The sequence below is a fragment of the Parapedobacter indicus genome (assembly GCF_900113765.1).
Classification (GTDB): Bacteria; Bacteroidota; Bacteroidia; order Sphingobacteriales; family Sphingobacteriaceae; genus Parapedobacter; species Parapedobacter indicus.
This window is the reverse complement of sequence record NZ_FOQO01000001.1, coordinates 173,015-869,287: the sequence shown is the minus strand read 5'-3', so window position 1 is coordinate 869,287 and position 696,273 is coordinate 173,015. Positions and strand designations below refer to the sequence as shown.

The 696,273-nt window shown below is 47.7% G+C and carries 611 protein-coding genes, 9 tRNA genes, 1 other RNA gene and 3 pseudogenes (1 of these 624 running past the window's edge); 256 read left to right on the top strand and 368 right to left on the bottom strand.

Annotation, left to right across the window (positions count from 1 at the left end; translation table 11 throughout):
• The 10 genes from BMZ56_RS03785 to BMZ56_RS03740 form a co-directional block, all read right to left on the bottom strand.
• Positions 1-4,253: tape measure protein (locus tag BMZ56_RS03785; RefSeq protein WP_090624352.1), on the bottom strand; the 4,253-nt coding region annotated here is incomplete at its 3' end.
• A 230-nt stretch (positions 4,254-4,483) separates the two neighbouring features.
• The gene (locus BMZ56_RS03780) at positions 4,484-5,020 is read right to left on the bottom strand and encodes a hypothetical protein (protein WP_090624350.1); all 537 of its coding nucleotides are present in this window, start codon (positions 5,018-5,020) and stop codon (positions 4,484-4,486) included.
• A 55-nt stretch (positions 5,021-5,075) separates the two neighbouring features.
• The gene (locus tag BMZ56_RS03775) at positions 5,076-5,588 is read right to left on the bottom strand and encodes a hypothetical protein (protein WP_090624348.1); all 513 of its coding nucleotides are present in this window, start codon (positions 5,586-5,588) and stop codon (positions 5,076-5,078) included.
• A gap of 31 nt (positions 5,589-5,619) precedes the next feature.
• A complete protein-coding gene (locus BMZ56_RS03770) occupies positions 5,620-6,009 on the bottom strand; it encodes a hypothetical protein (RefSeq protein ID WP_143072843.1) in 390 nt (129 codons plus the stop codon).
• Positions 6,006-6,455: a hypothetical protein gene (locus tag BMZ56_RS03765; protein ID WP_090624344.1), complete on the bottom strand. Its 450-nt coding sequence runs from the start codon at positions 6,453-6,455 to the stop codon at positions 6,006-6,008. Before BMZ56_RS03765 ends, BMZ56_RS03770 begins: the two co-directional genes overlap by 4 nt.
• A complete protein-coding gene (locus BMZ56_RS03760) occupies positions 6,452-6,787 on the bottom strand; it encodes a hypothetical protein (protein ID WP_090624342.1) in 336 nt (111 codons plus the stop codon). The genes BMZ56_RS03765 and BMZ56_RS03760 overlap by 4 nt, the downstream gene beginning before the upstream one ends.
• Position 6,788: 1 nt before the next feature.
• A complete protein-coding gene (locus BMZ56_RS03755; RefSeq protein ID WP_090624340.1) occupies positions 6,789-7,112 on the bottom strand; it encodes a DUF6706 family protein in 324 nt (107 codons plus the stop codon).
• A 3-nt stretch (positions 7,113-7,115) separates the two neighbouring features.
• Entirely contained in the window at positions 7,116-8,219 is a 1,104-nt protein-coding gene (locus BMZ56_RS03750) for a hypothetical protein (protein WP_090624338.1), read from the bottom strand.
• Positions 8,220-8,231: 12 nt separating this feature from the next.
• Positions 8,232-8,810, bottom strand: a complete 579-nt coding sequence (locus BMZ56_RS03745) for a hypothetical protein (protein ID WP_090624336.1) — start codon at positions 8,808-8,810, stop codon at positions 8,232-8,234.
• 28 nt (positions 8,811-8,838) lie between these two features.
• Positions 8,839-9,513, bottom strand: a complete 675-nt coding sequence (locus BMZ56_RS03740; RefSeq protein ID WP_090624334.1) for a hypothetical protein — start codon at positions 9,511-9,513, stop codon at positions 8,839-8,841.
• A gap of 387 nt (positions 9,514-9,900) precedes the next feature.
• Here BMZ56_RS03740 and BMZ56_RS03735 point away from each other — a divergent pair, with 387 nt between their 5' ends.
• The 18 genes from BMZ56_RS03735 (at position 9,901) to BMZ56_RS03650 (ending at position 16,848) form a co-directional block, all read left to right on the top strand.
• The gene (locus BMZ56_RS03735; RefSeq protein WP_090624332.1) at positions 9,901-10,251 is read left to right on the top strand and encodes a hypothetical protein; all 351 of its coding nucleotides are present in this window, start codon (positions 9,901-9,903) and stop codon (positions 10,249-10,251) included.
• 73 nt (positions 10,252-10,324) lie between these two features.
• A complete protein-coding gene (locus BMZ56_RS03730; RefSeq protein ID WP_143072842.1) occupies positions 10,325-10,729 on the top strand; it encodes a zinc-finger-containing protein in 405 nt (134 codons plus the stop codon).
• A gap of 16 nt (positions 10,730-10,745) precedes the next feature.
• Positions 10,746-10,961, top strand: a complete 216-nt coding sequence (locus BMZ56_RS03725) for a hypothetical protein (RefSeq protein ID WP_090624327.1) — start codon at positions 10,746-10,748, stop codon at positions 10,959-10,961.
• The gene (locus BMZ56_RS03720) at positions 10,958-11,335 is read left to right on the top strand and encodes a YopX family protein (protein ID WP_090624325.1); all 378 of its coding nucleotides are present in this window, start codon (positions 10,958-10,960) and stop codon (positions 11,333-11,335) included. The genes BMZ56_RS03725 and BMZ56_RS03720 overlap by 4 nt, the downstream gene beginning before the upstream one ends.
• Positions 11,332-11,823, top strand: a complete 492-nt coding sequence (locus BMZ56_RS26115; RefSeq protein ID WP_090624323.1) for an NUMOD4 domain-containing protein — start codon at positions 11,332-11,334, stop codon at positions 11,821-11,823. Before BMZ56_RS03720 ends, BMZ56_RS26115 begins: the two co-directional genes overlap by 4 nt.
• A 413-nt stretch (positions 11,824-12,236) precedes the next feature.
• The gene (locus BMZ56_RS03710) at positions 12,237-12,404 is read left to right on the top strand and encodes a putative quorum-sensing-regulated virulence factor (RefSeq protein WP_090624321.1); all 168 of its coding nucleotides are present in this window, start codon (positions 12,237-12,239) and stop codon (positions 12,402-12,404) included.
• Entirely contained in the window at positions 12,401-12,709 is a 309-nt protein-coding gene (locus BMZ56_RS03705) for a DUF7352 domain-containing protein (protein ID WP_090624319.1), read from the top strand. Before BMZ56_RS03710 ends, BMZ56_RS03705 begins: the two co-directional genes overlap by 4 nt.
• The gene (locus BMZ56_RS03700) at positions 12,675-13,307 is read left to right on the top strand and encodes a hypothetical protein (protein WP_090624317.1); all 633 of its coding nucleotides are present in this window, start codon (positions 12,675-12,677) and stop codon (positions 13,305-13,307) included. Before BMZ56_RS03705 ends, BMZ56_RS03700 begins: the two co-directional genes overlap by 35 nt.
• Positions 13,304-13,870, top strand: coding sequence for a hypothetical protein (locus BMZ56_RS03695; RefSeq protein ID WP_090624315.1), 567 nt, complete (start codon positions 13,304-13,306; stop codon positions 13,868-13,870). The genes BMZ56_RS03700 and BMZ56_RS03695 overlap by 4 nt, the downstream gene beginning before the upstream one ends.
• 3 nt (positions 13,871-13,873) lie before the next feature.
• Positions 13,874-14,275, top strand: coding sequence for a hypothetical protein (locus BMZ56_RS03690; protein ID WP_090624314.1), 402 nt, complete (start codon positions 13,874-13,876; stop codon positions 14,273-14,275).
• A 91-nt stretch (positions 14,276-14,366) separates the two neighbouring features.
• On the top strand, positions 14,367-14,792 hold the full coding sequence (locus tag BMZ56_RS03685; RefSeq protein WP_090624312.1) for a hypothetical protein: 426 nt from the start codon (positions 14,367-14,369) through the stop codon (positions 14,790-14,792).
• Positions 14,789-15,013: a hypothetical protein gene (locus BMZ56_RS03680; protein ID WP_090624309.1), complete on the top strand. Its 225-nt coding sequence runs from the start codon at positions 14,789-14,791 to the stop codon at positions 15,011-15,013. The genes BMZ56_RS03685 and BMZ56_RS03680 overlap by 4 nt, the downstream gene beginning before the upstream one ends.
• Positions 15,010-15,255, top strand: a complete 246-nt coding sequence (locus BMZ56_RS03675; protein ID WP_090624308.1) for a hypothetical protein — start codon at positions 15,010-15,012, stop codon at positions 15,253-15,255. Before BMZ56_RS03680 ends, BMZ56_RS03675 begins: the two co-directional genes overlap by 4 nt.
• Before the next feature lie 142 nt (positions 15,256-15,397).
• Positions 15,398-15,913 (top strand): hypothetical protein, encoded by a 516-nt coding sequence (locus tag BMZ56_RS03670; RefSeq protein WP_143072840.1) that lies wholly within the window; start codon positions 15,398-15,400, stop codon positions 15,911-15,913.
• A gap of 59 nt (positions 15,914-15,972) precedes the next feature.
• Positions 15,973-16,161 (top strand): hypothetical protein, encoded by a 189-nt coding sequence (locus BMZ56_RS03665; RefSeq protein WP_143072839.1) that lies wholly within the window; start codon positions 15,973-15,975, stop codon positions 16,159-16,161.
• Entirely contained in the window at positions 16,158-16,373 is a 216-nt protein-coding gene (locus BMZ56_RS03660) for a hypothetical protein (protein WP_143072838.1), read from the top strand. The genes BMZ56_RS03665 and BMZ56_RS03660 overlap by 4 nt, the downstream gene beginning before the upstream one ends.
• Positions 16,370-16,633 carry a hypothetical protein gene (locus tag BMZ56_RS03655; RefSeq protein WP_090624300.1) on the top strand — a complete coding sequence of 88 codons (264 nt, stop codon included), beginning with the start codon at positions 16,370-16,372 and terminating at the stop codon, positions 16,631-16,633. The genes BMZ56_RS03660 and BMZ56_RS03655 overlap by 4 nt, the downstream gene beginning before the upstream one ends.
• Before the next feature lie 2 nt (positions 16,634-16,635).
• On the top strand, positions 16,636-16,848 hold the full coding sequence (locus BMZ56_RS03650) for a hypothetical protein (protein WP_090624298.1): 213 nt from the start codon (positions 16,636-16,638) through the stop codon (positions 16,846-16,848).
• 82 nt (positions 16,849-16,930) lie between these two features.
• Here the strand turns inward: BMZ56_RS03650 and BMZ56_RS03645 are convergent, their stop codons facing one another.
• Complete coding sequence (locus BMZ56_RS03645; RefSeq protein WP_143072837.1) at positions 16,931-17,143, bottom strand: hypothetical protein; 213 nt, start codon at positions 17,141-17,143, stop codon at positions 16,931-16,933.
• 54 nt (positions 17,144-17,197) lie between these two features.
• Between BMZ56_RS03645 and BMZ56_RS03640 the strand changes: the two genes are divergently transcribed.
• From BMZ56_RS03640 to BMZ56_RS03630, 3 genes are all read left to right on the top strand, one after another.
• Positions 17,198-17,635 (top strand): HNH endonuclease, encoded by a 438-nt coding sequence (locus BMZ56_RS03640; RefSeq protein WP_090624294.1) that lies wholly within the window; start codon positions 17,198-17,200, stop codon positions 17,633-17,635.
• Entirely contained in the window at positions 17,610-18,011 is a 402-nt protein-coding gene (locus BMZ56_RS03635; RefSeq protein WP_090624292.1) for a hypothetical protein, read from the top strand. The genes BMZ56_RS03640 and BMZ56_RS03635 overlap by 26 nt, the downstream gene beginning before the upstream one ends.
• Positions 18,012-18,231: 220 nt before the next feature.
• On the top strand, positions 18,232-18,498 hold the full coding sequence (locus BMZ56_RS03630; protein WP_090624290.1) for a type IV toxin-antitoxin system AbiEi family antitoxin domain-containing protein: 267 nt from the start codon (positions 18,232-18,234) through the stop codon (positions 18,496-18,498).
• 536 nt (positions 18,499-19,034) lie between these two features.
• Here BMZ56_RS03630 and BMZ56_RS03620 read toward each other — a convergent pair.
• Positions 19,035-19,119, bottom strand: a tRNA-Phe gene (locus tag BMZ56_RS03620).
• Positions 19,120-19,183: 64 nt separating this feature from the next.
• Here BMZ56_RS03620 and BMZ56_RS03615 point away from each other — a divergent pair.
• The gene (locus BMZ56_RS03615; protein ID WP_090624286.1) at positions 19,184-19,429 is read left to right on the top strand and encodes a hypothetical protein; all 246 of its coding nucleotides are present in this window, start codon (positions 19,184-19,186) and stop codon (positions 19,427-19,429) included.
• A gap of 15 nt (positions 19,430-19,444) precedes the next feature.
• Here BMZ56_RS03615 and BMZ56_RS03610 read toward each other — a convergent pair whose 3' ends face one another.
• Entirely contained in the window at positions 19,445-19,897 is a 453-nt protein-coding gene (locus BMZ56_RS03610) for a hypothetical protein (RefSeq protein WP_090624284.1), read from the bottom strand.
• Positions 19,898-19,972: 75 nt separating this feature from the next.
• On the opposite strand from BMZ56_RS03610, the gene BMZ56_RS03605 reads away from it, so the two are divergent.
• Genes BMZ56_RS03605 through BMZ56_RS03590 form a run of 4 tightly spaced genes read left to right on the top strand, consistent with a single transcriptional unit; the run spans position 19,973 to position 21,273 of the window.
• Positions 19,973-20,500: a hypothetical protein gene (locus tag BMZ56_RS03605; RefSeq protein ID WP_090624282.1), complete on the top strand. Its 528-nt coding sequence runs from the start codon at positions 19,973-19,975 to the stop codon at positions 20,498-20,500.
• Positions 20,497-20,697 carry a hypothetical protein gene (locus tag BMZ56_RS03600; protein WP_090624280.1) on the top strand — a complete coding sequence of 67 codons (201 nt, stop codon included), beginning with the start codon at positions 20,497-20,499 and terminating at the stop codon, positions 20,695-20,697. Before BMZ56_RS03605 ends, BMZ56_RS03600 begins: the two co-directional genes overlap by 4 nt.
• Positions 20,694-20,975 carry a DUF551 domain-containing protein gene (locus tag BMZ56_RS26110; RefSeq protein WP_090624278.1) on the top strand — a complete coding sequence of 94 codons (282 nt, stop codon included), beginning with the start codon at positions 20,694-20,696 and terminating at the stop codon, positions 20,973-20,975. Before BMZ56_RS03600 ends, BMZ56_RS26110 begins: the two co-directional genes overlap by 4 nt.
• A 19-nt stretch (positions 20,976-20,994) precedes the next feature.
• Positions 20,995-21,273: a hypothetical protein gene (locus tag BMZ56_RS03590; protein ID WP_143072836.1), complete on the top strand. Its 279-nt coding sequence runs from the start codon at positions 20,995-20,997 to the stop codon at positions 21,271-21,273.
• Here the strand turns inward: BMZ56_RS03590 and BMZ56_RS03585 are convergent.
• From BMZ56_RS03585 to BMZ56_RS03460, 26 genes are all read right to left on the bottom strand, one after another.
• Positions 21,268-23,067, bottom strand: coding sequence for a putative phage head morphogenesis protein (locus BMZ56_RS03585; protein WP_090624274.1), 1,800 nt, complete (start codon positions 23,065-23,067; stop codon positions 21,268-21,270). The two genes, BMZ56_RS03590 and BMZ56_RS03585, sit on opposite strands and share 6 nt — an antisense overlap.
• A 1-nt stretch (position 23,068) precedes the next feature.
• Positions 23,069-23,269, bottom strand: coding sequence for a hypothetical protein (locus BMZ56_RS03580; protein WP_090624272.1), 201 nt, complete (start codon positions 23,267-23,269; stop codon positions 23,069-23,071).
• A 155-nt stretch (positions 23,270-23,424) separates the two neighbouring features.
• A complete protein-coding gene (locus BMZ56_RS03575; RefSeq protein ID WP_090624270.1) occupies positions 23,425-24,867 on the bottom strand; it encodes a phage portal protein in 1,443 nt (480 codons plus the stop codon).
• 9 nt (positions 24,868-24,876) lie between these two features.
• The gene (locus tag BMZ56_RS03570) at positions 24,877-26,469 is read right to left on the bottom strand and encodes a hypothetical protein (RefSeq protein ID WP_218146450.1); all 1,593 of its coding nucleotides are present in this window, start codon (positions 26,467-26,469) and stop codon (positions 24,877-24,879) included.
• The gene (locus BMZ56_RS03565) at positions 26,426-26,932 is read right to left on the bottom strand and encodes a helix-turn-helix domain-containing protein (protein ID WP_090624266.1); all 507 of its coding nucleotides are present in this window, start codon (positions 26,930-26,932) and stop codon (positions 26,426-26,428) included. The genes BMZ56_RS03570 and BMZ56_RS03565 overlap by 44 nt, the downstream gene beginning before the upstream one ends.
• A 2-nt stretch (positions 26,933-26,934) precedes the next feature.
• The gene (locus tag BMZ56_RS03560) at positions 26,935-27,564 is read right to left on the bottom strand and encodes a ParB/RepB/Spo0J family partition protein (protein WP_090624263.1); all 630 of its coding nucleotides are present in this window, start codon (positions 27,562-27,564) and stop codon (positions 26,935-26,937) included.
• Positions 27,565-27,612: 48 nt separating this feature from the next.
• A complete protein-coding gene (locus tag BMZ56_RS03555; RefSeq protein ID WP_218146449.1) occupies positions 27,613-28,038 on the bottom strand; it encodes a putative endonuclease domain-containing protein in 426 nt (141 codons plus the stop codon).
• 55 nt (positions 28,039-28,093) lie between these two features.
• A complete protein-coding gene (gene dnaB, locus BMZ56_RS03550) occupies positions 28,094-29,560 on the bottom strand; it encodes a replicative DNA helicase (RefSeq protein WP_090624261.1) in 1,467 nt (488 codons plus the stop codon).
• Entirely contained in the window at positions 29,557-30,507 is a 951-nt protein-coding gene (locus BMZ56_RS03545; protein ID WP_090624259.1) for a DUF4373 domain-containing protein, read from the bottom strand. The genes dnaB (BMZ56_RS03550) and BMZ56_RS03545 overlap by 4 nt, the downstream gene beginning before the upstream one ends.
• A 211-nt stretch (positions 30,508-30,718) precedes the next feature.
• Complete coding sequence (locus tag BMZ56_RS03540) at positions 30,719-30,928, bottom strand: hypothetical protein (protein ID WP_090624257.1); 210 nt, start codon at positions 30,926-30,928, stop codon at positions 30,719-30,721.
• Positions 30,921-31,526, bottom strand: a complete 606-nt coding sequence (locus BMZ56_RS03535) for a master DNA invertase Mpi family serine-type recombinase (protein ID WP_090624255.1) — start codon at positions 31,524-31,526, stop codon at positions 30,921-30,923. The genes BMZ56_RS03540 and BMZ56_RS03535 overlap by 8 nt, the downstream gene beginning before the upstream one ends.
• 100 nt (positions 31,527-31,626) lie before the next feature.
• Positions 31,627-32,040, bottom strand: coding sequence for a hypothetical protein (locus tag BMZ56_RS03530; RefSeq protein WP_090624254.1), 414 nt, complete (start codon positions 32,038-32,040; stop codon positions 31,627-31,629).
• A complete protein-coding gene (locus tag BMZ56_RS03525; RefSeq protein WP_090624251.1) occupies positions 32,037-32,987 on the bottom strand; it encodes an HNH endonuclease family protein in 951 nt (316 codons plus the stop codon). Before BMZ56_RS03525 ends, BMZ56_RS03530 begins: the two co-directional genes overlap by 4 nt.
• On the bottom strand, positions 32,984-34,246 hold the full coding sequence (locus BMZ56_RS03520) for a PcfJ domain-containing protein (protein ID WP_177195016.1): 1,263 nt from the start codon (positions 34,244-34,246) through the stop codon (positions 32,984-32,986). Before BMZ56_RS03520 ends, BMZ56_RS03525 begins: the two co-directional genes overlap by 4 nt.
• A gap of 26 nt (positions 34,247-34,272) precedes the next feature.
• Complete coding sequence (locus BMZ56_RS03515; RefSeq protein ID WP_090624247.1) at positions 34,273-34,686, bottom strand: PcfK-like family protein; 414 nt, start codon at positions 34,684-34,686, stop codon at positions 34,273-34,275.
• Positions 34,687-34,734: 48 nt separating this feature from the next.
• Entirely contained in the window at positions 34,735-35,478 is a 744-nt protein-coding gene (locus tag BMZ56_RS03510; RefSeq protein WP_090624244.1) for a hypothetical protein, read from the bottom strand.
• A 31-nt stretch (positions 35,479-35,509) separates the two neighbouring features.
• Complete coding sequence (locus BMZ56_RS03505) at positions 35,510-35,932, bottom strand: hypothetical protein (RefSeq protein WP_090624242.1); 423 nt, start codon at positions 35,930-35,932, stop codon at positions 35,510-35,512.
• A gap of 18 nt (positions 35,933-35,950) precedes the next feature.
• Positions 35,951-36,955, bottom strand: a complete 1,005-nt coding sequence (locus BMZ56_RS03500; protein WP_143072835.1) for a hypothetical protein — start codon at positions 36,953-36,955, stop codon at positions 35,951-35,953.
• 13 nt (positions 36,956-36,968) lie between these two features.
• Positions 36,969-37,703 (bottom strand): MBL fold metallo-hydrolase, encoded by a 735-nt coding sequence (locus tag BMZ56_RS03495; protein ID WP_090624238.1) that lies wholly within the window; start codon positions 37,701-37,703, stop codon positions 36,969-36,971.
• A 2-nt stretch (positions 37,704-37,705) separates the two neighbouring features.
• A complete protein-coding gene (locus BMZ56_RS03490; RefSeq protein ID WP_090624236.1) occupies positions 37,706-38,821 on the bottom strand; it encodes a recombinase RecT in 1,116 nt (371 codons plus the stop codon).
• 171 nt (positions 38,822-38,992) lie between these two features.
• The gene (locus BMZ56_RS03485; RefSeq protein ID WP_090624234.1) at positions 38,993-41,029 is read right to left on the bottom strand and encodes an AAA family ATPase; all 2,037 of its coding nucleotides are present in this window, start codon (positions 41,027-41,029) and stop codon (positions 38,993-38,995) included.
• 2 nt (positions 41,030-41,031) lie between these two features.
• Positions 41,032-41,271, bottom strand: coding sequence for a hypothetical protein (locus BMZ56_RS03480; RefSeq protein ID WP_090624232.1), 240 nt, complete (start codon positions 41,269-41,271; stop codon positions 41,032-41,034).
• Positions 41,268-41,528 carry a hypothetical protein gene (locus BMZ56_RS03475; RefSeq protein WP_143072834.1) on the bottom strand — a complete coding sequence of 87 codons (261 nt, stop codon included), beginning with the start codon at positions 41,526-41,528 and terminating at the stop codon, positions 41,268-41,270. Before BMZ56_RS03475 ends, BMZ56_RS03480 begins: the two co-directional genes overlap by 4 nt.
• A gap of 18 nt (positions 41,529-41,546) precedes the next feature.
• Entirely contained in the window at positions 41,547-41,870 is a 324-nt protein-coding gene (locus tag BMZ56_RS03470) for a hypothetical protein (protein ID WP_143072833.1), read from the bottom strand.
• A 35-nt stretch (positions 41,871-41,905) separates the two neighbouring features.
• Positions 41,906-42,166 carry a hypothetical protein gene (locus BMZ56_RS03465; RefSeq protein ID WP_090624225.1) on the bottom strand — a complete coding sequence of 87 codons (261 nt, stop codon included), beginning with the start codon at positions 42,164-42,166 and terminating at the stop codon, positions 41,906-41,908.
• Positions 42,167-42,176: 10 nt separating this feature from the next.
• Complete coding sequence (locus BMZ56_RS03460; RefSeq protein WP_177195015.1) at positions 42,177-42,602, bottom strand: response regulator transcription factor; 426 nt, start codon at positions 42,600-42,602, stop codon at positions 42,177-42,179.
• A gap of 318 nt (positions 42,603-42,920) precedes the next feature.
• Between BMZ56_RS03460 and BMZ56_RS03455 the strand changes: the two genes are divergently transcribed.
• The 6 genes from BMZ56_RS03455 (at position 42,921) to BMZ56_RS03430 (ending at position 46,368) form a co-directional block, all read left to right on the top strand.
• Complete coding sequence (locus tag BMZ56_RS03455) at positions 42,921-43,568, top strand: XRE family transcriptional regulator (RefSeq protein ID WP_090624221.1); 648 nt, start codon at positions 42,921-42,923, stop codon at positions 43,566-43,568.
• Between the two features lie 14 nt (positions 43,569-43,582).
• On the top strand, positions 43,583-44,023 hold the full coding sequence (locus BMZ56_RS03450) for a hypothetical protein (RefSeq protein WP_090624219.1): 441 nt from the start codon (positions 43,583-43,585) through the stop codon (positions 44,021-44,023).
• 4 nt (positions 44,024-44,027) lie between these two features.
• Positions 44,028-45,089 (top strand): hypothetical protein, encoded by a 1,062-nt coding sequence (locus tag BMZ56_RS03445; RefSeq protein WP_090624217.1) that lies wholly within the window; start codon positions 44,028-44,030, stop codon positions 45,087-45,089.
• 49 nt (positions 45,090-45,138) lie between these two features.
• Positions 45,139-45,495, top strand: coding sequence for a hypothetical protein (locus tag BMZ56_RS03440; protein WP_090624214.1), 357 nt, complete (start codon positions 45,139-45,141; stop codon positions 45,493-45,495).
• A gap of 209 nt (positions 45,496-45,704) precedes the next feature.
• Positions 45,705-46,118, top strand: a complete 414-nt coding sequence (locus tag BMZ56_RS03435) for a hypothetical protein (RefSeq protein ID WP_090624212.1) — start codon at positions 45,705-45,707, stop codon at positions 46,116-46,118.
• On the top strand, positions 46,105-46,368 hold the full coding sequence (locus BMZ56_RS03430; RefSeq protein ID WP_090624210.1) for a hypothetical protein: 264 nt from the start codon (positions 46,105-46,107) through the stop codon (positions 46,366-46,368). Before BMZ56_RS03435 ends, BMZ56_RS03430 begins: the two co-directional genes overlap by 14 nt.
• 78 nt (positions 46,369-46,446) lie before the next feature.
• Here BMZ56_RS03430 and BMZ56_RS03425 read toward each other — a convergent pair whose 3' ends face one another.
• The 3 genes from BMZ56_RS03425 to BMZ56_RS03415 form a co-directional block, all read right to left on the bottom strand.
• On the bottom strand, positions 46,447-47,679 hold the full coding sequence (locus BMZ56_RS03425; protein WP_090624208.1) for a phage integrase SAM-like domain-containing protein: 1,233 nt from the start codon (positions 47,677-47,679) through the stop codon (positions 46,447-46,449).
• A 261-nt stretch (positions 47,680-47,940) separates the two neighbouring features.
• Positions 47,941-48,540, bottom strand: coding sequence for a hypothetical protein (locus tag BMZ56_RS03420; RefSeq protein ID WP_143072832.1), 600 nt, complete (start codon positions 48,538-48,540; stop codon positions 47,941-47,943).
• Between the two features lie 12 nt (positions 48,541-48,552).
• Positions 48,553-49,803: an LVIVD repeat-containing protein gene (locus tag BMZ56_RS03415; RefSeq protein ID WP_090624204.1), complete on the bottom strand. Its 1,251-nt coding sequence runs from the start codon at positions 49,801-49,803 to the stop codon at positions 48,553-48,555.
• Positions 49,804-49,925: 122 nt separating this feature from the next.
• On the opposite strand from BMZ56_RS03415, the gene BMZ56_RS03410 reads away from it, so the two are divergent.
• The 3 genes from BMZ56_RS03410 (at position 49,926) to BMZ56_RS03400 (ending at position 52,412) form a co-directional block, all read left to right on the top strand.
• The gene (locus tag BMZ56_RS03410) at positions 49,926-50,549 is read left to right on the top strand and encodes a 7-carboxy-7-deazaguanine synthase QueE (RefSeq protein ID WP_090624202.1); all 624 of its coding nucleotides are present in this window, start codon (positions 49,926-49,928) and stop codon (positions 50,547-50,549) included.
• Between the two features lie 163 nt (positions 50,550-50,712).
• Positions 50,713-51,096, top strand: a complete 384-nt coding sequence (locus tag BMZ56_RS03405) for a DUF1573 domain-containing protein (RefSeq protein WP_090624470.1) — start codon at positions 50,713-50,715, stop codon at positions 51,094-51,096.
• 119 nt (positions 51,097-51,215) lie between these two features.
• Entirely contained in the window at positions 51,216-52,412 is a 1,197-nt protein-coding gene (locus BMZ56_RS03400) for a pyridoxal phosphate-dependent aminotransferase (protein WP_090624200.1), read from the top strand.
• Here the strand turns inward: BMZ56_RS03400 and cmk are convergent.
• Genes cmk through yihA form a run of 5 tightly spaced genes read right to left on the bottom strand, consistent with a single transcriptional unit; the run spans position 52,407 to position 57,372 of the window.
• On the bottom strand, positions 52,407-53,069 hold the full coding sequence (gene cmk / locus BMZ56_RS03395; RefSeq protein ID WP_090624197.1) for a (d)CMP kinase: 663 nt from the start codon (positions 53,067-53,069) through the stop codon (positions 52,407-52,409). The two genes, BMZ56_RS03400 and cmk, sit on opposite strands and share 6 nt — an antisense overlap.
• 3 nt (positions 53,070-53,072) lie before the next feature.
• Positions 53,073-53,486 (bottom strand): hypothetical protein, encoded by a 414-nt coding sequence (locus tag BMZ56_RS03390; RefSeq protein WP_090624195.1) that lies wholly within the window; start codon positions 53,484-53,486, stop codon positions 53,073-53,075.
• 50 nt (positions 53,487-53,536) lie between these two features.
• Entirely contained in the window at positions 53,537-55,861 is a 2,325-nt protein-coding gene (gene topA / locus BMZ56_RS03385) for a type I DNA topoisomerase (protein ID WP_090624193.1), read from the bottom strand.
• 51 nt (positions 55,862-55,912) lie between these two features.
• The gene (locus BMZ56_RS03380) at positions 55,913-56,761 is read right to left on the bottom strand and encodes a UbiA-like polyprenyltransferase (protein WP_090624191.1); all 849 of its coding nucleotides are present in this window, start codon (positions 56,759-56,761) and stop codon (positions 55,913-55,915) included.
• On the bottom strand, positions 56,758-57,372 hold the full coding sequence (gene yihA, locus BMZ56_RS03375; protein ID WP_090624189.1) for a ribosome biogenesis GTP-binding protein YihA/YsxC: 615 nt from the start codon (positions 57,370-57,372) through the stop codon (positions 56,758-56,760). Before yihA ends, BMZ56_RS03380 begins: the two co-directional genes overlap by 4 nt.
• Positions 57,373-57,448: 76 nt before the next feature.
• Between yihA and BMZ56_RS03370 the strand changes: the two genes are divergently transcribed.
• The gene (locus BMZ56_RS03370) at positions 57,449-58,075 is read left to right on the top strand and encodes a C40 family peptidase (RefSeq protein WP_090624188.1); all 627 of its coding nucleotides are present in this window, start codon (positions 57,449-57,451) and stop codon (positions 58,073-58,075) included.
• A 4-nt stretch (positions 58,076-58,079) separates the two neighbouring features.
• Here the strand turns inward: BMZ56_RS03370 and BMZ56_RS03365 are convergent, their stop codons facing one another.
• On the bottom strand, positions 58,080-59,234 hold the full coding sequence (locus tag BMZ56_RS03365; protein ID WP_177195014.1) for a sensor histidine kinase: 1,155 nt from the start codon (positions 59,232-59,234) through the stop codon (positions 58,080-58,082).
• A gap of 359 nt (positions 59,235-59,593) precedes the next feature.
• Between BMZ56_RS03365 and BMZ56_RS03360 the strand changes: the two genes are divergently transcribed.
• The 3 genes from BMZ56_RS03360 (at position 59,594) to BMZ56_RS03350 (ending at position 62,385) form a co-directional block, all read left to right on the top strand.
• A complete protein-coding gene (locus tag BMZ56_RS03360) occupies positions 59,594-60,928 on the top strand; it encodes a cytochrome ubiquinol oxidase subunit I (RefSeq protein ID WP_090624468.1) in 1,335 nt (444 codons plus the stop codon).
• A 1-nt stretch (position 60,929) separates the two neighbouring features.
• Positions 60,930-61,937 carry a cytochrome d ubiquinol oxidase subunit II gene (locus BMZ56_RS03355; protein ID WP_090624184.1) on the top strand — a complete coding sequence of 336 codons (1,008 nt, stop codon included), beginning with the start codon at positions 60,930-60,932 and terminating at the stop codon, positions 61,935-61,937.
• 121 nt (positions 61,938-62,058) lie between these two features.
• Positions 62,059-62,385, top strand: coding sequence for a HesB/IscA family protein (locus tag BMZ56_RS03350; RefSeq protein ID WP_090624182.1), 327 nt, complete (start codon positions 62,059-62,061; stop codon positions 62,383-62,385).
• 4 nt (positions 62,386-62,389) lie between these two features.
• On the opposite strand, the gene bshB1 is transcribed toward BMZ56_RS03350, so the two are convergent.
• Complete coding sequence (gene bshB1, locus BMZ56_RS03345; protein ID WP_090624180.1) at positions 62,390-63,124, bottom strand: bacillithiol biosynthesis deacetylase BshB1; 735 nt, start codon at positions 63,122-63,124, stop codon at positions 62,390-62,392.
• Between the two features lie 22 nt (positions 63,125-63,146).
• Positions 63,147-63,770, bottom strand: coding sequence for a DUF4294 domain-containing protein (locus tag BMZ56_RS03340; protein ID WP_090624178.1), 624 nt, complete (start codon positions 63,768-63,770; stop codon positions 63,147-63,149).
• Between the two features lie 145 nt (positions 63,771-63,915).
• Here BMZ56_RS03340 and BMZ56_RS03335 point away from each other — a divergent pair, with 145 nt between their 5' ends.
• From BMZ56_RS03335 to BMZ56_RS03320, 4 genes are all read left to right on the top strand, one after another.
• Positions 63,916-66,123 carry a RelA/SpoT family protein gene (locus BMZ56_RS03335; protein WP_090624176.1) on the top strand — a complete coding sequence of 736 codons (2,208 nt, stop codon included), beginning with the start codon at positions 63,916-63,918 and terminating at the stop codon, positions 66,121-66,123.
• A 108-nt stretch (positions 66,124-66,231) separates the two neighbouring features.
• The gene (locus tag BMZ56_RS03330; RefSeq protein WP_090624174.1) at positions 66,232-66,738 is read left to right on the top strand and encodes a Fur family transcriptional regulator; all 507 of its coding nucleotides are present in this window, start codon (positions 66,232-66,234) and stop codon (positions 66,736-66,738) included.
• A 160-nt stretch (positions 66,739-66,898) separates the two neighbouring features.
• A complete protein-coding gene (locus tag BMZ56_RS03325) occupies positions 66,899-68,176 on the top strand; it encodes an adenylosuccinate synthase (RefSeq protein ID WP_090624172.1) in 1,278 nt (425 codons plus the stop codon).
• 13 nt (positions 68,177-68,189) lie between these two features.
• Positions 68,190-69,461, top strand: a complete 1,272-nt coding sequence (locus tag BMZ56_RS03320) for an anthranilate synthase component I family protein (protein WP_090624170.1) — start codon at positions 68,190-68,192, stop codon at positions 69,459-69,461.
• On the opposite strand, the gene BMZ56_RS03315 is transcribed toward BMZ56_RS03320, so the two are convergent.
• Genes BMZ56_RS03315 through BMZ56_RS03295 form a run of 5 tightly spaced genes read right to left on the bottom strand, consistent with a single transcriptional unit; the run spans position 69,454 to position 75,653 of the window.
• On the bottom strand, positions 69,454-70,743 hold the full coding sequence (locus tag BMZ56_RS03315; RefSeq protein ID WP_090624168.1) for a M16 family metallopeptidase: 1,290 nt from the start codon (positions 70,741-70,743) through the stop codon (positions 69,454-69,456). The two genes, BMZ56_RS03320 and BMZ56_RS03315, sit on opposite strands and share 8 nt — an antisense overlap.
• Positions 70,736-71,980, bottom strand: coding sequence for a M16 family metallopeptidase (locus BMZ56_RS03310; RefSeq protein ID WP_090624166.1), 1,245 nt, complete (start codon positions 71,978-71,980; stop codon positions 70,736-70,738). Before BMZ56_RS03310 ends, BMZ56_RS03315 begins: the two co-directional genes overlap by 8 nt.
• 28 nt (positions 71,981-72,008) lie before the next feature.
• Positions 72,009-72,908: an oxygen-dependent coproporphyrinogen oxidase gene (gene hemF, locus BMZ56_RS03305; protein WP_090624164.1), complete on the bottom strand. Its 900-nt coding sequence runs from the start codon at positions 72,906-72,908 to the stop codon at positions 72,009-72,011.
• A 19-nt stretch (positions 72,909-72,927) separates the two neighbouring features.
• Positions 72,928-74,643: a gamma-glutamyltransferase gene (ggt, locus tag BMZ56_RS03300; protein WP_090624162.1), complete on the bottom strand. Its 1,716-nt coding sequence runs from the start codon at positions 74,641-74,643 to the stop codon at positions 72,928-72,930.
• A complete protein-coding gene (locus BMZ56_RS03295; protein WP_090624160.1) occupies positions 74,643-75,653 on the bottom strand; it encodes an NAD(P)H-dependent glycerol-3-phosphate dehydrogenase in 1,011 nt (336 codons plus the stop codon). Before BMZ56_RS03295 ends, ggt begins: the two co-directional genes overlap by 1 nt.
• A 239-nt stretch (positions 75,654-75,892) precedes the next feature.
• Between BMZ56_RS03295 and BMZ56_RS03290 the strand changes: the two genes are divergently transcribed.
• Entirely contained in the window at positions 75,893-76,981 is a 1,089-nt protein-coding gene (locus tag BMZ56_RS03290) for an acyltransferase family protein (protein WP_090624158.1), read from the top strand.
• A 61-nt stretch (positions 76,982-77,042) separates the two neighbouring features.
• Here the strand turns inward: BMZ56_RS03290 and BMZ56_RS03285 are convergent.
• The 4 genes from BMZ56_RS03285 to BMZ56_RS03270 all read right to left on the bottom strand — a co-directional run bounded on the left by BMZ56_RS03285 (position 77,043) and on the right by BMZ56_RS03270 (position 79,085).
• Positions 77,043-77,127: transfer RNA gene (locus BMZ56_RS03285), tRNA-Ser, on the bottom strand.
• Between the two features lie 183 nt (positions 77,128-77,310).
• Positions 77,311-77,384, bottom strand: a tRNA-Arg gene (locus BMZ56_RS03280).
• 244 nt (positions 77,385-77,628) lie between these two features.
• The gene (locus tag BMZ56_RS03275) at positions 77,629-77,937 is read right to left on the bottom strand and encodes a DUF3467 domain-containing protein (RefSeq protein WP_090624156.1); all 309 of its coding nucleotides are present in this window, start codon (positions 77,935-77,937) and stop codon (positions 77,629-77,631) included.
• Between the two features lie 32 nt (positions 77,938-77,969).
• Positions 77,970-79,085, bottom strand: a complete 1,116-nt coding sequence (locus BMZ56_RS03270) for a M42 family metallopeptidase (protein ID WP_090624154.1) — start codon at positions 79,083-79,085, stop codon at positions 77,970-77,972.
• A gap of 57 nt (positions 79,086-79,142) precedes the next feature.
• Here BMZ56_RS03270 and BMZ56_RS25550 point away from each other — a divergent pair, with 57 nt between their 5' ends.
• Positions 79,143-79,286 (top strand): hypothetical protein, encoded by a 144-nt coding sequence (locus BMZ56_RS25550; protein WP_177195013.1) that lies wholly within the window; start codon positions 79,143-79,145, stop codon positions 79,284-79,286.
• On the opposite strand, the gene BMZ56_RS03265 is transcribed toward BMZ56_RS25550, so the two are convergent.
• Both BMZ56_RS03265 and BMZ56_RS03260 read right to left on the bottom strand, forming a co-directional pair.
• Positions 79,270-80,052, bottom strand: a complete 783-nt coding sequence (locus BMZ56_RS03265; protein WP_090624152.1) for a TerC family protein — start codon at positions 80,050-80,052, stop codon at positions 79,270-79,272. The genes BMZ56_RS25550 and BMZ56_RS03265 overlap by 17 nt on opposite strands.
• A 44-nt stretch (positions 80,053-80,096) precedes the next feature.
• Complete coding sequence (locus BMZ56_RS03260) at positions 80,097-81,248, bottom strand: acyl-CoA dehydrogenase family protein (RefSeq protein ID WP_177195012.1); 1,152 nt, start codon at positions 81,246-81,248, stop codon at positions 80,097-80,099.
• Between the two features lie 183 nt (positions 81,249-81,431).
• Between BMZ56_RS03260 and BMZ56_RS03255 the strand changes: the two genes are divergently transcribed.
• Positions 81,432-82,364, top strand: coding sequence for a DUF6263 family protein (locus BMZ56_RS03255; protein ID WP_143072831.1), 933 nt, complete (start codon positions 81,432-81,434; stop codon positions 82,362-82,364).
• A gap of 14 nt (positions 82,365-82,378) precedes the next feature.
• On the opposite strand, the gene BMZ56_RS03250 is transcribed toward BMZ56_RS03255, so the two are convergent.
• From BMZ56_RS03250 to BMZ56_RS03220, 8 genes are all read right to left on the bottom strand, one after another.
• Positions 82,379-82,906 (bottom strand): adenine phosphoribosyltransferase, encoded by a 528-nt coding sequence (locus BMZ56_RS03250; RefSeq protein WP_090624147.1) that lies wholly within the window; start codon positions 82,904-82,906, stop codon positions 82,379-82,381.
• Positions 82,899-83,678 (bottom strand): ComEA family DNA-binding protein, encoded by a 780-nt coding sequence (locus BMZ56_RS03245; RefSeq protein WP_090624145.1) that lies wholly within the window; start codon positions 83,676-83,678, stop codon positions 82,899-82,901. The genes BMZ56_RS03250 and BMZ56_RS03245 overlap by 8 nt, the downstream gene beginning before the upstream one ends.
• A 241-nt stretch (positions 83,679-83,919) precedes the next feature.
• Positions 83,920-84,267: a ribosome hibernation-promoting factor, HPF/YfiA family gene (gene hpf / locus BMZ56_RS03240; protein ID WP_090624142.1), complete on the bottom strand. Its 348-nt coding sequence runs from the start codon at positions 84,265-84,267 to the stop codon at positions 83,920-83,922.
• Between the two features lie 15 nt (positions 84,268-84,282).
• Complete coding sequence (locus tag BMZ56_RS03235) at positions 84,283-85,164, bottom strand: tyrosine-type recombinase/integrase (protein WP_090624139.1); 882 nt, start codon at positions 85,162-85,164, stop codon at positions 84,283-84,285.
• 81 nt (positions 85,165-85,245) lie between these two features.
• A complete protein-coding gene (gene rpsU, locus BMZ56_RS03230; RefSeq protein ID WP_090624137.1) occupies positions 85,246-85,437 on the bottom strand; it encodes a 30S ribosomal protein S21 in 192 nt (63 codons plus the stop codon).
• A 529-nt stretch (positions 85,438-85,966) separates the two neighbouring features.
• Positions 85,967-86,380 carry a VOC family protein gene (locus tag BMZ56_RS03225; RefSeq protein WP_090624134.1) on the bottom strand — a complete coding sequence of 138 codons (414 nt, stop codon included), beginning with the start codon at positions 86,378-86,380 and terminating at the stop codon, positions 85,967-85,969.
• Between the two features lie 101 nt (positions 86,381-86,481).
• A complete protein-coding gene (locus tag BMZ56_RS25930; protein ID WP_256213768.1) occupies positions 86,482-86,613 on the bottom strand; it encodes a hypothetical protein in 132 nt (43 codons plus the stop codon).
• Positions 86,614-86,862: 249 nt separating this feature from the next.
• Positions 86,863-87,270: a VOC family protein gene (locus BMZ56_RS03220; protein ID WP_090624128.1), complete on the bottom strand. Its 408-nt coding sequence runs from the start codon at positions 87,268-87,270 to the stop codon at positions 86,863-86,865.
• 95 nt (positions 87,271-87,365) lie between these two features.
• On the opposite strand from BMZ56_RS03220, the gene BMZ56_RS25390 reads away from it, so the two are divergent.
• Both BMZ56_RS25390 and BMZ56_RS03210 read left to right on the top strand, forming a co-directional pair.
• Entirely contained in the window at positions 87,366-87,665 is a 300-nt protein-coding gene (locus BMZ56_RS25390; protein WP_143072829.1) for a hypothetical protein, read from the top strand.
• A 306-nt stretch (positions 87,666-87,971) separates the two neighbouring features.
• Positions 87,972-88,340: a nuclear transport factor 2 family protein gene (locus BMZ56_RS03210; protein WP_090624122.1), complete on the top strand. Its 369-nt coding sequence runs from the start codon at positions 87,972-87,974 to the stop codon at positions 88,338-88,340.
• Between the two features lie 1,012 nt (positions 88,341-89,352).
• Here BMZ56_RS03210 and BMZ56_RS03205 read toward each other — a convergent pair.
• The gene (locus tag BMZ56_RS03205) at positions 89,353-90,963 is read right to left on the bottom strand and encodes a hypothetical protein (protein ID WP_090624119.1); all 1,611 of its coding nucleotides are present in this window, start codon (positions 90,961-90,963) and stop codon (positions 89,353-89,355) included.
• Between the two features lie 119 nt (positions 90,964-91,082).
• Between BMZ56_RS03205 and BMZ56_RS26225 the strand changes: the two are divergent.
• A pseudogene (locus BMZ56_RS26225) lies at positions 91,083-91,187 on the top strand (IS1595 family transposase); the annotation flags it as partial.
• Positions 91,188-91,236: 49 nt separating this feature from the next.
• On the opposite strand, the gene BMZ56_RS03195 reads toward BMZ56_RS26225, so the two are convergent.
• From BMZ56_RS03195 to BMZ56_RS03175, 5 genes are all read right to left on the bottom strand, one after another.
• Positions 91,237-91,539, bottom strand: coding sequence for a phosphoglucosamine mutase (locus BMZ56_RS03195; RefSeq protein ID WP_000251875.1), 303 nt, complete (start codon positions 91,537-91,539; stop codon positions 91,237-91,239).
• Between the two features lie 86 nt (positions 91,540-91,625).
• A complete protein-coding gene (gene sul2 / locus BMZ56_RS03190; protein WP_001043260.1) occupies positions 91,626-92,441 on the bottom strand; it encodes a sulfonamide-resistant dihydropteroate synthase Sul2 in 816 nt (271 codons plus the stop codon).
• 71 nt (positions 92,442-92,512) lie between these two features.
• On the bottom strand, positions 92,513-93,421 hold the full coding sequence (locus BMZ56_RS03185; protein ID WP_005807145.1) for an IS1595-like element ISBbi1 family transposase: 909 nt from the start codon (positions 93,419-93,421) through the stop codon (positions 92,513-92,515).
• Between the two features lie 36 nt (positions 93,422-93,457).
• The gene (locus BMZ56_RS03180; protein WP_090624113.1) at positions 93,458-94,732 is read right to left on the bottom strand and encodes a DEAD/DEAH box helicase; all 1,275 of its coding nucleotides are present in this window, start codon (positions 94,730-94,732) and stop codon (positions 93,458-93,460) included.
• Between the two features lie 18 nt (positions 94,733-94,750).
• A complete protein-coding gene (locus tag BMZ56_RS03175; protein ID WP_090624110.1) occupies positions 94,751-97,936 on the bottom strand; it encodes an SIR2 family protein in 3,186 nt (1,061 codons plus the stop codon).
• 157 nt (positions 97,937-98,093) lie between these two features.
• On the opposite strand from BMZ56_RS03175, the gene BMZ56_RS03170 reads away from it, so the two are divergent.
• The 4 genes from BMZ56_RS03170 (at position 98,094) to BMZ56_RS03150 (ending at position 102,753) form a co-directional block, all read left to right on the top strand.
• Positions 98,094-99,428: an AAA family ATPase gene (locus tag BMZ56_RS03170; RefSeq protein ID WP_090624107.1), complete on the top strand. Its 1,335-nt coding sequence runs from the start codon at positions 98,094-98,096 to the stop codon at positions 99,426-99,428.
• Entirely contained in the window at positions 99,415-100,029 is a 615-nt protein-coding gene (locus BMZ56_RS03165; protein ID WP_090624104.1) for an RloB family protein, read from the top strand. Before BMZ56_RS03170 ends, BMZ56_RS03165 begins: the two co-directional genes overlap by 14 nt.
• Positions 100,030-100,390: 361 nt before the next feature.
• Positions 100,391-101,674, top strand: a complete 1,284-nt coding sequence (locus tag BMZ56_RS03155) for a hypothetical protein (protein ID WP_090624100.1) — start codon at positions 100,391-100,393, stop codon at positions 101,672-101,674.
• Positions 101,671-102,753 (top strand): hypothetical protein, encoded by a 1,083-nt coding sequence (locus BMZ56_RS03150; protein WP_090624098.1) that lies wholly within the window; start codon positions 101,671-101,673, stop codon positions 102,751-102,753. The genes BMZ56_RS03155 and BMZ56_RS03150 overlap by 4 nt, the downstream gene beginning before the upstream one ends.
• Before the next feature lie 181 nt (positions 102,754-102,934).
• Here BMZ56_RS03150 and BMZ56_RS03145 read toward each other — a convergent pair whose 3' ends face one another.
• The 38 genes from BMZ56_RS03145 to BMZ56_RS25925 all read right to left on the bottom strand — a co-directional run bounded on the left by BMZ56_RS03145 (position 102,935) and on the right by BMZ56_RS25925 (position 137,847).
• Entirely contained in the window at positions 102,935-103,498 is a 564-nt protein-coding gene (locus BMZ56_RS03145; protein ID WP_143072828.1) for a hypothetical protein, read from the bottom strand.
• A gap of 56 nt (positions 103,499-103,554) precedes the next feature.
• Positions 103,555-104,370, bottom strand: coding sequence for a DUF4099 domain-containing protein (locus BMZ56_RS03140; RefSeq protein ID WP_090624091.1), 816 nt, complete (start codon positions 104,368-104,370; stop codon positions 103,555-103,557).
• 28 nt (positions 104,371-104,398) lie between these two features.
• Complete coding sequence (locus BMZ56_RS03135; RefSeq protein ID WP_245893049.1) at positions 104,399-105,625, bottom strand: ArdC family protein; 1,227 nt, start codon at positions 105,623-105,625, stop codon at positions 104,399-104,401.
• Positions 105,615-105,773 (bottom strand): hypothetical protein, encoded by a 159-nt coding sequence (locus BMZ56_RS25545; protein ID WP_177195011.1) that lies wholly within the window; start codon positions 105,771-105,773, stop codon positions 105,615-105,617. The genes BMZ56_RS03135 and BMZ56_RS25545 overlap by 11 nt, the downstream gene beginning before the upstream one ends.
• 1 nt (position 105,774) lies before the next feature.
• Positions 105,775-106,299, bottom strand: coding sequence for a M23 family metallopeptidase (locus BMZ56_RS03130; RefSeq protein ID WP_090624086.1), 525 nt, complete (start codon positions 106,297-106,299; stop codon positions 105,775-105,777).
• Positions 106,296-108,320: a type IV secretory system conjugative DNA transfer family protein gene (locus BMZ56_RS03125; RefSeq protein WP_090624083.1), complete on the bottom strand. Its 2,025-nt coding sequence runs from the start codon at positions 108,318-108,320 to the stop codon at positions 106,296-106,298. Before BMZ56_RS03125 ends, BMZ56_RS03130 begins: the two co-directional genes overlap by 4 nt.
• 89 nt (positions 108,321-108,409) lie before the next feature.
• Entirely contained in the window at positions 108,410-109,258 is an 849-nt protein-coding gene (traN, locus tag BMZ56_RS03120) for a conjugative transposon protein TraN (protein WP_090624080.1), read from the bottom strand.
• A gap of 18 nt (positions 109,259-109,276) precedes the next feature.
• Positions 109,277-110,437: a conjugative transposon protein TraM gene (gene traM, locus BMZ56_RS03115; RefSeq protein WP_090624077.1), complete on the bottom strand. Its 1,161-nt coding sequence runs from the start codon at positions 110,435-110,437 to the stop codon at positions 109,277-109,279.
• Between the two features lie 14 nt (positions 110,438-110,451).
• Positions 110,452-110,892, bottom strand: coding sequence for a hypothetical protein (locus BMZ56_RS03110; protein ID WP_090624075.1), 441 nt, complete (start codon positions 110,890-110,892; stop codon positions 110,452-110,454).
• Positions 110,870-111,490, bottom strand: a complete 621-nt coding sequence (traK, locus tag BMZ56_RS03105) for a conjugative transposon protein TraK (protein ID WP_090624072.1) — start codon at positions 111,488-111,490, stop codon at positions 110,870-110,872. The genes BMZ56_RS03110 and traK overlap by 23 nt, the downstream gene beginning before the upstream one ends.
• Before the next feature lie 22 nt (positions 111,491-111,512).
• Positions 111,513-112,655 (bottom strand): TraJ family protein, encoded by a 1,143-nt coding sequence (locus BMZ56_RS03100; RefSeq protein WP_245893047.1) that lies wholly within the window; start codon positions 112,653-112,655, stop codon positions 111,513-111,515.
• Between the two features lie 18 nt (positions 112,656-112,673).
• Complete coding sequence (locus BMZ56_RS03095) at positions 112,674-113,462, bottom strand: hypothetical protein (protein ID WP_090624069.1); 789 nt, start codon at positions 113,460-113,462, stop codon at positions 112,674-112,676.
• A 2-nt stretch (positions 113,463-113,464) separates the two neighbouring features.
• Complete coding sequence (locus tag BMZ56_RS03090; RefSeq protein WP_090624067.1) at positions 113,465-114,139, bottom strand: hypothetical protein; 675 nt, start codon at positions 114,137-114,139, stop codon at positions 113,465-113,467.
• Complete coding sequence (locus BMZ56_RS03085; protein WP_090624064.1) at positions 114,136-114,795, bottom strand: hypothetical protein; 660 nt, start codon at positions 114,793-114,795, stop codon at positions 114,136-114,138. The genes BMZ56_RS03090 and BMZ56_RS03085 overlap by 4 nt, the downstream gene beginning before the upstream one ends.
• The gene (locus BMZ56_RS03080; RefSeq protein WP_090624062.1) at positions 114,792-115,454 is read right to left on the bottom strand and encodes a hypothetical protein; all 663 of its coding nucleotides are present in this window, start codon (positions 115,452-115,454) and stop codon (positions 114,792-114,794) included. Before BMZ56_RS03080 ends, BMZ56_RS03085 begins: the two co-directional genes overlap by 4 nt.
• Positions 115,451-117,943 carry a TraG family conjugative transposon ATPase gene (locus BMZ56_RS03075; RefSeq protein ID WP_090624059.1) on the bottom strand — a complete coding sequence of 831 codons (2,493 nt, stop codon included), beginning with the start codon at positions 117,941-117,943 and terminating at the stop codon, positions 115,451-115,453. Before BMZ56_RS03075 ends, BMZ56_RS03080 begins: the two co-directional genes overlap by 4 nt.
• Positions 117,915-118,226 (bottom strand): DUF4133 domain-containing protein, encoded by a 312-nt coding sequence (locus tag BMZ56_RS03070; protein WP_090624056.1) that lies wholly within the window; start codon positions 118,224-118,226, stop codon positions 117,915-117,917. Before BMZ56_RS03070 ends, BMZ56_RS03075 begins: the two co-directional genes overlap by 29 nt.
• Positions 118,223-118,531, bottom strand: a complete 309-nt coding sequence (locus BMZ56_RS03065) for a DUF4134 domain-containing protein (protein WP_090624053.1) — start codon at positions 118,529-118,531, stop codon at positions 118,223-118,225. Before BMZ56_RS03065 ends, BMZ56_RS03070 begins: the two co-directional genes overlap by 4 nt.
• 41 nt (positions 118,532-118,572) lie before the next feature.
• Entirely contained in the window at positions 118,573-118,878 is a 306-nt protein-coding gene (locus BMZ56_RS03060; RefSeq protein WP_090624049.1) for a DUF4134 family protein, read from the bottom strand.
• A 7-nt stretch (positions 118,879-118,885) separates the two neighbouring features.
• Positions 118,886-119,206 (bottom strand): hypothetical protein, encoded by a 321-nt coding sequence (locus tag BMZ56_RS03055; protein ID WP_090624047.1) that lies wholly within the window; start codon positions 119,204-119,206, stop codon positions 118,886-118,888.
• Entirely contained in the window at positions 119,203-119,550 is a 348-nt protein-coding gene (locus BMZ56_RS03050) for a hypothetical protein (protein WP_090624044.1), read from the bottom strand. Before BMZ56_RS03050 ends, BMZ56_RS03055 begins: the two co-directional genes overlap by 4 nt.
• Positions 119,547-120,182: a ParA family protein gene (locus BMZ56_RS03045; protein ID WP_090624041.1), complete on the bottom strand. Its 636-nt coding sequence runs from the start codon at positions 120,180-120,182 to the stop codon at positions 119,547-119,549. Before BMZ56_RS03045 ends, BMZ56_RS03050 begins: the two co-directional genes overlap by 4 nt.
• Positions 120,183-120,215: 33 nt before the next feature.
• Positions 120,216-121,370 (bottom strand): relaxase/mobilization nuclease domain-containing protein, encoded by a 1,155-nt coding sequence (locus BMZ56_RS03040; RefSeq protein WP_090624038.1) that lies wholly within the window; start codon positions 121,368-121,370, stop codon positions 120,216-120,218.
• Positions 121,367-121,777: a plasmid mobilization relaxosome protein MobC gene (gene mobC / locus BMZ56_RS03035; RefSeq protein ID WP_090624035.1), complete on the bottom strand. Its 411-nt coding sequence runs from the start codon at positions 121,775-121,777 to the stop codon at positions 121,367-121,369. The genes BMZ56_RS03040 and mobC overlap by 4 nt, the downstream gene beginning before the upstream one ends.
• Positions 121,778-121,782: 5 nt before the next feature.
• Positions 121,783-122,823, bottom strand: coding sequence for a DNA cytosine methyltransferase (locus tag BMZ56_RS03030; protein WP_090624032.1), 1,041 nt, complete (start codon positions 122,821-122,823; stop codon positions 121,783-121,785).
• A gap of 648 nt (positions 122,824-123,471) precedes the next feature.
• On the bottom strand, positions 123,472-124,425 hold the full coding sequence (locus BMZ56_RS03015) for a DUF8464 domain-containing protein (RefSeq protein ID WP_090624025.1): 954 nt from the start codon (positions 124,423-124,425) through the stop codon (positions 123,472-123,474).
• Between the two features lie 18 nt (positions 124,426-124,443).
• Entirely contained in the window at positions 124,444-125,286 is an 843-nt protein-coding gene (locus BMZ56_RS03010) for a DUF8464 domain-containing protein (RefSeq protein WP_090624022.1), read from the bottom strand.
• A 32-nt stretch (positions 125,287-125,318) separates the two neighbouring features.
• Entirely contained in the window at positions 125,319-125,594 is a 276-nt protein-coding gene (locus BMZ56_RS03005) for a hypothetical protein (protein ID WP_090624019.1), read from the bottom strand.
• Between the two features lie 110 nt (positions 125,595-125,704).
• Positions 125,705-125,998 (bottom strand): hypothetical protein, encoded by a 294-nt coding sequence (locus BMZ56_RS03000; protein ID WP_090624015.1) that lies wholly within the window; start codon positions 125,996-125,998, stop codon positions 125,705-125,707.
• A 203-nt stretch (positions 125,999-126,201) separates the two neighbouring features.
• On the bottom strand, positions 126,202-126,381 hold the full coding sequence (locus BMZ56_RS25385; RefSeq protein ID WP_143072827.1) for a hypothetical protein: 180 nt from the start codon (positions 126,379-126,381) through the stop codon (positions 126,202-126,204).
• A 230-nt stretch (positions 126,382-126,611) separates the two neighbouring features.
• A complete protein-coding gene (locus tag BMZ56_RS02995; protein WP_090624012.1) occupies positions 126,612-127,490 on the bottom strand; it encodes an RteC domain-containing protein in 879 nt (292 codons plus the stop codon).
• A 181-nt stretch (positions 127,491-127,671) separates the two neighbouring features.
• Positions 127,672-128,865, bottom strand: a complete 1,194-nt coding sequence (locus tag BMZ56_RS02990; RefSeq protein ID WP_143072826.1) for a hypothetical protein — start codon at positions 128,863-128,865, stop codon at positions 127,672-127,674.
• 336 nt (positions 128,866-129,201) lie between these two features.
• The gene (locus BMZ56_RS02985; RefSeq protein WP_090624007.1) at positions 129,202-131,250 is read right to left on the bottom strand and encodes a heavy metal translocating P-type ATPase; all 2,049 of its coding nucleotides are present in this window, start codon (positions 131,248-131,250) and stop codon (positions 129,202-129,204) included.
• A gap of 176 nt (positions 131,251-131,426) precedes the next feature.
• Positions 131,427-131,849 (bottom strand): Fur family transcriptional regulator, encoded by a 423-nt coding sequence (locus tag BMZ56_RS02980; protein ID WP_090624004.1) that lies wholly within the window; start codon positions 131,847-131,849, stop codon positions 131,427-131,429.
• A gap of 13 nt (positions 131,850-131,862) precedes the next feature.
• Positions 131,863-133,071, bottom strand: a complete 1,209-nt coding sequence (locus BMZ56_RS02975) for a TolC family protein (RefSeq protein ID WP_177195010.1) — start codon at positions 133,069-133,071, stop codon at positions 131,863-131,865.
• Positions 133,055-136,162: an efflux RND transporter permease subunit gene (locus BMZ56_RS02970; protein WP_090623999.1), complete on the bottom strand. Its 3,108-nt coding sequence runs from the start codon at positions 136,160-136,162 to the stop codon at positions 133,055-133,057. The genes BMZ56_RS02975 and BMZ56_RS02970 overlap by 17 nt, the downstream gene beginning before the upstream one ends.
• 13 nt (positions 136,163-136,175) lie before the next feature.
• On the bottom strand, positions 136,176-137,444 hold the full coding sequence (locus tag BMZ56_RS02965) for an efflux RND transporter periplasmic adaptor subunit (RefSeq protein ID WP_090623997.1): 1,269 nt from the start codon (positions 137,442-137,444) through the stop codon (positions 136,176-136,178).
• 268 nt (positions 137,445-137,712) lie between these two features.
• Positions 137,713-137,847: a hypothetical protein gene (locus tag BMZ56_RS25925; protein WP_256213767.1), complete on the bottom strand. Its 135-nt coding sequence runs from the start codon at positions 137,845-137,847 to the stop codon at positions 137,713-137,715.
• A 286-nt stretch (positions 137,848-138,133) separates the two neighbouring features.
• Here BMZ56_RS25925 and BMZ56_RS02955 point away from each other — a divergent pair, with 286 nt between their 5' ends.
• Positions 138,134-138,472, top strand: coding sequence for a hypothetical protein (locus BMZ56_RS02955; RefSeq protein ID WP_143072825.1), 339 nt, complete (start codon positions 138,134-138,136; stop codon positions 138,470-138,472).
• A 268-nt stretch (positions 138,473-138,740) separates the two neighbouring features.
• Here BMZ56_RS02955 and BMZ56_RS02950 read toward each other — a convergent pair whose 3' ends face one another.
• Positions 138,741-140,042: a phage integrase SAM-like domain-containing protein gene (locus BMZ56_RS02950; RefSeq protein ID WP_090623991.1), complete on the bottom strand. Its 1,302-nt coding sequence runs from the start codon at positions 140,040-140,042 to the stop codon at positions 138,741-138,743.
• Between the two features lie 186 nt (positions 140,043-140,228).
• Positions 140,229-140,302 (bottom strand) — tRNA-Ile (locus tag BMZ56_RS02945).
• Positions 140,303-140,367: 65 nt separating this feature from the next.
• On the opposite strand from BMZ56_RS02945, the gene BMZ56_RS02940 reads away from it, so the two are divergent.
• Entirely contained in the window at positions 140,368-141,006 is a 639-nt protein-coding gene (locus tag BMZ56_RS02940) for an HAD family hydrolase (protein ID WP_090623989.1), read from the top strand.
• Here BMZ56_RS02940 and BMZ56_RS02935 read toward each other — a convergent pair.
• On the bottom strand, positions 140,996-141,910 hold the full coding sequence (locus BMZ56_RS02935) for a diacylglycerol/lipid kinase family protein (protein WP_090623987.1): 915 nt from the start codon (positions 141,908-141,910) through the stop codon (positions 140,996-140,998). The two genes, BMZ56_RS02940 and BMZ56_RS02935, sit on opposite strands and share 11 nt — an antisense overlap.
• Before the next feature lie 118 nt (positions 141,911-142,028).
• Here BMZ56_RS02935 and surE point away from each other — a divergent pair, with 118 nt between their 5' ends.
• From surE to BMZ56_RS02910, 5 genes are all read left to right on the top strand, one after another.
• Complete coding sequence (surE, locus tag BMZ56_RS02930; protein WP_090623985.1) at positions 142,029-142,772, top strand: 5'/3'-nucleotidase SurE; 744 nt, start codon at positions 142,029-142,031, stop codon at positions 142,770-142,772.
• 51 nt (positions 142,773-142,823) lie between these two features.
• The gene (locus tag BMZ56_RS02925; RefSeq protein WP_090623983.1) at positions 142,824-143,390 is read left to right on the top strand and encodes a YqgE/AlgH family protein; all 567 of its coding nucleotides are present in this window, start codon (positions 142,824-142,826) and stop codon (positions 143,388-143,390) included.
• A 131-nt stretch (positions 143,391-143,521) separates the two neighbouring features.
• Complete coding sequence (gene nhaA, locus BMZ56_RS02920; protein ID WP_177195009.1) at positions 143,522-144,757, top strand: Na+/H+ antiporter NhaA; 1,236 nt, start codon at positions 143,522-143,524, stop codon at positions 144,755-144,757.
• Positions 144,732-145,562 carry a universal stress protein gene (locus BMZ56_RS02915; RefSeq protein WP_090623981.1) on the top strand — a complete coding sequence of 277 codons (831 nt, stop codon included), beginning with the start codon at positions 144,732-144,734 and terminating at the stop codon, positions 145,560-145,562. Before nhaA (BMZ56_RS02920) ends, BMZ56_RS02915 begins: the two co-directional genes overlap by 26 nt.
• Positions 145,563-145,614: 52 nt before the next feature.
• Positions 145,615-147,069 carry an alanine/glycine:cation symporter family protein gene (locus BMZ56_RS02910; RefSeq protein ID WP_090623978.1) on the top strand — a complete coding sequence of 485 codons (1,455 nt, stop codon included), beginning with the start codon at positions 145,615-145,617 and terminating at the stop codon, positions 147,067-147,069.
• Between the two features lie 43 nt (positions 147,070-147,112).
• Here the strand turns inward: BMZ56_RS02910 and BMZ56_RS02905 are convergent.
• From BMZ56_RS02905 to BMZ56_RS26240, 6 genes and pseudogenes are all read right to left on the bottom strand, one after another.
• Positions 147,113-147,255 (bottom strand): annotated as a pseudogene (locus tag BMZ56_RS02905) (Na+/H+ antiporter NhaA); the annotation flags it as partial.
• A gap of 86 nt (positions 147,256-147,341) precedes the next feature.
• Positions 147,342-148,529, bottom strand: coding sequence for a glutamate-5-semialdehyde dehydrogenase (locus BMZ56_RS02900; protein WP_256213773.1), 1,188 nt, complete (start codon positions 148,527-148,529; stop codon positions 147,342-147,344).
• A 22-nt stretch (positions 148,530-148,551) separates the two neighbouring features.
• Positions 148,552-149,367: a glutamate 5-kinase gene (proB, locus tag BMZ56_RS02895; protein WP_218146448.1), complete on the bottom strand. Its 816-nt coding sequence runs from the start codon at positions 149,365-149,367 to the stop codon at positions 148,552-148,554.
• Positions 149,342-150,172 (bottom strand): pyrroline-5-carboxylate reductase, encoded by an 831-nt coding sequence (proC, locus tag BMZ56_RS02890; protein WP_090624461.1) that lies wholly within the window; start codon positions 150,170-150,172, stop codon positions 149,342-149,344. The genes proB and proC overlap by 26 nt, the downstream gene beginning before the upstream one ends.
• Positions 150,173-150,405: 233 nt before the next feature.
• Complete coding sequence (locus BMZ56_RS26245) at positions 150,406-150,519, bottom strand: hypothetical protein (RefSeq protein WP_245893060.1); 114 nt, start codon at positions 150,517-150,519, stop codon at positions 150,406-150,408.
• 180 nt (positions 150,520-150,699) lie between these two features.
• Positions 150,700-151,444 (bottom strand): annotated as a pseudogene (locus BMZ56_RS26240) (alanine/glycine:cation symporter family protein); the annotation flags it as partial.
• A gap of 2 nt (positions 151,445-151,446) precedes the next feature.
• On the opposite strand from BMZ56_RS26240, the gene BMZ56_RS02880 reads away from it, so the two are divergent.
• Together BMZ56_RS02880 and BMZ56_RS02875 are read left to right on the top strand one after the other, a co-directional pair.
• A complete protein-coding gene (locus BMZ56_RS02880) occupies positions 151,447-152,097 on the top strand; it encodes an IS982 family transposase (protein ID WP_177195008.1) in 651 nt (216 codons plus the stop codon).
• Between the two features lie 173 nt (positions 152,098-152,270).
• Positions 152,271-153,542 (top strand): DUF4932 domain-containing protein, encoded by a 1,272-nt coding sequence (locus BMZ56_RS02875; protein WP_090623972.1) that lies wholly within the window; start codon positions 152,271-152,273, stop codon positions 153,540-153,542.
• A gap of 130 nt (positions 153,543-153,672) precedes the next feature.
• Here the strand turns inward: BMZ56_RS02875 and BMZ56_RS02870 are convergent, their stop codons facing one another.
• Positions 153,673-154,542, bottom strand: a complete 870-nt coding sequence (locus BMZ56_RS02870; RefSeq protein ID WP_090623969.1) for a CPBP family intramembrane glutamic endopeptidase — start codon at positions 154,540-154,542, stop codon at positions 153,673-153,675.
• 91 nt (positions 154,543-154,633) lie between these two features.
• Between BMZ56_RS02870 and BMZ56_RS02865 the strand changes: the two genes are divergently transcribed.
• Entirely contained in the window at positions 154,634-155,038 is a 405-nt protein-coding gene (locus tag BMZ56_RS02865) for a helix-turn-helix domain-containing protein (RefSeq protein WP_090623964.1), read from the top strand.
• Between the two features lie 11 nt (positions 155,039-155,049).
• Here BMZ56_RS02865 and BMZ56_RS02860 read toward each other — a convergent pair whose 3' ends face one another.
• The 3 genes from BMZ56_RS02860 to BMZ56_RS02850 form a co-directional block, all read right to left on the bottom strand.
• Complete coding sequence (locus BMZ56_RS02860; RefSeq protein WP_090623961.1) at positions 155,050-155,283, bottom strand: hypothetical protein; 234 nt, start codon at positions 155,281-155,283, stop codon at positions 155,050-155,052.
• 4 nt (positions 155,284-155,287) lie between these two features.
• Entirely contained in the window at positions 155,288-155,746 is a 459-nt protein-coding gene (locus BMZ56_RS02855) for a DUF305 domain-containing protein (RefSeq protein ID WP_090623958.1), read from the bottom strand.
• Positions 155,747-155,821: 75 nt separating this feature from the next.
• Entirely contained in the window at positions 155,822-156,091 is a 270-nt protein-coding gene (locus BMZ56_RS02850; protein ID WP_090623955.1) for a hypothetical protein, read from the bottom strand.
• On the opposite strand from BMZ56_RS02850, the gene BMZ56_RS02845 reads away from it, so the two are divergent.
• The 4 genes from BMZ56_RS02845 to BMZ56_RS02830 are packed head-to-tail and all read left to right on the top strand — an operon-like array spanning position 156,083 to position 157,704.
• Positions 156,083-156,352, top strand: coding sequence for a hypothetical protein (locus BMZ56_RS02845; RefSeq protein WP_146088617.1), 270 nt, complete (start codon positions 156,083-156,085; stop codon positions 156,350-156,352). The two genes, BMZ56_RS02850 and BMZ56_RS02845, sit on opposite strands and share 9 nt — an antisense overlap.
• On the top strand, positions 156,343-157,086 hold the full coding sequence (locus BMZ56_RS02840) for a recombinase family protein (protein ID WP_090623948.1): 744 nt from the start codon (positions 156,343-156,345) through the stop codon (positions 157,084-157,086). Before BMZ56_RS02845 ends, BMZ56_RS02840 begins: the two co-directional genes overlap by 10 nt.
• Before the next feature lie 35 nt (positions 157,087-157,121).
• The gene (locus BMZ56_RS26090) at positions 157,122-157,427 is read left to right on the top strand and encodes a recombinase zinc ribbon domain-containing protein (protein WP_369678700.1); all 306 of its coding nucleotides are present in this window, start codon (positions 157,122-157,124) and stop codon (positions 157,425-157,427) included.
• A gap of 10 nt (positions 157,428-157,437) precedes the next feature.
• Positions 157,438-157,704, top strand: coding sequence for a hypothetical protein (locus tag BMZ56_RS02830; protein ID WP_090623944.1), 267 nt, complete (start codon positions 157,438-157,440; stop codon positions 157,702-157,704).
• Positions 157,705-157,857: 153 nt separating this feature from the next.
• On the opposite strand, the gene BMZ56_RS02825 is transcribed toward BMZ56_RS02830, so the two are convergent.
• The 3 genes from BMZ56_RS02825 to BMZ56_RS02815 all read right to left on the bottom strand — a co-directional run bounded on the left by BMZ56_RS02825 (position 157,858) and on the right by BMZ56_RS02815 (position 160,626).
• Positions 157,858-157,931, bottom strand: a tRNA-His gene (locus tag BMZ56_RS02825).
• 62 nt (positions 157,932-157,993) lie between these two features.
• The gene (gene htpG / locus BMZ56_RS02820; RefSeq protein WP_090623941.1) at positions 157,994-159,883 is read right to left on the bottom strand and encodes a molecular chaperone HtpG; all 1,890 of its coding nucleotides are present in this window, start codon (positions 159,881-159,883) and stop codon (positions 157,994-157,996) included.
• A gap of 161 nt (positions 159,884-160,044) precedes the next feature.
• Entirely contained in the window at positions 160,045-160,626 is a 582-nt protein-coding gene (locus tag BMZ56_RS02815) for a hypothetical protein (RefSeq protein ID WP_143072823.1), read from the bottom strand.
• Positions 160,627-160,795: 169 nt separating this feature from the next.
• On the opposite strand from BMZ56_RS02815, the gene BMZ56_RS02810 reads away from it, so the two are divergent.
• The 3 genes from BMZ56_RS02810 (at position 160,796) to BMZ56_RS02800 (ending at position 165,744) form a co-directional block, all read left to right on the top strand.
• The gene (locus BMZ56_RS02810; RefSeq protein WP_090623936.1) at positions 160,796-162,733 is read left to right on the top strand and encodes a KUP/HAK/KT family potassium transporter; all 1,938 of its coding nucleotides are present in this window, start codon (positions 160,796-160,798) and stop codon (positions 162,731-162,733) included.
• A gap of 214 nt (positions 162,734-162,947) precedes the next feature.
• Positions 162,948-165,185, top strand: a complete 2,238-nt coding sequence (gene ggpS / locus BMZ56_RS02805; RefSeq protein WP_090623933.1) for a glucosylglycerol-phosphate synthase — start codon at positions 162,948-162,950, stop codon at positions 165,183-165,185.
• Positions 165,186-165,261: 76 nt separating this feature from the next.
• Complete coding sequence (locus BMZ56_RS02800; RefSeq protein WP_090623930.1) at positions 165,262-165,744, top strand: YdeI/OmpD-associated family protein; 483 nt, start codon at positions 165,262-165,264, stop codon at positions 165,742-165,744.
• Positions 165,745-165,844: 100 nt separating this feature from the next.
• Here the strand turns inward: BMZ56_RS02800 and BMZ56_RS02795 are convergent, their stop codons facing one another.
• From BMZ56_RS02795 to purL, 3 genes are all read right to left on the bottom strand, one after another.
• A complete protein-coding gene (locus tag BMZ56_RS02795) occupies positions 165,845-166,870 on the bottom strand; it encodes a porin (protein ID WP_090623927.1) in 1,026 nt (341 codons plus the stop codon).
• Positions 166,871-167,039: 169 nt separating this feature from the next.
• A complete protein-coding gene (locus BMZ56_RS02790; protein WP_218146443.1) occupies positions 167,040-168,377 on the bottom strand; it encodes an ammonium transporter in 1,338 nt (445 codons plus the stop codon).
• Positions 168,378-168,674: 297 nt separating this feature from the next.
• Positions 168,675-170,897, bottom strand: a complete 2,223-nt coding sequence (gene purL / locus BMZ56_RS02785) for a phosphoribosylformylglycinamidine synthase subunit PurL (RefSeq protein ID WP_090623924.1) — start codon at positions 170,895-170,897, stop codon at positions 168,675-168,677.
• Between the two features lie 81 nt (positions 170,898-170,978).
• Between purL and BMZ56_RS02780 the strand changes: the two genes are divergently transcribed.
• From BMZ56_RS02780 to coaA, 3 genes are read left to right on the top strand one after another with little or no spacing between them, the layout of a single operon-like run.
• Positions 170,979-172,034 (top strand): patatin-like phospholipase family protein, encoded by a 1,056-nt coding sequence (locus BMZ56_RS02780; RefSeq protein ID WP_090623921.1) that lies wholly within the window; start codon positions 170,979-170,981, stop codon positions 172,032-172,034.
• Between the two features lie 26 nt (positions 172,035-172,060).
• A complete protein-coding gene (locus BMZ56_RS02775; RefSeq protein WP_090623918.1) occupies positions 172,061-172,447 on the top strand; it encodes a methylglyoxal synthase in 387 nt (128 codons plus the stop codon).
• Positions 172,431-173,387 (top strand): type I pantothenate kinase, encoded by a 957-nt coding sequence (gene coaA / locus BMZ56_RS02770; RefSeq protein ID WP_090623915.1) that lies wholly within the window; start codon positions 172,431-172,433, stop codon positions 173,385-173,387. Before BMZ56_RS02775 ends, coaA begins: the two co-directional genes overlap by 17 nt.
• Here coaA and BMZ56_RS02765 read toward each other — a convergent pair.
• The 8 genes from BMZ56_RS02765 to BMZ56_RS02730 form a co-directional block, all read right to left on the bottom strand.
• Positions 173,384-174,301, bottom strand: a complete 918-nt coding sequence (locus BMZ56_RS02765; RefSeq protein ID WP_177195007.1) for a mechanosensitive ion channel family protein — start codon at positions 174,299-174,301, stop codon at positions 173,384-173,386. The genes coaA and BMZ56_RS02765 overlap by 4 nt on opposite strands.
• On the bottom strand, positions 174,270-174,782 hold the full coding sequence (locus BMZ56_RS02760) for a dihydrofolate reductase (RefSeq protein ID WP_090623909.1): 513 nt from the start codon (positions 174,780-174,782) through the stop codon (positions 174,270-174,272). Before BMZ56_RS02760 ends, BMZ56_RS02765 begins: the two co-directional genes overlap by 32 nt.
• A 10-nt stretch (positions 174,783-174,792) precedes the next feature.
• The gene (locus tag BMZ56_RS02755) at positions 174,793-175,614 is read right to left on the bottom strand and encodes a thymidylate synthase (protein WP_090623906.1); all 822 of its coding nucleotides are present in this window, start codon (positions 175,612-175,614) and stop codon (positions 174,793-174,795) included.
• Positions 175,615-175,702: 88 nt separating this feature from the next.
• On the bottom strand, positions 175,703-178,873 hold the full coding sequence (locus tag BMZ56_RS02750; protein ID WP_090623903.1) for an efflux RND transporter permease subunit: 3,171 nt from the start codon (positions 178,871-178,873) through the stop codon (positions 175,703-175,705).
• A gap of 46 nt (positions 178,874-178,919) precedes the next feature.
• Positions 178,920-179,999, bottom strand: a complete 1,080-nt coding sequence (locus BMZ56_RS02745; protein ID WP_090623900.1) for an efflux RND transporter periplasmic adaptor subunit — start codon at positions 179,997-179,999, stop codon at positions 178,920-178,922.
• 20 nt (positions 180,000-180,019) lie between these two features.
• On the bottom strand, positions 180,020-181,390 hold the full coding sequence (locus BMZ56_RS02740) for a TolC family protein (RefSeq protein WP_090623897.1): 1,371 nt from the start codon (positions 181,388-181,390) through the stop codon (positions 180,020-180,022).
• Between the two features lie 14 nt (positions 181,391-181,404).
• Positions 181,405-181,998 carry a TetR/AcrR family transcriptional regulator gene (locus BMZ56_RS02735; RefSeq protein WP_090623894.1) on the bottom strand — a complete coding sequence of 198 codons (594 nt, stop codon included), beginning with the start codon at positions 181,996-181,998 and terminating at the stop codon, positions 181,405-181,407.
• Between the two features lie 227 nt (positions 181,999-182,225).
• On the bottom strand, positions 182,226-182,924 hold the full coding sequence (locus BMZ56_RS02730; RefSeq protein ID WP_090624455.1) for an NUDIX hydrolase: 699 nt from the start codon (positions 182,922-182,924) through the stop codon (positions 182,226-182,228).
• Between the two features lie 249 nt (positions 182,925-183,173).
• Between BMZ56_RS02730 and pfkA the strand changes: the two genes are divergently transcribed.
• Genes pfkA through gap form a run of 3 tightly spaced genes read left to right on the top strand, consistent with a single transcriptional unit; the run spans position 183,174 to position 186,005 of the window.
• Positions 183,174-184,157, top strand: a complete 984-nt coding sequence (gene pfkA, locus BMZ56_RS02725) for a 6-phosphofructokinase (protein ID WP_090623890.1) — start codon at positions 183,174-183,176, stop codon at positions 184,155-184,157.
• Positions 184,154-185,002, top strand: a complete 849-nt coding sequence (locus tag BMZ56_RS02720) for a hypothetical protein (RefSeq protein ID WP_090623886.1) — start codon at positions 184,154-184,156, stop codon at positions 185,000-185,002. The genes pfkA and BMZ56_RS02720 overlap by 4 nt, the downstream gene beginning before the upstream one ends.
• 7 nt (positions 185,003-185,009) lie before the next feature.
• Positions 185,010-186,005 (top strand): type I glyceraldehyde-3-phosphate dehydrogenase, encoded by a 996-nt coding sequence (gene gap, locus BMZ56_RS02715; protein WP_090623882.1) that lies wholly within the window; start codon positions 185,010-185,012, stop codon positions 186,003-186,005.
• A 90-nt stretch (positions 186,006-186,095) separates the two neighbouring features.
• Here the strand turns inward: gap and mnmA are convergent, their stop codons facing one another.
• The gene (gene mnmA / locus BMZ56_RS02710; protein ID WP_090623880.1) at positions 186,096-187,184 is read right to left on the bottom strand and encodes a tRNA 2-thiouridine(34) synthase MnmA; all 1,089 of its coding nucleotides are present in this window, start codon (positions 187,182-187,184) and stop codon (positions 186,096-186,098) included.
• Between the two features lie 188 nt (positions 187,185-187,372).
• On the opposite strand from mnmA, the gene BMZ56_RS02705 reads away from it, so the two are divergent.
• Positions 187,373-187,445 (top strand) — tRNA-Phe (locus tag BMZ56_RS02705).
• 448 nt (positions 187,446-187,893) lie between these two features.
• Here the strand turns inward: BMZ56_RS02705 and BMZ56_RS02695 are convergent.
• Entirely contained in the window at positions 187,894-190,038 is a 2,145-nt protein-coding gene (locus BMZ56_RS02695) for a S46 family peptidase (RefSeq protein ID WP_090623877.1), read from the bottom strand.
• A gap of 347 nt (positions 190,039-190,385) precedes the next feature.
• On the opposite strand from BMZ56_RS02695, the gene BMZ56_RS02685 reads away from it, so the two are divergent.
• A complete protein-coding gene (locus BMZ56_RS02685) occupies positions 190,386-191,363 on the top strand; it encodes an NAD(P)-dependent alcohol dehydrogenase (RefSeq protein ID WP_090623869.1) in 978 nt (325 codons plus the stop codon).
• Here the strand turns inward: BMZ56_RS02685 and BMZ56_RS02680 are convergent.
• Positions 191,335-191,955 (bottom strand): DinB family protein, encoded by a 621-nt coding sequence (locus tag BMZ56_RS02680; RefSeq protein WP_090623867.1) that lies wholly within the window; start codon positions 191,953-191,955, stop codon positions 191,335-191,337. The two genes, BMZ56_RS02685 and BMZ56_RS02680, sit on opposite strands and share 29 nt — an antisense overlap.
• A gap of 142 nt (positions 191,956-192,097) precedes the next feature.
• Between BMZ56_RS02680 and BMZ56_RS02675 the strand changes: the two genes are divergently transcribed.
• Positions 192,098-193,351 carry a DEAD/DEAH box helicase gene (locus tag BMZ56_RS02675; protein WP_090623864.1) on the top strand — a complete coding sequence of 418 codons (1,254 nt, stop codon included), beginning with the start codon at positions 192,098-192,100 and terminating at the stop codon, positions 193,349-193,351.
• Between the two features lie 175 nt (positions 193,352-193,526).
• Positions 193,527-194,075 carry an RNA polymerase sigma-70 factor gene (locus BMZ56_RS02670; RefSeq protein WP_143072822.1) on the top strand — a complete coding sequence of 183 codons (549 nt, stop codon included), beginning with the start codon at positions 193,527-193,529 and terminating at the stop codon, positions 194,073-194,075.
• Here BMZ56_RS02670 and BMZ56_RS02665 read toward each other — a convergent pair.
• Entirely contained in the window at positions 194,053-194,754 is a 702-nt protein-coding gene (locus tag BMZ56_RS02665; RefSeq protein ID WP_090623858.1) for an SMUG2 DNA glycosylase family protein, read from the bottom strand. The two genes, BMZ56_RS02670 and BMZ56_RS02665, sit on opposite strands and share 23 nt — an antisense overlap.
• 129 nt (positions 194,755-194,883) lie before the next feature.
• Here BMZ56_RS02665 and BMZ56_RS02660 point away from each other — a divergent pair, with 129 nt between their 5' ends.
• The 8 genes from BMZ56_RS02660 (at position 194,884) to BMZ56_RS02625 (ending at position 206,138) form a co-directional block, all read left to right on the top strand.
• Positions 194,884-195,900: a FecR family protein gene (locus tag BMZ56_RS02660; protein WP_090623855.1), complete on the top strand. Its 1,017-nt coding sequence runs from the start codon at positions 194,884-194,886 to the stop codon at positions 195,898-195,900.
• 119 nt (positions 195,901-196,019) lie between these two features.
• Positions 196,020-199,214 carry a SusC/RagA family TonB-linked outer membrane protein gene (locus BMZ56_RS02655; protein WP_218146440.1) on the top strand — a complete coding sequence of 1,065 codons (3,195 nt, stop codon included), beginning with the start codon at positions 196,020-196,022 and terminating at the stop codon, positions 199,212-199,214.
• An 11-nt stretch (positions 199,215-199,225) separates the two neighbouring features.
• On the top strand, positions 199,226-200,785 hold the full coding sequence (locus BMZ56_RS02650; protein ID WP_090623852.1) for a RagB/SusD family nutrient uptake outer membrane protein: 1,560 nt from the start codon (positions 199,226-199,228) through the stop codon (positions 200,783-200,785).
• 21 nt (positions 200,786-200,806) lie between these two features.
• On the top strand, positions 200,807-202,348 hold the full coding sequence (locus BMZ56_RS02645) for a Gfo/Idh/MocA family protein (protein WP_090623849.1): 1,542 nt from the start codon (positions 200,807-200,809) through the stop codon (positions 202,346-202,348).
• A gap of 38 nt (positions 202,349-202,386) precedes the next feature.
• Positions 202,387-203,202 (top strand): 3-keto-disaccharide hydrolase, encoded by an 816-nt coding sequence (locus tag BMZ56_RS02640; protein ID WP_090623846.1) that lies wholly within the window; start codon positions 202,387-202,389, stop codon positions 203,200-203,202.
• Between the two features lie 2 nt (positions 203,203-203,204).
• A complete protein-coding gene (locus BMZ56_RS02635) occupies positions 203,205-203,933 on the top strand; it encodes a galactosamine-6-phosphate isomerase (RefSeq protein ID WP_090623843.1) in 729 nt (242 codons plus the stop codon).
• Positions 203,930-204,853, top strand: coding sequence for an ROK family protein (locus BMZ56_RS02630; RefSeq protein WP_090623841.1), 924 nt, complete (start codon positions 203,930-203,932; stop codon positions 204,851-204,853). Before BMZ56_RS02635 ends, BMZ56_RS02630 begins: the two co-directional genes overlap by 4 nt.
• A gap of 10 nt (positions 204,854-204,863) precedes the next feature.
• On the top strand, positions 204,864-206,138 hold the full coding sequence (locus tag BMZ56_RS02625) for an MFS transporter (RefSeq protein ID WP_090624451.1): 1,275 nt from the start codon (positions 204,864-204,866) through the stop codon (positions 206,136-206,138).
• Between the two features lie 2 nt (positions 206,139-206,140).
• Here the strand turns inward: BMZ56_RS02625 and BMZ56_RS02620 are convergent, their stop codons facing one another.
• On the bottom strand, positions 206,141-207,373 hold the full coding sequence (locus tag BMZ56_RS02620; protein ID WP_090623838.1) for a TCR/Tet family MFS transporter: 1,233 nt from the start codon (positions 207,371-207,373) through the stop codon (positions 206,141-206,143).
• Between the two features lie 170 nt (positions 207,374-207,543).
• Here BMZ56_RS02620 and BMZ56_RS02615 point away from each other — a divergent pair.
• Positions 207,544-207,618: transfer RNA gene (locus BMZ56_RS02615), tRNA-Val, on the top strand.
• A gap of 84 nt (positions 207,619-207,702) precedes the next feature.
• Here BMZ56_RS02615 and BMZ56_RS26085 read toward each other — a convergent pair.
• The 3 genes from BMZ56_RS26085 to BMZ56_RS02605 all read right to left on the bottom strand — a co-directional run bounded on the left by BMZ56_RS26085 (position 207,703) and on the right by BMZ56_RS02605 (position 209,940).
• Positions 207,703-207,927: a type II toxin-antitoxin system RelE family toxin gene (locus tag BMZ56_RS26085; RefSeq protein ID WP_143072844.1), complete on the bottom strand. Its 225-nt coding sequence runs from the start codon at positions 207,925-207,927 to the stop codon at positions 207,703-207,705.
• A gap of 93 nt (positions 207,928-208,020) precedes the next feature.
• Positions 208,021-208,218, bottom strand: coding sequence for a hypothetical protein (locus BMZ56_RS02610; RefSeq protein WP_090623834.1), 198 nt, complete (start codon positions 208,216-208,218; stop codon positions 208,021-208,023).
• Between the two features lie 72 nt (positions 208,219-208,290).
• Positions 208,291-209,940: an FAD-binding dehydrogenase gene (locus BMZ56_RS02605; protein WP_090623831.1), complete on the bottom strand. Its 1,650-nt coding sequence runs from the start codon at positions 209,938-209,940 to the stop codon at positions 208,291-208,293.
• A gap of 226 nt (positions 209,941-210,166) precedes the next feature.
• On the opposite strand from BMZ56_RS02605, the gene mtaB reads away from it, so the two are divergent.
• Positions 210,167-211,486, top strand: coding sequence for a tRNA (N(6)-L-threonylcarbamoyladenosine(37)-C(2))-methylthiotransferase MtaB (mtaB, locus tag BMZ56_RS02600; protein WP_090623828.1), 1,320 nt, complete (start codon positions 210,167-210,169; stop codon positions 211,484-211,486).
• Between the two features lie 50 nt (positions 211,487-211,536).
• Here mtaB and BMZ56_RS02595 read toward each other — a convergent pair whose 3' ends face one another.
• From BMZ56_RS02595 to BMZ56_RS02585, 3 genes are read right to left on the bottom strand one after another with little or no spacing between them, the layout of a single operon-like run.
• On the bottom strand, positions 211,537-212,529 hold the full coding sequence (locus BMZ56_RS02595) for an MlaD family protein (protein ID WP_090623825.1): 993 nt from the start codon (positions 212,527-212,529) through the stop codon (positions 211,537-211,539).
• 3 nt (positions 212,530-212,532) lie between these two features.
• Positions 212,533-213,306, bottom strand: coding sequence for an ABC transporter ATP-binding protein (locus BMZ56_RS02590; protein WP_090623822.1), 774 nt, complete (start codon positions 213,304-213,306; stop codon positions 212,533-212,535).
• A gap of 2 nt (positions 213,307-213,308) precedes the next feature.
• Positions 213,309-214,070 carry an MlaE family ABC transporter permease gene (locus tag BMZ56_RS02585; protein WP_090623819.1) on the bottom strand — a complete coding sequence of 254 codons (762 nt, stop codon included), beginning with the start codon at positions 214,068-214,070 and terminating at the stop codon, positions 213,309-213,311.
• A 287-nt stretch (positions 214,071-214,357) separates the two neighbouring features.
• Between BMZ56_RS02585 and BMZ56_RS02580 the strand changes: the two genes are divergently transcribed.
• Positions 214,358-215,755, top strand: a complete 1,398-nt coding sequence (locus BMZ56_RS02580) for a DUF6600 domain-containing protein (RefSeq protein ID WP_090623816.1) — start codon at positions 214,358-214,360, stop codon at positions 215,753-215,755.
• Between the two features lie 99 nt (positions 215,756-215,854).
• Here BMZ56_RS02580 and BMZ56_RS02575 read toward each other — a convergent pair whose 3' ends face one another.
• From BMZ56_RS02575 to BMZ56_RS02525, 11 genes are all read right to left on the bottom strand, one after another.
• Complete coding sequence (locus BMZ56_RS02575) at positions 215,855-216,895, bottom strand: L-rhamnose/proton symporter RhaT (protein ID WP_090623813.1); 1,041 nt, start codon at positions 216,893-216,895, stop codon at positions 215,855-215,857.
• Positions 216,883-217,860 carry a DUF6786 family protein gene (locus tag BMZ56_RS02570; RefSeq protein ID WP_090623807.1) on the bottom strand — a complete coding sequence of 326 codons (978 nt, stop codon included), beginning with the start codon at positions 217,858-217,860 and terminating at the stop codon, positions 216,883-216,885. The genes BMZ56_RS02575 and BMZ56_RS02570 overlap by 13 nt, the downstream gene beginning before the upstream one ends.
• Positions 217,861-217,865: 5 nt before the next feature.
• Positions 217,866-218,189 (bottom strand): L-rhamnose mutarotase, encoded by a 324-nt coding sequence (locus BMZ56_RS02565; RefSeq protein ID WP_090623804.1) that lies wholly within the window; start codon positions 218,187-218,189, stop codon positions 217,866-217,868.
• A gap of 22 nt (positions 218,190-218,211) precedes the next feature.
• Positions 218,212-219,138, bottom strand: a complete 927-nt coding sequence (locus BMZ56_RS02560; protein ID WP_090623800.1) for a polysaccharide deacetylase family protein — start codon at positions 219,136-219,138, stop codon at positions 218,212-218,214.
• Positions 219,139-219,147: 9 nt separating this feature from the next.
• Positions 219,148-220,317: a M24 family metallopeptidase gene (locus BMZ56_RS02555; RefSeq protein WP_090623797.1), complete on the bottom strand. Its 1,170-nt coding sequence runs from the start codon at positions 220,315-220,317 to the stop codon at positions 219,148-219,150.
• 19 nt (positions 220,318-220,336) lie between these two features.
• Positions 220,337-223,285 carry a CIA30 family protein gene (locus BMZ56_RS02550; RefSeq protein ID WP_090623795.1) on the bottom strand — a complete coding sequence of 983 codons (2,949 nt, stop codon included), beginning with the start codon at positions 223,283-223,285 and terminating at the stop codon, positions 220,337-220,339.
• A gap of 83 nt (positions 223,286-223,368) precedes the next feature.
• Positions 223,369-224,910 (bottom strand): RagB/SusD family nutrient uptake outer membrane protein, encoded by a 1,542-nt coding sequence (locus BMZ56_RS02545; protein ID WP_218146434.1) that lies wholly within the window; start codon positions 224,908-224,910, stop codon positions 223,369-223,371.
• A gap of 9 nt (positions 224,911-224,919) precedes the next feature.
• Positions 224,920-228,279 (bottom strand): SusC/RagA family TonB-linked outer membrane protein, encoded by a 3,360-nt coding sequence (locus BMZ56_RS02540; RefSeq protein ID WP_090623792.1) that lies wholly within the window; start codon positions 228,277-228,279, stop codon positions 224,920-224,922.
• Between the two features lie 239 nt (positions 228,280-228,518).
• Positions 228,519-229,754 (bottom strand): FecR family protein, encoded by a 1,236-nt coding sequence (locus BMZ56_RS02535; RefSeq protein ID WP_090623788.1) that lies wholly within the window; start codon positions 229,752-229,754, stop codon positions 228,519-228,521.
• A 67-nt stretch (positions 229,755-229,821) separates the two neighbouring features.
• The gene (locus BMZ56_RS02530) at positions 229,822-230,385 is read right to left on the bottom strand and encodes an RNA polymerase sigma factor (protein WP_090623785.1); all 564 of its coding nucleotides are present in this window, start codon (positions 230,383-230,385) and stop codon (positions 229,822-229,824) included.
• Positions 230,386-230,520: 135 nt separating this feature from the next.
• Complete coding sequence (locus BMZ56_RS02525) at positions 230,521-231,639, bottom strand: SGNH/GDSL hydrolase family protein (protein ID WP_090623782.1); 1,119 nt, start codon at positions 231,637-231,639, stop codon at positions 230,521-230,523.
• Between the two features lie 324 nt (positions 231,640-231,963).
• Between BMZ56_RS02525 and BMZ56_RS02520 the strand changes: the two genes are divergently transcribed.
• Genes BMZ56_RS02520 through BMZ56_RS02510 form a run of 3 tightly spaced genes read left to right on the top strand, consistent with a single transcriptional unit; the run spans position 231,964 to position 234,626 of the window.
• Positions 231,964-232,719, top strand: coding sequence for an SGNH/GDSL hydrolase family protein (locus BMZ56_RS02520; protein ID WP_090623779.1), 756 nt, complete (start codon positions 231,964-231,966; stop codon positions 232,717-232,719).
• 43 nt (positions 232,720-232,762) lie between these two features.
• Positions 232,763-233,935 carry a nicotinate phosphoribosyltransferase gene (gene pncB / locus BMZ56_RS02515; RefSeq protein WP_090623776.1) on the top strand — a complete coding sequence of 391 codons (1,173 nt, stop codon included), beginning with the start codon at positions 232,763-232,765 and terminating at the stop codon, positions 233,933-233,935.
• Positions 233,925-234,626 carry a class I SAM-dependent methyltransferase gene (locus BMZ56_RS02510; protein WP_090623774.1) on the top strand — a complete coding sequence of 234 codons (702 nt, stop codon included), beginning with the start codon at positions 233,925-233,927 and terminating at the stop codon, positions 234,624-234,626. The genes pncB and BMZ56_RS02510 overlap by 11 nt, the downstream gene beginning before the upstream one ends.
• Here the strand turns inward: BMZ56_RS02510 and BMZ56_RS25375 are convergent.
• Both BMZ56_RS25375 and serS read right to left on the bottom strand, forming a co-directional pair.
• Positions 234,511-235,245: a DUF6266 family protein gene (locus BMZ56_RS25375; RefSeq protein ID WP_143072821.1), complete on the bottom strand. Its 735-nt coding sequence runs from the start codon at positions 235,243-235,245 to the stop codon at positions 234,511-234,513. The genes BMZ56_RS02510 and BMZ56_RS25375 overlap by 116 nt on opposite strands.
• A 409-nt stretch (positions 235,246-235,654) precedes the next feature.
• Positions 235,655-236,926 carry a serine--tRNA ligase gene (gene serS / locus BMZ56_RS02505; RefSeq protein WP_090623771.1) on the bottom strand — a complete coding sequence of 424 codons (1,272 nt, stop codon included), beginning with the start codon at positions 236,924-236,926 and terminating at the stop codon, positions 235,655-235,657.
• Positions 236,927-237,132: 206 nt separating this feature from the next.
• On the opposite strand from serS, the gene rsmI reads away from it, so the two are divergent.
• Positions 237,133-237,795, top strand: a complete 663-nt coding sequence (rsmI, locus tag BMZ56_RS02500) for a 16S rRNA (cytidine(1402)-2'-O)-methyltransferase (protein ID WP_090623768.1) — start codon at positions 237,133-237,135, stop codon at positions 237,793-237,795.
• Here the strand turns inward: rsmI and BMZ56_RS02495 are convergent.
• Together BMZ56_RS02495 and BMZ56_RS02490 are read right to left on the bottom strand one after the other, a co-directional pair.
• Positions 237,792-239,552: an ABC transporter ATP-binding protein gene (locus BMZ56_RS02495; RefSeq protein WP_090623765.1), complete on the bottom strand. Its 1,761-nt coding sequence runs from the start codon at positions 239,550-239,552 to the stop codon at positions 237,792-237,794. The two genes, rsmI and BMZ56_RS02495, sit on opposite strands and share 4 nt — an antisense overlap.
• Positions 239,542-241,278, bottom strand: a complete 1,737-nt coding sequence (locus tag BMZ56_RS02490) for an ABC transporter ATP-binding protein (RefSeq protein WP_090623762.1) — start codon at positions 241,276-241,278, stop codon at positions 239,542-239,544. Before BMZ56_RS02490 ends, BMZ56_RS02495 begins: the two co-directional genes overlap by 11 nt.
• 219 nt (positions 241,279-241,497) lie before the next feature.
• Between BMZ56_RS02490 and BMZ56_RS02485 the strand changes: the two genes are divergently transcribed.
• The 3 genes from BMZ56_RS02485 to BMZ56_RS02475 are packed head-to-tail and all read left to right on the top strand — an operon-like array spanning position 241,498 to position 244,282.
• Entirely contained in the window at positions 241,498-242,058 is a 561-nt protein-coding gene (locus tag BMZ56_RS02485; RefSeq protein ID WP_245893045.1) for a PH domain-containing protein, read from the top strand.
• 2 nt (positions 242,059-242,060) lie between these two features.
• Entirely contained in the window at positions 242,061-243,683 is a 1,623-nt protein-coding gene (lnt, locus tag BMZ56_RS02480) for an apolipoprotein N-acyltransferase (RefSeq protein ID WP_090623758.1), read from the top strand.
• An 8-nt stretch (positions 243,684-243,691) separates the two neighbouring features.
• A complete protein-coding gene (locus BMZ56_RS02475; RefSeq protein ID WP_090623755.1) occupies positions 243,692-244,282 on the top strand; it encodes a riboflavin synthase in 591 nt (196 codons plus the stop codon).
• Here BMZ56_RS02475 and BMZ56_RS02470 read toward each other — a convergent pair.
• The gene (locus tag BMZ56_RS02470; protein ID WP_090623752.1) at positions 244,279-245,151 is read right to left on the bottom strand and encodes a mechanosensitive ion channel family protein; all 873 of its coding nucleotides are present in this window, start codon (positions 245,149-245,151) and stop codon (positions 244,279-244,281) included. The two genes, BMZ56_RS02475 and BMZ56_RS02470, sit on opposite strands and share 4 nt — an antisense overlap.
• A 255-nt stretch (positions 245,152-245,406) precedes the next feature.
• Here BMZ56_RS02470 and xerD point away from each other — a divergent pair, with 255 nt between their 5' ends.
• From xerD to BMZ56_RS02455, 3 genes are all read left to right on the top strand, one after another.
• Entirely contained in the window at positions 245,407-246,300 is an 894-nt protein-coding gene (gene xerD / locus BMZ56_RS02465) for a site-specific tyrosine recombinase XerD (protein ID WP_090623749.1), read from the top strand.
• Positions 246,301-246,443: 143 nt separating this feature from the next.
• Positions 246,444-248,768: a TonB-dependent receptor gene (locus BMZ56_RS02460; protein ID WP_090623746.1), complete on the top strand. Its 2,325-nt coding sequence runs from the start codon at positions 246,444-246,446 to the stop codon at positions 248,766-248,768.
• A gap of 79 nt (positions 248,769-248,847) precedes the next feature.
• Positions 248,848-249,474, top strand: coding sequence for a hypothetical protein (locus BMZ56_RS02455; protein WP_090623743.1), 627 nt, complete (start codon positions 248,848-248,850; stop codon positions 249,472-249,474).
• Between the two features lie 39 nt (positions 249,475-249,513).
• On the opposite strand, the gene BMZ56_RS02450 is transcribed toward BMZ56_RS02455, so the two are convergent.
• The 3 genes from BMZ56_RS02450 to ispE are packed head-to-tail and all read right to left on the bottom strand — an operon-like array spanning position 249,514 to position 251,409.
• Entirely contained in the window at positions 249,514-250,041 is a 528-nt protein-coding gene (locus BMZ56_RS02450; RefSeq protein ID WP_218146433.1) for a peroxiredoxin, read from the bottom strand.
• 19 nt (positions 250,042-250,060) lie between these two features.
• Positions 250,061-250,591, bottom strand: a complete 531-nt coding sequence (locus BMZ56_RS02445; protein WP_090623739.1) for a YdeI/OmpD-associated family protein — start codon at positions 250,589-250,591, stop codon at positions 250,061-250,063.
• Positions 250,592-250,605: 14 nt separating this feature from the next.
• Positions 250,606-251,409, bottom strand: a complete 804-nt coding sequence (gene ispE, locus BMZ56_RS02440; RefSeq protein WP_090623736.1) for a 4-(cytidine 5'-diphospho)-2-C-methyl-D-erythritol kinase — start codon at positions 251,407-251,409, stop codon at positions 250,606-250,608.
• Between the two features lie 144 nt (positions 251,410-251,553).
• On the opposite strand from ispE, the gene BMZ56_RS02435 reads away from it, so the two are divergent.
• Positions 251,554-252,051, top strand: coding sequence for a hypothetical protein (locus tag BMZ56_RS02435; protein WP_090623733.1), 498 nt, complete (start codon positions 251,554-251,556; stop codon positions 252,049-252,051).
• Here BMZ56_RS02435 and BMZ56_RS02430 read toward each other — a convergent pair.
• The 4 genes from BMZ56_RS02430 to BMZ56_RS02415 form a co-directional block, all read right to left on the bottom strand.
• On the bottom strand, positions 252,048-253,079 hold the full coding sequence (locus tag BMZ56_RS02430; RefSeq protein WP_090623730.1) for an acyl-CoA dehydrogenase family protein: 1,032 nt from the start codon (positions 253,077-253,079) through the stop codon (positions 252,048-252,050). The two genes, BMZ56_RS02435 and BMZ56_RS02430, sit on opposite strands and share 4 nt — an antisense overlap.
• Positions 253,076-253,675 carry a nicotinamide riboside transporter PnuC gene (gene pnuC, locus BMZ56_RS02425; protein ID WP_090623727.1) on the bottom strand — a complete coding sequence of 200 codons (600 nt, stop codon included), beginning with the start codon at positions 253,673-253,675 and terminating at the stop codon, positions 253,076-253,078. Before pnuC ends, BMZ56_RS02430 begins: the two co-directional genes overlap by 4 nt.
• On the bottom strand, positions 253,675-255,192 hold the full coding sequence (locus tag BMZ56_RS02420) for a malate:quinone oxidoreductase (RefSeq protein ID WP_090623724.1): 1,518 nt from the start codon (positions 255,190-255,192) through the stop codon (positions 253,675-253,677). The genes pnuC and BMZ56_RS02420 overlap by 1 nt, the downstream gene beginning before the upstream one ends.
• A gap of 192 nt (positions 255,193-255,384) precedes the next feature.
• A complete protein-coding gene (locus tag BMZ56_RS02415) occupies positions 255,385-256,785 on the bottom strand; it encodes a DEAD/DEAH box helicase (RefSeq protein ID WP_177195006.1) in 1,401 nt (466 codons plus the stop codon).
• Positions 256,786-257,052: 267 nt separating this feature from the next.
• Between BMZ56_RS02415 and BMZ56_RS02410 the strand changes: the two genes are divergently transcribed.
• The 6 genes from BMZ56_RS02410 to BMZ56_RS02385 all read left to right on the top strand — a co-directional run bounded on the left by BMZ56_RS02410 (position 257,053) and on the right by BMZ56_RS02385 (position 264,060).
• Positions 257,053-257,664 (top strand): TetR/AcrR family transcriptional regulator, encoded by a 612-nt coding sequence (locus tag BMZ56_RS02410; RefSeq protein WP_177195005.1) that lies wholly within the window; start codon positions 257,053-257,055, stop codon positions 257,662-257,664.
• On the top strand, positions 257,657-258,991 hold the full coding sequence (locus BMZ56_RS02405; RefSeq protein WP_090623718.1) for a TolC family protein: 1,335 nt from the start codon (positions 257,657-257,659) through the stop codon (positions 258,989-258,991). Before BMZ56_RS02410 ends, BMZ56_RS02405 begins: the two co-directional genes overlap by 8 nt.
• 7 nt (positions 258,992-258,998) lie before the next feature.
• Entirely contained in the window at positions 258,999-260,165 is a 1,167-nt protein-coding gene (locus BMZ56_RS02400; protein ID WP_245893044.1) for an efflux RND transporter periplasmic adaptor subunit, read from the top strand.
• A 40-nt stretch (positions 260,166-260,205) separates the two neighbouring features.
• A complete protein-coding gene (locus BMZ56_RS02395) occupies positions 260,206-263,391 on the top strand; it encodes an efflux RND transporter permease subunit (protein WP_090623715.1) in 3,186 nt (1,061 codons plus the stop codon).
• Positions 263,392-263,463: 72 nt separating this feature from the next.
• Positions 263,464-263,829, top strand: a complete 366-nt coding sequence (locus BMZ56_RS02390; RefSeq protein WP_090623712.1) for a four helix bundle protein — start codon at positions 263,464-263,466, stop codon at positions 263,827-263,829.
• A gap of 147 nt (positions 263,830-263,976) precedes the next feature.
• Positions 263,977-264,060: transfer RNA gene (locus BMZ56_RS02385), tRNA-Leu, on the top strand.
• A gap of 55 nt (positions 264,061-264,115) precedes the next feature.
• On the opposite strand, the gene BMZ56_RS25540 is transcribed toward BMZ56_RS02385, so the two are convergent.
• Positions 264,116-264,277, bottom strand: a complete 162-nt coding sequence (locus BMZ56_RS25540; protein ID WP_177195004.1) for a hypothetical protein — start codon at positions 264,275-264,277, stop codon at positions 264,116-264,118.
• 32 nt (positions 264,278-264,309) lie between these two features.
• Entirely contained in the window at positions 264,310-264,615 is a 306-nt protein-coding gene (locus tag BMZ56_RS02380) for a DUF202 domain-containing protein (RefSeq protein ID WP_090623710.1), read from the bottom strand.
• Between the two features lie 159 nt (positions 264,616-264,774).
• On the opposite strand from BMZ56_RS02380, the gene trxA (BMZ56_RS02375) reads away from it, so the two are divergent.
• Complete coding sequence (trxA, locus tag BMZ56_RS02375; RefSeq protein WP_090623708.1) at positions 264,775-265,071, top strand: thioredoxin; 297 nt, start codon at positions 264,775-264,777, stop codon at positions 265,069-265,071.
• 7 nt (positions 265,072-265,078) lie between these two features.
• Here the strand turns inward: trxA (BMZ56_RS02375) and BMZ56_RS02370 are convergent, their stop codons facing one another.
• From BMZ56_RS02370 to BMZ56_RS02335, 8 genes are all read right to left on the bottom strand, one after another.
• The gene (locus BMZ56_RS02370; RefSeq protein ID WP_090623705.1) at positions 265,079-266,254 is read right to left on the bottom strand and encodes an RsmB/NOP family class I SAM-dependent RNA methyltransferase; all 1,176 of its coding nucleotides are present in this window, start codon (positions 266,252-266,254) and stop codon (positions 265,079-265,081) included.
• Between the two features lie 15 nt (positions 266,255-266,269).
• Positions 266,270-267,526 (bottom strand): type 1 periplasmic-binding domain-containing protein, encoded by a 1,257-nt coding sequence (locus tag BMZ56_RS02365; protein WP_143072820.1) that lies wholly within the window; start codon positions 267,524-267,526, stop codon positions 266,270-266,272.
• Positions 267,483-269,033 carry a glutamine-hydrolyzing GMP synthase gene (gene guaA / locus BMZ56_RS02360; RefSeq protein WP_090623700.1) on the bottom strand — a complete coding sequence of 517 codons (1,551 nt, stop codon included), beginning with the start codon at positions 269,031-269,033 and terminating at the stop codon, positions 267,483-267,485. The genes BMZ56_RS02365 and guaA overlap by 44 nt, the downstream gene beginning before the upstream one ends.
• 124 nt (positions 269,034-269,157) lie before the next feature.
• Complete coding sequence (locus BMZ56_RS02355) at positions 269,158-269,940, bottom strand: hypothetical protein (RefSeq protein WP_090623696.1); 783 nt, start codon at positions 269,938-269,940, stop codon at positions 269,158-269,160.
• A gap of 26 nt (positions 269,941-269,966) precedes the next feature.
• Positions 269,967-270,650, bottom strand: a complete 684-nt coding sequence (locus BMZ56_RS02350; RefSeq protein ID WP_090623692.1) for a hypothetical protein — start codon at positions 270,648-270,650, stop codon at positions 269,967-269,969.
• Between the two features lie 128 nt (positions 270,651-270,778).
• Complete coding sequence (locus BMZ56_RS02345) at positions 270,779-271,396, bottom strand: hypothetical protein (protein WP_090623688.1); 618 nt, start codon at positions 271,394-271,396, stop codon at positions 270,779-270,781.
• Between the two features lie 149 nt (positions 271,397-271,545).
• Positions 271,546-272,625 carry a class II fructose-bisphosphate aldolase gene (gene fbaA / locus BMZ56_RS02340; RefSeq protein WP_090623683.1) on the bottom strand — a complete coding sequence of 360 codons (1,080 nt, stop codon included), beginning with the start codon at positions 272,623-272,625 and terminating at the stop codon, positions 271,546-271,548.
• Positions 272,626-272,665: 40 nt separating this feature from the next.
• On the bottom strand, positions 272,666-274,738 hold the full coding sequence (locus BMZ56_RS02335) for a TonB-dependent receptor (protein WP_090623678.1): 2,073 nt from the start codon (positions 274,736-274,738) through the stop codon (positions 272,666-272,668).
• 124 nt (positions 274,739-274,862) lie between these two features.
• Between BMZ56_RS02335 and BMZ56_RS02330 the strand changes: the two genes are divergently transcribed.
• Complete coding sequence (locus BMZ56_RS02330; protein ID WP_090624439.1) at positions 274,863-275,507, top strand: hypothetical protein; 645 nt, start codon at positions 274,863-274,865, stop codon at positions 275,505-275,507.
• Here BMZ56_RS02330 and BMZ56_RS02325 read toward each other — a convergent pair.
• Positions 275,491-276,426 (bottom strand): TIGR01777 family oxidoreductase, encoded by a 936-nt coding sequence (locus tag BMZ56_RS02325; RefSeq protein WP_090623674.1) that lies wholly within the window; start codon positions 276,424-276,426, stop codon positions 275,491-275,493. The two genes, BMZ56_RS02330 and BMZ56_RS02325, sit on opposite strands and share 17 nt — an antisense overlap.
• A 12-nt stretch (positions 276,427-276,438) precedes the next feature.
• The gene (locus BMZ56_RS02320) at positions 276,439-277,314 is read right to left on the bottom strand and encodes a Rossmann-fold NAD(P)-binding domain-containing protein (RefSeq protein WP_090623669.1); all 876 of its coding nucleotides are present in this window, start codon (positions 277,312-277,314) and stop codon (positions 276,439-276,441) included.
• Between the two features lie 246 nt (positions 277,315-277,560).
• Between BMZ56_RS02320 and BMZ56_RS02315 the strand changes: the two genes are divergently transcribed.
• The 6 genes from BMZ56_RS02315 (at position 277,561) to BMZ56_RS02290 (ending at position 286,511) form a co-directional block, all read left to right on the top strand.
• Positions 277,561-278,814, top strand: a complete 1,254-nt coding sequence (locus tag BMZ56_RS02315) for a DASH family cryptochrome (protein ID WP_090623665.1) — start codon at positions 277,561-277,563, stop codon at positions 278,812-278,814.
• A gap of 89 nt (positions 278,815-278,903) precedes the next feature.
• Entirely contained in the window at positions 278,904-281,705 is a 2,802-nt protein-coding gene (locus BMZ56_RS02310) for a 2-oxoglutarate dehydrogenase E1 component (protein ID WP_090623661.1), read from the top strand.
• 24 nt (positions 281,706-281,729) lie between these two features.
• Positions 281,730-282,995: a 2-oxoglutarate dehydrogenase complex dihydrolipoyllysine-residue succinyltransferase gene (odhB, locus tag BMZ56_RS02305; protein WP_090623656.1), complete on the top strand. Its 1,266-nt coding sequence runs from the start codon at positions 281,730-281,732 to the stop codon at positions 282,993-282,995.
• Positions 282,996-283,366: 371 nt separating this feature from the next.
• Entirely contained in the window at positions 283,367-283,759 is a 393-nt protein-coding gene (locus BMZ56_RS02300) for a GtrA family protein (RefSeq protein ID WP_090623652.1), read from the top strand.
• Positions 283,760-283,776: 17 nt separating this feature from the next.
• Entirely contained in the window at positions 283,777-285,483 is a 1,707-nt protein-coding gene (locus BMZ56_RS02295; protein ID WP_090623648.1) for an ArnT family glycosyltransferase, read from the top strand.
• 8 nt (positions 285,484-285,491) lie between these two features.
• The gene (locus BMZ56_RS02290; protein ID WP_090623644.1) at positions 285,492-286,511 is read left to right on the top strand and encodes a lipid A deacylase; all 1,020 of its coding nucleotides are present in this window, start codon (positions 285,492-285,494) and stop codon (positions 286,509-286,511) included.
• Here BMZ56_RS02290 and BMZ56_RS02285 read toward each other — a convergent pair.
• Complete coding sequence (locus BMZ56_RS02285; RefSeq protein WP_090623640.1) at positions 286,498-287,259, bottom strand: DeoR/GlpR family DNA-binding transcription regulator; 762 nt, start codon at positions 287,257-287,259, stop codon at positions 286,498-286,500. The two genes, BMZ56_RS02290 and BMZ56_RS02285, sit on opposite strands and share 14 nt — an antisense overlap.
• A gap of 185 nt (positions 287,260-287,444) precedes the next feature.
• On the opposite strand from BMZ56_RS02285, the gene BMZ56_RS02280 reads away from it, so the two are divergent.
• The 4 genes from BMZ56_RS02280 to BMZ56_RS02265 all read left to right on the top strand — a co-directional run bounded on the left by BMZ56_RS02280 (position 287,445) and on the right by BMZ56_RS02265 (position 294,016).
• On the top strand, positions 287,445-289,052 hold the full coding sequence (locus tag BMZ56_RS02280; RefSeq protein ID WP_090623636.1) for a glycerol-3-phosphate dehydrogenase/oxidase: 1,608 nt from the start codon (positions 287,445-287,447) through the stop codon (positions 289,050-289,052).
• A 30-nt stretch (positions 289,053-289,082) separates the two neighbouring features.
• Positions 289,083-290,567: a glycerol kinase GlpK gene (gene glpK, locus BMZ56_RS02275; RefSeq protein WP_218146455.1), complete on the top strand. Its 1,485-nt coding sequence runs from the start codon at positions 289,083-289,085 to the stop codon at positions 290,565-290,567.
• Between the two features lie 132 nt (positions 290,568-290,699).
• Positions 290,700-291,440, top strand: coding sequence for an MIP/aquaporin family protein (locus BMZ56_RS02270; RefSeq protein WP_090623627.1), 741 nt, complete (start codon positions 290,700-290,702; stop codon positions 291,438-291,440).
• 86 nt (positions 291,441-291,526) lie between these two features.
• A complete protein-coding gene (locus tag BMZ56_RS02265; protein WP_090623623.1) occupies positions 291,527-294,016 on the top strand; it encodes a phosphocholine-specific phospholipase C in 2,490 nt (829 codons plus the stop codon).
• A 5-nt stretch (positions 294,017-294,021) separates the two neighbouring features.
• Here the strand turns inward: BMZ56_RS02265 and BMZ56_RS02260 are convergent, their stop codons facing one another.
• The 7 genes from BMZ56_RS02260 to BMZ56_RS02230 all read right to left on the bottom strand — a co-directional run bounded on the left by BMZ56_RS02260 (position 294,022) and on the right by BMZ56_RS02230 (position 299,556).
• Complete coding sequence (locus tag BMZ56_RS02260) at positions 294,022-294,975, bottom strand: MBL fold metallo-hydrolase (RefSeq protein ID WP_090623620.1); 954 nt, start codon at positions 294,973-294,975, stop codon at positions 294,022-294,024.
• Positions 294,975-295,574, bottom strand: a complete 600-nt coding sequence (gene coaE, locus BMZ56_RS02255; protein WP_090623616.1) for a dephospho-CoA kinase — start codon at positions 295,572-295,574, stop codon at positions 294,975-294,977. Before coaE ends, BMZ56_RS02260 begins: the two co-directional genes overlap by 1 nt.
• Positions 295,571-296,518, bottom strand: a complete 948-nt coding sequence (locus tag BMZ56_RS02250) for a CdaR family protein (RefSeq protein WP_090623611.1) — start codon at positions 296,516-296,518, stop codon at positions 295,571-295,573. The genes coaE and BMZ56_RS02250 overlap by 4 nt, the downstream gene beginning before the upstream one ends.
• Before the next feature lie 63 nt (positions 296,519-296,581).
• Complete coding sequence (gene yajC, locus BMZ56_RS02245; protein WP_090624437.1) at positions 296,582-296,905, bottom strand: preprotein translocase subunit YajC; 324 nt, start codon at positions 296,903-296,905, stop codon at positions 296,582-296,584.
• 77 nt (positions 296,906-296,982) lie between these two features.
• Positions 296,983-297,447: a DUF1573 domain-containing protein gene (locus tag BMZ56_RS02240; protein WP_090623607.1), complete on the bottom strand. Its 465-nt coding sequence runs from the start codon at positions 297,445-297,447 to the stop codon at positions 296,983-296,985.
• Positions 297,448-297,479: 32 nt separating this feature from the next.
• Entirely contained in the window at positions 297,480-298,427 is a 948-nt protein-coding gene (nusB, locus tag BMZ56_RS02235; protein WP_090623604.1) for a transcription antitermination factor NusB, read from the bottom strand.
• Between the two features lie 49 nt (positions 298,428-298,476).
• A complete protein-coding gene (locus BMZ56_RS02230) occupies positions 298,477-299,556 on the bottom strand; it encodes a Glu/Leu/Phe/Val family dehydrogenase (protein ID WP_090623600.1) in 1,080 nt (359 codons plus the stop codon).
• Between the two features lie 84 nt (positions 299,557-299,640).
• Between BMZ56_RS02230 and BMZ56_RS02225 the strand changes: the two genes are divergently transcribed.
• Positions 299,641-301,422, top strand: coding sequence for an ABC transporter ATP-binding protein (locus BMZ56_RS02225; protein WP_090624435.1), 1,782 nt, complete (start codon positions 299,641-299,643; stop codon positions 301,420-301,422).
• A gap of 89 nt (positions 301,423-301,511) precedes the next feature.
• Here the strand turns inward: BMZ56_RS02225 and rpmA are convergent, their stop codons facing one another.
• Both rpmA and rplU read right to left on the bottom strand, forming a co-directional pair.
• Positions 301,512-302,177: a 50S ribosomal protein L27 gene (gene rpmA, locus BMZ56_RS02220; RefSeq protein ID WP_090623596.1), complete on the bottom strand. Its 666-nt coding sequence runs from the start codon at positions 302,175-302,177 to the stop codon at positions 301,512-301,514.
• A 49-nt stretch (positions 302,178-302,226) separates the two neighbouring features.
• On the bottom strand, positions 302,227-302,538 hold the full coding sequence (gene rplU / locus BMZ56_RS02215; RefSeq protein WP_090623593.1) for a 50S ribosomal protein L21: 312 nt from the start codon (positions 302,536-302,538) through the stop codon (positions 302,227-302,229).
• A 143-nt stretch (positions 302,539-302,681) separates the two neighbouring features.
• On the opposite strand from rplU, the gene rpsF reads away from it, so the two are divergent.
• The 4 genes from rpsF to BMZ56_RS02195 all read left to right on the top strand — a co-directional run bounded on the left by rpsF (position 302,682) and on the right by BMZ56_RS02195 (position 304,130).
• On the top strand, positions 302,682-303,053 hold the full coding sequence (rpsF, locus tag BMZ56_RS02210; RefSeq protein ID WP_090624433.1) for a 30S ribosomal protein S6: 372 nt from the start codon (positions 302,682-302,684) through the stop codon (positions 303,051-303,053).
• Positions 303,053-303,316, top strand: coding sequence for a 30S ribosomal protein S18 (gene rpsR, locus BMZ56_RS02205; RefSeq protein WP_090623589.1), 264 nt, complete (start codon positions 303,053-303,055; stop codon positions 303,314-303,316). The genes rpsF and rpsR overlap by 1 nt, the downstream gene beginning before the upstream one ends.
• A 14-nt stretch (positions 303,317-303,330) precedes the next feature.
• A complete protein-coding gene (gene rplI, locus BMZ56_RS02200) occupies positions 303,331-303,774 on the top strand; it encodes a 50S ribosomal protein L9 (protein WP_090623586.1) in 444 nt (147 codons plus the stop codon).
• A gap of 176 nt (positions 303,775-303,950) precedes the next feature.
• Complete coding sequence (locus BMZ56_RS02195; RefSeq protein ID WP_090623583.1) at positions 303,951-304,130, top strand: hypothetical protein; 180 nt, start codon at positions 303,951-303,953, stop codon at positions 304,128-304,130.
• A 410-nt stretch (positions 304,131-304,540) separates the two neighbouring features.
• On the opposite strand, the gene BMZ56_RS02190 is transcribed toward BMZ56_RS02195, so the two are convergent.
• From BMZ56_RS02190 to BMZ56_RS02175, 4 genes are read right to left on the bottom strand one after another with little or no spacing between them, the layout of a single operon-like run.
• Positions 304,541-305,065 (bottom strand): lipid-binding protein, encoded by a 525-nt coding sequence (locus BMZ56_RS02190; protein WP_090623580.1) that lies wholly within the window; start codon positions 305,063-305,065, stop codon positions 304,541-304,543.
• Positions 305,066-305,072: 7 nt separating this feature from the next.
• Complete coding sequence (locus tag BMZ56_RS02185; protein ID WP_090623576.1) at positions 305,073-305,774, bottom strand: BT_2262 family domain-containing protein; 702 nt, start codon at positions 305,772-305,774, stop codon at positions 305,073-305,075.
• Between the two features lie 33 nt (positions 305,775-305,807).
• Positions 305,808-307,292 carry a SusD/RagB family nutrient-binding outer membrane lipoprotein gene (locus BMZ56_RS02180; protein ID WP_090623573.1) on the bottom strand — a complete coding sequence of 495 codons (1,485 nt, stop codon included), beginning with the start codon at positions 307,290-307,292 and terminating at the stop codon, positions 305,808-305,810.
• A 15-nt stretch (positions 307,293-307,307) separates the two neighbouring features.
• A complete protein-coding gene (locus BMZ56_RS02175; protein WP_218146432.1) occupies positions 307,308-310,544 on the bottom strand; it encodes a SusC/RagA family TonB-linked outer membrane protein in 3,237 nt (1,078 codons plus the stop codon).
• A 497-nt stretch (positions 310,545-311,041) separates the two neighbouring features.
• On the opposite strand from BMZ56_RS02175, the gene BMZ56_RS02170 reads away from it, so the two are divergent.
• Positions 311,042-311,314 carry a hypothetical protein gene (locus tag BMZ56_RS02170; protein WP_090623570.1) on the top strand — a complete coding sequence of 91 codons (273 nt, stop codon included), beginning with the start codon at positions 311,042-311,044 and terminating at the stop codon, positions 311,312-311,314.
• Here BMZ56_RS02170 and BMZ56_RS02165 read toward each other — a convergent pair.
• The 5 genes from BMZ56_RS02165 to lepA all read right to left on the bottom strand — a co-directional run bounded on the left by BMZ56_RS02165 (position 311,302) and on the right by lepA (position 316,661).
• Entirely contained in the window at positions 311,302-312,582 is a 1,281-nt protein-coding gene (locus BMZ56_RS02165; protein WP_090623567.1) for a sensor histidine kinase, read from the bottom strand. The two genes, BMZ56_RS02170 and BMZ56_RS02165, sit on opposite strands and share 13 nt — an antisense overlap.
• Positions 312,583-313,257 carry a response regulator transcription factor gene (locus BMZ56_RS02160; protein ID WP_090623561.1) on the bottom strand — a complete coding sequence of 225 codons (675 nt, stop codon included), beginning with the start codon at positions 313,255-313,257 and terminating at the stop codon, positions 312,583-312,585.
• A gap of 259 nt (positions 313,258-313,516) precedes the next feature.
• Positions 313,517-313,921, bottom strand: a complete 405-nt coding sequence (locus tag BMZ56_RS02155) for a hypothetical protein (protein WP_090623557.1) — start codon at positions 313,919-313,921, stop codon at positions 313,517-313,519.
• Between the two features lie 60 nt (positions 313,922-313,981).
• Complete coding sequence (locus tag BMZ56_RS02150) at positions 313,982-314,860, bottom strand: bifunctional 5,10-methylenetetrahydrofolate dehydrogenase/5,10-methenyltetrahydrofolate cyclohydrolase (protein ID WP_090623554.1); 879 nt, start codon at positions 314,858-314,860, stop codon at positions 313,982-313,984.
• A 10-nt stretch (positions 314,861-314,870) separates the two neighbouring features.
• A complete protein-coding gene (gene lepA / locus BMZ56_RS02145) occupies positions 314,871-316,661 on the bottom strand; it encodes a translation elongation factor 4 (RefSeq protein WP_090623551.1) in 1,791 nt (596 codons plus the stop codon).
• A 171-nt stretch (positions 316,662-316,832) separates the two neighbouring features.
• Here lepA and BMZ56_RS02140 point away from each other — a divergent pair, with 171 nt between their 5' ends.
• Both BMZ56_RS02140 and BMZ56_RS02135 read left to right on the top strand, forming a co-directional pair.
• Positions 316,833-317,813 (top strand): GlxA family transcriptional regulator, encoded by a 981-nt coding sequence (locus tag BMZ56_RS02140; RefSeq protein WP_090623548.1) that lies wholly within the window; start codon positions 316,833-316,835, stop codon positions 317,811-317,813.
• Between the two features lie 24 nt (positions 317,814-317,837).
• Complete coding sequence (locus BMZ56_RS02135) at positions 317,838-318,386, top strand: hypothetical protein (protein ID WP_143072819.1); 549 nt, start codon at positions 317,838-317,840, stop codon at positions 318,384-318,386.
• 3 nt (positions 318,387-318,389) lie between these two features.
• On the opposite strand, the gene BMZ56_RS02130 is transcribed toward BMZ56_RS02135, so the two are convergent.
• Positions 318,390-319,499, bottom strand: a complete 1,110-nt coding sequence (locus BMZ56_RS02130) for a Gfo/Idh/MocA family protein (RefSeq protein WP_245893042.1) — start codon at positions 319,497-319,499, stop codon at positions 318,390-318,392.
• 103 nt (positions 319,500-319,602) lie between these two features.
• Here BMZ56_RS02130 and BMZ56_RS02125 point away from each other — a divergent pair, with 103 nt between their 5' ends.
• Genes BMZ56_RS02125 through lgt (BMZ56_RS02105) form a run of 5 tightly spaced genes read left to right on the top strand, consistent with a single transcriptional unit; the run spans position 319,603 to position 323,605 of the window.
• On the top strand, positions 319,603-320,121 hold the full coding sequence (locus tag BMZ56_RS02125; RefSeq protein ID WP_245893041.1) for an OmpA family protein: 519 nt from the start codon (positions 319,603-319,605) through the stop codon (positions 320,119-320,121).
• Between the two features lie 9 nt (positions 320,122-320,130).
• Positions 320,131-321,309: an AIR synthase related protein gene (locus tag BMZ56_RS02120; RefSeq protein ID WP_090623538.1), complete on the top strand. Its 1,179-nt coding sequence runs from the start codon at positions 320,131-320,133 to the stop codon at positions 321,307-321,309.
• Between the two features lie 19 nt (positions 321,310-321,328).
• The gene (locus tag BMZ56_RS02115) at positions 321,329-321,760 is read left to right on the top strand and encodes an ATP-dependent zinc protease family protein (RefSeq protein ID WP_090623534.1); all 432 of its coding nucleotides are present in this window, start codon (positions 321,329-321,331) and stop codon (positions 321,758-321,760) included.
• Positions 321,761-321,795: 35 nt separating this feature from the next.
• The gene (rimK, locus tag BMZ56_RS02110) at positions 321,796-322,722 is read left to right on the top strand and encodes a 30S ribosomal protein S6--L-glutamate ligase (protein WP_090623531.1); all 927 of its coding nucleotides are present in this window, start codon (positions 321,796-321,798) and stop codon (positions 322,720-322,722) included.
• Positions 322,723-322,768: 46 nt separating this feature from the next.
• Positions 322,769-323,605, top strand: coding sequence for a prolipoprotein diacylglyceryl transferase (gene lgt, locus BMZ56_RS02105; protein ID WP_090623527.1), 837 nt, complete (start codon positions 322,769-322,771; stop codon positions 323,603-323,605).
• Here the strand turns inward: lgt (BMZ56_RS02105) and BMZ56_RS02100 are convergent.
• The 4 genes from BMZ56_RS02100 to BMZ56_RS02085 form a co-directional block, all read right to left on the bottom strand.
• Positions 323,600-324,496 (bottom strand): PorP/SprF family type IX secretion system membrane protein, encoded by an 897-nt coding sequence (locus tag BMZ56_RS02100; RefSeq protein WP_090623523.1) that lies wholly within the window; start codon positions 324,494-324,496, stop codon positions 323,600-323,602. The two genes, lgt (BMZ56_RS02105) and BMZ56_RS02100, sit on opposite strands and share 6 nt — an antisense overlap.
• 29 nt (positions 324,497-324,525) lie before the next feature.
• A complete protein-coding gene (locus BMZ56_RS02095) occupies positions 324,526-335,310 on the bottom strand; it encodes a fibronectin type III domain-containing protein (RefSeq protein WP_177195003.1) in 10,785 nt (3,594 codons plus the stop codon).
• 141 nt (positions 335,311-335,451) lie between these two features.
• Positions 335,452-336,177 (bottom strand): LytR/AlgR family response regulator transcription factor, encoded by a 726-nt coding sequence (locus tag BMZ56_RS02090; RefSeq protein ID WP_090623517.1) that lies wholly within the window; start codon positions 336,175-336,177, stop codon positions 335,452-335,454.
• 53 nt (positions 336,178-336,230) lie between these two features.
• Positions 336,231-338,231, bottom strand: coding sequence for an ATP-binding protein (locus BMZ56_RS02085; protein ID WP_090623515.1), 2,001 nt, complete (start codon positions 338,229-338,231; stop codon positions 336,231-336,233).
• 81 nt (positions 338,232-338,312) lie between these two features.
• On the opposite strand from BMZ56_RS02085, the gene BMZ56_RS02080 reads away from it, so the two are divergent.
• On the top strand, positions 338,313-339,530 hold the full coding sequence (locus BMZ56_RS02080) for a multidrug effflux MFS transporter (RefSeq protein WP_090623512.1): 1,218 nt from the start codon (positions 338,313-338,315) through the stop codon (positions 339,528-339,530).
• Here BMZ56_RS02080 and aroQ read toward each other — a convergent pair.
• Positions 339,469-339,891, bottom strand: a complete 423-nt coding sequence (gene aroQ, locus BMZ56_RS02075; protein WP_090623511.1) for a type II 3-dehydroquinate dehydratase — start codon at positions 339,889-339,891, stop codon at positions 339,469-339,471. The genes BMZ56_RS02080 and aroQ overlap by 62 nt on opposite strands.
• Positions 339,892-339,924: 33 nt before the next feature.
• A complete protein-coding gene (locus BMZ56_RS02070; RefSeq protein ID WP_245893040.1) occupies positions 339,925-341,535 on the bottom strand; it encodes a gliding motility protein RemB in 1,611 nt (536 codons plus the stop codon).
• 196 nt (positions 341,536-341,731) lie between these two features.
• Between BMZ56_RS02070 and BMZ56_RS02065 the strand changes: the two genes are divergently transcribed.
• Both BMZ56_RS02065 and murI read left to right on the top strand, forming a co-directional pair.
• On the top strand, positions 341,732-343,150 hold the full coding sequence (locus BMZ56_RS02065) for a glycoside hydrolase family 125 protein (protein ID WP_090623504.1): 1,419 nt from the start codon (positions 341,732-341,734) through the stop codon (positions 343,148-343,150).
• 85 nt (positions 343,151-343,235) lie between these two features.
• Entirely contained in the window at positions 343,236-344,054 is an 819-nt protein-coding gene (gene murI / locus BMZ56_RS02060; RefSeq protein ID WP_090623501.1) for a glutamate racemase, read from the top strand.
• A gap of 6 nt (positions 344,055-344,060) precedes the next feature.
• On the opposite strand, the gene BMZ56_RS02055 is transcribed toward murI, so the two are convergent.
• Positions 344,061-344,585, bottom strand: coding sequence for an OmpA family protein (locus BMZ56_RS02055; protein WP_090623499.1), 525 nt, complete (start codon positions 344,583-344,585; stop codon positions 344,061-344,063).
• Positions 344,586-344,643: 58 nt separating this feature from the next.
• Positions 344,644-346,809 (bottom strand): glucoamylase family protein, encoded by a 2,166-nt coding sequence (locus BMZ56_RS02050; RefSeq protein ID WP_177195002.1) that lies wholly within the window; start codon positions 346,807-346,809, stop codon positions 344,644-344,646.
• Positions 346,810-347,034: 225 nt separating this feature from the next.
• On the opposite strand from BMZ56_RS02050, the gene BMZ56_RS02045 reads away from it, so the two are divergent.
• Positions 347,035-347,988 (top strand): acetyl-CoA carboxylase carboxyltransferase subunit alpha, encoded by a 954-nt coding sequence (locus BMZ56_RS02045; RefSeq protein ID WP_090623494.1) that lies wholly within the window; start codon positions 347,035-347,037, stop codon positions 347,986-347,988.
• A 14-nt stretch (positions 347,989-348,002) separates the two neighbouring features.
• Here the strand turns inward: BMZ56_RS02045 and BMZ56_RS02040 are convergent, their stop codons facing one another.
• From BMZ56_RS02040 to fucP, 7 genes are all read right to left on the bottom strand, one after another.
• On the bottom strand, positions 348,003-348,785 hold the full coding sequence (locus BMZ56_RS02040) for an L-fucose dehydrogenase (RefSeq protein ID WP_090623491.1): 783 nt from the start codon (positions 348,783-348,785) through the stop codon (positions 348,003-348,005).
• A 2-nt stretch (positions 348,786-348,787) separates the two neighbouring features.
• Positions 348,788-349,624 carry an amidohydrolase family protein gene (locus BMZ56_RS02035; RefSeq protein WP_090623489.1) on the bottom strand — a complete coding sequence of 279 codons (837 nt, stop codon included), beginning with the start codon at positions 349,622-349,624 and terminating at the stop codon, positions 348,788-348,790.
• 21 nt (positions 349,625-349,645) lie between these two features.
• A complete protein-coding gene (locus tag BMZ56_RS02030) occupies positions 349,646-350,500 on the bottom strand; it encodes a fumarylacetoacetate hydrolase family protein (RefSeq protein ID WP_090623486.1) in 855 nt (284 codons plus the stop codon).
• 88 nt (positions 350,501-350,588) lie between these two features.
• Positions 350,589-351,359, bottom strand: a complete 771-nt coding sequence (locus BMZ56_RS02025) for an SDR family NAD(P)-dependent oxidoreductase (RefSeq protein ID WP_090623483.1) — start codon at positions 351,357-351,359, stop codon at positions 350,589-350,591.
• Positions 351,360-351,404: 45 nt separating this feature from the next.
• Positions 351,405-353,063 (bottom strand): UxaA family hydrolase, encoded by a 1,659-nt coding sequence (locus BMZ56_RS02020; protein ID WP_090623480.1) that lies wholly within the window; start codon positions 353,061-353,063, stop codon positions 351,405-351,407.
• Entirely contained in the window at positions 353,056-353,409 is a 354-nt protein-coding gene (locus tag BMZ56_RS02015; protein WP_090623477.1) for an L-rhamnose mutarotase, read from the bottom strand. Before BMZ56_RS02015 ends, BMZ56_RS02020 begins: the two co-directional genes overlap by 8 nt.
• A 42-nt stretch (positions 353,410-353,451) precedes the next feature.
• Positions 353,452-354,711 (bottom strand): L-fucose:H+ symporter permease, encoded by a 1,260-nt coding sequence (gene fucP / locus BMZ56_RS02010; protein WP_090623475.1) that lies wholly within the window; start codon positions 354,709-354,711, stop codon positions 353,452-353,454.
• A gap of 170 nt (positions 354,712-354,881) precedes the next feature.
• Between fucP and BMZ56_RS02005 the strand changes: the two genes are divergently transcribed.
• Positions 354,882-355,748 carry an AraC family transcriptional regulator gene (locus BMZ56_RS02005; RefSeq protein ID WP_090623473.1) on the top strand — a complete coding sequence of 289 codons (867 nt, stop codon included), beginning with the start codon at positions 354,882-354,884 and terminating at the stop codon, positions 355,746-355,748.
• A gap of 25 nt (positions 355,749-355,773) precedes the next feature.
• Here BMZ56_RS02005 and BMZ56_RS02000 read toward each other — a convergent pair whose 3' ends face one another.
• The 7 genes from BMZ56_RS02000 to BMZ56_RS01970 all read right to left on the bottom strand — a co-directional run bounded on the left by BMZ56_RS02000 (position 355,774) and on the right by BMZ56_RS01970 (position 365,961).
• Positions 355,774-358,062: a GH92 family glycosyl hydrolase gene (locus BMZ56_RS02000; protein WP_090623470.1), complete on the bottom strand. Its 2,289-nt coding sequence runs from the start codon at positions 358,060-358,062 to the stop codon at positions 355,774-355,776.
• 94 nt (positions 358,063-358,156) lie between these two features.
• Positions 358,157-359,131, bottom strand: coding sequence for an NAD(P)H-quinone oxidoreductase (locus BMZ56_RS01995; protein ID WP_090623467.1), 975 nt, complete (start codon positions 359,129-359,131; stop codon positions 358,157-358,159).
• Positions 359,128-361,869, bottom strand: a complete 2,742-nt coding sequence (locus BMZ56_RS01990) for an outer membrane beta-barrel protein (RefSeq protein ID WP_143072816.1) — start codon at positions 361,867-361,869, stop codon at positions 359,128-359,130. Before BMZ56_RS01990 ends, BMZ56_RS01995 begins: the two co-directional genes overlap by 4 nt.
• Positions 361,870-362,017: 148 nt before the next feature.
• Positions 362,018-362,542, bottom strand: coding sequence for a ferritin (locus BMZ56_RS01985; RefSeq protein ID WP_090624427.1), 525 nt, complete (start codon positions 362,540-362,542; stop codon positions 362,018-362,020).
• Positions 362,543-362,659: 117 nt separating this feature from the next.
• Positions 362,660-363,028 carry a hypothetical protein gene (locus BMZ56_RS01980; protein ID WP_090623459.1) on the bottom strand — a complete coding sequence of 123 codons (369 nt, stop codon included), beginning with the start codon at positions 363,026-363,028 and terminating at the stop codon, positions 362,660-362,662.
• Between the two features lie 162 nt (positions 363,029-363,190).
• Positions 363,191-364,543, bottom strand: coding sequence for an efflux RND transporter periplasmic adaptor subunit (locus BMZ56_RS01975; RefSeq protein ID WP_090623452.1), 1,353 nt, complete (start codon positions 364,541-364,543; stop codon positions 363,191-363,193).
• 29 nt (positions 364,544-364,572) lie between these two features.
• A complete protein-coding gene (locus tag BMZ56_RS01970) occupies positions 364,573-365,961 on the bottom strand; it encodes a TolC family protein (RefSeq protein ID WP_090623449.1) in 1,389 nt (462 codons plus the stop codon).
• A 38-nt stretch (positions 365,962-365,999) separates the two neighbouring features.
• Between BMZ56_RS01970 and BMZ56_RS01965 the strand changes: the two genes are divergently transcribed.
• Positions 366,000-366,608: a polysaccharide deacetylase family protein gene (locus BMZ56_RS01965; protein WP_090623445.1), complete on the top strand. Its 609-nt coding sequence runs from the start codon at positions 366,000-366,002 to the stop codon at positions 366,606-366,608.
• Between the two features lie 14 nt (positions 366,609-366,622).
• Here the strand turns inward: BMZ56_RS01965 and BMZ56_RS01960 are convergent, their stop codons facing one another.
• Both BMZ56_RS01960 and BMZ56_RS01955 read right to left on the bottom strand, forming a co-directional pair.
• On the bottom strand, positions 366,623-367,399 hold the full coding sequence (locus tag BMZ56_RS01960) for a DUF4249 domain-containing protein (protein WP_090623441.1): 777 nt from the start codon (positions 367,397-367,399) through the stop codon (positions 366,623-366,625).
• Between the two features lie 2 nt (positions 367,400-367,401).
• Positions 367,402-369,831 (bottom strand): TonB-dependent receptor, encoded by a 2,430-nt coding sequence (locus BMZ56_RS01955; protein WP_317048174.1) that lies wholly within the window; start codon positions 369,829-369,831, stop codon positions 367,402-367,404.
• A 350-nt stretch (positions 369,832-370,181) separates the two neighbouring features.
• Between BMZ56_RS01955 and BMZ56_RS01950 the strand changes: the two genes are divergently transcribed.
• Positions 370,182-370,922 (top strand): 3-keto-disaccharide hydrolase, encoded by a 741-nt coding sequence (locus tag BMZ56_RS01950; protein ID WP_090623432.1) that lies wholly within the window; start codon positions 370,182-370,184, stop codon positions 370,920-370,922.
• Positions 370,923-371,015: 93 nt separating this feature from the next.
• On the opposite strand, the gene BMZ56_RS01945 is transcribed toward BMZ56_RS01950, so the two are convergent.
• Genes BMZ56_RS01945 through scpC form a run of 3 tightly spaced genes read right to left on the bottom strand, consistent with a single transcriptional unit; the run spans position 371,016 to position 375,323 of the window.
• Positions 371,016-372,815 (bottom strand): chloride channel protein, encoded by a 1,800-nt coding sequence (locus tag BMZ56_RS01945; protein WP_090623428.1) that lies wholly within the window; start codon positions 372,813-372,815, stop codon positions 371,016-371,018.
• Positions 372,816-372,856: 41 nt separating this feature from the next.
• On the bottom strand, positions 372,857-373,795 hold the full coding sequence (locus BMZ56_RS01940) for a hydrogen peroxide-inducible genes activator (protein ID WP_090623425.1): 939 nt from the start codon (positions 373,793-373,795) through the stop codon (positions 372,857-372,859).
• A gap of 37 nt (positions 373,796-373,832) precedes the next feature.
• Entirely contained in the window at positions 373,833-375,323 is a 1,491-nt protein-coding gene (gene scpC, locus BMZ56_RS01935) for a succinyl-CoA:acetate CoA-transferase ScpC (RefSeq protein ID WP_090623422.1), read from the bottom strand.
• Between the two features lie 175 nt (positions 375,324-375,498).
• Between scpC and BMZ56_RS01930 the strand changes: the two genes are divergently transcribed.
• Together BMZ56_RS01930 and BMZ56_RS01925 are read left to right on the top strand one after the other, a co-directional pair.
• Entirely contained in the window at positions 375,499-376,311 is an 813-nt protein-coding gene (locus BMZ56_RS01930; RefSeq protein WP_090623421.1) for a helix-turn-helix transcriptional regulator, read from the top strand.
• Positions 376,312-376,339: 28 nt separating this feature from the next.
• The gene (locus BMZ56_RS01925; RefSeq protein ID WP_090623417.1) at positions 376,340-377,203 is read left to right on the top strand and encodes a 3-keto-disaccharide hydrolase; all 864 of its coding nucleotides are present in this window, start codon (positions 376,340-376,342) and stop codon (positions 377,201-377,203) included.
• 116 nt (positions 377,204-377,319) lie between these two features.
• Here BMZ56_RS01925 and rpsT read toward each other — a convergent pair whose 3' ends face one another.
• Positions 377,320-377,574, bottom strand: coding sequence for a 30S ribosomal protein S20 (rpsT, locus tag BMZ56_RS01920; RefSeq protein WP_090623414.1), 255 nt, complete (start codon positions 377,572-377,574; stop codon positions 377,320-377,322).
• 151 nt (positions 377,575-377,725) lie between these two features.
• On the opposite strand from rpsT, the gene BMZ56_RS01915 reads away from it, so the two are divergent.
• The 4 genes from BMZ56_RS01915 to smpB all read left to right on the top strand — a co-directional run bounded on the left by BMZ56_RS01915 (position 377,726) and on the right by smpB (position 380,584).
• On the top strand, positions 377,726-378,268 hold the full coding sequence (locus BMZ56_RS01915; protein WP_090623410.1) for an RNA methyltransferase: 543 nt from the start codon (positions 377,726-377,728) through the stop codon (positions 378,266-378,268).
• A gap of 81 nt (positions 378,269-378,349) precedes the next feature.
• Positions 378,350-379,228, top strand: coding sequence for a succinate--CoA ligase subunit alpha (gene sucD / locus BMZ56_RS01910; protein WP_090623407.1), 879 nt, complete (start codon positions 378,350-378,352; stop codon positions 379,226-379,228).
• Positions 379,229-379,381: 153 nt separating this feature from the next.
• Entirely contained in the window at positions 379,382-380,044 is a 663-nt protein-coding gene (locus tag BMZ56_RS01905; RefSeq protein WP_090623404.1) for a metal-dependent transcriptional regulator, read from the top strand.
• Positions 380,045-380,128: 84 nt separating this feature from the next.
• Positions 380,129-380,584 carry an SsrA-binding protein SmpB gene (gene smpB / locus BMZ56_RS01900; protein ID WP_090623400.1) on the top strand — a complete coding sequence of 152 codons (456 nt, stop codon included), beginning with the start codon at positions 380,129-380,131 and terminating at the stop codon, positions 380,582-380,584.
• Positions 380,585-380,593: 9 nt separating this feature from the next.
• Here smpB and BMZ56_RS01895 read toward each other — a convergent pair whose 3' ends face one another.
• A complete protein-coding gene (locus BMZ56_RS01895) occupies positions 380,594-382,402 on the bottom strand; it encodes a MutS-related protein (protein ID WP_090623397.1) in 1,809 nt (602 codons plus the stop codon).
• A gap of 56 nt (positions 382,403-382,458) precedes the next feature.
• The gene (locus tag BMZ56_RS01890; RefSeq protein ID WP_090623395.1) at positions 382,459-383,115 is read right to left on the bottom strand and encodes a protein-L-isoaspartate(D-aspartate) O-methyltransferase; all 657 of its coding nucleotides are present in this window, start codon (positions 383,113-383,115) and stop codon (positions 382,459-382,461) included.
• Positions 383,116-383,182: 67 nt separating this feature from the next.
• Between BMZ56_RS01890 and BMZ56_RS01885 the strand changes: the two genes are divergently transcribed.
• A complete protein-coding gene (locus tag BMZ56_RS01885) occupies positions 383,183-383,920 on the top strand; it encodes a hypothetical protein (protein ID WP_090623391.1) in 738 nt (245 codons plus the stop codon).
• On the opposite strand, the gene priA is transcribed toward BMZ56_RS01885, so the two are convergent.
• Both priA and BMZ56_RS01875 read right to left on the bottom strand, forming a co-directional pair.
• On the bottom strand, positions 383,914-386,397 hold the full coding sequence (gene priA, locus BMZ56_RS01880; protein ID WP_090623387.1) for a replication restart helicase PriA: 2,484 nt from the start codon (positions 386,395-386,397) through the stop codon (positions 383,914-383,916). The genes BMZ56_RS01885 and priA overlap by 7 nt on opposite strands.
• A 17-nt stretch (positions 386,398-386,414) precedes the next feature.
• A complete protein-coding gene (locus BMZ56_RS01875) occupies positions 386,415-386,804 on the bottom strand; it encodes a DUF423 domain-containing protein (protein WP_090623384.1) in 390 nt (129 codons plus the stop codon).
• 205 nt (positions 386,805-387,009) lie between these two features.
• Here BMZ56_RS01875 and BMZ56_RS01870 point away from each other — a divergent pair, with 205 nt between their 5' ends.
• The gene (locus BMZ56_RS01870) at positions 387,010-387,759 is read left to right on the top strand and encodes a hypothetical protein (RefSeq protein WP_090623381.1); all 750 of its coding nucleotides are present in this window, start codon (positions 387,010-387,012) and stop codon (positions 387,757-387,759) included.
• On the opposite strand, the gene BMZ56_RS01865 is transcribed toward BMZ56_RS01870, so the two are convergent.
• Both BMZ56_RS01865 and BMZ56_RS01860 read right to left on the bottom strand, forming a co-directional pair.
• Positions 387,750-388,904 (bottom strand): acyltransferase family protein, encoded by a 1,155-nt coding sequence (locus BMZ56_RS01865; RefSeq protein WP_090623377.1) that lies wholly within the window; start codon positions 388,902-388,904, stop codon positions 387,750-387,752. The two genes, BMZ56_RS01870 and BMZ56_RS01865, sit on opposite strands and share 10 nt — an antisense overlap.
• Before the next feature lie 11 nt (positions 388,905-388,915).
• The gene (locus BMZ56_RS01860; protein ID WP_090623374.1) at positions 388,916-391,948 is read right to left on the bottom strand and encodes a ThuA domain-containing protein; all 3,033 of its coding nucleotides are present in this window, start codon (positions 391,946-391,948) and stop codon (positions 388,916-388,918) included.
• A gap of 167 nt (positions 391,949-392,115) precedes the next feature.
• Here BMZ56_RS01860 and BMZ56_RS01855 point away from each other — a divergent pair, with 167 nt between their 5' ends.
• Together BMZ56_RS01855 and panD are read left to right on the top strand one after the other, a co-directional pair.
• Positions 392,116-393,165 (top strand): DUF6695 family protein, encoded by a 1,050-nt coding sequence (locus tag BMZ56_RS01855; RefSeq protein ID WP_143072815.1) that lies wholly within the window; start codon positions 392,116-392,118, stop codon positions 393,163-393,165.
• A 31-nt stretch (positions 393,166-393,196) separates the two neighbouring features.
• The gene (panD, locus tag BMZ56_RS01850; protein WP_090623366.1) at positions 393,197-393,565 is read left to right on the top strand and encodes an aspartate 1-decarboxylase; all 369 of its coding nucleotides are present in this window, start codon (positions 393,197-393,199) and stop codon (positions 393,563-393,565) included.
• Between the two features lie 22 nt (positions 393,566-393,587).
• Here the strand turns inward: panD and BMZ56_RS01845 are convergent, their stop codons facing one another.
• The 13 genes from BMZ56_RS01845 to BMZ56_RS01785 all read right to left on the bottom strand — a co-directional run bounded on the left by BMZ56_RS01845 (position 393,588) and on the right by BMZ56_RS01785 (position 412,109).
• Complete coding sequence (locus BMZ56_RS01845) at positions 393,588-394,538, bottom strand: dihydrodipicolinate synthase family protein (protein ID WP_090623363.1); 951 nt, start codon at positions 394,536-394,538, stop codon at positions 393,588-393,590.
• Positions 394,535-395,770, bottom strand: coding sequence for an MFS transporter (locus BMZ56_RS01840; protein ID WP_090623360.1), 1,236 nt, complete (start codon positions 395,768-395,770; stop codon positions 394,535-394,537). Before BMZ56_RS01840 ends, BMZ56_RS01845 begins: the two co-directional genes overlap by 4 nt.
• Positions 395,771-395,772: 2 nt before the next feature.
• The gene (locus BMZ56_RS01835) at positions 395,773-396,867 is read right to left on the bottom strand and encodes a galactose oxidase (protein ID WP_218146431.1); all 1,095 of its coding nucleotides are present in this window, start codon (positions 396,865-396,867) and stop codon (positions 395,773-395,775) included.
• 35 nt (positions 396,868-396,902) lie between these two features.
• Positions 396,903-397,835 carry a dihydrodipicolinate synthase family protein gene (locus BMZ56_RS01830; RefSeq protein WP_090624423.1) on the bottom strand — a complete coding sequence of 311 codons (933 nt, stop codon included), beginning with the start codon at positions 397,833-397,835 and terminating at the stop codon, positions 396,903-396,905.
• Positions 397,836-397,885: 50 nt separating this feature from the next.
• Positions 397,886-399,292 carry a sialate O-acetylesterase gene (locus BMZ56_RS01825; RefSeq protein ID WP_090623356.1) on the bottom strand — a complete coding sequence of 469 codons (1,407 nt, stop codon included), beginning with the start codon at positions 399,290-399,292 and terminating at the stop codon, positions 397,886-397,888.
• Positions 399,293-399,311: 19 nt separating this feature from the next.
• A complete protein-coding gene (locus BMZ56_RS01820) occupies positions 399,312-400,772 on the bottom strand; it encodes a sulfatase (protein WP_090623352.1) in 1,461 nt (486 codons plus the stop codon).
• Positions 400,769-402,463 carry a sialidase family protein gene (locus BMZ56_RS01815; RefSeq protein ID WP_256213762.1) on the bottom strand — a complete coding sequence of 565 codons (1,695 nt, stop codon included), beginning with the start codon at positions 402,461-402,463 and terminating at the stop codon, positions 400,769-400,771. Before BMZ56_RS01815 ends, BMZ56_RS01820 begins: the two co-directional genes overlap by 4 nt.
• A gap of 11 nt (positions 402,464-402,474) precedes the next feature.
• Positions 402,475-403,869, bottom strand: coding sequence for a sulfatase (locus BMZ56_RS01810; protein WP_090623349.1), 1,395 nt, complete (start codon positions 403,867-403,869; stop codon positions 402,475-402,477).
• A gap of 6 nt (positions 403,870-403,875) precedes the next feature.
• A complete protein-coding gene (locus BMZ56_RS01805) occupies positions 403,876-405,354 on the bottom strand; it encodes a sulfatase (protein ID WP_245893038.1) in 1,479 nt (492 codons plus the stop codon).
• A 47-nt stretch (positions 405,355-405,401) separates the two neighbouring features.
• A complete protein-coding gene (locus tag BMZ56_RS01800; RefSeq protein ID WP_245893037.1) occupies positions 405,402-406,604 on the bottom strand; it encodes a sialidase family protein in 1,203 nt (400 codons plus the stop codon).
• Between the two features lie 31 nt (positions 406,605-406,635).
• Positions 406,636-408,090 carry a RagB/SusD family nutrient uptake outer membrane protein gene (locus BMZ56_RS01795; protein WP_090623338.1) on the bottom strand — a complete coding sequence of 485 codons (1,455 nt, stop codon included), beginning with the start codon at positions 408,088-408,090 and terminating at the stop codon, positions 406,636-406,638.
• A gap of 13 nt (positions 408,091-408,103) precedes the next feature.
• Complete coding sequence (locus BMZ56_RS01790) at positions 408,104-411,274, bottom strand: SusC/RagA family TonB-linked outer membrane protein (RefSeq protein ID WP_090623335.1); 3,171 nt, start codon at positions 411,272-411,274, stop codon at positions 408,104-408,106.
• A gap of 130 nt (positions 411,275-411,404) precedes the next feature.
• Positions 411,405-412,109, bottom strand: coding sequence for a FadR/GntR family transcriptional regulator (locus BMZ56_RS01785; RefSeq protein WP_090623332.1), 705 nt, complete (start codon positions 412,107-412,109; stop codon positions 411,405-411,407).
• Positions 412,110-412,295: 186 nt separating this feature from the next.
• On the opposite strand from BMZ56_RS01785, the gene BMZ56_RS01780 reads away from it, so the two are divergent.
• Complete coding sequence (locus BMZ56_RS01780; protein WP_090623329.1) at positions 412,296-413,501, top strand: DUF763 domain-containing protein; 1,206 nt, start codon at positions 412,296-412,298, stop codon at positions 413,499-413,501.
• A 50-nt stretch (positions 413,502-413,551) separates the two neighbouring features.
• Complete coding sequence (locus BMZ56_RS01775) at positions 413,552-414,451, top strand: AraC family transcriptional regulator (RefSeq protein ID WP_090623325.1); 900 nt, start codon at positions 413,552-413,554, stop codon at positions 414,449-414,451.
• Between the two features lie 4 nt (positions 414,452-414,455).
• Here the strand turns inward: BMZ56_RS01775 and BMZ56_RS01770 are convergent, their stop codons facing one another.
• Positions 414,456-416,159, bottom strand: coding sequence for an IlvD/Edd family dehydratase (locus BMZ56_RS01770; RefSeq protein ID WP_218146430.1), 1,704 nt, complete (start codon positions 416,157-416,159; stop codon positions 414,456-414,458).
• 212 nt (positions 416,160-416,371) lie between these two features.
• On the opposite strand from BMZ56_RS01770, the gene BMZ56_RS01765 reads away from it, so the two are divergent.
• The 4 genes from BMZ56_RS01765 (at position 416,372) to BMZ56_RS01750 (ending at position 420,246) form a co-directional block, all read left to right on the top strand.
• Entirely contained in the window at positions 416,372-417,385 is a 1,014-nt protein-coding gene (locus tag BMZ56_RS01765) for a DHH family phosphoesterase (protein ID WP_090623318.1), read from the top strand.
• Positions 417,386-417,397: 12 nt separating this feature from the next.
• A complete protein-coding gene (locus BMZ56_RS01760) occupies positions 417,398-418,366 on the top strand; it encodes an FKBP-type peptidyl-prolyl cis-trans isomerase (protein ID WP_090623315.1) in 969 nt (322 codons plus the stop codon).
• Positions 418,367-418,462: 96 nt separating this feature from the next.
• Positions 418,463-419,233: a TatD family hydrolase gene (locus BMZ56_RS01755; RefSeq protein ID WP_090623311.1), complete on the top strand. Its 771-nt coding sequence runs from the start codon at positions 418,463-418,465 to the stop codon at positions 419,231-419,233.
• A complete protein-coding gene (locus tag BMZ56_RS01750) occupies positions 419,230-420,246 on the top strand; it encodes an asparaginase (protein ID WP_090623308.1) in 1,017 nt (338 codons plus the stop codon). The genes BMZ56_RS01755 and BMZ56_RS01750 overlap by 4 nt, the downstream gene beginning before the upstream one ends.
• 10 nt (positions 420,247-420,256) lie before the next feature.
• Here the strand turns inward: BMZ56_RS01750 and BMZ56_RS01745 are convergent, their stop codons facing one another.
• The 10 genes from BMZ56_RS01745 to pyrR form a co-directional block, all read right to left on the bottom strand.
• A complete protein-coding gene (locus BMZ56_RS01745; RefSeq protein WP_090623305.1) occupies positions 420,257-421,564 on the bottom strand; it encodes a bifunctional folylpolyglutamate synthase/dihydrofolate synthase in 1,308 nt (435 codons plus the stop codon).
• A 24-nt stretch (positions 421,565-421,588) separates the two neighbouring features.
• A complete protein-coding gene (locus BMZ56_RS01740) occupies positions 421,589-422,410 on the bottom strand; it encodes an energy transducer TonB (protein ID WP_090623302.1) in 822 nt (273 codons plus the stop codon).
• Positions 422,411-422,506: 96 nt separating this feature from the next.
• Positions 422,507-422,914 carry an ExbD/TolR family protein gene (locus BMZ56_RS01735; RefSeq protein ID WP_090623298.1) on the bottom strand — a complete coding sequence of 136 codons (408 nt, stop codon included), beginning with the start codon at positions 422,912-422,914 and terminating at the stop codon, positions 422,507-422,509.
• A 14-nt stretch (positions 422,915-422,928) separates the two neighbouring features.
• Positions 422,929-423,630: a MotA/TolQ/ExbB proton channel family protein gene (locus BMZ56_RS01730; protein WP_090623292.1), complete on the bottom strand. Its 702-nt coding sequence runs from the start codon at positions 423,628-423,630 to the stop codon at positions 422,929-422,931.
• Between the two features lie 63 nt (positions 423,631-423,693).
• Positions 423,694-424,686: an SPOR domain-containing protein gene (locus BMZ56_RS01725; protein ID WP_090623289.1), complete on the bottom strand. Its 993-nt coding sequence runs from the start codon at positions 424,684-424,686 to the stop codon at positions 423,694-423,696.
• A gap of 88 nt (positions 424,687-424,774) precedes the next feature.
• The gene (locus BMZ56_RS01720; RefSeq protein WP_090623286.1) at positions 424,775-426,535 is read right to left on the bottom strand and encodes a TonB-dependent receptor; all 1,761 of its coding nucleotides are present in this window, start codon (positions 426,533-426,535) and stop codon (positions 424,775-424,777) included.
• Between the two features lie 24 nt (positions 426,536-426,559).
• Positions 426,560-429,097 (bottom strand): tetratricopeptide repeat protein, encoded by a 2,538-nt coding sequence (locus BMZ56_RS01715; protein ID WP_090623282.1) that lies wholly within the window; start codon positions 429,095-429,097, stop codon positions 426,560-426,562.
• A 15-nt stretch (positions 429,098-429,112) separates the two neighbouring features.
• Positions 429,113-432,151: a tetratricopeptide repeat protein gene (locus tag BMZ56_RS01710; protein ID WP_090623278.1), complete on the bottom strand. Its 3,039-nt coding sequence runs from the start codon at positions 432,149-432,151 to the stop codon at positions 429,113-429,115.
• A 145-nt stretch (positions 432,152-432,296) separates the two neighbouring features.
• Positions 432,297-433,235, bottom strand: a complete 939-nt coding sequence (locus BMZ56_RS01705; RefSeq protein ID WP_090623274.1) for an aspartate carbamoyltransferase catalytic subunit — start codon at positions 433,233-433,235, stop codon at positions 432,297-432,299.
• The gene (pyrR, locus tag BMZ56_RS01700) at positions 433,232-433,786 is read right to left on the bottom strand and encodes a bifunctional pyr operon transcriptional regulator/uracil phosphoribosyltransferase PyrR (protein ID WP_090623270.1); all 555 of its coding nucleotides are present in this window, start codon (positions 433,784-433,786) and stop codon (positions 433,232-433,234) included. The genes BMZ56_RS01705 and pyrR overlap by 4 nt, the downstream gene beginning before the upstream one ends.
• A 179-nt stretch (positions 433,787-433,965) precedes the next feature.
• Between pyrR and BMZ56_RS25370 the strand changes: the two genes are divergently transcribed.
• A complete protein-coding gene (locus BMZ56_RS25370; RefSeq protein WP_143072814.1) occupies positions 433,966-434,154 on the top strand; it encodes a hypothetical protein in 189 nt (62 codons plus the stop codon).
• A gap of 12 nt (positions 434,155-434,166) precedes the next feature.
• On the opposite strand, the gene BMZ56_RS01695 is transcribed toward BMZ56_RS25370, so the two are convergent.
• From BMZ56_RS01695 to BMZ56_RS01675, 5 genes are all read right to left on the bottom strand, one after another.
• The gene (locus BMZ56_RS01695) at positions 434,167-435,840 is read right to left on the bottom strand and encodes a M56 family metallopeptidase (RefSeq protein ID WP_090623266.1); all 1,674 of its coding nucleotides are present in this window, start codon (positions 435,838-435,840) and stop codon (positions 434,167-434,169) included.
• Between the two features lie 6 nt (positions 435,841-435,846).
• Entirely contained in the window at positions 435,847-436,233 is a 387-nt protein-coding gene (locus BMZ56_RS01690; protein ID WP_090623263.1) for a BlaI/MecI/CopY family transcriptional regulator, read from the bottom strand.
• Positions 436,234-436,344: 111 nt separating this feature from the next.
• Positions 436,345-437,370, bottom strand: coding sequence for a WD40/YVTN/BNR-like repeat-containing protein (locus BMZ56_RS01685; RefSeq protein ID WP_090623260.1), 1,026 nt, complete (start codon positions 437,368-437,370; stop codon positions 436,345-436,347).
• Positions 437,367-440,390 carry a glycosyltransferase family 117 protein gene (locus BMZ56_RS01680; protein ID WP_090623257.1) on the bottom strand — a complete coding sequence of 1,008 codons (3,024 nt, stop codon included), beginning with the start codon at positions 440,388-440,390 and terminating at the stop codon, positions 437,367-437,369. Before BMZ56_RS01680 ends, BMZ56_RS01685 begins: the two co-directional genes overlap by 4 nt.
• Positions 440,391-440,509: 119 nt before the next feature.
• Positions 440,510-443,536, bottom strand: coding sequence for a DUF2723 domain-containing protein (locus BMZ56_RS01675; RefSeq protein ID WP_090623255.1), 3,027 nt, complete (start codon positions 443,534-443,536; stop codon positions 440,510-440,512).
• Positions 443,537-443,701: 165 nt separating this feature from the next.
• Here BMZ56_RS01675 and BMZ56_RS01670 point away from each other — a divergent pair.
• From BMZ56_RS01670 to pth, 4 genes are all read left to right on the top strand, one after another.
• Positions 443,702-443,772, top strand: a tRNA-Gln gene (locus BMZ56_RS01670).
• 110 nt (positions 443,773-443,882) lie between these two features.
• Positions 443,883-444,827 carry a ribose-phosphate pyrophosphokinase gene (locus tag BMZ56_RS01665; RefSeq protein WP_090623252.1) on the top strand — a complete coding sequence of 315 codons (945 nt, stop codon included), beginning with the start codon at positions 443,883-443,885 and terminating at the stop codon, positions 444,825-444,827.
• A gap of 58 nt (positions 444,828-444,885) precedes the next feature.
• On the top strand, positions 444,886-445,476 hold the full coding sequence (locus BMZ56_RS01660; RefSeq protein WP_090623248.1) for a 50S ribosomal protein L25/general stress protein Ctc: 591 nt from the start codon (positions 444,886-444,888) through the stop codon (positions 445,474-445,476).
• Between the two features lie 96 nt (positions 445,477-445,572).
• Positions 445,573-446,139: an aminoacyl-tRNA hydrolase gene (gene pth, locus BMZ56_RS01655; protein ID WP_090623244.1), complete on the top strand. Its 567-nt coding sequence runs from the start codon at positions 445,573-445,575 to the stop codon at positions 446,137-446,139.
• Positions 446,140-446,153: 14 nt separating this feature from the next.
• Here the strand turns inward: pth and BMZ56_RS01650 are convergent, their stop codons facing one another.
• Together BMZ56_RS01650 and BMZ56_RS01645 are read right to left on the bottom strand one after the other, a co-directional pair.
• On the bottom strand, positions 446,154-447,653 hold the full coding sequence (locus BMZ56_RS01650) for a M56 family metallopeptidase (protein ID WP_090623240.1): 1,500 nt from the start codon (positions 447,651-447,653) through the stop codon (positions 446,154-446,156).
• Between the two features lie 2 nt (positions 447,654-447,655).
• Positions 447,656-448,021 carry a BlaI/MecI/CopY family transcriptional regulator gene (locus BMZ56_RS01645; RefSeq protein ID WP_090624418.1) on the bottom strand — a complete coding sequence of 122 codons (366 nt, stop codon included), beginning with the start codon at positions 448,019-448,021 and terminating at the stop codon, positions 447,656-447,658.
• A gap of 349 nt (positions 448,022-448,370) precedes the next feature.
• Here BMZ56_RS01645 and BMZ56_RS01640 point away from each other — a divergent pair, with 349 nt between their 5' ends.
• The 8 genes from BMZ56_RS01640 (at position 448,371) to BMZ56_RS01605 (ending at position 457,426) form a co-directional block, all read left to right on the top strand.
• On the top strand, positions 448,371-449,657 hold the full coding sequence (locus BMZ56_RS01640; RefSeq protein ID WP_090623236.1) for a citrate synthase: 1,287 nt from the start codon (positions 448,371-448,373) through the stop codon (positions 449,655-449,657).
• Between the two features lie 142 nt (positions 449,658-449,799).
• Entirely contained in the window at positions 449,800-450,873 is a 1,074-nt protein-coding gene (nuoH, locus tag BMZ56_RS01635) for an NADH-quinone oxidoreductase subunit NuoH (protein ID WP_090623232.1), read from the top strand.
• Between the two features lie 19 nt (positions 450,874-450,892).
• The gene (locus BMZ56_RS01630) at positions 450,893-451,453 is read left to right on the top strand and encodes a 4Fe-4S binding protein (RefSeq protein ID WP_090623229.1); all 561 of its coding nucleotides are present in this window, start codon (positions 450,893-450,895) and stop codon (positions 451,451-451,453) included.
• On the top strand, positions 451,453-452,001 hold the full coding sequence (locus BMZ56_RS01625; RefSeq protein WP_090623226.1) for an NADH-quinone oxidoreductase subunit J family protein: 549 nt from the start codon (positions 451,453-451,455) through the stop codon (positions 451,999-452,001). Before BMZ56_RS01630 ends, BMZ56_RS01625 begins: the two co-directional genes overlap by 1 nt.
• A complete protein-coding gene (gene nuoK / locus BMZ56_RS01620) occupies positions 451,998-452,303 on the top strand; it encodes an NADH-quinone oxidoreductase subunit NuoK (protein WP_090623222.1) in 306 nt (101 codons plus the stop codon). Before BMZ56_RS01625 ends, nuoK begins: the two co-directional genes overlap by 4 nt.
• Before the next feature lie 11 nt (positions 452,304-452,314).
• Positions 452,315-454,312 (top strand): NADH-quinone oxidoreductase subunit L, encoded by a 1,998-nt coding sequence (gene nuoL, locus BMZ56_RS01615; protein ID WP_090623218.1) that lies wholly within the window; start codon positions 452,315-452,317, stop codon positions 454,310-454,312.
• Entirely contained in the window at positions 454,309-455,913 is a 1,605-nt protein-coding gene (locus BMZ56_RS01610) for a complex I subunit 4 family protein (protein ID WP_090623214.1), read from the top strand. The genes nuoL and BMZ56_RS01610 overlap by 4 nt, the downstream gene beginning before the upstream one ends.
• Before the next feature lie 16 nt (positions 455,914-455,929).
• Complete coding sequence (locus tag BMZ56_RS01605; RefSeq protein ID WP_090623210.1) at positions 455,930-457,426, top strand: NADH-quinone oxidoreductase subunit N; 1,497 nt, start codon at positions 455,930-455,932, stop codon at positions 457,424-457,426.
• Between the two features lie 15 nt (positions 457,427-457,441).
• Here the strand turns inward: BMZ56_RS01605 and BMZ56_RS01600 are convergent, their stop codons facing one another.
• From BMZ56_RS01600 to BMZ56_RS01585, 4 genes are read right to left on the bottom strand one after another with little or no spacing between them, the layout of a single operon-like run.
• On the bottom strand, positions 457,442-458,617 hold the full coding sequence (locus BMZ56_RS01600; protein WP_090623206.1) for an ABC transporter permease: 1,176 nt from the start codon (positions 458,615-458,617) through the stop codon (positions 457,442-457,444).
• Positions 458,618-458,619: 2 nt separating this feature from the next.
• Positions 458,620-459,573, bottom strand: coding sequence for an HlyD family secretion protein (locus tag BMZ56_RS01595; RefSeq protein ID WP_090623202.1), 954 nt, complete (start codon positions 459,571-459,573; stop codon positions 458,620-458,622).
• 23 nt (positions 459,574-459,596) lie between these two features.
• The gene (locus BMZ56_RS01590; RefSeq protein ID WP_177195000.1) at positions 459,597-460,994 is read right to left on the bottom strand and encodes a TolC family protein; all 1,398 of its coding nucleotides are present in this window, start codon (positions 460,992-460,994) and stop codon (positions 459,597-459,599) included.
• Positions 460,995-461,041: 47 nt separating this feature from the next.
• Positions 461,042-461,482: a MarR family winged helix-turn-helix transcriptional regulator gene (locus BMZ56_RS01585; protein WP_090623195.1), complete on the bottom strand. Its 441-nt coding sequence runs from the start codon at positions 461,480-461,482 to the stop codon at positions 461,042-461,044.
• Positions 461,483-461,588: 106 nt separating this feature from the next.
• Between BMZ56_RS01585 and BMZ56_RS01580 the strand changes: the two genes are divergently transcribed.
• The gene (locus BMZ56_RS01580) at positions 461,589-462,761 is read left to right on the top strand and encodes an FAD-dependent monooxygenase (RefSeq protein ID WP_090623191.1); all 1,173 of its coding nucleotides are present in this window, start codon (positions 461,589-461,591) and stop codon (positions 462,759-462,761) included.
• Positions 462,762-463,181: 420 nt separating this feature from the next.
• On the opposite strand, the gene BMZ56_RS01570 is transcribed toward BMZ56_RS01580, so the two are convergent.
• Entirely contained in the window at positions 463,182-463,454 is a 273-nt protein-coding gene (locus BMZ56_RS01570) for a hypothetical protein (protein ID WP_218146429.1), read from the bottom strand.
• A gap of 313 nt (positions 463,455-463,767) precedes the next feature.
• Here BMZ56_RS01570 and BMZ56_RS01565 point away from each other — a divergent pair, with 313 nt between their 5' ends.
• Both BMZ56_RS01565 and BMZ56_RS01560 read left to right on the top strand, forming a co-directional pair.
• Positions 463,768-464,409 (top strand): DUF6266 family protein, encoded by a 642-nt coding sequence (locus BMZ56_RS01565; RefSeq protein WP_090623183.1) that lies wholly within the window; start codon positions 463,768-463,770, stop codon positions 464,407-464,409.
• Between the two features lie 11 nt (positions 464,410-464,420).
• On the top strand, positions 464,421-464,981 hold the full coding sequence (locus BMZ56_RS01560) for a DUF6266 family protein (protein ID WP_090623179.1): 561 nt from the start codon (positions 464,421-464,423) through the stop codon (positions 464,979-464,981).
• Positions 464,982-465,024: 43 nt separating this feature from the next.
• Here the strand turns inward: BMZ56_RS01560 and BMZ56_RS01555 are convergent, their stop codons facing one another.
• The 19 genes from BMZ56_RS01555 to BMZ56_RS01465 all read right to left on the bottom strand — a co-directional run bounded on the left by BMZ56_RS01555 (position 465,025) and on the right by BMZ56_RS01465 (position 500,105).
• On the bottom strand, positions 465,025-466,185 hold the full coding sequence (locus tag BMZ56_RS01555; protein ID WP_090623175.1) for a prolipoprotein diacylglyceryl transferase: 1,161 nt from the start codon (positions 466,183-466,185) through the stop codon (positions 465,025-465,027).
• 7 nt (positions 466,186-466,192) lie between these two features.
• Entirely contained in the window at positions 466,193-468,778 is a 2,586-nt protein-coding gene (locus BMZ56_RS01550) for a glycoside hydrolase family 38 N-terminal domain-containing protein (RefSeq protein WP_218146428.1), read from the bottom strand.
• On the bottom strand, positions 468,779-470,278 hold the full coding sequence (locus BMZ56_RS01545; protein WP_090623170.1) for a RagB/SusD family nutrient uptake outer membrane protein: 1,500 nt from the start codon (positions 470,276-470,278) through the stop codon (positions 468,779-468,781).
• Positions 470,279-470,308: 30 nt separating this feature from the next.
• Complete coding sequence (locus tag BMZ56_RS01540; RefSeq protein ID WP_218146426.1) at positions 470,309-473,602, bottom strand: SusC/RagA family TonB-linked outer membrane protein; 3,294 nt, start codon at positions 473,600-473,602, stop codon at positions 470,309-470,311.
• Between the two features lie 211 nt (positions 473,603-473,813).
• Positions 473,814-474,980: a FecR family protein gene (locus tag BMZ56_RS01535; RefSeq protein WP_090623163.1), complete on the bottom strand. Its 1,167-nt coding sequence runs from the start codon at positions 474,978-474,980 to the stop codon at positions 473,814-473,816.
• 63 nt (positions 474,981-475,043) lie between these two features.
• Positions 475,044-475,622 (bottom strand): RNA polymerase sigma factor, encoded by a 579-nt coding sequence (locus tag BMZ56_RS01530; RefSeq protein ID WP_090623160.1) that lies wholly within the window; start codon positions 475,620-475,622, stop codon positions 475,044-475,046.
• A gap of 3 nt (positions 475,623-475,625) precedes the next feature.
• Positions 475,626-477,104 (bottom strand): sialate O-acetylesterase, encoded by a 1,479-nt coding sequence (locus BMZ56_RS01525; RefSeq protein ID WP_090623156.1) that lies wholly within the window; start codon positions 477,102-477,104, stop codon positions 475,626-475,628.
• 48 nt (positions 477,105-477,152) lie between these two features.
• Positions 477,153-480,212, bottom strand: coding sequence for a SusC/RagA family TonB-linked outer membrane protein (locus BMZ56_RS01520; protein ID WP_090623152.1), 3,060 nt, complete (start codon positions 480,210-480,212; stop codon positions 477,153-477,155).
• Positions 480,213-480,245: 33 nt separating this feature from the next.
• On the bottom strand, positions 480,246-481,928 hold the full coding sequence (locus BMZ56_RS01515) for a RagB/SusD family nutrient uptake outer membrane protein (RefSeq protein ID WP_090623149.1): 1,683 nt from the start codon (positions 481,926-481,928) through the stop codon (positions 480,246-480,248).
• A gap of 20 nt (positions 481,929-481,948) precedes the next feature.
• Positions 481,949-485,056: a SusC/RagA family TonB-linked outer membrane protein gene (locus tag BMZ56_RS01510; RefSeq protein WP_090623145.1), complete on the bottom strand. Its 3,108-nt coding sequence runs from the start codon at positions 485,054-485,056 to the stop codon at positions 481,949-481,951.
• Positions 485,057-485,068: 12 nt separating this feature from the next.
• Positions 485,069-486,058 carry a DUF4961 domain-containing protein gene (locus BMZ56_RS01505; protein ID WP_090623142.1) on the bottom strand — a complete coding sequence of 330 codons (990 nt, stop codon included), beginning with the start codon at positions 486,056-486,058 and terminating at the stop codon, positions 485,069-485,071.
• Positions 486,055-486,510, bottom strand: a complete 456-nt coding sequence (locus BMZ56_RS01500) for a DUF5004 domain-containing protein (protein ID WP_245893035.1) — start codon at positions 486,508-486,510, stop codon at positions 486,055-486,057. The genes BMZ56_RS01505 and BMZ56_RS01500 overlap by 4 nt, the downstream gene beginning before the upstream one ends.
• 9 nt (positions 486,511-486,519) lie before the next feature.
• A complete protein-coding gene (locus tag BMZ56_RS01495; protein ID WP_090623138.1) occupies positions 486,520-488,247 on the bottom strand; it encodes a RagB/SusD family nutrient uptake outer membrane protein in 1,728 nt (575 codons plus the stop codon).
• A gap of 75 nt (positions 488,248-488,322) precedes the next feature.
• Positions 488,323-490,596, bottom strand: a complete 2,274-nt coding sequence (locus BMZ56_RS01490; RefSeq protein WP_090623134.1) for a GH92 family glycosyl hydrolase — start codon at positions 490,594-490,596, stop codon at positions 488,323-488,325.
• A gap of 44 nt (positions 490,597-490,640) precedes the next feature.
• Complete coding sequence (locus BMZ56_RS01485; RefSeq protein WP_245893033.1) at positions 490,641-492,986, bottom strand: GH92 family glycosyl hydrolase; 2,346 nt, start codon at positions 492,984-492,986, stop codon at positions 490,641-490,643.
• 38 nt (positions 492,987-493,024) lie between these two features.
• Positions 493,025-494,431 (bottom strand): SGNH/GDSL hydrolase family protein, encoded by a 1,407-nt coding sequence (locus tag BMZ56_RS01480; protein ID WP_090624412.1) that lies wholly within the window; start codon positions 494,429-494,431, stop codon positions 493,025-493,027.
• Positions 494,432-494,610: 179 nt separating this feature from the next.
• The gene (gene susR, locus BMZ56_RS01475; protein WP_090623127.1) at positions 494,611-496,230 is read right to left on the bottom strand and encodes a SusR family glycan utilization regulator; all 1,620 of its coding nucleotides are present in this window, start codon (positions 496,228-496,230) and stop codon (positions 494,611-494,613) included.
• Between the two features lie 291 nt (positions 496,231-496,521).
• Positions 496,522-497,304 (bottom strand): GLPGLI family protein, encoded by a 783-nt coding sequence (locus BMZ56_RS01470; protein ID WP_090623123.1) that lies wholly within the window; start codon positions 497,302-497,304, stop codon positions 496,522-496,524.
• Between the two features lie 5 nt (positions 497,305-497,309).
• Positions 497,310-500,105 (bottom strand): outer membrane beta-barrel protein, encoded by a 2,796-nt coding sequence (locus BMZ56_RS01465; RefSeq protein WP_090623119.1) that lies wholly within the window; start codon positions 500,103-500,105, stop codon positions 497,310-497,312.
• Positions 500,106-500,555: 450 nt separating this feature from the next.
• Between BMZ56_RS01465 and BMZ56_RS01460 the strand changes: the two genes are divergently transcribed.
• From BMZ56_RS01460 to BMZ56_RS01440, 5 genes are all read left to right on the top strand, one after another.
• Entirely contained in the window at positions 500,556-501,923 is a 1,368-nt protein-coding gene (locus BMZ56_RS01460) for a dipeptidase (RefSeq protein ID WP_090623116.1), read from the top strand.
• Between the two features lie 202 nt (positions 501,924-502,125).
• Positions 502,126-505,239, top strand: coding sequence for a SusC/RagA family TonB-linked outer membrane protein (locus BMZ56_RS01455; RefSeq protein ID WP_090623113.1), 3,114 nt, complete (start codon positions 502,126-502,128; stop codon positions 505,237-505,239).
• Between the two features lie 103 nt (positions 505,240-505,342).
• A complete protein-coding gene (locus BMZ56_RS01450) occupies positions 505,343-506,902 on the top strand; it encodes a RagB/SusD family nutrient uptake outer membrane protein (RefSeq protein ID WP_090623109.1) in 1,560 nt (519 codons plus the stop codon).
• Between the two features lies 1 nt (position 506,903).
• Positions 506,904-508,340, top strand: coding sequence for a sulfatase family protein (locus BMZ56_RS01445; RefSeq protein WP_177194999.1), 1,437 nt, complete (start codon positions 506,904-506,906; stop codon positions 508,338-508,340).
• A 13-nt stretch (positions 508,341-508,353) separates the two neighbouring features.
• Positions 508,354-510,132: a glycoside hydrolase family 2 protein gene (locus tag BMZ56_RS01440; RefSeq protein ID WP_218146424.1), complete on the top strand. Its 1,779-nt coding sequence runs from the start codon at positions 508,354-508,356 to the stop codon at positions 510,130-510,132.
• On the opposite strand, the gene galB is transcribed toward BMZ56_RS01440, so the two are convergent.
• From galB to BMZ56_RS01420, 3 genes are read right to left on the bottom strand one after another with little or no spacing between them, the layout of a single operon-like run.
• A complete protein-coding gene (gene galB, locus BMZ56_RS01435) occupies positions 510,105-512,618 on the bottom strand; it encodes a beta-galactosidase GalB (protein WP_245893030.1) in 2,514 nt (837 codons plus the stop codon). The two genes, BMZ56_RS01440 and galB, sit on opposite strands and share 28 nt — an antisense overlap.
• On the bottom strand, positions 512,615-515,536 hold the full coding sequence (locus tag BMZ56_RS25805; RefSeq protein WP_218146422.1) for a sulfatase-like hydrolase/transferase: 2,922 nt from the start codon (positions 515,534-515,536) through the stop codon (positions 512,615-512,617). Before BMZ56_RS25805 ends, galB begins: the two co-directional genes overlap by 4 nt.
• A 26-nt stretch (positions 515,537-515,562) precedes the next feature.
• Positions 515,563-517,596 (bottom strand): glycosyl hydrolase, encoded by a 2,034-nt coding sequence (locus BMZ56_RS01420; protein WP_090623103.1) that lies wholly within the window; start codon positions 517,594-517,596, stop codon positions 515,563-515,565.
• A gap of 315 nt (positions 517,597-517,911) precedes the next feature.
• On the opposite strand from BMZ56_RS01420, the gene BMZ56_RS01415 reads away from it, so the two are divergent.
• From BMZ56_RS01415 to trpA, 10 genes are all read left to right on the top strand, one after another.
• A complete protein-coding gene (locus BMZ56_RS01415) occupies positions 517,912-522,012 on the top strand; it encodes a hybrid sensor histidine kinase/response regulator transcription factor (RefSeq protein ID WP_090623100.1) in 4,101 nt (1,366 codons plus the stop codon).
• Between the two features lie 114 nt (positions 522,013-522,126).
• Positions 522,127-523,773: a right-handed parallel beta-helix repeat-containing protein gene (locus tag BMZ56_RS01410; RefSeq protein ID WP_090623096.1), complete on the top strand. Its 1,647-nt coding sequence runs from the start codon at positions 522,127-522,129 to the stop codon at positions 523,771-523,773.
• Between the two features lie 43 nt (positions 523,774-523,816).
• Positions 523,817-525,364 (top strand): sulfatase family protein, encoded by a 1,548-nt coding sequence (locus tag BMZ56_RS01405; protein ID WP_090623093.1) that lies wholly within the window; start codon positions 523,817-523,819, stop codon positions 525,362-525,364.
• A gap of 135 nt (positions 525,365-525,499) precedes the next feature.
• Positions 525,500-526,153, top strand: coding sequence for a lysophospholipid acyltransferase family protein (locus BMZ56_RS01400; RefSeq protein WP_245893029.1), 654 nt, complete (start codon positions 525,500-525,502; stop codon positions 526,151-526,153).
• A 39-nt stretch (positions 526,154-526,192) separates the two neighbouring features.
• A complete protein-coding gene (locus BMZ56_RS01395; protein WP_090623090.1) occupies positions 526,193-526,948 on the top strand; it encodes an ABC transporter ATP-binding protein in 756 nt (251 codons plus the stop codon).
• Between the two features lie 221 nt (positions 526,949-527,169).
• Positions 527,170-527,391 (top strand): DUF2795 domain-containing protein, encoded by a 222-nt coding sequence (locus tag BMZ56_RS01390; RefSeq protein ID WP_002996718.1) that lies wholly within the window; start codon positions 527,170-527,172, stop codon positions 527,389-527,391.
• A 217-nt stretch (positions 527,392-527,608) separates the two neighbouring features.
• Entirely contained in the window at positions 527,609-528,598 is a 990-nt protein-coding gene (trpD, locus tag BMZ56_RS01385) for an anthranilate phosphoribosyltransferase (RefSeq protein ID WP_090623086.1), read from the top strand.
• 46 nt (positions 528,599-528,644) lie between these two features.
• Positions 528,645-529,274 (top strand): phosphoribosylanthranilate isomerase, encoded by a 630-nt coding sequence (locus BMZ56_RS01380; RefSeq protein WP_090623082.1) that lies wholly within the window; start codon positions 528,645-528,647, stop codon positions 529,272-529,274.
• Positions 529,267-530,451 carry a tryptophan synthase subunit beta gene (trpB, locus tag BMZ56_RS01375; RefSeq protein WP_090623080.1) on the top strand — a complete coding sequence of 395 codons (1,185 nt, stop codon included), beginning with the start codon at positions 529,267-529,269 and terminating at the stop codon, positions 530,449-530,451. Before BMZ56_RS01380 ends, trpB begins: the two co-directional genes overlap by 8 nt.
• Positions 530,452-530,453: 2 nt before the next feature.
• Positions 530,454-531,242 (top strand): tryptophan synthase subunit alpha, encoded by a 789-nt coding sequence (trpA, locus tag BMZ56_RS01370; RefSeq protein ID WP_090623077.1) that lies wholly within the window; start codon positions 530,454-530,456, stop codon positions 531,240-531,242.
• Here the strand turns inward: trpA and BMZ56_RS01365 are convergent.
• Positions 531,239-531,685 (bottom strand): PepSY-like domain-containing protein, encoded by a 447-nt coding sequence (locus BMZ56_RS01365; protein WP_090623073.1) that lies wholly within the window; start codon positions 531,683-531,685, stop codon positions 531,239-531,241. The two genes, trpA and BMZ56_RS01365, sit on opposite strands and share 4 nt — an antisense overlap.
• A gap of 154 nt (positions 531,686-531,839) precedes the next feature.
• On the opposite strand from BMZ56_RS01365, the gene BMZ56_RS01360 reads away from it, so the two are divergent.
• Both BMZ56_RS01360 and BMZ56_RS01355 read left to right on the top strand, forming a co-directional pair.
• Positions 531,840-532,307 (top strand): HYC_CC_PP family protein, encoded by a 468-nt coding sequence (locus BMZ56_RS01360; protein ID WP_143072813.1) that lies wholly within the window; start codon positions 531,840-531,842, stop codon positions 532,305-532,307.
• Positions 532,308-532,415: 108 nt separating this feature from the next.
• Positions 532,416-534,977, top strand: coding sequence for a TonB-dependent receptor (locus tag BMZ56_RS01355; protein ID WP_090623064.1), 2,562 nt, complete (start codon positions 532,416-532,418; stop codon positions 534,975-534,977).
• A 38-nt stretch (positions 534,978-535,015) separates the two neighbouring features.
• On the opposite strand, the gene BMZ56_RS01350 is transcribed toward BMZ56_RS01355, so the two are convergent.
• From BMZ56_RS01350 to BMZ56_RS01330, 5 genes are all read right to left on the bottom strand, one after another.
• Positions 535,016-535,858 carry a VOC family protein gene (locus BMZ56_RS01350; protein WP_090623060.1) on the bottom strand — a complete coding sequence of 281 codons (843 nt, stop codon included), beginning with the start codon at positions 535,856-535,858 and terminating at the stop codon, positions 535,016-535,018.
• A gap of 65 nt (positions 535,859-535,923) precedes the next feature.
• Complete coding sequence (locus BMZ56_RS01345) at positions 535,924-536,493, bottom strand: Maf family protein (protein ID WP_090623057.1); 570 nt, start codon at positions 536,491-536,493, stop codon at positions 535,924-535,926.
• Positions 536,494-536,522: 29 nt separating this feature from the next.
• On the bottom strand, positions 536,523-537,041 hold the full coding sequence (locus BMZ56_RS01340; RefSeq protein ID WP_090624402.1) for a KdsC family phosphatase: 519 nt from the start codon (positions 537,039-537,041) through the stop codon (positions 536,523-536,525).
• 417 nt (positions 537,042-537,458) lie between these two features.
• Positions 537,459-538,451 carry a flotillin-like protein FloA gene (floA, locus tag BMZ56_RS01335; protein WP_090623053.1) on the bottom strand — a complete coding sequence of 331 codons (993 nt, stop codon included), beginning with the start codon at positions 538,449-538,451 and terminating at the stop codon, positions 537,459-537,461.
• Between the two features lie 97 nt (positions 538,452-538,548).
• Positions 538,549-539,274 (bottom strand): head GIN domain-containing protein, encoded by a 726-nt coding sequence (locus BMZ56_RS01330; RefSeq protein WP_090623047.1) that lies wholly within the window; start codon positions 539,272-539,274, stop codon positions 538,549-538,551.
• A 164-nt stretch (positions 539,275-539,438) separates the two neighbouring features.
• Here BMZ56_RS01330 and BMZ56_RS01325 point away from each other — a divergent pair, with 164 nt between their 5' ends.
• From BMZ56_RS01325 to BMZ56_RS01290, 8 genes are all read left to right on the top strand, one after another.
• Positions 539,439-540,602 (top strand): hypothetical protein, encoded by a 1,164-nt coding sequence (locus BMZ56_RS01325; RefSeq protein WP_090623043.1) that lies wholly within the window; start codon positions 539,439-539,441, stop codon positions 540,600-540,602.
• A 110-nt stretch (positions 540,603-540,712) separates the two neighbouring features.
• A complete protein-coding gene (locus BMZ56_RS01320; RefSeq protein ID WP_090623039.1) occupies positions 540,713-543,754 on the top strand; it encodes a hybrid sensor histidine kinase/response regulator in 3,042 nt (1,013 codons plus the stop codon).
• 13 nt (positions 543,755-543,767) lie between these two features.
• Positions 543,768-544,580 carry a CheR family methyltransferase gene (locus BMZ56_RS01315; protein ID WP_090623035.1) on the top strand — a complete coding sequence of 271 codons (813 nt, stop codon included), beginning with the start codon at positions 543,768-543,770 and terminating at the stop codon, positions 544,578-544,580.
• Positions 544,573-545,202, top strand: a complete 630-nt coding sequence (locus BMZ56_RS01310) for a chemotaxis protein CheB (protein ID WP_090623031.1) — start codon at positions 544,573-544,575, stop codon at positions 545,200-545,202. The genes BMZ56_RS01315 and BMZ56_RS01310 overlap by 8 nt, the downstream gene beginning before the upstream one ends.
• Positions 545,190-546,797, top strand: a complete 1,608-nt coding sequence (locus tag BMZ56_RS01305; RefSeq protein ID WP_090623027.1) for a hybrid sensor histidine kinase/response regulator — start codon at positions 545,190-545,192, stop codon at positions 546,795-546,797. Before BMZ56_RS01310 ends, BMZ56_RS01305 begins: the two co-directional genes overlap by 13 nt.
• Before the next feature lie 91 nt (positions 546,798-546,888).
• Positions 546,889-547,428, top strand: coding sequence for a plastocyanin/azurin family copper-binding protein (locus BMZ56_RS01300; protein WP_090623023.1), 540 nt, complete (start codon positions 546,889-546,891; stop codon positions 547,426-547,428).
• A 91-nt stretch (positions 547,429-547,519) separates the two neighbouring features.
• Complete coding sequence (lpdA, locus tag BMZ56_RS01295; RefSeq protein WP_090623018.1) at positions 547,520-548,926, top strand: dihydrolipoyl dehydrogenase; 1,407 nt, start codon at positions 547,520-547,522, stop codon at positions 548,924-548,926.
• A gap of 10 nt (positions 548,927-548,936) precedes the next feature.
• The gene (locus BMZ56_RS01290; RefSeq protein WP_090624400.1) at positions 548,937-549,326 is read left to right on the top strand and encodes an acyl-CoA thioesterase; all 390 of its coding nucleotides are present in this window, start codon (positions 548,937-548,939) and stop codon (positions 549,324-549,326) included.
• Here the strand turns inward: BMZ56_RS01290 and BMZ56_RS01285 are convergent.
• Complete coding sequence (locus BMZ56_RS01285; protein ID WP_090623014.1) at positions 549,323-549,631, bottom strand: DUF3817 domain-containing protein; 309 nt, start codon at positions 549,629-549,631, stop codon at positions 549,323-549,325. The two genes, BMZ56_RS01290 and BMZ56_RS01285, sit on opposite strands and share 4 nt — an antisense overlap.
• A 201-nt stretch (positions 549,632-549,832) precedes the next feature.
• Between BMZ56_RS01285 and lpdA (BMZ56_RS01280) the strand changes: the two genes are divergently transcribed.
• Together lpdA (BMZ56_RS01280) and BMZ56_RS01275 are read left to right on the top strand one after the other, a co-directional pair.
• Entirely contained in the window at positions 549,833-551,221 is a 1,389-nt protein-coding gene (gene lpdA, locus BMZ56_RS01280; protein ID WP_090623010.1) for a dihydrolipoyl dehydrogenase, read from the top strand.
• A gap of 199 nt (positions 551,222-551,420) precedes the next feature.
• The gene (locus BMZ56_RS01275) at positions 551,421-552,506 is read left to right on the top strand and encodes a ParM/StbA family protein (RefSeq protein ID WP_090623006.1); all 1,086 of its coding nucleotides are present in this window, start codon (positions 551,421-551,423) and stop codon (positions 552,504-552,506) included.
• A gap of 11 nt (positions 552,507-552,517) precedes the next feature.
• Here BMZ56_RS01275 and BMZ56_RS01270 read toward each other — a convergent pair whose 3' ends face one another.
• From BMZ56_RS01270 to BMZ56_RS01250, 5 genes are all read right to left on the bottom strand, one after another.
• Positions 552,518-553,528: a LacI family DNA-binding transcriptional regulator gene (locus tag BMZ56_RS01270; protein ID WP_090623003.1), complete on the bottom strand. Its 1,011-nt coding sequence runs from the start codon at positions 553,526-553,528 to the stop codon at positions 552,518-552,520.
• A 42-nt stretch (positions 553,529-553,570) separates the two neighbouring features.
• Positions 553,571-555,007, bottom strand: coding sequence for a S41 family peptidase (locus tag BMZ56_RS01265; protein WP_090623000.1), 1,437 nt, complete (start codon positions 555,005-555,007; stop codon positions 553,571-553,573).
• Positions 555,008-555,021: 14 nt separating this feature from the next.
• Entirely contained in the window at positions 555,022-555,654 is a 633-nt protein-coding gene (locus BMZ56_RS01260) for a hypothetical protein (protein ID WP_090622997.1), read from the bottom strand.
• 98 nt (positions 555,655-555,752) lie between these two features.
• Positions 555,753-556,241, bottom strand: a complete 489-nt coding sequence (locus tag BMZ56_RS01255) for a hypothetical protein (protein ID WP_104443683.1) — start codon at positions 556,239-556,241, stop codon at positions 555,753-555,755.
• Entirely contained in the window at positions 556,231-556,902 is a 672-nt protein-coding gene (locus BMZ56_RS01250; protein WP_090622989.1) for an ABC transporter ATP-binding protein, read from the bottom strand. The genes BMZ56_RS01255 and BMZ56_RS01250 overlap by 11 nt, the downstream gene beginning before the upstream one ends.
• An 81-nt stretch (positions 556,903-556,983) precedes the next feature.
• On the opposite strand from BMZ56_RS01250, the gene sucC reads away from it, so the two are divergent.
• The 8 genes from sucC to BMZ56_RS01210 all read left to right on the top strand — a co-directional run bounded on the left by sucC (position 556,984) and on the right by BMZ56_RS01210 (position 564,295).
• Positions 556,984-558,174, top strand: a complete 1,191-nt coding sequence (sucC, locus tag BMZ56_RS01245; RefSeq protein ID WP_090622986.1) for an ADP-forming succinate--CoA ligase subunit beta — start codon at positions 556,984-556,986, stop codon at positions 558,172-558,174.
• A gap of 72 nt (positions 558,175-558,246) precedes the next feature.
• Positions 558,247-559,089 carry a prolipoprotein diacylglyceryl transferase gene (gene lgt / locus BMZ56_RS01240; RefSeq protein WP_090622983.1) on the top strand — a complete coding sequence of 281 codons (843 nt, stop codon included), beginning with the start codon at positions 558,247-558,249 and terminating at the stop codon, positions 559,087-559,089.
• A 54-nt stretch (positions 559,090-559,143) separates the two neighbouring features.
• Positions 559,144-560,589: an asparagine--tRNA ligase gene (gene asnS, locus BMZ56_RS01235; RefSeq protein ID WP_090622979.1), complete on the top strand. Its 1,446-nt coding sequence runs from the start codon at positions 559,144-559,146 to the stop codon at positions 560,587-560,589.
• Between the two features lie 15 nt (positions 560,590-560,604).
• Positions 560,605-561,225 (top strand): L-threonylcarbamoyladenylate synthase, encoded by a 621-nt coding sequence (locus BMZ56_RS01230; protein WP_090622975.1) that lies wholly within the window; start codon positions 560,605-560,607, stop codon positions 561,223-561,225.
• 30 nt (positions 561,226-561,255) lie between these two features.
• Complete coding sequence (gene nhaA / locus BMZ56_RS01225) at positions 561,256-562,431, top strand: Na+/H+ antiporter NhaA (protein ID WP_090622972.1); 1,176 nt, start codon at positions 561,256-561,258, stop codon at positions 562,429-562,431.
• Between the two features lie 113 nt (positions 562,432-562,544).
• Entirely contained in the window at positions 562,545-563,177 is a 633-nt protein-coding gene (locus tag BMZ56_RS01220) for a SprT-like domain-containing protein (protein WP_090622968.1), read from the top strand.
• A 78-nt stretch (positions 563,178-563,255) separates the two neighbouring features.
• Positions 563,256-563,690: a hypothetical protein gene (locus BMZ56_RS01215; protein WP_177194997.1), complete on the top strand. Its 435-nt coding sequence runs from the start codon at positions 563,256-563,258 to the stop codon at positions 563,688-563,690.
• A 176-nt stretch (positions 563,691-563,866) separates the two neighbouring features.
• Positions 563,867-564,295, top strand: coding sequence for a CBS domain-containing protein (locus BMZ56_RS01210; protein ID WP_090622965.1), 429 nt, complete (start codon positions 563,867-563,869; stop codon positions 564,293-564,295).
• A 16-nt stretch (positions 564,296-564,311) separates the two neighbouring features.
• Here BMZ56_RS01210 and BMZ56_RS01205 read toward each other — a convergent pair whose 3' ends face one another.
• The gene (locus BMZ56_RS01205) at positions 564,312-564,530 is read right to left on the bottom strand and encodes a hypothetical protein (protein WP_090622961.1); all 219 of its coding nucleotides are present in this window, start codon (positions 564,528-564,530) and stop codon (positions 564,312-564,314) included.
• A gap of 228 nt (positions 564,531-564,758) precedes the next feature.
• On the opposite strand from BMZ56_RS01205, the gene BMZ56_RS01200 reads away from it, so the two are divergent.
• Positions 564,759-565,214 (top strand): GatB/YqeY domain-containing protein, encoded by a 456-nt coding sequence (locus BMZ56_RS01200; protein WP_090622958.1) that lies wholly within the window; start codon positions 564,759-564,761, stop codon positions 565,212-565,214.
• A gap of 54 nt (positions 565,215-565,268) precedes the next feature.
• On the opposite strand, the gene glsB is transcribed toward BMZ56_RS01200, so the two are convergent.
• Both glsB and glsA read right to left on the bottom strand, forming a co-directional pair.
• Positions 565,269-566,225 (bottom strand): glycine N(alpha)-acyltransferase GlsB, encoded by a 957-nt coding sequence (glsB, locus tag BMZ56_RS01195; protein ID WP_090622954.1) that lies wholly within the window; start codon positions 566,223-566,225, stop codon positions 565,269-565,271.
• A gap of 4 nt (positions 566,226-566,229) precedes the next feature.
• Positions 566,230-567,054: a lyso-glycine lipid O-acyltransferase GlsA gene (gene glsA, locus BMZ56_RS01190; protein WP_245893026.1), complete on the bottom strand. Its 825-nt coding sequence runs from the start codon at positions 567,052-567,054 to the stop codon at positions 566,230-566,232.
• A 261-nt stretch (positions 567,055-567,315) separates the two neighbouring features.
• On the opposite strand from glsA, the gene BMZ56_RS01185 reads away from it, so the two are divergent.
• The 7 genes from BMZ56_RS01185 (at position 567,316) to BMZ56_RS01155 (ending at position 574,380) form a co-directional block, all read left to right on the top strand.
• A complete protein-coding gene (locus tag BMZ56_RS01185) occupies positions 567,316-567,978 on the top strand; it encodes a CBS domain-containing protein (protein ID WP_090622946.1) in 663 nt (220 codons plus the stop codon).
• A 4-nt stretch (positions 567,979-567,982) separates the two neighbouring features.
• On the top strand, positions 567,983-568,867 hold the full coding sequence (locus BMZ56_RS01180; protein WP_090622943.1) for an NAD kinase: 885 nt from the start codon (positions 567,983-567,985) through the stop codon (positions 568,865-568,867).
• A 2-nt stretch (positions 568,868-568,869) separates the two neighbouring features.
• Positions 568,870-569,703 (top strand): type IX secretion system protein PorG, encoded by an 834-nt coding sequence (gene porG / locus BMZ56_RS01175; protein WP_090622939.1) that lies wholly within the window; start codon positions 568,870-568,872, stop codon positions 569,701-569,703.
• Between the two features lie 36 nt (positions 569,704-569,739).
• Positions 569,740-570,483 (top strand): undecaprenyl pyrophosphate synthase, encoded by a 744-nt coding sequence (uppS, locus tag BMZ56_RS01170; protein WP_090622935.1) that lies wholly within the window; start codon positions 569,740-569,742, stop codon positions 570,481-570,483.
• Positions 570,484-570,540: 57 nt separating this feature from the next.
• Complete coding sequence (bamA, locus tag BMZ56_RS01165) at positions 570,541-573,096, top strand: outer membrane protein assembly factor BamA (protein ID WP_090622930.1); 2,556 nt, start codon at positions 570,541-570,543, stop codon at positions 573,094-573,096.
• 66 nt (positions 573,097-573,162) lie between these two features.
• Positions 573,163-573,699, top strand: coding sequence for an OmpH/Skp family outer membrane protein (locus BMZ56_RS01160; RefSeq protein WP_090624395.1), 537 nt, complete (start codon positions 573,163-573,165; stop codon positions 573,697-573,699).
• Positions 573,700-573,813: 114 nt separating this feature from the next.
• Positions 573,814-574,380 carry an OmpH/Skp family outer membrane protein gene (locus BMZ56_RS01155; protein WP_090622927.1) on the top strand — a complete coding sequence of 189 codons (567 nt, stop codon included), beginning with the start codon at positions 573,814-573,816 and terminating at the stop codon, positions 574,378-574,380.
• A 238-nt stretch (positions 574,381-574,618) separates the two neighbouring features.
• Here the strand turns inward: BMZ56_RS01155 and BMZ56_RS01150 are convergent, their stop codons facing one another.
• The 5 genes from BMZ56_RS01150 to tilS all read right to left on the bottom strand — a co-directional run bounded on the left by BMZ56_RS01150 (position 574,619) and on the right by tilS (position 578,307).
• Positions 574,619-574,912: a DciA family protein gene (locus tag BMZ56_RS01150; RefSeq protein ID WP_090622924.1), complete on the bottom strand. Its 294-nt coding sequence runs from the start codon at positions 574,910-574,912 to the stop codon at positions 574,619-574,621.
• 11 nt (positions 574,913-574,923) lie between these two features.
• On the bottom strand, positions 574,924-576,024 hold the full coding sequence (recF, locus tag BMZ56_RS01145; protein WP_090622920.1) for a DNA replication/repair protein RecF: 1,101 nt from the start codon (positions 576,022-576,024) through the stop codon (positions 574,924-574,926).
• 26 nt (positions 576,025-576,050) lie between these two features.
• Entirely contained in the window at positions 576,051-576,335 is a 285-nt protein-coding gene (locus BMZ56_RS01140; RefSeq protein ID WP_090622916.1) for a DUF4834 family protein, read from the bottom strand.
• Positions 576,336-576,429: 94 nt separating this feature from the next.
• A complete protein-coding gene (locus tag BMZ56_RS01135) occupies positions 576,430-576,933 on the bottom strand; it encodes a hypothetical protein (RefSeq protein ID WP_090622912.1) in 504 nt (167 codons plus the stop codon).
• Between the two features lie 3 nt (positions 576,934-576,936).
• Entirely contained in the window at positions 576,937-578,307 is a 1,371-nt protein-coding gene (gene tilS / locus BMZ56_RS01130; RefSeq protein ID WP_090622909.1) for a tRNA lysidine(34) synthetase TilS, read from the bottom strand.
• A gap of 30 nt (positions 578,308-578,337) precedes the next feature.
• On the opposite strand from tilS, the gene BMZ56_RS01125 reads away from it, so the two are divergent.
• The gene (locus tag BMZ56_RS01125) at positions 578,338-580,680 is read left to right on the top strand and encodes an OstA-like protein (protein ID WP_177194996.1); all 2,343 of its coding nucleotides are present in this window, start codon (positions 578,338-578,340) and stop codon (positions 580,678-580,680) included.
• Here the strand turns inward: BMZ56_RS01125 and BMZ56_RS01120 are convergent.
• Positions 580,610-581,332, bottom strand: coding sequence for an SDR family NAD(P)-dependent oxidoreductase (locus tag BMZ56_RS01120; RefSeq protein WP_090622901.1), 723 nt, complete (start codon positions 581,330-581,332; stop codon positions 580,610-580,612). The two genes, BMZ56_RS01125 and BMZ56_RS01120, sit on opposite strands and share 71 nt — an antisense overlap.
• Before the next feature lie 197 nt (positions 581,333-581,529).
• Between BMZ56_RS01120 and BMZ56_RS01115 the strand changes: the two genes are divergently transcribed.
• Complete coding sequence (locus BMZ56_RS01115) at positions 581,530-581,991, top strand: cold-shock protein (RefSeq protein ID WP_090622898.1); 462 nt, start codon at positions 581,530-581,532, stop codon at positions 581,989-581,991.
• A gap of 272 nt (positions 581,992-582,263) precedes the next feature.
• Positions 582,264-582,611 (top strand): four-helix bundle copper-binding protein, encoded by a 348-nt coding sequence (locus tag BMZ56_RS26075; RefSeq protein ID WP_090622893.1) that lies wholly within the window; start codon positions 582,264-582,266, stop codon positions 582,609-582,611.
• Here BMZ56_RS26075 and BMZ56_RS01105 read toward each other — a convergent pair whose 3' ends face one another.
• The 7 genes from BMZ56_RS01105 to BMZ56_RS01075 all read right to left on the bottom strand — a co-directional run bounded on the left by BMZ56_RS01105 (position 582,612) and on the right by BMZ56_RS01075 (position 589,798).
• Positions 582,612-583,244: a gluconate 2-dehydrogenase subunit 3 family protein gene (locus tag BMZ56_RS01105; RefSeq protein ID WP_090622891.1), complete on the bottom strand. Its 633-nt coding sequence runs from the start codon at positions 583,242-583,244 to the stop codon at positions 582,612-582,614. It abuts the gene before it with no gap.
• A 29-nt stretch (positions 583,245-583,273) separates the two neighbouring features.
• Positions 583,274-585,010 (bottom strand): GMC family oxidoreductase, encoded by a 1,737-nt coding sequence (locus tag BMZ56_RS01100; RefSeq protein ID WP_090622889.1) that lies wholly within the window; start codon positions 585,008-585,010, stop codon positions 583,274-583,276.
• Positions 585,011-585,191: 181 nt separating this feature from the next.
• The gene (gene rdgB / locus BMZ56_RS01095; RefSeq protein ID WP_090622885.1) at positions 585,192-585,770 is read right to left on the bottom strand and encodes an RdgB/HAM1 family non-canonical purine NTP pyrophosphatase; all 579 of its coding nucleotides are present in this window, start codon (positions 585,768-585,770) and stop codon (positions 585,192-585,194) included.
• Complete coding sequence (locus BMZ56_RS01090) at positions 585,767-586,264, bottom strand: hypothetical protein (protein ID WP_090622882.1); 498 nt, start codon at positions 586,262-586,264, stop codon at positions 585,767-585,769. Before BMZ56_RS01090 ends, rdgB begins: the two co-directional genes overlap by 4 nt.
• Positions 586,265-586,272: 8 nt before the next feature.
• Complete coding sequence (locus BMZ56_RS01085) at positions 586,273-587,253, bottom strand: deoxyhypusine synthase family protein (RefSeq protein ID WP_090622878.1); 981 nt, start codon at positions 587,251-587,253, stop codon at positions 586,273-586,275.
• Between the two features lie 71 nt (positions 587,254-587,324).
• Entirely contained in the window at positions 587,325-588,422 is a 1,098-nt protein-coding gene (locus BMZ56_RS01080; RefSeq protein WP_090622874.1) for a mandelate racemase/muconate lactonizing enzyme family protein, read from the bottom strand.
• 65 nt (positions 588,423-588,487) lie between these two features.
• Positions 588,488-589,798, bottom strand: a complete 1,311-nt coding sequence (locus BMZ56_RS01075) for an ammonium transporter (RefSeq protein WP_090622871.1) — start codon at positions 589,796-589,798, stop codon at positions 588,488-588,490.
• Between the two features lie 395 nt (positions 589,799-590,193).
• Between BMZ56_RS01075 and dnaE the strand changes: the two genes are divergently transcribed.
• The 8 genes from dnaE to lpxB all read left to right on the top strand — a co-directional run bounded on the left by dnaE (position 590,194) and on the right by lpxB (position 602,150).
• Positions 590,194-594,627, top strand: coding sequence for a DNA polymerase III subunit alpha (gene dnaE / locus BMZ56_RS01070; protein ID WP_090622867.1), 4,434 nt, complete (start codon positions 590,194-590,196; stop codon positions 594,625-594,627).
• Between the two features lie 178 nt (positions 594,628-594,805).
• Positions 594,806-595,123, top strand: a complete 318-nt coding sequence (gene trxA / locus BMZ56_RS01065; RefSeq protein WP_090606039.1) for a thioredoxin — start codon at positions 594,806-594,808, stop codon at positions 595,121-595,123.
• A gap of 107 nt (positions 595,124-595,230) precedes the next feature.
• The gene (rpoN, locus tag BMZ56_RS01060) at positions 595,231-596,703 is read left to right on the top strand and encodes an RNA polymerase factor sigma-54 (RefSeq protein WP_090622864.1); all 1,473 of its coding nucleotides are present in this window, start codon (positions 595,231-595,233) and stop codon (positions 596,701-596,703) included.
• A gap of 78 nt (positions 596,704-596,781) precedes the next feature.
• Complete coding sequence (locus BMZ56_RS01055; RefSeq protein WP_218146420.1) at positions 596,782-597,648, top strand: hypothetical protein; 867 nt, start codon at positions 596,782-596,784, stop codon at positions 597,646-597,648.
• A gap of 170 nt (positions 597,649-597,818) precedes the next feature.
• The gene (locus tag BMZ56_RS01050) at positions 597,819-598,688 is read left to right on the top strand and encodes a carbon-nitrogen hydrolase (protein WP_090622861.1); all 870 of its coding nucleotides are present in this window, start codon (positions 597,819-597,821) and stop codon (positions 598,686-598,688) included.
• A gap of 63 nt (positions 598,689-598,751) precedes the next feature.
• Positions 598,752-599,825 (top strand): agmatine deiminase family protein, encoded by a 1,074-nt coding sequence (locus BMZ56_RS01045; RefSeq protein WP_090622859.1) that lies wholly within the window; start codon positions 598,752-598,754, stop codon positions 599,823-599,825.
• A 13-nt stretch (positions 599,826-599,838) separates the two neighbouring features.
• Positions 599,839-601,047 (top strand): porin, encoded by a 1,209-nt coding sequence (locus tag BMZ56_RS01040; RefSeq protein WP_090622856.1) that lies wholly within the window; start codon positions 599,839-599,841, stop codon positions 601,045-601,047.
• Positions 601,047-602,150, top strand: a complete 1,104-nt coding sequence (gene lpxB, locus BMZ56_RS01035) for a lipid-A-disaccharide synthase (protein ID WP_090622854.1) — start codon at positions 601,047-601,049, stop codon at positions 602,148-602,150. Before BMZ56_RS01040 ends, lpxB begins: the two co-directional genes overlap by 1 nt.
• Here lpxB and aroB read toward each other — a convergent pair.
• Genes aroB through BMZ56_RS01020 form a run of 3 tightly spaced genes read right to left on the bottom strand, consistent with a single transcriptional unit; the run spans position 602,147 to position 603,877 of the window.
• Positions 602,147-603,217, bottom strand: coding sequence for a 3-dehydroquinate synthase (gene aroB, locus BMZ56_RS01030; RefSeq protein ID WP_090622851.1), 1,071 nt, complete (start codon positions 603,215-603,217; stop codon positions 602,147-602,149). The two genes, lpxB and aroB, sit on opposite strands and share 4 nt — an antisense overlap.
• A gap of 8 nt (positions 603,218-603,225) precedes the next feature.
• Positions 603,226-603,657, bottom strand: coding sequence for a hypothetical protein (locus BMZ56_RS01025; protein WP_090622849.1), 432 nt, complete (start codon positions 603,655-603,657; stop codon positions 603,226-603,228).
• A gap of 10 nt (positions 603,658-603,667) precedes the next feature.
• Positions 603,668-603,877, bottom strand: a complete 210-nt coding sequence (locus BMZ56_RS01020) for an RNA-binding S4 domain-containing protein (RefSeq protein WP_090622846.1) — start codon at positions 603,875-603,877, stop codon at positions 603,668-603,670.
• Between the two features lie 207 nt (positions 603,878-604,084).
• Between BMZ56_RS01020 and gltB the strand changes: the two genes are divergently transcribed.
• The 5 genes from gltB (at position 604,085) to BMZ56_RS00995 (ending at position 612,658) form a co-directional block, all read left to right on the top strand.
• On the top strand, positions 604,085-608,599 hold the full coding sequence (gene gltB / locus BMZ56_RS01015; protein WP_090622843.1) for a glutamate synthase large subunit: 4,515 nt from the start codon (positions 604,085-604,087) through the stop codon (positions 608,597-608,599).
• A gap of 20 nt (positions 608,600-608,619) precedes the next feature.
• Entirely contained in the window at positions 608,620-610,086 is a 1,467-nt protein-coding gene (locus BMZ56_RS01010) for a glutamate synthase subunit beta (RefSeq protein WP_090622840.1), read from the top strand.
• A gap of 286 nt (positions 610,087-610,372) precedes the next feature.
• Entirely contained in the window at positions 610,373-610,648 is a 276-nt protein-coding gene (locus BMZ56_RS01005) for a DUF2089 family protein (RefSeq protein ID WP_090622834.1), read from the top strand.
• A gap of 22 nt (positions 610,649-610,670) precedes the next feature.
• Positions 610,671-611,249, top strand: a complete 579-nt coding sequence (locus BMZ56_RS01000) for a hypothetical protein (protein WP_090622831.1) — start codon at positions 610,671-610,673, stop codon at positions 611,247-611,249.
• A gap of 20 nt (positions 611,250-611,269) precedes the next feature.
• Positions 611,270-612,658 (top strand): alpha/beta hydrolase family protein, encoded by a 1,389-nt coding sequence (locus tag BMZ56_RS00995; RefSeq protein WP_090622829.1) that lies wholly within the window; start codon positions 611,270-611,272, stop codon positions 612,656-612,658.
• A 67-nt stretch (positions 612,659-612,725) separates the two neighbouring features.
• Here the strand turns inward: BMZ56_RS00995 and BMZ56_RS00990 are convergent, their stop codons facing one another.
• Genes BMZ56_RS00990 through tgt form a run of 3 tightly spaced genes read right to left on the bottom strand, consistent with a single transcriptional unit; the run spans position 612,726 to position 615,888 of the window.
• Positions 612,726-613,637, bottom strand: a complete 912-nt coding sequence (locus tag BMZ56_RS00990) for a DMT family transporter (protein ID WP_090622826.1) — start codon at positions 613,635-613,637, stop codon at positions 612,726-612,728.
• Positions 613,638-613,653: 16 nt separating this feature from the next.
• Positions 613,654-614,754: an LptF/LptG family permease gene (locus BMZ56_RS00985; protein WP_090622824.1), complete on the bottom strand. Its 1,101-nt coding sequence runs from the start codon at positions 614,752-614,754 to the stop codon at positions 613,654-613,656.
• Positions 614,755-614,757: 3 nt separating this feature from the next.
• Positions 614,758-615,888, bottom strand: coding sequence for a tRNA guanosine(34) transglycosylase Tgt (gene tgt / locus BMZ56_RS00980; protein WP_090622821.1), 1,131 nt, complete (start codon positions 615,886-615,888; stop codon positions 614,758-614,760).
• Between tgt and BMZ56_RS00975 the strand changes: the two genes are divergently transcribed.
• Together BMZ56_RS00975 and rsmG are read left to right on the top strand one after the other, a co-directional pair.
• A complete protein-coding gene (locus BMZ56_RS00975; protein ID WP_501037360.1) occupies positions 615,887-617,083 on the top strand; it encodes a glycosyltransferase in 1,197 nt (398 codons plus the stop codon). The two genes, tgt and BMZ56_RS00975, sit on opposite strands and share 2 nt — an antisense overlap.
• Before the next feature lie 38 nt (positions 617,084-617,121).
• On the top strand, positions 617,122-617,757 hold the full coding sequence (gene rsmG / locus BMZ56_RS00970) for a 16S rRNA (guanine(527)-N(7))-methyltransferase RsmG (protein WP_090622818.1): 636 nt from the start codon (positions 617,122-617,124) through the stop codon (positions 617,755-617,757).
• A gap of 26 nt (positions 617,758-617,783) precedes the next feature.
• Here the strand turns inward: rsmG and BMZ56_RS00965 are convergent, their stop codons facing one another.
• Positions 617,784-618,296 (bottom strand): DinB family protein, encoded by a 513-nt coding sequence (locus BMZ56_RS00965; protein WP_090624389.1) that lies wholly within the window; start codon positions 618,294-618,296, stop codon positions 617,784-617,786.
• Positions 618,297-618,371: 75 nt separating this feature from the next.
• On the opposite strand from BMZ56_RS00965, the gene dprA reads away from it, so the two are divergent.
• The 5 genes from dprA to BMZ56_RS00940 all read left to right on the top strand — a co-directional run bounded on the left by dprA (position 618,372) and on the right by BMZ56_RS00940 (position 622,142).
• Positions 618,372-619,469 (top strand): DNA-processing protein DprA, encoded by a 1,098-nt coding sequence (gene dprA / locus BMZ56_RS00960; RefSeq protein WP_090622816.1) that lies wholly within the window; start codon positions 618,372-618,374, stop codon positions 619,467-619,469.
• Between the two features lie 74 nt (positions 619,470-619,543).
• Positions 619,544-619,642, top strand: an RNA gene (ffs, locus tag BMZ56_RS00955) — signal recognition particle sRNA small type.
• A 93-nt stretch (positions 619,643-619,735) separates the two neighbouring features.
• A complete protein-coding gene (accD, locus tag BMZ56_RS00950) occupies positions 619,736-620,578 on the top strand; it encodes an acetyl-CoA carboxylase, carboxyltransferase subunit beta (RefSeq protein ID WP_090622813.1) in 843 nt (280 codons plus the stop codon).
• A 191-nt stretch (positions 620,579-620,769) separates the two neighbouring features.
• Positions 620,770-621,738 (top strand): M23 family metallopeptidase, encoded by a 969-nt coding sequence (locus tag BMZ56_RS00945; protein WP_090622809.1) that lies wholly within the window; start codon positions 620,770-620,772, stop codon positions 621,736-621,738.
• Positions 621,739-621,806: 68 nt separating this feature from the next.
• Positions 621,807-622,142 carry a MerR family transcriptional regulator gene (locus BMZ56_RS00940; protein WP_090622802.1) on the top strand — a complete coding sequence of 112 codons (336 nt, stop codon included), beginning with the start codon at positions 621,807-621,809 and terminating at the stop codon, positions 622,140-622,142.
• Here BMZ56_RS00940 and fbp read toward each other — a convergent pair.
• From fbp to BMZ56_RS00925, 3 genes are all read right to left on the bottom strand, one after another.
• Complete coding sequence (gene fbp / locus BMZ56_RS00935; protein ID WP_090622798.1) at positions 622,116-623,135, bottom strand: class 1 fructose-bisphosphatase; 1,020 nt, start codon at positions 623,133-623,135, stop codon at positions 622,116-622,118. The two genes, BMZ56_RS00940 and fbp, sit on opposite strands and share 27 nt — an antisense overlap.
• A 106-nt stretch (positions 623,136-623,241) precedes the next feature.
• A complete protein-coding gene (locus BMZ56_RS00930) occupies positions 623,242-623,736 on the bottom strand; it encodes a metallophosphoesterase family protein (protein ID WP_090622795.1) in 495 nt (164 codons plus the stop codon).
• 22 nt (positions 623,737-623,758) lie between these two features.
• Positions 623,759-624,469, bottom strand: a complete 711-nt coding sequence (locus BMZ56_RS00925; RefSeq protein ID WP_090622791.1) for a tRNA1(Val) (adenine(37)-N6)-methyltransferase — start codon at positions 624,467-624,469, stop codon at positions 623,759-623,761.
• A gap of 123 nt (positions 624,470-624,592) precedes the next feature.
• Between BMZ56_RS00925 and hutH the strand changes: the two genes are divergently transcribed.
• A complete protein-coding gene (gene hutH, locus BMZ56_RS00920) occupies positions 624,593-626,155 on the top strand; it encodes a histidine ammonia-lyase (RefSeq protein WP_090622788.1) in 1,563 nt (520 codons plus the stop codon).
• Here hutH and BMZ56_RS00915 read toward each other — a convergent pair.
• From BMZ56_RS00915 to alaS, 3 genes are all read right to left on the bottom strand, one after another.
• On the bottom strand, positions 626,152-626,838 hold the full coding sequence (locus BMZ56_RS00915; protein WP_090622785.1) for a response regulator transcription factor: 687 nt from the start codon (positions 626,836-626,838) through the stop codon (positions 626,152-626,154). The two genes, hutH and BMZ56_RS00915, sit on opposite strands and share 4 nt — an antisense overlap.
• A gap of 99 nt (positions 626,839-626,937) precedes the next feature.
• Entirely contained in the window at positions 626,938-628,035 is a 1,098-nt protein-coding gene (locus BMZ56_RS00910) for a TlpA disulfide reductase family protein (protein WP_245893024.1), read from the bottom strand.
• Positions 628,036-630,741: an alanine--tRNA ligase gene (gene alaS / locus BMZ56_RS00905; RefSeq protein WP_090622781.1), complete on the bottom strand. Its 2,706-nt coding sequence runs from the start codon at positions 630,739-630,741 to the stop codon at positions 628,036-628,038.
• 414 nt (positions 630,742-631,155) lie between these two features.
• Between alaS and BMZ56_RS00900 the strand changes: the two genes are divergently transcribed.
• Both BMZ56_RS00900 and BMZ56_RS00895 read left to right on the top strand, forming a co-directional pair.
• Positions 631,156-632,478 (top strand): OmpA family protein, encoded by a 1,323-nt coding sequence (locus BMZ56_RS00900; protein ID WP_090622777.1) that lies wholly within the window; start codon positions 631,156-631,158, stop codon positions 632,476-632,478.
• A 196-nt stretch (positions 632,479-632,674) separates the two neighbouring features.
• Positions 632,675-634,462, top strand: coding sequence for a DEAD/DEAH box helicase (locus tag BMZ56_RS00895; RefSeq protein WP_090622772.1), 1,788 nt, complete (start codon positions 632,675-632,677; stop codon positions 634,460-634,462).
• A gap of 83 nt (positions 634,463-634,545) precedes the next feature.
• Here the strand turns inward: BMZ56_RS00895 and BMZ56_RS00890 are convergent, their stop codons facing one another.
• The 14 genes from BMZ56_RS00890 to BMZ56_RS00825 form a co-directional block, all read right to left on the bottom strand.
• Positions 634,546-635,994 (bottom strand): MFS transporter, encoded by a 1,449-nt coding sequence (locus BMZ56_RS00890; protein ID WP_090624384.1) that lies wholly within the window; start codon positions 635,992-635,994, stop codon positions 634,546-634,548.
• Between the two features lie 119 nt (positions 635,995-636,113).
• On the bottom strand, positions 636,114-637,529 hold the full coding sequence (gene uxaC / locus BMZ56_RS00885; protein ID WP_090622768.1) for a glucuronate isomerase: 1,416 nt from the start codon (positions 637,527-637,529) through the stop codon (positions 636,114-636,116).
• A 16-nt stretch (positions 637,530-637,545) separates the two neighbouring features.
• The gene (locus tag BMZ56_RS00880; RefSeq protein ID WP_090622764.1) at positions 637,546-639,189 is read right to left on the bottom strand and encodes a UxaA family hydrolase; all 1,644 of its coding nucleotides are present in this window, start codon (positions 639,187-639,189) and stop codon (positions 637,546-637,548) included.
• Between the two features lie 3 nt (positions 639,190-639,192).
• Positions 639,193-640,566, bottom strand: coding sequence for a tagaturonate reductase (locus tag BMZ56_RS00875; RefSeq protein WP_090622760.1), 1,374 nt, complete (start codon positions 640,564-640,566; stop codon positions 639,193-639,195).
• 213 nt (positions 640,567-640,779) lie between these two features.
• Positions 640,780-641,868: a DUF6807 domain-containing protein gene (locus BMZ56_RS00870; protein WP_090622756.1), complete on the bottom strand. Its 1,089-nt coding sequence runs from the start codon at positions 641,866-641,868 to the stop codon at positions 640,780-640,782.
• Between the two features lie 14 nt (positions 641,869-641,882).
• A complete protein-coding gene (locus BMZ56_RS00865) occupies positions 641,883-643,226 on the bottom strand; it encodes a Gfo/Idh/MocA family protein (protein WP_090622753.1) in 1,344 nt (447 codons plus the stop codon).
• Between the two features lie 218 nt (positions 643,227-643,444).
• Positions 643,445-645,352: a RagB/SusD family nutrient uptake outer membrane protein gene (locus BMZ56_RS00860; RefSeq protein WP_090622750.1), complete on the bottom strand. Its 1,908-nt coding sequence runs from the start codon at positions 645,350-645,352 to the stop codon at positions 643,445-643,447.
• Between the two features lie 18 nt (positions 645,353-645,370).
• A complete protein-coding gene (locus BMZ56_RS00855) occupies positions 645,371-648,484 on the bottom strand; it encodes a SusC/RagA family TonB-linked outer membrane protein (RefSeq protein ID WP_090622746.1) in 3,114 nt (1,037 codons plus the stop codon).
• Positions 648,485-648,663: 179 nt separating this feature from the next.
• Positions 648,664-649,971 (bottom strand): glucuronyl esterase domain-containing protein, encoded by a 1,308-nt coding sequence (locus BMZ56_RS00850; RefSeq protein ID WP_090622742.1) that lies wholly within the window; start codon positions 649,969-649,971, stop codon positions 648,664-648,666.
• A 35-nt stretch (positions 649,972-650,006) separates the two neighbouring features.
• Positions 650,007-652,742 (bottom strand): glycosyl hydrolase, encoded by a 2,736-nt coding sequence (locus tag BMZ56_RS00845; protein WP_090622738.1) that lies wholly within the window; start codon positions 652,740-652,742, stop codon positions 650,007-650,009.
• Positions 652,743-652,951: 209 nt separating this feature from the next.
• The gene (locus tag BMZ56_RS00840; protein WP_177194995.1) at positions 652,952-654,427 is read right to left on the bottom strand and encodes a RagB/SusD family nutrient uptake outer membrane protein; all 1,476 of its coding nucleotides are present in this window, start codon (positions 654,425-654,427) and stop codon (positions 652,952-652,954) included.
• A 27-nt stretch (positions 654,428-654,454) separates the two neighbouring features.
• The gene (locus BMZ56_RS00835) at positions 654,455-657,796 is read right to left on the bottom strand and encodes a TonB-dependent receptor (protein WP_177194994.1); all 3,342 of its coding nucleotides are present in this window, start codon (positions 657,794-657,796) and stop codon (positions 654,455-654,457) included.
• Positions 657,797-657,995: 199 nt separating this feature from the next.
• Positions 657,996-659,153: a FecR family protein gene (locus BMZ56_RS00830; RefSeq protein ID WP_143072811.1), complete on the bottom strand. Its 1,158-nt coding sequence runs from the start codon at positions 659,151-659,153 to the stop codon at positions 657,996-657,998.
• A gap of 102 nt (positions 659,154-659,255) precedes the next feature.
• A complete protein-coding gene (locus tag BMZ56_RS00825) occupies positions 659,256-659,855 on the bottom strand; it encodes an RNA polymerase sigma factor (RefSeq protein WP_090622723.1) in 600 nt (199 codons plus the stop codon).
• Positions 659,856-660,034: 179 nt separating this feature from the next.
• Here BMZ56_RS00825 and BMZ56_RS00820 point away from each other — a divergent pair, with 179 nt between their 5' ends.
• Positions 660,035-661,042: a LacI family DNA-binding transcriptional regulator gene (locus BMZ56_RS00820; protein WP_090622719.1), complete on the top strand. Its 1,008-nt coding sequence runs from the start codon at positions 660,035-660,037 to the stop codon at positions 661,040-661,042.
• 57 nt (positions 661,043-661,099) lie between these two features.
• Entirely contained in the window at positions 661,100-662,728 is a 1,629-nt protein-coding gene (locus BMZ56_RS00815) for an ABC-F family ATP-binding cassette domain-containing protein (protein ID WP_090622715.1), read from the top strand.
• Between the two features lie 7 nt (positions 662,729-662,735).
• Here BMZ56_RS00815 and BMZ56_RS00810 read toward each other — a convergent pair whose 3' ends face one another.
• Complete coding sequence (locus BMZ56_RS00810; protein ID WP_245893023.1) at positions 662,736-663,128, bottom strand: DUF1801 domain-containing protein; 393 nt, start codon at positions 663,126-663,128, stop codon at positions 662,736-662,738.
• Between the two features lie 269 nt (positions 663,129-663,397).
• Between BMZ56_RS00810 and BMZ56_RS00805 the strand changes: the two genes are divergently transcribed.
• Positions 663,398-664,813 carry a glycoside hydrolase family 28 protein gene (locus BMZ56_RS00805; protein ID WP_090622707.1) on the top strand — a complete coding sequence of 472 codons (1,416 nt, stop codon included), beginning with the start codon at positions 663,398-663,400 and terminating at the stop codon, positions 664,811-664,813.
• 2 nt (positions 664,814-664,815) lie between these two features.
• Here the strand turns inward: BMZ56_RS00805 and BMZ56_RS00800 are convergent, their stop codons facing one another.
• Positions 664,816-665,373, bottom strand: a complete 558-nt coding sequence (locus tag BMZ56_RS00800) for a hypothetical protein (RefSeq protein WP_090622703.1) — start codon at positions 665,371-665,373, stop codon at positions 664,816-664,818.
• Positions 665,374-665,376: 3 nt separating this feature from the next.
• Complete coding sequence (gene holA, locus BMZ56_RS00795) at positions 665,377-666,384, bottom strand: DNA polymerase III subunit delta (protein WP_090622695.1); 1,008 nt, start codon at positions 666,382-666,384, stop codon at positions 665,377-665,379.
• A gap of 123 nt (positions 666,385-666,507) precedes the next feature.
• Here holA and BMZ56_RS00790 point away from each other — a divergent pair, with 123 nt between their 5' ends.
• The 5 genes from BMZ56_RS00790 (at position 666,508) to BMZ56_RS00770 (ending at position 671,291) form a co-directional block, all read left to right on the top strand.
• On the top strand, positions 666,508-666,975 hold the full coding sequence (locus BMZ56_RS00790) for a type I restriction enzyme HsdR N-terminal domain-containing protein (protein ID WP_090622691.1): 468 nt from the start codon (positions 666,508-666,510) through the stop codon (positions 666,973-666,975).
• Between the two features lie 158 nt (positions 666,976-667,133).
• Positions 667,134-667,829, top strand: a complete 696-nt coding sequence (clpP, locus tag BMZ56_RS00785; protein WP_090622687.1) for an ATP-dependent Clp endopeptidase proteolytic subunit ClpP — start codon at positions 667,134-667,136, stop codon at positions 667,827-667,829.
• A 2-nt stretch (positions 667,830-667,831) separates the two neighbouring features.
• Positions 667,832-669,079: an ATP-dependent Clp protease ATP-binding subunit ClpX gene (gene clpX / locus BMZ56_RS00780; protein WP_090622683.1), complete on the top strand. Its 1,248-nt coding sequence runs from the start codon at positions 667,832-667,834 to the stop codon at positions 669,077-669,079.
• Positions 669,080-669,094: 15 nt separating this feature from the next.
• On the top strand, positions 669,095-669,916 hold the full coding sequence (locus tag BMZ56_RS00775; RefSeq protein ID WP_090622679.1) for an AMP nucleosidase: 822 nt from the start codon (positions 669,095-669,097) through the stop codon (positions 669,914-669,916).
• 10 nt (positions 669,917-669,926) lie between these two features.
• Positions 669,927-671,291, top strand: a complete 1,365-nt coding sequence (locus BMZ56_RS00770) for a pyridoxal-phosphate dependent enzyme (protein ID WP_090622675.1) — start codon at positions 669,927-669,929, stop codon at positions 671,289-671,291.
• A 63-nt stretch (positions 671,292-671,354) separates the two neighbouring features.
• Here BMZ56_RS00770 and BMZ56_RS00765 read toward each other — a convergent pair whose 3' ends face one another.
• The 5 genes from BMZ56_RS00765 to dnaB (BMZ56_RS00745) all read right to left on the bottom strand — a co-directional run bounded on the left by BMZ56_RS00765 (position 671,355) and on the right by dnaB (BMZ56_RS00745) (position 678,120).
• Positions 671,355-671,987, bottom strand: a complete 633-nt coding sequence (locus tag BMZ56_RS00765; protein ID WP_090624382.1) for a YceI family protein — start codon at positions 671,985-671,987, stop codon at positions 671,355-671,357.
• 116 nt (positions 671,988-672,103) lie between these two features.
• Positions 672,104-673,429 carry a UDP-N-acetylglucosamine 1-carboxyvinyltransferase gene (gene murA / locus BMZ56_RS00760; protein ID WP_090622671.1) on the bottom strand — a complete coding sequence of 442 codons (1,326 nt, stop codon included), beginning with the start codon at positions 673,427-673,429 and terminating at the stop codon, positions 672,104-672,106.
• Positions 673,426-674,079 carry a DUF4290 domain-containing protein gene (locus BMZ56_RS00755; RefSeq protein WP_090624380.1) on the bottom strand — a complete coding sequence of 218 codons (654 nt, stop codon included), beginning with the start codon at positions 674,077-674,079 and terminating at the stop codon, positions 673,426-673,428. Before BMZ56_RS00755 ends, murA begins: the two co-directional genes overlap by 4 nt.
• Positions 674,080-674,107: 28 nt before the next feature.
• Complete coding sequence (locus tag BMZ56_RS00750; protein WP_090622668.1) at positions 674,108-676,378, bottom strand: ATP-dependent helicase; 2,271 nt, start codon at positions 676,376-676,378, stop codon at positions 674,108-674,110.
• Positions 676,379-676,542: 164 nt separating this feature from the next.
• Positions 676,543-678,120, bottom strand: a complete 1,578-nt coding sequence (gene dnaB / locus BMZ56_RS00745) for a replicative DNA helicase (protein ID WP_090622665.1) — start codon at positions 678,118-678,120, stop codon at positions 676,543-676,545.
• 508 nt (positions 678,121-678,628) lie between these two features.
• On the opposite strand from dnaB (BMZ56_RS00745), the gene ubiE reads away from it, so the two are divergent.
• Genes ubiE through BMZ56_RS00725 form a run of 4 tightly spaced genes read left to right on the top strand, consistent with a single transcriptional unit; the run spans position 678,629 to position 682,770 of the window.
• The gene (ubiE, locus tag BMZ56_RS00740; RefSeq protein ID WP_090622662.1) at positions 678,629-679,366 is read left to right on the top strand and encodes a bifunctional demethylmenaquinone methyltransferase/2-methoxy-6-polyprenyl-1,4-benzoquinol methylase UbiE; all 738 of its coding nucleotides are present in this window, start codon (positions 678,629-678,631) and stop codon (positions 679,364-679,366) included.
• The gene (gene porT / locus BMZ56_RS00735) at positions 679,363-680,133 is read left to right on the top strand and encodes a type IX secretion/gliding motility protein PorT/SprT (RefSeq protein WP_090622660.1); all 771 of its coding nucleotides are present in this window, start codon (positions 679,363-679,365) and stop codon (positions 680,131-680,133) included. The genes ubiE and porT overlap by 4 nt, the downstream gene beginning before the upstream one ends.
• 46 nt (positions 680,134-680,179) lie before the next feature.
• A complete protein-coding gene (locus BMZ56_RS00730) occupies positions 680,180-680,944 on the top strand; it encodes an SDR family oxidoreductase (RefSeq protein ID WP_090622657.1) in 765 nt (254 codons plus the stop codon).
• 17 nt (positions 680,945-680,961) lie between these two features.
• Positions 680,962-682,770 (top strand): M61 family metallopeptidase, encoded by a 1,809-nt coding sequence (locus tag BMZ56_RS00725; protein ID WP_245893022.1) that lies wholly within the window; start codon positions 680,962-680,964, stop codon positions 682,768-682,770.
• A gap of 35 nt (positions 682,771-682,805) precedes the next feature.
• Here BMZ56_RS00725 and BMZ56_RS00720 read toward each other — a convergent pair whose 3' ends face one another.
• Positions 682,806-683,357 carry a hypothetical protein gene (locus BMZ56_RS00720; RefSeq protein ID WP_090622653.1) on the bottom strand — a complete coding sequence of 184 codons (552 nt, stop codon included), beginning with the start codon at positions 683,355-683,357 and terminating at the stop codon, positions 682,806-682,808.
• Between the two features lie 166 nt (positions 683,358-683,523).
• On the opposite strand from BMZ56_RS00720, the gene BMZ56_RS00715 reads away from it, so the two are divergent.
• Positions 683,524-685,284, top strand: a complete 1,761-nt coding sequence (locus tag BMZ56_RS00715) for an AMP-dependent synthetase/ligase (RefSeq protein ID WP_090622651.1) — start codon at positions 683,524-683,526, stop codon at positions 685,282-685,284.
• 47 nt (positions 685,285-685,331) lie between these two features.
• Complete coding sequence (locus tag BMZ56_RS00710) at positions 685,332-686,318, top strand: YihY/virulence factor BrkB family protein (protein WP_090622648.1); 987 nt, start codon at positions 685,332-685,334, stop codon at positions 686,316-686,318.
• On the opposite strand, the gene dinB is transcribed toward BMZ56_RS00710, so the two are convergent.
• From dinB to BMZ56_RS00680, 6 genes are all read right to left on the bottom strand, one after another.
• Positions 686,300-687,364 (bottom strand): DNA polymerase IV, encoded by a 1,065-nt coding sequence (dinB, locus tag BMZ56_RS00705; RefSeq protein WP_090622646.1) that lies wholly within the window; start codon positions 687,362-687,364, stop codon positions 686,300-686,302. The two genes, BMZ56_RS00710 and dinB, sit on opposite strands and share 19 nt — an antisense overlap.
• A gap of 15 nt (positions 687,365-687,379) precedes the next feature.
• Positions 687,380-690,109 (bottom strand): carboxypeptidase-like regulatory domain-containing protein, encoded by a 2,730-nt coding sequence (locus BMZ56_RS00700; RefSeq protein ID WP_090622644.1) that lies wholly within the window; start codon positions 690,107-690,109, stop codon positions 687,380-687,382.
• Between the two features lie 81 nt (positions 690,110-690,190).
• On the bottom strand, positions 690,191-691,687 hold the full coding sequence (cls, locus tag BMZ56_RS00695; RefSeq protein WP_245893021.1) for a cardiolipin synthase: 1,497 nt from the start codon (positions 691,685-691,687) through the stop codon (positions 690,191-690,193).
• Positions 691,688-691,701: 14 nt separating this feature from the next.
• Positions 691,702-692,700, bottom strand: coding sequence for an ATP-grasp domain-containing protein (locus BMZ56_RS00690; protein WP_090622638.1), 999 nt, complete (start codon positions 692,698-692,700; stop codon positions 691,702-691,704).
• A 190-nt stretch (positions 692,701-692,890) separates the two neighbouring features.
• The gene (locus BMZ56_RS00685; protein ID WP_090622635.1) at positions 692,891-694,738 is read right to left on the bottom strand and encodes a flavohemoglobin expression-modulating QEGLA motif protein; all 1,848 of its coding nucleotides are present in this window, start codon (positions 694,736-694,738) and stop codon (positions 692,891-692,893) included.
• The gene (locus BMZ56_RS00680) at positions 694,728-695,528 is read right to left on the bottom strand and encodes an N-formylglutamate amidohydrolase (protein ID WP_090622633.1); all 801 of its coding nucleotides are present in this window, start codon (positions 695,526-695,528) and stop codon (positions 694,728-694,730) included. Before BMZ56_RS00680 ends, BMZ56_RS00685 begins: the two co-directional genes overlap by 11 nt.
• A 141-nt stretch (positions 695,529-695,669) precedes the next feature.
• Here BMZ56_RS00680 and BMZ56_RS00675 point away from each other — a divergent pair, with 141 nt between their 5' ends.
• Positions 695,670-696,273: the 5' portion of an efflux RND transporter periplasmic adaptor subunit gene (locus BMZ56_RS00675; RefSeq protein ID WP_090622630.1), read on the top strand. Its footprint extends 572 nt past the window's final position; the window shows 604 of its 1,176 coding nt (coding positions 1-604); the start codon lies at positions 695,670-695,672; the stop codon falls past the right edge of the window.

Here is a 696,273-nt window from a genome sequence, read left to right as displayed (position 1 = left end):
CCTGCCCCCCTCATCAGGCTGTCAGTGTTTGAAATCTTGCTGTTTAGCTGGACGATGGCCGTCTCTATATTGGCAAGACGGTCGGTATTGTCTGCCGTTCGGCCAGTGTTCGCATTGATGCTGGCCAGTATAGCGAGTTTCCGGTTCATCAGTTGAACTTGTTGGTCCATGAAGTTTGTTTGGATCTTGCTGTTATCAAGAAGTGAAAGCTGCGCTAGCCTCAAGCCGCCGAATTCCGATTCAAGCCTATTGGCCGTGCTTTCGGTGATTCCTGACACAGCTTTGGACAACCCCGATTCCTGCTTGGTCGCGTCGGTACCGAAATCGATTCCGGATATCTGCTTAAGTTGATCGAACTGCTTATGTGCGTTTTCGATGATATCATTGTACGTTGATTCCAGATCCGACACCTCGGTTCGGTCCAATCCATCTTCCGCAGCGGTAGCGAAATCCTCATACCATCCCTGCAGCTGCTTTTCAAGTACATCTCTTTTGAGGGATTGGAGAATGGCACGTTGCATGAGTTTTTCGAAGTTTTCCGCAAAATCCTCGGCCGCAACGGTGCCCCGTTCGAACATGGAAACTATTTCGTCTGTTATACCCCCGAACGTCGTGCCCGTGAGTTCGGCCCGCATCTCGTTAAGCGCGTTTTTCCATAGGTCGTACTGCTCGATGATGTTGCGGATCTTGCTGGCTGTTACTTCGTCGAATTTACCTTCTTCAAGAAGCTGGGTTAACTTCGTGATTTCTTCCTGCGTGATATCTTCGATGGACGTCCACTGCAACCGGTAATCATCAACCGTTCCGTCCATAAATATTTTGCGCGCCGCTTCCAGCATTTGTATTTCAGGCGCGTAGTCTTTTTGGAATGCGGGGAAAAGCCAATTATCTTTCTGCTTATCCTTAATCTCACGAAGTCTTTTGTCAAGTTCCTCTATCGATCCGTATTGATTCAGAATCTGCACCAGCTTGTCATTTTGGGCATCTCCTGTTGATAGGAATTGACTGGTAGGTAAGTCCCTAATGCTGTTGTTTACGGAATCGAACGCCTGCTTAGCCGCATCGGCGTATGCCTTTACACGGTCTGCACCGTATATATCGTTGATGAGCGAAAGTTGATATTCCAGGATCCGTGTTGCTGCGTCCAATTGCTTCAACTGAAACTCCTGAGCATGCTGCCGCTCTTTTTCAGCCTTCTGCCATTTCTTGTTTTGGCTACTCTCAATTGCCGCGACTACGCCACCGATGACGGAAAACACCGCGCCAACTATAGAGGCGATGCCACCACCCTTCGAAAAGCCATCACCTACCTTACCGATGGTTTGCCCGAGTGTTTGAGATAGTTGGCCGACCTGGCTGACCATAGCGCCTACCGTTTTCAGCGCACCGGACATTGTACCGTCAAATTGGGTGGCCATGTCCACAAGCTGCCCGAAGCCCTCCACCAACTGAGTGACATTGGCAAAGTTCTCCTGTTCGGTATTTTCGATTGCTTGTGCAAACCAGTCACCGAATATTTCTTTCAGTTTGTTTTTTAGTGCTTCGTCCTTGATGTCTAGCCCTTCGATCAATGCGTCCACGGTTGCCTTACCGTGCCGTAGTGCAGTTAATGCCATCGACGACCCAGCGGTATTTAAGGCACGATTCATCGACTGGAAAACTTCGTTGGACTCTATTTCGGATTGGTAGAGTTCAAGAAGCGCCTGGTCACGATCCCGCTTTGCTTGCTTCGCCCTGTCCTTTTCTCCTTTCGATTCGAGATCCGCGATGTCCTTATTGGCTTTGGCGATCAGAGCCTCACGTTTTTGCTCATATGTCCGATATGTGGCAAGGAGGTATTTCGTTTGATCATTAGCCTGCTGGCGTTCGTTGTTGTTAAACACAACCAGCATATCCCATAGGCCCTTAAGCCGTTCCTGCTGGGCGCCGGTTAATCCGATTGTCATATCCATGCCCTGCAAGGCACTTATCTCACCTATAAGAAGTGACCGGAAATCCTCAACGAAGTTTTTTTCACCCGAAAACATCTCCTTTGCGGCTTTATCACCGATTTCCTTACGGGCTGCCTGGTATTCACGGTAGAGTTCCAGCTGCCTGCCAAGGCGCTGTTTAAGGTCTTCCGTCTCCTGACGGTATTGGATATCTCCAGTTTCCCTCCGCTCAAGTCGATCGATCATTTCAAGAACTCCGGAAGAAATACGCTGGCTTTCGGGTGCTTTTTTATTGTGTTCTTCGATGATGCGACGTAACTCATCGTAGTGATTGCGCGCCTCCTGCAACTCCCGATTGTTGGCCGCCATGCCTTTCGCCCGGATATCGGCCTCCTTATCAGCAATACGCTGGAGAATGTCGATGCGTTTATCGCCCCAACGTTCAAGGTCCTTATTGGCTTTATCTCCTTCCTTGGTTTTGCCCATCAGGAGATCACGCTCTTCGGTAAGCGATTTCAGCGAATCACGAAGCGAATCGATCTTTTTCTTGTCAAATACCGCGTCAGGGCTCAGTGCGGCTTTAAGGTCAGATTCCGTGGTAGCAATCTCCTTATTCAGTTCCTTCAGGCGCTGCGTAATTGTAACCACGGGCAAAGTCGTATCTTCCTTTTTTACGCCTGTAATGATCTCTTCCCACTTATCGCCATAGGCTTTTTTGAGTTCGTCCATTGATTTTTCAAGGACTTTCTTTTCCTGACCGACAATCAATTCGGACATGGCTCCAGGACTGAACAGGACGTCGACCCATTGACCAAACCCCACTCCCTGAGACGTCGGGGCAAAGGTGTTTTTTATGGAGCGTCCAAGCTTTGTCCACGTACCTACCGCGTCAATCCCACTACGATTGAGATCGTCCATCTGTTCGGCAAGGCTGTTGAACTCGTCGAATGCCTTACGGGCCGCGGCGGCTTCCCTTATCTTTCCGATATATTCGTCGAGGGCACGGGTCGCTTTTCCGGTAGCGATTTCTTCCTGTGAATAAGAAGTAAGGATATCGCCAGTCTGCGCAATAAGCTTCTTGTATGCAGCTTCTTTTTGCTCCGCGGACGCGGTTTGGCTACGCATTACCTCGATCAGCTTTTCAACCGAACGTCGTTCCGTATCGGCGGATTTGCCACCGGCATCGATGGCGTCGTTCAAACGCTCCCTGGCTGCTGCCGTTGCATTGGTGACCTGCGTCAATGAGTATATTACAGCTACCAGCGCCGAAACGGCGGCTGTCATAGCAATCACCGGCGATGCGGCCATCACAGCATTCAGCGTCCGCATTGCGGCGGTCTTAATAACGATGGCGTTATAATGAAGTATCTCGGCCGCGGTCATCCCTACGGTTCTGGCGGCGTCCAATTGCTTCAATGCGGCCGTAGCGATCAATGCCGCCCGGTATGATCCGTATACAACAACGAGACCGGAAATGATCTCAAACAGCTTGTCGTAGTTCTCGACCAATGTGCCGATTCCCTCAATAGCCGCACCGATGACCTCTTCATTCTCCTTGCCGATGGTATTCAGAACTTCATCCCAGGCATCCTTCACGCGCTCGATCTGCCCCTGGAATGTTTTGCTTTGGGCTTCCATCAAGCCGCCGAACATCGATCCGGCGGCGGTCATGTTCCGGAATGCCTGTTGGAGTTCTTCGAAACCTACTTTACCGGAAGAAACAAAGTCATTCACCTGGTCAACGGTGGTACCAAGTACCTTGGCTAGTTCCTCATAGATAGGAATGCCCCGACCGGCAAACTGACGGATGTCCATCAGATACGCCCTGCCCTGGGTGCGGGCGGTACCGTACAGGTAAACAAGTTCCCCGATCGGCTGGGAGGTGCCCGCGGCGACATCACCAAGCATCCTAAGTTCCTGCGTCACGGTCTTAGCAGTGGATCCGTAGGCAAGCAGCTGTTTGGCGGCATTGGCGGTATCCTTCAACCCGAATGGCGTTGTGCCGGCAAATTCCACGAGCTCCTTCATCAGGACTTCCGCATCCATCTTGCTGCGGAGCATAGTGGTGAAGGAAATTTCAAGTTGCTGGAACTCGCTCCGTACACGGATGAGATCGTTTACAAATTGGGCCGCTCCCTGGATAGTGAAGTAACCGGAAAGGGTTGCGGAAAGCTTGGCGAATGCGCGATCCATCCGGCTGGATTCGTTCACTGCGCGGTCTGCCATACCGGTTATCCGGCGCTCCATCGCCGTGATCTGACGTTGGAAATCGGAATCCCGTATCCAAGCATCGAATGAAAGCCTTCCGCCGTTGATATCCATATTCTATCTCAATGAAGCGTTAAACGCCCTAAGCTTATCCAGATCGGTTTTTGGTTTACCGGGTTCGTTACTGCCGGCACCGTTCCCCGTATTATCGTCATCCTCGTAGTGCGGCGCATCGATCATCATCTTGTGCACCTGCATCCAGCTGATTCCCCAAAGCAGGTATTGCAGTGTCCATCCGAAGCGTTCGCATACCTGCGACCTCCACCCCTGGGGACTATTGCCACCTATTGTTTTTCCTCTACCAGGTTTGCTTTGGGTTTTGTTGTCCTTGGAATCGCCCCGGACATCCACCTGATAGAGTTGATAAAATCCCCGGCATTCATTATCTGCCGGATGATAAGCGCCAGTTGTTTGAGCGTGGAAGGCTTCAGTCGGCGCAGGAAATAATTCGTATACCTATTGATAAGGGATCGGTTTACAAATCCCCTGTACGGGGTAAGCTCCACCCAGCACCGGCCATTCAGGACCGCAACCGCTATTACCCGTGCCATTGGTTCGGCCGATCTCTTGATGATTCGATTGCTTTGGCGTATCGGGTTTTCCGTGAGGGCTTCCTCGTCGATCTCCATTTTCAGGAACTCGTCAGCCAATAGATCCAGCGTACCGGTATACGGTTCGTGTATGGTGAACGTCTTCTCCTTCCCGGATCCAAACAAACGCTCAATTGCGCTGGTCCGGACGGTGAAATCCATTCCCTTACCGATCAGCGAGTCGATGTTGGCCTGTTCGGCCGCAAGCGCATCAAAGTCTTTTTCTTCCATGGATTATCGGTCATTTGGAAAAAGGGGCACAACATGCGCCCCTTTAATCCGGTTTTTAGGGTGTCGGGGCTATCTCGACGATTTCCATGATCTTGATGCCTTCTTTGGTAGGCTTCAGGATGTCGACCGCGATCTCCAACAGCAATTCCTGGTCGGCACCAAGCCCACCATTCAGTTTGCCCAACAGGGAAACCTTGTTGTATTGGATTGTCTCGAATCCCTCCTTCGGGGTTACCCGGATGGTGCATTCGTATTCCTTGGCGTCATCTTCCGTATAAACCTTTCCGCCGCCTGCGGTATCGACCGTCCCGCCCCTGGTCAATGCCAGTGCATTCGAATCCGGATCCGCAAGACTGAAAAGCAACCGGCGTGCGCCAGCGGTCTTGAATGCTTTCAAAGGGGTAGAAACCTCCTCTACTTCCACGTTTTTCACCGTGGCGTCATCTTCCTGGAAGGAGAAGGTACCCTTTGAGGTGAAACCGATGGTTTCGAATACGGTACCGGGACCGCCGTCACCTGCCAACGGTGCGACCTCTACTTTATCGAGGCCAATTGTTACTAAACCCATTTCCTTATGATCTTAGTGGTAAATAATTCTGTTAATTGTTGTAATACAGCTTCAGCCGTACGCGGATGCTCATAAAGTATCCTTGCTGCTTTTCCTGCTTGATCGGCCCCGCTGCGTTTGTCACCAGAAGGCTGTAGTCATTGCGGACATAGTGGCTTTTCAGGATCGGTACGATGATGCCTGTAACGGTCTTGAACCATACATGATTTGGCATAGTGCCGGGATCATGGATGTTGACGTAACCGACTCCTTCCTGGAAGGGCTCATTGTCCACGGTGGTCGAAGTGCAGACCACGTCCTGAACGGCTGAATTCTCCGGTCTTTCGTCCCGGTAAGTGGATCCGCTTATTATCGCGGTTACCTCCGGCACGTTTACAAGGCCGTAAAGGATCTCGGTTATGTCAAGCGTCGTTCTCATCATGCAGCCCACCTATTGATCTGATCTGTGATACTTCTCATGTATCTATCCAGTTCCTTCTCGGCCTCCAGCTCTGCCCCGTCCAATACGTCCAGACCACGTGATTGCACTGCCATAGCGTAGTCCATGCCGGCAACCACTACCAATGCGAATCCGCTCCGTGGGACATTACTGGCGGCATGTCGTTCACCTTCAGACACACCCTCAGCGCCGCCGATCACCTGACGGAAATTCCGCTCTACCAAGGTTCCATCATGATAAATGGCATATCCAATCGAGCTGCGTAGGTTTCCGGTTTGATCCATATAGGTGTTTAATCCGCGAGCATGCGCCACTGCTTTCTCTCCCACAAGCCGCAAACCGCGCAGGAAAATCCTGTACAGCTTGTCCCTGAAATTCTGTTTGAGGGCTCTTTGGATATCTTCCCTATTGAATGTTGGCTGTATCATACCCAGATCCTGCAATGGAAATAGTCCCTACTGAACCTTTTTACCGCGCCTACCAGCCTCACAGCTCCATCCATGATAACCCGGATCCTATCCCCTCTTTTCAGATTCGGGATATCGAGCTCGCAGAAGACAATCGACCCAAACTCCAAAACATCGCCATCCACAACAGTGGTTGAAGTGCCTTTGTCGTTGGGCTGATCGCGGCAATCCACCTCCATGTCGGTGGCTGGAAGCCATTCCGTACTTTCGGCGGGATTGACCCAATTACCCTGGCTATCCTTGTAGGGATCGCCTGAAGGGATGAAAAAGAGCTTGTGTGCGTAGTTGTCCATCCTACCAGCGGTTTGAAGCGTCGTAGACTTTCGGTTGCGGCGCAAGTTTGTTCTCTACACCGAGTTCGTCGCAAAGCATGCTGTAATAGGTCCGTATCCCGTCCATATTATATTTCCGGGAGAAATCTCCCTGGGAGATATCCGGTTCAAGCAGCAATTCGGGAATAACGGATACAAAGACTTGCTTAGCGATCAACATGGATGACGGCGTGAGCTCGCCTTCCGGGTTTCCACCCAGTTCGGCGAGCTTAACCGTCAGTTCATCATCCTCAATCTGGAGTTTGAACTTTCGCAGCTTCTTCTTTATGAACTCTGCCAGCGCCATCGTTTACGCGGCTTTCTCGTCAATCCTTAGGATGGCCATGTCGTTCTTGCCGTTGAACACGGGTACCGCGTTCATTTCGTACTCGACAAACCGACCTTCTTCCCGGCGATAGCTGGAGATGAGGTTTTCCTCGTAAACCGTGTAAACCTTATTCGGGTGCGGATCCTTGGATTCGAGTGCATCCTTCAACATCAGTTTTGCAACCGGTGATGAGGTACGGAATACGACCCGATTATCCTTGAAGGCGTTCACTGGCTCCTGGTTGGTACCAGGCAAAGTGACGAACACGTCCACTACCTCGATAGGCGGCAGTCCGACTACTTTCAGGTAGCCGTTCAGCATCTCAAGCGAGATGATTCCCGAAGGTGATACACGGCCTTTGGGTACGTCCACTGAGAATGCAGCCTTGATCTTCGCAGACTCCAATACCAATTGAACGGTATTGAAGTTCATCTGGATTTTCTCCACCAACTTGCCTTTTGCCCTCAAAGCCAGTATCACATATTGGAATACCGCTACTGGATCCGAGTTCGCCTTGTCACTGAACAGCACGTCCGATGCGCGCAATAGATATGTAGGGATCTTGAGATCAAGTTCCCACTGAACACCGTCCGGATTGTTGGCCACCGTTACTTCGTACTTACCATTGGAAAGTCCGTTGTAGAACAACAGATCCAAGCGCTTGTGAGGCGCGATAGCCGCTGGCTCATACATGTTGAAAAGGAATTTCAACACCTTCTGCCATTCGGATGATTTACGCTCACTGGTGAAGTTACCGGCACGTCCACGGTACCGGCCTTCAAGCTGCATGAGCTTGTCAAGGCGGTCGTTGTCCAGTTGCCAGCGATCCCCCAAACGGCCGATGGTACCGGTGATCGACCCGAGGTCAGGCATCTCACGAAGCGGTTTGTCGGCATTCTTTGCGATGATCGAACCGGCTTGGGCAGCGGCGTATTCGCCAACGAACTCGTTGTAGGCCCCCGATACGGAGAAGTCCGTATCCATTTCCTTCTTCCACTCGGGCTTGTAAGTGGAAATCTTCATCTGTTCCTGGATGAAGGCATCGAAGTTTTTTTCCTCCGAAATTTCCTGAAGTATAGTTTTCATTGCTCGAATGGATTAAGGGATGATCAAAAATCGCACGGTCAAGGATGTCTTGATCGCATCGGTTAACGCATACGGCAGCTTGCTTTCGCGCACTTCGTCAGCTGCGTAGATCGCAGAAACCGAGGGTTGCCCCTCCAGCTTCACGTCTGCGTAGTTGAGTTTGGTCGCAACCAGCAGCGCCTTGTTGTCGCCGGCCTCCGTGGATATCGTCAGGACCGTACCTTCAGGTAGTGCACCAAGCGCAGCGCTGATGGTCAATTTATCCGTGGCAGTGTCCACCGAATCAATAGCCGAGATTGTGGCGGCTTTGGTGCCGTTACCAACATGCTCGTTCACTAGGAAAGTGTGATTCTTTTTTACGATCACCTCGGTATCATCTGCTTCGAGGGCAGCCGCGAGCGTCACCGTCTTAACCGGCTTAGCATTCCGTGTGGCCCAATCGATCGCCAGCGGCGTTCCCTTCTTGATGTACTCGACACTTCGCGGGAAGTCGTTGGGATTGATGTTGAAACCACCCGTATGCACTCGGACGGTCTTTTCGTCCCACAATTCTTCGCGGACGGGACCGGCCTCATTCACTTCATATTTCATTTTTTGAAGTTTTTCGTGATTAATGGGGTTAATTCTCCTTTGGTACAGCGGTTGCCGCAGCGGCTTTCAAGTTGGTAATGAAGTCAGATTCGCCGGTCGAGTTGGTGATGAACGGCTTTTCAGCCCCTTCCGCCAATTTTTCGTTAGCAAACTTCTGCTGCAATTTCCCCCATGATTCCGTGGCTTTAGTGATGAAGGCGTCTGCCTCATCCTCGCTGTTGAATGTCCGCCCGTCGAGTTGATCGGTGATGTAGTCGTCGTCCACCTTCGCCTCTTTCAGCTTATCGGTGATGCGCTGATTGAGCGTTTTGGTGGTCTTTTCCTGCTTGATGTTGTTGATCTCTGCCGTCAACGTCTCATTTTGCTTCACAAGCGTTTTAAGCAGCGATTTCACATCATCTTCGTCCCCCTTGTCGTTCGGATCTTCTTTTTTGGGTTTGGTATTATCGCCGTCACCCCCGTCCGGCTTCTTCTCGGTTGCCTTCTTCACAGCTGCGGTGACGCGACCGTCAACTTCGCCCTGCACACCTTTCAATGCTTCTGCGACCCCATCGGAAGAAACGACGGTTTCGATTTGGCTTTCCTCCGTAACGGTTATAGCAAGCATTGCAGCTATCCCCAGGAGTGCCTTTTCGCCCAACCCCAGCGACTTGATCGTGTCGGCATGCTTGGTTTTGAGCGCGGCTAAGATTTTTTCCTTCATAATAAATTTTTGAGTTTAATTCAATCAGACTCAAAGCTCATTATATTATCCATTGGATTCTATTTTAGTTTGAAATACAATATTATTTAATTGATTTTAAGATATTTATGATGATTTAAATTTATAAGTATATTTAATACTTTGATTTTTCAAAACTATTACAGACATTTGCTTTTGTCGTTCGGGTATCGCAGCAACAACCCTTAGCCGGGCGGCAATGAGTAAGGCAACTAAAAGTATTGGAAATGAATATGTTACACGCGGATATTCACCGCAAAGAATCCATAGTTTAGGTTAGTTTATGCAATACGTCCGCAGTGATGCGCGCGCATTGCGCCGGGGGTTTCCCAATACTCCCCCGGTTTTTTGACCGTACAAAACACTTTTATGAATACACAGCAAGACAAATTCGAATTATGGTGCATCGTTGAACTTTTCGGCCATTCCAAAATTGCCGGGCTTTGCACTGAACAAAACATTGCAGGGACCAACATGCTTCGTGTGGACGTGCCGGAAACAGCCAGCAATCCACCGTTCAGTAGGTTCTTCAACCACGCGGCCATATACGCCATCAACCCAGTGACGGAAGAGGTTGCCCGGTTCGTAGCTGAAAAGCTGAACAATAAGCCGATTGACAGCTGGGATATCCGCCAGTTTACCGAAAAGCAGCTGCAGTTGAAGGTTGCGGAACAGCCTACAGAATTAGATTACGAAGATGATGACGATCAACCGTATTGATTAGATTCGGATGTTGTGGTTTGCGTAGGACAACGGGAAAGACTGCAAACGGGTGGAAGGCCCGATTTTAAACATGGAAACTTTAACTATAACGCCTAACATTAAGCTTATCAACAAAGGGTTGATCTGCCCCTATTGCGGAGGCAAAACCAAGCTTACTAACGAACAGCGATATTTTGCAGGAAAATACAGTAGCCCGGTCTGGGCGTGCGAACCCTGTTTCGCATGGGTTGGGGTATTCAAAGGCACAACGGTAGCCTATGGCCGTGTCGCAAACCACGCATTAAGGGAAGCCCGCTGGTATATCACCTACTATTTCGACACGATCTGGAAGAATGGCCATATGCCGAAAGCGCAAGCATACCGATGGATGGCGAAAAAATTAGGGATCACGCAAAAGGATTTTCGTATCGGATGGCTTGACCTGAAGCAATGCCAGAAGGTGATCGAGGTGAGTAAGAAATTTTTGAACATATAAAGAGAGGGCCATTATTATGATAACAGACAACCCGTTCGTGTACCCGATGGTCGATCCTAACGGAAGGATGAGGCCACAGATGGGCATCACGTTACGTGACCACTTCGCTGGTCAAGCCATGCAGGGAATGCTTGCCAACCCAAATAATAAACTCACGGAAGATCGCGCTGCCCAATGGGCGTATGTGGTCGCCGAAGCCATGCTCCGCGAACGGGAAAGGAGGATTCGATGAAGAGGGAGATACTTTTCCGTGGTAAGAGGACTGAAAATGGGGAGTGGGTGGAGGGGTTGCCTCACAAGGGCTACGACGATACTTGGTTTATTAGCAACGGCATAGATACGTGGCGCATTCAAAGAGAAACCCTCGGCCAATTCACCGGGCTAACCGACAAGGATGGGTATAGGATTTTTGAGGGGGACATAGTATTCACCCCAACCGAAAAGCACATGGCAATAAGCTGGTCTGAACGATTCGCATCGTATGTAGTAGACCGGGACGGATGGGCTTTCTCGCATTGGTTCGGAGAATCCATTGAAGCTCATCAAGTGAAAGTAGTTGGTAATGTTTGGGACAATCCCGAGCTTCTGAAAGGAGGTACCCGATGATTCAGACAGAAATTTGGAAGGAGATTAAAGGGTATGAGGGGATGTATTCGATTTCCAACCAGGGACGAGTCAAGAATTTGAACAAATCGAAAATGATGAAACTCACTCGGTCCGTGAATATTCAAGGATGTGTGAGAATGAAGGTCAACTTATCGAAGAGCGGTGTTTTAAAGACCTTTACCATATCAACACTTGTCGCGAACCACTTTCTAGGTAAGCAGCACGGAATGGTGCAATTTAAGGATGGTGACCCGACCAATTGCAGAGCCGATAACATAATGATTGTCCGCGCGACGAACCGATTCAGATCGGCGCATTCCAAGGCCGTAAAAAACAACGAAACTGGCGAGGTTCACGAAAGCATCACATCTCTCTCAAAACGGCTCGGGGTGACCCCCGAAGCTATCACCATGGGACTTCGAGATAGTCTTCCTAAGTATCGAAATTACAGTTACGTATCAAGTGAACAAAGCATATCAAGGGGATGACAAGAGGACGTAAAATATTGCTTTGGTCTGCAGTAGTCGCCTACTACCCTATATTCGTTGTGGGGGCTGTTCTCATAAGCACCAGCATACTAATCCGATGCGTCGGCTTGCTGCTTACCATGGACACCAACCACGCTAAACGCGAATTCCAACCAGTTAAAAGAGCATTCAAAAAACTATTGGGATATGAACACATTCAACGTTGACGAGGCTATTAAAGCTCAGAAAAATTACCAGCAGGAAAACAAGTGTCCTGCCTTCGCCCCTTCTAATGGAATATGCTGGAAATGCAAACAGCAAATCTATTCCGAGAAAGATCACGGTAGATATAAAACGGGTATTTCTGTTGAAAAGGCTTCAACGCAATTAGTCACGGGATGCCCTCACTGTAACAGATCATATTGCGATTAACCATGATGACAGACGCATCACTCATGCCATTCGGCATCCACAAAGGCAAACGGCTTATCGATGTGCCTGCAAAATACCTCATCTGGCTGTACGACGAAAACAAGTGCAGCGGCGCGCTGAAGGATTACATCGAGGATAATATGGACGCTTTGAAAAAGGAGACAAAATGAGAGCTATCTACAAATACATCCTTCCAATGAAGGAAGAATCGACGATTAAAATGCCCTACGCAGCTAAAGTCATTATGGGCGAAAATCAGGACGGTTTCGTAGCTATTTGGGCTATAGTCGATACGGACGCTCCGGAAGTTGATCGGCATTTCAGGCTCTACAAAACAGGTCAGGAAATCAAAGAATCACCCGAGCGGCTCCGCTTTATCGGCCGGGCAGACATCCACGTCGGGATGGATCTAGGCATGCACATTTTTGAATTATTGAAAGATGAAGAAATACAACCAGCCCCCTATACAACTTAAGGGACACTACCCTATCGAGGTTGAGGAGATGATGTACTACCAGTACTTACCGATCAAGATGGCCGGAAGTTTGGAATTCCGCATCCCCGCGAGGTTAGCGATATTCGAACCAATAATAGATGCTGTCAAGCTGGATTTTTACCGGCACAGCGGCAAGCTGTATGGCCTCTGTGAAAATTACATCTACCTGACCGCAAAACACATGTTCGTTGCCCCCGGAACGAACCTGAACCGCCTCGGATGGCATTCAGACGGGTTTGGGTCAGACGACATTAGTTACATATGGTGCAATACGCTGCCAACTGTGTGGACGGATGGCCGACCTGACCCTCCCAACGACGACGCAGAGGCGCTTAAATACTTCAATGCCGCCAATGACCTTTCGGTGTATGAAACTGAACCCTTCAAGATTTACCGGCTGGATCAATACGTTGTACACGCATGCGCTGTTAGCGATAGGCCGGTTTTGAGGTCGTTCGTCAAAGTCAATATCAGCAAGGACCAATACAATCTGGTTGGAAATAGTCACAACTATCTTCTGGACTACGATTGGGAAATGAAAGAACGGAATGTTGAACGTAACCACCCAATGAAATGAACCTTGGATTCATGCAAAAATGGCCTAAGCACATGGGAGAATGGGCTGGCCAGCCGACGTACTTCCCTCACAAGATATGGGAGCATTTGTTTAATGTGGTTGAGTTCAAAGATTATGTTGCTTGTACAACCGATCACCTGCTACGGTTTGGCAACCATTGGGATATGCCTGTAGATTCAGTTGCACCCAAACTCCACACAATGCGAGAGGATCCATTCAACAGATGGCAAGCCGGCAATTTGATCCACTTCGCTATCAACAACCAAACGAAGAATTACTTCCGCTTCGCGCCGGTGATTCTATGCGTGAGTGTTCAGTACGTTCAAATAATCCACGATAGCGATGGCAGGTCTGTTCACATCGGTAATAGGCCTGATTACGAAGATTGCGTTCCATTTTACCTCGACAACGGTTTCAGCGATGACGAAGAGATGTATGGAATGAAAGAAATGGAAGTTTTCGCCCAAAACGACGGCTTTGAATCAATTGAACACTTCTTCACCTGGTTCAATAAGTCGGCAAAGTACAAGCTCATACATTGGACTACCAACTTAAAATACTAAATTATGATACCTACTCAATCTCATCCCCTGCTCGTATTCAACGGATTTGGATACACAGACTTCGACATCTGCCGTGACGGCCTATTGTTCATTAGAGATGTCACCAAAGGCATCAACGTCATCAATCCCCACGGTGAGGATCCATGCGTCTACGCTGCCGGTGACTGGCAGCTAGTTAGCGAGGTATCCAGCCGCGGCAATTGGATACCGTGGGGAACAATAACGCGTGATAAGCATCCACAGGAGCGCACATACATCAAGCTCGCGGATGATCCAGTCGAGACATACATCGACTCCGATGCAAAGGAAGTATTTTCCGCGCCCCGAGGTGCTGATATATACCTATTTCTCGCTGGATCCGTGGCATTTTGGTCCGCAATCATCTTAACCTTCATGCTGACATGAGAGCGATTAGCATTGAAACCGTGCACCTGGTGTTGGGGCTTATTGTCCTAGCAATTTGGGGGATAAAAAATCTATGGAGGAATAAACGATAATGGCAATACTTAACTACACAACAAAAATTGACAGCACCAAAACCATAGGTGAGATAACGAAATGCCTCGTAAGCCACGGGGCAAAAAAGATCGTGTCGGACTATGACGACGATGGAATACCGACGTTAATCACGTTCCTACTCCCCATTAATGATCGAATGGTTGCCTATGCCCTACCGGCCAATTATTCCGGTGTGCTAAAAGCTATGGAAAAGGCCAAGGGGGTGCCCCGACATTTGTGCACGAAAGAGCAAGCCGTGCGAGTATCGTGGCGCATTGTAAAGGACTGGATCGAAGCACAAATGGCAATTGTAGAAGCTAACCTGGCTGATATGGCAGAGGTGTTTCTGCCTTACGCTGTTACACCGAGTGGGAATACGCTTTATCACGAAGTAAGGTCAAACCCTAAATTACTAGGACAATGACTAAGGCACAACTACTCGAATACCTAACCGAAAGAGCTGCATCCTACCGAAAAGGATGCGAGGCGTCTATAAAACCAAATGCCCACATGAATGATGTCGTCCCTGCAGACGCTATCGAGCAACGGGTGATCGATGCAATACTCGTGGACTTCGTTAACCATATCGGTATGCACCAGGGTATCGATTATGCATTGTACACCAAAGATTTTGTAAACACATGACAAAAGAACAACTAATTCACGGCGTTGAGCTGGAAGATCTCATCGTCGATTTGGAAAACCAATTGGCCGTGATCGAAAAAGCCACCGAGTTGAAAGGCGAAATAAAAGTAGCTGTAAACGGCAAAGGTTTGGCTTTTGACCTTGAAAAAGAACACGTCGACTTCGAAGCACTGAAAGCGTCGTCGATCGCAATCATCACCGCAAAGCTGGATGCGGCTAAAAAGGAGTTTGAAGCGCTATGACAACCAACAGAGCATTTAAGTACAAGCCGTCTTCACTCCCTTTTCTCGTTGGTGTTCTTGTCGGTATCGTTGTGTGTCTAGCAATTCATTACGTCCGGGACATGATAATTATGATGATCCTAGCAAGCAACAAATGACGACCATGAAATCAGTCACTATACTACAAGGCCGCGGGCATGTGGTCGAATTGCCGGAGGGGGCAACAGACATCAGGTTGCACGGCCCAGATAACATGGGTGACACTGCGTTGCTATGTAATTTAGGTGCGTACTATTGCCTTCCTAAGGGCAACTGGCAAATAGTAGGGATGATTTGTGAGGTGGGGGAAATCGATGTGTCTGATATAGTTGATTCTGTCTCCGTTACTTGTACTGATGGTGCGGAATATAGAGGGTGGCGTAATTACGTATATAGGGATGACTTTGATGAAACTACATTAGTAAACACCGCCCTCGAATCGTCTATTTTGGCAGAGGGATGGTATTTTGATAATCCTTATCCCGAGCCTAAACCCACCACTTATGAGCGGACGGTTAGCAATTTTGGTAAAAATACCGATTGGAAAGCCTACGATAAGGCTCATGCGGAATGGCGGGACGCCCAATCCCGCGTCCTTGACCGAAGTAGGTGTCTGTTGTTGGGGAGGGTGGACGGATGAAGCTACGCAAGCCAACCCCACGAGATATAACAAAATTTCGGGCCGAATACTGGAAGCTAATGAATGAGTTATGCGACGATATGCTTGAATACCGTGACGGAGTGATTAACACCATGAATGAAACGGGGGTGTCGCAAGATTTTGACTTTCCTGAAATGGCGCGAGCGGCTTTCATTAGGCAGCTCGATACGTGTCACGGCCAATTCGACGCAAAGTTTAAATCCGACAAAATTATTAATGGAGAATGAGAACATTTAAACGAAACCCTTTTGCGATATGGATGCTGCTTTCGGCCATCGGCGTAGCACTGTCTACATATAGTGTCATTAGTAAACGTAAACCTGGCAAGCCACGGGAAAAGCTTTCTTCCTTTGCCCATTTTGATGAGGCATGGGTCGTAGATGACACTGTTTTTTTAATCAATGGAGTTGACACCATTAAACGGACGATAAAGCGATGAATGATACTGTTATCATTGTAGGAAGCGGACACGACCTCGCGCTTATCCAAGCGATTGTCGACAAGTTTAACCGCGTCGCAAAATTGAACATCACAGTTGAAGAGTTTGAGGGCCACTTAGCTAAGCTAACGCAACCTTTTAGCTTGAAAGATATTGAAATCACGGAAATGGACGCCAAAATCATCCGCTCTGAACGACCTTTTCCCAATAAGGAGCACCGGGGTAAGCATCGTACACACCGAAACAAATGGAGACGTTAATAATGAAAACATTCACAACTGAGATACTTGCTTTGGATCCGGCATCCGGAGTTATGAAAAAATGGGCGGGCCCGTATATACAAGCGGAGTCATTCGAAGCCGCCGAACACCACTGTCAGGAAAACGGCATGGGCTATTGTGAAGTCACTGGCCAACTGGTGGCGGAAATCGACGAGGAAACCGGTATCAGGATCGATTTTGATAATCTGAATTAAAGGTATTGAACAACAACCGGTGTCATGTAGCACTATATTAATTCAAGCTAGTGCTAGATGACACCGTTAGACCAACAAATCTCTAATAAATGAAATTATCGAATTGTTCTTGGATAGACTTTGGCACATCGGAACGAGGAGTTACTGACAGGTCCACCTCTCCAATGAACCAAGTTACCCCAGATTTGTCCGGCCCTGACCGATCGATCACATCGCCGTATTGGTGCTGTGAAATTTCCTCTAATTCGATCACATTGCCATTTGAGATAATCGACCTAAAAAGAATGATATTCATGGGTTTATTATTAAGTAAGAGCAACATCGCCCTCCTTATAATATACAAAATTATATGAAACTCACCAAACTCCAACGCGAAGAGATCCGCATGAAGTATGGCGGCCGCTGCGCTTATTGCGGTTGCCAGCTTGGCCAGCGGTGGCATGCGGACCACCTTATCCCTATCCGCCGGTCGGAGCGGTTTGTCCGGGATGAATCGAAAGCGTATGTGCTAGACAAATACACCTACAAGCCATTAAGAGAAAAGTACCTGGTCAATCCGGAAGCGGATTGCTTCGAAAACATGGTGCCAGCGTGTGCATCGTGCAATATACTAAAGAACAGCCTTCCATTGGAATCGTTCCGGGCGACAATTGCCGGCTTCATCACCAGCCTGAACCGTGATAGTACCCAATACAAGATTGCAAAGCGGTACGGCCTGATCCAGGAGACGAAAATTGAGGTTAAATTTTATTACGAGACATATGGAAATAACGGAATTACGGATTAAAAACCTTGTTTACTTTCCGGGATGGAATCGGGACGGTACTGGAAAGATTTGGGGCGTCAGGGATATTTTTTGGGATGACTTTCGAGTCGGTTTGTCAGATGGTTGTATCCAAACAATGACCCGTATCGATCAAGTTAATCCAATCCATTTGACGTCCGAATGGCTATTAAGGCTAGGGTTTCGCATCCCAGCAGAAACCTTGGACAACCCAAAAAAAGACAATATTACGGTTGTCCCACAAGGTAATCATAATTTCGTTTGGCTTCATACCGGCAGACTAGGCCGTGATCTGATCGAAATAGATGTTCAGTACGTACACCAGCTACAGAATCTGTATTTCGCGCTCAGTGGAAAGGAACTGGAGGTAAAGGCATGAAAAAGGTTGGAGGACGTGAGACCTTCTCACGCCCAGCCCTGAAGAGCTGGCCGAAAACCTATAAAAATAGGCCAATCAAATACCAAACGGTTCTTGCGAACATAGTTAAGCTGTTGATTGTTCGGATGATTCGTATAAATCTCTTCATACTCACTCCTTATTAAGTGAAACCATCCTCCAACCGATATAAAGGTAAGAATTATATTAAAAAAGGAAATTCATGAAACTAACCCATAAACAACGTCTGATCGTTGACTACATCCGGAAGAACGGATCCATCACCGTAGAGCAATGCCAATCGGTGCCCGGTGTCAACACATACTATTGCAACGGGGCAAAGCATTGCGGCAACCTGTTGCGGACAATGAACAAATCTGGACTGCTGGAGCGGGTTAAGAAGGGAACGTATCGCATTCCGGAAGTGGGACGGCTGCGTACATCCTCAAAGCCGCAATTGGCTGATGAACGACAACAATCTTTGTTTTGATATGAACTCTAGAAAAAGGACAATCCTCCGCCTAAAAGAGCGGTTCGCGATATCCATCACTCCGATACCCAAAGTGCACATCCGTGTTCAATTCAGATCGGATGGTTCATGGCATTGGAGTTTTGGGTATAGGTCACACGAAGCTCTTGGCTTCGAAAAAATAAAGGAGTCTGGCAAATGGGCCTTCGCAGGTGGTCAAGACTACTGCGTAAATGACTTATGGAGATGGTTGAAGGAATACGCTTACCGAGAAGCTATTCACCCATTGGATATCGTACAATGAGAAAGAAGGAAATAATCCGCTTTAACCGGATCGTCTTCGTGAACCGGTGGAAGATGACAAAGCTGGCAAGGCCGTGCAACTGGACGTTGATCGGGATAGCGGTATGGTGGTCAGGTCCGGAATACTTTTGCTACAAGCTATGTTTTTTCGGACTGGAGGTTAGTGTTTGGTTTAGGAGAGAGTTTCCGTAATCCCCGCCGCACATGCAGGTCTTAATAAGCATGTGCGGCGGGGCCTGGATTTAACCAAAATGCGGAGAGGGTGGGATTCGAACCCACGGTACCGTTTCCAGTACACTAGATTTTCAAACTAGCGCTTTCGGCCGCTCAGCCACCTCCGAAAGTCGTTTTTTTAAGCCTTTCGGAGAAGGGACAACAAATATACAACAAATTAATTATTCATATGAGCACATTCAATTTAGATTACGAGTATGACCTGTACCTTTCCCGTGTGGGACTGGACAAAAAGAAGATGGACAAATCGCACCGGCGCGAGACGAAGCGGGCCTTCATGGCCGGAGCCGGCTCCGTGCTCGCCATGTTGGGCGATATTGCCGACATGAACGAAGCGGACGCGATGGCCGTGCTGTCAAGGGTGAAACATGACGTAGCGGAGTATTGGGTAAGGGAAGCAACGAATAGTAATTAGTTGGCACCACCGTTATCATTCATAGATAATTTGGTTTGCTTGTATAGTCAGTGCCGAACCATTCTGATCAATGATACCTGGCGAGACAGCGATTTTCCCCACATCTATAATGGAATTTGGAGCTATAGTTGCTACGTTTTGATAATTCCATTTGTTAGCACCCATTTGGTAATTAATGCTATAGTCAAATTTAATAGTTTGGGAAGTGACATTTTTTATTTGAAGGAATATTTCTCCCCCAGGTTGATTACCTTGACACGCATTGCCACTATAGGTTTTATAGTCTTGGTTAAACGTAAAAACAGCTACTACTTCGTTGGTTCTAAAGTCGAATCCGTTCACACTTTTTGTTTTTTCTGCAACCGATTCTGTACAGGTGTCGGGCAAATCGTCATCCTCGCATGTCATTGATACTGACAAAAAAGCCAAAATCACAGCTGCATACAGGTTAATTGAAAATCTTTTCATAATACGTTAGTTTGCAACTAAATTAACTATGAGTTTTCAATTTCACAATGTTTTTTATAATTTTTTAACTGAAAAATGAAACAAATAAAAAGCTTTGAAATATCAAAGCTTTTTATTTACTTTTGTACAATGGAGATAGTAGGCACAAAGGAGGCGTTTAAAAAGCTGCTGGAGGTACCGGCGATATACAAATACTTAGGCGTCGATACGTCTACGGTAGCGAACTGGAAGCGTTACATGAGGGAAGGAAAGCTAATTTCCACCGATAAGATGGAGGAGATGCTTATGAAGTTCGGGGCGAAGGTTAAGCAGGAAAAGGTATGGGAGGTCCCTATAAAACAACAAGGTATGATTGATGAAATGGACAACAATCGCGGTGTCATGGTTAGATTAATTGCCAGTGTTGAAGAGCACGGGCAATTCGCAGAGCATCAACTGTCAATATTTAGCAAAATGATATTTCGAGATGGCAAGCTAATGACAGACCACTTAAACGATGTTCTTACCCCGGATTATCACTATTCGACGCTTAAATCAAAGCCACTAACCAAAGAGCAGTTTTACAAGCGTTTTAAGGGTTACATAGACAAATACAGCATATGAACGAAAACGACATCATAGTGTTGATCGATGCATTGAAAGACAAGGTAATTGCAGCGCACAGGCGGGGTGAACACGTATCATTTGAAACGAATGTATTTACCGCACATGAGATGGATATGAATCCACCTACAACCGACGTAATCGGCAAAAGTTATTTATTCAGAATCGGCACAACGCCAAAGAACATAAGCAAATGAATTGGATAAGCGTAAATGATAGGCTTCCTGAAAAAGCTAAAGGTGCTCGGGATTTTGTGGTACTAGTATTTACTATTAGTGGTGATTGGTGCAAAGCATCGTATGATTTCGATAACAATACTTGGTGGCGCTTGGATAGCAAATCTACTGCCTTTCGCCACAACGAAGTCACCCACTGGTGCGAGGTGACGCCTCCGCGAAAAATAACAAGCGACCCGGCGGACATAAAGACGCTTGATTATATAGATACATCTGTCATATCCGTTAAAGACTGTTAGATGATTAAAAATGGAGAAAATGAAAACAATATTTGATTACAACCCTACCAAAAAGGAGCTAGTCGAGCTTTTCGGGCTCGATGAGGCTAGCAATACAGCTGCCTTTGGATTTTCCGTTGTTCGTGCGCCAGTATCCGAGTACCAAAGAACCGTAACCAGCGGAGAGAAGCTGCTGGACTTGGCTCAACTGCTTGAATTGCGCGGGTTGGACGACCAGGCGGCTGAAATATGGAAACAGATACCGGATATTGAGCGGCAATACCGTGGCGGCTTTGATAATAAAAGCATTCCATCATAACTCCGTTTTTCGGTGCCTGCTGAAGAACTTGACGATCTCAAACTCGACCTTCGAATAATTTGACATAAGCACCGGCGACAATTCGTCGATAGCTGTCTTTTCCGCAATTCCTTCTGCCTTTAATCGCTCCCGGAAATTGCTTATCCATGACGTATACCCGTATCCTTTATCAAGTATAGTCTCCTTGTGGATGGCTTTGCCGCCCAGCTTCTCAATGAACCCGTCGTATGTGTGCCTAGCTACGAACTGATTGACGGTCTCCATGGACTTTACCTGGGCGGTTGTCAATCGCTTGGGCGGCGTCTTGGTTTTAGCGTGTAGTATTTCGTGCCACATAGCTTCGATGCTGTATTCCTGGTTGAAGGTAAGCTTCTCGCCTTTTTTGATCGCACCGAGCGCAGACCTGAACTGTTCAGCGGCATTAAACGAGCCACCCTCAAACATAGTTCCGTTAAACGTGTGGGTGCTCATAGTTAATGTAGATTGGCCAACCCATGTGTTGTCGCTTGGTCGATATCTCATACTATGCTGCATCAAATAACTGCGAGATTTCTGGAATGTAACATCACCTAACCCTTGCCTGAAATCATCCGGGCTCAGCTCTGCGTATGCCAGCAGCACGTCTTTTACTTCCCTGTTAGTGGGGATATCGCCTTTTATGAGCTTAGATAAATCCAGTGTAGTAGGTTTTGCGGCCGATTCTTCGACAACAACAAACTTAAGTCCTTTGGATACATCTCCTTTCACGTAATTATCCCGGATGAAATATGGAAGCGATTTGGCACCGGCTATGCGATCTTGGTTGTCGTTCATCCATTTATTATATCCGGCTGGCATGGATGTGATCGCCCGGCTGCTTTCATCAGGCAGCATGAGCGGCTCGTCGTTGAGGATACGCATGATATCGTCATCAAGCTCATTATCGGACTTGAAGATAGGAATAGCGCTGCACCGACATTGCGGGTGCCAGCCGGTGAATTTGAAGTCTTTCGGGTATCTGCCTGCCAGTGCTGCACATACAGGGCAATGGTTCGGGTTGTTGGAAAGCCGAACCTCCATCCCAACGATGAAATCCATCTGTTGCCAGCGCATGTAGTCGGATTCCCGGTAAGCCATGTTGATCTCGGTGCGAGTGAGCCGCATGGCATTCTTATAACTGGACCGGTAAACGCCTTGCCCCGGATGGTAGGCTTTTGCATTCCTGCTGAGGTGCAGCACATCATATTTATCCCGGACGCGCCTGAATAGCTTTTCCGGATCCTGTAGATTTGATCGTAGGTCGCGGCTCAGCGCTGCAGCTGATTTCCCCTGACCGAGACCAAGGTCCAGCCCCATTTCAATTTCAGACTTAAACTGGTCGGTTTGCTTCGACACCCGGTCGGATAGGTTCATGCCATTGGTTTTCCGGCGTTCGAACGAGTCACGCGCGTCGAGGTTGCGATTGAAAAAGCGTGTGAATTTGCCGTCCGAGACACTGGCCGACGGATAGGCAGACTTGACCAGGCTATCATTGTTCTTGTTTGCTTCGCCCCACTCGGCCCTCATCCCGTTTACAACAGACGATTTAACGGATCCGGCCATCTCGGCAAACAGTTTATTGGCTGTTTTAAGCGTTTTCGGATAGGCATCGAATGAGAAAGGCTTATTGGGGTCGAAATTTACCGTTTTGGCGAGCTGTGAGAACTCTTTAACCGCCTCATGGTATATTTGGTCAACGGCGCGGGCATTCTGCTCTATTCGCAGGAAATGCGCCCGTTCGAGCGCGCCGTGATTTATGTTGCGGGATTTGGCCACATTAACTTAGCTTTTCGACCATATCGCGTTCACGTGACAACTCGAATTCGTAGGCCGTGTATGTTTCCTTGCCGCTGGACACGACGTATACAACGCTACCGGGCTTAAACTCGATCTCGCACACGATGTACTTCAGCTGGTCCGGATCCGTAACCAGGTAGACGATATCGCCGAAATCGAATTTACTGATGAAAGTTGCCATTTATCGCAATTTCGGTTTCGCTTCCAAACACTTTTTGCACGTCACATTTTCCCAGTGGTATGTATACGTTGGATTCGCCACCGGCTTGTTGGTTTTATTACACGGGATGCCCGCGTAATGCACCACTTTGCTTTTTGTTGCCATCTTTACTTCAATTAAAAGGTTTCCTCAAATACGTCTACCGTCTGCCGGGCCTTAGTCTCCTCGACGATCTTCTTATAGTCGTCCTCGGGGTTGTCAGAGAATGGCGATAATCGCACTGAAACTTCGTGCGGGATGACCGGCTGGTTACCATTGCCCGCAAGTAACGTTTCGATCATCTCCTTCAAGTCCTCGATCATGTATGGCTCGATATTGTCATCTAGATCCATTTCCTTGGCCGTTGATTGGACCGGCGTATGGAGAAGACCGGTGTATGCTAGAATGATGCTGTTGCGGCGCTGGAGGTACTCGGTGAACGTTTCCTCTTTGTTTTTCACTTTCAGGTGCGCATCCAGGAAGAGCAGCTTCAGGGCTATTCCGGATAACGCGCCCAGTCCTTTCACACTGTCGAAAGAAATGTTCGGCGTCTGCGTAAGAGCAAATATTTGCCCTAGCAACGTATCGATTTCAAGCTTGACCGATTCGGGAGCGTGATCCCATGACAGGTAACTTGCCTTACTGCCTTTTTCGCCTACCAGAATAGCACCCGCATCGCCTTTTTTCGCGAATCCCTTCAATACACCCTCGATGAAGATTTTCGGCGATGCGTGGTAATCGTTGGTATCGGCAAAATTGGAAAGCAGCTTTTCCAGCCGCTCGATGAGAATTTGAACATCCGCCCACTCAACCAGCGGCTGCTCGGCGAAGACGAATGGTATCTTGCCGATCGGTATCGGCCGACGTTCCTTAAACACCCAATCGTTGCCGGCTGTCGAATCACGGGTAAATACCATCTTCTCCTCATCTGTGTAAGCTTCAAAGTAGGTGGTGCTTATCGTTCCATCTACGCGGGTGTACTCCAGACTGAATGCCACCATATCGCCGGTTTCATCCTTACGTGGATAAAGCTTGTAGCCATTTAAGGGGGAATATATCTTGTGTCGAAGCTTGTACGACGTGGTTACGCCGTATTTCGTGTATCGTTCGGAAGGAACAGCAAACCAGTATTCGGCGACCTCGGTAGCACTGAACAACGACCTGGCCACACGGCGATTCGTAGAGTGCGTCTTGTTGGACTTCTTGATCTTTGAAACTATGCTGAAAACAAGCTTTTCGACCTCACTGTTGACATCGCCGGACATCTTGGGATCATTACCGAACAGGAATGCAATAGCGCGCTCTACGACGAGCTTTTGAAGCGCAAGGGCAATGCGATTAACCTTCTCCTTGCCAGGCTCCTCAACGACCTCCATTTTCCCATTCTCGCCTCTCACCTGTTTCTCGACGATGATATCCTTATCTTTTCGGATATACGGGTCCGTAACATCGTGCTTCAATGGATCCAGTTGCTTTTTGAACGTATCAACATCGGGCAAATCCCTTTCCCGCTTCTTCAGGTTTTCGATGAGTGCTTCTATCGTGTTTTCGCCCTTGGGCATGAAATCGGTTACCTTCATGTCGTGTCGTTAAAAATATCCTGCAGGACTCGCCACCGATTCGAGCCTGCTGATTGGATGGAATGTATTGGCTAATGCATCAAAGAGGTCGGTGGACCTCCCCAGGCGTTTCTTAATGTCTTCTTTCGGCTCAATGATTACCGACCCGTTGGACTGGAATTTCCATTTAATCTCGATGGCTTCCTCTTTCAGCCGTTCGTTAGGCGGAAGCATCGCATTTTGGTTATTCTTCGGATTAAGCCAGTCACGGACGGCCCAAAAAAGGTAAGCCCGCATGTTAGCGAACTCGTATTGACCAGTGACATCGGTAAGCGGCTGGTCGAATTCACTCTTTGCGGATTCGGAATATTTGCAGCTGATCACCCGATCTTCATAACCCAGCTCAACCAGACGGGAATATACACCAGCACCTTCACCGATTGTGTCGATGCTGCTGATAGCTTCGTGGTCGTTGGCTAGCACGTTCGCGATACGCCCGGCAGTCTCCATATGATCAGCTACACCGGCGCTGTTGGTTTCATAAAACCGCGCTACGATGTTCGCATAACGATAGCAATCGACGGAGCTGTCTCGGCCCATTCCGGCGACGTCGTTTCCAAGGATGAGTGAATCGGAATAGTACTCGTAGGTTCGGCTTGAATGGTATTCCGTCCAGCGCTGTTCAGCGAGCTCGATCCATTGTTCCGGGATAAGATTATCCTGGCCCACCTTCGGGAACTTGCCCAAAACCTTGATCCGGAAGATATCGGTGGGCCGGTACCACTGGCCCTCGAACTGGAAGTCGTCCTCCTCTTCCTTGACCTCATCCACCCGGATGGGCGAACACCAGTTAGCAATCTTATCGATTACCCATTCATAATCAACCTGGCCCGGGATCATCAGTTTTTTTTCGATGACGTTAGGAGCCGTGAGGCTGTTCAGCCGGAACTTCGACCAACGCTCGCCCTTTTGGCTTTTGGCGGCATATCCTATGGTAGTGTTAGGGTTGAAAACAAGTAGGATGCGGCTATTTCCTTGAAGATTCCCTTCAATAGCGCCGAATGTATCGTCACTGATACCCGAAGCCTCCGTGACCGCAAACATTGTGTTCACGGCATGGAAACCAGACCAGGCCTCATGGTTATGCTCGTCAGCCTTGAATCCGGTTAGAAACCACTCCACATCATCCATCCGGATATCATACGCATTCAACCGGCCCGGCAGGTGGACGCCGCGCCTCTTCGCAGCATTGTAGAGGCGCGCAATCTCGGGCATCATGATGTTTTTTACCTGCCGGTCGGTCGGTGCGGTTAAAGCAACTTTGGTATTAGCAACAAGCTCTTTTTTGGCATTCCATTTAGGCGTGAGGTATAAAAAAGAAATAGCCGCGCAAGCGGTTACGAAGTCTTTCCCCCTGGCAGTACCAGATGCGACGGTTGTGCGCGGATTGTGTTGTACTGATTCAACGATAGCCTGCTGATCACGGTCGAGATTGGCACCAAGGGCTTCCCGTATGAACTTATTCCAATCGTTTATCCATGACTTTACAACTCTCTCTCCCTTAGCGCGATATTCTTCCTCACTCTTGAACTTCATCACCCCCTCCTTCCTGCTCGTCATCATCACCGGCGGTCGCCGCATTCATGAGGAAATCACCGAATCCAATGTTGTGATTGAAGTCGCCCTTGGCGTCGATCGACTGGCGGTTTTTCCAGTCTTTAGGTTCACGGTTTGTCAAAGTGAAAATCACTGCTGTCGGGTTGGGCATGATTTTCTTTTTGACACGCTTCTGGGACTTAATGGTTGGTTTCCCCTTCTTATCGTTCTCGTACTCGGTCGTGACCTCCTCATACTCGTGGATGTCAAGAAGTTTTGCCAATCCAGAACGGGCCATGTTCGCAAAGGCTGCAAGACGTTTAGTTTCGGCCTCTTTTATAGCCTCAGAAAACTCAGGTTTCTTTGCTTTCCAGTCGTAGAACGTAGTCTCGGTAATGCCATTCATCTTGCACACGTCAGCAATGGTATGATTGCCGGTTGCGAGTTCATCGCATATCCTTTTCACCAATCCTTTGCTGTACTTCGCCATCGCTATTCAGTTTCGGTTTGCTGGTCGTTGTCGATACCTAGAACGGTAACAGAAGTTCCCTCGTAAGCACCGGCAACAGTTTCAATCTCCGACTTCAAGCTTTCGACGTGGTCTTTATCTGTCACGGTGACGATAATTTTGATGATGGTTGATTCTCCCTCTCCCATTCCTACGCCTACATCTTCGCTGTCGTCGTCGTCACTTTCATCCTCCATTGAGCTACCTCCGAACGACGGGATATCCATCCCCCAATCGACGAGTTGCTGTTCATCCCACTCGTTTGCCAGCGCATCCCAATCGTTGTCACCGTAACCGATATTATCCTTGATGACAATGGCTTTAAGCTTATCAACTGGAGTATCACTTGGGATTATTTTGCAGGGTACTTCTTTCATTCCGGCTTCGATGCAGGCTCGGAGACGCATGTTGCCGGCAACGGCCACGAATGCTTCGGCGTAGGGATAAACAAGAACTTCCCGCAGATTGAGCATCTCGGGATCTTCCTTGATTGATTGGACCAGCTTTTCGAATTTCTCGTCCCTGATCGTACGCGGGTTTTTCGGCAAGCCGGGAATCTGGCCATCATTCGGCCAGATTTCTACGGTTGGAATCAGTTTCGATGTCGCTTGCATATGGGCATATGTGGTGTTGCCCAAATTTCAGCGATATAATCCATTGGATTACACTTTGTTTGAAAATACAGGGGTTTGTCTCTGTATTTCAACGGTTTGTATAGCTTTACGGATTAGATTGAGCGTCTCGGTTGTGTTGAGATCATCGGGGGTACGACGGATGACTATCCATCCGTCCACGGCAGCAAGTGAATACTTCTCCATGTCGCGTTTGTAACCGGCACCGCGGGTATGGCGGCCGTTCGACCAAATACCTCCCTCCTGTTCGATTGCTATTTTGTATTCCAGGATAGCGTAATCAAACCGGAAGCGTCGCACCGGATGAAAGCGATGTTCCTTGACGATATCGACTTTGATATCGGACCTGACGAGCGCACAAAAGAAGTCGGTCGATATCTGTTTTTTCGGTTTCTTCGATTGATGCGTTTTTAAGCCCCTAGAGCGATTATATTTTTTTGCCTTGTCTCTCATCATCCGGTAGTCTGTTAGTCTTGTGTATCGATTCTTTCGCGTTAAATGCGGTTATTTTTCAGAACGGGCCATCGTCGAATGATCCGTTTGGCGAGATTCCTGTATTCGGGCTGGGCGGCGGCAGGATCCATGTATCCTCGGTTTCCCAATCCGTGAATCCCGTCGTGTACTTGTCAAACCTGAGCTGGATATCCTCACATGCACCGTTCCTGTGTTTGGCGACAATTAGCTCGGCCATTCCCTCGGTGGATGACCCGATCTCGTCCTCGGTGATCCCGTAGTATTCCGGGCGGTAGAGGAACATGACGATGTCGGCGTCCTGCTCGATCGATCCCGATTCCCGGAGGTCGGATAGCATAGGGCGCTTTCCGTTGCCCGGTCTGCTTTCCACGGCCCTGCTGAGTTGGGATAACGCGATAACGGGGATATCAAGCTCCTTGGCCAAGCCTTTGAGCGTCCTGGAGATGAAACCGACCTCCTGTTCACGATTTCCCGATTTCTGCCTGTTTCCGGTGGTGATCAGCTGCAGGTAATCAACGATGATCAGTTCAATTCCGTGCTTTCGTTTCAATCGTTTGGCTTTTGCGCATAGCTCGGTAATGCTTATGCCCGGCGTATCGTCCCAGTGGATGGGAAGGGAAGATATTTCCCCCATTTTCGAGTGGATCACCTGCCAGTCTTCGGGGTTCAGGACTTTCTTCCGGATCCGGCTGAACGGTACCCCCGATACGATCGAAAGCTCTTTGTTCGCCAGCTGCTTACTTGACATTTCAAGCGAGAATACGGCTACTGGTTTCTGCGACCTCGCCGCGTTGATGGCCATGGTGATGGCGTTTGATGTCTTACCCATGGCCGGCCGTGCCGCCAGGATCACTAGGTCGGATTGTTGCCATCCACCGGTCAGATCGTCAAGTTTGGAAAAACCCGATGTGATGCCGGTCAATCCCCGGTGCGGGGAAAGCTGGGCCTCCTCGATATCGCGGAGTGTGTCCGTCACGACCTCGATGTTTGACGATTCTTTCCGGGTGGAAATCTGTGTCAGGAGTTCGTCTCTACCGAAATCGGCAGCTGCCATGGTGTCGAAAATATCCTCGGTATCGGTGTAGCACGCCTCGATGATCCTCGTCGACTGGATGATCATTTCCCGCTGGACGTACTTCTGTGCCACGATGCGGGCATGATACTCGATGTTTGCCGATGACATCACCCGGTCGGAGAGTCCAGTCAGGTAGAACGGTCCTCCGACTTGTTCCAGATTTCCCGACGCCCTGAGTGCCTGGGTAACGGTCAGTATGTCGATGGGCTGGCTGTCGAGCGAAAGCCTGCAGCATTCCTCGAAAATCAGCTGATTGGCCTCGACGTAAAACATTTTCGGGGTGAGGATGTCAGCGATTTCGGTGATCGCATCACGTTCGGAAAGCACCGCACCGAGAACGGCTTCCTCCAGATCGATGGCTTGCGGCGGAAGTTTGCCAAGCCCCTGCTGAAAGCCCGTTTCGCGTCTGTTTTCGGCGATACGGCTCATTGTGACACCTCCGGAATCAATCCAAGTTTCCGCTTCTGGGCGTTGGTGAATGTCGTCGTATCACGCCATTTTCCGTTCAGGAAAAGCCATTTCCCCGAATTGTCGGGCGGTCTGTTAGGGTTTTCGAGGTCGGCCGGTTTTGCGATCGGGCCGGATTCTACGGTTTTCCCAAGCTCCAGCTGCCGGCGGATCCACGACTGGCAATGGGATTTCGCTTCCCGGAGCGATGTGTGGTTTTTTCCCTGCCCCCGGAGGAAAACGAAAAACTTTTCGATCCAGCGGGGCACGTCACCAGGATCAGAGATGCCGACGGATGTCCCGAGGTCACCGTGCCAGATCGTGGCCGACATCAGCTCGGTTTCGAGTTCCTCCATCGACAGCGGTTGCCACGGTTTACGGGTGCTTTCGACCTCGGAATCATCATCCGGGAAATCGTCGTCGACGGCGGTTTCTTTTATCGATTTTCTATTCTCTATTTCTCCTATTCTCCTATTCTCCTCTTTTCGTACCTTTTTGCTGTAGTTAATTGAATTTATGTCAACATTAATTGAATTGTTGTTGACGAGGTGTATACATAAATCCATTTTGTCCAGTGCGACCGACTGTCTCCGTTTGTACGTATCCCGTATACTTTCGATGAAATCCTCGCTCCATAGTATTTTATGCTGCCATAAATCCCTGTCGAACACATTTAATGTCACCAAATCATTAATTATTGCGTACATTAATTCCATTGTTGTACGACATTTACCGCATAAATACATTGCATTGATCTCATCATTGAGATTAAGGTAATGGTCTTCGGTCTTTGCCAATGTCTCCAGAATTTTGTACCAGGTAGCGTATCCGTCGTTGCCGTATTTGGTCTCAATGTACGCCATCTTCTTGCCTTCTCCCATCATGTGAGGGAAGTAATCCACCGTGTTTTTTTTCGGTCTGCCTGCCATCTATTTATCCTTTCAAAAATTTATACTTCAAATATTCCGCCCTTCCTGTCTCGTAGCTGACGAGTAAGCACGTTCCGGGCCCCTTGTAACCCCTAAAGCATTTCTCAGCGTCAGAGATGCTAGAAAACCGCATAACGGGGAAACCCGCGGCCACTACCTTGAATGGCGTGTCACGGTTGACGTTCAATTGGCGTTTGCTTTCCATAAATAGTCAGGTATTGTTATCGATGAGTTGCTTTGCCCCTTCTCCGAATCTGGCTTTAATAAAATCATCCATTGATCCTTCATATCGATAAGTCTCTTCCAATCTGCGGTCGAGTTCGACTATATCTATAACTTTTCGACCGAATAAAGCGGTCAGCAACCCATCGATGGGAACCTTGAAACCAAGGATTTCCGACAATTTTTTGATTTCATTCATTTTTCAGTCGTTTTTCGAGAACAAACTCGCGGACGGTATTGCGGTGAACTTTCAGTAGTCGGCCGATCACTGAGTATGGGACTTTCGCCTTCAGGTACCCTTTGATTTCATCTTCTTTGCCGGACAGCTTGTAGGTGGTATTTTTATTGCCTACGGGACGCCCCAATACCACACCTTCAGCTTTCTTTCTGGCTAACGCCTCCTTGGTTCTTTGCGAGATAAGATTGCGCTCTATCTCGGCTGAAAGACCGAACGCGAACGCAAGAACCTTCGATGATATATCATTGCCCAGCCGATAGTTATCTTTTATAGTCCACACCTTTAAACCCTTCTCCATACAACCATGCAAAATACCCATCACCTGCATCAAATTACGCCCAAGTCTAGAAAGTTCACAGGCGATCATGAGATCGTCAGTTACCATTTTTTCAAGTAGTCCGCTGAGTTGCCGCTTTTCCAATTTTACCGCTGAGCTTATGGTTTCTTCCACCCATTCATCAATGATTAAATTATTTGATTTCGCAAAATGCTCTATTTGAAACCGCTGATTTGCCGTATCCTGCTTGTCTGTACTTACCCTAATATATCCATATGTCATATTTCTTTTCCTCCTATCTTTGATGATGGTCAGCAGACCGTTTAGCTATCTAAATACGCGACAGCTGATTAGCGTCCACAGACCATCACAAGATCGTCAATTATTTACCCCGCATTACTTTAATCATCTCCACTTCCACCTTGGCCAGGTCAATGATCGTTTTCACCGCATCATTTATGGCCGACGCCTGGGGAACGAAATCCTTATCCCGCTTGAGACGGCTGATGGTATCCAATAGGGTGTTCTTTAACTCGAGGCCACTGCTGTTAATCACAGTCTGGTGTTGTAAGCCGGTGGCGTTCGTAACCTGCAAAGCCTCCATTTCTTTCACTTCGTCGAATGTCTGAATTACCTGGTCGAAGTCCTCCATCAAGATGGTTATATCGGCGCGATCCGTTGTTATCTTTACGACGTGCGTAATTGCAAACCGCAAAACATGGTGCCTTTCATTTTTATATCGGTAAATTTTTCCCCTCATGCCAGTCATCACCTTCTCAATTTCAAATTGTGTCATTTTAGTTGCTCTTTAAGTTCTCTTTGAAGTAATAGTTGGTTCCTTTTAAGTTCGATCAGATCAGGCATCTGTTTAACGATTTCCCGCTGATCGGGTCGCCCGGAAGTCAAAATACCGGCGACATAGTTGTCGCTGAGGCCGATGATAGATTTAACGGAATTTCTTTTGGCCAATTCGGCGTTGGAGATCAGCAAAAGGTTGTCGTCAGCGCGGTTATACGGGTTCCTGTCGGCGAATATTACATTCATGCCCTTCTGTACCGGACCTCGCAGCTGCTCCCAACGCCAAGGCGCCCAGTGAAGCCAACGGCCATCCACCTTAATCACCGGAAATACGGAGATCCCTCCCCGTTTCCTCCAATACCTGATTTCGCCTTCTTTCGCCGCGCCCCTGGTTTGCCACATCCTCCTGTTTGCCTCAGCATATACCCCCCGTTGCCTGTGTCCTTCCCGGATCGCGTCGCGTTCGGCAGTTGTTCGCTTGAGCTTCAGGTACCGTCGCTTCTTTTCGATGTGCTTTTTGGTCCAGCGTTTGGCTTTAGGCCACTTGGACTCGAAGATTTCCGCAAGCTCCAGGTCACCGATCTGCCGGTAGTTTTCTACAAGGAATTTTACCTGATCTTCCGTCCAGTATTCCAATTGCATCCGTTTCATGCCAAGTTCATACAGGCGCGTCCGTGTGACGGACAACTTCAAGCCCAGGGCATCGGCAATCTGCCGGTTGTCCAGCCTCTCATAGTTTTGTCTTATGAACATATCCATTTCAGGCGTCCATTGCGTCTTACCACAAGCCCTCGAACGGGCATCGGGCCCTTTATGCAGGTCCAAAACCTTGGCGCGTTCACATATGTAATAATAGCTCCAGCCGGTGATAGCTGTTATCTCGCGATTCGTATTAGCTGGATACAACTCTCGGAGCCTTGCGTCCATATCTGCAGTCCAAATCATGCGGTTTTATCGAGTTTTTGACGACGATCCCGGATTTTATTCATATTCCGATTGACTAGATTAACTATTTTCATGTGATGTTCTGAAGGGTTATTCCTCAAACCTCTCGATTGAATCACCTTCATTTCTGACAACGAGATCTCAATCGTTTCGATGGGGTTTCCTTTGAAAGTAGCTGACATCACGAGTGAATCATGCTTCCTGAAATATTTATTCGCAAATAGGCAATGTTTGTGGATATCGCCTTCCTCCATAAATTCCCTTACATGTTCCAGTACCCGTACAGATATATGTCCCGCTTTAAATTGGATCCCGAAAAAAGCTTGCTTTGCTTTTTCATAGGCAGCCTGCTCTTCCTCCATGTAACGTCTCATTGCTTCTACTTCCCTGCGCCGTTCCTCAACTCTCTTTTTCTTGACCAATCGATCATGTTCTCGTTTTAGGTTTGACGGACAAACGAATTTTGGGTTTCGAAGGTCCTTTCGGAAATACTTCAATAAATCCATGTAGTCCAACCACATCAGAGCATCTTTTACTTTATACTTGTTCCGGATACATATTTTAATGCTGTCCCAATACCGGTCGACCATCGACCTCCTTGTCGACGCCGCCTTTATCAGCAACAATTTGTATTGACGAGCTTTTAGAAGCGTCTCAGCGCGCGGATCATGCGTAATTGCCGTGAATAATTCGAATGCTGTTAAACCATGAAGTTTTCCTTTAAACCCATTTCGCTTGAATATTGGCAAACAGTTGGGTCCCGGAAGGACGTTTATTGGATCGGGATCGTATTTTTGATGAAACTGGTGTTTGTCTCGGATCCCGAATTCGTAACCGAAACTATCAAGATTCCAATGTAGGTGATGTAACTTGGCTACGATCTCAACGATTCCGTCAGGAGTAAAGAATTGATGGATAACTTCACGCACGGATATGTCCGCTTTTTTCCCAGATCGATGGAAACTTTTTAGCTCAAATAACCGCACGAATTGGAATCCCTCGACAACATCTAAGTGAGCAACGAACTCCCTTTGTTCCATTTTCTTCTTACGAGTTACTTCAATTTTTAGTTTCGTGTTGCATTTCGGGCAAACGCAAGTATTTACCGTGCCTATATTCGGCCACTCGTGTCCGCAATCCAGGCATGACGTTCTACTTTTGGTTTGATACGCAATATGCTTAAGGCATTTATCAATTGCCCATGCTTTTTCTTCTTCGCTGAGGCCGGTATTCTCTTGGCTCAATTTGAAAAACCGCATCTGTTGTTTAGTCCTTGGCCTCATGATCAGTCGAATAATGATGGTGATAAAACCTCCGGTCTATTCCCTTTATGTTTTGTCGGCTTTTGCTTTAACCGATCAATTTCTGCCTTCACTACCGAATTATATGCGTCCTTTTTAGCTGCTTCAATCTCTTCCTTTGATAATTTCGGAGCACGATTGGTGACTACACGGTAATTTTTCACTGCTGCACCTGGCTTGATATCGTCTTCATCATAGTAATGGACTGCCATTCCGAAGATCTCCTGATCGGTGAATCCGCTTCGGCCACTCGTCTTAACGGCATTTAAAATGTATGTGACACAATCGTCAATGTTCTTTTTTGGCTTTTTTAGCGTCTCAGCGAAAAGCGGATCTTTCGCCGCCAAACCTTTCAGGTGCTCGCTGATAATTTCTTTAAATGAATCTGTTGCTTTCATCGTTGTTGCTGCGTTAAAAGCGGGCGGGTCATCCCCGCCCGGTGAATGTTACTTTTCGATGATCACGATATCCGGTGCTATTTCCTCGATTTCGTGAAGCACCTCATCGATCGCGCTATCCCTGATCTCTTCCAACGTGTCGTTGGCTTCAGGGGAAACCAGCGTGCAGGTCAGGTCATCCGGATTGAAATAAACCTCCACCTCGAATGTCTCTTTGGGCATACCCTTGAAAATGGGCATAACTACCTTGAATTTTTCGGGCACATTGGATTCGACGGTCTGCTGGAGCAATATCTTGCGGTTGCCACGGTCGTCATTATTTTTCTCCAAGTCCTTTTCGACCTTTGCTTTGAAGTTCTTCAGTTCGTGAACTAGCTTCATGGCGACCTGGATGTTCTCAAATGCGGAACGGTTCATCTTGATCAATTCGGCCATTTCGTAAGTGGTCCGATAGTGGCCACTATTGATGCCGAATTTCTTGAATGTCGGATGTTCCGTAATAACGCCCACAATCTGACCATTGGAGTACGGATCATCTTCATTGAAGTCCAGCGTAATAGTCAATGACTCCCGGTTGACCGTAATGAAGGCTTTTTTCTGGTCGATCTCTCCGACGCGCTTTTGAAGAAAACGGAATGGGCTGTCGAGGATACCGGCGATCTTAACCTTTAGCGGCTCCAGCGCGGGAAGGGCCTTGCCTTCGCGGATGATAAGCTCGCACACCTTTGAATCATGGTCTGTAGCTTCCAGTACCGCCTCTTTGATGATTTCGTTTTGAAGTTCTTTGTTCATTTCAATTGAATTATTGGGTTAAATAATAGAGTTAGTCTTCCGTGCCATTACGAAGTGCGAAAAGTCCGCGTTGGCGTTCTTCCGGCGCTAACGGACGCGATTCGATCAGGTCTCCTATAGCGTTATAATATTCCACTCGGCCGTTTTCATGATCGATGAATTTGTAGCAGTCCTCGGACACCAATTGCGCGCGCTGCTTGATGTTTTTCAGTAGCGACTTCTTTTCCGTTTTCAGTGGGTCGAATTTGGCCTTCAGCTGGACGGCGAGAGCTTTCTTCTCATCCTCGATATCGTCCATCTCGATGGATACCGTTGATAGCCGGTTTTTCATGGCGACAATCTCCTCTTCGGTGAACTTTTTCATGTAGCTCATCCGCTCCGGGGCGTCGCAGTTGTCCCGGAGAAATCCCTCTCTTTCGCGAAGGGGTAAATGCTCGGCAATGTTCTTTTTCATTGTTGCTGTGATTAAAAATTAGATATGACAATCGTAAACAGAGATCAATGTGTCACCCGGAAGCGAATCGAGTAGTTTGTTGAACTCAGTATTCCAATCGGAAGCGTCCATTTCGTTTGAGACGATACCCCACCAGCCCATTTCGCCGCGCTGATGCCAATTTCCGTCCTTGATGATCGCAAATGTTGAGATAGCCTCATTTGCTGCCTTTGAAGCGTATTCTTCACGGGTCAATTGGTAATCCTCAAGCTTCAGGAAAAACAGGAAATCGCGAAGTTCGCGGTCGTCCTTGGATGACTCTCGCAAAACTTTCAGTTGTTGCATCGCGGATTGGTTATGATAGGTATCATGCTTTTGTTCGATGGTCAGGCCCTTGTCGGCCAGCAACGTCTCCCACATAAAATCCATCCTTGGAATTTCGCCGCCGAAAAGCTCAGCCAACCTATCGTAACGACCTATGGCATCAGCACGCGCTTCGTCGCGCATTCCTTTCAGATCTATATCCTCCAATTTTGCTTGATCGGTGTACCCTGGTTTGGCCTGACGCCTGAATAAACCCGGCTCACCGTTAGTTCCTACCGCTCCTTGTTTCAGTTTGAGATGCCCGGTCCAACGGCCACCTAATTGATACCAATCCCATTTTGCGTTCGGATTTTCCCAGTAGCCGAACCTGCCGTCCTCGGATGGTGCGTAGCCGCAATATTCGGACATGTATTGTTCGAACGTAGGGTACAGTTCACTTACCAAGATCTCCTTTTCGGTCCAGCCTTCCGGACATACGTAATTAGATCCATTCAAGAGGCCGTCAGACACCCGAAATCTATCCTGATACTTCGATAGGGTCTCTCCTTCAGGGGAAACGAAAACGGTTGTTTCGTCGGTCGAGTATGTTTCTCGATGCTCGGCCTCGATATCATTAAATTTTAGGTACTCTTTAGGGCAATCGCCCATGTTGTTTTCTTGGTACGGTGCAAGTTGCTTTTCGGGGTCATTGCCGATCACCATAACTGTAAAATGTGACATGCTGTATCTAAGTTTAAAATGGTGTTACATTGAAATTATTAATTGTTAGGCCCGCCGTGGCCACGGTAACCGTCTTGCATGTGGCGCTTTCGATCATCTGCTGGAACTGCTTTGCATCGCTGTTACGGTCCGAAAGGTGTATCAGTACAATGTTATTGACCTTGCGGAGATCGTTCGCCTGAAGGGTGCTGATACACGTCTCTACCGACATATGATCGTTGATTACGCGATCTCTGAGGAACTTCTTATCCGACAACGTTCGATCGATTATATCCTCGCTGTAATTGGCCTCTATGATGATATTCGTAAGGCCGGGGAAACGATAATCACAATAGGTTGTGTCAGTCAGGAAAAGCGTCGTACCCATTTCCGGATGCCGGATAAGGAAACCGCATGGTTCGGTTGTGTTATGATGGGTATCGAATGCTATTACCGCAAACGGGCCAATGTGATAGGCTTGGCCGATCTTCATAGGGTTGAATCTGTAGCTTTTGTACCCAAATGCCCGTAATGTTCCGGCGGTTGCCCATACATCCAGCCCGGCATTTACAGCGCCTGCAACGCCCTTGGAATGGTCCCCATGTTCATGGGTCACACAGACACCCGCCACACGTGACAGATCGAAGTCAAGCGCGCGTTTGATTATCTCGAATCGCACCCCGCACTCGACAATGAGGGTATTGCCCCCATTGTCGGTGAAGAGATAGCAGTTACCCGCGGATGATGAACCTATGACGTGCAGCTTCATGGCTAGTCGTCGAAGCTAAATGAAGGCTGCATTCCGGCGGCCGGGTTCTGTTTGTTTGCTGCAGGTTGCTTTTCCGGCTGTTGTGCCGATGTAGGCATCGTCACCTTTTCGGTGGCAGATGGCAATTCCTGAGCCTTGTCCTCTACAACCTCGGCATCCTCGAACGACATTTCTTTGCGGTTGGCGTTTTGGTTGATGTCTTTGGCCACTTGGCTGGATACAGGATCCGAATCCATTTCCCTTTCCGCTTGAATCGCCTTCAGGTAATGCTCGTCGATCTTCTCGCTGTCGATGGTGATGGCATCGTAGGCAGCACGTTTCAATGTTTTCCATGCCATTTCCTCATACCAGCCTTCCACTTCTTCCTTCCCTACCTTGACGTTCCTGTTTTTGGCTTTATCATACTCCCACTTGTCCTTTTCCCCGCCCCAAAACTCCACGGAAGCATACTTAGGTTTCCGTTTGTCTATCTGGGCTTTAGTATAAACCCGAAGCTTATTCTTTTCGGGATTGCTATGGTACACGTGATAGTAGAAACCACCGACGATGTCGCCACGGTCGAACGCATCGACCACATCGAACTCATACGACTCGACCGGATTGTCCTTGCTTTTCTTGTGTACCTTGAAATGGTCGTTGGAATAGACAAGTTCGATTATGACGTCATCCGGGATATCGTAACCATATTTCCGAGCCTTAAGCTCGATCCCATCGTACCCCATCATGAAGGTGATGTCGTACTTTTCCGTCTTGTTGTTTTTATACGGAATGAGATTGATGTGGTTCTTTTGGAGTGGATCCAGCCCGATGACGGAATACGAGATCACATCAAGTGCAAGCTGCTGCATGTTGATGTTGTTCCAGCTGTATTCAAGGTGGTCCTGATCTTCCGGCGCCTTGGCTTTTGCGTTCTTATCCAGTCGTTTCTGATCGGCTGCTTTGAGGACCATATCCAGTTTGATGAAGTAATTCTGAATTACCTTCTTTTGGAAATTGGTCACTCTCGACACGTCACCGACCACGGCGGCAAATTCCTTCATTACCGCCGCGGTGAAGCGCTCACTTGGTGTTTGTTGCGGGGCTTTCTGTACCCCTGTTTGTTGCTGCTGATTACTCATTTTATTGTTGCTTTTTGTTTTTGTGAATGCATTGTTTGTAAGTCGATGTCGGCATCGGCATCTTGATTTTGTCGCACCACATTATTGCCGGATGGTCACCGATGTCTTGATAGATGCATCCCGTGCAACTGACATTCGGTACCGGCTTATGTGGTGCGACTTTTTTTGCCACTACGCTACCCTCAATTTCTCATCGGCGGGTGAAACAATCAGATTGATTACCTGGGCCGCGGTATCCGGTATGTTTGACACGGACTCGCGGTTATCGAGGAATACCGGCGCGGTGACGCCATGGTGGGCCGACAGCGTATTAATAATGTCGATCCCCACAAGAATTTTTGCAGCATTATTCAGGTCGGGGAACGGCACACCTTGATACGTTGTCACACAGGTCGGTTCCTCTCCCCCATTGATCAGATGGTTGAATAGCTTGAAATTGGCGTACTTAAACATGCCGTTGACACGGCGCTCCAGTTCCTCTGATTTAGCCTTCTCGTAGCTTTCAGCGACGAACTCCTGGCGTTCGATGGCCGCTAGCTCTTGCGCCATAGTTTTCTCCTGTGCCTTCAGTTCGTTGATACGATTGTCGGCCGCGGTGATCCGGTCCTTGATAAGGAGTTTTCGTTTGGCGGCATCAAGGTCGGCATTAATGATTGCCTTTTTCGTACGCAAGTCGCTGAGGTCAATCCCGGGACGGTTTCGAAGTGCTTCGTCGATGCCCTCAATATCCTTGATATTAGCATTGAAATCGGCATGTTCCGCCAGTCTATCGGCTACCGGCGTTACCACCACCTTATTTGATTTAACGGCTTCCAACTGGGCTTGGAGATCATTTAACGCGGCTTGCTCCGTTTCGTGCTGGCTTTGCAGATCTGTGAGGGTTTTATTAATGGCTTCTTTCGTGGTCGACACTTCCGTCTCGGCACGGGTAAGCTCCTCGTTCAGGCGGTTCATATCGGCTTTCAAGGCGTCACCACGCTCTTTGATGGAGCGGAGCTCGTTCATTTTATTCTCGTTGAACTTGGCGATGATATCATTCATATTATGCGCCTCATGCTCGCGGCCGCACTCAGAGCAAACCAAGCTATTCGGGTCGATCTCTTTGGCGTTCACCGTCTCAAACTGCGTCCGTAGGGAAGCAATGCGACCGTTTATCTCTTCACGGTCCCGGGAAATACGACGGATGCGGTCATTATGGGATGAGTCCAAACTGGACAGCTGAGATTTTTGCCGGTTTGCAGTCGATTCGATTTCTGCAAGCGCCGTATATTGACGGCTAATTTTGTCGGAGAGCTCCTTTTCCGCACTGCCAGATTTAATGACATCGGAATTGTATTCCTGCGTTACCTTCGCGCGAATCCCTTGATTAAGGGTTTCCAACGTGTGCTTCCGCTGAGTCAGTTCACGGATCGCCTCGTTTTCTGTCTTTTGGACCTCGTTACGGTCCTCTATCTGCTTTTCGATTGCATCATATTGGGCTTGTAGGGTGTCGATCTCGGCCTGTATCTCCGTTTCATCGACCAACTCCGGTTTAGATCGTTCCAACTCGTCTATACGTGGAGGGATCATAGCTAACTCTTCTTTTAGCCGTTTCTTTTCAACCGCATTCATCGCCCGCAACTCCTTAAGGGTTTTACCCGATAGCGACTCCAGCAGCTTAGCAAAGTCGGGATTGATACCAATCAATTCTTCATCCGTCACTTCCCCTGCTATCTCCTGGAGAATGGCCCGGCGGTCTTGCCATTTGATGGAGTTGAAGTAAAGCGGATTGGTCAGTAGCTTGAATACGTTCTCGGGCAGGATGTCGTTTATCCTTGCAGCGTACTCCCCGGCTTGCATCGGCACGTCATTCCAAAAGTACAGGTGTTCATTGCCGGTGAATTCGGCGGTCTCCTCCCCTCTCTTCTTTACCCACTTTTCCTTCATTAAGTGGCGCAAACTGATTTCCTCTCCATCCACAATAAGGATGGCCGACACCTCGTTTTCGGTTCGTTGCTTAGCATTGCCTTTCCCGTCCAGCGGTTTGATCTCGAAATCTTTCCGGTCTGTTGAATCCTTACCAAAAAGCAGGAACAAAAACGCATCGAAGACGGTCGTCTTCCCTGACGCATTCGCACCTAGGATGGAAGTGACCTGCTGGAAGGGAATGGTTAGTTTTGATATTCCCTTAAAGTTGATGATTGTCAGTGATTTTATAATGATATTCATGGTTATGCTGATTTTACACCGTAATTAAATGAGGTTTCGCCACGGCTTTCCGTGCGGGCACTATTGATTGCAGATTCCAGGAGCAGCAGCGTCGCCATTGAATGGACCGCCATATCCAGTGGATGCTCGTGGCCCAAAAACCAGCCTCGGTGATCTCGGAACACCTGTACCGCCCCCTTGGAATACACGCCTCCAGACCCCTTGAAACCTGCCTTTTTTAAACTTGATTCCGTGATGCTCATGCCCGTGCCCTTTCAAGTTGCGCCTCTGCCTGTAGTCTCATGCTTTCCATCTGTATGAGTGCATCTAGCTGCTCTACAGGCATCACCACGATAGCAATGGGACCGCTCCTGAATGTGCGGCAGTGCGCGGCTTTCAGTGCCTCATCCCGGATGTACTGCCTCCATTCAGGGAAACCCTCCATCGAGGGGTTGTTTTTGTTGAAATCCAAAGGGTATAAGCTTCTTACCCCCCTTGGCTTGATTGTTGACTTTTGCATGTTGCTGCGATTTATTTGTTACTTTAATTCGTCGAGATTAACCTTGACGCCTTTATCCTTGAAAGCCATGGAATTGACGTAAGCCGCGAGTGAGGCTGATGCCGAAATAGCCTCCAGCTCTGAACGTTCCAGCCGCCATTTCTCCCCAAATCCACCGCGGGGCGTCACGAGACGGTTACGGATCCACATGTCAACCTTGGTGCGGCCGTATAGTCTGTAGGCTTCGGCTTTGGTGATGAACGGCTTCAACTGTCCTATCTCGGTTAAAACCTGTACCGCGCCAACTTTCGCGACGTCTTTAAGCACGTCCCTCATTTCCGATAGCTGTTCCCTATTTAGCATTGCTGAGAATGATTTGTCCACACGTGCCGGGCACATTACCCGGCACTCACTGCGGACTGTTGTTGCTGCGTAATTTCTTCCTGAGTGAGGCGGCGCACATGGAACTTGCGATCACCCGTTTTAGCGGTCGACGTCCAAGTTGTAAAGGACAGATCAGGCCGTTCGTACTTCACACGCCTGGATATCGCATGACGGATAGCCACTTCTTTGGAGGTGTCGTATTCACGTTCCTCTCCTTCCTGAAATGTTTGAAATATATCAAACCATGTTACCACTATCGGTTCTTTGAATTCCATTTGATTATTGTTATTGAGTTATCAATGCTTTTTTATATGCGAAAATTGCTACCTCTGTCTTGTCGGGAAGTCCGGTTTTGTCCTTGATACTTTTCAGGTGAGATTTAACGGTCTCCTGCGAGATATTCAGTTCGTCTGCGATGATCTTGATAGGTTTGTTGCTCAGTTTAAGGACTGCCATCTCCGCTCCGGAAATCACCCCGTGTTCAACCTTCAGCGCCCGGCAAAGCTTGCCCTCAAATCGACAGGTGCCCCGCAAACGGCAATCGACGTATTCCGTATAATTAACTACACCGTCGACCGTAATGTCAGGTTTGTCGTCCAATCCCCCCAGGTTACATGCTATGAACCGCGGCACATGATCTTCTGGCAATAGGTTCTCCCATTCCGCCAAAGCCTTCATGGCTTCGGGAAACTTGAAGATCTCCCTCTTCATAATCTTGATTATATGCTTCGGAAAAAACGGCCACGTCCATGTTCTGAAATCGTGTGAGCAGTACAACACGCAGTCGACGACAAAAAAATCTGCCCCCTTATCAATCTGTCCTGCGTATGGCCGCCTAGAATTCCTTATATTGCTAAATCCTACCATTATGGGATTGCCTTATTTCTGATTTTTATCTATGTTTGCGTTTGTGTTGTTGCAAATATATTCTTCATTTTTGAAGAAATCAATACTGTGATATTCGTTTTTGAACAATACGTCGCTAAAATTCTGATTACCAACAATTAAAAATTATTCATTTCTGAATAAATGACAGGAGCTGAACTTAAGAGCCTCAGAATAAAAAAAGGATTAACACAAGAAATGCTTGCACAGCTATCTGGTGTTCCTTTAGGTAGTATAGGTCGAATCGAAGCTGCAAAGAATGACGACATAAAGAAAGAAAAGGTAGTTTCTGCATTGAAATCAGTACTCATGTCTGAGACCTATGCAGGACGGCCTCAAAATGCGTCAAAAGAAATAGAAAGCAACCAAACCAGTATACCAATGTACAATTTTCCAACAGCAGCTTCCGCAATCGAAATATACAACGATCCAAACGACGTAAAAGTAATAGGCCATCTTAACATACCGGGCTCAACTAGAGACAGTTTCGCATTACCGGTTTACGGGCATTCCATGTATCCGACGCTGGAAAACGGATCCTGGTGTGTGTTGCGTCCTATCAACGATGTACAAGATATCCTGTGGGGCGAGATATACTACGTTGAGTGGGGTGATTACCGTATGTTCAAACGAATCTTAGTTTCCGAAAAGGAGGATGAGGTGATCCTGTGGAGTGACAACCAATTGGAAAAAATAAGAGATAAGCCCAAATATGCACCTGTGAATGTAAAGAAGGAACGTATACGAAGATTGTGTCTGCTTACTGACATACTTAAAAAGCCCAATTATTAGCCTATTGAACAAAAATGATAAAAATTGCTTCCCAACTATTTTTACTGGTGCTGGCGTCCGCTACGGTTTGCGTAGCCCAACAAAAAGGAGACCGAAGGATATACCTGTCGACTGATAAGCCAGCCGACTCAAATTACCGTGAATTCGGCAGACTTCTCATTAAAAATGGCTTTGATATACGTGTGAGAGATGACATGTTTTTAAAGTTGGGAACGGAACCCAAAAAATACTATTACACCACCGGCCGAATCGAGTACTACAAATACATTATGGTTGATTTGATTTTCGTCGACAACAACATCATCGCCGAAATGAAATTCAAGCCCAAGGGATCAAGATGGAACCCCGTCATTTATGACAAAAAAAAGCCATGGATGGTTGAGGCATTTAAGGTTGTTACCGTCCTAATGGAGGAATATGGTGGCGAACTTGGATTTTCAAACATGAAAAAATAAAACCATGATCAAAAACCTATTCTTGTTGTCGATTACTGTCGCCTTATTTTCTTGCTCAAACAAAGAGGTGCCGCAGATCACGCCTGAACCCGAAGAGCCAATAAGCCCCGAAATGGCTTTACAAAAAGAGCAAATAAGCAAATACGCCTTGAGTGATGATGCAACCAACATCTTACCGTTTCCCCTTGACAAATTCGACCACGATGTCATCGATCGTTTGGATGAAAATTTAAAAAAATACACGATAGTAACCGCATGGGTAGACAAAGGGCTATATTTAGGATTTTACGACTCGTCGAATAATTCGAAATCCGCAGGATTCACAATAGATGTTGATAAATCCAATATGACAGAAACCGATCTAAAGCCATATCACCTAACCAGTATAAACGATACGATATTTGCGTCGTTTGTTATAGGTGGCGTAAGAGCTGGGTATTCCGATTTCACCACTACTGTTTTGTTTGACACCAAAAACAAGTCTATAATACCTCTAACTAGCGAGGTAAGCAGTTCGGGCTCTGCCATACTATATACTGTGACGCCTTGGTATAATGGAAATTTAGCGATCCTGGCAGATGAATTTTCAGCAAGTAAGCTAACTGTCGAAAAACAAAACAACCGGATATTTGATCAAAATTTCCAAACTATACTGTCTGGGTTTACTCTACCTGACACAAATGTTTTCAATCGGCGAAACTTGATAAGTAATACTGAAACAATAGCATTGAGCAGCATCACTGGAAGCGCTATATATTTTGACCAGTCGTATCTATTCCCTCTTCAGCGTAAGGATGTGCCATGGGGTGAGGAAGTTACCAGTGAATCATGGTATATAAATTACCTAGACCATCCAAAGGAAATATTGTTCGAGAAAATCGAATCAAAAGAACTAAGCTATATATCTGAAGGTTCAAACTTGAAAATTGAAATCCATCTGAAGGGTTGGATTAAACCGGCCTTCGTGAACAACAAACCAAATGAAGAGTATTTCGAGCAGGAAATACACAAAATGATATACGTTGATTTGGACACAAAAAAGATCACCAAAACAACACAACTATGACCCTAAACGCCCGCATCCAACAACTGAAAGATATATTTAAACAGCTATTATGAACATTGAAGAGTTTATATCGGAATCGATAAAAGGCATTGTATCCGGCATAACAACCGCGTCAACCGAAATAAAAAGCAACGGAGCGATTATCAATCCGCTTGTTGACATCAATGGTTTTATGGAGATAACGGAGGGAAGGTCGGTAGCACCCATCGGAAGAAAAGTTCAAGAGGTTGAGATGACCGTCGCGGTCACGGCCTCCGATAACGAAACCAGTGGACAAGGGAAGGTCGGCATAAACGTGGTAGGATTTTCTGCCGGTTTCAGCACAGGCGATTCGGGATCACAAAACAGCACTGTGAGCACCATCCGTTTCAATGTTCCTATCGCTTTTCCGGTAGGCTACCATTAATATATTTAAAAAACCATTCGACCGATTGTTCCAAAGAAGTCCCGGAAACGACTTTCGATTGTGAAACATACCGTAGAATGCGCTCTTTCAACTTTCGGTCCCTTCTCCTTTTAAGGAGCATTTTAAACTTTGATATCATACAAAACCTGAAATTGGCTAATACAAAGTAAGCTGCTTAACGAGCAAAATCGATAAGATAACTTAAAACAATGAGTCTTAACACTAGAATTCAACATCTTATAGACATCAAAGCCGGTGGAAACAAAACCCGCTTTGCTGCGCTGCTTGATTATTCGCCCCAACACCTCAACAATATTCTAAATGGTGTGGTCGGGCTCACTGTTGTAGAGCGGATCCTGCGGGCTTTCCCCGATGTGGATGCACGGTGGCTGATTTTGGGCGAAGGCTCTCCCATCGTCGCCAATCCGGAGGTCCGGAAAGAGCTTTATAGTCGCGTCAGCCAGCTGATCGAGCTTGACGGATACCTACCCTATATGTCATCCCAGGACATTGAACGATATCGCAAGGCGATAGGAAATGGCGCAGAGATAAGCTTCAGCGCCCAACAACTGCACGAGTGGAAGAAGGCAATAGAAAAATCAAAAGTCAATGCAAAACGATAAAGGTGTAGAAATCAACCAGCGATTCTTTTATGCACTCGATAAGTTGGTGAGCGAAGGAAGCCTTAAAAGCGCGAGGGCATTCTGCATGGAAAACGACTACCTGGTGACGAACCTTTCCCGCCTCAGAAAGGAACCTAGTCGCGAGTTCCCACTGCATCTGCTGGAGGCGCTGGTAAAGGACTATGGTGTTTCCGGTGACTGGCTGCTTACCGGCAAAGGCCATATAATAAAAAAGAGCCTTTACATGTAATATAATACTTATATTTGCAGTGTTGCTGCGATTAAAAGTTTACTTTTAGTTGCATGGGCTCGGACCAAAATCCGGGCCTTATTTTTTTAATAGCTCCAGTACACCCGCCTGAACCCTGTCCACAATCGACCAATCCGGAGCAAGGTATATATCGGTTACCCGCCTGGAGCTGTCCACGTGATTCATGGCCACGGCAACATCATCCTTGCTGAAGCCGCATTCGTTCCGTGCCAGTGTCGCGAAGCTATGGCGCGCATGATAAAATGTCAAATCCGGGATACCCACGATCGGACGCATGTTGCGCATGCCTTCAGCGATGGCCGAATTTAGAATGAGGTTGTCGGCGTACCTGGTCTGTATCACACCGGCGTACCGGGCAATGATCGGACGGGCCTCATCCGGAATGAGAAGGCTGATGAATGCATCATCCCTCCTATCTTTCATCGTTTTGCTGCGATTATAGTCTAGCCTCGTCTGATCGGTGTCGGTCAGGTAGACATATAGGTCTTTCGCGTTCATTCCGCAAAGGTAAAGGCTAAGCATGAATAGGTCGCGGCCGAGGTTTGTCCTGTAGCCATTCTGGTCGGGGGTATCCCTGATCGAGATGATTTGATCCACGGATAGGTTCCTCTTCTTGGTGGCCTTCATCACGTTCATCCGGTACTTATTGAACGGGTAGTTCTTGATCCGGATGATACCGACATCCTCGTCGTTGTATTGGAATCTGGCGGCATTGAATATAGCCCTAAGGGTCGACATCCGATTGACGATGGAATTGTGTGACAACGCCGTGACTTTGGATGTATAGGTGCCGCCGTTCCGCTTCCTGCGCACTACGTTACGCTCTTTTCGCAGGAATTCTTCGAAAGAGGTTAGCAGGCGGGCGGTGAACATATCCATTGGCAGGGGCTTTTCGCCCCAATAGTCACGCAGGGACAATACCGCAGATCCTAACGTCATTACCTGCCTACCCTTCTCGGCTTCCCGCTTCATGTATGCGTCCGCAAATCCAAAAAAGTCGGGTAGATCCTCCCGTGTTGTGAGGTGATCACGGATCGACGACGCGGTCATATAATCCAGGCGTTCCTTCAGGTCTCCGATCTTTAACCGGTACTGGTTCAACGTATCTACCAGATGCGCATCAATCCATGTCTTTTTGAGCTGACCTTTGTTGTTCAGCTTCGGCTTGCTGACGAAATGCGGGGTATCTATGTAGACAGAGGATTTCTTGTGGGTGACCCTTATTTTTACGTTCCAGGTGCCGTCCTGCTTCCTGTGATGATTGAGTATTACTGCATTAACCGTCGCCATTCGTTGTAAATCAATTGTAAATATTTATACGTTGGTGACGACAAAAATAGTTGTTTTTGGCAACAATCAAAATTGACGATGGAGCGGCTAAATGGCTGGTTTTATTGCTGGTTGCGCTGTAAATGAGGTTTTGGATAGGCTGATATCAGTAATCATTTACAAGTATGATTTTGTGTTATAAAAAAATTCCGAAATCACGATACAAGCGTGATTTTGTGTTCGGCGCAAAGGTAAAAAAGGAAATCCGAAAATGCTAACTATTTAAAACATCACTCCCACCCGAATCGAAAGCCGTTGAAGGATATAGTCGTCTCTTTGTAGAAATTCAAACCCCGGTGGCAGCGCCGAGCGCTCTGTTTCCGGTACCACCGCAAATCCACCGGACAATAGGCGTCCTTCGTAGTGCGAATATTGCTGCCTTTTATAGCCGACTGCCAGCAAGAAACGGTCGGTCTTTTTGGATCGAATCCTGACCCCAATCGACGGGTTAAACATCAGGCCTCCGCTATACCAGCTGATCTCCGTTTCCTTCTTGAGCCAATCGAATGCATAACCGACGTCCATCGCAAGGAAAGGCGACACGTTACCTGCCGGGATCACGCCGCGCCATCCGAATGCAAGCGGCACCAATGTAATGTCCGGATAGGCATCCAGTCCGACGGTACCGCCGACTTCGGCAAACTCGTTCAGGCGAATGCCATTAAATGTCTGCAATGTGAAGCTACCTCCCTGCTTAAATGCCCCTTTTCCCTGGAGCAATCCAAACTCCGTTTGATTCGTAAAACGAGCCGGCTGGCCGAGAAGCTGCGCACTCCACAACGAGCACCCAAGCACGGCAACCATCAGTTTCACTTTTTTCATGAACTTAAGCATTTAGGGGGCCACACTGATACAACTCAATAACTGTAATGGACCATCGTTCGAATGAGCATACTGACAAACTCCTTCCGGTCCGATCACAATCACCGATTTATCCGTGGGGATGACATCGACTGCCTTTTTATCTGTTATGTGCTCGATCAGGTGAGTATCGATATTCATCACGTCGGCAATCTGAAAGCGTTTTAAACCAAAATTGCCTTCGCAAACATACAGTTGATCGCCGGCAAGCCCAAGACCATGCGGGTTTTCCATATCGTAAGCTTTCAACAACTTTGGGTGATAGGGATCCTGAATATCCAGCACTTCCAACAAATCTTCGCCTTGTTGGCACAAATTACCACTTCGCAAGGTTACGAACGCATATTTTTCGTTCACCACCACAGGGTCACAGGCAGTGATATGACTGTACACAGCCATCTCCTCGGGCTGTGCTGGATTTCCGATGTCATAGATATGCATACCGGTCGTCGAACCGATGAACAACTTATTTTCAAACGGAAAAATCGTTTCAATACCCCAGCCCAACGGGACAGAACGCACAAACTCCGGCTTTTCGGCCTTTCTTACATCGAATAGCCGCAGGCTATTTTCGTCCACCGCATACAGGTGTTCCCGAGCCAGTGTGAACCGGGCTAGGGATCCACCCTGCCCGTAGCTTCCACCTGGACTAATCACAGCACCATTGCTATATGCCATTCCATCATACCAGATCCATTTTTTCCGCTCGGATTCCGAATAGGTAATAACCGTATCCTTGTAGGTAATAAATAGCGTCTGATTCAAATCAGCAAACATATGCGGAAAGACATTTTCAACCCGTTCAACCAACTTGATTTCCTGCATATTGCTAATATCAAACGCCAATAAGTCAATGTAGCTGTCTGCATAGAGAATACCTCCATTGACGGCCAGATCCATGTTGCCGGGAATGTCGATAAAATTCAAGTTCTTCGGACTCGAAGGGTCCTGGTTATCAATCACGTGGATGCCCTTCTGAGGTTCGTTAATAAAGAGATAATCTTCATAAACGTAAATTTTGCCTGTGGCTGACAGCGGTTTGGCAGTAGTGGATCCCACCTCCATGCTACGGAAAACATCTACTTCCATGTAGACCGGCACCTGTGTGCGGTACGTATAAGTGGTTTCCAATTTATCGCTGCAAGCAGCAGATAACATCATCAAGAGAAAAGCGACGGATGCATCCCGCACCAACCGACATTTTTGAGAAAAGGTTACGTTCATGGTGTTTCATAATAAGGTTTTACTTCATCCTGCCTACGATCAGGATTGTTTCTAGTGATCGTAACGATCTAAAATCAAAAAACGCTACAAAAATCCGTATCTTTGCACCCTTGAAATCACAAATGGCACACCAAGTTCCAGAAGACGGCACGCTACTCCCTTTGATGGAAGAATTTTACACCATACAAGGGGAAGGGTATCATACGGGCAAAGCAGCCTACTTTATCCGCTTAGGCGGATGTGATGTTGGATGCCACTGGTGTGACGTAAAGGAAAGCTGGGATGCGGACTTACATCCGCTTACTCCGGCCGATACGATTATCGAGCATGCCAAGCAACATCCGTCAAAAGCAGTGGTTGTAACCGGAGGTGAACCCTTAATTTACAACTTGGACTATCTTACGCAGGGGTTGCATGCCGCAGGCATCAAAACCTTTGTCGAGACATCCGGTGCTTATCCGCTGAGCGGACATTGGGACTGGATTTGCCTTTCCCCCAAGAAATTCAAGGGACCGTTACCCGATGTCATCGCTGCCGCGGGTGAACTGAAAGTGATTGTTTTCAATAAAAGTGATTTTGCATGGGCCGAAAAATATGCAGCACTTGTACCTTCTTCCTGTCGGCTCTACCTTCAACCCGAGTGGTCCAAGGCGCAGGAAATGACCCCTCTTATCGTAGATTACGTGATGCAAAATCCTAAATGGGAAATTTCGTTACAGACACATAAGTACCTCAACATCCCTTAATTAACGAAAAATAAGCCGCACTGAAACCACCTGAGATAACGTCTATTCAGGGTAAAGTGTGCAAATGTTTGTGTTTTTGGAACATTTTTTGACCTTATCAATCCAAAACGATAAATTTGTATTATTGTCACTAAAAGAACATTTACTACAAAAAAAAACTACGATGAAAAAAATTGCTTCTATATGTGTCCTGTTGGTTGCGTTTATGTGCACCACGGCTTTAGCCCAGCAAAACAGCAAAGCAGAGTTTAAGTTTGATAAAGAAACGCATGATTTCGGAAAAATACCTCAGGGAAAGCCCGTTACACACGTGTTTACGTTCACCAATGTAGGTACCGAACCGATCATCATCAATGAAGTGAAACCTTCTTGTGGATGTTCGGTGGCTGAGTTCACGAAAACTCCTGTAAAACCCGGAGAAAAGGGTACCATATCGGTTACGTATAATGCAGCAGCTAAACAGCCGTTCACTAAGAATTTCACGGTACGGTCAAATACCAAGACACCCGTAAAGACACTCTACATCAAGGGAGAGGTGACTAGCTAATTTACAGGCAATTATCAAAATATAAAAAACCGCTATCGATTTAGCGGTTTTTTTTTGCTTTTAAATGAAAAGCTATGCTTAATATTGCGTCGAAATTCATTTAGTAATAACAAAGTGACATGCCCGCGATTAGTATAAAAGGCGATGAAATGCCGGCTTCTCCCATCCGTAAGCTCACCCCGTATGCTGAAAAGGCCAAGCGGGAGGGTAAACATGTATATCACCTCAATATTGGCCAGCCCGATATTGAAACACCCAAGGGTATGCTGGAGGCGATCCGGAACATCGATTTCAAGGTATGGGCATACACCCCATCTGAGGGCATTGAATCGTACCGCAACAAATTAGCGGGCTATTACAACAATCTGGGCTACGCCATTAGCGCCGATGACATTATCGTCACAAACGGAGGCTCCGAGGCACTTTCGTTCGCCATGCAAGCCTGTATCAATCCAGGCGAGGAAGTGATTATCCCCGAACCTTTCTATGCGAATTACAACAGCTTTACCCGTGCTGCGGGTGCCGTTATCGTTCCGATATTGTCTAGCATCGATCACGGGTTTGCACTCCCTCCCATTGCAGACTTTGAGGCCGCCATTACCGCAAAAACAAGGGCCATTGTACTCTGCAATCCGAATAATCCCACGGGGTACCTTTATTCCCGTAAGGAATTGGAAGCACTCAGGGAGCTTTGCCTGAAATATGATTTATTTCTAATTATCGATGAAGCTTATCGCGAATTTTGCTACGATGGCCGTGAGTTCGTATCTCCCATGCAACTTGAAGGGCTGGAACAGCATACCGTCGTGATCGATACAGTTTCCAAACGTTACAGCGCCTGTGGAGCGCGATTGGGTTGCCTGATCACTAAAAACAAAGCACTCTGGAGCACGGTACTCAAATTTGCGCAGGCCCGGCTCAGCGCCCCTGCCGTGGCTCAGATTGCTGCCGAAGCAGCCATAGATACGCCGCAATCCTATTTTGACGCAGTAAAGAATGAATATACTGCCAGAAGGGATGTGCTGGTCGCCGGCCTGAACGCGATCGATGGCGTGTATAGCCCAAACCCGGGAGGTGCATTTTATGTGGTCGCCCGTTTACCTGTGGATGATGCCGACCGGTTCTGCCAATGGATGCTGGAGCATTTCTCATACGAAAACCAAACTGTTATGATGGCTCCTGCAAGCGGCTTTTATAACACGTCCGGATCAGGAAAGAATGAAGTCCGGTTAGCGTACGTATTGAATGTAAATGATCTGAAAAGGGCGTTGATTTGCCTAGAGCGGGGTTTGGCGGAATATCCCGGCCGCCTATAGCCGGTCCAGGACAAACTGTAACTGCTGTGCTTCGTTAAGGTCGCTGTTGTCCAGTACGATGGCATCTTCCGCACGGATCAAAGGGCTTTCTTCACGTGTGGTATCAATATAGTCGCGATGCGCTAAATTTTCAAATACTTCTTCCAGGGTGGTGGTTTCTCCCTTATTCTTCAATTCAAGGTAGCGCCGTTCTGCACGCACTTTCGGATCGGCCGTCATGAAGACCTTTAAGTCGGCGTCTGGAAATACCGTTGTGCCGATATCACGCCCATCCATTACAATATTACGGCACTGTCCTAATTTTTGCTGTTGAGAGACCATTGCGGAACGCACCGCTTTTACCGCACTGACTTCGCTGACATAGTCCGAAACATACATCTGTCTGATCTCCTCCGATACATCTTCACTGTTTAGGAAAATATAGGTCTTTCCAGCGTCGTTATGAAAATCTATATGAATATTCTCCAGTGCACGGTTCACCGCTTCCACATCCATAATTGAAATGTTGTTTCGAAGGAAATAGAGTGTCACGGCGCGATACATCGCTCCGCTATCGATATAAACATAGTGAAGCCTTTCAGCCAATGCCTTAGCCAACGTGCTTTTGCCGCAAGACGAATAGCCATCAATCGCGATGATCTTGTTTTTTCTAATCATTAATCAGTTATTTCCTCCGATCAACACACCGGGTTTATTTAATACCGGTATTTTGATTAGGTTGTCGTCAACGATACTTTCGGGCAAAAAGATGTACTTCTTATCATAGATGGTCCCGTCAATGTAATAACTAAGCCAATACTCGTTGGTCAACCCAAATACCTGTTCGTCGATCGCTTCGATTTTAGCATAATCCTGGGGGTCTATATCGCCGATAAAGTGGCGTAAAATAGAGGTCTTTACTTCCTTTTCGTCTTTAATACCATAGCCCTTCGAGCTAACCATCACATTTTTGATGGGCACATTCTTTTCATTGATTAGGTAAACATTCCACACCTTTCCGGTGGGTGACTCACTTTCCAGGACTACCGCAATTGAAATGTCACTGACTATATTTTCAGGCAGGTCTTTTTTCATCTTATTCTGTTGTCAGCTATCGGCTGATAGATTTTTAGCCCTAGCTTTCGCTATTTTTTCACTTTTCTTTTCGGCTTCTTATCACCGGCTTCCGCCCACTTCAGCACATCGGCATAGGTAATAGAATTCACCTCTGTACCTTTAGGTATTTTAATATTCTGTTTACCAAAGCGGATAAATGGTCCCCAACGGCCATTTTCTATGCGCGCATCTGGATTCTCATCAAACACTTTGACTATTTTCTCTAGATCCCGTTGCCTTTTATCCTGAATAATCTGTATAGCGGCATCGGTCGTCACACCATGCGGGTCGACATCCTTCGGTAGCGAATAAAAGGCATTATTATGCCGAATATACGGGCCGAACCGGCCAATTGCCACGGTCATTTCTTTGCCCTCGAACTCTCCTATTTTCTTGGGCAATTTAAATAAATCAAGTGCCTCTTCAAATGTGATGGTTTCAATCATCTGTCCAGGTCTCAAACTGGCATAACGGGGTTTTTCTTCATCGTCCGTCGATCCGATTTGCACCATGGGTCCAAACCGACCAATGCGTACACTGACCCGCTTGCCCGATTCAGGGTCGACCCCCAATTCACGTTCATTGGTAGCGCGGTCCGCATGTTTGATAGTGATTTCAACTTCGGTGTGAAATGGCCCATAGAACCCACGCAGCATATCCGTCCATTCTTTCATTCCCTGGGCAATCTCATCAAATTCCTTTTCAACCTTTGCCGTAAAATTGAAGTCTACAATTCCTTTGAAGTGTTCAACCAAAAAATCATTGACAACCACGCCGATATCGGTTGGAAATAACTTTGCTTTTTCCGCACCTGTAATTTCCGTCTTGGTTACGGTCGACAACTGCGTACCCTGAAGTTCCAATACCCGATAATCCCTTGGTTTTCCTTCGCGTTCCTCCTTCACCACATATCCCCGATTCTGGATCGTTGAAATGGTTGGCGCATAGGTAGAAGGCCGGCCAATGCCAAGCTCTTCCAATTTTTTAACGAGACTAGCTTCCGTGTAACGAGCGGGCGGACGGGAAAAACGTTCAGTAGCGGTCATTGTCCGCAATTTTACCTGTTGGTTTCGTTGCAACGGCGGGAGTAATGCATTGTTTCCATCGCCATCCAGGTTGACTTCCTGTTCCTCATCTGTTGACTCAAAATATACTTTTAAGAAGCCATCAAATCGCATTACTTCTCCATTGGCTACCAATTCTTCACTTCGCGTGGAGACACCGATTTTTGCCGTCGTCTTTTCAAATTCCGCCTCGCTCATCTGAGAGGCTATGGCACGCTTCCAGATTAATTCATACAATCGCCTATCGGCGTTATCACCATCGATCGTATGCCGATCGAAATAGGTGGGACGAATGGCTTCGTGTGCCTCCTGTGCACCAGCCGATTTCGTCCGGTACTGTCGGCGTTTATGATAATTGGCTCCATAAGCTGCTTTAATCTCTTCTTCGGCCCCCAATAATGCTGTATCACTCAGATTCACCGAGTCGGTACGCATGTAGGTAATTCTGCCTGCTTCGTAAAGCCGTTGTGCAACCGCCATGGTACGAGCCACAGAAAAACCTAATTTACGGCTGGCCTCCTGCTGAAGTGTAGAAGTCGTAAAGGGTGCCGCAGGATTGCGCTTGGACGGCTTAGTTTCCAAACTATTGACAACAAATTCGGCAGTTATGCAATCTTTCAGAAATTGTTCAGCATCCGCCAATACCGGAAACCGCTGTGGTAATTCAGCCTTAAATAATTCTTTTGGGTTATCGGTATGGAAGATAGCCACAATTTTAAACGCGGCTTCTGCCTGAAAACGGTTGATCTCCCGCTCGCGATCCACAATCAACCGAACCGCTACGGATTGTACCCTTCCTGCCGAAAGGGAAGGCTTTACTTTCTTCCACAATACCGGAGACAGTTCAAAGCCAACCAGTCTGTCCAGTACGCGCCGTGCTTGCTGGGCATTCACCAAATTAAAATCGATTCCCCGAGGCGTTTCGATGGCTTTGAGAATGGCTGGTTTGGTGATTTCATGAAAAACGATCCGCTTTGTACGATCGTCCTGAAGGCCGAGGGTCTCGTATAAATGCCATGAGATAGCTTCTCCCTCGCGGTCCTCATCGGAAGCTAACCAAACCGTCTCCGCTTCTTTGGCTAACTTTTTCAACTCACTGACTACAGACTTTTTATCTGCAGGAACTTCATATTTTTGTTTAAAATTGTTTTCGGTATCAATCGCATCATCGGTCTTTACCAAATCACGGATATGCCCGTAACTGGATTTGACCAAAAAGTCTTTACCCAAATATCCTTCTATTGTTTTTGCTTTTGCTGGTGACTCTACAATCAGTAAATTCTTCGCCATTCGTCATTTCAGATTTTTGCAAATAAAGGGATTTATTCAGGGAATGACAAATCAAAAAACCATATCCAACAGGAAGAAACAGGCAAACACGACCGAAGCGATGCCATTCGTGGTCATAAATGCGCGATTCACCTTACTTAAGTCCGAAGGGCTCACAATCCGATGCTGGTAAATAAGGAGTGCACAATAAAAAATCACACCAGACACGTAATACCCGCCCAGCGGAATGAAAAACAGGGGCAGGATGACAAAAATAGCGGACAGCACGTGAAAAACCTCTGAAACACGTAACGCCCCCTGCTTGCCCAGCCATGCCGGAATGGAACTAAGTTGGTGTTCGCGGTCAAACTCCTCATCTTGCAGCGCATAGATAATATCGAATCCACCCACCCAAAACAATACAGCCAATGAATAAAAAATCGGAACGATATGAAACACGCCGGTCACTACCAGATAGGCTCCGATGGGAGCCAAGCCAAGCCCAAGCCCCAAAACGAGGTGGCAAAGAGGTGTTAGTCGCTTCATGTAACTGTAACCCAAAATCACCGCCAGTGCAACCGGCGAAAGAAAAAAGCAGATCAGATTGATAAACCAGGTGGCCCCGACAAACAAAACACAATTAATAATGGTAAATGTGATCGCTTGGGTAGGACTGACCCTTCCCGCAGGGATATCACGCATGGCCGTACGGGGATTGATTGCATCAATACCGCGATCCAGGTAGCGGTTAAATGCCATGGCTGCATTACGTGCAAATACCATGCAGGCCAGCATCAGCGCCAATTTCAACCAATCAAATTCATAAGCCGTCGTATTAACGGCAAGAAAAAAACCGATGATAGCAAAAGGAAGTGCAAAGATGCTATGAGCAAAAAGCACCAGGGAAAAGTATTTCTTCATGATACCTCAGTGGGTTCAAAATTCGTATTAATGTCATCAATGGCGGCTAGTATCCGATCGCACCCCAATCGGGTTTCCGCCGATGTAAGGAAATAGGCTGGCACTTTCTCAAACCATTGCAGCAGTGTTTTTCGGAACTTTTCGATATGAGACTGGGATTTCTGGGCCGACAGCTTATCAGCCTTGGTAAAAACCAACATAAAAGGAAGGCCGTTTTCACCCAACCAATAACAGAAATCCAGGTCGATCCGCTGGGGTTCATGTCGACTGTCGATCAGCACAAACACACACTGTAGGTTTTCCCGCGTTACTAAATAGCGACGGATAAACTTCTCCCAAGCAGCACGACTGGATTTAGAAACCTTTGCAAAGCCATACCCCGGGAGGTCCACCAAATACCAGGCGTCATTGATCAGGAAATGGTTGATCAACTGCGTCTTTCCCGGTGTTTGCGAAGTTTTAGCCAGATGCCGATTTCCTGTAAGAGCGTTGATCAACGAAGATTTACCCACATTGGAACGGCCAATAAATGCGTATTCAGGTAAACGGGCAGCAGGTAATTTATCCACACGGGTATTGCTGCTTATAAATGTTGCCGTTTTAATGACCATTGTGCAAAGGTAAGAGATTAGGAGATTTTTGGGCATAATTACATAAATTAGCTCGCAATTATTAGCGGACGAGACCATGAAATATATTCGCGTGTCCTTATTGGGATGCTTCTCATTATCCATCTTCTTGTTAACCGGCTGCCTCACGCGCAAAAACGCACTTCCACCGGACAGGGCCGTTACGTCGACGGCTTATAAAAAGAAGGCCAAAGACAGAAAGGGTGCAAAAGGCACAATCCTCACCGATGCTAGCACATCACGCAAGGATGTACGGGCAGGAAATCGGTTGCTGGAGGGCTATGCGGAGGTATTGGGGGTAGCCCCCAGCCAATTGGAAACTGCCGCCCTGTATAGTTATATCGACGAATGGATGGGCACGCCTCATCGCTCAGGGGGAACAGGCCGCCAGGGACTGGATTGCTCCGCATTTGTGGGTTTGGTCATGCAGGATGTTTATGGTAAGTCGGTGCCACGTGTATCTAAAGACATGGCCAACCACATCAAACGTAAATATGAACGACAGTTGCAGGAAGGTGACCTGGTGTTTTTCTCTTTCGGGCGCAGGGAAATAGACCATGTAGGTATCTACCTCCATAACAACAAGTTTGTACATGTATCTACCAGCAAAGGGGTCATCATCAGTGACCTGCATGACTCGTGGTACTATAAATATTTTACACGGGCCGGCAGTGTAGTAAAATGATCTGCTATCCGCGTTCTGCCTCCGCTGTTATAAGCGGCAACCGGAGGCAAAACCGGGTGCCCTTGCCTAGCTCACTTTCGAACGATATTGAACCATTCTGTGCCTGCGCATATTCATTGCACAGAAATAATCCCAGTCCAATCCCTCGTTCGTTGTTTGTACCATAAGTGGACCGTGTTTTTAAAGAGAATAATGCTGCTTGTTGTTCAGCTGGTATTCCTGTTCCATTATCTTCCACGGTGATTTCACACAGCATCCCAGACCGCAGCGCAGAGACATGGATACTCCCATTAGGTGGGGTAAATTTGATTGCATTATTTATTAAGTTCCTCACGATAAGTTGCAACATATCCCGGTCGACTAAAGCTTTTAATGATCCATCAATAGTTGTTTCCAATACGATTCCCTTTTGATCGGCGTAGATTCTCTGAATGTCGATAACCGGTACCAGGACATCCTGTATATTATTAGGTGTCAACACTATGCGTGCCCCATCCAGTTGGTTTTGAGACCACACCAACATATTGGAAAGCATCTCTTGCGTACCGTGAAGAGCGTTTGCCAGCCCGCGCTCCACTTGTTTCCGTTCATCCGAGTTAAAGCGGTCATTGGCAACCAATCGTACATAGCTGTGCAGCGAGGACAACGGTGCCTGTAGGTCGTGGGAGATGATGGAAAATAATTTCAGCTTTTCTTCATTTAACTGCGTCAATTCAATAGTCTTCTGATCAGCAGATCTTTTCTCTGCATTATAAGCCTGCTTTAGATAAAATATACTGAAGAAGCTAACTACAATGCCGGTTGCATAAGTAAAAGCGATATCGATGAAAAGCGCCTTTCTATCCGAATAAGAAACCCGGATAATCTCAGGATGATGATATTCTGCCCACAACAGCCCCGCCACCACCAACAAGCTCGATGCGACCCATAACGCATAATATTTCTTCGGAGACACAATGATGATAAGTACAAAAGCAAGCATAAGCGAAAGAAAGGTCGCTCCTTGAATGCCGCCGCTGAAGAAATAATTGACTGCAAACAGCAGCATCACCAAAAAAGAACAGATAGTAATACTGATCGATACTTGCTTCCTGAAGCGGGCCAAGTAATATAAATAGCCGATCATTAATGTGAGGCATGCAAAGATCAGTGCAGTCATCCGTAAACCCGAAAAATAATTAAATGGGATATTGAATACCATTATAAAAAGGGCAATCAATGTCATCGAATTGAAAAGCCTGTTTTCCAAGGTCAAATCAGTTCGGCTTCCGATGAGGAAGCCTAGGGTTTGTTTAGTGTATAATTTGATTCTCCGAATCAGCCCAAAGGTCATAGGGCAAATGTACGCAAAGAAATCCAGTAAAATTTTTAATTACTGAGTTAATTATTTAAAACAACTATACTATTTAGAATTTATATAAATTACTAGATAGATGAAGTTACCACCCAACATTCTACTGGCTGTAGTGAAAAACAGGTAACTTTAAACACATAAAAATAAGTTTATTTTGAAACATGATGGATGATTTTATTGCTGCGCGGTCGCAGATGGCCATGTCACTCGGATTCCATATCATATTTGCTTGTATCGGTATGGTGATGCCTTTTTTCATGGCCATCTCACATTTTATATACCTTCGCACCGATAATAAAGTTTACAGGGGACTGACCAAAGCGTGGAGCAAAGGCGTAGCCATTTTCTTTGCTACAGGTGCTGTATCCGGCACCATGCTTTCGTTTGAACTGGGATTGCTGTGGCCAACATTTATGGAACACGCCGGTCCCATATTCGGTATGCCTTTTTCGCTGGAGGGCACTGCGTTTTTTATCGAGGCCATTGCCCTCGGTTTTTACTTATATGGATGGGATCGCCTGAAACCATGGTTCCATTGGACTACCGGGGTGATCGTTGGACTCAGCGGATTGGCCTCGGGCATATTGGTGGTAGCGGCCAACGCATGGATGAACAGCCCTAGGGGGTTCGATTTCGTCGACGGTCAATATATGAATATCGATCCGATCCAGGCGATGTTTAACGATGCATGGTTTTCCCAAGCGTTGCACATGACGCTGGCTGCCTTCGTAGCCACCGGATTTGCGGTATCCGGCATACATGCGTTAATGATCCTTAAACGTAAAAACGTTGTATTTCATACGGCCGCGTTCCGAATTTCTGCGCTATCTGCCTGTTTGGCGGCAGTCTTGCAACCTATCAGCGGAGATATTTCGGCCCGGGACGTCGCGTCTCGGCAACCGGCAAAACTAGCCGCTATGGAAGCCCATTTTGAAACCCAAGCAAACGCGCCGCTGATCATTGGTGGCATACCCGATGAAACCGGCGAAACGGTCAATTATGCGATCAGACTGCCCGGCATGTTGAGCCTACTTGTTCATGGCGATACCACAACGCCTGTCACCGGATTGAAAGATATTCCCAAAGAAAACTGGCCACCGATAGCCATTACGCATTATGCATTCCAGGTAATGGTTACAATTGGCGTGTCGCTGGTGTTGCTCGCATTGTTATATTTCATTGCACTCGTCAAACGTAAACCCTGGCTGGAAAGCAACTGGCTGTTACGATTATTTATCATTGCCACCCCTTTGGGGTACATTGCTATCGAAGCAGGTTGGGTTGTTACTGAAGTAGGCCGGCAACCTTGGATTATCCACGGCGTTATGCGTACGGCCGATGCCGTAACGCCAATGCCAGGGATTGTATATTCATTTTACTTGTTTACGGCTGTCTTTGTTTCTTTATCGGGTATCGTCGCTTTCTTACTTTATCGACAAATAAAAATGGTTGGTAAACTATACGACGTAACCGATCCCGCTTACCAAAGAGTTGATTGATATGTTATTCGTTGTTATCGTTTTTCTCTGGGCCTCTATTTGCCTGTATCTGCTGCTTGGAGGTGCTGATTTTGGAGCCGGAATCGTCGAACTGGTCGTACCACGTCGCTACAAACCCCAGATACGGATGGTCATGGCCAATGCTATCGGCCCCGTTTGGGAAGCGAATCACATGTGGCTTATCATTGCAATTGTAATTCTCTTTGTTGGCTTTCCTGAAATTTATACGACCATGTCCATATTCATGCACATTCCACTAGTTGCCATGCTGTTGGGCATTATCGCCCGTGGTACGGCATTCGTATTTCGGAATTATGATGCCGTAGATGATCATTGGCAGGTACTATACGCGCGTATTTTTATGTGGTCAAGCATCGTAACGCCATTTTTCCTGGGTGTCATTGCCGCTGCTACGGTATCCCGTACCATCGATCCACAAGCCAGCGATTTTTTTTCAGCCTATATAGGAAGTTGGCTTACCTGGTTCGGCGTTGCAATCGGTTTCTTCACAACTGCCATATGTGGATATTTGGCTGCAACATACGCCATCGGAACCGTAGACCAAGGCGTCGATCAGCTACTAGCCGTTCGCATTGCTAAACGGTTTATCTATCTTGTCGTCGCCGCGGGGGCTTTGGTGTTCCTGGCAGCATTCTATTCCAATATACCATTAATTAAATGGATATTCGGCGGTGTCATTGGCCAATTGGCAATCGGACTAGCTACTCTATCCCTGATTCTCACCTTCGTCGCATTCCGAAGAAGAAAAGCCACTGCATCACGGGTACTGGCAGGCTTTCAGGTGGTCATGATTCTGTTGGCCGCCACCTACCAACATTATCCAGAATTGGTGCTCTTCAAAAACGGCGATGGGTTGTCGCTACTCCATCATATAGGCGACAAAAAGACAATCGTCGCACTTGCTTGGGCGCTGCTTATAGGCAGTATATTTATACTTCCGTTTTTATTTTACCTGATGCGTGTGTTCGGAAACAAGACGGTTAAATAATTGACAATGGTCAATTCTTAATTATGACATGGAACAAACCGTGAGCTCTTTGTAATGTCGGCGGAATTTTCCGATCTTTGTAGCTATTCAGAAGTCGAATAGCTGATAACGAAAATAACAAATGGTAACAATTACGGAGAAAGCCAAACAACGGATCAACGATATCATGCGCAAGGAAGGCTACGATGCTCGCTATTTTGTGCGTGTGGGTGTAGAAAGCGGGGGTTGCTCGGGATTAAGCTATAAACTCAATTTTGACAACGAAGAGAAAAAAGGAGATCAGTTGTTTGAAGATAAGGGAATTAAGATCTGCTTGGATATTAAATCGTACCTTTATCTAGCGGGGACAGAATTGGATTACTCCGATGGTCTCAACGGCAAAGGATTTGAATTTCATAATCCCAATGCATCGCGTACATGTGCTTGCGGAGAAAGCTTTGCGGTTTAGAACGCTATTTTAACACAAACACATCGTCTACTCCAAGTAGTCTCCGGCATGTAAATCCTTCCGCATGCCTTGCGCCGATGTATTTGCCATATTCTCTGGACCTAGCCTCAATGTATTCCAAAAAATCCGGTTTCGAAATATAGGTCTCCGGTTCAGTCGCGTGGTACGAGTCACTGAAAAACTGAGACCGGTAGGCTTTGATAGCCTCGATCTTGCGCTCCCAATGATCACTAACATCGACAACGATATCGGGTTTGATGTATTCATCCTGAATCAGCTGAAGCACAAGCCGCGGGCGATGGGGTGCTTGGTTTATGCCATCTTCCACCGTTTCAATTTTACGCAGCCCCGCCAGAAACACGGCATCGTTCACCAACTCGCCGGCTCTTCCATGATCGGGATGGCGGTCGTGCAGCGCATTGGCGATAACGATTTCCGGCTGATATTTACGCAGGGCATAAATAACTTTTAGCTGATGAGGCTCGTCATTTTGAAAAAAACCATCACGCATTCCTAAGTTCTCCCGTACCGACAAACCCAATATGTCGGCAGCGGCGTCCGCTTCCGTTTTACGTATTTCTGGGGTACCTCGGGTACCCAATTCACCACGCGTAAGGTCTACCAATCCTACTTTACGCCCCATTGCTACCTGTTTGGCAATGGTGCCCCCGCATCCCAACTCGGCATCGTCGGGATGCACTGTAATTACTAAGATGTCCAGCTTCTTGTCTTTGTTCATATTAATGCGGATGGGAATGAGCTTAAAAATAGCGATATGAAGGTCGTTCCAGGCTTCGGATAATATTTTCTATCTCAAAGTCTTCTTCGGCGTTGTACGTGTTCTTCAGGTTGTGACCAAATACCCTGGCTACGGATTGATAGAAAAAGGCCGTAATACCACCTCGTAATTCTTTGACTACTTCATAACTGGAATTCCCAGTTTGGCGGTCGATCAATTTGATGAGTATTTCTCCCTGCGAGATTGTCAGATTTTTGACTTCCTTATTGAACATATCTTTGATCTCCTTTTCACAAGCCTTTACCAGCCGCTTCTGCTCACGTTTATTTCCGGTGAGCGCCAAATCCCGATAAAGTTGTTCGTACCGGCGTTGGGCATATTTTGCATAAGGTAACACCTTAAGCACATTATATCGAAGCCGAAGATAACGGGCCTTGTCTTCAGGGCTTCTAAAAACACGTTTCCGGGTAACTTCCACTTCGGGAATTAGCACCCAAGGAACACGTATCCCGTCCACCAAGGTGGTAGGCACCCGCTGCTGCGACGACTGCGGAGGCATCAGCCCTTGTGATAAAGTATCCTGAGCCGCTGCAGTCCCCGAAAGAAATACCGTTGCAAAAAAAGTCAGCACTGTAACGTAGCTCATCTATACTATTTCAATAATTATCCGTATATTTATATGATTAAACGAACGGACAATTAACGTGTCCAATCATCATAACGGATATACAAACTTAGATAAACTTGGATTGATATGCAAGTTTGTCGTTTTTTAGGGAGAAGAGGTACGAATGAAAGAATTAGTGATTGATTTAGAAGCGGAAAGCAAGGAAATACGTCGGCGATACCGTGCTTTGCTACGTGCTTGTAAACCCACTCTACAACGTGGCGATAAGCAAATGATACGCAAAGCATTCGATCTGGCACTCGATAGCCACAAAGATATGCGTCGTAAATCAGGTGAACCTTACATTTATCATCCGATAGCGGTTGCACAGATTGCGGCGGAGGAAATCGGATTAGGGACTACATCCATCGTGTGTGCATTGCTGCATGATGTCGTGGAGGACACCTCTATCACGTTAGACGATATTGAGCGTGAGTTCGGCAAGAAAGTAACCCGCATCATCGACGGATTGACAAAAATATCCGGCATCTTTGACCCCAACAGTTCGATGCAGGCAGAGAATTTCCGAAAAATGTTGCTCACATTAGCAGACGATGTTCGGGTAATTCTCATCAAGTTGGCCGACCGGCTGCATAACATGCGGACAATGGATTTCATGCCACGCGATAAACAACTTAAAATTGCTTCCGAAACATCGTACCTGTATGCGCCGCTGGCCCATCGCCTCGGTTTGTATGCAATTAAATCCGAACTGGAAGATCTTTCCATGAAATATACGGATCCCGACACGTATAAGTTTATCGCTAAAAAACTAAATGAGAAGAAGGCCGAGCGCGAACGCTTTATTCACAACTTTGTAGAGCCGATTAATGAAATTCTTCATGAACAGGGTATCCATGCGCAGGTCTTCGGCCGCCCGAAATCCATTCATTCCATTTGGACCAAAATGCGTAAGAAGTCCATTCCTTTTGAGGAGGTATATGATCTTTTCGCTATCCGAATCATCATCGATGCCGAGCAGGAAAACGAAAAAGCCGACTGTTGGAAGGCTTACTCAATTGTCACAGATCTTTATCGACCAAATCCCGACCGGTTAAGGGATTGGATTTCTTCTCCGAAAGCCAACGGGTATGAATCTCTTCATACGACCGTAATGGGCCCCAAAGGCCAATGGGTGGAAGTACAGATCCGCACGGTACGAATGAACGAGATTGCCGAAAAAGGGTTTGCCGCCCATTGGAAATACAAAGAATCCAATTCGGATAGCGGATTGGATCAATGGATACAGAAAGTACGTGAAATATTGAGTAATCCCGAGCAGAATGCAATGGACTTTCTGGATGACTTCAAGATGAACCTGTTTTCGGACGAGATCTTTATCTTCACACCCAAGGGTGCGCTCATCCAACTGCCACATAACGCCACTGCATTGGACTTTGCTTTTGAGATACACTCCGATCTTGGTGCAAGCTGTATCGGTGCTAAGGTCAACCATAAACTGGTTCCGCTAAGTCATAAACTGCAAAACGGCGATCAGGTGGAAATCATTACATCGAGCAAACAGACGCCCAAAGAGGACTGGCTCAATTTTGTAGTAACGGCCAAAGCCAAATCCAAAATAAAATCAGCGCTCAAAGAAGAGAAAAGGCGGGTTGCTGAGGATGGAAAGGAAATTCTCGAACGGAAACTCAAATCGCTGAAAATCACATACAACACTGAAAACATCAACAAACTGACGGCATTTTTTAAATTCCCGTCATCGCAGGATCTATTCTACAACGTTGCCAAAGGGGAAATTGACATTAAAAACCTCAAAGAATTTGCGTTGAGCGAGAAAAATATCGATCAACCAAACGGGCAGCAATTCGCGTCGCATATTGGTGGATTGGTAGATAAAATTAATAAAAAAGATTACGAAACTTTGCTGATCGGTGATGATCTGCAAAAAATTGATTACACCCTCTCACCTTGCTGCAATCCGATTCCAGGTGATGACGTTTTTGGATTCATTACAGTGAATGATGGCATTAAAATCCACCGGACGAATTGTCCGAATGCAGCTAAGCTGATGGCAAATTATGGCTATCGCATCGTGAAAGCAAAATGGACTTCACAAAAGGAGTTGGCCTTTTTAACGGGATTACATATTGTCGGTATTGATGATGTTGGATTGGTCAATAAAATTACGAAAGTGATTTCGGATGATTTTAAAGTAAACATCCGTTCTATAACCATATCCAGCAACGACGGTATCTTCGAAGGCTCGATCATGATTTTTGTCAACGATACCGCCCATCTCGAAAACCTGATCCGGCATTTAAAGCAGATAAAGGGTATCACCGGAATTACTCGTTTTGACTCTGTCAAATGATGGACAAGCGGCAGATAAGAACCGAGCCAACGGACTCGCCAAAGGTAAATCGATAAATTTGTATATTAACGCAAATTTACCTAAATTTGTACGTTAAACTTTCGGATGATGACTCAAACGGAAAACTATCAAACAGTAAAGAAAATTTTCGAGGCATACCTGGAAAACAAAAGTCTTCGTAAGACCCCGGAACGCTACGCCATCCTGGAGGAGATTTATTCCCGGAATGACCATTTCGATGTGGAATCCTTGTATATCCACATGAAAAATAAAAAATACCGGGTAAGCCGGGCTACCGTATACAATACATTGGAACTGCTTGTCTCCTGCGACTTGGTAACAAAACACCAATTCGGAAAAAATATGGCGCAGTTCGAAAAATCTTACGGATATAAACAGCATGACCATATTATTTGCATCGAATGCGGCAAAGTTGTTGAATTCTGCGATCCCCGTATTCATCAAATACAAAGCATGATGGCGGAGCTCCTCAAATTTGATATCAAACACCATTCTCTCAATCTTTATGGTGTATGCAGCGATTGCTCGGCAAAAAAGAATAGCTTACAGGAAGCACCAACCAAGCGAAAAGAAGAATTTGCTGAAGCACACTGATGCTTTGCTTAACTTATTACCTATCCATACCCTGCGGCCATTTCGCAGCACGAATGGCCGACTTTTGAATTAGTCCTCGTAGAATATCAAAATAATGTTAGATTTGCGACAAAATTGGTATTCCATTAAATGATCTCTTTTTTTCAATGCTAAAGTAACTATGCAAGTTGATGTGCTTTTGGGCCTGCAATGGGGCGACGAAGGGAAAGGTAAAATTGTAGATGTCCTTTGCCCCAAATATGATTTAATTGCCCGTTTCCAGGGGGGGCCAAACGCAGGACATACGCTGGAATTTGACAGGCAGAAATACGTACTGAACACCATTCCTTCGGGAATATTCAATAAAGGTACGCTTAATCTGATCGGCAATGGTGTGGTCATCGATCCCATCATTTTAAAACGTGAGCTGGATACCCTAAAGAAAAGCGGTTTCGATCCGGTAGCCTCTGGAACGCTTGTTATCGCACGCAAGGCCCACCTTATTCTACCGACCCATCAACTGTTGGATGCAGCTTCTGAAAGCAAAATGGGTGCGGGTAAAATCGGATCCACCCTAAAAGGAATCGGCCCCACATATATGGACAAAACCGGAAGAAACGGGCTCCGTGTAGGCGACACTACGTTACCGGATTTCATAGAACGATATGAACGGTTGGTCGAAAAACACAAATCCATCCTTTCTCATTACGGTGAAATACCCGATTTCAGTGAACGCGAACAGGCCTTCATGGAAGCGGTAGAATTCCTCAAAACCATTCCACACGTCGATAGTGAGCATCTTGTAAACCAGTATCTCCGTGACGGCAAGCGAGTGCTTGCGGAAGGTGCACAGGGGACCTTATTAGACATTGACTTCGGTTCATACCCATTTGTTACCTCATCCAATACCACTACGGCCGGTGCATGCACCGGATTGGGAATCGCCCCTTCCAAGATCGGTCAGGTGATCGGCATTTTCAAGGCATATTGCACGCGCGTCGGCGGTGGCCCCTTCCCTACCGAATTGGAAGATGAAACCGGCGAAAAGCTCCGACAGTTGGGACATGAATTCGGCGCCACAACCGGACGCCCCCGCCGTACCGGTTGGATTGATCTGCCCGCGCTCAAATATGCCATTATGCTCAATGGCGTCACCGAGTTGGTCATGACCAAAGCTGATGTGTTGAGCGGGTTTGATACCATCTACGCCTGTACGCATTACGTTCAAAATGGTGAAAAAATCGATTACATGCCCTACGACATCGTCAGTGTTAGGCCGGAACCTGTATATGAGCAATTGGAGGGCTGGAATGAGGACCTGTGCGGAATTACCGACAAAGGACAGCTCCCCCATTCGCTGACAGCATATATCCATTATCTGGAAACACATCTGGGTGTACCGATTAAATACCTTTCTGTAGGACCCGATCGCACGCAGACTTTGCTATTGAGTGAATAACTAGTACCGTACCATGGTATCACTGGCATGCCATCTGAACGACAGCGAAACTTTTACCCAAAAGGCATTGCAATGGGCGGCGCAGTTTGACAGCGTATGTTACCTGGATTCCAACGGATACCGAGACAATCACGGTAATATCGACGTGTTCATTGCTGTTGGAACCGCTGCATCGTTTACGTCAGATGGTAGTGACACATTTGCCAAGCTGCAGCAGTTCTTAGACAGTCATCCCAACACATGGATTCCTGGATTTTTGGGTTATGATCTGAAGAATGAGCTAGAAGCCCTGCATTCCCAGCATCCCAATCGCACAGAATTTCCCGACGCCTATTTTTTCGTACCCCAGTATACGCTGCTTATCGGCAAGTATAATGCGGAGATTAAGGGGGCCAATCCGAGGGCAATCGTCGAGCAGATCGAGGCCACCGAAATACAGGAAGAATCGCTGGACTTCAAAGGGCAACTGAGAAGCCGAATGAGCAGATCTGCCTATTTTTCGGTATTTGATCAGTTGCAACACCACATCCGGAAGGGAGATATCTATGAAGTCAATCTTTGTCAGGAGTTTTTCGCAGAGCGGGCGTCACTTAATCCACTGGAGGCTTACCGAAGACTCAATGAAGTATCGCCTACTCCATTTTCCTGTTTTTTTAAGTTCGGTCAGAAATACATTCTTTCCGCTTCACCTGAACGCTTTCTTTCCAAAAACGGGCGCATTCTATTGTCACAACCCATAAAAGGTACGGCTCCGCGAGGTAAAACCGCCAGCGAGGATGAACAACTAAAAAGTGCACTTATCTCTAGCCCAAAAGAAATCAGTGAAAACATCATGATCGTTGATCTGGTGCGAAATGATCTAACACGTAGCGCTCAGCCTGGCACGGTGAAGGCCTCGGACCTTTTGCAAATACATAGCTTCAAACAGGTTCACCAATTGATTTCCACCATTACCTGCCAGATCCGTGAGGGAATGAGTTCTACCGATACGATTGCCAATACGTTCCCCCCAGGATCCATGACCGGAGCGCCCAAAATAAGTGCGATGCAACTGATTGATCGGCATGAAAACAGCCGTAGAGGAGTTTATTCAGGTGCGTTGGGGTATTTCAGTCCACAAGGTAACTACGATTTCAGCGTGGTTATCCGCACCATGATTTACAATGGCGAAAACGGCTATCTATCGTTTCATACCGGCGGAGCAATTACCGATGGTGCCGACCCCGAAAAAGAATACAACGAGTGTTTATTGAAGGGAAAGGCACTGTTTGAAGTACTTAAGTAGTCTCCATTTTTCCAACCACCACCTTGATCATCTTATCATAATCCAAGTAGGTATTAGCCATACAGCATATTTCATCTGGCGTAATCGTATTGACCACGGAGGTATAATGATCGTAATAGTCTAGCCCTAATCCAGAAAAATACACATTCTTGAATTTATCCGCGTGTGAGAATATATTTTCCAAGCTACCCAGCAAGCTACCCATCATGTAACTCCTTACCACCGAAAGTTCTTCTTCGCTCATCGGCTCATTCCGGAGTTTGTTAATTTCTTTTTCAATCTCTCTGAGCGTTGCAGCAGTCACATCCACCCCAACTTCGGATGCGATGGTAAAGAACGCGCTGTGCTTTAACGAAACCAAACCTGAGCTAATGTTATATGTGTACCCCTTGTCTTCCCGGATATTAGTCATTAAGCGCGAACCAAAATATCCTCCCAGCACAGTGTTCAACACTTGCAACCCCGGAAAATCGGAATGACACCGCTGAATACTCAAGCAGCCCAACCGGATAGCCGACTGTACTGAATCTTCACGTATATCGACCGTTAACATTTCCTCCGGAGTTGGCACATCGGGCGTCCGCTCAGCACATGCAAAATCGTCTTGATTCACCCAGTTACTTCCAAACAAATGTTCAAGCCGATTTATGACACTTTCTGTAATCTTGCCAGATATAACCAGCGTACAATTTGACGGCCTGTATTGCTGTCTAAACAGGGACAATAAGTTATCTCTTGTCAGTTCATCGTAATCCAACATTTCAGGCACATACCCATAGCGGATGGATCCGAATATCGCTTTGTTAAACAGCCGCCGTGCCACGAAGTTATTTTTCTGAAGCGCTATCTGAAGCTTCTGTTTATTGTTGCGAACGTAAGTTGCCAATTCCTTTTCCGGAAAAATTGCATTCGTAAGCATGTCTTTGATCACCGGCAATAAATCTTCCAAATGCTTATTCAACGAAAACAATGTCAGCGAAGACTGGTCATACCCTAACTCCGGTATAAGAAAAGCCCCATGGAAATCAATCAATTCTGCGATTTGAGCGCTACTCAGCGTATGGGTCCCTTCAGGCAATAATTCGCAGACCCCGGTATTCAGAAGCGCCTGATTCTCCTGGCTAAAAAGATGACCGATGATCCATTCAATACGTACGAGATCCTGTTCGCCGGAGTCGAAGACAAATACCTTCAAGCCATTGGAAAATGTAATTTCCTGCGGTTTGATTAAATCCAATCCGGTTACGGGATGATACGGAGGGTGTTGTACTCTATCAAGCATATTTATCGGTTATATAAATCAAAGTTGACGAATTCTCTTTCCGGAACAACCGTCCGGCTTGCTGCTGAATATCATCAGGAGAAACCACAAAATAGTGATCTATTTCGCGGTTCAGACCGTTTGCATCGCCCAATAGTTCAAAATAGGCCAGGTTCATGGCTTTCTCCAAAATGGCCATTTCTGCGAATACCATGGTAGACTCGATCCGGTTTTTCACCTTATCCAGCTCATAATCCGTAACCGGCTCTGTCTTTAACCGATTCAGTTCATTCCAAATGGCCTCTTCTGCAACTTCTAAGGTTACGTTGGGCAGTGGCTTGCCTTCCACCACAAATAAATTGCCATCTATACTTCCCGTATGATAGGCATTTATTTCACTGAATAATTCTTTCTCCTTGACGAGGATGCGATAGAGCCTGGAAGATGTGCCACGCGACAGCAGGTCTGAAAGTAGGTCCATGGCGTAATACCCGTCTTCCAGACGTGCGGGGCCATGGAAAGCGATGTATAAACTATTTAATGGAACATCGGCATACACCACCTCCCTGCGTGCCTCCTGTTGTTCCGGCTCCGCGGGAAGCTGGCGCAGATACTTGCTGCGCGAAGTGATCGGGCCAAACCATTTTTCCGCAAGTTGTTTTACCCGGTCGGTTTCCACGTTTCCCGCGACAACCAGTATCGCATTCTCGGGCACATAATACCTCGCAAAAAAGGCCTTAACATCATCCATTTGTGCCTGTTCAATATGGGAAAGTTCCTTGCCGATGGTTGCCCAACGGTACGGATGTACTTGATAGGCTAATGGCCTGAGCCGAAGCCACACATCCCCATACGGTTGATTGAGATAACGTTGCTTAAACTCTTCGCAAACAACATTGCGTTGCACATCGAGACTTTTTTCATTGAATGCCAAGCTTAGCATACGGTCACTTTCCAACCAAAATGCTGTTTCGAGATTGGCGGCAGGCAGGGTAATATAATAATTGGTGATATCGTTGCTGGTAAACGCATTGTTTTGCGCACCCACCGCCTGCGAAGGCCCGTCATAACTCGGGATATTGACCGATCCGCCAAACATAAGGTGCTCAAAAAGGTGAGCAAACCCCGTTTGATCCGGATGTTCATCACGCGCTCCTACGTCATACAATATATTGACCACCGCCATCGGAGTTGCAGTGTCCTCGTGTACCAATACCCTTAAGCCATTATCCAGGGTAAACCGATTAAATTTTACCATTCACAGATCTTCTAATAAGTATTGTTGATTATTGGGCTAGCCAATCCACTCCTTGCCTAAGCCACGATACTGTTTCCGCTTCCGCGCTATCCGGTTTAGGTTTGAAATCATAAGTCCACCCCGCATGCGGAGGCAAACTCATTAAAATAGACTCGATACGCCCGTTGGTTTCCAATCCAAATTTGGTTCCGGCATCATACACCAAATTAAATTCCACATATCGTCCCCGCCGGAGATACTGCCACTGCTTGTTAGTCTCAGAAAATTTTCGATGGCGGTTTCTATTGACTAATTCCACATACATGGGGGCAAACCCCTCACCCAACGCGCATGAAAAATCAAAAATACCTTCCCAAGATAAGTTTTTTTTTTCAGGTGTGAGCCGGTCGTAGAAGACGCCGCCTACTCCACGGGTCTCTCCTCGGTGCTTAATGTAAAAATAACGGTCGGCAAACGCTTTAAATTCTGGGTAAAAAGACGGGTCATAGCGGTCGCAGATATCTTTAAGCTGCCGATGAAAATAAGCCGCATCGTCCCGTTGCACATAGTGTGGCGTTAGGTCTATACCTCCACCGAACCACCTAACCTGGTCATTTAACTCAAAGTATCGGATATTCATATGGATGATGGGTATAAACGGATGGTTAGGGTGAAGCACGATCGAGACACCAGTGGCAAAAAAATCTTGCTCGCCAACTTGAAATGCGTGTTTGACCGCTTCCGGTAACACACCGTGCACCGCTGAAAAATTCACTCCGCCTTTTTCAATCACTGCACCGTTTTGGAGAATACGGGTACGGCCCCCACCACCACCTTCACGTGTCCAAAGCTCTTCCACAAAGGACGCTTTTCCGTCTAGACGCTCTAGCGCCTGGCATATTTCGTCTTGTATTTGCTTATAGCGTTCTGCGATATACTCTTTGTCCATTTTTTGTTCATTAACCTAATTAGTAACCCATCGCTTTATCATCTCCGCGAGGATCTGCGCCGCCGCTCAAGCTCCCATCCGGTAAAACCAAAATCGCGTCGACCCTTCCGATACTATTTCGGTCGATCAGTTTATACCCAGTAGTAGACAACGAATACCGGATCGGCTGAGTAACGGCTTCCTTTTCGAGTGCCACTTCATCGGGCAGCCATTGGTGATGAAACCGCGGAGCGGTCACTGCTTCTTGCATTCCCATCTCAAAATCGACGACATTGAGAATAGTTTGGAATACCGATGTTATGATGGTCGAGCCTCCCGGTGTACCCACTACCATGAATAATTTACCATCCTTTTCTACAATGGTGGGGGTCATTGAGCTAAGCATCCGCTTTCCGGGCTCAATGGCATTGGCCGAGCCACCAACCAATCCATACATGTTGGGCGTGCCCGGTTTAACGGAAAAATCATCCATCTCGTTATTTAATAGAAATCCCGCGCCAGAAACTACCACCTGGGATCCGTACGACCCATTGAGCGTAGTGGTAATAGACACCGCATTCCCTTGTTGATCCACGATGGAAAAATGCGTAGTTTCTTCACACTCGTCGTTCGGCAGGCTACCCGCAAAGATATCGCTGCTAAACGACGCATATTTGAAATTAATATTCCGCATACGCTCGGCATTATAAGAAGAATCAATCAGTCTAGACTGTGGAACCTTATAAAAATCGGGATCGCCCAAGTGAGTGGCTCGGTCAGCATAAACGCGACGTTCGGCCTCTATCATGACACGCATCGTTGAATCTTGTTGAAATCCCCATTCGGATAATGGATAGGCCTCCACGGATTTAAGTAAGGAAATCAATGCGATTCCGCCGCTTGATGGGGGGGGCATCGACACAATCCGATAACCCCGATAAGCTGACGACACCGGCTCCCGCCATTTCGCCTCGTAATTTTTCAGATCTTCGTGATCAATGATGCCATTTCCCCGTTCCATTTCCCTGACAATCCGGTCTGCAGTCTCCCCTTCATAGAAACCTGCCCTTCCCTGCTGGCTGATCAACGATAATGTATGTGCCAATTCTAATTGAATCAAGGTATCACCGGCAGCCCACTTTGCATCCCGCAAAAAGGCAGTTCCCTTCGGATTGTATTTTCTGAAACTTTCCTTTCGACCATTTAACTCAGTAGCCTGCATTTCGGTTATCAGAAATCCCCGTTGGGCTAGCTCAATGGCCGGTTGCAATAACATTGGCCATTCCAGTTTGCCATATTTTTCATGTGCCTTTACCATACCGTCAACGGAGCCTGGTACGCCCGAGGCTAGTTGTCCTCTCAAGCTCAGTTCTGTTACGGGATTACCTTCTGCGTCGAGGTACATATCTTTTGTGGCTGCGCCGGGCGCAGCTTCCCGGAAATCCAACGCAGCAAAATCTCCCTCAGCGCTGCGGTAAACCATAAAACCTCCGCCGCCGATATTGCCCGCATTGGGATAGACAACGGCCAACGCAAACTGGACAGCCACAGCCGCATCAATGGCATTGCCCCCTTCTTGCAGTATTTGCAATCCTACCGCCGATGCTTCAGGATGGGCCGACACCACCAATCCATTGCAGTATGACCGGCGACTAGTTTGTTTGATTGAATCGCACGAAATACCGGAAACGACCAGGAATGCCAATAGATAGGAAAACCATCGCCTGTTTATAGCATGTAGACAACTCGTTTCCATCAGGTCAGTTTATCCGCTAATTTTTTCATTTCTGGTACCGGAGACAAATTTCGGTATAATATATCGTATACCGCATTGCATATGGGCAGATCAATACCATATTTAATGCAGATCTGTTGGATGCAATTTGATGCAAAATACCCTTCGGCTACCATATTCATTTCCAACTGTGCCGACCTAACGGAATACCCTTTACCGATCATATTCCCAAAGGTACGATTACGGCTGAACTGAGAATAGACCGTAACCAACAAATCACCCAGATAAGCAGACTCCTTGATATCACGACCGATGGGGTGTACCGCGTTCACAAATTGGGACATTTCCCGGATCGCATTAGACACCAACACCGCCTGAAAATTGTCGCCAAACCCGACACCGTGACAAATACCAGCTGCCACCGCATAGATATTTTTTAGGACTGCGGCGTATTCCGTTCCATAAATATCGTCGGACACATTGGTTTTAATATATCGCGTATTAATCAGAGAAGCTACCACTGCCGCTACCTCTGTGTTTTGAGAGGCCACAGTTAAGTAAGAGAGTTTTTCCAATGACACCTCTTCGGCATGGCAGGGTCCACCGATAACCGCAATCTGGCCGATCGGCACCTGATATTTCTGCTGAAGAAAATCACCGACAATCAGGTTTTCGTCTGGCACAATACCTTTAATGGCCGATACGATGATTTTGCCACGCAGCATATCAGGCGTAATATCCTTCAGTGCATCTTTTAAAAAAGCTGCAGGTGTATTAAGAATGATCAATCCTACCGATCGAATTACCACTCGAACGTCGGTATGAATATGACGTTTCGGTATACCGACCGTAACAGCACTCAGGTAATTAGGATTGTGCCTGAATGTACGGATGTATTCGGCAGTATCTTCATTGCGCACCCACCAATGCACAGACTTATCAGCGTTGTTGTCGCCCAGCATTTTGATCATCGCAGTTGCCCAACTGCCACTTCCGATAACACCCACCGTTGGCTTCGCTAAGTCTGTCATATCCCGCAAAAATACCCTTTTTTGCCGTTTCCGCCACATTGGATCTCGTTTTTTATTCAAGCCGTATACTGGATGTTGTCAATCTTAATTATCTCGATTCAGAAATACGGAATAGTTAGCAAATAGTTGAAGAAGTTTGAATATGCTTAGCCAATGTGAGTTATTTCGATTATGTAGTAAATAACCTACATTAGTTTCACCCCTTGTGTTATAGTTTTGTATCCCACGTAAACTTAAATATGATTATCGAAACGAAAAAACACATAGCACGTATAGACATCTTGCGTGGCATAGCGATTATCTGTGTATTTGTTTACCATTCTCAACTATATCTATTTCCTGGTTTTGAAACTGCTGAGCCCACCAGTGCTAAAATTATCTTGTTGAATTTGGTTCCCATGGCTTCGGGTTGGACTGGCGTACAACTATTTTTGATCATTAGCGGGTTTCTTATCCATTTAGGATTTCTGTCCCGAAAACAACCCCTAAATATCGTCACATTCTATAGTAAAAGATTCTGGAGGATTTATCCGCCTTATCTGTTAGCACTGATTGTTTTCTGTGTCACTGGCGCCGGCATATACTATTACCTGAATGACTATTACGGTATCAGACATTTGCTTACACATCTTTTATTAGTACATAATTTATCCGACACGTATATTTTTTCGATTAACCCGTCTTTTTGGAGCCTTGCACTTGAAATGCAGCTTTATCTGATCTATCCGATGTTTCTATTCATGAGAAAAAAATTAGGCGTGGAAAAGACAGTACTTATTATTTTCTTATTAGTCCCGATAAATTCATTCCTAAGTCGCATTGTCTATCCCGACTTTAAGTATATTGCCTTAATTTCTGTTGTCGGCTATTGGTGGTTTAACTGGTGTGCCGGTGCATTATTGGCGGAATGTTATTTGAATAACAAACGATTGTTTGGACGATACAACCTGCTTATTGCCTTAATGGGCTTCATGGCGATAGGCCTATCACGATATTTTATTTCCGCGGAATTAGCCGGTCAAGTCGCAGTATTTGCCTGGGTGGCATTTTTCGAATGGATGTTATACGCCCGAATTAATATCGACAACCGTCTTTATAAAATAATTGCGATCGTTGGCGTTGTCAGCTACAGTATTTATCTTATACATCAGCCGTTTTTACCGGTGATGTTATCCTGGTTTGATGTACTGGGGCATCATTTCTTTTGGGCACCCCTCAAAACCATTCTTATATTTATCTTTGTGTTTATTGTAGCTTACTTTACCTATAAATATATTGAGCAGCCCTCTATCAAGCTTGGTTACCGTTTGAGAAAGACGAAGCAATAAAGCTTTCAGGTTATATATCTAAACGACGAAAGAGCCGCTTTTGAAGCTGCTCTTTCTTTCGCGGAGAGTGAGGGATTCGAACCCCCGGTCCTGTTACAGACAACGGTTTTCAAGACCGCCGCATTCGACCACTCTGCCAACTCTCCGGCGCAAAAGTACAAACTCTGCGATATATTGCAAATTCAATTATACCTTTTTTTTCATTCCCAGCCGCCAAAATCGCCAACTGCGTGAAGGACACGGTAATAAATTAAAATACCAACACATGGAAAGCAGCTTTTACAATAAAAAAACCTTCCGGTCGCTGATGACCGGAAGGTTTCTCTTTGTACCCCAATCAGGATTCGAACCTGAGACCGACGGTTTAGAAAACCGTTGCTCTATCCAGCTGAGCTATTGGGGCCCCTGCAAAATCGATGCAAAAATAGCTAAACTTGCCTGAATTGCAAAAACAATCCATCCATTTTATGGTTACCTATTGAAAAACATCATGAGAAGTTTTCTATTTATTCTGGCTTTGATCCTGCTTGTAATTTGGGGCATCGGTATCTTTTGGTATGCGCTGAAGGGTCTATTTAATATCCTGATTATCCTAGCCGCTATCGCGTTCATTATGGCAATCTTTAGTAAGCCAAGAAACGCCTAGCTCAAGCCTGTGCCGTAGGCCCCCCGAAATTCATTGGAAACGGTGGATCATCCTGCGCGTTGATGTTACCGTTTGCCGCCTCGAATTTTGCGATATTATCATTCAATGCGCCCAGAAGCCGCTTTGCGTGCTCTGGCGTCAATATGATCCTTGATTTTACTTTAGCCTTCGGGATGCCGGGCATCACACGGATAAAATCGAGCACAAATTCCGTATTGGAATGGGTGATGATCGCCAGATTGGAGTAGACCCCTTCGGCAACATCTTCCGCCAGCTCTATGTTCAGCTGGTTTTCATTTTTTTCTGCCATCGTGTTTCTATATTTAACAAGAGAATATATGATTATTGCGCAAACGTTCTGAAATCCTGTCCTGATTTAATCGCTAACAAAGCCTCATAAATTAAACGGATCACGTTATCTACATCTTCTTTATGAATCATCTCAACAGTGGTATGCATGTAACGCAGCGGCAGCGAGATCAGCACCGACGGAACTCCCTCATTCGAATAGGCAAATGCATCGGTATCTGTGCCGGTCCACCGTGACGAAGCTTGCCGCTGGAAGGGGATTTCTTTTTTTATGGCCGTATCGACCAATAGTTTATTGAAATTGATCTGTACGGACGGAGCATAGGAAACAACAGGACCTTTGCCGCAGGCCAAATCACCTTGCGTGACCTTGTTAATCATTGGTGTCTGTGTATCGTGTGTGACATCCGTGATAATGGCTAGATCGGGTTTTATCCGGTGTGCAATCATCTCTGCGCCCCGCAAACCGATTTCTTCCTGTACAGAATTGACAATGTACAGACCGAAAGGTAACTTCTTTTTGTTCTCTTTAAGCAAACGGGCCACCTCGGCAATCATAAAACCACCTGCGCGGTTATCAAGCGCGCGTCCAACATAATAACGGTCGTTCAGCACCATAAACTGATCCTCATAGGTAACCACACATCCTACATGTATACCCAATGCCTCCACTTCCTCTTTGCTGGTACAGCCGCAATCCAGAAAGATGTTTTTCAACGTTGGGCTCTCTTCCTTTTCTCCCGAACGTGTGTGGATTGCCGGCCATCCGAAAACCGCTTTGACAATTCCTTTTTCCGTGTGAATATCTACCCGCTTGGAAGGTGCGATCTGATGGTCGGATCCCCCGTTTCGGATCACATAGATTAGTCCGTCTTTGGTAACGTAATTCACAAACCACGATATTTCGTCGGCATGTGCCTCGATGACCACTTTGTATTCCGCCTTTGGGTTGATCACTGCTACAGCGGTTCCATAGGCGTCTGTAAACGTTTCGTCCACATAAGACTTCAGATAATCCAACCACATACGTTGGCCCTGCCATTCAAAGCCCGTAGGCGAAGGGTTATTGATGTATTGCTCAAAAAAGCGAAGGGATTTGGAAGTTACTACAGAAATATGTTGCTTTTCTTCTTTTTTTGCTTTAGCCATGTTAAATTTGAATAAAAGGAAATGAACAAATCAGCTGTGGGCAAATTTAGGAAATAAATGAAGAAAGTACTGTTTAAGTTACTTGTCAAACTCAACAACCGGCTGCTGCCCAAATATTCGGGCAAAGACCCCGCCACACTGACCAAAAGCCAACAGGCTATTTTGGGCTTCCGGTATTGGGCACTCATTCATTCGCTGTAGGCGGCCCAAGATCAACCGGATTTGACCGTTTCTTTTTTGCTTTTAAATTCAAAAACTCAACCAAAACCGAAAACGCCATCGCAAAATAGATATATCCTTTAGGAATGTGTTGTTCAAACGCCTCCGCAGTAAGCGATACCCCGATGAGTATCAAGAATGCCAGCGCCAGCATTTTTACAGTAGGGTGCTGATTTACAAAGCGACTGATAGATTCTGCAGATAACATCATGATTGCCACGGCAATAATAACGGCCGCAATCATGACTTCGATGTGATCTACCATACCCACCGCTGTAATAACCGAGTCCAAAGAAAACACGATGTCTAAAATAATAATCTGAAAAATGACATTACCAAAAGTAATGGCCCTGCCCTTCACCTCGTGGCGATGTTCTTCCCCTTCCAGCTTTGTGTGAATTTCGGAAGTTGCTTTATAAATTAAAAATAACCCGCCTAGTAATAGAATCAAATCCCTTCCGGAGAGATTAAGGTAGTGGTTGATAGGTTCATGTTGAATGCCCAGCCACTCGCCTAGCTTTAGAAAGGGTTTCGTCAACGACATAATCCATTTTACGGAAAACAACAATCCGACCCGCATAATCAGGGCAAGGAACAATCCAAGTTGCCTGGCCTTCTTTTGCTGTTCATGTGGAAGTTTGCCACTTAAAATAGAGATAAAAACAATGTTGTCGATTCCCAGTACAATTTCCAGCACCGTCAATGTGAGCAGTGAAATCCAGATTTCAGGATTTAAGAGCCATTCCATAATTTATAAATTCGATCGCCAAAGGTAATGATTAGTCGCTAATTTCACTTCAATACTTCTCTGGCGATGACCAGCTTTTGGATTTCGGAAGTTCCCTCCCCAATGGTGCATAATTTGGCATCGCGGTAGTATTTTTCTACCGGAAAATCCTTGGTATATCCATAGCCCCCGAAAATTTGAACAGCTTCCGTAGCACACCGTACCGCGATTTCCGACGCATAATATTTAGCCATTGCCGAGTTTTTGGTTACCTCTTCTCCCTTGTTTTTTAACGCACAGGCCTGTCTGATCAGCAGTTCCGCCGCCTCAACTTCCGTAGCCATATCTGCCAGCTTAAACGATATTCCTTGGAAATTAGCAATAGGCTGCCCAAATTGATGTCGTTCCTTCGCGTAGTTTACAGCAGCTTCCAGCGCACCTTTCGCGATACCCAATGCCAGCGCCGCGATCGATATCCGGCCACCATCCAGTACCTTCATGGCCTGCTTGAAACCTTCTCCTTCGGCACCGAGTAAATTTTCCCGAGGCACCCGGCAATTGTCGAAAATAAGTTCGGTGGTTTCGGAAGCGCGCATACCTAGTTTGTTTTCCTTTTTCCCATGCGCGAATCCAGGGGTGCCTTTTTCAATGACAAAGGCCGAAACACCGTGAGAGCGACCTTTCTCGCCTGTCCGTGCCATTACTACCGCTACATCGCCGCTCATCCCGTGCGTTATCCAGTTCTTTGTGCCATTCACTACATATGCATCGCCATCCAAGACAGCGGTAGTAGCCATACGCAACGCATCTGAACCCGTGTTCGCCTCAGTAAGCGCCCAGGCGCCGATCCATTCGGCAGCAGCCAGTTTCGGAAGCCATTGCTTTTTTTGCGCTTCGTTGCCGGACGTCAGGATATGCCCCGCGCACAACGAGTTATGCGCCGCCAGCGACAAACCGATGCCGCCACATACTTTGGCTACTTCCACAATAATGTCTACATATTCGTTGTAGCCTAAACCTGCACCACCATATTCCTCTGGCACCAATACGCCCATGATTCCCAGTTGCCCCATAGCTTTAAAGGTATCAAGCGGAAAAATCTGTTTCTCATCCCACTCCATTACATGCGGACGGATATCCCTTTCCGCAAACTCGTGCACCATTTGACGTATCATATCTCGGTTTTCATCCCCTCTCGCTGCTGATTCTGTATGCATAATTTATTGGTATTTATACAATAATAAGGAATGCCTTCAGAAAAGCAAACCAAAGAAAATACCGTATAATATGGAATAAAATGGTTTTTGGTATGATTTCGGATTTTATAAAAAATACATGCGTAAAATCGTCATAAAGTCTACTTTTGAAGACAAATTTGATAATACTTGAAAAAACAAATTATGAGGCATACAAAAGTATTGGGACTATTGTCCATCCTATTTTTAATGTATAATGGCATACGAGCAGATCAACCAATATGGAAAATGACCGCTCCGCATAAAATACAAGAAATAGAGTTAAAGTTCAACCTAAAGCCGGGCGACAAATATCTTTTTTCATCTATTGTCAAACAGGACATCATACAAGAAATGATGGGACAGAAGGTGGTCACGAAACAGGACATGTCTTCAGATTATATTTACGACGTTCAAACCGTAGAAGATGGCATAACCGCCATCAACGTCACACTCAGCGCCATCAAGATGGATACCGATGTAGCGGGCGGAATGCAACAGCTACACTTTGACTCCAACAATCCCGATGCCAGCACAGGTGAATTGAAAGTGCTATCTAATCTGGTTGGTAAATCTTTTCGTATGCACATCAATAAAGAAGGAAAGGTAGAAAGCATCGAAGGGCTAGCGGAAATTATTGGATCGGTTGATGATCAGCATGCTGAAATATTGAAGCAAAGTTTTGGAGATTCGTCCATGATCCAGAGTATGAATCAAATCACTAATATTTACCCAAATAAAACGGTAGGTAAAGGCGATAACTGGACGAAAAGCTCTTCCGGCTCCATCGCCGGCATGTTGCATTCGACTGCAACCTCGGAGTTCTCTCTTTCCGACATAACGGGCAATTCGGCCTTCCTAGCCGTTGATGGACAAATGGTCTTTTCCAAACTAGAAGACGGTAACAACCCGCTACTTCAGGGAGCCGAATTCGATTTAAACGGCACCCAAAAGGGCATGTTAGAAGTGGACGTTAAGTCTGGGCTACCCGTGCGGACCGCTTTGAAGCAAGACATCAGCGGAACCCTCGAAATACAGGGAATGCAAATACCGATGCGCATCACTTCGGACATTACCATCACTGGTAAAAAGTTGTAACAACACTTTTCTCTTTAGTAAGCGATCAAAGAGACAATCTGCTGGCTGTAATCAGCCAGCTTTTTTTTACCTTCAAGGAAATCCAAGCTAACGACAAATGCATATCCAGCAATGCTTCCTCCCAATTTCTGAATCAGTTCACTGGCCGCGATGACCGTACCGCCCGTAGCCAACAAGTCGTCATGTATAAGCACTCGCGCGCCACGCTTGAAAGCGTCTTCATGGATTTCAATGATTGCCTCTCCATACTCCAATGTATACGCTTGAGCCACGGTATGATAAGGCAGCTTCCCTTGCTTACGAATAGGTACAAAAGGCTTTCCAAGCTCCTGTGCTAACCACAATCCGAATAAAAAGCCTCGACTTTCAATTCCAGCCACCACATCGATCGTATCTGGCTGTAGGCGATCCATAAACGCTTCTAAAATGCGTTGGCAAAGGTGGATATTTTTTAAAATGGGCGTAATATCCTTAAACACAATACCCGGTTTCGGAAAATCAGGTACATCTCGTATCACATCCTTAAGCTGCTGGTCAATCATCGGATATCATTAAATAAGGTACAATCTTACGAAAAATCCCTTCATCCATAATCGCAATTTGCAATAAATCGGAGAGCGACTGATAGGGACCGTGTTGTTTGCGATATTGCACCATGGCATTCGCCAATTTAGGACTGATGAACGGATGGTCCCTTAAACGCTCGTAGTCTGCCAAGTTTATTTCGATTTTTTCAACATGGTTACTGTCTATAAAGACGTGCTCCTTCAATCCCTTAAACCGTGTCGTATCCATACCGTAGACGTCCATCAGCTGGGATATATGGTGAAATCCCCCCAAGCGGTCACGGAATCGTATGATACGTGACGCGTACACCGGACCTATACCAGGCAACAGCTGCAATTCGATCGAATCAGTTGCATTGAGTTCAATAGACAATTGCGGCGATAGGCGTAGTTCACTTTCGAACAATGTATCTACGTTTCGTGCCGAATCAGCTGATCGGATACGGATATAAGGTTCCAACCGCATGTAGTCTTTGTCGCTTAAGGAATAGATTTTCTTTAGATCTTCTTTCTTCCGAAACCGCCCGCCTTTAGCCTCGTAATTCTTAATTACCCGTACCTGTCCTTCGGAAAGTCCCAGCCGCTTCCAATCGGCAACGGATAGGCCGTTGGGATCAAACGCAAAATATTCGACATCTATCCTCTGCTTTTTTCGGTGGGTTGACGCCGGATCGGCTTCGGCAACGGATTGCCTCGGTTCGCCTACGGTAGCCACAAAGTGTTCTATTTCTCTGACATGTTTGGCCATCTCAATTGGGTCACCGTCATCAGCAGGTAGCAACTTTAGGGTTAACCAAAAGAAGAATAACAATACACCCAATACACAGATGCCACTTAATTCTCGGCGACTAAATGCGAAGTATCTTTCAAACCATTTAAACACGATTATCTTTGGGTTTTGGTACCCAAAGGTAACAACTATTTTTTAAAAAAAACCGACAGCCGCTGAACGCCTGTCGGTTTGTATACTCCATCAATATAAATAAAGCTTATCCAAGGCGCTCATCTACCATTGAAAGAAGCTCCTTATGATTACTAGCGTTAGTACGTGTTTTCGTTTTGTGTTTGTTAATTTGTCTCCGCAGCGATTCAATCGCAATATCCGTGGCTTCCTCAAAAGATTTCGCCTGTGCCTTGGCAAACAGCTGGCTGCCAGGTATGTTCAGTTTAAATTCTGTAATCTTATTCGCTTCGTCCTCCACATTTTCCAGTTTCAAGTAGCATTCGCCATCGATGATCTGGTCAAAAAACTGGTCAAGTTTGTTCACTTTTTTTTGGATGAATTGGATTAATTTTCTGTCCGCATCAAACCGAATCGATTGCACGATGATATTCATAGATTCCTCCTTTTTTTAAGCCTTTGGATGGGCCTGTTTATAAACCGATTTAAGTCGTTCGACCGAGTTATGTGTATATACCTGCGTCGCCGCAAGCCCCGCATGCCCCAACAGCTCTTTGATCGCGTTCAAATCAGCCCCGTTATCAAGCAGAGCCGTCGCAAACGTGTGCCTCAGTACATGGGGACTTTTCTTTTGCTGCGAGGAAATTGCACCAAGATAATGTTTTACAATGTCATAGATCAATTTGGGATAAGCCTGTTTCCCTTCTTTAGTAACGATTAAACCCGTTGAATTGTTATCAAAATGTTGCGTTTTTTTTTCGTTAATGTAAAGTTGAAGCTGTTTCATCAGTGTTTCGTTCAACGGCACCAATCTTTCTTTGTTCCGTTTACCAAAGATAAGGATATTCCGATTGTAGAAATCGATGTGATTCACATGGATTTGTAATAATTCCGACAATCGGATACCGGTTCCAAACAACAGCTCCATGACTGTCTTATCGCGGATTCCCTCAAACGAATCTGGAAATACACCCTCCATATCCAGCAGCAATGACAACTTGTCTTTATCCACTATCACTGGAAGTTTTTTCGGGGTTTTCAGGGCTTTGATTAAGGCAAAGGGATTCTGCGTCACGCTGCTTTCGCGCATTAAGAATCTGTAGTAGGTACGAAGGGCAGAAAGACTTCGGTTGATGCTTGTCGGACTTTGACCATCTTCGAGCAATGCTGCTAAATACGATCGCGCTTCACGGTGGGTAACCTTATCTACTTCTGAATCATACTCAGCCAGATAGCCAATGAACCGATGGATCTCATGACGGTAAGCCGTGAGCGTATGGCCGGAATAACGCTTTTCATACTGAATAAAATTTATAAAACGCTCTAAAAACATCGAAAACTACCTTTATATTCCAAATGCTGAATATACAGATAGTTTTCAGATGTTGCAAATAAATTGCTATCTCTCGATTCCTTAGATCGTATCCTGATTGAGGCTTTGTTTATAAATCGCCTTCTTGACTTGTATACGACGGGTAACAGATTTCTTCTCATAAGCTTGACGGGCACGCAATTCGCGCAACACACCGGTTTTCTCGAATTTCTTCTTGAAACGTTTCAATGCCCTGTCCAACGATTCGCCTTCTTTTACATTTACGATGATCATATCCTGTTATACCTCCTTTCGCACAAAATTTTGGACTGCAAAGGTAATGATTTTTTTCAGATCTGCAAATTCTACTTTGTCTCCACCACAAGCTATTCTTTGCCGAGGAGGCACAGTGGTCGCATCCTTATGCGGACCTTTAGGGAAGTACCACATAAAAAAGCCAAAAAATTTGGCTTAGCGTAATAAATACACTATCTTTGTAACTTCATAATTTAGGTTTATAATTGGTTAGTAAAGGTTTCCATTCTCCCCGTTTGGAAACCTTTCATTTTTCTGCCCTTCTCACTTGTCCCTTATCCATTCCACGTCCGCTATACCCGCCAACATGTTGTAGGCGACATGGAAAAGATAGTATCTCCTTCTCGACATCATTTCCGCGTTCAAAGACCCGTTGGGTAATCGTGTGCTTATACCGCTGCCAATATCGTGCAGAGACTGATTTGGGCGGTGGACATCGGATTGGGGACGTCCGCCATCCTGGCCGAGTTCGTGCGGAAGAAGTGAGTATTTGACACCTTTGCGAGTGTTAATTCCCCATATTCGACGATGGGTATACCAATTCCCAAAGGTACCCATCGGGATCGGAAAAGTACCCGATGTACCCGCCGGACGTTTCGTCCTTTGACGCGCCACCTGGTACGGCACCGCCATATCCAAGCACCTTTTCCAACGTCGTATCCACCTCTTCTTTCGTTTCCACTGCGCAACTGATTACCACTCCCGCGCCGTCATTGGGGAATTGTGCTACCCGCCTGGCTTTCATGCTGTACGTCTCGAAGGCATTTTTTTCCATGAGGAATAGTGAAAGGTTAGGAAGCTCCAGTACAATCGTCCCTTCGTCATTGGTTGCGTCGGAAAACCCGAGCGCGTTCCGATAAAATGCAAGGGTTCTTTCAAGGTTGCGGACCGGCAGGCAGACCACTGTGGTTCTTATCTTCATTGCTCTTAAATCTTTATTATTATCCAAAAAGGTTCGGGGCCGCTTGACTGCGGATACCACACGTCAACCTGTTGCCGCCCGTTTTCCTGAAACCGAATGAGCTACCGATTTTCCAGTCCGTGTTGTAATATCCGCCCATTTGCCTGGTTACCCCGGAGTCGGTAAAAAACGCGCCAGACCTTGTTTACCGACACGTTTATCTCGATGGCCTTCTCAATGACTCTGTTTTCCATATCAATTATTATCCAACGTTTCTTTGTCCAAAAACTCCGGCAACATCTCCCCATGATTTCGTTCCACCCGCCACTGAAGCTCTTCCAGGCAAAATCGGGGGGAGCAACACCATACCCTACGGACGTTCCTGTCGCTTAGCAGCGTTGCCTTTTTCACCCTTGGCATCCTCAATAAAAGAAACCGTTTAAAACGTACGGACAATTAATGGCAAGCCGTTTTGCAAAATACATCCGGTCGCCCTAAGAATCCTATTGCATGGAATATAATCCGAAGGTGTTGCCTTCAGTATCGAGGCAGATGGCACAGAACCCATATTCACCGATGGAAAATTTGGGTTTATGCACCTTTCCGCCGGCCGCTTCCACCCGGCTTTCCTCTACACTGCAGTCCATGCAGGGAAAATAGACAATGCTACTGGTAGCAGGTGGTCCACCGCTACCCCGTGCTCCCTCCATCTGGACAAGGGCGCCGCCCACCGCCATTTTTTCCGGATCGGGATCGGCCGGAAAGGCGGACATTTTGAAATCGCCAGCCCCACCTGGAACAGCCATATCGTCAAAGGTGATGCCCAATACGGCGCTATAGAACTTTTTGGCCCTTTCCATGTCATCGACATAGATTTCGAACCAGCAGATTGCATTTGGATTTTGATTCATTGTTCGACTATTTTGGTATTAGTGAATAAACTTGTGTGGCATTTGCCACTACCTTAGCAATTATCGGTTTTTGAGACCTATTCAGCGCTGGTGATTTGAGCCATAATAAAGGGGATGCTGAGACAAAAAGAACGTTCTTTATAAGTTGGTCACAGCCGATACCGCAGGGAGACGGCATGCCAGATGGCCTGCGCGAAAGCGGCGTTGCCCGCTCCCGTTTCGAAACGCCAGCCGTCACCCGGATTGACCAGCGTATGCAGCTCGTCGTCGAGCCGGATACGGAGACTATAGGCCCGTCGGTCCACCTCCTTCTGCAACAGCCGCAATTCATGGTCGCTGCCGGCGAAGGTGATCCGCAGCGGCAGACCGACGTATGCGGGTTTCTGTTCAGTTAAAATTGGCTCTTCCATGGGGTATCATCGACCATAAAGATAAGCCGGGGCAACCGATAGTTATCCACAATCTGAAAAATACCTAAAGATAGGTAGCGATCAGGGAAAACCATTCTTCCGCGCAACTGTTAGCTTTGTATGGATATGCATTCAATAACATCCCGGTCTAGATTGACAGGGACGCCCATGCGTTCAATTCCGGTACACCGAAACGGATAACCCAGTTGATCGCCTTACAGGCGGAGTGGAAACATCGTTGAACGTTTTGATTCCGGTGGATGTTAACAAACTATAAAAAACGGAATTGCCATGAAAACGGAAATTAGCAAACTCGAACGGAAATACTGGGATGCGATGAACAAGCAGGACTATGAAACAGTAAAAGACCTGACCAAATTCCCCTGCTTGGTCGCCGGCAAGCGCGGCGTCATGAGCGTGGACGAGCCGGCCTACAAAAAAATGTTTGAGCAGGGCGCCGGGAAGAAAATGCGCATAAAAAACATTGCTGACGAACAAATCGAAACGGCAGAAGACTATGCATTGATTGCATACGTGATCGAGTTGGATTATGACGGCGAAGCCATGAAATGCGCCTGTACGTCGACCTGGGTAAAAGAGGAAGGCAGCTGGCGCTGCGCCATGCACACGGAAACCGATCTGGAAAAGAGAGAATACTAGCAGGTTTAGGTTGAATGAAGAGTCGGTTATCTCAACAAAACACCGGGCTCACAGCTTCCAAAGCAGTTATCGCGTGGAATATCGGTGGATTGGCTTAATCGGAAGGTACGCTCTGAAAAGGATCATAGCACCAGTGACCGAACGCATACTTGTTAAATCAATTATCAATTTCCATGACTAATTTTGAACGTTAAAACTGCAATTCCACACTCATATGGCGTTGCATTGATCAGTGAAAGTTTTTGCCTGTGTTCAAGCAAATCAAAAATCCTCAAACTTCTGATTTCCATGAATACCCAATAATACGATTTCGATTTGGTATCGATTCGATCGTAGCCATTAAAGATACGATTTCCCCATAATTGGGGACTATCGATTGCTACCTCCGTCTAAACCCCATAATAGCGTAAGCCATACTATCGGCTTGTTGATTACTATGACCTACTGGGTTGCAACAAAAAACGAGTAAATCCATTTAATTGCTTCTTGCACATCATGGGCCAATACAACATCTTGAATGATTTGCTTCGTGTTTGAAAGCCATTTATCGGCCGGCCATTTCCGATAGTGCATATGAAACTGCCGAATAGCGGAACCGAAAAAGGTGACGAATATTAAAGATGAAACATTTGATTAAATTAATATTTGTCATGTTGTAGCCATCATTGTCAATGGCATAAATTATTCGACGAAAGGAAGAACGGGACGCGTTAATTGTATATGCGATCCCAGGAATATACGGCTTCCGCTCCATACTGGTACGTCGGCTGCTCCTAAAAAGCCCTAACAAACAAAAAAGCCGTTTTCCCTCACGGAGAAACGACTTTTCGATTGTGCGCCCACCTGGGCTCGAACCAGGGACCAAAAGATTATGAGACTTTCGGTCTGTACCTTTTTACACGGTGCAAAATCGTCGTTTCCGACTTGCAAGAGCAATATATGAAGATTTTTTGAAACCACGAAATTTTACGCCGTAACACATTTGTAACGTTTTTTTGTCATTTTAACCCATCTAGCTTCCCAATGCGATCATTGACTGATAACCATTATTGGTTATGTAATCGTCAGCCGCAGCCAAAATGTAACTTAGCTTTGGAGAAAAGTCAGCTTGCGATATTCCCGGTTGGACTATTGTAAAAAAGAATTCTATTCGTTTACCCGAATCCATCACGGTTTTAAAAAGGTTTGAATCTCCAATTAGAAATTTCTCATCATGATTGCAAACTCGATCTAAAATTTTGCGACGAAATGTTTGTTTATTACAAGTCCATGCCTGTGATTTCACCGCTTGCATACATACTTCGTACACGTCATTTACTCTATCTCCCGGGGCGACACCACCAGAGCCTTTCACATGATATAGATTTATTTCAACTCGATCATCGTATTCATGAAATGCAATAAAATCCGCTACTTCTCCTGTACCATGATCGTAAATCAAAATAGAATGTCCATTCTGCATCAATCTCTCATTCAAAGTTTCATGGATCGAATTTTTATTAGCGTTATCTACTTTGTCTTGTTGGTTTTTATAAAACTCCTTTTTTATATCCGTATTAGAGGTTACCCAATCTATTTGAACGATTCTGCTGCTATCAAATTGAAAATCCTTTTCATCTGGAGGAGCAAAATATTCATGATTGCTCACCGTTGCAAAATTGTCTAAATAAAATTGAAAAGGATTGTCATTAAAATAGTCAATAAGTGGTATTTGATTTCCGTTAACTTCTATAAACAGATCGCATTCCAACGGTTCAATTAATTTAAAATGATCGGTGAAGTTATAGCTAAGCTTATATGACAAATCCTCATGAACCAAAACTATACACAATTCATCTAAACTGCTATTTTCATTATCTATGATGATTTCGAAATCAAGCAATTGATTAGTTTGTACAATCTCATCCTCATTTACTTCGTTGATTAAAGGAAATTCATTAAAAGTCATCCCATTCCACGTGGCGCCATGGACTTGCAATGGAAACTGATCTACTACCACGCCTATAGGTAAGTCGTCAAATGCAGTGTTTGTTTTTACGACCTTGTCGCTAACGATTTTCTTTGCCAACGATTGGCACCACTTTATATAGTCCGGGATTCTTTGGTACGCATTACTCCAAACCTTAGAACCACTACTGTATCCAACTGTCACATTGTCTCCATCAGACAATCCTTTCATGAAAACGTGACCATTTGCATAATTTTTGCCGTGGCTCTTTCTTATTGATGTTTCGGCATTTGGTCCTGCAACTATCCTATAAGATTCCCCGCTGTTAGCGGAACGATTTTGCATTCCAATATTAAAAAATTCGGGATTTTTTATGTCCGCTAACACTTTATTAAGTTGATATTTAGAAATGCGTCCATATTTCCCGATAGCAAAGCGTTCAATTAGCGAGTCATAGAATTGAGGAGTTTTAATTGAAGAATGAATAAACAGCAACTGGCTGTCTTCATCAAAATAAATCAAGAAAAAATAGTGTTTAACATTTATCAAATCATCTGATATAATCCATTTAGGTTTTTCTATCTCTTTCGTAATATATATAGCCGTATTCATCTCTTCGCTGATGGCATGATGGATTGTCTGATGACCTGAAATATCTAAAGTAGAATTAAGCAATACCCCTTCTGCTTTGTAGACCTTAACGTGACAATAAGGATTAAGATTATAAAATGAAACTGATTCTCCGCAAACACACCTAATATTTTTAGTATATTAGCGCTCAAAAAGCAGGGATTATGAACATATTCAGTTTTACGGCTCATTTCGGTTCGGAGGAAGATTGTCGTTTGCATTTCAAGGAGCCGCTAGTGGGAAAGAGGAGGGTAAATTTTCAGCGTTGCTGGCTCCCCGTCAGCCGGATTGGGTTGCATCGCAGGGGTGTCGAAAGAGTCAACTGCGGTCCAAAGCTGTTGGACTTGGGTGAAAAGGGCGTTTATTCTTCCTATACGTTGTCGGCAGCGGGCCAAAAAGGAATACGTCCATGCCCATCGAGGTGAAACCGGCTGTGAGCGCGGGTTCAAGCATATAGCCCGACAGGCGCGTATCCTTGCCGATCACGACACGATGGCGGTGGTCACCGCGACGAAAGACACGGCCAGCCGCCATGCCGACGCGCAAGGCGGTTTCCGCCGTCATCGCGCCTTCGTTGGCTTTGCCACGAATACCGTCTGTGCCGAAATATTTGCGCACCATAAGGTCGATTATCCTGTCGTCGGGTCGCCCTCAAAGGGGACATGCCTGCTGAACCGCGAATATAGAGAAATATCCCGAATGTGCAGTTAACGAATTCTTGCGGTTTCTTTCAGCGCCGCCAATACCGCCAGCCCGTCGCGCAAGGGGCGCGGCTCGTGTGTGCGGATGAAGTCAGCTCCACCTGCGGCGGCGGCAAGCTCTGCAGCGAGTGTCGCGGCCCCGACATCCCCCGGACCACGGCCTGTGAGCGCGCGCAGAAAGGATTTGCGCGAAACAGACAGAAGCACCGGCAAATCGAAGCGCAGCCGCAATTCATCGAACCGCGCCAGCACCGAGAGCGAGGTTTCGGGAGCAGCCCCCAGAAAAAACCCCATGCCGGGATCAAGGACAAGGCGGTTGCGTTTGATACCGGCACCCGTCAGCGCCGCGATGCGCGCGTCAAAGAACGCCGCAATGTGATCCATGATGTCGCCAGCGGGTGCCTCGCGCCGATCTGCCTGCCCGTCTTGCACCGAATGCATAACGACGAGTTTGGCAGATGATTTCGCCAATTGCGGATAGAACGCAGCGTCTGGAAAACCGCGAATATCATTGAGATAGGCCACACCACGCGACAAGGCATAGGCTTGCGTCGCGGGTTGATAACTGTCGAGCGAGACGGGAATGCCATCTGCCTTGAGCGCGTCCAGCACCGGCGCGATACGCGCGATTTCTGTGTCGGACGAAACAGGCGCGGCGTCGGGATTGCTGGATGCCGGACCGAGGTCGATCACATCTGCCCCCTCGGCCATCAGCTTACGCGCCTGCGCAATGGCTGCGTCTGGCGCCAGATACCGGCCTCCATCGGAGAAACTGTCCGAGGTTATGTTGACGATGCCGAAAATGATGAGCGATTTATTCATGGGGGCTTCTATAATAATACCTAAAATCCGCAGGTAGTTAATTAGGATGTTTAAAGATTCTGATTATCCGTTTATGCACCTGTTATATTCGCAATTACTAGTCTGTCAAAGAGTTTGTCTCCAAAATACCGTCTGTTTAATTTGTAAATAAACTCGTTGAGATACAACTGTAAGTATTTCCTTTTGATTTTATGGTAGTTGCCCAGCAATGTCCGTTTTGCATTACTGATTGCGATATGCACCCATTTGAGTGTTTCCTTGGTGGTTTTGGCGTCTGATTTCTCGGTGACGTGCAATTCCACCAGATCGGAGATGTCAACGTAAGAAGTGCTTTTGTCCGAAAATACGATGGCATCATCCTCCATGCAGTCCCTGACCACGCCGTTGATTCCTTCACTTTGATGGCTATCCAGTACCCTGGCCTTGAAATAACGCACATGCTTCTCCTTTTTGCCCGTTTCGATATCTTCCAACGGGGTGCTTTCGGCCATCACCGCAACGTTCTGCTTTCCCTCGGCTCCCCGGCCACGTGTACCCTTGCCTCGCTCGATTTCCTTACTGGCCACCGAAAAGTAACCCTCATCCAGTTCTATCATCCCTTCCAGTGTATACCTTGCATCCCGGTTGCCCATCGCCCTGCGGAGTTTGTGTACCATCGCCCATACCGGTTCGTAACGCTTCAATCCTAATTGCTTCTGGAGTTCGTTGGTGGAGAATCCCTTTTTTGTGCAACTCATCAGGAACATCGTTTTGTACCACACCAGAAACGGCAGCTTGGAGCTCTCCATGATCGTACCGCTGCGCAACGAGGTGCGGAAACGGCAACCTTTGCATTCATAACTCCATTTACCCTGTAACCAATAATGGGAAGTGCCCCCGCATCGCTTGCAGACAACCCCTTCCTTATCACGCTGCTCCTTGAAATGCAAACGACAATCTTCCTCCGAACCGAAATGAGCCGTAAAACTGAATATGTTCATAATCCCTGCTTTTTGAGCGCTAATATACTAAAAATATTAGGTGTGTTTGCGGAGAATCAGAAATGAAATCTGTTTTCCCTGATCCACCTCCTTTTTACGATGAAATGTATCGAGTGTGCGTTTTATTTCGTCTTCCGCATCAACCACTTCTTGACTTAAATTTTTAATGATATCGTTCCAAATCGCGCCCTCCGCATATAATCTTTTTTTACCTATCTCTATATCGCTTGGAATAGCCAAAAATTTTGCTTCACCGATATCAGCAGCATTCGTTCGGGCAAATCTTCCTATAAATTGCATCGTGTTCGCTAAAGACTTTTTGGGGCTGTGTATCGCTGCAATTTTTAAATTTGGAAAATCAAAGCCTTCGCCTAACATATCCACACAGATGATACCGTCGAGTTCTCCCGCTTTTAGTTTTTCGATGGTTTTCTTAATAAAACTATAGGTTTTGGTACTATCAACTTTAATAAGACTTAATGAGGTATTCTCTTTATAAAGTGTATCCAAAGCATCGGCATGTTCCTTTGTTTCTGTTCTAACCATAATGAAATGTCGTAAGCCTGCTTCTTTGTCTTCCTTAAAAACAGCTTCTGTAGCTTTAGCTATCGCTAAATCAGGATGCTCATTATTTGGCAAAACAGGATAATATCCTAAATCTCCGAAAATTTTATCCTCATATGCCTTTGATAGAGGGTAACTGAATACAATCTTTCCCTTGATTTCACGCTTATCACGCCGAAATGGTGTAGCAGTAAAGAATATTTTTTTTGCGTGAGGAAATGCTTCGATGATATTAGTCCAAGTGAAAGCGGGAACGTGATGTGCTTCATCCACCAAGATTAAATCGAATAAATTCTTAGGTGGGCCAAACGCAAGGTTAATGCCCTCGTTTATACTATTAGGTATGCCAATAACCGCATCAAAATCTTTAAGGGCTTCCCACTCTTCCATAGACTTAATCGGGGATCTAATTTCCTTAACAGTCGGTGTCGGAATATCTTTCGCAAAGACAGACGATTCTTTTAAAGTCTTTAAAGTAGAAAATTCATTTTTAATCTGTCCCCTAACCAAAACACTGGAACTAATGACCAAAACTCGATTAGCCCGCAATAAATACGCTGAGAGATTTAGAACAGCAGTCTTTCCTGATCCAGTTGGCATTACAATCAAAGCAGGTTCTTTATCGTGTATAGAAAAATGAGCCCCTATCGCGTGAATCGCTCCAATTTGAGCGTTACGTAATCCGGGAGTAGCACCGTCGCTTATTGGATAATTAATCCGGTTATAGTTTGAGGAGAAATACGCCATAATTTTTATATTGGTTTGTTAAATAAAATATCGGTAGTCATAGGTTATTCCATCACGCTTAGAAAGTAGACGTCCAATTCTTGCAATTTCATTGGAGGAATTCAAAGTAGCTGGTAATTGACTATATAAATCGAATGAATTCCAATTCATTTTTGTCAAACCGAGAATTTCGTTGGCAATGGTTCCAATGTTACTTTCTCCATAATGTTTCGTGATTTTTAGCGGGCCTGGTATATATTTCCCTCCTAAATAGTACCGCCAAGCCTGATTCCTAACGGATGGAACAATACCATGTGTCCATAGAAATGCTGAATACTCGTCGAAAGCAATACAGGTCCCTCTTGGAACGGCATAATCATCCGCTTGCGGCATCCCTACTGCTATTTTAGTAGCCAAAAAACGGATATCATCGGCAAAGTTTACCTCTATTAAATCGATGTTTGTTACACCGTTACTAAGCAAACTGTCCTTTAGCCCATTGATTTCGTCCTGAGTAAAATAGTTCCTCTTGTGAACGACGACCCGTTTAGGGAGTTCATCCATTGCATTAAAGAAAAGTTCCTTTATGGATAAGCCAAATCGAAAAGCGTCATTATAAGACAAATGGGGTCTGTCTTGTTTGTCCCAATACAATTGGTCTTCAACCTTTGAGAGCTTGTATTTTAATCCCTGACCCTCTGAGTTATAGATATGACTGCACCCCAAAACAATACTGCCTCTGGCTGATTTTTTATTTGAAACGCTATACCCTATGCCTGCAAAAGCGGTACTTTTATCCAAGTTTTCTAATACCCAAGGCGTACGTAAAGACTTGACATAGTAGGACAGTGATAGCCACCAATTGATTTGACACTGCAAAACGCTATTAATTGTATCCTGTTGAATGAATTGTGTGGCCACACCCTTTTCCGCACAATAAGCTTTGATATAATCGTGCAGATCGAAATCTTCATTTTCCTCTTGAAACGAAGTATAGGATAGCCATCTATCCGGTATATAAATTACAATAACCTTTTTAACTTCATTCTTAATTTGTTGGTCGATTCTATTGATGATTTTATCCCGAAGGTCAAAAGCAGTTTCTTTCAGAGAAGATTTGATTGTCGGTTCAGGACAAGTTAACCAATTTTCCGAATCAACTAAAGGTATATTCAGACTGACTTTATATACATTAAAAAAACCCGGATAGTCGATAAGATAATCGGCATTTTTATTATTTGAACTGATTATTGTATTGTGTTGATTCAGAAACTTCGAAAATGCTTGGCTGTCTTCACGAGGGCAAATCACACCCAAGTTTATTTTTTCGTCATATAAATGACCTGTTAATCCACTGTCCGATGGAGCATTGTCTTTCAGTCCTCTCATGGGATGAAAATCCTTTGGAACTACACTCATAGCAGCATTTTTAGGAGAAAAAGCTAACTCTGGCTCTTTATATTGAATACCATTAAAATGCAATACGGCTTTAGGGAATTTTTCGCTAAGTTGTATCTCCGGTTTGTTTCCTGACTGAGAAACCTTCGAAAATAAAGGCAATCGGTAGATTTCGAAATTGAATCCAGATGCAGAGGAATGTGGATACTCTACGAGCAATTTATCGTTAGAACCTTTCAACAACAGTTTTCTCCATGAAAATAAATATTCGTCAAAGGCTTTGTTTCTTAACTTATCGAAATAGGTCCTACCTACGTCCTGCCTAACTTCCTTAGAAATTTTCGCATTTGGATCATCGGAATTTATTCTGAAATCGGGTAATAATGATAAATAATAGCGTTTTCCGTCAGTTGTGATTGACAACCTTATGGCTTCATGCGTGGAATACATGATATTTTGGAATATCCTATGAGACGTGGGCTCGGTTTTCCAGATCAAGTTTTTTCCGTTTGAACGCAATCCCTTAGGCGCTGACAATGCTCTCGTTAAGGATGATAACAAAAGATTGTATATTGCTGTGTCTTTCCACAATTCTAAATTATCAATTGGTGCGCGTGTTATCGATCCTTCAATATGTCCTTCAAAACACGTGTTTATATCGGATAATGTTCCCAACGCCCATACGTAACCTCTATGTGGAACGGCAACTATAGAATAGGGCTTAACCAAGTTTTTAATCTCTTTCCATGGCTGTAACCCCGTGGCCAAATCTGACTGGAATTGAAAGGCCTCCTTTGGTAATTTGAGAGGAAAAAGATTTCCTTTAATTATGGCATTCAATTTCCCTGTCTCAATAGAAAACGGAGAACGATTAATTTCTTGCTTTTCAGCCTTTAGGCAATCGCTAAATTTTTCAACTAATTTAGTATGATCTTTACAACATTCCTTTGCCAAACTTATCATCAGCTTGTCAAAGCCATCTGTTGGTATATAAAAAGCAGAACGTCCATGTTGTCTCGCCCAAGTTATCAAATCAAGGACTTCATCCGACGGATTCTGTCCGTACCCGCACCAGTATAATCTTCCTGATCCTTGCTTGGAATAACTTTCTTTTAACGCAGACATGATAGATTTATCTCTGCCACTATAACCTGAAACAATAAGATGCTTATCTTTCAAATAATCTATCAAATGTGATCTGAATGTTTCGTCTTGAGTCTTTAACTCTTCGTCGGTATTTTTCAGCTGTCCATACTTGTAGTCACCATGTAATTTTATCAATAGCAATTCAGATGTATTAATTGGGCGAATAATTCTTTCAACCGAATCCAACGTGACGTCGATAATTGTGTTGCCAGTCTTTATGGCTGCGTCACGACAGAGATCATCGAAGTTTGTAGTCCATATCGATTTGACTGTACCCAATTCACTAAGCAAGCACAATAACTTATAACCAACAGAGGGTTCTTTTCTTTCGCATAAACGTTGGAAATATTTACGGCGATCATCTTCAATTGGAAAGCATTTTTCTATGTAAAAAGAGTACTCTTCTATTGAACCTGCATCGGGATAAATACCTTCATTATCGAGCCATGTCTGTACAGCTTGTCTCACCTGTTCAGACTTATCATCTAATTTACCAAGTTTGTGTGTTGTTGCCTTTGAGGCGTAGATATCTCTTTTCCATTCCCACACACATTCGTCAGCAGACTTTATACCAGAGTTAATAGAGGCACCCGCACCAAGGAGTACAGTAAAAAAATCCGTTTTGCTGATCTCCACCGACCTAATGAACTGATCAAGTTCTAATATGTAATTGTTGCTCATTGAATCCTATTTCTTAAAATTCATACCGTTACAAATGTACAAATTTTTATATTTACAACGATTTTTTCGTTATACTTGCATCAAAATTACAAAAAATAATATTTTTTAAACAACATCATAGCGATATAATCGTTTTTACATACAAACAACGACGAAAATGTTAATTAGATTTGTAGCGGACAATTTCCTGTCTTTCAAGGATGAGACAGAATTTAATATGTTGACAGGGGATGTAAGACGGCATCCAAACCATGTATATTCATTCCCAAAAGTCGACATTTTAAAAAGTGCCGTCATTTATGGTGCTAACGGTGCAGGGAAATCAAATCTGATCTTAGCCATTAATTTTTTATCGGAGCTTGTGACGGCAGGATCTCTCGACAGTTTTAATGATGATGTATCATTTAAATTATCAGAAGATGAAAGACCCTCAACACTTGAAGTAGAATTTCTTATCGAAGAAGTAGGTTACTCTTATGGTATGGTCTTCATAGGTAGTACTATTCAAGAAGAATGGCTATATCTTTTAAATTATGGGAAAAAGGACGATGATCTCATTTTTGAAAGAAAGATTGATAAATCTGGGAATACTAAAATAAATATGGCACCCAAATATCTGAAAAGTCAAAAGGATCGATTGCTCATCCAAGTATATGAGGAAGATCTTCTAGAGCCAAGTGTTCCATTTATTTCGTTGGTTAAGGACAAGAAATTCAAGGAAATCAATCGGGCCTACAAGTGGATCGAGAAAGGCTTGATTGTAATCTTGCCCGGAATGCAATATGCCGGTCTAACATATAGTTTTATCGATGATGAAGATTTCAAGTCTTTCACAAATGGTCTTATAAGCAAATTCGATACTGGAATAAAAGAATTGGATATCCAAACACTTGACTTCGATCAATATTTTGGCGAGGACAACAAGCACGAAAAAGACAGGATTCTAAAATTGATAAAATCTGGGGAAATGGAACGTGTTGGAGATAGCAAAAATGCTGTCGCTATGCTCGAGGACGGGAAGCCAGTAATCAAAAAAGTAGTATCTTATCACATGACCCCATCTGGAAAAAAAGTCAAGTTTGAACTTTTTGATGAGTCTGATGGAACGTTGAGATTGATTGATTTTATTCCAGTTCTGTATATTTTGGAAAAATTTCCAATAACCGTCATGATTGATGAAATCGACCAAAGCATACATCCTACTTTATTAAAAGAATTTGTTGCGCAGATACAAGATAATCCAAATAAAGTTGGCCAATTGATTTTTACCACACATGAGTCGAACCTCTTGGATTTGGATTTATTTAGACAAGATGAAATATGGTTTGCAGAAAAAAATAAAGAGGGAGCTACCCATCTGTATCCATTGAGTGAATATAATGTAAGACCCGATTTGGACATAAGAAAGGGGTATCTTTCTGGCCGATTTGGTGCTATTCCGTTTCTCGGAGATTTAAGGAAATTAAGACTTGAAGAGTATGCCGAGGAGTAAGAATAGAGAATACAAAAAAGGAAAACCTCATAGGGATTTCCGTAAATTTGTCATTGTTGCCGAGGGACAGCGAGAGGATGACTATTTTAGCTTTTTTGGTGCTATAAATCAGCGAGTAGTTGTTGAAATCGTTCCTCGCGAAGAAGGAAAATCAGCTGCGAAGTATTTGACTGAGAGACTGGCCAAATACGACGAGGAATATGGCGTTGAGCCTGAGGACTTTGTTTGGTTTGTTTTAGATGTTGATCGATGGCCTCGTAAGGAGATAGATGATTTGCACAAACATAGCGAACAAGAAGCGAATTGGTCTCTTGCCATAAGTAACCCTTCCTTTGAAGTATGGTTACATTATCACATATTAGATGTGATTCCAGTTGAACTCGATTCTGCTAGGAAGTTGAAGAGGAATCTGGCAAACTTGGTTGTCGGAGGGTACAATAAGGACGATTTCGCAATGCTTATTGGAACTGCTACGATAAACGCTTCCAATGCTGATTTGCATAAAGATCATTACTTTCCAGAGAAATTTGTCAGCAAATTATATCAACTCTCTGAAAAACTGCTAACCTTTTTGGGTAAGCATTGGCAAACCAAGGAGTAACCGTTCTATGTTTTAATAACTTTAAAAAACTTAAGTATGAATAAACCGTATGAATTAGAATTTTATTACAAAGGTGACGTTATTGACCTAAAGTCTTTCGATATACTCCCGAATGTACCGGATATAGGAGAGGAAATATATCTCCAATGCGAAAATGAAAATATGAATGACGATGGGTATTATTTCAAAGTAATTGAAAAAAGAAGTCTTTTCTTCTCGTCACCAAGATTGAGGCAAAAGGTGATGATAAAATTGGACCGTATTGAACCTACTGATTGGTCAAATGTATTATAAATTAGGTAATTTAGTGAGAACTCAGGGCTAAGCAGATACTAATTTTTCAACAACTATTACAAGACTTATGAGTAATCAAAATACCGCAGCTCAATGTTATGATATTACAACTGCATTAGCTGGCAAAAATATCCCAGAATTTGAATTTTTACCACGTATTGGGATGATGGTTAACCTTGCTTTGCATTTACGTGGACTACCTCTTTTGGAATACGAAAAGCTAAAACTTGTTTCGGATTATTATTTCAAAATACCTCCAATTTTATTAAAGGATATTCTAAAAAATCTTGAAGAAATTGAATTCGTTAAACTCTACTCTCAAAAATCGACGATTAAGCAAATTCAACCGCAAATTCCATTTTTCGACGATATCTACTCCACGGTGGGAGAATATGCTGTTACAGAGATGGGATTTAATGAACCTGAACAATTAGCTTTAAGAATACTTTCGGAACTGACTAATTCTCCTACCGAACGCAGTAATATATACTCCCTTGGTGCTGAGAAAAAAATTGTTGATCGAAACTTACAGTTCGGAACAGAAGGCGGATATATAATGTCCAAAAGAGCAAGAGGTCGAGAAATATTGATCAGTCCTTTGTTTTTTTCAGAAAACGTTGATGTTTTTGCTGACTTAACCGCAAAATCCGGAGCCAGTACAATTAAGAGGGTATTAGAATTAGTAAAAAAGGCACAAGGTTGGCCATTAAGTATTATTGAGAAAACTATGAGTATTAACGGTGAATCAATTACCGTTCAAGAGCTCCAGATTCTTAAAAGATTGGCTCAAGATGGTGCGGTGAAACCACCAGCAATTACAACAGGTCATGCAGGACAAAATTTCTTTTTATTTACTCCCGCTCCTGGTTTGTCAAAGTTGAACCCAACTAATAGGGAAATTTATGAGCGAGCTATGGCGCTCCTCGCGTCTGTAAGACAGGGGCAGTTATTAGCTAATAAATATCCAATAAGGTGGCCTAGTGCCTTATTGAATGCATTAAAAAGAGACGGATGGCTAAAGCCAACGTCAGAAACGTATGCTCAGTATTATCAGTTGTCTGTTTTAAAAGTTGGACGTCTTGAAAAAATGCAGGATGATCGATACAGATTTGTTCTCATAAATTCTGAAGAAAATATCAGAGCATTAGATTTAGCAATTAGGTTGCTAAATGAAGGAAGCTTATCTAATATGGAAGTAGACCAAGAAGCAAGAATTGCTTTACAACAGGATCAAACTTATATTGAATCTATCGTATCTTCTGCAAGATTACGACAAACCGAAACAGTAATGTTAGGAGAAGAAGCAAAAGAAGAGTTGGATAATCTCTTACTAAAAAGTATTTCAAGATGATAAAAGATAGAAATTTAAAAATCAGAGTAATTGAGTACTTTGTTCGACGAAATTGGTATCCACATTTAGAAGTGAATGTACTTTCTCAAACTCAAATTTCAGCGGCCCCCAAGTTAGTTACAGATATTGATGCTCTTGCGCTTGCACCAGAAATAACAGGTCGGTTTCAAATTATTTTGGGCGATTGTAAAACATTAAAAGGCCAATCTGGAATTACTAGGGCTTTATGGATGAAAGGATTAATGGAGTACTTCGGAGCTAAGAAAGGGCTTATATTATTAACCAAAGATATTGAGAAGGAACACCAATTAACTGCGAATACTTTCGATGTTCAGTTGTTTTCTGATAACGATTTTAATTTCTATTCTCATGCAACAGCAGACTATTTAGAACCGCTATTTAGTTCATTAATTGATATAGATCATTGGGATCGCTTTATGGAAATCGACAAAAAATTCCCAAGATTAAAGCAGTTGTGCGAATATGCTAGAACTAATTTTTGGAACGATAAAATAAGTAATTTTCAAGTTCGATCAGGATTGTCAATCCTTAGAGTACTAAAAGGAGAATTGGACCCAGCCAATAAACTTCATCTTTCACTCGTAATGCACCATTATTCACTTATGGCAATTAGTCTAAATCAAATTATTACCGAAGTCTTTACCAGATACATTTCATTAAAAACCAAGGATGATTTAAGTAACGATTTGAAAATAATAATTTATGGAGGCATCGCTAACTACGAATACCTCAATGAACTACGCAAAAGATCCAGTGGTAATACAATACCAGATAAAGATTTAGCCTTACCTGAATGGGATACTTTCGTCGAGCTTGTAAGACTGGTGTTTGAGAACCCAATGAATTTTAATATACTTCCATTGTATTTAAAGGAATTGTCATTTTGCTTTTTATCTACTGATCCTACTAAGTATACTTATGCTAAAGGAATCTCTGAAAAAGATAAACATACATCAAATTTTGCACTTCGACTCTCTGAATATTTAAATAAAGCTTGTGGGTTACCACCAGAGTTTCATGAAGTTTATTCAAAAGCAATTGTATTTGGAGAATATTAATATACGCTTAAACCACTATTTGATTAGAGTAATTATTCAATCTACTATTAGCACTTAGAACGTCATTAGTAATCTTTATAAATGACTTTGCTTATAAATCCCCTTCAACAAAATCAAAAAAACCCCTTACTTTTACCCCTGACCCAATAAAGGATCAGGGGTTTGGGTAGGCTGGTTCAGATTAACCCACGTTTGTAAAGGATTGATAGAACGTTTCAAATGGTGCTTTTGGTTTATGGGTCCTGATACCTGCACGGATACCCGATAATTTTTCAAAACGGTTCAATGAAAAAATACTGACCGGGATACGATACTTCTTTTTGTTGCAGTAAAACTCTCCGTGGTCATCAACAATACTAAACCTTGCGTTCTTACCAAGTTGCCAAGTCGCAACTTTACAATCAGCTACACGACCACTTATTCCCCCGTCAAATACCGTATGTATTTTGGCATTGGTGAAAAGGGATTTTAGCCAAGTAAACTGTTCTTTGGTCGGCAACAACCCCAATGAAGCAAACGCACTCGAACGGTGTGGATTAATCCAATTGGGGTAATAATGGCAGAAGCACATTATATCACAAGCAGAATGACCGATAAAAAGGTCGGTGACGGATAAAGGCAAGCTATCCGTCACCAACCATACACCTTTGCTTACCGGAATACGAGCGCCGTTTTCGTTCCAACGTTCATGGTCTATGACCTGATTTCCCAATGTATAAGTAAACAGAATTTTATCTTCGACCATACCCACATAGGGAGCAAAGAAGTTCCGTACTTCGGGTTTTAATTGGAGAAATAACATTACCTCGCAACGGTGCGGGTATAGCCCCTGCTCTCTTGTTTATCATGAAGATGTTGCGCAAGGTCTTGAACGGTTTTCTCGTTCCCTTTTTCCCTTAGCTTTTTGTCGGCCATCATCATATCGGACAAAGCACGGTTATACCCCTCGCTGTACCCCTCACTTTGTGGTTCGAGCCTACCTCTTAGGTTATTGATACCACGGAATACCAAGTATGAGATACCGCCGTCCAATAGCACGGATAGGATAAGCCGTTTACTGTCTGAACGAATCCCCTTATTGTCCGTTGCCGAGTGCTGAATTTTCGTTCCGTCTTTGAGTTCCACGACTTCGCCGTTACGGAAAGCCTCCTGTTGCTTTTCCGAAAGTTCTTCGCCGTTTACTCTGATCGGGGCCTGCACTTCGTCGGGTTCATACGCAACAAATTCCCTTGTCAAGTCGTCATACTCAATGATGACTTTTTTCTTTTTGTTTCCTCCGATCTCCTGTTCCTTGCTCACTACGTTTTTTTCTCCGGCGATCAATGCTTTTTCCTCGTCGTCACTTAATAACGGGTGCCATTGTGGTTCACGATAGATCGGATGTATGTTAAGCTGGACAGTACCGTCCTCACCTCGGCTAAGGGATAACTTCGCATCCAGTTGTCGGATGGCAAACCCGTCGATATTCAGACCTGCCATACTCAACATATCGGTTCTTCTTCCTGCAAGCAGGGCATCGATATTCTCCGGACTGATACTGAACCCTCCGTCTTTGTAAAGCCCCAATTTTTCAAGTTCATTTAGGGGCATTTCATTTTCGTTGATGGGATATTTCATGATGTAATTGTTTGTTAAGTTTTAGATTTTATCTTCTGATACCATAGGCGGCAACAGCCTCCTTTTCGGCATGTACCGGGCGGTGCAGGTCTGCACCTACCTTGACAGCTTCGGGGTGCTGTTTGGCTTGGAGCAGGGAATTATATAGCCGGTCTGTCTTGGACAGGGAAAATACATTTCCAGTCGTTACGTCTTCCACACGCATACGTCCACGTTTCAGATGGCCTTGCACCCTGTACACCGTATTGTTATAGGCGATTTCATCACCCATAGAAAGGGCGGCTTCTTTCGCCTTTTGTGGTTGTGTTACGGTGTGTTCTTCGACCGCCACATCGGCGGCTGCCTTGATTTCCCTTTTTTGCTCAAATGCCAATATGTAATTAAGGATTTTTTCAGCATCGGCAGCGGCGGCGTGTATTTCAAAAGGTGTATCACGCAATATCTGAATCCAACTGTCCACGTAGGCAACGTGTTGGCCGGGATCGTGGCCGATATGGAGCTCCTGACCTATGAGCATGGATGCGATTTCGGCGCGGAGTTCCTCGCGGGCATACCCCTCTGTTCCATATCTGTTTATAAGGCGTCTGTCCAGACGGTTTTCGTGTCCTGTCCAATGGCCGAGTTCATGGAGTACGGTGGCATAGTATTTATCCGGTGCATCGAATTGCTCACGAAAAGGCATGGTAATACTGTCACGGAGTGGGCTATAAAATGCTTTATCGCCCGCTCTGTGGGTTATGGTCGCTCCCGAAGCCTGAATGAGATTTTCTGCCCTTTCGATAGGGCTCCATTGAAATTGTTTTACATCGGGTTTAACCAAAGGTTCGATACCGTTGATCTGCTCCGCATTGAACACCCAAGCGGTTGTAATGATCGGTCTGTCCAACCTTACCTGAACCTTTACGGGTTTTCCTTTTTCGTCCAAAATTGGTTTACCCTGTTCGTCTTTTTTAGGTACCAATTGGTGTAGTTTGACATACTGGATAAGGGAAGCCTTTTCACCTTTCCGTACTTGCCAGCCTTTTTCCGATGCTTGCTTAAAGGTCATCCATCGGGGGTCGTCACGGTCGGCCATCGCAAGGGAGAAAATGTTTATCCCTTTATAGCGTTTTCCTGTTGTGGCGTTGTACGGAAATTCAAAGGCCGGGCCGTTGTCATTCCACGGCTTCTGCCACGGTGCTGTGCCTTGTTCGAGTTTCTTGATGATATTCTCTGCAACTATTTCATGCAGGGATTTTGAATTTTTACTGCTCATATTCATCCACCTCCGGGGATTCGTCTTCCGGCCATTCGTCGGCGTATTCCACGCCATAAATGGCGGCTTCCTGTGGGGTTATACCAATATCCTCGCCACTGGCTAGGATACTTAGTTTTTGTTGTAGTGATCTTAAATGATAGTCCATATTATTCGATGTTTAAAGGTTTATCCGATTGTTCTCTAAGGCTGTCCAGGAATTTCAAAGGGTCAAGGTATCTCCCTTTGAATTTGACCGAGAAATGCAAATGCTCACCCGTAACTCTGCCCGTTGCTCCCGTAATACCGATGGGTTGCCCCACCGTTACCGTATCACCGGGCGAAACGAGTATTCGGGAAAGGTGTCCGTAAATGGTTTCCACGTCTCCGTGAAGTACCCGTACATATTTACCAAGTGCTTTATGCTTTCCGGTTGCTTTGACCCGACCGTCAAGCACATTGAATACAGGGTCGGAACGGGCGGCGAAATCGGCACCGTTATGGTGCGATGCCTTACCATTGATTGGGTGAATACGATACCCGAACGGTGATGTAACCTTTAGCTTGTCCAATGGCGGACTGTAATCGATAACCTGTCCATAAAGCATAAAGGGTACAAGTAGCAACCACCCGAAAACAAGGCTTGGGATAGTTAATATGTTCCGCTGATCGGCAGAACGTTCTGTTTTCTTCATGATATTTTAGTTTCGGTTGGAGTGGGAATCTGGGGTGTGTCCTGTGTCGGCATTAACTGCTCGACCATCTCCTGTACTTCTCTGTTGATACGGAAAAAATTGGACAGTAGGATTTCTTCTTTTCGATCTCCGAAGTCGTAATAGGTCGGCAGTTCGCGATAATTCGCTTCTTCCTTTTTTATGGCTTCCATGTCCAGATTGACACGGCAGTTAACCGCCGTAGTCTCGTATTTTCCCGTATAGGTTTCCATCGTATCACGGGCAACGATACCAACGATTTCACCCGCTTTTAACGATGCTATCTTTCCGGCAGGAATCAACGGTTCGAGCTTTTCGTTCAAGGAAAGCGAGGTTCTTGTACGGTCGATGCTTAGGCTTTCACCCGTTTGCTTCACCTTACCAAAAAGACGTTCCAGCCACTCCAAAGTTTCCTTGCTCCTGACCGCACCGGACAGCACATTACCCATAATGGACGTGATGGTTTCCGCTGTTTCTTTGCCGTACTGTTGGCGTAACATAGGCAACTCTTGAAGCCCCAAAACGACCCCAGATAAATTGGATCGGGCCTGTGCCACCAATATGTCCACTCGGTGAATATATAAGCTGGGGGCCTCATCCACCACTAAACCTATGGGCAGGTTACCCTTTGTATTGATAAGTTTGGTAACCCGATTAAGCACCACTGACAAACAGGTGGAATTAATGCTTTGCGTGCTTGGGTCGTTGGCGAGCACCAAGATACCGGGGTGCTTGGGGTTACTGATCTGGAGCTCGAAATCATCCGCACCGAAAACCCAAAACGTTTCTTTGGTGGCCATTCGGCTAATAAAGATTTTGAGGGTACCCACTTGCCCCTCCAACTGATCGAATGCTTTTGCCTTGTAGGCAGACATGAACGGCGATAAAAGGGAAGCGAGCTCTTGGTTACTGAACAGCGCCGTAAAAATCTGTTCATACGAAAGATTAAGAAAGGCAAGTACATGGGGCAGGCTGGAATAACGCCCATCTTCGTACCTACTGAAAAAGAAGATACAGGCGGCAAGGAAATTGACGGCGGACTGCGTAAAGAATTGGTCACTACCACCGCTTTTGTCTCCCTTTTTCAAGGCCTCAACAAGTGCTTCGGCCGTTTCCGAAGCATCGGCAAGTGTGTTTAGGTAAGCCCGCTTCATCGGGTTTACCCGTCTGCTCTTTGCGGGATCGTTGAGATTGATAACATGGAATTTGTAATCTCTGCAACGACCGCCCTGTTTGGCAAGCAGATAGTGATAATAGGCCACCTTGCCGAGATCGGGGTATTTCAGATCGTATAGGCACATCGTGAACGAATTGGCCAGCATTTGGCGGATGATCGGCATGATGATCCCGAACGACTTCCCACTTCCCGGAACCCCGCAAATGAGACACCCCCTAAATATGTTTTCAAGCGGTATATACCCTTTACGGACTTTCCCTCTGTAATAGAACAAGGTCGGGATGTTGATCGAGTACGGTGTTATAACGGGTTCAGTCGGCTGCATAAAGGATTCTTCCTCAATGTTCCAACGATCCTTTCCCAAATTGGAGCTGATGATCTTGGACACGTTATCCATTGCAACGTGTACCAAAACGGCGCCCGCAAAAGCACTCGTGACATAGGCAAGGTCACACCAATTCACTTGCCCCCATATCGGAGCCGCCCCACGCCCTTGTAACCACAAGCCCGAAAAAAGAATGAGCACCCCCAATACCAAAGGGTAACCGATCTGGCTCTTGGGATTGAGGTCTTTTTTCTTTCGGCTTAACGTTCCGACGGAGACCAAACAGATCAGTACAAGCGTAAAAAGTTTGCTGTTTATCAATTCGGCATAGAACGGCACCCTCGAAAGCCTCTCCGCAAAGAGTAGCAGACTGTTATTTGCTACCCCTGTCAAGAGGAATCTATCTACATAGAAAAACAAAAAGACTTCGAGGACAACGGATAGGTATATGCCAAATTGCAGGGAACGGTAAAGCCCCTGTTGCTCTTTGGTTTCTTCCATAAGTGTTTGTCTTTAAAGGTTGGAAGTCTTCCGCCAATTGGCGGAGGTCTTCCATGATAATTGATTTTCAAAGGTTGGGTAAAGCCGATTTAAAAGGTGTCGGCTTTCAGAATATCTCCGTACTTTATCTTTAGGTTGACCGTCCGGCCTGAAATCTGTTTTTCGGTGAGTGTTACCCGAAGTACCTTACTGCCGGGAAAGGTGGCCTTTTTCAGTACGAATATATTGCGGTGTCTTTTCTTAAACTCCGTCAATGGTTGGTATTGCCACAGGGGTTTGATTTCCACGGTCTGCACGTTCGTTGCTTTGGTGATCTTCTTGTCCTCAATGAAAAACCGGAGTTCATCTACATTGTAAGAAAGGTTCGATGTGTTGGTAAACGACACGTCAAGGAAAATATAATCACCTATCGTACTGATGCCGTTCAATGCGATACCCACACCGTAATCCCTCGTGCTTCGTACTGCACGGTGAACATTTTTTGTAAGCAGACCGAGTGCAAGGTTTTTCATCTGGCTTCGGCTCAATCCGATTTCCGATATTTCCAACGGTCGGGTGTGTTCCGGTCTGATTTCCAACATGGCCGGGATACTCGTGTCACTAATCCACAATGGGACCGTTAGGCGGTATTGCGCCACGAAGTTATCGCCGACAATGGTAATTGTTCCAAGTTCATAGTCAAGGTGTTCTGTCTGCGTGGTATCTTCATTTAATTTGATCCGCAATACATTTTCAAGGGGTAGGTCACCCGATACATGGTGCGAAGCGATGTCAACGTATTGGATGGGTTCGGGTGAAAGGATATGCACCGTATGGCCACGGTGCAGGCTTAATTCGGGAAGTGTTCCCAACCGGGTTTCCGTCGCTTGTTGACTGCGGGCGGAATATCCTACAAAACATAAAAGGAAAAGGATTAGAAAATGATGTCTCTTTTTCATGGTGAAATATTAATGGTTTTACTGTTTGTAATTCTGTTGGCTTTGGCGGAGTGCCTGCGGATCGATAAGGTACACCATCGTATTGTATTTCAGTTTGGCCCTGTTCTTCCGTATATGCTTTGATACGGCGGTCGTTGTGGATTGGAACATCCGCTGAATGGCGCTCATGACCAGTTGGCTATTGTTTTCCGCTTGCTGTTGCAGGGTAATTCCCTGCGTGGTGTTACCGCCGAGCTCTCGGCTAAACTCCCTGAATGCCGAAGCGGGCACGTACAGTCCGGGGGAACCGTCATTGTCGTACACTTCCAGCCGGACGGGCAGTATGTTGTTTCCGTGCATGATGGACGTGATGGTGAGCAGCACACGCTGTCCTGAAAAGCCTGAAATCCTTGCAAAGACGTGGCTGCCTTTCTTGACCACGTGCGGGCCGACCAATAGGTCATCCATGAGTCGGATACGTAAACGTGAATCGGCATATCCTGTCATGTTTTCGTCGATAATGGCCTGTATGAAAGTGTTGTCACTTTCGGCGCGAATGGTGTTGAACGCCCCTTGATTTGTAGCGTATTTGGAGACAGATAAGAGGGGTTGGTTTTCGAGTTCCCGTTTCGCTTCTTCCATGCGTTCACGTTCCCTGCGGGCTGCCTGTTCGTCGGGATCGTTCGCCCTTGCCATACTGTCCGCATAGGCCATCTGCATACGGAAAAGTTCCATTGGGTCGGTTTTCTCCGGTTCTTCCCTTATCGGTTCGGGTCTTCGCTGTAATGAGGAAAGGGCCTGTTGCAAGGCGCTGTCGTCGTCATCCTCCGAATCTCCATTGCCCGAAAATGGTCGTTGGTTTTTGAGTGCCCGCTCGATGGAATCAAGTCTGTGCTTTTCTTCTTCGTTGTACATTTCATCGAAACGGAATTGTTCGGCTCTTTCATCCTGTAACTGGCCTATTGCCGTATAGCCGTCTCCTCGGCGGTACTGTTCACGGTAGGCAGCAAGTTTGTCGGATAGCGCGCGGTTCTTCACGTCCTCCGATACTTCGGCAATCTGTCCCTGTAAGGGATCGCCCTCTTGCCGGGGTGCTTCCTCCTTTGCAAAACCTGTCTGGTAGACATAAAAAAACAGGCATAGAAAGGGCAGCACTATGAGGGGCAGCACATAGCGTGGTTGTCTGAAATTGATTTTCATATTGTTGAATTGTATTAAGGTGAATTGTGGGGTTTGTTGGCTTCGGACAATCGCTTTTCGAGTATCTGCATCCTGTCGATGGCGTTTTCCATCAGCAGGCTATCGGAGCTGTCTAAACTGTCTTTGTCAATCAGTCCATCAAGGACGGTACGGATTTCCAACAACTCCTTTAAGGTCGAAACGGTGGTGACGATACCGCCCATTCCATCCGTTAAGGGTTGTTGTACGAAAAGATTTGTACTGTCTTTCTTGGGTGTTTCCTTTGGGAGAAAAAGAAAACATCCAACGGAAACGAGAATACTTAGGACCATTGCTATAAATACTGTACGCGGCCGGATTTCAAGGAAATGTTTGGCACGGTGTGTACCTCCATCGATGTACTTGCCAAACTCCCTGTAAAAAGCTGTCCATACCGATGTGTCTGGCGGACGGTTAGAAGTTATTTTTTTGAACATAGGATATATCTTTGTTTTCGAGTGTTTTCCATCGGGTTATCAGTACACCGTGACCGTTGTTCTCCGTACGCATTTCGAGGTCCCGTAAATAGCCCTCGGTGACCAGCGAGCGTATTACGGTAGAGCTGCGCCGATCTATGGTCTGTTTGCCATAAAACTTAAAGTATTTCTTTACCGGATCGACGTGGATGGAGTCCGTCTGGATGGTGAGTACGGAGCTGGACGATAGCACGGAGTTAAAAAAGCCTTTTTCCCGCAGGTTGTTGTACTGCAATGCACCGGATTCATCGATCAGGTACATGGCTTTTTTCATTTGGTATTCGATGAATTTATCATCAGGTGCAAGGGTGAAAAACAGCGAATGGAATAGGTTGATATGTGTACGGTACTCGACGGGTCTGTTCACCTCCACGTCTGTCTGCCGTGCGGACATGGGTACATTGTTGGCATCGAGTATATACACCGATTTACGTGCATTGCCGACCTGTTTGTAGGCAAAAAAAGATACCGCCACTACCATGAGCAGGGCGGCGGTCAGACTTGCTCCCGCAATAAAGGTGGCAAGCCTGATCTTGGCTTCGATATTTTTTATTATCATGAAAACAGATGCTTAAAAGGTTCTAAAATTTGGCGATCATCCTCCTTGCCATGCGGGTCGCATTGGTTGCGCCACGCCCCATTGTGCTTGCGGCCGAGGTGATACCGCTTGTCGATACGATCCATGTGCTGATGCTCGGTACCGTGAGCATAGTCAGCCCTCCGATCAGGAACGTCACGATGACGATGCCGAAACTCAAAAGTCCATTACCAGCAAATACAGCCATCTTCTCCATCGTATCGCCTGTGCTGTCAACGAGTTGCTGATACCTTGTGATCTCGGCCTCCATTGCATACTGTTGGAACAGGCTGGCTATGTGCATGACCAGATAGGCAATTCCCGAATACAGGTTTACGCTAATAAACCGGGCGATCCATGTACCAAAGGAATCTCTAAAGGCAGGCAGGATTGATACGGCGACACTAAACGGGCCTAATATGATAAGGATGGTCGAATAGATGATCTGGATAATGAATATGATATAAACGCAGATACGCAATATCCAAACAGCCAACGTTTCTAAGGTATAGGTTGCCAATAGCTGTAATCCGACCTGCATACGGTTTTTAAGTTCGACTATTGGATTCCATACAGAAGCAAAACCCTCTTTTACCGTTGAGGTGACCGCATCCCATGCCTGACCGTACCACGTATCCGCTTCTTTTTCGGCGATCTCGGTTTCGGCCTGTATCGTCGTCAGTTGGTCTGCAACCTCCATCATGAGTTTTGCACGTTGCAGGCGTAAATTGTTCACCTCGATCTGTCCGCTGTCGAAAAGGCTTTCCGTTTTGGCGGCCACGATGTCGGTGGGATATGCAAGTACGCGGGTAAACGTACCCCACCAGATAATGACCATCACGAGCCCAAACGGCCGTAACAAAGGCATGACTTCCATTTTCTTGTCGCCCGCCATCATTTCGTATGATTTAATGGCAAAGAATATGAGCATAAAGATGGCAGCGAGGGCCTGCGCATCGGTTATGAACGTGTCGAAGTGCGTCCATACCGTGTTTTTCATGCCTTTGAGAAAGTACATTACACCCTCTTCGTAGACACCGTTCCCCTGCAAAAAGTTGAACGTTTCCTTAAAGGAATCGGGCACGCTTACAGGGTTTCCTTGCAATAAAAAACGTGGCATTAGCCCCGTCATGTTGATAAAGTCCATAAAGTAATCTGATTTTGGTTATTGGGTTCTTTTTAGGATGTTCTCCGCAATTTGTACGTCGGAGCGATTGCCCGAAAACTCCGGATGGTCGGGATTGTCACTACGTAGGCGGTCACGGTTCTTGGCCAATGAAAGGAATTTGGCGGCATAGTTCTTTTTGGCTTCCCATGCGGACAGTAGTTTCCTGTGTTCTCCAAGCAAACGATGGTAGGCCATTATTCGGCTGCCTCGGTCGAGTGTAGTCGTCCGGGCAGCTTCCAGCCGTTCTTTCAGTTCCGCACGTTCTTCGCTGTACCATTCCAATAGACCTTTGTTCCGCAGATAATCCCTGACATCCGGTGAAAGTCCGGCGAGCGGATCAGTGTCTGTACCGCCCGTCAAGTTTCCAAATTCTTTACGGTAATATAGAAGCCATAAGGGGTCGGCATCTGCTACCAGACCGGAATAATTGAGGGCTTCGGTTACCGCAACTTTTCGGATGGTGTCCGTATGCTTTTTATAGGCTTCGTCCGTTTGTTGCATGGCCAGTACCATACCCATCCTTAGAGTTTGCGGGCCTGTACCGCTCAACGGTCGGCGGTCGGTCTTGGGGTAGTTGGGGTGCCACGCCCAGGTGAGCCAGTAATTGGGGTTTAGACCGAGAAAGCCACTTGTCGGCGTAAACTTCTTGCGATCCCATTGCTTGTGAACCATGCGTTCCTGTTGGTGTACGATATGTTTGTCGGTCTGTCGCTTCACGTTCTGCGCCATTGTTCCCATAATGGAGAACAGGCACAACAGTAGCGTTGTGATATATTTCGTTTTCATATTCAGTCTTTAAGTAGATAATAGTTCCGTATGATCTCGTCCACTTTGCGCTTGTCCATATTGATAAAGTTTCGGTATGGGTTCGCCGTTTTCAGTACGCCGTTGATCTTCGCCCAATACATGGACCTTTCCATGCTGAACACCAACGCCCGAATTACTTTCAGTTCAAGAATGATCTTGCGCATGAGGTGGTCTCTTTTTTCGTAGTCCATCAGTACGTTCTTTCCCTCTTGGAGTACAAACTCGGAGACCTCGGCGGCAAGGTTTATTCCTCTGTCCTTTATCTGACGGGCAACGTCCTCGGCAAAGAGCAGCAGCCACGGTTCGCCTTTGGCGGTTTCCAACATTTTTGTACTGTGGGTGGCGATGTCCTGCACGAGCCTCGAAATATGGAGCGCAGAGCGGCCGGATTTCAGCGCCCGATCCACTTCGGTCAGTGATCGGTGTATCATGTTCTGCACCAGAACCACGGAAGAAAGGTTGACATTAATATCGTCTATACTTCCACGGATGTTACCGAGCATATTGTTATGGGCCTGTTCGGAAACCAACCTGACCGCACCGTTCTCGTTTACGATGGCAAGGTGCTTGGCATCATAGACTATCGTCACATAGCTTTGCCCGAAAACCGACATTGAAAGATAGATAAACAGCAGGGTTATGAGTTGCTTTTTCATGGTTTAAATTCCTCCAATTGCCTTAAAATATTATCGACTATGCGCTTGTCCTCGTTGATATAGGCCGAAAAGGGATTGAGGGAATCGAGCAGTTTTTTTCGTGTCGAATAGTACATGGTAACTGCAAGTCCACGTGATGCTCCGGCTATCTTCCGAAGCTCCTGCAGGACGTGTCCGTAAAGTATTCGCCTGTCGCTTGCTTTCATCTGGTTAAGGTCGCCGATACTGATAAAAAGTCCGGTCAGGTAGCGTGCGAGCTGCACGGCTTTTTCTGCCATATCTTTTTCTGCATCGATGGCAAGCAACATAAATTCGGGGTGTGTGGAAACGATGCCTATAATCCTTTTTTGTTGGTCTATGATCTCGGTTACGATTGGCGCGGATTCAAGCCCCATGCTAAGCCCCTGCAATGCCGTTCCCAAAACATGAAAACGGCTGTGCAGTTCTCGGTAACGGGTTTTGAGCTTTGCCGTTTCCTCACGGTTCACTTCTTCGTTGGCCGTGGTGATCGCCTGTCGGTTTCTTGCGGTGATCTGGCGGTCGTATTCATCCTTGCTGTGTTCGACCAATTGGTGGAGCAGTTCCACATTGAGCTGTGCGTTTGCTCTGGTCAGGGCGATGACCAAAAGAAACAGGGTCAGGATAAAGTATCTCATCGTTTGAGCAATCTTGAATTAAAGATAATGTCATCGGCAATCTGTTTGTCGATATTGATAAAACCAGCGTATGGGTTGAGGGAGTTAAGGATACCGCGCTGTTTCGCCCAGTACATACTCCGGTGCATCCCAAAGGCTACGCCCCGCAAGATGGTCAGTTCCGTACGTATCCGGTTGAGCAGTTTCGCCCGCTCGCCCGAATCCATCAGGTTGTCCTTTCCTCCCTTTAGTATAAAGGCGCTGACCTCGGCAGACAGGTTGGTCGCCCGTGTCTTAAATTCCCGTGCGCCCGCTTCGGCGAACAGCAGGAGTACCGGATTTCCCCTTGCGATGTTCATTGCCTTTTCTACGTCGTTAACGATGTCAAGGGAAATGCTGGCAATGTCCTTTACCGTCAGCAGGGAACGGACAACGCCGGATACCTCGCTCAATCCCTTGTAGATCTTGTCCTGTAGATCGTTCACGATCAGGAGCTGGCCGGTTACGGCGAGCTGTCCACGTTGGATAAGCGTTAGGTTGTTATTCACGCTGTTTAGCTGGCTGTTCATTACTCCGGCATGGACGCCCGTTGCGGCTGCCACAGCAGGGTCGATGTAGATCTGCCCCCTTGCATAGAAAACGGCAAAGGACAGAAGCGTTATTGCAATAAATCGTTTCATGTAAAATCAGGTTTAAAGTATTCTCTTGGTGTTTCAATGGGGGCGTTTGTCTGGTTTACCCGTCGTACAAACGTGTCCAGAGCAAGTCCGCTACTTTGCAGATCGGACACAAATGCTTCCAGTCCCGATTGATAGTTCCCATAGTGGTTTACATAGATTTCCACGGCACTTTTTTCGGGTTTCTCCGTGGTAAATGCGAGGTATTGGTAAATGCTCACTTCTACACCGAATACCTCACCCATTGACCCACGCCGGATGTAGACCTCCTTAAATCGGGAGCGACCAACGGTATTGTCCAGTTTTCCGATCGTGAATATTTTCTTCCGTTCCGTTTCCGTGATGGCAAGGAGCTTGGCAATGTCGCCATAGTTCTCTATAAACTTACTTTGGTCAAGGAGACACACGGTATCGGAATTGTTTAGGATACTGTCCTTTACCACGGCATTGCCGATTATATCCCCCAATTCCTGTGTGACCACGACCGCTTCGCCCCAAAACTTCCGTACCGTCTTGTATAGGTACAGGATATAGGAGCCCATCAATGGCGAAGCTATTGCTTTCCATGCTTCCTCGATAATCAGCGCTTTCCGTTGGTCTTTTCGATGGCGCATCTTTTGGATGAACACGTCCATAATGACCAACGTAACAATGGGGAACAAAATCTTATTTTCCTTGACCGCATCGATTTCAAAGACAATGAATCTTTCCGAAAACAGGGATGAATCGGCGGCCTCGTTCAATATGGCATCAAATTCCCCTCCACGGTAGAATTTTTTCAGCACATAGCGAAACTCGTCGAGGTCGAACGGTATCCTTTCCTCGCTCTTGATCTGGGGTATCTTGTGCAGGGCAAAGTCGTAGAACGAATTAAAGTCGAGCTGGTCGGTACCGTTCTGTTTCTCGCCGAAATAATCAGCGTAATAGGCTGAAATAACATTGGAAATTACATCACGTTCTACGGGTGATATCGTTCCGTCCGCACCTTTCCACAATAGGCAGACCAATGTGGCCAAAAAATCTTTTTTCTCGATATTGTATTCATCCTCGCCGATGGCAAAGGGGTTCATGGTGATCGGCTTGGTATCTGACCAAGTGATGTACCTCCCCCCGAAGTAGGCGCATAGACCGGAATAGGAATGTCCTGTATCAACGATGACCACATCCATATTGTACAGCATATATTGCTGTACGAGGGCATTCATAAAGAAACTTTTGCCCGAACCGGACGGCCCCAATACAAACTTGTTCCGGTTATTGATACGGTTAGTTCGCATCGGCAGGTCGGCCGGATCGATACCGACGGGGATGCCCTGTCTATCCGTGAACCGGATCAGAAAATCCGATTTTTCGTCTCTCGGCAGTGCTTCCCGAAAAAAGAAGCAAAGGGCGGCATCTGCGGTCGTCAGGAACCAGTCGTATTTTTTCAGTTCCACACCATTGCCCGGCAAGGCACAGCGGAACAGTTCCAGCTGGTTGTAGGCATTCCGCGAGGGAATGATCCCTTGCTGGAAAAGGGCGGCTTCGATAAAGTTGACCGTTTTATCGATCCTGTCCGTATCGGCACATACGATCATAGAATAATGGGCGTTCACCAGCAACTGGTTTTCACGGGCTACGTCCACCAATAAAAGGTCGATGTCCTCCACGCACATGATGTTGGCCGGATCGGGTACGCTCGAATGTCTTTTTCGCTTTACTTCAAGTTTGCCCAATGTGACCTGTTGGCCGGGTATCTCCATTAACTGGTTATAGACAATGGTACGATAACCGGGAACATGGTGCATGAAAAACATATTGTCCACCGGGAAACCACGCATACCGCTTGTCTCGGTTCTTGAAGTAAATGCCCCGACCTTTTCGGGCAGGTCTACGGAATCCGTATTGACCAAGCTAATACAGCGAACGGTCTGTTCTCCTATCTGCAACTCGCGGTCTCCGCAACGGAGATTGTTCAATGTGATATGGGGCTGTTCAAACTCCATTCCGAGCACCCTGTTCATAAAGCGGTTTATTTCGGCTTCGGTCAGGTAGGCAGGCGAAAGCCCCGCACCTACGAGCAGGTCGAACACTTTGGCCATGTTCTGTCCAAAGTTTACAAGTACCCGCTTGTCGTATGTATAGAAAGCCCCTCTTTTGATCTGGCGGGTGATGGTCAGGTAGGTTCTGATCTCGGTGTACTCCCGTCCGTCGAAGTGGTCCTGGTATTTCTGTTGCAAAAATTCAGATGCTGGTTCGGCTCTGTATTTTCGCCGGATGAACACATCCTGTTTTTGGATGATATGCCCCTCGCCAAGTATTTTGACGACACCCAACAACACCTGTTGGAATGCGGTATAGGCTTCGGGATCGGCACCATACTGTAGGACGGGATTGGTAAGCCGCATGATGACCGAAAAATCACCGCGGCTACCGTACAGCATGGCCATCCCCTGATAATGGTCGATACCCACATAGGGCATTTCAAAAGTTGACTTTTTCTCTGACTTCATAACGAATTGATAAGTGGATGGGATGTATGAACACTCCGCGATGACGGGTTTTGTCGTGCAGGCCGTTACCCTGTTTCATGAATGTGTAGGCAAGTCCGGCACCCATCAGGGCAAGGGTGGCAAAGCCGCCCAAGAACAGGTTGGTCAGTGCGCCGACAAGTCCACCGAGGGCCAGACCACCGATAAGGGAGCCTATGCCCCAATAGATAAACTTGCCCTTGAAACCGCGGTAAATAAGGGGCTTTTGCAGCCCCTTATAGATCGGATAACGCTCTTGTGTCATACGCCGAAAAACGCTTTGATGACCACCGACACGAGCACCAAGAAAAGGCAGGAACCGCCCCACGACATCAGTTCTTTGTTGATGTCCTGATCTCCGCTGTTCCACTTGATGTAAACCCGTATTCCCCCAATGAGCCCAACGACCGCGCCGATGGCCAGAATGAGTGTCGAAATAGGGTCTACGTAGCTGGTCAGCGATGACGTGGCGGCATCGATACCCACGGTACCACCTTGCGCAAATGTTGATTGAACCGCGGAAAGGCAAAGCGCGGCCATTGCAAACAGTTTTTTGGTTTTTACTGTCATAGAGATAATGGATAAAAAGTGAATAAAAAATGATTGGGCTGTTAGTGTACCCCGAAAAGGGCCTTTAATGCGGCACCGACGAGCGACAGGAACAGGCAGGAAAAGAACCATCCCATGACCTGCGCATCGATGTGGTGCTTGCCGGACTGCCAATTGCTGTACACCCGCAGTCCACCGAGCAGTCCGCATACGGCACCGATGACGAGGGCAAGATCGGAGAAACTGAAATAAAAGCGGTTGACTTCTCCGCTGACCTGATAAAACTCGTCAAGGCCGGGCTGGGCGGTGGCGCAAAGGGCAAAAAAAATGACAGTAAAAGATACTGTCACAAAACGGATTGATCGCATAACGGATTTAATAAGGAATGGCTTTGGTGTACTCGACCACGTCGTTCTGTATGAGCGATACGAGTTGCTTTAGGTTGATGCCTCCCGTGGATTGCAGGGGGCCGGACGAGATAACCGCTTTTCCCTCTTTTGCCGTGGGTTCGTTTTCTCTTTTGGATGGTTCGGGAATAACCCTTTCGGGCGGCGAATCTTCATCAAATGTCAATTCGTTTCCTCCGTCGGCCGCCCGTGGAGCGCGGCGGTGGATAAACAGGTCATACAGTACGTTTAGGGCATAGTAAATGCCATAGATGGCGGTAACGCCGAGCAGGAATTGTGTCCAGTTCATAGATCAAGGGTTTTAATGTGTTCTTTGATGTATCGGGTCAGTTCGGGATGGTTTTTTAGAAATTGGTGCAGGCTGTAAGATATGATCTTGTTCATGTCGATACCTTTGGTAACTTTCAGTTGTTTGAGCAGGAAAAGCGTCTTGTCGTCCAAACGGATTAGTAGCTTTTCCCGCCCGGTCAGTTCATGGCTTAGGATATTTTCAAACAGACGTTCCAAGTTTTCCGTTTTTTTCTTTGGTGTGTCCTTTGGTGGTTCTGCCAAGGGAATTTCTTTTGCCTGTGGCGGTTTCCCTTTCCGCATGGAATCCCGAAGCTCGTCGGCAAGGCTTTTTATTCCGCTCATACTGTTTCCTCCTTAGCAATATATTGTTCATAGATCAGGTCTAAGAGCGGCAGGATAACGGGATATAATATGATCGGTGTCTGGAACGTATTTACCCGCTGGAAGTCGATGCGGTCTGGCAGACCGGGTGCGACCGTACCGAAACCGCGCAGGACATTTTCAACTTCTGTCCGGGTTTCGTACTTGACGGTGTTCTTGATACGGTTGGGTACGAAAATCAGCGGCGCCCGCTTGTTGATCCGGCCGATGACCATTGCAAACAGCAATGTGGAATCGACGGAAAATTCGTCAAAGGCAAACGGACAGATTACCGCATCGGCGGCGGCAAATATGGGGATCAGCCCATCGTCGTCCATCTTGCCGGGCAGGTCGATCAGTACGATCTCGTTCCGTGATTTCCCTAATTTCCGCTGCATTGCCGGAAAATGGCTGAGGTCGGCGGGTACGATTTCGTACAGCGGTTCATTTTCCAGAATCTTTGCTTTCTCGGCTTTGGCGGAAAGTGATTGCTGATAGTCCATATCGAGCACCGTAACCCGCCGTTCTTGTTGTTGGGTCAGGTAGTTGGCGAGCAGTAGGGTGAGAGTACTTTTTCCCGCTCCGCCCTTTTGGTTTCCTATTAATATGAGCATAGTTTATCTGATTTAATGGTCTGTTGATGGGGGTCATCGGGTATTTGTCCGGCTCTTGCGTTTCCGTCTACGTCCGTGGACGGCCTCATCGTCAATGTCGTGGGCAATATCGATCTGGATATTCGGGATCCAATGCTCCGATGTTTCCTGCGCATGATCGGTATAGGCAGCCATTTCTTCGGATACCGATTTCCGTTCTCTTTCTGTTGGTTCCGGTCTGTCTGCTTTGGCCGATATTTCGGGGCTGTCTTCGGATGATCTGATAAATTCTGCCAACGGCATGAGGTCTTTGCCTTTATATACCATTTTCCTCGAATGGTCAATGACGGTATAACCGTATGGCGGCTTTCCGTCCTTGCCGTGGAATATGATCTGCACGCCGAATTTTCCCGATAGCATCTGCGCCATTGCCGACGTATAGCCGGATGGTGCGGACGGCCTGTTACCGGGAAGTGGGGCCGGAACATGGACGATTGCCGGATCGTACTGGCTACGGTACTTGGCAAAGACGGCTCGGAGCTGTGCCAACCGATCGATGTCTTTGTCAAAAGTGCTGATTTTGGCATCCACCTGTTCCAAAGAGACCGTGCCTTGTCTTTTGCCGTAACGGCTGATCTGATATACTCCATCGGACAGTTTAAGCGAATACCCCCGTGCTTCAAGGAGCATCATAAATTGGGCGCGTGTGGAGAAACCATAGCTCAATGCTTTTTCGATATTCTTGTCGATCTCCTGTTTTTCATCCACGCCGACGATACGGTTCAATACCTCGTAGGCACGGATTTTCTCGAAGCTGTCGTTTATTTTCTTGCCGTCTCGGTCTACCCGTGTGGAAACGATATGGATATGGTTGTTTGCGGTATCTTTATGGAATACCAAGAGGTAGGGTTGTTCACCGTAGCCCATTCCTTTCAGCCATTGTTCGGCGATGGCTGTAAGTTCTTGCTTGCTATGGGAACGTCCTTTGCAGGAAATGACGGCGTGGAGCTGTGGGTATTTCGTCCGTTTACTGGCTGCGGATTGGGCTTCCAGATAAATGACATAATCCTTTGGGCGGAGATTTTGCAGGGCCTGCAATGTACCGAAATTTGCTGTTTTCATCAGTTCGCCCTTATCCTTGTCCACTTTGTTCGTGTTATAACGAACGCCTTTGAACGTGGCGGACGGTTTCAATATTTTGACGATCATGTCTGCCCCCTCATAAGTCTGATGAGCCGTCGAACGGACTGTTCCAGCTTCCGTTGCAACCTGATGTATTCGGTCAGCAATGGGGCAAGGTCACGCATAATAGCGGAGTGCAACATTCCCTGTTGTTGCAGGGAATTGGCGTGTTTCGCCAGTTGGTTGATATTGTTGCCGGACCGCCCGATCTGTGTGCCGATACCGTCCAACAGTTTCATGATCTCGGTGGTATTGACCAGCATCTTTTTGGAGTGTTGGAGCACACGGATACGCACGATGTCCGCACGGCTTAGGCCAAGCGCTTTTTCAAGTTCAAGAAACTGCGCCCGTTCCGCTTCGCTCAACCGGAGTTCAAAGCGTCGGGTACGCTGTTCGCTTGGTAGAGGTTTTCTGTTTTGTTTGCTTTTCTTCATGTGGCTTAGGGGTTTGGGGTAACGGCTTGTATTGCCTTGAATATTTCAAGGGCGACCTGCGGAACGATGGCATTGCCGTAGGCTTTTATGCTTTCGGCCCGCCACGTAGGAAAGGTAATTCCGTCCAGTCTTTCGGAAAGCCCATCATCTCGGCCACAAAACGGGGGTTCACTTGGCCATCCCGTCCATAGGGGAATGCCGTTCCATCGATCTGATCCGCTGTCGGCAGCACTTTCAGCAAACGCTTCTGTATTTCGTTGGGCATCATCTCGGCTATTTCCTCGGTCGGTGTCCAAAGGGAGATCAGCGCATGGTACACCAAAAAATCCGTCAAGGACACTTGACCGCCATTGCCCCGTTCGTTCTTCCTGTCCTTTAGCCGTCGCCTGTCCTGTGCCTGTTCCATCGTTGTTTTTATATTGCTTATCTCGGTGGCGGTCGGCGTGGGCAACAAACCAAACCCGATCCCGTTGGTGTGGAGCGCCAACGGCAGCAGCCGGAATACACAGAACGATTGGTGTGCCGTCTTCAAGTGTGGGGAGTACATATCCTGCTGATCCGATTTCTGAAATGATGTTTCCGATAACCCGTCGTTGTAATCGGATGATGGTACTTGTTGCAGGCTGTTTGTCGTCCTCACAAAAAAGCTCAACCGCTTTGGTTTCCATTTCAGAAAGACTATCGGGTTCGAGAATGGTGAACAGTCCAGTAACGTTTTCAAGAACGATCCAATCCGGCCTTGCTTCCTTAATAATTCGGATAGTCTCCGGGAAGAGGTAACGGTCATCTTTCGCCCCCTTTCTCCGTCCGGCCTGACTGAACGGCTGGCAGGGAAACCCTCCGCTGATGATGTCGATATGTCCTCGATAGTGAGTTGCCCGAAAATCGTAGATGTCTTCATAGTGTGTTGTATTGGGCCAATAGTGTTTGAGAATGGTTCGGCAGAACGGGTCTTTCTCGCACGAGAAAACGTTTCGCCAACCCATCCATGAAGCGGCAATGTCAAAACCGCCGATGCCACTGAATAGGCTGCCGTGTCTTAGCATGGTAATGGTTTTAATGGTTTATGGATGTTCGTCGCCCTGCGGCGGTTATGGTTCGCTTTGCAGGAGAAAAAGGGAGTTGCGACCTTTTTCCTACCCTGGTACGGCCATTCCCCAGTGGGGTGTGGCTGTTCCGGGGCAAGTTGGTTTTTGTGGGTACTGCCGAGGTACGAGCGCTGTACGTACAAAAACACAACTTGCACAATACGAAACAAAAAAGTGGGGTTATACCGCAAAGGGCAAAAAAGTGGGTTAGGGGGCGTGTTTTTGGTACATAGGTTCGGGGATGGCCGATTGATAACCCACGTTTCGATCGGTCATATATCCATACATACAGCTATCGGTGTGGATGTCTGTTCGGATAACTGTATATCTGTATGCGTAACAATGTGGATAGCTATATATGTGGATATGTGCCTATATGGATAGACTGATATGTATCTATACATATATCCGTATGGCTATCTATTTGGATGTGTGTATATCGGGATATATGAATATCTGTATGTACTGCTATCTGTATAGCTGTCTATCGAAATATCGGGATATACAAATACCCGTATACGTGTATATATGGTTATCCGATTATCGGTATATACCTATATACAGTTATCTATATATCGGAATAACTGATTTCGTCCCCTCCGAAAGTCAACGTCTGGGGCCTGCCCGTTGGTGCTGTATTTCATGCTCGTTTAGGACTGCCTTTAGCATATCGTTATAATCCTTGTACGCCCCATAAACACCGGAACGGTCTTTGGCTTGTGGTACGGCTTCGATCAGCCTTTGAGTACAGTTGCGGCCGGGATCGTCGTTGTCGAAATAGACGTCCACGGTTGGTATGCCCTTGACCCGCTCGATGGCATTCTTCAATTGGACAATGGAGTTTAGGACAATGGCGGTAGGTGCAGGATCGGGGCGGTTCACTTTGAGCCAACTTAGGTAGTCCATATAGCCCTCGAAGAGAACGGCATGGCTTGGATTGCCGGGTATCACAGATATTCCCTTTTTGCCGATACTGCTCTTGAAACCTTTGGCATTGGTAAACTCCCAATTGCCTTGATCGTTCTGCCAGCCAACGGCATAAAAGGTACTTTTATTTTCGTTGTCAAGACGGTTTCTGTAATAGATTTCTTGCAGGTGTCCGTGTGCAACGTCCAATATCCCACGTTCTTCGAGGTATTTGGTCAGGACAAAGTTTCGGCCGATTGGCTGTGTTCGGACAAGTTCAAAGGTATAGCTTCTATGTTCCTGTTCCGCTGGTAGTTTGACAGGTTTGTAGGCCGGTATCATGGAGACCTGCATATCGCAGATTTCCTTTATCTTGTTTAGCACCTCGATAAAGGAGTGCTGGGGCCAATAGGCAAGGCCGAGCTGGACGATACTACCACCCTGTATGCCCGTCGAGTTCGGGCCACCTCGGTCGACCCATTTTCCACCCTCGTCCCATACCGTCAGGGATGGGGTGTCTTGCTTGGTTTCCCGTAGCATACTGTGGTAAAAAAGTTCCTTACCCGATTTGCGTACCGGATGGTGACCGAGCCGGGCCAGGAAGTCCGAAATTGGGATTTCCCGCAGATCGTCCACGTTTACATATTTTGACATAAGCAGAGATTTGGGTTATCAAAGGGGTATTACTTCTGTGTGCGGCAGTTCGTTCTTGAACATTTCCGCAAGGGATTGGTAATCGCCTCCTGTTTCATCGGTGTACAGCAGCACTCTTTGAAAATGGTGCGCACGTTTCAGCGATGCGGATATGAAATCGGGATGGTTCAATATCAGTACCGATGCGTAATGCAGATATTTGTCGCTCCGCCTTTTCAGATAGTCCACATATTCGGGGAATATGGCAAGCGCGGTTTCACTTGCCGGAATAAAGGTCATTCCTCTTGTGCCGATACAGCCCGTATAATTTTGGGCTCGTACTTCCCAACCTCCGTTTTCGTTCTGCCAACCAGCGGCACAGAAGTCTTTGCGATTGCCCTTTTGGTCGGTAGTATAATAATGGACTTCTTTGATGTTCAGATCGGCGAGTTCCCAAAGGCCGCTTTCCATGAGAAAATCCGTGATCTCTCTATTGTACCCCAATGAGCCGGTACGTTCGATCTGATAATGGGGTATCTTGGTCGCTTTGCGCTTGCGTAGTGGTCTATCTTTTTTAGTTATTTGAATTTGTATGTTACGCAATCTTTCTTCGATCTGGTCGGGCGACAGATCAGGCCAATAGGTACGGGCAAAATCCATGAGGTTGCCACCTTTGCCAAGCAGGCCAAGTGAGCTGTCAAACCAAGTATTCAATCGGTTATTGACCGTTAGGACTATTTTGTTGTTGGTTCGGTTTCTTAATACGCTTGCGTACTGAAATTCATCGCCACCCGTCGATACGGGTTCATGCCCCAATGCTTTGAGCAGGGCGGCGATGGTCAAAGGCTCATCGTGCGGTGTGTTGCTTTTGTAAGATGTCATGAGAAAAATGTTTTTGATGTGGTGGATAGTTTTTACAGATAGCGCATGGCTTCACGGGATTTGCTCACGGCTTCGATCTCCATGCGGTCGATGCGCCAAGCTGCGGAGTGGTTGCCGTCTTTGCGCGGCGTGATCAGACCGAGACCAATCCAATGCTCTACATTTTTTCGTCCATACCGCTTGAACGCTTCTGATTTTTTGAGGTACGGCCTGATGTGTCCGGTCTTGGAAAGGGCAAGTTTTGCTCCCATTTCGGCTGCATAGGAAAGCAGTGTCTGCAATTGCAGCGGTGTCAATAGTATGTGCATAGTTTCTCTGGGGTTTGATGGTTTACGGATAAAGGGAATAGGGTTTTCCCACGATGGAACCGGCAACGGGCAACGAACCCGAAATGATCCGCTCTTGTAGGCCGGTCGGTCTATCTGTCCGTTACGGGCAGATAGGTAATGCGGTTGCTTGAACCCGAAACGGTTTCAAGTTCCGATCTGTCAAGGAAAGTCTTGGAGCTGTCATCTGTATGTGTCGAGATCAGCCCTTCCCGTAACCATCTGTCAATATTGCTTCGGCCGTAAAGGCGGTAAGCCGTGGCTTTGGTCAGTTTTTCGAGAATAGGTTGTTCTTTTTTTATGGCATTACCAGCTCCCTCTTGGACTGCATTTTTTAACAGTGTCGCCAGTTCCTTGCTCGAAAGGTTGTTTGTCCGTGTTGGCATAATTTTATGGTACTGGTTTCTGAATGGCCGTTTGTAAAATAAGAGGGGGCATCATACCCCCTCCGTATATTATATTTCTTGGTCAATGAAGGTCTTTCATTTCGCTGTAAAGTCAATAACGTATCGCTACGGAGCGGACCGCTCTATATATTTCACTCGGGAATACTCACGTGGGTACATACATACCCGCCGAAACCGGCTGCCTATGGTTCATCGGAGCGGTACCCCCTGCATACAAGTATGCGGTGATAATACTGCCCTGACTGCACAATAATTTCCGGTTCTTCACCGGAAATGCTTCTTCCCCCAATGTCAAAGAACGTGTCCTTACTTGGGTCAAAATTGGCAAGCGGGCAGACGGAGCTTTCCCAATATGGGGACATTGGTATCGATTTTTTTGGTGAGGATTTTTTGCGTTTTGTAAGGGATTTTAGGTAGGTTTTGGGGTTGGGATTGGTGGATTGTCTGCGAATTAGGAGATAAATAGCGTATTCTTTCCGCTGTATGGATTTTATGGGGTTTTCGGGAATGGTATGGGTCAAACCCTTTCACAAGATGGGTATATTGGTAAGGTTATTTTTTTTTTGGATATAACGGATATTCGGTTGATCGCTCAATTTTTTGAGCGTCTTTTATGGGGTTTGTATTTCAAGGATTCTTCGATATGTACTTGAATGGCACCGCGCATCTCATCGAGATATTTGGTGTGGCTGATGGTCTTGCGCCGGGTTATATCGACAAACATACGGTAAGCCTGTGCCAAATCTTCGCTAAAACTTTCTTCCAGCCATGCGATTATATCTGAAATATCGGCCTTTCCTCCATTGACACGTCGTGTAAAATAGATACCGTAACCAAATTCCACCAGCTCCATTTTGGTGCCTGACCACCATCGTTTGCGGCCTTGCATCATCTCTTTTAGTAGTACATTATTGGGTTCTTGGTATAACAACCGGATTCGTCCTATCAAAAAGTCTCGGAGCATCTCGTATGCCCGGAACATACCGAAAAGATGATCGAGGTCGGTAGAAAATTCGGGGTCGTCAGGCAGGAGCTCCCGCCCTGGGGGAAATAACGAACTGTTACGGCGAAGAAAAAATTGTTTGTCTTTGCTGTGCTCGTCCGTAACGTAGTATTGGTAATGAAAAGCATGCAAACGAAAGAAACGGTTCACTACGCTTATTTCTTCCATATAATAATCCCTTACCGTTTGGTCGGTACCGACTGGAACCGAGGACAGGATCTTGTGCAATTCCACTACATAGGTTTGCCATGCGCAGAAACGGGGTTTGGTATATTTGAAAAAATTGATTTCGTCCGTTTCCTCCTCGAATGGGTGGCGTCTAATGCGCTCCCTTAATTCGTTGATCGTGTCGGCAATACAGGAAAGTGATTCATTTAGGTTCTGTACGGATTCTCTGATCGATCCATTGATATACCCCAATTGCTCCAACATACCGGAATAAAGATTTTCGATTGACGCCTCTTTCATAACCACGAAGTTTATAATTCCACATAGTGCTATCCATCTAAAAGTTTATATGGTAATACCAAAGTAGGGTGAAACAAAGGCGGTTGCAAGGACGGATTATCCGTTCCTTTTCCGTCCCCGTGGGTGTTTGTTTATTTTTAATCCGAATTAGGAGCAGAGATTAAGGCTTGGGTTGTGTAGGCTAATACTCTCTGATCCTCTGTATGATTCGTTCCAACGTTTCGATGGCGATCTGTCGGTCTCTTTCTTCGGGGTTATACGCTTTGCTTCTCATTGCTTCATGAGAAATATCCTCTTTATAGGGGGTGGATAGATGCGGTGCCATGGTTCTGAAAACCTCGGTAAGTGATTTGGCGTGGATAATCCTTAAGTCATCCGTTGCCCGCAGTATCAAAGCCATTTGATCGGTAGAAAGTACACAGAGGATTTTTTGTATTGTTTTCGTTCCGTTCCTTGATGTTGTTGCTGTACTGCCTTGCAATGGTATCACGGTTAATCTCAACTTCTTTTCCAGATAAACTATCTCCTGCGAAAACCAGTTGTTGATTACCGTGTCTAAATCCCGATATTTGGGATTTAGCTTCGTGTCTGGTTTGCGGTGCAATTGGTTATAAGCCTTATAAAAGTACAATAGCTTATCCATTCTTTCTACGGTGTGTTCATAACAATTGACTTCATTTGCAAGACGGTCGGTAAGTATGTTCATGAATTTTTTGCTGTTGAAATTCATGTATATCAGCAATTGTTCCAATTGGGAAAAATCCTCTCGATTACTGCGTATCCAGTCGATTTCTTCCAATCCGTTTATAAGTTCCCTTAGGTATAATACAACTCTAAACGTTAATTCATAAGGGTACGTGGATGCTGTCACAAAATGCGTTAACTTTTTAATGAGCAGTTTCACAACAGGGTCGTGCGATATACACTTCTGTAATCTATCTGTCTTAACTTTAAATTCATGTTTGGTAACCTCAAGATAGGTGACAGGTACCCTTTCATCAAGACTGATGTATTTTGAAAATCGTGTTTCTAAAAATGAGAGCAGTTCATCAATATTTGTAAGAAGTGATTTATTCAAATCTTGTATTAATTTGATTTCTGATGTTATTTGTTCTTGGTTCCTAATAGTCTGGTCAAGCAAGGCAATTAGAGAAGCATGGTATTGTTTTATGAGCAGGTCTATTTCGTTCTCTTTATTAATTGAAAACACTTGACCTTTTATAAACGACTGCAAACACAAGATTTCTTCCCTCAAACGGCTTTCGATATGGTCTGCCTGTTCTTGGGTTATGACAGAGACATCCGTATTAGAGGGATTGAGCGTAACTGTTATTAATAAATCCAACCATTCTAATGGGTATTTTTTATATTCCATATAGATATTAAATTTGAGGAATATATCATTCCACACTATTCTTTTAATATAAATTTACTTCCTCCATAACTATATCTATTTTCTAACGATGATGATGGTGCCGGTGTTGAGGCTGTATTTTACCTGTAAAGTGAAGATAAATATGTCGGACAGTAACAATAATTACCAATATCAACACCGCAGTCAGGAAAATTGCCATAATCCAATTGAGTATTCGATGATGCAATCTTTGTACTTTTTTAACAGGCTTTTTTGAGCTAAAATTATACCGATTGGGGTCATATTTTTTCTTACGTTTTTTGCGGTTCTTCTTCTAAGCCCATAAATTGAAATCTTTTAAAATTTCATTCGCTGTATTCTTACTGCATTTAATATAGCCAATAACGCTACACCTACATCTGCAAAAACAGCTTCCCACATCGTCGCCAGTCCTCCAGCTCCGAGAACAAGTACAATCGCTTTTACACCGAATGCCAATCCGATATTTTGCCAAACAATCTTTTTGGTCTGCTTACCGATATTTATAGCCATTGGTATTTTGCTGGGCTTATCGTCTTGTATCACCACGTCTGCTGTTTCAATGGTGGCATCGCTTCCCAATCCGCCCATTGCGATACCCACATCGCTCAACGCCACAACAGGGGCATCGTTCACACCGTCGCCCACAAAGGCAACACTTTCGCCTTTGGCTTTGATTTCCTTAACCCGATTTACTTTATCTTCGGGCAATAGGTCGCCAAAGGCGTTGTCTATGCCCAACTGCTCTGCCACATATTTTACAACGGTGCTTTTATCTCCGCTAAGCATAGTTGCTTTAATATTGAGCTTGTGCAATAGGTCAATAGTTTGCTGTGCATCTTCTTTTATGCTGTCTGCAATCGTGATATAACCGACAAATTTGTTATCGTAGGCTACAGCAATAGTCGTATATACAATGCTGTTCGGGTCTAAATCGTACTGTATGCCGAACTTGTTCATCAGTTTGAAATTGCCGACCAATAAATCTTTACCGTTTACGGTTGATTTCAGTCCGTGCCCAGCGATTTCCTCGGTATTTTCCAAACGGATTGTATTATCGGGCTTGCCAACGTATTCGTGAATGGCAGTCGCTACGGGGTGAGTACTGTGGCTTTCCAATATATTGACCATTTGCAACATTTCATCTTTGTTGAATGCCGGGTCAAATACAACCTCCTGTACTTTGAAAACGCCCTCCGTCATCGTTCCCGTCTTGTCCATCACGACGTTTTGGATATTGGAAAGAGCATCTAAGAAGTTACTGCCTTTAAATAAAATACCGTTCCGTGAAGCGGCTCCGATACCCCCGAAATATCCTAAAGGGATGCTTATGACCAATGCACATGGACAGGAAATGACCAAGAATACCAACGCCCTGTACAGCCATTCTTTAAATAGATAGTCAGATACGAAAAAGTATGGCAACAGGCAAATGGCTATCGCTAAAAACACCACAATAGGTGTATAGATTTTGGCAAACTTGCGGATAAAAAGCTCCGTTGGTGCTTTCTGCGAAGTGGCATTCTGTACCAATTCCAAAATCTTGCTCAGCTTACTATCGGTGTATGCTGTGGTAACCTTGACCTGCGATACGGTATTCAAGTTTATCATCCCTGCTAAGACGACCTCACCTTTGTTTTTGGTGTCGGGTTTGCTCTCACCTGTTAAAGCCGAGGTATTGAACGATGATGTTTCGGACAATAGTTCTCCATCCAATCCCAATTTCTCCCCTGGCTTTAGCTGTATGATTTCCCCGATCTCTACGGTCTCTGCCTTTACGGTGTGCGGTTCGTTGTTTCTCAACACCGTTACTTCATCGGGTCTTTGGTCGAGCAATGATTTAATATTTGCTTTGGCTCTTGACACAGCCATTGTCTGGAATACTTCGCCTATCGAATAGAACAGCATAACGGCGACACCCTCGGGATATTCGCCAATGGCAAATGCACCGATAGTGGCAATTCCCATAAGGAAAAACTCGGAGAAAACCTCGCCTTTACCAATGCTTTGTACGGCTTCTCTGATAACAGGAAAACCGACAGGAGCATAAGCCATCACGTACCAAACAATCCTTACCCAATCGGTAAACCACGTTTGCGGAAACCAATTATCCATTGCGATACCTGCAAGCAACAGTACAAGGGAAATTAGGGCAGGCAGAAACATTTTGAAAACGTTGTCCGTACCTCCCGAATGTGAATGGTCGTGTCCGTCATCATCGCTGTGTTCTTCGTGCTTATGCTTTTTGGTACTGCAACATTCATCGTCCTGTATCAAGTGTTTTGCACCTGCTTTGGTGTATATTTTTTCTTCCTGTGTGCAACATAGCTGTTTGCCCTGTGCATCGTATTTGTGTTGATGTTCCATTTCTGTTTTGTTTAAATGTTAGCATCTGTCCGACCACTTCTTATTCTCTCCACATTGTTGTTCATGATATGCCGAACGATGTTCTTGGGAGAAAGTCTGTACCAAGTTCTTTTAGATAGTTTTCCATGATGCTTCTGTCTATGTATTACAAAGTTAAATAAGGAGAGCGTGCAATGCTATTGCAAACCCTCTTTTAAGCAATTCTCGCAAATGCCTTTACCGAACAACTTTATTTCGTCGATTCTGTAATCCCTCGTTTCACTTTGAGGGATTACAAAATCTTCTTTACAGGTCGTGTGCTTGCAAATCTTACAGTAGAAATGCAAGTGCCAATCTTTATGGGTCTTTTCATCACACCCGTCGTCGCATAGGATATACTTTGTCGTTGTATTCTCCTGTATGCTATGCACAATGCCTTTTTCTTCAAAAGTCTTCAAAGTCCGATAAATAGTGACCCTATCGGCTTTGTAAAAATGGCTTTCGATTTCTGACAGGGACATTGCCACTTGCTGTTGCTCCAAGAAGTCGTACACCAATATCCGCATACTTGTCGGATTGGTGTTTTTTTGCAACAATTTTTGTTCAATGTTCTTTTTCATGGCAAATAGATTATCAATACTCCCATCTGTACAGTTCTGCCAATGTGATATGTAAATTCATTTTTGTTTGCAGGTACTTTTGGGTCAGTTCAAAATACATGGACTGCTCTACCAAATATTCAAGGATCGTAATCTCTTTGAGGTCAACAGCCTTTTTCAACAGCTCAAGACCTCTGGTCTGCGAAATGGTGCGTTCCAACTCGTTCATGACCTTATAGAGTTCGCTTGCTCTGCTCTGCAACAGCTTCACTTGTAGGGTGTACTGACTTTGGGCGTTTTCCTGTGTTTCTTTCAATGCTTGGGTGTTCATCCGGGCATACTTCTTGGTGTTTTTTTGTTGCCACAGGGGAATGGTCATCCCAAAGCTCACGCCCCTAAAGTCTGCTTCAAATTCCTGTCCCCAAATATACCCCACATTAAATTCGGGCAGGGTCTGGGCTTTGGCCAATCTCTCCTGTGCTTCGCTCAGTTCTATCTGCTGTGTAACAGATTTGAGCACATCATTACTGGTCACAAAACGACTTTCCTCTGCAAACAGCATAGCCACATCATTGCTGATGTCTGGAAAATCTGTTGGCAGATTGACATAGGGATTCCCTTGGTTGTATCGCATCAGTTCTTGATAGGCCGTGTTCATTTCGATTACATTGAGTTCATGTTCCTTTTGGGCATTTACGGCATTGACCTGCGCCTTGTTGCGGTCAAGTATATTTACCCCTCCTGCATCGAAAGCTTTTTGGTACGATGTGGCTATACTTTCGGCATATTCCTTTTGCTGTTTGAGCACCTCTCCGAGCTGATTGTAATACACCCAATTCAAATAGGTATTGATGGCCTGATTGATAAGGTCGGCTCTATAGATATGGTAATCGGTGTTCACGATTTCGTTCTGTCTGTTCGATACATTCCTCTTATGTCCATAGACGGTCGGGAACTCGATGCTCTGCGATATGTTGTAATCCATCAATCGGCTTCTTGTAAACCGAATCGGTCTTGTATAGTTGACCCCAATCTGAGGATTGCTCGGTGTCAGCCCTGTCCGGTTCAACATTTTCTGCGCTTCGGCACTCTTTTGGTAGGCTATCAACCCTGTATTGTTGCTGTCGATAGCCTGTACGAGTGGTGCATAGTCTCCCTGCGCCTTTGTCTGGCCAATCAAGCCAAACAAAAACAGGAATACAGCTATGCACGTATGCAACGTTTTTTTATGATAGTGTTTCATGTGCTGTATCTTTATCTTTTGCGATCCATCCATATATAATTGGGATGACGACCATGTTCAACAATGTTGAGGTAACCAATCCTCCTAAAATCACCTGTGCCATCGGACTTTGAATCTCATTGCCCGGGGCATCTGCATTCAACGCTAACGGCAACAATGCCAGACCTGTGGAGATGGCCATCATCAATATCGGATTGAGCCTGTCCAAGGAACCTTGTCTAATGGCTTCGTTGACCGTATTGCCTTCGGCGACCAAGACATTGTAACGCTCGACAAGCAACAGTCCGTTTCGGGTGGCAATACCAAACAGTGAAATGAACCCGATAATGGCCGGTATGCTTATCACTCCCGAGGACAGCCATATAATGATAACACCACCGATGAGTGCCATCGGTAGATTGAACATAATCGCTGCGGCTTGCTTGGTGTCCCGGAACTGGTTATAAATAAGCAAGAAAATGATGAGTATAGCAAAGATGGATACGGTCATCAACGTGCGTGATGCTTGTGCTTCGCTTTCAAACTGTCCTCCGTATTGGATATAATAATCCTCGGGCAATTCAATCTGCTGTGCGATTCGCTCCTGTATTTCATTGACCACACTACGTAGGTCTCTTCCTGCGACATTTGCCCCGACGACGATATTCCGCTGTACATTTTCGCGGTTGATGGTATTCGGGCCGACAACAGATTTGATTTCGGCTACCTGTGACAAAGGGATTTTTTTACCGTTAGCGTCAATCATCAGGTTGGATATGTCGTCAATGGATGTCCGTTGGTCATTATTGACTTTGACGGTAAGGTCGAAAGTCCGTCCATCTTCAAAGACTTGGGAAACGACTTGCCCCGCAAGCATTGTCCCTACAAACTCCTTAAATTCGGGAACGGTAATTCCGAATTTTGCCATGATTTCCCTATTGGGGCGTATCATCAGTTGGGGACGTTCCACCTGTTGCTCAACGTTAAGGTCGGCTATTCCCTCTACATCCTGCACGGCAGATTTGATTTGGTTTCCTATGGAAAACAGTTTGTTCAGGTCTGCTCCGAATATCTTGATAGCTACGTTGGCTCTCGACCCCGAGAGCATCGCATCTATCCTATGGGATATGGGCTGTCCGATTTCAAGATTGACTCCTGATAGGTCTTCGAGTTTTTCCCGAAGTTCATTGGCGACCACATCTCTTTTTCTTTCGTCCAATACGAAAGGGGCTTCAATTTCGGAAACATTTACTCCCAAAGCGTGTTCGTCAAGTTCCGCTCGCCCCGTTTTCCTTACCGTAGTCTGTACTTCAGGAACGGTCAAGATAATCTCCTCTGCCATCCGGCCGATCCTATCGGATTCTTCCAATGAAGTCCCCGGTGTGGTCGCTACACTAATGGTAAACGAACCCTCGTTGAATGGTGGTAGGAATGACCGCCCAAATGTGGTAAATAGGGCAATTGATGCCACTAAGACCACTGCACAGGCTATGAGTACCGTTCTTTTGTAGTTCAATATCCATCCGAGCAATCTACTGTATCCAGACTTCAGATGTCTTGCCACAAAAGGCTCTTTATCTTCCTTTTTGTCTTTTTTAGCATCTTTGGCCAATAGGTAACTGCACAACACAGGTGTTAAGGTGAGTGCGATAACCGTTGAAGCAAAGAGGGAGACGATAAATGTCACGCCCAATGGGGTCAGCATTCTGCCCTCCATTCCCGATAGGAAGAAAAGGGGTAGGAACGAAGCTACGATGATAAGCGTGGAGTTCAATATCGGCATCCGTACCTCTTTGGATGCTTCATAGACCACTTTAAGGACGGACAGGCGTTCCGCAGGCGGTTTTAATCGGTTTTCCCGTAGGTGTCTAAAGACATTTTCGACATCTACAATGGCATCATCTACCAACGAACCGATGGCAATCGCCATACCGCCCAGACTCATCGTATTGATGGTCAGTCCCAATGCTTTTAATATCAATATCGAAGATAACAGTGACAAAGGAATGGCCAACAGGGAAATGACCGTCGTCCGAACATTCATCAAAAAGAAGAAAAGTACAATGACCACGAACAAACATCCCTCGTAAAGTGAAGATTGCACGTTGCCTATCGAGCTGTTGATGAAACGGCTCTGTCTGAAGGAGTCTGTCGATACGCCCACATCATTGGGCAGGTTTGCCTTTAGGTTTTCGATTTCTTCATCCAATTTGTCCGTCAGTTCCAAGGTACTGGTCGCAGGCTGTTTGGTCACGGTAAGGAGTACGGCAGGTTTTCCCTTTTCGGAAGCCAATCCCATTTTGGGTGCTTTGATCCCTATCTGTACGTCTGCTATATGTTCCAATAGGATGGGTTCGTCATTAACGGACTTCACAAGGGATTTGCCTAATAGTTCGGTATCATTGGAAGCCACCGCACCATTGATGATGTATTCATTGGCGTATTCATAGATGATACCGCCCGATTCGTTTTGGTTGAAGTTGTCCACAGCGGCAAGTGCTTCATCCAATGTCACTCCGTAGTGTTTCATACGGAATGGGTCGAGAAGTACCTGATACTCTTTGATGTCACCTCCCAATACGGTTACCTGTGCTACACCTCCTGTTGACAGTAATCTTGGCCTTATCGTCCAATCTGCAATCGTCCGTAGATCCATTAGACTTGTCGTATCGGCCGTCAGGCCGATGATGAGCACTTCCCCCAAAATGGAAGATTGTGGCCCTAAAGTTGGTTTTCCTATATTTTCGGGCAATGATTCGGCAACGGTGGCAAGTTTTTCGGACACTACCTGTCTGGCTTGATAGATGTCCATTCCCCAATCAAACTCGACCCAGACGACCGAAAAGCCTGTGGTGGACGAAGACCGAACCCGCCTTACATTGGTCGCACCGTTGACGGCGGTCTCCAAAGGAAAGGTCACCATACGTTCCACTTCCTCGGGAGCCATCCCGCTTGCTTCGGTCATGACGACGACCGTTGGAGCGTTTAGGTCGGGGAAAACATCTACCTCGATGTTGTACGCAACATATACACCTGCAAGTGTCAACAGGAGCGACCCCAAAAGAACTGCTAACCTGTTGTTAAGGGAGAATAAAATAATTTTATTTAGCATAGTTTTATCCTCCTTAATGACTGTGACCGTGTGGAATAGCCGAACTCATACTTGCAAGTTTCAGATGGTAGGCACTCGTCGCTACCAATTCCTCTCCGCTCGCTAATCCCGAAAGTATCAAAGCTCTCTTGCCGTCATCTGCTCCCTTTTTTATCTCTTTCTTCTTATAGATATGCTCCCTGTCCTTAACGTAGACAAAAAACAGCCCCTGTTCTTCTATAATAGCTGTCAAAGGTGCAGTGATAGCCTGTTCTATGGTGCGTGTCTTGAGATAGACCGTAACGAACGCACCTGTTAGGAAATGCCCTGTATTGTTGAACTCGAAAATAACGGGAATGTAAAAGGAAGAACCGTCCAAAAGTTTTCCGTATGAGACCAATTTACCGTTCAGTTCGTCTATGGAATAGCTTTCCCGGCCATTAGCTGTCTTGAAGTTGGCCGAGGTGATTTGCGATATGATACCTGCGTTCTGTTCGGATACATCCGCTTTCAATTGAATCCTTTTGTTCTTGGTTACCGTCAGTATAGGCTGTCCGACGCTGACATATTCACCATCGCTGACCAATAGGTTTTTGATATAACCCTGTGTGTTGCTCGTTATGTTCACACCACTACCTGTTGATTGGTTTGCGAGCGCATTGTATGCGACCTGTGCATTTTCATAATTGAGCTTAGCTTGGTTGTAATCGGCCATAGATATAAGGGTATCTTTCGCCAAAAGTTCGGCTCGCTCAAATTCTTTTTTTGCCGTTTCATACTGTAACCTGCTTTTTGCCACAGGGTCTCCATCCACGATGTTGCGAGCCGAAACGACCGCTATCCTCTGGCCATTGTTGACGGCAGTTCCTGCGTTCAATCCACCACCTGTAAACTTGATAATACCGCTTGTAGATGCTACTATGGTGCTTTCCTCACCAACGGGTGCAATGAGCTGACCGGAGGTTTTGATGATTTGATAGAACGGTTGCGGAGCAACTTTCTCTATGGTAAGATTTACCCGCTTCGCCTGTTCATCGGAAAATGCGACTTCGTTATCCCCAAGTTCTTCTTCGTCATGATCGTGTCCAGAATGGTCATCGTCATCTTGGCTGTGGTCATGCTCCGAATGGTCGTGGTCATCATGGCTGTGGTCGTGTCCCGAATGGTCGTGGTCATCACCGCTATGGTCATGCCCCGAATGGTCACTTTGGGTTGTTTCTTTATTATCTGATTGTTTTGTGGCAGAATTACACGCTGATAGAAGATATAACAGCACGAAGACGCCTAAAAATATTCTTTTCATTCGTTTTTTTGATTAATCATTAATTTAAAATGTAGATTATAAAGGCAATGAATCTGAGCTGTACCAAAGTAGCCCAAAAAGGAATTAGCCCGATACTTTTCCATATCAAGCTGTTATTGCCAAAACATTAAAAATTATGCATTAATCTTAGGCGGTTGCCATATTTCCCCAAAGTATCGGGGGATAAAAACAGGTTTATAATATGTAATAAACGTTGAAAGGTCAAAATCAATCACCTCACCTATGTCTGATAGGCTCTCTTGGAGAACTATTCCCGAAATAGCTCCACAGCAACCACATACGCAAAAGGGGGTACACATATCGGTAGTGTCTGAATGGTCGTGGTCATCATGACTATGGTCATGGTGGTTATGGGATGCTTCGGTCGTGTGTTCGTGACCATGAAATACATCTTCTTCAAAGTTGTCGTCACATGGTGTTACAAACAACACCATCATATACATAGCCAATATGGAAGAAAAGAATTTCATGTTATTGTCCAAAGTTAGTAAAAAACTTTTGCAATGGTATTGCAAAGTTGCATACGCTGAGATAATGTGTATTAAGATGCTTTGTAGTGTCCGCCTTAAGTCAACAATTATTATCTTTGTGTAAAGATATTCTTGAAGCGTTTTAGCTTTGAGTCCTGTACTGAAACTTAGGAACTTTCAATGCAACCGGGGCGACAAGTGGAAAACGCTCATGCTTTGGCGTGGGCGCACTTATTGGTTGCCGGTTTCCTAAGACCTCAGTACGGTAAGTTGTTGCCTACGCTTTTTAAAAGACGGCAACGTGATGGTTTGAAATTAACTTTTTATAATATGGTGGCCGTAACACATTTCCCTAATTTCGAATACCCCGCCTCGGAAGTTTTCAAATACCTACATATCCTTCAAGATTTTACCTTGATGCTGAATGATGGGAATATTGTAAAATTTACTCCTGATGACGAGGATGCTTTTAAAAAATGGCTGGATGATAATGTAGTACAGAATATCAGAGAGGAAAAGGATTGGGTGGTGAAATAGCAATAAACCATATCACCGCCTGATAATATATTAACGTCTCCGTCTTCTTGGCTTTGTGGTTGTCCATATAAAAAACGCCCAGACACCAAAAGCTACGGCGTAACCCGGCCACGGGTTTTGCATACTCAAAGCGGCGAAATATCCAAATGTGGCAATGATACAGGTAATAAAAAATAAAATTACAGTTCTCATAGTATTTCAAATTTACGTTTTTTAATCAAAAAAGAACTACATGGGGGGTGATCCCCATGCAATTCGGTTACACTTATTAGGCAGCGATGTGCTCCGTTTTGTTCTCTTGTTGTTTTTTCTTCATCACCTTGATTTCAACTTTTCTAAGCTGTGCAATAACTTTCCGCTGTACGTCATCCACAATCTTCCAATCTTTGGCAATGTAAATATCTGTTGTGCGGTTACCCTCGTCAACGTGATTTAGTGCAAGAGCCACGTCGTCTTTGCTCATACGACAATCATTCCTTGCTGTGTTTGCAAATGTGTGTCTTGCCCAATACAAAGTAAGTTCGGGTATGCCGGTCAACTTTCGTAATTGCTCCATGCCTTTACATAATGCCCAATTAAGGGCATTGGCACTTGAATAGCGTTCACGTAATTTGCCTAAATATTTTTCCAATAAAAGCTTGGCTTCATCGACAATCTTAATACTGATAAAGGCATTGTCCTTACGCTTGCCCTGTGTCTTGGAACGGTTATAGTCTAAACGTCCGTTTCTAACATCACGTTCTGTTATTTGATACAGGTCTACGGCATTTATGCCACAAAGGTAGAACGAAAGTATATAAAGTTCCTTTGCCAATTCCGCACGGCTTCCGGGGACGGTTACACAATCCCGAATAGTCAAAACTTGTTCAAGTGTATTGTTCCTTTTCTTTGTGAGGGGTGAGGAACCAACCTTGTATTTCTTGAATGGATAATGCTTGATGCGGTATATTCCGAGGTCTTCGTTATTATACATTTCCCGTGCAGCATTGAACAATGTTCTTAAATCCCTCATGTGATTATGCAGTCCACTATCAGACAATCCTTTTTCGGTTGTGACAACTGGCTTGTTGTCTTGGTTGTAACGTGTCATTGTACGCTCTGATCTTAAATAACGCTCATACGTCATCAGCATATTTGAATTGATTTCCTTGATGGAAACTGCTGACCGATTAAAATAATCGACCAAACTGTTGCGGATTTTCCGGTGGTTGTTTGCGGTTCCGGTTCGATTTTCTTTTCTTAGACGTTCGATATGCTGATCGCAAAATTTGATAAAGTCGACATCTTCATCTTTGTCCCGTAGATAATCGCGTAGGGATTCAGCGGTAAAATAATCCAGCCGGTCGTCGAGTTCGCTAATCATCTTCCGATAATCCCGAAGCTGCTTCTCGACCTTGTCTGCGATAAACGGGTCTTTGACTTTAAAGTCTTTGGTTAATTGTTTCCTGACTACGAAATGAGTTGTGTCAAGATACTTTCTTAATCTTTTGTGCTGTACACAAATTTTCACATTGTAGGTGCCATCGTTTTTTTTGTGATGCTCGAACACCTTTGCACTAACGGTTGCCATAGTTCTTTCGAATAGGCACGTAAAAGCTGTAACACATTTGTAACACTTTTACGTGAAGTTCAACAAAAATCTATGCAAGTCTCGCCGTATCGAGGTATCCGAAATGGCGTAGAGCAGATGCTCCTAAAGTGCCCTAAGAAACGAAAAAAGCCGTTTTCCTTACGGGAAAACGACTTTTTCGACTTGTGCGCCCACCTGGGCTCGAACCAGGGACCAAAAGATTATGAGTCTTCTACTCTAACCAACTGAGCTATAGGCGCAGTGCAAATTTATATTGTTTTGCGGGTGCAAATTTACATCTTTGCGCATATATTCTGAAATTTTTATGCAAATTATTGAGAACATCATCCTCGATTATGGCAATGTATTGTTCGATATCGATTTTTCCAGATTACGACAGTCATTCATCGATCTGGGTATTCCTGAAGTCGACACCTTTTATGGACATAGGGCACAACACGCACTGTTTGATGCATTCGACAAAGGACTCATTACTGCAGCTCAATTCCGTGACGAAATCCGTAAAGCTACCGGCAATCCCGTGCTGAACGACGAAGCGATCGACACAGCATGGAATAGCTTACTTATTGGCGTACGGGCCGGCCACCATGAATTATTACACGACCTTAAAAAACGTTATCGTACTTTTTTGCTGAGCAACAACAACGAAATTCATTACGCTTGGATCATGGCTCACCTCAACCGCGAATTTGGCCTGAAGGACAACACTGGGTTCTTCGAAAAAGACTATTATTCTCATTTACTGCGGATGCGAAAACCTGATCGGGAAATTTTCGATTTTATATTGAATAATCATTCGCTCGATCCTGTACGCACCTTGTTTGTAGACGACAGCCCTCAGCATATCGAAACTGCGCAGCGGCTGGGATTGCAGGCACACCTGCTCGAACCGAGCAATTCACTGCCTTCTTTATTGGAAAAATTAGGATTGATCAAACAATAATATCCACGATACCCTGCCGGACTTCTACTTTTACAAGCTGTGATTCTTTTAAGTCGATTAACTCGTCGTCAACATGTAGTAACCGATTCTCGCAGCGTAAGGTTAACGAACAGCTCACTTCAACAAGTTGCCAGGGAACCTTTGGACGTCTTCCCGATTGCGGACGGCGTAACTGCCCAAGATAGGTGATAAACGCTTCCCGATCCGCCTCCTTTAACAATGCTACCTGGAATTTTCCATCGGTAGGGTCTGCTTTGGGAGCAAGCACAACATTGGGTCCCACTGATCGGATGTTCAGCACCTCCACCAAGAGATAACTGTCCTCATACCGGATTCCATCTATGGTCAAGGTGCTCCGCTTTGGCTTGTATAGTTGTGAGATTTCAATCAATTTATCCAGCGCAAGAGTCAATTCTTCGTCTGCTGTTTCTACTCCTGAAAGATCGACCGTTTTCATTTCTTTGATCAATCTTGGCAGCAAGCCACATCCCATACCTTCCAAAAAGAATTTTGCACCGGACAGGTTACCGATGGCCCCGATATCAATTTTCTTGACCTGCCAGCTCATAATTGCACGCTTCAATCCAGAAAGCGACGAGGGAATACCCAAAGTCTTTGCAAAATTATTTGCGGTACCGGCCGGCAATAATGCGACGACCAACCGTTTATCCAATATCCGCCGCCGCAATAGTCGCTTTAATACCTGCCTTACCGTACCGTCGCCTCCGGCAATGACCACCAATAAGGTTTTGTTCTTTAAACGATCCCACCCTTTTGCCTTTGTTGAAACATATCCGCAGGTAAACCCGCAGGACGCAACGGTCTGGATTAGGTCTTCTCTCATGTGGTCGCCATCTCCCGCTTTGGGATTATGCAACAATTGGGCGTGTTTAGCGGCTTGCATGTGTGATATATATTGCTTGATTATGCATACTCATCCAAACAAAAAATCAAGAAGACTTGTTTTAAAACCACAAGGGTTTAGATTGCATCCCTGGAAATGCATCGTTAATACAATTATTATGCGGATTTTAGTTACCAACGACGACGGCATATACAGCCCCGGTATCAGCTCTTTGGCAAGAATCGCCTCCCAGTTTGGAGAGGTTGTCGTAGTCGCACCCGACGTAGAACAGTCGTCAATGGGCCATGCCGTAACTCACTCCCGGCCGCTATCTTATAAAAAGTCTCCTATTGAATTCCCAGGTATCGAGGCATATCGGGTCAACGGCACACCAGCCGATTGCGTAGCACTCGGCACACACCTACGCAACAACATTCAGGTAGTCTTGTCGGGAATTAACATGGGGCCGAATTTAGGAAATTCTATGTGGCATTCTGGGACGTTGGCCGCCGCCAAGCAAGCTGTGTTGTTCGGAAAAAAAGGAATCGCATTGAGTACCCCAGCCGGAAATTCTGAACCGGATTTTGCAGCGCTCGCCCCTTATGTCGAAAAGACGTTAAAATTGCTGTTGGCAGATCCTAACGAAATAGGACTCTACAACGTAAACTACCCTAAGCAACCGTCCGGCATATGCTGGACGAGACAGTCAATGCGGTTTTACGATGGGAAAATCGTGCCTGGAAAAGACCCTATGGATCGAAAACACTACTGGTTTACGGTAATTCCATTGGAACCGGCAGACAAGGGTACTGACCGCTGGGCGGTGGAAAACGGCTATGTCTCCGTTACCCCACTGCGCCTTGACCTAACTGACGAAAAAAAATTGAGTAACCTGATTGAGACCGAGAAATGGGAACAGTGAGCTGGAGGAAAATATTTTTGTTACATTTACAGTACGTTAACGAGAAACATCATGTTCAATAAAAATATTCCCCAAATTGCAAGCCTGCTCATCTCAGAGCCGTTTATGCTGGATCCCAATTTTCAACGAGCCGTTGTGTTGTTGTGTGAACACCACGCGGAAGACGGCACTGTAGGCTATGTGCTCAACCAACCCGCGGTGTTACAACTCAAAGATGTTCTGGACGATGTTCCTGAAGCAGATTTCCCCCTATTTTTCGGCGGTCCCGTTGCACAGGAGAGCATCCATTTTATACACAAATGCTACGACAAATTACATAGCGGTGTGGGCCTTGGCAACGGTATTTATTGGGGAGGGAACTTCGAAAGCCTTAAAATCCTCATACGCAATGGAGATATCGCACCCGATGAAGTTAAATTTTTCATCGGCTACTCGGGATGGAGCCCTGGCCAATTGGAAAATGAACTCAACGAAAATACCTGGGTAATCAGCAACCATTACAATCCGGACATTACGTTCGGCAACGACGGAGAAAACCTTTGGAAGGAAGCGATTGTGTCTTTGGGGCCAAAGTATGCGCATGTTGCCAATTTTCCGCAGAATCCAATGTGGAATTAATCCCTATGGAAGGGAAGTTTTTATAAATTTGATTTAATAACCAGATATTAACTAATTTTATTGTTATAATTTCTAAAAATATATTAAAAACATCATCACATGATCAAATTTAATATTATTTTTGCGTGATCATGCTGAATAATTTAACAAGAATCCTTAAATCATTTGTTGGTTCTAGCACAGGACCCGGAATTATACTAATCGGATGCGTGATTCTTTCATTGATAATTGCAAATTCACCATTAAATACATACTTTGAAGCTTTTTTAAATCAAAAAATAGGATACGAATCTGATCAACTACACCTAAACTATCCCATTTTGCTTTGGATTAACGATGGGCTAATGGTCGTCTTTTTTCTGCTGGTGGGACTGGAGATAAAGCGGGAACTGATCGACGGCGAGTTGGCATCTCCAAAACAAGCGGCGCTACCGATCCTAGGTGCGCTTGGTGGCGTACTTGCTCCCGCATTGATTTTTACACTTTTAAATTTCGGAAAGGAGACGATCGCGGGGTGGGCTACCCCCATGGCTACCGATATCGCTTTTGCACTAGCCATTGTGACATTGCTGGGCGACCGGGTTCCGTTGTCGCTTAAAGTTTTCCTGGCTGCACTGGCCATCGTGGATGACTTAATGGCCATCATCGTCATCGCGCTTTTTTACGCCGCTGAATTACACTACACCTATTTACTTTACGCAGGATTGATATTTTCATTGCTTTTGGTATTTAACCGGATGGGCATAAAAAACCTGGCATTCTATCTGATTCCAGGCATGGTCATGTGGTATTTTATTCATCACTCGGGCATCCATGCCACCATCGCCGGTGTACTCACCGCATTCACCATACCGGTTAAACCTGGGAAAGCGAAGCATCCCCCGTTGGAAACGTTGGCTCACTTCCTTTCCAAACCCGTAAATATCATCATTATGCCCATCTTCGCATTGGCAAATACCAATATCACTTTTGTGGATGGCATGGTAGGCGGTCTTGCCACCCCCTTGGGACTGGGAATTGTTCTGGGACTATTCCTCGGCAAACCCCTGGGTATTTTTTCCATCTCCTGGTTATCCGTCAAACTGGGCATATGCGCCAAACCCCACAAAGCGCAGTGGAAACATTTATGGGGAGTGGGAATGCTTGCAGGCATCGGCTTTACCATGTCCATTTTCATTGCCGTACTTTCCTTTTCTGGTGACCACACCTTATTATCTGAGGCGAAATTCGCCATTCTCTCGGCCTCTTTGCTTTCTGCAGCAGCAGGTGCGCTGGTCCTTCACATTATTGCTAAACGTCAAAAGAACAACAAATATCAAAAAACTGCCAACCTGAAAGCAAATGAACAACATATTGGTGCCCACTGATTTTTCGGACCACGCATTAAAAGCTGCCGAGTGTGCATTATGCCTGGCCCATCAGTCAAATGCAACCGTTTATTTGTTCCATGCCTATTCCGCATTCCAATCGGGTTTCCAGAGCGAGCGCAACAATGCGCGGGATGAGCAGCGGGCATTGGAAGAAGCCGAACAGGGCATGGCCATGTTTGCGGACACCGTCTCTACCTTTTTTTTTAATGGATCGATAAAAACAATTTGTAGGAGAGGAAACATGGTGGCCTTAATCCATGAACTAGCCAAAGAAATTTCCATTGACCTCATCGTGATGGGCACAGGGGGTGCCACCGGCCTGAAATACCAATTCATTGGCACTAATACTTACGAAGTAGCCGAATCCCTGCCTATCCCGCTCCTAGCCGTACCCATTAGTGTCGATCACATTGATTTCAACAACATCGCATTTTTTACCGACTACCGGCCGCAAGACCATCAAACCATCACGTCGCTCTACTCCCTGTTCGGAAGCGAACAGGTCAACTACCTGGTCGTGCATATTCATGAAAAAGAACAATTGCCGCGAGACGCCGATTTCAAAAAACTTGCCGTCTATGCCATGGAATTGCAGGCCAACACTCCGATTGTAAACATGGACTGGGAGCTGGAACACGGTAAGGAAGACATCGCTGTCGTGCACAAAATCGTAAGCGGTTTCAATGTCGACCTCTTGGCAATCACCCTTACCGAACGAAACTTCCTGGATAAGCTGCTCGATAAGAGTTTATCCAAAGAAATTGTCATGCAGGCCAAAACTCCCGTATTCATTGGTCGATAATTCCTATCTTAGCGGCCTGTAAACAATAAACCGAGCGTATCAATAGCTAATTATGGAAGAAACGATCAACGCAATTAACAATATCATTTGGAGCAATGCACTGATTATACTTTGTCTGGCAACGGGCGTATATTTCTCGTTTACCACCGGCTTTCTGCAAATCCGGTACCTGAAAGACATGGTTAAATTGCTTTTCGGAAGCACAGGATCAAAAGCTGGTGTGTCATCGTTCCAGGCCTTCGCGTTGGCACTATCGGGCCGAATAGGTACCGGTAATATCGCAGGGGTAGCCACCGCCATCGCCATGGGCGGCCCGGGAGCGGTTTTCTGGATGTGGCTCATTGCTTTTCTGGGCAGCGCCTCGGCCTATGTGGAAGCCACGCTCGGGCAAATCTACAAGGAGGTAAAAGACGGACAATACCGCGGCGGACCGGCTTTCTACATTGAAAAAGGGCTTGGTATAAAATGGTATGCCATCGTATTTGCCATAGCCACTATATTGAGTACAGCGTTATTTTTGCCGGGTGTTCAAAGCAATAGCATTGCACTAAGCAGCCATAATGCATTTGCGATCCCTGTTGAATATACCGGCATCGGACTGGTCGTTCTGCTGGGGCTCATCATCATCGGAGGGGTTAAGCGTATTGCCAAAGTAGCCGAAGTCGTTGTACCGTTTATGGCCGGTGGATATATTCTATTGGCTCTCGTGATCATTGCGTTTCATTTTACGCAAATTCCGGATGTATTTCTGCTGATCCTTAAGTCAGCGTTCAATTTCGAACCGGCTTTTGCAGGTGTTATCGGCATGGCGATTGCCTGGGGTGTAAAACGCGGCATCTATTCCAATGAAGCCGGACAGGGAACCGCCCCGCATGCTGCGGCGGCGGCCGAAGTAAGCCATCCCGCAAAGCAAGGACTGGTGCAGGCGTTTTCTGTATACGTGGATACGCTGTTTGTATGTACCGCTACGGCATTCATGATCCTGTTTACCGGCCAATATAACGTGCAGAATCCCGACGGCGGTTACTTGGTTGAAAACATTCCTGGCATCGAGATCGGTCCGGCGTATACCCAGCAGGCCATTGCTTCGCATTTCCCGGCATTTGGTGCGCCCGCTGTTGCGATTGCCTTACTGTTCTTCGCGTTTACCACCATTCTCGCGTATTACTATATGGCCGAGACTAATCTGAGTTACCTCGACAAGAATGGACGGCAGAAATGGGCGGTGTGGGGTCTGCGTATCCTGATCATGGCAGCTACGTACTACGGTACAGTGAAGACTGCAGCGGTGGCCTGGACGCTGGGGGATATCGGAGTTGGACTGATGGCTTGGCTAAACCTCATTGCCATCCTGCTGTTGCGCAAACCTGCTCTTCGTGTGTTACGCGATTACCGGAGACAAAAACAAGCAGGAAAAGATCCGGAGTTCCATCCGCAGGAACACGGGATCAAAGGAGCCGCCTATTGGGAGCAGCCTGTCAAAAACGAACCCGATAGCGTCCGTTAACCGCCGGCATTGGAGTTTAGCCTCCCCATTTTCACACCCGATGCACTACTCCACCAAATCCTGCAAGAATGGGCAGGGCTGCCTTTTTGAACGATGAGAGCTCGCCTTCCACAAGCTCGCGCTTGATCTCCAGTTCCTCCATCAGGAAAAAGATGGCCATAGCCCATCATTGATCCGTAAAAGCACGGATTACCTCCGGTGAGCTGTTCAGTGTGTATTCTCCATTCACTAGCCAAAAATCACAAAATTATATATGGGAAGCCGAAACCGGTCTACCGGATATGCCCATTGCCATACACATAGTATTTATTGGTAACCAATTGTTCCAATCCCAGCGGACCGCGGTGGTGCAACTTATCTGTACTGATGGCCAATTCGGCACCCACCCCCATCGCGCCACCGTCCGTAAACCGCGTGGAAGCGTTGTGATACACCGCTGCACTGTCTACCTGTTCCATAAACACGTCTGCTTTCGCTTTATCGACTGTCAGAATCACCGCGGAGTGGCCGCCGCTGTACCGGTTGATTTTCCTTGTGGCTTTTTCTACCCCCGCAACCCAGCCAAAGCAGATTTTGGGCGCTAGAAATTCTTCATACCAAACGGACTCGCCGGCTATTGGCTCCGCCCCTTCCAGTAGCGGTAAGAGCGACTCTTCAGCCACCAATTGCACAGATTTAGCGCGCAGTGCAGCTCCCAGCCTTCGTAGCTTAGCCGCCAATCCGGGCGTTTCTTCATCCACCAATACCTTATCCAGCGCATTGCAGGCACTGATTTTGTCGGTTTTCGCATTGATGATAATTGGTAGGACCTGTTCCCAGTCGGCATCCGCAGCCAGGTAGGCAAAATTATTGCCACGGCCGCTTACCAGCACGGCGCACCGCGCGTGTTCCTTGACGAAATTGATCAGCCGGTCGCCGCCGCGAGGAACAATCAGGTCCACCGGCTGTGACGGGTTTTTCAGAAACTCACGCGTTGCCTGCCTATCCAGTGTAAACAGCTGAATCCAGTCAGCAGTAAGACCGTTTTCGGCAAGTGCCCTGTGCCAGCAATTAACTAGTACCTGGTTGGTATGTACCGCCTCCTTGCCCCCTTTCAGTAGAATCCTGTTGCTGGCCTTAAACGCCAGCATCGCCGCCTCGATGGTCACATCGGGGCGCGATTCGTAAATGATTAATATGGTGCCGAACGGCGCGGTCCGGTTTTCGATGCGCAGGCCATTGCCCAATACACCCGATGATCGCACCTGCCCGATTGGGTCGGGCTGTTCCCTTACGGAGCGGATAGCGGCGATCATTCCGTTCACCTTAGCGCTATCGACCACCAGCCGGTCGAAAAGTGCCCGGTCATCGCGCTGAAACGCATCAAGATCTTGCTGGTTCGCATTCAGTATCTCATTGCGACTTTCATCGACGATGGTAATCATCGATGAAAGAACGTTATTTTTCTGAATTGTTGTCAGGTAATTCCATTGTCCCTGTATTTTAACCGGTTACCTTCGTACCCGCTGGTTTGCCATAGACAATATCGGTAATAATATTGTCTTTCTTGCCGTTTGCGATGAATGTGGGGATATTCAGTCTTGCGGTCCGTTTGGCCACCCGCAGTTTGGATTCCATTCCGCCACGGCCTTCCGCCTCACCCTTCACGTTCTTCTGGATGTATTGCTCAACGGGATCGTCCACATGCAGGTGCGGAATCAACTGGCTGTTGGCATCTTCGGGGTGTCCGTTGTACAAGCCTTCCGTGTCCGTAAGCAAAATTAACATGTCGGCATTGATCAATTCGGCCACCAGACTGGCCAGTTCGTCATTGTCGGTAAATGTCGACATCGACAACGAAACCGCGTCGTCCTCGTTGGCGATGGGAATCACACCTTCGCCCAATAAGCCCTCGTAGCAATTGACCATATTATCCCGATGCCGGCCCAAATCGAAGTCACGCTTCGTTGCCAGCACCTGCGCACAGCGCATGCCGTGGTCCTGGAACAGGTTATAATAGTGTCGCATCATGCGTGGCTGGCCGATGGCCGAGAATACCTGCCGTCGTGTGATTTTGTCCGTCGCTTTCAGGCCCCGGCTCATGACTTCCTTTCCAGCGCTAACGGAGCCGGAGGAAACGAGTACCGAGACAATCCCTTGCTCGTAGAGGTAAGCGATTTGTTCCACCAACTGCGCCAGGACTTTGCTAACGATGCGGTTATCTTTATTGGTGATGACGTGTGTGCCGACTTTAACAACAATGCGTCGTATGGGTTTACCCCCGAGCGCGCGGTCAGGCATGGGCAACCTCCTTCCCATCCGTTTGTTTCCCTAGTTCTTCCGCACGGCGGAAGGCAGCATACGCAGCTTCCTGGATCAGGGAATTGAGGTTGTTTCCATCCATCGAGTCCAACGCCGCACGGGTCGTCCCGCCCTTGGAAGCGACTTTAGCCATCCAATCATCTGGGCTTAGGTCTGACGAGTTGAACAATTCCACCGCTCCGGAAAAGGTTTGCCCAACCAGTAGCCGCGCATCTTCTTTGTTGAAGTCCATTTTCAGTGCCGCATCCAGCAGCGCCTGCATAAAGTAAAAGATATAGGCTGGCCCGCTTCCGGAGATCCCCGTCGACGCATCGATCTCAGACTCGGAAGCCAGATTCAGGGAACGTCCCGTGGTATCCAGCAGTTTTTCGATGGTTGCAAGTTCCAGGCGGGATACCTGCTCGGACGCGGTAAAGGAGGTCATACCCAACCCCACCTGCGCCGGCAGATTGGGCATGGCGCGCACCACCTTATCAATACCCAGCCTCTGCTTGATGGTGTCGATAGTGACGCCGGCCATGATGGATATAAACAGCTGCCCCGCCGAAACCATCGGTCTCATCTCGTCCATCAGCCCCGGTGCATGCACCGGTTTAACGGCGATCAGCACCACATCGGCTTCGGGCAAACAGGTACCCAACCCGCTATGCACACTGAAGAACCCGCCGGCGCGCAGCTCAGCCTGCTTTTCTTCGCTTTTGTCAAAAACCATCAAACTTCCGGAGGATAAAAAATTGGACTTGGCGATTGCCTCCGCATATGTAATCCCCATGTTGCCTCCTCCAATTACTAATACATTCATTTGTTCTTCTTTTTGATTTAAAAAATATGATTCGTTAAAATAAAACAACCTTCGTGCGGGCGTGCCAATTTTTGCCATATTGTTAGTTACCATAAAAAAATGGCAGGAGTCCGATACCGGTTAAACATGGCTATTTCATCTCATTGGCTAATTATCGGCAGGTCTCGCAAATATGTCAGCCACTCAGCAACCGGGGCAAAAATGATGCAAAATTGTCAGACATGATCATTGTGCTATTCCTTCTTACGGAGCCCGATTGCGTCCAAATACCGACCAAGTTCTTTCCTTGCCTTCGGAGCCAGCAGAAACAGGCCGATCATATTGGGAAAGGCCATAGCCAAAATCATAGCATCGGAAAACTTGAATACAGAATCGAGTGTAGAAGCCGTCCCAACTACCTGACCTCCGTCTCCAACCACCACCTTTCCCCATTGATCCTGGATACCGTAGGTAAAGACGCCCTCACTAAAAAAAATGATCGTCAGCGCCGTCAGCGTACAAATAACCACCGTATCCACAAACGGCTCCCACAAGGCAACCAGTCCTTCGCTTGCCGGGTATCTTGTTTTTACGGCCGAATGCGCAATTGCGGCAGAGCCGATACCCGCTTCGTTCGAAAAACAGGCCCGGCGGAAACCTGTAATCAGCACCCCTACCATCCCTCCTAAACCAGCAGCCGGCGAAAATGCCTGACCGACGATCAGCCCGATGGCTTCACCGATGTATTGGTAATGCACAGTTACAACCGCCAGACTACCCAACAGGTAAACGATGCCCATAAAAGGCACCAGCTTTTCCGTGATCTGCCCGATGCGCCTGATGCCGCCGATAATCACCACACCGACCAATAACGCTAAGCCCAGCCCGAAAAGTGTTTTAACGAAACTGCCCTCGATGCCCATTGTCGTCGTCAATTGGGCAACCGCTTGGTTGGATTGAAGGGCATTCCCCCCGCCGAAAGATGCGCCCACACACTCACCGCGAAAACGACTGCCAGGATCTTTCCCAAGCGACCGGCACCGATTTCTTTCAATCCTTTGACGAGATAATACATTGGTCCGCCGTAGGTTTGTCCGTCCTCACCCACGTCGCGATACTTTACCCCAAGCGTGCACTCGACAAATTTGGTGGTCATGCCGACCAAATCATCCAGAACGTAGCTCCGGGACCACCGATGGCTATCGCTACGGACACCCCTGCGATATTCCCCAGCCCGACCGTACCTGAAAGCGCAGCTGTGAGTGCCTGGAAGTGCGTAAGCTCGCCTGCCACCGGTGTTCCATCAGCCAAGGGTCGTTGTTCGATGTAACTTCGCCCGGATCATCGACCCGGAAGCGGACCGGTATATCCTGGATTCCATACCCGTGCCGGTATGCCAGCCGGTAAGAGCAAACCGGACGGCCATCTGCAGGGAAGATCCGACGGTACATCCAAGCCGGGGATACCATGCCTCCCACCGTCTGCATTATTACGGGTTCAAGATGCAGCTGGTCATTTCCCGATCGGGGATCCCTGTCCATTTCGGCATTACGGCGGCTAACGTGCACGATGTCAATTACCTGCAATGGATGAATGAAACGCAGCTTACCGACTGTGAACTCATAGCCGACAAGGGGTATTTATCGCTGGGATACCAGACCTCACTGTTTGAGGAAAGCCGCATACGGCTCGTCACACCGCTGCGGGCCAATATGAAAAACAGGCTGTCGGAATGGAACGCCGGCTACCGTTATGCGCGCAAGCGTATCGAAACCTTGTTCTCCCAGCTCTGTGACCAGCTCATGCTCAAAAGGAACTATGCCAAGACACTCGATGGCCTGTTCACAAGGCTTTGCGCCAAGATCTCCGCAGTGGCCGTATTGCAGTACACGAACTTTTTAAACAACAGAAATATTAACAGGTTGAAACATGCACTCGCTGTTTAAACCGCACAACGGGTTTAGATATGTTATATCCTGTCTGCTGTTAAATCCCTGTTATTGAATACGACAAGACATAGAAATCCTGTTTTTTCCGATTATGCAACACAATAGTCCTTCTGCACGTCTTACTTATAAAGACGCCAAATTATCATACCCCGACATCTAAAAACCGAGATATGGCTATCCACATAAACCGCAGGAGGAACAGACCCGCACACGACAGGCTATTCGCAAACATCAGGATCCGGAACCGGGTCCTCACCAGCATGATCATCCTTTACCTGGTCCTGATTGGCATGACCATCAGGGCGCAGCGTTCGATAACGTTATCCAAAAAAGTAACCGTATCCTGCCATCCCAATATCGAAACCTATTTTATTGCCGAACGGCTTGCGGTACAGCAAATCGGTTTTATGGTTTTTACACGCCAAGACAGTTTATACTGGCACCAGCCCCTGGTTTACGCCGCTTACGAAAAATTCAAACCCTTCCAGCGCAGCCCGTGCGTCCAGCGTATTGCCGCACTGATCACCATCATTCGGGACAACCTGCATGATAATGCACCGGTTCTGCAATACCTCCTGCACTTGGAACGGTTTCCTGAAAAAGGAGAAGCTGTTCCCTTCCGTGACAGTTCGATCTTTGCATCGCCTGAACACAGGGATTTATTAAGGGTAACCAAGGAGCTATCAGATAGTCTCCGGTCTTTCTATCAGATGGCCCGGGTAGGCGATTTCCTGCATAGTCACTGGCAATTCTACCAGGGAGCGCTACGGGAAGTCGTTAAAGACATGAATACAAAAGCTTTCGACGCCATGGAGCGCTATTACGGGGAATCGTTTGCAGACTACCGCATTTACCTCATGCCGACCATGCCGATCCCCTACGGACCTGACAATTACCGGGCATTTGGTCCCACGTTGCACTGGCCGCAAGGCCGGATTTCGGCCATGGTCATGAGCAGCAGCGTTCCCTTAGCACCGGGTAAATCCCCCGACAGTTATACGCATTATGGTTTCGACAATCCCACAGTCACCCGTTTTCTGACCATCCATGAAATCGGGCATTCCTTTGTCAACCCTCATGTCGAAGCATTTCAAACAACCATCAACAAAGACACCGTCCTGTTTACCCCTAAGCTGCGCAAAGTGATGGAAGGTTCTTATGTCGGGTGCTGGTATACCTGTGTCATCGAGCACCTGGTCAGGTTGGGCGAAATACGCACCGCGATGGCGATGGGCAACAGGGCCGAAGCCGATCGTTTACGGAAAATGCATACCGAAGAGTTTCATTTTGTCCTGCTGCCTTTGCTGGAGCAAAAAATAGCCGAATATGAAACCCAACGGGAGCAATATCCAGACTTTAACAATTTCTTACCGCAATTGCTGAAGGTGTTTCATGATTTGACACCTGAACAGGTGGACAGCTTATTGAAAAGTGAAAAATAAATATCTGATCGCAAAACCCTTGATCCGGCTGTAGGGTCTCCCGCCTTTCAGGCTATACTGCGCAGGCTGGCTGGCCGAATGCTTATGTTCCAGCAATCTTTCCTCCTTCGGAAAGGTCTCGTTCAAGTGGTTAAAAACGTCTTTGGATAACTGATTTTTGATCAGCCTGTTCGTGAAGCTCACATGCATTAGTCTTTTTCTGCCGACGATCCCAGTAAAAAGTAAACAGAAGTAACATAATCCAGATCCCGCCGTGTAAGCCCATACTGGTTACCTGGCTCCGCTGCTGAACGGCCTCTGCCGTTCGGGACGGATAGCTGATGATCCATAAAGCTGTCGGCGAAGCGCCGTTTAATCCCGCGATGAGCTGACCGGCATTCACGCTGAAATGAATACCCAGGGGCAGGGCAATCCCCCGGGAAGCTATAGCAGCTAAACCAAAAAGAAAAGCCCACACAAAAGGCCCGGTAAAGGCCGTTACCGGGTCCCAGCCATACAGGATATGGTAAAACCCGAACACCAGCGCCATAACGAATTGGCTTACCCAGACGCCATACCGGTGGTTCAGTTCCTGCTGCGGATAAGACCGGAAGGCCATCTCTTCCATCAGGGCAAGTGGCAGCAACGAAAGGAGTTGCAATCCTGCTTCGAGAGAAAGTCCATTCCCTGAAAAGCGAATGCGAACGGGAGTCAACCAAATAAAAGCCATCAGCAGCGCTAAGAAAAAGACCAGACCAATGACCACGCCCAACAGGAATTTAAGCGGACTGCGTCGGTTCAGCCGAATACCAGCCTTCGCATAGCTGAACGCCCTGAACTTACTAAAAATCCAGACCGTAAACAAGCCCCCTCCACTGCCCAGTATCCCGAATGCCAGTTGACGGAAAGCTGGTGAAAAAAAGAATTGAAGGAAGCCGGCAATCATCAACAGTCCAGTGAAACAGCCGATAAACAGCAGGATTTTGAGCCAGGGCGGCAGCCGTTGCAACGAGGTTTTCATGTAACAAAAGTAGGTGCTCGGGTTCTAATTACTAGCAGCAAACACCATATGTCGTAACAATGTCGTCAATTGGCGTTCAATTTATATAAAGATGACAGATCCTGTTAAACCCATTGGCCAATTGGTAAAAGCCGGCCGTATCGAGAAGAATTATACACAGCAGCAACTGGCGGAACTCAGCGGCATCAGTCTGCGTTCCGTGCAGCGCATTGAAAGCGGACAGGTCAGCCCGCGCCGGTATACGCTTAACCTATTGGCCGATATACTGGAGACCGATTTTTCGGAACGGCAACCTGTCCCTGAAGCGACTTCCAATAATTTCAGCCGGGAGCGGCGCCTGATCCTGTCCATCGGTTTAGGTTTACTCTGGCTGCTGTTGGGACTGGCTTATGTTTTTCAGTCGCCCTTTTTTCCGGAGACCGCGTTTGAGCTGATGCTGTATATCGCCGGTTTTTTAACCACGTATCTGGTGGTACTATGGCGGTTATGGCGTTAAACTTATTTGTGCTATAAAGGTTGCCTGCCGTACCAGGCTTCGATAGCCTGACCGATCGCGTTCACCCGTTCCTGCGCCAGATCGCCGCTGACCAGGCTCCAGGAATTATCGCCGTTATTTAATATCGAAATGTCGGCGCCATTCAAGGTAAACCGAAAGGTTTCGTCCCGATGCTGTACGCTGATCGTTTCCGGTAATGCCGCATCCTCCGGCTTTAGGGTAATCTCAAATTCCTGTTGTTCCATATCCTTAATGCTTTTGCTGTAAACTATCGATCAGGGCCTTCATTTCTTTGATTTCTTTTTCCTGGGTGGCGATAATACCATCAGCCAGCTTGCGTACCCTTGGATCGGTAATGTGCGCGTTCTCGCTGGTCATGATGGCGATAGAGTGGTGCGGGATCATGCCCTTCATATACTGCACATCGCTGATGCCCACCTGCCGGTGCACCCCGGCAAAGGCCAGCCCGAAAACCACGATACCAACAATGATCAATGCCCTGTTCTTCTTTTTATCCGGGTACATCATCGGCATCATGGCCAGCATGAGCACCGCCATGGCCGCGATCATCATCTGGGTCATATAAAAGCGGGTCATATTGATATAGATATGATCCGGCTCGTTCACATTCAAAAACATAATGGCATACATCAGAAGGAAAGAAGCGGTCAGCAGGAGCGCAAACTTTCCGTAGTTTCCGTTTTTCATCAGCGTAGTTTTTTAAAGGGAACAGTTTTAAAGGGGTTTTGTTCCCTAAAATGATCTGACCGTCCACCAGCCACGCTATAGGGATAAGGTTTGCCCGGTAGCGCCGGGTTTCAGGATCGATTTATTTGCCGCCCCCTGCGCTTCGCTTTTATCCTGCGACTGCTGCAATTCTTCAGCCAGCAGGTCCAGTTGTTCGTGCAAGAGTTTGTGGATGTCCGTTTTGATCCTGAGGTAATTCTCCTCGATGAGTTCAGGGCCCACACGTGCAATAACGGGAATGGGCCGGTAATCCCTTTCTTCGGCAGCTATCCGCTTATGATCGTTCTGTATCTCACTGTGAAACATCTTCAGGCTGATCTTCGCTCGGGGTTATCCGCCACCATGCCCACAAACTCGCCTGAAGAAAGGGAAGCGATCTTGCTGGCCGGTATGGTGGCCAAACATGGGATTGAAATCAGCCTGGAAGATGCCGAAATTATGTTGGAACTATTGCGAAAAATCAGTAAATTGTCTGTGAACGAAGCCTTTATGCAGCTTTCGAATAGTCAAAATGAAGCCCCTTCACCAGGGGAAAGTGAAACATTAATTTATGGTCTATGCAAGTAGCAGATTTGTATGTCCGTGTCAGTACGGACGAACAGACGAAGGGCTATTCGCCCCGAAGTCAGGAGGCAGTATTGCGGCAATACTGCCAGTTGAGGAACATTACGGTGCGGCAGTTTTTTTATGAAGACTATACCGCCAAGCATTTCAACCGCCCGGAGTGGCGGAAGTTGATGATTATCCTGCGTAAACAGCGCGGAAAAACGGATTTATTGTTGTTTACCAAGTGGGACCGGTTTAGCCGGAACACGTCCGATGCTTACCAGATGATCACCACGCTGAAACGCCTGGGCGTGGAACCGCAGGCGGTGGAACAACCGCTGGACTTATCGATCCCCGAAAACAAAATGATGCTGGCGATTTACCTTACGGCACCGGAGATTGAAAATGACCGGCGCGGCTTAAATACCAAAGCCGGTATCCGCCAGGCTAAAAAAGAAGGCCGGTATAGGGGTAAAGCGCCAAAAGGTTACATTAACAAAGCTTATGAAAACGGGCGACGTTACATTGACATCAAAGAACCTGAAGCCTCAATCATGCGCTGGGCATTCCAGGAAATGAGTGAAGGGTTGTATTCCGCCGAGGCGATTATGAGAGTTGCCAATGAAAGGGGGCTGGGTATGGATAAGAATACGTTTTTAATCTCGATGTGCAATCCGGTTTACAGCGGAAGATCCGTTTGCCTGCCCATGAGCATGAACCGGCGCAATTGGTTCAGGGCCTGCATACGCCTTTGATTTCGGAAGCGCTGTTTTATAAAGTGCAGGATGTGATGAACAGCCGGGCCAAATATGTCGTAAACATGGCCATCGCCACCCCGGAAGAATTGCCATTGCGCAATTTTATCAAGTGTAATAAATGTACCCGAATGCTGACCGGAAGCGCTTCTAAAGGCCGAAAAAGGTATTCGATCTATTATCATTGCCGGTCATCCTGCGGGGTAAGGCATCGGGCGGAGGATATCAATAACGCTTTTATGGATGAACTGATCAAATTCGTTCCCGTGCCGGGTATGCGCAGCTGTTTGTCGAGAGCATTACCGATGCTTACCGCAACCAGAATGAGGCCATTAAAATGAGCAGAACGAATTGATCAAAGCCATTAGCGATGCGAATAAAAAGATCGATATAGCCAGGGAACTAATGCTGACCAGCGAGCTTGCTCCGGACGAGTACCGGAAGATCAAAGAGCAGGCTGGTTCGACAATTGCACAGCTTGAGGTGCCGCTTTCCGAAACAAACGTACAGAGGTCGAACCATATTAACATCAAAAAAGTGGCTCAAGAGGCTGTAAACACACTTTTGGAGATCGACCGGCTGTATGACAAGGCTTCATACCCGGCAAAAGATATTTAGTAGGGTTATTATTCCCTGAAAAATTCACTTTCGTAGATGGGGTATATCGAACCGGTAAGCTCAACAAGGCGGCTGAGCTAATATATCTGGAAATAAGGCTACGGGCAAAAAAAATGAGGCAAAAACCTTCAAAAAAGCCTTTGCCCCATAAAGGGTAAGTAATCGGGCTCGAACCGACGACCTCCTGAACCACAATCAGGCGCTCTAACCAACTGAGCTATACCTACCGTGTTATTGGACTGCAAAAATAGCAATTAAACAACAATCCAACAACAAAATTAAAAAAAACTCAACCGATTAAATTTACGCTCCGTTTTACAAAATTCGTAAGCTCATTTCCGGTCAACAATCCGCGCGAAAGCAACGCTAAGTCAAATGCTTGTTTGGCTAGCTGTTGCCGCTCTTCGTCATCTTCTCCTGAAAGAATACGTTTTATCAATGGATGGTTGCCGTTCACAGTTACCTTGTAATTATCCGGCATGGAACCGTAAAAGCTCATCCCTCCTCCCGTCTGTGCCATATCTTTCATCCGCCGCATGAACTCGTCGATGGTCACGGTAACGGGCAACTCACTTTCGCTGAGCGCTTCAACATGCACTTTCATGTTGTCGCGACTGATGGCTTTCTCGAAAAGCTCCACAGCATTTTTGCTTTCTTCCTCCGTAAGTTGCAACGTCTTTGCATCTTCTTTTTGGATAAGCTTGTCGATCACGTCGGCGTCTACACGTTTAAGCTGAGTCTTTTCTGCTTTTTGCTCGATGTAGGCTACGAAATGGCTATCTATCGGCGAATCCATCACCAACACGTCGTAACCGCTGTCTTTGGCCGTGGTGATATAACCATCCTGCTGGGCAGCATTGTTTGTATAAAGATATACCACATTGCCATCTTTATCCAGCTGAATGTCTTTTACCTTTTCCGCATATTCTTTCAGGGTATAAATTTCATTATCGGTGTTTTTCACCAAGCAAAATTCGTTTGCTTTATCGGCAAATTTATCGTCGCTGAGCATGCCGTATTTGACAAACAGCGCAATATCGGGCCATTTCTCTTCAAAGCCCTTCCGGTCTGCCTTGAATAACTCCGCCAATTTATCAGCCACTTTTTTTGTAATGTGCGCGTTGATTTTTTTGACATTACTGTCGGCTTGCAAGAAGCTACGCGACACGTTCAGTGGAATGTCGGGCGAATCGATCACACCATGCAGCAGCATTAGGAATTCGGGCACAATGTCTTTTACCTCATCTGTGATAAATACCTGCCGTGAATACAGTTTTATTTTGTTTTTCTGTATTTCGAAGTTTTCTTTGAGTTTCGGGAAATACAGGATACCTGTTAGGTTGAAAGGGTAATCCACATTCAGATGGATCCAAAACAATGGTTCGTCCAATGAATAGGGATACAGTTCGCGATAGAAGGCCAAATAATCTTCATCTTTTAATTCAGAAGGAGCTTTGGTCCAAGCAGGTTGCGTATTGTTGATGATGTTGTCTACTTCTACCGACTTATATTGGGGCTTGCCATCCTTGTCCTCTCCGTCTGGCTCACTGGTTGTGCGCGTACCAAAACGAATGGGCACGGGCAGGAATTTGCCATATTTTTCCAGAATTTCCTGCAACTTGCCCTTGTCTAAAAATTCTTCTGAATCCGCATTAATGTGCAGAATAATATCCGAGCCACGTGTGGTCCGATTGCCTTCGGTAATCTCATAGGACGTGCTGCCATCACATACCCAACGCGTAGGTTCGGCACCCTCTTGGTAAGACAGTGTCTGAATTTCCACTTTATCGGCCACCATAAAAGCGGAATAGAAACCTAAACCGAAGCGACCAATGATTTCGTTGGCATCTTTTGCCTCCTTGAATTTCTCAACAAATTCGGTGGCACCCGAAAATGCGATTTGGTTGATGTATTTCTTTACCTCCTCAGCTGTCATCCCGATACCCTGATCGGATATGGTAATTGTCTTGGCTTTTTCATCGAATGCTACGTCGATAGTTACATCTCCCACTTCTCCCTTATATTGGCCCAACGAAGCTAGCCGCTTCAGTTTCTGCGTTGCATCAACTGCGTTAGATACCAACTCACGCAAGAAGATCTCATTGTCTGAATATAAAAATTTCTTGATTACCGGAAATATATTCTCGGTATGGATGGATATGTTACCCTTTTCGTTCATGGATCAATTATAAAATACGTAAAAACTAATGACGGATTGCCGATCGCCATTATCACAATATGTGTTCCATTTCAGAATTCCGTCAGGATGGCAGGACAATCTGACAAAAAAAGGGTGCATTGTTGAGCACCCTTTTTAATTACGTTTTGGTAATGAATCTGCTATTCTTCCATACGGGTGATGATCACCTTTGGTTTACCGGCAGCTTTCAATTGCGTGAGCACTTGACCAGCCATTTCATCGATAGCTTCGTAAGCGTAAGTCTTTTGTTTCTTCCAGACGTGTTCATTGATTTTGCTCGTCTGCCTTTCAAGTGGAATAGGCGAAGCCGTCGCTTTGACGCGCTTTCCGTAGCGGTCGTTGCGATAAGGTTGGTAAGTCAAGTCGGTAAACCAGTAATTAAGTTCCTCGTCTTTGTCTTCTACAACCAACGTATAATGTATATCTCCTGCTACGTGATTTCCGATACCTGCGTGTTTTTTCATAGAAACCCGTCCTTTACTTTCCAGGCGGGTCGCCCCTTTCAATTCTGTTTCATTGCCCCTCGAAATCAAAAACGCATTTAACTGGACCTGAACGTCGGAAAAGCTAACTTCTGTCGGCAGTATCTCCGAATGGTATACCACAAATTTACCACGCTGGTCTACGGAAAACTGACCGCCATCGTATCCCACGTCATCTTTTAACGGGTTGCCATGACCAATGGCCATCCCCGCAACAAACATTACAACTAAATCAACCATAATTTCTCAATTTAATAAGATTAAACTACTATTTCTTCCAGCTGACGCGTCCTCCCAAGACACCCCAACAGCCATAAAAATAACAAATTCGAGTTAAAAACGGCAATTTTTCCAGCGATTTTTTTTTCAATCAATTAACTCCTAAGTTTGCCTCCGCAATTCATTGCATATGAAGACTCATTCAAAACAGCCACTTACCTTAGCCGGGTTAATGGTGGCATTAGGGATTATCTTTGGAGACATCGGCACGTCGCCCCTATATGTCTTTAAGGCAATCATCGGACAGGACGCTGTAGATCGGGATTTGGTATACGGGGGATTGTCCTGTATCTTTTGGACACTTACGCTGCAAACCACGTTAAAATATGTCATCATCACGCTCCGTGCAGACAATAAGGGCGAAGGAGGGATTCTCTCGCTCTACTCGTTGGTACGCAAGCATGGTAAATGGGTCGTGTTTCCGGCAATGCTGGGCGGGGCATCCTTACTTGCCGATGGAATGATCACACCAGCTATTACGATCTCGTCTGCCATAGAAGGGCTTGATATATTCTATCCGCATTTACAAACCGTGCCGATTGTGCTATTCATTGTAATGGTACTGTTTCTTGTACAGCGTTTTGGTACCGCCGTCGTGGGAAGGCTTTTCGGTCCCATCATGTTTATCTGGTTTTCGATGATGGCGGTTGTCGGTGTGGGGCATATCGTGGACGTTCCGCAGATATTTTGGGCACTTAGTCCGCATTACGCGGTGGTGACGCTCATACAGCATCCGGATGCCCTGCTGATTATCGGTGCGGTTTTTCTCTGCACCACTGGTGCGGAAGCGCTGTATTCGGACTTGGGCCATTGCGGGTTACAGAACATCCGTGTTTCCTGGATATTCGTAAAGACCTGCTTATTGCTCTGCTACTTTGGACAGGGTGCCTGGCTGCTAGCGCATGAGGGTGTCCCACTCAAGGGTGGGAATCCGTTCTTCATGGGTATGCCGGGATGGTTTCTGCCATTTGGCATTTCGATAGCCACGGCAGCGGCAATCATCGCCAGCCAGGCAATGATTTCCGGTGCATTTACACTTGTTTCCGAAGCCGTTCGGCTCAATCTTTGGCCAAAAGTCAAGATCATTCATCCCAACATGCTGAAGGGACAGCTCTATGTGCCCTCTGCCAACTGGATATTGCTGGTGGGTTGCGTGTTCATCATCCTCATTTTTCAGGAATCGGCCCGGATGGAGGCCGCTTATGGACTGGCCATCAACATCAGCTTTTTGGTAACCACGGTATTGATGACGGTCTATTTGCGGAACCGGCACATCCCTTTGTACCTGTGCATCTTATTCCTGCTCTTTTACCTATTCATCGAATCGGTCTTCTTCATCGGAAACGCCACCAAGTTTTCCCATGGCGGGTGGCTTACGCTACTCATCACCGGACTGCTTTTTACTGTCATGCTCTGCTGGTGGTGGGCCAGGAAAATCAAGAATAGGTATACACGCTTCGTCGAGATAACTGATTATTACGAGCTGCTCGCAGAACTGGCAACTGACAAATCCGTACCGTTGTATGCTTCACAACTGGTGTACCTGACCAGCGCTAACTTCGAGTCCGAAATCGAGGAAAAAATTATCTATTCAATCCTGCGTAAGAAACCAAAACGCGCAGACATCTATTGGCTGGTACACGTTGACGTAACCGACCACCCCTATACAGGCGAATACAAAGTAAAACAACTCATCCCAGGCAAGCTGGTGCGCATTGATTTCCGCCTCGGATTCCGCGATGAGCAGCGGATCAGCTTGCTGTTCCGTAAAGTAGTTGAAGACCTCGTTAAAAACGGCGAAGTCAGTATCAAGAGTAATTATGATACGTTGCGAAAGCACGACATCGACGGAGACTTCCGGTTCGTCGTGCTGGAAAAGGTGATTATGAAAACCAACACATTGAAATTCATGGAACGCATTGTACTGGACGTATATCGTTTCCTGCGAAAGTTCAGCTTGTCGGAAGAGCGCGGGTTTGGATTGGATTCCAGCTTCGTCACCGTCGAACGGGTACCGTTGATCCTGGATTCTACGCCGTTGGCGATCAATCTGAAGCGCATTACGTAGGAAATTCGAGAAAAATTCGTATATTTGCCAGCCATTGAAGCTCATACCAAGCTTTCTTTCTGAAAACCCTTTGGCATCAGAATCACTGAACATCGAATAAAGGGGCAGGTATTGGGTCACCTGCAAAAACATTAATCTCCCATTTTTTTGTTTGATAGGCATAGGCTGTGATCAGTGGCATTTGCTATTGTATACCCTCACAAGAAAAATAAGGATGTTATTAGCTACAGATCTCGACGGAACCTTTCTCGGAGGAACCACAGAAAAAAGACAAACTCTTTATCAACTAATTCGGAACCACCCGGATATCGACCTGGTATTCGTGACAGGGCGGGGTATCGAAACCGTACTTCCACTGCTGCACGATCCACTGGTACCCACCCCGGATTACATCATTGCCGATGTGGGAGCAACGGTCGTAGACGGCAGTACGTTAATGCCCGTTGCTTCGATCCAATCCGGAATCGAACGGCAATGGCCCGGTCAATTTGTAATCCGGAAGCAACTAGCTGCGGTACGGGGGCTATCGCTCCAGGAAGTACCCCAGCAACGGCGTTGTTCGTTCTATTACGATGAAAAAACGGACATTGCGGAAGTCGAGCAATTAGCTTCTGCATTGCGCTGCGATGTACTGACCTCCGCCGGCAAATACCTCGATATCCTTCCGAAAGCAGTCAATAAAGGCACAACGCTGAGTAAGCTGATTACACATTTAGGTATCCCGGAAGACGAAGTACTTGTGGCGGGCGACACATACAATGATTACGCACTATTCGAAACCGGATACCGCGGCGTCGCCGTGGGTGACTCGGAGCCGCGATTGCTGGATGCCGTACAGCAATGGCCCCACGTTTATGCTGCAACCGAACCGGGAGCCGGCGGAATCCTGGAAGCGATGGCTCATTTCGAAACCTTCCGGCATTATCACAGCGACCATACAGAACCAACGATTCACTCGGCCGACAGCAAACAACTGCTGATGGTATACCACCGTCTCCCTTTTGATATCGAGATGGAAGACGGTCATCCCAAGCGCATTCCACCCCGTAGCCCGAATGGGATCATCCCTTCGTTGCTCGGTTTCTTTTCCAATGGCAGGCCGGGCATATGGATTGGTGAGGAAGCGTTGGGATTACTGGGGGATCATCCCGTCCTGAATCCGCCCATCGATAGTGAACGATACCCCAATCTCCGGGCGTCCATCATCCCGTTGCCCAAGAAGGATATTGATCTATTCTATCGCGTGTTTTCCAAGGAAGCCTTCTGGCCTACCATTTTCTCTTTTATCAATAAGGCAAAATTTGACCATACACATTGGGCACATTACCTACGCATCAATGAATTGTTTGCCAATCGGGTAGCTGATGAAGCCGAGCCCAATGCGCTGGTCTGGATACATGAATACAACCTTTGGATGGTTCCGGCATTTTTACGGCAGCGCCGCCCCGATCTGAAGATCGGCTTTTTCCATCATACGGCATTCCCTCCGGCTGATATCTTTAATATCATTCCTTGGCGGCGCGACATCATCGGAAGTCTGCTGCAATGCGATTTCATCAGCTTTCATATTCCGCGGTATGTCGAAAACTTTGTCGATGTGGTCAAGAGCCATGCGCCGGTCAATATATTGCGTCGCGTCAACGCCGCCAAGCAATTCCTGACTTACAGTTGCGCATTGGGTATTGATAAGATGACCAAGCTCATCGAGGTGGGCGACCGGACCATCCGGTTGGGGGCGCAACCTGTCGGCGTCAATATGCAGAACATCCAGCGTATCCTCGATCAGTCAGACACGCAGTCGCGTATTGAGCTTTTACGCAAGCGAACCAACGGAAAACACATTATCCTATCGGTTGAACGTCTGGATTACGTCAAGGGCCCGTTGGAAAAAATCGAGGCGTTCGGCGAGTTCCTCGATGAACACCCCGAATACCACGGCCAGATTGAATTGATCAATATCTGCACGCCACCTTCCCAGGGAATGAAGGTGTACGACCGCATCCAGCATGAGCTTGAACAGGCTGTGGGAAGAATTAACGGCCGGTATTCCACACTTGAATGGACTCCGATCCGCTTTTTCTTCCGCTCCGTTCCGTTTGAAGAGGTGGTCTCTTATTATGCGGTTTCGGACGTGGCCTGGATTACCCCGCTTCGCGATGGTCTCAACCTCGTAGCCAAGGAATATATTGCCGTACAGGGATTGCAGGAAAAGCCTTTTGGCGCACTGGTGATCTCCGAATTTGCCGGAGCATCCGTCGAGTTGCCCTACGCCATACGTACCAATCCGTACGACAGCAAGGACCTCAAAGATAGTCTGTTATCGGCGCTAAGCCTCGACGCAACGGAACGATCACTTCGGATTAAACGCATGTTTGAGATTGTCAAACACTACGACGTGCGGCGGTGGGGGCAGGATTTTCTGGAGGGACTCGAAAAGGCGACCCAGAAATAGCGCTTTGTAGGTGCACATACATCACAACAGCACAAAATCTATTTCATATATTCGTCTTTTGTTTTAGGACATCGTTATGTTTAGCTTCACCGCCCAATTGGAAATCATCGGAATCAATCCGTTCGTACCCGTGCCTGAAAATGTACTGGATGCACTTACTTCAGCGGCGGGAAAAACCAAAGGCCCCATTCCCATCAAGGGGAGCATCAATGGCGTGGAGTTTCAACAAACACTCATTAGGTATCAGGGAGCCTGGCGACTGTATGTAAATACCCGCATGCTGAAAAATTCACCAAAACGCATTGGCGAAGTGCTTGAAGTAATGGTCGCTTTCGATTCCAGCGATCGTTCCATATACCTACACCCTAAATTGCTCGCGGCTTTGGAACAAAACAAACAGGCAAAGGACAAATTTGACACATTGACACCCTCGCTGCAGAGAGAGATCATTCGATATATCTCTTTCCTGAAAACCGAAGCCAGCATCGACCGAAATATTGCCAAAGCAATCGATTTCCTGTTGGGCAAAGGTCCATTTGTCGGACGGAAAGCACCTTGAAATCCCCGCCTACAAAATAAAAGAGGCTGCCCCTTATGCGAGACAACCTCTGATTCACGTGTCTGCTGAATCTTCTATCTTCTGCTAGATTTCTAAAAAACTAGAACGCGTATATCAGTGCCAACGAGAATTGTGAAGCACTTTTTGTTGGGTCCATTTCCATGTTCTTGTAGAACATCTCAGTGGAACCATTATCTAACCGGAATTCAGGAATCATTGTCAACGGACCTGCTTTTACATTAGCGGACAAGGTCAAACCTACCACAGACTCACCGTTGGGAACGAACGCCCAGCCGTCTTCTTTCTCTTTGTAATACTCCCCCCTTGCACCCAAAGCAAATGCATCCGAAAATCCGTATTGGACGTAAAGTGCTCCTCCGGAATATCCACCATTGGAATCACCGGAATCGGAAAAGTCGGCAGCATTCAATCCTACGTTAAACGCATCGGTAATCTGATAGGCAGTCGTAAGGTCGATGATGGTACCGGTACTTCCGGTCAGGAAGTTGATATAAGCATTCCAGCCATCCACAGGTGATACGGTCAGCTGGGCACCAAAGTCGGATACACCGTCAAAATCCTGATAGGCGTTCCAATCGTTGAACAATCCCACCATCAATGATACTTTGTCCGAGAATGCGTACTGTGCTTTGATGCCTGCATTTTGGAACGGTCCTGCCGAAAACAGGTAAGAAGTGGAGTAATTAAAATTTGCAGTGGGTGAAATAACCTCGTATCCGACAAACGTACCCATGAAACCCGCGGTCATGGAGAACTGCTCTGTGAAAGCATAACTCATATAGAGGTTCTGGATGTGAAATGAATTACCATCTCCTCCATTAAGTAATGACTGATACTGCCCACGTGGACCGAAAGACACGTCGCCTACGAACGATGCTTTGCCAACCGTCCTTCCCAATATGACATTCACCATACCTAGCGAAACAGAGTTTTGTTCGTTGGCAAACGAGGTGGGGATATTACCCAAGCCATCTTCACTTTTATACCCCGAAAAGTCGTATTTGTAATAAGCATCTACAGACCCCGAGATCGTCAACGATTCGTCCTGTGCTGACACTAGAAATCCAGATAATAAGATAATCCCTGCGATAAAAAATTTTTTCATATTTGTAGTAATTTTTGCTTGCTTCTTATGTATAAGTATCCAACCCATCTTAAGAAGCGGTGAAACCTTTGGATTTTGATGGATAACGTAATCTGGTACAATACGTTATCCTCAAAATCCTTTAATTCAAAGAAATAAAACCAAGAGATGCTACTATAATTATCTTCTGTTAATCTTCAACCAAAATGGTATATCCGCGAATACCGTGTTCATGGCTATCCAAACCGTGTTTCTCTGTTTCGGCACTGACGCGTAGACCAATAGTAACTTTGAGGATTCCGAAAATAACAAAGGCACCGAGGGCAGCAGCAGCCCCGCACGCAAGTACACCGTAAAGCTGTGGCATAAAAGAGGCACCTTCTCCGAAAATCCCTGTCGCCAATGTTCCCCAAATACCACAAACTAAGTGTACCGAAACCGCACCCACGCAGTCATCCAGCTTAAGCTTGTCTAACAGCATTACGGAGAATACGACAAGGATACCTGCAATACCACCAATAATTAAAGCTTCCAATGGTGTGATGATGTCAGCACTGGCAGTAATCCCAACCAAACCGGCCAGCACGCCATTCAATACCATCCCAAAGTCAATCCGCTTCATGGCAAACATACTGGTAAAGTGTCCACCAATAGCACCTCCGCAAGCGCCTAATGTGGTAGTGGTTAACACTAATGAAACCAATCCAGGATTGGCAGAAAGCACAGAGCCTCCATTGAATCCGAACCAGCCCAACCATAGCAGAAATACGCCGATGGTGGCTAATGGAACGGAATGTCCAGCAATTTCACTGGTTGTTCCATTATCATATTTACCAATACGCGGTCCCAATAACCAAATGCCGATCAACGCACCCCAACCGCCTACAGAGTGTACCAGTGTTGACCCTGCAAAATCAACGAAACCCAGTTCATCCAGGAAGCCGCCGCCCCATTTCCAGCTGCCGATGATCGGATATACAATACCCACATAAATCAGTGTAAAGGTTAAATAGGCACTTAACTTGATCCGTTCAGCGACAGCACCTGACACAATGGTGGCAGCTGTAGCGGCAAACATAGCTTGAAACACAAAATCCGTCCAAAACGTGTAACCGCCATCCGCATAACCCGCACTCACATCGGCCGCACCGGGATTTAACCAAATGATATCCCAACTTTCTATTCCAAAACCCAGAAACCCGTTGAAATCGCCGGGGTACATCAGTGAAAAACCGGCCAGCGCATAGGTCACTATACCGAGTACCGGCGTCAATGTATTCTTAAATAAGATATTGACTGTGTTTTTTGACTGTGTAAACCCAGCCTCGACACTGGCAAAGCCCAGATGCATAATAAACACCAGTGCCGCCGCAAGCATCATCCATATGTTGTTTGCGGTCAATAAGACATCCGTAATGGATGTACTTTCCGCAGCCGCCTCCTGTGTCATCACCGACAAGAGCGGAAAAGCCATACCTGTACTGAAAACATCAGCCAAACAGGAAAAATTTACAGTAAATAACTCCATAAGTTCAAAAAATTAGTTATAAATACGGTTAAAAGTTATAATTAACATAAACATAAATGCAAATATGTATAAATATTTCATTAAAACAATTTTTTTGTTGATATATTTTTAAATATAACCAGTTTTTTTGATAAAACTACATTTTTATACATCTATAATAAAATAAAACCGATCCTTTATTAAAAACATATACTTAAAAATAACAATAAACGATTAAAAAAACCAAAAACTCAAAAAATAAGCAACAAAAAAGCCCGATATTTAAAATATCGGGCTCAATAAAATAAATAAGTTCGTTTATTCGCCTAAAATACCATGAAAAACATCATCGTATACCTGTTTAGCATGCCCCACAGTATCATAAAGCTCTTCATCCACCACAAAACCATTTTTGGTAACGGCACCTAGCAATGAAAACTCCGTGCCGCTTGCGGCTAACATTTCTACAAAGGCTTCCTGCGCATCGGGTTTGACAGAAACCACAATTCGCCCTTGGGCTTCACCAAATAGAAACGCGTCTTTCCGTATCTCACTATCGGTATCGATGGCAAACCCTAAATTGCCCGCCATCGCCGATTCGGCTAACGCAACATAAAGTCCGCCATCCGCCACATCATGTGCTGAGGCAATTAGCTTCGCACGTATGAGGTGCTTAATCACCTGATGCGTAGCATACTCCTCATCCAAATCAAAATAAGGCGCCGGAGAGGCTTTCACCTTATGATATGAAGCGAGGTATTGAGAAGAAGCAATATCATCACGGGACTCGCCTATTAGGTAAATATAATCTCCCTCTTCTTTGAAATCAAGCGTCATCAGATCTGACACATCAGACAGCACTCCCAACATACCGATGGTAGGTGTTGGAAACACAGATCCTCCATCGGGCGATTGATTGTAGAAGCTTACGTTACCCCCTGTTACCGGAGTTTGAAATTTAAGGCAAGCCTCTCCCATCCCCTTGATGGCATTCACAAACTGCCAGTAAACTTCGGGGATATAGGGATTACCAAAATTAAGGCAGTTGGTAATCGCCGAAGGCTCGCCACCAGCACAGGTAATGTTACGTGCCGCTTCGGCCACGGCAATGGCACACCCCTTATGCGGATCGGCGTTCACATATCGCGAATTGCAGTCTACCGTCAGCACAATAGCCTTGTTCGTTCCCTTTACAGCTACCACTGCCGCATCCGCAGGCCGGTTGGTTGTCGCGTTAGCCGTACCTACCATTGAATCGTATTGGTTCGTTACCCACCGTTTGGAAGCAATATTTGGATGCGAAAGCAAATGTTGCGCCACCTCCCGCAAATCCTCGGGTTCGGCCACGTCCGCTATTTGGAATTTTTGATATTCAGCAAAATAGGCCGGTTCCTTGTATTCGCGGTGGTACACCGGTGCTCCGCCGCCCAACACCAGATCATCCGCCGGCACATCGGCTACCAGCTCACCATGCATGTAATATTCAAGACGCCGGGTATCCGTCACTTCGCCGATGATCGCACAGTTCAGGTCCCATTTGTCAAATACGGCTTCGACGTCAGCTTCTCTGCCCTTTTGCACGACAATCAGCATACGTTCCTGCGATTCCGACAACAAAATCTCATAAGGTTTCATATTTGCCTGCCGGGTGGGTACCTTATCCAGATCGATGCGCATACCATGTTCCCCTTTAGCAGACATCTCCGAATTGGAGCAGATAATGCCTGCAGCCCCCATATCCTGCATGCCGATGACCGCTCCTGTCTTGATCACCTCCAACGTTGCCTCCAGCAGCAGTTTCTCCTGAAAGGGATCGCCTACCTGCACCGCAGGCAAATCGTTTACCGAATCCTCGGTAATATCTTTCGAGGCAAACGCCGCACCATGTATGCCATCCTTGCCCGTGGCAGATCCCACAATATATACAGGGTTTCCCACACCGTAAGAAGTAGCCGAAACGGTCTCTCCGGCTTTGACAATGCCTGCCGACATAGCGTTTACCAATGGATTCACCTGATAGCATTCGTCAAAAAACACTTCACCACCCACCGTCGGAATACCAAATGCATTGCCATAATCACCGATACCCTTTACCACTCCTTTTATCAGCCATTGCGTGCGGGGATGATTGATATCCCCAAAACGCAGGGAATTGAGCTGGGCAATAGGACGTGCGCCCATGGTAAAAATATCACGATTGATACCGCCAACACCGGTTGCAGCGCCTTGGTACGGCTCCAGTGCCGACGGGTGATTGTGTGACTCAATCTTGAATGCACAGCCCAGGCCGTCGCCAATATCGACCAGTCCTGCATTTTCCTCACCTGCTTTCGCAAGCATATGCGGGCCATCTTTGGGCAAGGTCTTCAGCCAAACGATGGAATTCTTGTATGAGCAGTGCTCACTCCACATCACCGAAAAGATAGACAATTCGGTAAAATTGGGCGTTCTGCCCAATATTTCGGTTATACGTTCAAATTCTTCGGGCAATAAACCCAACTCGGTTGCGGTGTCTACGGTGGTCAATTCCTGTGTCTTCAAAATGCAGTCTTAATTATGAGTGTTGTAAGTCATGCAAAAATAAGTATAAAAAACCTATTTTTACCGCCAAAGCATTAGCTGATGAAGAAAATCCTTTCAATAGACGGCGGCGGCATCCGCGGAATCATCCCCGGTATGCTATTAGCGGCTTTGGAACGGAGACTGAAACGCGTAAGCGGAAACCCCGATGCTGCCATCGTTGACTATTTTGATTTTTTCGCCGGAACTAGTACCGGAGGGATTCTTACGTGTTTGTTGCTTTGCCCGGATGACCAAAACCCACCGCGTCCCCGATTTACAGCGAAAGAAGCGTTAGATATCTACGTTACCCATGGCAGCGACATTTTTAAAGCCGGCTTTTTCAGGCGCTTGATCAGCAAATTCGGTCTACTTAGCGAACGTTATCCCAGCACAACTTTGGAATATGTATTGAAAAGCTATTTCGGGGAAACCAAGTTGAGTCAGTTGCTTAAACCTTGTATCGTTACGGCCTATAACATTGAACTTCGGAAAACGCACTTCTTCCGGCAGCAAGCGGCGATCCTGCGTGGCGATCCGCGTGATTTCTATTTGCGTGATGTTTGCCGGGCTACTTCCGCCGCTCCCACCTATTTCAGTGTGGCCGAGATTTATTCAATGAGCGGCACACGCTACCCCCTTCTCGATGGCGGTGTATTTGCACCTAACCCGTCTATGAGCGCGCTGGTAGAGGTTACAAGAGCATTCAATGAAACTAAAATCAACGACATTTCTATCCTTTCGCTGGGCACCGGGCGATCGCGCAAAGCCTATGACTATGAGCATTTCAAAAAAAGCCGTGCCGTATCCATCGGTCCTGCCTTGATTGACATCATGATGAGCGGTGCTGCCGAAAGCAGTGATTTCTTTTTGCAACAATTATACAAATCCGTCGGAAAGGAGAAACATTATATTCGCATTGAACCCAGCAGCCTCCATAGCATCAATGAAGAGCTAGATGCGGCAAGTCATAGCAATATACAGAAATTGGTCGCGCTGGGCGACCGGATGGTGAGTGAGAATAACGAACTGATTAATCAACTGGTGGAATACTTGGTGAAAGAACAGGAAAATTCGCAATCGAAAGGTCCTTGGCGATTTTTATCGGCTAAAGGATAGCGAAACGATCAATAATCTAAAATCAAATGGTTGAACAAAAAACAATTGCGTTAATCGCCCACGATGGCAAAAAACCCGAAATGGTCGGATTCGTAAAAGATCATATCGAGCGACTGCGCACAGCCAAACTTGTTGCTACCGGCACAACGGGATCATACATCCGTAAAACCGGACTGGAGGTTGAGCTAAAACTCAGCGGTCCCAAAGGTGGTGATGCCCAAATTGCCGCATTGGCAGCAGAAGGACGGGTAGATGCCATTATATTCTTCCGCGATCCGTTGGGAAAGCACGCACATGAACCCGATATTCAAATGCTTATGCGTGTTTGTGATGTTTATAACGTACCGTTGGCGACTAACCCGGCTACTGGAGAACTGATCTTAAAAGGGTTACTGTATGAACAAAACCGATAACGGAACGATGTATTCCCCCTTTCGGCACATTTCACGGAACGAATGGAAAGCGCTTAACGGCCATCCGTCATATGTTATCGCGGATGCGGACATCCAAAAATTGAAAGCACTCAACGAACCGCTGACCATGCAGGAAATCGAGGATGTCTACTTCCCACTGAGTCATCTGTTGCAAATTCACATCGACACGTACAGACAGCTCCATAAAAGCGCCAGCGCTTTTTTTAACAACCATACTAAACGCCTGCCTTTTATCATCGGCATCGCGGGCAGTGTGGCTGCCGGCAAAAGTACCACGGCACGGGTACTCCAGAAGGTACTTTCACTCTCACCCGGTAACCCAAAAGTAGACCTCGTCACGACAGATGGATTCCTTCATCCCAACCGGTACCTGGAGGCAAAGGGAATACTCAACCGCAAAGGGTTTCCAGAAAGTTACGATACCAAGCGCTTGCTGGGATTTCTTTCCGATATCAAATCCGGTAAGGAACACGTGTCCGCTCCGGTGTATTCGCACTTAGTTTATGACGTCGTACCCGACGAGCTGCAGTGGGTGGAACAGCCCGATGTGTTGATCGTGGAAGGGATTAACGTACTTCAGGTGAATGTAAAGGGTAAACACCGCGGCCCACGGGTGTTTGTTTCGGACTTTTTCGACTATTCGATTTACGTGGATGCCGACCCCGAAAACCTGGTAGAATGGTATACCCAGCGGTTTCAATGGTTGCGACAAACCGCTTTCCAAAACACCGCATCATACTTCCATCGCTACGCAGATCTCAGCGAGAAGCAAAGTACCACGGTGGCAACACGTATCTGGAATGAAATCAACAAACCGAATCTGCTAAAGAATATTTTGCCGACACGTTTCCGTGCCGATCTGATTCTTGAAAAAGGCAGCCATCACTTCGTCAAAAGCATAAAAATCAGGAAGGTCTAGTTTTGCTGCTTCGCAGCGGCGGCTTGCGCCGAATCGTAGGCAATCACCTTCAGGTAAAGATCGTTACGGAGCTTCCTTCGCAAACCGGTGTCCTTTTTTGTCGTGGTAAGCTGAAACTTATAATGCACAAAATCTTTGCCCACCCCTACTACCTTAAGCTGAAAACTCCCTTGTACAATATCCGCTGCATATTTCTCCAACACTGAAACCAGATCTCTTTCCAGCACATCCTGATGATATGAATGTGCCAACGGCAACTCAAAATCCACGGTAAGCTTTTTTGAATTCTGCAACGATTGATTGATGATGTTGACGGTAAACGCATTATTATTCGGTATCAGCACGACGTCGTCGTCATCATTTTTCACCATGATATTCGCGAATGTGATATCCATAATCTTACCTTGGTGCTCACCGATCCGTACCGTGTCTCCAATGGTAAATTGATCCGAAAACATAATCAGCAACCCGCTGATCAAATTGGTAATGTATTCTCTGAACAACAGGGCGATGGCCATGGCAACGATGGTAATGCTCGTTAAAAATTCTTTTGGATTGATACCAAAAACCAGCATCAATCCTAATACGAGAAATATCACATTCAGCAGCGTGGCTATTTGAGTAATTCCCAATATGTAGTTTCCACGCACCCGATTGTTCTTTTTATTTTGTCTTCTATACAGGGAAATGAACATGAATTGGCCAATGGAAATGACAACACTTCCCGTCAAAAATGTATTCATACCATAGGCAACCTGCCTTAAACCCGGATAACTTGCATATAAACCTGTATCCGTTGTAAACGAATAGGTAATCAAGACCCAAATTACCACCTTTAAGACAAAAACCAGTCTGCTCCTTAAGGCGTCCCTTCGCATGTTATCAGACACGTGTGTCATAATTTCTTCGTTCATATACCTCGAAGGTATAACCATACGCATGTCGCTCATCCGGATCATGCTTATCCTCCGAAACTAACACCCAGTCGTGTTCGTCCAAATCGGGAAAATAAGTATCTCCAGGAAAGTTTGCGTGTACTCGGGTGAGGTATACACGATCGGTAAGTGGCAAAGCCAGCCGGTAAATCTCGGCTCCCCCCACAATAAACACTTCCTTTTCGTTGGTACAATGTGCCAATGCGGCCTCGAGCGAATGAACTACCTGCGCATCTTCTAACGTATAATCCTCCTGACGGGTGACCACCAGATTTCGCCGGTTAGGTAGTGGCATGCCTACCGATTCGTAGGTCTTACGGCCCATGATAACGGCATGCCCGGAAGTAGTCCGTTTAAAATAGCGAAGATCGTTTGGCAGGTGCCAAAGGAGCTTGTTGTCTTTTCCGATCGCATTGTTTTCGGCAGCCGCTACGATGGCAGATACAAAGGGTTTATCCATACTCGACGATTTAAACAGCTACGGGCGCTTTGATATGTGGATGGAATTCGTAATGGGTCAACTCAAAATCTTCGAATCGGAATGCAAAAATATCGGTGACCGAGGGATTGAGGGTCATCGTGGGCAGCGGCTTGGGCTCGCGACTCAGCTGCAATTCCACCTGATCGAAATGATTACTGTACAGATGGGCATCCCCGAATGTATGAACAAAATCTGCGACCTCCATATCGCACACCTGAGCTACCATCATCGTAAGTAGCGCATAAGACGCGATGTTGAACGGCACGCCCAAGAAAATATCCGCACTGCGCTGATACAGCTGACACGAAAGTTGCGGCTTTAGTAGCCCCCTTGCGGGATCAGCAGGTGCCACGTAAAATTGAAAAAAAGCATGGCAGGGAGGCAATGCCATGTTTTCGATCTCCGCTACATTCCACGCCGAAACAATAATACGGCGCGAATCGGGATTGGTTTTTAATTGCTGAATTACTTTCTGGATCTGATCGATGTGCCCTCCATCGGGTGTAGGCCACGAGCGCCATTGCGAACCATAGACGGGACCAAGATTTCCTGCGTCGTCTGCCCATTCATCCCAGATGCTCACGCCGTTTTCCGTTAGGTACTGGATATTGGTATCGCCCCTGAGAAACCAGATCAACTCGTGGATGATGGATCGCAGATGTACCTTTTTCGTCGTTACCAGCGGAAATCCCGCTTTCAGGTCAAACCGCATTTGGTAGCCGAAAAGACTGCGTGTCCCCGTGCCCGTGCGATCCTGTTTATCTGTTCCGTTTTCGTACACGTGACGCATCAAATCGAGGTATTGCTTCATGGTAACCCTTTTTTGCGGTAAAGATACAGAGATTTACCACAAAGAAAAAGTCCCGGATGAAACACCCGGGACTTTTTTGGCTTGGCCATTAAACGGCCTCCTCTTCGTATTCCTTGACTTCTTTATGCACATAGTCCTCCACCATCAACTCCTCAATGGGTCGGCCTTTTTTATCAAGCCCCAAGCGGTGCAGGATGCTATCCATGATCTGGTAAATCACCGGAACAACGATGAGCGTAAGGAAAAGCGAGCTCAGCAACCCACCGATGATTACCCACGCGAGACCATTTTTCCACTCCGCACTGGGACCGGTTGCGATGGCAATGGGGAACATCCCGAACACCATGGCAATCGTGGTCATGAGGATCGGGCGTAGCCGCGCATGGTTAGCCAGAATCAAGGCCTCCCGGGTAGATTTGCCTTCCGACTTGAGGTGGTTGGTAAAATCAACCAAAATAATGGCGTTTTTCGCTACCAAACCGATCAACATAATCAAACCGAGTATGGTGAATATGTTCAGCGTATTATTGCTCAACGCTAATGCGAGCAACGCTCCGATGATAGACAGTGGAATAGAGAACATCACCACAAAGGGATACACGAAGCTATCGTATAAGGCCACCATGATGAAGTATACCAGCAACACCGATGCCAGCAATGCAATCCCCAAGGTACCAAACCCTTCCGACTGTTGTTCCATATCGCCACTCCAAACGTAGCTTACACCGCTCGGTGTTGGAATCTCGGAAAGCTGGCTCTCCAGATCTGCAGCAATCGCACTCACCGGACGGCCGACAACCTGGGATTGTACTTTCACAGACGTGCTCTTGTCTCTCCGCTCCAGCTGACTCGGACCGGAACCCTCGCGTATGGAAGCAAACTGCGACAACCGGACCAATTGGCCCATGCTATTCGTAAATTGCAGGTTCCGCACGTCGTCCACATTTTTACGGTCGTAATCGTCAAAGCGGATATTAATATCATATTCGTATTCACCCGAACGGAATTTACCGTCGGTATTACCATTAAATGCAGTCTGCATGACACCACCTACCGTTTGTAGGTTCAGGCCCAGCGCAGCCATCTTATCGCGGTCAACCTCTACGGTAATTTCCGGTGTACCACCTTCCACGGAAAGTTTGGCTTCCGAAGTACCCGGAATCTTGCGCACGCGGTCCAATATGGCTTCTGCATAGGTTAATACGCTGTCCAGATCAGAGCCGATGACTACCATTTCCAACGGTGCCTGCTCGGCAAAACCTACGATACTGATCGGCACAGTCTTGACCTTTGCTCCCACTAGTTCCTTTTCCAGTTCCCGTTTCAACTTTGCTGCATAAACGTTGCTCGGATCTTCACGACCTTCCCGTCCAACAAGCTTCACCGTAATCTCCGATTTATAAGCGGTTGCCTGGGTTCCCACGAACCCATCGTTAGATTGCCCCACTGTAGTGATCAGCGATACTACTTCCGGCTTGGAACTGATATACTGTTCTGCCTTCCGAGTCATTTGGTTGGTCTGTTCAATGGAAGCATCTTTGGGCATCTCCACCTGAACCAAGAACTCGCCACGGTCGCCCTGTGCGAAGAATTCCCCTCCGATGTAACCACCGGCAACCAATCCAAACGAAGCAAACAGCAAGACGGTCACGGTTGCCAGTGTGATGAATTTGTGATCAAGCGCCCATTTCAACACCTCGGTAACCCAGCGGGTAAACCGGTGCAGTTGGTTTTCGAACCAAAGAACAAACCGCCCGAAAATATTCTTGTCCGACACACGTTCTAGTTTCCCGAAACGCGAGGTAAGCAATGGTACAATGGTAAATGAAGCCACCAAACTGAGCAACGTGGCAATCACGACCACCACACAGAACTCGCGGAGGATGTCGGAAACCATACCGGTACTGATTGCAATGGGAAGGAACACAACTACGATAACCATCGTTATGGAAATAACCGTAAATCCGATTTCCTTCGCCGCATCGTAAGAAGCCCGCACCTTATTCTTGCCCATCTCCATGTGGCGATAAATATTCTCAATTACCACAATCGCATCGTCCACCAAAATACCTACCACCAGCGACAAACCTAGAAGTGACATCAGGTTCAGTGTGTATCCAAAGAGATTAATTCCAATGAAGGTCGCAATCAGCGATGCAGGGATAGCCACCATAACGATCACCGCATTCCGAAGGCTGTGCAGGAAGAAAAGCATCACCACGGCCACGAGAATTACTGCCAGGAACAAGTCGTGGATGACGGAGTCGGCCGACTCGAGCGTATAGGTGGAACTGTCATTCGCAATCTCGATCTTAAGTCCCTCCTTCTCATAGGTCTTCATCAATTGCGTGATGATTTCCTGCGTACCCCGGCTCACTTCCACGGCGTTGGCATCCGACTGTTTCAATACCTGGAGCAGCAACGCGCTCTGTTGGTTCACCCGTGCAATCTTTTCAACATCTTTTTGGGTGTCCTGCACGTCCGCTACATCGCGTACTCGCACCTGCGCGCCCGTTTCGGTCGTTGCAATGACCAAGTTTCGCAACTCCTCTACCGATTTGTACTTACCCGCCAGGCGAACCAGGATGTCCTGATTTTGGGTCTTTACACTACCTGTGGGGAAGTCGAGGTTAGACGTAAGGACTGCCTGTTGCACCTGCATAATAGACAATCCATACCCTTCCAACTTGGAAGCATCAATACTTACCTGGATTTCACGTTCCTGTCCACCGATTAAATTTACTTGAGCCACACCGGGTACCCGCGAAAGCACCGGCTGGATACGTTTATCGACCAGATCGTAAAATGCGGCGGCATCCATATTGCCCGTGGCAGCAAGCGATACGATGGGCAGGTCGTCCATGGAAAACTTGGCCAAAGAGGGGGCCTCGGCATCATCCGGCAATTCCGACAGGATGGCGTTTACCTTTCGCTGTGCATCGTTGAGCGCATAGTCTACATCCGTGCCGCTATTCAGCTCGATGATAACCAACGATAAACTCTCGAAAGAAGTTGCGTCGAGTTTCTTGATGTTTTCCAGCGAAGCCACCGCGTCTTCTATTTTCTTGGTCACCGTATTTTCCACCTCACTCGGCGACGCCCCCGGATAGATTGTGGTAATGGATACCACACTGGGAGTGAATTTGGGGAGCAACTCGTAATTCAACGAGAAGTAGCTCATAATACCCAGCAAGGTCAGCACGGTAAATACCACGATGACGATGGATGGGCGTTTTATCGATATTTCTGCTATCTTCATGATTTGAGATATGAGATGTTAGACATCAGATTTGAGACATTATCCATTAGCGATTGGCAGCAGAATCGACCTGGGCCTGTACCTTGGCTCCGTCAACCAAGTTGATCTGTCCGCTGGTAATCACCGTTTCACCTTCTTCCAGTCCCTGCAATATTTCCACTTGCTCACCAAAGATTCGTCCGGCCACCACTTTACGGATTGCGGCAATGCTGTCAGCTTCAAGTACATATACTTGATTGCTGTTTACTCCCCCCACAAATGAGCCCCGAGGAATGAGGATTGTCGGATTCTGTTGGGGAAATTTGAAGTGTGCAGTCGCATACATCCCCGCTTTCAGTTCGGAGGAAGCACTGTTATCCACCGTGATTTCTACCGGATAGTTCAGTGTATTATCGGCTTTTGCGGCGATAAAACTGATTGTACCATTAAATTCTTTGTCTGGAAAAACCGTGCTCACGATGGTTACTTTGTCGCCTACCTTCAAGTTGACAACCTGCGTCTCATTGGCAGTTATTTTTAACTTTAACTGCGATAAGTCCACGATTTCGAAAAGCTCGGTCCCCTGCGACAGGTAAGCTCCTACTTCGATGTCACGGCGATTGATGATACCATTAATAGGCGATTTGATGTTGGCATCCTGTACACGGCGGTTGGCCTGTTGTAATCGGATTTCCGCATTCCGGAGTTGCAACTCGATGTCGTCAAGTTGTGCGCGGGTTACGCCGCCTGTTTCAAAGGAACTTTTATAACGTTCGTAATCCGTTTTTAATTTCTGAAGAGCGTCTTCTGCTGCCTGCTTATCAAGGTTAATGATTTCGGGATCAACCAACGCCAATACTTGTCCCTTACCCACGCGGGCCCCTTCTTTCGCCAAAATACGCGTAACGCGACCACTAACCTCCGATTTAAGAAGCAGGTCCTGATTTGCTGCAAAATTGCCGTTGGCTGAAAAATCAAGCACCAGTGGCTGGCGGCTTACCTTGGCGGCATTCACAACGATGGCTCCACCCGTCTGGGCTACGACAGCGGTCTTCGCCTCATTTTCAGCCTTATTTTTACTTAATACCCAGCCGATGAGGGCCAACACCCCGATTACGACAACGATGGTAATGATGATTCGTTTCATTTGTATAAATTGATGATGATTTATTCGTTTACTAATGATTTAATTTGGCCGTTTGATTTCACGAGTTCGATTTGCGCCACTTTGTAATTTAATAACGCCTCGTTATAACTATTTTGAGCAGCTACTAAGTCTGTTTCCGCAGTTAACAAATCGGTGAGACTAGCTAATCCATTTTGATAATTGTTTTGTGTGCTGTTAAATACTTCTTCCGCAAATTCCTTATTCGCACGTTGAGACTCAATGGTATTCAAACTGTTTTTTATCTGAATCCTCGCATTTTCATAAGCCATTGTCAATGCGTTTGATGTACTTCTTAAATCTTCGTGTACCTTTTTCAGCTCCACGTTCGCCTGTCGCACCCTTGACCTGCGAGCGTTACCATCGAATATTGGAATTCTCAGCGTTAACGTTACAGCAGACATATCAAAATTAAGTGCCTTGGAAGAATAAACGTTCAGCTTATCGCTCTGGGTATTATAAACGTAATTACCGCCGATCGATAAGTTGGGATAAAATTCAGCTTGATAGGCTTTCCTTTGCAGTGCTAGTAAATCTTCTTGTTTTTTTAACAGTTGAAAATCTAGCAATTTTTCGACATCAACGGTACCGCCGTCAAATAAGGATATTGCCTCACTTTCCAACTTGTCAACCTCGGTATCGGGGATAACAATTTGTTGGCCGACAGGCATTCCCATGTAATACTTCAATAAATTTTCTTGTTGCACAACGGCATATTCCAATTGCTCACGCTGGGCTGCCAAGTTCGATTTATTAACTTTAACTCGATCGAGATCGATCTTTTTCGCCAATCCCAACTCAAATTGGCTGCCGATCATTTTTTCCAGTTGGGATACCCGTTCGATGTTTGCGTCAATAACACTCATTTGCTGACGCGTAATAATCACCTGATAATAATTGGTGGCAACTTGCTGGATCAGATTTTCTTCGGCTAACTCAGCAGACAACCGATAGAATTCTTCCGAACTCTTTGCTGCCTTCAATCCAGTAAAAACCTGCTGATTGAATATCTGTTGATTTAGCTGTACCTGTGACATTGCATTCCATGTCTGACCGGCTTTTATGGCTATGAACTCACCGGGTGTACCGCCGAAAGCCTCAGCGGGAAGTACAAACTGCTGTACCAAAAGGTTATTCGTCAATGTGCTCGTCGCGTCTATTTGGGGAAGTGCCGACGCACGTACTTCCGCAACCTTATGTCTTCCTCCCTCAATTTCAAGACGCGCCTTACTCAATACTTCACTATTATTCAATGCATACTCGAGCGCCTCCTTAAGCGTCAAGGTTTCCTGGGCTGAAACTGTGCCACTTCCCAATAAACCTATGGATAGTATTGCTATCGCCAGTCGCATATTCATTTTAAATGTACTCATATGTTCGTTGAATGTTATTTTTTGATGCCGTTGATGAAAATAGCAGCGGCCTGTTTTTGCTTTTCCAAAATGCGGTTCACTTCGTCTCTGTCTAACAGTGCGTGTGGTGTCGCACGATCACAGAACATGGCAAGCCCTCGTACCATAGCAACATACAATTCAGACGTAGATGTAACGTCAAATGTTACAAGCTCACCGTTGTCAATTCCTTTTTTGAATATCTTTGAAATCGTCCCCACTTCCCGTTGAAACATCTTTTCTGAAAGCTGTACCCATTTTTCATCGCTTATATTCATCTCCTGTAAATTGAGGATAAGCATGTAATATTTTTCAAAATATTCTTTCTTTATATCTAACATGCGAATCAATAAACCGAGCGTATCGGTGATTGTCTCTAACGCATGATTAATCGTTACATCACTTTCTTCAATGATCTGATAGACAATCGCCTCTATTAACGAAAACTTATCCGGAAAATAGTAATACAAATTTGCCTTCGACAGCTTTAAATCGTCCGCAACCTCACTCATCGTTGTTTTCGCAATGCCGAAGCGTGAAAACCGTTTCAATGCCGCACCGATAATCAAATCTTTTTTATCATCCACCATTCCGATTTTACCTTTTTACCATTTGACTATTTTTAAAAATTGGTCAAAAGTAAAAGTTCAATCGCATTTCACCAAAAAAAATGTGTCGGAGACCAATTATCCGGCCACGTTATGACACAATATTTACAAACCCTAGTAAAAGGCAAAGAAAAATGTTGCCAGTGACAACCCTATGGCAAGGCTTAGATTGAAATTCGAACACGAGATTTGAGCAAGATTATAAATCCTTACCGAGCAAATGTCAGTTCATTCTGGAATACTTTAGCATATTTACGCTTATCTAATTTATATAACCGTGCCGCACGGTAGGAAACGCCCCGTTGGAATTCAGGCAGTTCCTTTAAAATATTATAATTAAGCATTTTCTTACGAAAGTTACGCTTATCCAATTTCCGGCCCCATATCGCTTCATACAGTTGCTGTAATTGGGTAAGCGTAAACTTTTCAGGTAGTAATTCGAAAGCAATCGGACTGTAACTTATTTTACGCCGTACTTTGGAGATACTCTTATCGATAATATGCCGATGGTCAAACGCCAATTCGGGTAGATTGTTTAGGGGGTGCCAAACCGCCTGTCGGGCATAATCTGTTACCGGTTCGGGCTGGCTCTTTAGGTCGTCCAATCGCAATAAGGCGTAATAAGCTACCGTGACAATACGTCCTTGTGGATGTCGCTTCAAATCACCAAACGTATACAGTTGCTCCATGTAGATTCCCCTCAATCCGGTATGTTCATACAAAATGCGCTTTACTGCATCATCAATGGTCTCATTGTGTTCTACAAAAAAACCAGGAAGTGCCCACCATCCCTTGAATGGATATTCGTTTCGCTCAATAAGCAGCAGCTTCAGTTCACCTTCATGAAAACCGAAGATCACGCAGTCGGTGGTAAATGTAGATTGTAAATGTGGTAAATTTGCTTGCAACGTACTGATTATTTGTTTACTAATTGATTTTAATTTGTTAAATTCCCGCTTTAAAAGTTTGTTTATCAACGGCGAACTTAGCGAAGCGATCGCATTGATGCAAAAAAAAGATGATTAAAAAAATCAATAATTTATCTAAGTTTGCTCACTTTAAACCCTTCAAGTTGAAAAATAAATCGTGAAAAATTTAATAGTGTAGCAAATACACACTATATTCGTGCTGCTAATTTACAAAAGATTATTAGAAAAGTGCAAAGCATATCAAAAGTAGGAATATTTACTTCGGGCGGCGACGCACCTGGCATGAATGCCTGTATCCGGGCGGCCGTGCGCACGGCATTACACGCCGGTAAATCAGTAATAGGCATCTACCATGGCTACCAAGGGATGATCGATGCCGATTTTCAGGAAATGAATAGCCGATCGGTGAGCAACATCATCCAATTGGGTGGTACCATTCTCAAAACCGCACGGTGTGACGCATTCCGTACACCTGAGGGTCGAAAGCAAGCCTACGACAACCTAAAGATGGCAGGCATCGACGGGTTGATTGCCATAGGTGGTGACGGAACCTTTACGGGGGCTGAAGTCCTTTCGCGAGAGCATAACATTCCCACCGTCTGCATACCCGGTACGATTGACAATGATTTATACGGTTCGGATTTCACGTTGGGTTATGACACAGCCACAAATACAGTGATTGAAGCCATTGACAAAATACGGGATACTGCAGCATCCCACGACCGGTTGTTTTTTGTTGAAGTAATGGGGCGTGATTCAGGCTGCATCGCCCTGAATGCTGGTATTGCGGGCGGAGCGGAAGCTATCCTGCTGCCCGAAAAGTCAACCGCCATCGCAAACCTCTGTAACCAGCTGGAAAGTGCCGCTAAAAGTAAAAAGTCATCTACAATTGTCATTGTAGCCGAAGGTGAAGAAAACGGGGGCGCTTACAACGTAGCTAAAGAGGTGAAGTCTCGGTTTGACTTTTATGACACAAAGGTAACCATTCTGGGGCATCTGCAGCGAGGTGGATCGCCCAGTAGCTTCGACCGGGTACTGGCCAGCAGGCTTGGCTTCGCTGCCATAAGACATCTCCTTGCAGGAGAAACCCGTGTGATGGTAGGCTTGCGCGGTAATGAAATCAAAACTACTCCGCTTGAGGAAGTGTTAAATAAAAAGGTATTCAAGCTAAGTGAAGACATGCTTGAAATGATGGATGTGTTGTCGATATGATCGCAGTGGTTTTCAGTGGTTCAAGGTTTTCGGATTGGCGACTGGCCGATAAAAGAAAAATCGTCACTGGTTTCCGGATGATGGGGATCAATCCTTATTTGCATGACGAGCGCTTTATCCTCCAACTGCTCAACAAAAGCAACAACTTGATCAATTACGCCGAACAGATCAAACGGATCTATTTTTTCGGTGCAGGATCCTCTTCTCCAGAACGTAAAGACAAGATTGCGACAGTGTTAAAACAATTTTTCATTTATGCTAAGGTTACGGTAGATCACGATGTAAAAGCATCTGCACTTGCTACCTTAGGCGATGAAAAGGGGCTTATTGGCATTTTGGGCAGCGGTTCCAATGTAGCCTATTTCAATGGCAAACGGACGACAGATAACAACTTTGGGCTTGGATACATCCTTTCCGATGAAGGATCTGCTAACTGGATTGGGCGAATGCTGCTGAAAAGCTTCCTGAATGAAACCATGCCCAGCGACCTGCAGGAACGATTTGTCGAGCGCTATCCCCTCGACCGGAAAATCATCTTGGATAAGGTATATAACCAGGCCAACCCGACTCTCTTTCTGACGTCGTTTGCCGACTTTGTCATGGAAAACCATAAACACCGGTTTATCAAAAGAATGATTTATTACGGCTTTAAACTATATATCGAAACATACCTGCTTCCATTAACTAAACAATACCCAAATATGGCCGTTAACTTTACGGGAAGCGTAGCCGCCGGATATGAAGAATGGCTGCGAGATGTAGCCGATGGGTACGGCATTTCAATTGGTTCCGTTATCCGGGAGCCGATACACAATTTACTAAAGTACTATTTAAATAAAAATTAATATAAAAATGAAAATTGGAATCAATGGATTCGGCCGCATAGGCCGTCTGGCATTCCGGGCAGCGGTAAATCGCCCGGGTGTTGAAATTGTTGGAATCAACGACCTAGTAGACCCTGATTACATGGCATACATGCTGAAATACGACTCTACCCACGGACGATTTGACGGCACCGTAGAGGCAAAAGATGGCAACCTCGTCGTGAATGGCAAGACCATCCGTGTAACTGCCGAAAAAGATCCGGCAAACCTCAAATGGGATGAAGTAGGTGCCGATGTAATCATTGAGTCTACCGGCTTATTCCTGACCAAGGAAACTGCACAAAAACACATTGATGCAGGTGCCAAAAAGGTTGTCATGTCTGCACCTGCCAAAGATGACACACCCACGTTTGTGATGGGTGTAAATCACACGCAATTGAAGTCCGAACAGACAATTGTATCCAATGCATCGTGTACGACCAACTGTTTGGCTCCGCTTGCCAAAGTGCTTAACGACAAATTCGGTATCGTTGAAGGATTGATGAGCACCATCCACGCGGTAACAGCTACGCAAAAAACCGTTGACGGCCCGTCGGTAAAAGATTGGCGTGGCGGACGTGGCGCCTACCAGAATATCATTCCTTCCTCCACAGGAGCTGCAAAAGCTGTTGGATTGGTATTGCCCGAATTGAAAGGTAAACTAACCGGCATGTCCTTCCGTGTGCCCGTACCTGACGTATCGGTTGTGGATCTCACTGCCCGCTTGGAAAAACCGGCTACCTATGAAGAAATCAAACAAGCATTCAAAGATGCTTCCGAAGGTGAGTTGAAGGGTATCCTTGGTTACACCGAAGACGATGTCGTGTCGGAAGACTTTCGGGGCGATGCACGTACTTCGATCTTCGACGCGAAGGCAGGAATCTCGCTTAACGACAATTTTGTCAAAGTTGTATCTTGGTACGATAACGAGTGGGGTTACTCCAACAAATTGGTCGACCTCGTTGAATTGGCAGGTAAAATTTAACTGTATCCGCCAAAACAGATTATCAACAAAAAAGGCTCCGGTAATTGTACGGAGCCTTTTTTATGTCTCTGCGTTGCTACCGGTCGGCACTTACATCAAAAAGCCGCCCCCCAGCAAATCGTCTTCCTCGTAGAACACTGCTGACTGTCCCGGCGCAATTCCTTTCACTGCATGGTGGAAGTCCACCTTTACCCGATTGCCTTCCTGCACGATCGTACTGGTCATGCCAGCATCTTTATAGCGGATTTTAGTTACCACTTCCAGGGGCTGAGCAATGGACGCATACTTTATCAAGTTTACATTTTTTACGTAAGCCTCGTGTTGTTGTAGTTCATGTTCGTCACCCAGTACAACCGTATTGCTTTCAGGCAATATTTGCGTGACGAATATAGGGCGTCCCAACGCAATGCCTAGCCCCTTTCGTTGACCCACCGTATAATATGGATATCCCTGATGCTTCCCCACCACGGTGCCGTCGGCCAACACAAAATTACCCGGCCCGATCCGGTCGTCAATGTCTTCTACGCGATGACGGAGAAATGCGCGGTAATCGTTATCGGGAACAAAACAAATCTCATAGCTTTCCGACTTGCTGGCGAGCTCCAGTTGCCCCATCTCCGCAGCCATCTGGCGGATCTCGGTTTTCGTAAAACTGCCCAGCGGAAATTGCGTGCGCGCAAGATTTTCCTGCGATACACCCCAAAGTACATACGATTGATCTTTGTGCGTATCTCTCCCTTTGGAAATGACGTACCGGCCGTTTTCCTGTTGCCGAATATTGGCGTAATGGCCTGTGGCTATAAATTCGCAGTCCAATTTATCCGCGCGCTTGAGAAGCGCCTCCCACTTGATATGGGTATTGCAGAGTACACACGGATTGGGGGTCCGACCCGCTAAATACTCGTCCACAAAATTATCAATGACAAAATCACCGAATTCACCGCGAATATCCAGTATATAGTGCGGAAAACCATACGATACAGCCAGTGCACGTGCATCATTAATGCTGTCCAAGCTGCAACAACCTGTCTCCTTGGAAGAACCTCCCGAGGAAGCATAATCCCAGGTTTTCATGGTTAGCCCAATTACTTCGTACCCCTGTTCGTGGAGCATCACGGCCGCCACCGAACTGTCCACTCCCCCACTCATGGCAACCAATACTCTTCCTCTTTTACTCATCGTTATGTATAAAAACGCAAAGATACACCTATTTTATTTACCACATTGTTTTGAAGTTGTCATTTTATCCCAAACGTAATCAGCAGCTTGGAAAAAATTGGTAAACAATTTTCAAAAAAAGTTTTCTGAAATGAAAAAAGGCGCTACATTTGCAGTCCCAAAACGGTGGTAATCACCCGTAAAAAAAAGGTACCATAGCTCAGTTGGTAGAGCAAAGGACTGAAAATCCTTGTGTCGCTGGTTCGATTCCAGCTGGTACCACAAGAAACCCTTCATACGTAATGTATGAGGGGTTTTTACTTTTTATGTTGTCGGTTTCGTTGTCGGTTTAAACCGCCCCGCCTGTTTCCGGCGATAATTCCGTACCTTTGGATCATAGCCGTGAGGCTGTAAATTTTAACCGAAAAAGAAACCCCGTCCGGCTGGATGAGGTGTTTATCTTCCCTCACCTTCCTAAGCTACAAGCCGACCTTGAAGCCGTTGAAATTTCTTTCCAGTGCATCCCTCCTTTCGGTATTCTTGGTACCGTAAACACTATCCTTGATGTCTTTCCAGCTTTTAGTTTCCATCATTTGCTCCTTTTCTGTTCGTAAGTTATTACTATGCAGATTAAAAACAAAACTTCACCCGTAAGCCTGTTGATCCGGAGCTCATGTCCTGCGCTTGCCCTAGAACAAGGTCCGTTAGATAACGGGTTCCGATCCAAACTTTAATCTGCCAGCGTCAGCTCGTCGACCAGATGGCCCGCATTGGCGAATTTGTCAATAATAAACAACACGTAGCGGATATCGACCGCGATGGTGCGCTGGAGCTCGGTATCGAAGATCACGTCGCCAGCCATTGCCTCGATGTTTCCATCAAACGCAATGCCGATCAACTCGCCTTTGCCGTTAAGTACGGGCGAGCCGGAATTCCCGCCAGTAATGTCATTGTCCGTCAGAAAATTTACAGGCAAGTTGCCTTCGTGATCGGCATAACGACCGTAATCATGGCTTTCGTATAAATTCCGTAAACGTTCCGGAAGGTCAAACTCCGGATCGCCGGGTTGGTACTTAGCGATGGTCCCTTTCAATGTTGTGAAATAGTTAGCACTGGCATCGTTACGGGGATCAGGGGGCAGCGGATTAATTTTGCCGTAGGTGAGCCGCAATGTGCTGTTAGCGTCTGGATAGTACTTCTTTTTCGGACTCCGCTTGCGTGTTCCCTCGACGTACAGGCGGTAGGCCCGCTGAAAGCGTCCCTGAAGCTCTTGCTCTTCGGGCGACGTTTGCCGATAGCGGGTAAGCAGTGCGGTCGAGAGTAGGTACAGCGGATCTTGTTGCAATGCGAGCGTATCGGGTTGAGCGAGGAATGCGTCGACCCGGTCGCGGGAGGCAAACAGACTGGTTTCGAAAGCCACATCAATATAACCGGAAAGATCCCGGTTATGGTGCTGGTACAGGGAATCGATATACGTTGGTATTTCCCCTTCCGTTGCTTTCTCGGCGTACAGGTTCAGCAGGGACGCCAACACATCGCGCTCCAAAGGCAAGTACAGATTGTCATAGGTGTCGTCCAAATTGGTCGTGATCTGCTGGGACACCTCTTTCCGTTTAGCTTCATTCTGGGCCGCGTAATATGCGAGGGCGTTACCCAGTGCATAAGGCAGAGCTGCAAAGGTGCTGGACCGCAGTAATCCCGTCAGGTAATTGTCGTGCCGGGCCTTCAAGTCGGTTTCCTTATAATATTGATTGATGTCGTCCATGACGGATCCATAGCGCGCTCGGTTGCGCCGCTTCTTGGCCCAGGCATCGAACTGTGCTTCCTCAACAGCTTTGATGCTGGCGGTACGGTGTTGGACAAGTGCATCGATCATCCCCTGGCGGTTCTTCCAATAATTCGCAACCTGGGAATATTTGGAGGCGTAGTGGAGTTTGACTTTCGGTTTCGCGTCCATGTATTTCTTCATCTGGTCCATACCAACTTTGGACGCCTCTACCCAAGCCGGATAGGCATACTTCACATTCTGGTCCACGCCGCCCGAAGGCATCCAACGATTGGTCCGGCCGGGATAGCCCAGGATCATCGCAAAGTCGTTTTCAGTGTAGCCGTTCAGGCTCACCTTGAGGTGGTATTTCGGCTTCAGCGGTATATTGTCTTGAGAATATGGCGCCGGATTGCCGTTCCGATCGGCATATACTCGGAACAGGGAAAAGTCACCGGTATGTCGCGGCCACTCCCAATTGTCGGTATCGCCGCCAAATTTGCCGATGCTGCTTGGCGGCGTTCCCACCAAACGCACGTCGGGAAAATCCTGGTAGACGAAATAATAATACTCATTTCCATTATAGAAGGAACGTACGGAAACGGTGTATTTGCCCCCTTCGTTATTCTCCTTTTCAATGTTTGCAATCTCCCGGTTGATGGCGCGTTCGCGATCTGCCTCGCTCATCGTATCATTCACAACGCCGAGTATCCGCTGGCTAACATCGTCCATGCGCACGAAAAATCGTACCGATAACTCCTTCGGTTTCAACTCATCCTCGTGGGTTGTCGCCCAGAATCCGTTGGTCAGGTAATCGCTATCCGGAGTGGAAAGTTCGGCCACCGCGCCGTAGCCGCAATGGTGGTTGGTCAGCACCAGGCCTTGACCAGAGACGATCTCGGCAGTGCATCCGCCGCCAAACTGTACGATGGCATCTTTGATGCTGGAATGGTTGATGCTGTAGATTTCCTCGGCGGTTAGTTGGAGGCCCATCTTTTGCATATCGCGCTCATTGAGCCGCTTCAGATGCATTAAGAACCACATGCCTTCGTCGGCAACGGCACTGAACTTTATCGAGATAACGAGTATTAAAACGATGATTTTCTTCATAACAAACATGCTAAATCTTTGAATCTAATCTTTTTACGCTCCGGTGAGTTCCAGTCTGTCCTATTCAATAAGTAACGGTGAAATGTCCACGTTGCGCGCCGGATCACGACGCAAGTCCAACCCGCGGTGCCCATTGGCCGCAAATCTACGGATACCGGGATAATAACCGAACCAAATTTCGACTGTATGTGCCTTTGGTTTAGAAATGTTACACGCAAATGATCGGATGAATGCCTGTATCGGCAATCCATTTATGATAAGCGCTATAACAATCCGCTTGATTTAATAATAAATTAACCCGCAATGGCGTAACTTTACACAACGTAAAGAGAACATCAAAACAGCGAATGAAAGCGATGGTATATACGCAATACGGTCCTCCTGAAGTGGTCCGGTTACAGGAAATCGACATACCGATGGTGAAGGCGGGTGAAGTATTGATCAAAATACATGCAACCACAGTAAATCGTACGGATTGTGGCTTTCGCAGCGCAAACTATTTCATTGTCCGTTTCTTCAGTGGCCTGTTCAAACCAAGGGCGAAGATACTTGGCTGCGAGTTTGCCGGAGAAATAGAAGCCGTTGGCGGGGATGTCAGTAATTTCAAACCGGGCGATCGTGTCTTTGGATACGACGACACTCATTTCGGTGGGCATGGTGAATATAAGGTAATGGCGGCATCGGGCGCGTTGGCCATGATTCCTGAAGGAATGAACTATATCGAAGCGGCACCGCTTACCGAAGGGAGTCATTATGCCCTTGGCAACATCCGGGCAGCTAAGGTTAAGAAGGGCGACACGGTAATGGTTTACGGCGCAACGGGAGCCATCGGTTCGGCTGCCGTACAATTGTTGAAGCACTTCGGCGCTTATGTAGTGGCCGTTTCCAATACGAAGAACGTCGAATTAGTCACGTCCTTAGGAGCAGATGAAGTGATCGATTACCAAACCCAGCGTTTCGCCGAAACCACGCATCGCTTTGACTTTGTCTTTGACGCCGTCGGCAAGTGCTCTTTCCACCTATGTAAACCCTTACTGAAAAGCAAAGGAATCTATATCTCCACTGAATTGGGCAGAAATTCGGAAAACGTATGGTTGGCACTTTTCACCCCGATGGGTGGCGGCAGGAAAGTTTTGTTTCCCCTGCCCACCATCAACCAGGCGGACGTACTGATGATTCGGAAACTTGCCGGATCCGGCGACTTTAAACCGGTCATCGACAGAACCTATCCGCTTGAACAGTTAGTCGAAGCCTACCAGTACGTGGAAACCGGCCAAAAGACCGGCAATGTGGTCATCACTTTGGAAAATTCGGATCGGCTTTGACCTCTTCAATCTGCAACGTATGCCGTGCGGTATGTGCCGGGATATAGAGAAGTGAGTGATATCCATCAACCGGGCCAAACGGCGAATCGGCAATGTGGTTGCGCATGTCGTCTACCGAAATCCCCTTGATATAGCCCAACAATTCTTTGCGTTGCTTTTTCAGGTCTTTAAGCGCAAACTTGGCGTTTTTATACGTTCCAGCTTCCTTCGGGCTTAATTCTTCCGATGCTTTTGCCTTGAAACTCCGGTCTGTCATTCCCTTAATCACATCGTCGTCACTCATTTTTACGTCACCTTTCCGCTCAGGGTTCGGTTGCTGTTCAAGCGTTTTCTTCGCATACACCAAAAGTGCCGGTTCCGTTTGGATAATGTGTTCCAAACATTGGCTGATGGACCATCGGTCGGGTGCCGATTTAAACGCGAGCTGCGCTTCACTCAGTCCTTCCACCGACTGCTGAAGGGCATCGAATGTTTGCTGATAATAATCAAGCAAAAATGCCTTGTCATGCTGCGTCCTTGGCGCAGCAGATTGCGCCATCACCGTATTTACCAACGTACATACAGTAAATAACAAAAAAAGTAACCGTTTCATAGTCTTTTATTTTACACAAAAATAAAAAGAAACCAGATAACCTACGGGTGTATGATGCGACATATTGAATGGGCATCTAAGACATTCAGAAAATAATCGGATAATTATCAGTACCTTTGCAGCCACTAGTAAACGATATATTTTGCAATTTACATCATTAAATCTTTCCGGTCCCCTTTTAGAGGCACTGGAATCTGCGGGTTACCACACCCCCACCCCCATTCAGCAACAAGCAATTCCGACCATACTCCAACACCACGATGTATTGGCATGCGCACAGACCGGAACCGGTAAGACTGCGGCTTTTTCCCTGCCAATTATTGAGCAGCTGCTAACCTCAAAAACCGATACCGGATTTCAGGGGCCAAAAGCGCTGGTATTGGCCCCTACAAGGGAACTTGCCATTCAAATCGATGAAAACATAGCCGTATACGTAAGCCGCACGCGCATTAAGCATGCCGTTATATTCGGCGGCGTATCGGCGGTTAGCCAAATCGCCATGCTACGCAAACGTCCTGATATACTGGTCGCTACGCCGGGCAGGCTGCTCGACTTGCTCAACCAAAAGGTTTTATCCCTGCAACAGGTACGTTTCCTGGTTTTAGATGAAGCAGACCGCATGCTGGATATGGGATTCATTAAAGACATCCGTACCATAATCGGCAAAATTCCGGAAAAACGTCAAACCATGTTGTTTTCGGCCACCATGCCATCAGAAATAGAAAATCTGGCTAATGCTATTTTGAACAATCCCCAACGGATTGCTGTCGCACCGGTATCTTCCACCGTGGATACGATTCAGCAGGCCATTTACCCGGTGGTAAAAGCAAATAAAGTAGAGCTCCTCTCCCATTTGGTGCACGGCGAAAAAGACGGAAATGTATTGGTCTTCTCACGAACCAAGCATGGAGCCGATAAAATTGTCCGGAAACTGGCCAAAGCAAACATCAGCGCCGCCGCCATCCACGGCAACAAATCACAACAGGCACGGCAAAAGGCATTGAAATCCTTCAAAGACGGTACCATTAAGGTGCTGGTAGCCACTGATATCGCCGCACGCGGAATCGACATTGACCGGCTGCAGCTCGTAATCAACTTCGATCTGCCCAACGAGCCGGAAACCTATGTCCACCGCATCGGACGCACCGGAAGGGCGGGTGAAAGCGGCAGGGCATGGTCTTTTTGTGATCCAGAGGAACTGGAATATCTTTGGCAGATTACCAAGCTGATCAAACAACGTCTGCCGCTGGTCGAAGATCATCCGTTTATTCCGGATAATCTCGTCGACTACCGGCACGAGCCAGCGCGTCCTGTTCCACCGTCTTCAGCTGCGAAATCGAATCGTAACAAGAAGAAACGTCGGCGACCGCACTCCAATCACCGGGCAGCGGTTTAAGCGTACATTAAAATTATTGAGCCCCTTTACGTTTTATTTTCAAAACGCAAAGGGGCTCTTGATATACTCCTTTTATACCCTTACATTTGCCAGCAACATTCACGCTGGAATACGTAATTATAAACCAACAACTTGACTGATTCTTCAAGCGTTCAATGCTGTAGAAATAAAGGGTGTGCCCAGACAAATGCTTATTCAGGATGAAAAACGGCTATTACTTGCGCTTAGCAATGGCAATAGGGAGGCGTTTGAGGAGTTATTCCAGCACTTCTTCCCAAAATTAAGCCGTTTCCTAGGCGGATTGCTGGATGAAGAGGCAGTCGCTGATGACCTTGCACAGGATATCTTCGTCAAACTGTGGCAGCACCGTGACTTGTTTGCACACATCGAAAACCTGGATGCCTACTTATATACGGCTGCTAGAAATGCGTTGTACAATCACATCAAGCGTTCAACAAAACGTCAATACCTGTCGCTGTCAACCGCACTGGAAATTCCGTCGTTCGAAAAGCTTGAGGAAGTGCTAGCCGCTCACGACCTCGAAATACTGATCAATCAGACCATCGACAAAATGCCCCAAAAACGAAAAATCATTTTCAATCTCAGTCGCAAAGAAGGTCTGAGCAATGAGAAAATCGCGCATTACCTTCACATCAGCAAACGCACTGTTGAAACACATATCTCAGCGGCGCTAGCCGACATCAGGAAAGCGATTGCTCGCTGAACGCCAACAGGTATTTATCAATATACAGTTGTTTGTCTTTGGATTTATATTGCTGAATGTAACGCGGATGCTCCAACACGACTGCTTTTTCAAACAGCTTTTCTTCTTTGTTCAGTTTATGGATAAACTCCGCATTTTTTTTCCCAAGGATATACACTTCCGACGTATCCAACCCCAGGCTGATGTGTTTTTTCATGGATGCGACCATAAAGGGTTTTACCATTTCAAAAAGCCTGCGATCGTCATAATAGTTTGCGTTCAGCCAGTCATTTTCTTTAATATGACGGACAATAGCGAGGGGGAAAGGTGAATTGATATAAAACCTTTTGTAGAACTCGTCCGGCCCACCCCACGCGGAGATCATATCGTACACAAATACCGAAGAAACTTCATGCGTGCGGGCAGAAAGCATTTTAATTCCGCAAACACTTTCCAACCGCTTTGTATCGGTGAAAGGCACTCCTGTCACCCCGGCGCCATGGCGGCTGGGGTTGATGCCGATGATAAATTTCCGCTTATTGGAATCGTTGTAATATTTTTGGTAAAAAGCCTGCATAACCGTCATCGTCTCGGGGTTGTCCAGGTACGGATTCATTACCCCAAACCCGTCAGGCAGGGCGCCGGTATACTGCAGTCCCCGGTTAAATGTAATGATTTTATCAGCAAATGTACTGGCCATGATGGTAAAGAGATAGCGAAGGTAAAGAAAATGCAAACGTGCTGCAATAAACTTTTTTTTAAAAAAGACTACGTGTGTTTCTCCTTAGGGTTGTCATATAGACAAACCAATAGGAAGAGAAACTAGGCAATGAAACAAAACCGCATCGATCAGCTACTTCAACGCTTGTTAACGAATAAGTTAACGAGCCACCAGCGTGATGCCGTGCGGTATTGGCTTGCCAACAGCGAAGAAACCGACGAAAAGGACGCCGCCCTGAAGCAAGTATGGGACAACACACCAAGCACCCCTAAAAAATCGGTTGAGCCATCCTTGCTTGACACCTATGCCAAGATTGAGCAAGCGGAAAACAACGTCGTAAAAATAACGCTAGCCAAACGTTTACTGCGTTATGCTGCGATTTTCCTATTACCCCTCGTTTCGGCATTCTCCGTGTGGATGATTATGGACCACCGGCAGAGCAGCACATTGGACATGCTTACCTGTTATGTGCCCAATGGTGAACGCTGGACCATCAACCTGGATGATGGGACCACGGTACAGCTAAATGGGGGCACCTTATTTGTCTATCCGAAAGCATTCGGCAAACAAGAACGGAGCGTTTACCTGGTGGGTGAAGCCAATTTCTCGGTAGCTAACGATGCCCAACGGCCATTCATTGTCCAGGCAAAATCATTGGCGGTGCAGGTTCTGGGAACCAAATTCAATGTAACCTCCTATCCCTCCGACGACCGGATAACGGTTACGCTCGAAACGGGTGCCGTCAAGGTCTATGAAAAGAACAATCCGCACAGCGGGCAATTGATGCGCCCCAACGAACAGGTTAGTTACTCACAAAAGGATAAAAACTTTACCAAAGCCACGGTGGATGCCGCGTCTTTCGCTTCGTGGACAACAGGCGGTCTCTTTTTCGACCACCAGACGTTACACGATATCCTGGCGGCGCTCGAACGTAGCTACGGCATCCACTTCGCCGTAGATCCCACCCTGAAAGACACCGATCAGTATACACTTCGGATCAAACCGAACGAGTCCATAGAAGATGTCCTGCACATATTGGTTCAAATTGCTGGAAACCAGATGAGCTATAAACGTGACGGGCAACTCATCCGTCTCTATCAGAAAGGAAAGGAGGTAAGCCAATAAAAAGAGATACCGGAGAGATCTTCCACAACCCATTCCGGTATCTTAAATTAATCCGTTCGATATTTCTTAATAAGAACCCGAGTGAACTAACCAATTTTAAAAATTGATACGCCAAAATTATGAAAATAAATGGTATCTATACCCACCTCGCATATATAAAAGAATTCATTGCCGTTGGCCTTCTTTGCATTTCCAGTGCGGCAATGGCCCAAAAACAGACCATTCATTTACCCGAAAGTCCATTGACCATAAAAACCGTCATTCAAGCGATCGAACAACAAACCGGCCTTTCCGTCGATTACAACCAGACACGTTTAAATGTGACCCAACAAATCAGCATACCATCCGATCGCACCTCCCTGGACGAGATCTTAAAGACGGTACTTTCGCCCAATGGATTTACCTACCACATCGAGAAAACCCATATCATTATCAGTCAGACAAACGGAAACCAAGCGAGTCAGGTACAGCAAAAAAAAATCGTCAGCGGAATCGTGATCGACGAATCCGATGAGCCGCTCGTAGGTGCCAACATTGTCGAAAAAGGCACGACTAATGGTATACGCACCGATGAGAATGGCCACTTCACCATGGAAGTTGCGGGTACCAACTCCGTATTACAGGTTTCCTATCTCGGCCACCTGCCGCAGGAAATACGGGTAGAAACGAACACTGATCTTCATATCAAACTAGCAAAAGATGTTCAGAACCTCGATGAAGTGGTCATTGTGGGGTACGGAACCCTAAGCAAACGGGAAATTACCGGATCAGTCACTAACATCACCGCGAAGGATTTCAACCAGGGCTTTTCCAACGATGCAGCCCGGCTCCTGCAAGGCAAAGTGGCTGGGTTGGAAATCAATACCGGCACCGGCGATGTGACCGCCAATGCTTCCATACGGCTGCGGGGTATTTCAACCCTACAAAACGATCAGGGGCCTTTTATCGTCATCGACAATGTACCGGGTGCGGATATCACCACGGTTGCACCGCAGGACATTGAGTCCATATCTATATTAAAGGACGCCTCTGCAGCAGCCATTTACGGTTCAAGATCGGCCGGAGGGGTCATCCTGATTACCACGAAAAGGGGAACCGCCAACCAACCGAAGATTAGCTATACCGGTGCAGTTGGCATCTCATCGCTCGCCAACAAACCCCTATTGATGTCAGCTACGAAATGGCGTGAATATACGTCCACCACGCCGGGCAAAGACGGCAGTTCCTTCGACCTCGGCGCCAATACCGACTGGTTCGACGCCATTACCCGTACAGGCACACAGCAGGATCATAACGTGTCGCTATCCGGAGGCGGTACCCGCAATAATTACCGCGGATCGGTATCCATGCTGCAACGAAACGGCATTGCCCGCGATAATTCGATGGAACGGTACAATGCCCGGCTGCAATTTACCCAGTGGTCTGCGGATAATAAATTAAAGATTGACCTGACCGGAGCCGCAACCCTGACCGACAACACCCCTACCAATACCCGCAACTTTGTGCTGGCCTACAACATGATTCCAGTGCGGCCTATTAAGCTGGATGACGGGTCGTGGTACGATAGCCGTGAATACGACCAGGGAAACCCGGTTCGCAACCAAGCGGAAAACACGTATGAGAACAAAATCAACAACTTCTACGGTACCGCCAACATTACCTATACACCAGTGGAAGGGCTCGATCTGAAAGTCCTGTTAACCAAAAGCCGCAACAACGAAGATTACAGCGAATACCGCAGCATCGGGTCGGAAGCTGGCTATAACGACGGCGGGTTTGCGCTGCGTTCCGGAACGATCACGGATCGGAACCTCTCGGAATGGACCGCCAACTATTCCCGGCAATTCGGCAGCCACAAAGTAAACCTGCTGGGTGGCTACTCCTGGGAACAACAGGTATATGCGGCACATGCGGCGCAGACCCGCGGATACATAACCGATCTGCTCGGACCGAACGACCTGGCATCCGGCCGAAACATCCATGTGGGCGATGCGACGTCTGCCCGGAATAAAAGCCGGTTAATATCGTTTTATGGCCGGTTAAATTACAATTACTTGGAACGATACCTGCTTACGGCCACCGTGCGCCGCGATGGTTCCTCAAAATTCGGGAAAAACCATAAATGGGGTACGTTTCCCTCCCTCTCCGTTGGGTGGAATATCTCAGAAGAACCCTTTATGCAAAACACGGCGTGGGTCAACGACCTGAAGCTCCGCATCGGTTATGGGGTCACCGGAAACCAATCCGGGTTGGATCCCTATAAAACATTGGAACTGTTCGGCTCGGATGGCCTCTACTACGATAACGGTGCCTGGCTTCCGGCATACAGCATCAGCCAGAATGCCAATCCCGACCTGAAATGGGAACAAACCGCCATGTTGAATGTTGGACTGGATGTCGCCCTGTTCGCCAATCGCCTCAATGCGAAACTCGAATGGTACGACAAAAAAACATCCGATATGTTGTATACCTATCCGGTGCCTACCCCACCCTATCTGATGGATGAAATCATGGCCAACGTAGGCGATATGGACAACAAGGGAGTGGAACTGACCCTGGGTTATGCCGCCATACAAAACCCCGATTTCAACTGGGACATATCGGTCAACCTTTCACACAACCGAAACCGGATCACCAAATTGTCCAATGCCATCTATACAACCGACCGCATTTTGCTGGGAGGCGTATTCATCCGCGGCGGCAGCTCAACCACCCATGTGCTGGAAGTCGGCCGTCCCATCGGTCAATTCTATGGATTGCGATCCGAAGGGCTCGACGCAGACGGTAAATATATCTTCATCGACCAGAACGACGATGGTGAAATCTCGGATCCGGCCGACCTGGATTATATCGGTGATGCCCAACCGGATCTACTCTATGGAATCAATAACGCGTTCCGTTACAAACAATTTGATCTATCGGTGTTCTTCCGCGGTTCTATAGGCAACGACATTCTGAATGCACCGCGTATGGCCTTCGCGCAGTCGGGATTCCTGCCGGGAACCAATGCATTGGATGACCCGCTTACGTATCAATTGCAGGAAACCACCCCCCGCTATTCTTCGTTTTACATTGAAAACGGCTCGTACCTGCGTTTGGATAATCTTTCGTTGGGCTATCGCTTCAATGACCACATTCTCAACGGCGCCCGTTTATATTTCACGGCCCAGAACGTGTTTGTCATCACCGACTATAAAGGATTGGATCCCGAAGTGCCCATCGACGATAATAGCGGATTGACACCCGGCATTGAACCGCGCGAATTTTATCCGAAAGCCCGGACGTTTGCGCTCGGTGTAAGTGTTAACTTCTAAAACTTCATCTCATGAAACGAACAATAAAACACATAACCTGCCTACTGGGCGTAGCCCTGTTGGCTGCTTGCACCGATCTGGGTGAAGACGTATACGATAAACTGCCTAAAGATACGTTTGGCACCACACCCGAACAGCTCAATGCCATCATCGGTCCAGCCTATAAGTCCCTCAAAAGACTACAACCCTACGACAGTGCCTGGGGCATGTCCGGCATGACGTCCGATGCCATGATTGCGCCCACCCGATTAGGGGGCGACTGGTGGGACGGAGGAATGTACATGGAACAGACCATGCACACCTGGGATGCCCGCTCCTACTCCGTGCAGACACTGTGGGACAATTGTACTGCCGGATTGACGGCCGTCAACGCGGTCTATAGCATTATCGAAACCAACGACCTCCTGACTCCTGAATTGAAGGCCCGTTACTTGGGCGAACTCCGCGGGCTAAGGGCTTTCTGGTATTATCAATTGATCGACTACTTCGGCAATGTGCCGCTGGTCACCGATTTCAAAGACACCTCCCTGCCTGCCATCACCCCACGTGAGCAGGTGTATCAATTCATCGTAGACGAGCTCAATGATATCATTCCCGTACTCCGCGACGATGTCTCCGACGAAAGTTACGGCAAATTTACACAGGGTGCCGCCCGCACCCTTTTGGCCAAAATGTACCTCAATGCCGAAGAGTGGACGGGAACGCCCAACTGGTTAGGTGTCATTGAGCAATGTGACGAAATAAAAAAACTGGGATACAGTTTGACGGCCGACTGGACGGCCAATTTCGCAGTGCATAACGAGTCGTCGCGCGAGATCATCCTGCCAATATGCTTCAGTGCTACCGACGGTGGCAATTCCATCCACCTCTATACCCTCCACTACCTGGATCCCATTGCGTTGGGCTTTAAAGCAGCCACCTGGAACGGCATCTGCGGTGTGCCCGATTTTGTAAAGGCTTTTGACGACGCCGACAGTCGCAAGGAAGCTACCTTTCTCATCGGCCCCATGACCGACCCCGGTACCGGGGAAGTGCTGATGACCACCGCCAACCGTCCATTGATCCATACCGTTGACCTCAACATTGTTCCCGGCACAGAAAAAGAGGATGCGTCGGGCAACCTTACCGGCTGGGGCGAAGTCAACCAGGAAGACGGTGCCCGTATCAAAAAATGGCAATTTGAACGGGGAATGGCCAATACCGATATGGAAAATGATGTGGCTATTTTCCGCTTGGCCGATGTGTACCTCATGGAAGCAGAAGCACTGGTAGGCCTCGGGCGGGCACCCGAAGCACTGCCGCTGGTTAATGAAATACGTCAGCGTGCCTTTGGCAACTCCCAGCACAATTACAGTGCGCTCACCCTGGACAATGTGTATCAGGAACGGCGCTTTGAGCTGGCCTATGAATTTACGGAACGCCAGGACATGATCCGCTTCGGCACCTTCCTGCAACCCAAGTTCATGAAGCCTTATGTAACCGAAAGTTACCGCAAACTGCTGCCCATACCCTTCACGGCATGGCAGAAAAACAATAAGCTTACCCAGAATCCGGGATACCCGGGCTTTTAACAACTTGATAAAACGACACGTATGGAACAGACAACAAAGCAACAGACTCCGCCGACCGGTATCTCGCGTCGGAAATTTCTGGAAACCACCGCGGCAGGCATCGCCGGCTTGACCATTTTGCCCAGCCATACCATCGCCGGCCTCGGCCATGTACCGCCGAGTGATAAACTCTACATCGCCAAGATCGGATGCGGGGGCATGGGGGCGTCCGATCTCGGCAGCCTGATGAATACACCCAAAAAAAATGCTGAAATCGCCTGTCTGTGCGACGTAGATGCCCGCATGGCGGCCGATGCCCGGAAAAAATATCCCAAAGCTACGTTTTTTGAAGATTGGCGTACACTGTATGACGAAGCCAGCGATAAATTTGACGCGGTCTGCATCTCCACGCCCGACCACAATCACGCAGTACAAGCATTCGGCGCCATCCGCGTGGGCAAACATGTGTACCTGCAAAAACCACTCGCACACGACATTTACGAAGCCCGGATCCTTACCCAAGCCGCAAAAAAAAACAAAGTGGTTACCCAAATGGGTGATCAGGGTAATTCCTGCGACGGCATGAAAACCATGCGCGAATGGTTTGACGCCGATCTCATCGGCGATATCGAAAAGGTGTACTGCTGGACCAACCGCCCGGTATGGCCACAGGGCATCCCCTGGCCTGCTGCCAAAGCTCCCGTGCCCAAAGCCCTCAATTGGGACCTTTGGCTGGGTACCGCCGAATATACCGACTACATCGAAAACCTCGTCCCTTTCAACTGGCGCGGCTGGTGGGCTTTTGGTACAGGTGCACTGGGCGACATGGGCTGCCATATCATCGGACCGGCCTTCAAATTACTGGGTCTCAACTATCCCAGCGAAGTGAGTTGCAGCGTAACCAACCAGTTTACCGGCATATTTAAAGAGGCCTATTATCCCGAAAGCGGCCCGGTGGCCAGTTCCATCCGCTTCAAGTTCAAGCAGCAGAATGGGCAGGATCTTTCCCTGTATTGGATGGATGGCGGCATCATGCCCGAACGGCCCGAAGAAGTCGATCCGAATGCCGATCTCACCAATGCCATGGGCGATCTCGATCCGCACGACGTGGAAGGTGCTACCGTGTTTGTCGGCACAAAGGGCAAAATTTCCTGTGGCTGGGGTGGTTCAGACCCCCGGCTATGGCAAAAAAATGGCAGCAAAAAACCCCTGTTTGCCAAAGACGTCGGCATCCCCGAAAAATACCCGCGCGTCCCGGGAGGTACCAACGGACACTATTGGGCTTGGATCGATTCATGCATCGCCGGTTACGATAAAGCGAACGTCGAGTCGCCCTTTGAAGGTTACGCCGGTCCGCTTACCGAAGCGGTTCTCATGGGCAACCTGATTCTGCGTGGCTATAACATCCGCACCAAAACAAGCCGTAACGACGCCGTTTACGGTGAGATGGAAACCTACCGGTATCCCGGCAGGAACATCACCTACCTATGGGACGGCCCCAACATGCAGATCACCAATTTTCCCGAGGCAAACCAATTTGTCAAACGCACCTATCGGAACGGATGGGAAGCCTTAACTTTGTAAAACCGATGGTAAACAATCGTTAATAAATTATTTTCTGAATGAACAAGATAAATTATATCACCGGCATGGCACTGATCGTGCTATCCTTGAGTGCATGCACCCAACAAGCGAATCAAACAGCCGACAATCAAACAGCTGATCAGCCGGAAACTCCCTGTGCGGAAGAAGCGGTACCCGAGGGCGGCGAATGGCTCACCCTGTTTGACGGGCAAACGCTTGCCGGATGGCGAGGGTATTGCATGGACAGCATTCCCGCCGGTTGGGTGGTCGACGATGGAAACATCACGTTCAAAGGCAGCGAAAGCACGGTAAACCCCGAGGGTGGCGACCTCATTTACGATCGGGCATTCAAAAATTTTATACTGGAGATCGACTGGAAAATCGATAAGGCCGGCAATAGCGGCATCTTCTATACCGCCCAAGAAGTCAAGGGAAAGCCTATTTATTATTCCAGCCCGGAATACCAACTTCTTGACAACGAAAACATGCCCGATGCCTGGCAAGGTGTAGGCGGAAACCGGCAGGCCGGCGCCGTGTACGATATGATCCCTCCGGTACCCCAGCCTGTCAAACCCTATGGAAACTGGAACCATACCAAAATCGTGCTTTATAAACAACATGTATACCATTACATGAACGACACACTGGTTCTTGATTTCAAACTTGGCACCCCCGTCTGGAAAGCGCTGGTCGACAAAAGCAAGTTCAGCAAATTCAGCAACGATCCGGAAAAATGTCCCGATGCATACGAACTGATGCTCGATTGCGGCAAAAATCCGGGTTACATCGGTTTGCAGGACCATGGATACGGCGTTCGTTTCCGCAACATCCGCATTAAAGATTTAGACCAATAATCATGTACATCTCCTATTACGATAGTCAGGAAGCCATGAGCCAACGGGCCTGCGACGCTATTACGGCACAGTTGGCGCAGAAACCGGACTCCCTGCTTTGTGCGGCAACCGGAGGGTCGCCAAGCCGGACGTACGCCCTGCTTCATCACGAAGCGGGGCAACGTCCCGGGCTTTTCGCCCAGATGAAGCTCATTAAACTGGACGAATGGGGTGGTCTTCCCCCAAACCATCCGGCAAGCTGTGAAACATATTTACAGACTCAGCTGATAAAACCCTTGGGCATCAGCCGCGATCGTTACCTAGCCTTCCAGAGCGACGCGGCAGATCCGGCCAAAGAATGCACCCGCATCCAGCAGGAACTCTCCCGTTCCGGCCCCATTGATCTGTGCATATTGGGCCTCGGCGTGAACGGCCACATTGCTTTCAACGAGCCGTCAGACGGTCTGCAGGCCACTTGCCACGTGGCCGAACTATCCGGCCAATCCCTACAGCATGCCATGGTGGCCGACATGACAGCGAAACCAGCCTACGGATATACCCTGGGTATGGCCGACATCCTGCAGGCAAAACAGATTATCCTGCTGATCACCGGTAAACACAAGGAGAAAGCAACAAGGGACCTATTTTCCGGAAAAATCACGAGTCACCTTCCGGCCTCTTTTTTATCGTTACATCCCAATGCATTTTGCCTGATCGACCGGCAGGCTGTCTCATTTGAAAAACTTACATGAAATACGCAATCGCCATTGATGTAGGAGGTACCCGAATCAAATATGCACTGGTAAATCGTTCGGGAGCCATTGAATATGAATCGATAAAAGCCGTTAATGCCTCGGGCGAGCATCCGCAAGTCACGGACAGCTTGAAACAAATCGTAGCCGATCTGCAAAACCGTGCCGCCGCGGCAAATGGATCCGTCGTTGGCGTTGGAATTGGTGTACCGTCTATTGTAGACCAGGGGGTTGTCCTTTTTGCCAACAACCTACCGGAACTCAATGACGTCAATTTGGAATCGTTGATAAACAATTTTTCCCAGCTACCCGTATATGTAGCCAATGACGCCGATCTCATGGGCCTGGGCGAAGTACGTTACGGCACCAGCGAGGATATCTCCGATGCCGTTTTCCTAACCGTAGGCACAGGCATAGGCGGGGCGCTTATTCTAAACAAGCAGTTGTACGGAGGCTATAAACACCGGGGTGGCGAGCTCGGGCATATCATTATCGATCACCTCGGGGTACCCTGCTCCTGCGGTGCCCGCGGGTGTCTGGAAGCGTATGCCTCGGTGACCGCCCTCACAAACCAGTACCGGGATTTATTAATAGCAGCCAAAAAGCCACTGCCTGCCGTCGTAGACGGGCAATATGTGTTCAACCGTTACCTGGCATCCGAAAAAGAAGCAGTCGCCGCCCTGCAACAGCATGTGGGTTACCTCGCCGCAGGCATCGTCAGCCTCATCCACGTCTTTGCACCTCAACGAGTCATCATCGGCGGGGGTATCTCTGAAGCAGGGGACGCTTATATCGACCCCATACGCCAGCGTGTATATGCTTCCGCAATGAAAGAAAGTTCCTGCTTTACCCGTATCGTTGCTGCCTCGCGGGGAAACAAAGCCGGCTTTTTAGGGGCAGCTACGCTTGTATTTGGCTAAATACATTATCATGAAGAAAAACAATCTACTCGTTGTCCTTATTCTGTGCATTTGGTTTCTGATATCGTTTGTTACGAATATCTTGGGGCCTATGCTGCCCATTATCATCGGCGACTTCCAGCTCAGCTTAACCCTGGCGGCATTCCTCCCCTTTTCTTTTTTCCTTGCTTATGGTATCACATCCATCCCCGCTGGCATGATGATCGAACGGTTTGGCGCACGGAACGCCCTTTTGCTCGCCTTCGGTCTGGCTTTCGCCGGTTCGTTCCTCTTCGTCTTGTTTCCTACCTATAACATTGTCCTGATTTCCTTGTTTATTATCGGAACGGGCATGGCGATGCTGCAGGTTATTATATTGCCGCTCATGCGCGAAGCGGGAGGAGAACGGAATTATGCCTTCAATTCCGTATTGGCGCAGATCGTCTTCGGACTGGCCTCTTTCCTGAGTCCTTTTGTTTTCAGCGGCATCATGCATACCTTGGCACAACCAAACAACCAACCGGCTTTTATTTCGCTGTTGCGCAACGTTATTCCGCCGACACTGCCATGGAGTTCACTCTATGTATTGTTTACGCTGGTTTTTGCCGCAATGCTGCTGATCATTGCCTGCATAAAATTTCCGGCGGTCGTGCTGAAAAATGAAGAAAAGACCGGTTCCATACAGAACTACAAGGAGCTATTGGGCCAAAAGAAAGTATGGTTCTTCTTTTTCGGAATCGTCGCCTATGTGGGCACGGAACAGGGACTGGCCAATTGGATGAGCCAGTTCCTTGATAACTACCATCAAATAGATCCCTTGACCGGCGGAGCAAAGGCCGTTGCCTGGTTTTGGGGGCTTATGTCCCTTGGCTGCTTGCTGGGGTTGCTGCTGGTAAAGCTGATGGATGCCAAGCGCGTATTGCAGGGCTTTTGTGTATTGGCGTTCATCAACCTGTTTCTGGCGCTGTTCGGAGACCGTGAAATCGCGCTCATTGCTTTTCCTTGCTGCGGCATCTCCATATCCGTGATGTTTTCCATTATCTTTTCGCTGGCACTGAACTCGATGGACAAGCACCACGGTTCCGTTTCGGGTATTTTGTGTACCGGCATTTTTGGAGGTGCGCTTATTCCGTTTATCATCGGGTGGTTGGGCGATCTTGTCGGCCTACGGTATGCCATGTGTTTCTTAAGCATCACCATCGGCTACATGTTTATTGTTGCACGCTTTTCAACCCCCCTGATTCAAAATCAAACCATCCGGCTCAACGAGGTGTCAGCAAAGTTTCTCAAGCGAAGCAACGGTTAAATTCAGGCGGAAGCCATCGCTGCCTTTTCCCGCGTCAATATCCGACGGACGATCCACAGCCCGCCCAGCATACAGATTGCACCGATCAGGAAATGGATTCCCGGAAAGTGAAACGGCGCCTTGGGAGTGGTAAAATACGAAAATGTGCTGTTCATGATGAGCGGTCCTAAGATCGTCGTCAAACTCATCAAACTGGTCAGTGCGCCCTGCAACTCACCCTGTTGGCTACTCTCTACATGGCCGGCGATCAACGATTGCAGTGAAGGGCCGCAGATACCACCCAGGCAATAAGGCACTAAAAAGACAAACATCATCCATCCTTCGGTCGCAAAGGCAAACAAGACAAGCCCCAGCGCGTACAGTGAAAGTCCCAGGTAAATACTTTTTTCGTTCCCGATTTTCGGATTCAGTATCCGCGTCAGGCCACCTTGTACCAGCCCGGTCAGCACACCAACCACCGCCAGGGAAATCCCGATCATGCCCTCGCTCCAGTCAAATTGGTAGATGGTAAAGAAATTCCAGCTACCTTGCACCGCCTGAGCACCCAGATAGATCAGGAAAAAGCTGATCGCCAGTCCACCGATTTCTTTATGTTCCATCAGAAAGCGAAGTGATCCCAGCGGGTTTGCACGTTTCCAGTCAAATGCCCTTCGGCTACTTTTGGGAAGCGACTCGGGCAACAGCAGCAGTCCGAACAAACAATTCAGCAGGCAGAGCACGGCTGCCGCGTAAAAAGGAGCCCGCAGCCCCCACGTGGCCAGTAGCCCGCCCAATGCCGGTCCCAGCACAAACCCCAATCCGAAAGCGGCACCGATCAGTCCGAAATTCTTCGCCCGGGTTGTCTCGTCGGTGCTGATATCGGCAATATATGAGGAGGCTGTTGTAAAGCTGGCCCCGGTGATACCCGCAATGATACGGCCCACAAACAACCATCCGTAAGTAGGGGCCCAGGCCAGAATCAGGTAATCAATCCCAAATCCCAGCAGCGAAATCAATAAAACCGGACGGCGCCCGAACCGGTCACTCAGGTTTCCGACCAGGGGTGAGAATAGAAATTGAGTGATTGCAAACGAGGACAGCAGAAAAGCTCCGTAGGTACTGGCAACATTTACCGGGATGCCCTTGAGCTCCGCGATCAGATCGGCCATAACCGGTATGATCAATCCCCAGCCCATGACATCAATTAACAAGGTGACAAAGATAAAGCCGATCGCTGCCTGTTTAGTGGTACGCATAAATGTAAGGTAAGCGTGAAAATCAGGCCAATATTAGTGATATTTCCGGTGGTTTGCAGCGGCCTTCTGTGACGTTTTTGGGGGCCAAATGCGACAACTGCTTTGCTTGGGTTTGACAAAATCAAAAATCATTTGCAGCTATTTAAAAAAAGCCTATTTTTGCAACACCCGGGAAATTAGCTCAGTTGGTTCAGAGCACTACCTCGACAAGGTAGGGGTCACAGGTTCGAGCCCTGTATTTCCCACTTGTATCCTTCTTCATCCTTGATCCATTCGATCCACTGATCAAAGTTTCAGTAGTAACTGCAGTATTACTCTGCAAATATGGATCAAGGGAAGCGCCGGTAAATTTCTCTTCGGTGGGCCAAGATGATAAAAGTTATCTCATCGGATTGCCCTAGCTCAACACCTATTCGATAATCGCCCAACTTGATTCGATAAAAAGATTTATACCCTTTTAGCTTCTTGAGTTGTTTAACGTCACTCAGATCATTAGCAGCTTCCAAAGCTTCGATAACATCAGCAACCTTCTGTTTTAATGACGCATCTTTAATGACGCATCCTTTACCTTCTCAATAGACTTTAGAAAAGATTTATCAAATTTTAGGTTCATCGAGGGTTCAGGCTAGATCTGGTTTTGGACAAATTCAGGAACGCAGTGCACGCATTACATCGGCCTTGTTTACATATTCTCCAGTCTTTACCGATTCCAACAGATCCCCAAAAAGTAGGTCTTCCATTTCCGTAGCACTGATGGATTTTACCCGATCACCCAATTTCTTAGCCAGCTCCGTAAGCAGCTTCACATTCTTCGGGTCGGAACTCTCAATAATCAATGTTGCCATCTCATCAATTTTTATCACACAAAAATAAGCAAATCGAATATAATTTACAACTGTAAGCCCCTTTCACTTCAATCATAACGCCGTTGCAATCGCCCTCCCACAAACCCGTCCGGAGAAAATACATCCTCCGAGAAACGTGCCTTCCAACGCTCGATAACCGTGCATACCGCCACCGCCGAATCCGGCTACCTCCCCCGCTGCATATAAACCTTGTATCGGTTCTCCCGATGCACCGATCACCTGCCCATCGAGATTGGTTTCCAGCCCGCCCAACGTCTTCCGGGTGAGTATATGAAGCCGTACCGCGATCAGCGGACCATTTTTCGGATCAAGGATTCTATGCGGCTTGGCCGTCCTGATCAATTTATCCCCTAAGTAATTCCGGGCTGAGCGGATCGCATTGACCTGCGAATCTTTCGAAAATCGATTATCAAGCTCCCGATCCCGTGCCCGTATTTCATTATATATTTGACTATAATCCAACAGACTATTACCAACCCGTTCATTCATCGCTACAACCAATTCCCACAGGTTATCCCGCACGAAAAAATCTTCGCCCTGCGTTTTGAAACGCTCCACGGGCGGTGTCCCCAGTTTTCCAAATGCCCGTTTCAGTACCTGCCCCCATTTTTTATCCGTGAGATCGGGATTCTGTTCCGACCCGGATAACGCAAATTCTTTCTTCAGGATCTTTTGCGTCAGGATAAACCAACTGTAATCATATCCGGTATCCATCAAGTACTTGAGCGTACCCAGTGTATCAAATCCCGGATAGAGGGGTACCGGCAGTCGTTTTCCGGTGGCATCCAACCACAACGAAGACGGCCCTGGAAGGATGCGGATACCGTGGTTGGTCCAGATGGGATCCCAGTTTTTCAGTCCTTCGGTATAATGCCACATGCGGTCGGGATGAATGATATTTCCGCCAACTTCCTGTACAACGCCCAGCATGCGGCCATCCACGTGATCAGGCACTCCACAAACTATGTTTTCTGGCGCACTGCCCAAACGTGCCGGCCAATTCCGCCTAACCAGTTCTTCGTTGGCACCAATGCCGCCGGAGGTCACCAACACTACGGGAGCTTTAAGCTCAAATGAAGACGTTACCGTGTCGTTGCTCTTCTTCCCCCGCGCCACGTGGCTATCTTCAAGCAGATCCCCCGCCACGCCAACCACCACGCCGTTGGAGGTCAATATACGGGTCACCCTATGCCGGAATTTCAACACTACCTTACCGTCCCGTTGCGCCTTCCGCACAGCTTCGACAAAGGGCATAACCACACCGGGGCCCGTGCCCCACGTAACGTGAAAGCGCGGCACTGAATTCCCGTGCCCGATGGCGCCATATCCACCCCGTTCCGCCCACCCCACCACGGGGAAAAAGCGGATGCCGTACGACCGTACATAGTCCCGCTTTTCGAACGCGGCAAACCGCACATACGCTTCTGCCCATTTCGTCGGCCAATGGTCTGCAGGACGATCAAAGCCCGCAGTACCCATCCAATCCTGCAAAGCCAGCTCGTAGTTGTCTTTGATACCCATACGCCGTTGCTCCGGCGAATTAACCAGGAACAATCCACCAAACGACCAATAGGCCTGTCCCCCAATGGACTGTTCGGGTTCTTGATCTACGATGACCACCCGCCGGCCCGCTCGCGTTAGTTCGGTGGCTGCTACCAATCCCGCAAGACCTGCGCCGACAATGATTACTTCAGGTTCCATATACCAAAGATAACCCTTACAATCCGTTAAACAAAAGGTTCAGTCGTCGTAAAACACCGGACAACATTCGCACCTAGCGTAACATTGGGTACGCAAAAGCAGCCTAGTGACGCGGACCGCAGGGAGCGTTACAGCTGTGTTGCGTATCCAATGTTACTCCCACTCACGACAATTGAAATGCACCCTTCCGTTATTCCCGGCTTTTGCGTACCTTTGCGCTTTGAAAATGAGCAGGAAAGTCGCTTTTTATACGTTGGGATGTAAGCTGAATTTTTCGGAGACATCTTCTATCGGCCGTATTTTTCAACAAGCCGGATACGAGACCACGTCATTTAATAGTCGGTCGGACGTCTATGTGATCAACACATGCTCCGTTACCGAAAATGCCGACCGAAAATGCCGCAAAGTAGTCAAAGAAGCCCTGAATCATTCGCCCGGTGCGTATATCGTCGTCGTGGGCTGCTATGCACAGCTGAAGCCCAAGGACATTACGGAAATACCGGGCGTGGACATGGTACTGGGTGCTGCTGAAAAATTCAATATCATTGACCATATCAATGATTTAACCAAGCAACCTAAAGCAGTTGTTCATAATGCGCCGATTGCGGAAACCAACCAGTTTGTTCCCGCATTCTCCATTGGCGACCGCACCCGTACGTTTCTCAAAGTGCAAGACGGATGTGACTACTCCTGCACATTCTGCACCATCCCGCTGGCGAGAGGCGCAAGCCGTAGCGGAACCATTACGGACCTCGTGAAACAAGCGGAAGACATTGCTGCATCCGGCGTACGGGAAATTGTGCTGACCGGGGTGAACATCGGCGACTTCGGCATCCGCGATGGCAACCGGGAGGATCGGTTTTTCGACCTGGTGAAAGCGCTGGACCGGGTGGAGGGAATCGACCGTTTCCGTATCTCCTCCATCGAGCCGAATTTACTTAGCGACGAAATCATCGAATTTGTGGCCCAATCCGACCGCTTTGTACCGCATTTCCACATCCCCCTGCAATCCGGGTCCAACAAAGTGCTTGGGATGATGCGCAGGCGCTATAAACGTGAACTGTACGCCAGCCGCGTGGCCAAGATCAAAGAGCTGATGCCCGACTGCTGCATCGGCGTGGACGTGATTGTCGGATTTCCCGGCGAAACGCGGGAGGACTTCCTGGACACCTATCAATTCCTCAACGGCCTCGACATCTCCTACCTGCACGTATTCACCTATTCCGAGCGCGAAAACACCATCGCCGCACAGATGGAAGGTGCCGTACCGGGCGCACAACGCGGCGAGCGTAGCAAAATGCTGCACATCCTTTCGGATAAGAAACGTCGGGCTTTTTACGAATCCCAATTAGGCAACAAAGGAACCGTGTTATTTGAAGGGGATGTCAAAGAGGGGTATATGCATGGTTTCAGCCGCAATTACGTAAAGGTGCGTACCCCTTACGATCCGTTGCTGGTTAATGAAATCGTACCCGTAAAATTTTCAAAAATTGCAGATAGCGGAGACGTAGAAGCTACGGAGATTCCTGAATTATTAGCTCACTAATCTATCTAACCCGTCTCCCGACCACTGATAGCCGACAGCCGATAACACGCTTACTGTCCGCTCTCTTTCGCGGCTTTCTCTGCCTCCTTCCGTTGTTTCCGGAAAAATCCCCTAAACAAGAAATTGTGCTGCAACGCCTCCATATTCTGGTCTAATTTTTCTGTGCTCTGCTCCAAATTGATCAATGTCTGCCGGATCGTCTCCGCGCTCTCCGGATCATTCAGCAACACACCTACGGCGTTATCTTTTTGATCGAGCTTTCCCGCCGTTTGGTTCAGATTGGTCATCAACGCCGAAGCTGTTTGGGTGATACCCTGCAATTCGGCAACGGCCGACTGCAAATTGGCGTAAACCACCGTATCAGTTAGTAAATCATTAATTAATGTACCCTCTTGATTTAATTTAGTAGTCAACAGGTTAAGTGATTGCGATGCTTTTGCTGTATTGGCAGTGGTTTGATTCAGATTAGCGATCATCTGCTTGACATGCAGCGCCAATGTAGAATCGTTCAACAACGTCCCGATGGTACCCTCACCCCGTACGAGGCGTGCACTCAACTCACCGAAATTTTTCGTGATTTCCACCAGGTTCTCGTTGTTCACCTGCAACGTGGCCAGCATAGCATCCATACCACCCGTCGGCGCCGCTTGCAACACATCTCCGTCCTCAATGGCGGGTGCATCGTTGCTACCACCCTTGATGACAATCAGTTTGTTGCCGATAAAGCTTTCCGAACCTATTTCCGCTACGGCATCCTTACGGATGTATTCGCGGGAAGACTCCTCGATGACCATGGCGATTTCCACTTCCTTCAGATTTTTGAAGCGGATGGCTTTGATCGTTCCGATCTTTACCCCAGAAAACCACACGTTATTGCCCGCTTTCAGACCACTTACATCACCAAAAACAGTCGTTACCGTGACGGTCTTTGAAAACTTGTTCTGCTGGCCGCCAAGCACCAAAATACCGGCTACCAGGATAACGATCCCAACCAACACAAACAACCCTACTATGATCGAACGTTTATTGTCTACAGCACTCATAAATTATGTAATGAAATTATAGTCATGGAACGGTTTAACCCGTTCGTCTTCTGTATCAAAAATTTGATCAAAACTTCCCTGACGCTCAAACCTACCCTCCAGCAACATCACAATCCGGTCTCCAACACTTTTGGCACAAGCCAAATCGTGCGTAATGATGATGGAAGATGTCTTGTACTTCTCCTGTACTTCATTGATAAGCCCGTTGATCTCAATGCAGGTGATTGGATCAAGTCCTGCCGTCGGCTCGTCATAGAGCATGATCTCCGGACGGAGTATCAATGTACGTGCAATCCCGATCCGCTTACGTTGTCCACCCGAAAGCTCCGATGGCATCTGATTGATCGTATGCAGCAACCCAACGGCGTCTGCCACATCCTCTACCTCATGATTGATTTCAGCACGCGTAAGGTGCCGCTTATTACGCACTAGGGGAAACTCCAGGTTCTGGCGCACCGTCATACTATCATATAACGCGCTATTCTGAAACGAGAAGCCAATCTTCAGCCGAAGTTGCTGCAATGCCTTTTCGTCCAATTCATCCACGTGCTCGCCAAGCACCTCAATTGTACCTGTATCCGGTTTCAGTAATCCGGATATGAGTTTAATGAGTACAGATTTGCCGGTGCCTGATCTTCCCAATACAACCAAATTCTCGCCTCTGAACAGATGCAGATCCACACCACGCAATACATGCAGTTCGCCGAATGATTTACTCACGCCCTTTACCGTGATCACTTGGGTACTCCGATCGATATGTCCGCCTGATTTCAACATGATTAAGCGCGCATTGCTTGAATAATTTGTACAATCAATATCTCCTCAATAAATATGAGGAACATCGACATAACGACGGCCCAGTTAGCCGCGCGCCCCACTCCTTCTGTCCCTTTTGACGAGTGGTAGCCTTGGTAACACCCCACAATGCCGATGGTAAAACCGAATACAACAGCTTTCAGTACCAATGAAAACACATCCAAAAAGGTGACGGCTTCAAATACTTGATCAAAATACACCCGGAAACTTGTGTTCTCCGCGGCATTTACACTCAAAAATGCGCCCAAGAGGCCTACCGCTGCTGTGTAACAGGAAAGCACAGGAATACTGATGGTAGTGGCTAATACCCGACTCACCACCAGGAACTTGAACGGATTGGTACCCGACACTTCCATGGCATCAATCTGTTCCGTCACTTTCATCGAGCCCAATTCGGCCCCGATCTGTGACCCCACTTTACCGGATGCGATCAGTGCCGTGACAAGCGGTGCCAGCGCACGGATAATGGCAATGGATATCAGGGCAGGCAGCCACGAAGTAGCACCGAATTCAGCAAGCGACGGACGGGATTGATTGGTGAACACAATGCCCGTAATGAAGCCCGTTAACGAAATCAATGGCAGCGATTTCCAGCCCACCTCGTAACATTGCCGGATAATTTCCTTGAATTCATAGGGAGGCATGAATACCTCCCGAAAGAAACGCATAACAAACCGATGGATATTAGCTAATTCGATAAGTATACGCTGTATCTTTTTTATCATCGGGGATTTCAGCAGTTAAGGCTACAAAAATAGAAGTTTAATTTTAATCTGTATCGTTTATTTGCGCATTCGCTGATTATCAGCGACTACACGTGCCCATACGTATGTATCTATCCTGGCAAATCAAAACGCAACCCATGCACAGATAAACACCATTTTCAATAAAATGTTCTCAAAAAACTGAACCTAACAGCTAGCAAGGCGCCGAGCCCCGATTAAACCTTGGCCCCTGCTTTGTAGTCATACCACCAGAAACGAACAAGATTGTTGAATTAAATCAGCTCGTCATGAAAACGTTAAAGAGAACCGGACAATTATTAATCGCTGCATTAACCTTCGTGGTGATGGTAGCAACGGACACCGTGAAGGCTCAGCCCGGTATGAGCGTTTCCTTTCAACTATTCTACGATGAACTTTCTCCTTATGGGGAATGGATAGACGACCCCGAATATGGATATATCTGGCTTCCTGACGTGGATCGGGGCTTCCAGCCCTATGCTTCGAACGGTCATTGGGTAATGACTTCCTATGGCAATACGTGGGTTTCTGATTATGATTGGGGATGGGCACCGTTTCACTACGGGCGATGGAATTACTCCGACTACTATGGTTGGGCATGGGTACCTGGTTATGAATGGGGCCCTGCTTGGGTGAGTTGGCGGAGCGGCGGTGGTTATTACGGTTGGGCTCCGCTTGGCCCACGGATGAGTATTTCCGTTAACGTGGGCATTCCCGCCGCATATTGGGTATTTGTACCGCAACGTTACATCAGCAGCCCGCGGATCTACAGCTATTATACCCCTTACCGGAACCGCGTGAATATTTATAACCGCACGACGATTATCAACAATACCTACGTGTACAATAACCGTACGTATGTAACCGGCCCGCGACACAGCGAGGTCGAGCGGGTAACACGTAGCCGGGTTGCCATTCGGGATATCAATAACGCTTCACGCCCTGGAAGAGCGTCGGTAAATAGCCGCTCGGTAAACTTATACCGCCCGGAAGTTGACCGCAACTCCCGTTCTTCGGCACGGCCTTCGCGGGTAGCCGACGCGGCCACTGTGCGGTCGGCCAATTCACGCAGTGCCAGTTCACGTACCAGCGGTCGTACGGAAGCCACCAATCCGAGGAATTCTTCTTCGACACGCGGTTCAGCTTCCAGAAACAACACGGCTACACGCAGTGCACAGTCAACAACCCGTGAGAATGGCAATACAGCCCGGACATCCCGTACATCGGAAAGTCGCACCAAAGCCACGGCTCCGGCACGGCAATCGGCTCCGTCACGTACAGAATCACGTACGCGCACTGAATCCGGTAATTCACGCGCACCCCGTGCCGAACGGAACAGCGCCAGTCGTCCGCACGTAAAAAGTAGCCGTTCACAATCGAGCAGCCGCGAACGGACGACGGCTCCCCAGTCACGTCAGCGTGTACAGCCGCAAGCCCGGGAGCGTAACCAACCGGCAGCCCGTGTGCATTCCGTATCGTCACGCGAAAACGTTAGGTCTTCTTCGCCGTCCCGCACACAGCGCAGTACATCAAGCCGCAACAGCTCCGTGTCTTCACGTTCGACATCGCGGCCCAGTGTATCAAAAAGCCGTAGCTCCGAAAAAAGCAGCAGTGCGCCACGCGGTCGTTCTGCCGAACGAGGGGGTTCTTCCCGCGGTAGAGGATAAACGCGTATATCAATACAGCAGAAGCCGTCCTGTAAAAATCCAGGGCGGCTTCTTCCGTACACTGCGGATACGTTTTGCATCTGTACGAATATCAGCTCATCAATCGGATACAAAATTCCCCCATCCGATGACAAGCACCGAGGTAATCAGTAACAATATCCCTATCCATAGACATATAAATGTCTTTTTATCAACGAGTTTCCACTCTTTTAGATACAGCCCCCATAGATTACTAAAAATAATGATGGACGACATATGAATACTCCAGCTTGCAAATTCATAGTCACCCATTTTTGTTGCCCCCATACCATAGAAAAAGAACTGGCAGTACCACATGATACCGCTTAATAGGGCGAGAAAATAATTCCTGAACAACGTAGATCTCGGATTCATCACGTAATCGCCGTATGTCCTATTTTTCACGCTGGAAATAACATTGTAGATAAGATTGGAAGAAAAACCACCGGCGAGGGCAAGTATAAAAATAGGTATGTTGACAAACACATTCGCGGTGCCAAAACTTGCTGCGGCTTCCGCAATCGAAGAGCCGGCATGAATTGCCAGCGCCATGCATGCGCTGAATATCCCGCCCGCTATGGCCATTGCAAATCCCTTAAATGCAGAAAATTCCTTGACGGAAGCTTGCTTTTGATCCGTTGTCAGTTTTCGGTCTTTCAAAATTCCAGCGTAGCCGCATAGCGCGATTCCCACAATACAGATGAGGAAGCCAAGTAAGATAATGCTCCCCGAATAGGTGGTGAAAAGCAGATGGAACTTGCCGCCCATTATGGCCGGCACAAGCGTACCTACAATTGCCGAAACACCTAATGATACCGATTGCCCAAGTGAAAGACCTAAATACCGAAGACCCAAACCGGACAATAAGCCACCAAATCCCCAAAGGAAACCATATCCATACGTCCACAGCTTGCTATTCAGGGTTACGGCGCCTAATATAGCAAACGGATCATCGGTAGTAAGCATTCCCCCTATCGTGGGCATAACCATCCACGCGATGAACCCCAATACAATCCAATACGTACCCCACGCCCATTTTTGCACCTTGCTGTAAGGGACATAAAAGCTAGCCGACGAAAATCCCCCGATTGAATGATAAATGATACCGATTAGTTGTTCCATATTTCAGATGATGTGTTATGCTGCTGATACGAATAGCTTGTGGTGACAGACACACTCAGTTCCTGGTTGGGAACCAGTTCTTTCGGACATCCGCCCGCCGCCTCGATTTCCATGAACCCCGATGGGTCACCGTACACGCTGTACCGTACGCCCCTGGGATCGGGCTCGGTCGCCGGATCTGCATCTCGGATATCAATATACGATTGCCCTTTGGGCGGCATGCTCGCCTGACGTCTTACGGTTAGCTTGCGCGCAGGGTCGCAAAATTCAATCCAGGGGATCTCCGGACTCAGTCCAATTTGGAAACGACTGGAGCCGTCCGTAGGCACGATGCAGTTACCGTCGTGCCAACGGCATCTATCCGAAATGGTCTCCTCATAAAGGTCCCACATAGCGGTCTTGTCACTTCCCGGAAATAATACATGACAGCCGGGACCACAGTCGAATTGGCAAAGTGTCCACGGAGCAAGCAGGAATTCAGAAGGTAAGAGAATGCGCGTTCCTAAGTAAGTGATACGTTCAACTACGGTTACGCTCAGCTTACCGGGTTGATCATCCAGCGATATACAGCGCTTGAAAAGTACCGGAATGCCTATGCCTAGGTTATTGATGAGGTTGATTTCTGCGGCAATTGTAGCCGCACACTGGTCTACTTCGATCAGCCGATAGCGCGCAGATTGGATCCCAGGTTGCACACGCCACTCGCCTGAGGCATATTGATATCCGAAGCGTGTACCTTCGGGGGCGGGCCAAAGGCCATCCCCTCCCGGATTGAGATACGGCGTCTCTAGGTTATATTCCGCAATCGCCTCGGAATTCACCCGATTGATTACCTCGCCGTCTAACACCGTATACATCCTTCCTTCTAAATCCAGGGCAACCACGATACCTCGATCCGGGCTGCCTATCAAATGCGTTCGTCTGCCTGCTCGCTGAAATTCCGCAAGCATTTCCGTTATATTCATAGGTATTAATTTAAATGGAAAATTTCCTCCAATAGTTCTTCCTTGCCTTTGATACTATCGGCTTGTTCACATACCAGCACTTCGGTCATATGGAGCCACCAGTCTTTACAGATGGGATGATGTGCGAGCTGCGCAAACAACGACTCGTCACGAATCTCAAAATAGCCAAAGAGCTGATGTGTCCCCGGCCGGTGAAAGATGGAATAGTTTCGCACACCGTGGGCCGTAAGCACGTCCCGAAGTTGCGGCCAGATGGGGTTATGCCGTTGAATATAAATTTCCAGCAGACCTTCACGGGCTTCTATTACAAATGATTTACGAATAACCATGCGCTATTATTTAGGCCTTTAGCTAATATTCGCTGGCGAGATCTTTGGCGGTAATAAACCGCGCTCCCTGCCCCTTCAGAAGCTCACATAACGCATTGAATTGTTCCAGTGCATATTGCCCGCAGTTTTCTACGATAAACGGTTGCGGCGTAACCACACATTCACCAAAGTCAATCCCCCCTTGTGGCATCGGATGAAATTCCCAGGGATGGAAATAGAAACACAATACAGGACGGTGACCCCGGACCGACACATAGTCGATAAAGGCATTTGCCTTTTCCACCAATGCCAGCGCCGATTGGGTCCGGAAAAGTGGCCATTGGTCCCGATCCCGCTGATACGGATCGCTACTCGGTGCACTCAGGTCACAGAAATTGGGGATTTCTACCAGTTTCATATCCCCCTGTTGGGTCCAATCCGTCGACGAAGGGTGATAGGGAACGATCGGTTCGCCGTAGAAATACAACGGAAGAGAAGCGTCTGAGACATAACCTAACGACTCTAACACATTCACCACCTGCGTACTGCCCCAGAGTCGCGGACACCGGAAGCTCACCGGGTATTCACCGCAAATGGAGTGAATAATGCGCGTGGCTTCTTCCAGCCGTCCGGCAACTTCCGAAGGCAACACCGGCCAATTGTTGGGAAGGGGAAAAATTGGATCTCCCAGTGTCTCATGGAGTAATCCATGGCATCCAATTTCATGGCCGGCTTGCTGCACATGCCGTACCATTTCCGGATTGTGTTCGGCGGCATGTCCGGTCCAGTAAAAAGTAGCTGGAATATGGTGCTCAGCCAGGATGTCCAACAAGGGCTGTGTGCCGTGGCGTACGCCTTCGTAAAAGGTAGTATACGATCCGATATCCGTTTCCATATCGAAGCCAAAGACGATATCGAAGGGTGATACGGCTGTCGTAGCAGCCGTATCACCTGGTTTGCTTGTCATCATCTGTTTCACTTAATCCTCCATGAATAAAGCGTCCATCGCGGGGCTGAGCGGCACGGGGCCACCCGTGGTTATTTCATATCCGGTTTCGATACGTACCCCATTGAATTCCGGATGCCCAAAAAAACTCACATCTATACAAACCATCATGTCTTCTCGCAATTCATCGGCACTCTGCGGACCAAAAAAAGGCGACTCGGCTTCGTGCAGACCGATGGTATGCGCAAATGGGCAAACCAGGTATTTTGACAGTCCTTTCTTCTCAAAGTAGGCTCTCGCCGGCGCATCAATTTCGTGACCTTTGGCGCCAATCGCTAGTTGTGCCTTCGTAAGACGAAAGGCTTCTTTCAGGATCTTTACACATTCTTTCTGTGCAGCGCTATAACGGCCGTCGACGGGAATCACATCGCCTACCACCCCGGCATATCCATTCACTTTGGGAGAGATGCCCACCATCACCAATTCGCCTGCCGACAACGGTTTGGAGCTGGCGGTCGGAACAACGGCATTGGAGCGGATGCCACTCCCGACTATTGTCCCGAAACCGAATCCACTTGCTCCCCGACTGCGCACCGCATATTCACCGGCGGCAGCTACGCGAATCTCGCTGACTCCTACGTTGATCTCGCCTTTCATCGCCTGATACGCGTGATCGGCCAATCCAAACGCCTGCCGGATCTGCTCCCGCTCCCATACCGATTTCACAAAGCGCAGCGCCACATAACTGCTCGTGATGTCGACCAACGTCACTCCGGCAAATCCGTCTTCAATCTGTCGGTAACATCCCATGGGCATACGATCGGCTCCGACGAGACCAATACGCCTTACACTGCCCAGTTTTTTGTTTAATTCAGAAAATAATTGTCCAAAATCAATGATTTCAGCATTTGGGTATTCTTCATCCGGCACCATAAACACCGGAAAATTGCGTGTTTCAGTAATCTGACTGTCCAATTTAGCAAAGGGTTCGCTCTCAGGTCCACCAAGAATCAGCGGATCTCCCTGCCGTGGCACCAAGACGGCACCGCTCTCAAATTGCGGGCACCATCCGGTTAAGTACCAGCCATTGCCAATATTGAACTCATCGTAATAAATCAATGCGGCATCCAGGTCCTGCTGCTGCAGCAATGTTTTGACACGATCAATCCGTGTTTTGCTCTCTTCTTTGATCAAATAAGCCATAATTTAATGTGTTTTTTGTTTACTTTATAGTTGAATTGTGGGCATTTTCCAGCGGGGCACCTTCATTGATGACCGTAACTTGAACACGGGGATTAACGTCATGGGGCCCTTCGCATGAAAACTGGACCTCATTGTTTCCTGTCTGCAATTCCGGGATGTCTGCCGTTAGGTGGATTTCTTGAATAAGTTCCCCTTTAGAGCCATATAGTTTACAATCGTCCGCAGACCTGAATTCAAGGTACATTCCCGATTCCATCGTTACGGGAAAGACAATCTTCTTGCCGCCGACAGTTATCGACGGATTTTTAATCGTAGTGGAAACAAGTGGAAGTGCCTTAACAGGACCAATTATCGTTTTAACTTCCTTTCCTTCCGGCAAATTATTATACCATAATTGGAGTGACTCAATGGCGGAGAAATCGACGGTATGCCGATAGGAGTCATATACGTAAAAATGTGAGTCATCCGGCCACATATAGTCGCTGATTGCAGACGATTCGATCTCCACCAGCTCGAAGTATTTCCATCCGGTAAAATCGATTTTTATAAAGTGATCGCCGTGCGCTCCGTGCGAAATATGCAACGGACTTCTGACACTCAGGTTAAGGAGTTGACCTCCACCATCGCCTTTAACCCAGACACCTAGCCCCTGATGCCCGGATAGGTTTACGATTGAATCGTATTTGTTTTCAAAATTAACGTATGCCCCCTCCCTAGGCGACGCACCTTCGTTTTTTCCGATCAAAACTCCTGCAACCTCGCCACTGCCTGTCCGCTCGGTTGCCGTTGCCAGGCTAGCCGAAACTCCTGTTGAACGGATTGCTTTGTCAAATTGCTGCGTATCGGAAAAATCCGTCAGGACGATACCCGATGGATCGTCGTAGGATTTGACGGACATCAAGGGTTCGATCCGAAGCATTAGCGGTTGCTTTTCAAATTCATTAGCTACCACCCAGGAAGCCGTCGGGTGGCCGTTCCCAGCTACTTTGTGCTTGCGATACGTAATGGGCCTAAAATTCCATCCTCCATCCAACTCTTTGAACAAGGTAAATTCCTTGCCGGGCTGGCGAAGCCGACTAAGCACGCTGTCGCTGAAATAATGTTGATGTCGCAATGTCTCATATTGCTTGAGGATATTTGCTGCTTGTTTAAAAAGAGGGTTCTTGGCCAACGTGGCCGAGTCAACACCACCCAATTGAGAGAATCCCGCATTGTTTGCAATCATCTTGGTGGCGAGGTATTCAATATCATCGGGGAAAGTGGGTTCAACCTGCGGGGGATCCCATGTTTGGTTGCCCCACCAGCCTAAATGAAGTGGAAGTTTGGTTTGTCCGTTTTCGACACCGGCATATTTATCAATCAGGGGAGAATGACCACGCCAGATCCCGTGTTCCCATTCATTGGACGCGATTTGATCGGGCAGGAAAAGACTTGGCGCTTTTATGGACGCGAGATGAATATCAACGAAACGTTTATAGCCCCGGACAGGTCGGTCCCACGCTTGCCATCGCGACCGGTAATGCCACCAATGATGAACCATCGAGCTCATTTCCATGCCTACCCGACGCTTCAGGTGTCGCGCCATCTCGAAAATAAACTTTGAACCGTAATACCAAAAATCGTCCTTACCCCCCAGCACCGCACTGCCATCAATCGCGTCCAGGTAAATTCCATCGAAGGCGCATTGATTTACGATATCAGCATGCTTTTTTGCGATTTCATCGAACAGTTTGGTGTTTGGCCCCGGCACAAACCTTCCGAAGCGCTCGCTCAGGTGATAACCGATGCTCCCCACCTGATGTGAAGCGGGCACGGTACCATTTGCCCCACGTTTAAGACCTATGAATTTATAGGGGGCCGTTTTGGTAACACCAGTGAACTCAATCAACTCATCTCCAATGCGTAGTGTAACACTATTTTCGGTATGAAAGCCCGTGACGGTAGAAATATCGGCCGTCGACTCGTTTACCACTACTTCGTCTGCCGCTTTATCTAGCGGCGCCGCGAGGGTGAATGTACCCGCATACCCCAGGTCTTCATGGGGAACCGGAGTAACGTAACGTGATGTCTTATCGATAAAAAATGCATACGTATGAAAAATGTGTGATATTCCATTGGCATGCAGTTTCTCATTGATCCGTTTAAAAGATGCCCATCCATCGGGCCATTTTGTTTGGTTGAGTTCCAGGGTGCCGAATTCAAAAAAGTCTCCGCCTCCATGACTATCTATCTGATTAAACCCCAGTGATTTACACAATTCAATCCATTCATCAACTGTTTCTTCCGTTAGTGTTCCGAAGTTCATCAGGTACGAGCCATACCCCTCCTTGTTAAGTTGGGCCCAAGCGCCACCTTCCCGGGAAAGCGGTATGTCTTTGGCGTTGGCCATTACATCACGGATGACGGGCAGGTTTTTTTCCTGGGGTAGGCCAAGTAGTACAAATTCTGCCCCTTCGAATCCAAACCGCGCATAGCACTGCGCCCACAAATGTGTTTGCAGCGGTGGCAGCTGCCGTACATGCGTAAAGAGATTCATGGAAAGCACACATGCCGAAAATGCTTCGTAGGGTTGTCCATCCAGTGTCAGGGGAATATTGATGATGGTAAAAGATTCGGCACGGTCGGGAACGCTGACGACCCTAAAGACCATTCGATCCGGTTCTCCGCTAATCTTCACACGCGCTTTTCCGACTCCACTCCCAAAACCGATCTCCAATTGGCCGCGTTGATAGGATACCGATTCGGCAACCAATGATTGCCCATCGATAACCAGGGATGCGATTTTGGAAGTGGTTCGGTGGTCAAGAAAGTCCGTTCCGGTAGATTTGTCTACAAAAGAAAGATTCGTGCCATCTGCGCCGACGGAATAACGAAAGTAGTTGTTTTCGATGATAACGTCTTTATGCTCATTTGCGTACGCATGTATCAACGCAAAGACAAAAAGGAATAATAGGGTGAAATTTTTCATTACATCGGAGTTAATTGGGAAATACCATTCCTAGGCCACACCAAAAATTGGTGTGGCCGACTGGGTTACCCATTCCGGAACCGTTAGTAGCCAGAATTTTGAACCAGTTGGGGATTTATCTGAGTTTCTCTGAAGGGAATTGCATATATCAACCGTTCCTCGGTTACGTTGAAGGAAGCTTCGGGAAGAAAATCATACCGCTGCTTCATTTCAGCACCGTAGGCCGACATGACTTCGATCGCTTTACCGTTCCGGATGAGATCGGTCCACCGATGGTTTTCAAATGCCAATTCATGGCGTCGTTCGAGCAAAACGTTGTCTACCGTGGCCACCGACAAATCTGAGAGGCCGGCCCGCTTTCTTACCGCATTTAAAAACGGTAATGCCTCATCACCCTTTCCCTGTGCAACCAAGCATTCGGCCATTAGCAACAATGCGTCTGCATAGCGGAATACCGGCCAGTTTTGACCCGTATTAAAAGGTTTACTATATGGACCATGCAAATATTTCGCAACGAATGGAAAATAGACATTACCAGACTGGGGCGAATAGCCTCCGATATCTTTAATCGCGATATAGGTAACAGGGTCGGTAGATAACGAACCACCATTTAGCGTACCTTCCATAATTTTCACCGAGGCAGGTAATCGTTCGTCGCCCGATTCATACGAATCGATTAATCCCTGATTTGGAACATTCCAACCACCGGCTACCACATTATTAACCGATATGCCGGTGGCAACAGCCGTATTGGCTGTTTTAGGGAGCATTGAATAAATAAAATCACTTTGCTGCCCGTCGTCCCCTTCCATGTACTGTATTTCAAAAATGGATTCCTTGTTGTTCTTCGTTGCCGGGTTGAAATTGTCTAGGTAACGATCAAGCAAACCATAATTCATGTTGGTAACATCTCTCAGCTCAATCTCCGCCTTGGCATAATCCCGGAGTGGCATGGACATAAATGACTTTGCTAATAACATCTTCGCGGCTCCTCTGGTTGCCCTCCCCGATTGCGGGAACGCAGATACTACGGGTAATAGCGGTATAGCCTTCTCTAAATCGGCAACAATTTGCTGGTACACCTCCTCAACCGATGCCCGTGCTTGATACGCGGAGGCTTCATCTACCACCTCGTTGAGGTACAAAGGAACCCCTCCATAATGCGTCACTAAATCAAAGTAATAGAAAGCCCTTAAGAAAAGCGTTTCAGCGGAAATCCGCGTTTTGGCCTCATCTGTCAGCGACGAATTATCCAATCGATTTAAGATGGCATTTGCGCGGGAAATACCCTGATAATCGCTGTAATAACGATTATTTACGACGGTGGTTTGGGATTGGTCTGTCCATTGTATGATGTCTTCTACCCAGTTTGCCGGCCCTCTGTCTGGTGCATAGTAGCGGAAAAAACTATTATCAGATCGCATTTCATCCATGTAATGCCCGGCAGAAACTATTCCACGCAATTGCGTGTATACGCCTACCAACGCAAGATCAAAATGAGATTCGGTTTCAAAAAATGACCCGGAAGTCACGGTGGTTTGGGGAGAAAGCTTCAAAAATTCTTTACCACAAGAGCTCAATAAACAGATCGTGAAGAACGTGTAAAATATTGTCTTTTTCATCATTCGTCGGAATTAAAATTTAAAATCGGCGCCAATTGTAAATACGCGTGGTATGGGATAATGGGCAAAATCCCGCCCTTCGTTCAGGCCATTCAGCCCGCTCTCACTTGCTTCCGGATTCATCCCCGGGTAGTTGGTAATAATAAAGGCATTCTGGGCATTGACGTATAGCCTCGCGCTCTTAATGGTGCCGTTAGGTGGAATTTGGAAGGTATACCCCAATGAAATATTCCGGGCGGCTAAATAAGATCCGTCGTAAATATGATGACTGTTATTGAAGCGGTGCAACGGATTTGAATTCGTCCGGGGAAATACGCCATCTCCTGGATTATCCTCCGATCGCCATCTGTTGGCTACTTCGGGTCTCGCATTAAATACACCATCCAGGTTCTCCGTCCACAATAACTCGCCCATAAACAGGTCACCACCGATCCGACCCACCATATGGATATCCAGATCAAAGTTCCGATAGGATAACCGATTAGTCAGTCCAAAACTGAACGTTGGATTGGGGTTGCCGATATACGTTTTGTCATATGCGGCATCTATGATGCCATCGGGTACTCCGTCAGGTCCGCTTATATCTTTTAGACGGACAGAACCAATCGTGGAACCACCATAGTCCCTGATATGCGGACCTTGATTCAGCTCGTCCTGATTCATAAAGATTCCCTCGTAGACATAGCCGTAGAATTGACCGATTGGATGGCCCACAGCTGTTCGAATGAAATCTACATTTTCCTGATATCCTCCGATCGGCGTATTCTCCGTTCCCAATTGTTTAACCCGATTACGGTCAAGAGAGAAGGTTAGCACCGTGTTCCATTTGAAGTTCTTTATAAAATTCTTGGTTTCTACACTGAATTCATGACCCCAGAATTCGAATTCACCAATGTTAGATTGGATACTGCTGAAACCGGACGCCAACGGGACGTCAACGGCGTATAGTAATCCATTGGTCGTTTTCCAGTAATAGTCATAAGCAAAAAATATGCGATCGTTAAACAACCCGAGGTCAACCCCAACATCACCTTGAACCGTAGTCTCCCAAGTTAACAGTTGATTGCCCAAATTTGACTTGGCTTTACCCGCAACCAATGCGTCATTAAAGGCATAGTTTGAATTTCCTATCGCACTTAAATGGGTATAATTTCCGATGTTATAGTTCCCTACCTCGCCGTAACTTGCCCTGAATTTCAAAAAGCTCAACGTTTCGGAGTATTTTTGAAGAAAACCTTCCTTCGATGCAATCCATCCCAGGGATACGGCGGGAAACGTTCCGAATTTCTTTTCATCCCCGAATCGTGACGATCCATCTCTACGGAGGGATACCGAAGCAAGATATTTATCGTCGTATGCATAATTCAGTCGTCCGAACGTTGACAAAAGCGATAGTTCGGTGATCGATGCATCCCCTCTTCTGACGGGTGCAGCAGTAATCCATGGAATTTCGTCATCGGGAAACTCGGAGCCGACAATGTTACTCGACTCACTTTGAATTTTCTGGGCAGAATATCCCAACAAGGCTTGTACACTGTGTTTTTCATTAAACCGGCGATCATAGTTCAACGTATTTTCTATCTGCCAGTTTGAATAATCAGAAGTACTATAGGATCCTGTGGCCGGTGTTGGTGGCGCCGTAAACATCCCCCCTTGGGCGGTTGACGGGCTCCAATAGCGTCCCTTTGAATCCCCCACATCTACGTCGGCTTTCAGCTTGTAGGTAAGTCCTTCCAGTAGCTGATATTCACCGAACGCATTGACTAATACATTTTTACGAACCAACGGATTCTCGCGCTCAATGAGTACCCGATACCAGTTTGGATTGGGAAACATGCCCGGAGATGAAAAACCGATGGGAAGTGAGCCGTCTGGATTTTTATACTCCAGCGTTGGATCCATAATATAAGCCGCGGAAATAATATTCCACGTTCCATCGGTTGGTAAATTCTGGGAATTACGGTACGTAGAGGCAACGTTCAATCCTAAAGTGAGTTTCGGGGATATGGTAAATACGTTATTAGCCCTCGCAGTAAACCGTTCTGCAAAGGTATTTAACATCACACCGTCTTGTTTATTGTAACCTGCGGTAATCGCCGTTTTCACTTTTTCAGTTCCCGTTGAGACAGAGAGCTGATAGTTCTGTGTTGCAGCGTTCGGGTTTAATAAAACGTCGAACCAGTCTGTGCCATCATTTGGACCATATTGTTCCGGATTCTGATAGCGCTCGGGAACCTCCAAACCCTGATCGCTGTACCATTCGTTTTTGTATTGTGCAAATTGCCGGGCATTCATTACATTCGGTCTCCCCCGCTGCGGAACGCGTTGGAATCCACGCCAAACACTCACGCCGACATCTGTCAAGCCCGCTTTCGCCTGTTTTGTTGTGACCAGTATCACACCGTTGGCGGCACGTGAGCCATACAGAGCGGTAGCAGACGCATCTTTTAATACGGATATGGACTCGATGTCAACGGGACTTAACGCTTCGAGGCCGGTACTGGATGCGAAGCCATCGATAACGACCAACGGCGCATTTCCCGCTGCGATTGACGCTTGTCCGCGGATTCGAAAAGAAATACCTTCTCCGGGTGTACCGCTAGACTGGTTAATGCGAACGCCGGGCAATCGTCCCTGCAACTGCTGCCCGATTTGAGTGGCGGGCGCCTTTTCAAGGTCTTTCGCGCTTACCGAGCTGATTGCTCCAGTTACAAGTTCTCGCTTCTGTGTACCATAACTGATCACGACAACTTCGTCCAGCGTGTTTTCAGCCTGTATCATAACTGCATTTAAAATGCCCGAAGGCGTAACGGCCAACTCTAGTTGCTCAAAACCTACGATTGAAAAAACCAACCTGGCATCGGCTGGAGATACAGTAATCTGGTACGTTCCCGTGGCGTTTGTTGTGGTGGTTGTCTCGGTATTCTTGAGGTGAACCGTAACTCCTTCAAGGGGATTACCCTGTTCATCCGTAACCCTACCTGTGACAACGCGTTGACTAATAAACGAAACGGCCCCCGCCCGGTTCTCAGTTCGCCGTTTCATTGCTTTTTGGCTTTCGGCAACAAATATGGTACGTCCTTCGATTTTGTACGTAAACGGCTGATTGTAAAAAATCAACTGCAAAAAGTCCTTGATAGGCATTTGTTCTGCCGAAACCGTAACCGGTTTTGCCTTGTCCAACGAAATCTCAAAACCCGCTACTTCGTAGCCTGTTTGTTGGCTGATCGATTTAAAAACCGATACTAAGGGTATATTGTTTCCCTTCAGTGTAATTTCCTGTGAATAACTGGCTGCGCTGAGTTGTAAAAACCCACAAAATAAAAGGAGTGCAACTAATCTCATCACTCGGAATACATAAATGATATTCATTAAGGTCTATTGTTTTACGCCGTAAACTAAACGCAATTGAAATGCATTCTTTTGCTATTATGCATAAGATTTGTAAGTTTACAGCGTTTGGATAGTAAACTATGTTAGTTAATCGCAATTGGATATAGCAGATATCCGAACTTCAAGGGGAGTGTACCACCACTCTCCTTTTCAGTTTGTTAGATTTCGTTTAGTGGTCTCTTTTCATAATCATCAAGTTTTTAAAGTTATAAATTGGTTTATTGTTTTGAGATAATTAGTTTTCTTCCTTCCATCCGGTACGAGAGTTGTGCATTCTCAAGGAGCGCCAACACTACCGACAGATTACTGCTTCGGTTAGCCCTGCCAAAGAACTTTCCACTGGGCATGGTACCTTCAAAGGTAATCTCAAGGTCATACCAGCGGGATAACTCATCCATAACTTCTTCGATGGTTTTACCGTTCAGGGAAATCTTTCCTTCTTTCCAAGCAATCGCATCACTGACGTCTACGGTTTGTTTGCCAAGCACATAATTTGCGGATAGCGTTGCCTGTTCATTTGGCGCCAACAGCATGCCCTCACCCCTAACCGGATCGATCCGGACACCCCCCGTTACCAACGTAGTCTTTATAGTATGGGCCTGGGGATAAGCTGAAACGTTGAATTCCGTACCCAGCACCCTAATTTCCTGACCTTTTGTTTTCACCACAAATGGTTTCGGGTTTCCCGCTGAATCCCGGCTCTTTGCAACGGAAAAGTAAGCTTCACCCTCCAATTCCACGGTACGAACGGATGAAGAAAACGAAGGTGTATGTTTCAGGCTGCTCGCGGCATTAAGCCAAACCTGCGTTCCATCTGAAAGTATCACGTGGTATTGTCCCCCTTTCGGTGTACTCAGGGTAACATAGTCGGAGGCCGATAACTTATCTGCCACAGGGTCCGTAGCGTTACCGATAAGTAGTCGGTCGCCATTTGTGTAACTGATCGCCGTTCCGTCAAACACAACACCTGACTGCAATGGACTTAACTCAGCGGTTGTGCCATCCGCAAACCGAAGCACTGCTTTGTTTGATCCGGCTTTTATATCCTGCGCTTCCACAAATTTAGATTCAGAGGGAGGAGTTGTTCGATACTGGTAAAACCAAGTGGCCATAACCATTGCCAGGAGGCAAGCCGCAGCATAAGGTAGCCACCGTTTGAAGGTAAGGAGCCTCCTGCTCTTTCGGAGTTCCTTTGTCAACCTCGCATTCTGCCATACGTCGTTGGCATCCGGAGACAGAAATCGGCCTGCTTCCAGTACGATAAAACGTTCCTCGCTGATCCGACGTACCCAACCCTCGCGATGCGCATCTTGGGCCATCCAATGATTAAGTTCTGCACGCTCTTCGTCGGTTATCGTTTGGGCGATCTGCTTCTCAATTAACTGGGCAATATGTTCGGCCTTATCCATCATTACGACACCATAACACCCTATTCGCCAAAATCTGACTTCCATTTGGCAAAATGGATATATCTAACTGAAAATCAATCAAAAAAAATTACAACTACTGTAATGCCTGGCATTAGTTAATGAGTAACCAGCTTATCAGGAGATAGAGGTAAAGGTCCAGGTGTCTAAAATAATTGCGCAACGATTGCAAAGCACGCTTGCGGTTCGTATAGACAGCTGCGGGATTCATCCCGAGTGAGTCTCGGATCTCTTCCGTACTGAATCCTTCAAAATAACTTAACTTGAATACCTCCCGCTGCGCTTTGGGGAGTTTTTCAACTTCCGCCGCTATTTTTGAGATCAGTTCGGTCAATACCAATTCATCAAAAAAAGTAGTGTTATTCGCAGATTCGGCCTCTTCTGCCACAAATTTTCGTTTATCGCTCTGCAGCCGCCGGTTGCGCAGCACATTCAAAGCAGCATGTTGGGTGATGGTAAAAAGAAATGACTTTATTTGCTGTATGTCTGAAAACCGGGTCCTGCGCTGCCATAGTTTAACCATACTTTCCGTGACGATATCTTCAGCTTCCTGCTCGTCGTCGACTATCTTAAGTGCGAAATAACGTAAAGGGCGATAAAATTCTTTGTATAGTGCATTAAATGAGTCCTCATGACCCTCCCTAAATTCGTTAATCATGCTTAATTTATAATGGCGCTTCGTTTACATTGGCATTTAATCTTTGTTGCACAAGTTTTTGCAAAGTACGTCAAATCTATATAAATACTGAGTTTCCTGCAACGGATGCGATTCAAATTGTTTGCCCATAAATTCCTATTTATTTAGAATTTCCTGGATGAGCTTCGCGTATGCCTGAGCGTACTTCAGCATGCCCCCGTCCGTGGGATGGACACCGTCTACCGAATCATATTGGTTCAAACCGATGTCTTCATACTTCAAATAGTAAAGGTTCTCCACTCCCTCCGACTTTAGCGCTTTATAGGCTTTTAATGACTCGTCATTGACCGATCGAATTCTCTTGGCCACTCCGGTATTCATCCTATTTTCCAGGTAACCTGAGTGTTCGACAAGAATAATTGGCGTTTGTGGATGGCGTGCGCTAATCGTACGCACCGCTTCACGAGTCTTTGAAACAATCGCTTCTATTTCACCGCTAAGATTTGGCAAGCAGTCAAGGACAAAAATGCGGGCATCGTTCGCTGCGATAAGATCTATAACCCCTTTCTCCAGCCGGCCATTGCCCGAAAAACCAAGATTGACCACCGGTATATGAATGGCTCTTTCCAACACATTGGTCCATGCCATGCCAGCCCTTGAAGCGCACCCCCCTTGGGCAATGGATGTTCCGTAAACGATAACCGGTTTCTCATCCGCAACCGGAACGAATGTAAAGGAACTCGCTGAAGGTACGCCTATTTCCAACCACTCTACGGTATTGTATAGTGGCAAATAAAGGTGAAATTCTCTTCTGTTACGATAGCGATCTCTATCCAAATCCAATCCTGAATAAGTATAGGTTATCGTGTCCTTGAAGCTATACGAGCCATTGGCCCATGTCCAGGTCCCATCGTCATTCGTGGCAAAAAGATCAATACCGGAAACTCCTGTAGCAGGAAAGTGATCCATCGCGTAATTCTTCTTTAAAGCAACGTATCTGACCGTAATTTCAGTCGCATTTGTCGTGAACACAAGCTTTAAACCTGCTGCATTTCTGGAAAGATTCCAGACCTCCTTCCTTACCTCATTTTCTGCCTTAGCAGGTAGCCTGTCGTAATAACAAGCGATTTCTGATCCATGCCACAACTGGTTATGTACCGTTCGAAAATCTCCTTTTGACGGATCATGCCATTTCATCTGTCCATTTTCCTGTGCGTTTAAAAAGAGAACGCTAAAAAACGACGCTAAAAAAAAGATGTAGCCTTGTCTATTCATATATGCTTTGTTGTTCGTTTAAAAAAACATGCTTTTAAATAAGCATTGATATTGCTGGAAAAACCATCTCCGCCAATTAACCGCCCCATGTAGGTAGCGTCAATGCCGTACGCTCCTTCAAAAAAACAAATCATTTCTTCAAAAAACAAATTGTCGGCGATAACCACCGGTACCGCAAGCCGGTGATAACTGCAGACAACCTAACGCTACAAACACCTAGATCCTAATTATCCGTTGATCGGAAATGGCTTCAAAAAGGCCGATAATATTGCATATAAAACGAAATATGTCTATGTTTGAAACCATTAAAACCATTTGTTAGCCATGGATAAAAGCAGAAGAACCTTTATAGGAACCTCATTGATGGGAGCCGCGATGGCGGTCAGCCTCCCCGAAATTGTCAAAGCCGCCGTAAAATCATCCCACTTGGCACCGAAAATCCGGATTCAGGAAAACGACATCGTTTTATTTCAGGGAGATTCAATTACGGACGCAGGACGGGATAAAGAAAACAAAGCACCTAATAACAACCGGGCATTGGGAACCGGCTACGCGTTTCTGGCGGCTGCGAATCTATTGAATACATATGCATCCAAGCAGCTGACGGTATACAACCGAGGGATCAGCGGCAACAAAGTATATCAATTGGCCGACCGCTGGGATGCAGACTGCATCGACCTCAAACCGAATGTACTCAGTATCCTCATCGGTGTAAACGACTTTTGGCACAAATTCAACGGAAAGTATGACGGCACCATACAGGTATACCGCGACGATTACCGCAAATTGATTGACCGCACGTTGACCGCGCTTCCCAGCGTCAAACTCGTTATCGGCGAGCCGTTCGCCGTCAACAACGTAAAAGCGGTAACAGATGCCTGGTATCCGGCTTTCGACGAATACCGTAGTGCAGCACGCGAAATCGCCACGGAATATGGTGCTGCGTTTATCCCCTATCAGCGGGTGTTTGATGAAGCAAGAAAAGTGGCGGCTCCCTCCTATTGGACTGGCGACGGTGTACATCCTTCGTTGGCCGGAGCCCAGTTAATGGCTGAAGCCTGGCTGGCAGGAGTGAGGTGATAGCTAATTGCCGATTGCTGATAGCGATCACAAGCAACTCAACATGATCAATTCCCTACTCGATAACGACTTTTACAAATTCACCATGCAAAATGCAGTGGTGAAGCTGTTTCCGAAGGCAAAGGCAAAGTACCGCTTCATCAACCGGGGCGGGCATAAATTTCCTGAGGGGTTTGCTGAAGAGTTACGAGAGGCAATCAATGAATTGGCAAAATTACAACTGACGCGTCCCGAAAAAACTTTCTTTGCGGTTACCTGTCCCTATATGGATCCCACTTATTTTGACTTCCTGCAGGGTTACCGGTATGATCCGGAAGAAGTCCACATCCAGCAGCACGGCGAAGAGCTCTCGGTATCCATTGAAGGATACTGGTACCGCACCATCCTGTGGGAAGTACCGGTCATGTCGCTCATCTGCGAGCTTTATTACCGGATGACGGGCCAACAGCGTCAACCGGATGAACAGGTAATGGAGACCGTGCGCGGAAAAATCAAGCGGTACGGGGAATTGGGCGTTACCATCGCCGAATTTGGCACCCGGAGGCGCCATTCTTATCCCGTACACCGGTTGGTCGTACAAGCCCTCACGCAATATGGCGAAGGCTCATTTATCGGCACCAGCAACGTCCACATGGCCATGTTGTACCAAACGAAACCCATCGGAACCCATGCGCACGAATGGTTTATGTTCCATGCAGCCAAATATGGGTTCAAGATGGCCAATTTGCTGGGACTTGAGCATTGGTCGGATGTGTACCGGGGCGACCTCGGAATAGCGCTTTCAGATACATATACCACGGATGTCTTCTTCACACAATTCGACAAAAAACTCACCAAGCTGTTCGATGGCGTCCGCCACGACAGTGGAGATCCGTTGTTATTCGCCGACAAAACCATCCAACATTATGAAAATAAAGGCATTGATCCACTGTCCAAAACGATCATTTTCTCCGATGGACTGAATTATGATAAGGTTGCTCGCATAGTCGATTATTGCCAGGCTCGCATCGGCATTTCGTTCGGCATCGGCACTAATTTCACCAACGACGTGGGGCTGACACCGATGAACATTGTTCTCAAAATGACGGAAGCGTATCCCGAGGAAGCGGAATGGACACCGGTGATCAAACTTTCGGATGAACCCGGTAAGCATACGGGCGATCCAGAAGCCATTGCACTTGCCCAACAAATCTTGCATATCCCCCATGGCGCCTGATGTTTTGGGCGATGCCCTCCATGCTTATTTCATTGGCAACACCCGCGACAAACTGATGTTGCACACCAGCTATGGCGACTTAGAAGAAATGCCCATCGATGTATTTTTCAGAGAACCCGGAGATTTCCCGGAATTGGAGCATATTGCCCTAGCCCTTTGTGACGGGCGTACATTGGATGTGGGGGCCGGTGCGGGTAGCCATGCGTTGTATTTGCAGGAGCGTGGGTTCGATGTTACTGCACTGGAACTTTCGCCGGGGGCCTGCTCCGTCATGCGCCAGCGGGGTATCCGAAATGTGCTGCTGCACGATTTTTTCGATTATCGCGGAGAACAATATGACACGCTGCTATTCTTAATGAACGGTGTCGGCCTGGCAGGAACCGTCGCGGGTTTGAGCACACTGCTGCAACACTGCCGCGCATTGCTGCGTAAAGGGGGACAGTTGTTATTCGATTCGTCCGACATCAATTACCTCTATGCCGATGGATCGGTTGAAAGGCCACATGCATACCAGGGGGAAATCCGCTACCAATACGAATACAAAGGCGTGACCGGGGAGCCCTTCAACTGGCTGTTTATTGATCAGGAAATGTTAGTGCGTATTGCCCGGACGGAGGGTTGGGTGGTACAGGTGGTGTTTGAGGACGAGAACGACCAGTATCTGGCGCGGATGGAACCGATGGGCCAATAGCCCCACAATATACACTATCCGATATCTCTCCGGTCATCGTATGCCGGAATGCCGCATATACGTGAAGGGGTTGCTCCAGCAAATCAAGCCCACGAAGATCCCAGGTATCCTCGCCGCTACGCCGCTCGGCGCCCAAATCCCGAAAAAAACGGAATGAATCACCATCATATGCCAGTGTGAGAAGCCGATCATACCCGCCACGGTTCAAATAATCCCAACGGAGAAACAATCGGTCGCCTTCTGCCGTTACCGAACAGTTTAAGGGCCGCTCAAGGCTCCCTTTCGAAATCAGTACTTTCGCCGGATTGACAAATGGATTGCCTTCCGGATCGATCTCCAAGGCATGCTTCCTTACCTGAGACTGCGCCAATTGGAACGCTCCTATCCTGCTGCCCTCGGGCGCTTCTGTCCGGAAACCGAATTTTACAAAAGGCTTTATCGGCATTAAAAATTCCGATGTTACTTTCATCTTCGCCTGATTCAACAACTCCAGTTCGGTAAATGGTCTTGTACGCCTCCCAACCGAACGCATTACGTTCTGCCCATTTAGCGTATATCCGACTATCGAACCTACTTTGCCTCGGAACGGGCCGTTAATCCCACGCTCTGCTATCGCCATAATGATCGTATTTACTGTATAACTAATCCAAGAGTAATCCAATACAAATATATAATTAAAAATATAAATATAAAGTTTTTACAGATATTTAATATAGTTGTAACCTATGTTAACCCTCTGTTATAACTTAGTTTAAACTCTATTTATACATTATAAAATATAAATAATGCATGAACATCTCATGGAGATGACGTAAACAACTAAAGAAATACAGTTGGAAATTGATGGAGTGAAAAAGAAAAAAGGGGCAGAAAGCCCCTTTTTAGCGATTGAATTGTTTTAGATCCACAAACACCGGATAGCGGAAACAATTTTGGAAAACCACAGGTGCTGTTGTAAAATTATAAGCATATCGCCTGTTTTTATCCCGGACTCGAAGATTAAAGGGTACAATCCGTAAACCCAAACATTATTCAATCCATTCAAACCCTGTATAAGGTACCAGTACATCAGGTATCCTAATACCTTTTTCTGTCTGATTATCTTCCAACAGAGAAGCTACGATCCGGGGAAGGGCCAGGGCACTGCCATTGAGCGTATGGGCCAGCTGGGTTTTACTGTTTTCACCTTTAAAGCGCACTTTCAGGCGATTGCTTTGATACGTTTCGAAATTGGATACGGACGAGACTTCCAACCAGCGCTTCTGGGCAGCACTCCAAACTTCCATATCATAAGTCAACGCTGACGTAAATCCCATATCACCACCACAAAGTCGCAATACCCGATACGGCAAGTTCAACGCCTGGAGCAACGATTGCACATAGGTGCTCATTTCCTCCAACACCTCATAGGATTTGTCGGGATGCACGATTTGCACCACCTCGACCTTATCAAATTGATGCAGCCGATTCAGTCCACGTACGTGGGCACCGTAGGATCCTGCTTCCCTCCGGAAACAGGGTGTGTAGGCCGTCATTTTAATAGGAAAATCCGACTCTTTGATAATGGTATCGCGGTAGAGGTTGGTTACCGGCACCTCTGCCGTAGGAATCAGGTAAAGATTATCGATTCCAACGTGATACATCTGTCCTTCCTTGTCAGGCAACTGACCCGTACCAAAACCCGATGCTTCATTAATCAAAATAGGTGGCTGTACTTCTTTGTAGCCTGCCTTTGCCGCTTGATCAAGGAAAAAATTAATCATCGCGCGCTGCAAACGCGCTCCTTTACCTTTGTACACCGGGAATCCGGCACCGGTGACCTTGGTACCGAGTTCAAAGTCGATGATGTCGTATTTAGCTGCAAGTTCCCAGTGAGGTAACGCATCTTCCCCAAGTTCGGGGCGATGACCATGCTCCAGCACCACTTCGTTGTCTTCTGCGCCGACACCAGCTGGCACCGATTGATGCGGCAGATTAGGCAGAAGCACCAATTTTTCATACAAATCTGCTTCTACCACCGCCTGCTCATCGGCCAGCTTTTTCTGTTGTTCTTTATATCCGCCGGAACGGGCCTTAATTGCATCCGCTTCGTCGCGCTGACCCCGCCGCATCAGTTCGCCGATCTGCCGTGCCGCCGCATTGGCCTCCGCAGCAATGGAATCCGACTCGGTCTGGAGCTGTCGACGGTGCTCATCAAGCGCAATCACTTCGTCTACCAATTCCAGCGCTTTGAAGTTCCGGATTGCCAATCGTTCGACCACACGGTCACGGTTTTCGCGGATATAATTAACTTGCAACATATTTTCGTCTATTTATTTACTTTTATCGGTGACGAAGCTGTCATGATTTTTTTTGAAAACCATGAGGGTTTCGTTTAATTTGTGTCGGCAAACTTAGATAAACTTACTTTTATATGCAATACAAACACGATTGCCTATAAAAGTAAGTGATCGGTCTCTCCGCTGCCATTGAGAGACCATTTTAACTAGCGGAAAAATAATAAAAAATGCTTTACCTTGTTCCCACTCCGATCGGCAATTTGGAAGACATGACCCTACGGGCCATCCGCATCCTGAAAGAGGCCGATGTCATCCTCGCCGAAGACACCCGTACCAGTGCTCCATTACTCAAGCATTTCGGCATCGAAAAAAAAGCCTATGCCCATCATCAGCACAACGAGCACAAAGCCGTTAATGAGGTGATCCGCTTCCTGAAAGAAGGCCAGACCGTCGCCTTAATTTCTGACGCGGGCACACCGGCGATATCCGATCCGGGGTTTCTTTTGGTGCGTGAAGCTATTAAAAATGGCATTGGGATCCAGTGTCTGCCTGGTGCCACGGCTTTCGTTCCCGCATTGGTAGCTTCGGGCTTTCCGTGCGACCGGTTTTGCTTCGAGGGCTTTCTTCCGGTAAAAAAAGGACGTCAAACGCGATTGAAAGCGTTAGTCGATGAAAACCGAACGATGGTCTTTTATGAGTCGCCACACCGGCTCTTGAAGACACTGCTGGAGTTTGCCGATACCTTCGGCGAAGAACGGTTGGCTTCCGTATCGCGCGAAATCAGTAAGGTGTTTGAAGAGACCGTGCGGGGTACGCTTAGTGAATTGATCGCACATTTTGAGGCAAATCCCATCAAGGGCGAATTCGTGGTTTGTGTACAGGGTTTTTAACTGGCTCTTTTTCCCTGCATTAAGCGGTTAATTGCTTCACGAAAAGAGCCTGCTCTTGTCACTTCTCCGAGGTTGACAAAAAATATCTCATCTGCATTTTCGATGGTATTTAAGCGGTGAGCAATGATCACCAACGTAGTTTCTTCCGGTAACTTCTTCAAGATTTTTTCCAGCAGCTGTTCCGTAACCGTATCAATATTTGCAGTTGCTTCATCGAGAATGAGTAGTTCCGGATCTCTCAATACTGCGCGAATAAATGCGATGACCTGCTTCACCCCGAGACTGAGGTTATCCGCATTGGATGAAACTACCGTGTCAAGACCCCGATCAAAGACAGACAAGAGTTCTTCCAGACCTTTGACGTTGATTAGCTCTTTCAGTTGCTCATCCGTATAGGCGTTATACATACCATTGCCATAAAGAATATTTTCTTTTACTGTTCCGCTGAACAAAAAGGGTTCTTGGAGGATAAAGCCAATTTTCTGTGCAAGTTCCGCCGGTTCATAGGACCGGATATCCCTGCCTTTTAACAGCACAACGCCCTGCGTCGGATCATATAGACGAGCCATCAACGACGCAGTGGTCGTCTTACCACCGCCCGTGGGGCCCACCAACGCGTAAGTCTTTCCTTTTTCCAAGCGGAGATTGATGTCATGAAGGATTTCCTTACCATTCGGATAAGCGAAATGCACCTGTTTAAATTCCAGTAAGGCACTAAAAGTTTCCGCAGCTTCGACGGTAACCCTATTTAAATTGGTTTCTAAGGACAGAATCTGTGAAATCCGATCCCAGCCTGCCATGGCAACTTGAAAGCTCGACCAAAGCGAAGCAAGCTGCCTTAATGGGTGATAGAAATTAACACAATAGGCGAGGTAGCTTACCAATAATCCAACCGTAAACTCGCCAATGGTAATTAAATAAATCCCAAAAGCCAAAACAGTTAATTGCGCTAAACTGGAAAACAGGCTATAAACCGGAAGGAAAATCGTATTGGCCAATCCGGCGCGAATTGCAGTACCATAGTATTCCTTATTAGTTTCGTCGAAGCGCTTTCGAAAATAGTCACGGCGATTAAAGGCAACGATCACTTTAAAATTATCCAGGCTTTCCTGGATTTCTGCACTCATACTGCCGGTACTTTTCAGGTTAAGGGCATTCTTCTTCTTTACCCAGGGAGATACTACTTTTGTAAAAAGCAGAATAAAGATTGCTGGACTCAATGCCGCCAATCCCAGTTTGACATTTATGACCAATAAAAAGATTCCCGCACCGGTCATCGTAGCGATGCTACCGATAAACTGCGTCAATGCCTGAGAAAAAAACTGATTTAGTTTATCGGTGTCATTATTAACGCGCGAGATGAGGTCACCGGCTTTATTCTGATTAAAGAAAGCTACCGGTAGCCGCTGCAGTTTATTAAAGATCGCATTGCGAAGGGTAAATAATAAACGCTGCCCGATACTACCCATCAACTTTGTTTGCAAGTAACTTGTTAAAAGCACCGCTAAATACATGCCTAATAAGATCGCGGAGAACACAAATAGGCCGTGGTACTGTTTCGTTATCACATAGGCATCGATTGTATGTCCTATTATATAAGGCCCCAGCAAATTCAACGTAGCGTTAATCAATATCGTCAATAGCGCTAAGAGCAGGTTTTTTCGTTCATGCGCTATCAACCTCAATAACCGTTTAAGGGAAGAGACCGTAGACGTTTTGTGTTCCTTCGCCGTTAATTGATTTAGGTTATAGTTCATAGTGGCTCGTGCTTTTTTGTGAATTGGAAATCTGTATATATTCCGGGCTTGTCTGCATTAATTCCTGATGTTTCCCTATGGCTAAAATTTCTCCGTCCATTAGTAAAATCAGCTGATCGTAATTTTCCACAGAAGCAATCTTCTGTGTAACCGAAATCAGTGTTAAATCGGGGTAATTATGCTGGATATTTTCCAAAATCCGCTGCTCGGTCTTATGATCTACACGGGCAGTAAAATCATCGAGCAATAAAATTTTCGGATTTAGCGCCAATGCCCGTGCCAGCATAACACGCTGTTTTTGCCCGCCCGAAAGACTGCCCCCCCGTTCGGAAACAACGGTATCTAATTTATCTGGCAATTCGTTGATGAAATTTTCGAGTTCGGCCGTAGCGACGGCTTTTCGCAATGAATCATCTGTCACGCTATCGCTAAATGCTATGTTCTCTCGAATACTCATGTTAAAAATAATACTATCCTGGAAAACAAAACCAAGCTGCTGATGAAAACAGTCGGCATCATAGGCTTGGATAGGACGACCGTCCAATGTGATCACTCCTGTGTCAGGCTGTATCAGTCCGGTAAGCAAGTACAATAATTGGGTTTTACCCGCTGCTGTAGGACCTATAATAGCTGTTTTTGTTCCGGGCTTTACCTCAAATGAAATTGCTTTCAAAACGGGCTGCTGCCCATAATTAACAGACACAGCGGCTAACCGGATTGCCCCTTTTAAATCTGCTGTTATCGTACCCCCTTCTCCTACATCCGGTGCCGTTAGTACGCGATTGATACGTTCGTAGGAAGCTGTAGCCTGTGCAATTACATTGCTCATAAAACCTATGACTAAAATAGGAAAGATCAGCAGTGCCAAATAACTACTAAAGGCTGCGAAATCGCCAAGGCTCATACCGCCCGAAATCACAAAATGGCCACCCAACATTAGTATAGCCAATCCGGCCATGTTAGCGGTAAAAATAATGATGGGAATAAGCGCTGCAAATAAGCGAAGGATGGAAAGCCCAAACTCTTTTGCTTTCGTGTTGGCTTCCAGAAATTTCCCATACTCCAATTGTTGCGAATTGATTACCCGAATGATCGCGGCGCCTAAAATGCTTTCATTAATTATTCTATTGAGCCAATCAATAACGGCCCTGCTTTGAATAAATAGTGCCCGCACTTTACGTAATACCAGAAAAAAAGTAACGCCAATAATTGGAATGATGGCAATTACGGCGAGTGCCAATTTCCAGTTAATGGTTAGCAATAATATGCTCGCACCGATAATAATAAACAACGAGGAAACGATGGAAACAATGGCTTGGGCGACAAACAGCTTAATCGAATCCACATCTGCCGTTAAGTTGGTTAATAATTTGGAGGGGTTGGCTTCTTTAATAAAGGCAAACGACTGTCCGGATATTTTATACGCGAGTTGCGTGCGCAAATCCCGCGCTACTTTTTCGGAAACGTAGGTTTGCAAAATGCTTTGCAAATAGGTGCATACAAAGATGATAAAGACAACGATACAGAACTCTGTAATAAGGGTAGGGTAAGAAAAATGATGGTCGCGATACGCATCTATGCCATTACCGATAAGCTTAGGAATCCATAGGTTTAAACCATTGCTGAAAAAAGCAAATAACAGCAGCAACGTCAATAAGAATGTATAAGGTTTTAATAGACTAAAAATACCTGAATCCTTTTTTCTATTCCTTAAAGGCTTCCTCATTTTCTAAAATTTTATGTTCGATTTCCGTGCTATGGTTTAATTTAAAGACGAGTGAGCGACAAATATATTACAACGGTTATTCCTTTTTAAACAATCCTGCTATTTGTAACATTACTTTTTCTGAAAAAAGGGTTTTAGGGAAGTTTCGCCCGATGAACCGCCTTTCAATAAATCTTTGCTAACTTAGCAAGCAGAAATATCGAATAGACATCGGGCAAGATGATGAACATTGATCGGTACATCAACGACGGACAGGATCCCAAAGTAGTAGAAAAATTGTTGTTGAAGCTGCAGGACATGCTGGCTGAAGAAGAACAGGTACGTTATGTCGCTGTGCAGAAAATGCCTGCGGTGACGTTGTTTCCCGATAGTATCGCCCTGACTGACAAGCATATTTTTTTCTGCCGGTCTACCAAACTCGGACTCGCCACGGATTTTGATATCTTCTCGTTGGATGATGTCATTGACATCACATTTAAAGAAGGCTTACTCAGCTCAAAATTGTCTGTGACACTTTCGGAAGCCGATCCGTTGGAGATGAGCCACATCCCCAAGAGCCAAGCGCGAAAACTCTACCAGCTGGGTCAAGAAGCCCGTGACAGGCAACGGACGGCGGAAGCGCAAAACATCGAAGAACCCCACGTGAAGATCGTAGCACCCGTTGAGACCGATGACGAGCTTACGCTCCGGCTGAAAAAGCTGAAATCATTGTTTGAGCGGCAGCTGATTACGCAGGAGGAATACGAAAACAAGAAAAGCGAACTCTTATCCCAACTTTAACCGTGAAAAAGAATTATTTATTGGCGCTGCTGAGTGCTTTTCTCCTGTGGTTGGCATGGCCCCCCATCCCCTACACCGCCCCCCTCCTATGGGTTGCGTTTATTCCGCTATTATTTGCCCTGGAGAACGTTATGCGGGGCGATTACCGGAAAAAGGGTATGAAAGTGTTTTGGTTGGGCGGACTGACAGGGGTGGTATGGAACACCGCCTCGATCTACTGGGTATTCAATGCGATGAATGCGGTGATGCCCGTGTATGCTGCCGCATTTGTTTCCCTCATTCCGTTCTGCTTGGCCGCATTGTTGATGGCGCTCGCTTTCCGCTTATATTACCAATTGCGCAAGTGCTATCCCATCGGATGGTCACTTACGGGGCTGGTTTGTTTTTGGATTGCCTACGAATATCTGCACCAGACGTGGGACCTTGCGTTCCCGTGGATGACGTTGGGCAACGGCTTTGCCAATACACATCAGCTGATACAATGGTATGAATACACGGGCGTATACGGCGGTACTGTATGGATTTGGGCGCTCAACATCTTGCTATTTCTATCAATCTTATCTGCGCGTGACGGTTTTGCGCGTTCACACCGGCGGAAACTGCTGGTTGCGGTAATTGTGCTGATCGGCGTACCCTCTTTTTGGTCATTGTGGCGGTATACCACCTATGAAGAACGTGAAAACCCCTCTAATGTGGTGGTTGTACAACCAAATATCGATCCCTATGGCAAATTCACCTTTCTGACACCGGAATCGCAGCTAGACAATCTTATCAGGCTATCCGAATCCATTGCCCAGCCAAATACGGAATTCTTTATCTGGCCAGAAACGGCCATTGCCCGGCAGGGTGGTTTTGACGAGGATCGCTTTTACGAACATCCCACCTTTTTGCACATCCAACAATTCTTGGATACTTATAAAAACGGGAACGTGCTTTCGGGCATCGAGGGATACCGGATTTACAACAGTCCGCAAACATCTACGGCACGTGCCTTCGATGGCGTCTATTACGATGCCTTTAATTCGGCTGTGCTCATCGAAAATTCGGCAAAATTACAATACTATCACAAATCGAAACTGGTTGCAGGTGCCGAGCAGTTTCCGTTTGCAGGAGCATTAGCCTTCATGAAACCCCTTTTTAAGGGATTCGGAGGTACCACCGGAAGTTATGGCCGGCAGGACAAGCCATCGGTTTTCTATTCACAGAGCGGTATCGGTGCGGCACCTGTAATTTGTTATGAATCGATTTGGGGCGACTATGTAGCGAAGTACATCGAACAGGGCGCTCAGTTCATTGCCATCGTTACCAACGATGGCTGGTGGGGTGACACGGCGGGCAAGGACCAACACCTCGCCTACGCCAAATTGCGGGCGATTGAGACACGCCGTTGGGTGGCTCGGTCGGCCAATACAGGTATTTCTGCATTCATCAATCAACGCGGTGATGCGGTGCAAAGAACCAAATGGTGGGTATCTACCGCCATCAAACAAGACATCAACCTTAATGAAGAAATCACATTTTATGTCAAAACAGGAGATTATTTTGCCTATGCAGGATGTGGAGGTAGCTTGGCTTTCGGTCTCATGATCCTGTTCGCACTCGCAAAACGTAAAAATAATCGGTAACTTTGTACATGTTCACAGGCATCATTGAAACCATCGGCACCGTATCACACCTCGACCGCGAGGCAGGCAACCTGCACATAACCATTGCATCTTCGTTAGCGGACGAACTGAAGATCGACCAGAGTGTGTCGCACAACGGAGTTTGCCTGACGGTGGTCGGCGTATCACCCGGCGAACATATAGTCACCGCTATTGCGGAGACCCTGCTTAAAAGCAATCTGGACAGCTTGCAGATGGGGAGTGAAGTTAACCTCGAGCGCTGCACCAAAGTAGGCGACCGATTGGACGGTCATATCGTACAGGGACATGTAGACCAGACCGCGCGCTGCTTATCTGTGGAAGATCAACGGGGCAGTTGGTTGTACACCTTCCATTACGACGATGCGCCGGGTAATGTAACGGTAGAGAAAGGATCCATCACGGTCAATGGCATCAGTCTTACGGTGGTGAATTCACAACACAATCAATTTTCCGTCGCGATCATTCCGTATACGTACGAGCATACTAACCTCAAAGAAGTAAAACCGGGCGACGATGTCAACCTCGAATTTGACATTGTCGGGAAATACGTGGCTCGCTTGATGGAAATGCGCCGTTAAGCGCTCCGTTCATCTTTCGGATCGCCACCGTCAAACGGATTCCCCGTTGAGGCAGCATTGACGATACGCATTTCCTGCTGGGGATAGGGAATGGTGATGTTGTTGGAATCAAGCGCCTTCTTTATCTCTTCAAAGTTATCACAATACGCGTTCCAATACGCATCTTTTGGTGCCCACGCCCAGATGATCAGATTGACGGAACTATCGGCCAATTCCCCGACATGGACCTCCGGCTTTGGCGTCCCCATTATCCGACTATCGGCTTTCAGCACCGCTAAAATGACTTCCCGCGCCTCCTTGATGTTGGATTCATAGCTGATACCGATTTTATACTCGATACGCCTTTTGGTGATGCTGGAATAATTGGTGATCACCGAATTGGCCAACGGCCCATTGGGCGCGAATACGGCAATGCCGTCGGCCGTCCGCAACGTCGTGTAAAGAATATCGATCTTTTCCACCGTCCCCGATGCACCGGCAGCACTGCTTACGTAATCCCCCACCCGGAATGGGCGGAAAAGCAAGATCAGTACACCACCCGCAAAATTGGAAAGACTGCCCTGAAGGGCTAGACCGATGGACAAACTAGCTGCACCCAGAACAGCGACGAACGAGGTAGTCTGGATTCCTACCATCGAGGCTACCGAAATGATAAGCATGGTGTACAAGATGAACTTGACGATGCTGGCCACAAAATCGCGGAGCGAAAGATCTACATTCCGCCGCTCAAACCGGTTGCGAAGGATTTTCAGAATGAGCTGGATAAACCAGCCCCCCACGAACAACAGGATGATCGCGAGTATCAGACCTGGTATCCGCGACATTACCGCTTCAATGATCCGGTCCAGTGCAAGTTCCATTTTTTCCATAGACTGTAAAATTAAGAAATCGGAATGAATTAGCGAAGGTGCTGATTTGGTCTTTCAGCCTGCCGCTCGCAAGCTAGGATCCGCTGCGCTTTGCTTGCGTCTCAACAAGGCTTGCGCTGCAGCAGACGTGAAATACAAATACGACCCAGATACAATCCGGATACTTTGGATATCATCGGATTGTTTCTTATTTTTGTATAAATCGATCTAAAAACTGGAAATAAATAAACACTCCCGATTCACTGAACGGTGACCATGGATTGGAAAACCACTATCAACGGCTTCAAACATTACCTCCAATTGGAGCGCGCCATGTCTGCCAACACGGTGGAGGCATACCTAGATGATGTAACCAAACTACAACAGTTTGCAGAGCCACAAGATATACAACCCCCAGCCATTACTCCATCACAACTACAGGATTTCCTTACGTGGATTAACGGATTCGGACTTTCTGCATATAGCCAAGCTCGCATCCTTTCCGGCATCAAGACGTTTTATCTTTTTATGGCGCTGGAGCATGGATTGGTTGAAAATCCCACGGCACTTATCCAAGCACCGCGCTTAGGGCGCAAGATACCCGATATTCTTAATATCACGGAAATCGATAGCCTCATTGGCGCCATAGACCTATCGGCGGCCGAAGGGATGCGTAACAAGGCCATGCTCGAAGTGCTGTATGGCTGCGGCCTCCGGGTGAGCGAATTGGTGGGCCTCAAAATTTCCAACCTGTTTCTTGACGTGGAATTTATCAAAGTCGAAGGCAAAGGAAGCAAAGAACGTCTTGTGCCCATTGGTACACAAGCTGCCAAATACCTTCATATTTACCTGGAAGAAACACGCGTACACCAAAAAATCAAACCGGGTTGCAACGATTTCGTATTCCTGAACCGTCGGGGATCGCCATTGACCCGGGTAATGGTATTCATTATCATCAAAGACCTAGCGGCGAAAATCGGGTTGACAAAAAAAATCAGTCCGCATACCTTCCGCCACTCCTTTGCCAGCCACCTCGTAGAGGGTGGTGCTGACCTTCGCGCGGTACAGGAAATGCTTGGACACGAAAGCATTACAACTACCGAAATCTACACGCATATAGACCGGGATTACCTACGGTCTGTCATTATACAATACCATCCACGCTCTTAATGGTTATGGTTAATGGTTAATGGGACCTGCCAGGAATTAACAATTTACGAGTAACCATTGATCATTAAAATAAACTTTGTTGCATTTAATTTGGATATTAACGCAACTATGTTGAAATTTGTCGCCGTTGATAACGAACGCAGATGCAGCTCAAAACGCTATTTACTTTTATTATAGTTGGCTTATCTCTTACGGCAGGCTATGCTCAAACTTCTACATGTACCTTTACCATCCGAGGCCGGGTGGTGGATAGCGATACGCAACTCCCCCTATCGGGCGTAACCTTGAAAATCAGTCCCGGTACGCAGCAACTACGTTCCGACGGACATGGGTATTTTCGGTTTTCACAGCTTTGCGGAGATGTCTACTACACGATTACGGCGACCAGTGTAGGATTTGACAGCCTCGTTACGGAAGTTCCGGTTGAAAAAGACGAAACACTTACACTCAAGCTCCATCACGGTCATATTCTATTGCACGATGTGAATGTGGTGGGTCATCAGCAAACCGTGTCTACCGCGAATCCCGTACGGACCGTTGCCCGTGAGCAGGTGGCACAGGTGCAAGGCAAAACGCTGGCTGATATTTTCAGCACACTACCGGGAGTGAGTATGCTCCAAACCGGCACAACGATTGCAAAACCGGTGATCAACGGCATGCACAGCAACCGCATCGTCATCCTGAATAACGGTATCCGGCAAGAAGGGCAGCAATGGGGCAGCGAGCATGCTCCAGAAATCGATCCGTTTGTTGCCAAAGATTTCAAACTGGTAAAGGGAGCCGAGGGGGTTCGCTATGGCGCGGATGCGATCGGTGGGGTTATCATCACCGCGCCCGCTCCCCTGCCCATCGATCCCCATTTGTCTGGCGAACTGAACACTATCTATCAGACGAACGGTCGCGGCGGTGTACTATCGGGGATGCTGCAATCGGGCGTTAAAGCTATTCCGGGGTTCGCCTGGCGCGTACAGGGCACTGCCAAACGGAGCGGCAATGTACGCACCGCCGATTATTACGTGGGCAATACCGGGCTGGCTGAATACAACGCTTCCGGCGCGTTACGCTATACTCATACGCAATCTGTCTTCGAGGCATATTACAGTCGTTTCTATACTTCACTCGGTATTTTCACCGGTGCACATGTCGGTACTGTTGACGACATACAGGCGCGTGTCGAAGCGGGCAGACCTTTTGAGACCTACCCGTTCACCTATGACATCGGTGCACCCCGGCAGCGTGTCATACATGACCTCGGTAAGCTTAAATGGCACCGCGATGATGTCCGTGGAGGAAGTTCAGACATTCAATACGGCATTCAGCGCAACCACCGACAAGAATATGACATCCGCCGTGGAGGCAGGGATGCGTTGCCCATGCTGGATATGGTGCTTACCACCCAAACACTCGATGCAAACTACCAAACACCGCTTTATGCCAACTGGCGTACCCAGGTGGGCACGAACCTAACACTGCAGGTCAACAACAATGTACCCGGCACGTTGAACACTCCTCTTATCCCTAACTACGACAGTTTCACGGGCGGACTTTTTGCGATCCAACGGCTCATCAGGGAAAGGCATGAGTGGGAACTGGGTATCCGTTATGATTTTAAAAACTTTGATGCAGCCGGCTTCGACAAGTACCAGCATCTGTACGGTGGCCGACGTGATTTCCACAATGTGAGTGGTTCCTTCGGTGGTGTCTGGCACCCCGCGGCGGAATGGCAATTGCGCAGCAACATCGGCCTCGCCTGGCGTGCACCCAATGCAAATGAGTTGTACAGCAACGGACTGCACCACGGCGCGGCACTTTACGAAATCGGCGACGCGGAACTGAGTAGCGAACACGGATACAAATGGGTGGTTAGTCCATCCTATGCGCGCGGTGCGGTAACCGTCGACTTCGACCTCTACGCACAGTATATCCAGGATTACATTTATGCACAGCCATCGCCCGGCGAATTCTTACAGACGATCCGGGGAACATTTCCGGTATTCCGATATAAACAGACCCATGCTACTTTTTTGGGTGCAGATTTTTCTTTCCAATACACGTTATTAGACCGTGTGAATTATACCCTTAATGCTTCGATTATCCGTGCGCGCGATATAACCAACGATGTATACCTGCCTTACATTCCATCCGACCGGTTTGACCACCGCCTGCGCTGGCAGCTACCGCTGAACAGCAAGGTGACCAGCAACACTTACGTTACGTTTGCACACCAATGGGTGTTAAAGCAAAACCGATACGAGCCGGGTACGGATTATGCGCCACCACCCCCAGCTTATCATATTTTCTCAGCATATGCAGGCAGTCAGCTTGCCCTGGGCAATCACCCCCTGGAAGTGGGTATGTCCATAAACAATTTATTCAATGAACTTTATAAAGAGTACATGAACAGATTCCGCTATTATAGTCATGGACTAGGTCGGGAGATCAGTATCCGGCTGTCTTATTCATTTTAATAATCATATCACCCTATTTTTAAGATAGTTATAAAAATAAATATAAATAAGCTGTTTACAATAATTTAATTGATTAGTTATGAAACACCCTTTTAAATCCCTGTTTGTTCTGCTTTTATCTACAGGATTTCTAGCGTTTACATCCTCATGCAGCAAAGACGATCCAGAACCGGAAGTCCCTCAAGAAGAAATCGGCTCGGCAACGTTGACATTTACGGAAGTTGAATGGCATGACGATCATGCCCACGACCTGGAAGATCCGGAAATTGTGGAAGTAACATTTGACGAAGACGGACTACCTCCGGTGGGTGTCCATCTACACCTGGATGCTGGGAAAACTTACCGCCTTACGCTCAGTGCCACGGATTTCGTAGGCCGAGAAGGTGCTGAACAAGAGTTCTTGGACGATTCCGATATTCACCAGATTTTCTTCCTTGGTGCTCCGGAAGGCGTGCTAGACTACCAATATGCCGATGCTGACAACAAGCAGGTCGGCGTAACGGGTTATCTACATGTGTTGAAACCATCGGACTCGTTTACGTTTAACGTTGTACTGCGTCACTTAAATGAAGGGGTAAAAGCCAATATCACCCCCGACGATTGGAACAATCCTAACTATACGCAATTCAGCGGAGTGAACGACCTTGACCTGAACGTAGAAATCCACGTGGTCGATGGCGATCATGACGACCACGATCACGAATAATCTGATTGAAACAAAGGTGACGTCGGATTAAGACAAAGATTATCTGACGTTACCTTTATTCAAGAAATCCAACACTTTATCATTATGTTCTGCCGCATTCATCAATGCCCGGTAGTTAAAAGCAATTTTTCCGTCAAGTCCCACTACAAACGTTTCACGCCCGGTAAGAAAAAGTACATTCTTCACACCGAACTGCTTCAGCACCCGGTTACCGGGATCACTGAGTAATGTAAAGGGGAGCCGGTGTTTTTCCGCAAATGCCTTGTGGCTTTCGGCACTTCCTGAATTGATACCGATGACCTTGGCGCCGGCATCGGTATAGTCGGCAAAACTATCGCGGAACGCACAAGCTTCTTTGGTACAACCCGGACTTTCATCTTTCGGATAAAAATAGATGACCAGTTTTTCCTTACCGATGTAATCTGCAATAGCTACTTCGTGGCCATTCTGGTCCTTTAGGACAAAATGGGGCACTTGATCCCCGATTTCCAATGTTTCCATACGATTCGATTTTGCATCATGCTCCTGTGCACATGCTACAGCCACACTGGCTGATACCATTGCCATTAAGATGATGTTTCCCAGTTTATTCGCCACGTTGCCTCCTTGCTTTATCGAGCCGGATCATCGCACCAAAATCGAGCCCCATTGCCATGGCTTCCACCGTCATAGCGATGCGCTTGGCGCGGGTAGGTTCTGTTTTAGCGCCATTGATGTGATTAAGGAAATAATTACGATGCGATTTGGGCAATGCCTTAAATCGCTCCATCAAATTCCCTTCATCGTCCGACAAGCATATTTCCAGATCTTCGGGTATCTCGATTACAAATTCCCGGTCTTCCTCCAACCGGAGGGAGAGAAAATCCCCTACGCCCTTTTTCAGCATCTTTCGCATGGTGCCGTTGATGGCCAGGATAAAAACACCTTCCCCTTTGGGCATAAGGGCCAGTCCAGAAAAAGACTGTCCATCAATCTCCCCCCGCACCCGATAGACCTGTCGGCAACCGGGCTTCAATTGCTCGGAAATGGTTTGCGGCACATCGATATAAGCCCACCCCGTCATCGCCGGACCTTGTTGATGTCCAGATCGTTCTATAAGTGCCCGAAATTCCACCATACTAACACCCTTCGTTATTCGATATAAAACACTTTATTATCAACCTCTAATTCAGTCAGTTGAACGGATTTGTTAAACAATCCATACACCGCCGAACCACTGCCACTCATGGAGGCAAACAGTGCCCCGCTTTGGTATAAATTCTCTTTAATGGTTGCAATTACAGGATGTACCGCAAAAATACCTGCTTCGAAATCGTTAACGATCGCATCGCGCCACGTGGCCACGGGATGGCTGATGGCCGATTTCAACTGGCGGCTGGCCGGATCTGGCGTAACCGCCCGATAGGCCTCCGCTGTTGAAACATGCACCGGGGGTTTTACCACTACCACGTGATAGCCCGATAGATCTACCTCGATGTCCTCAAAGACATCTCCGATTCCTGTGGCCAATACCGGCGTGTTACGGATAAAGAAAGCACAGTCAGCTCCCAACCGGCGCGCATAGCCGAGCAACTGGGACTCGGCGAGTCCCAGTTCGAACTTGTCATTCAGCAACGTTAGGAGAAACGCGGCATCTGCCGAGCCTCCTCCCAATCCTGCACCGATGGGGATGGTTTTATGGAGGTAAATGCACACTGGAGGCAAATCGTAGGCTTCTGCAAGCAACCGGTAAGCGCGCAGGCATAGGTTGTCTTTCGCATCCCCGGGAATCGGTATCCCAGAAGGGATAAAGCGTGTATCGGTGGCTTCGACGACCTCTAGCACATCATACATCTTCAGTGGATAAAAGACCGTTTCGAGCTGATGGTATCCATCCTCTCTGCGGCTGAGCACCTGCAAGCCGATATTGATTTTGGCATTAGCAAAAGCGATCATCTAAATTTCAGTTAGCAAAGGGAACCTTATGTACCCTCGATCACAAATATACAGGTTCACCACACAAATCTCGCATCTTTGGATGATTGCCTGCAAACAATGTGCAGCGTCAGTTGTTACTAGACGGAACAGCAACATTGAACAATGAATCTACGCTCCTATTTCGGCCTATTTTGTATAGTCGGTTTCCTTTCCTGCGGTTTCCTTTCCTGTCAAAACAGCGCACAAACCGAACAGCGCACAACGGGTGATACGCTCTCGCGCGCGGAAAAGCCGCTTCCAGCGGATCAGGAGCAGAAATATTGCTTTCTTCGGACAGAGGGGACCCAGCAACAGGATTCGTCCTATATCCAATTGGCGATCCGAAAAGAAACGGTTAGCGGGGTTTACAATATCATTCCGGCCGAAAAGGATGCGCGTCGGGGCACGGTGCTGGGTAAAGCCGAAGACGGCGTACTCGATCTGGTATGGACGTTTATGCAAGAAGGTAGTCAGGACACGATGCGGGTGGTGTTTGCATTACGGGACGGTAAACTCATGCAGAAACCCTTATCGGTAGACGCAGCTAGCGGCCGGCAAGTCACACGCGACACCAGTGATTTTTCGGTGATGTACGAGCCTGTGGACTGTGTGGCAGACTAACGGAGGAGGCTGTGCTGGCTGGCAGTAAACAGATCGCGCCATATGCGGTTTATTTCAGTGGAAGCGTCTGCAGCAGCCAGCCCGGTATACGGATACAGCAACGTCACCAGTTCATGGCAAAGGCGTACCAGCTTCCGACTTTGGTCACTTACCGTATGGAGAACTGCTGAAGACGGTTGTCCTTTCTCCACCAATTCACTCCACGATGTATCAACCGCCTGATAAAATGACGCACTTGTATCGGAGAGTTTTGCCTGCACGTTTTCGGCTAGTTTAACCATCGGGTCTTTGATTAAATCCTCCGCGCAAGAGATAAAATGACGCGCCATACCCAACGTATTGGCCGCGAGTGTCGCTTCCGCGAATTGCAAAAAAGGGTATTGATAGATCAGCTGATCGAGCGTGGCATATTGGGGAGCGATGACGAACGCATGCGTTTCGTCTACCCAAAGGTCAGATACCTCAAAGGAGTGGCTGGCCGTGGCTCTCAATCCGAATGCGGGCCAATCTTCCACAATCCGCACATCATCCTTCGAAAAGAAAAACGACTTAACTACGGGATTTCCCGCTTTATCCAATACAGTTTCGCCATCGTGCTCTACGATACAACTGGCTGTAAAATGGGTTAAATGTGGCGCTCCGGTTGCATAGCGCCACTTTCCGGATACCCGGTAGCCGTTGTCTGCTAACGTAGCCGTTCCCGACGCATGGCCACTTCCCCCGAGACAAACGGTTCGGTCGGCAAACAGCGCTTGTGCAGTGGGCTGTTGCATGTACCCCACAAACAGGTTAGCTCCGGCACAGAGGGTCACCGTCCATCCCAAGCTGCCGTCTATCCACGCCAGTTCCTCTTCCAGCCGTATCCCTTCAGGCGCCGTCAATTCCAGTCCACCATAACACCGCGGTACAAAGAGCTTAAACCAACGCTGGTTGTAAATGATATCCAATTGCTCCGGTATAAGCCGGCCATCGACCTCGGCGCGGTCTGACAGATTACGCAGTTGATGTACAAGTTCTTCAGCGATCATGTAAGTGCCTTTTCTCCACGAATGATACGTTTCCACTCGAAATAACCGAAAATAGCCACGATAAACAAAAACAGGGTCAATAAAGCATACAAATGTAGCCCTTTATAGACGAGTAACGGAATAGCTATTGCATTGCTGATGTTGAGCCATACCCAATTTTCAATTTTGCGTTTGGCCAATAGCCACATGCCAGCCCATGCAGTGGCGCTCACCCAAGCGTCCCATGCTGGTACCGTTGAATCGGTGAAATGAATCAATGTGTAGTACAATAGCGGAAAACCAACGGCAACGATGCCAATTGCAACGATCCATTCCTTCTTACCCGAGTAATCCGCCTTCACCGGTGGCTCGTCTTTGCGTGTTACCCAATAAGCCCATCCGTAGATACTCATCGTCAGGTAATACAGGTTCAATAGAATTTCGGCATACAGCCCCGCCTCGTACAGCACATAAAGCGTAATCAAAATACTGGCAATCCCGAACGGATACAGCATTACTTTGTTGGCTTTCGCTAGCAATACCTGCACAACGCCACAAATGACTCCAATGAGCTGGAGAAGAAAGAACCAGTCGGTCGTAAGCACCGCCCCTACCATTAAACGGATTCGAGGGTGGGTTCGAGTTTCAGGATCGCTGTCGAACGCTCGCGAGTTTCCCGGCACAGCTGTTCGTTATTGGCAATGGATTGACCGAAGGAAGGGATCATTTCCTGTAATTTACTCAGATACTGAGCGGTTTTGGCTCGTTCCGGAAAGCATCGTGCGAGCAGGTCGACCATAATAGAAACAGACGTAGATGCGCCGGGCGAAGCACCCAGCAACGCGGCGATGGAACCATCCGCACTGCTTACGACCTCGGTACCGAATTCCAGGATACCGCCATGTTTCTCATCTTTTTTGATCACCTGTACACGTTGTCCGGCAATTTCGAGTTCCCAATCTTCCATACGTGCGGTGGGCACGTATTCCCTCAATGCTTCCAGCCGGTCCTCTGGGCTTTGACGCACCTGATTAATCAAATATTTAGTCAACGGAATATTATCCATACCGGCTGCCAGCATCGGGCGGATGTTGTTAAGCTTAATGGATGCCGGTAAATCAAGCCACGAGCCATTTTTGAGAAATTTGGTAGAGAAGCCCGCGTAAGGCCCGAATAAAAGGGCCAATTTGCCGTCGATGACACGCGTATCCAAGTGGGGCACCGACATGGGGGGTGACCCTACCGCCGCTTTTCCGTATACCTTTGCATGGTGCTGCGCGATGACACTGGGATTAGTGCACTTCAGCCACTGCCCGCTTACGGGAAACCCACCGAAACCTTTCGCTTCCGGTATACCCGACTTCTCCAGCAGCAGTAGCGACCCACCTCCTGCGCCGATAAACACAAACTTGGCGGTTACCGTACGCTTCCGATCGGTAGTCAGGTTTTTCACCGTTACCTCCCAGCGCCCGTCAGCTGCCCGTTCGATATCACGTACTTCATGTGCCAGCCGGAGTTTCACACCTTCCTTTTCCATCAGGTGACGAAACAGGGCTCGCGTCAATGCGCCGAAATTGACATCGGTACCGATGTCGATCTTCGTCGCTGCCAGCAATTCTTTTTTGGTTCGTCCCTCCATCATCAATGGAATCCATTCCTTTAGCAGCGCATGGTCTTCTGTATAGTCCATTCCCTGAAAGAGATGGTGCTCTTTCATCGTCTCGAACCGTCTTTTAAGAAAGGCGACATTTTCCTTACCAAACACAAAGCTCATATGCGGAATGCTACGGATAAAGCTTTCCGGGCGGTCTACCAAGCCATTGGCAACAAGGTACGACCAAAATTCCTTCGATTGCTCAAATGACTCCGCAATCTTGATGGCCTTGGTGATATCGACGGACCCATCGGGGCGTTGAGGTGTGTAATTGAGTTCGCAAAGGGCCGAATGCCCCGTCCCGGCATTGTTCCACGCATCGGAACTTTCGGCAGCTACCTCATCCAATCGCTCAAAGATTTCAATACTTGCACGGGGGTGCAATTCGTTAATTAAGGTGCCGAGGGTGGCACTCATGATGCCCGCGCCGATAAGAATGACATCCACCTCATCGGCGGTTTTTTTTATTCTTTTACCCATTCTATTAAAATTGCCGCAAAATTAGTGACAGAATTCAGAAAATCGCCAACTTTCTAACATTAATTACAAAATTTTAACAATAAGATTATCAGCGATCGCTTTCAATAACTCCTGCAAGACATTCCCGGGGAAGCGTCTCTTTGAATTTTTCCGGGAGATGAGTACCGAAACTCAGCAATTGCCGGCAATTAATTAAGATGCTTGGCTGGCCGGCCCACCCGTCGTTTCGGGAGTGTTGGGTGCTTGATCTTTATTTTGTTTCTTAAAGCGCCGCTTTTTCTTTTTCTTGGGCGCTCCCTCGGTTGCTGCATCAGCTATTGCAGGCGCATTACCATCGGTGCTTTCCCCTTTCGGCTGATCGGCGTGGGTCGACTTACGACCGGATTTACTGCCGGATTTCCGATTTTTCCTCGGATGACGACTCCCGCGTTTCGGCTGTGCCTGATCCGGAATGCCAGCATCGCTTTCGATCCCTTCCGGTAAGGCTGTCTCTTCTACCTTTCTGTCCATTAACCGTTCTATGGCAAGGAAGCGGCGCTGATCGCGATGGTTAACAAAAGTGATAGCGGTACCCGTCCGTTCCGCACGAGCGGTACGGCCTACACGGTGTATATAATCTTCGGGATCGGGTGGTACATCGTAATTCACCACCAGATCGATGCCTTCCACGTCAATCCCCCGGGACAGCACATCAGTTCCGATCAATATCGGAAGTTGCTTGTTTTTGAACCGGAGAAGTATTTGTTCCCGCTCTTCCTGCGCTAGGTCGGAGTGAAAAGGCTGCACAGTCAGCCCCAGTCGGGTCAGCTCCCTGCCCAAACTTTTCACCTTTTCTTTGGTAGACGAAAACACGATCACGCTCCGGTAATTCCCACTTTGAAGAATTTGTTTCAGCAACGGCGTTTTCTGTCCGTCACCTACCCGATATTGCTGCTGAAGAATACCTTCTGCAGGCTTGGAAATTGCGATGTTTACTTGCTTGGGTTGTTTCAACAGCGTTTTGGCAAATGTCCTGATTTTAGGCGGCATGGTTGCCGAAAAGAGCATGGTCTGCCGCTCGGTGGGCAGCTGACGTACAATCCGGTTGATGTCATCTTTGAATCCCATGTCCAGCATGCGGTCGGCCTCATCAAGCACCAGGAATTTGATCTCATCCAACCGGACGATACCCGAACTGATATGCGCAATGAGCCTTCCGGGTGTAGCGATTACGATATCCACCCCTTCGCGAAGCGCCCTCCGCTGCTGTTCGTAGCCAATCCCGTCGCCCCCGCCATAAATGGCGATAGACGTAATGCCGGTGAAGTACGCGAGGCCTTCGACCTGCTGGTCGATCTGCATCGCCAGCTCACGCGTGGGTGCCAGTATCAACGCGCTGATCGGCGGACGCTGATCGATGCGGCATATCGCATCCATTACCGGAAGCAGATAGGATGCAGTTTTTCCCGTACCTGTCTGTGCGCAGGCGATCAGATCGTGCTGTTCTTGGATAATCGGAATCGTTTCTGCTTGTATGGGGGTGGGCGTTTTGAAACCCATGCTATTCAGACCTTCAAAAAGGTTGCTGTCAAAATTAAAATCGGTAAATATCAACGTATGTAAATTAATTTATTTATACCAATGTTTGTACCAATGATGGTGCAAAAGTACACAATTTTCGAGGATTTTCTTGCAGAGTTGCTGAGTTGCGGAATTGCTAAGGTGCTGAATTGCAAAACTGCGACTTTGCGAAACCGCGACTTTGCGGAATCGTCAGGATGAAACCTTTTAATCCAACAGCCAGACTTCAATGTCAAATTTCCGTTAACAAACCATATCGCCATCGATTTTTCGCGAATAATGCGTTCCTTTGCCGACCGAATGAACGTTCAATTGGAACATACCGCAGAGAAAAAAGGTGCTATTTTCGAAAGCACACTACGACTGGTGATGAAGCAGGGTTTCCATGGAAGCCCGATGAGCCAGATTGCACAGGATGCAGGCGTAGCAACCGGAACCATTTATCACTATTTTTCATCGAAAGATGAGCTGATTATCGAGCTATTCAAGCATTGCAAGCACCGTATCGGGAATGCGATGTTCAAAACGGCGGAACAATCCTTTCCATATCCGGAGCGCTTCGTGGCCATCTGGATTAACCTGGTGAATTTTTACATCGAATATCCCGAAGTACTCAGTTTCATGGAACAGTTTTTCTCGTCGCCGTACGCCGAAGCGGTCCATGAACGGAACTGTGGCGTGCAAATGCAAAATGAAATGTCTAATTTCCTGCAGTTGGGTATCGATGAAGAGCACATCAAGCCCTTGGACATCAACATTCTGAGCGCTGCGTTCATTGGAACGGTAACCGCTACCGCCAAACGGCACACCAACGGTCATTACTCGTTCGATGAATCGTCTATGAACGAAATGGTAACGATCATTTGGGATGGCATAAAAAAAGAATCTTTTCAGACAGAACAACATGTATAGAAAATTGCGAAATAAACTAGCCCTTTCAATTACTTTCTCCCTTGTCCTCTCGTTTGCTTTCGGACAGGAGAACCAACCGTCATTGCCTGCAAAGGCAACCCTGCAAGATGTTATCAGCTATGCCCTGGAAAACCGTCCGTCCGTACACCAAGCCCTGATTGACGAGGAAATCGGTGAAGAAGAAATCGCTTCTGCCCTTTCGGGCTGGTTTCCCCAGATAAATGCTACGGGTACGTACAATTATAATGTAAAGATACCGACAAACGTGATCGGGGGCAATGTTATTCAGCTAGGTCAAAAGCACGTAAGCGCCGCCGTATTCCAGGCAGATCAGCAGCTACTCAATCCGGGGTTGATACAAGCGTCCAAGGCCGCACGTTTTATCCGGCAGCAAAACACACTCAATACAGAAAACAGCCGCATCAACACGGTTGTCGAAGTCAGCAAGGCCTATTACGACATCCTTACCAGTGAAGAGCAGCTCAACATCATCCAAGAAAACATCCAACGTATCCAACGGCAGCTCAACGATGCGAAGGCGCGGTATGAGACCGGTATCGTTGACAAAACAGACTTCAAACGTGCGCAGATTACGCTGAGCAATACCCTCGCCGAGCAAAAGCGCGTTAGCGAATTGCTCACCTATAAATATGCATTCCTGAAAGAGCTGATCGGCCTATCCGCCGACCAGCCGATGGACCTGTCGTTTGACGGTGCAGCCATGGAAAGTGAAATCTTGTTGGACACGACGTTGACCGTCGATTATAACGAGCGGGTTGAATTCAGGCAGTTGCAGACAGTGAAACAACTCCAGCAGCTGAATACGCAATACAATAAATGGACGTTTTTACCCAGCTTATCGGCGTTTTACAATTATGCCTGGGATTTCAGGGGCAATCGGTTTCCGGAAATGTTCGATGGCAACTTTCCCCGCTCCGTGTTCGGTCTTACGTTGAACATACCCATTTTCCAAGGCGGGAAGCGCATCCACGAAATCCGGAGATCCAAGCTTCAGGAAACACGCATCGACTGGGATATGGTGAACCTGAAAAACCAGATCAATACCCAATATGAGATGGCACTTGCCACCTACCAGGCCAACTTAAACGACTGGCGGGTTGCACGTGAAAACGTAGCCCTTTCGGAGGATGTGTATAACACCATCAAACTTCAATACGATGAAGGTATCAAAACATACCTGGATCTGATGACCGCCGAAACCGATCTGCGCACCACACAGATCAGTTACCTCAACGCCCTGTTTGCTGTCTTAGCTGGCAAGCTGGATGTACAGCGCGCATTGGGAACTGTAGACATTGACAATTAACCCACATATGGAAGAACTTAAAACAACTACGAATACCGTAAAAATGACCAGCATGAACAAATATAGTCTCGCAGCAATGCTCTTGGCCGGAGCAGGGTTCGTTGCTGCTTGCAGCAACCAAACGCAGAAACAGGCCCCCGGCCAACAAGCCATTCCCGTGACAACGGCACCGGTTACCGAAGAAGTGGTTGTCGGAATGGACAGCTATCCCGGCAATGTGGTAGCTTTAAATGAAACCGAACTGCGTGCGGAGGTAAGCGGATACATCACAGGTATCTTCGTTGCGGATGGCGCATCGGTATCCAAAGGCCAGAAACTCTACGAGATAGACCGCACCCGTTATGCGGCCGATGTAGAACAAGCAAAATCCAACCTCGCCATTGCCGAAGCCAACCTTGCCCGCCTTCAGCGGGATGTGGAGCGTTATCGGAAACTGGCCGAACAGGATGCCATTGCTAAGCAGACGCTGGATTATGCAGAAACCGATTTCAACAATGCTCAGGCCCAGGTGGCTTCGGCCCGGGCAGCACTAACCACTGCCCAGACCAACCTTAACCGGGCAGTTATCATTGCTCCGTTCAGCGGCACCATCGGCATTTCAGCGGTTCGTATGGGTGCATTGGTATCGGCCGGGTCGACGTTACTTAACCGTATTTCATCCGTAGACCCCATTGCAGTAGATTTTCCGGTGAACGAACGTGAGATCCCACGTTTTAATGCACTGCGCCATTCGGACGCCGTGGTGCGTGATTCCATCATCTCGATCACGTTGCCCGGGGGACAAGCCTATTCCCATCCGGGTAAGCTTATTGCTATCGACCGTGCGGTGGACCGCAACACGGGCACCATTACTGTGCGCGCAAGTTTCGCTAATCCAGATGAACTATTGCGAGCCGGAATGGCCACCACCGTACAGGTGCGCAGGCAATCGGAATCAAAGCAATTGGTCATCCCATACCGCGCCGTTATCGAGCAACTTGGACAGACGTCCGTGTATGTATTGACAGACAGCAGCACCGTCGAGCAACGAGGTGTACGGCTGGGGTTGAAAGTAGCAGATCGCGTTGTGATCAACGAAGGACTATCAGGCGGTGAACAGGTGGTAACCGATGGCACCATCAACCTGCGGCCTGGAGCCAAGGTACAAGTAACCCAATCTGCCGAAAAAAAATAAGGCGGAACGAAGACCATCACGCATTTAGGACAGAAACAACATGATTTCAGAAGTATTCATAAGAAGACCCGTCACCTCCATCGTTATCTCCATCCTGATCACGTTGATAGGTGTCATTTCGATCAGCACCCTCCCTGTCAGTCAGTACCCCAATATCTCCCCCCCCACCGTACAGGTGCAGGCGACGTATACCGGTGCCGATGCACAGACCGTGGAACAGACCGTAACAACGCTTATTGAAAGCCAGATTAACGGTACGCCGGGGATGACGTACATGACCTCCAACAGCACATCCGACGGGCGCGCGTCCATCACGGTGACGTTTGACGTAGGCACAGACATCGATATCGCTACGCTGGACGTACAAAACCGCGTGGGTATTGCCGAACCTGCATTGCCCGAAGCCGTACGCCGTCTGGGGGTGATCACCCGGAAGGCCAATACGGACGTATTGATGATGATTTCGCTGATTTCGCCGAATGGCACACGCGATCAGAAATTTCTGGCCAACTACGCAAACTTGTATGTCAGGGACGCGCTGATGCGCGTAAATGGCGTGGGCGATGTCATGGCCTTCGGCCAGCCGTTTAGTATGCGGGTATGGCTGGATGCGACCAAGCTCTCCAACTTAGGGCTTACGCCGGCAGACGTGAATGTTGCCATTCAGGAGCAAAACATCCGGATACCGGGTGGTAGCGTAGGTGCACGACCTCAAGTAAATACACAGGTATTTGAGTATCCGGTTATCTTAGACGGAGACCTGAACGAAGAGGAGCAATTTGAACAGATCATCGTCAAAACCAACGCCGATGGATCCCTTGTTTACCTCAAAGATGTAGCCCGTGTGGAATTGGGCGAGTTTGCCTACTCCATCTCCACCAAACTCAACGGACTGACCGCCTCGGGTATGATGGTAAACCAGATGCCGGGCGGAAATGCCGTGGCAACCGCAGAGGGTATCTACGCCGCACTGGAGCAACTGAAAGCCAACTTCCCGAGCGACATGGATTACGTCATTAACTATGAAACCGTGTCGGTGATTCAGGAGTCCATCAGCAACGTGCTCCACACATTGGTGGAAGCGCTGATTTTGGTAACCTTGGTGGTATTCATCTTTCTCCAAAGCTGGCGGGCTACATTGATTCCTGTATTAGCAATTCCTGTTTCGATTATCGGTACATTCATTTTCTTCAACCTGTTTGGCTTTTCCATCAACAACCTGACGATGCTGGCATTCGTGCTCGCCATCGGGATTGTGGTGGACGATGCCATCGTGGTGGTGGAGGCGGTGCAGCACTACATAGACCACGATAAGCTGTCGGCACCGGAAGCCACACGGCGAGCGATGAAAGAGATCACGGCGCCGGTAATCGCCATCGCGCTGATTCTGGCCGCTGTGTTTGTGCCCGTAGGCTTTATCCCGGGCATGGTGGGGCAGCTCTACCAACAGTTTGCCATTACGATTGCCGTATCGGTATTGCTTTCCGCATTCATCGCCCTCTCCCTTACGCCTGCTTTGTGCTCATTGTTACTAAGGCCATCGCAATTCAACGAAAAGTCGAGAGGCATCAACCGGCTGTTCTATAAGTTCAACACGTGGTTTGAGCGGGTCACGAAACGTTACTCCAGCGCTGTCCGGGTGACGATCAAGCGTGCGCCCCTGGCCATTATTATATTGATTTGTATCTACGTGGGCACCATCGGATTGTTCAATGCCAAGCCTACGGGATTTATTCCCACGGAAGATGCAGGGGTATTCATGATGGGGGTTACGCTACCCGAAGGTGCATCCTCCGAACGTACGTCCGACTTGCTGAACGCAGTCTCGGATTCACTCCGGAGGGAAAATCCGGAAATCAGAAACATTATGGCCATTTCGGGTATCAACCTGTTGAACAGGTCGTTCAAACCCAACGGGGGAACATTCTTTGTTCAACTTGCTCCCTGGGATGAACGCAGCCGCACGGCTGCCGAGATCGTGGCCAGCCTGCAAGGGAAGTATGCAGGCTTTCAGCAGGCATCCATCATGCCCGTTATGCCACCTGCCATTCCCGGCTTGGGTGTCAGCGGTGGATTCAGCATGCAGCTCATTGACCAGCGCAGCGGCGACATCAAAGATTTCGAAGCTCAGGTGGGTAAATTCCTGATGGCAGTCAACCAACGTCCGGAAATCGGCATGGCCTATACGCTGTTTAATTCACGTACCCCTAACTATTTGGTGAAAGTAGACCGTGAACAGGCGAAGCGCATGGGCGTAACCGTTTCCAACGTTTACAGTACGATCTCTTCGTTCCTTGGCAGCAGCTATGTAAATGATTTCACGCGGTACGGTCGGAATTTCCGGGTGGTTACCCAAGCCGATACCACGTTCCGCATGGATATTTCAGACATCAACAAGCTGTACGTAAAAAACCAGCAGGGGAATCCGGTGCCATTGAGCGCCTTGATATCTCACGAAATTATCGAAAGCCCGTCGATCATTAACCACTTCAACATTTTCAGGTCCATTGACCTGATGGGTGGTGCCGCACCCGGATATAGTAGCGGGGACGCATTACGGGCGCTGGAAGAAACCGCCGCGCAGACACTGGGTGCCGGTTTCACGTACGAGTTTTCGGGGCTTAGCTTACAGGAAAAAGAAGCCGGTAACATGACGATCATGATCTTTGGACTTTGTATCATCTTCGTGTTCCTGCTCTTGGCAGCTTTGTATGAAAGCTGGTCGGTGCCGTTTTCGATCCTGCTGTCGGTACCACTTGGGGTATTCGGGGCCATCCTCGTGCTCATCCTCCTGCCACGCCTTGATAACAACATCTATGCTCAGATCGGTTTGGTGGCGATCATCGGTTTGGCGGCCAAGAATGCGATCCTCATCGTGGAATTTGCCAAGGAACGGGTGGATATCGGCATGGGACTTTTGAAAGCAACCCTAGAAGCGGTGAAACTGCGCCTGCGTCCCATTATTATGACGTCATTCGCCTTTATCCTGGGTATCGTTCCGTTGATGTATTCGACCGGTGCGGGTGCCATTGCGCGGCAAACCATTGGCTGGACAGTTTTTGGAGGTATGCTGATTGCTACGCTATTCGCCATATTTATCGTGCCGGTTTTATTTGTGTTGATTAGCAAAGTGGCCTACGGCAAAAAGAAATTGGCGGAACTCCAAGCTTCTTATAAACCGGAAGAGCATCGGGATATGTTGCATACGGATGATGAGGAAGAGTGATTTTTAATGGTTAATGGTTAATGGTTAATGGTTAATGGTTAATGGTTAATGGTTAATTCCTAGCGGCTTAAAATGGGAAGACCTAATCCACTGAAAGAGAAAAGTTTTGCTTTTGCGATACAGATAGTAAATACCTACAAGCATCTTGTTTCGGAAAAGAAAGAATTTGTGATGAGTAAACAATTGCTTCGGTCTGGAACGGCAATAGGGGCATTATATCGTGAAGCGGAGCAAGCGGAAAGCAAAGCCGACTTTATTCATAAACTAGGAATTGCCCAAAAAGAGTGTAATGAAACCCTGTATTGGTTGGAATTACTTCACGCTTCATCGTTTCTAGCTATACAAGAATTTGAGCGGCTTCACAAAAACGCTACCGAGTTAATTAAATTGATAACCCGAATAATCGTATCTAGCAAAAATAATAAGCCAAACAATTAGCAGACTGCGCCAGGATAATTAACAATTAACCATCGCGAATTGACAATTAATAGACGGATAAAGATAATTAACAATTAACCATTGAGAATTGACAATTAAAAACATATATTTGCACTCCCCGAACCGAATAAGGGTTCGTGGCGTGCCGCCCGGATGGCGAAATTGGTAAACGTTGCGGTCTCAGAAGCCGTTGGGAGCAGTCCCTTGAGAGTTCGAGTCTCTCTCCGGGCACAGAGGAAAAAGCGATTCTAAAACAGAGTCGCTTTTTTTGTTAGCTTGCAACAGGCTAAGCCCGTCGGCCAAAAAGTTTCACGATAAGGTCTCCCAGGGGTTCGGTCGCTCCTGTATAAACAGAGGCTCCGCCGGCGTACCCTAGGTCTTCCATCAGGTGCCGGAAACCCGCCATGATAGCGGGGTGCCGCAGCTGCTGATGTGCTTGTATACCCATAGGTTGGTTGGCGAGTCGGCCGATAAGATCGTTTAGTTTTTGTATGTGCCTCCCTGTTCATACTCAAACTTATAGTCACCGATATGCTTTGTACTTTCCGTAATTCTTCTTTTTTGGATAAAGTAGTTGACGACGCCTACTACCAGCACGGCTGCGGAAATAACAAGAAAAATATATTCAAAGATATGCCCTCCGGGCAGTTTCAGCAATTGATCCAGGGATACACCGGCTACGGCGAAATACATGGATGTCCGCAGGAAGGACAAAAAAGTAGACTGATTAGCCATTATGGTACGTTGAATAGCCAAACGCTCGCGTAAAATCAGATCCTTGTTCATCTATTGAAGCATATTGGTGAAACGAACTTGATATTCCACAAAGATAACCCGTGTTTGTTAAGGATGCGAGAAAATAGCATATTTGTTGATAAACGCGCATCTTTGCCGCGCGCAAAACAATCAACAAAAAAAGGCGTTGATTAAGAAGACAGTAGACAAATGAGTACATTCAATGAACTGATTAATGGCGAAAGACCCGTGTTAGTCGATTTTTTCGCTACCTGGTGCGGTCCGTGCAAGACACAGGCACCTATCTTGGAAGACGTGAAGCAGCGCATCGGCGATGCGGCATCGATCATTAAAATCGACGTAGATAAAAACCCGCAGGTTGCCACCAAGTATCAAATACGGGGCGTACCTACGCTGATTATTTTCAAAAATGGACAAATCAAGTGGCGTCAGTCAGGTGTTTTTCCTGCCAATGAGCTGGAACGATTGCTAAAGGAAAACGTGTAGTTAAAAATCACCGCTTGAATAGCCGTGCGACAAACATGCTATCTGCGCGATGGCGGTAGCCGTGCAAAAGCTCCATCCGCTCCAATTCGACCGAACCGGTATCTTGAAGGTACGCGATTACCTGTTCATTTTCTTCGGAAAAAACCGAACACGTAATGTAAACTAACGGTTTCCCAGGCTTCAAGTGTTTAATCACTTGCTCAGCGATTTGTCGCTGAATGGCTGAATACTGCTGAATGGAATCCGAACGAAAAGAAGTTATCATCTCCGGTGTTCGTCCCCAGGTGCCCGACCCGCTGCAAGGGGCGTCGAGAATGATACCATCGAACTGTTCGCCGCCAAGGATGGTTGCTGTATCTTTGGTTAAATCGATAATTTTCTGCCGGTATTTTTTAAAACCCGCTTCTTCAAAACGTTCGTCCAGGTTGCGCAAGATACTCGGCCGGATATCGGATACCAGTAGGTTTATCCCCGGCTGCTTATCCAGCAACAAAAGCGACTTCCCTCCTGCTCCCGCGGTGGCATCCCACCAGTTTTCCCCGTTCGATGCTTCAAAAAAATCTCCGGTGCGCTGCGACGAATAGTCTTGTACGGTATATTTGCCTGCGATACCCCCAATACGATCCAGCGGCGCACCGTTGGAAAGGCCTAACGTAAACTTGTCTAATACATGATAAGGAATCTCTTCTTCTGTAAGCCGTACCTGTACTTCTCTCGCCCAGGTGGGGCGTAAGCGGATAAAGAGATCAGGTTGAATAAATAAGCTTCTAACGAAATCCAGCCCGTCAATTCCCGCCGACAAGTGGGCTTGAAAGGGAAATACATCTTCCAAGCGGAAATCAGTATGCTTTTCAAGCAAAGCGAGCTTTTCTTCCATTGGCAAGCCGATCGCCGGATACAGCTCAGGAAGCGCTTGCTGAACTACCGCACTGTCTTCGCCACATAGAAACTCAGCGATGGCCAGTCGCACAGATAAATCTGCGTGGGGGGCTGCAGAGCCGATGCGGAAATAATGATAAACAAGACGAGAAACGGTCCGGCGGTCATTCCCTCCCATCTGGCGGTTACGTTTGTAAAACCCTGTGAGGAAACGTGCCAACGGCATATGCCGTTGTTGGTCATATTCCTGTAACAGTCGCCCAACCGTCCGTATCTGGTGGTTTATCCGCCGCTCGGTAGTCATGGCTATCTGGTCCGGTTATAAAGGCATGAAATTGCCATTTCGATATTGCAAGATGGATACGGCGTTGTTTACATACCCCCAATTGGAATTGTACTCGAACTTGAAAACAGTATGCAGCCCTTTGTATTCCGCTTGCGTAATATGTTCCTTATAGTCGGCGCCATATTTAGCCAACAGTCCGCCGAAGTAATAAGCTGCATCGTACCCCTTGTATGCAAATTCTGTAGCAGCTACACCAAATTCGCGGCGATATTGTTCATCAAATTTGCGCACGTCCGTACGCCCCTTATCTACATAATATGAGCTGGTTACACACGTGCGGAATAACGCCAATCCATCCGATTCATCAAAATCCAGTTTCGTCCAGTTGGGGTGGGCAAACAGTTGAATCTGATAGGAAAGCTCACTTTGCAATTTCCGTAAATGGGCCAAAATCGGAGAAATCTGGTACTTATTGGTGGTAGCCAGTACGATAAGGTTTTTCCCCGAAAGATGCACATTGCTTTCCAACGATTGTTCATCCGTCACCTCCATCACCGTAATGTCTTTTTTCAGCCGACTGATCTCGGTCTTCAGCGGGGCTAGGAACTGCTTACTTGCCGCATCCTGGGTCTGATAGAAGATCACTGCATCCCCAGGCTGATACTGCTGGGCGATGCGGGTAGCCAGCGCCCGCACATGTGTCGTAATGGGAGCAGCAACCGTAACCAAATTAGGCAGGTTAAATTCAGAGGGCATACTCGCCGCCAAGGGGGAGATCTGGAGCGCATCTTCCAGCGACGCATTGAATCCAAAAACTTGGATTTCCTTCGGATATACCGGGCCAACCACCAACGCGGCATCCTGCACATCCTCCAGTTTCGCTATGCGTGTATTTTCAGCCGGATCATCGCGTGTATCGAGCACATTCAACTTGAAATTGGTTCCTTTTTCGGCAAGCGCATCCAACCCGAGCTTAAAACCCTGGTAAAAATCCAGCGCCAATGCCGACCGCCTGATATCTTCAGAGCTTGGGGCATGGGGGTTGGCCTTATCTAACTCAAAAGGTAATAACAAGGCAATGTTGTTTACCTCAACTTTTTCGGTTTCAGCAGCCTTTTCTTCTGTTTTACCCTGCTCTGTGGGTTTCTGGGTTTTGGGGGGTGTCTTGGTTCCCGTACCACGTAAGACCCGTACTTTGGGGGTACAGGCGGCAACCAGAAACACAAGTGCAAGCCCAACTAACCAGTTATTCCCATTCAATCGTAGCCGGTGGTTTCGAACTGATATCATATACAACCCTATTTATACCCTTTACGTGATTGATTATTTCGTTTGATATTTTTGCCAGCAACTCATAAGGCAGGTGTGTCCAGTCGGCTGTCATCCCATCGAGCGAGCCGACTGCGCGAAGCGCCACCACATGTTCGTAGGTGCGTTCATCCCCCATTACGCCTACCGATTGTACCGGCAAGAAGATGGTACCTGCCTGCCATACTTTGTCGTACCAACCCGATTCGCGCAGATTGCGGATGTAAATATCATCAGCTTCCTGCAAAATCCGCACCTTTTCTGCGGTAATCTCACCCAATATCCGGATCGCCAGTCCCGGCCCAGGAAACGGATGCCGCCCCAAAATATTGGGTGCTACTCCCAATGCTTTCCCTACCCTGCGTACTTCGTCTTTAAAAAGCGTATTGAGCGGCTCGACGACTTTCAACTTCATAAAATCGGGCAGCCCCCCGACGTTATGGTGGGATTTGATGGTGGCCGAAGGACCCTTTACGGATACGGATTCGATAACATCCGGATAAATGGTTCCCTGACCGAGCCACTTAACCGATGTTCCTTCGGGAAGCTCAGCCTGCACGGCATGTGCCGCTTCGTCAAATTCATCAATAAATGCTGCCCCGATGATTTTTCGCTTCTGCTCGGGCTCGCTTACGCCGCCTAACTTTTGGTAAAACCGGTCTTTCGCATTTACACCCTTAATGTTGAGCCCCATATGCTGGTATGACTCCAGTACCTGTTCGTATTCGTTTTTGCGCAATAAGCCATGATCTACAAAGATGCAATGCAGGTTTTTGCCAATGGCCTGATGGAGTAAAACGGCTGCAACCGTTGAATCGACGCCTCCCGATAGTGCCATGATCACATGATCGTCGCCCAATTTCTCTTTGAGTGAGGCTACCGTCGTTTCCACGAAGGCGTCGGCTGTCCACGAAGGTGTGCAACCACAGATATCGACGACGAAGTTTTTCAGCAAAGTCGTACCGTCTGTGCTATGGGTTACTTCTGGATGAAACTGGATGCCATACGTTTGGGTATCCTTCACCTGATATGCAGCCACTTTCACCTTATCTGTACTTGCAATGATTTCAAAACCAGCCGGAATATCCGAAATGGTATCGCCGTGCGACATCCACACTTGGGAATCTGCGGGAACATCTACCAGAAGCGAGTTGGCATGATCTACGAAATGAAGATTTGCCCGGCCATACTCACGGATTTCCGATGCGACGACCTCCCCACCCGAATGCTGTGCAATGTACTGTGCACCATAGCATACTCCAAGTACGGGAAATTTGGCCTGAAGCGCTTTGAAATCAACCTTGGGCGCATCGGGCTGACGCACGGAATAAGGGCTTCCGGATAAAATGACTCCTTTTACCGTTTCGTCAAATTCCGGAAGGTGATTATAGGGATGAATTTCGCAATAAACGTTCAGTTCCCTCACCCGGCGTGCTATCAATTGGGTATATTGGGAGCCGAAATCAAGGATCATGATTTTTTCTGGCATGGGCCAAAGGTACGGAAAACCATTTAGGATTTTAAGATTTAGCACTTACATTTTCTTCGGATACAGGATGCCGCAATTCTATGCGGCATCCTCCGCCATAAGCGCGGGGGCGGTTGATATATAGTTAAAATGCCTGGATCCCCAACTTCAACTGAAACAGTCCCATCGGCATTTTCCCATCCATCTCCCGGGGTTCCGTGTCGTATACCTCTTCCGCCCCATCATTCTGGTAATAGGTCATCGGCACGTTGAATGTGCCGCTCTCGTAACTGGCCGTAAGCGTCACCCTCCGGTACCGCAGGTTAATACCGAAATCGGTCTTAAATGCAAAATTGACTTTCTCATCCGTGTTGAAATAAAGCACTTCAGCATCCGGTTCGTAAATTCCACCTTTAAAATGGTACGGCGGCTCGAACGACAATAACGCGGTGGGTGCCAACTTAAAGAAAACATCTGCATAAAAGTCGCCCGACACATTGAAAGATACCACGGGCCCCAGCTTCACAGCGCCGGTGACAAAGTCGAACGCCTCGGCTTCTTCATCCGGATGAGGCTTGGACTTGCCCATGTTATACCCGAAGGAAAAGAAGGCGGCGTCTAACCCAACTTTGAACAGATCGTTAATCGGATCTTCGTGGAAAAAGAAATACTTTCCTATTTCCGCATTGACGCCAAGGTCTGCGCCCACACCGCCGTTTTTGGAGATATTTTCATATAAAGGTACGCTCAGATCGAACGCTTTGCCAAAGGCTCCCTGCGGAATACTGACACCCAACCGTACATAGAATTTACCGAAGTCGGATTCTTTGTAACCCTTACCCGCAACCGTTGCCTGCTGTGCAAACGTGTTGACTGCAAACAACATCAAAGCAATTCCCGCTACGGTGTTTTTCAAAGAATACATCATGATGATTTTAAATGTTGGTTTATGTTTTAATTTACCGACAGCCGGCTTTGCAGATCGGGAATGACATTTTCGTAGGTACGCAACACCCTGTCCCATTTACGGAAGGATTCATCGGCATTCACGCTGGTACCCGGAGGCGCAATTTCCGACACCAGTTTCGCTTTGTATTCCAGCGGCTCCGTATTGTTGGTTTTGACGATCAAACGGGTTCTCACCACGCCCGAATTAAACGACTTGGCAGACCAGGCGGTTGCCATGTATCCGGTGGTTTTGTCCATGATAGCGATCACATCGAACGTGCCGGTCACAATGCGGTTGAGTAAAATCCAGGATTCCTCCGCATTTCGAGACGGCCGGATATCAATATCTTGGTTAGCAAGATTTGTTACAAATGAATTTTCGTATGCCTCGTCTTTGTTGAGCTGGATAAAATCCGTTTTTGGAATGACATTGATACCATTGTTTTCATAGTCACGGATTTCCGTGACGAAACCCACCTTCTCAACCTTTACATTGACGGTCGCATATTTCGGGATTTTGATCTTGGCGGGGGCGGTTACCTGACTTCCATCGACATAGAGACTGGCACCGCTTTCGGTGTTAATGGTAATGGTGCGATTTTTTGCCTTCTGCGCATAAGTAGGTAAGGCAAAAAGTGCAAAAGCTAACAATAGAAAGAAAATGCAAGATACGGGTCTACGTGTTTTCATGGTTATATAATTTAAAGATTAACTCGACAGGACAAAGGTATCGGCACCCATAAGCAAAAAAAATACCCTCTAGCGGGTATTTTTGGTATTCCAAAAGAAAGGCGAAACAGCTGGTTGACTTACGGAACTTAATCGATAAGCGCTCGTACCTTTAAATGAAACGTACCTTTTACATAGTTTCCTACTTCTGTCCCGGAGGGTGTCTCCAAAGTTGAATTAAAACCATACCGACCCTTAATTTGGAACAAGGCATATTCTCCCTCCGTTCCCACCCGCTTTATCTCGGTAATTTCAGTAAATTCCGTCTCGGAATCTCCAGCGTTACTAACCAGGCGGCCATAAGTTATGTCAAATTTGTCGTCATCCAGCGGCAATTTCATTCCATACTGAAACGGTCCCGTGGGATTCGCATATTCCGCTACCGGATACCTGCCTTTGCTCGCCGGCTTTTCCAGCTCACTGGCACGACTGGGATACGAAAATACAAATGTGTTTAAGGTAGATTGCGAACTGGCAAATACATAAAACACCTCATCGTTTACCGAACTTGGGTAGAGGTCAAGGTGCGAACAATCGATTTGACGCTTCCAATCCGGGGTTTCAAATGCGATGTGCAAGGAGTTGGGAATGGTCGTGCTTTCCGTTTGATCTTCATCGGGATTCGGGGTTTTCTTTTCGCAAGATGCGATCAACAGGGCACACAAAATAAATACCAGTTTAATCGGGTAACAACTACTGTTTTTCATGATTTAGAAACGATAAAATACATTGCAAACGTACCGAAGAATAGCGGTTCATGAAATACCCGGTGTTAGGTATTTTTACAGGTAGGCGAACAAAAAACCCTTGCCCGTTACCTGGACAAGGGTTTTTCTATCGACTGTGCCCCTGCTGCTTACAGCTTACTGTTTACATCCAGTGCATTCAATTCGCCGAATGCCTGGGTAAGCCGTTTAACGAAGGTATCCTCACCTTTGCGCAACCAAACGCGGGGATCGTAGTATTTTTTGTTCGGTGAGTCTGGTCCCTCTGGATTGCCGATCTGACTTTGCAGGTACCCCTCTTTGGCTTGGTAGTATTCACGAACACCATCCCAGAAAGCCCATTGCATATCGGTATCGATATTCATCTTGATGGCACCGTAAGAGATGGCTTCGGTAATTTCTTCCGGAGCGGATCCCGAACCACCATGGAAGACAAAGTTGACCGGCTTTTCAGCAGATAATCCAAATTTCTGCCGGATATATTCCTGCGAGTTATGCAGGATGACGGGCTGTAATTTCACATTACCTGGCTTGTATACGCCATGTACGTTGCCAAAGGCAGCCGCAACCGTAAATTTATCACTTATGCTTTTGAGTTCTTCATACGCATAAGCAACTTCCTCGGGTTGGGTATACAGTTTGGAGCTATCCACGTCGGAGTTGTCCACTCCATCTTCTTCACCGCCGGTTACGCCGAGCTCAATTTCCACGGTCATCCCAAGTGGCTTCATCCGCGCCAGGTACTTCTTCGAAATTTCGATATTTTCTTCGATGGGCTCTTCCGACAAATCGAGCATGTGGGAGGAAAACAGCGGTTTCCCATTTGCCTTAAAAAATTGCTCGCCATGGTCAAGCAGGCCGTCGATCCAGGGCAGCAACTTCTTGGCAGCATGATCGGTATGAAGGATAACGGCTACACCATAATGTTCTGCCAGCAAATGAACGTGCTGAGCGGCGGATACCGCTCCGAGGACAAAGGCTTTCAGGCCGTCGTTATTCAATGATTTGCCTGCATAAAACTGTGCCCCGCCATTAGACAATTGGATAATAACTGGCGAGTTGACCGCCTTGGCGGTTTCCATTACGGCATTAATGGAATTGGTACCGATGACATTAACTGCCGGAAGGGCGAATTTATGTGCTTTTGCTGCCTCAAATAATTCTTGAACGGCATCACCGGTGACCACTCCTTTAAAATCTTTCAAACTCATGATACTTTTATTTTGAGGTCTCGAAAGTAGGCATAATTTTTTAAATACGTAACGCTATTCCGCCATAAAAATTGCGTGGCGACGCCGCGTTGAAGAAACGGCCGCCAAAGGCATTGATGTCATTTCCCAGACTGTAGCGTTGATTCAACAGGTTATCCCCTCCAACAAAAACCTGAAATATCACATTGCTTCCCAAGGGCTTATCCCATGTCACCTTAGCCTGTAATACATGATAGGCGTTGGCAAACACGGTATTCGCGTCGTTCAGTGGAATGGCCGACGTATAATTGTGCATGACGTAAGCCCCGATGCCTTTTGGAAATTGCATCGATGCGCTGCTGACCAGCGTTGTTCCGGGCACGCCAGTAAGCTTATTTCCTGTAAAATCATCGTTGCCTACTCGGTAGTCGCCAAAACGGAATTTACTCAGCGTCAGGTTTGCCCCCAGTTGAAGCCCCCGCAACCAACTCGTTTGCCCCGGTTCGATCACCCAGGTCGAAGTCGATAGCTCTATCCCGCGCTGGGTAACCCCACCTGCATTATCGAAAAATTCGGCATCCGTTTCAAGTATCTGACGGACAATGGCATCTTCCATGCGATAGTAAAATACCGATCCATCTAGGGTTACCCGCCGGTTAGGGGTCTGCCATCGGAAACCGATTTCATAATTCCATCCGGTCTCGGCGCCAAGTGCCGTATTAATTACCTGGTCGGATGCACGGACTTCTTCGAGTGTAGGAGGCGAATATCCCCTTGAAACAGAAACCCGTCCTGCCGATTGCGGATTAAACATATACGATAAGGCAGCGCGGGGCATCCATTCAGCATCAAATGTCCGCCGGGTGTAACGAGGTTCACTGTCGGGAAAAAGAGGTCTGAATCGATATCCGTAATAATTGAGGCTCAACGACGTTTCCAGCAACAGGCGATGATACACATCGGCGCTGAAGCGCGCAAAGTAAAAGTGCTGATTGCTCCTTAGGGCATCGATTGCCATGGCATCGCCGCGTACACCGCCGTGGTTTTCGTAGTTAGCAAAATCATTTTTCCCATACTGCCACTCCATGCCCACGTTGGCATGCCAGGAGAATGCCGTGGAACGGCCACCCGTATAATCCAGATAGGTACGAAAGCCGACATTGGCTTCGTCACGGATTTCATAATTAGTGATAAACGGATTGCTGAAATCCGTATGTGAGCCAAATACCGTAGCAACATGCTTAAGACGTGTGCCGATGCGGGTATCGTGGACAAGGCCACCGATGAGCGTTTGGTTGACAATGCCCGCCTGCTGTTCCAGCGCTCCCGGCGTGGCCGGTGTGGCCGGACGGGCAAGTTTGGGGTTGTTTGTGTATTGCGCTTCCGTAAGTCCGCCGGGGGTAAGATAGCGCAGGTCTGAATACAGGGCGATCAATCGTAGCTCGCTTTCCGGTTTGTAATTCCATCGTTGTACGGTTTGAAAAGCTGCCCGTTTCATCGCCGAATGCTGCCGATAACCGTCTGCGCGCTGGTATGCCTGGCTGAAACCGAACCGATAACCGGGCGACGGATTCAGCGTGGTGGATAGTTGTTCGTGGAACAGCCCAAAAGATCCGCCGTTCACCCGTAACGATGCGGTATGGTCCTGTTCATCACGCATGCCCTGCGGCCGGATCAGCACCACACCGCCCGAGTTGGCACCGAAGAGACTTCCGTCGGGTCCTTTCAGCACCTCAATTTCTGCTATGCCCCCTGCATCCAATAAGTTGATATACGTATTTCCACCCGCATCGGTAAGCGGAATTTCGTCTAGGTATACTTTTACGTTGCGGACACCGAAGGGCGAGCGCAACAGGCTACCCCGAAGCGAAAGCCGGTAGCTGCCGGGTGAGCGCTCTTCCATCCGCACGCCCGGCACGGTATTTATCGCCGGCAACAAGGTTGTTCCCTGCTGATGGCCAAGTGTGGTGCGGCCAACCACGCCGGCAGAAGCCGTTAGCCGTAATAGTGGTTGCTCGGTAAAATAAGCCCTTACCGTTACCTCCTCCAGGTGTGTGGTTGTATCCTGAAGCGCGGTAGCTACGGATGGAAATGCGGGAACAAGTACTATACAGAATAAAATAAAACGTATCATGGATAATGAACTTGGGACGAAGTTAAGGATTAGGACGCGATCGTCCATGCGTTGCGGATAATTGTAACACGAATTAAACTTTAACTGGTAAAAAATGTCTTAATTAACAAGGAGGATGCAGGTGATGAAAAACTTTATTGTATTTATATTAACCCTGTGCTCGATTGGTGCATTTGCACAAGAGACCGACACATTGCATATCGGAAAATTAGCTATCGGTAAGAAAAAAAAGGAAGTATTTAGCGGCGGGAAAGACTCTTCGTTGGTATTGCGCATCGACACGTTGCTTATGGCCGATCGGAGCCAGTTGGTATTCTATGGTAAGAAGGACGTAAAATTGGATATCGGTTACGCAGCGATCGATAAACGGGCCTATATCTTCGGCACCGACGGAAAAAATAACGGCACCGATTTTGATATCCACGCGCGCTTTGAAAAACTGGGGGCATTATACGTTCTTACGGGTGGGCAAGATGCCAGCAATAATGGATCGCGCACTTTTCCCAATGGGGATGGTGGCGATGTAAATTTCACTTATGACAGCGACGGAATTGTTCCGCAGACCGAAGATAAAAAGTCTGACCATTACCTCCAAATTGACACACGAGCAGGCGGCTACCGCGTAAATCCACAAAATGACCTTTCCCGGATCTACAGTCTAATTAATATGGGTGCACCCGGCAGACCGCTGGGCAACCTTTCCCAAGGACAGGTATATTCGGGAACACCGGGCCGGGATGGGAAAAGTACAGTCAAAGCTGCGGAATGAGGGAGGCCACGGCTGTTTTTATTTCGGGGTACCGAAACTTGAAACCTGCATTTTGAATTTTTTCGGCCGACATGCGTGTGCTGCCGAGCAGCATTTCACTCATTTGCCCCATCACTGCCTTTAACAAGAATTGCGGGATATTCGGTAGCCATAAGGGCTTTTTCAATGCTTCGGCAGTCGACCGGACAAATGCAGAAAATGTGACTTGTGCAGGTGCGATCATGTTGTATACACCATGTATGCCGTTATGTTCCAGCGCAAAAATATACATAGCCACCGCGTCGGCTATGTGAATCCAGGGTAGCCATTGCCTGCCGGTACCTGGCACCGCACCCAATCCCTTTTTGACAAAACCGGCAAATTTAGAAAAGATGCCACCCTGGGCGGAAAGGATAACCCCACTCCGCAGCGAAACGGTACGCAATCCAAGCGCCCTCCCCTCGCCCACCGTGTGCTCCCAGTCCTTACATGTGTTGCCCAGAAAGTCTAAAGCCGGGGGTTTATCTTCCGTGATCCGCTCGTCCCCCCTATCTCCGTAATAGCCCGAAGCCGAGGCCGATACCACGGTCGTTACTTCGTGGTCCTTGCGTTTGTGGAGCAAATCATACAGCATTAAAATAGATTGAATACGACTATCGCGCAGCAGACGTTTCCGCGCATTGCTCCATGGAAGTGCCGCGATGTTTTCACCCGCGAGGTGAATAATTGCGCATACGCCATCTAAGCACGACTCATCTACTTTATTGGCGGCAATATCCCACTGAAAGAATCGGACATTCGGCAATTCTGAGGCTCGTTTATACCTGCTCAGTGCGTTAACAGCATAACCACTACCTACTAACGCAGGCACCAATGCCCCGCCGACTAAACCGGTCGCACCGGTTACCAATATTCGTCCTTTATTCGCAATATTATTCATTACCCCGCTGATTTAAGACAACCCCAGCGCGTATCGTAAGGAGACATGAAAGGGCGCCAGTTTAATTCCCGGATAATACGCAGCGAGTCCATCATTTACAGCTACCAGATCTTTGCCCATATAGGCCATAAATGCAGCTGCTACATCCTGTTCAAACTTATAGACATATCGTCCCATAAAAATCGAAATCGGCTTACCAAAGCCGGGTATCGCCAGGATATTTTTCTTCAATTTAGCGATGTCCAGATAACGTTCGAACGCTTCTTTATACGTCATCACTTCCGGCCCCCCTATATCAAACACCTTCCCATACGTGTCGGTATTTAGGATAATATTACTGAGATAGGCACACACATCTAATAAATGGATCGGCTGGCAACGACTTGTTACAAATTCCTTGGGAAGGACAATCCATCGCTGTTTGGCTAAATTTGAAAAGATATTCATCAGCGCGGAACCTTTACCAACGATGTTACTAATCCGTATAACCGTGTAAGCCATTCCGCTTTGATTCAGGAAAGATTTAACCCGGTCGATGTTATCGTCAGATAATTTTGTCACGTAGATCAAATGCTCACATGCTGTTGACTTGAGCACCCGGATGTATTTCTGCAAAGCAATGAGATCCATCTCCAGGCGGATATCAATTTCATCGATAGGCGACTGATTAAAATAGAATGCTGCGCGCGTTTCTTTGCTCAGGCCCGGCGGTAGCGTTCCCCGGAACAGATCACCTTCAATGATATTAATTCCATATTTTTTAGGCACATGTTTGTAAAAAAACTTACTGTTCCTCAGTAAACAGGTTACTTGATAATCCGCCTCAGCAAGACACACTGCAATGTTTCTTGCTAAATAATTATTAAGACCGGTTATCAGGACTTCCATATACAATCATACCCTTTAAGAAGGCGGCTTGGTTATTAATTATAGCTACTACAATCGAAAACCAATAATGTTTCCGGGCGGTGTTTTTTTTTGCAAACTTAAAAAAAATGAACAGCTTACAAACAGCCGCTCGTGAAATTGTTGGCAATTGTGATTTTAGTGTCAATTCTTACCTGTCGACGACAAAACAGTAGTTGCTTCCCGCAAATAAAGCTTATATTTGTAGAATTTAATCCCTTAGTAAGTATGGAAGAGAGGACGATCTTGGTTTGGTTCAGGAACGATTTGCGCATTCATGACAATGAAATTCTGCTTCGCGCTATCGAGCGCAGCCACCAAATCGTACCCGTTTACTGCTTTGACCCACGGCACTTCGCTAAGACCAAATACGGCACGCGAAAGACGGGCGTACTGCGTGCCGCCTTCCTTCGGGAAAATGTCCTGGCGCTACGGCAAACCTTGCAACAATTGGGTGGTGACTTGATCGTCAACTATGGCCACCCGGAGGAGTTGCTACCTCAAATTGCGGAAAAATACCAGGTGGATGAGGTTTATCACCATCGCGAAGTAGCCTATGAAGAGACCTATATATCGGGGCTTGTGGAAGAGGCGCTTTGGAAAATGCAGATCAATCTCAGACATTTCATTGGCCATACCTTATATCATAAAGAAGATCTTCCCTTTCCCATCCGCGACATTCCGAATGCTTTTTCGGTTTTCAAGAAAAAAACAGAACGAGAGAGTTCCATACGCCCGCAGCTGGACACACCGAAAGCCCTTCGCATACCGGAAGGAATGGATGCCGGAAAAGTCCCAGGATTGGCGGAACTTGGTTTTGGCAGCGAAGAAATTGTGCAGGCTTCCAACCTGGAATTTCGTGGAGGAGAAGCAGTTGCCTTAAAGCAGATGCAGGCATTTCTGCGCGATCAATCGTCGACGTTGGAGGATTATAGCCAGCTTTCTCCCTACATCGCTGTGGGTGCGTTGTCTCCCAATACGCTGTACCACGCCACCAAGGAAGCAGAAAACACTACATTAGATAAGAAGCGCGGTGAACAGATTATACTGAAGTTGCTGTGGCGGGATTATTATCGGTTTATGTTCAAAAAACATGGCAATCGTTTTTTCCGGCTGACCGGCTTAACAGGCACCCCGCCAGAGATTGCCGCAAATGACGATAAACGCTTCGACCTTTGGAAATGCGCAAATACGGGCAACCCGATTGTAGACCGAAGTATTCAACAACTCAATGATACGGGATACCTTCCGTATTACCAGCGGGTTATTGTTGCTTGGTACCTCATTTATGAATTAAAAGTCAATTGGCTGAAAGGTGCTGCCTGGTTTGAAGAAAAGCTCATCGATTACGGTCCCGCCAATAATTATGGCAATTGGGCACATTTGGCGGGCGTGGGCAGTAGTCTCAAAGACAACAAACCAGTGGATATCAAAAAGCTGACCGCGCAGTTCTACCCCAAAGAGGTCATGGAATTCGAATAGCGTAAAGTTTGGCCATAAAATTGTGGGGTATTGCTATGGTAAACGATTTAATAATTATAACTTTGGCGCATTATTGCATAAACAACTAAATGGACAAGCTTTCTTATCTGAGTAACGCAGATTCGGCCTACATCGACTCGTTATACGAAGCATATAAAGAAGACCCCAATTCTATTGATTTCGGCTGGCAAAAATTTTTCGAAGGTTTTGATTTCGGCCAGAACGGTACAGCAACGGCATCGGGTGCCCAGGCCACTCCCGACCATGTGCTGAAGGAAATCAACGTCTTAAATATGATCAATGGCTACCGCGACCGTGGGCACCTGTTCACCGAGACCAATCCGGTACGCCAGCGCAGAAAATATTATCCGGGCAAGGAATTGGAAACATTCGGCCTCACGGAAGCCGATATGGACACCGTATTTAATGCAGGTGTTGAGATCGGGTTGGGGCCCGCCACATTGCGCGATATCCGCCAGCTTATCGAAGACACCTACTGCCGCTCCATCGGGGCCGAATTTAAATACATCCGGAGCCCCGAAAAAATCAAGTGGTTGCAAGACCGCATGGAAGGCGAACGCAACACGCCAAACTTCCCGTTGGAGACGAAAAAGCGAATACTCAGAAAGCTGAATGAGGCGGTAGTGTTCGAAAACTTCCTCGGAACCAAATTCCTCGGCCAGAAACGTTTTTCGCTTGAAGGTGCGGAGAGTCTCATTCCCGCTTTGGACTCGGTCATTGAAAAAGGCACCGAGTTGGGCATCCAGGAATTTGTACTCGGCATGGCCCACCGTGGCCGCCTGAATGTGCTGACCAACATACTGGGCAAATCGTACGAAAGCGTTTTTTCGGAATTTGAAGGGAAAACCTATGCAGAAGAAGCGGAGCAGGATTTTGGGGGCGATGTGAAATACCACCTCGGCTATTCTACGGACATCACGACCAATCACGGAGCAAGCGTACATTTGAGCCTAGTGCCCAACCCATCCCACCTGGAAACGGTTGATCCGGTGGTCGAGGGGATTGTTCGCTCGAAAATCGACATGAAATATGGCGGCGATGCGACTAAGATTGCACCGATACTCATCCATGGTGACGCCGCGGTTGCCGCTCAGGGCATTGTTTACGAAGTCATTCAGATGTCCAAACTGGAAGGTTTCCGCACCGGTGGCACCATCCATATTGTGGTAAACAACCAAGTAGGTTTTACCACCAATTTTAAAGATGGGCGGTCATCCACTTACTGTACCGATATTGCGAAGGTGACCTTGTCGCCCGTATTCCATGTGAATGGTGATGACGTGGAGGCATTGGTATATGCGATCAATTTAGCGGTTGAATACCGTCAGAAATACCACACCGATGTATTTATCGACCTGTTGTGTTACCGGAGGTACGGGCACAACGAGGCTGATGAGCCCAAATTCACGCAGCCGTTATTGTATAAGGCGATCGAAAAACATCTCAATCCACGCGAAATTTATAATCAGAAATTGCTAGAGCAGGGCAGCGTAGATGCAAACCTGGCAAAGGAGATGGAAAAGGATTTCCGCAAACTTCTGCAGGAACGGCTTGACGATTCCAAAGAAGACGAAAACCTGACCCAAGACAACCCCATGTATTCCGGTGCATGGAAGGGTCTTCGCAAAGCGAAATACGAAGATATCTTCGTTTCCGCAAAAACAGGAGTTTCTGAAAAGACGTTTTTGACACTCGCCAAGGAAATTACCACACTACCGAACAATAAAAAATTCTTCCGCAAAATTTCGCGCCTGTTTGATGAACGTGCCAAAATGGTTGAATCAAAAACGTTCGACTGGGCCATGGGTGAGCTCATGGCTTATGCCACGCTGCTGGATGAAGGATCAAGGGTTCGGGTAAGCGGGCAGGACGTAGAGCGCGGTACGTTCTCCCATCGCCATGCGGTACTTACTTTGGAAGACTCCGAAGAAGAATACATTCCCCTTCAACAGATCAGCGGAGGTGAACGGTTCAACATTTACAACTCCCATCTTTCCGAATACGGCGTATTGGGATTTGAATATGGCTATGCGTTGGCAAACCCGCAATCACTGACCATCTGGGAGGCGCAGTTCGGCGATTTTTATAACGGTGCACAAATTATTGTGGACCAATATATTTCCAGTGCGGAGACCAAATGGCGGCGTTCGAATGCGCTGGTTATGCTATTACCGCATGGATTGGAAGGGCAAGGTCCGGAACACTCTTCGGCACGTATTGAGCGCTTTTTGGAATTGTGCGCAGAAAACAACATGCAGATTGTCAACTGCACCACTCCGGCAAACTTTTTCCATGTGTTACGCCGACAGCTTAAGCGCGATTTCCGCAAGCCGCTGATCGTGTTTACGCCGAAGAGCCTGCTGCGTCATCCGAAGGTTGTGAGCCCGATTTCCGAATTCACCACCCGGTCACAGTTTCAGGAAGTCATCGACGATAGTTATGTGAAGTCGGCCGATGTAAAGCGTGTGCTTTTCTGCTCCGGTAAAATTTACTACGACCTGCTTGAGAAACAACAGACCGACAAACGCAAAGACGTGGCTATTGTACGGGTGGAACAACTATACCCCACCCCTATGGATAAACTGCGTGCCGTGCGGAATAAATACAAAAACGCAAGGGAGTTCCTGTGGGTACAGGAAGAGCCTGAAAACATGGGCGCGTGGCCCTATATCTGCCGTAAATTCAGAAACCGCAACATCGTGCTCGATGTGGTATCGCGAAAAGAAAGCAGTAGTACGGCTACCGGATATGCGAAACAGCACATTTCGCAACAGCTTGCCGTAGTGGGCAGGGCTTTTGAAGATAAAGCCGGTGCCGAGGTTAAGGAAAACGTAAAATCCAGCGTAAAAGTTGCCGCAAAAGCGGACTAACAGCTTAGCTAAATACCGTCATATATGAGCGTAGAAATAAAAGTACCGACCGTAGGCGAGTCCATTTCAGAAGTAACCTTATCCCAATGGCTGAAACAGGATGGTGACTACGTGGAAATGGATGAAAACATTGCCGAGCTCGAATCGGACAAAGCCACCTTCGAACTGCCTGCCGAGAAGGCCGGCGTTCTTCGGATTGTTGCCCAAGAGGGCGATACACTTGAAATCGGTGCATTGGTAGCCACCATTGAGGAAGGCAAGGCCCCGTCGGGAAGTGGTGACCAAGGCGACAAGAAAGAGGCGCCTGTACAGGAAACCGCAGCGGCTCCGAAGTCTGACACCGCGCCTCAAGCAACCAGCGAAGGTGCCCCTAAAAGCGAAAATTACGCAACGGGAACCGCTTCTCCGGCCGCGGCTAAGATTCTTCGAGAAAAAGATATTGACCCCTCCGGTATAAAAGGCACGGGCAAAGATGGGCGCATTACCAAAGAGGACGCGGAAAAAGCGGAAGCTCAAGCATCAAATGCAGCGCCTGCCGAAACTACCAAACCGGCTGTGACAGACGGATCAGCACCGGCAAGCAGCGGCGAACGCAACGAACGGAGGCAAAAGCTCTCGGCATTGCGGAAAACCATCGCCAAACGATTGGTGTCCGTCAAAAATGAGACAGCCATGCTTACCACTTTCAACGAGGTAAACATGAAACCCATCATGGACCTGCGGGCCAAGTATAAAGAAATATTTAAGGAAAAGCACGGTGTGGGGCTAGGCTTCATGTCTTTCTTCACCAAGGCCGTGTGTACTGCGCTGAAAGAATGGCCCGCTGTCAATGCCCGCATCGATGGCGACGAAATTGTATACAGTGATTTTGTGGATGTTTCAATTGCGGTATCGGCCCCCAAAGGTTTGGTGGTACCCGTCATTCGGAATACCGATTCGCTTTCACTTCATGCGATTGAAAAGGCGGTTGTTGAGCTGGCTACCAAAGCCCGGGATAACAAACTGACCATCGAAGAAATGACAGGCGGAACATTTACCATTACCAACGGTGGGGTTTTTGGTTCGATGCTATCTACCCCCATCATCAACGCACCGCAATCGGCCATTCTGGGGATGCACAACATCATCGAGCGACCTGTTGCGGAAAATGGGCAAGTCGTGATCCGCCCCATGATGTATATTGCGCTGTCATACGACCACCGGGTCATCGATGGGCGCGAGTCAGTAAGCTTTCTGGTCCGTGTGAAGCAACTACTGGAAGATCCTGCACGGTTGTTATTGGAAGTTTAATTCAATCCGGTTTTAGGTTATATACTATAAACGATGCTGAGGTGTATACTTCAGCATCTTTTTTTTGTCTCCCAGGCATGCCATTTCGACTCCGCAGATGTTTTAAGGACGCTGCAGAGCAAGCCTTGTGGAGACGCAAGCAAAGCTTAGCGGATTCCAGCTTGCGAGCAGCGTCCTTAAAACATCGGATCGGGGTCATAGGCGTTGTCCGGGATTGCTTTGGCTATGCATAAGCAACCTTGGGGTGTGAGCACAGCGAGCGTTCCAGTTGCGGTGCACAGCCATGGAAGTCCACAAGCACCTGGAAAAGGCGATAAACTTGCTTTTATATCGAAGTTTATCTAAGTTTGGCCCAACTAAAATTTGCCCTGATGGTAATTGATTCGGAATTCTTCACCAAGTTTCTGCGATTTGGCCTCGTTGGCCTATCCGGTGTAGTGGTTGATTTCGGAATCACTTGGTTATGCAAGGAGAAATTCAAGTTTCATAAATACGTAGCTAATTCTTTGGGGTTTTGTACAGCAACGGTAACCAATTACCTATTAAACAAATACTGGACGTTCCACGCCACCGGACAGGACATGTTTTTTGAATTTTCCAAGTTTGTCGGATTTGCGCTGGTGGGGTTACTGATCAACAACTTGGTCCTATTCCTGCTGCATGGAAAAATGAAGCTCAATTTCTACCTGTCCAAGCTCATTGCAATCGCCATTGTCTCTATATGGAATTTTTTAGGGAATTATTTATATACATTTTCCGCTTGATGTAGCATCCGCCTTTTATGCCAGATAAAACCACACGTACCCTTTTTTATTTCCTACTGACCTGGTTAATCATCAATTTCATCCAGTCCGCCTTTTCCGAGCTGCATTATGACGAAACCTATTACTGGGTATTCAGCCGGTTTCTCGACTGGGGATATTACGACCATCCACCGATGGTTGCGGTATTCATCAAGCTGGGATCGCTGCTGATGCCCGGCGCCCTGGGGGTGAGGTTGTTCAGTGTTGTATCCAACGTTGCGGCAATATTCATTTTATGGAAAATTGCGAAAGCGTATGCCAATCAACTTAACCTATTTATCCTGTTGTACAGCAGCATGCTGATTTTACATGTATACAGCTTCATCACCACACCGGATACGCCACTTTTCTTCTTTACGGTACTTTTCTTTTTTTTCCTGCGCAAGTACCTCGAAAAGGATCGCTTTGATTATGCCCTCATTCTGGGCCTGATTGCGGCGGCCATGCTGTATAGTAAATATCACGCCATCCTCGTATTCGCATTTACCATTCTCGCGCAATGGAAATTACTTAAGCGTCCGAGCTTCTGGCTGATTGCCGGCATGGCAGTTGTACTATTTTTACCGCATATTCTTTGGCAGGTAAACAACGGCTATCCGTCGATCGAATACCACTTGTTTGATCGCACCGCACGGGAATACCGGTTTTCGTTCACTACCGATTTCCTGCTCAGCCAATTGCTCATTGTGGGCCCGTTGACGGGCATTTTTTTATACTACTACGTATACCGCCAAAAGACACCTGATGTCTTTTTACGGATATTGAAATTCAACTGCTTTGGTTTCTTGCTGTTCTTCTTCCTGAGTTCATTCAAAAGCCGCATTGAAGCGCATTGGACGTTGCTGGCTTTTATCCCGTTTTTTATACTCGCCTATCTATATCTCGCCCAGCTGCCCCAGCTTCCGCGTTGGTTCAAGCGGTTACTGTACGCCAATATCGGACTCATTGTCCTGATTCGGGTAATCCTGATTTTCCCGCTGCCGGGATTGTCCAACATAAAGGGGCTAAAGCAATTCTGGGGCAAGGTAGCCTTTGCGAAACAGTTGCACAAAGCGATCGGCGATGAAAAGTTGATCATGGACAATGGATTTCAGGACATCTCGAATTACAACTTTGTCAACCAAACGGTCAGCGGCTTTTCGTACAATACACGGACGTACCGGAAAACCCAATACGATTATTGGCCCATCGAAGACAGCCTGCGCAACCAACCCGCTTATTTTGCATCGTTCAAGCGGCATGACGAAGCATTCAATCCCGATTCCATCGAAACCAACCGAGGGCGGCTGTATCTTACCCGCATCGATTCGGTACGGACGTACCAAAAAGTGGCAATCACGGTAAAGGGCATGGCCAAACGTGTCGGGGCAGGCACCTTGCAACGGGTAAATCTGGAACTTTACAATCCCTATTCCGATACCATTTCCTTCTCCAACGCCGGAAAATGGAAATGTTTTATCGAATATGGCTTTACCCAGCGGATTTACGATCCCGGAAATTTCAAGGAAATCCCCGGTGATTACCGGCACCTACAGATCGCTCCCGGCGGAACGGCATCTGTTTCGACCACGCTGCGCATGCCGGAAGTACCCGATGATTACCAGCTGGTATTTTCCATCCGGACGACACCGTTTACCGGTTCGAGAAACAGTAAGAAAATACCGATAACGATTTTAAACAATTAACATTCGCTATGCGCACCATCCGACATCTTACCCTTGCCTTCTTTACCTTGCTCACTGCCGTGCATGGCTACGCGCAGGATTTCGGTTGGAATGTTTACTTCCATGGGTTTGCTGATAATCGCGAATATGCGAAATCGGGTTTATATTCACAATCGATACTCGGTGTTCGCATCGCGCCCGAAATCAATCTATCACTGGATAGTATCCATTTCTTGCATGCGGGGGCTAATTTCCTGCATGAGTTTGGTTCAAAGGGTACGACGGCCGAGCAGATCACGCCGACCATCTACTATAACTATAAACAAGCCGGGCACGATTTCTATATTGGCATGTTTCCGCGTAAAGATCTGCTGAACGAATACCCGCGGGCATTACTGAACGATACGTTGAGCTATTATCGGCCGAATATTGAGGGAATGCTCTGGCGGTATGCAGGCGACCATTTCCATCAACAGATCTGGATCGACTGGACGAGCCGGCAGACCGAAATCGAGCGGGAACAATTTATGGTTGGCATTTCTGGCCGTGTCAGCCTGGGCATTGGTTATTTCGCACACCACATCACGCTGTGGCACGATGCAGGCCGGAAAAACAATACCGATGCGAATGAGATGCCGGTACGTGATAACGGTGCGACGGCACTGAAGTTTGGCCTGGACCTCTCCCCTTTTGTCTTCCTGGATTCGCTAGACATAAATGGCGGCGGTGTTATCGCCTACGACCGGCTGCGTGGTGTATACAATTGGCGGTTACCGAAGGGATTCATGGGCGACATCTATGCGGAATATCGAAAGATATTCATCGCTAACACCCTGTATGCCGGCGAAGGGCTGGATGTAGCCTATGGCGACCGGTTTTATACGGCCAATTTTTACAATCGGCTGGAACTGGGATGGAAACCCCTGCAATACAAAGGACTCGAAAGTAAGTTTACGTTGAGTTTCCACTTCACGCCCGGAGCCATCGATAACCAGCAACAGTTTACGCTGCAATATAACCTCGGGCGGTTGTATACTAAACGACGGTGACCTTCACACCCAGTTTTTCCAAAGCGGTTACCGTGTGTGGAGATACACCCTTGTCGGTGATGATGTAATCCACTTCATCAATGCCACATATGCGGCCGAACCCCCGCTTACCGAATTTAGTGGAATCTGCCAGCACAATCACTTTCTGTGAAACCTCCATCATTTTCCGGTTCAGGTGTGCTTCCTGTGCGTTGGTAGTAGTCAACCCAAATTCCAAATCGATACCGTCTACACCCAGAAAAAGCTTGCTGCAAAAAAAGTCGCTCAGAATCTGCTCAGCGTACAATCCCGCCACTGAGGTAGAGCTTTTACGCAATATTCCTCCCAACTGCAGAATCTCCACGTTGGGGTGTTTAATCAACTGAACGGCCACGTTCAGTGCCGATGTCACGACCGTGAGGTTTCCCGTGGGTTGGATTTCGCGAGCCATTGCCTGAACGGTGGTGCCCGAAGCAATGATAATGGAATCATTTCCCGCTATCATCGACGCCGCTTCTTTCGCAATTGCAACCTTCTCCGACGCCTGCATTTTCTCCTTTTCAAAAACCGTACGGTCTATGGTATACGGATTCGTCAATGTAGCGCCACCATGGGTCCGAAAAAGCAACTGACGGTCTTCCAGTAATTTCAAATCTTTACGTATCGTAACCGACGATACCTCCAACAGCTTACAAAGCTCCAATACGTTAACGGAACCCTGTTGGTGTAAGTGATCGATAATAAACTGATGACGCTCTACATTATTCATGGATTCCGATTTTGCCCACTAAGGTACATATTTACTCTTAAAATGCGATTAATCATTTTGATTTGTTTCGTTTTATTTCACTTACACATTTTATATATTTCGTTTTGTTTTTCATATCGAAATACCTAGGTTTGTATCGAAATAAACATTTCAACTACTTACTTATTATTTTTACCAATTACACTATGCATACCTCATTGTTGGATCGAAATGTAGCATTTCATGAAGTCCGTACTCAAACGGAATGGGATTTAGCCATCATCGGCGGTGGTGCAACGGGTCTTGGCATAGCGGTGGACGCAGCGACGAGGGGATATAAAACCATTTTGCTGGAGCAGCACGACTTTGCAAAGGGCACATCCAGCAGAAGCACCAAACTAGTTCACGGAGGTGTGCGGTACCTGGCAATGGGCGACATTAAATTGGTATACGATGCCCTTCGTGAGCGAGGGATCATTTTCAGGAATGCACCGCATCTTGCCCATGTACAATCTTTTATCATTCCCTGTTATTCGACTTTCAGCAAATGGAAATACCTGATCGGCCTGAAAATCTATGATTGGCTGGCAGGTGGGTATCGTATCGGAAAATCCACATTTTTATCCCGGAAAGAAACAAGCGCCCACCTACGGGGCATTAAAACGGATCGCCTCAAAGGTGGTGTCCGCTATTTCGACGGGCAATTTGATGATGCGCGGCTGGCCGTCAACCTGGCGCAGACGGCAACCGAATATGGCGCCACGGTACTCAATTATTGTGAGGTGACCGGATTACATAAAAACAGCAATGGAAGCGTAACGGGATTACAATTTACCGATCAGGAAACCTCCCAGCAATTTCAGCTGGATGCCAAAGTTGTCATCAACGCCACAGGCGTTTTTGTCGATGACATTCTCCAACTGGACGTAGACACGCACCGACCGTTGGTTAAGCCCAGCCAAGGCACACATGTAGTGGTAAACCGTGCTTTTCTGGGCGACCAGGATGCGCTGATGATTCCAGAAACAAGCGATGGCCGGGTCCTTTTTGGTGTTCCTTGGCATAACCACCTGCTTCTTGGGACAACCGATACGCCCATCGAATCGCACAGCCTTGAACCATGTCCCCAGGACGCAGAAATTGATTTCATCCTGAACACGGCGGCGGCATACCTTACCCATCCGCCCAAAAAAAAGGACATTCTCAGCCTATTTGCTGGATTGCGCCCCTTGGCCGCGCCCCATAAGGAAAACGGTTCCACCAAGGAAATCTCACGTGATCATAAACTGATCGTGAGTCCCTCCGGCTTAATCACGATCACCGGCGGAAAATGGACCACATACCGAAAAATGGCTGAGGAAACGGTAGAAAGAGCCATTGAAACGGCTGCGTTGAATCCGCAACCCTGCCGCACCAGGGATATCAAAATACACGGCTACAGCACACAGAAGCCGGTGGGTCATTGGGCCGTTTATGGGGCCGACTCATCGCATATCCAAGCATTGGCAGCCGAAAAAACGGAGCTGAAAGAAAAACTGCATAGCCGGTTCGAGCATACTGCTGCCGAAGTTGTCTGGGCGGTCCGGCAGGAAATGGCTCGCACCGTGGAGGATGTACTGGCAAGAAGATTCCGGATTTTGTTCCTTGACGCAGCTGCCTCGATGGAAATGGCGCCCAGAGTGGCTGCACTTATGGCCGATGAGCTGCAAAAAGACGAAACCTGGGTAGCCCAACAGATCCAACGCTATCGTTCACTCGCCAGCGGGTATCTCCCAAACGGAGAAACGACCCTAGCGGAAGAAAAACCAAACTAACGAATTCGTAAATTTGCAAAAACCAATATGATGAACCCTTATATCTTAGCATTAGACCAAGGAACCACCAGTTCGCGTGCCATCATCTTTGACAACGAAGGTCAGGTTGTGGCCATGGCGCAAAAAGAATTTAAACAATATTACCCACAATCCGGCTGGGTGGAACACGATGCCCGGGAAATTTGGTCCAGCCAGCTTTCCGTGGCGACGGAAGTGGTGGCAAAAGCCGGATTGAAGGCTTCCTCCATCGCCGCCATCGGGATTACCAATCAACGGGAAACCGCCGTGGTTTGGGAAAAGAGTACCGGTCGCCCGATCCATCCCGCTATCGTATGGCAAGATCGGCGTACGGCTAATTATTGTGACCAGTTGAAAGAGAAGGGTTACGGTGATCTCATCCGTCAAAAAACCGGTCTCCTAATCGACGCCTATTTTTCAGCCAGCAAAATCAACTGGATACTCGATAACGTAGCAGGAGCCCGTGAAAAAGCCGAAAATGGAGCGCTCGCTTTCGGGACGGTAGACAGCTGGTTGATCTGGAACCTTACGGGCGGTGAAAAACACATCACCGATGTGTCCAATGCCTCACGCACCATGCTCTATAACATCCATACTCTTGATTGGGATGATGAGCTACTGGAACTGTTTGAGGTACCGAAAAGCATGCTACCGGAAGTGAAAAGTTCATCCGAAGTATACGGAGAGACCGCAGCAAATATTCTAGCCGCCAAAATTCCCATAGCCGGCATCGCCGGCGACCAGCAGGCTGCGCTGTTTGGGCAATTATGTACGAAAACCGGTATGGTAAAAAACACCTATGGCACAGGATGTTTCATGCTGATGAACATCGGGGATGCCCCTGTACGTTCAAACAATAACCTTGTTACGACGATTGCGTGGAAAATTGGCGATAAGGTCAGCTATGCGCTTGAAGGCAGTATCTTCATTGGCGGTGCCATTGTACAATGGCTGCGCGACGGGCTGGGCATCATACGGAATTCCGCAGATGTAGAAGAACTTGCCTCGTCCGTACCTGACACCGATGGCGTTTACCTTGTGCCCGCTTTTGCGGGATTAGGTGCACCTCACTGGGATCCCTATGCCCGTGGGACCCTTGTGGGATTGACCCGGGGTAGCAAGGCGGCCCACATCGCACGGGCGGCCCTCGAGGGCATTGCTTTCCAAACCGTAGACATCCTGCGTGCAATGGAAGCTGATGCCAATACAGAAATCAAGGAACTTCGCGTAGATGGTGGAGCAACCGCGAATAACCTACTGCTTCAATTTCAGGCCGACATTTTGCAGGCAGGCGTGATCCGGCCGCAAATTACGGAAACCACGGCCATTGGAGCTGCTTATTTAGCAGGGCTTGCCGTCGGGGTCTGGAAAAGCACCGACGACATTCAAAGTCAATGGCAAATCGACAAAACATTTACCCCCGATACGGGCTTCAATGCGGGCGCAGCGCTGGAGCGCTGGCATCGCGCGGTGGAAACAGCAAAACACTTTAAATAATGGTCAATGAATAATGGTCAATGGTTAATTCCTAGCTGCTGAATAACCATTGACAATTAACCATTAACCATTAACAATTAACAATTAACAATTAACCATTAACAATTAACCATTAACAATTAACCATTAATTATGACTCCATTTATTGCAGAAATTATCGGAACCGGATTTCTCATCCTACTGGGCGGTGGCGTGGTGGCCAACGTTGTCTTAACCGGTACCAAGGGAAACAACGGTGGCTGGATCGTCATTACTACGGCATGGGCGCTGGCCGTATTCGTAGGAGTGGTTATTGCAGGTCCTTACAGCGGCGCCCACCTGAATCCAGCGGTTACATTGGCCATGTGGATTGCGGGTAACATCGGACCGGGAGAAGCAGCTTCCTATATGTTGGCGCAATTCATTGGTGCCATGGGCGGTGCGTTCTTTGTGTGGTTAATCTACCAAGATCATTTCAAGGCAACAACGGATGCCGGCGCGAAACAGGCGGTATTCTGCACGGCTCCGGCAATACGCAATCTTCCCGTAAATCTGATCAGTGAAGTGGTGGGCACATTCGTGCTCCTTTTCGCCGTATTCTATTTCACCGATGCAACGCTCGACAACACGCCGGACGCAGCCATTCCCATTGGTTTAGGTTCTTTGGGTGCCATTCCGGTGGCTTTTGTCGTCTGGATAATCGGTTTGGCACTCGGAGGTACTACGGGTTATGCAATCAATCCTGCCCGCGATCTGGGGCCCCGCATCGTACATGCGCTGCTGCCGATCAAAGACAAAGCTCCGTTTGACGCGGCCTATGCATGGGTTCCCGTAGTGGGACCGCTTTTGGGTGCTGCTCTTGCGGCAGCTGCGTTTTTATGGTTAGGGACATAACATGAACTCCGACCTCGTTTTTTAACGATAAATCCATTTCTAATTAATCCTCAACTGCTATCTTGCAGCTACCTTAAATAAGACCCATGACTGAAAACCGAAGGGAGTTCCTAAAAAAACTGACCCTGCTGGCAGGAGCAACCGGTATGGCAACCAGCATTCCGCCGGCCATCCAACGGGCACTCGCCATCCGGCCAACGCCGGGCAGCACATTCCTGGATGCCGAACACATCGTTATCCTGATGCAGGAAAATCGATCGTTCGATCACAGCCTGGGTACGCTGAAAGGCGTACGGGGTTTTAATGACCCGCGTTATGTATCCTTGCCCAATGGCAACCCTGTATGGTTCCAATCCGATCGTCAGGGGCACACCTATGCTCCTTTCCGTTTGAATCTTAAGGAAACGAAAGCTACCTGGATGGGCGCCGTGCCTCATTCCAGACCCAGCCAGGTGGATGCCTACAATGAGGGATGGCACGACAACTGGATCGAAGCCAAGAAACGAGGGCGCGCCGACGACGATATCCCGCTTACGATGGGATATTATAACCGGCAGGATATTCCATTTAACTATGCGCTGGCGGATGCATTCACCGTATGCGACCAAAACTTCTGTTCGGGCATGACCAGTACCTGGCCCAACCGTCTGTTCTTTTGGACCGGTACGGTAAGAGAAGAACCCACCCATACCAGCAAGTCATGGATGCGAAACGACCTACCCCTTGGGGAAGGCCGCTGGAAGACGTTCCCGGAACGCCTCGAAGACGCTGGCGTCAGCTGGAAGGTTTATCAGAACGACGTAACCTGCGGCGGTGGGTTCGAGGGTGAAGAACGGTCATGGCTGGCAAATTTCGGCTGCAATCCACTGGAGCTATTCGAACGCTACCATGTACGGTTTACCTCGCGGTATGTACCTGCGTTGCAGCGTCAATTGCGTGAACTTCCCGGTGAAATAAGCGAGCTCCGGCGCAAGCTGGAAAAGGAGGAAAACGGAAGCGCCGCCTATACCCACGCAAAGAAAGCACTGGAAAAAAAAGAAGCCGTATTGGCCACCGCGCAACAAGAAGCAGCACGGTGGGCAGCTGAAAACTTCGATAAACTGGACAAAACAGAAAAAAATTTATTCCACCGAGCCTTTTCAACCAACCGAGAAGATCCCGACTTCCATACGCTCGACGTACTGAAGTATACGGATGAAGCCGGCCAAGCCCAGGAACTAACTGTACCCAAAGGCGATATACTGCATGCCTTCCGGAAAGACGTGGAAGCAGGCACGCTGCCTACGGTATCCTGGATGGTTCCTGCAGAAAAGTATTCGGACCACCCTACAGCGCCCTGGTATGGATCGTGGTATATTTCCGAAATCATGGATATCCTCACGAAGAACCCGGAAGTGTGGCGGAAGACCATCTTTATTATGACATATGATGAGAACGATGGTTATTTCGATCACATTCCGCCCTTCGTACCACCAGATCCCAACAAAAAAAACAGTGGAAAATGCTCAGCGGGCATTGATCCACGCATTGAATACACCTCGCTTGAACAAGAGCTGGCTGAAGGAAAAACCAAAAAGGATGCCCGGGGAGCAGCCATGGGTTTAGGGTACAGGGTGCCCCTGATTATTGCATCGCCCTGGACAACGGGCGGAAATGTCTGCTCGCAGGTGTTCGACCACACATCGACTTTGCAGTTCCTGGAAACGTTTGTAAACCGGAAGTTCAAGACCACCCTCCGGGAGGACAACATCAGCGCGTGGAGGCGCGCCGTTTGTGGCGACCTCACAGCGGCTTTCCTGCCAGCCGATAAATTAGTTCGCAATAGAAACCTACCATTCATCCAACGAGATCCCTACTTGGAGGCCATCCACCAGGCACAATTCCGCGAGGCTCCCAATGGATTCCGTGATCTCGGACCGGAAGACATCGCCAAGGCTCGGGTGCGTCCCTGGGAATTGCCCGACATGCCCAGGCAGGAACCCGGTATAAAGACCACTCCACCCCTACCCTACGAACTGCATGCCGACCTGCTACCCGGAGCTGACGGGTTGACACTGAAATTGGCCGCCGGAAATGCACTTTTCGGCAAAAAGAGTGCTGGAGCTCCTTTTACGGTGTATGAATTGGATCACATCCGGTCGTACGCGTTGGTGGCCGGCGACGAGCTTTCGGACAATTTTGCAATTGGCAACGAAGGCTATGACATCCGGGTAAACGGACCGAATGGATTTTACCGACATTTTAGGGGCTCCCATGCTCCTGACTTCTCCGTCCAATTGGGCTACGAAACCGACCAGGGACAGCCCACGGGAAATCTGTCGGTAACGTTAAAAAATGGAAGCAATACCCCGTTGAAGGCACGTATCAAGGACAATGCTTATGGAGTACCGCTCCGTACCCACCCCCTGAAAGCCGGGGCTACCGAGACGATTGTCCTAAAGCTGACAAGTAGTCACAACTGGTACGATCTGACGGTCACCACGGATACCGAACCAAGTATTTCATGGAGCTATGCAGGTAAGGTGGAGACAGGAAAAACCGGCTTTACGGATCCACAAATCGGGAACTTATTTTAGCGGATTCATTCGCCGCTAAGTGCCCTGACGGATATATAACCGGCAAAATGCTTGACCAGATGCTCGCCGTTACCATGTACCGTCCAGATTTCCCGTGGATTTACCTGGACAACGTAGTTCAAAATATCCTTCCAATCTACGTGATCCGAAATATAGAGGTCCATGTCGTTTGAACGTTGCAGGTGCTTCCAACCCGAAGCAAATACGCGGATCACGTTGGTCGCCCGGTAATAACTGTTGAACGTCATGGGCGGAACGAGGTATATGTGATGCGCGTCACTGGTTTTCATTTCCCGGCGATTATAGGGCTCGTAGTTTAGCTGGGTGATTCCCAATGATGCATACAACCGATGCAACGGCAGGATTCCGTGGTGCACCAATACCCTTCTACCGGGGCAATATCGATTGATCAACGACGTGATCCGTTGTGCCTTACCCAACGCATAGGCCCCCAGCAGCATGTGGTGGGATTGGTCGTTTATTTTACGAATCTCCGTTACCGGGTCTGGATGCGCAATTTGCGGATCTGCAAACGTACTTTCAGTAATCAGCACATCCGCTTGCACCACTTCCAGTGGCTCACACGTATCGTCATCCTGCAACTTATAGTCGCCCGTAAACAGGTACCGTATCCCTTTATACTCCATCACAATCTGCGCTGAACCCAGCATGTGTCCTGCAGCGACAAAATATAAAGTAACTCCGCCGATGTCAAACGCCTGTCGGTACGAAAACTGAAGAAAGCTATCCATTGGCTGGCGAGGATACCGGTACCGCATAAAGGCAGCTGTGGGAGGTGTGCAGTATATCAGATCGTGTCCCGGACTCGCATGATCGGCATGGGCATGGGATACCACGGCCCGATGCACCGGAAGCGATGGGTCGATGAAAAAATCACCATATCTGCAATAGTAACCCTCCTGGCGCTTGACCAGGAAATCCGGTAATATACTTTCCATTAGGGTTGACCTGAGCGGAATCGTTTATCAAGTTCCAGCACTTGAGGAATGAGGGCTTGCACGCCATCGTTAACGATGACAAAATCTGCGAGTCGTCTTTTTTCTTCTTCCGGCCACTGCCGTTCCATTCGAGCTTTTACCTGCTCGGCCGTGATGCCATCCCGTTTCATTACCCGCTCGATCCGCAGGCTGAGGGGGGCCGTCACCAAAATCGTATAATCATTCAACTTGAACGAACCGCTTTCAAACAACAGTGCAGCTTCTTTGATGGTGTAGGGCGCTTCCTGCCTCATTACCCATTCCTCCCCGGCTCGGATGGCTACGGGATGCACCAACGCATTCAATTTTTTCAACCGTTCTTCGTTGTTGAATACCTGACCAGCCAGGTATGCCCGATTCAATGTTCCGTCGGGATGGTAGGCCCTATCGCCGAACTCGGCCCGGATAGCGTCTACCAACGCCGTATTATGCGTCATCAACCGCTTGGCCTCTGTATCTGCATCAAAAACCGGTATTCCCAGTACGTTAAAAATCCGGCATATTACAGACTTGCCGCTGCCGATGCCTCCTGTTACACCTATCTTTACCTGCGCGCTCACTTTCTCACAAAAAAGTCCACATTCTGCGGTTCTATTTTCACCAGTTTACAAAAATCAGGCATCTGTGTAATGATTACAGGCAGACTCTGAACATCGTTCTCTACCCAATCATCCATGTTTACGACGGCTTCAAATGTACCCGCCGTAACCTTCATAAAATCACGCAACGAGACGATGACGGTAAGCTTCACTTTGCCGGGTAGCAGCTTCACCGAATTGAACTGCTTGGCATTCTCGGCCTTCAGCGGCACTTCCAGAATTTTCTCGGTGACCTCCCCCACAGGAATATCTACCTCCACGGAAGTGGGATATACGTTGATATTGGCACGCTGATTTTGTTTCAGGTTAACGATGGTATGCACATCGCTGTTGACATCGGTATACCGTATGGTATCGGTTTCCCAACGTTCTATCTGCACAACGTCTTCAAGCGGCCCCGTGATCGTCACGTATTCGGGCGAAACATGCAATTTGTCAATAACGTCATATTGTTTACTAAATTGCAGATTATACAGCGCTTTTACCGGCACTTTGCGTTCGGTTTGTTTTGAAAAATCAAAATACAACGTATCGGGAGCTACCGACATCACCCGTTGATTTTCCGGAAACTGTCGATTGAGAAACCCCAGCTGGTTGCTAAGCACTACCCAATTCCGGCTTTGCAGTCCACTCAGATCAACCTGCACGGTGGGACGCGCCGATCGCAGCTTTGAAAACAGCAACTGCCATCCGGTAGCTTCCACCTGGACGTTTACTGTATCCGATTGCAGCGGATGGAATGCGCGGTTATCTGGTATATTGACATATTGCACACCGGATTTTACCGTATAAATGTATTTATTGGACACCGCAAAAAGTGCCCAGGCCAAAAATGAAAAGACAATGCATTTTGCGAAAATGCTAAGTTTGCGCCGCTGGGTCTTATTTAAATTCAGTATCGGCATACTACGCAAACTTAGCAAAAGTGAGGTTTACAAACAAACCGCCGTGACAGCGTAACCCAAGTGTTAGGCTTTCGGTGGGGTATTCAGCGCTTTGGAAGCTTCCAATGCAACGGCCGATTTATCGAAACGGATTTTCACTCCGCCTCCTACATCTACCAGGAAGGTCGTCTCGGAAATTTCCACGATGCGACCATGTATGCCCGCCGTTGTTACAACCCGATCGTTTACCTTGAGTTCTTCTATATATTTCTTATGATCTTTGGCCTTTTTCATTTGTGGCCTGATCATAAAGAAATAAAAGACCACGATAATCAGGATCATCGGCAAAAAGCCCATGATTCCGCTCGCACCAGATCCGCCCGCTTGCAATAAAATTGTTGATGTTATCATTATCTGTTAATTTATTATTTTGCTGAATTGCTAAGTTACTTAATTGCGAAGTTGCTGAGTTATAATTTACACGTTTACTTTTTTACCTCGCCCCTGAGGTGCAAAAGCGTATTCGGGCTAATGGCATTGGACGTGACCGTAATGACCTTATGCTGTTTTCCCATTTGACCGTCGCTGTTGAATACAACTTTCACTTTACCTACTTCTCCCGGTGCAATTGGATTTTTAGAGTACTCCGGTGTGGTACAACCGCAAGATGCATGTACTTTGGAAATGATTAGCGGTTCGTTGCCGGTATTGGTAAATGTAAATTCGTGTTCAACTTTTTCTCCTTCTTTGACTTCACCGAAGTCATACGAATCATTTTTTACTTCCAATACTGCGCCTGTAGAATCCGCCCCGGGTATAATTGTTTGTCCGACGGGCTGTTTACCTTGTTGTTCCAAGGGAATTTCGGCTGCTTTTTGTTCTTGGTTGGTTCCGTTATTGCAGGACACCATGACCATCAGTCCTGCAAAAATTAAAAATATCCACTTCATAACGTTTCTTATTGATGTTAACAACTGTATGTTTATTGTACAAGTCCTCTCCCGTGTTTACGTATCCGGCCCACTGCCTGAAGTTCCCCCAGAATCTTATCCAGGATTCCATTGATAAAGGTATTACTCTTGGCGGTACTGAAGACCTTTGAAATCTCGATGTATTCATTGATTGTTACCTTTACCGGAATGGTTGGAAAGTTCAGTAGTTCGCAGATTGCCATCCGCATCAACAAATTGTCCAATAATGCAATCCTATCGGATTCCCAATTTTTGGTTTTTGTGCTAATCAACTGCTGATAGTCATCGGCATACCGAATGGAATTCACCAAGAGGTCGATAATGAACTGCTGGTCTTCTGTCCAATTGGGTGTGAGCTCGGCCAGTTGATTCTCTTTGGGGTTTTCGCTTGCGAAATTTTTAAAGGTTTTAGCTATCATTGCTTGCAAAACCTCCTTATCCACAGGCCAATTGATAAACTTCTCCTCAAATACCTGTTCGATAGCCGGATTTTTAAGGACGATCTTCTTAAAAATAAATTTTATGATCTCCTTTTCGCCGGTAATTGAACGATCTTCCTGGCTCAGGTATGCCAAGTACTCTTCCGCGTCTTTCAACTGAAAGAAAACCGTACGCACAATTTCCGGATCGAAACTCCACGAAACCTTATATTTCTTGACATCCGCCAGGTACCGGTCGTTGTGCCGCAACAACTCAACAAACGTATTGGTGAGCAATCGGGTATTGGGAGCCAGATCGGCTGCCGACGGCAGGTATTTGTTTGCGCGTTCGTCCGCATCGATGCGTACATAATCAGAAACTTCATCGAAGAGATTCAGCGTCCAGATATACATTTCATATACCTGATCGACGCTTTTAAGCAGTGCTTTTTCAAATTTCCCGACCTGCTTGTCTTCGGATAGCTGATACGCGTAAAGCGTCTGTAATACTTTGACCCGTAAGTGTCTTCTGTTTAACATAGTTATTTAAAAGAACGATTGGATGTAATGCCAATTATATTCCGTGTTCTTATTGCTTAATTTTCCGCATATCGGCAATCCGCGTTTCCGCGATCTCATTAGCCGCTTGGAAAGATGCTACATTTTCAGCAATTGATTTACGCAACACCGAGCGTGTAGCTTCATATATATTCTCGGTCAGCGCCGCGGTGCGTAACGCACTGTAACCGGCAATCTCTGAATAGCAACTGATCAATCCACCGGCATTGATCAGGTAATCGGGTGCATATAAAATCTTTTTATCTACCAGCAACTGTCCGTCTTCCCGCTCGTCTCGCAACTGATTATTGGCCGACCCAGCAATAATACGGCATCGCATCTTGGATATCGTATCTTTATTGACCGTTCCACCCAACGCACATGGTGCATATACATCAACATCCAACTCATAGATATTGTTGTTGGAAACTGCAACAGCCTTATATTTATTGGCAACTTCAATCATGCGTTCCTCCACAATATCACTCACGTACACCTTGGCATTCTCTTCGCGCAACAAAGCGATCAATTGTTCACCCACATTGCCGGCACCCTGCACCGCCACGGTACGACCCGCCAAACTGTCGTTGCCATAGAGCTCTTTTAGGGAAGCTTTTATGCCATAATACACGCCTTTGGCCGTAAAGGGAGCTGAGTCTCCACTGCCGCCCAACGACTTCGGGAGACCGGCAACGTGTCGAGTCTCCATATGGAGGTATTCCATATCCTTCGGCGTTGTGCCGATATCAAGCGAGGCGATAAAGGTGCCACTCAGCTCGTCAACGAACTGTCCGAATCTACGCAGCAGGACTTCCGTTTTCTGCGCGCGGTGGTCGCCGATTATGGCCGCATTTCCCCCCCCTAGATTCACCCCTGCCACGGCGGCCTTGTAGGTCATGCCCCTCGAGAGCCTCAACACATCGTCTATGGCTTCATCGGTGCTTTGATAGGGCAACATACGCACCCCCCCAATTGCCGGGCCAAGCGTTGTGTCGTGGATGGCAATGATTGCCTGCAAACCCACGGCGCCATCATTACAGAAAATAAGCTTCTGGTGGCCGGATTGCGCCATCAGCTTAAAGGAGGAATTGTCTATGATAGGTACGGACATACGAAACAATATGGGGCAAACTTAGCAAAAATATTGATGCATGTAACCAATGGGCACAAACATTTCGTATTTTTGCGGCATCGCATGTCACATCTCGCACATCTCAACAAATACTTTTACAAATACCGCTGGCGGATGATACCTGGTGTGGTATTCGTTGTTTTGTCCAATTACTTCGGTGTACTGCCAGCCCAGGTAATCCGGATTGCTTTTGACCTGGTAAAGGAAAACATCAGCATGTATCGCCTGTTCCATGGATTTGAGCGACAGCAATTGGTCTATGAAGTTTTCGGCTACAGCCTGCTGTTGTTCGGCGCGCTGGTCCTATTGCTGGCACTTATTCGCGGCTTGTTCCTTTTTTTAATGCGTCAAACCATCATCCTTACTTCCCGACATATCGAGTACGACCTTAAAAACGAGATTTACAGCCATTATCAGCAACTGGATATGGCGTTTTACCGCCGGAACAATACCGGTGACCTGATGAACCGGGTGACGGAAGATGTAAACCGCGTACGATCTTACCTGGGCCCGGCCGTCATGTATTCCATCAATACGGTGGTGCTCTCGGTTATGGTAATTGCTGCTATGATCAGTGTAAATTCCACATTGGCCATGTATGCGCTGATGCCTATTCCTATATTATCTGCAATCCTGCTGTTTGTCAATAAAATCATCAATCGCCGGAGCGAGCGGATACAGCAGCAACTTTCTACTTTGTCGACGTCTGTTCAGGAAACATTTTCCGGCATACGGGTAATTAAGACTTATAATCGCGAAGCAGACAAGATGGGTCGTTTTGCGATCGAGAGCAACGACTACCGGCATGCATCGTTGGCATTGGTCAAGACCGAGGCGATTTTTTTCCCGCTTATTCTGCTGTTGATCGGGCTGAGCACCGTAATTACCGTTTACGTGGGTGGCTTGGAAGTAGCTAAGGGCACAATTACGTCGGGAAATATTGCTGAATTTATCATCTACGTCAATCAATTAACATTCCCGGCAATGGCGTTGGCATGGGTAACGTCGCTCATTCAGCGAGCTGCGGCTTCTCAAAAGCGCATCAATGAATTTCTACGTACACAGCCTGAAATTCAGTCGGCCGCGCGGGGAAATTTCCAGGCAGAAGGGCACGTCCGGTTTGAAAATGTGAGTTTCACCTACCCGGATACCGGGATCCAGGCCGTCAGAAATGTCTCGTTTGAAGTAAAACCCGGCGAAGTGCTTGCCATTGTGGGCAAAACCGGATCGGGAAAATCCACCTTGGCCAATTTGCTGATGCGCATGTACGATGTACATTCCGGCGCAATCCACATCGATGGACAAGACATCCGGCAGCTTCCCCTCCAGTCTTTTCGAAGCCAGATCGGCTTCGTACCGCAGGATGTGTTTCTCTTTTCCGATACGATTGCCAACAACATCGCATTCGGACTGGACGAAACCCATCAAACTGATGTCGAAGAAGCCGCCAAACGAGCGGCGGTTTACGATAACATCATGGGATTTGAAGAAGGATTTGGCACGACCGTCGGTGAGCGGGGCATTACGCTTTCGGGTGGACAAAAACAACGCATATCCATCGCGCGGGCATTGATCAAAAACCCCCAGGTTCTCATTTTTGATGACTGCCTATCGGCTGTGGATACCAAGACTGAAGAAGAAATCTTGCGTAACCTAAGCATTGCCATGCAAGGGAAAAGCACCATATTCATTGCACACCGCATTTCGACCATCAAAAATGCTGATCATATCATCGTGTTGGACAATGGGTCGGTTATCGAACAGGGCAATCATGAAACACTGCTCGCGCTACGTGGAAGTTATTTTGAGCTCCACGAGAAACAATTACTGGAAGAAGCGGTATAAGCGGTATAGGCAGCAAAAAAGCCATTGACCGCTAATGCGTCCAATGGCTTTCCTTCTTATCTTGAGTTAGCTATTTACTCAGCGACTATTTACTCAGCGGCTTTACCACCGTCGAGTTCATCTTGCCATTTCTTCAATTCGTCGAATTTGCCTTCAGCAGCCAATTTGGCTTGTTCGGGCCACGTGTCGGTTACCGCTGTATTAAACTGATCACCAGCTTCCGCCAACAGTGATTTGATGTCGTCAGCAGACTTAGCTGCCAAATCCGCGTAGCTGTTGACACCTGCACTAGCCAATACTTCGGCAATCTTAGGACCGATGCCTTCAACAACGGTCAAATCATCTGCTTTCGCCTTTTTAGGAGCTTCTGTTTTGGCGGCTTCCGCCTTTTCTTTCTTTTCAGCTTTCGGCGCTTCCGCTACTGCAGCAGCTTTGGTTTCCACTACCTTCTTTTCAGCGGCCTTTTTTACAGTCGGTTGTTCAGCGGCGACGGCGATGTTTTCCACGGGAAGCACTGACACGAACGATTTATTGTTTGCCTTTTTGCGAAACACTACTTTTCCATCGATCAACGCAAACAAGGTATGGTCTTTACCGATACCCACATTTACGTCAGGGTGGTGTTTGGTACCCCGCTGACGAACAATGATGTTTCCAGCAACCGCATGCTGGCCACCGAATATTTTCACTCCCAAGCGTTTGCTATGCGACTCACGGCCGTTCTTTGAACTACCCGCACCTTTTTTATGTGCCATGTTCTATTTATCTATTTATGTAAGGCAAAAGCCTAATTAAACAATCAATTTATAACGTGATTCCGGTGATCTCGATTTTGGTAAACTGTTGACGGTGTCCGTTTTTCTTTTTGTAGCCTTTGCGGCGTTTCTTCTTGAACACGATCACTTTATCGCCCTTCAAATGTGACAAAATCTTAGCCGAAACCGTTGCACCTTTCACCAAAGGTGCTCCGATGGTGAATTTGCCACCATTTTCTGCTAACAGTACATTGTCAAATTCAATACTAGCGCCTTCATCCCCTTGCAAACGGTGTACAAAGAGCTGCTGGTCTTTTGCAACTTTGAATTGCTGTCCGGCTATATTTACTATTGCGTACATCAGTTAATAAGTTAATTAAATAATCTTTTAAATTTCGAAGCGCAAAGGTAACGCTTTATTTTGATTATCCAAAGTTAATGTATAAATTTGCAGCCCGTTTTAAACGGAATATTTATCAAAAATTTAATTTTTTAAACGAAAGTATGCAACAGTACGAAACCGTTATTATTCTTACCCCGTTGCTTTCCGAGGAAGTTTCGAAAGAGGCGATTGCCAAATTCCGGAGCATCCTTACCGAAGGCGGAGCCGAAATTGTCCATGAGGACAATTGGGGTTTGAAGAAACTTGCGTATCCGATTGACAAAAAGACAACCGGATTCTATCACCTCATCGAATTCAAGGCTCCCGGTGAACTAATCAGCAAATTGGAAGTCGAATACAAGCGTGATGAGCGAGTAATGCGTTTCCTGACGATCAGATTGGACAAACACGCCCTTGCTTACAACGAAAAGAAACGCAGCGGTGCATTCAACAAGAAAGCTGAAACATCCAAATCAGAGGAGGTAGCAAACTAATGGCAAACGATCAGATCCAGTACGTGACCGCTCCCAAGGTGGAGGATAACCGTAAGAAATACTGCCGTTTCAAGAAAAATGGTATCAAATACATTGACTACAAAGACGCCAACTTCCTGTTGAAGTTCGTCAATGACCAAGGCAAGGTATTGCCGCGCCGCCTTACCGGTACTTCGTTGAAATTCCAGCGTAAAGTGGCCCAAGCGGTGAAGCGTGCCCGTCATATCGGCTTATTGCCTTATGTAGCTGATTCACTTAAATAAGGAGGGGAAACGACATGGAAGTAATTTTAAAGCAAGATATCAAAAAGTTGGGTGAAAAGGACGACGTCGTCACCGTAAAACCCGGCTACGGTCGCAACTACCTCATTCCGCAAGGTTTTGCGGTACTTGCTACCGAATCAGCGAAAAAGGTATTGGCTGAAAACATCCGCCAGGCCCAATTCAAGCAGGACAAAATTAAGAAGGATGCGACTGAGCTCGCCGCCAAGCTGGAAGGTCTTAAACTGACCATCGGTGCCAAAGCCGGCGAAACCGGTAAGATTTTCGGATCTGTTAATAGCATACAGATCGCGGAAGCGCTGCGGAAACAAGGGTTTGAAGTAGACCGTCGCCGCATTACGTTTGAAAGCGAGCCTAAAGTACTGGGCGAATACGTGGCCAACCTGAACTTACACAAAGAAGTGAAGGTACAGGTTCCTTTCGAGGTAGTAGCTGAGTAAACGATTTACTTGTTATAGAAACGGCTGTCTTTTGAAAGGCAGCCGTTTTTTGTTTACCTGCAGCGGTCAAGCAGTGGTTTTGTTGGTTTTCTACCCTTTCTATACCCCGGGTTTTCACCACCGTATTGGCCACGTATGTGCCGCCTTTTATTACGTGATATTTCAGTGGATGAGACATGGATGGAACCTGGGGAAATCTTGTCTGTTACCCGGCTATTATCGGGCAAAGCCATATCGGCGCCACCATCTACGCGCAGACGCCCGTGGCCTGTTCATTTGCTTGGGACAAGCGGGAGACAAGCGAACCCCAACACGCTCCCAACGGATTTGTGCTTTTCGGGGCAGCGCCCCACTAACTCCCGCCTTTTTCCTGCCCTTATTCTGCCGTTTACTAAGCCGTGAATAAGTCCCCGCTAACCCGTGGCTATCGATTTTATAAGTACAGGTTAGATGGTTGTATTTGCTTTGGATAATAGGTTAACTGGCTGCATACTTTTTCACTCAGTTGGTTAAACTCTTTGGTTGCAGCGAGACTAACCCCATCCCTTATGAATCAAATAAGACTGATCGTGTCCGGTAACGATGGTTTGTGTGCTGATGCTGTCAGGTTGCGAAAGGGATTTCCAAAGTGAGGTTCAGCTGCCCATTTCGCTAAGCCGATCAGATTCAAAATTATTTTAAAGGAAAAGGGTTGCCCATTTTTAGACAACCCTTTCTTTTAAAAGCAAATTCGTTCCGAAAATTAGATTGGAAAGAAGAATGAATTTTATTCGTCTCCCGCAAAACCTGTATAGCGGTAACCGGAAACCAAGTACGATGAAAAACCTAGTTCCTTAGGATAGTCGTCATCACTGAAATTCAAATTAAACACAATACTGTCCGCAGGCATACCACTTGGCGTAGTAGCTGCTTTCAACAGTATTTTACCATTTGTTACCGTAAATTGTGAATCATAATATTCATTCTGAACATCCTCACCTGAGAACGTAAGTGCATTCGGATCAACGCTTATTTTACCTTTGGTTTCCCAAAAATTAGTGTTATCGTCAATCCACATCTCATTGGGATCATTTGCTACGGTATTGTAGGTATCCAGATGAAAATGTCCTATACCGAACAATTCGTCATCTTCGTAGACCACATTCCCGGCTTCATCAACAGCAACCACAGTGACATACCACTCACCTGCTGTTTTTTCACCATTTGTCCCGCCTATGTCATCCTTCTCACAGGAAGAAATCAAAAGAGTTCCAAACAAATATAATAAGGGTAAAAGAAATATCTTTTTCATGGATCTTTTAGTTTAAGATTACATTAAAATTGTAAGTACCTGCATAAGAAGCAGTAAACCGTATCGCCCCTGTACCAGGATCAACGGAAGCACTGGATAGGTCATCCAAGGAATCCCCCCAACCATCCACTCCACTTTCGATGAGACTTAATGTATTGTCCGCATTGAGCTTAAAACTACCTTTCATCGCATAAGCCGGACCATATCCTGCACGTACTTCATAGTATCCTCCGAAATAGTCTGTGATGTAAAATATGCCCGGCTCTGTTTGCAAAATAACTACCGGATATCCACTATAAGCAGTAACTGCACCACCACCTGAACGATTAGTTCCTACACTAACCGTTTTCAATCCCGGGGTTATAACGGAAGGAGTAGGATCTGTTACATAAACCGTCCTTGCTCCGGTTACCGTAAACCCATCGGCGTTGGTTATCGAATAGTTAACAGAATAAATCCCTACCTCATCGGTATTTACGTCTGATCGGACAACAACATCTCCAGTAACGTCTTCTCCATCCAATTCTGCATGTGTACCTGCATCCTCGTATGACTCTCCTTTATTTACTACTACTATCGGATCTCCTAAAACTTCCAAAACGGGATAGATCGTAATATCCGTAAACCCCGCCGTAGTTTCCTTTTCGCAGCTTTGGAATCCAATTCCGGCTAAAACCAAAGCCGCAAATATGATTACTTTACTTTTCATTTTCTTCAAAATTGAATTTTCATACTTACCCAACTATTTCGCCCAAAATACCGGTTCTGAATCGGGTTTAGTTTCCGGTGCATTTGAATTCCGGCTGGTAGAACTTTCCGCATACCGCAACCGCTGCAACACCTTCCCGGCCCCCAATTGTGTATTAAACAGAATTGGGGTATACAAAGTAGTAGGCACGTACAACGTTGGCTGGAAATCGTCATTCCCCTCGTCATATATTTCCTCTCCCGTTACCGAGCCAAACGCTGGATACTTTAGCCTCCTCAACTCACACCAAGCTTCAAAATTATTTACGCCACTCAATGCGATCCACTTTTGGATACCGATCACTTTTTCATAATTGTCCTGATCCCAAGGGTAATGAATAGTGTAAACTTCTTCAGCACCCTCTACACCGGCTGTGGCAAACGAGGCATCAATCGCTGCTTTATAGTGGGCTTCGGCTTCGGCACTGCTGCCGTAACGGGCATGGTACTCGGCTAAGAAAAACTCCGTTTCAGCAACGGTTATCAAATATACAGGCATATCGTAACTAGCGACTGGCCGGGAAAAATAGCCTGAACGATAAGTGGTTGATGTACTAAAATTAGTTCCTGAGACACCACCACTATAATTGCCGTTGGCATTCTTTTCGAAAAAGGCGCCCAAACGGCCATCTTCCGTATCCGAAAGCGTCCCTATCAAAGCTATATTTCCAATGACATTAATCTGAGTGCTACCAAAGTACGAAGCAAACTCTTCTTGATAAAATGGATTTGCTTTTCCGGTTACATCTTCCCAAATTCCATCCCATGCGATGTCCTCTGTTGGAAAATTGTTTGCTGCCACCAATTGGTCCAGATCGGCCTTTACGTCCTGCACCTTACTCATACGCATCAAAATCCTGAATTTCAATGCGTTTGCGAATGGTATCCATTCCGACGCATCGTTTGAAGAAAACAGAAAGTTTTCTACTACGGGACTCGATTCGGTAACCTTAGACAACGCGTCATTCAACTCAGCTAGGATACCGGCGTAAATTACGCTTCCTTCGTCAAACTTCGGAGACGTATTTCCAATATCCAAGGCTTCAGAGTACGGAACTTCACCATAGGCATCCACCAATGCTTGATAAACGAATGCACGCAGGGTGGTTGCTGCGAGGTAGGTTCCCCAGTCTTCCGACTCCGTTGTTTTTTCACGGATCGTTTCCAGATTTTTCAACACCCGTGAGTTCAACTGTGAATACGTTCCACTGGAACGGGTGGCGGACATCATAAATTTAGAATAATCCAAATAGTTACTCGTTCCGAAGTCGTGTGAATAATGCTGGCTGTAGTAACCTCCGATGATGCGCAAGAAATTGCCATAGCTGGAAGCCAGGTTCATTTCAGCCGTAGGAAAAATTAATTCCGGTGTCACATTTTCCTCTGAAGGAGCATTGGGATCCTGGTTGATATCCAAATACTTCTCACAGGAAGTGGTTCCCAGAAGTATAGCCAGAAATGGTATAATAAACTTTTTCATGATTTGTATCCTCAATTAAAATTTCAGGTTAACATTGAATCCGTATATCCTGCTTGCCGGATTGACATACAGTTCACCAAACTGTCCGGTAAGGTCGGGACCAACCGTTGAGCCCTCGGGGTCGATATACTGGTTATCCGATGCAGTCCATATAAATGCGTTGTTCACAAATGCAGACAGTGATATACCACTTAAACGGGTAGCGGTTACCCACCGCTTTGGTAAATCATAAGTAAGCGTCACATTCCGCAATTTGGCGTAAGTGCGGTCAACAAGATAAGACATACCCCCATTGCCCCACCCATACAAATTGAAATAATTCTGGTAACTGGTATTTGATAACTTCAGCGGAGTGGTATTTTCAGTGTAGCCTACAAAATTATCATCTTCATCCAGCACCCGTTGTATTGAATTCGGAATGATAAACGGTCTGCGGTCGTTATATAAGGTCATCATACCATTTCCGGTAAACTGCATCAAGTTCTTGGTACGAGAGAACATTCCACCTCCATAACGTACATCCAACGCGGCGCTTAATGTAAGCCCGTAAGCAGAGAAGGAAGTATTTACACCTCCAGTCCATTGGTGATTCATATTCAAACCTGTATCTTCTACGTCGAGCGTAAGAACCGGTTGCCCAGCCTCATCAACAATCATACGACCATAGTATTCACTGTTAGGATCCGTCACGTACTGCGGCAGGTAAGTATAATACTGACCCAGTGGTCTCCCTGCTTCAGCATACATGTAGACGGCGTCATCGCCCGCCGAAAAGTCTTCGATACTTACCCGGCCGCCTTCCAAACTTTCGGGCATAGACAGTACTTTATTGCGATTGATCGCAAAATTCACATCCAAATCCCATTGGAATTTGGCCGTTTTCACCGGTGTAGTAGTCAACAACAATTCGACACCTCGGTTACGAACCTCTCCGAAGTTGGTAACCATATTCGTAAACCCGGTCGACGGATCCACCGGCAAGGTAAAAATCTGATCGATATTTTTACGGTTATAAAATGCAGCGTCAATGCCGATACGATTCCGTAAAAACCGCATATTCACACCTGCCTCAAACTCCTCGTTCATTTCCGGCCGCAGCGTAAGACTGCCTGCCGTGCCGCTTAATTGAAATGCGTTTACACCGTTCATCGGAAACTGCGCGATGTCTGTCGCATAATATCCGCTTGCGAATCCTTGTACATAATTATAGCTTGTCCGATACGGATCCGTATCCGCCCCCGTGCGTCCAAAGGCTAAACGTGCTTTACCAAAAGAAAGTATATCATTCTGAGGTATCAACTCCGTGAAGATCCAGCTCAGCGTAGCGCCCGGATAAAAATAACTGTTGCCATTGATTGGCAATGTAGAAGACCAATCGTTACGCGCTGTCAGATTTAAAAACAGCATATCGTCAAAGCCTACCGTTACATCTCCAAACAGGCCGATCAATCTTCTTTTTGACTGACTTTCCGACAAATCGGAACGTGTGGCGCCATTACTGAGATCCCAAAAGCCAGTATCAAACGATAGTCCGTCTGTTTGTCCGAACATATAAGTCGAATACCGCTCGTTGATGTTCACTCCGGCAAGTGCAGTAAGTGTAAACCGATCAAACGTATTGTCATACGTAGCCAGAAAGTCGTGGTTGAATTCATAGGAACGGCCATAGCGCGCATATACATTACCCGTTTGGTTCATGTTGCTTGGTGCATATCCATAATCCTCGTTGATCAGCGCATCATCCAGATCAATTTCAGGCGTACCGATTTTTACGTCATAATCGTTGTAGTCGTATCCAAACCGGTAGGTAAGGGTCAATTCTTTAATGGGATTGATGTCTGCCTGCAGTTTACCATACAACTGCTTAGAGTTAATTTGATTGTAGTTATTTGCTAGCGCCCAATAAGGATTTGTAATGCCGTATGGTGTGAAATAGGCTTCTGGCGTATTAAAGGGATTCGTAAGATCCTGTTTATCTAAAAGCGATACATCCCGTGGTAATTCATAAAGGCCATCTACCACGGATGTTCCTTGGAAACTACCTACTGAATTTGTCTTCGCGGTTGCAAAATTCACGGTAGATGAGATTTTAAACCAATCAGCTCCTTGGTAAGCTCCCCGGTAGGCTATGGTATTTCGTTCGTATGAATCAGCGTCAGTCGGCATGCTACCATCATCCGAAACGTTCGAATAGGAAACGTAATAGGTATTTTTACCATCATCCGAGACACCACTCAAGGAAACGTTATGGTTGTTGGAAACACCAATATCGAAGAAATCTCTGACGTTATTCTTTCTGGCTGAATATTCGTGGATCAATTGTTGGTGATTCCAAATAGGTCCGAATACCTGAGTCGATCCATCAAGCCGTGGTCCCCAAGAACCATTTTCGATGTAGGTTTGTGTTCCGTTCCATCCCTGCCCGAACTCATTCTGCATCTCAGGAAAATAAGAAACCTGACGAAGTTGTACTCCACCATTGTATTGGATGGTATAGTTGCGGTCTGCACCCCGGCTTCCTTGCTTGGTAGTGATAACAATAACGCCCCGGGCTGCACGGCTACCGTACAAAGCTGTCGCTGCGGCACCTTTCAGTACAGTCATCGACTCAATATCATCTTGTGCAATATTACCGATACCACTCAAGCCATTTACCCGCCCATCTGCCGTGAAGGTATTGCTTTGCAGTGGAACACCATCCACTACATATAACGGCTGGTTATTACCATTGATAGAGCCGAATCCGCGAATGACTACCGACGAAGACGATCCCGGATCAGACGACGAAGCCTGGATTTGTACCCCTGCCACTTTACCTGCAAGTGATTGGGTAATATTCGAGTTGCGTGCCCGGGCGATTTCCTCTCCGCCCACCTTGGTGGCCGAATAACCTAGGGTCTTCTCCTGCCGGGTAATGCCCATGGCCGTCACGACCACTTCTTCCAGTGCTGAGGCGTCTTCTGTTAACTGGACAGTAACCATTGCTTGACTTCCGACATCCACACGTTCTGTAGTATACCCTAAAAAGCGGAATTCCAATTGGGTCACCGATGACGGAATGTTGATCGAAAATGTTCCCAAATCGTCGGTCTGAGTAGCTGTAGTGCCACCCACAGCCAGTACGGAAACCCCAGCTATCGGAGCGCCGTCCGTCGCTGATGTCACTCTACCACTGATTCTCCTGTCTTGGGCATAGGCTGATCCAATCAGCAGTATCCCCAACATAAAGAAACATAGTAATTTTTGTTTCATGTGTTTTGAATTTGGTTAAAAAATAGTCGTAAAAAATAGTTATATAGCTGTAAAAGTCGTTGGAATTACCCAAGGTTTCCACCAATGGGATTGGATACGAGTAAAAATCAAAAAGTCAGTGAATTATTCTCCTGGTTTAATGACAAGCTGGTACTGCCTACTCTCTATGGTCATTTTCCGAAACATCCCCTTATTCTCCTGAATAGGTAGCCACAATGTCAAATCATTGAAATCTTGCGGGTAATTAATATTGACTAAACATCGATATATTTGTTTCGATGTGGTAGATGTCAATTATAAATTCTGTGTGTAAAACTACCCAATAGTTTGTGTCTACGTGTGCTGTTTTCTGTGTGTGTGTTGTTTTATCGCTGCGCCAAAAATACACATAATCTTTCAATGGCAAAAATTTCAAATAAAAAAGTTAAAAAATGTTAATTGATACACAGGCTGCTATCTAAAAGATTTTAGTATTTTCGTTACAAATTCAAAAAACTATGCGTGCAAAAACCATTTTCATCATTGTCGTAACCGTTTTGGTCACGGTCATACTCATGAAAAACATGGATGAAGTAAATTTTTGGATATTCGGCATCCGGACGGTCCCAAAATTAGCCGTATTGGGCACGATGTTTTTCATTGGTGTAATTGTAGGTTTTCTTTTGGGTCGCCCCAGAAGGAGGCAGAACAACGCTGATCAGCCGGAGGCGGACCCAACCTTCGAAATCAACAAGCCACTGGACTCAGCCGATGAAGATTACATTAGGTGAGGCAGTCGAAAATAGAGGCGGTGCAGTCCATCTACGTAGCGGTAACCTACTTCCGCCTGATAGTGCTGTGCAATTGCTTTCACGACAGCCAATCCCAACCCGGTGGATGACGACTGATCAGCCGATCGGTAAAAACGGGTAAACATTTTATCAGTATCTAAAGGCTGTGGTCTGCCGGTATTCGCGATTTCAAACTCATCTTTTCCGACAGTTACGGTAATCCAACCGCCGTCGTAGTTATGCACAATTGCGTTCTTTAACAGATTCGTAATCAAAACATCGGCTAGGTCTGCATTGAAGCGTCCCTGTAACTTCGCGTTGTCAATCCAGTCTAACTGGATATTTCGGTAATGGAGAAGTTCTTCAAAATCATCCGCCTGCCGCCGTAACCGCTCGTTGAAATCGACCGTTTCCTCTTTGGAAAATTGCCTGTTTTCAATTTTTGAAAGCAACAACAGGGATTTGTTAAGCCGGGTCATCCGTTCCAGGTATTGGATCGCGTTAGCGAGAAGCTGTACCTGCGCCTCTTTTCCCTGGGTTTGCTCCAGTAATAGCTCCAGTTTGTTGATGGCGATGGCCAAGGGGGTTTGCAATTCATGTGAAGCATTTTCAATAAACTGCTTTTGCTGCTGAAATACGGCAATATTGGCCTTCAGCAGCTCCGCCACCGTATTGTTCATATCCTCAAATTCAGTTACCTTGGTCTGTGGCGGATTAAACGTTTTATCCTCGCCCAACTTAAAACCTCTTAACTCATGCTGCAATTGGTAGAATGGCCGCCATATTTTTCGTAGCACCCAGTTATTAATGATAAACGCGCTCGCAATTACCGCAACATACAGCCACAATAACGCATGCAATAAATCGGCAACCAAATCATCACCTTCTACCATAGACGTGATGATCTTCAATTCGTAATACTGCGCCTGCGGTGTAGAGAAGTACGTGGTGAGCATACGCATAATTTCATAGTCTTCCTCGTACTCCATATACATAGACGTATCTTTAAACTGCTCAGTCGCCCGCAGTGCAAACTCCCTATCTATGGGACGTATCGCATAATTACTCTCATCAAAACGGCTTTTAGTTAGGAGTAATGAATCACGGCTGGCTTTTTTGATGATCAGCATCTTGTAATTTTCCAAACCATCGTCAATGCTATCGTACACTTCCTCCATCATGCTGAAATAGAAGACCACAGCCCATATGCTCAGGATGAAGACCAGCGAGGCCGACAGATACAGCAACGTATGGTTGAGCAGCTTCATCTATACGGTCAATTTATAACCTACTCCGTAGATGGCTTGGATCTCGAGATTGGCGCCATGATCCTTTAATTTTTTTCGCAAGTTCTTGATTTGGGAATAAATAAAGTCAAAATTATCTGCATTGTCCATGTGGTCTCCCCAAACATGTTCCGCCAGCGCAGATTTATAGATCAGCCTGTTTTTATTGACCACAAAAAACGCTAGGATATCAAATTCCTTTCGGTTAAGGTGAATCGTCACGCCGTCTATACAAAGCGTGCGTCCGTTGAAATCCAGCTCCATGTTATTCAATTTGACAACGTTACCACCGTCTAATGCTTTCCGCCGCAGCACGGCTTTAATCCGCGCATTGAGTTCGGCTAAGTGGAACGGTTTGGTCAGGTAGTCATCGGCACCGAGATTCAATCCTTCGAGTTTATCATCCAATGAATCTTTAGCTGAAATAATAATCACATTGTCGCGTTTCTGTTTAGATTTTAGCGCGCGTAGTAGATTTAAGCCGTTGCCATCTGGCAGGCCTACATCCAGCAAAATGCAATCGTAATCATACAACGCAATTTTCTCCATGGCTGAATGAAAATCGGCTGCTGCTTCAACGGTGTATTGCTCTTTCTGTAAAAACTGGGTGACATTGTCCCGCAGGCCCTGTTCGTCTTCGATGATAAGTAGCTTCATGTCTCAAAGATACCATGAAAATCTGTAAAAAGGCTGGAGGATGGGTGGTTAGGATACGCAACGCAACTGTAACGCTCCCTACGGTCCGCGTCACTGGGTTGCTTTTACCTATCCTAACCAATTTGGCGGTAAATAATGGTAATGGGTACGAGTCATTACGGTCATTTCAGTCTGCTGCAGAGCAAGCCTTGTGGAGACGCAAGCAACGCGGCCGCGGATCTCAGCTTGCGAGCAGTAGGCTTAAATACTGGCAATTCCCCTACTTCAAGTCTTCCTTTACTTCTTTGGCGGTTTCTTCGATTTTTTCACCTACTTTCTTTGCAGCGTTCTTTACGTCAGTCGCTGCCGCCTTGGAAGCTTCCGTTACCTCTTCTTTGGCATTTTTCACACCTGCTTTGATCCCTTCTTTTGCTTCTTGAAATTTGGATTTGGACTCCTCGCCCAATTCCTCAGCCTTCGCACCGATCGTATCGCCTACCTCTTCTAGGGTGTCCAATGCAGCATCTACCTGCTCGCCGACGGTATGATCGTGATCATGGCCATCGTGATTGTGGTCGTGTTCCGCATGATCATGGTCGTGTGATTCTGTTCCGGATGTACCGTTGTTGCAGGCTGCGAAAAACAATGCTCCGGCAAATAAGGCTGTCATTGCTATTTTTTTCATTTTTATCTATTTTTTTGCCGCTTTAGACGCAATAGTTGTACCAAACTATTTGGAAGCGCATTAATAAATACTCCCCTTGGCTGCTTCCAACGTGTTTTTTAATAGGCCGACGATGGTCATCAGGCCCACGCCTCCAGGTACCGGCGTTATCCATGATGATTTCGGGGCAACCTGCTCAAAGTCGACATCGCCGTATAGCTTATACCCTGATTTGGTCCTATCACTCATTTCGCGGTTAATTCCCACATCGATTACAATGGCTCCTTCCTTTACCATATCGGCCGTGATGAAGTGCTTCTTTCCAATGGCTGCCACAATGATATCGGCCCGAAGCACCTCTTCCTTGACATTCCGGGTCCGGCTGTGGGTGAGCGTCACGGTACAATTTCCGGGGTTGCTGTTCCGCGCCAGTAGTATACTCATCGGACTACCGACAATGTTGCTCCTGCCTACCACCACTGCATGCATCCCGGAGGTATCAATGCCATAATGTGCAAGCATCAGCAGGATTCCATAGGGAGTAGCCGGAATAAAACAAGGTAAATTGCGTTGCATACGACCGAGGTTCACGGGGTGGAACCCATCCACATCCTTTCGATAGTCGATCGCTTCGGTAACCCGTTCCGGATCGATATGTTTCGGCAACGGAAGCTGTACAATCAATCCATCCACGCCGCCGTCTGCATTGAGCTCGTTAATTTTAGCTAGGAGCTCACCTTCCGAAATGCTGGTATCGAAATGGATATTGGTCGACTCAAATCCAACCAGTTCACAGTTACGCATCTTGCTGGCGACATAGGTTTCGCTGGCTCCGTCGTTACCTACCAAAATGGCCACCAAGTGAGGCTTTCGACCCGTTTCTGCCAAAAAAGCAGCCGCTTCCTGCTTAATGTCTTCCTTGATTTTCGCTGATACGAGTTTACCGTCTAATAAGTTCATTTTTAATTAATTAATCTAACTTCAACACGGCCATAAATGCCGACTGCGGAATCTCCACGTTGCCTACTTGGCGCATCCGCTTTTTACCTTTCTTTTGTTTTTCAAGCAATTTACGCTTACGGGAAATATCTCCCCCGTAACATTTGGCGGTCACATCTTTGCGTAACGCGCGGATGTTTTCACGAGCAATGATTTTCGCACCAATGGACGCCTGTATTGCGATTTCAAATTGTTGCCGCGGTAACAGCTCCTTTAATTTTTCACATATTTTTTTTCCAAAGTCGTAGGAATTGCTTCGGTGGATAAGTGAGGAAAGCGCATCAACAGGTTCTCCATTTAAACGGATATCCAGCTTTACCAGATCCGACTGCCGGTAGCCAATCTGGTGGTAATCAAACGACGCGTATCCTTTGGATATCGTTTTTAGCTTGTCATAAAAATCGAATACAATTTCACCCATCGGCATTTCAAATACCAACTCCACACGATCGGCCGTGAGGTACGACTGGTTGATGATGATTCCACGCTTCTGGATACACAGCGACATCACCGCTCCGACAAATTCAGCCTTCGTGATGATATTTGCTTTAATATAAGGTTCCTCTACATAGTCCAACTTACTGGGGTCGGGCAAATCAGATGGGTTATGAACAACGATTTCCTCTTGATCTTTGGTGAGGTAAGCTTTGTACGATACGTTGGGTACCGTGGTAATTACCGTCATGTCAAACTCCCGTTCCAGGCGCTCCTGGATGATCTCCATGTGCAACATTCCCAGAAAACCACACCGGAACCCGAATCCAAGTGCAGCGGAAGATTCCGGTTCAAATACCAACGACGCATCGTTGAGCTGCAAGCGATGCATGCTCTCGCGCAATTCTTCAAAATCTTCGGTATCTACTGGATAAATTCCCGCAAAGACCATCGGCTTCACTTCTTCAAATCCTTTGATTGCGTCTTTGCTCGGGCGGGTTACATGGGTAATGGTATCCCCTACTTTTACTTCCCTTGCCTCTTTGATGCCCGAAATGATGTACCCTACGTCGCCCGTTCGGATGACCTCCTTGGGCACCTGATTGAGACGCAATGTCCCGATCTCATCGGCGATGTATTCCCTCCCGGTGGCCATAAACTTCACCTTATCACCTTTCCGTATTTCGCCATTCTCGACTTTGAAATACGCCATGATACCCCGAAAGGAGTTGAATACGGAGTCGAAAATCAGTGCTTGTAGGGGCGCTTCGGGATCACCTACGGGGGCTGGGACTCGGTCAACAATTGCATTCAGGATATCCATCACCCCGAGGCCTGTTTTTCCTGACGCAGGGATAATGTCTTCTCGCTTACCGCCGATTAAGTCGACAATCTGATCTTTTACCTCCTCAGGCATTGCCCCCGGCAGATCCATCTTGTTGAGTATCGGAATGATTTCGAGATCGTGTTCGAGCGCCAGGTACAAATTGGAAATGGTCTGCGCCTGTATCCCCTGCGAAGCATCCACAATAAGCAGCGCTCCTTCACAGGCAGCAATGGACCGCGATACTTCATACGAAAAATCCACGTGCCCCGGGGTATCGATGAGATTCAGCACATACTCCTGTCCATCTTTTACATAATTCATCTGAATTGCGTGGCTTTTGATGGTGATGCCCCGCTCCCGTTCCAGATCCATATTATCCAAAAGCTGGGCTTGGGCCTGCCGTTGGGTAATGGTATTCGTAAACTCCAACAGTCTGTCTGCCAACGTACTCTTACCGTGGTCTATGTGCGCAATGATACAAAAATTGCGGATATGGTTCATTCGAAAATAATTTTAGTAGAATCGCCTCATGGAACCTGGATTTCATCGCCTTCGTTGGTCGCTGACCTAGCTAGTTTCATGCAAATCGACTTCAAACGGCAAAGATAGTTTTTTGAGAGGATATTTAAAGATGGGTTTGTATCTTTGAAGTGAAATTAATCAGGCAATGATATGCGACTGTCTATCCTTTTGACCCGTAAATACCGATTACTAAGTCTTGCAGCCATCGTAGATGTATTTGAAACGGCCAACCGTTTTCTAGCTGAAGAAGGAAAATCGGAACGGTTCGAGATCAGTTTCACGGGCGCGTCGGATCATCAAGTAGTTCCTGATAACTTCCGTCATATTGCTTACGTACCGGTTAGCAACAGCCCGTCTTACGATTTGATTTTCATACCAGCCTTCGGACCGGTAGATATGGCACAAACGCTTGAAGACAACCGCTGCTTTATTCCGTGGCTTCACAAGCAATATGCTCAAGGAGCCATATTGGCCAGCAATTGTACGGGCGCCTTTCTATTGGCGGCATCGGGGTTATTGGACGATCGCCGCGCAACCACACATGTAGATGCAGCGGAGAAGCTGGCCACCTATTTTCCAAAAATTAAGCTGGAGCAGGATGCCGTGGTTACCCATGATGCCAATATCTATACCAGCGGCGGCGCCACCAGCGGATTTCACGTAATGCTGGCGCTCATTCAAAAATGCTGTGGTCGGGAAATGGCCATTCGCATTGCCAAGACCTTTGCAATCGACATGGATCGTGAAAACCAGGCTTATTTCGGCCACTTCTCACCCGTGGAGGCCCATGATGATGAATTGGTGATGCGCGTGCAACATAAAATCAAGAGCCAGTTTCCCGAAATCAAGAGCATCGAAGAAGCGATTGCCGATATTCCGGCTAGCAGGCGTAATTTCGTCCGGAGGTTTAAACAGGCAACTGGACTCACCCCGATACGGTACCTCCAAAAAACCAAAATAGAGGCCGCAAAACGATTGCTTGAAAACACAGAGAAAGGCTTGTTTGAGATTATGCTTTGTGCAGGATACAGCGACATGAAAAATTTCCGGCATTTGTTTAAAGAAAATACAGGCATGACACCAAAAGCGTACCGGGATAAATTTGCGATGCGGTTCGAGCCGATTATTTAACTGAATTAAATGTGGATGGTGCAGATGCTACGGACATATATTTCATTACCTATTTTTGTCGCTTGCCTATGCTGTGCATTTTGCGGCAGGGCGCAACCTACGCCCGGCAAGGAAAAAATTGTGATCGACTTTCCGGGGGAGTACCGATGGAAAAGCACCGGGATTCCCAAAGACACAAAAGGTATCCGCGGTACGGCCTATTCAATAAGGGGCAGTGCGGCGGAAAAAGCCCCGGTGAAAACCGTTACCGTAACGACTATCGACCGGCGCTACTACCCCATGAAGGCCCTTGGTACACCTGAAGAGAAGTGGGAATTCGAGAAAGCCGGGTGCCCGGAAGCGTCGCTTGATATTGTCGACAAAAAAACGGTAAACGGCCGCACGTCGATCCTATTTGTGATCAAAGCTACCAGATCTTCCGATGAAACCTGCGGATCAACCGTATTGCTAACGTATGTAGCCGAAGGACCTACCGCCCTGCATACCGTTGAACTGGTGATTCCACAGGAGCATTTCACACCGGAGTTACAGCAGCAATGGCGCGATGCTTTGCTGCAAAGTCAAATTGAATAAGCGTTACCGGTTATTCAGCAAAACCCGTTCACCTCGTGCAGCAGACTCCCTCGCCGCCTGCAGGATTTCAACAACAATCAGGTTGTTTGATAACGACGACAGATCGTTTGTTCCATCGGTATCGCCATTCAATACCGCTTTCAGGTACGAGAGGTGGTCGTTAAAGTACGTCGTCACCAAGGGAACCGGTCCCTGTTTACGCGGGCTTGAATAGCGCAGCAACGTACCCGGATCTACGGCGTGAAGCGACGTGTTTTCACCATATACCTGCAAGTCTTTGATACTGTATGGCCAATCCCACGACGCTTGAATCACGCCCGTAGTTCCACCTTTGTATTCCAAGATGAGGGTTGCGTCATCGTCGACCAACGGATACCTATCCGGTTTCAGCTGCCGTGTGACGGCAGTGACTGCTACCGGGCGCTCGCCCTCCATAAGCCAGGTCATCAAATTAGCCCCATAGCAGCCGAAATCTATCAGTGCACCTCCACCGTTTTTTTCCGGATCGGTAAGCCAATTCAGGAAATCTTCACTGCAGCCGATTTCTCTTGGCCCTTGATGGCCGTCTTTTACGATTACTTTTTTTAATCTACCGATGTCTCCTCTTTCAACCCATTGCTTCAGGGTTTGATTACTGTCGTACCACGTAGTTTCATAGTTGGTAAGAACGGGAGTATGGTGGGTCGCAGCCAGTTGAGCAATCCGCCTCGCCTGTTCGTTGTTGACGGCCAACGGCTTTTCCACCATCAACGGCACCCTTAACGGCAGACAAATCTCTGCCACCTCAACATGTTCGGAAATGGCATTATAGGCTAAAACCACATCGGGATGAACGGCTTGTAGCATGTCGTCAACGGTCTTAAAAAACAACGAATCGGGCAAATCGTAATTTCTTCGGTAGCGATCTACGAGCGAGGTGTTTGTTTCGGCAATCCCTAGAATCTCCACCTCTTGTTGCCGGTAAGCGCGAAGTAATGTGTGCACATGGTCATGGCTCAATCCCGCCACAGCTACTTTTAGCCGCTCTTGTGCCTGTATGCTAGTTAAAAACAGCAGCGTGGTTATAAAAAACAACGTTGAAAAACGGAAGGTTGGCACACTCATTGTATTCATAGAAACATATTAAATGCCAAGTATAGGTAAAAATTAACAGATATTTCCTATGTTTACCGCAGTAAAGTTATCAAACATGAAAACTATAAGTAATTGTATATTAATGTCATGCTTAGGCATGTTGGCGATGTCTTATCAAGGCTGCAAGCCAAAACAAGTAGTCCTTCAGCCCTCAGCGGAGGTTGTTGAGCGGGAGGTTCCCGAAGAACGGGTTGTCGCAGAGCCTCAAAAAAAGGAACCAACCGCGGCGCCTACACAATCCACACCTGCTCCGGTGTCACCGCCAAATTACAACTTTACTAATATACAGTTTGAATTTGATTCATCGGTATTGAAAACAAATTCGTATGCCGTTCTTGACCAGATAGCCCGCGAAATGCAAAAAGACTCCGATGCCAAATTCATCATCGACGGCCATGCTTCCGTCGAAGGTACAGCGGCTTACAACATGGAATTGTCTATTGACCGGGCCAACGCCGTAAAACTTTATCTGGTTAACGCTGGCATCTACGGAAACAACTTGACCGTAAAAGGATTCGGCGCCACAAAACCCGTTGCGTCTAACGATACGGAGTCTGGAAGGGCACAAAACCGACGGGTAGAAATCAGGCATGTAGACTAAACAGCGGAAATGGCTGATTTTAAATACAACCTGCGGGGAGTATCCGCTGCCAAGGAAGACGTACACAATGCTATCAAGAACCTCGACAAAGGGTTGTTTCCCCAGGCGTTCTGCAAAATCATACCCGACATATTAACAGGCGACGAGGCGTGGTGTAACATCATGCACGCCGACGGTGCGGGTACGAAATCTTCCCTCGCTTATGTGTATTGGCGAGAAACCGGCGACCTTTCGGTATGGAGGGGTATTGCACAGGATGCTATTGTGATGAACCTCGATGACTTGTTATGTGTTGGGGCGACCGATAACATCCTGCTGTCATCCACCATCGGACGTAATAAAAACCGCATCCCCGGGGAGGTTATTGCGGAGATCATCAATGGTACCGAAGAAATATTAGCGGAACTTCGCGACTTAGGTATCGGCATTTATTCCACCGGAGGAGAAACAGCCGATGTTGGCGATCTCGTGCGTACCGTTATCGTGGATAGCACGGTTACCTGCCGCATGAAACGGGACGAGGTGATTTCCAATCACCGCATACAATCGGGCGACGTCATCGTCGGGCTGGCTTCTTTTGGACAGGCGATTTACGAACGTGAATACAACGGGGGCATGGGGTCGAACGGGCTTACTTCCGCCCGGCACGACGTGTTCCACAAGTCGGTTGCCGAAAAGTTTCCAGAGAGCTACGATCCGTCGGTACCCGACGAATTAGTGTTTGCGGGTACAAAAGGATTAACGGAAAACGTCGAAATTCCCGGACACGGGACGGTCACTGCGGGTAAACTTGTTTTGTCACCTACCCGCACCTATGGGCCGGTTATCAAGCAGGTGCTCGACAAGTACCGTCGGGATATCCACGGGATGGTACATTGCAGCGGCGGTGCACAGACCAAAGTCCTCCATTTCATCGATGCACTCCACATTGTTAAGGACAATTTGTTTGACATCCCTCCCCTGTTCAGACTGATTCAGGAAGAATCCGGCACCGACTGGCAGGAAATGTATAAGGTATTCAACATGGGGCATCGCATGGAGCTATACGTGCCGGCTGCCATTGCCGACGACATTATCCGTATTTCCGAACAATATGGCGTCGCTGCCCAGGTTATCGGCCGCGTGGAGTCTTCTGCCGTAAAACAGGTAACCGTCAAGTCTCCTTTTGGCGAATATATTTATTATTGAGCCCAAAGTTTGTAAAGCAATGGCCGCTGTCGCGCTGAAAACCATCGGTTGGAAGGAAACGGTAGATTTGCCGGATTTGGGTCTATACGGTATTTCCGCAAAAGTAGATACGGGTGCACGCACTTCGGTAGTACACTGCAGCGCTATCCAGCTGGTAAAGAAAGGTCGAAAACAATATGTCGAATTCCGGCCTTTGGATGATCGGTTCGGATCGCAGCATACCCACTTTACCTTGCCCTTCCATAGCGAACGTAGGATCCGAAATTCTTTTGGCCAGGAGGAAAACCGCTACGTGATAAACACCAAAATCCGGCTGTTCAACGAAATGCATGCCATTGAGCTTTCCCTCCGCGATCGCTCTGGTATGGAATTTCCTGTTTTGCTGGGGCGCTCGTTTATCCGCAAAAAATTCCTCGTGGATGTTTCGCGCGCAAACCTTTCAAAAAAATAAGTGTTTCTATCCATCAGGAATTTATTTTCGTACACGTGAAGATTGCAGTTTTATCAACCCTAAAGAACCTCTATTCGACACGTAGGTTGGTAGAGGCTGCGCGGATGCGCGGGCATGAATGTGTCGTCATCGACCACAGTCAGTGTTATGTGGGCATCAAGCAGGGGAAACCCAGCATGCACTACAAAGGACAGGACTTGTCCGATATTGATGCGATTATTCCGCGAATTGGTGCGTCGGTTACCTTTTATGGATCCGCCATCGTCCGCCAGTTTGAAGTGATGGGCGTTATATCGGCTAATCCCAGCCAGTCTATTACGCGATCACGTGACAAACTGCGCTGTATGCAAATCCTCTCGGGTGCTGGAATTGGTATGCCCATTACCGGGTTTGCCCGTCGGACCCGGGATGTCGACGATCTGATCAAGATGGTAGGAGGTCCGCCACTGGTCATCAAACTACTTGAAGGCACGCAGGGCATTGGCGTTGTGCTTGCCGAAACCAAAAAAGCGGCATCATCGGTTATTGAGGCTTTTTATGGTTTGGGTAACAACATCCTCATTCAGGAATACATCAAAGAGTCACGCGGCACAGATATCCGTGCATTTGTGGTGGACGGACGAGTAGTCGGTGCGATGAAACGTACTGCCAAGGAGGGTGAATTCCGTTCCAACCTGCACCGGGGGGGTAGCGCAGAGATCATTAAACTCAATAAAGCCGAACGTGAAACCGCTGTGCGTGCAGCCAAAGAGCTAGGATTGACGGTATGTGGGGTGGATATGCTGCCTTCTGACCGCGGGCCACTTGTACTCGAAGTCAATTCTTCTCCGGGCTTGGAAGGCATCGAAAAAGCCACCCAAAAAGACATTGCCAGTGAGGTCATTGCCTTTCTCGAAAAACAATACATCCTTAAGCAGCAAAACCGGAAAGACCGCAAAGCGAAGGCGGGGCAAAAATTGTGATTCAGCAAATAAACACTATATTTACCCTCCTAAACAGATCATAACCATGATAGACACCCTGCTTGCCGCAATCCATTGGAATGTTCGCCCGGAGATATTCAGTATCGGGAGCTTCGAAGTTCGGTACTACACATTGTGTTTCCTGCTGGCTTTTATCAGTAGCTATGTATTGATGCTGCACATTTTTAAGCGTGAGCATAAGCCCCAGGAATTGTTAGATCAACTGAGCATCTATATTTTTCTGGGCACATTGCTGGGTGCACGCCTCGGCCATTGCCTATTTTACGAATTTGACTATTACAAAGACCATCCGCTGGAGATGCTGTTGCCTTATACCTATGTTAATGGCGAATTCAAGCTTACCGGTTTTCATGGATTGGCCAGTCACGGTGGGGCGATCGGCATATTGGTGGGAATCTTTCTCTTTTGCCGGAAAACGAAAACAGATTTTCTTTGGATTACGGACCGATTGGTTATTGTCATTCCACTGGCAGGCGCTTTCGTGCGTACCGGGAACTTCTTCAACTCCGAAATCATTGGTTTGCCCTCGAATTTACCCTGGGCGGTAGTTTTTGAACAGGTAGACCAGATTCCACGACATCCCGCGCAGCTGTATGAGGCGTTAAGCTATGTGCTGATTTTTATCTTGCTTTGGAACATTTATCATCGCAAAACAGCATTGAAACCCGGCTTTATTTTTGGCATTTTCTTAATCTTGCTGTTCGGTGCCCGCTTTGGACTGGAATTCATCAAAGAAAATCAGGAAGCATTTGAAGAGGGGATGAAGTTCAACATGGGACAGTTACTTAGCATACCCTTTGTAGCGTTAGGGATTTTCCTGCTGTTCAGGCCCTATCCCAAGAACAATCGTCGGTCTTCATAGCAACCCCCCATCGGGGCTTAAGCGGTAGCTAAGTCCGATCTCATGGGTATTATTGTTAAGGCGGCGGTTCAATGGCTCGTTTCGCGGGTTAAACTGGTAGCTGTAGCCGAGACGGAAATTACCGAAGTTGAAGTGTACCAGGCCCGCAACCTCGCCGTAGCTCCGAACGTTCAACCCTAAGCCAAATGTCCGTTTCACAAATACCATCGCCGAGATTTCGGACTGTGGACGGAGGCTCTCTGCATACGTAACCAACAGTGAGGGACGGAACTGGAAATTGACTCCTAGATCAAACAGGGCACCCGCTGTTAGGTGATACAGGTTACGGAAGTTATACCGACCGGCATTGTCAACTCCCAGGCTGCCCAGCATTAGCCGAGGAAGCGACAAGCCCACGTAATAACGCTCCGGACGGTACAATACCACCCCGAAACCAACCAGTGCATCCGTCTCCTGTATGTCTTGCCCAAAGGCTGGGTCCTGTGGGTCCAGCTGTGAGAATCGTCCGTCTAGGTAGCTCACTCCTGCGTTCAGTGACAGCCCAATATACTCCGCTTCCGAGATACGCACGCTCTTAGCGAAGAACGCACCGGCCTCTGTCAATTTCTCCACCGCCAGGCTTTCGTGGCGAATGGTAATTCCCACTGTAGCACCGAAGTTCCTGAATCCCATGTAGCCACTCCCCCAAAATACCGTAGGAGCGCCGTCCAGCCCTACCCATTGCCTACGGCCGATCACCGATATTTCACCGCCCTGACTTATCAAGCTTGCTGCTGGGTTAATCACTGTACGCAATTGCCCGTATTGCGTATGCGTTAATGCCTGCTGTCCATGTGCAATAGCCGATACACACAGTATCGCCCCTGCCGTTATCAATAACCTTCCTTTCATCTACTGTATTTGTTTTCCTATTCCACCCTCTAATACCTTAATACAAAGTATCCTTTTTCGTACACCCATTTACCTCCGTTTTTGATTTCCACCAGATAGAAATACGTACCCGCGGGAAGTTTCATCTGCCCCGTACTGATCCCTCGAAACATCACGTTGGCATTGTCATATCCATTGGCCTCCCATAAGACCGTCCCGTTACGATTAATAATCGTTACACGATTTTCCGGATAATCGCGGATACCCTCTATGATCAACCATTCGTTGATACCATCACCGTTTGGCGACACCGCTTGGTGGACACGAACGGGAAGAGGCGCCGATGGATCGACAATACGCACCGTTACCGTAACCGGGTCCGCCGGCAGGTAATTCGAATCGCCTGTTTGTGTAGCGGTAATTTGGACGGTGCCTAGACGATGGACATTCAACACGGTCCCCGTCAACGTGGCAGCCAACGTATTATCTACATCCAAGGTAACCGGTAGCCCGCTAGTTGCGCCTACATCTAACGAAACGCTACCGATAGCGCGATTTATTTCCTTGTGGGGCACGTTGAAATTTATGACCTGGTGAGCCTTCGTAATGGCCAGTGTTCCAACATGATATCTAAACAGATAGTTGCCCGATATGCCCCCTTCGATTCCAATGGGGTACGTTCCGGGCGCACTTGCCGACGTAGCTTGGCTGCTCGCTTCGGGCTGGCGCGTTAATGACGAGACATCGTCGTTGTTTACAAAGCCGCTATACGACAATTCGAACTTGGGGTTGTCCTCGCCATAGGCACGGCTGGCGTCGGCAACAGAAACATCCAGCGCTGCCCGCGAGATGTGGAGCCGACGTGCAACGGACGCCGCCGCCCTGTATTCCATGTTACCGGGTTGGGTGGCGGTTACCCATACATCCCCTGCCCCATGGATATGCAGTTTGTTGCCGTGCTCGATGGTCGCGAGTGCTGTAGGCTTGCCTTCGGGGTCGGTGACGGTATAGACTATCGGTAATCCGCTGGTGCTCGTTGCATTCAATAACATCGGCCCTTGCCCATATGACCGTTCACCCAAGCCATCAAACTGAATATTTTGGGTTTTGTTCTCCACCACCAACATGCCCAGCGACACGGAGCGCTCACCCCCATCACCAGCAACAATCCCGTTTGCCTGGATGGTGTGCTTACCGATTTCAAGGTTATTTGGAAGCAGCAGACTCCCTTCGAAAGACCCATCCGGGCGCACATCGATATGTCCCAGCACCTGCGGATCGGAAAACACGTATACCGTAATGACCGTCCCTGGCTCGAAACCACGACCACTCACGTATACGCTTGTACCCGTCCCACGGATCATGCGAATGATGGCATCTATTTCCGAAATAGGTATTCGGTTACCGTTGACGCCTAATGTGGCCAACTTAAATTCAAAATCTCCGCTACTTAACCGCAAATATTCCGAATCCACAACTTCAAGTGTCACCGTTTCGACATCGCCATTGGTGATGACGACGGCCTCACCCCCCGGAGGATTGGGCAGTTTTCCGTCGTCGAGAACAGGTGCAGTAGGTATGATGCCCACAACGCTTTCACTGAACGGGCCAATACCTGCGTCATTTGCCGCTGCCACGCGGAAATCATAAGGACGATTGTTCTGCAAGTCGACTACCACCGCGCGGGTAACGGTAGCGGGTATCCGATTGGCCAGCGCCCAAGTCTGTCCATTGTCTGGTGAAAACTGGATGACATATTCCATTACGGGTTGCCCATTATCGGGCGGCGCTTGCCAGCTTAGGGCGACCTGCTTATCTCCGGTGGTAGCGGAAAGGTTGGTCGGTGCTTCCACGGCTCCCCATACAATACGCCCAACGGTCTCTGCGCTTGTCGTTTCTATTACGTAATGGATAGCATCCCGGCCATGCAACACAAAATCCTCAACCCGCACGCGAATATTCTCGCCAGCCTCCGCCTGCTTGTAACTTGCAGAACCGGAAACATAAACATCATCATCACCCAACACGCCGTGCAACCGATAGTTTCCGGCGGAAAGTTCGGCATGGGCGGTGCCGTCGTAAATTTTCTCGGTTTCCGGTGTTGCGCTCAACGATACAGTGAGAGGCTTTGGCCTAATTGTAAACGCCTTGTTTTTGGCATCAAAGGTGATGTCATAATTGGCTGCTTTGGCACCCGCGAGTTCAAGAAAGACGGAGTAACTTCCCACACCTTCACCGGCCTCACGAGTGATATTCGAAACAATGTCGCCGAGATTATCGGCCACAGCCAGCGCTGACCCGTCACTGAGTGCATATACATAGCCCTCGGGTTCGTCATCGCCATACACCTTACTTTGTGCTTTGACCGTTAACGTGATAGAACGTGGCTGCACTGCTATCACTTCACTGGCTGTGGCCGGTTCGTAGTTGTCCGTGTCATCCGGCGTGAAGGTGACCGTGAGCGGGTGGCCGGTACCGGCATCCGGCACCGTGCCCGCCGCAGGGGTATAGGTAAACAGCCCATCAACGTCAGCTTCCGCATTCAGTTGTGTATCGCTCAGCGCCGTGCCGTAGGTGATGGCCGTAGGATTGGCCCATGTGATGACTGGCTTGGCTTTTAAAATCACCAATTCCTGCTGTGCCGCTATTGCCGGTTCAAATGCCGTGTTTCCCGGTTGTGTAGCGGTGATGGTAACCGTTCCCGCGCCATGAATGGTTACGGTCACGCCATCATCACCAATCGATGCAACCCCGTTGTCACTACTTTCGAATTGCACCGTCAGTCCCGATGTAGCGGTCGCTGACAATACAAAAGATTCGGCACCGTATACCTTATCATCCAACACATCAAATGTGATGGTCTGGGCAGCCTTCGGCATTTCACTTAATCGGTCACTCCATTCACTTTCATTTCCCGCTTCGTCGACCGCCGCTATGCGGTAATAATATTCCGTGCCGTTATCCAAATCGGCATGTATATAGCTGTCGGCAGCGATATCGGTGATATCGATGGATTCGCTTAGGTCGTTTAGGTCCGTACCCATGTAGAGTCGATACAAGGCAAAGTCCACTTCCGTATTGACGTCCCAGCTGATTACCAGCTTTCCATCGGCGCGTTCAATAGCCAGCGATGTTGGGGTTTCAGGCGGGGTCTTGTCAAAGGTTACGATGCTTTCATCCGTCGTAGCTTCAACGGTAGAACCGGCATTACCCGCTTCATCTTCATAATCGATGGTAAACGCAATGGGCCCTTCTTCATCATCGGCGGTCATCGTGTAACTGGCTTGCCAGCTATTCGGCTCTCCATCCGATGCGCTTAGGGTAGCCAGGTTCCCCGCGATGGTAACTGTGGGCAAACCGATGGCTTCATCGGCGATAAAGGTCAACGTGATTTCGTCGTCGGGCTTAGCCAACGTGACGTCGGCCGTATTGTCGGAAGCGATGGAAACGGCGGTCAGTTCCGGCTTAACGCCATCGATTAGGGTTCCCCCTTCGACCTCACCGCATAGGGTAAGGTCGGCATCTTTTTCATTATCGGTGTATATTAATTCTCCCCCATCTAATACAATAGCAGATGCCATTTCAATGCCTTCGGTATCTTCATCCCCTTCTACTAGTTGATATTGGAATGTCAGCGTATTGGACGCCGACCCTGATTCATAATGAGCCTGCCTATCATGCCCCCCTATGATGAGCGGGATATACGGGATTCCGGTTACGGAAACTGGAGCACTGAACATCACTTCGAAGGTGAGCGTTTGTCCGATCCGATAGGTGCCGGCTGTCGGAACTACCACGCTATTTGCCGGTGGCATTTGCCGTTCGAATGCGCCCATATCGAGGCTACTACCATACAATCGCGGATTACTTGCTGCGTCCAAATCGAGCGCTAACTGGTGATCACTATTTTCGTAACCTTCGTCGCTACCTCCATCGATCGCCGGACTGCAAGCGCCTAGCCTGAGGTAATCGGCAGCGGCCCTATCTAAACTAAGGAAGTCAGCAGCCGCATCAACGTTGCCTCCACCGTCGACACCATAGCCTTCGTCCCATGCTCCCGACCCTCCACTTCCAGTCACCAGGCTATGGGAATAGTTGCGCACAACTTCTCCCGAACCGTTGTTATAAACATCGTCCGGCGTTGTTCCATCGGTTTGGTAATTTCCACTGACAATGCTGTTTTCGATTTCCGCGGCAGCACCGGCGCTCGCATGGTACACGCCCCCACCATTTGCCGCCTTATTGGCACCAAGCGTGGTATTGAGCAGTATTAAGTGACCATCATTGTAGATACCGCCACCCCATTGTGCTTGATTATCGCCCACAACTGTGTTTACCAAGGTCACGTCCGTGCTTTCCCGGTGCAAATAAAATCCACCTCCGTTTCGGTGTGCAGTGTTGCCTAAAATATGGCTATTCTCCAGGTACAGGCCCGAAGATTCGTCCGCTATATAAATCCCGCCGGCATCGCTATTCGATGTATTGTCTGCCACGGTCACCTCCACCAGTTTCAACGTTCCGCCGCTCTGATGGAAAATTCCGGCGCCACCGGCCGAACCCCCTTCTATCGGCAGCGCTGTTACTTCGTTGTTCCGGATGACGACCCGGGTTAATGGGGGATTGGAGTTTTCGCCATTGAGAATGCCGCCTCCCGAATATTCGACAATGTTGTTACTGATTTCTACGTCGGTAATTTCCGGCGAGGATGCGCCCGTGTTGTAGATTCCGCCACCCCAGGCAGCTTGGTTATCTTTGATCCATAAATTCCGGAGCGTCGGCGATGCGTTCAAATTATAAATCCCGCCACCCCGGTCCGTATCGCCTTCCTGAATGATAAAACCATCCAATACAGTCTGGCTAGTGAGGTCATGATTGCTAACAACCGGATACCCGCCCCCACTGTACCCGATGAGCGTGGTTTCATTGGCCTTCCAGTCGCGCTGGTCCAAATCTCCGCCATTGGCCGGGAAACCACCATAAACGGTTACCCCTTCTTTCAGGACAAACGTGATGTGTGGCCGATCATCGTAAACCGCATGATAATCACCGGCTGCTACCCAAACCTCATCGCCCTCCATGGACGCATCGATCATGGCCTGCAGGTTGCTGGAAGCCGTTTCCCAACTGCGTCCGTCCGCAACCGCGTCACCGCCGCTTGAAGCGGTTTTAACATACCGGATAGTCGTGGGCAACGGTGGTTGATTGCCATTATATTCGTAAGCCCCTAAATCGATCGTACTTCCTTCGTAAAACCGCGGGTTACCGGCCACATCGGTATTAATTCCAGATAGGTCCGGTTCGGCCCCTGGTGTGAAATAGGTATTGCTCCCTGCATTGATCAGCGGGCTCGTTTCCTGTAGCCTATAGTCGCCCGCTCCCAGTCTGATGAAACCAGGATCGGTATTCCCGTCGATATTGCCCCGACTATCGATGGCCGTCAAACCTTCCACAAGGCTGTAATCAACGGTCACCACATTCCCCGCGCCTCCTTGCCGGATACCATCGATTCCGTTATAGCCATCGCTGTTTCCCGATATGACGCTATTCCGTATGGTTAGGGTGGTGTTTTCGTTGTATACAGCACTATTACTGGAAATGTTCCCGGCAATCGTGACGTTTGTCAAAATCAGCGAAGCGTTGGTGTTATCCATAGCGCCGCCGTTATAGCCGTTCCCCGTTTTGTTGTTACTGATCACTACATTGGTAAGCATCATGGGACTGCCGGAGTCTATATTGCTCATTCCTGCCCCTGCATAGCTACTTTCATTATTGGTAATCGCTACATTGATCAGTCGGGGCGAGCTTCCGTCGGCATACATGCCGCCGCCCCATAGCGCCTTGTTGTTACGGATTTCAAGATTCCGGAAGGTAGGCGAGGCATCCAGATTATATATGCCACCGCCCCTGGAGGCATTTCCATCCGTGATCACAAACCCATCCAATATACCCGTTGGGTCGACATCGTAGCTACTCACAACCGGGAGTTCTTCAAAAGGATGCCTTTTAAGAACGGTCTGGTTTGCGCTCCAGTCACGTTGGTTCCATGCTCCCCCTGCGGAGGGAAAACCACCGTAAATGGCTACCCCACTTTTCATTTCGAAGCCTCTTGGTGGCATACCGGTATCCGTTTCAGGGCGGTAGGTTCCTTCGGCTACCCACACCTCGCTTCCGGGATCAGAGGCATCGACCATCGCTTGCAGCACACCGGATGCGTTGGCCCAACTAGAGCCGTCGCCCGAACCATCCGCTTTCACATAGCGAATGGTTCCCGTTGTAAACGAAATCGACCGCCACGCGCTATAATCTTCGTCACCACAGTTAGCCCTTACCCAGAAAAAGTAGGTTGTTGCCGGATCGAGGTCTTCCAATGCGACGGATGGCTGCAAGGTCACCTTGCCGACCGAGGCGCCCGGTGGTTCACTGGATGTGGAAATAAAGTAGCCGTACCCATCAGTGGGTGCATCGTCGGGTTCATCCCAGGAAACTGTCGCGGTCGTGGTCGTCCGCTCGGAAACGGCCACGCCGGCGATCGGCGGGCACGTTGGCGGTGGTCCCACGGCAAAGTCGTCAAAGGCTAGGTAATAGTCCGCTTCATCTTCCTGCGTGGCATTCACTTGGATACGTATGGCTTCCCCCGCGTAATCAGACAAGTCCAATTGCCGGTATTGCCACCCTGTGGTCCCATCGTTGGGTACGGTCGCCAGCATTTCGTAGTGTTCGCCGAAATCCGTCGATATTTTCACCTCAAATCCGCCTGTCCCCGATCCGGGCGCACTTTCGGGCGCATTATAATTAACCCGTTTAAACCGGAACGACAATTCGTCCCCCGTTTGGATAATGCCCACATCCGGTGTCGTGAACTGGGCATTTGGATCGCTCGAATATAAATTATAATAAAGCAGGTTTCCTGCACCTCCGTCAATGTCTTCGTGATTATCGATGGACCATCCATCGATTACCCAATCTGCCGGCGTAGCTGTGGATGAAAAACTTTCCAGCCAGGGCCGCGGCGTAACCGCTTTGGTCGTAAAGGATTGGATTGCGCTCCAAACGCCGACGGTTTCCGCGCCACAGACAGCCCTTACCCACCAATAATACGTTTGTCCCGGAACCAGGTCGGTTAATGCTACCGAGGGCAACGAAGTGCTTCCCGAAGGTTCGGTGGCGGCACCCGGCATTGTTTCATCGGTGGCCAAATAATAATCATATCCCGCGGGTACGACAGTGGCTTCGTCCCAAGCCAGCATTGCCCCATCCGCCGTGATATCCGATACGCTCAATCCGGTTAACGCCGCGCAGCTGGCATCCGGCCCGACGGAGAAATCGTCGAAAGCGATAAAGTAGTTGCCAACTACCCAAGTCGCGACAATGCGCACTTGGATTGTCTCGCCCACATAATCATCCAGTGGATAGGAAAACTCCTGCCAGCCGCCGGTGCCGTTATTTTCAACTGTTTCGATATCGGTGTAGGGGTTTCCGATATCGGTAGCAATGGCCACCGTAAAATTCCCCGATCCGGCTTCAGGGGGTGTACTACTATGTGTTGTCAGTTGATAACGGAAAGACAATTGGTCGCCCGATTGGATATCACCGACGTGCAACGTGGTAAATGTACGTTCGGCGACATCGAAATTATAATATATTTGTTTATAGATTGCATTTCCATCCGGCTCAGACAGGTACGAATTCGTTCCAACTTCCCATCCGGTTATCTCCCATCCTTGCGGCGCACCCTCGGTTGGAAAGCTTTCGGCCCACGGTGTACCAACCTGCGTTGGCGTGGTAAACATGGCCAATGGCCCCCATTCACCGTAGCTGTCGTCGCTGCAATATGCCCGGACCCAAAAATAATAGGTTGTGCCTTTTTCCAAATCATCAAAGTGGATCTCGGTGTCCGAAGTGCGTTCATAGCTGCCGGTATAGGCACTTGGCGGCGTATTGCTATCCACGAGGTAGTACTCGTAGTCGCTCCCCGTATCCTCCCACTCGACGATCGCCCCTGTATAACCGACGGTCGTAGCGGATACGGTGCCTATCACCGGACAGCCAGCAGGCGGGCCCACACGGAAGAGATCGAACCCTACTTGATATCCTCCTGAAACATGTTCCGCAACGATGCGTAACTTAATATTCTTTCCTTCATAACTATCCAACGCATAACTGAACATCCGCCAAGTCATTGTACTATTGAGGGTAACCGTCTCGATATCCGTATAATGCGCACCATAATCTTCGGAAATACTGACGGTAAACCGGCCCTTGGCAGGATTTCCGCCAAAAAAATCGTCCTTGGTCGCATAGCTAAAGGAGATTACATCCCTTGCTGCTACACTAATATTAGGGGTTGTGAGTGTTTTACTCCAATTACCGGCGCTGTTCGACAACGACGAATACACGATATTACCATCCGCATTCAGGATATCGCTTTCGGCATTCACCTGCCAATGGGACGTCCCCCATCCGGGCGGAGCCGAGGTCGATGCTTCGAAGTCTTCCGTCCATGGACTGGATAATTCCAATTCGGTGGCAAATGTACCGGCAATGCTCCACGCACCGTAAACCTCTTCGTCGCACACGGTGCGGACCCAAAAATAATACTGCTCGCCCGGCGATAGGTCGATTAGATTGGCTGAGTTGGATGACGCCGTTCCGGAAGGCTCGGTTACCGCCGTTGGTGGCGTAGCGCTTTTGGCGTAGTAGTATTGGTATCCGCCGTCCGGCAAACTGGCAGGCTCGTTCCATGCAATCGTGGCGCTGGTCGGTGTAATCGCTGAAGACGACAGGTTCAATGGTCGTGGGCATTGCGGCGGACCGGCATAAAAATTATCGAACCCAAAACGGTACGAGTAAATCGCGCCAATCGTCTCCACGCCGATACGAAGCTGGACCATTTGCCCTGCATAAACACCCATATCGAGCGTGAACGGCTGCCAACCGCTCGCTCCGTCGGTCGTAAAGTCTTCCTCATCCTGGAAGGATTCACCCCCATCCGTCGATACGCCGACGGTAACCTTGAATGAACCGGCTGGGGCAGCCTGGTAGGGCAAATTATAATACGCATTACGATAGATGAACGTGAATACATCCCCGTCCTCCACCGGCCCGATGGCATTCGTAGTCAGGAAATCCGACTCACCACTGGAAAAATAGTTGTTGACCACATAGCTCTCGGCATCAAGGAGTGCTTCTGTTCTGTCGACCGTCCAAGAGCCACTTTGTGACTGCCATCCCGCTGGTAATTCGTAATAATGTTCCACATCGAACGACTCCGACCAGGGTGCCGATGTGGTAAATGACGTACCCGTCCAGTTGCTGTAGTCTCCGTCCCCGCAATTGGCACGTACCCAAACGTGATAGGTTTGGCCCATTTCCAATCCGGATAAGTCGAATGTCGTATTCGCCGTACTCCCTTTGGGCGTAGTAGCCGCATGGGGGGGCGTACTGGTCGTGGCGTAATAATAGTCATATCCGACGCCGGGTGCTTCACCCGACTCCCACGAAACGGTGGCCTGCTGCCGACTGATAGCGGTGACGGCCAAGTCCGCGGGAGGCAGGCAGGTAGCCAATCGCTCGAATGTAGCGATCAGTTTCCAAGAACCTGCAACCACGCGATTATACGTTGTGTTACAATTACCACTGCCTTGATAGGTCCGCCAAGCCCGTAGCACGAAATCCACTTCGCCTGTAGCACCGTTGGCAAATGTAATGGGCCGCTCGTAGTCATAAGTCCCTTCGGAATAGCCCGATCCAAACACCATGTGTTCTTCACCCTGGTCTAACGTCGGCGAATAGAGCATGGATCGCTGTTCGCTGATATATCCGTAGTTCCGCGCCTCCATTCGATACTGCACGGTAAGGCCCGAAAGTTGGTAGCCATCGGGTATTTCAAGCGTCAACGTAGGTTCAGGTTCACAGAAATTCGTACTATTGAGGTCGGGGTCTTCATCAAACGCGGTTGGAATATGCCCACCTGTGTAAGTGATCATCGCAATGGGTGCCGGAGTAACGGTAAGCGGTCCTGTCCAATCACTATAACCGTCCACACCGCAATCCCTCCGAACATAAACATCATAAGGAATACCTTCGGTTAATCCAACCAGACTGTACGTAGTGGCTGTAAGTCCGTTGACCAGTGTACCACCGTCTTCAAGCCCAAATCCTGATATCCCCCATTTGAGTTCAAAGGCGCCGCCCACACTTTCCCACGACAAATCGGCGGAAGACGTTGTAACCGCCGTAGTCGCGAGACCCGTCGGCCGCGGACATGCCGATGGCGTCCCCACAATAACGGTATAATCTTCGACTTCCCCGTCGCCAGAAGTAATACAGGGGTTAGGGTCAGATTCCCCATACTGCAATACAACGCGCATGCGCGTGGCGCCAGACACCGCATTTTCAGGAATGGTAATATCATACGTATGTGGCCCTGAATCCCGCTCTGGCAGGTTTGTCACCACCTCGTATACCTCGCCCGGATCATCCAGCAAGCCGTTTTGGTTCCAATCGATAAACACGAAAACGTAATCGGAAGCATAAGAGTCGCCTAAAGAGACCGCAATTTGATACGTTTCACCCGGTGTCAGGTTGGCTTCCATTGCCGTGTAGTCATTATATCCATTTCCGCCACTCCTTCCTGAATGGTTATCGATCTCCTGAAAGGTTACACGGGAGATATATTCAAAATCATCATCCAGCGTAATATCACCAACGCAATACTGTCCGAACACATTCGTGTTCATCAACAGTAGCAAACAGACAAACCCAGCAATCCGCCTCATTGCACGGGCCAGCAACCAAAAACGATTCAAATGACGAGGTAGTCTTTCTCTTTTCATAACGCCCATAATGGTAGATACGGCTTGGAAACCGGCTATCAATTTCCTTATAGGCAACAAATGAAATGAAAAAATAAAACGGGTGGGGAAAAATGTCGTGAACGGGATGAATAACGGCGCGAACCTGAAAAATTTCGGCTGCTAAGCCCCAAATTTCTTCAAAAAATAATCTTTGTAGGTGTCTCCAAGCGGGATTTGGTTGCCATTAACCTTAATGGTAAATTCGGCGGTATCGGTTTCCTGTACATTATTTAAGTTAACGATATAACTCCGATGGGTTTGGGCAAACAATCGCGGCGAAAGCTTTTTGTTCAACTCCTTGAGCGAAATCCGTTCAAGGTACACGGTCCCGTCTTTGAGGTGGATGGAGCAGTATTTGTCTTCGGCGGCGATATGGGTGATGTCGTTTTGGTCAATCTTGATGTACTTCGCTTTGATTTTCACCAGCAAGGTGTGATGGTCATCCGTATGACCCCGGGTGCCGACGTCGGCCTGCGTGGTGTTGTATTGGAAGGCCAGCTCGATGGTACGCAACAAATCGGTCGCGTCAATGGGCTTTTTCAAAAATGCATAAGCCGAAAGCTGCTTGGCCTTTTCAAAATACCCCACATCGGCGTAGTGAGCGGTGATAAAGATAATCAGCAGGTCGTCCCTAAACCGCTTCAGCCATTTCCCCAGTTCCAGGCCATCCATCTCGCCCGCTAAATTGATATCGATGAGCGCCATATCCGCACAGCTTTTCTCAAACAGCCGCAAGGCCTCCTCGGCGTTGGTTGCGGCGCCGCATACCGTATGGCCGGCCTGTTCAACCACCATTTCCAACTGGTCAATATAAAGATCTTCGTCTTCGACTATGAAAATTTTCATCCTGCAAGCGATTTCATTCGGATATGATTCGTTCGTATGTCCACTAATGCTCCTTAGCTACTAGCCGCCAACGGCAAGTAAATTTCTGCGAGTGCCCCTTTCAATTCGTTTCGTATCGTCAATCGCCCTCGGTTTTTCTTTGCAAAGTACATGGCCAGCCGCAGTCCTAATCCAAAACTCTGCCTACTTCCACCAGATACCAAAGCGGCTTCCGTCTGTTGAAGTTCATCAATCACCTTTTGTGGAATTCCACCACCCTCGTCCTGGATACGAACTACATAATAATTCGGATCAAAAGCACCGCCTATGCGCACGGTACTTCCCACTGGCGCATATTTAATCGCGTTGGAGATCAGGTTACGCAGTACCGTTGCTGCCATATTCAGATCGACCCATACGCTGACTGCGTCCACGTCGACCGATAAACGGATACCCTTCGCTTCGGCAGCCGCGTTGTGAACGGCTAACGCTTCCTCCAGCAGCCTTGCCACGTCCTGTTCAATGGGGTTATAACTTATCCGGTTACTGTTAGTCACAGCCCAGTTCAGCAGATTATCGAGTAAGTGGTTAATACGGGTAAGTGCCTCGCCCGTCTTGTTGCCAAGCTGCAACAATTTTTCGCCATTGCCGTTCCTTAAGTGATGTTCGATGAGGTTACCCATGCCCTGCAGCGCAATCATCGGACTACGAAGGTCATGGGCTATAATGGAAAACAATCTGTCTTTGGTGGCATTTACCTCTTCCAGCGTTTTTTTCTGAACAGAAATCCGCCGCAGCAATCTAGCAATCAAAAAAATAATAGCTGCAAGCACCAGCAACCCCACTAAATAAACCGTTTTGATCCTCCGCTCCCGTTGATTGTCCAGCTCCAACTGGCTGATTTGGTCATTCTTCCGATCCGTCTCGTACTTCACTGTCATTTCGCGCATAAAGTCACGCTTGTCGACATTAAATACGCTATCTTGAATCGCATTCCGCTCAGTGATGTACGTAAAGGCCTCTCGAAAACCTCCCTTTTGCTCATAGTAGTTAATCAGCCGGTCGTAGATTTTCAGCTGCATACGTGCTGTATTGTTCATGTGAATCCGCGACAAGCCTTGCTCAATTGCCTCAAATGCCGCCACTTCATTCCCCCTTGCCACATGAAAATCAAAAAGACTGATGGCGGTCTCCACATACGTTTCCCAAAGCTGCAGACGTTCAGTTTCTCGAAGATTCCCACGGAGCAGCTGTTCTGCCTCATCCAGCTGATTCAGGGCAATGTAATTCTGAGCGAGCAGGGTATTGACGTAAAGTTCATCATCCGACTGTCCAAACCGATGAAAATAATCCGCCGCCTGTTTCATGTGATCTATACCCGCTTCATATTGGCCCATATTGGAATACATCTCGCCCATATTACGATGATAGCGACCGTATCCACTTTCTATACCAAGCTGCCAAGTAAGCACACGTTGCCGTTCAAAGTATTGGGCTGCCAGATCATACGCTCCAACGACATTATAATTATGTCCGATGTTATTGTATAAGTCGATCATGTCCTCGTTAATGGTATCCCCTTTATAATACGTTATGGCACGGAACAACAATTGAATCGACCGGCTGAAATTGCCCATTTCCGCCTCAATCCCTGCTGCATTGTTCAGTACCGTCGTTGTAAAAGTCAAGTTATACGGCGTCATTTTCAAACTGTCCAACCTATCGATAGCCAGTTCACTGTAATGCTTAGCCGTCTGCAGGTCGCCCAACCGGGTGTAAAACAACGCCATCCAGAAGCTCATCCATGCGTATTCCGGAGCATCCATTGCCTGAAGCCAAGCGTCCTCCGACATCCGCAATTGCTTCACGTGATTTTCCAACACCAGCAAATTTCCGCTTTCCATCAGCGAATCCATGTAGGTTACTTCTACGCTTAACGAATCATAAAGCGCGCTATAGGTGCCCTCATTCAGACTTTTTCCACGATCCGACTCGCAGCACGCCCATAGTAGAACCACGAGCGCACATAGGGGGAAAAGAATGGCACCATACGTATTTTTGCGAGATGAAGACATACTCAGTTCGGGATGAAGACATAGTTAGTTCGGGATAAAGATAGGAAAATACCAAAATAATGCGTTAATTTTGTTTCCTTCATGACTTTCGCACGCAGGCATAGCTTTTTTATTTTTCTTATACTTGGGTTGCTGTCGGCTATTGGCCCCTTTTCCATCGACATGTACCTACCCGGCTTTGATGCGATTGCCGATAGTCTCCATACAACCGTTGCGCACATTCAACTATCGCTCACCTCCTTTTTCATTGGCATCGCATCGGGCCAGATCATCTATGGCCCGCTGTTGGACCGTTTTGGCCGCAAAATTCCGCTTATTGTCGGGTTGGTGATTTACATTGTGGCATCCCTTAGCTGCGCACTGACCAATTCTGCGGACAACCTGATTATTTACCGATTCATACAGGCATTGGGCAGCTGTGGGGGTATGGTAGCATCGAGGGCGATGGTCAGAGACTTTTATGGTCCGACGGAAAGCGCGAAAGTTTTTTCCCTGTTAATGCTGGTCATCGGCGTTTCGCCGATCGTCGCACCAACTGTCGGCAGTTTCGTGATTACGCATTGGGATTGGCATGGTATATTTCTGGTATTGGCCGCCATTACTACCTGCATATTGTTAGCGGTCATCTTTTTCCTTCCGGAAAGTAAAGGTGCTAACTCAGCTATATCTCTCATGCCACGGCCCATTGTACAATCCTACTGGCAGGTATTCAGAACCCGGCAATTTTTCACCTATGCGTTTGCGGGCGGTTTGGCTTCTTCCGGATTGTATGCTTACCTTGCAGGATCCCCCTATATCATGATTACATTGTATGGTCTCGATGAAAAGCAATACGGAATGGTATTTGCCGTGATTGCCTCGGCGCTGATTACAGCGAGTCAATTAAACCGGTACTTACTAAACGTATACAGCAGCGCCAAAGTCGCAAAGATCGCATTAATCGTCCAGTCGTCCATCGGATTGATACTGGCCTTTCTTTGTACAATGGGTACAATGAACCTTTTTACAATGATCGTTTTGATTTTTTTATTCCTGGGTTCGCAGGGATTTGTGTTTCCCAATACATCTGCATTAGCACTGGCACCTTTCAGCAGGTTAGCCGGCAGCGCCTCGGCGTTGCTGGGTGGTTTGCAAATGGCTATTGGAGCGCTTTCATCGGGGCTGGTCAGTTATTTCCACAATGGAACCACCGTTCCGATGGCAGCGGTTATGGCTGGATGCGCCAGCTTAAGTTTATTTATTTTATTAGCAGGCTCTCCACGGCCAGCCGGTATCCATCAAGACCAAACCCGCAGATAACTCCTTTGCAATTTTTTGCCAGATATGAATGATGGCGAAACGATTCACGAGCGTATACATTGGAAATATGCACTTCGACTACCGGCGTTGTTACAGCAGCAATGGCATCCCCTATGGCCAACGAAGTATGTGTATATGCCCCCGCATTGAGCACGATGCCATCCATCGAAAAACCCACCTCGTGTATTTTATCAATAATTGCTCCTTCGTGATTACTTTGAAAATAGGTTAATGTCACACCGTCATGAGATTGCCGGAGTACGTCGAAATAGGTTTGGAAATCCATATCCCCATAAATTCCCTTTTCCCGTACGCCCAAAAGGTTCAGGTTGGGACCGTTGATGATGATGATATTGCTCATATAATTACAAACTTAGGAAACAATCGACTTGATTCAAAAATCGTAATAAAAATTACGGAACGATGCCCGTATCCCCAATGTCGCCATACCGGTCTGGTGGTGTATTCCCTCCTCGGGGATGCCATGTCTCCGATAGACAGCACCCGCCTCTACCCTTAGGTTGTATTTCGGATTGAACAGGTACGATATCTTACCGTCGGCATACAGCAAATTATTGCCGACACCCCGTCCGATAGGATGCCCGTCCACACGTTGATGTGTACCGTAAGGCCGAAAAATATCTCCACCAAAGTTGGTAGACGCATCCGGATCGGTACCGAACTGCCCCCAGGTGCCCTGAAAAGAAAAATCAAACCGCCGATAGGAATAATTGAGTATACCAACAACTTCGCGGAAGTTGGCTCCCCATGGATGAGCCAGTGGTTGCCCATAGTTGCTGTAATTGCTTACTGGATCCGCATGGGCATAGGCATATGGAGCTGCGGTATTGTATTCGGCAAGGAAATTCAAATCTTTGATACCAAACGCATCAAACCCACGAAATCCGGCCTGAGCAGCCCATTTGCTGTCGGTAAATTCCTCCAGAAAGAATTGCCCATATACCGTTAAGTTTTTCAGCGCCTTGTATTTGGTAGTTAATCCCCAGTGCATTTCAGCCGGGGAAGAAGTATTTGTCAGTTCCGTGGGCCGCATCACGACAACGGGATTGTAAAAATTGAAATTAAACGCTCTACGGCCCGCTGCATTGCGGCTGCCCCAAACCACCGATTGGAAAAGCCCAACCGAAAACCGGTTATTGACATTCCAGTCCACATACTGAAATGCGCCCCACTTCCAATTATCACCCGCACGTGCAACCGAATCAAGTGAACGGGGATGCATCGGATCCAACATATACGTCCACATGCTAAGGTACTGTACATTCCCTAACTTACCGGTCAGCTTCAATGCGGTGTAGTTGGATGAGATGTCCGAAAGCAATACCGACCGGTAGCCGTCACCGATGAAATTTTTATCGTAGGCCAGCGTTACATTGAGGTACTCATCGACCGTGTACGATAAGATGGCAGATCCGTACATCCAATCCTTTTTTCTGCGATCGCTATATAGCGTCTTTCCATATCCCTGTCCGGGTGTAACCGTATGGATAAAAATATAATCATCCAAGTAGCCGGGAAAGGCGCCTTGATTTTCAAAAAAATTCACATACAATGAGAACCTGTCTTCGATGGTCACTCCCGCCTGTGCTCCCCGGGTATTCAACCAAGTAGTACGTCCACCACCGGCAAAGTCGTGCCCCAATTGAAAATCCGGAAGGAAATCCGCGTAAAATGTATATGCATCCTCTTTGATAGCAATCAAGTGTTCGTTGTAAAGCTTACGTCCGCCCCACGAGTAACGTTCCGATACTCCCAGTTGCATAAGCGAATCGTACCTCGGTTGGAGCATATGATCCATTATCATCGGTTTTACCGATGTGTGGAGTTTGGTATCCGTGCTATATAATACATTATTCAGTTTCTGATAAAATTGGTAGGAATAAGGCTGGTATGCCGATTGGGCGCTCACGTTGTACACAAAGCAGCATAACAGTGCTATTGTTCCTACCAACTGCAAGCAATGGCCGTATAAACGTCTAGTCATCGTGCAAAAAATCACTCAGCAAAGATAACATTGCCTTCCAAGAATCAAGCTAATAATCAAATTAGAAACAAAGTTCTCTCATAACGGCATTAAAAACATCAAAAATGAACTTGCTAAAACGGATATGCAGATGCTGGTATTCATTTTTTTTGCATATTGCAGCCGTAAACAAATTTCATAGACGGGGGAATACATCATGAAACGAAGGACATTTATCCAGCATGCCGCTGTATTGGGCACGGGAATATGGGCCAGCAAGTTTTCACTTGCTTCCACCAGATCGGATTATCCGGTGGTTCGCATACCGAAAAGCCAACGGCATTTTTCAAGTGAGCCTGTAGAACGGGCCATTGAGACCTTCCAACAACAGGTAAAAGACAAGGAATTGGGATGGCTATTCGGTAATTGCTTTCCCAACACATTGGACACAACCGTATTTCCAGAACAACAGAACGGAAAGCCCTATACCTACGTCATCACCGGTGATATTGACGCCATGTGGCTCCGTGACAGCTGCGCGCAGGTTTGGCCTTATCTTCCCTTCATGAAGGAAGATCGCAAGTTGCAACAGCTTATTGCGGGATTAGTCAATAAACAAAGTCAATGTATCAATATTGACCCATATGCCAACGCTTTCTACAACGATCCCACGCGTGTGGGCGAATGGGGCAGCGACCACACCGACATGAAGCCCGGTATCCACGAACGCAAGTGGGAGATCGATTCGCTCTGTTATACCATCCGCTTGGCTCACGGATATTGGAGCGCCACTCACGACAAGTCCCCTTTTGATGCAGTATGGATTGAGGCACAACGCAATATCCTGAAAACATTCAAGGAACAGCAACGTAAGGAAAGCTTGGGCCCCTATCGCTTCGAGCGTACAACGGCACGCGGATCGGATACACTTCAGGTAGACGGCTATGGATATCCCGTTAATCCGGTCGGTTTGATCTGTTCAGGCTTCCGGCCAAGTGACGATGCGACCCTGCTATCGTTTTTGATCCCTTCCAACCTCTTTGCCGTGGTCAGTTTGCGGCAGTCGGCTGCGCTGCTCACAGAGATAGCCAATGAACAAGCGTTGGCTGATGAGATGCTTAAATTGGCCGCTGAAGTGGAAACCGCAATCAACCAATACGGTATCATAGACCATCCGTTGCACGGCCGTATTTATGCCTACGAAGTGGATGGTTTCGGAAGCTTCATCACAATGGACGACGCCAATATCCCCAGCCTCCTGTCACTGCCGTATCTAGATGCTGTAGAGGCCAGCGATCCGATTTACCAACGTACGCGTGCCTTTATCCTATCGGAAAACAATCCGTTTTTCTTCCAAGGTTCAGCGGCGGAAGGAATTGGGGGGCCACATATCGGTCGCGACATGATCTGGCCCATGGCAATCACGATGCGCGGATTGACTTCTACAGACGAAAATGAGATGCGCGCCTGCATCAAATTGCTAAAAAGTACCCATGGCGATACCGGATTCATGCATGAATCTTTTCACAAAGATGATCCCAAAAAATTCACCCGTAAGTGGTTTGCCTGGGCAAATACGTTATTTGGTGAATTTTTATGGAAAACTTACAAAGAAAAGCCATATTTGCTGAAGTAGCTATGAGCTAGAAGACAACAGAGTTCAGTGTCTCATAGCTGAGGGGATTGTCTAACATCTAATGTCTAATATCTGACTTCCAAAAATGGGACCGATAGGTATATTTGATTCAGGTTATGGAGGGCTCACCGTATTTCGGGAAATCGTTGCCAAGCTACCGGAATATGATTACGTGTATTTAGGTGATAATGCCCGGGTACCTTATGGCACGCGATCGTTCGAAACGGTTTACGCTTACACGAAGGAATGTGTTGAAAAGCTTTTTGCAATGGACTGTCACCTCGTGGTGCTGGCATGCAATACAGCTTCAGCTAAAGCACTCCGAACCATCCAACAGCAGGACTTACCGCTTCATTCCGATCTTCGCAAGGTATTGGGTGTCATCCGTCCGACGACAGAGGTGATCGGCAACTATACACGCACGCGACATATCGGAATTTTGGCTACTCCTGGCACGGTAAGGTCTGCCTCCTATCCAATTGAAATCCATAAATTTTTTCCCGACATAACGGTGTACCAGCAGGCATGTCCGCTATGGGTTCCACTGGTGGAAAACAATGAACTGGATTCCGAAGGAACCGCCTACTTTGTGGAAAGCGATATTAAGCGACTGCTGCAGCAATCGCCGGATATTGACACGGTGATTCTCGCGTGTACGCACTATCCGCTGCTCCTTCCGCTTATCAAGCGTTTTATGCCTCCTCATATTGAAGTGCTGCCCCAAGGAAAACTGGTCGCTAATAGTTTGGCAGATTATCTCGTAAAGCATCGTGAAGTGGAAACGCTTTGCACAAAAAACGGGCACATTCAATTTTTTACAACGGACAATGCCGTTGATTTCGAAGAAAAAACAAGAAGATTTTATGGTCAGGCTGTTAAAGCCCAAGAGCTAAATGTGTGTTAATCTAGCTTATTTCTTATCTGTCACAATGGTTACCTCTACCCGACGGTTTTGCTGCCTGCCTTCTTGCGTATTATTGGGGGCAATCGGTTTGGTCTGCCCATACCCATGTGTTGTAATCCGATTTTCTGCAAGTCCTTTGTCCACGGCATATTTTTTCACGGATTCGGCCCTTTTTTCAGACAACCATTGATTGTATTCCTCCGTACCGGTAGCGTCGGTATGCCCATCCACAATCAGTGAGGCGCCCCGGTAATCGTCGAGCAGCGCTAGTAACTTATCAAGCTCTTCCTTTGCTTGATCCGTCAGATAAGATGAGTTAAGAGGAAACAGTACATCCGAGTCAAATGTAACCATGATACCGCGATCGGTCACTGCCGCATCTTCAAAGTCGCGTTGTACGTGCTTCAAACCATCTTGAGTGCCATCAATACTCACCTGTGCCCCCGGATTAACAGCCATTTGCTTATTCTTGCAAGAGGTTACGGCCAGGGAAAAAATTAGTGCCGACGAAAGGAACGTATAAAATTTCATATCTGGAAAGTAAAAAGTAAAAGTCAAAATCCAAAAGTAAAAAACATGCAACTAAAATCTATTCGATGTTAAAATAATTTTCGACAACCTTCTGAATACCGGGATGCTGGGAAAATAACTCCCAGATCAATCCACTACGGCCATTTTCAATCATGACCACCACAGCCGCTTGGTTTGCGGCATCATAGGTATCGGCTACCGCATTGCTGTCGATCCCGATTCTGCTACGAAACCCATACTCGGTAAACAACGCATGACCAAATCTGCTATAAAACGCTCGCATGGATCGCACGGCCTCTTGCGGAAGATAAGCGTAGCTGGCGCACGCAATAGCGGGATTGATCGTACACAAAGTATCCGTGGAATCCAATTGCAATTCCGCGCCCCATATGTCCCGCGAGAATCCACCGTAACCCTTTTCGTTGTCGCGTCGTTTATATGCCCCGGTCAAATTTATAGTATTGGTAAAATAGTTTGCAAACGTATCACGCTTTGCCCGTGGATCAAAGGCAAGAAAAGGCTTATAAGCTTCCAGCAATGACGTATCGATAGATCCGACAGTTACTGGAAGGCTATACAATGTCGTATCGTTTACATACGGATATTCGACATAAGTAGGCGAAGCACTGTCATCCGTTGTTTCGAGCTTAACGGCAAAAGACGTGTTGTTGGCTAATTCCATCACATGAGCTGAATCTGCCAATGCTCTCCGGAATCCGAGTCCTAGGGTATAAGCATCACGTGGTAGCGCGTGTTGCGGTGAAGCCAAGGCAAGTACATAGCAGATAAAATCCTCTCCGAAACCGCCCATCGGAGAAGCATCCCTAAATCCGACGGTAGGAGACCAACGATCCAAGAGGATATTCTCTTGCCCCTGGATGGCAAACTGATCCCATTCGACTGTGTTCCATAAGCTGTCGATTTTTTCCAATAACGTACCCGTCTTTCCGCTATCGGCCTGAAAATACTGCTGTGCTACAAGCAGGCCCTGCATCAAATATGCCGTAGACCGCACATCACCCTCGGGTACAGTATCTGTTGCAAAAACGCCCTTACCGGTCCGCCCGTCTATCTTTTCAGGAAACATCCCGTGGTACCGATCTACTTTACTCAAAAAGTCTACGATCCGTTGGAACCTACCTATGGCTGCCGTACGAGATACGAGCCCACGCTCAACCCCCACCACGTAAGCAAGCACACTCAGTCCGGTTTCACGCACAGACACCGTCGCATCGTCAACGCCGAAGTGAATCGCATGCATTCCACTGTTTATTTCTGTCCGTTCTATGAAATAATTAAGATGGGCTGCTTGTATGAAATCCAACATCGCGTCATCGCTAGCCGTTTTGGGAGACGCTTCCAGTACGCCGGAAAATGGCGATTCAAGGTAACCATAGTCTACCCACGCAACTTTATAATAATACGTACGATCTGAATAGGGCACAAAATCCGTATATTTTTGCACGAAAATTGGGCGAATAGCCACTGGATTAAAGTGCTCATTATCTTCTGAGCGATAGATTTTTATGTAGCGGATACTCGGTGTCAACGGCAATTGCCACGTTAGGTCCACATGGCGGTCGTAAGCCACTGCAGTTGACAATACTGCCGGCGAAGACAGCTTTACCCGCGGTGGACGGGCCGGGAGAAACTCGATCTGATCGATATAAAGCCAATGGGTTTCATTATCTGCATTACCCTGCAGGAATTGTATGCCATCAATAGCTACCTTGGGGTTGAACCCGTGGATATCACCTAACGGTACCTGCACGTTCAACCACATATTAGGCTGAAAATCATCAACGTACTCAGCGAGGTTTATTCCCGTACTGGTCTGCTCGTTTTGCACCAACATCAACCGCGGTAACGAAGCAACATCCGTATCGGAAGCAACAAATAACTTAAACGTCAAAATGTGGCCTGTTTTAGATTGATAACAACGCGAGCCCGGAGGATAATTGATTTGTACACGCCACGTGCCGGTTGTGGCCGACTTATATTTCAGTGACAATGCGTTGCCCGGAGTAAAGAATACGGTATCCGAAACAGGTAATCTTCCGTCTACATTTTCCACCCAGCTACCGGCGTTGTAATCGATCCGGCTATACGCATAATTACCGTCTAATATACTATTTTCAAACAAAACCTCCGGATAGGTATCGGCGGTAGCTGATAGGATTCCCTTTAGAAAAAACAGAAGGAGTAAAGTAATCGTTCTAATCATAAGCCTGATTGAATACTGTCGACCGTTGAATTTGAGAAACCTTCGCAAAAACCGAGCCATCTCACCTATTGGCTGTCGGAATTCGGCTGTTTCAGAAATCAACTGTCGGAAGTAGAAGTCAGCAAACAGCTGATTGCCGAAAACCGATTGCCGAACGCCGAATGCCTTTTTAAATAGTCAATACAATTCCCTAACTTAGCGCACTGATTTTTGCAAACACCCTATATGGAGACAACGTTTGATTTCGAGAAGCCAATTGCCGATCTGCAAATGCAGATTGAGAAAGTACATCAAGTTGCTGAAAAAACCAAAGTCGACATGAGTGCTACATTGGCGGAGTTACAGGAAAAGTTGGAAAAGACCAAACATGAAATCTATAACAACATGACCGGTTGGCAAAAGGTACAGATGTCGAGGCATCCCGATAGACCTCAAACACTGGATTATGTTGGCCAGATCTGCGAAGAGTTCATCGAATTACATGGGGACAGAAACGTGAAGGATGACAAGGCCATTGTAGGTGGTTTTGCATCCATCAACGGCCAGTCAGTCATGATCATCGGCCATCAGAAGGGCAAGAATACGAAAGAGAGGCAGTTCCGCAATTTTGGGATGGCCAATCCAGAAGGTTATCGGAAAGCCCTGCGGTTAATGAAATTGGCAGAAAAATTCAATAAGCCAGTGGTTACGCTGATCGATACGATGGGTGCTTATCCAGGTATCGAAGCGGAAGAACGGGGCCAGGGCGAAGCCATTGCCCGCAATTTAATGGAAATGTCGGTATTGAAAGTGCCTATCGTCTGTATAATTATTGGTGAAGGGGCCTCGGGCGGCGCGTTAGGCATCGGAGTGGGCGATCGTGTGTACATGCTTGAACACACCTGGTATTCAGTAATATCCCCTGAATCCTGCTCATCGATTCTCTGGAGAAGCTGGGACTACAAGGAAAAAGCTGCTGAGGCCTTGAAATTGACAGCCGCTGACATGTTGAAAAATGGCCTTATCGACGGTATCATTCGGGAACCTTTAGGAGGTGCGCACCATAACCCGAAACAAATTGCCGAATCCGTAAAAAAACAGCTACTTGCCGATCTTGCTATCTTAAAAGCACAGCCCGCAAGTCAATTGGTTGCGGAACGCATTGAGAAATTCAGTAAAATGGGCGTAGTGATCGAATAATAAAAAATAGGCCGTCAATCAATTGCCCGGTCCAAATGTACATACCCCCCATCCACATGGATCAACTGACCAGTTGTGTGGGTTGACCGTTCGGACAATAAAAACGCCACCATGTTGGCTATTTCTTCCGCTGTGGTCATTCGGTTACCTAAAGGAATTCGTTGCGTAATTTTTTGAAGCGTTTCTGTTGGATTATCCAGCGTTTTAATCCAAGTATCGTACAGCGGCGTATAACATTCCGCTACGATTACCGCATTCACTCGAATGCCATATTTCAAAAGCTCCACCGCCCACTCACGCGTCAACGCATTACGTCCGCCATTGGCTGCGGCATAGGCTGATGTATTTCCTTGCCCCGTCTCTGCGGTTTTCGACCCAATATTTACGATGCTACCTTTGCTTTCTTTCAATGCGGGGAGTGCATGGTGAGCCATGAGGTAATAGTGCACAAGCGACTTATGAAGACTGTCTATAAACCCCTGATAACTTCCGTTTTCCAATCCAACTCCGTCGTTTACACCAGCGTTATTTACCAAACCGTCTATGCGCCCGAACTCGGCCACTGTTTCCTTAATTGCCCGCTCACAGTCCTCGGGCCGGGTCAGCTCCGCTTCAATGCAGAATGCCCTTCCTCCTTGAACCTCAATCTCTTGTTGCACCAAGTGGTTGTCGGATTGACGCCTACCTACAATTACGGGAATAGCTCCTTCAGCCGCCAACGTGAGCACAATGCCCCTACCGATTCCTTTGGCCGCACCGGTAACCACCACTACTTTATCTTTTAACTTCAGATCCATAATTATGTATTCAATCTATAAAAGTCGGCCGCACATTCATGCCATATCGACCGTTGTTCACTGTCTGTCAAATTGTCGACGGCTTCAGCTACCAATTCAACCACTTGTGCATAATCCGCCGCAACCAAGCATACCGGCCAATCCGACCCAAACATAACCCGCTGGGGACCAAACACCTGGAGTATATGCTGCACATAAAACAAAAAATCTGCTGGCTTCCAATTCTTCCAGTCAGCTTCAGTCACCATACCGGACAATTTGCAATACACGTGCGGGTGCTGTGCAATAGCTGCCATCTGAGTGGCCCATGGTTCCCTTTCGCCCGCTTGGATATAAGGTTTGGCCAAATGGTCAATTACCAACGGCTGCGGGGGCAATACGCGTACGAATTCAAGCGTTGCCTCCAATTGATGCGGTTTAACCAAAAGGTCATAGGTAAATCCTTGTTTTCCCAGCGACTCAACTCCGTGGAGGAACGCCGGACGCAACAGGAAATGAAGATCTTGTTCGCCCTGCACGATGTGACGGAAGCCTTTAAGCTTGGGATACCGGCGAAAATAACTCAATCGTTCAACAACATTTGCTGCTTGCAGATCCACCCATCCCACCACACCCTTGATAAAGGGATGTTGCTCGGCAAGATCCAATAGAAAAAAGGTTTCCTCTTCTGACTGATCGGCCTGTACGGCCACGCAACCCGACACACCATTCACGTCCAATACAGGTTTCAGATCGTCCGGCAGAAAATCGCGTTGGATAGCCGCCATGTCGTCGGTTATCCACGCGTCCCTTTCCGGCTGATACCTCCAAAAGTGCTGATGTGCATCAATCCGTTTCATACCGTGCTACCTATCCTTCTTTTAGCCACGGTACGCCCTGACTACTTGGCGTGAAGTACCCAGTCCGTCGGCCCCCAGTTCAACTACATCTCCCGGTTTGAGATAAATAGGCGGATTGAAACCTAATCCAACGCCCGCAGGGGTGCCTGTAGAAATAACATCGCCAGGTAGTAGCGTCATAAATTGACTTACGTAGCTGATGATAAACGGCACATCAAAAATCAAATCCCGTGTGGTCCCATCTTGGTACGTTTTGCCGTTTACGGTGAGCCAGAGACGTACGTTGTTTATATCAGAAATTTCGTCTTTGGTAGTCAGAAAGGGGCCCATAGGTGCAAACGTATCACATCCCTTCCCTTTATCCCAGGTACCACCACGTTCCAATTGAAACGCACGTTCAGACACGTCGTTATGCAGGACATACCCGGCTACATAATCAAATGCATTGGCTGCATCCACATAGCTCGCTGTTTTGCTGATCACTACACCAAATTCAACCTCCCAATCGGTTTTCGTTGAATTTTTGGGAATCACGATATCATCAAATGGACCACTCAGCGACGTTGTCGATTTCATGAAGAGAATTGGTTCGCTAGGAATTGTAGCGCCCGTTTCGGCCGCATGGTCGCGGTAGTTGAGCCCAATACAAAGGATTTTCGAAGGTCGCGCGAGTGGGCTTCCCAAACGAGTGCCTTCTGGAACGGCTACCAAGTTACCCTCATTGGCTTTTACAAATTCTTCCAGCCTTGCAAGTCCCTCGTTCCCAAAAAATTCCTCATTGTAATCACCTCCGAATGCGGAGACATCATAATTTACCCCATCGATCTGTACCCCTATTTTTTCACGGCCGGGATCGCCGTATCGAATTAATTTCATATTTTTTATTTTTTTGCGACCGGCAGTCAGATTTCGGCTTTCGGCTGTAGGCTTTCCGATCGCTGATTTCTGACAGCTGATCGCACCATCAATTATTCAACTTAACAAATCCGCCATCTACCGGATAATCGTTACCAGTAATAAATCCAGCTTCGTCCGAGCAGAGGAAGAGCGCCATCGACGCAATCTCATCGGGTTGCGCCATACGGCCAATGGGCTGGGTTTTAGAAAGCTTTTCAAACATTTCTGCTTCCTGACCGGGATAATTCTTGGCAATAAAGCCATCCACAAAAGGTGTATGCACGCGTGCAGGCGAAATGCTGTTGCATCGGATGCCGTGGTGCAGGTAATCCCGGGCAATGGATAGCGTCATTGCGTAAATGGCACCTTTGCTCGTCGAGTAAGCAAACCGGTCGGTGATTCCTACTAAAGCCGCTATCGATGCCATATTAAGAATGGCCCCCGCTCCCTGCTTTTTCATGCGGGGTACGACAGCGTATAACATATTGTATGCTCCCTTAACATTGACCGTGTAGATGCGGTCGAAATCCGTCTCGTTGGTGTGTTCTACATCACCCACATGGGCAATACCTGCATTGTTTACCAAAATATCAACCGTATTAATGCGGGCCATTACTTCCAACACCGATTGTTGATTACTGACGTCGCAGACATGAGCCTGGGCCTGACCTCCGGAAGCCTGGATTTCATCGGTCAGCATATCGGCACGCTCCGTATTCAATTCCAAAATATGCACAAATGCCCCCTCTTTGGCAAACAACAGGCTAATTGCCCGCCCTATTCCACTTCCGCCCCCCGTAATGACGGCAGTTTTCCCTAGTAATCTTTTATTTGACATCGGTTAAAATTTGCTAAATCTAGTAAGATAAATCGTAACGACCAACTATAAAGACACGCCTCTTCTCCATGGAATAAAGTCGTCCTGCCCCAATTGTACAGCTTTGGGCTGCGTAATTCCACTGGCTACGTCGATCACGAATTCCAATATACGGTGTGCCGTTTGCTCAATGGTTTCCGTTCCCTCGATGATTGTACCGCAATTGATATCGATGATATCGGGCATGCGCGCAAATAACTTGGTGTTCGTGGCCAATTTGATAACGGGCGCAATGGGATTGCCTGTAGGCGTACCCAGTCCAGTGGTAAATAATACCACATTTGCTCCGGCAGCCACTTCCGCAGTAGTACTTTCCACATCGTTGCCCGGCGTACACAGTAAGTTCAACCCCGGTTTATTAGCTACTCCGGGGTAATCCACCACGGCGGTTACCGGGGAAGTACCTCCTTTTTTTGCGGCCCCTGCCGACTTGATTGCATCGGTGATCAGCCCATCCCGTATGTTACCGGGTGAAGGATTGGCATAGAAGCCGGATCCATCTGCTTCGGCCCTCGCGTTATAGGTTTTCATAAGCTCCATGAATCGAAGCGCCGTGGGTGCATCAATGCACCGGTCGCTCAACTCCTGTTCAACCCCACATAGTTCGGGAAACTCAGATAAGATGACCGAGCCGCCCATTGTCACCAGCATATCAGAAACATAGCCTAATGCCGGATTAGCTGAAATCCCTGAGAACCCGTCTGAACCTCCGCATTCCAAACCTATGCATAACTTACTCATCGGTGCAGGCGTTCGCCGTTGCTCATTGGCTTTCATCAGTCCGGCAAAGGTATGGCTCAGGGCTCGCTGGATCAAGTTAGTTTCCGTGCCCATCAGCTGTTGTTCAAAGATATATAGCGGGCGGTCAAAATTTGGGTCACGCTTGTTAATCTCTTCCCGAAGGATGGAAGCCTGTGCATGTTGACAACCCAGACTCAATACGGTGGCCCCCGCTACGTTTGGATGGGTAATATATCCCGCGAGCAACCCGCAAAGGGCATCCGAATCAATCCGCGTACCACCACAACCCATTTCATGGTTCAAGAATTTAACGCCATCCACGTTTTCAAACAACCGCTTTCCGACGCCCTGTTCCCGGTCAGCAGCAATATCGGCATTTAAAATATCCTCGACGGTTGCACCGGCCTGATGCAATCGGATCAACTGATCCACTTCAGGTTCATAGTCTCTGGACTGTTTACGGTAGCCCAATTTCTCTTCGAGTGCCTGTTTCATTACCAGCACATTGCGATTTTCGCAGAATACCAACGGTATGACCAGCCAATAATTGGCGGTGCCTACCGTTCCATTGGTACGGTGGTACCCCAGGAAAGTCCGATCCTGAAATGCCGACACATTCGGCTGCCTCCAGTCGAGTTTGCGTTCGCCCAACGTAAATGGATCTGCAGCGTGGTGAACGTTTTGCGTCGTGATGGTTTCCCCTTGTGGTAAGGCAATATGGGTTTTGCCTACCAAAACCCCGTACATCCGCACTTCACCTCCTGCTTCCAAGGGTTCCAACGTAAATTTGTGCTTCGCCTTTACCCCACTCAACACCGAAAAATGTTTTCCTTCAAATGTAATTTCGGTGCCCGGTGCAAGGTCCTGCAATGCAACCAACACGTTATCATCGGGATGTATCCGCAGAAAAAGCTGTCTATCCATCGTTACGTTCGGTACCACTAAGTTCAAAAATTTTATTCATGATAACCCACTTTTCCCCCGGCTTGGAACCCGGTATCGCTTTTTGGTATTTCCAGGTAAGCTGTTCCCATTCCTGTACCAAAGGATTCTCCGCATCCGCCGTGGCTTTCTCATCAAATGAAAAATCATCGTTGGCGTCGATGATCATAAACATCCGGTTGCCGAACCGATAAATGTCCATCCGGGTGATGCCCGAATCTTTGATAGATTGCTGAATCTCCGGTGCCACGGCTTGATGCAACTGTTCATATTCAGCTATCAGCCGCTTGTCGTCTTGCAGGTCCAACGCTAATGCATATCTTTTCATGCTTGTTGTATTTGTCAATTTATGTGTTGCATATGATATTAATTAATGTGCCGCAGCAACCTGGGTAACCTTACTATTTATGTTTTGTAGGGCAAACAGCAATACGACTGCAAAGCAAGCAGCAGGTACAACATACGCACTCTGCATACTGAGCCAATCGGACAACCGACCCATGATCAAGGGGACAATGGCGCCTCCTACAATAGACATAATCAGGATGGACGATCCCTGCTTGGTATTTTTACCCAATCCGCCGATCGCGAGCGAAAAAATCGTTGGAAACATGATAGACATCAGGAAGGTAACTCCTACCATGGCATAAACGGCAAACATGCCATCTACCCCTGCCGATATCAGGGTAAAGATCACGCTGAGGAGCGAAAAAATCGCCAGCAGCTTAGCAGGAGTTACAAAGCGCATCAGGAATGTCCCCACAAAGCGTCCCAGCATAAAACCCAGTAACGCAACGGACAACAGATTTGCGGCAGCTTTTTCCTGTACTCCTGCTACCTGATCCGAAAAGCGGATAAAAAAGCTGACTACGCCTACCTGTGCCCCTACATATAAGAACAGTGCCACAACCCCAAACAGGAAATTACCATTAGTCCAGAGTGATTTCCCCTTCACGCGACCATCGTCCGCATGCGTTTCTTCGTTAATTTCAGGCAACGACGTACGGCTTACCAGTAGGGCAACCAACAACACTACTACGCCGATCACGATATATGGCAATTTAACGGCATCCGCTTCCGATTGTAGATAAGCGGTCAGGTCATTTGCCGGCATCACTGTCTGTTCTTCTACGCTTAGCGTCTTACCGGATAAAATATAATGCCCCCCGATGAAGGGTGCCAGCGTAGCCGCCAACCCATTAAATGACTGTGCCAAATTCAGCCGTTGGGTTGCTGTTCCCGGATCGCCCAATACGCTAATATACGGATTGGCTGCTGTTTCCAGAAATGTCAGCCCGCTGGCAATGACAAACAAGGCTATGAGAAAAAATCCGTATTCACGGGTATTGGCGGCGGGGAAAAACAGAAAGGCCCCCAAGGCAAATAGCAAGAGTCCGAAAACAATCCCCTGCTTGTACCCAAATCGTTTCATGAAATAACCGGCAGGCAGTGCCACGGCAAAGTAGGCGATGAAAAAGGCTGAATCAATAAAGGCCGACTGGAAATCCGATAGCTGGCAAGCTTTCTTAAGATGCGGAATCAAAATGGGATTCAGGTTATGTGCAAATCCCCATAGGAAAAACAAAGAGGTGACCAAAATTACCGGAATCGTCATTTGTCGTTTTGCCATCACTAGTTTATCGAATAATTGGTTCGTATAATAAGACTAGGCAAAGTAAACAAACAAACCAGTCAAAAGCTGCCTCCATATTAGCGATATATTCAGCTATATTAGCTTATTTTTATTATAATTGTCAAATATTATGTTCTTTTGACTGAATAATAAAAAACTATTTCCTAATGAAACCACAGTTGCTAAAGGTAAGTACAGGTCCGGCCCACTCTTTCAGTGCACGGCGGGATACTGTACCTTATGCTAACAACCGCTGGCATTATCACCGGGAAATTGAACTTATTCATTTTGAAAGAGGCCGGGGCACTCAATTCATTGGCGATAGCATACGCAACTTCTCGTCGGGGGATGTAGTGCTCATCGGTTCCAACTTGCCCCATTACTGGAGTTTCGACAATAGCTATTTTGATGCCAGCAACCAAGAAGCAGCCGATGTCCGTGTGGCACATTTTAATGAAGATTTCTGGGGCATGGATTTTCTCAATCTGCCGGAGAACACACACCTCAAGGTGCTGCTTCAACAAGCCAAACAGGGCATTTCCGTGCAAGGTATAGCCCGAATGCGGGTATGCAAGTTACTGGAAGAATTGATCACCACTGAAGGCACGAAACGGATCGTTTTGTTGATTGAGGCGCTCACTGCCATTGCGCAAACCAAACACATCCAGTTGCTATCGTCTGTCGGGTTTAATCCGCATTTCCAGCGCGCTGAAAAAGACCGGATCAACAATATTTATGATTTCGCCCTGCAGCGCTTCAAGCAGCGGATCGCATTGAATGAAGTGGCCGAGGTGGCGGGCATGAGCAGCAATGCCTTCTGTCGCTATTTTAAGTCACGAACAGGTAAGACATTCTCGCAGTTTCTTATCGAAATACGCGTGGGCCATGCTTGTAAACTGCTCATCGAAAACAACCTGAATGTGAAGCAAATTTGTTATGAAAGCGGATTCCATAATTTCGCGGGATTCCACAAATACTTCAAGCAAATCACGGGTAAAAGCCCGTTAAATTATCAACGAGCCTATCTGAAATAGCCGATTGTGCGCCCGATTTTTTTCGTTACTCGTTAGCTAAACTTAACGAAAATGGCAAATCATCTGGCTTGGTTCCACGGGTCATATTCGGCTTGTCTCCCATATCGAATCGGAGCACAGCACCTTTCATCAGCTCACTGTGTTTGAGGTAGTTCTTATTGTATTCCTTGCCGTTAAACGTAGCCGACTGGATATACCGATTTTCCTTGTTGTTATTAGGCGCCTGTATTTCGATAGTTTTTCCATTTGCCAGGTGGATGGTTACGTTCTTGAATAATGGAGCGCCCAATACATACTCATCCGTGGCGGGCGTAACGGGGTAGAAACCCAGCGCAGAAAACACATACCAGGCCGATGTTTGACCATTGTCCTCGTCGCCGCAATATCCATCGGGCGTTGGCAAATACATCCGCTCCATGGTTTCTCGCACCCAATGCTGGGCTTTCCAGGGTGCACCGGCATAATTGTATAGGTAAATCATGTGTTGAATGGGCTGATTGCCATGCGCATACTGCCCCATATTGGCAATCTGCATCTCGCGGATTTCGTGGATGGTGAATCCGTAATAACTATGATCAAACACTGGCGGCAGCGAGAATACGGAGTCAAGCTTCTGTACGAATGCGGCATGCCCGCCCATCAACTGTGCCAACCCTTCCACATCCTGAAACACCGACCACGAATAGTGCCAGCTATTCCCTTCTGTAAAAGCGTCGCCCCATTTAAACGGATTAAATGGCCGTTGGAAATTACCATCTTTATTTTTTCCTCGCATCAGACCGGTCTCTTTGTCAAACAGCTTCCGGTAATTGAAGCTACGTTCACGATACAATGCAATTTCATCTGCAGGACGGCCCAGCGCCTTTGCCAACTGGTAAATGGCGAAATCGTCGTATGCATATTCCAGCGTGCGAGCAGCATTTTCATTGATTTTTACATCATAGGGCACATAACCAAGCGTGGTGTAGTATTCAGCGCCTGCCCGACCCACAGCAGTGATCGGCCCGGCGTTGTTTGCGCCTTTTAACAGCCCTTCGTACAGTTTCTCGATGTCATAGCCCCGCAGCCCTTTGATATAAGCATCTGCCACCACAGCAGCAGAATTGTTACCCACCATGATATTGCGGTAGCCAGGACTGGCCCACTCAGGCAACCAGCCCCCCTCTTTGTAGGCATTCACCAACCCTTCCTGCATTTGTTGGTTCACCTCCGGGTACACCAGGTTGAGAAAAGGGAATAAGGCCCGGAAGGTATCCCAGAAACCGGTATCGGTAAAAAGATAGCCGGGTAATACTTTTCCGTTATAAGGACTGTAATGAATTACATCGCCATTGGCATCGTATTCGTAAAACATGCGGGGGAAGAGAATGGTTCGGTACAGGCAAGAGTAAAACGTGCGTACTTGGTCTATGGTACCACCCTCCACGGTTACTTTTCCGAGTTCGGTATTCCATTGATCAGCCCCTTCCTGTTTGATGGTCTCAAAGTTTTTGTTGCCGATTTCCCTTAAGTTCAGTTCGGCCTGTTCTACGCTGATAAACGAAGACGCAACGGTGGCCTGCACTTGCTCGCCACGGCTACCAATCTGGAAACCTACGATGGCGCCCACATGATCAGCCTGTATTTCCAGTCGATTATCCACCAACACGGAGTCTGCAAACGTTCCTACGTTGGCAAACGGACGGTCAAACACGATTACAAAGTAGTTCTTGAAATTATCGGGTACCCCGCCACTGTTGCGGGTGGTATAACCGACGATTTTGTTCTCTCCCGGCACAACTTTGACATAGGAGCCTTTATCAAATGCATCGATGACCACATACGCACTGTCGGTTTTAGGAAACGTAAAACGAAACCGTGCAGCCCGTTCCGTGGGGGTAAGCTCCGTTGTTACGTCATGATCAGCTAGGTAAACGCTGTAATAATGCGGCTGGGCTACCTCAGCTTTATGCGAAAACCAGCTGGCGCGTTTGCTCTCGTCAAACGTCCGTTCACCTGTAATGGGCATAAGGGAAAACTGACCATAGTCGTTCATCCATGGAGACGGTTGATGCGTCTGCTTAAATCCGCGGATTTTATCGGCCGTATAGGTATACATCCAACCGTCTCCCATTTTTCCTGTTTGGGGCGACCAGAAATTCATGCCCCAGGGACGTGCTATGGCCGGATATGTATTTCCGTTAGACAATAAATGAACCGATTGGGTGCCCATCAATACATTCACATAATCCAATGGACGTTCTACATGGGTTACATCTTGTGCCTGAACGGCTTGCGAAACTATAGTAAGCAACAAAATCAGTGATCGTCTCATTTCGTAATTCGTTATGGGTTTATAATACCAACGTTATTCGGTTGCTAATATGAGAAAAATAACAGAAAAACAGAACGCTAAAAGTGTTTAGCACTTAATTATGAATGGTCAGCACCAACTTACCAATAAAATCACCAGATTCCATCAGCCGGTGAGCATCAGATGCCTGTGCCAGCGGAAAAGCCCGATGAATGACCGGAAGAAATGTGCCGGTTTCCACCAGTGGCCATACATGCTGTTCGATAGATGCCTTCAACGCACTTTTGAACGCAGCGTCCCGTGCACGTAGTGTGCTGCCCGTTAGTGTAAGTCGCCGCCGCATCAGCTTCATGATATCCAAAGGAGCATGTCTTCCTTCTGAGGCATTGATAAACACGAGCCGGCCCTCTTCGGCTAATAATGCTACGTGGCGTTCGAAATAGGGTGCACCGATGCTATCCAATATCACGTCGATCCGTATATCCGATAATGCATCGGCAAAATCAGTTTTTCGGTAATTGATGCACCGGATCGCTCCCAGTTGTTCGCAGAAACGGCACTTCTCATCCGACCCCGCCGTGGCATATACCGTGGCACCGAACTGCACTGCCAGTTGGATAGCCGTCGTGCCGATTCCACCACTTCCTCCATGTACCAATAGCACTTCTCCGGCTTGCAGCCTGCCGCGTTGGAATACGTTATGCCACACCGTAAATACCGTCTCGGGCAAGCAGGCAGCCTGCATAAAATCGAGATGATCGGGTATAGGAAGACAATGTGTAGCATTCACCGCGACGTACTCGGCATATCCTCCCCCTGCTACAAGCGCGCAAACCCGGTCGCCCGGCCCCCACTGCGTTACCCCGTCACCGCACATCGCTATCACCCCAGCCACCTCTAACCCCGGAATATCAGATACGATACCTGCCGGAGCAGGGTATTGACCTTTGCGTTGGAAGACATCGGGGCGGTTGATGCCCGCGGCATACACATTGATCAACACTTCATTCTCACGAGGTATAGGCACCGGCCGCTCTGCAAGCACCAGGCTTTCAGGTTCGCCATAAGCCGTTATCACGATTGCGTTCATCGTTTTTTTTCTGGGTATTTCTGCAAGCGTATATTTAAGGACAGCATGAAGTATCGGGCCAGCCGGTTATTGCGTACATCCAAAATATTCGTTTCGAATACTTCCCTTGTAATCCCGGTATTCTGGTTGAATAGATCAAAACCCTGCAACCGTAATAATGCCATGTTGTTGTTGAGAAATGTACATTCGATATAGGCGTTTAGCAACGTTGGGTTAACGCTGACAAAGTCGCTATAACCACTATTGAGGCGGTGTGAAAGGTCAAACCCAAACGCCCAATTGTCCGAAAGGTACCCTTTTCCCGCCAGTCCGACCAAGAAGGAATTTGCGTTGATACCGTTAACCAGCCCATATGGCTGATGCAGGGAGTAACGGGTACGGTTAAAGGTGTAACTGGTGTTTAGCTCCGTTTCAATCACGTCCTCCAGCATAAACCGCATTTGCATGGCCTGCGAGTAAATAAAATTACGGCCGAAATTCTTCTTATCGTTAACATACGATACGTTGTTGACATAGTCTGTTGTACCATTCAGGTTAAACTGAAAATTGTCGTTGAATATCGCCGTACTATACATATAATACCCACGTGCGTCGAAATATCCGGATGTATTCCGGAAACTGGTTTCCTGAACCGTACCGCTTGGATTTGACCGGTTTGTCACAATTTTATTCTGGACCTGGTTAAGTGCCAGCTGCGCTTCGAAAAAGCGATTCTTTCCCAGTTTAGTTTGACGAAAGCGGGTGGTGATCCGATTGACAAACTCCGCTTTCAACTCGGCATTTCCGATAATAATATTCTGCGAATTGGTCACATCACGGATCGGTTGTATCTGCGAAAAATTAGGCTGATTATTTGTTCCTAAGTATTCGATCGACCATTCACTTTCGTCATTAATACGGAAGCGGAAGCCTGCACTAGGTATCAGGTTGACATTCCGGTGCTGGGTCATTGTATCGATATCCATCGTCTGTCCTCGCAAGAGCAGTGGCTGCACAGCAAAGCCCAACGTATATTTAAAACGCTTGCTTTGCTCCATTTGGTAAACCAATCCCATGCGATTGCTTTCAAAAAAATACGAGTAATCTACGCTCAGCGAATCGACAGGTTCCTGCTTATCGACGTCCCATACGCTACGGCGACTGTCAATTGCGGTGTAGTTATATTCATAGCTGAATTCCAATATACTGTTGTTGTCGACGGGCTCAACGTAAGAAGCTTTCAGTCTTCCCACCCGGTTCTGGTTGTCGCTCGTCACATCCTGCCTCAGGTCGTAATCGTTGACGCCCGTCACGGGTTCGCCGGTTAGTATGTTGACGTTTCTAAATGCATCACTAATGTTTTCCTCTTTATCCCGCTGGGCATACTTTCCCTGCATATTGACCACAAACTTTCTCCCCGGTTTATGAAATGCGCGTGAGTACAGCACATCCATGTCAAAATTGGGGGTTGAAACATTCTCCTCCGCCAGGTAATCCCTATCGGTGATGGTCCGCTCCAACCCCCGCTGAATCGTATCGTTGCTGACATGGCGGGAGCCGACACTGCTATATGAAATATTTGGACTGATCTTCAAGTAATTGCGATCATCCAGTTGTGCTTCAATATCCCAAGCCATTAAGTGATTCTTATTGTCGGTATTGATCTCATTGTCTTTCAGTGTGACGATAGAAAACGTACCCAAGTTACTTGTCTCCTCGGAATTGCCCAATGTCCGGTTCTTTCGGTTTGTAAACGTATACTTTCCATAAACACTTACCTTGTCCGAAACGTCATCCGAATAGCTTATTCCAACGGAGTTGGTAGTATTTATACCATCTTCGGGATCCACCATTCCCGTTAGGTCCGAATTGCCACGCTCCCTTCCTCCGGATCCGGTAGGGGCACCGTAACTGAAAAGGCTGGTATTGGTATTATTTAAAGAGCCCAGCACCGAAAACTCCTGCCCGTCGTTGAAGTTGTTGATCCCCATGCTGCCAATGTAGCGATCTACCGTACCACCGCCACCGGTGACCTGCCCGAAGAGAATGCGTTTCTTATCTTCCTTTAACACGATATTAAGTATCTTTTCCGGTTCGGAATCTTTAATACCGGTGCTATTGGCCATATCACCGTAGTAATCGATCACCTGAATGGATTGGATAAATTCAGCAGGCAGGTTGCGGGTAGCCGTCAGTACTTCGCCGCCAAAGAAGTTCTTGCTGTCCACCTGCACCCTACTGATCTGTTTCCCGTGGGCGATCACCGTACCATCCCGCCTCACCTGCACATTGGGAAGCAACTTCAATGCTTCTTCGAGCAACGAGTTTTGTCGCACATTAAAGGCATCCATGTTGTATTGCACCGTATCTTCCTTGATAACAATGGGCTGAATACGATTGATCACAATTTCCTTGAGCAATGTCTGCTGCGGAGGCAGCACCGTTGGGAGCAGCTGTACTACCGGACCGGGGAAATTGGACGGATAGGATTTGTCCAATATCTTGTAGCCAATCATGCTAAATGTGAGCCGAAACTCGGGACCGATGATATCTGTAAACCGGTAGTTACCTCCTCCGTCCGTAATCACCAATGCCGTATCAAGTACAGTGGTGAGTCGCACATTTACGCCGGGCAGCGCAACGCCCGCCGTATCAATCACAACGCCGCTTATTTCTTTTCGTTGGTGCTGGGCAAATGCCTGCAACGATACAAAAAGTAATGCAAAAATGAGTAGCCTATGGATTGTTATTGATGGCAACTTTATGTAGGGATAGCTAACTAATTGATATATCTGCTCCTTATATAAGGAACGAAAGATAGCACATTATCTGTATGCGTGCAAAAAAAAACGGGTTGTCCTTTCCAAAAAAGACAACCCGTATAAAACGTAGCGGTTAGCGTAGATACTACCCCTCGTAACTCACTTTGGGTATGTGCTTGTCAATCTCCCAACGGCCTGTTCCCTCCTCGCCGATCACATCGAACATCTCCAGAATACGCCTTGCTACATATTCTTCTTCGATTTGCTCCTCGAGAAACCATTGGATAAATTGAAAGGTCACAAAATCCTTTAACTTAATACACTTCTCGGCAATGTGGTTGAATTGTTGAGTTACATACATTTCCTGTTCCAGCATCTGCTCAAATACGCTGCGAAACGATTCGAAATCCGTGGGAACGTTTACGATTTCCGGAGAAATCGCTTTGCCACCCCGGTCATTTACGTAATTGAAAAGCTTCATCATGTGCTTTCGTTCCTCTTCCGATTGTTTGGTAAAGAAGTCCGAACTGAAATCATATCCTTGGTCATCGCACCAAGATGACATCGCCAGATACACAGATGATGAATGTGCTTCCACCTTGATTTGCGCATTCAATATGTTTTCTATCTCTTCGTTCAACGATGTTTTTAATCGCAATAGATCTTTCATGATACGTGTATTTATGTTTCGATCAACGAGCATTCGTCGCTCGTAATTTATACTACAAAAATACGGAAATCAAGTGGTAATACACTCAAAATAAAAACAATACGAATTCAGTCTAAATTACAGCTTAGCTACCCGGCTGGGTGTGGTTTTCAGGCATGCATTGATCACGCTATTGAGCTCGATCATGAACTTTGCACCATTTAACAACTCCCTGAGGTTCAGTACATCGTTGATATCCAACACAAAACAGCGAGGTGTACGAAAAGGCATCAGGATGGTGAAATCTGCCGTTCTGGACGGATCAATAATCATCGCCGAAACGTCAATAGCATCAATTTTTTTCTTAAAACTAAAAAAATCGCTCACCCGGAATGCGGTAGTGTCGCCTGCAAATTCCAACCAGTAACAATTCTGCCTGCTGCATTGATACACTGCGCCGTGATCCGTCCGATAAACCTCCTCGAAATTAGCCAGAGGGCAAACCATTGTCAAACCTTTTTGATTAACGGTGGCGAATATACATATTATTTATAATCAGTCCAACTTATTTTTATATACGGAGCCGTGTGTTTGCTAAATCGCGGAGTTGTGCCCGTGCGATGTTGCCTTTCTACCCTTTTCGATTTGCTAGTGCAAAACAGTCGCTCCTTAAAGCAGGCTATTCTTATCAACTTTTTCTACCTTGCTGCCATCTTTCAACAGCTTACTGATTGCATTGAATGGGCGGGATACCACCTCATCGCCTTCTTCAAGCCCCGAAAGAACGCGGATATAGGTATCATCCTGAATACCGGTGGTCACTTCCACCTGCTTCACAGTACCTCCTTCGTATACAAATACGTATTCTTTCATTTTGGGCACCCCAGTGGGCGTGGGAGCTCCTGCGGTGGCATTGGCTGCCTTGGCTGCGGTATCTGCAGCCACGGGTTCACGTGTCGTAACTGCTTGTATCGGCACTGCCAAACCAGTATTCTGCTGTGTATGTATATCTACTGTAGCCGATAGACCCGGACGGAACGGCGATGGATTGGGTTGATCGTTTTTCAACAAATCGGTATACGAATCGGGCAAAATACGAACCTTTACATTGAAATTGGTCACCTGATCGGTCCCGGCAGTCGTGGTAGTCTCTGCAGTAGCTGTGGTGGATGAGCTCGCTATTTCGGTAACAATCCCCTTAAATTTCCGGTTTTGGAATGCATCGATTTCAATCGAGGCTTCGTTATTGAGTGCCACCCGATTGATATCATTTTCGTTCACTTCAACAACAACTTCCATTGTTTCCATATTAGCGATGCGCATGATTTCAGTACCTGCCATTTGAGCGGTACCCACCACGCGCTCACCGAGTTCGATCTGCAGCAACGAAACAACGCCATCTACCGGCGCATAAATCGTAGTACGGGCCAGGTTATCACCTGCTTCTTTTACCGATGCCTGCGACTGATCGATACCGTACCGTGTGGCGATTACATTTTGCCGCTGTCCTTCCAGATTTGCTCTGGCACTCTCATAATCAGCCCGGATCTGGTCAAACTCAGCTACGGAAATCACTTTCCGTTCAAATAATTCCTGATTACGTTTGAAGTTGGCCTCAATGTTGGCAAAATTCGCTTCCTGTTGCTTCAACTGCTGTTCCGCCATGGCCAAGCTGGCGCGTTGTGCATTTAGTGAAGCGACCGCCCGCTCGTAACCGGATTGCAGGATATCGGGCCGTACGCGGCAAAGGATCTGTCCCTTGGTTACCACGTCGCCTTCCTTTACGGTCAGTTCGACGATTTCGCCGGAAACTTCAGAGCTTAATTTTACCTCTACTTCGGGATGAATTTTACCACTGGCCGACACCTGTTCGTTTACCGTTTTTTTCTCAGCTTTATCGGTAGCCACTTTGATTACATCTCCCTGGCCAATCCATCCCATCTTATTGGCAATGATGACCCCTACTACCAGGATTACCGCACCAATGAGTACATATTTAAGTGTATTTTTTTTCTTTGCCATTGTTTATTTATGCTATTGCTTGTTATTCGTTAGTTCCCGAAATTTATCTCATTGCCCAGATAGAAGTCTATCACTTTGCTTCTAAACAACAGGTCGTATTTTGCCTGAATATGGTCAAATTCTGCCTTATTCATCGTTGTTTGGGCGGTGAAAAGTTCAACCGAATTAGCCAAACCGACTTCATACCGCTGACGAATGACTTCAAAGGCGTCTTTGGCCGACTCAAATGCCGTTTCTGTTGAACCATACCGCTTGCTGGCAGAGCGAAGATCCAACACTGCCTGGTTAACGATTTTATTGAGGTTATTTTTAGCCAATTGTTCATTCGTCAAGGCATTTTGATAATTAATTTTTGCCTTGTTTACGGAAGTTCTGACTTGAAACCGGTTAAATATCGGGATGGTCAGCGTCAATCCGATGTATGGACTTTCATTGTTGCGCAACTGATCGCCAAAAGACACCCGACCGTACTCGGTTGGCCGCCCATCCGGATCAAACGCAATGGGCTGTACAGCAACGGAAGATACGCTGGTACCGTACCCTGCTCCGAAGTCTAATGTCGGATAGTATGCACCCTTAGCAATGTCGATGTTGCTTTTGGCGACTGCGGTTGAAAAAACGGCAGTTTCTATATCTGGTTGTGCTTTCAACGCCTGCTGATAAACTTCAGTCGCAGTATAAGGTGTTTCTATTTGCTCAATATTGGCAATCGGCGGCTTTTCCAACACGATGTCTTCCGAGGGGTCCATTTCCATGAGCTGCTTTAAATTTAGCATTGACAACTCAAAAGCGTTCTCGGCGGAGGTCACATTCAGTTCATCGGTAGCTACTTGACTTTTTGCCTGCGACAGATCGGCCAGCGTGTTATTCCCCACTTCATAATTTGCTTCTGCTACTTCCAATTGCTGCTGAGAAAGGTTCAGTTGCTGCTCAGCCGCCGTCAACAAATCCTGGTTGGTCAGTGCCTCTAAATAAGTGGTAGCCACGGATAACACTAGGTCATTTTTTACCTTTTCGACGTTGCTTTGATCAGCTGCGAGCTGATTTTTGTTGGCTAGTATCTGATTAACTCGCTGGAATCCCTGGAAAATCGGAACATCCGCTGATGCCCCTGCATTAGCTGTATTTACCGAAGGCACCAATTGCCCTGAATATTGATCAAAATACCTTCCAAAGCGCATATTCCCACCTACCTGTGCATTCAACGACGGGTAAAATTGGCTTTTAGCCTGTTTTAAGTCTTCTTCTGATAACGCTTCCTGAAATCGGGCCTGTTTTACTTGCAGGTTGTTGTCTAGCGCTTGGTGAATGGCCGCTTTGATGGGAACTAATTTCTGTGCGGCACTTTGTTTAGGCGACAGCCATGCAACACAAAAGCAAGCGGTCAAATAGGCAAGGTATGAGAAACTTCTTTTCATTGTCTCCAAAATCGTATCTTTACTTTTTATAATAATTCATGTATACTGTCAAAGCTCCCTTCATTCTACATTGGCTTTATCCTACGCTCACATGGCACCGTAGCCGCACCGAAAAACGCATTTTTCTCACCTTTGACGACGGGCCGATACCGGATGTTACACCGCTTGTTATAAATACCCTAAATAATTATGGTGTCAAGGCTACATTCTTCTGTGTGGGCGAAAATATAAAAAAACATCCTGATTTATTCAATACACTGCTGGAAAACGGACACCGGATCGGCAATCACACATACAACCACCTCAATGGTTGGAAAACACCAGATGACATTTATTTGAAGAACGTAGACCGTTGCGAGCAACTGACGGCGACCCGACTCTTCCGCCCTCCATACGGCCGGGGCAAACGCTCGCAATACGCTGAACTTAAGAAAAATTATGAGATCGTCATGTGGGACGTTCTTAGCGGTGATTTCGACACCAAACTTTCTCCAGAAAAATGCCTAGATAATGTATTGAGATATACACAACGTGGATCAATCATCGTATTTCACGACAACATCAAAGCAATTCCACGCGTAGCCTATACGCTGCCCCGAGCAATTGAACAGTGGATGGCGGATGGGTATGAATTTGGCGTATTATAACGTTGTCCTATGCACTACTGAACCGTTATGAAATACTCCGCAACGGCTTGTGCACTAAAATAACCTAACGCTCCCTCACCGAAGGCCGAAGGTGGGTTAGCCGGAGCTGCGGTACCTGGGTTGTTCGCCTGTACCACATTCCAGAAATCAAACACCTGCTTGTCAACGCATTGCATCCATAGGAATATGGAATCACCAGCAACTAACTCGGTCTCAAAGTCGGTAACGTCTTCATTCACATATTTACCGTCATTGAATTTGTCGTTGGTAACACGCACCATTGTAACAGGACTGCCATTGACGCTCCACAGATAGCGGTAGTAGTTGCCTACACCGGCGGGATCTTGGTACTTGACACTGATGAATTTCTGTTCCTCGTTAAAGACATTTCGGATACCGGTTCCTATCGAATCTACCAACACGGATTCCGGCATGCGAGAAGTCGCCGTAAATTCCTTTCCCTCGACGCGTACCCGCAGCCGATATTGGTGCCCCACTTGCCCCTTGAACTTACTACGGTATCTTCCAGGGGTCTGCTCAATCAATTCGAATAACCTGCCGTCTTCGTCAAACACCGTCACCTCAGCGCCCGACACCGGATCAAAAGGATTGTCGGTACTGAAGGCAACCGTCCGGCTGATGGTCACTTGTTGATCTTCCAATCGATTGCTTACTTCTCCGACGATCACCAACTGTGGAGTCGCGTCATTCAGATCGATGTCAATAACATCTTCGCATCCCAACCCAAAAAAGGCCAACATCCCTATAAAATACCTGTAACACCTGTCCATTGCTAAAACTTAAAATTCCACGTAACGGAGGGAATAATCCCAAATAACGCTATCTGATATGCCTCGGTGGCATTCGGATTACCTTCTTTCTCTCTGAAATCAATGATAAATGCATTTTTACGATTGTACACGTTGTAAATTCCGAACGTCCAACTGGATTTAAAGCGTTTGGATGTCGCCGATTCCCAAGTTGTCCCTAAATCCAACCTGTGATAATCTGGCATCCGGTAACCGTTGCGCTCGGTATAATACCAAAGAGTACGCCCGTCCACTGTATATTTCCCGCTGGGGAACGTCACGGCATTGCCCGTACTATATACAAAGGTGGCTGAGAGATTCCATCGCGGTGATAGCTGATACATACCCACAACCGATGCATCGTGCGTACGGTCTTGGCGCGCGGCAAACCAATTTTTATTATTGATGCCGCCAAACCGCCGCTCGCTGCGCGAAAGCGCATAGCTCAACCACCCATTCAATCGACCCTCCCGTTTTTTCAAAAACACTTCGACACCATAAGCTCGGCCAAGCCCGAACAGCAATTCAGCTTCGATGTGCTCATTGGCCTGCAAATCAGCTCCATTGCGGTAGTCTATTTGATTTTGCATATACTTATAATAGGATTCCACTGAAAATTCATATCGGTCGCCTCCGAAATTCTGGTAATAACCCGCTGCTACCTGATCGGCAATTTGGGGTTTGATGTTGTTGCTACTCATTACCCATGCATCCGTGGGTAAGCTCGAGGTGGAATTAGACAACTGATGCAGATTTTGGGTGTTACGGTTATACGAAAGCTTAATACTGTTGTTGCCCTGCAACTGATACCCCAAGGATAGGCGGGGTTCTAAGTTCAAGTAATGTTTCACCAAGTCGCCGCCTCGATATTCCATACCTTCTATCACGTCTCCCTCGCCATCGTATGCATAAAATGTGCCCGGTCCAAACAGCAGAAAAGTATTCAGGCGAAGCCCATAAATCAAACTCAATCGGTCGGTTGGCTTCCATTCATGCGAAAGATAAGCCGCCAGCTCCATCCCTTTGCGGTTTTCCAATTTCAAGCTATTTACCGCTGTATTTTCGTCTGCATTGATGTTGGCCGGAGAAATCCCTTGCTGCAATACATTGACACCAAAACGCCAAGTGCTCTTGCTCGTGGAAAAAAACTGAAAATCCTGTTTCAGGTTGTAATTCTGTATACGGGAGGCAATAACGAAATTAAATTCGTCGTTTTCGATACTGACGTTATAATTAAAATTACTATACACAAATGTGGTATTGGAAAATAACCGGCTGTTCAGCACATGGTTCCAACGGAAGGTTCCTGTAGCATTGCCCCAATCAAAACCGAAAAGGTTGGAATAACCCAACACGTCCCTTCCAAAATACCCCGATAGAAAAAGTGTGTTCTTTTCATCAATCCGATAGTTTGCTTTGGCATTCAGGTCATAGAAATAGAGCCGGCTGTTGTTTACCTCTTCGTCATTTGAAAGTTTCAGAAAAAGGTCGGCGTACGTCCGTCGCCCACTGATCATAAACGACCCGCGGTCCTTGACGATCGGCCCATCAACTTTCAGCCGCGAAGCAATCAGGCCAACACCTCCTTCTGCACCGAAGTTCTTTTTATTGCCGTCCAACATGGTGATATCTAATACCGATGCGATCCTTCCTCCATATTGTGCTGGCATTCCTCCTTTGTACAAATTCACTTCTTTGATGGCATCCGAATTAAATGTGGAGAAGAAACCAAACAGATGCGACGCGTTGTACACCATTGCTTCATCCAGCAAAATCAAGTTCTGATCGCCCGTTCCACCCCGCACATAGAAACTGCTGCTGCCTTCACCGCCGGAAAGCACCCCCGGGAGAAGTTGGATGGTCTTCAACACATCTTTCTCGCCCATCAATACCGGCACGTTCTTGATCTCATTCACATCCACCCTGGCAATTCCCATTTGCGGACTACGCACATTTTCACGGTATGTAGACTGGCTGATTACCACCTCTTCCAACAATTCACCGCTGCTGAGATCAATCTGAATTGTGGTATCGCTGGTCAGCGTCACCGGCACTTCCTGTGCGTGATAGCCTACATGCGATATGATCAATACTTGGGTTGTTTCATGAACGGTAAGTGAAAAAAAACCGTAATTGTTGGTTCGCGCACCAACGGAAGGATCATCCTTCAGCCGGATGCTTGCTCCGATTAGCGTTTCTCCGGTTCCGGCATCACGAACATGACCGCTGATTGTATAGGACGTCTGGGAAGACACATGAACCGGAACAGAGGCAAGTAGGGTAATGAAGACAAAACACACCTTGCGAAACCGAGTAAACGACATGCCTACAATATTACATGCTTTATGCCAATTAACCGCCGCTAAAAAGACATTTTTTAGTTGTCCACCCTCCCTTCCTGACTTAACCAACACAAGCTATTGTTTATCAAATAAATAAATCTTTTAATAAAACCATCTCGAAATCATTTTATTTTTCCTTAGAACGCCGTTTCCCATATTTCTATTCGTGTGCGTCTGTCTACAATGGCCTTCACAACTATTGCGTATTTCACGGTATACCGACCGAACTCCGTTACGAATTAGGCATCTTTGGGAAGATATTCCGCAACATGACCGGCCGATAAATGAATGTGATTTAGTTAGACACGGGCACAAAATGTGCCTTTTACAAAAATAATCCATCAAAACATTCGTTTTTGAAAATAAGTTTGTAGTATTGAAACCGAACAAACTTGTAAATCAAAACATCGCAGAATTTAAACATGAAAAATTTAACAAAAACATTATCAGTTGCTTTGACAGCTGCTGTCATGGCCGCATGCGGGTCTGGCCAAAAAACGGACGAAGGACAAGACACCACTTCCGCGGAAACTGCTACGGAGAATGATGGATGGGTATCCTTGTTTGATGGACAAACCACCAATGGTTGGCATACCTACCTGAGAGATACGGTCTCTGAAGCGTGGGTTGTTAAAGATGGTGCTTTAAGTTTTAACCCGGATGTACCGCGTGAACAACGTGGCGATATTGTTACCGACGGAGAATATGAAAATTACGAGCTTGAATTGGAATGGCAAATATCATCCGGTGGCAATAGCGGCATTATTTTCGGTGTTCACGAAGATCCCAAGTTTAGCGCGACCTATCAAACCGGTATTGAAATGCAAGTATTGGACAACATCGATGCCAGTGACAACAAAATCGAAAACCACCTGGCAGGATCTCTTTATGACATGATCGGGGGTAAAGAAGTATCCGAGCCGAAGCCTGTTGGCGAATGGAACCAAGCCCGTATCCGTAAAAACAATGGGCAGATCACCCTGTGGCTCAATGGCGTGCAAACCGCCGATGTCACCATTGGCACCCCTGAATGGGAACAGGTATTGAACGCCAGCAAATTCAAAGATTGGGAAGGTTTTGCCAAGTATCCAAAAGGTAAAATCGCCCTGCAAGACCACGGAAACGCAGTTGCTTACCGCAATATTCGGATAAAAAGCCTGTAATTTAATTGTCAATGGTCAATGGTTAATTTTTAATGAGCTCCAGGCAGGAATCAGCCATTGACCATTGACAGTTTAGGTTACCCAAAGTTTAGGTTACTCAAGGTAGGTCGCTTGCCGCATCAGCAGCGCACGATATTTATTGAAAACCGCCGATTTGGACACAAACCCCATGTAATTTCCATCGGCATCCACCACTGGTAATATCCAGATATCCTCCCGGTTCATTTTTTGCATCACTGCTTCCATATTAACATCCATCTGGATAATATCCACAGGCTTCTCGGCTAGCTCGCGCATGGTTTTGTCTTGGTCTTTCTTTTCTAGGTTTTCACCCAGCAAAATTTCAAAGAGCCGCTCGCTGTAGATAATGCCCAGTAGTTTGCCTGTCGTATCGACCACAGGAAAAATATTACGCTTTGTATGGATGATGTCATAACGGCGGTCTGCTGGCCGTTCATCGGGTCGCAGTATCGTAAAGTTCCGTTCCAATACGTAGCGGAGTTTCATCATGCTCAATACCGTACGGTCTTTGTCTTCGTGAGTGAGCAGATCACCCTGCTCGGCCAGCGCCTTGGTATATATGGAATATTTCAATATAGTTCGATTGATCAGGTACGAGATTGCCGTAACCAGCATCAAGGGAACCATCAGCGCATACCCCCCGGTAATCTCGGCGATAAGAAAAATTCCTGTCAGGGGTGCATGCATAATACCGCTAAGCGCAGCTGCCATACCGGCCACCACGAAGTTAGGCACATTCAATTCAATTAACCCGGTAAGGTTGATTCCATAGGAAAAAGCGAACCCCAACAGCCCCCCCATTACCAGGCTCGGTCCGAATATCCCGCCATTCCCCCCGCTGCTGAGTGTAATGAGCGACGCAGCCGATTTTGCGAATACCGTAATCACGGCATATACCGTCACCAATATCCCTACATGCTGATAATCTGCAAAAATACTGTTCGCCAATAAAGCGTCTGTCCGTCCATCAAGAATCCGCTGGATAGAGATATATCCCTCACCATAAAGAGAAGGAAATAAAAAAATCATCAAACCAAGGCTCAGACCGCTGACCCACACCTTTTGATAAGGGTTTTTAATTTTGGCAAAAGCACTTTTTACCCAGACACTGATTTTAGCAAAGTAAATCGAAAAAAGCCCTATTAAAACGGCCAATAAGAGGTAAAAGAACAATGCCTGAAATTCCCAGTCGTCTGTAACCAAGTGGAAGAGCGGCTCGCTATAGATCAGTTTAGACACGACAGACGCTGTGGCTGCGGCCATTAGCAAGGGAATAAATGCCGGGATGGAAAACTCAGGTAACAGGATCTCAATGGCGAAAATCATCCCAGCTACTGGGCTATTAAAAGCACCGGCTATACCTGCGGCAGCCCCGCAGGCCAAGAGCATAGTCACTTCGCGGTAATTTAAACCAAAAAAGCGCCCTGCATTCGCTCCGATAGCAGAGCCGCTATAGGCAATGGGAGCCTCCAATCCGGCGGACCCGCCAAACCCTACCGTGAGTGCGCTGGTGATAATCTGCGAATAAATATTATGCACCTGAATACGGCTGGATTTGCGGGAAATAGCATAAATAATCGGAGTCATGCCGTGTTCGAAGGTCCCTTTTCGGATAAATCGGCGTACATAAAGTACACTAAGCAAGATACCGATAAGGGGAAAAAACAGGTAAAGATAATACTTATACTGCCATTGTAAATCGTCCTGCAAAAAGGCTGCAATGTAGTGCGTAAGCCCCTTTAGGGCTGCGGCCGCCAGTCCGCCAACAATGCCTACCACCACTGCCAGCAACACCATAAAATTGCGGTTGGAAATCTTCTGCATCCGCCATTGGTTGAGCCGGTAAATGATATGCCGTTGCCGCCTTTCCATTATTAACCACAATTACCTATTAACAATTAGCCATTAACCATTTATTCAAATCCCATTACGTCCTTCTTCTTTTTTGACTTGAATCGTTTGGGAATCGACTCTTTAATTTCCTTTTCCAATGCATCAATGGCCAGTTTTTTCAAGAAGTTATGTGTGGTCACCAAACTGATTTCCCGCACGGGCTCGGGCGACTTGAAATAACGAACGCGGGCCAATTGATCTTCGTCAAAGTCTTCAATACTTAGCTCCGGCAGGATCGTCGTTCCGGAGTTGCTGTCGACCATCCGCTTCAATGTCTCCACGCTACCCGTGTTATATTCGAAGGTTCCTTCAGGTTCCATGCTGCGCTTACGCTGGCAGATATTCAATACCTGACCGCGCATACAATGTCCTTCTGTAAGCAGCCATAGCTTGTCGCCTAATACATCATCGGAAGTCACCTCTTTTTTTGCGATCATTGAACTATCGGATGATAGGTAGGCAACAAACGGTTCGTAGAACATCGGGCGCTCCACCAATGCCGGGTCGTAAACCGGAGTAGATAATAAGCCACAATCCAGCAGCCCTGCCTTTAATTCACGGATAATTACCTCGGTCGTGTATTCCCAAATCTGTAGTTGTAGCTTGGGGAACCGTTTCATAAAACTCCCCAACACTCTCGGTAATAGGTACGGGGCAATGGTCGGAATCACACCGATACGGAATTCACCTTCCAATTCACCCTTTTTCAACTGCACTAATTCGTTGATTTTTCGGCTTTCCGTGAGCACCACCCGAGCCTGTTTGATGATTTCAACGCCCACCTCCGTCGGAACAATCGGTTGTCTGCTGCGATCAAATATTCGCGCGCCGATGGACTCCTCCAATTTCTGGATTTGCATGCTCAGCGTTGGCTGGGTTACAAAACATTTCTCCGCAGCTGCCACAAAACTGCGATAGGTGTCAACCGCTATAATATATTCTAGTTGCGTAAGGGTCATGCTAGGAAAAACAGTGTAAAGGTACGATTCTCGATTCTTATTTCATACTCCCCGTCTCCCGAAAGCGGGTGTGCCAAATAAAAGCTTCTTCGAGGATGTGCGGCGTGTGTCCACCACGCAACCTACACGCCCGATCAAAATAGGATTGCAGTGCTTCCCTGTAATCGGGATGCACACAATTATGGATAATACGGGCGGCCCGTTCGCGAGGCGCCAATCCCCGCAGGTCGGCTAGTCCGATATCTGTTACAAGAATATCGACATCATGCTCTGTATGATCCACATGTGAAACCATGGGCAAGACGTGCGATATCTGGTTATTCTTCGAGGCTGCCTGCGTAACAAAGATACTCAGGTAGGCATTCCGTGCAAAGTCCCCGGATCCACCAATACCGTTCATGATATTCGTACCGCCGATATGCGTAGAGTTTACATTGCCGTAAATATCAAATTCGATAGCCGTATTTATAGCGATGACACCTAGGCGCCGAATGAGGCCAGGTGTATTGCTGATGTTCTGTGGTCTCAATACGATTCTATCTTTGTATTTAGGGAGATTACCGAACACTCGATCGTAACAAGCAGCGGAAACGGTAATGGACGATGCCGATGCAAAGCTCATTTTCCCACTATCCAGCAAATCAAAAGTACTATCTTGCAATACCTCCGAAAACATACGAAGATCGTAGAAATTACTATCCTTAAAACCCGAAAGTACCGCATTGGCTACCTTGCCGATTCCAGCCTGTATGGGTAGCAACCGGTCGGTAAGATGCCCTTTCTTTACCTCATCCTCGAAAAATCGGAGCAGATGACCTGCAATGGCTACGGTCTTCGCATCGGGGGGCGCAACTTCGGCCGGACTATCCTGGATATCCGTAAATACAATGGCAACAATCTTGTTTACATCGACAGGTATTGATCTGCGACCGATGCGATTTTCTGGTGCTACGATGGGAATCACATTGCGGTGGGGGTAATTCTCAGGTTGGAAGATATCATGCAGGCCATAAATAGACTCGGGAACACGCGTATTAATTTCAATAATGACCCTTTTTGCCAGCGCAGCAAATGTCACAGAGTTACCCACCGATGTAGTGGGCACAATGCTACCGTCTGGCTCGATAAACGCGGCTTCGATGATTGCAATATCCACCGGAGGAAGACAATGGTTGTGCAGTAGTTCCGCACTTTCACTAAGATGTTGGTCGATAAACAGTACTTCGCCCCGATTAATTGCCTCGCGGAGTACGCGATCCACCTGAAAGGGCATCCGTTTTGCCAGCGCGCCGGCACGTGTTAATTTTGCATCGGTATCGTGTCCCAACGACGCCCCCGTCATTAGTGTAATTCGAAATTCTTCCTTTTCAGCACGTCTGGCTAAGGCATCCAATACCGCCTTGCTATCGCCCGCCTTCGTGAATCCACTCGACCCCACAACCATGCCGTGTTCAAACAATTGGGCAGCCTGTTCGGCGGTGGTTACCTTATCAATCAGCTGTGTTGCTTTAATCCTTTCGTAAGTCATTTCAATGCATTTACGTTCGTTAAATTCTACATACTTGTATGCAATATAACAGTTATGGCGGGACCAATGTTATTATATCAGGTCATAAATTTATCCGTTTTAGACAATAAGTCGTGTTTTCTATTTAATTTAGCTGCAATTTCCGGAGAGGCGTGCCTCTCCGATTTTGCGAGAAATGGAACAGTATGTAAACCGATACTACATTACCGAGGTAGACCGACATCCGGATACCATTTACTGCCACCACGCGGTTATGGGAGAAAAATTTATTCCTGAACATGTTCACAAAAAAGGCCAATTTCTTTACACTGAAGGAGGCGTCGTATACCTCAACACGCCTCAGCAGTCCTATTTCCTGCCTGCCAGACATTATATTTGGATTCCAGCGGGCGTCCGGCACAGTATTCATCCCAGTACACCGGAAGTAATCATGCGTAACCTGTATTTTCCGGTCTATGAGTATGATAATTCATTCTTTATGCAAACGGCAATCTATCCCGTGGACGATCTCTTGATGGAACTGATGATGTTTACCAACCGATGGAACGGAAATATTCACCCCCAAGAGGAAAGCCGATACAGTATTGCCAAATCATTCAAAATGTTACTACCTGAATTGAGTAAGGGGGCACTGCCTTTGGCGTTACCGTATCCCGACGACAGCCGGCTGTTGAAGATCGTCGAATACTTGGACAGACACATAGCCGATACCATCAGCTTTAAGCAGGTTGCTGATCACTTCGGCATCAGCGAACGGTCGCTCGCGCGACTATTTCAAAAGGAACTCAATATGTCTTTTATTCAATATTTTACTATTTTACGCATGTTAAAAGGACTGAAATTGCTGCTGGACGATAAACTCAGCATCAATGAAGTGGCAACAAAAGTAGGCTATAGCAGTTTACCTACTTTCAGCAATACATTTACGAAAATAGTCGGTGTACGACCGAGTGAGTATGTAAAACACCGCGGACTGTGGGATCGATAAAGCAATATCAAACTCAATTATACAATCAATGAAAACACTCTTCATCTTCGCATCGGCAATGGCACTATCCATATGCGCGTGTACCAACTCAGCCAATGAAACAAACGATTCATTCGAATGGATTCAACTCTTCAATGGGAAAGACCTCAATGATTGGACGGTCAAAATCGCAAAACATGAAGTTGGCGAAAACTATGCCAACACTTTTCGTGTAGAAGACAGCCTATTAAAAGTACGGTATGATGGATATACCGACTTTGACTTTCAATATGGCCACATTCACTACAATACCCCGTTCTCGGCTTATCTGTTGCGCGTTGAATACCGCTTCGTGGGCGAGCAGGCACCCGGCGGTGAAGGATGGGCTTGGCGTAACAGCGGAGCCATGCTGCATGGGCAGGATCCCCGTACCATGTTGAAAGATCAAGATTTCCCCATATCCATAGAAGGGCAACTGCTGGGAGGGAACGGCACCGATGAACGAACCACCAGCAACCTGTGTACACCCGGCACCAACGTCTTTATGGAAGTAAATGGCGAACTGTTTACACCGCATTGCACCAATTCAACCTCAAAGACCTACCATGGCGACCAATGGGTAACCGCAGAATTTCTTGTGTTAGCTGACTCGGTGGTCCATCATATTCTCGAAGGTGATACCGTGCTTACCTACTACAAACCTCAGATTGGCGGAGGCAGTGTATCGAATTACGATCCCGCTGTGAAAGTGGATGGGAAGCCCTTAAAAAGCGGATATATTTCGCTACAAAGTGAAAGCCACCCAATCGATTTCCGGAAAGTCGAATTACTCGATTTAGCACCTTATATGGGAGACCAAGCAAAGTTGCAAGAGGTACTCAAGCAGTTGAGGAGTGAAGCGAGGAATAGATAATCGGATAGATAATCGAACGAACAAAGAAATAAATGAACAAGCGAAGTAATCGCTATAACGCAAAAAAAGCCGCTCAAATTAATCAAAGCGGCTTTTTTACGTATCTGTAGTATTTATTATGACAAGCTATTCACGTACTTCGTCAATTTTGATTTATTGTTGGAAGCCTTGTTTTTATGAATGACATTTTTCTTGGCCAAACGGTCAAGCATAGAAATCACCCGCGGCAATAACTCCTTTGCTTCTTCAGAATTGGTGGTACCCCTCAATTTTTTTATCGCGTTGCGGGTTGTCTTTGCTTGGTAGCGGTTCCGCAGGCGCTTCGCAGCGTTCGCGCGGATTCTCTTAAGTGCTGATTTATGATTTGCCATTTATTTAGCTAATTTTTCTTCAATTTTTTCAGTCCGCAAAGATATTACCTTCTTTTCAATATTCAAAACAATTACCTTAAAATTTTAGGCGGTACCTTAACCTTTACTTCGTATTTATACCTTCGTACTTCATATTTCCTATCTTTGCCCCATGCAAAAATTAGCTATGGATGAACTCGGACGGCCGTCTGTCGAAGCATTCAGAATACAGCCCAAACTTCCGATTACATTGGTACTTGACAATGTACGGAGTATGCACAATGTAGGCTCGGCTTTTCGTACATCGGATGCATTTGCCATTGAACGTATCATTTTGTGCGGCATCACGGGTATACCACCCCACAGGGAAATCGAAAAAACCGCGCTAGGTGCCACTCGATCGGTAGTTTGGCATCATGTATCCGACACCCTGCAGGCCGTGCAGCAGCTTCGGCAAGACGGATACCGGCTCACCGCAATCGAACAAGCCAAAGAAAGCATTCCCCTCCAGCAGTTTAGGCCACTGCAAACCGAAAAATACGCGTTGATATTTGGGAACGAAGTACACGGTGTATCCGATGAAGTCATGGAATTTATAGACATGTGTATTGAAATCCCGCAATCAGGCACCAAACATTCACTGAACATTGCCGTATCCATCGGTATCGTACTATGGGATATCTACGCCAAGGGCTACCTTCCTGTAACGGATTAAAAGAAAAATCGCTTAATGTCCGGCTTAAGTTTCTACTTTTCGCGGTAAAACGTTAGCTTTGCGAGGCAAAAAAACAGAACCATGAGCGTATTAGTAAATAAGAATTCAAAAGTAATCGTACAAGGTTTTACAGGTAACGAAGGCACCTACCATGCATCTCAGATGATCGAATATGGCACGCAGGTGGTGGGTGGTGTAACTCCCGGTAAAGGCGGCCAGACGCATTTAGATCGCCCGGTATTTAACACGGTTCAGGACGCCGTGGAAAAAACCGGCGCCAATGTATCTATTATCTTCGTTCCACCCGCATTTGCTGCAGATGCGATCATGGAGGCTGCTGCTGCCGGCATCGAAGTCATCGTATGCATTACGGAAGGTATCCCTACCAAGGATATGATCCAGGTAAAATCTTACCTGAGCGATAAAAATTCACGGTTGATCGGGCCAAACTGTCCAGGTATCATCACCGCAGATGAAGCAAAAATTGGCATCATGCCGGGCTTTATCTTTAAAAAAGGAAAAGTTGGTGTGGTATCCAAATCAGGAACGCTAACGTACGAAGCCGTTGATCAAGCTGTAAAAGCCGGATTGGGTATTACCACGGCCATAGGCATTGGCGGCGATCCCATCATCGGCACGACCACCAAGGAGGCCGTCGAGCTCTTGATGGACGATCCAGAAACAGAAGGAATCATCGTAATCGGTGAGATCGGCGGCGGTATGGAAGCGGAGGCTGCCCGCTGGATCAAGGAACATGGCACCAAACCGGTTGTCGGCTTTATCGCCGGGCAAACCGCCCCTCCAGGGCGCCGCATGGGGCATGCAGGTGCTATTGTCGGTGGAGCCGATGATACTGCTGCGGCCAAAATGGAAATCATGCGGGAGTGTGGTATCCGTGTAGTGGAATCTCCGGCAGAAATCGGTAAAGCCATGGCTGAGGAATTGGGTGTAAGTGCCTAACGATAACAGCCAGTCAAAACTTAATGCTTACGGCACCTGCAGGTGCCTTTTTTATTTGATCTCGCTACGACCATTTTATCGATTTCTAATAGGTACAGAGGGAGAACAGCAACTTGCTTGCATATAAAATGCAAGTTGCCTAAGTTTGCGATTATGCTATCCGACACCGAGGAAAATTACCTAAAGGCATTGCTCCGGATCACCGGCGAATACGGAAGCGGCGGCGAAGCAGGCACCAATCAATTGGCAGGAAAGCTCAATGTTCGCCCGGCTACTGCTACCGATATGCTTAAGAAGCTTAGGGAGAAGCGGCTTGTCAATTATGAAAAATACGGGAAAATATCACTCACCGATACAGGACGCGACCTAGCGATTGCCATCATTCGCAAACATCGGCTCTGGGAAACATTTTTATTTGACAAGCTGGGATTCAGTTGGGATGAAGTGCATGATATTGCCGAGCAACTGGAACATATCAAATCCGACGAGCTGGTGGAACGGCTCGATAAATTTCTGGGTTTTCCACCGTTCGACCCACATGGCGATGCCATTCCGACAGCCAACGGCGACTATATAGATGAGGCTCGCCTCACATTAGCGGAAGCCGTGGAACACCAACGATACGTTATTATTGCTGTAAAGGATAATAGTCCGTCCTTTTTGCAATATGTAAGCGAAATTGGATTGGGCATACACAGCCAGATCCAGGTGCTCCAGAAATATGCATTCGACCATTCCTTGGCGTTAGATATCGGTGGAAAAACGATCAATATCTCGGACAAGGTAGCGCAAAACATTTATTGCAGACTGAAATAAGCTAGGCATATACGAGCATACGCACGCTTGTCGATTCATAATTTCAAATCAAAAAAAGCGAATCAATAAAAAAACAGAGAAACAATGGCATTATCTTCCGATATCAATATCAAAAATAAGAAGGCCTTCTTCGAATACCACATGCTGGATACCTATGTGGCAGGCATCCGGCTCCTTGGCACGGAAATCAAATCCATACGCGAAGGAAAAGCAACTATCAACGATTCGTTTTGTTCATTCTTTGACGATGGACTTTACATCCGCAATATGCATATAGCAGAATACTCCCATGGATCATTTTATAACCATGAGGCAAAAAGGGATCGCCAGCTGCTATTGAATAAAAAGGAACTCAAAAAACTAAAGGCCAAAAGTGAAGAACGGGGGTTTACCATCATTCCACTTCGTATCTTCATTAGTAAACGGGGGTTTGCCAAGGTGGAGATTGCGCTGGCACAGGGCAAAAAGGATTTCGACAAACGGGAAACCATCAAGGAACGGGATACCAAACGGGAATTGGCGCGGGTAATGAAAGGCTAACATAATCGATCAAATCACTTCCACACCGATTTCTTTCAAGAGTAACGATGCATTGAAAACGGTACATGCCCCATCCTTTAGCTTATAATCAAAAAGCATCTCGCCATTACGTACTTGAATATCGAAGTGGAAGTTATGCACCGCATCGGGGTACTCGTCGGCTAATTTCGCCAACTGGAGATCATGTGTGGCGACCATACCGACTCCATGTTGGGCAATTAGCTTTTTTATAATCGCTTTCGACCCCCGGTATTTGTCGACAGAATTGGTTCCACGTAGCATCTCATCGATTAGAAAGAAGGTATCCGGTTGGCTCTCCACTGTTTTGAGAACGGTTTGTATACGGTTCAGTTCGGCTTTAAATGTTGAGGTGCTTTCGTTAAGAGAATCTGCGATTCGCATATAGGTAATCAAGTGAAATACCGATACACGCATCTCTTTCCCACATACAGGTGCCCCGCAAAACGCCAGTACAGCGTTGGTCCCGGTCGTACGGAGAAAAGTACTTTTGCCAGCCATGTTTGATCCAGTGATCAGGGCAATCCGGTGATTGTCCATCCGATAGTCGTTGGATACTGCGCTTTCGACAGGAATCAAGGGGTGGGCAAGCGCTTCACCGGTAAAAAAAGGCATTGCCGTTTCTTCGATCGTCGGGAATACCCATTGCGGATGATTTCTGTGTAGGGACGCGAAGCTTCCCAGCACTTCAAACTCAGCAATCGCGTCAAATGCTAGGAGAATGTCCGTTCCATACTTTTTGCGCCATTCAATCAGCGCATATACCTGCCTGAAATCCCAAAGTGCAATCATATTAAGCATGGCCCCGACCAACATATTTAATCGGTAATCCAGCCGATCGATCAACGTTGCCAATTTCTTGAATATCAATGAAACAGGTACATTTCCCACTGTAGAACCCAAAGACGAAAACAGCATCCTGCTCCGTTGGCTTTGCCACACTCTATTTTCAACCAATTCAAAGGCGGCCGCAAAGGCGTTGAGCAAACGACCTGCCTTGTCGGTGAGACTTGCTACTTGGTTTACTTTTCTGCCATATCCAACTGCAGCCAATAGATGCGCAATGGCGAAAAACAGGGTTATCCCTGAAAAAACCGGAATAAATAAGGCTGTAACAACGAGCGTCGCCATCAACCACGGTACTACTTTTACATATAACCGTAGGATCCGGCTGCCGAACGAATTATCCGAATTACGTAAAAACTGTGCAAACTGCTGTTTAAAATCAACCGGGTGATGCAGATTGAACCACAATCGGGATTGAAACTCCTGACACCACGCAAGATCGTCTGTCAACTCCTTCACCGTTTCCTGGCGTGCCTTAATATCCGAAGCATGGGCGGGCGCTGACAACCATTCGGCCAGCAGCGTATTGGCTTGAGGAGTAGCGCCACGATTAACCAAGGCAAACAGCGACGACGGTCCGAATATATCCAGGTCGCCGCTGTAGGGATGGCGATTGTCTGCGAACATCCCGCCATCCGAATAACGATTGGACTTCCCTTCGGCTATATCTACTTCATTTTGATTGACCGCGAAAAAACTCTCCAATGCTACTTTCTGCATTTCCAGCCTGCTCTGGCGCCAAACAAGCCCTGCGAAGAACACAATAACCAAAAGGAAAACAACGATCACCCATCCTACATATTCCGATTGCACGGCCATAAACAACGCTGCGCCGCCACCGATAATGGCAGCTAAACGTAGCAGTGAATTGTTATTGATGGATCGGCGCAACCTGTTCAGCTGCGAACGAGTATCCTTTATATTTCTTTGGTACGCATCAAAAATATTTTCCATCCGCTATCACTTATTCACGTGTCTTTTTAATTCCCGATTCGTTTATTTCTCTCCCACTACCATGCCTGATCGCCCACTAACGGAACAAACCGGAACGTATCAAGCTCGATCCGTTCGTATTCATTCTCCGCAACGCGAAGGACGGTCACCATTTTCTGTTCCTTTTCGCCACCAACAGGAATTACCATTACCCCCCCTATCCGAAGTTGCTTCAACATCACGTCAGGCACAAAAGGTGCGCCGGCCGTAACCAATATTTTATCGTAAGGTGCGTGTTCCGGTATCCCCCTGGAACCATCGCCTAAAAAAAAGTGTGGTTTATATCCCATATAGGGTAATACCCGGGTAGTTCTATCGTAGAGGTTGGGTTGGCGCTCGATCGTATATACATCTCCCCCCAATTCCAGCAATATACAAGTTTGATATCCTGAGCCCGTCCCTATTTCCAGCACCTTGTCTCCGCGTTTGATATGCAGCAGCTCGGTTTGGTAGGCTACGGTATACGGCTGGGAAATGGTTTGTCCATCGCCGATCGGAAAGGCGATGTCTTTATATGCCTGGCTCCAGAAAGTTTCGTCGAAAAAATAGTGCCGCGGAACCTTACCGATAGCGGTCAGCACGCCCTTATCTTCGATTCCCCGCCGCTTTAATAGCTCGACCAATTGTTTCCTTGCTCCTCGTTCACGGTAATTGTCAATAAACTTATATGCCATTATGCTCCAAACATACGGAGATTAGGTGAAAAATTTCTATTTTCGCAAGGTACAAATGCTATTGCGGATGAGGTATATTCTTTTGGTTGTCTTGTTGTGCATCGGAGCTGATCAGCTGTCGGCACAGGTGACGAGAATTGACACGGTTGATTATCCGGCAATTGTTATCCCCAAAAAAAAGAACTATCATTTCAATACAGATTACTGGTATACGATTGCAGTCCGTGCATACGCTTATGAGCAATTTCCGCAATTGCTCAACCAGCCTTCGGGGCAACCCTTCCGCACTTCTTATTTTAATGGTATTTTGTTCAAAATAAACGACAACCAAATCAGTTACCGCCTGCAAGCTGCACATTTCAACAACGACATCGAGTTTGATAACGAGTGCGAAGGCTGTCTGCCAAAAGTGGCGGGGAAACTCCAAAACACGACATTGAAAGTAGGTGCAGAAAAAAACATAAACTATTCCCGCTTTCAGCCTTACTTCGGAGCAGATTTGGGATTCATGGTCCAAAGGCTGAGCACAAAAGGGTTTGAGAATACCCCCATATTCGCTGAAGACAACAAGAACGCGCTGTTATTTTCACCTTTTGTTGGTGCAAAACTATATATTGTCCCGCGGGTTGCAATCAGCGCCGAGGCCAACTTCAACATTGCTTATACCTATCAAAAAATAAACAACTATAGCGATGGTTCATTTACCGGCATACCCCATCAAACGAAGCGCTATCGTTGGGAATATTTTTTTGGACCCGTGGCAGCCATCACGCTGCAATACAGCTTTGGCATGATCAATCAATAGGGGTCTACATCGACCTGCACACGTACGCCCCGATTGGGTTTGCTGGCCTCAAATTGCAGCAGAACAGTTTTGACCAATTCTTTCACTTTGCTTACACTCGTACCAGCACGTTCCACCTTAAGCAGAATACTGAAAATGTAGTGATTGCGAACGCGCCCTACCAATGGAGTTTCAGGACCTACGACCCGATGTCCCAACACTTCCCGCAACGAAATGGCCAACCGATGGGCTGCGTCATGGGCGGCGTGCTGTTCTTTATGCTTTACATCTAGCCGGAATAACCGAAAAAAGGGCGGATAAGCATAAATCTTACGTTCGGTTACTTCCGCCAGGAACATACCCTCATAGTCGTTGGCGATCACCTGCTGGACGATGCGGTGCTGTGGGGCATAGGATTGGATAATTACTTTCCCGTTGCTGTCGCGGCGACCCGCTCTTCCGCTCACTTGGGCAAGCAATGAAAAGGCACGTTCGTGCGCCCTGAAATCAGGGTAGTTGATCAAGCCGTCGGCATTGATGATACCGATTACACTTACATTGCCGAAGTCCAATCCTTTGGCCACCATCTGAGTGCCGACCAGTATATCGTAAACGCGCTCGTCAAATGCATTCAATACGCGATCAAAGCCATGTTTTCCCCGTGTCGAATCCAAATCCAGGCGACCGATACGCGCTTCGGGAAGCAACGTCTCCAACTCTTCCTCTACTTTTTCGGTGCCAAACCCTTTACTCTCGATATGTGTGGATCCACAGGCGGGACACACTTGTAAGGGATCTTCGGAAAATCCGCAATAATGGCAGTGCAACTTGCCGCTGCTTTTGTGATAGGTGAGGCTTACGTCACAATGGATACATTTCGCAATGTAGCCGCAGGTTTTACATTGCAGGAGCGGCGTATGCCCACGTCGGTTCTGGAAAAGAATGACCTGCTGCCGCTGGGCAATTGCATTTCCCATTTCCTGAAGCAACGTACTGCTGAAATAAGAAGACATATTGCCTTTCTTGTTTTCCTCGCCGATATGTACGGTCAAGATTTCGGGAAGCGTAGCATCGCCGAAGCGCTGTTTCAACTCAACCAGTCCATACTTCCCCGCCCGAGCATTATAATAGCTTTCTACGGCAGGTGTAGCTGACCCCAATAGTACGTTTGCTCCGTGAATGTGGCCGAGGTAAATCGCCGTATCGCGTGCGTGATAACGCGGGGCCGGATCAAATTGCTTATAAGAAGTTTCATGTTCTTCGTCGACAACGACGAGACCTAATGCCGGAAACGGCAAGAAAACAGCCGAGCGTGCACCCACAATTACCTGATACTCGTTGTTGAGTATTTTATTCCATACCTCCGCACGTTCATTGTCATTGAAACGTGAATGGTATACGCCCAATTTAGTACCGAAGTGTAACCGCAGGCGCTCCGTTATTTGCGTGGTCAGTGCAATTTCAGGCAATAAATACAGGACATTTTTCCCCTTGGCCACCGCCTCTTCGATAAGCCGGATATATACCTGCGTTTTACCCGAGGCCGTGACACCGTGCAGAAGCACGACATTTTTTGCTTTAAATTGTTTATTGATTTCATCAAATGCTTTCAGTTGGGGCTCGCTGAGCTTGAAATCTCCCGTAAGCTCAATGTCCTCGCCATCAAGCCGGCTGACCGCACGTTCTTTCGCTATAAATATCCCTTTTTTAATCAGGGCCGCTATACTGGCTGCGCCACAACCACTGGCCTCCATGATAGCTGCTTTAGTTATTCGGGAAAGGCGGCGATGCAATTGGAGGTATCCCAAAACCCCGTCCTGCTGTTTCGGTGCATTGCTGAGCATCTCCAGCAGCAGCTTCCGGCCCAGGTCGTCGGTATAATCGTCATGCAGCGAAATAAACGTTTTTACCTTTGGTTTATATTTCGGCGCAATCTCTTCCGAAATCAGTATCAGGCCCTTGTCAAACAGTCGCTTTAGGATGGGAAATACTGTTTTTTGTCCAAGTAATTTGACGATATCGCTTACTTTCAGTTCAGGGGAAACTTCCAGGGCATCCAGGATCAGAAATTCCTTGTCATTAAGTGTCGACCGGTCAACTGAATTTAAATCTGCGGCGATGATCCGCGTTTCGCTGGCCAGCTTCAGTGCTGCGGGTAGGGCAGCCTGCATAACTTCGCCGATCGTGCATAAATAATAAGACGACATCCACTCCCAAAGACGAAGCTGAGAACGATCGACTACCGGTCTTTCATCCAGCACATTCAGAATATACTTCGCCTCGTAACGCTCAGGTGCCTTTTGGGTTATATTATAAACAATTGCCGAATAGACTTTATTCTTTCCGAATTGGACAATGACCCGCATACCCACCGCTACATCTGCATTCCATGCACTCGGTACCCGGTACGTATAGGTTTTGGAAATAGCCAAAGGTAATACCACCTCCACGAATAACGTAGTACGCACATCGTCACTGCCTTCGGTAAATTCAAGCATCGTAAACTGGAATAAAGCTATCCCTTATTTTTAATGGTGGCAATAAACAACCCCAGCCATCCCAAAATAAAACATAGTCCACCGACAGGTGTTATCGGCCCTAAAATAGCCGGTGAACCGAATTCGGTAATCGAATAGGTACTCAGCAAATATAACGAGCCGGAAAACAACAAGATTCCCAAAGTAAACGTAATAAAGGAAAATTTGATGTAACTATTTTTAGCCCGCGAGAAGGTTGCTAAAAATAACAAGGCTACAGTATGGTAAAATTGGTAATCAACTGCAGTCTCCCAAGTCTCCAAATGGTCTTTACTGATTTTACCTTCCAAACCGTGAGCCCCAAAAGCTCCCAATACGACAGCGGCCAAGCCAAAAAAGGAAGCGGTGAGTATAATCCGTTTGTTCATTCGTCAATAATTTGAGTACTTTTCACAGGTTCCATCGGTATTCCAATGATTTATTGAAGGCAACTTATTCCTAATTATTTTGCCAAACATAACGATAATTAGGTGTATATGCAAGATGCTGTTGTCAAGCGAAAACCCGCTGTCCTTCGTTGTTTTTTTACATTGTTATTCGTAAAATACATGGTATTTAACTAAGTTTGTAGGGATGAGGAATCTGATAATCATCACGTCGGCTGTGTTCATCGCGATCATCGTTACCTCGTACTTTTATTTCTCGAATCTGGGAAAAGACGAGCAATCTACGCAGGAAGGCACAGAAATCAACGATGTCAATACGGCGGTAACGGATGGAACTTCGGGGTATCCAGCACCCTTATGGACTTTCGATTTGAATGCGGAGCCCGTAACTAAACCCATGGTCTTTTTTTTAGACGATAGTCGCCGATTTATTTTGGTGCAGGATGCCTATCACATACTCTATGCGGTTTCAGCAACTGGCGAAAAGCTATGGAATGCACAGCTTCCAGGTAAAATTGTGGGCAACATAAGCCAACTTTCCGATAGCAGCATCTTGTTTACCACCGCCGAACGGCTGTACCGTATTGATAGAGAGGGCGACCCATTTCCGGGCTTTTCTTTGCGGCTCCCGCGAAAAGCTGATGGAGACGGGGCTATGGCTTCGGATGAAACCAACGGCAACATCCGCATTGACGTACAGGCAGGCAATCACATTCTTTCTTTCGACGGTCGCGGAAGGCATCTGCACACCCGGAATTCCCGCGCGAGTGCGGCAAGCAATGCTGTCGATAAAAGCCAGGACGCACCAATCGATCCGAGCGTCAGCTTGCCAACGGGTTGTGGTCTGTTATCGTATTATGGCTTTCTGTCGGATGAAGAAGTCAACTATTTACTTTGCGGTAACGATCGGAAACTATATTGCTACCGCTACGACTGAATTCTTTTCACCAGGTGCCTTCTCAGCCTCATAAACGGGTATTCCACGAAAAAATTCAGCAACCACGCTCCCAATATGGAAACTGCCAGGCATATCAGCACGCGCAGGCTACCATCTTCGGCAAGTCCCCAATCGTCCAGCGGTCCCTGCATGAGATGATTCAAAAACTTGTGACATAAGTACATCCCGTAGGATAATGCAGCAACCAGTGTACTCACTTTCCACCGGATGCGGTGCAGAATACAGGAAGGAGAAAGTGCCGCAAAGACCATCATCCCGTAGGCAACCGAAAGCAAGGGATAGCCGAGAAGCGTGGGCCAAAACGCGAGTCGGTCGCCCCGCATTAAAAAATAAGCGCCCGCCAGTAGGATCAGTCCCACTACTAACAACAGATTTCCCTTTGTTGCCTGCCAAACGCGCCACCGCCGATGGTAATTCATGATGGCGGCAATTGCTACTCCTACCATCAGCCCATCCAGGCGATTATACGTTGGATAATAAACCCACTTGTTATAGGTGACGAAGCGGTTATCGGCGACACCTCCCTCATAAAAAGGCTTCATGAAATACATCCAATTGATACCGCGCAGCAACAAACCGAAGATAAATATCCCCAAGAAAATCCAAATTCCTCGTTTTGACGTACCTGTGCGCGCCACCAGCCATAGCGAGATGGGCAACAATAGGTAAAATTGCTCCTCAATGCACAACGACCAGGCATGCGAGAAGGTAGCCTCATTGCCAAAGTCCAGATCAAAATTCTGGGTGAATGTCAGAAACTGCCACAGCGGCGCAATGCCATCTCGCTCGCGAATAAAGGGAAATGTGAAATACAAGAAGATCACGACAAAATATGCGGGGAAAATCCGTAACGCCCGATTCAGGTAAAACTCCGAAAAACCGATGGAGTGCTTGGTCTTCAACTGTTGCATTAGCTGATTACCTATCAGATATCCGCTAAGCACAAAAAACAGATCAACCCCCGTCCAACCGAACAATCCAATTTCATTGACCCAAGCCGGGCGGTCATACGCGCGATAGTGGCATAAAAAAACGAGTATGATCGCCAATGCGCGCAGGTGGTCCAATCCCGCCAGATGCTTACGATCGACATCCGTTAATTGATTCCAATACGCTTTTAACATCCGCCCTGACGTCAGTCTGATTTCGTCGACAGCTTCAAATCCACTGTTTTCGATCCGGGTAATGGCCGTATTCCCATGCCAGGAGTATTCGTGTATTGCGCATGGAAGCGAAGCACAGTTTCTTCAGCGCTTGCTTCGGGTTTCCGAGCTACGACCACCCCTTTCGCCGGCAGTGATTTCTGTTTCGCCGATGCGTCGTCTGCCAGCGACAGAACCCATTGGACGATTTGTTTAGCTTCGCCTTCTTTCATGCCCGGGTGTGCAGCCATTGCAACCTCTCCCCACACACCGCTACCACCATTGAGCACCTTGTCTACCAGATAAGTGGACGCATCTTTCTGGCCATGGTATTTAGCGGCCACCTGCGTGAATGCGGGACCTACGCTTTTTTCTGATATTTTATGACAAGACTGACAGTCAGAAGCCATCATCAGGCTTCGTCCTAAAATCAGTTCGGAAACCTGCTGATGCCCCAACGATGCACCGGCTAAATCCGATCCCTTTACATAGTCCACCGATACCACTAAATTGGAAGGGTCGATCTCACGGCCGTGATCGTCTACTTTCACTTCATACTCAATACGCTCACCCGGCGTGTATTGACCCGAAGTATTAGACAAAATGATTTCGACCGTGGGTTCCTCGTTGCCGGCGTAAACGGATGCAGGATTCGATTCAGCGCTATTGCCTGACGGATCGCTCACCGTAACGACGATGGCATATTCCCCAGATTGGTCCAGCGTATACGTAAATGACGGATCTGCCGTTTTCTGTGTCACGTCACCTACTTTCCAGGTATAGGTCAGTTTATCGTTTTCGTAGTCGGTAGCTTCAACCGTAGCATGGATAGTAAACGGCGTAGCACCGTTCATTTTCTCCAACTTAACTTCGCCCACCTGCGGAGGCAAGTTGCCTGCAAGGTAGTCTATGCGGGCAATACCCGCGTCTTTATTTTTTGCGAACCAACCCTTGCCGTATTCCAGCACATATAACCTGCCGTCTTTACCCACCTCCATATCGATCGGATTAGCAAACGATGCTCCCTCAATAAAGGGTTCCATTTTGTCAAAATCACCGTTCGGCAACATAGTTACTGCTTTGATCCAGCCACGTATCCAGTCGTAGATAATCAGCTTACCATCGTAATAGTCGGGATAGCGGGTTTCTTTCGGAAATAAATCGGTGTAATACACCGGTCCGGCCATTGCGTTACGACCGCCCGTACCCACTTGAGGGAAATCAGGGGACGCTGCATAAGGATACCAGATAAAGGCAGGTTGCGCCGGCGGCAAAATGTGCAACCCGGTATTATTCGGTGAATTGTTTTCGGGCCTTTCCGGATCGTAAGGTTCTCCCACGCGACCGGTAGCATAATCGTATGCTCGATAGGCATAGTTATTACCCACGAAGAAAGGCCACCCAAAGAATCCCGCTTTCCGGGCTTGGTTTACCTCGTCGTAGCCACGCGGACCCCGTGTATCCAGGCTATCGTTATTTGCATCGGGTCCCACCTCTCCCCAATAGAGGTATCCGGTTTTCTGATCAACGGAAATCCGGTAGGGGTTGCGGTTGCCCATTACGTAAATTTCCGGTTTGGTTTTGTCAGTACCCTCGGGAAAAAGATTACCTTCCGGTATCTCATAGCCGCCGTCAGGCGTCACTTTTATACGCAGAATCTTGCCCCGTAGGTCATTGGTATTGCCGGATGAACGGCGGGCATCATACTGTTCAAAACCAGGGCGGCCGTCTCTCGGAGAAAATCCGTGATTTTTATACGTCGTGGGCTGATCAAAAGGAGTAGAATTATCGCCTGCGGATAAATACAATAATCCATTACCACCAAACGCGATGGAACCACCGGTATGGCAGCAAATCTGCCGCTGTGAATAAAACTGGAGTACCACCTTCTCAGAAGCCAGATCAAGTTTGCCATTATCGAACACAAACCGTGACAATCGATTCACCGAAGTATCCACAGGACTGTAAAAGGCATAAATAAACTTATTGTTTTCATAGTCCGGATCAAGTGCCAGCCCCATGAACCCCTCTTCGGCATTTACATTCGGTACACCGGATTGGTGGTAAACATCCAGAAATCCAACCTGCTCCACCGTGCGGCTGTCCTGTTTATACAGCATCAATTCTCCGCGCCGTTGGGCAATTAGGATATCAAAATTGGGCAATATGGCCATTTCTGTCGGTTCAAAAAGGTCGCCCTGATGTAACTGTGTTTTGGTAAAGCGTTGCCGCTCTGGTGGCAGCTGCGTCTTCGCCTTGCTATAGTTAAGTTTATGGTTTTTACCGATTGCATACTGGATCCCACCTACTATCAGTTTCAGGTGAAGGGGGTCCTTAAAGGATTCCGAAGAATGTCCCAGGGCGGTGTAAAACGAACGTCCCCCGTCGTATTCACGATACCAGACCATCGGGTGATTTTCGCCATTCTTTCCACCTTCGTAACTACTTTCGTCGATGGTAACTAATACCTTATTGTCTGGGTTCAGTTTTTTGAAATTATACCATTCGTCGTGGTAACTGAATGTTGCGGGCAGCCCCTTGGTAATTGCATGAAGCGTATCGAGCACATGGAAGGTTGCCTCTTGGGGATGGGGATGGTTTTGGAAATAACCGCCGACCAAGCGTCCGAACCAGCCCCAGTCATACTCCGTATCCGTTGCGGCATGGATGCCCACAAAACCTCCTCCTGCCTGAATATATCGCTCAAATGCTGCTTCCTGACGATAATCGAGCACATTGCCCGTAGTACTTAGGAATACCACCGCCGAATAGTTCTTGAGACTGTCTTCTGTAAACCATTCCGCATTCGTGGTGGTATCCACATCAAACCCGTTTTCTTCTCCAAGCCTGATCAACGCCTCCTTACCAGCAGGAATAGATTCATGGTAAAAACCGGCTGTCTTGCTGAACACCAGTATCCTGGGCTTACCACTGCGTTTGTTGCAAGAACTAATGCCAACGATGGCAATAACAACAATAAAAATAAAAGGCAATCTGCCAGCAACTGTTTTAAGAAACTCTTTCATGTTCGGGTTTTAACACATTAGCAATATCTGGGTTACAAAAATGATAATTTCTTTGACAATATGATGATTAAATTTATCTTTTACGTCCGATACGCAAAATTCCCAATTCTTTACAGATTCTAAAGGTTACTTCACTGCCCAGTGAAAAGTAGTGAACGGAGGATACGTTGGAAGAATACCGAGACTTAGCATTAGTTATTGCTTGGCCTGATCAAACTGCACGTGGTGATGAACGATGGATGGCCTTACTGAAACGAGCAGGTATTGTAAAAAACCTGAATTTCAAGGTCGGCCACGCGGCTATTGTATTGGTGAACCGTCGCACGGGATTGCTGGCCTATTATGATTTTGGCCGGTATGTTACGCCACGTGGATATGGACGGGCCCGATCAGCGGCATCTGACCCCAGATTAGTACTTTCCACCCGAGCACAGGTAACTGCCGAGGACGCTATTGAAAATCTAGCGGCGATTTTAACTGAGCTACACCAGAAAGAAAATGCGACCCATGGTGGCGGTAGGCTTTTCTTTTCCATTGCTAACGGACTTTCTTTTGGGAAAGCCGCCCAATCCGCACAAGCACTAGTTGACCAGGGGCCAATCCCCTACGGAGCCGTTGCCCGGGGCAATAATAGCTGCTCACGATTTGTCGCACAAGTATTACTGGCTGGGTGGGGGACGAAAAATCCTGCAAAACGACGGGTAAAATTTCCCGAAAGTCTCAAACCAAGCCCTATGAGCAATGTGGTGAATGCATCACCGGATACGATGGTGTACTGCTACGACCAAGGCACACAGGTATCCAAGCGGATGAGCCGCTGGCAATCGCTACGCTTCCAGTTGGATTTGCTGCTTCACAACCTATCGGCTACCAAGGCAAAAAAATTGCCCTGCGACCGCGAACCCGGCAATACGGCTGAGCCTACGAGACCCGCAACAGTACCTGCACGTGCGCAGTGGCTAGGCGGTATCGGCGAGGGGGCGTGGTACGCTCTTGAAGCGGGTGTGGAAATTGGCACACTCTTGGTAACCAAATATGCGGTAGACGGCCGAGTAGATTATCAGGTGAATTGTCAAACCGATTGCGGAATCGACCCTTCTCTACCGTATCAATTCACCTATCACTGCCATTATCAACGGCACGTAGTTATACAACACGAACAGCAATTTCTTTTGGAGACCTGTGAGCGCTCCGAAAGCTATATCCGGACAGCATAACAATCAACTAAAAAATACACAAAAACAACAAATGGAGTTAACTATTTTAAAATCAAAAATCCACACCGTTAAAGTAACCGAGGCAAATGTCGAATATAATGGATCGATTACGGTAGATGCCGATCTGTTGGACGCAGCCCAAATCAAAAAATACGAACAGGTATATGTTAACAATGCGATAAATGGCAGCCGTATCATGACGTATGTACTTCCCGGCAAACGCGGAAGCGGCGAGGTTTGTATGAATGGCGGGGCAGCGTTACATGCCAAACTCGGCGATACAGTGCATATCCTCAGTTTCTGCAAGGTAACGGAAGAAGAAGCCGATAGTTACCGGCCGATCGTAGTATTCACCAAAGAAGGAAACCAGATAGCTTCCGTGGATCGATACGATTATTAAGGTTAGTCCAATTTGTCTTCTCTCAGGTTCTCCCTTCAAAGAACCACTCGGGCAACATTTCGTTTGCCCCTTGCCTTACGCGAGGCACTTCTGCCGTGGGTATCCACCGATACGGCCAACGTAACCTTGTCCCTATATTCGACCAATTGCCTACTGCGGCCAGTAACTTATCCAACGCGGGGTTGCTGTATCCTTGCTCAGCAAACGGAACGATATAACAGGAAAAGAACGCCTGAATCCGCTGTTCAACCGCTAGTGCCTCTTCCAGATCAGTCTGCATCAATTGCCACCAGCGTTGCGCAGCCCAAGGGCTTAGGCATGCCACATTGGAATAGGCACCACGTGCCAAGCCTTTTGCTACACCCGTGGCCAAATGATGCCCCGGTACAAAGATCGCTGCGTTGTCTGCGACGGATTTCATCCGATCGTACCAGCTGTCGTCACCGTCCAATAACTTGATACTGATCAACGCGGGGAGTTTCTCTGCCAAAGCAAGGTATTGTTCGGGCTGGAGGACATTCTTTGCATGGGGTGGATTATATAGCACGATGGGGGTCGGACTTGCTTCGACCGCTATGCGCGTCAAGAAGTCAAGGGCCTCCTGCTCCGTAACCCTAACCCAATCGGGCAAGATAACCTGAAACGCGGCTGGATTCAGGTGTTTTGTGCGCCGGATACGTTCCATCATTATTATTGGGACCGGGTGTGATGCGCCAATCTGAAAATGCATGCCGGCGGCGTGGCATTTCATAGCCAATAATTGGCTTACCTGATCAAATTCATCCTCCGTCTGCGTATGGAATTCGCCCGCTGTTCCGTTGGAATATATGCCATCTACCCGAGCCGAGATCAGCAAATCAATCTCGTCGGAAAGCCTTGTAAAATCGATCGAGTCGTCCTCATTGATGGGCAACAACAACGTTCCCCAGTTTCCCCGGCAGCTGGCTGCCGTCAAATGCTTATTTGCCGTCATTCTTGCGATTCTTTTTTCACCTTTACGAGCAGCAGTGACCACGTTCCTACCAGCAACAGGCCAGCGGCAACAATATAGATGGCGGATAGCTTTATTTCTGCGTCTTTCAGTGCTCCACCTACGTAAACCATCAGTCCTCCGGCGATGGTGCTCAGAAAATTGAGAATCCCATACGCCGTAGCAGCATACCGGCTGTCGACAACCTGCCTTACCACAGGCATCAAGTTGGCGTCGCTAAAACCACGGGCAATACCGAAAAGTAGTAACACTAGAATCGCAATAACGAAAACACTGGTCCACGACATCCAAATCAACGCCGGAGCGCCTAACGTGAATCCCAATACGATCACCAATATACGTCCACGTGGATTCGCCTTTGACCATCTGTCGGCCCAGATACCTCCCAGCAAGACTCCTATGAATGATCCGATTTGCGGGTACAACGTTGCCGATATGCCTGCCTCTCCCAGCCCCAGTGCAAAGCGGTCTTTCAGGAAGGTGGGAAGCCAGGCATAAATCAACCAATTAGCAATGCCCAATACGACAAAATAACCCAGCAGCACCAAGTAGGAACGTTCATTCAAAAGCGACCGGATAGATTCAGCTAATTTTACCGAGCTTTCCGGCCGATTCTTATCAATCGCAACAGCTCCTTCATTTCTATCACGCAAGAAGAACAACAGCAAAAGGGCATAAACGCAACCAAAGATGCCAAACACATGGAATCCGTAGCGCCAGCCCCACAGCTCGGCAATATAGCCACCAACCCCTCCTAGGGCCAGTCCGGTGTATAGCCCACTAAAATGCAGTCCAGTGGCTAAGGATCTTGTTTTCCCACGGTGATAGTCAGTGATCAAAGCCAGCCCAGCCGGGATGTAGAAAGCTTCACTTACACCCATCACGATCCGCGCCGCAATCATCTCTTCAAATGATGACACATACCCTGTCCAAACCGTGGCCAGCGACCATACACCGACACTGAAAATAATCACGTTCCTGCGACTGTATTTATCGGCGAGGAAGCCACCAAACGGGCTGAATATCCCATATGACCACAGAAACACAGAGGTAAGCAGACCGAACTGTGCATCCGTCAACGAAAACTCGCCCACAATGGGATCTCGCATCGTCGTCAACAAAATCCGATCGAGATAATTCAGGAACGCAACAATCCATAATGCCCCGACCAACGCCCAAGGGTACCATGATTTGACATTTATTGGTTTTTTCATAATTATTGTTCGTTTAACGTACCCATCAATACACGATTGGTCCTTACCCCCGGGCGTACTTCACCCATGGGAAGGACCACCTGCCCGTTCCAGACCACCAATGAGGTGGTCACTGGTGCCCACGTACTGGCGTTGGGGTTGTTCTCCGGATCGGGTTGCTTATCGGTCACCACTTCACCCATAGTATCCCATAAATCTGAGTCCGCATCATAGGATAGGATATCCTTCCGGAAGCCCGGATGCTTGTCCTGAAGCGCACTGCTCTGATCCGCAAGACTCCCATCGTCACCACCGAATACCCACAGCTTATCCGCATCGGTTGTATAGCCCGGGCTGGGCGCGGCCGCTATCGCATGGGGCAAATCAGCAATACGCTGCCAACCACTTTCTGGTGAGTACCGATATGCATCGTTTAAATACGTACGGCGGGCTAATGAATCACCCGCCGGCACATGCAACGCCACTCCGCTCATTAGGTAAAATGCATTGCCAGCGGCACCTGCGACAGCTAGCATCCGGGATGAACCGGGCCAGCGCTCCAGTATTTCCCATTTTCTCTCTGCTGGGGAAACTTTCAAATCGAACGACCAAAAGATATGTGTAGCGGTCGTATCAGCCGGGTGAGTAAGTCCGCCAGCGACGTAAATAACACCATCCACTAAGGCTCCGCAGGCATTAGCATTTGGCGCCGGCAAATCAGGCAGCCTATCCGTGACCAACCTGCCTTCTTCATAGCGCAGCAAATAGGCGTCCTGATAGTGGGTTGATTGATCGGCTCCGCCCAAAAGAATCACCTGATCTTGCCACGTCAGCGATACACCATATCCCATCGGACGGGGCAGTCGGCCAACTTCCTTCCACTGTCCCCCTTTCTCGGCCAATGCAAATACTTTATCGTTCCATTGTTTTGTACCACCCGACCAAGGCCGGGTTCCTTCGGGAAAATTCGCCCCGCCAGCTACAAGAAGATGCCCGTTGCTCACACCCGCATACGCTCCTGCAAACCCAACGGCATCCGGCACTTGCGTAGCTTGTTCCCATTCAATACCTGCCGACCCAGAAGGTTGGCACCCCTGCCCCACTGCCAATGCCATCATAATTATCCAGCTATTTTTTTTATACAATAAATGGTTCATACGCGATCATTCACCGGCTTGATCTGCTTTAGAACATCAAAAAAGCCAATGGCTTCCAGCCGTGTTTGCAGTAGTTTTTTATCTTGTTCGGATAGCGACACCAACGGTAAGCGTGACGGGCCGAGGTCCATTCCGGTCATTTCCATGATCGCTTTTTGCGCAGGTATGGGTGAAAACTTAACCATCTCCCGGATCATATTAACCAACAGCAGTTGCAATTGCTGTGCTTCGTGCAGGTGTCCAGCCTTAAAAAGCTCCATCACACGCAAATATAACGGAGCAGCAAAATTATAGGTACTCCCCACGGCACCGTTGGCGCCTACCGCCAGCGCGGGCAGCAACAATTCGTCATAGCCAAACAATACGTCAAATTTACCCGCTTTAAAATTCAGACACGCTTGATATTCATGGATGGTTGCCGCCGTATACTTGATTCCGGCCAAATTCGGTATTTTTTCTTCCCCCAGGCGGAGAAATTCCACCATATCCATTCCGACACCCGTCAATGCCGGAATGTGGTAATAGTAAAACGGTGTGTCCGGAGCGGCAGCGGCAATCTGTGCCATACTGTCTACCAAATTTACCACATTAGCCGGCTTGAAGTAAAATGCTGCCACTGCCGATATCGCGTCTGCCCCAATTTTTTCTGCATGCGCGGCTAGTTTGCGGCATTCAGCGATGGACGTATGTCCCACGTGAACCAACACCAACAACCTACCCTTTGTCGATGCGACATACGCCTCCGCTACCGCCATCCGCTCTTCTACCGTCAGATTCGGCCCTTCGCCGTTTGTTCCACAGATAAACACACCTTTCAGACCGTCATCAACCAATTTATCAACCAAAGGTGGAATACCATCCAAGTTAAGCGAGCCATCTACATGAAATGTCGCAAAAGTAGCTGCTATAAGCCCATTTATTTTTACCATATTTTTATGAATTATTACCAGAATATTTTGATCAACTTTTAATAATATCTTTACCAATCATCGGTTCTAAACGATGAAGCAGGCAGTCCCACTGAGTTAAATAGGTCGCCAACTACCCAATCTTTAAATGCGTAACGAACGCTCACAGGTTTGGTTACCTGCCGACAGGTGACCCTGATTTCACCCTTCGAGACGATATGTGCTTCGGCCGGATAAAAAACCCGATCTTCACCCGCGATCTCAAAGCATCGCAACCCGCTTCCTGAATCAGTCAATCCATCGCCTACGTGATCAAAATAAAGGTAAACTCGCGCTCCATCCGTCTTTATGCGCTTTAATTCCGGGCTATCTACCTCGTGCCGGTTCATCCCATAGGTCCGTGCCAATGCGAGATTTGATAACCTGCTGGCAACCGTCGTCTTGTCTGGCGGATGAATGGTACTTTGAGAACCTACATCCATGGTCACCACCATGCCCGTATTGGGGATGCGATTAGCTGCATCCAACTGTGCTTCCCGGAGGTACGCAGATTGGTGCTTTCCATCGTATTTAAACGGTGCGATCTGCACATAGTAAAAGGGGAAATCGTCCTGTCCCCACCGTTGCCGCCAGCCCGACACCATGTCCGCAAACCAATCTGCATACCGATTAGCAGTGGCACGATTTCCCTCCCCTTGGTACCATATCGCACCTCTGATGCCATATCCTAAGATCGGATTAATCATGGCATTGAACAGTACGGTGGGTGTATTTTTAGTAATGTTGTGCGGCACTGGCTGGCCCGCCAGTTCCGGAAAGCTATTCAGCGTAGTGGAATCCATCCATGCCTGTACCTGGGTACCGCCGTAGGCAGACTGCACAATCCCAATAGGTATATCAAGTTCGTCCTGTAAATTAAGCGCAAACTGATAAGCGACTGCACTGAACGCTGAAACGGATGCCGAATCAGGCACAGTCCATTCCGCATCGCAATCGCCCAACGGGTGGACTGCCGAGTTTACCGGCACCCTAAAAAGGCGAATCGTGGGATGATACCCGGCTTCCGCCATAAGTTTACCCGCATGCAAAACCGTGTCTTTAGGCGAATTGCCCACCCGCATTCCCATATTGGACTGTCCGGAAGCGAGCCACACTTCGCCGATCAATACATCTTTCAATACCTTTTTGTCTCCGTCATTTAGGTGAATTTCATAAGGTCCTCCGGCTTGAGGTGTTTCTACGTGCAGCCGCCAGACACCTGAACCGTTAACCCGGGCTTGATATTTCTTTTGGTTCCATGAAGTAGTGACGGTCACTGTCTGGCCGTCCGCAGTCCCCCAAAGCGGTACATTCGCCCGCTGTTGGAGCACCATACCGTCGCCGATTACTGCGGGTAGCTCGATTTCCGCAGCGGCTGAACCTGAAAGCAAGCCTGACAGCAACAGGATGATCGATTTTACATAATAAACTGTTTTCATTGCTAATATTTTCAAAGTTTCATCGTACAACGTTCGAATCGCCCCGATATTCCGTTTGTATTACCCGAGATGGCTTGACCATATCCGCAACAGCAACAGCACTTGATGAAGGGACGAACGGCCTAAGGCTATCCAACACCGCCAAATAGTGCGTATCAACAGCCAAATTGTTCCATTCGTGACCATCCTTTGTGTGGTCGTATAGTTCCTCTGTACCGTCTGCGTACCGAATATACCGCCACCGTGCTGTCCTTATGGCGTGGTTGCCCTCCATATAGGTCATCAATGCCGGAGGGAAACTAGCTGTGGAATCTTCCAGGAGGGGTAGCACAGAATAGCCATCCAAACCGGACCTAGCAGGTAATCCGCACAAGTCGATAAGGGTTGGATAAACCGTTGTGAGATCAATGGGAGTGTGAATAGTGGTACCTGGCTTTATTTGCCCAGGAGCAACCACGATAAACGGGACGTGTGTAGTCTTTTCCCAAAGGGCGAACTTTTCCATATGCTGCTTCTCCCCGAGATGATAACCGTGGTCGCTCCACAATACAATGACGGTATTGTCTGCATAAGGGCTTTGCTCAAGCGCATCCAGCAGGCGTCCGATTTGTGCATCTGCAAAGGAGGCCGCTGCCTGATAAGACGTGACCATGTCCGCCCAAGCCTGTGGATCTTCGGCTATCGCCCGCTCCATGCCCTGCCAGAACCATTTAGAAGGTTCCAGAAGTTGAGCTGCGCCACTAGGAAGATCATCCCAATCGTTCGCTTTCACTACTGGCATAACCGCATTTTCAACTGGGTATTTTTCCCGATATTGCGGGGGCGAATAGCCTGGCATATGAGGTCTGAATATACCGATACTGAGAAAAAAGGGTTCCTCGTGCGCCCTGTCTAAAAAATCTCCAGCGTAGCTCACGGTACGGTAATCCACGGCATCCCCCACTGCTAGCGGCCACGCCCCCCAGTCGGTATTTTTGCTGCCGTACCATTCAAAGCCATTCAATTTCCTGGCAGGCAAGGGGGAATCCGGATAGGTGTCGGGCATGGGCTGGAATTCGTGGAACGATGCTGTATCATGAAATGCTCCGTCCCAATGGTGATGAAAAATTTTCCCTGCTCCTGCTGAAAAATATCCATGATTCATAAAATATTGTTGGATCGTTTCCGTCTGAGGAAGTGCTTTTCGCCAATCTGATTTATTACCATAGATCCCGGTTTTATGGGGCCTCGTGCCGGTCAATAACGACGCTCGGGAAGGATTGCACGCCGGTGAAGAGCAATACGCATGGGTAAAAAAGACACCCTTGGATGCCAACCGCTCCAGGTTAGGTGTTCTTATGGGATTATTCGCATCGAAAAGTGTAATCCAATCGTTCAAGTCATCCACAGCGATGAATAGTACATTGGGTCTTGTATCAGGATTCCGTTGGCACGATAAAAAAAACAACGGCCAAATTATAAACAACTTAAAATGCTTCATCGCACCAATTCCTTAATACTGATTTTCTGGAACACCATATCTGCCTGGCTGCTTTCGTATAGCACACCGATGTGTTCACTGTCCACACTGGTTATACACGAATATCCCCTGCCCTTCCATTCATCCAGTAAAAGCGAGTATTCCGTTGGCCAACTGTTGCCTTCATCAAGACTCATTTTCAGCGTGATGTGGTCGCGTGCCGTTTTCGAGTTGGGATTCAGGAATAACATGAGCCGCCGTTTACCTGCACGCTTCGCCGCATCTTCGTGGATATAAAGACTCGCCATGCAAGTCGGTTCCGGCAATGCCCCGAAAGATGTAGGGTGTTCTTGCCAGGTGGCGCCCATATCATCGGTGACGGCAATTGCACGCCCATTATCAGCCCCTTCGTTCCCCCGGTTGCTATTGGCCCGCATATTTAGCATCAAGGTGCCATCAGCGAGCTGCACCACAGCACACTCCGTGGTTCCACCGGGTACATCCAATGCGGGGTTACTGGTCTTCCAAGTCTTGCCCCCGTCGCTGCTATAGGTAATGTTGGAAAAGGGTTTGCCCGACGCATCGCGTCCCTGCGTAGGGAAAACAAGTGTGCCATCTTCCAGGGTAATTCCACGTCCCGGCGCCGGTGCCCACAGCCACCATTCCTCTTTTTTACACTGCTCGGTGAGGTTTACCGGTTCGCCCCAAGTTTGGCCGTCATCGGTGCTTTTCACGATCAGAAATTGAGAGGTTTGCTTAATGCCAAAACCAGGCTGGGATCCTTTGTTACGCCACTGATGGTTCCATACGGTACTGGTATCGGTCAAACCTTCTACCCATGTACCTGCGGCGTCAATTACACCATACATCCATAAACCGGCGATATAAATGGCATCGGAGTTCTTGTCAACCAATATACAGGCATCCGAGACACCATTGAATTTCTGCGGCAATCCGCCCCACTCGCCCATATCCATCGCGACCTGCAGTGGTTCCCACGTCTGTCCACCATCCGTACTGCGGTGCAAACCGATATCCATGTGTCCCTGCAGATCACGTGCACTTTCATAACGCGCATCGAAAATAGCAAGCAATGTTCCCTTATTGGTTGTGGCCAATCCCGGTATCCGGGAGGTATGCACACCGTCCTGCCCATGTTGCCTCAACGCAACGCCAATACGTTGTCTTATAGGATTCCCCTTCCGGCTTGGCGCAACTGTTACATTACTAAATGACGCACGCTTACATGCGGTGCCAATGCGGCCAAGGATCGCCGCATCGTCCCTGAGGGTATAACATACCCAAAGAAAATGGTCGCCCGATGTTAATGTTTTTTCTCCTTTTATAGTTGTTTTCGCCTGCACCTTTGTGGCTGTACCGAAGGGTGCTGTATTGGTAACAGACCGTCCGTTGAATACGGAATCACTTCCTAAGTAAAATACGTCAATCGCAGCAATATCCCGCATAGTGGTTGTGCCTTTCAACTCCACAACCAATGATTTTAAAGTCAATGGCTGCTCGTCCGCCGGCACGGTTACTTTCAGCCGCAATACAGGGTTGTGACTTTTCTGGGTCAAAACGGGCACCTCATATTGCTGCTGCTCAACAGTCACCTTAGCGGCCTGGTTGGCACGTAACGCCACGGCAGCCAATAGCAGGCACAGCATGAAAAAAAATCGTTTGGATAACTGAGCTTTTAACATGGCAATCATTAAATTAAGTCTTAGTTTTTTACGGGCATCCTGGCATGTACCAAGTCCAATTTATCGAATAGCAGTTTTTTCATCGTCGACGCCTGTGCTGGCTCCGCCCTTGAAATATCATGCTGTTCGGCACTATCCGTATCGAGATCATACAATTCGATCCGGTCTTCCTCATAGAAATAGATGGCCTTATATTTCCCCATCCTTATTGCAGACTGCGGTTTCGAATTAACAACCGGTGGGTGATAAAACGGAAAATGCCAATAGAGTATTCGATTTTTATCGGTTGTTGACTGTCCCTTGCCAAGCAAAACCGGAACGATACTCTGGCCATCGATGGTACACTTGGGTAGGTTGGGAACGCCAGTCAGCTCGGCAATCGTTGGATACCAGTCGTAACCATTGATGGGTATACGGCTGATCGCCCCGGCTTTAATCACGTTTTTCCAGCATACAATGGTAGGAATCCGGATACCCGCTTCATAGAGCGTCCACTTTCCTCCCCTCAACGATTCACTTTTGGAAAAGCGCGGGTCGCCACCGTTATCCGAAGTAAAGACGATGAGTGTATTCTCACCCAACTTTAATTGTTCAACCGCCTGAAGTAACTGGCCGATGTAATGATCCATCGTCTCGATAAATGCGGCGTAATGGATCAATTCCTCACTGGCAGCGGACCCTAATTTCTCGCGATACTTATCGTATAGCCATTTGCTCCGCGTTTTTACGGGTGCATGGACATAGTACATGGAATAATAAAGCATAAAGGGCGCATCGCGATGCTGCTCCAGAAAACGGATGGACAATTCCGTCACCGAGTCTACCGGAAACGTTCCGCTGGCGAGGTTGCTGAATGTCCCTTTCTCGGCGGGAGAATAACCGTATGAGTGGCTTCCCCTGTGCTCAGCCCCCACACGGAATCCCTGTTGAAAGGGCCCGAACATATTTCCCCACCCCAGGTAACGGTCGTTTTCCTGGGTCAAGTGCCATTTGCCGAAATAACCACAGACGTAAGTCGGACTGATCTGCTCAGCAATCGTCTTTTCACTCAGCGGTAAATCCCTTGGATACCTCGGTTGCCGAAGTAACGTACCTTCCGGCACATCACTGTCGTCTGGTTTGGTTACAAACTCAAAGCCAAGCCGGGCGGGCGACTTACCGGTGAGAAGTGATGCACGCGAGGCCGAACAAATAGGGGCTGATGCATACGCATCGGTAAAAGTCATTCCACTTGCCGCCAGTCGATCAATATTTGGCGTCTCGTGAATCGAATTACCATAAGTTGCAAGATCGGCCCAACCCAGGTCATCCACTAAGATAAATATAATATTCGGTCGGTTCGGATTTTTGCCGCCAGCCATCACGCCTTGAAAACAAAGCAGCAAAGAGACCAATCCTATAAGGCACTTGTGCATAATCGATTAGTGTTTTTTGGATGAGGCTGATTTTCCAGCGTTTCCTGGACGTGCCTTCTTCCACCCATCGTGTAACAGCCGCCTCAATACCGCTTGCTTTTTACTATATGTGGCTTGATCGACGAGGTTCGCTGTTTCGATACCTTCGTTATAATGATATAGCTCAGCCGCTTTCACCGACTTATCGTTGGTCGATATCCATTCCGTATACCGATAATCCGCAGTTCTCACCGAGTAACCCATTACCTCTGGTTCGCCCTGATACATCCAGGGGCGTGGAAACTGACTGAATACAGCTTTCTTCCAGGTGCGATTGGGGTTTGCAATCAATGGTGCCATGCTGGTTCCTTCCAATCCGTCGGTAATGGGCAGTCCCGCGAGGTCTGCTAAGGTGGGATAGAGATCGACCAGTTCGACCAACGCATCCGTATGAACATGCTGGTGATGGAATAACGGCGAAGCGATAATCAAGGGCACGCGTGTATCAAGCTCAAAGTTGGTGGTTTTCGACCAAAGGTCGAGTTCACCCAAATGATACCCATGATCACTCCATAGAACGATTATGGTATTTGCTAACAGGTTTTGCCGTTCCAGTTCATCCAGTAGTCGGCCGATCTGGTGGTCAATATAGCTGACGCTGGCGTAATACCCATGACGCAATTCACGGATTTTCCCTGAAGACATCGGCCCGACATCCGGGATATCGGTATATCCGCGCAATTCCACGCTATTATGCAGGGCGATTTCCGGTGTGTTCTCCGGTGCACGATCGTGAGCAGGCAACGGGATTTCATCCACGTCGTATAGATCCCAATAGCGTTTGGGTGCCGTAAAAGGGAGGTGTGGCCTACGGAATCCCACGGCGAGAAAAAAAGTGGTGTCTTTTAGTTCTTCGATGAGCTCCACGGCAGCGTTTCCCACTTTTCCGTCCACATACGCACTATCTGGCACATCCACACATTCAGTTGCCGCCGCTTTCCATGACCCTGCGGTCGGTAAGTTTTCGGTCAACACGTATTTTGGTCCAGCCTCATCCGTGACGGCCATGATTTCCGGCGCCGACCAAGAAATCGGGTCCTGCGCATTTTTCGGATCGTGGTAGATCTTACCGACATTCCGGGTATCATATCCCTGTTGTTTGAAATGCTGGGGTAAGGTAACGACATGAGGCAAAGCCGTTCTGAAATGCGTTTTCAAATCCCATACCTTCGTCGCATCCGGCCGCCGGCCTGTCAATACCGAAGCCCGGGAAGGCGCACAAACGGCTTGTTGGCAATAAGCCCGATTGAACACGATTCCTATCTTCGCCAGCCGATCGATATTAGGCGTATGGGCTACCGTATCACCGTAACATCCCAATTGCGGACGTAGATCGTCCACCGCAATGAATAGCACATTGGGTCTCGAGGAATCCTTGCTCCGGGCTTTTTCGTTCACTTGGGCAACTGAAATTCCTGTCGTTGGCAATGCCAATACGATTAACAATACGAACCTATTTAATGGAAAACCTACACGCATATTTGAAAACCTCACTATCTTTCCTGTCCTCGAAGCTGCTGTATATCAAACCGTACAAGATGGATAGACAAACCTTTCTGCGAGCCAGTCTGTTTGGTTTCATATAAGCAATATCCCGTGCCATCGGCATCAACCGCTAAGTCGGAATATCCAGCTATACCTTGCTCCAATACCTGAGCTGCGGGCCAGGTTTTGCCGCCATCGACACTCCACTTCACCGTTAGGTTCGCACGTGGATGTCTGGGAATCGATTCGCTATCGGGGTTGACAAACAATAGCCCTGGATCGCCTCCTGGACTATCCACACGCAGGATGCTCCCCATGCAGATTGGTTCAAACAGCGCATCCACGTAGGTAGGGGCCGTCCACCCTGAAATGCCGTCATCGCTATAGCTTACCCCTCTTCTGCGGCGTTCAGACTCGTTACGTATGTTTAACATCACGCGCCCATCCGCCAATTCCACTGCCATCGTCTCACTTGGATTTTTGAACCCAGCCACATCAGGAACCAAAGCACCCCGCTTCCAGGTCGTCCCGCCGTCATCACTGTAGATGGTAGCGATGCGCGAAGGCCGGTGGCTCCTGTGCGGAGTTACTACGTCCGACGCTGCTAACCAAACAGGCACGACTAAGCGACCACTCCGAAGTTGAATGCTATGGCCCGGCCCGGGTGCCAACACTTTCCAGGGATACTCATCCAGAAAAGCATCGAACGCGTACGTAATGTCGGTTGGATCACTCCACGTCTTTCCATCGTCTACCGAACGAATGTGATAGGCCCGTGCATAATCCCGTTGATAAACCAAGTGAATCGTTCCATCCGCTCCAACAATAGGGGTTGGATTATCCGTAGGTGCATGCCCCTCACGTCGGGCTACGACCTGTAAGGGTCCCCAGGTACGGCCACCATCTTCACTCCTACGCATCACAAGGTCCATATCTGCCCAATCGCTCCCACTGTCTATCCTGCCTGCAGCAAACGCAAGGAGTGTTCCCCGCTTGGAAACTACCAGCGCAGGAATCCGAAGTGAAGAGTAGGGATGAATAGCCGGATCAAACACAACAATAGAAGTGCTATCTGAATAAACCGGTGCGGACTGCCGGGCATAGGATGCACCACCAATTAGAAGCGTCACAAAAACCCATAACGCTAATAAAGTCCCACTCCTTGGAGTCCCAAACCCCATACCTGCAAATTGTCTGTTTAATACCTTCATCAATAGCTAATATCGTCTTTTTTCCTACGAATCAATAACCAGGTGTCTGAATGATATTTGGATTCGTATTGATCGACGAGTTGTGCACCGGCCAGAGAAGAACGTTCTGCTCGTTTTCACGACCAACCAAGGTGGGCACTTCGTCAAATACCACACCGAACCGGATGAGATCCCACCAAATTTTACCCTCAGCTACGAATTCCTTTTTCCGTTCGGTCAAAATGGCGTCGTCTATTTGTTGCGGTGATAACGTGTTTGCATAAAAATCAGCTACGCCATAAGCCCGCGCTGCCACCTTGTTTAATTGTTCAACAGCCAATGGCGAGTTGCCCAATGCATTTTCGATTTCTGCACTCATCAATAAGGCGTCAGCGTACCGATATACAACGATATCCGAATCGAAAACGCGTGTTTGATTTTCCCAACTGCCTGAAAATTTATTAACCCATTGAAACATGGTATTTTTCGGGGCATCGAAAAACGTTTCGAAACTGACATTTGTCCGCTGATCATCGGCATTTTCCGACAGGAAGTTTTTGAAATCATCGGTTAAGAATATCCACTGCTGATGAGTTCCGACCTTGATTGGGTTCTCCACATACTGAGCAGATATATACTGCAACGGTACGAGCAGATCTGCCGGGTACCCACCCGTATGCTCGTCCTGAACAAAGCTCCAGGCAAAAACGATCTCCTGATTGAGTTCCGATTCAAATACACTACTGAAATCCGACATCAGCGCATAGTTGGAATTGCCCAATACCTGATCTACTGCTTGTTTGGCTGCATTCAGTGCCGTTTCGCCACCGCCCCTTACTTTGGACATCCATAGGTAATAATCGGCCTGCAGGAGATGAATAGCGGCCTTGGAAGCCAAGTTACGATCGACTACGTTTTCAGGCATCAGCGAACCGGCTTCCGCCAAATCGATACCTACTTGCTCGAAAACCCGATCGGCAGACTCACGCGAAGGGTACAGGTCTTCTTGTTGCCCCGATTCAAACCCGTTCAACAATATCGGTGCATCGCCCCAAACGCGCGCTATCCAATAGTAACAAAATGCACGGACAAATAACGCATTGGCAAGCACTTTATTTTTGTCCGCTTCATTGATAAAGGAAATGTTCGGGGTGTACTTCAAGATCAGGTTACAATCATTGATGGTCGTGTACAAGTTCTGCCAATTTGCATGGGTATGCGTCGCATTCAACTGGTTGGTAAATGGATCGCTATATGTTGCATTAGTTGCTATTCCCGGCCCCCAAAGACCCGAACGGTATTCTCCCCAGAATACGTAGGCGGCAGAGAACGATGAGCGCATTTTATTAAAGGTCCCATAGACAGCAGCAAGTGCGTCACCTTCACTCTCCCACATCGACGTAGCGGTGATTGCACTCTTTTGACTGATGTCGAGTTTATCATGGCATGCCTGCATGCTGAGCAAACCGGCCATTATGTAAGTAAGGTAATATCGTCTGATTTTCATAACGCTGTACTATTTACAAAGTGATTTTAGCTCCTACCGAGAATCTACGGATCGGCGGATAATTGTAATACCTGGTTGCTGCACTGTTGCTGTATGTGGTGGAAGCGCCCACCTCGGGGGAAATACCCGTACCTTGTACGGCAGAGAAATAATGCAAATTATTTCCGGACAGGGTCAACGTCAAGCCATTGATTCCCAATCTACCGAATAAATGTTCCGGCATGCGATATTGGAGTGTCACCTCCCGGATACATAGGTAATCTCCCTTGTAGTTGAAAACATTGGAAGTCCGGGAGAAGTTGGAATTTCCGGCATCGGGATCATTTGCCGTAAACCGGGCATACTTCGTATCGTCGCCTTCCTGCTTCCAGGTTTCTTTTACCGCATTAACGATGGTATAATTGTTAGCAAACGTATTCATGAAGTACCGCATATAGGCATTGTGATTAATGGAATGCCCCAAAGCCCAATCGACAAACACATTCAGGCTGAAATTCTTATAGGAAAACGAGTTATTCAATCCGCCTGTTGTATGCGGTACCGTTACGCCCAAATCGAATTGGTCCTTATCCGTAATCCGTCCATCCCCGTCGCGATCCATCCATTCATAGTCGCCCGAAAGCTTACGCCCCCGGATATTCTGCCCGTCTGCAGGATCCCAACCCCTTGCTCGTTCATCGTATCTTGCATTTGCCGCCTGCTCTGCATTTTGCAGAATGTGGTCCACCATGAATCCATAATACCGGTACAAGGGTTCGCCTTCGGCGGTTCCTCCGAATGCGGTGCCATCATCCAGCGTAATACCACCAATCCGATTCCGGTCCCGACCGTTATCGGGCAATTCCAACACCTCGTTTTTAACGAAGCTCCAGGTAAGCTTGGAATCCCAGGAAAACGCATCCGTTTGTATGTTCCGTGAGGAAAGCTCCAAGTCATATCCGTGGAACCGTACCTTACCCACGTTCGTCTGAACATTATTGAAACCGGAGGTATTGGGAAGTTCCATACTGAACAGCAGATCTTCGGTAATCTTGTTGAAATAATCCGCACTGATCGAAATCCGGTTGTTGATAATATTCAAATCAAAACCTACGTCAAGCTGCGTGGAAGTTTCCCACGTAAGGTCGCGGTTTGGCATGGTAGCCGGAACAATCCCTGCATTTCCGTTGTACCGTGCATCCGTAGCATACCGCCCCAACGCGTCGTAAAGCCCGATCGAATTGTTCCCCGTCTGGCCGAAGCTCGCACGCAATTTCAGATAATCGACCACACGGCTGTCCCGAAGGAAATTTTCATCGGAAATTATCCAGCCACCAGATATACCGGGGAAAAAGCCCCACTGGTTGCCTTCGGCAAAAAACGACGAACCATCGTAGCGAAAAGTAGCCATCAAGAGGTATTTTTTCTGGTAATCGTAAGAAAGGCGGCCGAAATAACCGATAAGCACTTCTTTCTCAAAGTTGCTTTCCGCGCCGGTCTTATTCGGACCCGCAGTCAACGTGGGAACTTTGTCCGAACTCGCTCCCGTTGCACTGGCCGAGAGGGCCTTCCGATCCGTCACCTGATAGGAATATCCTGCCATGGCCGACAAGCTGTGATGGTTGCCAACGGTTTCATCAAAGGAAAGGTATGCATCCAATTTCGTTCTTCCCAACTCATTGAAGCTCGACTCAGTCGTGCGTAAGCCACTGAATTGATGGGCTTTCTCAAAATAATCGTATTGCGATACGTGGTTATAGTTCGAAAGCTGTACATTGGCTTTCAACTGATCTAAAATGCGGTAATTTAACCCACCGATCAACGAAAGCCGCTGATCTTTGTTTCCGACATCCCGCGTATAATCCCACCACACCGGATTAGGGGACGTGGCGTTAAAACCAGGTGTCGGGGTGCCGTCAGCAAAGTAAACCTTCTGCGTCGGTGGAGCTGCAAGCCCGCGGGCAATGATATTCATCTGATTCTCAAATTCACTCGAGCGCGTACGGGAAAAGTCAAAAGCCGTATTCAAAGTCAACCGATCGGAAATTTTGACATCCGCTTTTGCGCGGCCGCTATACCTTGAATAGCCGGTACCCAATGCTACACCGCCGTCATCGGTGAATCCGCCGCTGGCAGCATACCGGATAAATTCATTTCCGCCATCTATACCCAGGTAGTAGTTCTGCCAAAGCACCTCCCGGTACATCAATGATTGAAAATCGTTGTCCTGGTAAATAATGGTTTTCGATGGATCCAGTGGGTCGGGCATCGAAGCATATCCTGTAGGAATTGATTCGCCGTCCATCAGGTAGCGGGTCGAATAAATGGAACTTTCGTTGTTCCCCGTACTTGCTGAAAAGCCTGAAGTACTGTTATATTGAGGTGTGGGACTCAGGGCAACAGCCGGCCTCACTGTATTGATATAATCCCGCGCATTCATGAAATCAATCAAGGTTTCCGCTTCCTGATGGGCAAGGTTTACATCAAATGTAATTCGCGGGGCTTGTGCCGCAGACCCCTGTTTCGTCGTAATCAGTACCACACCGTTGGAAGCCCGCGAACCGTATATGGCCGTGGATGCAGCATCTTTAAGCACCTCAATGGACTCCACGTCATTGGGATTGATTCCCGAAAAAGCTCGCTCCACTCCATCTACCAACACCAATGGATCATTGGATTTGTTGATGGACGAGCCGCCACGTATCCGGAAAACGGCATCAGCACCCGGCGTATTATTAGACGAATAGACCCGTGCGCCGGCCACCTTGCCTTTCAAACCTTCGCCTACCGTGCTGATCGGAATATCCTGCAGCACCTCGCCGCCCACTTTCGTGATAGCCGAAGTGACGGTACGGCGCGATTGCGTACCGTATCCTACGACGACAACCTCATCCAGGTTGGTTTGTGCCTCAGCCAGTACCACATCCAGAACGTTTGAAGCCGGAATGGCTAATTCCTGTGTCTCAAAACCAACCGCCGAAAAAGTGAGTGATTGTCCCGCAGTAGGCACATCGATCCGATAGGCACCTACATCGTCGGTAGTGGCTTTGGCCGTTGAGCCGCTGGGAGAAACCGTAACTCCCTGCACCGGTTCCCCAGCTGATGTCCTGACCGTCCCAGAAACCGACCTGCCTTGTGCATTAGCCTCTTGACTTGGACAGAATATCCAACAAGAGAAAATAAGAATAAATAAAGCTAACCTCATAATTCAGTACAAATTTAATATTTGGTATTCTCGTTCTTATGTAGAACATATCAACAAAATAAGAGTATTAAATTCACACTTCCAAATATTTTTCATGATTTCCCTTGTTTAGATCGATTTGTTACAATTCCTATTTTCGCACACGCTCAAAATGCGGGCTCAGGTGTTCCTTCATTCCTTTCCTGAAATCTTCTGGATCACCTTTTTTCAGCAACTCCAGCAAATCCCGGTGGGTTACCTTGCCGACTTTCGCCTCGCCATTGATCTTTGCCTCTTCACTTACTACGTATTCAAATACGGGCAGTAACATATTCTGAAACCGCCGGAATGTATCGTTGCCTGTCATTTGATAAAGTTTGCCATGAAACGCGATTTCATGCTTGACTTTAAACGGCTTTTGCACTTTATTCACCTCTTTGTTAACAATCTGCTCCAGGTCGATCAAGTCCTTCTCGGTCAATCGCGTAAACAGGATATCGGCAAGTCCCATTTCGAGCACAAGGCGTAACTCAAACAAATCCTGGAGCGTCTTCACATCGAGTATCAACGGATCCATCACCCGCTCGAATCCACCCAGGATATCGGGTTCTGCCAATACCATACCCCGCTTTTTCCTCGATTCGATCATACCCAACATACGTAAGCGGCTTAACGCTTCGCGCACAACATTTCGACTCACATCCAGCGCCTCAGCCAATTCCAGTTCTTTAGGCAATGCATCCCCCGGCTTGAACGCCTTCTTCTTTAAATATTCCCGCAACCGAGTTTCCACCACGTCGGCCATGGTCGACGGGGCAATTCGCTCAATATCTCTGCTTAAGTTCTTATTTGCCATTTAGTATGTATGTGTAGAGCCAGCAAAAATGCATTATTTTTTTGTGATTATGTAGGACAAATGAAATTCATCGCTGGGCACGATAGATTGCAAAACTCAATCAATCTCTTTTTTAATTTTTTAATTACTATTTTTATTAGTAAATTTACATCGGCCAATTAATTTGCGTCCATCCGAAATACACGTATGAAACAATCCGGAACAGCTACCCTACCCCTTCACTACGGCCATGTACCCACTTGGCTCGCCAATCGAATGGCAAGCCTGGGTTTGGCAATTACGGAATGTATACTCCAAGACTTTGGTAAACAGGAATACCTGAAAAGGCTGGCTGATCCCTTTTGGTTTCAAAGCTTGGGTTGTGTGTTGGGAATGGACTGGCATTCCTCCGGCATCACCACGTCCGTACTGGGAGCATTGAAAAAGTCCATCAATCCCTTATCCCGAGAATTGGGCATCTATATTTGTGGCGGTAAGGGTAAACATTCCAAAAATACACCACACGAATTATTTCAATACAGCGATCGGAACGGCTTAGATAGCGGGCAACTGGTACGGGCTTCTAAATTGGTTGCCAAGGTTGATAATACGGCTATCCAAGATGGCTATCAATTGTATCTCCACACCTTTATTGTGAGCGACAACGGCGACTGGACCGTGGTTCAACAGGGAATGAAAGATGCCGACGCTTCCGCCCGGAGGTACCATTGGCACTCCCCTGCATTTACATCGTTTACCGAAAAACCGCACGCAGGAATCTGTGGCATCCACCAAGGAAAAATCATTGACATGACCGCCGCCGATGCGAAACCGGCAAAAGATGCCATCATCGGTTTATGCAGGGAAAAACCCATACATATTTTAGCAGAGGCATCCAAATTGGTGATGCCAAATCGCCATCACGTGACATCCAAGGATATTGACCTCAAACGATTGGGCGCCATGCTATGGCTTACGCACGAAAAAAGTCCAGCCGATTTTGAAGAACTCCTATTGCTGCGGGGCATGGGCACGCGTACGCTGCAGTCGCTTGCCTTAGTGAGTGAGGTCATCTACGGCACACCTTCCAGATTCGAAGATCCGGCAAGGTTCTCTTTTGCGCACGGTGGCAAAGACGGACATCCTTTCCCGGTGCTCACCAAGGTATACGATGATACCATTGATGTGCTCAGTCACGCTGTCCAACGATCCAAACTCGGTATGGACGACAAAAAACAAGCCATCAAGGCGCTGAGCAAGTTGGCCTATCGCGCCGAACACGATTTTGCAGCCAAAGACAACTTGAATGAACTCTTAAAAATTGAACGGGACAATGCTTGGAAATACGGCGGAAAAACAGTATTTGGTGATGCAAAACCCCCAAAAAGCGGACAGCTGAGTCTATTCGATTGAATATCTCGATAATTTCCTTACTTTCGCTTTTGCTGGATGACCAAGAAACCATGAAACTACTGCGGACAGAAATCACGCCGTTCATCAATGAATCCCTGTATATCGACAAGCGGGAACAACCCTTTCTTTGGTCTCCTTTTCATTCCCGGCCTTCTTTCCATGCGCATCCCGAGATGGAGCTGGTGTTTGTCGAACAAGGATTTGGAAAACGGATTATCGGAAACCGGGTAGAACCATTCGAAGCTGGCGACATGGTTTTTATCGGTTCCAATGTACCTCACGTCTGGTTGAGTGACCCGGCATTCTACGAAGAAGGATCAACGCTTAGATCCAAAGTGATCATCACCTACTTCAATTCCAAAATTTTCAACCAGCTGTTAGGTTCCCTAAAAGAATTTGACCAAATCAGGCGAATGGTACAGCAGGCCACCAAAGGTATTCGCATATATGGTCGAACGCGCAACGTTATCGCAGAGCAACTTAAGTCGCTCTCCGCAACATCGGGATTTGAAAAGGTGAACGGGATGTTGCAGATTATGCACCTCATTTCCACTTCACACGATAAACGTTATATTCTATCCCATGCACCGGTCCAGGCAAACGCCGACGATACAGATAAGTTGGTAATTGCCATCAATTTTGTAAAAAACAACGTAGACAAGCCAATCTACCTGCAGCAGGTAGCGGCGTTGGCTTGCATGACGGAATCCAGCTTCAGCAGGTACTTTAAACAGCGGATGAAGAAGAACTTCTCGACGTTCTTAACAGAACTCCGCATCGAAAACGCAAAAGAACTGCTCCTGCAAGGTGACCTTTCCGTCAAGGAAGTAGTCTACCGTTGTGGCTACGATTCGTTGGCGCATTTTTACAAATTATTCAAAAATCAAACCGGGCTGAGTCCTACCCAATACAAAGCTAACTGCCGCCAGACACCCATTCACCGTCTATAACCCATTAGTGCGAATCGCGGGACACTTCACTTCCCGATGTTCCCTTCAGAAAATCGAAATCCGCGCCAAGATGAGCTTGCTCTACGTGATCGACATATAACTTCGCATACCCTCGTGTAAAACGGTTTGAGGCATCCGCCCTATTATTCTGTCGTCGCGCCAATTCATCTTCGTCCACCAGCAGATCAAGGCGGCGGCCCAGTACATCCAGCCGGATCATGTCTCCATCTTCCACCAGTGCCAAGGTCCCTCCTTCTGCCGCCTCGGGCGATACATGCAATACCACCGTACCAAATCCAGTTCCACTCATACGGCCGTCGGATATGCGCACCATATCGGTGATGCCCTTTTCCAGCAGTTTTGCCGGAAGCCCCATGTTGCCGACCTCCGGCATTCCGGGGTATCCTTTAGGCCCTACGTTTTTCAGTACAAGCACACACGTCTCGTCGACATCCAGATCGGGGTCGTCAATTTTATGCTTATAATCTTCGATATCTTCAAACACGACCGCGCGGCCTGTATGCTGCATCAATGCCGGACTCGCAGCGGATGGCTTAAGCACGGCACCCGCCTCGCAAAGATTACCTTTTAGTACCACCACACCGGCGATTTCGTTGAAAGGTTGTTCCACATCGGCAATTACCGTGGTATTCAGGCTTCGTCTTTCGGCGATATTTTCCCCTACCGTACGCCCATTCACCGTCAGGCAATCCACGTGGAGGTGCTCCCGGATCGCATACATCACCGAAGGTAACCCTCCGGCATAGTACATATCTTCCATAAAATACTTGCCCGAAGGCTGGATATTGGCAACCAACGGGATGTCTCTCGAATACCGATCGAAATCATCGATCGAAAGGGGTACACCAATCCGCCCGGCAATAGCCAGCAGGTGAATGACAAAATTTGTCGACCCGCTGATCGCAGCATTTACCCGGATGGCATTTTCAAATGCCGACCGGGTAAGTATGTCAGATGGTTTAACATCGTCATGCACCATATCTACAATGCGCCTTCCCGACAGTTGGGCAAGCACTTTCCGGTTGGCATCGGCCGCCGGTATCGCGGCATTACCCGGCAATGACAGTCCCAACGATTCCACCATACACGCCATGGACGACGCCGTACCCATCACAGCACAATGCCCGCGGCTCCGGCACATACCTGCTTCGGCAAGGTTCAATTCCTCCTCGGTCATGATACCGCGACGCGCGTCTTCGGAAAACCGCCATAAGTCGCTCGTACCGATGTCCCGTCCATTATACTTTCCGGTCAGCATCGCCCCTCCTGACACCACTAAGGTCGGAAGATTCACACTGCATGCCCCCATCACCAACGAAGGAGTCGTTTTATCACAGCCGCACAACAGTACCACTCCATCTACGGGATTTGCACGGATGGATTCTTCGACATCCATGCTGGCCAGATTCCGAAAAAGCATGGCCGTGGGCTTCATTAACGTCTCTCCCAACGACATAGCCGGAAATTCAACCGGAAAACCTCCGGCTTCCAGCACCCCCCGCTTTACGGATTCGGCCAACTCCCTGAAATGCGCATTGCAGGGTGTAAGCTCCGACCACGTATTGCAGATACCGATCACCGGTTTACCCCTGAATTCATCATCCGGGATCCCTTGGTTCTTCATCCATGCCCGATAGATGAAGCCATCCTTTCCTTTTCGGCCAAACCAGCCCTGGCTTCTTAACATAATTGATCGTCTAGTCAGTAAATAAAGTCTTTACGTTACGCAAATTTCGAAAAAAAAATCACCGTGGTTATTACGATAATTTGTGCAAAAAATCTGTTTTTTTACCACCAAAAGTTTGTAACAAAAAGGAGCTAATAAAATTTTAGATTTCGAAGCTCAAAAATTCGGTAATCGGATTTTTTATAGTAGGTTTGCACACTTTTAGCAGTTGCATGTTTACACCGGAAGCGCTTAAGGAGGAACTGACCAAACCGAAGCACATTGTTGTCACCACCCACCATAAACCCGATGGGGATGCATTGGGGTCTTCGCTGGCAATATACCATTGGTTGAAAGCCAAAAATCACCTAGTACATATTGTGGTGCCTTCTGATTTCCCGACGTTTCTGGATTGGATGCCCGGAAGAGCCGATATACGGATATATACCGAAGACAAAGCCGCCAACGATGCACTGATTGACCAAGCGAACCTTATTTTTTGCTTGGATTTCAATGGACTGCCGAGGATACACGCCATGGAGGATGCCGTGAGAAACGCTAGCGGTATAAAGATCATGATCGACCATCATTTGGAACCTGAAGGCTTCGATGATTACCGACATTGGGACAGTCATGCGGCCGCGTCCGCGCAGTTGGTTTATGACTTTATCGCTAACGTCATGGACGACCACCGGTCTGTTACGCCCGAAATCGCTACCTGCCTCTATACGGGGATTATGACTGACACAGGTTCTTTCCGCTTTCAGACCACCACTCCCCTGGTACATGAAATTGCCGCCGACCTCATTACACTTGGAGCTAAAAACTGGGAAATTCACGAACATGTATACAACAGCTACACCGAAAACCGACTTAAGTTCTTGGGATTCTGTTTATTAAATAGACTCGAAGTAATTCCCGAATACCATACCGCGCTCTTTAGCATCTCTCGTCAGGACCTTCACCGCTTTCACATCACCACAGGCGATACCGAAGGTTTGGTCAATTACGCATTAGCAATCAGTGGGATGAAGCTTGCTGCACTGATCATAGACCGCACCGAACAGGTGAAGCTTTCGCTACGTTCCATCGGTGATTTTCCCTGTAACGAAATCTGCAAACGCTATTTCAATGGCGGTGGCCATCGCAATGCCGCCGGAGGAAATTCAAACGAACCGCTATTGGACGTAGTGAAAAAATTCAAATCCATTTTACCGGAATATAAAACACAATTAACACATAATTAATCACATAGAAAAATGAAGAAATCAGTTTTTAGTTTAGGACTTGCAACCCTTGTGCTTGCCGGTGCCTGCCAGCAATTCAAAACAGGCGAAGGAGGCTTACAATACAAAATTATAAAGGATGGCGGTCAACCCAAAGCGCAAACAGGCGATCTGCTTTCCGTCAATATGACCGTGACCACGGATCGGGACTCGCTCCTTTCCAGCACGTACAAAATCGGCCTTCCCCAAATCATAAACATCGCCGCGGATTCCCTCCCTGGTTTATATCCCGGCGATTACAACTCCATGTTTAAAATGTTGGGAGAAGGTGACAGTGCCGTATTTAAGCTAAACCTGGATACAATGGCTGCAAAAACCATGCAGCCCAAACCGGATTTTGCCGATCATTACGTGACGTTCAATGTGAAAGTAAACAAGCACTTCAAAAAGGGTGAACTGACTGACAGCGCACTGTATGCCGAAGTAAACACGTATTTCGACGGGGAAATCCAAAAGTTGAAAGCCTCCGAGGAAGGCAAAATCAACGACTATATCAAAAAGAATAATCTTGAACCCCTGAAAACCGCTTCCGGATTGCAATACATCATCACCGAAGAAGGCACAGGTGAAAAACCGGTAGCCGGCGACACCGTTAAAGTAAACTATACCGGTGCCCTGGTAGCTACCGGCGATGTATTTGACACCTCCATTAAGGAGGTAGCTGAAAAGAATAATACATACAATCCGATGCGCCCGTATGAGCCTGCCAAGTTTGCCATTGGCGTGCGGCAGGTAATACCCGGTTGGGACGAAGGTTTGCTGTTATTGCCCAAAGGTAGCAAGGCAAAACTCATCATCCCCTCCGAACTCGGATACGGCGAGCGCGGTGATGGTCGCGGGGTAATCCCACCCTTTGCTCCCTTGGTATTTGACATCGAACTCATTGATGTCCTCAAACCGGCAGCAAACGATGCAGCCGCTCAGGACAGCACAGCGCAGTAATCGTAATCGGACGCCTTCCCCAACGGAAGGCGTTCTTGTTTTAGTTGGATTTCAAACACGAGTTCCCTAAGTTTGCACACGGCCCACGAAACGATGATGACATTAACCGATACGCATACACACCTGTACTATTTGTTTGGTACACCGGAATTGGATCTCCAAATGCAACGTTGTTTTACCAATGGCGTACAGCAGTTGCTTCTTCCAAATGTCGATAGGGAATCTATTCCCAAAGTACTCGGCACAGTCGCCTCCTTTCCCGGTCACTGCTATGCCATGATGGGGTTACATCCCTGTGAAGTAAAAGCCAATTATAAGGACGAGTTAGCGGTGATAGAAAAAACAATCGCTGAGAATAAGGTGTATGGCATCGGTGAAATCGGCATTGATCTCTATTGGGACAAAACGACGCTGCCCCTTCAACAAGAGGCGTTCCGCATACAGACTATGTGGGCCAAAGTATTGGACCTACCCGTGTCCATCCATTGCCGGAATGCATTCGACGAACTTTTTGAACTGCTCGACGAAGTGCAGGACGGTCGCCTTAGAGGCGTTTTACATTGTTTTACCGGCAACAGCCAACAGGCTAAACGCACAATTGACCTGGGGCTGAACCTGGGAATCGGCGGAGTGGTTACTTATAAAAATGCCGGACTTGATGCGGTGGTTGCCGCACTTGATCTCCGACATGTCGTGTTGGAAACTGATGCACCCTATCTGGCACCGATGCCCTACCGCGGCAAAAAGAACGAAAGCAGTTACCTACTGCATATCGCACAAAAAATCGCAGATTTACACGGGATTTCCCTGGAAACCGTCGCTGCAGCCACGACAGAAAACGCCCGGCAGATATTTCGAATTAAATGAATAACGTCTTCGTAATTTACACAGGGGGAACCATTGGCATGGTCAAAGACGAACACAACGGCACGTTCGTACCCTTTGATTTTGACCTCATCGCGAAAAATATTCCCGAACTGGCACGGCTGAATTATAACCTCAGTGTACATTCATTCACACCGATCATCGACTCGTCCAATATGCAGCCTGCCATATGGGTCGAAATGGCCAACATCATCAAAGAAAACTACGATGCATACGATGGCTTTGTCATTCTCCATGGATCCGATACCATGGCATTCTCTGCCTCGGCATTGAGTTTTATGCTCGAAGGACTGCAAAAGCCGGTGATCCTCTCCGGTTCGCAGCTTCCCATCGGCGAAATTCGTACCGATGCTAGGGAAAACCTGATTACGGCGCTCGAGCTTGCCTCGGCGAAGAAAAAAGGAAAGTCCCTACTTCATGAAGTATGCATCTTTTTCGATAATAAACTGTTCCGTGGAAACCGGTCATTTAAATACAATTCCGCGAAGTTTGAAGCCTTTCGATCGCCCAACTACCCCGTGCTGGTCGAAGCCGGCGTATACCTCAAATACAACAAGGATGCGCTGCTCGATAACAGCGACAAAGCGTTCATCTTACATACGAAACTAGACAATTCCGTTTCCGTACTCAAACTATACCCCGGCATCAGCCCACAGGTTGTCCGGGCGGTGCTGGAGTCCGAGGCGCGCTCGGTTATCATGGAAACCTTCGGCTCGGGCAATACCACCACAGCCCCTTGGTTCCTGGGCCTGATACAGGAAGCCATCCGCAACGGAAAAAACATCCTTGACATCTCCCAATGTAAGGTAGGGAGCGTTGAACTGGGGCGGTATGAAACCAGTAGATACCTCAAAGAAATGGGTGTGCTCAGCGGGTACGACATGACGTTTGAGGCTGCCGTCACGAAACTCATGTATTTACAGGGAGAATTTTCGCAACAAGATGAAGTCGCCTATTGGGCGGAACAGAATATCCGCGGAGAACTGACTCGCTGAGCGGAGCCTATCACGATTTAAAGCCCAGCGCCAATAAGGCATCAGCCACGATAAAGGTGCTCCCGCCTATAAAAATGAGGTCATCCTCGGCCGCATGTTGTTGTGCAGCTTGCAGGGCGTCCGCTACGCTACTCCGCGCCTCCCCATCCAGGCCATGCATCGCCGCAGCAGCAAGCAGCTCCGCAGCAGGCAGTGCCCGGGGCATCGCCACTTCACAAAAATAATAGCGGGCATCTTCAGGTAGCAATGGTAACATCTTATCCAAATCTTTATCCCGCATTACTCCTAATACCATGTGAAGCCTGCTGTGAGGAGTTACAGCGATATTCGCCAATACTTCATGCCATCCATCCACATTATGTCCCGTATCACAGATAATCAACGGAGCACTGGCTAGTGTCTGCCACCTTCCCATCAAACCGGTAACCCGCTGTACCTGCTTCAGCGCCTGTTTGACTTGCACCTCTTCGATGGAAAAGCCCTTTGATCGTAATATCTCCACCGCCATCAGTACGGCTGGTAGGTTTTTCGCTTGATATCTTCCCTTCAGGTCCAGCGCATAGCAGCTCCCATTGGGTTCACCTCGATGAATTGCTTCCAGGTATTGATAGGCTTGGCCATTTTGCGTAGGCCTTACCCTCCATTCCAACGAAGCGTAAACCAGAGGACTCTTCTTCTCACTCGCTATCCGCTCAAAAGTGCCTGAAACTTCCGGCTGCCATTCACCCACCACGACAGGAACCCCAGACTTGATGATACCTGCTTTTTCACCCGCAATCTCCTGTAGCGTATTGCCCAGCATATTGGTATGATCATACCCAATATTGGTAATGATAGATAGCAGCGGATTGATGACATTGGTTGAATCGAGCCTGCCGCCCAATCCGGTTTCTATAACGGCTATATCTACCTTCTCGCGGGCAAAATAATCAAATGCCATTGCCACGGTTACCTCGAAAAAAGACGGTTGAATCGACTCGATCAATGGACGGTGCTGATTGATAAAATCGGTTACGGATTGCTTGGAAACCAAGGCCCCGTCGATACGGATCCGCTCCCGGAAATCCAGCAGATGGGGCGAAGTGTACAATCCGGTCCGGTATCCCGCAGCCTGTAGGATAGCCGCTAGCATGTGAGACGTCGAACCTTTACCATTTGTACCCGCAATGTGTAGGGAACGGAACCGCTCCTGGGGGTTGTTAAGTGCTTCGCACAGTTGCCATGTGTTGGTCAGGTCCTTCTTAAACGCAGATACTCCATCGCGCGTGAACATGGGCAACCGCGCATAGAGGTAATCGACAGCTTCCTCGTAGTTCATGGTCGACTAAACAAACGGATCGTCTTATTTCAGTTTGAATCGAAAGGGAATCAGTCCACGTTGCTCCCTTGGTGCTCGCTCAATCTCGTTAAACCGGGCAGACCGTACTGCGCGTTCACATTTATCCCACAGCGCCTTATCCGTCAACGTTGTTCCGCGTAAGCTGACCCGCGCAAAGGTAATCCGGCCATCGCGGGCAACACGTACCTCTACCATTACCACACCAGCCTGCTGTCCCTTATCCTCAATATCGGGTGGCACCGCCCAACCGCGATTTTGGATGGAAAGTCCAACATCACCATCCCCTGATCCTCCTTCGCCATAGTCGGAAGAAAGTGGATCACCCTGATTGCTGCCTTGGTTGCCACCTTCCGTGCCGGTACCGTCGCCACGGCCCGAGGAATTGTTACGCTTTCCGGAATACAGCGCATTCGGATTCACCGCGGGCTTGCTATCCTTCTTTTCCACCGTTGCCTCTTCAGCGTTGGCCTTCTTCGGTTCATTAGCCACTACTGCTGGTGCGTCTTCCAGATCTTGTGTAGCGACACTTCGCTCCGTAACCTGTTGCGATGGAGTTTCCTGCGTTTCTTGTTGCGGATCAATCTTATCAGGCCGTACATTGTTGGCATTGGGATCCGTCGATGCTTCATCCACGGTCATATAGTCATCCCCCATCCCCACATCGGAAGTACCATAATTGACAATGATGCCGCCCGTCCCAATCTCCGGAAAAGCCGATCCGATCATGATAATAAAACTGAGAAGCAACAGCCCCCCCATGATCCCCGAGGATATCCACAGCGCCTTGGGGAAATTGTTGTCTTCCTGTATCCGATAATAACTCATCGTATCAATACTACATTTGCCTGTTAAACCTAGGATGCATTCAACCTGCCAATTCCATAAACAAACTTAATTAACCTGCGCGATATACGCAAGTAGCTATTCTTTCATCGGTTCTGTAGCTAAAACCAACCTAATTTTAAGTTTGTTAGCTACGTCCATTACCGAAATCACATTCTGAATAGGCACGGTGCTATCTGCATACAACATAATCGTCAGCTCTTCTCCCGGTTGCACATAAGCCTGAATGGCATTCAGCAGATTTTCGTAAGGAACTTCCTGCTTGTCTAGGTAATATTTCAGATCCTGGGTAACAGACACAGTCACCGTTTTCTTCGCCACAGACTGTTCTCCTGCACTTGAACGGGGTAACAACAGCTTCACCACCTGGGGATTGGAAACAGCCGATGCCAACAAGAAGAACAGCATGAGGAAAAACATGATGTCATTCAGGGAATCTGTAAAGACTCGGACTTCCGATCGATTTCGTCTCGCTTTTAAATTCATCGCGTCAGCAAATTTTAGGAACCGGGTTCATCCAATAAATCAACAAATTCAATCGCATCGGTTTCTATCCGAAGAATCAGTCGCTCAAGCATCGTATTCAGTGTGTGATACCCTGCAAACGCCAGGATACCAATGGTAAGCCCCGTTGCCGATGCGATCATTTTCACATACAATCCTCCCGAGACGCTGGCTATATCGATACCGCCGGCGGCTTCCACATCCCGGAAAATAATAATAACTCCGAAGATGGTTCCAATGAAACCGAGCATCGGCGCAATGGTGGATATGATACTTAACAGATTGAGGTTCTTTTCCAGTCGGGCAACTTCCAGCTTTCCGACATTTTCAATGGCACCTTCAATATCCTTAATCGGCCGGCCGATCCGCAGCAATCCCTTTTCAAGCATCCGGCCCAACGCACTATTGCTCGCTCTACAAACTGACAGGGCAGAATCCAATCTACCCGAAAGCACACTCTGTTTCACGTGCGACATCAAACTCGGATCATATTTGGAAGCTTTCCGGATGGTCAGGTATCGCTCAACGAATATCACCAGTGTAGCAAAGAGCAGCAATGCCAAAGGAATCATAATCCACCCTGCTTTGAATAACAGGTCAATCAGGCTAATTTTCTCGTTCGCCAGTTCTACAGTCTGCTGTGCCGCACCCGCTAACGAATCAAGCGGGTAAATAGTGTCTTGTTGTAATAATGACATAATAAATGTAATGTGTTTTCCTGTTATTGTTTTATCGATCTGTTCCTATGCTATATCTTTTTTTTAATCGTTGGCTACCTTAGCAATCCACGCGCCCGGCTCAAAATTCTTCTGCACCCTAACCAACTCGCGATAGGCTTCTTCTTCCGTCGCATACGACCCCCAGCTTATCTTCTTGCGGTTGCCCGGCATACGACTATCCAATGCCCGCAAATCGTACCCCTTGGCTTTCATCTTAGCCACATACTTCCGGGCCTGTGTCATCGTTGCAAACGAACCGACAATAATCTCATAGGTTATAGCAGGTTTGGGTGGGTTCGATACAGGCGCCGCTGTATCATTAGGCACGCTATCTGCAACCTTTGCCGACAGTTGACTAATCACAGAATCGGCGACAGTGTCCGCAGGGGGGGGCACTACCTCGGATGGCTCACCTTGGTCCACCGGGGCTCCTGCTTCCTTCTTTTGTGCCAAAAGCTGGCCCCTCTTATCTCCTTCAAACAATCCAGATTTATAATACCACATCGCGCCGGCTACCGATACCAATAACACCAATGCTGTCACTGCAATCCACCGCGAAGTATGACTCCTGCGTGGAGATATGGCAGCGTCTGCTTCGTATTCCGCAGCATGCTCCGGTGTAGGCACTATTTCTTTTGCCACTTCCGGCGGTATGGCAACCGGAGAAACCTGCATTGCACCGCTATCAAAGGGCTTGAATACAAACGATGCACCGTCGGCAACCAAATAGCCTACCCCATCTAGCAAAGCCCGGCCTTTCTCCGTAACCGTCTCTACCAAATCCCTCACAGCCTTGTCGAGCATTTGCATGGCAGTAGCCTCATCCACGCCGCGTTGTGCCCGCAGGTAATTCACGATAGGAAGAGGGCTAACATGCCCTTCTGCCAATTCAATAAGACTCGTAGGTGGAAGAATTACCGAACGTTCCCGATCGTATGATGCAGGTATGCGTGTGATCTTAAACACGCCGATACCCGGAACCTCCACCGCTGGGTACCGCCGCAACAAATTCGTTATGCACAAACCCAAATTCATAGTTAATACCTTAACTCATTTCGTTCTGTATCGCCCTCTCAAAGTGAAACCTGCATAAGCTGCAGCTCAAAAGCGTAATACATCCCGTTCAAAATGAAAAATTAACACCACCGATCACATTCAATCCCAGCCGGGGGTAAAATAGGTAACGCTCATAGTTCGTTCCCAGCATGTTGTTAAGACGAACATAGATACCGATACGATCGGTAGCACGGTACTCAGCGCCGGCACTCAGGTCGGCAAAAGACGGAACGGTGGTTTTGCGTGCTCCACTTTCGCTCAGCTCCGTGAATGCGTAGCTCGACAGGTCGATTGTCGGATCTTGCACCAAACCGTAGGTCTGCCCCTGAAACAGCAACTCACCGTCAATATACAATTTGTCGCTAATATTGAAACGGGCGTTGGCAGACAATCTCATTTTGGGCGTATACCACGCTTCCTCCTGTTGCTGAAGGTCAAATTCATTAAAATTAAGTTTGCCGCCCAACGTTACGACCTCAGAAACCCGAACATTGATTTCACCCTCCAAACCGACGATGGTACTCGCATTGTCTCCATCTTCATAAATCAGGTTAAATGCGTATGGAGCGTCGGGAGCAATCGCGTAAAATGGCATATTTTCAATACGCCGATAAAATGCCTTCACCTTGTACCCAAATGTTGCGCCGGCATTCCCTTTGATACCGCCGAAAATATACATGCGGTCTACTGAATTCCGGATGTAGTTGGATGTTCCCAGCGCTGCCAACCAGGGATTTTCCTTGGTCAGTTCCTTTACAGAAGTTCGGTTCACATCGCCATTGATTCCTCCGAAAAGATGGGCAAACTGCGGTACCAACGCAAAATCGATCTCTGCTGAGGGGAAGATATTGGTACGCGACGAGTCGCCGAACTCGGCCACGAATTTTGCACCCAGCGTAATGTTGTAATTCGGTCCCTGAAACCGGATATACGGATTTACTTTCGCTATATTATTGGCAAAGCTGTACGCTGCATCCTTTACCGAAGTGAAATCTCCGGAAATATTGGCGCCTACATTAAACACGCCGACTTGCTTATTTACGTACCCGGCCAATGCGAATGAGTTCTCCTTGGTTGCCTGTGCATTGCTGTAACCATACGCATCAGCCTTTAACGAGTAGCTGAAGGCATCCGTAGCCTGCTCGTCGTAATTGCTGGTTAACTCGCCTGTAAAATAAATGTCATTAAAAGTCTGTTTGGTGGGATCCAGATTCAGGTTATTGCCCGCAGCGTCATTCATTAAACCATAAAACCTTGTCCCATAACGATTGTACCCCAGCTCACCATCCAGCGTAACCGGCCCCAGTATCGTGCGACCAAATACCCCGATCTGCTGTGAAGAGAACTTCTGGGCCTCGATCGCGCCCTGCTGATTCAGATGCTTCACATATCCACCCACCCGAGTATCCACCCAATAATCGGAACTGAGATAAACTTCACCCAGTAAGGTCCCTAAATTTCCTGCTCCTATTTTCGCATAGTTATTGGACGGTGTCTGCGTACGCGTAAACGGCATTTCTTGAATCGTCAGCCGTTTAGTCCCGGTATTAATATCAAGTTTCTTGTCCAGAATGTTATAGGTCAATTCCGGCTGATACTGCCGTTTGTTACTCATGTCCGGACTCTGCCGTATCTTCACCGCATCTGCCAGAATAGGTCGGTAATCACGTACCACATCGATGGAATCAATCGTAGCAGGTCTTTCGTTCGTCCGTTCCTGTGGCTGTTCCTGTTTTTGCTCCTGTTCCTGCGCATATCCCGCTGTAAGCAAGCACGAAAAAATCCCTGTAAGCAAATATCCCTGACGCATGATTTTATGAAAGATCATAAGCTGTTAAAATTCCTGTTATTCCTAATTCAACTTCTGTAAATGTCTCTTGGCCGACGGAATGATATCGTCTTCCCCCTCGTAGTTCGCAATGATACTTTCCAACGTACTTTTTGCTTGGAAGGCATCGCCCTTACCGGCATAGGCATCAGCCAGCACGATGAAGCTTTTGGCCACCCAATAGTCATACGACGACCGGTTATTAATCACGTCAAAGGCGCTTTCGATTGCCTTGTCGTATCTCTTGGCCTTATAATGTAACTGCGCAACGTTGTACTGCGCCTCCGCCCCCGTCACCGTCTGACTTTTTAACGCTGCAAGATTCATCTCCTTGGCCGCTTCCGTCGAATTTCCCTTCTGCAGTAGTACGTAACCGGTATACAGGTGAGCCTTTGCGATGTCTTCTTCGCCGGATCGGTCATACGCTTTAATCAGCTTGGCATATTTGAGTACCTGCTCCATATCGCCGATTTTATAGTAGCAGACCAAGAGATTGGTTACGGCATACCCGTAACTCGCTTTGTATTCCGACGTAAGCTCCAGTTTTTTGAGGTGCACAATCGCCTCGTTATATTGTTCCAATCCGAGGTACAGATCCGCTACCGCAAGCAGCGTATTTTCGGTATACTGGCTGGTCCAGTCATTCAGAATAATATTCAGGTCGTGCAGCGCTTCCTTCGGATGACCGGTACGGTACAGGCTTACCCCACGGATGTACCGGGCATGTTTCTCCTGAATGGGATTGGGAAATTTATCAAAATAAGCATTAATGGCTTCCACTGCCGCTTGGTATTGACCACGGGCGAACAGCGTTTGCGCTGCCCGGAAAGCCAAGTTATCCTGTTCTGCCTTGCTTAGGTCACCGAGGTTCGAGTTCGTTGCATAGTTGACATATCCCGATGCGTCGCCGCCATCCAGGTACATATTTTCGATGGAGCGCAGCGCTTGACGGGCCTCATCAGTAGTGGAATGTTCTTCCACCACCCTTCTGAATGTAGCCATGGCTGCTTCATTATCCTCCTTGTTATATTGCACCAGACCGATCGTCATCAGTGCCCGCGGGGCATAGCTGCTGCGCGGATATTTATCGATCATCGCCTGCAGCCCCTCAATGGCCGTATCGTAGTCGCCCATCGTGAAATAGGTGTACGGGATTTCAAAGGCTACGTCGTCGGCATAATTTGAATTCGGGAATTGCTCGATCACCGAGCGCAGCGTACTCATTTTGGTCTGATTGTCACCTTCTAACCCCTGGATAATACCGCGCTGGAATAACGCATAGTCCTGATTGGGGGCTTTACCGTTGATCAGCCGGTCATAGTGTTGGTTGGCCCGGCCATAATCGCGCAAGGATAAATACGAATCGCCCAAACGCGCGATGGCATCATTTCGCACATTTTCTTCCATCGAACTTTCATCGGTAGCCAAAAAACGTTCAAAATAGTTGGCGGCGACCTTGAAACTGTTACTGCGGAAGGCCGCATAAGCCAGCGCATAGTTTGCGTAGCTGTATACATCGGTTTCAGGTGCCGCGGGCATTCGCATGAAACGGGAGAAGTTCTGCACCGCCTCACCGTATTTCCGCACTTCATACATGGCTTCCGCTTTCCAGTAAGTAGCCAGTGCCGCTATCCGCGGATCAATGGAAAATTCTTCCGACCGCATAAACAGGGAAATGCTATTTTCAAATGCCCGTTCGTTGTAGAATTCCAATCCGCGGTAATACGCTACCTTTTGGTAGATCATGTCGGCTTCCCTATCCCGATTGCTGAATGTTTCCAACATATTTACGGCTGCCTCGAAGTTGCTGGTACCTAACAAGATTTCAGCCAGCAGGGTTTCAGGAGTCTCTGTTTTTTCAGCATTCGCAGCGACGGTAGATTTAGGCTCTTGAGTGACATATTCCCGGGCCACTTCCAAGGCAACCTGGGGGGAGTCCAATTCAAATAGTATTTTAGCATAATTAAACAGCCCATCCACTTTCAAGGCTCGGTCGAAATCCAGTTCAGATGCTTTGACAAACGCATTCCGTGCAGCTTCTTTATCCCCGGCTTTCAGGGAAATATTGCCCAAAGCAATCACCGAACTTTGGTAAAAGGCATCTGACCTCTCCAGCTTCTCGAAAAAGGCAGTCGCTCTTTCGTATTCACCGTTCTCATAGGCTAGGTAGCCGATCCGGTAATTATCTATATTGCTCGGTGTTGCTTCCCGATGCCGTTCCAGCAATCTTCCGTAATAAGGCTTTTTGAACGCGTTCTTTGCAAAGTACGTGGTGGCGGCAATCCGACGCAGCTCGGTTTCAAGTGCTTGCCGGTTAATACGCATGTCCGGGCTTCGGCGAATCTTTACCGCATCCGCCAACATAGGCCGGTAGTCGCGCACCACATCGATCGAATCAATCGTGATGGGCTCCCGCTCCCCGTGCTGTTCACTTGGCCGTTGCTGTTCTTGCTGCTCCGGTTCCACTTGTCCTTTTTCTTCCTGCGCATAACCTACAGCGAGTAAGACCGAAAAAGCCCCGGTAAGCAAGTATTTGTAGCCGATCGATTCTTGCGTTATCATCGCTCGTTTAAATTCCTATCCCTTCCCCTTATTATTGAGCTTATCTAGCCGTTCCTTGGCCGACGGGATAATATCATCTTCTCCCTCGTAATTTTCAATGATACTTTCCAAGGTACTTTTTGCCTGAAAATCGTCCCCCTTGCCCGCGTATGCGTCGGCAAGTAATATAAAGCTTTTAGCTACCCAATAGTCATACGATGCCAGGTTATTGATGACGTCGAAGGCCGATTCAATAGCTTTGTCATATTCCTTAGCTTCATATTGGAGCTGCCCTACGCGATAGCGTGCTTCAGCGCCTACAACCGTCTGGCTTTTCAGTGCTGCCAGGTTCAATTCTTTCATAGCCGGTGGCACATCCCCCTTTCTGAGCATTGCGCGCGCCGAATAAAGGTGTGCTTTTGCGATATCCTCCTCTGAGGAACGATCATACTCCTGGATCAGCTTCGCATATTTCTGGACTTGCTCCATATCGCCTATTTCATAGTAGCAGACCATCAAATTATTTACCGCAAAACCATAATTGGCTTTATACTCTGAAGTAAGCTCCAGTTTCTTGAGGTGTACAATGGCTTCATTATATTGTTTCAGTCCCAGGTAAAGCTCCGCTGCAGTAAGCAGCGAATTTTCGGTGTAGGGGCTGGTCCAATCGTTAAGAATAATATTAAGATCGTGAAGGGCCTCTTTCGGATGTCCGGTTTTGTAAAGACTCACACCCCGGATGTAACGGGCGTGTTTCTCCTGAATGGGCTTGGGAAACTTATCAAAATACGCATTAATGGCCTCTACCGCCGCTTGGTATTCGCCCCTACCAAACAGTGTTTGAGCTGCTTGAAACGCAAGGTTATCCTGTTCGGCCTTACTGAGATCCCCGATGTTGGTGCTCGTAGCATAATTGATATATCCCGATGCATCCCCACGGTCCAGGTAGATGTTTTCAATGGAACGCAACGCCTGCCTCGCTTCATCCGTAGTCGCATGTTCCTCTACTACGCGCCGGAACGTCGCCATTGCCCCTTCTGTATCGTCTTTGTTATATTGCACCAGACCAATGGTCATCAACGCACGCGGCGCATAGCTACTGCGTGGATATTGCTCAATCATTCGTTGAAGCCCTTCAATCGCCGTTTCATAGTCTCCCGTCGTAAAATAGGTGTAAGGAATTTCAAAGGCTACATCATCTGCATAGTTCGAATTGGGGAACCGCTCAACAACCGATCGTAACGTAGCCAACTTCGCAGCGTTATTCCCCTGCAACCCTTGAATAATCCCCCGCTGAAAAAGGGCATAATCCTGGCTCGAGGCCTTGCTATTGATCAACCGGTCGTAATACTGCATGGCACGGCTGTAGTTGCGCATAGAAAAATACGAATCGCCTAGCCGGGCGATGGCATCATTGCGGACGTTAGGCTCGATAGCGTTCCCACCGGTGGAAAGAAAACGCTCGAAATAATTAGCCGAAGTATTGTAACTGTCATTGCGGAATGCCGCATAGGCCAGCGCATAATTCGCATAACTGTACACGTCGGTATTCCGGGCGCCTGGCATACGAAGAAACCGCGAAAAATTCTGTACAGCCTCCCCATACTTGCGCACTTCATACATAGCCTCCGCCTTCCAATAGGCGGCCAACGCAGAAAGCCGCGGATCGATGGGGTATTTCTCCGACCGCATGAATAGCGAGATGGAGTTCTCGAAGGCCCGTTCGTTATAAAATTCCAGTCCACGGTAGTAGGTTACTTTCTGATACGCTGCATCTGCTTGTGGGCCACGGTTCGGAATCTTTTCCAAAATATCGACCGCAGCGCGATAATTGCTGGTTCCCAGCAGCGTCTCCGCATAAAGTGTCTGTGCTTCCTCCATCCGTTTGTTATTCGGATAGGTATCCAAGTATTCCTTGGTTGCCTCCAGGGCCACTTGGTGGAACTCCAGCTCCGAGGAAAGTTTTGCATAATTAAATAGCCCTTCTTCCTTTAGGGCCGGATCGAAGTCCAGCTTGGAGGCCTTAAAAAATGCGTTACGTGCACTCTGCTTGTCTCCTGATTTCAGAAATGCATCCCCCAAGGCAATCATGGCACTTTGGTAATAAGCATCCGGCTCTTCCAATTTCTGCAATTCAGCGATAGCGGTTTCGTAATCACCGTTTTTATAGGCAATGTAGCCTATCTGATAGCTATCCTGATTGTTTTGCGTTTTGCCCTGGTCCGCTGCCTGAAACTTATCATAGTATGCTTGGGCTTTTTCGAAATCGTTTTTTGCAAAATAGGTAGCCGCTATAATGCGAAACATGTCCGTTTCGTGCGCCTGCTTGGTATTCTCCAGAATTGGCAAGGCATACGCTAATACGTCGTCATACCGGTTATCCAGGTAATACAACGCAGTGAGATAATAGGGATAGGTAGCTTCGTACGTTTTGGATCCTTTTAGTTTTTCAAATTCGGTAAGCGCTGTCTTAAATTCCCTATCCAAATAACATAGATATGCATAATAATAAATCGACGCCTCTTGGTACACCCCTCCTTCATCTTTCAACTGCTCGAAAAGCGGCTTAGCCGACGCATAATCGTCGGTCATAAAATAAGAATACCCCTGTTTATATCGGAATTCGCGGTTTTCCCGACCGGCTAAGTTACGACTATCCAATTTATTGAACCACTCGAGTGCGTGTTCGTAATCTTTTTTAGCAAAATAGGAACGCCCGACTTGAAAATAGGCAGCTTTCGAGTTTGCGCTCGCCGGATAATCTTTAATATAACGAAGGAATTGGTTTTCCGCATCGGACTCTTCCAGTTCCAGTGCACAGATGGCCTGGTAAAAACGCGCATTCTCTTTCAGCAGCGACAATTCCACATGCTCGTCCTGTTGTAAGGTAGATTTTATGCGGATGTCCTCTACTTTATCAAAATACTTGGCGGCGGCGGCATACTTCCGTTTTTCATACAACTCCATCCCCGTTTTATATGCCTGATTGACCTCCTGCCACGCACTCTGCTGGGCCATGGCAGCTGATATCATCAAACTAAATGTAATACCTAACTGATAAATCCGATTAAACATGCCGTCAAATTAATTCTGTTTTTATTCCTCTATTCCACGCAAAGTTGGGGCCATAAAATACACCTTACCCAATTTAACCCGCTAATTTAGTGGGAAACCCAAAAGTTTTCCTCAAAAGTTGTCCACAAATGTTAATAACCTATTCTTACCCCCGTATCCCCGCAAGCAGATACAGCACGGCCATTCGTATAGCTACCCCATTTTCCACCTGATCAAGAATAATGGAATGCTGGCTATCGGCCACATCACTGGTAATTTCCACCCCGCGGTTTATGGGACCTGGATGCATAATGGTAATCTCTTTATCGAGCGAATCGAGCAATCGTTTATTCAACCCATAAAGCATGGAATATTCCCTAAGGGATGGGAAATAGGCGATGTCCTGCCGTTCCAGTTGAATGCGCAACATATTAGCTACGTCGCACCATTTCAACGCGTTGATGAGATTATATTCTACCTTTACTCCCAGCGAACCGATGTGTTTGGGAATCAACGTAGTGGGTCCGCAAACCATCACTTCAGCCCCCAGTTTACGGAGGCACAGAATATTGGATAGCGCCACACGCGAGTGCAGGATATCTCCAATGATGGCAATTTTCTTACCTGACACATCTCCATATCGCTCACGGATCGAAAAGGCATCCAGCAAAGCCTGCGTAGGATGTTCGTGGGCACCGTCACCTGCGTTCACGATTTGTGCCTTCACGTGTTTACTCAAAAAAACCCCTGCGCCTGGATAAGGATGTCGCATCACGATCATATCCACCTTCATCGCCAGGATATTATTTACCGTATCGATGAGTGTCTCACCCTTGCTCACCGACGATGACGATGCCGCGAAATTGACGATATCCGCAGAAAGCCGTTTCTCTGCCAGCTCAAACGATAACCGTGTGCGCGTCGAATTCTCGAAAAAAACATTCGCTATGGTAATGTCACGCAGGGACGGTACTTTTTTTATCGGGCGGTTGAGTACATCTTTAAAATTATCCGCCGTATCAAAAATGAGCTGTATATCATCCTCGTTGAGGTCTTTGATTCCCAAAAGATGACGGGTGCTGATTTGCCTGGTCGTTGCTGTCATTTATGATCTTCTTCTGTCAATAGCGTAATCCGGTCATATGTATCCACCTCTTTCCAACTGACGATAACTTTCTGCGAATCGATCGAATCGACCTGCATACCAATATAGTCAGGTTCAATCGGCAACTGCCGTGAAAAACGGCGATCTACCAATACCAGCAATTCGATCTTGGCCGGTCGGCCAAACGCCTGCAATGCATCCATGGCCGCGCGGATTGTCCTGCCTGTCCACAGCACGTCGTCCATCAAGATCACCTTCTTTCCCTCAACGATAAAATCGATATGCGTACTGCTCGGCACGAGCGGACCGCTGTCCTTTCTCCTGAAATCATCCCGGAAAAAGGTAATGTCTAATTCTCCATACGCTATTTCGGGTAAGCCGGGGATTTGCTTCAGTTCCTCCACAATCCGTCTTCCGAGATAAATTCCGCGTGGTTGGATTCCGATGATGACAGATTCGGAAAAGTCAACATGATTCTCGATCAGTTGGTGGCAGAGCCGTTGGATGGTAATCTGGAACTTTTGACCTTCTAATAATATAGATTGTTTCATTCGAAAGCATCTTGTTCTTAAGGCCTCACGGAACCTACTTCTTCATTGCCTTTCTCGTTAGGCGCTGACATCGCAGGTTTCATTCGAAATTTAGCTGCCTTTTATGGCTTCGTGGAGCCTATTTCTTACTTTTTACAAAGCTTGAATATGGCCACAAACCTACTACATTTTTTTGATTTATGCCGACACTCGGAACGATATTTTTCCCGCATCCCAACCTGTCTAACAACCTCACATCCATCTCGAATGGTGTGGGTTCAAATAACAACACTTCACCGAAGTGCGTGGGCAATGGATTGACGATGACATTACGTTCCGAGATTTGTTACCCACTCATCTTCCAGGTAGCGGAAGCAGCCTCGGATTAGCTAACGAATTAACTAGTGTGGACCTTCTCTTTTCCGCCTCAGCTTTTCCACCTTTTTCTCGAAATCTTCGCGCAACGCTTTGTATTCAGGCGATTGATAAAGTTCCCATTCTTTTACATGTGGTGTGAAGGCCACCAGACTATCGATGTTAAAAGATAGATTCGGTAAGAAAACGAATTCCTTGCTTTTGAAAATCGAGTCGATCCGTACAGTGATCGAATCGTTCCATGCGACGCGTTTTGCTATCATGCGGTTCAGCGAATCCATATTGATTGCCTTCATGCTCTTGGCCAATGCCTCCTGGACGGTTTTGTTTAGGGAATCCAACTTAAACGCCTTCCGCTGCAAAACCTGCGGACTATCCGCATTGAATGGATAGAAAAATGCCAAATCTTCGGGAAACGGTTTGCTTCGGTTGAGCTGCACCATAATGGTGTCGGAGGTTAACTGAATGGTGTCTCCGTTTATATAAACCATCTTCGGCCGCGCTTTGAATACGGTAGTATCCATCGCAATTTCGAAAGACTCAACGTAGTCCATTTGGTCTTTGACTACCGGTTTCACGTCGTTCCGGGAGGTGTCTACCTGGGCTTTGTCAAATCTTATTGTCCGGGTGGTATCCAGCACTGCCTGCTGATTGTCATGCTCGGCCAGCCCGTTGGCATCCGGGTTCCTGCTAATTGATGTATTGACCTTTTCCTTCGGCCCGATCCATGCCAGCGAGGCCGATGCCAACAGGGCAAATGCCAGCACCCATATTTGTTGGCGCACATTCCGATAATTAGTCTTCATAGCGGTAATACGTTTGATTCGTTGAAACAATTGAGATGGTTTTTTGCAGACAGCAGTCATTGCCAGTTTGTGATCTGCCCCATTGGCCAGCGCTGCCACCCGAAGCAAGGTCTGCGCATAGAAAATCGGCTTGCCGATTTGCTCCAGCACATCGTCGTCGCAAGCGTTCTCCCGCTCTTCATTGACTATCCGGCCCAACAACCACACAAATGGGTTGAAAAATAGTACCGCTTCGATCACCGTCTTGAATAAATTGAGCAGGTAATCGTTTCTCCTTACATGCGATAGTTCGTGAATCAATATGGCCTCCACCTGATCTAAATCCAATTGATTCGCTGCGGCCAATGGAAAGAGCACCACCGGTTTTAGGTAGCCGACAACCAGCGGTGTTTTTATTTTTCCGGAGAGCCAAAACCCAACCCGTCGGTTCATATCCATGCGCAACAACGTCTGTGCAAAAACCTCCTCCCATTCCTTCGGTACGGGCAGTAGACCCGAGCTGCGCAGCCGGTACACGCGGACATACCCCAACGCCAATAACAGGGTTTGCAAACAGAAACCCGCAAAGTACCCTCCCACCAAGTAATTGAAAAAAGGCACGGCAGGTGGTTTTGCTTCTAAAAAAACCAGCATGGTCAACGGAAAATCCACGGAAGTTCCATGCATACCCGCGCTACCAAATGAAATATCCAGCTTGTCCAGAAAAACGGCCAAAAACCCAGCGAACAACAAGATAAGTGATGAAAAAGCCATCGCATGCCGGGTCCGTGCACGGGTTTCCGGAAATGCGGCAAATAACAGTAACAACAGGCCATAAGCAAGCGCACCGATCCACAGTGAGTGGATGATACTCCATCCCATAGCCTCAACCAGATTGTCTAAAGAAAAGGTCATGATCGGCTATTTTTTATTTTCCAATCCATCCAGATAACGTTTAATGGCGTCGATCTCGTCCTTACTGGTTGGGTGGTTGCCCAATGCCTGCATAACCAAGCGCGATGCCGATCCCGCAAACATATGATCAATCAGTTTATTGACCATATGCTGTCGGGTCTGCTGTTGGTCCACTTCCGGACGGTATACATGTGTCTTATTTGAAGTATCCCGGCTTACCAACCCTTTTTCATGCATGATCTGCATCAGCTTCAGGGTTGTGGTATATCCCACATCCTTCGTCTTCGCCAACTCGTCATGCACCTGCCGCACGGTACTGACTCCCTGCTGCCAAAGCACCCGTAAAATTTCCAGTTCACTATCCGTAAGCTTGAGTGATTTTTTGTCCGCCATACAATATACGATTTATTTCGTAGTCAAATATACGAATGTTTTCGTAAACACAAATTAGTTTTGCATTTTTTTAAGAACTATCTGCGATAAGCGTTCGGCTGAGGTAACGGATCAAGGTTGAAGTGTGGCAATCCGTCCATCGGCACCAGCCAACAAGATCCAGTGGCCTTTTTTTGCGCGTCGGACCACATGGTAGCCGTCACGGGAAATGGCTTCCCAAGTCATGCCTCCGTCGGAAGAGTAATCCACGCCAGAAGTACCAGCGGCGACCAGTTGCCGATCCCCGACATATTCTACGGCCGACCGGTATCCGCCGGTTGCCTTTATTGGCCGCCGCCACGAAGCACCACTGTCCGTCGTAACAAAGACCACATCCTCCGCGTGCCTATCCTGCTGGTAGTCACCTCCCACGGCTATACCATGGCGCTCATCTTGAAAAGCAATGGAGAAAATCCCCATAGAAGCCTTACCCTGGATAATGGGGCAATCTTCTGCAATCCATGTATGGCCGTAATCTGTCGTATGCAAAAGGCGGGATTGGAGGCCACCGGTCGCGATAAAGGCATATCCACCAGGCAACGTACGAATACCTGTACCGCTGGCTGCAAATCCCGCTTCACCCTCAGCCAGCCGAATTCCGGCCTGCTGGCTAATGTCGTGCCAGGTCCGACCACCGTCCTCCGTTGCCAGCAATTGCAGCAGCCCGTCAATCGGATCGCCGTACGCCAATCCCCGTCGGTCATCCCAAAAGTCCATTCCGTCAACGAAAATAGCGGGACGTTCATCGCGATGGGCCAGGTGCCAAGATCGGCCGCCATCTGTCGTACGGAGGATCACCAACGGCGAACCGGCATTCATTAATAATGCTGTATCCCTTGAAAAGGCTTCGATGTCCCGAAAGTCTTTCGTTTCGTGGCCCACCACCTGTTGCCAGTCCCATGTCTTTCCCCCGTCGGTCGTACGCCCCACCCATCCATTGCTCCCGCTCACCCAGGCTACGGAATCATCCGGTACCGATAGGCCACGGATACTGGTGGATTTACCCCCCTGAAGGACACGCAACCTAGGATGCTGTGCTTGAACACGCCCAACCAATAGGATAACCACGAGGAATGTCAGGAGGCCTTTCGCTGTCATCCTTCAAAAAAAAGTTTCCGGTACTTGTCAAACACCGTCTGCAACTGTTTGTATTGCACTGCCTGACCATGCGCCTCGGCAGCCGCGGAAAACTGTTGTAAGGCAAACAAACTGTTGTGGATCCCCACCGCCTCCGTCTGCGTTAAGGACTTGGTTTCGCCAATGGCCGCATAGTAAGCCATTTGCTCTTCCAAAAATTTGAGGTTCCGTTCGACCAACGTATTCGCCTTTGCAGTTTCGCCTAAGGCATAAAGCTGATCGGCCAATACCGGGTAACGAGCGGCAATATCCGGTTGGTAGATTTTTGCAGGCAGAACCTCCGTTGCCCGATTGACGATATTTTTCGCGGCATCGATATTGCCTTCGGCAATCAGCATCTCGGCGGTGTCCGAAAAAATCTTGATCGTTTCGCCAACCATCGTGCGGGACGTCGGATCAAGATAAGTCGATTGGTTCATGTCTCCCCACGCAAATCGGTGCATGATACTTTCGTACGCAGCATCGGTATTAACCAAGCGTTCCCGCACTTCCGGATCACGCTGGGCGTTGACCGGCATCAATCGCCATGCAAACCCTTCGGATACAAGGTAGTTATCGAGTCCAAGCCGTTGGCTTTCCGGGACCGTGAAAGCAAAATAGATTGGGCGTTTCCATTGATTGTGAACTAGTACGTCCATCAGGGTCAGCTCGGCTCGTGTAACACCATTTTGATTGTAAGTCCACTCCATTGTATCAAGAATATCTTCCTGCCACTTTTCTGGAACTACGTTATTTTCGACTACCTGTTGCTTGTCGACCTTCAGTTTGAAGTGTTTGGTGGGCAGAAAATTCCGGCGGGAGCCGTCTGCATATTCCAGTTGATCGGCCGGATTATCCGAGAGAAGGAGCGCCAGAATTTTTTCCAAATCGACCGAGTCTTGAATGCTGTAGTCGTGGTAATACAGGTAATCACGCGTACCTCTGGCGAACTGGTGATCTTTCATCGTGATGGGCAATGCCGGAGCGTCGTTGATCGGCAATTTCAGCTGCCGCACCGCCCAATCCATCCCCAATAAACTCAGATTGACTACCCGCACGTCTCTCCGTACACCCTCCACTTCCTGCAAGTACCAAAGTGGAAACGTATCGTTATCAATATAGGTAAAAAGTATCGCATTGGGGGCGCAAGATTCCAGGTAATTGCGGGCCATGTCTCGGGCCATGTAGCGATCCGATCGGTCGTGGTCATCCCAATTCTGGGTACCAAGCAATGCTGGGACCATCATAAAGCCGAGCACAATCGCCACAGGAATGGCAACACGTAAACGAAGTCGTTTACGCAATACCTCCGAAAGTCCGACCACGCCCATACCGATCCAGATGGCAAATGCATAAAACGAACCTGCATAGGCATAGTCCCGTTCGCGGGGCTGCAACGGGGGCTGATTGAGGTAAAAAACAATAGCCAGCCCTGTAAAGAAAAATAACAACCCGATAACTACCGCATCTTTGCCACTCCGGCGTGCCTGCCATGAAAGGCCGATAAGACCCAAAATGAGTGGAAGAAAATAATAGGTGTTTCGCGAAGGGTCTTCCCGCAGGGACTCAGGCAATGCGTTTTCCCCGCCGAGCCTCCATTGGTCGACGGACTCGATGCCACTGATCCAGTTGCCTTCCGTGCGACTGTCAAAACGTGCTTCCACATCGTTCTGCCTACCGGCAAAATTCCACATGAAATACCGCCAATACATGTGATTCAGCTGGTAGTTCATAAGGAATTTCAGATTATCCGTAAATTCAGGACGTTCATTGTCCCCTAAACCCAGCCAGGCGCGATACCCCCATGCATGATTATCCCGGCTGCTGTAAATACGCGGAAAAAGGGTTGTCCGATCATATACCGGCTGATCACCGCTACCCGCTAGTTCATACCGATCCTCACCTTTCCGGTATTCCTTATCTCCTTGATGTATATCGGTCAATTGGGAATCGAAATAGGGTCCATTCAGCAGGGGCTCACTGCCAAACTGGCCACGGTTGAGATACCAGAGGAAGGAAAATGCGTCATCGGGTTGGCTATTGTTCAGCGATGGGTTCGCCTTTGCCCGGATCAGCACCATGGCGAAAGATCCATATCCGAAGATAACAGAACCGAGGCATAGCAGCACGAGGTTAAGCACCGGCTTCGCGCGGCGGATGGAGTACCATACCCCGTAAATAATGCTGCCCACAAAACAGGCAGCAAAAAACACCATCCCGGTTCCAAAACCCATTCCCAACGTATTTACAAAAAACAAATCGCTATAAGCCGCTAATTTAACGAGGTACTGGATAATACCCCAAAGGATTACGGCGAGCACTGTACACCCGATCAACAATGCTTTGGTCACGCCGCCAACCGTTGCTTTATGCGTCCGGCGAAAGTATATCACCAGGGCGAGTGCCGGTATCGTCAACAAGTTGAGCAGGTGTACACCAATGGAAAGCCCCATGATATATGCAATGAATACCAGCCATCGGTCGCCGCTGGGATCATTTGCCCGGGCCTCCCATTTGAGGATGGCCCAAAACACCACCGCTGTACATAGGGAAGACATGGCATACACTTCCGATTCAACGGCTGAAAACCAAAAGGTATCTGAAAACGCATAGGCCATGGCGCCGACAGCACCCGCACCTATAATTTGCAATACTTCCATGCATACGGGTGCTTCACCCTTTTTTACCAGAATCTTGCGCACCAGCGCCGTAATGGTCCAAAATAAAAAGAGAATAGTTAATCCGCTGGCGACTGCCGACCCGAAGTTCATCCAATAAGCGATCTGCTGTGTGTCACCGAAAGCGAGGTTCGAAAACACATTTTGTAGCAAAAGAAACAACGGTGCTCCCGGTTGGTGCACGATCTGCATACGGTGTGCAGCAGCTATAAATTCACCGGAGTCCCACCAGCTGGTGGTCGGCTCCATTGTCAATACATACGTCGTGGTAGCAACCAACGCACACAGCCACCCTACAAGGTTGTTTATTTTTGAGTAGTTCATAGTTCCGGGTTAGTGAGCCATTCGTTATAATCGCCTAAAAATAAGCGATAAACCGATTAGACATATCCACTGAACCCGGATTTAACACTTTTTAACGTGCTGCCGGGATTTCTTCCCGATCAATTCGCAGGCATCCCGCCGAAGAACTTGGTCTCATATTGGCTAAAAATCTTTTCGATGCGTGATGCCAATTCCTGCTGCCCATGCGCTTTTGCAGCGTCTGAAAACCGATTCAACGTAAACATGCTGTATTGAATGTTCTGCATCTCCAAGTTGGGCTTTGTTTCGGTTATGGCTGCAAAATATCGGAGCTGTTCCTCCAAATATTTTACGTTACGTTCAACGAGCGCATTGGCTTTATCCGTCTCGCCCACAGCATACAAATTTTCGGTAAGAAACGAATAACCATATGCATCCATAATCCGATAAATACGCTCCGGCATAGACTCCAATGCATTATTCAGTAGCTTCTTCGCCTCTTCCGTCTTGCCTTCAGCAATTAAGGCTTCGGCGGGTGCGGAATAGATATTGTTCAAGATCAGACTCACCATCCGGTAAGACTCGGGGTCAAGATAAGCCGAATTCCGGATGTTGCCCCAGGTGTATTTATTAAGGGCATGGTCGTAAATAGCGTCCGCGTTCACCAATCCCTGCGAAGTGTTTTGCGTTACATTTATTGGCATAAGGCGTAGCGCAAACCCTTCCGAGACCAAGTACTTATCCAATCCCATAAAATTATCGCTCGGCACGGTAGTGGCAAAGTAAATCGGTCGCTCCCAATTGTTGTTCACAAGGATGTCCATGATGGCCAGCTCCGCACGCGATACATAATTACGATTATAAGTCCACTGCATGACGCTGGCAATACTGTCTTGCCATGCCTGGGGAACCACCTTATTTTTGATAACATCTTCCCTGTTGATAGTGAGCCGTAAATTTTTCGTGGGCAGAAAGTTTTCAGGCTGCTCACTCTGTACCTGTCGTTTGTCATTGGGGTTGTCGGATAACATCAAGGCAACAATATCTTTCAACTCTACCGATCCCGGAATTTTCGCATCCTGGTAATAAATCACATCGCGCACACCTTTAACATATTTTTCATCCGGGATTGTAATGGGCAGCGGTTCGGCTTCGTTCACTTTGTCTTTCATCTGCCGCACATACCAATCGGCACTCAGCAGACTCAGGTTTACAATCCGGATATCCGGCCGTATATTTTCGACCTCCTGTACATACCACAGCGGGTACGTGTCGTTATCCCCATAAGTAAACAGGATCGCATTCGGTGCGCAAGACTCCAGGTAATCCCGGGCAATGTCCCGGGCGAGGGATTTTTCAGAACGGTCGTGGTCGTTCCATCCATCTTTGGCCAGTATGACGGGTCCCGCCAGCAGTCCGATGACCGTAGCTATCCATCCTGCGGTCCGCGCATTGACTTTCTTCCGCAGCCAGTCGGTGATACCCACCACACCGAGACCGATCCAGATTGCGAATGCATAAAAAGAACCCGCATAGGCATAATCCCGTTCACGCGGCTGCAAAGGTGTCTGATTGAGGTAAAGCACGATCGCCAATCCGGTCATGAAAAATAGCAGTCCCACTACACCTGCATCCCGCTGCCGGCGTTTGAAGTGCCAAAACGCGCCGATCAGCCCTAAAATCAAGGGCAGAAAATAGAACCGATTATACGAAGGGTCTGTCAACTGGGATTCCGGCAACGCGTCCTGCCCACCCACGTGCCATTGGTCGATGAACTTGATGCCACTGATCCAATTGCCTGTAGTGAGATCACCGTGCCCCTGTTGATCGTTTTGCCTACCCACAAAATTCCAAAGGAAATACCTTCCATACATATGCCCTACTTGGTAGCTAAAGAAAAAGCGAAGATTATCGCCAAACGTAGGCTGTTCGTTTTCGCCGAGGTTCAGGTAGCTGCGATAATATTGCTGGTGCGAGGCCTCCCGGGTACTATAGATACGTGGAAACACCGTTTCCCGGTCGTATTCATAGTCGAAGTTACGACCAGCAATCTCATACTTTTCAGTTCCTTTCCGATAAATATTGCTTCCATATTTTACGTCAATGGGTCGGGAATCAAAGTAAGGCCCCTTAAAAAGCGGGTTGTCTCCATACTGTTCGCGGTTCAGGTAACTCAGGAATGCAAATGCATTGTCAGGATCGCTGTTATTCAGCGTCGGATCCGCCTTTGCGCGGATCAAGATCATTGAAAACGAGCTGTATCCGAACACAATGAATGCAAACGACAACAGGATGATATTAAGTAACGGTTTCGCCTTTTGAATCGAGTACCAAATTCCATAGGCTATGCCGCCTACCAATAGCAGCGCAAATACAAAAACCCCGGAACCAAATCCCATGCCCAGTGTATTCACAAAGAACAAATCAAAATAGGCTGCAAATTTAATAAGGTATTGGATAATCCCCCAAAGCACCACCGCTACTACCACAAAACCCAGGAGCAGCGCCTTGATGGCACCGCTGCTTGTAGCCTTTTGAGTACGCCGAAAATAGATGAGTAAGGCAATAGCAGGTATGGCCAACAAGTTCAATAAGTGTACACCGATGGATAATCCCATGATGTAAGCGATAAAAAGCAACCATTTGTCGGCTCCAGGTTCATCCGCATGAGCTTCCCATTTCAGAATTGCCCAGAATACAACCGCCGTACAAAGTGACGACATGGCGTATACTTCAGACTCAACCGCCGAAAACCAAAACGTGTCGGAAAACGTATAAGCCAAGGCGCCCACTGCACCTGCTCCAATGATTTGAATCAATGCCGACTGTGTAAGCTCTGTGCCCGGTTTCCAAAGCACTTTCCGTGCCAGGGCCGTAATGCTCCAAAACAGGAACACAATGGTTAAACCACTGGATAACGCCGATCCGATATTCATCCAAAAAGCAATTAGCTGGGGATTGCCGAACGCGAGATTGGAAAACACATTCTGCAGCATCAAAAACAAGGGTGCCCCCGGTTGGTGCACAATCTGCATCTTGAATGCGGACGCAATAAATTCACCGCAATCCCAAAAACTTGTCGTTCGCTCGGCCGTCGATACATACACAGCGGTGGCTACCAATCCACACAACCAGCCTATACTATTATTGATTTTATTGTAATTCATAAAGTATCACACGTATGGTCTATCGTAAAATTACGCCCCGAAAATAAGTATTCCTCCGGTAAGATCGACCCATCCAGCAAAAAATAAAATATTTTTGCATTAATTATTATATCCCCCTATATTTGCAGTCCCATTCGGAAGGGTGGCAAAAATGTAAGTTCAGATTGCCCGATAGTATAATGGTAGTACGACAGATTTTGGTTCTGTTTGTCTAGGTTCGAATCCTGGTCGGGCAACAAAAATTACGGATTGTCTTTTGGCAATCCGTAATTTTTTAACGTATATTTAGCGTTGAAATAGCACAAGATCCCAATCCATTGCAAACCCACAAAACAACAACGAAACAATGCCATTGCAATTCAATCCGGTAAAGCTGTTTTCTGGCTCCGGTTCCACCGAATTATCCCAAAAGATCGCACAATCTTATGGCAAAGCCCTAGGCGAAATGACCGTATCGCGTTTCAGCGATGGCGAGATTCAGCCATTTTACAACGAGTCCGTCCGTGGATGCGACGTATTCCTGATTCAATCCACCAACCAACCGATGGACAACCTGTTTGAGCTGCTGCTGATGACCGACGCAGCCAAACGTGCCTCGGCACACTACATCACAGTCGTTGTCCCCTACTTCGGATTTGCCCGGCAGGACCGGAAAGACAAACCGAGGGTAGCTATCGCTGCCAAAATGATTGCCAACCTGATTATGGCATCGGGTGCTCACCGCATCATGACGATGGACCTCCATGCTGCACAGATCCAAGGATTCTTCGATATTCCGGTCGACCACTTAGATGCGTCAGTGATTTTCGTGCCGCACATCAAATCGCTCAACTTGCCCAACCTCACCATCGCTTCGCCAGATATGGGCGGTTCGTACCGGGCACGTACCTTCGCAAAATATTTCAATGCCGAAGTGGTCATCTGCGACAAACAGCGTAAACGCGCCAATGAAATTGAATCCATGTCGATCATCGGCGATGTCGAAGGGCAGGACATCGTACTGATTGATGATATCTGTGATACCGCGGGCACATTATCAAAAGCCGCTTCGCTCATCATGGAAAATGGGGCTACCAGCGTGCGTGCGGTATGTACCCACCCCGTGCTATCCGGCAAGGCCTATGAAACCATTGAAAACTCGGCGCTGACCGAACTTATTGTTACAGATACCATCCCACTGCAACGGCAAAGCGAGAAAATCAAGGTGCTTTCAACGGCCGATCTGTTTGCAAATGCCATCAAGAATGTCAATGAACACGGGTCCATCAGCAACCTTTTCAAAGTGGATTAGGAAATTACGTTTATTTAACCTATTTTTGCGGCCTTAAAAAAATTTAATAACGATCACAATGAAATCAATTGCTATTAGCGGTTCTTTGAGAAAGAACGTAGGGAAACGAGATGCGAAGGAGCTGCGCTATGAGGGTAAAGTACCCGCAGTGCTCTATGGTGGTAAAAAACAATACCACTTTGCCGTATCCGCAACTGATTTGAAGCCGGCTATCTATACGCCGGATGTTCATTTCATCGACTTGGATATCGACGGTACAACTTACCAAGCGATCCTCCAGGATGCTCAATTCCATCCACTTACCGATCAGGTGCGCCACGTGGACTTCCTGGAATTGAATGATAAAAAGGAAGTCTCATTGAATGTCCCCATCAAACTAACCGGAACATCACCTGGTGTGAAAGTGGGTGGTAAGTTGATCCAGAAACTGCGCTCCCTCCGGGTAAAGGCACTTCCCAAAGATTTGCCACAATACATCGAAGTGGGCCTTGAAAGCCTTGAAGTGGGTAAGTCGGTACAGGTGGGCAGCATTCAATTGGAAAATGCGAAAGTGCTCAATAATGCGGACGACACCATCGTATCGGTAATCATGTCGCGTGCCTTGCGCCAGGCTGAGCAAGAAGCCGCAAAGGCCGACAAGAAAAAATAACTTGACGGGCACCATCGTGTGCATGTACGAAAAAGCATCAGCCTATCGGTTGGTGCTTTTTGGTTTATACCCATTCAATGAATAAGTTTGCACCAAATGGCAAAAAAACAGCTAGTTGTAGGTCTTGGTAATATCGGAGCGGAATATGCGGACACCCGGCATAACATCGGCTTTATGGTAGCTGATGAACTGGCAAAACAGGCGGGCGTGACTTTTTCCACCCTGCGGTATGCCTATTACACCGAGTACCGATACCGGGGCAACCAGGTGTATTTGATCAAGCCTACCACCTACATGAACCTAAGTGGCAAAGCTGTAAATTATTGGATGCATGAACTAAAAATACCTGTGGAAGATATCTTGGTAATCGTTGATGAAATCGCGCTGCCCTTCGGAAAACTACGGTTGCGTGCAAAAGGCAGCAGTGCCGGTCACAACGGACTGAAGAGCATTGAAGCGTTATGCGGAGGGCAAGGTTATCCGCGGTTACGCTTTGGGGTGGGTGATAATTTTCCCAAAGGCAGGCAAGTGGATTACGTATTGAGTGGATTCGATGACGATGAACTCATCGAGTTACCTCAACTTATCAACCGCTCCGTAGAACTTGTCAACAGCTTCGTTCATATCGGTATAGAAAGGACCATGAACCTATTTAACAAGTAAGACGGAACAGGGCGTTATTTCCCTTTATCGTTGTGGCTTTTGGTCGTAATTTCGATAACTCCGTTTGCGCCTTTTTCTCCGTACCTCTCTTCCCCGCTTTTCCCTTTCCACACGTGTACGGCATCAATCCGACTCGGCGATAACGAGCGAAGTGCTGTGGCATCCTGCGCTTCCCCATCGATAACGATCAGCGCATCACCGAAATTTCCTTCTCCCCAGGTCGATACGGTATTCGGCGTAGCCTGGGATCTGTCTTGCCAATTATCCTTTCGAATCGTCACGGGGTGTTCTGTCGTTTTGTATCCCGTAATTCTTATCGTGGTGTCCTTGGTCGTAAGGTGCGGCTTTTCTTCATTTCTTCTGCCTTTTTTTGATGTAATGAGAATCACACCATTCTTTCCCCGGCTCCCGTATCGTTCAATAGCAGATTTTTCTTTCAGCACATCAATGCTTTCGATCGTTTCGGCACTCAGATTCTTGAGATCACCTTCAAAGGCCTCTCCGTCTACCAAAATCAAGGGTTGTGCCTGAGCTGTATCAACGCTCACCTTAACAATCCCTCGTCCCAAGCGTTCGGACGGCAAATCGCTCCACCACGGCGGCTTATTTCCAATGGAATCCTCAACGATCACTGGCTCCTCCGCTTGATATTCATAAGCACGCGACACCGTAAACACCAACACAAACGCAGCAATTACCGGAACCACCAATACATATTTCCCCAGCTGCAACCGGGATGAATTTCGTTTGTTCATCATCATAATCCGTCGTTTTAAACTTTTGAAATTAAAGCCGTTGCCAACGTCTGAATACCGGCTCGATTGTTTCCCTATGGACAATAAACTGTACTGGTAGGCTTTCTTGTCTATCCCACTTAATAGCACCTTCCTATCGGTAATAAACTCCAGGTTTTCACGAACGGCGGTACGCATCAACCATATCCCTGGGTTAAACCAGGAAAACACACTACCTAATTCAGCCAGCAATACATCGAACGTGTGCAATCCATCCACATGAACTTGTTCATGTTTGAAAATCTCCGCCAGATCCCGCTGCTCGTAATTGTGTATATTCACATAGATATGCTGCCAAAAGGAAAACGGCAAGATATCTCCGAAAACCTGACGATACCTGAACCATTGCCATATTGAGGGTTGTGATTGCCGATGAATACGCCACAGACTCAGCAGACGGACTGTCAACCGCACGGCACACCACAAGGTTCCCATCCCAATCAAGCCCAGTAGCCACGTCCACCAATCAAATGTCTCGGTCGGAACCTGCTGCCAGTCTGGAATCACATAAACCATTTCAGTGGGTATTATATGCTCGGATGTCTCCAGCCAGTTTGTTAGATCCACCAACGGATAAGTGAAGGAAAAAATCAGAGAAAACAGAAGGTAAAATCGGTTGAGGGTATAGAAAGTCAATCTACGCAACAGCAATCGGTATCCGAGATAGAACAGGATAACCGAAAGGTTGACCTTCAATAAGTATATCATCACTTCCGGCATGGCTAGTTGCTTTTGTTCTCTTTAATCATCCGGACAATCTCATCCAACTCATCCGCGCTGATCTTTTCCTCTTTGGCAAAAAAACTCACCAATTCTTTATAGGAATTACGGAAATAATCACTTACAAATCCGCTCATAAACAATTTCTTATATTCCGCTTCATCAATAACTGCTTCATACCGATACGCGTTGGCATACTTCACCGCCTTTACGTAGCCCTTACGTTGCAGGTTCTTGATCGTTGAGGCGAGTGTCGTATAGGGCACTTTTTCCCCAGACATGGTATCCAGCAATTCTTTGATAAACCCACCGCGGTTGCGCCATATTAGTTGCATTGCTTCCTCTTCCTGCTGCGTTAATTTTTCCATCTCAGTTACGTTTTCGTCGTAAATATACGAAAGATTCGTAAACAACCAATTTATTTAAAAATTTCCGTGATTAAAATGCGAGGGTTGTGGATATCCAAAGCGGCTACAATGTCAACGTTACATAAAGTTAGGTATCAAAATCGGTTCAATCGCTTTAATGTTTTCCCAATTACCGTACGTTTCCGCTTTCAAAAGCGTCTAAAATAGGCGGCGGAAAGAACGGTAATTGCGGAGCCTTTATCAGTGCCGATAAACGACGAAAATGCGAATAAATTAACATGCATAAGCAAGGTAATAAGTTGCATATAAACGCTAATTTATCTATGTTTGCAATTCATCCAAAAAAATTATGTCAGAAACAGCTTCTATATCACTAAACGGCAACTCTTACAATCTACCCATCATTACAGGAACTGAAAACGAACAGGGCATTGATATTTCAAAATTAAGGGACTTATCGGGCGCGGTGACGCTAGACCCGGGCTATAAGAACACGGGTGCAACGAAAAGCGAAATCACTTTTTTGGATGGTGAGAAGGGCATTTTACGTTACCGTGGGTATCCCATTGAACAACTGGCTGAAAAATCGACATTTTTGGAAGTGGCCTATTTACTCATTTACGGTGAATTGCCTTCGGCCGATACACTGGCAGATTTCCGCAATAAAATCAGCAGACACACGCTGATTCACGAAGACATGAAAAAATTTTTTGACGGTTTTCCGTCAAAGTCACACCCGATGGGCCAGTTATCCTGCCTGGTGGGGGCACTGTCTGCATTCTATCCGGAATCACTCGACCCCAACCCCAGTGAGGAAGATGAAAACCTCACCATCATGAAACTACTCGCTAAGATGCCTACCATCGTTTCATGGATTTATAAGAAATCATTGGGACATCCGGTCATCTATCCGCGTAATGAGCTTAATTACGTGCATAATTTTATGAACATGACGTTCGGGCAGATTACCGAAGATATCACCATCGATAAATCGGTAGTAAGCGCGATGCATAAACTACTGATCCTGCATGCGGATCACGAGCAGAATTGTTCTACCTCTACGGTGCGTATCGTGGGGTCTTCCAACGCCAACTTATATGCGTCCATCTCCGCAGGCATATCGGCCCTTTGGGGGCCGCTACACGGCGGCGCCAACCAAGCGGTCATTGAAATGCTCGAAAACATTAAAAAAGACGGTGGTGACAGTGCTAAATGGCTGGCCAAAGCCAAAGATAAAAACGACCCGTTCCGTTTGATGGGATTCGGCCACCGTGTATACAAGAATTTTGATCCACGCGCCAAAATCATCAAAAAGGCATGTGACGACGTGCTGGAAAAGCTGGGCATCAACGATCCGGTATTGGAGATAGCTAAAGAACTGGAAGAAGCAGCGCTGAAAGATCAGTATTTCGTAGATCGCAAGCTCTATCCCAATGTCGATTTTTATTCCGGCATCATTTACCGTGCGTTGGGATTCCCCACCGATATGTTTACCGTACTTTTTGCCCTTGGCAGGCTGCCCGGTTGGATTGCGCAATGGAAAGAAATGAAAGCCAACAAGGAGCCCATCGGCCGGCCGCGGCAGATTTATACCGGTAACACCCATCGGGACTATATACCGTTTGATCAACGATAATCAAAGCCTCGTAAGCCTATAGATTTTCCTTAAAGCATTCATGAGCACCTATAAAACAAAGCATCGCGAATAATCTACTAACTTACTATATATTATGGCGTCAAATACTTATGTTTGCACGACATTTAACATATAGGACGAATTGGTCTTTTATATCACATATATTGTCGTTGGTATTGCCCTGTTTGGGTTCATTGCGGGTTTTACATTGTTTGCCGTATACAGTGAACGGAAAATAGCTGGATTTGTTCAAGATCGGCTCGGCCCAATGGAAACTGGCAAACACGGCACGCTGCAAACCTTGGCCGATATCCTCAAACTGATTCAAAAAGAGTTCATTACGCCTGCTGCGGCCGACAAAATTTTGTTCGTGGCAGCTCCTGTCATCATATTTGTGGCCGTATTCCTAGGATTTGCGGTGATGCCATGGGCGCCGGGACTCGCGCCCTCGGCGCTCAATTTAGGGCTCTTCTATGTCATTGCAATTATCTCGGTAGACGCCATTGGCTTATTAATGGCCGGCTGGGGTTCTAATAATAAGTTTTCCTTATTGGGTTCGATGCGCGCCGTCGCACAGATTGTATCGTACGAAATCCCTTCCGGCTTGGCACTCATCTCGGCAGTGATGATTACCCAGACACTTCATATGCAGGAAATCGTCATCAATCAGGGTATCGCGTCGCAAAACACCTTGCTTTTCCTCGGACTGTGGGACGTATCCAACATCGGAGGTCTGCTGGCATGGAACGTATTTCAGGCACCACATCTGTGGGTGGCTTACCTGATTTTCTTCATCGCATCGCTTGCGGAGTGTAACCGGGCTCCGTTCGACATCCCGGAAGCTGAATCTGAGCTGGTGGGCGGTTTCCACACCGAATATGGAGGCCTTCGGTTTGCCTTTGTTTTCCTTGCAGAATACGCCATGATGTTTTTGGTAGCCATGATTGGCGTAGTCGTATTCCTCGGCGGTTGGAATACACCGTTGCCGAATATGGGGAGCGTCCGGTTGGCAGATTGGACTACCGGATGGATCTGGGGGATTTTCTGGACACTCTCCAAGACATTGCTGATTGTGGGCGTACAGATGTGGATCCGGTGGACACTGCCACGGCTTCGGGCAGACCAGCTAATGGCACTGTGTTGGAAAGTGCTTACGCCGCTGGCTTTTCTATGCATGGCCATTTCAGGAGTTTGGCGGGTATGGGTGATGGGGTGAAAGTTGAAATTAAGAAAAAATGTTCAAAATAGCGTTACAAGCATTCATTACCGCAGCGAAAGGATTGGCGATTACGCTCGCTCACCTTTTTGGTGCACGCCGGTCGCGTGAAGTGCTAGATGTGCGCAAAGCGGATTATTTCGATAAACAGGCAGGTGTTACAACCGTTCAATTCCCACGGGAGAAAATGCCGATTCCGGAAGTTGCCCGGTATCAACTGGATGTCGAAATAGACGATTGCATTGTCTGCGATCTCTGTGCCAAGGCATGTCCCGTGGATTGCATCACCATTGAATCCGTGAAAGCTACCGATGTAATCGGAAAAACATCCGATGGAAGCGTAAAACGCCTATATGCTGCCCAGTTTGACATTGACATGGCCAAGTGTATGTACTGCGGTTTATGTACCGTGGTTTGCCCCACGGAATGCATTACCATGACCGACCAATACGATCGCAGCATGACCAACTTGGCTGAACTGACCTATTCTTTTGCAGAAATGACGCCTGCCGAAGTCGAAGAGAAAAAACGGGAGTGGACCAAATTCCAAGCTGAAGAGGAGGCGGCCAAACGGAAATAATGAACATCACGGCGCTTGTGTTTTATGTTTTTGCAACCCTGGCGATCGGATCGGCACTGCTGCTGGTTAGCATGCGGAACATTGCCCGTTCCCTCTTTCTATTTTTCATCGTTCTTTTTTCCGTTGCCGGTTTATATGTATTTGCGCTGGCTGATTTTGTGGCGATTACGCAAATCCTCGTTTACGTGGGTGGCGTATTGATTCTGATGCTTTTTGCTTTCATGCTTTCCAACAAGGAATTGCTGAATGACCTGCAAATCGGAACTTCCCATTTCTTTGCCCTGCCCGCCTGGCAGTCGCTCGTCATTGCGGTTTCATTCCTCGCCATACTGGTCTATACGTCCCTGCAATTGGGCGCGGATGAACCCGGGTGGATCGCGGCCTCCCGCGAAGCGGGCACGGTACTTACTCCCACGGATCAAACCATCCAGCACATCGGCGTTCAGATCATGACCCGGTACCTGCTGCCGTTCGAAATTGTCTCTGTATTGCTGATGATGGCGTTGATCGGCGCGGCCCATCTTACGCGAAAGGAGGCAACGTCATGATCCCGCTTACGCATTTTCTCGTGGTAGGAGCCTGCTTATTTGCCATCGGCTTATATGCCGTCCTGGCGCGGCGCAATGCCATTTTGGTGCTGGTAGGCATTGAACTGATGATCAACGCGGCGATTCTGAATCTGGTAGCTTTCGGCCGGTACGACAAAACGATGTACGGCGGACAGGTATTCGCACTGTTTGCGATTGTATTGGCGGCGGCGGCGGTAGCCGTGGCATTGGCCATTATTCTCAATGTATATAAATTCTATCGGTCGGTGAATCCCGAAGACATAAAAAATTTAAAGGATTAAGAAAGAAAACATTGCCTACGACTGCACTGACATATCCCCTACTGGCTGCGCTATCGGCGGTGTTATTGCCTTTCATCGGATTCCTCCTATCCGCCGCACTCGGCAAACATGCCCGGAACGGTGCGATCTCCATCTCTGCTATTTCATTGAGTTTACTGGCAGCGTGTTATGCATTCGCCCAGGTTTGGAATCAGGCCCCGGTCCACATCCAATGGCATTGGTTTACCATCGGCGAGCAGGCATTTCACGTAGGGCTTTTGCTCGATAACATGGCCGTGCTGATGCTCGTATTGGTATGCGTGATCGCATTGCCTGTACACATCTATTCCGCCGCGTATATGAAAGGAGATCCGGGCATCCATCGCTATTGGACGTACCTGAGCCTTTTCTGCTTTGCGATGCTCGGACTGGTCGTGGCCGACAATCTGCTACTGATGTACATCTGCTGGGAACTGGTCGGGTTTGCGTCCTACCTGCTCATCGGATTCTGGTTTACCAGAGACTCCGCTGTACAGGCCAATAAAAAGGCCTTTATCGTCAACCGGATCGGAGATATCGGTTTCCTCATCGGCATCGGCATCGTATACAGCCATCTCGGCACATTGGACACTGGAACACTGATTTCCACTCCGGAAACCCTACCGGCACCTTGGCTTACCGTGGCCGGCCTCGCGTTTTTCCTTGGTGCCATGGCCAAGTCGGCGCAGTTCCCGCTCCACGTATGGTTGCCCGATGCCATGGAAGGACCTACATCGGTGTCCTCCCTGATCCATGCCGCCACCATGGTGGCCGCCGGCGTATTTTTGCTCGCCCGCTTATTTCCGGTGTTCAATGAAACCGTCTTGCTGGTGATCGCCACCACCGGGGCAGTGACGGCCTTTGTTGCCGCCTATTTTGCATTGACCCAATACGACATCAAGAAAATACTGGCTTTTTCCACGATTTCGCAATTGGGCTTCATGATGGTCGGCATTGGCATCGGCATGTATCCGGTAGCGTTGTTTCACCTGGTTACCCATGCGTTCTTCAAGTGTCTGCTGTTCCTGTGCGCGGGAGCCATCATTCACGAGATGCAGCACGTCAAGGAAACACATGCGCTGGATATTGACCCGCAGGACATCCGGAATATGGGCGGCCTGCGCAAGCACATGCCCCTTACGTTTGCCACCATGCTTATCGCCTCGCTGGCATTGGCCGGATTTCCGTTTACCGGGGGCTATCTCTCCAAAGACGCACTGCTCGTACACACGTTTGAGTGGGCAGCCTTGCAATCCGGAGCGGCCAAACTCATTCCCTATGTCTTGGTCATCGTCAGTATGCTGACCAGCTTCTACATTTTGCGGCTTTTGGCCAACGTATTCTTCGGTTCACTTTCCAATCCTTTGGCCAAAAATAAGACTCATATACATGAGGCACCCATGACGATGCTCATTCCGATGCTGTTTTTGGCGGCTTGCTCGCTTTTCCCGTTGTTTTCGGTTAACCCGCTGAATGACGGTCATGTATGGCTGATGCAGGGATTGACCACCACCGTCTCCACCTTGCCCCCACTCCCGCTGCTGCACCTCGTCATTCCCCTGCTAACCACCGGGGCAACCTGTATGGTGGCGATTCTCGCATGGCATTGGTACGTTAACGGCAAATACCCCCTGAAAACCAATGGCTTGCTGTATCGGCTGTCCCAGCATCAGGGATACCTCGACGTGCTCTATAATGTGGCCATCGTGCGCCCCATTTTCCGGCTATCCCACCTCTTGCTGTGGGTAGACTACCACGTGGTAGATGGCACAGTAAACGGTCTTGCCGCCTTGGGCCGGTCGCTCGCTGCAACGGCAGCGTGGATAGACCAACGTCTGGTGGATGGCCTTGTTCGCCTGGTCGGCAAAATTGCCTGGGGATTGGGCCATATATTCCGGCGTTTGCAAACCGGCGGCGTGCAACGGTATTTCGCCACCCTGTTTCTTGTAATTCTGGTAATCCTGCTTTATCATATCGTCGTGCTCCTATGAATCCGCACCTATTGACCATACTCGTTTTCATGCCGCTGGCGGCTGCACTCTTGATGTCGTTCATTCCGGCAACCCAAAAAACGCTCTATAAATATGTGGCGCTGCTCACAGGCCTATTGCAGTTGATATTAAGTGGGGGTATGTATTACCTCTTCCAGCCTAACGGCGCAGGCGTCACCGAAGCACACCTGTATCAGTTCGTGGATCACATCCCCTGGATACGGCTGGACATGGGCAGTCTGGGGCAATTGGAGATCGATTATTTCGTTGGAGTCGACGGGCTTTCCATGCCCTTCCTATTCCTCACGGCACTCGTCATGGTCGTCGCCATCGGTGCCTCCTGGAATATCCAGAAAAGTGTCAAGGGCTATTTCATCCTGTTGATGATCCTCAATATGGCGGTCATGGGCGTCTTCGCTGCCCTGGATTTCTTTCTATTTTACATCTTCTATGAATTGATGCTGCTGCCGTTGTATTTCCTCATCGGTATCTGGGGCGGGGCAAGGCGCGAGTATGCGGCCATCAAATTTTTCCTCTATACGCTGTTTGGCTCGGTGTTCATGCTCCTGGTCATTGTGGGTCTCTATTTCTCGGTAACCAATCCCGAAACCGGCGCCCATACATTCAACATGCTGCACATGATGAATCCGGCTAATTACGTACCCAATGCCCTATTCTCCGTCGCCGCCGGCCACGAGCTGATCGGTATTTCGGCACGCCTGCTGGGCTTCATCGTCTTATTCGTTGCTTTTGCCATCAAGGTACCCATCGTACCCCTGCATACCTGGCTTCCCGATGCGCACGTGGAAGCGCCTACGCCCATATCCATCATACTCGCCGGTATCCTGCTCAAAGTGGGAGGATACGGCATCCTGCGTATCTGCTTTAGTATTTTCCCGGATGCGGCCGAGCAGTCGGCTTGGTGGCTGGGGCTCATCGGGGTCGTATCGATCGTTTACGGTGCATTGGTTGCGCTCGCCCAGCGCGACCTGAAACGCATGATTGCGTACTCGTCCGTATCCCATATGGGATTCGTCTTGCTGGGCGTTGCCTCGCTTACCACGGAAGGAACAGCAGGAGCCATATTCCAGATGATGAGTCATGGTTTCCTCTCTGCTGCCCTCTTTTTCCTCGTGGGCATGCTGTACGACCGTGTACACGACCGTAACATCTATCACTTCCGGGGACTGGCAGGTATCATGCCCCGGTTTACCGTGTTTGTGGCCATCACCTTTTTTGCTTCGCTGGGTTTGCCCGGATTTTCTGCATTCATCGGTGAGGTGTTCGTCATCATCGGCGCCTTCAACGCGGAAACAGTCAATGGCATCCTGCCGCGGTGGATGGCCATCGCCGGTTCATTGGGTATCCTGCTGAGTGCCGCTTACTTCCTGTGGACGTTGCAACGCATGTTTTTCGGTCAACCGCGCCTTAAAGGAGGCGAAGAATGGACAAAATCACTCGTCGATGCGTCCCCGCGCGAAACACTGATTATGGTACCCATGCTTGGGTTGGCGCTAGCCCTCGGTGTATATCCAGCCCTGGCGTTTGACAAGATCAACGCTTCTGTATTGGCCCTGGTGGAATTGGTGGTTACTAATTAAAGTTGGAGAATTGAAAATGCCCCAGCTACTACCCGACATAAGCACTAAACTGGATCATATCCTCGCCGGGCTGCCCGTGTTGCTGCCCGAAATGGTATTGACGGTTACGTTCCTCGTGAGTATCGGCACCGGATTGTTCGTAGACCGGTGGTGGAAACAGGGTACCTTTGCCGTTACCGTTGCGGGTATTATATTGGCGGGGGGCTATAGCATATTGCAACTATCACAACCCACGGCAAGCGATTTGTTGTTCGGGATGCTCGAAGCTGATGCCTTCGGCCGATATACCCGTGTACTTACCGCAGCGGTTTGCCTCTTATTCGTTCTGTTTGTACACGCAAATCAAGGATTTAAGGCCCATCCGAAGAAGACGGCCGACCTATACAGCATTCTCCTGGCTGTCCACATCGGACTTAATCTGATGGGTATGGCCACCAGTTGGTTGATGGTCTTCGTATCCATTGAAATGGTGTCCATCGGCTCGTACCTCATGGTGGGCTACCTTGCCAAAGAAGCACGACAGACTGAAGCTGCTATGAAATATGTGCTTTTTGGATCCGTTTGTTCTGCCGTGATGCTATACGGCCTTTCTTTCCTTTACGGATTCACAGGCAACCTCGATTTCACATCCGCTGCCCATATTCAGGGCTTGGCGGCCACTGCCCCGCTGCTTACCGCTATGGCACTGCTGTTTGTCTTCACCGGTATCGGTTTCAAGCTCTCATTCGTGCCATTCCACTTCTGGACGCCCGATGTATATCAGGGCGCTCCTACCCCTGTGACGGCTTTCTTATCAACCGCTCCGAAGATTGCCGGTGTGGCGCTGCTTGCGCGGATCCTGTATGCTTGGCCCGTGGAAAGCTTGGCTTACCAATACCTGCATACGCTAATACTGGTATCAGCTATCGTCACCATGCTCCTGGGCAATCTAGCCGCACTGCGCCAAACCTATGTCAAGCGAATGATGGCCTATTCGTCGATTGGCCATACGGGCTTCCTGATGATGGCCGTACTGGCCTATTCAGCGGGGGAATACGGTGTCCTTCTGTTTTATCTGTCGGTTTATTCATTGATGAACATGGGCGTATTCCTGTTTGCAGACTACATCGAATCGCGAACCGGAGCCACCGATGTATCTGAATATAATGGATTAGGCCCGGCGATGCCGGTGGCATTTGTCGGCTTCGTGTTGCTACTCATTTCCCTCACCGGCATCCCTCCTACCTCGGGATTCGTCGCCAAGCTGCTGGTCTTTACCGCGGTTTTTGGCAACTGGCAACTGACCGGCAATCCGGGCATGATAATTCTCCTGATCGTTGGGGCGCTCACGACCGTTATTTCCCTCTTTTACTATTTCAAGATACCGCTGAATGCGTTTCTTCGGAAACAGGAGGGATCCGTGGACATCAGGCCCACTCAATCCTATCTCGTTTTGATAGCGACGCTGACCGTCTTAGCCGTATTGCTGCTGGGTATTTTCCCCGATTGGTTGGTCGGCACCTTCCAAAAATAAAAATGTCACCGGATCTTAAGAAGATGGCTGGTCTTTCCGAGAAACGCGTCTTATTTTCAACGCCAAAGCCACATAGCTCAACAATCCAAATACAACCGTCAATATCATCAGTGTAAGCAGTTGCGGATGGATCGCGCCTAACCATCCCTCTTGCATCAGCAGGATGCGGTATCCGCCGAGAAAATGTGTGAGTGGGATGACGTCTGCGACCACGGAGACCCAGCCGGGCATCTGACTCAGTGGCCAAGTAAATCCGCTGAGGACAAAGCTCGGGGTAGCCACGACCATCAAGACCTCGGTCGCCTTTAGCTGGCTGGGTATCAGTATACTCACCAAGATCCCCATAAACGAGGACGCCGCGATAAAGAGCATAAACAGTAATAGACTCGGACCCGGTTGATGCGGGATCAATGGTACGTGGAAGTATTGTTGCAGTCCCCAAAAGAACAAACCGATCGGGATCATCATCAGCCAATAAGGCATACATTTAACCAAAATCGCCTTGAGAGGTGAACGCGTTTGCGCCAACAACTCCGACTTGAACGTACCGCGTTCGTATTCCTGCGCAAAACTTAAAGCCAATGCCAATAACAGCACCTGCTGCACAATCGTAGCGAGCATGCCGGGCCACAGAAAACTCATGTAATTGGACGACCGGTTATACAAACGCACGTAGTTCGTGCTGAATGCTTGGTATTTCTCTGAGACCGCATAATCCGGCGTACCCCGCTTACGGAGCGCCTCCATTTCCAATCCGGCATTCAACGAACCCAGCACCACTTGGATGGACCGCGACGCATAGTTGGCCGTAAGGATATTCGCCAGATTAATCTGGACATTGACTTCCGGCGAACGATTCTGGAGTACATCCGCTTCAAAACGATCGGGGATAACGACAATTGCCTGCCCATCCAGCCGGATCAGGTCCCGCTTCAGGTCCAGTCGCTCAGGCTTGACCTGCACAACATGGAGCACCTCATTATCGTTGAGCATGTCAATCAGCCGATTGCTCAGCGGCGTATTGTCCTGGTCTACCACGAGGATGTTCAGGTCGGTCACCTTACCTTTTTGATACACAAACCCAAACAGCACGCCGTATAAGACCGGCGCCCCGATGAACAGCAGTCGCAGTACGGAGTTTGCCCAGAAAAGCTGAAACTCGCGTTTGACTAATTGGATGAACGTACGCATGATCAGTAGTTTAAGATTACGGTAGCGTTATTGAGAAAAGCTTCGGCTTCGGCCGCCTGCACAGGCCGAACCTTGATCTCGTAGACAGCCTCCTCCAGTTGGTAATCCGGATAAGCCGTAGACACATCGGCATATTTTGCCAGCTGCTTGATCGCTGCAACTTTTGCTTCGATGGTTTTATCAAGGTACGGTACAACGATCCGGATTTGCTGGCCCAACTGAACCTTACCTACCTGGCTCTCCGGCAGTGTAAACCGGAACCACGTGGTCTGCGGCAGGTATCCGTTGAAAATGCTATAACCGGGTGTAGCAAGTTCGCCGGCATGTAGGGAAATGGTTTCAATGGTCATGTCGGCCGGTGCAAGGATATAGCGTTCACCGGACGCCACCTCCGCCTCGCGAAGGGCACCGGCAGCCCGTTCTTGCTGGCCCAGCGCCATCTGCTTGTTCTCAATGCGTACGCCGGACTTGGCCTCCGCGAGTTCAGCCACCACGGCATCGTATTGCGCACGTGCGCCTTGGAACTTGGCCATCGCCTCGTCGTAACGCTGCGGAGAAATCAGTGAATCGGCGAACATGGCCTCCACGCGGCTGAATGACTTGCGCGCAAATTCATATTGTTCCTTCAGCGCATCGTGCTTGGCTTGCAACTGCTTCAACTGGTTGGCTGTCGCGCCGCGTTCGGCCATCTCATATTGGGCCGAGGCAGCCCGCACGGCCCCCTGTGCCTGTGCGATTTTCGCGTCCACTTCGGGAATGTCCAAGACTGCAAGGGTATCCCCCCGTTTGACCCGGTCGCCTTCGGAAACCAACAATTCTGCCACTCTTCCGGGTACTTTTGTCGTGACCGTAATGGCCTCTCTTTTAATCTTGCCTTCAACCCCCTTTTCAACCGCCGTGCTACAAGCCGACAGGGTGGCTGCAAAAAGCATCATGGTTATTGTATTCCTATTCATGATCGGTAATTTTTATCCGGTTATTAGTTTAATTTTTCAAGCGTTAAATTTCCAGTGGCCATCAGCAACCGATATGCAGCCCGCCGTTGATTGAAAACCGTCTGGTAGTAATCCAATGCAGCTGCTTGATAATCCGTTTCCGCCGTAATGCGTTCCGCGGGCTTGATTAATCCGACACGGGATTCCTTCTGCGCGATGTTAAGGGCATTTTTTGCCGTATTCAAGCGGGTTTGGCCCGTTGTCAATTGTTTATTGGCCAGCTCGTACTCAGTTTGGGCCTTAACCAGATTCAAATTAAGGAGTTCCTCCGCCTCCTGCCGCTCATTTTCAGCCTTCGTAACCTCAATTTTCGCCTTGTTCACCGCCCGTTTTCCTTGCATCCCGTCAAATAGGTTCCAGCGGAAGCCAACGCCGACCATATAGCTGGGGAAGGCCTGCAGACGATCGATACCCAGCTGAACCGGTTGGCCGCTTACCGGAAGTGTATAGGGCGTTTTCAGTGACCCGTTGGTAAGGCCATAATAGCCGACACGCGCCAATGCCTGTACCTGCGGTATCCAATGAGCACGTTCTGCCTGCAGTTTGTATCGGTTTGCCTCGATGGCGGCATCCAGGGCGGCAACCTCCGGCCGATTGGCAATGCCTTCGGATGTGGCCGCGAGGGAGTAAGGCTGAAGGGTATGCTCGATCAATGCCAATGAATCCACGGGAACATCCGTAAGCTGATGCAACTGCTGGAGCAGCAGTCCGCGTTTTCCCTCGTACTCCTGCTTTTTCGCTGCAAACGTCGCCTCTGCGACATCCAATTTGTTCAGCTCGTAGGACGTAATAAGACCGTATCCAAACGCCTTCTCTGCGGTCTTCTTCTCGATATCGAGCCGTTTTTGGCTTTCCTCCAACACGTTTTGTACCTGGCGGAGCAATGCCAGTTGGTCATACGCAGTACTTACCTGGTCCATGATTTCCTGCCGGCGTTTTTCCAGCATAATCTCCTGTGCCCTTATTTTCTGGTCAAGCGCCTTGCCCAATTTCGGAGCCTTGGTGCCGGTAAATAGTACGGCCGAAGCCGTGATATCCGACGTCCATAAATTGCCCCTGGATTGAAACCGTTCACTGCCATCAAACAGGGGGATATTCAACAAAGGGAGCGTGGTGGTAGGAAGATCCACCAATACATTGGCATTTACGTGCGCAAATTTTCCATTTGCTTCCACATGCGGCAGGTAGGTCTCCCGGATCCCCCTGCGTGTTTCCCGTTCAGATTGGATATCTAGCTCGGCATTCGCAAGTGAATGACTTTTTTCGATCGCACGCTCGGCCAATTGAGCCAGCGTAGGCGCCTCCTGGCCGACACCGGCCAATGGCACCAACATCCATACGGGAAACATCCAGCATAACACTGGATACATTCGCTTATTCATCGTACACATATTACACATGGTTGTATATACAACTATTTTAAAATAACTTATTTCAAGTTCTCGTATACTTTTTTCAATGTATCTTTTGCGATGTGAATATGCGGAGCATCTACCCCGGCCAGCGCTTCCTGCAACGTTTGGTTGGCCTGCTCCATACACACCGCCTTTAATTGTCTTCCGACTTTGGTCAGGTAAATCAGATTGGTGCGTCGATCCCCCTTATCTGCAACCCGAATCACTAGATCTCTTCGTTCTAAATTGTCTATCAATCGAGTAATTGCAGTTTTTTCCCTGAATGTCCGCTGTGCCAGCTCCTGTTGTGTAAGTCCCTCCTCTTCCCACAGCGCGTACAAAATACTCCACTGTTCACTGGTGATGTCAAGGCCTGCATCACGAAGGTTCTTCTGCAGGCGCCGGGATAGCGCCGTATAAGCCTTCCCCGTCAGGAAATCATAAAATGTTTTTGTTTCAATTATATTTGTGTCCATTTATTTAAATAGTTGCATATACAACCATCAATCATCGTGCCAAAATAAACAGCTTCTTAAACCCAACCCATTTGTATATTTTTGGTGACGATCTCAAACAAAAAACATGAAACTCGACTGTGAATACGCAATCATCGGAGGCGGGGTAGCGGGCCTGTCCACCGCTATCGCCCTTTTGGATTTAAAAAAGGATTTCCTTGTTTTTGAACAATCTGCTGTGCTGAAAGGCATCGGCGCAGGTTTTGGCCTGGCCGCAAATGCGATGCAGGCGTTTGATTGCCTCGGCCTCCGTGCGGAAGTCGAACAGATAGGCTATTATACGGAAACCTACGCCATTTTGGATCCTAAAGGCCGCATCCTAATCGCGCCCGACACCCAGCGTCTGAGTTCGAGGTATCATCAAAAAAATTTCACCGTCCACCGTGCCGACTTGCATCGCTATTTGTTGTCGAAGCTTCCCTCCGAACGGATTCTTCTCGGCAAGCGGCTCAAGCGATTTGAAGGATTTGCTGATACGGTTTTGCTGTCGTTTGAAGACGGCACCTCTTACCGTTGCCGCTACCTCGTCGTGGCGGACGGCGTCCGATCCATCGCCCGGCAACAACTGCTGCCCGATGCGAAGCCTCGATATGCGGGATATACCTGTTGGCGGGCTACGATCGCTAATGGTAACATCGGCTTGCGGCATGGTTCGGAAACCTGGGGTCCGAAAGGTAGGTTTGGCATGACACCCTTAATCCATGACCGTATTTACTGGTACGCATGCATGAACGCTCCTCAAAACAGCAGCAAACACAAAAATTATGCAGTGACCGATTTGTTGCACAATTTCAGAGACTACCACGACCCTATCCCGGAAATCTTATCCAATACGAGCGACGAAGACCTGCTTTGGAATGACATCATCGATATCAAACCACTAACCCGCTTCGCCTACGGCAATATATTGCTGATCGGTGATGCGGCGCATGCCACCACTCCGAATATGGGCCAAGGCGCCTGCCAGGCCCTCGAAGATGTCGCCGTGCTGAGCCAAGAGATTAAACAGAACAGCTCGATTGAGACGGCCTTCAAAAATTTCGAGATCAGGCGATTAAAACGAACGAAATATATTACCGATACATCCCGGCAGATCGGATACGCTGCGCAATTCACACATCCAGGAATGATTGCCATCCGAAACACACTGCTGCAGCTTGTCCCGGCTCGATGGACGCAGGCTACCCTTAAAAAATTATTGGAAGTGGATTTCATGGCCATCCCGTCATTCCGTGAGTGACGGCGCACCCAGATCATATTATTAAATAAAATTGCATGAATGAGATATTGGAAAATAATTTTCTTTAGCTTTTTTATAGGTTGCATAACGACGGTTGTCAGCCTCATCTTTTTACACGCCCAGCAGCCCCATGCAGTACGGCATCATCCCGCTAACGACATGGTAGGTCTGGCATATGGGTTGGCCATAGCACTCAATATCGTTTTGGCATTGTGTTCGCTCCCAATTTTGCTGCTGAAGCACAGTGAAGCCCAAAAGCTTTGGCACGCGTTAGCAGGGTCGTTCGGATTGCCCCTGGTATTTACGGTATATGTTACCTGCGCGATGGATTTTTACGCTTTGCTTTACTGCCTACCCTATCTAATATCGTTAGCGGTTCTGTTCATCATGATTCCAAAGCCTCTCCCTGAACGTTAGCTTTTATAAAATATCAAGATCACGAGCCACATAATAGCTTGGCACCAAAGGTCTGAATCCGGTTCTCTTCCTTAGCTTGGAGACGTCCAATATACCTTCAAAAGGATCTTTTAATGGCGTTTCCTCCGCGTCAAAAGTATCGGCTGCGCTTCCAAATGAGTCTGCCAACTCGTAAAGCGTGATGGGTGCATCATCCGCAACGTTGAATGTTTCGCCATCCAGACCTTGCAGGTTTAGTAAAAGCAACAAAGCCTGCTCGACATATAAGTGATGCACCAGATTTGGTGGATTTACGGCTGGCTTCCGAAAAGCCGATGAGAAGTGATAAAGAATTCTTTTAGAAAAAAATAGATGAAAATCTATAAAATTTAGATAATATAATTGAAATTTATAGTCTTTTTACTGTCTTTTCATCGTCTTTTTATAGTCTTAATTACAATAAAATTACTATAACATATATTAAATTCATATTATAAATATAATAATTACTAATAAATTATATAATCTTTATATCGAAATAATTTGGAACACTTCTCGAAATGTTATAAAATTGCTCTTGGAAACGGATTGATAACCAATTGATAAGCATATGGCAACTTTCAAAGAAGGTATAAATGGGCCGTTCAAAGGCAAAGTAGGTAGCGTGATTGGTAGCCGCTGGCGAAACATCTCTTACATGAAGGGAATGTACAAAGTCAAGCGCACCAAGTCGAAGCCTTCGGAAAAGCAAGCCGTGCAGCATCACAAGTTCAAGCTGCTCAACCGCTTTTTTATGCCAATTGGCCCCGTACTTGATATCGGCTTCCGTGGTCTTACCAGCCGGGCTACCGCGAAAAACATTGCCTTTAGCTACAACTATGATCACGCATTCATGGTGGAGGACGACCAGGTCACGCTCAACTACCCGGCCCTGAAATTTAGCCATGGATCGCTGTTCACCGCAGGGGCGGAAAAGGCAATATTGACCCACGATGGAGTCAAAGTCGTATGGAACCCCAAAACATACGGTGTAGGTGGTGCCATGGACGACGCGGGCTACGCAATCGCCTACAGCGTTTCGTTAGATTTGCTCCGCTGCGAAACCGCACTGCGGCATGAAGGAGAGGTATTCATCTCGTTTGGAGAAGCCATGAAGGGAAACGAGCTACATGTATGGCTGTTCTTCGCCGATAGCAGGAAAAAACAGGTTTCGCGCACTGAATACATTCCGTTGACAGATGCGGAAGCTTAACCCCAGAAGCAATGGATTTTTTCTATGACAAGAGCAAGCCGAAAGTAAAGGAGAAATCGTATGGCAAACTTGCCGTGCAACAGCGGCTGCGCCTGGCGATGGCGTTCCTCAATCCGCTGCGTTCCATCATCGCCGAAACCTGGCTGGGTTACGGTAAGGGCAACAAAAGCAAGGCTTTTGGTCAGGCACTCAAAAAGCTGATACAAGATGCAATCGAGGGACAGTATCCCGATCAGCGGATCGTGCCCGACCGTGTGGCAATCAGCATGGGAATGCTTCCATCTGTGGACATACAGGACGTGGCGCTCGGGCCTGAGGTGCTTGAAATCTATTTTTCCAGCGAAGAGAACCCACTGGCAAAAGCCGCGGATGAGGTCGTGCTGGTGGCGTACAGTCCGGAGGCGGGTGTCGCCGGCCGCAACCCGATCACCTGTACCCGCACGGAAGGGTATATCAAAGTGGACCTGCCCCCGCAGTTGCAGACAGCACCGTTTCATGCCTACCTTTTCGTGCACAGCACCAGCAAAAAGCAATACAGTAAGAGTGTGTACGTGGGATACATTGAGCCTTGATCGGGTCTTGCAAGATGCGTCTCGGTGTGAAAGACTCCGGTGATCACCTGACCAAACGCCGTTTGGCTCCGTTTTTCATGAACAGGTACCCGCCAACGAACGCCGCTAATAACAGAAGCCCGAGGCTGATTAACTGCGCTTCTGACAACGCAATACCCCCTACATCGAATTGGTAGTTAACGCGTATAAATTCAATCAGAAATCGCTCAATGCCGACCACAAACAGATAAATTGCAAACATCATCCCGGGAACTTTGATGTTTTTCCTCACAAACCAGAGTACGCAAAAGGCAAGCAGTATCGTCACGGATTCATACAATGAAGTCGGAAATACACCATGAGGCAGTATGGAGCAATACATACCCGAACAGCCGGGTATGTATTCTCCCTGATTAAGCACATTGTGCGGAAACCGGAATGACCACGCCCATTGCGGCAGCCATTCAACAGGCTTTTCGTAGCTATTCACGATACCCCAATCCCCGTCGCCGGAGAGATGGCACCCAATCCGGCCTACGCCGTAAGCCACCAGCATTCCCAACGAGCCAATATCCGCCAAGTGCTTCCAATCCATTCCCTTCCGGATACCGATATAGAAATAACTCGCTGCACCGAAAAACAGTCCACCCCAGAACGTCAGTCCACCCGAATCCAATAATTCCATAAAGGTCTGCGTCCGGAAAAGCTGACCATCCTCAAATACATGAAAGATTCTCGCACCCAAAAAACCCGTCAACCCTGCCCACAGCAGCATGGTGGGCAACAGGTTCCTGGGTCTCACCGTGCGTGTCGCCTCCCGGCCCGGCCCCAGGAGTGCTTTCCGTTGTATAAGAAATAAGAAAAGAACCAACAACACCGATAACACCATACCGGCAACCCAACTGCCGCGACCTGAAAACAGCCAGTGAAGCGGATTACTGCGGAACGAATCATACGCGAGAAATATTCCGCCGCCTTTAAATCCGATCAAAAAGCCCAGCAGGCCATAACCCAAACCGATGAACACGTTAGATCGCATCCCCGTGTCTACCCGCTCTTCAAAGGCATTGATCAGGCCTTCCCGTTCCTTACGACCAAACTCAATATGGAATACCCAATAGGAAAGTATAAACGATAGCGTTACGAAAAATCCAAAAGTGGGTATCGGCCAGGAGAAATCCGTGCCGAATAAATAATTGAATAGCGATGAGATCAACGGGAACATGATCGGATCATTCTATTTTCACGTTGCTGAGTTTGAGGGTTCGGATACCGAAGCGGGGAATATGGGCCGTGATGGCCGTCGCATGGTCTTCTGCGGTCGCATATTTCGCTTGCTCGGAAACCTCACCGCTTAACTCCACCCATGCTATCTTATCCGCCTTTCCGCCAAATGTGATTTGTTTGTTGGCTTCATCGCTTTGTGCATTGAAGAGCCGGATGTAGAGGTCAGCTCCTTTCATTTCCATGGATACCAACTCATACGCATGGTCCTCGATGGAAAAATACGATTGCTGCGCTACGTCATCGGCCCCAGCGTCAACCAAGGTGGCTACCAGCGGCTCGTTTGTGCGTTCACTCCGGGTCCAAATCCGGTCGTCGTCCCACTGGCCCGCATGCGGCAGCAAACTGTACGAGATATCCGTAGGACCCGTGATGGTATAATCCCTGCCCCACAGTCCCCTACCCGAATATTGCAGGGTAAGCGCCAACGGATGATCGCTTCCGTGCACATAACTGGTGGTATGGTCGGTAAACAGGGCCAAACTATTGTCTTTGCTGTTGCTTCCGAGATCCACCCAGTTCAGCAAAATGTTATGCTTGATCTCGTCCCACCGATTGAAATACGTATTTTCCAATTGACTTTTAGTCACATCGAAAGGCGCATCCTTGTAAATTTGCTGATCGCTAATAGCTGCCGGAAAACAAACCAGCAGTTTATAACGATCGTCATAAAATGCCTTCCTCGGGTTTTCGGCACTGAACGGAATGCCAGCTTCTCCGATGGCCTCGTTGCGCTGCCAATCGATAAATACGCCCATGTTTATTTTTTCTTCGTTTTGCTGAAGCCAGATGGTTTGGGTAAAGGGGTGTTCGCCGATCATCCCATCGATTGCCAGTTGAAGCATCAACGGCCCATGTTCCACCACCCGTATGCGGGCAGGCTGGTCGGCACTGGATATAAAGGTTGACTGTTCGCCGAAGTAACCTTTGAGCTCATTGAAGTGCCAGCTGCTCGAAGCGTCTACATACTCTTTGTTGTTGAGCTTTTTGGCAATCAGGCTTTCGATCACGCCACCTTTTTCTGGATTGATAACGAGCCGGTATAGATCGCTTTCGAGCACGTATTTACCCTTTTCCTGACGGTACGATAATGCATCGTTGGCGGTTGCTTTTCCCTCCCGGATGGTGTAGGTGGAATAGCCAAAGGAGGGAACGTGTGCCCGGAACAATAGCCAGGTGTTTCCATCTTCTTTGACCAGCTGTGTGGGATGCGCCTTACCTTGCGGATCGATCACCTCCCAAGATGAACGGACCCAATTCGAAGGCACTTTCACGCGCGCGATCTCGTCGCGGTCGACCGCCAAGGTGTTGAACAACCGAACCGCATTTTGTCCGCTTTTTCCATTCAGGGCTCTCAGCGATCGATCAATCACCACCTGGCTATTCTGATGGGTCACTCCGGTCCACTCGGTTACGTGATCGGCCCAGGTGCGTCCACCCTGAAGATTGTTATAAGGTACGATCCAGCAATCGTGATGCTGTGAAAGTAGTAATTTAATCCACCCTTCGTCTATAAGCTTTTCCGGCCAGGGCGTGTTTTCCACGAGTGAAGCAAACGCCGCCATCTTTTCGGCCTGTACAATCGTATTCTCTGCCCCTCTGACCTCCTGCGCAAGCGTATTCATCACTTCACTCCCCCATACCAAACTGGTCAGGACATCTTCCTGACTAAAATGCCAATCTTCATCGGGCGTGCCGATGGAATAGTTGGCGAAATAGTCGCGCCAGGTTGTATACCGTGTAGGGGTATAAAATTTAGTGGTATCCTGCCCCAGCCATGGCCCCTTTGCCCATCCGTGGCTCCAGGCGGCATCCTGGATGGTCATCCCTACCGGATGTTGGATTCCCGCGTCAAACGATTTCCGGATATAGTCCTTGCTGTTATACCAGGCGATGCTCTGCCACGTCGATCCGGGTTGGAGGTCTTCGTTGGCATACCGGGGCACCGTCGTGATGGCGGTGCCGTCGGGACCGATCCAGTTGACCAACTCGCCCCCGAACGCCCGGGTGTAACCGCCCCACATGGTGTTGGGGTTTTTGGTTGAGGCGTATTTGAATCCAAACGATTTCAGGATGTAGGGAAGCGAACTGGTAAAGCAGGGCTCTTCGCTGGAGTAGGTGGTAAATACGGCCGACGGAAAATGTTCCCGGAGCAACGCCATGCCGTAGGAGAATTGCCGGATGTTGCTTTCACCGGAGGTGGCGAAAAGATAACTCTGCGCATAGGTAGGATTGACGTATTCAATCCGTCCGGTGCTGACCGACTGGTCTTCAAATAGTTTTTGGAATGCTTCGTAAGCCGCCGGGTCACGCAATTTCACCACATCCCACGTTTCGGGTTCGACTTCCAGGTTGATATCCCAATCGGGATGCTTCTTCAGCATTTTCGTAATAAAATCGGTCTGCCCCAGCGGGTAATGCCCATAGACACCGCCATGATACCCATCTATGAAATAAGCTTCCTGAGCCACCGCCGAAAATTGGGTACTCAGCAGACAACAAAGGAATATAACTAGCGATTGTTTCTTCATCATTTATTCTTCTAATAGCGGATTCAATTCCTTCTCCCGCAGGGGAACCGGGAAGATCAGATCCGATTCCTTAAACGGAAATTCATGGTTCGGTGCCTTGTACCCCAACAAGTCGACGATGCTTCTGCTCGCAGGATCATAGGTTTTGTGGGTCCGCAGCATATCATACCAGTTTTGGAATTCAAAACATAGCTCGAGGAACCGTTCTTTCAAAACCCCATCTGCCGTAACCGACGATGGCCGGGTTGCTGCCGGAAAGGCCCGGTGGTTTACGGCGTAATACGCATCCACCGCTGCCGCATCGCTGGTGGTCCCCCCATCGGCCAGGGCTTTGGCTTCCGCACATAGCAAAAGTACGTCCGCATAACGGTAAATCGGAATGTTCGCTCCACTTTTCGAAGTTTTCTCCGCTTCATCGTCCCAATATTTATTGAGGTACGGTGTGTTCAATGAAATAGTAGTCGACGGATCGCCGCTTTTCGGGCGCTTTGTGTAGAAGAACGCCTGCTCCGCTTTCCGGCGGTCGCCATCGTCATAGCTGTCATAAAAAACCTTCAGCGGCGCCATTCCACCACCAAAGCTCGGATTGACGGAGATGGGGGCCTCGGGGTAAGGCATCAGACCGAAATGGAAAGGCGATCCGGCATTTTGGGCTTCCCGCTGGATCATGAAAATGTGCTCACCGCGGTTTTCGTTGTTGATGGCCCGAAGATCCTGGTAGTTGTCAAAAAGACGGAACTGTCCACTTTCAATGACCTCTTTTGACGTTTCGTACGCTTTTTGGTAATATTCGTTTCCGGCTTGAAGGGGGTATCCCGCCATGGTAAGGTATACCTTGGCCAACAACGTTTTGACGGCCCCCATATTCACATAGCCGCCATCGTCTGTCCACGGCAGACCCGATGCTTCTGCCTGCTGCAAGTCGGAAACAATCTGGTTATAGATCTCCGCTTTGGGCGTCTTCGGGATGTGGACATCGGCCAGATCCCGGGTGGGCTCAATTTTCAATGGGATATCGCCAAACAGCTGTACGCCCATAAAGTAGTAATATGCCCGTAAAAAGTATACCTGTCCCAGATACCGGTTTTTTGTGGCGTCGTTGATGATATCGGTTGCTTCGACATTTTCGATGACGCTGTTGCAATTTTCTACCGGAAAATAAACGGCACGCCACATCTCCCGGAGAATGCTGTTATTTTCATCCATTCCCGACAGCAGCAAAAACTGGTTTTCCTGACTTCCGGCGGAGCGCGGACGGTAACTGTTTCCGACGATGTATTCCAGGTTAAACAGGCGGACGGTGGCGATTTCCAGGTCGGATCCCAACAATCGGGAAAGGCCTTCGTACGTTCCCTCCACCGCGGCTTGTATCTGGTTTTCGGATGTATAATATTGCGAAGGGCTCAGAAATGTCTTTGGCTTTTCTTCCAAAAACTCACTACAGGATACCATTGCGACAGACCAGATGAGTAAACCGGTTATTCGAAATATGATCTTCTTCATGTTCTTTTACAATTGAAATTAAACCTTCCGTTAAAAACTGACCCCCAATGTAAAGGAGTACGTGCGTGGTTTGGGATACGTGTAAAAGTCTACGCCCTGTTCAAACACCGGGTCGTAACTCGTTACTTCGGGATCGCCGCCGCTGTACTTCGTAAACAGGAGTGCGTTTTCCACGTTCAGACCCAGCGACAGGGTTTGGATACGCCACTTGTTCAGGATGTCGTTCTCAAAATCATACCGCAGCCCTACATTTCGTACCCGCAGGAACGAACCGGGTTCGGCACTGTGGGAATCCACATCGTTTTCATAGCCATCGCCCGGCAAACGCAGGCTGGCAACCATCGCATTTTGATGATCCGGTGTCCATGCATTCTCCAAAATACCGCCATAGGAATTCGAGAACGTCACCCGGTTTTCCATCAATTGACGGGTAAAATTGATGACCTGATTCCCATATAGGGCATGCAGATCAAACAAGAACGTAAACCCTTTGTATGAAATGTTGTTGGCCAGGTTCATTTCAAATTTCGGGGTACCACTGCCCAGAAAATCCTGGTCGTCGCCATCCTTCTGCCCGTTTCCATTTCTGTCTAAATATTTCAGATCACCGGGCTTTTTATTGTACTTGGCGGCTTCTGCCGCCTCATCGACGCCCCAGGTTCCCAAACGCACATATCCATAAAACTGGTTCAGCGGACGCCCTTCCACAATACGCCCGCCCCATTTACCGATGATGTTGCCGTCGATATCGATCACCATCGACCGGTTCATCGAATAGTTAACCGAGGTAGTCCATAAGAAATCGGGCGTTTGGATATTGCGCGTCGTCAGGCCCAACTCGAGTCCGCGGTTACGGATTTTTCCCAGGTTGGTCATGGACGATTCATATCCGGTGGTCGAAGGCAGTTGCAGCCGGTACAGCAGGTCTGATGTAATTTTATTATAAAAATCGGCCACAAATTCGATACGCCCGTTGAACATCGAAACGTCCAATCCCGCGTCGAATTGGTTAGAACGTTCCCACTTCAAATCCGGGTTGCTCATCTCCTGCAAGGTGACGACGGTATGGAGATCTTTGTTGAACGGCAACAGGGAATTTCCATACCGGGCCATGGTTGAATAGTTGCCGATCCCGGCATTGCCCACGATCCCGTAGCTCATGCGGAGTTTCAGGTTTTCAACGGTGGGTTTAATGGACGAGAAAAATTCTTCGTTAGAAAGCAGCCATGCCGCAGAAAAGGAAGGGAAAAACCCGTATTTGTTATTGGCCCCGAATCGCGACGACCCGTCGTACCGGAAGGAAGCGCCAACAATATACCGGTTGTCGTAATTGTAGTTGGCCCGGGCATAGTACGAGTTCATCTTGCTATCGTCGTATCCTGACCCAGCCATGGAACGCACCGTTCCTACCCCCAGGTTGTAATATTTAAAGAAATCATCGAAGAAATTTTCGGTACCGACGTTGGAAAACGTACTTTGGTCGTAGTACCAGCTAACCCCGCCGACCACATTCAGGTTGTGATTTCCCCATTGATCATCGTAAGTCAGGTAGTCTTCGTTGGTCCACGAATTATGAACCGTATGCCCCCGTTCTGCCCGTCCGTTTTGGGTGCTGCCATATCCCCACAGCGTACTCGGGGCGTAGAACGATGTCATGTCGGCCCCCTCCTGCTTGCTGAAACTGGTTGTTAATTTCAGTTTCGGCGATATCTTGAATGTGCCGATGAGGTTGGTCAGGTTGTATTGCTTTTTCGAATAGGATTCGCGCTGATCCAATATCTTCACCGGATTCTCGGCATCCTCAGCGCCCGGATAGTCCCCTTTCCGGGAATAGGTGCCATCGGGATACCGTACCGGCAGGAAAGGCAGGTATTCCAGCATGTACCGGGAAATACTGTTTTCAGAATTGCGGCCGTTGTTGCTTCCTAAATTGACAACCGCCTGCAGGTGAAACCACTCCTTCACGTCCCAGTTCAGGTTTACAAAACCATTCAGTTGCTTTTCGTAGGTGTTGCGCATAATCCCTTGGTTGTCGCGGTACGAAACATTGGCCGCCACGGTCAGTTTATCGGTTCCGCCCGAAAATGTCAGCGAATGCTGGTGGGGCATCGCTGTGCGGGTGGTGACTTTCTGCCAATTGGTATTATATTTGGGCGTACCATCGGGGTTGAACAGATCATCTTTCCGCGCAAAATCGTTATCCGGATCCAAATGAGGCGCAATCCGTCCCGGGGCGTACTCATAAGCCCGTTTGAAGACTTCCAAACTTTCATAAGCATCCAATACATCCACTTCACGGGCCAGCGTTGCCGCCGACACGGCGGTATTGTAGGAGATCGTCGTGCCATTCTTCCGACCTTCCTTTGTGGTGATGACCACGACACCGTTGGCCCCTCTCGATCCATAGATGGCCGAGGAAGTGGCATCTTTCAATACATCGATGGACTTGATCACATTGGGATCCACCACATCCGGGTTTACCCCCACGACCCCATCGACCACATACAGCGGTTCGTTATCGGAGTTTAACGAGCCGGTACCGCGGATTTTGATGGCCGGGCTTCCGCCCGGTGCCCCGGAATTGAGGCTGATGCTCACCCCCGGGATCTTTCCCGCCATGCCCTGCAATACATTGGAGGTCGTAGGCCGCTCCGTCAGCTTCGAAGCATCGATCGTACTCACCGCCGTTGATAGGTTCTGCTTCAACATGGTTCCGTAACCTACCACCACCACTTCTTCCAGGTCGCTGCTTTGTGCTTGCAGCACCACATTCGCTTCGCGCTTTCCGGCGATGGGTACCTCCTGCTCGGCATACCCGATGTAGGAAAACACCAGCGTCTGGTCGGATTCACCGACGTCGATCGAATACGTTCCCGCTTCGGAAGTACTGGTTCCCCGTCCGCTGCCTTTTACGAGGATACTGACGCCCGTCAACGGGGTTCCCATTTCGTCCGTTACGCGGCCGCTGACGGTCCGCTGCTGTACGACAGTGGGTTCCGCCGGCTGAGCGGCTTCTTTTTTGGGCTTGATCACCACGGTTTTCTGATCGATGACGTACCCTAAACGGGGTTGTTTTTCAAAAATCCTGACCAGCATTTCATCCAGCGGAATGTTACTTCCGTTGATGGAGACCGGTACCGCGTTGTTTTTTAACTGTTGGGCATTATACAGGAAGTCGTAGGCGGTTTGCCTCGCTATTTCCCTGAGTACACTTTCCAAAGGTAACTGATTGACATTCAGTGTCAGTTTCTGTGCCTTTAGGTCATACGCTTGCAATTGCAGCATCCCGACAAGCAGCGCTAATGACACGAGGTTAATTCTCATAATGATCCTTTTTGCAGCCGTTGGATGGATACAGGCTAACCATCCAATCGCTTGATGGTAAAAATTCATATCTTTGAATCAGTTAAGGGGTTAAATGTAAATTATATAGATCCATTGTATAGTTTGTTCAGCTAACCGTGCCTTGATGATATGCCGGGCTCCGCCGCAATCGGAATCCGGCTTTTTTTGAAAAGGTACAGCAAACAGGCCCTTAATGTCGTACCATAATCCTCCTTTCGTTGATTTCAAATCGTACACTTTCCGTAAGGGAAATCTTGCGTAAAACATCCTCGATGTTTTCAAACCGTGATATCGAACCGGTAAACGTAATTTCCTTGACCGCTTCCCGGTAGACGATTTCGACATCGTACCACCGCGCGAGCTGTTTCATGATGGCCTCCAGCGGCGTATTGTTGTACACGAACTTGCCGTTTTTCCAGGCGATGGCCGCCAGGGCATCGATTCTGGATGTGGTGATGCGTTCGTTGTGCAGAACCGCCTGCTCATTGGGATGAAGCAAAACCTCATCCCCACGTAATTGGCTTTCTCCGGTTTTCACCAGTACAGATCCTTCCAACAGCGTGGTCACCTGACGCGGATCGTCGGGGTAGGCCGTTAGGTTGAACTTGGTACCTTTAACAATTGTCCGCTGATTTCCGGAAACGACAATGAACGGCTTGGTATCATCGTGTTCCACTTCAAAATATCCTTCTCCTTCCAATTCCACCATTCGCGTTGCTCCGGTAAAGGCAACGGGGAACCGAAGCGAGGAAGCCGCGTTGATCCACACGACCGAATGATCGGGTAAGATAATTTTGAATTGCCCGCCTTTGGGTGTCGATATCGTGTTGTACTTTCCGGTGGCTTCATCGCCGGAATTTGCCGCTATGCTATACGATAACGTCCCGTTGTCCGTCTTCATGAGGCTGATTCCGTCCCCTGCAAGGTGATCTCCCACGGCAACGCTATCCAAATGAATGGTACGTCCATCTGCAAGGGTGAGCAACGCCTGGTCCCTTCCGGCTTGTATGGGTTGTTGTGCGTGTGCTACGGTCGGTTCGGTCTTCCCACCGGCATGCCTTCCGGCATACCAGCTACTGACCCCCAGTATCGCGACCAGGGTCGCCGCGATGGACACAATTTTCCGAAGGGACAAAACCCGCCGGCCCGCGGTCTCGTGCTCAAGCGCCGACCAAACTTCAGCAAGATGCTTTCCTGCCAAATCCGGATCCAACTCAGCCGTCGAATGGCCGCTTTCGTGATACCATTCTTCTACCCATGCCCGCTCTTCGTCGGTACACCGGCCTTTTACATACCTGCGTAGGATATCTTTGGCTTTACGATCTTGCTTGTCTTTCAACTGTCTTGTCTCCTTCAAGGTTTATATTGGGTGGAGACAATCCAACGGGATGTTGGGGGGTAAAATAAAGAATCATTTTTTTTAAATCACTATCATAGAGACCAATAAAATAACAATGCTTAACCGGACACGTAAAATTTTCAGGGCGCCTTTGACATGGCTCCGTACACTCTGTTCGGTTATGTTGAGCTGCTTGGCAATTTCTTTATGCGAGAGACCTTCCTTTCGGCTGAGCTCGAAAACGGTTCGCATTTTATTGGGTAGCGACGATATTTCCCGTTCAATTAATTCGGTCTGCATGCTTTCCCGTACCCGGAAATCCGTATCTGCCTGCCCTTTCTCGAGAAAATGCTGAAACGAGCGAATGTACCTATCCGCCCGCCTGCTTTTGAGTTGATGGTTAATCACCCGGTTCCTGACCGATTGATAGAGGTATGCTTTCAGGTTTTCCCGGATGTGCAGCGTTTCTCTATTTTGCCATAGATTAAAAAAGACGTCGTGGATGATATCTTTCGCTTCTTCCTGATCGTCCAGGTGTCGACCCGCATGGCTATACAAAAGCTCGCCATATCCGCGGTAAATAATCTCAAATGCCGTCCGATCCCCTTTCCGCAACCTGTGCAGCAGTTTTCCTTCTTCGTTGGCACCTAACGTATTCATCGATCATTCTTCTTCCCACGTATCGGTCCGGAAAGGAAGGGCCGGAAAGCTCTCTTTGTTTTCCAGATTCGTTACCGGATAGTTAAAAAAGGCGTACCGCACGGCGGCGATGCGGGTTACGTTATTGCTTTCCACGACAATGCGGCTGCCCTCGATATGCGCTTTTGCGGGATAGAAAACCCGGTCATCTCCCGCCACATAGAAAAATTGAGGCGATTGCCCGTCGTTTGTTTGAAGGCCGGTTCCCAGCGTTTCGGGTTTAAAGGAAACATACGCCGTGCTACCCGCAACTTCCACTTCGTCTACCACGGGCCCCTGATACACCACGTCCAACTGATTATATGCCCGGTTGAGCGCAACGGCAGCCAGCCGTTCACCAACGGGCTTTTTGTTTTTCGGATGCAGATCCCTGGCTTCGCCAACGTCCAGGGTACTTACCATATACGTATTGTTAAGGGTGGCTATTTTTTCCTGTGCTTCCCTGAAATAAGCGTCAAATGCAAGCGCAGGGTCTTCTTTATCATGGAAAAATGGCGCTATCTGCACATAATAAAAGGGTAACTGGCCCTGTGAAAAGTCCCGTCGCCAACTGTTGATCATCGTTTGGGTCGCCCGCACGTAACTTGCTCTTTCCAAGTGGTTGGCTTCGCCCTGGTACCAGACAACTCCTTTGATGGAAAGATTGATAAGCGGATGAACCATGGCATTGTATAAAAGATAAGGCCGCATGACCTTTTCAAACGAGAAGCCGCCATCTACCGGTTCGGTTGATTTCGGATCCGCCAAATACGGTTGCAAATACACCCGGTTGAGCATCGTATCGGCCGCTAAATCCGCTTTCGGGATGTACGCTTGGACACTCGACGCACCAATCCCGGTAAATACCAAACCGATGGGAATATTCAGGTTGTCAAGCAGCTTTTTACCAAATGAATACCCCACCGCGCTGAATCCCGCAACCGACTCCGGAGAACAGGTTTGCCAGCTGCCCTTGAAATTTTCCAGGGGCGTTTCGCTGAAATTAAGCGCGACATTCAATAACCGGATATGCGGTTGATCGGCTGTGGAAATGACCTGTTCGGCGCCCTTCATCTCCCTGACGGAAAACTGCATGTTGGATTGGCCACTGCAAATCCAAACGTCGCCGATCAACAGGTTGCTCAATTCAACCTGTTCGTCGCCCGCAGTGACACCCATACGGTGTGGCGTAAAGTCGCCTTTTTCTACTTTTGGCACCGGAATGATCCCCATGAAATTGCCATTTGCATCCGCATAAACTTCCGTTGGAGCCGGGAGCCAATCGGCATGGATACCAACTTTTCCACCCGGATCAGCCTTTCCCCAAACCTTGAACGGCCGGTTTTGCTGGATCACCATATTACTTTGCAGCGCGTCTGCTATGCGCAAACTGTCAACCACCGCAGCAAAACTGCCGGTTGGGAATAAAAAAAGGTAACAAATTAAAATTCTTACTATATTCATTTCCGTTACACACTTATAAAACAGCTATTTCATTAGCGAACGATTTCATTACAGCCCGATTTGAATCCCTAAATTGACTACCCGCTGATTTTGATACGCATCCCCTGCGGTATTGGAGGTAACTTCCGGATCCTGTTGGTACAGCGAATAATTCGTCCACGTCAGCAGGTTATAACCACTCATGTAAAGCCGTGCGTTGTTCATCTTGAAGGGCAGCCAACGGTCAGGCAGTTGGTAGCCTAGCTCAACGGTTTTCAGCCGGAGATAAGTCGCATCGATCAACCAAAAATCAGACATATAGGACGACGGACTATTAATGGTTGTTGGGTTGGTTGTCAACCGGGGAAACCGGGCTGTCGAAGCGGTTTCAGGGGTCCACCGTTGTTGATGAATCGGTTGGAACTGGCTTTGGAAAGGCTCAATGCCGCTTCCCTGGACGCTGAAGCTATACCCGGTAGTCCCTTGCAGCAGTACATTAAAACTGAATCCTTTGTAGCTTCCACCCAACGTCAATCCAAAGCTGGTGTTGGGTACGTCCGGTCGGCCGATGGCAGTCCGATCGAAATCATCGATCACGCCATCGTCATTCAGGTCCTTATACAGCAAGTCACCGGGTTGCACTTCATAGCCGCCTGCTGGCTTGGGACTATCGGCCAGATTCTCTTCGGTATAAAATCCGTCAAATACATAACCCAAGGGTTGATCTACCTGATGGCCCGTCAGTCGCAGCCATGGAAAAGCCGGTGCGGGTTCATCCTGGAAGAGTACCTTGTTTTTAAAGTGCGTCAGCACGCCTTTGACGTTGTAGTTGAATGCGCCGATGTGGTCGTTGTAATTTAGCTCAAACTCCACCCCACGGTTCCGGACACGCGCGATGTTGGTGGGCGATACCCCAACCCCGATGTTAAGAGGCAAAGACTGGGAAGTGACCAATTGGTCATACCGGACGTTATGGAAATAATCAACCACCAGCGAAAACCGATTCTTCAGGACACTCAGATCCAGTCCGATATCAAATGAGTTTTGCTTTTCCCAGGTCACATTGCTGTTGCCCAGGTTACCTTCGGATATCGTACCAACGCCCTGATGCGTCTCCCCGAACGAATAACCAGAACCTACGTTGTAAACCTGCTGGAATAAATAGCGATCGCCAAGCACCCTGTCGGACCCGACAACTCCGTATGAGGCGCGCAATTTAAGTAGATCGATAAAATCGAACTTATCAGCGATGAAGGATTCCTTGGCTAGGTTATACCCGACCGATACGGCGGGAAAAAACCCGTACCGCTTATCGGCCTGAAAGCGGTCGGATCCGTTATAGGCGGCCGTGATATCCACGAGGTATTTTTCGTTGTAGTTATAGCCGGTCCGGAAGGTGAATCCTTGAAAATTCTGGGGAATCCAGTTAACGAAGTTGGATTGCAAATCACCCTTTGTGTTATACGATTCCCGGTTATAAAGCAGTAACGAATTGATCTGATGTTCGCCGAAAGACTTTACATAGTTAAAGTTGGCTTGGACATTCACCCGGCTGTTGTAATCGACCTGGTAAGCACGGAGTGTATACGGGCTTAACACATAGGGCGCACCGCCTTTTAATTGGTAGGAATCTGTCTCCGGGAAATACTTGTATGCGGGCAAATTATCCCGTGCCTGCTCGCGCCCATTGGATTCGACACTCGCATAGGCAATTCGGGTTGAAAACGAAAGCCCCTCCGTGATCACATCCAAATCCTGCGTACCTCCAAACAGGATATTCAGGTCGTTCCGCCGGTCCAACCGGTAGCCCGCTGTTGCCAGCCGCGCATTGATGGTAGGCGATAGATCTTGCGTATCGCCGGCGTAGGCGTACGAACCATTGGGGTTGAGAAAGGGTGCCGACCAGGGCCGGATTTTATTGAAATTAAACACTTCTCCCACGATATTTCCGGCCCTGGGCCCATTGATCCGGTTGAAGTTTGCCCTGAAATCGAGGCGCAGTTGCAGGCTTTTGGTTGCCTGGACGTCGAGGTTGGACCGCAGGTTGAACCGCCGGTAGTAGTAATTGTTATTGACCTGATCGCCGTTATTTTCGAAATTATATAGATTCCCGTCCTGGGAAAATGCGCCGCCGGAGATAAAGTATTTGATGCTTTCGCTGCCTCCGGTTACATCCACATTGCTGTTCCGCTGAAAGCTCATGGGTCTGAATATCCGATCATACCAATTGACGTCCGGATAGGCATAGGGGGCATCCCCCAGCCGGAAATGTTCCAACGCTTCGGGACTGAACGGCTGGTTGGTGTTATCACCTGCCGTGTTGGCAATTGCCTCATTCCATAACAGCGCACTTTCGTAGGCATCCAGGAATTTCAGCCGGGTTACCGGACTTTGCGCACCGGATTCCAGGCGGATGTTGATCTTCGGTTTCCCGGATTCCCCCCGCCGGGTTTTCACCACCAATACCCCATTTGCCCCCTTAATACCAAACACTGCGGTGGTGGATGCGTCTTTCAGGATGGAGATGCTCTCGATCTCGTTGACGTTGATCTGTGACAATTGTTCATACGTGTATTCAATGTCATCCACGATGATCAGCGGCTGGTTCCCATCCGGATTCAGCGAACTCACTCCACGGATGTAAAAATCGGAAGCATCCCTGCCCGGCTGTCCCGATCGCTGCACCGACACAAAGCCGGGCAACCTACCTGCCAGCGTATTCTGCACGTTAGCAGTGGGAATTTGCCGGATATCTGCCCCTTTAATTGAACTCAGCGCGCCGGTACTGGTCAGCTTCTTCGTTGTACCATACCCAACCACAACGACCTCATTGATATCCTGAACGTTGGATTGGAGGATCACTTCCAATTCTCCCGACGCTTCAACCGTTCGCTCCTGTGTGATGTACCCTACACTACTGAACACCAACACATTCCCACCGCGGCTCAACGAAATACGGAACCGTCCGTCTTGGTCAGACTGAGCGGCATGGCTGCTGCCTTTTTCTGAAATCGTCACCCCTGCTAATGGACCTTCGGCATTTTTCACAATTCCGGAGACGACCGTTTGTGCAACGAGGATACATGGTGCTGCAACCATGACCAGTAAAAGATATATACTTCTTTTCATTTGTTTCTTCCTAATAGCAATTAAACCATCTGATTACCAACCCGGATTCTGTATCATCTGCGGGTTTTTGATGACTTCACTAAACGGGATCGGCGCCAGGTACATCCGCTCTTCGAAGTTCATTTTCAATACCGGTGTCTGCTGCCGGATGATTCCGGTACCCGTTTGATAGATGGTCATTGCCGACAACTCTTTATTGAATTCCGCTTCGGCGATTTTCCATCGCCTTACATCGTAAAACCGGTGTTCTTCAAAAGCAAGTTCCTTGCGGCGCTCGTTCCGGATGAGTTCACGCATCTCCGATTGGCTGAGTCCGGCCGGAAGCTGGAAGGGCACCAATCCGGCACGTTCCCTGATTTGCTCCACCGCGTTGTATACCTCCTGGTCGGGAGCACCTAAGCGTTCATTCCGTGCTTCGGCAAAATTCAGCAGTACTTCCGCATACCGGAAGAGGATATGATCGTGGTTTACGTTGCTATAATTGACGGCGGATTCGAAATCACCCATAAATTTCCGCAGATAATAACCGGTTTTCGTCTGCTGCTTGGTTCCGCCAGGCTTATCGGCTCCTCCTTCAAAGGTCTCAACCGGCCGGTTCAGCCACGGGGCACCGTTATAAAAGATCGTCGCATAAAAGCGTCCGTCCCGATCTGCATAGGGATCATTCTCGTTGAATCCGGAATTCGGATCGTCAATCGGCAATCCATTGGCCATACCGAACGCGTTGACTAGTTCCTGAGTCGGGCTTGTCCGGCCGTTATTAACTCCGGAGGAGTACCCGACGGGCCCATTATTGTTTTCAATACTGGTGTTATTTCCGCCTTGTTTCGAAAATATACGCTCTTTATTCCGGGTTATAAATACATTTCTGAACTCCGGTTCAAGTGTGAACAGATTCAGTTCGATGAGTTCCCTTGCCGCGTTTTCTGCCGCTTCCCATCGGGCGGCTGAAAAATCCGTGTAGCCTGTAAGGGCATTTTGCGGATCGATATTCCCACCGTTGAACAGCGGACTGGCTGCGTATAACAGCACCCGTGCTTTCAAGGCTAATGCCGCAGCTTTCGTCGGTCTTTCATAAAAGGGAAGATTAAACGGATCGGTCCGCAGGCTATCTTTAACGGCATCGCATTCGCTGACGATAAATGCGATGCATTCCTCAAAATTCCGACGCGGCAACTCGATGTTGTCGTCCAATTGATAGACCTCATCACCGAGCAGCGGAACGCCTCCGTGGCGCTTCACTAACTCAAAATAGAACATTGCCCGCAGAAAACGGGCCTCTGCTTTCCACACCCGGTTAAACGAGGTTCCATTGGCCAGTTTTCCATTCAGCGGCACGCGATCGATATTGGCAACAAAAATGCTGGTGCGGCGTATCCCCTGATACCACGACGCCCACAGGTTGTCTTGATAATTATCGGAAGTATAGGTTCCCATGGCCAATTGCTGCACGGACGTGTTGGTGGGGTTAGAAGACACCGCATCGTCTGTCGCCGCATCCAGAAAGTCCCCACCCACGCGGTTCCCCATTTCCGGCAAAAAACGATAGCAATCCAGCAAAAACCGGTTTGCCTCAACACCCGCGGAATCATTCTTATCAAATACTTGGTACAACGTCTGCAATTCAATAGGCTCGACCTCAAGGTCGCTCTCGCAGGCAAAAACAGTGGTTACAAGCCCGATGAAAACAAACCATTTTAGCTGTATGTAGTTCATATCGTTAGTTGATTTCAGGTTTATAATTTGATCGTTACTCCAAAATTGATCACCCGCTGGATGGGATAAGCCGTATCGCCGCTGATCTCGGGATCCAGCCGGTCGTATGGCGTAAGGGTAAAGAGGTTCTGTTCATTGGCAAAAATGCGGAGTGCAGAGACCCGTATTTTCCGGCTCAGATGGAACGGAAAAGTATACCCCAGATCGATGTTCCGTATCCGTAGGTACTCACCCGAACGTGTCCAGTAGCTCGACGTGTTGAGATACGGTGTGTTGGTCGGATCCGAACCGATGGTGAGGCGTGGATAGGTAGCCGTTTCGGCTGTCTCCGGTGTCCATCGTCCCAGCAAGTACGAATACCCCTGCCGTTCTCCATCACTTCCGAAAGAGTAGTCCGTTTGTTGGTACGTACGGTTTGCGACACCTTGCAGGAGCACACTGAAATCAAATCCCACAAAATTGAAACCGATGGTTGTTCCGAAGTACAGCAACGGTTTGGTATTACCGATAGCGGTCTGGTCATAGATATTAATCATGCCGTCGCCGTTGAGGTCGACCAGTTTGACATCGCCGGGGTGTACTTCACTTCCTCCCAGCAGGGGGGCGGCATCGGCCTCCACCTGATCCTTAATCAGTCCGTCTGCCAGGTAGCCGAAGGTCTGCCCCACCGGCATACCGGTGCGGCGGTTCCAGTTGTATTTCTGAAAGACCTCGTTCATATAAACCACTTCCGTACGCATCCGCGAAGCGTTGGCTGCAATAAAATAATTGAAGTTTCCTACGTGGTTCCGATAGGTGATGGCAAGTTCCTGCCCTTCATACCGGTTCTTGCCGATGTTTTCATTTGGATAGCCGATTCCGATCAGCTCAATGGTGGATCCCCGTTGCTGTAACAGATCGTAATAGGTATCCCGGTAGTATTCCGCAGATAAGCTAAGGGAATTCCACAACGATAGGTTCAGTCCCACATTGAACTTATGTCCTTTTTCCCAGGTGCCTGCTACATTCGCCAGCCCTTTCTCCACCAAACTGCTTACGAACGAATATTCCGAACCTACCCCATAACCATTATTCCCATCCTGTCCGTAAGAGGCGCGCCAACTGTAGTAACCCAATGCGCCTTCGTTGGTATTGCCGGTTTTGCCGTATGTGGCCCGTAATTTAAGTTCCGTCAGCCAATCGGATTGCTCGGCCAGGAAAGACTCCTGCGCCAAGTCCCAGGCCAGACCCGCGGCGTAGAACAGTCCGAACTTGCTTCCCGGCTGAAAGCGGTTGAAACCAGAATAATTTGCCGCAACCTCGGCAAAGTACTTGTTTTGGTATGCGTAATTTGCCGTAGCCGCAACGTTGGTGTGGATGGCGGGTAGATCAAACTGGTAGTTTGCCGTTTGTTGGTCGGCAAAAATCCGTACCCCTATCCGGTGATCCTCGTTAATGTGTGTATCGTATCCGATATTACCCTGGTAGTAGATGAAATTTGCTGTCGATGTGGTAGCAAATGAATTCGGCTGATCCGAAATGTTGCCATACCGTACATATACGAGCTCTCCCGCTTCGTTGTAACGGACATCGTAAACCGGCTGCTGGCGGTTGCGGTCAACCAAGCTGGAGGAGGTCGATGACACATTGAATTTGCCCTTGGCATACAACCCCGGCAGCCATCGGTCAAACCGGTAATTGAAATCCAGGTTTGCCAGGACGTCCCGGGTATTGTCTAAACGGTATCCGGACCCGGTAACCTGCTGGTACAGGTTGGTTGGATATTCAGACGAACCTCCGTAGGTGCCGTCGTCGTTAAAAATAGGATATGCATTATTGGGTGTTGATTGTAAGGCTTTGAGTATGCCTTCTACACCGGCCCCGGGACTGCGTCCTTCCTGAATCCGACCGAACAATTGGAGCCCGATGGTCAGATCGCTCGTCACATCGACATCGATGGAGCTATTAATCAGGTACCTTTGCTGCCCCAGGTTGGTTTCATAATCAAACTGATCAGACGACTGGAACATCCCCTGTTGGTTGAGATAGCTGAGCGACAAGGCGTAGCGTGCATTCTTTGTTCCACCGTTTACCCCAAGGTTATACTTGGTTATCGGCGTATTAGTTTTCAGAACCGCGTCATACCAATTGACATCGGGATAAAACAGCGGGGAGTTCCCGTTTTTAAACGCGTCAAAGTCTTCCTGGGAATACACCGGTGCGCGGCCACTGTTCAGCAATGCCTCGTTATAGAGGTAGGCATATTGGTGTGAACTCAGGGGTTCGGGTCGTTTCAGCGCATGCTGTACGCCGGTTTGTGCGGTAAAGGAAATACGCGGAGGCCCCGGTCTTCCTTTTTTGGTGGTCACCTGCAGCACACCCCGGGAGCTCCTTTGCCCTAATAGGATGGACGACAATGCATCTTTTGCCACGGTGATCGATTCGATGCTTTCCGGATCAATCGAGTAAATCTCCCGTTGTACACCGTCAATCAATACGACCGGGTTTTGCCCCCGTAATTGAAAAGCTACCTCCGCATTGTCACTCAGACTGGTGCTGTATTTCGTTGCGCTTGTGGGCAAAGAACCCGCGAGGTCATTCGCTGTAATCGGAGCGATACGCGCTGACCGGAATCCGCTGGTTTCCTGCGTGTACAAACCGGGGAGCCTACCGGTCAAGGCGTTCAGGTATAACGATGTGGGCGTGGATTTAAGTTGGCTGTTATAAACAACGGCCACGGATCCGATAACCGTGTTCCGATCCCGTTTGTCATGCAGCACGTCAACCGTTGCGGGCTCCTGCAGGTAATTTGGGACCAATGCTACCGTAGTGGCCGTTCCCGCTGCCAACGTTTTTGAATAATAGGCTGGATGCCGCAGTGATATGTGCATATCCGGCCCGGTAACCGTTAAGGCGGCTTCACCCTGTTCGTCCGTCTCGCCCAGCAGTTCGTTCCGCAACGAATAGATTTTTACGGCCGGGAGCGGTTTCCCGTATTCATCAACTACTTTGATGGGGCTGTTTATCCCGATCTGATCCACCGTCCGATGACTGGCACCTGGTTTCGGAAATCTTCCGTAAGCAACTTGATTTACCGCAATAAGCAGGAATAAACCTGTTGCACTGACTTTTATATAGTGATTCAACATGTTCAAGATTATTTATTGACAGCGGAAAGTATAGGTAAATGGCTCTTCGGTATTGCCGTATCCAACGCGTTGAGTACCGGTGGCGTCCGTACAGTAGTATTCAAGACGGGCAATCCGTTGGTCCTTTTCCAGATTGAAATAGCCCCGTGGCCAAAAATCCAACAGAAACCGTTTACCACCGATGTCCGTGAGCCGGGTCTTATCCGTTTGTTCATTAACTTCGGCGATGAGCGCCCCCGCTTCATCAAAACATTTGATCGTCAAATAGATATCTTCCTGATTATCCAGTGCGGTATGCGTGACCCCGGCATCGAACGTCAATGTGATGATATCGTTATCCAGGCTCCGGACGGGTTGTATCGCGGCCAGTTGCGGATTGACAAAATCGATCAGATCACCTTCACCGCCGGTTACTTCAAACACCTGCGAAAACGCGACCTTTTTATAGTCTGTATCTTCCGGACGAAGGTTTTCAATGGAAGAGCCAACATAAAACCCTAACCGCACCAGCATGTTTTCTGCCCCGACATTACATTCCACATTTACGTCGAAATTGATATCTTCGTTATTGCGGAACGTATAGGATTGGGTGCTCCGGTATACGATCCACTCAAAATCGTCCACCAGGTTCGGACCGATTCCAAACATATTTTTTGCCGCCTGATGCCAATTCACGCCCGACACCGGTTCGATTTCCGAGTTCGGTATCATCCGCATCGTACCGTTGCCCTTCGGGCTGGTAAACGTCAACACTGCGTTTTCCCTGGCGTTCCAGCTTTTTGGAACCATGATACCGGCAAGCAATTGTGTGGTATAGGTTCCCGGTTCTTCAATCCGGGGCTCTGCACCGCTGTGCATTACAAACGTGACACGTTCGTTGACCATCGCCTGTTCAGGCACCGTCACTGTCAGCGCCGTCAATCCGCAATGTACCAGAAACAGGGTTACGAAAAGGCCGACAGCAAGATAGCAGTATAATAACGTACGGGTTACAGGTTTCATAAGTCTTGATTTTCTCGTTCAAAATTAAATTGGTACACATTGCTTTCACATCCAAGGCTGAATGAAAGGCTCAATTGCCGCTCTCCTTCAACCACAGGAAATTGAAATCTGGCCACGACATCTTCCTGGACACCTTCCGGCCTTAAAATCAATGCAAACGGATATTGTGGATCACTGAGGCTGTAAGTACCCGGTGCATTGGCAATAAACGGCAACTGTTCGGCGAGTGTATAGGTTCCATCCGGATTAAAATCGATCCGGAAATCGGTGAGATCCAGCCGTTCGCTCAAATCTTCGCCGTTTCTTGTCAGCTGGACTACTTTCCAGCTTCCGGTAATGTCTTTCGCCGCTTCGGCCGTTGACACGTTCGAAATTCCGTCTTCGCAGGACGAAAGCGCTGTCAGCCCAAATGCTAGTAAGACTGCAGGTAATATTACGTTGATCTTCATCATTGAATGCAATTAATAACCTTGATTTTGAATTAAATCGGCCGATTTTGCCACTTCCGATTGCGGAATAGGCCACAAATACATGCGGGGGTTAAATACACGTTTCCGTACGTTAATGGTGCTGTACAGGGTGCCGGAAGATGTCCGCGCAGGTTCTGTACCATGCAGCTGGCTATTTTCAACCTCCTCTGCAATCTTCCAGCGTCGGACATCAAAAAACCGGTGCCCTTCAAAGGCCAGTTCCTTCCTTCGCTCGTTCCGGATAATCTCCCGCATTTCGGCCTGTGTAAGTCCCGCCTGCAGCTGATAAGGCGAAAGGCCTGCCCGCTCCCGGATGGCCTCGACCGCTTGGTAGACCTCCGGATCGGGCGATGCAAGCCGTTCGTTACGCGCCTCGGCAAAGTTGAGCAGGATTTCCGCATACCGTATGATGGGAAAACACCGCGGCGTGTACGTATTGAACCAATCTGCGGCTACATCGCGATTGAGCATCTTGTACGTGTAATATCCGGTTGGCGTACCCTTGTAGACGGCATCCTGACCGGATTTTATAGTATTGGGATCGGTTTTATCGATGTAGATGTTAACAGGCCGTCTTGCCAGCCCATCCCGGTGAAAAACCAATGATTGGTCGCGTGTGATGGTATTGGCAAACCTTGGGTCTCGGTCTTTGTACGGCTGTTCGGGATCATACCCGGATGCGGGATCGTCGATGGGCAGACCATTCTTCATTCCAAACGCGTTTACCATTTCCAGGTAGGGGCGGGCACCGGGACTTGAAACGCCGAAGGTCGGTGGATTCCATATCCCCTCCAGATCACTGTTTGACGCCTGCATCCGGGCCAGGAGGTATTCGGAATTCTTCCGCAGTTGGAAGACCTCATAGAATCCATAGCCCGGTTCGGGGTCGTTGTTCACGTGTAAATGATACTGTCCGCCCGAGCCTTCCATTACCTGTGCAGCGGCTTGCTCCGCCCGCTCCCACCTTGACGGGTCGATGTCGGGGTATCCCGCAACCGCACGTAGGCGTTCGTCTGTTACCTCCGCGTCGCCGTTGAACAACGGGCTCGCGGCATACAATAGCAGACGGGATTTCAGCCCGTAACAGGCTGCTTTGCTGACACGCCCGTAATTTTCGCCAATGTGCATCCAGGGTAGGTCTTCCGCTGCGGCGTCACATTCCGTTACAATATATTCCACGCATTCTTCAAACGTGTTACGCACGGCGGGAATGTGATCTTCCTTACGGTATACACTATCCCCCATCAGCGGTATCCCTCCGTAATGTTCCAGCAGGATAAAACAATAATAGGCTCTCAAAAAGCGCGTTTCAGCCTTCACCCGCACTTTGATGTCGTCACCGAATTTTACAGCCGGTAGATTCTTGAGCATAATATTGGCCCGGCGGATATTCGTATAGGCCGTGGTCCAGGCGTCCTTGGTAATCATGTTTGAATTGACCGTACCTGTGGCGAACTGGATAAATGTATTGATGCTTCCCAAACCGGTGCCTTCCGCTTCATCGGTACAGGCGTCCAACCCCCCTCCACCAAATCGTTTCGGCCAGGTAGCGAAACCAATATCCGCATACATGCTCGAAAGGAAATTGATGGTGTAGGCGCTGTCCGAGAAAACAACCTGTTCATTCAGGTCTGTCGACTGCGTCTGGTCAAGAAAACCCTGTTTATTACACGACGCCAACGTAAGCGCAATAAACATTGCGTAAAATAAATACCTCATATTCAAAACTTTAATTTATAATTAGGGTACTATAATGGTTCTTTTATCAGTTACCGAAACCGAAATTCCGGTTATCTACAGCGGACTCAGTGAAAACGGCCTGGATGCTGCGGCGGTTCCCCGATCGAAATTGGGGGCATCGCTCATCACAAACTCAATCTCACCGCCGTTGATGATGTCAGCATACGTAATGTAGTTTTTGTCATACGACTTTCCGTTCAGACGCGCCGACTGGATATACACATGCTGCGGACTGTTGTTGGTCGCCCGGATGGTGAAACGTTTTCCGTTTTCCAGCGTGATCGTGGCCTTTTCAAAAACCGGGCTGCCTATTACGTATTGGTCCGTTCCCGGGCAAACGCTATAGATTCCCAACGCGCTCAGCACATACCAGGATGACATCTGGCCCTGGTCTTCGTCTCCCGGGTAGCCTTTTTCAGTGGCATTGTATAACCGCGACATCACCTGGCGGACCTGCTTTTGCGATTTCCAGGGCTGTCCGCTGAAATTGTAGAGATACGGAACGTGCTGCGTAGGCTGGTTACCATGCGCATATTGGCCCATTTTTGCCAGCAACATCTCCTTCATCTCGTGGATTTCCTTTCCGTAAGAGCCGTACTCAATCCGCTGATCCATGGTGAAAAAAGAATCGAGTTTCGCATTGAACCGGTCTTCTCCGCCAATGAGATGAATAAGGCCGTTTATGTCGTGCAACACCGACCAGGTATATTGCCAGGCATTTGCTTCGGTGAACGGGCCGCCCCATTCAACGGCATCAAAGTCAGGAAGCCATTTGCCATCCGGCTGCCTCCCCCGCACAAAGTTGACCGCCGGGTCAAACACGTTTTTGTAGTTATACATCTGCCGGGCAAACACGTTTTCATAAAAATCGTTGCCAACCGATTTAGCCAACTGATAGCCGCAAAAATCATCGTATGCATACTCCAGTGTCTTGGCCGTGCTTTCATGAATGTCACCGTACGGAATATATCCTTTGGTAAAGTAGTCTTTCCACCCTTCCCGTCCATTGGAGCCACCCCAAAAGCCCTTATTGGTCACTTCGTGATAATAAGCCTGTAATGCAGTGTCGGGATTGAATGTGCGGATTCCTTTTGCCCAAGCATCAGCAAGCAGCGATATCGCATGGTTACCGATCATAACGCCCGACATTCCGGGGTTAGACCAAGTTGGAAAAAAACCAGCCTGTTTCTGGGCATCCAGCAACGACTGCATGTACCTGCCCTGCATTTCCGGATGCAGGATGTTGCTGAGGGGAAACTGTGCCCGGAAGGTATCCCAAAAGCCATTGTCCGTGTACATGTATCCTGAATAAACTTTGCCGTCGTAAGGGCTGTAGTAACGGGGATTTCCGTTTGCATCCAGTTCGTAGAATTTCCGCGAAAAAAGATTGGCACGGAACAGGCAGGAATAGAAAGTGGCTTTTTCTTCCTCCGTTCCGCCTTCCACCACGATGCGGTTCAGCAGGGTATTCCAGACGTCGAAAGCCTTGTTTTTTGTCGTTTCAAACTTTTTGGCATCGCCCAATTCCTGTTTGAGGGTCAGCTCGGCCTGCGCGGGATCGATGTACGAAGAGGCCACCTTTACTTCGACGGTTGCGCCGGGCGCAAATTCCAGGTAAGCCCCCACTCCTTTTCCCCCGTCGTGCCGATTACCGGCCTTTACCTGATCTTTTGTATTTTCCCAGGTACCGAAACTTTTGAAATCCCGGTCAAAGACCAGAACAAAATAATTCCTGAAATTCCCGGGAACAAAACGTCCATTATTGACGAAGCCAACGATCTTGCGTTCCTCCGGAATGATCGTTACCTCACTATCCTTGATAAACCCGTCCAGCACCAGATAGGCTTTTTGCTTTCCCGGAAAACGGAACCGCATATGTGCTCCCCGTTCAACGGGACTGATTTCCGTACGTATGCCGTTATCAAATTTGACGGCATAATAGTGCGGCTTCGCCACTTCATGGTCGTGACTGAAAGTCAATGCACGTGCATCTTCGTTGACTACCAGGTTTCCGATACCCGGCATCAACGAAAAAACCGCGTAATCGTTCATCCATGGACTGCATTGGTGAACCTGCTGAAATCCCCGGATGGTGTTGGCTTTGTATTGATATTTCCAGCCGTCGCCGTTTTTGCCGGTTTGGGCAGAAAAGAAATGTACGCCAAAAGGCAACCCAACGGTGGGGTAGGTATTTCCGTAAGACAACGACCATTCCGAATCGGTTCCTTGCAGCGTGTTTACATACTTCACCAAATCGCGCTCCTGTGCAAACGAATAGGAGTTGACAAAATAAACGACTGCCAGCCCCGCCAGCAGCGTCCTGATCATTCGATATCCTGTTTTAATTTTCAAACCCATCTTTCTTTCTTGTTTTAGCTACCTACCGTTCTCCCCCAATTTTTATTGGGCTGGGGCCCCATGAATAATTCCAGCGTGCCTCCGGACACGATCTCCTGAAAGTCAATATAACACTTGTTGTAGGGTTGCCCGTTCAGCAAAGCCTTTTGTATGTAGACATTTGCGGGCGAGTTGTCATGTGCCTTTATTTTAAAGGATTTCCCGCTGAAATAGTGCGGATCCAGCGCAACTTCCACTTCGCTAAAAAGCGGGCTGGTTATTTCGTAACGCGTATTTCCGGGACACGACGGGTGTATTCCAGCCGCTGCCAACACGTACCAGGCCGACATCTGCCCTACATCTTCGTTTCCTACAATCCCTTCCACCGAATTTTTATAGGCTTTCTCGCAGATGTGTCGGGTCCATTTCTGCGTCATCCAGGGTGCATCCAGGTGGTTAAAGAGAAACGGAACGAGGTGCACCGGTTCATTGGCATGGTTATAATAATCGTTCCACAGCATATGTTCCGGTGTTTTTTCAAAAAAATGGGTCAGGTCTTTCAGCACGCTGTCGCGTCCGCCCATCAATTCGATCATGCCCGGAATATCATGTGGAACAAACCACCCCTGTTGGTACGGATTGGATTCAATGCTTCCGTACCATTCTTTTGTCCGGGCACTGTCGGGCCATTCTTCCCACGAACCATCGTCTTTTTTTGGCCGGAACCATCCCTTTTCGGAATCAAAAATATTCCGGTATGCCTGCCCCTTTTCCAGGAAAAGCTGCGCTTCCTCCTTTTTACCCAATCCGCTGGCGAGTTGCGAAATACACCAATCCGTATATGCATATTCCAAAGTATTGGAAATGCTGAAAGGAGGCCCGGTATACCCCAACTTATCGTTGCCGAATAGCTTTGATGTATTGACCGCATATTGATACCCTTTTTCCACGTCATAATCCCGGATGCCTTTTACATATGCATCTGCCAGCACCGACAGTGCAGGGTTTCCGATCATACACCCGGAATAGGCATTCATCAGCTCCCAACGCTCAAAATATCCCCGTTCCGATTCATCGGCAAGGGAAATCAGCGAGTTCAGCTGGTCGCTGACCAGCCGTGGGTTGATAAGGGTTTGCAGCGGAAACTGGCTACGGAATACGTCCCATCCACTGAAAATAGTCCGCTTCGTAAATGTTCCGCTCTTGTGTATCTTTTTATCACCTCCTGTATACCGCCCATCCACGTCGGTATACGTCCGCGGGTCAATCATCGTATGGTAAAGCGCCGTATAGAATATCGTCTTTTGGTCATCCGTTCCGCCCTGCACGTCGATACTCGATAACGATTCGTTCCATAGTTTTTCCGCCTCTGCCCGTACCTGTTCAAAATCCTTTCCTTCCAGTTCACTTCGGAAATTAGTTAACGCACCCTCCATATCGACAAACGAGATGCCTACCTGCAAAGTCACTTCTTCATTTTCGTGGGTTTCGAAATCGGAGAAAAAGCCGAGGTGTTTTCCTTCCCATTCAGACTGTCCTTTGATAATTTCGGCTTCTTCCACGCGGCGTAGGTACGGTTCACTCACTACATCATCCCGCTTACGGGACCACCCTTCCGGAATATCCGCACTCCAGAAACCGTAATTATCCAGCGGTTTGCTGAAACGTGCATAAAAATAGACCGTATAGTCCGCCTTTCCTTCACCATCTCCCCAGCCCCCGCCTTCGGGTGTACATTTCATCCACCCTTGTATCGTATGGTCGTCCACCTTGCGGACGTACTGCTGTACAGCTGTACCTCCCACGCGTCTGGCGAGATCGATCTGTATCCGGGATTGCTTATTTTCCGGAAACGTAAACCGGATCATCCCGCTATGCGGAGCCGCGGTGGTTTCCACGTTGATGCGATAATCCGTTAATTCTACGGCGTAGTAGCCCGGTTTGGCGATCTCTGAGTCTTTATTATAATAGGAACGGTATCCGTGGATACTACCATCTTCCTTTCCAGCAATCGTTTTCAGCTCACCCGTTGTGGGCATCACGAGAAAATTACCCAGATCTCCAAACCACCCTACCCCACTCATTTGCGTAAACGCAAAGCCTTCAATCGTCTTATGCTCATAGCTGTATCCCGGGCTGTTGTCGCCCCCGGTTATCGTATTGGGACTCACCTGCACCATGCCGTAGGGGGTCGTCGCGCCGGGAAACGTCTTGCCCAGTCCGTGATAAACGCCCGCTGCGCCGGTACTGGTGCTTGCGCCGATAAACGGGTTTACAAAGTCTGCGGGAGAAGCCTCTTCCTGTTGCTTATGCTCCGAACAAGCACCCATCAAAAAAACAACAATCCCTAAACAATAGCCGATCTTCTTCATCCTCATCATGACTGCCTCAATAATTCTATATGACCTCGTTTTACTTTTTATTGAACGGAAACCAGTGTGATTTTCCGCGTTTTGGGTATCGCTGCTTCGCGCATGGCGTCTGTCAACTGATCGATCTGGTCTTGCCAGGATTTCCGCACTTCGGGCAGCATAGCCCTGGCATACAAGTCCCTTTTAGCCCTTAACCAGCCGTCGGTTGCGACGTGCTCATCCATTACATTGATGGCCTTCCGGTTGTTGGCGTCCAAGAGTCCTCTGGGTTGAAAAAAGTTGTATTGTACCCATGCATAATCCCGGAACCGGCGTTCAATTTCCCACCGCTCTTCGTTTAGATACATCACGCCGAGTGCCTGCTGGTACTGCGGCGTATTAGTTAACGCAGCCAAGTTGATTCCATGGGCAAAATCGTCGGCAGACCATATCCCGATCACTTCACCGTCGATGACCAGTTGGGTGCGTCCCTTCAAACCGGTTACCACCAGCTGTTCTTGATTCATCTCTTCCATGAAAGGGATGACACGCAGGGCATCGTACTGGCTTTTTTTACTTCCCCATCCGCGCGCAACCGTATCCAACGGGTAGGGCAACGAATTGGCCTTGTAGTCAACCGAAATGCCGGCTGCCGTTTTTTTGATAGTTGACGCCTGGCAATTTACCGCGGAAACCACCTGCTGACGGGCAGCATCGATGGATAGTTCGGCGACCTTATTTCCGGCAAATCCCTGTGCCTTCAGAAAAAGGTACGCCATCACCATGTGTCCGTCGTTATCGGGATGGATGCGATCGGCACCGCAGAGTGTAAACGTCGAGTCCTGTTGTTGGATACGCTGGTTTAGCTGTGTCATCGGTTGATTCAGGTCGAAGAATTCCCAGTTATTCGCCTGCGCGGAGGCTTTTTGAAAGTCGACGATCCGAAGCATGGCCTTATTTTTCCCCTTGAACGGCGTATTATCCTTGATAATCGCTTCTTCATCATAAGGTGAACTCCCCATCAGGACGATGCGGGTGTCAGGAAGTTGTTTATACCGCTTTTCCATTTCCTGATACGCGTCGTAGGATTCTTTAACCTTTTCGTCGGCAAACTTATCGGGTTCCGAGCCATTATATTCAAAATACCCCGAATCATTCATACCAAACGTGGTAATCAACACGGTGGGCTGTTTACTGAACACGTCTCCGTCCAATCGCTTGACCATTTCTATGACCCGGTCGCCACCGATACCTGCATTGAGTACGGATAGGTTCATCGCCGGAAACCGCGTCATGTAATAGAGTCCTATGTACGAATGATAGTGCCCACCGTCGGTGATGCTGTTACCTAGAAAAACGACCCGGTCGTTGTTGACGAATGGGGTTATTTCCTGCGCGCGGACGGTCATCCCCTTTACGAAGAAAAACGAGACAAGCAGGAGCAACCGGGTGATCCCGGAGAGGTGATTTTTCATTTCTGTCTTTATAAATTTTTGATGTTTATAATCAGGAGCAAATGTATATACCAAGCCACCCACGTGTATGCGCAAGTAGGCATCTTGGTAAGTGATTTTTGGCTAAAAAAAATACAAATAACTGTAAATCAGTTAATCCACAACAACAACCAGAAAACAATTGGTAAACGTATGAGAATTTATTCGACACGAAGCGTGCCGATTTTTTTAACATTTTCCTCAAAATGTTCGATGTCGACCGCGGCTTTCCCCTTCACTTTGCTTTTATAGTTGTAAATCGTTTGGATGGAATAGCGCAGAAACGTTGCGATCTGATTGACATCCGTGATGCCCAGCCGGATCAGTGCAAATATGCGAAGTTCCGTATTCAGGTGATCTTTTTTAAGCACGTATCGCTCATCTGCTCTGAGCAGTGCATTAAAACCCTCCACAAAATCCGGATAAACTTCCAGAAAGGTGCTGTCGAAGTCCGTATACAATTCCTGGGCATCTTTTTCCAGCGTAGCTGTCGTTGCACTTAGCTTTTCTAATTCGGCCAGTTGGCCGGCTTTGATCTTTCGGCTCACACTCTTCCGGAACTCGTCCAACTTATCAAGATATACCGCGCATTGGTTAATGTAGTACCCGATATACCGTTCCCGTATGAGGTTAGCCTCATCCAGCCGGTGGTTGGCTGACATGAGTTGTGCATTGACCGTATTCAGATGTTTCCTCGCCCTTGATACCGTTTTTATCTGCTTGTAGAGGAAATATAATGTTCCGATCAGTACAACCAGAAAAACACTGATGGCCAGTGCATACGACCGCAAATTTCGCCGTTGCTGTTCGATCTTGGTCAGGTACATGGCTTCAATCTTGGGCTGCGTACGTGCGATCACCGCATTTCTGAAGCGTGAGTTATAAAAATTTGCATCATCAAGAGCCGCCTGGATGTAATTGTAGGCCCGATTTACGTCTCCTTGCTCATGTAAATAGATAGCCAAGGTCAATAAGGATTCGTTTTCCTTCACGGCTAGCCTCACATCGGTTATGGCCGCAAGCAGCAGATATTTTTCTTGCAGTGATTGATTTCCGAGTTCTTTGTGAATCATCGACAGTCCCATCGCAGCCATCGCGTAACCGTGGGAATTCACTTGCTCCTTCTTGAATAATTCTGTCTGGATTTCAGCTGAGGCTTCGAAGGCTCCCTCCGCCTTCAATTTGAACGACTTTTCCTTCAGGTATGTATCCGTGTCCTCGCCTAGGAGACGCATTAACGTATCCCTGCATCTCGCGATTTCCTGTATGTGTACCGTCTCGTACTTCGGATGATCGGTATATTTTATCAGATTTTCATTATAACGGATGTAACCCCAGCAATAGAACACCTTCAGGTGGTGAGGTAGCGACTTGTACTCAATGGAATCAAATACGTCAGATGCCTGGGTAAACAAACCCGATATCGACAGTACAAAAGCCAACCTCAATCTACTCTCATCCATAAATTCCCGGTTGTTCAAGGTACTCGCCAATTGGATATTTCGGTCGATGTAACCCAACGCAGAATCGCATATAAACGACTGATACTCGGCTATCAAGGTGTTATTCAGCTGATAGCGCTTTTCGGGAGCGTGTTCATGCGCAAGCAACCGTTTTATTTCATTGATTTTTTTTTCCTTCTCCGATGTATAAATCGCGCGCTTCGCTATGGTTTTATCCAACAGCTGCAGCAACGAATCGATCTCGGCTCCCCGGCTGGTTGAAAAGGAAAATGTACAGGAACCTAGTACGGAAATTATGGTGAATAAAAGTCGCTTCATTTTCAATAGCAATTGGCTGGCAAGTTGTCGTGACGTGCAAAGCTAAAGAAATATACGTAAAAAAAAGACCGTGGAACAGATACAAAGGGGATGAATAACGTTGGATATGCATGAGCAGCCTAGCGGCGCGAAGCGTTGCAGTTGCGATGCATATCCAACGTTATTCGGGGCACTAACCGCTGCTAGTGTTTTGGTCTGCTGCAGAGCAAGCCTTGGAGACGCAAGCAAAGCGCAGCGGATCCCAGCTTGCGAGCAGTAGACCAAAACACCTACTGAGCATAAGCCCCAACTCTATAGCATCATCGCCTTGAAAATGGGTTTGGCATAATCTCCCCAGTCTTTTAGACTGGCCTCCAACTCGGCGCGGAGTTCGCGGTAGTTGACGGCCTTCCCTTTTTTGGGAGCTTCGAGTTCCTTGGCCGACACCGGGCGGTCGTCCACCGCAGTTGCAAAGTAGGTCGTATTCTCATAGGGAAGCGCCACACCGAGGATCATACCCGGTAGCCCGGTAAATGATTCCGGACCACCGGTTACCGGGATCTGGTCTGTGTAAAACGCAACCACATAAATAGAGTCGAGCACCAACGCATTTGCCCTCCGGCATTCATATCCGGCAATTTCACGTGTTTCATTGGTAATACGCCACTGGATGCGGCGGGTGCTGTCGGTGATCAGGTACGTCTGCTCATAAACGCTTTTCTGTCCGATACTTTGCCCCGCGAGCAGATCGGTGACGATCGTATTTCCCATATCGATGGAAGGATCATTGCCAAAAAAGCCCGCTGATGATGTCGTCTGATCATCTAATGGCCAAAAACGTGTATGGCCGCCATTAAAAGCCAGGTTGTATTTGAACGTCTTAAATTGGGGATTATTCCGCTTGTATTGCTCGAAAGCCTGCTCCATAAATGAATTCCTGCCAACCCGGCTTTTGATTTTGGCATACATATTTACCCGCTTCTCAAACGTTACCACACCACTTTCTACAAAACGCGCATATTGCGCTTGCAGCGATTGGATAGTGAACATGATACCTAACAAACAGGTCAGCGGAAGGAAAATCTTTAGTTTCATGACTGCTAATTTTGTACAGATACGCCGCCCATTTTACTGAAATCCCAGGTCAGTGAAAACATCAAATAGCGGGTAATTGTGGTGTAACTGTTTTGTGTAAACATATTGTTATTGGCGTACCGACTGAATCCCTTATTTTGATTAAAGAGATCGTTCACACCGACAGAAAAACGGAGTGTTTCGTCTTTCAGGAACTTCTTGCTGACGGATGCATCGACAATAAATTGCTCGAAAGCGTAGTCAAACGATTCCGTAGGCGCTGTATAGGTATACCGACCTTCTGAGTTGATCTCAAACTTCAACGGCAGGTAAATGTTAAAGGAATAGCGCCCGTTCACCCCCCAGCCGCTGTTATCGCCCCGTTGTTGCACCGATGCTTTGCTGAACGTATACGTAGGGCCGAAATTGAGGTAGAAGTTATATTTTTTCTGGACATACTGCCGGATATTAATGTCGCCCGAGTATGTCGACGTTTGCGTCCGGTTCAACTCGCCGTTCGTCAGATTATAATAGGTATTGCCATTTGCATTCAGGCCGCCGCCAACATCCAGGTCCAGTTTCTTGATCTTTTTGCTGAAACCGGAATAAAAATAATAGTTTATGGGTGATTTGTCGCTCAAATTGTCATATTGGAACGTGCTTCGCCCTACCGAATCGGTTGTGATATTACTCACAATGGGATTATTGGTATTGGAAAAACTACCGGAAAAATAGAAGTATTGATTTCCAATCACCTTAAACGAATTGTAAGACATATTGAACCGATTGGTATACGACGGTTTCAGATCGGGGTTACCCAATACGATGTTCAGCGGGTCGTCATTCACCCGCACGGGTTGTATCTGGCTTAAAGACGGCTGGGTATTGTTACCATTATAGGAAAAACGAAACGATTTCTGCTGCGAAAACCGATACTGATAGGTCAGCTGCGGATTGTGGTTGGTGAAATTCCGTTCAAAGCGGCTATCGGAGTATCGATCGATTTGGTCAAATTGAACCCGGCTCATGCGGGTACCGAAATTGAGTGTGGATTTTCCTTTTTTGAAATTCAGGATAGCTCCCAATTGGTTGGCCAATTGATTGAGCTTAAAATCGTTACTATATAGCGAATCTAAGTCCGAATAACCGCCCGCACCCGCCTCGTTGAATGATTGCCTGAGCGACGTCCCATTATTTGCTGAAAACCGGTAATTCATCACTAGGGACAATGTTTTGGTAAAAGGTTCCGTGTAGGTGATATTGGAATTGAATACGGAGTTTTTGGTGTCGTTTATTTTCATCTGGTCCACCAGGGACGTGCTGTCCACCGTTCCATCTGCATAAAAAGAGTTCTCCGCATACAAGAATCCGTTGGCTTTGCTTTGGTTAATGGTTTCGTTGACCTCCCACGAGACTGTCCGCCCCTTTTTACGCAGCTTTTTTGTCCACAATGCAGTAAGATAAGCATCGATTCCTTCCGTATCGTTGTTGGTACGGCGCATGGATTCATTCAACCTTCCACCGTCCACGTCTGTGCCGGCCGATTGGTTGAACTCTGCTGTTTCTCCGTTCTTTAACGCGCCGTCTACCGTTACTTTCAATGTGGACGTCGAATCAAACTGCGTTTCGAAAATCGCTCCTCCCCGCTGCCGGAATATCCGCCGGTCGAATGTCTGATCAGATACGGTATTAATGCTTCTTCCATTGGGCAGATTATTTTCAGTGATGGTATTGCTGGTACCTTTTACGCTGAGTTCCCCGATTTTATAGTTGCCATTTATCGACTGCTTGCCCTCGTTCCATTTGTTGCTGTAATAGGCACCGCCGTTGAGCGCCGACGGAATACCCCGGCCATCGTAACGCCCGCCCCACGACTCAATTTCATCCTGACCACCGGTGCTGGTAATATAAAATCCCCCATCCACATCCACTACCGTGCCGGAAGGAGCATAACGGTTGGCATCTTGCCAACTTAATCCCGTGCGGCCGGTATTGCCAACAGTGCCGAATACCGAAAAACGTTGTTTGTTATTAAAGCGGTTGTACATGGCCTGCCCCTGATACATCTCGTTCGTGCCGGCACCGGCGTCCACCTTACCAAAATCCCCTTTCTTTTGGTCGTCTTTCAGTTTGATATTGAGTGTTTTGGAGCGCTCTCCGTCATCAACACCGGTAAACTCCGCCTGGTCGCTTTTTTTATCGTACAGTTGTACTTTATCCACCATATCGCCCCGGAGATTACGGGTTACCAACGTCGGATCGTCCCCGAAAAACTCCTCGCCATCAACCAGCACTTTATTTACCGTTTGGCCCTGGGCAGTAATTTTTCCGTCCTGGTCTACCTGGATGCCAGGCAACTGCTTGAGCAGGTCTTCCACTTTCGAGTTGGGTTCTATATTGAAACTCGCTGCATCGTATTCCGTCGTATCTCCCCGGATCGTAATGGCCTGGCTTCTGTTTACCAGCACTTCTTCGAGCAACTTGGATCGCAATACCAAGCCTAAATTACCGAAATCGAACACGGAAGATGTGCTATCTAACGTAAATCGCTCTACATAGTCTGCATATTCCGGAAAGGTGGCAAAAAGCGTATATTCTCCGGTATCCAATCCATCCATTCGGAAATTTCCCAATTCATCTGTGCGCGTAAACCGGTATAGCATGGAATCTTTTGCGTGCACCAGCACGATGGAAGCTTTGGCCAGCTTGATACTGGAAGCGGTGTCTACTACTGCACCTTTAATGGTATACCCATTTTCTTGGGCGGAAACGGAAAGCCAGCATGGCAAGACCAAAGCCAGCGCAACGAGGATTTTCTTCATTGTTGGAATTTAAGCTATAATTAATCATGGGTTATCCCCCGTAACATTCTATTCCCCCCAACACATCGACACAAATATAGAACTAATTTTTTAGTTTAAAAATAAAACATTGATACTTAACATTTTTTAACATCTATTTCATTTTAACTTTACAAGAACTATGGATAATTCGTAAAATTACGAAAATGCAGTAAACAACCAAGTTGCCCATCGGTTTTTTTGAGATGCCGCATTTATGACGCCTTTGTCCGACGTTTGTTGCACAAACATTCAAGTTTATCTCTATCTAAAAAAGCCCCTGCATACTCCTGGATGAGATCGCTAATTTGCCTTTCTTTGGCAAATTAGCTAAGTTTCACCTGACACCTTATTTTCAAAGGCAGGCGAGAGATTGCTAATTTGCCTTTCTTTGGCAAATTAGCTAAGTTTGCAGCAAAGCCCTTAGCGCATATGAAAACCATCAAAAACTACGTGGAAGCCAACCAACAGCGCTTCTTGGATGAACTATTTGAATTGCTTCGCTTTCCATCGGTAAGCGCCGATTCTGCATATAGTGACGACGTACGCCACACGGCGGAATACGTGGCACAGAAATTAACCGATGCAGGCGCGGAAAATGTGGAAATATGTTCCACAGCGGGACATCCCATCGTATATGGGGAGAAAATCATCGATCCGGCCAAGCCAACTGTATTGGTATATGGGCATTATGACGTGCAACCGCCCGATCCATTGGAACTTTGGGAAACCCCACCTTTTGAACCCACGGTGCGCGACGGCAAAATATTTGCCCGGGGGGCGTGTGACGACAAGGGGCAGTTTTACATGCACATCAAGGCGTTTGAATTAATGCAGGCCACCAATACGCTGGCGTGTAATGTCAAATTCATGATTGAGGGAGAGGAAGAAGTGGGATCCGATAACCTGGGTGTATTCGTGAAGGCCAATAAAGAGCGTCTGGCTGCTGATGTGGTGCTCATCTCCGACACGGCCATGATCAGCCTGGACACTCCCTCCCTCGAAACGGGCCTGCGCGGTTTATCGTATGTGGAGGTGGAAGTTGTCGGACCGAACCGGGACTTGCATTCGGGTGTATATGGAGGAGCTGTAGCCAATCCCGTCACAATCCTTGCCCAACTAATCGCCTCACTGCATGACGAAAACAACCGCATCGCGATACCCGGCTTTTACGACGACGTGGTCGAGCTGAACGAAGCGGAACGTAACTCATTAAACGAAGCCCCCTTCGACGAAGCTGCATATAAAGCCGATCTGGGCATCAACGCGCTTTGGGGTGAAAAAGGATATACAACGATCGAGCGAACAGGCATCCGTCCTACGCTGGAGGTAAACGGCATCTGGGGCGGATATATCGGCAAAGGCGCCAAGACTGTACTGCCATCGAAAGCAAATGCCAAACTATCCATGCGCCTGGTACCTAATCAGGATCCGGATAAAATCACCGCGCTTTTTACCAAGCATTTTGAACGTATCGCCCCAGCGTACGTCACTGTGAAAGTTACACCGCATCATGGGGGACACCCGGCGGTCACGCCGACTGACAGTGTTGCCTACCGGGCTGCTGAAAAAGCCATCGAAGAGGCATTCGGAAAAAAACCAATCCCAACCCGTGGAGGAGGAAGCATTCCCATCGTTTCACTTTTCGAAAATGAGCTGGGTTTGAAAACCGTACTCATGGGTTTCGGCCTAGACAGCGACAACCTACATTCACCCAATGAGAAGTACGACATTGCCAATTACTTCAAAGGGATTGAAACAATCCCGCTGTTTCATAAATATTTTGCGGAGTTGAGTTAATCACGCTGCTTTACTCCAAGTGACGGGAAGGATCTTTGAAATTATGCTGAGATCCTTCCCGATTTGCGTTGATACGCCTCCAGCGCATTCAAACGGATCGATTTGAATCGACGTTCCCTATAATTGACCCCCTTGTCCCCCTCTCGACTTTACGCCATTCCTACCTTTGTCGCATATTATTAACCAATTAATCTATATACTTATGCGTATATTTACACTTTCAATAACGAAGTTATGCAATCTATTTCCGCTATTGCTGCTTCTGCTTTTTACAAGCGTCGCTTACTCACAGGTGACGGTCAGGGGAACGGTCACCGACGCCACTGACAATTCTCTCCTCGCAGGGGTAAGTGTCACAGAAATCGGAACCAGCAATGCCATGCTAACCGATAACCGAGGCACTTTCACCTTGACGGTCAAGGGCCGTCAAAGCACCTTGCGCTTTTCTTTCGTTGGTTACCAATCAAAAGATGTGACCATCAATGGCCAAACAAATCTGACCGTCTCCCTAGCTGTTTCCAAAACGGAACTAGACGAAATCGTGGTAGTCGGCTATGGTACGCAAAAAAAGGTAAACCTGACAGGTGCCGTCCAAACGCTGCAACTGGATAGCGTGGTTAACACACCGGTGAGTAATTCTGCCCAATTGATGTATGGCCGTTTTTCGGGTGTCCAACTCACGCAGGGCAATGGACTGCCCGGAACCGATGGTTCGACTATCAATATCCGCGGACTGGGAACATTCGGGAATTCGGTGCCGTTGGTTGTAATCGATGGGATGCAGTTCGATGGGTTAGCCGAGTTCAATCGATTGGCGCCTGCCGACATCGAATCCATCACGGTATTGAAAGATGCGTCTGCGGGAGCTATTTACGGTGCACGCGGAGCCAACGGTGTCATTGTCATCACGACCAAACAAGGGCAGGCATCAAAATTCAGGGTGGAATACAACAATTATGTCGGGTCCCAGCGTCCCACGATACTTCCCAAATACCTAGATGCTATTAATTATGCAGAACTGATCAATGAGAAGTACAAAAATGAAGCCGATGGAAAGGCCTTCAACCCACGGTATACGGAAGAACAGTTGCAGCTAATTCGTGACGGATCAAACCCCGACCTGTTTGCTAACACGGACTGGGCCGCTGAAGTATTGCAGGATGCGCCCATACAAAACCACTACCTCTCCTTATCCGGTGGGAGCCAGAATACGATTTACCGGATTTCCATGGGTTACCTCAATCAAGGTGCCATCATCCAGGGAAAATTCAAATCAGAACGCTATAATTTCCGGGCAAATGTACAGTCCGAGCTCAAAGAATGGCTCACCGTTGCCAACAATTTCAACGGAACGTTGAACAAATTCACAGGCCCCAGCGGCGGCAGCGATGTAGTTAGCAACATCATCTACTCATTCCGGAGGAATGCGCCTACCATACCTGCATACTTTAAACACGGCGGGTTCGGCTTCCGTGACGGTGCCTATCAAAATGTGAATCCTTCCTTCGGCACTGAATTTCAGCCCCTGGAACTGGGCGAGTTAGGCGACTTTATTTCGGACGACTACAATATCAATGACCGTCTCAGCGTAAAAGCGAGGGTAAAGGGATTCAGCTTCGAAAGTGCCGTGACCCTTAACCTCGACTTTTACGACGACTCGGATTTTAAACCTTCGGTACAACGCCTGGATCCGGAAGGGAATATTGCCAGCTATAACGAGCGGAACTCCCTTTCCAACAGCTTCAGCAAGCATTATCGAATCATGAACGAAAACCTTCTCAGGTACCAAACCAAGTTTCAGGATATCCATGACCTGCAATTCATGTTAGGGCACTCGGTGATCCTAGATCGGAACGATGGTTTCCGCGGCTCGTTGCAGAACTTCCCGTCAGACGCCCTGCAGGAATTTGATGGCGGCGGTGTTGCCAATCCCACCGTTTCAGGAAATGCCTCTGAGCAAGCCCTGCAGTCGTTCTTTGCCAGAATAAACTACAATTTCAAAGAACGGTACCTGTTTGAAGCCAATATACGACGGGATGGATCCTCCAAATTTGGACCCGGTAACCGGTATGGCACCTTTCCCTCTTTTTCGGCGGGTTGGCGGATATCCGAAGAACCGTTCCTGAAAAACAGCGGGTCTTCCGGGGCGCTATCGAACCTCAAATTGCGTGGAAGCTGGGGCCGTACAGGTAACAATGGGATCGGGAACTATATCTACGACCAGACTTATAACGCGGGTCTCGATTATATACTGGGTGACGGCACTGTCATGGGTGGCGTTGCGCTTACGAGCCTTGCTAATCCAACGATCCGCTGGGAGACTACGGAACAATATAACATCGGGCTGGATGCTGCATTTTTCCGCAACCGGCTGAATGTTGAAGCGGATTATTTTAATCGGAAAAGTTTCGATATTCTTTACACCAATTTCCCCATTCCGGGTACGCTGGGCGTAAATAGCCTAGCCGCGCAAAATGCTGCCGAAATGCTAAACAAGGGGATTGAATTGAATGTCAATTATGCCGATAATAAGGGCGGCTTCAACTATGCCATCGGGGCCAATGTAACCAAATTTGCCAAAAACGAAGTCACCAGCCTAGGGTCGGGTGTCCAGACCATCGATGGCAACTTCCTTACCCGTAAGGGGGAGTCATACCAAGCCTACTATGGCTATCAGGTAATGGGGATATTCCAGACAGCAGATGAGGCAGCTAATGCTCCAGTACAGTTTGGCAGCCCGCGTACCGGTCCCGGTGATTTCCGGTATGCGGATCTGAGTGGTCCCGACGGTACCCCTGATGGCGTCATCGATGCTTTTGACCGTACTGTCATTGGCAATCCCTACCCACTTTGGCTATACGGTTTCAATGCCAATTTCAATTACAGGGGTATCGACCTAACGGTCGTTTTCCAAGGGATCGCTGAAGTCGATCGCGTCATGATCGGCAACGGCCAGGTAGCTTTCAACGACGAACGGAGCAACTCCCTGGCGTTATGGCTGGACCGGTGGACACCGGAGAATCCGAGCACTACGCTGCCCCGTATCGGCGGCGCCAACAATGCGATGATCTCCAACTTCTATGTCAAAGATGCTTCCTATCTCCGACTCAAAACTATCGAACTTGGTTACACGTTACCAAACAAACTATTACGCAAAATCCATGTCAATGGCATCCGACTTTTCGTTTCCGGACAGAATCTGCTTACGTTTACTAAAATGGAAGATTTTGACCCCGAACGTGCAGCCACCAATACCGCCGTCAGAAATGCTCCCTTATACAAAGTTGTAACTGGAGGACTTAATTTCAGTTTTTAACGCTAACGAAAATACTAATATGAAACCATCATGATTTTCAGACCACATAGTGGGATGAATAATCTGATAGCTTCATCACCTTTTAAGAACAAATTATATACAGATGAAAAAAATAACGATAGTCACCTTAGCCCTGCACCTTTTATTGACGGGATGTTCGGAGAGCTTTCTGGATAGGCATTCGCTGACCCAACTGGCTTCCGATAATTTTTGGCAAAATGAAAAGGACGTATTGCTTGCCATAAACGGCATTTACGACGTGCTGCAAACGAGGCAGCTTTACAGTGGTAACCTCAATGGCGATGCCGGCATTCCGATGTATGATAATTTTACGGACAATTCCTACAATGGCTACAAATTCGAAGGCCCCGGGCGTTACGTAGAAGGTAACATTTCTGCTTCTTCTGCTGGAATGTTCGAAGCCTTTTGGCTCGCGAACTACCGGGGTGTCGTAAGAAGTAATCAGGTGATCTCGAACCTTCCCAGGATGACGGAAGACCAACTGAATACCACCTCAAAAGATAACTTCATGGGACAAGCCCTATTTTTAAGGGCGTTGTTCTATTTCAACCTCGCCGTATACTATGAGGATGCGCCATTGATTACCGGACTCCAGACGTTGGAGACGGCCCAAGTAGCAAAAAACACCCGCCGGGAACTGTTGGATCAGGTCGTTGCCGATCTTGAACAGGCAACCGTTTTCCTCCCTCCTACTCAACCGGCAGACCGTTTCGGACATGCGACCAAAGGAGCCGCTTACGGCTTATTGACCCGGGTGTATCTTTTCGACGGAGAGTGGAAAAAAAGCGCAGCTGCTGCACAGGAGGTGATCAACCTCGGCCAGTATGACCTGGACTCTCCCTATGAAACACAGTTTACAGAAGCAGGGGAAAACTCAAAAGACGTAGTTTTCTCTGTCAGGTTCATGGAAGCAGCGGGTTTCGCTACCAACGAAACATTTTCTTCCACGTATACCGCGCAGCCGAAGGTTGATGAGCAACCCATGCCCAACCTGGTACATGATTTCTATTGTACAGATGGCAAGCCGATCACGGAGTCGGACCGCTACGATCCAAACGATCCGAAAGCAAACCGAGATCCGCGCTTGTTGGCCAGTGTGTGGTTTAAAAACGACGTCTTCATTACCGACCTGGGGAGCGTCTTTAAAGGCAATAATGTAACCGGCTATGGGTTGAAAAAATACATCCGCACGAAAAAGTCCGATCTGGGCACAAGCACCGGAGGGGTTGGAGGCCAAGACTTCTATTTCCTTCGTTATGCAGACGTGCTGCTCATGCGGGCCGAAGCGCTCATTGAAGATAACCAGATCACCGAGGAGGTGTATTCGCTCATCAACCAGGTGCGGCAACGGCCGGGCGTGGGGATGCCTACCGTACAGGAAGCGGAGGGTACGGGCCTGTCCCAAGTCGAACTACGGGAAATCGTACGGCACGAGCGCCGCGTGGAATTTGCTTTTGAAGGACTACGGTTTTTCGACCTGATACGTTGGAGAGCGGTGAGCGAAGCGTATGAACGCATGGTCGCCGACAACCTGAATGGTTACAATCCAAGATACCAAAACAAGCGTTCGGAAACCTTCCCTATTCCGCTCAGCGAACTGGACGCCAACAAGGCTTTGATACAACACGATGCTTGGAAATAGGATGAAAACGTGGCTTTTTGCGATACTGCTGGCAGTGTTTCCAGCAGTATTATTCTGCCAGGAGGAACAGCGCCCCAACATCGTGTTCATACTGAGTGATGACCACAGCGCACCGCACCTGAGTTGCTATGGCGACCCGAATGTCAATACACCCCATATCGATGCCATTGCCGGGAAGGGTATACGTTTTACACGAATGTATACCAATGCCCCGCAGTGTGTACCGTCGCGGGCAACACTAATGACCGGCAGGGATCCCGTTGACATCCGAATGACACGTTTTTCCGCGCCATTGCCAGCGGATATCGTAACGTTTCCGGAGTTGCTCCGGTCAGCGGGATATTATACCGGAATTCAGGGAAGGAGTTATCACCTGGACGGCTCTGACCGGCAGTCGCCTGAAGCCGCAGCGGTTTTCGACGAGTTTCAACTGCGGACCTTCCATCATCGGGTTGATTTCCTTCAAACCGGTCCCGATGAAGAGAACCTCGCTGTCATGCAGTCGTTTCTCAACGATGTGCCCAACGGCAAACCTTTTTTTCTGTGGATCAACTATAGCAACCCCCATCGTCCGTACACGGCACCTTCTGAGTTTCTCCCTGCACCTGAAAGCTTGATACTTCCACCGGACTATCCAGACACCCAACACCTGCGGAGGGACCTAGCGGCCTATTATGGGGAAATCCAACAGCTAGACATGCGGGTGGGTCTCGTGTTACAGGAGCTTAAAAACCGCGGACTAGCTGACAACACGCTGATTATTTTTATGGGCGATAATGGTGCGGCGTTATTGCGCGGGAAGGGAACCTTATACCAAACCGGCCTGCGCGTGCCGCTCGTCATGTGTTGGGGCGACCGCGTCAAACAAGGCACAGCGAGCAACGACCTTCTCTCGGGTACCGATCTCGCACCGACCGTATTGGATATTGCCGGTGTGCCACCCGATACCAACATGTCGGGCAGGAGCTTCAAACCGCTGTTGCTTGGAGGAAACTACACACCCAACGACTATATCTTCGCAGAAAGGGGTGCCCACGCCGACATGCTGCCCACGTCAACTGCTGCTTTCGACCTTTCGCGCAGCGTTACCGGAAAACGCTATAAGTTGATTTATAATGTACTACCAGCTCTCCCTTATGTTCCGGTTGATATGAACGGCCAAGCTTTTTGGAAAGAACTGGTCACACTGAATAAGGAGGACAAATTGGATACCGTATTCCAACGGTTGATTTTCGCCCAACCCCGCCCGATGTTTGAATTATTCGATCTGGAAAAAGACCCGTATGAATTGGATAATCTGTACGGCAAGGAAAACGTTGCCATGCAGCAACAGCAGCTCCTTGCGGCATTGAATAAATGGATGATACGCTATCAGGACTTTGTCCCGCTGCCGATCAAGCTCGTGTACCCTAAGAATGCACCCGCTACCACACCGTGAGAAAACAAATGACATGAACAACCTATTTATATTGCTTGGTCTTACTTTGGGGCCCGTCTTTCCCCTATTGACCGTCGCCCAACCCACCATGACCAACGTTGCCGGCAGAAACTCCATCAGCCTGAACGGTGATTGGCAGACTATCGTCGATTGGTACGACCGGGGCGAACAGCGGCGGATTTACCTGGATGAGCCGCCGAAAAACAAAAACGCTTTCAATGAATATAGTTTTGCCGATGAAACGCTGACGGTACCGGGTGACTGGAATTCGCAACGCGCTACCCTTGAATACTATGAAGGCATCATCTGGTATAAAAAGGAACTTCATCTTGACACCAAGCCGGGCGAGCGGCTATTTATTCACTTCGGTGCGGCCAACTACCGCACCAAAGTTTACCTGAATGGCCAGCTATTGGGTGTTCATGAAGGAGGCTTCACGCCTTTCCAATTTGAGGTTACCGACCATGCCAACAAGGGTCTCAATAAGCTTATCGTCAAAGTGGACAATAGGCGGATTTCCGACGGCATCCCCGCATTGAACTTTGACTGGTGGAACTACGGTGGCATTACCCGGGATGTCAGCCTGATTGCAACGCCGGCGAGCTATATTGCCGATTATTTCATCCAGTTAAAAAAAGGAAGTCAAGATACGATCGCGGGCTGGCTCCAGCTCAATGACAATGAAGGGAGTGAAAACATCGCACTTTCCCTCCCCGACGCCAACATCCGGCATACATTCCGTACGGATGCGGATGGTTATGTCTCCTTCGCATTCCATGCGGGGGTGGAACGCTGGTCGCCCTCAAATCCGAAGCTATACCAGGTAGAAATCACCTCGGATCACGATCAAATCCGTGAAAAGATCGGATTCAGAAATATTGACGTAAAAGGTGACGAGTTGCTGCTGAACGGCGAACCGGTATTCCTGAAGGGAATCAGTATCCATGAAGAGATTCCGCAACGCAAAAGCCGGGTTTCTTCGGAAGCCGATGTGATGCAACTGCTTCTGCAAGCCCGCGAACTGGGGTGCAATTTCATCCGTACGGCCCACTATCCACAGCACGAATACTTAATCCGCAAAGCAGAGGAAATGGGATTTATGGTTTGGGAGGAAATTCCCATATGGCAGGGTGTCGACTTCACCAGCCCCGAAATTACAGGAAAAGCACAAGCCATGCTCCGGGACATGATTACGCGTGATAAGAACCGGTGTGGCGTGATCATCTGGAGCCTGTCCAACGAAACGCGGCCGGCACCGGATCGGAATCGCGTACTGCGTGAACTGGCTTCCTTTTCGAGAACAATGGATCCAACGCGTTTAATAGCTTCGGCCTTTGACCAATTCAAGTATTCAGGCAATAAAATCATCATTGACGATCCCCTGAGCGAAGACCTCGACCTCCTGGCCGCAAACAAATACATGGGCTGGTATACCCCGTGGCCTGCCGGGCCTGGAAATATCCGGTGGGAAACGACCTACAAGAAACCGCTCATTATTTCCGAGTTTGGCGCCGAGGCGGTGTACGGCAATCACGGCACAGCTGATACGGCCAGTTCGTGGACAGAAGAATACCAGGCGAAAGTAATGGAAGACAACATCCGGATGTTCCGTTCGAATCTGCAGCTACGCGGGGTATGTCCCTGGGTACTTGCTGACTTCCGAAGCCCTACGCGCATGCACAGCACGTACCAGAATGGATGGAACCGGAAAGGATTGTTGTCCGAATACGGTGAGAAAAAGAAAGCATGGTATATAATCCGTGATTACTTCTCCACCCATTCGCGTTTATAGTGCTCTTTAGCCGTGCAGTCCACTGTAAGTTCACCAACTACAAGCCCCTGGCTTTCTGCACGAATAAAAACTTTACCCGTTTTCCCATTGCTTTGAACAATGGCTACGCATTTCCCGTTGAACGCGTTGCGGTATTGCGCTTGGAAAGCCTCGGTGCTGGCGGGGTTCCCATTATCCACTGCCCGGAGAAAACCACTTCCCTCAACGGAAAAATTAACGAGATGATCCGCACGGGGACACAGGTTTCCCTGTCGATCCTGTACTTCAACCGTAACGTAAATCAAGTCATCGCCATCCGTCGTTAGGGTGTCCCTATCAGCTGTGAGCACCAAACGGAAGGGTGCCCCCGCCGTTTCCGTCACCGCCGAATCCGCGATTTCTCCCTGCACATCATAGGCAATTACTTTCAGTTCACCGGGTTGGTAGACCACATCTTCCCACCGCAAGCGGTAGCGGTCGAGCAATTCACCGGGATCAAACCGCTTTCTTCCCTGGCTTTTGCCATTGACAAACAATTCGGCTTCGGGATAGTTGGTGTAGACATAAACCGGAACGTGCTCGCCCAGTTTTTCCGGCCATGTCCAATGCGGAAGCACGTGTAGGGTGGGACGATCGCTCCATCGGCTTTTGTAGAGAAAATAGCGATCTTTCGGGATGCCCGCCAAATCCAGGATACCGAAATAGGAGCTCCTGCTTGGCCAACGGCAGTTATAGGGGGTAGGCTCGCCAAGGTAATCCACGCCGGTCCATACAAACTCTCCCGCCACAAAGGGATGGTCTTCCAAGGCCTTCCATTCCTCATCCGGCAATTGCGACCAACTGCAATGTTCCAAATCATAAGCGGAAGACTGGTTATCTTCCCAAGCTTTCATTGAAAAACGCTGAGCGGGGAAATGATAGCTTCCCCGGGAACTGACGGTGGAAGCCGTCTCGCTGCCATAGATGGGCCAGGTGGGCTGGAGCTGCCGGATACGACCATAGAAAGCAGGCTTATAGTTGAATCCGGGTATGTCCACTTCATCGGCCAACCCGTTGTCGATGGCCGGCTTCCACTGGTTGAAGCCTGCGGTGACCGGCCGATACGGATCTTCGCGATGACAGATCGCGGTGAGAAAGCGGGCGACACGATAGCCTTCGGGCTGTTGCTGCTCGCGCACCTCATTGCCGATACTATACATAATTAAAGCGGGATGATTACGGTCGCGCCGGATCATATCCGTTAAATCACGTTCGGCCCATTCGTCAAACCACCTACTGTATCCGTTTGCTGTCTTCGGAAGCTTCCATTCATCAAATGCTTCATCAATGAAATAAAAACCCATTTCATCGCACAATTCAAGCATCGCGGGATCATGGGGATTATGCGCCCCCCGGATGGCATTGCATCCCATTTGCTTGAGCAACGTGAGGCGGTGTCTCAGTGCCGACTTATTGAAGGCCGCCCCCAGCGCTCCGAGATCATGGTGCAGACAGACACCCTTCAGTTTTTCCCAACGGCCATTGACCAGCATCCCGCTGTCTGCCGTAAACCGGATGGTCCGGATACCAAATACGGTTTCCATCACATCGAGGGTCTGATCTCCCGCTTTGATACGGGAGACCGCTTTATATAGCCTTGGGCTATCCGCAGACCAGAACCGGGGATCTTTTAGCCGCAGTTGCTGTGACACGGTATCACCGGTAACGGGTAAAAGATTTTTTTTCAACGAAGCGACGACCTTTCCCGAGGGGTCGATGATATCGGTTTCCAACCGGATAGCAGCATGAACGGGCGGCTTAGTGGCGATTTCCGTCCGGATATTAACCAGCGCTTCCTGATGAGTTATTTCCGGTGTGGTCACCCACACCCCCCATTGCGGGATATGGGTACGGTTGAGCACGAGTAGCCTGACGGCCCGGTACAGTCCGGCGCCCGGGTACCACCGGGCTGATTCCGGCTCGTTCTCAAGCCTCACCGCCAGCACGTTGGTACTGCCCCACCTTATGTAAGGTGTCAGCTCAAACCCAAAAGATGAGTAACCGTAAGGACGCCCGCCGACCCATTGTCCATTCAGGTAGACCTTGGCGTTGCTCATCGCTCCATCAAATTCAATGAACACCCGTTTATCGCTCGCCGTCCCGGAAAAAGACAACTGCTTGCGGTACCAGCCTACTCCCATATAGGGAAGCCCTCCTGTACGGCCGGTTCGTATGCTGGGCACCCGTTCGCCGTCTTCAATAACCGTGACTTCCTGTTTGTCATGATCTTCATCAAACGGCCCGACAATCGCCCAATCATGGGGTACATCGACCCGGTCCCAGTGACTATCGTCATAATCCAGGCGTGCACCATCAGGCACCTCCCCTTTCATAAAAAGCCAGTCCGTACGTAATGTCTTCACAACCCTCGCCGTGGTATCCTGCGCAGACAACGAGGCCGGGCCCGCCAACAGCATCACCAAACCGAGCAATAGCATCCGTTTGCTCCCCATCTTCGCCTTATTCATGGGTGGCCAAACCGATCTTTTCGCTGTTCACTGTATTCTTTATCCTGCAGCAGCCCCAAAAAAGCAGGGTCCTTCAGCTCCGATGCCCATTTTTGCCATTGCTTATGCAAACCGTCGACCGTGGACGCGTGCCCAGTGAATAGGTTATTTTTTTCAGCCACATCGTCCCCGATCCGGAACAGCGACGGAGTGTGGCCATCCTGCATGACCAACTTGAAATCTGTACTTCTCAACGCAAGCATTTTTTTATCGAAATTGCGCCAGAAAAACAGACGGTTTTGTAGAGCGGTATCAGCATTGTTCAGTACGGGCAATAAATTGATACCATCCAATTCGTTTTTCGGCGGATGCGGCTGATCGATCGTTGCGACGACCGTAGCCGCGATATCCAGCGAGATAACTGGAGAATGACAAACCGTTCCACGCCTGATGTGATCCGGCCATTGTATGGCAAAAGGCACCCGCAATCCCCCGTCAAAAAAGCTGCCCTTTCCTCCCCGCAGTGGCCCGTTGTCCGAAGCATTCGCGGCTTCCGGACCGCCGTTGTCCGACAGAAAGACAACCATGGTATGATCCGTTATGCCCAACGCGTCCAGCTCATCGAGTACCTGCCCGATCCCGTCGTCCATCGCACTCACCATCGCTGCATAAGTCCGCCGCTTTTCATCCGCAATGTGTGTAAACCTATCAAGGTATTTGGACGTGGCCTGAAGCGGTGTGTGCGGCGCATTGTAGGCCAGGTACAGGAAAAAGGGTGTACTGGCGTTGTCTTTGACAAAGCGCACAGCCTCTCTCGACAATGCATCCGTCAAGTATTCGGATTCATCGACGGCATCCGAATTCCGCAAAAGTTTCGTCCGGTACCCATCGTATTGGGACCGGGCATCAAACTCACTGTTCAGTGTCCATTGTTCGGGGAAATAATGATGCCCACCGCTGAGGAAGCCAAAAAAATCATCAAACCCCCGATTATTGGGATGTAAAGAAGCGTGGGACCCCAAATGCCATTTTCCAATTGCCATCGTACGATAACCGGCGGGTTTTAACAGGTCTGCCAGTGTCTGTTCAGACAGTGGAAGTCCCATATCGGGGTCGTTGGGAGCCAAAAGCGGATTCCTTCCAAAACCAAAGCGGTCCTGATACCTACCGGTAATCAATCCGGCGCGGCTCGGGCCGCATACGGCATAGGTGACATATGCATCGGTAAATTTCACGCCATTCCGCGCGATGCGATCGATGTTGGGCGTGGGAATGTCCTCACAGCCATTGAAGCCCACATCTCCGTATCCGAGGTCGTCTGCCAGGATAATCACGACATTCGGATTCATTGCCGTAACCTCGCTGCCCCACCAGTTGTTTCCGGGATCAAATTCAGGTGACAGGAACTCCATACGCTGTCTTTCCAGTTGGGGAAGTTTTTCCGTGATTACCCGCTGCAAATATTGCCGCTCCTTATCCGCGTCATACGCGGGATCGGGCTGCGGGTAACGGGCGCCGGTCCGCGTCAGGTATCCATCCAATGTGGCGCGCAGTTCCGTTACTTTCCGCCGATGATGCTTCGCCACATCCGTTAGCTCACGCGGATCGGCATCCAGCTTATACAATTCATCCCGCCCATCCTCATAGTAGTGGATAAGCTTCCAAGGCCCCTGGCGGATGATGGAGGAGGGTTCTCCACCCTGGTTCCCATAATGTGGGTAATGCCAGATCAGGGGTCGCTCGGAAAGCTTGTTACCTTCAAGCAACGGCAATAGACTCACCCCATCCTCATGTTCCTGCGGCTTCAACCCGGCACCGGCCAAATCCAGCAGTGTTGGATAAAAATCCGTACCGATAACCGGTGTATGATAGACTTCGCCGCCTTTCGTCAGGCCGGGAACCTTCATGAAGTAGGGTACCCGGATTCCTCCCTCAAACTGATATCCTTTACCGCCGCGCAGGGGTAGGTTGGAGGTTGAATACGCATCACCGGCCGAGACACCACCATTGTCCGAAGTAAAGACCACGATGGTATTCTCTGCCAATCCCTGTTCATCGAGCGCACGCAGTACCACACCGACGGCATCATCCATTGTTTCCACCAAGCCTGCATATATCGGGTTATCCTGAACCTGCCGCATGGGAAGAAAATGTTCCATTTTGAAGCCTTGCTGTGCAATACCACTCCGATCAGCTTTGTCCCGGTACTTTTCCCATTTTTTCCGGGTGGTCTGTATCGGACCATGCACGGCATAGAATGACAGGAACGCAAACACGGGTTGCCCGGTTTCCTGCGGATTATTTTCTTTCAGGAACTTGACAGTCTCTGCGGCCAGCCGCATGGATAGGTTTTCGCCAGGCACTGTATTTTCCAGGTTGGGGTTTTCCCAGGGCGAGAAATAGCCGCCGCTGGGACCTCCTTTTTCCCAGCCACCCCGGTTGATATCAAAGCCGTGGTCTTCCGGCCACGATCCCCGGCCGCCCAGGTGCCATTTTCCGGCAAAGAACGTCTTGTAACCCGCGGCTTTCAGGGCTTCCGGCAGCGTAATGTATGCATGGCGGAGTGCCGTATCGTAGGAGGCCGGAAGCAATTGGTTGTGCCTTCTCTGTTTACGCCAATCCGTGCCGTGGGGAGCACCGATATAGTCTGTGATACCGTGTCGGGCGGGGGATTTCCCGGTCATAATACTCGCCCTTGAAGGACTGCAGACCTGGCACGCTGAATACCCCTCGTCAAAAACAGCCCCTTCCCGCGCAATACGGTCGATGTTTGGCGTTTCATAATAACTACTGCCCGTACAGCTGAGGTCATGGTATCCCAGGTCATCGGCTAAAATAAACAGGATATTCGGTTGCCGGGGCTGTTTATCTTGCGCGTAATCACACAGGGGGATTAAAATAAATATCAGAAGGAGTAGCTTAACGATTTTAAATTTCATGATAAAGAATTAGGATAGCGATGGTTTTAAGGAGTTTCTATCGTTATCGGTGTCGATCCATTATCGGGGTGCACCGTTTCGGTTGTCCCCCATTCTCCGTTGCTACTTGTAAAGAGGGCCAGTTGACTACCGTTGATGGATACATATCGGATAGCGCGTACGCCGGATGTCAGGTAATTCGGAATAAGAGCTCCCCACTGGCCCTCGCTTGCATTTACGGTGCCATACCAGTTGGTATACGGTTGTGGTATGCCGTCATCTTCCGTAAACGAGGCATACAAGGGCCTATCGTTCATCGCAGTATCGGAATAGAGTACAACGATTTTCTCATCACCCACCGTAGAAATACCTTTCACCGCAGAGGCACCCCCAATATCCTCGGTAATGGTGCTGTAATCCAACATGGATATCGTTGATTGGGTCCTGAAGGTGTGGTTGAGGCTGGTGCCCCCTGATCCATTGTTTACCTGCACAAAAAAGTAAACATTCTTCCCCGCTTGATGCTGTTCCTGATTGGTCGGCACTACAGCAAACCACCCTGTATAGTTCCCGGACGCATTGGTGGTGAAGGTCGAAAATTTAGAGCCGGTACCGGTATAATTTTCATTGTTGTCCAGACGGGAACCCCCAACGGATTTATTAGAGGACGACATGCCAACAATATAACCGGCCGGGGAAGTGCTATTTTGGATAGCCAACAACCATCCGGGCGTCTGTGTCGTACGGGATGCCTGATCCGAAAGGCCTGTGAAATACCTATAGGTCGCGTTCGGAGCCAGCCCGGTCAGTCGTAACCTACACACATAATGGAGCCTTGCAGCTGCCTGTTGGCCGGCATAAGCGTATTGCGGCAATATCAGTTCATTAGTTAACGGGATAATGCTCATGTTCTCGGGAATCTCCTCGCCTCCGGACCCGTCACCGTAAATGATATTACCGGTAATGGAAGGGGTGGAAACGTGATCGCGGTAAATCCTGCCGACTTCCGTGAGTGTGTCGTTTTCCATTGCAGGCACGGTGGGCGGAAAGAAATACGCATACCGCTCGATAAAAGGCTGCGCGTCCAGCCATGGCAATGCCAATTCCATGAAGCGTGCATGCGTCTCTGGGGTCGTATTCCGATTTGCATTAAACTCTGTGATCCATATCGGCTTTTTATATAGATTGTAGATCCGTGTGAGGTAATTTTTAAACCGATTGAACACATTGGCCGGATTGGGTGATGCATTATGAGTACTGCTCCAATTCCCCCAATCGTACCAATGCAGGGCCATAAAATCCACTTTCACAGTATCCTGATCGGCTTTGTTCATGAAATTAAGCAGCCATTTATCTGCATTCCCTTCCTCGGGAGCCGGCGATCCCATCCGATATCCGGTACGCAAAAGCAATTTATGCAGCGACACGGCCTCTGTATAGGGGATATTGGATTGACTGGCATTATCAGGTTCGTTGAACGAGAGCAGGTGGGTTACGGTATCTTTTTCAATATAAGCATCTACCCTACTCGGATTGTTCGCAGCACCCCTGCCCCAAGCCATGGGAACATATTCCCGCGTAGGTGTGGAATGATCTAACGGCCCCCAATCGTAAAACCAGGAGACATTCAGGCTATCTATCAGCGTATTGTTTGTGTTACCCACTCCTTTTTTCAGCACATTTTGCACAGGCAGCACCCGGATGAATGAAACCTTTTGGGCCAATTGGGCCGGAAGGTTTACCGTTACATCACTGCTTCGTGCGACATACGAAAAACCGAATCCGGTACCATCTTCGTGCTCTGCAAACGTAGCCATGAATCCCTGCAGAAGATGGAAAGATGAAAAATTGTCGTTCATTCCGTCCGGAATCGTGTCTCCGCGAAAAACGGTACGTGACGGAATTCCGGCTTCGTCACCTGTATAGTCGTTGTACTGAAAAACCGTTAAAGGAAGGGTTTCGGTGGATTGCATGTCCGCACGCTGCATCGGATACCGTTGGCATGAACTGCCAGCACCGAACAAGCAAAGAAACAGACAGATTGTCCTGCCAGTCCTTCCATGTAGCCTGTATTGTTTCATTTTATTGAATTTAGTTTAAAAATTGGTACGGATCAAAATTACGGCACCCATACAACGAGCATAGGGCAGATTCTTTCAAAATGCGGGTGGAATAGGTCAATCGTTTGGTCATCCTACAATGGCGGTTAAGGGCAAAAACTGAAACGAGCCTCCCCATTTGTGAGCGCCAGGCCCCCAAGGGTTCGTTGAAGACGACTTACCTTTGGGCATGAAACGGATAACGATTACAGAATGGGTTATTTACGCAATCATCGTGGGATTATTCATCTTTCTGATTTATATATGATAAATTAGCCCATCAAAAACCACCAAATTATGAATCTTAGATCGTGGTATTCCATTGCCCTATCGATTACTCGTATTGCCAAGCTGTTGCTGGCTTCGATGAGCATATCGGGGGTTTATGCCCAAAGCGAACTAGTTTCATCGCTTGCTATCGAGCAAGGGTTGGTGAATAATGAAGTTACCTCGCTATGGCAAGATCGATATGGTTTTTTATGGATGGGTACGCGCGGCGGACTCAACCGGTACGATGGTTATGCGTTCAAACTCATCCGAAACCATCCCAAATCGGGCAATAATTTTACCAGCCAATACATTGAGGTTATCCACGAGGGCGAAAACGGCAACCTTTGGGTTGGCACCAAAACGACGGGGTTAAACCGCTATAGCTTATTACGCGATACCATATATCACCAAATACCGCCGGATAGTCTACAGATCAACATTCAAAATATACAGGCCCTGCATGAAACCAATGGCCATCTCTATATCGGCGCATCCAGCGGATTATTCTGTTATGAACTCGCCACGGATACCTATAGCCCGGTAACAAGAAAACGCAATGTATTGTCTTTATTGTCGTATGGCAACGGCCTTTGGGTGGGTACAGACCAGGGGCTTTTTTCCTACGAGTTCGCCGATGGGAAATTCAAACAAGTTGTCTGGGATTTGGGAAGCTCCGCACAGGTCACCTCCATCGCGCGGGATCCGGTATCGGGGTTACTTTATTTAGGGACATGGAGAATGGGTGTACTGGTACTCGACCCAGCAACGGGCCGCATCGTAAGGCAGTACCGGCATGAACCCGGAAATGAATATTCATTAAGCAATAATAACGCCTACCGGGTGTTCATCGATGCGGCGCGCAACGTTTGGATCGGAACCTGGGGTGGCGGACTCAACCGCCTCGATATCGAACGGCAAAGCCTGCAGCGCTATCGTCTCGATCCTGTGGGTGATGGGATATCCCAGCGTTGCATCGTATTATCCATTATACAGGACAGGTCTGGCATTCTTTGGGTCGGCACAGATGGCGGTGGCATTTATAAAATTGACCCCGGCAGAAAGCGGTTCAATAACATCCAATTTGCGTCTTACACCGATGCCTCCACCATAGACACCTACGTGCAATCGATATTCATGAACGAGGATGGGCTTTGGGTCGGCACGAGGGCAAGCGGAGCGTATCTATTCAGTGACCATGGCGACTTCAGGAAAGTACCCTCCGCTGCGGGTGTCAATTCGGTGAGAGGCTTTTTTGAACATGGAAGAGACTTATGGATGTTTACCAATCGGGGAATCGTCATTATCAAAGGCAAACCTGATAAGGGAAACCACCTCTTGGTAACGCCCAATAGGGGAACGCCGGAAGGCCTGAGTGGGCCGAAAATAAACGCAATAACCCGCGACCGGCAGGGCACTATCTGGGTGGGTACACAGGAGTCGGGGCTTAACAAAGTGATCGGCTTCACCAATAGCGGCAGTCCCCGCTTCAGGCGGTATTTTGCTCAGCCAGGAAAAGACGGTGCGTTGCAGAATGAGCGCATAAGCTGTATGCTATCCGACTCGAAGGGACGACTGTGGATGGGCACGTACAATGGCCTACACCTTTATGACCATGAACGCGACCGATTCACCGTATATCGCCAGCAAAACAACCTGCCGGCCTGCCTGACCAACAATACCGTCCTGTGCATCACAGAAGACCAACGTGGTGGTATTTGGATCGGCACACAACACGGATTCAATAAATTGACTGAAGATAAGCATGGCAAATATGCCTTTGAGAATCACTTTGCGCAAAATGGATTTCCGAATGATTACATCCATGCCATACAACCGGACAGGCACGACAACATCTGGATGAGCACAAATAACGGCATCGTCAAATATGATACAAAAAATAGCGAGTTCCAGCATTTCGATACCAGGGATGGCCTGATCAGTAATGTCTTTTCCGAAAACAGCTCCTTCCTTTCCAACCGGGGCGAAATATACTTCGGCAGCATTAAGGGCATTACGTCTTTCTTCCCGGATAGTATCGCAATGAACAAACGAGTTCCCCAAGTATACATTACCGGCCTTGCCGTAAACAATGAAGATGTCACTGTGGGCGATACGATTGCTGGCCGCGTGGTGTTATCCAATGCCCCCTTCGCCACAAGTACTATCACGTTATCTTATAAACAAAACATTGTAACCCTCAAGTTTGCTGCGTTGGACTACCATGCACCGGATAAAAACCAATATGCCTATAAGTTATCGGGATTTGATCAGGACTGGGTATATGCCGGTGACCAGCGGCAGGTTACCTACACCAATTTACCGCCGGGCAATTACCGGTTTACGGTGATGGCTTCAAACAGTGATAAGGTATGGAATGAAGAAGGGACATCGATGGCGATCAAGATCTTACCTCCACCCTGGAAAACCTGGTGGGCTTATAGCGTCTATGTAGCGTTGCTAATCGCATTTCTTTGGTTGTCCCGCCATATCGGTATCAGCAGGATCAAACTGCGTAATAACCTCGAAATTGCCAATTTAAATTACCAGCGGGAGCATGAAGTCGCGCAGGTACGGTCAAAGCTATTCACCAACGTATCGCATGAGTTTCGCACACCATTGACACTGATGATGGGACCGCTGTCCGAACTGTCGGCGGCATCCCAACTGGATGGGGGAACGAAGAGCACGTTGAGCCGCGTGCTTAACCAAGCTAAGCGCCTGCTGCATCTCGTGAACCAATTATTGGCCTTCCAAAAAGCGGAAGCCAGCAGTCTCGCGCTCCACGTCAACACGCATGACCTGACGTCTATCGCCAAGTATGTCGCCGATTCTTTTTCCGATGAAGCGGAACGCAGGAATATTCAGTTTTCTGTGGACTGCCCCACGCAGATATGCTTTTCATTCGATAAAGAAAAAATTGAAATCATACTGTACAACCTGCTTTCCAATGCGTTCAAGTTTACACCTGACGGTGGCCGTATCACCTTGTCGGCAAGCTTGGCAAATGCAACAACGGATGAGGCCTCTTGCGAGATCCGCGTGGCGGATAGCGGCACCGGTATCCGGGAGGAGGATCACCAACGGATATTCGAACGCTATTACCAAGCTGAAAAAGAACATGCCGATAAAACCGTGGGTACGGGTATTGGACTGGCTTTTGCCCGTGAGTTGGTGGGCATGCATGGAGGCCGAATAACCGTCGATAGCCTGCCGGGCATGGGCAGCACCTTCTACATAAGCCTGCCCGCTGCGGGGGTGGATAGCGTGTTTTTGGCAGATAATCCGGTTGATCTTATTGTTGCGTCGGACACAGATAGCAACAAAGACGGCCGGAAAGCCGACACGTCGACAAAGGACCTTCCGGTAGTCTTAATCGTGGAAGACAATTCTGAAATAAGGGATTATCTGGCATCCCTGGTTGGTGCGTCTTACAACGTCATTCAGGCCGCTGATGGCCAACATGGCCTTGAAATAGCGTTCGGTACCATTCCCGACCTAATCATCAGCGACATCATGATGCCATCGCGGGACGGGTTTAGCCTATGCCAACAATTAAGGGATGATCAACGAACGTCCCACATCCCCATCGTATTGCTTACGGCCCGATCGGATGACGATGCATGCATTGAAGGTATCAGCAAAGGTGCGGATGTATACCTGACAAAACCGTTCAATCCCCAGGTTCTGAAATCTTATGTCAAGAATTTAATAGCGCTGCGGCAGCAGCTTCGGGAGCAATTCGCTCGCCACATCAACCTGGAACAGGATCAAACCGAGCTCGGCACATTTGAAGAAGATTTTATTAAACGGATTGTTTCCTATACCGAGGAACACTTGGCCTCACCTGATTTTAATACAGATGTATTGGCGGAAGTAGCGAACATGAGTCGGTCAACCTTTTATCGGAAACTGAAAGCCATTACGGGGCTATCCGGTTCTGAATTTATCAAACTAATTCGTCTAAAACGGAGTGCGGCCTTACTGAAGTCGGGAAAATTTAACATCACACAGGCTGCTTATGAGACCGGCTTCAATGACTTGAAACATTTCCGCAGGAGTTTTCAGCAACAATTTGGGCTCACCCCGTCGGATTACCTGAAGCAGCACAAAATGACGGTCGATCTTTGATTTTGTGTGAATAAATAACAATTTTGAACTGCCTCCCCCCTCATGTTGGTCTGTCCTCCCCCCTCTTGGATACGGGTACACATTAATTTTGGGCGTCCAACATAACATTGACGCATGATGACTCACACCCGTATTTTTTTGACGCTGCTGTTCTTGATACCGGCGACTTTCCTTGCCCGTGCAACCGATTACTTCGTACATCCCGTAGCGGGAAATGATGCCAACAGTGGATTATCCACCGCCCAGGCTATCCGATCATTGGAAAGGGCATCCCAATTGGTTTTATCGCCCGGTGATCGCTTATTGCTGGCCGCTGGCCAGCGCCATACCGGTTCATTGTCACTGGTGGGCCTTCAAGGACATCCAAACCGCCCGATTGCAATAACGACGGTGGCCTGGCCCGGGGATGACACCAATCAACCGGCGCTTATTGATGCCAAGGGGCACGCGCAGGCACTGCTCATCCGCGATTGTCAATATGTCCATATCGACTCCTTACGCATCCAGGCAAATGGGTCTGTCCAAAAGAAACCAGGATCGGAAATGCGCTGCGGCATATTAGTAACCGCCACGGCCAACGGCCGCACGGAAGGCATCGTCTTGGCCAACATCCGAATTCAGGATATTTTCCACGAAAATCCGGGTTATAAACGCCCTTCCAAAGAGGTGACGACGGCCAACGGGAGCGAGCCGTATGGTTGGGGAATCCGGCTGATGAGCACCGACGAAACATCGAAGATAGAAAACATCCGCATTGAGGCATGCCATATTGAAAACATCGAGCATACCGGTATAAAATTAACCGGTGCAAGAGGAAGACATAACATCAGCCGGGTTTGGCTGTACGCGAATCACATTACCCGCACAGGAGGGCCAGGTATCCAACTGTCGAACGTCAAGTTCGTCCATGTGGCTGCCAACGAAATCACCTACTCTGGCAGCGCGGATGACAGCCGGAAATGGGGACGCGGCAGCGGCTTGTGGACATGGAGTGCTTCTAATGTACTTATTGAAAAAAATCGGTTCATGTATGCCAACGGCCCTGGAGATTCTGCGGGAGCGCACATTGACTACAATTGCGACAATGTTGTTCTTCAATATAACTTCAGTGCGCACAATGCGGGTGGGTTTTGCGAAATATTGGGCAATACATACAATTGTGCCTATCGGTACAACATCAGCGTAAACGACGGCTACCGTGTGAAGGGAAAAAATGGTGCATTCCAGGAAGGTAAATTATTTTGGCTCAGCGGGTATCAAGGCAATGCAAAGGAACGTAAAGGACCGATAAACACCTATTTCTACAACAACACGATCTATGTAAGTCAAGATATCGAAACCAAATTTGCGATAGACGGCAGGTCAGATGGCGTATTGATCGCCAACAATATTTTTTGCATTGAAGGTCGTTCGCTCACCGTGTTGGGAGATCAGAACAAGCCGGATACCCCGCTTGAAGGAGGCTTAAACCGTGTCTTTTTCCACAACAATCTCTACCTAAAACCTGGAAATTGGCCCTCAGATTTACCGATACAGGATCAGTCGCCGTTATTCGGCGATCCGGAGTTCACTTCCAAAGGCGGTTTGTTGCCGGCAGACTACCTGCCACGTAATATACAATTAGTAAAGGGCAAGGGGATCAAGGTCCCTTACCTCCCGAGCGATGCCATCGGCTTGATGCAGGGATTGCGCATTCCAGAAGATATCGAAGGAAAAATGACGGACGATATACCCAGTTTAGGTGCATTGAAAATGGATTGATGATCACTTTATTATTTCATCTTAACAAGATAACATAACCGATATGAAACGTATTTTATATGGCTTTTTTTTGATTGGTTTTGCAATCGGATGCCAGATCAACGGTGGAGCACAACAAAAAGCAATTGCAACCCATCCGAACATCATCATTATCAACATGGACGACCTTGGTTATGGAGATGTCGGAGCTTATGGCGCAACGGCCCTGCAAACGCCCAATATTGACCGACTGGCCGAGGGCGGTGTGCGGTTTACCAATGGATATGCCACGTCGGCCACCTGTACGCCCAGCCGGTTTGCCTTATTAACGGGGGTATATCCCTGGCGCAATGAAAATGCACGTATCCTGCCCGGTACCGCCCCTTTGCTGATCGATACAGCCCAATTGACCCTGCCGAAAATACTGAAAAAGGCCGGTTATCATACGGGGGTGGTAGGCAAATGGCATTTAGGTTTGGGAGCGGGAAATGCAAATTGGAATGAGCGGATCACACCCGGACCCAATGAAGTCGGCTTCGATTATTCATTCGTCATGGCAGCCACACAGGACCGGGTACCTACAGTGTATATTGAGAATGGCAGCACCGTAGGTCTAGACCCCGAGGATCCCATTTTTGTGAGTTATGAAACGAATTTTGAAGGGGAGCCGACGGGGCTTGACCATCCGGAATTGCTGAAATTGAAATGGCATCATGGGCACAACAACAGCATCGTAAATGGCATTCCTCGCATCGGGTTCATGAAAGGCGGAACGGCCGCTCTTTGGAAGGATGAGGAGATGGCCGACACGTTTTTGGCGAAGGCGAAGGCATATATCACCGACCACAAAGAAAAGCCGTTCTTTCTCTACTACGCCATGCAGCAGCCGCATGTCCCCCGCACTCCCAATCCGCGTTTTGCCGGCACTACCGGACTGGGAAGCCGTGGTGATGCAATAGCGGAAGCAGACTGGTGCGTCGGACAGCTTTTGGAATTATTGGAAGATGAAAACCTGCTGGAACATACCCTTATCGTTTTCACCAGTGATAACGGTCCGGTTGTCAACGATGGCTATCAAGATGATGCGGTGGAAAAACTCGGTAATCATACACCAAGCGGTCCTTTTCGGGGTGGCAAATACAGCCTATATGAAGGAGGCGTCCGTATTCCGTTTATCGTTTATTGGAAAGGTACCGTTAGCCCAAAAGTTTCGGATGCATTGGTTTGCCAGGTCGACCTGCTAGCTTCATTCGGCAAATTGACAGGATCAACCGTAAGCACTGGCGACAGCGAGGATTATCTGGATGTGTTGCTAGGTTCGAGCAATGCCGGCAGAACCTCGCTGATCCTCGAAGCATCGGCACGGACAGCGCTGCGCCACGGCAACTGGGTACTGATTCCCCCTTATGATGGCCCAGCCGTCAACAAACAGGTAAACATTGAACTCGGAAACGCTACTGAATACCAACTGTTTGACCTCAAAAATGATCCAGGACAGCAACAGAATGTCGCAAAGCAACAACCGGATATATTGGAAAAATTGATAACAGAATTCGAACGAATCCGTGGAGCTGATCCGGGACGTCATGTGAAACCTTTGGTGTTGCAATAAACGCTTTTGCTTGGCACTTGTCCTACAATTGCATACCTTTGGATGATGATCCAGTTATTGAGAAAAATACACAGATGCCTCTACTTGGCATCTGTTTTATTTTTCTTTATACTTTTTTATCCCTTTTTGGCCGTTTTGGCAAAAGATTTCGAACGTAATTTTCACCGCATTGCACGCTGCCGACGGATCATTGGATTTCTGAGCTCTACATTTGTCGGAGTTTTTTACCGGTTCAGGTATGAAAGACCTATTGATTGGACAAAACCACACATCATCTGCGCCAACCATACGTCCAACCTGGATATCACGGCCATGGTCCTGCTCTGCCCTTCCGATTTCTCATTCATGGGAAAAATTGAATTGCTCAATAATCCGGTCACGGGAATGTTTTTCAAAACCATTGATATCCCGTTGGACCGACAAAGTCGGATTTCTGCTTTCAAAGCTTTTAAACGTGCCGATGACAACCTAAGAAATGGACGCAGTATGGTTATTTTTCCGGAAGGGCACATTGGAGAAGAATTTCCTCCCCATTTATACACTTTCAAAAACGGCCCTTTTAAGCTGGCTATCGAAACTCAGGTGTCCATCATTCCCGTTATCATTCACAACGCTTGGAAAATTTTCTGGGACGGTGCGAAAACATTCGGTAGCAGGCCCGGGATTATCGAGGTAGAAGTATTAACGCCTATTGCAACCGAAGGTCTACCGTTGCACCATGCAGATCAGCTGCGTGACCGTGTGCATCAGTTGATAAAAAAACATTGGAACAAGACCGGTGGTTTGTAACTTTACCGGTTCCTATACGTCTCACAGAAAAAAGATGCTATGTCGCAACCCCTCATTCAGATTACGGATATTGGACGAAAGTATGTCATCGGTGCGGAAACCATTCATGCACTGAAATCGGTAAGCCTTGAAATCAACAAAGGTGAATTTGTTGCCCTGATGGGCCCATCGGGCTCAGGCAAGTCCACGTTGATGAATATACTGGGCTGCTTAGACACCCCTACCCGGGGCGACTATATTCTGAACGGGATCAATGTGAGCGATATGAGCGACGATGAACTTGCTGAGGTACGCAACAAAGAGATCGGCTTTGTGTTTCAAACGTTTAACCTACTCCCCCGTTCTACATCGTTGGACAACGTAGCGCTGCCACTGATTTATGCGGGATATAGCAAAAAAAGCCGGGAAGAAATGGCTCAAAAGGCTTTGGAAAGTGTTGGATTGGGCAATCGCGTGGACCATAAACCGAATGAACTCTCCGGCGGACAGCGCCAACGTGTTGCCGTGGCGCGTGCGCTTATTAACAACCCTTCCATCATTTTGGCGGATGAGCCTACCGGCAACTTAGATACAAAGACCTCCATCGAAATCATGGGCTTATTGGAGGAAATACATTCCCGCGGCAATACCATTATTCTCGTCACGCACGAAGAAGATATTGCGCAACATGCGCATCGGATCGTACGCATGCGGGACGGTCTCATTGAAGACGATTATCCCAATAAAGACGTCAAAAGTGTATCTCCCCGATTAGCTGCATTGCGCGAAAAAGGAACTGATTTTGAAAATATCTGATAGCCACTATTGCGATAGTAAAGACTGCCGTAATAGCGTCGAAAAGCACAGATTTAGGTTCTGAAAAAGCCATCTTTTTGTAAAAAAAACGATATTATCAACAATAAAACACTATAAATCAACCCCTTAATCTAAACACAAAAAATATCGACAAAAAATTAAAAAATCATAATAGAAATATTATATTTTTGCGCAAAATTGAGAACTTAAATTGATAGGTTATGTATTGGACATTAGAGTTAGCGTCACATTTGGAAGATGCACCTTGGCCGGCAACAAAAGACGAGCTTATCGACTACGCCATCCGTTCGGGTGCTCCCGTGGAAGTGATTGAAAACCTGCAGGCATTGGAAGACGATGGTGAGCCATATGAAAATATAGAGGAGATCTGGCCTGATTATCCGACCAAAGACGATTTCTTTTTCAACGAGGATGAATACTGAAGTTTAACCGCTCCAATTACTTGCATCTTTCAAAACAAAAACGCATCTTTGCCACAAGCGAATGAATTTTCAAACAGAACATATTACTTGGTGGTGGCGTAGCAGTTGATGCTGAGGCAACCTCCTACTGTAAGTAATAGTTACTGAAACGTATAGCGGCTTGCCCATTTACCGGCAAGCCTTTTTTTTGGCATTTTTCAAGCGATGAACACGCAGAATGAAACGAATACTGGCACATTTATTTGAATTTAAAACGTTCACCAGAAGTGAGGCGTATGAGATCCTCACTAACATTGCTTCCGGAAAGTATAACCCTTCGCAGATCGCTGCGTTTATGACGGCATATGGAATGCGGAGCATCCGGGTAGAAGAATTGGAAGGGTTTCGGGATGCAATGTATGATCTCTGCTTAAAACTCGATTTTCCCGGTTATCAACTAATTGATCTCTGTGGCACGGGAGGCGATGGAAAAAATACATTCAATATCTCGACACTGGCTTCCTTCGTGGTGGCGGGTGCAGGTTATCCTGTCGCGAAGCATGGCAACTATGGTGTTTCATCTGGTTGTGGGTCGTCTAATGTGATGGAGCATCTGGGTTATCGGTTTACCAACGACAAAGGTGCCATCAGCCGCCAATTGGATAACGCCAACATCTGTTTCCTGCATGCTCCGCTGTTCCATCCGGCGATGAAAACCGTAGCGCCCATCCGTCGGGAATTAGGTGTGAAGACTTTTTTTAATATGATTGGTCCGTTGGTCAATCCCACTAATCCACATTATCAATCCGTCGGCGTATTCAGTCTTGAATTGGCCCGTCTTTATGGTTATCTATATCAACAGACGAACAAACAATATACAATACTACACGCGTTGGACGGATACGACGAGATATCATTGACTGGTGATTTTAAAACGATCAGCAACCGGGGTGAAAACTTTTGCAGTATCCAGCAACTTGGTTTCACGCCGCTGTCTCCCGAAACGATACACGGTGGGGATACTGTAGAAGAAGCCGCGGGAATATTTACAGCGGTTATCCAAGGGAACGGTACCACGGCACAAAACAACGTGGTTCTCGTCAACGCAGCCATCGCCATACGAACCATCCATCCGGAAAAAAGCTTTGGTGACTGCTACTATGAAGCGGAAGCTTCGCTACTCGGCAAGAAGGCATTGGATAGTTTCAAAAAGTTGGTAGCGGGATAATTAGCGATATCCGCGAAAAACTTAGCAATCTTTGCGGGCACAAAAAATGAAACCAAAAATTAAAATATGCGGTTTGAGGGATCCCGAAAATATACGGGACGTGTTGACTTTGCAGCCCGATTACATCGGCTTCATCTTTTATCCGGCCTCCAAACGCTTTGTTGGGTCTTCCTTTGATGCCAACTGGATGGCTCAATTGGAAGGACCCAATAAGACGGGTGTGTTTGTTGATGCCGATGAGGAGCAGGTAAACAGCTATATACGGCAATACGGCTTTCACGCGGTGCAACTACATGGAAATGAAGCCCCGGCTTACTGTGCAAGGTTAAAGGCAACCGGCACGACCGTTATCAAAGCCTTTGGCATCGACGAGCGGTTTGATTGGGCACGCCTTGGCGAATACGAGCACACCGCAGATTATTATCTATTTGATACACAAAGCAAACAGCACGGCGGAACAGGTATGCGCTTTAACTGGAAACTGCTTGAGGGGTATACGTTCGAAAAACCGTTCTTTCTAAGCGGCGGTATCGGTATCGAAAATATCCAGGAAGCCCTAAAGATTGATGACGATCGGCTTTATGCGCTGGATCTGAACTCGAAATTCGAAACTGCACCCGGGATCAAAGACATTGAACTATTAAAACAGACATTACAGACCATCAACGATGAGTGAATACCAAGTAAATGAAAAAGGCTATTACGGTGATTTTGGCGGTGCCTATATCCCTGAAATGCTCTATCCGAATGTCGAAGAGTTACGGCAGCAATACATCGCAATCATCCAAAGTGAGGGATTCAAACAGGAGTTTGACCAATTACTTAGGGATTATGTAGGACGTCCTTCTCCGCTTTATCTGGCTAAACGACTTTCGGAGCGGTATGGTGCCAACATCTTTTTAAAACGGGAAGATCTCAACCATACTGGGGCGCATAAGATCAACAATACCATCGGGCAAATTCTGCTGGCAGAGCGACTCGGCAAGCGACGCATCATTGCGGAAACGGGTGCCGGACAACACGGCGTAGCCACCGCAACGGTCTGTGCCCTCAAGGGACTACAATGTGTGGTTTACATGGGAGCCGTCGATATTGAACGGCAGGCACCCAACGTGGCTCGTATGAAGATGATGGGCGCGGAAGTGATTGCCGCCGAGTCGGGCAGCAAGACGCTCAAGGACGCCACCAATGAAGCGCTACGCGATTGGATAAACAATCCTGTAGACACGCACTACATCATCGGATCCGTGGTGGGACCGCATCCTTATCCGGATATGGTAGCCCGGTTCCAGTCGATTATCTCCGCCGAAACCCGGAAGCAATTACAAGAGAAAACAGGAATTGAAACCCCGGATTATGCCCTAGCCTGCGTGGGTGGCGGCAGCAATGCGGCCGGCATGTTCTATCACTTTCTGGATGAACCTTCGGTCAAGCTAATTGCGGTGGAAGCTGCTGGAAAAGGTGTGTACTCGGGCGAATCGGCGGCCACGACCTTATTGGGACGCGAGGGCGTGCTCCACGGCAGCCGCTCTATTCTGATGCAAACGGACGACGGACAGGTGATCGAACCGTACTCGATCTCTGCGGGATTGGATTATCCGGGTATCGGCCCCCAGCATGCCTGGCTGTATAAATCGGGCCGTGCCACATATGCCAGTGCCACAGACGATGAAGCGATGCAGGCCGGCCTCCTGCTTACCCAACTCGAAGGCATCATACCGGCCATTGAAAGCGCTCATGCCTTGGCGCAACTGGAAAAAATGACCTTCAAGGGCGACGAGAATGTCGTGATCTGTCTTTCCGGGCGGGGCGATAAAGACTTGGATAATTACATGAAATATTTTGGCTTTTAACGATGAATAGGATCAACGAATTATTTGCCAACGAGGGCAACAAACGCATACTCTCCATTTATTACACGGCAGGTTATCCCACATTGAACAGTACCCTGGCAATCGCGGAAACCTTGGAGAAATCAGGCGCGGACTTCCTTGAAATCGGTTTCCCTTACTCCGATCCGGTGGCCGACGGCCCGGTCATCCAGCACAGCTCCGAAGTAGCCCTCCGCAACGGGATGACGCTGCAGGTACTTTTTGACCAGCTTGCAGGACTGCGCAGGCACATCAGCATCCCGGTATTATTAATGGGATATGTCAACCCCGTATTACAATATGGCGTGGAACGATTCTGCGAATCGTGCAAAGCCGTTGGAGTGGACGGGGTTATTGTTCCGGATTTACCGATGTACGAATATGAGGAGCGTTATCAGGAGGTATTCGAAGCAAATGGAGTGAGCAACATTTTTTTGGTTACACCGCAGACGTCGGAAGAACGCATCCGGAAAATCGATGGGCTTTCTACCGGTTTCATCTACCTGTTATCATCGTCGGCCACTACCGGCAAAAATCTCGCTGTATCCGAAGATACCGCGGCGTATTTTTCGCGCATACGGAATCTGAACCTGAAAAATCCGGTTGTGGTGGGCTTTGGCATCTCCAGCAGAGACGCGTTCATGCGCGCTACAGATTATGCAGCTGGTGCCATTGTGGGAAGTGCTTTCGTGCGGTTGCTAAGTGAATCCAATTACGAGAAAAAAATTCCGGCATTTATCCATCAGCTGAAGGAGATAGCGGATGGATACTAGTCCATCCGCTCTTTTAAAATCTTACCGTCTTGGTCAAAAGAAACCTTTAGATCGCCGTAGCGGCTTTCCAAATCGACCGCGTATGTGATTTTTCCGGCCTCCTCAATTTTCTTCACTTCATCGATCCGATATCCATCAAATTCGGTCTTGACCTGTTTCTTGACCGCATCCGGCAGCGCAGAAGCCGACAATTCTTCTTCGTGTTTTAACACTTTTCCATCGGCACTGATAAATGCCTTTTGATCGCGCCCTACCAAACCAACGTTAAACTCCACCTCGAAGGTACCATCTTTCCGCCGTTCCCATTCCGCTTGCCGCGCTTTCGGAAATTGCTGTTGGAATGCATTCAATACGATCGCAGGGACTCCACGCGGGCCTTTCTGGGCCATCACTGAAAAACTTGTCAATAACATGACTGTAAATCCTATCAATAACTTTTTCATGGCTATTTTATTTTAGTAAACAATACAAATTAACCAGCTAAAACGGGAAAAACTTAGGAAATAACCACCTATCGGTAACAATCCAGGTTTTTGACATTTAATAAACAAATTAACTATTCGTTGTTGAACGCCCTTTCCTTACCTTTGCATGATCGTGGCAAAAGTATTCGTCATATTACTTACGTTCATCTACACATGCTCGGCAACGGGGGCTACCGTGCATTTGCACTATTGCTGCGGAGAGCTTCAAAAATTCATCATGGAATATGCGCCCGAAGAACCTAATCCTGACGATTGCCCGCTCTGTTTAACGCACCACGAAAAGGAAAAAGAAGCTATCACTTGCTGTACCGACGACAGCAACGATAGTTGTACCATCAATCAGGCAGGACATGGACACTGCCAAAACGTAAAGATTGAAGCCAAGAAAACCACCGAGGAACACCTTCCCAGTGCCTATAAAAAGCTGACAAAGATCTATCCGCTGGAGTTATTGGTGTTTACCCTGGCCTATGTCATCGACCTGCCGCTGAATATCCATGATGCTGCACGGGCAGTGAACCACGGCCCGCCAGACGCTTTAATACCCTTATTTATCCAACACTGTACCTATCGTATTTGATAGCTGATTATTCGCCAACGGCCGAACGAAAACAACGTCGTCCGTTGGAATATCGGTGCAGCGCACCGGATCCGGATTAAACCAACAGCGAGAATCAAATTACACGAGATGACTAATCTTATTAAACAAGCATACATTACACTATTGCTACTGCTATCGGTTTCAGTATCGATCGCCCAAAACCGTGAAAACATCACACTTACCGTAGCCGGGGTATGCGGCATGTGCAAGTCCCGGATAGAAAAAGCTGCCAAGGCAGATGGCCTGGAGAACGTACATTGGGAAGCCAGTACACAGTTGCTGGCCCTCTCATTCGATCCCGCGACATACGATGTGGAAGCCGCCAAAGCACGTATCCTTTCCGCAGGTCATGATGTTGAGGGACGTCAGGCAAACGCCGAGGCATATAAAAAGCTACCATCCTGTTGCCACTACCGGGACGAGGCAAACGTGCATAAGGCCACTGGACAGGATCATGACACCCACGCGGTGATGGGCATCGTCATGCAGGAAAATAACCGTGGCGAGCTCTCTCCCATCGAATCGGCCAACGTACATTGGGTGGAAGACGCTACCCTCCATGCCCAAACCGATGCTTCTGGGGTATTCAGAATTGACCACCAGGAACACGTTAAACAGCTCATCATCTCTTATGCAGGAAACCAGCCCGATACGCTGACCATCACCGATCCAAACGAGGTGGTGGTGGTTACGGCCAAAGACAATGTATTGGCCGAAGTAACCGTATCGGCGAGACGGCGCTCCAATTACATTTCAGCGCTCAGTCCTACACGCCTGGAAGTCTTGACCGGGCAGGAACTCTTTAAAGCCGCTTGTTGTGACCTCAGCGAGAGCTTCGAAACCAACGCCTCGGTAGACGTAGTGAGCAGCGATGCGGTGACCGGCAGCAAACAGATCCAGATGCTCGGCTTGAGTGGCATTTATACGCAATTAACGGTGGAAAACCTGCCGGGGCCACGCGGATTGGCTACGCCACTCGGACTTAACAGCATCGCTGGAACCTGGATTGAATCCATTCAAATTGGAAAAGGCATCGGCTCGGTAGTCAATGGTTTCGAAAACATTGCGGGACAAATTAATGTGGAGCTGAAGAAACCGGAAACGTCTGAACGGCTATTTTTCAATGCCTATACCAACAACATGGGCAGGTCTGACATCAACCTTAACTTAGCGCAACGGTTTAATGAACGGTGGACAGGCGGACTGCTGCTTCATGACAATTTCATGTACAACAAAAACATGAACTTCAGCAACAATGGTTTCCGGGATATTCCGATAGGCAATCTTTTTTCGGGAATCAGCAGGTGGAAATACGAAGACGGGAAGGGATTCATGCTTCAGTTTGGCATCAAGTTTCTCAGTGATGACCGTACTGGTGGCCAGCTAGACTTTGACCCGGCAATGGATAAGCTGACGAAAAACCGATACGGACTGGGATTCGACATCGAACGGTATGAAGCATTCGCCAAAATTGGTTACGTATTTCCGCAACAGACCCAACGCAGCATTGGTTTGCAATTATCGGGCACATCATACAACCAAACGTCCTATTTCGGCTTACGCACCTATGACGCCGGGCAACGGAATGCTTATGCTAACCTGATTTACCAGGATATCATCGGCACCGTGGTGCATAAATACCGCATGGGCCTGAGCATGCAATACGACCGGTATGACGAACGGTACATCGGGCAGCGGTTTGCTCGCACCGAAGTCGTTCCGGGCGGATTTTTCGAATATACATACGGTCCATCTGAGAAATTCGACCTGGTATTGGGCATCCGGGGCGATTACAACAATCTATATGGCTGGTTTGCCACACCGCGTGCACATGTGCGTTATCAACCCATGGCTGGCACCAGTTTTCGGATCAGCAGCGGCCGTGGGCAGCGTACGGCCAATATTTTTGCGGAAAATACGGCAGCGTTGGCCAGTTCGCGGATGGTCCGCATCGCAACCGAAAACGACGCTAAAAATGCCTATGGCCTGAAGCCGGAAATTGCGTGGAACTCGGGAATCAGCTTCGATCAATCGTTTCGGTTGTTTCACAGGGAAGCCTCCTTCAGTGCCGAATTTTTCAGAAATGATTTTATCAACCAGGTGGTGGTGGACTATGAAAACCCACGTGAGCTGGCTTTTTATAACCTTAACGGCAAATCTTACTCCAATAGTCTGCAAACCGAGCTTCGTCTGATGCCATTACCGCATTTCGAGGCACGGATGGCTTACCGGCTTTTTGACGTAAAGACCACCTATGCCCATACATTATTGCAGCGGCCGTTAGTAGCTCGCCATCGGGGTTTTCTCAACCTCGGCTATGCCACGCACAGCGGTGGTTGGCATTTTGACTATACGCTCAACATTACTGGTCAGAAGCGACTGCCTTCTACAGCGGCTAACCCAATGGAATACCAGCTGCCGGAATATTCTCGTGCATATACCACCATGAATGCCCAGATCAGCAAAACCATCGGCAAGAGCCAACCCATTGATCTTTACATCGGTGGAGAGAACCTTACCGACTTTTTTCAACGAAATCCTGTATTGGCTGCCGACCAGCCTTTCAGCCAGTTTTTCGATTCCTCGCTGCTGTGGGGTCCCGTCACCGGCCGAATGTTCTATGCGGGGATCAGGTTTGGTATCAAGTAGGGAGTTAACGAACAAAGGAGTTGTACTCCTTTGTTCGTTTAAGCATTGACCAATGCATTAATATCAAACTTCTTCATGTTCATGAATGCCTGCATGACCCGCTCCGCGCGCTGTGGATCGCTAAGCAGTTTGGGTAAAATCGACGGAACGACCTGCCAGGATACTCCGAACCGGTCTTTCAGCCATCCGCACCTGCTTTCTTCACCTCCTTCTGTAAGCCTGGCCCAATAGTAATCCACCTCTTCCTGCGTTTCACAGTCGATTACGAGCGATACTCCTTCATTGAAGGTAAATGGCTGAGGGACGCCACTATCCATTGCCATAAAAACATGGTGGCCAAGTAAACGAAAGCGTGCATGCACGACAGTAGCATCGTGAGCCACCTGCCCGGGGGCATAGTTTGCAGCAAACGTAATTGCCGAATCGCGAAAGACAGAAACGTAGTAGTCCATTGCTTTGCTGGCATTTCCCTGCTGCTCTCCGCAGAACATCAATAAAGGTACAAACCGCTGTTCTACCTCGTTCATCTCGCCGAGAGACAATTGCCAATTGACTCCGAAGCGATCCTGTACCCAACCGTATAACTCACTCCAATCGTACTTATCAAGAGGCATCAAGATGGAACCATCGTCGGCAAGCAGGCGCCATGCACGTTCCACCTGTTCTTTGCTTTCAAGTGTTACATAGAACGAGATCGCCGGATTGGGCTTAAACTGTGGGCCACCATTCAGTCCCATGAACTTGGTGCCGTCAAGTTCAAATGTCACCACCATGGGTGTATCTGCTGTAATAACTGAATTGGAAAATACCGAACAATAGTATTCGGCAGCCGTCTTGGCATTGCCGTCAAACCATAGGCATGGGTAAATCAGGTTCTTCATAGAAACAAAGTTAGCAGCGCCAAATCAAAAGAATACTGTGCAAAGACGACAACAAACGGGGGTATTTAGGACAAGTTATCCAACCGGCCGCGCAGTATCTCACTAAGTTTTGCGGTGGGCAGCCCCACTACATTCGTATAGGAACCTATTATTTTTTCAATGGCCACGATACCTATCCATTCCTGGATTCCATAAGCTCCTGCTTTGTCAAAGGGTTGGTAATGGTGGATATAATAGTCGATTTCAGCGGCCGATAGGCTCTTGAAATATACTTCGGTGGTTTCGTGAAATATTTCGACTGCCCCGCCCTGCAACAGCGCCACTGCAGTGATCACCTCGTGCCGCCGACCGGACAAAAGCGTAAGCATCTCAACCGCATGGGCTTTATCGATTGGTTTACCCAGTATCTGGCCATCGATGGTCACGATGGTATCCGCCGTAATAACCAACGTATCGGTACTCTCCGTCATAAAAGCCCGGGCCTTTTTTTCGGCAATGTGGCGCACGGCGGCCACCGGGTTCAGCGTTTGGGGAAAGGATTCATCTACTTCGCGGATAGCCACCGTAAATGAAACTCCCATCGATGAGAGCAATTCTTTCCGTCTCGGTGATTGGGAAGCAAGAATTATCCGCATGGTTACTAATTTATATCACCGCCATCTTTTCAGATGCTTGCAACTGCCAGGTCCTCATGCCAGGTATTCTGTAGTTTCATCACCTTCTCAATGACATCACGCGCCGCTCCCCGGCCGCCGTTACAAAAGGATACATAAACCGATATCGCTTTAACCGCTTCCACCGCATCGGCCGGGCAAGTGGGTAAGCCCGCCAATTTCATGTTATCCAGATCGGGAATATCATCGCCCATATAGAGGATGTCCGCATGGGTAAGTCCACGATAAGCCAGCCATTCCTCCAATGCGGCACTTTTGTCGTTAACTGACAAATATACATCTGTTATTCCCAATCCCTCCATTCTTTTTTTCACCCCTATGGATCGCCCACCGGTTATGACAGCCATGGAATATCCCTTTTTGATAGCCAATTGCATTGCATAGCCGTCCTTTATATCAAACGAACGAAGCTGATCACCGTGTTCTGTAACTAATATATTCCCATCCGAGAGTACGCCATCTACATCGAATACGAATGCTTTTACCCGCTTGAACTTATCAAACAACATGATTGAATACGATTTGAAGCCAAACTTACTATTAAAATCCGAACTTTTTGAACGTTGGTCCAAAAGTGTTAATCTCCGCTACACGGTGTCTGATAAATCAGTCTTGTTTTATCGTTCAAACTACACTTCCAATGCGAAGTTGAGGCAAAAACCCTATTTAACCAATTTATTTTTTTGGCATGCCCTTTGCGACCCTATTAACAAACGCTTAAAAGTTTAAATACAAGCGGATTTAAAACAATGTTCTTTTGACAAAAAACTAACAAAAGTTTCATTGAAAAACGACAAAAAGTCGCTACTTTTGCATCAGTAAAACAAACCCGGATAATACCGGGGATTTAGAATTGTCTTTTCATAATTTAGGTTTATAATTGGTTAGTAACAAACCCCGGTGCCCATCACCGGGGTTTTGTTGTTTTACTTGTTTTTATTTCCTTTATCTGCATTGGTTCCCGGTTTTGCGATTGAGCCCCGCATATCTGTATCTGCCTGTATGTTTTGCATCCGGTAATAATCCATTACACCCAGGTTGCCGGTCCGAAACGCTTCGGCCATGGCCAAAGGCACCTGTGCCTCCGCTTCGATTACCTTTGCCCGGGCTTCCTGTGCCTTGGAACGCATTTCTTGTTCGGAGGCCACAGCCATCGCCCGTCGCTCTTCCGCACGCGCATTCGCAACCTTGAGATCGGCTTCCGCTTGATCCGTCTGCAATTTTGCCCCGACGTTTTCGCCGATATCGATATCCGCAATATCAATTGACAGTATCTCAAATGCAGTGCCACTGTCCAGCCCCTTCGCTAACACGGTTTTTGAAATACGATCGGGGTTTTCCAACACTTCCTTATGATTGGCCGCCGAACCGATGGTCGTAACAATGCCTTCTCCCACACGTGCCAAAATGGTTTCTTCACCTGCTCCGCCCACGAGTTGATTGATATTTGCTCTCACTGTCACCCTTGCCTTAGCAATGAGCTGGATACCGTCTTTAGCCACGGCCGCTACCGGCGGTGTATTAATGACACGGGGATTGACCGATAACTGCACGGCATCAAATACGTCCCGGCCAGCCAAGTCAATGGCGGTTGCGAGCTTAAAATCCAGCGGGATATTCGCTTTATCTGCCGAAATCAATGCTTTAATCACGTTGTTTACGTTGCCTCCAGCAAGATAATGTGTTTCTATTTCATTCGATGTAATATTTAATCCTGCTTTGGTGGAGGTTATCATCGCATTAGTTACCAAGGCAGGTGATACTTTCCGCAAACGCATCAGCAGCAGATTCAACAGGTTGACGCGCACGCCGGATAACTGTGCAGTGAACCAAAGATTTACGGGAAGCAAATAAAGCAAAATAAAAAATGCTACGATAGCTCCGACGATCATCAAGATGGGGGTAAAATTGGGGTCCATAAGGGTTTAATACATTTAAGGTACTGTTTACAGCTTTTAAAGATACAACTTTTTGATGGCTATCCAAAGCTCCTTAAACTTTTCGCCCTCCGTCCATTTACCTCGATGCACTTATTTTGTGGAGCCTGCCTGAGCCCGATGTACGCACGTTGGTTTGTGCATTTCCACTGTAATGGATCGTACCCGATCCGCTTATGGATGCATCCAATTGTTTGTTTACATGAATTGCGATGCTACCGGATCCGGATAGTTTGAGGTTGGCGGATTGGCTTTTTAGCTCGTTCCCCTCAAACCGGCCCGAACCGCTGATTGAAATGTTACTCGCCGCGGCGTTGCCTGTGGCCACAATCCGCCCAGAGCCACTAATACGAGCGTTACACACCTTTATGTCGGAGTCAAATGCAAGCTTTCCCGAACCGCTCACCGAGGCGTTCAGCTCATCGCCCGCTACCGTTCCTACGACCGTAATATTTCCAGCGCCTGATTGTGCCAGTGACTTAAGTTGTTTGGCAGTTACGTAGGCGGTAACTTTGTCCCTGTTGAATCGAGCTTCCCCAGCGTTTCTTTTAAACCTAATTTTCAACGTCCCCTGTTCTACCACAGTTTCAACTTCGCGGAGGGCTGCCTCATTGCCCACTAACCGTACGGATTCTTGGTCACCGAAACGTACCTCTACAAGGATACTACCAGCGCTGGTCAGTGCATGAAAACCGCGCACCTCGCGTATTTCATCGCGGAACGAAGGACCAGGGATCGTATGGGCCCATAAAAAAAATGGCAACAGCAATGCTAACCCACCTAATAAAGACAATTTTCTTTCCATTGTGTTCGTTTTTATATATACATGTTTTTTTACATATAAGACGTCGCAATAAACGAGACGTTGCAGCGATGCCTCTTTTTAAGCTGTCTATACACAGCTATATTGTTTAACCCGTGTTAAACTGCTATTTTTGGCACCTTTCAAATATTGAATACGAATCGTCTATGAAAATTGTACCCGTAGCCGGAGCAGCGTTGGATCGACTATTCATAACCATGGCACCCTCACTTTACTTGGACGATGTCAATTACATCCGACCGTTCGACGTGGATGTCCAATCCGTCTTTGACCCGAAGAAGAATCCCCGCTTCCAGCGCGGTGACTGTGCCCGGTGGCTTTTGTTGGATGAATCCGGCAACCCTATCGGACGCATTGCCGCATTTTTTGAAAAGGAAGCCAACGACACCGGATTTCGGGTGGGCGGATGTGGATTTTTCGAATGCATAAACAATCAAAAAGCTGCCGACCTATTGTTTGATACTGCCAAAGCCTGGCTGGCAGCGCATGGCATGTCGGCCATGGATGGTCCCATTAACTTCGGTAACCGTGAACGTTGGTGGGGACTACTCGTAGATGGCTTCCATCCGCCCTGTTACTGCTGCAATTACAATCCTTCGTATTATCAGCAACTTTTTGAACGATATGGCTTTCAGGTTTATTTTAAGCAATTTACCTACCGCCGAGAGATTGCTACTCCACTTTCCAGCAAAGTGGGTGAAAAGGCACTCCACGCTTTACAGGACGCAGGATATACGTTTAGCCATATTCACCGCAATCAACTCGGAAAAGCCGCTGAAGATTTCCGATCGGTATACAACGAGGCTTGGGCGAGGCATGAGGGGGTGAACCCGATGAGTGCGAAAAATGCGCATAAATTGATACAAAGCATGAAACCCATCATCGATCCAAAGATTATCTGGTTTGCCTATTACCAAGGCCAGCCAGTCGGTTTTTGGGTCAACATTCCGGATGTCAATCAGTTGATTGTTAAATACACCAATGGAAAACTTACCTTACCGGGAAAAATACGTTTTCTGTGGAACCGATGGCGTAGGCGCTGTAAAACCATGTTCGGCATCGTGTTCGGCATCGTACCGGAGCATCAACGGAAAGGACTTGAGGCAGCCATGGTAATGGCCGCCACAAAAGTAATACAAGACCCGAAGCAGCTGAAGTATGAAGAACTGCAGATGAATTGGATCGGTGATTTCAATCCAAAGATGATGAATGTAGCGCGATACATAGGCGGCACAATCTATAAAACACATCATACGTATCGGTATTTATTTGATCGTGCCAAGCCGTTTGAAAGACATCCCATTCTTTAAAAAATCAGGTTTATTAGTTTGATCATTTATTTTGCGAAATCGAAAAAAATACCTAATTAGCATGGACAAATACGCGTTCGGTAACGCACTAGGAAACTGAATTGTTCTGGATGAAGAAACTGACATTCAAGGCACATATATACATCGGCTTTTCCCTTTTAATAGCCATTCTGTTAATCAGATTATTTTATTTGTTGTATTTATTCGAGCAAATCGATGTGTCGCATCGAATACTTGACAGCATCAAAACAACGTTCCTTATCGCTGCTGTTTTAGCATTTGCGATTGTCTTGTGGTTGCTCGTTTATGTCACGAAAACCTTTGAACACCACAAAAAAACCGAACTGATTATTCGAAAATCCAACAGGGATCTGGCTAGGCTTTCGAAAGAAAAGGAGATCCATAATTGGATATTGAGCGGCTTGGCAATGCTTGATGAAAAGATCCGGGGTGATCTCAATGAGCGTGAAATCGCCGCCCATGCCATTCAGATGATTTGCCCATATCTCGATGCCAAGGTAGGAGTCATTTATCTGAAAAACACAACAAACGAAGATGTATTCGTTCATGCTGGATCGTATGCAATAGATGCATCTTATCTACGACCACATGTCGAAAGAAACCGCGGCCTTACCGGCGAGTGTATCGCCGCCAAAAAGCAGCTCGTCCTTTCAGATATACCCGAAAATTACCTTTTGGTTACATCCTCATTGGGCAATTCCAAACCAGAACACATCATTATCCAGCCACTCGTATACGAAAATCAGGCGATCGGCGTAATGGAAATCGGTTTCTTTCATGAAACTGATGATGCAACCTCTCGGTTTCTGGAACGGGCTGCTGTCAATCTGGCAATTGCCGCCAAGGTGGCCGTTGACCATGCCACGCTGTCTCTGCTCTACGAAGAAACACAGCAACAGGCGGAAGAACTTGAAGCACAACAAGAGGAGCTCCGGACCACCAACGACGAACTCGTTCATAAAACCCATCAGCTGGAGGCGTCCGAGGAAGAATTACGGGTCCAACAGGAAGAACTGAAGCATGCCAACTCGGAACTTGAAGAGAAAGCAAGGCTATTGGAAGAGCGCAATTTTTCCATTGAGCAGGCCCATCAATCAATCGCCATGAAAGCGAGCGAACTTGAACAATCGGGCAAATACAAATCCGAGTTCCTGGCAAATATGAGTCATGAATTACGGACACCGCTTAACAGCATTCTCATACTCGCCAAACTGCTGGAGGACAACAAATCTGCCAATCTTTTGCCCGACCAAGTCAAATATGCTTCGGTCATATACAACGCGGGCACAGACCTACTGCACCTGATCAACAACATTCTCGATCTATCAAAAATCGAGTCGGGGAATATGGAGCTGATCATCGAAGATACCCCGTTGTTACCCATCACACAAGACCTGCTGGACTTATTTAGCGGCATAGCCGACCGTAAGGCAATCGATTTCCGAATTACGGTTGACGAAAATTCTCCTACTTCCATTGCAACGGACGAACAGCGCCTCCGGCAGATCCTGAAAAATCTACTTTCCAACGCCTTCAAGTTCACCAAAGAACATGGAAAAGTGGAATTATTGATTACCCAAGCCGGTGACGATACCCTCGCATTGACGGTAAAAGATAACGGCATTGGCATTCCCGAAGATAAACAACGGCTGATATTCGACGCTTTCAAACAAGCTGATGGTTCAACAAGCCGAAAATTTGGGGGCACCGGACTGGGACTCTCGATTTGCCGCGAATTGGCCACCATGCTTCGTGGCGAAATTCATGTCGCCAGCCAAGAAGGCGAAGGCAGTTCATTCACCTTGATCGTTCCGTTGCGTTTCCCGGAAAAAACCACCTCCCCCCTTCCGACTGAAGATAACCGGACGCACATGAACACGCATTATGAAAAAAAACCTGTTGAGCAGCCGTCACCTCAGCCGACACCCCATACGGAGGAGAATACCAAACGCCTCCTAATCATTGAAGACGACGAAAACTTCGCTGAAATACTTGAAAGATATGCCCGCGAGCGGGGATTTGATACGCTGATTGCTCACCAAGGCGATACCGGTCTGCAGATGGCCATGGAACACCTGCCCGATGCCATTATTTTGGATATCATGCTACCCGTGATGGATGGCTGGACCGTATTAAAAAAACTGAAGAGCAACCCGCAGACTAAAAATATCCCCGTCCATCTGATGTCGGCAGACCGGCCAAATAAGCACGAAATCGAGGAGGCTGCCGTGGGCTTTCTCAAAAAACCCGTCGATAAACAATCCCTAGAACATGTTTTCGGACATCTGCATAAAATCATCGAATCCCCACTCAAAAAAGTGCTGGTTGTTGAAGATCAAAAAGTCCAAAGCGACAGCCTTAAATTCAGCTTGACAGAAAGTGGCGTTGACGTAAAGCAAGCCTTCACGGGCAAAGAAGCCATTCATTTCCTAAATTCCGGTGAACATTTCGATTGCATGATCCTGGATCTAAACCTACCGGACAAATCTGGCACAGATTTACTGGATGAGATCAAAAACATTCCCCAATATATCGATACACCGGTGATTATCAACACGGCAATGGAGCTCAATCCCGAAATAACAAGCCGCATACTCCGCCATACGAAGACACTGGTTCTAAAATCGGACAAATCCAACAGCCGCATCTTAGATGAAGTAAACCTTTTTATAAATCGTATAAAAAACGACCCTTCTTCAACTCGTGCGTTTCCTAGTTTTAGCAGCTCCGCATCGAACGGTTTGCCATTTGACAATGTGCTGGAAGGCAAATGTATTCTGTTAGCCGATGACGATATGCGTAACATTTTCGCATTGAGCACGGTTTTCGAAACGAACCAGATGACTGTAGAAACAGCGAATAATGGCATAGAGGCACTGGCTATTCTTCAACGGAAACCGGATATTGACCTGGTGCTGATGGATATTATGATGCCAGAAATGGACGGCTATGAAGCCATCGCTAAGATCCGCGCTGACAAGAAATTCGCCAAATTACCTATTATTGCGCTCACGGCAAAAGCCATGCACGGTGATCGGCAGCTGGCACTCGATGCAGGAGCCAGTGATTACATTGCCAAACCGGTAGACATCAACAAGCTTCTTTCATTGGTGCGTGTTTGGATCAGCTAATAACTAACCGGTAATGAGCCTATCGTTTGAACACTTGGAAGAATTAATTGAACTGGTCAACCACGTCCATGGTTTTGATCTATACGGCTATTCGCGTGCTTCGCTCAAACGAAGGGTTTCCCGGATTATGGATCTGTACCGACTCGATTTTCCGGCCCTGAAAGATAACCTAATCAACACCTCGGGTTTTTTTAACCGCTTTCTTATCGAAATAACCGTCAACGTCACCGAGATGTTCCGTGATCCGGCTTTTTTCGTCGCATTACGGGAAGAGGTTTTTCCTTATTTAGCCACTTTTCCGCACATTAAAGTATGGAGTGCTGGCTGTTCCACGGGCGAGGAAGTTTATTCGCTCGCCATTTTGCTAAAAAAACAGGGTCTTTACGAACGCTCCTTTATTTATGGAACCGATATTAACTCGAAAGTCCTTGAAAAAGCCAAAGACGGAATCTTTGACCTGAGGAAGATGAAAGCATACTCGGACAATTATTTGCAAACCGGATCCGATGACTCCCTTTCCGAATACTATACGGCTAGATACGACGCTGCTGCCATTCACCACAATCTGCGCAAGAACATCTTGTTTTCCATTCACAACCTCGTTTCCGATGGGGTATTCAACGAATTTCAACTCATCACATGCCGTAATGTATTGATTTATTTCAACGCAGCATTGCAAGAACACGTATTCAACCTGTTATATGAAAGTTTAGCGTTATTTGGCTTTCTTTGCCTGGGTTCGAAAGAAGCACTGCGGTCAGAGCAATTAAAGGACCGGTTTAGACTTATCAATAAAAAGCAAAATATTTATCAGAAAATTGCTTAAATTACCAACATACGTTTCCAGCAAGCTTCAACAAATTGAAGTATTGATTTTGGCATGCTCTGCTGGCGGATTTAAGATTTTATTTAACATGCTCAGCGTGTTACCATCAAATTTACCCATTGGCATCTTGGTCGTCATCCACCGGAATGCCAGGTACGAAACCAACGTTGAGGAAAGCATCATGGCCAAATCCCACATCAAGGTCAAGGTAGCCGAAGAAAAAGAACAGATCCGGCCGGGTACGGCTTATTTTGCACCTGCGGGATACCACTTATTAGTAGAACCTGACCGTAGCCTGTCGCTCGATATCTCCGAGCCGGTAAATTTTTGTCGGCCATCCATCGACGTGACCATGCAGAGTGCCGCCGATATTTATGGTCCGGGCACCCTCGCGGTATTGCTATCCGGTGCAAATCAAGATGGTGCCCAAGGTATGCGCGCAGTCCAACATGCCGCGGGGCTCTGCATTGTACAACATCCCGAACAAGCAGAGATAAAAACAATGCCCGAAGCAGCGATAAAACTTGGCGCAGCCGACCTTGTTCTCAACAACGAAGAACTTATCACATTCAGCCAACAGTTGGACAATTACTTGAGAGGAGATCAGTCATGGAGAAATTAAAGCTCATCATTGTAGATGATAAAGAAGAAAATGTACTCAGCCTAAAAGCCCTGTTGGCCGACATCGATAACCTGGACATCTGGAGCAGCACGTCGCCCAACGAAGCGTTGCGCTACTGCTGGAATCAGGATGTCGCCATCGCACTTGTGGATGTCCAAATGCCTGAGATCAACGGGTTTGAGTTTGTATCCTTGCTGCAGAGCAATCCAAAGACCTGGCAAATCATGGTCATTATGGTCACTGCTATCTCCAAAGAAGATAAGTTCCTGCTCAAAGGGCTGCACAGCGGCGCTATTGACTATCTTTATAAACCCCTCAATCCAGATATTACCGTTGCCAAAGTCAAATCTTTTATGCAACAGGTATACATCCAACGGGAATTGAAGCGAAAAAACGAGGAGTTGGAACGGTCACATATGGAGCTGATGAAGGCTAAAAAAGAAGCCGATCTTGCGCGGAAGTCCAAAGAAAATTTCCTAGCCAACATGAGCCACGAAATACGGACACCCATCAATGGAATCACGGGGATTACGACCATGTTGCGAAATTCTCCGCTCAACGAAGAACAATCTGAATGGTTGGACTACCTCGAAAATGCATCCCAACAGTTACTCCTCATCATCAATGATATTCTCGATCTCTCCAAAATTGATTCTGGGAAAATGCGGCTGGATTATGCGAAAACTTCTTTTGTCAACATTATTAAAGAACTCACCAACCTATTTGCCTATAAAGCCGAACAAAAAGGGATTACATTCGAAGTAATCAATGACAACAGCTTGCCCAAGCAAATCCTCGCCGATTCACTCCGGCTGACACAAATACTGAGTAACCTGATTTCCAACGGCATTAAATTCACGGAAAACGGACGTGTTACGCTTGAAACCAAGTTACTCAAACGGTCAAAACAACGGGTACATATCCAGTTTTCGGTGAAAGACACAGGCATTGGCATTGCCAGCAACGCCATTGATAAGATTTTTCAATCGTTTGAGCAAGGGGAAGAAGGTATTACCAAACGTTTTGGTGGCACCGGTCTCGGGCTGGCCATCGTAAAGCGGTTGGTTAATCTCCATCAAGGCCAAATCCATGCCTATAGCGAATTGGGTAAAGGCAGTGAATTTGTCTTTCAGTGCTGGTTCGATGAGGAAGATTCTGAAGCAACCCCAAAATCAGAAAAAAAGCAGTATACCGACTTGCCTCCACTGGCCGATGTTCACATTCTTTTGGCGGAAGACAATGAACTCAATAGCTTTATGGTTACCCATATGCTAAATACCTGGGGAATCACTGTGGATACCGTAAAAAATGGAAAAGAAGCCCTGGAAAAAGTGGAAAACATCACATACAGCCTAATTCTCATGGACGCACATATGCCCGTAATGAGCGGGTTTGATGCCATCCGCGCGATCCGAAACGATCCCCGCGAGCACATAAGAAAAATTCCGATCATCTCCATCTCCGCTTCAGTCCTGCAGCGCGAGCAGCAGGCTGCCTACGCTGCGGGAGCCGATGCCGTGGTGGGCAAGCCATTCGATCCAATATCGTTGTATCAAATCATCAAAACATTGACTCATGCGAAGACAACGGCTTAACGTAACACTAAAATTACATTTAGGTGATAATTGCGCTTTTTTACGATTTCAAATTCGATTACCTTTGGGGCGCAAATAAACAGCAATTGAAATGAAGCGATTATTTTTGATGCCCCTAGTAGCGGGCGCCGTTTTTTTTGCCGCCTGTGGTGGCAACCAGACAAAGGAAGAATCAGCTACTACTGAATCAACAGAAACAACAGCTACCGAGCAAGCACCTGCGGCAGATATCCCCGGGTTGGATACAGTAGCCGTGAGCAATGAAGTAGCCTTGCAGGCAAACGACCTGATGACATTTGACAAAAAACTTTTCCGGGTGAAAGCCGGCGAGCCGGTGAAACTTACCCTGAAAAACGTAGGTGAGATGCCTAAGGAATCCATGGGACATAACGTGGTCGTCCTTACACCAGGAACTGACCTCCCCGCTTTCGGCGGTGAAGCCATCAAAGCTGTAGATACTGAATACATCCCGGTTACATTTGGATCGTCCATCGTGGCACATACCAAATTGTTGGGCCCCGGTGAAACAGACACGATTGAATTTACGTTGGATGAAAAAGGAGTTTATCCTTTTGTGTGCAGCTTTCCGGGTCACTACGGTGTAATGCAAGGGAAAATCGTAGCCGAATAGGCATACACAGGTTCTTTAAATTTATAAAAAGGCAGCCAAACGGCTGTCTTTTTTTGTATCTTTGAACCATCGAGTAGACTAACATCATCACATGCAATACGACGTCATTGTAATCGGTAGCGGGCCTGGGGGATATGTGGCAGCTATCCGCTGCGCGCAACTGGGTTTGAAAACAGCTGTCATTGAAAAATACAACACATTCGGAGGAACCTGCCTCAACGTAGGCTGCATACCTTCTAAAGCTCTTTTAGACTCTTCCGAGCATTACCACAACGCCGCTCATCATTTTGGCACCCATGGTATCAACTTGAGCAACCTCAAGGTTGATATGAAGCAGATGATTGCGCGTAAGAATGATGTGATTGCTCAAAATGTGGCTGGCATCGCATTTCTTTTCAAGAAAAACAAGATTGACAGTTTCATCGGGGTAGGGTCTTTTGTCGATAAGAACACCGTTAACATAACAAAGAATGACGGTAAAACGGAGCAAATCAGCGGTAAGCACGTAATTATCGCAACTGGATCAAAACCCACCGCACTTCCGTTTCTTCCGGTTGATAAAAAACGGATCATTACATCTACCGAAGCATTAACGCTGACGGAGGTACCTAACCATCTCATCGTTATCGGCGGCGGAGTAATCGGTTTGGAGTTAGGGTCTGTTTATGCACGCTTAGGCGCGAAAGTGTCCGTTATTGAATACGAGAAATCCATTCTTCCAACCATGGATGGAAGCTTAGGCAAGGAATTGCAACGGGTATTAAAAAAGACACTGGGCGTGGAATTTTACCTGGGACATAAAGTAACCGGAGGATCGGCCAAGGGGAAGAAGGTGACCATCGCTGCAGAAGATCCAAAGGGTCAACCGGTGAAATGGGAAGGAGATTACTGCATCGTCGCGGTGGGACGAACAGCCTATACAGAAGGGCTGGGACTTGAAAACGTCGGCATTCAATTGGAAGAACGGGGCAAAAAGATACCCGTAAATGAGCACCTGGAAACGTCGGCCCCGGGTATCTATGCCATCGGCGACGTGATTAAGGGAGCGATGCTTGCGCATAAAGCCGAAGACGAAGGCGTACTTGTCGCTGAGCATATTGCCGGCCAAAAGCCCCATATCGACTACAACCTGATTCCGGGCGTGGTATATACTTGGCCCGAAGTGGCTAGTGTCGGCAAAACCGAAGAGCAGCTGAAAGCAGAAGGCCGTACCTATAAAACCGGTTCGTTTCCATTCAAAGCCAGTGGCCGCGCTAAAGCCAGTGGCGACACGGATGGATTTGTCAAAGTTTTGGCTGATACGGAAACCGACGAGGTGCTCGGCGTACACATGATCGGGCCGAGGGCCGCAGACATGATTGCCGAGGCGACAGTAGCGATGGAATACCGTGCATCCGCTGAAGACATTGCTCGGATTTGCCATGCACATCCCACCTTTACAGAGGCTTTCCGGGAGGCTTCCCTCGCCGCAACTGCCAACCGGGCGATCCACATATAAGGGGATGCGGATGAATTTCCACACACGCAAGTGGGTAAAACCCGAGGACCTCAATCCCAATGGGACGCTGTTTGGAGGCACCTTACTACGATGGATCGACGAAGAAGCAGTAATCTATGCAATTGTACAACTCGGCAACCCGCATATTGTCACCAAATTTATTTCTGAAATTAACTTCGTAAGTTCGGCAAAGCAGGGCGATATCATCGAGTTGGGTATCACCGCTACACATTTCGGCCGTACATCCATCACGTTAACCTGTCAGGTACGTAATAAAATTACACGCAAAAGTATTTTAACGATAGACAAACTGGTGTTTGTTAACCTGGATCCGGAAGGTAATCCATCGCCGCATGGAAAGACAGAAATCACCTATGCGTATGCCGGTGACCGGCCTTAGGATTGCTCTTCGTGCCGCAGCTTCCGTTCGACAAAAAATGGAGCAAACGGAATAAGAGAGGCAAGGAAAAATACAACTGCACGACCAAATTTCCATTTGTATTTGGCCACGCACATCCACAGCAAATAAACGTAGGCAATAAACAGGATGCCGTGTGCCCAGCCTACATATTTGACTCCCAACGTAGCCCACTCGAAATCTGTGGTGCGTTTCAATACGGAAAACGTGACCAGGACAACCATGGATATCCCCTCAATCAAGGCAACGTTACGAAACCAATCTAAAACTTTGTTATTTGCGCTCATACTATTAAATTGACCGCCAAAATAGGCAATTATCTATCACTCCAAGCCATTTCCGGACGGCTTTGACTGAAATGTGACGATTGGCAGGACTTCCGGACTTTTCGGCTTTCGGACTTCTCAAAAAAACCGTAAGTTTGTAACCACCGTAATATTGAGCTGACGGCATAAATAGAAATCAATCTCAGGAAACAGAATAAATATATGAACTACGACATCATTGTAATCGGGAGCGGACCGGGCGGTTATGTTGCGGCCATCCGGGCATCCCAACTTGGTTTTAAAACCGCCATTGTAGAGCGGGAATCCCTGGGCGGAATTTGTCTCAATTGGGGATGTATCCCTACAAAGGCTTTGCTTAAAAGTGCACAAGTGTTTGAATACCTCAACCATGCCGAAGATTACGGTATTAAGGTGAGCGGTGGTGAGGCCGATTTCGGAGCCATCATCAAGCGTAGCCGAGGGGTGGCCGAAGGCATGAGCAAAGGCATCCAGTTTCTGATGAAAAAGAATAAAATCGATGTCATCATGGGTACCGCTCGAATCAAAACGGGCGGTAAGGTAGACGTAAAAGACGCCGAAGGTGCTACCAAGGAGTACCAAGCCAAGCATACCATCCTGGCCACCGGCGCCCGATCACGTGAGCTACCAAACTTGAAGCAAGATGGTAAGCGAGTGATTGGCTACCGCCAGGCAATGAACCTGGAAAAGCAGCCTGAGTCGTTGGTTGTCGTCGGATCCGGAGCCATCGGCGTCGAATTCGCCTATTTTTACAATGCCATTGGGACGAAGGTGACGATCGTTGAATATTTAGATCGCATTGTTCCCGTGGAAGATGAAGAGATATCCAAGCAATTGGAGCGCAGCCTCAAAAAGGCGGGCATCAATATCCTCACCAGCGCAGAGGTACAATCCGTAGATACATCCGGTAAACTGAGTAAGGTCCAGATCAAAACATCAAAGGGCACCGAAACGATCGAAGCCGAAACTGTGCTTTCTGCAGTTGGCATCGCCCCGAACATTGAAAATCTCGGCTTGGAGGAAGTGGGTGTCAAAACCGAGAAAGGTCGTGTGGTGGTAGATGATTACTATAAGACCAACATAGACGGCGTTTATGCCATCGGTGACATCGTAAAAGGCCAGGCCTTGGCACACGTAGCATCCGCCGAGGGTATTACCTGCGTGGAAAAAATCAAAGGTCTAGACGTCCAACCGATCGATTACAACAACATTCCGGGATGCACCTATTGTTCGCCCGAAATTGCTTCCGTAGGGTTCACCGAAAAGGCGGCCAAAGAAGCAGGGTACGAAATTAAAGTGGGCAAATTCCCCTTTTCTGCATCCGGAAAAGCCAGCGCCGCCGGCGCAAAGGACGGCTTTGTTAAAGTCATCTTCGATGCTAAATACGGAGAGTTCTTAGGGGCTCATTTGATCGGTTCTAACGTAACGGAGATGATTGCCGAGATCGTGGTAGCCCGTAAATTGGAAACTACCGGACACGAAATTATCAAATCCGTACATCCGCATCCCACCATGAGCGAAGCCATCATGGAAGCTGCAGCCGATGCATACGGTGAAGTGATCCATCTATAATCGTATTAATTAGTCAGGAGCCGTGAGTCGCAGATCAAAAATCTTTTCATAGGTCGTACTCACGGCTCACGGCTAAAACCTAGAACCTAGAACCTACAATCAACTTAACAAAAATGTAACAATCAAAAAACGGCCGAATATTCTTCCGAGCCGTAACAATTGCTATATTTGTCCTATATACCTCACCTAAAAATCTAATATGGAAACAAAATTCTCAAGTATCCCCAGTGTTATTGAACGGCACGATAAGCCTTTGACGCAGCTTACCGCCTCGCTGGAAAAACGCATTCAATTATTTGATGCTGGAGCAGGCTTCTTGGTCGGTGACGTTGCGTTAAGCCAGGGCCAGGTTCCTTATCGCAACATTAACAGTTCACCGTCCGACTTAGATTATCAGCTCTTGGCCAAAGCGGGGCTATTGCTGGCATCCGGAGCCAAATCAGGAGAACTGGTGGTTACCACAGGTTTTCCCTCGGCTGTTTTTGACTTGTTTAAATTGCAGGCAGAAAAATTCTTTTCTGTACGCGATGTCATCATTGAATATAACAGCGACACGCTCAACGGCGGCCGTAGCCGTGTACAACTGACCATCTCGCACCTGGAAGTCATGTCCGAAATATTGGGATGCATCAATGCCATCCGCAAAGGTCCACTGGCCGATGATGGCAATTTTTTTATCCTGAGTTTGGGTTATGGCACCTGCGAGACGGCATTGAGCACCGCTGAGGGACCGATTTCCCGGACCTGCACCAGTGTACCGGGGCTGAGGCATGCGGTAAATACCTTGCACGACGAGCTTAATACGAGTTACTACCTGTCCATGAAAAATGAACACATGATCAACCAAAGCTTTCAGCGTGGAGACATTGTCATCGGACGCAAACGCATGAATCTATTGAATGCCCGGAGCACGCATTTAGCCAGTTATTACAACGAAGTACTGTCTCCAGCGATGCGAAAAGCCTTTATGGATATTGATTTTGAAAAAGCCGATCGGTTATACTTGGTAGGTGGCGGTGCCCTTTACCCGGAATTGGTCGGTCATTTCCAACAGGAATTTGAGGGCGTCCTTGATGTCATCGTTCCCGAAGGCGCCAATAATTTCGCCTCTTTGGGCTACTTTTTACGATCGGCGTTGTGGTGTGGTCCTAATCACATTGAACGTGCGGTAGGGCTTGATGTTGGTAATGCCTACACGGTTATTTCCACGGTTGCCGATGTTGTATCCACAGAAACTAAAAAGCCGTTAATTTCTGAAGCGTCATTCCTGACGGCGGAAGATTAAGATTCTTAAAATTATCCCGGATTGACCAACCGTGAATGGAATGTAATCCGTGTGGGCTCCGGCCGTCCGTTGGCTTCGATTAGCTGGAAGAGCAACTCTGCCGCTTTCCCGCCCTGTTCTCCCGGAAACTGCTCAATGGATGCCAGGGGTGGATTTTCGATGTACGTCCAAAGTGGGTAATTAGCATAGCTGATAAAATGGATATCCTGATTGAGGGCGATTCCACGTTTACGAACGATCTTCATCACGTCCAATGCCACATAGTCATTGAATGAGACGACCGCAGATGGCCGATCGGGCAAGGCTAAAAGTTGCGAAATAGCCGCTTCGTTGCCCTCCGGCGTAAGATCTGTATTGACTACGTATTCTTCCTTATACCGTATATTATACTGCGCTAAGCCCTTTCTGTATGCTTTTTCACGTTCCAAACTTGCGGGCAAGTGGGTTGGGCCGTTAATCAGTGAAATTGCATGGTGTCCGCAGGAAACAAACCGGTCGATCGCTTCCAGCATACCGGTTTCCAGGTCACAGTATACCTTATGTATATGTTCCAGGTCCGGCACACAATCAAAGAATACGATGGGTATACCCGCTCCTTCCATCAGATCTATAAATGGATAATCCCGCGTATTCTTCCCAATCGACATGAGTACGCCATCCACGCGGTGGTTTTTCAGTGTCTGGAGTATCTTCATCTCACGGTCGGCATCATCCATAGACTGGCCCATGATGACCGTATAGTTCTTGCCATTGGCCACATTTTCAATTTCACTGATAGCGGCAGAAAAAAAAGGTTCGGAAAGGTTGGGGAGCACCACCCCTACCGTAAATGTCTTGCGCTGTTTAAAGAAAATTGCGGTTTGATTAGGCTCATAGTTCAGTTCCGCTGCTACCTTTTTCACACGCATCGTGGTTACCAGCCCGATACTCGGGTGGTCGTTCAATGCTCTGGAAACGGTTGAAGGCGAAATCTTCAGCCGTTTGGCAATTTCCTTGATTGTTGCGGGCTTTCCTTCCTTCATCGAAGGTGCAAGATACTCATTATTGCCAAAAGTTGTATCGTTTTAAAAAAGATACATGCCTTTGATTCCGCGATTATCCAATCCTCTGTTCAAGGGCATGGTATCAAATGGGGCACGTCGTCCAGTTGCTGCCCTTGCTTGAAGACTGGCTTCGTCGGCGGAAAAGCTGCCGCTGCGCGCATAATGCAACGCTTCTGCGATCATATCTTCTTCGGGGTCGCCAAAGTCTCTGGTAAGATCGTCATAAACCAGCTTATCTACCTCCATCCCCTCAAAATAACTACCATTTCCTACTGAATTGAATGTTTGGAACGAAACAGCATAGAGGTCTACACCCAAGATATTCCAATTGAAAAAACCTACCGGCTTTCCGTACGTTTTGTGTTCACCGACCAACTTCACGTCTACATGTGGTGTCAGGTTGTTGATTAATAGCTCGCTGGCAGATGCGGTTCCTTCCGTCACCAAAAAATAAATACGATTGAGGTTAAGCGTATTCGTCTTGTGGAAATGCACCGGAGAGAAATCAATTTGGGTGCGGTGCGATCGCAAAAAGTCCTCCAATCCATGGTTTACCTTATTGGTATACATCAACCCGGTGCCTACCGAGGGCGGTGCCAACAGGTTTGACAAATACTCAGCGGTCACGACAGCTCCTCCCCCATTATATCGAAGATCTACAATCATTTCCGCTACACCCGCCTGTTCAAATTCTGCCATTAATTGATCCAACTGTCTTTTCACATACGTTGGATTCCCAAGATCACTGAGCGTTGAGACAAAGATATCAAAAGCAAAATACCCTATTTTCTTGCTACCTACGGTATACACCCGGCTTGCCAACACCGGCTGTAACTGATAGTTACCCCGGCTTAGGCGGAATGACACCTCGTTTCCATCGGGCTTTCTGAATAACAAGTCGATGCTCCCGCCATCCAATGCATCGAAAAGAAAATTGAAATTATCTGCTTCCAGCGTCGCAAGCGACAGATCGTTTCGGCCATTAATACTCAACACTTGCCATCCCCTTTTTACGCCAGCCTTATCAGCCGGCGATCCCACATCTACTTTTTTTACATATAGATCTGTATCGTTATTGTACCGGACGTCAAGCCCAAAGCTACCGGCCAGTCCCTGTTGTATTTCCGCGTTAACCGTACCCCAACGATCTAGGAAGCTGAATCGGTCCAGGGGTGCCCCGCTATTATCGCGGGCATATGTTTTTAGCGATTCCAAAACCGCGTCTGCAGAATTAAATCGGCGGGTGTTTCCCCGTACGTCCGCAAACCAGTCGGGCAGATCTTCCTGCCAAAGGTAAAACCCGTATGTATAGAGATAAACCGAATCTTTCAGTAAGTCTTCATCGGTATCTCCTAGCTCAGGACGTTCGAGTTCAGGCATGACCGTATTTTCCCCGCAGCCCGCTACGAAGGTCAACAGTCCTATTGCCATAAAAATTTTAACCATTCTTGTTTTCATTAGAAAATAGTTATTCAGTCTGTACCTACAAACGGTGTTGTCAAAATTCGTTCTACATCGAGCGTATCCACATCCGCAACCCTAGTCAGATTCCTTTCGTCGCGCGCATGGATATACAAAACATCCTGTACTTCCAGGCCATTCTCAGCCAACAGATAAACCATAGGCTCCTGTTGTTGGTTGATCAGTTCTTCCTCAAAATATACCTTAACAACCCGATCAAGGCCTTCCCATTCCACGTGTCGCAACTTATTTAATTGCAGGGCGGGGTTACCTCCGGCTAGGATGAATACCTGTTTGCCGCTTTCATGTGCCGTCCGCATGGCATCCGTTATGGGTTTATAAAGCAATAATTTCAATGGTAATTTTGCCGTAAGGTGCAGTCGATCGAAATGCACACGGTATTTGCCAGCTATACCGAACACTTCGGCCGCCCGTTCAAACAGCCCCGGTTCGCCGTGATGCATATATGCTGATTTCAGAAATTCGGTCAGGTCCTTAGCTGGGGGTGTGGTTTCAGTATATTCGAGTAGATGGGCAAACAGATAATATACCTGCAACAGGTAGTCCTTCTTTGGAAAAAGCACGTCGTCCAGCGCGAAGATAAGCGCTTTTTTCTCGACGGGAATATTCTGGTGTCTCAACATACCGATTGGAGTGCTAAACTAAAGAATGGTTTAATGATATCGTGTTCGTTTTATCGGTATCATTGAGATCGTTTCACTCAGTTAAGGATTAAAGATCGTTAATCGGCGATGCAGCACAGTGCCAACTCATCGTCCGAGTCGGAAGGTGTAAAAACACCCGATAGTCCTTCAAACCGCTTATCTGCATTTCCATCAGGGATCGATCTGCCCTCAGCCAACACGATCAAGGTCAATTGCTTCGGTGGATTTTCGACAACAGACAGGTTAGCAAGCACGTTCACATCAGGCACCCATATCTCAATACCATACTCCGAAAAAAGCGGACGGCCTTTGGCCAACGGGTAAAGTTCTTCAACACCCAGGGGGATTACCACCGAAATTTCCCTGTCCAGGCATTTTTTTATCACCTCGTGTATAAAAATAGGTGTATTAGCATGCGGGATACGCACGAAATTGCCGTTATCTATGAGTATATTGGGTACATCCTCTGCCGAACCAAATAGGAGCGTATAGGTTACCGGTAACAGTTTTGCTACCCGTTGGGCGAAAGGCCTCATACCCTGTGTGATCAGTACTTTATTCTGCATGGCGGTCAACCGGTCCGATCCGTCCGTCTTTAATATGAACAATGCGGTCTGCAATATTTGCCAGTTCCTCATTATGCGTTACCACAACAAACGTCTGATTCAATTGAGCCCGCAGATCTACAAACAGGGCGTGCAACGATGCAGCGTTTTCCGAATCCAGGTTTCCGGAGGGTTCGTCAGCGAGCACAACGGAAGGATTGTTAATCAACGCACGTGCTACCGCCACCCGCTGTTGTTCGCCACCCGACAATTCTGCGGGTTTGTGACTTGCGCGCCGATCCACTCCCAGCAACTCCAGCAACTCCGTTGCCCGGTGTTCTGCCTTTTTTCGGCTTTCCTTTCGGATAAAGGCTGGAATACACACGTTTTCCACTGCGGTAAACTCAGGAAGTAGGTGGTGGAACTGAAAAACAAAACCGATGTGCTCATTACGGAACGCGCTTAACTGCTTGGCTTGAAGCGACCCAACATCTGTACCGTTTATCACTACCTTGCCGCTATCGGGGCGATCCAACGTGCCAATGATGTGCAGCAGTGTGCTTTTGCCAGCACCCGATGCACCAACCAAACTGACGATTTCGCCTTTGGCAACATGGAGGTCTACTCCTTTCAGGATGGGTAATGTGCCGTACGATTTATAAATGCCAGTAGCTTGTAGCATGCTGCGAAGGTAGGTAATTTTTGGAGGTTTCCCTTGACCATTCCCGATTAAAACCCTACTTTTACGCCAAATTTTTCGCAAATGAACATTCACGAATATCAAGGCAAGCAGATACTGAAGAGTTTCGGCGTACGGGTGCAGGAAGGCATTGTCGCTGAAACACCCGAGGAAGCTGTGGAAGCAGCCAAAAAGTTGAAAGAAGACTACAACTCGGATTGGGTGGTGGTAAAAGCCCAGATCCATGCCGGTGGCCGCGGCAAAGGCGGTGGCGTGAAGCTAGCCAAAAATCTTGACGAGGTGAAACAACGGGCTTCCGACATCATTGGCATGCAATTGGTTACCCCTCAAACAGGCCCCGAAGGCAAAAAGGTAAACAAGGTGTTGATTGCTCAGGATGTCTATTACCCCGGCGAAAACGAAACCAAAGAGTTTTATATGAGCGTGCTGCTGGATCGTGGCCGCGGCCGTAATATCATTATGTATTCCACAGAGGGCGGCATGGATATTGAAGAAGTGGCTGCAAAAACACCGCACCTTATTTTTAAGGAGGAAGTTGATCCGAAAGTAGGGCTTCAAGGCTTCCAGGCTCGTAAAATTGCATTCAATCTAGGGTTGAGTGGTGCGGCGTTTAAGGACATGACCAAATTCGTTGCCTCTTTATATAAGGCGTATGACGCCACGGATTCTGCATTGTTTGAAATCAATCCGGTATTGAAAACCTCAGACGATAAGATACTGGCGGTAGATGCGAAGGTGAATTTGGATGAAAACGGCTTGTTCCGTCATCCGGATTATGCAGCGATGCGCGATGTGACCGAAGAAGATCCCACCGAGGTCGAAGCTGGCGAATCTAATCTTAACTATGTAAAACTCGATGGAAACGTAGGCTGTATGGTGAATGGCGCGGGACTGGCGATGGCCACGATGGATATCATTAAATTGGCTGGCGGCGAGCCCGCAAATTTCCTTGACGTAGGTGGTACGGCGAATGCCCAGACGGTCAAAGCAGGGTTTAACATCATTTTGAAAGATCCGAACGTAAAAGCCATCCTTATCAATATTTTTGGAGGCATTGTGCGTTGTGACCGCGTAGCCCAAGGAGTAATTGATGCGTATCAGGAAATCGGCAACATTCCCGTACCCATCATCGTTCGTCTACAGGGCACAAACGCCGAAGAGGCCAAACGGCTGATCGACGAATCAGGGCTCGAAGTTTACTCTGCCATTCTTCTTAAAGAGGCCGCAGACTTGGTGACGAAGGTCTTGTCGTGATTAATTTAAGATGTTAACTTGTTCAGCAAAGCCTCCCGTCTCGTTGGAGGTTTTTTGGTTTTAGTATAGCTAATGATTGCAGCCTTAGTCCACTGGAATGTATCCCCAGAAATGGCCAAACTTTTTGGTACATTTCCGGTACGTTACTACGGTCTGTTATTTGCGATGGGCATTGCCGCTGCCTATTATGTGGTGGATCGGATGTATAAAAAGGAGGGCATACCACTCGAACATCTTGAACGGTTGGCGATCTACGTGGTACTCGGAACCTTTATCGGCGCCCGCTTGGGACATTTTCTTTTTTATCAACCTGAATATTTTTGGAAAGCGCCGCTCGAAATATTTCTTCCGATAGCGAAAATAGATGGATCTTATCAGTTTGTGGGATTTGGTGGATTGGCCAGCCATGGAGGCGCCCTGGGTATCCTTATTGCAGTCATCTTATATTGCCGCAAAACCAGGCTGAGCTTTCTTTGGGTAGTAGATCGCTTGGCCATTGTTGCTCCGCTGACGTGCGCATTCATTCGGATGGGAAATTTTATGAATTCTGAAATCATCGGCAAACCCACAGAAGGAAGTTACGGCGTCATCTTCCAACGGGTGGATAATATCCCCCGTCACCCTACTCAACTCTACGAAGCAGCTTCCTACTTGGTAATTTTTGTGCTGATGGCCTTTCTATACCGCAAAAACAACCGCCCCCATGGTTTTATGTTCGGAATATTTTTGATTTTGTTATTTACGGCACGCTTTTGCATTGAATTTTTTAAGGAAGAACAGGTTGCTTTTGAGCAGGGAATGACATTTAATATGGGGCAATGGCTAAGCATCCCGTTCGTTTTAGTTGGGGTCGCATTAATGATATATAAAAATAAACCTGTACCAGCAACAGTTAAGCTAACAAATGGCTCATAGCTGGTCGCTCAATACCGACAGCGGATAGCTAACGAGCCAAAAGGCAGTAAAAATATGAAACATACACGTATAAAGGATTTATTGAATGCTACGGAATACGGGCAGCAGGTAACCGTAAAAGGATGGGTTAAAACGTTCCGGAATAATCAATTCATTGCAATCAACGATGGATCGACGCTTGGCAATATCCAAGCGGTAGTTGATTTTGCTAACACCAATGAAAATCTCTTGAAGCGGATTACCACCGGTGCAGCACTTGCTGTTTCCGGACGCTTGGTGGAGTCGTTGGGTAAAGGTCAACGGGTGGAGATCAAGGTAGAATCGCTTGAAATATTAGGAGATAGTGATCCCGAAAAATTCCCCTTACAGCCAAAAAAGCACAGTCTCGAATTTTTGCGTGAGATCGCCCACCTGCGTTTTCGCACCAATACATTCAACGCGGTGTTCAAGGTACGCAACGCCTTGTCATTTGCCATCCACCAGTTCTTTTTTGAACGTGGATTTGTTTATATGCATACCCCTATCATCACGGGATCCGACGCTGAAGGTGCCGGTGAAATGTTCAAGGTAACCACCCTCGACTTCGATGGCACCCCCCGGACACCCGACGGTGCAGTAGACTATTCGGAAGATTTTTTCGGCAAACCCACCAACCTCACGGTATCCGGACAGCTCGAGGGTGAATTAGCGGCCATGGCATTGGGCAATATTTATACATTCGGACCTACATTCCGTGCGGAAAATTCCAACACCACACGCCACTTGGCTGAATTCTGGATGATTGAACCCGAAATGGCGTTTTACGAACTGGAAGACAACATGGATCTCGCCGAAGAACTCTTAAAGTATGTCATTCGATTTGCGCTCGACCATTGCCCGGATGAGATCGAATTTCTCAAAAGCAGGCTACTCGAAGAGGAAAAAAGCAAACCGCAAAACGAACGCTCCGAAATGGATTTGGTTGCCAAACTCCGTTTCTGTCTCGACAACCGGTTTGAACGACTCACGTATACCGAAGCCATCGAAATACTGCGTCAAAGCAAACCTAACCAAAAGAAGCAATTCAAATACCCCATAACCGGATGGGGTACCGATTTGCAATCTGAACATGAGCGATATTTGGTAGAGAAACATTTTAAGAAACCGGTCATTCTTACCGATTACCCTGCAGACATTAAATCGTTCTATATGCGGCTGAATGAGCCGGATGACCAGGGGCGGCTGACTGTCGCTGCCATGGACATTTTATTTCCCGGTATCGGTGAGCTGGTTGGTGGTTCGCAACGAGAAGAGCGATACGACAAACTTGTTGAGCGGATGCACGAAATGGGAGTACCCACTGATGAAATGGACTGGTTCCTCGACACGCGGCGCTTCGGCACGGCGCCCCATTCGGGATTCGGTGTCGGATTTGAACGGCTCGTACTGTTTGTTACGGGTATGACGAATATCCGCGATGTGATTCCTTTTCCACGCACGCCAAACAATGCGGAGTTTTGATAGTTTGTTTAAACGATGTTACTACGTATCTACGAAGAGAATCCAAATCCAAAAGCCATCCAACAGGTGGTGGATGTGCTACGCAAGGGAGGGCTTATCATCTATCCTACAGATACCGTTTATGGATTGGGTTGCGACATCAACAATCACCGGGCAATCGAGCGGGTGTGTGATCTCCGGGGGTTGAAATTGGAAAAAGCCAATCTATCATTTGTGTGCGATGACCTAACCGGTATCGCCCAATATACCAAACCTTTCGATACAGCGACATTTCGACTGTTGAAAAAAGCATTGCCGGGACCGTTTACATTTATCTTTAACGCCAGTGGGCAAGTACCCAAACTGTTGAGTTCAAAGAAAAAGACCGTAGGTATCCGTGTCCCAGATAACAACATTGCCCGTGAGATTGTACGCGAACTAGGCAATCCAATTGTGTCGGCATCCATTCACGATGACGACGAAATTGTGGAATATTCAACCGACCCGGAGCTTATCTATGAAAAGTATCGCGATTACGTAGATATTATCATTGACGGGGGGTACGGTGGGAATGTGGCTTCCACCGTGGTGGATACCACGGCCGGAGATTTCGAAATAGTCCGCGAAGGAAAGGGAGATTTGTCTCTTTTTTTATAGCTTAGTAGCTTTTTACAAGCCAATCTTCTCATGCGTAGACAAATCAAACAATTTTTCGAGGCCGATTCAGCAAGTGGCATTACGCTGTTGATTTTTCTGGTCGTTTCCCTCCTCGTTGCCAACTCGCCGTTAGGCCCGGGCTTTGAGTCGCTGTTAGCCCATAAAATCGGCTTTGAGTCCGGTTCCATCCATTTAAATTACAGCATTCTCCAGTGGATAAACGATGGTTTGATGGCCGTGTTTTTCCTGATGGTGGGTATAGAAATAAAGCAAGAGCTAGCACACGGTCAACTTTCATCGGCCAAGAAAGCCTCGCTCCCGTTCTTTGCTGCATTGGGTGGCATGTTGCTGCCAGCAGGTATTTATTTGTTATTCAATGTCGGAACCGAGACACATCACGGTTGGGGCATCCCAATGGCAACGGACATTGCGTTTGCGATCGGTATCCTGTCTATCTTAGGCAAGCGTGTACCACTCGCGCTCAAAGTTTTTCTTACCGCGATCGCAATTGTAGACGACCTGGGTGCTATCCTCGTTATCGCCATCTTTTACACCTCAGATTTGGCTGCCGATTATTTACTGTACGCGTTGGGCATCTTTCTGCTGTTGACGTTCATCAACCGGATGGGTGTCAAATCGGTTTGGGTTTATCTCATTCCCGGTGTATTCATGTGGTATTTTATCCATCATTCCGGCATACACGCAACCATTGCCGGTGTACTCACCGCTTTTGCAATTCCCATCGAAGGAAAAAAAGGTGGCTCCTCACCCATCCAACGGGTTGAACATGCAATCAGCACGCCCGTCAATTTTATCATCATGCCTCTATTCGCACTCGCCAATACGAATATCCGGTTTGAAAGCGGAATGATAGAAGGGCTTGCCAGTCCGCTTGGATTAGGGATTATCGCCGGCTTATTTGTAGGTAAGTCCCTGGGAATAACGTTGTTTTCATGGATTTCCGTAAAACTTGGGATGAGTGAGCTCCCGAAAAGCACCCGTTGGATCCAGGTATTTTCCATCGGATTGATGGGCGGCATTGGCTTTACGATGTCAATATTCATCGCGCTACTCTCCTTTAGCGATCCGCTTCATCAGACAGCTGCGAAATTTTCCATTTTAGTTGCGTCGGCACTCTCGGCCATCATTGGATACAGTATCCTCAAACGATTAGGAAACCAATATGCGGACAAAAACAACAAGTAGTGACGGCACACCGTTGTGCAGAATCTTAATTTAACAAGTCCTTCGGTAGTCGGAGCGACGAAATGTAATGGTAGACGAGCGTTGTGAAAAAACAAACAAACAAACAAACAAACATGCCTGATTACAGCCAGCAATTGAGCCGATACATGCCCACAACCGCTGCACCAGTGATCTCGCAATGGATCATCGATAGCAACTGTCAATTCCGAATCAGCAAGAGCAGGGCGTCCAAATTGGGTGATTACAGGCCTCCACATGGCGGGCACGGTCATCGGATATCGGTAAACCATAATTTGAACAGCTATGCCTTTCTAATTACGACCGTCCACGAGTTTGCCCATCTAAAAACCTGGAACAACTATAAAAATAAAGTAAGGCCGCATGGAAAGGAATGGAAAAGCCATTTCAAACAGCTCATGCAACCCTTTATCAAAACGGGAATCTTTCCGGTTGATATCGAAACAGCACTAGCCCGCTATATGGACAATCCGGCCGCCTCAAGTTGTACGGATCTTAATCTGTTCCGTGTACTAAAAAGGTATAACTTGCAAACCGACGATACGCAATCTGTCGAACAACTGCCGGAGGATACGATTTTTACACTTAAAAATGGCCGCGTTTTTCAGAAGAAGGAAAAGATCAGAAAGCGATACCGCTGTATTGAGCTTAAAACGCGGCGCATCTATCTTTTCAGTCCTATTGCCGAGGTAATCATACTGGAATCTCCAAATAATTCTGTAATTTAGCCCGTCATTCATCGTAATGACGACACAATTGCCCCACATCGTCGGACGTGGAAATACGCTAACATAACTAACAAAACTATGTACACCGGAATCAAACATTTACATTCGACATTGGCTTATGTTTTACTGGCTGGTCTGATCATTTCCATTCTGTATGCCCTTTTCGCTTACCTACAAAACAAAGGGTACAACCGTAAAATGGCACTTTTGGGGCTTATCTGTGCCCATGTTCAATTTATAGTCGGCCTCATCGCCTATTTTGTATCTCCTTATGGAATTAAAAATGCGTCCGGAGCCGCTATGAAAGATGGCATCGCTCGACTTTATTTCCTCGAACACCCCCTCACGATGCTGGTAGCTATCGTACTGATCACGATAGGCTATTCGAGGGCAAAAAAACTAGCTACACCCAAAAAGCAAAATGCCAGCGTCTTGATATTTTATATCATCGGGTTGATTTTAATTTTATCCCGGATTCCCTGGCATACCTGGCCGGGTAGCGTGGCGGGTTAAAACAGGGAAATACATGGACACTTCAAAGACCTAACAGCATTAAATAACTGTTAGGTTTTTTTATGAAATATTGTTACTTTTATTCGTGTATTTGCGAAACTCCAATTATAGTCGCTAACTGTATCCTATCTACTGTTGACCAGTCGGCAAGGTATTAATAAATTAAAGCAACAATTATGAAAACCGTTAAGCACATCCTCGACAATAAATCACCTGTTGTGTATTCGGTGACCCAAGATGTATCGGTATTGGAAGCATTAAAGATGATGATGGAAAAAAACATCAGCGCTTTGCTAGTCATTGAGAACGGCTTATTGCAGGGCATCTTTACGGAAAGGGATTATGCCCGTAAAATCATCCTGCAGGGGAAATCTTCCAAGGATACCCCCATGTATGAGGTGATGACCCACAACCCCCATACCATTACTCAGCATGAAGCCATCGATCATTGCATGAAACTCATGACCAGCCGTCATTTCCGGCACCTGCCGGTTGTCGACAATCACACAGTCATCGGCATGCTTTCCATCGGCGATCTGGTTAAATACATCATTGAAGACCAACAACAGACCATCAATCAACTAGAAAGTTACATCAACAGTTAGTCGGTCTTCAATCGCTTTACTTCATGATCCGAAATACTACGCGGAACACGATGAACCAGCCGAGGGCAAGCAGGATATTGGAAATGGCAGACAACAGTGCAGAGTCCTGTAAAAATCTGAGGAAGGTACCGGCCAATCCGATGGCTACGGCGATAGCCAATGTTACGTAATAATGGGTTTGATTTGCGTTGTTATCGGTTTTCCGTGGAGGTGTCTTTTCTAATGCAGTTGCCATATAAATAACATTTGCCGTCAAAGGTACAAAAAAATATATAATTAGTATCTTTGGAATCTCAAGTGGGTGTACGATAAAATCCTGAAAGGTTCTACGAAGTAATAGCACTTAGTGCTCACCGAATGTACCTGCGAAGCAAGCTTGAGTACCGTTAAAAACAAACAGGTAACGAAAAATCTGTCATGCGCCCGTTTCGAGTAACAATTACAGCAAATAACACCTCAAATAATGGCTTTACAAGAAAAAATAGACCAAGACATTAAGGCTGCCATGTTGGCCAAAGACAATACCCGGCTCCGCGGTTTACGTGCGATCAAGGCGGCCATTCTCCTGGCTAAAGCTGAGAAAGGGCCCGCGGAGGCACTCTCGGAAGATACCGAGGTTAAAGTTTTACAGAAACTGGCGAAACAACGAAAGGAGTCAGCCACGATCTACCAGGAGCAGAAACGTGACGATCTTTATCAGATTGAAATGGAAGAACTCGTAGTGATCGAGGGTTTTTTACCGAAGCAACTTAGCCGTGAAGAAGTTGAAAACATCGTTAACCAACTCATTTCTGAAACCGGCGCCACCGGCCCTAAAGACATGGGCAAGGTGATGGGGTTAGCAAACCAGAAACTCGCAGGAAAAGCAGACGGCAAAACGATTTCCGAAATTGCCAAAACCTTATTAACGGGAAATTAGTCAGCTTTCGGCCACCAGCTTCGGTAATCAGCTGATTGCCGAAGCTGGTGGCTGTTAAATCACCTTCCGGCTTCCGATTTCTTTATCGCGTTCATAGGTAGAAATATGGCGCTCTTTCTTACTTTCGAAGATATCGTCAATCGTGATCATGATGCCCGTTTCTTCCACGGTACCGAACTCTTCATTTTGGGCAGTACCAAACGTCTTCATGGTGGAGGAAAGATTCATATACGTATTAATTAAGGGCGGTATGTTTTCTCCCAATGCCCGTATCCGTCCGTTAAGTATCTTATACCCCTCTTTATATTCCTGTCCTTCAAAAAGTTGACGAAAATACGTGGTATCCCTGGAATAACCAAGCGGCCTGATCGGCCAAACCAACTGTTCGCTGTCTGGGAAATAATGATGCATGAAATAGATCAAAAGATCTCTCGCTTCCCGGTTGTAATGGGGATACATCGTTACCTTGCCAAACAGGTATTTGACATCGGGATTGAGTTTTACTACGGCACCTAATCCGTCCCACAGATTATCAAGCGAAAACAATCCCTTTCGATTATCCTTCCCCGGTTGGTATTTGGGTTGTACAAAAGACCGACCCAACTCGATCGTATACGGCAGGTATTCAGCAATGAATTTGGGTGAAAAATGGAAGTAGTGAGCAGTTGATAAATTGATTTCTCCGTGGCTGTTGGTGCCTACATCCTTACACTTGATCAACCTGTATCCTGCGATAATTTCCTCGTCTTCAGGGTTCCAGGCTATCAATTGATCATAGGCATCGGCACAGGTATCGTTTTCGTCCAAGTCCAGATCTAGCCCTGTTCCCCCTCCGGCTGCCCGAAACGTTAATTCCCTCAATCGTCCGATTTCCCGTACCGTATATGGTGCACTGTGGTGGTTAACCAGATAAATCTCATTATTTCCGTTGTTAGTATACCTGACAAACGCCTCTTGAGTAAGCTCCCTTTTTATGAAACTGCGGTCAACAGGTGCTATTATTTCTTGCATATAGTTAGTTTTCAGGGGCTAAGTTGTAAACCAATTGTTTCATATGCCCAGCCCACTCCTTTTCACTTTTGGAGGCGTCAAAATAAGTATAAGAAATTGGTTTTCCTATACATATAGTTACTTTTTTGTTTTTCTGTGCAAACATTTCATCCGGAAGATAAAACATTTCTACGTTCGCTTTGATGCCAATAAATTCCCTGAAACGGGCGAAGTTATAAAAAAAACGGGAATTTTTTCCATCGATGTAAACAGGTACAATATCTTTCTTGTATTTTTTTGCCTTGTTGATAAAACTCTTCTTCCATTCCAGATCTTCGATCTTGCTGTTACGTTTGCGGGACACCAAACCCGCAGGGAAAACCAACAAGGCATGGTCGAGCGCGTAGGCCTCTTCAATTTGTTCCATCGCTTTTCGGCCCTGTGTACCATGCTTATTTACTCCGACAAACAAAGGCTCCAGATTTTTGATATTCAACAGGATATCGTTTACAAGAAATTTAATATCCCTGCGGTACCTACCCAGCGCGTGCATAAATGCGATTCCGTCTAATCCGCCCAATGGATGATTAGACGCAAAGATAACGCCGCCCGAAAGCGGAATATTTTCTTCGCCGCGGAGCTCGACAACCACACCCAGTTCCGCAATCAATGCGTCCACAAAATCAAGTCCGTGCAGGTGTCCGATATTGGCCATTACCTGGTTGATATCCGCTTCATGCACAACCCGCTCGATATACCGTAGCAGAAAACGTGGTATCCATTTGAGGAGCTGGGGGTTTTTCCCACGAATCACCTCCCTGATAATGATATATTTGTCTTTATCTTCCAAAACAATCTATACAATGATCCGTCTTATACCTGACAGTTGCCGCACCGTATCCAGCGATCAGCAGCCAAAAGTAGTAAAAGTTAGCGTATTGTCATTCCTTTGTTTAACTACCTTCAAATGTTTAACTACCTCCAAAAATCAATCAATATGTAAAAAAAAAGCAAAATAGTCGTGGTTATCAACAAAACCGATTAATTTTGACAAGATTAAACGATCGGGCGTTTTATTCGTTTAATAAATAAGAGCTGGGGAGAAACAGGCATGAACATCCATCAAGTCATTACAGACAGCAATTATGCGATTAATCCAACGGATAGTATCCGTTATACGCTTGACAAGATGGCCGACCTCCGCTTGACGCAGCTGCCAGTAGTGAAAAACGGGGCATTCCTTGGATCGGTATCCTATGAAACCCTCGCCGGCTTGGCAAATACCGATCAGCGTATTGATCGTGCCGATATTGTCTATCAACAAATCTATATTTACAGCACGCAGCACATCTTTGATGCCCTGCTTTTTTTCCAGATTTACCAACTTGATCTACTGGTAGTAGTCGACGAACATCACACCTACTTGGGAGCTATTACGCCGCTGGAATTAATAAATACATTAAGTCAAACCATGTCTATTCATCAACCAGGGGGCATTATTGTGCTGGAAATGGGACAACGCGATAACGCGCTTTCACACATTGCCCATATCGTCGAATCGGACAACGCACAGATCCTGAACTCCTATGTACAAACTTTTTCGGATTCCTCCCGGTTGGAGGTCACCATCAAAATCAATAAATCCAATATTTCATCTATCGTGTCTTCCTTTTTACGGCATGATTATACGGTTAAGGCTACGTACAACGACGAAAGTAGCCGCGACAACTCCCGTGACCGCTATGAGCAATTGATGAACTATATCAATATGTAATCTGATGAAGATAGCAGTTTATGGCCGGGAATTCCAATCTTCAGTTATTCCCTACGTGCAACACTTATTTGATTTATTAATTGCCAAAGACGCGGAACTATGGATATACGAAGATTTTCAGCAATTCCTGCGGCAGCAAGTTGCTCTTTCGGAAGAACTTCGCAGTTACTCCAGCCGCCGTCAGTTGCCCGATGATATTGGATTTATGCTAAGCCTAGGTGGCGATGGAACGATGTTGGCGGCCGTGTCTATCGTGGGCGATTCGGGTATTCCGGTAGCGGGTGTTAATTTTGGCAGGCTTGGTTTTTTGGCTGATATCAATAAAGATGCCATCGATTCAGCCATCGACGCGATTTTTCAAGGGGAATACAGCATCCAAAAGCGGACATTGCTAACGGTACGATCTGAGCAAATCCCCCTTTTTAACGGCAGTCCTTTTGCATTAAACGATATCACACTGTTCAAGAGTGACAGTTCGGCGATGATTACGGTTAACGCATACCTTAATGGTGAATTACTGAACGCTTATTGGGCAGATGGAATTATTGTAGCCACGCCCACCGGCTCCACCGCCTATTCATTAAGCTGTGGTGGTCCCATTATTGTGCCCGGCAGCGGTAATTTCGTTATTACACCCATATCGCCGCATAACCTCAATGTGAGACCGGTTGTCATTTCAGACGATATGGAGCTCGACCTAGAAATCGAAAGCCGAAGCGGTAAATTTCTGCTGTCCTGCGATTCGCAGACAACTTCTGTTTCTACAGATATCCGGTTAAAAATCAGCCAGGCCCATTACCAGGTAAACCTCCTACGGTTGAAAAATTACCGTTACTTTTCCAACTTGCGCAATAAGTTGCTTTGGGGTCTTGATGCACGGAATTATTAGTTATGCTTCGAGGACTTGTAACGCTATTCATCGCTTTCCAATTCGTGAATGCCCACGCACAGGAGTGGGAATTTGGATTACAGGGCGGATCCTCGGGCTACATGGGAGATCTTAATCCGGAAACTCCCTTCGCCTTCAACGATTGGGCTGCTGGGGCTTTCATTAAATACAATCTTAATCATACGTGGGGCATTCGGGGAAACTTTGCACATGCGAATACGTTCGCATATGACGGATATTCGAGTAACCAGCAACGCAAGAATCGAAATCTTGGTTTTTTTGGAGCGATCAACGAAGCCGCACTATTGGTTGATTTTAATTTCTTTAAATGGCTGCCTCAACGCGGGAGGATTGTCTATACACCGTATATTTTTGCTGGGATTGGAGGCATTCAATTTAATCCAAAGTGGTATCGGCCACCTATCGCCGGTGCATCCCCACAAAAAGTGAATCTCCGTCCGGTTCAAACGGAATACCACATGAATGACAACCCCCATCCCTATGCGGAATACGCCATTTCCATCCCGTTCGGAGCGGGGTTCAAGTACAACCTAAGGGGGCTCTGGTCAATAGGCATTGAATTAGCATACCGATTGACATTGACAGATTACCTGGACGATGTCAGTGGAAACTATCCTATTCATCCTAATCAGATTACGCCTTATTTACCAGGTGACTTAACCCTGGACGACTGGCAGTACCTGACTTACCGCCGCGCCGCATCGGCTCTCCCTGGATCCCAACGCGGCGACGGTCGCCCTTACGACTCGTTCATGACCGTGGGTATCACCCTTTCTTACACCATCTTTAAAGGAGGATGTCCGGAATGGCAGTAAGTCCTCAAAAATATCTTACATTTGCACCAAATTCAGATGGATATCAAGGAAAGGATTGATAAGACACGGTTGCCCCAGCATGTAGCCATAATCATGGATGGCAACGGACGATGGGCTAAAGAGCGCGGTAAACTGCGGGTATTTGGCCATAAAAATGGCGTAGCAGCCGTGCGGGATACGGTGGAAGGTGCGGTGGAAATAGGTATTAGTTACCTCACACTTTATGCGTTTTCTACAGAAAATTGGAACCGCCCGAAGCTGGAAGTCTCAGCCTTAATGGAACTTTTGGTTAAGACCATCAACAAAGAAACCAAAACGCTGATGGAAAACGGAGTAAAACTCCATGCCATTGGCAACCTGGATCAGCTGCCTGCCAAATGCTGCGATCAGCTTCATGAAACCATGCAAAAGACGGCAGATAATACGAATTGCACGCTGACGTTAGCGCTAAGTTACAGCGCCCGCTGGGAAATTACCGAAGCAGCACGGCAGTTGGCCTTGCAAGTCCAATCGGGCGAAATCACTCCAAACGACATCGATGAAAATCGCTTTGCACAGCAGCTTTCAACCCGCGGTATGCCCGACCCCGAACTGATGATCCGCACCAGCGGTGAACAGCGGATCAGCAATTATCTCCTGTGGCAACTGGCATATGCCGAATTATATTTTACGGATAAACTATGGCCGGAATTTAGAAGAACCGACTTGTTTGAGGCGCTCCTAGCCTATCAACAACGCGAACGCCGATTCGGGTTAACAAGCGAACAATTATCAAAATAACCTTTTAACAAAAATTAACAACTGTTTGACGTACTTTAGCGGCAATAAATTAGATAGATGAAGCGAATACTCTTTTTTGTACTCATTACCATATTAGCGGCAGAGACCACCGTAGCCCAGCAACGCGGTGTACGTGTGGGTGATTCGGACGAATTCAGTTACCTTAACCCTCAGAATTACATCATTGGGGGGATAACGGTCAGCGGCACCGAATACCTCGACAATGATGTGCTTATTACCATTTCCAAATTGGTTGTGGGCTCACGAATTGAGGTACCAAGCGATGCAACGTCAAGCGTAGTGAAAAATCTGATGGATCAAGGGCTGTTTGACGAAGTGGAGCTTTATGCAGATGCGGTAAAAGGAGATTCCATTTTTTTCAATATCCACGTCGTAGAACGCCCCCGCCTCACGCGGATCGACATTGAAGGGCTCAACAAAACCCAAACCGAGGAAGTACGCAAGAAGCTCAATGAAAACACCGGCAAAATCGTCAATGAAAACCTGATGAATACCACACGGAATACCATTACCCGTTACTTAAGTGAAAAGGGGTATCTGTATCCCGAAATCACGATGGCCCCGGTAAAGGATTCCGCTCAGGTAAACAACCAAATTTTGGTAGTCAATGTAGATAAAAACCGGAAAGTGCGTGCGCACCGTATCAATTTCACGGGCAACGAAGATTTCTCGCAACGCCAGCTACGCAAGTTTTTCAAGGGCGTGAGGCAGCGTACCTGGTGGCGGATCACCGGACCAGGGAAATTTAAAGAAGAGAAGTACAAAGAAGCCAAAGAAAAGCTCATTGCCAAAATGCATGAGCGCGGTTACCGGGATGCCGAAATTCTCCGGGACACATTTTACAAGTACAATAACCGCAACGTTATTGTCGATATCGATCTCTATGAAGGATCTAAATATTATTTTGGCAACATTACGTGGCAAGGCAATGCGAAGTATACCGATTCCGTGCTAAATATCATCCTCGGCATCCAAAAGGGCGAGGTGTTCAGTGAGGAAAAACTGAACACCAAATTGATGGGTCCTACTCGCAACAGTGACGACGTTTCTTCCCTGTACCTAAACGACGGTTATCTAACCTTTACGGTAGACCCGGTACAGACCAAGATCTATAACGATACCATCGATTTGGACCTACGCATTTATGAAGGTGCTCAGTTCACGGTGAACAATATCATTCTGAAGGGCAACGATGTGACCAATGACAGGGTACTGCTTCGTTCCATCCACACCAAACCCGGACAAAAATTTTCGAAAGAGTTGTTGATGCGGAGCACGCGGGAAATCGCGCAGCTCGGCAATTTTGACGAACAGAAAACCAATCCGGTCCCCACAAATCTTAACCACTCAGAAGGAACGGTTGATATCGAATACAACGTGGTAGAAAAACCTTCCGACCAAGTGGAGCTTTCTGGCGGATTTGGTGCCGGGCAGGTCATCGGTACACTGGGGCTTTCGTTCAACAACTTCTCAACCCGTAATCTTTTCGATAAAAGTGCTTGGAAACCGCTGCCGAGAGGGGACGGGCAGAAGCTAAGCCTCCGCGGACAAACCAGCGGTAAACGGTACCAATCGTACAGCTTCTCGTTCTCTGAACCGTGGTTAGGTGGCAAGAAGCCGATTTATTTCGGGGTAAGCGCGTATACGTCTTCTTCTTCGTTCGGTGGGTTCGATTACTGGACCGGACGCCAGATAGCAGCCGATGAGGATCTGAACCGCATCTGGATGAACGGGGTGACCGTCAGTTTAGGTAAACGTCTGCAATGGCCGGACAACTGGTTCCAGGTAAACTACTCGCTGGGATTCCAGCAATATAAATTACAGAACTATCCGGGGTTCCTGTTTGAAAACGGAACTTCCTACAACATCAACCTTACACAGGAAATCAGCCGTAACTCGGTGGATGCTCCCATTTATCCGACGTCGGGATCGCACATACGGCTCACCATCCAGGTGACCCCACCCTATTCGTCATTTAATAACGTCAACTACCCCACTGCGCCCAATGAGGAACGGTACAAATGGACAGAATACCACAAATGGAAATTTGACTCGCAATGGTATACTCGGATTGCCGGTAAGCTCGTATTGAAAGCACAAGCTCAATTCGGCTTTTTGGGTTCATACAACCGTGTAACCGGACAATCTGCCTTTGAGCGCTTCAAACTGGGTGGAGATGGCATGATGGGCTTCGATTTCCTACAGGGCTCGGAAATCATTGCCATGCGGGGTTATGCAAACGGAATGGTCATTCCCGACGGAGCAGATGTCAACATCGCTCGCAATTCGGGGAGTCCTATCTACAACAAATACCAGCTGGAACTCCGGCACCCGGTTATGCTGAATGACCAAGCGACGGTATTCGTGTTAGCCTTTGCTGAAGGGGGTAATACCTGGAATAATTTCCGCGACTTTAATCCGTTTAAAGTTCGTCGTTCGGTGGGCGTGGGTGCTCGTATCTTCTTACCAATCTTCGGATTGTTGGGAATTGACTACGGTCACGCATTTGATCCAATCCCGGGTGTACAATCCAACCAATGGCGGCAGAACTTCACGTTCAGCATCATGCAGCAAATGGGTGGATTTAACTAATTAATAAAAAAATGGAATTACTTTTGCAGCGATATTCCAAGTACCAAAGACATAATTAAAATGAATATGAAAAAAATAATAGGTGTGATCGCATTGTCCATAGTGGCTTCGTCAGCGACATTTGCCCAACGGTTTGCCTATGTGGATACAGAGTACATTCTCAAACATATACCCGAATACCTTGCAGCCCAAAAACAATTGGATGCACTTTCTGTACAATGGCAGGAAGAAGTGGACAACCGGTTTGCCGATATCGAAAAGCTTTATAAGGCGTACCAAGAAGATCAGGTATTATTGAGTGAGGAAATGCGCCGGAAGCGGGAAGATGAAATTGTATTGAAAGAACAAGAAGCTAAAGAATTTCAACGGCAGAAGTTTGGCTTTGAAGGAGACCTTTTCGAAGAACGTATAAAACTGATCCAACCGATACAAGATCGGGTAGCTCAAGCGATTCAGACCATCGCGACGGATCAGAGTTTGGATATCGTTCTTGACAAGGGCAGTGAAGTTACTTTTCTCTATGCTAACCCAAAATTAGATAAAAGCAATGATGTCATTACACGATTGGGATACAAACCCGATCCGTCACTTGCAGAAAATTGATTCGTTTTGTATCATTGCGCTGTTTTTGAAAAAAGTAAAAGTAAAACATAAAAACTCTATAATTCACCAAGTAGGGGAACAGCCCCACAAACAAGAAAAATCAAAATGAATAGCATGAAAAATTTGTTAAAAGGTGTAGGGATGGTTGCGGTGCTGTTTTTATCAACCGGACTCGTAAGTGCGCAGCAAAAAATCGGCCATGTCAATTCGAATGACATCATTCAAGCCATGCCTGAATTCAAAACTGCGCAAACCGAATTTGAAAATCTTCAAAAAACCAAGGAAGGCGAATTGCAGCAAATGGGAACGGAGCATGATAAAAAACTGACCGAAGCTCAAAGCTTATCACGTAACCGGAGTGAAGCCAATAAGGATTCGATAGACGCCAAATTGCAACAATTGGGCACGGAAATTCAGGAAATTCAGCGCCGTATCCAAGAAGTTCAGCAAGTTGCCCAACAGGAACTGCAGACCAAGCAAGAACAATTGTTTGCACCGATATTCCAAAAAGCAAATACCGCGGTGCAAAGTGTTGCCAAAGAAAAAGGATATGCATACGTGTTTGACATTGCCAACTCGGCCATTCCTTATTTTGCAGGTGGCGATGACCTTACGGCCGATGTAAAGACGAAACTAGGCATCAGTGCTTCCACTCCTGCTGCTACCCCAGCAAATCCGTAAAAAATCACGATAAGAACATAACAGGCTGTCTCGTTGTACGCTTCAACTAGACAGCCTTTTTAATTGTTGGAGGAGGTACCTCCTTGTCTTAACCCAGCGCCAATCAGTCAGCTTAACTAAACCCTATATAAAATGCCAGCCCACCCCCAAAAGGTACATAAAGGGTACGGAAGGGGTGCATATAGGGAGCGGATGCGGTACGTATGCATAGGCTATCCTATGCCTCATACTTGGTTAATTAAAGTACTACTAGCTCTTCAACAACCACTTGCCCGACGTGTTCATTCATACGCCCAATGATTTGCGAACGCATCAGTAAAAGTTCATGTTTAATCACTGACGATTCTACTTTTACAAATAGCTTTTTATCACGGATATAGAGTTGTTTGGTACGGTTGGCAATTGCGTTTCCCATTAATTGCGGCCAGGCAGCTATTAATGAAGTTTCATCAAATTTGCGCCGTAACTTATAGACATCGAGCATTTTTTCGATCGCTTCCTTGATGGTGATATCATTACCCCTGCCGTTCATGTCCGTTCGAATTATGTGACAGTACCGCGATTGATCGTAAAAACCCGCACCTGTCGGTTTATTTCTTCAAAGATACGATTTATCCGGGCGGCATCCGTATCCGTAAGAAATATCTGTCCAAAATCATCCGCAGACACCATTTGCATCAGTTTACGCGTACGATTTTCATCCAGCTTATCAAAGATATCATCCAGTAGCAGCAGGGGTTTAAACCCTTTCTGCCGATGCAGGAAACTATATTGTGCTAGCTTCAACGCGATCAGGAAGGACTTCTGCTGTCCTTGGGAACCGAACTTTTTGAGCGGCATGTCTTGGTGGATGGAAAACTGCAGATCGTCTTTGTGGATTCCCACAGTAGTGCGCTCCAACGCCCTGTCCCGGTCCAAGTGATGCCTCAGCAACTCTGTAAAGCTTCCGTTCATCAATTGAGATTCGTAAGCCAAGGACACGTTTTCTGCTGTTTCGGTCAGAAAGAGGTAATGCCTATTAAACTCAGGAATAAAGGCCTCCATAAAAGCTTGCCGTTTCTCAAAGATCGGCACGCCTAACTCCACGAGCTGGGCATCGAGCACCTCCAACAGCCCTTTGTCCAGCACTCCGCCCCTGGCGGCCTGCTTCAACAGGCTGTTCCGCTGCACAAGACCACGGTTGTAAGCAATTAACCGATCGAGGTAATGAGGGTCGGTCTGCGAAATTACGTTGTCGACAAAACGGCGACGTTCCTCGCTCCCATCGGTTACAATCGTCGAATCATTGGGTGAGATCATCACCAATGGAAAGTGGCCGATATGATCAGCAAGGCGCGGGTACTCTTTCTTGTTCCTCTTAAATTGCTTTTTTTGGTTGCGTTTGAGGCTACAGGCAACAACATCGGTCTGGTCGTCTTTGTCAAACTCCCCTTGCACCATAAACCAATCTTCTCCCTGTTTAATCTGCTGAGAATCTACCGGATTGAAATAACTTTTACACAGCGAAAGGTAATGGATGGCATCTAGCAGGTTGGTTTTTCCCGCTCCATTAGCCCCTGTAAACGCATTTACCTCACGGGCAAATTGGAGTGTGGCCTCGGTATAGTTTTTGAAATTAAGAGCAGACAATGATTTCAGCCACATACCTGCAAAGGTAAGGTTTTTACTGGCTATTCGGCAGACGACTTGATTTCTTCAAATTCAACAAATTCTCCTGCCTTTTTCGCTCCTTTGGTTTGATTTTTTGGAGGAACGTAATCGATGCGTATCTTACCATCCGGCTGGCGCTGCCCAGCATTGCGGTGCGGTGCATTCCGGTGTTGATGCTGTTGTTGTGCATCGCCCATTACTTTTTGAGCCATCTTACGCATTGCCCATGGAAAGACAAGCCGAAAGACCAAACGCACTAGCCATAAGACGGTGATTGCTATAAATAAAAACTTCAGTAATCCCATACGTACACAAACATAAACAAAAAAAAAGATAAGATTATTGCTTGTAAAGGTTTTTTTGCCAACTTTAACGATCCGCTGACAATAATCATTGCCCCTACTTAACAGCGTCTTCTCTTGATCTGCCCTTGGCTTTCAGGATCGCTTGTTGGAACTCCACTTGCCGCTGTGTACCGATGATGTACACCAATCCGTCCCGGTCAGTCAGCCACACGGCATCTTTGCCACCTGCATAAAACTTAATCCTTCCTTTTTGGTGCAGGTTATACACTGGATTGTTAATAAAAAATTTACTGTAAGGTTTACACTCAACTTTGACAATGCTATTCAGGTCAATTTTGACCAAACGAGTAGTCCATAAGCCACTCAACTTTATACTTCCTTGTTCCACCGCGATCCGGTACTGAAGCATGTACATCATCACGATGGAAACAAATATGATGGCGCTTCCCACCAGTAGAAATAACTGACTTTCGCTTTCCCGTTCAATATTGATGTAGTAAGCGACAAAACAAAACAACGCCAAAACCAATCGCACGCTCACCCAACCGCGGTCGCGACCTAAGTATTGATTTTCGATGTATATCGGTTTTTCTCCCATGGTCTAAATGCAGGCTAATGTAAGCACTTTTTTCGTTTTGCCCGTAATTTTATAACGATCATCCATCCGATAGGGAACTACCCAGAGAATATCGCCATTGCCGTTTACCACGATTGGGACCCTATGCTTGCGGTAAACCGGAATTTTAAGCGAAATGAATAGATCACTTAGTTTTTTATGTCCTTTCATCCCCAAGGGTTGGAACATGTCTGCTTTCCTCCACGACCGAATACGCAGCGGAAATATGATTTTATGTGCATCAAATTGCCCGATATGAGATGCTGTTTCGACCTCCGTATGGGAAGATAAATGAAATTTGAAGTTGTATTCACCCCATTGCACACGGGTTTCCCCTTTTTCAAGCAGAACGGTCTCCTCATACACTGCCTTTTTTGACGTGAGTACCACTTCTTCACGGTCTATATACAACACATGCGAGGGTGACACAAATTGCTTCCCCGGTGTCCCTCCTAAACTGCTAGCCAGATCGCTCAATACCGCTTCCGTAAACCCGAAGGGTTTAAATAGTTCGTACAACAAGAATTGCTGTGGATCCAAGGATGCCAAACCAACAACGGGAATATGCCATTCCCCTTCGGCGCGCTCACTGAACAGTTGCGTTCTTAGGTGTTCGATGTAGCGTTGCAGTACTACGTAGGCATCGGAAAAATGAGCCATATTCTTTGTTAGGGTCTCCTCGAGGTCCGGATTAAGTTCCTTCAACTTGGGAATGACTTCCATGCGGATTTTGTTGCGGGCATATTTGGTGGAAAAATTGGATGCGTCGTCCCGGTATTCCAATCCGTGTTGCTGCACATATGCGGTGATTTCTGCAGCATTCAGGAAAAGCATGGGGCGGATAATGCGGCCGCGCTTGGGTCGAATACCTTGTAAACCTGCCAGCCCGGTACCTCGCACGAGGTTAAATATCAAGGTTTCCACATGATCATTGCGATGTTGAGCTACTGCAATATAGTCATAGTCTTGCGATACACAGATGGTTTCAAACCAAGCATACCGTAATTCGCGGGCGGCCATTTGAATGGAAATCCCCTCCTGACGGGCATACAATACCGTATCAAACCGCGTTACATAAAAAGGCACGTCCAGCGTCTTTGCGAGCTGATACACCAAGGCTTCGTCGGCCTCGGATTCTTCTCCTCTCAGCCCAAAGTTGCAATGCGCAATCCCCACCGCATAGCCCGATTCCACAAACAGCCGTGTCATCATGACCGAATCTTTGCCGCCACTCACGGCCAATAGCAACCGCTGATGCGGTTGGCACAATGCTTGTTCATGGAGATACTGGATAAATCGCTCCGCTACGCTCATATGGCCAAAGGTACGTGTTATCCAACAAAAAAATCCATCCATATAAAGCGCATTTTATCTAAGTTTGCTCCTGTGAAGAAAAGCCTGCTGTTCATATACCTTTCGATGTTGGTTTACGCTTCCCTGTATGCACAGCAACGGGACGAATTGAGGCTCATTTCCTCTTCACACAGCCGTCTCAATGCCTCCACCGGAAACATGATGAATTACCGCCCGGTATATGAACACCACGGATCCACCTTATCGGCCGACAGCGGCTATGTGTACAGTGATGACGAGGAAAAGCAATATTTCGACGCTTTCGGCAAAGTGATCATCACCCAGCCCAACGGCACGGTCATTTTTGCCGATAAGCTCCACTATGTAGCGGAGACCCAATTAGCCACGCTCACCAACAATGTCCGCATGGTGGATGGAAATTCGACATTGACTACCAACCATCTTACATACAACATGAAAAACGGGGTAGGCACCTATAGGGACGGTGGCCGGATTTTAAACACGACCGATACCATCACCAGCCGGAACGCCACCTATTTCGACAATACCAAGGATGCCTATTTTCGTTACGACGTGGTGGTGCGTACACCGGATGTTAACATATACACCGACACCATGCGGTATAACTCCGCGACGAAAGTTACCTATTTCTATGGTCCCACGAATATAAAGGGAAATGAGGGTGAGAATCTTTACACCGAACGGGGCGAGTACAACACCGAAACGGAACAAGCCTGGTTTGACCGTAACAATCTATATACTTCGGGAAGCCGTTTTCTGCGGGGCGACAGCTTGTTCTACAATGGACAAACCGGTAATGGGCGTGCGATTGATAATGTGGTATTCATCGATACGGCCGACCAGTTTTTTGCATACGGTGGTATGGGCTTATACCACCGGGTTGATGAATCCATCACCATGACTCGAAACCCATTAGTCATGACCGTTACGCGCAACGATAGCACGTCCAGGGATACCACGACCGCCAACTTGCCCCCCCCTCGTGATCACGTTTCTGCTGACAGTCTGACCGGCAATTCACCTTCCCTGGATAGCTTAGAACGGCCATCTGCCAATCGACCTGCGGTCGATACGATCTATATGACAGCGGATACATTGTTTTCCCAAGTCATCCCATTAAAGGATTACATCCCCAAGGTGTTCGAACTCGATCGGGAAGGTGGGGCGCTGGATGAATATGAAGACGAGGATTATGGTGAGCCTTTTGATGACATGGCCATGCCAGTGGACAGCCTGCTGGACCTGCCTCAAGATTCGGTGAGCAGTGAGCCGGATTCGTTAGCCAATACTCCATCCGCGCTGCCGGATAGCGCCAAAGCCCAAGCAGACACTCGCGTTTCAGCTATTTCCCCTCCGCCGGCTGAAATTTCTCCTCCGACCGACTCTGCGCTGCTTAAGACCCATCTTAAACGAGTGCAGGCCGTACCCTTGCAGACGCAATCGCACGATGCATTAGCACGTAATCTTGCGGCCGACAGTGTGCTGCGTGCCCAGTCCGTCATCCCCACCGGCAGCGAGGTAGACAGCCTCATGGCCGGTGCCGTAGCGGCTATTTCCCATCGTCCTGCTGATACCATAACGATGGATTCACTCGCCAGTGACACGGCCCGGACACGTATCGTCAAAGCCTACTACAATGTAAGACTGTTCAAGTCGGATCTGCAGGCCGTAGCCGACTCCGTATACTATGGGTATCCCGATTCGATGATGCGTTTTTTCGGCAGGCCGATGATTTGGGCGCAGGGCTCTCAAATGACTGCCGATACCATCTACATGCAGATCCGCAAGGAACAGTTGGATAACCTGCTGTTGGTGAACCATGCATTTATGGTAAATACCCAATTGGATTCAAGCAAATACAATCAGATCAAAGGCAGACGAATTACGGGATTCTTTAAAGACAACGCATTGGAGCGGATGTTTATTGATGGAAATGCGGAAAGCATCTACTACATCGTTGATGAAAAACGGAAAATCTACACAGATATGTACCATAGCCGTAGCAGCCGCATCAAGATATTGGTCGACAGCAACCAAATTACGCACTTCATCCCGATCCGGAGTATCGACGGCAAGGTATATCCCCTGAATCTTGTTCCCCAAGAAGAGGAGGTATTGGAAGGGTTTGTATGGAAACCCGGCGACCGCCCCACATCCAAAGAAGATCTGCTTATGCGCCGCAGGCCACCTGCCGGTGGGGATACCGAACTCCCAGCTGATACAACCGAAACACCCGGTCAGCCGATTCAGGAAGTTGAGCCTGATTCATTGGAGTCTGTCGATAAAACCTCGGCTAAGCATTGGCAACAGGCGCCACGGCACCTCACATTCGTTCGTGCAACCAGTTGGGCAGCCATCGGTAGAGCCAGGCGACGATACGCCAGCGTGCAGTAATGTAAACGACATTCCGGCGTCTGCACAAGCCACGGTAGATTTGCCTGGCGGCTTTCGGCAGCGGCGACACCCAAAAGCGGGCCGGCGATTTAGCTGCCGGTGTATCGACAAAACCGGGGCAGATATCGGTAATAACAATACCGGTTTGTTCTTTACGAGCCTTCTGCCGTAATCCCTGCAAATAGATGACTTGATAGGCTTTGGTGGCACTGTAAGCCGGCGCTTGCCGACTGCCCCGCATACCTGCTACCGAAGTAATCGCAGCCAATTGGCCATGCCCCTGTCTTTTAAAATAGTTAAATGCCCAATCAGCTAGGCATGTAAAGGCCGCTACATTTAATGCAATCATCCGGTGCTCCGTATCAAAGTCCAACGAAGGGTTCACGTCTCCGCCGCCTGCGCTAATTACAACCAAATCTACACCATCCATGTCGATTGCGAGCTCCTCCAGGTTTGCCACAGCATTGCCTGTATCCGTCACATCAAAAGACCGCAACCGGTATTGCTCGGGACTGGTAACCGCCAACGATACAAGAAGTTCCTCCCTACGTCCTGTGATTCCAACGGTATGGCCTTCAGCAACCAAAAGTTCGGCTAAAGCACGTCCAATCCCCGATGTGGCCCCGATAATCATGATCTTCTTGCGTTCCATCCTACCTATGTCCCTTTTCTTTTGGAGGTAAAGGTACTAGTTTCCTGCCAAAGGATTTCGCCATCCAATTTTCATTTGCTACCTTTGTATAGAGTAGCGCTTTCTCACCTTTCGTTTTTGCTTGCTTACTCGTTCGCAAAATCATCGAATATGCTCGTTAGTTGTTACCAAATCAAAGTTTAATTTAAAGTTCATCAATGGGAAGATCACAAGAAACATTCAACAAAAAAGAAAACGCAAAGAAAAAATTACAGAAACAAAAAGAAAAAGTGCAACGCCGTGAAGAAAGGCGGAACGCTGCGGCATCCAGCAAAGGAAAAAGTTTGGATGAGATGTTGGCGTATGTAGATGAAAATGGAAACATCACTGCTACACCGCCGGATCCGAATAGACTTAAGCCTGTATCCGCTGACGAGATTTTGATCAGCACCCCAAAATTGGAAGACACGGAAGAAGGTGACGGAACACGCAAAGGTCGTGTAGCTTACTTCAATGATTCCAAGGGATATGGCTTTATTTCCGACGCGCAAAGCGGAGAACGCATATTTGTCCATATTAACGACCTGACCGAACCCATTGCGGAAGAAGACCGTGTAGAGTTTATCGTATCCAAGGGACCTAAAGGCCTGCAAGCCACTTCAGTAAAAAAGATTTCCTGACCAATCCTTTATAACGCTATGTCATTTAATTTGCAAGGCGCAAGAGCTTTGATATCTTGCGCATTTGCAAACATCAGTGACACTAAATTCAGCATGGGAATTCCCAAGATGCCCATACCTTCCATGTAAGTAAAAGAACGCTTTGGGATGATTACTGTATGCAAGATAAGCCAGTAGGTTTGGAGAGGCAATACCTAGTTGTAGGTATTTTTAAACAAATACCAGGGATCGCTTGTTGATTTTACAGGAAATAATCAAAAAGACGACAAGCGATGATACAAGAAAAATTTAGGAATTGCATCGATGCATGTTACCATTGCGCGGACGCATGCGATCACTGTGCAACCGCATGCCTTCAAGAAGATCACGTAAATGCGATGGTTACCTGCATCCACTTAGACCGATTTTGCGCGGAGGCATGCCGGATGGCGGCTTCCTTTATGGCCAAAACCAGTGGAATTGGTCACGACGGTTACGTCATTCAGCTCTGTAAGCTGTGCGCACAGATTTGCGACGATTGTGCTAGTGAATGTGAAAAACACAATATGGACCATTGCCGAGCATGCGCCGAGGCGTGTAGACGCTGTGCCGAAGCATGCAGGCAAATGGAAGCCGCGTAGTTAGCCCCAGGCGTCTTTAAATCCATGGGCCTGCAGTACATCCTGGGGCACGCCGTCCCACACTCCCGGCCGATTACCCACATAACCGATATCCTTCACGCCCAGCTCGCTGGTAAAAAATCCAGAAGCCGTCAGGTTGCGCATTAGGCTGAAAAAGGCCACTCCTTGCCGCATCTCCGGCTTAGCCTTAGCCGGATACGCGATCTCGTCTACTAATTCCAACTGTTGCGATTCCCTGCATTCCGTAAATACCTGGCCATAGCGTCGCTGGCATTGTACGTCCAGCCATTTCAGTCCGCCACGCATCGGGGTCTGATATGCGGGAATATCCTTGACCATAAACTCGATAAAGGCGGGAACACCTGCATCCGTTGCACCGCCCGAAACACCGTCGGCCGGAATGATGATATCCGCCACCACCCCGATAGTAGCAAGTTCGTGATCGGTAAAAAACGTTTCACCTGCCAGTTTCCCGTTACGCACATGCTCCCAATCCTGTACACCGGGCAGCTTCTCCGCACCTTTTGCAGCCGTTTCTTTCCCCGTCTTGCTTTGCGGCCCACACCCGTCCAGCAATAGGGCACCCCCAGCAGCTGCCAACCCCAGCGCCTTGAGTGAATCTCTTCTGTTCATAGTTATCTATTCTATTTGCCGTTAGTCTGTTAGATATTCAGTTTGTTGCGCTGTTGCAGGATATGGTCCGCCGTTCGCATTGACAGCGCCAAGATCGTCCAGGTAAGGTTCTTGTCCCCCTGTTGCACAAACGGACCCGCATCCACCACAAAAAGGTTCCGGCAGTCATGCGATTGACTCCATTTGTTCAGCACCGATTTCTTCGGGTCATCGCCCATCCGGGTGGTTCCCCCTTCGTGGATGATCTTCCCCGGTGCTTCCAGCCCGTATTTAGTCTCCGGTCCCGGCATGGGCGAAGCAACGACAGCGCCCATCTCGTGTAGGATCTCCCGAAAAGTCTCCTGCATATGCCTGGCCTGTTCCACTTCCTCATTTGCCCATTTATAATGGAATCTCAATACCGGAATCCCATACTTATCCACCCGGGAGGGGTCAATCTCGCAATAGTTATCATAACGCGCCAGTGCCGTACCCCTGCCTGCCATTCCCACGCTCGCACCGTAAAACCGGCGATAATCTTCCTTCAGCGATACACCGTACCCCCCCTGTTCTCGCTGTTTCCCATCTTTGGTCGGGACCAGGTGATTTACATTCGGCACCCAGTCTGTGAATCCATAAGACGGCATCCGCATACCGCCACCGTACTCGATGTGGTAGCCCCGCGGAAAATTCAGCTTACTGTTATCGCCCCACCACGGCGAGTAGATATGCACGCTCCCCACCCCATCTTCGTTATACCGCTTCCGGTCAAGCAGCTGTGGCAGGAAACCACCGGCGCTGGCGCCTGTGGAGTCGTGCAAGTAGCGCCCTACCAAGCCACTACTGTTACCCAGCCCGCCGGGATGGGCGGCCGAATGAGAGTTCAACAACAGCCGTGCGCTCTCGCAGGCGCTGGCACCCAGGATTACCGTCTTGCCCCGCACTGTATATTCCTGAAGATCCTTCGTGTTTACGTAAGACACTCCGGTAGCCAGCCCTTCGTCGTTGGTCAGCACCTCCCTTACCATCGCATTGTCTATAACCGTTAGGTTACCTGTCTTCATCGCTGGTATCACCAGACATGAAGAAGACGAAAAGTCGCCGTATACCCGGCATGCTCTGCCGCATTGACCACAGTAGAAGCAGGTACCCCTGCCCTCCACACCTGGCAATGCTTCAGTAAGCACCGAACCACGCCCTGCGATCACCGGTACACCCGCTTTTTCGGCACCTCGGCGGATATATAGCTCATTCAGACGCGGCTTTGGCGGTTTCAAGAAAATTCCATCCGGCTCATTGTGAATCCCCTCCACCGTACCGTAGATTCCGATCATTCGGTCCACGCGGTCGTAATAGGGTTTTAATTCCTCATAACTGATAGGCCACGGATCGGTGACTCCGTCTTTCGGTTTAAAATCATCAGGGCCCATCCGCAAGGAGATACGGCCCCAGTGATTCGTCCGTCCTCCCAGCATCCGCGCGCGGAACCAATCGAATTCCGTGCCTGCCGCTCGTGTATACGGCTCGCCATCCAGTTCCCAGCCGCCATAGGCAGCATCGAAATCGCCGAAAGGACGGACTGTGCTCGCCCCACGCCGCGGCGACTCCCACGGCCACCGCAATTGCATCGTGTCTTTGGCCGGGTCGAAAAACGGTCCCGCTTCCAGCATCAGTACCTTCAGCCCCGCATTGGCAAGCACATAGCCTGCCATGCCCCCTCCTGCTCCTGAACCTACGACCACCGCGTCGTACACCTCTGGATTTTCTTTGATTTGATAAGAAATCATTCTTCTAGGGTCTATGTATTTTAGTTATTGTTTAGTCTGATAGCAGATGAACATGTTCATTGAAGGCTATCATGGGCCAAATATATAATTTTTATTGACAATGGCATTAAATAATAGCTAAAACGATTATACCATTGCACCGGGTAAAATCAGCAAGTGCTTGCGTAAATATGCACGCAGTCTAATAAGTTGTCCGTAGGAATTCGGCCAGTTTGGCCACCGCAATCGCGCGATGGCTGATGGCATTCTTTTCTGCACCGCTCATTTGTGCAAACGTCCGGCTATGCCCACGAGGTGTAAACAATGGATCGTACCCGAAGCCACCTTCACCCTGTCGTTCAAAACCGATTTTACCGTCGACAGTCCCCTCGAAAAAATACTCCGCCTCTCCAATGCGCAGTGATATGACTGTACGAAACCGCGCATGCCGATCCGTATGATCCGCCAACCGCTGCAGCAGTAAATCGATGTTTTTTTCCATGTCCCGCGTACCAGAATAACGGGCCGAGTAGACCCCCGGCTCATTGTCCAACGCCTGCACCTCAAGTCCGGAATCGTCCGCAAAACAGTTGTATCCGTATTTACCGTAAATGTAGCCGCTTTTCTGCGAAGCATTTGCCTGGAAGGTATCCCCCGTCTCTGGGATATCATCGGCACAATCGATATCCGCCAGTGTCAGGATACGGAACCGATTGCCGACGACGGCCTGTACTTCCTCAAGTTTATGAAGATTATTTGTCGCAAAAACTAACTCAATCATCCCAATAACGTCTTTAGCGTTGTCCAAAATAACCGTTTCTTTTCGGCATCCACCAACATCTCATCAAATGAATAGGTCTTGAAAACAGTTAGACCATCCGATTCATCCCACGGCAAAGATGCTCCCAATGCAACGACTACCTTGGGATTGAAAAAAGCCAATAGATGGGATTTCTCTGGAATTTCTGATAGTTTTCCAACATTCAGCAAAGCGATATCATCCGTCGACAATTTCAACGCTGCCAAGGTTTTGGTAAATGCGTCCAGCGCCGCAGCCGACATCCATTCGTACTGGGTTTCATGTGTTAAAAACAACAGATTTCGCTTGTTCCCGCCGTGATAAGCAAACTGAAGCGATGTATTGGGAGTCGCTGTGGGGACAGCCGCCTCCTGATCGGGCCCATCCGCCCCCGGCTCCTCGATACCGAAAATCGTTTCTGTCATCAGGTAGCGAAGCGCCGTCGGATCAGTCGTATGTAAGGAAAAACCGTTCATTCTCTCTTCTACTGACCTAATATCCACGCAAATATCAACGGAGCCACGATCGTAGCATCGGACTCGACGATGTATTTAGGTGTGTTGATATCCAGTTTTCCCCAGGTAATTTTCTCATTAGGTACGGCTCCAGAATAAGACCCGTAAGACGTTGTCGAATCGGAAATCTGACAGAAGTACGCCCAAAAGGGCACGTCATGCCATTCCAGATCCTGATACATCATGGGTACGACACAAATTGGAAAATCTCCGGCGATTCCGCCACCTATCTGGAAGAATCCTACACCTTTCCCCCCAGAATTAGCTCGGTACCACTCGGTCAGATATACCATGTATTCGATGCCACTCTTTACCGTTGACGCTTTCAGCTCGCCTTTGATCACGTACGACGTAAAGATGTTACCGGTCGTTGAATCTTCCCATCCCGGCACCACGATCGGAATGTTTTTTTCAGCGGCCGCTACTATCCAGGAATTTTTAGGATCGATTTCATAATATTGTTCCAATTCGCCTGATCGTACGACTTGATATAAAAATTCATGGGGAAAATACCGTTCACCACGCTCCTCGGCATCACGCCATACTTTTACAAGATGCGACTGTAAGCGGCGGAAGGCCTCCTCTTCGGGGATGCAAGTATCTGTGACCCGGTTGTAATGATTCTCCAACAGGTCCCACTCCTCTTGCGGACTGAGGTCGCGGTAATGAGGTACACGTTTATAATGTGAGTGGGCAACGAGGTTCATGACATCCTCTTCCAGATTTGCGCCCGTACAGCTGATAATAGCCACTTTATCCTGGCGGATCATCTCCGCCAGTGAAATTCCCAGTTCGGCCGTACTCATCGCACCGGCCAAAGAAACCAACATCTTCCCGCCTTCATCCAGATGTGTTTCGTATCCTTTCGCAGCGTCCACCAATGCGGCTGCGTTGAAATGCAGGTAGTTTCTTTCAATAAATTGAGATATTGGACCTCTTGTTTTGCTCATTGCTTCGTTGTACTTGATTTTGCCTACAAAGGTAGGGTTTTAAGTACGAAGTTAGAAGCACGAAGTAGTGATCATACGATCCATTGTTCGCAGGTTTTCAGGAATGCCGTATCCACATCGGCTCCAATACCGGGCTCATCGGGCACGGAGATATGATATCCTGCGTATTGGACACCGCCCGACACGGGATTTTCGAGATGGCCAATCAAGCAAGTATCCAGATCAAAAAAGCGAACATTGGATGCGGCATAGGCAAAATGTACCGCTGCCGACAGCGCAATACGGCTTTCCAGCATTCCGCCAATCATGCAGGGAATCCCATAATCGCCAGCAACCTGTTGTATGCGCAAAGCCTCAGCAATCCCTCCCGACTTCGAGAACTTGATGTTCACAAAGTCGCAGGCATCCTGTACGGCTAATCGCGAGGCATCTCGGTGGTCATAGCAACTTTCGTCGGCCATAAGCGGGATGGTTGTCTCTTTGCGCAGCTGCGGTAGCAAATGGTCGTTATAACTGCGCATGGGTTGCTCACAAAACTGGATATCAAAAGCCTGCAACCCCTGCAATGCCTGCACCGCATCGTCATACGTCCAACCCTGGTTGGCATCCACCCGGATCGTTGTTTCTGAGCCAACAGCATCTCGGATGGCGCTGATGCGCGCAATGTCAGTATCCGGAGCCTTACCTAATTTCACTTTCAGGACTTCAGCACCCTGCTTTTTAAAGGTCACTGCCTTTGCTGCCATCTCATCGGGCGAGCCGATACCGATGGTGATATCGGTAGCAATGGGACGGGGTGTTCCCCCGAGGTACCTGTACAGCGGAAGCGCCGCGGCTTTGGCGGCCAGATCGTGTAATGCCATATCAAAAGCACTTTTGGCCGTTGTATTCCTTGCGATATAGGTATCAAGTTCAGTGAGTCTGCCTGTTAAGTCCAATGGATTTTTCCCCTTCCAAAGCCGGGCGAAGTCTTGAGCGAGGACCAAGCAGGTATCCTGCGTTTCTCCCACAATCATGGGAAAGGCCGAACACTCGCCCACTCCGTAAATACCGCTGTCGGTATGGATACGTATAAATACATTCTGGGCATAATCCATCGTCCCTGTGGCGATGACAAACGGCTCCATACGAATGCTGAAGCGGTAAATTTCGGTATGCGTGATATTCATTTTTTCGAAAATAGCAAAAAAAAGCCGCCATACAACTATGGCGGCAACGAAAATAATGAATCAAACTACAATTTCTCTCCGTGCTGGCTAATATCCAGCCCTATTTCTTCGTCCGCTGCAGACACCCGCAATTTGGTTATGGAATCTGTGATTTTGAGAATAGCAAATGCCATGATAAAGGTGAAGACCACGGCTCCGATCAACCCGACAACATGCGCCGTGAACAGTCCGGTTTCACCAAAGAAAAGACCGTCTGTAGTAACCACACCGTTAATGGTTTTGGTAGCAAACACACCCGTCAGAATCATGCCTACCATCCCGCCCACACCATGGCTGGGAAAAACATCCAACGTATCGTCTACACGCGAGTGAGTACGCCATTCGACAACCAGTCTGCTGATGATGGAAGCGACCACCCCAATAATTAGCGAATGAGGTACCGTTACAAAACCCGCGGCAGGCGTAATGGCAACCAAACCAACCACCACCCCGATACAAACACCCATGGCAGTGGGTTTCTTGCCCCTTGCGGCATCAAAAAAAATCCAGGCCAGCGCTGCGGCACCCGATGCCGTACTGGTGGTAGCCAACGCGGTGGCCGCAAGTTCATTTGCGCCAAATGCCGAACCGGCGTTAAAACCAAACCAACCAAACCAGAGAAATCCGGTACCCAAAATCACATAGGAAATCCGCGCCGGGTCATGCCCTCCGTTTGCATTGCCCTGTTTAAGATATAATGCCGAAGCCAATGCCGTAACGCCGGCCGACATATGCACAACGGTGCCGCCGGCAAAATCAAGTACCCCCATACCGGCCAGTAACCCGTCGGGATGCCAAGTAGCATGCGCTAGCGGCGCATAAATAAAAATAAAGAACAGACAAAGGAACAAAACATAGGAGGTAAATCGAATCCGCTCCGCGAATGCACCGGTAATCAAAGCCGGTGTGATGATGGCAAATTTCAGCTGATACATCGCAAACAATACAAACGGAACCGTTGGCGCGCCGGGCCAATTCGGACCACCAATAACGCCGTTGAACATGAAATAAGTAGCCGGATTGCCGATAATGCCGCCGATCGACTCACCAAAAACCAAACTAAACCCGAACACTACCCAAATAACTGCAACAACAGCCATACAGATGAAACTCTGCAGCATGGTTGAAATCACATTTTTCTTTTTGACCATACCTCCATAAAAAAAAGCCAGCCCAGGGGTCATAATCAAAACCAAGGCGGTAGAAGTCAACATCCAAGCAATATCTGCGGTATCATACTCATTGTCTCCTTCAATCGGAATCCCAGGAAAAAATAGCGCAAATAACACCACAACCATCAATAAAATAAACGGAATAGTAGATTTTTTCGAATACATTTGATTAATTATTAATAATTTTGGTGCTAAATTAACTATACACCATCATTTTATCAATTTTTTATCCATTTATTTTAATAAAAATTCAAAAACACTACACATTTAATCAAAAAAACATAATTATACACACTAAAAACCAATAACAAACTATAAAATAACGTTAAAACAAAATAAATAACCAACACACACAACTCAACCAACAAAAAAAACGCCGCTTACCACCCAGGAAAAACAACCATTCAGCGTTATATCGCATGTGGAAAACCTAAGTTATATCATACCAATTAATTGGCATCGTGATCACCCGCAAGTAATCACATCATTAGGCTTTACCTGTAAAAATCCGTAAGTTTGTTTTGGATTTAATTACTTCTCAGGGTAATTTTGAGTAAGCGATGTATTTAATTTTTGACACCGAAACAACTGGTCTTCCCAAACGTTGGGACGCTCCTATTTCCGATATAGACAATTGGCCACGATGCATACAGATAGCCTGGCAATTACATGATTCGATGGGTAATCTGATCGACCATCAAGATTACCTAATCAAACCGGATGGATTCAACATTCCCTTTGATGCGGAACGCATCCATGGTATATCCACAGAGCTGGCCATGGAGCAAGGTGTTCCACTAGCGGGCGTACTCGAAAAATTCAACGCAGCGCTGGCCCAAGCAACATTCGTGGTAGGTCAAAATATTGGGTTTGACATCAACATCATGGGATGCGAGTTTCACCGCTATGGCGTGAATACGCAATTGGCGCAATTACCCGTGTTGGACACCTGTACGGAGGTTACCGCAGAATTACTTCAGCTTCCCGGCGGACGCGGCGGCAAATACAAGTTGCCCAATCTCACCGAACTGCATCAGTATCTTTTCGGTATCCCTTTTGCCGAGGCACATAATGCCACGGCCGACGTGGAAGCGACGACACGTTGCTTCCTCGAGCTCATCAAACGGGAAGTATTTGCGCCTTCTGAATTACAGACTGATACGGGATACTTCGTAGAATTCCGCGAATGTAATCCGCATCCAATCCAGCCTGTAGGGCTGACACACGTTAACCTGAAAGCGGCATCGGATGAAATACGAAAACGTCTGCAAGATCAACAGCAGACCGCGATACCTGTGCAAGATCTCGAAGCCAACCGGCGCGACATGGCAAAGGTGGACTTCGTTCACTTGCATAATCACACGCAATTCTCTGTCCTACAGTCAACGATATCCGTGGGCGACCTCGTAAAGGCAGCGGCGGCTCACCGGATGCCCGCCGTAGCGATTACCGACCATGGCAACATGATGGGCGCCTTTCACTTTGTGAGCAACGTGCTGAATCACAATAAAAATGCAGAAGCCAAAAACAAAGCTGCTGCCGAAAAAGGTGAAGCTCCAACGGAGGTAGTCATTAAGCCCATCGTAGGCTGTGAGTTTTACGTATGCGACAACCACACCGACAAATCACGCAAAGACAACGGCTATCAGGTGGTTTTCTTGGCTAAAAACAAAAACGGCTATCATAACCTGGCCAAAATGTCGTCTATCGCCTACACAAAAGGCTTTTATTACGTGCCACGTATTGACCGCTCTGTTATCGAGCAATATAAAGAAGATGTCATCGTCCTCTCAGGGAACCTTTATGGAGAAATTCCCAATAAACTCCTTAATATGGGCGAAAACCAGGCGGAAGAAGCATTGCTGTGGTGGAAGACCACCTTCGGCGTTGATTTCTATATTGAACTCATGCGGCATGGACAAGAAGATGAAGACCGCGTAAACCAAAGCCTCATTGCCTTGGCGGAGAAACATGGTGTAAAAGTGGTAGCCACCAACAACACCTACTATATTAATAAAGCCGATGCCCATGCGCACGACATTCTTCTCTGCGTGAAGGATGGAGAAAAGTTGATAACACCCAAAGGACGTGGGCGGGGTTTTCGCTTCGGACTGCCCAATGAAGAATATTATTTCAAGGGTGGAGAGGATATGAAAAAGACTTTTGCCGACCTGCCCGATGCGATCCTCACTATTCAAGAAATCGTTGAGAAGATCGAACCTTACTCCCTTTACCGCGATGTACTGTTACCCAAATTTGAAATACCAGAAGAATTCCAGGTAGCAGAAGACAAACAAGATGGCGGCAAACGGGGTGAAAACAAGTACCTGCAACACCTTACTTACCAAGGTGCCGAGCGGCGCTATCCGGAAATCACACCAGCGATACGTGAACGACTTGATTTTGAGCTAGCCACCATTGAGCGTACCGGTTACCCGGGTTATTTCCTCATTGTGCAGGATTTCATCGCGGCAGCGCGCAACATGGGTGTGTCAGTAGGTCCCGGCCGTGGTTCCGCAGCAGGCTCTGCTGTTGCATACTGCCTAGGCATCACCAACATCGATCCCATCGCATATGACCTTCTATTCGAACGGTTCCTTAATCCCGACCGGATATCCATGCCCGATATTGATATCGACTTCGATGACGAAGGACGCGGTCGGGTCATGGAATACGTGATCAATAAATACGGCGCCAACCAAGTAGCTCAGATTATTACCTATGGCACAATGGCGGCCAAATCGTCGATTAGAGATACGGCTAGGGTACTGGATCTACCACTATTTGAGGCTGACAAGATCGCCAAACTCATCCCCAACCTGAAACTCAACAAGATCTTCAACATGGATGCCCAGGCACTGAAGAGCGCTTTGCGGGCTGAGGAGCTGGAAAACGTCCAGCAATTGGTATCCATGGCGCAGGGCGCAGGGCTGGAAGCCGAAACCATCAAACAGGCGCAGGTGCTCGAAGGGTCGCTCCGCAACACGGGCATCCATGCCTGCGGGGTTATCATTACACCAGATGACATTACTAACTTCGTTCCTGTGGCCACCGCGAAGGATTCTGATCTGTATGTAACGCAGTTCGATAACTCTGTCGTGGAAAGTGCTGGTTTGCTCAAGATGGACTTCCTGGGCTTGAAGACCTTAACGCTTATCAAGGACACGGTAAGTATTGTGAAACAGCGCCACGACATCGAACTAGATCCGGACAAATTCCCAATAGACGATCAGAAAACCTACGAGCTCTTCCAGCGCGGCGAAACCATCGGTATCTTCCAGTACGAGTCGCCCGGTATGCAAAAGTACATGAAAGAGCTTAAGCCGACGGTCTTCGGCGACCTCATTGCAATGAATGCCTTGTACCGGCCTGGACCCATGGAGTACATACCCAGCTTCATCCGTCGAAAGCACGGCATGGAACCCATCACGTACGATCTGGAAGCCTGTGAAGAATACCTGAAAGAAACTTACGGGATTTCGGTATACCAGGAACAGGTGATGCTCCTTTCCCAAAAGCTGGCGAATTTCACAAAAGGCGAGGCCGACGTGCTGCGCAAAGCCATGGGTAAGAAACAGCGCGACGTACTCGACAAAATGAAAGCTAAATTCATCGAACAGGCAGCGACTAACGGACACTCCTCGAAAATTCTTGAAAAAATATGGAAAGACTGGGAAGCGTTTGCCAGCTATGCTTTCAACAAGTCGCACTCCACCTGCTACGCCTGGGTGGCTTACCAAACCGCATACCTGAAAGCACATTATCCGGCGGAATATATGGCTGCCGTTCTATCCAACAACATGAATGACATCAAGCAGGTCACTTTCTTCATGGAGGAATGTAAGCGAATGGGGTTGCAGGTGCTTGGGCCAGACGTCAACGAATCCTACTACAAATTTACCGTAAACGACAAAGGTGCCATCCGCTTTGGTATGGGTGCAGTAAAAGGTGTGGGTGCAGGCGCCGTAGAAACTATTGTACAAAGCCGAAAAGACAGCCCTTACAAATCCATTTTTGACTTGGCACGCCGTATCGATCTGCGAGCGGCCAATAAGAAAGCTTTTGAAAGCCTAACCTATGCCGGCGGGTTTGATTGCTTCGCCAACACGCACCGAGCACAGTATTTCCATGCGGATGGCGATGGGAGCGGCACCGCACTGGAAAAGGCCTTGAAATACGGGGTTAAATACAAAGAAAACGAAAATTCGGCCCAGGTAAGTCTCTTTGGTGGCGGCAGCAACGTCGAGATTCCTGAGCCGGCGCTCCCTTTTTGCGCAGAATGGGGATTGATTGAGAAGTTGAAATATGAAAAAGATGTGATCGGCATCTACCTGACAAGCCACCCCCTAGACAATTACCGTTTTGAAATCAGCCATTTCTGTCAGCATTCCGTGCGGCTGCTCACATGGATTGATAAAATGAAGGAAGCCGAAGTGGATGAAGAACTGCGCAACGAGTTCAACAAGATCAAAAACCGGGAACTGACAATCGGCGGCATGGTCACGGCTGCAAACCATCGCATTACCAAAAATGGCAAGCCATTTGGGGTGATGGTGTTTGAAGACTACTCAGACTCCTACGAAATCGCTTTGTTCGGGGAGGATTATGTAAAAATGAAAGGCTACCTCAATGAAGGGTACTTCATACAGGTAAAAGGCATCATCCAGGAACGCTTCCGGCAACCGGGGAACTGGGGATTCGAAGTGAAAAGCATGCAGCTTCTTTCGGATCTCCGCGACAAACTGGCCAAGTGCCTGACGATACAGGTACCCCTGCATGAACTGAACGACGGTGTTGTAAACCGTATCCAGCATCTGGTACATGCCAATATCGAACAACACGAAAACACAACCTGTCAATTGAGATTTGCCGTTCGAGATTTTGAGTCAGAAATCAGCGTCGAAATGCCCTCCAAGGGCCTGAAAATCAGTCCGAGTAATGATTTTATAGAAGCACTTATGGAACTGAAGGGTGTCAATTACAAGTTAAATTAATGTCAGATTGTCGGTACATATGCCTTGGCAACGATTTTGATAGTTATCTTTGTGCGAAGTGGAAAGTGGAACAGTGAGTAACGAGTAAAATCAATAATTAGCGTAACATAAGCTGAAAGCCGGAAGCCGGTGGCCAATAGCCGAGAGCAGGTAGCTGACAGCACAACTAAGTAACATCATGGCATTAGAAATCACAGACAGCAACTTCGACGAAGTTGTATTGCAATCCGACAAACCTGTATTGGTCGATTTTTGGGCTGAATGGTGCGGTCCTTGCCGCATGGTAGGCCCCATCGTTGAAGAATTGGCAAAGGAATACGACGGTAAGGCAGTGGTAGGCAAAGTCAACGTAGACCACAATCCCGATATATCGGTAAAATACGGTATTCGCAACATCCCGGCGCTGCTTTTTTTCAAGGATGGCCAAATTGTCGATAAACAAATCGGAGCAGTACCCAAATCTGTGTTGACAGACAAACTGGTCAAACAACTGTAAAGAGAAACAGTAAAGAAACGACATGATATAGCCCACGGTGTGTAACACGGTGGGCTATGTTGTTTTAGTTTCGGGTATTTTCTGTATGTTTGTGAAGTATTTGATATATGTTAAAACAGACTTTACAACAGAAGTTATTACAAAAATTATCGCCTCAGCAAATTCAGTTCATCAAATTGCTGCAGGTGCCTACCGTTTCGTTGGACACACGCATCAAGGAAGAGTTGGAAGAAAATCCGGCCTTAGAGGATATCAGCCTTGCCAACATGAACGAACCCACCGAAGAATATCCCGATAAAGATCCCGACGAGAGTTTCAATGAAGATGACCAAACGACCGATTTGGACGAGTTTAATGTGGATGATTACCTTCAGGCGGATGATATAAATGACTATGGAGGTGGACAAAACAGCAACGGAGACGACGAAGATGACCGTAAGGAAATCCCTATAGCCATTCAAAATTCATTTTTTGAAAATCTCCAGCAACAACTGGATTTGCTCGCGTTGTCCGATAGGGATTTCCTGATCGGTCAGCAGATTATTGGCAGCCTGGATGATGATGGCTACCTGAGACGCCCTATATCGTCGCTCATTGATGATCTGGCGTTTTCTCAAAACATCATCGCCGAAGAACAGGAAGTGGAAGAGATGCTCAAAATCATCCAGGAATTTGATCCACCGGGCATCGGTGCCCGTAACCTGCAGGAATGTCTGCTTATCCAGCTTCGCAAAAAGGACCAGGATAATCCAATTATCAAAAAGGCGATGGCCGTGGTGGAAGATCACCTCGAAGAATTTACTAAGAAACACTACGACAAATTGGAGCGTTCGCTCAATATTGATTCGGACGAGCTGAAGGAAATTGTCAATGAAATATTAAAACTCAACCCCAAGCCCGGTGATTCAGGTGCCGTGGCCGGAAAACAACTGCATATCATCCCCGACTTCCACATTACCAATAACGACGGAATACTGCACCTCACCCTAAACGCCCGTAACGCTCCGGAATTGCGCGTAAGCCGCTCCTATCAGGAAATGTTTGACCACTACGACAAAGCAGCGCAAAAAGACAAAAAAATGAAGGAAGCCGTGCAGTTTGTTAAGCAAAAACTCGATTCGGCAAAATGGTTTATTGATGCCATCAAGCAACGGCAGCAAACGTTACTCAAAACCATGAACGCTATCATGAATTACCAATATGAGTATTTTCTGACAGCCGATGAGCGCAAACTGAAGCCTATGATTTTGAAGGACATTGCCGACCGTATTGATATGGATATTTCAACCGTCTCCAGGGTAGCCAATTCGAAATATGTGCAAACCGAATTCGGAACATTCCTGCTGAAATCATTCTTTTCGGAGGCGATCCAAACAGATACCGGTGAAGAGGTTTCCAACAAAGAAGTCAAGAAAATATTAGAAGAGTGCATTTCCACAGAAAATAAGCGGAAGCCATTGGCAGACGAAAAGTTAACTGAAATATTGAAAGAAAAAGGATATACAATTGCCCGCCGCACGGTAGCAAAATACCGAGAAGCAATGGGCATACCCGTTGCAAGGCTGCGCAAACAGCTGTAGGCAGTGATGAGCAGTCGGTGATAGGCGTCCCGAAATAGTGAAGCACTCGTAAAGCATCGTTAATTAAATTCCTAATATATGAAACCTTCATTTCTTCTTGCTGCCGCTGCATCGGTTTTACTGGGATGCACCGGCAACCAACAAAACAAGGAAGCCGCAGAAGCTCCTGTATCTCCAACGTTGACACTTTCTTGGAAAACGGACACGGTATTTACCGGTTCGGAATCTACGTTGTATGATCCGGCAACGGATGTCATTTACGTTTCCAACGGTAACACAAAAGCCGGAGAAAAAGACAACGATGGCTTTATATCTATAGTCAACCCAGACGGAACTGTAAAGGATCTGAAATGGGTAGAAGGCAATCTTCATGCTCCCAAGGGCATGGCCCTGCTCGGTGGAAAGCTTTACGTAACAGACATCGATGAGATAAAAATCATTGACATTGCCACTGCATCAATTGAAAAGACTGTACCAGTAGATAGCGCTATCTTTCTGAATGACCTTGCCACGGATGGCCAGCAACTGTATTTTTCAGACAGCAGGGCTGGAAAAATTTACAGCATGACACCTGAAGGCAATTATACAAACATTTCAGCAACAAATCCAAACGTGAATGGTCTGGAATGCTACGACGGCCATTTGTATGCACTGGATGGCGACGGCTTGAAAAAATTTAGCAACGACGGCAATTATACCCAAGAAACGATCAATGCCGAAGTAACCGGCGGAGACGGATTGGTAATACTCAACGATAGCACCTTTGTAGCCAGCCGGTGGCACGGAGAAATCTTTTTCATCCGCGGCGCCGAAACGACCGTCATACTGGATACACAGGCTGACAAATCCAATACTGCGGATATAGGCTTCGTATCTGGCAAAAATCTGGTTATCGTTCCTACCTTCCTGAAGAATGAAGTCGCGGCGTATGAATTGACATATTAATCTCCCGTTGTCAGTACCGTTTTCCGGTGCACGGACAGGTTTAGTTTTTCTAGTTTTCCCGCAAAGTTGCAAGGACGTTAAGTGACTTTCTTAGCGTCTTTACGACGCCGGACGCTGCGGGAATTGCCGTGCTTTTCGTATCTTTGTACCTTGAATAATACGATAGCATCATGGCCAAAGTGAAAATAGGAACGGTACAAATGAGTTGCGTGGCAGATAAAGCCACCAATGTAGTTAAAGCGATTGACCAAATTCGTGTAGCTGCCTCCAAGGGTGCGCAGATCATCTGTCTGCAGGAGCTTTTTACGTCACTTTATTTTTGTGATGTGGAAGATTACGACAATTTTGAATTGGCTGAGCCCATTCCGGGTCCGTCAACAGAAGCCCTGCAAACCGTCGCTGCCGAATTAGGTGTAGTCGTTGTTGCCTCGCTGTTTGAAAAACGCGCCCAAGGGTTGTATCACAATACGACCGCCGTTATCGACGCAGATGGTGCCTACCTAGGGAAATACCGCAAAATGCATATTCCCGACGATCCGGCTTATTACGAGAAATTCTATTTCACGCCCGGAGACTTGGGTTATAAGGTTTTCAAAACACGGTATGCCACCATTGGTGTGCTGATTTGCTGGGATCAGTGGTATCCCGAAGCTGCACGGATTACGGCCTTAATGGGTGCCGAAATTCTATTTTTCCCTACTGCCATTGGCTGGGCCACAGATCAGGATGAGGAGACGAATCAAGATCAATACAATGCATGGCAGACCATCCAACGCAGCCATTCGGTTGCCAATGGACTGCCTGTGGTCAGCGTAAATCGTGTAGGATTTGAACAAGATGGTGCCATGAAATTCTGGGGAGGGAGTTTTATCACCAACGGCCAAGGCCGGTTATTGTATTTAGCCTCCCACGATGCAGAAGAAACCGAAGTTACCGAAGTTGATTTATCCCAGTCGGACTATTTCCGGAAACACTGGCCTTTCCTACGTGACCGGCGGATTGATAGCTATCAGCCCATCACCAAACGGTTTATTGACTAAAGTGGGGCCATCACATCTGACTTTCCCAGTTCTTTCCCAAAACACATCATTTCTTTGTTCAAAATGACTTCTCCAACACCGAAAGCGTTAGGTTATCATTTTCCTGCGGAGTGGCATCCACATCGAGCCACTTGGTTAAGCTGGCCGCATAAAGAGGCTAGTTGGCCTGGCAAAATCACGACGATATATCGCCCCTATTGCCAATTTATCAAGGAAGTATCCGCGGGCGAAGAGGTATGTATCAACGTAGCAGATGCCACCATGCAGTCAGTTGCCACCACTCATCTGAAAGAAGCAGGGGTAGACTTATCTAAAATCACATTTTACCATCACCCGACGGACGATGCGTGGTGCCGTGACCACGGTCCTGCTTTTCTCATCAATCCCAATGCCGATAACCCAAAGCTGGTGGTAGATTGGGGATATAATGCATGGGGAAATAAATACCCTCCGTACGAACAGGATGATGTGATCCCTTCATGGGTGGCCAGGGCACTGAACTTGCCGGTCGTCCACCCGGGGATTGTGATGGAAGGTGGTTCGGTAGACTTCAATGGAAAGGGTACCTTACTTACCACCACGGCATGTCTGCTGAACAAAAATCGCAACCCTCATCTAAGTCAAGGAGAAATTGAAAGGTATCTTTTTGACTATTACGGCATATCGCAGGTCCTGTGGTTGGGTGATGGCATCGTCGGCGATGACACCGACGGACATATTGATGATATTACGCGTTTCGTAAACGAAGACACGGTAGTGACGGTTGTCGAAACAAACCGAGCTGACGAAAACTATGCAATCCTGCAGGATAATCTGAAATTGCTTAAAGAAATGCGGCTACCAAACGACAAGAAGCTGAATATCATCGAATTGCCCATGCCGGCTCCCGTGGAGTATGATGGTCAGCGACTTCCGGCATCGTATGCCAACTTCTACATTGCGAACGCTACCGTCGTGGTGCCTACATATCGCGATGAGCTGAACGACCAGAAAGCACTGGACATCCTCTCCTCCTGTTTTCCCGACCGTAACGTGGTGGGAATAGATAGTACCGATATCATATGGGGACTTGGCAGCTGGCACTGCCTAAGTCAACAGGAGCCCGATATACATCCTGAAATCTATAGCACTCAATAAATCAATTACGAATATGAACTATCGCCTGCTGACGTTTTTTGCCATTTATATCTGCCTTATTTCTCCAACTATTTTGTACGGTCAGCGTCAACGCGATGAACGGCCTACCATCGAAAATTTCAAGGGCATTCAATATACCGGTGACGATTCGACGTTCTACATCAATTTCAGGTTCCGGATGCAAAGCCGTTTGAAATATACGTCGTCCAGTGGCGATGATTTGAGTGATGGGTCCTTTGAAGCACGAATCAGAAGGTTACGGCTGCGTATGGACGGCTATATCTATAACCCCAAATTGTCGTACAGCATACAATTGGGCTTTACGCGGGGCGACCAAGACTATGACGACACAGATGTCCCCAATCTGGTGCGTGATGCCGTTATTTTCTATAATTTCACCGATAATTTTTACGTTTCCTTCGGCCAAAGTAAACTACCGGGCAACCGCCAACGCGTCAATTCATCGGGTGAATTACAGTTTGCTGAACGCTCGTTGGTTAATGCAACGTTTAACGTAGACCGTGATTTCGGAATCAAGGCCTATTACTCGCCCAAAATCGGTGAAGTACCCGTGCATGTTAAGGCCGCCATCAGTACTGGTGAAGGACGCGTGGCCAATGTAACCAACGACGGATTAGCCTATACGGGGCGGGCTGAAATCCTACCATTGGGTGCATTTACGAACGAAGGAGACTACTACGAGGGAGACCTTGAATACGAGGAAAGTCCCAAACTGTCGATCGGAGGCGGATACAGCTTCAACGACCGAACAACACGTTCCGGTGGGCAAACGGGTGTATTTATTGCCTCTCCGCTCACCCTCAAGACCTCCTTCTACGATGCGATCTTCAAATACCGGGGATGGGCCTACCAGATTGAATACATGAAACGCGGAAGCGATAATCCTTTCAGCACGGATGAGGAAGGCGATGTAGCATACACGTTCAAGGGTCAAGGATTGAATCAGCAACTGTCTTATGTATTGAATAGGAACTCCGGCTACGAACTTGCAGGCCGATATACATGGATCAAACCGCACGACGACATACGCGCATTTGAATCACAAACCGAAGTGGTCGAACTGGGGTTAACCAAATATTTCCGGGCACACCGTCTCAAATTGCAATTGAATGCCAACTATCAAACTAAGGGCGGAATTTATCAAACGAGCCATGACGGAAATAATTGGGGGGGAACTTTTCAAATCGAACTAGGCATATAATGAAGTATTACCTAATCGCCGGAGAAACATCGGGCGACCTTCATGGCGCTAACCTCATCCACGCCCTTAGAAAGTTGGATGCAACGGCCGAATTCCGGATTGTCGGCGGTGACCGCATGCAGCAGGCCGCAGATGAAAACGCAACCATCCATGTGGCACAGATGGCTTTCATGGGATTTGTGGAAGTGCTGGCTAACGTACGGACCATCGCCCGAAATCTACAGATCGTGAAAGCGGATATTGCCGCCTACTCACCTGATGTACTGATTCTTATTGACTTTCCGGGATTTAATCTCAAAATAGCTTCCTACGCCAAAAAAGCAGGCATTAAGGTCTGTTATTACATCTCACCAAAAGTATGGGCCTGGAACCAACGGCGCGTGTTGAAAATCAAGCGCGTGGTAGACCGGCTATTCTGCATTCTACCCTTTGAAGTCGATTTTTACCGAAAGTGGGGCATGGAGGTCGATTATGTGGGCAATCCGTTATTGGATGCCATCGCGGCCCATACCGATAATCCACGATTCATGGAAGATAACCAGTTAGCAGGAAAGCCCATTATTGCCCTGCTACCTGGAAGCCGCCACATGGAAATCAGTAAACTGCTTCCGGTGATGAGCGAGTTGGCTTTTCGATTTCCAGCACATCATTGCGTGGTTGCAGGTGCGCCCAATTTTGATGAACATTATTATAAGCAGTACATGGGCGATGCTGACCTACCGATTGTTTTCAACGCTACGTATGACCTCTTGAAGCACGCGGAAGCAGCCGTGGTGGCAAGTGGCACGGCGACCTTGGAAACCGCCTTATTAAACGTACCCCAAGTAGTCGTATATAAAGCCAATCCCTTATCCATTGCCATTGGGCGACTCGTCATACAGGTTAAATTTATCTCGCTCGTCAATCTTATCCTTAATAAGCCCGCTGTAAAGGAGCTCATCCAAAAAGACTATACACTGGAGGAAGTCGCCGGTGAGTTGGACCGCTTACTAAACAAAAAGGCCTATCGGCAACACGTACTGGACGATTATGCAACCCTCCATCAAAAGATGGGAAAACCCGGTGCATCTGAACGGACCGCCCAGTTGATCCTCAACAGCTAAGTGGTAATTTTCCGGTAAAAGTCGAGACTTTCCACAATCAGGCTTTCCTCCACAAATACGTCAATGCTACATTGGCCGACGGCACCTGGCAATGCGAAGCCGATCCGATTACCGGCATTCTTCTTGTCGTTCTTCATAAGCACCAACAATTCATCGTAGATCTCCCGGGTATATGAATAGTCGGGGAAATGTCGGCGAAACGTATTGATAATATCTTCAAGCGCCTTTTCGGACAGTCCGTTCAGCCGATGCGCCAGGTATGCCTCGCAAATCATCCCCGCCGCGATGGCTTCGCCATGCAACAAGGGATTGCGATCATTTGCCAACGAGTAGCCTTCCAGCGCATGACCGATGGTATGGCCGAAGTTCAATATTTTCCGCAAGCCTCTTTCCAGCGGATCCTCCGTTACCACCTTATTTTTAATCGATACCGAATGCCTGATGTGTTCCAGGGATAGCGCCGTGGCGTCCAATTCCTTAACGGCTTCATAAAACGGTCGATCTGCAATCAAGCCGTGTTTAATGACTTCCGCAAAGCCCGAAACCAGCTGCCGTTTTTCCAGCGTCCGCAGGAATGTGGATGCGATGAACACCGCCTTCGGCTGCGCGAAGGTACCAATGATATTTTTCACGTTGTCCATATCCACACCGGTCTTGCCCCCCACGGACGCATCCACCTGCGCCAACAACGTGGTAGGTACCTGTACAAAATCAATCCCTCGTTTGAAGGTCGAAGCCGTAAACCCACCCATATCCGTTACCACCCCACCACCGAGATTAATCAGCAAGCTTTGCCGATCGGCACCGAAGTCTAACATCATTCTCCAGATTCCGACGCAAAAATCGATGTTTTTGTTTTCCTCACCCGGATCCACTTCGATGACATCGTATCCGTCAAAACCTGGCAATGCGTCCTGCAATAGGGGCAGGCAATGGGTGCAGGTATTCCGGTCGGTCAGTATAAGTATCTTTGAATAGCTATTGTGTTGGATAAACTGGTGCAGCTCCGCTAATGTATCGTCAAAAATAACGTCGTAACCCGTGCTACGTATGGTATTTGAATTCATTTAGTAGGTTATCTAGCAGTCATTAATTTCAATTCGAAGTCCTTTACCCGCTCATAATATGGGATGTCTGATCGTCTTGCAAATTGGATAAAGTTCATAATTATGCTATCCCGTTGCGTTTGTGGAATGGCTGCAACGATGTCGTTGCCCTTCCCGTCGCGCACCATCAAACCTTTTAATCCGTTGATGGAATCCGGAAATTGCTGGATATGCATCAACATTGCCGCATACCGCTGTATACCCTTGGAGTAAGCTGTCAATGAAGAGGATGCATCAACCGTATCGACCTCCATTTGAACGATCCGATTCGGTCCGTCGGGTTTACCCCCACCTGCAAGTTCCACCGCTACAACCAGCTCATAGGGTTGATTTCCTTTCTTTCCCGTTCCCGAGCATCCAAAGAAAATCACGCACAGCAAAAAAAACACTCCTTTATTCATTCCTTATTCCTTATGCTATTAGTTTCACCTGCTTTCCTTCAAATCCAACCACATCACCCACCCGTACCTTCAACCGTTTACGATAATCCACTGCGCCGTTATAACTGACCAGCCCCGCAGAAACCACTGCCTGAGCTTCGCCTCCATGTTCCACCCAATGAAGCACCTTCAGTAGTTGGACCAATGTAATGTAGTCCCCTTTTAGTTGATAGGTAATCATGGCACAAATGTACAGGAAGTTTTTGTGAGGGCAAAAAAACGATTCATTGCAATCTCCGCAACCAAAAATCTATATGATTAACAAATTATCAAAAATAAATACAAATAATAGGTAATTACTAATAAAAATGATAAAAGTTTGAAAAAAATTTAATTATATACGTTTTATTTACTAATTTAGCAAAACGAATACAGCTAACTAAATAGGATGACTGATATATTAAAACAACAGGAAGGGCTTTACCATTCTGATTTTGAGCACGATGCATGTGGTGTAGGATTTATTGCGAACCTCAAAGGTAACAAAACCCATCGGCAAGTACGTGACGCGTTGACCATGCTCGAAAACATGGAACACCGCGGTGCCTGCGGCTGCGACCCGGAGAGTGGAGATGGCGCTGGCATCATGATCCAGCTGCCACACGAATTTCTGTGGGAAGAGTGTATCGCATTGGGTATCCAACTAAGCGAACCTGGTTATTACGGCATTGGTATGACTTTTTTACCAAAGGAGGCGGAAGCAAACCGTATCTGCCGTGAGATCATCCAACAAGCTGCCCAAGAAAGAGGTATGGATTTTCTGGGATTCCGGCGTGTGCCGGTAAACCCGGAGGGTATTGGCGTTACGGCGTTGAGCGTAGAACCTGAAATCGTTCAATTTTTTGTCGCGCGCCCGGCAGGTGTCACGGATACCAAAGAATTTGAACGGAAACTATTTGTGCTGCGACGGCTCATCGCCAAAAAAGTACGGGAAACTTCACAACTTACCGAAGATCTTTATATCGCATCCTTATCCTGTAAGGTAATTGTTTATAAGGGGCAGTTAACCACCTATCAAGTAGGTACCTATTTCCCCGACCTTTCGGATGAGCGCGTAGTATCTGCGTTCGGATTGGTACACTCCCGTTTTTCAACCAATACGTTTCCCTCTTGGCAATTGGCACAGCCGTTCCGCATGTTGGCCCATAATGGTGAGATCAATACCTTAACCGGCAACCTTAACTGGTTTTATGCCGGATTACGTTCCTTGTCTTCGCCGTATTTTAGTGAAGAAGAGCTGCAAATTCTCCTGCCCGTTGTAGACGGACATCAATCGGATTCAGCCTGTCTGGACAATGTCGCAGAACTGCTTCTACATAGCGGTCGTAGCATCGCGCACGTCATGCTGATGATGGTTCCCGAAGCATGGGATGGCAACACACAAATGGACCCGCTGAAAAAGGCTTTCTATGAATACCATGCCACGCTAATGGAGCCTTGGGATGGTCCGGCTGCGCTCTGCTTTACCGATGGCACCACCATCGGTGCCATGCTCGACCGGAATGGCCTGCGGCCCCTTCGATTTGCCGTCACTTCCGACGATCGTGTGATTGTGGCCTCAGAAGCTGGTGCGCTCCCCATTGACGAAAGCCTGATCATCAAAAAAGGCCGCCAGCAACCGGGCAAAATTTTCCTGATCGACATGGAAAAAGGGGAAATATTATCGGATGAGCAGGTAAAAGGAGAATTGATCAAACAGCAGCCTTATGACGATTGGCTTCACCAATATAAAATCCGGATGGAGGAACTTGCGGAACCACGGGTCACGTTTACCTACCTTTCTAAAGACTCCGTATTCAAGTACCAGCAGATATTCGGTTACTCCCGCGAAGATATTGAAGGCATTCTCACACCCATGGCGTTAGATGGCAAAGAGCCTGTCGGTTCGATGGGAACAGACGTACCGCTCGCTGTACTTTCCAATCACCCTCAGCACTTATCCAGTTATTTCAAGCAATTTTTCGCACAGGTAACCAATCCTCCTATTGATCCCATCCGCGAACGGTTGGTGATGAGTCTAGCCACCTTTATCGGCAATGCGGGAAACATTTTGGATGAAAACAAAATGCATTGCCATTGTGTAGCCCTGGAACATCCGATATTAACGAGCCGGGAACTTGAAAAGCTCCGTAGTATCGACACAGGAGTGTTCCAAGCCAAAACCCTGCAGTGCTATTTCAATGCGAGTGGTAAACCTGGCGCCCTTGAAGAAGGATTAGCCCGCCTGTGCCGTTATGCGGAAGATGCGGTGAAGGATGGATTTGAAGTAATTATTCTCTCCGACCGTGCTATTGATTCACAACACGCGGCAATCCCTTCCTTGTTGGCCGTTTCGGCTGTTCACCACCACCTTATCAAAACAGGGCACCGCGGTGCGGTCGGCCTTGTTGTGGAAGGCGGTGATGTATGGGAAGTGCACCACTTTGCCTGCCTGCTCGCATTCGGTGCGACAGCAATCAATCCCTACATGGCGTTGGCCTCCATCCGTACGCTCAAAGAACAAAAAATACTGGATACCGACCTCACCTGGCCGCAACTGGCCAAGAATTATGTAAAAGCCGTATGTGGTGGATTGCTCAAAATCTTCTCAAAAATGGGCATTTCGACCCTACAATCTTATCACGGTGCGCAGATTTTTGAGGTACTTGGCATCAATAAAAGCGTGGTTGACACGTATTTCTGCGGTGCCGTATCCCGGATCGGTGGATTGGATCTGGATGACATTGCCCGTGAAGTACTGAGTAAGCATCATCGCGGCTTCACCAGTTCGCGTAATACCAAAGATCTGCTCCCCGAAGGCGGCATCTATCAATGGAAAAGAAGAGGTGAAGCACATTTGTTCAACCCGCAGACGGTACACCTGCTTCAACAGGCCTGCCGTACGGGTGACTACGAAACTTATAAGAAATATGCGTCGCTCATCAACAACCAAAAGGAGCGTATGTATACGCTGCGTGGGTTGCTGGATTTCGCACGTCACCGCACACCGGTTTCCATCGATGAAGTCGAGCCTGCAGAAAACATCATGAAGCGCTTTGCTACGGGAGCCATGTCATTCGGATCGATCTCCCATGAGGCCCACAGCACACTGGCTATTGCCATGAACCGGATTGGCGGGAAGAGCAACACTGGAGAAGGCGGCGAGGATGAAATACGTTTCAAACCCTTACCCAATGGCGACTCCATGCGTTCGGCCATCAAGCAGATTGCTTCCGGTCGTTTCGGCGTAACCTCCAATTACCTCACCCAAGCGGATGAATTGCAAATAAAGATGGCGCAGGGTGCAAAGCCCGGTGAAGGCGGACAGTTGCCCGGCCATAAGGTGGACGATTGGATTGCCAAAGTACGGCATTCTACTCCGGGCGTAGGGTTGATTTCCCCTCCCCCACACCACGACATTTATTCGATCGAAGATTTGGCCCAGCTGATCTTCGACCTTAAAAACGCAAACCGGGCGGCACGGATCAACGTAAAACTCGTTTCCAAGGCCGGTGTGGGCACCATTGCCGCAGGTGTGGCAAAAGCACATGCCGACGTAATCCTCATTGCCGGATACGATGGTGGAACAGGGGCCTCGCCCATCAGCTCGATCAAACATGCCGGACTGCCCTGGGAGTTGGGCTTGGCAGAATCACACCAAACCTTGGTTAGAAATGGGCTCCGTAGCCGTGTGGTACTACAAACCGACGGTCAATTGAAAACTGGACGCGACATTGCCATCGCAACCTTACTGGGTGCCGAAGAATGGGGCGTAGCTACTGCGGCGCTGGTAGCAGGTGGATGCATTATGATGCGAAAATGCCATTTAAACACGTGTCCGGTGGGTGTGGCCACCCAGGATCCCGAGCTTCGTAAATTGTTTACCGGCAAGCCCGAGGATATCGTCAACCTTTTCAAATTCCTCGCTGAGGAATTACGCGAGGTAATGGCCGAGCTTGGCTTCCGTACCATCAACGAAATGGTGGGTCGTGCACAGTTCCTAAAGAAAAGGGAAGCCATCGACCACTGGAAAATCAATAAGCTGGATCTTTCAGGCATCCTGCATGTGGCACATAGCCGCACCGGCGATACGCTGTACCAAACGGAACAGCAGGACCACGGATTGGATATGATCCTGGACTGGGGGCTGTTAACCCAAGCGCGCAAAGCGTTGGACAGCAAAACACCTGTTTTCGGCACATTCAATGTCAAAAATACGGACCGCACCATCGGCACAATGTTATCCAATGAAGTTTCGAAGATATACGGCGGCGAAGGACTTCCCGACAATACGATCAACTTTAAGTTTACAGGTTCTGCGGGTCAAAGTTTTGGCGCATTTGCTGCCAAAGGGCTTTCTTTTGAGCTGGAAGGAGAAGCAAACGATTATGTAGGCAAAGGACTATCCGGCGCACAATTGGCCATCTATCCCGCACCAAGTAGCCCGCTGGTACCCCACGAAAATATTATCATAGGCAACGTGGCTTTATACGGTGCTACCTCCGGACACCTATTCGTCTGCGGGCAGGCGGGAGAACGATTTGCCGTGCGCAATTCGGGTGCCACCGCCGTCGTAGAAGGCGTGGGCGACCACGGATGTGAATACATGACGGGCGGACGAGCGCTGATACTAGGCGCCACAGGGCGCAACTTCGCTGCGGGAATGAGTGGCGGTATCGCTTGGGTATATGACCTCGAAGGAACATTCAGGGACAACTGCAATACCGAAATGGTCGACCTCGACCCACTCGAAGCCGAAGACGAAACTGCAATCATCACGCTCCTAAAACGGCACATCCATCTTACCGGCAGTAAACGGGCAACCTCCGTCCTCAAGAATTGGAAAACAGAAAAGGCGCATTTCATCAAGGTATTCCCACGGGAATTCAAAAACGTGCTGCGTTCAAAATTAGTAGAAGCATAAACAACGATATAGACAGAAAGATGGGAAAACCAACCGGATTTAAGGAATTTGAACGGGCTCTCCCCAAGAAGGCTCCCGTGGCAAACCGGAAAAAGACGTACAATGAATTTGTACAACCCTATAGCGATGACGAGTTGAACAGACAGGCTGCCCGGTGTATGAACTGTGGCATCCCCTTCTGTCATTCGGGATGCCCCTTGGGCAACGTCATTCCCGAGTTTAACGATGCAGTATACGACGGAAAGTGGGAAGACGCATACCGGATATTGGTATCCACCAACAACTTTCCGGAGTTTACGGGCCGGATATGCCCCGCCCCTTGCGAATCGGCCTGTGTATTAGGCATCAACCGCTCACCTGTGGCCATCGAAGAAATCGAAAAGCACATCATTGAAATCGCATACAAGCGCGAATATGTGAAGGCCCGGCCTACGCATCTCAAAACAGGAAAACGGGTGGCCGTGGTGGGTAGTGGACCGGCTGGATTGGCAGCTGCCGCCCAATTGATCCGTGTAGGCCACGAAGTTACCGTATACGAACGGGATGATAAGCCCGGAGGGCTGCTCCGCTATGGCATTCCGGATTTTAAGCTGGAAAAATGGGTGATCGATCGTCGGATCAAGGTGATGGAAGAAGAAGGTGTCGTTTTCCGCTGCAACGCCGAAGTAGGTAAAAACGTTCCCGCCAGCGAACTGCAGACCTACGATGCCGTGGTACTTGCGGGCGGATCCACCATCCCGCGTAACTTAAACATCCCCGGTAGGGAACTCAATGGCGTACACTTTGCCATGGAATTCCTGAAACAGCAAAACAAACGGGTAGGTAATTCGGCTTTTGAGGAAGCAGACATTCTTGCTACCGGGAAAAACGTATTGGTCATCGGTGGCGGGGATACCGGATCGGACTGCGTAGGTACGTCAAACCGCCACGGTGCCAAATCCGTCACTCAATTTGAATTGATGCCGCAACCGCCGAAAGGCCGTACAGAGGCCATGCCCTGGCCTACCTATCCCATGCTGCTTAAAACCACCACCTCACACGAAGAAGGTTGCGAACGCCATTGGAGCATCGCCACGAAGGAATTTATCGGTGATGACAAAGGAAATCTAAAGGCTGCCCGTATCGTTGATCTGGAATGGGAGCGCGATTCCTTGGGCCGCCCGGTAAAATTCTCAGAAGTACCCGGTTCCGAACGCGAGATACCCTGCGAACTTGTCACGCTCGCCATGGGCTTCCTACATCCGCAGCACGAGGGTCTTTTAGAACAACTGGGCGTGGAACGAGATGAACGGGGCAATGTTCGCGCACAGGAGGGCGAGTACCAAACATCCACCGCACGGGTTTTTGCGGCAGGCGATATGCGCCGTGGCCAATCCCTGGTCGTATGGGCCATCTCGGAAGGACGTGAATGTGCACGCAAGGTAGACGAATACCTGATGGGATATTCGGAGCTTGAGAGTAAAGATGCAGTGTTTGATTACGCGTAGGATTGCCTGCCGTTCAACCAAACTGCCCATCTAAGCGGATATCCTTTTCAGGCTATCGTTCGCCTATCGTAAGTAGTTACTTTCTGTACAGAAAGTAACTACTTTTTTTTTACCAGCCCTAACAAAACCACCATTTCTATCCATTCGGATTAGCCTCTCTTGCAACTCCCTTACGGATTGAATATACCTATTCAAAAAACGCGTCAATTTTTCCTTGAATAATAAATAATATTACTTATCTAATTAATTTTATTTATTATTGTATCAATAAAATAAAACAATAAGTATGAAATATAAATTCCCTGTTCATTGTCCCAGCTGTTCCAAAACACTGACTGTTACAGAGCTATCCTGCGGCAACTGCGACACGCGGATAGTTGGTAATTATACCCTTCCGATACTGATGCAACTGACTGCCGAAGACCAGGAATTTATCTTGCAGTTTTTCCTAAGTAGCGGCAGCCTTAAAGAAATGTCTGTACAAACGGGCAAAAGCTATCCCACCGTGCGCAACCGGCTCGACGACATGATTGCCCACATCAAGGAACTCGAACAGAAGTAACCCGAACAAAAGTAACCGATATATGAAACGACACATCTTACTGAACCCCTTTGCGCACTTCGCAGAAATTCAGCTGGTGGCAGCAGGACTGCTGGCAACCGCAGTGGGTTCTTTTTTGGGCTGGCAGTGCAATACCCGCTTCGATGGCGTACTGGATCTGCATTTTGTTTCGCAGACCACGCCCTGGCAGCCTCTACTGGATAACGGTATCAACTTATTGTGCCTCGTGATCCCGCTTTACCTTGTTGGGCGATCCATCAATTCAAAAACCCGGCTGATTGATCTGGTGAGCACCGCTCTCGTCGCCCGGATCCCTTATTATGTGCTCCCCCTGACAAACACCGGTGGTTTTATGCACCTGGCCAGCATGAATCTGGTAGAAAATGCCACAAAAGATGCCCCTATCGGGTTGGGTGCCGTGGCGGCCAACATCGCATTCGCGGCCTTGGCAATCGTGGCGACGGTCGTATTTATTTATTGGCTATTCCAAGGGTTCCAAACGGCCACCAACAGCAAGAAAAATCTGCATAAATGGATTTTCGGTGGCTGCATCGTGCTTAGTGAAGTGATTTCTAAGCTTCTTATTCTGTCCGTTAACTAAAAACTAAACCATTCAACCCCATGCGAATACTCACTCTCTTTCTTATTTTGGTCACGGGAGGGCAGCTACAGGCCCAGAATCCCGTCGGTATATGGCACGGCACGCTGGATCTCGGCAAGGTCAATTTGCGCCTTATATTTCATATCGATAAAAAGGGCGATGGCTTTACGGCCACGATGGATAGCCCCGACCAGGGTGCGGCAGGCATTCCCATCGGCTCGGTCGCATTTAATGGCGGCATACTGGAATTGGAAGCTCCTGCCCTTGGAGTCAGGTATAAAGGGAAGCTGGAAGCCGACACCACCCTATCGGGCACGTTTTATCAAAGTGGTATGGAAATACCGCTGTACCTGGTGAAGCAGGGTAACACCGCGGCGGCGGCTGAAGAAACGCGACCGCAGGAACCGCACCCTCCCTTCCCCTATCGTGTGGACGAAGTCACCTTCGCCAATCCCGAAGCGGGCATCACGTTGGCAGGAACGCTCACACGGCCGCAAAGCGGAGGGCCGTTTGCGACGGTCGTACTTGTCAGCGGCAGCGGCCCCCAGAACCGCGACGAGGAACTATTCGGGCACAAGCCCTTCCTCGTGATCGCCGATTACCTAACCAGGCAGGGATATGCTGTATTGCGGTATGACGACCGGGGCGTCGGCGCGTCCACCGGCGATTTTGCAGCAGCCACCACCGCCGATTTTGCTACCGATGCCGCCGCTGCGGTAACATTCCTGCAAACGACTGCGAATATTGATCCGAGTCGGATCGGGATATTGGGCCATAGCGAAGGCGGGATGATTGCTCCCATCGTGGCTTCTGTACATCCCGAAATTGCTTTTCTGATCCTCCTTGCCGCGCCGGGCATACCCTTGGACAGCTTACTTGTTATGCAGAACTGGATGCTAGGCGAGGCCAGCGGAGTGCCAGCCGAACAGCTGGAGGCTAGCGCCAAACTCAACAAAACACTCTATGCGCTGGCCGCCGGACCGGCTGAAACTGCCGTACTGGAAAAAGAGATCCGTAAGCTGTTATTACCTGTATACCAGTCGGCTATTAACAGGGGAGCCATTACCGAAGCCGCGGCAATGGAAGCCATTACCCAGCAAACGGCCAGCCTCACTTCCCCTTGGATGCGGTACTTCCTCGGTTTCAACCCGGGCCGGTATCTCGCCCGCGTAACGTGTCCCGTACTAGCATTGAACGGCGACCGGGATTTGCAAGTATCTGCCAAGGAAAACCTGGCTGGAATCGAAACTGCCCTACGGGACTCGGGAAATGACGACGTAACCATCGAAACGCTGCCAGGCCTCAATCACCTTTTCCAGGAAAGTGAAACCGGCCTTCCGGCTGAATATGGCCGTATCAGCCAGACATTCTCTCCGATTGCACTGGAAGAAATTTTGAAATGGCTATAAGATATCCTGGGCGCTCTTGCACCATCCGAACGAGTAAGCACCGAGCCACGTTGAAATAGCCCTTCTATCAAACAGCCCCACCCAAAGGTGCTGGCGGTTTCCGCCGGGCCAACCTGAATTTCACAACCGGATAAAAGAAAACAGCACCCAAAATAATAACCGCACCGGCATAAAAGCCGCTGCTCATTTTTTCCTGATGACCAAAAAACAACCAAGCCAATAAAATCCCGTAGATTGGCTCCAGGTTGCTCGCCAGGGCCACTCGGAAGGCACTGATTTCTTTCATGACCGATACGGCTGCTACATAGGCTCCGGATGTACATACCGTGCCAAGCACCAGAAGATACATCCAGTCTGCACTTGTTACTTTCATTCCATCATTAAATCCTCCCGAAACCAGCATGACTAATGAAAGCAGCACTCCAGCCCCCGCCATTTCATACAGGCTGATATGGGTAGCACTGCTGCTTTTAACCAGCATGGAATTGATCGTACCAAAGAGAGCCGCTGTCAAAGCCGCCGCTAATCCCAAAATAATACCTTTGAGGTAATGGCTCTCAAATTTAAAAACCAGGTAAATACCCACAATGATCAGCAGGCCGACAAACACTTCCACCTTTGACGTACGCCGTTTATAAAATAAGGGTTCCACCAAGGCTGTAAACAAGGTAACAGACGATAGGCAAACCAAGGTAACCGATACCGTGGAAGCCTTGATCGATTCAAAAAAAAGCAACCAATGCAACCCCACCAATCCGCCCGTCACAAAGAAGGAAAAAAATTCACGCCTGCTAACGCTAAAGGAGCGTCTTTTGAAAGCAAAATAGATAGCTAATGACAAGAAGGCGATCAATACCCGATACCAAACCAGATGAATAGCCGAAAGGGAAATAAGGTTACCCAATATCCCGGTGAATCCCCACACCACCACAGTGACATGAAGGATACATAAGTTGCGGCCGCTCGCAGGAGTTTCCATTATGACAAGAATGATCTTATTTCGGGGCTTTATGCAATAGATAAAAAGCCAGCAGGCCAAAAATGATATTGGGGATAAAGACCGCAATAATTGGAGGCAGCCCTCCTTTCAACGAGAACATGGTAGAAAATTGGATAAATACGATGTACGTAAAACTTAGTCCGATTCCAATTCCTAAGCTTAGCCCGATCCCACCGCGTACCTTTTTCGACGACAATGCGACACCCATTAACGTAAGCACATAAGCTGCCAGCGGTGTTACAAAACGTTTGTATTTCTCGAGCAGCAAATCGGTCATCATTCCAGTACCCCTGCTCTCCTCCTTATCGATACGTGCATTCAGCTCCGTCATCTTCATCGCCGTGAATATGTTATCGTAAACTTCAAAGTCTCCCGGCGACATATCCAACAACGTATCCATGCGGGAACCCTTAATCATTTTCTCCTTGAGCGAATCGACTATACGGATCGTATAATTTTCGATCCGCCAGTTATTTTTTATCGAATCCCAGGTAATGCGGTCGGCCATTAGCTTCTCCGTCATCTCCCCTTCCCTAAACTTTTCGAGCACAAAGTTGTATCCTATCTTGCGGTTATTATCGAAATTATCGATGTAAACATAGCTATCGTCATCAATCTGCATGTGTGTGGAACTTTTTGTGTTATTCTCCACCGGCTTTACATAAATTCGCTCAAAGCCCACTTTCAGCTTATTGGTGCGGGGAATAATGTAAACACTAAACGCAAAATTCAGCGCAAAAATAACGGTAGCCGCAACCATATAGGGGCGTATAAACCGATTAAAGCTCATCCCCCCACTCAAAATCGGCACGATTTCAGTTTGATCCGCCATCTTTGCCGTAAAAAAGATAACCGCGATGAAATTTATCAGCGGCGAAAGCATGTTCAGATAGAACGGGACAAATCCGGCATAATACTCAAACACAATCTTCGAAAGCGGCGCCTTGTGTTTCATGAAATCATCCAGCCGTTCGGACACATCAAATACGACAGCCACAACGGTAAAAATGGCCATCGTGAAAACAAACGTACTTAGGTATTTCCGGATAATATACCAGTCGATAATCGTAAACGATGATTTCAACCACTTTATCATGCGTTATAACCTTTCGTCCAATTGTGCCACCATCTTATTCTTCCACTCACGAAAATCTCCAGCCAAAATATGTTTGCGAGCCTCCCCTACTAACCAAAGATAAAAATGCAGGTTATGTAACGTAGCGATCTGTGCGCCGAGAATCTCCTGCGACCGGATGAGATGCCTCAAATAAGCCTTGCTGTATACCCGATCGGCGAGCAAATCGCTCTCGGCATCAATGGGTGAAAAATCCGCCTCCCATTTTTTGTTTTTGATATTGATGATGCCCTGCCGGGTAAACAACATGCCATTTCGCGCATTTCGTGTAGGCATTACACAGTCAAATAGATCGATCCCCAAGGCAATGTTTTCCAGTATATTGACCGGTGTGCCTACGCCCATCAAATAACGCGGCTTTTCGGCGGGAAGTATGTTGCATACCACTTCGGTCATCGCATACATCTCTTCAGCCGGTTCGCCCACCGACAGTCCGCCGATCGCATTACCGTCGCGTCCGAAAGCTGCAATGGTTTCTGCTGATCGTTCTCTCAAATCCCGATATACCGACCCCTGCACAATAGGAAACAGCGTTTGCTCGTAACCGTAAAGAGGTTGCGTATGATCAAACCGGTCACAGCAACGTTTCAACCAACGATGGGTCATATCCAACGACCGTTTGGCATATTGATAGTCGCAGGGATAAGGTGTACATTCGTCGAAGGCCATAACGATATCCGCCCCGATGATCCGTTGCGTATCCACTACATTTTCTGGTGTAAAAAGATGTTTAGAACCGTCGATATGCGATCGGAATGTAACCCCCTCTTCTTTGATTTTGCGTACCTCAGTAAGCGAATACACCTGATAGCCCCCGCTATCGGTCAATATTGGCTTGTCCCATCCATTGAACCGGTGCAGCCCACCGGCACGATTTAATATATCCAATCCCGGCCGCAGGTAAAGATGGTATGTATTGCCGAGGATGATCTGCGCCCCGATATCCCGCACCAGTTCATGCTGATGTACTGCTTTTACGGTACCCGCTGTACCTACAGGCATAAAAATAGGTGTCTCGATTGTGCCATGGGCAGTTTCAATCGCACCGGCACGTGCCTTGGACTGTCTGTCTTTTGCCTGAAGGGTGAATTTCATGTCGCGCAAAAATAGGGAAAAACAAATTAACCTACTATCTTTGTCAGCGTATATGGACGTCTTCAGCCAAATAACCGGAATAGCATTCTTTTTTTTGTCAGGGATATGCGGATTACTGTTAATCTTTCAGTTATATTTTCTCCTGTCGGTTTACAGTAAATTAACGCTTTACAAAGTCCCGTCCCTACCGGAGAAATTGCCGTTCTACCCCCTGTCAGTCATCATCTGCGCTCGCAACGAAGAAGAAAATTTACGGAAGAATCTACCTCACATCCTGGGGCAGGATTATCCAACATTTGAAGTGGTACTGGTAAACGATTTTTCGGAAGATGAAACTAAGTGGCTGCTGAAGGACCTTTGCACGCAACACCCGCATCTAAAAGTAGTCGAAATCGCCGAACACGTACGTTTGAAGCACGGAAAGAAGTTTGCCGCCACGTTAGGCATCAAGGCCGCTCAGTACGAGCATTTAGTTTTCACCGACGCCGATTGCGTTCCACAGTCCACCCAATGGCTCAAACATATGAACGGCGCATTTGCCGGCGGGGAGGAGATCGTGCTTGGCTATTCACCCTACGTAAAAAAATCCGGATTGCTCAACGCCCTGATCCGCTTCGAAACATTCCATACGGCCATGAGTTATCTTTCTTACGCACTTCGGGGAAATGCATATATGGGTGTGGGACGTAATCTCGCTTATACTAAAAGCTTGTTTTTCAGAGGAAAGGGATTTGCTTCCCACATGCACATTGCCTCGGGCGACGACGACCTGTTCGTAAATCAGAATGCTACTCCGCATAATACGGTCATCTGCATTCATCCTGAAGCGCAGGTATGGAGCGAACCCAAAACCACGTTTTCGGCATATGCCAGACAAAAGACGCGACATGCAAGCGCGTCAAAAGCGTATAAACCTTCGCACCGTCGAATGCTGACAACCCAACTGGTCAGTGCGTTTCTTTTTTATCTGTTCGTCATTGCAACCGTTGTCGTTTATCCACAGTACTGGTATATCGGAGCTGGCATGTATGTTTTCAGGTTGTTGGTGCAGCTTTTAGTCTATTATCCCATCACCAAGAAATTACAGGTGAAGGGGTTGCTGTGGGGATTGCCGCTATTAGACATCGCCTATTACGGCTACATCTGTCTCAATGGCTTCGCTGCGCTATTTAAAAAAGAAGTCATGTGGAAATAAGTACCAAATACGAAGTACGAGATTAACAGGACAAAAGCATGTTCAATCCAGGTGTTGATATCATCTACCGCTATTTTCCGAAACTTTCGGAACTACAACGGGAACAATTTGCGAAATTAGGAGACCTATACGCGCACTGGAACGCACAGATTAATGTGGTTTCCCGTAAAGACGTCGGTAGCCTTTACCTCCACCATGTATTACACGCTCTTAGCATTGCCAAGTTCATCAACTTTACACCCGGCACACAAGTCTTAGATGTCGGTACGGGAGGCGGCTTCCCAGGCATTCCGTTAGCTATCCTGTTTCCCGAGATACAATTTCATCTTGTCGACTCCATTGGCAAAAAAATAAAGGTCGTGCGGGAGGTGGCAGCAGCAATCGGTCTGAAAAATGTAGAAGCTTATCACATCCGTGCCGAACAGCTGGATGAAAAATATGATTTCGTCGTATCGCGCGCCGTCACTCGTTTGGCCGATTTCTATCCCTGGGTTAGCAATAAATTCCTCAAAAAAGATAAAAATGCCATTCCCAACGGCATCTTATACCTTAAAGGAGGCGATTTGCGCGAAGAAATCCGGGAAGCACATCTTCGCGCGGAAGTACATTCGCTCGCCCAATATTTTACTGAAGATTTTTTTGAAACCAAGCACCTGGTGTACATTCCGATTTAAATTCCTATCCATCCGTTTGATTTACGTCAACGGTGTTCTACTAATTTGACCGTAACCAACAATTGTCCGACGTGTCGCTGGGTATGTTCAGCGGCGTGAAACAATAGACCTATAACCGTCGTAGGTATTCGTTTTCGGCCAAGGTATCGGGTGTGGGTCAACTGCGTTTCATCAACCTGCTTGAGCTGGACAATGGCCTGGTCCACTCGGTTGTGCAAAGCAGCCACCAATTCGGCACTAGCAATCTCAGACATTTCCGCTCCCTCTGCGCGCAAGTAATCAAACTGGGCTTCAGACAATGACAGACCTTCTGCGTAGGTAAACAAGCGGTCTATAACACCCGCTATGTGTTTTAAATGAAAACCCACAGCCGCCACTCCACCCGGCCGTTGCCATAGATATCGGTTGTCGAAGCCCTCCATATACACGGCTACCTCTTCCTTCGCCTGCAGCAGGGCATGTGCCACGGGCTGCAATAATGCCGGGATCCCGGGTACCGGACCCCGCATCCATACTTCGAGTTGTGGTGCTTCCGCCATCGATGAGTTTATTTTATTATCGGACGCACACAATATACTACTTTTATAATATTTTTTATACATTCGCTTTATCCTATGAGCCTCCTTCATCAAATAGCGTTAACTAAAATAAACGGTGTGGGGCCTGTCATCGCCCGCCATTTACTGGATCATTTTCAGGCTGCCGAGGCGATATTTACCGCCCCAAGGAAGGAACTTTTGGCCATTCCCGGAATCGGCAGCCGACTGGCAGCGGCCATTTTAGAGTCAAGGGTACTCCGTGAAGCCGAAAACGAACTCCGATTCATCGAAAAGCATCGTATACAGACCCTCTTTTGGAATGAAAACAGCTACCCTAAGCGCCTCAAAGAATGTCCCGACGCACCACTGCTGCTCTATTATAAAGGAAATACCGATCTTAACGCATCGCGCATCATCAGCATCGTCGGCACACGCAATGCTACTTCGTATGGAAAATTGATCTGCAGCGAATTTGTGCGAGACCTTCAACCGTATGGCGTGAGCGTAATCAGCGGACTAGCATACGGTATCGACAGCCATGCCCATCGCAATGCACTGACGTATGGTTTGCCTACTGTTGGTGTCTTGGGGCATGGCCTCGATCGAATTTACCCTTCAGCTAACCGCGAAATGGCTGCCCGAATGTTGGATCAAGGCGGATTACTCACCGAATTTCCTTCGGGCACCAATCCCGATAAACGGAATTTCCCAATGCGTAATCGCATCATCGCCGGCCTATCCGACGTGACTATTGTAATTGAAGCTGCCATCAAAGGAGGTGCACTTATCACAGCGGAAATCGCTAATACGTATAATCGTGATGTGTGTGCGTTTCCCGGAAACCTCAATCAGGAATTTTCATCCGGATGCAATTACTTGATTAAAACCAACCGCGCTCATCTTATCACCGGCGCAACGGATCTGGCGTACCTCATGAACTGGGAAATTGACGAAAGAAAACAACCTCCCAAACAGCTCCCGCTTCATGTTTCGCTGGATAAAACGGAACAACAGGTATATGATGCCATTCAGGCAGCCGGACAGATCGCTATCGATGAACTTTCGCGGCGATTGCAATGGCCACAAAGTAAGTTAGCGATCACGTTGCTAGAAATGGAGATAAAAGGCGTCATTGCTGTACTGCCAGGGTGGGTGTATCGAATTTTGAACTAACCTGCAAACCAATTAATTAGGAGTATGCATTATTTCTATTGATTTTCTCACGATTTTCGTTACCTTTGCACCATGGGTAAGTCTTTTACGACCAGCTCCCCAAGAATCCCCCAGGGCGGGAACGCAGCAAGGGTATTGGGTTGTAGCGGTGCGATAAAAGGAGCTTGCCCATTTTTTATTGATAATTCCGGCTACGAACAAGTACATGACGGTTCTTGCATATCCCCACAAGTTTATCTAAGTTTGCATCCCATAATCAAATTTGCATGAGTTGGTTTAGACGTGAAAAGGCCGGTATTAGTACGGCTACCGAACATAAAAAGGAAGCGCCCGACGGCCTTTGGAACAAATGCCCTTCCTGCAAAAAACCTTTGCTGAACATCGAACAGATCGAAAACAAGTATGTATGCCAATATTGCGGTTATCACCTCCGCATTGGATCGGCCGCATACTTTTCCATCCTTTTTGATGACAATCAGTTTACGGAGCTGTTTGCCAACCTGAAATCCGGAGACCCCCTACACTTTGAAGACACCAAAAAATATACGGCACGTTTGGAAGAAAGCTACGCCAAAACCGGATTGAACGATGCGATTCGTTGTGCCCACGGTAAAGTGGAGGGCCGCGATCTGGTAGTGGCATGCATGGACTTCACATTTATCGGTGGCTCCATGGGATCGGTAGTGGGCGAAAAAATTGCGCGGTCCATCGACTACTGCCTCCAACACCGGACCCCTTTCATGCTGATATCGAAATCGGGCGGTGCCCGTATGATGGAAGCTGCATTTTCACTGATGCAGATGGCCAAGACATCAGCTAAACTCGCGCTGCTTAACGAAGCAAAACTACCCTACATCTGTCTACTAACAGACCCCACCACCGGCGGCGTAACAGCTTCTTACGCCATGCTGGGCGACATTAACATTGCTGAGCCAGGTGCGCTCATTGGTTTCGCGGGCCCTCGTGTCATTAAAGAAACCATCAAAAAGGACCTGCCTAAGGGATTTCAAACTTCTGAGTTTCTGCTGGAGCACGGTTTTCTCGATTTTATTGTCGACCGCCGCCAGCTCAAACAACAAGTAGCCCTGTTTCTATCGATGGTCAGCTAGCGGATGTGCAAAACCGCATATTTACTAAACTGCGACTTCGCTTCTTATGGATTTGCAACGAAATCGGACATTTTGTTTCGTACCCCGTTGTATATTCAATCAACTTTAGTTAAGTTTGCCGCCAGCTAGTAGCTATCTTTGTAGTCGAAGTCAGTCTGACCATTAACTGAAATCCATTAAATGCAACGCTAATGGCGAAAACAAAGTACCATTACAACTCTCATACATTGAAATATGAGAAGATAAAAACAAGTACCAGGACCTGGACCTTCCGTATTATCGGTTTCCTTACGAGTTCCTTCGCATGTGCGATTTTCCTCTTCTATATAGGTTTCACGTTTTTTGATTCGCCGAAAGAAAAACAACTACAACGGGAAGTAGACCAAATGGCACTTCAATACAACCTGATGCAGGAACGGCTGAAGCAGATTGATGCGGCCTTGGAAGGCATGCAACACCGCGATGATAATATTTACCGGGTGATCTTTGAGGCCGACCCCATAGACTCCGATATCCGCAAGGCAGGGTTTGGCGGCGTCAATCGATACAAAAATCTTGAACACTTCAGTAATTCAGATTTGATGGTTGAAACGGCCAAAAAACTTGATTACATTACCAAAGCGCTGTACGTACAATCGAAATCGTACGATGACCTGACCGAAATGGCAAAATCCAAAACCGAAATGATGGCTAGCATTCCAGCCATCCAACCTGTGGATAGCCGTAAGGGGCATGCCGGTGTATCGGGTTTTGGCACACGAATACATCCGGTATATAAGATCCGGAAAATGCACGCAGGAATCGACTTCGCGGCACCGGTAGGCACTCCGATTTATGCGACCGGAAACGGAAAAGTCGAAGCGGCGGGCATGGATGGCGGATATGGGCGGCGGATAGTCATCAACCATGGGTACAGCTATAAAACGCTTTATGGCCACATGAGCCGGTTTGCAGTGCGGGTGGGCCAACGGGTACAACGGGGCGATTTGATCGGCTATGTAGGCAATACCGGAATTTCCACCGGCCCCCATGTACATTACGAAGTGCACAAAAACAATAAGCCCGTAAATCCCATTAATTTCATTTATAACGACCTTACTCCCACCGAATACGTAGCCATCTTAGAGGCTGCATCACAGGAAAATCAGTCGTTCGATTAATAGGCGTAGGATATTTCAACGGTAATTGTATCTTTGCAAAGCAAAGGTACATCAATCCCGTTCGTTATATGCCTTACAAAGAGCGCGAAATAAACAAACTCTATTACACCATGGGTGAAGTGACAGCCCTATTTGGTGTTAATGCATCCCAAATACGGTTTTATGAACGCGAATTTGACATTCTTCAACCCAAGAAAAACAAGAAAGGAAACCGGCTGTTTACTCCCGATGACATTGCAAACCTGAAAGTCATCTTCAATCTGGTAAAAGACAAAGGATACACATTGCAGGGAGCAAAAGACTACCTACGAAACAATAAAAGCGAAGCGCGGGAAAATCAACGGGTCATTGACTCGCTCCAGCGCTTGAAAACCTTCCTATTGGAAGTACGCGACAGTCTTTAGCTGGATAAATTCTTCTACTTTTTCCACCATCGCTATACTACCGATAAAAATCGGCGTACGCTCATGGAGTTCTTGGGGTTGGATGTCTAAAATCCGTCGCCATCCATCGGTTGCTTTCCCGCCCGCCTGTTCAATAATGAAAGCCAACGGATTGCATTCGTACATCAGCCGCAGTTTTCCCTGCGGATGTGACGACGTGGTGGGATACAGAAACACCCCCCCTTTGATCAGGTTACGGTGCACATCGGCCACCATCGATCCGATGTACCGGGATGTGAAAGGCCGGTTGGTCTCCGGTTCCTCCACTTGGCAATATTTGATATAATCTTTCACACCCTGCGGAAATTTTACGTAGTTACCTTCGTTGATGGAATAAATTGTACCATCGAGTGGTATCCGCATATTCGGATGCGAAAGGCAAAATTCACCAATGGAAGGATCAAGCGTAAACCCATTCACACCTTTACCGGTGGTATAAACCAGCATCGTTGAGGAACCATAAATCACATAGCCCGCAGCAACCTGTTGCGTTCCTTTTTGAAGAACTTCCTCAAGCCGTATAGGCCCGCCCGGATCGGTACGCCTGTAAATCGAAAAGATGGTACCCACAGATACATTGACATCAATGTTTGAGGAACCATCTAATGGATCGATACAGACGATATATTTGGCATTTCGAGACACATGGGAATCAATGAAGATGCAGTCATCGTGTTCTTCAGAAGCGACAACACAGCATTCGCCACCGCTGCGTAACGCAGAAATAAACTGCTCATCTGCGTATACATCCAGCTTCTTCTGGCCTTCACCCTGAATATTGGTTGTTCCATTATCCCCGAGTATGTCAACAAGCCCAGCTTTATTTACTTCGCGGTTCACAATTTTTGCGGCAATGCCGATATCGCGTAACAGCCTTGATAGTTCGCCCTTCGCATACGGAAAGTCAGCCTGTTTTTCGATGATGAACTGGCCCAGTGTAATCACTTTCGTCATTAAATCCTGCTTTAGTTAGTGTATTATAATACTTAAAAACGCAAGCAAAAATAGCCAAAAACAGCATTAAAACAACAAAAATCAAAAAACTTAGTGTAAATATAAATTAAACATTATGCAATTCGACAACCTCAAGGTCTTCAATACGATTATCGTGAATGCTAAAACGTAAAAGCGTACGAACTTTATGCCACCCCTGCTTTCCGGCGGCGCCCGGATTCAGATGCAGGCATTGTAACTTTTGGTCGTACATGACTTTAAGAATGTGCGAATGGCCGCTGATAAAAAGTTTAGGTGGATTGAGTTGGATTGCTTTCCGTACTTGTGGACTATAGTGATTGGGGTAGCCGCCGATGTGGGTCATCCAGACGTCCACCTCCTCACAATAAAAACGCAGGTGCTCAGGATACATCGCGCGAATATCCTTGCCATCTATATTTCCATAAACGCCCTTCAGTGGCCGGAATGCCGCCAGTGTATCCGCCACTGCAATATCACCGAAATCTCCAGCGTGCCATATTTCGTCACACAACTCAAAATGTTTAAACACCCGCTCATCCAGGTAACCGTGCGTATCCGAAAGCAACCCGATTCTGATCATAGACGGGCGAATATAAGAATTCTTAAAATGCCAAGAAAAAATCGGCCAACAATGTCCGGTATGCTTGGCTATATACGCCTTTATCTTCGTAAATTACCAAGTCGCCCGTCAATGCCGGAATCGCTAATGGAGTTTTACCAATGGCTAAAATGCAACGGATCGGCGGATGAGATGCAAACGATCGGATGTTATGCTGCCCTTGCACAACCAAGCCGTATTCATCGATTGCCTGCTGCTTGATCCACTCTGCCACTGGAATCGGAAGCACAAGCTGCAAACTTCCCTTTGCCGTCAGCCACTTGAAGGCCCGATCCAGCAATTCGGAATAAAACGACGTTTCTGTATGCCGAGACACCCGCTTTCGGTAGTCTCGACTTTTAAGTGCATGCAGAAAAAAGGGGGGATTGGACACGATGAGATCAAAAGCCTCCATCGGCTGAAAATCTGCTAAGGCGACAGCCTGAGCAGAAATCCGCGTTGCAAAAGTGGATCTGATGAAATTCTCACCAGCCAGTTTAGCCGCAAGGGCATCTACTTCAATGGCTTCCACCCTGGCCGAGGGGAATCGCTGTGCCAACATCAGCGCGATCACGCCAGTACCGGTTCCTATATCAAGGATGCGCCCAGGACCAGCCGCCGAAGCCATAGCACCCAGCAACACTCCATCGGTATTCACTTTCATGGTACTTTCAGTTTGATCGACCACAAATTGCTTAAAACGGAATATAGACATACGGGGGTAAAGTTAAAAATTCAGATTTCTATTGCGTAATTAGCGAATAGTTCCGATCATTGTAGACGCACATGTAAATTTGGCGCAATCCAAGCGAATCACCGAATCACTTTTGGACATGTCATGAAGAACTTTCGGTACGGCACTGATAAACTTACCATAAGGTCGGTTTTAGCACTCACTCACGGGCGACTCCAAGGGACACTTTCTGCCAAGGCGCGGCATAAAGTGGATCAGTCGGCATCATTCGTAAAAGACATGGTGTCCAACCGTGAAGTGGTGTACGGCATCAATACGGGATTCGGTCCCTTATGCAACACCGTCATCTCCGCCAAAGACGTCAACCAGCTACAATGTAACCTACTGCAAAGCCATGCGGTAGGCGTTGGCACCCCTCTCCCTGTCTCTATTGCCAAAACCATGATGATCATGAAGGCGCAGGCGCTTGCCCAGGGCTATTCCGGTGTACAGTTGCGTACATTGGAGCGTATCATCTGGATGGCTGAACAGGACATTATCCCTATGGTTCCGTCACAGGGTTCGGTGGGAGCATCGGGCGACCTCGCTCCGCTCGCCCATCTTTTCTTACCACTCATTGGGCTTGGCGAAGTATGTTTCAAAGGAAACATTATGCCAGCCGAAGTTGCACTGAAGGCCTGCGGAATGTCTCCATTACAGCTTGGTCCCAAGGAAGGATTGGCGTTGATCAACGGCACGCAATTCATTGCGGCCCATTCCGTGCATGCTTTACACCGGATGTATACTACCCTCGAGGTAGCCGACCTTATCGGCGCGATGTCGTTGGAAGGACTCATGGGCTCTTACAAGCCGTTTGATGCCCGTCTGCACGAGCTCCGCCCGTTTCCGGGAAATCAATTAGTCGCCCATCGCTTGTGGGAATTGCTCCATACCTCAGAGATCGCCAACTCACATCCGGATTGTGGACGGGTACAGGACCCTTATTCGCTACGATGTATGCCTCAGGTACACGGCGCTTCGCGGACGGCGTGGCTACATCTCAAGGAGCTCACCGAAATTGAAATTAATGCGGTCACCGATAATCCGATTGTACTGGGACAGCACGAAGCCATTAGCGGCGGTAATTTCCACGGCCAGCCGTTGGCTATCGCTATCGACTACGCCACCGTCGGTGCTGCAGAACTTGGCAACATCTCTGATCGCCGGAGTTACCTCACCATCGAAGGGCGTTACGGCCTCCCCAAACTGCTAATACCGGACGCCGGTCTCCATTCGGGCTTCATGGTACCGCAATATACGGCAGCGGCATTGGTCTCCGAAAATAAGACGTTGTGCTTTCCAGCAAGTGCCGACAGCATCCCGACATCACTGGGACAGGAAGACCACGTGTCGATGGGCGCGATCGGTGCGCGTAAATTGAACAAAGTTATCGACAATCTCGAATATATTTTGGCTGTCGAGCTGCTATATGCTGCCCAGGCGCTGGATTTCCGCCGCCCTCTCAGGTCATCGGAGGTATTGGAGGCATGCCATAGCTTGGTAAGAAAAGAAGTTCCTTTCGCGGATCGTGACCGTATCTTCGCCGATGATATCAACAAGCTGCAGCAGCTGATCAGCAGTGGCCGGCTGCTCGACGAGGCGAATCAAGCTGCCGAGGCGTCCGGTTATCACCTCAACAAACCCAACTATGATGTATTTGGCATTTAAGCCTCAAATTTATATCCCACGCCTTTTACCGTAGAAACATAATTTTCGCCTATTTTTTCACGCAGTTTACGGATGTGTACATCAATGGTCCGATTGGTAACCACCACCGAATCTTCCCAGATATTCTTTAGAATTACCTCCCGGGTATACACTTTACCCGGTTTGGAGGCCAGCAGGTAAAGCAGTTCAAATTCCTTCTTTGCCAGCACGATCTTTTCCCCGTTCTTAAACACCAGGAAAGCTTCCCGATCAATTACCAAATCCGAGATCTCCAGCTTCTCATTAGGGAGTTCATCGGTAGGTGCGTTCCGCCGTAGGATTGCATTGATGCGGCTTAGGAGGGCGCGTGGTTTGATGGGTTTAGCGATGTAATCATCCGCACCAACATTAAATCCCGCGATCTCCGAATACTCTTCACTCCGGGCGGTAAGAAACACCATGAACGTGCTTTTGAACTCCGGCATGGCCCGCATGATACGACAGGCTTCTATTCCATCCATTTTGGGCATCATTACGTCCAGGATAATCAGGTCAGGCATGATCTTTTTTGCCGTCGTGACAGCCTCTTGACCGTTGGACGCGGTGTGTACCTGATAACCCTCCCGTTTGAGGTTATAGGCAATCAGCTCCACGATATCGGGTTCATCGTCGACCACCAGAATCTTTTGTTTTGCAGTGCTCATCGTGTTTTTTTTGCTAAAGTATGTACTTATTGACAAATCATTGTTAAACCAATATTAACAAATCATTAAACAGCACATGTCATTAACACAGAATATTCACTAATCCAACGTTTTCTTTAAAAAGGTCGCCAATTCAGGACCTCTTAAGTTTTTTGCGATAATTATTCCCTTTGGATCAAGTAGATAAGAGGCAGGAATCGCCTGTATCCGGTACAGACCCACCACCTCGCTGCCCCATTGCTGTAAGTCTGAAACTTGAGTCCATTCCAGCCCATCGTCTTTTATGGCACGCATCCAAGAGCCGGGATTATCGTCTAATGACACACCCAATATCGTAAACCCTTTATCTTTAAAGGCGTGATATTGTGTTACAATATTCGGATTTTCCTGACGGCAGGGCACGCACCAGGAGGCCCAAAAATCTACGAGCGTATATTTGCCCTGGAAGTCTGATAGTTTCACGCGCTTATTATCCGGTGTGATCGACTCAAAATCAGGTGCCGGCTGCCCCACTGCCAGCCGCTTCAGACGCGCCATTTCCTCCACAAATTGCCGTACCTGTACGTTGTCATTCCATCGACCCGCAATCCGGTCTGCATAAGCGACCAGCTCCGCTTCCGCCAATTCCTTATCCAGTGTGCTCATGGCAAAAAAGCCAGCCAAGTCGTCGTGTTCATTTGCAAACTGGATAGCAGCATCTGTGTATGCCTGCATATGCTCGCGGTATTTTTGCATAAATTGCTGCCGCAGGTCCGTAAGCTTGGCATCGTCCAACCCCGCTGCCTGCGTGGCAAACGAAGCTTCCAACTCGGCTTCAAATTGTTCTTTCTCAGTAATCGTACCGGCAAAATGCTGTATTTTTTCAGATAACGGAGAACCGGAAAGTTCGTAGGTATTCCCTTCGGACATCAAATCGGTGCGAAACATAACGCGGTCACCATTCTGCAGTATTAAGTGATATTTGTTATTTCCGGCTTGCAACGTGAGCAGCCGCGGATTCGCCGCTGCCCGGCGCAACACGAATTCGCCCTGTTCGTTCAAAAACACGGAATCCAATTTCCGGTCTCCCTCATACAAGACAACGGTACGTATGTTTCCCGCATGGTGTATTTCACCTTCAATTGTAAACTGGTCGTCATTAGCACACGCCGACAACAAACACACCAAAATCCCTGTTATTACACTTAATCGTATCATCTATTGAGACATTACAAATTCTTTTGCGTTGGCCAGCGCGCGGGGTAAGCCGCTGGCATCCTTACCTCCCGCTGTTGCATAAAAAGGTTGGCCACCACCACCTCCCTGAATTTCCTTTGCCAGTTCACGTACAATGGTGCCGGCATTCCAATCCTTTTGTTTGATCAAACTATCTGAAACAACTACCGTAAGCAACGGTTTCCCATTTATTTCGGCTCCCAGTACAAGAAACAGATTTTCGACTCCACCTTTTAAAGCATAAGCCAGGGTCTTTACTGCCTCTGCATTAGGAAGATCTATCTGATCAGCAATAAAACTCACTCCGTCGATATCCAACGCCTTAGCTGTCAGTTTATCCTTTAATTGAAGTGCCTTGTCAGTCACGGTGCGCTCAACCTCTTTCCGTAGCGAGTTATTCTCATCCAACAGCCGATTCAGTGCCGACGCCAGGTCTTTCGGATTGTTAAGCAGCTCCCGGAACCTGCTAACGGTCTTTACCTGCTCTTCGATAAAGCGCTCTGCTGCGCTTCCTGTAATAGCTTCTATGCGTCTTACTCCCGCCGCCACAGCACTTTCGGCAACAATTTTGAAAAAGCCGATCTGTCCGGTTGCCTGCACATGTGTACCCCCACAGAGTTCCTTTGAAAATCGGTCATCAAACGTAATCACACGCACATGATCGCCATATTTTTCCCCAAACAATGCGGTCACCCCGGCATCAATTGCTTGTTGGAAGGGCACATCCCGTTCTTCTTTCAATGGAATATTTTCTCTTATTTTATCATTCACAATGCGTTCAATCTGTAAAAGCTCGTCGTCATTCACTTTTGCAAAATGCGAGAAGTCAAAACGGAGGTAATCGGTGTTAACCAGCGAGCCTTTTTGGTTCACATGATTTCCAAGCACTTGTTTCAACGCCGCATGCAGCAAGTGGGTAGCCGAATGATTTCCTTCGATATCGCGCCGTCTTTCTGCATTTATCGCAGCAACAAATGTACCCCGTAAATCGGTCGGCAACGACTGCGCATAATGTACAGCGAGCCCGTTTTCTTTTTTTGTATCGGTAATGACTATTTTTTCACCAGTCTCACGTGAAACCAACATCCCCGTATCGCCTACTTGGCCTCCACCCTCTGCATAGAACGGCGTAGCGGTCAACACCAGTTGATATTGCTCTTTTCCCTTGGCGGCAACTTTCCGATATTTAAGAATTTCGGTTTCGCATTCCATTTGGTCATATCCAACAAAATCTACCGATTCGCTTTCCTGCAGTACGACCCAGTCATCGGTATCGATGGCAGTAGCGGCCCTCGAACGGTTCCTTTGTTCATCCAGCGCCTGTTGGAATCGAGCCATGTCTATACGCCAACCTTTTTCCCTCGCCAACAGTTCGGTTAAGTCAATTGGAAACCCGTATGTGTCATATAGTTCAAAAGCGAAGTCCCCATCTATCACTTTAGCGTGCCGTTTATCATCGCAACTATTTGCATCGCCAAGCGATTTATTCAATTCTCCCCGTAAAGCACTATTTCTCAATGCTCCATCTTCCAAAATATAATTTTCAAAACGTTGTACACCTGTAACTAATGTACGCAGAAAAGACTGTTCTTCTTCCAGTACCACCTTCTGCACAAACTCCTGCTGAGCTATCAATTCGTCAAACACTCCTTCAAATTGCTTTGCCAATAGCGGCACCAGCTCGTGTAAAAATGGCTCTTTGAAATGGAGAAATGTATATGCATATCGAACGGCGCGCCTTAAAATGCGCCGGATTACATATCCTGCCTTATTGTTTGAAGGCAATTGGCCGTCGGCTATGGTAAAGCTAATGGCTCGAATATGGTCAGCCAGCACCCGCATGGCAATATCCGTCTTTTCATTGCTACCATACGTAATACCTGCTTTTCGAGCGATATACCCAATGATGGGTTGGAATACATCCGTATCGTAGTTAGAAGATTTACCCTGGATTACCCGTACCAAGCGTTCGAAACCCATTCCGGTATCTACATGTTTCGCGGGCAGCGGATGGAGTGAACCATCTTTTTGACGGTTAAACTGCATAAACACGAGGTTCCAGATTTCAATCACTTGCGGATGATCGGCGTTTACAAGCGTCTTCCCGTCCACCGCATTCCGCTCGGCGTCGGCGCGGCAATCCACATGGATTTCGGAACAGGGGCCGCAAGGTCCCGTATCTCCCATTTCCCAAAAATTATCTTTTTTATTGCCAAGTAAGATGCGGTCTTCGGCGATGATTTCTTTCCAATACGTATATGCTTCATCGTCTTGGGACAGTCCATCTGCTTTGTCGCCCTCAAAGATGGTTACATAAAGGCGGTCTTTATCCAGTTTATATACTTCGGTAAGTAACTCCCAGCTCCATGCAATTGCTTCTTTCTTGAAATAATCACCGAAGCTCCAGTTTCCCAGCATTTCGAACAACGTATGGTGATAGGTATCGATCCCTACCTCTTCCAAGTCATTATGTTTTCCCGATACACGCAAACAGCGTTGAGTATCCGTTATACGAGAAAAATTCGCCCGGGCATCTCCCAAAAAGATATCCTTGAACTGGTTCATACCAGCATTGGTAAACATCAGTGTCGGGTCATTTTTCACGACCACCGGAGCAGAGGGCACAATATGATGCCCTTTATTTTTAAAAAAAGCCAGAAAAGCTTCGCGGATTTCCCTACTTGTCATTGAAAACGATTGTTAATCTTTTGCGCAAATTTAGGCAAAATAGCATGCAATTGCAATTTCATAGGTAAACGTAACGGCGGCTAAACTGGGCAGACCAAATTCAGAAACTCGTTCTATATTGAAAAATAAATAGACTTTAAATAAATAGGATATATTATTTAAAATTCATCGTATCATTATCGTATTTTCATCGTATTGTTATCGTATTAAATACGATAAAAACACCTAATTTTTACCATATATATATATATGATATCTAGTAAAATTGCATTAACTTTTAATCTAGTTATTGTTTATTTTTAATGGTAAAAATATCAGAAAACTACTTGGAAACTTTGAAACATATCCTATTTTTTTAATAAATGGCTCGCTAATTGCTTAATGGGGATAAAATAATAAACTAATTACGGACGAATGAGAATAAATATTACCAAAACCGGATGGCTTGCCGCAGCAGGCATCCTATCTGTAACACAATTGGTTGCGCAAACACCAACCCTAAATGAAGTAAAGCCTTTTGCACCAGACACTGAATATCGGACGTGGTCTATCGGCGTACATGGCGGCCTCTTAAACCAGTCGAACCTGATCGGTTTACGGCGTAAATTCGACCAAGTCGAAAACAACTTTGGCTATGGTCTTTATGTAAAAAGGCAAATTCTTCCCGGTTTTGGTATACAAGCTGAATATGTGGGCGGGAAAGTATCCGGAGTGCGGGAAAACAACGGCAACTCGTTTGAAACCAAACTACCGTGGTCAGTGGCTGTGTCTGCCCACGTCACCCTTGCCAACATCAACTGGCGGCAGCATCAGGGGCTGATCAAGCCTTACGCTAATGTCGGTCTGGGTGCCCTGGGCTTTGAGCCTTCTTCTGAAATAAACGGTGTGACCACCGATTACGATCAAACTACGAAGCTCTTTGTACCCGGTGGTGTCGGACTGAAATTTGGGGTGTCCAATGACATTGCCATCGATTTAGGTTATCGCCTTAACCTCGTTCAGTCTGCTAATTTTGATGGCTCAAGCCACGGCGGGTCCAAAGACATCTTCTCCTATGCCCACGTTGGTGTGGAGTTTGCGCTTGGTGACCGGAGCAAACCGTTCCTTGCCAACAGCAACCCGGTATCAGCCATGCAAAAAGAGTATACCGCTCAGTATGACGAGTTGGTTGCTCAGAAAGCAACGCTTGACGCTCAAAAAGCAGAGAACGAAAAATTAAAATCACAACTGGAACGCCTGTATGCAGATCTTGCAGATGATGATGGCGACGGCGTAGCAAACCGATACGACAAATGTCCTGATACACCCGAAAAAACCAAGGTGGATGGTGCGGGATGTCCTTTACCTGAACCCAAAGCTCCCGTTGTTCAACAAATTACCGTAACAGATGAAGATCGGCGAGTTGTGGATGAGGCCATCCAAAATCTGGAATTTGACTTAGGGAAAGCCACAATTCGGGCAACCTCACATGCTAGCCTCAATAAGGTTGCGGCGTTGCTTATTGAGAAAAACTTCAGTCTCAAATTGGCGGGCCATACGGACAACACCGGCTCTATGCAAACCAATATGCGTCTTTCGAAAGAAAGGGCCGAGGCCGTAAAAGCTTACCTTGTAAGCAAAGGTGCCAATCCATCGCGTATTGAAGCTACCGGATATGGTCCAACCCAGCCAATTGCCAGCAACAACACGGCAGAAGGCCGCCAACAAAATCGACGGGTGGAGTTCACGCTGTATTAAGTTAAAAACCAAAAGTTAAAAGTCAAAAAGCCGGCCTGGTAATTCAGACCGGCTTTTGCTTTCTTACTTAACCCATTCACTTTTTATGTTTGATTTTTTACTTTTTACTTTCAACACTTCTCTCTTTGAATTTCAATAAATTAACCTTACCTTTGCACCGCCTTAGGCAATAGTGCCTATTGTATACATAATATTCATGAACCCATTTATTGAACTGGGGATCCGTCATGATATTGTTAATGCCATCACAGAGTTAGGTTTCGAGAAACCCACTCCCATCCAGGAACAAGCCGTTCCCGTACTTTTGACAGGCAGCAACGATTTTGTCGGATTAGCCCAAACCGGTACCGGCAAAACAGCAGCGTTTGGTCTGCCCTTATTAGAACTATTGGATTTTTCACAGCGACACCCGCAAGCGTTGGTACTATGTCCTACGCGCGAGTTGTGTCTGCAGATTTCCAAAGACATCGAAAAATTTGCCAAGAACATTCCGAATGTCCATGTAGTCGCCGTTTACGGCGGTGCTAGCATCAGCGATCAGTTGCGGCAGATCCGTCGAGGCGTGCAAATTGTCGTGGCCACCCCAGGACGCATGCTCGACATTATTGGTCGCAATGCCATCGATTTTTCTAATGTAAGGTATGTGGTGTTGGATGAAGCTGATGAAATGCTCAACATGGGCTTTCAGGAAGACATCAACAATATCCTGTCCACTACTCCGGATGAGAAAAAAACATGGCTGTTCTCAGCCACCATGCCTGCCGAAGTTCGGCGGATTGCGAAAAATTACATGACCGATCCATTTGAACTTACTGTAGGCACCAAAAACAGTGGTAACGCCAATATCGAACACCACTACTACGTAATACGTGCGCGCGACAAGTATGCAGCTTTTAAGCGCATTGTGGATTCAAATCCCGAGATTTTCGGTATCGTATTCTGCCGTACAAAAGTTGAAACCCAGGAAATTGCTGAGTCCCTCATCAAGGACGGTTATAATGCCGACTCGCTGCATGGCGATCTCTCGCAACAACAGCGGGACAAAGTAATGAAACGCTATCGCGAACGTAGCCTTCAACTATTGATTGCTACCGATGTTGCTGCACGTGGCATCGACGTAAATGATGTAACACACGTCATTAACTATTCGCTGCCGGACGAAATCGAAAACTACACCCACCGAAGCGGCCGTACCGCGCGGGCCGGTAAAACGGGTATTTCACTTTCATTGGTAAATCTCAAAGAACTGGGTAAGATACGCCAGATTGAGAAAGTCATTGGTAAATCCTTTGTCAAAATGGAGGTCCCAAGGGGCGAAGCGGTAGTAGAAAGCCAGTTGTTTGCCATGATCCACAAGGTGCAGCAGGTTTCCGTAAATGACGATCACATCGATCCCTATTTACCAAAAATCCTAGAAAGCTTTGCCGATCTGAGCAAGGAAGAAATCATCAAACGATTTGCCTCACTTGAATTCAACCGCTTTTTGGAATATTATCAAAATGCGCCGGATCTCAATGTGGATGCCAATGAAGGACGCAATAGCTTCGATCGCGAACGAAAAGGTAAAGGTGAGCGTTTTGGCCGCGATGGCTATAAATCGGATTACACCCGTTTATTCATTAATCTCGGTTCGGTGGATGAATTCACCCGCGGGGATATCCTCGGATATATCTGCAATACAACACATATAAGTGGCAAGTCTATCGGCAAAATTGATCTGAAAGGTGTTTACACGTTTTTTGAAGTCGAGAATGCTTCGGTTGACAAGGTATTCAGCGGATTTCAAAACGCTGAATTCAATGGCCGCAGTGTACGCGTGGAAAATGCCGGAGAAGGGCGCGGGGATAGCCGTGGCGGAGAAAAACGTAACCGATCGTTCCGTAACGGATCATCGGATTACAATGGTGGCCGCCGCAAGCGTGAAAACGGTGGCGGTTTCCGGGATTTCTCGGGAGGAAAACGTAGAGAAAAAAGCCGTTGGTAGGAAACGACCCTTATTATTAAAAAAATCCTTTAGCTTCTCGCTAAAGGATTTTTTTGTGACGGCCACAATTATTAATCACCGTACTAGTCAATATCCGTTATCGGTGCATAATGCGGCACCAGCGACTTCATGATGACCCAGCCGATTAAATAGGCAACCGAACAAATTGAAAAAATAATGAAATATCCCGATTCAATTCCAGTAAAGCCCATAAATTTCATATCTGTGTTGGCTGCATGATCGAAAAGCATGCCCGATCCTTTGTTGATAAAGAAGGACCCGACACCACCGGCCATTCCGCCGATTCCGGTAATGGTGGCCACACTTGACCGTGGAAACATATCGCCGATTGTCGAAAAAATATTCGCAGACCACGCTTGGTGCGCTGCAGCAGCTATACCGATAATCAATATCGGAATCCATACGGAGATATGACCCAACGGCTGTGCAAGCAGTGTCAATAACGGGAAGAACGCAAAGATCAGCATTGATTTCATTCGGCCGGCATACGCATTCATTCCCTTTTTATCTACAAAATAAGTAGGCAGCCATCCGCCTATTATCGACAACAATGTGAGTGCATAGAGCACAAATATATGTAGCGCGCTTTCCGTAGAGTCTAAATTATAAACCGAACTAAGGTATGCAGGCGTCCAAAACAGGAAAAACCACCAAACTCCGTCCGTCATGAATTTGCCTACCGCAAACGCCCATGTTTGCCTGTATCCAAATGCCTGCAAGAAAGACATTTTTCTACGTACCGACGGTTGGTCCGTCGCCGTCGACGGCTGTTTTTCCACATCGTCCTGCTGAATATAAGCCAGCTCAGCCGCATTGACTTTGGGGTGCTCATGCGGCTTTTTGTACATGAAAAGCCAAAAACCCATCCAGATGAATCCCAATGCCCCGATAATGATAAAGGATGCCTCCCAACCATAAGCTTCTGCAATAAAGGGAACGGTCACCGGTGCAGCCAATGCTCCTACTGTTGATCCGGCGTTAAAAATACTAGTCGCAAATCCACGGTCTTTTTTTGGAAAAAACTCCGCCGTCGCTTTAATGGCTGCCGGAAAATTGCCCGATTCACCAAGTGCTAACACAATCCGGGCAACAATAAACAAGGAGACGCTGACCGAAATGACGCTCCCTACATCGCCGACCGTACCAAGCAACTCTTTCGCCTGTTCAAAACCGACAAACCAATTGCCCGTGAGGACACCCGCTGTAGCAATCCCGCAATATGCATGCAAACAAGCACCAACAGACCAGATACCAATTGCCCATAGAAACCCTTTTTTGGTATCCAGCCAATCCACAAACCTCCCCGCGAACAGCATTCCGATGGCATATACCAACGAAAAGATGGCGGCGATATTTCCATAATCACTATTCGTCCAATGAAACTCCGGAACGATGAAATCTTTCCACGTCAATGAAAGAACCTGTCTATCCAAATAATTGATTGTAGTGGCAAAAAAAAGCAAATAGCAAATCGTCCATCTGTATTTACTGGCTCGCTGGCTAGAAGTCATCATATAAGTTTTAATGTGATTAGATTTATATCGCGTAAACGTTTACGCCAGCCAAATATAACAACACTTGTTGAAATGCCCCGCTTTATTACCGAATTTCTTCGAAATCGTTTTCGCTCTCACCGCGAAAGTTCATTCCAGCCAAAGTACCGGTTTGCGTTGTGATAGCAGATATCTTGGATCATCCGTCCGATCCATGGCAGGTCATTTGGCAATTCACCATTTTCAATTTCCGTTCCGAATAAGTCGCACAGGAGCCGCCGGAAATACTCGTGGCGGGGGAAGGAAAGGAAACTTCGTGAATCGGTCAGCATACCCAAAAAGCGGCTTAACAACCCCATATTGGCTAATGCATTGATCTGTTTGATCATTCCATCTTTTTGGTCGAGGAACCACCAGGCTGACCCAAATTGAATCTTACCAGCCACAGACCCGTCATTGAAATTTCCGATCATCGTTGCCATCAATTCATTGTCGGCTGGGTTCAGGTTATATAAAATTGTCTTTGCCAGTTGATTATCACGATCGAGCCTATCGAGAAATTTAGAAAGCGCTTTTCCATGTCGGAAGTCACCGATGGAATCCCAACCGGTATCGGGCCCCAGTTTCGCCATCATCCGCGAATTGTTATTGCGCAAAGCGCCCAAGTGATATTGCTGCACCCAATTTTTTTCCGCATCCCATTGCGCAAATACGAGCAACAGCGCCGATTTAAATTTCCGGTGTTCCAAGTCGGACACTGCCTGTCCCGTCAACGCCTTTTCAAAGATGCGTCGAACCTCTTCATCCGTATAGTCTTCGGCATATATCTCTTCCAATCCATGGTCGGACACACAGCAGCCCATAGATGCAAAAAAATCATGGCGGGATTTGAGCGCGTATAGGTAATCGTCAAAACCTGAGATGGAGCGACCCGACACGTTCTCCAAAGCCGCAACGTACGCTTTAAATTTACCCAGGTCGCTGAGATTCATTCCTGCATCTGGGCGAAATGCCGGGAAGACCGGGATTTCGTAGGCTTCTTCGCGCAATTGCTGGTGAAAATCGAGTGTATCTGTGGGGTCATCTGTCGTACAGATGATTTTCACATTCATGCGTTCCAGCAATCCGCGCACGCGGTATTCTGGTGATTGGAGTTTTTCCTCGGTCTCATCAAATATGCGATCTGCGGTACCTGGATTTAGGAGTTCCGATATACCGAAATAGCGTTGCAGCTCTAGGTGTGTCCAGTGATACAGCGGGTTCCGCATGGTGTAAGGCACCGTTTCGGCCCATTTACGGAATTTCTCACGGTCGGATGCATCGCCGGTAATATAACGTTCATCGACACCGTTTGTCCGCATGGCCCTCCATTTGTAATGATCGCCATTGAGCCACACCTGTGTGATATTATCAAAATGGGTATTCTCAGCGATCTGTTGCGGCGGCAGGTGGCAATGATAATCAATGATGGGCATGTTTGCCGCATATTCATGGTATAAAATCTGAGCGGTATCTGTACTCAACAGAAAATGCTCATCCAAAAATTTCTTCATTTTGTATGTTGCTTTGTTACAATGAAACTCCCCGTTTCCAAGGAATAAAGTCGTCCTGGTTAAGCTGTACCGCTTTTGGTACTACTTCGCCCGAAGCTGCGCGTATGCAATACGCCAATATATCTTCTCCCATCTGCTGGATGGTCCGTGTTCCCGCTATGATCGGACCGCAATCGATATCGATGATATCGGCCATCCGTTCCGCGAGGCCCGTGTTGGTCGCAACCTTGATGACCGGGCAGATCGGATTCCCAGTGGGTGTACCCAGTCCGGTGGTAAACAGGATCAATGTTGCGCCGCTTGCTGCTTTACCTGTTGTTGCCTCAACGTCGTTTCCAGGTGTACAGACCAAATTCAATCCGGGTTTTGTAGCCTGTTCGGTATAGTCAAGCACATCGACGACTGGCGAGGTCCCCCCTTTTTTTGCTGCCCCATTGCTCTTGATGGCATCCGTTATCAATCCATCGCGTATATTTCCCGGAGAAGGATTCATGTGGAAGCCGGATCCTACCCGATCGGCTGCTTCGCTGTAGTCCTTCATCAACCGAATGAATTTATGGGCGGCCTCTTCGTCGATCGTCCGATCAATTAAGTTTTGCTCCGCGCCGCATAGTTCCGGAAATTCGGCCAACAAGACGGTCCCGCCGAGGGCAACCAGTAGATCAGCACAATGCCCTACCGCCGGATTGGCCGATATACCGCTAAAGCCATCGCTTCCGCCACATTTAACGCCGATGGAGAGTTTACTCAAGGGTGCCGGACTACGTATGCATTTATCGGCCTCAATAAGACCGATAAAGGTTTGCCGGATTGCATCTGTAACCAGTTGTTCTTCGCTTTGGGATTGTTGTTGCTCAAAAATCAGCAAGGGTTTGTCGAATTTCGGATTCAATGCATAGAGGTCATCCAGGAAATCACGTACCTGTAGATTTTGGCATCCGAGGCTAAGTACCGTAACCCCTGCTACGTTGGGATGATTGGCATATGCGGCCAGCAATTTACCCAATACCGCCGCATCCTGCCGGATACCGCCACACCCTCCTTGATGGTTAAGGAACTTAATGCCATCCACATTCTTAAATAGCCGGTCTACCGGCACAACCGATTCACGCACCGTGAGGTCGGCTGAAGCCACGTCCTCTCCCTGCTGGTACAGTTTGCGCAGCATATGGGTCTTAGCGCGATACCTATCCGTAACGGCATACCCCAGTTCGTTGTGCATCGCCTCCCGTATCACGTCCAGGTTACGGTTCTCGCAGAATACGGTGGGGATAAACAGCCAATAATTGGCAGTCCCTACGCGTCCATCGCTACGATGATAGCCGAGGAACGACCGGTTTTCAAACGTAGAAACATCCGGCACCTCCCATGTATAGTGGTACGGCCGATAGCCATAGGGTTCCGTAGCATGCCTTACGTTGCCCGTACTCATCCATTGCCCGGCTTTCACATCGTGTAACGCACGTCCCACTATCACACCGTACATCATCACTGCGCTGCCCGCAGACAGGTCGTCGGTAAAAAATTTATGCTTTGCGGCTATATCTTCCATCAGCACGTAGGCGTTGCCGTCGCAGACGACGCGCTCACCCGACTTTAGGTCCTGCAAGGCAACCAACACATTATCGTCGGGGTGAATTTTCAATACACGGACATCCATAACCTAATCCCTCGCTTCCTCGTTTCTATTCAATTGATTGATCACGTCCAATACAGGCTGTGTCTCCAGACGGGTTATGTAGTCCTCCACTGCATTCCGGAAACCGGTGTATGGCAGTAGATCCGCTTCCCACACGGCGAACAATTCATTGCCTTCCGTAGCCTTCATAAACTGTAAATACCCTGCAAAACCCAACGCCATGTAGGCCGGCACTTCGTTATACCGTTGCACATAACGTGCGATCGTCGGCAGGTTGCGCATCCGCATTTTAGACGTGTAGTTTGTACTGATGCTCTGCCATTGATGATGGAGGTATGGGTTTCCGAACCGATCAATCACATGGTCTGCAAATTCCGACGCTTCTCCCTTATCTATTCCTACCTCTAACAAGGTAGGAATAATCTCTTTGTGCATCACTTGTTTTACATACTTCGAAAACACCGGATCGGCCATGGCCTCTTTGACCGTATCGAAGCCCGCCAGTATGGCCAATCCACACGCAAACGTGTGGCTTCCGTTGAGCAGGCGAAGTTTCAGCTCTTTAAATTTCTGAATATCAGGGGTAATCACCACCCGTTTGTCTGCGCGTGCAAATGAGAGCACTTCCGACACACGCGGATGGGACGACTCGATGGCCCAAAGGCAAAATGGTTCAGCCATAATGGCCAACTCATCTTTATAGCCTAGCTGGCTTTCCGCTTGTTCCTGTTCGGATGCACTCAAACTACCCGGTACAATCCGGTCAACCAGCGTATTGCAAAAATGGTTACAGCGTTTTATCCAATTGATAAAATCAGCTCCCAACTGATGACGCTCGGCCATTGCGATTATGATGTCCCGCAACACATCCCCATTTTTATCAATAAGTTCGGTGGGAAGAATAATCATACCCTTGTCCTTCGCGCCGCTGAAAGCACGGAACCGTTCCAACAAAACTGCGGTCAGTTTACCAGGAAAAGACACCGGTGGCGAAGTCAGCGGATCATCCTGCTCGTCGAAAACAATTCCTACTTCGGTGGTATTTGAAATAACCGTTTCCACTTCGGGGTTTCTGGCGACGTCCAAAATAGCCGTCCAATCGCTGGCAGCGGAAACGACTCGGCTGATTGCCGATACCAACAGCACATCCTGTACATCCACTCCTTTTTCAAGTCCTTTGATATGGAGCGTATACAAATTATCCTGCAGCTCGAATTTATCCGTACCTCCCGACGCCGTCGACTTCACTACAACGATACTTCCGCCAAATAGCCCCGTTTTATTCGCTTTTTCAATAAAATAGTCTGGCAACCCACGAAGCAATACACCTGTTCCGAATTGGAGTACCTTTTCAGGATAAGGACGTTCCTTAATTAATTGCCTGTTCAGTAAATTCATTTAAAATAGTTATTGATCTTTCTTATTTTTAATGACCTGCATTTCGTCGACGCACAAAGCCGCTGACCTAACAAGTTTCACCCATGTGGCAAACTCACTAATCACTTACCATTGCAATTTTACAGCTTGGTGAATAAGGAACGAAACAATTGAATCATTATAATTGCGCAAACGTTGCCGGCAACGTTTGCGCAATTCGGATAAGAAAGTGGTTTATTGTTGACCGCTGAATTCCACAAACCGATCGTTGATGGCAGCAGCATCCAATTTGCTTCCAGCATGGATTAAGACCTTATACCTGAACCGGGTTGATGAGCCGTTATCCAATTTGAAATTCAGCACATCTTTTCCACCACTGAGTTCTTTCTGTCCCAGCGGATTAGCCGCGAACAGCCCGTAGCCGCGTGCATGCCAATACGTGGGATATCCCGGATTCCCGGAATGATCAAGAATAACGAGCGATACGTCCTCTCCTTGGATGGTTCCATTAAGTGTAACCCATTTTCCCCGTGTTCCCCACACATCATCACCCTCGATACCTTCGCTGCTCACGTAGTGCCCGGTAACTCCCTCGTTGTTGGCCTTCGCCACTTCAGTGACAATGCCGTTGGCATCGGTAAATTTAGCGGGCTGATCGGAGGGATGTTCGAGCTCACGGGCTAGCCGTATGCCCAGCACACCTTCTTTATTATCCTTCAGTGACACATCTTTCAGTGCCGTCAATTTGATATCCAGCTCAATGGAAGTACTGCTATCGTCTTCCACTTGGAAAACATACCGGGTATCTTCTTTCAAGAGACTGTCTCCCTGCGGTCCCATCCAATATTTAGTGACATCAAGGACCCCCGTATTTCCCTTACTTTCTGTCTCGTTAACGGCTGCGTGGTGGATACTTCCGTAGCCCATCCGCTTTTCGGCTGGGATGGCCGGTGAGTTGTTCCAAAAATCAAGCCCGTTTACATCGCCATAATTAAACCACAGTCCAATGTGGTGTGGATGATCTGTTCGCTCGTTTGCCCGAGGCTGCACGGGCCATCCTCTCGTTATGAAATGCCCGCCTTTGGTACGTAAGGGGAACAATACCGGCTTTTTTAAGCTGTCAGCATAACAATAGGCGGTATAAGGCTGCCCGTCAAGCAATACCGCTATGCTGTTACTTTCGGGATGCTCAACGAACGAGAACCGATCGGTCTGCTCAGCTGACCCCTGTTCGGACTGCGACTGTCCCGACTGGGATTGTCCGCAGCCCGCAAGGGCTGTGGATAGCGCAAGGGCACCTACTAAAATAGTTGCTGTTTTCATCTGCGTCTCATCAATTAAGAAACCACTACTTCTTGCTTTTCGTCGTCGAACGTTACCCGTTTGCCGGTCTCATAGGCCGTGTGTCCCATAATATTGGCTACAGAGTGATTGTATCCGGCCACGACATCTGCATTCGGTTTTTTCCGATTCCGCACGCATTCCATCCAATTCAGCATGTGTAATGAAGTCATCGGATCACTTCCGGTATTTGCTGACGTTTCTATTTTTGCAGCATTTGAAAGGGTAAATGGCTCAAGGAGATTTTCCTTCATTCCCATCTGGTCTGCCATACGCTGCGTTAACCCGCCCTCTGAAGTCACTTCATTGGTATCAAGGTTTAGTGAGCCCGCGTTCGAGAAGTACAGTTCCTTCACACCACCGGCGGAGTTGGTAAACCGCGACGAATATTGCACTTGGAATCCTTTTGTAGGGTCGTTTGCCGGGCCATAGTCCATCACCGCAGTCAGTGTATCCGGGTTGATACGGCCATCGTTCCACATATAGATACCTCCATTCGCAACTACGCTACGCGGATGCGGCAGGTCTGTAAACCAGTGTACAGTATCGATTTGGTGAGCCATCCACTGGCCGAAGATTCCGGACGAATAGGGCCAGAACAGGCGGTATTCGAGGTAATAGCGTGGATTCCACGCCACTTTCGGGCGGTTCATCAGGAAACGGTTCCAATCGGTATCCTTTTCGCGGATTTCCTTTGTTAACTCGGGCAAACGCCAGCGACCGGGCTGATTCACATTCCAGGTCATTTCTACCATTTTAATGTCTCCGAATTTGCCGGACCGGATGTACTCGTTGGCCGCGATGTAGTTAGGAGCACTGCGCCGCTGCGACCCAACCTGAAGAATCTTTCCGGTTTCTTCCACCGCTTTCCGTAGCGTTTTGGCATCTTCGATGGATTCTGCCATCGGCTTTTCTACGTACACATCCTTTCCGTGGCGCACGGCATCCGCCGCAATCAGGGCATGCTGGAAGTCAGCCGTACTGATGATCACTGCATCCACATCGGTCCGTGGAAAAAGTTCATCGTTGTTGCGGTACTTTGCGATTTCAATACCTGCCTTTTCCTTCGCATAGGCATATGCTTCGTCACGACGGCGATTCCACAAGTCCGAAACTGCTACAAATTCAAAATTCTGAGCCTTTGCATGATTCATAAAGGCTGGGAACAGCGAGCCTCTAAACCGATTGGAAAATCCAACGATACCTACCCGCACCCGGTCGTTAGCTCCGATAATCTTTGCATAGCTTTTTGCGCTGAACCCCATCGCGGATAGCCCAGCGACTCCGGCTCCCATTGAAGCCTGTTTGATAAATTCTCGGCGTGAATTTGTTGATTTCATCTCTATTTGATTTTATAATGGTGACTATTACTATATTAATGGTCAAAATACAGGATCGCTTGATAAATGCACCGATCGCCTTTTCTTTTAGTAATCAGTTAGCACTTGACTACAATGATACCGTAATCTTTCAAGCCGAAGAAGGAATCCGGCCCTTTTATTTCCGCAATCGTTACCGAAAACGTTTGCGAAATCTTCTGGCACCGGAATCGTTTAAATTAAATATCCTCGCGATAATTGGGGTTTTGCAACAATTGAGGAGCTTTCTGGCGCTCAGTTGTTGTGATGGGCAACCAATATACGGCATTTGTCATGATATTGTTTGGCATTGCCTGATTATATTTCCATGTAGTTGTAACCGTTGCTGGTGTGTTCCTATTATCGGTTATTTCCGTGATTTCGACACCATACTGTGGCGGCGTCATCGTTTCGGCCATGATTACCCACCTTCTTATGTCAAACCACCGTGATTCTTCCCCATATAGTTCAATTTTCCGTTCATGCCTTAACGCATCTCTTAATTCAGCATCCGTTGCGGTCGTATTGGGAAGAAGTACACGGTTTCTGAAAAAATCCACCCACGTTCTGGTTTCTTCATATTCGCCTAACTCCCAGCAAGCTTCCGCGTAGCCAAGTACCACTTCGGTGTAGCGGAGATAAGGCCAAATGTTGAAATTATAATCTGTGCTACCGGTAACCCCTTGCTGCACCCATTTCATTGTCAAATACCCGACATAATTACCGTTGCCCGCTACAATCGGGCCGTTACGTGTATCCAATCCGTAGACAACCGTCTCTGATCCATCCGCTTTGATCGTCACGCGCGTACGTCTATCGTAAATCCCTACAGGGTCCCGAAGTTTTAAGCTCGAGGGCCTGGGTTCAATGTCATATATGGCGCTATCATACAATACATTCGCATAAAATCTCGCTTCACGATTATGATAGGGGTTTTGATCTTCAAAACCCGTAGTTTCCGGCTTATTTTTTATATACCTGCCCGTGTTTGATCCCTCAGCCACCTCTTCGATATAATAATGATCAAAGAAATCTGTACCATCCTCCATTTCGTATTCATCCACCATTCGTTGTAGCGGTGCATTTCTTCCATAAAGTCCATCATACCCGTTTGGTCCGTCTATTTGATTATTCCGGTGCCGGGTACCCAATGCTTGATCAAACATTTTCGCAAATATGAATTCACCGTCGGCCGGTGTGGTGCTATTTCCTGTCAACGCTCGATAGTTTTGCGCTACCGTTGCCTTATCACCACCCGATGCCCCGAAATCGGCCAATGCCAACGAAGAACCGGGAAGTTCCATTAACTCCTTAGCAGCATTTTTTGCAGCTGTCCATAATGCAGTCCTATCGGGATTTACGTAGTGAACAAGCGCATTGTCGGCACTTATACCGATACCTGACACGTCCCCGGCTGTGAGCTCACTTGCTGCAAATAATAACATCCTTGCTTTAAGCGCTAAAGCAGCTTCTTTACACGCCCGTCCCAGCACTTGTTCCGATTTAAGCGGCAACAGTGCGGCGGCAGCGTCACAGTCTGCCACGATAAAATTAACGGTTTCTTCAAAAGTGGCCCTTGTAACTGTCGAAAAATCATCATTTAATTTAGCCGCTTTGTTCAATAAAGGCAAACCTCCGTAGCTACGGGCCATGTTGCAATAATTGAATGCCCGCAAAAACAACGCCTCTCCTTTTAAAATATCTGTTTTTATTTTTACGTCCGCTTGTTGTCCGGAAGGATAGGTATCTGCAATCCCATCAATTTTCTCAAGGAACTGATTGATACGCTGTATCTGTTCGAATTGCGTCCACCGATACGGCTCCATAAAATGCTGGCCAATGGCGGCATCGGGAGACATCGTTCCGTTCAGAAGCGTGGTTGTACTCGCCCCTCTTCCAAATATAGCCTCATCGGTAAAATTACTTGCTTTAACACTCTGAAAACCATGACCAAGTCCGTCGTAACAGTAATTCAGGTAAGAACTTGCAAGCTCCGGACTGGACCATACGATTTCATCCGAATATTGGTCCAAAGGAGTTTTATCTAGAATATTTTTGCTGCATGCAGTAGCAAAAAACAAGAAGGCAACTATCAAATATCGTTTCATAACTTTGCTGTTTATCGATTAAAAAGAGACCCTTGCACCCAATGCCAGCACCCGGGTAGTGGGATAAGTAGAGACCGAAGCTACTTCCGGATCTGTTCCCACTGCATTTTTGTTATACAGAAAAAACAGATTTTTACCGGTAACATATACGCTTGCTCCTTTAAGTCGTACTGATTTCAATAGGTTCTCCGTAAATGTATAAGAAAGCTCCACGCTTTTAAGACGGGCAAACGCCATGTTATAATAATCAAAACTGGATAGATATGCATCTTTTCTCCAGTATTCTTCTACCCGTTCAAATGCTCTATGCATCGTTGCATCGGTATTGGATTCCGTCCATCTATCATTTGCATAATATTGAAAGTAATTACCGAAGGTTCCCATGTATATAAAATCACCTTCTGTATCAGCAATCCGCCGCCAGTTGTTTCCAACCCCCTGTACCAACGCCTGCAATTGTATATTTTTGTACCGCACAGAAAGATTAACGCCAAAAGTAATTTCCGGGTCCCCGTTCAGATTGTAAACAATCCGATCGGCTTCCGTGATTTCACCGTCTCCATTGTAATCTGCCAATATCACATCCCCGGGTCTTGCTCCCGGAACATGCGGTGTAGCGTTGACCTGATCTGCATCTTTATAGATCCCAATGGCTTTATATTGTAAAAAAGCGGTCGTAGGATGCCCGGTTAGCCGCTGCCAATCATACGAAACTGCCGGCTCATCATATTCGACAATCTTATTACGCGCAAAGGAAAATATGCCGGTTATGGCATAGTCGAAGTTTGTCGATTTACTGCGATATCCAAATGTTGCATCAAATCCTTTGCTCGATACGATTCCAAAGTTCTCATCCGGTAAAGACAGCCCCGTAAAATCCGGCACGGAAGCATTCCGGGCCACGAGAATGTCGGTGCGTTTTTGATAGAACGCGTCAACGTCAAATCTGATTTTACTATCCAGCAAAAGCGATTCAAATCCCAAATTGAAGACATTGGCTACTTCCCAGGTGATGTTGGGATTGGGTTCTCCAACCTGGTACAAACTGGTCTGATAACCTCTCGATGGTCCAAATGACTGTCCATCACCTATTGCATACATTGTCAGGTATTGAAACGGGAGCACAGCATCGTTTCCCAACTGCCCCCATGAGGCCTTTAATTTAAAATAATTAATTGCCTGGATATTATTCTGCCAGAAATCCTCGCTTGAGGCAGTCCACCCTAAAAGAACACTCGGGAAATTTCCCCAGCGACCGACATCTTTGGAAAACCGAAGGGAACCGTCTCTTCGAAAAGTAAATTCAAACAGATACTTACTGTCGTAATTATAAGCAAGTCTTCCAAAATAGTTTAGCCGGGCGTCGATGCTTGCAGACGAGTTATTACTCATTTCCTCAGTCGATCCAAAATTCAGATACGGCAGGGCAACCGTTTGAAAACCTCTGCGGTACGCAGTAATTCCCTTGTCAAGATAGTCCATGCTTTCAACAGCGGCAAATGTGCTTATGGAGTGCTTATCGAACGATTTGTCATAATTTATCTTCAAACTACCCGTTACTCGTTTTGCATCGCTATAGGTATCTTCTACCCTTGGATCGGCTATTTCAGCTCGAATCTGAGGCGTTAAAAAGGCCTGGCCATTTTGGCTACCATCGTTTCCAGCCGCCAAGTAGGCATCTTTGTCCAAAAAATATAACGTTGCCAGATCTCTTACATATTTCTGCACACCAAAGACCATATCGTACGAGTAGTTGCCGACTACGGATAACCCGTCCACCCAGGGAATTTTTACCGTAGCGGTCAGCATATTCTGACTGGTATAACGTTTGTTATCTGTATACCCTGTTTTATCCGCATCGGTATCTGTTACCGGTTGCTGCGCCTTTTCAATATCAGGGCCCGGTTCGCCCGTTGGCCAAATAGCCGTAGACACCGGCAGGTTACGGATAATACTGGTAAACTCCGTGTTATAAGGATCCATTATATTAGATTGCGTTCCAGCTACGTTCAAGTTGAGCCTGATGTACTCATTTAAATCCGCTTGTAAGTTGAGTCGATAATTATACCGATTATGAGATGAGGATCCGGATTTATAGATTCCATCGTCCTTCTGCACACCGAATCCGCCGTAATACTTTACATCTTTGGAACCACCTGATACCCTAAAACTATAATGGTCGCTCTTTGAATAATCTTTTATCACGCTCTTGAACCAATCGGTGTTCGGATGGGTCCATGGATAATTGCCCGATTTGAACTTTTCAACATCTTCAGTCGAATAGGCCATATTTTCTTCAGGAATCCCTCTGTAGGATTGTACTTCCCGTACCATGGTGGCATACGTAGCAGCATCGGTCATTTCCGGAAGTACCGACGCCGAAGACCATCCGGAATAAAAATCAAATTCGAACCTTGGCGGACTTTCCTTTCCTGATTTTGTAGTGACCAATATTACCCCATTCGCAGCGCGAGAACCGTAAATGGCCGCAGAAGCATCTTTCAAAACGGATAGGCTTTCAATATCTCCGGGCTCTATGGAATTAAGATCTCGTCCGGGAATACCGTCAATAACCACGAGAACAGCGGTATTATCAATACCCGTATCTTCGCGATACCCAATCGTTGCCTTTCCTCTTATATTTAAGCTGGCATTATCAGCACCCGGGCGCCCGCTCGACTGCGTAACGAATAGACCAGGCACACGGCCACTTAATGCACTGGAAACATTGGGAGCCGGTGCGGCAGTAATCTCCTCCGAAGATAACGTTGAAACGGAACCGATTACATTGATTTTTTTCTGAACGCCGTAACCTACCACCACTGCTTCGTCCATTTGCGTGGCCTCGCCAGCTAATGCTACATCAATTGTTGCCCTGTTCCCAACCGCAATTTCTTGCGTCTTCATTCCGATAAATGAAACGAGCAAAATAGCGTTTTTTGGGACATTGGAAAGCGAGTAATTCCCCTCCCCATTGGTTACTGTTGAAATTGACGTTCCTTTAACTGTCACCGTAGCACCTGGAAGTGAATCGCCAAAGGAATCTGTCACTTTGCCCGTGAGGGACGTTTGGCCTACCGCATGGAAAACCACGCACAAAAACAGAACACTAATAACTAGTACTTGCCTCATAATTATAGATTTTAATTGGATGCCTTTATGCTGAGGGCATATAAGCGTATGTACAACAATTATAGCGACAATAATCAACTAGCGGATGAACATGGGTGCAAAATATCTACGCAATCGATCCCGGTAACGATTGCAGGACAGCTATAGCGCACATTGCAAATTGGGCGAGGGCGTGGATTCTATAAAAATTTTTTCATGTATTCAATAAATACCTGCCAGTCTGAGGGAATCATACCGTGCCCGCCATCGTGCATGTAATACCCCAGCGGTTGATAGGCCAACGAAGTATCTCCGGCCTTTGGCATCTCCGGGAATAAATTCCGGACGCCAAATAGATCATATACGGGCTGGGCGGCCCGGGCCGCTAGGAACTCACCTTTCGGATCCGACCAATAATCGGTATCGCCAGTCTGCAATAAGAGATAACGGGGCGCCATCAGTGCAATCAATTCGTGGGCATCAACGGGACAACTGTTGAAATCATTGGAATACGAGTGCCTATTGGGTGCAAACTGATAATAATACCGCGATGTATCCGTCATATGTTTGATATTTTCTCCATAATCACGTCTACTCAGCGCAGCGCCACCTTCTCCGGAACAGCTGGCCAGTACCATTTTGAAACGCGGGTCATTGGCACCCGTCCACAATACGGTCTTACCCAAGCGCGATGAACCAGTGAGCGCTACGCGTTTGGCGTCGACCCGGTTGTCGGTTTCCAGGTAATCCATGACGCGGCTCAGCCCCCAAGACCAGGCAGCAATGGCTCCCCATTCATCTGCTTCGGGCCCGGTTTGGCCCCTTTTCAGGTAATACTTCCGTATACCACCTAGTTGCATACCCTTTTTAAGGTCGGGTTCTATATCACCATAATACAACGTAGCAAAACCAATACCGTTGGACACCATGTCTTCAATAGGTATCGCATGTCTTGGCGGTTCGCCACCAGTTCGGGTTGCAAGCATCCTCACAACGCCTTTACCTTCCCGCGGCCAAACGAGCCCCGCTTTGACGTCGGGATCGTCGACCGCCTTATTATTGGAGCCGAAAGAAATATTGAGCAGGAGGGGCACCTTTTCGTGCATCTTTGTCGGCAAATAGAACAATATATCCACTTTATGGTCGGTCGTGTCTTTGGTAAAATAAATAGTTACTTGTTTTCGGATGGCTTTTCCTCCAAATACTGCCGTTCCATTTTCAAATACTTTGAATGATAGGTCTACAGGTTTCGGAGGTGTCTTTCCGAACTGTGTTGTTTCAAACAATCGGTGAATTTCGTGCCTGCGCTGATGGGTCCACATTTCTTTACTGGTCACTTTCTGCCCATTTTCCAAGGTTAGCAAGTCGGGCAATGTATAGGGTCCTGCTTTCGCCTCATCGTAATTTACGGGAAATCCCGCAACCCGTTGATTGGGATCTGGCTGGCCGTAACCCGTAGCACAGGCAAACAGCAAGATGAATAAAAGGGTTTCCACAGATCTGATCATATGACAAGATTTTTGGTTTACAATCATTGCGGTGTTTATCGGTATTTCCAGATTGCTATGCTGCCCTGCAACCCCGAAGGCTGTACTTCCCAAGCCGAAGCGTCGAATTTTTTATAGTCAATGTTGACAACGTTGATTTCGTGGTAGTCGTTCCACTTGATCCGATTTCTATCCATGAACCGGATCCGGTTGGCCATCAAGTTGGCCACCTCGATGCGAAGGGTGTTCTTGCCCGGTCTCAGGTATTTTGAAATTTCAAGATGGTAAGGAACGGACCATATAAAACCGGCATCTTCGCCGTTAACCCATACCTGCGCACTTTCGGCAAGGTCATCAAGAACCAAATCGTACCGGCCGGTGCTATCAACCGCATCAATGATACATGTGGTTTCGTATGCCGCCGTACCGCTGAACGACGAGTAAGCTTCGCCTGAAAGTGACGTCCAAAAGACCGGTTCCCGAAATTTCTGATTGGCAGGCAATTGAGGACCTCCTTTGATAAAAGTTAACTTCCACCCGCCTTCCGGGTTGATTACTTCATCTACGGATCCCCAATAATTCCATCGGATCTGACCGCTTCTGGAATCCTCCTTATCAGCAAATTGAACAAATAAGCTTTCCCCTGCGCGAATCTGTAAGCGAACCTTTACCCGATCGCCTTGCCTTTCCGCATGGCACCAGCCGAAATCACCCTGTTGTGGATCCATTAAGAGAGCATAATTTCCTTTCGCATTAAAAACCACCTCTTTATCCATATCTTTATTTCCGTGATTTACCAAATAATAACTGGTTTTATCCCCGGATTTCAACCGGATAAAACGTATTCCTTCCTGTACGATAGGCTCGCCGGATAATCCAATGTTCTCCAGCCCGGAGATCACATCCGGTATCACATGTACATTTCGGATAGACGGAAGGCTGTTAACGGCCTGTTTGAAGGACCGGCTTCGTCGTTCATAGTCTCCGAAACCGGGAACATCTTCAGGTAGTTCCTCAAATACCACCGTCGCACCCATTTCAGCCAATTCTTTAATTTTTGCCAGCGTTTCAAGTGGTATCCGCCGCGCGGCAGGAATCAATAATACGCGGTAACGGTTTCCTCCCGGGCTCTGCAGTTTGCCGTTCACGGCTTGCATATCTGCCAGTAACCGATCCGATACAAAATCGACGCCGTATCCGTTATCCATCAATGCTATGGCTGAACGATAAAAAGCAGAAGGGTGTAACCAGTCTTCCACGTTGTGGTAGGTAAGCGCTTTCATTCTTCCTTTCGGATCGTCCCAGACATCATAGATCGGCCAGTAAAGCAACACTTCATTGTCTACTGACGAGGACTGCAAGATGGACTGCACCCGGGTGATGTAGGTGTTAAGTCCACGGGAATGTGACCACCAGCTGTTGGTGGGCACCATGTTGACCGATGCATAGAATAACCATCCAGGCCATGGAATATCCTGCGGCGAATAGGTAATACCATGGTAAAAGACATGATTGATTCCCGCCAAGAAACACTGTTCCACTTCAGGTTTGAATTGCGCCAACGATGAGCGGAAATGTTCGCCCAGCCAGGTAAACGTTTCTGACGACACTAACGGCTTTCCCATCAGGTGCGCTGCCGAACTGGGAAACTTCATCAGTACGGGGTCTGGCTTGTCGCCGCTTTTAGGTTTGATTCCGGATTTGAACCCCGGAATCGGGAAGTCGCTGGAACCGAACGTCTCCATCTCGGGGATGTCTACGGTGGCATACAGATCAAGCAGGTTTGCCGGCGACCCGTGAGCCTGATTTTTAGTTTTGGCACCACGGTCATGTGCCCATGCTGTCCACCGCGTGGTAAAGTTCTCACGCAGTAGGTCCCCGATGGTTTCCCGGTAGTCAGATTTTATGCGTGCCACCTGGGTATCCCCGCTGTCTGCAAGCAGCTTCGGAAGGTACAAACGAAGGTCGTACCCGCGCCGGCTTTTAAACTCACCAAAAAAACCAGGCGTCCAATCGGCGCCATATACTTCGTAGCTATCGTTGTAAAAGGCCCGAACGCCCATCTCTTCGTTAACCAATGCCTTATCGAAACGTGCTAGGTAGTGGTCAACAGCGTCGCTGGAAAAATGATCAAGTGTATACCCCGCTCCACCCGGAGCCGCACGTTTCACTTTCTGTCCCGTCTTGCCATTAAAAATCGCGTATAACGTCCAATCGCCGTTTGGGGCAGCCCAGTCCAGCATCCCATTAGCTCTTACTTTTTCCGTTATCACCTCGGAATGGTTAACTCCTTCGAAGGCAACTACTTCCAACAAGACCGCCTTGTCATCTTTTTTTTGGCTTTCAGGACGGATCGCTTCCCTGAGCCGCTGCCCCTGGCCAAGCCTGTAGGTACGATAAATCAATCGAGTAGCCGCATTTTCCACAGAAACCTGCGGCCCTCCGAACGGCCAGCCTGTTCCTGTTGTAAGGTCGATGCCCAGATCGAGGCGATCTCCCTCACGTAGCGCAAACTGAAACCTATCCACCCAAGCCGGAGAGAGAAATTGCAAATAACGGTCCTCGAAGCCCCTTGCTCCATAAATCGGGGCTATTTCTAGACCGCCGATTCCAACCTCGCTGTATTTGCTCATGGCCGCAGTGAGATTCTCCGTATCCACGGCATTACCCATCCACCACCATCGGGCCCAGGGTTTACTTTCCTTCGTTGGCTCGGGCCATGGATTCTGTTGTGCGGAAACATCCAATACGCTGATGCAAAAAATAACCAGGTAGATGGGTCCGATATTCATAACGATATTGTTTTACTGGTCTTTACCACGACAAATTAAACACAAAAAGGGATATCAATCCCACGTAAAATACGCAATCGTTGCCGAAAACAGTGGGGCGCATTGAAAAAGGAGTTATTGGAGGCTCTCCGCAGTAAGGTATTTAAAATTGTTAGGTCACCGAGTAAAAATCAACTAATTTTTTACGCGGTGACCTAAGGTGTGGTCGTTTATTTATACAAACTGTTTTGAACCAGGCTTGGATTTACATCCAATTCATTCTGTGGAATAGGGAAAACGTAATGCTTTTCTTCTACGTTGTATTTTTTGATACGTGTAGTCATCAGATTCATACGTTTCATATCAAACCACACATGGCCTTCCTCACACAATTCCCATAACCTTTCCTGGAATATAGCCTCCCGAAGTGTCTCCTTTGTAAAGTCGGAGCTTTTTAAAGCAGGGAGCCCGGCTCGGGCCCTCACCCGGTTGATTCCATACAACGCATTGTCTCCGGGTCCGTTTACTTCATTTTCAGCCTCCGAATGCATTAGCAATAAATCTGAAAATCTTGTTATGTAATGATTCAGGGCATAATCGGCGGTACCACTGCCAACATCTTCCATGTCGATGTATTTATTGTAGTGAGGCAGCGATATATTTCCCGGATATGTATAGGTTCGATCCGGATTATTTATTCCCTGATAAGATAAAACAAACGTTTTATTTCTTCTCTTATCTGCTTCATCCATACCGTCAAAAAAAGCTGTTTCAACGGTAAGCGACGACCAACCATCCAGTTTGAGCTGATCACCGCTTCTGATCCCTGTAAACGTAGGAAAATCCCAACCCTGTCCCATAAAACTTTCATATTCCACACTGAAAATATATTCAGGGCCATGTTCATTTTCCAGCAAAAAAACTTTTTCATACTCCCCTTCCAAATCATAACCATAGGCACTGTTATCAATAACCGATTTGGCCTCCTCGGCTGCTTTGCTCCAATACTCAGATTTATTCCACGGTTTTCCGGCATAGGATAAATAGGCTTTGGCTAACATCGTTTGGGCAGCTCCGGCGGTAGCCCTTCCGACGTCCGCACCGGTATTCTTCGAATTCAGATTGTTCTTGGCATATTCAAAATCAGCAAAAATGAGCGCCCAAACTGCGTCGCTGGTCCCTTCATTTGAACTTTCTATTTCACTCATATTTTCTTCCGTTTTAAGCGGAACATTCTCAAAGAAACGAATTAGATAAAGGTAGGCAAGTCCTCGCAAAAAGCGTGCTTCACCGATTATCCGCTCCTTTAAACCCGGGGTTTCAAACTGAATGTTCTCCATATAAGAAAGTACGGTGTTCGCACGATTGATTGTTACGTATAATTGAGACCATATTTGATAAAAGCCCGTTGAACTGGTTGTCCATTTAAATTGATCCATTTCTGTCCGCCATGCTTCTCCCGAGTTGTTCGGCCATGTCGCTTCTCCCGGATATTCAGCAGCGAGTATGATCTGGCGTTGAAAACCATTGCTGCTACGCAACGAGCTATAGACAGATATCAGCGCGGTTTTCGCATCATCTTCGGTCTTGTAAAAATTAGACGGTGTTATATTGCTGTACACTTTCTCTTCCAAAAATCCCTCGGAACAACCGGTAAAAAATATCAGCGGGACCGCTAAAGCAAGTATTATTGGTTTAATTTTCATAATCATCACACATTAATAATTAGTTAATCAGAATGATATATTCATGCCGAACAGCATCGCCTTATAAGACGGATATGCGTTATAATCGACGCCTAATTGGAGATTGCTGTTCCCTGGGGAGTTTACCTCCGGATCGAAACCCTGATAGTCGGTTATGGTTATCAGATTCTGCCCGGTCACATACAAACGCAGTGAGTTTATAAACTTCAAATTCTCGAACGTATATCCTAACGATATGGTCTTAAAGCGCAAATAACTACCGTCTTCAATCAACCAGTCGGACTGCAGAAGCAACGGGTCTACGGTTACCCGTGCCCTGGGGATACCGCTGGTTGTATTGGCGGGCGTCCAACGGTCCAGCATTTCTCGCCGTTGATTTCCCCACGGGCCTGATACATTCGTTTCAGCTCGTTGTACATTGAGGATATCATTGCCCTGCGAACCCTGGATATAGACGGAAAGGTCAAATCCCTTAAAAGAAAAGTTATTCGTCCATCCATAGATAAAATCCGGATTCGGATCGCCTACAATCATCCGGTCGTCCGTATAATTGATCGTACCGTCACCATTTCTATCTACAAACCGAGCATCTCCTAACTGGTCGTTGCTTGAGGAATGAGGCCCTTCTGCTAATTGTTCCTCGTTCTGGAATACTCCGTCATACTTCAGCAAATTCCAAACACCAACAGGCAATCCGGGTTCAAGCCAACTTCCGTTTATTTTCAAATGGCCGGATATTGAACCTTGCGTACTGGGGGTGTATCCTGGGATTTCCAATACCTTGTTGCGGTTTCTCGACCAGTTCAACTGTGTATTCCATTTAAACTGTCCGGTAAGTGCATCTGCTCCCAGTGCCATTTCCAATCCTTTGTTTTCAAGGCTTCCGATGTTTTTGAATATGGATGTGAATCCAGTTGAACTTGGCGTACTGATATTCCATAACAAATCGGTTGTCTTTTTATAATAATAATCAACAACTAACGATAATCTGTTATTGAACAACCCCATATCCAAACCTACATCTGTCGTTGCCGTTGTTTCCCATTTCAGATCCGGATTGGGGATATTATTAGGTCCTGCACCGGAATTCAGAGCTCCTCCCAGCGGATAATTCATGGTTCCAAGCATGGCCATCGATTTGTAACTATCGATATTCTGATTACCTGTCTTTCCATAACTCGTTCTTAGTTTAAGATCAGACAGCCAATACAAGCTTTGCATGAATTCCTCTTCGGAAGCGCGCCAGGCCACTGCAACGGAAGGAAAGAAAGACCATTTATTATTTGCTCCGAATTTAGAACTCCCATCAGACCGGGCGGTAAACGTAAACAAGTACCGGTCTTTGTAGACGTAGTTTAATCGGCCTAGGTAAGATGCCAACTGGCTTTGTGTTCTGCTGGATCCGGGTTGGCCATATGTTGTTCCGGCCCCTAAATTGTCTGCCAAATATAAATCTGTGGAATAACCGGTGGACGACGTTTCAAAACTTTTGTAATGAAATACCTGCCAGGTAAATCCACCCATCGCGTTAATGGAATGGTCCCCGAACACTTTATTGTAAGTTAAAATATTTTCATTCAGGTAAGAGGCATCTCTGCGGTATCGTTGATAAGCCTCTCCGTCTTTGGTATATCCTCGATGTGTTTCTTTAGGCCAGTAGTACGACCTGTTGGCAGTAGATCGATCTGCTCCAAAAGTAACTTTTAACGTCAAATCGTTTCTTATTTCCCAATTTACATCTACAGAACCCAGCAGACGATCGATTTCCTGCTTATCTTTATAATGATTGACTGTAGCAATGGGGTTATTACTGGGAGTACTTCCAGGGGTAGGGTTGGTCATGGTATAACTCCCATCTTCATCAAAAATAGGCACAGAAGCAGGCATTGTAATTGCGCCGTGCACAACTCCGCCGGTACCTCCACCTCCATCGCCTTCAGAAGGCATTCCATTGGCCCAGATATGACTGGCAGAGATATTCGTATTAACCGTCAGATTCGGTATTATTTGTATGTCCAAATTGGAACGGAAAGAAGCACGGTTGAAATCACTGTTCTTAATAATCCCTTCCTGACCAAAATAGCCTCCACCTATAGAATAACGAATGCCTTCGTTACCTCCGTTAATACCTATATTATGATTCTGAGTAGGTGCGCTAGTGAATACCTGGTCTTGATAATCTATACCTTTACCTAACGAAGAAATCTCAGGAAAATAATGTGGATTGTTTGGATTGGGAAATACCGGATCTTGTCCGTCATTGGCTCTTGCTTCATTTACCAATGTCGCGTATTCCATAGCATTCATCATATCGAGCTTTTTTATTAATGTTTGAACGCCATAATACGTATCGAATGTAACTTGCGGCTTTCCTACACTCCCTCTTTTTGTAGTGATTAGTACGACTCCGTTGGCACCACGGGCTCCATAAATTGCAGTTGCCGATGCATCCTTTAATATTTCTATGGAGGCAATGTCTGCCGTATTTAATGTTGCCAACGGATTTTGCGCGGTACCGTTACCGCCGGCAGAACTCCCGGCGGAAATAGGAAAGCCATCCACCACATACAACGGTTCATTACTGCTACTTAATGAGTTACCTCCACGAACCCTGATCACAACTCTACCACCTGGAGCTGAAGAGGCTTGCGTTACCTGTACCCCGGCTGCTTTGCCTTGAATAGCCTGATCAAACGAGGTGACGGGAGAACGCTTTATATCTTCCGATTTAATGGAGGACACCGAACCCGTCAAGTCCCGTTTTCTCATCGTCCCATAGCCCACAACGACGACTTCATCCAGGTCACTGCTTTCTTCAACCATCTTCACATTCACGGTGGAACCTGCCCGAACGGCAACTTCCTGGCTTGCAAAACCGATGAATGTAAAAATCAGCGTTGCATTGTCACTCGGTATCAGGGATGTAAACAAGCCATCGGCATCGGTAACGGTTGTAGCCTGCCCACCTTTAAGCTTTACGGAAACCCCAGAAAGAGGCTGATTGTTACCGTCGACTACTTTTCCGGTTACCTGCCGCTGTGGGGGTTGTTGCTGCAACCGTCCCGGCGATTCATGCTTCGCATGAATGACAATCGTCCGGTTGTTGATTTTATAAGAAAAAGGCTGACCAAGGAGGCTTTTCTGCAATGCTTCTTCTAGCGAAACGCTCTCTACAGCGATCGTTACGGGATATGCGCGATTGATTAAATCGGCATCGCACAATAAACTGTAACCGCTTTGTTTGCGAATATCCTCTAAGGTCTCGCTGAGTTTTGCATTCGTTTTATGTAAGGTGATTTGCTGCGCATTCGATGCGGCACTCACATGCATAAAAGCCACCATAACAAACAAAACTGAAAGTTTCATCATTCGCCATAACTTTGATTGGATACACAAACACTTCGTGCGTCGAGGTACAATAAAATTTACATACATTTGAATGTGGTTTTAGAAAATTGGTTATGCAATACAATTAACTATGACCCCCAACAGCCTAATTTAGACTGTTGCTAACCAGAAGCGGCCAGGCTTCTGGTTTTTGGTCTTTCGTGTTGGAAAAAGAACTGCCCTATTTCATTAGAATGACCCTCCTTCCTTCGATTCTGTAGTTAATGTTACCTGCCAGCGCAATATTGTCCAGTAGTTCGTTAATGGTTCGGTAACGAGATACGGTACCCCATAATTTCTTGTCGGCTACCGCGTCTTCATAGGTTACTTCGATGTCATACCAGCGTGCTACTTTGCGCATGATATCGGCAATACTTTCGTTGTTGAAAACAAACATTCCATTTTTCCATGCCAATATCTTGTCTCTGTCTGCCGGTTTTATCTGTATTTTCCCCTTTAAATCATTCACGGCCATTTCTCCGGGTTTCAACAATGTTTCCCGATTCTGGTAGGAAAGTTTGACGGCACCCTGAAGCAGCGTCGTCCGGATCGCGGCCGCATTGGCATAGGCATCTACATTAAATGCTGTGCCCAATACGTGGACGATTTGCCCGTTGCTGATGACTTTAAATGGCTTCGTATCATGGACAATTTCGAAATAAGCCTCTCCACTCAATTCAACCCACCGCTCATCGTCCGTGAACATCAACGGATAGCTGAGCGTGGAAGCCGCATTTAGCCATACGTGTGATCCATCCGATAAAACGACATTATATATTCCGCCGTTGGGCGTGGTCAACTGGTTTGTTCCGGTTACGCCGTTGCTTTCGCCCGCTGCAGATGTATAAACCAATTGTCCGTCATGTGTTTTTTGAATGGCCACTCCCCCATCCTCGGCCAGTTGTCCGTTGGCAGAATTTGTTAGCAGAATCGTATCTCCATTCGCCAACGTCAACGTAGCCCGATTTCCTCCGGCGACGATTGGTCCGGGTGTATTCGGGTTGGGTTCGCTAACAGGTAAGTGATCGCTATTGGTCAAATAATAACCAACAAGAGAGCCGCAAAAAAGAATGGCAGCCGCCGCCCACCATCGATAGACACGTCTTCCATAAGATCGCTTGGGCGTATAGATGCGTCGTTTAATTTGTTTATAAATTTCATCGGTTTCACTCCGCAGTTCCTTTGTTTCCCCTCCCTTCTCGATCAATTGCTGTTCGATGGCTTTTTTGATCTCCTCTGTATTCAAATCGCTGCCGAAGTGTGCCAGCAATTCTTCCAGTTCTTCGGGCGTACAGCGATTAGCCTGATATTTCCGTAATAGTGCTTCGAAGCGCCCCATAGGATCATTGGTTATATATGGGGAATACGAACCGGTGAAAAACAATAACTAGTCCGTTCGAAAAAAAGAATGATATTCAATTTATCTAATTGAATATCAACATTAAAATTTTAGGCTTTGCGAAACAACATATAGCAGGATCATCAACGAAACTTCTTTGTGATGGAGCAAAAAAGAACGTACTTTCCGATTCGCATTGACCATGTGGTTATTAACGGTAGCCAGCGAGATGCACAGCATATGACTGATTTCCTGGTGGCTTTTTCCTTCCAGTTTACTGAGTGTATATACCTTTCGACATTGTTCGGGTAACTGATTCACGGCGTTCACCAGCAACCCTTCCTGTTCTTTCGCCATCATATATTCTTCCACATGAGGATAGGATTCCAAGACAACATTCAGAAGCTCAACCCGTTTCTTCCTATCACGTGCAGTTTTTCGAAGGTAATCATAAACCAGGTTTCGAGCCATCGTAAACAAAAAAGCCTCGTAGGATTTACTTGGGTCAATGGAATGGCGATATTCCCATACCTTCACATAGAGGTCCTGAAGAATGTCACAGGAAACTTCTCGATCTTTTACTAAAGACCTGATATTAGCCAACAGCATATTGCTGTGCATATGATATAACTGCTCAAATGCACATTCACTGCCGTCACGAAGCTGCGAAAGTAATATCCTAATCTTACCCTCAGATTGCATAGCTAGCGTCTAAATGTGTGAAATCGCCGCTTATCGTTTATAATTGTTTAACAAACATAAAAAAAATCCAGGTATTAAATACACCCCCTCCCTAAAATACGCAGTCGCCAGGGAAACCGATGGATGAACAGCTGAAAAGTCCGCTTTTTTTTTAGTTTTGTAGAAACAATGATTTACCCGTGTTCAAGCCCATTACCATAAAAGACATCGCCCACGCGCTGGAACTTTCGCCCTCTACCGTTTCGCGGGCATTGAGTGATAGTTACGAGATCAACGAGGAAACAAAGAAACGTGTGATTGAATACGCCGAAAAGCACAATTACCGCCGTAACCCCATAGCTTCCAGCCTACGTCACGGCCGGAGCTACTCCATTGGCGTAGTAGTATGCGAAGTGGCCAATAGCTTTTTCTCACAGGCCATCGACGGCATTGAGTCGGTAGCCTACGGCAAAGGTTACCACGTCATTATTTCACAAAGCCACGATGCCTACGAACGCGAGGTGGTTAATATACAACACCTGGCCAACCGTGCGGTGGATGGATTACTGATTTCCATGTCGGCAGAGACCAAAGACTTCTCTCATATTCTAAAGCTGCATGAACAAGGACTGCCCATCGTCTTTTTTGATCGGGTAATTGATGATTTCGAAACCCATACCGTGACATCCGACAACCGGAAGGGCGCCAAACAGGCTACATTGTCCTTGATTGACCGGGGATTCAAAAAAATTGCCCATTTGGCCAATGCCCCGCATTTATCCATTACAGCCGAGCGTCTGGAAGGATATGAGGAAGCCTTGCGACAATGCGACATTCCCTTGGATGAGTCACTCATCCGCTATTGTCATCACGGCGGGCGCGTGCAAGAGGAAGTGGACGAAGCCGCTCGTTATTTTATTAACCTTAGGGAAAAACCTGACGCTATTTTTGTGGCCAGCGACCGCCTCAGCATGGGATGTCTCAGTGCCTACAACAAACTAATGCCTAGGGAATCCCACCCTGCCGTAGCCGGATTTTCCAATTCAGACGTGCTAGACCTGCTACAACCGGGTTTTACTTGCATTCGCCAACCTGCGTTTAAAATGGGCCAGGTAGCCATGGAGATGCTCATTCAACTGATTGAAAGCCGCTACCCGGTATACGATTTCGAAAACATCGTATTGGAAACGGAGCTGATACAACGATAAGGGGTACTTCGTATCCCTAACTTCTTATTTCGTATTTAAAACCGTACCTTTGCGCCCATGATTAATGTGTCCAACCTGTCGCTCCGTTATGGTAAGCGCGTATTGTTTGAAGATGTCAACCTGAAGTTTACACCCGGAAATTGCTATGGCATCATCGGTGCAAACGGTGCCGGCAAATCCACTTTCCTGAAGATCATCTCGGGCGATGTGGATCCCACCACCGGTTCGGTAAGCTTCACTCCCGGTGAGCGCATGGCCGTATTGAAGCAGGATCACTATGCATTTGACGAGTTCTCCGTCATCGAAACGGTGATGATGGGTCATAAAGAACTTTACGACATCATGAAGGAGAAAGACGCCATCTATGCCAAGGAGAATTTCTCAGACGCCGATGGCGAGCGTGCTGGTGAGCTGGAAGCCAAATTTGCAGAAATGGACGGTTGGAATGCAGAAAGTGATGCGGCAACGCTACTGAGCAACCTAGGTATTGATGAAGCGCTCCACTATAAGCTGGTAAAAGAGTTGGATGGTAATCAAAAGGTACGTGTATTATTGGCACAGGCACTTTTTGGCAGTCCGGATATTCTGCTGCTGGACGAGCCTACCAACGACTTAGATATAAATACCATCGCCTGGCTGGAGGATTTTCTTGCCGGTTACGAGGCCATCGTATTGGTCGTGTCGCACGACCGTCACTTCCTTGATTCCGTGTGTACCCACGTGGTGGACATCGACTTCGGTAAGATGAATATTTATACGGGTAATTACACCTTTTGGTATGAGTCCAGCCAATTAGCGTTGAAACAGCGTGCCGATCAGAATAAGAAGATGGAAGACAAGGTTAAGGAGCTGCAGGAGTTTATACGCCGCTTCAGTGCCAACGCGTCCAAATCGAAACAAGCTACCAGCCGGAAAAAAGCGCTGGAAAAAATCAACCTCGAAGAAATCAAGCCTTCGAACCGGAAATATCCCGCCATCATGTTCAATACGATGAATCGGGAGGCCGGCGACCAGATTCTGCAAGTTGAAAAACTTGGAAAAACGGTAAATGGCGAGGTGCTTTTCCGCGATGCAAACTTCATGGTGAACAAGGGCGATAAAATCGCTGTGCTTTCCCAGAACAGTTTGGCCACAACGGCTTTTTACGACATCCTTACCGGACGCGATACCGATCATGACGGCAGCTTCAAATGGGGTGTTACCATCAATATTGCCGATATTCCAATGGATAATACGGCGTATTTCGAAGGGAAAAACGAGAATCTTATCGACTGGTTGCGAGAATATGCCTCTGGCGAAAAAGACGAACAGTTCATCCGTGGCTTTCTCGGAAAAATGCTCTTCTCGGGCGAAGAGGTACTCAAGAAATGCTCGGTACTTTCCGGTGGCGAAAAGATGCGATGCATGTTCTCCCGCATGATGCTGCAGGGGGCGAATATGCTACTCTTCGATGAACCGACCAACCACCTCGATCTCGAATCGATTACCGCGCTCAACAACGGGATGAATGATTTCCGGGGCAGCATCCTGTTTACTTCACGTGACCATGAGCTGACCCAAACGGTGGCCAACCGTATCATCGAGTTGACGCCAAGTGGTATCATTGACAAGTTAATGAGTTATGACGACTACATCAATAGCGAGGCGGTGAAAGAGCAGCGGGAAGGGATGTACGCATCGGCATAGGCGTTGGTTACCTAAGTCGCTCTAACACACCTTTGCGTTTGACTATGTTCTTGTAGTCCCACTGGATGTCACGGGCTTTTTTGAGCCATCGTTTCAGATCGGTGGAATTGAGCTCTCTTGCGGCCGTGTAACGGATTTCAGCTGCTTGAAATTTTCCTTCCTTTTTCAGAAGGGGTTCGTCAAACGATTGGCCGCTCCAGAACATCAGGTTGATACCATCTTTGCGCTTGGCGTATCCTACAACTGGATTTCCAGCTAAGAACCAAACGGGGTGACCGTGCCATTTTTTCCCTTCTGCTTCAGGAAGCTGAGCGCTGATTTCCATATACAGAAGATTTGCGATTTCACGATCTTCGCCTTGCAGAAAAGCGTGATATGTTTGGATCGATTCGTTCATCATATACAAACTTAGATAAATTCGTTTTATATGCAATATAATTGCGTTGCATATAAAACGAATTATTCATAGCGTATTCGTCTTGAATGGCATTCATGAGCGCTTCGCGGTTTGTCGATCTCTCCTCCGCCGTTGAGAGACCGCTTTTATCGAGGAAATATATACGGATTCGGGATACCAACAAGAAAGACAAACAAAGATACGAGCCTATTGTTAATTTGGTTAATAAGTCTGCTATGTCTATACTTGCAGGAGAATCAATCCCATCGTTAATGAAATTTTCCCTTCGAATCCTGTGTATTTTGTCGTTGGTAAGTTCGGTGGCGGATGCCGTAGCCGAGGATCCCGAATGGGTATCTTATGTAGGAGTACGCAAACTGGATATCCCGGATAAGCTGTTCAACGTGGCTGACTATGGGGCAATCCCCGATGGAACTACACTCAACACCGCTGCGATTCAAGCCGCTATCGACGCCAGTGCCGCGCAGGGCGGCGGGATAGTGATATTCAATAAGGGAAAATACCTAACTGGGTCACTTTACCTAAAAAGTGGCGTGCAGCTACAGGTTGACGAGGGAGTGGAATTGCTGGGAAGCCAGAATTTGGCCGATTATCCGGAAATTCCTACGCGTGTAGCGGGTATCGAAATGATGTGGCCATCCGCACTGATTAATATTCTTCACCAAAAAAATGCCGCCGTAACAGGCGGTGGTGTCATCGATGGCCAGGGAAAACCTTTTTGGGATGCGTATTGGGCGCTGCGCGATGACTATGACCGGAAGAAACTGCGTTGGATTGTTGATTATGACGCCAAGCGGCCACGGACACTGCTTGTAGATGGATGCTGGGATATTTTAATTGAAGATGTGACATTCAAAAGAGCTGGATTTTGGACCGTCCACATCCTGTATTCGTCGTACGTAACCGTCGACGGGATCACCATACGGAATAACATCGGCGGACATGGCCCCAGTACCGACGGTATTGACATCGATTCCTCTTCTTGGATATTAATTCAAAATGCAGACATCGATTGCAACGACGACAATTTCTGTCTCAAGGCAGGTAGGGATTGGGATGGGCTCCGCGTAAACCGCCCGACGGAATACGTATTGGTACAACATTGCGTCTCCCGCAATGGAGCCGGACTTATCACCTTCGGCAGCGAAACATCCGGTAGCATGCGTCATATTATCGCCCGTCACCTGAAAGCGCTGGGCACGCGTACCGGTATCCGGTTCAAATCCGCCACCACCCGGGGCGGTGTGGTGGAAGATGTCCATTTCGAGCATATTACAATGGACAGCGTGGGGATCGCCCTTGAAATTACTTCCAATTGGTATCCATCCTATAGCTATGCTTCGCTGCCGAAGCATTACTCCATCCACGAGGTACCGGATTATTGGGTGACCATACTCGAACCGGTGGTTCCCAAAGAGCGAGGTATTCCTGTTTTCCGGGATATTTCTATCTCCCACCTCACGGCAAAAAACATCCAACAAGCATTCCATGCAGAGGGATTAAAAGAGCGTCCGTTGCAGCGGTTTTTTTTCGAAAATATCTACATCGGAGCCAGCGAAGCTGGATCCATCAAGTATGCCGAAGATTGGGATTTTCATGGAGTAACCATCGACGCAAAACGCCGCCGGAAAATACAGATAAAACAGTCGAAAAATGTAGCCTTGTGATATCAATGCACAAACAATCCCACGGTAATGAACACGTTGTGCTGGCTAAAGACCTTTCCGGAAAATCGGGAATCAAATTGCTGGAATCCATATCCGGCACTGAATTGGAGATCGGACCCTTCTACCAGTAAATGGGAATACGTGATACCCGCCTTGCCCATAAATCCTTTGAAATAATCTGCGCCTATGCTCGGGGCATATCCTGCATCGGCCACCACACCAAAGGTACCCAGTGGCGATAGCCGGGCAAATGGCACTCTGAAATCAACAAATATGGGCAACGTGCTGATCCGTCGCGTCGAACGGCTACCATCTGCCAAATCCGAGCGCCCCCGGTATACATCATTACCAATCCCCAACCCCAGGTACATCCGGTCGTAAAAATTACGGCCAAAAGCAAACTGGAACTGATAGCCATGCATCGCCGATTGGTCGCTGGTAGTAGACAGGCCAAACATACCTCCTGCCTGCAGGACCGTATAGGTTCCGCGCCGTTGTGCCTGAATCGGAAGACAAAAACAAAAGATCAAAAAAGCGAGTACAAACAGATGCTTATTCATTCGTTAATGGAGGATTTTATAAACCAATTCCTTGAGTAGATCGCCCGGTTCAACATTCACTGCATTCAGGCCCTTCGACTTTAGGTCATATTCACGTAGATAGGCGATAATGTCGAACGTTTTACGACGGTTATAGCTGCGGGCTGCCAGATCGTATTCCCGCGTGAAAAACGGGTGGACCCCCAACTCCCGCGCCACTAGTTGGGGTGACTTATCCGGCAGGTAGTGGTATTTCAGTATTTTGGTAAAATAACCAGCCATCGCGCCCAATATCACCTGTATTGGATTGCTTCGCGGATTGGCTGCAAAATAGGAGACGATTTGAAACGCTTTGACGGCATCCCGCTTGGCCAATGCCGTATTCAATTCAAACACATTAAAATCTTTGCTGATACCGATATTGCGTTCGATATCCTGCGCGGAAATCTCCCGCTCTTTGGGAACGTTGAGCATCAGCTTTTCCAATTCGTTCACTACTTTTGAGAGGTCGTTACCCAGGTATTCGGCCATCATTGCCGCAGCCTGCGGATGTATCCCCCACCCACGATCCTTCACAAACGAGGCTATCCACGGCGCCACTTTGTCGTCGTACAGTTTGGCCGATTCAAGCACGATGCCAACTTTTTCCGCGACTTTGTAAATCTTTTTCCGTTTGTCGAATTTTCCATGTTTATGGGCAAGCACCAATACGGTGCTTTTCATCGGGTTTTCCAAATAGGCCAGTAATAAGTCATCGTCGCCTTTCCATCTGAGATTCTGGGCTTCTTTGACAATAATGACCTGATGATTGCCTAGCATTGGATACCGCTTGGCCGCATTCACCAAGGTTACAAAATCGGTATCTTTGCCGTATAGGATTGTTTGGTCGAATCCCTTTTGGGCTTCCTCCAGCACATGTTGCTCAATGTAATCGCTGATCTGATCAATGTAATAGGGTTCCTCCCCGTGCAGCAGGTATACAGGAAGCAACTTCCCGTTTTTTATGTCGGCTATAATCTTAGTAGCATCCATTTTTTTCTCCCAAAGGTGTAACGTCGCAAAGCGGCTTTCTTAGCGATATTGCCCTGAACCCTTTCACGCCGCCAAATTAAACATAATTTTAAGTTTTACACGTAACTTCCCTAAGTTTGCAGTATGTTTATCCCGATACCGCTGAATCTACCGGCATATGCAGCAAAGATCCAACAGGATGGCGAAAAGTCGTATATATTCGATGAACTGCGCAAAAAGCAGCTGGTGCTTACGCCCGAAGAATGGGTACGGCAGCATTGGGTACAACACCTCATTCGCGCAAAGCGTTGTCCCAAGTCGCTCATCAAACTGGAGGGTGGGCTCAAAGTCAACACCATGCCTCGCCGGAGTGATTTGGTAGTCTACGATACAGGGGGAAATAAGATTTTACTTGCAGAATTCAAGGCACCCTCTGTAAAAATTACCCAAGCGGCGTTTGAACAGATCGCCCGGTATAACACCGTTCACCGCATTCCGTTTTTGCTGGTGAGTAACGGTCTGCAGCATTACTATTGCCGCATTGATTTCGAGCAGCGTTCCTTTGAATTTCTCGCTGACCTTCCCGATTTCGGCACACCTTTCACCACCTAATCAAAAACCGACACGCTGACAGCAAACCACCGGGCATTTTGGCAGTCCAACCCAGTTAAGTGCCGATGGCCCGATGTTTGTCGCAACGATTAAATACCGTCCCACTAGGTAAAAATTTGAACAAATTCACATATATTAGCGGAATTAATCAGAATAACATGAGTATCGATAAAAAGGAATTCAGAAAATATGCAATCAAACACCACCGGATTGGCAGCCAACATGTAGACAGCTTTATCTCCCGCGTGGAACATAAGATGCCTACATCACTCACGCCTTATATCATCGAAGAGCGTCAGTTGAATGTGGCACAAATGGACGTGTTTTCCCGCCTGATGATGGACCGGATTATCTTTTTAGGAGATGCCGTGACCGATCAAGTGGCCAATATTATCCAGGCGCAACTGCTCTTTCTTCAATCTGCAGATGCCCATCGGGACATTCAGATTTACATCAATTCGCCGGGTGGAAGTGTATACGCTGGCTTGGGCATCTACGATACCATGCAGTACATCACGCCCGACGTTGCCACCATCTGTACCGGTATGGCAGCTTCCATGGGAGCAGTCTTGCTCTGCGCCGGAGCTAAAGGTAAACGTGCGGCGTTGACACACTCGCGGGTGATGATTCACCAACCTTCTGGGGGTGCACAGGGGGTAGCATCGGACATGGAAATCAATCTCCGTGAGATGCTGAAATTGAAAAAAGAATTGTACGAAATAATCTCGCACCATTCGGGAAAACCTTATGATTGGGTGGAAAAATCGTCGGATCGCGACTACTGGATGACGTCTTCGGAAGCCAAGGAACACGGCATGGTAGATGAGGTGCTGAGTTCCAAAAAGGAAAAATAAAAATGGCGAAAAACATGAAAGAAGTGACCTGCTCATTTTGCGGCATACGGAAACAGGATGCATTGATGCTCATCGCGGGCGACGGTGCACACATATGTGACCGCTGTATCACCCAAGCCGGTGAGATTCTGGCCGAGGAGATGAACCTGCGCAAAAGCAAGGCGCTGCAAACGACATTGAAGCTGATACGGCCCATCGAAATTAAGGAGCACCTTGACCAATATGTGATTGGACAGGACGACGCCAAAAAGGTTATGGCGGTATCGGTATATAACCACTATAAGCGGCTTAACCAAAAAGTAGACAAAGATGAAATTGAGATTGAAAAATCCAATATCATCATGGTGGGTGAAACGGGTACGGGAAAAACCCTCTTGGCAAAGACCATTGCTAAAATTCTGAATGTACCGTTCTGCATCTGCGATGCTACGGTGCTGACGGAAGCGGGTTACGTGGGCGAAGATGTGGAAAGTATCCTCACCCGTCTGCTGCAAGCTGCCGATTACGACGTGGCCGCCGCCGAGCGCGGAATCATCTACATCGACGAAATTGACAAAATCGCTCGCAAAAGCGACAATCCGTCCATCACACGTGATGTCTCCGGCGAGGGAGTACAGCAGGCATTACTGAAAATCCTGGAAGGCACCATCGTAAATGTGCCCCCGCAGGGTGGTCGCAAACACCCCGATCAAAAAATGATCGCCGTCAACACGAATAACATTCTGTTCATGTGCGGCGGTGCGTTTGATGGCATTCAGAAGAAGATAGCCAACCGGTTGCGCACCCAAACCATCGGGTACAAAGTCAACAAGGAAGACACCGATATCGATGTTAACAATCTTTATAAGTATATCACACCGCAAGACTTAAAAAATTACGGTTTAATTCCGGAGCTAATCGGAAGATTGCCTGTATTGACGTACCTTAATCCACTCGACAAAACAACGCTTCTGAACATACTTACTGAACCCAAAAATGCGCTCATCAAGCAATACAAGAAATTGTTTGATTACGAGGGTGTGACGCTCAAATTTGACGAGGATGTTTTCGAGTTCATCGTCGATAAGGCCGAAGAATTTAAGCTGGGAGCGCGCGGACTCCGGTCCATTTGCGAAGCGATTATGCTGGATGCCATGTTTGAAATGCCTTCTACCAAAACTAAAAATGAGTCGAAAGAGTTCTACATATCGCTGGAATATGCTAAACACAAATTTGAAAAATCTGATTTGAAAAAGCTGAAAGCGGCATAATAAGGGAGGCCCGCCATGGCAGCAAAAAAGGCAACACCGGTACAAAGTCCGATCAAACCGGGCTTGAAATCCAAGGAGGATATCGTAAATAACTGGCTACCCCGGTACACGAGTCGCTCCTTGGATCAATTCGGGAAGTACATTTTGCTGACCAATTTCTCCAATTATGTGAAGCTCTTTTCCGAGATGCATGATAACGCACCCATCCTGGGATTGGACAAGCCCATGCAAAGCGTGACCGCCGAAGGTATCACCATCATCAATTTCGGAATGGGCAGCCCCATGGCGGCAACGATTATGGATTTGCTGTCGGCCATCGCGCCCAAAGCGGTATTATTCCTTGGCAAGGCCGGAGGGCTCAAGAAAAAAAACAAAATCGGCGATCTCGTATTGCCGATTGCCGCTATCCGGGGTGAGGGGACGTCAAACGACTACTTTCCGCCCGAAGTACCAGCCCTGCCAGCATTTGCATTACAAAAGGCAATCTCTACAACCATAAGGGATCACTCACTGGATTATTGGACTGGAACCGTTTACACAACTAACCGGCGGGTGTGGGAGCACGATAAGGACTTCAAACGGTACCTCAAGCGCATTCGCGCCATGCTGGTGGATATGGAAACAGCCACCATATTTTCCGTTGGATTTGCCAACAAAATTCCCACCGGAGCTCTCCTTCTTGTTTCGGACCAGCCCATGATTCCCGAAGGTGTGAAAACGGTAGAGAGCGATTCGAGCGTAACCGCTGAGTTTGTAGAAACACACCTTACCATTGGGATCGAATCATTGCGGCAGCTCATCAACGACGGACTGACGGTAAAACACCTGAAATTTTAATCGTTCTGCGATGTGGTACAACAACATATTGGAAACCATCGGCAATACTCCCCTTGTTAGGCTCAACAACATCACAAAAGATGTCAAAGGCACCATACTGGTGAAAGTGGAAACCACGAACCCGGGAAATTCCATCAAGGACCGTATGGCGGTAAAGATGATTGAAGATGCTGAAAAGGCTGGGTTACTCAAACCCGGGGGAACCATCATTGAAGGCACATCCGGCAATACCGGTATGGGGCTGGCGATCGCAGCGGTGATCAAGGGGTATAAATGTATCTTCACAACGACCGATAAGCAATCCAAGGAAAAGATCGATGCCTTGCGCGCTTTCGGCGCGGAAGTGATTGTCTGCCCCACTAATGTAGACCCCGAAGATCCCCGCTCGTACTATTCGGTATCCAGCCGTTTAGAAAGAGAAACCCCCAACTCATGGAAAGCCAATCAATACGACAACCTGTCCAACACGCAGGCACATTATGAACAAACCGGCCCCGAAATATGGAAACAAACCGAAGGCCGGATTACGCATTTGATTGTTGGTGTAGGCACCGGCGGAACCATCAGTGGAGCCGGACGGTACTTGAAAGAAAGGAACCCCGGCATCCAAGTCTGGGGGATCGACTCCTATGGATCGGTCTTCAAGAAATATAAAGAGACGGGAATATTTGATAAGGAGGAAATCTATCCGTACATCACGGAGGGCATCGGGGAAGACTTCCTACCTAAGAATGTAGACTTCGATGTGATCGACCTATTCGAGAAAGTGACCGATAAAGATGCGGCCCTGATGACGCGGGAAATTGCTCGCAGAGAAGGAATTTTTGCCGGCAATTCTGCCGGAGCTGCCGTGGCTGGGTTGCTTCAATTGCGTGAACGGCTCGACAGCAATTCGGTGGTCGTCATCATCCTGCATGACCATGGATCGCGCTACATGGGCAAAATGTACAACGAAGACTGGCTCCGTGAACGTGGCTTTCTCAAAGATGAAAAATTGACTGCACAAGCCATTCTTAGAAAGCGGGGTAATGTGCCGATTGTGATGGCTGATGTTGAACAGTCGGTTTTGGAAACATTCAACCTGATGAAAACACTCAACATTTCGCAAATACCCGTAACTCAGCAAGGCATGGTGATCGGTAAGGTCACAGAAGCCGACATCTTGCATGCCCTGTTGGAGAATCCTACCCTGAAATCAGCGCGGGTGGAAGAAATCTGTACCCAATCTTTTCCTTTCGTAGATCTCCTCACATCAATCGACAAGATATCAGCACTTATCCACAAAGACAATCAAGCGGTATTGGTGGAGGATGAATACGGCAAAATCAACATCATTACCCAATACGATATCATCAACGCAATTTCAGGATACTAAAAAACCCCGGGCAAAGCTCCGGGGTTCATCATATTGTTTGGCAAAAATCCGTTACGGATTCGTTTAGGCTTTGGCTACCAACGTTACCTTCAAATTGATTTCCTTGCTGATTAAATCGTCTGCCTGTCCAGCGTAATTCACACCCCAGTCTTCACGGGCAATATTAAAATCAGCGGTTGCTTTGATTGAGGTATCGGAAGCTTCTTGTACATGCGCATCAAACGTAATGTTCTTGCTCACGCCGCGAATGGTCAAATTGCCTGAAACCTTAACAACACCGGCTTCCGCTCCCGGTTCTACACCAGTAATCTCGAAGGTGGCTTCCGGATGGTTCTCAACATCGAAAAAGTCGGCCGATTTCAAATGGCCTTCCAATTTCCCTTTGTACTCACCATCGAGATCGTGGTTGGTGATGGTCGTCAGATCCGCCACAAAATTACCTCCCGTCAGTTGACCGTTTTCTACCGTCAACGAACCGGATTTTATTTTCACGGTTCCGTGATGCTGGCCACTGACCTTACGTCCCGTCCATGCCAATTCCGAGGCACTGGTATCTACCGTCAATGCATTGCCGGCTCCTACGGTTTCTGTTGTTTCTACATGATCGGTAGTTTCCGCCTTGTTTCCTTCTGGGTTGCTTACACACGACGCTAATACCAACGCCCCTGCTGCTACTGATAAAACTAATTTTTCCATGGATTTGAAATGATTAAGTAATAGATGGCTAAACATTTATTTGACGCAAAAATATAAAAGCGATTGTAATTTCCGATACCTATCGGCAAAATTAACAATTAATCGACAAAAAAGTTTTAATGCAAGGATGGATTCGAGTCAATCCGGCGGATGTTGGCCCCTACTGCCTGCAACCGCTTTTCAATATCCTGATAGCCCCGTTCAATCTGTTCAATATTATGAATGACAGATTTTCCCTGTGCCGATAATGCGGCAATCAACAGGGAGACACCGGCGCGGATATCCGGGGAAGTCATTTCAATTCCACGCAACTTAAATGCTTTGTTAAGGCCGATTACGGTGGCCCTGTGCGGATCACACAGAATAATCTGCGCACCCATGTCGATCAGTTTGTCGACAAAAAACAACCGGCTTTCAAACATCTTCTGATGGATCAAGACATTGCCCTTGGCTTGTGTAGCCACAACCAGCACGATACTAAGTAAATCGGGCGTAAAACCTGGCCAGGGCGCATCTGCCACTGTGAGAATTGAGCCATCGATAAAGGTATCGATTTCGTAACTGGTTTGATGCGGGATGTAAATATCGTCGCCCCTCAGTTCAAACTGGATTCCGAGTTTGGAGAAAACGGACGGAATGATGCCTAATTCCTGAAAATGTACATCTTTAATGGTAATTTCGGATTCAGTCATCGCCGCAAGTCCGATGAACGAACCGATCTCAATCATATCGGGCAACATGCGGTGTTCAGTTCCCCCCAAATGGTCTACCCCTTCGATGGTCAACAGATTTGAACCAATACCGGTAATCTTCGCACCCATCCGGTTAAGCATTTTACATAATTGCTGCAGATAAGGTTCACACGCTGCATTATAAATAGTTGTTGTTCCTTTAGCCAACACGGCTGCCATGACAACGTTAGCGGTACCGGTTACGGACGCCTCATCCATCAAAATGTACGTGCCGGTTAAATTAGTTGCATCTACATTGAAGAAGTGAGTGGCAGCATCGTAATGGAAGCGCGCACCCAATTTTTCAAAGCCGAGAAAATGAGTATCCAGTCTCCGACGTCCAATCTTATCACCACCGGGCTTTGGGATGGCCGCTTTTCCAAATCGCGCCAGTAACGGTCCCACAATCATAATAGACCCACGCAAGCCGCTGCCTTTACTTTTGAACGCCTCCGATTTGAAATATTCCAGGTTAATATCTTTTGCCCGGAACACGTAGGTATCCCCGCTTCGGCGGTCTACCTCGACTCCCAGCTCACCAAGAAGCTCAATCAATTTATTAACGTCCTTGATGTCGGGAACATTACTCACGGTCACCGCTTCTTCTGTCAGCAAGACGGCCGACAAAATCTGTAGCGCTTCATTTTTCGCACCTTGGGGAATAATTTCGCCGGTTAACGGGTTGCCCCCATGTATTTCGAATGCATTCAATGCTTCTTCTTTTTCTTTTGGGGTTGTTGTTTTTTATTCTTCCCGTTGTTGTTCTGCTGGGTGGCACCCCCTTTGGTGCGGCTACCTGGAGGCGGCGTTTTGAAATCAAGCTTGGTTAAGCTTACATCGGGTCCAAGCTGCAATTCGCCGTTGGACAATTCGCCAAGGTCCGTGATAATCAAATCGTCTTCTACGGAATCTTTATTCCAGGTCATATACGCCATTTTCATGAAATTGGCGATGGCCTGGGTCATGCTCTTTTTCTTTTCCGGATCGGCGATTTTCCGGGCACGTTCAATCATCTTTTCGATGGTATGCCCATAATGCTTATACCGGATACGATGCTGCGGATATTCAAGCAGTTCCGGTTTGGGGTGAATGGCTGTCCGATCAGGAGTTGGATAAGGTGAGTCTACGTCGATCTTGAAGTCCGATATAATGTGTAGGTGATCCCATAATTTATGCTTGAAATCGGCTACATCTCGAAGATGCGGATTGAGGAATCCCATCATGTCGATCACGACTTGGGCATGGCGGTTACGCTCTTCCTTGGTCGGTAATGCACAGATGTAATCTACCATGTTCTGCACATTTCGGCCGTACTCCGCCAAAATCAGCTTCGGTCGTGTACTGTTATAATCAAAATTCATTTCCATACTTTTTATCTATCGTTTATGCTTACCCAACGATCCTCAATTTGGCAAATTTAAGCAACAATTGTTTCTGTCCCAATTCCCGGAAGAAAATAGTTGCCTTTACCTCGTTTTTACTTCCTTCCAGGTTGATTACCTTCCCAAATCCAAACCGTTCGTGTTCCACTTCCATGCCCACCTGCAGATTGCCGGTATCTGAAGGAGCAAACCCAGGGGTAGGCGTATGCGCCTTGGGCAAAATAGCCGTAGTTTTCGGTGGTACTTTGGGCTTGGGCTTGGTAAAGACATCCCGCTGCCCCCAAGCTTGGCGTTCATCGGCAAACGAAGCCGAGCTTTCAGATACGGACCGCGGTTTGAAATCCAATTCGAGATAAGCAGGGTTCAGTTCATCCAGAAACCGGCTGGGTTCGCAATTATTCAGCGTGCCCCAGCGGTACCGTGAGGTAGCGTAACTCAGCGTCAGCTTTTTCTCAGCACGGGTAACCGCCACATAAAAAAGGCGCCGTTCTTCCTCCAGCTCACTGCGTGAGTTGAGCGATAACTGCGAAGGAAACAGATTTTCTTCCAGTCCCACGATAAATACGTGCGGAAATTCCAATCCTTTGGAAGAATGGATGGTCATAAGCGACACCGTATCGGCGTTGGGATCTTTGTCGTTGTCGTCGTTGGTAAGTAAGGCAATATCCTGCATAAATACATCCAGTCCCTTTTCTTCGATATCTTCCCGTTCGCTGAACTCCTTAATTCCATTGAGCAACTCCTGAATGTTTTCGTAGCGGCTTAATCCTTCCACCGACTTATCGTCATACAAGTCCTTCAAGATACCCGAATGCTGTGCGATGTGCATGGCGGCTTCAAAAGCCGAATGGCGGTTAGACACTACCTGAAATCCTTGTATCATCGTAGCAAATACGCCCACAGCCCCCGCGCTTCTCCCATCCAAGTAGGTTGACGCCTGGCTGATGACATCCCAAAGTGTAAGCTGATGTTGATCGGCAGCTATTAGAATACGATCCACGGTGGTATCCCCAATTCCGCGGCGCGGGTAATTAATCACCCGTTTGATCGCTTCTTCATCGTTCGGGTTGAATGTCAACCTAAAATAGGCAATTAGATCTTTAATTTCTTTTCGTTGGTAAAAAGAGGTTCCTCCGTAAATTTTATAGGGAATACTGATTTTACGGAGTGCTTCTTCCATGGCCCGTGACTGCGCATTCGTACGATACAGAATAGCAAAATCACGATATTTCCCCCCCTGAAGTGCTCGTTCCTGGGCAATGGATTCCGCTACGATCTTACCTTCTTCGTTATCACTGAAAGCTCGGCATACCTTAATTTTTTCGCCGGTTTCATTCTCCGAGAACACTTCCTTTTTGAGCTGGCTTTTGTTATTGGCGATGATGCTGTTGGCCGCGTTTACGATATTCTGTGTAGAACGGTAATTCTGCTCCAGCTTGAAGACCTTTAGGTCGGGGTAATCTTTTTCGAAGTTGAGGATGTTTTGGATATTGGCTCCGCGAAAGGCATAGATACTTTGTGCGTCGTCGCCCACCACACAGATATTTTCGTTGATCGCGGCCAGTTTACGGACAATGAGGTATTGGGAAAAGTTGGTATCCTGATACTCATCCACCATTAAGTACTTGAATTTGTGCTGATACTTATGCAGCACGTCGGGATATTCCCGAAATAGCACATTGGTTTTGAACAAAAGGTCGTCAAAATCCATGGCCCCTGCTTTGTAGCACCGTTGGGTATACGCAAGGTAGATCTGCCCCAGCTGTCCCCGTCCATTGGAGAAATCCTCAGCCTGTATTTGCTCATTGCTGCTATACTCCTGCGCAGAAATCAGGTTGTTCTTGGCCGATGATATGCGGTTGTAAACAAAGCTTGCGTTGTACAGCTTGTCATCCAGTTGCATCTCCTTAAGGATGCTACGGATGAGGCTCTTGCTGTCGTCCGTATCGTAGATCGTAAAATTGCGCGGATACCCGATATGCTCGGCCTCCACCCGCAGTATCTTTGCAAATACGGAGTGAAAGGTACCCATCCAGATATTTTTAGCCTCATCGCCCACCACCTTCATAATGCGTTCGCGCATTTCCTTGGCAGCCTTGTTGGTAAAGGTGAGCACCAAAACATTAAACGGATCGACCCCTCGCCGCACCAGGTGAGCTACCCGATATGTAATGACACGTGTCTTGCCGGAACCCGCTCCGGCCACAATCATGACCGGCCCTTCGGTTTGCTCTACTGCGGCCCGTTGTGACGGGTTTAAACCTGCTAAATAATCCAAAATCCTATTCCTCTTCTGTCGTTTCTGATTGAGGCGTAAAGGTACGAAATTATCAGCATAGCTGAAACAGCTTTCGGAAGTCGGAGGTCAGTTTTCGGCTTTCGGAGGTCGCTTCGGGGGCCGGTCAATGGCTGTTAGCTGACAGCTGTTAGCCGATAGCCCCGCTAAAATGGCGAATCATCATTCATATCATTCATCCGTGACTGCCGGATGATGCTACCCTGCTGCTCGAACGAGGTCGACGGGGCCATGCCCGACGAAAACGAACCGGAATCGGGTGGGTTGCCACCGCCAAAGGAAAAGTCGTCTTCCAGATCGGCAAATTTCACATATTTACCTACAAAGCGGAGTTGTACCGTCCCGGTTTCACCGTTCCGGTGCTTGGCGATGATGACCTCTCCCACACCGGCTGTCGGGCGCCCGGCCTCATCTTCGGTAAGCCCGTAATATTCAGGTCGATATAAAAACAGCACCATATCAGCGTCCTGTTCAATGGAGCCGGATTCGCGCAAATCCGACAGCATGGGGCGTTTACTCCCACCCGGTCGGCTCTCCACGGCACGGCTTAGCTGTGAAAGTGCCAGAACCGGGATGTTCAGCTCCTTTGCGACTGACTTTAATGAACGGGAAATACTGCCGATCTCCTGTTCGCGGTTTCCCCCTTTGCCATCGTTTTTTCCGTGCATCAGTTGCAGGTAATCCACAATCACCATCTGAATATCGTATTGGGCTTTCAGCCTGCGGCATTTGGCACGGAATTCAAAAATGTTGAGTGCGGGTGTGTCGTCGATCAACAACGGTGCCTGGGTAAGTCGCCCGATGCGAGAATGGAGCTGTGTCCACTCGTGATCTGCCAGGTTGCCTTTCCGCAGTTTTTCCTGCTCGATTTCCGTTTCACCGGCAATCAAGCGGTTTACCAACTGTACGGATGACATTTCGAGTGAAAACACGGCTACCGGTTTGTCATGGTCTACCGCTGCATTGCGTGCACAGCTCAGGACAAAAGCCGTCTTACCCATCGCCGGCCGGGCCGCGATGATTACCAGGTCGGAGGGCTGCCAGCCCGACGTCATCCGGTCCAGCTCCGTAAATCCCGAAGGCACACCGGTAAGGCCATCGGTACGGTCACGGAGCGTTTCCAACGCTTCCACGGCCTCCCGCATGATGTCATCCATTTTCCGCGTATCCCGTCTCAAGTTGTTTTGTGCAATATCAAACAGGCTCTTTTCGGCATGATCCATCAAATCGAAAATATCCGTTGTATCCTCGTATGCATTATTGATAATTTCTGTGGATACTTTGATGAGCTCACGTTGAATGTACTTTTGAGAAATGATGCGGGCGTGATACTCGATATTAGCAGCAGACACGACCCGATCCGTCAGCTGGGTAATGTAATAGGCACCTCCCACCAGCTCCAATGCGCCCATTTTGCGCAATTCGGCTGTCACGGTAAGCAGATCAATCGGAGAAGTCTTCTGAAAGAGGTTATAGATCGCCTCAAAAATCTTTTGATGAGCTTCTACGTAGAACGTTTCGGGCTTGAGAATGTCAATGACTTCGCTGAGCGCATTTTTCTCCAGCATCAGTGCCCCCAATACCGCTTCTTCCAGATCGACCGCCTGGGGGGGTAATTTCCCCAATCCGCTCACCAGGTTATTCAACCGTGTACGTCGTTCTGCGAACGTACCCCGGGAAGAATTAACGGCTTGGTTGGAGGCATATTCATTCTCGTTATTCATATACTATATCGTCATTAAAAAATGATGGTAGAATCGAAACCGCGGCTTATCACCGGCTGCTGCTCCCAAAACCAGCAGAGCAAATGTAGGGATTTTTGACAGCCACATGCAGACAAGTTCTGAACAGCCTTTTCACAATGCATTTTTCACAAATCCTTTTCGCCTGAAACAGGCTTGATTAGCAAGATAGGTTATTAACATCAACTGTGCAAAAATTGTTAAAAAAATAAAACAGCCTCTCTGAGCCAATTAGTTAACTAAGTGTTAACAACTTTACAAACTGTTAATATACAAAATGAAAAGCAAAAATGCACAATAAAAATGGATACGCAGCCCCACTTGGTTTAAGACCAATTGATTATCAAACCCTAGCACAAAAATCCTTAACGATTACTTAACAATAATAGGTTGCTAAGGCGCGGATTTGCGGAACCGCGAAACCGTAACGTCGGGAATCCGCAATTTTGCAAAACCACAACTTCGCATATTAATCTTATCTTTGCCTACCATGGCGACATCCGAAACAGTAAAGCCTTACAACGACAACGACGCAGACAAGAAGCAGCAGGTGGCAAATATGTTTGACAATATATCGGGCACCTACGATTTCCTCAATCATTTTCTATCACTTGGCATTGATATCATCTGGCGAAAAAAAGCAATTCGAACGCTCAAGGCAGTCCGGCCTCAGTACATACTGGATGTTGCCACGGGCACAGGTGATTTTGCGTTGGAAGCACTCCGTATGCTGAATCCGCGAAAAATTATCGGTGTTGATATTTCCCAGGGCATGCTAGATGTCGCGAGGGAAAAAATAGCTAAAAAAGGGCTTGGAGACCGGTTTGAGGTTACATTAGGCGATTCAGAAAACCTTCCTTTCGCTACCGACACGTTTGATGCAGTCACGGTTGCTTTTGGCGTCCGCAATTTCGAGCATCTTGAAAAGGGCCTTACAGATATCTGCCGAGTGCTGAAGCCTGGCGGGAAAGCGGTGATCCTCGAATTTTCAAAACCGAGAAAATTCCCTGTCAAGCAGCTTTACCATTTTTACTTCAACCATGTTACACCGCGTATTGGCAAAATGTTCTCAAAAGATCATCGTGCGTATAGTTACTTGCCCGAGTCAGTCGCCCAGTTTCCAGACGGGCAAAAATTCACCGATATTCTCCGCCGCGCAGGTTTCAGCCAGGCGGTAAGTCGTCCGCAGACGTTCGGCATCTGTACCCTCTATATCGGCACGAAATGAATTTTGCCTCCCCGATATTAGCCACGTGCGTTACCGGGCTGCTGATGGCAGCCCTTCCTGTCCATGCCCAACAAAAATTTCAGCGGTGGGGTGGCGGTGTAGACGACGAAACATTACATTTCGGGTTCAGTTTCCATTATGTAACTGCAGATTATAAGATCGCTCTGAAACCTGATTGGCAGCTACCTTATTCAGATGAGCCCAATAGTTCATTTTCCGCAGACTCCCTATACGGTGTATATTCTCCATTTTCCAGCGGAGTGGGTCTGGGATTATTGGCGGATGTTAAACTGACTGAAAACCTAAATATAAGGTTTACCCCATCCCTGGTCTTTTCCAATAAGATGGTTAATTACCGCTATACACCCATCCAGAATAATCCTCACGAACGAGAACTCGAAGCGCCCGTACGGGCATCTTACATCGATCTCCCGTTGCTACTAAAGTTCAAGTCAGATCGGAAGGGTAATTACCGCGGCTATCTCATTGGTGGAGGCAAGTACTCTGTCAATGTATTATCTGGCAAAGCAACAGATGATTCGCAATTAACAGGGACGGAAAAGCGGTTAAAAACCAAACCCGGTTACTTTTCGTACGAGGCCGGCATCGGGTTTGATATATATTTCGATTTTTTCAAGATGTCTCCCGAAGTTAGGTGGGTACAAAGCATTGGTAACTTACTGGATGCTCGGGAGCGCAATATGTATAATAATCCAATTGATCGGCTGACCTTGCGGAACTTCCAAATCAGCTTATTTTTTGAGTAACCCGGTTCATTTGAAATGAGTGGCAAATTTAACTATCTAATGTCTCATGTCTAAAAAAACAGCTTTCATTACAGGTGCCAGTGCAGGGATTGGCGAAGCATGTGCCTCGGTACTTGCCCGCGAGGGGTATGATCTTCTGCTGGCAGCGCGCCGTATCGACCGCCTGACGGAACTTTCAGACCGGCTAATCGCGACATATGGCATCAAAACCCACCTCCTGGCACTCGATGTACGTAACGCAGACGAAGTATTCTCGACCTTCAGCAATCTACCCAGTGAGTGGCAACAGGTGGATGTGCTGATCAATAACGCGGGCTTAAGCCAGGGACTCGACCCAATTCAAGAGGGCGATATCGGAGATTGGGACCGGATGATCGACACCAACCTAAAAGGCCTGCTGTATGTGACGCGCGCAGTAGCTCCGATTATGGCAGCACGCAACGAAGGCCATATCATCAACATCGGCTCCATCGCCGGGAAAGAGGTGTATCCCAATGGCAATGTATATTGTGCCACCAAGTATGCGGTGGATGCGCTAACAAAGGGAATGCGCATAGACCTGTTAAATAAACACGTCAAGGTGACCGCCATTCATCCCGGCATGGTGGAGACGGAGTTTTCCGTTGTCCGCTTCAAAGGTGACGAAGAACGCGCCGCTGCCGTATACCAAAACCTTGAACCTCTCGTAGCCAACGACATCGCAGAAGCCGTATGGTTTGCTGTGTCCCGCCCGAGACATGTCAACATCAACGACCTGGTAATCATGCCCACCGCTCAGGCAACTGCGACGTTAACCGTTAGGGAAAATTGAGCTAGATTTGGAATTAGATGATGATGAAAAAAATCCGCACCAACTTATTTTTGCTAATGACAACTGCCGTGACTTCCACTGCTGCTTCCCAACCACGTATCCATTTTGAGGTCTCGTTCAAAGAACCACAAGCGCATTATGTTGAAATAAAAATGGAAATCGAAAATCTCCAGAGAGACTTTATCGATGTTAAAATGCCTGTTTGGACGCCCGGTTCATACCTGGTGCGTGAATATGCCAAAAACGTAGAAAGCTTGGAGGCATTTGACGGGAAAGATACTCCGCTTGCCACCGAGAAAATCAACAAAAACACATGGCGGATCGCCTCAAAAAAGAATCGCACGCTGACTGTCCAATACCGCGTCTACGGCTTTGAAGTATCGGTACGAACCAATTTCATTGACGACAGTCATGCTTTCTTATCCCCTGCGGGTACTTTTTTATTCGTCGATGGCTTCCTTGAGCTTCCTGCCGAGGTCACCATCCTTCCCCATGCTTCTTGGTCCAAAATCTCCACAGGGCTTGAGCCCGTAGCCGGGAAACCCGGAACCTATCAAGCCGCCGACTTTGACATCCTGTTCGATTCGCCGATCGAAGTCGGGAATCAAGACGTGTTTACGTTTGAAGCAGCGGGTGTACTCCACGAAATAGCCATGGTAGGCGGGGGTAACTACGATAAAGAGCGCTTAACAAAGGATTGTATCGCCATTGTGGAGGAAGCCACCGCCATCTTCGGCGTAAATCCCAACAAGCGCTATGTATTCATCGTGCACAACTACCAGTCGGGCGGGGGCGGCCTGGAACATCTCAATTCAACCGTACTGGGAGCCAGCCGCAACGGTTATCAGAATGAACGGTCGTATGTCGGATTTCTGGGATTGGTGGCACATGAATATTTCCATCTGTGGCATGTTAAGCGACTACGTCCCCTTGAACTCGGCCCGTTTGATTACGATGCCGAAAACTATACAACCGCATTGTGGATCATGGAAGGCTTCACTGCCTACTTCGACAACCTCTTGCTCAGGCGCTGTGGCTTTCTTACTGAAACCAGCTATCTACAGGCATTAAGCAGCGACATCAACACCATTGAAAATCGGCCGGGCAACCAAGTGCAATCTGCCGCTTCGGCCAGCTTCGATGCCTGGATCAAATACTACCGCCCGGATGAAAACTCGGCAAATACGAGTATTTCCTATTACAATAAAGGGGCCTTGCTTGCCATGATGCTCGACCTTAAGCTACTTGCCGGAACGAATGGTGAAAAGCGACTGGATGATGTATTAAAAGCTGCTTATGAAACGTTTTACGTTCAGAAAAAAAGAGGGTTTGAGGAACTCGAATTACAAACACTGATTGAACAAGTAACCGGTATATCGGTAGCAGATATTTTCGATGCGGCACATACTACCGGATCGTTAGATTATAATCGCTACCTCAACGCGGTAGGCTATGAAGTGATTGATTACAACGACGGACGGGAATTACCTGACCTGGGTATCTCAACTTCGGTTTCTGACGGTCGTGTACTAGTTACCGGCGTGGGTAGGGGCACCGCAGCATGGGATTCTGGCATCAACGTGCGGGATGAAATCATTGCCATCAACGGGGAACGGCTGGATGCGCATGGCAAAGAATTAAACCGCGTATTGCAAACGGCGGCCATTGGCGACGTGCTGCACGTATTGATTGCAAGGGACGGGAAAATACAACAGCTTCGTGTAACACTTCTAAAAGATACCAGGGGGTCGTTTGGCATTATTCCGTTGGCTGACGCAACGGTCGAACAGCAGCGCCTCGGAAAAATCTGGCTTTCGCAGGAGTAATCGGGGATCGGGAACTAGGAACTGGAAATCAAAAACTAGGAACCAGAAGTCAGCTGCCGACCAAATGCTGATGGCAACACAAACCGTATTGATAATCCAATACCGTCAAACCGCACACCCGATTCGGGCGTCAGTTCCATCGTGGGTTTCCAATCCAACGATAGATTAATGGGTGCAGTCGGTATTTTATAATCCAAGCCCACAACTCCGTCAAAGCTCCATGCCATGCCACTGTCGTCTGTATCTTTATATTTATAAGCACCCAGGCCTCCCCCGAAGCCGTAATACCACCGGAGACCTTCGACGTCAACAAAATTGACAGGTTGATGGATCTCATATAGACCCAGCAGTTTAAATATCGTAAAATTCCGGTTTCCCTGAAAATTCAAAATTCCGTCAATGGCATGACTTTCGTTGATGAAATGTTTGTAGGTGATACCGTTTGCCACCCCAAAGCGCCCCCCGATTCCGCTTGTATACGCACTGCTCTCCGTATACGCATTGCTCTCCTGAGCGGCGGCTTCTTTACAAGCAAAAATTCCTACTAAAAAGACAACGATGAACGCGGCGAAACGATTTTCTTTCATGTCCCTTTTTGCGCAAAACAAATGCCAACATTTGTTAAATTGCAAAATCGACGTTTCGTAAATTCGTGGTTTCGCGGTTTCGCAGTTGGGTTTATTCTAAATAATTAGTACTTTTAAATGCGCTACTGCGTGAACGACAAATAGATTATAGACCAACGTAGGATATATGACACCGGCAACCCGCATTTTTGACATTCTGACAAACTATGAAGCCCACTATTCCAAACCGGTCATGGTGGCAGGAAAAGCAGAAGGCATTTGGACGAACTACCCAACGGAAACCTTTATATCCTTAGTAGACAACCTCAGCAAGGGATTACTAGCAAAAGGAATACAGAAGGGCGACAAAATTGCACTGATGTCTGCCAATCGACCAGAATGGAACTTTTGCGATTTTGCCATCAACCAGCTTGGTGCGGCGATTGTCCCCCTATACCCTACCCTTTCGGGCCAGGACCTCTCGTTTATCATCGATGACGCTGCCGTTAAACTTATTTTTGTAAGCACTACCGAATTGCACGAAAAGATAACGGAAGCGTTGCAAGCAAACAACCTGGATGTCCCCATTTATTCGTTCGACCCCGTGGACGGCGTGCCGTCCTGGCAACAGCTGGTGGATGAAGGTGCGACACAGGATACGGACCTGACACCCTACCGGGACGCCGTACATGCCGACGATCTACTCACACTCATTTACACTTCCGGTACTACCGGCAAACCAAAGGGTGTGCATCTCTCCCATAAAAATGTCATCACCAATGTATACGATTGCTATCATTTGCTGCCCGACTACTTCCGGAAGGCACTCAGCTTTCTGCCCTTGTGCCACATCTTTGAACGGATGGTCGTATACTTATATTTTGCCAAAGGTGTAGAAATCCATTATGCAGAAAGCCTGGACACCATTGTAGCCGACATTAACGATGTAAAACCCGACGGGTTTACCACCGTGCCCCGCGTATTGGAGAAGGTATACGACCGCATTGTAGCCAAAGGCAAGGAACTCAGCGGTGTAAAACGGCACATTTTCTTCTGGGCGCTTAATCTCGGCCTCAACAATAAGGAACCCGAAAAGAACGGCGCCTGGTTCAACATGCGTCTGGCCGTCGCTCGGAAGCTGGTATTCTCCAAATGGCAGGCAGCGCTCGGTGGCAACATCAAACTGATTGTCTCGGGTGGAGCTGCACTGCAACCCCGGTTATCACGGGTATTCTGGGCGGCGGGCATACCGGTGTTGGAAGGATACGGCCTTACGGAAACCTCGCCGGTTATCGCCGTCAACAGCCTGGAGAAAGGTGGCGTTAAATTCGGAACAGTGGGAAAAGTATTGAAACATGTAGACGTAAAGATTGCCGCCGATGGCGAAATACTGTGCAAAGGCCCGAGCATTTCAGCGGGTTACTACAAAAATGAAGTGGCAACGTCGGAAGCCATCGATAGCGAAGGGTATTTCCATACGGGCGACATCGGCGAGTTGGATGCCGAGGGTTTCCTACGCATTACCGATCGGAAGAAAGAAATGTTCAAAACAGCGGGCGGTAAATATGTGGCACCCCAGGCGCTCGAAAACAAGTACATGGAATCGACATTGATCGCGCAAGTAATGGTCGTCGGTGAAAACCGGAAATTCCCCGGGGCGTTGATCGTTCCCGCCTTTGATGTGCTGGAAAACTGGTGTAAAATCAAAGGAATTTCCTTCGATTCCAGGGAAAAGGTGATTCAAAAACCGGAAGTCATTGATAAATACCAACGTGAAATCAATCGGCTGAACCAAGGTTTCGGACATTGGGAACAGGTTAAAAAATTTACGCTGCTCGCAACCGACTGGACAATCGATGCCGGAGAACTTACCCCCAAGCTCAGTTTAAAACGTAAAGTTATTTTACAGCGCTACGAAAAAGAAATCGAAGATATCTACCGCGAATAAACAACCTTACCCGTTTCTCGTTTATTAAATACATCAAGCATGTATGTATGAGGCTTTTTAAAAAATCCTTCTATAAAGACATCTTCCAGTTGCTGAGCAACACATTTTCGGAATTTTCCAACGACAATGCCATGAAGATGAGTGCGTCACTCGCCTACTACACCATCTTTTCCATCGCACCCCTGCTGCTCATCGTCATTTGGCTGGTCGGCTTTTTTTACGGCCAGATCCTAGCCGGCGAACACGACGCTCAATCAGCGGTCTTTGAGGAATTTGCAGCGATCTTCGGGCCGGCAACGGCCGCACAGATCCAGCAAATCATCCAGAACATCGGTTTATCCAATAAATCGGGAATTGGAATTGCGGTGGGCATCGGCACCTTGATCCTGGGTTCTACGACCATCTTCACTGAAATACAGGATTCGCTGAATCGGATATGGGGTGTGCGACCTAAGCCGAAAAAGGGATGGTTAAAGATGCTCCTAAACCGCGCCATCTCCTTTTCCATGGTACTGGGACTTGGCTTCCTGCTGATTGTTTCCCTCATTGCCAATGGAATCATTGTGGCACTCAGTTCGCAGATTACACGCTTTTTCCCCGAAATTTCCGTCTATTTGGTCGAATGGGTAAACATTGGACTCACGTTTATCGTCATTACGTCCCTGTTTGCTTTTATCTTCCGCTTTCTGCCCGATGCACGGATGCGTTTCCGGGATGTAGCCGGTGGTGCTATCTTCACGGCCGCCCTTTTCATGCTGGGCAGGTACCTGATTTCACTTTACATGCAATACAGTGCACCAGCCTCCGCTTATGGAGCCGCGGGCGCCATTATCATTTTGCTGCTCTGGGTATATTATTCAGCAGCTATTCTTTACTTTGGCGCTGAATTTACAAAAGTTTACGCACTCCGTTACGGTCGGGGCGTATGGCCGTCATCCTATGCGGTGAAAGTCGTGATGAAAGAAGAGGAAGTGGAGGACGAGCCCCTCGAACTACCCTCCCGTCCAAACACCGGTCAAAACAAGGAAAGCTGATTGGAGGCCAGGTTGATGCGATCGAAATTGCTAACCGATATCCCCAGCAAGCGAACCGCGATGGGTTCTGGCGCCATCACCAATTGAAGGGAATTACGGGCAGCAGACAAAATTTCTTCCCCTGCATCCGTGTAATAAGGCAGGGAATGGCTGCGGGTTATCAATCGGAAATCAGCAAATCGGATTTTCAGCGTAATGGTACGCCCTTTCAATTTGCGGCTTTGCATCCGCCCAGCTAATTTAGTGGCAATTTTTTCAAGTTCCTCCTCCATGGCGGCTACCCGGTGCAGGTCCTCGCCAAACGTATCTTCCACAGCAATCGATTTCAGCTCGCGGTCAGGCTGCACAGGGCGATCATCGACTCCCCGTACAATGTGGTAATAAAAACGTCCGCTTTTTCCAAATAACCGCACCAGCTCCACTTCCGACAGGCGTTTAAGATCGGCGCCGGTAAATAATTGCATCTGCTTCATTTTTGCCGCCGTTACTTTCCCCACCCCGAAAAACTTCTCCACCGGTAGATTTTCCATGAACCGCTCAATGCGTGACGGGCCGATAAATGTCAGTCCATCGGGCTTTTGCATGTCCGACGCAATTTTGGCCACGAACTTATTGACCGAAATCCCCGCCGATGCGGTGAGACCAAGCTCTGAGCGGATGGCCGCTTTAATCTGCCGTGCAATTTCCATGGCCGACCCAATCGCCCGCTTATCAGTTGTCACATCCAGATACGCTTCATCCAACGAAAGGGGTTCTATCACATCGGTATAACGTCGAAAGATCTCACGGATTTTAGCCGAAACGGCTTTGTAAGCGTCAAACCGGGGCGGCACGAATACAGCGTGTGGACACAGTCTGGCAGCCTGGCTGCATGGCATAGCCGAGCGGACCCCATACTTGCGGGCTTCGTAACTGGCGGTCGCCACCACACCCCTACTATTGGGTGGACCGCCCACCACCAACGGAACACCCCGGTATTCCGGAAAATCCCGCTGTTCTACCGAAGCATAAAACGCATCCATGTCAATATGGATGATTTTCCGCATATGTTACCTATTGAATCACTGCTTCACCGTATACCGGTATATGGCACGGCCGATGTTCCCCGTAGCATCTACCCCTTCCACGACGACACGATAGCTGCCTATCCCATCCGCATTATAAAAATTCAATTGCGCCGTACCATCTTCGGTCGTCTTCACTTCGGGGTTCCAATACACCGTTGTCCGGATATCGTTCACCGCACGGCGTTCGGGCGTGTCGTATTTGGGCGTGTAAAACTTACGCTCTTCCACGTACCCCAGCGGCGTAAGATCAATGATATTGCTTTTCGGCAATAACGCTTCGATCTGGCTGAGTGACATGCGGGGACCCTTTTCCTGCTTTTTCGTGGTATAAATAGACACCACCCCGTTGTTTTGATACATTCGGCTTACCGTACCCAGTTCATCGCGCAGAAAGATTTCAATCCCCTCCACTTCTGCCGGCATAATCCCGTTGAGCGAAGGGACGTCCATAGCCATTCCATTTACAAAAAACTGCACCGGAATACGTCCTCCCGCGTTGTAATCACGGGTAATGAAGAAAAGCTGACTTTGACTGTCATAAGTAATGCCGGTAAGAGCCGTTTGCAGGCACATAATGAGGTTGTTGCATCCCTTTAGCCGATCGGCGCTGATTTGGTGATCGGCCATACCCAGCCCCGAAATGGCCGGATAATCTTTGTGTGAAAAACTCGGTCGCGAGGAAGCCGTCACTTCCACCTCTTCCAACAAGATGGATGTCCGGTATTCGTTACGGCTGTTGGTCAGGTAAGGTGCAAACACACCATCGATATTCAACACGTCATCCGCCCGATAAGCCGTGGTATCAATTCCGGGATATCGCGTAGGGTCCACATTAATGACCATATTCCGGTAATTGTCATTACCGCGGGCATTGATCGTTACGCGTGACGAGTCGGTAAACACCAAGTCGTTAAATACAAAGCGTCCGTTTTCATCCGTATAGGTATCTTTACGGAAGCTTCTATCGGGAATAGACAACAATAATCCGCCGTTGACCACAGGCTTTCCATTGTTTAAACGCAATACGCCGGATATTTCAATGCCTTGTTCTGGAAAAAAATGCACTTCCGGATAGCGGTCTGCCAAAATATCCGTATACGAAAATCGCCGGTATCCCTGCGTAAGCAACAGCACATCCAGCGCTTCCCGTTTGTGGTCATCCGGCTGATTGAAATAATAATTCGGTTCCTCCACATAGCCCTTCAAATCGGACGTAAGCAACAGGTTGCTCAATATGGTTGTCTCTTTATTTTCCTCATATGGCACCTTGGATTCGTCTACTACGGCTACCGAATAATTGCCAACGGTCATGGTATCGTTGTTGGCAACCTGTATGCCTAACTTGACTAATTCCTTCGTGGTATACGCTGTTTTGTCGCTGCTGATGGTTATTGATAACGGTTTAATATTCTCCACAAAAACCAATCGTTCACTCACCGGCGCGCCGGATGACGTGAATAGCGTCAGTTGCGCAATACCCGTTGGAAAGCGGTCTTTGGGAAGGTTTACCACTACGGAATTATTGCGCAAAGCTGCCTGTGCCGCATAACAAAGAATCCCATTTGTTTGCGCGATGAGGTAAAACGCCTTGCCCTTATGGGCAGCAAAAAATGGGTCGTTGGCCACAATTGCCAATTGCAGCTGTGATGTGTCGGATTTCACCACCGTCACACTGATTCCCTGTTCAACCACCGGAGGTAAGGGAAAACTTCGGTTTTCACCGTTTTCAAACGTCACATTGGCCGTATACGCATTCCCTGCTTCCGGTATAAATGTGAAAGATCCCATTCCTTTATGTAGGTCCGACAGCGCAGCCACTTCCGTCCCCTTTTGGTCCACAACGCTACCTTTCATAGGCAATCCACGCCCATCGCTTCCGATCGCTTTGAAGGCAACTTTCTTGGATAATCCTGCAATGAGATCGCCCCCCTCCGGAAAAAACTGGACATCGGCATCCCAAAGTGCCGTCTGCAACGGAATGGTACCCAGTAGCGGTGGAGCGCTGCCACCCGACTCAACCGATACGTACAATTTCCCTTTTTGCAGGCGATCCCGGTCTTTCCCGTTGATGTTAATCATCACGTTACCCACAGCGTCCGTTTGACCTTTGCCATCATCAATGGGTTCCCATCCCACCTGTGCTGACCAATTCAACTTTCGATTGCTCAACGGTTTTCCTTCTCGATCCTTAAATTGGATGACGGCCTGTGCACGGGCGCTTTTGCCTTTTCCTTGGTCATTGAATGTAACAGTATAGTGAAGGGCATTGTTCAGCACGTCACCCACGGGTACAATTTTGTTAAAAAAATAAGCAGGGTCGAAATTCACCATCCATTTGGTATACGCACGGAATCGGTAGTTACCCTGGCCGTACCATTCCTGATCAAGCACCAGATGACCGTCGCCCACGTTATGGGTCAACGGAATCCGCATGGTCTGCATCAGCGAATCTTTTCCGTTCATCACCTCCACGTAAACCACTTTGCTCAGGTCATAGTTGTACATATTGCTGGTCAGGTACGCTTTGAACCACAGCGTATCCCCTACTGCGTAGTAAGGTTTGTCAAAATGCAAGTGCACTTTTTCCACGGGATACGCTTCCAGTAACTTCTGTGTTTTTTCAACTACGGTATTGACAGTAACACTATCCTGTTGGGCATAGGATTCGATAGCTAGGCAACAGACAAAAAGGGAATAACAGACTAGTTTAACGATACGGTTCATTCAAAACAATACTTAGATGCAACAAATGGCTAAGATATTCTTTTTGGCGGTTTATGCCAAAAGTCGGGTTAATTTTAACATTTAGAGCAAGGGCGTTAACAGCCTGCATAGCGAATCCACTCCACGTTTCCACCGCGGCCGCCGCATCCAAACATCGCGCGTCAACAACGTACTATCGGCTTTATCATCTTCAAATTGCGCATCCAATTGAGCACATAGACCCAAGTCGTTAATAACGGCGCTGACTTCAAAATTGATATAAAAGCTGCGGATATCCAGATTGACTGTCCCGATATAGGCCAATCTTCCATCAACGCAAATGGTTTTTGCATGGATAAAGCCTTTTTCGTACAAATACACGATCACACCCCGTTCCAATAAGGGCTTCAAAAAAGAGAATGAAGCATGCTGCACGATAAATGAATCTGAACGGGCTGGTAGCATCAATTCGACGCGAACGCCCGAAGCCGCGGCCAGTTGTAATGCCGTACTCAACTCTTCACTCGGAATAAAATAGGGTGTGCATATCCGTACCGTATGTGCTGCCTCAGCAATGCCAATCAACATGGCTTCCATGTTATAGGGCGCATTGGAACCCGGATCGCTGAAGGCGAAACTCACGGCCGCACCTCCAACAGGCCGGGCCGGTGTCGTGTGGAAATAACCATCCCGGAGGCTAAAAGACTCACCTCCGGCCAGGTGCCAATTCATCCAAAAATGCGTTTGCAGCACGTTTACCGCGTCGCCCTGGATTTTTACAGCAGTATCCCGCCAATACGGGGAATGGCGCCCCCTGTTGATATACCGATCGCTGATGTTGATACCACCTACAAAAGCAGTATGTCCGTCAATAACAGCTATTTTGCGGTGGTTTCGATAATTTCCATTTGCCAGCGAAGTAAAGGTAACCGGCATAAACGGAATAAACTGAATTCCGGCTTTAGCAAAACGTTTTTGCCGACGCCTAAGCTTTGGCGATCCGAATGCATCGGCAATGATCCGCACAGTGATGCCTGCCGATGCTTTTTCTTCCAGTAATGCAATCAGTGCAAGACCGATTTCATCCAGCTCAAAAATATAATATTCCAAATGGACATGGTGGGTCGCCCCACGGATTACCCGGAACAATTCGGGAAATTTTTGTTCGCCATTGATTAAAAGTTCCACACGGTTATGCAGTGAAGGAGGTGCAATCCGCTGGTTTTTCAAGAAGACAAAAACCCTACTGAGCGGCCCCATAGATTGCTTCAACACAACTAGGTTGTGGTCCATAATGGGAGTTAGCCGATCCCACACGTTCAACAGCCGAACATGCTTTTCCCGGTTTTGCATCCGGAATATCTTGATCTTTTTAAATTTCTGACCAAAAAAATAATAAATTACGATGCCGATCACCGGAACAAAGACAATCACCATAATCCAGGCGATTGTTTTGGTAGGATTGCGGTTTTCGATCAAGATGGTCAGGATGATGGCAATATACACCAACAACAGCGGTATCCAATACCACTGGTAGATAAAAGTCCCGATTTGGTGAAGTGTCTGCACGATACCGGCCATGCGCAACGAACGTATCACCAAATCTACACATTTTACCTGTTATCTGCCACTTTCTTTTCGATGGCCGAGATGACCTCATCCATAAAATCCACACGCTGAAATTCGGAGGCGTGGATCAGTCCACCCGGACTAAAAACATTGATTTCCATTAGCTTGTCGCCGACAATATCTAACCCAGCCAAAAATATTCCATCCTGCCTAAGCAGTGGGCCCACCGATGCGACGATGCGCGTCATCTCGGTATTCATAGCGGCCTTTTTAGCTTTCGCTCCCTGATGGATGTTGCTCCGGATTTCGCCAACCTGCTGCACACGTTTGATGGCCGCGACTTTTCCTTCCTTCAGCAACGGTTCTCCATCCATCAAAAATAAACGGATATCACCTTTCTTTGCAGCGGGCAGGTATTCCTGCGCAATCGCAAACCCATCCCTGCAGATTGCCTCAACGATCTGTTTCCGATTTTTATCGTCCTTTTTATCGATGAGAAAGACATTCTTTCCGCCAGACCCCTTCAGGGGCTTAAGAATAATCCGGTGATGCTGATCGCGGTAAAAAGCTTCGACATCTGCCATATTACGCGTGATGATGGTTTGCGGCCGCACTGACTCTGGAAAATACTGCAAATACATTTTATTCGAAGCTTTAATCAGGCCGTCCGGATTGTTGAGCACTAAAATTCCCTGTTGTTGTGCCAACTGCCCGAACAGGACGCCTGCATCTTGTGCCCATGGCCTTTTCTCCAGATCTGCCGCCGGATCATTACGCAGCCATATAACATCCCAATCTTTGGAATTCGTCAATTGCTTCTCCTCGGCCACCACAGCTTCCAGGAAGGTGTGTCGCGACCGGAATTCGCGGTCAGGCACCTTCCGACTATGGGCCCCTACTCGTCCATCCGATAGGTAAACCAGGTCTCCGACTCCTGCATAATACACAGTGTGTCCACGTCGATGCGCTTCCAGGGCCAGCGCCGTAGTCGTATAGCCTGCCAATTCTTTCCGTACTTGATTCACGACAAATGTAATGGTCATATTTATTGTTTTTTATCTTTTTGCAGTTTGCGAAGTCGCGGTTTTGCGAAGTCGCGGTTTTGCGAAGTCGCGGTTTTGCGAAGTCGCGGTTTTGCGAAGTCGCGGTTCTGCGAAGTCGCGGTTTTGCGAAGTCGCGGTTTTGCGAAGTCGCGGTTCTGCAACTTCGCGTCTTTGCAGCTTCGCAAAATAATCACCCAATCATTTTAAACACACTGCCCCCCTTTTTTATTTCGTCGATCTTCGCTACATATGGTTTTTCGAGGTATTTAGGACGCAGCGGCGAAGGCTTCAGCAGTCCTCTATGCAGCAGCTCCTGGATGATCGGAAGGTAGTCTTGTCTTATTTTTCCAACGAGCAGTTGTGAGATATCATTTCCTTCCTTCACGTATTCAATCACATTCAGTAGTCCTTTTAGGTATACCGAATCTTTTGTGAGTCCCCCGCCGCGATATACTCGCATCGTAATATAAAAAGCCGTTTCGGGATTAAAGCTGTACTTTTCTACCAGCATATCAAACGTATCGGTAAACGGATTGCCAGCCAACATGTGATGGACGGCCAGTACGCGTGCCGCCAAGGTGCGCATCCGTTGGTTGGTTAACCCTCCGGTCATGTACTCGCTGAGTACCGCGAGCCCCTCCTGCAATTGTTCGTAACCGGGTACCCCCACATAAAAAAGCTTAAAGGGTTGGGCCATGCCGTTGTAGTAGGTGGCTACATGGGTACCCACCTCGTGTTGCAACAAGGCAAAAGCACGCTCTTGGGATATGCGGTATCGGCTACTGATATTGAGCGTTCCGCGGGATACCATGACTCCCTCCACGTCGTCCCGTACCCTCACAGCGGTAGACACCGTATTGTACTGCTGTTTCAAGTATTCCAATTCTGCCTTTGCCAACGCTGCAAAAGCATTGGCATCTAGCATCTCACGCTCTGCAGGTACTTGTTGAGGCTCCGAGGCCACCAGTATGGCGCGCGCAATTTCCAGCAAATTTTCCTCGACATTGCCAAAAAGCTGCTGACTGCTATATAGGAAATCTGGCTTTTCCCGTTCACTCAGCATGTTGAGCATCCGGTCGATTTCCTTTCGTTTATCACGGAAAAGATAAGCGATGGTCGGGTCCGAAATCGCTTCTATGGGCAGGTTATACAGCTTCCTTTTAATGAGTTCGGGATCGATTGGCATGGGCCGATAGTGAAACGCCGGATTTTTTCGGTATTTGGTCCGGGAAAAGCTCCGCCAGGCTTCCTGTGCGTTAATTGGCGTCACCAATAGCAGAAAATCAAATTGATTGCTGTATTCCGCCAGCTTCTCGTCGATTTCCCATACGGATTCGTGCAATTCCGTCGTGCCCAGCATTTGGAAATTCGCCGCGCTGTAGGAGGTCTTCATACGCACGAACTCAAAAAAACTTTTGCGCAATGCTTTTACAAAATTTTCACGCAGTTCCCGCAAGAACAGTGGATAGGGTGCTCCCGTCTGTTGATTAATGTAAACGGGTCTGATTTCCAATCCAATCAAGATGATCTCGTTTTTCCGTGCCTCTTCCGCGCCGTACAGCGCTTGGTAATAAGGCGGTGAAGGCATCTTCTTGTCTTTTTCCAGTGTGGTGTGTACACCGGGCACTTGGATGAGATGAATGCGTTGCAACTCCGACTGTAATTTTTCAGCGATCGGTAACGCGCTTTTCTGGCTGATATGGATGCTGAATGTAGGCGAATCAGCACGATTTGACAGCCAGACTTCCAACAGCATAAACCCGCCGAACTTGTCGGCCATCGCACCGGCTATTGCGTAAATAATCGGATTTATGGGGCATTCCTCTGTATCTGGAGCCACCAGGTAAGCCGACTCGGTTTTCCCCAGGGTCGATGTAAATGCATCTTCTCCATCGGGAGGAACGCGGTACACCAATAGGTAGGGAAGCGGCCTTTCGATCCGGAGTTCACCGCCACAGGGCAAGCTCATAAACACAGGTTTGCTTTTCTTCAGCTTATCAAGAATACGCTGGATATGTTTCTTATCATCAATGTCCATGCAAAAAAGAAGGTTTAACGGGTGTATCAAGCATATGCAACAGAAACGGAATGCATCCACCGAGCATGGCATGAATGCGATTTAGGTGGGAGATATCCACCCAACCGGTCCATTCGTCCATAAATGTTTTTTTGAACTCCAGCGAAAACACGCAACCGTACGCACCATAATTCCGATTAATCCATTCCGAAAAACCTCCCCCTTTGAATTTAACATTCTCTCTGACGTCCAGAAACCGGTCTTCGAAGCGGTGATGTGCCAGAAAACTGGCCAGGCAATGCCCCAGCGGTTTCCATTTTTCATGGTTGTGACCGGTTCCAATATTAAGTTCCGGATTTTCTCCGATACTGGCTGATTCGTCGGGACGTGTGCGCCTGTGATTGTAACTGTGGATGTCCAATACCACAAATTTTCCAAATAGCGCCAGGACCCATTGCAGCAGCTGATCCATTTCTGCATAAAACCGATCGTACCCTTCCAGCAGCCGATCAACCATCAGTTCGGGTAAAGCGGGTTCCCAAACAGTTAACCCCCAAGCATCTTTCGGTCTACGGTATACGGCTTGTTCCCGTCGGCGATTAAGATCGACCTGAAATCTTGAAGTTTCTACGACAATCCGGTTGACAGGCAGGTTTGCCATATAGCCCGTGTAAGGATCTTCCTCGCGAAAACGCTCGTGTTCCTGCAAATGCATATATTCCATTAAAGGGGCTGCTACCCTATGTCCCTGATGAATTGCGGTTACAATGACAGGAATCTGCTCTTTGTGTAGTGTATAAACCAAATCCATTTGGAATCATAACACGGTATTACAGGAAATGTTTGGCACACTATCTGACCCCTATCCCGTAAACCGACTGGCGTAAAAACCATCGATCATTTATCACAGAACAAACAATACGCAGGTACCGGAACAATAAACAGAAAGAACATGAACATTTCAATTAAATTAAATAGCAAAACACTCATAATCATAGGCTTAATCACATTATCACTCTTTGTAATTTTCAGCTGCTCCACGGGATCTTCAAAAACCAACGATGCAGAAAGCAATGCAATTGCCTTGCCCGTGCAGCAAATAGACACGGCAACCGCTATTACCGTAAAAGACTATTTGGGAACCATAGAAGGCAAGGTAAATGTGGAAATACGTCCACAGGTTGAGGGGATTTTGGAAGAAATATACGTCGATGAAGGCGCCGTTGTGAAAGAAGGTCAAAAACTCTTCAAGATCAATCCACAGCCCTATCAGGAACAATTGAACAATGCCATCGCAAACGAAAATGTCGAAAAGGCAAAATTGGAGAATGCGAAGCTGGAAGTAGATCGGCTGAAGCCGTTGGTTGAGAACGACGTGATCTCGGATGTAAGGCTTCGGGCCGCGCTGTCTGATTACGACGTTGCCAAAGCATCGCTCGCCCAAGCGTCGGCAGCTGTCGCAAGTGCGCGCATTAACCTGGGATTCACCACCATCAAGGCGCCCGTAAGTGGTTTTATCGGACGTATACCGAAACGTGTGGGTAACCTAGTAAGCA

Bases quoted from the DNA above. Each gene is read 5' to 3' on its own strand.
- BMZ56_RS03310 (WP_090624166.1), bottom strand. From the start codon at position 71,980: ATGGTAAAATTTAATCGGTTTACCCTGGATAATGGCTTAAGGGTATTG.
- BMZ56_RS02125 (WP_245893041.1), top strand. From the start codon at position 319,603: ATGTCATGCTTAGGCATGTTGGCGATGTCTTATCAAGGCTGCAAGCCA.
- BMZ56_RS01610 (WP_090623214.1), top strand. From the start codon at position 454,309: ATGAATCCGCACCTATTGACCATACTCGTTTTCATGCCGCTGGCGGCT.
- BMZ56_RS02390 (WP_090623712.1), top strand. From the start codon at position 263,464: ATGGGAAGACCTAATCCACTGAAAGAGAAAAGTTTTGCTTTTGCGATA.
- BMZ56_RS02795 (WP_090623927.1), bottom strand. From the start codon at position 166,870: ATGAAAAAATTTTTTATCGCAGGGATTATCTTATTATCTGGATTTCTA.
- BMZ56_RS02310 (WP_090623661.1), top strand. From the start codon at position 278,904: ATGGACAAGCTTTCTTATCTGAGTAACGCAGATTCGGCCTACATCGAC.
- BMZ56_RS03735 (WP_090624332.1), top strand. From the start codon at position 9,901: ATGAATACACAGCAAGACAAATTCGAATTATGGTGCATCGTTGAACTT.
- BMZ56_RS02640 (WP_090623846.1), top strand. From the start codon at position 202,387: ATGAACAAGATAAATTATATCACCGGCATGGCACTGATCGTGCTATCC.
- BMZ56_RS03560 (WP_090624263.1), bottom strand. From the start codon at position 27,564: ATGCAAGCGACATCGAAACTGATTCCAACCGTAGAAATCTGGCCGAAT.
- BMZ56_RS03095 (WP_090624069.1), bottom strand. From the start codon at position 113,462: ATGAAAACGAAATATATCACAACGCTACTGTTGTGCCTGTTCTCCATT.
- BMZ56_RS00790 (WP_090622691.1), top strand. From the start codon at position 666,508: ATGTTTATCCCGATACCGCTGAATCTACCGGCATATGCAGCAAAGATC.
- BMZ56_RS03225 (WP_090624134.1), bottom strand. From the start codon at position 86,380: ATGAAGATAAGAACCACAGTGGTCTGCCTGCCGGTCCGCAACCTTGAA.
- BMZ56_RS02490 (WP_090623762.1), bottom strand. From the start codon at position 241,278: ATGAGGAAGCCTTTAAGGAATAGAAAAAAGGATTCAGGTATTTTTAGT.
- rpoN (WP_090622864.1), top strand. From the start codon at position 595,231: ATGTTAAAACAGACTTTACAACAGAAGTTATTACAAAAATTATCGCCT.
- BMZ56_RS02045 (WP_090623494.1), top strand. From the start codon at position 347,035: ATGGAGACAACGTTTGATTTCGAGAAGCCAATTGCCGATCTGCAAATG.
- BMZ56_RS03050 (WP_090624044.1), bottom strand. From the start codon at position 119,550: ATGAGCGGAATAAAAAGCCTTGCCGACGAGCTTCGGGATTCCATGCGG.
- BMZ56_RS01875 (WP_090623384.1), bottom strand. From the start codon at position 386,804: ATGAACAAACGGATTATACTCACCGCTTCCTTTTTTGGCTTGGCCGCT.
- BMZ56_RS01390 (WP_002996718.1), top strand. From the start codon at position 527,170: ATGTATTGGACATTAGAGTTAGCGTCACATTTGGAAGATGCACCTTGG.
- BMZ56_RS02665 (WP_090623858.1), bottom strand. From the start codon at position 194,754: ATGGCCAGTACATTTGCTGATAAAATCATTACATTTAACCGGGGACTG.
- BMZ56_RS01265 (WP_090623000.1), bottom strand. From the start codon at position 555,007: ATGAAAACAAGAATGGTTAAAATTTTTATGGCAATAGGACTGTTGACC.
- BMZ56_RS02970 (WP_090623999.1), bottom strand. From the start codon at position 136,162: ATGCTAAATAAAATTATTTTATTCTCCCTTAACAACAGGTTAGCAGTT.
- BMZ56_RS02860 (WP_090623961.1), bottom strand. From the start codon at position 155,283: ATGGAACAACAGGAATTTGAGATTACCCTAAAGCCGGAGGATGCGGCA.
- BMZ56_RS02040 (WP_090623491.1), bottom strand. From the start codon at position 348,785: ATGGATCTGAAGTTAAAAGATAAAGTAGTGGTGGTTACCGGTGCGGCC.
- clpX (WP_090622683.1), top strand. From the start codon at position 667,832: ATGGCGAAAAACATGAAAGAAGTGACCTGCTCATTTTGCGGCATACGG.
- BMZ56_RS00965 (WP_090624389.1), bottom strand. From the start codon at position 618,296: ATGGCGGAAGCACCACAACTCGAAGTATGGATGCGGGGTCCGGTACCC.
- BMZ56_RS03465 (WP_090624225.1), bottom strand. From the start codon at position 42,166: ATGGAATTCAAAGAACCGATAGTGGTAACATGGTTTGATATATTTCAA.
- BMZ56_RS03065 (WP_090624053.1), bottom strand. From the start codon at position 118,531: ATGACAGTAAAAACCAAAAAACTGTTTGCAATGGCCGCGCTTTGCCTT.
- rsmI (WP_090623768.1), top strand. From the start codon at position 237,133: ATGCTTTACCTTGTTCCCACTCCGATCGGCAATTTGGAAGACATGACC.
- BMZ56_RS02935 (WP_090623987.1), bottom strand. From the start codon at position 141,910: ATGCAAGCCGCTAAACACGCCCAATTGTTGCATAATCCCAAAGCGGGA.
- BMZ56_RS01040 (WP_090622856.1), top strand. From the start codon at position 599,839: ATGAACTATCGCCTGCTGACGTTTTTTGCCATTTATATCTGCCTTATT.
- BMZ56_RS02400 (WP_245893044.1), top strand. From the start codon at position 258,999: ATGGAAGAACTTAAAACAACTACGAATACCGTAAAAATGACCAGCATG.
- hemF (WP_090624164.1), bottom strand. From the start codon at position 72,908: ATGGACAAAGAGTATATCGCAGAACGCTATAAGCAAATACAAGACGAA.
- BMZ56_RS02685 (WP_090623869.1), top strand. From the start codon at position 190,386: ATGAAAGCGATGGTATATACGCAATACGGTCCTCCTGAAGTGGTCCGG.
- BMZ56_RS26110 (WP_090624278.1), top strand. From the start codon at position 20,694: ATGAATTGGATAAGCGTAAATGATAGGCTTCCTGAAAAAGCTAAAGGT.
- BMZ56_RS25550 (WP_177195013.1), top strand. From the start codon at position 79,143: ATGAAGAAAGTACTGTTTAAGTTACTTGTCAAACTCAACAACCGGCTG.
- BMZ56_RS02170 (WP_090623570.1), top strand. From the start codon at position 311,042: ATGCGTGCAAAAACCATTTTCATCATTGTCGTAACCGTTTTGGTCACG.
- BMZ56_RS01515 (WP_090623149.1), bottom strand. From the start codon at position 481,928: ATGAACTACATACAGCTAAAATGGTTTGTTTTCATCGGGCTTGTAACC.
- BMZ56_RS02240 (WP_090623607.1), bottom strand. From the start codon at position 297,447: ATGAAGTGGATATTTTTAATTTTTGCAGGACTGATGGTCATGGTGTCC.
- BMZ56_RS03510 (WP_090624244.1), bottom strand. From the start codon at position 35,478: ATGAACAAAGAACTTCAAAACGAAATCATCAAAGAGGCGGTACTGGAA.
- nhaA (WP_090622972.1), top strand. From the start codon at position 561,256: ATGCGTAGACAAATCAAACAATTTTTCGAGGCCGATTCAGCAAGTGGC.
- BMZ56_RS02995 (WP_090624012.1), bottom strand. From the start codon at position 127,490: ATGAAAGAGGCGTCAATCGAAAATCTTTATTCCGGTATGTTGGAGCAA.
- BMZ56_RS01740 (WP_090623302.1), bottom strand. From the start codon at position 422,410: ATGAGTTATTATCGGATACAGGAAGACAACAATTTCCCCAAGGCGCTG.
- BMZ56_RS02115 (WP_090623534.1), top strand. From the start codon at position 321,329: ATGGCCGCTGTCGCGCTGAAAACCATCGGTTGGAAGGAAACGGTAGAT.
- BMZ56_RS03350 (WP_090624182.1), top strand. From the start codon at position 62,059: ATGGTAACAATTACGGAGAAAGCCAAACAACGGATCAACGATATCATG.
- BMZ56_RS01845 (WP_090623363.1), bottom strand. From the start codon at position 394,538: ATGACGGCAAATAAGCATTTGACGGCAGCCAGCTGCCGGGGAAACTGG.
- glsB (WP_090622954.1), bottom strand. From the start codon at position 566,225: ATGCAAGAAATAATAGCACCTGTTGACCGCAGTTTCATAAAAAGGGAG.
- BMZ56_RS02695 (WP_090623877.1), bottom strand. From the start codon at position 190,038: ATGAAGAAAATCATCGTTTTAATACTCGTTATCTCGATAAAGTTCAGT.
- BMZ56_RS01465 (WP_090623119.1), bottom strand. From the start codon at position 500,105: ATGAAGAAAATCCTCGTTGCGCTGGCTTTGGTCTTGCCATGCTGGCTT.
- BMZ56_RS01330 (WP_090623047.1), bottom strand. From the start codon at position 539,274: ATGGAAAGAAAATTGTCTTTATTAGGTGGGTTAGCATTGCTGTTGCCA.
- BMZ56_RS02325 (WP_090623674.1), bottom strand. From the start codon at position 276,426: ATGAATAATATTGCGAATAAAGGACGAATATTGGTAACCGGTGCGACC.
- BMZ56_RS02285 (WP_090623640.1), bottom strand. From the start codon at position 287,259: ATGAATAATGTAGAGCGTCATCAGTTTATTATCGATCACTTACACCAA.
- BMZ56_RS02875 (WP_090623972.1), top strand. From the start codon at position 152,271: ATGGCTATCCACATAAACCGCAGGAGGAACAGACCCGCACACGACAGG.
- BMZ56_RS03315 (WP_090624168.1), bottom strand. From the start codon at position 70,743: ATGCTTGATAGAGTACAACACCCTCCGTATCATCCCGTAACCGGATTG.
- BMZ56_RS02610 (WP_090623834.1), bottom strand. From the start codon at position 208,218: ATGGCAACATTGATTATTGAGAGTTCCGACCCGAAGAATGTGAAGCTG.
- BMZ56_RS01960 (WP_090623441.1), bottom strand. From the start codon at position 367,399: ATGGACAGGTGTTACAGGTATTTTATAGGGATGTTGGCCTTTTTTGGG.
- BMZ56_RS01395 (WP_090623090.1), top strand. From the start codon at position 526,193: ATGTCGCAACCCCTCATTCAGATTACGGATATTGGACGAAAGTATGTC.
- BMZ56_RS01275 (WP_090623006.1), top strand. From the start codon at position 551,421: ATGGAAACAAAATTCTCAAGTATCCCCAGTGTTATTGAACGGCACGAT.
- BMZ56_RS01090 (WP_090622882.1), bottom strand. From the start codon at position 586,264: ATGAACGGTTTTTCCTTACATACGACTGATCCGACGGCGCTTCGCTAC.
- BMZ56_RS02230 (WP_090623600.1), bottom strand. From the start codon at position 299,556: ATGTCCGTACCTATCATAGACAATTCCTCCTTTAAGCTGATGGCGCAA.
- BMZ56_RS03640 (WP_090624294.1), top strand. From the start codon at position 17,198: ATGAAACTCACCAAACTCCAACGCGAAGAGATCCGCATGAAGTATGGC.
- BMZ56_RS01365 (WP_090623073.1), bottom strand. From the start codon at position 531,685: ATGAAAAAGTTATTGATAGGATTTACAGTCATGTTATTGACAAGTTTT.
- BMZ56_RS03745 (WP_090624336.1), bottom strand. From the start codon at position 8,810: ATGAAATATGAAGTGAATGAGGCCGGTCCCGTCCGCGAAGAATTGTGG.
- BMZ56_RS02370 (WP_090623705.1), bottom strand. From the start codon at position 266,254: ATGACTACCGAGCGGCGGATAAACCACCAGATACGGACGGTTGGGCGA.
- BMZ56_RS02295 (WP_090623648.1), top strand. From the start codon at position 283,777: ATGCCAGATAAAACCACACGTACCCTTTTTTATTTCCTACTGACCTGG.
- mobC (WP_090624035.1), bottom strand. From the start codon at position 121,777: ATGAAGAAAAGCAAACAAAACAGAAAACCTCTACCAAGCGAACAGCGT.
- priA (WP_090623387.1), bottom strand. From the start codon at position 386,397: ATGCTTGAATTTACCGAAGGCAGTGACGATGTGCGTACTACGTTATTC.
- BMZ56_RS01890 (WP_090623395.1), bottom strand. From the start codon at position 383,115: ATGGCATATAAGTTTATTGACAATTACCGTGAACGAGGAGCAAGGAAA.
- BMZ56_RS03505 (WP_090624242.1), bottom strand. From the start codon at position 35,932: ATGAAAAAGAACATTGCCGAGCATTTACCCCTTCGCGAAAGAGAGGGA.
- BMZ56_RS03295 (WP_090624160.1), bottom strand. From the start codon at position 75,653: ATGACAGACTTAGCGAAGCCAACGGTGGGTGTTATCGGAAGTGGCAGT.
- BMZ56_RS01455 (WP_090623113.1), top strand. From the start codon at position 502,126: ATGCGTATATTTACACTTTCAATAACGAAGTTATGCAATCTATTTCCG.
- BMZ56_RS01420 (WP_090623103.1), bottom strand. From the start codon at position 517,596: ATGAAACAATACAGGCTACATGGAAGGACTGGCAGGACAATCTGTCTG.
- BMZ56_RS03335 (WP_090624176.1), top strand. From the start codon at position 63,916: ATGAAAGAATTAGTGATTGATTTAGAAGCGGAAAGCAAGGAAATACGT.
- BMZ56_RS02380 (WP_090623710.1), bottom strand. From the start codon at position 264,615: ATGAACAAGGATCTGATTTTACGCGAGCGTTTGGCTATTCAACGTACC.
- rpsU (WP_090624137.1), bottom strand. From the start codon at position 85,437: ATGATCATCGTAAATGTAAAAGAAGGCGAATCGTTGGACAGGGCATTG.
- BMZ56_RS02450 (WP_218146433.1), bottom strand. From the start codon at position 250,041: ATGGCAATGGTATCAGCCAGTGTGGCTGTAGCATGTGCACAGGAGCAT.
- BMZ56_RS02300 (WP_090623652.1), top strand. From the start codon at position 283,367: ATGGTAATTGATTCGGAATTCTTCACCAAGTTTCTGCGATTTGGCCTC.
- BMZ56_RS00940 (WP_090622802.1), top strand. From the start codon at position 621,807: ATGCCTTACAAAGAGCGCGAAATAAACAAACTCTATTACACCATGGGT.
- BMZ56_RS00865 (WP_090622753.1), bottom strand. From the start codon at position 643,226: ATGAAATCAACAAATTCACGCCGAGAATTTATCAAACAGGCTTCAATG.
- yihA (WP_090624189.1), bottom strand. From the start codon at position 57,372: ATGGTCATTAAAACGGCAACATTTATAAGCAGCAATACCCGTGTGGAT.
- BMZ56_RS02810 (WP_090623936.1), top strand. From the start codon at position 160,796: ATGAAGACTCATTCAAAACAGCCACTTACCTTAGCCGGGTTAATGGTG.
- BMZ56_RS02575 (WP_090623813.1), bottom strand. From the start codon at position 216,895: ATGGAACAACTAATCGGTATCATTTATCATTCAATCGGGGGATTTTCG.
- BMZ56_RS00895 (WP_090622772.1), top strand. From the start codon at position 632,675: ATGAACCCATTTATTGAACTGGGGATCCGTCATGATATTGTTAATGCC.
- BMZ56_RS01745 (WP_090623305.1), bottom strand. From the start codon at position 421,564: ATGAACTACGAGGAAGCTGTCGATTACCTCTATGCGCGGTTGCCCATG.
- BMZ56_RS03260 (WP_177195012.1), bottom strand. From the start codon at position 81,248: ATGCATACAGAATCAGCAGCGAGAGGGGATGAAAACCGAGATATGATA.
- BMZ56_RS01355 (WP_090623064.1), top strand. From the start codon at position 532,416: ATGACTAATCTTATTAAACAAGCATACATTACACTATTGCTACTGCTA.
- BMZ56_RS01820 (WP_090623352.1), bottom strand. From the start codon at position 400,772: ATGAAGCATTTTAAGTTGTTTATAATTTGGCCGTTGTTTTTTTTATCG.
- BMZ56_RS02645 (WP_090623849.1), top strand. From the start codon at position 200,807: ATGGAACAGACAACAAAGCAACAGACTCCGCCGACCGGTATCTCGCGT.
- BMZ56_RS03680 (WP_090624309.1), top strand. From the start codon at position 14,789: ATGACTAAGGCACAACTACTCGAATACCTAACCGAAAGAGCTGCATCC.
- murI (WP_090623501.1), top strand. From the start codon at position 343,236: ATGGGACCGATAGGTATATTTGATTCAGGTTATGGAGGGCTCACCGTA.
- BMZ56_RS02870 (WP_090623969.1), bottom strand. From the start codon at position 154,542: ATGAAAACCTCGTTGCAACGGCTGCCGCCCTGGCTCAAAATCCTGCTG.
- dnaB (WP_090624261.1), bottom strand. From the start codon at position 29,560: ATGAGCCGTATCGCCGAAAACAGACGCGAAACGGGCTTTCAGCAGGGG.
- BMZ56_RS01100 (WP_090622889.1), bottom strand. From the start codon at position 585,010: ATGATTTCTTATCAAATCAAAGAAAATCCAGAGGTGTACGACGCGGTG.
- BMZ56_RS03590 (WP_143072836.1), top strand. From the start codon at position 20,995: ATGAAAACAATATTTGATTACAACCCTACCAAAAAGGAGCTAGTCGAG.
- BMZ56_RS03370 (WP_090624188.1), top strand. From the start codon at position 57,449: ATGAAATATATTCGCGTGTCCTTATTGGGATGCTTCTCATTATCCATC.
- BMZ56_RS03770 (WP_143072843.1), bottom strand. From the start codon at position 6,009: ATGATGAGAACGACGCTTGACATAACCGAGATCCTTTACGGCCTTGTA.
- rpmA (WP_090623596.1), bottom strand. From the start codon at position 302,177: ATGGCACATAAAAAAGGTGCGGGTAGTTCAAAGAACGGCCGTGAGTCG.
- BMZ56_RS26245 (WP_245893060.1), bottom strand. From the start codon at position 150,519: ATGATTTTGGCTATGGCCTTTCCCAATATGATCGGCCTGTTTCTGCTG.
- smpB (WP_090623400.1), top strand. From the start codon at position 380,129: ATGGCATTATCTTCCGATATCAATATCAAAAATAAGAAGGCCTTCTTC.
- lgt (WP_090622983.1), top strand. From the start codon at position 558,247: ATGATTGCAGCCTTAGTCCACTGGAATGTATCCCCAGAAATGGCCAAA.
- BMZ56_RS25925 (WP_256213767.1), bottom strand. From the start codon at position 137,847: ATGGTCACGAACACACGACCGAAGCATCCCATAACCACCATGACCATA.
- BMZ56_RS25805 (WP_218146422.1), bottom strand. From the start codon at position 515,536: ATGAAATTTAAAATCGTTAAGCTACTCCTTCTGATATTTATTTTAATC.
- BMZ56_RS01725 (WP_090623289.1), bottom strand. From the start codon at position 424,686: ATGAATTTGGGTTTGTGCATAACGAATTTGTTGCGGCGGTACCCAGCG.
- BMZ56_RS00860 (WP_090622750.1), bottom strand. From the start codon at position 645,352: ATGAAACGATATTTGATAGTTGCCTTCTTGTTTTTTGCTACTGCATGC.
- BMZ56_RS01055 (WP_218146420.1), top strand. From the start codon at position 596,782: ATGAAACCTTCATTTCTTCTTGCTGCCGCTGCATCGGTTTTACTGGGA.
- BMZ56_RS03000 (WP_090624015.1), bottom strand. From the start codon at position 125,998: ATGCCAACACGGACAAACAACCTTTCGAGCAAGGAACTGGCGACACTG.
- tilS (WP_090622909.1), bottom strand. From the start codon at position 578,307: ATGGATGGATTTTTTTGTTGGATAACACGTACCTTTGGCCATATGAGC.
- BMZ56_RS03250 (WP_090624147.1), bottom strand. From the start codon at position 82,906: ATGATTGACCAGCAGCTTAAGGATGTGATACGAGATGTACCTGATTTT.
- BMZ56_RS00995 (WP_090622829.1), top strand. From the start codon at position 611,270: ATGCGAATACTCACTCTCTTTCTTATTTTGGTCACGGGAGGGCAGCTA.
- BMZ56_RS03255 (WP_143072831.1), top strand. From the start codon at position 81,432: ATGAGGCATACAAAAGTATTGGGACTATTGTCCATCCTATTTTTAATG.
- BMZ56_RS02625 (WP_090624451.1), top strand. From the start codon at position 204,864: ATGAAGAAAAACAATCTACTCGTTGTCCTTATTCTGTGCATTTGGTTT.
- BMZ56_RS03340 (WP_090624178.1), bottom strand. From the start codon at position 63,770: ATGAGCTACGTTACAGTGCTGACTTTTTTTGCAACGGTATTTCTTTCG.
- BMZ56_RS00815 (WP_090622715.1), top strand. From the start codon at position 661,100: ATGATTAATGTGTCCAACCTGTCGCTCCGTTATGGTAAGCGCGTATTG.
- BMZ56_RS02605 (WP_090623831.1), bottom strand. From the start codon at position 209,940: ATGGAACCTGAAGTAATCATTGTCGGCGCAGGTCTTGCGGGATTGGTA.
- BMZ56_RS02775 (WP_090623918.1), top strand. From the start codon at position 172,061: ATGGTTGAACAAAAAACAATTGCGTTAATCGCCCACGATGGCAAAAAA.
- BMZ56_RS01440 (WP_218146424.1), top strand. From the start codon at position 508,354: ATGAACAACCTATTTATATTGCTTGGTCTTACTTTGGGGCCCGTCTTT.
- BMZ56_RS01965 (WP_090623445.1), top strand. From the start codon at position 366,000: ATGTATACTGTCAAAGCTCCCTTCATTCTACATTGGCTTTATCCTACG.
- BMZ56_RS01450 (WP_090623109.1), top strand. From the start codon at position 505,343: ATGAAAAAAATAACGATAGTCACCTTAGCCCTGCACCTTTTATTGACG.
- BMZ56_RS03440 (WP_090624214.1), top strand. From the start codon at position 45,139: ATGAACATTGAAGAGTTTATATCGGAATCGATAAAAGGCATTGTATCC.
- BMZ56_RS03165 (WP_090624104.1), top strand. From the start codon at position 99,415: ATGCCGAGGAGTAAGAATAGAGAATACAAAAAAGGAAAACCTCATAGG.
- BMZ56_RS02790 (WP_218146443.1), bottom strand. From the start codon at position 168,377: ATGGAGTTATTTACTGTAAATTTTTCCTGTTTGGCTGATGTTTTCAGT.
- ubiE (WP_090622662.1), top strand. From the start codon at position 678,629: ATGGCGACATCCGAAACAGTAAAGCCTTACAACGACAACGACGCAGAC.
- BMZ56_RS03605 (WP_090624282.1), top strand. From the start codon at position 19,973: ATGAAACAAATAAAAAGCTTTGAAATATCAAAGCTTTTTATTTACTTT.
- clpP (WP_090622687.1), top strand. From the start codon at position 667,134: ATGAGTATCGATAAAAAGGAATTCAGAAAATATGCAATCAAACACCAC.
- BMZ56_RS02070 (WP_245893040.1), bottom strand. From the start codon at position 341,535: ATGACTAGACGTTTATACGGCCATTGCTTGCAGTTGGTAGGAACAATA.
- BMZ56_RS03270 (WP_090624154.1), bottom strand. From the start codon at position 79,085: ATGGCTAAAGCAAAAAAAGAAGAAAAGCAACATATTTCTGTAGTAACT.
- BMZ56_RS02250 (WP_090623611.1), bottom strand. From the start codon at position 296,518: ATGCCGATACTGAATTTAAATAAGACCCAGCGGCGCAAACTTAGCATT.
- BMZ56_RS02650 (WP_090623852.1), top strand. From the start codon at position 199,226: ATGAAACGAACAATAAAACACATAACCTGCCTACTGGGCGTAGCCCTG.
- BMZ56_RS00985 (WP_090622824.1), bottom strand. From the start codon at position 614,754: ATGATAAAGTGGTTGAAATCATCGTTTACGATTATCGACTGGTATATT.
- lgt (WP_090623527.1), top strand. From the start codon at position 322,769: ATGATAGACACCCTGCTTGCCGCAATCCATTGGAATGTTCGCCCGGAG.
- BMZ56_RS03045 (WP_090624041.1), bottom strand. From the start codon at position 120,182: ATGCTCATATTAATAGGAAACCAAAAGGGCGGAGCGGGAAAAAGTACT.
- BMZ56_RS03655 (WP_090624300.1), top strand. From the start codon at position 16,370: ATGAATGATACTGTTATCATTGTAGGAAGCGGACACGACCTCGCGCTT.
- BMZ56_RS03100 (WP_245893047.1), bottom strand. From the start codon at position 112,655: ATGGACTTTATCAACATGACGGGGCTAATGCCACGTTTTTTATTGCAA.
- BMZ56_RS01325 (WP_090623043.1), top strand. From the start codon at position 539,439: ATGAAAATTGTACCCGTAGCCGGAGCAGCGTTGGATCGACTATTCATA.
- BMZ56_RS01930 (WP_090623421.1), top strand. From the start codon at position 375,499: ATGGAACAGTATGTAAACCGATACTACATTACCGAGGTAGACCGACAT.
- BMZ56_RS01300 (WP_090623023.1), top strand. From the start codon at position 546,889: ATGAAGCGATTATTTTTGATGCCCCTAGTAGCGGGCGCCGTTTTTTTT.
- BMZ56_RS01250 (WP_090622989.1), bottom strand. From the start codon at position 556,902: ATGCTACAAGCTACTGGCATTTATAAATCGTACGGCACATTACCCATC.
- BMZ56_RS03470 (WP_143072833.1), bottom strand. From the start codon at position 41,870: ATGCTAAATAGGGAACAGCTATCGGAAATGAGGGACGTGCTTAAAGAC.
- BMZ56_RS02455 (WP_090623743.1), top strand. From the start codon at position 248,848: ATGAAACACCCTTTTAAATCCCTGTTTGTTCTGCTTTTATCTACAGGA.
- pth (WP_090623244.1), top strand. From the start codon at position 445,573: ATGGCAAAAAAACAGCTAGTTGTAGGTCTTGGTAATATCGGAGCGGAA.
- BMZ56_RS01010 (WP_090622840.1), top strand. From the start codon at position 608,620: ATGGGAAAACCAACCGGATTTAAGGAATTTGAACGGGCTCTCCCCAAG.
- rsmG (WP_090622818.1), top strand. From the start codon at position 617,122: ATGTTCAATCCAGGTGTTGATATCATCTACCGCTATTTTCCGAAACTT.
- BMZ56_RS02555 (WP_090623797.1), bottom strand. From the start codon at position 220,317: ATGGCTTATTTGATCAAAGAAGAGAGCAAAACACGGATTGATCGTGTC.
- BMZ56_RS00810 (WP_245893023.1), bottom strand. From the start codon at position 663,128: ATGATGAACGAATCGATCCAAACATATCACGCTTTTCTGCAAGGCGAA.
- BMZ56_RS01645 (WP_090624418.1), bottom strand. From the start codon at position 448,021: ATGGAAAAATTAACGCAGCAGGAAGAGGAAGCAATGCAACTAATATGG.
- scpC (WP_090623422.1), bottom strand. From the start codon at position 375,323: ATGACTTACGAAAGGATTAAAGCAACACAGCTGATTGATAAGGTAACC.
- rpsF (WP_090624433.1), top strand. From the start codon at position 302,682: ATGCAACAGTACGAAACCGTTATTATTCTTACCCCGTTGCTTTCCGAG.
- BMZ56_RS01870 (WP_090623381.1), top strand. From the start codon at position 387,010: ATGAGGAATCTGATAATCATCACGTCGGCTGTGTTCATCGCGATCATC.
- BMZ56_RS03055 (WP_090624047.1), bottom strand. From the start codon at position 119,206: ATGAACTGGACACAATTCCTGCTCGGCGTTACCGCCATCTATGGCATT.
- BMZ56_RS03575 (WP_090624270.1), bottom strand. From the start codon at position 24,867: ATGAAGGTAACCGATTTCATGCCCAAGGGCGAAAACACGATAGAAGCA.
- BMZ56_RS03430 (WP_090624210.1), top strand. From the start codon at position 46,105: ATGCAAAACGATAAAGGTGTAGAAATCAACCAGCGATTCTTTTATGCA.
- susR (WP_090623127.1), bottom strand. From the start codon at position 496,230: ATGAAGCGACTTTTATTCACCATAATTTCCGTACTAGGTTCCTGTACA.
- BMZ56_RS02365 (WP_143072820.1), bottom strand. From the start codon at position 267,526: ATGATATCAGTTCGAAACCACCGGCTACGATTGAATGGGAATAACTGG.
- BMZ56_RS03750 (WP_090624338.1), bottom strand. From the start codon at position 8,219: ATGAAAACTATACTTCAGGAAATTTCGGAGGAAAAAAACTTCGATGCC.
- hutH (WP_090622788.1), top strand. From the start codon at position 624,593: ATGAAGAACTTTCGGTACGGCACTGATAAACTTACCATAAGGTCGGTT.
- BMZ56_RS01975 (WP_090623452.1), bottom strand. From the start codon at position 364,543: ATGGCAAAGAAAAAAAATACACTTAAATATGTACTCATTGGTGCGGTA.
- BMZ56_RS02915 (WP_090623981.1), top strand. From the start codon at position 144,732: ATGAACAACATATTGGTGCCCACTGATTTTTCGGACCACGCATTAAAA.
- BMZ56_RS01410 (WP_090623096.1), top strand. From the start codon at position 522,127: ATGATGACTCACACCCGTATTTTTTTGACGCTGCTGTTCTTGATACCG.
- BMZ56_RS02990 (WP_143072826.1), bottom strand. From the start codon at position 128,865: ATGGAATATAAAAAATACCCATTAGAATGGTTGGATTTATTAATAACA.
- BMZ56_RS02765 (WP_177195007.1), bottom strand. From the start codon at position 174,301: ATGAACGAAGAAATTATGACACACGTGTCTGATAACATGCGAAGGGAC.
- BMZ56_RS01150 (WP_090622924.1), bottom strand. From the start codon at position 574,912: ATGAACGGCAGGGGTAATGATATCACCATCAAGGAAGCGATCGAAAAA.
- BMZ56_RS03085 (WP_090624064.1), bottom strand. From the start codon at position 114,795: ATGAGATACTTTATCCTGACCCTGTTTCTTTTGGTCATCGCCCTGACC.
- BMZ56_RS01785 (WP_090623332.1), bottom strand. From the start codon at position 412,109: ATGGCAAATAAGAACTTAAGCAGAGATATTGAGCGAATTGCCCCGTCG.
- BMZ56_RS02055 (WP_090623499.1), bottom strand. From the start codon at position 344,585: ATGAAATTTTATACGTTCCTTTCGTCGGCACTAATTTTTTCCCTGGCC.
- BMZ56_RS03500 (WP_143072835.1), bottom strand. From the start codon at position 36,955: ATGTCACATTTTACAGTTATGGTGATCGGCAATGACCCCGAAAAGCAA.
- BMZ56_RS01080 (WP_090622874.1), bottom strand. From the start codon at position 588,422: ATGAATATCACGCATACCGAAATTTACCGCTTCAGCATTCGTATGGAG.
- BMZ56_RS01775 (WP_090623325.1), top strand. From the start codon at position 413,552: ATGAAACTACTGCGGACAGAAATCACGCCGTTCATCAATGAATCCCTG.
- BMZ56_RS03005 (WP_090624019.1), bottom strand. From the start codon at position 125,594: ATGCACATACTATTGACACCGCTGCAATTGCAGACACTGCTTTCCTAT.
- BMZ56_RS01510 (WP_090623145.1), bottom strand. From the start codon at position 485,056: ATGTTGAATCACTATATAAAAGTCAGTGCAACAGGTTTATTCCTGCTT.
- BMZ56_RS02660 (WP_090623855.1), top strand. From the start codon at position 194,884: ATGAAACAAAACCGCATCGATCAGCTACTTCAACGCTTGTTAACGAAT.
- BMZ56_RS02420 (WP_090623724.1), bottom strand. From the start codon at position 255,192: ATGGGTAAAAGAATAAAAAAAACCGCCGATGAGGTGGATGTCATTCTT.
- BMZ56_RS00720 (WP_090622653.1), bottom strand. From the start codon at position 683,357: ATGAAAGAAAATCGTTTCGCCGCGTTCATCGTTGTCTTTTTAGTAGGA.
- BMZ56_RS01315 (WP_090623035.1), top strand. From the start codon at position 543,768: ATGAGCCTATCGTTTGAACACTTGGAAGAATTAATTGAACTGGTCAAC.
- BMZ56_RS01320 (WP_090623039.1), top strand. From the start codon at position 540,713: ATGAAGAAACTGACATTCAAGGCACATATATACATCGGCTTTTCCCTT.
- BMZ56_RS01985 (WP_090624427.1), bottom strand. From the start codon at position 362,542: ATGAAAGATCTATTGCGATTAAAAACATCGTTGAACGAAGAGATAGAA.
- BMZ56_RS02560 (WP_090623800.1), bottom strand. From the start codon at position 219,138: ATGATGACAAGCAAACCAGGTGATACGGCTGCTACGACAGCCGTATCA.
- BMZ56_RS03520 (WP_177195016.1), bottom strand. From the start codon at position 34,246: ATGCGGTTTTTCAAATTGAGCCAAGAGAATACCGGCCTCAGCGAAGAA.
- BMZ56_RS01980 (WP_090623459.1), bottom strand. From the start codon at position 363,028: ATGGTTTGCCCTCTGGCTAATTTCGAGGAGGTTTATCGGACGGATCAC.
- BMZ56_RS01205 (WP_090622961.1), bottom strand. From the start codon at position 564,530: ATGGCAACTGCATTAGAAAAGACACCTCCACGGAAAACCGATAACAAC.
- BMZ56_RS03460 (WP_177195015.1), bottom strand. From the start codon at position 42,602: ATGAAGAGGGAGATCTTCAAGTTTCCCGAAGCCATGAAGGCTTTGGCG.
- BMZ56_RS00945 (WP_090622809.1), top strand. From the start codon at position 620,770: ATGGCGAAAACAAAGTACCATTACAACTCTCATACATTGAAATATGAG.
- fbp (WP_090622798.1), bottom strand. From the start codon at position 623,135: ATGACGAAAGTGATTACACTGGGCCAGTTCATCATCGAAAAACAGGCT.
- BMZ56_RS03650 (WP_090624298.1), top strand. From the start codon at position 16,636: ATGAAAACATTCACAACTGAGATACTTGCTTTGGATCCGGCATCCGGA.
- BMZ56_RS02635 (WP_090623843.1), top strand. From the start codon at position 203,205: ATGTACATCTCCTATTACGATAGTCAGGAAGCCATGAGCCAACGGGCC.
- BMZ56_RS03140 (WP_090624091.1), bottom strand. From the start codon at position 104,370: ATGAAATATCCCATCAACGAAAATGAAATGCCCCTAAATGAACTTGAA.
- BMZ56_RS03490 (WP_090624236.1), bottom strand. From the start codon at position 38,821: ATGAGTAATCAGCAGCAACAAACAGGGGTACAGAAAGCCCCGCAACAA.
- BMZ56_RS01565 (WP_090623183.1), top strand. From the start codon at position 463,768: ATGGCAACTTTCAAAGAAGGTATAAATGGGCCGTTCAAAGGCAAAGTA.
- BMZ56_RS02180 (WP_090623573.1), bottom strand. From the start codon at position 307,292: ATGAAAAAGTTTATTATACCATTTCTGGCTATACTTCTGGGAACCACT.
- BMZ56_RS03415 (WP_090624204.1), bottom strand. From the start codon at position 49,803: ATGAACGTAACCTTTTCTCAAAAATGTCGGTTGGTGCGGGATGCATCC.
- fucP (WP_090623475.1), bottom strand. From the start codon at position 354,711: ATGGCAAAACGACAAATGACGATTCCGGTAATTTTGGTCACCTCTTTG.
- BMZ56_RS02445 (WP_090623739.1), bottom strand. From the start codon at position 250,591: ATGGTGGAATTTCGGGCACTTATAGAACGATCTGGACATCAACAAGGT.
- BMZ56_RS02435 (WP_090623733.1), top strand. From the start codon at position 251,554: ATGAATCTACGCTCCTATTTCGGCCTATTTTGTATAGTCGGTTTCCTT.
- BMZ56_RS01755 (WP_090623311.1), top strand. From the start codon at position 418,463: ATGACATTAACCGATACGCATACACACCTGTACTATTTGTTTGGTACA.
- BMZ56_RS01915 (WP_090623410.1), top strand. From the start codon at position 377,726: ATGCAAAAATTAGCTATGGATGAACTCGGACGGCCGTCTGTCGAAGCA.
- BMZ56_RS02140 (WP_090623548.1), top strand. From the start codon at position 316,833: ATGCGACTGTCTATCCTTTTGACCCGTAAATACCGATTACTAAGTCTT.
- BMZ56_RS02925 (WP_090623983.1), top strand. From the start codon at position 142,824: ATGTTCAATAAAAATATTCCCCAAATTGCAAGCCTGCTCATCTCAGAG.
- BMZ56_RS01485 (WP_245893033.1), bottom strand. From the start codon at position 492,986: ATGATGAGGATGAAGAAGATCGGCTATTGTTTAGGGATTGTTGTTTTT.
- BMZ56_RS03320 (WP_090624170.1), top strand. From the start codon at position 68,190: ATGGTATCACTGGCATGCCATCTGAACGACAGCGAAACTTTTACCCAA.
- BMZ56_RS02320 (WP_090623669.1), bottom strand. From the start codon at position 277,314: ATGGAAGTCCTGATAACCGGTCTTAATAATTATTTAGCAAGAAACATT.
- BMZ56_RS02410 (WP_177195005.1), top strand. From the start codon at position 257,053: ATGAACGTTCAATTGGAACATACCGCAGAGAAAAAAGGTGCTATTTTC.
- BMZ56_RS03630 (WP_090624290.1), top strand. From the start codon at position 18,232: ATGAAACTAACCCATAAACAACGTCTGATCGTTGACTACATCCGGAAG.
- BMZ56_RS02550 (WP_090623795.1), bottom strand. From the start codon at position 223,285: ATGAAAAATTTCACCCTATTATTCCTTTTTGTCTTTGCGTTGATACAT.
- surE (WP_090623985.1), top strand. From the start codon at position 142,029: ATGCGGATTTTAGTTACCAACGACGACGGCATATACAGCCCCGGTATC.
- BMZ56_RS02020 (WP_090623480.1), bottom strand. From the start codon at position 353,063: ATGGATAGACAGCTTTTTCTGCGGATACATCCCGATGATAACGTGTTG.
- hpf (WP_090624142.1), bottom strand. From the start codon at position 84,267: ATGAATATCATCGTGCAATCGATTCGGTTTGATGCGGACAGAAAATTA.
- porG (WP_090622939.1), top strand. From the start codon at position 568,870: ATGCTTCGAGGACTTGTAACGCTATTCATCGCTTTCCAATTCGTGAAT.
- BMZ56_RS02065 (WP_090623504.1), top strand. From the start codon at position 341,732: ATGAAACGAAGGACATTTATCCAGCATGCCGCTGTATTGGGCACGGGA.
- BMZ56_RS02150 (WP_090623554.1), bottom strand. From the start codon at position 314,860: ATGAACTTATTAGACGGTAAACTCGTATCAGCGAAAATCAAGGAAGAC.
- BMZ56_RS01825 (WP_090623356.1), bottom strand. From the start codon at position 399,292: ATGAAAACAGTTTATTATGTAAAATCGATCATCCTGTTGCTGTCAGGC.
- BMZ56_RS00800 (WP_090622703.1), bottom strand. From the start codon at position 665,373: ATGAATAAGCATCTGTTTGTACTCGCTTTTTTGATCTTTTGTTTTTGT.
- aroB (WP_090622851.1), bottom strand. From the start codon at position 603,217: ATGAATTCAAATACCATACGTAGCACGGGTTACGACGTTATTTTTGAC.
- BMZ56_RS01305 (WP_090623027.1), top strand. From the start codon at position 545,190: ATGGAGAAATTAAAGCTCATCATTGTAGATGATAAAGAAGAAAATGTA.
- BMZ56_RS01505 (WP_090623142.1), bottom strand. From the start codon at position 486,058: ATGAAACCTGTAACCCGTACGTTATTATACTGCTATCTTGCTGTCGGC.
- BMZ56_RS00755 (WP_090624380.1), bottom strand. From the start codon at position 674,079: ATGAATTTTGATTATAACAGTACACGACCGAAGCTGATTTTGGCGGAG.
- BMZ56_RS02760 (WP_090623909.1), bottom strand. From the start codon at position 174,782: ATGGATAAACCCTTTGTATCTGCCATCGTAGCGGCTGCCGAAAACAAT.
- BMZ56_RS02590 (WP_090623822.1), bottom strand. From the start codon at position 213,306: ATGTTGAAATCAGGCGGACATATCGATCGGAGTACCCAAGTGATCACG.
- BMZ56_RS03150 (WP_090624098.1), top strand. From the start codon at position 101,671: ATGATAAAAGATAGAAATTTAAAAATCAGAGTAATTGAGTACTTTGTT.
- rplI (WP_090623586.1), top strand. From the start codon at position 303,331: ATGGAAGTAATTTTAAAGCAAGATATCAAAAAGTTGGGTGAAAAGGAC.
- BMZ56_RS01970 (WP_090623449.1), bottom strand. From the start codon at position 365,961: ATGAAAAGAAGTTTCTCATACCTTGCCTATTTGACCGCTTGCTTTTGT.
- BMZ56_RS00875 (WP_090622760.1), bottom strand. From the start codon at position 640,566: ATGAATTTACTGAACAGGCAATTAATTAAGGAACGTCCTTATCCTGAA.
- BMZ56_RS02090 (WP_090623517.1), bottom strand. From the start codon at position 336,177: ATGAAAATTTTCATAGTCGAAGACGAAGATCTTTATATTGACCAGTTG.
- BMZ56_RS03665 (WP_143072839.1), top strand. From the start codon at position 15,973: ATGAATGAGTTATGCGACGATATGCTTGAATACCGTGACGGAGTGATT.
- BMZ56_RS01200 (WP_090622958.1), top strand. From the start codon at position 564,759: ATGGCTTTACAAGAAAAAATAGACCAAGACATTAAGGCTGCCATGTTG.
- BMZ56_RS03410 (WP_090624202.1), top strand. From the start codon at position 49,926: ATGGCACACCAAGTTCCAGAAGACGGCACGCTACTCCCTTTGATGGAA.
- BMZ56_RS02130 (WP_245893042.1), bottom strand. From the start codon at position 319,499: ATGAATACAATGAGTGTGCCAACCTTCCGTTTTTCAACGTTGTTTTTT.
- BMZ56_RS02345 (WP_090623688.1), bottom strand. From the start codon at position 271,396: ATGAAAAACAGTAGTTGTTACCCGATTAAACTGGTATTTATTTTGTGT.
- trxA (WP_090606039.1), top strand. From the start codon at position 594,806: ATGGCATTAGAAATCACAGACAGCAACTTCGACGAAGTTGTATTGCAA.
- BMZ56_RS02185 (WP_090623576.1), bottom strand. From the start codon at position 305,774: ATGAAAAGTAAAGTAATCATATTTGCGGCTTTGGTTTTAGCCGGAATT.
- BMZ56_RS02330 (WP_090624439.1), top strand. From the start codon at position 274,863: ATGAAAAACTTTATTGTATTTATATTAACCCTGTGCTCGATTGGTGCA.
- BMZ56_RS01445 (WP_177194999.1), top strand. From the start codon at position 506,904: ATGAAAACGTGGCTTTTTGCGATACTGCTGGCAGTGTTTCCAGCAGTA.
- BMZ56_RS03060 (WP_090624049.1), bottom strand. From the start codon at position 118,878: ATGCGATCAATCCGTTTTGTGACAGTATCTTTTACTGTCATTTTTTTT.
- porT (WP_090622660.1), top strand. From the start codon at position 679,363: ATGAATTTTGCCTCCCCGATATTAGCCACGTGCGTTACCGGGCTGCTG.
- BMZ56_RS02975 (WP_177195010.1), bottom strand. From the start codon at position 133,071: ATGAAACACTATCATAAAAAAACGTTGCATACGTGCATAGCTGTATTC.
- BMZ56_RS02335 (WP_090623678.1), bottom strand. From the start codon at position 274,738: ATGATACGTTTTATTTTATTCTGTATAGTACTTGTTCCCGCATTTCCA.
- BMZ56_RS00710 (WP_090622648.1), top strand. From the start codon at position 685,332: ATGAGGCTTTTTAAAAAATCCTTCTATAAAGACATCTTCCAGTTGCTG.
- BMZ56_RS03780 (WP_090624350.1), bottom strand. From the start codon at position 5,020: ATGGAAGAAAAAGACTTTGATGCGCTTGCGGCCGAACAGGCCAACATC.
- BMZ56_RS01160 (WP_090624395.1), top strand. From the start codon at position 573,163: ATGAAAAAAATAATAGGTGTGATCGCATTGTCCATAGTGGCTTCGTCA.
- BMZ56_RS03570 (WP_218146450.1), bottom strand. From the start codon at position 26,469: ATGATGACGAGCAGGAAGGAGGGGGTGATGAAGTTCAAGAGTGAGGAA.
- BMZ56_RS02910 (WP_090623978.1), top strand. From the start codon at position 145,615: ATGGAAGAAACGATCAACGCAATTAACAATATCATTTGGAGCAATGCA.
- BMZ56_RS01625 (WP_090623226.1), top strand. From the start codon at position 451,453: ATGAACATCACGGCGCTTGTGTTTTATGTTTTTGCAACCCTGGCGATC.
- BMZ56_RS01950 (WP_090623432.1), top strand. From the start codon at position 370,182: ATGAAAAATTTAACAAAAACATTATCAGTTGCTTTGACAGCTGCTGTC.
- ispE (WP_090623736.1), bottom strand. From the start codon at position 251,409: ATGATCGCTTTTGCTAATGCCAAAATCAATATCGGCTTGCAGGTGCTC.
- BMZ56_RS01155 (WP_090622927.1), top strand. From the start codon at position 573,814: ATGAAAAATTTGTTAAAAGGTGTAGGGATGGTTGCGGTGCTGTTTTTA.
- BMZ56_RS00835 (WP_177194994.1), bottom strand. From the start codon at position 657,796: ATGATGAAACTTTCAGTTTTGTTTGTTATGGTGGCTTTTATGCATGTG.
- BMZ56_RS01215 (WP_177194997.1), top strand. From the start codon at position 563,256: ATGTACACCGGAATCAAACATTTACATTCGACATTGGCTTATGTTTTA.
- BMZ56_RS01630 (WP_090623229.1), top strand. From the start codon at position 450,893: ATGTTCAAAATAGCGTTACAAGCATTCATTACCGCAGCGAAAGGATTG.
- BMZ56_RS01415 (WP_090623100.1), top strand. From the start codon at position 517,912: ATGAATCTTAGATCGTGGTATTCCATTGCCCTATCGATTACTCGTATT.
- BMZ56_RS01530 (WP_090623160.1), bottom strand. From the start codon at position 475,622: ATGAATACGTTAGGTGCCAACGAAGAAGGAAAACTGCTGCACAGGTTG.
- BMZ56_RS03615 (WP_090624286.1), top strand. From the start codon at position 19,184: ATGAGCACATTCAATTTAGATTACGAGTATGACCTGTACCTTTCCCGT.
- trxA (WP_090623708.1), top strand. From the start codon at position 264,775: ATGAGTACATTCAATGAACTGATTAATGGCGAAAGACCCGTGTTAGTC.
- BMZ56_RS03775 (WP_090624348.1), bottom strand. From the start codon at position 5,588: ATGGGTTTAGTAACAATTGGCCTCGATAAAGTAGAGGTCGCACCGTTG.
- BMZ56_RS03135 (WP_245893049.1), bottom strand. From the start codon at position 105,625: ATGAGCAGTAAAAATTCAAAATCCCTGCATGAAATAGTTGCAGAGAAT.
- BMZ56_RS02745 (WP_090623900.1), bottom strand. From the start codon at position 179,999: ATGAAACGAATCATCATTACCATCGTTGTCGTAATCGGGGTGTTGGCC.
- BMZ56_RS03645 (WP_143072837.1), bottom strand. From the start codon at position 17,143: ATGAATATCATTCTTTTTAGGTCGATTATCTCAAATGGCAATGTGATC.
- BMZ56_RS00685 (WP_090622635.1), bottom strand. From the start codon at position 694,738: ATGGACATTGATGATAAGAAACATATCCAGCGTATTCTTGATAAGCTG.
- BMZ56_RS00925 (WP_090622791.1), bottom strand. From the start codon at position 624,469: ATGTCTATATTCCGTTTTAAGCAATTTGTGGTCGATCAAACTGAAAGT.
- asnS (WP_090622979.1), top strand. From the start codon at position 559,144: ATGAAACATACACGTATAAAGGATTTATTGAATGCTACGGAATACGGG.
- BMZ56_RS01895 (WP_090623397.1), bottom strand. From the start codon at position 382,402: ATGGAAAATATTTTTGATGCGTACCAAAGAAATATAAAGGATACTCGT.
- proC (WP_090624461.1), bottom strand. From the start codon at position 150,172: ATGAATGTATTAGTAATTGGAGGAGGCAACATGGGGATTACATATGCG.
- BMZ56_RS02000 (WP_090623470.1), bottom strand. From the start codon at position 358,062: ATGAGACGATCACTGATTTTGTTGCTTACTATAGTTTCGCAAGCCGTT.
- bamA (WP_090622930.1), top strand. From the start codon at position 570,541: ATGAAGCGAATACTCTTTTTTGTACTCATTACCATATTAGCGGCAGAG.
- BMZ56_RS02100 (WP_090623523.1), bottom strand. From the start codon at position 324,496: ATGAAAGGAAGGTTATTGATAACGGCAGGGGCGATACTGTGTGTATCG.
- BMZ56_RS03725 (WP_090624327.1), top strand. From the start codon at position 10,746: ATGATAACAGACAACCCGTTCGTGTACCCGATGGTCGATCCTAACGGA.
- BMZ56_RS02950 (WP_090623991.1), bottom strand. From the start codon at position 140,042: ATGGCAACCGTTAGTGCAAAGGTGTTCGAGCATCACAAAAAAAACGAT.
- BMZ56_RS01795 (WP_090623338.1), bottom strand. From the start codon at position 408,090: ATGAAAATCAGACGATATTACCTTACTTACATAATGGCCGGTTTGCTC.
- BMZ56_RS01595 (WP_090623202.1), bottom strand. From the start codon at position 459,573: ATGAATAGGAATACAATAACCATGATGCTTTTTGCAGCCACCCTGTCG.
- BMZ56_RS01685 (WP_090623260.1), bottom strand. From the start codon at position 437,370: ATGACAGCGAAAGGCCTCCTGACATTCCTCGTGGTTATCCTATTGGTT.
- BMZ56_RS25370 (WP_143072814.1), top strand. From the start codon at position 433,966: ATGCCGACACTCGGAACGATATTTTTCCCGCATCCCAACCTGTCTAAC.
- BMZ56_RS02225 (WP_090624435.1), top strand. From the start codon at position 299,641: ATGTCACATCTCGCACATCTCAACAAATACTTTTACAAATACCGCTGG.
- BMZ56_RS01790 (WP_090623335.1), bottom strand. From the start codon at position 411,274: ATGAGGTTAGCTTTATTTATTCTTATTTTCTCTTGTTGGATATTCTGT.
- BMZ56_RS03365 (WP_177195014.1), bottom strand. From the start codon at position 59,234: ATGACTGCACTGATCTTTGCATGCCTCACATTAATGATCGGCTATTTA.
- BMZ56_RS02485 (WP_245893045.1), top strand. From the start codon at position 241,498: ATGATGAACATTGATCGGTACATCAACGACGGACAGGATCCCAAAGTA.
- cmk (WP_090624197.1), bottom strand. From the start codon at position 53,069: ATGATTAGAAAAAACAAGATCATCGCGATTGATGGCTATTCGTCTTGC.
- BMZ56_RS02855 (WP_090623958.1), bottom strand. From the start codon at position 155,746: ATGAAAAACGGAAACTACGGAAAGTTTGCGCTCCTGCTGACCGCTTCT.
- BMZ56_RS00850 (WP_090622742.1), bottom strand. From the start codon at position 649,971: ATGATCAGATCTGTGGAAACCCTTTTATTCATCTTGCTGTTTGCCTGT.
- BMZ56_RS03040 (WP_090624038.1), bottom strand. From the start codon at position 121,370: ATGATCGTCAAAATATTGAAACCGTCCGCCACGTTCAAAGGCGTTCGT.
- BMZ56_RS01520 (WP_090623152.1), bottom strand. From the start codon at position 480,212: ATGAAAAGAAGTATATATCTTTTACTGGTCATGGTTGCAGCACCATGT.
- BMZ56_RS01750 (WP_090623308.1), top strand. From the start codon at position 419,230: ATGAATAACGTCTTCGTAATTTACACAGGGGGAACCATTGGCATGGTC.
- htpG (WP_090623941.1), bottom strand. From the start codon at position 159,883: ATGAACGAAAAGGGTAACATATCCATCCATACCGAGAATATATTTCCG.
- uxaC (WP_090622768.1), bottom strand. From the start codon at position 637,529: ATGAAGAAATTTTTGGATGAGCATTTTCTGTTGAGTACAGATACCGCT.
- BMZ56_RS00770 (WP_090622675.1), top strand. From the start codon at position 669,927: ATGTGGTACAACAACATATTGGAAACCATCGGCAATACTCCCCTTGTT.
- BMZ56_RS01730 (WP_090623292.1), bottom strand. From the start codon at position 423,630: ATGTCATTATTACAACAAGACACTATTTACCCGCTTGATTCGTTAGCG.
- BMZ56_RS02460 (WP_090623746.1), top strand. From the start codon at position 246,444: ATGCAGCTCAAAACGCTATTTACTTTTATTATAGTTGGCTTATCTCTT.
- BMZ56_RS02570 (WP_090623807.1), bottom strand. From the start codon at position 217,860: ATGAATATAACGGAAATGCTTGCGGAATTTCAGCGAGCAGGCAGACGA.
- BMZ56_RS03435 (WP_090624212.1), top strand. From the start codon at position 45,705: ATGAGTCTTAACACTAGAATTCAACATCTTATAGACATCAAAGCCGGT.
- BMZ56_RS03670 (WP_143072840.1), top strand. From the start codon at position 15,398: ATGAAATCAGTCACTATACTACAAGGCCGCGGGCATGTGGTCGAATTG.
- BMZ56_RS01405 (WP_090623093.1), top strand. From the start codon at position 523,817: ATGAAACGTATTTTATATGGCTTTTTTTTGATTGGTTTTGCAATCGGA.
- rpsT (WP_090623414.1), bottom strand. From the start codon at position 377,574: ATGGCAAATCATAAATCAGCACTTAAGAGAATCCGCGCGAACGCTGCG.
- BMZ56_RS01690 (WP_090623263.1), bottom strand. From the start codon at position 436,233: ATGGCGGACAAAAAATCACTCAAGCTTACGGATAGTGAACTGGAAATT.
- BMZ56_RS03695 (WP_090624315.1), top strand. From the start codon at position 13,304: ATGAACCTTGGATTCATGCAAAAATGGCCTAAGCACATGGGAGAATGG.
- BMZ56_RS03185 (WP_005807145.1), bottom strand. From the start codon at position 93,421: ATGAACATATTCAGTTTTACGGCTCATTTCGGTTCGGAGGAAGATTGT.
- BMZ56_RS02535 (WP_090623788.1), bottom strand. From the start codon at position 229,754: ATGGAAGTCAGATTTTGGCGAATAGGGTGTTATGGTGTCGTAATGATG.
- BMZ56_RS01180 (WP_090622943.1), top strand. From the start codon at position 567,983: ATGAAGATAGCAGTTTATGGCCGGGAATTCCAATCTTCAGTTATTCCC.
- BMZ56_RS00805 (WP_090622707.1), top strand. From the start codon at position 663,398: ATGAAATTTTCCCTTCGAATCCTGTGTATTTTGTCGTTGGTAAGTTCG.
- BMZ56_RS02080 (WP_090623512.1), top strand. From the start codon at position 338,313: ATGACTTTCGCACGCAGGCATAGCTTTTTTATTTTTCTTATACTTGGG.
- BMZ56_RS02865 (WP_090623964.1), top strand. From the start codon at position 154,634: ATGACAGATCCTGTTAAACCCATTGGCCAATTGGTAAAAGCCGGCCGT.
- odhB (WP_090623656.1), top strand. From the start codon at position 281,730: ATGAGCGTAGAAATAAAAGTACCGACCGTAGGCGAGTCCATTTCAGAA.
- BMZ56_RS01925 (WP_090623417.1), top strand. From the start codon at position 376,340: ATGAAAACACTCTTCATCTTCGCATCGGCAATGGCACTATCCATATGC.
- alaS (WP_090622781.1), bottom strand. From the start codon at position 630,741: ATGACAAGTAGGGAAATCCGCGAAGCTTTTCTGGCTTTTTTTAAAAAT.
- BMZ56_RS02565 (WP_090623804.1), bottom strand. From the start codon at position 218,189: ATGGTTATTCGTAAATCATTTGTAATAGAAGCCCGTGAAGGTCTGCTG.
- BMZ56_RS03455 (WP_090624221.1), top strand. From the start codon at position 42,921: ATGACAGGAGCTGAACTTAAGAGCCTCAGAATAAAAAAAGGATTAACA.
- BMZ56_RS00855 (WP_090622746.1), bottom strand. From the start codon at position 648,484: ATGAGGCAAGTACTAGTTATTAGTGTTCTGTTTTTGTGCGTGGTTTTC.
- BMZ56_RS00870 (WP_090622756.1), bottom strand. From the start codon at position 641,868: ATGAAAACAGCAACTATTTTAGTAGGTGCCCTTGCGCTATCCACAGCC.
- pnuC (WP_090623727.1), bottom strand. From the start codon at position 253,675: ATGGTAGGGGCGGTGCTTACGACCGACTGGTTCTTTCTTCTCCAGCTC.
- BMZ56_RS00930 (WP_090622795.1), bottom strand. From the start codon at position 623,736: ATGATCAGAATCGGGTTGCTTTCGGATACGCACGGTTACCTGGATGAG.
- nuoK (WP_090623222.1), top strand. From the start codon at position 451,998: ATGATCCCGCTTACGCATTTTCTCGTGGTAGGAGCCTGCTTATTTGCC.
- mtaB (WP_090623828.1), top strand. From the start codon at position 210,167: ATGAGCAGGAAAGTCGCTTTTTATACGTTGGGATGTAAGCTGAATTTT.
- BMZ56_RS02470 (WP_090623752.1), bottom strand. From the start codon at position 245,151: ATGGAAAAAATGGAACTTGCACTGGACCGGATCATTGAAGCGGTAATG.
- accD (WP_090622813.1), top strand. From the start codon at position 619,736: ATGAGTTGGTTTAGACGTGAAAAGGCCGGTATTAGTACGGCTACCGAA.
- BMZ56_RS02620 (WP_090623838.1), bottom strand. From the start codon at position 207,373: ATGCGTACCACTAAACAGGCAGCGATCGGCTTTATCTTTGTCACCTTG.
- BMZ56_RS02580 (WP_090623816.1), top strand. From the start codon at position 214,358: ATGAAAACGTTAAAGAGAACCGGACAATTATTAATCGCTGCATTAACC.
- BMZ56_RS25540 (WP_177195004.1), bottom strand. From the start codon at position 264,277: ATGGGTATACAAGCACATCAGCAGCTGCGGCACCCCGCTATCATGGCG.
- BMZ56_RS01540 (WP_218146426.1), bottom strand. From the start codon at position 473,602: ATGAGAATTAACCTCGTGTCATTAGCGCTGCTTGTCGGGATGCTGCAA.
- mnmA (WP_090623880.1), bottom strand. From the start codon at position 187,184: ATGAGTAAAAGAGGAAGAGTATTGGTTGCCATGAGTGGGGGAGTGGAC.
- lepA (WP_090623551.1), bottom strand. From the start codon at position 316,661: ATGAACCATATCCGCAATTTTTGTATCATTGCGCACATAGACCACGGT.
- BMZ56_RS01000 (WP_090622831.1), top strand. From the start codon at position 610,671: ATGAAACGACACATCTTACTGAACCCCTTTGCGCACTTCGCAGAAATT.
- rdgB (WP_090622885.1), bottom strand. From the start codon at position 585,770: ATGATTGAGTTAGTTTTTGCGACAAATAATCTTCATAAACTTGAGGAA.
- BMZ56_RS01650 (WP_090623240.1), bottom strand. From the start codon at position 447,653: ATGCCGGAAGTGATGATATACTTATTGAAGGTCAACCTTTCGGTTATC.
- BMZ56_RS03450 (WP_090624219.1), top strand. From the start codon at position 43,583: ATGATAAAAATTGCTTCCCAACTATTTTTACTGGTGCTGGCGTCCGCT.
- BMZ56_RS03245 (WP_090624145.1), bottom strand. From the start codon at position 83,678: ATGGCCAAACATGTCAGAGAAATAGAACACTTTGTGGCTACCGTAGGC.
- BMZ56_RS01490 (WP_090623134.1), bottom strand. From the start codon at position 490,596: ATGATCAGGACGCTGCTGGCGGGGCTGGCAGTCGTTTATTTTGTCAAC.
- BMZ56_RS00690 (WP_090622638.1), bottom strand. From the start codon at position 692,700: ATGACCATTACATTTGTCGTGAATCAAGTACGGAAAGAATTGGCAGGC.
- BMZ56_RS02655 (WP_218146440.1), top strand. From the start codon at position 196,020: ATGAAAATAAATGGTATCTATACCCACCTCGCATATATAAAAGAATTC.
- BMZ56_RS00890 (WP_090624384.1), bottom strand. From the start codon at position 635,994: ATGACTTCTAGCCAGCGAGCCAGTAAATACAGATGGACGATTTGCTAT.
- BMZ56_RS01605 (WP_090623210.1), top strand. From the start codon at position 455,930: ATGCCCCAGCTACTACCCGACATAAGCACTAAACTGGATCATATCCTC.
- BMZ56_RS02135 (WP_143072819.1), top strand. From the start codon at position 317,838: ATGCTACGGACATATATTTCATTACCTATTTTTGTCGCTTGCCTATGC.
- BMZ56_RS03195 (WP_000251875.1), bottom strand. From the start codon at position 91,539: ATGGTGCGCAAATATTTCGGCACAGACGGTATTCGTGGCAAAGCCAAC.
- aroQ (WP_090623511.1), bottom strand. From the start codon at position 339,891: ATGAGCAATATCATCATCATCAACGGTCCCAACCTGAACCTTTTGGGC.
- BMZ56_RS03540 (WP_090624257.1), bottom strand. From the start codon at position 30,928: ATGAATGAAATCAAAAAATTGTCGGAAATCCTTGGTTTCAAGGTTCCC.
- BMZ56_RS03355 (WP_090624184.1), top strand. From the start codon at position 60,930: ATGTTATTCGTTGTTATCGTTTTTCTCTGGGCCTCTATTTGCCTGTAT.
- BMZ56_RS01075 (WP_090622871.1), bottom strand. From the start codon at position 589,798: ATGTATTCGAAAAAATCTACTATTCCGTTTATTTTATTGATGGTTGTG.
- BMZ56_RS01840 (WP_090623360.1), bottom strand. From the start codon at position 395,770: ATGAAAAAACCAATAAATGTCAAATCATGGTACCCTTGGGCGTTGGTC.
- recF (WP_090622920.1), bottom strand. From the start codon at position 576,024: ATGTGGCTGAAATCATTGTCTGCTCTTAATTTCAAAAACTATACCGAG.
- BMZ56_RS00990 (WP_090622826.1), bottom strand. From the start codon at position 613,637: ATGGAAACTCCTGCGAGCGGCCGCAACTTATGTATCCTTCATGTCACT.
- BMZ56_RS03685 (WP_090624312.1), top strand. From the start codon at position 14,367: ATGGCAATACTTAACTACACAACAAAAATTGACAGCACCAAAACCATA.
- BMZ56_RS03180 (WP_090624113.1), bottom strand. From the start codon at position 94,732: ATGGCGTATTTCTCCTCAAACTATAACCGGATTAATTATCCAATAAGC.
- BMZ56_RS02530 (WP_090623785.1), bottom strand. From the start codon at position 230,385: ATGATTAACGAATTTAGGGAGGGTCATGAGGACTCATTTAATGCACTA.
- BMZ56_RS03420 (WP_143072832.1), bottom strand. From the start codon at position 48,540: ATGAAAAAAGTGAAACTGATGGTTGCCGTGCTTGGGTGCTCGTTGTGG.
- BMZ56_RS26075 (WP_090622893.1), top strand. From the start codon at position 582,264: ATGATACAAGAAAAATTTAGGAATTGCATCGATGCATGTTACCATTGC.
- BMZ56_RS02085 (WP_090623515.1), bottom strand. From the start codon at position 338,231: ATGTCTTCATCTCGCAAAAATACGTATGGTGCCATTCTTTTCCCCCTA.
- BMZ56_RS01945 (WP_090623428.1), bottom strand. From the start codon at position 372,815: ATGGAAAGGCGGCAACGGCATATCATTTACCGGCTCAACCAATGGCGG.
- BMZ56_RS00915 (WP_090622785.1), bottom strand. From the start codon at position 626,838: ATGAGCACTGCAAAACAAAAGATTCTGGTGGTCGACGATGAACCCGAT.
- BMZ56_RS03080 (WP_090624062.1), bottom strand. From the start codon at position 115,454: ATGAAACGATTTATTGCAATAACGCTTCTGTCCTTTGCCGTTTTCTAT.
- BMZ56_RS01905 (WP_090623404.1), top strand. From the start codon at position 379,382: ATGCTATCCGACACCGAGGAAAATTACCTAAAGGCATTGCTCCGGATC.
- BMZ56_RS03720 (WP_090624325.1), top strand. From the start codon at position 10,958: ATGAAGAGGGAGATACTTTTCCGTGGTAAGAGGACTGAAAATGGGGAG.
- BMZ56_RS01675 (WP_090623255.1), bottom strand. From the start codon at position 443,536: ATGAATTACAATAAAATCAATAATAGTATAGGCTGGTTGTGTGGATTG.
- BMZ56_RS03700 (WP_090624317.1), top strand. From the start codon at position 12,675: ATGAAGAAATACAACCAGCCCCCTATACAACTTAAGGGACACTACCCT.
- BMZ56_RS03330 (WP_090624174.1), top strand. From the start codon at position 66,232: ATGACTCAAACGGAAAACTATCAAACAGTAAAGAAAATTTTCGAGGCA.
- BMZ56_RS25545 (WP_177195011.1), bottom strand. From the start codon at position 105,773: ATGGACTATCATTTAAGATCACTACAACAAAAACTAAGTATCCTAGCC.
- BMZ56_RS25375 (WP_143072821.1), bottom strand. From the start codon at position 235,245: ATGGCGATAGCAGAGCGTGGGATTAACGGCCCGTTCCGAGGCAAAGTA.
- BMZ56_RS01220 (WP_090622968.1), top strand. From the start codon at position 562,545: ATGCCTGATTACAGCCAGCAATTGAGCCGATACATGCCCACAACCGCT.
- BMZ56_RS01290 (WP_090624400.1), top strand. From the start codon at position 548,937: ATGAATTTCCACACACGCAAGTGGGTAAAACCCGAGGACCTCAATCCC.
- BMZ56_RS02850 (WP_090623955.1), bottom strand. From the start codon at position 156,091: ATGTTTCACAGTGAGATACAGAACGATCATAAGCGGATAGCTGCCGAA.
- BMZ56_RS01735 (WP_090623298.1), bottom strand. From the start codon at position 422,914: ATGAATTTAAAAGCGAGACGAAATCGATCGGAAGTCCGAGTCTTTACA.
- BMZ56_RS03485 (WP_090624234.1), bottom strand. From the start codon at position 41,029: ATGAATATCATTATAAAATCACTGACAATCATCAACTTTAAGGGAATA.
- BMZ56_RS26090 (WP_369678700.1), top strand. From the start codon at position 157,122: ATGAACAGCCGGGCCAAATATGTCGTAAACATGGCCATCGCCACCCCG.
- nusB (WP_090623604.1), bottom strand. From the start codon at position 298,427: ATGTTAAACAGAAGACACTTACGGGTCAAAGTATTACAGACGCTTTAC.
- gltB (WP_090622843.1), top strand. From the start codon at position 604,085: ATGACTGATATATTAAAACAACAGGAAGGGCTTTACCATTCTGATTTT.
- BMZ56_RS01525 (WP_090623156.1), bottom strand. From the start codon at position 477,104: ATGAATATAGTAAGAATTTTAATTTGTTACCTTTTTTTATTCCCAACC.
- BMZ56_RS02525 (WP_090623782.1), bottom strand. From the start codon at position 231,639: ATGAATAGACAAGGCTACATCTTTTTTTTAGCGTCGTTTTTTAGCGTT.
- nhaA (WP_177195009.1), top strand. From the start codon at position 143,522: ATGCTGAATAATTTAACAAGAATCCTTAAATCATTTGTTGGTTCTAGC.
- BMZ56_RS01115 (WP_090622898.1), top strand. From the start codon at position 581,530: ATGGGAAGATCACAAGAAACATTCAACAAAAAAGAAAACGCAAAGAAA.
- BMZ56_RS01660 (WP_090623248.1), top strand. From the start codon at position 444,886: ATGAAATCAATTGCTATTAGCGGTTCTTTGAGAAAGAACGTAGGGAAA.
- pncB (WP_090623776.1), top strand. From the start codon at position 232,763: ATGATCAATTCCCTACTCGATAACGACTTTTACAAATTCACCATGCAA.
- BMZ56_RS03075 (WP_090624059.1), bottom strand. From the start codon at position 117,943: ATGAAGTCAGAGAAAAAGTCAACTTTTGAAATGCCCTATGTGGGTATC.
- BMZ56_RS01545 (WP_090623170.1), bottom strand. From the start codon at position 470,278: ATGAAGAAGATCATATTTCGAATAACCGGTTTACTCATCTGGTCTGTC.
- tgt (WP_090622821.1), bottom strand. From the start codon at position 615,888: ATGAAATTCACCCTTCAGGCAAAAGACAGACAGTCCAAGGCACGTGCC.
- BMZ56_RS02165 (WP_090623567.1), bottom strand. From the start codon at position 312,582: ATGAAGCTGCTCAACCATACGTTGCTGTATCTGTCGGCCTCGCTGGTC.
- BMZ56_RS25930 (WP_256213768.1), bottom strand. From the start codon at position 86,613: ATGGAAAACAGAGTCATTGAGAAGGCCATCGAGATAAACGTGTCGGTA.
- BMZ56_RS03145 (WP_143072828.1), bottom strand. From the start codon at position 103,498: ATGGTCGAAGATAAAATTCTGTTTACTTATACATTGGGAAATCAGGTC.
- BMZ56_RS01460 (WP_090623116.1), top strand. From the start codon at position 500,556: ATGAAAACCATCAAAAACTACGTGGAAGCCAACCAACAGCGCTTCTTG.
- BMZ56_RS03275 (WP_090624156.1), bottom strand. From the start codon at position 77,937: ATGGCAGAAAAAAATGAAAACCAGCTGAACATAGAGCTGGCGGAAGAT.
- BMZ56_RS02190 (WP_090623580.1), bottom strand. From the start codon at position 305,065: ATGAAAAAGATATTTCTTTTACCCTTATTATATTTGTTTGGAACTCTT.
- BMZ56_RS03290 (WP_090624158.1), top strand. From the start codon at position 75,893: ATGATTATCGAAACGAAAAAACACATAGCACGTATAGACATCTTGCGT.
- BMZ56_RS03265 (WP_090624152.1), bottom strand. From the start codon at position 80,052: ATGGAATGGCTCTTAAATCCTGAAATCTGGATTTCACTGCTCACATTG.
- dinB (WP_090622646.1), bottom strand. From the start codon at position 687,364: ATGCGGAAAATCATCCATATTGACATGGATGCGTTTTATGCTTCGGTA.
- BMZ56_RS02315 (WP_090623665.1), top strand. From the start codon at position 277,561: ATGGAAGAGAGGACGATCTTGGTTTGGTTCAGGAACGATTTGCGCATT.
- BMZ56_RS02035 (WP_090623489.1), bottom strand. From the start codon at position 349,624: ATGAAACGGATTGATGCACATCAGCACTTTTGGAGGTATCAGCCGGAA.
- BMZ56_RS02280 (WP_090623636.1), top strand. From the start codon at position 287,445: ATGCATACCTCATTGTTGGATCGAAATGTAGCATTTCATGAAGTCCGT.
- BMZ56_RS00715 (WP_090622651.1), top strand. From the start codon at position 683,524: ATGACACCGGCAACCCGCATTTTTGACATTCTGACAAACTATGAAGCC.
- lpdA (WP_090623010.1), top strand. From the start codon at position 549,833: ATGAACTACGACATCATTGTAATCGGGAGCGGACCGGGCGGTTATGTT.
- coaA (WP_090623915.1), top strand. From the start codon at position 172,431: ATGAACAAAACCGATAACGGAACGATGTATTCCCCCTTTCGGCACATT.
- BMZ56_RS25385 (WP_143072827.1), bottom strand. From the start codon at position 126,381: ATGTCCCCATATTGGGAAAGCTCCGTCTGCCCGCTTGCCAATTTTGAC.
- BMZ56_RS02940 (WP_090623989.1), top strand. From the start codon at position 140,368: ATGCAAATTATTGAGAACATCATCCTCGATTATGGCAATGTATTGTTC.
- BMZ56_RS01555 (WP_090623175.1), bottom strand. From the start codon at position 466,185: ATGTTCCCGTTGATCTCATCGCTATTCAATTATTTATTCGGCACGGAT.
- BMZ56_RS02980 (WP_090624004.1), bottom strand. From the start codon at position 131,849: ATGAAAAAGAACATTGAACAAAAATTGTTGCAAAAAAACACCAATCCG.
- dprA (WP_090622816.1), top strand. From the start codon at position 618,372: ATGAGCCTCCTTCATCAAATAGCGTTAACTAAAATAAACGGTGTGGGG.
- BMZ56_RS02815 (WP_143072823.1), bottom strand. From the start codon at position 160,626: ATGGTTGATTTAGTTGTAATGTTTGTTGCGGGGATGGCCATTGGTCAT.
- holA (WP_090622695.1), bottom strand. From the start codon at position 666,384: ATGGATGCTACTAAGATTATAGCCGACATAAAAAACGGGAAGTTGCTT.
- BMZ56_RS01590 (WP_177195000.1), bottom strand. From the start codon at position 460,994: ATGAATAAGCGAATGTATCCAGTGTTATGCTGGATGTTTCCCGTATGG.
- BMZ56_RS03690 (WP_090624314.1), top strand. From the start codon at position 13,874: ATGATACCTACTCAATCTCATCCCCTGCTCGTATTCAACGGATTTGGA.
- BMZ56_RS03130 (WP_090624086.1), bottom strand. From the start codon at position 106,299: ATGAAGAAAACAGAACGTTCTGCCGATCAGCGGAACATATTAACTATC.
- trpD (WP_090623086.1), top strand. From the start codon at position 527,609: ATGAAACGAATACTGGCACATTTATTTGAATTTAAAACGTTCACCAGA.
- galB (WP_245893030.1), bottom strand. From the start codon at position 512,618: ATGAATAAGGCGAAGATGGGGAGCAAACGGATGCTATTGCTCGGTTTG.
- BMZ56_RS02985 (WP_090624007.1), bottom strand. From the start codon at position 131,250: ATGGAACATCAACACAAATACGATGCACAGGGCAAACAGCTATGTTGC.
- fbaA (WP_090623683.1), bottom strand. From the start codon at position 272,625: ATGAGTTTGAAAGATTTTAAAGGAGTGGTCACCGGTGATGCCGTTCAA.
- BMZ56_RS02495 (WP_090623765.1), bottom strand. From the start codon at position 239,552: ATGAACTATAACCTAAATCAATTAACGGCGAAGGAACACAAAACGTCT.
- BMZ56_RS01705 (WP_090623274.1), bottom strand. From the start codon at position 433,235: ATGACAGCAACGACCAGGCAAATCAGCACCCGTCATCTTTTGGGAATC.
- BMZ56_RS01665 (WP_090623252.1), top strand. From the start codon at position 443,883: ATGCCATTGCAATTCAATCCGGTAAAGCTGTTTTCTGGCTCCGGTTCC.
- BMZ56_RS03710 (WP_090624321.1), top strand. From the start codon at position 12,237: ATGATGACAGACGCATCACTCATGCCATTCGGCATCCACAAAGGCAAA.
- BMZ56_RS03360 (WP_090624468.1), top strand. From the start codon at position 59,594: ATGGATGATTTTATTGCTGCGCGGTCGCAGATGGCCATGTCACTCGGA.
- BMZ56_RS03220 (WP_090624128.1), bottom strand. From the start codon at position 87,270: ATGAATCAAAATCCAAATGCAATCTGCTGGTTCGAAATCTATGTCGAT.
- rplU (WP_090623593.1), bottom strand. From the start codon at position 302,538: ATGTACGCAATAGTAAATATAGCCGGACAGCAATTCAAAGTTGCAAAA.
- BMZ56_RS01120 (WP_090622901.1), bottom strand. From the start codon at position 581,332: ATGGAACGCAAGAAGATCATGATTATCGGGGCCACATCGGGGATTGGA.
- BMZ56_RS01995 (WP_090623467.1), bottom strand. From the start codon at position 359,131: ATGAACGCAATCGTGATAACGGCTTATGGCGAACCTGAAAGCCTGGTG.
- BMZ56_RS01285 (WP_090623014.1), bottom strand. From the start codon at position 549,631: ATGAGCGCAAATAACAAAGTTTTAGATTGGTTTCGTAACGTTGCCTTG.
- BMZ56_RS02740 (WP_090623897.1), bottom strand. From the start codon at position 181,390: ATGAGTACATTTAAAATGAATATGCGACTGGCGATAGCAATACTATCC.
- BMZ56_RS01500 (WP_245893035.1), bottom strand. From the start codon at position 486,510: ATGATGAAGATCAACGTAATATTACCTGCAGTCTTACTAGCATTTGGG.
- BMZ56_RS03740 (WP_090624334.1), bottom strand. From the start codon at position 9,513: ATGAAGGAAAAAATCTTAGCCGCGCTCAAAACCAAGCATGCCGACACG.
- BMZ56_RS02270 (WP_090623627.1), top strand. From the start codon at position 290,700: ATGACTCCATTTATTGCAGAAATTATCGGAACCGGATTTCTCATCCTA.
- floA (WP_090623053.1), bottom strand. From the start codon at position 538,451: ATGGACCCCAATTTTACCCCCATCTTGATGATCGTCGGAGCTATCGTA.
- BMZ56_RS01140 (WP_090622916.1), bottom strand. From the start codon at position 576,335: ATGGGATTACTGAAGTTTTTATTTATAGCAATCACCGTCTTATGGCTA.
- BMZ56_RS02015 (WP_090623477.1), bottom strand. From the start codon at position 353,409: ATGAAAAGATATGCATTAGCGTTGGACCTGCAAGACGACAAGCGGCTG.
- BMZ56_RS03610 (WP_090624284.1), bottom strand. From the start codon at position 19,897: ATGAAAAGATTTTCAATTAACCTGTATGCAGCTGTGATTTTGGCTTTT.
- BMZ56_RS03030 (WP_090624032.1), bottom strand. From the start codon at position 122,823: ATGCTAAGACACGGCAGCCTATTCAGTGGCATCGGCGGTTTTGACATT.
- ggt (WP_090624162.1), bottom strand. From the start codon at position 74,643: ATGGAAACGAGTTGTCTACATGCTATAAACAGGCGATGGTTTTCCTAT.
- BMZ56_RS03110 (WP_090624075.1), bottom strand. From the start codon at position 110,892: ATGTTCAAAAAAATAACTTCTAACCGTCCGCCAGACACATCGGTATGG.
- BMZ56_RS02025 (WP_090623483.1), bottom strand. From the start codon at position 351,359: ATGTCAAATAAAAGATTACTAGGGAAAACTGCCGTCATTACGGGGGGC.
- BMZ56_RS01105 (WP_090622891.1), bottom strand. From the start codon at position 583,244: ATGAACAGAAGAGATTCACTCAAGGCGCTGGGGTTGGCAGCTGCTGGG.
- BMZ56_RS02510 (WP_090623774.1), top strand. From the start codon at position 233,925: ATGGCGCCTGATGTTTTGGGCGATGCCCTCCATGCTTATTTCATTGGC.
- BMZ56_RS02720 (WP_090623886.1), top strand. From the start codon at position 184,154: ATGATCGCAGTGGTTTTCAGTGGTTCAAGGTTTTCGGATTGGCGACTG.
- BMZ56_RS03765 (WP_090624344.1), bottom strand. From the start codon at position 6,455: ATGATACAGCCAACATTCAATAGGGAAGATATCCAAAGAGCCCTCAAA.
- BMZ56_RS01005 (WP_090622834.1), top strand. From the start codon at position 610,373: ATGAAATATAAATTCCCTGTTCATTGTCCCAGCTGTTCCAAAACACTG.
- BMZ56_RS03580 (WP_090624272.1), bottom strand. From the start codon at position 23,269: ATGGCAACTTTCATCAGTAAATTCGATTTCGGCGATATCGTCTACCTG.
- BMZ56_RS02155 (WP_090623557.1), bottom strand. From the start codon at position 313,921: ATGAAAAAAATAGCAATGACAGCCTTATTTGCCGGAGCATTGTTTTTC.
- BMZ56_RS03175 (WP_090624110.1), bottom strand. From the start codon at position 97,936: ATGAGCAACAATTACATATTAGAACTTGATCAGTTCATTAGGTCGGTG.
- BMZ56_RS01270 (WP_090623003.1), bottom strand. From the start codon at position 553,528: ATGAAGGAAGGAAAGCCCGCAACAATCAAGGAAATTGCCAAACGGCTG.
- BMZ56_RS00725 (WP_245893022.1), top strand. From the start codon at position 680,962: ATGATGATGAAAAAAATCCGCACCAACTTATTTTTGCTAATGACAACT.
- BMZ56_RS00830 (WP_143072811.1), bottom strand. From the start codon at position 659,153: ATGGGGCGCTTCGAAGCACTATTACGGAAATATCAGGCTAATCGCTGT.
- BMZ56_RS01720 (WP_090623286.1), bottom strand. From the start codon at position 426,535: ATGATCTTTCATAAAATCATGCGTCAGGGATATTTGCTTACAGGGATT.
- BMZ56_RS03760 (WP_090624342.1), bottom strand. From the start codon at position 6,787: ATGGACAACTACGCACACAAGCTCTTTTTCATCCCTTCAGGCGATCCC.
- BMZ56_RS01800 (WP_245893037.1), bottom strand. From the start codon at position 406,604: ATGAAGGTATTAAACAGACAATTTGCAGGTATGGGGTTTGGGACTCCA.
- sucD (WP_090623407.1), top strand. From the start codon at position 378,350: ATGAGCGTATTAGTAAATAAGAATTCAAAAGTAATCGTACAAGGTTTT.
- BMZ56_RS01345 (WP_090623057.1), bottom strand. From the start codon at position 536,493: ATGCGGATAATTCTTGCTTCCCAATCACCGAGACGGAAAGAATTGCTC.
- sul2 (WP_001043260.1), bottom strand. From the start codon at position 92,441: ATGAATAAATCGCTCATCATTTTCGGCATCGTCAACATAACCTCGGAC.
- BMZ56_RS02965 (WP_090623997.1), bottom strand. From the start codon at position 137,444: ATGAAAAGAATATTTTTAGGCGTCTTCGTGCTGTTATATCTTCTATCA.
- BMZ56_RS00700 (WP_090622644.1), bottom strand. From the start codon at position 690,109: ATGAACCGTATCGTTAAACTAGTCTGTTATTCCCTTTTTGTCTGTTGC.
- BMZ56_RS01210 (WP_090622965.1), top strand. From the start codon at position 563,867: ATGAAAACCGTTAAGCACATCCTCGACAATAAATCACCTGTTGTGTAT.
- BMZ56_RS01020 (WP_090622846.1), bottom strand. From the start codon at position 603,877: ATGATTACCTATCAACTAAAAGGGGACTACATTACATTGGTCCAACTA.
- BMZ56_RS01560 (WP_090623179.1), top strand. From the start codon at position 464,421: ATGGATTTTTTCTATGACAAGAGCAAGCCGAAAGTAAAGGAGAAATCG.
- BMZ56_RS02260 (WP_090623620.1), bottom strand. From the start codon at position 294,975: ATGGAAAGTATATTACCGGATTTCCTGGTCAAGCGCCAGGAGGGTTAC.
- BMZ56_RS00825 (WP_090622723.1), bottom strand. From the start codon at position 659,855: ATGCAATCTGAGGGTAAGATTAGGATATTACTTTCGCAGCTTCGTGAC.
- BMZ56_RS02195 (WP_090623583.1), top strand. From the start codon at position 303,951: ATGGATGGAACCTGGGGAAATCTTGTCTGTTACCCGGCTATTATCGGG.
- BMZ56_RS02585 (WP_090623819.1), bottom strand. From the start codon at position 214,070: ATGATAAAAAAGATACAGCGTATACTTATCGAATTAGCTAATATCCAT.
- BMZ56_RS02545 (WP_218146434.1), bottom strand. From the start codon at position 224,910: ATGATGAAAAAGACAATATTTTACACGTTCTTCACGATCTGTTTATTG.
- BMZ56_RS01770 (WP_218146430.1), bottom strand. From the start codon at position 416,159: ATGTTAAGAAGCCAGGGCTGGTTTGGCCGAAAAGGAAAGGATGGCTTC.
- trpB (WP_090623080.1), top strand. From the start codon at position 529,267: ATGAGTGAATACCAAGTAAATGAAAAAGGCTATTACGGTGATTTTGGC.
- dnaB (WP_090622665.1), bottom strand. From the start codon at position 678,120: ATGAATAACGAGAATGAATATGCCTCCAACCAAGCCGTTAATTCTTCC.
- BMZ56_RS02430 (WP_090623730.1), bottom strand. From the start codon at position 253,079: ATGATCGCTGAAGAACTTGTACATCAACTGCGTAATCTGTCAGACCGC.
- BMZ56_RS00910 (WP_245893024.1), bottom strand. From the start codon at position 628,035: ATGATACGATTAAGTGTAATAACAGGGATTTTGGTGTGTTTGTTGTCG.
- BMZ56_RS01495 (WP_090623138.1), bottom strand. From the start codon at position 488,247: ATGAGGTATTTATTTTACGCAATGTTTATTGCGCTTACGTTGGCGTCG.
- BMZ56_RS03705 (WP_090624319.1), top strand. From the start codon at position 12,401: ATGAGAGCTATCTACAAATACATCCTTCCAATGAAGGAAGAATCGACG.
- BMZ56_RS02175 (WP_218146432.1), bottom strand. From the start codon at position 310,544: ATGAAACAAAAATTACTATGTTTCTTTATGTTGGGGATACTGCTGATT.
- BMZ56_RS01480 (WP_090624412.1), bottom strand. From the start codon at position 494,431: ATGAAAAATCACCTCTCCGGGATCACCCGGTTGCTCCTGCTTGTCTCG.
- trpA (WP_090623077.1), top strand. From the start codon at position 530,454: ATGAATAGGATCAACGAATTATTTGCCAACGAGGGCAACAAACGCATA.
- BMZ56_RS00730 (WP_090622657.1), top strand. From the start codon at position 680,180: ATGTCTAAAAAAACAGCTTTCATTACAGGTGCCAGTGCAGGGATTGGC.
- BMZ56_RS03515 (WP_090624247.1), bottom strand. From the start codon at position 34,686: ATGAAAGCAACAGATTCATTTAAAGAAATTATCAGCGAGCACCTGAAA.
- xerD (WP_090623749.1), top strand. From the start codon at position 245,407: ATGGATTGGAAAACCACTATCAACGGCTTCAAACATTACCTCCAATTG.
- BMZ56_RS01765 (WP_090623318.1), top strand. From the start codon at position 416,372: ATGTTTACACCGGAAGCGCTTAAGGAGGAACTGACCAAACCGAAGCAC.
- BMZ56_RS02755 (WP_090623906.1), bottom strand. From the start codon at position 175,614: ATGAAGCAATACCTCGATTTGATGCGTCACGTGTACGAAAACGGAACA.
- guaA (WP_090623700.1), bottom strand. From the start codon at position 269,033: ATGCCAGAAAAAATCATGATCCTTGATTTCGGCTCCCAATATACCCAA.
- BMZ56_RS02540 (WP_090623792.1), bottom strand. From the start codon at position 228,279: ATGAATATCATTTATGTATTCCGAGTGATGAGATTAGTTGCACTCCTT.
- BMZ56_RS01940 (WP_090623425.1), bottom strand. From the start codon at position 373,795: ATGACCCTTACGCAACTAGAATATATTATAGCGGTTGACACCTATCGC.
- BMZ56_RS01025 (WP_090622849.1), bottom strand. From the start codon at position 603,657: ATGAATAAAGGAGTGTTTTTTTTGCTGTGCGTGATTTTCTTTGGATGC.
- lpdA (WP_090623018.1), top strand. From the start codon at position 547,520: ATGCAATACGACGTCATTGTAATCGGTAGCGGGCCTGGGGGATATGTG.
- BMZ56_RS02095 (WP_177195003.1), bottom strand. From the start codon at position 335,310: ATGAAAAGAGAAAGACTACCTCGTCATTTGAATCGTTTTTGGTTGCTG.
- BMZ56_RS00845 (WP_090622738.1), bottom strand. From the start codon at position 652,742: ATGAATATCGGACCCATCTACCTGGTTATTTTTTGCATCAGCGTATTG.
- BMZ56_RS02800 (WP_090623930.1), top strand. From the start codon at position 165,262: ATGTTTAGCTTCACCGCCCAATTGGAAATCATCGGAATCAATCCGTTC.
- BMZ56_RS03675 (WP_090624308.1), top strand. From the start codon at position 15,010: ATGACAAAAGAACAACTAATTCACGGCGTTGAGCTGGAAGATCTCATC.
- BMZ56_RS03015 (WP_090624025.1), bottom strand. From the start codon at position 124,425: ATGTCAAAATATGTAAACGTGGACGATCTGCGGGAAATCCCAATTTCG.
- BMZ56_RS02395 (WP_090623715.1), top strand. From the start codon at position 260,206: ATGATTTCAGAAGTATTCATAAGAAGACCCGTCACCTCCATCGTTATC.
- BMZ56_RS02005 (WP_090623473.1), top strand. From the start codon at position 354,882: ATGAAACCACAGTTGCTAAAGGTAAGTACAGGTCCGGCCCACTCTTTC.
- BMZ56_RS02350 (WP_090623692.1), bottom strand. From the start codon at position 270,650: ATGAAAACACGTAGACCCGTATCTTGCATTTTCTTTCTATTGTTAGCT.
- BMZ56_RS01085 (WP_090622878.1), bottom strand. From the start codon at position 587,253: ATGAGCAAAACAAGAGGTCCAATATCTCAATTTATTGAAAGAAACTAC.
- dnaE (WP_090622867.1), top strand. From the start codon at position 590,194: ATGTATTTAATTTTTGACACCGAAACAACTGGTCTTCCCAAACGTTGG.
- rpsR (WP_090623589.1), top strand. From the start codon at position 303,053: ATGGCAAACGATCAGATCCAGTACGTGACCGCTCCCAAGGTGGAGGAT.
- BMZ56_RS03495 (WP_090624238.1), bottom strand. From the start codon at position 37,703: ATGAAGCTGCACGTCATAGGTTCATCATCCGCGGGTAACTGCTATCTC.
- BMZ56_RS01340 (WP_090624402.1), bottom strand. From the start codon at position 537,041: ATGTTGTTTGATAAGTTCAAGCGGGTAAAAGCATTCGTATTCGATGTA.
- BMZ56_RS01810 (WP_090623349.1), bottom strand. From the start codon at position 403,869: ATGCACAAGTGCCTTATAGGATTGGTCTCTTTGCTGCTTTGTTTTCAA.
- glpK (WP_218146455.1), top strand. From the start codon at position 289,083: ATGAACCCTTATATCTTAGCATTAGACCAAGGAACCACCAGTTCGCGT.
- BMZ56_RS01255 (WP_104443683.1), bottom strand. From the start codon at position 556,241: ATGCAGAATAAAGTACTGATCACACAGGGTATGAGGCCTTTCGCCCAA.
- BMZ56_RS03125 (WP_090624083.1), bottom strand. From the start codon at position 108,320: ATGGAAGAAACCAAAGAGCAACAGGGGCTTTACCGTTCCCTGCAATTT.
- ggpS (WP_090623933.1), top strand. From the start codon at position 162,948: ATGTTATTAGCTACAGATCTCGACGGAACCTTTCTCGGAGGAACCACA.
- BMZ56_RS03405 (WP_090624470.1), top strand. From the start codon at position 50,713: ATGAAAAAAATTGCTTCTATATGTGTCCTGTTGGTTGCGTTTATGTGC.
- BMZ56_RS02290 (WP_090623644.1), top strand. From the start codon at position 285,492: ATGCGCACCATCCGACATCTTACCCTTGCCTTCTTTACCTTGCTCACT.
- BMZ56_RS01185 (WP_090622946.1), top strand. From the start codon at position 567,316: ATGAACATCCATCAAGTCATTACAGACAGCAATTATGCGATTAATCCA.
- BMZ56_RS01760 (WP_090623315.1), top strand. From the start codon at position 417,398: ATGAAGAAATCAGTTTTTAGTTTAGGACTTGCAACCCTTGTGCTTGCC.
- BMZ56_RS03070 (WP_090624056.1), bottom strand. From the start codon at position 118,226: ATGACACAAGAGCGTTATCCGATCTATAAGGGGCTGCAAAAGCCCCTT.
- BMZ56_RS03600 (WP_090624280.1), top strand. From the start codon at position 20,497: ATGAACGAAAACGACATCATAGTGTTGATCGATGCATTGAAAGACAAG.
- BMZ56_RS01640 (WP_090623236.1), top strand. From the start codon at position 448,371: ATGTCAGAAACAGCTTCTATATCACTAAACGGCAACTCTTACAATCTA.
- BMZ56_RS03545 (WP_090624259.1), bottom strand. From the start codon at position 30,507: ATGGCAGGCAGACCGAAAAAAAACACGGTGGATTACTTCCCTCACATG.
- proB (WP_218146448.1), bottom strand. From the start codon at position 149,367: ATGGGAAGGAGGTTGCCCATGCCTGACCGCGCGCTCGGGGGTAAACCC.
- BMZ56_RS03445 (WP_090624217.1), top strand. From the start codon at position 44,028: ATGATCAAAAACCTATTCTTGTTGTCGATTACTGTCGCCTTATTTTCT.
- BMZ56_RS00900 (WP_090622777.1), top strand. From the start codon at position 631,156: ATGAGAATAAATATTACCAAAACCGGATGGCTTGCCGCAGCAGGCATC.
- BMZ56_RS02355 (WP_090623696.1), bottom strand. From the start codon at position 269,940: ATGATGTATTCTTTGAAAAACACCGTAGCGGGAATTGCTTTGATGTTG.
- BMZ56_RS03010 (WP_090624022.1), bottom strand. From the start codon at position 125,286: ATGACATCTTACAAAAGCAACACACCGCACGATGAGCCTTTGACCATC.
- BMZ56_RS02680 (WP_090623867.1), bottom strand. From the start codon at position 191,955: ATGAAACGGTTACTTTTTTTGTTATTTACTGTATGTACGTTGGTAAAT.
- panD (WP_090623366.1), top strand. From the start codon at position 393,197: ATGGAGTTAACTATTTTAAAATCAAAAATCCACACCGTTAAAGTAACC.
- BMZ56_RS03400 (WP_090624200.1), top strand. From the start codon at position 51,216: ATGCCCGCGATTAGTATAAAAGGCGATGAAATGCCGGCTTCTCCCATC.
- BMZ56_RS01835 (WP_218146431.1), bottom strand. From the start codon at position 396,867: ATGATGGCATTGGCAGTGGGGCAGGGGTGCCAACCTTCTGGGTCGGCA.
- BMZ56_RS03530 (WP_090624254.1), bottom strand. From the start codon at position 32,040: ATGACACAATTTGAAATTGAGAAGGTGATGACTGGCATGAGGGGAAAA.
- BMZ56_RS00775 (WP_090622679.1), top strand. From the start codon at position 669,095: ATGGCAGCAAAAAAGGCAACACCGGTACAAAGTCCGATCAAACCGGGC.
- BMZ56_RS00880 (WP_090622764.1), bottom strand. From the start codon at position 639,189: ATGGATGTCCGTGTATTGAAAATTCACCCCGACGATAATGTGTTGGTT.
- BMZ56_RS02780 (WP_090623921.1), top strand. From the start codon at position 170,979: ATGAAGAAAATCCTTTCAATAGACGGCGGCGGCATCCGCGGAATCATC.
- BMZ56_RS03555 (WP_218146449.1), bottom strand. From the start codon at position 28,038: ATGATGAGAGACAAGGCAAAAAAATATAATCGCTCTAGGGGCTTAAAA.
- BMZ56_RS02120 (WP_090623538.1), top strand. From the start codon at position 320,131: ATGGCTGATTTTAAATACAACCTGCGGGGAGTATCCGCTGCCAAGGAA.
- BMZ56_RS01550 (WP_218146428.1), bottom strand. From the start codon at position 468,778: ATGATGAAGAAACAATCGCTAGTTATATTCCTTTGTTGTCTGCTGAGT.
- BMZ56_RS02265 (WP_090623623.1), top strand. From the start codon at position 291,527: ATGACTGAAAACCGAAGGGAGTTCCTAAAAAAACTGACCCTGCTGGCA.
- BMZ56_RS00765 (WP_090624382.1), bottom strand. From the start codon at position 671,987: ATGGAAAAATTAGTTTTATCAGTAGCAGCAGGGGCGTTGGTATTAGCG.
- BMZ56_RS03390 (WP_090624195.1), bottom strand. From the start codon at position 53,486: ATGAAAAAAGACCTGCCTGAAAATATAGTCAGTGACATTTCAATTGCG.
- BMZ56_RS02630 (WP_090623841.1), top strand. From the start codon at position 203,930: ATGAAATACGCAATCGCCATTGATGTAGGAGGTACCCGAATCAAATAT.
- pyrR (WP_090623270.1), bottom strand. From the start codon at position 433,786: ATGAAACAATCTATATTATTAGAAGGTCAAAAGTTCCAGATTACCATC.
- BMZ56_RS01380 (WP_090623082.1), top strand. From the start codon at position 528,645: ATGAAACCAAAAATTAAAATATGCGGTTTGAGGGATCCCGAAAATATA.
- lpxB (WP_090622854.1), top strand. From the start codon at position 601,047: ATGAAGTATTACCTAATCGCCGGAGAAACATCGGGCGACCTTCATGGC.
- BMZ56_RS01135 (WP_090622912.1), bottom strand. From the start codon at position 576,933: ATGGGAGAAAAACCGATATACATCGAAAATCAATACTTAGGTCGCGAC.
- BMZ56_RS03535 (WP_090624255.1), bottom strand. From the start codon at position 31,526: ATGACATATGGATATATTAGGGTAAGTACAGACAAGCAGGATACGGCA.
- BMZ56_RS02030 (WP_090623486.1), bottom strand. From the start codon at position 350,500: ATGAAATTAATTCGATACGGCGATCCCGGCCGTGAAAAAATAGGGGTA.
- BMZ56_RS01860 (WP_090623374.1), bottom strand. From the start codon at position 391,948: ATGAAAGAGTTTCTTAAAACAGTTGCTGGCAGATTGCCTTTTATTTTT.
- BMZ56_RS01050 (WP_090622861.1), top strand. From the start codon at position 597,819: ATGGCCAAAGTGAAAATAGGAACGGTACAAATGAGTTGCGTGGCAGAT.
- BMZ56_RS01780 (WP_090623329.1), top strand. From the start codon at position 412,296: ATGAAACAATCCGGAACAGCTACCCTACCCCTTCACTACGGCCATGTA.
- BMZ56_RS00680 (WP_090622633.1), bottom strand. From the start codon at position 695,528: ATGGATTTGGTTTATACACTACACAAAGAGCAGATTCCTGTCATTGTA.
- BMZ56_RS03635 (WP_090624292.1), top strand. From the start codon at position 17,610: ATGGAAATAACGGAATTACGGATTAAAAACCTTGTTTACTTTCCGGGA.
- BMZ56_RS03380 (WP_090624191.1), bottom strand. From the start codon at position 56,761: ATGAAGAAATACTTTTCCCTGGTGCTTTTTGCTCATAGCATCTTTGCA.
- BMZ56_RS01680 (WP_090623257.1), bottom strand. From the start codon at position 440,390: ATGAACTACTCAAAAATAAACAACCTTGTAGGGTGGCTGTGTGCGTTG.
- BMZ56_RS01260 (WP_090622997.1), bottom strand. From the start codon at position 555,654: ATGTTGAGACACCAGAATATTCCCGTCGAGAAAAAAGCGCTTATCTTC.
- BMZ56_RS00840 (WP_177194995.1), bottom strand. From the start codon at position 654,427: ATGAAAATTAAACCAATAATACTTGCTTTAGCGGTCCCGCTGATATTT.
- BMZ56_RS01585 (WP_090623195.1), bottom strand. From the start codon at position 461,482: ATGGACACAAATATAATTGAAACAAAAACATTTTATGATTTCCTGACG.
- traN (WP_090624080.1), bottom strand. From the start codon at position 109,258: ATGAAAAAGAGACATCATTTTCTAATCCTTTTCCTTTTATGTTTTGTA.
- BMZ56_RS01865 (WP_090623377.1), bottom strand. From the start codon at position 388,904: ATGTTAAAAGCGTATTGGAATCAATTAACGGATGTCGATCGTAAGCAT.
- BMZ56_RS00975 (WP_501037360.1), top strand. From the start codon at position 615,887: ATGTCGCGCAAAAATAGGGAAAAACAAATTAACCTACTATCTTTGTCA.
- bshB1 (WP_090624180.1), bottom strand. From the start codon at position 63,124: ATGAACAAAGACAAGAAGCTGGACATCTTAGTAATTACAGTGCATCCC.
- BMZ56_RS03425 (WP_090624208.1), bottom strand. From the start codon at position 47,679: ATGGCGACGGTTAATGCAGTAATACTCAATCATCACAGGAAGCAGGAC.
- BMZ56_RS02160 (WP_090623561.1), bottom strand. From the start codon at position 313,257: ATGAAGCTACTTATCATCGAAGACGAACAGGGCCTGCGGGACAATGTC.
- serS (WP_090623771.1), bottom strand. From the start codon at position 236,926: ATGTTGCAAGTTAATTATATCCGCGAAAACCGTGACCGTGTGGTCGAA.
- BMZ56_RS01600 (WP_090623206.1), bottom strand. From the start codon at position 458,617: ATGCGTACGTTCATCCAATTAGTCAAACGCGAGTTTCAGCTTTTCTGG.
- BMZ56_RS03235 (WP_090624139.1), bottom strand. From the start codon at position 85,164: ATGTTTTTAGAGCGTTTTATAAATTTTATTCAGTATGAAAAGCGTTAT.
- BMZ56_RS02475 (WP_090623755.1), top strand. From the start codon at position 243,692: ATGTTCACAGGCATCATTGAAACCATCGGCACCGTATCACACCTCGAC.
- BMZ56_RS01580 (WP_090623191.1), top strand. From the start codon at position 461,589: ATGAAACTCGACTGTGAATACGCAATCATCGGAGGCGGGGTAGCGGGC.
- topA (WP_090624193.1), bottom strand. From the start codon at position 55,861: ATGGCGAAGAATTTACTGATTGTAGAGTCACCAGCAAAAGCAAAAACA.
- BMZ56_RS01045 (WP_090622859.1), top strand. From the start codon at position 598,752: ATGACTTCTCCAACACCGAAAGCGTTAGGTTATCATTTTCCTGCGGAG.
- BMZ56_RS03480 (WP_090624232.1), bottom strand. From the start codon at position 41,271: ATGAGCATCACGGAATCAAGTTTAAAAAAGGCAGGTTTCAAGGGGTCT.
- BMZ56_RS03475 (WP_143072834.1), bottom strand. From the start codon at position 41,528: ATGCAAAAGTCAACAATCAAGCCAAGGGGGGTAAGAAGCTTATACCCT.
- BMZ56_RS01695 (WP_090623266.1), bottom strand. From the start codon at position 435,840: ATGACCTTTTCTTTAGACAATCTGGTTGAGGCTATGGGATGGAGTATC.
- BMZ56_RS02840 (WP_090623948.1), top strand. From the start codon at position 156,343: ATGCAAGTAGCAGATTTGTATGTCCGTGTCAGTACGGACGAACAGACG.
- BMZ56_RS03565 (WP_090624266.1), bottom strand. From the start codon at position 26,932: ATGGCGAAGTACAGCAAAGGATTGGTGAAAAGGATATGCGATGAACTC.
- BMZ56_RS03170 (WP_090624107.1), top strand. From the start codon at position 98,094: ATGTTAATTAGATTTGTAGCGGACAATTTCCTGTCTTTCAAGGATGAG.
- BMZ56_RS02595 (WP_090623825.1), bottom strand. From the start codon at position 212,529: ATGAGTGCTGTAGACAATAAACGTTCGATCATAGTAGGGTTGTTTGTG.
- BMZ56_RS03210 (WP_090624122.1), top strand. From the start codon at position 87,972: ATGAAAACGGAAATTAGCAAACTCGAACGGAAATACTGGGATGCGATG.
- traK (WP_090624072.1), bottom strand. From the start codon at position 111,490: ATGATAATAAAAAATATCGAAGCCAAGATCAGGCTTGCCACCTTTATT.
- BMZ56_RS03730 (WP_143072842.1), top strand. From the start codon at position 10,325: ATGGAAACTTTAACTATAACGCCTAACATTAAGCTTATCAACAAAGGG.
- BMZ56_RS01715 (WP_090623282.1), bottom strand. From the start codon at position 429,097: ATGATAACGCAAGAATCGATCGGCTACAAATACTTGCTTACCGGGGCT.
- BMZ56_RS02050 (WP_177195002.1), bottom strand. From the start codon at position 346,809: ATGATTAGAACGATTACTTTACTCCTTCTGTTTTTTCTAAAGGGAATC.
- BMZ56_RS01230 (WP_090622975.1), top strand. From the start codon at position 560,605: ATGTTACTACGTATCTACGAAGAGAATCCAAATCCAAAAGCCATCCAA.
- BMZ56_RS01350 (WP_090623060.1), bottom strand. From the start codon at position 535,858: ATGAAGAACCTGATTTACCCATGCCTATGGTTTGACGGCAATGCCAAG.
- gap (WP_090623882.1), top strand. From the start codon at position 185,010: ATGAAAATTGGAATCAATGGATTCGGCCGCATAGGCCGTCTGGCATTC.
- sucC (WP_090622986.1), top strand. From the start codon at position 556,984: ATGAACATTCACGAATATCAAGGCAAGCAGATACTGAAGAGTTTCGGC.
- BMZ56_RS02405 (WP_090623718.1), top strand. From the start codon at position 257,657: ATGTATAGAAAATTGCGAAATAAACTAGCCCTTTCAATTACTTTCTCC.
- BMZ56_RS03660 (WP_143072838.1), top strand. From the start codon at position 16,158: ATGAGAACATTTAAACGAAACCCTTTTGCGATATGGATGCTGCTTTCG.
- BMZ56_RS03090 (WP_090624067.1), bottom strand. From the start codon at position 114,139: ATGAAAAAGCAACTCATAACCCTGCTGTTTATCTATCTTTCAATGTCG.
- traM (WP_090624077.1), bottom strand. From the start codon at position 110,437: ATGAAAATCAATTTCAGACAACCACGCTATGTGCTGCCCCTCATAGTG.
- BMZ56_RS01710 (WP_090623278.1), bottom strand. From the start codon at position 432,151: ATGTTTAATCGGATTTATCAGTTAGGTATTACATTTAGTTTGATGATA.
- BMZ56_RS02735 (WP_090623894.1), bottom strand. From the start codon at position 181,998: ATGGTGGATGATAAAAAAGATTTGATTATCGGTGCGGCATTGAAACGG.
- BMZ56_RS03525 (WP_090624251.1), bottom strand. From the start codon at position 32,987: ATGATTTGGACTGCAGATATGGACGCAAGGCTCCGAGAGTTGTATCCA.
- BMZ56_RS02520 (WP_090623779.1), top strand. From the start codon at position 231,964: ATGGATAAAAGCAGAAGAACCTTTATAGGAACCTCATTGATGGGAGCC.
- uppS (WP_090622935.1), top strand. From the start codon at position 569,740: ATGGATATCAAGGAAAGGATTGATAAGACACGGTTGCCCCAGCATGTA.
- BMZ56_RS01815 (WP_256213762.1), bottom strand. From the start codon at position 402,463: ATGATTGCCATGTTAAAAGCTCAGTTATCCAAACGATTTTTTTTCATG.
- BMZ56_RS03325 (WP_090624172.1), top strand. From the start codon at position 66,899: ATGCAAGTTGATGTGCTTTTGGGCCTGCAATGGGGCGACGAAGGGAAA.
- BMZ56_RS26115 (WP_090624323.1), top strand. From the start codon at position 11,332: ATGATTCAGACAGAAATTTGGAAGGAGATTAAAGGGTATGAGGGGATG.
- BMZ56_RS03755 (WP_090624340.1), bottom strand. From the start codon at position 7,112: ATGGCGCTGGCAGAGTTCATAAAGAAGAAGCTGCGAAAGTTCAAACTC.
- BMZ56_RS02750 (WP_090623903.1), bottom strand. From the start codon at position 178,873: ATGAAGATAGCAGAAATATCGATAAAACGCCCATCCATCGTCATCGTG.
- BMZ56_RS03155 (WP_090624100.1), top strand. From the start codon at position 100,391: ATGAGTAATCAAAATACCGCAGCTCAATGTTATGATATTACAACTGCA.
- BMZ56_RS01885 (WP_090623391.1), top strand. From the start codon at position 383,183: ATGAGGTATATTCTTTTGGTTGTCTTGTTGTGCATCGGAGCTGATCAG.
- BMZ56_RS01470 (WP_090623123.1), bottom strand. From the start codon at position 497,304: ATGAAACTAAAGATTTTCCTTCCGCTGACCTGTTTGTTAGGTATCATG.
- BMZ56_RS01830 (WP_090624423.1), bottom strand. From the start codon at position 397,835: ATGGTAAAAATAAATGGGCTTATAGCAGCTACTTTTGCGACATTTCAT.